834 protein-coding genes, 7 tRNA genes, 12 pseudogenes and 1 riboswitch (1 of these 854 cut by a window edge) are annotated in these 908,886 nt (G+C 71.5%); of the genes and pseudogenes, 362 read left to right on the top strand and 491 right to left on the bottom strand.

Annotation, left to right across the window (positions count from 1 at the left end):
• Window positions 1-20: 20 nt before the first annotated feature.
• Window positions 21-548 carry an ATP-binding protein gene (locus tag HDA32_RS04525; RefSeq protein WP_218882333.1) on the bottom strand — a complete coding sequence of 176 codons (528 nt, stop codon included), beginning with the start codon at window positions 546-548 and terminating at the stop codon, window positions 21-23.
• Between the two features lie 155 nt (window positions 549-703).
• On the opposite strand from HDA32_RS04525, the gene HDA32_RS04520 reads away from it, so the two are divergent.
• Both HDA32_RS04520 and HDA32_RS04515 read left to right on the top strand, forming a co-directional pair.
• A complete protein-coding gene (locus HDA32_RS04520; protein WP_376766934.1) occupies window positions 704-1,657 on the top strand; it encodes a helix-turn-helix domain-containing protein in 954 nt (317 codons plus the stop codon).
• Between the two features lie 15 nt (window positions 1,658-1,672).
• Window positions 1,673-1,873: a DUF397 domain-containing protein gene (locus HDA32_RS04515; RefSeq protein WP_179641990.1), complete on the top strand. Its 201-nt coding sequence runs from the start codon at window positions 1,673-1,675 to the stop codon at window positions 1,871-1,873.
• A 186-nt stretch (window positions 1,874-2,059) separates the two neighbouring features.
• Here the strand turns inward: HDA32_RS04515 and HDA32_RS04510 are convergent, their stop codons facing one another.
• A complete protein-coding gene (locus tag HDA32_RS04510; protein WP_179641988.1) occupies window positions 2,060-3,271 on the bottom strand; it encodes an NAD(P)-dependent malic enzyme in 1,212 nt (403 codons plus the stop codon).
• A 351-nt stretch (window positions 3,272-3,622) separates the two neighbouring features.
• Here HDA32_RS04510 and HDA32_RS04505 point away from each other — a divergent pair, with 351 nt between their 5' ends.
• From HDA32_RS04505 to HDA32_RS04480, 6 genes are all read left to right on the top strand, one after another.
• The gene (locus tag HDA32_RS04505) at window positions 3,623-4,564 is read left to right on the top strand and encodes an ABC transporter substrate-binding protein (protein WP_376766933.1); all 942 of its coding nucleotides are present in this window, start codon (window positions 3,623-3,625) and stop codon (window positions 4,562-4,564) included.
• Between the two features lie 18 nt (window positions 4,565-4,582).
• The gene (locus HDA32_RS04500) at window positions 4,583-5,542 is read left to right on the top strand and encodes an amino acid ABC transporter permease (RefSeq protein WP_179641986.1); all 960 of its coding nucleotides are present in this window, start codon (window positions 4,583-4,585) and stop codon (window positions 5,540-5,542) included.
• Window positions 5,543-5,608: 66 nt separating this feature from the next.
• Complete coding sequence (locus HDA32_RS04495) at window positions 5,609-6,361, top strand: amino acid ABC transporter ATP-binding protein (RefSeq protein ID WP_179646464.1); 753 nt, start codon at window positions 5,609-5,611, stop codon at window positions 6,359-6,361.
• A 215-nt stretch (window positions 6,362-6,576) separates the two neighbouring features.
• Window positions 6,577-7,062: a GNAT family N-acetyltransferase gene (locus tag HDA32_RS04490; RefSeq protein WP_179641984.1), complete on the top strand. Its 486-nt coding sequence runs from the start codon at window positions 6,577-6,579 to the stop codon at window positions 7,060-7,062.
• A gap of 155 nt (window positions 7,063-7,217) precedes the next feature.
• Window positions 7,218-7,643: an ATP-binding protein gene (locus HDA32_RS04485; protein WP_179641982.1), complete on the top strand. Its 426-nt coding sequence runs from the start codon at window positions 7,218-7,220 to the stop codon at window positions 7,641-7,643.
• 41 nt (window positions 7,644-7,684) lie between these two features.
• Window positions 7,685-8,443, top strand: a complete 759-nt coding sequence (locus tag HDA32_RS04480) for an RNA polymerase sigma factor SigF (protein ID WP_179641979.1) — start codon at window positions 7,685-7,687, stop codon at window positions 8,441-8,443.
• A gap of 122 nt (window positions 8,444-8,565) precedes the next feature.
• Here the strand turns inward: HDA32_RS04480 and HDA32_RS04475 are convergent, their stop codons facing one another.
• Window positions 8,566-8,976 (bottom strand): hypothetical protein, encoded by a 411-nt coding sequence (locus tag HDA32_RS04475; protein ID WP_179641977.1) that lies wholly within the window; start codon window positions 8,974-8,976, stop codon window positions 8,566-8,568.
• Between the two features lie 76 nt (window positions 8,977-9,052).
• Here HDA32_RS04475 and HDA32_RS04470 point away from each other — a divergent pair, with 76 nt between their 5' ends.
• On the top strand, window positions 9,053-9,991 hold the full coding sequence (locus tag HDA32_RS04470; protein WP_179641975.1) for a diacylglycerol/lipid kinase family protein: 939 nt from the start codon (window positions 9,053-9,055) through the stop codon (window positions 9,989-9,991).
• Between the two features lie 342 nt (window positions 9,992-10,333).
• Window positions 10,334-10,597 (top strand): WhiB family transcriptional regulator, encoded by a 264-nt coding sequence (locus HDA32_RS04465; protein ID WP_179641973.1) that lies wholly within the window; start codon window positions 10,334-10,336, stop codon window positions 10,595-10,597.
• A 193-nt stretch (window positions 10,598-10,790) separates the two neighbouring features.
• On the opposite strand, the gene HDA32_RS04460 is transcribed toward HDA32_RS04465, so the two are convergent.
• Window positions 10,791-12,365: a GAF domain-containing sensor histidine kinase gene (locus HDA32_RS04460; protein ID WP_179641971.1), complete on the bottom strand. Its 1,575-nt coding sequence runs from the start codon at window positions 12,363-12,365 to the stop codon at window positions 10,791-10,793.
• A gap of 164 nt (window positions 12,366-12,529) precedes the next feature.
• Here HDA32_RS04460 and HDA32_RS04455 point away from each other — a divergent pair, with 164 nt between their 5' ends.
• Both HDA32_RS04455 and HDA32_RS04450 read left to right on the top strand, forming a co-directional pair.
• Window positions 12,530-13,270, top strand: a complete 741-nt coding sequence (locus tag HDA32_RS04455; protein WP_179641969.1) for a GntR family transcriptional regulator — start codon at window positions 12,530-12,532, stop codon at window positions 13,268-13,270.
• Between the two features lie 171 nt (window positions 13,271-13,441).
• The gene (locus HDA32_RS04450; protein WP_179641967.1) at window positions 13,442-15,103 is read left to right on the top strand and encodes an acetolactate synthase; all 1,662 of its coding nucleotides are present in this window, start codon (window positions 13,442-13,444) and stop codon (window positions 15,101-15,103) included.
• Window positions 15,104-15,271: 168 nt separating this feature from the next.
• On the opposite strand, the gene HDA32_RS04445 is transcribed toward HDA32_RS04450, so the two are convergent.
• The 6 genes from HDA32_RS04445 to HDA32_RS04420 form a co-directional block, all read right to left on the bottom strand.
• Window positions 15,272-15,649, bottom strand: coding sequence for a thioesterase family protein (locus tag HDA32_RS04445; protein WP_179641965.1), 378 nt, complete (start codon window positions 15,647-15,649; stop codon window positions 15,272-15,274).
• 22 nt (window positions 15,650-15,671) lie between these two features.
• A complete protein-coding gene (locus tag HDA32_RS04440) occupies window positions 15,672-15,884 on the bottom strand; it encodes a biotin/lipoyl-binding carrier protein (protein ID WP_179641963.1) in 213 nt (70 codons plus the stop codon).
• Between the two features lie 71 nt (window positions 15,885-15,955).
• Window positions 15,956-17,254, bottom strand: coding sequence for an HD-GYP domain-containing protein (locus HDA32_RS04435; protein ID WP_179641961.1), 1,299 nt, complete (start codon window positions 17,252-17,254; stop codon window positions 15,956-15,958).
• The gene (locus HDA32_RS04430) at window positions 17,251-18,603 is read right to left on the bottom strand and encodes an HD-GYP domain-containing protein (RefSeq protein WP_246334231.1); all 1,353 of its coding nucleotides are present in this window, start codon (window positions 18,601-18,603) and stop codon (window positions 17,251-17,253) included. The genes HDA32_RS04435 and HDA32_RS04430 overlap by 4 nt, the downstream gene beginning before the upstream one ends.
• 701 nt (window positions 18,604-19,304) lie before the next feature.
• Window positions 19,305-19,589, bottom strand: coding sequence for a mycothiol system anti-sigma-R factor (rsrA, locus tag HDA32_RS04425; RefSeq protein ID WP_179641959.1), 285 nt, complete (start codon window positions 19,587-19,589; stop codon window positions 19,305-19,307).
• Window positions 19,586-20,230, bottom strand: coding sequence for a sigma-70 family RNA polymerase sigma factor (locus HDA32_RS04420; RefSeq protein WP_179641957.1), 645 nt, complete (start codon window positions 20,228-20,230; stop codon window positions 19,586-19,588). Before HDA32_RS04420 ends, rsrA begins: the two co-directional genes overlap by 4 nt.
• Window positions 20,231-20,734: 504 nt before the next feature.
• Between HDA32_RS04420 and HDA32_RS04415 the strand changes: the two genes are divergently transcribed.
• A complete protein-coding gene (locus tag HDA32_RS04415) occupies window positions 20,735-21,571 on the top strand; it encodes a methyltransferase domain-containing protein (RefSeq protein WP_179646462.1) in 837 nt (278 codons plus the stop codon).
• A 174-nt stretch (window positions 21,572-21,745) separates the two neighbouring features.
• Here the strand turns inward: HDA32_RS04415 and thiC are convergent, their stop codons facing one another.
• Both thiC and HDA32_RS04405 read right to left on the bottom strand, forming a co-directional pair.
• On the bottom strand, window positions 21,746-23,446 hold the full coding sequence (gene thiC, locus HDA32_RS04410; protein ID WP_179641955.1) for a phosphomethylpyrimidine synthase ThiC: 1,701 nt from the start codon (window positions 23,444-23,446) through the stop codon (window positions 21,746-21,748).
• A gap of 264 nt (window positions 23,447-23,710) precedes the next feature.
• On the bottom strand, window positions 23,711-24,577 hold the full coding sequence (locus tag HDA32_RS04405) for an SOS response-associated peptidase (RefSeq protein ID WP_179641953.1): 867 nt from the start codon (window positions 24,575-24,577) through the stop codon (window positions 23,711-23,713).
• A gap of 123 nt (window positions 24,578-24,700) precedes the next feature.
• Here HDA32_RS04405 and HDA32_RS04400 point away from each other — a divergent pair, with 123 nt between their 5' ends.
• Entirely contained in the window at window positions 24,701-25,177 is a 477-nt protein-coding gene (locus tag HDA32_RS04400) for a DoxX family membrane protein (RefSeq protein WP_179641951.1), read from the top strand.
• A gap of 17 nt (window positions 25,178-25,194) precedes the next feature.
• Here HDA32_RS04400 and HDA32_RS31700 read toward each other — a convergent pair whose 3' ends face one another.
• Window positions 25,195-25,677, bottom strand: a complete 483-nt coding sequence (locus tag HDA32_RS31700) for an OsmC family protein (protein ID WP_312863039.1) — start codon at window positions 25,675-25,677, stop codon at window positions 25,195-25,197.
• A 157-nt stretch (window positions 25,678-25,834) separates the two neighbouring features.
• Between HDA32_RS31700 and aroA the strand changes: the two genes are divergently transcribed.
• On the top strand, window positions 25,835-27,109 hold the full coding sequence (gene aroA, locus HDA32_RS04390) for a 3-phosphoshikimate 1-carboxyvinyltransferase (RefSeq protein WP_179641949.1): 1,275 nt from the start codon (window positions 25,835-25,837) through the stop codon (window positions 27,107-27,109).
• Complete coding sequence (rsgA, locus tag HDA32_RS04385) at window positions 27,106-28,092, top strand: ribosome small subunit-dependent GTPase A (RefSeq protein ID WP_179641947.1); 987 nt, start codon at window positions 27,106-27,108, stop codon at window positions 28,090-28,092. The genes aroA and rsgA overlap by 4 nt, the downstream gene beginning before the upstream one ends.
• Window positions 28,093-28,140: 48 nt before the next feature.
• Here rsgA and HDA32_RS04380 read toward each other — a convergent pair whose 3' ends face one another.
• From HDA32_RS04380 to HDA32_RS04370, 3 genes are all read right to left on the bottom strand, one after another.
• Window positions 28,141-29,445: a YeeE/YedE family protein gene (locus HDA32_RS04380; protein ID WP_179641945.1), complete on the bottom strand. Its 1,305-nt coding sequence runs from the start codon at window positions 29,443-29,445 to the stop codon at window positions 28,141-28,143.
• 292 nt (window positions 29,446-29,737) lie between these two features.
• On the bottom strand, window positions 29,738-30,448 hold the full coding sequence (locus HDA32_RS04375) for an HAD family hydrolase (RefSeq protein ID WP_179641943.1): 711 nt from the start codon (window positions 30,446-30,448) through the stop codon (window positions 29,738-29,740).
• 113 nt (window positions 30,449-30,561) lie between these two features.
• Window positions 30,562-31,176: a TetR/AcrR family transcriptional regulator gene (locus HDA32_RS04370; protein ID WP_179641941.1), complete on the bottom strand. Its 615-nt coding sequence runs from the start codon at window positions 31,174-31,176 to the stop codon at window positions 30,562-30,564.
• 94 nt (window positions 31,177-31,270) lie between these two features.
• Between HDA32_RS04370 and hisN the strand changes: the two genes are divergently transcribed.
• The 4 genes and pseudogenes from hisN to HDA32_RS30490 all read left to right on the top strand — a co-directional run bounded on the left by hisN (window position 31,271) and on the right by HDA32_RS30490 (window position 33,256).
• Window positions 31,271-32,077, top strand: a complete 807-nt coding sequence (hisN, locus tag HDA32_RS04365; protein ID WP_179641940.1) for a histidinol-phosphatase — start codon at window positions 31,271-31,273, stop codon at window positions 32,075-32,077.
• Between the two features lie 84 nt (window positions 32,078-32,161).
• Window positions 32,162-32,695 carry a hypothetical protein gene (locus HDA32_RS04360; RefSeq protein ID WP_179641939.1) on the top strand — a complete coding sequence of 178 codons (534 nt, stop codon included), beginning with the start codon at window positions 32,162-32,164 and terminating at the stop codon, window positions 32,693-32,695.
• Window positions 32,691-32,789, top strand: a pseudogene (locus tag HDA32_RS04355) (IS5/IS1182 family transposase); the annotation flags it as partial. The gene HDA32_RS04360 and the pseudogene HDA32_RS04355, both read left to right, overlap by 5 nt.
• 263 nt (window positions 32,790-33,052) lie before the next feature.
• Entirely contained in the window at window positions 33,053-33,256 is a 204-nt protein-coding gene (locus HDA32_RS30490; protein WP_246334230.1) for a MerR family transcriptional regulator, read from the top strand.
• Window positions 33,257-33,475: 219 nt separating this feature from the next.
• On the opposite strand, the gene HDA32_RS04345 is transcribed toward HDA32_RS30490, so the two are convergent.
• The 3 genes from HDA32_RS04345 to HDA32_RS04335 all read right to left on the bottom strand — a co-directional run bounded on the left by HDA32_RS04345 (window position 33,476) and on the right by HDA32_RS04335 (window position 36,988).
• Window positions 33,476-33,552, bottom strand: a tRNA-Met gene (locus HDA32_RS04345).
• Window positions 33,553-33,769: 217 nt separating this feature from the next.
• Window positions 33,770-33,843: transfer RNA gene (locus HDA32_RS04340), tRNA-Met, on the bottom strand.
• Window positions 33,844-33,988: 145 nt separating this feature from the next.
• On the bottom strand, window positions 33,989-36,988 hold the full coding sequence (locus tag HDA32_RS04335) for a UPF0182 family membrane protein (protein WP_179641938.1): 3,000 nt from the start codon (window positions 36,986-36,988) through the stop codon (window positions 33,989-33,991).
• Between the two features lie 282 nt (window positions 36,989-37,270).
• On the opposite strand from HDA32_RS04335, the gene HDA32_RS04330 reads away from it, so the two are divergent.
• Entirely contained in the window at window positions 37,271-37,792 is a 522-nt protein-coding gene (locus HDA32_RS04330) for a PPA1309 family protein (protein WP_312863038.1), read from the top strand.
• Between the two features lie 442 nt (window positions 37,793-38,234).
• Window positions 38,235-39,329: an IS630 family transposase gene (locus HDA32_RS04325; RefSeq protein ID WP_179641936.1), complete on the top strand. Its 1,095-nt coding sequence runs from the start codon at window positions 38,235-38,237 to the stop codon at window positions 39,327-39,329.
• On the opposite strand, the gene HDA32_RS04320 is transcribed toward HDA32_RS04325, so the two are convergent.
• The 3 genes from HDA32_RS04320 to HDA32_RS04310 all read right to left on the bottom strand — a co-directional run bounded on the left by HDA32_RS04320 (window position 39,326) and on the right by HDA32_RS04310 (window position 42,191).
• Entirely contained in the window at window positions 39,326-40,372 is a 1,047-nt protein-coding gene (locus tag HDA32_RS04320) for a YlbL family protein (protein ID WP_179641935.1), read from the bottom strand. The genes HDA32_RS04325 and HDA32_RS04320 overlap by 4 nt on opposite strands.
• Window positions 40,373-40,522: 150 nt before the next feature.
• Window positions 40,523-40,966 (bottom strand): molybdenum cofactor biosynthesis protein MoaE, encoded by a 444-nt coding sequence (locus HDA32_RS04315; protein ID WP_179641934.1) that lies wholly within the window; start codon window positions 40,964-40,966, stop codon window positions 40,523-40,525.
• Between the two features lie 154 nt (window positions 40,967-41,120).
• Window positions 41,121-42,191 carry an NAD-dependent epimerase/dehydratase family protein gene (locus HDA32_RS04310; protein ID WP_179646459.1) on the bottom strand — a complete coding sequence of 357 codons (1,071 nt, stop codon included), beginning with the start codon at window positions 42,189-42,191 and terminating at the stop codon, window positions 41,121-41,123.
• Window positions 42,192-42,306: 115 nt separating this feature from the next.
• Here HDA32_RS04310 and HDA32_RS04305 point away from each other — a divergent pair, with 115 nt between their 5' ends.
• Window positions 42,307-43,755, top strand: a complete 1,449-nt coding sequence (locus tag HDA32_RS04305; RefSeq protein ID WP_179641933.1) for a zinc-dependent metalloprotease — start codon at window positions 42,307-42,309, stop codon at window positions 43,753-43,755.
• Window positions 43,752-44,297, top strand: coding sequence for an NUDIX domain-containing protein (locus tag HDA32_RS04300; protein WP_179641931.1), 546 nt, complete (start codon window positions 43,752-43,754; stop codon window positions 44,295-44,297). The genes HDA32_RS04305 and HDA32_RS04300 overlap by 4 nt, the downstream gene beginning before the upstream one ends.
• 220 nt (window positions 44,298-44,517) lie before the next feature.
• Here HDA32_RS04300 and HDA32_RS04295 read toward each other — a convergent pair whose 3' ends face one another.
• Together HDA32_RS04295 and HDA32_RS04290 are read right to left on the bottom strand one after the other, a co-directional pair.
• The gene (locus HDA32_RS04295) at window positions 44,518-45,147 is read right to left on the bottom strand and encodes a hypothetical protein (protein ID WP_179641930.1); all 630 of its coding nucleotides are present in this window, start codon (window positions 45,145-45,147) and stop codon (window positions 44,518-44,520) included.
• Window positions 45,148-45,188: 41 nt separating this feature from the next.
• Entirely contained in the window at window positions 45,189-45,677 is a 489-nt protein-coding gene (locus HDA32_RS04290) for a M48 metallopeptidase family protein (RefSeq protein WP_376766932.1), read from the bottom strand.
• 306 nt (window positions 45,678-45,983) lie between these two features.
• On the opposite strand from HDA32_RS04290, the gene HDA32_RS04285 reads away from it, so the two are divergent.
• Window positions 45,984-47,291, top strand: a complete 1,308-nt coding sequence (locus HDA32_RS04285) for an ABC1 kinase family protein (protein WP_179641927.1) — start codon at window positions 45,984-45,986, stop codon at window positions 47,289-47,291.
• Window positions 47,292-47,491: 200 nt separating this feature from the next.
• Here the strand turns inward: HDA32_RS04285 and HDA32_RS04280 are convergent, their stop codons facing one another.
• The 4 genes from HDA32_RS04280 to HDA32_RS04265 all read right to left on the bottom strand — a co-directional run bounded on the left by HDA32_RS04280 (window position 47,492) and on the right by HDA32_RS04265 (window position 51,701).
• Window positions 47,492-47,650 carry a hypothetical protein gene (locus tag HDA32_RS04280; protein ID WP_179641925.1) on the bottom strand — a complete coding sequence of 53 codons (159 nt, stop codon included), beginning with the start codon at window positions 47,648-47,650 and terminating at the stop codon, window positions 47,492-47,494.
• An 80-nt stretch (window positions 47,651-47,730) separates the two neighbouring features.
• Window positions 47,731-48,009: a WhiB family transcriptional regulator gene (locus HDA32_RS04275; RefSeq protein ID WP_179641923.1), complete on the bottom strand. Its 279-nt coding sequence runs from the start codon at window positions 48,007-48,009 to the stop codon at window positions 47,731-47,733.
• A 657-nt stretch (window positions 48,010-48,666) separates the two neighbouring features.
• A complete protein-coding gene (gene tesB, locus HDA32_RS04270) occupies window positions 48,667-49,587 on the bottom strand; it encodes an acyl-CoA thioesterase II (protein ID WP_179641922.1) in 921 nt (306 codons plus the stop codon).
• On the bottom strand, window positions 49,584-51,701 hold the full coding sequence (locus HDA32_RS04265; RefSeq protein ID WP_179641921.1) for an ATP-dependent DNA helicase UvrD2: 2,118 nt from the start codon (window positions 51,699-51,701) through the stop codon (window positions 49,584-49,586). Before HDA32_RS04265 ends, tesB begins: the two co-directional genes overlap by 4 nt.
• A 339-nt stretch (window positions 51,702-52,040) precedes the next feature.
• Here HDA32_RS04265 and HDA32_RS04260 point away from each other — a divergent pair, with 339 nt between their 5' ends.
• Both HDA32_RS04260 and HDA32_RS04255 read left to right on the top strand, forming a co-directional pair.
• Window positions 52,041-52,301: a mycoredoxin gene (locus tag HDA32_RS04260; protein ID WP_179641919.1), complete on the top strand. Its 261-nt coding sequence runs from the start codon at window positions 52,041-52,043 to the stop codon at window positions 52,299-52,301.
• Between the two features lie 60 nt (window positions 52,302-52,361).
• The gene (locus HDA32_RS04255) at window positions 52,362-52,859 is read left to right on the top strand and encodes an ANTAR domain-containing protein (RefSeq protein ID WP_179641917.1); all 498 of its coding nucleotides are present in this window, start codon (window positions 52,362-52,364) and stop codon (window positions 52,857-52,859) included.
• Window positions 52,860-52,896: 37 nt separating this feature from the next.
• On the opposite strand, the gene nudC is transcribed toward HDA32_RS04255, so the two are convergent.
• Window positions 52,897-53,865 (bottom strand): NAD(+) diphosphatase, encoded by a 969-nt coding sequence (gene nudC / locus HDA32_RS04250; RefSeq protein WP_179641916.1) that lies wholly within the window; start codon window positions 53,863-53,865, stop codon window positions 52,897-52,899.
• 33 nt (window positions 53,866-53,898) lie between these two features.
• Window positions 53,899-55,281 (bottom strand): dipeptidase, encoded by a 1,383-nt coding sequence (locus tag HDA32_RS04245; protein ID WP_179641915.1) that lies wholly within the window; start codon window positions 55,279-55,281, stop codon window positions 53,899-53,901.
• A gap of 314 nt (window positions 55,282-55,595) precedes the next feature.
• Between HDA32_RS04245 and HDA32_RS04240 the strand changes: the two genes are divergently transcribed.
• From HDA32_RS04240 to HDA32_RS04225, 4 genes are all read left to right on the top strand, one after another.
• Window positions 55,596-57,938, top strand: a complete 2,343-nt coding sequence (locus HDA32_RS04240) for an ATP-binding protein (RefSeq protein WP_179641914.1) — start codon at window positions 55,596-55,598, stop codon at window positions 57,936-57,938.
• 61 nt (window positions 57,939-57,999) lie between these two features.
• Window positions 58,000-58,680: a response regulator gene (locus tag HDA32_RS04235; RefSeq protein ID WP_179641913.1), complete on the top strand. Its 681-nt coding sequence runs from the start codon at window positions 58,000-58,002 to the stop codon at window positions 58,678-58,680.
• 126 nt (window positions 58,681-58,806) lie between these two features.
• Complete coding sequence (locus tag HDA32_RS04230; RefSeq protein WP_179641912.1) at window positions 58,807-59,643, top strand: alpha/beta hydrolase; 837 nt, start codon at window positions 58,807-58,809, stop codon at window positions 59,641-59,643.
• Window positions 59,640-60,950, top strand: coding sequence for an acyltransferase family protein (locus HDA32_RS04225; protein ID WP_179641910.1), 1,311 nt, complete (start codon window positions 59,640-59,642; stop codon window positions 60,948-60,950). Before HDA32_RS04230 ends, HDA32_RS04225 begins: the two co-directional genes overlap by 4 nt.
• A 438-nt stretch (window positions 60,951-61,388) precedes the next feature.
• Here HDA32_RS04225 and HDA32_RS04220 read toward each other — a convergent pair whose 3' ends face one another.
• Complete coding sequence (locus HDA32_RS04220; RefSeq protein WP_179641909.1) at window positions 61,389-64,712, bottom strand: ATP-dependent helicase; 3,324 nt, start codon at window positions 64,710-64,712, stop codon at window positions 61,389-61,391.
• A gap of 73 nt (window positions 64,713-64,785) precedes the next feature.
• Window positions 64,786-67,926, bottom strand: coding sequence for an ATP-dependent helicase (locus HDA32_RS04215; RefSeq protein ID WP_179641908.1), 3,141 nt, complete (start codon window positions 67,924-67,926; stop codon window positions 64,786-64,788).
• 287 nt (window positions 67,927-68,213) lie between these two features.
• Between HDA32_RS04215 and HDA32_RS04210 the strand changes: the two genes are divergently transcribed.
• Window positions 68,214-68,975 (top strand): class I SAM-dependent methyltransferase, encoded by a 762-nt coding sequence (locus HDA32_RS04210; RefSeq protein WP_218882326.1) that lies wholly within the window; start codon window positions 68,214-68,216, stop codon window positions 68,973-68,975.
• A 20-nt stretch (window positions 68,976-68,995) separates the two neighbouring features.
• On the opposite strand, the gene HDA32_RS04205 is transcribed toward HDA32_RS04210, so the two are convergent.
• From HDA32_RS04205 to HDA32_RS04190, 4 genes are all read right to left on the bottom strand, one after another.
• The gene (locus tag HDA32_RS04205; RefSeq protein WP_179641906.1) at window positions 68,996-69,307 is read right to left on the bottom strand and encodes an MGMT family protein; all 312 of its coding nucleotides are present in this window, start codon (window positions 69,305-69,307) and stop codon (window positions 68,996-68,998) included.
• A 251-nt stretch (window positions 69,308-69,558) separates the two neighbouring features.
• A complete protein-coding gene (locus tag HDA32_RS04200) occupies window positions 69,559-69,906 on the bottom strand; it encodes an SPW repeat domain-containing protein (RefSeq protein WP_179641905.1) in 348 nt (115 codons plus the stop codon).
• A gap of 166 nt (window positions 69,907-70,072) precedes the next feature.
• Complete coding sequence (gene moeZ, locus HDA32_RS04195) at window positions 70,073-71,251, bottom strand: adenylyltransferase/sulfurtransferase MoeZ (RefSeq protein WP_179641904.1); 1,179 nt, start codon at window positions 71,249-71,251, stop codon at window positions 70,073-70,075.
• A gap of 185 nt (window positions 71,252-71,436) precedes the next feature.
• A complete protein-coding gene (locus HDA32_RS04190) occupies window positions 71,437-72,498 on the bottom strand; it encodes an alpha/beta fold hydrolase (protein WP_312863037.1) in 1,062 nt (353 codons plus the stop codon).
• Between the two features lie 146 nt (window positions 72,499-72,644).
• On the opposite strand from HDA32_RS04190, the gene HDA32_RS04185 reads away from it, so the two are divergent.
• From HDA32_RS04185 to HDA32_RS04175, 3 genes and pseudogenes are all read left to right on the top strand, one after another.
• Window positions 72,645-72,872, top strand: a complete 228-nt coding sequence (locus HDA32_RS04185) for an Rv3202a family protein (protein ID WP_179641903.1) — start codon at window positions 72,645-72,647, stop codon at window positions 72,870-72,872.
• Window positions 72,873-73,045: 173 nt separating this feature from the next.
• Window positions 73,046-73,675: a TetR/AcrR family transcriptional regulator gene (locus HDA32_RS04180; protein ID WP_179641902.1), complete on the top strand. Its 630-nt coding sequence runs from the start codon at window positions 73,046-73,048 to the stop codon at window positions 73,673-73,675.
• A gap of 233 nt (window positions 73,676-73,908) precedes the next feature.
• Window positions 73,909-74,632 (top strand): annotated as a pseudogene (locus HDA32_RS04175) (mechanosensitive ion channel family protein); the annotation flags it as partial.
• 317 nt (window positions 74,633-74,949) lie between these two features.
• Here the strand turns inward: HDA32_RS04175 and HDA32_RS04170 are convergent.
• The 3 genes from HDA32_RS04170 to HDA32_RS04160 all read right to left on the bottom strand — a co-directional run bounded on the left by HDA32_RS04170 (window position 74,950) and on the right by HDA32_RS04160 (window position 76,675).
• Window positions 74,950-75,192: a hypothetical protein gene (locus tag HDA32_RS04170; RefSeq protein WP_179641900.1), complete on the bottom strand. Its 243-nt coding sequence runs from the start codon at window positions 75,190-75,192 to the stop codon at window positions 74,950-74,952.
• A gap of 256 nt (window positions 75,193-75,448) precedes the next feature.
• Window positions 75,449-75,760, bottom strand: a complete 312-nt coding sequence (locus tag HDA32_RS04165) for a DUF6401 family natural product biosynthesis protein (RefSeq protein WP_179641899.1) — start codon at window positions 75,758-75,760, stop codon at window positions 75,449-75,451.
• A gap of 207 nt (window positions 75,761-75,967) precedes the next feature.
• Window positions 75,968-76,675 carry a ferritin-like fold-containing protein gene (locus tag HDA32_RS04160; protein WP_179641898.1) on the bottom strand — a complete coding sequence of 236 codons (708 nt, stop codon included), beginning with the start codon at window positions 76,673-76,675 and terminating at the stop codon, window positions 75,968-75,970.
• 746 nt (window positions 76,676-77,421) lie between these two features.
• Here HDA32_RS04160 and HDA32_RS04155 point away from each other — a divergent pair.
• Entirely contained in the window at window positions 77,422-78,873 is a 1,452-nt protein-coding gene (locus HDA32_RS04155) for a DEAD/DEAH box helicase (RefSeq protein WP_179646457.1), read from the top strand.
• A gap of 145 nt (window positions 78,874-79,018) precedes the next feature.
• Window positions 79,019-79,900: an alpha/beta fold hydrolase gene (locus HDA32_RS04150; RefSeq protein ID WP_179641897.1), complete on the top strand. Its 882-nt coding sequence runs from the start codon at window positions 79,019-79,021 to the stop codon at window positions 79,898-79,900.
• Between the two features lie 332 nt (window positions 79,901-80,232).
• On the opposite strand, the gene HDA32_RS04145 is transcribed toward HDA32_RS04150, so the two are convergent.
• The 5 genes from HDA32_RS04145 to HDA32_RS04125 all read right to left on the bottom strand — a co-directional run bounded on the left by HDA32_RS04145 (window position 80,233) and on the right by HDA32_RS04125 (window position 85,251).
• Entirely contained in the window at window positions 80,233-81,060 is an 828-nt protein-coding gene (locus tag HDA32_RS04145) for an MBL fold metallo-hydrolase (RefSeq protein WP_179641896.1), read from the bottom strand.
• Between the two features lie 202 nt (window positions 81,061-81,262).
• The gene (locus HDA32_RS04140) at window positions 81,263-82,126 is read right to left on the bottom strand and encodes a PHP domain-containing protein (RefSeq protein WP_179641895.1); all 864 of its coding nucleotides are present in this window, start codon (window positions 82,124-82,126) and stop codon (window positions 81,263-81,265) included.
• A 68-nt stretch (window positions 82,127-82,194) separates the two neighbouring features.
• On the bottom strand, window positions 82,195-82,848 hold the full coding sequence (locus HDA32_RS04135) for a DUF6758 family protein (protein WP_179641894.1): 654 nt from the start codon (window positions 82,846-82,848) through the stop codon (window positions 82,195-82,197).
• A 124-nt stretch (window positions 82,849-82,972) separates the two neighbouring features.
• Window positions 82,973-84,043, bottom strand: coding sequence for a CPBP family intramembrane glutamic endopeptidase (locus HDA32_RS04130; RefSeq protein ID WP_246334225.1), 1,071 nt, complete (start codon window positions 84,041-84,043; stop codon window positions 82,973-82,975).
• 290 nt (window positions 84,044-84,333) lie between these two features.
• The gene (locus tag HDA32_RS04125) at window positions 84,334-85,251 is read right to left on the bottom strand and encodes an RNA polymerase sigma-70 factor (protein WP_179641892.1); all 918 of its coding nucleotides are present in this window, start codon (window positions 85,249-85,251) and stop codon (window positions 84,334-84,336) included.
• Between the two features lie 279 nt (window positions 85,252-85,530).
• Between HDA32_RS04125 and HDA32_RS04120 the strand changes: the two genes are divergently transcribed.
• Complete coding sequence (locus HDA32_RS04120; RefSeq protein ID WP_179641891.1) at window positions 85,531-86,670, top strand: Mrp/NBP35 family ATP-binding protein; 1,140 nt, start codon at window positions 85,531-85,533, stop codon at window positions 86,668-86,670.
• A 72-nt stretch (window positions 86,671-86,742) separates the two neighbouring features.
• Here HDA32_RS04120 and HDA32_RS04115 read toward each other — a convergent pair whose 3' ends face one another.
• Window positions 86,743-88,281, bottom strand: coding sequence for an FG-GAP-like repeat-containing protein (locus tag HDA32_RS04115; RefSeq protein ID WP_179641890.1), 1,539 nt, complete (start codon window positions 88,279-88,281; stop codon window positions 86,743-86,745).
• Between the two features lie 90 nt (window positions 88,282-88,371).
• Between HDA32_RS04115 and HDA32_RS04110 the strand changes: the two genes are divergently transcribed.
• Window positions 88,372-88,842: a nucleoside deaminase gene (locus tag HDA32_RS04110; RefSeq protein ID WP_179641889.1), complete on the top strand. Its 471-nt coding sequence runs from the start codon at window positions 88,372-88,374 to the stop codon at window positions 88,840-88,842.
• Window positions 88,843-89,046: 204 nt separating this feature from the next.
• On the opposite strand, the gene HDA32_RS04105 is transcribed toward HDA32_RS04110, so the two are convergent.
• From HDA32_RS04105 to sigE, 4 genes are all read right to left on the bottom strand, one after another.
• Window positions 89,047-90,129 carry a S1C family serine protease gene (locus HDA32_RS04105; RefSeq protein WP_179641888.1) on the bottom strand — a complete coding sequence of 361 codons (1,083 nt, stop codon included), beginning with the start codon at window positions 90,127-90,129 and terminating at the stop codon, window positions 89,047-89,049.
• A 545-nt stretch (window positions 90,130-90,674) separates the two neighbouring features.
• The gene (locus HDA32_RS04100; protein ID WP_179641887.1) at window positions 90,675-91,718 is read right to left on the bottom strand and encodes a sigma-E factor regulatory protein RseB domain-containing protein; all 1,044 of its coding nucleotides are present in this window, start codon (window positions 91,716-91,718) and stop codon (window positions 90,675-90,677) included.
• 38 nt (window positions 91,719-91,756) lie between these two features.
• Complete coding sequence (locus tag HDA32_RS04095; RefSeq protein ID WP_179641886.1) at window positions 91,757-92,548, bottom strand: zf-HC2 domain-containing protein; 792 nt, start codon at window positions 92,546-92,548, stop codon at window positions 91,757-91,759.
• Complete coding sequence (gene sigE, locus HDA32_RS04090) at window positions 92,548-93,210, bottom strand: RNA polymerase sigma factor SigE (protein ID WP_312863036.1); 663 nt, start codon at window positions 93,208-93,210, stop codon at window positions 92,548-92,550. Before sigE ends, HDA32_RS04095 begins: the two co-directional genes overlap by 1 nt.
• Window positions 93,211-93,415: 205 nt before the next feature.
• Between sigE and HDA32_RS04085 the strand changes: the two genes are divergently transcribed.
• Complete coding sequence (locus HDA32_RS04085) at window positions 93,416-94,198, top strand: O-methyltransferase (protein WP_179641884.1); 783 nt, start codon at window positions 93,416-93,418, stop codon at window positions 94,196-94,198.
• A 238-nt stretch (window positions 94,199-94,436) separates the two neighbouring features.
• Here the strand turns inward: HDA32_RS04085 and HDA32_RS04080 are convergent, their stop codons facing one another.
• Together HDA32_RS04080 and HDA32_RS04075 are read right to left on the bottom strand one after the other, a co-directional pair.
• Entirely contained in the window at window positions 94,437-95,957 is a 1,521-nt protein-coding gene (locus tag HDA32_RS04080) for a leucyl aminopeptidase (RefSeq protein ID WP_179641883.1), read from the bottom strand.
• Window positions 95,958-96,085: 128 nt separating this feature from the next.
• Complete coding sequence (locus tag HDA32_RS04075) at window positions 96,086-96,253, bottom strand: DUF3117 domain-containing protein (RefSeq protein ID WP_179641882.1); 168 nt, start codon at window positions 96,251-96,253, stop codon at window positions 96,086-96,088.
• A 280-nt stretch (window positions 96,254-96,533) separates the two neighbouring features.
• Between HDA32_RS04075 and HDA32_RS04070 the strand changes: the two genes are divergently transcribed.
• Complete coding sequence (locus HDA32_RS04070; protein WP_179641881.1) at window positions 96,534-97,325, top strand: enoyl-CoA hydratase-related protein; 792 nt, start codon at window positions 96,534-96,536, stop codon at window positions 97,323-97,325.
• 302 nt (window positions 97,326-97,627) lie between these two features.
• On the opposite strand, the gene HDA32_RS04065 is transcribed toward HDA32_RS04070, so the two are convergent.
• From HDA32_RS04065 to HDA32_RS04055, 3 genes are all read right to left on the bottom strand, one after another.
• Window positions 97,628-98,134 carry a hypothetical protein gene (locus HDA32_RS04065; protein WP_179641880.1) on the bottom strand — a complete coding sequence of 169 codons (507 nt, stop codon included), beginning with the start codon at window positions 98,132-98,134 and terminating at the stop codon, window positions 97,628-97,630.
• 430 nt (window positions 98,135-98,564) lie between these two features.
• A complete protein-coding gene (locus HDA32_RS04060; protein ID WP_218882325.1) occupies window positions 98,565-99,026 on the bottom strand; it encodes an SRPBCC family protein in 462 nt (153 codons plus the stop codon).
• Entirely contained in the window at window positions 99,023-99,484 is a 462-nt protein-coding gene (locus HDA32_RS04055) for a DivIVA domain-containing protein (RefSeq protein ID WP_376766931.1), read from the bottom strand. The genes HDA32_RS04060 and HDA32_RS04055 overlap by 4 nt, the downstream gene beginning before the upstream one ends.
• Before the next feature lie 89 nt (window positions 99,485-99,573).
• On the opposite strand from HDA32_RS04055, the gene HDA32_RS04050 reads away from it, so the two are divergent.
• The gene (locus HDA32_RS04050; protein ID WP_179641879.1) at window positions 99,574-99,906 is read left to right on the top strand and encodes a hypothetical protein; all 333 of its coding nucleotides are present in this window, start codon (window positions 99,574-99,576) and stop codon (window positions 99,904-99,906) included.
• Between the two features lie 211 nt (window positions 99,907-100,117).
• On the opposite strand, the gene HDA32_RS04045 is transcribed toward HDA32_RS04050, so the two are convergent.
• The 3 genes from HDA32_RS04045 to HDA32_RS04035 form a co-directional block, all read right to left on the bottom strand.
• Entirely contained in the window at window positions 100,118-100,933 is an 816-nt protein-coding gene (locus HDA32_RS04045) for an LOG family protein (RefSeq protein WP_179641878.1), read from the bottom strand.
• Window positions 100,934-100,978: 45 nt separating this feature from the next.
• The gene (gene dapE / locus HDA32_RS04040) at window positions 100,979-102,079 is read right to left on the bottom strand and encodes a succinyl-diaminopimelate desuccinylase (protein ID WP_179641877.1); all 1,101 of its coding nucleotides are present in this window, start codon (window positions 102,077-102,079) and stop codon (window positions 100,979-100,981) included.
• Between the two features lie 72 nt (window positions 102,080-102,151).
• A complete protein-coding gene (locus HDA32_RS04035; protein ID WP_179641876.1) occupies window positions 102,152-102,988 on the bottom strand; it encodes a 2,3,4,5-tetrahydropyridine-2,6-dicarboxylate N-succinyltransferase in 837 nt (278 codons plus the stop codon).
• A gap of 347 nt (window positions 102,989-103,335) precedes the next feature.
• On the opposite strand from HDA32_RS04035, the gene HDA32_RS04030 reads away from it, so the two are divergent.
• Window positions 103,336-104,244, top strand: coding sequence for a hypothetical protein (locus tag HDA32_RS04030; RefSeq protein WP_179641875.1), 909 nt, complete (start codon window positions 103,336-103,338; stop codon window positions 104,242-104,244).
• Window positions 104,245-104,265: 21 nt separating this feature from the next.
• Here the strand turns inward: HDA32_RS04030 and dapC are convergent, their stop codons facing one another.
• Window positions 104,266-105,384, bottom strand: a complete 1,119-nt coding sequence (dapC, locus tag HDA32_RS04025) for a succinyldiaminopimelate transaminase (RefSeq protein ID WP_218882323.1) — start codon at window positions 105,382-105,384, stop codon at window positions 104,266-104,268.
• Window positions 105,385-105,510: 126 nt separating this feature from the next.
• On the bottom strand, window positions 105,511-105,834 hold the full coding sequence (gene fdxA, locus HDA32_RS04020; protein WP_179646453.1) for a ferredoxin: 324 nt from the start codon (window positions 105,832-105,834) through the stop codon (window positions 105,511-105,513).
• Window positions 105,835-106,089: 255 nt separating this feature from the next.
• On the opposite strand from fdxA, the gene HDA32_RS04015 reads away from it, so the two are divergent.
• From HDA32_RS04015 to HDA32_RS04005, 3 genes are all read left to right on the top strand, one after another.
• Window positions 106,090-106,308: a putative acetyltransferase gene (locus HDA32_RS04015; protein ID WP_312863035.1), complete on the top strand. Its 219-nt coding sequence runs from the start codon at window positions 106,090-106,092 to the stop codon at window positions 106,306-106,308.
• 99 nt (window positions 106,309-106,407) lie between these two features.
• A complete protein-coding gene (locus HDA32_RS04010; protein ID WP_179641873.1) occupies window positions 106,408-107,739 on the top strand; it encodes a hypothetical protein in 1,332 nt (443 codons plus the stop codon).
• A gap of 132 nt (window positions 107,740-107,871) precedes the next feature.
• Window positions 107,872-108,738, top strand: coding sequence for a site-2 protease family protein (locus HDA32_RS04005; RefSeq protein WP_246334223.1), 867 nt, complete (start codon window positions 107,872-107,874; stop codon window positions 108,736-108,738).
• Here the strand turns inward: HDA32_RS04005 and HDA32_RS04000 are convergent.
• Both HDA32_RS04000 and mshB read right to left on the bottom strand, forming a co-directional pair.
• Window positions 108,708-109,199 carry a hypothetical protein gene (locus HDA32_RS04000; RefSeq protein WP_179641872.1) on the bottom strand — a complete coding sequence of 164 codons (492 nt, stop codon included), beginning with the start codon at window positions 109,197-109,199 and terminating at the stop codon, window positions 108,708-108,710. The two genes, HDA32_RS04005 and HDA32_RS04000, sit on opposite strands and share 31 nt — an antisense overlap.
• 59 nt (window positions 109,200-109,258) lie before the next feature.
• Window positions 109,259-110,119, bottom strand: coding sequence for an N-acetyl-1-D-myo-inositol-2-amino-2-deoxy-alpha-D-glucopyranoside deacetylase (mshB, locus tag HDA32_RS03995; protein WP_179641871.1), 861 nt, complete (start codon window positions 110,117-110,119; stop codon window positions 109,259-109,261).
• A 117-nt stretch (window positions 110,120-110,236) separates the two neighbouring features.
• Between mshB and HDA32_RS03990 the strand changes: the two genes are divergently transcribed.
• The 5 genes from HDA32_RS03990 (at window position 110,237) to HDA32_RS03970 (ending at window position 117,985) form a co-directional block, all read left to right on the top strand.
• Window positions 110,237-112,453, top strand: a complete 2,217-nt coding sequence (locus HDA32_RS03990; RefSeq protein ID WP_179641870.1) for a S9 family peptidase — start codon at window positions 110,237-110,239, stop codon at window positions 112,451-112,453.
• A 514-nt stretch (window positions 112,454-112,967) separates the two neighbouring features.
• Window positions 112,968-114,158 carry a S1 family peptidase gene (locus HDA32_RS03985; RefSeq protein WP_179641869.1) on the top strand — a complete coding sequence of 397 codons (1,191 nt, stop codon included), beginning with the start codon at window positions 112,968-112,970 and terminating at the stop codon, window positions 114,156-114,158.
• Window positions 114,159-114,655: 497 nt separating this feature from the next.
• Window positions 114,656-115,780: a S1 family peptidase gene (locus HDA32_RS03980; RefSeq protein ID WP_179641868.1), complete on the top strand. Its 1,125-nt coding sequence runs from the start codon at window positions 114,656-114,658 to the stop codon at window positions 115,778-115,780.
• A 173-nt stretch (window positions 115,781-115,953) separates the two neighbouring features.
• Window positions 115,954-116,334, top strand: a complete 381-nt coding sequence (locus HDA32_RS03975; protein ID WP_179641867.1) for a DUF3054 domain-containing protein — start codon at window positions 115,954-115,956, stop codon at window positions 116,332-116,334.
• Between the two features lie 13 nt (window positions 116,335-116,347).
• A complete protein-coding gene (locus HDA32_RS03970; RefSeq protein ID WP_179641866.1) occupies window positions 116,348-117,985 on the top strand; it encodes a CDP-glycerol glycerophosphotransferase family protein in 1,638 nt (545 codons plus the stop codon).
• 54 nt (window positions 117,986-118,039) lie between these two features.
• Here the strand turns inward: HDA32_RS03970 and HDA32_RS03965 are convergent, their stop codons facing one another.
• Window positions 118,040-120,268 (bottom strand): NB-ARC domain-containing protein, encoded by a 2,229-nt coding sequence (locus tag HDA32_RS03965; protein WP_179641865.1) that lies wholly within the window; start codon window positions 120,266-120,268, stop codon window positions 118,040-118,042.
• A gap of 681 nt (window positions 120,269-120,949) precedes the next feature.
• On the opposite strand from HDA32_RS03965, the gene HDA32_RS03960 reads away from it, so the two are divergent.
• The 3 genes from HDA32_RS03960 to HDA32_RS03950 all read left to right on the top strand — a co-directional run bounded on the left by HDA32_RS03960 (window position 120,950) and on the right by HDA32_RS03950 (window position 122,937).
• Window positions 120,950-121,309, top strand: a complete 360-nt coding sequence (locus tag HDA32_RS03960; protein WP_179641864.1) for a Het-E N-terminal domain-containing protein — start codon at window positions 120,950-120,952, stop codon at window positions 121,307-121,309.
• 141 nt (window positions 121,310-121,450) lie between these two features.
• Window positions 121,451-122,029, top strand: coding sequence for a GrpB family protein (locus tag HDA32_RS03955; protein ID WP_179641863.1), 579 nt, complete (start codon window positions 121,451-121,453; stop codon window positions 122,027-122,029).
• Between the two features lie 296 nt (window positions 122,030-122,325).
• Window positions 122,326-122,937 (top strand): TrmH family RNA methyltransferase, encoded by a 612-nt coding sequence (locus HDA32_RS03950; protein ID WP_312863397.1) that lies wholly within the window; start codon window positions 122,326-122,328, stop codon window positions 122,935-122,937.
• A gap of 16 nt (window positions 122,938-122,953) precedes the next feature.
• Here the strand turns inward: HDA32_RS03950 and HDA32_RS30150 are convergent, their stop codons facing one another.
• Window positions 122,954-123,196: an LLM class oxidoreductase gene (locus HDA32_RS30150; protein WP_218882322.1), complete on the bottom strand. Its 243-nt coding sequence runs from the start codon at window positions 123,194-123,196 to the stop codon at window positions 122,954-122,956.
• Between the two features lie 72 nt (window positions 123,197-123,268).
• On the opposite strand from HDA32_RS30150, the gene HDA32_RS30145 reads away from it, so the two are divergent.
• A complete protein-coding gene (locus tag HDA32_RS30145; RefSeq protein ID WP_218882321.1) occupies window positions 123,269-123,577 on the top strand; it encodes a hypothetical protein in 309 nt (102 codons plus the stop codon).
• Here HDA32_RS30145 and HDA32_RS03935 read toward each other — a convergent pair.
• The 5 genes from HDA32_RS03935 to HDA32_RS03915 form a co-directional block, all read right to left on the bottom strand.
• On the bottom strand, window positions 123,567-124,811 hold the full coding sequence (locus HDA32_RS03935) for a styrene monooxygenase/indole monooxygenase family protein (protein WP_179641862.1): 1,245 nt from the start codon (window positions 124,809-124,811) through the stop codon (window positions 123,567-123,569). The two genes, HDA32_RS30145 and HDA32_RS03935, sit on opposite strands and share 11 nt — an antisense overlap.
• 108 nt (window positions 124,812-124,919) lie before the next feature.
• A complete protein-coding gene (locus tag HDA32_RS03930; RefSeq protein ID WP_218882761.1) occupies window positions 124,920-125,477 on the bottom strand; it encodes a GTP-binding protein in 558 nt (185 codons plus the stop codon).
• A 22-nt stretch (window positions 125,478-125,499) separates the two neighbouring features.
• Window positions 125,500-125,883 carry a DUF742 domain-containing protein gene (locus HDA32_RS03925; protein ID WP_218882320.1) on the bottom strand — a complete coding sequence of 128 codons (384 nt, stop codon included), beginning with the start codon at window positions 125,881-125,883 and terminating at the stop codon, window positions 125,500-125,502.
• A gap of 39 nt (window positions 125,884-125,922) precedes the next feature.
• A complete protein-coding gene (locus HDA32_RS03920) occupies window positions 125,923-126,345 on the bottom strand; it encodes a roadblock/LC7 domain-containing protein (RefSeq protein ID WP_179641861.1) in 423 nt (140 codons plus the stop codon).
• Complete coding sequence (locus HDA32_RS03915; protein ID WP_179641860.1) at window positions 126,342-128,456, bottom strand: sensor histidine kinase; 2,115 nt, start codon at window positions 128,454-128,456, stop codon at window positions 126,342-126,344. The genes HDA32_RS03920 and HDA32_RS03915 overlap by 4 nt, the downstream gene beginning before the upstream one ends.
• Before the next feature lie 1,000 nt (window positions 128,457-129,456).
• On the opposite strand from HDA32_RS03915, the gene HDA32_RS03910 reads away from it, so the two are divergent.
• On the top strand, window positions 129,457-130,122 hold the full coding sequence (locus HDA32_RS03910) for a cytochrome P450 (RefSeq protein WP_179641859.1): 666 nt from the start codon (window positions 129,457-129,459) through the stop codon (window positions 130,120-130,122).
• A gap of 256 nt (window positions 130,123-130,378) precedes the next feature.
• Here the strand turns inward: HDA32_RS03910 and HDA32_RS03905 are convergent, their stop codons facing one another.
• From HDA32_RS03905 to HDA32_RS03895, 3 genes are read right to left on the bottom strand one after another with little or no spacing between them, the layout of a single operon-like run.
• Window positions 130,379-131,128 carry a succinate dehydrogenase/fumarate reductase iron-sulfur subunit gene (locus HDA32_RS03905; RefSeq protein ID WP_179641858.1) on the bottom strand — a complete coding sequence of 250 codons (750 nt, stop codon included), beginning with the start codon at window positions 131,126-131,128 and terminating at the stop codon, window positions 130,379-130,381.
• Window positions 131,125-133,065 carry a fumarate reductase/succinate dehydrogenase flavoprotein subunit gene (locus tag HDA32_RS03900; RefSeq protein ID WP_179641857.1) on the bottom strand — a complete coding sequence of 647 codons (1,941 nt, stop codon included), beginning with the start codon at window positions 133,063-133,065 and terminating at the stop codon, window positions 131,125-131,127. Before HDA32_RS03900 ends, HDA32_RS03905 begins: the two co-directional genes overlap by 4 nt.
• Entirely contained in the window at window positions 133,066-133,725 is a 660-nt protein-coding gene (locus HDA32_RS03895) for a succinate dehydrogenase cytochrome b subunit (RefSeq protein WP_312863034.1), read from the bottom strand. It lies immediately after the preceding gene.
• Window positions 133,726-133,856: 131 nt separating this feature from the next.
• Here HDA32_RS03895 and HDA32_RS03890 point away from each other — a divergent pair, with 131 nt between their 5' ends.
• The 4 genes from HDA32_RS03890 to HDA32_RS03875 all read left to right on the top strand — a co-directional run bounded on the left by HDA32_RS03890 (window position 133,857) and on the right by HDA32_RS03875 (window position 138,774).
• Window positions 133,857-134,798: a LysR family transcriptional regulator gene (locus HDA32_RS03890; RefSeq protein ID WP_179641855.1), complete on the top strand. Its 942-nt coding sequence runs from the start codon at window positions 133,857-133,859 to the stop codon at window positions 134,796-134,798.
• Window positions 134,799-135,223: 425 nt separating this feature from the next.
• A complete protein-coding gene (gene sdhC, locus HDA32_RS03885) occupies window positions 135,224-136,045 on the top strand; it encodes a succinate dehydrogenase subunit SdhC (protein ID WP_179641854.1) in 822 nt (273 codons plus the stop codon).
• Window positions 136,046-136,057: 12 nt separating this feature from the next.
• On the top strand, window positions 136,058-137,968 hold the full coding sequence (locus tag HDA32_RS03880) for a fumarate reductase/succinate dehydrogenase flavoprotein subunit (RefSeq protein WP_179641853.1): 1,911 nt from the start codon (window positions 136,058-136,060) through the stop codon (window positions 137,966-137,968).
• Window positions 137,965-138,774, top strand: coding sequence for a succinate dehydrogenase/fumarate reductase iron-sulfur subunit (locus HDA32_RS03875; RefSeq protein ID WP_179641852.1), 810 nt, complete (start codon window positions 137,965-137,967; stop codon window positions 138,772-138,774). The genes HDA32_RS03880 and HDA32_RS03875 overlap by 4 nt, the downstream gene beginning before the upstream one ends.
• Before the next feature lie 267 nt (window positions 138,775-139,041).
• On the opposite strand, the gene aztD is transcribed toward HDA32_RS03875, so the two are convergent.
• The 4 genes from aztD to aztB all read right to left on the bottom strand — a co-directional run bounded on the left by aztD (window position 139,042) and on the right by aztB (window position 143,463).
• Complete coding sequence (gene aztD, locus HDA32_RS03870) at window positions 139,042-140,211, bottom strand: zinc metallochaperone AztD (RefSeq protein WP_312863033.1); 1,170 nt, start codon at window positions 140,209-140,211, stop codon at window positions 139,042-139,044.
• Window positions 140,212-140,411: 200 nt separating this feature from the next.
• The gene (gene aztC / locus HDA32_RS03865) at window positions 140,412-141,356 is read right to left on the bottom strand and encodes a zinc ABC transporter substrate-binding protein AztC (protein WP_179641850.1); all 945 of its coding nucleotides are present in this window, start codon (window positions 141,354-141,356) and stop codon (window positions 140,412-140,414) included.
• A 5-nt stretch (window positions 141,357-141,361) separates the two neighbouring features.
• Entirely contained in the window at window positions 141,362-142,588 is a 1,227-nt protein-coding gene (locus HDA32_RS03860) for a hypothetical protein (protein ID WP_179641849.1), read from the bottom strand.
• Window positions 142,585-143,463, bottom strand: a complete 879-nt coding sequence (aztB, locus tag HDA32_RS03855; RefSeq protein WP_179641848.1) for a zinc ABC transporter permease AztB — start codon at window positions 143,461-143,463, stop codon at window positions 142,585-142,587. The genes HDA32_RS03860 and aztB overlap by 4 nt, the downstream gene beginning before the upstream one ends.
• Window positions 143,464-143,512: 49 nt before the next feature.
• On the opposite strand from aztB, the gene aztA reads away from it, so the two are divergent.
• Window positions 143,513-144,226, top strand: coding sequence for a zinc ABC transporter ATP-binding protein AztA (aztA, locus tag HDA32_RS03850; RefSeq protein ID WP_179641847.1), 714 nt, complete (start codon window positions 143,513-143,515; stop codon window positions 144,224-144,226).
• Window positions 144,227-144,788: 562 nt separating this feature from the next.
• Here the strand turns inward: aztA and HDA32_RS03845 are convergent.
• Window positions 144,789-145,967, bottom strand: coding sequence for an FAD-dependent monooxygenase (locus tag HDA32_RS03845; RefSeq protein WP_179641846.1), 1,179 nt, complete (start codon window positions 145,965-145,967; stop codon window positions 144,789-144,791).
• Between the two features lie 190 nt (window positions 145,968-146,157).
• Complete coding sequence (typA, locus tag HDA32_RS03840) at window positions 146,158-148,044, bottom strand: translational GTPase TypA (protein ID WP_179641845.1); 1,887 nt, start codon at window positions 148,042-148,044, stop codon at window positions 146,158-146,160.
• A 301-nt stretch (window positions 148,045-148,345) separates the two neighbouring features.
• On the opposite strand from typA, the gene HDA32_RS03835 reads away from it, so the two are divergent.
• The gene (locus tag HDA32_RS03835) at window positions 148,346-149,377 is read left to right on the top strand and encodes an iron-siderophore ABC transporter substrate-binding protein (RefSeq protein ID WP_179641844.1); all 1,032 of its coding nucleotides are present in this window, start codon (window positions 148,346-148,348) and stop codon (window positions 149,375-149,377) included.
• Window positions 149,378-149,418: 41 nt separating this feature from the next.
• Here HDA32_RS03835 and HDA32_RS03830 read toward each other — a convergent pair whose 3' ends face one another.
• Window positions 149,419-149,865 (bottom strand): (deoxy)nucleoside triphosphate pyrophosphohydrolase, encoded by a 447-nt coding sequence (locus tag HDA32_RS03830; RefSeq protein WP_179641843.1) that lies wholly within the window; start codon window positions 149,863-149,865, stop codon window positions 149,419-149,421.
• A gap of 52 nt (window positions 149,866-149,917) precedes the next feature.
• Window positions 149,918-150,205 (bottom strand): hypothetical protein, encoded by a 288-nt coding sequence (locus HDA32_RS03825; protein ID WP_179641842.1) that lies wholly within the window; start codon window positions 150,203-150,205, stop codon window positions 149,918-149,920.
• A 420-nt stretch (window positions 150,206-150,625) separates the two neighbouring features.
• On the opposite strand from HDA32_RS03825, the gene HDA32_RS03820 reads away from it, so the two are divergent.
• On the top strand, window positions 150,626-150,949 hold the full coding sequence (locus tag HDA32_RS03820; protein WP_179641841.1) for a hypothetical protein: 324 nt from the start codon (window positions 150,626-150,628) through the stop codon (window positions 150,947-150,949).
• Window positions 150,950-152,034: 1,085 nt separating this feature from the next.
• Here HDA32_RS03820 and HDA32_RS03815 read toward each other — a convergent pair.
• Together HDA32_RS03815 and HDA32_RS03810 are read right to left on the bottom strand one after the other, a co-directional pair.
• Window positions 152,035-155,169: a DEAD/DEAH box helicase gene (locus tag HDA32_RS03815; protein WP_179641840.1), complete on the bottom strand. Its 3,135-nt coding sequence runs from the start codon at window positions 155,167-155,169 to the stop codon at window positions 152,035-152,037.
• Window positions 155,170-155,370: 201 nt separating this feature from the next.
• A complete protein-coding gene (locus HDA32_RS03810; protein ID WP_179641839.1) occupies window positions 155,371-155,754 on the bottom strand; it encodes a hypothetical protein in 384 nt (127 codons plus the stop codon).
• 189 nt (window positions 155,755-155,943) lie between these two features.
• Here HDA32_RS03810 and HDA32_RS03805 point away from each other — a divergent pair, with 189 nt between their 5' ends.
• From HDA32_RS03805 to HDA32_RS03795, 3 genes are all read left to right on the top strand, one after another.
• A complete protein-coding gene (locus HDA32_RS03805; protein ID WP_179641838.1) occupies window positions 155,944-156,801 on the top strand; it encodes a helix-turn-helix domain-containing protein in 858 nt (285 codons plus the stop codon).
• Window positions 156,802-156,812: 11 nt separating this feature from the next.
• The gene (locus tag HDA32_RS03800) at window positions 156,813-157,070 is read left to right on the top strand and encodes a DUF397 domain-containing protein (RefSeq protein ID WP_179641837.1); all 258 of its coding nucleotides are present in this window, start codon (window positions 156,813-156,815) and stop codon (window positions 157,068-157,070) included.
• 830 nt (window positions 157,071-157,900) lie between these two features.
• Window positions 157,901-158,686 carry a class I SAM-dependent methyltransferase gene (locus tag HDA32_RS03795; protein WP_179641836.1) on the top strand — a complete coding sequence of 262 codons (786 nt, stop codon included), beginning with the start codon at window positions 157,901-157,903 and terminating at the stop codon, window positions 158,684-158,686.
• Between the two features lie 8 nt (window positions 158,687-158,694).
• Here HDA32_RS03795 and recD2 read toward each other — a convergent pair whose 3' ends face one another.
• From recD2 to HDA32_RS03775, 4 genes are all read right to left on the bottom strand, one after another.
• A complete protein-coding gene (gene recD2 / locus HDA32_RS03790) occupies window positions 158,695-160,908 on the bottom strand; it encodes an SF1B family DNA helicase RecD2 (protein WP_179641835.1) in 2,214 nt (737 codons plus the stop codon).
• Between the two features lie 89 nt (window positions 160,909-160,997).
• On the bottom strand, window positions 160,998-161,438 hold the full coding sequence (locus tag HDA32_RS03785) for a hypothetical protein (RefSeq protein WP_179641834.1): 441 nt from the start codon (window positions 161,436-161,438) through the stop codon (window positions 160,998-161,000).
• 241 nt (window positions 161,439-161,679) lie between these two features.
• On the bottom strand, window positions 161,680-162,657 hold the full coding sequence (locus HDA32_RS31695) for an SEC-C metal-binding domain-containing protein (protein WP_179641833.1): 978 nt from the start codon (window positions 162,655-162,657) through the stop codon (window positions 161,680-161,682).
• A gap of 958 nt (window positions 162,658-163,615) precedes the next feature.
• Window positions 163,616-163,894, bottom strand: coding sequence for a DUF6506 family protein (locus HDA32_RS03775; protein WP_179641832.1), 279 nt, complete (start codon window positions 163,892-163,894; stop codon window positions 163,616-163,618).
• Between the two features lie 232 nt (window positions 163,895-164,126).
• Here HDA32_RS03775 and HDA32_RS03770 point away from each other — a divergent pair, with 232 nt between their 5' ends.
• Window positions 164,127-164,576: a DUF1579 family protein gene (locus HDA32_RS03770; RefSeq protein WP_179641831.1), complete on the top strand. Its 450-nt coding sequence runs from the start codon at window positions 164,127-164,129 to the stop codon at window positions 164,574-164,576.
• A gap of 83 nt (window positions 164,577-164,659) precedes the next feature.
• Here the strand turns inward: HDA32_RS03770 and HDA32_RS03765 are convergent, their stop codons facing one another.
• The 5 genes from HDA32_RS03765 to HDA32_RS03745 form a co-directional block, all read right to left on the bottom strand.
• The gene (locus tag HDA32_RS03765) at window positions 164,660-167,581 is read right to left on the bottom strand and encodes a type I polyketide synthase (protein ID WP_179641830.1); all 2,922 of its coding nucleotides are present in this window, start codon (window positions 167,579-167,581) and stop codon (window positions 164,660-164,662) included.
• Window positions 167,578-168,189, bottom strand: a complete 612-nt coding sequence (locus HDA32_RS03760) for a class I SAM-dependent methyltransferase (RefSeq protein WP_179641829.1) — start codon at window positions 168,187-168,189, stop codon at window positions 167,578-167,580. The genes HDA32_RS03765 and HDA32_RS03760 overlap by 4 nt, the downstream gene beginning before the upstream one ends.
• 128 nt (window positions 168,190-168,317) lie before the next feature.
• On the bottom strand, window positions 168,318-169,583 hold the full coding sequence (locus HDA32_RS03755) for a styrene monooxygenase/indole monooxygenase family protein (RefSeq protein WP_179641828.1): 1,266 nt from the start codon (window positions 169,581-169,583) through the stop codon (window positions 168,318-168,320).
• A gap of 1,134 nt (window positions 169,584-170,717) precedes the next feature.
• A complete protein-coding gene (locus HDA32_RS03750; RefSeq protein WP_179641827.1) occupies window positions 170,718-170,951 on the bottom strand; it encodes a CsbD family protein in 234 nt (77 codons plus the stop codon).
• A gap of 97 nt (window positions 170,952-171,048) precedes the next feature.
• Entirely contained in the window at window positions 171,049-171,984 is a 936-nt protein-coding gene (locus HDA32_RS03745; protein WP_179641826.1) for a PDDEXK family nuclease, read from the bottom strand.
• Between the two features lie 317 nt (window positions 171,985-172,301).
• Between HDA32_RS03745 and HDA32_RS03740 the strand changes: the two genes are divergently transcribed.
• Window positions 172,302-173,081 carry a hypothetical protein gene (locus HDA32_RS03740; protein ID WP_179641825.1) on the top strand — a complete coding sequence of 260 codons (780 nt, stop codon included), beginning with the start codon at window positions 172,302-172,304 and terminating at the stop codon, window positions 173,079-173,081.
• 176 nt (window positions 173,082-173,257) lie between these two features.
• On the opposite strand, the gene HDA32_RS03735 is transcribed toward HDA32_RS03740, so the two are convergent.
• From HDA32_RS03735 to HDA32_RS03695, 9 genes are all read right to left on the bottom strand, one after another.
• Complete coding sequence (locus tag HDA32_RS03735; protein ID WP_179641824.1) at window positions 173,258-174,019, bottom strand: hypothetical protein; 762 nt, start codon at window positions 174,017-174,019, stop codon at window positions 173,258-173,260.
• Between the two features lie 57 nt (window positions 174,020-174,076).
• On the bottom strand, window positions 174,077-175,228 hold the full coding sequence (locus tag HDA32_RS03730; protein WP_179646448.1) for a C40 family peptidase: 1,152 nt from the start codon (window positions 175,226-175,228) through the stop codon (window positions 174,077-174,079).
• A gap of 2 nt (window positions 175,229-175,230) precedes the next feature.
• A complete protein-coding gene (locus HDA32_RS03725) occupies window positions 175,231-175,884 on the bottom strand; it encodes a hypothetical protein (protein ID WP_179641823.1) in 654 nt (217 codons plus the stop codon).
• A 79-nt stretch (window positions 175,885-175,963) separates the two neighbouring features.
• Complete coding sequence (locus HDA32_RS03720; RefSeq protein WP_179641822.1) at window positions 175,964-178,354, bottom strand: type IV secretion system protein; 2,391 nt, start codon at window positions 178,352-178,354, stop codon at window positions 175,964-175,966.
• Window positions 178,351-180,831 carry an ATP-binding protein gene (locus HDA32_RS03715; protein WP_179641821.1) on the bottom strand — a complete coding sequence of 827 codons (2,481 nt, stop codon included), beginning with the start codon at window positions 180,829-180,831 and terminating at the stop codon, window positions 178,351-178,353. The genes HDA32_RS03720 and HDA32_RS03715 overlap by 4 nt, the downstream gene beginning before the upstream one ends.
• Window positions 180,832-180,931: 100 nt before the next feature.
• Window positions 180,932-184,609, bottom strand: a complete 3,678-nt coding sequence (locus HDA32_RS03710; RefSeq protein ID WP_179641820.1) for a TcpE family conjugal transfer membrane protein — start codon at window positions 184,607-184,609, stop codon at window positions 180,932-180,934.
• Between the two features lie 12 nt (window positions 184,610-184,621).
• Entirely contained in the window at window positions 184,622-184,930 is a 309-nt protein-coding gene (locus HDA32_RS03705; protein WP_179641819.1) for a hypothetical protein, read from the bottom strand.
• Between the two features lie 112 nt (window positions 184,931-185,042).
• Window positions 185,043-186,023 carry a conjugal transfer protein gene (locus HDA32_RS03700; RefSeq protein ID WP_179641818.1) on the bottom strand — a complete coding sequence of 327 codons (981 nt, stop codon included), beginning with the start codon at window positions 186,021-186,023 and terminating at the stop codon, window positions 185,043-185,045.
• A 598-nt stretch (window positions 186,024-186,621) separates the two neighbouring features.
• Window positions 186,622-187,911 carry an MFS transporter gene (locus HDA32_RS03695; protein ID WP_179641817.1) on the bottom strand — a complete coding sequence of 430 codons (1,290 nt, stop codon included), beginning with the start codon at window positions 187,909-187,911 and terminating at the stop codon, window positions 186,622-186,624.
• A gap of 53 nt (window positions 187,912-187,964) precedes the next feature.
• Here HDA32_RS03695 and HDA32_RS03690 point away from each other — a divergent pair, with 53 nt between their 5' ends.
• Window positions 187,965-188,705: a helix-turn-helix transcriptional regulator gene (locus HDA32_RS03690; protein WP_218882319.1), complete on the top strand. Its 741-nt coding sequence runs from the start codon at window positions 187,965-187,967 to the stop codon at window positions 188,703-188,705.
• An 18-nt stretch (window positions 188,706-188,723) separates the two neighbouring features.
• On the opposite strand, the gene ychF is transcribed toward HDA32_RS03690, so the two are convergent.
• Window positions 188,724-189,839, bottom strand: coding sequence for a redox-regulated ATPase YchF (ychF, locus tag HDA32_RS03685; protein WP_179641815.1), 1,116 nt, complete (start codon window positions 189,837-189,839; stop codon window positions 188,724-188,726).
• 128 nt (window positions 189,840-189,967) lie between these two features.
• Here ychF and HDA32_RS03680 point away from each other — a divergent pair, with 128 nt between their 5' ends.
• Both HDA32_RS03680 and HDA32_RS03675 read left to right on the top strand, forming a co-directional pair.
• The gene (locus HDA32_RS03680) at window positions 189,968-191,416 is read left to right on the top strand and encodes a DNA recombination protein RmuC (RefSeq protein WP_246334219.1); all 1,449 of its coding nucleotides are present in this window, start codon (window positions 189,968-189,970) and stop codon (window positions 191,414-191,416) included.
• A gap of 40 nt (window positions 191,417-191,456) precedes the next feature.
• Complete coding sequence (locus tag HDA32_RS03675) at window positions 191,457-191,996, top strand: DUF6542 domain-containing protein (RefSeq protein WP_179641814.1); 540 nt, start codon at window positions 191,457-191,459, stop codon at window positions 191,994-191,996.
• Between the two features lie 153 nt (window positions 191,997-192,149).
• Here HDA32_RS03675 and HDA32_RS03670 read toward each other — a convergent pair whose 3' ends face one another.
• The gene (locus HDA32_RS03670; protein WP_179641813.1) at window positions 192,150-193,139 is read right to left on the bottom strand and encodes a 4-hydroxy-3-methylbut-2-enyl diphosphate reductase; all 990 of its coding nucleotides are present in this window, start codon (window positions 193,137-193,139) and stop codon (window positions 192,150-192,152) included.
• Between the two features lie 293 nt (window positions 193,140-193,432).
• Here HDA32_RS03670 and HDA32_RS03665 point away from each other — a divergent pair, with 293 nt between their 5' ends.
• The 4 genes from HDA32_RS03665 to HDA32_RS03650 all read left to right on the top strand — a co-directional run bounded on the left by HDA32_RS03665 (window position 193,433) and on the right by HDA32_RS03650 (window position 196,787).
• Window positions 193,433-194,206 (top strand): DUF8129 domain-containing protein, encoded by a 774-nt coding sequence (locus HDA32_RS03665; RefSeq protein WP_179641812.1) that lies wholly within the window; start codon window positions 193,433-193,435, stop codon window positions 194,204-194,206.
• Window positions 194,207-194,380: 174 nt separating this feature from the next.
• Window positions 194,381-195,214: a patatin-like phospholipase family protein gene (locus HDA32_RS03660; protein ID WP_179641811.1), complete on the top strand. Its 834-nt coding sequence runs from the start codon at window positions 194,381-194,383 to the stop codon at window positions 195,212-195,214.
• 83 nt (window positions 195,215-195,297) lie between these two features.
• Window positions 195,298-196,524 carry an exodeoxyribonuclease VII large subunit gene (gene xseA, locus HDA32_RS03655; RefSeq protein ID WP_179641810.1) on the top strand — a complete coding sequence of 409 codons (1,227 nt, stop codon included), beginning with the start codon at window positions 195,298-195,300 and terminating at the stop codon, window positions 196,522-196,524.
• Window positions 196,521-196,787 carry an exodeoxyribonuclease VII small subunit gene (locus HDA32_RS03650; RefSeq protein WP_179641809.1) on the top strand — a complete coding sequence of 89 codons (267 nt, stop codon included), beginning with the start codon at window positions 196,521-196,523 and terminating at the stop codon, window positions 196,785-196,787. Before xseA ends, HDA32_RS03650 begins: the two co-directional genes overlap by 4 nt.
• 28 nt (window positions 196,788-196,815) lie before the next feature.
• Here HDA32_RS03650 and HDA32_RS03645 read toward each other — a convergent pair whose 3' ends face one another.
• The 3 genes from HDA32_RS03645 to HDA32_RS03635 all read right to left on the bottom strand — a co-directional run bounded on the left by HDA32_RS03645 (window position 196,816) and on the right by HDA32_RS03635 (window position 198,607).
• Entirely contained in the window at window positions 196,816-197,196 is a 381-nt protein-coding gene (locus tag HDA32_RS03645; RefSeq protein ID WP_179641808.1) for a hypothetical protein, read from the bottom strand.
• Between the two features lie 162 nt (window positions 197,197-197,358).
• Window positions 197,359-197,919: a DUF4245 domain-containing protein gene (locus HDA32_RS03640; RefSeq protein ID WP_179641807.1), complete on the bottom strand. Its 561-nt coding sequence runs from the start codon at window positions 197,917-197,919 to the stop codon at window positions 197,359-197,361.
• A 79-nt stretch (window positions 197,920-197,998) separates the two neighbouring features.
• Entirely contained in the window at window positions 197,999-198,607 is a 609-nt protein-coding gene (locus HDA32_RS03635; RefSeq protein WP_179641806.1) for a TetR/AcrR family transcriptional regulator, read from the bottom strand.
• A gap of 157 nt (window positions 198,608-198,764) precedes the next feature.
• Here HDA32_RS03635 and glpX point away from each other — a divergent pair, with 157 nt between their 5' ends.
• Together glpX and HDA32_RS03625 are read left to right on the top strand one after the other, a co-directional pair.
• A complete protein-coding gene (gene glpX / locus HDA32_RS03630) occupies window positions 198,765-199,790 on the top strand; it encodes a class II fructose-bisphosphatase (protein ID WP_179641805.1) in 1,026 nt (341 codons plus the stop codon).
• A 452-nt stretch (window positions 199,791-200,242) separates the two neighbouring features.
• Window positions 200,243-201,697: a DUF3352 domain-containing protein gene (locus HDA32_RS03625; RefSeq protein WP_179641804.1), complete on the top strand. Its 1,455-nt coding sequence runs from the start codon at window positions 200,243-200,245 to the stop codon at window positions 201,695-201,697.
• A 322-nt stretch (window positions 201,698-202,019) separates the two neighbouring features.
• On the opposite strand, the gene HDA32_RS03620 is transcribed toward HDA32_RS03625, so the two are convergent.
• The 9 genes from HDA32_RS03620 to HDA32_RS03580 all read right to left on the bottom strand — a co-directional run bounded on the left by HDA32_RS03620 (window position 202,020) and on the right by HDA32_RS03580 (window position 210,957).
• Entirely contained in the window at window positions 202,020-203,249 is a 1,230-nt protein-coding gene (locus HDA32_RS03620) for an extracellular catalytic domain type 1 short-chain-length polyhydroxyalkanoate depolymerase (protein ID WP_179641803.1), read from the bottom strand.
• 45 nt (window positions 203,250-203,294) lie between these two features.
• A complete protein-coding gene (locus HDA32_RS03615) occupies window positions 203,295-204,167 on the bottom strand; it encodes an alpha/beta fold hydrolase (protein ID WP_312863031.1) in 873 nt (290 codons plus the stop codon).
• A 143-nt stretch (window positions 204,168-204,310) separates the two neighbouring features.
• Window positions 204,311-205,423: a branched-chain amino acid ABC transporter permease gene (locus HDA32_RS03610; RefSeq protein ID WP_179641801.1), complete on the bottom strand. Its 1,113-nt coding sequence runs from the start codon at window positions 205,421-205,423 to the stop codon at window positions 204,311-204,313.
• Complete coding sequence (locus tag HDA32_RS03605; protein ID WP_179641800.1) at window positions 205,420-206,313, bottom strand: branched-chain amino acid ABC transporter permease; 894 nt, start codon at window positions 206,311-206,313, stop codon at window positions 205,420-205,422. Before HDA32_RS03605 ends, HDA32_RS03610 begins: the two co-directional genes overlap by 4 nt.
• Entirely contained in the window at window positions 206,310-207,041 is a 732-nt protein-coding gene (locus HDA32_RS03600) for an ABC transporter ATP-binding protein (RefSeq protein ID WP_179641799.1), read from the bottom strand. Before HDA32_RS03600 ends, HDA32_RS03605 begins: the two co-directional genes overlap by 4 nt.
• On the bottom strand, window positions 207,038-207,832 hold the full coding sequence (locus tag HDA32_RS03595) for an ABC transporter ATP-binding protein (protein ID WP_179641798.1): 795 nt from the start codon (window positions 207,830-207,832) through the stop codon (window positions 207,038-207,040). Before HDA32_RS03595 ends, HDA32_RS03600 begins: the two co-directional genes overlap by 4 nt.
• Window positions 207,832-209,025, bottom strand: a complete 1,194-nt coding sequence (locus HDA32_RS03590; protein ID WP_179641797.1) for a substrate-binding domain-containing protein — start codon at window positions 209,023-209,025, stop codon at window positions 207,832-207,834. The genes HDA32_RS03595 and HDA32_RS03590 overlap by 1 nt, the downstream gene beginning before the upstream one ends.
• A 181-nt stretch (window positions 209,026-209,206) precedes the next feature.
• On the bottom strand, window positions 209,207-210,007 hold the full coding sequence (locus tag HDA32_RS03585; protein ID WP_179641796.1) for an ABC transporter permease: 801 nt from the start codon (window positions 210,005-210,007) through the stop codon (window positions 209,207-209,209).
• Complete coding sequence (locus HDA32_RS03580) at window positions 210,004-210,957, bottom strand: ABC transporter ATP-binding protein (protein ID WP_179641795.1); 954 nt, start codon at window positions 210,955-210,957, stop codon at window positions 210,004-210,006. Before HDA32_RS03580 ends, HDA32_RS03585 begins: the two co-directional genes overlap by 4 nt.
• A gap of 435 nt (window positions 210,958-211,392) precedes the next feature.
• Here HDA32_RS03580 and HDA32_RS03575 point away from each other — a divergent pair, with 435 nt between their 5' ends.
• Window positions 211,393-211,989 (top strand): DUF1707 SHOCT-like domain-containing protein, encoded by a 597-nt coding sequence (locus tag HDA32_RS03575; RefSeq protein WP_312863030.1) that lies wholly within the window; start codon window positions 211,393-211,395, stop codon window positions 211,987-211,989.
• 32 nt (window positions 211,990-212,021) lie between these two features.
• Here the strand turns inward: HDA32_RS03575 and HDA32_RS03570 are convergent, their stop codons facing one another.
• Both HDA32_RS03570 and HDA32_RS03565 read right to left on the bottom strand, forming a co-directional pair.
• Window positions 212,022-212,888: an ABC transporter permease gene (locus HDA32_RS03570; RefSeq protein WP_312863029.1), complete on the bottom strand. Its 867-nt coding sequence runs from the start codon at window positions 212,886-212,888 to the stop codon at window positions 212,022-212,024.
• Complete coding sequence (locus HDA32_RS03565) at window positions 212,885-215,809, bottom strand: alpha/beta fold hydrolase (RefSeq protein WP_312863028.1); 2,925 nt, start codon at window positions 215,807-215,809, stop codon at window positions 212,885-212,887. The genes HDA32_RS03570 and HDA32_RS03565 overlap by 4 nt, the downstream gene beginning before the upstream one ends.
• Window positions 215,810-215,955: 146 nt before the next feature.
• Here HDA32_RS03565 and HDA32_RS03560 point away from each other — a divergent pair, with 146 nt between their 5' ends.
• Entirely contained in the window at window positions 215,956-217,344 is a 1,389-nt protein-coding gene (locus HDA32_RS03560; protein WP_179641793.1) for a class II fumarate hydratase, read from the top strand.
• Window positions 217,345-217,500: 156 nt separating this feature from the next.
• Here HDA32_RS03560 and HDA32_RS03555 read toward each other — a convergent pair whose 3' ends face one another.
• Window positions 217,501-218,175 carry an aggregation-promoting factor C-terminal-like domain-containing protein gene (locus tag HDA32_RS03555; RefSeq protein WP_179641792.1) on the bottom strand — a complete coding sequence of 225 codons (675 nt, stop codon included), beginning with the start codon at window positions 218,173-218,175 and terminating at the stop codon, window positions 217,501-217,503.
• Window positions 218,176-218,676: 501 nt separating this feature from the next.
• Here HDA32_RS03555 and HDA32_RS03550 point away from each other — a divergent pair.
• The gene (locus HDA32_RS03550; RefSeq protein ID WP_179641791.1) at window positions 218,677-225,192 is read left to right on the top strand and encodes a hypothetical protein; all 6,516 of its coding nucleotides are present in this window, start codon (window positions 218,677-218,679) and stop codon (window positions 225,190-225,192) included.
• Window positions 225,193-225,735: 543 nt separating this feature from the next.
• Here HDA32_RS03550 and HDA32_RS03545 read toward each other — a convergent pair.
• From HDA32_RS03545 to HDA32_RS03530, 4 genes are all read right to left on the bottom strand, one after another.
• Entirely contained in the window at window positions 225,736-227,277 is a 1,542-nt protein-coding gene (locus HDA32_RS03545; RefSeq protein WP_179641790.1) for an alkaline phosphatase D family protein, read from the bottom strand.
• A 255-nt stretch (window positions 227,278-227,532) separates the two neighbouring features.
• Window positions 227,533-228,894, bottom strand: coding sequence for a PhoH family protein (locus tag HDA32_RS03540; protein WP_179646445.1), 1,362 nt, complete (start codon window positions 228,892-228,894; stop codon window positions 227,533-227,535).
• 365 nt (window positions 228,895-229,259) lie between these two features.
• Window positions 229,260-230,021: an isoprenyl transferase gene (locus HDA32_RS03535; RefSeq protein ID WP_179641789.1), complete on the bottom strand. Its 762-nt coding sequence runs from the start codon at window positions 230,019-230,021 to the stop codon at window positions 229,260-229,262.
• 237 nt (window positions 230,022-230,258) lie between these two features.
• Window positions 230,259-230,783: an RNA polymerase sigma factor gene (locus HDA32_RS03530; protein ID WP_179641788.1), complete on the bottom strand. Its 525-nt coding sequence runs from the start codon at window positions 230,781-230,783 to the stop codon at window positions 230,259-230,261.
• 290 nt (window positions 230,784-231,073) lie between these two features.
• On the opposite strand from HDA32_RS03530, the gene HDA32_RS03525 reads away from it, so the two are divergent.
• On the top strand, window positions 231,074-232,471 hold the full coding sequence (locus tag HDA32_RS03525) for a serine/threonine-protein kinase (protein WP_179641787.1): 1,398 nt from the start codon (window positions 231,074-231,076) through the stop codon (window positions 232,469-232,471).
• A 321-nt stretch (window positions 232,472-232,792) separates the two neighbouring features.
• Here the strand turns inward: HDA32_RS03525 and HDA32_RS03520 are convergent, their stop codons facing one another.
• From HDA32_RS03520 to mca, 3 genes are read right to left on the bottom strand one after another with little or no spacing between them, the layout of a single operon-like run.
• A complete protein-coding gene (locus HDA32_RS03520; RefSeq protein WP_179641786.1) occupies window positions 232,793-234,793 on the bottom strand; it encodes a thioredoxin domain-containing protein in 2,001 nt (666 codons plus the stop codon).
• Window positions 234,794-234,836: 43 nt separating this feature from the next.
• A complete protein-coding gene (locus HDA32_RS03515) occupies window positions 234,837-235,058 on the bottom strand; it encodes a hypothetical protein (protein WP_218882314.1) in 222 nt (73 codons plus the stop codon).
• Window positions 235,059-235,063: 5 nt separating this feature from the next.
• Complete coding sequence (gene mca, locus HDA32_RS03510) at window positions 235,064-235,942, bottom strand: mycothiol conjugate amidase Mca (RefSeq protein ID WP_179641784.1); 879 nt, start codon at window positions 235,940-235,942, stop codon at window positions 235,064-235,066.
• Window positions 235,943-236,099: 157 nt separating this feature from the next.
• Between mca and HDA32_RS03505 the strand changes: the two genes are divergently transcribed.
• The 3 genes from HDA32_RS03505 to HDA32_RS03495 all read left to right on the top strand — a co-directional run bounded on the left by HDA32_RS03505 (window position 236,100) and on the right by HDA32_RS03495 (window position 238,097).
• Window positions 236,100-236,537, top strand: coding sequence for a DUF4307 domain-containing protein (locus tag HDA32_RS03505; protein ID WP_179641783.1), 438 nt, complete (start codon window positions 236,100-236,102; stop codon window positions 236,535-236,537).
• 208 nt (window positions 236,538-236,745) lie between these two features.
• Window positions 236,746-237,246 (top strand): transcription elongation factor GreA, encoded by a 501-nt coding sequence (greA, locus tag HDA32_RS03500; RefSeq protein ID WP_179641782.1) that lies wholly within the window; start codon window positions 236,746-236,748, stop codon window positions 237,244-237,246.
• 275 nt (window positions 237,247-237,521) lie between these two features.
• Entirely contained in the window at window positions 237,522-238,097 is a 576-nt protein-coding gene (locus tag HDA32_RS03495; RefSeq protein WP_179641781.1) for an RDD family protein, read from the top strand.
• Window positions 238,098-238,148: 51 nt separating this feature from the next.
• Here HDA32_RS03495 and HDA32_RS03490 read toward each other — a convergent pair whose 3' ends face one another.
• Window positions 238,149-239,309 (bottom strand): FIST signal transduction protein, encoded by a 1,161-nt coding sequence (locus tag HDA32_RS03490; RefSeq protein WP_179641780.1) that lies wholly within the window; start codon window positions 239,307-239,309, stop codon window positions 238,149-238,151.
• Window positions 239,310-239,558: 249 nt separating this feature from the next.
• Between HDA32_RS03490 and HDA32_RS03485 the strand changes: the two genes are divergently transcribed.
• Both HDA32_RS03485 and HDA32_RS03480 read left to right on the top strand, forming a co-directional pair.
• Window positions 239,559-241,013, top strand: a complete 1,455-nt coding sequence (locus HDA32_RS03485; RefSeq protein WP_312863027.1) for a sigma 54-interacting transcriptional regulator — start codon at window positions 239,559-239,561, stop codon at window positions 241,011-241,013.
• 116 nt (window positions 241,014-241,129) lie between these two features.
• The gene (locus HDA32_RS03480) at window positions 241,130-243,088 is read left to right on the top strand and encodes a vWA domain-containing protein (protein ID WP_179641779.1); all 1,959 of its coding nucleotides are present in this window, start codon (window positions 241,130-241,132) and stop codon (window positions 243,086-243,088) included.
• Window positions 243,089-243,434: 346 nt separating this feature from the next.
• On the opposite strand, the gene HDA32_RS03475 is transcribed toward HDA32_RS03480, so the two are convergent.
• Both HDA32_RS03475 and HDA32_RS03470 read right to left on the bottom strand, forming a co-directional pair.
• Window positions 243,435-243,983 (bottom strand): UTRA domain-containing protein, encoded by a 549-nt coding sequence (locus HDA32_RS03475; RefSeq protein WP_179641778.1) that lies wholly within the window; start codon window positions 243,981-243,983, stop codon window positions 243,435-243,437.
• Window positions 243,984-244,206: 223 nt separating this feature from the next.
• Window positions 244,207-245,004 carry a GntR family transcriptional regulator gene (locus HDA32_RS03470; protein ID WP_179641777.1) on the bottom strand — a complete coding sequence of 266 codons (798 nt, stop codon included), beginning with the start codon at window positions 245,002-245,004 and terminating at the stop codon, window positions 244,207-244,209.
• Between the two features lie 217 nt (window positions 245,005-245,221).
• On the opposite strand from HDA32_RS03470, the gene HDA32_RS03465 reads away from it, so the two are divergent.
• Together HDA32_RS03465 and HDA32_RS03460 are read left to right on the top strand one after the other, a co-directional pair.
• Window positions 245,222-245,470, top strand: coding sequence for a hypothetical protein (locus HDA32_RS03465; protein ID WP_246334215.1), 249 nt, complete (start codon window positions 245,222-245,224; stop codon window positions 245,468-245,470).
• A gap of 234 nt (window positions 245,471-245,704) precedes the next feature.
• Complete coding sequence (locus HDA32_RS03460; RefSeq protein ID WP_179641776.1) at window positions 245,705-246,154, top strand: DUF6292 family protein; 450 nt, start codon at window positions 245,705-245,707, stop codon at window positions 246,152-246,154.
• Between the two features lie 64 nt (window positions 246,155-246,218).
• On the opposite strand, the gene HDA32_RS03455 is transcribed toward HDA32_RS03460, so the two are convergent.
• The 3 genes from HDA32_RS03455 to HDA32_RS03445 all read right to left on the bottom strand — a co-directional run bounded on the left by HDA32_RS03455 (window position 246,219) and on the right by HDA32_RS03445 (window position 249,745).
• Entirely contained in the window at window positions 246,219-247,364 is a 1,146-nt protein-coding gene (locus HDA32_RS03455; protein ID WP_179641775.1) for a cystathionine gamma-synthase, read from the bottom strand.
• A 58-nt stretch (window positions 247,365-247,422) separates the two neighbouring features.
• Window positions 247,423-248,100 carry an acyltransferase gene (locus HDA32_RS03450; protein WP_179641774.1) on the bottom strand — a complete coding sequence of 226 codons (678 nt, stop codon included), beginning with the start codon at window positions 248,098-248,100 and terminating at the stop codon, window positions 247,423-247,425.
• 277 nt (window positions 248,101-248,377) lie between these two features.
• Entirely contained in the window at window positions 248,378-249,745 is a 1,368-nt protein-coding gene (locus tag HDA32_RS03445) for a cystathionine beta-synthase (RefSeq protein WP_179641773.1), read from the bottom strand.
• Between the two features lie 258 nt (window positions 249,746-250,003).
• Here HDA32_RS03445 and HDA32_RS03440 point away from each other — a divergent pair, with 258 nt between their 5' ends.
• From HDA32_RS03440 to HDA32_RS03430, 3 genes are all read left to right on the top strand, one after another.
• Window positions 250,004-251,056: an SGNH/GDSL hydrolase family protein gene (locus HDA32_RS03440; protein WP_179646443.1), complete on the top strand. Its 1,053-nt coding sequence runs from the start codon at window positions 250,004-250,006 to the stop codon at window positions 251,054-251,056.
• Window positions 251,057-251,119: 63 nt separating this feature from the next.
• A complete protein-coding gene (locus HDA32_RS03435) occupies window positions 251,120-252,343 on the top strand; it encodes an acetyl-CoA C-acetyltransferase (protein WP_179641772.1) in 1,224 nt (407 codons plus the stop codon).
• A 370-nt stretch (window positions 252,344-252,713) separates the two neighbouring features.
• The gene (locus HDA32_RS03430; protein ID WP_179641771.1) at window positions 252,714-252,959 is read left to right on the top strand and encodes a DUF4287 domain-containing protein; all 246 of its coding nucleotides are present in this window, start codon (window positions 252,714-252,716) and stop codon (window positions 252,957-252,959) included.
• 101 nt (window positions 252,960-253,060) lie between these two features.
• Here the strand turns inward: HDA32_RS03430 and HDA32_RS03425 are convergent, their stop codons facing one another.
• Window positions 253,061-254,023, bottom strand: a complete 963-nt coding sequence (locus HDA32_RS03425; protein ID WP_179641770.1) for a Bax inhibitor-1/YccA family protein — start codon at window positions 254,021-254,023, stop codon at window positions 253,061-253,063.
• 515 nt (window positions 254,024-254,538) lie between these two features.
• On the opposite strand from HDA32_RS03425, the gene HDA32_RS03420 reads away from it, so the two are divergent.
• Window positions 254,539-255,471, top strand: coding sequence for a TauD/TfdA dioxygenase family protein (locus tag HDA32_RS03420; RefSeq protein ID WP_179646442.1), 933 nt, complete (start codon window positions 254,539-254,541; stop codon window positions 255,469-255,471).
• Between the two features lie 63 nt (window positions 255,472-255,534).
• Here HDA32_RS03420 and HDA32_RS03415 read toward each other — a convergent pair whose 3' ends face one another.
• Together HDA32_RS03415 and pruA are read right to left on the bottom strand one after the other, a co-directional pair.
• Window positions 255,535-256,461: a proline dehydrogenase family protein gene (locus tag HDA32_RS03415; protein ID WP_179641769.1), complete on the bottom strand. Its 927-nt coding sequence runs from the start codon at window positions 256,459-256,461 to the stop codon at window positions 255,535-255,537.
• A 259-nt stretch (window positions 256,462-256,720) separates the two neighbouring features.
• Window positions 256,721-258,346 (bottom strand): L-glutamate gamma-semialdehyde dehydrogenase, encoded by a 1,626-nt coding sequence (pruA, locus tag HDA32_RS03410; RefSeq protein WP_179646441.1) that lies wholly within the window; start codon window positions 258,344-258,346, stop codon window positions 256,721-256,723.
• A 208-nt stretch (window positions 258,347-258,554) separates the two neighbouring features.
• Here pruA and HDA32_RS03405 point away from each other — a divergent pair, with 208 nt between their 5' ends.
• Window positions 258,555-260,213, top strand: a complete 1,659-nt coding sequence (locus HDA32_RS03405; protein WP_246334645.1) for a helix-turn-helix domain-containing protein — start codon at window positions 258,555-258,557, stop codon at window positions 260,211-260,213.
• A 257-nt stretch (window positions 260,214-260,470) separates the two neighbouring features.
• Here the strand turns inward: HDA32_RS03405 and HDA32_RS03400 are convergent.
• The 9 genes from HDA32_RS03400 to HDA32_RS03360 all read right to left on the bottom strand — a co-directional run bounded on the left by HDA32_RS03400 (window position 260,471) and on the right by HDA32_RS03360 (window position 267,545).
• Window positions 260,471-260,544: transfer RNA gene (locus tag HDA32_RS03400), tRNA-Leu, on the bottom strand.
• Window positions 260,545-260,660: 116 nt separating this feature from the next.
• The gene (locus tag HDA32_RS03395) at window positions 260,661-262,040 is read right to left on the bottom strand and encodes an NAD(P)/FAD-dependent oxidoreductase (protein WP_179641768.1); all 1,380 of its coding nucleotides are present in this window, start codon (window positions 262,038-262,040) and stop codon (window positions 260,661-260,663) included.
• Window positions 262,041-262,416: 376 nt separating this feature from the next.
• The gene (locus HDA32_RS03390) at window positions 262,417-263,418 is read right to left on the bottom strand and encodes a Ppx/GppA phosphatase family protein (RefSeq protein WP_179641767.1); all 1,002 of its coding nucleotides are present in this window, start codon (window positions 263,416-263,418) and stop codon (window positions 262,417-262,419) included.
• Entirely contained in the window at window positions 263,415-263,987 is a 573-nt protein-coding gene (locus HDA32_RS03385; protein WP_179641766.1) for a DUF501 domain-containing protein, read from the bottom strand. The genes HDA32_RS03390 and HDA32_RS03385 overlap by 4 nt, the downstream gene beginning before the upstream one ends.
• Window positions 263,988-264,083: 96 nt before the next feature.
• On the bottom strand, window positions 264,084-265,292 hold the full coding sequence (locus HDA32_RS03380) for a methyltransferase domain-containing protein (RefSeq protein ID WP_179641765.1): 1,209 nt from the start codon (window positions 265,290-265,292) through the stop codon (window positions 264,084-264,086).
• Window positions 265,285-266,238 carry an ATP-grasp ribosomal peptide maturase gene (tgmB, locus tag HDA32_RS03375; protein WP_179641764.1) on the bottom strand — a complete coding sequence of 318 codons (954 nt, stop codon included), beginning with the start codon at window positions 266,236-266,238 and terminating at the stop codon, window positions 265,285-265,287. The genes HDA32_RS03380 and tgmB overlap by 8 nt, the downstream gene beginning before the upstream one ends.
• Window positions 266,239-266,244: 6 nt before the next feature.
• A complete protein-coding gene (tgmA, locus tag HDA32_RS03370) occupies window positions 266,245-266,550 on the bottom strand; it encodes a putative ATP-grasp-modified RiPP (RefSeq protein ID WP_179641763.1) in 306 nt (101 codons plus the stop codon).
• A gap of 132 nt (window positions 266,551-266,682) precedes the next feature.
• Window positions 266,683-267,036 carry a hypothetical protein gene (locus HDA32_RS03365; protein WP_179641762.1) on the bottom strand — a complete coding sequence of 118 codons (354 nt, stop codon included), beginning with the start codon at window positions 267,034-267,036 and terminating at the stop codon, window positions 266,683-266,685.
• Complete coding sequence (locus tag HDA32_RS03360; protein ID WP_179641761.1) at window positions 267,033-267,545, bottom strand: ATP-binding protein; 513 nt, start codon at window positions 267,543-267,545, stop codon at window positions 267,033-267,035. The genes HDA32_RS03365 and HDA32_RS03360 overlap by 4 nt, the downstream gene beginning before the upstream one ends.
• Window positions 267,546-267,761: 216 nt before the next feature.
• On the opposite strand from HDA32_RS03360, the gene HDA32_RS03355 reads away from it, so the two are divergent.
• Together HDA32_RS03355 and HDA32_RS03350 are read left to right on the top strand one after the other, a co-directional pair.
• A complete protein-coding gene (locus HDA32_RS03355; protein WP_179641760.1) occupies window positions 267,762-268,640 on the top strand; it encodes a helix-turn-helix domain-containing protein in 879 nt (292 codons plus the stop codon).
• Between the two features lie 8 nt (window positions 268,641-268,648).
• Window positions 268,649-268,858 (top strand): DUF397 domain-containing protein, encoded by a 210-nt coding sequence (locus HDA32_RS03350; RefSeq protein ID WP_179641759.1) that lies wholly within the window; start codon window positions 268,649-268,651, stop codon window positions 268,856-268,858.
• A gap of 12 nt (window positions 268,859-268,870) precedes the next feature.
• Here HDA32_RS03350 and HDA32_RS03345 read toward each other — a convergent pair whose 3' ends face one another.
• A complete protein-coding gene (locus HDA32_RS03345) occupies window positions 268,871-269,236 on the bottom strand; it encodes an FtsB family cell division protein (protein WP_179641758.1) in 366 nt (121 codons plus the stop codon).
• Window positions 269,237-269,456: 220 nt separating this feature from the next.
• On the opposite strand from HDA32_RS03345, the gene HDA32_RS03340 reads away from it, so the two are divergent.
• Entirely contained in the window at window positions 269,457-269,648 is a 192-nt protein-coding gene (locus HDA32_RS03340) for a hypothetical protein (protein ID WP_179641757.1), read from the top strand.
• Here HDA32_RS03340 and eno read toward each other — a convergent pair.
• Window positions 269,645-270,928, bottom strand: coding sequence for a phosphopyruvate hydratase (gene eno, locus HDA32_RS03335; protein WP_179641756.1), 1,284 nt, complete (start codon window positions 270,926-270,928; stop codon window positions 269,645-269,647). The two genes, HDA32_RS03340 and eno, sit on opposite strands and share 4 nt — an antisense overlap.
• A 415-nt stretch (window positions 270,929-271,343) precedes the next feature.
• On the opposite strand from eno, the gene HDA32_RS03330 reads away from it, so the two are divergent.
• The 6 genes from HDA32_RS03330 to HDA32_RS03305 all read left to right on the top strand — a co-directional run bounded on the left by HDA32_RS03330 (window position 271,344) and on the right by HDA32_RS03305 (window position 277,367).
• On the top strand, window positions 271,344-272,288 hold the full coding sequence (locus tag HDA32_RS03330) for a sulfite exporter TauE/SafE family protein (RefSeq protein WP_179641755.1): 945 nt from the start codon (window positions 271,344-271,346) through the stop codon (window positions 272,286-272,288).
• Between the two features lie 259 nt (window positions 272,289-272,547).
• The gene (locus HDA32_RS03325) at window positions 272,548-273,996 is read left to right on the top strand and encodes an FtsW/RodA/SpoVE family cell cycle protein (protein WP_179641754.1); all 1,449 of its coding nucleotides are present in this window, start codon (window positions 272,548-272,550) and stop codon (window positions 273,994-273,996) included.
• 181 nt (window positions 273,997-274,177) lie between these two features.
• The gene (locus HDA32_RS03320; RefSeq protein ID WP_179641753.1) at window positions 274,178-274,573 is read left to right on the top strand and encodes a hypothetical protein; all 396 of its coding nucleotides are present in this window, start codon (window positions 274,178-274,180) and stop codon (window positions 274,571-274,573) included.
• 151 nt (window positions 274,574-274,724) lie between these two features.
• Window positions 274,725-276,497, top strand: coding sequence for a polymorphic toxin-type HINT domain-containing protein (locus HDA32_RS03315; protein WP_312863025.1), 1,773 nt, complete (start codon window positions 274,725-274,727; stop codon window positions 276,495-276,497).
• A gap of 12 nt (window positions 276,498-276,509) precedes the next feature.
• The gene (locus HDA32_RS03310) at window positions 276,510-276,899 is read left to right on the top strand and encodes a hypothetical protein (RefSeq protein ID WP_179641752.1); all 390 of its coding nucleotides are present in this window, start codon (window positions 276,510-276,512) and stop codon (window positions 276,897-276,899) included.
• Between the two features lie 57 nt (window positions 276,900-276,956).
• Complete coding sequence (locus tag HDA32_RS03305) at window positions 276,957-277,367, top strand: hypothetical protein (protein WP_179641751.1); 411 nt, start codon at window positions 276,957-276,959, stop codon at window positions 277,365-277,367.
• On the opposite strand, the gene mazG is transcribed toward HDA32_RS03305, so the two are convergent.
• From mazG to cysC, 3 genes are all read right to left on the bottom strand, one after another.
• Entirely contained in the window at window positions 277,364-278,086 is a 723-nt protein-coding gene (gene mazG / locus HDA32_RS03300; protein ID WP_179641750.1) for a nucleoside triphosphate pyrophosphohydrolase, read from the bottom strand. The genes HDA32_RS03305 and mazG overlap by 4 nt on opposite strands.
• Before the next feature lie 4 nt (window positions 278,087-278,090).
• Complete coding sequence (locus tag HDA32_RS03295) at window positions 278,091-278,852, bottom strand: SurA N-terminal domain-containing protein (RefSeq protein ID WP_179641749.1); 762 nt, start codon at window positions 278,850-278,852, stop codon at window positions 278,091-278,093.
• Between the two features lie 167 nt (window positions 278,853-279,019).
• Window positions 279,020-280,510 carry an adenylyl-sulfate kinase gene (gene cysC, locus HDA32_RS03290; RefSeq protein WP_179641748.1) on the bottom strand — a complete coding sequence of 497 codons (1,491 nt, stop codon included), beginning with the start codon at window positions 280,508-280,510 and terminating at the stop codon, window positions 279,020-279,022.
• A 241-nt stretch (window positions 280,511-280,751) separates the two neighbouring features.
• Between cysC and mfd the strand changes: the two genes are divergently transcribed.
• From mfd to HDA32_RS03250, 8 genes are all read left to right on the top strand, one after another.
• The gene (gene mfd, locus HDA32_RS03285) at window positions 280,752-284,345 is read left to right on the top strand and encodes a transcription-repair coupling factor (protein ID WP_179641747.1); all 3,594 of its coding nucleotides are present in this window, start codon (window positions 280,752-280,754) and stop codon (window positions 284,343-284,345) included.
• Between the two features lie 610 nt (window positions 284,346-284,955).
• Entirely contained in the window at window positions 284,956-286,893 is a 1,938-nt protein-coding gene (locus HDA32_RS03280) for a Wzz/FepE/Etk N-terminal domain-containing protein (RefSeq protein ID WP_179641746.1), read from the top strand.
• Window positions 286,893-288,278 (top strand): O-antigen ligase family protein, encoded by a 1,386-nt coding sequence (locus tag HDA32_RS03275; RefSeq protein WP_179641745.1) that lies wholly within the window; start codon window positions 286,893-286,895, stop codon window positions 288,276-288,278. Before HDA32_RS03280 ends, HDA32_RS03275 begins: the two co-directional genes overlap by 1 nt.
• Window positions 288,278-289,519, top strand: coding sequence for a phosphotransferase (locus HDA32_RS03270; protein WP_179641744.1), 1,242 nt, complete (start codon window positions 288,278-288,280; stop codon window positions 289,517-289,519). The genes HDA32_RS03275 and HDA32_RS03270 overlap by 1 nt, the downstream gene beginning before the upstream one ends.
• Before the next feature lie 105 nt (window positions 289,520-289,624).
• Window positions 289,625-290,506 carry a sulfotransferase family protein gene (locus tag HDA32_RS03265; protein ID WP_179641743.1) on the top strand — a complete coding sequence of 294 codons (882 nt, stop codon included), beginning with the start codon at window positions 289,625-289,627 and terminating at the stop codon, window positions 290,504-290,506.
• Between the two features lie 43 nt (window positions 290,507-290,549).
• Complete coding sequence (locus HDA32_RS03260) at window positions 290,550-292,103, top strand: lipopolysaccharide biosynthesis protein (RefSeq protein WP_312863024.1); 1,554 nt, start codon at window positions 290,550-290,552, stop codon at window positions 292,101-292,103.
• Window positions 292,104-292,143: 40 nt separating this feature from the next.
• On the top strand, window positions 292,144-292,602 hold the full coding sequence (locus HDA32_RS03255; RefSeq protein WP_179641742.1) for a glycosyltransferase family 28 protein: 459 nt from the start codon (window positions 292,144-292,146) through the stop codon (window positions 292,600-292,602).
• On the top strand, window positions 292,599-294,095 hold the full coding sequence (locus tag HDA32_RS03250; RefSeq protein ID WP_179641741.1) for a glycosyltransferase: 1,497 nt from the start codon (window positions 292,599-292,601) through the stop codon (window positions 294,093-294,095). Before HDA32_RS03255 ends, HDA32_RS03250 begins: the two co-directional genes overlap by 4 nt.
• A gap of 351 nt (window positions 294,096-294,446) precedes the next feature.
• Here the strand turns inward: HDA32_RS03250 and HDA32_RS03245 are convergent, their stop codons facing one another.
• From HDA32_RS03245 to HDA32_RS03190, 12 genes are all read right to left on the bottom strand, one after another.
• Window positions 294,447-295,577 (bottom strand): glycoside hydrolase family 26 protein, encoded by a 1,131-nt coding sequence (locus HDA32_RS03245; RefSeq protein ID WP_376766929.1) that lies wholly within the window; start codon window positions 295,575-295,577, stop codon window positions 294,447-294,449.
• A gap of 341 nt (window positions 295,578-295,918) precedes the next feature.
• Entirely contained in the window at window positions 295,919-296,842 is a 924-nt protein-coding gene (locus tag HDA32_RS03240; RefSeq protein ID WP_179641740.1) for a sulfotransferase family protein, read from the bottom strand.
• A 90-nt stretch (window positions 296,843-296,932) separates the two neighbouring features.
• Complete coding sequence (cysN, locus tag HDA32_RS03235) at window positions 296,933-298,201, bottom strand: sulfate adenylyltransferase subunit CysN (RefSeq protein ID WP_179641739.1); 1,269 nt, start codon at window positions 298,199-298,201, stop codon at window positions 296,933-296,935.
• A 63-nt stretch (window positions 298,202-298,264) separates the two neighbouring features.
• Window positions 298,265-299,203, bottom strand: a complete 939-nt coding sequence (gene cysD, locus HDA32_RS03230; protein ID WP_179641738.1) for a sulfate adenylyltransferase subunit CysD — start codon at window positions 299,201-299,203, stop codon at window positions 298,265-298,267.
• A gap of 41 nt (window positions 299,204-299,244) precedes the next feature.
• The gene (locus HDA32_RS03225; protein ID WP_179641737.1) at window positions 299,245-300,036 is read right to left on the bottom strand and encodes a 3'(2'),5'-bisphosphate nucleotidase CysQ; all 792 of its coding nucleotides are present in this window, start codon (window positions 300,034-300,036) and stop codon (window positions 299,245-299,247) included.
• Between the two features lie 5 nt (window positions 300,037-300,041).
• On the bottom strand, window positions 300,042-301,508 hold the full coding sequence (locus HDA32_RS03220) for a sugar transferase (protein WP_376767012.1): 1,467 nt from the start codon (window positions 301,506-301,508) through the stop codon (window positions 300,042-300,044).
• Between the two features lie 347 nt (window positions 301,509-301,855).
• Window positions 301,856-302,515, bottom strand: a complete 660-nt coding sequence (gene pth / locus HDA32_RS03215; protein ID WP_179641735.1) for an aminoacyl-tRNA hydrolase — start codon at window positions 302,513-302,515, stop codon at window positions 301,856-301,858.
• Window positions 302,516-302,544: 29 nt separating this feature from the next.
• A complete protein-coding gene (locus HDA32_RS03210; RefSeq protein ID WP_179641734.1) occupies window positions 302,545-303,189 on the bottom strand; it encodes a 50S ribosomal protein L25/general stress protein Ctc in 645 nt (214 codons plus the stop codon).
• A gap of 253 nt (window positions 303,190-303,442) precedes the next feature.
• Complete coding sequence (locus tag HDA32_RS03205) at window positions 303,443-304,420, bottom strand: ribose-phosphate diphosphokinase (RefSeq protein WP_179641733.1); 978 nt, start codon at window positions 304,418-304,420, stop codon at window positions 303,443-303,445.
• A gap of 109 nt (window positions 304,421-304,529) precedes the next feature.
• Complete coding sequence (gene glmU / locus HDA32_RS03200; protein WP_179641732.1) at window positions 304,530-305,990, bottom strand: bifunctional UDP-N-acetylglucosamine diphosphorylase/glucosamine-1-phosphate N-acetyltransferase GlmU; 1,461 nt, start codon at window positions 305,988-305,990, stop codon at window positions 304,530-304,532.
• 307 nt (window positions 305,991-306,297) lie between these two features.
• Window positions 306,298-306,369, bottom strand: a tRNA-Gln gene (locus tag HDA32_RS03195).
• A 105-nt stretch (window positions 306,370-306,474) separates the two neighbouring features.
• Complete coding sequence (locus tag HDA32_RS03190) at window positions 306,475-307,464, bottom strand: hypothetical protein (protein WP_179641731.1); 990 nt, start codon at window positions 307,462-307,464, stop codon at window positions 306,475-306,477.
• Window positions 307,465-307,770: 306 nt separating this feature from the next.
• On the opposite strand from HDA32_RS03190, the gene HDA32_RS03185 reads away from it, so the two are divergent.
• The 4 genes from HDA32_RS03185 (at window position 307,771) to HDA32_RS03170 (ending at window position 311,024) form a co-directional block, all read left to right on the top strand.
• Entirely contained in the window at window positions 307,771-308,730 is a 960-nt protein-coding gene (locus HDA32_RS03185) for an acyl-CoA desaturase (protein ID WP_179641730.1), read from the top strand.
• A gap of 14 nt (window positions 308,731-308,744) precedes the next feature.
• Window positions 308,745-309,404: a TetR/AcrR family transcriptional regulator gene (locus tag HDA32_RS03180; protein ID WP_179641729.1), complete on the top strand. Its 660-nt coding sequence runs from the start codon at window positions 308,745-308,747 to the stop codon at window positions 309,402-309,404.
• 78 nt (window positions 309,405-309,482) lie between these two features.
• A complete protein-coding gene (locus HDA32_RS03175; RefSeq protein WP_179641728.1) occupies window positions 309,483-309,992 on the top strand; it encodes a MarR family winged helix-turn-helix transcriptional regulator in 510 nt (169 codons plus the stop codon).
• An 84-nt stretch (window positions 309,993-310,076) separates the two neighbouring features.
• Window positions 310,077-311,024, top strand: coding sequence for an SGNH/GDSL hydrolase family protein (locus HDA32_RS03170; RefSeq protein WP_179641727.1), 948 nt, complete (start codon window positions 310,077-310,079; stop codon window positions 311,022-311,024).
• Between the two features lie 177 nt (window positions 311,025-311,201).
• On the opposite strand, the gene HDA32_RS03165 is transcribed toward HDA32_RS03170, so the two are convergent.
• The 3 genes from HDA32_RS03165 to HDA32_RS03155 form a co-directional block, all read right to left on the bottom strand.
• Window positions 311,202-312,983, bottom strand: a complete 1,782-nt coding sequence (locus HDA32_RS03165) for an ABC-F family ATP-binding cassette domain-containing protein (RefSeq protein WP_179641726.1) — start codon at window positions 312,981-312,983, stop codon at window positions 311,202-311,204.
• A 94-nt stretch (window positions 312,984-313,077) separates the two neighbouring features.
• On the bottom strand, window positions 313,078-313,977 hold the full coding sequence (locus HDA32_RS03160) for a transketolase family protein (RefSeq protein ID WP_179646436.1): 900 nt from the start codon (window positions 313,975-313,977) through the stop codon (window positions 313,078-313,080).
• 47 nt (window positions 313,978-314,024) lie between these two features.
• Complete coding sequence (locus HDA32_RS03155; protein WP_179641725.1) at window positions 314,025-314,720, bottom strand: thiamine pyrophosphate-binding protein; 696 nt, start codon at window positions 314,718-314,720, stop codon at window positions 314,025-314,027.
• Window positions 314,721-314,778: 58 nt separating this feature from the next.
• Here HDA32_RS03155 and soxR point away from each other — a divergent pair, with 58 nt between their 5' ends.
• Window positions 314,779-315,240, top strand: a complete 462-nt coding sequence (gene soxR, locus HDA32_RS03150) for a redox-sensitive transcriptional activator SoxR (RefSeq protein ID WP_179641724.1) — start codon at window positions 314,779-314,781, stop codon at window positions 315,238-315,240.
• 28 nt (window positions 315,241-315,268) lie between these two features.
• Here soxR and HDA32_RS03145 read toward each other — a convergent pair whose 3' ends face one another.
• A complete protein-coding gene (locus tag HDA32_RS03145; RefSeq protein ID WP_179641723.1) occupies window positions 315,269-316,186 on the bottom strand; it encodes a 4-(cytidine 5'-diphospho)-2-C-methyl-D-erythritol kinase in 918 nt (305 codons plus the stop codon).
• A gap of 246 nt (window positions 316,187-316,432) precedes the next feature.
• Here HDA32_RS03145 and HDA32_RS03140 point away from each other — a divergent pair, with 246 nt between their 5' ends.
• Window positions 316,433-318,340, top strand: coding sequence for a serine/threonine-protein kinase (locus tag HDA32_RS03140; protein WP_179641722.1), 1,908 nt, complete (start codon window positions 316,433-316,435; stop codon window positions 318,338-318,340).
• A gap of 104 nt (window positions 318,341-318,444) precedes the next feature.
• On the opposite strand, the gene rsmA is transcribed toward HDA32_RS03140, so the two are convergent.
• The gene (gene rsmA / locus HDA32_RS03135) at window positions 318,445-319,323 is read right to left on the bottom strand and encodes a 16S rRNA (adenine(1518)-N(6)/adenine(1519)-N(6))-dimethyltransferase RsmA (RefSeq protein WP_179641721.1); all 879 of its coding nucleotides are present in this window, start codon (window positions 319,321-319,323) and stop codon (window positions 318,445-318,447) included.
• Window positions 319,324-319,566: 243 nt separating this feature from the next.
• Window positions 319,567-320,658, bottom strand: a complete 1,092-nt coding sequence (locus tag HDA32_RS03130; RefSeq protein WP_312863023.1) for a resuscitation-promoting factor — start codon at window positions 320,656-320,658, stop codon at window positions 319,567-319,569.
• A gap of 525 nt (window positions 320,659-321,183) precedes the next feature.
• Here HDA32_RS03130 and HDA32_RS03125 point away from each other — a divergent pair.
• Window positions 321,184-322,299: a CaiB/BaiF CoA transferase family protein gene (locus HDA32_RS03125; RefSeq protein ID WP_179641720.1), complete on the top strand. Its 1,116-nt coding sequence runs from the start codon at window positions 321,184-321,186 to the stop codon at window positions 322,297-322,299.
• Between the two features lie 24 nt (window positions 322,300-322,323).
• On the opposite strand, the gene HDA32_RS03120 is transcribed toward HDA32_RS03125, so the two are convergent.
• Complete coding sequence (locus tag HDA32_RS03120; RefSeq protein WP_179641719.1) at window positions 322,324-323,259, bottom strand: TatD family hydrolase; 936 nt, start codon at window positions 323,257-323,259, stop codon at window positions 322,324-322,326.
• A 77-nt stretch (window positions 323,260-323,336) separates the two neighbouring features.
• On the opposite strand from HDA32_RS03120, the pseudogene HDA32_RS03115 reads away from it, so the two are divergent.
• Window positions 323,337-323,702, top strand: a pseudogene (locus tag HDA32_RS03115) (ATP-binding protein); the annotation flags it as partial.
• Window positions 323,703-323,860: 158 nt separating this feature from the next.
• Here the strand turns inward: HDA32_RS03115 and metG (HDA32_RS03110) are convergent.
• Entirely contained in the window at window positions 323,861-325,684 is a 1,824-nt protein-coding gene (gene metG, locus HDA32_RS03110) for a methionine--tRNA ligase (protein ID WP_179641717.1), read from the bottom strand.
• 211 nt (window positions 325,685-325,895) lie between these two features.
• Here metG (HDA32_RS03110) and HDA32_RS03105 point away from each other — a divergent pair, with 211 nt between their 5' ends.
• Together HDA32_RS03105 and secD are read left to right on the top strand one after the other, a co-directional pair.
• Window positions 325,896-326,303, top strand: coding sequence for a hypothetical protein (locus HDA32_RS03105; protein WP_179641716.1), 408 nt, complete (start codon window positions 325,896-325,898; stop codon window positions 326,301-326,303).
• Window positions 326,304-326,362: 59 nt separating this feature from the next.
• Window positions 326,363-329,050: a protein translocase subunit SecD gene (gene secD, locus HDA32_RS03100; RefSeq protein ID WP_179641715.1), complete on the top strand. Its 2,688-nt coding sequence runs from the start codon at window positions 326,363-326,365 to the stop codon at window positions 329,048-329,050.
• A 158-nt stretch (window positions 329,051-329,208) separates the two neighbouring features.
• Here the strand turns inward: secD and rsmI are convergent, their stop codons facing one another.
• Window positions 329,209-330,030 carry a 16S rRNA (cytidine(1402)-2'-O)-methyltransferase gene (rsmI, locus tag HDA32_RS03095; protein ID WP_218882309.1) on the bottom strand — a complete coding sequence of 274 codons (822 nt, stop codon included), beginning with the start codon at window positions 330,028-330,030 and terminating at the stop codon, window positions 329,209-329,211.
• 161 nt (window positions 330,031-330,191) lie between these two features.
• Between rsmI and HDA32_RS03090 the strand changes: the two genes are divergently transcribed.
• Together HDA32_RS03090 and HDA32_RS03085 are read left to right on the top strand one after the other, a co-directional pair.
• Entirely contained in the window at window positions 330,192-331,826 is a 1,635-nt protein-coding gene (locus tag HDA32_RS03090; RefSeq protein ID WP_179641713.1) for a dolichyl-phosphate-mannose--protein mannosyltransferase, read from the top strand.
• Between the two features lie 283 nt (window positions 331,827-332,109).
• Window positions 332,110-332,313, top strand: coding sequence for a cold-shock protein (locus HDA32_RS03085; RefSeq protein WP_179641712.1), 204 nt, complete (start codon window positions 332,110-332,112; stop codon window positions 332,311-332,313).
• 205 nt (window positions 332,314-332,518) lie between these two features.
• Here HDA32_RS03085 and HDA32_RS03080 read toward each other — a convergent pair whose 3' ends face one another.
• Window positions 332,519-333,406, bottom strand: coding sequence for an ion transporter (locus HDA32_RS03080; protein ID WP_312863021.1), 888 nt, complete (start codon window positions 333,404-333,406; stop codon window positions 332,519-332,521).
• A gap of 190 nt (window positions 333,407-333,596) precedes the next feature.
• Between HDA32_RS03080 and HDA32_RS03075 the strand changes: the two genes are divergently transcribed.
• Both HDA32_RS03075 and HDA32_RS03070 read left to right on the top strand, forming a co-directional pair.
• A complete protein-coding gene (locus HDA32_RS03075; RefSeq protein WP_312863020.1) occupies window positions 333,597-334,457 on the top strand; it encodes a phosphatase PAP2 family protein in 861 nt (286 codons plus the stop codon).
• 48 nt (window positions 334,458-334,505) lie between these two features.
• Window positions 334,506-334,826, top strand: a complete 321-nt coding sequence (locus HDA32_RS03070) for a sec-independent translocase (RefSeq protein ID WP_179641711.1) — start codon at window positions 334,506-334,508, stop codon at window positions 334,824-334,826.
• A gap of 127 nt (window positions 334,827-334,953) precedes the next feature.
• Here HDA32_RS03070 and HDA32_RS03065 read toward each other — a convergent pair whose 3' ends face one another.
• The 4 genes from HDA32_RS03065 to xylB all read right to left on the bottom strand — a co-directional run bounded on the left by HDA32_RS03065 (window position 334,954) and on the right by xylB (window position 341,368).
• Entirely contained in the window at window positions 334,954-336,894 is a 1,941-nt protein-coding gene (locus HDA32_RS03065) for a DUF8508 domain-containing protein (protein WP_179641710.1), read from the bottom strand.
• A 39-nt stretch (window positions 336,895-336,933) separates the two neighbouring features.
• The gene (locus HDA32_RS03060) at window positions 336,934-338,550 is read right to left on the bottom strand and encodes an alkaline phosphatase D family protein (RefSeq protein ID WP_312863018.1); all 1,617 of its coding nucleotides are present in this window, start codon (window positions 338,548-338,550) and stop codon (window positions 336,934-336,936) included.
• 192 nt (window positions 338,551-338,742) lie between these two features.
• Window positions 338,743-339,900, bottom strand: a complete 1,158-nt coding sequence (xylA, locus tag HDA32_RS03055; RefSeq protein ID WP_179641709.1) for a xylose isomerase — start codon at window positions 339,898-339,900, stop codon at window positions 338,743-338,745.
• A gap of 79 nt (window positions 339,901-339,979) precedes the next feature.
• Window positions 339,980-341,368, bottom strand: a complete 1,389-nt coding sequence (gene xylB, locus HDA32_RS03050; RefSeq protein WP_179641708.1) for a xylulokinase — start codon at window positions 341,366-341,368, stop codon at window positions 339,980-339,982.
• Window positions 341,369-341,552: 184 nt separating this feature from the next.
• On the opposite strand from xylB, the gene HDA32_RS03045 reads away from it, so the two are divergent.
• Window positions 341,553-342,857 (top strand): ROK family transcriptional regulator, encoded by a 1,305-nt coding sequence (locus HDA32_RS03045; RefSeq protein WP_179641707.1) that lies wholly within the window; start codon window positions 341,553-341,555, stop codon window positions 342,855-342,857.
• Between the two features lie 489 nt (window positions 342,858-343,346).
• On the opposite strand, the gene HDA32_RS03040 is transcribed toward HDA32_RS03045, so the two are convergent.
• The 7 genes from HDA32_RS03040 to galU form a co-directional block, all read right to left on the bottom strand.
• A tRNA-Ala gene (locus HDA32_RS03040) sits at window positions 343,347-343,420 on the bottom strand.
• Window positions 343,421-343,482: 62 nt separating this feature from the next.
• Window positions 343,483-344,220: a divisome protein SepX/GlpR gene (gene sepX, locus HDA32_RS03035; RefSeq protein WP_179641706.1), complete on the bottom strand. Its 738-nt coding sequence runs from the start codon at window positions 344,218-344,220 to the stop codon at window positions 343,483-343,485.
• Between the two features lie 494 nt (window positions 344,221-344,714).
• Window positions 344,715-345,401 (bottom strand): GNAT family N-acetyltransferase, encoded by a 687-nt coding sequence (locus tag HDA32_RS03030; RefSeq protein ID WP_179641705.1) that lies wholly within the window; start codon window positions 345,399-345,401, stop codon window positions 344,715-344,717.
• Window positions 345,402-345,724: 323 nt separating this feature from the next.
• Window positions 345,725-346,264: a MogA/MoaB family molybdenum cofactor biosynthesis protein gene (locus tag HDA32_RS03025; RefSeq protein WP_179641704.1), complete on the bottom strand. Its 540-nt coding sequence runs from the start codon at window positions 346,262-346,264 to the stop codon at window positions 345,725-345,727.
• Window positions 346,261-346,749, bottom strand: coding sequence for a cyclic pyranopterin monophosphate synthase MoaC (moaC, locus tag HDA32_RS03020; RefSeq protein ID WP_179646431.1), 489 nt, complete (start codon window positions 346,747-346,749; stop codon window positions 346,261-346,263). The genes HDA32_RS03025 and moaC overlap by 4 nt, the downstream gene beginning before the upstream one ends.
• Window positions 346,750-346,848: 99 nt before the next feature.
• The gene (gene glp, locus HDA32_RS03015) at window positions 346,849-348,084 is read right to left on the bottom strand and encodes a molybdotransferase-like divisome protein Glp (RefSeq protein ID WP_179641703.1); all 1,236 of its coding nucleotides are present in this window, start codon (window positions 348,082-348,084) and stop codon (window positions 346,849-346,851) included.
• Window positions 348,085-348,124: 40 nt separating this feature from the next.
• Window positions 348,125-349,054, bottom strand: a complete 930-nt coding sequence (gene galU / locus HDA32_RS03010; RefSeq protein WP_179641702.1) for a UTP--glucose-1-phosphate uridylyltransferase GalU — start codon at window positions 349,052-349,054, stop codon at window positions 348,125-348,127.
• Between the two features lie 189 nt (window positions 349,055-349,243).
• Between galU and HDA32_RS03005 the strand changes: the two genes are divergently transcribed.
• The 4 genes from HDA32_RS03005 (at window position 349,244) to HDA32_RS02990 (ending at window position 351,720) form a co-directional block, all read left to right on the top strand.
• Complete coding sequence (locus tag HDA32_RS03005; RefSeq protein WP_179641701.1) at window positions 349,244-349,834, top strand: 5-formyltetrahydrofolate cyclo-ligase; 591 nt, start codon at window positions 349,244-349,246, stop codon at window positions 349,832-349,834.
• Between the two features lie 147 nt (window positions 349,835-349,981).
• Entirely contained in the window at window positions 349,982-350,329 is a 348-nt protein-coding gene (locus tag HDA32_RS03000; protein WP_179641700.1) for an FmdB family zinc ribbon protein, read from the top strand.
• Window positions 350,330-350,510: 181 nt separating this feature from the next.
• On the top strand, window positions 350,511-351,158 hold the full coding sequence (locus HDA32_RS02995; RefSeq protein ID WP_179641699.1) for an SAF domain-containing protein: 648 nt from the start codon (window positions 350,511-350,513) through the stop codon (window positions 351,156-351,158).
• Window positions 351,159-351,315: 157 nt separating this feature from the next.
• Window positions 351,316-351,720 (top strand): MscL family protein, encoded by a 405-nt coding sequence (locus tag HDA32_RS02990; protein ID WP_179641698.1) that lies wholly within the window; start codon window positions 351,316-351,318, stop codon window positions 351,718-351,720.
• A 59-nt stretch (window positions 351,721-351,779) separates the two neighbouring features.
• Here the strand turns inward: HDA32_RS02990 and HDA32_RS02985 are convergent, their stop codons facing one another.
• Window positions 351,780-352,805 carry a D-alanyl-D-alanine carboxypeptidase family protein gene (locus HDA32_RS02985; protein ID WP_312863017.1) on the bottom strand — a complete coding sequence of 342 codons (1,026 nt, stop codon included), beginning with the start codon at window positions 352,803-352,805 and terminating at the stop codon, window positions 351,780-351,782.
• 504 nt (window positions 352,806-353,309) lie between these two features.
• Here HDA32_RS02985 and HDA32_RS02980 point away from each other — a divergent pair.
• Window positions 353,310-353,385, top strand: a tRNA-Arg gene (locus HDA32_RS02980).
• Between the two features lie 76 nt (window positions 353,386-353,461).
• Here HDA32_RS02980 and HDA32_RS30480 read toward each other — a convergent pair.
• The 3 genes from HDA32_RS30480 to HDA32_RS02965 are packed head-to-tail and all read right to left on the bottom strand — an operon-like array spanning window position 353,462 to window position 355,192.
• On the bottom strand, window positions 353,462-353,707 hold the full coding sequence (locus HDA32_RS30480; RefSeq protein ID WP_312863016.1) for a tyrosine-type recombinase/integrase: 246 nt from the start codon (window positions 353,705-353,707) through the stop codon (window positions 353,462-353,464).
• Window positions 353,641-354,927, bottom strand: coding sequence for a tyrosine-type recombinase/integrase (locus HDA32_RS30475; RefSeq protein WP_312863015.1), 1,287 nt, complete (start codon window positions 354,925-354,927; stop codon window positions 353,641-353,643). Before HDA32_RS30475 ends, HDA32_RS30480 begins: the two co-directional genes overlap by 67 nt.
• Window positions 354,928-354,985: 58 nt before the next feature.
• Window positions 354,986-355,192 carry an excisionase family DNA-binding protein gene (locus HDA32_RS02965; protein WP_312863014.1) on the bottom strand — a complete coding sequence of 69 codons (207 nt, stop codon included), beginning with the start codon at window positions 355,190-355,192 and terminating at the stop codon, window positions 354,986-354,988.
• On the opposite strand from HDA32_RS02965, the pseudogene HDA32_RS32030 reads away from it, so the two are divergent.
• Window positions 355,179-356,288 (top strand): annotated as a pseudogene (locus HDA32_RS32030) (IS256 family transposase). The gene HDA32_RS02965 and the pseudogene HDA32_RS32030 overlap by 14 nt on opposite strands.
• 40 nt (window positions 356,289-356,328) lie before the next feature.
• Here HDA32_RS32030 and HDA32_RS30470 read toward each other — a convergent pair.
• Both HDA32_RS30470 and HDA32_RS02940 read right to left on the bottom strand, forming a co-directional pair.
• Window positions 356,329-357,224, bottom strand: a pseudogene (locus HDA32_RS30470) (IS3 family transposase); the annotation flags it as partial.
• Window positions 357,225-357,732: 508 nt separating this feature from the next.
• Window positions 357,733-358,119 carry a hypothetical protein gene (locus HDA32_RS02940; RefSeq protein ID WP_179641695.1) on the bottom strand — a complete coding sequence of 129 codons (387 nt, stop codon included), beginning with the start codon at window positions 358,117-358,119 and terminating at the stop codon, window positions 357,733-357,735.
• A 1,141-nt stretch (window positions 358,120-359,260) separates the two neighbouring features.
• Here HDA32_RS02940 and HDA32_RS02935 point away from each other — a divergent pair.
• From HDA32_RS02935 to HDA32_RS30455, 5 genes and pseudogenes are all read left to right on the top strand, one after another.
• Window positions 359,261-359,740, top strand: a complete 480-nt coding sequence (locus HDA32_RS02935) for an ANTAR domain-containing protein (protein ID WP_179641694.1) — start codon at window positions 359,261-359,263, stop codon at window positions 359,738-359,740.
• 56 nt (window positions 359,741-359,796) lie between these two features.
• On the top strand, window positions 359,797-360,147 hold the full coding sequence (locus HDA32_RS02930; protein WP_179641693.1) for a hypothetical protein: 351 nt from the start codon (window positions 359,797-359,799) through the stop codon (window positions 360,145-360,147).
• Window positions 360,148-360,784: 637 nt separating this feature from the next.
• Window positions 360,785-361,822 (top strand): transposase, encoded by a 1,038-nt coding sequence (locus HDA32_RS31690; RefSeq protein ID WP_179641692.1) that lies wholly within the window; start codon window positions 360,785-360,787, stop codon window positions 361,820-361,822.
• Window positions 361,705-362,070, top strand: coding sequence for a transposase (locus HDA32_RS30460; protein ID WP_312863395.1), 366 nt, complete (start codon window positions 361,705-361,707; stop codon window positions 362,068-362,070). Before HDA32_RS31690 ends, HDA32_RS30460 begins: the two co-directional genes overlap by 118 nt.
• Before the next feature lie 386 nt (window positions 362,071-362,456).
• A pseudogene (locus HDA32_RS30455) lies at window positions 362,457-362,685 on the top strand (transposase); the annotation flags it as partial.
• Window positions 362,686-362,774: 89 nt separating this feature from the next.
• Here the strand turns inward: HDA32_RS30455 and HDA32_RS32210 are convergent.
• On the bottom strand, window positions 362,775-363,080 hold the full coding sequence (locus tag HDA32_RS32210; RefSeq protein ID WP_179641691.1) for an IS3 family transposase: 306 nt from the start codon (window positions 363,078-363,080) through the stop codon (window positions 362,775-362,777).
• 73 nt (window positions 363,081-363,153) lie between these two features.
• Between HDA32_RS32210 and HDA32_RS02905 the strand changes: the two are divergent.
• Window positions 363,154-364,521 (top strand): annotated as a pseudogene (locus tag HDA32_RS02905) (IS30 family transposase); the annotation flags it as partial.
• Here the strand turns inward: HDA32_RS02905 and HDA32_RS32025 are convergent.
• The 4 genes and pseudogenes from HDA32_RS32025 to HDA32_RS32020 all read right to left on the bottom strand — a co-directional run bounded on the left by HDA32_RS32025 (window position 364,424) and on the right by HDA32_RS32020 (window position 366,469).
• Window positions 364,424-364,672: a DDE-type integrase/transposase/recombinase gene (locus tag HDA32_RS32025; protein ID WP_376767010.1), complete on the bottom strand. Its 249-nt coding sequence runs from the start codon at window positions 364,670-364,672 to the stop codon at window positions 364,424-364,426. The pseudogene HDA32_RS02905 and the gene HDA32_RS32025 overlap by 98 nt on opposite strands.
• Before the next feature lie 63 nt (window positions 364,673-364,735).
• A complete protein-coding gene (locus HDA32_RS31685; protein WP_179641690.1) occupies window positions 364,736-365,215 on the bottom strand; it encodes an IS3 family transposase in 480 nt (159 codons plus the stop codon).
• A gap of 34 nt (window positions 365,216-365,249) precedes the next feature.
• A pseudogene (locus HDA32_RS02890) lies at window positions 365,250-366,128 on the bottom strand (IS5 family transposase).
• A gap of 104 nt (window positions 366,129-366,232) precedes the next feature.
• Window positions 366,233-366,469: a hypothetical protein gene (locus tag HDA32_RS32020; RefSeq protein ID WP_179641689.1), complete on the bottom strand. Its 237-nt coding sequence runs from the start codon at window positions 366,467-366,469 to the stop codon at window positions 366,233-366,235.
• 352 nt (window positions 366,470-366,821) lie between these two features.
• On the opposite strand from HDA32_RS32020, the gene HDA32_RS02880 reads away from it, so the two are divergent.
• Window positions 366,822-367,166 carry a hypothetical protein gene (locus HDA32_RS02880; protein ID WP_179641688.1) on the top strand — a complete coding sequence of 115 codons (345 nt, stop codon included), beginning with the start codon at window positions 366,822-366,824 and terminating at the stop codon, window positions 367,164-367,166.
• Window positions 367,167-367,431: 265 nt separating this feature from the next.
• Window positions 367,432-368,013, top strand: a complete 582-nt coding sequence (locus HDA32_RS02875) for a carboxymuconolactone decarboxylase family protein (RefSeq protein WP_179641687.1) — start codon at window positions 367,432-367,434, stop codon at window positions 368,011-368,013.
• Window positions 368,014-368,250: 237 nt separating this feature from the next.
• Here the strand turns inward: HDA32_RS02875 and HDA32_RS02870 are convergent, their stop codons facing one another.
• Together HDA32_RS02870 and HDA32_RS02865 are read right to left on the bottom strand one after the other, a co-directional pair.
• Window positions 368,251-370,695 (bottom strand): heavy metal translocating P-type ATPase, encoded by a 2,445-nt coding sequence (locus HDA32_RS02870; RefSeq protein WP_179641686.1) that lies wholly within the window; start codon window positions 370,693-370,695, stop codon window positions 368,251-368,253.
• Window positions 370,692-370,913 (bottom strand): heavy-metal-associated domain-containing protein, encoded by a 222-nt coding sequence (locus HDA32_RS02865; RefSeq protein ID WP_179641685.1) that lies wholly within the window; start codon window positions 370,911-370,913, stop codon window positions 370,692-370,694. Before HDA32_RS02865 ends, HDA32_RS02870 begins: the two co-directional genes overlap by 4 nt.
• Before the next feature lie 80 nt (window positions 370,914-370,993).
• Between HDA32_RS02865 and HDA32_RS02860 the strand changes: the two genes are divergently transcribed.
• Entirely contained in the window at window positions 370,994-371,434 is a 441-nt protein-coding gene (locus HDA32_RS02860) for a MerR family DNA-binding protein (RefSeq protein WP_312863013.1), read from the top strand.
• 86 nt (window positions 371,435-371,520) lie between these two features.
• Here the strand turns inward: HDA32_RS02860 and HDA32_RS02855 are convergent, their stop codons facing one another.
• Window positions 371,521-371,859, bottom strand: a complete 339-nt coding sequence (locus HDA32_RS02855) for a four-helix bundle copper-binding protein (RefSeq protein ID WP_179641684.1) — start codon at window positions 371,857-371,859, stop codon at window positions 371,521-371,523.
• A gap of 632 nt (window positions 371,860-372,491) precedes the next feature.
• Between HDA32_RS02855 and HDA32_RS02850 the strand changes: the two genes are divergently transcribed.
• Window positions 372,492-372,797, top strand: coding sequence for a hypothetical protein (locus HDA32_RS02850; protein ID WP_179641683.1), 306 nt, complete (start codon window positions 372,492-372,494; stop codon window positions 372,795-372,797).
• 552 nt (window positions 372,798-373,349) lie between these two features.
• Entirely contained in the window at window positions 373,350-373,535 is a 186-nt protein-coding gene (locus tag HDA32_RS02845) for a hypothetical protein (RefSeq protein ID WP_179641682.1), read from the top strand.
• 541 nt (window positions 373,536-374,076) lie between these two features.
• Here HDA32_RS02845 and HDA32_RS02840 read toward each other — a convergent pair.
• The 3 genes from HDA32_RS02840 to HDA32_RS02830 all read right to left on the bottom strand — a co-directional run bounded on the left by HDA32_RS02840 (window position 374,077) and on the right by HDA32_RS02830 (window position 375,717).
• Window positions 374,077-374,340: a thioredoxin family protein gene (locus HDA32_RS02840; RefSeq protein ID WP_179641681.1), complete on the bottom strand. Its 264-nt coding sequence runs from the start codon at window positions 374,338-374,340 to the stop codon at window positions 374,077-374,079.
• A 267-nt stretch (window positions 374,341-374,607) separates the two neighbouring features.
• The gene (locus tag HDA32_RS31675) at window positions 374,608-375,132 is read right to left on the bottom strand and encodes a Crp/Fnr family transcriptional regulator (protein WP_312863012.1); all 525 of its coding nucleotides are present in this window, start codon (window positions 375,130-375,132) and stop codon (window positions 374,608-374,610) included.
• Window positions 375,133-375,282: 150 nt separating this feature from the next.
• On the bottom strand, window positions 375,283-375,717 hold the full coding sequence (locus HDA32_RS02830) for a hypothetical protein (RefSeq protein WP_179641680.1): 435 nt from the start codon (window positions 375,715-375,717) through the stop codon (window positions 375,283-375,285).
• Between the two features lie 227 nt (window positions 375,718-375,944).
• Between HDA32_RS02830 and HDA32_RS02825 the strand changes: the two genes are divergently transcribed.
• From HDA32_RS02825 to HDA32_RS02810, 4 genes are all read left to right on the top strand, one after another.
• On the top strand, window positions 375,945-376,853 hold the full coding sequence (locus HDA32_RS02825; protein ID WP_179641679.1) for an IS110 family transposase: 909 nt from the start codon (window positions 375,945-375,947) through the stop codon (window positions 376,851-376,853).
• Window positions 376,854-377,212: 359 nt separating this feature from the next.
• Window positions 377,213-377,557 (top strand): DUF427 domain-containing protein, encoded by a 345-nt coding sequence (locus HDA32_RS02820; RefSeq protein ID WP_179641678.1) that lies wholly within the window; start codon window positions 377,213-377,215, stop codon window positions 377,555-377,557.
• Complete coding sequence (locus HDA32_RS02815; RefSeq protein WP_179641191.1) at window positions 377,554-377,745, top strand: hypothetical protein; 192 nt, start codon at window positions 377,554-377,556, stop codon at window positions 377,743-377,745. Before HDA32_RS02820 ends, HDA32_RS02815 begins: the two co-directional genes overlap by 4 nt.
• Window positions 377,742-379,064: a dihydrolipoyl dehydrogenase family protein gene (locus HDA32_RS02810; RefSeq protein WP_218882304.1), complete on the top strand. Its 1,323-nt coding sequence runs from the start codon at window positions 377,742-377,744 to the stop codon at window positions 379,062-379,064. Before HDA32_RS02815 ends, HDA32_RS02810 begins: the two co-directional genes overlap by 4 nt.
• Before the next feature lie 92 nt (window positions 379,065-379,156).
• Here HDA32_RS02810 and HDA32_RS02805 read toward each other — a convergent pair whose 3' ends face one another.
• Window positions 379,157-379,492, bottom strand: a complete 336-nt coding sequence (locus HDA32_RS02805; protein ID WP_179641677.1) for a hypothetical protein — start codon at window positions 379,490-379,492, stop codon at window positions 379,157-379,159.
• 393 nt (window positions 379,493-379,885) lie between these two features.
• On the opposite strand from HDA32_RS02805, the gene HDA32_RS02800 reads away from it, so the two are divergent.
• Window positions 379,886-381,667, top strand: coding sequence for a glycoside hydrolase family 15 protein (locus tag HDA32_RS02800; RefSeq protein ID WP_179641676.1), 1,782 nt, complete (start codon window positions 379,886-379,888; stop codon window positions 381,665-381,667).
• Between the two features lie 411 nt (window positions 381,668-382,078).
• On the opposite strand, the gene HDA32_RS31300 is transcribed toward HDA32_RS02800, so the two are convergent.
• The 5 genes and pseudogenes from HDA32_RS31300 to HDA32_RS02785 all read right to left on the bottom strand — a co-directional run bounded on the left by HDA32_RS31300 (window position 382,079) and on the right by HDA32_RS02785 (window position 385,010).
• A complete protein-coding gene (locus HDA32_RS31300) occupies window positions 382,079-382,573 on the bottom strand; it encodes a hypothetical protein (RefSeq protein WP_281370363.1) in 495 nt (164 codons plus the stop codon).
• Window positions 382,570-382,836, bottom strand: coding sequence for a DUF2637 domain-containing protein (locus tag HDA32_RS31295; RefSeq protein WP_312863011.1), 267 nt, complete (start codon window positions 382,834-382,836; stop codon window positions 382,570-382,572). Before HDA32_RS31295 ends, HDA32_RS31300 begins: the two co-directional genes overlap by 4 nt.
• 959 nt (window positions 382,837-383,795) lie before the next feature.
• Window positions 383,796-383,861 (bottom strand): annotated as a pseudogene (locus tag HDA32_RS32015) (hypothetical protein); the annotation flags it as partial.
• Entirely contained in the window at window positions 383,830-384,273 is a 444-nt protein-coding gene (locus tag HDA32_RS30130; RefSeq protein WP_218882303.1) for a transposase, read from the bottom strand. The gene HDA32_RS30130 and the pseudogene HDA32_RS32015, both read right to left, overlap by 32 nt.
• Before the next feature lie 137 nt (window positions 384,274-384,410).
• Window positions 384,411-385,010, bottom strand: coding sequence for a CGNR zinc finger domain-containing protein (locus HDA32_RS02785; RefSeq protein ID WP_179641675.1), 600 nt, complete (start codon window positions 385,008-385,010; stop codon window positions 384,411-384,413).
• Between the two features lie 123 nt (window positions 385,011-385,133).
• On the opposite strand from HDA32_RS02785, the gene HDA32_RS02780 reads away from it, so the two are divergent.
• Window positions 385,134-385,922, top strand: a complete 789-nt coding sequence (locus tag HDA32_RS02780) for an MBL fold metallo-hydrolase (RefSeq protein WP_179641674.1) — start codon at window positions 385,134-385,136, stop codon at window positions 385,920-385,922.
• A gap of 108 nt (window positions 385,923-386,030) precedes the next feature.
• On the opposite strand, the gene HDA32_RS02775 is transcribed toward HDA32_RS02780, so the two are convergent.
• The 4 genes from HDA32_RS02775 to HDA32_RS02765 form a co-directional block, all read right to left on the bottom strand.
• Entirely contained in the window at window positions 386,031-386,255 is a 225-nt protein-coding gene (locus tag HDA32_RS02775; protein ID WP_281370362.1) for a hypothetical protein, read from the bottom strand.
• On the bottom strand, window positions 386,243-386,431 hold the full coding sequence (locus HDA32_RS31290; protein ID WP_312863010.1) for a DUF2637 domain-containing protein: 189 nt from the start codon (window positions 386,429-386,431) through the stop codon (window positions 386,243-386,245). The genes HDA32_RS02775 and HDA32_RS31290 overlap by 13 nt, the downstream gene beginning before the upstream one ends.
• A gap of 183 nt (window positions 386,432-386,614) precedes the next feature.
• A complete protein-coding gene (locus tag HDA32_RS02770; protein ID WP_246334211.1) occupies window positions 386,615-388,303 on the bottom strand; it encodes a thiamine pyrophosphate-binding protein in 1,689 nt (562 codons plus the stop codon).
• 55 nt (window positions 388,304-388,358) lie between these two features.
• Entirely contained in the window at window positions 388,359-389,033 is a 675-nt protein-coding gene (locus HDA32_RS02765; RefSeq protein WP_179641672.1) for a GntR family transcriptional regulator, read from the bottom strand.
• Between the two features lie 281 nt (window positions 389,034-389,314).
• Between HDA32_RS02765 and HDA32_RS02760 the strand changes: the two genes are divergently transcribed.
• From HDA32_RS02760 to HDA32_RS02735, 6 genes and pseudogenes are all read left to right on the top strand, one after another.
• Window positions 389,315-390,478, top strand: coding sequence for a mandelate racemase/muconate lactonizing enzyme family protein (locus HDA32_RS02760; protein WP_179641671.1), 1,164 nt, complete (start codon window positions 389,315-389,317; stop codon window positions 390,476-390,478).
• Window positions 390,479-390,549: 71 nt separating this feature from the next.
• Entirely contained in the window at window positions 390,550-391,311 is a 762-nt protein-coding gene (locus tag HDA32_RS02755; protein ID WP_179641670.1) for an SDR family NAD(P)-dependent oxidoreductase, read from the top strand.
• Window positions 391,312-391,344: 33 nt separating this feature from the next.
• Complete coding sequence (locus HDA32_RS02750) at window positions 391,345-392,709, top strand: dihydroorotase (protein WP_179641669.1); 1,365 nt, start codon at window positions 391,345-391,347, stop codon at window positions 392,707-392,709.
• A 117-nt stretch (window positions 392,710-392,826) separates the two neighbouring features.
• A complete protein-coding gene (locus HDA32_RS02745; protein ID WP_218882302.1) occupies window positions 392,827-394,248 on the top strand; it encodes an Nramp family divalent metal transporter in 1,422 nt (473 codons plus the stop codon).
• Window positions 394,249-394,372: 124 nt separating this feature from the next.
• Entirely contained in the window at window positions 394,373-395,749 is a 1,377-nt protein-coding gene (locus HDA32_RS02740) for an aldehyde dehydrogenase family protein (protein ID WP_179641667.1), read from the top strand.
• Between the two features lie 110 nt (window positions 395,750-395,859).
• Window positions 395,860-396,361 (top strand): annotated as a pseudogene (locus HDA32_RS02735) (transposase); the annotation flags it as partial.
• Window positions 396,362-396,386: 25 nt separating this feature from the next.
• Here the strand turns inward: HDA32_RS02735 and HDA32_RS02730 are convergent.
• The 15 genes from HDA32_RS02730 to HDA32_RS02665 all read right to left on the bottom strand — a co-directional run bounded on the left by HDA32_RS02730 (window position 396,387) and on the right by HDA32_RS02665 (window position 407,870).
• Complete coding sequence (locus tag HDA32_RS02730; RefSeq protein ID WP_218882301.1) at window positions 396,387-397,151, bottom strand: IclR family transcriptional regulator; 765 nt, start codon at window positions 397,149-397,151, stop codon at window positions 396,387-396,389.
• Between the two features lie 140 nt (window positions 397,152-397,291).
• Window positions 397,292-397,753 (bottom strand): YbhB/YbcL family Raf kinase inhibitor-like protein, encoded by a 462-nt coding sequence (locus HDA32_RS02725; protein ID WP_179641666.1) that lies wholly within the window; start codon window positions 397,751-397,753, stop codon window positions 397,292-397,294.
• 62 nt (window positions 397,754-397,815) lie between these two features.
• Window positions 397,816-398,631 carry an alpha/beta fold hydrolase gene (locus HDA32_RS02720; protein ID WP_179641665.1) on the bottom strand — a complete coding sequence of 272 codons (816 nt, stop codon included), beginning with the start codon at window positions 398,629-398,631 and terminating at the stop codon, window positions 397,816-397,818.
• Between the two features lie 12 nt (window positions 398,632-398,643).
• The gene (locus tag HDA32_RS02715; RefSeq protein WP_179641664.1) at window positions 398,644-399,576 is read right to left on the bottom strand and encodes a 3-hydroxyacyl-CoA dehydrogenase NAD-binding domain-containing protein; all 933 of its coding nucleotides are present in this window, start codon (window positions 399,574-399,576) and stop codon (window positions 398,644-398,646) included.
• 58 nt (window positions 399,577-399,634) lie between these two features.
• A complete protein-coding gene (locus tag HDA32_RS02710; protein ID WP_179641663.1) occupies window positions 399,635-400,393 on the bottom strand; it encodes a class II aldolase/adducin family protein in 759 nt (252 codons plus the stop codon).
• 56 nt (window positions 400,394-400,449) lie between these two features.
• Window positions 400,450-401,049 (bottom strand): amino acid synthesis family protein, encoded by a 600-nt coding sequence (locus HDA32_RS02705; RefSeq protein WP_179641662.1) that lies wholly within the window; start codon window positions 401,047-401,049, stop codon window positions 400,450-400,452.
• Window positions 401,050-401,051: 2 nt separating this feature from the next.
• Window positions 401,052-402,206: an FAD-dependent oxidoreductase gene (locus tag HDA32_RS02700; RefSeq protein ID WP_179641661.1), complete on the bottom strand. Its 1,155-nt coding sequence runs from the start codon at window positions 402,204-402,206 to the stop codon at window positions 401,052-401,054.
• Between the two features lie 51 nt (window positions 402,207-402,257).
• Window positions 402,258-403,289: an ABC transporter substrate-binding protein gene (locus tag HDA32_RS02695; RefSeq protein WP_218882300.1), complete on the bottom strand. Its 1,032-nt coding sequence runs from the start codon at window positions 403,287-403,289 to the stop codon at window positions 402,258-402,260.
• 40 nt (window positions 403,290-403,329) lie between these two features.
• Entirely contained in the window at window positions 403,330-404,166 is an 837-nt protein-coding gene (locus HDA32_RS02690; protein WP_179641659.1) for an ABC transporter permease, read from the bottom strand.
• Window positions 404,167-404,168: 2 nt separating this feature from the next.
• Window positions 404,169-404,951 carry an ABC transporter ATP-binding protein gene (locus tag HDA32_RS02685; RefSeq protein ID WP_218882299.1) on the bottom strand — a complete coding sequence of 261 codons (783 nt, stop codon included), beginning with the start codon at window positions 404,949-404,951 and terminating at the stop codon, window positions 404,169-404,171.
• Between the two features lie 423 nt (window positions 404,952-405,374).
• Window positions 405,375-405,932 carry a transposase gene (locus tag HDA32_RS02680; RefSeq protein WP_179641658.1) on the bottom strand — a complete coding sequence of 186 codons (558 nt, stop codon included), beginning with the start codon at window positions 405,930-405,932 and terminating at the stop codon, window positions 405,375-405,377.
• A 216-nt stretch (window positions 405,933-406,148) separates the two neighbouring features.
• Window positions 406,149-406,280 carry a hypothetical protein gene (locus HDA32_RS31285; protein ID WP_281370361.1) on the bottom strand — a complete coding sequence of 44 codons (132 nt, stop codon included), beginning with the start codon at window positions 406,278-406,280 and terminating at the stop codon, window positions 406,149-406,151.
• 32 nt (window positions 406,281-406,312) lie between these two features.
• Window positions 406,313-406,714, bottom strand: a complete 402-nt coding sequence (locus HDA32_RS02675; protein ID WP_179641657.1) for a MaoC/PaaZ C-terminal domain-containing protein — start codon at window positions 406,712-406,714, stop codon at window positions 406,313-406,315.
• Window positions 406,711-407,115: an FAS1-like dehydratase domain-containing protein gene (locus tag HDA32_RS02670; RefSeq protein ID WP_179641656.1), complete on the bottom strand. Its 405-nt coding sequence runs from the start codon at window positions 407,113-407,115 to the stop codon at window positions 406,711-406,713. Before HDA32_RS02670 ends, HDA32_RS02675 begins: the two co-directional genes overlap by 4 nt.
• A complete protein-coding gene (locus HDA32_RS02665) occupies window positions 407,112-407,870 on the bottom strand; it encodes a GntR family transcriptional regulator (RefSeq protein ID WP_179641655.1) in 759 nt (252 codons plus the stop codon). Before HDA32_RS02665 ends, HDA32_RS02670 begins: the two co-directional genes overlap by 4 nt.
• 172 nt (window positions 407,871-408,042) lie before the next feature.
• On the opposite strand from HDA32_RS02665, the gene HDA32_RS02660 reads away from it, so the two are divergent.
• From HDA32_RS02660 to HDA32_RS31670, 9 genes are all read left to right on the top strand, one after another.
• Window positions 408,043-409,284, top strand: coding sequence for a CaiB/BaiF CoA transferase family protein (locus tag HDA32_RS02660; RefSeq protein ID WP_179641654.1), 1,242 nt, complete (start codon window positions 408,043-408,045; stop codon window positions 409,282-409,284).
• A gap of 63 nt (window positions 409,285-409,347) precedes the next feature.
• The gene (locus HDA32_RS02655; RefSeq protein ID WP_179641653.1) at window positions 409,348-409,743 is read left to right on the top strand and encodes a thioesterase family protein; all 396 of its coding nucleotides are present in this window, start codon (window positions 409,348-409,350) and stop codon (window positions 409,741-409,743) included.
• Window positions 409,744-409,769: 26 nt separating this feature from the next.
• Window positions 409,770-410,741 carry a tripartite tricarboxylate transporter substrate binding protein gene (locus HDA32_RS02650; protein ID WP_179641652.1) on the top strand — a complete coding sequence of 324 codons (972 nt, stop codon included), beginning with the start codon at window positions 409,770-409,772 and terminating at the stop codon, window positions 410,739-410,741.
• The gene (locus tag HDA32_RS02645) at window positions 410,738-411,268 is read left to right on the top strand and encodes a tripartite tricarboxylate transporter TctB family protein (protein ID WP_179641651.1); all 531 of its coding nucleotides are present in this window, start codon (window positions 410,738-410,740) and stop codon (window positions 411,266-411,268) included. Before HDA32_RS02650 ends, HDA32_RS02645 begins: the two co-directional genes overlap by 4 nt.
• Window positions 411,232-412,803 carry a tripartite tricarboxylate transporter permease gene (locus HDA32_RS02640; RefSeq protein ID WP_312863009.1) on the top strand — a complete coding sequence of 524 codons (1,572 nt, stop codon included), beginning with the start codon at window positions 411,232-411,234 and terminating at the stop codon, window positions 412,801-412,803. The genes HDA32_RS02645 and HDA32_RS02640 overlap by 37 nt, the downstream gene beginning before the upstream one ends.
• Entirely contained in the window at window positions 412,800-413,576 is a 777-nt protein-coding gene (locus tag HDA32_RS02635; RefSeq protein ID WP_179641650.1) for an enoyl-CoA hydratase/isomerase family protein, read from the top strand. Before HDA32_RS02640 ends, HDA32_RS02635 begins: the two co-directional genes overlap by 4 nt.
• Window positions 413,577-414,139: 563 nt before the next feature.
• Window positions 414,140-415,117, top strand: a complete 978-nt coding sequence (gene rfbB, locus HDA32_RS02630) for a dTDP-glucose 4,6-dehydratase (protein ID WP_179641649.1) — start codon at window positions 414,140-414,142, stop codon at window positions 415,115-415,117.
• Window positions 415,114-415,938, top strand: coding sequence for a sugar nucleotidyltransferase (locus tag HDA32_RS02625; protein ID WP_179641648.1), 825 nt, complete (start codon window positions 415,114-415,116; stop codon window positions 415,936-415,938). The genes rfbB and HDA32_RS02625 overlap by 4 nt, the downstream gene beginning before the upstream one ends.
• Window positions 415,935-417,308 carry an NDP-hexose 2,3-dehydratase family protein gene (locus tag HDA32_RS31670; RefSeq protein WP_312863008.1) on the top strand — a complete coding sequence of 458 codons (1,374 nt, stop codon included), beginning with the start codon at window positions 415,935-415,937 and terminating at the stop codon, window positions 417,306-417,308. The genes HDA32_RS02625 and HDA32_RS31670 overlap by 4 nt, the downstream gene beginning before the upstream one ends.
• A gap of 54 nt (window positions 417,309-417,362) precedes the next feature.
• Here HDA32_RS31670 and HDA32_RS02615 read toward each other — a convergent pair whose 3' ends face one another.
• From HDA32_RS02615 to HDA32_RS02590, 6 genes are read right to left on the bottom strand one after another with little or no spacing between them, the layout of a single operon-like run.
• The gene (locus HDA32_RS02615; RefSeq protein ID WP_179641647.1) at window positions 417,363-423,713 is read right to left on the bottom strand and encodes a type I polyketide synthase; all 6,351 of its coding nucleotides are present in this window, start codon (window positions 423,711-423,713) and stop codon (window positions 417,363-417,365) included.
• Window positions 423,710-424,045 carry an antibiotic biosynthesis monooxygenase family protein gene (locus tag HDA32_RS02610; protein ID WP_179641646.1) on the bottom strand — a complete coding sequence of 112 codons (336 nt, stop codon included), beginning with the start codon at window positions 424,043-424,045 and terminating at the stop codon, window positions 423,710-423,712. Before HDA32_RS02610 ends, HDA32_RS02615 begins: the two co-directional genes overlap by 4 nt.
• A 25-nt stretch (window positions 424,046-424,070) precedes the next feature.
• Window positions 424,071-424,865 carry an SDR family NAD(P)-dependent oxidoreductase gene (locus HDA32_RS02605; protein WP_179641645.1) on the bottom strand — a complete coding sequence of 265 codons (795 nt, stop codon included), beginning with the start codon at window positions 424,863-424,865 and terminating at the stop codon, window positions 424,071-424,073.
• Window positions 424,862-426,331 carry a sialidase family protein gene (locus tag HDA32_RS02600; RefSeq protein ID WP_179641644.1) on the bottom strand — a complete coding sequence of 490 codons (1,470 nt, stop codon included), beginning with the start codon at window positions 426,329-426,331 and terminating at the stop codon, window positions 424,862-424,864. The genes HDA32_RS02605 and HDA32_RS02600 overlap by 4 nt, the downstream gene beginning before the upstream one ends.
• A 48-nt stretch (window positions 426,332-426,379) precedes the next feature.
• A complete protein-coding gene (locus HDA32_RS02595) occupies window positions 426,380-427,117 on the bottom strand; it encodes an SDR family NAD(P)-dependent oxidoreductase (protein ID WP_179641643.1) in 738 nt (245 codons plus the stop codon).
• Between the two features lie 31 nt (window positions 427,118-427,148).
• Window positions 427,149-427,607, bottom strand: a complete 459-nt coding sequence (locus tag HDA32_RS02590) for an anthrone oxygenase family protein (protein WP_179641642.1) — start codon at window positions 427,605-427,607, stop codon at window positions 427,149-427,151.
• A 227-nt stretch (window positions 427,608-427,834) separates the two neighbouring features.
• Here HDA32_RS02590 and HDA32_RS02585 point away from each other — a divergent pair, with 227 nt between their 5' ends.
• From HDA32_RS02585 to HDA32_RS02575, 3 genes are read left to right on the top strand one after another with little or no spacing between them, the layout of a single operon-like run.
• On the top strand, window positions 427,835-428,293 hold the full coding sequence (locus tag HDA32_RS02585) for an anthrone oxygenase family protein (RefSeq protein WP_179641641.1): 459 nt from the start codon (window positions 427,835-427,837) through the stop codon (window positions 428,291-428,293).
• 33 nt (window positions 428,294-428,326) lie between these two features.
• The gene (locus HDA32_RS02580) at window positions 428,327-429,031 is read left to right on the top strand and encodes a SchA/CurD-like domain-containing protein (protein WP_179641640.1); all 705 of its coding nucleotides are present in this window, start codon (window positions 428,327-428,329) and stop codon (window positions 429,029-429,031) included.
• Window positions 429,028-430,497 carry an FAD-dependent monooxygenase gene (locus tag HDA32_RS02575; protein WP_179641639.1) on the top strand — a complete coding sequence of 490 codons (1,470 nt, stop codon included), beginning with the start codon at window positions 429,028-429,030 and terminating at the stop codon, window positions 430,495-430,497. Before HDA32_RS02580 ends, HDA32_RS02575 begins: the two co-directional genes overlap by 4 nt.
• 37 nt (window positions 430,498-430,534) lie before the next feature.
• Here the strand turns inward: HDA32_RS02575 and HDA32_RS02570 are convergent, their stop codons facing one another.
• The 16 genes from HDA32_RS02570 to HDA32_RS02500 form a co-directional block, all read right to left on the bottom strand.
• Window positions 430,535-431,914 (bottom strand): acetyl-CoA carboxylase biotin carboxylase subunit, encoded by a 1,380-nt coding sequence (locus HDA32_RS02570; RefSeq protein ID WP_179641638.1) that lies wholly within the window; start codon window positions 431,912-431,914, stop codon window positions 430,535-430,537.
• Entirely contained in the window at window positions 431,911-432,354 is a 444-nt protein-coding gene (locus tag HDA32_RS02565) for an acetyl-CoA carboxylase biotin carboxyl carrier protein (protein WP_179641637.1), read from the bottom strand. Before HDA32_RS02565 ends, HDA32_RS02570 begins: the two co-directional genes overlap by 4 nt.
• The gene (gene accD / locus HDA32_RS02560) at window positions 432,351-434,036 is read right to left on the bottom strand and encodes an acetyl-CoA carboxylase, carboxyltransferase subunit beta (protein WP_179641636.1); all 1,686 of its coding nucleotides are present in this window, start codon (window positions 434,034-434,036) and stop codon (window positions 432,351-432,353) included. The genes HDA32_RS02565 and accD overlap by 4 nt, the downstream gene beginning before the upstream one ends.
• Window positions 434,036-434,167: a hypothetical protein gene (locus HDA32_RS31280; protein ID WP_281370360.1), complete on the bottom strand. Its 132-nt coding sequence runs from the start codon at window positions 434,165-434,167 to the stop codon at window positions 434,036-434,038. Before HDA32_RS31280 ends, accD begins: the two co-directional genes overlap by 1 nt.
• Before the next feature lie 101 nt (window positions 434,168-434,268).
• Entirely contained in the window at window positions 434,269-434,583 is a 315-nt protein-coding gene (locus HDA32_RS02555) for an antibiotic biosynthesis monooxygenase family protein (protein WP_179641635.1), read from the bottom strand.
• Window positions 434,580-434,930 carry an antibiotic biosynthesis monooxygenase family protein gene (locus HDA32_RS02550; RefSeq protein ID WP_179641634.1) on the bottom strand — a complete coding sequence of 117 codons (351 nt, stop codon included), beginning with the start codon at window positions 434,928-434,930 and terminating at the stop codon, window positions 434,580-434,582. The genes HDA32_RS02555 and HDA32_RS02550 overlap by 4 nt, the downstream gene beginning before the upstream one ends.
• A complete protein-coding gene (locus HDA32_RS02545) occupies window positions 434,930-435,682 on the bottom strand; it encodes an SDR family NAD(P)-dependent oxidoreductase (RefSeq protein WP_179641633.1) in 753 nt (250 codons plus the stop codon). Before HDA32_RS02545 ends, HDA32_RS02550 begins: the two co-directional genes overlap by 1 nt.
• 10 nt (window positions 435,683-435,692) lie before the next feature.
• Window positions 435,693-436,154: an SRPBCC family protein gene (locus HDA32_RS02540; RefSeq protein ID WP_179641632.1), complete on the bottom strand. Its 462-nt coding sequence runs from the start codon at window positions 436,152-436,154 to the stop codon at window positions 435,693-435,695.
• Window position 436,155: 1 nt separating this feature from the next.
• Window positions 436,156-436,416 (bottom strand): acyl carrier protein, encoded by a 261-nt coding sequence (locus HDA32_RS02535; protein ID WP_179641631.1) that lies wholly within the window; start codon window positions 436,414-436,416, stop codon window positions 436,156-436,158.
• Window positions 436,413-437,696, bottom strand: coding sequence for a ketosynthase chain-length factor (locus tag HDA32_RS02530; RefSeq protein ID WP_179641630.1), 1,284 nt, complete (start codon window positions 437,694-437,696; stop codon window positions 436,413-436,415). Before HDA32_RS02530 ends, HDA32_RS02535 begins: the two co-directional genes overlap by 4 nt.
• A gap of 14 nt (window positions 437,697-437,710) precedes the next feature.
• Window positions 437,711-438,970: a beta-ketoacyl-[acyl-carrier-protein] synthase family protein gene (locus HDA32_RS02525; protein WP_179641629.1), complete on the bottom strand. Its 1,260-nt coding sequence runs from the start codon at window positions 438,968-438,970 to the stop codon at window positions 437,711-437,713.
• Window positions 438,967-439,395 (bottom strand): cupin domain-containing protein, encoded by a 429-nt coding sequence (locus tag HDA32_RS02520; RefSeq protein ID WP_179641628.1) that lies wholly within the window; start codon window positions 439,393-439,395, stop codon window positions 438,967-438,969. The genes HDA32_RS02525 and HDA32_RS02520 overlap by 4 nt, the downstream gene beginning before the upstream one ends.
• Window positions 439,392-439,727, bottom strand: a complete 336-nt coding sequence (locus HDA32_RS02515; RefSeq protein WP_179641627.1) for a TcmI family type II polyketide cyclase — start codon at window positions 439,725-439,727, stop codon at window positions 439,392-439,394. The genes HDA32_RS02520 and HDA32_RS02515 overlap by 4 nt, the downstream gene beginning before the upstream one ends.
• A 115-nt stretch (window positions 439,728-439,842) precedes the next feature.
• Complete coding sequence (locus HDA32_RS31275) at window positions 439,843-440,610, bottom strand: hypothetical protein (protein ID WP_179641626.1); 768 nt, start codon at window positions 440,608-440,610, stop codon at window positions 439,843-439,845.
• Window positions 440,611-440,642: 32 nt separating this feature from the next.
• A complete protein-coding gene (cydB, locus tag HDA32_RS02505) occupies window positions 440,643-441,593 on the bottom strand; it encodes a cytochrome d ubiquinol oxidase subunit II (RefSeq protein WP_179641625.1) in 951 nt (316 codons plus the stop codon).
• Between the two features lie 2 nt (window positions 441,594-441,595).
• The gene (locus HDA32_RS02500; RefSeq protein ID WP_179641624.1) at window positions 441,596-442,966 is read right to left on the bottom strand and encodes a cytochrome ubiquinol oxidase subunit I; all 1,371 of its coding nucleotides are present in this window, start codon (window positions 442,964-442,966) and stop codon (window positions 441,596-441,598) included.
• Between the two features lie 234 nt (window positions 442,967-443,200).
• Here HDA32_RS02500 and HDA32_RS02495 point away from each other — a divergent pair, with 234 nt between their 5' ends.
• From HDA32_RS02495 to HDA32_RS02470, 6 genes are all read left to right on the top strand, one after another.
• Entirely contained in the window at window positions 443,201-443,569 is a 369-nt protein-coding gene (locus HDA32_RS02495; RefSeq protein ID WP_179641623.1) for an ArsR/SmtB family transcription factor, read from the top strand.
• A complete protein-coding gene (locus tag HDA32_RS02490; protein ID WP_179641622.1) occupies window positions 443,566-443,820 on the top strand; it encodes a hypothetical protein in 255 nt (84 codons plus the stop codon). The genes HDA32_RS02495 and HDA32_RS02490 overlap by 4 nt, the downstream gene beginning before the upstream one ends.
• A 105-nt stretch (window positions 443,821-443,925) precedes the next feature.
• Window positions 443,926-444,966, top strand: a complete 1,041-nt coding sequence (locus HDA32_RS02485) for a ketoacyl-ACP synthase III family protein (protein ID WP_179641621.1) — start codon at window positions 443,926-443,928, stop codon at window positions 444,964-444,966.
• On the top strand, window positions 444,963-445,964 hold the full coding sequence (locus HDA32_RS02480) for a Gfo/Idh/MocA family protein (protein ID WP_179641620.1): 1,002 nt from the start codon (window positions 444,963-444,965) through the stop codon (window positions 445,962-445,964). Before HDA32_RS02485 ends, HDA32_RS02480 begins: the two co-directional genes overlap by 4 nt.
• A complete protein-coding gene (rfbH, locus tag HDA32_RS02475) occupies window positions 445,961-447,259 on the top strand; it encodes a lipopolysaccharide biosynthesis protein RfbH (protein ID WP_179641619.1) in 1,299 nt (432 codons plus the stop codon). The genes HDA32_RS02480 and rfbH overlap by 4 nt, the downstream gene beginning before the upstream one ends.
• 55 nt (window positions 447,260-447,314) lie before the next feature.
• Window positions 447,315-448,544, top strand: a complete 1,230-nt coding sequence (locus HDA32_RS02470) for a macrolide family glycosyltransferase (protein WP_179641618.1) — start codon at window positions 447,315-447,317, stop codon at window positions 448,542-448,544.
• A gap of 4 nt (window positions 448,545-448,548) precedes the next feature.
• On the opposite strand, the gene HDA32_RS02465 is transcribed toward HDA32_RS02470, so the two are convergent.
• A complete protein-coding gene (locus HDA32_RS02465) occupies window positions 448,549-449,673 on the bottom strand; it encodes a nucleotide disphospho-sugar-binding domain-containing protein (RefSeq protein ID WP_179641617.1) in 1,125 nt (374 codons plus the stop codon).
• Between the two features lie 10 nt (window positions 449,674-449,683).
• Entirely contained in the window at window positions 449,684-451,309 is a 1,626-nt protein-coding gene (locus HDA32_RS02460; RefSeq protein WP_179641616.1) for an FAD-dependent monooxygenase, read from the bottom strand.
• 196 nt (window positions 451,310-451,505) lie between these two features.
• Here HDA32_RS02460 and HDA32_RS02455 point away from each other — a divergent pair, with 196 nt between their 5' ends.
• The gene (locus HDA32_RS02455; RefSeq protein ID WP_179641615.1) at window positions 451,506-452,420 is read left to right on the top strand and encodes a hypothetical protein; all 915 of its coding nucleotides are present in this window, start codon (window positions 451,506-451,508) and stop codon (window positions 452,418-452,420) included.
• A 27-nt stretch (window positions 452,421-452,447) separates the two neighbouring features.
• Here HDA32_RS02455 and HDA32_RS02450 read toward each other — a convergent pair whose 3' ends face one another.
• The 5 genes from HDA32_RS02450 to HDA32_RS02430 all read right to left on the bottom strand — a co-directional run bounded on the left by HDA32_RS02450 (window position 452,448) and on the right by HDA32_RS02430 (window position 458,440).
• Window positions 452,448-453,149: an AfsR/SARP family transcriptional regulator gene (locus tag HDA32_RS02450; protein WP_179641614.1), complete on the bottom strand. Its 702-nt coding sequence runs from the start codon at window positions 453,147-453,149 to the stop codon at window positions 452,448-452,450.
• A gap of 488 nt (window positions 453,150-453,637) precedes the next feature.
• Complete coding sequence (locus HDA32_RS02445; protein WP_218882298.1) at window positions 453,638-454,465, bottom strand: ABC transporter permease; 828 nt, start codon at window positions 454,463-454,465, stop codon at window positions 453,638-453,640.
• Between the two features lie 19 nt (window positions 454,466-454,484).
• Window positions 454,485-455,417 (bottom strand): ATP-binding cassette domain-containing protein, encoded by a 933-nt coding sequence (locus HDA32_RS02440; protein WP_179641613.1) that lies wholly within the window; start codon window positions 455,415-455,417, stop codon window positions 454,485-454,487.
• Entirely contained in the window at window positions 455,402-456,673 is a 1,272-nt protein-coding gene (locus tag HDA32_RS02435; RefSeq protein ID WP_179641612.1) for a glycosyltransferase 87 family protein, read from the bottom strand. Before HDA32_RS02435 ends, HDA32_RS02440 begins: the two co-directional genes overlap by 16 nt.
• A 147-nt stretch (window positions 456,674-456,820) precedes the next feature.
• Complete coding sequence (locus tag HDA32_RS02430) at window positions 456,821-458,440, bottom strand: FAD-dependent oxidoreductase (protein ID WP_218882297.1); 1,620 nt, start codon at window positions 458,438-458,440, stop codon at window positions 456,821-456,823.
• Between the two features lie 176 nt (window positions 458,441-458,616).
• Here HDA32_RS02430 and HDA32_RS02425 point away from each other — a divergent pair, with 176 nt between their 5' ends.
• From HDA32_RS02425 to HDA32_RS32010, 3 genes are all read left to right on the top strand, one after another.
• Entirely contained in the window at window positions 458,617-459,801 is a 1,185-nt protein-coding gene (locus HDA32_RS02425; protein WP_179641611.1) for a cytochrome P450, read from the top strand.
• A gap of 170 nt (window positions 459,802-459,971) precedes the next feature.
• On the top strand, window positions 459,972-461,789 hold the full coding sequence (locus HDA32_RS02420) for an AfsR/SARP family transcriptional regulator (RefSeq protein ID WP_179641610.1): 1,818 nt from the start codon (window positions 459,972-459,974) through the stop codon (window positions 461,787-461,789).
• A gap of 750 nt (window positions 461,790-462,539) precedes the next feature.
• A complete protein-coding gene (locus tag HDA32_RS32010; RefSeq protein WP_376766928.1) occupies window positions 462,540-462,926 on the top strand; it encodes a hypothetical protein in 387 nt (128 codons plus the stop codon).
• A 246-nt stretch (window positions 462,927-463,172) separates the two neighbouring features.
• On the opposite strand, the gene HDA32_RS02410 is transcribed toward HDA32_RS32010, so the two are convergent.
• Both HDA32_RS02410 and HDA32_RS02405 read right to left on the bottom strand, forming a co-directional pair.
• Window positions 463,173-464,429, bottom strand: coding sequence for a styrene monooxygenase/indole monooxygenase family protein (locus HDA32_RS02410; RefSeq protein ID WP_179641609.1), 1,257 nt, complete (start codon window positions 464,427-464,429; stop codon window positions 463,173-463,175).
• 241 nt (window positions 464,430-464,670) lie between these two features.
• Window positions 464,671-466,275, bottom strand: a complete 1,605-nt coding sequence (locus tag HDA32_RS02405; protein ID WP_312863007.1) for a BCCT family transporter — start codon at window positions 466,273-466,275, stop codon at window positions 464,671-464,673.
• Window positions 466,276-466,474: 199 nt separating this feature from the next.
• Here HDA32_RS02405 and HDA32_RS02400 point away from each other — a divergent pair, with 199 nt between their 5' ends.
• The 3 genes from HDA32_RS02400 (at window position 466,475) to HDA32_RS02390 (ending at window position 469,816) form a co-directional block, all read left to right on the top strand.
• Entirely contained in the window at window positions 466,475-466,675 is a 201-nt protein-coding gene (locus HDA32_RS02400; RefSeq protein ID WP_179641608.1) for a PspC domain-containing protein, read from the top strand.
• A 206-nt stretch (window positions 466,676-466,881) separates the two neighbouring features.
• A complete protein-coding gene (locus tag HDA32_RS02395; protein WP_179641607.1) occupies window positions 466,882-468,285 on the top strand; it encodes an APC family permease in 1,404 nt (467 codons plus the stop codon).
• Window positions 468,286-468,481: 196 nt separating this feature from the next.
• Window positions 468,482-469,816 (top strand): acyltransferase family protein, encoded by a 1,335-nt coding sequence (locus HDA32_RS02390; protein WP_246334209.1) that lies wholly within the window; start codon window positions 468,482-468,484, stop codon window positions 469,814-469,816.
• 137 nt (window positions 469,817-469,953) lie between these two features.
• Here HDA32_RS02390 and HDA32_RS02385 read toward each other — a convergent pair whose 3' ends face one another.
• Both HDA32_RS02385 and HDA32_RS02380 read right to left on the bottom strand, forming a co-directional pair.
• Complete coding sequence (locus tag HDA32_RS02385) at window positions 469,954-470,607, bottom strand: response regulator (RefSeq protein ID WP_179641606.1); 654 nt, start codon at window positions 470,605-470,607, stop codon at window positions 469,954-469,956.
• Window positions 470,604-471,827 carry a sensor histidine kinase gene (locus tag HDA32_RS02380; RefSeq protein ID WP_312863006.1) on the bottom strand — a complete coding sequence of 408 codons (1,224 nt, stop codon included), beginning with the start codon at window positions 471,825-471,827 and terminating at the stop codon, window positions 470,604-470,606. The genes HDA32_RS02385 and HDA32_RS02380 overlap by 4 nt, the downstream gene beginning before the upstream one ends.
• Window positions 471,828-472,271: 444 nt before the next feature.
• On the opposite strand from HDA32_RS02380, the gene HDA32_RS02375 reads away from it, so the two are divergent.
• The 3 genes from HDA32_RS02375 to HDA32_RS02365 all read left to right on the top strand — a co-directional run bounded on the left by HDA32_RS02375 (window position 472,272) and on the right by HDA32_RS02365 (window position 475,002).
• Window positions 472,272-473,387, top strand: a complete 1,116-nt coding sequence (locus HDA32_RS02375) for an ABC transporter permease (RefSeq protein WP_179641605.1) — start codon at window positions 472,272-472,274, stop codon at window positions 473,385-473,387.
• Window positions 473,384-474,073, top strand: a complete 690-nt coding sequence (locus tag HDA32_RS02370) for an ABC transporter ATP-binding protein (protein ID WP_179641604.1) — start codon at window positions 473,384-473,386, stop codon at window positions 474,071-474,073. The genes HDA32_RS02375 and HDA32_RS02370 overlap by 4 nt, the downstream gene beginning before the upstream one ends.
• Window positions 474,074-474,348: 275 nt before the next feature.
• A complete protein-coding gene (locus HDA32_RS02365) occupies window positions 474,349-475,002 on the top strand; it encodes a VOC family protein (RefSeq protein ID WP_179641603.1) in 654 nt (217 codons plus the stop codon).
• A gap of 75 nt (window positions 475,003-475,077) precedes the next feature.
• On the opposite strand, the gene HDA32_RS02360 is transcribed toward HDA32_RS02365, so the two are convergent.
• The 4 genes from HDA32_RS02360 to HDA32_RS02345 all read right to left on the bottom strand — a co-directional run bounded on the left by HDA32_RS02360 (window position 475,078) and on the right by HDA32_RS02345 (window position 478,132).
• Window positions 475,078-475,371: a MoaD/ThiS family protein gene (locus HDA32_RS02360; RefSeq protein ID WP_179641602.1), complete on the bottom strand. Its 294-nt coding sequence runs from the start codon at window positions 475,369-475,371 to the stop codon at window positions 475,078-475,080.
• Window positions 475,372-475,375: 4 nt separating this feature from the next.
• Window positions 475,376-476,479: a WD40/YVTN/BNR-like repeat-containing protein gene (locus tag HDA32_RS02355; RefSeq protein ID WP_179641601.1), complete on the bottom strand. Its 1,104-nt coding sequence runs from the start codon at window positions 476,477-476,479 to the stop codon at window positions 475,376-475,378.
• A gap of 44 nt (window positions 476,480-476,523) precedes the next feature.
• Entirely contained in the window at window positions 476,524-476,976 is a 453-nt protein-coding gene (locus HDA32_RS02350) for a MarR family winged helix-turn-helix transcriptional regulator (RefSeq protein WP_179641600.1), read from the bottom strand.
• 76 nt (window positions 476,977-477,052) lie between these two features.
• Window positions 477,053-478,132 carry an MFS transporter gene (locus HDA32_RS02345; RefSeq protein ID WP_179641599.1) on the bottom strand — a complete coding sequence of 360 codons (1,080 nt, stop codon included), beginning with the start codon at window positions 478,130-478,132 and terminating at the stop codon, window positions 477,053-477,055.
• A 585-nt stretch (window positions 478,133-478,717) separates the two neighbouring features.
• On the opposite strand from HDA32_RS02345, the gene HDA32_RS02340 reads away from it, so the two are divergent.
• The 3 genes from HDA32_RS02340 (at window position 478,718) to HDA32_RS02330 (ending at window position 482,252) form a co-directional block, all read left to right on the top strand.
• Window positions 478,718-480,604 (top strand): ABC transporter ATP-binding protein, encoded by a 1,887-nt coding sequence (locus HDA32_RS02340; RefSeq protein WP_179646416.1) that lies wholly within the window; start codon window positions 478,718-478,720, stop codon window positions 480,602-480,604.
• A 147-nt stretch (window positions 480,605-480,751) separates the two neighbouring features.
• Entirely contained in the window at window positions 480,752-481,621 is an 870-nt protein-coding gene (locus HDA32_RS02335; RefSeq protein WP_179641598.1) for a helix-turn-helix domain-containing protein, read from the top strand.
• Window positions 481,622-481,676: 55 nt separating this feature from the next.
• Complete coding sequence (locus tag HDA32_RS02330) at window positions 481,677-482,252, top strand: M23 family metallopeptidase (protein ID WP_179641597.1); 576 nt, start codon at window positions 481,677-481,679, stop codon at window positions 482,250-482,252.
• Window positions 482,253-482,488: 236 nt separating this feature from the next.
• On the opposite strand, the gene HDA32_RS02325 is transcribed toward HDA32_RS02330, so the two are convergent.
• Complete coding sequence (locus HDA32_RS02325) at window positions 482,489-483,013, bottom strand: DUF3592 domain-containing protein (protein WP_179641596.1); 525 nt, start codon at window positions 483,011-483,013, stop codon at window positions 482,489-482,491.
• 540 nt (window positions 483,014-483,553) lie between these two features.
• Between HDA32_RS02325 and HDA32_RS02320 the strand changes: the two genes are divergently transcribed.
• Window positions 483,554-484,207, top strand: a complete 654-nt coding sequence (locus HDA32_RS02320; RefSeq protein WP_179641595.1) for a hypothetical protein — start codon at window positions 483,554-483,556, stop codon at window positions 484,205-484,207.
• A 111-nt stretch (window positions 484,208-484,318) separates the two neighbouring features.
• On the top strand, window positions 484,319-484,624 hold the full coding sequence (locus tag HDA32_RS02315; protein WP_179641594.1) for a hypothetical protein: 306 nt from the start codon (window positions 484,319-484,321) through the stop codon (window positions 484,622-484,624).
• A 65-nt stretch (window positions 484,625-484,689) separates the two neighbouring features.
• Here the strand turns inward: HDA32_RS02315 and HDA32_RS02310 are convergent, their stop codons facing one another.
• Window positions 484,690-485,352 (bottom strand): TetR/AcrR family transcriptional regulator, encoded by a 663-nt coding sequence (locus HDA32_RS02310; protein ID WP_179641593.1) that lies wholly within the window; start codon window positions 485,350-485,352, stop codon window positions 484,690-484,692.
• A 115-nt stretch (window positions 485,353-485,467) separates the two neighbouring features.
• Between HDA32_RS02310 and HDA32_RS02305 the strand changes: the two genes are divergently transcribed.
• Complete coding sequence (locus HDA32_RS02305) at window positions 485,468-488,056, top strand: molybdopterin-dependent oxidoreductase (protein ID WP_179641592.1); 2,589 nt, start codon at window positions 485,468-485,470, stop codon at window positions 488,054-488,056.
• The gene (locus tag HDA32_RS02300) at window positions 488,053-489,021 is read left to right on the top strand and encodes an FAD binding domain-containing protein (RefSeq protein ID WP_179641591.1); all 969 of its coding nucleotides are present in this window, start codon (window positions 488,053-488,055) and stop codon (window positions 489,019-489,021) included. The genes HDA32_RS02305 and HDA32_RS02300 overlap by 4 nt, the downstream gene beginning before the upstream one ends.
• A gap of 515 nt (window positions 489,022-489,536) precedes the next feature.
• Here HDA32_RS02300 and HDA32_RS02295 read toward each other — a convergent pair.
• From HDA32_RS02295 to HDA32_RS02280, 4 genes are read right to left on the bottom strand one after another with little or no spacing between them, the layout of a single operon-like run.
• The gene (locus HDA32_RS02295) at window positions 489,537-490,343 is read right to left on the bottom strand and encodes a sarcosine oxidase subunit gamma (protein WP_246334207.1); all 807 of its coding nucleotides are present in this window, start codon (window positions 490,341-490,343) and stop codon (window positions 489,537-489,539) included.
• Window positions 490,336-493,200 (bottom strand): 2Fe-2S iron-sulfur cluster-binding protein, encoded by a 2,865-nt coding sequence (locus HDA32_RS02290; RefSeq protein WP_179641590.1) that lies wholly within the window; start codon window positions 493,198-493,200, stop codon window positions 490,336-490,338. The genes HDA32_RS02295 and HDA32_RS02290 overlap by 8 nt, the downstream gene beginning before the upstream one ends.
• The gene (locus HDA32_RS02285) at window positions 493,197-493,475 is read right to left on the bottom strand and encodes a sarcosine oxidase subunit delta (protein ID WP_179641589.1); all 279 of its coding nucleotides are present in this window, start codon (window positions 493,473-493,475) and stop codon (window positions 493,197-493,199) included. The genes HDA32_RS02290 and HDA32_RS02285 overlap by 4 nt, the downstream gene beginning before the upstream one ends.
• 44 nt (window positions 493,476-493,519) lie before the next feature.
• Window positions 493,520-494,746, bottom strand: a complete 1,227-nt coding sequence (locus tag HDA32_RS02280; protein WP_179641588.1) for a sarcosine oxidase subunit beta family protein — start codon at window positions 494,744-494,746, stop codon at window positions 493,520-493,522.
• Window positions 494,747-494,853: 107 nt separating this feature from the next.
• Between HDA32_RS02280 and HDA32_RS02275 the strand changes: the two genes are divergently transcribed.
• From HDA32_RS02275 to HDA32_RS02265, 3 genes are all read left to right on the top strand, one after another.
• Window positions 494,854-495,522, top strand: coding sequence for a GntR family transcriptional regulator (locus HDA32_RS02275; RefSeq protein WP_179641587.1), 669 nt, complete (start codon window positions 494,854-494,856; stop codon window positions 495,520-495,522).
• Between the two features lie 748 nt (window positions 495,523-496,270).
• Window positions 496,271-497,443 (top strand): anhydro-N-acetylmuramic acid kinase, encoded by a 1,173-nt coding sequence (locus tag HDA32_RS02270; protein ID WP_179641586.1) that lies wholly within the window; start codon window positions 496,271-496,273, stop codon window positions 497,441-497,443.
• 130 nt (window positions 497,444-497,573) lie between these two features.
• Window positions 497,574-498,830 (top strand): GDSL-type esterase/lipase family protein, encoded by a 1,257-nt coding sequence (locus HDA32_RS02265; protein WP_179641585.1) that lies wholly within the window; start codon window positions 497,574-497,576, stop codon window positions 498,828-498,830.
• 117 nt (window positions 498,831-498,947) lie between these two features.
• Here HDA32_RS02265 and HDA32_RS02260 read toward each other — a convergent pair whose 3' ends face one another.
• From HDA32_RS02260 to HDA32_RS02250, 3 genes are all read right to left on the bottom strand, one after another.
• On the bottom strand, window positions 498,948-500,168 hold the full coding sequence (locus HDA32_RS02260) for an acyl-CoA dehydrogenase family protein (RefSeq protein ID WP_179641584.1): 1,221 nt from the start codon (window positions 500,166-500,168) through the stop codon (window positions 498,948-498,950).
• 64 nt (window positions 500,169-500,232) lie between these two features.
• Window positions 500,233-501,033 (bottom strand): SDR family oxidoreductase, encoded by an 801-nt coding sequence (locus tag HDA32_RS02255; protein ID WP_179641583.1) that lies wholly within the window; start codon window positions 501,031-501,033, stop codon window positions 500,233-500,235.
• A gap of 253 nt (window positions 501,034-501,286) precedes the next feature.
• On the bottom strand, window positions 501,287-502,276 hold the full coding sequence (locus HDA32_RS02250) for an NADPH:quinone oxidoreductase family protein (RefSeq protein ID WP_179641582.1): 990 nt from the start codon (window positions 502,274-502,276) through the stop codon (window positions 501,287-501,289).
• 183 nt (window positions 502,277-502,459) lie between these two features.
• On the opposite strand from HDA32_RS02250, the gene HDA32_RS02245 reads away from it, so the two are divergent.
• The 3 genes from HDA32_RS02245 to HDA32_RS02235 all read left to right on the top strand — a co-directional run bounded on the left by HDA32_RS02245 (window position 502,460) and on the right by HDA32_RS02235 (window position 505,666).
• Window positions 502,460-502,666, top strand: a complete 207-nt coding sequence (locus tag HDA32_RS02245; RefSeq protein ID WP_179641581.1) for a hypothetical protein — start codon at window positions 502,460-502,462, stop codon at window positions 502,664-502,666.
• The gene (locus HDA32_RS02240) at window positions 502,663-504,288 is read left to right on the top strand and encodes a peptide chain release factor 3 (RefSeq protein ID WP_179641580.1); all 1,626 of its coding nucleotides are present in this window, start codon (window positions 502,663-502,665) and stop codon (window positions 504,286-504,288) included. Before HDA32_RS02245 ends, HDA32_RS02240 begins: the two co-directional genes overlap by 4 nt.
• Window positions 504,289-504,478: 190 nt before the next feature.
• Window positions 504,479-505,666 carry an MFS transporter gene (locus tag HDA32_RS02235; RefSeq protein ID WP_179641579.1) on the top strand — a complete coding sequence of 396 codons (1,188 nt, stop codon included), beginning with the start codon at window positions 504,479-504,481 and terminating at the stop codon, window positions 505,664-505,666.
• Between the two features lie 31 nt (window positions 505,667-505,697).
• Here HDA32_RS02235 and HDA32_RS02230 read toward each other — a convergent pair whose 3' ends face one another.
• From HDA32_RS02230 to HDA32_RS02220, 3 genes are all read right to left on the bottom strand, one after another.
• Window positions 505,698-506,513: a dioxygenase family protein gene (locus HDA32_RS02230; RefSeq protein ID WP_246334206.1), complete on the bottom strand. Its 816-nt coding sequence runs from the start codon at window positions 506,511-506,513 to the stop codon at window positions 505,698-505,700.
• Window positions 506,514-506,636: 123 nt separating this feature from the next.
• Window positions 506,637-507,545, bottom strand: a complete 909-nt coding sequence (locus HDA32_RS02225) for a universal stress protein (RefSeq protein ID WP_179641578.1) — start codon at window positions 507,543-507,545, stop codon at window positions 506,637-506,639.
• Window positions 507,546-507,674: 129 nt separating this feature from the next.
• Complete coding sequence (locus tag HDA32_RS02220) at window positions 507,675-509,798, bottom strand: HelD family protein (protein WP_179641577.1); 2,124 nt, start codon at window positions 509,796-509,798, stop codon at window positions 507,675-507,677.
• Window positions 509,799-510,097: 299 nt separating this feature from the next.
• Here HDA32_RS02220 and HDA32_RS02215 point away from each other — a divergent pair, with 299 nt between their 5' ends.
• The 5 genes from HDA32_RS02215 (at window position 510,098) to HDA32_RS02195 (ending at window position 512,829) form a co-directional block, all read left to right on the top strand.
• Window positions 510,098-510,322 (top strand): hypothetical protein, encoded by a 225-nt coding sequence (locus HDA32_RS02215; protein ID WP_179641576.1) that lies wholly within the window; start codon window positions 510,098-510,100, stop codon window positions 510,320-510,322.
• 186 nt (window positions 510,323-510,508) lie between these two features.
• On the top strand, window positions 510,509-510,874 hold the full coding sequence (locus HDA32_RS02210; protein WP_179641575.1) for a hypothetical protein: 366 nt from the start codon (window positions 510,509-510,511) through the stop codon (window positions 510,872-510,874).
• The gene (locus HDA32_RS02205; protein WP_179641574.1) at window positions 510,867-511,295 is read left to right on the top strand and encodes a hypothetical protein; all 429 of its coding nucleotides are present in this window, start codon (window positions 510,867-510,869) and stop codon (window positions 511,293-511,295) included. The genes HDA32_RS02210 and HDA32_RS02205 overlap by 8 nt, the downstream gene beginning before the upstream one ends.
• 42 nt (window positions 511,296-511,337) lie before the next feature.
• Window positions 511,338-512,237, top strand: a complete 900-nt coding sequence (locus HDA32_RS02200) for a sulfurtransferase (RefSeq protein WP_179641573.1) — start codon at window positions 511,338-511,340, stop codon at window positions 512,235-512,237.
• A gap of 115 nt (window positions 512,238-512,352) precedes the next feature.
• Window positions 512,353-512,829: a MarR family winged helix-turn-helix transcriptional regulator gene (locus tag HDA32_RS02195; protein WP_179641572.1), complete on the top strand. Its 477-nt coding sequence runs from the start codon at window positions 512,353-512,355 to the stop codon at window positions 512,827-512,829.
• Here HDA32_RS02195 and HDA32_RS02190 read toward each other — a convergent pair.
• Window positions 512,826-513,554: an acyl-CoA thioesterase gene (locus tag HDA32_RS02190; RefSeq protein ID WP_179641571.1), complete on the bottom strand. Its 729-nt coding sequence runs from the start codon at window positions 513,552-513,554 to the stop codon at window positions 512,826-512,828. The two genes, HDA32_RS02195 and HDA32_RS02190, sit on opposite strands and share 4 nt — an antisense overlap.
• 356 nt (window positions 513,555-513,910) lie before the next feature.
• Here HDA32_RS02190 and HDA32_RS02185 point away from each other — a divergent pair, with 356 nt between their 5' ends.
• From HDA32_RS02185 to HDA32_RS02175, 3 genes are all read left to right on the top strand, one after another.
• A complete protein-coding gene (locus tag HDA32_RS02185) occupies window positions 513,911-515,326 on the top strand; it encodes an MFS transporter (protein WP_179641570.1) in 1,416 nt (471 codons plus the stop codon).
• A 452-nt stretch (window positions 515,327-515,778) separates the two neighbouring features.
• On the top strand, window positions 515,779-517,371 hold the full coding sequence (locus HDA32_RS02180; RefSeq protein WP_179641569.1) for a S1C family serine protease: 1,593 nt from the start codon (window positions 515,779-515,781) through the stop codon (window positions 517,369-517,371).
• Window positions 517,372-517,688: 317 nt separating this feature from the next.
• Complete coding sequence (locus tag HDA32_RS02175; RefSeq protein WP_179641568.1) at window positions 517,689-518,975, top strand: glycosyltransferase; 1,287 nt, start codon at window positions 517,689-517,691, stop codon at window positions 518,973-518,975.
• On the opposite strand, the gene HDA32_RS02170 is transcribed toward HDA32_RS02175, so the two are convergent.
• Window positions 518,950-519,864 (bottom strand): DMT family transporter, encoded by a 915-nt coding sequence (locus HDA32_RS02170; RefSeq protein ID WP_179641567.1) that lies wholly within the window; start codon window positions 519,862-519,864, stop codon window positions 518,950-518,952. The two genes, HDA32_RS02175 and HDA32_RS02170, sit on opposite strands and share 26 nt — an antisense overlap.
• 334 nt (window positions 519,865-520,198) lie before the next feature.
• Window positions 520,199-520,642 carry a MarR family winged helix-turn-helix transcriptional regulator gene (locus HDA32_RS02165; protein WP_312863005.1) on the bottom strand — a complete coding sequence of 148 codons (444 nt, stop codon included), beginning with the start codon at window positions 520,640-520,642 and terminating at the stop codon, window positions 520,199-520,201.
• 241 nt (window positions 520,643-520,883) lie between these two features.
• Here HDA32_RS02165 and HDA32_RS02160 point away from each other — a divergent pair, with 241 nt between their 5' ends.
• The 6 genes from HDA32_RS02160 to mnhG are packed head-to-tail and all read left to right on the top strand — an operon-like array spanning window position 520,884 to window position 527,560.
• Complete coding sequence (locus HDA32_RS02160) at window positions 520,884-523,829, top strand: Na+/H+ antiporter subunit A (protein ID WP_179646412.1); 2,946 nt, start codon at window positions 520,884-520,886, stop codon at window positions 523,827-523,829.
• Window positions 523,826-524,653, top strand: a complete 828-nt coding sequence (locus HDA32_RS02155; RefSeq protein ID WP_179641566.1) for a Na(+)/H(+) antiporter subunit C — start codon at window positions 523,826-523,828, stop codon at window positions 524,651-524,653. The genes HDA32_RS02160 and HDA32_RS02155 overlap by 4 nt, the downstream gene beginning before the upstream one ends.
• On the top strand, window positions 524,654-526,327 hold the full coding sequence (locus tag HDA32_RS02150) for a Na+/H+ antiporter subunit D (protein ID WP_179641565.1): 1,674 nt from the start codon (window positions 524,654-524,656) through the stop codon (window positions 526,325-526,327).
• Entirely contained in the window at window positions 526,324-526,908 is a 585-nt protein-coding gene (locus tag HDA32_RS02145; RefSeq protein WP_179641564.1) for a Na+/H+ antiporter subunit E, read from the top strand. Before HDA32_RS02150 ends, HDA32_RS02145 begins: the two co-directional genes overlap by 4 nt.
• Window positions 526,905-527,201, top strand: a complete 297-nt coding sequence (locus HDA32_RS02140; RefSeq protein ID WP_179641563.1) for a monovalent cation/H+ antiporter complex subunit F — start codon at window positions 526,905-526,907, stop codon at window positions 527,199-527,201. The genes HDA32_RS02145 and HDA32_RS02140 overlap by 4 nt, the downstream gene beginning before the upstream one ends.
• A gap of 32 nt (window positions 527,202-527,233) precedes the next feature.
• Window positions 527,234-527,560 carry a monovalent cation/H(+) antiporter subunit G gene (gene mnhG, locus HDA32_RS02135; protein WP_179646411.1) on the top strand — a complete coding sequence of 109 codons (327 nt, stop codon included), beginning with the start codon at window positions 527,234-527,236 and terminating at the stop codon, window positions 527,558-527,560.
• A gap of 34 nt (window positions 527,561-527,594) precedes the next feature.
• On the opposite strand, the gene HDA32_RS02130 is transcribed toward mnhG, so the two are convergent.
• From HDA32_RS02130 to HDA32_RS02120, 3 genes are all read right to left on the bottom strand, one after another.
• On the bottom strand, window positions 527,595-527,756 hold the full coding sequence (locus tag HDA32_RS02130; RefSeq protein WP_179641562.1) for a hypothetical protein: 162 nt from the start codon (window positions 527,754-527,756) through the stop codon (window positions 527,595-527,597).
• 252 nt (window positions 527,757-528,008) lie between these two features.
• Window positions 528,009-529,421 (bottom strand): sensor histidine kinase, encoded by a 1,413-nt coding sequence (locus tag HDA32_RS02125; RefSeq protein WP_179641561.1) that lies wholly within the window; start codon window positions 529,419-529,421, stop codon window positions 528,009-528,011.
• A gap of 5 nt (window positions 529,422-529,426) precedes the next feature.
• Window positions 529,427-530,122 (bottom strand): response regulator transcription factor, encoded by a 696-nt coding sequence (locus HDA32_RS02120; RefSeq protein WP_179641560.1) that lies wholly within the window; start codon window positions 530,120-530,122, stop codon window positions 529,427-529,429.
• A 212-nt stretch (window positions 530,123-530,334) separates the two neighbouring features.
• Between HDA32_RS02120 and HDA32_RS02115 the strand changes: the two genes are divergently transcribed.
• Window positions 530,335-530,778, top strand: a complete 444-nt coding sequence (locus HDA32_RS02115) for a hypothetical protein (protein WP_179641559.1) — start codon at window positions 530,335-530,337, stop codon at window positions 530,776-530,778.
• Between the two features lie 78 nt (window positions 530,779-530,856).
• Window positions 530,857-531,501 (top strand): hypothetical protein, encoded by a 645-nt coding sequence (locus tag HDA32_RS02110; RefSeq protein ID WP_179641558.1) that lies wholly within the window; start codon window positions 530,857-530,859, stop codon window positions 531,499-531,501.
• A 61-nt stretch (window positions 531,502-531,562) separates the two neighbouring features.
• Here HDA32_RS02110 and HDA32_RS02105 read toward each other — a convergent pair whose 3' ends face one another.
• A complete protein-coding gene (locus tag HDA32_RS02105) occupies window positions 531,563-532,519 on the bottom strand; it encodes an HpcH/HpaI aldolase/citrate lyase family protein (RefSeq protein WP_179641557.1) in 957 nt (318 codons plus the stop codon).
• 135 nt (window positions 532,520-532,654) lie between these two features.
• Between HDA32_RS02105 and HDA32_RS02100 the strand changes: the two genes are divergently transcribed.
• The 4 genes from HDA32_RS02100 to HDA32_RS02085 all read left to right on the top strand — a co-directional run bounded on the left by HDA32_RS02100 (window position 532,655) and on the right by HDA32_RS02085 (window position 538,372).
• Window positions 532,655-534,976 carry a molybdopterin-dependent oxidoreductase gene (locus HDA32_RS02100; protein ID WP_179641556.1) on the top strand — a complete coding sequence of 774 codons (2,322 nt, stop codon included), beginning with the start codon at window positions 532,655-532,657 and terminating at the stop codon, window positions 534,974-534,976.
• 315 nt (window positions 534,977-535,291) lie between these two features.
• Window positions 535,292-536,392, top strand: a complete 1,101-nt coding sequence (locus tag HDA32_RS02095; protein WP_179646410.1) for a FecCD family ABC transporter permease — start codon at window positions 535,292-535,294, stop codon at window positions 536,390-536,392.
• Entirely contained in the window at window positions 536,389-537,474 is a 1,086-nt protein-coding gene (locus HDA32_RS02090; RefSeq protein WP_246334204.1) for a FecCD family ABC transporter permease, read from the top strand. Before HDA32_RS02095 ends, HDA32_RS02090 begins: the two co-directional genes overlap by 4 nt.
• Window positions 537,475-537,511: 37 nt before the next feature.
• Complete coding sequence (locus HDA32_RS02085) at window positions 537,512-538,372, top strand: ABC transporter ATP-binding protein (RefSeq protein WP_179641555.1); 861 nt, start codon at window positions 537,512-537,514, stop codon at window positions 538,370-538,372.
• A 7-nt stretch (window positions 538,373-538,379) separates the two neighbouring features.
• Here the strand turns inward: HDA32_RS02085 and HDA32_RS31270 are convergent, their stop codons facing one another.
• Together HDA32_RS31270 and HDA32_RS02075 are read right to left on the bottom strand one after the other, a co-directional pair.
• Entirely contained in the window at window positions 538,380-538,805 is a 426-nt protein-coding gene (locus HDA32_RS31270; RefSeq protein ID WP_281370428.1) for a MarR family winged helix-turn-helix transcriptional regulator, read from the bottom strand.
• Window positions 538,790-539,011 carry a hypothetical protein gene (locus HDA32_RS02075; RefSeq protein ID WP_179641553.1) on the bottom strand — a complete coding sequence of 74 codons (222 nt, stop codon included), beginning with the start codon at window positions 539,009-539,011 and terminating at the stop codon, window positions 538,790-538,792. The genes HDA32_RS31270 and HDA32_RS02075 overlap by 16 nt, the downstream gene beginning before the upstream one ends.
• Before the next feature lie 156 nt (window positions 539,012-539,167).
• On the opposite strand from HDA32_RS02075, the gene HDA32_RS02070 reads away from it, so the two are divergent.
• Window positions 539,168-539,428, top strand: a complete 261-nt coding sequence (locus HDA32_RS02070; protein WP_179641552.1) for a hypothetical protein — start codon at window positions 539,168-539,170, stop codon at window positions 539,426-539,428.
• 102 nt (window positions 539,429-539,530) lie between these two features.
• On the opposite strand, the gene HDA32_RS02065 is transcribed toward HDA32_RS02070, so the two are convergent.
• The 3 genes from HDA32_RS02065 to HDA32_RS02055 form a co-directional block, all read right to left on the bottom strand.
• On the bottom strand, window positions 539,531-540,304 hold the full coding sequence (locus HDA32_RS02065; RefSeq protein WP_179641551.1) for an SDR family oxidoreductase: 774 nt from the start codon (window positions 540,302-540,304) through the stop codon (window positions 539,531-539,533).
• A gap of 2,122 nt (window positions 540,305-542,426) precedes the next feature.
• Window positions 542,427-542,615, bottom strand: a complete 189-nt coding sequence (locus tag HDA32_RS02060) for a DUF397 domain-containing protein (protein WP_179641550.1) — start codon at window positions 542,613-542,615, stop codon at window positions 542,427-542,429.
• On the bottom strand, window positions 542,612-543,424 hold the full coding sequence (locus HDA32_RS02055; protein ID WP_179641549.1) for a helix-turn-helix domain-containing protein: 813 nt from the start codon (window positions 543,422-543,424) through the stop codon (window positions 542,612-542,614). Before HDA32_RS02055 ends, HDA32_RS02060 begins: the two co-directional genes overlap by 4 nt.
• 277 nt (window positions 543,425-543,701) lie before the next feature.
• On the opposite strand from HDA32_RS02055, the gene HDA32_RS02050 reads away from it, so the two are divergent.
• The 4 genes from HDA32_RS02050 (at window position 543,702) to hemC (HDA32_RS02035) (ending at window position 545,832) form a co-directional block, all read left to right on the top strand.
• The gene (locus HDA32_RS02050) at window positions 543,702-544,151 is read left to right on the top strand and encodes an ATP-binding protein (RefSeq protein ID WP_179641548.1); all 450 of its coding nucleotides are present in this window, start codon (window positions 543,702-543,704) and stop codon (window positions 544,149-544,151) included.
• Window positions 544,148-544,417, top strand: coding sequence for a hypothetical protein (locus HDA32_RS02045; RefSeq protein WP_179641547.1), 270 nt, complete (start codon window positions 544,148-544,150; stop codon window positions 544,415-544,417). The genes HDA32_RS02050 and HDA32_RS02045 overlap by 4 nt, the downstream gene beginning before the upstream one ends.
• 156 nt (window positions 544,418-544,573) lie before the next feature.
• Window positions 544,574-544,804, top strand: coding sequence for a hypothetical protein (locus tag HDA32_RS02040; RefSeq protein WP_179641546.1), 231 nt, complete (start codon window positions 544,574-544,576; stop codon window positions 544,802-544,804).
• A complete protein-coding gene (hemC, locus tag HDA32_RS02035; protein WP_218882294.1) occupies window positions 544,801-545,832 on the top strand; it encodes a hydroxymethylbilane synthase in 1,032 nt (343 codons plus the stop codon). The genes HDA32_RS02040 and hemC (HDA32_RS02035) overlap by 4 nt, the downstream gene beginning before the upstream one ends.
• Window positions 545,833-546,496: 664 nt before the next feature.
• Here the strand turns inward: hemC (HDA32_RS02035) and HDA32_RS02030 are convergent.
• Complete coding sequence (locus tag HDA32_RS02030; protein ID WP_246334202.1) at window positions 546,497-547,171, bottom strand: GntR family transcriptional regulator; 675 nt, start codon at window positions 547,169-547,171, stop codon at window positions 546,497-546,499.
• Window positions 547,172-547,335: 164 nt separating this feature from the next.
• On the opposite strand from HDA32_RS02030, the gene HDA32_RS02025 reads away from it, so the two are divergent.
• Window positions 547,336-549,087 (top strand): IlvD/Edd family dehydratase, encoded by a 1,752-nt coding sequence (locus HDA32_RS02025; RefSeq protein ID WP_246334200.1) that lies wholly within the window; start codon window positions 547,336-547,338, stop codon window positions 549,085-549,087.
• A gap of 10 nt (window positions 549,088-549,097) precedes the next feature.
• Complete coding sequence (locus HDA32_RS02020; RefSeq protein WP_246334198.1) at window positions 549,098-550,525, top strand: GntP family permease; 1,428 nt, start codon at window positions 549,098-549,100, stop codon at window positions 550,523-550,525.
• 499 nt (window positions 550,526-551,024) lie between these two features.
• Here HDA32_RS02020 and HDA32_RS02015 read toward each other — a convergent pair whose 3' ends face one another.
• A complete protein-coding gene (locus HDA32_RS02015) occupies window positions 551,025-552,683 on the bottom strand; it encodes a glycine/sarcosine N-methyltransferase (RefSeq protein WP_312863003.1) in 1,659 nt (552 codons plus the stop codon).
• A gap of 422 nt (window positions 552,684-553,105) precedes the next feature.
• On the opposite strand from HDA32_RS02015, the gene HDA32_RS02010 reads away from it, so the two are divergent.
• Together HDA32_RS02010 and HDA32_RS02005 are read left to right on the top strand one after the other, a co-directional pair.
• Window positions 553,106-554,419 carry an aminotransferase class I/II-fold pyridoxal phosphate-dependent enzyme gene (locus HDA32_RS02010; protein WP_179641542.1) on the top strand — a complete coding sequence of 438 codons (1,314 nt, stop codon included), beginning with the start codon at window positions 553,106-553,108 and terminating at the stop codon, window positions 554,417-554,419.
• A gap of 127 nt (window positions 554,420-554,546) precedes the next feature.
• On the top strand, window positions 554,547-555,134 hold the full coding sequence (locus HDA32_RS02005; protein ID WP_179641541.1) for a DUF6069 family protein: 588 nt from the start codon (window positions 554,547-554,549) through the stop codon (window positions 555,132-555,134).
• 58 nt (window positions 555,135-555,192) lie between these two features.
• On the opposite strand, the gene paaN is transcribed toward HDA32_RS02005, so the two are convergent.
• Complete coding sequence (gene paaN / locus HDA32_RS02000; protein ID WP_218882293.1) at window positions 555,193-556,890, bottom strand: phenylacetic acid degradation protein PaaN; 1,698 nt, start codon at window positions 556,888-556,890, stop codon at window positions 555,193-555,195.
• Window positions 556,891-557,027: 137 nt separating this feature from the next.
• Between paaN and paaI the strand changes: the two genes are divergently transcribed.
• From paaI to HDA32_RS01975, 5 genes are all read left to right on the top strand, one after another.
• Window positions 557,028-557,507, top strand: coding sequence for a hydroxyphenylacetyl-CoA thioesterase PaaI (paaI, locus tag HDA32_RS01995; RefSeq protein ID WP_312863002.1), 480 nt, complete (start codon window positions 557,028-557,030; stop codon window positions 557,505-557,507).
• Window positions 557,504-558,853: a phenylacetate--CoA ligase PaaK gene (gene paaK / locus HDA32_RS01990; RefSeq protein WP_246334196.1), complete on the top strand. Its 1,350-nt coding sequence runs from the start codon at window positions 557,504-557,506 to the stop codon at window positions 558,851-558,853. The genes paaI and paaK overlap by 4 nt, the downstream gene beginning before the upstream one ends.
• Before the next feature lie 74 nt (window positions 558,854-558,927).
• Window positions 558,928-559,575: a TetR/AcrR family transcriptional regulator gene (locus HDA32_RS01985; protein ID WP_486387598.1), complete on the top strand. Its 648-nt coding sequence runs from the start codon at window positions 558,928-558,930 to the stop codon at window positions 559,573-559,575.
• Between the two features lie 358 nt (window positions 559,576-559,933).
• Window positions 559,934-562,237 carry a hypothetical protein gene (locus HDA32_RS01980; protein ID WP_376766927.1) on the top strand — a complete coding sequence of 768 codons (2,304 nt, stop codon included), beginning with the start codon at window positions 559,934-559,936 and terminating at the stop codon, window positions 562,235-562,237.
• A gap of 346 nt (window positions 562,238-562,583) precedes the next feature.
• A complete protein-coding gene (locus tag HDA32_RS01975) occupies window positions 562,584-562,949 on the top strand; it encodes an STAS domain-containing protein (protein WP_179641540.1) in 366 nt (121 codons plus the stop codon).
• Between the two features lie 60 nt (window positions 562,950-563,009).
• Here HDA32_RS01975 and HDA32_RS01970 read toward each other — a convergent pair whose 3' ends face one another.
• The 5 genes from HDA32_RS01970 to HDA32_RS01950 form a co-directional block, all read right to left on the bottom strand.
• The gene (locus HDA32_RS01970; RefSeq protein WP_179641539.1) at window positions 563,010-563,720 is read right to left on the bottom strand and encodes a M50 family metallopeptidase; all 711 of its coding nucleotides are present in this window, start codon (window positions 563,718-563,720) and stop codon (window positions 563,010-563,012) included.
• An 88-nt stretch (window positions 563,721-563,808) separates the two neighbouring features.
• The gene (locus HDA32_RS01965) at window positions 563,809-564,846 is read right to left on the bottom strand and encodes an ABC transporter substrate-binding protein (protein WP_179641538.1); all 1,038 of its coding nucleotides are present in this window, start codon (window positions 564,844-564,846) and stop codon (window positions 563,809-563,811) included.
• Window positions 564,847-565,114: 268 nt separating this feature from the next.
• Complete coding sequence (locus HDA32_RS01960; protein ID WP_179641537.1) at window positions 565,115-566,038, bottom strand: DUF4097 family beta strand repeat-containing protein; 924 nt, start codon at window positions 566,036-566,038, stop codon at window positions 565,115-565,117.
• Between the two features lie 55 nt (window positions 566,039-566,093).
• Entirely contained in the window at window positions 566,094-566,762 is a 669-nt protein-coding gene (locus tag HDA32_RS01955) for a response regulator transcription factor (protein ID WP_179641536.1), read from the bottom strand.
• A 2-nt stretch (window positions 566,763-566,764) separates the two neighbouring features.
• Window positions 566,765-568,111: a sensor histidine kinase gene (locus HDA32_RS01950; protein WP_246334194.1), complete on the bottom strand. Its 1,347-nt coding sequence runs from the start codon at window positions 568,109-568,111 to the stop codon at window positions 566,765-566,767.
• A gap of 189 nt (window positions 568,112-568,300) precedes the next feature.
• On the opposite strand from HDA32_RS01950, the gene HDA32_RS01945 reads away from it, so the two are divergent.
• The 5 genes from HDA32_RS01945 (at window position 568,301) to HDA32_RS01925 (ending at window position 572,611) form a co-directional block, all read left to right on the top strand.
• Window positions 568,301-568,711, top strand: a complete 411-nt coding sequence (locus tag HDA32_RS01945) for a TOBE domain-containing protein (protein WP_179641535.1) — start codon at window positions 568,301-568,303, stop codon at window positions 568,709-568,711.
• Window positions 568,704-569,543, top strand: a complete 840-nt coding sequence (modA, locus tag HDA32_RS01940) for a molybdate ABC transporter substrate-binding protein (protein ID WP_179641534.1) — start codon at window positions 568,704-568,706, stop codon at window positions 569,541-569,543. The genes HDA32_RS01945 and modA overlap by 8 nt, the downstream gene beginning before the upstream one ends.
• On the top strand, window positions 569,540-570,367 hold the full coding sequence (locus tag HDA32_RS01935; protein ID WP_179641533.1) for an ABC transporter permease: 828 nt from the start codon (window positions 569,540-569,542) through the stop codon (window positions 570,365-570,367). Before modA ends, HDA32_RS01935 begins: the two co-directional genes overlap by 4 nt.
• Entirely contained in the window at window positions 570,364-571,425 is a 1,062-nt protein-coding gene (locus HDA32_RS01930) for an ABC transporter ATP-binding protein (protein ID WP_179641532.1), read from the top strand. The genes HDA32_RS01935 and HDA32_RS01930 overlap by 4 nt, the downstream gene beginning before the upstream one ends.
• Window positions 571,426-572,092: 667 nt before the next feature.
• On the top strand, window positions 572,093-572,611 hold the full coding sequence (locus HDA32_RS01925; RefSeq protein ID WP_246334192.1) for a hypothetical protein: 519 nt from the start codon (window positions 572,093-572,095) through the stop codon (window positions 572,609-572,611).
• Between the two features lie 70 nt (window positions 572,612-572,681).
• On the opposite strand, the gene HDA32_RS01920 is transcribed toward HDA32_RS01925, so the two are convergent.
• The 13 genes and pseudogenes from HDA32_RS01920 to ectA form a co-directional block, all read right to left on the bottom strand.
• Complete coding sequence (locus HDA32_RS01920; protein WP_179641531.1) at window positions 572,682-573,116, bottom strand: SRPBCC family protein; 435 nt, start codon at window positions 573,114-573,116, stop codon at window positions 572,682-572,684.
• 264 nt (window positions 573,117-573,380) lie between these two features.
• A pseudogene (locus tag HDA32_RS32005) lies at window positions 573,381-573,572 on the bottom strand (NUDIX domain-containing protein); the annotation flags it as partial.
• Between the two features lie 72 nt (window positions 573,573-573,644).
• Window positions 573,645-574,313, bottom strand: coding sequence for a GOLPH3/VPS74 family protein (locus HDA32_RS01910; protein WP_179641530.1), 669 nt, complete (start codon window positions 574,311-574,313; stop codon window positions 573,645-573,647).
• A gap of 129 nt (window positions 574,314-574,442) precedes the next feature.
• Window positions 574,443-575,363 (bottom strand): CPBP family intramembrane glutamic endopeptidase, encoded by a 921-nt coding sequence (locus HDA32_RS01905; RefSeq protein ID WP_179641529.1) that lies wholly within the window; start codon window positions 575,361-575,363, stop codon window positions 574,443-574,445.
• 74 nt (window positions 575,364-575,437) lie between these two features.
• Window positions 575,438-575,911, bottom strand: coding sequence for a flavodoxin family protein (locus tag HDA32_RS01900; protein WP_179641528.1), 474 nt, complete (start codon window positions 575,909-575,911; stop codon window positions 575,438-575,440).
• A 340-nt stretch (window positions 575,912-576,251) separates the two neighbouring features.
• Window positions 576,252-577,085: an ectoine/hydroxyectoine ABC transporter ATP-binding protein EhuA gene (ehuA, locus tag HDA32_RS01895; protein ID WP_246334190.1), complete on the bottom strand. Its 834-nt coding sequence runs from the start codon at window positions 577,083-577,085 to the stop codon at window positions 576,252-576,254.
• A complete protein-coding gene (ehuD, locus tag HDA32_RS01890; RefSeq protein ID WP_179641527.1) occupies window positions 577,072-577,719 on the bottom strand; it encodes an ectoine/hydroxyectoine ABC transporter permease subunit EhuD in 648 nt (215 codons plus the stop codon). The genes ehuA and ehuD overlap by 14 nt, the downstream gene beginning before the upstream one ends.
• A complete protein-coding gene (ehuC, locus tag HDA32_RS01885; protein ID WP_179641526.1) occupies window positions 577,719-578,432 on the bottom strand; it encodes an ectoine/hydroxyectoine ABC transporter permease subunit EhuC in 714 nt (237 codons plus the stop codon). The genes ehuD and ehuC overlap by 1 nt, the downstream gene beginning before the upstream one ends.
• A gap of 12 nt (window positions 578,433-578,444) precedes the next feature.
• Window positions 578,445-579,296 carry an ectoine/hydroxyectoine ABC transporter substrate-binding protein EhuB gene (ehuB, locus tag HDA32_RS01880; protein WP_179641525.1) on the bottom strand — a complete coding sequence of 284 codons (852 nt, stop codon included), beginning with the start codon at window positions 579,294-579,296 and terminating at the stop codon, window positions 578,445-578,447.
• Window positions 579,297-579,728: 432 nt separating this feature from the next.
• Window positions 579,729-580,637, bottom strand: a complete 909-nt coding sequence (gene thpD, locus HDA32_RS01875) for an ectoine hydroxylase (protein ID WP_281370358.1) — start codon at window positions 580,635-580,637, stop codon at window positions 579,729-579,731.
• A 166-nt stretch (window positions 580,638-580,803) separates the two neighbouring features.
• Window positions 580,804-581,220: an ectoine synthase gene (locus HDA32_RS01870; protein ID WP_179641524.1), complete on the bottom strand. Its 417-nt coding sequence runs from the start codon at window positions 581,218-581,220 to the stop codon at window positions 580,804-580,806.
• A 311-nt stretch (window positions 581,221-581,531) separates the two neighbouring features.
• On the bottom strand, window positions 581,532-582,797 hold the full coding sequence (gene ectB / locus HDA32_RS01865) for a diaminobutyrate--2-oxoglutarate transaminase (RefSeq protein ID WP_179641523.1): 1,266 nt from the start codon (window positions 582,795-582,797) through the stop codon (window positions 581,532-581,534).
• Between the two features lie 133 nt (window positions 582,798-582,930).
• Window positions 582,931-583,416 (bottom strand): diaminobutyrate acetyltransferase, encoded by a 486-nt coding sequence (ectA, locus tag HDA32_RS01860; protein WP_179641522.1) that lies wholly within the window; start codon window positions 583,414-583,416, stop codon window positions 582,931-582,933.
• Between the two features lie 820 nt (window positions 583,417-584,236).
• On the opposite strand from ectA, the gene HDA32_RS01855 reads away from it, so the two are divergent.
• The 3 genes from HDA32_RS01855 (at window position 584,237) to HDA32_RS01845 (ending at window position 585,844) form a co-directional block, all read left to right on the top strand.
• Window positions 584,237-584,500 carry a WhiB family transcriptional regulator gene (locus tag HDA32_RS01855; RefSeq protein ID WP_179641521.1) on the top strand — a complete coding sequence of 88 codons (264 nt, stop codon included), beginning with the start codon at window positions 584,237-584,239 and terminating at the stop codon, window positions 584,498-584,500.
• 131 nt (window positions 584,501-584,631) lie between these two features.
• Window positions 584,632-585,201 (top strand): hypothetical protein, encoded by a 570-nt coding sequence (locus tag HDA32_RS01850; protein WP_179641520.1) that lies wholly within the window; start codon window positions 584,632-584,634, stop codon window positions 585,199-585,201.
• 34 nt (window positions 585,202-585,235) lie between these two features.
• Complete coding sequence (locus tag HDA32_RS01845) at window positions 585,236-585,844, top strand: copper resistance CopC family protein (RefSeq protein ID WP_179641519.1); 609 nt, start codon at window positions 585,236-585,238, stop codon at window positions 585,842-585,844.
• A 76-nt stretch (window positions 585,845-585,920) separates the two neighbouring features.
• Here HDA32_RS01845 and HDA32_RS01840 read toward each other — a convergent pair whose 3' ends face one another.
• Window positions 585,921-586,682: a PP2C family protein-serine/threonine phosphatase gene (locus HDA32_RS01840; protein ID WP_179641518.1), complete on the bottom strand. Its 762-nt coding sequence runs from the start codon at window positions 586,680-586,682 to the stop codon at window positions 585,921-585,923.
• A 482-nt stretch (window positions 586,683-587,164) separates the two neighbouring features.
• Window positions 587,165-588,049 carry an SDR family oxidoreductase gene (locus HDA32_RS01835; RefSeq protein WP_179641517.1) on the bottom strand — a complete coding sequence of 295 codons (885 nt, stop codon included), beginning with the start codon at window positions 588,047-588,049 and terminating at the stop codon, window positions 587,165-587,167.
• Window positions 588,050-588,487: 438 nt separating this feature from the next.
• On the opposite strand from HDA32_RS01835, the gene HDA32_RS01830 reads away from it, so the two are divergent.
• Together HDA32_RS01830 and HDA32_RS01825 are read left to right on the top strand one after the other, a co-directional pair.
• On the top strand, window positions 588,488-589,735 hold the full coding sequence (locus HDA32_RS01830; protein ID WP_179641516.1) for a glycosyltransferase: 1,248 nt from the start codon (window positions 588,488-588,490) through the stop codon (window positions 589,733-589,735).
• Window positions 589,736-589,806: 71 nt separating this feature from the next.
• Window positions 589,807-590,760, top strand: a complete 954-nt coding sequence (locus tag HDA32_RS01825) for an anti-sigma factor RsbA family regulatory protein (protein WP_179641515.1) — start codon at window positions 589,807-589,809, stop codon at window positions 590,758-590,760.
• 42 nt (window positions 590,761-590,802) lie between these two features.
• On the opposite strand, the gene HDA32_RS01820 is transcribed toward HDA32_RS01825, so the two are convergent.
• Window positions 590,803-591,663, bottom strand: coding sequence for an arylamine N-acetyltransferase family protein (locus tag HDA32_RS01820; RefSeq protein ID WP_179641514.1), 861 nt, complete (start codon window positions 591,661-591,663; stop codon window positions 590,803-590,805).
• 148 nt (window positions 591,664-591,811) lie between these two features.
• Between HDA32_RS01820 and HDA32_RS01815 the strand changes: the two genes are divergently transcribed.
• The gene (locus HDA32_RS01815) at window positions 591,812-592,270 is read left to right on the top strand and encodes a MarR family winged helix-turn-helix transcriptional regulator (RefSeq protein ID WP_179641513.1); all 459 of its coding nucleotides are present in this window, start codon (window positions 591,812-591,814) and stop codon (window positions 592,268-592,270) included.
• Between the two features lie 147 nt (window positions 592,271-592,417).
• On the opposite strand, the gene HDA32_RS01810 is transcribed toward HDA32_RS01815, so the two are convergent.
• Entirely contained in the window at window positions 592,418-592,780 is a 363-nt protein-coding gene (locus HDA32_RS01810) for an STAS domain-containing protein (protein ID WP_179646399.1), read from the bottom strand.
• A 213-nt stretch (window positions 592,781-592,993) separates the two neighbouring features.
• The gene (locus HDA32_RS01805) at window positions 592,994-593,749 is read right to left on the bottom strand and encodes a GAF and ANTAR domain-containing protein (protein ID WP_179641512.1); all 756 of its coding nucleotides are present in this window, start codon (window positions 593,747-593,749) and stop codon (window positions 592,994-592,996) included.
• A gap of 135 nt (window positions 593,750-593,884) precedes the next feature.
• Between HDA32_RS01805 and HDA32_RS01800 the strand changes: the two genes are divergently transcribed.
• Window positions 593,885-595,048 (top strand): GAF domain-containing protein, encoded by a 1,164-nt coding sequence (locus HDA32_RS01800; protein WP_179646398.1) that lies wholly within the window; start codon window positions 593,885-593,887, stop codon window positions 595,046-595,048.
• A 227-nt stretch (window positions 595,049-595,275) separates the two neighbouring features.
• Here HDA32_RS01800 and HDA32_RS01795 read toward each other — a convergent pair whose 3' ends face one another.
• From HDA32_RS01795 to HDA32_RS01770, 6 genes are all read right to left on the bottom strand, one after another.
• Window positions 595,276-595,440 (bottom strand): hypothetical protein, encoded by a 165-nt coding sequence (locus HDA32_RS01795; protein ID WP_179641511.1) that lies wholly within the window; start codon window positions 595,438-595,440, stop codon window positions 595,276-595,278.
• Window positions 595,441-595,513: 73 nt separating this feature from the next.
• The gene (locus tag HDA32_RS30420) at window positions 595,514-596,488 is read right to left on the bottom strand and encodes a hypothetical protein (protein WP_246334187.1); all 975 of its coding nucleotides are present in this window, start codon (window positions 596,486-596,488) and stop codon (window positions 595,514-595,516) included.
• A gap of 261 nt (window positions 596,489-596,749) precedes the next feature.
• Window positions 596,750-598,132 (bottom strand): hypothetical protein, encoded by a 1,383-nt coding sequence (locus tag HDA32_RS01785; RefSeq protein ID WP_179641510.1) that lies wholly within the window; start codon window positions 598,130-598,132, stop codon window positions 596,750-596,752.
• 265 nt (window positions 598,133-598,397) lie between these two features.
• Entirely contained in the window at window positions 598,398-599,366 is a 969-nt protein-coding gene (locus tag HDA32_RS01780) for a hypothetical protein (RefSeq protein WP_179641509.1), read from the bottom strand.
• 782 nt (window positions 599,367-600,148) lie between these two features.
• Complete coding sequence (locus HDA32_RS01775) at window positions 600,149-600,781, bottom strand: response regulator (RefSeq protein ID WP_179646397.1); 633 nt, start codon at window positions 600,779-600,781, stop codon at window positions 600,149-600,151.
• An 81-nt stretch (window positions 600,782-600,862) separates the two neighbouring features.
• A complete protein-coding gene (locus HDA32_RS01770; protein ID WP_179641508.1) occupies window positions 600,863-605,161 on the bottom strand; it encodes a HAMP domain-containing protein in 4,299 nt (1,432 codons plus the stop codon).
• 325 nt (window positions 605,162-605,486) lie between these two features.
• Between HDA32_RS01770 and HDA32_RS01765 the strand changes: the two genes are divergently transcribed.
• On the top strand, window positions 605,487-607,700 hold the full coding sequence (locus HDA32_RS01765; protein ID WP_246334185.1) for a SpoIIE family protein phosphatase: 2,214 nt from the start codon (window positions 605,487-605,489) through the stop codon (window positions 607,698-607,700).
• A gap of 30 nt (window positions 607,701-607,730) precedes the next feature.
• Here HDA32_RS01765 and HDA32_RS01760 read toward each other — a convergent pair whose 3' ends face one another.
• The 10 genes from HDA32_RS01760 to HDA32_RS01715 all read right to left on the bottom strand — a co-directional run bounded on the left by HDA32_RS01760 (window position 607,731) and on the right by HDA32_RS01715 (window position 619,113).
• Window positions 607,731-608,336 (bottom strand): response regulator transcription factor, encoded by a 606-nt coding sequence (locus HDA32_RS01760; RefSeq protein ID WP_179641507.1) that lies wholly within the window; start codon window positions 608,334-608,336, stop codon window positions 607,731-607,733.
• Window positions 608,333-609,568 (bottom strand): sensor histidine kinase, encoded by a 1,236-nt coding sequence (locus HDA32_RS01755; protein ID WP_179641506.1) that lies wholly within the window; start codon window positions 609,566-609,568, stop codon window positions 608,333-608,335. The genes HDA32_RS01760 and HDA32_RS01755 overlap by 4 nt, the downstream gene beginning before the upstream one ends.
• A 141-nt stretch (window positions 609,569-609,709) precedes the next feature.
• A complete protein-coding gene (locus HDA32_RS01750) occupies window positions 609,710-610,561 on the bottom strand; it encodes an ABC transporter permease (RefSeq protein WP_179641505.1) in 852 nt (283 codons plus the stop codon).
• Between the two features lie 59 nt (window positions 610,562-610,620).
• Window positions 610,621-611,613, bottom strand: coding sequence for an ABC transporter ATP-binding protein (locus tag HDA32_RS01745; protein ID WP_179641504.1), 993 nt, complete (start codon window positions 611,611-611,613; stop codon window positions 610,621-610,623).
• A 280-nt stretch (window positions 611,614-611,893) separates the two neighbouring features.
• On the bottom strand, window positions 611,894-613,312 hold the full coding sequence (locus HDA32_RS01740) for an NAD(P)/FAD-dependent oxidoreductase (protein WP_312863000.1): 1,419 nt from the start codon (window positions 613,310-613,312) through the stop codon (window positions 611,894-611,896).
• A gap of 12 nt (window positions 613,313-613,324) precedes the next feature.
• Window positions 613,325-614,164, bottom strand: coding sequence for an ABC transporter permease (locus tag HDA32_RS01735; protein ID WP_179641503.1), 840 nt, complete (start codon window positions 614,162-614,164; stop codon window positions 613,325-613,327).
• Window positions 614,161-615,015: an ABC transporter permease gene (locus HDA32_RS01730; protein ID WP_179641502.1), complete on the bottom strand. Its 855-nt coding sequence runs from the start codon at window positions 615,013-615,015 to the stop codon at window positions 614,161-614,163. Before HDA32_RS01730 ends, HDA32_RS01735 begins: the two co-directional genes overlap by 4 nt.
• A 13-nt stretch (window positions 615,016-615,028) precedes the next feature.
• Complete coding sequence (locus HDA32_RS01725) at window positions 615,029-616,261, bottom strand: polyamine ABC transporter substrate-binding protein (RefSeq protein WP_312862999.1); 1,233 nt, start codon at window positions 616,259-616,261, stop codon at window positions 615,029-615,031.
• 157 nt (window positions 616,262-616,418) lie between these two features.
• On the bottom strand, window positions 616,419-617,570 hold the full coding sequence (locus HDA32_RS01720; RefSeq protein ID WP_179641501.1) for an ABC transporter ATP-binding protein: 1,152 nt from the start codon (window positions 617,568-617,570) through the stop codon (window positions 616,419-616,421).
• Between the two features lie 88 nt (window positions 617,571-617,658).
• Window positions 617,659-619,113 carry a gamma-aminobutyraldehyde dehydrogenase gene (locus HDA32_RS01715; protein ID WP_312862998.1) on the bottom strand — a complete coding sequence of 485 codons (1,455 nt, stop codon included), beginning with the start codon at window positions 619,111-619,113 and terminating at the stop codon, window positions 617,659-617,661.
• A 242-nt stretch (window positions 619,114-619,355) separates the two neighbouring features.
• On the opposite strand from HDA32_RS01715, the gene HDA32_RS01710 reads away from it, so the two are divergent.
• The 3 genes from HDA32_RS01710 to HDA32_RS01700 all read left to right on the top strand — a co-directional run bounded on the left by HDA32_RS01710 (window position 619,356) and on the right by HDA32_RS01700 (window position 621,941).
• Window positions 619,356-620,744, top strand: a complete 1,389-nt coding sequence (locus HDA32_RS01710) for an aspartate aminotransferase family protein (RefSeq protein ID WP_179641499.1) — start codon at window positions 619,356-619,358, stop codon at window positions 620,742-620,744.
• Window positions 620,745-620,770: 26 nt separating this feature from the next.
• Entirely contained in the window at window positions 620,771-621,340 is a 570-nt protein-coding gene (locus HDA32_RS01705) for a carboxymuconolactone decarboxylase family protein (RefSeq protein WP_179641498.1), read from the top strand.
• Between the two features lie 439 nt (window positions 621,341-621,779).
• Window positions 621,780-621,941, top strand: a complete 162-nt coding sequence (locus HDA32_RS01700) for a hypothetical protein (protein ID WP_179641497.1) — start codon at window positions 621,780-621,782, stop codon at window positions 621,939-621,941.
• Window positions 621,942-621,958: 17 nt separating this feature from the next.
• Here the strand turns inward: HDA32_RS01700 and HDA32_RS01695 are convergent, their stop codons facing one another.
• The 11 genes from HDA32_RS01695 to HDA32_RS01645 all read right to left on the bottom strand — a co-directional run bounded on the left by HDA32_RS01695 (window position 621,959) and on the right by HDA32_RS01645 (window position 633,731).
• Entirely contained in the window at window positions 621,959-622,729 is a 771-nt protein-coding gene (locus tag HDA32_RS01695; protein WP_179641496.1) for an alanyl-tRNA editing protein, read from the bottom strand.
• 323 nt (window positions 622,730-623,052) lie between these two features.
• Window positions 623,053-623,817, bottom strand: a complete 765-nt coding sequence (locus HDA32_RS01690; protein ID WP_179641495.1) for a crotonase/enoyl-CoA hydratase family protein — start codon at window positions 623,815-623,817, stop codon at window positions 623,053-623,055.
• Between the two features lie 12 nt (window positions 623,818-623,829).
• Entirely contained in the window at window positions 623,830-624,603 is a 774-nt protein-coding gene (locus HDA32_RS01685) for an SDR family NAD(P)-dependent oxidoreductase (protein WP_179641494.1), read from the bottom strand.
• A gap of 140 nt (window positions 624,604-624,743) precedes the next feature.
• Window positions 624,744-625,610, bottom strand: a complete 867-nt coding sequence (locus HDA32_RS01680; protein ID WP_179641493.1) for an ATP-binding cassette domain-containing protein — start codon at window positions 625,608-625,610, stop codon at window positions 624,744-624,746.
• 5 nt (window positions 625,611-625,615) lie between these two features.
• Window positions 625,616-626,683, bottom strand: coding sequence for an ABC transporter permease (locus HDA32_RS01675; RefSeq protein ID WP_179641492.1), 1,068 nt, complete (start codon window positions 626,681-626,683; stop codon window positions 625,616-625,618).
• Between the two features lie 7 nt (window positions 626,684-626,690).
• Window positions 626,691-627,683 (bottom strand): substrate-binding domain-containing protein, encoded by a 993-nt coding sequence (locus HDA32_RS01670; protein ID WP_179641491.1) that lies wholly within the window; start codon window positions 627,681-627,683, stop codon window positions 626,691-626,693.
• A gap of 119 nt (window positions 627,684-627,802) precedes the next feature.
• Window positions 627,803-628,744 (bottom strand): TIM barrel protein, encoded by a 942-nt coding sequence (locus HDA32_RS01665; RefSeq protein WP_179641490.1) that lies wholly within the window; start codon window positions 628,742-628,744, stop codon window positions 627,803-627,805.
• Between the two features lie 115 nt (window positions 628,745-628,859).
• Window positions 628,860-630,743 carry a 3D-(3,5/4)-trihydroxycyclohexane-1,2-dione acylhydrolase (decyclizing) gene (iolD, locus tag HDA32_RS01660; protein WP_179641489.1) on the bottom strand — a complete coding sequence of 628 codons (1,884 nt, stop codon included), beginning with the start codon at window positions 630,741-630,743 and terminating at the stop codon, window positions 628,860-628,862.
• Window positions 630,744-630,775: 32 nt separating this feature from the next.
• Window positions 630,776-631,651: a Cgl0159 family (beta/alpha)8-fold protein gene (locus HDA32_RS01655; RefSeq protein ID WP_179641488.1), complete on the bottom strand. Its 876-nt coding sequence runs from the start codon at window positions 631,649-631,651 to the stop codon at window positions 630,776-630,778.
• Entirely contained in the window at window positions 631,641-632,630 is a 990-nt protein-coding gene (gene iolC, locus HDA32_RS01650; RefSeq protein ID WP_376766926.1) for a 5-dehydro-2-deoxygluconokinase, read from the bottom strand. Before iolC ends, HDA32_RS01655 begins: the two co-directional genes overlap by 11 nt.
• 93 nt (window positions 632,631-632,723) lie before the next feature.
• The gene (locus tag HDA32_RS01645; protein ID WP_179641487.1) at window positions 632,724-633,731 is read right to left on the bottom strand and encodes a Gfo/Idh/MocA family protein; all 1,008 of its coding nucleotides are present in this window, start codon (window positions 633,729-633,731) and stop codon (window positions 632,724-632,726) included.
• Between the two features lie 230 nt (window positions 633,732-633,961).
• Here HDA32_RS01645 and HDA32_RS01640 point away from each other — a divergent pair, with 230 nt between their 5' ends.
• Window positions 633,962-635,197 carry a hypothetical protein gene (locus tag HDA32_RS01640; RefSeq protein WP_179641486.1) on the top strand — a complete coding sequence of 412 codons (1,236 nt, stop codon included), beginning with the start codon at window positions 633,962-633,964 and terminating at the stop codon, window positions 635,195-635,197.
• A 207-nt stretch (window positions 635,198-635,404) separates the two neighbouring features.
• Here the strand turns inward: HDA32_RS01640 and HDA32_RS01635 are convergent, their stop codons facing one another.
• The 3 genes from HDA32_RS01635 to HDA32_RS01625 all read right to left on the bottom strand — a co-directional run bounded on the left by HDA32_RS01635 (window position 635,405) and on the right by HDA32_RS01625 (window position 639,367).
• Window positions 635,405-636,481: an ROK family glucokinase gene (locus HDA32_RS01635; protein ID WP_179641485.1), complete on the bottom strand. Its 1,077-nt coding sequence runs from the start codon at window positions 636,479-636,481 to the stop codon at window positions 635,405-635,407.
• A gap of 196 nt (window positions 636,482-636,677) precedes the next feature.
• Window positions 636,678-637,511 carry a hypothetical protein gene (locus HDA32_RS01630; RefSeq protein WP_246334184.1) on the bottom strand — a complete coding sequence of 278 codons (834 nt, stop codon included), beginning with the start codon at window positions 637,509-637,511 and terminating at the stop codon, window positions 636,678-636,680.
• A 494-nt stretch (window positions 637,512-638,005) separates the two neighbouring features.
• Window positions 638,006-639,367, bottom strand: coding sequence for a KamA family radical SAM protein (locus HDA32_RS01625; RefSeq protein WP_376767009.1), 1,362 nt, complete (start codon window positions 639,365-639,367; stop codon window positions 638,006-638,008).
• 358 nt (window positions 639,368-639,725) lie between these two features.
• Here HDA32_RS01625 and plsX point away from each other — a divergent pair, with 358 nt between their 5' ends.
• Both plsX and argS read left to right on the top strand, forming a co-directional pair.
• Complete coding sequence (gene plsX, locus HDA32_RS01620; protein ID WP_179641483.1) at window positions 639,726-640,814, top strand: phosphate acyltransferase PlsX; 1,089 nt, start codon at window positions 639,726-639,728, stop codon at window positions 640,812-640,814.
• 79 nt (window positions 640,815-640,893) lie between these two features.
• Window positions 640,894-642,627: an arginine--tRNA ligase gene (gene argS, locus HDA32_RS01615; RefSeq protein ID WP_179641482.1), complete on the top strand. Its 1,734-nt coding sequence runs from the start codon at window positions 640,894-640,896 to the stop codon at window positions 642,625-642,627.
• A gap of 464 nt (window positions 642,628-643,091) precedes the next feature.
• Here the strand turns inward: argS and HDA32_RS31265 are convergent, their stop codons facing one another.
• Window positions 643,092-643,784 (bottom strand): hypothetical protein, encoded by a 693-nt coding sequence (locus HDA32_RS31265; protein ID WP_179641481.1) that lies wholly within the window; start codon window positions 643,782-643,784, stop codon window positions 643,092-643,094.
• 354 nt (window positions 643,785-644,138) lie between these two features.
• Here HDA32_RS31265 and HDA32_RS01605 point away from each other — a divergent pair, with 354 nt between their 5' ends.
• A complete protein-coding gene (locus tag HDA32_RS01605; RefSeq protein WP_179641480.1) occupies window positions 644,139-644,750 on the top strand; it encodes a YceI family protein in 612 nt (203 codons plus the stop codon).
• A 73-nt stretch (window positions 644,751-644,823) separates the two neighbouring features.
• On the opposite strand, the gene rbsK is transcribed toward HDA32_RS01605, so the two are convergent.
• From rbsK to HDA32_RS01590, 3 genes are all read right to left on the bottom strand, one after another.
• Window positions 644,824-645,735, bottom strand: a complete 912-nt coding sequence (gene rbsK, locus HDA32_RS01600) for a ribokinase (RefSeq protein WP_179641479.1) — start codon at window positions 645,733-645,735, stop codon at window positions 644,824-644,826.
• Window positions 645,736-645,781: 46 nt separating this feature from the next.
• On the bottom strand, window positions 645,782-646,000 hold the full coding sequence (locus HDA32_RS01595; protein WP_179641478.1) for a hypothetical protein: 219 nt from the start codon (window positions 645,998-646,000) through the stop codon (window positions 645,782-645,784).
• 218 nt (window positions 646,001-646,218) lie between these two features.
• Window positions 646,219-647,007 carry an exodeoxyribonuclease III gene (locus tag HDA32_RS01590; protein ID WP_179641477.1) on the bottom strand — a complete coding sequence of 263 codons (789 nt, stop codon included), beginning with the start codon at window positions 647,005-647,007 and terminating at the stop codon, window positions 646,219-646,221.
• A gap of 664 nt (window positions 647,008-647,671) precedes the next feature.
• Between HDA32_RS01590 and HDA32_RS01585 the strand changes: the two genes are divergently transcribed.
• From HDA32_RS01585 to HDA32_RS01565, 5 genes are all read left to right on the top strand, one after another.
• Window positions 647,672-648,397 carry a response regulator transcription factor gene (locus HDA32_RS01585; RefSeq protein ID WP_179641476.1) on the top strand — a complete coding sequence of 242 codons (726 nt, stop codon included), beginning with the start codon at window positions 647,672-647,674 and terminating at the stop codon, window positions 648,395-648,397.
• Window positions 648,397-649,797, top strand: coding sequence for a sensor histidine kinase (locus HDA32_RS01580; protein WP_179641475.1), 1,401 nt, complete (start codon window positions 648,397-648,399; stop codon window positions 649,795-649,797). The genes HDA32_RS01585 and HDA32_RS01580 overlap by 1 nt, the downstream gene beginning before the upstream one ends.
• 131 nt (window positions 649,798-649,928) lie before the next feature.
• Window positions 649,929-651,866, top strand: coding sequence for an acyl-CoA dehydrogenase family protein (locus HDA32_RS01575; protein WP_179641474.1), 1,938 nt, complete (start codon window positions 649,929-649,931; stop codon window positions 651,864-651,866).
• An 84-nt stretch (window positions 651,867-651,950) separates the two neighbouring features.
• Entirely contained in the window at window positions 651,951-653,162 is a 1,212-nt protein-coding gene (locus HDA32_RS01570; RefSeq protein WP_179641473.1) for a winged helix-turn-helix domain-containing protein, read from the top strand.
• A 293-nt stretch (window positions 653,163-653,455) separates the two neighbouring features.
• The gene (locus HDA32_RS01565; RefSeq protein ID WP_179641472.1) at window positions 653,456-654,793 is read left to right on the top strand and encodes an IS4 family transposase; all 1,338 of its coding nucleotides are present in this window, start codon (window positions 653,456-653,458) and stop codon (window positions 654,791-654,793) included.
• 25 nt (window positions 654,794-654,818) lie between these two features.
• On the opposite strand, the gene HDA32_RS01560 is transcribed toward HDA32_RS01565, so the two are convergent.
• Complete coding sequence (locus HDA32_RS01560; protein ID WP_179641471.1) at window positions 654,819-655,961, bottom strand: acetyl-CoA C-acetyltransferase; 1,143 nt, start codon at window positions 655,959-655,961, stop codon at window positions 654,819-654,821.
• A 276-nt stretch (window positions 655,962-656,237) separates the two neighbouring features.
• Between HDA32_RS01560 and HDA32_RS01555 the strand changes: the two genes are divergently transcribed.
• Window positions 656,238-657,380: an acyl-CoA dehydrogenase family protein gene (locus tag HDA32_RS01555; protein ID WP_179641470.1), complete on the top strand. Its 1,143-nt coding sequence runs from the start codon at window positions 656,238-656,240 to the stop codon at window positions 657,378-657,380.
• Window positions 657,381-657,418: 38 nt separating this feature from the next.
• Complete coding sequence (locus HDA32_RS01550) at window positions 657,419-657,577, top strand: hypothetical protein (protein ID WP_179641469.1); 159 nt, start codon at window positions 657,419-657,421, stop codon at window positions 657,575-657,577.
• Window positions 657,578-657,581: 4 nt separating this feature from the next.
• Here the strand turns inward: HDA32_RS01550 and HDA32_RS01545 are convergent, their stop codons facing one another.
• The 3 genes from HDA32_RS01545 to pdxH all read right to left on the bottom strand — a co-directional run bounded on the left by HDA32_RS01545 (window position 657,582) and on the right by pdxH (window position 661,618).
• A complete protein-coding gene (locus HDA32_RS01545) occupies window positions 657,582-659,831 on the bottom strand; it encodes an ATP-binding SpoIIE family protein phosphatase (protein ID WP_179641468.1) in 2,250 nt (749 codons plus the stop codon).
• A 186-nt stretch (window positions 659,832-660,017) separates the two neighbouring features.
• A complete protein-coding gene (locus tag HDA32_RS01540; RefSeq protein WP_179641467.1) occupies window positions 660,018-660,728 on the bottom strand; it encodes an iron-dependent transcriptional repressor DtxR in 711 nt (236 codons plus the stop codon).
• A gap of 224 nt (window positions 660,729-660,952) precedes the next feature.
• Window positions 660,953-661,618 (bottom strand): pyridoxamine 5'-phosphate oxidase, encoded by a 666-nt coding sequence (gene pdxH / locus HDA32_RS01535; protein ID WP_179641466.1) that lies wholly within the window; start codon window positions 661,616-661,618, stop codon window positions 660,953-660,955.
• Between the two features lie 144 nt (window positions 661,619-661,762).
• Between pdxH and HDA32_RS01530 the strand changes: the two genes are divergently transcribed.
• The 5 genes from HDA32_RS01530 to HDA32_RS01510 all read left to right on the top strand — a co-directional run bounded on the left by HDA32_RS01530 (window position 661,763) and on the right by HDA32_RS01510 (window position 667,161).
• Window positions 661,763-662,869, top strand: coding sequence for a citrate synthase 2 (locus HDA32_RS01530; RefSeq protein WP_179641465.1), 1,107 nt, complete (start codon window positions 661,763-661,765; stop codon window positions 662,867-662,869).
• Between the two features lie 359 nt (window positions 662,870-663,228).
• Window positions 663,229-664,350, top strand: coding sequence for a phosphoserine transaminase (gene serC, locus HDA32_RS01525; RefSeq protein ID WP_179641464.1), 1,122 nt, complete (start codon window positions 663,229-663,231; stop codon window positions 664,348-664,350).
• A 114-nt stretch (window positions 664,351-664,464) separates the two neighbouring features.
• On the top strand, window positions 664,465-665,460 hold the full coding sequence (locus HDA32_RS01520) for a glycerophosphodiester phosphodiesterase family protein (protein WP_179641463.1): 996 nt from the start codon (window positions 664,465-664,467) through the stop codon (window positions 665,458-665,460).
• A 7-nt stretch (window positions 665,461-665,467) separates the two neighbouring features.
• Entirely contained in the window at window positions 665,468-666,427 is a 960-nt protein-coding gene (locus HDA32_RS01515) for an aminoglycoside phosphotransferase family protein (RefSeq protein ID WP_179641462.1), read from the top strand.
• A 128-nt stretch (window positions 666,428-666,555) separates the two neighbouring features.
• Window positions 666,556-667,161 carry a Uma2 family endonuclease gene (locus tag HDA32_RS01510; RefSeq protein ID WP_179641461.1) on the top strand — a complete coding sequence of 202 codons (606 nt, stop codon included), beginning with the start codon at window positions 666,556-666,558 and terminating at the stop codon, window positions 667,159-667,161.
• Window positions 667,162-667,175: 14 nt separating this feature from the next.
• Here the strand turns inward: HDA32_RS01510 and HDA32_RS01505 are convergent, their stop codons facing one another.
• Window positions 667,176-668,213 carry a YjiK family protein gene (locus HDA32_RS01505; RefSeq protein ID WP_246334183.1) on the bottom strand — a complete coding sequence of 346 codons (1,038 nt, stop codon included), beginning with the start codon at window positions 668,211-668,213 and terminating at the stop codon, window positions 667,176-667,178.
• Between the two features lie 107 nt (window positions 668,214-668,320).
• Between HDA32_RS01505 and HDA32_RS01500 the strand changes: the two genes are divergently transcribed.
• Window positions 668,321-669,046 (top strand): 3-keto-5-aminohexanoate cleavage protein, encoded by a 726-nt coding sequence (locus HDA32_RS01500; RefSeq protein WP_179641460.1) that lies wholly within the window; start codon window positions 668,321-668,323, stop codon window positions 669,044-669,046.
• Between the two features lie 178 nt (window positions 669,047-669,224).
• Here HDA32_RS01500 and thpR read toward each other — a convergent pair whose 3' ends face one another.
• The 4 genes from thpR to HDA32_RS01480 form a co-directional block, all read right to left on the bottom strand.
• The gene (gene thpR, locus HDA32_RS01495) at window positions 669,225-669,794 is read right to left on the bottom strand and encodes an RNA 2',3'-cyclic phosphodiesterase (protein WP_179641459.1); all 570 of its coding nucleotides are present in this window, start codon (window positions 669,792-669,794) and stop codon (window positions 669,225-669,227) included.
• A 136-nt stretch (window positions 669,795-669,930) separates the two neighbouring features.
• Complete coding sequence (locus tag HDA32_RS01490; RefSeq protein ID WP_179641458.1) at window positions 669,931-671,199, bottom strand: MFS transporter; 1,269 nt, start codon at window positions 671,197-671,199, stop codon at window positions 669,931-669,933.
• A gap of 224 nt (window positions 671,200-671,423) precedes the next feature.
• Entirely contained in the window at window positions 671,424-671,879 is a 456-nt protein-coding gene (locus HDA32_RS01485) for a MarR family winged helix-turn-helix transcriptional regulator (protein ID WP_376766925.1), read from the bottom strand.
• 170 nt (window positions 671,880-672,049) lie between these two features.
• Window positions 672,050-673,549, bottom strand: a complete 1,500-nt coding sequence (locus tag HDA32_RS01480; protein ID WP_179641457.1) for an NCS2 family permease — start codon at window positions 673,547-673,549, stop codon at window positions 672,050-672,052.
• A gap of 154 nt (window positions 673,550-673,703) precedes the next feature.
• Between HDA32_RS01480 and HDA32_RS01475 the strand changes: the two genes are divergently transcribed.
• From HDA32_RS01475 to HDA32_RS01465, 3 genes are all read left to right on the top strand, one after another.
• Window positions 673,704-674,030, top strand: a complete 327-nt coding sequence (locus tag HDA32_RS01475; protein ID WP_179641456.1) for a DUF2530 domain-containing protein — start codon at window positions 673,704-673,706, stop codon at window positions 674,028-674,030.
• 337 nt (window positions 674,031-674,367) lie between these two features.
• Window positions 674,368-675,855 (top strand): DUF7059 domain-containing protein, encoded by a 1,488-nt coding sequence (locus HDA32_RS01470; protein WP_179641455.1) that lies wholly within the window; start codon window positions 674,368-674,370, stop codon window positions 675,853-675,855.
• A 110-nt stretch (window positions 675,856-675,965) separates the two neighbouring features.
• A complete protein-coding gene (locus tag HDA32_RS01465) occupies window positions 675,966-679,061 on the top strand; it encodes a sacsin N-terminal ATP-binding-like domain-containing protein (protein ID WP_179641454.1) in 3,096 nt (1,031 codons plus the stop codon).
• 204 nt (window positions 679,062-679,265) lie between these two features.
• Here HDA32_RS01465 and HDA32_RS01460 read toward each other — a convergent pair whose 3' ends face one another.
• From HDA32_RS01460 to HDA32_RS01450, 3 genes are all read right to left on the bottom strand, one after another.
• Entirely contained in the window at window positions 679,266-680,021 is a 756-nt protein-coding gene (locus HDA32_RS01460) for a DUF3027 domain-containing protein (RefSeq protein ID WP_312862997.1), read from the bottom strand.
• A 216-nt stretch (window positions 680,022-680,237) separates the two neighbouring features.
• Window positions 680,238-680,621 carry a cold-shock protein gene (locus tag HDA32_RS01455; protein ID WP_179641452.1) on the bottom strand — a complete coding sequence of 128 codons (384 nt, stop codon included), beginning with the start codon at window positions 680,619-680,621 and terminating at the stop codon, window positions 680,238-680,240.
• 588 nt (window positions 680,622-681,209) lie between these two features.
• Window positions 681,210-682,058, bottom strand: coding sequence for an HAAS signaling domain-containing protein (locus HDA32_RS01450; protein WP_179641451.1), 849 nt, complete (start codon window positions 682,056-682,058; stop codon window positions 681,210-681,212).
• Window positions 682,059-682,164: 106 nt separating this feature from the next.
• On the opposite strand from HDA32_RS01450, the gene HDA32_RS01445 reads away from it, so the two are divergent.
• The 4 genes from HDA32_RS01445 (at window position 682,165) to HDA32_RS01430 (ending at window position 687,660) form a co-directional block, all read left to right on the top strand.
• Window positions 682,165-684,663 carry a helicase-associated domain-containing protein gene (locus HDA32_RS01445; protein WP_179641450.1) on the top strand — a complete coding sequence of 833 codons (2,499 nt, stop codon included), beginning with the start codon at window positions 682,165-682,167 and terminating at the stop codon, window positions 684,661-684,663.
• A gap of 128 nt (window positions 684,664-684,791) precedes the next feature.
• Window positions 684,792-685,205, top strand: coding sequence for a CD225/dispanin family protein (locus tag HDA32_RS01440; protein ID WP_179641449.1), 414 nt, complete (start codon window positions 684,792-684,794; stop codon window positions 685,203-685,205).
• A gap of 95 nt (window positions 685,206-685,300) precedes the next feature.
• Window positions 685,301-685,696 carry a hypothetical protein gene (locus HDA32_RS01435; RefSeq protein ID WP_179641448.1) on the top strand — a complete coding sequence of 132 codons (396 nt, stop codon included), beginning with the start codon at window positions 685,301-685,303 and terminating at the stop codon, window positions 685,694-685,696.
• Between the two features lie 284 nt (window positions 685,697-685,980).
• Entirely contained in the window at window positions 685,981-687,660 is a 1,680-nt protein-coding gene (locus HDA32_RS01430; protein WP_179641447.1) for a DNA repair helicase XPB, read from the top strand.
• Window positions 687,661-687,833: 173 nt separating this feature from the next.
• Here the strand turns inward: HDA32_RS01430 and HDA32_RS01425 are convergent, their stop codons facing one another.
• Entirely contained in the window at window positions 687,834-688,070 is a 237-nt protein-coding gene (locus tag HDA32_RS01425) for a hypothetical protein (protein ID WP_179646390.1), read from the bottom strand.
• Window positions 688,071-688,362: 292 nt separating this feature from the next.
• On the opposite strand from HDA32_RS01425, the gene HDA32_RS01420 reads away from it, so the two are divergent.
• Complete coding sequence (locus tag HDA32_RS01420) at window positions 688,363-689,346, top strand: R2-like ligand-binding oxidase (protein ID WP_179641446.1); 984 nt, start codon at window positions 688,363-688,365, stop codon at window positions 689,344-689,346.
• A gap of 39 nt (window positions 689,347-689,385) precedes the next feature.
• Here HDA32_RS01420 and HDA32_RS01415 read toward each other — a convergent pair whose 3' ends face one another.
• The 4 genes from HDA32_RS01415 to thrC all read right to left on the bottom strand — a co-directional run bounded on the left by HDA32_RS01415 (window position 689,386) and on the right by thrC (window position 693,781).
• Window positions 689,386-689,979 carry a phospholipid scramblase-related protein gene (locus HDA32_RS01415; protein ID WP_179641445.1) on the bottom strand — a complete coding sequence of 198 codons (594 nt, stop codon included), beginning with the start codon at window positions 689,977-689,979 and terminating at the stop codon, window positions 689,386-689,388.
• Window positions 689,980-690,142: 163 nt separating this feature from the next.
• On the bottom strand, window positions 690,143-691,777 hold the full coding sequence (gene groL / locus HDA32_RS01410) for a chaperonin GroEL (protein WP_179641444.1): 1,635 nt from the start codon (window positions 691,775-691,777) through the stop codon (window positions 690,143-690,145).
• A 358-nt stretch (window positions 691,778-692,135) separates the two neighbouring features.
• The gene (locus HDA32_RS01405; protein WP_179641443.1) at window positions 692,136-692,414 is read right to left on the bottom strand and encodes a MoaD/ThiS family protein; all 279 of its coding nucleotides are present in this window, start codon (window positions 692,412-692,414) and stop codon (window positions 692,136-692,138) included.
• Between the two features lie 101 nt (window positions 692,415-692,515).
• Window positions 692,516-693,781 (bottom strand): threonine synthase, encoded by a 1,266-nt coding sequence (gene thrC / locus HDA32_RS01400; protein WP_179641442.1) that lies wholly within the window; start codon window positions 693,779-693,781, stop codon window positions 692,516-692,518.
• A 12-nt stretch (window positions 693,782-693,793) separates the two neighbouring features.
• Window positions 693,794-693,933, bottom strand: a riboswitch (SAM riboswitch).
• Between the two features lie 274 nt (window positions 693,934-694,207).
• Between thrC and HDA32_RS01395 the strand changes: the two genes are divergently transcribed.
• The 3 genes from HDA32_RS01395 to HDA32_RS01385 all read left to right on the top strand — a co-directional run bounded on the left by HDA32_RS01395 (window position 694,208) and on the right by HDA32_RS01385 (window position 697,071).
• On the top strand, window positions 694,208-695,647 hold the full coding sequence (locus tag HDA32_RS01395; RefSeq protein WP_179646389.1) for an alpha,alpha-trehalose-phosphate synthase (UDP-forming): 1,440 nt from the start codon (window positions 694,208-694,210) through the stop codon (window positions 695,645-695,647).
• A 144-nt stretch (window positions 695,648-695,791) separates the two neighbouring features.
• Complete coding sequence (locus tag HDA32_RS01390; RefSeq protein WP_312862995.1) at window positions 695,792-696,463, top strand: ClpP family protease; 672 nt, start codon at window positions 695,792-695,794, stop codon at window positions 696,461-696,463.
• A complete protein-coding gene (locus HDA32_RS01385; RefSeq protein WP_179641440.1) occupies window positions 696,460-697,071 on the top strand; it encodes a ClpP family protease in 612 nt (203 codons plus the stop codon). The genes HDA32_RS01390 and HDA32_RS01385 overlap by 4 nt, the downstream gene beginning before the upstream one ends.
• Window positions 697,072-697,116: 45 nt before the next feature.
• Here the strand turns inward: HDA32_RS01385 and HDA32_RS01380 are convergent, their stop codons facing one another.
• The 3 genes from HDA32_RS01380 to HDA32_RS01370 form a co-directional block, all read right to left on the bottom strand.
• Window positions 697,117-697,461 (bottom strand): helix-turn-helix domain-containing protein, encoded by a 345-nt coding sequence (locus tag HDA32_RS01380; protein ID WP_179641439.1) that lies wholly within the window; start codon window positions 697,459-697,461, stop codon window positions 697,117-697,119.
• Between the two features lie 461 nt (window positions 697,462-697,922).
• The gene (otsB, locus tag HDA32_RS01375) at window positions 697,923-698,741 is read right to left on the bottom strand and encodes a trehalose-phosphatase (protein ID WP_179641438.1); all 819 of its coding nucleotides are present in this window, start codon (window positions 698,739-698,741) and stop codon (window positions 697,923-697,925) included.
• 84 nt (window positions 698,742-698,825) lie between these two features.
• Complete coding sequence (locus HDA32_RS01370) at window positions 698,826-699,158, bottom strand: DUF3263 domain-containing protein (protein WP_376766924.1); 333 nt, start codon at window positions 699,156-699,158, stop codon at window positions 698,826-698,828.
• 72 nt (window positions 699,159-699,230) lie between these two features.
• On the opposite strand from HDA32_RS01370, the gene HDA32_RS01365 reads away from it, so the two are divergent.
• On the top strand, window positions 699,231-700,064 hold the full coding sequence (locus HDA32_RS01365; RefSeq protein WP_179641436.1) for an SAM hydrolase/SAM-dependent halogenase family protein: 834 nt from the start codon (window positions 699,231-699,233) through the stop codon (window positions 700,062-700,064).
• Between the two features lie 378 nt (window positions 700,065-700,442).
• Complete coding sequence (locus tag HDA32_RS01360; RefSeq protein ID WP_179641435.1) at window positions 700,443-701,720, top strand: S8 family serine peptidase; 1,278 nt, start codon at window positions 700,443-700,445, stop codon at window positions 701,718-701,720.
• Here HDA32_RS01360 and HDA32_RS01355 read toward each other — a convergent pair.
• The 4 genes from HDA32_RS01355 to cysS form a co-directional block, all read right to left on the bottom strand.
• Entirely contained in the window at window positions 701,717-702,733 is a 1,017-nt protein-coding gene (locus HDA32_RS01355) for a serine hydrolase domain-containing protein (RefSeq protein WP_179641434.1), read from the bottom strand. The two genes, HDA32_RS01360 and HDA32_RS01355, sit on opposite strands and share 4 nt — an antisense overlap.
• A 422-nt stretch (window positions 702,734-703,155) precedes the next feature.
• A tRNA-Thr gene (locus HDA32_RS01350) sits at window positions 703,156-703,228 on the bottom strand.
• Window positions 703,229-703,268: 40 nt separating this feature from the next.
• The gene (gene rlmB, locus HDA32_RS01345; protein WP_179641433.1) at window positions 703,269-704,246 is read right to left on the bottom strand and encodes a 23S rRNA (guanosine(2251)-2'-O)-methyltransferase RlmB; all 978 of its coding nucleotides are present in this window, start codon (window positions 704,244-704,246) and stop codon (window positions 703,269-703,271) included.
• A 117-nt stretch (window positions 704,247-704,363) separates the two neighbouring features.
• Entirely contained in the window at window positions 704,364-705,767 is a 1,404-nt protein-coding gene (cysS, locus tag HDA32_RS01340; RefSeq protein WP_179641432.1) for a cysteine--tRNA ligase, read from the bottom strand.
• Window positions 705,768-706,104: 337 nt separating this feature from the next.
• Between cysS and HDA32_RS01335 the strand changes: the two genes are divergently transcribed.
• Window positions 706,105-707,379: a DUF2637 domain-containing protein gene (locus HDA32_RS01335; protein ID WP_179641431.1), complete on the top strand. Its 1,275-nt coding sequence runs from the start codon at window positions 706,105-706,107 to the stop codon at window positions 707,377-707,379.
• 57 nt (window positions 707,380-707,436) lie between these two features.
• Here the strand turns inward: HDA32_RS01335 and ispF are convergent, their stop codons facing one another.
• The 3 genes from ispF to phoU form a co-directional block, all read right to left on the bottom strand.
• A complete protein-coding gene (gene ispF, locus HDA32_RS01330; RefSeq protein WP_218882693.1) occupies window positions 707,437-707,922 on the bottom strand; it encodes a 2-C-methyl-D-erythritol 2,4-cyclodiphosphate synthase in 486 nt (161 codons plus the stop codon).
• A 23-nt stretch (window positions 707,923-707,945) separates the two neighbouring features.
• Complete coding sequence (locus HDA32_RS01325) at window positions 707,946-708,428, bottom strand: CarD family transcriptional regulator (RefSeq protein ID WP_179641429.1); 483 nt, start codon at window positions 708,426-708,428, stop codon at window positions 707,946-707,948.
• A gap of 382 nt (window positions 708,429-708,810) precedes the next feature.
• Complete coding sequence (gene phoU / locus HDA32_RS01320; protein ID WP_179641428.1) at window positions 708,811-709,473, bottom strand: phosphate signaling complex protein PhoU; 663 nt, start codon at window positions 709,471-709,473, stop codon at window positions 708,811-708,813.
• A gap of 137 nt (window positions 709,474-709,610) precedes the next feature.
• Here phoU and HDA32_RS01315 point away from each other — a divergent pair, with 137 nt between their 5' ends.
• Together HDA32_RS01315 and HDA32_RS01310 are read left to right on the top strand one after the other, a co-directional pair.
• Window positions 709,611-710,774, top strand: a complete 1,164-nt coding sequence (locus HDA32_RS01315; protein ID WP_179646388.1) for a sensor histidine kinase — start codon at window positions 709,611-709,613, stop codon at window positions 710,772-710,774.
• Window positions 710,771-711,460, top strand: coding sequence for a response regulator (locus HDA32_RS01310; protein ID WP_179641427.1), 690 nt, complete (start codon window positions 710,771-710,773; stop codon window positions 711,458-711,460). The genes HDA32_RS01315 and HDA32_RS01310 overlap by 4 nt, the downstream gene beginning before the upstream one ends.
• A gap of 83 nt (window positions 711,461-711,543) precedes the next feature.
• On the opposite strand, the gene HDA32_RS01305 is transcribed toward HDA32_RS01310, so the two are convergent.
• Together HDA32_RS01305 and HDA32_RS01300 are read right to left on the bottom strand one after the other, a co-directional pair.
• Complete coding sequence (locus tag HDA32_RS01305; protein ID WP_179641426.1) at window positions 711,544-712,059, bottom strand: hypothetical protein; 516 nt, start codon at window positions 712,057-712,059, stop codon at window positions 711,544-711,546.
• 169 nt (window positions 712,060-712,228) lie between these two features.
• The gene (locus HDA32_RS01300; protein ID WP_312862994.1) at window positions 712,229-712,720 is read right to left on the bottom strand and encodes an ATP-binding protein; all 492 of its coding nucleotides are present in this window, start codon (window positions 712,718-712,720) and stop codon (window positions 712,229-712,231) included.
• Between the two features lie 198 nt (window positions 712,721-712,918).
• On the opposite strand from HDA32_RS01300, the gene HDA32_RS01295 reads away from it, so the two are divergent.
• The gene (locus HDA32_RS01295; RefSeq protein ID WP_179641425.1) at window positions 712,919-713,770 is read left to right on the top strand and encodes a helix-turn-helix domain-containing protein; all 852 of its coding nucleotides are present in this window, start codon (window positions 712,919-712,921) and stop codon (window positions 713,768-713,770) included.
• A 13-nt stretch (window positions 713,771-713,783) separates the two neighbouring features.
• Window positions 713,784-713,984 (top strand): DUF397 domain-containing protein, encoded by a 201-nt coding sequence (locus tag HDA32_RS01290; RefSeq protein ID WP_179641424.1) that lies wholly within the window; start codon window positions 713,784-713,786, stop codon window positions 713,982-713,984.
• A gap of 501 nt (window positions 713,985-714,485) precedes the next feature.
• Here HDA32_RS01290 and HDA32_RS01280 read toward each other — a convergent pair.
• A complete protein-coding gene (locus HDA32_RS01280) occupies window positions 714,486-715,199 on the bottom strand; it encodes a hypothetical protein (protein WP_179641423.1) in 714 nt (237 codons plus the stop codon).
• Window positions 715,200-715,562: 363 nt separating this feature from the next.
• Between HDA32_RS01280 and metG (HDA32_RS01275) the strand changes: the two genes are divergently transcribed.
• On the top strand, window positions 715,563-717,092 hold the full coding sequence (metG, locus tag HDA32_RS01275) for a methionine--tRNA ligase (protein ID WP_179641422.1): 1,530 nt from the start codon (window positions 715,563-715,565) through the stop codon (window positions 717,090-717,092).
• A 130-nt stretch (window positions 717,093-717,222) separates the two neighbouring features.
• Here the strand turns inward: metG (HDA32_RS01275) and HDA32_RS01270 are convergent, their stop codons facing one another.
• A complete protein-coding gene (locus HDA32_RS01270) occupies window positions 717,223-718,047 on the bottom strand; it encodes a helix-turn-helix domain-containing protein (RefSeq protein ID WP_179641421.1) in 825 nt (274 codons plus the stop codon).
• A gap of 1 nt (window position 718,048) precedes the next feature.
• A complete protein-coding gene (locus HDA32_RS01265) occupies window positions 718,049-718,561 on the bottom strand; it encodes a DUF6879 family protein (RefSeq protein ID WP_179641420.1) in 513 nt (170 codons plus the stop codon).
• Window positions 718,562-719,033: 472 nt separating this feature from the next.
• Here HDA32_RS01265 and HDA32_RS31260 point away from each other — a divergent pair, with 472 nt between their 5' ends.
• On the top strand, window positions 719,034-719,156 hold the full coding sequence (locus tag HDA32_RS31260; RefSeq protein WP_281370357.1) for a hypothetical protein: 123 nt from the start codon (window positions 719,034-719,036) through the stop codon (window positions 719,154-719,156).
• Between the two features lie 84 nt (window positions 719,157-719,240).
• Entirely contained in the window at window positions 719,241-719,714 is a 474-nt protein-coding gene (locus HDA32_RS01260; RefSeq protein WP_179641419.1) for a hypothetical protein, read from the top strand.
• 118 nt (window positions 719,715-719,832) lie between these two features.
• Here HDA32_RS01260 and HDA32_RS01255 read toward each other — a convergent pair whose 3' ends face one another.
• The 12 genes from HDA32_RS01255 to HDA32_RS01200 all read right to left on the bottom strand — a co-directional run bounded on the left by HDA32_RS01255 (window position 719,833) and on the right by HDA32_RS01200 (window position 730,976).
• The gene (locus tag HDA32_RS01255) at window positions 719,833-720,786 is read right to left on the bottom strand and encodes an urease accessory protein UreD (protein ID WP_179641418.1); all 954 of its coding nucleotides are present in this window, start codon (window positions 720,784-720,786) and stop codon (window positions 719,833-719,835) included.
• On the bottom strand, window positions 720,783-721,517 hold the full coding sequence (gene ureG, locus HDA32_RS01250) for an urease accessory protein UreG (protein WP_281370356.1): 735 nt from the start codon (window positions 721,515-721,517) through the stop codon (window positions 720,783-720,785). The genes HDA32_RS01255 and ureG overlap by 4 nt, the downstream gene beginning before the upstream one ends.
• A gap of 46 nt (window positions 721,518-721,563) precedes the next feature.
• Window positions 721,564-722,433, bottom strand: coding sequence for an urease accessory protein UreF (locus HDA32_RS01245; protein ID WP_179641417.1), 870 nt, complete (start codon window positions 722,431-722,433; stop codon window positions 721,564-721,566).
• Window positions 722,430-724,148, bottom strand: a complete 1,719-nt coding sequence (ureC, locus tag HDA32_RS01240; RefSeq protein ID WP_179641416.1) for an urease subunit alpha — start codon at window positions 724,146-724,148, stop codon at window positions 722,430-722,432. The genes HDA32_RS01245 and ureC overlap by 4 nt, the downstream gene beginning before the upstream one ends.
• Complete coding sequence (locus HDA32_RS31665; RefSeq protein ID WP_179641415.1) at window positions 724,145-724,570, bottom strand: urease subunit beta; 426 nt, start codon at window positions 724,568-724,570, stop codon at window positions 724,145-724,147. The genes ureC and HDA32_RS31665 overlap by 4 nt, the downstream gene beginning before the upstream one ends.
• Window positions 724,571-724,599: 29 nt before the next feature.
• Window positions 724,600-724,983, bottom strand: coding sequence for an urease subunit gamma (locus HDA32_RS01230; RefSeq protein ID WP_425566296.1), 384 nt, complete (start codon window positions 724,981-724,983; stop codon window positions 724,600-724,602).
• A gap of 167 nt (window positions 724,984-725,150) precedes the next feature.
• Window positions 725,151-726,356: an FAD-dependent monooxygenase gene (locus tag HDA32_RS01225; protein ID WP_179641414.1), complete on the bottom strand. Its 1,206-nt coding sequence runs from the start codon at window positions 726,354-726,356 to the stop codon at window positions 725,151-725,153.
• A gap of 204 nt (window positions 726,357-726,560) precedes the next feature.
• Window positions 726,561-727,307 (bottom strand): phosphoglyceromutase, encoded by a 747-nt coding sequence (locus tag HDA32_RS01220; protein ID WP_179641413.1) that lies wholly within the window; start codon window positions 727,305-727,307, stop codon window positions 726,561-726,563.
• 110 nt (window positions 727,308-727,417) lie between these two features.
• Window positions 727,418-727,930, bottom strand: coding sequence for a type III secretion system chaperone family protein (locus HDA32_RS01215; RefSeq protein WP_179641412.1), 513 nt, complete (start codon window positions 727,928-727,930; stop codon window positions 727,418-727,420).
• 16 nt (window positions 727,931-727,946) lie between these two features.
• Window positions 727,947-729,266 carry a D-inositol-3-phosphate glycosyltransferase gene (gene mshA / locus HDA32_RS01210; RefSeq protein ID WP_376766923.1) on the bottom strand — a complete coding sequence of 440 codons (1,320 nt, stop codon included), beginning with the start codon at window positions 729,264-729,266 and terminating at the stop codon, window positions 727,947-727,949.
• A gap of 158 nt (window positions 729,267-729,424) precedes the next feature.
• Window positions 729,425-730,429, bottom strand: a complete 1,005-nt coding sequence (locus HDA32_RS01205) for an alpha/beta hydrolase (RefSeq protein WP_179641410.1) — start codon at window positions 730,427-730,429, stop codon at window positions 729,425-729,427.
• A 16-nt stretch (window positions 730,430-730,445) separates the two neighbouring features.
• Window positions 730,446-730,976 carry an O-acetyl-ADP-ribose deacetylase gene (locus HDA32_RS01200; protein WP_179641409.1) on the bottom strand — a complete coding sequence of 177 codons (531 nt, stop codon included), beginning with the start codon at window positions 730,974-730,976 and terminating at the stop codon, window positions 730,446-730,448.
• Between the two features lie 73 nt (window positions 730,977-731,049).
• Between HDA32_RS01200 and HDA32_RS01195 the strand changes: the two genes are divergently transcribed.
• From HDA32_RS01195 to HDA32_RS01180, 4 genes are all read left to right on the top strand, one after another.
• On the top strand, window positions 731,050-731,883 hold the full coding sequence (locus HDA32_RS01195) for a thioesterase family protein (protein WP_179641408.1): 834 nt from the start codon (window positions 731,050-731,052) through the stop codon (window positions 731,881-731,883).
• 92 nt (window positions 731,884-731,975) lie between these two features.
• Window positions 731,976-732,338 (top strand): BlaI/MecI/CopY family transcriptional regulator, encoded by a 363-nt coding sequence (locus tag HDA32_RS01190; protein WP_281370355.1) that lies wholly within the window; start codon window positions 731,976-731,978, stop codon window positions 732,336-732,338.
• 4 nt (window positions 732,339-732,342) lie between these two features.
• Window positions 732,343-733,293: a M56 family metallopeptidase gene (locus HDA32_RS01185; RefSeq protein WP_179641407.1), complete on the top strand. Its 951-nt coding sequence runs from the start codon at window positions 732,343-732,345 to the stop codon at window positions 733,291-733,293.
• A gap of 225 nt (window positions 733,294-733,518) precedes the next feature.
• Window positions 733,519-733,821 (top strand): DUF2516 family protein, encoded by a 303-nt coding sequence (locus tag HDA32_RS01180; RefSeq protein WP_179646383.1) that lies wholly within the window; start codon window positions 733,519-733,521, stop codon window positions 733,819-733,821.
• 21 nt (window positions 733,822-733,842) lie between these two features.
• Here the strand turns inward: HDA32_RS01180 and HDA32_RS01175 are convergent, their stop codons facing one another.
• The 3 genes from HDA32_RS01175 to HDA32_RS01165 form a co-directional block, all read right to left on the bottom strand.
• Entirely contained in the window at window positions 733,843-736,170 is a 2,328-nt protein-coding gene (locus tag HDA32_RS01175; RefSeq protein WP_179641406.1) for a hypothetical protein, read from the bottom strand.
• Between the two features lie 628 nt (window positions 736,171-736,798).
• Complete coding sequence (locus tag HDA32_RS01170; RefSeq protein WP_179641405.1) at window positions 736,799-737,788, bottom strand: neutral zinc metallopeptidase; 990 nt, start codon at window positions 737,786-737,788, stop codon at window positions 736,799-736,801.
• A gap of 47 nt (window positions 737,789-737,835) precedes the next feature.
• Entirely contained in the window at window positions 737,836-738,816 is a 981-nt protein-coding gene (locus HDA32_RS01165; protein WP_246334179.1) for a neutral zinc metallopeptidase, read from the bottom strand.
• 187 nt (window positions 738,817-739,003) lie between these two features.
• Between HDA32_RS01165 and HDA32_RS01160 the strand changes: the two genes are divergently transcribed.
• On the top strand, window positions 739,004-740,824 hold the full coding sequence (locus HDA32_RS01160) for a DUF2207 domain-containing protein (protein ID WP_179641404.1): 1,821 nt from the start codon (window positions 739,004-739,006) through the stop codon (window positions 740,822-740,824).
• A gap of 27 nt (window positions 740,825-740,851) precedes the next feature.
• Window positions 740,852-741,277, top strand: coding sequence for a D-aminoacyl-tRNA deacylase (gene dtd / locus HDA32_RS01155; RefSeq protein ID WP_179641403.1), 426 nt, complete (start codon window positions 740,852-740,854; stop codon window positions 741,275-741,277).
• Between the two features lie 15 nt (window positions 741,278-741,292).
• Here the strand turns inward: dtd and HDA32_RS01150 are convergent, their stop codons facing one another.
• Window positions 741,293-741,655 (bottom strand): DsrE family protein, encoded by a 363-nt coding sequence (locus HDA32_RS01150; protein ID WP_179641402.1) that lies wholly within the window; start codon window positions 741,653-741,655, stop codon window positions 741,293-741,295.
• Between the two features lie 48 nt (window positions 741,656-741,703).
• Complete coding sequence (locus HDA32_RS01145) at window positions 741,704-742,480, bottom strand: GIDE domain-containing protein (RefSeq protein ID WP_179641401.1); 777 nt, start codon at window positions 742,478-742,480, stop codon at window positions 741,704-741,706.
• A 341-nt stretch (window positions 742,481-742,821) separates the two neighbouring features.
• Between HDA32_RS01145 and HDA32_RS01140 the strand changes: the two genes are divergently transcribed.
• The 3 genes from HDA32_RS01140 to ygfZ all read left to right on the top strand — a co-directional run bounded on the left by HDA32_RS01140 (window position 742,822) and on the right by ygfZ (window position 745,248).
• Entirely contained in the window at window positions 742,822-743,355 is a 534-nt protein-coding gene (locus HDA32_RS01140; RefSeq protein WP_179641400.1) for a heme-binding beta-barrel domain-containing protein, read from the top strand.
• A 407-nt stretch (window positions 743,356-743,762) separates the two neighbouring features.
• A complete protein-coding gene (locus HDA32_RS01135) occupies window positions 743,763-744,212 on the top strand; it encodes a Fur family transcriptional regulator (protein ID WP_179641399.1) in 450 nt (149 codons plus the stop codon).
• 10 nt (window positions 744,213-744,222) lie between these two features.
• Window positions 744,223-745,248 carry a CAF17-like 4Fe-4S cluster assembly/insertion protein YgfZ gene (gene ygfZ / locus HDA32_RS01130; protein ID WP_179641398.1) on the top strand — a complete coding sequence of 342 codons (1,026 nt, stop codon included), beginning with the start codon at window positions 744,223-744,225 and terminating at the stop codon, window positions 745,246-745,248.
• 46 nt (window positions 745,249-745,294) lie between these two features.
• Here the strand turns inward: ygfZ and HDA32_RS01125 are convergent, their stop codons facing one another.
• Together HDA32_RS01125 and HDA32_RS01120 are read right to left on the bottom strand one after the other, a co-directional pair.
• Window positions 745,295-746,467, bottom strand: coding sequence for a mandelate racemase/muconate lactonizing enzyme family protein (locus HDA32_RS01125; RefSeq protein WP_179641397.1), 1,173 nt, complete (start codon window positions 746,465-746,467; stop codon window positions 745,295-745,297).
• Between the two features lie 34 nt (window positions 746,468-746,501).
• Entirely contained in the window at window positions 746,502-747,680 is a 1,179-nt protein-coding gene (locus HDA32_RS01120) for a M24 family metallopeptidase (RefSeq protein WP_179641396.1), read from the bottom strand.
• Window positions 747,681-747,752: 72 nt separating this feature from the next.
• Between HDA32_RS01120 and HDA32_RS01115 the strand changes: the two genes are divergently transcribed.
• Both HDA32_RS01115 and HDA32_RS01110 read left to right on the top strand, forming a co-directional pair.
• Window positions 747,753-748,658, top strand: a complete 906-nt coding sequence (locus tag HDA32_RS01115; protein ID WP_179641395.1) for a LysR family transcriptional regulator — start codon at window positions 747,753-747,755, stop codon at window positions 748,656-748,658.
• A gap of 355 nt (window positions 748,659-749,013) precedes the next feature.
• A complete protein-coding gene (locus HDA32_RS01110; protein WP_179641394.1) occupies window positions 749,014-749,808 on the top strand; it encodes a GIDE domain-containing protein in 795 nt (264 codons plus the stop codon).
• A gap of 76 nt (window positions 749,809-749,884) precedes the next feature.
• On the opposite strand, the gene HDA32_RS01105 is transcribed toward HDA32_RS01110, so the two are convergent.
• Both HDA32_RS01105 and HDA32_RS01100 read right to left on the bottom strand, forming a co-directional pair.
• Window positions 749,885-750,595: a type 1 glutamine amidotransferase gene (locus HDA32_RS01105; protein WP_179641393.1), complete on the bottom strand. Its 711-nt coding sequence runs from the start codon at window positions 750,593-750,595 to the stop codon at window positions 749,885-749,887.
• Window positions 750,596-750,609: 14 nt separating this feature from the next.
• Window positions 750,610-751,866 carry a Mur ligase family protein gene (locus HDA32_RS01100; protein ID WP_179641392.1) on the bottom strand — a complete coding sequence of 419 codons (1,257 nt, stop codon included), beginning with the start codon at window positions 751,864-751,866 and terminating at the stop codon, window positions 750,610-750,612.
• Between the two features lie 154 nt (window positions 751,867-752,020).
• On the opposite strand from HDA32_RS01100, the gene HDA32_RS01095 reads away from it, so the two are divergent.
• Window positions 752,021-752,392 carry a hypothetical protein gene (locus tag HDA32_RS01095; RefSeq protein ID WP_179641391.1) on the top strand — a complete coding sequence of 124 codons (372 nt, stop codon included), beginning with the start codon at window positions 752,021-752,023 and terminating at the stop codon, window positions 752,390-752,392.
• 3 nt (window positions 752,393-752,395) lie between these two features.
• Here the strand turns inward: HDA32_RS01095 and HDA32_RS01090 are convergent, their stop codons facing one another.
• The 7 genes from HDA32_RS01090 to HDA32_RS01065 all read right to left on the bottom strand — a co-directional run bounded on the left by HDA32_RS01090 (window position 752,396) and on the right by HDA32_RS01065 (window position 759,137).
• A complete protein-coding gene (locus HDA32_RS01090; RefSeq protein WP_179641390.1) occupies window positions 752,396-754,330 on the bottom strand; it encodes a hypothetical protein in 1,935 nt (644 codons plus the stop codon).
• Window positions 754,331-754,641: 311 nt separating this feature from the next.
• On the bottom strand, window positions 754,642-754,950 hold the full coding sequence (locus HDA32_RS01085; protein ID WP_179641389.1) for a DUF1416 domain-containing protein: 309 nt from the start codon (window positions 754,948-754,950) through the stop codon (window positions 754,642-754,644).
• Window positions 754,947-755,786 carry a sulfurtransferase gene (locus HDA32_RS01080; RefSeq protein ID WP_179641388.1) on the bottom strand — a complete coding sequence of 280 codons (840 nt, stop codon included), beginning with the start codon at window positions 755,784-755,786 and terminating at the stop codon, window positions 754,947-754,949. Before HDA32_RS01080 ends, HDA32_RS01085 begins: the two co-directional genes overlap by 4 nt.
• A 316-nt stretch (window positions 755,787-756,102) precedes the next feature.
• Complete coding sequence (locus tag HDA32_RS32000) at window positions 756,103-756,192, bottom strand: putative leader peptide (RefSeq protein ID WP_376766922.1); 90 nt, start codon at window positions 756,190-756,192, stop codon at window positions 756,103-756,105.
• Between the two features lie 273 nt (window positions 756,193-756,465).
• A complete protein-coding gene (locus HDA32_RS01075) occupies window positions 756,466-756,786 on the bottom strand; it encodes a TlpA family protein disulfide reductase (RefSeq protein WP_312862993.1) in 321 nt (106 codons plus the stop codon).
• Window positions 756,787-756,861: 75 nt separating this feature from the next.
• A complete protein-coding gene (locus tag HDA32_RS01070) occupies window positions 756,862-757,548 on the bottom strand; it encodes an LmeA family phospholipid-binding protein (protein ID WP_179641386.1) in 687 nt (228 codons plus the stop codon).
• A gap of 407 nt (window positions 757,549-757,955) precedes the next feature.
• Entirely contained in the window at window positions 757,956-759,137 is a 1,182-nt protein-coding gene (locus HDA32_RS01065) for a putative quinol monooxygenase (RefSeq protein WP_179641385.1), read from the bottom strand.
• Window positions 759,138-759,395: 258 nt separating this feature from the next.
• Between HDA32_RS01065 and HDA32_RS01060 the strand changes: the two genes are divergently transcribed.
• Complete coding sequence (locus HDA32_RS01060; RefSeq protein ID WP_179646381.1) at window positions 759,396-760,190, top strand: HAD family hydrolase; 795 nt, start codon at window positions 759,396-759,398, stop codon at window positions 760,188-760,190.
• 23 nt (window positions 760,191-760,213) lie between these two features.
• Here HDA32_RS01060 and HDA32_RS01055 read toward each other — a convergent pair whose 3' ends face one another.
• The 5 genes from HDA32_RS01055 to hemL all read right to left on the bottom strand — a co-directional run bounded on the left by HDA32_RS01055 (window position 760,214) and on the right by hemL (window position 764,772).
• Entirely contained in the window at window positions 760,214-761,218 is a 1,005-nt protein-coding gene (locus HDA32_RS01055) for an NAD-dependent epimerase/dehydratase family protein (RefSeq protein ID WP_179641384.1), read from the bottom strand.
• A 94-nt stretch (window positions 761,219-761,312) separates the two neighbouring features.
• On the bottom strand, window positions 761,313-761,411 hold the full coding sequence (locus HDA32_RS01050; protein ID WP_078760640.1) for a 30S ribosomal protein bS22: 99 nt from the start codon (window positions 761,409-761,411) through the stop codon (window positions 761,313-761,315).
• A gap of 242 nt (window positions 761,412-761,653) precedes the next feature.
• A complete protein-coding gene (locus tag HDA32_RS01045) occupies window positions 761,654-762,289 on the bottom strand; it encodes a histidine phosphatase family protein (RefSeq protein WP_179641383.1) in 636 nt (211 codons plus the stop codon).
• A 23-nt stretch (window positions 762,290-762,312) separates the two neighbouring features.
• Window positions 762,313-763,272: a LysR family transcriptional regulator gene (locus HDA32_RS01040; protein ID WP_179641382.1), complete on the bottom strand. Its 960-nt coding sequence runs from the start codon at window positions 763,270-763,272 to the stop codon at window positions 762,313-762,315.
• A 210-nt stretch (window positions 763,273-763,482) separates the two neighbouring features.
• A complete protein-coding gene (gene hemL, locus HDA32_RS01035; RefSeq protein WP_179641381.1) occupies window positions 763,483-764,772 on the bottom strand; it encodes a glutamate-1-semialdehyde 2,1-aminomutase in 1,290 nt (429 codons plus the stop codon).
• Window positions 764,773-764,948: 176 nt separating this feature from the next.
• Here hemL and rraA point away from each other — a divergent pair, with 176 nt between their 5' ends.
• A complete protein-coding gene (rraA, locus tag HDA32_RS01030) occupies window positions 764,949-765,446 on the top strand; it encodes a ribonuclease E activity regulator RraA (RefSeq protein WP_179641380.1) in 498 nt (165 codons plus the stop codon).
• A gap of 7 nt (window positions 765,447-765,453) precedes the next feature.
• Here the strand turns inward: rraA and HDA32_RS01025 are convergent, their stop codons facing one another.
• The 8 genes from HDA32_RS01025 to HDA32_RS00990 all read right to left on the bottom strand — a co-directional run bounded on the left by HDA32_RS01025 (window position 765,454) and on the right by HDA32_RS00990 (window position 773,079).
• Entirely contained in the window at window positions 765,454-766,116 is a 663-nt protein-coding gene (locus tag HDA32_RS01025) for a bifunctional DNA primase/polymerase (RefSeq protein ID WP_179641379.1), read from the bottom strand.
• Window positions 766,117-766,205: 89 nt separating this feature from the next.
• A complete protein-coding gene (gene hemB / locus HDA32_RS01020; protein ID WP_179641378.1) occupies window positions 766,206-767,189 on the bottom strand; it encodes a porphobilinogen synthase in 984 nt (327 codons plus the stop codon).
• A 118-nt stretch (window positions 767,190-767,307) separates the two neighbouring features.
• Complete coding sequence (locus tag HDA32_RS01015) at window positions 767,308-768,993, bottom strand: bifunctional uroporphyrinogen-III C-methyltransferase/uroporphyrinogen-III synthase (RefSeq protein ID WP_179641377.1); 1,686 nt, start codon at window positions 768,991-768,993, stop codon at window positions 767,308-767,310.
• 57 nt (window positions 768,994-769,050) lie between these two features.
• On the bottom strand, window positions 769,051-770,010 hold the full coding sequence (gene hemC, locus HDA32_RS01010; protein WP_179641376.1) for a hydroxymethylbilane synthase: 960 nt from the start codon (window positions 770,008-770,010) through the stop codon (window positions 769,051-769,053).
• A 2-nt stretch (window positions 770,011-770,012) separates the two neighbouring features.
• Entirely contained in the window at window positions 770,013-771,485 is a 1,473-nt protein-coding gene (locus HDA32_RS01005) for a glutamyl-tRNA reductase (protein WP_179641375.1), read from the bottom strand.
• A gap of 99 nt (window positions 771,486-771,584) precedes the next feature.
• The gene (locus tag HDA32_RS01000) at window positions 771,585-772,283 is read right to left on the bottom strand and encodes a redox-sensing transcriptional repressor Rex (protein ID WP_179641374.1); all 699 of its coding nucleotides are present in this window, start codon (window positions 772,281-772,283) and stop codon (window positions 771,585-771,587) included.
• Window positions 772,284-772,504: 221 nt separating this feature from the next.
• A complete protein-coding gene (locus HDA32_RS00995) occupies window positions 772,505-772,765 on the bottom strand; it encodes a glutaredoxin family protein (RefSeq protein WP_179641373.1) in 261 nt (86 codons plus the stop codon).
• A gap of 53 nt (window positions 772,766-772,818) precedes the next feature.
• Window positions 772,819-773,079 (bottom strand): MoaD/ThiS family protein, encoded by a 261-nt coding sequence (locus tag HDA32_RS00990; protein WP_179641372.1) that lies wholly within the window; start codon window positions 773,077-773,079, stop codon window positions 772,819-772,821.
• Between the two features lie 107 nt (window positions 773,080-773,186).
• On the opposite strand from HDA32_RS00990, the gene HDA32_RS00985 reads away from it, so the two are divergent.
• The 7 genes from HDA32_RS00985 (at window position 773,187) to pstB (ending at window position 781,340) form a co-directional block, all read left to right on the top strand.
• Window positions 773,187-773,975 (top strand): winged helix-turn-helix transcriptional regulator, encoded by a 789-nt coding sequence (locus HDA32_RS00985; RefSeq protein WP_179641371.1) that lies wholly within the window; start codon window positions 773,187-773,189, stop codon window positions 773,973-773,975.
• Window positions 773,976-774,268: 293 nt separating this feature from the next.
• Entirely contained in the window at window positions 774,269-775,354 is a 1,086-nt protein-coding gene (locus HDA32_RS00980) for a hypothetical protein (protein WP_179641370.1), read from the top strand.
• A 343-nt stretch (window positions 775,355-775,697) separates the two neighbouring features.
• Window positions 775,698-776,675 carry a mycothiol synthase gene (gene mshD, locus HDA32_RS00975; RefSeq protein WP_179641369.1) on the top strand — a complete coding sequence of 326 codons (978 nt, stop codon included), beginning with the start codon at window positions 775,698-775,700 and terminating at the stop codon, window positions 776,673-776,675.
• 281 nt (window positions 776,676-776,956) lie between these two features.
• Complete coding sequence (pstS, locus tag HDA32_RS00970) at window positions 776,957-778,075, top strand: phosphate ABC transporter substrate-binding protein PstS (protein ID WP_179641368.1); 1,119 nt, start codon at window positions 776,957-776,959, stop codon at window positions 778,073-778,075.
• Between the two features lie 377 nt (window positions 778,076-778,452).
• A complete protein-coding gene (pstC, locus tag HDA32_RS00965) occupies window positions 778,453-779,421 on the top strand; it encodes a phosphate ABC transporter permease subunit PstC (RefSeq protein WP_179641367.1) in 969 nt (322 codons plus the stop codon).
• On the top strand, window positions 779,418-780,512 hold the full coding sequence (gene pstA, locus HDA32_RS00960; protein ID WP_179641366.1) for a phosphate ABC transporter permease PstA: 1,095 nt from the start codon (window positions 779,418-779,420) through the stop codon (window positions 780,510-780,512). The genes pstC and pstA overlap by 4 nt, the downstream gene beginning before the upstream one ends.
• Before the next feature lie 48 nt (window positions 780,513-780,560).
• Window positions 780,561-781,340, top strand: coding sequence for a phosphate ABC transporter ATP-binding protein PstB (pstB, locus tag HDA32_RS00955; protein WP_179641365.1), 780 nt, complete (start codon window positions 780,561-780,563; stop codon window positions 781,338-781,340).
• A 165-nt stretch (window positions 781,341-781,505) separates the two neighbouring features.
• Here pstB and HDA32_RS00950 read toward each other — a convergent pair whose 3' ends face one another.
• Both HDA32_RS00950 and HDA32_RS00945 read right to left on the bottom strand, forming a co-directional pair.
• Window positions 781,506-782,504 carry an inorganic phosphate transporter gene (locus HDA32_RS00950; RefSeq protein ID WP_179641364.1) on the bottom strand — a complete coding sequence of 333 codons (999 nt, stop codon included), beginning with the start codon at window positions 782,502-782,504 and terminating at the stop codon, window positions 781,506-781,508.
• Window positions 782,505-782,530: 26 nt separating this feature from the next.
• Window positions 782,531-783,148, bottom strand: a complete 618-nt coding sequence (locus HDA32_RS00945; protein WP_179641363.1) for a DUF47 domain-containing protein — start codon at window positions 783,146-783,148, stop codon at window positions 782,531-782,533.
• A gap of 792 nt (window positions 783,149-783,940) precedes the next feature.
• Between HDA32_RS00945 and HDA32_RS00940 the strand changes: the two genes are divergently transcribed.
• From HDA32_RS00940 to purM, 3 genes are all read left to right on the top strand, one after another.
• A complete protein-coding gene (locus HDA32_RS00940) occupies window positions 783,941-784,417 on the top strand; it encodes a sterol carrier family protein (protein ID WP_179641362.1) in 477 nt (158 codons plus the stop codon).
• 298 nt (window positions 784,418-784,715) lie between these two features.
• The gene (gene purF, locus HDA32_RS00935) at window positions 784,716-786,164 is read left to right on the top strand and encodes an amidophosphoribosyltransferase (RefSeq protein ID WP_218882680.1); all 1,449 of its coding nucleotides are present in this window, start codon (window positions 784,716-784,718) and stop codon (window positions 786,162-786,164) included.
• Between the two features lie 120 nt (window positions 786,165-786,284).
• Window positions 786,285-787,340 (top strand): phosphoribosylformylglycinamidine cyclo-ligase, encoded by a 1,056-nt coding sequence (gene purM, locus HDA32_RS00930; protein ID WP_179641360.1) that lies wholly within the window; start codon window positions 786,285-786,287, stop codon window positions 787,338-787,340.
• A 203-nt stretch (window positions 787,341-787,543) separates the two neighbouring features.
• On the opposite strand, the gene HDA32_RS00925 is transcribed toward purM, so the two are convergent.
• Window positions 787,544-787,813, bottom strand: coding sequence for a DUF3073 domain-containing protein (locus HDA32_RS00925; RefSeq protein WP_179641359.1), 270 nt, complete (start codon window positions 787,811-787,813; stop codon window positions 787,544-787,546).
• A 350-nt stretch (window positions 787,814-788,163) separates the two neighbouring features.
• Between HDA32_RS00925 and HDA32_RS00920 the strand changes: the two genes are divergently transcribed.
• Window positions 788,164-789,102 carry a DUF8083 family protein gene (locus HDA32_RS00920; RefSeq protein WP_179646380.1) on the top strand — a complete coding sequence of 313 codons (939 nt, stop codon included), beginning with the start codon at window positions 788,164-788,166 and terminating at the stop codon, window positions 789,100-789,102.
• 657 nt (window positions 789,103-789,759) lie between these two features.
• Entirely contained in the window at window positions 789,760-789,963 is a 204-nt protein-coding gene (bldC, locus tag HDA32_RS00915) for a developmental transcriptional regulator BldC (RefSeq protein ID WP_017600591.1), read from the top strand.
• Between the two features lie 154 nt (window positions 789,964-790,117).
• Here bldC and HDA32_RS00910 read toward each other — a convergent pair whose 3' ends face one another.
• From HDA32_RS00910 to HDA32_RS00885, 6 genes are all read right to left on the bottom strand, one after another.
• Window positions 790,118-790,885 carry an ABC transporter ATP-binding protein gene (locus HDA32_RS00910; RefSeq protein WP_179641358.1) on the bottom strand — a complete coding sequence of 256 codons (768 nt, stop codon included), beginning with the start codon at window positions 790,883-790,885 and terminating at the stop codon, window positions 790,118-790,120.
• On the bottom strand, window positions 790,882-791,682 hold the full coding sequence (locus HDA32_RS00905) for an ATP-binding cassette domain-containing protein (protein WP_179641357.1): 801 nt from the start codon (window positions 791,680-791,682) through the stop codon (window positions 790,882-790,884). Before HDA32_RS00905 ends, HDA32_RS00910 begins: the two co-directional genes overlap by 4 nt.
• Complete coding sequence (locus HDA32_RS00900) at window positions 791,679-792,605, bottom strand: ABC transporter permease (RefSeq protein WP_179641356.1); 927 nt, start codon at window positions 792,603-792,605, stop codon at window positions 791,679-791,681. Before HDA32_RS00900 ends, HDA32_RS00905 begins: the two co-directional genes overlap by 4 nt.
• A 146-nt stretch (window positions 792,606-792,751) precedes the next feature.
• Window positions 792,752-793,837, bottom strand: coding sequence for an ABC transporter permease (locus HDA32_RS31660; RefSeq protein WP_312862992.1), 1,086 nt, complete (start codon window positions 793,835-793,837; stop codon window positions 792,752-792,754).
• A gap of 56 nt (window positions 793,838-793,893) precedes the next feature.
• The gene (locus HDA32_RS00890) at window positions 793,894-795,450 is read right to left on the bottom strand and encodes an ABC transporter substrate-binding protein (RefSeq protein ID WP_179641355.1); all 1,557 of its coding nucleotides are present in this window, start codon (window positions 795,448-795,450) and stop codon (window positions 793,894-793,896) included.
• Between the two features lie 219 nt (window positions 795,451-795,669).
• Window positions 795,670-796,032: a YkvA family protein gene (locus HDA32_RS00885; protein WP_179641354.1), complete on the bottom strand. Its 363-nt coding sequence runs from the start codon at window positions 796,030-796,032 to the stop codon at window positions 795,670-795,672.
• 212 nt (window positions 796,033-796,244) lie between these two features.
• Here HDA32_RS00885 and HDA32_RS00880 point away from each other — a divergent pair, with 212 nt between their 5' ends.
• A complete protein-coding gene (locus tag HDA32_RS00880; RefSeq protein WP_179646378.1) occupies window positions 796,245-797,147 on the top strand; it encodes an N-acetylmuramoyl-L-alanine amidase in 903 nt (300 codons plus the stop codon).
• A gap of 529 nt (window positions 797,148-797,676) precedes the next feature.
• Complete coding sequence (locus HDA32_RS00875; RefSeq protein ID WP_179641353.1) at window positions 797,677-798,363, top strand: DivIVA domain-containing protein; 687 nt, start codon at window positions 797,677-797,679, stop codon at window positions 798,361-798,363.
• A 53-nt stretch (window positions 798,364-798,416) separates the two neighbouring features.
• On the opposite strand, the gene HDA32_RS00870 is transcribed toward HDA32_RS00875, so the two are convergent.
• Window positions 798,417-798,791, bottom strand: coding sequence for an RNHCP domain-containing protein (locus tag HDA32_RS00870; protein WP_179641352.1), 375 nt, complete (start codon window positions 798,789-798,791; stop codon window positions 798,417-798,419).
• A 392-nt stretch (window positions 798,792-799,183) separates the two neighbouring features.
• On the opposite strand from HDA32_RS00870, the gene HDA32_RS00865 reads away from it, so the two are divergent.
• Window positions 799,184-800,131, top strand: coding sequence for a M48 family metallopeptidase (locus HDA32_RS00865; RefSeq protein ID WP_312862991.1), 948 nt, complete (start codon window positions 799,184-799,186; stop codon window positions 800,129-800,131).
• A gap of 33 nt (window positions 800,132-800,164) precedes the next feature.
• On the opposite strand, the gene HDA32_RS00860 is transcribed toward HDA32_RS00865, so the two are convergent.
• Window positions 800,165-800,785, bottom strand: coding sequence for a TetR/AcrR family transcriptional regulator (locus tag HDA32_RS00860; protein WP_179641351.1), 621 nt, complete (start codon window positions 800,783-800,785; stop codon window positions 800,165-800,167).
• Between the two features lie 288 nt (window positions 800,786-801,073).
• Here HDA32_RS00860 and HDA32_RS00855 point away from each other — a divergent pair, with 288 nt between their 5' ends.
• The 3 genes from HDA32_RS00855 to HDA32_RS00845 are packed head-to-tail and all read left to right on the top strand — an operon-like array spanning window position 801,074 to window position 802,371.
• The gene (locus HDA32_RS00855) at window positions 801,074-801,343 is read left to right on the top strand and encodes a DUF6504 family protein (RefSeq protein ID WP_179641350.1); all 270 of its coding nucleotides are present in this window, start codon (window positions 801,074-801,076) and stop codon (window positions 801,341-801,343) included.
• Between the two features lie 9 nt (window positions 801,344-801,352).
• The gene (locus HDA32_RS00850; RefSeq protein ID WP_179641349.1) at window positions 801,353-801,865 is read left to right on the top strand and encodes a helix-turn-helix domain-containing protein; all 513 of its coding nucleotides are present in this window, start codon (window positions 801,353-801,355) and stop codon (window positions 801,863-801,865) included.
• A 41-nt stretch (window positions 801,866-801,906) separates the two neighbouring features.
• The gene (locus HDA32_RS00845) at window positions 801,907-802,371 is read left to right on the top strand and encodes a VOC family protein (protein ID WP_179641348.1); all 465 of its coding nucleotides are present in this window, start codon (window positions 801,907-801,909) and stop codon (window positions 802,369-802,371) included.
• Between the two features lie 332 nt (window positions 802,372-802,703).
• On the opposite strand, the gene HDA32_RS00840 is transcribed toward HDA32_RS00845, so the two are convergent.
• The gene (locus HDA32_RS00840) at window positions 802,704-803,384 is read right to left on the bottom strand and encodes a hypothetical protein (RefSeq protein ID WP_179641347.1); all 681 of its coding nucleotides are present in this window, start codon (window positions 803,382-803,384) and stop codon (window positions 802,704-802,706) included.
• Between the two features lie 279 nt (window positions 803,385-803,663).
• Between HDA32_RS00840 and HDA32_RS00835 the strand changes: the two genes are divergently transcribed.
• A complete protein-coding gene (locus HDA32_RS00835; protein WP_179641346.1) occupies window positions 803,664-804,344 on the top strand; it encodes a response regulator transcription factor in 681 nt (226 codons plus the stop codon).
• A gap of 3 nt (window positions 804,345-804,347) precedes the next feature.
• A complete protein-coding gene (locus HDA32_RS00830) occupies window positions 804,348-805,742 on the top strand; it encodes a HAMP domain-containing sensor histidine kinase (RefSeq protein ID WP_179641345.1) in 1,395 nt (464 codons plus the stop codon).
• 290 nt (window positions 805,743-806,032) lie between these two features.
• Here HDA32_RS00830 and HDA32_RS00825 read toward each other — a convergent pair whose 3' ends face one another.
• Window positions 806,033-806,506: an NUDIX hydrolase gene (locus HDA32_RS00825; RefSeq protein ID WP_179641344.1), complete on the bottom strand. Its 474-nt coding sequence runs from the start codon at window positions 806,504-806,506 to the stop codon at window positions 806,033-806,035.
• A gap of 68 nt (window positions 806,507-806,574) precedes the next feature.
• Window positions 806,575-807,507, bottom strand: coding sequence for a TAXI family TRAP transporter solute-binding subunit (locus HDA32_RS00820; RefSeq protein ID WP_179641343.1), 933 nt, complete (start codon window positions 807,505-807,507; stop codon window positions 806,575-806,577).
• A 220-nt stretch (window positions 807,508-807,727) separates the two neighbouring features.
• On the opposite strand from HDA32_RS00820, the gene dctA reads away from it, so the two are divergent.
• The 3 genes from dctA (at window position 807,728) to HDA32_RS00805 (ending at window position 811,736) form a co-directional block, all read left to right on the top strand.
• Window positions 807,728-809,221 (top strand): C4-dicarboxylate transporter DctA, encoded by a 1,494-nt coding sequence (dctA, locus tag HDA32_RS00815; protein ID WP_312862990.1) that lies wholly within the window; start codon window positions 807,728-807,730, stop codon window positions 809,219-809,221.
• A 207-nt stretch (window positions 809,222-809,428) separates the two neighbouring features.
• Window positions 809,429-810,964, top strand: a complete 1,536-nt coding sequence (locus HDA32_RS00810; protein WP_179641342.1) for an SLC13 family permease — start codon at window positions 809,429-809,431, stop codon at window positions 810,962-810,964.
• Between the two features lie 151 nt (window positions 810,965-811,115).
• Complete coding sequence (locus HDA32_RS00805) at window positions 811,116-811,736, top strand: YigZ family protein (protein WP_179641341.1); 621 nt, start codon at window positions 811,116-811,118, stop codon at window positions 811,734-811,736.
• Between the two features lie 45 nt (window positions 811,737-811,781).
• Here the strand turns inward: HDA32_RS00805 and HDA32_RS30405 are convergent, their stop codons facing one another.
• A complete protein-coding gene (locus tag HDA32_RS30405; RefSeq protein WP_312862989.1) occupies window positions 811,782-811,904 on the bottom strand; it encodes a hypothetical protein in 123 nt (40 codons plus the stop codon).
• Between the two features lie 259 nt (window positions 811,905-812,163).
• On the opposite strand from HDA32_RS30405, the gene HDA32_RS00795 reads away from it, so the two are divergent.
• From HDA32_RS00795 to HDA32_RS00770, 6 genes are all read left to right on the top strand, one after another.
• Window positions 812,164-813,621 (top strand): hypothetical protein, encoded by a 1,458-nt coding sequence (locus tag HDA32_RS00795; protein WP_179641340.1) that lies wholly within the window; start codon window positions 812,164-812,166, stop codon window positions 813,619-813,621.
• Between the two features lie 89 nt (window positions 813,622-813,710).
• Window positions 813,711-815,591, top strand: a complete 1,881-nt coding sequence (locus HDA32_RS00790) for a methylmalonyl-CoA mutase family protein (protein WP_179641339.1) — start codon at window positions 813,711-813,713, stop codon at window positions 815,589-815,591.
• Window positions 815,588-817,819 carry a methylmalonyl-CoA mutase gene (scpA, locus tag HDA32_RS00785; RefSeq protein ID WP_179641338.1) on the top strand — a complete coding sequence of 744 codons (2,232 nt, stop codon included), beginning with the start codon at window positions 815,588-815,590 and terminating at the stop codon, window positions 817,817-817,819. The genes HDA32_RS00790 and scpA overlap by 4 nt, the downstream gene beginning before the upstream one ends.
• A gap of 27 nt (window positions 817,820-817,846) precedes the next feature.
• Window positions 817,847-818,914 (top strand): methylmalonyl Co-A mutase-associated GTPase MeaB, encoded by a 1,068-nt coding sequence (gene meaB, locus HDA32_RS00780; RefSeq protein ID WP_179641337.1) that lies wholly within the window; start codon window positions 817,847-817,849, stop codon window positions 818,912-818,914.
• 330 nt (window positions 818,915-819,244) lie between these two features.
• Entirely contained in the window at window positions 819,245-819,616 is a 372-nt protein-coding gene (locus tag HDA32_RS00775; protein ID WP_179641336.1) for an STAS domain-containing protein, read from the top strand.
• 283 nt (window positions 819,617-819,899) lie between these two features.
• Window positions 819,900-820,541: a superoxide dismutase family protein gene (locus HDA32_RS00770; protein ID WP_312862988.1), complete on the top strand. Its 642-nt coding sequence runs from the start codon at window positions 819,900-819,902 to the stop codon at window positions 820,539-820,541.
• A 24-nt stretch (window positions 820,542-820,565) separates the two neighbouring features.
• Here HDA32_RS00770 and HDA32_RS00765 read toward each other — a convergent pair whose 3' ends face one another.
• From HDA32_RS00765 to HDA32_RS00745, 5 genes are all read right to left on the bottom strand, one after another.
• Window positions 820,566-821,294 carry a YidC/Oxa1 family membrane protein insertase gene (locus HDA32_RS00765; protein WP_179641335.1) on the bottom strand — a complete coding sequence of 243 codons (729 nt, stop codon included), beginning with the start codon at window positions 821,292-821,294 and terminating at the stop codon, window positions 820,566-820,568.
• A gap of 102 nt (window positions 821,295-821,396) precedes the next feature.
• The gene (locus HDA32_RS00760; protein ID WP_179641334.1) at window positions 821,397-821,699 is read right to left on the bottom strand and encodes a DUF6412 domain-containing protein; all 303 of its coding nucleotides are present in this window, start codon (window positions 821,697-821,699) and stop codon (window positions 821,397-821,399) included.
• 380 nt (window positions 821,700-822,079) lie between these two features.
• A complete protein-coding gene (locus HDA32_RS00755; RefSeq protein WP_179641333.1) occupies window positions 822,080-822,535 on the bottom strand; it encodes a hypothetical protein in 456 nt (151 codons plus the stop codon).
• 475 nt (window positions 822,536-823,010) lie between these two features.
• Window positions 823,011-823,454 carry a C40 family peptidase gene (locus HDA32_RS00750; RefSeq protein WP_246334178.1) on the bottom strand — a complete coding sequence of 148 codons (444 nt, stop codon included), beginning with the start codon at window positions 823,452-823,454 and terminating at the stop codon, window positions 823,011-823,013.
• A 349-nt stretch (window positions 823,455-823,803) separates the two neighbouring features.
• Complete coding sequence (locus tag HDA32_RS00745) at window positions 823,804-824,400, bottom strand: TetR/AcrR family transcriptional regulator (protein WP_179641332.1); 597 nt, start codon at window positions 824,398-824,400, stop codon at window positions 823,804-823,806.
• Window positions 824,401-824,650: 250 nt separating this feature from the next.
• Here HDA32_RS00745 and HDA32_RS00740 point away from each other — a divergent pair, with 250 nt between their 5' ends.
• Window positions 824,651-826,213 (top strand): MDR family MFS transporter, encoded by a 1,563-nt coding sequence (locus HDA32_RS00740; protein ID WP_179646373.1) that lies wholly within the window; start codon window positions 824,651-824,653, stop codon window positions 826,211-826,213.
• 22 nt (window positions 826,214-826,235) lie between these two features.
• Here HDA32_RS00740 and HDA32_RS00735 read toward each other — a convergent pair whose 3' ends face one another.
• Together HDA32_RS00735 and HDA32_RS00730 are read right to left on the bottom strand one after the other, a co-directional pair.
• Window positions 826,236-826,685: a GNAT family N-acetyltransferase gene (locus HDA32_RS00735; RefSeq protein WP_179641331.1), complete on the bottom strand. Its 450-nt coding sequence runs from the start codon at window positions 826,683-826,685 to the stop codon at window positions 826,236-826,238.
• 152 nt (window positions 826,686-826,837) lie between these two features.
• Window positions 826,838-828,079, bottom strand: a complete 1,242-nt coding sequence (locus tag HDA32_RS00730) for a hypothetical protein (RefSeq protein WP_179641330.1) — start codon at window positions 828,077-828,079, stop codon at window positions 826,838-826,840.
• A gap of 368 nt (window positions 828,080-828,447) precedes the next feature.
• Here HDA32_RS00730 and HDA32_RS00725 point away from each other — a divergent pair, with 368 nt between their 5' ends.
• Entirely contained in the window at window positions 828,448-828,975 is a 528-nt protein-coding gene (locus tag HDA32_RS00725; protein ID WP_179641329.1) for a gamma carbonic anhydrase family protein, read from the top strand.
• A 298-nt stretch (window positions 828,976-829,273) separates the two neighbouring features.
• A complete protein-coding gene (locus HDA32_RS00720) occupies window positions 829,274-829,462 on the top strand; it encodes a hypothetical protein (protein ID WP_179641328.1) in 189 nt (62 codons plus the stop codon).
• A 311-nt stretch (window positions 829,463-829,773) separates the two neighbouring features.
• Here the strand turns inward: HDA32_RS00720 and HDA32_RS00715 are convergent, their stop codons facing one another.
• Window positions 829,774-831,936, bottom strand: a complete 2,163-nt coding sequence (locus HDA32_RS00715) for a (Fe-S)-binding protein (protein ID WP_179641327.1) — start codon at window positions 831,934-831,936, stop codon at window positions 829,774-829,776.
• A gap of 486 nt (window positions 831,937-832,422) precedes the next feature.
• Between HDA32_RS00715 and dnaK the strand changes: the two genes are divergently transcribed.
• The 5 genes from dnaK (at window position 832,423) to clpB (ending at window position 839,459) form a co-directional block, all read left to right on the top strand.
• On the top strand, window positions 832,423-834,288 hold the full coding sequence (dnaK, locus tag HDA32_RS00710) for a molecular chaperone DnaK (protein ID WP_179641326.1): 1,866 nt from the start codon (window positions 832,423-832,425) through the stop codon (window positions 834,286-834,288).
• Between the two features lie 31 nt (window positions 834,289-834,319).
• Entirely contained in the window at window positions 834,320-835,054 is a 735-nt protein-coding gene (gene grpE / locus HDA32_RS00705) for a nucleotide exchange factor GrpE (RefSeq protein ID WP_179641325.1), read from the top strand.
• 116 nt (window positions 835,055-835,170) lie between these two features.
• Window positions 835,171-836,328 (top strand): molecular chaperone DnaJ, encoded by a 1,158-nt coding sequence (dnaJ, locus tag HDA32_RS00700; protein WP_179641324.1) that lies wholly within the window; start codon window positions 835,171-835,173, stop codon window positions 836,326-836,328.
• 5 nt (window positions 836,329-836,333) lie between these two features.
• Window positions 836,334-836,756, top strand: a complete 423-nt coding sequence (locus HDA32_RS00695; RefSeq protein WP_179641323.1) for a heat shock protein transcriptional repressor HspR — start codon at window positions 836,334-836,336, stop codon at window positions 836,754-836,756.
• Between the two features lie 99 nt (window positions 836,757-836,855).
• Window positions 836,856-839,459, top strand: a complete 2,604-nt coding sequence (gene clpB / locus HDA32_RS00690; RefSeq protein ID WP_179641322.1) for an ATP-dependent chaperone ClpB — start codon at window positions 836,856-836,858, stop codon at window positions 839,457-839,459.
• Between the two features lie 40 nt (window positions 839,460-839,499).
• Here the strand turns inward: clpB and HDA32_RS00685 are convergent, their stop codons facing one another.
• The 3 genes from HDA32_RS00685 to HDA32_RS00675 all read right to left on the bottom strand — a co-directional run bounded on the left by HDA32_RS00685 (window position 839,500) and on the right by HDA32_RS00675 (window position 843,064).
• Window positions 839,500-840,789 (bottom strand): glycosyltransferase, encoded by a 1,290-nt coding sequence (locus HDA32_RS00685; protein WP_179641321.1) that lies wholly within the window; start codon window positions 840,787-840,789, stop codon window positions 839,500-839,502.
• Between the two features lie 283 nt (window positions 840,790-841,072).
• Window positions 841,073-842,365 carry a glycosyltransferase gene (locus tag HDA32_RS00680; protein WP_179641320.1) on the bottom strand — a complete coding sequence of 431 codons (1,293 nt, stop codon included), beginning with the start codon at window positions 842,363-842,365 and terminating at the stop codon, window positions 841,073-841,075.
• Between the two features lie 225 nt (window positions 842,366-842,590).
• Window positions 842,591-843,064 (bottom strand): RDD family protein, encoded by a 474-nt coding sequence (locus tag HDA32_RS00675; protein ID WP_179641319.1) that lies wholly within the window; start codon window positions 843,062-843,064, stop codon window positions 842,591-842,593.
• A 198-nt stretch (window positions 843,065-843,262) separates the two neighbouring features.
• Here HDA32_RS00675 and HDA32_RS00670 point away from each other — a divergent pair, with 198 nt between their 5' ends.
• From HDA32_RS00670 to HDA32_RS00660, 3 genes are all read left to right on the top strand, one after another.
• A complete protein-coding gene (locus tag HDA32_RS00670) occupies window positions 843,263-843,784 on the top strand; it encodes a hypothetical protein (RefSeq protein WP_179641318.1) in 522 nt (173 codons plus the stop codon).
• A gap of 115 nt (window positions 843,785-843,899) precedes the next feature.
• Window positions 843,900-845,723 carry an acyl-CoA dehydrogenase gene (locus HDA32_RS00665; RefSeq protein WP_179641317.1) on the top strand — a complete coding sequence of 608 codons (1,824 nt, stop codon included), beginning with the start codon at window positions 843,900-843,902 and terminating at the stop codon, window positions 845,721-845,723.
• Between the two features lie 201 nt (window positions 845,724-845,924).
• A complete protein-coding gene (locus HDA32_RS00660; RefSeq protein ID WP_179641190.1) occupies window positions 845,925-846,137 on the top strand; it encodes a DUF6458 family protein in 213 nt (70 codons plus the stop codon).
• Between the two features lie 19 nt (window positions 846,138-846,156).
• Here HDA32_RS00660 and HDA32_RS00655 read toward each other — a convergent pair whose 3' ends face one another.
• Both HDA32_RS00655 and HDA32_RS00650 read right to left on the bottom strand, forming a co-directional pair.
• Window positions 846,157-847,485, bottom strand: a complete 1,329-nt coding sequence (locus HDA32_RS00655; protein ID WP_179641316.1) for an MFS transporter — start codon at window positions 847,483-847,485, stop codon at window positions 846,157-846,159.
• Window positions 847,482-848,126 (bottom strand): GntR family transcriptional regulator, encoded by a 645-nt coding sequence (locus HDA32_RS00650; RefSeq protein WP_179641315.1) that lies wholly within the window; start codon window positions 848,124-848,126, stop codon window positions 847,482-847,484. Before HDA32_RS00650 ends, HDA32_RS00655 begins: the two co-directional genes overlap by 4 nt.
• Before the next feature lie 508 nt (window positions 848,127-848,634).
• On the opposite strand from HDA32_RS00650, the gene HDA32_RS00645 reads away from it, so the two are divergent.
• Genes HDA32_RS00645 through HDA32_RS00625 form a run of 5 tightly spaced genes read left to right on the top strand, consistent with a single transcriptional unit; the run spans window position 848,635 to window position 852,207 of the window.
• Window positions 848,635-850,212, top strand: coding sequence for a sensor histidine kinase (locus tag HDA32_RS00645; protein ID WP_246334177.1), 1,578 nt, complete (start codon window positions 848,635-848,637; stop codon window positions 850,210-850,212).
• Window positions 850,213-850,253: 41 nt separating this feature from the next.
• On the top strand, window positions 850,254-850,655 hold the full coding sequence (locus HDA32_RS00640) for a roadblock/LC7 domain-containing protein (RefSeq protein ID WP_179641313.1): 402 nt from the start codon (window positions 850,254-850,256) through the stop codon (window positions 850,653-850,655).
• A 2-nt stretch (window positions 850,656-850,657) separates the two neighbouring features.
• Window positions 850,658-851,029, top strand: a complete 372-nt coding sequence (locus HDA32_RS00635; RefSeq protein ID WP_179641312.1) for a DUF742 domain-containing protein — start codon at window positions 850,658-850,660, stop codon at window positions 851,027-851,029.
• Entirely contained in the window at window positions 851,007-851,591 is a 585-nt protein-coding gene (locus HDA32_RS00630; RefSeq protein WP_179641311.1) for a GTP-binding protein, read from the top strand. The genes HDA32_RS00635 and HDA32_RS00630 overlap by 23 nt, the downstream gene beginning before the upstream one ends.
• Window positions 851,592-851,628: 37 nt before the next feature.
• Complete coding sequence (locus HDA32_RS00625) at window positions 851,629-852,207, top strand: GAF domain-containing protein (RefSeq protein WP_312862987.1); 579 nt, start codon at window positions 851,629-851,631, stop codon at window positions 852,205-852,207.
• Window positions 852,208-852,417: 210 nt separating this feature from the next.
• On the opposite strand, the gene HDA32_RS00620 is transcribed toward HDA32_RS00625, so the two are convergent.
• Window positions 852,418-853,614 (bottom strand): acyl-CoA dehydrogenase family protein, encoded by a 1,197-nt coding sequence (locus HDA32_RS00620; RefSeq protein WP_179641310.1) that lies wholly within the window; start codon window positions 853,612-853,614, stop codon window positions 852,418-852,420.
• A 1,224-nt stretch (window positions 853,615-854,838) separates the two neighbouring features.
• Between HDA32_RS00620 and HDA32_RS00615 the strand changes: the two genes are divergently transcribed.
• Window positions 854,839-855,210 (top strand): hypothetical protein, encoded by a 372-nt coding sequence (locus tag HDA32_RS00615; RefSeq protein WP_218882673.1) that lies wholly within the window; start codon window positions 854,839-854,841, stop codon window positions 855,208-855,210.
• 118 nt (window positions 855,211-855,328) lie between these two features.
• On the opposite strand, the gene HDA32_RS00610 is transcribed toward HDA32_RS00615, so the two are convergent.
• From HDA32_RS00610 to HDA32_RS00595, 4 genes are all read right to left on the bottom strand, one after another.
• A complete protein-coding gene (locus tag HDA32_RS00610; RefSeq protein ID WP_312862986.1) occupies window positions 855,329-856,024 on the bottom strand; it encodes a response regulator in 696 nt (231 codons plus the stop codon).
• A gap of 88 nt (window positions 856,025-856,112) precedes the next feature.
• Window positions 856,113-856,517 carry a hypothetical protein gene (locus tag HDA32_RS00605; RefSeq protein WP_179641308.1) on the bottom strand — a complete coding sequence of 135 codons (405 nt, stop codon included), beginning with the start codon at window positions 856,515-856,517 and terminating at the stop codon, window positions 856,113-856,115.
• The gene (locus HDA32_RS00600) at window positions 856,514-856,798 is read right to left on the bottom strand and encodes a hypothetical protein (protein ID WP_179641307.1); all 285 of its coding nucleotides are present in this window, start codon (window positions 856,796-856,798) and stop codon (window positions 856,514-856,516) included. The genes HDA32_RS00605 and HDA32_RS00600 overlap by 4 nt, the downstream gene beginning before the upstream one ends.
• Entirely contained in the window at window positions 856,798-857,112 is a 315-nt protein-coding gene (locus tag HDA32_RS00595; RefSeq protein ID WP_179641306.1) for a hypothetical protein, read from the bottom strand. The genes HDA32_RS00600 and HDA32_RS00595 overlap by 1 nt, the downstream gene beginning before the upstream one ends.
• 174 nt (window positions 857,113-857,286) lie before the next feature.
• Between HDA32_RS00595 and HDA32_RS00590 the strand changes: the two genes are divergently transcribed.
• Window positions 857,287-857,559 carry a GntR family transcriptional regulator gene (locus HDA32_RS00590; protein ID WP_179641305.1) on the top strand — a complete coding sequence of 91 codons (273 nt, stop codon included), beginning with the start codon at window positions 857,287-857,289 and terminating at the stop codon, window positions 857,557-857,559.
• A gap of 407 nt (window positions 857,560-857,966) precedes the next feature.
• Here the strand turns inward: HDA32_RS00590 and HDA32_RS00585 are convergent, their stop codons facing one another.
• The 16 genes from HDA32_RS00585 to HDA32_RS00510 form a co-directional block, all read right to left on the bottom strand.
• Window positions 857,967-858,260, bottom strand: coding sequence for a hypothetical protein (locus HDA32_RS00585; protein WP_179641304.1), 294 nt, complete (start codon window positions 858,258-858,260; stop codon window positions 857,967-857,969).
• Between the two features lie 245 nt (window positions 858,261-858,505).
• The gene (locus HDA32_RS00580) at window positions 858,506-858,838 is read right to left on the bottom strand and encodes a hypothetical protein (RefSeq protein ID WP_179641303.1); all 333 of its coding nucleotides are present in this window, start codon (window positions 858,836-858,838) and stop codon (window positions 858,506-858,508) included.
• A 355-nt stretch (window positions 858,839-859,193) separates the two neighbouring features.
• Window positions 859,194-859,439, bottom strand: coding sequence for a hypothetical protein (locus tag HDA32_RS00575; protein ID WP_179641302.1), 246 nt, complete (start codon window positions 859,437-859,439; stop codon window positions 859,194-859,196).
• The gene (locus HDA32_RS00570) at window positions 859,436-859,771 is read right to left on the bottom strand and encodes a hypothetical protein (RefSeq protein WP_179641301.1); all 336 of its coding nucleotides are present in this window, start codon (window positions 859,769-859,771) and stop codon (window positions 859,436-859,438) included. Before HDA32_RS00570 ends, HDA32_RS00575 begins: the two co-directional genes overlap by 4 nt.
• A gap of 245 nt (window positions 859,772-860,016) precedes the next feature.
• Window positions 860,017-860,862: a phage major capsid protein gene (locus HDA32_RS00565; RefSeq protein WP_179641300.1), complete on the bottom strand. Its 846-nt coding sequence runs from the start codon at window positions 860,860-860,862 to the stop codon at window positions 860,017-860,019.
• A gap of 148 nt (window positions 860,863-861,010) precedes the next feature.
• Window positions 861,011-861,490 (bottom strand): hypothetical protein, encoded by a 480-nt coding sequence (locus HDA32_RS00560; RefSeq protein ID WP_179641299.1) that lies wholly within the window; start codon window positions 861,488-861,490, stop codon window positions 861,011-861,013.
• Window positions 861,487-861,705, bottom strand: coding sequence for a hypothetical protein (locus HDA32_RS00555; RefSeq protein WP_179641298.1), 219 nt, complete (start codon window positions 861,703-861,705; stop codon window positions 861,487-861,489). The genes HDA32_RS00560 and HDA32_RS00555 overlap by 4 nt, the downstream gene beginning before the upstream one ends.
• Window positions 861,706-862,138: 433 nt before the next feature.
• Entirely contained in the window at window positions 862,139-862,591 is a 453-nt protein-coding gene (locus HDA32_RS00550; RefSeq protein WP_179641297.1) for a hypothetical protein, read from the bottom strand.
• A 1,178-nt stretch (window positions 862,592-863,769) separates the two neighbouring features.
• Window positions 863,770-865,335 (bottom strand): recombinase family protein, encoded by a 1,566-nt coding sequence (locus HDA32_RS00545; protein ID WP_179641296.1) that lies wholly within the window; start codon window positions 865,333-865,335, stop codon window positions 863,770-863,772.
• An 84-nt stretch (window positions 865,336-865,419) separates the two neighbouring features.
• The gene (locus HDA32_RS00540; RefSeq protein WP_179641295.1) at window positions 865,420-866,733 is read right to left on the bottom strand and encodes a sensor histidine kinase; all 1,314 of its coding nucleotides are present in this window, start codon (window positions 866,731-866,733) and stop codon (window positions 865,420-865,422) included.
• Window positions 866,734-866,789: 56 nt separating this feature from the next.
• Window positions 866,790-866,888: a zinc-binding dehydrogenase gene (locus HDA32_RS00535; protein ID WP_179641294.1), complete on the bottom strand. Its 99-nt coding sequence runs from the start codon at window positions 866,886-866,888 to the stop codon at window positions 866,790-866,792.
• Complete coding sequence (locus tag HDA32_RS00530) at window positions 866,885-867,307, bottom strand: alcohol dehydrogenase catalytic domain-containing protein (RefSeq protein WP_179641293.1); 423 nt, start codon at window positions 867,305-867,307, stop codon at window positions 866,885-866,887. The genes HDA32_RS00535 and HDA32_RS00530 overlap by 4 nt, the downstream gene beginning before the upstream one ends.
• A 369-nt stretch (window positions 867,308-867,676) precedes the next feature.
• The gene (locus tag HDA32_RS00525; RefSeq protein WP_179641292.1) at window positions 867,677-869,137 is read right to left on the bottom strand and encodes a dihydrolipoamide acetyltransferase family protein; all 1,461 of its coding nucleotides are present in this window, start codon (window positions 869,135-869,137) and stop codon (window positions 867,677-867,679) included.
• Between the two features lie 22 nt (window positions 869,138-869,159).
• Entirely contained in the window at window positions 869,160-870,140 is a 981-nt protein-coding gene (locus tag HDA32_RS00520; protein WP_179641291.1) for an alpha-ketoacid dehydrogenase subunit beta, read from the bottom strand.
• 3 nt (window positions 870,141-870,143) lie between these two features.
• Window positions 870,144-871,256, bottom strand: a complete 1,113-nt coding sequence (gene pdhA / locus HDA32_RS00515; RefSeq protein WP_179641290.1) for a pyruvate dehydrogenase (acetyl-transferring) E1 component subunit alpha — start codon at window positions 871,254-871,256, stop codon at window positions 870,144-870,146.
• Between the two features lie 457 nt (window positions 871,257-871,713).
• Complete coding sequence (locus HDA32_RS00510) at window positions 871,714-872,343, bottom strand: sigma-70 family RNA polymerase sigma factor (protein ID WP_179641289.1); 630 nt, start codon at window positions 872,341-872,343, stop codon at window positions 871,714-871,716.
• Window positions 872,344-872,701: 358 nt separating this feature from the next.
• Between HDA32_RS00510 and purS the strand changes: the two genes are divergently transcribed.
• From purS to purL, 5 genes are all read left to right on the top strand, one after another.
• Window positions 872,702-872,944, top strand: a complete 243-nt coding sequence (purS, locus tag HDA32_RS00505; RefSeq protein WP_179641288.1) for a phosphoribosylformylglycinamidine synthase subunit PurS — start codon at window positions 872,702-872,704, stop codon at window positions 872,942-872,944.
• 86 nt (window positions 872,945-873,030) lie between these two features.
• Complete coding sequence (locus tag HDA32_RS00500) at window positions 873,031-873,474, top strand: ATP-binding protein (protein ID WP_281370354.1); 444 nt, start codon at window positions 873,031-873,033, stop codon at window positions 873,472-873,474.
• A gap of 134 nt (window positions 873,475-873,608) precedes the next feature.
• Entirely contained in the window at window positions 873,609-874,319 is a 711-nt protein-coding gene (gene purQ, locus HDA32_RS00495; protein ID WP_179641286.1) for a phosphoribosylformylglycinamidine synthase subunit PurQ, read from the top strand.
• Between the two features lie 43 nt (window positions 874,320-874,362).
• Entirely contained in the window at window positions 874,363-874,851 is a 489-nt protein-coding gene (locus HDA32_RS00490; protein WP_179641285.1) for a hypothetical protein, read from the top strand.
• Window positions 874,852-875,017: 166 nt separating this feature from the next.
• The gene (purL, locus tag HDA32_RS00485) at window positions 875,018-877,315 is read left to right on the top strand and encodes a phosphoribosylformylglycinamidine synthase subunit PurL (protein ID WP_179641284.1); all 2,298 of its coding nucleotides are present in this window, start codon (window positions 875,018-875,020) and stop codon (window positions 877,313-877,315) included.
• Window positions 877,316-877,792: 477 nt separating this feature from the next.
• Here the strand turns inward: purL and HDA32_RS00480 are convergent, their stop codons facing one another.
• Both HDA32_RS00480 and HDA32_RS00475 read right to left on the bottom strand, forming a co-directional pair.
• Complete coding sequence (locus HDA32_RS00480; RefSeq protein WP_218882284.1) at window positions 877,793-877,933, bottom strand: hypothetical protein; 141 nt, start codon at window positions 877,931-877,933, stop codon at window positions 877,793-877,795.
• A gap of 126 nt (window positions 877,934-878,059) precedes the next feature.
• Window positions 878,060-878,290, bottom strand: coding sequence for a hypothetical protein (locus HDA32_RS00475; protein ID WP_179641283.1), 231 nt, complete (start codon window positions 878,288-878,290; stop codon window positions 878,060-878,062).
• Window positions 878,291-878,539: 249 nt separating this feature from the next.
• Here HDA32_RS00475 and HDA32_RS00470 point away from each other — a divergent pair, with 249 nt between their 5' ends.
• Together HDA32_RS00470 and HDA32_RS00465 are read left to right on the top strand one after the other, a co-directional pair.
• Window positions 878,540-879,643 carry a baeRF2 domain-containing protein gene (locus tag HDA32_RS00470; protein ID WP_179641282.1) on the top strand — a complete coding sequence of 368 codons (1,104 nt, stop codon included), beginning with the start codon at window positions 878,540-878,542 and terminating at the stop codon, window positions 879,641-879,643.
• A 42-nt stretch (window positions 879,644-879,685) separates the two neighbouring features.
• A complete protein-coding gene (locus tag HDA32_RS00465; RefSeq protein WP_179641281.1) occupies window positions 879,686-879,928 on the top strand; it encodes a hypothetical protein in 243 nt (80 codons plus the stop codon).
• 4 nt (window positions 879,929-879,932) lie between these two features.
• Here the strand turns inward: HDA32_RS00465 and HDA32_RS00460 are convergent, their stop codons facing one another.
• The 5 genes and pseudogenes from HDA32_RS00460 to HDA32_RS00440 all read right to left on the bottom strand — a co-directional run bounded on the left by HDA32_RS00460 (window position 879,933) and on the right by HDA32_RS00440 (window position 885,891).
• Window positions 879,933-880,787, bottom strand: coding sequence for a SigB/SigF/SigG family RNA polymerase sigma factor (locus tag HDA32_RS00460; protein WP_179641280.1), 855 nt, complete (start codon window positions 880,785-880,787; stop codon window positions 879,933-879,935).
• 264 nt (window positions 880,788-881,051) lie between these two features.
• Window positions 881,052-881,954, bottom strand: a complete 903-nt coding sequence (locus tag HDA32_RS31995; RefSeq protein ID WP_376766921.1) for a GAF and ANTAR domain-containing protein — start codon at window positions 881,952-881,954, stop codon at window positions 881,052-881,054.
• 184 nt (window positions 881,955-882,138) lie between these two features.
• Window positions 882,139-882,473, bottom strand: a pseudogene (locus tag HDA32_RS31990) (ATP-binding cassette domain-containing protein); the annotation flags it as partial.
• A gap of 187 nt (window positions 882,474-882,660) precedes the next feature.
• On the bottom strand, window positions 882,661-884,202 hold the full coding sequence (locus HDA32_RS00445; protein WP_179641278.1) for a GMC family oxidoreductase: 1,542 nt from the start codon (window positions 884,200-884,202) through the stop codon (window positions 882,661-882,663).
• A gap of 165 nt (window positions 884,203-884,367) precedes the next feature.
• Entirely contained in the window at window positions 884,368-885,891 is a 1,524-nt protein-coding gene (locus tag HDA32_RS00440; RefSeq protein ID WP_179641277.1) for an aldehyde dehydrogenase family protein, read from the bottom strand.
• Between the two features lie 313 nt (window positions 885,892-886,204).
• Between HDA32_RS00440 and HDA32_RS00435 the strand changes: the two genes are divergently transcribed.
• Window positions 886,205-886,849, top strand: coding sequence for a class II aldolase/adducin family protein (locus HDA32_RS00435; protein ID WP_179641276.1), 645 nt, complete (start codon window positions 886,205-886,207; stop codon window positions 886,847-886,849).
• A 153-nt stretch (window positions 886,850-887,002) separates the two neighbouring features.
• Here HDA32_RS00435 and HDA32_RS00430 read toward each other — a convergent pair whose 3' ends face one another.
• Genes HDA32_RS00430 through HDA32_RS00415 form a run of 4 tightly spaced genes read right to left on the bottom strand, consistent with a single transcriptional unit; the run spans window position 887,003 to window position 889,630 of the window.
• Window positions 887,003-887,548, bottom strand: coding sequence for a hypothetical protein (locus HDA32_RS00430; protein WP_179641275.1), 546 nt, complete (start codon window positions 887,546-887,548; stop codon window positions 887,003-887,005).
• A complete protein-coding gene (locus tag HDA32_RS00425) occupies window positions 887,545-887,793 on the bottom strand; it encodes a helix-turn-helix transcriptional regulator (protein ID WP_312862985.1) in 249 nt (82 codons plus the stop codon). The genes HDA32_RS00430 and HDA32_RS00425 overlap by 4 nt, the downstream gene beginning before the upstream one ends.
• A 17-nt stretch (window positions 887,794-887,810) precedes the next feature.
• On the bottom strand, window positions 887,811-888,665 hold the full coding sequence (locus HDA32_RS00420; RefSeq protein ID WP_179641274.1) for an ABC transporter permease: 855 nt from the start codon (window positions 888,663-888,665) through the stop codon (window positions 887,811-887,813).
• Window positions 888,662-889,630, bottom strand: coding sequence for an ABC transporter ATP-binding protein (locus tag HDA32_RS00415; RefSeq protein ID WP_179641273.1), 969 nt, complete (start codon window positions 889,628-889,630; stop codon window positions 888,662-888,664). Before HDA32_RS00415 ends, HDA32_RS00420 begins: the two co-directional genes overlap by 4 nt.
• A 163-nt stretch (window positions 889,631-889,793) precedes the next feature.
• On the opposite strand from HDA32_RS00415, the gene HDA32_RS00410 reads away from it, so the two are divergent.
• Complete coding sequence (locus HDA32_RS00410; RefSeq protein WP_179641272.1) at window positions 889,794-890,198, top strand: VOC family protein; 405 nt, start codon at window positions 889,794-889,796, stop codon at window positions 890,196-890,198.
• Here the strand turns inward: HDA32_RS00410 and crcB are convergent.
• The 4 genes from crcB to HDA32_RS00390 all read right to left on the bottom strand — a co-directional run bounded on the left by crcB (window position 890,188) and on the right by HDA32_RS00390 (window position 893,687).
• The gene (crcB, locus tag HDA32_RS00405) at window positions 890,188-890,550 is read right to left on the bottom strand and encodes a fluoride efflux transporter CrcB (protein ID WP_179641271.1); all 363 of its coding nucleotides are present in this window, start codon (window positions 890,548-890,550) and stop codon (window positions 890,188-890,190) included. The two genes, HDA32_RS00410 and crcB, sit on opposite strands and share 11 nt — an antisense overlap.
• Entirely contained in the window at window positions 890,547-891,077 is a 531-nt protein-coding gene (locus HDA32_RS00400) for a fluoride efflux transporter FluC (RefSeq protein ID WP_179641270.1), read from the bottom strand. The genes crcB and HDA32_RS00400 overlap by 4 nt, the downstream gene beginning before the upstream one ends.
• Window positions 891,078-891,213: 136 nt before the next feature.
• Window positions 891,214-891,981, bottom strand: a complete 768-nt coding sequence (locus HDA32_RS00395) for an alpha/beta fold hydrolase (protein WP_179641269.1) — start codon at window positions 891,979-891,981, stop codon at window positions 891,214-891,216.
• A gap of 194 nt (window positions 891,982-892,175) precedes the next feature.
• The gene (locus tag HDA32_RS00390) at window positions 892,176-893,687 is read right to left on the bottom strand and encodes a serine/threonine-protein kinase (protein ID WP_179641268.1); all 1,512 of its coding nucleotides are present in this window, start codon (window positions 893,685-893,687) and stop codon (window positions 892,176-892,178) included.
• 665 nt (window positions 893,688-894,352) lie between these two features.
• Here HDA32_RS00390 and HDA32_RS00385 point away from each other — a divergent pair.
• Window positions 894,353-895,177 (top strand): SURF1 family protein, encoded by an 825-nt coding sequence (locus tag HDA32_RS00385; protein WP_179641267.1) that lies wholly within the window; start codon window positions 894,353-894,355, stop codon window positions 895,175-895,177.
• Here the strand turns inward: HDA32_RS00385 and HDA32_RS00380 are convergent.
• A complete protein-coding gene (locus tag HDA32_RS00380) occupies window positions 895,144-895,500 on the bottom strand; it encodes a DUF3817 domain-containing protein (protein ID WP_179641266.1) in 357 nt (118 codons plus the stop codon). The two genes, HDA32_RS00385 and HDA32_RS00380, sit on opposite strands and share 34 nt — an antisense overlap.
• 122 nt (window positions 895,501-895,622) lie before the next feature.
• The gene (locus HDA32_RS00375; protein WP_179641265.1) at window positions 895,623-897,194 is read right to left on the bottom strand and encodes a glycosyltransferase family 2 protein; all 1,572 of its coding nucleotides are present in this window, start codon (window positions 897,192-897,194) and stop codon (window positions 895,623-895,625) included.
• 363 nt (window positions 897,195-897,557) lie between these two features.
• Between HDA32_RS00375 and HDA32_RS00370 the strand changes: the two genes are divergently transcribed.
• The 3 genes from HDA32_RS00370 to HDA32_RS00360 all read left to right on the top strand — a co-directional run bounded on the left by HDA32_RS00370 (window position 897,558) and on the right by HDA32_RS00360 (window position 900,156).
• Window positions 897,558-898,274, top strand: coding sequence for a WbqC family protein (locus tag HDA32_RS00370; protein WP_312862984.1), 717 nt, complete (start codon window positions 897,558-897,560; stop codon window positions 898,272-898,274).
• A gap of 99 nt (window positions 898,275-898,373) precedes the next feature.
• Entirely contained in the window at window positions 898,374-899,087 is a 714-nt protein-coding gene (locus HDA32_RS00365) for a PIG-L deacetylase family protein (protein ID WP_179641264.1), read from the top strand.
• A 79-nt stretch (window positions 899,088-899,166) separates the two neighbouring features.
• Window positions 899,167-900,156 (top strand): NAD-dependent epimerase/dehydratase family protein, encoded by a 990-nt coding sequence (locus HDA32_RS00360; RefSeq protein WP_179641263.1) that lies wholly within the window; start codon window positions 899,167-899,169, stop codon window positions 900,154-900,156.
• 69 nt (window positions 900,157-900,225) lie between these two features.
• Here HDA32_RS00360 and HDA32_RS00355 read toward each other — a convergent pair whose 3' ends face one another.
• Window positions 900,226-900,597 (bottom strand): DUF202 domain-containing protein, encoded by a 372-nt coding sequence (locus HDA32_RS00355; RefSeq protein WP_179641262.1) that lies wholly within the window; start codon window positions 900,595-900,597, stop codon window positions 900,226-900,228.
• Window positions 900,594-900,962, bottom strand: a complete 369-nt coding sequence (locus HDA32_RS00350; RefSeq protein ID WP_312863390.1) for a YidH family protein — start codon at window positions 900,960-900,962, stop codon at window positions 900,594-900,596. Before HDA32_RS00350 ends, HDA32_RS00355 begins: the two co-directional genes overlap by 4 nt.
• Window positions 900,963-901,186: 224 nt before the next feature.
• Here HDA32_RS00350 and trxA point away from each other — a divergent pair, with 224 nt between their 5' ends.
• The gene (trxA, locus tag HDA32_RS00345; RefSeq protein ID WP_179641260.1) at window positions 901,187-901,570 is read left to right on the top strand and encodes a thioredoxin; all 384 of its coding nucleotides are present in this window, start codon (window positions 901,187-901,189) and stop codon (window positions 901,568-901,570) included.
• Window positions 901,571-901,647: 77 nt separating this feature from the next.
• On the opposite strand, the gene HDA32_RS00340 is transcribed toward trxA, so the two are convergent.
• From HDA32_RS00340 to HDA32_RS00325, 4 genes are all read right to left on the bottom strand, one after another.
• Window positions 901,648-902,340: a spermine/spermidine synthase domain-containing protein gene (locus HDA32_RS00340; protein ID WP_179641259.1), complete on the bottom strand. Its 693-nt coding sequence runs from the start codon at window positions 902,338-902,340 to the stop codon at window positions 901,648-901,650.
• 36 nt (window positions 902,341-902,376) lie between these two features.
• Window positions 902,377-903,231, bottom strand: a complete 855-nt coding sequence (gene hisG / locus HDA32_RS00335; protein WP_179641258.1) for an ATP phosphoribosyltransferase — start codon at window positions 903,229-903,231, stop codon at window positions 902,377-902,379.
• 89 nt (window positions 903,232-903,320) lie between these two features.
• Complete coding sequence (locus HDA32_RS00330) at window positions 903,321-903,584, bottom strand: phosphoribosyl-ATP diphosphatase (RefSeq protein ID WP_179641257.1); 264 nt, start codon at window positions 903,582-903,584, stop codon at window positions 903,321-903,323.
• Between the two features lie 248 nt (window positions 903,585-903,832).
• The gene (locus HDA32_RS00325) at window positions 903,833-904,651 is read right to left on the bottom strand and encodes an SDR family NAD(P)-dependent oxidoreductase (RefSeq protein WP_179641256.1); all 819 of its coding nucleotides are present in this window, start codon (window positions 904,649-904,651) and stop codon (window positions 903,833-903,835) included.
• A gap of 133 nt (window positions 904,652-904,784) precedes the next feature.
• Between HDA32_RS00325 and lipP1 the strand changes: the two genes are divergently transcribed.
• The 4 genes from lipP1 to HDA32_RS00305 all read left to right on the top strand — a co-directional run bounded on the left by lipP1 (window position 904,785) and on the right by HDA32_RS00305 (window position 907,083).
• A complete protein-coding gene (lipP1, locus tag HDA32_RS00320; protein ID WP_179641255.1) occupies window positions 904,785-905,753 on the top strand; it encodes a LipP1 family hormone-sensitive lipase in 969 nt (322 codons plus the stop codon).
• Between the two features lie 35 nt (window positions 905,754-905,788).
• Complete coding sequence (locus tag HDA32_RS00315) at window positions 905,789-906,496, top strand: class I SAM-dependent methyltransferase (protein ID WP_179641254.1); 708 nt, start codon at window positions 905,789-905,791, stop codon at window positions 906,494-906,496.
• Between the two features lie 78 nt (window positions 906,497-906,574).
• Window positions 906,575-906,826: a type II toxin-antitoxin system Phd/YefM family antitoxin gene (locus tag HDA32_RS00310; protein ID WP_179641253.1), complete on the top strand. Its 252-nt coding sequence runs from the start codon at window positions 906,575-906,577 to the stop codon at window positions 906,824-906,826.
• Window positions 906,823-907,083: a Txe/YoeB family addiction module toxin gene (locus HDA32_RS00305; RefSeq protein ID WP_179641252.1), complete on the top strand. Its 261-nt coding sequence runs from the start codon at window positions 906,823-906,825 to the stop codon at window positions 907,081-907,083. Before HDA32_RS00310 ends, HDA32_RS00305 begins: the two co-directional genes overlap by 4 nt.
• 107 nt (window positions 907,084-907,190) lie before the next feature.
• Here HDA32_RS00305 and HDA32_RS00300 read toward each other — a convergent pair whose 3' ends face one another.
• The 4 genes from HDA32_RS00300 to HDA32_RS00285 form a co-directional block, all read right to left on the bottom strand.
• Window positions 907,191-907,376 (bottom strand): YlcI/YnfO family protein, encoded by a 186-nt coding sequence (locus tag HDA32_RS00300; protein WP_246334176.1) that lies wholly within the window; start codon window positions 907,374-907,376, stop codon window positions 907,191-907,193.
• Between the two features lie 30 nt (window positions 907,377-907,406).
• A complete protein-coding gene (locus HDA32_RS00295) occupies window positions 907,407-907,658 on the bottom strand; it encodes a Smr/MutS family protein (protein ID WP_179641251.1) in 252 nt (83 codons plus the stop codon).
• Window positions 907,655-908,500: a class I SAM-dependent methyltransferase gene (locus HDA32_RS00290; RefSeq protein WP_179641250.1), complete on the bottom strand. Its 846-nt coding sequence runs from the start codon at window positions 908,498-908,500 to the stop codon at window positions 907,655-907,657. Before HDA32_RS00290 ends, HDA32_RS00295 begins: the two co-directional genes overlap by 4 nt.
• A gap of 155 nt (window positions 908,501-908,655) precedes the next feature.
• Window positions 908,656-908,886 carry the end of an SURF1 family cytochrome oxidase biogenesis protein gene (locus tag HDA32_RS00285; RefSeq protein WP_312862982.1) on the bottom strand. Its footprint extends 609 nt past the window's final position, so the window shows 231 of its 840 coding nt (coding positions 610-840); the start codon falls outside the window, past its right edge — the gene reads right to left on this strand; it ends in the stop codon at window positions 908,656-908,658.

The raw sequence follows: 908,886 nt of genomic DNA, 5'->3' as shown, positions 1-908,886 counted from the left end.
GCACCGGGCGGCGCCGGTCGTCAGGTGGACGGCAGATCGAACCACACCGTTCGTCCCCCGTTCACGGCGCACGTACCCCAGTCGGCCGCGAGCATCTCGACCAGCGCCATGCCGCGCCCGTACTCGGTATCGGGGGTGGACGCGCGGACCGCGGGCTCGCAGACCGGCCCGTCGTGCCGCACCCCCTGGTCGCGCACCTCGATCCGGATTCCGCCGGAGCACCGGCGCACCTCCACGACGACGGTCCCACCGGCCTCGCCGCTGCGCGTGTGCCGGATCGCGTTCGTCGCGACCTCGCTGACCAGGAGCAGCGCGGTTTCGATCAGTTCCTTCGCCGCGGCGGAGGCCGGCGTGCGGCCGCCCGGGGGCACACGCAGCGTCTCCTCGACGAACCCGCGGACGTCGCGCACAGACCGCTCGACACCGGGGAACTCGTGCCGCGCCACGGCCGCGGCCGCACGCGCCGGGGCCGCGTTCCCGCGATCGGCCGCCGGGGACGCCTGAGGGGGTCCGGTGATCGAAGGACCGCCCGAATAGTGCGTGATCATCCTGCCACCCTCAGTCATGACACTCGTCGTCAGAAGGCCCCCAGCGGCTCTTTCGCGCCGTGGCATAGTGGCCATCATGCACGTGCAGAAGGTGCGCTGCAATTGCTTTCAGGAATTCCCGCAGAATTCTGGACGGTGGCTTCCGCACGGCCGCCGTGAAGTACCCTTCTCCCGTTCCTGAAGTAGCCTCTCCCCCCGGACAAAGGAGGCTCCCGGTGGCCGCTGGCTATAACCCGACCGTTCGCCGACGTCGACTTGGCATCGAATTGCGACGTCTGCGAGAAAAAGCCGGAATGACCGGAGAAGAGGCGGCTGAGCGTATGTCCTGGTCCGGAAGCAAACTCTCCCGCATCGAGCGCGGGCAGGTGGCGAGCAACTCCGACGACGTACGCGACCTGCTGGAACTCTACGAGGTCACCGATCCGGGGATGCGCCAGACCCTCGTCATGCTGGCCAGGGAGTCCCGCCGCAGGGGGTGGTGGCACGTCTACGGCGACGTCATGCCCGAACGCTTCGAGGTCTACCTCGGCCTGGAGCCGGAGGCGAGCACGCTCCGCTTCTACCAGGCCCAGGTCGTCCCCGGCCTGCTCCAGACCGAGGCCTACGCCCGTGCGCTCCTCGAGGCGCACCCCTCCCCCGTGGATCCGAGCGAGATCGACCGCCGCGCCGAGCTCCGGATCCGCCGCCAGGGGATCCTTTCGCACGAGAACCCGCCGGACGTGTGGGTGGTCCTGGACGAGGCCGTGCTCCACCGCCCCGTCGGCGGCCCGGAGGTCATGGCCGAGCAGCTCCGCCACCTGGCCGAACAGGGGCAGAAGTCGCACATAACGCTGCAGGTCTTGCCTTTCGATCGAGGCGCGCATTCCGGACTCAACGGTGCATTCGACATCCTCGAGTTCACCGAATCGGACATATATGCACCAAAGCTGGTTCACCTGGAGAACCTGACCAGCAGCCTCTACATCGAGAAGGCGAAGGAGGTGCGGTTCTACACGGTGGCCTTCGAGCACCTGCGTACCGCCGCGCTGCACCCCGCGGAGACGCGGGGACTCTTGACCGAGCTGGAACGGCAACTGCGGTCGAGGAGGGAAGTCGATGAAGATGATTAGGGAAGGGGGCGCGGCATGGCCGCGTTTGAATCGGAAGGTGCTCTATGGCGCACGAGCTCCTACAGCGGGACGGGAGGGGGCAACTGCGTCGAGGTAGCGGACGGGGCCGAGGTCGTCGCCGTCCGCGACTCCAAGGCCCCCGAAGGCGTCATGTTGAGTTTCTCCCCCGCCGCGTGGCGGGCCTTCGTCGAGGCCACCACGCACGATGAGCTTTAGCCGCCGCATCGGCGGCCGACCCCACAGCGTCGTGCGACACGATCCGCCGACGCGGCGGCCACCGCAGGCCGCCATCCCCGGGTAGGACGGGCCCGCGTGGAGGAAGCCGCGGAACAACCGCCGACACGAACCAATCCGGAGCGGGAGAACCCCGCTCCGGATTGGTTACCCTGGATAACCGTCCGGCTACGCTCGGGCGACGCCGTCCTTGCGCGCCTGCTCGGCGACCGCAGCGGAGACGGCGGGGACGACCCGCCCGTCGAAGGAGCTGGGGATGATGTAGTCGGGCGCCAGGTCGTCACCCACGAGATCGGCCAGCGCGTCGGCCGCGGCGAGCTTCATGTTCTCGGTGATGTCGGTGGCCCGCGCGTCCAGCGCGCCGCGGAAGACGCCGGGGAACGCCAGAACGTTGTTGATCTGGTTGGGGAAGTCGCTGCGTCCGGTCGCCACGACCGCGGCGTACCTGTTGGCGACGTCGGGGTGGACCTCGGGGTTGGGGTTGGCCATCGCGCAGATGATGGCGTTGGGGGCCATCGTCGCCACGACCGACTCGGGCACCTCGCCGGCGGACAGGCCGATGAACACGTCGGCCCCTGCCAGCGCGGTCTCGATGGATCCCTGCAGGCCCGCCTTGTTGCTGATGGCCGCGATCTCGGCCTTGGCGGGGTTGAGCCCCTCCCTGTCCGCGTAGATGAGGCCCTTGCTGTCGGCCACGGCGATGTCGCCGACACCTCCGTTGATCAGCATCCGGGTGACCGCGAGGCCCGAGGCGCCGGCACCGGAGACGACGGCGCGCAGGTCGCCGAGCTCGCGGCCGGTGACGCGGGCGGCGTTGCGCAGCGCGGCGAGCGCCACGATCGCGGTGCCGTGCTGGTCGTCGTGGAAGACCGGGATGTCGAGCCGCTCGCGCAGCCTCTTCTCGATCTCGAAGCAGCGCGGCGCGGAGATGTCCTCCAGGTTGATCCCGCCGAAGGACGGCGACATCCGGACCACGGTCTCGACGATGTCGTCGACGCCGTCGCACGACAGCGCGATCGGGACGGAGTCGACGCCACCGAACTGCTTGAAGAGGAGCGACTTCCCCTCCATCACGGGCAGGGAGGCCTCGGGGCCGATGTCGCCCAGCCCCAGAACCGCCGATCCGTCGGTGACGACCGCGACGACCTGGCTCTTCCAGGTGTAGGTGTCGACGAGTCCGGGCGAATCGGCGATGGCGCTGCACACGCGCGCCACACCGGGCGTGTAGGCGAGGGCCAGGTCCTCGTGGTCGTTGACCTCCACCGACGATTGGACGTGCAGCTTTCCGCCCCTGTGCAGGGCGAACGCCGGGTCCTCGTCAAGGTTGGAGTGGGAATGCCGGGAATGCGTGGACAACTTCGAAAACCCCTCGGTGGTCATGCTCGTCCGCGTCGGCCATGACGGGGACGGCCTGTGATTGCCGGGACGGCGCGCGGGGACACTGGTTGCTAGGGAGTCCAGAGGCAAGGCCTCCTGTCCACCTCCGATCGGCCATGACCGGATGGCGGCGGTGAAGTCTCCGCAGGGCTCGTACAAGCTCACGCCGTCGGTGTTACGGGGGTGACCCGTTATCCAATCATCTCACAACGGTGACCGCAGGCACATACCGGTTCCGGCACGATGGAGCGCCCGCGTGCATCATGCTCATCGGCGTGACGCGCCAACAGCCGTGTGCCATGGTCGGCGGACCCGTTCCACCAGCCGATCCACACCCTGGAGAAGGAGACTGACGTGACGGACTTCTGGCGCCGCCCCACCGTGTCGGCAGCCCTGGGCCGCCGACCGCTCATCGGCGTTGTGTCGATCGCGTCCGTCCTGGCCCTGGCGGCCTGCGGCGGGGGCGAGGGCGGGGAGGCCGACGCGCCCCCGACCGTCGAGGCCGATCCCGAGCTCGCCGCGATGGTCCCGCAGGAGATCAGCGACGCCGGTTCGGTCCGCATCGGCGTGGACGCGAGCTACGCCCCCGCCGAGTTCCTCGACACCGACGGCCAGACCGTCATCGGCTTCGACGTGGAGCTGTTCGACGCGGTCGCCGGAAAGCTCGGCCTGGAGACCGAGTGGCAGCCCGCCCCGTTCGGCAACATCATCACCGGCGTCGACTCCGGCCGATACGACCTGGGCATCTCCTCGTTCACCATCAACGACGAGCGCCTGGAGCAGGCGAACATGGTGAGCTACTTCAACGTGGGCACCCAGTGGTTCACCCAGGCCGGGAGCACCGCGGGGGTCGACCCCGACAACGCCTGCGGCAGGCGCATCGCGGTGCAGGCCAACACCGTCCAGGTCCCCGACATCCAGGCGCGCAGCGAGCAGTGCGTCGAGGACGGCGAGGACGAGATCGTCATCGAGCAGTTCGAGGGCCAGGACCAGGCCACCGAGTCGATCGTGTCGGGCAAGAACGACGCGGGGCTCGCCGACCTGCCGGTGGCCGTCTACGCCGTCGAGCAGACCGGCGGCCAGCTCGAGACGCTGGGCGAGCAGTACGAGGCTGCGCCCTACGGCGCCGTCGTGAACAAGGACGACACCGAGCTGGCCGAGGCGGTCGCGGCCGGCTACCAGGCCATCATCGACGACGGCACTTACGGCGAGATCCTCGCCGAGTGGGGGCTGGAGCAGGGCGCCATCGAGCAGCCCGAGATCAACCCCGACGTCTCGGCGCCGGGCGAAGAGTAGGCCGGAGAGTATTCGACCGTGACCGCTTCCCCAGACTCCCCCCGGCAGCCGGATCCCCGGCCGCCGGGGCAGTCCCCGCCCGAACCGATCAGGGCCGTCCCGGTCCGCTACCCCGGCCGGTGGGTGGCCGCAGCCGTCATCCTGGTGCTGGCCGCGATGTTCGTGCACATGCTCGTGACGAACGACGCGTTCCAGTGGGGGTTCATGCTGGACAACATGTTCCTCCCGCCGGTGCTGATCGGCGTGCGCACCACGCTGATCCTCACCGTCCTGTCGATGCTGATCGGCATCGTCCTGGGCATCGCCGTCGCCGTGATGCGGCTGTCGACGAACCCGGTCCTGTCCTCCGTGGCCTGGCTCTACACCTGGTTCTTCCGGGCCGTTCCCCGCCTGGTGCTGGCCGTCCTCTTCGGCAACCTCGGCATCCTCTACGCCCAGATCGAATTCGGCCTGCCCTTCGACAACTACTGGATGCCGCTGCTCGGGCTCGACGGCGACGCCAGGATCTTCAGCGTGGACGCACGCACCTTCCTCAGCGGCTTCATGGCCGGCCTGCTCGCGCTGGCGCTGTCCGAGGGCGCCTACATGGCCGAGATCGTCCGGGCCGGCCTGCAGTCGGTCGACAAGGGCCAGACCGAGGCGGCCCAGGCGCTGGGGATGAACCGCTCGAAGGTGCTCCGGCGCATCACGCTGCCGCAGGCGCTGCGGGTGATCGTGCCGCCGACGGGCAACGAGACCGTGGCCATGCTCAAGGACACCGCGCTGGTGGCGTTCGTGCCCGTGACGAGTGAGCTGTTCTTCCAGCTCAGCGCGATCGGCGCGCGCACGTTCCAGTTGTTTCCGATGCTGGTCGCCGCCTGCCTGTGGTACCTCGCCATCACCAGTCTGTTCATGATCGGCCAGTACTTCCTCGAGCGGACGTTCACCAAGGGGGACCGGAAGACGCAGGCGGGCCTGAATGTGCTGCAGCCCAAGTGAGAGAAGGCGTGTCAAGTGACCGAGGCGAACGGCGCCGCTGAGAGCGGTCCCGTCGAGGACGACCGCATGGTGGTGGCCGAGAACATCCACAAGAGCTTCGGCCGGCTGGAGGTCCTGCGGGGCATCGACCTGGAGGTGCGCCGGGGCGAGGTCATGTGCGTGGTGGGCCCGTCGGGTTCGGGGAAGTCGACGTTCCTGCGCTGCGTGAACCACCTGGAGAAGATCAACGCCGGCCGGCTGTGGGTCAACGGCCACCTCATGGGCTACCGCCAGAAGGGCGCCAAGCTGTACGAGCTGCGCGAGTCGGAGGTGGCCGCGCAGCGCCGCGACATCGGCATGGTGTTCCAGCGCTTCAACCTGTTCCCGCACATGTCGGTGCTGGCCAACGTGATGGAGGCGCCGGTCCAGGTCAAGCGCGAGCCCAAGCCCGAGGCCCGGCAGCAGGCGCTGGAGCTGCTGGAGCGGGTCGGGCTGGCCGAGAAGGCCGGCGGCTACCCCGACCAGCTCTCCGGCGGCCAGCAGCAGCGCGTCGCGATCGCCAGGGCGCTGGCGATGCGGCCCTCGCTGATGCTCTTCGACGAGCCCACCAGCGCGCTCGACCCCGAACTCGTGGGCGAGGTGCTGGACGTGATGAAGGACCTCGCCCGCGACGGGATGACCATGCTCGTGGTGACCCACGAGATGGGCTTCGCCCGGGAGGTCGGCAACTCCCTGGTGTTCATGGACGAGGGCGTCGTCGTCGAGAGCGGGGAGCCCCGGGAGGTGCTGTCCAACCCGCAGCACGAGCGCACGCAGGCGTTTCTGTCCAAGGTGCTCTAGATGTGCTGCTGACGGGAATCGGAGGTGTGACCGCAGTCCTCCCGCTCGCCACCGCATGACCTGGGAAGGCCGCCGTCAGCGCGCCGGCGCCGGCGGTACGGAAGGTCGCGCGCCCCGGCGGTCCCGGCGGTCCCGGTTCTCGCCGGTTCCAGGTCCACCCGGCCGCGGCCGATAAGGTCGGGACCGACGAACCCCCACCCCGTTTGCGAGGAACCGTGATCCGCCCCGCCCGCCCCGAGGACGTCCCCACGATCCACCGGCTGGTCCGCGACCTCGCGGAGTACGAGAAGGAGCCGGAGTCGGCCGTGGCGACCGAGGCCGACTTCGCCGAGGCGCTGTTCGGCGAGCATCCGGCGGCCTTCGCGCACATCGCCGAGCACATCGGGGCCGACGGGGACACCACCGCCGCGGGCTTCGCCCTGTGGTTCCGCAACTTCTCCACCTGGACCGGCACGCACGGGATCTACCTGGAGGACCTCTACGTCCGGCCCGAACTGCGCGGCCACGGCTACGGCAAGGCGCTGCTGGCCGAGCTCGCCCGTCTCTGCGTCGAGCGGGGATACCGGCGCCTGGAGTGGTCGGTGTTGAACTGGAACACGCCCTCCATCGACTTCTACCGGTCGCTGGGCGCGGCGCCGATGGACGAGTGGACCGTGTTCCGCCTCACCGGTGACGATCTCACCAGGCTCGGGGGCCGCTGACGCGCCGATGCGCGGTCGGCACGGCCCGCACACCGGATCGTCTGAGGTCATCGGGGAGTGATCGGGGAACACGATGCCCCGGCGCGTGCACCGGGGGCGGGGGGAAACAAGATAGATTGCTTTCAAGCGGCAATCTCGCTTCCCGAAGGAGGGACGTGACCGAAGAAACCGCGGTGCCGACAGCGGGCGCTATGGGTGTACGGGACGTTGTGACCGTCCGGATGCCGGCGGAGAGCGCCTACCTGTCCGTCCTGCGCACGGCCACGGCAGGCCTGGCGGCCCGGCTCGACTTCACCCTCGACGAGATCGAGGACCTGCGCATCGGGGTCGACGAAGCCTGCGCGATGCTGCTCTCGCAGGCCCTGCCCGGCACCGATCTCACGACCGAGTTCGAACTCACCGGGGACGGGATGCGCATCGCCGTCTCGGTACTGACCGCCGACGGCCGGCTGCCCGCCCGTGACACCTTCGCGTGGACCGTGCTCTCGGCCCTGGCCGGCGAGGTCGACGCCAACGTCGGCCCCGACGACCGTGTGACCATCATGCTGCACAAGCGCCGCGACGTGGTGGAGTCGGCGTGAGTGAGAGGGGGCCCGCTCTGACGGCGAAAACGGAGCACGCAGTGCCGGACCGGGCCCGTGCGCGACAGTTGTTCGAGCGCCTGAGCGAGCTTCCCGCGGATTCGCCGGAGCGGCAGCGGATCCGCGACGAACTCGTGGAACTGCACCTGCCCCTCGTGGAGTACCTCGCGCGGCGCTTCCGCAACCGCGGCGAATGGCTCGACGACCTCACCCAGGTCGCGACCATCGGCCTGATCAAGTCGATCGACCGGTTCGACCTGGAGCGGGGCGTGGAGTTCTCCACCTACGCCACGCCGACGATCGTCGGTGAGATCAAGCGGCACTTCCGCGACAAGGGCTGGGCGGTGCGGGTGCCGCGCCGGCTGCAGGAGCTCAAGCTCTCGCTGACCAAGGCGGTGAGCGACCTCTCCCAGCGGGAGGGCCGCGCGCCGACCGTGCACGAGCTCGCCGAGCACCTCGGCATGACCGAGGAGGAGGTGCTGGAGGGCCTGGAGTCGGCGAACGCCTACTCCACGGTGTCCCTGGACGCACCGGACAGCGGTGACGAGGACGCGCCCGCGGTGGCGGACTCCCTCGGCATCGTCGACGACTCCCTGGAGGGCGTGGAGTACCGCGAGTCCCTCAAGCCCCTGCTGGAGCAGTTGCCGCCCAGGGAGAAGCGCATCCTGCTGCTGCGGTTCTTCGGCAACATGACCCAGTCGCAGATCGCCACGGAGCTCGGCATCTCCCAGATGCACGTCTCCCGCCTCCTGGCCCGCACGCTCGCCCAGCTGCGCCAGGCGCTGACCACCGACGACTGATCCGTCCGGACCTCCAGCGGTCCGCAGGCGGCCGGGTCCCGGAGTCCGCGGCGGACTCCGGGACCCGTCGTCTTCGGCGGGGAGGGCCGCGGCCCGCGCGGCCCGCCGGCCGCATCGACGGGTCAGTTCCCCTTGGAGCGCGGTGCGGATCCGGTCTCGTCGGGAAAGAGCGTCGCCGTCGTGGGCGGGGCCAGGGTCAGGGCCAGGGCGGCGAGCGCGATCGCGCCGAGCCCGATGCTGAGGGCGTACTGCTGGCTGGTCCACATGTAGTAGGCGACCACCAGCGCGAAGACCTGGGTGAGCACGACCGGCGTGCGCGCCCAGTCGTGCAGCGTGTACAGCCCCCAGGCCACGTAGCCGAGGGCCGCGGCCGCCCCCAGTCCGAGGATCGCCAGGGGCAGCGGGAAATCGGCGTCGGCGGTCCGGCCGAACAGGGCGCTGAAGAGGATGAACAGCCCTCCGGCCGCGAGTGCGAGGCCGAGCAGGGCCTCCAGCGCCGCGGCGAGGGTGATGGTCAACGGGCGTCGGGACACGTTCCACTGTATCCGGCCGGGTCGCGGCGGTGATCCGGCCCCGCGCCGATCGGCCGGCGGTCACTACAATGTGCGCGTGCGCGCGCTGTTCATCGTCAATCCCCAGGCCACGACCACGACCTCCCGCGCGAGGGACGTCATCGTGCGGGCCGTCGCCAGCGACATCGACCTCGACGTCGCGCACACCGAGTACCGCGACCACGCCAAGGAGCTGGCCCGGCAGGCGGCCGAGGAGGGCTACGAGCTGGTCGTCAGCCTCGGCGGCGACGGCACGGTCAACGAGGTCGTCAACGGCCTGCTCGGCGCGCCGGCCGACCTCCCCCGGCCCGCCTACGCCGCCCTGCCCGGAGGCAGCGCCAACGTCTTCATCCGCGCCCTCGGCCTGCCGGCCGATCCCATCGAGGCCACCGGGGCGGTGCTGGAGGGCCTGCGGACGGGGGCCTACCGCACCGTCGGCCTGGGGCAGATCGACGACCCGGAGGACGGCCGCTACTTCACCTTCTGCGCCGGGTTCGGCTGGGACGCCGACGTCGTGCAGGAGGTCGAGCGGCAGCGCCGGCACGGCCGCCGCGCCTCCCCCGGCCTGTACGCGGGGATCGCCCTGCGGATGTTCCTCAAGGGCAACGGCCTGCGCGATCCGTCGCTGACCGTGCAGGTCCCGGGCCGCGATCCGGTCACCGACCTGTACTTCGCGCTGGTCACCAACACCACGCCGTGGACCTACGCCGGCTCGGTCCCGGTGCAGCCCACGCCCCGCTCCCGGTTCCGGCTCGGGCTGGACGCCTTCGCGATGACCCGGCTGAACACGGTGACGACGGCCAATCTGCTCCGGCAGATGGTGTCGCAGCGGGGCGTGCCGCCGGAGGGGCGCGGGTACGTGAGCTGGCACGACCAGACGGCGTTCACCGTCCGCTCGCGGAGTCCGCGCGCGTTCCAGATCGACGGGGAGTACCTCGGACACCGGAAACGGGTCGATTTCCGTTCGATTCCGAAGGCATTACGAATAGTTGGGTAACGGTCGAGCGTAGCACCGAATGCGACCGGCTGTGACACACACGACACCCCGTCCGCCAGGATAGACCACCGGATCCCTTGCATGTGCCCGACAACCCTGCGACGCTCAAAGTATCGCCGCACGTTACGGGCGAATTAACGGACTATTCCGAGGTCAGTGGCCGCGACACAGCAGGATCCGCGCTCCGCGGGCCACTCGGGGAGTCCGGGACCGACCCCGTTACTCGGGCGCGTAAGCGACTCGGGGACCAACGATGACGTGGCCCCGAAACAGCGTCTTCATTAGTGAATTCGTTCACAAAGCGAACGCCCCAGATCGCCTCACTGTGAGGAGTGGACCCGCATGGACTGGCGCCACCACGCTGCCTGCCGTGACGAAGACCCCGAGCTCTTCTTCCCCATCGGGAACTTCGGACCGGCACTGATCCAGATCGAAGAAGCCAAAGAGGTATGCCGGCGCTGTCCGGTGGTGAGCTCCTGCCTGCAGTGGGCGCTGGAGAGCGGCCAGGACGGCGGCGTCTGGGGCGGGATGAGCGAGGACGAGCGCCGCGCGCTGAAGCGCCGCCGGAACCTGCGCCCGGCCACCCGGCTGCGGACCGCGGTCTAGCAGCGGATTCTTCGACGATCTTGAGCTTGGGCTGCAACCCCGGCCATGGGGTTTCGGGGCCCGCCCCAGGATGAGGGTGACGTGCGGGTGGGCGATCCTCTCGCGTGGCCGAAGGCCCATCAAGGGATTGCCCCGTCACCGCGGAGCTCCGGCCTGGAGCTGAGGTGAAAGACCCTCGATGCCCGGGGCCGGTTCAGGCGTAGGGCTGGATGTCGCGCTCCACCGGCAGGTCGATCGAGACCTTCGTCCCGTCCCCCTCCTGCGGCCTGATCTCCAGCCGTCCCCCGAGCTCCCCGACGATGAGGGTCCGCACGATCTGCAGCCCCAGGCTGGTGGTGCCCTCGATGTCGAAGTCGGCCGGCAGCCCGCCGCCGTCGTCGGTCACCTCGATCAGCAGCCGGCTGCCCGCGCCCTCGGCGCCGGGGAGCGGGCTCGGATCGGTCCGGTGCACGGCCACCTCGATGCTGCCCGGACCGTAGTGCAGGCCGTGCTCCACCGCGTTCTGCACCAGCTCGGCGAGCACCATCGACAGCGGGGTGGCCACCAGCGCGGACAGCAGTCCGAAGTGCCCGATCCGCCGCGGGACCACGGCGGCCCCGGTGGAGGAGACCTCCGCGGCCATCTCGATCACGCGGTCGGCGATGTCGTCGAAGTCGACGATCTCGTCGGGGGTGTGGGAGAGCATCTCGTGCACGATCGCGATGGAGCCGACGCGCCGGACCGCCTCGTCCAGCGCGGCGCGGCCCTCGGGGATCCGCAGCCTGCGCGCCTGCAGCCGCAGCAGCGCGGCCACCGTCTGCAGGTTGTTCTTCACGCGGTGGTGGATCTCACGGATCGTCGCGTCCTTGGTCATGAGCTCGCGCTCGCGGCGACGCAGTTCGGTGACGTCGCGCACCATGACCAGCGCACCGATGCGCACCCCGCCGACGACCAGCGGGATCGAGCGCAGCTGGATCGTGGAACCGAGCGCCTCGACCTCGGCCTCCTGCGGCACCCGGCCGCCCGCGGTCCAGGTCAGGGACTCGTCGCGGGCGTCGGCGTCGGTCGAGAGCTCCAGCGTCGTGCGGGCCAGCTCGGCGCCGACGAGGTCGGCGGTCAGGCCCAGCCTCCGGTACGCCGACAGCGCGTTGGGGCTGGCGTAGACGACCCTGCCCTCCTGGTCCAGGCGGAGCAGGCCGTCGCCGACCCGGGGCGAACGCACCATGAGCGGTCCCTGGTCGCTGAACGGGAACTCCCCCTCGGCGATCATCTGCGCGAGGTCGCTGGCGCTCTGCAGGTAGGTGAGCTCCAGCCGGCTGGGCGTGCGGGCGGAGCTGAGGTTGGTGCTGCGCTGGATCACCCCGATCAGGTGGCCGTCGCGGCGGACCGGGATCGTCTCCTCGCGCACCGGAACGCCCCCGGACCAGTCGGGATCGCCCTCGCGGCAGATCCGGCCCTCCGTCCAGGCCCGGTCGATCAGCGCGCGCCTGGCGGAGGTCTGGGCGCTCACGCCCTCGGGGCGGTCCTCGGAGTCGTCGGCGGAGTCCGCGGTGCCGCCGCGCAGGAACGTCTCGACGAGGTCGTCCTGGAACGCGGTCGGGCCCGTGGTGGGGCGCATCTGGGAGACCCCGACCCAGCCGCTGTCGTCGCGCAGGCGGACCCACAGGACCAGGTCGGCGAAGGAGAGATCGGCGAGCAGCTGCCAGTCGGAGACGAGTGAGTGCAGCCACTCCAGGTCGGCCGTCTTGAGCGCCGTATACCTTCTGATCAGATCGGTGAGGTGAGGCACTCACAAATCATCCCACGGGTAAGGGCATACTCGAGGAACGCGTGTTTGGACAAGTGGTCCATACCAGTTGTGGCCGATGTGGACACCAAGGTGGGAAGCGACCACCGGGTACTGCGAGGATGCGGCAAATGCTGAACGGGTGGGAAGCGGTGGAGGAAACCGACGTGACGGGTCAGCGAACGCTCGAGGACGGCCCCCGAGTTCCTAAGTACTACCAGGTCAAAAAGCAACTTTTGGAACTCATCGAGGCGATGCCGGCCGGTAACCCGGTACCTCCTGAGCGCGCGCTCGCCACCCAGTTCGGGACCTCGCGGACGACGGTGCGCCAGGCGCTGACCGAGATGGTCGTGGAGGGGCGGCTGCTGCGCATCCAGGGCAAGGGCACCTTCGTGGCCAAGCCCAAGGTGGCGCAGGTGCTGCAGTTGACCAGCTACACCCAGGAGATGCGCTCGCACGGGCTGCACCCCGCGACGCGGATCCTGGACGTGAGCTACGTCAACGCCGACGACAGCCTGGCCGAACTGCTGGCGATCCGCTCGGGCGGCCGGGTGCTGCGGATCGAGCGGCTGCGGCTGGCCAACGGCGAGCCGATGGCGGTGGAGACCGCGCACCTGGCCGCCCGCAGGTTCCCCGGTCTGCGCCGCCAGCTGGACCGCTACGCCTCGCTGTACGAGGCGCTGGCCAGCGCCTACGACGTGCGGCTGGCCGAAGCCGAGGCGACGATCGAGACGGTGCTCGCCACCCCCAATGAGGCGCGCCTGCTGGGGGTCGACGTCGGCCTGCCGCTGGTGCTGCACTGCCAGCACAGTTTCGACGCCGACGGCCACCCGGTGGAGTGGGTGCGCTCGCTCTACCGGGGGGACCGGTACAAATTCGTCACACGGCTGCGCCCGCCGAAGGAGTGACGGCGCCGGTGCGCGAGCCGTGCCCCGCACCTCGGCCTTGCCGGAGTGTGGGGCACCTCACCCCCTCACATTACCGACTGGTAAGTTATGGCGTGCCGAACCGCATCGGGCCGGGCGGCGGCCCGTGCCGCCCCGCGGTCGGCACGGTTGACAAGGAGTGTGACCAAAGACATGAGCACGTCCCCGTTCACGGGCCGCCTCTCCGGCCACGGCGGCTCGCACGCCGTGCGGATCGCCCGCCACCACGGCGCGGACACGATGTTCACATTGTCCGGCGGGCACGTGTTCCCGCTCTACGACGCCGCGGTCCGGCCCGAGCCGACGATGCGCCTGCTCGACGTCCGGCACGAGCAGACCGCCGTGTTCGGCGCCGAGGGCATCGGCAAGCTCACCCGGCGCGCCGGCTGGGCGGTGCTGACCGCCGGCCCCGGCGTCACCAACGGGGTCAGCGGCGTCGCCACCGCGCACTTCAACGGTTCGCCGCTGGTCGTCCTGGGCGGCCGCGCCCCGGACAACCGGTGGGGGCAGGGCCTGCTGCAGGAACTGGACCAGCCGCCGCTGCTCGCGCCGATCACCAAGCGCGCCTGGACGGTGCACGGGGCCGACCGGATCGGTCCGGCCGTCGACGAGGCGTTCGGCCTCGCCAACGCAGCGCACCGGGGACCGGTGTTCGTCGACGTCCCGATGGACCACCTCTACGGCGAGAGCGAGGTCGAACTGGCCGGTGACGCGCCGGCCGCCGACCGCTCCCCCGACACCGACGCGCTCGCCGGGATCGCCCGGCTGCTGAGCGAGGCCAAGCGCCCGGTGCTGCTGCTCGGCTCCGACGTGTGGATGGACGGCGCCGAGCAGGTGGCCCGGCAGGTCGCCGAGGAGCTGGGCGTCCCGGTCATCACCAACGGCCAGGGGCGGGGCGTGCTCCCGGCCGGGCACCCGCTGCTGGCGACCCGCGCCCGGGGCCTGGCGCTGGGCAGCGCCGACCTCGTGGTCGTCGTCGGCACGCCGCTGGACTTCCGCCTCAACCACGGCCTGTTCGGCGGCAGGGACGGCGCGCCGCCGGCGAAGGTCGTGCACGTCACCGACTCCCCCGGCCAGATCGCCACGCACCTCAACCTCGCCGGAGCGGTGTCGGGCGACCTGTCGGCGGTGCTGCGCGGCCTCGGTGACGCGGTCAAGCCCGACGCCGAGGTCGAGCAGTGGCGGGTCCAGCTCGCCGAGACCGCGGCCGCCGCGACCGGTTCCGACCGCGAGGCGCTCGCCAGCGACGCCGCCCCGATCCACCCGGCCAGGATCTACGGCGAGCTCAACCGCGTCCTGGACGACGACGCCGTGATCATCGGCGACGGGGGCGACTTCGTCTCCTACGCCGGCAAGTACATCGAGCCGAAGCTGCCCGGCAACTGGCTGGACCCCGGCCCGTTCGGCTGCCTGGGCACCGGCATGGGCTACTCCATCGCCGCCCGCCTCGCCCGGCCCTCCTCCCAGGTCGTGACGCTGCTGGGAGACGGAGCCGCGGGCTTCTCGCTGATGGACGTCGACACCCTCGTCCGGCACCGGCTGCCGGTGGTGATGGTGTGCGGCAACAACGGCATCTGGGGCCTGGAGAAGGCCCCGATGCAGATGATCTACGGCTACGACGTGATCACCGAGCTGACGCCGCAGACCCGCTACGACGAGGTCGTGCGGGCGCTGGGCGGCGGCGGCGAACTCGTGACCCGCCCGGAGGAGATCGGTCCGGCCCTGCGCCGCGCGTTCGACTCGGGCGTGCCCTACCTGGTCAACATCGCGACCGATCCGGACAACGTCTACCCCCGCAAGACGATGGGGGTCTGATCGGACTCCGACTGCCGCGTTCGCGGGGCGAAGCGGGATTCCCAGGGCTCGGAGCTGCTGTGCCGCCGGCGCTGCGCGCACTGCGACAGCCGGCCCCCTGTGCGAACCCGACCGTCGAACATCAGTCAGTGAGGCGGCGGGGCCGGGACGTCGGCCCCGCACCGGAACTCAGCCGGCGTTGGCCAGGAAGCGCCCACGGTCCACCACGACCCGCTCGACGGTCCCGCGCGCCACGGTCCTGCCCTCCTGGACCACGGTGACGTCGAAGACCAGGCGCCTGCCGTCGACCTCGCACAGCAGCGCGGTGGCGCCCACCCGGGCGCCCACCGGACTGGGGGCCAGGTGGACCAGTGACACGCTGGTGCCGACGCTCGTGCGGCCCGCCTCCAGCTCCTCGGCGAGGGCCGCGACGGTGGCCGCCTCCGCCAGGGCCAGCACCCTGGGCGTGCCCAGCACGGGGACGTCACCGCTGCCCAATGCCGCGGCGGTGTCGGCCTCCGACACCAGCAGTTCCGTCCGGCCCTGGAGTCCTTCGCTGATCGCCATGAGCGGCAATGTAGCGGAAGCGCTACTCGACGACGACGAGCAGGTCCCCCTCCTGGACGACGTCGCCCTCGGCGACGTTGAGGCTGATGACGGTGCCCGGGTCCTCGACCAGCACCGGGATCTCCATCTTCATGGACTCCAGGATGACCAGCGTGTCGCCTTCGGCGACCTGCTCGCCCTCCGCCACGGTGACCTTCCAGACGTTCGCGACCATCTCCGCGCGGATCTCAGCCATCTCGCGTCCCTTTTCGTACCGGTTGGGTCTTCCCTGACCTGCCGATCCTATGGGAGTACCGGTAAGTAGCCCTACCAGTGCGACGCGGGGCGGTTCAGCACCCGCGCCAGGGCCTCCACCACATCGGCGTCGTACTCCGACTCGGTGTCCATCCGCAGGCGCTGCAGGACGGCCTCGATGCGGTCCCGGTCCTTGGACTCCCCCACGAGGTCGTCGAACGCGTTGGCGACCTTGATGATGCGGCTGCCCAGGGGCGGCGGACCGTCGCCGCCGCCCGCGTGCGGCTCGCACTGCCGGCGCACCAGCTCGGCGACGCTGTCGAGGACACCGGTCTCGCGGATCACCGCCGATCCCAGCTCGGCGATGCGGCGCTGCTCGCTCGGCGGCGCGAGCACCGTGGCGCCGCTGGGGATCGGGTCGCGCAGCGAAAGCTGCCCGATGTCGTGCATCAGCGCCGCGTACTCCAGCTCCAGCAGGTCGGACTCGCGCATGCCCAGTTCGCACCCGACCGCGTGGGCCAGTCGGCCGACCCGGCGCGAGTGGCCGGTCTCGACGTAGCCGCCGACCTCGGTCACCCGCGAAAGGGCCCGCACCGTCTGCAGGTAGGTCAGCCGGATCTCGGCGAACCGGCGGAACGCCACCTGGGTCACCAGCAGCGGCGCGGTGAACACCAGCAGGGCCGCCAGACCCATGACGCTGGCCGCCAGGGCGATCAGGATGCCGGACGCACCGATGGCCATGCCGATCGGGATCTGGGCGCGCAGCTCGTCGCGGAACGCCACGCCGATCCTGGTGCGCAGCCGCTCGGCCCTGATGGCGGCCGCGATGCTCGAGTCGACCAGCCAGGCGGCCATGACCAGTGCCGCCATCACGCACAGCCCCAGCCACCAGTGCGGCGAAGGAGTGGTCAGCAGGTCGGTGAAGGGCCGGAACGCCAGGGCGATGATCTCGATGATGAGCAGCCGGCGGGCGAGGTCGCCCCAGCGGGGCGGGCGGCCGACGGCGATGTGCGGCAGCTCGCCCAGGGCGAGGCCGAGCGCGACGACCGCGATGACCTGCCAGGCCGAGTGGTGGGCCGCATCGGCGCCGGTGGTCAGCAGGAACGTGTAGCCGATCGCGCCGGCCGAGGCGATCGGCGCGGCCTCGCGTTGGCCGGGCAGAGCGATGCGGGCGAGCTCGCCAAGGGCGACCAGGACGCCGAAGGCCAGCGCGGCCTGCGCATCGGTGAAGCCGGTGACCAGCGTCCACAGCAGGGAGGCCGCGGCGCCGCCCGCGGCCACGGCGATCAGCAGCAGCCGCGTCGGATCGACGCGGTGCCGCGTCCGCCCGCCTTCTCTGCGCGTGGCCGGCGGCGTGCCGTGGATCGTCATCGTTCGCTCTCCCCGGCGACCCGCAGGGGCACGCTGGGGTCGTCGTGGTCCTGCTGGGCCACTTCGGCGATGTCGTCATCGGGGGGCTCGACGGCGTCGGGAGCCTGCCACCCGTCCCGGTTCACCGCGCTGATCAGCGCATCGACCATTTTCGGGTCGAACTGCGGACCGGCGTGGCGGCGCAGTTCGGCGATCGCCTCCTCCGTGGACCTGGCCTTGCGGTAGGAGCGCGTGGACGTCATGCAGTCGAAGGCGTCGGCGACGCAGATGATGCGTGCGAACTCCGGGATCTCCCGGCCCGCCAGTCCCATCGGGTAGCCGCGCCCGTCCATCCGCTCGTGGTGGTGCATGATACCGGCGAGCGCCTCATCGAGGAAGCCGATCTCGCGAACGATCTCGTACCCGCGCATCGGGTGGAGCTGGATGGCCGCGAACTCCTCCTCGGTGAGCCCGCCGGACTTCTGCAGCACCTTCGTCGGGACGCCGAGCTTGCCCACGTCGTGCAGCATCCCGGCGTAGCGGATGGTCTGCACCCGTTCGGCGTGCATGCCGAGTTCCTGGGCGATCATGCCCGAGGCCCTGGAGACCCGCATGCAGTGGCCGCGGGTGTAGTAGTCCTTGGTCTCCACGGCCTGGCAGAGCGTGGCGAGGGTGGCGTCGTGCGCGCGCTGTTCGGAGATGTACTGGTCGAAGGCCCAGCGGGCGATGAACAGCGGCAGCAGCACGAGCAGCACCGCGAACGGCCCGATGGCGCTCCAGATCGCGGCGATGCACAGGCCGAGCATGTTGTAGCCGATCGACGAGAGCTCCAGGGTCGCCAGCGGCCGCCAGCGGACCTTGCGCGGCCGCTGGATCCGCACGATGCCCAGGCACCACATCAGGACGGTGATGAGCGCGACGTTGACCAGGGTGTGGCAGAGGAGCGCGATGGCGAACGGCAGGACGATCCACGGGAAGTCGTGGACCTGCGGGACGCCCTGCCCGCCGCCCAGGAACTGGAAGACGTGGCCGGCGACGTAGTTGGTGAGGGCGAGTTGGGCCCCGTTGAACAGGCGCTTGACGAGGTTCTGCCGCCTGAGGGTGATGCACGAGGAGAACCCGACCACCGCGGCGCCGACCGGCCCCACCAGGACGACCGCGGCCAGCGAGACCGCCGCGCTGGGGGAGATGCCGGTATTGCCGTTGTCCACCAGTGTCGTCGTGATGGACTCGGCCACCACGAACAGGACCACGAGGAAGATGAGCGTGGCGGGGTCGATGTCGGCGTAGGGGCCGAGAGCCAGGACGGCGGCGGCACCGAGAACGATGAGACCGATGTACAACCGCGCGGCGATCGGAAGCGCACGCAATTTACCGTTACCTCCACTCCCGAATCCGCCGTCCGCCCCGCTTTTCAGAATCCCGCTCTACCACCACACCCAGTGGCTGGACGCCATGAACAAAGTGATGGCGACGAGTAGCAGGACCAGCTTTCCCAGCAGTGAACCCATAGCATTCCACCCCTCCCTGTGCCGTGACCTGCGACATACCCCCCGAGGCACAGCACGCGAAATGGCCGCATACAGCCGATATAGCGGCCAGTTTAGCGGTCTTGGACAGGTGGCTCATTGAGATAGCCCGAACCGTGAGCCAACCGTGAGAAACAAACACGGCAACACTTTCTCAGAGTCTGGAAATACGAATCCCATTCGTACTCACGCCAGTAACTCTCCGCAATCGAATTTGTTTTCGACTCCGCACGCGACGGCGTCGTTCACGGTACCGCCCACGACCCCACCTCACTCTTCCGACCGACTCTGATCACGGTACGTGACCAAGGGTCTCTCCCAGAAGATATATCGGGTCACCGTGCGACGGTACAGGCCCCGTCGATAATTGACCTCCACCCGTGGGCGTGTCGCATCCACCTCGCGCCGCGATGCGAGAGTACAGGTGACCGAAATCGGTGCGCGCTCCCCCGACGGCATCGGAGAAGCACGAACGACGGTGGCGGCGACCGGTCGTCCCGGTCGCCGCCACCGTCGTGAGATCTCTCCGCCGTGCCCGCGCCCTACTCCGCGTGGGCCTCCCGGATCTGCATGTCCGCCCTGGCTGCCTCCAACCGAGTCAGCACCTTGCCCCGCAGGTCCCCCGGAACGGGGTCGCAGCCGCAGTGCTTGGCGATCAGCTTCTTGACCACCTCTTCAAGGCCGTACTCCTCCAGGCACGGAGCGCACTCGTCGAGGTGCACGCGGATGTCCGCGCAGTTGGCCTCTTCGAGCTCGCCGTCGATGTAGGCGTAGACCTTCGCCAATACCTCGCTACAGGGCGTAGCGTGCGGTTTGCCGCAGCTCATCGCTGGTCCTTCCGACTTGCCCCACCATTTGCCGCACCCATGGCCATGGATTCACGAGCCTCCTGCGAGAGGAAGCCACGCTCGGTCGCGTACTCCTCCAGCATGGAACGGAGCTGGCGTCTGCCGCGGTGCAGTCGAGACATCACGGTGCCGATCGGCGTCTCCATGATCTCGGCCACTTCCTTGTAGGCGAAGCCCTCCACGTCGGCGAGGTACACCGCGATGCGGAAGTCTTCGGGCAGCTCCTGCAGCGCACGCTTGACATCGCTGTCGGGCAGGTGCTCCAGTGCCTCGGCCTCCGCGGACTTCAGCCCGCTGGAGGAGTGCGAGGCAGCCTGGGCCAACTGCCAGTCCTCGACGTCCTCGGTGCCCGCCTGCTTGGGCTCCCGCTGCTTCTTCCGATAGGAGTTGATGAAGGTGTTCGTAAGGATTCGGTAAAGCCACGCCTTGAGGTTCGTTCCCTCCTTGAACTGGTGGAACGAACCGAACGCCTTCGCGAACGTTTCCTGGACGAGGTCCTCGGCGTCGGCCGGGTTGCGGGTCATGCGCAACGCGGCCGAGTACAGCTGGTCCAGGAACGGCATGACGTCCCGTTCGAACCGAGCACCCCGCTCGTCGATTGTTTCCTGGCCCTGACTCAAGCCCGCCGGCCTCCTTGTGCTGGTCTCCCGTGGGGCAACCGTAGCCACACCATACGATGCGGAGGACTTGCGGCGCACACCGAAACCCGACGTGGCGCCCCTCGGGGGCCCGTCCAGCAAGCAGCCTGTTGAAGCCGGCATCGACCTGCCTTTGCTCTCGTCATTCGGCCGGCTCCCCCGGCGTCCCGTTCTCCCCGCGGGCCACCCGAGAGCCTTCGGTCATGAGGTGATGTCGGTGCCAACAACGGTCCCCGCCGGGTGATTCCTGGCATGATGGAACCGGCCCGCGGCATCTGCGCCCGGGGCCGCCGGCGCCGCGCGCAGGGCCGGTGCCGCAGCCCTTCCGCGGGTGCGGCGGACCCGCGCCGGTCCCGCCGCATCGGCCGTCGCTGCAATCGGCCGCACCGAAAGAGGTGCAGCATGGAAGAGTGCGGGTAGAAATCCCGGCAAAGGTGTGTGGGGAGAGGAGCGTGCGTGCGACCGTCCTCCAGTTCTGCGGCACGTCTGTCGGCGCCCCGGTCATCGGCCGACTCCGCGGCGGAGTTGCCGCCGCCCCGTTCGACGGCGGCCCACTTCGCCACCACCGATTCGCTCTCGGCCTACTGGCAGTTCTACTGGGCCGTCGCCGGAGCGCAGCTCGCCCGCTGGCTCCCCCGTGAGCCCGGGCGCATCCTCGACCTCTCCGGGCCCGACTTCCGCGGCGCGCCGCGCGCGGTCGCGGCCGGCCACGACGTCGTGACGCTGCTGCCCTCCGTCGACCTGGCGCCCCGGCGCACCCTGAACCTCGTCAACGGGCACGCGCCCGTGCCGGCGCCGCCGCGCCGCCCGCCGGGCCGACTGCGCTCGGTGGTCGGCGACTCCACCTTCCTGTCGAGCTTCGCCACCGGGGTGTTCGAGGGCGTGATCGCCGACAACCGGGTGCTCTCCCAGCACCTGGTCACCGAGGCGTCGCTGGCCGAGATCGCCAGGGTGCTGCGGCCGGGCGGGCGGACCCTGCTGTGCGTCGACTCCGTCGTGCTGGGCATGGCCCTGCTCGCCGAGCAGGACTGCTGGCCCGAGCTGAGCTACGCCTCGAACGCCGACGTGCTGCTCGTCCCCTGGCCCGACGGTGCCATCACCCGGTGCTTCACCGCCGAGCAGCTCGCCGAGCTGCTGACCGAGGCCGGCCTGGAACTGGAGTGGGTGAAGCCCCGGACGGTGCTGTCGGCCTCCACCGTGGAGATGGTGATGGGCAGCGACCAGCACGCCCTGGGCCGCCTGGTCGAGATGGAGCTCAAGGCGGCCGACTCCGATGACTACGTGGGCGTGCACCTGCTGGCCAGCGCGGTCAAGCCGGCCTGAGTCCCGGTCGGCCGACCGGGACTCAGCGGGCTTTGACCAGCGTTCTCGGGGCGAGGCGGGGCTTTTCGAGTCCGGCCCCGCCGTGCCGCCCGCCGACGCCGCGCGCACTGCGGCAGCCGCCCCCTTGTGCGAACCCGACCGTCGAACATCAGTCAGGCGCGCGGCGCCGGGCCGTCAGTCCTTTGCCAACGGCAGGTAGACCCGGCCGCCCCGGTCCGCGAACTCCTCCGACTTCTCCCGCATGCCCTGGTCGATGGCCTCGACCGTGGACAGGCCGTTCTCCTCGGCGAACCTGCGGACGTCCTGGGTGATCTTCATCGAGCAGAACTTCGGGCCGCACATCGAGCAGAAGTGCGCGGTCTTGGCCGGCTCCGCCGGCAGCGTCTCGTCGTGGTAGGCCTGCGCCGTCTCCGGGTCCAGGGCGAGGTGGAACTGGTCCTGCCAGCGGAAGCCGAAGCGCGCGTGCGACAGCGCGTCATCCCACTCCTGGGCCCTGGGATGGCCCTTGGCCAGGTCGGCCGAGTGCGCGGCGAGCTTGTAGGTGATCACGCCGGTCTTGACGTCGTCGCGGTTGGGCAGGCCCAGGTGCTCCTTCGGGGTGACGTAGCACAGCATCGCCGTGCCGTGCCAGGCGATCTGCGCCGCGCCGATGGCCGAGGTGATGTGGTCGTAGCCGGGCGCGATGTCGGTGGCCAGCGGCCCCAGGGTGTAGAACGGGGCCTCTCCGCACAGCTCCTCCTCCAGCCGCACGTTCTCGGCGATCTTGTGCAGGGGCACGTGCCCCGGCCCCTCGACCATCACCTGGACGTCGTACGAGCGTGCGACGTGGGTGAGCTCGCCCAGCGTGCGCAGCTCGGCGAACTGCGCCTCGTCGTTGGCGTCGGCGATGGCGCCCGGTCGCAGTCCGTCGCCCAGCGAGAAGGTGATGTCGTAGGCCCGCAGGATCTCGCAGAGCTCCTCGAAGTGGGTGTAGAGGAAGCTCTCCCGGTGGTGGGCCAGGCACCAGGCCGCCATGATCGAGCCGCCGCGCGAGACGATGCCGGTGACCCGCCGGGCGGTCAGCGGCACGTAGCGCAGCAGCACGCCCGCGTGCACCGTCATGTAGTCGACGCCCTGCTCGGCCTGCTCGATCACGGTGTCGCGGTAGACCTCCCAGGACAGCTCGGCCGGGTCGCCGTCGACCTTCTCCAGCGCCTGGTAGACGGGCACGGTGCCGATGGGCACCGGGGAGTTGCGCAGGATCCGTTCGCGGGTCTCGTGGATGCGCTTGCCGGTGGACAGGTCCATCACGGTGTCGGCGCCCCAGCGGGTGGCCCACACCAGCTTCTCCACCTCCTCGGCCACGGAGGAGGTGACCGCGGAGTTGCCGATGTTGGCGTTCACCTTGACCAGGAAGTTCTTGCCGATGATCATCGGCTCGGACTCCGGGTGCCGCCGGTTGGCCGGGATCACCGCGCGGCCGACGGCGACCTCGTCGCGGACGAACTCCGGGTCCACTCCCTCGCGGGCGGCGACGAAGCGCATCTCCGGGGTGATGACGCCGGCCTTCGCGCAGGCCGACTGGGTCGGACCGGCGGCCGGCGCGCCCCCGGTCCCCGGTTGCCGCCGGCCGTTCCGCTCCCGCTGCGCGATCCACTCCTCCCGCAGCCCGGGCAGGCCCGAGTGCGGGTCGACGGTCGCGGAGGGGTCGGTGTAGGGGCCGGAGGTGTCGTACAGGTCGATGTGGGTGCCGTCGGTGAGACCGACCCGCCGCTGCGGGACCCGCAGCACGTGTCCTGAGGCGGGGTCCCGTACCTCGGTGTGGACCTTGCTCGATCCCATGATGGGACCGGTGGTCACACCGGGTCGGGCACTGTGGTCGTCGAGCGCCGTCATGGCACGCCTCCCTACGTCGGAATTACCCGAACAGGTTCTGCGGTCGGCGGCGCCGGTCCCTCGGGGATCCAGCCGCCCTCTCAGCCCGCCATGGCGCGAGCTCCCGCGGTTTTCAGATGTGTGCACCGTCGTCACGGTGCGTCTGGCGTCCGCCACAAGGAGACTAGGTTCCGCATGGCGCGGCCCACCATAGCCGGGGCCGGTTCCGGACGATCGCCCCCGGTCGGGGTTGCGCTCCGCGGTCCCGGGGTAGCCGTCCGGGTCTCAAAACAGCGTCCCCGCCTCGGGCTCCGGGGCCTCGCCCTTGGGGTTCAGCAGCTCGGGGCCGTTGTTGCGGATGCTGTTGACGGCGGTGTCGACCTCGTAGACGTCGAACTCGGTGACGGGCGTGGCGTCCATGACGAACCGGAGGTCGGTGAGGTCGGCCGCCGGGTCGAGCCAGGTGCCCCAGTGCGACGGGGGCACGACGACCGGCATGCGCTCGTGGATGTGGCTCAACCGCGGGGCGGCCTCGGTGGTGATGACCGCGCAGCTCCACAGCCAGGCGTCCGGGTCCTCCTCGGGGCGCTCGGGGTCGCGCCAGCGTTCGAACAGGCCGGCCAGTGCCAGCGGGCGGTCATCGGCGTAGCGCACGGCGAACGGGCGTTTGCGGGCCCTGGACTTGCGGGCCTTGTGCCCGGGGTCGGTGGTCGGCGACGTCCCGGCCTCGGCGGTGCCGGGGGCCTGCTCGGGCAGGAGCTGCCACTCGTAGTAGGCGTCGGCCGGGAGCAGGCAGCGGCGGCGGGCGAAGGCGGCCCGGTAGGCCGGCTTCTCCGCGACCGTCTCGCTGCGCGCGTTGATCATCTTGTAGCCGACGTTGGGGTCCTTGGCCCAGGACGGCACGAGGCCCCAGCGCAGGGTGCTCAGGTGCTGCGGTCCGGCCGGCCCGTCCGCGCCGGCCCCGCCGGGCGGCGGGCCGAGCACCGCGTAGACGAACTTGCCGGGCGAGACGTTGTAGTCGGGTCCCAGCTCCTCCAGCGGCGGCCAGGACCGCTGACCGCCCCCGCCCCCCGCGGACTCGTCGAGCTCCGGGAAGTCGAACGCGAGCTGCAGCTCGTGCCGATTGCGTCCCTGCGCGTAGCGACCACACATGTCAATCAGCTTAAAGGGGGCCACTGACGCCTTTTCGAATCGTGGGGCGCCGGCATGGATTCTTCCGGCCCGGTGCGGGTAGGCGCGTTGAGCATGGGAGTGCTACGCAAACAGGCTCAACGCTTGCTCGCCGTCCCGTTCCTGGTGGACGGGGTGGAAAACCTGCGAGATCCGGCTCCGCGCGCCAAGGAGCTGGCGCCGACGGTGCACCGGCTCGCGCAACGCTATTCGTGGCTGCCCGACGACCCCGAGCTGGTGGTCCGCGTCCAGGGCGCCGCGGGGGTCGCCGGCGGCACGATGCTGGTGCTCGGCAAGGCCGGACGCCTCAGCTGCCTCGTCCTGGCGGCGCAGTCGGTGCCGACCCTCATGGCGGAGGTGCGCGCGTTCCGCAGCGGAGACCCCGAAGAGCGCACCAGGGTCCAATCGGTGGCGGTGCGCGACGTCAGCCTGCTCGGCGCGCTGCTGCTGGCCGCGACCGAGCCGAAGCGGCGCCCGCCGCGCCTGGTCTACGACGCCGAGCACGCGGTGCGCAGCGCCCGCAGGAGCTCGGCCAAGGCCCGCAGGCAGGCGGGGAAGAAGATGCACCGGCTCGCGTCCTAGGCGACGGGAACGGCCCCTCAGCCCGCCGCGTGGGCGGTCGGGCTGTGGTGGACGGGGAAGTTCACCGAGCGGGCGATGAAGCACACGGAGTTCGCCTTCTCGTGCAGCGCTTCGGCCGCCTCCAGCATGGCCGGCTCGGCGACGGTGACCACCGGGTGCAGGGTCACCTCGGTGAACTGCCCCGATCCGTCGGGGTTCGTCACCATCGTGGCGGTCGCCGCGTCCTCGTAGCCGACGACGTCGACCTTCGCGGCCACGGCGACCGCCAGGTAGGACAGCATGTGGCACTGGCTCAGCGCCGCCACGAGCAGCTCCTCGGGGTTCCAGCGCTCGGCGTCGCCCCGGAACGACGGGTCGGCCGACCCCTGGAGCACGGGTTTGCCCGCGACCTCGATGTCGTGGGAGCGCGCGTAGTCGCGGTAGCCGGTCGTGCCCGAACCGGTGTTGCCGGTCCAGCGCACGCGCACGTCGTAGTGGTGTTCCTTGGAGTTAGCGGCCACTTCTGCCTCCGATGTCGCGGGTGGTCCGGCAACGCGTCCAACGCCTTCAGCATCCCCGATCGTCCCGCCTCCCGCGACGGCGCCCTCCCGCTGAGCCCCTTCCCCGGCCCCTCCTCACCCGGCGCCTCCGCGCGCCCGTGACGGCTAACCTTTGACCATGCCCAACTCCGCACCGCACTGGTCGGCGCCGACGGCCGACCGCCCCGTGAACGCAACGATCGACCTGCCGGGTTCCAAGTCGATGACCAACCGCGCGCTCATCCTGGCGGCGCTGTCCGAGACGCCCGGCGTGGTGCGGCGCCCGCTGCGCAGCCGCGACACCGACCTGATGGCGGCCGCGCTGCGCGCACTGGGGATCGGCGTGAGCGAGTCCGGCGGCGACTGGTCGGTGGATCCGCGGCCGCCGCGCGGCCCGGCGTCGGTGGACGTGGGCAACGCCGGCACCGTGATGCGCTTCGTGCCGCCGCTGGCCGCGCTGGCAACGGGCGACGTGGAGTTCGACGGCGACCCGCGCGCCAGGGAGCGCCCCGTCGGCCCGCTGCTGGCGGCGCTGCGGCACCTCGGCGCCGACGTCGACGACGGCGGGCGCGGCGCGCTGCCGCTGGTCATCCGCAGCCGGGGCGCGGTGCGCGGCGGGGCGGTCACGCTGGACGCCTCCGGGTCGTCGCAGTTCGTCTCGGCACTGCTGCTCAGCGGCGCGCGCTTCACCGAGGGCGTGGAGGTCCGGCACGAGGGCGCGCCCGTCCCGTCGCAGCCGCACCTGGACATGACGGTGGAGATGCTGCGCACCGCCGGCGTGCAGGTCGACACCTCCGTCCCCGACGTCTGGCGGGTGGCTCCCGGCACCGTCAAGGCATCGGAGATCGCGGTGGAGCCCGACCTGTCCAACGCGGCGCCCTTCCTGGCGGCGGCGCTGCTCACCGGCGGACGCGTGACGGTACGGGACTGGCCGAGGCGCACCACCCAGCCCGGCGACGCGCTGCGGGAGATCTTCGCCGAGATGGGCGGCGACGTCGCGTTCGACGAGGAGGGCCTGACGCTGCGCGGCACCGGTGAGATCCGCGGCATCAGCGCCGACCTGCGCGAGGTCGGCGAGCTGACCCCGACCGTCGCCGCCGTGGCCGCGCTGGCGGCGACGCCCTCGCGGCTGACCGGCATCGCGCACCTGCGCAGGCACGAGACCGACCGGATCGCCGCGCTGGTCCGCGAGATCAACGACCTGGGCGGCGACGCCGAGGAGCTGCCGGACGGCCTGGTGATCCGGCCCCGGCCGCTGCACGGCGGCGTGTTCGGCAGCTACGACGACCACCGGATGGCCACCTCCGGCGCCGTCATCGGGCTCGTGGTGCCCGGAGTGGAGGTGGAGGACATCGCCACCACCGGCAAGACCCTGCCCGACTTCCCCGGGCTGTGGGCCGAGGTCACGGCGTGAAAGGCCGCGGTCGCCGCCTGGACGAGGACGACGTCCGGGTCCGGGCCCGGGGCGGATCGCGCCCGCGCACCCGCAGACGCCCCGCGCACGAGGACGCCGAACAGGGGTTCGTGACCGGGGTGGACCGCGGGCGCTACCGGTGCCTGGTGGACGACCGCGCGGTCGTGGCCATGAAAGCCCGTGAGCTGGGCCGCGGCAGCATCGTCGTGGGCGACAGGGTGGCGCTGGTCGGCGACCTGAGCGGCCGACCCGACACCCTGGCCCGGGTGGTGCGGGTCGAGGAGCGGACCTCGGTGCTGCGCCGCACCGCCGACGACACCGACCCGGTGGAGCGGGTGATCGTCGCGAACGCCGACCAGCTCGCCGTCGTCGTCTCGCTGGCCGATCCCGAGCCGCAGCCGCGCCTCATCGACCGCTGCCTGGTCGCGGCCTACGACGCCGGCCTCGACCCGCTGCTGTGCCTGACCAAGTCCGACCTCGCCGCCCCCGATGAACTGCTGGCCACCTACGCCACGCTCGACGTGCCCTACGTGGTGACCTGCAGCGACGGCGACGGCGTCGCCGCCCTGCGCGAGCACCTGCTGGGCCGGTTGAGCGTGCTCGTCGGCTCCTCGGGCGTGGGCAAGTCGACGCTGGTCAACATGCTCGTTCCGGAGGCCGAGCGCACCGTGGGGCACGTGAACCCGGTGACCGGGCGCGGTCGGCACACCTCCACCTCGGCGGTGGCGCTGCCGATCGAGGGCGGCTGGATCATCGACACGCCGGGCGTGCGCAGCTTCGGCCTGGCCCACATCGAACCCGACGACGTGGTGGCCGGCTTCCCCGACCTGGACGAGGCCGTCGCGGAGTGCCCCCCGGGCTGCCCGCACACCGGGGACGCCCCCGGCTGCGCCCTGGACGCGTGGCTCGACGAGGGCCGCCTCGACCCCAACCGCGTGGCCTCCATGCGCCGCCTGCTCAGCAGCCGCGAGAGCGACGAGTAGGCGCGGAGCGCGCGGGTTTCAGCAGGTTTCAGCAGGTTTCAGCAGGCTTCAGCAAGCACTGTCCTCAGGCTTGGGGTTGGCGATGCCGAACAGGGAGCGGCCCCGCAGCCCCAGCCAGGTTCCGGCGAGGGCCGCGACGGCCCACAGCCAGCCGTGCAGGCTCCCCGAGGCGATGCCGGCCAGGTAGGCCCCGATGTTGCAGCCTCCGGCGAGGCGGGCGCCGATGCCCATCAGGACGCCGCCGAGGACGGCGGCGGCCGCGACGTTCCACCGGATCCCGGTGTGCAGCTTCCAGGCTCCGCCCGCCGCAGCGGCGACGGCCGCGCCGACCATGATGCCGATGTTGGTGAGGCTGGTCTTGTCGGCCAGGACCGGGCCGGCGAGCTGCGCAGCCTGGTCCGGCTGCCGCCAGAACGCCCAGGTCTCGGGATGGGCGCCGAGCATCTGCAGGAACTTCGCGCCCCAGAGGTTGAACGCGCTGGTCACGCCCCAGGCGCCGCCGGAGACCAAGAGTACGCCCGCGCCCAGCGCCGCGAGCACCACCGCTCCGGCGAGCATCGGCCAGGAGCCGCGGATGATCCGGGTCGCGCCCTTCGTGCTCGGCACCGCGCCCGTCGGGGGCGGGGTGCGGCGGTTCTGGATCACCCGGGTGGCGGCGACGACCGCGGCGAGCACCGCGACGGTGACCAGCCACGAGCCGAGCCAGCCGATGTGGTCGGCGAGCAGGAACGGGGGCAGCGCGGGCAGGTCGTTGACCGCCTCCCACTGCAGACTGTAGAGCACCGAGCCGGCGATGAAGCCGAAGAGGGTCAGCACGATCGCGGACTGGCCGGACCCGACGGCGAACAGCGTGCCGGAGGCGCACGCGCCGCCGAGCTGCATGCCCAGGCCGAACAGGAACGCGCCGATGATCAGCCCGACCCCCAAGGGCCCGGCCGAGGGCTCCGGGGCCGCGCCGAACAGACCGGTCCCGGTACCGATGACCAGCGCGAACAGGGTCGCGGTGGTGCCGAGCAGCAGTGCGTGCGCGCGCAGCCCGGCGCCGTTGCCGACGGAGACGAGCCGCCGCCAGGCCGAGGTGAAGCCGAACCGGGAGTGGAACAGGGCGATGCCCAGCCCTCCACCGAGCAGGAGCAGCAGCCCGGGTTCGGCGCCGTGCGCGGACCACACGAAGGCGGTCAGCGCGGCCAGGCCGGCGAGCGCGAGCACCAGCGGCACCCACCGCACGGGGCCGAGGGAGGGCGCGCGCGGCGGCGGAGCGGACAGGGCGTTGTGGAACAGCAGCCGCGATGCGGGAGAGCGCGCGGCGGTGGCCTCGGGGACCGGGGCAGAAGGGGGTGTGGAGGTCGTCATGGAACCGACTCCGTGCGTGTCGGCGGTCGCGGGGAGGGACCGCTCATGGTCGGACAGGTCGCTGCGAGGCCGCTCAGGGCAGGCGGCGGTGGCACCGGCGGCGACACAGGGCGTCGTCGGTGCTCGTCAGCGACATGGAGAACAGGACCATGCGCAACTCGATCGTCAAACCGGACACGCCTCCCAGGCTATGCGCAACCGCGCGGCGGGCAAGGGATCGGGCCGAGAGGCGACCCGGCTCACATCCCGGCGGCGGCGCACGGCGCCGCGGTCCCCGTGCCGCCCCCGCGGTTCACAGGTCCAGGACGGCGCCACCGCGCACGCCGAGCTCGTCCAGACGGACCAGCATGTCCCCCGGGTCGCTGTAGACCCGGTAGGCGCCGGCGCGCTCCAGCTCCTCCCTGCCGTAGCCGCCGCACAGCACTCCGACGCCCAGCGCGCCTGCTCGCCGTGCGGCGAGCAGGTCCCACACGCTGTCGCCGACGACCATGGCGGAGCGCGGGTCCACGTCCAGCCGGTAGGCCGCCGCCATGAACAGGTCGGGATCGGGCTTGGCGTGGCGTACGAGGTCGCGGGTGATCATCGGGGTGTCCTCGGGCAGGCCGAGCAGTGCCAGCGCCGCACCGGCCGTCTCGCGGCGGCCGCTGGTGGCGATCGCCCACTTGATGCCGCGGTCGGTGAGAGTGTGCAGCAGCTCCGATGCGCCGGGCAGCGGCCGGACGGAGTCGTGCTGCTTGAGGTACTCCCGCGCGTGCGCCCGCTGCACCTGTCTGACCTGCTCCGGCGTCAGTTCGACCCCGGTCTCGCGCATCAGCGCGGAGACGAAGAGGCCCCCGCTCATCCCGATGCGGCGGTGGATCCGCCACACCGAGAGGTCGATGTTCATCTCCACCAGCGCGGTGCGCCAGGCGATGACGTGCTGGTAGACGCTGTCGATCAGGGTGCCGTCGAGGTCGAACAGGAACGCGGGCGGCACGGGCTGGGGGTACTGGTTGTCGCTCACGGATCCAAGTCTCGTGCGGCCGGCGCCGAAAGCGAAGATTCCCGGCGGCGTGGCGGATCATGGAATTCGTCCCGGTACGCGCCATGGGCCCGGACCCACCGGGTCCACCGGGCTCACCGGCGCGAGGGCTCCGGCAGCTCCCTCGCGGCGAGGAACATGCTGTGCACGGCCAGCTCCACCCGCTGCACGGCCTGGTCGGTGTCGATGGGGAGCAGGACATAGGAGATGGTGAGGCGCAGCGACACCTCCGCGATCGCGGCGGCGCGCTCGCCCAGTTCCGGCCGGCGCTCCAGCAGGAACGCGGTCATCCGCTCCCCCAGCGCCTCCTGCAGCGGCTCGGCGCGGGTGGTGAGGACCGGGAGCAGCCCGGTGTCGCCGGTGATGATCGCGCGCAGCAGCAGATTCTGCCCCGAGGCGGTGAGCGTCCAGCGGGCGGCCTGACCGACCGCGCGGGCGGGCTCGGCGTCGTGGTCGGTGAGGATCTCCATCACGCGGTCCAGGAAGGCCTCGGCCTCCCGCAGCACCACGGCCTGCAGCAGCCCCTCCTTCGTCCCGAACTCGTTGTAGAGGGTCTGCCGCGACACGCCCGCGGCCGAGGCGATGTCGGCCATGCGCATGCGCGCCCAATGCCCGGAGACGATCTCGGAGTATGCGGCGTCGATGAGCCGGTCGCGGACGCCTCTCGCCGGAGGGCCTCCGGTCCCGCCCGCCTCGTTGACAGGGATCATGGCAACCATGGTGGCACGCGGAGGCGCTAACACTCCGGTCACGCGGGAGTGCCGCCCGCGTGCGGCGGAGCGGGGGACGGTAGCGTTACGCGCCATGGCGGCCTTTGATGATGACCTGCGTCTCGCCCACGTCCTCGCCGACGCGGCCGACGACATCGCCCTCAAGCACTTCCGCTCCCTCGACCTGGAGGTCGACACGAAGCCGGACCTCACACCGGTGACCGAAGCCGACCGCTCCGTCGAGGAGACCCTGCGCGGCGTGCTGTCGCGGGCCCGCCCCCGCGACGCGGTGATCGGCGAGGAGTACGGCAAGACCGGCAACAGCGCCCGCTGCTGGGTGCTCGACCCCATCGACGGCACCAAGAACTACGTCCGCGGCGTGCCGGTGTGGGCGACCCTGATCGCGCTGATGGACGGCGACCGGCCGGTCGTCGGCGTGGTCTCGGCCCCGGCGCTGTACCGGCGCTGGTGGGCCTCAAAGGACAGGGGCACCTGGACCGGGCGCAGCCTCACCAAGGCCACGCGCTGCCACGTGTCGGCGGTGTCGAAGCTGGAGGACGCCTCGCTGTCGTTCTCCTCGCTGACCGGATGGGAGCGGCAGCAGCGCCTGGAGTCCTTCCTCGGCCTGACCCGCTCGGTGTGGCGCACCCGGGCCTACGGGGACTTCTGGTCGCACGTGATGGTCGCGGAGGGCGCGGTGGACGTCTCCGCCGAGCCGGAGCTGTCGCTGTGGGACGCCGCTCCCCTGCCGATCATCCTGGAGGAGGCCGGCGGGCGGGCGAGCGACCTGCGCGGACAGGACTTCGTCGACGGCGGCCCGCTGGTGTGCACCAACGGGGCGCTGCACGACGCCGTGCTGACCGAGCTGAACGGCGGCCCCACCCCGCTGCGCCTGACCTGACCGCGCGGACGCCTCCCGACCGAGTCCGAATCGACGCCGCTGTCCCGGCCGCACCGGCGCTTCGGGCGTAGTAACCTGCCGCTCGTGCCTGCCCTCCACGCGCCCCTCCCCCTTCGCGCCCTCCGTGCTCTGCTGCCCGCCACCGCGGCCGGTGTGCTGCTGTCCGGATGCGGTGGCGGTGACCGTCCCACCGCCGAGGAGCTGGAGGCGATGATCGTGCCCAGCGGGGCCGCGACGAGCGACGCCGCGAACGACCCCGACGTCGAAGAGCTGCGCTTCAACCCCGAATCCCTCGCCTGCGAGCCGCGCAAGAACAGCAGTGCCGCCGGTTCGTGGGAGACCTCCGCGCCGCGCACGGAGGTCTCCGGCGACGAGGTCGAGCTCGGGCTGCGCGACACCGAGGGGTCGGGCGAGGTGCCGGTCACCGTGCGGGTGCTCACGCCCGGCGACGACTCCTACCGGGCGGCGGCGACGCTGAACGGCTCCGACTGGGCCGAGCTGGCCTTCCCCGGCGATTTCGAGGCGGGACCGAGCGAGTTGGCTGCGGGCGCGCACACCGTGGTGTGGTCGGTCGGGGACGGCGACTTCGTGTCCTGCGACGGCTTCCAGGTGAAGTAGCGGCGGACCCCGCAGACGACGCCCAGCCAGGCTGCACGGCGACAAAGCCTACGACTCCCCTCGCCTGCGCCGTCGGCTCCGCAAGCGCGGGATCGCCCCGCAGAACCCGACAGATCGGGCCCGCCGCCGCCCGGGCCCGGTGGTTCTCTCGGTGATCTTGCTTGAGTTTCAACCTCGGCTCCAGGATGGAGCGGGCGAAGGGCGACATCGACACCAGTCTGGACACCACCGCCACGGCTTTTCCCGATTGAGCGCCGACGACGCTGAGCGGGACCGGGGTCGGTACCCGTCGGGCCCGCGCGTCGAGCCCTGCACGACCAAAGCGTTCAGGGCCCGGCCTGGAGAAGGGACACGCGCATGGAGTGGTCGATTCACCACGCTGCCCGATCCGCTGGAGTCACCGGCAGGACGCTGCGACACTACGGTGATGTCGGTCTGCCGGCGCCTTCCCGGATTGGCGATAGCGGATACCGGTACTTCGACCATGATGCGATTGTGCGGCTGCAGCGGATTCTCCTGCTCCGCGACCTGGGATTGAGCCTCAGCGCGATCGCGAGGTGATCAGCCGCGAAACAGACGGGGAAGAGGCTCTGCGCGCGCATGTCGCACTTCTAGAGGACGAGCGCACGCGCATCGGTCCAAGGACACTGGCCGCCGCATCGGACCGTCTTCGAACGGTCAGGGCCGCCCGATCGGGTTCCGTTCCACGGTCAAAGGACGGCCAAACGGCCAAGGGCCGGATCACGAGACTCCGTGATCCGGCCCTTGGCTGCAACTTCTTGGTAGCGGGGACAGGATTTGAACCTGCGACCTCTGGGTTATGAGCCCAGCGAGCTACCGAACTGCTCCACCCCGCGTCGGTGTGATCACTACTCTAGGGATCTCGGCCTCCGTACGCAAATCGGTTTCCCCGCGCCGGCGACCGGGTCTCCGACGGCCGAGCCCGCTGCCCGACCGGCCGCAGGACCGTACAGCAGACTCCGGTCGCCCGGAGACCCGGCAGGGCACCGGTCGGGGAAAGCGAAGAGCCCGTCGGGAAGAAGGAATCTTCTTCCCGACGGGCTCTTCGGCTCGTAGCGGGGACAGGATTTGAACCTGCGACCTCTGGGTTATGAGCCCAGCGAGCTACCGAACTGCTCCACCCCGCGTCGGTGTGTCTTCACAGTATCGCCATATCCCGGCAACACCAAATCAGGCCGTTCAGGCCGCCCGCGGTGCCGCCGCCAGACGCGTCGGGGGCGGGGCGAGTGCCCCGCCCCCGATCGGGCGTCGCCGGCGGTTCCCGGGGAGGCGCTACTCCCCGGACGCCGCCTCGGCGCGCTCCAGCGCCTCCTGGAGCCTCTCGTTGGCCTCGCCGTAGGCGGCGAAGTCGCCGTCCTGCAGCGCCTGCTGGCCTTCGTCGTAGGCCTCCGAGGCGTCCTGGAGGGCCGAGGCGAGGTCACCGCTGGGCTGGCCGGCCCCGGCTTCCTCCTGCCCCTCCTCAGGGGCCTCCTCGCCCTCGGGCAGTGGCGCGGCCTCGCCCTCGAACAGGTTGTTCAGGGCGTCCTGGAGGTTGCTGCCGATGGCGACCTCCTCGCCGAAGCCCACCATGACCTGCTGGAGCAGCGGGTAGGACGCCTGGTCGCCGCCGCCGGCCTGCACGTAGAGCGGTTCGACGTAGAGCAGGCCGCCGGCGAACGGCAGCGTGAGCAGGTTGCCGTAGGTGACCTCCGCGGAGCTCTGCTCCAGTGGCAGCAGGACCTCGCGCACGCCGGCGTCGGACTGGAAGGCGTTCTGCACCTGTCCAGGGCCGAGGATCACCGTGCTGCGCGGCAGCTCCAGGAGCCGCAGTTGGCCGTAGTTCTCCGAGGACGGATCACCGTCGACCGCCATGAACGCGGCCAGGTTCTCACGGCCGCGCGGGACGAACGTCGAGGTCAGCGAGAAGCTGGCGGACTCGTCCCCCGGGTAGCGCAGCGTCTGCCGGTACGGCGGCTCCGGGCTCTCGCCCTCCTGGGTCGGGTCGGTCGGGACGTCCCAGAAGTCCTGGCCGCCGTAGAAGGCGTTGGCGTTGACGACGTGGTAGCGCTTCAGGATCTCCCGCTGCACCTTGAACAGGTCGTCCGGGTAGCGCAGGTGCGCGCTGAGGTCCTCGTCGATCTCCTCCCTGGAGGTGATGATGTCGGGGAACGCGTTGGACCAGGTCTGCAGCACCGGGTCCGACTCGTCCCAGCCGTACAGCCTGACCGTGCCGTCGTAGGCGTCGACGGTGGCCTTGACCGAGTTGCGGATGTAGTTGACCTGGTTGCCGGGGAGCGTGTTCACCGCGTCGGTGCCCTCGGTGAAGGTGTCCTCGGTGGCGTTGGCCAGGTCGATCGGCGAGGAGTAGGGATAGCCGTTGGACGTGGTGTAGGCGTCGACGATCCACTGGATCCTGCCGTCGATCACCGCGGGGTAGGGCTTGCCGTCCACGGTGAGGAACGGGGCGACCTTCTCCACGCGGTCGGCGGGGTCGCGCTCGTAGATGATCTGCGACTCGCTGTTGATCGCGTTGTTGAGCAGGATGTCCGGCTCCTGGTACTTCACCGCGTAGAGGATGCGGTCGAAGAAGCTGCTGAGCTGGACGCCGCCGTCGCCCTCGTAGCGGTTGGTGGCCTGGCCGGAGTCGTTGCCGCCTCCGGGGTCCTCCGCCGCGGGCTCCTCGGCGGCCGGCGACTGCCCCTCCGCCGGCGTCTCATCCTCCTGCTGCTGGTCGCCGTCGGCGGGCGCCTGCGCGCTGTCGGCCTCGGGCGAGGGCGAGGCGGTCGGGGTGACCGCGTCCTCGGTGGTGGGGACGTCCTCGGTCTCGGCGTCGAGCGGGTAGTCGTACTCCGGCTCGGCGTTGACGATGACGTACTCGGCGCCCTCGTGGCCGAAGTAGATCCGCGGCTCGTAGTCGCCGGCGGCATCCGAGAGCTCGCCGGTGGGCGGGATGTTGTACTCGGTGAAGACCGGGCGGCCCTCGGCGTCGACCTGGTTGCCGGCCGCGGCGACGATGCCGAAGCCGTGCGTGTAGACGAGGTGGCGGGTCAGCCAGTTGTCCTGGCCCTCGGGCGGGCCGTCGAGCTCGCGGGCGGCGATGACGGTGTCGACGGTGCCGCCCTCGGGCGTCTCGTAGCGGTCGACGTCCAGCACCTCGGGGAACTGGTAGAAGCCGCGGACCTGCTGCATCTGCTGGAACGTCTGCGAGACCACCGAGGGGTCGACGAGGCGGACGCTGGGGATGGTCGAGGCCTCCTCCGACAACTGGGCCGGGGTCAGCTCCGTCTGCGCGTCATAGGTGGTGACCTCGGCTTCGGCGATGCCGTAGGCGTCGCGCGTGGCCTCGATGTTGCGCTGGATGTAGGGCTCCTCCAGCCGCTGCTCGTTCGGGTTGACCGTGAACTGCTGGACGATCGCCGGGTAGACGCCGCCGATCAGGATCGCGGAGAGCACCAGGAGGCCGAGGCTGACCATCGGCACCATGGCGTTCTTGAAGTAGATGTTGGCGAAGAACAGCGCGGCGCAGACGAGCGCGATGATGAAGAGGATGATCTTCGCGTAGAGGACCGCGTTGACGTCGGTGTAGGACGCGCCCGGGGTGTAGCCGCGGTTGGAGAAGACGAGCCCGTACTGGTCGAGCCAGTAGGCCGCCGCCTTCAGCAGCACGAACAGGCCGAGCAGCACCGAGAGGTGCACCCGCGCGGCGGGGGTCGCACGCTGCCCCTGGGACTGCAGGCGGACGCCCCCGTAGAGGTAGTGCACGATGACGGCCGCGATGAACGCGATGACCACGGCGGCGAACAGGTAGCCGAGGATGGCTCGCAGGAAGGGGTAGACGAAGGTGAAGAAGGAGATGTCGATGCCGAACTGCGGGTCGTTGCGACCGAACTCGGCGGCGTTGGCGAACTGCAGGTAGGTCTGCCATTCGGCGCTTGCGGAAGCGCCGGTGAGCAGGGCGAGGCCGCCGACGACACCCCAGAAGAAGAGCTTGCGGTGCGGGTCGATCGACATCCTGTACCGGTCCAGGCCCTGCTGCTCAAGGCTCATGGGGCGGTAGGCGGGGCGGGCGCGGTAGGCGAAGTAGACGCTCGCGCCGACGACGAGCGCCATCACCAGGCCGCCCCCGACGAACAGCAGTCCTCTGGTGCGCAGTTCGGTCGTGAAGACCGAGGTGAAGCCCACCGATTCGAACCACTTGTAGTCGGTCCAGAAGCTGGCGGCCAGCATGATGCCTGCGATGATGACGACCACTGCTGCCGCGACGGGCGCGAGCAGCCGGGATCGACGAGGCATACGCGCAGTCGGTGCGCCGGGCGATCGGAAGCTCACGCCTCCCCCTCGTTATGGCTGTTGGTCGAGCATGTGGACAAGATTCGTGCTCCTTGTCCTCGTCTTGGAAACTTATCGGGGCTGCGCTTGGTTCCCGGATCCCCGGGCCGATGTGGTGTCAAGACGGCATCGAGCCGGCATCGAACCTGCATCGCGACGGTTTTCGGATCGGGTTTCGGGGCCGCCGCTTCGACCTTACTGGTCGCGATCGGCGAAACCGCGCGGGTGATCGGCCACCATGGAGGAGTGTCTTTCAACATTCGCGAAGTCGTCCTGGACCTCGAGCGCCACGCGTCGGAGCAGGGCTGGGACCAGCCCGTCCGGGTGTATGCGCTGGTGCCGACCGCCGACCTGCTGGCCCGCGAACCGCAACTGGCCGGATTGCTGGGGGTGAGCGAACCGGTGGACGCCGAGGAGCTGACCCCGATCGAGCAGGAGCCGCTGCCGGCCGAGCTGCCGATCGAGGACGCCCTGGGCCGCATGGCCTGGCCCGAGTCGGTGACCGGGTGCGCGCTGGTGATGGAGCGGCTGGTGCTGAAGGGGTCCGACGAGACGCTGGACCCGCCGAGGAGCGGCGATCTGGGGGCGTGGGCCAAGGAGCAGCCGGGCAGCGAGGAGGTCCGCATGGTCGCGGCCGTGCTGCGCGACGGCACCCGGCACTCGGCCCTGCGGATGCGCGACCACGACAGTGAGGACCAGGTGCTGAACGGGCAGGATCTGGTCCCGGCGCTGACGTCGGCGCTCGCGCTGACCCTGGAGGAGGACTGACGTCCTCTTCGGCGTGAGCGCAAGGCTCCCGGCCCGCCTCGGGAGGCGGCTGCCGGGGCGCGTGTCCGGTGAGACGTCCGCGGCGAGCGGCGCACTCGCAGGGCATCGGTCCACCGGACACGCCCTCGATCGTTGACGGGAATCGGACGCTGTGGCCGCGGTTCTTTCGTACACCACCGCATGACGTGGGAAGGCTGCCGTCAGCGCGCCGGCGGCGCGAAAGGTCGCGCCGCACGTGCGCACCGGGCACCCGCCCCCATGGGCCGGTGCCCGCGAAAGCGGTGATCCGAGACCTCCCGCGTCGCCGGACGCCTGCGCGCCGACGACGGCCCCACCAGGCCGGCGGGACCACAGCAGGGCCTGGAGACGATCCCGGCCCTCTCCCAACGACGATCTAGTGTTCTGAGTCGTTAATTCGTTGAAGAACGACTATACTTTCAGAATGGCGGAACGCGGACGGCGCAAGAGGCCCTTGGTGGTCAGTGACGAGGACCGGCGCACGCTGGAGCAGATCGCGCGGCGGCGAACATCGGCGCAGGTCATGGCCCAACGGGCGCGGATCATTCTGCGGTGCGCCGAAGGCGGCTCCGACGGTCAGGTCGCCGAAGAACTCGGCGTGTGGCCCCAAACCGTAGGCAAGTGGCGCAACCGCTACATCGACGGCGGCATTCAAGGGCTTTCCGACAAGGAGCGGCCGGGCCAGCCCCGCAAGATCAGCGACGCAAAGGGCGAAGAAGTGATCCGGGCGACCCTGGAGACGCCTCCGCCCGATGGCGGAACGCACTGGTCGACACGGATGATGGCCGCCGAGTCCGGACTCAACCAGACCGCGGTGTCGCGGATCTGGCGCGCGTTCGGATTGAAGCCCCACCTCGTCGACGAATGGAAGCTGTCCACCGACCCGTTCTTCATCGAGAAGGTCCGTGACGTCACCGGGCTCTACCTGAACCCGCCCGATCACGCGCTTGTTCTGTGTGTGGACGAGAAGTCCCAGATCCAGGCGCTGAACCGCTCGGCCCCGGTGCTGCCGATGATGCCGGCGGTGCCCCAGCGCCAGACCCACGACTACATCCGCGCAGGTACGACGACCTTGTTCGCCGCGCTGGATGCGGCCTCGGGCACGGTGATCTCCGCCCAGCACCGCCGCCACCGCGCCGTCGAGTTCCGCAGGTTCCTCAACCAGATCGACCGGGAGACGCCCCCGGGCCTCGATGTGCACCTGGTCCTGGACAACTACGGCACGCACAAAGCGCCCATCATCAAGGACTGGCTGCCGGCCCATCCGCGTTTCCACCTGCATTTCATCCCGACCTACTCCAGTTGGATGAATCTGGTGGAGCGGTTCTTCGCCGAGATCACCCGCCGGATGATCCGGCGGGGCACCTATACCTCGGTCAAGGAACTGGAGTTGGCCCTGCAGGCCTGGATCGACGAGTGGAACGCGGACCCCAAGCCGTTCGTATGGTCCAAGAGCGCCGAGGAGATCTTCGAGACCATCACCGCATATCTTAATCGAATTAACGACTCAGAGCACTAGCAGCGCGGGAGCTCGTCGAGGCCGGTGCCGGTGCGGATGGACTCCAACGCGTCGACGGCGTCGCCGAGCTCCTCGATCTTGACAACCTCGATCTCGCCGGTGGCGGCGGAGTCGAAGGTCTGGGAGCAGCTCTCGGCCGCGACGAAGAAGTACTCCGCGCCCTGCCGCTGGGCGCTGACCATCTTCTGCTGGACGCCGCTGACCCCGCCGACGTCGCCCCTGACGTCGATCGTCCCGGTGCCGGCGATGGTGTGCCCACCGGTGAGCCCTTCGGGGCTGAGGCGGTCCATGATCCCCAGCGCGAACATCATGCCGGCGCTGGGGCCGCCGATCTCGCCGACGCTGATGTCGACCTCGAACGGGAACTCCAGGTCGTTGCCGACCAGGACCCCGATGACCGGGTCGCCCTCCTCCGACTCCGCCGACTCGACCACGACCTCCTCGGTCTCGCCGTCGCGGCTGACGGTCAGCTCCACCGGGTCGCCGGGCTCCCGGTCCTGGACCTCCTCCACGGCCTCGGCCTTGTCCGCGACCGCCTCCCCGTCGATCCGGGTGATCAGGTCACCGGTCTCCAGCAGGCCCTCGGCCGGCATCCCCTCGCTGACCCCGGCGACGACGGCCGCCGTCTCGTAGTCGATCTCCAGCTCGTTGAGCGCGGCGGCGAGGGCGGTCTCCTGAGAGCTGTCCATCTGCAGCGTCTGGTTCTCGGTGATCTCCTCGACGCTGCGGTCCGGCGGGAAGACGACCTCTTCGGGCAGCACCGCCTGGTTCGGGGACAGCCACGCGCTCAGCGCGGTGAACAGGTCCATCCGGTGATCGGGGCCGCCGGCGTACTGGACGGTGACCATGGACAGCCCGCCCTCGTGCTCGTAGCTCTCGCGCCCCTCGATCCCGATGATGCGCTCGCCGTCGTGCTCGTCGAGGGTGTTGAGGGCCAGACCCGGCGAGGCCACCAGGTAGGGCACGCGGAGGAACAATCCAGCGACCGCGAAACCGACCAGCAGGGCGGCCGCGACGATGAGGGTCATCGCACGACGGAACATGCAGGCAAGCCTAAGGGGTCGGTTCGGGCTCCCGGCGCCGCCGGGTGCGCGGGCGCCCGCGCACCGGTCGCGCGGGAGGTTCCGGAGGCGCCGCGCCGCCGTCGGCGGGAGAAGGCGGATCGGCGCGCGTGCGCGGTCCGGTGGGCCTCCTCAGCAGGCCCCCACCCATTCGGTGCCGCCGTCGTCGAAGGTCTGGTGCTTCCAGATGGGCACCTCGGCCTTGATGTCGTCGATGAGCCTGCGGCAGGCGTCGAAGGCCTCCTCGCGGTGCGCGGCGGCGGCCGCGACGACGACGGCGGTGTCGCCGATCTCCAGGTCGCCGACGCGGTGCAGCGCGGCGACCCGCCACACGGGGCGGCCGTCCCCGGTGGTGTCGGCCACGACCTTCTCCATGACCCGCCGCATCTCGGCCTCGGCCGAGGGGTGCGCCGAGTACGACAGCGCGGTGACGCCGCGCCCGTGGTCATGGTCGCGGACCGTGCCCACGAAGAATGCGGTTCCTCCGGCCCGGGCGTCTCCGACGGCCGAAATCACCTCGTCAACCGAGATCGGGGTATCGCGCAGCCCCGCCAGCGTGATCGATTCCACGCCCATGACGGTATCAACTGGGCATCCCGGACGGACGGACCCCCGAGTCGCCCGCTTCTCCCCCGATCTCCCCCGAAACCGGCCAAGGGGGTCCGTTCGCCTCCGAAACGGCCGCGCGGCGCCCGCGTTCCGGCGCGGAGCGTCCCCGCCCCGGCACCCGTCAGCCCTTGCGGCGCTTGCGGAGGTGGCGCACTGCCGCGGCGGTGCCGATCGCGGCGACGGCGGCGCCCGCGGCGCTGGCCGCGGTGATCGTGGCCTCCTTGCGCCCGAGGGTCCGGCCGACCAGTGCGTGCTTGCCGGTGCGGGCCTCCAGCAGCGCCTGCAGGGCCTCGGCGTTGTCGTACTCGGGGTGCCAGCCGGCCTCGCGCAGCGTCACGCAGTCCACCACGCACGGGTAGACCAGGAACCGCAGCTCGCCGGCCGGGGCCGGGGTGATGCCGACCCGGTGCAGCCGCTGCGTCGCGCCGAAGGCCAGGTTCGCCGGGAGCTCGAAGCTGCGGATGCCCGCGATCTCCTCCGCGTCGGCCTGGGTGAGCGAGCCGTCGCAGCCCACCGCCAGGACCCCGTCCTTACCGTCGACCTCGTTGCGGACCATGAAGTCCAGCGCGCTCACCAGGTCCTCCACGTGGCAGAACTGCCACGCCTGTTCGCAGCCCTTGACGGTGAGCAGCCGGGGTGCGGCGAAGTGCCGGGTGAGCAGCGTGTCGAGTTCGGGGCCGACCAGGGGCGCCGGGCGCACGACGGTCACCGAGAGCCCGGGGTGGGCCCGCCGGGCGAGCGCGGCCAGCTCCTCGATCTCGGCGAAGTCGCTGAGCAGGCCGGCCCCGGACTCGGTCTTGAGCGGGGCGGACTCCGCGAGTGGGACGGGATTGGCCGGATCGGCGCCGTAGACCATGGTGCTGGTGATGAGGATGACGCGCGGCACGCGTTCGGCCGCGGCGGCCGTCAGCACGGTCTGGGCGGCCCGGATGTTTCGGGCGCGCCGCTCGCGCGGGTGCGTCTCCAGCGACCGGTCGTCGTCGGTGTGCACGAGCACGTCGACCCCTGCGAGCCGCGCGGCCAGCCGGGGGTCGCGCACGTCGGCGATCCGCCACGTCACCCCGTCCGCATCGCCGCGCTGCTCATCGATGGCGATCACCCTGGCGACCCGGCCGGAACCGGCGGCCTTCGGCAAACGTTCCACCAGCATCCGCCCGACGCCGGTGGCGGCGCCCGTGACCGCGACGACCAACCCATCGGCGGTGTGGCTGTGCTGTGGGCGAACCTGGCCAGATTGAGTATTCACTCCGGGCGGCTCCCAGCTAACGTGACAGTGGAGACATTCCTATCCTGCCTGAGGTCTAATCGTGAGCGACCTTCCTTTTGGTTTCAGCATGCCGAACGATCCCGATGACGAGTCCGGGCGCCGGTCGGGTGATTCCGGCTCGGGCGCCGGCAGCGGCGGCAGCGGCAGCGGCGGCCCAGGTGGGGGGATGCCGAACATGCCGCCCGGCGGCTTCCCCTTCGGCGACCCGCAGCAGATGGCGCAGATGCTCCGGCAGTTCGCCGACATGATGTCCGCGCAGACCCCGTCCGGCCAGGGCGACCAGAGCAGCGGCATCAACTGGGACATGGCCAAGAACGTCGCCCGGCACTCGGTGTCGGAGCACGGCGATCCGAGCGTCGGCGTCACCGAGTACGCCCACGTGCAGGAGGCCCTGCGGCTGGCCGACCTGTGGCTGAACGAGGCCACCTCGCTGCCGTCGGGCGTGCACACGATGGAGGCGTGGAGCAGGTCGGAATGGGTCGAGAAGACCATGCCGACCTGGTCGAAGCTGTGCGACCCGCTGACCGCGCGCATCGTCGAGTCGATGGGCCAGAACCTGCCGGGCGAGATGCAGTCGATGGCCGGTCCGCTGCTGGGCATGGTCCGGCAGATGGGCGGAATGCTGGTCGGCCAGCAGGCCGGGCAGGCCATCGGTGAGCTGGCCCGCGAGGTGCTCGGCTCCACCGACGTCGGCCTGCCCCTGGCCGGCGAGGGGCGCGCGGCGCTGCTGGCGCCGGGCGTCGCCAAGTTCGGCGAGGGGCTCGGCGTCCCGCTGGACGAGGTGCGGCTGTACCTCGCGGCGCGCGAGACCGCGCACCACCGGCTGTTCGGGCACGTGCCGTGGCTGCGCTCGCACCTGTTCAGCCTGGTCGAGGAGTACGCCCGCGGCATGTCCTTCGACATGAGCGGCCTGGAGGAGAAGCTCGGCCAGATCGACATCGCCAACCCGGAGGCGCTGCAGGAGGCGCTGTCGGGCTCCGAGGGCGAGGGGCTGTTCCAGCCGCAGGACACCCCGCAGCAGAAGGCGTCGCTGGCCCGCCTGGAGACGACCCTCGCGCTGATCGAGGGCTGGGTGTCGGTGGTCGTGGACGCCGCGGTGGCCGAACGGCTGCCGCAGGCCGCCTCACTGGCCGAGGCCATCCGCCGCCGCCGGGCCAGCGGCGGTCCGGCCGAGCACACCTTCGCCACCCTGGTGGGCCTGGAACTGCGGCCGCGGCGGCTGCGCGAGGCCGCGACGCTGTGGAAGGCGCTGGAGGAGGCCCGCGGGGTCGACGGCCGCGACGCCGTGTGGGAGCACCCCGACCTTATGCCCTCCAGCGACGACCTGGACGACCCCGAGGGGTTCGTCAGCGGCCGGGCCGACGCCGAGGCCGCGCAGCTCGACATCTCGCAGTTCACCGCCGAGCGCCCCGAAGGCGACTCCGAGGAGGGCGGCAGCGGCGGCAGCGGTGAGGAGGACGGCGGCAGGGGCGGCGAGGACGGCCGGTGAGCCTGCACGCCCGGGCCCGGTCGGCGCTGTCGTCCTGGATCGCGCCCGATGCGGCCCAGGACGCGCTGCGCCGGGACTACCTCGCCCACCTCGACCGCCACCCCGACGCGATGTGGCGCTCCTGCCTGCCCGGTCACCTCACGGCCAGTACCGCGATCATCGACCCCTCGGGGCGGCGCGCGGTGCTGACCCTGCACAGCAAGCTCAAGCTGTGGCTGCAGGTGGGCGGGCACTGCGAGGCCGATGACGCGAGCCTGGCGGCCGCGGCGCTGCGGGAGGCCACCGAGGAGTCGGGCATCCGGGGCCTGCGCCTGCTGCCCGAACCGGTGCGGCTGGATCGGCACACGGTGCCGTGCGGTGGCGGCTCCTGGCACCTGGACGTCCAGTACGCCGCGGTCGCCCCGGGCGACGCCGTCCTGGCCCGCGTCGAGGACGAGTCCGACGACCTGGACTGGTTCCCCGTGGACGACGTTCCCGACCCCTCCGACGACGCCTGCCGTCGGCTGGTCGCCGCTGCCGCCGCCGCGGTGCGCGCGGCGTGACCCCCGCCGCCGAACCGGACGCACCGTCGGCGACTCGGGCGAAGTAAGGTCGCGCCGCACGGTCCCGTGCCGGACCCCCGCTCCCAACGGGTCGGCGCCCGCGAAAGCGGTGACCCGAGACCTCCTGCGCCGCCGGACGCTGCGCGCCGACGACAGCCCCACCAGGTCACCACGGGCTCGGCAGAACCTGGAGATAATCCACGCCCTTCCCACCGGCGATCTAGCGCCCCGCGAGCAGGACGCGGGTGGAGTCCCAGCCCTCCAGGCCGGGGTCCAGGCGAGCGATGTCGGCGGGGGTGCGCAGGCGGTGCCAGCCGGGGGCCGTGGACAGGGCCCGGCGCGCGGGGGCGGCCTCCGCCAGCAGAGCGAGGGCCTCGGGATCGTCCAGGCCGACGTCTCCCGGCCAGTCCGGGGTAGGGAGCCGGGCGGCCAGCGCCACCAGGCCGCCGTTGCCCGACGGGCAGACCGCGACCTCGGCCGATCCCAGGGCGCGGAAGAGCTTTCCGACCAGCAGCGGCGGCAGATCGGGGGCGTCGGCGGCGACCAGTGCGGCCTGATCGGCTCCGCGTGCGGCCAGGGCGTCCAGCGCGAGCCGCACCGGACCGGCGCCGCTCACCGGCAGCACGGGGGTCCCCGGCCAGGTCAGTTCGGCGACGCCGGCGGCGCGCCGGGCCAGTTCCGCGTCATCGTCGGCGCCCCACACCACGACGGCCGGTTCGCACAGTTCGAGCCCTGCGACGACCTCGTAGGTGTCCTCGGTGAGGGCGAGCGCGAACTCCGCCGGGTCGACGCCGGGCGGCGGCGCGGAGCCGGTGCCGGGGGTGGCGAGCACGGCGGCGATGCGCTTCACACTGAGCTCCTGGGGGTGGGAGGGGCCTGGTCGGTGCGATGCTAGTCGCTGTCGTCGTCCGGATCCGGGGACACTCCCGCGGCGAGCCGCGGCGCCGCGGTGACGCCCTCCAGGTAGCCGCGGGCACGTTCGGCCTTGGGGTAGCGGTTGACCAGTTCCCAGAACTCGTGGCCGTGGCCGGGGATGATCAGGTGCACGAGCTCGTGGATCAGCACGTAGTCGACCACCCAGGCCGGCATCCCGGACAACCGGCGCGACAGCCGGATGGAGCGGTCGGCGGGGGTGCAGGAGCCCCAGCGGGTGTGCTGGTTGTCGACCCAGCGCACGCTGGCGGGCCGCACCACGTCCGGCAGGTAGCGTTCCGCCAGCTCCACGGCGCGTTCCTGCAGCGCGTCATCGCTGGGGCGGCGGCGCTCCTCGCGCGCTTCGAGCCGCTCCAGCATGCGGTCCACCCAGCGCTTTTCCTCCGCGCGGGAGAGACTCGCCGGAACGAGGACGACCGTCTTGTCCCCGTCCCTGTAGGCGGACACGGTCCGCCGACGACGGGAACTCCGGCGCACCTCGACTTTTGGATCGGGAGGCACAATTTTAAGGTAGCCCAGAGTTGACAAGTGCCACAGGGGGTGGAAGGCACCCTTTTACCATCGGAAACACCCTATGTCCGTCCACGGAAGTCGGCAATACAGCCGAATCGGTGCCGTATCAGGGCGTGAGCAGCACAAAAGAGCGGACGGCACCGGCGTCCACATCCGGCCAGGGCGCACCGCGGGCCCGCTCTCACATATCCGACGCCCCCGGACGCACCACGCGAAGCACCGAACGGTGACAATGTCCCCGTGAGCGATCTGCCCCGACGCGCGTTCACGCGCACCGCAAAGCTGGCGTCCCTGCCATTGGGCTACGCCGGCCGCAGCACGATGGGCCTCGGCAGGCGCATGGGCGGAAGCCCGGCCGACGAGGTCAGCAGCGATGTCCAACGCCGGACCGCCGAGCACGTCTTCGAGGTCCTCGGCGAGCTCAAGGGCGGCGCGATGAAACTCGGACAGGCGCTGTCCGTGTTCGAGGCCGCGCTGCCCGAGGAGATCGCCGAGCCGTACCGGGCCACCCTCACCCGGCTGCAGGAGGCCGCACCGCCCGTCCCCGCCGCGACCGTGCACCGGGTGCTGCGCGACAACATGGGTCCCGGTTGGCCGGAGCTGTTCTCCTCCTTCGACGACGAGCCCGCCGCGGCGGCCTCCATCGGCCAGGTGCACCGGGCCGTGTGGCACGACGGCCGCGAGGTGGCCGTCAAGGTGCAGTACCCGGGCGCGGGCAAGGCCCTGATGAGCGACTTCCACCAGCTCGCCCGCATCAGCAGGCTGTTCCCGGTCATCATGCCGGGCCTGGAGGTCAAGCCGCTGCTGGCGGAGCTGAAGGACCGGATCATCGAGGAGCTGGACTACGGATTGGAGGCCACGGCCCAGCAGGGCTTCGCCGATGCCTACGCCGACGACCCCTGCTTCGTCGTCCCCGAGGTGCTGGCCGGCCACGAGCAGGTGCTGGTCAGCGAATGGCTGGGCGGCCGCCCGCTGTCGGAGATCATCACCGAGGGGACCCGGGCCGAACGCGACCGGGCCGGGCTGCTCTACACCCGGTTCCTGTTCTCCGGTCCCGAGCTCGCCGGGCTGCTGCACGCCGACCCCCATCCCGGCAACTTCCGGTTGCTGCCCGACGGCCGACTCGCGGCCCTGGACTTCGGCGCGGTGAACCGGCTGCCCGACGGGTTCCCCCTGGCCTTCGGCCGACTCATCAGGATCGGGCTGCGCGGCGACGCCGAATCCGTCGCCGAAGGGCTCGTCGACGAGGGCTTCCTGCGGCCCCACTCCGGCATCGCCCCCCAGCGGCTGCTGGAGTTCCTGATGCCCAGCGCCGAACCGGCCCGGCACGAACGGTTCGCGTTCAGCCGACTGTGGCTGCGGGAGGAGGCCGAACGCCTCTACCACAAGTCCAGTGCCGTACTGCGGGAACTCAACCTGCCGCCCTCCTACATGCTGATCCATCGCGTGATCCTGGCCTCGACCGGAGTGCTGTGCCAGCTCGGGGCCGAGGTGCCGGTCCGCGCCGAGGTGGAGCGCTGGGTCCCGGGCTTCCTCGACGAGTGGTGACGCGGACGCGGAGGAGGACGTCCGGCGGTCGCGCACCGATAAGGCCGAGGGGCCGGGGACCCCGCGTTCGCGCGGTCCCCGGCCCCTCGGCGGTCACCTCGGTCGATGCAACCGTGTCATGTCTCGGCTAGTACACCTGTGTCATTACCGGTCAATGCAACCATGTCATGTCTCGGCTAGTACACCTGTATCGTTATCGGTCAACACAATCGCGAGACCCGGATTTCCATGAGCGCCTGTTCGGCACGGCGCTCCTCGCGGAGCTGGGCCCGGAGCTGACGCGCGTTGAGCCGGTGGCGCCGACGCCGACGCTTGTCATCGACGGTCTTCTCCAGACGGACGAGTTCGTGGAGCAGCATGGTGGTTTCCTTCGCGGTATCGAAAGCGGTTGTTCGGAGGTTGGTCCGGCCGATCCGGCCGGATGGGCCCGATGCCGGGGCTAGGCGGCGACCGGCTGGGCGTCCTTGCGGGGACGGCCGCGCGGGCGCTTGCGGGCGACGACCTTGCCGGCGACGAGCAGCTGCCCGCCCCACACGCCCCACGGCTCCCGCCGCTCGAGCGCATCGGCCAGGCACTGCTCCCTGACCGGGCAGTCGGCGCAGACCGCCTTGGCGGCCTCGACATCGGCCGGGGCCTCGGCGAAGAAGAGGTCCGGCTCCCATCGGCAGGGGACCTCGACCTCCCCGAGCCACGGAGTTTCCAGGACCGACGCAAGCATCGGTGTCCTCCCTGTTCTTGGTGATCAACGCGGTAGGCGACAACGACGACCGGAATCTCGTCCGGTTGAGGGGCCTTGACCTGCGATGAGTCCCACGAGACAGGTCTCCGCTCCGGGAGACGGGTTCTCGGGAGACAGCAAAATGGCCGCGGCCCCAATGTGGGGTTCCGCGGCCACGGGAGGATCACCCGGCCTTTTCAGCTAGGCCGGAGCACTCCGTGGACACTCCCCCACCGCGCCCTCGGGGCGCTGGGATTCTGCGAACTTCGTTCCGATGCGGTGGCGGCTCGGCATGAGTCGAGCGGCCTGGGCATTGCCCGCGGCGGCCCGGGCATTGCCCGCGTGGAACAACACATCCGTATCCATGCACACACCACTGCCGCGCCCGGCGCCCCAAGCGCCGAGGAACGGACCGAAAGCAGAGATCAGAGTCCTCATTTGACCGGAGCACCTCCTCACATTGAGACCGTCGGGATCTTCTCCCGCGGTGGACGCGAACTCGATGACGTTAAGACTAGAGGGGCCGACGAAAAATCAGCAACCTATTTTTGACCTGCGATTTTGGCCGGGAGCGGCCGGAACCCGGCGGGAATTTCCACGGTCCTCGCGCGGTTGCGGCCCCGGCTCCCGCACCCTCCCCCGGCGGCGCGGGCGGGCCTATTCGTCCCCGTTCCCGCCGTCGGTGACGCGGATCAGGCCCTCCTGGACGACGGAGCAGACCAGCTCACCGCCGCGGGTGTAGACCAGCCCGCGGGCCAGCCCGCGGGCGCCGTCGGCCGACGGGGTCTCCTGGGCGTAGAGCAGCCAGTCGTCGGCCCGGAACGGTCGGTGGAACCACATGGCGTGGTCGAGGCTGGCCATCGCGATGCCCGAGAACGACCGGCCGTGCGCGATCAGCACGGTGTCGAGCAGGGTCATGTCCGAGGCGTAGGTCATAAGGCAGACGTGCAGCAGCGGGTCATCGGGCAGGGTCCCGTCGACCTTCAGCCACACCAGGTTCTCCATGCTGCGCAGGCTCGGGTCGCGCTCGACCTCGAAGGACAGCGGGCCGACCGGGCGCACCTCGATCGGGTGCCAGGTCGCGAAGCGCGGCACCTTGCCGAAGACCTCGTACAGGCGCTCGCGCGTCGTCGGCAGCTCGTCGGGGGCGGGCACGTCCGGCATCGGCGTCCGGTGCCGCAGGCCCGGCTCGACGTGGTGGAACGACGCCGACAGGGTGAAGATCGCCTTGCCGTGCTGGATCGCGGTGACCCGGCGCGTGGTGAAGGAGCGCCCGTCGCGCACCCGGTCCACCTCGTAGACGATCGGCACCGAGGGGTCGCCCGGCCTGATGAAGTAGGCGTGCAGCGAGTGGACGTGGCGGTCGGAGGGGACGGTCCGCCCGGCCGCGACCAGCGCCTGGCCGGCCACCTGGCCGCCGAAGATGCGCTGGGGGCCGCCGTCGGGGCTGCGGCCGCGGAAGATGTTCACCTCGATCGGTTCGAGGTCGAGGATGTCGAGCAGCCCCTGGAGGGTCTGCCCCGTGTCGGGCTCCGGTCGCTCCTGCCGGTCGGCCCCCCGCGCCGCCTGCTCGGTCACCGATGGTCCTCCTCGCTGCTGTCGTCGTCCGCCCCGCCACCGCCGCCGACCGGCGCCGGCTCCCGGCCGGCGCACAACGCCAGCACGGCCTCACCGTAGCGCTCCAGCTTCACCGCGCCGACACCGGATATCCGGGACAACTGGGAGACCCCCGTGGGCACGTGCTCGGCGATGGCCTGCAGAGTCGCGTCGGTGAAGACGACGTAGGCCGGCACCTTCTGCTCCGCTGAGATCTCGCGCCGCCACGCCTTGAGCCGCTCCAGCAGCTCCTCGTCGTAGTCGGCCGGACAGTCCAGGCAGCGGCCGAGCTTGCGCTCCGGGGCGTCGGTGAGCGTCGTGCCGCAGATCCTGCACTGCGCGGGCTTGGCCTGCCTGCGCCGCTCGGAGCGCTGCCCGGCGAGGGAGGGCGAGGCCGGCCGCAGTCCGTCGAGGAAGTGCGAAGGCTTGCGGCTCCTGCGGCCGCCCGGCGAGCGGGCCAGCGCCCAGGACAGCGCGAGGTACTCGCGGGCCCGGGTGACGCCGACGTAGAAGAGCCTGCGCTCCTCCTCGACCTGGTCAGGGCCCTCGGCGTAGATGATCGGCAGCATGCCCTCGGTCAGCCCGACCAGGAACACCGCGTCCCACTCCAGGCCCTTGGCCGAGTGCAGCGACGCCAGCGTGACGCCTTCCAGCTCGGGGGCGTGCTCGGTCGCCACCCGCGCGTCCAGTTCGGCGACGAAGTCGGCCATGGTCGCGCCGGGGCGCTCCGCCGCGACGTCCTCGGCCAACTGGGCCAGCGCGGCCAGCGACTCCCACCTCTCCCTGGCCTGGCGGCCCTCGGGCGGGGTCTCGGTGAGGCCGATCTGGGGTTGGGAGAGGAGGTGGCGGACGGCGGTGACCAGCGATTCGCCGTCGTCGCCGCGCCCGGCGCCGCGCAGGGTGTGCACGGCCCTCCTGATCTCGGGGCGGTCGAAGAACTGCGTGGCGCCGCGCAGCGTGTAGGGCACGTCGGCGTCGGAGAGCGCCTGTTCGTAGGCCGCCGACTGGGAGTTGGTGCGAAACAGCACCGCGATCTCGCGGGCGGGGGTGCCCGCGTCGATCAGCGCGGCGATCTTGCGCGCGACGGAGGTGGCCTCGGCCGGTTCGTCGTCGTACTCGGTGTAGGTCGGATCGGGGCCGTCGGGGCGCTGCGCGACCAGCTCCAGCCGGTGCTGCGCCGCCGGGCCGCGCGCCTGGGTCAGCGAGGTGTTGGCCACGCGCACCACCTGCGGGCTGGACCGGTAGTCGCGCACCAGCCGCACCACCGTGGCGTGCGGGTAGGCGGCGGAGAAGCCGGTGAGGTAGGCGGGGGTGGCCCCGGCGAAGGAGTAGATGGTCTGGTTGGGGTCGCCGACCACGCACAGGTCGTCGCGCTCGCCCAGCCACGCGTCGAGCAGCAGCTTCTGCAGCGGGTTGACGTCCTGGAACTCGTCGACGACGAAGTAGCGGTACTGGGCGCGCACCTGCTCGGCGATCTGGGGCGACTCGGTGAGCATGGCCGCGGTGAGCTCCAGCATCGCCTCGAAGTCGAGCAGGTTGCGCTCGCGGCGCAGCTCCTCGTAGGCGTCGAACACGCGGGCGACGTCGCGGGCGGGCATCGGCGCGGTGCGGCCGGCCTTGACGACGCCGGTCTCGTAGTCGGCCGGGCGGATCTGGCTGACCTTGGCCCACTCGATCTCGCCGGCGAGGTCGCGCAGCCCGGTGCGGTCGAGCTGGAGCGCGCACGAGTGCGCCGCCTCGGCGACGATCTGGATCTTGCTGGAGATGAGCGTGGGTTTGGGGCCGCCGACCGCTTGTGGCCAGAAGTAGGAGAGCTGTCGCAGCGCGGCGGCGTGGAACGTGCGGGCCTGCACGCGCGGCGCCCCGAGCGAGCGCAGCCGGCCGCGCATCTCACCGGCCGCCCGAGTGGTGAACGTCACCGCCAGGACCTGCTGCTCCGGCACGACCCCGCTGGCCACCGCGTAGGCGATCCGGTGCGTGATGGCGCGCGTCTTGCCGGTGCCGGCACCGGCGAGGATGCACACCGGCCCGCGCACCGAGCGCGCCGCCTCAAGCTGTTCGGGGTCGAGCCCCTCCAGTACGAGGTCAGGGTCCATTGGGCGTCGCCTCCAATCCGCCCGATCGCCTCGGGCACGGGTACGGGCCGCTCCTTCTCCACGTTTCCCTCAGACCTCATTCGGCCACCGCAGAAGCTTTTGCCCGGTCCAGTCTCTCAAGTATCAGTGTGAGTGCGGGCGTACCCGAAACACCAACCGCGGCGGGTGGACGAGGGCGCGGACGGGTGCGAGGCCGCGGCGTCACGCACGCGCCAGGGGAACCATCGCGCTGTGACCTGCGTCTGACCCGCCGACCCTGATCGCGTTGGGAAGCTTCGGCACGGTTCTCGGCGTTGGTAGTAGGCGGTGCATGTCCCATACGGGTAAGGAGAACACCCCATGACCACCCCCTCGACCGCGCAGATCACCATGTACACCACGCCGTGGTGCGGTTTCTGCAAGCGGCTGAAGAGCCAGCTCGGGCGTGAAGGCATCGAGGTCGCCGAGGTCAACATCGAGCAGGACCCCGAGGCCGTCGAATACGTCATGAAGGTCAACGGCGGCAACCAGACCGTTCCGACGCTGCTGTTCGCCGACGGCTCGGCGCTGACCAACCCTTCGCTGTCACAGGTCAAGGAGAAACTGGCGACGCAGTCGTAGCCGAGCGGCCCGCCACCTCGCGGCGCGGGGTGGCGTTCCGGCTTCTCGGCTGCAGAGAAGATGGGGGAAGACGTGACGCCTGACAGAGCGGTTCGCAACGGGGACGAAACGGCGATCGGGCTGATCCGGCGGACATCCGCCGGCTGGAGGGTGCACGGCGACGAGGAGTTGCCGGACCTGGTCAACGCCATGGTGCTGGCCGACCTCCTCGCCGCCGAGGATCGGCAGCAGGCCGCGGTGGCCGCCGTGCCCCCGCGCGCGCCGGAGCAGGCGTCGGAGCTGGAGCGGCTCCGGGTGACGGTGGCGCAGTTGGAGCACGCGCTGCACACCCGCGTGGTCGTGGAGCAGGCCATAGGAGTGCTCTCCGAGCGGCACCGGCTGACCCCGCGCAAAGCGTTCGAACGGCTGCGCCACGCCGCGCGCTCGCGCGGCCGCAAGGTCAACGAGCTCGCCCGCGAGGTGGTCACCAGCGCGGGCAACCCCCTGACGGCTCTGCCGGAGGAACTGGCCCGCGAGGGCGCGGCCGCCCAGGCCGGTCCGGCCAGGAGGCGCAGGTAGCCGGGGAGCGGGGCGGCGGGGCCGTATGGGGGCGGCCTCACCAGCCGCCGGGGAGTCCGGCGCCGTACCAGTTCTCGATGAGCTTGCGCGCGATCGATACGGGGCCGGGCAGCAGGACCTCGCCGCTTCGGGCCGCGGCGAGGAGCTCCTCGCGGGTGAACCAGCGCACGTGCTCGATCTCCTGGTGGTCGGTGCGCTCGGCCGTGCCCACGGCGAGGGCGGAGTAGCCCAGCATCAGGCTGCGCGGGAACGGCCACGGCTGGGAGCCGAGGTAGCGCGGATCCGCGACGGCCACGCCGACCTCTTCGGCGACCTCCCGGATGACGGCCTGCTCCAGTGATTCACCGGGCTCGACGAATCCGGCCAGCACCGAGTAGCGCTTCTCCGGCCACCTCGGGTTGTGCGCCAGCAGGCACTGCTCGGTCCCGTCGGCGACCCGGTGCACCAGCATGATCACGGCCGGGTCCATCCGCGGGAAGGTGTCGTTGCCCTCCTTCTCGCACGTGCGCACGTGCCCCGCCGCGCCGGAGCGCGTGGGCGAACCGCAGCGGGAGCAGAACATGTGCGTGGCGTGCCAGTTGGCGAGCGCGACGGCGTGGGTGAGCAGCCCGGAGTCGCGCGCGTCGAGCAGCGCGCCGATGTCGCGCAGGGAGGTCAGCTTGGTGCCGGCCGACTCGGTGAGCTCCACGCCGGAGGCCGCGCGCACCGCGAAGTAGGCGCGCCCGGTCTCGTCGACGCCGAGCAGGTAGCGCTCGCCCTCGGGAGCCTCGGCCGGCGCCGCGAACACCAGTTCCGGGCGCTCGGTGTCGGTGCTCACCAGGGCTCGGGACTGCTTGACCATCAGGCCGCGCCACCCGTATTCACCGGGTTCGCCCCGCTCCAGCACGAGCACGCGGGTGCGCGGATCGGCCCAGGCCGCCTCCAGCCACGCCTCGTCGGTGCGCCGGTGCCCGGCCATGTCGACGACGCCGCGCGAAAGAGCCGGGGTCAGATGTGGTTCGGTCATGGTGCTTCTTCCAGGGGTTCGGTGCGGGAGACCCTACGGGCGCAGCGCGGCGGCGAGCTCGTCCCACAGGTGGGCGGCGCTCTCGGCGCCCTTGAGCAGCAGGGGGACCTCGACCTTTTCGTTGGGCGCGTGGATCCGGTCGTCGTCGAGGCCCACCGCGACGAACACCAGCGGCGCGCCGAGAACGTCGGCGATGTCGGCCTCGGGGCCGCTGCCGCCCTCGCGGGTGAACAGCACCTCGGTGTCGAACGCCCGGCCCATGGCCGCGCGGGCGGCGCGCACGGCGGCCGATTCGAGGTCGGAGGCGCACGGGCGCACGCCGGGCCCGGCGAAGGCCACGGTGGCGCGCACGCCCTCGGGCAGGTTGCCGGCCACGTAGGCGTCCACGCACCGCTGGACGCGCAGCGGGTCCTGGTCCGGGACCAGCCGGAAGCTGACCTTGGCGTGCGCGGAGCGCGGGACGATCGTCTTGGTTCCGGCACCGGTGTGGCCGCTCCACATGCCGTTGATCTCGGCCGTCGGGCGCACCCAGACGCGTTCCAGCGTGCTGTACCCGGCCTCGCCCGCGGCGGCGGTGCTGCTCGCGGTGCGCAGCCACTCGGCCTCGTCGAAGGGGAGCCGGGCGAGGAGCCCGCGCTCGGCCGCCGTGACCTCGGCGACGTCGTCGTGGAAGCCGGGGATGGCGATGCGGCCGTCGGCGTCGTGCATCCCGGCCAGCAGGCCGGCGAGCACCCGGGCGGGATTGGGGACCGCGCCGCCGAAGGAGCCGCTGTGCAGGTCGACCTCTGGTCCGTACACGTCGATCTGGCAGTCCGTCAGGCCGCGCATGCCCACGCACATCGACGGCGTCTCGGCCGACCACATGGTGGTGTCGGAGATGACGACGACGTCGCAGCCGAGCCGGTCCCGGTGGCGCTTCAGCAGCTCGGCGAAGTGCGGCGACCCGGACTCCTCCTCGCCCTCCACGAGCAGTTTGACGGTCACCGGCGGGGCGCTCGCGCCGGAGGCGGCGAGGTTGGCGCGCAGGCCGAGGGTGTGGAACAGCACCTGGCCCTTGTCGTCGGAGGCGCCGCGGCCGATCAGCCGGTCGCCCTGCTCGACCGGGACGAAGGGATCGGTGTGCCAGGCCTCGACGGGATCGACGGGCTGCACGTCGTGGTGGCCGTAGACGACGACGGTGGGGGCCCCGGGGTCGGTCGCCGGCCACTCGGCGAAGACCGCGGGCATGCCGTCGGTCTCCCAGACCTCCACGGTCGGGAAGCCCGTGTCGGCGAGGTGGGCGGCCAGCCAGTCCGCCGAGCGGCGGACGTCGCCGCTGCGAGCGGGATCGGCCGATATGGACGGGATCGCCAGCCAGTCCTTGAGCGCGGCGACGAACTCACCGCGGTGCTTCTCGACGTAGGTGCGCGGATCCATCTGGCGAACCGGTTCCTTCCCTGATCGACGCTGACCGCTACCGAGCTTACTGAGGTCTGCATCGGCTGCGCGGCCTGGGCCTTCGGCGGCGATCTCGACCTTATCGGGGTCATTCGAGCGGTTTCAGGCCCCACAACGTCGAGACCGCCGCGGAACGCAGACCTCGGTAGGGCGTGTCCAGCGGATCGATGTCCTGCCGCACGCTCCCCCTACCTGAGAGCCAGGCGCCGGGTAGCCCTGTGGACACGGGGGCGCGGGCGGGGCCCGCGCTCTACTGTGGAGCGGAGCACGCACATCGATCCTTCGAGTGGGAGATGAACGCCGAGGAACGGGAGCCGCGAGCGGGAACGGCGCGGGACGGGCGCGAACCGCCGGAGCCGGAGGCCGACACCGCACGCCCGATCGCCGACACCCTGCGCGCCGCGGTGTGGGGCCCGCCGAGCGCGCTGCCCAGGCGGCTGCCGGTGCCGGGGAGCGGCGACGGCGCGCGCCCGCTGCTCGGCGGCGTCTGCGCGGGGATCGCCCGGCGGCGCGGATGGCGGCCGTGGACGGTGCGCCTGCTGGCGATCCTGCTCGTGCTGCCGATGGCGCTGTATCCGGTGGTCTGGCTGGTCGGGGCGGCCGGACGGCCCCCGGAGAGCGTGCGCGGCCGGGCGAACCGGCAACTGCTCGTCATCGCGGCCGCGGCCGCGGTCTCCCTCCTGAGCGCCCCACGGCTGATGGATCTGGGCCTGACCGAGACCTCCGCGCTGATCGCGGGCCTCGCCGTGGGGCTCCCCCTCCTCGCGCTCCCCCGCTCCCCGCTGCTGTCCTGGCGCCTCATGACGCCGGCGCTGGTGCTGATGCTGTTCCTGCTGTGGACGCTGCCGGAGCAGCCCGTCGCCTCCAACGGCCCGTTCCCGGCCGCGGGGGCCGCCGCCTACCTCCTCGTGCTGTTCATCGTGGCGAGCCAGTACGACCGCAGGGTCGTGCTCGTGGTCGGGGCGTGCGCCACCGCCCTGACCACCGTCCACACGGCCGTGCTGGGCGCCGACGCCGCACCCGTGGTGTGGTCCGTCGTCCTCGTGCTCGCCGTGCTGATCGCCGGGGACAACGTCCGGCTGCGCCGCGAGGCCGCGGGGGCGGAGTCCTCGCGGCAGGAGGTCCCGCCGACGGGCCGCCCGCCGATCCCCCTGTGGGACGACGTCCTCGACGCGGTGTGGCGGACCCCGGCCCGGCCGGCGGCCGGGCGGCTGCGCCTTCCCCGCGGGCCGGTCCGGCCGATCGGGGAGCGCGTGATCGCGGGGGTGTGCGGCGCGTTCGCCCGGGGGTCCTTGGCCAGGCTCATCACGTTCCGCCTGCTGTTCTGCCTGTTCCTCCCGCTCAGCGCCGCCGTCTACCTGCTGCTGTGGCTGCTGCTGCCGCTGGAAGGGCGCCCGTCACCCGCCACCACCCTCAACCGAGACGCTCCGCGCCACTCCGCCTATCAGAAGGCCATCGCCTGGTTCCTGTTGTTCGGGGTCGGGGCCGGTGTCGCGGCGCTGGCCGCCGTCCAGACGGTCGACTTCCTCGGGATGGCCGTGGCGCCCTCCGTGGTCCTGGGCATCGTGACGGGCCTGCCGCTGGCGCTGCTTCCCTACTCCCCATTGCTGACCTGGCGGTTCATGACCGCAGGCCTCTTCGCCGTCCTGGTGGCCTCCGCGGTCGACGACGGTTCGATGCTGTCCCCGACGGCCGTCGGGGGCATCCCACCGGGCATCCTGTGGCCGTGGCCGATCGCCGTGCTGGTCGTGCTGCCGCTGGTGCTGTACCTGGTGGCGATCGGCTCCTCCGGTCGGCTGACGGCCGGCGTCGGCGCCGTCACCGTGCTGCTGGGCATCCTCCCGGCCTCCGTGTTCGCCGGGACCCCGCCGCTGCAGGCGCTGTGGATCTCCGCCGTCGCCGTCGCCGTCCTCGCCTTCGGCCACACCGTGCGCGGCAGGCGCACCGCCCAGCGCGAGCTCGCCCACGAGAGCGCGCTGCGCAGGCAGGACCGCGCCCGCCAGGCCGTGCTGGAGGAGCGCTCCCGCATCGCCCGCGAGCTGCACGACGTCGTCTCCCACCACATGTCGATGATCGCGATCCAGGCGGAGGCCGCGCCCTACAAGGACCTGGACCTGTCACCGGATGCGGCCGCGACCTTCCACGCGCTCCGCGACACCGCGCGCGACGCGCTGGCGGAGATGCGCAGGGTCGTGGGGCTGCTGCGCGAGGACGACGAGGACGCCGAGCGGGTGCCCCAGCCCGGCCTGGCGCAACTGGACGATCTCGTGGCCGGGGCCCGCGAGGCGGGGATGACCGTCGAACTGGAGGTCGCCGGCCTGCCCGGGGACCTGCCGGGCTCGGTGGACCTGTCGGCGTACCGCATCGTCCAGGAGTCCCTGAGCAACGCCGGGCGGCACGCCGCGGGAGCGCACGTGCGCATCGGCGTCGAAGGCGGTCCCGGGCTGGTCACGCTGCGGATCGCCAACGGCCCCGCCGGCGCCTCCACCCCCGGGCCCGGTCTGGAACCCGGCGGGCACGGCCTGGTCGGGATGCGGGAGCGGGTGGCGATGCTCGGCGGGTCGCTGCGCGCCGGGCCGCTCCCCGGCGGCGGCTTCGAGGTCGTCGCCGAACTGCCCGTCCCGGGGGAGGACTGAAAGGACCGCCGCATCCGGCCATCCGGCGGTGGGGGCCGTGGGGCCTGGCTAGGCTTGGGCCGTGCCCATCACCGTCATAGTCGCCGACGACCAGGCCATGGTGCGCGACGGCATCGCCACGCTGCTCGACGCCGCACCCGACATCGACGTCGTGGGGCAGGCCGCCAACGGGCACGAGGCCGTGGAGCTGGCGCGCAGCCACCGGCCGGCCGTCGTGGTGATGGACGTGCGCATGCCGGTCCTGGACGGCCTGGCCGCCACCCGGCAGATCACCACGATGGGCGGCGGGGCGGACGACCCCGACGGCCCGGCCGCGGGCACCCGGGTACTCGTCCTGACGACCTTCGACCTCGACGAGTACGTCTACGAGGCGCTCGGCGCCGGTGCCAGCGGGTTCCTGCTGAAGGACGCCCCGGTCGAGGACCTGCGCTCGGCGGTGCGCGTGGTGGCCGACGGCGACGCGCTGCTCGCGCCGTCGGTGACGAAGCGGCTGATCGGCGACATCGCCAAGCGGCGCAGGGAGAAGATCCACGCCCGGCCCGAGGCCTTCGACGACCTCACCCCCCGCGAGGTCGACGTGCTGCGCCAGGTCGCGCGCGGCCTGTCCAACGGCGAGATCGCGCAGGAGCTGTTCCTCGCCGAGCAGACCGTGAAGACCCACGTCGGCCGGATCCTGATGAAGCTGGGCCTGCGCGACCGCACCCAGGCCGTCGTCTTCAGCTACGAGAACGGGCTGGTCTAGGGGTCGCACCTCTGCCTGCCGGAGACCTGGCGAGGCAGCACCGGCCCCCTCCCCCTCCGGAGGTAGCCGACGGTCGGCTCTGCGGGGGGACGACCGGGCTGGAGGCCGGTTCCTAGCGTCATCGGCATGACGCGACGGATGAACGCCCCGGCCATCGCGGCCCTGTCGGTACTCATCGGCGGAGCGGTGTGGCTGCAGCAGCCCGATCCCGTACCGGCGCCGCTGCGCTACTCCTCCGAGGTCGTCGACGGGCACCACCTGCTGGCCGACGACCCCGCCGGTTCCGGCCGGGTGGTGGAGGCGCTGGGCGACCTCGACGGCGCCGACGACATCGCCGTGCTCGTGCCCGGCACCGGGCAGAACCGGGGCAACTTCCGGCGCAGCGACGGCAACCCCGGCACGGTCCCGCTGGCCAACGGCCGGGCGCTGCTGGAGGAGCTGCGGCGGCAGCGGCCGGACTCCCGCGCGGCCGTGGTGGTCTGGCTGGGCTACCTGCCGCCGCAGGACCTGGGCCCGCACGCGCTCACCTCCACGTCGGCGCGGGAGGGCGCGGCCGAGCTGGTGCGGTTCGACGCGTGGCTGCCGGAGGACGCCCACGTCACCCTGGTCTGCCACAGCTACGGCAGCGTCGTGTGCGGCGAGGCCGCCCGGCACGGGGGCGTCGCCGACGACGTGGTGGCGCTGGGCAGCCCCGGGATGGGCGTGGGCGGCGCGGAGGAGGTGCGGGCGCGGGTGTGGGCCACTCGCGCCGATGACGACTGGATCCGCTTCGTGCCGTCGGTCGCCCTGGGACCGCTGGGCTACGGCTCCGACCCGATGGACCCGGATTTCGGCGCCCGGGTGTTCTTCCCCGGTCCGATTCACGGGCATGAATCCTATTACCGGCCCGGGAGCGCGTCGCTGGAGGCCATCGCGCGGATCGCGCTCGGGGACGGCGGAGAACTGCGGGAGACGACGCCATGACGGCCACGAACGGGGATCCGGTGCGGCGCGGCCACCGCGCAGACGCGCGGCGCGGCCCGCGACCGTCGCGGTGGCGCGGCGCCGGGCACCGCATCGGCGAGGCCGCCGCCGGGATCGACCGCGCCACGCCGGCGACGCGCGAGCGCGCGATCGACGGCCTGCGCGCCCTCGCGATCTGCGGTGTCGTCCTCGGCCACTGGCTGGTGACCGCGCTGGTGGTGTGGGAGGACGGCGGTCTGCGCGTCTCCAGCCCGCTGCGGGACATGCCCGGGCTGGCCCCGTTGAGCTGGGTACTGCAACTGCTCGGCCTGTTCTTCCTGGTGGGCGGCTACGTCGCGGCGCGGTCCCTGGCGCGGTCGCGGGAGCGGGGGCAGAGCGACGGGGCGTGGCTGCGCGCCCGGCTGGGACGGCTGCTGCGGCCGCTGATCGCGGTGGCCGCGGTCTGGGGGCTGATCGCGGCGGTGCTCCCGCTGCTCGGCGTGCCGGAGGCGACGATGCGCACGGGCGTGCTGCTGACCGGCCAGCCGATGTGGTTCATCGCCGTGTACCTGGCGGTCACCGCGCTGACCCGCTACGTCGTGGCGGCCGACCTGCGCTTCGGCGCCGTCGCCGTACTGGTCCCGCTGGCGGCCGTCGCAGCCGTCGACCTGCTGTGCCACGGCCCCTGGCAGGAGGCGGTGCCCGGATGGCTCGGCATGGTCAACGTGCTCCCGGCCTGGCTGTTCGGCTACCAGTTGGGCGTGTCCTGGGCGCACGGTCGGCTGAGCCGGCCGATCGCGGTGGTCCTGCTCATCGCCGGGGCGGTGGGACTCGCTGTGCTGGTGACCCGACTCGGTTACCCGGTGAGCGCCGTCGGCGTGCCCGGGGCGGAACGCAGCAACGCCCACCCGCCGTCGCTGTTCGTCCCGACGCTGGCGGCGGCCCAGATCGGCGCGGCCGTGCTGCTGCGCGACCCGCTGGAGCGCCTGCTGCGCCGCAGTCCGCTGCTGTGGGCGGGGGTCGCCGCGCTCAACCTCGGCGCGCTCACGGTGTTCTGCTGGCACCAGAGCGCACTGGTCGCGGTGAGCGCGGCGGGGTCGGTGTGGGGTGTGCTGCCCGGCCTGACCGCCGCCGCCGACGGACCGGCCTGGATCGCGGCCCGCCTGCTGTGGCTGCCGGTGTTCGGCGCGGTCCTGCTGCTGCTCGTGGCGGCGCTGCGCCGCTACGAGGGCCCGTGGGAGCGCACCGCCCTGCGTTCGGCCACCGCTCGCACAGCCGCCGTCCTGGCCGCCGCCGGCTTCCTGGTGGCGCTGGTCCGAATCCTGTAGCGGGCCGGAGAGCGCCCCTTGGCCCTCCCTACCGAGGTTCGCACAAGTCGGGCGGGGCCTGGACCGCAGGTGAACGGGCGACCCGGGACATGCGTCCGTTTCGCGGTGTTTTCCTCGCCGATCTCGACCGTGAGTTTCAACCTCGGCCACTGGGGTTGTGAAGTCTCAGCCGAAGGAGGGATCCGCGGTGACCGGGCGATCCACCCGCACGCCGTCCCTCCTGGGGCCGGGCTTGAAGACCCCCTGGAGTCGAGGTGGAGGGGGCCCGCCCGCGCGCCTGCTCCGCCCCGGGGCCGAGGGTGGAACCCAAAGAAGGATCCGGCCGATGACCTGATCGCATTCTGTGTTGCCGACGGCCTCGCCCTGGTCCATGGTCATACCTCCGAAGACAGGGCCGCCGCCCGCGCCGTGTGCGGGGAACGGCGGATGCCCACGGGTTCATTCCGCCTCGGGAATCCGGTCGATCAAGGCCGCCAGGCCGTCGGCGTCGAGCAGGTCGGCGGGGCGGATGGTCAGGTCGGTGCGCACGTAGTGGAACGCGGCGCGCACGTGCTCCAGCGGCACCCCGGCCAACTGCGCCCAGGCGATCCGGTAGGCCGCGAGCTGGACGGCCACGGCCCTGCGCTCCCGGTCGGTGCCGGGCGGGCGGCCGGTCTTCCAGTCGACGACGTCGTAGTGTCCGTGCTCCTCGTCGTGGAAGACCGCGTCCATCCGGCCGCGGACGAGCCGGTCGCCGATGACCGTCTCGAACGGCACCTCGACGTCCAGCGGGATCCGCCCGCCCCACTCTCCGGCCTCGAACAGTCGCTGCAGCTCGGAGAGGTCGTCGTCGCGGCCGACCGCCTCGTCGGCCGCGCCGGGCAGCTCGTCGGGGTCGAGCAGGCTCTCCTGGCCGAAGCGCTGCTCCAGCCACAGGTGAAACGCGGTCCCCCTGCGGGTGTGCGGCGCCGGTGGGCGCGGCAGCGGGCGGCGGATCTGACGGGCGAGCGCCGCCGGATCGCGGGCCAGCGACACCAGCGACGACACCGTCAGGTGCGCAGGCAGCTCGACGGTGACGGCCCCGTCGTCGGTCCGCTCGGTGTCGCGGTGGGCGAGCAGCAGGTCGGTGTCGCGCTGCCACCCCTTCAGTCTGCGGTTCCAGGACTCCGGTACGGCGGCGCGCTCCAATTGCTCCAGCCACGGGGCTCCGGCGCCGGCCCGGGCCTCCTCGACGAGCCGGGCGCCGGCCACGACCTCGCGGTGCCGGTCGGCGGCCGCGCCGACGTAGTCCTCGGGAAGGTGCGGCCAGGCGACCGGTTCGACGTCCACCAACTGGGGGTTGGTCTCGGTCTCGCCCGGCGCGGGGGCCCACTGCGCGATCCGGCCCGCTCCGGCCGCGCACGCCTCGCGGACCTCCTCCAGGAAGGGCGACGGCTCCCGCGCGGTCTTCGTCCCCGCTCCCCACCGGTGCCCGGTGCACAGCAGAGCGAAGGCGGCCCGGGTGACGGCGACGTAGGCGAGACGGCGCTCCTCCATCGTGTCGCGGCCCTTCTCCTCCTCCCGGAACCGCTTGATGGAGGCGTCGTCGACGTCGGTGAGCCGGGGCAGGCCGACGCTGTCGCCGCGGAGCGGGAACGGCAGCTCGGCCGGCCGCCCGGTCCAGCTCTTCCCGGCCCCCGGCCTGGTGGGGAACAGGGTCTGGCTCAGGCCGGGGACCACGACCATCGGCCACTGCAGGCCCTTGGCCGCGTGGACGGTCATGAGCTTGACGGTGTCGGTGGAGCCGACGCGCTCGCCCGGCGCCAGGCCCCGCTCGGTGTCCTCGGCGGAGCGCAGGAAGGCGAGGAACGCGCTGAGGGTGGGCGCCTCGCTCGTGCCCACGAACCTGGCCGCGACGTCGATGAACGCGTCGAGGTCGGCGCGGGCCGCCACCGGGTCGCGGCCGGTCCGGGCGCCCACCTCGATGTCCAGGCCGAGCGTGCGCTCGATGTCGGTGATCAGGTCGGGCAGCGGCTGGGCGACGAGGCGGCGCAGGGCGCGCAGCTCCTCGGCGAGCGCGGTCAGCCGCTCGTGGCCGGTCGGGGAGTAGCGCTCGGCGGGCCCGAGGTCGTCCAGCGCGTCGAGCAGGCTGCCGCTCTCGGCCGTGAGGTCGAAGACCGTCCGGGTCAGCGGGTCGGCCGGCCGGTCCGGTTCGGCGGGCGCCGACCGGTTCAGGTCGCGTCTGCTCTCCTCGGCCAGCTCGGTGGCGCGCCTGTTCAGCGCCACCAGGTCGCTCGCTCCGAGCCGCCAGCGGGGCCCGGTGAGCAGGCGGGCCAGCTCGTTGCCCGCCGCCGGGTCGTTCAGGACCCGCAGCGTGGCGACGATGTCGCGCACCTCGGGCACGTTGACCAGCCCGCCGAGGCCGACGACCTCGACCGGGATGCCGCGCAGCTCCAGCCGCTCGCGCAGCAGCGGGAACTGGGAGCGCTTGCGGCACAGGATCGCGACGTCACCGGGGCTGAGCGGTCCCCGGTTCTCCTGCTCCGGCCACGGCAGCCCGTCCGGGGCGCGGTGGGTGCCGCGGGACTCCCGCAGCGCGATCTCGATCTGCCCGGCGATCCACTCCGCCTCCTCGGTCTCGGTGGCCAGCAGCGCACCGGTGACGAAGCCGCGGCCGCGCCGGGCGGGCCCGGGGTGCAGGACCGGGACGGAGTCGGCCTGCGCGCGCAGCGGTTCGGCGATGCGCTTGGCGACGGCGAGGACGCGTTCGCCGTTGCGGAAGCTGGTGGCGAGCTGGCGGACGGAGGCCGGCCGCCCCGGGCGCTCGGGGAAGTCGGTCGGGAATCCCGTGAGGTTGCCGGAGCTGGCCCCGCGCCAGCCGTAGATGGACTGGCAGGGGTCGCCGACGGCGGTCACCGGGTGGGCGTCGCCGAACAGCGCGCGCAGCAGCACCAACTGGGCGTGACTGGTGTCCTGGTACTCGTCCAGCAGCACCACGTGGTAGCGGCTCTTCTCGATCAGCCCGACCTCGGGGTGCCGCCGGGCGATGCGCGCGGCCAGCGCCACCTGGTCGCCGAAGTCCATGACCTCGCGCGCCGCCTTGGCCTCGGCGAACCCCTCCAGCAGCGGCAGGAGCTGCTCGCGGTGCTCCTGGGCCGCGAGCAGCTCCCTGGTCGGCGCCTTGCTCTCGGGCAGCGCGTCGGCGCGCTCCCGCAGCCACGCGCCGATCCGGCGGACGTCGTCGGGCGTACGCAGGTGCTCGGCGAGTTCCCCTGAGAGCGCGAGGACGTCGCGCACGACCGTCTCCGGGACGGAGTTCACCGCGCTCATGGGCCCGTCGTAGCCGCTCACGATCTGGTTGGCCAGCTGCCAGGCCACCGCCTGGGTGATCAGCCTGGCCGAGGGTTCCACGGCCTCGCGCAGCGCGTGGTCGCCCACCAGGCGGGAGGCGTAGGAGTGGTAGGTGGAGACGGTGGGTTCGCCGTCGAGGACCTCGTCGGGCACCGCGCCGGAGCCGCGAAGCTGGTCGAGGCGCTTGCGGACGCGTTCGGCCAGCTCCGATGCCGCCTTGCGGGTGAACGTCAGGCCGAGCAGGTTCTCCGGGCGGACGTGGCCGTTGGCGACCAGCCACACGACGCGGCCGGCCATCGTCTCGCTCTTGCCCGATCCCGCGCCCGCGACGACCACGCCCGGCGCGAGGGGCGCGGAGATGACGGCGGCCTGCTCCGCCGTCGGCTCGGGCTGCCCGAGCAGCCGCGCGAGCTGCGCGGGGCCGAAGGTCCGGCTGGGCAGTGTCTCGGTCATGCTCCCCTGATTCACGGTCGTGGGCCGTTCTCGCGCCCGCGCGCGGGCCTGCCGCTCGGTGCCGCCGCCCCGGTCACACCCGGCCCCCCTCGTCGTTCAGCGGGCAACTGGAGCGCACCGAGCAGACCCGGCACCCCTCGTTGATCCTGGCCTTGAAGGTCGATCCGGCCATGCCGGTGGCGACGTCGTGGACCAGCCGCTCCGACCAGGCCGGATCGGGGTCGTCGCCGAGTGCCCCCTGTCCCTGCTCCTTGGCCTTGGCCCGCTTCTCGCCGATCTGGACGAGGGCCGCGCCGCCGGGCTCGGTCAGTCCGAAGTGCTCGAAGGCCGACTTGAGCACGGCCAACTGGTAGACGCCGAGCTGGGGGTGGCGGGCGATGTCGTCGTCCCTGGGCGCGCTGTTGCCGGTCTTGATGTCGACGATCACGCCCCGGCCGGCCGCGTCCTTCTCCAGGCGGTCGATCCGGCCCACGATCTCGACGCCGCCGAGGTCGACCTTGAAGCCCTCCTCCGTGGCGACCAGCGTCCGTTCGTTGCCGTCCTGCCAGGAGATGAGCTTGCCGATCATCGCCTCGGCCTTCTCGCGCTGCTTGTCGGCGTACCACGGGCCGCCGAAGTCCAGCTCCGACCACACGCCGTCCATGCGGCGCCGGATCTCGGGGAGGTCGGCGCCCTCGGCGACGAGGACGGCGATGGCGTGTACGATGGTGCCGAGGTTGGCGGAGAGCTGCGCGGGGTCGGCCCCGGCCGCGGTCTCCAGCAGCCAGCGCAGCTCGCAGTCGCCGAACCTCTCCACCTGCGACGGCGACACCCGGATCTGCTCGTCCGGCCCGACCAGCGGGCTGTCGTCGGACAGCCCGGTCAGCGCGTACCACTCGCGGGGGTCGGCGCCCCGCACGCCGGCGTCGGCGAGGCGGGCCAGGTGGGCCGCTGCGGCGCGGCGCAGCGGATCGGGCGCCCTGGGGTCGGTGACGGCCGAGCGCAGGTCGGCCACAAGCGCGGGCAGCGCCAGCCAGCGCCGCCCGGTGGTGACGCGTTCGGGTTCGGCCGCGCCGAGCTCGGAGAGGAACCGCGAGGGGCGCTCCTCGGTGTCCTCGCCGCCCACCGCCGTGACGACGAGGTCGCGCCGGGCCCGGGTGACGGCGACGTAGAACAGGCGGCGCTCCTCGTCCAGCAGCTTGGAGGCGAGCGCGGCGCCGGAGTTCTCGGTGAAGCCGGAGACGGTGTCGACCAGGTGCTCCACGCCCAGGAGGGATCCGCGCAGGCGCAGGTCGGGCCAGTCGCCCTCCTGCACCCCGGCGACCACCACGAGGTCCCACTCCAGCCCTTTGGAGCGGTGCGCGGTGAGGATGCGCACCGACTCGCCCTGCGGCGCCTGCTCGGCCAGCGTGTCGGCCGGGATCTCCTGGGCCTCCAGGTCGTCCAGGAATCCCTCGGGCACGCCGGGCGGGAGGCGGTCGCAGTAGCGCGCCGCGCTCTCGAACAGTGCGACCACGGAGTCCAGGTCGCGGTCGGCCGCGGCACCGCGCCGCCCGCCGGCCTGGCTGGCCTTGAGCAGCCGGTCGGCCAGGCCCGAGGTCCGCCAGACCTCCCACAGCACGTCCTCGGCCGTGCCGCCGGCCGCGGCGCGCTCGCGGATCAGCCGCAGGTATCCGGCGATGCGCTCGGCGGGCTCGCGCACCTCCGGGTCGACCATGGCGAGGTCACGCGGGTCGTTCAGGGCGTCGGCGAGCAGCGCCGCCGAGGTCCGGTTGCCCCCGGATTCGAGTTCGATTCGGCGCAGGGCGCGTCCGAGCCGGCGCAGCCTGATGCTGTCGGCGTCACCGAAGGCGCTGGTCAGCAGTTCGTGCGCGGTCGCATCGTCGAGCGCGTCCCCGTGCAGCGCGCAGCGGACCAGCAGCAGCATCGGGCGGATCAGCGACTCCGCGGCCAGCGGCAGCTCGTCCCCGCTGACCCGGACCGGCACGTTCGCGGCGATCAGCGCGCGCCGCAGCACGGGGACCTGCCGCGTCGCTGAGCGGACCAGCACGGCCATGCGCGACCACGGCACGCCGTCGATGAGGTTGGCGCGGCGCAGGGTGTCGGCGATGACGGCGGCCTCCTGCGCCGGGCTCTCGGCGAGCAGGACCTTGACGCCGCCGGTCGGCGCTTCGGGCACGGGGGTGAGCATGCGGTGGGCGTTGACCTGCCCGCCGTTGGGGCTCGGCGCGGCGGGCAGCCGCCGGGCGAGGCGGCGGGAGGCGTCCAGCGGCGCGGGGCCGCTGCGCCGGCACACCTGGAGCGCCACCACCGGGGCCGGTTCCCCGTTCACCTGGGGGAACCGTTGCGGGAACTCCAGGATGTTGCGCACGTCGGCGCCCCGGAAGCCGTAGACGGACTGGTCGGGGTCGCCCACCGCGACGAGGCCGCGGCCGTCCCCGGCCAGCGCGCGCAGCAGCTCCTCCTGGGCCGGGTCGGTGTCCTGGTACTCGTCGACGAACACGGCCTCCCTCGCCGCGCGCTCCCGCGCCTGGACCTCGGGGTCGCCGAGCAGGTTCGCCGCGATCCGCACGAGTTCGGCGTAGTTGAACGTCGGGACCGGGGCGATGTCGAAGCGCCCGATGTAGCGGTCGAGGAAGCCGCCGGCCGCCACCCAGTCGTCGCGGTTCTGCGCGCGTCCGAGGGCGCTCAGGTCCGAGGAGTCCAGCCCCCGCTCCTGGGCGCGCATCAGGAAGTCGCGCAGCTCGTCGGCGAAGCCGCGGGTGTGCAGCGCCGGCCGCAGCCGCTCGGGCCACGCCGCGGCGCCGTCGCCCAGCTCGCCCGCGAGCAGTTCGCGCACCTCCATGAGCTGTTCGGGCCCTGACAGCAGCCGCGGCGGCAGGTCGCCGGAGCGCTGGAACTCCCTGCGGATCAGCGCGTAGGCGTAGCTGTGGAAGGTGAGCGCGAGGGGTTCGCGCGTGGTGCGGCGCAGCCGCGCGGTGATGCGCTCCCGCAGTTCCTGGGCCGCCTTGCGGCTGAACGTGAGCACCAGGACCTTCGCGGGGTCCGTTCCCCGGTTCTCGATCCGGTCGACGACGGCCTCGACGATCGTGGTGGTCTTGCCGGTGCCCGGCCCCGCCAGCACGAGCAGCGGGCCGCCCTTGTGGGCGACGACGCGCTGCTGGTGGTCGTCCAGGACCGGCGGGGGCGCCACGCGCCGGACCCGCCGCACCAGACGGTACGGGGATGAGCTCACCCCATCTAGTTCACCAGATGCCCACCACATTCGGGGCCGCCCGGGGGCCTCGAGGGCCCGGCGCACGGCTCGAAACGTCCGGGGCCGGGTGCGGCCCCGCCTTCCGCCGACGTGCACAGTCAGCAGGTAAAGGACATTCCAACAAGAGTTTCCGGCCCGTCTGAAACAGGAAGTGAAAGGTGAACCCCCTAGGGTCGGACGGGGCCGCGACGACCGGAACGGCGCGTGCGGCGCGCACTCTTGACCGGTCCGCGACCCTTCTTCCGATGCGACCAAGGAGGATCTCCGTGCGCGACACGATCGCGGAACACTACGAGAATCTTGCTCGCGACTATGACGGCAACTGGGCCCACAGCGCCGAGTACGTGGAGTGGATGAACCGGCTGATCGCCGAGGCACTGGACCTACGGCCGGGCGACCGGGTCGCCGACGTCGGCGGCGGGACCGGACTGTTCGAGCGGGCGCTGCTGCCCCGGATCTCCCCCGACACGCCCCTGCTGTGCGTGGATCCCTCCCAGCACATGCTGGACCAGGTGCCCGCCGACCCGCGCGTGCGCACGGTGTGCGCCGGCGCCGAGGAGGTCGCCGAGGGGCGGGCCGACCTCCCCTACGGGGAGCTCGACGCCGTCCTGGTCAAGGAGACGATCCACCACGTCCCCGACGTGGCCGCCACGGTCGGCGGTCTCGCCCGGCTGCTCGCCCCCGGCGGCAGGCTGCTGATCATCAGCCTCCCGCCCAAGCTCGATTACCCGCTGTTCCAGGCCGCCCTGGACCGCTTCGCCGAGAGGCACCCCGAGATCGCCGACATCGCGGCGGCCATGCGCTCCAGCGGCCTGGACACCCGGATCGGCCAGCACGACTTCGCCGTCGAGGTGGACAGGGAGCACTACATTCGGCTGGTCCAGCGGCACAAGTGGATGTCGGTGCTGTTCACCTTCACCGACGAGGAGCTCGCGTCCGGCGCCGAGGAGATGCGCAGCAGGCACCCGGAGCAGACGCTGCGCTTCACCGACCGCTTCGGCTTCGTCCTCGGCCGCCGACCGGAATAGCCGGCCGGCCGCCGCCGCTCTCACCCGTCCCACCTGGCGCGGCGCATGTCGACGCGGTCGGTGCCCGGGCGCAGCGGGGTGGACTCGGCGGCGTAGTGGCTCAGGGCGCGCACCTCGTGGCCGGGCGGCGGGGTCCCGTCGGCGCGGATCACCCGCCACCAGGGCACGCCGCCGCCCCACGTCGACATGACGGCGCCGACCTGCCTCGGGCCGCCCTCCCCGAGGTACTCGGCGACGTCGCCGTAGGACATGACCCGGCCGGGCGGGATCCGCTCCACGACTTCGAGCACGCGTTCGGCGTAGTCGCCGGGATGGGCGTCTGGCTGGGGCATGGGCCAACGGTAACGGGCTCTCTTGCGCTCGGCCCCGGAAGGCTGCCGCGAGAGCGCGCCATCACGCCGGTCTGCTCCGCAGGGACGGCCCCGGCGCGCCTCGCGGCCGAGGCACATCGGTGACCGCGTGCGCAGGAGCCAGGACCACCGCTTCGGCGGCGAGGCGCGGCCCACCATGGCGAGAATTTCCCGGGCCCGGCAAAGGGGGCCGCGCTCTCGCCACAGCCTCCGTGGTGCCCGCCGGCCGTCGGCTAGTGCGGGACCGCGCGGCGGTGCACCGCGTTGCTCAGCGGCAGGCCGATCAGCCCCATCACCACGACCACCGCACCGACGACCCAGCCCGTCCACGCCGCCGGGGCCGTGTCGGCGAAGCCGAACAGCCACGGGGTGAGGAACATCAGGACGCCGAGCACCAGCGTCACGGCCTCGGTCGTGATGAGCCCGGGGCGGGTGATCGACATCACCGCGGTCAGCACCATGAGCACGCCGAGCAGCACCATGGACGCGGCGCCGATGCCGAGCATGCCGTGCCAGATCCAGCTCACGGCCGCGGCCACGCCCGCCACCACGACCCCCCAGTCGTCCCAGCGCCCCTTCATCACACACCTCCCGGCCCGGTGTCCTGCCGTCTCCCCGGATTTACCCGGTGTGACGTGGATCTCAATCGCACGGCGCGGTAAAACCCGTCCGTCGGCGCAGGCCGGGAGCCGACCGAAAAGGGCCGCCGCGACGTGATGCGCGGCGGCCCCTGTGTGAAGTCCGCGGTCAGTAGGTCGGCAGGCTGGGGTCGACCTGGTTGACCCAGGCCAGCACGCCGCCGCCCACGTGCACCGCGTCGCCGAAGCCCGCGCCCTTGAGCGCGGCCAGCGCCTCGGCCGAACGCGCGCCGGACTTGCAGTGCAGCACGATCCTCTTGTCCTGCGGCAGCTTGGCGAACGCCTCGCCGTTGAGGAACTCGCCCTTGGGGATGAGCACCGCGCCGGGGATGTTGACGATCTCGTACTCGTTCTTCTCGCGGACGTCGACGAGGTAGAAGTCCTCGGCGTCGTCCATCATCGTCTTGAGCTCGCCCGCGGTGATGGTGGAGCCCGCGGCGGCCTGCTGCGCCTCGTCGGAGACCGTGCCGCAGAACGCCTCGTAGTCGATCAGCTCGGTGATCGTGGGGTTCTTGCCGCACAGCGGGCACTCGGGGTCCTTGCGGACCTTCACCGAGCGGTAGCTCATCTCCAGGGCGTCATAGATCATCAGCCGGCCGACGAGCGGGTCGCCGAACCCGGCGAGCAGTTTGATGGCCTCGTTGACCTGGATGGAGCCGATCGAGGCGCACAGCACGCCCAGGACGCCGCCTTCGGCGCAGGACGGGACCATTCCGGGCGGCGGCGGCTCGGGGTAGAGGCAGCGGTAGCACGGGCCGTGCTCGGCCCAGAAGACCGAGGCCTGGCCGTCGAACCGGTAGATGGAACCCCAGACGTAGGGCTTGCCGAGCAGCACGGCGGCGTCGTTCACCAGGTAGCGGGTGGCGAAGTTGTCCGTGCCGTCGAGGATGAGGTCGTAGGGCTCGAAGATGCGGAAGGCGTTTTCGGAGTCCAGGCGCTCCTGGTGCAGCACCACTTCGACGTTGGGGTTGACCTCGCGGACCGAGTCGCGCGCGGACTCCGCCTTGGGGCGGTCGACGTCGCTCTGGCCGTGGATCACCTGGCGCTGCAGGTTGGACTCGTCCACGACGTCGAAGTCGATGATGCCCAGCGTGCCGACGCCCGCGGCGGCGAGGTAGAGCAGCGCGGGCGAACCCAGTCCACCGGCGCCGACGACCAGAACCTTCGCGTTCTTCAGGCGCTTCTGGCCGTCCATGCCCACGTCGGGGATGATCAGGTGACGAGAGTAGCGGCGCACCTCGTCAACGGTCAGCTCGTCGGCTGGTTCGACCAGCGGCGGCAGCGACACAGCAGCTCCTCAGCATGTTGATGACGCTGCGTTCTCCCGGACGGTGCTCCCGCGCACCGCGCCTGCCGGGCGGGGCGCCTGCTCGTGAGAACGCAACGGGCTTGCACTTATCCCAACCTACGGGGTGGGGTTTCGCATTCCCGGTCCGGGATCCCGGGTCGCGGAGCGCGCGCGGCGGCCGTTCGTCAGGTGATGCGCTGCACCGTTCCCGTGCCGGAGCGCCCTTCGTCCGCGCCGAGCAGGAACGGGCGCATCTCCCCGGCCACCGTCGCCGGGCGCTCCATCATCGCGACGTGCCCCGCCCTGGACAGCAGCACCAGCCGGTTGCGCCGGAACGTGCGGGCCGCCCGCGCGGCCATGCGGGGGTGCACGAACCTGTCGTGCCGGGCGTAGACGAGCAGCGTGGGGCACTCCACCCGGGCGGCCTGCCGCCACAGCGCGCGCGGCCCGCGCCGCAGGTACTCGCCGACCATCCCGCGCAGCGACCCGAGCACCGCCCGCGCGGCGTAGTCCCGGCCGTCGCGCTCGCGCTCCGCCTCCAACGCCTCCATCAGGCGCTGGGCCGGCACGGCGGTGGGGTCGTAGTAGGTCACGTCCAGCGTTCCCTGCACCCGGACCTCGGGCGGGCGGCCCTGCACCCGCGCGTAGACGGCGGGCCCGATCACCGGGACCAGTGCGCCGGTCATCTGGTAGGGCACGAGCCGCGGGCGGAGGTCGGGCAGCGCGGGCGAGACCAGCGTCAGCGTGCGCACCAGTTCGGGGTGTTCGGCCGCGACCCGCGTCGCCACGGCGGCGCCCATGGAGTTGCCGACCAGGTGCACCGGGCCGGAGGGCCCCGCGGCCCCTGGCCCCTCGCGGATGAGGTCGACGACCGCGGCGGCGTGGGCGTCCAGGCCGTAGTCGCCGTCGGCGGGCGGCGGGGAGTCGCCGAAGCCGGGCAGGTCCAGGGCCTCCCCCGCGAACTCCGGGCACAGTTCGCCCATGAGATCGGTCCAGTTGGTCGCCGCCCCGCCCAGGCCGTGCACGTAGACCGTCCGCTGCCGGTCCCGGGCGCCGCCGTCGCCCGGCTCGTCGCGGCGGACGTGCACCCGCCGGCCGCCGAGTTCGGCGAACTCCCCCGGCCACAGGGCGATCGGCTCGGGCAGGACCTCCCGCTCGCCCATCACTCCTCGCTCGCCACCGGCCAGGCGGTCGGCGGCCGCCTGGCCGGTGCCGCCCGCTCCGCTCGCCGCGTCGGACTCGCTCACGGTTCCTCCGTAACGCTCGGCTCTACTGGCACTGTACGAGCACGGCCGCCCGGATGCCGACCAAACCCCCACCCGCGCTTGCCTCCTCCGTTGGACAACGCGGAGTAGCGTGGAGGAGACGTCCGTCCACCAACCTGGAGTCTCTTGTGCCGTCCGATCCGAAACGCCCGCAGACCCGCCAGCGGGACGACGCGATCGCGGAGTCCCCGGTGGAGTCCCCCGAGGCCGACGCCGCCGAGCAGCGCGCGACTCTGGGGGACGACAACGACGACTGGCTGAACAACACCACCTTCAGCGCGGACGACGAGGTCACCGAGGCCGATGCCGTGGAGCAGTCGCGCGAGGTCGGAAACGATGAGGACGACTACCGCTGAGGCCGGTCCGGTCCGCCCGTCCGCGCCCCGATCGCTCGGGAGAGTGCGCCCGCCCAACTTACGGACAAGTAAGATAGTGGGGCACGCGCCGGGCGTCGGCCGCGCGTTCCCAGGTCCGGCGCCATCTCACAGTGTCGAGCGTGGCGCACCGCGCCGCGAGTAGTTCGGAGGGTATGGGTGTGACAGCTCCTTCAGACGCCCGCCCGCGGGGGACCCGGCTGCCCCGGCTCGCGCGCCGGCGCCAGCTCCTGGCCGCGGCCCAGGAGGTCTTCGTCGCGCAGGGCTACCACGCCGCGGCGATGGACGAGATCGCCGACCGCGCAGGGGTCAGCAAGCCCGTGCTCTACCAGCACTTCCCCGGCAAGCTGGAGCTGTACCTCGCACTGCTGGAGCAGCACTCCGAGGCCCTCGTGGACAAGCAGCGCGAAGCGCTGGAGTCGACCGACGACAACCGGCAGCGCGTCGCCGCCAGCTTCCAGGCCTACTTCGACTTCGTCGCCGGCGAGGGCGAGGCGTTCCGCCTGGTCTTCGAGTCGGACCTGCGCAACCTCCCCGCGGTCCGGGAGAAGACCGAGGAGACGCTGGTCCAGTGCGCCGGGCTCATCGGCGAGGTGATCCGGCAGGACACCAGCATCTCCGACGAAGAGGCGCACCTGCTCAGCATCGGCCTGGTGGGCATGGCCGAGACCAGCGCCCGCTACTGGCTGCGCAACTACGGCTCGATCCCCAAGGAGGCGGCCGAGCAGCTCATCGCGCGGCTCGCCTGGCGCGGCATCAGCGGTTGGGACCTCACCCGCGGCTGACCCCTCGGTCCGGTCGCGGGCCGCGCGGTCGGGCCAGGTGGCACTGTACATCCCCTTTTTTACTCCGAGTAGCCAGTCGCCACTCTCCGATGATTCGGTCACACTCATAACGGGTAGTCGCCGGATTATAAGCAGTTCGTGGCGTCGGACGGGTCCGCGAGGGGACTCGTGCCGACCGGGTTCGACGACTCGGTTCGAGCCCGCCCGCGAGGCTTCATCGGGGGAGGAACGACATGTCAACGTCGCTCGCCGCTGTCGACTTCGGACAGGGCCTGACCAACGCCTGGGGCTCGGTGATCTCCTTCGTGCCCAAGCTGGCGGCCTTTCTGGTCATTCTGATTCTCGGCTGGATCATAGCCAAATTCATCGGCAGCCTCGTGGGGAAGGGCCTGGGGCGGGTCGGGCTCGACCGGGCGCTGGACCGCGGCGGCGTCGGTGAGTACTTCCGGCGGGGCCGCCAGAGCGCGAGCGGCCTCGCGGGCAAGCTGGTCTACTACATCGGCGTGCTGATCGTGCTCCAACTCGCCTTCAGCGTCTTCGGGCCCGACAACCCGATCACCCAGTTGATCAACGAGGTCGTCGCCTGGATCCCGCGCGCCATCGTGGCGCTGGTGATCATCGTCGTCGCCGGCATCATCGCCAAGGCCGTGCGCGACATCATCGACGGCACGCTGGGCGGGCTCGGTTACGGACGCTTCCTGGCCAACCTCGCCGGCGTCTTCATCCTGGCGCTCGGAATCATCGCGGCCCTGAACCAGATCGGCGTGGCCACCACGGTGACCACGCCGGTCCTCATCGCGGTGCTGGCGACCGTCGGCGGCATCCTCGTCGTCGGGGTCGGCGGCGGCATGGTCCGCCCGATGCAGCAGCGCTGGTCCAAATGGCTGGACGTCGCGGAGCGCGAGACCGGCCGCATGCGCGACGAGCAGAGCTACCAGAGCGGGCGCTCCGACGCGATGCGCGCGCCCGCGCGGGAGCAGGAGGCCCCGGAGCGCCAGGAGGCCGCGGCCGGACGCACCGGCCGCTATTCGGCCGGGACGGTCGAGCCCGGCACGGGCGAGACGCGCATGGGCAGCCCGCGCATGGGCGAGCCGGGAGCGGAGGAGTCCGGGACCGGCCGGATGGGCCGACCCCGCATGGGCGAGCCCGAGGAGGTGCGGGGCCCGCGCGACGAGAGGCGCCCCGGCCCGGAGTACTAGGAGATCGGACGGGCGGGTCTGGCGGCGCCGATCGGGCTCGTCCCCGTCCGTCCCGGGTCGGTGGTGCACACCGCCCTAGAGGAGCTCCTCGCCGGCGAGTTCCTGCCGCGAGAGGCGGTCGATGCGCCGGACGGAGAGCACGATGCTCGCGATGATCACCGGAAGGGAGATCCAGAACGCCGGTTCGGTCGGCCCGGTGAAGACCATGACGGCGATGGCGATGACGGCTTGCAGGGCGAAGAGGGAGAAGTCGACGCGATCCTGGTGGACCAGAACGCCGATCGGTGGGCGCGCCGCCCCATGCCGGCCGCTCCTCATGCGCTCTTCCTTTCTCGCGGCGCGATGGCGGCCGCATCTTCGATCACGGGGCGGGTCCCCTGTTCGTCCGGGTGGATTCCGCGCATGGCAACCGCGCTACCCGGTCGGGATCGGCCCCACGCGCGAGGCAGACCGCCAACAGCGTGAAGACACCCCGGGTACGGCTTAGAGTACGCGGAGTACGCGGGTCCTCGTAGCCGGTTTGCGGATCGCCGCCCACGCCGTGACCGGCAATCCGGTCGAAGGCTCGACCAACTTAACGGACGAATCCGTACTCCTTGGCCATCTGGCAGATCGCCAGGAGCCGCAAGGTCTCCCAGTCGTATCCGGCACCGCTGGAGTGCCAGCCGCGCTCCAGGCATCCGTCCATGAAGCCGCGCAGGTAGTGCGCGAGGCTGCGCCGGGAGACGGCGGCCCCGTCGCGCTGGATGGAATCACGGACGGCGGCGGAGTGCTGGTCGAGCTCGGCGGTCAGTCCTGGGGATGCCGATGCTTCCAGCAGGCCGAACTGACCGAAGTCATGTGAGAGCCGAGCCAGCGGGCACTCAGCGAAGAACCCACGGCGCATGGAGATTACCTCAAGGCGGTGACAACGGAAGGAAACGCCAACGACTATATATCGGTTCGGGCAAAACACGGCCAACAAGGTCAACTGTGTCCCAACTGACACACGCGGCACTCGGCGGCATGTCCGAGGGGAGAGGGCCTCCCGTTTCCGCCCCGTCCCTCCGGCCGCTGCGGCCGGTTCGGTTGCCCCGGGCACCCGGCCGCCCGGTTACGTCGTCAGCCCCATCGCCTGGATGCGCGCGGTGTGGGAGTCGGTGAGCCTGGCGAACATCCGGCTCACCGCCGCGAGGTCGCCGACCTCGGAATCGGCGCCCTCGGACACCAGCATCGCGGCGAGATCGGGCCGCTGGGTGGCCACGAGCTGGGCCTGGCTGAGGGCCTCGCCGACGAGCCGGCGCGCCCACAGCGCGAGCCGGCCGGCGAGTTTCGGATCGTCGGCGACGGCCTCGCGCACCTTGGCCGCGATGAACTCGGCGCGCTCGGTCTCCGACAGCACGCCCGAGACGAGCTCCCTGGTCCGCGCATCGGCCAACTCGGCCACCTGCCGGTAGAAGTCCCCCGCGATGCCGTCCCCGACGTAGACCTTGACCAGACTCTCCAGCCAGCTCTGCGGCGTGGTCCTGGTGTGCCAGGATTCGAGCGGCTCGACGAAGGGCTCCATCGCGGCCTGCGGGTCGGCCCCCAGCTCCTCCAGCCGGTCGCGCAGCAGCTTGTAGTGCGCGTACTCGGTCGCCGCCAGGCCGGCGAGCTCGCCCTTGTCGGCCAGTGACGGCGCGAGTTCGGCGTCGTCGGCCAGGCGGAAGAAGGCGCCGAGTTCGGCGTAGGCCAGCAGGCCGAGCAGGTCGAGCACCGCGCCGCTCGCGGAGGGGTTCCCGGAGGAGGCCGGGGCTGGACCGGACTCGGAGCCGTTGATCATGCGCAAAAGCCTAACGGGTGCGGGCCGCGGCCCTCGATCGGCCCGATCGGGCTGCGCGGGACTTTTTCCGCCGCGGACGGTGTTGCACCCGATGCGGGCGCGAGAACGGCCTGTGGTAAAGGCGGGCTGTCCAGCCTCGGAGCACGCAGGATAGACTCTGCCCTGTGATCGGCGCCGGCCGGTCACCGCGCGAAGCGCCCCCGCCGTGCGAAGACGCCAAGGCCCGGCGGCCCGGTGTGGGCCCGATGGCCGCGGCCGAACCCGGATTCCGTCCGGGGACATCGCGGGACCTGCGGCACTCCCCCGACGGAGAAGCCGAACCGCTGAGCCCGCGGATCCCATGAGTAGGGGCGAACGCGCGCGCGTTTCCGCGCGGTCGGGGAAGAGCCATCGCATCCACGATGGAGGGCGCCCGACTCCGTCGGACCGATCGCGCGGCGCACCCCGCCGCGCACCATGACAACTGAGTGGACGGCACCGGCGCCGATCGGGAATCCGTGATCGGCAGCGCCGAAGCTGCCCTTGGAGAAGGCCGCGCCACTCCCCGATGGTTTTCGGGGCAGGTGAGCCGCGCCGGATTCACCGCTCGAACGGCAAGCGTTCGGCGGCGCCGGACTCGCCCCGCGAGCCCGTCCGCGACACAACAGGCCACGAACCCACACGTGCGGCCCGCCCAGATGGAGGCATGAGCCCTGACAAGCACAGAATCGACCAACGAATCCCGAGAGACCTTCCGCGACCTCGGCATCGGCGCCGACATCGCCGACGCCCTCGAGGCCGAAGGCATCACCACTCCCTTCCCGATCCAGACCCTCGCGCTGCCGCTGGCCCTGACCGGGACCGACATCATCGGCCAGGCCCGCACCGGCACCGGCAAGACGTTCGCGTTCGGCCTGCCGCTGCTGCAGCGCGTCCAGCAGGCGCCCGGCTCGGCCAAGCGTCCCCGCGCGCTCGTCGTGGTGCCCACCCGCGAGCTCGCCATCCAGGTGGCGGCGGACCTCTCCACGGCCAGCAAGCGGACCGGAGCGCGCATCCTCACCGTCTACGGCGGCCGCGCCTACGAGCCGCAGATCACCGGCCTGAAGAACGGCGTGGACATCGTCGTCGGCACCCCCGGTCGACTGCTCGACCTGGAGGGCCAGCGGCACCTGGACCTCTCCGAGGTCACCGCGCTCGTCCTGGACGAGGCCGACAAGATGCTCGACCTCGGTTTCCTGCCCGACATCGAGCGCATCCTCGGCAAGGTGCCGACCGAGCGCCAGATCATGCTGTTCTCGGCGACCATGCCGAGCGAGATCGTCGCGCTGTCGCGCAACTACCTGCGCCGCCCCACCCACGTGCGGGCGAGCGACGACGACTCCGGCCACACCCTGCCGGCGACCACCGAGCAGCACGTCTTCCGCACCCACCAGATGGACAAGCTGGAGATGCTGGCGCGTCTGCTGCAGGCCGAGGGCCGCGGCCTGACCATGGTCTTCTGCCAGACCAAGCGCGCCTGCGACCAGGTGTCGACCGCGCTGAAGGGACGCGGCTTCGCCGCCGCGGCCGTCCACGGCGACCTCGGACAGAGCCAGCGCGAACGCGCGCTGCGCGCCTTCCGCAACGGCAAGATCGACGTGCTGGTCGCCACCGACGTCGCTGCGCGGGGCCTGGACGTCGACGACGTCACCCACGTCGTCAACTACGAGTGCCCCGATGACGAGAAGACCTACACGCACCGGATCGGCCGCACGGGCCGCGCCGGCCGCGCGGGCACCGCGGTGACGTTCGTCGACTGGCGGGAGGTCGCGCGGTGGAAGCTGATCAACGGTGCGCTGGACCTGCCGTTCCCCGAACCGCCGGAGACCTACTCCACCTCCGGGCACTTCTTCGAGGCGCTGCGGATCCCCGCGGGCACCAAGGGTACGCTGGCCAAGGAGCTGCGTGACCGCGCGGGCCTGGAGGCCGAGGAGGTCGAGGACATCGGCGACACCGGCCGTCCGCGCCACGACCGCGACGACGCGCCGCCCCGCAAGCGCCGGTCCCGCAACCGTCGCCGGACCCGCGGCGGAGCCACCGCCGAGCGCGCGGCCGAGTCGGGCGAGAAGGCGCCGGATGCGCGCTCCGCCGAAGCCGCCGGCACCGACAAGCCGGCCAGGAGCAGGCCCCGTCGCCGCCGCACCCGCAAGGGCGTCGACGTGCAGAACGACCAGGAGTAGCGGTCACCGGAGGGGCCGCGGAAAGTGATCGGGTGACCGGGAGGATCTCCCCGTCACCCGCAGGAGTGCCCGGTTCGGCCGAGCGGCGGTTCCCGGGCACCGCCATGGCCCCTTTTCCCTCGCAGATCGTCTATGGTGAACCGACGTGAGTACGCCTCGGTTTCTGGAACTGCCGCCCGGAGTGCGGCGCGTCGACGTCGCGACGCCGCTCGGATCGATCGCCGCCCTGGAGGCCGTCCCGGCCGCGGGCGGCTGTGAGCGGCAGGCGGCCGTTCTGGTGCCCGGATTCACCGGCAGCAAGGAGGACTTCCTCTCGGTGCTGCAGACGCTCGCCCAGGCCGGGCGGCGGGTGTACGCGATCGACATGCCCGGCCAGTACCAGTCCCCCGGCCCCGATGACCCCGCGGCCTACGGTTGCGCGGCGCTGGGCCGGGCCGTCGGCGCCCTGATCGAGGCGCTGGACGAAGGACCCGTGCACCTGCTCGGACACTCGTTCGGCGGCCTGGTGACCCGCGAGACGGTGATCGCCGGGGACGCGCCGCTGCTCTCCTACACGCTGATGAGCTCGGGCCCCAGCGGCGTGCCGGGCGCGTCGGCGGACAACGCCCAGCAGCTGATGGCGGTGCTCGGGCCCACGCCGACCGCCGAGCTGCTGGCCGCGATCTGGTGGGAGCACATGGACGAGCCGACCCGCAGCATGGGCCTGGCCGATGACATCCACGCGTTCCTGCGCGACCGCATGCTCGGCAACTCCCCCATCGGCCTGGCCCGCATGGCCGAAGAGGTGACCGCCGCTCCCGACCGCACCGCCGAACTGGCGGCGACGGACGTGCCGAAGCTGGTGCTCTACGGCGAGAACGACGACGCCTGGCCCCCGGAGCTGCAGGCCACGATGGCCAAGCGGCTCCAGGCGCACCGCGTCGTCATCCCCGGCGCCGCACACTCCCCCAGCGTCGAGGCGCCGGAGACCACGGCGAGCGCCCTCACCGACTTCTGGAACCGGGCCGAGACCCCGCAGCGGGGATGACGGAGGAGCGCCGGTTCTCTCGCCGATCTCGACCTTGGGTTTCATCCTCGGCCCCGGGACGGAGTAGGCGCGCGGGTGGGCACCCTCCACCTCGACCCCAGGGGGCCGTGAAGGCCGGCCCCAGGAGGGAGGGCGCGGCGCCGGTGCGATCCCTGTAGGGGGCCTTCGGCCGCGCGAGAGGATCACCCAGCCACCGCGAATCCCACCTTCGGCTGAGGCTTCAAAACCCCCGATGGTCGAGGTCACAACTCACGTTGACCTTGCGGGGCCTGAAAACGTCGCGATGACCCCACAAGGTCAAGATCGGCGCGGTTCGAAAACCTCAGTCCGCGCTAGTCCCCCGCGACCCAGGAGTCGAAGTTCTTGGACTCCGCGCCGACCGTGGTCTCCTCGCCGCTGTCGGGCAGCACCCTGGTGTCGGGCGGCAGGGACAGCAGCACCTCGCCGACGGAGGCGAGCTGGCTGGTGTAGTCGATGTAGCCCTCGCCGACGGTGCCCAGCCGACCGGACAGCAGGGTGTCGCCGCTGAACACCGCGCCGAGTTCGGCGATGTAGTAGGAGAGCGACCCGGGCGCCGTGCCCGGTGTCGCCAGGACCTCCACTTCGAGGTCGCCGACCTCCAGCGTGCCGCCGCCCTCGACCTGCATGTCGGGCCGGTGCTCCACGCCGTGCACCTTGCGCCAGGAGCGCAGCTCCCGGGGGTGCAGGGCGATGGGCGCCTCGTCGCGCTCGGCGACCTCAACGGCCCCGGCGATGTGCGTGTTGTAGCCGTTGGTGCAGGCCACCAGGTAGATCTCGCGCTCGCCGACCGCCTCCAGAACGGCCTTGGCGTCGTTGCCGGGGTCGATCACGATCACGCCGTCGTCGTCGGCCCGGACGATCCAGGTGTTGGTGACGACCTCGTACTTCTCGCCGTCGGCCTCCAGCTCCCCATGGATCTCGACCCGCTGGACGGCGGAGTCGCCGGCCCGCTCATCGGCCTCGGTCCCCTGGCCGTCCTCGGTCGCGGCGGAGTCGGAGCCCGCCGCGGCCTCGGTGTCCGGCTCGGCGTCGGGCTGCTCGGACTCGGCGGCGGTGTCCGGCTCCGACTCGGCGGTCGCCGTGGCGGTGCCGTCCGCGTCGGCCTCGTCCTTCTTCTTGTCCTTCCGCTTCCAGAACACGGTGCCGACCCTTCGATTCCGTCCGATTCAAGACTTGCGCGCCCCATTGTTGCGGTCCTGCGGCGCGAATGCGTACTCGGCGGCGCGGCACATCACCGTGGCGCACGGCCCGTAAAACGGCGATAAACAGCATCCGACCAGGTCAGAGACGCCTTTCGAATCGGGCGGAACGCAGTGTCGGTTCAGGCCGGTTCAGGCTGGCTCAGGCCCCGACGACGGGCCGGGCCCCCGTCGCGGGCCCGATCAGTCGGGCGTAGGCGTCGGGGTCGGTGGTGCGGCAGCCGAGCCTGTGACCGCTGAGGTCGCCGTGGTCGTCGCTGGAGCCGGTGACGACCAGCCCGAGGTCGGCGGCCCGTCCGCGCCAGTGCGCCGACTCATCGTCGTCGTGGGCGGGATGGTCGGCCTCGATGCCGCCGAGCCCGGCCGCGGCCATGCGCTCGACCAGCTCATCGGGCACCGCCCCGGTCAGGGAGCCCTCGCCGCGTGCGGGATGGGCGAGCGCGCACACGCCCCCCGCCGCCCGCACGAGCCCGACGGCGCGGACCGGGTCGAGCGCGTAGCGGGCGACGTAGGCGGGGCCGCCCGAGCCGATCCAGCGGTCGAACGCGTCCTGCACGTTCTCGGCGGCACCGGCCTCGACGATCGCGCGGGCGAGGTGCGGGCGCCCGACCACGTCGTCGCCGTCGACGTCCCCGGCGATCTCGCGCACCCGCTCCCAGGTGACGTCGACGCCCGCGGCGCGCAGGCGCTCGACCATGCTCTCGGCCCGGTGGAGGCGGTCGGTGCGGATGCGCTCCAGTTCGGCGGCCAGCTCCGGGGCGTCGGGGTCGAACAGGTAGCCCAGCAGGTGGACGCTGCTTCCCATGTGGGCGCACGACAGCTCCATGCCCGGCACCAGCGTGAACCCGGGCGGGAGGTGGGCCGCGGCCTCGGCGTGCCCGGCGACGGTGTCGTGGTCGGTGAGGGCGAGGACGTCCAGCCCGGCGGCGACCGCGTGGTCGATGACCGCCTTGGGGGCGTCGGTGCCGTCGGACACGGAGCTGTGGGAGTGCAGGTCGATGCGCATCGGTCGATTCTAGGAGCACGCCCGCACGGGCCCGCCGACCGGACCGGTCCCGTCCGGGGCCGGAGCGGTCACAGCGGGCGCAGCGCCTCGGTCAGGAACGGGGAGGGCGCGCCGAAGGGCGGCTCCTGGGCCGCGCCGCCGTCGTGGCGGTCGCGGAGGTCGCGCACGCCGTTGATCTCGCACATCATCACGCCGACGTCGGCGGGGCTCAGCACGAACCAGAGCCAACTGGCCAGCGCCTCGCCCGCGTAGACGGCGTGCTCCTTGCCGGCGTCGACGCTCCACAGGGCGATCTCGTGGCCGTCGTAGCGGACCTTGCCGTCGGCGGGGCCGCCGTCGAAGCCGTCGCCGGGATCGGGGCCCTCCAACCGGGCCAGGCGCGCCGCCAGGCCCACGCCGGGGTCTTCGGCGACGACCGCCATCTCGCCCACACCGCCCAGCGGGGCCGGTCCGGAGAGCGCGACCGCGATGGCCAGCGCTCCGCTGCGGTCGTCCCCGGCGTGGGCGAAGCCGGTGATGACCCACCCGGTGGGCAGCGGCCAGGGCACCCACATGGGGACCTGCGCGGAGGCGATCAGGAACTCCAGGGAGGCCGTGCTCGGCGCGTGCAGCGGCTGAAGCGGCGCGACGGGGCCGTGCACACCGCACTGCCACGCGCTCGACCACAGACCCGGTGGGTGGACGGCGCGACCGCAACGTGGACACGACGGGTCGGACTTCATGGTTGCTTCACGTGATACCCCACTGGCCTCCGGGAAACACATCCGTCATTCTTTCCCCGGCGACCCCCGACGGTCCCTGACGGCCCCGGCGGCGAGGCGGCCGCGTGCGCGCCGATCCGGGCGCTCAGGCCCGGCCCGAGTACCCGTCCGGCGGGTGCGGCGGGTTCCCCTGGAAGGAGGAGGACCGCATGGCCCGGTCCGGGAGCTCCGGCGCCCGCGGGGCGGCCGGTTCGGCCGGCGGCCCGGCCGGGTCGCCCGCGGCGGTGCGGCGCCGCAGGTTGCGCCGCCCGGCCAGCCAGGCCACGACGAGGCAGAACAGCCCGACCTCGAGGACGGTGGCGGTCAGCCCCTGCCAACTGCCCGCTCCGCCCTGCTGGTCGAGGGTCCCCTCGTAGGCCGAGATCCCGAACGCGGCGATGTTGTGCAGCACGTGCAGCGCGACCGCGGCCTCCAGGCCGCCGGTGTACCAGGTGAGCCAGGCCATCGCCAGGCCGAAGCAGGCGACGTCGGCCAGCGCCCAGGCGCTGTAGTCGTGCAGTGCGGCGAACACCCCGCCGCTGATGAGAATGGCCAGGACCGGTGTGCGCAGGAACGCGCTGACGGGCCGGCCGATCCCGCCGGGCTCGCGCCCCGGCTCCGCCCCGCGGCGCGCCGCGCGCTCGTGCGGCGCGGCGCCGTAGGAGCCCACGGCCTGCATCAGGAAACCGCGCAGGGCGTACTCCTCCGCCGACGCCTGGAACGGCACCAGCAGCACGATCACCAGCATGCCCAGGGCGAACTCGCGCGCCCCGACCCACGGGCCCAGGGTCGGCTGCCCCGGCTCGGTGACGCCGAAGACCGCGAACAGGTACTCGAAGGAGACCGCGACCGCGACGACGGCGACGCCGACGCAGACCAGCAGCCACGACCAGCGCATCCGCCCCTCGACCGACGCCAGCGTGCCGATCCGGCGCCACTGCACGAACCGGGCGATGAACATGGCCACCGGGATCATCATCGCGAGGATGACCAGGTCCACGGCGAGGTCGGGGATCGGCGAGTCGAAGAACGCCTCGGTCTCCAGGGGCGCCCCGCTGAAGATCGCGATGAGCTTCGCGGTCAGCCCGAGCGGGATCTGGACCAGCAGGTACAGCGCGATGGCGGCGACCACCGCCAGCAGCGGCGTCCACCAGCGGAACCGCGCGGTGCGCGCCATCCGGTGGTAGGGGGTTCCCGGCGGCGGACCGGCCACCCGCGACCGGCGCGGCCGGGCCGCGGGCGGGGGCGGCCAGGCCCACACCGGGGCCCGCGGATCTTCGGCCGCCGACGGCGGGGGCGGCCATGCCCAGGCCGGAGACGACTGCGACCAGGCCGGCGATCCCTGCCCTTCGGGCTCGGACGGCCAGGACGAACCAGGCGGTGGCGACGCATTTCCCATCGTTTGCCGAGATTACTAGCCGACCATGTATCGAGGGCGTTAAGAACGCGCCGACCTGCGAAATCCTTTCAGGACCCCGCGGAGCCGACCGGGCCGGACCCCGGGGCCGCCCTCCCCAGCCGCCGGAGCTTGTCGGGATTGCGGACCAGGTAGATCCGGGTGATCCGGTCGCCGTCCGCTTCGAGCAGGCCGACCGTCGTGGGATCGCCGCCATCCCGGTACAGGACGATCCCCGGCGCGCCGTTGACGTCGACGAAGTCCAGCCGCGCCTTCCGATACCCACGGGCGACCCCGACCAGGAAGCGGGCCGACTTGTCCGGACCGTACAGCGGGTTGAGCGCGGAGCGCACCTTGCCGCCGCCGTCGGTCAGCACGACGACGTCATCGGCGAGCAGGTCCTTGAGCCCGGCCACGTCGCCCTCCACGCAGGCGGCCAGGAAGCGCTCGGTCAGCCGGCGGCGCACCCCGGAGTCGGCGGTGAAGCGCGGCCGCCGCGCGTGCACGTGCTCGCGGGCGCGGTGCGCGAGCTGGCGCACGCTCGCCTCCGAGCGGTCCAGGGCCTCGGCGATCTCGGCGTGCGGCAGGCCGAACACCTCGCGGAGCACGAAGACCGCCCGCTCGACCGGGTTGAGCGTCTCCAGCACCACCAGCATCGCCATCGACACCGACTCGGCGCGCTCCACCTCCTCGGCCACGTCCGGTCCGGTGACCAGCGGTTCGGGCAGCCACGGGCCGACGTAGGACTCGCGGCGGGCGCGCGCCGCCCGCAGCCGGTTCAGTGTGACATTGGTCACGGTCCGGATCAGGTAGCCGCGCGGATCGCGCACGTCGGAGCGGTCGTCCCCGGCCCAGCGGATCCAGGCCTCCTGGACGCAGTCCTCGGCATCGGCGACGCTGCCCAGCATGTCGTAGGAGACGCCGAACAGCAGACCGCGGTACCGCTCGAACACGGCGGTGCGCCCGGTCGCGGATTCGGTCCCGCTCATCGCCGCGCCCTCGCTCCGGTTCCCGCGCTGCGCGCGCATCGGCGGCGGGCGTACCGCTCGACGGTACGGTACGGCAGGGGTCGGGGCGGGTCGAGTGAAATGCGCGCCATGGCGGAGCTCCTCACGCTCGGTTCCTACCCCACAAGGACACGCGGCGGCCCGTGTTTGTGACACTCCGCGCGCGCGAACCCGGAATGCGCTGCGCCGCCTGCGATGCGGACCCGGCGATGCGCATGCCGCCCGTGCTTTTCGGCCCCCGCCTTTCGTACCATTGGATACATGGCCTCCACTCCCACCACTGACCAGGTGACCGCGGCTCTGGCCACGGTCCAGGACCCCGAGATCCACCGCCCCATCACCGACCTCGACATGGTGAAGAGCGTCGAGATCGGGGACGGCGGTGTCGTCCACGTCGGCATCTTCCTCACGGTGGCCGGCTGTCCCATGAAGGGGCGCATCGAGAAGGACGTCACCGAGGCCGTGTCCAAGGTCGACGGTGTCACCCGCGTCGCGGTGGAACTCGACGTGATGAGCGACGAGCAGCGCAAGGCGCTGCAGACCAAGCTGCGCGGCGGGCAGGCCGAGAAGGAGATCCCCTTCGCCAAGCCCAACTCGCTGACCAAGGTGTTCGCCGTCGCCTCGGGCAAGGGCGGCGTGGGCAAGTCCTCGGTCACGGTCAACCTCGCCGCGGCCATGGCCGCCGAGGGGCACAAGGTGGGCGTCGTCGACGCCGACATCTACGGCCACTCGGTGCCGCGGATGCTGGGCGTCTCCGGCCACCCGACCAAGGTCGAGGACATGATCCTGCCGCCGAGCGCGCACGACATCAAGGTCATCTCGGTCGGCATGTTCACTCAGGGCAACCAGCCGGTGGTGTGGCGCGGCCCGATGCTGCACCGCGCACTGCAGCAGTTCCTCTCCGACGTGTTCTGGGGCGACCTCGACGTCCTGCTGATGGACCTGCCGCCCGGCACCGGTGACATCGCCATCTCGGTCGCGCAGTTGCTGCCGGGCGCCGAGATCCTGGTCGTCACGACCCCGCAGCAGGCCGCGGCCGAGGTCGCCGAGCGGGCCGGCGCCATCTCCGCCCAGACCCACCAGCGCGTGGCCGGCGTCATCGAGAACATGTCGTACTTCATCGCGCCCGGCACCCAGGAGCGCACCTACCTGTTCGGCGAGGGCGGCGGCAAGGCGGTCTCCGAGGGCCTCACCCAGGCGCTGGGCGCCAAGGTGCCGATGCTCGGCCAGGTCCCGCTGGAGATGGGCATGCGCGAGGGCGGCGACGAGGGCAAGCCGTACGTGCTGACCGACCCCGACACCGAGGCCTCCAAGGCGCTGCGCACGATCGCCGGGGAGCTCGTCGGCAAGCCGCGCGGCCTGTCCGGCATGCAACTGGGCATCAGCCCGGCCCGTCGCTGACGGCGCCGCCGCGCCCGCGCTCGAAGGCCGCCACCGGGGAGGTGGCGGCCTTCGGCGTGTCCGGTCCGCGGCTCACCCGCCCAGCGACTGGGGGGCGAAGAAGACGGCGTCGCGGGTGCTCGGCCCCTCCTCGGTGGCCGTGAAGACCCAGTAGCCGCCGGGCCGCTCGGTCCCTCTGCGGTAGCCGCCCGCGCCGACCACGAGTTCGGTGCGGCCGTCGCCGTCCAGGTCGACCAGTGAGAGGTCGGCGCCGAAGCGGTCGCCGCCCTCGGGACCGGGGCCGCCGCTCGGCTCCTCCGGCACGCCCGGTGAGTCGAGTCCGATCCGCTGGGCCCCCGCACCGCTGAGTCCGTCGGGGCCTCCGCGGAGCACGGTGACGCTCCCCCGCCCCTCGTCCTCGCCGGGCGCGGCGACGGCGACGTCGGCGAACCCGTCACCGTCGACGTCGCCGACCGCGGGGTTCTCGCCGAACCCGTCGGCGGCCTCCCCCATGTCGTCGGCCTCGGTGTCGCCGGGGACGCCGGGGCTCTCCTGGTCGATCTCGGTCTTCTCCCCGCCGGAGCCGGGGCCTTCGGGCCCGCCGTAGAGGACGGTGATCCCGCTGGAGACGGAGAAGACACCGCCGTTGGGAACGATGAGATCGTCGTCGCCGTCGCCGTCGACGTCGCCCGCTGCGCCCGTCTCGTACTCGACGGGGCCCCCGGTGTATCCGACGCTGAGCTCCTGAACCGCACCCGCGGCGACCATGCCCTCGTCCGTGCCCCGGAAGTAGACGACGCTTTCGACCTGGGGCGCGCCCCGTTCCTCGAACCGTGCGTCCTCCTCCCAGTAGAAGCCGAACACCACCAGGTCGTCGCGGCCGTCCCCGTCGAAGTCGCCCGCGACGGCACCGCCCACCGGAACCCAGCCCCCCTGGGTGCCGTCGAAGCGCCCGGTGGCCGCCGGCTCCCCCGAAGCGGAGAACGGCCCGTAGAGCACCCGGGAGTGGAGCGCTTCGCGGTCCGTCCGCTCGGAGTCGTCGGCGGCGCCGCCCAGGGCCGCCCTCCCCGCGGCGATGATGTCGGGGAAGCCGTCGCCGTTGAAGTCGCCCACCGCGTCGGCCGGGCGGTCGAGTGCCAGAGCGACGGCGTCGGCGGGCCCGTCCTCCGATCCCCGGACGAGGTACTGCTCGGTGTCTCCGATGACGACGAGGTCGGCGTAGCCGTCCTGGTCGAGGTCTGCCATGGGCTCCAGGACGTCCCCGTTGAAGGCGAAGGTGCCGTCCAGAAGGCCGTCGCCGTATTCTCCCGGCTCATCGGGCACCAGGTCGTTGAACGAGGTCCCCTCGGCGGGGTCCAGTCCCGAGTCCGAGCCGTAGCCGACGGCCTTGTGGCCGACCGGTTCCTCCTCGACCCCCCGCACCCACTCACCGCTGACGGCGAAGTCGGCGTAGCCGTCGCCGTTGACGTCGTTCAGCGCCGCGGCGTCGCCGTCGGGCGTGGCCGTCGGCGCGTATCCGGACGGCTCCAGAACGGGCGGCTCGCCACTGGTTCCCGTCCCCGCGCACGCGGCGAGGAGCACTGTCACCGTACAGAACACGGTCGCCGATGCGGCGGATCGGTATCTACCCATTCGGGAATTGTGGCGTATGGTTCGAGCGAGTGTCGCAGGACCACCGTCCCGGCGGCTCGTCTCGCTCAGCCGACGACGAAAGGACGACAGGTGCCCGAGTCCGACGCCGCACGCTACGCGCGGTGGCTGCAGATCGCCGTCGAAGAGGCCGAGGCCGGCCTGGCGAGCGGCGGCATCCCCATCGGGGCCGCCCTGATCGACCGCGACGGCCGGGTCCTCGGCCGCGGCCACAACCGCAGGGTGCAGGACGACGATCCGTCCGTGCACGGGGAGACCGCGGCGTTCAAGGCGGCCGGGCGGCAGCGCTCCTACGCCGGGACCACGATGGTCACCACGCTCTCGCCGTGCTGGTACTGCAGCGGGCTGGTCCGCCAGTTCGGCATCTCGCGCGTGGTGATCGGCGAGGCCCGGACGTTCTCCGGCGGGCACGAGTGGCTGGCGGAGAACGGCGTCGAGGTGGTGGTGCTGGACGACCCCGGGTGCGAGCGGCTGATGACCGGCTTCATCGCCGCGCACCCGGCCCTGTGGTACGAGGACATCGGCGAGGACGACACGGAATGAGCGGCCCCGGCCCCCGCGGCCGAGCCGCCATCGACGAAGACCCCCGGAGCGGTCTCCTTTCGCGTTCCTCGGGCGTCGGATCCGTGCCGACGCTCCCCGCAGCACCGTCGGCGCCCCCTCGGATCCCGGTTCCGAGGGGGCGTTCCACCGCGGTCGCGGTTTCCGGAATTCAGAGGACGGACAAGGCCGTGGCCCGGAGGCCGGTCACTCGGAGGAGCCCAGCGTCATCGTGGTCTGCTGCTCCTCGCCGCCGCGCTCGTAGGTGATCTCGACCCTGTCGCCGGGGGCCTTGTTGCGGATCAGCGTGACGAGCTGGGTGGAGTCGCGGACCGAGGTGCCGTCGAACTCGACGATGACATCGCCCGGCTCCAGCCCGGCCTCGTCTGCGGGGCCGTTCGGGACGACGGGCCGGCCGACCGACTCGTCGTCGATGATGAGCGCGCCCTGCTCCTGGTAGCGGATGTCCAGGATGGCGCCGATCACCGCGTGCGGCGCCTCCCCGGTCTCGATGAGCTGCTGGGCGACGCGCTCGGCCTGCGTGGACGGGATCGCGAAGCCCAGGCCGATGCTGCCGGTCTGCTCACCCGACAGGCCGCCCATCGTCGCGATGGCGGAGTTGACGCCGATGACGCGGCCCTGGTCGTCGACCAGCGGGCCCCCGGAGTTGCCCGGGTTGACGGCCGCGTCGGTCTGCACGGCGTTGATGTAGGTCTCCTCGCCGCTCTCCCCCACCGTGACCGGGCGGTTCACCGCGCTGATGATGCCGGTGGTCACGGTGCCCTCCAGGCCGAGGGGGGCGCCGATCGCGATCACCGTGTCGCCGACGGTGGCCTGGTCGGAGTCGCCGAACGCCAGCGGGGTGACGTCGATCGGGTCCCTGACCTGGAGGACGGCCAGGTCCGAGCTGGGCGCCGCACCGACCACGCCGGCGGTGGTGGTGTGGCCGTCGCTGTAGACGACCTCGATGCCCTGGCCCTCCAGCGCGGCGGCGACGTGGTTGTTGGTGAGCACGTAGTCGTTCTCGATGACGAATCCGGAACCGTTGCCGCTGCTCTGCGGCCCGGAGCCCTGGATGGAGACGACGCTCGGGCTGACCCGCTGCGCGACGCCGGCGATGGTGTCCGGCGGCCGGCTCGGCGTTCCGCTGGGCACCTCGTTGTTGAGCGTGGGGGAAGGCTGTTCGGGTGCGGCGTTGTCGACGGCGATGAGACCGCCGACCGCGCCGCCCGCGCCGGCCGAGACCAGCGCGACGACCATGACGATGACGATGACGGCCCAGACGGGCATGCCGCGGCGGCGCGCGGAGTCGCCGGGGCGCCCGCCGGGGTCGCCCGGCCCCGCGGACCACTGCGCACCGGGCGGGCCGCCGGGGCCGCCGGGACCTCCGGGGCCGCCGGGGATGTGCGAGCCGCCGGGGACACCGGGAGCACCGGGGACGGAGGGCGCGCCGGGACCCGCGGGACCGGCCGGGCTCCCCGGCCCGGGAGGCGGTGCCTGATGGCCGCTCCACGGCGCCCCGCCCCACCCGGGGTTTCCCGGGGGCCGGGGCGGCGGGCCCGACGGCGGCGGGGGCGCGGACGCTCCCTCAGGGCCCGCGGCGGCGCCGGACCGCGGCTTCTCCGGCCCGGCCGGAGCCCCCCGGTCCGCTCCTGGGCTCTCCGGCGGCTGCGACCAGCTCTGCGCCCCCTCGTTCGGGTCGCGATGTCCGGTCTCGTCGGTCATGAACTCTCCGTCTGTCGGCGCACTTCCCATTATCGGCGCACACAACATAAACCGTCGGTTAACGGGGTGTCCTCACCAGGTGCTGCCCCGTCCACCACGGCTCGCGGGCGTCACGGCGCCGTCAGTCCGAGCCACGTTCCGAACCGGGTGAACCCTCGGAGCACCCTGGCCCAGAATCCGGAGCCGTCGGGGGACGGCAGCCCTTCGGCCGCCGTTTCGACGGTCTCGGTCGGGGCGTCGGCCATGAGCGTGTAGACGAAGCCGCCGGCCTCCCATATCCGCCGGTGCTGGCCGGTTTCGGCGACGTAGACGGTACCGCCGTCCTCGTGGACCGGGCGCAGTCCCGCGGACCCGCCGCTCTTCATCTCCAGGCGCCCCTGCTGGACGAAGACCGAGACCAGGGAGAGGCCGTCGGAGTAGGACAGGTGCACGATCCGGTCGGCGCCGGAACCGGTGGAGCGCGTCTCCACCAGGGCCAGGCCGGCGGCGAGCCGCTCGGGCAGCCGCCACCCCCCGGACTCCAGCCGCACGCGCTCGGCCGCGTCGAGCGTGTCGCCCCAGAGCCGGCCCCGCGAGTCCGAGTCGGTGAGCAGCACCGCATCGGGGGCCAGGTCGATCGAGAGGAACGCGCCGGACTGGGCGACCCGCCCCGCGGAATCGAACGTCTCCCTGCGCAGCAGCAGCCCCGTCTCGTCGTCGGTCCAGAAGCGGCCGGCGACCGATCCGTCGGCCCGATGCGCCTCGACGACGGTCGCGGCCCGGCCGCAGACCTCGCCCTGCCCCGTGCGCACCACCCGGTAATTGGCGCCCAGCAGGTCCAGGAGCCTGTCGTCGAGGTCGGGCCACGAGGACGGCGGCCCCGCCACCAGCCCTTCGCGGTCGGCGGCCGGCTCCGCCGGACTCAGGGAGGTCCCCTCACCCGGCCGGTGCACGATGTCGACCAGCCCGGTGGCGGTGTCGTGGCCGTTGCGGGAGGAGACGAACTGCACGCCCTCGTAGGCGACCTCCTGGCCGGCCTTTGCCGCGCGGCGCAGGACGCCCATGCCGCTGTCGTCCTGGTGCGGCCGCCCCGGCGCGCCGGCGAGCGCGCCGCCGGAGGTGGTGAGCGTCAGCAGGCACAGCACCGAGCACAGCAGGATCGTCGTGGCCGGCATGTGCCAGGAGCGTGGGCGCCTCCGCGGGTGGTCTCCGCTCACCGCGGTCGGGAGGCGGCGGCCGGGGCCGTGTCGCCCGTCGGGGTGCCGACGTCCGCGCGCCCGTCACCGTCACCCCCCGGCGCCTGCGTGGTGCCGACGGCGGTGACCGAGAAGGGAGCGAGCACGGGGGCCTGGTGCGATGTGGTGAGCGCGTGTTCGACCGCGTAGTCGGCGAGGGCCGGGGTGACCACCGGGGTCTCCTCCTGCTCCCCGCCCGCCACGAAGGCGGTGCCCAGCGTGAGCGCCGCGACGGACGCGCCGGCGACCGCGTAGCGCGCCCGGCCCCAGAGCGGCCGCGACCGGACCGGTGCCGCGGCGGAGGCCGACTCGTCGGCGCGGTCGCGGAACAGGGTCCGCGCCGAGGACCGCGCGTCCGGCGACGGCGGTGCGCCGCCCTCATCGGAGGAGGTGACGCGCGGCAGCCCTCCGCCGAGCGGACGGCTGGACCCCAGAGGGGGCATCGAGCCGAACCCCTCGGAGGGGCCGCGCCGCTTCAGGCCGGACAGCAGGCCGCGCGGGGCGCCCGCGGAGGGCGGCGGGCCGAACGGCGGATCGTCCATCGGCGACGAAGACGAATCAGACGCCGACAGGGCCGACAGCCGCCCCATGAAGTCGGTGGAGGGCTCCGGGGCGCCCAGGCCGGTCAGCCGCCGCTTCAGCCGGCGCAGCATCTCGGCCTCGAACCGGCAGGACTCGCAGACGGCCAGGTGGCTGAGTGCACGGTCGCGGTCCGCGTGGCCGAGTTCGCCGTCGACGAGGGCCGACAGTCGTTCCCCCAAGTGGTTCATCAACCCTCCACCTCCCGGGTCGCGGTGCGGATCGCCGCGCTGTCGGCCGACGAGGCCCCGCCGTCCTGCCTGTCTTCGGTCGCCGCCAGGCGGCGCCGGTGGTTGAGCGCCGCGCGCAACTGGGCCCGGCCGCGGTGGATCCGGCTGCGCACCGTCCCCAGCTTGACCCCCAGCGTGGCGGCGATCTCCTCGTAGGACAGGCCCTCGATGTCGCACAGCACCACGGGGGCGCGGAACTCCGGCGGCAGCGCGTCGAGCGCCGCCTGGACGTCGGCGTCGAAGTGCCGGTCGTCGTAGGCCTGGGCCGGAGACGGCTCCCTGCCCTGCAGGCGCTCGTCGGCGGTGTCGGCCAGCCCTTCGAACCGGATGCGGGCGCGCCTGCGCGCCATGTCGAGGAAGAGGTTGGTGGTGATGCGGTGCAGCCATCCCTCGAACGTGCCCGGGGTGTAGTTGGCCAGCGAGCGGAAGACCCGGATGAAGACCTCCTGGGTGAGGTCCTCGGCGTCGTGCTGGTTCCCGGTGAGCCGGTAGGCCAGTCGGTACACCCGTGCCGAATGGTTGCGCACGACCTCGTCCCAGCTGGGCGGCTCCCACTGTTCGAAGTCAACGGCAGAGTCGGAATCTGCCACCGGCGCTCCCTTCATCTGCGCTGCTCTTCGCACCGCGTACGGTTCGGTCCGCGCGCGGATCCGCCGGGCGGATCGCACGCGTGAAGCCTTCCCATCGTGTAACGCCACGAACGGCCGATTAAGTTCCCGGCACCGCCGTAAACGCTCCGGGCGGGTTAGTCTTTTCCAGGGGACATGGTCCACTCGTAGTCGATGCACGACGCCGTGTGACGACCGGGCCGCGAAAACCGTGCAGATCATGCCCGAAAACCGCTGGTCGCGGCGGTGCCACAGCCGGAAGCCAAGGGCCGCGCAGCACGCGGGTCCGGGCGGCACCGGAAGCGGCCCGAGGACCTTCTGCGGCGAATACCTTCAAATCCGTCACACGCGCGGGGAGGCCGTCATCGCCAGCCGAGACGACACACTGGCCTACATCGAGCAGTACATCACGGAGGACGACACGCTCACCTCCGCCCGGGAGCTGGGCCATCGGGCCGACACCCATCCCGTCAGCGCGGCCAGCGGAGCGGCGCTGCGCTTCCTCGCCACGGCGATCGACGCGCGGGCGGTCGTGGAGGTCGGAACCGGATGCGGCAGCTCCGGGATCTGGCTGCTGCGGGGCATGCGCGTCGGCGCCATCCTGACCAGCGTCGACATCGAGCCGGAGTACCAGGAGTTCGCGCGCGACGCCTACCAGCAGGCCGGTTTCGCGGCGAACCGGGCCCGGCTGATCCACGGGCGCGCGCTGGAGGTGCTGCCCCGGCTCACCGACGCCGCCTACGACATGGTGTTCATCGACGCGGTGAAGACCGAGTACCCCGACTACCTGCACGAGTCGCTGCGGCTGCTGCGCAGGGGCGGCGTCGTGGTGTTCAACAACGCGCTGGACGCCAGCCACATGACCGACGGCCCGCTGCGGGTCTCCGACCCCGACACCGCGGCGATCCGCGAGGTGGGCCGGCTGGTCCGGGAGGACGAGCGCCTCGTCCCCCTGCTGCTGCCGGTGGGCGACGGCCTGCTGGCCGCGATCAGGACCGGGTGAACCCCGGCCGGGGCCGCCATGAGAGCTGCGGCGAGAGTGCGGCCCACCTCCCCCGCGGATGACCCGCGAACCGGGCGCGGCCGCGCCTCGCCGCCGAAACGGTGGCCCGCCCCTTGCCCGGACGGTCGCCGACGCGCTTCGGCCGCGAAGCGCGCGCCGGGTCGACCCGTACGGCACCGACCCGCATGACGGGCGCGCGCTTTCGCCGCAGCGGTCCAACGGACCGCGGGGAGTCCGCTCAGGCCGAGAGCCAGCGCAGCAGCAGCCGGGTGCCGAAGCCGGTGCCGCCCTTGGTGAGCTCGGCCTCCTCGCTCATCGAGCGGCCGGGGCCGGCGATGTCGAGGTGCGCCCACGGGAGCCCGCCCGTGAACTCCCGCAGGAACAGCGCCGCCTCGGTGGCCCCGGGGTGGCCGTAGGCGGAGTTGGTGCCGATGTTGGCCAGATCGGCCACCGGGGAGTTCAGCGTGTCCCGGTACTCCTCGACCAGCGGCATCCGCCACAGCGCCTCACCGGAGCGCTCTCCCGCGTCCAGCAGCGCACCGGCCAGCGTGTCGTCGGTGGCGAACAGCGCGCCGATGCCGGTGCCCAGGGCGAGCTTGGCCGCGCCGGTGAGCGTGGCGACGTCGACCAGAGCGTCCGGCGCCAGTTCGGCGACGGCGTAGGCCATCGCGTCCGCCATCACCAGGCGCCCTTCGGCGTCGGTGTTGAGGACCTCGACCGTGCGCCCGCCGTAGGTGGTGAGCACGTCGCCGGGCCGCTGCGCGCTGCCGGAGAAGGAGTTCTCCGCGATGGCGAGCAGACCGGTGACCCGCACCCGCGAGCCGAGCTCCGCCAGCGCCGAGAGCACGCCCAGGACCACGGCGGCGCCGCTCATGTCGGTCTTCATGAGCTTCATGTTGTCGTTGGGCTTCAACGACAGGCCGCCGGTGTCGAACGTGATGCCCTTGCCCACGAGCACGACGTGGGAGTCGGGGTTCTCGGGCTCGTAGCGGATGCCGACCATGCGGGGCGGACGGACCGAACCGCGGCCCACCGCCAGGATCGCGCCGAATCCGCCCCGTTCGAGATCGGCCTCGTCCCACACCGAGACGGCCAGACCGGCCTCGCCGGCGACCTCCTCGGCCCGGGCCGCGAGCCATGCCGGGTCCTTCTCGGCGGAGGGCGTGTTGATCAGGTCGCGGGCCAGCGCCGTGGCCCGGGCCAGCGCGCGGCCGCGCCGGACCGGCTCGGCGAACTCCTCGGAACCGGCGTCCGCCCCGGCGACGGCGAGCTCGACCACCGGGACCGGGCGCGGCCCCTTGGGCTCGGCGGCCAGGGAGAACGTGTAGGAGGCGAGGAGCGCGCCCTCGACGAACGCGGTCAGCCCCGCCCGCGCGTCCCCGGTGCCGTCCCCGAGCAGCGCCGCGGTCGTCGCGACCCGGTTGCGGCCCCTGGCCGCACGGGCCAGCGCCGCACCGGCGCTGCGCAGGTCGCGGGGGGTGGCCGCGCCGACGCCCAGCAGGACGAGCCGGACCAGGCCGCGGCCCAGGTCGGCGGGGAACTCCACGATCTGCCCCGCCCCGCCCTTGACGTCGTAGTGGGCGAGCAGCTCGGTCAGCGGGGCCGGCAGCCGCGCGTCGAGGTCGGCGGGGTCGGGCCCCGCACCGTCGGTGACCACGACCGGCCCGTCGTCGCCGGCCCGGACCGGGAGCGCGAGAAGGTCGGCGGCGGAGTCGGCGAGATCACCCGCGACCGGATGGATCTCCGTAGCGAAAGGCACGGACGCTCACAATCTTTGCGTATGCGGAAACCGGTGCCTCGGGCGGCCCTCCGCCGATCCCGCGGCCGGGAGGCGGTCATGGTCGAAGCGCCCGTCGGCACGTCCTGCGGTGGCGGAGCGCGGTCCGGCTAACCGACGACTCCGTTCAGGGCCTCGGCCAGCTCCGTCGCCTCATCGGGCGTGAGCTCGACGACGAGGCGGCCGCCGCCCTCCAGCGGTACCCGCATGATGATGCCGCGACCCTCCTTGGTGACCTCCATCGGACCATCACCGGTCCTCGGCTTCATCGCCGCCATGCCGTTTCCCCTTTCCTAGGAAATTCTCGCACGTGAATGGGCCGGTCCATCGGCTCTTCGGCTCGCCGGCGGCGAGCGCGGACCGGGGTTGAGGCACATCCGTGTGACTCAGGGAATGAATCACTGGTCTGTCATTATCTCGGTTTTTGGATCCGCTTGGGAACGATCGGACGGCCCCCGGAACATCGGATCCAAAGATCCCGAAGGGCTAAGGTTATAGCCGCAGCGCCGAGAACCACGTGCTGGGACCGTGCAGTCCGACCACACCAGGGAGTCTTTCGTGCCCGAGTCAGACAGTGTTGTCTACGAGCTCTCCGACGGCGTCGCCACCATTACGCTCAACCGGCCCGACGCCATGAACTCGCTGACGGTCGAGGCCAAGGAGGCCCTGCTCGCGGCCGTGGAGCGGGCGAAGAACGACACCGGCGCGCGGGCCGTGCTGCTCACCGGGCGCGGCAAGGCGTTCTGCGCAGGCCAGGACCTGCGCGAGCACGCCGACTCCCTCAGCGCGGGGACCGGCCTGGGCAACACCGTGCGCAAGCACTACAACCCGATCGTGCTGGCGCTGACCCGCATGCCCAAGCCGGTCGTGGCCGCCGTCAACGGCGTCGCCGCCGGCGCGGGCGCCTCGCTGGCGTTCGCCTGCGACCTGCGGATCGCCTCGGAGAAGGCGTCGTTCCTGATGGCCTTCGCCAACGTCGGCCTCGGCTCGGACTCCGGCGCCTCGTGGACGCTGCCGCGGCTGATCGGGCACTCCCGCGCGATGGAGATGCTGCTGCTCGCCGAACCGGTGCGGGCCGAGCGCGCGCTGGAGACCGGCCTGGTGAACAGGGTCGTCGGGCACGGCGAGCTCCCCGACGCGGCCCGCGAGCTCGCCGCGCGGCTGGCCAACGGCCCGACGGTCGCCTACGCCGCCATCAAGGGCGAGCTCAACTTCGGTTCCGAGCTGGACTTGGAGAACGCCTTGGAGATGGAGGCGAGCCTGCAGGACCAGTGCGCGGAGACCGCCGACCACGTCAACGCCACGCTGGCGTTCGTCAACAAGGAGAAGCCGGTCTTCGAGGGCCGCTGAACCGCCCGCCGCGCGCACCGCTGCGGCCGGGGACGTTTCAGCCATCCTCGGCCATAAGGGGTCGTGAACCCCGGCCATAAGGGCTCGCGGTGAACGGGCGGCCCGCCTGTGTGGCCGAAGGCCCGTATGCGGGGTGCCCGGCTCCGCGCGAAGCGCACCGGATGCCGTGGGCTCCAGACCGAAACCCCGGTACCGGCCTGCACCCGAAGCGCGGGCCTGCTTCGCGCACGGGTGCGCGCTCTCCTCAATGGGCCTTCGGCCACACGAGGGAACCGCACCCGCACGAGCCTTCTGGCCCCGCCCTACTTGAGGTTTCCGGTGGAGGTCATCAGGGTGCCGTCGTGGGAGGGGGCCACCCACTCGGCTTCGAGCGTCTCCTCGGAGGCGCCCCGCCGCAGCGACAGGCTCACCTCCTCGATGCAGCGCTGTTCGGGGTCGTAGGTCTCGACGTAGTCGAAGGCCAGCCCCTCGTCCGTGCGCTCGGTGAGCGTGATGGTGCCCCGGCAGTCCAGGGTGAACCACTCGGCGGTCCCCCGCTGCGAGCCGGCCTCCAGCTTGAGGCTGGCGCCCCAGTCGACGACGTGCTCGCCCGCCTCGTTGCGCTGCGACATCTCACCGCTCCAGGTGCCGGCGTAGGCCGCGGGGACGCCCGTGCCGTCGTCGGGCTCGGTGCCGGGCGACAGCGCCCACACCACCGCCACGCAGCCGGCGACCAGCGCCAGCACCGCTCCGGTGATGGCGGCGACCAGGGCCCTGCGCCGCCTGTTGGTGCTGTGCCGGGTCGAACGGGGCGGCGGCCACAGCGACATCCGCCGGATGGGAGAGGCCGAGTCGGACGCCTCTGGCACCGACCTCTTGGGACGTGTCGGCACGGAACTCACCGGGTGCCCTCGTCAGTGGACGGAACGGCCCGACGGGAACGGTCCGGATAGGTCATCGCTTCCTCCAATGCGAACGGACGCGGCGGTTCGTTCGCGGGTACAGCGAAAGAGAATAAGGCACCCGAACTTCGCAGATGCGGACGATGCGGGTGACGAACATCACATGAGAGGTCGTGCGTCCGGAGCCGCGGACATCATCGGTCCGGGCGCCGCCGATCGCGTCTGCCGGGGCGGGGACCTGCTCGCCGAGGTCGTCAGAGCGCCGAAAGCGGTCGCGAAAGGGGGGCGGCGATCCCGGCCGTCTCCATGGTGGCACAGGCCGGGACCGGGCCGCCCCGCGGGGCGGCCGGCGCCGCGGTCACCGCCGTTGCGCCAGCTCCCCGAGGTTGCGCAGGGACCGGCGCAGCAGCAGCGCCAGCGGCGCCTTGGCCACCGGCCAGCCCAGTCGGCCGAGGGCCCCCAGCGGCGGCTCCACCCATTCGGTCCAGGTGATCCGGCTGCGCCCGCCCAGGAGCGGGACCACGTCGAAGCGGCCGCGGCCGCGCACGACCGAGCCGCGGTGCACGACCTCGCACACGCCCGCGGACTCGCGCGTGGCCGGCCGCCAGTTGGTGATCTCCATCGTGTCCGGGAAGCCCAGGCGGCCCACGCCGGTGAACGCCTCGACGGTCGCGCCCTCGCCCCGGCCCCCGTGGGCGCGGGTCAGGACCATCCACTGCTCGTGCAGATCCCAGTCGACCAGGGTCTCCCAGAGGCGGTCGGCCGGAGCGGCGCAGGCGTGCGCCACCGTGACGCGCACTTCGCGCGCGGCCCCGCTCACGTGTCCTGCGGATCGTCCGGAAGGGGCTCGGCGCCGTCGCCGGCGCGGCCGGCCCGGACGTGCACGGAGGGCCGCCGCTCACCGGGGTCCTCCTCCGGATCACCGCCTTCGGGGGCGTCCGTAGCGTGGCGCGGGTACCAGACGCGGTGGGGCGTGTGCCTGCCCGGCTCGGCGAGCCGCTCCTCCAGCTCCGCGATGCGCGCGTCGCGCTCCTTGAGAGCCGCGGCGAGGCGCTGCAGAACTTCGTCGACCGCGCGCACGTGGTAGCCCCACAGCGCCAGGGGCAGCCGGACGTTCGCCACGTCCGAGCCGGTCACGGGCCGGTCCGAAGGGAGCTCCAGAGGAGGGTGGTCGGCCTCGAAGCGCGCAAGCTGCCCACCGCGCCCCATGACCACGAGCGCCACGCCGACGAGAACGGCCAGGGCCGCCAGCGCGGTCAGGATCAGGATGGCTGTCACGGTTCGATCGTGCCATACCGGAGGGGGTCGGGAGCGCGGATGCCGGGGCGCGTCGGGCCGTCGGGCGCGGGACGTGCGACACTCGGGGCGTGCGCATCGACGAGGCCTTCAGCGTGGTCGGGCCGGACGCCGCCGTGGACGAGGCGGTCGACGCCGGTTACCGGCCCACTGCGGAGCGCGTCCGCGAACTCGCGGCGGGGGACCGCCCGGTCCTGGTGCGCTGCGCGGCCCCGCCGGACGCCGGCGGGCGGCGGGAGCCCGTCGAGTTGGCCGAGGCGCTCGCGCTCGTCTCCGTCTACGCCTGGCTGGGCGCGCGGGTGTTCGCGACCGAGCACCCGCGGGCGGCCCGCCAGGCCCTCGACATGGTGGCCTCCGTACGGGGCACGCGGCCGCCCGCGGTGGCCCGCAGAGGGCTCGTCTAGGGTGTGTTCGGCGGGTACGTCCGTGGCGAGCGGCGCACTCGCGTGCGCTCCGCGATCGCGCGAAGCGCCTTTCTTGAAGCGCCTGTCAGGGACCAGTGCCCCTATCGCAAGGCCGATGTAAGGAGCCAGGGGGCCCTGTCGGCTGAAGAGAACGGCAGCGAGAGGGGCGCTGGGGCGCCGCGCGGCAGGACATTGACCCGCCAAGCACGCCCTATCCCTCCGCGCGCTCGGCCGCCTCGACGTCCTGCGCGGTCTCGTGGACCTGCTCGGCCTCGAACTCGCGGCGGGCCAGGTCGACGTGGGCCTTGCGGATGATGTCCACGACCTCGTCGGCGTCGTCGGTGAGGTACATCAGGTCGGGGTCGTCGGGCGAGATGACGCCCTCGCTGAGCAGGGTCTGGCGGATCCAGTCGCGCAGCCCGCCCCAGAACCGCGACCCGACCAGGATCACCGGGAAGCGGGTGACCTTGCCCGTCTGCACCAGCGTGATCGACTCGAACAGCTCGTCGAGGGTGCCGAACCCGCCGGGCAGGACGACGAACGCCTGCGAGTACTTCACGAACATCGTCTTGCGGACGAAGAAGTACCGGAACGTGACGCCCATGTCGATGTAGTCGTTGAGCGACTGCTCGAACGGGAGCTCGATGCCCAGGCCGATCGACGTCCCGCCGACGCCCTGCGCGCCCTTGTTGGCCGCCTCCATCATGCCCGGACCGCCGCCGGTGATGACCGTGTAGCCGGCCTCGGCCAGCTTCGCCCCGATGGTCTCGCCCAGCTTGTAGTGCGGGTTGTCGGGCTTGGTCCGGGCCGAGCCGAACACGCTCACCGCCCGGCCGACCTCCGAGAGCAGCCCGAAGCCCTCGACGAACTCCGACTGGATGCGCAGCACGCGCCAGGGGTCGGTGTGCACCCAGTCGGCCGGTCCGCGGCGGTCCAGAAGCCGCTGGTCGGTGGTTGTCTCAGGAATGGCGCGGCCGCGGTAGGTCAGAGGGCCCGCCCGTCGAATGTTGGATCCGGATTCCATCATGGAGCAACGCTACCCGGATCCGGTGCCCGGTCACTGAAGCACAGGTCACGCGCTGTCGTCCGGTTCCGGACGGAACGGTGCGCCCGCCGCGCCCGTCAGCCAGCCGGTCATCCGCTGCTCGGCCTCGACGACGGCGTCGAGCAGCACGTACTCGTCCCTGGTGTGGGCCAGCGTGGGCTCACCGGGGCCGTAGTTGACGGCGGGGACGCCCAGTTCGGACATGCGGGCGACGTCGGTCCAGCCGAGCTTGGCCCGGGCCTGCCCCGCGCCGACGGCCTGCACGAACGCCGCGGCGGCCGGGTGGTCCAGGCCGGGGCGCGCGGGCGGGGCCGAGTCGGTGACCCGCACGTCGAAGCCGGTGAACACCTCGCGCAGGTGGGCCTCTGCCGCCTCCTCCGTCAGGTCCGGGGCGAACCGGTAGTTCACCGTGACGACGCACTCGTCGGGGATGACGTTGCCGGCCACGCCGCCGGAGACGAACACGGCGTTGAGGCCCTCGTGGAAGCGCAGCCCCTCGACCTCGGGGCGGCGCGGCGCGTAGGCGCGCAGGACGTCGAGGACGCGGCCGGCCTCGTGGATGGCGTTGTGCCCCATCCAGGACCGGGCGCTGTGCGCGCGCTCGCCGTACGTGGTCACCTCCACCCGCATGGTGCCCTGGCAGCCGCCCTCGATCACGCCGCCGGTGGGCTCCATCAGCACCGCGAAGTCGCCCTCCAGCAGGTCGGGGCGGTTGCGGGCCAGGCGGCGCAGCCCGTTGCGCTCGGCGTCGACCTCCTCGCAGTCGTAGAAGACGTAGGTGACGTCGTGGACCGGCTCCGCGAGCGCGGCGGCCAGCTTGAGCTGCACCGCCACTCCGCTCTTCATGTCGGAGGTGCCGCAGCCGTACAGCCTTCCCCCGCTCTCGTGCGAGGGCACGTTGGCGACGATCGGCACGGTGTCGATGTGCCCGGCGATCACCACGCGCTGGGGCCGGCCCAGGTCCGTGCGGGCCACGACCGCGTCGCCGTCGCGCTCGACGGTGAGGTGCCCGACCGCGCCCAGCGCCCGCTCGATCGCGTCGGCGAGGGCGCGCTCACCTCCGCTGACCGATTCGATGTCGACGAGGCGGGCGGTGAGCCCCCGGACGTCCGAGCCGAGATCCAACATGGTTGCGCGCTTTCGTGACGGGGCCGCGCCGCGCCGAACCGGGCGGCGCGGCGCGGCGCGGGAAGAGAAGTGCTAGGCGTTCACACCGTGCTCGCGGAGCAGGTCGTTGAGCGCGAGCTTGTCGTGCTCCTGCCCCTCCTGGAGGCGCTTGAGGACGAGCAGGCACGGCATGCCGAAGTCACCGCCGGGGAAGCTCTTGACCCGGTTGGCGGTGACGCACACCGACCAGGCCGGGGCCTCGCCGCGGGGCAGCTCGTCGCCGGTCTCGGCGTCGAACACGCGGGTCGAGGCGGTCAGGATGGTGCCGGCGCCGAGCTTGGCGCCGCGGCGCACCCGTGCGCCCTCCACGACCATGCTGCGGGAGCCGAGGAACGCCTCGTCCTCGATGATGACCGGGGAGGCCTGCGGCGGCTCCAGCACGCCGCCCACGCCGACGCCGCCGGAGAGGTGCACGCTCTCGCCCACCTGCGCGCAGGAGCCCACGGTGGCCCAGGTGTCGACCATGGTGCCGGAACCGACGTGGGCCCCGAAGTTGGTGAACGAGGGCATCAGCACGACGCCGGGAGCGAGGTAGGCGCCCCAGCGGGCGATCGCGCCGGGGACGACCCGGACGCCGTCGAAGCGGGTCTTCAGCGGAATCCGGTCGTGGTGACGGAAGTCACCGACCTGCGACTCCTCCATGCCCAGGACGCGGAAGCTCAGCAGGATCGAGCGCTTCGCCCGTTCGTCGACGATGACCTCGTCCGTCGCGGCGTCGACGAAGGCCACGCGGGCCTTGCCGGCGTCGAGTTCGTCGACCGCGCCCACGATGGCGTCGCGGGCCTCGGTGTCGTCAGGGGTCAGCTCGGAGCGGCGCTCCCACAGTTCGTCGATCGTGTCGGGGAGCGGACTGGTGAACGAGGTGGTCATGGCTGTGGAGCCTACTGGTTCCGCGCTCGGTGGACGAACGCCCCACTCACCACCTGGACACGGAGGGTGAGCACCCTCTCACCTGGTGAACGGCCGCCACGTCGCGGTAGGCGATGATCACGCGCTCTTTCCGCGCGGCGGTCCGCGCAGCTCGCTTCCGCGCACCGGTTCCGGAGAGTGTTCACCGGCACGCTCTACTATCGGTGGGAGCACCCCCGGGTTTTCACCGCCGCACGGCCCGCGCCCCCTGCGGGCCGTCGGCGCCGAAGACGACGACCGCCCCTGTCAACCACGGTGTTCTCATGGCATGGCGCCATGACCGCACCCCGTATCCATTTGGTCTGCGTGTGCCTAGAAAGCGTCGAAGAATCTCCGCGTTCTTCAAGATCCTCACCGTGCTGACCCTGGTCTGCGGCGGACTCGTCGCCGGTGGGTACTACGTCATGCAATCGATCAAGCCCATCGACCTCACCCCGCCGCCCCCGCCCTCCGGCTGCACCGTGGCCTCCGGGGACGGCACCGACGATCTCGACCTCGAACAGGGGGCCAACGCCGCGACCATCGGCGGCGTGGCGTTCAGCAAGGACCTGCCCGACCACGCCGTCGTGGTGGCCTACGCCACGGTGTGGCAGGAGTCGAAGTTCCACAACATCGAGCACGGCGACCGCGACTCGCTGGGCCTGTTCCAGCAGCGGCCCTCGATGGAGTGGGGCGACCCCGGGCAGATCATCGACCCGGTCTACTCCAGCGGCGAGTTCTACGACAAGCTCGTGGAGATCCCCGATTACCGGGAACTGCCGGTCTACGAGGCCGCCCAGGCGGTGCAGCGCAGCGCCGACGGGTTCGCCTACGACCAGCACGAGCGCCGCTCCCGTGCCATGATGTCGGCGTTCACCGGCCAGGACGGCCCCGCCGTCACCTGCTGGTTCGAGGAGGACGCAGGAAACGCGGAGAACGCGGGGAACGCGGAGGGCGCGGGAGTCGCGGAAGAGGGCGCCGGGCCCGACGTCGCGGCGGCCCAGGAGGAGATGCTCCGCGTCTTCGGCACCGACCCCGCCCAACTGCCGGTGGCCGAGCAGCCCCGGACGGGCGACCTCGGCTGGGCGATGGCCCTGTGGGCGGTCACCCACGCCCAGGAGTACGGGCTTTCCTCGGTGACCTACGGCGACCAGCGGTGGAGCGCCGCCGACGGCCGGGCCGGCTGGTCCGCCGTCGAGGGCGGCCCCGCCCCCGAAGGGCAGGTCGTCCTGGATTAGGGCGCCGCGGACCACGCCGCCCTACCGGGCCAGCGCCTCCAGGCGCTTGACCGCGGCGGCGACGCGCTCGTCGGCCGCGGTGAGGGCCACGCGGACGTGGTCGGCGCCGGAGGGGCCGTAGAAGTCGCCCGGCGCGACCACGATGCCGTGCCGGGCCAGCAGCTCCACCGAGCCCCACGCGTCGTGCTCGGGGTGCGCGGCCCACAGGTACAGTCCCGCCTCGGAGTGGCTGATCCGCCAGCCCGCGCGCTCCAGCGCGCCCCTCAGCGGCGCGCGGCGCGCGGCGTAGCGCTCCTTCTGCTCACGGGCGTGCTCCTCGTCCTCCAGCGCCGCGCCCATGGCCGCCTGCACCGGGGCCGGCACGATCATTCCCGCGTGCTTGCGGACCGCGAGCAGCTCCTCGACGAGGGCGGGGTCGCCGGCCACGAAGCCGGCCCGGTAGCCGGCCAGGTTGGAGCGCTTGGACAGCGAGTGCACCGCCAGCAGCCCCTCGTGCGAGCCGCCGCAGACGTCGGGGTGCAGCACCGACACCGGCCGCACGCCGTCCCAGCCGAGGTCGATGTAGCACTCGTCGGAGGCGACGACGGTCCCGCGCTCGCGCGCCCACGCCACGACCTTGCGCAGGTGTTCGACCGGCAGCACGCGGCCGGTGGGGTTGGCCGGGGAGTTGATCCACAGCAGCCGCACCGGCGCCGGGCCCAGCGAGGTCAGTCCGTCGGAGGCCACCGGGGTCGCGCCCGCGAGCCGGATGCCGATGTCGTAGGTGGGGTAGGCCAGTTCCGGGTGCACGACGGTGTCGCCCTCGCCCAGGCCGAGCAGGGTGGGCAGCCAGGCGACCAGCTCCTTGGAGCCGACCGTGGGCAGCGTCGACTCGGGGGCGACCTCGACGCCGTGCCGCCGCTCCAGCCAGCCGGCGATGGAGGCGCGCAGCCGCGGGGTGCCGTGGGTCGCCGGGTAGCCCGGCGCGTCGGAGGCCTCGGCCAGAGCCGCGCGCAGGCGCTGCGGCACCGGGTCGACCGGAGTGCCGACGGACAGGTCGACGATGCCGTCGGGGTGCGCCGCCGCGGTCGCCTTGTGCGGGGCCAGCCGGTCCCACGGAAAGGTCGGCAGCCGGTCCACCACGCGTCGTCGTTCGGCCATCTGGCACGCCCCCATTCACATCCGTCAAGAAAACCGTCGCGCCGCCCCGGCCGGGGCGGCGCGACGCCATGGTCACGCGCGGGTCCGCCGCACCGCGCGGGACGGTGCGGCGATCTCCACTCTTCGCTACTCCTCGCTCTGCGGCGGAAGAGCGGCCACGATCGGGTGATCCTTGTCGATCTGCCCCACCTTGGACGCCCCGCCGGGCGAGCCGAGCTCGTCGAAGAAGTCCACGTTCGCCTTGTAGTACTCCGACCACTGGTCGGGCAGGTCATCTTCGTAGTAGATGGCCTCTACAGGGCACACCGGCTCGCAGGCGCCGCAGTCGACGCACTCGTCCGGGTGGATGTAGAGCATGCGCTTGCCCTCGTAGATGCAGTCGACAGGGCACTCCTCGATGCAAGCCTTGTCGAGCACATCGACGCATGGCTGCGCGATGACGTAGGTCACGTCGTACTCCTCTTCGGTCTTCGCCACGTTGACCGCATGTGTGTTCCTGCGTTGTCACATAGTCTGGCCTGAATCGCCCCCATGTGTGCGGGGAGCACGTTCAGGGCACGATGGGCACGGACACGGTCTCGGGCCCTGAAGGGGGTTCACCGACCATGTGACGCACACTTCGCTGTCTCCAGTATTGCGGTGCCCCGACCGTCGAGCGTAATTGGGGGTCCACAGGTGGGTTTTTCCGCGCGTCTGGAGAATTCGGTGACGCCGCAGGACATCGGTCGGCGCGCCACTCTGCGGATCAAGCTGCCCGACGGGCGGTTCCGGGATATCGTCGGTGTGTTGGAGACGTGGGAAGGCGACATCATACGCGTGCGCCGCCGCGACGGCACTGTGACCGAGGTCACCTCCGGTGAGGTGGTCGCGGGCAGGGTCGTGCCGCAGCAGCCGCCCCGGCGCCGCGCCGAGCCGAACACGTAGCCGCGACCGATCAGAAACGATCACGAACGTCCGAAGAGACGGCCACGGCCGCCCCCGCCGCACGTCAACGGCCCGACCAGGAGGTGACGAGGTTCCGCCATGCAGGAGACCGTCGCGTCCGCCCTCGCGCAGTTGGCCCGCCTGGACCCCAAGGCCGCCCAGACCGCGGAGAGCGCCCTCGACCCCCTGACGGCGGGACGCGGCCTGGAGGCGCTGAGCCAGCGCACCGTGCAGGAGTTCTGCTGGCACGTGCTCCCGGTGCGGTTCTCCAGCGAGTCCGGCGAGTGGCTGTTCGTCGCCGAGTCGCTCGGCAGGCTGTTCACGCTCCTGGACCTGCAGCGCTACGCCGAGATCTGCACGTCGGAACGCACCCGGCAGGTGCTGAGCGCCTGCTCCAGGAGCCACGAGAACGGCGTCGTGGCCTACGAGCGCAACATGCGCTCCTCCGGCATCGAACCGCCCGACCTCGGGGAGCTCACCTGGGGCACCACCCTGGGCAGCGCCGAGATCGAGGCCTACCAGGCCACCTCGGCCGCGCTGGAGCTGGCCGTCGCGGCCGGGGAGGTGCGTCCGGGCACCCGCGGCTGGCGGGCGGCCCAGGAGCAGCAGGCCCGCGCCTTCCTCAGCCGGCCCGACGCGCAGGGCCGCAGTCGGCTCGACAAGATCCGCGAGGAGCGGGTCCGCGACTGGCTCGCCTCACCGTCGCACTCCCACCGCCAGCAGCTCTGGCCGCTGCTCGGCCAGATCATCGCCGGAGCCGAGCCCCCGCACGACGCCGCCAAGGCGCTCGCCCCGGTGCAGCGCCTGCTCGACTACGCCGACGACGGCATCGGCCTGACCCAGATCGGCTACATCTCCCCCACCGTCGTCCGGGAGCTGTGCGCGGAGTTCGACTGGTCCACCACGCCCTCGCCACCGCGCAGCGAGACCGATGTCATGCAGCTCATCGCGCTGCACAAACTGCTGCGCACCATGCGGGCGGTGCGCCGCGCCGGCCGCAGGCTCGTGCTGACCCGGCGCGGGCGCCAACTGCACGAGAGCACCGACGCCCTGTGGCGCGCGGTCGCCGAGAGCGTCCTGGTCACCGACGGCTTCGAGCAGGCGGCCACCGAGACGCTGCTCGGTCTCCTGCTGCTGCGCTCCCCCGGCAGCCACAGCCGCGACGAGAACGTCGACATCGCCGAGGAGGCCCGGCTGGTGCTGGCCGGCGCCGGGTGGGAGCACGACGGCGACGGCGCCGAGGACGGCCCCGGCACCCAGCAGGTGCGCTCCGTGCTGATCACGGTCACCTGGCTGCTGGAGACCCTGGGCTGCGTGGTCGGCCGCGACCTGCTGGGCGAGGGCCGGTCCAAACGGCTGACCAAGGTCGGCCGGGCGTTCGCGCTGACCGCGATCCACCTGTCGGCCACCACCCCGAGGGCCTCGCTCTAGCCGGGGCGCCGCCCGGTTCGGGGATCGGGCCACCCCGTGCCGGGGGGCGCGGGGGACCCCATAGCCTGGCAGGAGTCCACGGGCGCCCGCGCGCCCGTGTCCATCGAGCGATTCACGAGCAGCGGGAGCAGCATGTCCACGCCTGAGCCGACGCAGCGGGACGAGCCGGCGGAGACGGCCACCGGAGCGCCGGCGGCCGAGGAGGAGGCGCCGCGCGCGGCGTCCCGGCTGGATCTCCTGCCCAGCCCGGTCTTCGTGCTGATCCTGGGCCTCACGGGGATCGCCGGCTGGCTGTCGTGGACCCGGGGCGAGGAGGCGTGGTTCGACGGCGGCACCGTCTACGCGCCGTTCGTGCTGATCCTCGGGGCGTGGATCGTCTCGATCACCCTGCACGAGTACGTCCACTCCGTGCTCGCCTACCGCTTCGGCGACCGCGCGCTGCGCGGCAGCGGCTACCTCAGGCTCAACCCCTTCGGGTTCCGCGAGCTGTTCGCCGGACTGCTCATGCCGGTGGCGTTCCTGGTGCTCGGCGGGTTCGGCATGACCGGCCCGGCGCTGCACCTGGACCGCTCGGCCGTCGGGAGCAGGGCCGGGCGCAGCCTGATCGCGCTGGCCGGCCCGGTGCTGAACCTCGTCCTCGCGCTCGCGCTCGTCCTGGTCGTCAACGCGCTCATCCCCGAGGGTTCGGCCACCAACAACTGGCTGATCGTCGGCCTGATGTACGTCTGCTTCCTCAACGTCACCGCCGCGCTGATCAACCTGCTGCCGGTCCCCGGCACGGACGGCTTCGACGCCATCGCGCCCTACCTGCCGGAGAAGGCGGCCGGCCTGGCGAGGAGCGCGGGGATCTTCGGCGTGATCGCGGTGTTCGCCGTGCTGTGGCTCCCCGGGGTGCACACGGCGTTCCTCGACCTGATGTACACCCTGCTGGGACTGGTCGGCCTCAACGAGACCTACATCGGTTTCGGTCAGTTGCTGTTCCAGTTCTGGGTGGGCTGAGGCCGCCGCACCGGAGCGGGCGGGGTCAGCACCGTCGCCAGCACCACGGCGGTGATCCCGCCGTACAGGAAGCCGTAGTTGACGGCGGCCGCGGTCATCACGACGTCGCCCGCCGAGGAGTGCCCCACGATCGCGAAGCCCGCGGCCGCCCAGCCCGCCGCGGGCAGGCCCGCGCCCAGCCTGGAGCCCATGCCCCACCCGGCGACGCGGCAGCCGAGGAACAGCAGGACCAGCAGCAGCACCAGGGCGGCGACGGCCAGGGCCTGACCGATCGGGCCGACCTGCCACAACCATGCCAGCCAGCTCGCCGACAGCCCGCACACGATGCCCGCGACGAAGCCCAGCACCAGCAGGACCGCGTAGCCGGCCACCCCGACGAGGGTGCCGAGCACGTGCTGCGGGGAGCCGCCGACGGCGCGGCCGACCCGACGCGCCGCTGAGTCCGGTGAGGAAGTAGCCACGATGGAAGCGTAGCCACCCTCCCCGCCACCGCGTCACCAGGGCGAGCGGGCGGTGCGGATCAGGCGAACAGGTCGGGCTCGAAGCCGTCGGGACCCGGGCGCGACGCGGGGCCGCGCAGCAGGATGAAGTACTCCACGGCGCTGATCTCCTGCGCGATGTCGTTGGACAGCGCGAACCGCTCGCCCTCGACGCTGATCTGGGTGGCGTGCGCCCGCATGGCCAGCGCCTTCGCCGCCCAGTAGGGGGTGGCGTCGATGCGCGTGGTGACCAGCTTGTCGGGGGTCCCCGGCGCGATGTCGCCGATCGAGGCCGGCGGGGTGAACGGACCCGGTTCGGCCCGGAGGCGCCGCACGGACTCCTCCAGCACCGAACGGGGCTGGGCGATGGCGTAGAGCTTGCGCGTCTGCCAGGGCGAGCCGGGCAGGGTGCGCTGGGCCGCCCTGGTGAAGGCCCGCTTGGCCACCCGGTGGGCCTGGATGTGGTCGGGGTGCCCGTAACCGCCGTTGTCGTCGTAGCTGACCATGACGTCGGGCCGCACTTCGCGGATGATCTCCGCCAGTTCGTGCGCCGCCTCCTCGACGTCGGCCCGCCAGAAGCACGCGGGATCGTCGTTGCTCGGGGCGCCCATCATGCCGGAGTCGCGGTAGCGCCCGGGACCGCCGAGGAACCGGTGGTCGCGCACGCCCATGGTGAAGCAGGCCTTGTCCAGTTCCCCGATCCGGTGCTCGCCGAGCCCGCCCTCGCGGTCGCCGGCCAGGTGCGCGAGCCCGGGCGGGATGATCTCGCCCTCCTCGCCGAGCGTGCAGGTGACCAGGGTGACCTCGGCGCCCTCGGCCGCGTACTTGGCCATGGTCGCCCCGGTGACGATGCTCTCGTCATCGGGATGGGCATGGACCAGCAGCAAGCGGCGACCTGTCATAGGGGCGACGATACCGGGTCTGCGGCGGCCGCTCCGGGCCGTCACCGCCGCAGCGGCCGTCGAGCGTTCCCGGCCCGCCACCACCGGGGAAGCGCCGCGCACTGCCACAATCGGCTCATGAGTTTTCCTCGGCAACAGGCGCGGACGCGGCGGTTCAGCCTCGGCGTCCCGCGGGCATTCCAGATCTCCCCGGACGGACAGCGGGTCACCTTCCTGCGGGGCAGGCACAGCACCGACGGCGCGACCTGCCTATGGCTGCTGGAGCTCGACAGCGGCCGGGAACGCGTCATCGCCGACCCGCGCGAGATCGGACGGATCGACGAGGACCTCCCGCCGGAGGAGCGAGCGCGCAGGGAGCGGCTGCGCGAGACGGGCGGCGGAATCGTCGCCTACAGCGTCGACGACTCGTTCACCCGGGTGGCCTTCACGCTGTCGGGCCGGCTCTACTACGCGGACCTGGCCGGTGACGACAACGCGCCGCGCGAGCTCCCGGCCGTCTCCCCCGTCGTCGACCCGGTGATCGATCCCCGGGGCGACTCGGTCGCCTACGTGAGCGGCGGCGCGGTCCACGTCATCGAGATCGGCGGCGGCGCCGACCGGATGCTGGCCGCCCCCGACGGCGAGAACGTCACCTGGGGCCTGGCCGAGTTCATCGCGGCCGAGGAGATGGGCCGCTACCGCGGCATGTGGTGGGCGCCGGACGGTTCGTCGCTGCTGGCGACCCGGGTGGACGACTCCCCCGTCACCCGCTGGCACATCAGCGACCCCGCCAATCCCGAGACCGAGGCCCAGGTCATCGCCTACCCGGCCGCGGGTACCGCCAACGCCGACGTGCGCCTGGCCGTGCTGCCGGTCACGGGGCCGGAGGCCGGGCGGGGGTCGGCGGAGGGGCCGGGAAGCCCGCCGCCCGTGGAGCCGCGCTGGATCGAGTGGGACCGCGCGGCGCTGCCCTACCTGGTGACGGCCCACTGGACCACCGGCCCCGAGGGCACGCCGACCGTGGTCTTCACCGCGCAGAGCCGCGACCAGCGCACCATGACCGTGTTCAGCGCCGATCCCGCCACCGGCCTGGTCTTCGAACTGCTGTCGGAGGGCGACGAGCGGTGGGTGGAGATCATGCCGGGCGTTCCGGCGTTCACCGAGAGCGGGCGGCTGCTGTGGATCGGCGTCCGCGGGGAGGAGCGGGAGCGGCGCCTCTACGCCGGCGAGGACCTCGTCAGCGCGCCGGGGCACTACGTCCGCTCGGTCGTGGACGTGGACGGCGACCGGGTGCTGTACTCCGCTTCGGCGGCCGGCGCCGCGGACGAGGTGTCGCTGTGGCTGCTGGACCTCAAGGAGCACTTCACCAAGCCGGTGGAGTTCCCCGGGGCCGACGGCGGCGGCCTGCACTCCGGCCGGCTGCGCGGGGACACCCTGGTCGTGCAGCGCCGGGACATGGAGACCGACGGCGTGCGCACGGCCGTGATCCGCGGCGCCGGCACCGAGACCCGTCAGGAGACCGGCGAGATCGCCTCCGTCGCCGAACGGCCGGACCTGCCCGCTCCGAACGTGCGGATCTGGGCTGCCGGCGAGCGCGGTATCCCCGCCGCGCTGGTGCTGCCGTCCTGGTACGAGCCGGGCTCGGGCCCGCTGCCGGTCCTCATGGACCCCTACGGCGGTCCGCACGCTCAGCGGGTGGTGCGGGCCCGCGGGGCCTACCTGACCTCGCAGTGGTTCGCCGAGCAGGGCTTCGCCGTGCTGATCGCCGACGGCCGGGGCACGCCGGGCATCGGGGTGGAGTGGGAGCAGGCCGTCCACGGCGACCTCGCGACGCCCGTTCTGGAGGACCAGGTCGCCGCGCTGCACGATGCGGCCGAGCGCTTCGGCGGCCTCGATCTGGACCGCGTCGCCGTTCGCGGCTGGTCCTTCGGCGGCTACCTGGCGGCGCTGGCCGTGCTGCGGCGGCCCGACGTCTTCCACGCGGCCGTGGCCGGCGCCCCGGTGACCGACTGGCGCCTCTACGACACCCACTACACCGAGCGCTACCTCGGCCTGCCGCAGGAGGACGCGGTGTGCTATGAGCGGAGCTCGCTGCCCGCCGACGCGCAGAAGCTCAGCCGCCCGCTGATGCTGATCCACGGCCTGGCCGACGACAACGTGGTGTTCGCGCACTCGCAGCGGCTGTCAACGGCCCTGCTGGCCGCCGGAAGGCCCCACACGGTGCTGCCGCTGTCGGGCATCACCCACATGCCCACGGAGGAGGCCACGGCGGAGAACCTGCTGCTCCTGCAGGTGGAGTTCCTGCGCGACGCACTGGGGGCGGAGACCGGGCCGCGGCGCGCCGGGGGTGAGTAGGGGATTCGGAACCTCAGGGGGTTGGTAAGGCCCGCCCCAGGAGGGAGGGCGCGCGGGTGGGCGATCTCTTTGGGGGCCTTCGGCCACAAGAGAGGATCGCCCGGTCACCGCGGATCCCTCCTTCGGCTGAGGTCTCAAGACTCCTTGGGATCAGAGCCCCTCAATGGGCAAGAAACGTGGCCGGATCCGGCCACACCTCCCCCTCTTCGGTGGACGTGGCCCCACTGCGGCGGCCGGTCGTCGGCCGCCGGTCCCCGCGCAGCTCGCGCCGCGGTTCACGGGCGCGGCCCGAGTCACGGACCGTGACCAAAGTGACATGTGATGATTTTTTCGCTTTGTGTTGCCTCTGTTGCGAAGCGAGTCCGGTGACCTATCGTTTCCCATCGTTTACCTACCGTCCGGTAAACGCGGTCGGCGCGCCCCTCAGCGGGCGTCCGCCGATCGAGGGAGCCGCGTTGAGTCCCCGCTCGTCTGCGCGGTTCCCACCCTTTTCCACAATCCGAAAGGGCAGGGAATGAAACAACGTAGGAAGAAGCCCGCGGCCCGGTTCGCGCTCGGCGGCGCAACGGCGGCGTTCGGCCTGGTCGCCGTGGCCGTGGCCGCACCGCTGGTGTCGTCCGGGTCCGACCTGGCCGACGCGTCGCTGGCGTCGGCCGAGACCGGAGCCGGTGACGGCGCGTCGGAGCGGTTGAGCGCGATGCAGCGCGACCTCGGCCTCTCCTCCCCGGCCGAGGCCGAGCGGCTCCTCGCCCAGGAACAGGACGCCCGTGTCCTGGAGTCCGAGCTGCGCGAGTCGCTCGGCGAGGCGTTCGGCGGCAGCACGTTCGACGGCGAGACCGGCGAACTGATCGTCTCGGTCACCGACGAAGGCGCCGTGGACGAGGTGCGCGAGGCCGGCGCAGACCCGCGGGTCGTGACCTACGGCGAGGAGACCCTCGACGGCGTGGTCGCCGACCTCAACGCGCACGCCCCCGACAGCGAGCAGGGCGTGACCGGCTGGTACGTCGACACCGCCGACGACTCCGTGGTCATCACGGTCGAAGAGGGCGAGAGCCCCGCGGCCGAGAAGCTCATGGCCGACGCCGGTGTGAGCGGCGGTGCCGTGCGCGTCGAGGAGTCGTCGGAGCAGCCGCGGCTCTTCGCCGACATCGTGGGCGGCGACCCGTACTTCATCGGCGGGACCGGCCGCTGCTCGATCGGCTTCGCGGTGGAGGGCGGCTTCGTGACCGCCGGTCACTGCGGCCCTGAGGGGACCAGCGCGCAGAGCGAGGACGGCAGCGGCACCGGAACCGTGGCCGACTCGGTCTTCCCCGGCAGTGACATGGGCTTCGTCCAGGTCGACGGCGGATGGAACCCCACCCCGACCGTGAACGACTACCAGGGCGGCACCATCACCATCACCGGCTCCCAGGAGGCCGGCCCCGGTGATTCGGTCTGCCGATCCGGCTCCACGACCGGCGTGTTCTGCGGCATCATCGAGTCCGAGAACCAGACGGTGGTCTACCCCGAGGGCTCGGTGTCCGGTCTGACCCGCACCGACGTCTGCGCCGAGCCGGGCGACTCCGGCGGCTCCTGGTACAGCGGTGACCAGGCCCAGGGCGTCACCTCGGGCGGATCCGGCAACTGCACCACCGGCGGGGTCACCTTCTTCCAGCCGGTGAACCCGATCCTCGACCGGTTCGGGCTCACGCTCGTCACCGGCTGACCGGTAGCGGCGGAGGGAGCCCCGGCGTCCGTCGCGGCGCCGGGGCTCCCCGCATTCAGGCACTCTCTGTAGCGACCGGTCGACCGCGCGGAGCGGTCCGCCCTCCGTGTGATCCCACAAACAGCGGGCGACCCGAAAAGTGGCCGAATCCGGCCAGTCAACCCTCTTGCGCAAGCGTCGCGATCACCACTCACATTCGCGCCGAATCCGGGGAGACGCCCAGCCACATCGCGTTTTACCCGGCCCTCCCGCGGCCGCCCCCGGCCCTGAAGCGACACAGCCATGATCGTCTGGACATGTCGTCTTTTTTTCTCTTTGTACTTGGGCTGTTGCGAACTGTATTCCATGACTTATTGTTTCCAATCGTTTACCGAATGTCCGGTAAACGACGGTTGGCGTCCAATCCCACAAGGAGGGCGCCGATCGGGGAAGCGCGCTGAGTCCCCGCTCATTAGCGCGACTCCCCGCCCTTGTTAACCCCCAAGAAAGGGCAGGTCATGAGGAAGTCCCCCATCATCCGCGCCGTCGGAGGCGCGGCCATCACCTTCGGGCTGGTGATCGCCGCGGCACCGTTCGCCTCGGCCGACTCCGGCTCCGAGACGACCGCCGGCTCGGTCGGCCAGCTCGGCGCGATGCAGCGCGATCTCGGGCTGTCCGCCACCGAGGCGACCGCACTCCTGGACCAGGAGGAGCAGGCGCGGACCCTGGAAGGCGAACTGCGCGAAACGCTCGGCGGCGACTTCGGCGGCGCCGTCTTCGACATCGAGAGCGGTGAGCTCACCGTCTCGGTCACCGACGAGGACGCCGTGGACGAGGTGCGCGAGGCCGGCGCCGAAGCGGAGGTCGTCACCTACGGTGAGCAGCGGCTCGACGCCATCGTCGACGACCTCAACGCCACCGAGGACACGGCCGACGAGTCCGTGACCGGCTGGTACGTCGACACCGCCGACGACTCCGTGGTGGTCACCGTCATGGAGGGCGAGGAGGCCGCCGCCGAGAAGCTCATCGCAACGGCCGACGTCGAGGGCACGGCGGTCCGCGTCGAGGAGACCACCGAACAGCCCGAGACCTTCGCCGACATCATCGGCGGCAACGCCTACTACCCCGGCAGCAGCCGCTGCTCGATCGGCTTCGCCGTCCAGGGCGGCTTCGTGACGGCCGGACACTGCGGTTCCACCGGCACCCGGACCAGCAGCCCCAGCGGCACCGTCGCCGGCTCCTGGTTCCCCGGCCGGGACATGGGCTGGGTGCGCACCGGCTCCGGCGACACCCCGCGCCCCTGGGTGAACAACTACCGCGGCGGCTACGTCACGGTGGCCGGCTCCCAGGAGGCCGGCATCGGCTCCTCGGTCTGCCGGTCCGGCTCCACCACCGGCTGGCACTGCGGCACCATCCAGTCCAAGAACCAGACCGTCCGCTACTCCCAGGGCAGCGTCTACGGCCTGACCCGCACCAGCGCCTGCGCCGAGCCCGGCGACTCCGGCGGCTCCTGGGTCACCGGTAACCAGGCCCAGGGCGTCACCTCCGGCGGCTCCGGCAACTGCACCTGGGGCGGCACGACCTACTTCCAGCCCGTCAACCCGATCCTCAGCCAGTACGGCCTGAGGCTCGTCACCGGCTAACCCCGCGAAACCGAGAGTCCCCGGCGCCTTCCCCCCAAGGCGTCGGGGATCTCGCGCATCGGCCCGGTTGCGCGAGGCCGGCCGGCACGTCCATCCATCCCCGTGCCGGCCGGTGTCCATCCCGCCCCGCGTGCCCGGGCACGCCCCCGCATGACAGCCCATAATCTGGCGGTATGCGTCTTCTCCCGGCCGCCCTCCTCGACGTCGTCTGCGTACTGGCGTTCGTGCTGATCGGGCGCTCCAGCCATGAGGAGGGCAACGCCCTCCTCGGCATCGTGGACACGGCGTGGCCGTTCGCGCTCGGCCTGGCCGTCGGCTGGCTCGCGACCAGGGCGTGGCGCGCGCCCGCCCGCCTGGTCGGCACCGGACTCGGAGTATGGGTGGTCACCGTCGCCGGCGGCCTGCTGCTGCGCGTCGCGACCGGCGACGGGGCTCCGGTCTCCTTCGCCGTCGTCACCTCGCTGTTCCTCGGCGCGACCCTGCTCGGCTGGCGCGCGGCGGCGCTGCTGATCGAGCGCAGGGCGCGGCGCGCCCCGACCGCCGGCCCCCGCTGACCGATCGGACACCGTGCGCAGCAGAGACGACCCGTGGGCGACGGTCCGCGCCGACCACGAGGTCCTCGCCGTCGCCCGCAGCGTCCCGGCGGCCAACCGGCTGCTCGACGTCGTCCAGTTGTTCGGCGGTGACGACCGCGTCGAGGTCGCGTTCACCGTCCCCGAGGGCTCGGTGTCGCAGGCCGGGGTCGAAGGGCTGCTGCGCGACGCCGGGGTCGAGCGGATCGAGCCGTGGCCGTCGGTCGCGGCCGACGCGGACCGGTTCGCCCTGGCCCTGGCCGCCAGCCCCAAGGGAGGGCTGCACCGGATCGCCGCGCCCCTGGTCCTCATGCCGCACGGCGCCGGGCACAACCGGTTGGTGGGAGACCTGCCGGGGGACCTCCCGGTCGCCTCGGGGCTGGCCCCCGAACAGCTCCTGCACGACGGCCGGGTGGTGCCGGAACGGATCGCGCTGCCCCACTCCGAGCAGCTCGCCCGGCTGAAGCTGAGCTGTCCCGCGGCGGCGGAGCGCGCGGTCGTCGTGGGCGACCCCTGCTATGACCGGATGCTCGCCAACGCCGGGCGGCGCGAGCGCTATCGCCGGGCGCTGGGGGCGGCCGGCGGGAGCCGACTGGTCGCGGTGTCGTCCACGTGGAACCGCCGCTCGCTGCTCGGCGGGCGGCGCGACACCGTGCGCGACCTCCTCGCCGAGCTGCCCTCCGACGAATACCGGGTCGCCCTGATCACCCACCCCAACATCTGGTACCGGCACGGCCGCGCCCAACTGGAGCTGTGGCTCGCCGACGAGATCGAGGCGGGGCTGCGGCTGGTTCCGCCGCACGAGGGCTGGCGCGCGGCGCTGATCGGCGCCGATGTCGTCGTCGGCGACCACGGATCGGTGACCTACTACGCGGCGGCGCTGGGCCGCCCCGTGCTGCTGGCCGCCTCCGACACCGGGGAACTGGATCCGGATTCGCCTCTGGTGGGGTTCGTGCGCGGCGCCCCGCGGCTGCTCCGGCGCACCGGCCTGCGCGGCCAGATCGAGGCGGCGCGAGGCTCCGCGCCCGAGGGCGCGGCGGAGCTGATGATGGAGTACCACGGCAGATCCGCCGAACGGATGCGCGCCCTGCTGTACGACCTGCTCGGCATCGCCCCGCCGCCGCGGCCCGCGCGGTTCTCCCCGTTGGCCGGACCCCGGACGGAGGAGCCGGACGTCACCGCGTGGCGGGTGGCGGCCGAGATCGACCGGGACGGTGGGGCGGCGGTGATCCGCGTGACCCGCTACCCCGCGGCGGTCACCGGGCCGCATCCGGACCGGTTCCTACTGGTCGACGAGGAGGACACCGCGATGGAGCGGCGGGAGACCGCGCAGGTGCGGGCGCACCGGCCGGTCTCCGGCGACCCCGTGGCCTGGGTGCGCGGGGTGCTGGACGGCGGCCGCTGCGCGCTCGCCGCGGCGGCGGGCACGCCCGGCGAGGTCGTGCTGTGCGCGCGTGCCGGCGGGTGGCTGCGGGTCCGCTCGGAGACCGGCGCCGACCTGGACGCCGCCGTGGTCGCCGCGGCGGCCCACGCCTGGACCGCCTCAGGGCGCGCGCTGCGGGAATGGGACAGCGGGGTGCGCATCACCGCGGGCGGCGGCGAGATCCCGGTCAGGGGTACCCCCCCCCGATGATTTCAGGCCGCCCGCCTGAGCCGGACGGGACACCGTCGGGCTCCGCCCGCGCGCTCACGGACGGTCCCGGTCCAATCGGTGGTCCAGTCGGCGGTCCAGCTCGACCGCCCGGGGCAGGCGATGGGCCGCGTAGAGGTCGCGGGCACGGGTCAGGAACACCCGCCACTGGCCGTCGTCACCGGCCCGTTCGGCGAGTTCGGCCTGGACCTCCTGGGCCTGCGCCTCCTTCACCCCCTGTCCCCTCCGCCTCATGAACGCGGTGGCGGAGACGGCGAACGGCTCGGCCGCGGCGTCGTCCCCCAGGACCATGAGGGTGCGCGCCAGGGCGAGCTTGACGCGGGCCCGGAGCAGCTCCCAGCCGTCGCGGGCGCGCCGACCGGCGTCCTCGTTCGCCGCGAGCCAGGCGCCGGTGCGGCCCAGCGCCTCCCGCAGTTCGGCCAGCGACCGCTCGGCGTCCCCCGCGTCGCGGCACAGGTCACCGAGCTGGTAGGTCTGCAGGGCCGCACCGCGCGGGTTCCCGGCCTCCTCGTGGATCGCGCGCGCCTCGGCGAGGTCGCGGATGGCCGCGGCGTACTCCCCGCCCGCCTTGTGCGCGAGCGCCGACCCTTCGAGCAGCACCGCCAGGTGGTCGCGCGCCTGCGCGTCGCCGGCGACGGCCGCCCGCGCCGCGCGCAACTGCGCCCGGGCCCGTTCCAGCTCGCCCGGCTCGGTCCCGGCCAGCTCGATGTGGATCCGGGCCCGGTAGTTGCGCAGCCGCGCGGCGACGCCGGGCGGCATGCCCGGGTCGCCGGTCGCCAGCCTGATGAGGCGGTCCAGGACCGTGGCTCCCAGCGCGTGCCGTTTGCGCGCGTGCACCAGCGGCCACAGGCTCTCCCCCAGGACCACGGCCTCGCGGTGCAGGCCCTCCTGCAGCGCGATGGCGATGACGTGCGGGAACGCGGGGCCCTCGGCGTCCAGCCAGTCGAGCCCGTCGCGGGGCGCCGCGAACGGGTCCGGACCGGGATCGAGGCCGAGGTGGGGGCCGCCGATGAGCCGCGAGGCCAGGAGGCGGTCGCCGTAGGCGCACCGGTCGGCGTGCGCGGCGGTACGCCGGTACCAGTGGACGATGCGGCGGCGCGCCTCCTCGCGGTCCCGCGTTCCCGTGGCGCGCGCCCGTTCTCCTGCGTTGTCCGCGGCGAGCGCGGTGAAGGCGTGCCGCCGCAGCGACGCGGGCGGCGCGGGACCGTCGCCGGGTTCCGGCACCTGGACGAGGCAGGCCGCGCGCAGCGCCTCGCACGCCTCCCGTGCCGCGCCCGGTGAGCCGAGGATCGCGTCGGCCAGCCCGGGCGAGAACTCCCGGACACCGAGTCCGCCCAGTTCACCGAGCCCGGCGTAGAGGGTCGCGGCCGTGTCGTTCAGGGTCGAGCGGGCCAGGTCGAAGACGGCCCGCAGCCGCTCCTCACCGGCGTAGGCGTCGATGGCGGGGATCCGCCCTCCGGCACCGCCGAGCCGGTCCACGACCTCGGCGACGGAGGCCTCGGGCCGTGAAGTGAGGTGGGCCGCGATGATCCGCAGCGCCAGCGGCAGACCACCGCACGACCGGACCAGTGCGGCCGTGGCCGCGGGGTCGGCGACGACGCGGTCCGTCACGTGGGAGAAGGCGGTGAGCAGCGTGCGGCCGTCGTCCTCGGCCAGCCCGTCGAGGCGGAACACCTCGGCGCCGTCCGCGACCAACTGCGGGATCTCCCCGCGACTGGTCACCAGCAGCAGGCTGCCGCCGACACCGGGACGGAAGGCCCTGACCTCGTCGGCGGTGGCGGCGCCGTCGATCATGACGAGCACCCCGCGGTCCACCGTGACCTCCCGGAACCGCTCGGAACGGGAGCGCGCCCCGGGCGGGACGTCCTCCGCGGCCACGCCGAGGGCTGCGAGGAACTTCGCGAGCACCCCGCTGATGTCGAGCCCGCCGCGGCGGCGATGGTCGTCGAGGTCGGCGTAGAGGCCGCCGCCGGGAAAGCGCCCTCTTTTCGCCAGCGCGAGTTCGATCCCGAGTGCGCTCTTACCGATGCCCCCGATCCCCGTCAACAGCGCCATTCCGGGGCGGCCGCCCTGCTGCACCTCGTCCACCAGCGAATACAGCCGCTCCTTCGCGCGGTCGCGATCGACGAATCCGAGATTGTAGGCCGGAATCTGCCACGGCGGCGGCGTTTCCCTCGGCTTTTCCAGGTGCATCGTGACATCGCGGGCCTGGACCAGGGTGTGCACGTCGTCCCCCGCCCACTCGTTGTGGTGCGCCCCTGGCAATGCCGTACCTCCTGCGACGCGTGGCGGAATCGTCTGGCCGATCCTATTCGCCGCACCGGACGCCCTCTGGACAACAGCGGGAAATGGCCGGACCCGGACCCGAGGTCGGTCCTGTGGTCCCAGGGTCGGGATCGGGGTCGAGTCCGCCTCCGGGACCGAGTTCGAGCCCGGGAGTGAAGTCGAGTCCGGAAGCACTGCCGGAGAACTCCGAAATTCCACCGACTTGATTCACCTATTGGGTGGTGGGGTGGTTGTGGGCCTCCATGCGCGAGGGCGGGAGCGGGTACGGCACGTTCCGGATGGCCGCCTCACTTCAGAACCCTGCCCCCCAAACCACCCGCCACCCGCCCACCCGACAAGCAACCCCGAGCCCACTCCCGCCGTCGCCGCCCGCCTGAACCCGATCCCAGTCGGCCTGACCCGGGCAGGAAGCCCATTGCCCCTTTCCCCTCTTCCCTCTCCACTGGACTCTCCCCGAACTTCCTGCGACTTCCTCCGGCTTCCTCCTTCCTCCGGGCGGAACCGCTCAAAGGCCGCGCTCCTGCATGGCCCTACCATTCGAGGGGAAGGCTGGTCCCTGCCCGCTTCTCGGTCCCTTCCCTACTCCCTTCCGTTCGCGCATTTCTCGATTCCCGCTCCCGTATCCCGGTTCTCGGGTTACCGGACTCCTTTGGAGTGCTCATGGACGAGGTCACCCTCGCAATCGCCGCCGCGGTCGCCGGAAAGGTCGGTGAGTCGCTGACCGAAAGCGCCAAGGACGCGCTGAAGAGACTCCGCCGGGTCCTGCGCGAACGGTTCCGCGGTACCCCCGATGCGCAGGCCGCGCTGGAGGCCGCCCAGGACGACCCCGACGACCAGGCGGCGGTGCGCGAACTGGCCGAGCACATCACCGTCACCGAAGTGGACGACGCCGAGGTCAAGGGGTTGACCGACGAACTCCGTCCGCACTTCAGCGCCGGAGACGTCGTCAACACGGTGAACGGCGACGTCAGCGGCAACGTGGTACAAGCCCGCGACATCCACGGCGGTATCCGCCTGTAACGCCCGTCGAGCGCGTCGCCGCCCGCGTTCGCGGTGGTGCGGGAGGACCGGCTCGGTGAACGGGGCCGTCCAGGACGGCTCCGGAACCCGCCGCGGAGAGCTGTCAGACGGGCCCCTCCCGGACTGCGGTTTACTGGGGCGATGGTGGGTGAGGAAGAGATCCGGGAGGACGAGATCCGGGCGGCCCACGTCGGCTCCGCCCCGCGCCTCGACGGGCAGGTCCGGCTGGCCGAGTACGATCCCGGCTGGCCCGATGCCTATGAGCGGGAGGCGGCGCGCGTGCGTGAGGCGCTGGGCGCCGCCGTGCTGGTGCTCGAGCACGTCGGCTCCACGTCCGTGCCCGGATTGCCGGCCAAGCCCGTGCTCGACCTGCTCCTGGTGCTGCGCGACTCGGCCGACGAGGCGGCCTACCTGCCCGCGCTGGAGGCGGCGGGCTACCGCATCGCCGTCCGCGAGCCGGACTGGTTCGAGCACCGGCTGCTGCGCCGCCCCGGAGGGCCGGCGCTGAACCTGCACGTGTTCTCCGCGGGCTGCCCGGAGATCGAGCGCATGCTGCTGTTCCGCGACCGGCTGCGCGCCGACGAAGCCGACCGCGAGCTCTACGCCCGCGCCAAGCGCGGACTCGCCGAGCGCACCTGGACCTACGTGCAGAACTACGCCGACGCCAAGTCGCAGGTGGTCGAGGAGATCATCACCCGAGCACGGGCCGCCGACAGCTGAAGGCCGTCGCGCGATCCCGCCGAACGCGTCCGGCCGCCGATCACGGCCACCAACGCGGAATGATTCGGCCGATTTTCCACAGGGCGAAGAGTCTGCGGAAGCGGACGATGCAGACCGCCGCGCGGGCGGGCGGGGTGGATCGGTCCTTCGGCTTGTCTAGGCTGTAGCGCGTGAGTGAGCAGGTCGTTTCGTCTTCTGTGCCCGGATCCGCCCCTGGAGCCGTCTCCGCATCCGGATCCGCCCCGGTATCCGGGGCCGCCTCCACCGCCGGTCCCGCCTCCACCGCCGATCGGCCCGTGGTCGGCGTCGGCCCTTGGGAGGGGCCGTGGCCGGCGGAGGAGCGCTACGATCCCGAGCTGCTCGCCGAGGGCGATCGGCGCAACGTCGTCGACGAGTACCGGTACTGGCGGCGCGAGGCGATCGTCGCCGATCTCGACACCAGGCGGCATCCGTTCCACGTGGCCGTGGAGAACTGGGAGCACGACTTCAACATCGGCTCGGTCGTGCGCACCGCCAACGCCTTCTGCGCCGAGGCCGTGCACATCGTCGGACGGCGCCGTTGGAACCGCCGGGGAGCCATGGTCACGGAGCGCTACCAGCACGTCCACCACCACCCCGACACCGCGGCGCTGGTGGCGTGGGCCGTCGAGCGGAACCTGCCCCTCATCGGGATCGACAACCTGCCCGGCTCGGTGCCGCTGGAGACCCACCCGCTCCCCCGCGCCTGCGTCCTGGTGTTCGGCCAGGAGGGCCCCGGCCTGTCGGAGGAGGTCCGCGACGTGTGCGGCGCCGTGCTGTCCATCGCCCAGTTCGGTTCCACCCGCTCCATCAACGCCGGGGCCGCGGCCGCGATCGCGATGCACGCCTGGGTGCGGGCGCACGTGTTCGACCAGCCGGTCACCGGGTGACTCGGCGACCTTCGGGTCAGAGCAGCGCGGGGGCCGGTTCGCGCCATTGCGGCATCGGCGGCGCCGCCGGGTCGCGCGTCAGCACCTGCAGGCAGACGTGGTCGGCGCCGGCGTCGATGTGCTGCCGGACGCGCTCGCGGACCGCTTCGACGTCCCCGTACACGACGATCGCGTCCACCAGCCGCCTGCTCGGGCCTGCGACGATGTCGTCGTCGCCGAAGCCGAGCCGCCGCACGTTCGCCTCCTGGTGGGGCGCCATCGAGACAACGCCTCACCGAGCGTGCGTCCCGCGGCGGCCATGGCGATCGGGTCCCGGAAGGCGATGTCGGCGATGCCCGACGCGACGGTGATACGCCGGGTCGCCGACAGCAGCAGCCACGCCTGTCCCACCGTGTCGCGTCCGAACGCCTCCCTGTACCAGATCGCGCGGTCGGGAACCGCCCGCGCGGACCTGTCCCCCGGCGACCTCGTCCAGCTCGTCCTCGGGATCGCGCTGTCCACCGCGCGCAGCGGCGACGCCGGTCAGCCCGGCCGACTGCTCGCACCGGTGCTCGACGCCGTGCACGGGCCGGGCGGTCGCGCGGGCGTGCGAGCCCTGAGGGCGCCGTCGGCGTCGGCGGCTCGGGACGCTAACCCGTGATGCTGGGGCTGCCGGTCACCTCCTGCAGGAAGGCGCGCCCCTTCTCCTCGCTGGTGACCCACTTGTCGAAGTCGGCGGGGTCGTTGAAGCCGTTGATGAACCGGTCGGCGATCGCCTGGTGGGCGTTGCCGGCGATGTAGAGCTCCAGCAGGTAGGGCGGCGGGGCCAGCAGCGTCGCGGCGACCGTGCCCGCCAGGTAGTGGGCGTAGTCCCAGAACTCGTCGAAGGTCCGGTGCATGAAGTCCTCGTCGAAGGGCCTGCCGTCCTGGGCGAGGATGTTGCGCAGCGCGATCTCGGCGCTCTTGCTGGCGTTGTTGGCGTCCTGGCACATCGCGGGCTGGGAGACCAGCACGGTGTCACCGAGGCCCATGACCTTTCCGCCGGAGGGCAGGTGCGCCACCGGGTGGCGCACCAGCGGGGTGGAGTAGTCCACCGCCACCGACCGCGGGTCGGCCAGCTCGGCGCCGGCGAACCGCGCGTGCTGCTCCGGCAGGTGCTCCTTGAGCACGTCCAGCATCAGGTCCAGGTGCTCTTGGGGCCGGATCCGCGAGGGCCAGGTGGACAGCTTCCCGCCTTCCTGGCCGATGAGGTAGATGAGCTGGCACGGCCCGGTCACCGAGAGCGTCGGGATGGTGACGAGGAACCCGAACTCGGGGTCGAGGTGGATCTCGGCCAATTCGGGCTCGGGGTCGTCGGAGCCCCGGACGTAGGCCAGCGGCGTGATGTTGGCGGGCACGTCGGGCAGCGTGCGCTCGGTGTTGGGGGCGAACATCTCCGCCAGGCCCGAGTGGCCGGCCGCCACGACGGTCAGGTCGTACATTCCGGCCAGGACGTCGAGATCGGAGCTTGTCACGGGGTGGACGACGACCTTGCCGCCCTGCTCCTCGAACATCTCCTGCCAGACCGGCATCTTCAGCCGCTCGTCCAGGGACTGCGCGGGGGAGTGGATCCGCCCCACCCAGTCGAACCCGGGGACGCCGAGGTCGGGGTAGCCGCCGAAACTGTAGCGGCAGCGCCGCAGCTTCGGCGCCTCCTCGTCCCACTGGGCCAGGCCGTATTCGCGTTCGAACGTCAGCGCGTCGGCGAACTGGGCCTGGATCGACACGGCGCGGCCGTTGCGCACCTCCTCCGCCGTGCGCGCGGTCATGAGGGTGACGTCGTAGTCGTGCCGGAGCAGCCCCAGGGCCAGCTGGAGCCCGGCCTGTCCACCGCCGACAATCAGTATCTTGCGCATCGTCTGGTTCCACATCCGCAGTCATCGTGGACCGGCCGCGCCGGCCGGGTCGTCGACCGAGGGGCCCGTGCGCCCTCTGCGTTCCCAAGGGGTGTCGGACCACCGTGATCAGGGCACCAGGGCCGGGGCCTTCTGGTAGGCCATGGAGTGGCGGACGAGCTGGGCGAGCAGTCCGGCGCTCTCCTTCCGGCTGCGGGCGTCGCAGGTCACGATCGGCACCTCGGGGCCGAGGGCCAGGGCGTCCCGGACGTCCTCGACCGCGTGCATCGGCAGCCCCTCGAAGCGGTTGAGCGCGATCATGAACGGCATGTCGCAGTACTTCTCGAAGTAGTCGATGGCCTGGAAGGAGTCGGCGAGCCGGCGGGTGTCGGCGAGCACGATCCCGCCGAGGGCGCCGCGCACCAGGTCCTCCCACATGAACCAGAACCGCGCCTGGCCCGGGGTGCCGAAGACGTAGAGGATGAGGTCCTCTTCGATGGTGAGCCGGCCGAAGTCCATGGCGACGGTCGTCGTGGTCTTGTCCGGGGTGCTGCTCAGGTCGTCGTGGGGGGCGCCGGCCTGCGTCATGATCGCCTCGGTGTTCACCGGCGGGATCTCTGAAATCGCTCCGACCAGGGTCGTCTTCCCGACGCCGAATCCGCCGGCGATGACGATCTTCGCCGACATCGTGCTCGGGGAGTCCGAGAAGCTACTGGGCGATCGCATCGAGCCCATGAAGGATCCTCTCCAAAAGGTTGCGGTGCGACGACTCGTCGCTGCGGACCGTTGCGTGGATCGCGACGCGCCCTTGGTCGGCGAGGTCGTTGATCAGGATGCGGACGACGCCCAGGGGCATCTTCAGGCTCGCCGCGATCTCGGTCACCGACTTGGCCTTCTCGCAGATGAGGTAGATGTCGCGCTGCTCCGGCGTCAGCTCGGTGAAGCCGGTGGTGTTCACGCCGATCGCGGAAACAAGTGTCTCGAGTAGCAGGGGGCTGCGGGACCGGGTGCGCCCGCCCGTCAGACTGAACGAGCGGATCCGGTCACTCCTCCCCGGGTGCGCGGTCAATTCGATCGTCTCCTCGTTGGTCACCGACTCCGGTTCGCCGGTGTGTCGTCGGGCGAGCGGCGGTCAGTAGACGACGGCGTCCCTGAGCTGGTTGCGGAGCCCGGGGGTGAGGACGTGCCCCGCCTTCTCCACGAGCAGCGCCATCTGATAGGCGATGAGCTTCGTGTCGCTCTTCTCCTGGGCCAGGACGGTGAAGCAGCAGCTGTCGGCGATCGTGGTGATGAAGAGGAAGCCCCGCTGCATGCGGACGATCGTCTGCTCGTAGCGCCCCTGGTCGAAGAGGTCGGACACTCCTTGAGCCAGGCTGAGCAGGCCGCTGGCCACCGCGGAGAGCTGTTCGGCCCGCTCGGTTTCGAGTCCGTCGGCGGCCGCCAGGAGGAGGCCGTCGCTGGAGACCACGATGGCGTGCTTGACGCCGGGAACGTCCCGGACGAAATTGTTGATCAGCCAACTGAACTTCTCGACCTCGGTCGGGGCCCCCGTCATTCCACGTCTCTTTTCTCTGCGGCTCCGGTGTCCTGCGCGTTCCCTGCGACTCCGGTGTCCTCCGCGTCCTCGGCGCCCCCGTCGGCCCCCGCCGGCTCCGCTGCCCCGGCGGTCCCCGCCGTTCCCGCGGGTTCCGGGGCCGAGGCCGAGGCCGGGGCCGGGGCGTCCTCGCCGACCGGCTGCTCCGGCTGCTCGTCCCGCCGCTGCGCGGCCTCCTCCCGCCACTCCTGCTGCCCGCTGAGGAATCCGCTGAGCTCCTCGCGGATGCGCTCGGCGTAGCTCCTGGTCTCCTCGGACACGGATCCGGGATCGGATTCGCCCCGCTGCCCGCGCACGGCCACGTACTCGTCGCCGTCGGCCGCGGAGGGGTCGGGCGCGCTCCGCGGAGGCTGCGGGGTCTGCGGGGTCCGCTGCGGGAGCCCCGGGAGCTCCCCGCTCGTCTCGATCGGGGCGGCGTGCGCGGGTTTGCGGACGGGTTGCCGGCGCGGCAGCTCCGGCAGCGGTTCCGAGGCCGCGTCCCGCCCCGGCTCCCGGTCGGTGGCGGCGTCGCCGGATGCGGCGTCGCCGTTGGCGCTGGTGTTCACTCCGCTGTCCTCCCGCCGGTCGGAGGGGTGCTGGTCACCGACCACGCGCAGTCCCGCGGCGCCGCGTCCGGGGTCGCGCTTGGGGAGCGGGGGCAGCGGCTGGTCGGGGCCGACGGACGCGGATGCGGCCTCGGAGGCCTGTGCGGGCCGCGGCGGGGCCTGCTCCGCCGCGGGCCGCGGCTGCGCTGCGGCCGGCTCCCGGGGCTGCGCTGCGCCGTCCCCGGTGCGCTGGTCGATGCGCACCACGTCGGCCGGGACCTGGACGAAGCCGCTGGTGCCGCTGAACGGGCGGGTCTGGAGCTGGACGAGGACGCCGTTGCGGTGGGCCAGCAGGCCGACGACGAAGAGCCCCATGTGCCGGATCGACTCCTCGGTGAGCACCGGGGGTTCGCGCAGGTCGCTGTTGATCCGGGCGAGCTTGTCCTGCGGCATGCCGATGCCGTCGTCGGCGACCTCCAGGACCACCGATCCGTCGTCCATGTAGCGGCCGCGGACCGTGACGAAGAAGTTCTCCGAGGAGTTGGAGACGGCGTTGTCCATCAGCTCGGCCAGCAGGTGGCTGAGGTCGTCGGCCGTGCGCTCTCGCACGAACACCTGGGGCATCTCCTGGATCCGGACCCTGGTGTACTGGGTGATCTCCGAGATCGCCGCGCGGACGACGTCGTAGAGCAGCACCGGCTCCCTGTGCGGGGGCTCGACCGATTCCCCGGCCATGACGAGCAGGTTCTCGCAGTTGCGGCGCATCCGGGTGCCCAGGTGGTCGACCTGGTAGAGGATGTCGAGGAGAGCGGGGTCCTCCTCCCGCTGCTCCAGTCGCTGGATCAGCAGCAGCAGCGATTCCACCAGGGTGAGGTCGCGCATCGCCAGGTTCGCCAGCGCCCTGGGCAGCAGGACCTGCTGCCCACCGCCCGCCGGCGCCGCCGGACTCGGGGCCTCGGGAGCGTGGGCCTGCGGGGCAGGAGCCTGCGGGGCTGCGGCCTCGGGAACCGGGGGCCGGGGGGCCTCGGTCGCGGGCGCCGCGGCCTCGGGGGCCGGCGCGGGCGGCCCGGATCCGGGGATGGGTGAGGGCTCGGGGGCGGGAACGGGGAACGGCGCGGGGGCCTGGACCGGCATCGGCTGCGGGACCGCCTGCTGCGGGGAGGTCATGGAGTGGCCGGGATGGGGCTGCTGGACCGGTGGCGGGTATCCGGGCACGCCCTGGGGAGCGGCGGGCGGGGGCTGGTAGCCCTGAGGGGCTTGCGGATGCCGCCCCGAATAGGGGTCGTAATAGGAGGGGTCGTAGGCGGGGGCGGGCGGCGGCTGGGTGTGCTCGCCGCCCCGGTTGCGCCCGAACATCCGCCTCCACACCGAGGGGCGGGGCTGCTGCTGCGGGTAGACCTGCGGGTAGGCATGCGGATCCTCGGCGCGCGGCGCGGCCGGAGCAGCGTTCGGATCGGCGGGATAGCCGTTGTGGGCGCCCGGCGCGCCGGGTTCGGCTCGCGCCGGAACGGGTCCTGTTCTCTGCTCTGGCCAGGCCGAATACTCCAAAACCGATCTCCTTAACGAACCAGGACAGTTGCGGTGTCGGCGCCCGTGCGCGCATCAGACCGGGGGATTCCCGACCAGCGGACGAATTCTCTGCAAGTTCTCTGAAACGGCACACATCATGGCACTCATGCCCATCGCCGGTCGGCCCGGACTCGCCGTCGCGTGCTGGACAGCACCGATCAGACCCATCCGGATGACCGATTTGATCGGCATCGCGCTTCGGAACCGAGCGACAAAACCCCCAAATGGGCGATATCCCTCTTCGCTTAGCGAACTCAACGTTCGCTGAGCGAACCCACACCACAATAAAGTGATGAACACCACATTTCATTCGCGGCGTCGCTGAGCTAGACGGATGTCCCTGAAGAGGCGTTTAGCGATCGATCGGAATTGGCATGGTCTGTCGTGTTCTCACACACCGTGTCCGGGCGGAACACCCGTGTGAGCCTCTCCCCGAGTCGAAGGACACCATGACGACACCGACCATCCCGGTATCCGAGATCGACATCTTCTCCGATCCGGTGCTCACCGATCCCTACGCCGTGTACGAGGAGCTGCGCGCCGCCGGGCCTGTGGTCCACCTGCCGACCCACGACCTGTGGGCGCTGGCGCGCTACGACGAGGTGCGTGCGGCACTGCACGACCACGAGCTGTTCAAGTCGAGCGAGGGCATCGCGTTCAACCCCGACATCAACGGCGCCCTCGCTGGAACGATGATCGCGACGGACCCGCCGGACCACCACCGGCTGCGCCAGGTCGTCTCCGGCCTGCTCGGGCCGCGCGCGCTGCGCGACATCAAGGGCGACATCGAGGGCCAGGCCACCGAACTCGTGGCCGAACTCGTCGAGCGGGGCCGCTTCGACGCCGTCACCGACCTCGCCAAGAGGTTCATCAGCACGGTGATCGTCGAGCTCACCGGCTTCCCCCGGACAGCCGCGAGAAGCTGCTCGACTGGGCCACCGCCACCTTCGACACCTTCGGCCCCTACAACGACCGCTGCGTGCGGGCGCTGCCGGCCATGTTCGAGATGTTCGAATACCTGGCCGCGGAGTGCAGCCCCGAGACGATGCGCCCGGGCAGCATGGGCGCGGCCATCTTCGAGGCCCGCGACAGGGGCGTCGTCACGCCCGAGGAGGTGCCGGGCCTGCTGTCGGTCTACAGCACCGGCGGCCTCGACACCACGATCCACGCCATCACGACCGGCATCCGGCTGCTCATCGACCACCCCGACCAGTGGGACCTGGTCCGCGAGAACCCCAAGCTGGTCACCTCGGCCTTCAACGAGATCCTGCGCTACGCGGGCCCCGCGCACGGGCTCGCCCGCACCCTCACGCGCGACCACACCATCGGCGGTGTGCCCGTGCCGGCCGGCGCCCGGTTCATCATCCTGTACTCGGCCGCCAACCGCGACGAACGGCACTACGCCGACCCCGACCGCTTCGACGTCACCCGCAACCCGGTCGACCACCTCGGCTTCGGCAACGGCGCGCACATGTGCCCGGGCGCGCCGATCGCCCGCCTGGAGGGCCGCTACGTGTTCGAGGCGTTCGCCCACCGGGTGCGGCGCTTCACGCTGGACGGCGAGCCCGAGCGGCTGCTCAACAACACCATGCGCGGCTACAGGCACCTCCCGGTGGCCGTTGAGCCCGCGGCGCCCAAGGGCTGACCGCACTTTGGCCGCTGCGTTCGCCGGGTGGGACCTCCAGGGCTCGGACCTGCCGTGCCGCCGGCGGCGTGCGCGCACTGCGACAGCCGGCCCCCTGTGCGAACACGATCGTCGGACGTCAGTGAGGCCGTCGCCGCCCGCCGCGGGCGAGGAGACGACGGAGGGGGCCGCCCCGCACGGGACGGCCCCCTCGGTGCCGATCGGCGATCCGTCCCGGTCCGGCCGCGGCCGGACCGGGACGGATCAGGCCGGTTCGCTAGTCCAGCTTGCCGCTGGACAGTGCGCCCAGCAGGTCCTTGTTCAACTGGGAGATCGTGTCCAGCGGAATGCCCTTCGGGCAGACCGCGGCGCACTCGCCGATGTTGGTGCAGCCGCCGAAGTCCTCCTCGTCGTGCTGGTTCACCATCTTGACCACGCGGGCGGCCCGCTCGGGCTGCCCCTGCGGGAGCATGCCCAGGTGGGTCACCTTCGCCGCGGTGAACAGCATGCCCGAGGCGTTCGGGCAGGCCGCGACGCAGGCGCCGCAGCCGATGCAGGTGGCGGCGTCGAACGCGCGGTCGGCGTCGCTCTTGGGGATCGGGTTGGCGTGGGCGTCGGGCGCGGTGCCCGTCGGGGCGCTGATGTAGCCGCCGGCCTGGATGATCCGGTCGAACGAACCGCGGTCGACCACCAGGTCCTTGATGACCGGGAACGCCTTGGCCCGCCACGGCTCGACGTCGACGACGTCGCCGTCCTTGAAGCTGCGCATGTGCAGCTGGCAGGTGGTGGTGACCTCCGGACCGTGCGCGACGCCGTTGATCACCACGCCGCAGGCGCCGCAGATGCCCTCGCGGCAGTCGTGGTCGAAGGCGATCGGCTCGTCGCCCTCGAGCGTGAGCTTCTCGTTGAGGACGTCGAGCATCTCCAGGAAGGACATGTCGGGCGAGACGTCCTGGACCTGGTAGCGCACCATCCTCCCCTCGTCCCGGGGGCCCTTCTGGCGCCAGACGCGCAGGGTGATGTTCACTTGTAGCTCCGCTGCTTCATCTCGACGTACTCGTACTCCAGGTCCTCCTTGTGGAGGATCGGCTGCTCGCCCGTGCCCGTGAACTCCCACGCGGCGACGTAGGAGAACTCGTCGTCGTGCCGCAGCGCCTCGCCGTCCTCGGTCTGGCTCTCCGCGCGGAAGTGGCCGCCGCAGGACTCGCGGCGGTGCAGTGCGTCGACGCACATGAGTTCGGCCAGCTCGAAGAAGTCGGCGACCCGGTTGGCCTTCTCCAGCGCCTGGTTGAAGTCCTCGTTGACGCCGGTGACCTTGACGTTCTGCCAGAACTCGTCCCGCAGCTCGCGGATGCGCTCGATGGCCTTGCGCAGGCCCTCCTCGTTGCGCTCCATGCCGCAGTAGTCCCACATGATGTGGCCGAGCTCCTTGTGGAAGGAGTCCACGGTGCGGGTGCCGTTGACGGAGAGCAGCTTGTCGATGCGCGTGCGCACCGCCTCGGCCGCCTCCTTGGCCTCGGGCGTGTTCTCGTCGAGCTCGTCGAACGGGCCGGCGGCGAGGTAGTCGTTGACGGTGTTGGGCAGGACGAAGTAGCCGTCGGCCAGGCCCTGCATCAGCGCGCTCGCGCCCAGGCGGTTGGCGCCGTGGTCGGAGAAGTTGGCCTCACCGGTCACGAACAGGCCGGGGATGTTGCTCTGCAGGTCGTAGTCGACCCACAGGCCGCCCATGGTGTAGTGCACCGCGGGATAGATGCGCATCGGAACCTCGTAGGGGTTCTCGCCGGTGATGCGCTGGTACATGTCGAACAGGTTGCCGTACTTGGCCTCGACGGCCGGGCGGCCCATCCGCTTGATCGCGTCGGCGAAGTCCAGGTAGACGCCCAGACCGCTGGGGCCGACGCCGCGGCCCTCGTCGCAGACGTTCTTGGCGGCGCGGGAGGCGATGTCGCGCGGCACCAGGTTGCCGAAGGACGGGTAGATGCGCTCCAGGTAGTAGTCGCGCTCGTCCTCGGGGATCCGGCGCGGGTCGCGGTCGTCCCCGCCCTCCTTGGGAACCCAGATGCGGCCGTCGTTGCGCAGCGACTCGCTCATCAGGGTCAGCTTGGACTGGTAGTCGCCGCTGACCGGGATGCAGGTCGGGTGGATCTGGGTGTAGCAGGGGTTGGCGAACAGCGCGCCCTTGCGGTGCGCCCGCCAGGTCGCCGTGACGTTGGACCCCATGGCGTTGGTGGACAGGAAGAACACGTTGCCGTAGCCGCCGGAGGCGAGCACGACCGCGTCGGCGAAGTGCGTCTCGATCTCACCGGTGACCATGTCGCGGACGATGATGCCGCGCGCCCGGCCGTCGACGACCACGAGCTCCAGCATCTCGTGCCGGGTGTTCATCTCGACGGTGCCGGCCGCGACCTGGCGCTCCAGCGCCTGGTAGGCGCCGATCAGCAACTGCTGGCCCGTCTGGCCGCGGGCGTAGAAGGTCCGCGACACCTGCACGCCGCCGAAGGAGCGGTTGTCCAGCAGGCCGCCGTACTCGCGGGCGAAGGGCACGCCCTGCGCGACGCACTGGTCGATGATCTCCACGCTGACCTGGGACAGCCGGTAGACGTTGGACTCCCTGGACCGGAAGTCGCCGCCCTTGACCGTGTCGTAGAACAGCCGGTAGATGCTGTCGCCGTCGTTGCGGTAGTTCTTGGCGGCGTTGATGCCGCCCTGCGCCGCGATGCTGTGCGCGCGCCGCGGGCTGTCCTGGTAGCAGAAGGACTTCACGTGGTAGCCGGCCTCGCCCAGGGTGGCCGCCGCCGAGGCGCCGGCCAGGCCGGTGCCCACGATGATGACCGAGAGTTTGCGCCGGTTCGCGGGGTTGACCAGCTTCGCGGAGAAGCGGCGGTTGTCCCAGCGGTTCTCGATCGGTCCTTCGGGCGCCTTCTCGTCGCGGATCGGGGCGCCTTCGATGTAAAGCTCGGTCATTTAGCTCACCAGTCCGAAGAGAACGGAGAACGGCGGGATCAGGAAGCCCACCGTGATGACCAGCGCGATCACGGTCGCGATCACGTTGATCGAGCGCTGTCGGCTCGCCTTGTTTCCCCCCAGCGTCTGGGTCGCGCTCCAGATGCCGTGGCGCAGGTGCAGGCCCACGGCGACCATCGCGACCAGGTAGCTGAGGACGACCCACCAGATCTGGAAGCCGTTCACGACGCGCTCGTAGGGGCTGTCGGAGGCCCCGCCGGGAGCGATGGTGTTGGTCGTCAGATGCAGCAGGTGGTAGACCACGAAGAGCGCGACGATGACGCCGCCCCAGCGCATCGTGCGCGAGGCGTAGGTCTGCTGGACGCTCTTGCGCTTGTGGGCCGACTGGTAGCGCTGCCCGGCCGGACGGGCCCTGCGCGCGCGGGCCCACAGGGTGAACGCCGCGTAGGCGTGGATCAGGACGCTCGCGAGGAGGACCACGCGGATGATCCACAGCGCTCCCTCGTGGGGGAGCATCGGCTCGCCGAGCTCGCGCAGGTGGTGCGCGTAGTTGTCGAAGGTCTCCTGGCCTCCGAAGACCATCAGGTTGCCGTACATGTGCGCGATCAAATACAGCACCAGGATCGCGCCGCTGACCGCCATCGCGGACTTGAGCGCCACCGTAGACCTGAATGCCGTTGACCGCTGCTTGGTCAAGGTACTGTTCGCCACAACTTGTAACTTTAAAACTCGATAAACACGGCCGTCTAAGTCATGGGACTGCTGGTCTCGATAGCCTTAGGCTATGGAGCATGCAGTTCCAGCAACTGGCCTACTTCCTGGCCGTCGCGGAAACCCGGCATTTCACCCGCGCAGCAGAGGTTTCGCGCGTCGCCCAGCCCAGTCTGAGCAAGCAGATCCGCAACCTGGAGGAGGAGCTGGGAGCCTCGTTATTCAGTCGTGCCAGGGGAAATATCACACTGACCCCGGCCGGCGAGGCGCTCCTCCCCCTCGCCCAGCGCATCCTCACCGACATGGAGACCGCCCGCCGCGAGGTGCAGGAGCTCGCCGGCATGCGCCGCGGCCGGGTCCGGCTGGGCGCCACCCCCTCGCTGTGCGCGGGGCTGCTGGCCGACGCCCTCGCCCGCTTCCACGACCGCTTCCCCGGCATCGAGCTGCACGTGGAGGAGGGCGGTTCGCGCGACCTGATCCGCGCGCTGGGCCGGGGCGAGCTGGACCTCGCGCTGATCATCCTGCCGCTGCACAGCAGCGACCCCACCTTCGTCACCACTCCGATCCTGCGCGAGAGCCTGGTCGTGGTGAGCTCCATGGACGCCCCGCCGCCCAGCTCGCGCGCGTCGATGCGCATCACCGACCTGCGCGACCGGCCCCTGGTGATGTTCCGCCGCGGCTACGACGTGCGCGAGGCGACGCTGCACGCCTGCCGCGCGGCCGGCTTCGAGCCGCGGCTGGCGGTGGAGGGCGGCGAGATGGACGCGGTGCTGCGCTTCGTCGAGGCCGGCCTCGGGCTGGCGGTCGTGCCCAGCATGGTCCTGAAGAACCGCCCGGGCCTGCGCGGCACCCCGCTCGCCCGGCCGCGCCTGCTGCGCACCATCGCGCTGGCCCACCGCAGGGACGTCGAGCCCGCGCACGCCGCCAGGGCGTTCCGCCGCGGCCTGACCAACTACCTGGCCGGCCTGACCCAGGAGGACATCGGCAAGGACCTGGAGGTCATCTCCTCACGCGAGGGCTGACCCGCGCCGTTTCCGCGCCCGCGCTCCGCACCTCTCCCGCACCGTGCGCCGCGCCGATGCGGACACGGGGGCTTCCGGCCGCGGCGCCGCGATAGATTCTTTCGATGAAGGGTGGACTTAGCCGGAGACCGGCCGAAGTTTCCCAATTGCCACAGAAGCCCCAGAACAAACAAAAGAGACTTTTTCCTTTTTATTCTCAAAAGAGGACGATTTACCCGCAAACTCCGCCCGCCCATTGAATCCGAGTGGCATTTTTCACAGCCAAATCGCGTGAAACTCTTGCTGAATTCGTGATCGCACCGGCCTAACGTGGCAACCCATACGCATCCGCACTGCCTGTCGACTCGGAGAGCGTCCGGGCCTCCCCGCGCCCGGATCCGCACATTCGGTTCGCTCTCCGTCAGGACTATGGAGACGCCGCGCCCATGACAGCGACACTTCCCTCGCCGGGGACCCCCGGCACGAACAACCGTGCGCGGATTTCGGCCCGGACGTTCCGCAAGGACCGGTGGTGGCTGGGTCCGGTGCTCACGGCACTCGGCCTGACCGCCTTCGTCGTCTACGCCACCGCGCGGGTGTTCCAGCAGGACAACTACTGGGTGGAGGAGCACCACTACCTGACGCCGTTCTACTCCCCCTGCCTCAGCGCCTCCTGCGTGCCGGAGTCGGCGGTGTTCGGCACGCTGCCCTGGGCGTTCCCGTGGTTCCTGCCCTACGCGCTGATCAGCCTGCCGTTCCTGCTGCTGTTCCGGTTCACCTGCTACTACTACCGCAAGGCCTACTACCGCTCGATCTGGCAGGCGCCCACCGCATGCGCCGTCAGCGAGCCGCACGACCGCTACACCGGCGAATCGCGGTTCCCCATGATCGGGCAGAACCTGCACCGCTATTTCTTCTACGCCGCCGTCCTGATCTCACTGGTCAACACCTATGACGCGACGATAGCGCTGGCCCACGGCGAGAACGGCGGGTTCGGCATCGGCCTGGGCAACCTCATCCTGATCGTCAACGTGGTCCTGCTGTGGTGCTACACCCTTTCCTGCCATTCCTGCCGGCACGTGTTCGGCGGGCGCGCCAGGAGCTTCGGCACCCGTCCGGTCCGCTACTGGATGTGGACGCAGGTGTCCCGGCTGAACACCCGGCACATGCTGTTCGCGTGGATCACGCTGGGAACGCTGATGCTCACCGACTTCTACGTGATGCTGGTGGCCGGCGGCACGATTTCGGACCCCCGGATCTTCAACTAGAGGCGATATCAATTGGCTGAGATAGCACGTCACTCCTACGACGTGGTGGTGATCGGAGCCGGAGGCGCCGGTCTGCGCGCCGCCATCGAGGCGCGCCAGCAGGGCAGGAAGACCGCGGTCATCTCCAAGTCCCTGTTCGGCAAGGCGCACACGGTCATGGCCGAGGGCGGTGCGGCGGCCGCGCTGGCCAACGTCAACGCGCGCGACAGTTGGCAGGTCCACTTCCGCGACACCATGCGCGGCGGCAAGTTCCTCAACAACCCTCGCATGGCGGAGCTGCACGCCAGGGAGGCGCCCGAGCGGATCCTGGAGCTGGAGTACTGGGGCGCGCTGTTCGACCGCACCAAGGACGGTCGGATCAGCCAGCGCAACTTCGGCGGGCACGAGTACCCGCGACTCGCCCACGTCGGCGACCGCACCGGCCTGGAGCTCATCCGCACCCTCCAGCAGCGGGTGGTCCAGCTCCAGCAGATCGACGCGGCCGAGCTCGGCGACCCCGAGGCGATGATCAAGGTCTACGCCGAGACCACCGTGACCGAACTGGTCAAGGACGACGGGCGCATCGCCGGCGCGTTCGGCTACGTCCGCGACACCGGCGACTTCGTGCTGTTCGAGGCCCCCGCGGTGATCCTGGCGACCGGCGGCATCGGCAAGTCGTTCAAGGTCACCTCCAACTCCTGGGAGTACACCGGCGACGGCCACGCGCTGGCGCTGCGGGCGGGGGCGACGCTGCTGAACATGGAGTTCGTGCAGTTCCACCCCACGGGCATGGTCTGGCCGCCGTCGGTGAAGGGCATCCTGGTCACCGAGTCGGTGCGCGGCGACGGCGGCGTGCTGCGCAACTCCGAGGGCAAGCGGTTCATGTTCGACTACGTGCCCGACGTCTTCCGGTCCCAGTACGCCGAGAGCGAGGAGGAGGCCGACGGCTGGTACACCGATCCCGAGAACCACCGCCGCCCGCCCGAGCTGCTGCCCCGCGACGAGGTGGCGCGCGCCATCAACACCGAGGTCAAGGAGGGGCGCGGCTCGCCGCACGGCGGGGTGTTCCTTGATGTCTCCAGCCGGATGCCGGCCGAGGAGATCATGCGGCGGCTGCCGTCGATGCAGCACCAGTTCAAGGAGCTGGCCGACGTCGACATCACCGCCGAGCCGATGGAGGTGGGTCCCACCTGCCACTACGTGATGGGCGGGGTCGAGGTCGACCCCGACAGCGGTGCGGTCGGCGGCGGCGTCGCCGGCCTGTTCGCCGCCGGGGAGGTCTCGGGCGGGATGCACGGGTCCAACCGGCTGGGCGGCAACTCGCTGTCGGACCTGCTGGTGTTCGGTCGGCGCTGCGGCATGGGCGCCGCGGCCTACCTCGACGAGCTGGGCGGGGACCGGCCCGTGGTCTCCGAGGAGGCCCTGGCCGGAGCGACCCGCGCGGCCGAGGCTCCACTGCGGCGCGAGACCGGTGAGAGCCCCTACGACCTGCACCAGGAGATCCAGCAGACGATGAACGACCTCGTCGGGATCATCCGCAGGGGGCCGGAGATCGAGCAGGCGATCGAGGCCCTGGACAAGCTCAAGGAGCGGGTGGCCGGCGTGCGCGCCGAGGGCGGCCGAGCCTACAACCCCGGCTGGCACCTGGCGCAGGACCTGCGCAACATGCTGGTGGTCTCCGAGGCCGTGGCCCGCTCGGCGCTGGAGCGGGAGGAGTCCCGGGGCGGGCACACCCGCGACGACTTCCCGTCGATGTCGGCGCGGTGGCGCCGGGTCAACCTGGTCACCCGGCTGGCCGACGGCGGCGTCACGGTGCGCCATCAGGAGCTGGACGTGCTCCGGCCCGATCTGCTCGCGCTGTTCGACCGCGAGGAGCTGGCGAAGTACTTCACCGAGGCCGAGCTCCCCGAGGCCGAGGGCGCGGAAGAAGGAGGCGACGAATGACCAAGGCGACGTTCAACATCTGGCGCGGCGACGGCGGCGCCGGCGAACTGGTCGAGTACACGGTCGAGGTGAACGAGGGCGAGGTCGTCCTGGACGTCCTGCACCGGCTGCAGGCCACCCAGGCCCCGGACCTGGCGGTGCGGTGGAACTGCAAGGCCGGCAAGTGCGGGTCGTGCTCGATGGAGATCAACGGCCGGCCGCGGCTGTCGTGCATGACCCGGATGAACACCTTCGAGCCCGACGAGGTCATCACGGTCACGCCGATGCGGACCTTCCCCGTCATCCGGGACCTGGTCTGCGACGTCTCCTACAACTACGAGAAGGCGCGGCAGATCCCCTCGTTCACTCCCGATCCCGGCACGGAGCCGGGCGACTTCCGCATGCAGCAGTCCGACGTGCAGCGCATGCAGGAGTTCCGCAAGTGCATCGAGTGCTTCCTGTGCAACGACGTCTGCCACGTGATCCGCGACCACGAGGAGAACAAGGAGCACTTCTCCGGGCCGCGGTACCTGATGCGCGTGGCCGAGCTGGAGATGCACCCCGAGGACACCGCCGACCGCCGGGTGATCGCCCAGGACGAGTTCGGGCTGGGCTACTGCAACATCACCAAGTGCTGCACGGAGGTCTGCCCCGAGAACATCAAGATCACCGACAACTCGCTGATCCCGCTGAAGGAGCGGGTGGCCGACCGCAAGTACGATCCCCTGGTCTGGCTCGGCGAGAAGATCGGCGTGCGCAAGGGCCTGCGCAAGGACACCCCCGTCGTCCCCAACACCAAACCGCCCGCCTCGAGCGGCCCGGCCTGAGGTCGATGACGGGAAGGGCCGGGAGTGCCTTCAGTCCCTGCTCGACCTCCGCGGACCTGGTGAAGCTGCTGTCAGGCGCGAGGCGTCCGGCAACGCGGAAGGTCACGGCGGCTCCGCCGTGCGGGTCCCCGGCCATATGCGGCGGGCGACCGGCACGGACGGTACAACGCGGCCTTTCACGCCGCCGGCGCGCCGGCGGCAGCCTTTCCATGTCATCGGTGGTGCACGGAGAATCGCGGCCACGACCCGATTCCCAGAAGAGGCGGGTCAGACCCCGGTGAGCTCGTTGGGGGTGCCGGGCAGTTCCGCCGTCGCCGTCTCCTCCCCCGACTCGATGTCGACGGCGTGCAGCTCGTTCGCGCCCGGGTCGGTCACATAGGCCGTGTCGCCGCGCACGAAGATCGTGGGGCGGGGCTGCTGCCACTCCAGCGGCTCCTCCCATTCGTCCAGGACCGGGACGGTCCTTTCGACCTCGGCGCTGCCGGGGTCGATCACGTGGATCCGGCCGTCCGTTCCCAGGACGAGGGCCTCGCCGTGCGGTCCGCGCGCCAGCGAGCGGAAACTGTAGCCGGCGCCGATGTCGACCAGGCTCAGCTCGCCGGTCCCGGTGTCGATGAGGGAGACCTGCTCGGGCCGTTCGAGTTCGGCCTCGGGGTCCTTCTTGTAGTCGCCGAGGACGATCGCCGACTCCTCGGAGCCGGCCTGGTTGCCGATACGGCCGTAGTCGTCGGGGCTGTCGACCTTGGTGATCTCGCCGTCCTTGTAGATCAGGACGCCGTCCTCGCAGCCGATCACGACGGCCTCGCCCTGGGCGGTGGCCTCCCCGTGCACGCCGGGGCACTCCTCGCTGCGGGCGGTCTCCTCGCGGTCGGCGTCGAGCACCTGGATCCCGGGGCGCTCCTCCTCGTCGCCCAGTGTGACGACCAGTTCGCCGTTGTCGAGTTCGACGGCGACGCCGTGGTGGGGGTGGTCGGTGGTGAAGGTCTCGCCCTCGGGCAGGCCGTCGCCGAGGTCCTGCGGGTCGAACACGGTGACCTCCCCGGTTCCGTCGGAGAAGAGCACGGTCTTGCCGGCGTGCCGGACGACGTGGCCGGGCTCGGCCCCTTCGAACTCGGTGTCGGTCAGCTCGGGGGCCGCGGCGTCGAGCACGCGGAACCCGGTCGAGGTGGAGACCAGGACGTGGCGGCCGTCGCCTGCCGGGTTGACCCGGTTGAACCCGTCGAGGGGGATGTCGGCGGCGACGTCGAGGGTCTCGCCGTCGATGACGAGGAGGCCGCCGTCGTAGGTGGCGACGAGGGGGGCCGCGACCGCGGGGGACCGCGAAGCGCCCTCCCCTGCGGGTTCGGAGCCCGCCTGGCCGCAGGCGCTCAGGACGAGTCCCGCCGTGATCAGGGCGGGCAGTGCCGCCGCCCTGCCGGTGAGCGTTCGGAGTTGCACGGTGTGGTCCATCCTTCTTCCATTCCGGTGAGGGGATCGCGCGGCGGGCCGCGATGTCCGACTGATGTCCGGCCATCGGACCCGCAGAGGGGGCGGCTGCCGCAGTGCGCGCAGGCCGCCGGCGGCACAGCGGTTCCGAGCCGAAAAGCCCCTCCTCGCCCAGCGAACGCGGCGGTCGAAGCGCGTCGAGGAGCGGTTCCTCACTCCTCGGCGAGGCCGCCGACGACGGCCTCGGTGTTGGCCCGCATCATCTGCAGGTAGGTGGGGGCGCCGCCCTCTTCCCCGGTCAGGGACTCCGAGAACAGGGCGACGACCTCGATCTCCAGGCCGGTCTCCTCGGCCATGGCGCGGGCGAGGCGGTCGGGTTGGGAGGAGTCGGCGAAGACCGCCGGCACCCCGGCCTCGCGGACCGCGTCGGCGAGCGACTCCAGGTCGGAGGCGCTGGGCGAGGCGAGCGTCGTACCGCTGGGGATCACGGTGCCGACGACCTCGAATCCGTAGCGCTGTGCGAAGTAGCCGAAGACGTGGTGGTTGGTCACCAGGCTGCGCCGCTCCGGCGCGATGTCCGCGAAGCGCTCGGTCATCCACGCGTCGAGTTCGGCGAGCTCGCCGCGGTAGGCCGCGGCGTTGGCGCGGACCGCCTCGGCGTCGACGCCGCCGACCTCGTCGATCGTCCTCTCGGCGATCAGGTCGACGACCGCGCCCATCCGGACCGGGTCGGTCCAGAAGTGGGGGTCGGGCTGCCCGGCGGTCTCCCCCTCGGCGTAGTCGACGGGGTCGGCCGCCTCGCCCGCGGCGAGGGTCGGCACCCCGGCCTCCTGCGCCGCCCCGACGTTGCGCAGCACGCCTTCTTCGAGGCCGAGGCCGTTGTAGACGACCAGCTCGGCGTTTTCGATCCGGGCGGCCTGCCTGGCCGAGACGCCGAAGGAGTGCGGGTCGGCGTTCGGCTTCATCAGCACGGTCACCTCGGCCTCGTCGCCGATGACGGCGCGGGTGACGTCGCCGAGGATGTTGGTGGTGACGACCACGCCGGAGCGGTCCTCCCCGACGGCCGAGCACCCCGCCAGCGGGACGAGCAGCGCGAGGCCGATCGCCGCGAGGGCCGCGGCGGAGCGGCGCGGCCGGCGCGCGTCCTGTTTCGCCATCGGGTTCACCGCCCCGTCTCGACCATGAGGTCGGGCGTGAAGCCGAGATCGAACGTGCGGGCGATCCGCAGGTCGTCGTTGTAGTCCACTTCGTGGACCGCGTCGGCGGCCGGGTCGTTGACGTAGGCGCGCCCGGTGTCGACCCGGATCACCGGCGGGGCCGCCTCCGATCCGGTCAGGGGGGCGTCGAGCAGCTCGGTCTCGGCGGTCTGCTCCCCCGTCTCCGGGTCGAAGGCGCGCAGTGTGCCGTCTTCGGTGAGGACGAGGACCGGCGCCCCCTCGCCGACCGCGTTCACCGCCACCGCGGGCCCGGTCTCCAGCAGCGTCCACTCCTTCGCGGCCGTGTCGAGCACCCAGACGCCCCGCTCGCCGGCCTTCGCCGCCAGCGTCGAACCGCCGGGGCGGTGCTGGAACTCCCGGGCGCGCTCGTCCTCGGGCACCTCCTCCGGGTAGTCGATCCGCTCGCCCCGCAGCGCGTCGCCGTCCTCGGTGACCAGCAGGGCGCCGTCGGAGCAGCCGAAGACGGCGCCGCGGCGGGTGACGGCCTGGCCCTGGAGGTCCGGGCAGGGCTCCTCGATCCACGCGGACGGTTCGCCGCCCCTGGTGAGCGCCTCCACCGGGGCCGTGCCTCCCCCGCCGTCCCCGACGGCCGGGACGAGCAGGTGTCCGGCATAGGGCAGCGCGGCGCCGTCCCGGCCGTCGAGGGCCGCGGCCTCGGCGATGTCGCCCTCCTCCAGCGCGGGGCGGTCGAGGACGCTCACCCGACCGTCGGCGAAGGACAGCGCGGTGACGGCCGTGTCGGTGCCGACGCCGCGCAGCCCGTTGCCCTCGACCGTGCCGACGGAGCGCGTTTCGGCGCGGTAGTAGTGGGAGTGGTCGCCGTGGTCGACGGTCCAGGCCCCGCTGTCGACGACGTGCACCGCCGCGCCGTCCTCGGCGGTGAGGTAGGCGAAGCGGCCGTCCCCGTGGACGCCGCCGACGCCGTCGATCCGATCCACCTCGGTCGCCTCCTCGGTGATCAGGTCGAGGACGTGCACCGCTCCGGTCCGCGTATCGGCGATGACGAGGCGGTGCTGCGGTTCGGCGGCCTCCTCGGCCCCTTCGACGTAGCCGTGCTGGGTCTGCTCCTCGGGGACCGGCGCGCCGACGCCGTCGGCGGTGCCGCACCCGGCCAGCAGCGCCCCGGCGACGACCGCGGTGAGCGCCGCGGACGTTGTCCTGGTCGGCGTCATGATGAGTGCTCGAACTCCTTGTCCGTGGTTTCGACGGCGGTCGGCGGGCCGGGGCGCGGCCGTCGGCGCCGGGCGCGGTCCGCCAGTGCGGAGAGGAAGAACAGCGCCACGGCGGTGGCGGCGATCGTCGCGCCCGCCGCTGTTCCCAGGTGCCACGACACGAGCAGGCCGAACGCGGTCGAAGCGCTGCCCAGCAGCGCGGCGCCGAGCATGATCGCCGGGATCCGCCGGGCCCACAGCGCCATCGCCGCGGGCGGCGCGATGAGCAGCCCGAAGACGAGGAGGGTGCCGACGACGCGGAACGAGGCGACGATGGCGAGCGTGATGAGCCCGAGCAGCAGCGCGTGGGCCCATCGGGGCCGCAGTCCCAGGGTGTGCGCCTTGCGCCGGTCGAACGCCAGGGCCGTGAAGGAGCGGTGGCCCAGCAGCGCGGCGGGGGCCGCCACGGCCAGCGCGACGGCCAGGTGGAGCAGGTCGCGCGGGCGCACCGCGAGGACGTCGCCGAAGAGGAGGCCGGTCAGGTCGACGGCGAAGGACTGCGAGTGCGACACGATGATCACGCCCAGGGAGAGCATCCCGACGAAGAGCAGGCCGATGACCGTGTCCTGCGACAACCGGGGCGAGCGGGCGAGCGCCGTGACCCCGAGGGCCATCGCGCCCGCGCTGAGCGCGGCGCCGAGGAGCAGATTGCCGCCGAGCAGCGAGGCCAGCGCGACGCCGGGGAGCATCCCGTGCGACATCGCGTCGCCCAGGAACGCCATGCCGCGCAGCACCACCCAGGTCCCGGCCAGGGCGCAGATCAGTGAGACGAGGATCCCGCCCCACAGCGCCCGCTGCACGAAGGAGACCCCGAAGGGATCGGACAACCACTCCATGTCCGGCATTCTATAATGAAAACCGTTATCGTTTTCGACGGAGGACGGCATGGAGCAGCGAGATGAGACGGCGATCACCCTGCACGGGCTCTTCGCCGGGTACGGGCGCGGGACGGTCCTGCACGGGATCACGGCCCGCGTCCCCCGTTCCGGCGTGACCGCCGTGGTGGGGCCCAACGGGTCGGGGAAGTCGACGCTGCTGAGCGTGGCCGCCGGCGTCGTCGCCCCGACGGGCGGATCGGTGCGGCGCTCGCACGCCCGCCGCCCGGCCGTCGTGGTGCAGCGCAGCGCCGTCTCCGACGCCCTGCCCATCACCGTCGAGGAGACCGTGGCCATGGGCCGCTGGGCGCACCGCGGCCCGTGGCGGCGGCTGACGAAGCGGGACCACCGGATCGTCATGGAGTGCATGGCGCACCTGGGCGTCCTCGACCTCGCGCCCCGGCGGCTGGGCGAGCTCTCCGGCGGGCAGCGCCAGCGCGCCCTCGTCGCCCAGGGCCTGGCGCAGGAGTCGGATCTGCTGCTGCTCGACGAACCGACCACCGGACTCGACGCCGAGGCGCGCGAGCGCATCTCCGCCGTCCTCGACCGGGCCGGGGCCGACGGCACCACGGTGGTCCAGGCGACGCACGACCTCGAAGCGGCCATGCGCGCCGATCACTGCCTGCTCCTCGCCGAAGGCCGCCTCGCCGCGCAGGGCGCCCCCGCCTCGGTGCTCACCCCCGCGGCGCTGGCTGGGATCTGGGGGCTCCCGCGGCTCCGCTGACACCCGCGTTCCCTCCCGGATCCCGCGAAGGGACGGCGCGCGGGTGAGCCCCCTCCACCTCGGCCCCAGGGGGTCGTGAAGGCCGGCCCCAGAAGGACGGCGCGCGGGTGGGCGATTCTCTCGCGTGGCCGAAGGCCCATAGTTCGACCCGCGCCCACGGCGGCGGTGCGCGATCGCGTCCTCGGGCCGGGGTTCAAACCCCTGTGGCCGGTGTCTCACGCCCTCGGTGGCCGAGGCGAGCGGACACGGCGGCCCGCGCCCTCACCGCGCACCGAAACCACGGCCGCGCCCTGGCACGCACGGTGGCGGCGTGGGCGGCGCGGCGCCGGCGCGATCCCTATCAAGGGCCTTCGGCCACACGAGAGGATCGCCCGGTCACCGCGAGTCCCTCCTTGGGCTGAGGCTTCAACCCCCCTGAGGCCGGGGACGGCATGCACCATCACCCAACCACCGCGGATCCCTCCTCCGGCTGAGACTTCACGACCCCCGATGGTCGAGGTTGAAACTCACGGTCAAGAAGCGTCGGCGAGAAGAGGGCGGGACAGGAGAGGACCCGCGTCGTTCAGGCCCGCGCCGCCTGTTCCGCCGGCGGGTGCCAGTCCTGGATCTGCAGGTACTGCGACATCAGCCGGGGCGCGAGGCGGCCCAGGATGCCCGCCCCGGTGTCGCGCAACGTGGTGAGCAGCGGGGACTCGCTCTGCACGGCCTCGGCGAGCTGCGCGGACTTCTGCACGATCCCGGTGGTGCGGGGCAGCCGGGCGTCGGTGTAGGACTGCAGCGCGGTCGGCAGGTAGGCCGTGGACTCGTTGACGTGGTGCGCCAGGACCACGGCGTCCTCGATGGCCTGGCATGCGCCCTGGCCGAGATTGGGGGTCATGGCGTGCGCGGCGTCGCCCAGGAGGGCGACTCTGCCCTTGTGGTAGGCGGGCAACGGGGTGTCGACGTGCCAGATGTCGGTGCGCAGCACCTCCTCCGGCGGCGCGGCCTCGAACAGCCGCGGGATCGGGTCGTGCCAGTCGGCCAGGCGGGCGAGCAGTTCGGCCTTCTCGTCCTTCGCCGTCTCCCCCGCCGGCCCGTTGGCGGTGGCGTAGCAGTAGAGCCGCCCGTTGCCCAGCGGGAGCACGCCGACGACCCCGCCGCGCCCCCAGCTCTCGCCGAACAGGACCGGCGGCTCGGGGCTGGGCACCACGACGCGCCAACTGGTGAACCCGGCGTAGACGTGGCCCGGGTGCTCCAGGAACAGGGTCGGCCGGACGGTCGAGCGGACGCCGTCGGCCGCGACCACGAGGTCGGCGGTGAGCTCGCCCGTGTCGGTGCCGACCCGGGCCAGTCGGCGGGTGTCGCCCGGCTCGACGCTGGTGACGGTGGTCGCGGTGTGCAGCGCGTCCCCGGGCAGCCGGCCGAGCAGGACGTCGACCAGTTCCGAGCGGAGCAGGAGGGCGATGGCGTCGCCGAACCGCCTGCGCATGTCGGAGGCGCTGACGCGCAGCAGGCTGCGGCCGTCCTTGCGGCGGACGGCCCCCTCGTACCGGGAGGCGCCCAGCGCGCGGACGTCGTCGCCGATGCCGAGCACGTCCAGGGCGCGCAGGGCGTTGGGGGCCATGCCGATGCCCGCCCCGGCGGGATCCAGGGCGGGCGCACGCTCGCAGACGGTCACGGCCCACCCCTTGCGACGCAGGGCGACGCCGGCGGACAGTCCGCCGATGCCGCCTCCGATCACGACGGCATGGGGCTGGGCCATTGAGCTGTCCTTCGCGGCAGAGGAGCGACCCCGGCGCACCGGATCGCCGTGGGTCCGTGAAGACCCAGGCTAGGATCGCTGCCCCGGGAGCGCCATCGGTTACCGGGTTTTGCCCGTTTCCGGCCCAACCTGGACTTCCGGGTCGACGGCCTCTTGCGCTCCCGGGCCGGCGGTGGCAGCGGCGGTGCGGTCAGCCGCGCTTCTTGTGCGCGGCCATGCGGCCGCGCTCCTTCTGGTCGAGGACGACCTTGCGGATGCGCACGGCCTCGGGGGTGACCTCCACGCACTCGTCCTCGCGGCAGAACTCCAGCGCCTGCTCCAGGGAGAGCTTGCGCGGCGGCACCAGGCGCACCAGTTCGTCACCGGTGGAGGAGCGCATGTTGGTGAGCTTCTTCTCCTTGGTGATGTTGACGTCCATGTCGTCGGAGCGGGAGTTCTCGCCGACGATCATGCCCTCGTAGACCTCGGTGCCCGGCTCGATGAACAGCGTGCCGCGCTCCTGCAGGTTGAACATCGCGAACGCCACCGCCGAGCCGGAGCGGTCGGCCACCAGGGAGCCGTTGGGGCGGGTGCGCAGGTCGCCGAACCACGGCTCGAAGCCCTCGAACACGTGGTGGGCGATGCCGGTGCCGCGGGTCTCGGTGAGGAACTCGGTGCGGAAGCCGATGAGGCCGCGCGAGGGGACCAGCCAGTCCATCCGGACCCAGCCGGTGCCGTGGTTGGTCATCTGCTCCATCCGGCCCTTGCGGACGCTGAGCAACTGGGTGATGGCGCCGAGGTACTCCTCCGGCGCGTCGACGGTGAGGCGCTCGACGGGCTCGTGCGTCTTGCCGTCGACGTCCCTGGTGACCACCTGCGGCTTGCCGACGGTGAGCTCGTAGCCCTCACGCCGCATCTGCTCGACCAGGATGGCCAGCGCCAACTCGCCGCGGCCCTGCACCTCCCAGGTGTCGGGGCGCTCGGTGGGCAGCACGCGCAGGCTGACGTTGCCGACGAGCTCGCGGTCCAGGCGGTCCTTGACCAGGCGCGCGGTGACCTTGGCGCCCTTGACCCTGCCGACCAGCGGCGAGGTGTTGGTGCCGATGGTCATGGAGATGGCGGGCTCGTCGACCGTGATGAGCGGCAGCGGGCGCGGGTCCTCGGCGTCGGCCAGCGTCTCGCCGATCATGATGTCGGGGATGCCGGCGATCGCGACGATGTCACCGGGGCCGGCCTTCTCCGCGGGCTTGCGCTCCAGCGCCTCGGCCATGAGCAGCTCGGTGATCTTGACCCGCTGGATGCTGCCGTCGCCGCGGCACCAGGCCACCTGCTCGCCCTTGCGGATCTCGCCCTGGCGCACCCGGCACAGCGCGAGCCGGCCGAGGAACGGGGAGGCGTCGAGGTTGGTGACGTGGGCCTGCAGCGGCGCGCCGGGGGTGTACTCCGGGGCGGGGGTGGTGTCCAGGATGGTGCGGAACAGCGGCTCCAGGGTGTCGCTGTCGGGAACCGTGCCGTTCTCGGGGCGCTCCAGGGAGGCCTTGCCGTCGCGCGCGCAGGCGTAGACGATCGGGAAGTCGATCTGGTCCTCGTTGGCGTCGAGGTCCAGGAAGAGCTCGTAGGTGTCGTCGACGACCTCGGCGATGCGGCTGTCGGGGCGGTCGACCTTGTTGATGACCAGGATCACCGGCAGCTTCGCCGCCAGCGCCTTGCGCAGCACGAAGCGGGTCTGCGGCAGCGGACCCTCGCTGGCGTCGACGAGCAGCACCACGCCGTCCACCATGGACAGGCCGCGCTCGACCTCGCCGCCGAAGTCGGCGTGGCCCGGGGTGTCGATGATGTTGATGACGACGTCCTCGCCTTCGGGCGTCGTGTAGTGGACGGCCGTGTTCTTGGCGAGGATGGTGATGCCCTTCTCGCGCTCCAGGTCGTTGGAGTCCATGACGCGCTCGTCGACGTCCTGGTTGGCGCGGAACGCGCCGGACTGCCAGAGCATGGCGTCCACGAGAGTGGTTTTGCCATGGTCGACGTGCGCGACGATGGCGACGTTGCGGAGGTCGGCACGGCGTGCGGAGCCTTCAGCGGGCGTGGCGCTGGACATGCGAAAGTCTCGATCTCATCTGCTGGGAAACACCGCGACTCCCGCGGCCTTTCACCAGTTTATGCGGTGCCCGGTAGCACCCCAGGAAACGTGCAGGTCAGGACGTATGCGCAGCGGGCCCGGACGCGGGGCCCGGGCGTCCGGGGGCACCCCGCTCGATCACCAGCACCATCTAAGGGTGTAAAACCAGACAAGATGGACTTAGGATAGGCGTACCTCACTTCTGGTGCTCATCGAGTGCCGCCGCTTCGCCGCGCCCGCGGAGTGAGGGACCCTCGTCTCCCGACTCCGGAGGTTTTCCATGCTGATGACACGCCCCCAGGCGTGGCGCGCCGGCGCGCTCGCCGTGGCCGCCGCCACCGTCATGACCGGCTGCGGCACCGCGACCGGGACCGAAGAGGCCGACTCATCGGCCGGCGGCGGCAGCGGCGCCTACCCCGTCACCGTCGAGCACGCCTTCGGCTCCACCGAGATCACCGAGCGGCCGGAGCGCATCGTCACCGTGGGCTGGTCCGACGAGGGCACCCTGCTGGCCCTGGACGTCGTGCCCGTGGGCATCGCGGAGTCGACCTTCGGCGCCGGCGAGGACGGGCTGCTGCCGTGGGACCGGGAGAGGCTGGAGGAGCTCGGCGGCGAGACGCCGGCCCTGATCAGCAACGACGACGGCATCCCGGTCGAGCAGGTCGCCAACCTGGCGCCGGACCTGATCCTCGGCGTGCAGTCGGGCCTGGAGGAGGGCCAGTACGAGGACCTCTCCCAGGTCGCCCCGACGATCCCCTACCTCGACAAGCCGTGGCAGACCGAGTGGCAGGAGCAGACCCTCGCGATCGGCAGGGCGCTGGGCCGGGAGGACGAGGCGCAGGGGCTGGTGGACGACACCGACGCCTACATCGACGGCGTCGCCGAGGAGCACCCGGAGTTCGCGGGCAAGTCGTTCGTGTTCGGCACCGTCACCCCCGACGGGCAGCTCGCCTTCTACATCGCCGGGGAGCCGCGGGCGGAGGTGATGAAGCAGCTCGGCTTCGAGCCCGCCGCCATCACCGACGAGCTCGACGTGGCCGACGGCCAGTTCTACGGCACGACCAGCATGGAGAACGCCGACCAGGTCGACGCCGACGTGATGGTCATGTGGTTCAACACCGAGCAGGACCGCCGGGACGCCGAGGACAATCCGGTCTTTTCGAAGATTCCCGCGGTCCAGAACGGCGGCTACGTCGCCTTCGACGACCCCGCCGTGGCGATGGCGATGTCGGCGGTGAGCCCGCTGAGCCTGCCGTGGGCGGTGGACAAGTTCGCCCCCGAGCTGGCCGAGGCCGCCGCGGGCGAGGCATAGCCGGACGCGCCGCCCCGCCCGGCCCCCGGTCCGGCGCCGCCTCAGCCGCGGGCGCCGGGCAGGGGGTCGCTCGCCTCCAGGTCCGTTCCCAGGTAGGGCCGGACGTGTTCGAGGAAGGGCAGGTCGCCCGGCAGCCAGTCGACGTCGGTCAGCGCGTCGGCGGTGAGCCAGCGCAGCGCCAGGTGCTCCAGCGGCGCGGGCTCCCCGTCGAGGAGGTCGGCGACCCACACCCGCAGAACGGCGGCGGAGCCGGGAGAATGCGGCGGCAGGACGACGTCGCCGCCGATCCGCTCCAGCAGGCGGACCCGCACCCCGAGCTCCTCGTGGCACTCGCGGACCAGGGCGACCTCATCGGTCTCGCCGGGATCGACCTTGCCGCCGGGCAGTTCCCAGCGTCCGCGCATCCGCTGCGGCTCCGCGCGCTGCGCGGCGAGGAGCGCTCCGTCGCGGACGATCGCCGCGCCGACGACAATCAGGGGTTCGGTCACAAGGCCCCACGCTACTCAACGGCCCCGACAGGCGGGCTCCCGAGACGGGCCCTCAGGCAGCGGCGCTCAGCGGGGCCGCCAGGCCGTTGAGGCGGCGGGCGGCGCCCTCGGGGTCGTCGGCCGGGTGGGTGACGGCCTGGCCGAGGTCGTCGGACCAGCGGAACGTCCCGTTGATGCACCACACGGTGAGCCCCGTACGGACCGACAGCGACGCCACCTGCGCGTTGCTCGCCGCGTAGAGCCTGCGCACGCCGGCCGCCGAGAGGTAGCTGTGCAGCATGCTGACGGCGTGAGCGGGCGAAGCCGGGGAGGAGCCGTTGATCCAGGAGAGGGTGCCCACGGACGTGTGCCTTTCCATGCGTGCTCGCGGGTGTCCGCAGCGGGACGCCCGCGACGACTACGGGAAGTGCGGCATGCAGGTGGGTTCCCGCTGCCAGCGTCCGTAATACCCGCGCGACACTCGGCCGTAAACACAATCTTTCCAGTTTGATTACTTCTTGATTACGACACCGGGGGTATCTACGTTGCTCCCCTGACGCTGCGGCCCCATCGCGGCCGTACCGCCCGACACCCCTGCACCGGTTTCGGGCACGCGCAAAAGCGGATCGAGGACCGTCCCGACGGGGGTGCCGCGGAGTGCGCCACCGCGGCGCCCCGTCCGGAACCGGCCCGCGCGGTGTGCGGTCACAGCCGATGGGCACTTCACGACACGGGTCATGGGCCCCCTGTCGAACATCGCTGCGGGGAGAGGTGCGGTCACATGTCGGCTTTGGGAGCTCTGTCGGGGGCCGCGCTGGAGAACGTGTGGCTGGACGTGCCGCGGCACCGCGTCACCATGGTGCTGCGCACGCGCGACCACGACACCGACGCGGTGACCGACCACACCCTGGTCCTGGAGGACGTCACCGACTTCAGCTTCTTCGACGAGACCGCCGAAGCGTGGCCGCACGCCCAGATCACCGACATCCAGGCCGAGCACGACCCCGATTCCATGCGCGTGGACTTCTCCTTCGGCGGCGCCGCCGCGGGGATCACCGTGACCTGCGGCAAGATCGTTCTGCGCCGGGTGCACCAGGGGAACTGAGAGCGGGCGCCGGGTGTCCGGGTCCGGCCCGGGCGGCGTCCCGTTGTCCGCCCGGCCGCTTCCGCGGCTGGAGTCGGATTCCCGCGAACGCCTCCCGCGGACAACCCGGTCGCCCTCTGCTACGACGTGGACGGCGGATTCTCCACGGAGTTCGCGGCCGCGTCTGATCCGGTGGACCGGACGGGCCGCGGGCGCCGGCCTCTTTCGCCGGCGCCCGCGGGGCTGACGCTCCTCGGGGGGAGTGGTAAGAGCGTCAGCGTCATGGGCGATCCGCACAACCGCGCGGAGGATCGGCGCGGTCATCGGGGGGCGGCGCGGTGGCGGACTCCGGGCGGGGCGCCTCGATGCGCACACGCTCCCGGCTTCGTCCGATCCCCCGGCTCAGCACCGGTTTCGGCTTCATGAGGTGAGCCTAAATCGCCGTTGCCGCCCTGCGGGCGAAAACCCGGAAATTCAGGGACCCGGGCGGCGGGCGCGTGATCGCGCTTTGACTGCCGCGTTCGCGGGCCGGGGTGGGATTTCAGGGCTCGGACCTGCTGTGCCGCCGACGCTACGCGCACTGCGACAGCCGGCCTCCTGCGCGAACCCGATCGTCAAACACCGGTGACATGCGGAGGGCCGGGCGACCGTTGTAAAAACCATTCTGCACATGGGAGGGGAGTGCGCAGAACAGCCCCCGATAACCAACGGCCACCCGACCCGGCAGCCCGGCCCGGGAGAGGGTCGAGCGGGCTGCACTAGCGGCAACGCGCATAGGGATGGACTGCAACGCGACCGCAGAACCAACGTTAGGCCCTGACCCAAGAAAACCAACCGGTCAGGTTGCACGAAGAACCGGCGACTTGGCGTGCACGCAGCACAAAGGCGGCCCCAGAATCGCCGCTTATGTCGCAATTTTAGTTCATCCTGAAACTATCTTCCCATGATCCCGACGGTCAAGATCACAGCCTCGCAACAACACAAACGGGCATTCCAATCACGGAAGCTTTTTCTCAGGAAAGCGTTCTCCACCGCCCTTGCGTTCCGTCCGAGAACGAGGAGAGCGGCCGCCGACAGGCCTCCCGCCACCGGCCCGCTCCCGGGCATCAGCCGGCCGCGATCGCCGAGTACGTCCACACGTCGGCCGGGATCTCGTGGCGGAGCCGCCAGACGATCCCCATGGGATTGCCGCCTTCGTGCTCGACGTACTCGGCCGGCCCCAGCAGCATCCACGGCTGCGCGGTGCCGATGTCGGCGGTCTTGTAGCGGCGCACGAACAGCAGGACACGGGTCCCCATCTCCCGGTGGTTCCGGTAGCGCATACCGGTGGGCGAGGACTCCGACGTCTGATTCTGCGACTCCCAGTGGAACAGGGTCTCGTTCATCGCGTAGTCCTTGTAGCGCGTCTGCGGGGAGAAGTCCTTCTCGTCCTTCTCCAGGGTGACGAGCAGCGCGTCGGTCTGGACGCTCTCGCACCACTTGACGCCTTCGCGGAAGTGCCCCGGCACCGACCCGCCCAATTCACTCTGCCCGAGAGCGGGCAGGATCTCCTCGCGGCTGTAGGAGGCGTGCACGGCCAGCGGGACGGCGTGGCTCCCGTCCAGCAGCGGGACGGTCACGTGCTCGGCGTGCTCCAGGCCGTGGGCGAGCACCTGGCGCAACTCGTCGCGCACGGCGGGGTGGGCTCTGAGCGACCCAAGGCCCTCCTGGTAGGTGGCGAAACCGCCGCCCAGGGGCCACAGCGAGAAGAACAGCATCCGGGCGAACGCACGGTCGTGTGCGTCCAGCTCCTCGTAGGCGGGGGCGTCGTCCTCCAGCAACCGGGTGTAGGCGGCCACCCGGAGCGGATCGTCCGCGTGCAGGAAGGCCGGCACCCGCCTGAGCAGTGGCTCCTCACCCTCGGGGGCCGGACCGGACAGCAGCCCCGCGCGCCGCAGCAGCTCGGTCCAGGACCGCCGTCCCGAGCGGTAGACGTCGGCGATGTCCCGGCCGCTCTCGGCCAGGTAGGAGCCGAGCCGGGGCTCGGCGTGGGAGCGCACCTCCTTGGCCAACCGGGTGACCGTGACGCCGAGCCGGCTCCTGATGTTGGCCAGGACGGTGTCCTTGGCCTTGGGTTCGAGGATGATCTGGCAGCCCGAAGGCAGCCGCGGGAAGTCCTGCTCGATGCCGTCGAGCAGGCGCCTGCGGCTGAGGTCGGTGAGCGCCCGGAACTGGTTCTCGAACCGGAACTCCTTGTTGTGCTGGCCGATGAAGTCGAGGACGGTCAGCACCGCCTTGTCCGCGGTGCGCCGCAGGCCCCGGCCGAGCTGCTGGAGGAAGACGGTGGCGCTGGAGGTCGGCCGGAGTAGCAGCAGGGTGTCCACATCGGGGATGTCGAGCCCCTCGTTGAACAGGTCGACCGAGAAGACCACCTGGACGGTGCCCTTGCGGAGTCCGGTGAGGACGGACCGGCGCTCCTCCGGGGTGCTCCTGCCCGAGAGCGCCTTGGCGTTGAGCCCGGCCCGCCGGAAGAAGTCCGCCATGAACTCGGCGTGCTGGACCGACACGCAGAACCCGAGCGCGCGCATGGCCCCCGGGTCGGCGATCTTGTCCCGGACGGCGCGCACCACCAGCCGGGCGCGGGCGTCGTTGCCGGTGAGCAGGTTGCTCAGCTCGTCGATGTCGTAGCCGCCGCGCTTCCAGGCCACCGCGCTCATGTCGGTGTTGTCGGTGACGCCGAAGTAGTGGAACGGGCTCAGCAGGTCGTTGTCCAGGGCCTCCCAGAGGCGCATCTCCGCTGCGATGCGCCCGCCGAAGAACTCCTCTTGGACGTTGAACCCGTCCGTGCGCTCGGGGGTGGCGGTGAGCGCCAGCAGCTCCCGCGGCCGGACGTGGTCGATGATCGCCCGGTAGCTCTTGGCCATCGCGTGGTGGAACTCGTCGATCACGACCACGTCGAAGCGGTCGGGCGCGAAGGTCCAGGGACGCCGGGCGTTCAGGGCCTGGATGCCGGCGAACACGTGCTCCCACGCGCGGGGTCTCTCGCCGCCGATGAGGAGTTCGCCGAAGTTCGCGTCGCCGAGGACGTCCTGGTAGGTGCGCCGGGCCTGCTCCAGGATCTCCTTGCGGTGTGCGACGAACAGCAGCCTGAGGTCGCGGCCGTGACGCTGGCGCAGCCGCTTGTAGTCCAGGGCGGCCATGACGGTCTTGCCGGTCCCGGTCGCGGCGACCAGGAGGTTGCGGTGCCGGTCGTGGACCCGGCGCTCGACCTCCAGGCGTTCGAGCATGTCCCTCTGATGCGGGTACGGGTGGACCTCCAGCCCGGACAGCCTGATGGCGGGGGCGGCGCCGCCCCCGCCGCCCGCTGCGGCCAGGGCCTCGTCGAGCCGTCGGGCGTCACGGGCCGGGTCGTAGTCCTCGAAGGAGCGCTCGCTCCAGTAGGAGTCGAAGGTGGCCTCGAACTTCTTCAGCACCGCCGGTGTGGCCACCGAGGAGAGCCGGACGTTCCACTCCAGGCCGTCCAGGAGCGCGGCCTTCGACAGGTTCGAGCTCCCGACGTAGGCGGTGTCGTATCCGCTGTCGCGCCGGAACAGCCACGCCTTGGCGTGCAGCCGGGTGGAGCGGGTCTCGTAGTTGACCTTGACCTCGGCCCCGAACTCCTCGACCAGCCTGTCCAGGGCGCGGCGTTCGGTGGCCCCGATGTAGGTGGTGGTGATGACCCGGATGGGCACGCCGCGCGTGTGGGCGGCCTTGAGCGCCCGTTCCAGCCAGCGCAGCCCGTGCCATTTGACGAAGGCGCACAGCAGGTCGACCCGGTCGGCGGTGGCCAGCTCCTGGCGCAGCTCCGAGCCCAGGTTCGGGTCTTCGGGGGAGTTGGTGATCAGCGCGGCCTCGGACAGCGGGGTCGCCGGGCGCCGGGCGTAGGCCTCGGCGTCGTCGCCGTCGGTGAGGGCGAGGAGCTGCCTGGGCCCCTCCGCCACGCGTTCGAGGAGGTCCTTGGCCCCGTCGAGGGTCGAGAGGGCCTCGAGGATCCGGTTGGCGACCACCACCTGGTCGTCCAGGCTCAGGGCTTCGAGCGCGCGCTCCACCCGGTCCGCGACGTACCGGGCCAGGACGTGCGGGGAGGATTCCGCGCCCACCTCCCGGCGCACGACCCGCCAGCCTTGGGCCTCCAACTCGTCGATGCGCTCTTCGAGCCGGTCGGTCAGCAGCTTCTCGTAGAGTCCGGCGACCGGACGGAGGCTGGGCGTGGAGTGGGGCATGAGCGCATCCTTCACCGTCGTGTTTTTCGATGCGTTTCTAGCACCGGCGACCGACAGGCCCGACGGGGGCGGTTCACAGGCCGAGCGGACCCGACGGCGCGGGGACTGGGACGCCTGCGGCGTGCGGGGCAACACGCCGGGCCCGGCTTGGCAGCCGTGCCGGTGGCCGCGGAGGGCCGACCGGATGAGTGGATGAGCGGATCAGCGCGCGGAGCCGCCGGGCGGCTCGGAGTCGCCGAGGATCAGGACGTTGCGGATCCGGCGGGCGACATCGGGCGTCTGCTCGACGGGAAGGAGCCTGGTGACCTCGGGCTCGGCCACCTCGTTCTTGAAGCGCTCCCCCGGCCACAGCAGCCACCACCACGGGTGAGCGGTGACCGCGTCCACCCGCAGGATCGCCCGCTGGAAGTCACCACTGCGGTGCCCCGACGCGGTGAAGTCCCCCGTAAGGTGCGCGTCCACCACCGAGATCGAGGCGTCCACGCTGACGTGCAGCCCACGGGCTTCAAGCTCCTTGGCCAGGACGAACAACGGATTGAGAGGAGAGAACCCGGCGGAGAGCCGGGACAACGGGACAGAGGACATGGGAGCACCGCCTTGAGGTAAGGGTCAATCGCCCTTAGTGATCGACCTCTCACCAAAGAGACTAAAATCTTGGTGACCAACTTTCAAGTGACCTACAAAAATAGAGCCGGTTCCCTGTCACCCACCTACTCGGTCCTGTACGCCGGAACGGTTCTAAAGTTGGATCCACCAGAAGGAGGAAGGAAGCCCGTGGAGGAGCCCCGACGCAGCCCTACCGTCCGGAGAAGGCGACTGAGCGCGGAGCTCAAGCGCCGCCGTGAGGCTGCCGGTTACACGGTCCAAGCGGTCGCTGCGGCCACGAGTCTGAGCCGGGGCAAGGTCACCTATATCGAGACCAACAGGTGGACCCGTCCGACCAGCGACGACGTGACCGAACTACTCGACCTCTACAAGACCGGCCCTGAAGAGAAGGCCGCCCTCCTTGACCTCGTCCGCGACGCCCGGCAGCGAGGGTGGTGGGCGAAGTACTCCGATGTCCTCGGCTCCGGTACCTACACCGGGTTGGAAGCTGAGGCTTCGCGCCTGCGCTCCTACGACTGCCTGCTGATCCCCGGACTTCTGCAGACTCCCGACTACGCCGAAGCCATCATGCGGGTCGGGCTTATCAAGGATGAAGAAGAGATCCAGCGCCGGTTGGAAGCACGAAGAGCCCGCCAGGCAGTCCTGAACCGCGATGACGCACCGGTGATCGAGGCCGTGATAGACGAAGCGGCGCTGCACAGGCTGGTCGGCGGAGCCTCCGTAATGAGAGACCAGCTACTACGGCTCATCGAGGCGAACAAGCAGCCGAGCATCGATGTACGGATCCTGCCCAACTCCAGTGGTGCCCACCAGGCGATGACCGGACAGTTCGTGATCATCGACTTCCCCGAGGAAGAGGACACCCCGGCCGTTTTCATCGAGAGCGCACACAATGGCCTCTTCCTGGAGGAGTCGGAAGAAATCGAGAGTTATAGCCTCATCTACGACAGCGCACGCTCGGCAGCTCTTGACGTTGAGAAATCAAACGCGCTGATGACCGAGCTCATCGATCGGCTACTGGAGTGAGGTTTGCGCCGATGACCGAACCCATTACTTGGAGAAAGAGCAGCTACAGTCTGCCCGAGGGTCAGAACTGCGTGGAGATCGCCGACCTCTGGCGCAAGAGCAGCTACAGCAGCGCCAAGGGCGAGAACTGCGTGGAGATCGCCGACCTCCCCGCCCCCTCCACCGGGGTTCGCGACTCGAAGCACCCCGGCCTCGGGCACCTCGCCTTCGGCCGGGGTGAGTGGGCCGCCTTCCTCGCCGGGGTCAAGCGCGGCGCGTCCGCGCACTGAGGTCTGCAGGGGGTCAGGCGGGTCCGACGGGCGGCTCGGGCCTGCTGTGCGGCCTTGTTCGCTCCCGGGCGGCGGGCGGTCTTCACCGAAGAGCGGCAGCGACGGCGGCAGGGCCCGGGGCGGCGAAAACCTACTCCCGCCCCGTCTCCTCCGTCGCCGATCTTGCTTCTGGCGTCATGTTCGGGCCCAACATGGCGCCAGGAGTAAGATCGCCGCAGAAGAAGCGGGGCCTGTCCAGGGGGGTTGGCTGTCGCAGTGCGCGCAGCGCCGACGGCACAGGAGACCTCGCCTTCCACACCCTCCCGCACCTCCCGGCAGCAGCAGCCGTGCCCGGACGAGTGCGGGCCCGCTCGTGCCGCCATCACTACGCGACCGCGACAGCCCACCCCCTGAACCCACCGCACTCGGCATAGAAGCGTCACTTCCAAAACCCCGGCGAACCGAGCCCGTCTTCGGCGATCTTGATCTTATGGACCCTTGAAACGCTGCAATAACGCCCACAAGGCCGAGATCGGCGATGGAACCACCGCAGAACGGACACCTGCGCGCCCGCCCGGACCCGCCGCCGCCCTTGGCGCCGCCTTTCCCTCCAGGCCGCCCGCCACCCGGCAGACCACGGGGCCGCACAGCAGACCGTTGCCGATGTCCGCTTCCGGACACCGGTGGACCGCCGCTCGGCGCAGCCTCCGCCAAACCCCGTGCGAATCCCGTACGAGTGGTGGTACGCCGAGGATCTCGGGGCAGACGATCCGGGAGCGGAACGGCGCGTACACGGACCTTTACCCATACACTGCACGGACTCTTAAGGGCCGCACGAGGAGACTGGACACATGCCCAAGAAGAACCTCACCGCCAACCGGGCCTCTCTGGCGCACCGGATCAACTACGCGCTGCGGAACCCCGGCCGGGTGCCGAAGTACATGATCCGGGCCGGTAGGGACACGTGGCTGCGCCTGCGCAGTCCCGATCACGTCTCCTACTACCGCGCGGTGATGAAGTCCGACACGGCGGCCAACCCGGAGGCCGCGGTCGGCAGCAAATCCCACGATCGCTGGCTCGCGCTCGGCGCGATGCAGTTCGACTACCTGAAGTCGCACGGGCTGACCCCCGACGCCCGCATGCTGGAGATCGGCTGCGGCAACCTGCGGGCCGGCTGGCGGTTCATCGAGTACCTCGACACCGGCAACTACTACGGCATCGACATCTCCCCCGACATCCTGATGGCCGCCCAGGAGACCATCGTCCGGCACGACCTGCGCGACAAGCTGCCGACGCTGACCCCGGTGCGCGACCTGAAGTTCAGGTTCCTCCCGGACGCGCACTTCACGGTGGTGCACGCGCACAGCGTCTTCTCGCACTCGCCGCTGACGGTGATCGACGAATGCTTCGCCCACGTCGGCCGGATCCTCGCCCCGGGCGGCTGGTTCGACTTCACCTTCGACCGCACCGAGGGCGAGGAGCACCACGTCCTGCGGGAGGACTTCTACTACCGGACCGAGACGCTGATCCGGCTCGCCGAGAAGCATGGCCTGGCCGCCCGGTTCATGGACGACTGGGAGAAGCTGCCGCACGGCCAGTCCAAGATCCGCGTCACCCACGGAAGCACGGCGGAGTAGCGCCTCCGCTAGGGGGACGCCAGGCGGTGCCGCAGGCCCGTGTGGCGGTGGCCCGACGAGGCGTTGCGGACGGCCTGGGCCAGCGCCTTGCGGGAGCCGACCAGGACGACCAGCTTCTTGGCGCGGGTGATGGCGGTGTAGAGCAGGTTGCGCTGCAGCATCATCCACGCGCTGGTGGTGACGGGGATGACCGCGCACGGGTACTCGCTGCCTTGGGAGCGGTGCACGGTCACGGCGTAGGCGTGCGCGAGCTCGTCCAGCTCGGCGAACTCGTAGCCGATCTCCTCGTCCTCGTCGGTGCGGACGGTCAGCTCCTGCTCCTCGGGATCGAGCCCGGTGATCACGCCGACGGTCCCGTTGAAGACGCCGTTGGCGCCCTTGTCGTAGTTGTTGCGGATCTGGGTGACCTTGTCGCCGACCCGGAAGATCCTGCCGCCGAAGCGGCGCTCGGGCGTCCCCTCCCCGGCCGGGGTCAGCGCGGCCTGCAACCGGACGTTGAGGTTGCCGGCCCCGGCGGGGCCGCGGTGCATGGGGGTCAGCACCTGGACGTCGCGGCGCGGGTCCATGCCGAACTTGCGCGGGATGCGGTTGGCGACGACGTCCACGGTCAGCTCCGCGGTGACCTCGGTGTCGTCGCAGGGGAACAGGAAGAAGTCGGTCATCCCGTCCAGCAGCGGGGGCTTGCCGGAGTTGACGCGGTGCGCGTTGGTGACGACGCCGGACTGCTGGGCCTGGCGGAAGACGTGGGTGAGCCGCACGCTGGGGATCGGCGAGTCCTCGGCGAGCAGGTCGCGCAGGACCTGCCCGGCGCCCACCGAGGGAAGCTGGTCGACGTCGCCGACCAGCAGCAGGTGCGCGCCCGGCGGCACCGCCTTGGCCAGCTTGTTGGCCAGCAGCAGGTCCAGCATCGACGCCTCGTCCACCACCAGCAGGTCGCAGTCGAGCGGACGGTCCTTGTCGTAGGCCGCGTCCCCGCCGGGCTTGAGCTCCAGGAGCCGGTGCACGGTGCGCGCCTCGTGGCCGGTGAGTTCGGTCAGCCGCTTGGCGGCGCGGCCGGTGGGCGCGGCCAGGACGATCTTGGCCTTCTTGGCGGCGGCCAGCGTGATGATCGATGCGACGGTGAAGGACTTGCCGCAGCCCGGCCCGCCGGTCAGGACCGCGACCTTGCTGGTCAGGGCGAGCTTCACCGCCTCCTCCTGCTCGGCGGCCAGCTCGGTGCCGGTGCGCGACTTCAGCCAGCCCAGCGCGACGTCCCAGTCGACGTCGGCGAAGGCCGCCATGCGGTCGGTCGGGTGGTTCAGCAGCGTGCGCGACTGGTTGGCCAGGGAGATCTCGGCGCGGTGGAACGGCACCAGGTAGACGGCCGTCACGGCCTCGCCGTCGCTATCGGGAACCTTGTCGGAGACCACGCCCTCCTCGGCGACGAGTTCGGCGAGGCACTCGATCACCAGGCTGGAGTCGACCTGCAGGATCTTCACCGCCTCGGCGATGAGCCGATCCTCGGGCAGATAGCAGTGACCGTCGCCCGTGGACTCCGACAGCGTGAACTGGATGCCGGCCTTGACCCGCTGCGGGCTGTCGTGCGGGATGCCGACGGCGCGGGCGATGGTGTCGGCGGTCTTGAAGCCGATCCCCCACACGTCCGTGGCCAGCCGGTAGGGCTCGTTGCGCACCACGCCGATGGAGGCGTCGCCGTACTTCTTGTAGATGCGCACCGCCAGGGACGTGGACACCTCGATCCCCTGCAGGAAGACCATCACCTCCTTGATGGCCTTCTGCTCCTCCCACGCCTCGGCGATGAGCTTCGTGCGCTTGGGGCCGAGCTTGGGGACCTCGATCAGCCGTTCGGGCGTCTGCTCGATGACGTCGAGGGCCTCGACGCCGAAGTGGCCGACGATGTGCTCGGCTATCCGCGGCCCGATGCCCTTGACCAGCCCGGACCCGAGGTAGCGCCGGATTCCCTGCACGGTGGCCGGGAGGACGGTGGTGTAGTTCTCGACCTGGAACTGCCTGCCGTACTGCGGGTGCGAACCCCACCGGCCCTCCATACGCAGGGACTCCCCCGGCTGCGCGCCCAGCAGCGAGCCGACGACGGTGACCAGGTCGCCGCCGCGTCCGGGATCGACCCGGGCCACGGTGTAGCCGGTCTCCTCGTTGGCGTAGGTGATGCGTTCGAGGACCGCCTCGAGCACCGCCGTCCGGAACGGTTGACCACCGGCCACGGGTTCCTCCCTCCCAGGTCGCCTGTCAGCGTAGGCCACGGCGCGGACAGCGTATGGGGAGCGTTCGCGCGGGCGCCCGGCGCCCGCGCTCAGGCGCCGCCGATGGTGATGTCGGGCCGCTCCCCGCCGGTCGACCTCAGCACGGATTCCGGACCGTACTCACCCTCCGGAAGCCCCCGCATGTCCAATTCGGCGGTGCGGTCGACCTCGCCCGCCGACATGAACACCAGCAGCGTCGCGCGGTCGGAGAACACATCGATGCTCACTTGGGCTCCGACCTTCCTGGAGGTCCTCTCCGCCGTCGTCGGACCGAGCACGACGTGCATCGTGTCCCAGTCTCCGGGGAACAGCTCGTCGGCCGGACGCTCGCCTCCGTCGCGCTGGAACGCTTCGAGCTCAGCGGTGAGCCGGTCGTCGCGTTCGTGCGGCGGTCCGGTGAGGCCGCACCCGGCCACCACCCCGAGCAAGGCGGCGGTGGCGATCGTCGCCGCCCGCGCCCGTGCCGTCCTGCGGACGATCGTGACGTGCATTCCACAGACCTCATTTGCCGTCGGCGGCGTTCGGCTCGGAGTCGATGATGCCAGAGGGACCGCCCCAGAGGGTCCGAGCGAGCCGCGGCTCACGCGCCGGGGCGCGCCGCCTTGCACGCGCGCCGCAGAGCCCGCCGAAGGCGTCGCCCTTCGGAGGTCAGCGGTCCGGCTCGTGCGGCCGACGCGAACATCACCGCCGACAGGGCGGCCCCGACCGCTTTCGGAGAGCGATGCGGCGTGCTCAGGTCCCGGGTCGGCCGCAGCACTTCTTGTACTTGCGGCCGGTGCCGCACCAGCACAGGCCGTTGCGTTCGGGCGGCCAGGCGACGGTGTTGCCGGCGTCGACGTTCTGCCGGGCGTGGGCGGCCCGGGTGTCGGCGTCCACGGGATCGAGGCCGCCGTCCTCGGCGAAGGCCAGCAGACCGCCGACCGTGGCCGGGTGCACCCGCAGCCGGCACGCCTCGGCCTCCTTGGACCGCGACCGCCAATAGCGCTCCACCCTGCGGCAGTAGGCGTCGGCACCGCTGTCGGCGCCCCCGATGCCGTCGGCGTGGACGAGTCCGCCCGCGATCGCGCGCTGGACATCGGCGCGGACGAAGGCCGCGAACAGGTAGATCGGGTCCTCGCGGCGACGGGCCTGGCCGGTCTCCTCCTGGAATCGGTCGAAGAGTTCGGCGAACTCCTCGCGTTTGCGGACCACGGCGCGGTCGAGCTCGTCCTCGGGCATGCCCAGCGCCCGGCGGATCCGGACCCGCCCGTTGTACTCCGGGGAGGCGATCAGTGTGCCGGCGTCGAACCCGCCGAACTCGGTCGCGTCGACCACCCCGATGGCGACTTCGAACCAGACCAGTGCCTCCTTGAACCGTCCTTGGCTCTCCAGAAGCTCCCCGGTCATATAGGCGGGGCCGGGCATGGGATTGCTCCTGCGCAGGATCTCCAACTCGGTGTCGGACTCGGCGCGGCGTCCCTCCTCGTACAGCAGTCCGGCCTTCGAGCGCCGAGCGAACTGCGAATCCTCACCGAGGTCCTCGGCGATCAGCTGGTCGTAGATGGCGTATGCGCGGTCGGGTTCGCCTGCCTGCTCCCATTGATCGGCGGCGTCGAGCAGCGCCTCGCCCCGTTCTTCGGGATACTCCTCGGCTTCCAATGCGTACCGCTCGGCGAGCTGACGCGCATTCTCGATGGCCTGCTTCGAACGCTTCGGCTGAGATCCGCTCACCCAATCCACGCTAGCCGCAGACCTACCGCCCCGGCAGGAATTTCCCGTCATCAGGAAGAAGAAGACCGGAACCGGGGGAATGAGCAGTGCACATTCCTGCCCCCTGCAAGTCTGAAGCGACTTCAGCGCCCTCAGCGAGCGTTCCCGCACCAATGGGCGTCCGCGCCGTTTTCGCATCCGTGTCCCGCGTCGCACCGAAAAGGCCGGTACCTGCCGAACCGTCTGAATGCGTCCATGAAGACCGTCCGGTCGACGTGGGATGACCGACCACTCCACCGAACCACGCATTCGATGGACCCGTGTCCGGAATCGGCCACAGAGAGCTTTCATTCCCCCACACACCGGAGTGATCGTGGTGAGTCCCCCTGTTCTGCAGCAAAAGAGGAGGATTCCCCACGAGGAAGAAACCGCCGATCGGCATCAAGACCACCCGATTCCTGCTGTTCATATTCGCCGGATTTCCGTTCTTCGCATCCGCCGCGATCGAAGACATCGCGGCGGACGAGGAGGTACCGGCCACCACCTTCGAAACCGGCCAGACCGGCCTGCGTGAGGCCCCCGCCCCATCGACAGCACGGCAGAGGTGGTTGAATGGGCAACCTGACTCGAGAAGGGGCGGTCAGGATCGTCCGACAAATACAAGAGCGAGAGGGAGCGAGGAGGAGATTGGCCACCTCGTCGAAAAGCAGATGGAAGACGTCAGCACGGACTCGCGGCCAAACTGGTCTACAGAATCGGACAAGATCACAAGGCTGTAGTATTCGGAAGAAACACGGTTTTCGACGTCAACAAACTAAAAAGCGGGATGTAAGTCGGCGGAAGCACCTCTGACACCTTCCGCTGACATCGGTCAGCCAAGACTCGGATGGCACCCGGCTCCGGGAGGCTTCGGGCAGTGCGTTGAGTGAGGCCTTTGGCTTCACCGAGTGCCTGATTTCCGTGTGCGTCCCGTGCTTGGTCAGGCCGGTCGCGACTCCTTTGGGTAGCCGACCACGCCGACGGGGATTCGGGCGTCGACGGCCTCGATGAACTCCGCCTGCCACGCCGTTTCGGAGCCCCCGTAGAGTTCGATGAGCTGAACGCCCTCGTCGGCCGGCTCGGCGGCGAGCCGCGCCGCCTCGGCGGGCTCGGGCACGGCGACGATCGTCGTCCGGCCGCCACCGCCCTCCTGCACGATCCGGTCGACCTCCGGGTCGGTCCCGGCCTCCTCGTAGATGATCGCCGTGTTGCCGGCCACCTCATCGGCTCCTTCCGTGCTCTGCCGGGTGGTACGCAGTGGCGCACACCCGACCAGCATGCAACCTAAACCAAGGTTGAGGTCAACTGGAGCTCCATGGGCAAAACGGGGAATCTCTTGGGGGACGGTTGTCAGAGGAGCCTGGCAGTATGCACGGCATCGCAGTGCCGGGCGGCGCGGCCGCGGCGAAGGCGGCGGCTCCGGTGCGGATCCGGAGAGGGAGGAGCGCGGGATGGATGTCAAGGAGAGCCTGAGCGGACTCGTCGGCGACTGGACCGGCACGAACAGACTGCGCATGATGCCCGGCGACGCCTACGGCGAGTCGGCGGCGAGCGCGACGGTCTCGTTCGGAGCCAAGGGGAGCCTCGCCACCATCGCCTACACCTGGGCCTACCAGGGTGGGCCGCACGAAGGCCTGCTGGTGATCGGCAACGGCGGGAAACCGGACGAGCTCGTCGCGGTCTGGGCTGACTCCTGGCATCAGGGCCCCCAGTGGATGGAGTGCCGCGGCGCCATCGGCGCGGACGGCGTGCTCAACGTCCGGGGCTCCTACGCCGAGGACGCGGGCTGGCGGATCCGCGTCGACCCCAACGACCCGGCGCACCTGCGCCTGGCCATGGACAACATCATGCCCGGCGCCGACTACCAGGTCGTCGAGGCGATCTACTCCCGGCCGGAGTGAGCGGCCGGCGCCCGGCCGGTTCGCGGGGCCGGCCGCGTTCGCCGGGGCGCCGCGCGCTCCGGCGAACGCGGCCGGCCGTCCTCTCAGTGCTCCTGCTGGTGCAGGTGCCGGTCGATGGCTCGGGTGAGCTGTTCGATGGTGGGGTGGGCGTAGATGAGGGCCGCGGACAGCCCGGCCAGGTCGGGGTGGGCCAGCCGCAGCCGGGAGCGCATCTCGATGAGGGAGACCGAGGTGACGCCGAGGTTGGCCATCTCCTCGTCGAGGGGCAGCGTGCCCGGGTCGGTGCGGGTGATGTCGGCGCAGATGTCGCGGACGGCGAGCTGGATCGCGTGCCGCCGCTCTCGTGGGGTGGTGGCCGTCTCCAGCCGGGTGGCCAGTCCGGCCGGTTCGGCGCCGGGTTTGGCCGCGCCCTCGCGGTCCCAGCGGGTGGCCGGCAGGTCGACCGGCGGCAGCCCCGCGGGGGCGGTGCCGGTCGGGGTGCGGCCGCGGGTGGACAGGGTGGCCGCCGCGACGAGCAGGCCGGTGTGCTCGTCGTCCTCGGGTGCGGCGGGGACGACGTCACCGGGCAGGTCGTGCTCGGTGAGGGTGTCGCCGATGGCGTGACCCAGCACCCCGCGCGGGGCGATCTCGACGAACACGCTGGGCCGGGCGGCGGCCAGCGCCCGGACCGTCTCGTGCAGGCGGACCGGCGAGCGGAGCTGGCCGGTCCAGTAGTCGGCGCCCAGGGTGTGGCCGGGCGTGTGGGCGGCGGTGACCGTGGAGGCGAAATCCACGGGGGTGTCGGCCGGGGTGAGGCCGGACAGGGCCTCGCTCAGGCGTGGCAGCAGGGGGTGCAGGTGCGGACTGTGCGCGGGCACGCCGTCGGCCACGGAGCGCGCCCACACCCCGGCCCGGTCGAGGTCGGCGTGCAGTCGGGCGAGTTCTGCGTGGGTGCCGGAGATGACGGTGGTGCGCGGCCCGTTGAGCGTGGCCACCGCCAGCGCGCCGGAGTAGGGCGCGATCGCCTCGTGGGCCTGGTCGGCGGTGAGCTCGGTGGCCAGCAGCCCGCCGATGGCGCTGGTTTCGGCGAGCAGCGCGCTGCGGGCGCACAGGACCTGGACGGCGTCGTCCAGGCTGAGCGCGCCGGCGACGTGGGCGGCGGCGACCTCGCCGAGGCTGTGGCCCACGACGGCGTCGGGGGTGACGCCCCAGGACCGCCACACCGCGGCGAGCCCCACCTGCATGGTGAAGATCGCGTGCTGGATCGCGGCAAATCCGATCATCGGATCACCCGGGGCCCAGGGCTGGTGGCCGAGCCTGCCGGCAAGGGCCGAGCGGACCTCGGCCACCGCCTCGGCGAAGACCGGCATGGTGGCGTGCAGCCGCTCCCCCATGCCCGCCCACTGCCCGCCGTGCCCGGAGAAGGCGAACACGACGCGAGGCGGCCGGATGGGTGCGACGTGCGGGCCGACCAGGGCCGGATGGGGGCGGCCCTCGGCCAGGGCGCCGAACGCGTCCACGGCCTCGGCCGGGTCGGCGGCCACGACCGCGGCCCGGTGGAGAGCGTGGTCGCGGCGGTGGGTCGCCGTCGCCGCGACCGCGGTGAGGTCGGTGCCCTCGGTGAGGGCACCCGCCCAGTCGGCCGCGGTGCCGCGCAGGCTGGCCCGCGAATGCGCCGATACCGGGATGAGCACCGGACCCTGCGCCTCGCGCCCTCCGGTGGACGGGGGAACCGGGTCGGCCCCCTCCAGGATGACGTGGGCGTTGGTGCCGCCGAACCCGAACGCGCTGACCCCGGCGAGGCGGGACCCGCCGCGCTCGGGCCATGGGGTGGGGGCGGTGGGCACGCTCAGCGCCAGCTTGGCCAGGCTCGGACGCATACGGGCATGGTTGATGGTCGGCGGGATCCGGCGGTGGTGCAGCGCCAGGGCGGTCTTGATGACGTTGACGATCCCGGCCGCGCCCTCTAGGTGGCCGATATTGGACTTGACCGAGCCGATCAGCAGGGGCCGTTCCGGATCGCGGTGGGCGCCCAGCACCGCGGCCAGGGCGCGGCCCTCGACGTTGTCGCCGGCCGCGGTGGCGGTGCCGTGGGTCTCGACGTAGTCGACCTCGCCCGGATCGATTCCGGACCGGTCGTAGACGTCGCGCAGCAGCGCCTCCTGGGCGTGCCGGTTGGGGGCGAACAGCCCGCGGGAGCGGCCGTCGGAATTGACCCCGCTGCCTGCGATGAGGGCGTAGACCCGATCGGCGTCGGCCCGGGCGTCGCCGTGGCGCTTCAGCACCGCCACGCCCACGCCTTCGCTGCGCACGTAGCCGTCGCCATCCGTGTCGAAGGGCCGGCACCGGCCGGTCGAGGCCAGCACGCCGCCGTCGTGGAAGGCGGCGGTGATGGACGGGTTGAGCAGGACGTTGCTCCCGGCCACGATCGCGGCGTCGATCTCGCCCGCCTCAAGGTCACGGCGGGCCTGGTGCAGCGCCACGAGGGAGGAGGAGCAGGCGGTGTCGAAGGTGATGCTGGGGCCGCGCAGGTCCAGGGCGTAGGAGATGCGGTTGGCCAGCACCGCCATCCCGGAACCGCCGGCGGTGAGCATGCTGCTGCGGCGTCCGGGGGCGAAACCGACCGTGGCCTGGTCGAAACTGGCCGCGCCGACGTAGACGCCGGCGCGCGTCCCTGCCAGAGCCGAACAGGGGATTCCGGCGTCCTGCAGCGTCTCGACCACGACTTCGAGCAAGATCCTCTGCTGGGGATCCATCTCAACGGCCTCACCGGTGCCGATGCCGAAGGCGTCGGCGTCGAAGGCCTCAATGTCGTCGAGGACACCGGCCGTCCACGGCTGCTCGGGCCGCTGCTCCTCGGCGAGGCGGTCCGCCATGGTCTTCCAGCGCACGTCCGGAATCTCGGTGATGGTGTCGCGCCTCTTCAGCAGGGCCCGCCAGAACTGACCGGGGCCGTGCAGGCCGCCGGGCAGGCGGGCGCCGATCCCCACGATCGCCGCCCGCCCGGCGGTATCCGGTCCGCTCATCGGCCGGTCACCTGCCACAGTCCCACCGACCCCCGTATGACGAATTTGACGTCGTCGAAGCGGGCCTCCAGCTCGGTCCGCAAGTCCAGCGCGGAGTCGTGCAGGTTGTGGAAAACTCCCTTGCTGTTGACGAGGCGAAGGCCCTGGCGGCCGAACCAGCTCATGGGCACATCTTTGGTCAAGACGGTGCTGCCGAAGAACCGGCCGCCAGGGGTCAGCACACGCGCGACGTGGTCGAACACCACGGCCTTTGCCGGAATGCCGTCACCCGGCAGGCAGTGCAGCATCATGCCGCACCCCACACTGTCCACCGAGTTCTCCGGAAGCGGGAGCGGGTCGAACACGTCACCCGTGTACGTGGTGGGCCGGTAGCGAGCGAGCCGCCGCGCGCTCACCTGCAGCGGCCCCTCGTGCAGGTCGAGCAGTGACAGTTCCGGGGACTCCGTGGGGAAGGCGACCCGGTTCAGGAAATACCCCGTGCCCGGCGCGAGCTCCAGATGCCTGGACCGGACGTTCTGGCCATAGAGATCGGCGATGATGGGCCAGCGGCAGCCCCACCACGCCCAGTAGGTGCCGTGCACGATTGCCAGGTCGTAGAGAGCGGCCATGTTCCGTTCACTCCACACCCGAGGCCTGGGTGTGGCGTGCAGTGTCGTGGACTTCTCATCAGGGGCAGGCGACTGGTGTCCGGACACGGGGGAATTTCCTTTCACTGGTGCGCTCGCGTGCGCGTTGATCAGCTATGGCGCGCGGCCACTTCACCCAGATAGGCCCGGGCTCCCTCTTCGTCGAGGAACCAGGCTCGGTAATCCCGGGGGTCATCGAGGCCGTGGACCCAGCGGTCGGCCACCTCGTGGTAAGTCAGAGCCGCGCCCACGACCTCCTGGAAGTAGCCGGGCAGTTCGCTGTCCCACAGCGAGTGCAGCATCGCGCTCAATGCCGCACTGTGGATGCCCTCGTTGGCGTAGAAGGTTTCGAATGCCTCGCTCATCCAGGCGGCGTTGAAGGGCGTGTCTCCATTGGAGACGATGGCCTCCAGATAGGTTGTGGCGCACATCGTGGAGACGTTCCAGCCCTGGCCGGCGATCGGGTCGGTGGTGACGACCACGTCGGCGCTGCCCAGCACGTGCCCGCCCGAGGGCAGCACGCCCACGGGATTGCGCACCTGGGGGCGCACCCGGGTCACCGCGGCCGAGGTAGCGTCGACCGGTTCCACCTTGGTCAGCCGGGTGGCGAAGTCGGCGAAACGTTCACCGACGCTGCGCACGATCCAGTCGGTGACGGTCTGGGCGGACGGGCCCCGGTGGCCGCCCTGCTCATTGAGGTGGGAGCCGTCCAATGACCCGCCCGGCTCGTCCATGACGGAGATGGAGTGGGCGGGGCCCTGCTGGGTGAGGACCGGGGCGAAGAAGATCCGGCCCTCCGGTGCCGAAATCACCTCGGCGAATCCGGGGCCGGCCGGCCCCTCCTCCAAACCGTGCACGAGGGTCTGGGTGATGACCCGGGGGTGGGCGCCACCGAAGCGGGACGGGTCGTAGTCGAAGAGCGCTCCGAGCTCACCCGCACCGACCGCGATGACCACGAGGTCGTACATCCGCGAGAAGTAGTCGAGATCGGTGACGGTGACGCCGTGGATGACGACCTTGCCGCCCTGATCCTCGAAATGCTCCAGCCAATCGGCCATCTTGGCCCGCGGATCCACCGCGATGCCATACCCGTTGAAACGGCCCTGGACCACCAGCGGATCCGGCATGCCGGGGGCGTACAGCGGCTGCCGCACGCCCTCGATGTGCGGAGCCTGGGCCGACCACCAGTCCAGATGCAGTGCGCGCTCGAGCTCTAGCGCCCGCGGCAGAGTGAACTGGGTGATGTTGGGCCGACCCTGGCGAGTCTCGATGGAGGTCTTGCCGGTGATCAGGGTTACCTCGTAACCGCGCTCCAGCAGCCCGTTCGCCAGGCACAGGCCGCTTTGTCCGGCGCCGACGATCAGGATCTTACGCATCTGCCTTCTTCTCCTCAGCTGGCCTTCGGGTGGGGGACGAGGCTGCGGGCATGGCGGACCAGATTTTGGAGTACCCCGCTCGCCGAGCGGCGACTCCGGATGCCATGCCCAAAACCAGGACATTCCGTTGGATTTCAAACGTCCGGCACGTGCGGTGCGGCGAGCCCTGCGGAGCCGACGTGGCGGCCGCGGCCACCGTGAGCGCCGACGCGCGGGGGCGTCCGTGCCGGTCAGGACGGAGGCGGACGGCATGGGCCGGGATCGGGAGGCGCCCATCGGCCGGATCCGCCACATCCGGCGCAGCACGCTTCAGTCCGACTCCCGAAACCCAGAATTCACATTCTCCGGAGTCTGCGGACCGGGATAGTGCCGGTACATGATCAGATGAGTTGTCATGTCCGAAATCCGTCGGGGCCGTCACCGTTTCGTCTGCCCCCGGCGGCGTCCACTCCCGAGCACGCACTGGGGCACCCTCCGGCGCCTCCGTTTCCGTCGCTCCCCCGACAGAGGCGAAGGAGCGCGCGGGGTGAATCGGCACCGGATCAAGGGGCCACCGCCGCGGCCCCACATCCTCGTACAGCCCACCGTCAGGTGGCATCGTCATCGGTCTCCATTCGTCGTCTCACCGTTGTGACCGCCCGGGCGTGCCGCCGGTACGGCACCGCCGTATCGGGGTGCGCCGACGCGGGGCGATGGCCGACATCGCCGCGCCCGTGGGCGTTCCGGGATTTTCTCGGCTGTTCCAGAATGCCGCTTCCGACACCGCCGGAACGCCGGGAAACGGACACGATATGGGATACGCCTTCGATTGAGTCGGGCCCCCAGCACGGCTCCCGCTGAAACCGCTTCTCCCGGTCAGACGGTCGGCACGGGGGCGGCGCTCCAGCGGCGAAGTCAGGAGAGACGGGGAGGCGCAGCCGAGGAGAGTCGAGGGACCGGTCGCGCCCCGAGGCGCCTTTCCCGCGCTGACCGGCGACGACGGAGCCGGACGGCGCTGCGGGACAGGAGAAGGCCGTGGGCAGCACCGGGGGTCCGCTGCGGATGATCGAGCGGTCGCATGGCGGTCCCCGCACACGATGAGGGGCGGATCCGGATGGATCCGCCCCTCATCGCGCAAAGTGGTTCAGAAGTGGTTCAGGCGCCGCGCTCCGGCCCGGGGCCGTCCCGGTGACGGTCGTCACGGAGACCGCGCGCCACACCGTGCGCGGTGTCCTTGACGTCTTCCTTGGCTTCGCGAACGTTGCCCTTGGCCTGCTCGGCGCGGCCTTCGTTCTTGAGGCGCTCGTTGCCGGTCACCTTCCCGGCCGCTTCCTTGAGCTTGCCCTTGGCCTGCTCGCCCTTGCTCTGGCCCTTCTCGCCAGCGCTCATGTCAGCCTCCAGCCTCGTCGGTAGGGCCTGCCGGGCTTGTCATCGCCCTGACGGGCTCGTCTTGCACTCCTCCCCTGCCTCACAGCGCCGCGTTCATTCATCCGCGCCCCTGCTTTCGCCTTTCGCGCACCGCAGTGAGGATGCGTCCGGGATCGCGCAGGTCCTCCCAAGCGAAGCGCAGGATGTGCAGGCCGGGGTGGGCGAGCAGGACGTCGTTTCGCCGGCGCCTGTCGTACAGCAGCGCGCTGGGCTGCTCGTGCGGTCCGGCGCCGTCGGCCTCCACCAGCAGCCGCTGCCGGCGCCAGTACATGTCGGCGTAGGCCAGCAGGGCGCCCTCGCCGTCGTGCAGCGGATGCTGCAGCGCGTCGGGCGGCAGGCCGCCGTCGGCGCACACCAGGCGGATGCGCGTCTCCAGCGGGCTCTGCGCCCGACCGTCGGCAAGGTCCCACCGGGACGCCGCCCCCGCCTCCTCGGCCCCGCGGCGTTCCCGGTCGGCGGCCGCCAGACCGCGCAGCTCGGCCGGGGTGACGAGTTTCTGGAAGAGGGCCGAGTCCAGCAGGCTGACGGCGGTCTCCCGGTCGCGGCTCACGACGAGGTCCCGCAGCGTCCGGCCGGGCGTCGTGACGCGGACCCGGCCCAGGACGGTCACGTCCCCCGGATCGGCCTCCCACCTGTGCAGCCGCAACCCCGGCCGCCCGTGTCGGATCTCCGCGGGCGGCACGGCCATGTGCACCTCACCGTTCCAGGGCGGCAGTCCCTGCATCTGCCACAGCCGCGCCGCGGTGGACCGGCACGCGAACGCGCGCGGCCCCAGCGCGAGCTGCGCGGCCATCGCCGCAGACACCACCGGGGGCCAGCCGACCTCCTCGAACTCACACAGCCGGTAAACGCCCCGGTGCTCCCGCCGCCACCGCCTGCGCCTGACGCAGTGCCGGATGTCGTCGGCCGACAGCCCGCACGCCCGCGCCTGCCGGACGGCGAGCACCCCGTACTGAGCCCGCGCCACCCGGCGGGCGGAATGCAGTGCTTCCATGCATCCCAGAGTCGGCCGCCCGCCCCCGCCCGGCCACTCGGATCCGACCCCTGTGGAAAAGCCCGACGACGCGCCTGCCGACAGGCGCGTGGGTCGGCGTGTGGAGGCATCTTTGTCCGCTAGAACACGTTCTTCGCGTGCATTTCACCGGGAGCAGGACACTCAGATCATCGTGGGCCGCAGCGGCGAGTGGTGAGGCTGCTTGACGACTGCGTACTCCCCACCGGGGCGCTTCGCGATTTTCCCCGATGCGGCTCCGGCGACCGAAGAACACCGTTGACTGTGCGCACCAGGCCTTCTGGCCACGGCGTGCCCAAGTGGTGGCACCGAGCTCACCGGCCGCGGCTGCTGCGCAGTCCACAGGCAGCCTCACCAATGCCGCCGGTCCCAAGGCGCTGCGCCAACACGTCCGGGCGCACGGCCCGTTGGCCGGTGGCACGCTGCTGGAACTGGCCGCGGGCATCGCCGAGGCGCTGCAGGCCGCGCAGCAGGTGTACAGCGGTGGACCGGCGGCCGAGGGCGCTAAGGACGCTAAGGACGCAACGATGGTGGCGCGGCTGCTCGGCCGTGAATGGACCCGGCTTCTGCCCCCCTCTGCCCGCCATACCGCCTCAGGCGAAGCGCGGCAGACGCCGGGCCGTCGTGATCGGGGCCCGATCGCGGCGGCTGTCCTCGTGGCCGCCGGGATCGGGATCCCTACGGCGATGGGTGTCGCGCCTTGGTCGGGCATCCCTGCTTCAGCCGGTGACAACGGTGGCCGAGCCGCGGCGGAAGTGCAGGACAACGATCAGGGGGCACCGCAGGAGTCCGCACAGCCTGCACCGTCTCTCCCCGTCGAGGCGACAGACCGAGCGGAGAACGGCCCCATGCTCGACTTCTCAGAGGTCGATATCGTCGACGGCGTCCCGAAGTCCAATGCGAATTCAGGAAACCGGTCCGGGTACTTGATATACATCGGCTCCATCGAGGAGGCCTCGAACGGAGTGCGGTTCACGGGTGACGCGAGGTTTTCAACGCTTCACCACAGATCACATCGGACCAGCTCTATCTCCTCGTCGACGGCAAGCGCATACGACCTGAAGAGAAATTCGCTCTAGGGGTCAACATTGATGGCGGCCTCACGCATTCACCTTGGCGTTCCGGAAGCCCCTGAGAGTGGACTGCTGACCTTCGTCGGCGACTCTTACGTGGAGGGAGAACAGGGAAACCCGCCGGTGAGCGTGTGTTACGAGGTGGGCGGAGAGTTCTCGCTGGAGCATGAGGAGCGTATTGATTATTCTGGAATCCAAAGGCTCAAGTCTATTTCCATTCCAGAAACCAACTTCTCGGCCTCGTGCCTAAAAGCCGTCTCTGGAATAGCACTCGAATCGCCGCCAGACCTCTGAGCGTCGAACTGAATCTCATACACCGCGCTTTTAGTCCTAGAAAGAAGAATGTAGCGAGTTACTCCTGACTCGCCGTCGGCCTCTCCATAGAAGGAATAAGATTCATCCGTCAATGAATCCTCTCCTTGGGAATATACATGAGAGAAGCGACTCTCGAGCTCCCCCCTCCTTCTGTCAAACTCCTGAATTGAGATCTCAATTTTGTCCTCATCTGCGACAGAAATAACTGCCTCATACTGCAGCGAGAACTCCCATGGAGAGGGGGAATTGTACTCTGGGACTAGAGTCCATCGACAATCGTCGGATACAGTCCGTCCCTCCTGCACACCTTCTTCAGTAACCGTATCAACATACCCTTCACCGGAATCTACACGGTCCACACTTACCGTGGAGAGTGAATCGACTGTTGTTGAGCATAGGTTCAGTTTCTCTGGCTCCAGTGAAGCTAGCGGTTCTCCAGTAGCCTCGATAGGGGCCGTCTGCTGAGATGACGTCTCCATGGACACTACAGATGCAAATAGCCGCAAGCCACCGACAATAATCCCAGTAACGAGTAGCGCCGCCAACGTTCCAGAGCCCACCACCACGAGGAACGCGCGCCATCCTCGCAGTCCCTGCTTCTCGGGCGGTGCATCTCTTCGTTCAGGCATGCCGAATCCCTTGTGTCCCAACGCTTTCGGACAGCCTAGTCGGGGTCACGGCTATCCTCACTGCTCCAACTGCGCCTTCACGTCCGGGTCTTCCAGTGGGCGGGTGAAGCCCATGATCTCCGAGCGGTTGGGGTCGTCGTATTCCCGCGTGGCGATCGGTCCGCAGTCGGTGCACCAGGCCTCGACCATCAGTCCGTCACCGATGACCATGCCGACGTGCCCGGGGCCCGGCGGCTCTCCTGAACGCTGCACGTCGAAGAAGACCAGGTCGCCCGGCTGCTCCTCACCCTTCTCGATCCTCGGCCCGAAGTTCCATTGGTCCTGGGAAACCCGCGGAATCGTCACGCCGATGCTCTCGTAAGCCCGCATCAGCAGGCCCGAGCAGTCGAACCCGTTCGGGCCGGTGCCGCCCCACACATAGGGCTTCCCGCGCTGGTCCAGCGCCCAGTCGACCACGGCCTGAGTCAGCTCGTCGGGGGCCTGTGCGATCGGTTCGCCCTCAGCGGTGAGGTTACAGTTGACCGCGGTCTCGATGGCGCCGTCCGTTGAATAGTCGCCGTCGGCGTACTGTTCGGCCCAGCTCAGCACGTCTTCCACGTACCACCAGGCGTGGTTGTAACCGTAGATCGCGTTGCGGATGTCGTCTTCGGCGCCGTGCGCGATGAGATAGTCGGCCGCGGCCGGGATCGCGTCGGCGGGATCATAGACGCTGACGACCCCATCGCCATTGCCGTCCTGGCCGTAGCCCTCCTCCGGACGGTCCTCGACCGGCATGACGGGCTCGCCACCCCAACTGTTGCCCGCCGCGGACCCGTCCAACGAGCCGAACTGCATCGGGCCGGCCGCGCCCCAGTCGTTGTGGCCTTCAGTGATCCCGGGCCCTTCCCAGCGGCCGTGGTGACTCTCGACCTGCCCCACACCGGCGAGCACGTTCCACGGGAGTCCCTTCTCTTCGCCGACCTTCTGGTAGATCTCCAGGTAGTTCGCCGGGACGGAGTCCTCGGCGTAACCGGAGGCGTCGACCTGTTCGGTCTCGCTGGTGCACTGCATACCGGTGAAGGCGCTCATGCCCCGATTGATGGACGCGGTCGGGATGATGATGATCGCCAGGACGAGAACGCCCGCGATGAACAGGCCGAGAGCGATCGCCAGACGGGTCGCGCAGGATCCCTCATCTGATGGTTCGGGGTTGACGAAGAGCCTGGTCATCATCAGTCACCGCCCAGGTTGGCTGCGTCGGCCGGCTGGAAGTCGTAGACGCGCCACTCCTCGCCGTCCTCCACCGTGGTGATCGCGTATTCTCCGAGGTCGTCCCGTGCTCCGCTGGCGTCTTCGGTGATCGACTGGGCATTGACGACGAAGATGATGGAGTCGTCGTCGAAGCTGCGGATCGACTCGACGTTGGCCCTGCCTTCGGCTACCGCCTCGTTCTCCGCCATCTCCCCCCACAGCGCCCCCGCCCCGGAGCTCTGCGCCAGTGTCTCGGCGTAATCCTCCGTCGCGAAGGCCGCCATACGGTCGTAGTACGCCTCGGGCGGCTCGGAGTAGTCCATCGTTCCGTAGGCCTCGGCGAACCCCTGTGCCGTGGCGGCCGCCGCCGTGAACTCCTCCTCGGTGAACGGCAGCCAGTCCATGACCTCCATGTCCTCGGCCGCCGTGGTCGGGATGGGGCTGGGCGGGACAGCCTCCGATTGCTGCTCCCCCGGATTCCGGTCTTCTCCGCCGACCTGGTCGGCCTGCTGCTCCTCTTCGGCGCCGTCGCCTCTGAAACCGCCCACGCTCAGATAGATGCCGAAAGCGACCAGGGCAACGACAAGCACACCGAAGACGAGACGCTGTGCGCCATCGGGGAGAGGCTTGGGCATGGGTGAAGCTTTCTTTCGGTATGGAGAATGTGGGTTCGGTAGTCGATCGGCGCCTATTCGGATTCGGAGGAAGGCACGCTCACTCCCCTTCGTCTCTGAGCCAGAAGGGAATGTCGCGCTTGTTGTTGCGTTGACGCTGTGCTTCTCCGGCCCAGAACGGACTGGTCGGCGCATCGTTGCGGTTGTTGCCCGACCCCTTGAGCCAGTGACCGCCCTCCTCCCGGCTCGCCGGCGCGGGGCGCGGTGCCCTGGGAGGCGGGGCGGGCCTCTCCTTCCGCTGACGCGGGCCGCCCCAGCGGGATGTCTTGGGCATGGTGTTGCCCTGCGGCGGGGTCGCGTTGCGGCCATCGAAGATGCCTCGACCGGTACTGGGCTGCGGCCGTTCGGGGGCAGCGGACGCACCCCCGTCTCCGCTGGGAGCGGCACCGCCGGAACTCGGCGCCGAACGGTGACCGCTGCCGGACCCCGTACCGAAGACGGAGGCCCAACCCGTGTCACCGGTTCCCGTGTAACCGCCGGCCGGACGCGGCGGAATGGAACCGCTCGACGGGGCGGACGATGATTTCAGGCCTCCGCTGGCAGCGGCGGCTTCGCTGAGCCGAGGTGCCTGGGCGGAGCTTCGCGGCGGTGGGGCGCCGTTGGAGCGACCGGATTCGGCGTTCGCGGCCTGCCCGCCGAGTTGCAGCGGCGGCGGAGCGGCATTGCCGCGGGCGCGACCGTATCCGGCGGTGCCTCGGCTCCTGACCTGCTCGCCGCGAACGGTCGCTCCCTCGTTGGCCCCGGTATCGGTACCGGAACCGGATGTCGCTGTTCCACCACGGGTTGCCTCGGCGGCCTCCGCCGCTCCCGCTCCGGCTGCCGCACCCGCTCCGGCCGGCACGGCCGCAGCAGCGGCCGCGAGCTGCGGGGAACGCTTGAGGCCCCACTTCTGCGCCCGCATGTAGGCAACGGGCGGCAGAACGTTGGCACTCTTGCTGAGGGCACTACTGGTCACGGCGTCATTGACCATGCGTGAGGTGAACGTATTGGCGTTGACCGAGGCGAAGAGGTGCGCGAAGGGCTTGCGGTAGATGAAGAGCGCCAGGGTGAACAGCGCCAGCAGGATCATCTGCAGTCCCCAGCCAAGGCTTGACGCCATGACCAGGCCATAGCACATGACAAGCAAAGAAATTAAGAGCATGATGAAGATCTGCTTGAGCAACAAACCGACCATCATCTCGAACCAGCGAAGCAGGACAGTCCTGCCATACCCTGGGTGTACACCTATCAGTAAGAAAATCGGCGATAGAAGAAGCAGAAGCAGAAATCCGATCTTCAGCACGATCAGCGCTACAGAGCCAGCCAAGATCAATCCCCCGGCGAACACTGAAGCGAAGAGAGCAAGTGTAGCTACCCCAAGGCGACTACCTTGCTGACTCCCTTCAAAAAGTGGATATACCCCAGGATAAGTCTCTTGTACACTTTCTGCAATCTGTTGGTAAGATTCCTGCTTTTCTTGCGTCAACTCTTCAGGGTCAAGTTCCCCATCAGCGATTCTCTGCTGCTCAACTCTACTGATCCCTTGAGCTTCTAGCAGATCAACTGCATGCAGTCTTGCCGCGCTTTCTGCTACATCTCCGGTCCCGAATACACCAGCAACCCATGGCCGGCACACCAGGCCCGTCCAAAGCATCTGCGAATTCCTGCGGACCGCAAAATCACTCTCACTTTCCCAGCCCGCCTTTTGGATTTCCGGCGAACCGGCAGGGCAGTTTGTAGATGCGCCGGGCACAGAAACCTGCGATAGTGCAGCGTTGACAAGTTGCCCGCCAGTATTCACTGTATTCCCTGCAAGGCTTAGAATCTGCCCTGGATTGACCAAGATCCAGATACCAAGCGCAGTCGCCACAACCATCCATACAGAGCTTTCCAGTGTCAGCGTGACACGCTTCCGCACCAGACCATACCAACCCAGCCAGACAGCTCCGAGAATAACGACGGTCGGCAGAAGCGGGCGCCAAACCCCCTCCCGGAGCTCTGCCACAATATTCCCAACCAAACCATTAAAACTGTCGAGCAGCCCATCCGATGTAGCGGCTTGGTAAACCGTAATGGTCGACTGGTTGATGGTCTTGGACAGATCCCATGCAGTGTTGCTCAATGTTGCAACTGCGCTGGAACCAAGCTTGTCAACACATGATTCTCTGATTACATGCCACTGCTGTCCCGAGGTTCCGTACTGCCCGTAGAGGCTGGCGTCAGGCGGGAGCCCGTCAGGGGAACCGACAATAGAGGACTGCGACTGCGGCGGCACCAGCAGCCCATCGGCTCCCGAGCCTGCTGCCTCCGGTTGGGGGGCCGGTTCGCCCTCGCAGCCGGGGACGGCGGCTTGGGCCGAGCCCAGTGGGACCAGGAAGAACGCCAACATCAGCGTGGCGAGGAAAAGGACACGGCGCCAACCTCGCTGCCGTGTCCCCGGAAGTGACCTCATCGCCGCAACTCCTGCCCAGTGCCTCCTGTGCCGACCAAAGCGTCGTCCTCCTCAACATCGGGCCGTTGTCGTGTCGGGTTCGTGTCGAGCCACCGCAGCAGCTCCTCCGACACCAGGTCGACGGCGATGCGTCCGGCACGGCCGTCAAGATCACGGAAGATGCACTCGCCGTTGCTGAGGTTGCGCAGCATGCCCATGTGCTCTTCGGAGGGTTCGACCCCGAGCAGGGACATCACGTCGTTGACCTCGACCCGCTCCGAGGAGCGGAAGGCGAACACTGAGGAGAGACAGTTGGTGACCTGCTCGTTGAGGAGGTCACCGGCGTTCTGGCTGACCAGGATCAGCGCGGTGTTGCGCGACCGCCCCATGCGCGACACCTCGGGCACGAGCTTGGCGCCCTCCGGGGTGGAGGTCACCGCCCACGCCTCGTCCAGGAAGATCGCCTTGGGCAGGCGGCGGTCGAGCCCGTTCATGAGCCGGCGGGCGAACTGGCTGACCAGGTACAGCAGGGCGACGCTGAGACGCTGCTCGTAGCTGTAGTCGTCGCGCTGGATGGCGGAATCGGGCAGGGTCAGCCCGCCGAGGGTGAACACGGTGGTCCACCCCTCGGTGTCGATCTGCTGCTCGCCCTGGGGGTCGAAGCACAGGCTGGCCAGCCGCATCTCCGACATCGACCGCAGCACCGCGCCGAGGTTGCGCGAGGCCGGGTCGTGCGACTCCTCCAGGTGCGCGACGACCTTGGCGAGGCTGGGCCGCGGCTGGTTCGCCACGGCCGCCACCGCCTGGATCATCGCCGACTCGCGCTCCTCGCTCATGCGCGGCAGCAGCAGCCGCAGCGTCTCGGTGGCCATCGTCTTCTTCGCCGGGAGGTCGTCGCCGAAGCCGAACGGGTCGAGCAGCCCCGGCTCGGCCGAGCCCAGCGACATGATCCGCGCCTTGCGCCCGCGGCGCTGCAGCAGCCTGACGAGGGACTCGGCGTCGCCCTTGGGGTCGATCGCAGCGACCGTGACCCCGCGCAGCGCCAACTGGTAGATGAGCAGCAGCGCCAGCGTGGTCTTGCCGCCGCCGGGCTCCCCGGTGATGGCGATCGCCGTGGGCCGGTTGCGGGCCGCGGCCACCATCGGGTCGAAGTGCACGATGGAGCGCGCCCGCCCCAGCGTCTCGCCGATGTAGGGCCCCACCCAGCCCGCGCCGCCGGCGTCGACCCTGTCCCCCAGGTCGACGGTCGCGGTGGGCATGCCGCCGGCGATGGTGCGCAGCGGCTGGCGCTGGGCGTAGGCGTTCAGCCGGATCCGGTCCCCCGGCAGCGACTCGCAGAACAGCGAGAACTGGTCGCCCGTGGAGCTGACGATGTCGATGCCGATGTCGCGGTAGTGCTCCACGACCGCCTCGACCCTCTGGGTCAGGAGCTCCTCGGTCGGCGCGGTCACGATGAGCCGGTGCCAGCCGTACACGAACGGCAGCCGCTCCTTGGTGATGCCGTGCTCCAGCATGCGGGCGGCGTCGATCTGCTCGGCGAGCGCGATCGGCGCCTCGACCCCGGCCTCGCGAATGTGGGCGTCCATGTCGCGGGCGTGCGCGAGCTTGCGGCCGACGTCCTTGCTGGCCTTGGCCGGCGGCACGAGCTTCATCCGCAGCGACACCTCGACCGGGAACGGCAGCGCGTCGCAGTAGTGCAGCCACGGCTCGCCGTCGGGGAAGGCCATCAGGTCGGGGAACCGGGAGAAGGACAGGTGGGCGACGTAGGTGCTGCCTGCGGGCTGCTCCAGGCGCAGCGTCGACCGGCCGTTGTGCAGGACCCCCTCGACGAGCGCCTCGATCTCGCCCCTGCCCCACGTGCGGCGCCCGGCGGCGGAGGGGCGCGGCTCCTCGATGGTGCCGGTGACGGCGTGCCGGATCAGCCAGGCCAGTTCCGTGGAGGAGGCGTGCCGGGCGTGCAGCGAGCTGGCGGCCAGCGCGCGGCCGAGGCGTTCGGCCTGCTCGGTCCAGCGGGCGATCTCCTTGGCGTCGATCGCGTCGTCGTCGAGGCCGAGGATCTGCTCGGTGCGCTGGTAGGCGGTGAACAACTGGGAGAGCACGCCCCGCGACAACTGCGCCCGGACGCCGCGCTGGCCCAGCCGGACCCCGAGGTAGACCTCCTTGGTCCAGAAGTCCTTCGCCCAGACGTGCCGGTACATCTCGTCGAGGTAGTCGTACCAGCCGGGCCCGGAGTCCGAGGTGTCGTCGAGCCTGGTGGCCCAGGCCGCGGCCGGGTAGGTGCGGTGCGCGACGCGCAACTGCACCTCGGCGTCGTTCATCCGGATCGCCGCGAGCGCGATCGTGATGTTGGTGGCGAGGGTCTCGCGCTCTTCGGGCGTGGAGAACTCATAGGACACCGTGGGCAGCCGGAAGTAGGCCCATGCCTCGGCGTCGCTGAGCAGGACGCGATCGTCGAAGTAGCGGACCGCCAGCCGGCTGGCGCCCCTGCTGCCGTTCATCGGGTCTCCTCCTGCGTCGGTCGCGGTGCCGGGCTCGTGCGGGCGGCCATCGGGGTGCGGGGCGCCAGCACGGCGGCCCCGGAGCTCGCAAGGTGCTGCATCACCGCTGCACCTCCGACTTCACGCGGGTGCCCGATGCGGGGAGCGCGGCGAAGCCGGTGGCCAGCACGCCGCCGAGGGCGGCGTGGGCGCGGCGGGTCGTGCCGCGCAGGGCGTCGACGTCCACGACGCCCCTGGCGGCGGCCAGGTGGTCGTCCCAGGGCACGCGGACGATCGCGCGGCAGCGGCCCCTGGCGACCTGCTCGGCGGCGTCGACGTCGGTGAGGCTGCGTTTGCTGACGCCGTTGACGACCACCACCGACTTGGAGCGCAGGCCTGCGTAGCCGTGGCCGTCCAGCCATTCGAACGTCATCGCCACGGCGCGGGCCGCATCCGAGCTCGCCGGGGCGACCAGCACCAGGGCGTCGACGATCGGCAGCGCCCGGGCCACGCCGGTCGCGGCGGGGTCGAGCAGGGTGACGCCGTAGAACCGCTCCAGCAGCCCGGTCAGTCCGGCGTAGTCGCGGTCGTCGAGGGTCTGGACGTAGGGGTCGTCCAGCGTGGTCACCACTTCCAGGCCGGTCCCGGCCTGCGACGTGTAGCCGCGCATCCCCAGGTAGCCGTGGATCCCGTCGGTGTTGGCCAGCAGTGACGTCAGGGTCTCCGGGGTCTCCGTGCGGATCCTCTTGGACAGGCCGGTGCCTCCGGGGTTGACGTCGACCGCGACCACGCGCTCGTCGCGGTGGGCGGCCAGCGTGTGGCCGAGCATGAGCGTGGTGACGGTCTGGCCGGCCCCGCCGGTGCAGCCGAGGACGACGACGCGCCGGGTGCCGTCGAACGGCGTACGCAGGCGCTCGATGTCGGCTTCGGGGAGCCTGGTCTTGGGCGTCGGCGTGTTCCCGCCGGTCACCACGCGGGCCAGCCTCCGCCAGCCGCGGGTGCCCGACGCCGGTGACTCCGGTGCCGGCGCGGGGCGGTGCGGCCGGGACTCCGGCGAGGCGGGGGCCCGAGGCGGGGCGTCGGTCCCTGCGGCATCGGGGACGTCGGTCGGCGCGGCGGCGCCGTCGTCCCTCGGGGCCGCCCGGACGTGCCCGGACAGCAGTTCCTGCTCCCCCGTGCCGTGGTCGAGCTGCAGGCCGGGCTTGCCGCTCTTGGCCGGGGCCGCGGTGGTGGAGGCGTCCGGACGGCGGTCGGCACCGGTGTCCTCGGTGTCCTCGGGCTCCTGCTGCGCGGGGGTGCCGTGGGAGGGGGTGAACAGCTGACCCAGCGTGCGGACGCCGTGCGCCACCCGGGTGAAGACGCCGTCGTCCCCGTGCTCGGAGCGCTGCACGGGCTGGGGCCCGGTCCCGGCGGAGCGGACGCTGCGGGAGAGGCGTTCCGAACGCCGCGGTTCGGCCGGGGCCGCGGGCGCGTCGGCCCGCGGCGCCGCCTCCGGCCGCTGCGGGACCGGTTCTTCCGGGCGTGCCGAGGCCGGCTTCTCCGGGCGCTGCGGAACCGGCTTCGCGGGCGGCGGTGGAACCGGCTTCGCGGGTCCGCCCCGGTTCGCGGCGTTCCTGCGGCGCAGGAACGCCGCCTGCTCCGCGGCCTCCAGCTCCTCCAGCGTCGCGCGCCGGCCGGGTCCGGAGACATCGCTGAAGCTCTCGTGCTCACCGGTGCCGTGGTCCAGCTCCAGCGGCGGTTTGACCTGCCGGTCCGGCAGCGGGCGCGCGGAGGCGTCCTCGGCCGGAGTCACGGGGTCGGCGGTGTCCCGGACGCCGGGGGCCGCCGCGCGCTCCTCCTGCTCGGCTTCGTCGGGGGCCGCGGGACGGGCGGGGCCGGCGGACGGCTCCGCCGGAGCCGGATCGGCCTCGGGAGCGACGGACTCGGCGCCGGTGCGGTCGTCGGCGCGTTCGGCCGGGGCCGTACCCCGGACGGGATCGGCATCGGACCCCGGACCGGCCGCGGCCTCCTCGGACCGACCGCCATCCCCCGCCGCCGCCTCCGCGCGCGGGCCGGCCTCGGCGGGTTCGGGCCCCGGATCGCCGGCTGCCTGTTCGGCGGCCGGCGCCTGTTCGGCCGGCTCCGCCGGGGGCGCGCCGTACGCGGGAACGCCGTGCTGAAGCGCGGGCGGACCGGTCTCGGCCGCGGGTTCGGGGGGCGGCGCCTCCTGCGGACGCGCCTCCTGCGGCGGAGTCTCGGCCACCGGGTGCTCGCCCCGGGCGGGGGCCGGGCGCACCGGCCCGGCCGGGGAGTGCTGCGCGCCGTGGTCGGCGGGGGCCGCGCGGTCCGCGGCGGCGTCGCGCCCGCTGCCCTGCTGCGGCCCGCCGGCCGGGGGCAGGTCCCAGGGGGCGGCGTGCGGTCGGCGGCGGGGCCGATGGCTCTGCTCCTGCCGCCGGGCCTCCTCCGGGGTGGCCGGCCGGCCCAGGCCCTGCGCGGTCCGCCGTTGCGGGGGAGGCGGAGCGGACGCGCGCTCGCGCTCCAGTCGCCGGGTGACCGCTGCGCTCTGGGTCCGGCCGCGCAGCCTGCGCCGGGCCCCGTTGCCGGAGGCCGGAGCGTGCTCGGACCGGGTCCGCGCCTCGGCGGGCGGCTCGGGGAGCACGCTCGCCCGCTCGGCGGCGGCGCTCTCCTCCGCCGCCGCAGCGGCGGCGGTCTCCCTCTCCTCGCGCGGACGCCGTCCGGCCGCCTTCTCGGCCTCCCGCCCGCGCGGGGTGCCGGGGTCGGGCGCCGCCATGATCTCCTCGGCCCTGCGGCGCGCGGCCGCGCGCTTGAGGCCGAGGTCGGGCGCCGCCATGGGCTGGGTGTCGCCGGGTGCGTAGGCGCTCTTGGAGGACAGCGGCCAGGGGGTCTCACCGGAGTGCCTGCTCAGCGAGGTGTACCAGGCGTCGCCGTCCTGCTCCTGCGGCGCGGAGGCCGCCGAGATCGGCGTCGCCGGCTCCGCGTGCGCCTCGCGTCGTTCGCGGTCCCGCGGTCCGGTGTCACCGGTTCCGGCCGCACGGGCGGGCGCGGCCGTCCGGCTGGGCGCGTCGCCGCGGCGCTTGACCGTGCCGAGCTCGGTGCGCTCGGCCGCGGGCACCCCGTTGGCGGGGCGGCTGCCCGATGCGCGGGAGCGCGGAGCGGACGCGGCGCCGCGCGGCGGGGGCGAGGAGTCGTCGGCCTTGGGCAGGCCGAAGCCGAAGTAGTTGAGGACCCTGCGCCCGGCCGTGCGGCCGTCCTGGGCCGCGGCCGGTTCGGCGGCGGCCACGGCCACGGGCTCCGGCGCACGCTCGTGCCCGCTCTCCGGGAGGGCCGTCTCCTCGGCGGCGTCGGCCCGCTGCGCCGCGGCGGCCGCCCTGCGCCGCCGCTCCGCCTCCCTGGCCGCCTTCTTGTCGACCACGGGGAGGGGGCCGGCCGCCGGGTCCCGGTGCCAGACACGGACGGCGACGACGATGTGGTTCGGCTCGTGCTGCGGGGCGAGGCGCGTGTAGACGCGCGCCTCGGTGGCGTAGCGGCCCTGCGAGATCAGCAGCTCGGTGAGCCGCTTGCCCTCGATGACGGGCCGGGTGGCGAGGAACGCGATCACACCGGGGGGGACGATCCAGATGACGTGGAACGGCGACTCGAAGGGGACGCCGAGCAGGTTCATCAGGAAGATCCAGACGACGGCCACACCCAGGCACACACCGAAGGTCACGACCGGAAGCGGCATGGGCAGCCGGAAATCGTAGAGCTTGTAGAGCCGCTTCTCGATGCGCCAAATGTTGGTGTACGTGGGCAGGTCCACGTCTTCGGCCTCCTACTCGGTCGGCACGCCCATCGCACGCGCTATGGCTGTCGCGATGACCTCGATGATCCCTGGCACGTAGAAGACGATTCCGATGAAGATCGCCAGGATGATGAACTGCGCGAACCGGGTGATCTCCCTGGTGAACAGGAAGAAGATCGCGACGATCGAGACGATCACGAGGAAGAGGGGGCCGAAGAAGCCGCGCAGCCAGTCGGCCAGTCCCGAGGTGTCGGGTTCGGGAGGGGCGTCGGCGAGCACGACGAGGGGGCTCACGGCGTCGAAGGCGGCGTGGGCGGCACCGGTGAACAGGGGAAGCATCAGGCGCCGCCCTCCCGTGCCTCGCGTCTGCACTGCATGGTTCTCACGTCTCCTTACCGATGCCCCGCCGAATCCGGCGCTGGTCGTGGCGATCTCGTGTCCGGCTCATGGGTCAGCCGAACGAATTCGGGGCACCTTGGATGTCGCGCACGTACCAGGATGTGCCGTCCTTGACGACGGTCAAAAGATAGCTCTGGTTCAGCTCGGCGGAGTTCTCGCCGTCACCTCCCGGGAGTCGCCACACCACCGTGGCCTGGGCCTGCCGTGCGTCGTCGCCGCTCGACGCCGCGGCGGGGACCGTGACGTCGTGCAGGTCGACGAACGCGACGGTGTCCGCGGGCAGCGCGTTGACCTCGGCACCCGGCTCCAGGTAGCGGGAGAGGTGCTCGGGGGTCTGCGCGTAGGCCTCGAAGAAGCCCGCCAGGATGGGCTCCAGTTCATCGCGCGCATCGCTGTCGCCCTGGACTCCGGGTGATTCGGGCAGTTCGGCCTTGCCGGGCGCGGCGAGCAGGGCGGGCTGCCCCGAGACGACCAGTGCGGTTCCGGCGGCGTCGGCGTAGACGGGGACGTCCAGGCTCATGGGGTTGCCGTTGACGTCGGCGCTGAGCCGGACGACGGCGTTGTTGTCATCCTTGACGTCGACGGCGAGCACCTCGATGTTCTCGCCGACCAGTTCGCCGCCGGTGAGGTTGAAGGAGGTCGCGCGGCCTTCGGGGAGGAATTCGGCCAGGGTTTCGGCGCGCTCCTGCGCCTGCTGCTGATCGGCGTTGAGGTAGGCCTCGGCGAACCGCAGGGAGAAGGCCGCGGCCGAGGTCTGGGGGAAGCTGACCTCATCGGTCTCGGCGGGCTCCTCCTCGGTCGGCTGGGCCATGCCGGAGCGGAACGGCATCCAGACGCCGTTGAAGATGACGACGAGGATGAACGCCCACAGCACCGCACGGCCGATCCAGATCCACCAGCGGCCGCCCGACCCGGCGCGGGGACGCCGGGACCGCCCGCCGCCCTCGGCCGCCCCGGAGCCCCAGGCGTCGGCCGGCGCGGCGGTGCCCTCGGTCGGGGCACCGCCGCGCCGCGCGGTCGACTTGCGAGCCATCACGCCTCCATCCAGGCCCGGGCATGCCCATGGCGGGCAGCCGAGTTTCCTCCATCTGTCTACCCCATCCTCTATGGTGCGGCATGACCCGGGATCTCCACGGTCATTAACACGATCGTGTTTCTTCCCAACCACGGCTTCTACCCCGGGCCGCAATGCCACAAAGCCCCATGAGCGGGTAATCCATGGCCAAACGGGTGGATTCGACGAGGTCAACAAACAGATTGCGGATCGGCCGGAAAGCAAGAAATCGCTGTTCAGCTAGGTAACTGTGCCGTTGGCGCTCGGCCGGATGCCGAAAACCTCCGGTCTGTCCGCTCACCGACGCATGACGGACGCGTTCGCACAGGGGGTCGGCTGTCGCAGTGCGCGCAGCGCCGGCGGCACAGCAGGCCCGAGCCCTGGAAGCCCCGGTTCACCCCGAGGACGCAGCGGTCGGAACTCGATCAGACGTTGAAGCGGAACTCGAATTAGGGAGCACCCGCACCCGAAACGCTGAGAGCCGCTCGACTTCTGGCGCTTCTGAGTCATCGATGTGGACCGCTTCAGGAGCAGAGCCCGATCACGCACGCGATCGGCGGCATGGCGATGACGGAGATCACGGCTCCGTCGTCATCGCCGCCGTCGGTGCGCCGGCCCCAGCAGCAGTCCCCTTTGGCCGATCGACAGGCAACTCGGAGGTCACAGCGTCCTCGACGCGTCCACTCCTCCCGCCGGCTGCCACCTCTTCCTTCTCGACCTGCGGGTCCTTCATGCCGAGCAGGACGAGGAACGCGATCGCAGGCAGCGCGATGAGCGGGAGCAGCGCGTACTCGAGGCCGATGCCGTCGGCGAGAGCTCCGATCGCCGGGGAGGCCAGCCCGCCGACCGAAACGGCCAGGCCCAGGGTGACGCCGCTTGCGGTGCCCATGTGGCGGGGCAGGTAGTCCTGACCGAGGGTGACGTGCAGGGAGAACGGGACGTAGAGCACGACCGAGGCCAGCGCGATGAACACCCACGCCAGCGGCCCGGGGATGAGAAGCATTCCGGCGACCACCGGCACTGCGAGCAGGTAGGACCACCGCAGGATCGTCGTGCGCGGCCAGCGCCGGGCGAGGTGCCCGCCGATGGCGGTGCCGAACGCCCCGCCGATGTAGAAGACGAACAGTGACGCCGATGCGAGGCTCTCCCCGACGCCGCGGTGTTCGTGCATGAACAGCACGATGAACGATCCCATGCCGACGAAGACGATCGAGCGGCAGACGATCGCGACCGACATGCGGGTGAAGGCGCTCCAGTCGTCGCGGCCGGCAGCGGCCTTCGCCTTCTTCCCGGCAGAAGGGCTCGGCGCGTGGACGCGGCCGATCACGGCGACCGCCAAGACGCCGGTCAGTGCCGGGATCATCAGCAGCGGGCTCGCCCCCAGCCCGAGCGCCCCGACGGACGCGGCGACGGCCAGCGGCGCGAGGGCGAAGCCGATGTTCCCGCCCAGCGAGAACCACGACATCATCACGTGGTCGCCGCCGCTGATCTCCCGCGCGCGACTGGCCCCGGCCGGGTGGAACGCCGCGACGCCGATGCCGGACACGGCCGCGACGAGGGCGGTGATCCAGAACGAGTCGAAGACGCCGACCGCGGCGATCCCCACCCCGGCCAGGAGCACGCTGACCGGGATGAGCCAGCGCATGCGCCACCTGTCGCCGAGCGCGCCGAAGACCGGCTGCACGATCGAGGAGACGAGCGAGAACGCGAGCACGATGCCCGCGGCGGCAGCGTAGGAGTAGCCGCGCTCCAGGACGAGGAACGGGACGAGCGCGGCGATCGCGCCCTGGGAGAAGTCGACCGTCACGTGGGAGTACGCCAGCAGGCGCGAGCCGCGGCGGGCCGAGCGGGGTGAAGCAGAAGTCATGCTTCAAGCCTGATTGAAGTCTGTGCGGCGCGCTTTAAGTAGACTGACGCATGATGTCAGGAATCCGCCATGTCGCCGTCGCGCCGACCGAGACGCGCCGCCTCTCGCCGGGCGACGAGGTCACCCCGCACCGCCACGACGACCACCAGCTCATCTACGCCAGCACGGGAGTGCTGGAGGTCTTCGTGCCCGAGGGCACATGGTTCACGCCGTCCGTCCGCGCCGTGTGGGTGCCAGGCGGCACGATCCACCACTGGCAGGTCCACGGCGCGACGACGGTGCGCATGGTCGGCATCCCCACGGCGGTGATGCCCTCGGCCGAGCACGTGCCCGCGCTCGTGGCCGTCGACCCGCTGCTGCGCGAGCTGATGATCGCATGCTCCGAGCAGGGCCCCGCCGAGACGCCGGCCGCCCGCCGGCTCCTGCGCGTCCTGGTCGACCGGGTGCGCCCTTCGCATGAGGCCCCGACCGTCCTCCCGACGCTCCAGGACCCACGACTGCGCGACGTCCAGCGGGTGCTGGAGTCCGACATGACCGCCTCGCCGAGCCTGTCCGACCTCGGCAAGCGGGTCGGCGCGAGCGAGCGGACGCTGTCCAGGCTGTTCGGCGACGAACTGGGGATGGGCTACACAGCCTGGCGGACCCAGCTCCGCCTGCACCAGGCGGTCCTGCTCCTCGCCGAGGGCCGGACCGTCACGCACGCGGCCGCGGCCTGCGGCTTCTCCTCGCCCAGCGCCTTCGTCAGCTCGTTCAGGACGGCCTTCGGACGGACGCCCGGATCGTTGTACCGATAAGGCAGGGCGGGCTGATCCCTATTTCTTCCCGCTCCCAGACTGCCCTCCGTGCCGGAATTCCACGACGTCGCCGTCGTGCATCACGTAGTCCTTGCCCTCCATCCGGACCTTGCCGGCCGCCTTGGCCGCCTGCATCGATCCGGCTTCGACCAGGTCGTCGAAGGAGACGATCTCGGCCTTGATGAAGCCGCGCTGGAAGTCGGTGTGGATGACGCCGGCGGCCTCCGGAGCGGTCGCGTCCTTCTTAATGGTCCAGGCACGGGACTCTTTCGGTCCTGCCGTTAGGTAGGTCTGCAGGCCCAGAGTGGCGAATCCGACACGCGCCAACTGGGCCAGGCCCGACTCGGTCTGGCCCATGGACTCCAGCAGCTCCATCGCCTCGTCCTCGTCCAGCTCGACCAGGTCCGCCTCGATCTTGGCGTCGAGGAAGACCGCTTCGGACGGCGCGACCAGCTCCGACAGCTTCGCGCGCAGCTCGTCGTCGGCCAGCTCGTCGGTGTCGAGGTTGAAGACGTAGATGAAGGGCTTGACCGTGAGCAGATTGAGCTCGCGCAGGAGGCTCAGGTCGATGCCCGCCGCCGGGCCGCCCGAGGAGAGCGCCCTGCCGTCGTTGAGCACCTTCTGCGCGGCCTCGGCCGCCGCGACGATCTGCTGCTTGTCCTTGTCCTTTGCGTTGGTCCTGGCCTCCTTTGCCAGCCGCGGCAGGGCCTTCTCCAGGGTCTGGAGGTCGGCGAGGATCAGCTCGGTGTTGATGGTCTCGATGTCGCGCGCGGCGTTGATGTCGCCGTCGACATGGGTGACGTCGGGGTCGCGGAACTCCCGGATGACCTGGCAGATCGCATCGGTCTCGCGGATGTTGGCGAGGAACTGGTTGCCCAGGCCCTCCCCCTCGGAGGCGCCGCGGACGATGCCCGCGATGTCCACGAAGGTCACGGTGGCCGGGATGGTCTTGGCGGAGTTGAAGATCCCGGTCAGGGTGCCGAGGCGGGGGTCGGGGACCCCGACGACCCCGATGTTGGGTTCGATGGTGGCGAACGGATAGTTCGCGGCCAGGGCTTCGTTTTTGGTCAGGGCGTTGAACAGCGTGGACTTGCCGACGTTCGGCAGGCCGACGATCCCAATAGACAGACTCACGGGGTTTGAGTCTAGGCGGTCGCGACCTCGCCTCCTCCCCGCCGATCAGGGGCCGGACCGGCGAAGAACCCCGGCGGCGCGCGTGGCGGAGAAGCCCGGCGGGCGGGGAATTGAGAGCATTGGCCCCCATGGACGGCCTTTACTTGATCCTGGTGCTGCTGGTCGGACTCGCCATCGGCGTACTCGTGGGATGGCTGCTGGCGCGGGGGCGCGGTGCCGAGGCGCGCGCCCACGCGCGGGCCGCCGAGGAGCGCGCGAACTACATCGAGGAGCAGTTGGCCGAGCGGTTCCGCGCGCTGTCGGTGCAGGCGCTGGACGCCACCAACCAGCGGTTCATGGAGATCGCCGAGGGCCGGCTGCGCGCGGCGAACCTGGAGGCCGGCCACGACCTGGAGCAGCGGCGGCAGGCCGTGGAGCACCTGGTGACGCCGCTGAAGGAGACGCTGGCCCGGGTCGAGACGCAACTGCGCGAGGTCGACGCCGGGCGCAGGGCCGCCCACGCCGAGCTCGCCAAGCAGGTGGACCTGGTGCGTGAGGGCTCGGACCGGCTGCGCGACCAGACGCAGTCCCTGGTCACCGCCCTGCGGCGGCCCGAGGCGCGCGGACGCTGGGGCGAGCTGCAGCTGCGCCGGGTCGCCGAGCTCGCCGGGATGGCCGCCTACTGCGACTTCGAGGAGCAGGCCGGCGCGGCCACCGACGACGGCCTGCAGCGCCCCGACATGGTGGTGCGGCTGGCCGGCGGCAAGAACATCGTCGTGGACTCCAAGGTCTCGCTCGCGGCCTACCTCGAGGCCGCCGAGAACGACGACGCGGGCGTGCGCGCCGAGCGGATGGCCGCGCACGCCCGGCACGTGCGCACCCACGTCGATCAGCTCGCGCGCAAGTCCTACTGGGCGGCGTTCAGCCCGGCACCGGAGTTCGTGGTGCTGTTCATCCCCGGGGAGGCGTTTCTCGCGCCCGCGCTGGAGCGCGACCCCGACCTGCTGGAGTACGCGATGGGCCGGCGGGTGCACATCGCGACGCCGACGACGCTTATCTCACTCCTACGGACCGCCCAGTACGCATGGCAGCAGGAGGCGCTGAGCGCGAACGCCCGCGCGGTGTTCGAGCTGGGCAAGCAGTTGCACGGCCGGATCGCCACGCTGGGCGGGCACGTCGGCGGACTGGGCAGGGCGCTCTCGCGCACCGTGGCCGCCTACAACCAGACCGTGGGCTCGCTGGAGAGCCGCGTGCTGGTCACCGCCCGCAGGTTCGAGGATCTGGGACTGGTGGAGGAGGAGTTGGAGCCGCCGAAGGGGGTCGAGGAGCAGGCCCGCCCGCTGGCGTCCCCGGAGCTCGCGGAGGCCGCGGCCGAGCAGGCCGAACCGGTCGGCGCGGGAGCGCGGCGGCGGGATCCGCGCGCCGAGGACGCAGAGGCGCGCCGGGCGGGCGTTCCGGCGGGCCCGGAGCGTGCGGAGGCGGAGGAGGACCGGCTGTCGTCGCTCGATGATGTTTACGGCGGCGCGTTCAACGGCGACCGTGACGGTGGAGGCCGCGACACGACAGTGCGAGAAGAGTCCGATTTTCACTTGAGGTGACACACTGGCAACTGTGAGTCACATAAGGGAGCAAACGGTGATGACGATGCGCGGCACGGAGGAGCCTCGGACCCCGCACCGGGTGCAGGGCGGTCCGCGCAGGCGCGCCGCTCCCAGGAGCCGGTCCGGGTCGGCGCCCCGCGCGGCCCGAACGGCCCGCGCTCCCCTCCGGCTCACCGGACGCGGCGCCATCGTGGGGATCGTCCTCGTCAGCTTCGGCGCCGCACTGCTCGCCCAGGCGCTCGGCACGCCCGTCGCCGACGGCGCGGGTTTCCTGGCGGCCTGCGTGCTCGCTGCGCTGCTGGTGCGCCGCAGCGACCTGCTCAGCCTGGTCGTGAGCCCGCCCCTGGCCTACTTCGCGGCGGCGCTGGCCGCCGAACTGGTACTCACCATGGGCAGTGACGAGCTGGGCCGCGGCGTGGCGATCGGCATGGGCACCCGCCTCGCCGAGGTCGCGCCGTGGCTGTTCGCCGGCACGGCCGCGGTCCTGGTCGTGTGCCTCGTGCGCGGCCTGCCCTCGAACATCCGCGAACTCGGCGACGAGCTCAGCGGACGCACGAAGCGGGGCGGGGGCCGCTGACCCCGCGCCCCGGAAGGCTTCCCGCTCCATCGAGGTTTGACCGTTGCGTTCGCGGGGCGGGTGAGACTTCCACGGCTCGGACCCGCCGTGCCGCCGGCACCACGCGCACCGCGACGGCCGACCCCCTGTGCGAACCCAATCGGCGGACGCCGGTCAGAGCACCGTCACGGGGAGCTGGGCGCCGGGCTCGGCGCGCAGGTCCTTGCGGAGCTCCTTGGGCAGCGAGAAGATCAGCTTCTCCTGGGCCGTCTCCACCTCGTGCACGGTGTCGAAGCCGTGCTCGCCGAGGCGCTCGAGCAGGTCATGCACCAGGATGTCGGGCACGGAGGCACCGCTGGTGACGCCGACCGTGCCGACTCCTTCGAGCCAGGACTCCTCCAGGAGCGAGGCGTTGTCGATCAGGTGCGCGGCGCCCGCTCCGGCGTCCAGCGCGACCTCGACGAGGCGCACGGAGTTGGAGGAGTTGTCGGAGCCGACCACGACGACCAGGTCGCACTCGGAGGCCATCTCCTTGACCGCGTCCTGGCGGTTGGAGGTGGCGTAGCAGATGTCGTCGCTCGGCGGGTCGAGCAGGTTCGGGAACCGTTCGCGCAGGGCCTCGACCGTGGCGTTGGTCTCGTCCACCGACAGCGTGGTCTGCGACAGCCAGGAGACGTTGTCGGGGTTGCGGACCCGGACCTTGTCGACCTCGCCGGGGCCGTCGACGACCTGGATGTGCTCGGGCGCCTCACCGCTGGTGCCCTCGACCTCTTCGTGACCGGTGTGGCCGATCAGGATGATGTCGCGGTCCTCGGCGGCGAAGCGCTTGGCCTCCTTGTGCACCTTCGTGACCAGCGGGCAGGTGGCGTCGATGGTCTTGAGCCGGCGCCGCTGGGCCTCCTCGTGCACCATCGGCGAGACCCCGTGGGCGGAGAAGACCACGATGGCGCCCTCGGGCACCTCGGCGGTCTCCTCGACGAAGACGGCGCCGCGCTCTTCGAGCGTGCGCACGACATGGGTGTTGTGCACGATCTGCTTGCGCACGTAGATCGGCGCACCGTACTGCTCAAGGGCCTTCTCGACCGTGACAACCGCGCGGTCGACCCCGGCGCAGTAGCCGCGGGGCTTGGCGAGCAGGACACGGCGGCGATTCGTCGCAGTCATGCCGTCCATCCTAAGGGCCGTGGAGCATCCCCGGCCCTGATGTGACGAGCCGCATGGCGGGCCATGGTCCACCGCTCGCATAACGCCGGGAACTCGCAACGGTCCCGACCCGGCGAAATCCCGGCTCGCAGCCGCTTCGGGCGAGGCGGACTCCCCTATTCTGACTAATCAGCGTAATGAAGTAACACCGTGTCAGCGGCTCGCGCACCGGACGGCCCCGCCCTAGACGGGACCGGCCGGACCCGCGCGCCGCCCGCGCCCCCAGACCGCGAACACCAGGAGTTTTCGATCCCATGTCGAAACCGTCGATTGCCAGCAGAATCTCCGACGCGGTCAAGCGCGTCTTCGGCAAGGCCACCCGGCCGGTCGTGTCGAGCAAGCCCGGGGACATGGCCGCAGGCGACGCCCCCGTGAACGACCCCGTCGAGTCGAAGGAGCCGATCCCCGCCGACACCTCCGCCGGCTCGATGCCCGAGGAGTACACCGACGAGGCCCCCAACACCGACGCCCCCGCGGTGACCGAGGAGCCGGTGGGCGAGAAGCCCGAGCCGCTCGCCGAGAAGGAGCCGGAGCCGGCCGAGCCCGCCGCGGAGACCGATGCGGCCGGGACCAAGCCCGCCAAGGCGGCCGGGTCCGCGCCCGCCGCGAAGGCCAAGACGGCCAAGACCACCAAGGCCGCCAAGGCCAAGGGCAAGGGCGGGAAGGCGGCCGGGAGCGCCGCCGGCAGCGGCGGCGGGAAGGCGAAGTCCGACCTCGTGAAGCCGGAGGAGAAGGCGGAGATCGCTGCCGCCCTGGACGACGCCGACACCAAGACCGTCGCGGCGGACTCCTCGGTCTTCGACGAGGCCCTCGCCGCCGACGCCGCCAAGTCCGGGGACCCGGCCGAACTCCCGGTGCCCAACTACGAGACGCTGTCGCTGCCCTCCATCCGGGCCCGGCTGCGCAAGCTCACCGTCGACCAGGTCCGCCAGCTCCGCGCGCACGAGACCGCCACCACCAACCGGACCGAGTTCGTGCGGATGTACGACAACCGGATCGCCAAGCTGGAGGCGGAGGACGCCCAGTAGCCGCCGACGGCCGTCCGGAGGGCGCACCCGCCCTCGGGCGCAACGGCACGGGGCCGGCGCGGACGCCGAACGTTCGCATCCGGCCCCGCCGTCTTCTTCCCACGCCGCATCGACGCCCGCATCCGCTCCTGCGCGGGTTCGGCGGCGGCCCGACCGGATCGGAGATCTGAAGACATGAGCAGGGCACTCGTGCTGGGCGGCGGCGGGATCACCGGGATCGCCTGGGAGCTGGGCGTCCTCGCGGGACTGCGCGAGGCCGGCCTGGACCTCACCGGAGCGGACCTGACGGTGGGCACCTCGGCCGGTTCGGTGGTCGGCGCGCAGATCACCTCGGGGCTCGACCTGGAGGAGCTGTACTCCCGCCAACTGCGGCCGGCCGACGGCGAGAGGCCGGCCCGGCTCAACCCCGCCGCACTGGTCCGCATCGCGTGGGCGATGCTGCGCGCCCGCACCCCCGAGGCGGGCCGCGCGCACGCGGGCCTGATCGCCGTGCGGACCGCCACCGGCTCGGAGACGGAGCGCAGGGCGGTGATCGCCTCCCGGCTCCCCGTGCACCGGTGGCCCGATCAGCGGCTGCTGGTGACGGCGGTGGACGCCCGCTCGGGTGCGCTGGCGGTGTTCTCCCGCGACGGCGATGCGTCCCTGGTCGACGCGGTGGCGGCGAGCTGCGCGGTGCCCGGGGTCTGGGCGCCGGTGACCATCGGCGGCCGGCTCTACATCGACGGCGGGGTCCGCTCCTCGGCCAACGTCGACCTGGCCGACGGGCACGGGCGGGTCGTCGTGCTGGCCCCGACAACGGCCGGCGCCGGCCCTTTCGCCGGCGCCCGCGCCCAGGCCGCCGGGCTCTCCGGGAACCCCCGGGTGACCGTGGTCGCTCCGAACGCCGCGGCGAAGGCGGCGATCGGCCGCAACGTCCTGGACCCGGAGAGGCGGGCCCCGGCCGCCAGGGCCGGCCGCGCCCAGGCCGCCGAGGTGGCGGAGGCGGTGGCCGGGGTCTGGGCGGAGTAGCCGGACCGTCCGGCGGGGCCGCGCCCGTGCGGCGCGGGTGGCGGATCCCCGGCTGTCGTCCGCCTCCTCTACGCTCGACTGCCATGGGGATGGAGAGTTCCGCCGAGTCACCGCAGCCGGTGCGCGTCGTCATGCAGGCCGTCGGCGGGTGGGTCGGCCGGCTGGGCCGGATCTGGGTCGAGGGGCAGATCGCGGAGCTGAACCGCCGCGGCGGCACGGTGTTCATGACGTTGCGCGACCCCGTGGCCAACGTCTCGGCCAGGGTCGTGTGCCCGGTGCGGGTGCTGGAGGCGACCGCGCCCGCGCCGCAGGCCGGGGCGAGGGTCGTCATCCACGCCAAACCCGACTTCTACGTCGCCCGGGGCACGTTCTCGCTCCTGGCGCTGGAGATCCGGCACGTCGGTCTGGGCGAGCTGCTGGCGCGGCTGGACCGGTTGCGCAGGACCCTGGCCGCCGAAGGGGTGTTCTCCGACGCGCGCAAGCGGCCGCTGCCGTTCCTGCCCACCACCGTCGGGCTGGTCTGCGGCCGCGACTCCGCGGCCGAGCGCGACGTCCTGGAGAACGGGCGGCGGCGCTGGCCGGCCGTCCGCTTCGAGGTGCGCGAGGTGGCGGTCCAGGGCGACCGCGCCGTGGGCGAGGTCATGACCGCGCTCAAGGAGCTCGACGCGCACCCCGACATCGACGTCATCATCATCGCGCGCGGCGGCGGCTCGCTGGAGGACCTGCTGCCCTTCTCCGACGAGGCCCTGGTCCGCGCGGTCTCGGCCACCAGGACGCCCGTGGTCAGCGCGATCGGGCACGAGCAGGACAGTCCGCTGCTGGACCTCGTCGCCGACGTCCGCGCCTCCACGCCCACCGACGCGGCCAAGAGGGCCGTGCCGGACGTGGGCGAACAGCTCCAGCTCATCCGCCAGCTCCGCGACCGCGGGCGCCGCGTCGTCCAGGGCGGCATCGCCCGCGAGGAGTCGTGGCTGGCCGGGATGCGCTCCCGGCCGGTGCTGGCGAGCCCGCTGCGCGAGATCGACCGGCTGACCGAGCAGGTCACCGGTCTGCGCGACCGCGGCCGCCGGTGCGTCTCGGCCGCACTGGCCCGCGCGGAGGACGACCTCGCCCACACCCGCGCCCGGCTGCTGGCGCTCTCCCCCGCCACGACGCTGGCCCGCGGCTACGCCGTCGTGCAGCGCTCCGACGGCGCCGTGGTGCGCTCGGCCGCCGAGGTCGAGAGGGGCGAGACGCTGCGCGTGCGCTTCGCCGAGGACAGCATCACCGTGACCGCCGGCGACAGGACCGACGACGAGGGGGACCGATGACCGCCAGGAAGACCGCGGAGACCGACGGGCCGACCGAGCCCGAGCTGAGCTACGAGGAGGCCCGCGAGGAGCTCAACACGGTCGTGCGCCGGCTGGAGTCCGGCGGGCTGACGCTGAAGGAGTCGCTGGCCCTGTGGGAGCGCGGCGAAGGGCTCGCCAAGACCTGCGAGGAGTGGCTGGAGGGCGCCCGGGCCAAGCTCGCCGTGGCCCTGGCCGAGGACGGGGAGCAGGAGGAGGGCGGCGACGCCGAGACGCCGTTCTAGCGGCGCCCCGCCGCGCCGCCCGGGCCGCCTACCGGCCTTCGGGGTCGGTCAGGCGGTCCTGGACGGCGTCGGAGGCCGCGCCGGCGGGGTCCTGGGCGACCTGGCCGGCCTGGTCCACGTAGCCGTCCATGGTCTGACCGGTCTCCGAGACGTAGCCCTGCGCGGCCTCCTGGGCGGTCGCGGCCGGATCGGCGAACGCCTCCTGCGCCGCCCCCGCGTGATCCTCCACGCCCGCCGCCATGTCCTGCGCCTGCTCGCCGTAGTGGTCGCCCGCGGCCTGCACGGCCCCGTCGGCCGCGCCCCCGGTGGCGCCCTGGGCGAAGTCGGTCGCCGCGCCCATGGTCTCGCCCGCGCTCTCGGTGGCGTCTCCGAAGAGGCCCTTGAACCAGTCGACGATCTCGTTGAGCACTTGAAATCAACTCCAATGGACGCGTGCCGCGCCCGACGTCACGGAAAAAACGTGCGGAGTCAATGTGTACCCGTTCCAACCTTAAGGGCGCGTTAAAACGCGCCGGAAAAGAGGCGTGAGCGGCTTCATGCCCGCTCCGGGAACGTCGGGGAACCACGAGGACTACTCGGCGTTCTCCTGGGTCTCCAGGGATTCGGCGAGGACTTCCAGCTCGGGGTATCCGGCGTTGCCGCTCACGACGAGGGTCGCCTCTTCATCGCGATTCACCAGTGAACGCCACGTTTCGGTCTCGTTGTAATACCGCTCCCAGGTTTCCCCGCGCACATCCGACTCGCCGTCGGGGCCGCCGTTCCTGCCCATTTCGGCGATGAATTCCTGCGGTTCCGCGCCGCTGATGCCGAATTCGGCGTGCCGGTCCTCGGGCGTGGCGAATCCGAGGACCCACCGCACGGGCTCGGCCGGCTCCTCACCGGGCAGGGCGTCGCCGGTCTCCAGGGTGGAGCTGGTCGGCACCCATCCCTCGGGCAGCCCGCGCGGGACGCGGGACTCGTACGGCGCGGTGTCGCGCAGCGCGGCCGCGTCGGCGGTGTAGTCCACGCTCGGAATGTGCTCCTCCTGGCGCGCCGAGACGATCATCGCCATCGCCAGCACGACCAGCACGATCACACCCAGCACCGCGGCGTAGCCGCCGAACGTGGCGTCGGCGCGGTTGTAGTCGCTCATGCGGTACCGCCCGGCAGGGGACCGGCGCCGCTGTCACTGCTCTTGCTCATGATCCACCAGCTTGCCGCAGGGATGTGGATCACTCCGACCGGGGTGGCTCCAAGCGGGCGAGAACGGCGATCACGTCGTCGGCCAGCCTGCGGGCGTCGGAGACGTCGTCGCGGCGCACGACCTCGGTCACCGCGAGCAGCATCGCTCCGCTGACCACCATCAGCAGCGCCTCGTCGACCGGCTCGTCGGCCTTGCGGTACAGCGCGACGTTGCGGTCGGTCCACTCGCGCAGGCGGTCGCGCATGGTGGAGTCGAACCCCGGCGGGCTGTCGCCGCTGAAGAACAGCCACGTGCTCTCGCGCTCCTCGATGCACCCCTCCAGGTAGGCGCGGGCCGCGGTGTTCATCAGCCGCGTGGGGTCGGTCTCGCCCCCGGCCCTGGCGCGCGTGACGGCCTGGTGGGTGCGGTTCTGCTGGCGCTGCTGGAACTCCTCGTACAGCGCCATGAACAGGTCGGCCTTGCCGCCGAAGTGGTGGTAGAGGCTGCCCACGCTGGCGTTGGCCTGGGCGACGACCTCGCTGACGCCGGCCTTGGCGAAGCCGACGGTGCGGAACACCTCCGACGCGGCTGCGAGCAGCGCGCTGCGCGTGGCCGCGCCGCGGTTCGAGACGCGCGCCGGTTTCTCCACCTTCTCCACTGGCGACCCAATCGTTGTCGATGGTGCGGACGGCCCGCCCAGGGACGACATTACGCCAGCCGATTACCCTGGACCCAGCCGCGAACGGCGGCCCGGCAGAGTAGGTCAGGAAACAATCCGCGCTCACGGCGCCGCAGCCGAATCCGAAAGGCCGATCATGACCACACCCATCGCTCCCGTGCCGACACCGTCCGACGCGCCCGACCGCAACCTCGCGCTGGAGCTGGTCCGGGTCACCGAGGCCGCAGCGCTGGCCGCCGGCCGCTGGGTCGGCAAGGGCGACAAGAACGGCGCCGACGGCGCTGCCGTCCGCGGGATGCGCCACCTCATCAGCACGGTGTCCATGGACGGCACGGTCGTCATCGGCGAGGGCGAGAAGGACAACGCGCCCATGCTGTTCAACGGCGAGCGCGTGGGCGACGGCGGCGGTCCGGAGTGCGACGTCGCGGTGGACCCGATCGACGGCACCCGGCTGACCGCCATGGGCATGCCCAACGCGATCTCGGTGCTCGCGGTGAGCCCGCGCGGTTCCATGTTCGACCCGTCGGCGGTCTTCTACATGGAGAAGCTGGCGACCGGGCCCGAGGCGGCCGACGCCGTCGACATCAACGCCCCGATCGCCGACAACATCCGCGCCGTCGCCGCGGCCAAGGGCGGCGACCCGCAGGACGTCACGGTCGTCATCCTGGACCGGCCGCGCCACGAGCGGATCGTGCACGAGGTCCGCGAGGCCGGCGCGCGGATCAAGTTCATCACCGACGGCGACGTCGCAGGCGCGATCATGGCCGCCCGCAAGGGCACCGGCGTCGACCTGCTGCTCGGCATCGGCGGGACGCCCGAGGGCATCATCGCCGCGTGCGCCCTCAAGTGCCTGGGCGGGGTGATCCAGGGCCGGCTGTGGCCGAAGGACGACGAGGAGCGCCGCAAGGCCGAGGCCGCCGGGCACGACCTCTCCCGCGTCCTGACGACCGGCGACCTGGTCTCCTCCGAGGACGTCTTCTTCGCCGCGACCGGCATCACCGACGGCGAACTGGTCACCGGCGTCCGCTACGCCGACGGCGGGGCGACCACGGACTCCCTGGTCATGCGGGGCCGCAGCGGCACGATCCGCCGGGTGCAGAGCGAGCACCGGCTGACCAAGCTCGCCACCTACAGCGGCGTCGACTTCACGACCGCCAACTGAGTGATGTCCGACGGCCGGGTTCGCACAGGGGGCCGGCCGCCGCAGTGCGCGCGGCGCCGGCGGCACGGCGGGCCGATCCTGAAAGTTCCACCCCACCCATGAACGCGGCGGTCGGAGTCCGATGAGGCGCCCCGAAGCGCACCGCGCCCCGGCCGACGGTTCGGCCGGGGCGCGCGGTCGTCTTTCACCGGCGCCAAGGAGATTTCATCGGGAATTCCCTCACAAAACGGCGAAGGAAGCGGGGAACCGGGGAATCGGCCAAAAGGGCATTGGTACCTTCTTAGGCGAACTCATGCCAGTCCGGAGGTTTGATGTCCTACCCCGATCCCCCCAACCAGCCGAGCTGGATGCCCCCGGCCCAGCCTCCCGGCGGGCAGCCTCCGCCGCCTCCGGGACCGCCCCACCCGCAACCGCAGGGTCCGGCGGGCCGGCCGGGCGGTGGCCGGTTCTGGATGATCCCGGTCGCGGCGGTGGCGGGCGTCGCGCTGCTGGCGACGACGGTGTGGGCGTCGGACGCCGTCGTGGACGGCCTGTTCGGCGGCCCCCAGCCCGAGACCGTGCTGCCCGGCTCCTCGGTGATGTTCGCCAAGGTCGACCTCAAGCCCAACGGCGGCCAGTGGGCCGCCTACGCGCAGTTCATGACCAAGCTGCCCGAAAGCATCCGGGACGAGCTCGGCAGCAGCGAGGAGAGCCCGGCGAAGGCGTTCGTCGAGGCGGCCTTCCCCGACCTCGACTACGAGAGCGACGTGGAGCCGTGGCTCGGCCAGCGCTTCGGCGTCGCGGCCTGGGAGACCGACATCGAGGACGGGGTCACGTTCGACGGTCTGGCCATGGCGGTCGCGGTGGCCGTGGAGGACGAGGACGCCGCGCAGGACACGCTGGCCGACCTGCAGCGGGAGGAGGAGGGGCTCTTCTACGAGGTCCGCGACGACTTCGCGCTCATCACCCCCACCAACCAGATGCTCGCCGACCTGGACGCCCAGGTCGAGTCGAGCGGGGCGCTGGACCGGAACTCCGCCTACACCGGCGACATGGACGTGATCGGCTCCGACAACATCGCCTCGGCGTGGATGGACCTGGAGCCGGTGGGCCGGCTGGCGGCCGCGGCCGACCAGGGCTCCGACTACGGCGAGTACGGCGAATCATCCGCGGCCGAGATCGGTGAGCTGACCGGCCGGGTGGCACTGGGCCTGCGCATCGAGGCCGACTACCTGGAGCTGCGCGGCGACGTGTTCGAGGTGAGCGTCAACGGCAGCTCCTGGGAGGGGATGGACCTGCCCGAGCCCGGCATCACCGCGCTGGCCGACCTGCCCGACGACTCCGTCGCGGCGTTCGGCGGCGACCGCCTGGACCAGCTCGCCAAGGAGACCTGGACGATGAACCAGGACGCCTTCGAGAGCGAGCCGGGTTACGCGGACTTCACGGAGGCGACCTCCCAGCTCGGCCTGTCGCTGCCGCAGGACTTCACCAGGCTCATCGGGACCAGGACCGCGTTCGGGATCACCGATCTGGGCGGCGGCGGCACCGATCCGTGGTCCTCCTCCGGCGACGTCTCCTTCCAGTACCGCGCGACCGAGGCCGACGACGCCCTGATCCAGGACCTCATCGACGAGGCCGCGGCTTCGAGCTACAGCTCGCCGCCGGGGGTCACGACCGACGGCGACACCACGGTGGTCTCCTCCGGCACCACGGGTACCGGCAGGCTCGGCGACGACCCCGTGTTCCAGTCGACCATGAGCGGGTTGGAGAACTCGCACCTCGGCTTCTACGTCGACGCCCGCCCGCTGGTCGAGGAGAGCGGCGAGCCCGACGCCCGGCAGTGGGGCGCCTTCGGCGGGTCGCTGACCTACGACGACCAGAGCAACGCCTCCATGGTGCTGCGCTGGGCCCCCAGCGGGGGCGCCTAGATCGCTGATGGGTGTCGGGACTGTGGTCGCGGTTCTTCCGCGCACCACAGCATGACGTGGGAAGGCCGCCGCCAGCGCGCCGGCGGTGGCGGCGCGAAAGGTCCCGCCGCACGACTCGTGCCGGTCGCCCGCCCCGGGCGGCCGGGGCCTTGAGCGGCGGTGGTCCCGAGACCTTTCGCGCTGCCGGACGCTGCGCGCCTGACCACAGCCCCACCAGGTCACCGGTGGCTCAGCAGTGCCTGGGCGCAACATCGATCCGGCCCCCGCCCGCACCGTCGGCGGTCCGGCTCCCTTCGCCCGGATCGCCCGGATCCGGTGCGGCTCAGCAGCCGCCGACCTCCTCCCAGTGGCCGGGCCGGGTCTGCGACAGCGATGTGACGACGAAGACGTTCATCAGGCCGAGGTCGTCGCCGCTGCCCTTGGCGTAGGCCCGGCCCAGCTCGTGGACCGCCCGCCCCTCCAGTACGTGCCGGTAATTGTCGGCCGTCACGCAGTCGCCGGGCTCGGGATCCGGGTCGGGCTCGGGACCCGGGTCCGGGCCGGGGTCCGCTCCACCGGCGATCCCCCAGAACTGAGCGGTGTAGTAGGTGGAGCAGACGGTGTCGAGGAAGTAGGCGCCGGCCGCGCCGCACTGCTCCGGCGCCGATCCCGGGTCCACGGGCGTGCCGTGGCCCATGCCCTGGACCAGGAAGCGCGCGACGACCGGGGTCCCCGAGCCGTCGGTGTAGGTCTCGACCGCGGTCGGTCCGGGCAGGTCCGCGGTCGAGTCGGGGGTCTGGTCGGCGCCGTGGACGTCGGTCCACTGGTCGCGCGACTCCTCGGCGTTGGCGGGGACCACGGTGTGGTCGGCGGTTCCGTGCCAGATCGCGACGCGCGGCCAGGGCCCGTCCCAGCCGGGGTTCTTGGCCCGGACCGCCTCGCCCCACTGCTGCGGGGTCTGCTGCCGACTGGAGTTCATGCAGGTGAACGCCTCGATGAGCGAGGCGGCGCAGCCCGAGGGGAGACCGGCGACGACACCGCCGCCGGCGAAGACGCCGGGGTAGGCGGCCAGCACCTCCGACGCCATGGCGCCGCCCGCCGACAGCCCGGACACGTACACCGCTCCGGTGGCGTGGTGGGCCGCGGCGTGGTCGACCATCTGCCGGATCGACAGGGCCTCGCCGGAACCCCGCGCGACGTCGCCGGGCTGGAACCAGTTGAAGCAGCCCGAGGCGTTGTTGGCGGAGCGCTGCTCGGCGTAGACCAGCACGGCGCCGTGGTCGTCGGCGTACTCGCGCCAGCCGGAGTTGGCGTGGTAGCCGCCGGCGTCCTGCGAGCAGCCGTGCAGGAGCACCACCATCGGCGCGCCCTCGGTGGCGGCGTCGGGCGCGTAGACGTACATGCCGAGGTTGCCGGGGTTGCCGCCGAACCCGGTCACCTCCTGGAGTTCGGCGGCGTGGGCGCGCGGCGCCGGCCCGAGGACGCCGCCCAGGAGCAGCAGGGCGGCGAGGGCGAGCAGGATCGGCGGGCGCGTGGATCGCGGGGACGGTCGGTGGATCGGATCCGGCGACACTGGAACCTCCGGGGGAAGGGGTTTTTCCTCTGCTCTGCGGGCCCGCTACATCACCTCCTGGACGACGGCCCGGATCTGGGCCGCGACGACGGCGGCCGCCGCGGAGAACAGCACCGAGTAGTGGTTGTCGTCGGCCAGCTCGACCAGCCCGATCCCGCTGTCGGCCAGGGACGAGAGCAGGTGCGGGGTGTAGAGGCCCGGCGACTCGTCCATGAGGCCGCGCGCCGCCCACAGCAGCCGCGCGGGGCAGGGCAGCCGATGGACCGCGTCGAGCGTCTCGGGATCCTCCAGCACCTGCGCGCCGTCGGCGCGGACCGCCTCCGGCACGCAGGCCGAACGCATTTCAGGGGGCTCGCCGATCAGGTCGCGCAGCACGTAGGCGTCGATCTCGGGGGTCCAGCGCCCGGCGAAGGCCGGGTGGGCCCGCCAGAACTCCCGGTAGGCGTCGGCCCCGGCGAAGACCATGTCCAGCCGTGCCATGGCCGGGCCCAGGACCGCCCTGATGTCGGTCCCGGCCGGGACCCGCAGCCCGTACCCGCCGTCGACGAGGACCGCGCCGGCGATCCGGTCGGGGTGGCGGACCGCGGCCAGGCAGGCCACGAACGCGCCCATGGAGTGGCCGGCGAGGACGGTGCGGTCGACGCCGCGGTGGTCCAGCAGCGCGATCAGGTCGTCGACGTGCCGGCCCAGGCCGTAGGGGCCGGGGAGGTCCCGGCTGCGCCCGCGCCCGCGCAGGTCGGGCGCCAGCAGGGGGATCGGGGAGACTCCGGCGGCGAGTTCGGCCGCGACCCGGCCGAAGGAGCGGCCGTTGGCGGTGATGCCGTGGACGGCGACCACCGGGGTGGCCGCCGCGTCCCCCCACGCGGTGACCGCGAGATCACCGTCGTCGAGGGGGACCGCCTGTTCCGTCGTCCGCACCGCACTCTCCTGACGTTCGTGGTCGTACACAGTGGTGGTTTCCGGGGTGGCGCCGCGGTCCCGAGGTCGGCTTGACTTGAAGCAAGGGGTTCCCCCGGGGACCTCGGCCTCGCTGTGCCCCGTGCCCGCCCGCTCCCTCCGCGTCATGATCCTCGGGACCACCGCGCCCGCACCCGTCCGGGCAGCGCGGCGAGGCCGCCGGGGAAGAAGAACACCGCGGCCACGAACAGCAGGCCCAGGATGAACAGCGGCTGCGACAGCGGTGCGCGCAGCACCGGCGGCAGCGCGTCGAACGCCGGCGCCCCCGACAGTTGGACGAGCCGGTGGTCGACGTAGGTGTAGAGGACGCCGCCGAGCACCGGCCCCCACCGGGTCCCCGCGCCGCCGAGCGACACCATCACCAGCAGGGTGAGGGTGAACTCCGCCGTGCTGACGGCGGGGGTGACGCCGCCGGCCACCAGCAGGAAGACGACGCCGCCCAGCGAGGCGAGCGCGGCGCCGACGACGAACCCGATCAGCTTGAACGGGTAGGGGTTGAGGCCCAGCACCGAGACGCGCTGCTCGTTGGCCCGGATCCCGTTCCAGACCCGCCCGATCGGCGAGGCCGCCAGCCACCACACCACGGCCAGGGCGACCGCGGCGTAGCCCAGCGCGATCCAGTAGAGGTTGACGGTGTTGACCACGCCGATCAGTGCGCCGGGGACCAGCGCGGTGTCCAGCGACAGGCCCTCCTCGCCGCCCGTCGCCCGGCCGGGGTCGCGCGCGATGAGGATCGAGCCCGCCTGCGCGAACGCCAGGGTGACCATGGCCAGGGCGATGCCGGAGACGCGCAGCGAGACCGCGCCCAGCAGCACGGCGAGCGCCGTGCCGGCCGCGACGGCGATGAGCGCCGACCACGCCAGCGGCAGCCGCAGGTGGTGCATCAGCAGCGCGGCCGCGTAGGCCCCGGCTGCGAAGTACAGCGCGTGGCCGAAGGACAGCAGCCCCAGCCTGCCGTAGAGCAGGTCGTAGCTGGTCGCCAGGCCCGCGAACACCAGGCAGGTGGCGAGGAGCTGCAGCGTGGCGGGACTGTTGAGCGGCCCGTCGAACAGGCCGGGGAGGCGCAGCGTGGAGTAGGGCAGGCAGAGCAGCGCGGCGGCCGTGATCGCCGTCGGCAGCCACGGGCGCAGCCGTGCGCGCAGCGCCGGGGCCGGCTCGCGCCGCGGCGCGGTGGCGCGGGTCAGCGGCTCGGGTCCGGCCTCGGTCCTGGTGTTCATGCCGTCCTCCCTGCGTTGACGACGAGCCCGCCGCCGCGGGTCAGCAGCACCGCGGCGAGGACCGCGACCACGGCGATGTCGCCGAGTCCGGACACGGTGTAGTAGTTCGCGAACTGCTGGACCAGCCCCACGGCGACGGATGCGACGGCGCATCCGGTCACCGACGTGGTCCCGCCGATGACGACCACGATGAACGCGAAGATCAGCAGCGAGACGCCCTGAGTGGGGGTGACGACGCCGAAGTACAGGCCGCCGAGCGCGCCGGCCAGCGCCGCCGCGGCCCCGCCGATGGCGAAGACCAGGGTGAAGGCCGTGCGGACGTCGATGCCCAGCGCGGTCACCATGGACCGGTCCTGCACGCCGGCGCGCACGATCAGCCCGTAGCGGGTCCTGCTGCCGAACGCCTTCAGGGCGAGCAGCACGGCGGCGGCCGCGACGATGAGCAGGAAGCGGTCCCTGGGGATGGCCGCGCCGAGGACGGGCAGCGTCCCCGAGACCAGCTCGGGCCGGGGGAACGGCAGCGGATCCGCGCCCCAGACGGCCTGCAGCAGCGCGGGGGTGGCGAGGCTGAGGCCGACCGTCACCAGGATCTGCTCGCGGTGCCGGCCGTAGAGCGGGCGGATCACCCCCAGCTCGACGGCCGTGGCGGCGAGGGTGCCGGCCGCCACCCCGAACGCGACCGCGAGCAGGAAGCCGGGGCCGTCGCCGCCGGCGCCGGGCAGGTGGGCCGCGGCCCACCAGGTGCCGTAGGCGCCGATCGACAGGAAGGCCCCGTGGGCGAAGTTCAGCACGTCCATCAGGCCGAAGATGAGCGACAGCCCGGAGGCGATCAGGAAGTACAGCGCGCCGAGGCCGAGCCCGGTCACGACGAGCAGCACGAACGTACTCATGGCACCTGCCCCGGGGTGGTCGTGGTCTTGGCGACGCCGAGGAACTCGCGGGTGCGCCGGGCGTCGCCGAGCAGGTCGGCGGTGGTGCCGGTGAACACGACCCTGCCGGCGTCGAGCACCGCGGCGTCGTGGGCGAGCCGCCGCACCAGCGGCAGGTTCTGCTCCACCAGCAGGATCGGCGCGGTCCGGGCCGCGCGCTCCAGTGCGGCCGCGACCTCGCCGACGACGCGCGGCGCCAGTCCCTTGGTCGGTTCGTCGACCACGATGAGCCGGTTGTCGTTGAGCAGGACCCTGCCGATCGCGAGCATCTGCTGCTGCCCGCCGGAGAGGGTCCCGGCGGGCTGGGAGGCGCGCCCGGCGAGTTCGGGGAAGAGCTCGTGGACGAGCCCGTAGCGGGGTTCGGCGCCGGGGCGTTCGGCCAGCCGCAGGTTCTCGGCGACCGTGAGCGCGGAGAAGACGCCCCGGTCCTCGGGCACGTAGCCGATGCCGCGGCGGGTGATCACGTGCGTGGCCTCGCCGCTGATGTCGCGGCCGTCCATGGTGACGCGCCCGGTCCGCGGCACCAGTCCGAGCAGCGCCCTGACCGTGGTGGTCTTGCCGACGCCGTTGCGGCCGAGCAGCGCGGTGACGCCGCGGTCGGCGACGGTGAAGGAGACGCCCTGCAGGATGTGCGAACCGCCGATCCGGACGTGCAGGTCGTCGACTGTGACGAGGGGGCGCGCCGTCATGGTGCGTCCCCCAGGTAGGCGGCCTGCACCTCGTGGTCGGCCATGGCCCGGTCCGGGCGGTCCAGGGCCAGCAGCGAGCCGTGGTGCAGGACGGCCAGCCGGTCGGCCATGTCCAGGAGCACGTCCATGTGGTGCTCCACCATGAGCACGGTCCGCTGCTGTTCGCGGTGGACGTCGCGGATCACCGCGGTGAGTTCGGGGACCTCGGCGGCGCTGACGCCGGCCATCGGCTCGTCCAGCAGGATCAGGCGCGGGTCGCGGGCGAGCAGCAGCGCGAGTTCGAGCTTGCGCTTGTCCCCGTGGGAGAGGTCCCCGGCCGGCGTCGCGGCGCGGTGGCCCAGCCGGACCAGGTCGAGCATCGGGCGCACGGCGGCGTCGGAGGTCCGGGCCCGCCGCCAGAGCCGGAGCGAGCCGCCGGCGCGTATCTGCTCCGCCAGCCCGACGTTCTCGGCGACCGTCATGTCGGTGAAGACGCTGGAGGTCTGGAACGTGCGGCCGAGGCCGCGGGCCGCCCTGCGGTGCGGGGGTTCGCGGGTGATGTCGACGCCGTCCAGTTCGATCCGGCCGCGCGTGGGCCGGGTGAGGCCGGAGACCAGGTTGAACATGGAGGTCTTGCCGGCGCCGTTGGGGCCGATGACGGCCAGGAACTCGCCCTGGACGACCGCCATGTCGATTCCGTCGACGATGGTGGCGCCGCCGACCGACCAGGTGAGGTCGTGCAGCCGCAGCACCGGCGGGGCGGCGCCGGGTGCCGTCCCGTGGTGCGCCGCTGCGCGCGCGGGCCCGGTCATCAGGACGCCTCGGAGACGGGCGGCTCGACGTCGCCGGCCGGGACCTCGGCCAGGAGTTCGGGTTCGGCGTCGGTTCCGGACCCGTTGAGCCGCACCTGGTACATGGGCTGCAGCAGCGCGTGGTCCTCGGCGCGCACGGTGATCTCGCCCTTGACGCCGTCGAACGTCCACCCTTCGAGCGCCGCGATCCTGTCCTCGGTGGCGTCGCCGGCCTGGGCGGCCCGGACGATCATCTGGGCCGCGGTGAACCCGTCGGGGGTGAAGAGGTCGACCTCGCCGCCGAGTTCGGCCACGCCCTCGGCCATGGCCTCGGCCGCGGCGGTGTCGGAGGCTCCGGCGAAGTAGTGCGACAGGAAGTCGATCCTGCCCCCGGTCGCGCCGAAGACGGGGTAGGAGGCGCGGATGTCGAGGCCGGTGGTCACCTTCGTCTCGTCCAGGACCCCCTGCTGGTCCAGGGCCTGCCACATCGCCGAGGCGGTCTCGCCGGCCCACGCCACGAACAGCAGGTCGGGGTCGGCCTGGCGCACCTGGTCGGCGAAGGGGGTGAGGTCGGTGCTGTCCGGCGGGGCGAGGACCTCGCCGACCTCGGCGCCTTCGGCCTCCAGGACCTCGGTGACCGCAGCGACGTTGTCCTGGCCGAAGGCGTTCTGCTGGGCCAGTACCACGACCTCGCCGCCCTCCGTCTCCTCCAGGAACGTCCGGGCGGTGAGGATGTCCTGGTAGGTCTGGCGCCCGGACCGGAAGGTGTGGTCGTTGATGCCGGTGATCTCGTCCGTGGCGGCGGGGCCGGAGACGAACAGCACGTCGTTCTGCTCGGCCACCGGCGCCACCTGCACCGCGACGCCGGAGGAGGTGGATCCGGCGATGATGGTGCTTCCCTTGCCGATCAGGTCCTTGGCCGCGGCCACCGCCTTGTTGGGGTCCCCGGCGCCGTCGGCGACCGACACCTCGATCGCGCGGCCGTCGACCTCCCCGGTGCCGCCGGTGGCGTGGTCCAGGCCGGCCTGGAAGCCCTCGTAGTACTGCAGGCCGTAGGTCGCGAGCGGCCCGGAGGCGGAGTAGACCAGGCCCACCTTGATCGGGCCGTCGGAGCCGTCCGAACCGTCGGCCGCCGATTGCGGGCTGCCGCAGCCCGAGGCCGCGAGCACGAGGATCCCCGTGCACAGTGCGATCGCGTGGCGCAGTCGACGCATGGTTCCTCCAGCCGGCCCGGAGCGGGCGGCGCTCAGGGGATGTTTGAGCCGAAGGTAGAGAAACCGTGAGCCGATTCACATATGGTGCTGCACCATATTTCGGGCCGCGGATATGTGTCGGCGCCCCATGGGCGTTTCGCTGTTCACCGGCGGGGAGGCCTATGGGGCGCCGTCGCGGCCGTCAGTCGATCAGTCGACGGCGCATCTGCAGCACCGCGAGGCTCCACACCACGGCCACGAACACCAGGATGGCCGCGAAGTGGCCGAGGCCGACCAGCGGGCTCATGCCGAAGGCCGCGCCGCGGACCAGTTCGACGCAGTGGTAGAGCGGGTTGACCGCTGCCAGGGTCTGCGCCCAGGACGGCAGGTTGTCCAGCGGGAAGAAGGTGCCGGCGATGAGGAACAGCGGCGTGATCAGACCGGAGATGATGTAGTCCATCGTCTTGATCGAGGGGACCACGGCCGACAGCCAGATGCCCATCAACGCGAACCCGAAGCCGGTGACGAACGCGACGAACGGCACGATCAGCATGCCGGGTGCGGGCGGTAGACCGAAGCCGATCGCCACCAGCAGCGGGGCGCAACTGTAGACGCCGGCCTTCAGCGCGATCCAGGTGGCCTCGGCGGTGACCAGTTCACGCACGTCGACCGGTGCGGCGAGCATCCCGTCGTAGGTGTGCTGGAAGACCCGGCGCACGTAGGTGTCGATCAGACCGGGGAACATCGAGGTGAACAGCACCGACACCCCCACGATGCCGGTGCCGAGGAATTCGATGTAGCTGTAGCCGCGGATCGCCCCGACCAGGGAGCCCAGCCCGAATCCGAACGCGAGCAGGAACAGGACCGGCTCGACGATCGCGGCGAACGTCGTGGGCGCCCAGCTTCGGCGGTACAGCGCCCATTCGCGGGCGAGCACGCCGGCGACCGGGGCGAGTTCGAAGCGGCCGGGCGGGCGGGCGGCCGTGCGGTTGTCCAGTGTCACTCGACTCGTTCTCCCGTCAGCGTCACGAACACGTCCTCCAGGTTGGCGGCCCGGCGGACGCCCCCGCCGAACCCGTCGCGCACCGATTCGGGCAGCTCCTCGGCGCGCAGCACCGACAGCGTGGCGCCGGTGCGCCTGGTGGTGAGCCCGGCCGCGTGGACGCGCTCCTCCATCTCCTCGATTCCGCCGCCGACGACGGGGAACTCCTCCACGGTCACCCCGGCGTACTCGCTGATCAGCGCGGCCGGCCCTCCGCGCGTGACGACCCTGCCCTTGGCCATGAGGGCCACCTCGTCGGAGAGCCGTTCGGCCTCCTCGATGTAGTGGGTGGACATCAGCACGGTCACGCCGTCGTCGCGCAGGCCGGTGACCAGCCCCCACAGCTCCTGGCGGACCTGCGGGTCGAGGCCGACGGTGGGCTCGTCGAGCAGCACCACGCGGGGCCGGTGCACCAGGCCGCGGGCGATGAGCAGGCGGCGGCGCATGCCCCCGGAGAGCTTGTCGGTGCGGGTGTCGCGCCGGTCCTCCAGGTGCGCGATGCGCAGCGCCCGCTCCACCGCTGCGGAGCGCTCCCGGCGCGGCACGCGGTACAGGTGGGTGAAGACCTCCAGGTTCTCCCGGACCGTGAGCTCCTCGTCGAGGTTGTCGTGCTGAGGCACGACCCCCATGATCGCGCGGGCCCGCTTGGACTCGCGCGGGATCCGGTGGCCGAGGATGGAGATCTCCCCTGCGTCGGCCCGGCTCTGCGCGGTGAGCATGCGCATCGTCGTGGATTTCCCGGCGCCGTTGGGGCCCAGCAGGCCGAGGACGATCCCCGCGGGCACGTCCAGATCGAGCCCGTCCACCGCGACCAGGGCGCCGAAGGACTTGCGCACCCCGCGCAGGGCGATGGCCGGCGATGTGGTGCTTGAAGGCACGTCGATGGACTCTTTGAGACGTGACGAGGTCATGCGCTCACGCTAGACGGCGAGGCCGACATTTATCCACGGGTTTTCGCCCGGCCCTGCCTCGGCAGGAGGGTGGGAGTCCTTGGCCCCGGGGGGTCTTGTGCTCCGGCCCCGGAGGGGGTTCGCGCGGGTGCGGTTCTCTCGCGCGGCCGAAGGCCCATTGAGGTGGACGTCGCACCCGTGCGCGAAGCGGACCCGCCGCCTTCACCGCGCACCGAAACCGCGGTTTCGGTCTGGAGCACAAGGGCATCCGGTGTGCTTCGCGCGGAGCCGGGCACCTCGGGAAACGGGCCTGCGGCCACACGACGGGCCGCCCGTTCACCGCGAGCCCTGGTGGCCGAGGTCGCAGGATCTCCTGTGGACAAGAATGGCGGACACGATGCTCCCGGACGGAGCCGTGCAGCGCCCTCGGCCGGCGACCGGATAACGTGGTTGCCCGTGAGCGAGGGTGTACCGTCGGCCCGGCTGCGGGCCTCCGACGCCGACCGGGAGCGCGTCCTGGAGGTGCTGCGCGCCGCGGCCGAGGACGGCCGGCTGGACCTCTCCGAGTTCGATGGGCGCGTCGAGCAGGTACACCGCGCCCGCACACTGGGCGAGCTGCCGCCGATCACCGCCGACCTGCTGCCGCCCGAAGCGCAGCCGATCCGGCTCGGCACGGAGCCCGTCGCCGCGCTCTTCCGCAACGAGTCGCGTTCCGGCCGGTGGGTGGTGCCGGCCGAACAGCTCTCCTTCGCCCTGTTCGCGACCGCCGAACTCGACCTGCGCGACGCCCTCCTCGTCCGCAACCACGTGCGCATGACCGCCTCGACGCTGTTCGGCCGCGTCCGGGTCCGGGTCCCCGAGGGCGTGGACGTGCGGGTGCGCGGCTGGTCCTTCCTGGGCCGGCGCGCCACGACGACCCGGCCCGTGCGCACCGACGGCGCCCCCGTGCTGGAGGTCCAGGGCTTCTCCCTGTTCGGTTCGGTCCGGGTCAGCGCCCCCAAGCGCAGGCGGAACTGGCTGGGCCGCGGCCGCGGGCGGCGCGAGCTGGAGTAGCGGGGAGGCGGGCCGGGAGGGCGCGCCGACCGTCAGGAGAGCACGTCCTTGGTGCGGAAGTGGCGGAACGCCCAGGCGGTCAGGATCACCGCGTAGGAGAAGGAGACCGCTGCGCCCTTGATCATGCCGTCGACCGGGATCTCGGGCCGCAGCACGTCGGTCCAGGCCGACATCCAGTACGCGGGCAGGAACTCCCGGATGGCGCCCAGGGCGTCGACCGCCTCCAGGATGTTGGAGGTGATGATGAGCGCGACGGCCCCGCCGACCGCGCCCAGCGGGGAGTCGGTGGCGACGGTGAGCGCGAACGCCGTGCCGGCCACGAGCAGCAGGCTCGCCATGGCGTAGAGCACGATGACGCCCAGCCGCGACAGCGACTCGGCCGCGGTGAGCTCGGGTCCGCCGGCCGGGAGGCTGAGCGGGTGCGGGCCGTAGACGAGCGCACCCGCGGCCAGCGCCATCAGCGGCAGTGCGGTGACCGCTGCGGCACTCAGCGCCAGGCCGACCAGCAGTTTCTGCCGCAGCAGCCGCGTCCGCGGCACCGGCGCGGCCAGCAGGTAGCGCAGGCTCGACCAGCTCGCCTCGCTCGACACGGTGTCTCCGCAGAACAGCGCGACCACGACCACCAGCAGGAAGCCGCTGGAGACGTACATGCAGAAGACCGCGAAGTTCACCGCGCCCGCGGTGGCGAGGTCGGCCACGCCGGGGCCGCCCGGCCCTTCGCCTCCCCCGCCCGATCCGCCCGCGCCGTCCGCCGCGAACGCCAGCACCAGGATCCACGGCAGGAGCAGCAGGAACCCGAACGCCAGCACGGTGCGGCGGCGGCGCATCTGGCGGACCAGTTCGACCCGGAAGGGCAGGGTGCGCCCCGGTCGGTAGCCCGATCCCATCGGCGTGCTCACGGGCGGTCCCCCTCCTCCGCTCCGGCGATCAGGGACAGGAACGCGTCCTCCAGGCGGCGGCGCGGGACGACGCGGTCGACCCGGACGCCCCGGCCGACGAGCTCGGCGACCAGGTCGCCGACGGCGATGCCGTCGAGGTGCACCAGCAGCCCCTCATCGGTCGCCTCGGCGGCGCTCACCCCGGTGACCGCGCGCACGCGGTCCAGCGCGGCCGCGGGGTCGGGCGTGCCGACCAGGATGGCGGTGTCCTCCCCCACGATCGCGCCGACCGGCCCGGCCGCGACGCGGCGGCCGCGGTCCATGACGACCACGTGCGTGCAGGTCTGCTCCACCTCGGCGAGCAGGTGGCTGGAGATGACGACGGTGCGTCCGGTGGCGGCGTAGCCGACCAGGACGTCGCGCATCTCGCGGATCTGCGGGGGGTCGAGCCCGTTGGTGGGTTCGTCGAGCACCAGGAGGTCGGGCAGGCCGAGCATCGCCTGGGCGATGGCGAGGCGCTGGCGCATGCCCTGCGAATAGGTGCGCACGGGGTGCTCCAGGGCGGTGCCGAGGTCGGCGATGCGCACCGCCTCGTCGATGCGCGCCTCGGCGAGCGGCCGCCCGGTGGCGCGCCAGTACAGCTCCAGGTTGGCCCGGCCGGACAGGTGCGGCAGGCCGCCAGGCCCCTCGACGAGGGCCCCCAGCCTCGACAGCACCGGAGCGCCCGGCACCACGGGGTGGCCGAAGACCCGGATCCCGCCGGCGTCCGGGCGCACCAGGCCGAGGAGCACTCGCAGGGCGGTGGTCTTGCCCGCGCCGTTGGGGCCGAGCAGACCCAGCACCTGCCCCCGCTCGACCCGGAAGGAGAGGTCGTCGACCGCCAGGTGGTCGTTGGCGTAGCGCTTGGTGAGGCCGTCGACGTGCAGCGGGACGTCGGCGAGGTCGGGATCCGGGCGGCCGGGCCGGGCGGCGCGGCGCCCGACCAGCAGCAGCGCCGCGGCGACGGTCACCGCGGTCAGCGGCAGCGCCCACGTCCACTCGGGCAGGCGCACCGGTGCCGCCGACAGCTCCGGCCGCAGCGGCATCGTGAGGGTGCGCTCGCCGGCGAGTGAGATGCCGTAGGTCGCGGTGTCGACCGGCGAGGAGAAGGCCATGTCGCTGGTCGAGACGGTGAACCGCAGGGTGTGCCCCTCGGCGAAGCGGTGGTCGACGGCCGGCAGCCGGATGCGGGCCGTCGTCCCCTCGGGGCTCGCCCGGACCCGGACCGGCGCGACCAGCTGCTGCGGCAGGGTGGCCCTGCCGTCGTGGTCGACGTCGTAGACCTTGGCGAACAGGATGGCCTCGCCCCGGCCGGTGACGTCGACCTCGACCGTCGGCGCGCCCGTCACCTGCAGGTCGGAGGGGAGCGGGGCGGACTCGAACGTGGCGACCTGGCCGGGCATGTCGATGGCGAACCCGCTCCGGCCGGCGAGCTCGGACAGGCCGGTGAGTCCGCTGAGCCCGGGCAGCGAGGAGACCGACGCCGGGGAGCCGCCCGGCGGGACCGTCACCGGCTGCAGGCTCCCGGACAGCTCCACCGCCTCCTGCTCGGTGCCGTCGAGACCGGTGTAGGACTCGGCCTCGGCGTGCTGGACGGCGTCCTGGCGGCCCGCGCCGCTCACGCCGGCGGGCCGGCTGACCGTGAAGCCGGGGCTCTCGGCGGGCGGCCGGTCCTCCTTCAGCCAGGCGTCGAACCACTCCCGGATGCGTTCGCGGACGTAGCCGCCCTCGTGGTCGCCGCCGTCGTGGCCGCCCTCGACCCACACGACGTCGAGCGGGACGTCGTTGCCCCGCAGCGCGCGGGCGTTGGCGTCGGCCTGGTCGAGGGTGAACAGCGAGTCGCGCATGCCGTGCACCAGCAGCGTGGGCGCCTCGACCCGGTCGACGACCGAGGCCGGGCTGTTGCGGTGCAGCAGTTCGACGATGTCCTCGGTGGGGCGCCCGGTCTCGGCGACCTCCTCGTAGAGTCGGCAGATCTCCTCGCGGTAGAAGCCGCACCGGATCGTCTCGCCCAGCGCGTCGGAGGAGCCGGGGTCGGCGAGGTCGGCGGTGTCGAGCCCGAGCCGCCGCGCGAGCTCGGCGAGCTCCTGCTGCGACGGGGTGAGCGGGTCGGCCGACTCCTGGGCGCCCTCGCCTCCGGGGTCCGGCTCCCCGGGGTCCTGCGGGGCCGCATCCGGGGCGCCGTCGGCGTCCTCCTCGTCGGGCGCCTCCGCGCCGGGCTCGGCCAGGCCGCCGAAGTCGCCGAAGCCGCCCCAGGTGAACATGAGGCTGGTCCACATGCGCTTGAACACACCCTGCCGGGCGCCGGCGCCGGTGGACTCGGGGAAGAACGCGTCGCCGAGGTCGTGGTAGGTGGCCTGCGGGGTGATCGCGTCGATGCGGTGGTCGTGTCCGGCCGCCATGAGGGTGACCGCGCCGCCGTAGGAGGAGCCCGTCATGCCGACGCGGGGGTCGCCGTCGCCGTCGAGCCCGACCTCCGGCCGCTCCGCCAGCCAGTCGATGAGGTGTGAGACGTCGGCCACTTCGTGGTCGGGGTCGTTCAGCCCGATCCGGCCCTGGGACGCGCCGAACCCGCGGGCCGACCAGGTCAGTACCGCGTACCCCGCGGCGGCGAGCTGCTCGGCCTGCGCCGCGGAGCTGTCCTTGCTGCCGCCGAAACCGTGCGCGATGAGCACGGCGGGGAACGGGCCGTCGCCCTGGGCGGGCAGGAAGAAGGAGGTGTCGAGCCCGAGCGTGGTGTCGGAGCCCGGCTCCTCGGGGACCGGGAGGACCTCCTCGGAGACCCGATGGGACGGGGCGCCGGGGCCGGCGGCGACCGTCCAGGCCCCGGCTCCGACGGCGAGGGCCAGCACGGCGGCCGCGACGGCCGCCCATCGGCGGTGCTGGGACAACCAGGTCTTCACCCGCCCGAGCGTACGCAACATCCGCCGCGCCGGTCGCCGCCGTCCACAGGGTGTGAATCCGTGTTCCCGCACGCGGGGCCGTGACATGACCTCACCCGCCGGTCTGGCAGTCTTGAGCAGAGGTTTCCCTGGAGGTGTCTTTCTACATGAGTGAATTCCGCATCGAGCACGACTCGATGGGTGAGGTCAAGGTTCCCGCCGACGCCAAGTGGCGGGCGCAGACGCAGCGCGCGGTGGAGAACTTCCCCATCTCGGGCCAGGGCCTGGAGCACGCCCACATCGCGGCGCTGGGCCACATCAAGGCCGCGGCGGCCACGGTCAACGCCGAACTGGGCGTGGTCGAGGCCGACCTCGCCGAGGCGATTCGCGGGGCCGCCCTGGAGGTCGCCGAGGGCAAGTGGAACGACCACTTCCCGATCGACGTGTTCCAGACGGGGTCGGGCACGTCGAGCAACATGAACACCAACGAGGTCGTGGCGACGCTGGCCACCGCGAGCCTCGGCGAGCCGGTGCACCCCAACGACCACGTCAACGCCTCGCAGTCGTCCAACGACGTCTTCCCGTCGTCGATCCACATCGCGGCGACCGCTGCGGTCGTCAACGACCTGATCCCGGCGCTGCGGCGGCTCGAGGGCGAGCTCGACCGCAAGGCGACGGAGTTCGCGACCGTGGTCAAGAGCGGCCGCACGCACCTCATGGACGCCACGCCGGTGACGCTCGGCCAGGAGTTCGCGGGCTACGCCGCGCAGGTGCGCCACGGCGTGGAGCGCCTGGAGGCCACGCTGCCGCGCGTCGCGGAGCTGCCGCTGGGCGGAACCGCCGTGGGCACCGGCATCAACACCCCCGAGGGCTTCGCGCCCCGGGTGATCGCCGAGATCGCGCGCACCACCGGCCTGCCGCTGACCGAGGCCCGCGACCACTTCGAGGCGCAGGGCGCCCGTGACGGGCTGGTCGAGCTCTCCGGCCAACTGCGGACGATCGCGGTGGGCTTCTGCAAGATCGCCAACGACATCCGCTGGATGGGTTCGGGTCCGCGCACCGGCCTCACCGAGATCTACCTGCCCGACCTCCAGCCGGGCTCCTCGATCATGCCGGGCAAGGTCAACCCGGTGCTGTGCGAGGCGATGCTGCAGGTGTCCTCGCAGGTCGTCGGCAACGACGCCGCCGTGGCCTTCGGCGGTTCCACCGGCAACTTCGAGCTGAACGTGCAGCTTCCGCTGATCGCCCGCAACGTGCTGGAGTCGATCCGGCTGCTCGCCAACGTCTCCCGGGTCTTCGCCGACCGCTGCGTGGCCGGAATCGAGGCCAACGAGGAGCGCTGCCGCGAGTACGCGGAGTCCTCGCCCTCCATCGTCACGCCGCTGAACCGCTACATCGGCTACGAGGAGGCCGCGAAGGTCGCCAAGCAGGCGCTGGCCGAACGCAAGACGATCCGCCAGGTCGTCGTCGAACGGGGTTACATCACTGACGGCAAGCTCACCGAGGCCCAGCTCGACGAGGCCCTCGACGTGCTGTCGATGACCAACTCGCGCTAGGTCGGTGATGGGAGTCGGGAGGCTGTGGCCACAGTCTCCCGTTCACCGCAGCAGGGCCTGGAAACAATCCACGCCCTTCCCACCAGCGATCTGGCCGAATGAGGGGCCCCGGGACCGTCCGGTCCCGGGGCCCCTTGCTCGGCTTGGCCGACCGGATCAGTACCAGCCCACGCTCTGCGAGTGCGACCAGGCCTCACACGGGGAACCGTAGCGGTCCTCGATGTAGCCCAGTCCCCACTCGATCTGCGTCGCGGGGTTGCTCTGCCAGTCGGAGCCGGCGCTGGCCATCTTGTTGCCGGGCAGCGCCTGCGGGATGCCGTAGGCACCGGAGCTGGGGTTCTGAGCACTGGGGTCCCAGTTGCTCTCCTTCTCCCACAGCGGCTCGAGGCAGCTGCTGAACTGGTCGGCGCCCCACCCGTAGTCGGCGAGCATGGCCTGGGCGATGCTCTTGGGGTCGCCGGAAGGCGCGGCGGAGCCGCCGCTGTCGCCGCCGGAGTCGGACTCGACCGGCTCCTCGGCGGGCTCCTCCTCCTTCTGCTCCTCCTCGACCGATCCGGCGGCCGACACCGAGGCGGCGCCGCTCGCGGAGTCGCGCTGGTCGACGGCCGCTTGGATCTGCGCCTCGCGCTCCTCGTCGGAAGCCTCTTCGACCTCGGGGAAGAACGGAGCCTCCTGCTCGGCTCGGGGCTCCTGCGGCGTCATGTTCGACGCCGCCTGCTCGGGCTGCACGCCGCTGTCGGCGAACGCGGCGACCCCGAACGTCGTGCCGGCGACCATGACGCCGGCACCGACCGCCGTGGCAGCCCGCAACGAAATTCGATTGACTAGCAAGAAAAGCCCTTTCGTCAGCCGTGCGCCCAGTAATCCGCGCACGATCGACCGCGCCCCTGATCTCAGGTGGTCATGGAGGAGCGATGGGCGTGGCATGACACATGCGTTACTGGCCGCCGACATCGCTGGAGATGTTCGTGCGCGGGCCTCAACGGGGGTCGTTGATCGCTATCGACCGCGCACGACCAGGGGGTTCTTTCTGAACGGGACCCACCCTGCCGCATGATCACGGGTACGTAACACCAAAACCACTTATGGCCTGAATCACATCACATAGGGTCACAACCCCATAAATGCCCTGACCTGGGCATTCATACTTAGAGTTACTTTTACTCAGTCGTGTGGCGCGAATTACCCAGGGCCGTTTGAGTATGTCCGACGATGACCCAGGCCACAGCAATTGACACCGTGAACTGCATGAACGTGTACGGACCAGCTCCCCGGTGCCCGGATTGCGGCGCTTCGCTCGCTCCCGACGCTCCCATGTGCGGAGTGTGCGGTTTGCCACTCACCGGACCGATCGCGGGCCGGCTCGGACGCGTCATCATGCAGATCCGGCAACTGGAGCAGGGGCACCGCACGCTGATCGCCCAGCGGGACTCGCTCCTGGCCGAACTGCGGGCGGTCCGCGACGCGCAGGCGGCCGAGCGGCTGAAGGCCGCGATCGGACCGCCGGCCCCGCCGCCGCAGCCGTCCCCGGCCGCACCGGTTCCGGCTGCTCCCGCCCCTGCTCCCGAGGGCGCCACGGCCGCCGAGGACCTCCCGATCCCCGAGCCGACTCCCGCCGAGGCCGTTCGGGCGGCGGCCGCACCGCTGCCGCCGCACCCGGCCGTCCACCGCGGCGGCGGACACGCCCTCGAACCGGCCGCGCCGAACCACCCGGCCGCGCCGCGATCGGCCCCGACCGCTCCCCGCCGGCCCCGCCTCCGACCGCGCAAGGAGATCTCGGCGCGCTCGGTGCAGAACATCCTGCTGGGGCTCGGAGGGCTGCTCATCGCGATCGCGGCCGTCGTCTTCACCGTGGTGACCTGGAGCGAACTGGGCATCGGCGCCAAGTCCGCGATCCTCGCCGGTGTGACCGCCCTCGTCGGCTACACCGCGAAGCCGCTGCACGGGCGCGGCATGGGAGCGACGGCCGAGACGTTCGGCGCACTGGCCGTGGTCCTGCTGTGCCTGGACGCCGCGGCGCTGTGGGCCGTCGTCGGACCGGGCGTGAACCCGTTCGGCTACGCGGCCGGGGCGGCAGCGGTCATCGCGGGCCTGCTGGCCTGCTCCCCCCTCCTCGTCCCGCTGCGCGGCCCGCGCATCGCCGCGCTGCTGCTGGCGCAGCCGGTTCCGCTGCTCATCGCCCTGGCGCTGCCCGCCGTCGACTCCGGGATCACCGCGGCGCTGGCGGTGACCGCGCTCGGCAACGTCGTCCTGCGCCCCGTCCTGGACTCCGCGTGGACGGGGCCCCTCGCACGCGCCCTGGCCGTCATCACCTGGACGGCCGCGACGGCGGGGGCGCTGCTGCTCCCGGTGCTCGCCATGGTGACGTCCACCGCACCCGTTGCGAACACCCAGTACTGGGCCACGCTGGTCCTGGCCGGAACCGCCGCCGCGCTGGACGCGCGCGCCCGCGGAACCGCCGGGGCCCGGGCCGTGTCCGGCGGCGCAGCCGCGTTCGCCTGGATCGCCGTCCCGCCCGTGCTGGTCGGCGGTCTGGTGGCACCGCAGGTGTGGGCGGCGCTCGCGCTGGCGGTCTCGGCGGCCGCCGTCGCCCCGGCGGTGCCCCGGCTGCCCGCGGCCCATCGCGCGGGCCCGCGCGCGGCGGTCATGGCCGCGCTGGCGCTGTCCGGCCTGTGCGGCGCTCCCGCGCTGCTGTCGATCGCGGACCAGTTGCGCCCGCTGTCCCGCCCCTGGCAGGGCCACCCGGAGGCGGCGGTCCTGCTCGCGCCGTGGCCCATCGGCCTGCTGCTCACGGTCGCGGTGACGGGGCTGGGCTGGACCGTGGTGGCCTTCACCCTGCGACGGACCTGGACGGGCCCGGTCGCCCTCGTCTCGGCCGCGGTGACCGTGGTGCTCGCCGCGGGGCAGCCGGCGCACCCGGCCTCGGTGGCCGTGCTGATCGCCGCGGCGATCGCCCTCATGGCGATCGCGGTCCTGTTCGAGGGGCGGGCCGCGGCCGGGCCGGCGGAACCGGTGGGAGCCAACGGGGGCGCACCCGCCGGCCGCCGAGCCCCGATGCCGCTGCGGCGGACCGTCACGGCTCCGGCACGCTCCTCCGCCGCGGCACCGGCCGCAACGGCGGCCTCCCCCGGTCCGCTCACGACAACGGCGCTGCTGCTGAGCCTCCCGGTCGGCCTGCTGGCCGCCTCCGCCTCCCTGGTCACCCCGGCCGCGACCGTGGCGGCGCTGACTGCGCTGGCCTCGGCCGCGCTGCTGGCCGCGCTGCCCCGGTCGGCACCGGTCGTCAGGGCGGCCTACTCCGCGGCCGCGGCCGGGTCGGCGACCGGACTCGTCGCGGCAGCGGGCCTCGCGCTGGACGCGCCCGGCACCGCGCTCGTACCGGCGCTGATCGGGGTCGCGCTGATCGCGGTCGGGGCCGCCACCGCGCTGGACCGCTCCGGCCGCCGCCCCGACCAGGTGCGGGCGGTCGACGCCGCCGCGGTGCTGCCGACGGTGCTCGCGGTGGCCGCACCGATGGTGACGACCGGCGGATTCGGCCTGACGGCGATCGCGGTCGCCCTCGCCGCGCCGCCCGCCGTGGTCGCCGGAACGCACGTCCGTTCGCTGACGCCGAACGCCCGCTGGGGCGCGCAGGCGGCGGCAGGGGCCGTCCTGGCCGTGGCCGGGCTGCTGGCCTCGCCGCTGCTCGCGCACGCCGTCCTCGACCACGTGCGGCGGGCGGCCACCCCGTGGCGGCCGCCGCTGGAACCGCTGATCCCCGGCCAGCCCGACCCCGCGCTGACGGTCGCCGCCGCGATCGCGCTGCTGACCGTCATCGGGTGGAGCGCCCTTTCGGCCCGCCGGCTGCCGCCTTTCGCCGTGCTCCCCGCCGCGGCCGCGGGCGTCCTCATCACCGCGGCCTGGCTGCCCGCGGCGGCGAACGCGCTGCTCGGCACGGCCGCCGTCGCCCTGCTGGCGGTCGCCGTCACAGCCGGGTCCCGGCCCGCTCGCCGCGAGCCGGGCGGCGTCCTGGCTCTGGCGCTGGCCGGCGCGATGTCGCTCCTGGCGATCTGCGCGAGCCTGAGCGGTCCCACCGCCACGCTGGTGACCGGCGCGGCGCTGATCGCGGCCGCCGCTGCCGCGGGCGCGGCCCGCTCGGGCGTCGCCGTCCAGGCCTCGACGGCGGCGGGCGCGGTCCTGCTGGTCACGGGCGAGGCGGCCGCGCTGCTGCGGCTCGCCGACGCACCGGCCGTCATGTGGGCCATCGGGCTGCTGGCCGTCGCCGCGGCGGCGGTGGGGGCCGCCACCGTACTGGACCGGGCGCGGCTGCGCGCAGCGCAGGTCATCGCGCTCGACGCCGCCGCTGCGGTGCCGCTGTCGGCCTCACTCGCCGCGGCGCTGGTCGCGGGCTCCGGTCTGGCGACGCTGCTCGCCGCCGTCGCCACGCTGGTGGCCATGACCGCCGCGACGCACGTCCGCTCGCTGCCGGGCGCGTTCCGCACCTGTGTGAACGCCGCCGCCTGGCTGACGGCCGCCGGGGCATGCCTCGGCGTCCTGCCGCTGCTGGCGCACGCCACGGTCGGCCACCTGCGCACGCTGCAGCAGCCGTGGCGAGGCCCCCTCCCCACCTGGATCCCGGGGGAACCGGGCCTGGAGTCGACGTTGGCCGCGCTGGTCCTGGCGGTGGCGGTCGCCGTCGGGTTCGCGGGACGGGGCCGGATCCCCGGGCGCGCGGCCGCGCTGCCGACGGCGGTGGTCGCCGCGCTCATCGGTTCGGTGTGGCTGCCCCCGGCCGCGATGACCGCGGCCCTGACCACCGTCGCGGTGGCCGCGCTCGCTGTCGCGGTGGCGACCGGCCGCGGCGGGCTGCGGCGCGACGGGAATGGCGGGGATGGGGATATCGACGAAGCGACCCCGGTCACCGCGCTCGCGACGGCCGGATCGGTGGCGGTGTTCGCCGCATCGGCCGCGCTGACCGGCCCCGCGGCCACCGTCTCCGTGCTCGCGGTGCTCGCGGTCGCCGCGGGCCTCGCCGCCGCTGCCGCCGCCGATCGGGTGGTCGGCCCGGCCGCGGCGGCCGCGGCGGTGCTCTGCCTGACCGGGGTGACCGTCGCCGTCTTCACCGCGGCCTCGGCCCCGCCGATCGCGACGGCTCCGGCCCTGCTCGCCGCGGCCACGGCCGCGGTCGGCGCCGCGACCGGACTCGCCCGCGCGCGACTGCGCCCCGCGCAGGTGGCGGCCCTGGACCTGTCCGCGGTGGCGCCCATGGCGCTGGCGGTCGGGCTCGCCATCAACGGGGGCCGCGATCTGGTCGTCCTCGCCGTCGCGGTCACCGCCCTGCTCGTCCTCGTCGCCGCCACCCACCCGCGGACCGTCCCCGGCCCGGCGGCCTCCGGAGGGATCTGGGTCCCCGGGGCCCAGGATCCGGCGGGCGCGGGCGGACCGCTGCCGCGGCTGGTCGGACCGGCGGGGCACCGGAGACCCTGGACGGTCGCACAGGCCGTGGCCGAGGGGGCGCGGGTGCAGCGGGCCGCCCGGCTGCGCCGGGCGCTCACCGCGCTGGCCGCCGTGCTCGGGGCCGCCGCGTTGGCGGTCGTGGCGGACCGCATCGGTGCGGCCCTGCTCGGACCGCTGAGCGTCGTCCCCCGGGCATGGGACCCCGCTGCGGCGCCGCAGCCGTCCCCACCGGCCCTGGGCGGCGCGGCCGATCTGCCGCTGCTGCTGCCCGCGTGCGGCGTGGCGCTGACCGCCCTCGCCCTGTGCGCCGGGATGCGGTGGGGCAGGGGCGCCGCCGCGACCGCGGGGACCGTCGCGGGTGCGGCACTGGCCCCGCCGGCCGTCACCCATCTGCCCGTCTCCTACGACCTCGGACTCGGGATCGTCGTCGTGGCCGCCGGCATCCTGTTCGTCCGCGCGCTCCACACCGGCGGCCGCAACGCGCACGTCCTCGCCTGGAGCGGCACGGCCGTCGCGCTGATGGGCGTCGGCTGGTCGCTGAGCACACCGCTGCGCACGGTCATCGTGCTGGGAGCGCTCAGCGCGGTCATCGGCGCCACGGCCGTGACCGTGCCACCGGGGCTGCGGCGCAGCGCGCCGGGCGTCTCACGCGGGCTGGCCTTCCTGGCCGGGCTGGGCGCGGGGAGCACGGTGCTGACCGGTTACGCCGCCCTACCGCACGCGGGGGTGGCCGTCGATCCACGCTGGCACCCGTTCACCGGGCTGGCGGTGGCCGCCCTCCTAGGGGTCGCGGCGCTGGGACCCGGCGGCGCCGCGACCCGGTGGAGTCCGCTGGAGGACCGCCCTGAGCAGCGCGGCGGGCTGGTCGGCGCGGCCCTCGTCCTGGTGCTCGCCAGCTCACTGGTCGGCATCTCGACACCCGACTCGCTCGGGCTGGTCGCGGCCGCGGCGGCGCTGCTCCTGCTCGCCATGGCCGCGGTGCTGCCCGGCGTCCTGGGATGGGCGCTCACCGGCGCCGGAGCGCTGGCGCTGCTGGGCGCCGCGGCGTCGGTCGCCGGCCGGCTCGGCGCGGTCCTGTTCGCGCCCTACACCTGGGCGGGAGCGGCCTGGACCGGAACGGGCCCGCTGGAGCTGCTCGCTCCCGCGGCCGAGGCGCTGTCGCCGTACGGCGGCGTCGAGCCCGACCCGCTGCTGCTGCCGGTGGTCGGCGCCGTAGCCCTCGCGGTCCTGCTCACGGTGCGCGCGCGGGCGGCGCGGTGGCTGCCGCACGCCGCGATTCTGCTGGCCACGCCGGTGCTGGCGCCCTATGCGGTCGCCATGCGGTTGACCTACGGCGTCGCGCTGGGGTGGCTGCTGCTGGTGGCGACCGGCCTGGTCGGGGTCGCCGCGCTCAGCCGCCGCCCCGGCGTCGCCGTCTGGGCCGGAGCGGCCGCGCTGTGGCCGGCGTCGCTCGCGGTGGCGTGGGGACTCGCCGAACGTCCGGCGACCCTGGTCACGCTCGGACTGCTCGCGGTGATCGCCGCGACCTCCCTGGGGGTCACCGGGCAGGGCGCCGGGCCGCGCACCGGTTCGGGCGCCGCGGCCGGTTTCGCCGCGGGCGCCGCGGCGGTCGCGGTCCTGTCGACCGGCGCGTTCGCGCTGTCGCTGCCGCTGGCGCTCGGGCAACCGCCGGAGGTGGCGGCGCTCGCGCCCATCGCGGTGGTCGCCGGTGTCGCGGCGACGCTGGGGCTGTCCCGGCTGGACCGGCACGTCCTACTCGCGGCGGAGTCGTCGGCCGGCCTGCTGGCCGTGGTCGCGGTCGCCATGACGCTGGCCGGATCCGTGCGGCTGGAGCTGACCAGCGCCGCTCTCGCCTCGCTGGGCGTGATCGCGCTGGCCGGCGCGCCGCGGCCGGGACGGAAGTGGCTCGGTGCGACGGGCGCGGTGCTGCTGCTGGCGGCGCTGTGGGTGTTCCTCGGCTGGATGCGGGTGAGCGACCCCGAGCCGTACACGGCGGTCCCGGCGCTCGCGGCGCTGGTCGCCGGCTGGGAGTGGCGGCGCCGCCGACCGGGGACCGGCACGTGGCTCGCCTACGGGGCCGGGCTGGCCCTGCTGTTCCTGCCCGGCCTGGCGATGACCTACCTCGCCGACGGCGGCCTGTGGCGGGTGGCGCTGCTGGGCGGGACCGCGCTGGTCGCGGTCCTCCTGGGAGCGTGGCGGCGGTTGCAGGCCCCGCTGCTGTTCGGCGGCGCGGTGCTGCTGTTGTCAGCGGGCCGGACGTCGGGTTCACCGCTGTGGGACTTCGTGGTCTCGCTGCCGAACTGGGTCCCGGTCGGCGTCATCGGCGCCCTGCTGATCGCGGTCGGCGCCCGGTACGAGCAGCGCCTGCGCGATCTGCGCCGCATCGGCCGCGCACTGCGGGAGATGGAGTGAGGCGGGAGCCACGGTGGCCCGGGACCTCACCCCAGGGAAGCTGATAAGACCCGCCCCAGGAGGAAGTTGCGCGTGGGTGAGCCCCCTCCACCTCCCTCGACCCCAGGGGGTCTTCAAGCCCGGCCCCAGGAGGGAGGGCGCGCGGGTGGGCGATTCTCTCGCGTGGCCGAAGGCCCGAAGACGGAAATCGCCCTCCCGCACGCGAAGCGCACGCCGACGCCGTGGACGCGGGACGGCACCACGGTTTCGGCCCGGCGCCCGAGCAGGCGGCATGCGCTCAGTCTTTGGGTTGGGGTTCAAATCCCTGTGGCCGGTGTTTCAAACTCTCGATGGCCGAGGCGAGCGGGCACGGCGGCCCGTTTCTTCACCGCGCGCCGAAACCCCGGTTGCGGCCTGGCACGCACAGTGGCGGCGTGGGCGGCGCGGCGCCGGTGCGATCCCTGTGGGGGCCTTCGGCCACACGAGAGGACCGCCCAACCACCGCGGATCCCTCCTTCGGCTGAGGCTTCAACCCCCAGTGGCCGAGGACAGTCGACAGAACGCCTATCCCTCTCCACCCGGACGGAGGGTCTTCGACCACAGCGAGCGGCCGTCGATGTCGCGCAGGTTCACGGTGAACTCCTTGCTCCTGCGGTCGATCTCCACTTCGCCGAAGTGCTGGAAGCCGTCCATCGGCGAGGTGTTGGCCGCTGGCGGCGCGTTGACGAAGACCGCCTCCGGGCCGAACGTCGGGTCGAGTTCGCCGGGGCCGAACGCTCCGGCGTGCAGCGGACCCGACACGAACTCCCAGAACGGGGAGAAGTCCAGGCTGCTCGCGCGCTCCGGCGAGTAGTGGTGCGCGGCCGTGTAGTGCACGTCGGCGGTCAGCCACACGACATCGGCGACGCCCCGCCGGTGCAGGCGGTGCAGTACCCGCTGGATCTCGGCCTCCCGGCCCAGGGCCCGGCCCGGACGGCCGTTGGCGACCGCCTCGATGGCGCTGCCGTCGGGCACGATCAGGCCGATCGGCATGTCGGAGGCGATGACCTTCCAGGTGGCCTTCGACGCCGAGACCTGCTCGACCAGCCAGTTCGCCTGCGCGTCGCCGAGGATCCGCTCATAGGGCGCCGTTCCGGTGGAGTTGGCGTCGCGGTAGGTGCGCATGTCGATGACGAAGACGTCCAGGTCGGGGCCGTAGGAGATCTTCCGGTAGATCTTGCCGTCGACGGCCTCCCTGGGCACGATCGGCTGCCACTCGTGGAACGCCCGGTGGGCGCGCCGGGCCAGCACGTCGACGTCGCGCTCGGTGTAGGGCCCTTCGGGCAGGATCTCCCCGGGGAACCAGTTGTTGGTGACCTCGTGGTCGTCCCACTGCACGATCTGCGGCACCCGGGCCGAGAACGCCCGCAGCGCCTCGTCGCCGAGGTTGTAGGCGTACTGCCCGCGGAACTCCGCCAGCGTCTCGGCGACCTTGGATTTCTCCTCCGTCACCACGTTGCGCCACACCCGGCCGTCGGGCAGCGTGACGCTCTCCTGCAGCGGGCCGTCGGCGTAGCAGGAGTCCCCGCTGTGCAGGAAGAAGTCGGGGTCGCGCTCGGCCATGGCGCGGAAGATCGGCATGCCGCCGATGTCGGGGTTGATCCCCCACCCCTGCCCGGCGACGTCACCGGACCACACGAACCGGACGGTGCCGTCGTCGTCGGCGCCGGGGGTGCGGAAGCTCCCCTCGACGACCTCGCTGGTGTTGCGCCCCGTCTCGGCGTGCACGCGCAGGTGGACCTCCCCGCCCGCCGGCAGGCCGGTCAGCCGGACCCTGCCCGTGCCGTCGGAGGCGGGGGTGAGCTGCGGTCCCCTGATCGTCCGGGACGTCGCGAAGTCGGGGCGCGCGGACACCTCGACGATCATCCGGGCGGCGCGGTCGGCCCGGGTCCACACGACGGCGCCGTCGGTGCGCGGGTCACCGAGCTGGATGCCGTGGGTGAGGACGGGCCGGTTGCGGCCCTGCGCCAGCACCGGTGCGCCACGGGTGCCCGCCAGGGCCGCGGCGCCGAGGCCGATCGCCCCGGATCTCAGCAGGGTTCGGCGGGAGAGTGCGTGATCGGACATGCGGGGCTCCTCGTGGCGGGGGCGGCTGCTCGCGTAGCAGTCCTATCGGGAAGTGGCGTACCGTGTCCGAATTCCGGCCGAATGCGGCGTGAACACGCCCACGGGAGCCGACCCCGGTGGCAACCGTCCGGCGCGCATGGGAGCGCCGCCGCCGTCCCGCCGGCGCCGGCGGGACGGCGGCGGCGCTCCCGGGTCGTCAGCGGTGCACGAGGCGCTGCGGCGGCGGCCGCGACCCCTCGTGCACCGGTCTGCGGACTACCCCTCCAGCATCTCGGTGACCAGCGCGGCGATCGGCGAACGCTCGGAGCGGGTCAGCGTGATGTGCGAGAACAGCGGGTGCCCCTTGAGCTTCTCGACCACGGCGACCACACCGTCGTAGCGCCCCACGCGCAGGTTGTCGCGCTGGGCGACGTCGTGGGTGAGCACCACCCTGGAGTTCTCACCGAGCCGGGACAGCACGGTCAGCAGCACCCCGCGCTCCAGCGACTGGGCCTCGTCGACGATCACGAACGAGTCGTGCAGCGAACGGCCTCGGATGTGGGTCAGCGGCAGCACCTCGAGCATGCCGCGCTCCACGACCTCGTCGATGACGTCCTGGGTGGTCAGCGCCGAGAGGGTGTCGTGGACGGCCTGCGACCAGGGCGACATCTTCTCGTACTCGCTGCCGGGCAGGTAGCCGAGGTCCTGCCCGCCCACCGCGTACAGCGGGCGGAACACCACGACCTTGCGGTGCTGCTGGCGCTCCAGCACGGCCTCCAGCCCGGCGCACAGCGCGAGCGCGGACTTGCCGGTGCCGGCCCGGCCGCCCATGGAGACGATGCCGACGTCGGGATCGGTGAGCAGGTCCAGCGCGATCCGCTGCTCGGCGCTGCGGCCGTGCAGGCCGAACACCTCCCGGTCGCCGCGCACCACCTTCACCGACTTGTCGGGGAGCACACGGCCCAGCGCCTTGCCCCGCTCCGACACCAGTACCAGGCCGGTGTGGCAGGGCAGGTCCCGCGCGGCCTCGATGTCGGCCGTGCCGCCGCCCTCGAACAGCGCCTGGACCTCGTGTGCGGGGACCTCCAGCTCGGCCATGCCGGTCCACCCGTGCTCGATCGCGAGCTCGGCGCGGTACTCGTCCGCGGCCAGGCCGATCGAGGAGGCCTTGATCCGCAGGGGCAGGTCCTTGCTGACCAGGACGACGTTGCCGTCGATCTCCTCTGCGTCCTCGGTGTCCTCGGTCCCGTCCGCGGCCGGAGCCTCGGCGAGTGCGCCGTCCTCCTGCGGATCCGCGCCCGCACGGCCCTCCGCGGCGAGGTTGCGGGCCACCGTCAGGATCCGGGTGTCGTTGTCGCCGAGCCGGAAACCGGCCGGCAGGACGCTCGGATCGCTGTGGTTGAGCTCCACCCGGAACGTGCCGCCGTACTCGTTGACCGGGACCGGGACGTCGAGGCTGCCGTGGGCGACCCGCAGGTCGTCGAGCTTGCGCAGTGCCTCCCGGGCGAAGTAACCGAGCTCGGGGTGGTGCCGCTTGCTCTCGAGTTCGGTGATCACCACGATCGGCAGGACGACCTCGTGCTCGGCGAAACGCGTGATCGACATGGGGTCGGCCAGCAGGACGCTGGTGTCGAGCACGTACGTGCGCCGTTCGACCGACTCCGGGAAGGGGACGGTGTCACGGAGGTCGCGGCGGTGGATCGAGGAACTAGCCACTCGTTCTCCCCTTGGGCGCATCGAGGCGCCCTAGACTCACGGGATTCCAAGGACCGGGACCAGCCCCGTGAGGGCCGGGACCGGCCCTCGTCACGAAGAGTTCTGCGAGATCCAGAACCGTCAATGAGTCGGGGCCTCCCGAATGGACGGATGCGCACCATCCACTGGTAAAGACGGTACCCGGCTCGTCTGAAAGAGCAAGACCCCCCGATCGCCCGGTGTGTGAACGCCGGGTTACGCGCGCGACTGCAGGGTTGGGGACGGGACGGGAACGGGGACGGCCCGGCTCACAAGCCGTAGCGCCGGTTCCGCGCGCCGAAGGACCGGAGCGCGCGCAGGAACTCCACCTTGCGGAAGGCAGGCCAGAAGACCTCGCAGAAGTAGACCTCCGAATGCGCGCTCTGCCAGAGCAGGAAGCCGGAGAGGCGCTGCTCTCCCGACGTCCGGATGAGGAGGTCGGGATCGGGCTGGCCGCGGGTGTAGAGATGCTCCGCGATGTGCTCCATGTCGAGGCGCTCGGCGAGCTCCTCGATGCTGGTGCCCTTGGCCGCCTCCGTCTGGAGGAGCGACCGCACCGCATCAGCGATCTCACGCCTTCCTCCATACCCAACGGCCACGTTCACAATCAGGCCGGGATGGTCGGATGTGGCCGAACCCGCCTCTTTCATGACGCGGGCGGTCGCGTCGGGCAGCAGGTCCAGCGCGCCCATGGGGTTGACGCGCCACCCCTCGCGCTGCAGGCGGCGCACGGTGTCCTCGATGATGCGCAGCAGGGGGTCGAGCTGCTCGCGGGGGCGCGACAGGTTGTCGGTGGACAGCAGCCACAGCGTGACCACCTGGACCCCGACCTCGTTGCACCAGCCCAGCAGCTCGAAGATCTTCTCCGCGCCGGCCTGGTGCCCCTTCTCGACGCTGGCGAGCCCGCTGGTCTTGGCCCATCTGCGGTTGCCGTCGAGGATGACTCCGACGTGGCGGGGGGTCTCGAACGTGCCGAGCCGGCGTTCGAGCCTTCGCTCGTACAGCCAATAGAGGGGGTCACGCAGCCCCATGAGACGTTACCTTTCTCGCTGCTGCCTTGGAGGGAGCCTGTGGATGAGGGGGTCCCGGAGCATCCGGCCGCAGGACCGGCCGCGCCGATCGCCGCGCGGTGGTCGGCGCCGACCACCGCACCGCTCAGTGGGCCGGTCTCGCATCGCGCCGGTCCCGTGGGCCGCGACCCGCGATCAGAGGAGCGGGTGCGCCCGAGGTCCGAGGACCTTTACTCCACAATAGGCCGCCTCCATCGCCTATGTCACAGCAAGAGACTTGCGCACGCGTTTGCGACCCTCGTGGATGCGGGACTTGACCGTGCCCAGCGCGAGGTCGAGCTCCTCGGCGATCTCCCCGTAGTCCATCTGGCAGAGGTCGCGCAGGACCAGCGGCGCCACCAGGTTGGGGCGGTCGCGCTCCAGCTGGTCGAGCGCCTCCAGGAGGTCGATGCGTGACCCGGCGATGACGCTGGTCGTGCGGGGGTCGCGCTGGTGCGGGATGCGCTCCGCCTCGGTGGGCAGCTCAGCCGAGCGCCGCTTCATCGACCGGTAGGTCTGGCGCGCCGAATTCGACACCACCGTGTACAGCCAGGTGCTGAACAGCGAGTCGCCCTTGAAGCGGGCGATCCCCCTGGCGACCCTCAGCAGGGCGTCCTGGCAGGCTTCTTCGGCGTCCTGCCGGTAGGGCAGGAAGCGCGCGCAGCGGCGCAGCACCTCGGGCTGGATGCGCCGCAGCAGGTCGTCGAGCGCGTCCTGGTCGCCGTCGCGCGCTCGGACGGCCAACTCTTCGAGAGGTTCGGGGGGTTCGAGGGAATTGCCGGCCGCGGAGCCGTACCGGCGAAATCCAGAGGTCGAGTCCATTTTCCGCATGACTGGTATCTCCCTACTGACGCCGGGTCGTCCACGTATTACACGCCTACCCCCCACCGGGAGGTTCACGTACCGTTTGGATGCGCGCGGCCGACGCACGGATCCGTCCGGACCGAAACCGGTCCCGCGGCGCCGGGTGGGGCGGGTGGGGCGCCCGGCCGGCCCCGACGTTTGGCGTCCGGCGCACCGGTAAAGCAGTAGCTGTGGCAGAGCCGGAGAGCTTCGGGCGGTACCGGGTCCTGCGACGGCTGGGCTCCGGGGCGTTCGCCACCGTGTGGCTGGGCCACGACGACCGGCTCGACATCCCGGTCGCGATCAAGGTGCTGGCCGAGAACTGGGCGCACCAGTTGGACGTCCACCACCGCTTCGTCGAGGAGGCCCGCATCCTGCGGCACGCCGACTCCGAGTGGCTGGTCCGGGTGCACGACATCGGCACGCTGCCCGACGAGCGGCCCTACTTCGTGATGACCTACGCCGATCGGGGCAGCATCGCCGACCGCGTCGCGCGGGGGCCGCTGCCCCTGGACGAGGCGCTGCGGCTGCTGACCGAGATCGGGCAGGGCGTCACCGTGCTGCACCGGCACGGCACGATCCACCGCGACATCAAGCCGTCCAACATGCTGCTGCAGTCCAGCCCGGTCGGCGAGCGGGTGCTCGTGGCCGACCTCGGGTTCGCCAAGAGCATCGACGAGGCCTCCGGCTTCACCGCCGCCGCGGGCACCCCCGGGTACATGTCGCCGGAGCAGAGCGTGCCGGGCGGCGACATCGACGTGCGCGCCGACGTCTACTCGCTCGGCGCGGTCGCCTACGAGCTGCTCACCGGCAGGCGCCCGCCGCCGCCACCGGTGCGGATGCCGCCGAGCAGGGTGCGGGCCGGTCTGCCCTCGGCGCTGGACGAGCTGGTCATGACGTCCCTGGCCGAAAACCGCGAGGACCGGCCGTCCGACGCCACGACGTTCACCCAGCGGGTCCGGGCGATCCGGATGACGCCGGACCTGCGGGTGCGGTCCCCGTGGTGGGTGCGGCACCGCTCGGTGTGGGGCAGGATCGGCGCCGCGCTCCTGGTGGTGCTCGCGGTGCTGACCGGCGCGTCGGCCGCGACCGGGACGCCGGGGGTCACCCTGGTCGGCGTCAACGACTCCACCGGGACGATCCACCTCGCCGTGCCCCTGGCCTGGACCAGGCAGATGCAGATCAGCGGGTGGGCGCCGCACGAACTCGGGCTCGTCGGCGGGCACGAGCCCGGCATGCTGATCGCCACGGACGTCACCGCGTGGCGCGATCCGGCCGCGCCGGTGTCCGGGGTCTTCGCCGGACTGCTGCGCACCCCGGCGGACGTGGAGGCGCCCTCTTTCGAGGACTTCCCGCACTTCTCCGGTGCTGCGGCGTGCTCAGGGCCGCCGGTGCGGCGGCACTTCGACGACGGGCCCTGGACGGGCGAGGTGCTGCACTGGCGCGGCTGCCCGGCCCCGGCCTCCTTCACCGCGGCCAGGCTGCACGACGACGGGCGCGGGCTCGTCCTCTACCTGGAGATCCGCCAGACCGACGACCGCCCGCACGTGGTCGAGCAGATCCTGTCCGGCGTACGGGTGACCGCCTGAACCCGACTGCGAGAGGAAGGAGACCTCGACCCAGGGGGCTTTGGAACCCGACCACAGGAGAGGGCTCGCGCGGGTGCGGTTCTCTCGCGCGGCCGAAGGCCCTTTGAGGTGAACGTCGCACCCGTGCGCGAAGCGGACCCGAACCCTGAGCGCGCACCGAAACCACGGTTTCGGCCTCGACCGCAGGACATCCGGTGTGTTTCGCGCGGAGCCGGGCACCCCGCACACGGGCCTTCGGCCGTACGGGCGGGCCGCCCGTTCACCGCGGACCCTTGCGGCGGGCCTTACAAACCCCCGGTGGCCGATGAGGCGCCTGCGAGGTCAATCGACCGCCGCGTGTCCGCTGAGCTGTTCGTCCAGTTCCCCGGGGGTGGTGACGGGGAGTCGGCAGGTGAAGCCCTGGCAGACGTAGGCGGCGGGAGCGCCGCCGATCAGGGGACGGTCGCGGAGGAGGCCGATGCCGCCGTCGTCGTGGCCGTTGCCGCGGGTGACCACCGCACCGGGGTTGACGGCCATCAGGGCGGTCCTGTGCAGGGCCTCGGCCGCGGGGTCGCCCTGCGGGCCGACGACGGCGATCTCCAGCGGGCCGGCCAGCCGCGCCTCGGCGACGGCCAGCCCCCACCCGGCGAACCGCGGGGCCTTCTCGGCGAGCACGCCCGCCACCGACAGCGCCGCCTCGGCCGCCTCCCTGTGCCGGCTCGACCCCGTGAGCGCGGCGTAGCCCAGCAGGGCCCCCGCTGCGGCGAACCTGCCCGACGGGGTCACGTTGTCCGTGGGGTCCTGGGGCCGGCTGAACAGGGCCTCGGCGTCGTCCGCCGTGTCGTAGAAGCCGCCCTCGCCGTCGGGGAAGCGGGTCAGCACGGTCTCCAGCAGCTTGCCCGCGACCGCCACCCACTCCGGTTCGCCGGTGACCGCATGCAGCGCGAGCAGCCCCTCGGCGACGTCGGCGTAGTCCTCCAGGACGCCGGCCCCCGCCCCGGCGACGCCGTCGCGCGAGGTCCGGACGAGCCGGCCGCCGCGGTGGTGCACGTCGACCAGCAGCCGGGCCGCTCTGCGGGCGTGGTGGACGAGGTCGGCGCGCTCGAACAGCGCACCGGCCTCGGCCAGCGCGGCGATCGCCAGCCCGTTCCAGGCCGCCACGATCTTGTCGTCGCGGGCGGGCGGCACCCGCTCGGCCCTGGCGGCGAGCAGGGCCGCGCGCACGTCGGCGTAGCGCTGCGCGTCATCGGGGTCGGCGCGCAACTGCAGGACCGAGGAGCCGTGCTCGAACGTGCCGGCATCGGTGACGCCGAACAGCTCCGCGGCCCACGCGCCGTCGTCCTCGCCCAGGACGTCGCGCAGCCGATCGGGCGTCCAGACGTAGAACCGGCCCTCCTCGCCCTCGCTGTCGGCGTCGAGCGCGGACGCGAACCCGCCCTGCTCGGTGAGCAGGTCCGAAACCATCCACTCCGCGGTCTCCAACGCCACCCTGCGGGCCGTCCCGTCGCCGGTCGAACGCCACAGGTGGGTGTAGGCGCGCAGGAGCAGGGCGTTGTCGTAGAGCATCTTCTCGAAGTGCGGCACGACCCATTCGGCGTCCACCGAGTAGCGCGCGAACCCGCCGCCGATCTGGTCGTACATGCCGCCGCGGGCCATGGCCCGCGCGGTGCCGGCCGCCATGTGCAGCGCCTGCTCGGCACCGGTGCGGGCGTGATGCCGCAGCAGGAACTCCAGCAGCATGGACGGCGGGAACTTCGGCGCGTCGCCGTAGCCGCCGTTGGCCTCGTCGTAGCCCTCGGACAGCCCGCGCACCGCCGCGGCGAGCACGTCGGCGTCCGGCGCGGGGCCTGCGGGGATCGAACGGGAGCCGCTCAGCGCCTCCACCACCCGCTGCCCCTGCTCGAGGACCCCTTCGCGCTCCTGCTCCCACGCCTGGGAGACCCCGAGCAGCAGGCGCTGGAAGTGCGCGCGGGGGAAGTAGGTGCCGCAGTAGAAGGGGGCGCCGCCGGGGGTGAGGAAGACCGTCATCGGCCACCCGCCCTGGCCGGTCATGGCCTGGGTGGCCTCCATGTGGACGGCGTCGACGTCGGGGCGCTCCTCCCGGTCCACCTTGACGTTGACGAACCCCTGGTTCATCAGCTCGGCGGTGCGCTCGTCCTCGAAGGACTCGTGCGCCATGACGTGGCACCAGTGGCAGGCCGCGTACCCCACGGACAGCAGGATGGGGACGTCGCGCCGCCGGGCCTCGGCGAACGCGTCGTCCCCCCACTGGAACCAGTCGACGGGGTTGTCGGCGTGCTGGAGAAGGTAGGGGCTGGTGGCGTCGGCGAGACGGTTCGGCATGCCCCCACTCTGCCCGACATCAGCGGGCCGACACCCGACGGGTTCAGGCTTTGCTGCCGTTGGGCTCCTGCTCGGCGTTCTCGCCGCCGCTCGCGGGCCCGGTGCCCTCGTCGAAGTTCACGTTGCCCATCCGCTTGCGCATGCTCTTCATGAGGAAGTACAGCGCGGCGGCGATGGCCGCGATGACGACGAAGCCCAGGACACCAGGGGTGACGGTGTCGGCCAGGACGCCGCCGGAGGCGGCTTGGAGTGCTGCGGCGTTCATGGGACTCATGTTCTCACCGACTCGTGGACCCCCGCGAAGAGGTCGTCCTCGGGGAGTTCGGTGTCGACCAGCGAGCGGGCGAGGTGGTAGTCCTCGTAGGGCCACGCCTCGCTCTGGATGTCCAGCGGGACGGCGAACCAGAAGCCGTTCGGGTCGATCTGGGTGGCGTGCGCGATGAGCGCGCGGTCACGGGTCTCGAAGTACTCGTCGCACTTGATCTTCGTGGTGATCTCCCACTGCGGGAAGTTGCGATCCTTCATCCGCTCGATCCACTCGGCGAACGGGTTGGTCAGGCCGCGCTCCTCCATGATCTCCGCGATGCGCTCGAACCTCTCGCGCGGGAAGGAGACGTGGTAGTAGAGCTTCAGCGGCTGCCACGGGTCGCCGGTGCCGGGGTAGCGCTCGGGGTCGCCGGCGGCGTCGAACGCCTCCATCGACACCCTGTGGCACATGATGTGGTCGGGATGGGGGTAGCCGCCCTGCTCGTCGTAGGTGATGATGACGTGCGGGCGGAAGGACCGGACCGACCGGACCAGCGGTTCGGCGGCCGTCTCCAGCGGCTGCACCGCGAAGCTGCCCTCAGGCAGCGGCGGGAGCGGGTCGCCCTCGGGCAGGCCCGAGTCGACGAAGCCGGAGAACTCCTGGTGCACGCCGAGGATCTGGCGGGCCTCCGCCATCTCCTTGCGGCGGACCTCCGCGATGGTGTCGCGGATTTCGGGCCGGTCCATGGCGGGGTTCAGGATGGAGCCGCGCTCACCACCGGTGAGCGTGACGACCAGCACCTCCGCCCCCTCATTGACGTAGCGCACCATGGTGGCCGCGCCCTTACTGGACTCATCATCGGGATGGGCATGAACGGCCATCAGCCGCAAGCGCTCGGACAACGGACAAGTCCCCTTGGGTTATAGCGAATGCCAACGTCGACCGCTCCGGCATCGAAGGTTGCCGCGCACCTCCGGGATCGGACGTGGGGGTGGAGCGGGAGCCTCTCAGGACAGAGCTATCTTAGACAACGTAGACCCCACGTTCGGAGATTCCCGTATGCCGTCCACGCCGTCCAGGTCGCCTGAGACTCCGCCCGACACCGCCGCTCCGGCCCCGGGCGCGAAGCGGCGCCTCGGGAACCGGCCGGTCTTCTTCTTCATGGGCCTGATCGTGGCCGCGGTCTTCACGGTCGGCTGGGGGTTCGCGCTGCTGAGCTACAGCGGCTCCCTGCACCAGGTCTCCTACCAGACCATCGCGTGGAACGTCGTCTCCGACACCGAGGCCGAGATCAGCTTCCAGGTCAACAGCCCCTCCCCTGCACTGTGCCTGGTCACCGCGACCGACGGTCAGCACGTGCAGGTCGGCCAGACCGAGGTGGCCGTGCCGCCCGGCGTACAGGACACCGGCGCGACGATCGAGACGGTTCGCAGGGCATCCGCGGTACAAGTCGTCTCCTGCAGGGAACAAGGTTCGGAAAGCGAATCCACCGAATAGTTCCCAGCCACACCGACTCGTACCGAGGACCTCAGCCGGAACCGGCCCGCCCTTGACCTCCGTTCCACCCCGCCTTTACCCAAATGCGGCGTATGACCTGGGGAGCAGGGTTTTGTAGCCCTACCGCCCGAAGGGCTCGGTGCTAATCTCGTAAGTTCAGCTGCGTTCGTGAGGCAACGCAGTGCCCAGACGTATCAAGGGAGTTCCCGTGACCGAGACCCGCGATGACAACGTCACCTGGCTGACCCAGGAGGCGTACGACCGGCTCACAGCGGAGCTGGAGCACCTGTCGGGGCCTGGTCGCATCGAGATCGCCGACCGGATCGAAGCCGCGCGGGAGGAGGGCGACCTCAAGGAGAACGGCGGCTACCACGCGGCCAAGGAGGAGCAGGGCAAGATCGAGGCCCGGATCATCCAGCTCCAGTCGGTCCTGAGCAACGCGCGGGTGGGCGAGGCCCCCCGCAGCGAAGGCACGGTCGGCCCCGGCATGACGGTGACGATCAAGTTCGACGGCGACGACGATGAGATCACCTTCCTGCTCGCCTCCCGCGAGGAGAGCGGCGCGCCGATCGACGTCTACTCACCGAAGTCGCCGCTGGGCAGCGCCATCAACGGCAAGAAGGCCGGCGACAAGGCCAGCTACACGATGCCGAACGGGCGCACCACCACAGTGGAGATCATCGACGCCGTTCCCTACGGCGGGTCCTGACCCCCGAAGCACTGACGCGGAAGGGGTGGCCACGAGCCACCCCTTCCGCGTTGGGGTGGGAAACCCATCGATATCCGGCGATCGGGTGTGCACAGGGGGTCGGCTGTCGCGGTGCGCGCAAGCCGCCGGCGGCACAGCGGGTCCACGCCCTGGAAGTTCCGCCTCACCCCGCAGGCTCGACGGTCGAAACTCGATGAGGGGCCGGTGCCGCGCCCCGCGTAACAAATCGGACATGGCGTCCGCGTTCCCCCTTCCCCCACGGCGATAATGCTGAGATGAACACACCGCCCTGGCCGAACCGGCAACCCTACGGTCCCCCTCCACCGGCAGCGGGCTTCTACGGTCCCCAGCCCTACGCGGGGCCGACCGGCGGCCCGGCCGACGACGTGCGACTCGCGGGCTTCGGGCGGCGCCTGGGTGCCCGGGTCATCGACTTCTTCGTGCTGTCGGTCATCTCGGTCGTCCTGCTGTTCATCCTGATGATCAGCGTGTTCATCGCCGATCCCGGCGCCGCGGAGACCACGTCGGCGGCCTTCGACACCACGCTGGGGTTCATCATCGTCTTCGGCTGGGGCGTCGTCGTCTTCTTCTACGACTGGCTGTTCCACGTCGGGTGGGGCAAGACGGTCGGCAAGGCCGTGCTGTCGATCAAGGTCGTCGGGGTCTCCAGCGGCCGCCGACCGACGCAGGGCCAGGCCATCGGTCGGGCCGCCTTCTTCGGGCTGCCCCAGTCCCTGCCGTGCCTGGGCCAGCTCATCGCCCTGCTCGACTGCCTGTGGCCGCTGTTCGACGAGCGGAGCCAGGCCCTGCACGACAAGGTGAGCAGGACCATCGTCGTCCACGACGGCTGACCCGCCGATCCTCCTGACCCGCCGACCCGCCGATCCCCCGTGGTCCCGACGCTACTCCCGGAAGGCCAGCAGGCAGGCGGTGAAGCCGTGCAGGTGGTTGCGCCCGGCCACGGGACCGATCTCGCCGGCCGCGAAGAATCCGGTGACGGCGTCGATGCCGAGCGTCTGGCGGACGCAGCGGACGTCGTGGTCGGCGGAGGAGAACATCGAGGCCCCGCGCCCGTTGCAGGAGAAGAGCAGGGCCGCGGCGGTGCACCCGCCGGTGTCCTCGCCGAACGCCCGCAGCCGCTCCACCAGGTCGGTGTCCGCGGTGTCGTTGTCGCGGACCTGGAAGCGCACGGTCTGGCCGACCTCCACCACCTCGGCGACGGTCAGCGTCCCCTCTTCGGGGGCGGCGCCGACGACGCCGCGGACCAGGAAGTCGCCCCGCTCGTGCCGGTCGGCGTACTCGTCCATCGCGACGCCGATGTGCAGCCCCTGGGTGAGGAGGTCCTGTTCCTCGGCCGGGAGCGCGTTGACGATGTCCTCCAGCTTGGCGTAGGCGGGCGTTCCCGCGAGCTCCAGGACGTTGTTGCCCTCGGCCTTGGTGACGGCCATCGCGGGCCCGATGGGCCGACAGCCCTGGCTGACGGCGGTGCCGACCACGCCGTCGCCGCCCAGCAGCAGGCCGATCGCTCCGCCTTCGAGGGTCTCGCCCTGGAAGAACAGCCGCACCGACTCCCGGCCGTGCATGCCGTCGGCGAGGCCGCCGACGATGGGGAGCTCACCCAGCACGGCCGTCGAGCGCCGCACGAACGAGTGCGCGGGGAAGTCGTAGGGATTGGCCAGCAGCAGCGCGGCCCGGTCGGTCGGTTCCGGCTCGGTCATCCCCACCACCGCGAGGTGGTCCCCCTCGGGGATGCTGTCGAGCCGGAAGGGCGTGAGGGTGACGTTGGGGAGCACGGCGGCCCAGACGCTCACCGACCCCTGCCCCTCGACCGCGCGTCCGCCGCCGATGACGCCGGTGGAGCTGCAGCCGATCGTGGTCGCCCCCTCGGCCAGTGCCATGGCGCGCTCGCCGGCGAGCGCCACCTCCTCGGGGTCGGCACCGCAGACGAACACGCAGACCAGGTCGGCCGGGCCGTCGAGCGGATCCAGCGCCTGCCGGACCGCGCGCTCGGCCGCGCTGACGAGGTCGGCGCCCGTCGCCAGGGCATCGCCGAAGCGGACCACTCGCTGCCTCCTCCCGGTCCGCGGCCGTCGCGGCCGGTCCGGACCGTGTTCTGGAACCATCACTGCTGAAACCTTCCCAGTTCCGACGCTATTTCGCACTTCTCCCCTGCCGTTCGGCGCCGGATTCCGCCCATCCGCCGCCGGAACGCGTGTCCGACCGGGGACCGCGTCCGCCCGATCCGGGCGGACGCGCGATCGGCGTGACCCACGTCACCGGCCGGACCGTGCCGCGCGCATACACTCGGCCTTGTGTCTGCCCTCATCTCCGACCACGCCGTCCCCTCCGACCTCCCGAGGACCCTGGCTGCGCTCCGGTCCTCGGGCCACACCCACCGCCCGGTCAAGGACGAGGTCCGGGCCAACCTGCTGCGCCGCATGCGCTCCGGCGAGGACCGGTTCCCCGGCATCGTCGGGTTCGACGAGACCGTGCTGCCGCACCTGGAGCGCGCGCTGCTGGCGCGGCACGACGTCGTGCTCCTCGGCGAGCGCGGGCAGGGCAAGACCCGGCTGATCCGCACGATCGCCGGGCTGCTCGACGAGTGGAGCCCGGTCGTCGAGGGCTGCCCCGTCAACGACCACCCCGACGCGCCGGTGTGCACCCGCTGCCGCAGGCTGGCCGCCGAGGCCGGTGACGACCTGCCGGTGGCGTGGCGGCACCGCGACGACCGCTACGGGGAGAAGCTCTCCACCCCCGACACCGGCGTCGGCGACCTCATCGGCGACGTCGACCCGGTCCGGCTGGCCGAGGGCCGCAGCCTCGGCGACCCCGAGACCGTGCACTACGGCCTGGTCCCCCGCGCCAACCGGGGCGTGTTCTGCCTCAACGAGCTGCCCGACCTCGCGGCCCGCATCCAGGTCGCACTGCTGAACGTGCTGGAGGAGCGCGACGTGCAGATCCGCGGCTACGCGCTGCGGCTGCCCCTCGACGTGCTGCTGGTCGCCAGCGCCAACCCCGAGGACTACACCAACCGGGGCCGCATCATCACCCCGCTCAAGGACCGCTTCGGGGCGGAGATCCGCACGCACTACCCGCCCGGGCTCGACGACGAGGTCGCCCTGATCGGGCAGGAGGCCCACCTGGTCGGCGCGATGGTCCCCCGCCACCTGGTGGAGGTCGTCGCCCGGTTCACCCGGCTGGTGCGCGACTCCTCCTCCGTGGACGACCGCTCGGGCGTCTCGGCCCGCTTCGCGATCGCCGCGATCGAGACGGCCGCGGCCTCGGCCGTGCGGCGCGCCGCGCTGGTGGCCGAGGACCACCCGGTGGCCCGCGTCTGCGACCTGCCGCCGGTCGTGGAGACGCTGCGCGGCAAGGTCGAGTTCGAGGTCTCCGAGGAGGGGCGCGAGGACGAGGTCCTGCGGCACCTGCTGCGCCGCGCCACCGCCGAGACGTTCCGCGCCACGCTGGGCGGCGTGGACCTGGGCCCGCTGATCGACCGGTTCGCGGAGGGCGCGACGGTGGAGTCGGGCGAGCTGGTCGGCGCCGCCGAGCTGCTGCGCAGGGTCGGGCCGCTGCCCGGCCTGGCCGAGCTCATGGCGCGGTTGGCGCCCGGCGGAGGCGTGGACGGCGACGGGGACGCCCCTGAGGGGCCCGGCGAGATGCCCGGCCACGCGGCGGCGGCGCTGGAGTTCGCCCTGGAGGGCCTGTACCTCAACCGGCGGCTGTCCAAGGACACGATCGGCGGCGGCGCGGTCTACCGGACGTGACCCCGGTGGGCGGGCGAGCGGCGGACGGTGCGCGGGAGGCACGGGGCGAGAAGAGACGATGAACCGCTCCCGATGAGCGGACGGGCAGCAGACGGGCACGGGGAGGCACCGAAACGATGAACCGCTTCCGCTACGGCGAGTACCACGACGGGCCCGATCCGCTGCGCCCTCCCTACGACGTGCGCGCGGCGCTGGACGACCTCGGGCGCTCCGTGATGTCGGGCGCCAAGCCGCTGCGCGCGCTGCGCGACCTGCTGCGGCGCGGCACGCAGGGCGTCTCGGGCCTGGACGACCTGCTCCGGCAGGTCCGCGAGCGGCGCGAGCGGCTGCGCTCCGGGAGCCGGCTGGACGGGACCCTGGAACAGGCCCGCGCGCTGCTGGACCGCGCGGTCGGCCAGGAGCGCGCCGAGCTCTTCCCCGACCCCTCCGACGACGCCCGGTTGCGCGAGTCCGAGCTCGACGCGCTGCCCTCCGACACCTCCGCCGCGGTGCGGCGGCTGGCCGACTACCAGTGGCGCTCCGCCGCGGCCCGCGAGACCTTCGAGGAGCTGCGCGACCTGTTGCGGCGCGAGATCCTGGACTCCCGGTTCCGCGGTATGAAGCAGGCGCTGCAGAACGGCGACCCCGAGCAGATGCGCCGGGTCCGCGCGATGGTCGAGGCGCTCAACGCGATGCTCGCCGCCGACGACCGCGGCGAGCACACCCAGGCCGACTTCGACCGCTTCATGGCCGAGTACGGCGACTTCTTCCCCGACGCTCCGCGCGACCTCGCCGAACTCGTCGACTCCCTCGCCCGCCGCGCCGCCGCAGCGCAGCGCCTCATGAACTCCCTGACCCCGGAGCAGCGGGCCGAACTCCAGGGGCTCATGGAGCAGAGCACGGCCGAGGCCGGACTCGACGACGCCATGGAGCGGCTGTCCGGGGCGCTGCGCGCGCGCCGGCCGGACCTGGCCTGGTCGGGCGCCGAGCAGATGGACGGCGCCGAGGGCATGGGCATGGGCGACGCGACGACCGCGCTGGAGGAGCTGGGCGAGCTGGCCGAGCTCGACTCCTCGCTGAACCAGGACTACGCCGGCGCGGGGCTGGACGACATCGACGAGGAGGCGGTCCGCCGCGCGCTCGGGCGGTCGGCGGTGGACGACCTCTCCCGGCTGCGCGAGCTCGAACGCGAGCTGCGCGACCAGGGATTCCTGCGTGGATCCAGGAACCGGCTGGAGCTGACGCCCAAGGCGGTGCGCCGGCTGGGCGAGACCGCGCTGCGCGACGTCTTCACCGACTCGGCCGCCACCCGGCCCGGACACCACTCCGCCGACGCCGCAGGCCAGGCCGGCGAGCCTACGGGGGCCACCCGGCCGTGGCGCTTCGGCGACGAGCAGCCCCTGGACGTGGTGCGCACGCTGAGCAACGCCGCCGCCCGCGGCCGGGCGCCCGGCGGCGCACCGGGTGCGATCCGGCTGCGCCCCGACGACTTCGAGGTCGTCGAGACCGAGCGCAGGGACGCCGCGGCCGTGTGCCTGCTGGTGGACCTGTCCTACTCCATGGCGCTGCGCGACCTGTGGGGCACGGCGAAGCAGACCGCGATGGCGCTGCACTCCCTGGTCACCACCCGGTTCCCGCAGGACGCGGTGCAGGTCGTCGGGTTCAGCGACTACGCGCGCGAGCTGCCGGCCGACGGGCTGGCCGAGCTGGAGTGGGAGCCGGTCCAGGGCACCAACCTGCAGCACGCGCTGCTGCTGGCCGGACGGCACCTGGACCGGCACCCGGAGTTCGAGCCAATCGTCCTGGTCGTCACCGACGGCGAGCCGACCGCCCACCTGGAGCGCGACGGCTCGGCCGCCTTCTCGTGGCCGCCTTCCCCGCAGACGACCGCGCTGACCCTGGCCGAGGTCGACCGGATGACACGGCGCGGCGCGGCCCTCAACGTCTTCCTGCTGGCCGAGGATCCCCGCCTGGAGGCGTTCGTGGAGGAGGTGGGCCGCCGCAACGGCGGCAGGGTCGTCCGCCCCGGCCCGGCCCGCCTCGGCTCCTACGTGGTGCACGACTTCCTGAACCGGCGCCGTCTTCGCCGATCTTGACCTTGCTGGGGTGATCGCGACGTTTTCAGGCCCCACAAGGTCGACGTGAGTTTCGACCTTGGCCTCTGGGGGTCTTTGACATCACCCCAAGGAGGGATCCGCGGTGACCGGGCGATCCTCTCGCGCGGCCGAAGGCCCCCAAAGGGATCGCACCGGCGCCGCGCCCCGTCCCCCTGTTCGGCGCGGCCTGAACCGGGGCGGCCCCGCCCCTCTTCCGGCGCCGGAGCGCCGAACCACCCGTGCGGGCCGTTCGCCGGCCGAGCCGACGTCCGCGCCCCGCCCATCTTCCGGCAGCCGCCCGCACACTCCCGTCCGGCCACCCCGCGGCGGCGTCAGCCGCCCGCGGTCACGACGCGGCCCCCGAACTCCCCACCTCGTAGCGGTAGGGCATGCCGTGTCCGGTTCCGGTCACCGTCACCGTGCGGGTCACCCGGATCGCGCGGTCGGTCGAGAACGCGGTGCGGTCGACCCGCAGGACCGGGATGTCGGCGCCGATCCCCAGCTCCGCGGCCTCGTCGGCGCTCGGCATCCGCGCCGCGACGTCGTCGACGTAGCGCACCTGGGCGTGCCCGAGCTCGGCGAGCACGTTGATCGTGCCGCGCGCGATGTCCCCGTGGGTCTCCAGCTCGGTCCCCGAAGCGATGTCCAGCGGGTAGTAGGACGTCTCGATCGCGGCGGGGCTCCCGTCCACGCAGCGCACCGATCGGCGCACCAGCGCCGGCGACCCCACTGCGCCGGCCACCTCCTCCGGCGGCGTCTCGGTGCCCACGGCGAAACCGGTCTTGCTCGGCCGGCGCCCGGCTCTCGCGATCTGGTCGTCCAGGGCGTCGGCGTCGACCCCACCGCCGCGCACCCTTTCCAGGGCTGCGCGGTAGGTGAAACGGGGGGATTCCATGGTCACCGAAAGACCTCTCCATCCGGGGTTGGCGATCGGTAGTGCTATACCCCCTTGTGGGAGAGCATGACCGATCTCATCCCGCACTGTTGTCTTACCTGCGGGATATCCCATCTGTCCGCGCCGCTCCGCCGGGCGGCGGATCCGCGGAATATGGAGTTCGGATTCGGCCCCGGCTCCCTCCCTTTCTCCCGGACCGCGTTCGATTCGAAACGGCCGGGAATCAGTGGTCGAAGATGTTCACGTCGGAGGCCGACTTCAGCAGATCGGGCGAGATCTCCCCTTCGGCGTAGAGCAGTTGGTGGCGGTCGGCCGGGATGAACGTCTTGGTGAAGCGGATGGGCCGGATGCCGGCGAAGGCGGCGCGCTCGTGCACGAGCAGCGGCACGCCGGGGCCGAGGCCGAAGAGGGCGGAGTCCTTGGGCGAGGGCATCCGCGCGCCCACGACGTCCCACGACCCCGTCTGCTCGTAGCCGAGTTCGGCCAGGACCGTGATCGTGCCCCGCTTGATGTCCTCGGGCCGCATCAGCTCGGTGCCGACGGCGATGTCCTCGGGGTAGTAGGAGATCTGCCGCTCCCACAGCTTGCCGTCCACGACGCGGTCGCAGCGCCGGATGACGACGAACCCCTCGGTCTCGGAGGGGTTGAGGTCCAGCAGCCTGGCGATCATGCCCGTCGCGGCCTCGAAACCGACCTTCAGGGTCTGGTGCGGCACGCCCTCCTGCTTCTCCCTGAGCCGGGCGGCGTACTCCGACCAGCGCTCGTCGTCGGCCGCGCCCTTGATCGACGACGCGAGGTGCGTGATGGGCTTGTACTCGCGCACCTGGCTGCCGCTGCCCTGCCTGGTGTCGATGCGCCCCAGGTTGGCCAGCCTCTCCAGGGCGCGCCGCACGGTGTTGCGGGAGGTCGCGTAGTGCACCATCAGTGCGTCCTCGGTCGGCAGGTGGCCTCCTGGCGGATAGCGGCCGTTCTCGATGCCGGCGAGGAGGTCCTCAGCGATTTCAACGTGCCGTGCCGCCATGGATTCTCCTTGGTAACCGATTCGTACCCATAATTCTACTCAATGGCCTTGACTCTACCTAGCCCATGTCCCATTGTTGGAGTTGTGAGAATGAATCGCATGAGCCCAAAGATCTGGATCCTGCGGTTCATTCTTCGCCCTCTCGGACATCCCGTGTCCGAGGCCGCGTGAGCGCAGGACGGGCGCACACGCGGAAGGTGCAAGAGGAGGGGAATCCATGACCATCCTCCTGGTGGTGGCCCTCGTGGGCTTCGGCATCGCGGCCGGGTTCTACGGGGCGGTGATCATCGGCATGAAGAAAGAGGACCGGAAGCGCGGTTACCACTCGCTCCGGGACGAGTCGGAGAGCGACGGCCTCTCCGGCGCCGGACGCCGGGTCGTCGGCCTGCATTTCCGACACACCAACGCCACGACGGAAACCGACGATGACGAGGACTCCTCCGGCCTGCCCAGAGCGTTTGCCTGAGCGGGCGCGGGGACTCCCGTGATCGGCAGACCCACGTACGACGCCGCGTGCCGGCAGCACCGCCGGGCACGCGGTGTCCGTTTTCCGCGGCTCCTCCGTCAAAAGCTTGGCAAAGAGGCCGCGGAAGGCGACCCGGTCCGCACAGAAACACATACTGTTCCGCTGCACCAGGTGTTGCCGCAGAAACGGCAGCGCCTGTCTTCTCCGCAATCCGCCTAGTCGAAGGAATCCGCCGTGAGAAACAACGGCACCGCCGCAGCGCTACCGAAGCCCTACTCCCGCGAGTGGGTGCTGCTGCCCGAGCCCTATGTCAACGCCGTCGCCGCCGAACTGGAGTCGCGCGGCGTGCGCGTGGACGGCCACTGGAACGACCCGATGGATCCGCGGGACGTGACGGTCATCGTTTCGGACGGCGCGGGGAAGCGCCTGCGCTTCGTCTGGGACGAGGAGAGCGGATGGCGGTTCGGCCGGATGGACGAGCAGGGGTGGGTTCCACTGGCCGCGGTCCGCTACCTGCCGGGCGGCCTGCTGCCGGAGCCGGAGCAGGTGGCCGACATCGTCGAGGGCGTGCTCGGCGGGACGGTGCGGGGAGTCCCGGAGCGCCCGCAGCACCGCTCGTTCCACGACTACGGCGACGGCTTCGACCGGCGCCTGGCCGCCTACGGCACCGCGGCGGTGCGGTGATCGGGACGTGAGCCGGCCGCCGCTCCCGAGGAGGGGCGGCGGCCGGTCGGCGCGGCGCGGGGTGTCAGCCCTCCAGGGCCTGGAGGAGGTCGGCGACCAGGTCGTCGGCCGATTCGATGCCGACGGAGATGCGGACCAGATCGGAGGGGACCTCCAGCGGGGAGCCCGCGGTCGAAGCGTGGGTCATCCGGCCCGGATGCTCGATCAGCGACTCGACGCCGCCCAGCGATTCGGCCAGCGTGAAGACGCGGGTGCGGTCGCAGACGCGCAGGGCGGCCTCCTCGCCGTCGCGCAGCCGGAACGAGACCATGCCGCCGAAGGCGCGCATCTGGTCCACGGCGGTCTTGTGCCCCGGGTGCTCGGGCAGACCGGGGTAGAGGATCTGCCCGACGCGCGGGTGCCGCGCCAGCTCCTCGACGATCCGCTCGGCGTTGGCGCAGTGCCGGTCCATCCGCACCCCCAGCGTCTTGATGCCGCGCAGGGTCAGCCAGGCGTCGAACGGGCCCGCGACGGCGCCCATCGTGTTCTGGTGGAACGCCACCCGCTCCCCCAGCTCCGGATCGGCCGTCACCAGCGCGCCGCCGACCACGTCGGAGTGCCCGCCGAGGTACTTGGTCGTCGAGTGCACGACGACGTCGGCCCCCAGCGTGATCGGCCGCTGCAGGTAGGGCGAGGCGAAGGTGTTGTCGACCACGAGCAGCGCGTCGGCCTCGTGCGCGATGTCGGCCAGCACCGCGATGTCGGCGATGTTGAGCAGCGGGTTCGTCGGGGTCTCCGCCCAGACGGCGACGGTCTCCGGCCGTACGGCGGCGCGCACCGCCTCGGCGTCGGACAGCGGCACCGCGTCCCAGCTCACTCCCCACCGCTGCAGGACCTTGGCGAACAGCCGGAACGTGCCGCCGTAGGCGTCACCGGGGATGACGACGTGGTCACCGGGCCCGGCGACGGTGCGCAGCAGCGTGTCCTCGGCCGCCATGCCCGAGGCGAACGCCAGCCCCCGCGCGCCGGCCTCCAGCGCGGCCACGCACTCCTCCAGCGAGGCACGGGTGGGGTTGCCGGTGCGGGTGTACTCATAACCCCCGCGCAGCCCGCCGACGCCGTCCTGCCGGTAGGTGCTCGTCTGATAAATGGGAACCACGACCGCGCCGGTCTCGGCATCGGCCTCCTGACCAGCGTGGATGGCCAGCGTCTCAAAGCCCTCGAACGTCATGCTGCCAGGCTAGCCGCGCTTCGCCGCCGCCGCGAAGGACGCAGGGCGGCGGGGCCGCTCAGACCTCCGGCGGCATGGCGCCGGCGCCGTCCACCGAATCCCCCGCGCCCGATCCCCGCAGCGGCGGCGTCCAGCCGGCCTCGGGATCGTAGCGGCGCACGACGCGGCCGGGGACGCCGGCGATGACGCTGTGGTCGGGGTAGGCGCCGGGGCGGACCACCGAGCTCGCGGCGACCACGCAGTTGCGGCCCAGGCGGACGCCGGGCAGGATCACCGCGTTCGCGCCGATCCAGGTGCCCGCGCCGATGCGCACCGGGGCGTCGGCGGGCCACTGCCGGCCGACGGGCACCTCGGTGTCGGTGTAGACGTGGTTCTGGTCGGTGATGTAGACGTAGGGCCCGGTGAAGACGTGGTCGCCCACCTCGATGGAGGTGTGCGCGACCAGGTGCGAACCGCGGCCGATCGTGCAGCCGTCGCCGATCCGGATCAGCGGCCGGGGCCCCAGGTCCAGGCCCGGGACGAAGCCGGCGGTGAGCGTGATGTCCCCGCCGAGCAGGGTGTGCGCGCCCAACTCGATCCAGGGTTCGCCGAAGATCGTGGCCGGCGGGAACGCGATCGAGGTGCCTTCGCCGTAGGCGGCGAACCGCCGCGCCGCGCGCGAGCCCGCGCGGACGTCGGCCTTGCGGCGGGCCCACGACCACGTCGTGCGCACGATCCAGGAGAGCAGCCGCGACACCTGACCCTCACTTACTCGCTGGTAATGACCAGGCAAACAGTAATACGGGCCGATCGGGAGGGCCGGACCGGGTCAGGGCGCCGCGGTCCCGGCGGGCGGCCCCGCGGCCCCGGACGCGGCCCGCCGCGAACGGCGGGCCGCCCGGCACGGTCCCATCGAGCCCCGATGCCGCGTCGGCGGGGCGAGGCGGGACTCCCGAGCTCGGATCCGCTGTGCCGCCGGCGCTGCGCGCACTGCGGCGGTCGGCCCCTGCGCGGACCCGATCGTCGAACACCGGTCAGTGGGACAGGTGCGTGAGAAGGTCCTGGCGCGTCAGCACGCCGGCGGGCTTGCCGTCGACCAGCACCACCACGGCGCCGGCCCGCTGCAGCAGCTCCACGCAGCGGCTCACCGGCTCGCCGGAGCCGACCATCGGCAGCGGGGCGCCCATGTGGGACTCCACCGGGTCGTCGAGCTGCGCACGGCCGTTGAACAGCGCGTCGAGCAGGTCGCGCTCGGCGATGGAGCCGACCACCTCGGCGGCCATGACCGGCGGCTCCTCCTTCATGACCGGCAACTGCGACACCCCGTACTCGCGCATGATCGCCACGGCCGTGCCCACCGTCTCGTGCGGGTGGGTGTGCACGAACTCCGGGAGCGTCACGCCCTTGCCTCGGAGCACGTCGGCTGCGGTGGCCTCCTCGGTCTCGGTCGAGAGGAAGCCGTAGTCGGCCATCCACTCGTCGTTGAAGATCTTGGTGAGGTAGCCGCGGCCGCCGTCGGGCAGCAGCACCACGATCACATCGTCGGGCCCCGCGGTGGCGGCGACCCGCAGCGCGGCGACGACGGCCAGCCCGCAGGAGCCGCCGACCAGCAGCGACTCCTCCTTGGCCAGGCGGCGGGTCATCAGGAACGACTCCTTGTCGCTGGCCGCGATGACCTCGTCGCACACGGAGGTGTCGTAGGTGTCGGGCCAGATGTCCTCGCCGACGCCCTCCACCAGGTAGGGACGCCCGGTGCCGCCGGAGTAGACCGAGCCCTCCGGGTCGGCGCCGATGACCTTCACCCTGCCGCCGGAGACCTCCTTGAGGTAGCGGCCGGCGCCGCTGATCGTGCCGCCCGTGCCGATGCCGGCCACGAAGTGGGTGACCTTCCCCTCGGTCTGCTCCCAGATCTCGGGGCCGGTGGTCCGGTAGTGCGACTCGGGATTGTTGGAGTTGGCGTACTGGTCGGGCTTCCAGGCCCCGGGGATGGTCGAGGCCAGCCGGTCCGACACCGAGTAGTAGGAGTCGGGGTGGTCCGGCGCGACCGTCGTCGGGCAGACCACCACCTCGGCCCCGTAGGCGCGCAGCACCGACAGTTTGTCGGTGCCCACCTTGTCCGGGCAGACGAAGACGCAGCGGTAGCCCTTCTCGGCCGCCACGATGGCCAGGCCCACGCCGGTGTTGCCCGACGTCGGCTCGACGATGGTGCCGCCGGGCTTGAGCAGCCCCTTCTTCTCGGCGTCCTCGACCATGCGCAGCGCGATCCGGTCCTTCACCGAACCGCCGGGGTTGAAGTACTCGACCTTGGCCAGCACCGTGGGCGCCAGGCCGGCCGTGAGCTTGGTCAACCGCACCAGCGGGGTATCGCCGACCAGTTCGATCAATGAATCGTAGACCCGCACCCGCGGTTCCCCCTTACTGTCCGCAACGGCCGCGGATCTCGCGGCGCCGCTCTGGTTCGCGCACGGCGGCCCGCGCCGCGCCCGGGCCGGTCAGGCCCGCTTTTCCCGACTTTAACGCGACGGCCACCCGCCCGGGCCACAGTGGAGACAGCGGAGAAGGACGACTCCGGCGCCGTGTCGGCCCGGTGGCGTAGCCTTACTGGTGAGTAGCCGAACACGAGGACCGACGCGCTCGAGTGTTTGGGAGGCGAAGGTATGGTGCTGCGCGCTGCGCGAGCTCGGAGAATAGCCACCGCGACGGCCTTCGGCGGCGGCGGGCTGACCGTTCTGGGGGCCAGCACCGTCGCTCTTCTGTACCTCCAGGCAAAAGCCGCCCACAAGGCCGTGGGATTCACCGAATGGCGCTCCCCGAAGGTCAACGCGGTGTACGGGACCGGGGACGGCGAGCCGGTCTCGTTCGTGATGATGGGCGACTCCACCGCGGCCGGGTTCGCGGTCACCGATGCGCTGCAGACCCCGGCGAGCCTGCTGGCCGGCGGCATCTCGGCGGTCGCCGAGCGCCCGGTCAGGCTGCGCAACACCGCCAGGGTGGGCGCCACCTCCAAGGACCTCATGGCCCAGTTGGACAGGATCCGCAAGCGGCCGCCCGACCTGGTGGTCATCTTCATCGGCGCCAACGACGTCATCCACCGGATCCGGCCGGCCGACTCCGTGCGCTCCCTGCAGCACGTCGTGCGCGAGCTGATCGGGATGGGCTGCGCCGTCGTCGTGGGCACCTGCCCCGACCTCGGGTCGGTGCAGCCCATCGCGCAGCCGCTGCGCTACATCGCGCGCCGCGCCTCCCGCCAGCTCGCCGCCGCCCAGACCATCGCGGTGGTCGAGGAAGGCGGGCGCACCGTGTCGCTGAGCAACCTGCTGACCGACGAGTTCCTGCTGTACCCGGACGAGATGTTCGGCCCCGACCGGTTCCACCCCTCGGCCCGCGGCTACGCTCAGGCGGCCTCCGCGGTGCTGCCGTCGGCGTGCGCGGCGCTGGGCCTGATGCCCGACCTGGAGACGCTGCCCGACGTCCGGCGCGGCGAGGGCGTGCTGCCGGTGGACGTCGCGGCCGTCGAGGCCGCGGAGCGCGCGGGCACGGAGGTCAGCGGCGCCAAGGTCGCCGGGCGCGAGCGCGGGCCGCGGGGACGCTGGGCCACCCTCCTGCGCCGCCGACCCAAGGAAAACGCTCTGAGCAGCGAGGACGCACCGGAATCCGACACGGATGTGATTACCGCCGCCCCGAGGGCAGACGCGGGGACATCGACACGTTAACGTGCGGGTAACCACAGACCGACCAACCGGTCTGCCAGCTCACTCTAGAGAAGGGCCGCGAGCATGCCTGAAGCCGTCATCGTCGCGACCGCGCGTTCCCCGATCGGACGGGCCTTCAAGGGCTCCCTGAAGGACATCCGCCCCGACGACCTGGCCGCGCAGATCATCACCGCCGCGCTCGCCAAGGTCCCGCAATTGGATCCCGGCAGCATCGAGGACCTGCTGCTCGGTTGTGGCCTGCCAGGCGGCGAGCAGGGCAACAACCTGGCGCGGGTGATCGCGGTGCAGCTCGGTCTCGACGGCGTCCCCGGCGCGACCATCACCCGCTACTGCTCCTCGTCGCTGCAGACGACCCGCATGGCCTACCACGCCATCAAGGCCGGCGAGGGCGACGTGTTCGTCTCCGCCGGGGTGGAGATGGTGAGCCGCTTCGTGAAGGGCAACAGCGATTCGCTGCCCGACACCAAGAATCCGCTGTTCGCCGACGCCGAGGCACGCACGGCCAAGCGCGCCGAGGGCGGCGTCGGCACCTGGCGCGACCCGCGCGAGGACGGCCAGGTCCCCGACGTCTACATCGCCATGGGCCAGACCGCCGAGAACGTCGTGCAGACGCGCGGCCTGTCCCGGCAGCGCCAGGACGAGTTCGGCGTCCGCTCGCAGAACCTCGCCGAGAAGTCGATGGACAACGGCTTCTGGGAGCGCGAGATCACGCCCGTGACGCTGCCCGACGGCACGGTGGTCAGCATCGACGACGGACCGCGGCGCGGCACCACCTACGAGAAGGTCTCCGAGCTCAAGCCGGTGTTCAGGCCCGACGGCACCGTGACGGCCGGCAACTGCTGCCCGCTCAACGACGGCGCCGCCGCCGTGGTGATCATGAGCGACACCAAGGCCGCCGAACTGGGGATCACCCCGCTGGCCCGGATCGTCTCGACCGGCGTCAGCGCGCTGTCCCCGGAGATCATGGGCCTGGGCCCGGTGGGGGCTTCGCGCCAGGCCCTGGCGCGCGCCAACATGGCCATCGACGACATCGACCTGGTGGAGATCAACGAGGCGTTCGCCGCGCAGGTGCTGCCCTCGGCCGACGACCTGGGCATCGACATCGACCGTCAGCTCAACGTCAACGGCGGTGCGATCGCGGTGGGGCACCCGTTCGGCATGACCGGCGCCAGGATCACCACCACCCTGCTCAACGGCCTGCAGTTCCACGACAAGACCTTCGGCCTGGAGACCATGTGCGTGGGCGGGGGCCAGGGAATGGCCGCGGTCTTCGAGCGGCTGAGCTGAGCCGCAGTGGAGGGCGGGAAGCCGACCGCGCAGCCCACCGCTTCCCGCCCGCAACGGAGGCGAAGCTCAACGCGACCGGACACACCGGCGGCTGAGCTGAGCCGCAGTGGAGGGCGGGAAGCCGACCGCGCAGCCCACCGCTTCCCGCCGGTCCGCTTTTCGCACTGAGCGGGGCATTCCGCATGGGATGCCCCGCTTTGGCGTGTCGGGCACCGCGTTTGGGCTGGTGACAGCGCCGCCAACGGCGTGTGAACCGTTCGCTAAAAACCGGTCGATCGAAAGTAACGTAAAAGCTGGGCCCCAGGTCTTGTCCAAATCGAGATCCTGTTGCAGTGTCGCTGGTAAGTGCCGCTCACTCTCGGAGGTGCCAATGTCGGTAACCCACTCGCCGGAGACGCACGCGCTGCTTATCGCCCGTATTCCAACCGTCACAGGCCGCGAACTCCACGAGTGGTTCGACCAGCTCGAGAACGGCCCGGCTCTGACCCGCTGTTCCGAACGCACGAACTGGCTCGCCGATGAACACGGACTGAGCCACGGTTACGCCCGCGCCATCGTCCAGGAGTACGACAAGCGCCGCCGCAACCGCTCACCGGTCCCGTCCCAGCGTTCCTGAGGACCGTCCGTCACAGTCCAGAGGTAGAGAGTCCAGAGGAAAGGAAGAGCGCCTCGCCCGGTCACCGGGCGAGGCGCTCTTCGTGTGCGGCGGGACCGGGACTAGTCGCCGCTGAAGATCGCCTGGATCATCCAGAGCAGGCGCAGCATCTCGATGTAGAGCCAGACCAGCGAGACGGTCAGGCCGAACGCGAACTGCCAGGCGAAGCGGTTCGGGATGCCGGCGGCGATGCCGTCCTCGATGCCCTTGAACTCGATGGCGAGCGTGGCGCAGGCGATCACGATCATGACCAGCGACACGATGATGCCCAGCGGGCCGGCCTCGCGGATGCCGAGGCCGCCGGGGATGAAGAAGCCGACGACCAGGTTGACCAGGATCAGCACCAGGGCCGCGACGAGGGCGGCCGAGACGACCTTGACGAAGGTGTTGGTCACCCGGATGACCCGGAGGCGGTACAGCGCCAGCATCGCGGCGAAGGCGAAGATGGTGCCGAAGACCGCCTGCGTCACCAGTGAGCCGGTGGGGGTGTTCGGGAGGGAGAGTTCGAAGACCCGGCTGATGCCTCCGATGAACAGGCCCTCGGCCGCGGCGTAGAGCAGGATCAGAGCCGGGTTGGTCGACTGCTTGAACGCGACGACCAGGCCGAGGATCAGGCCGACGATCATGCCGCCGAAGGTCAGGGCCATGCCGAGCCCCGGCGCGGCGCCGAACAGGAAGAACGACAGGGCGGCCGTCACGACGACCGTGCCGATCGTCATACCGGTGCGCATGACGACGTCGTCGATCGTCATCGGGCGGGAGTCGGCGTCGCCCATCGGGCGACCCGGCTGCTGGTAGGGCTGGCCGTACCCCGGCTGCTGGTACGGGGCCTGGCCCTGCGGCGGATAGCCCGCGTATCCCTGCTGGTAGGGCTGACCGTACCCTTGCTGCTGATACGGCTGGCCGTATCCCTGCTGGTAGGGGCCCTGGCCGTAGGGTCCCTGATAGGACTGAGCCCCGGCACCTCCCCGCCCAGACGACATCGCCCGTTTGAGAACGGGGTTGGAGCTCCGCATCATCCTCATGTCTGTGCAAGCCTTTCAGGGCGTAATTGTCCTGCGCTCAAGGTAACGCACGGGCCCTTCCCCGAGTTCCCGCGCCGCATCACGGAACCGTTCCGTGTTCCCCCGGTCGGCCCCGCTGCGGCCCGCCCCATTGACAGGCGGCGCCTCCTGTCCGCATGCTCGGACCATGACGTTGCGTTCCCAGCACCTTCCGGCCGTTCACCGGTCCGACTCCGTTCTCTGGGTGCGTCGCGGCGTGGCGGGCGTTCTGCGCCTGCGCGGCCGCCTGGGCTCTCCTCCGCGCGTCTGATCCCGCCGGGCGCTCTCGACTGCCCGGCCTCTTCCTCTTCCGCATCGGCACCGACGCGGCGGCGTCCCGCCGCGCCCGCGGCCTCCGCAGCCCGGACGCGCGTCCTTCGCGCGCGTGCTCGCCGGGATCCCCGTGCACCGCTGTGCCGCGCCGACGGCCTCCCGCTCCCGTTCCCGCCCGCTGAATCACTCCGTATTACCCACTGGAAAGGTGTACAACCGTGACCGTGACGACCACCGAGACCTCCCCCGCCGAGGTCCGGCAGACCAGGACCGTGGACGAGGCGCTGGTCGAAGGGCCGCGCCTGCTCCGCCGGCTGCCCGAGGGAACCGAGGAGCGGCCCTACGAGCTGTTCGAGGCGCACCCCCTCGGACGGGTCATCGGCGCCGAGATCCGCGGCGTGGACCTGCGCGAACCGATCAGCGAGCGGCTGCGCGCCGAACTCCACCGCGCGCTGCTGGAGTTCAAGGTGATCTTCTTCCGCGACCAGCCGATCACGCCGCAGCGGCAGCAGGAGATCGGCCGCATGTGGGGCGAACTGGAGACGAACCCCTTCATCGACCAGGGCGACGACGCCCACATCGCGCGGTTCACCAAGGGGGCGATGCCGCCGAGCTACGAGAACGTCTGGCACACCGACGTGACCTGGCGGCCCGCCCCGGCCATGGGGGCGATCCTGCGGCTGCGCGAGGTGCCGCCGCAGGGCGGCGACACGATGTGGGCGGACATGGCGGCGGCCTACGATAACCTGCCGCGGGCGGTCAGGGACCGGATCGACGGGCGCACCGCCGTGCACGACGTCATCCCCGGCTTCGCCCGCTTCCTGGACGAGGACCGGCTGCGCGAATGGCAGGACCGCTTCCCGCCGGTGGAGCACCCGGTGGTGCGCACGCACCCCGAGACCGGGCGCCGGACGCTGTTCGTGAACGTGTCGTTCACCACCCGCATCGTCGGGCTGGAGCAGGAGGAGAGCGACTTCCTGCTGCGCCACCTCTTCCAGCAGGCGCACACGCCCGAGTACCAGGTCCGGTTCCAGTGGCGGCGCGACTCGATCGCGTTCTGGGACAACCGCGCCACGCAGCACTACGCGGTCAACGACTACCACCCGCACCCGCGCGTCGCCGAACGCGTCGCGATCGTCGGCGACCGGCCCTACTGACCGGTGCGGCGGCCCCGCCCCCGCGAGCGGGGCCGCGCCCACCGGCGTTCCACGCGGTGCCGCTCAGGAGCTGCCGACCAGCGAGCGGGCGAAGAAGGCGATGTTGGCGGGACGCTCGGCGAGCCGGCGCATGAAGTAGCCGTACCACTCGTCGCCGTAGGGCACGTAGACGCGCATGCGCCCGCCCTGCGCGGCGATCCTGACCTGCTCGGCCTCACGGATGCCGTGCAGCATCTGGTACTCGTGGTCGTGCGCCGACCGGCCGGCGCCGGCCGCGAGCCGCTCGGCGATCGCGACCATGCGCGGGTCGTGGGTGGCCACCATCGGATACCCCGACCCGGCCACGAGGGTCTTCAGGCAGCGCACGTAGGAGCGGTCCACCTCGCTCTTGTCCCGGTAGGCGACCGAGGCGGGCTCGTCGTAGGCGCCCTTGCACAGCCGCACCCGGGAGCCCTCGTGCGCGAGGTCGCGGCAGTCGGCCTCGGTGCGCCGCAGGTAGGCCTGGAGCACCGCGCCGACCCACGGGAAGTCCACCCGCAGCTCGCGCAGGATGCCCAGAGTGGAGTCGGTGGTGGTGTGGTCCTCCATGTCCAGCGTCACCGTGGTGCCGGCCGCAGCCGCGGCCTCGCAGATCAGCCGGGCGTTGTCCAGTGCGATCTTCTCCCCGTCGGCGGGCAGGAACTGCCCGACGGCGGAGAGCTTGACCGACACCTCGGCCCGGTCGGCCAGACCGGCGCGGTCCAGCTCCCCGAGCAGCCGGGCGTAGGCGTCGACGGTGGTCCGCGCCTGCGCCTCGTCGGTGACGTCCTCGCCGAGGTGGTCCAGCGTGACCAGGCGGTCCTCGGTGAGTCGCGCGACGGTGGGAAGCGCCTCCTCCAGCGTGGAGCCGGCCACGAACCTCGCGACCAGGTTCCGGGTGAACGGGACGCGCTCGACCAGTTTGCGGCAGCCGGCCGACCGCGCCGCGATCAGCAGGGACGTACGAAGCATGGTTGACCTCGCAGTAGAAGGTTTTACGGGTGCGGCCGAGAAGGGGGTCGGCTGTCGCAGTGCGCGCAGCGCCGACGGTATGGGGAGCCCTGCCCCTGCGGTCTCGCGCGCCCCTGGACCACCGGGGGGAGTCCGATGTGCACGGATCCGCTCGTACCGCCATCACTGCGCGATCGCGACAGCCGACCCCCTGTACCCGCCATCTCCTGGCAACGATCGGGCCGAGAGCGGCCCGGGGCCGGTGGCGTTCGCCCCTCGCTCAGCCCTGGTGGGGGTGGGAGGAGACCGTCGGGGGGACGAAGGTCTCCTTGATCGAGCGGGGGCTGGCCCAGCGCGCCAGGTTCTGGGGCGAGCCGGCCTTGTCGTTGGTGCCGGAGGCCCGGGCGCCGCCGAAGGGCTGCTGGCCCACGACGGAGCCGGTGGGCTTGTCGTTGACGTAGAAGTTGCCGGCCGCGAAGCGCAGCTCCTCGCTCGCCCACTGCACCGCCGCGCGGTCGTTGGCGATCACCGCGCCGGTCAGCGCGTAGGGCGAGCCCTCGTCGACCAGCTTGAGCACCCGGTCGTAGTCGCCGTCGTCGTAGACGTGGACGGCGAGGACCGGGCCGAAGTACTCGGTGCGGAAGACGTCGTGGCCCGGGTCGGAGCCGAGCAGCACGGTCGGCCGGACGAAGTAGCCCTCGGAGTCGTCGGCGGTGCCGCCGGCCAGGACCTCCAGGGAGGAGTCCGAGCGCGCCCGGTCGAGCACGCCGGACAGCCGGTCGAAGGAGCGCCGGTCGATGACCGCGCCCATGAAGTTGCCGAAGTCGGTGACGTCGCCCATGGTCAGCGACTCGACCTCGGCGACGAGGCCGTCGCGCATCCGGTCCCACATCGAGCGTGCGACGAAGGCGCGCGAGGCGGCCGAGCACTTCTGACCCTGGAACTCGTAGGCGCCGCGGACCAGGGCGGTGCGCACCACGTCGGGGTCGGCCGAGGAGTGCGCGACGACGAAGTCCTTGCCGCCGGTCTCGCCGACGATGCGCGGGTAGGAGCGGTAGTCGGCGATGTTGGCGCCCACGGTCCGCCACAGGTGCTGGAAGGTGCGGGTGGAGCCGGTGAAGTGGATGCCGGCCAGATCCGGGTCGCTCAGCGCCACGTCGGAGACCGCGCGGCCGTCGCCGGTGACCATGTTGATCACGCCCGGGGGCATCCCCGCCTCCTCCAGCAGCCGCATGGTCAGCTCGGCCGCGAACTGCTGGGTGGGCGAGGGCTTCCAGACCACGACGTTGCCCATGAGCGCCGGGGCGGTGGGCAGGTTGCCGGCGATCGCGGTGAAGTTGAACGGCGTGATCGCGTAGACGAAGCCTTCGAGCGGGCGCTGCTCCAGGCGGTTCCACTGGCCGGCGGGGCTGTGGGGCTGCTCGGTCAGCAGCCTGCGGGCGAAGCTGACGTTGAAGCGCCAGAAGTCGATCAGCTCGCAGGCCGCGTCGATCTCGGCCTGGATGGCCGTCTTGGACTGGCCGAGCATGGTGGCGGCGTTGAGGGTCTGGCGCCACGGGCCGGCCAGCAGGTCGGCCGCGCGCAGCAGGATGGCGGCGCGCTCGTCGAAGGGCATGGCGCGCCACGCGGGGGCCGCGCGCTTGGCCGCGGCGATCGCGGCGCGCGCGTCGTCGTGCGTCGCGTTGGCGAGGGTGCCCAGGACCGATGCGTGCCTGTGCGGCTGCACGACGTCGATCCGCTCGCCGCCGCCCATGCGGCGCTCGCCGTCGATGGTCATGGCCAGCTCGACCGGCTCCTTGGCCAGCGCTTCGAGCCTCTCGGTGAGCTCCGCCCGTTCCGGGCTTCCCGGCGCGTACGTCAGGACGGGTTCGTTCACCGGAGCGGGAACGTTGGTGACGGCGTCCATGGGCACCTACCTCCTTTGGGTCTCCTCGTTGAGCCGGACAAACGTTATGGGGATTTTGCCCCGAACGCCTTGGGTGCGCGGCCACTTTTTGGCACTCTGGGTTGTCCGATCGGACAATCGAGGTGCCATGCTTCCCGCCACCGGCCCTTCTCCTCCCCGCGACGGCTCCCAGAGGCCCGGCGGGGCGGGGCTCGACATGGACACGGCCATGCCGCCGCCCGAACACCCCTCAGCGGTGCCGCTGCGGGAGCTGCTGCTCGCCGTCGGCGCCCCGCTGGTGGACGTGCTGGCGGCGCCGGCCGGCCTGGAGGTCCCCGTCGGCGACGTGGTGATCCTCGACCCCGAGGACGAGACGGTGCCCTACGCCGGCGACCTCGTCCTGGTGATCGGCGTGCGGGGACGCGGCGCCGCGCACCTCGTCCGCTCGGCCGGGCGGCGCGGGGCCTCGGCGATCGCGGTGAAGGTCGACGTCGCCGAGGAGGCCGAGCTGCTGCGCGCCACGGCCGGGGAGTCCGGCGTGGCGCTGCTCGCCGTCCGGCCCGATGTGCGCTGGGAGCAGTTGCAGTCGCTGTGCCGCAGCGTGGTCGACGACGCGCGGCTGACCCTGGACACCGACATCGGCGACTCCATCGGCGACCTGTTCTCGCTGGCCCAGACGATCGCCACGCTCACCGGCGGGCTGGTCAGCATCGAGGACTCCGCGAGCCGGGTGCTCGCCTACTCCGGCGGGGAGGACGCCGACGAACTCCGCAGGCTGTCGGTCCTGGGCCGCCAGGGCCCCGAGCAGTACCTGGCGCTGCTGCGCGAATGGGGCGTCTTCCAGCGGCTGCGCGCCGGCGAGGAGGTGGTGCGCATCGAGGAGCACCCCGAACTCGGCATCCGGCGCAGGCTGGCCGTGGGCATCCGCGCGGGCTCCCAGCCCCTCGGCTCGATCTGGGTGCAGGAGGGGTCGGCGCCGCTGACCGCGCAGTCGGAAGAGGCCCTGCTGGGCGCGGCCCGCATGACGGCGCTGCACCTGCTGCGGCACCGCACCGAGGCCACGGCCGGGCTCCGGCTGCGCGAGGACCTGCTGGCCGGTCTGCTGGAGGGCCGCATCGAGGCCGCGGCGCTGGCCGACAGCATCGAAGTGGACCACGACCACGCGGTCATGGTCGCGGCGTTCGCCTTCTCGCCCGCGGGCGGCGGAGCGGCCGCGCCGGCCGAGGCCGCACCGGAGTCGCGGGCCGACCGATCCGAGGTCGAACTGAAGCGCCGCCGGATGACCAGCCTGATCTCGGTGCACGCCGCGGCCTATCGCCGCGACGCCCTGGTCACCACGCTGGGGTCGCGGGTCTACGTGCTGCTGCCGAACCTGGCGCGGCGCTCGGCCGAGGCGTCGGTGCTGGCCCTGACCCGCAAGATCGTCGAGGCGGCCCGCCGGCTGCTGGGGGTCGCGGTGCAGGGCGCGGTGGGATCGGTGGTGGGGCGGCTCACCGACGTCACCGAGTCGCGCGGCGAGGCCGACCGGATCCTCGACGCGATGAGCCGCGACCTGGGCATGGACGTGGCCACGATCTCCGACGTGCGGGCCAGGGTGCTGGTCAGCGAGACACTCGCGCACTTGCGGGCCGACCCGCGGCTGCGCGATCCGCGGACCGCCCGGCTGTTCGAGCACGACGCCGCGCACGGCTCCGAGCTCGTACGGTCGCTGGTCGCCTACCTGGAGGCGTTCGGCGACGTCCGCACCGCGGCCGGGCGGCTGCACATCCACCCCAACACGCTGCGCTACCGGGTCCGCAGAGCGGAGTCGGTCAGCGGCATCGACCTCTCCGACCCCAACGAGCGGCTGTTCACGCACCTGCAACTGCTGATGGAGCACGGAGGCTAGAGAGGATCGGAGGTGGAGACCGAGGAGGGTGGCTGTCGCGGTACGCGTAGCGCAGGCGGCACGCTCGCACCCGGACCCCGGCCGCACGTCCTGGCCGGCCTGATGTTCCCGGCCGGGAGCACCGACCGCACCGTGGAAACGGCCGAAGCCGTACTGCGACGCGCGTAGCGCTCCGCGCCCGAGCCGAACCGGGGCGGAGCGGGCGTCCATGGGCGCTCGGGGCGGATCCGGGGTGGAGGCCGACGGATCCGCGTGGGTACCCCCGGTCGGACTCGAACCGACACTTGTGACCCTTTTAGGGGGCCTGCCTCTACCATTGGGCTACGAGGGCCCGTCCATCATACCGGCCATAGCCAAAAGCCTGAATTCGCACCGGTTCGGCCTGTCAGCACACGAAACGGTCGGTCCCTCGCATCGGGACCGACCGTTCTGCGTGCGTTTTGCGGGTCAGCTCACGCGGCGCAGCAGCTGGCCGTTCTCGACCTGCGGCCGGCTCGCCTCCTCGAACGCCTGGCGCGGCTCGCTCATCTCCGGCAGCGACGCGAAGTCGCGGCGCAGGAAGAAGGCCAGCGTCCAGTCCGACAGGACGCGGAACTTCCGGTTGAACGTGGGGACCGCGAACAGGTGGTAGCCGCGGTGCGCCCACCAGGCGAACCGGCCGGTCAGCTTGATCCTGCCGAAGAGCTGGGCCGCGCCCTTGTGCAGGCCGAGGCCTGCGACGGCGCCCAGGTTCTGGTGCCGGTAGGCCTTGAGCTCCTTGCCCCGCAGGGTGGCGATGACGTTGTCGGCGAGCACCGGGGCCTGGCGGACGGCGTTCTGCGCGTTCGGCGGGTAGAAACCGCCGTTGCCGTCGGGCACCTGGGCGTTGTCGCCGCCGGCGAACGCGTTGTCCACGCCGTTGACGGTCAGGTACTCGCTGGTGTCGATGTGCCCCTTGGGACCGAGCGGCAGGTCGCTGGCCTGCACGACCGGGCTCGGCTTGACGCCGGCGGTCCACACCAGGGTGCCGGCTTCGAACTCGGTGCCGTCGCTGAGCTTGATGCGCTGGTCGACGGCCGACTCCAGGAAGGTCGAGAGCCGGACGTCGATGCCGCGCTGGCGCATCTGGTTCATCGCCTTCTCGCCGACCTCCGGGCCGACCTCGGGCAGGATCTTGTCCGCGGCCTCGATGAGGTAGAAGTGCAGGTCGTCGATTCCGATCGACGGGTAGATCCGGGTCGCGTCGCGGGCCATGTCCTCCAACTCGGCGATGGCCTCGGCCCCGGCGAACCCGCCGCCCACGAACACGAAGTTCAGCGCCTTGCGGCGGACCTCGGGGTCGTCGGTGGAGTCGGCGATGTTGAGCTGCTCCAGTACGTGGTTGCGCAGGTAGGCGGCCTCCTCCACGGTCTTGATGCCGATGCCGTGCTCGGCGAGACCGGGGATGGGCAGCGTGCGCGAGATCGCGCCGGCCGCGACGACGATGTGGTCGTAGGCGATCTCGCGGGTCGTGCCGGCGTTCGGCTCGAACTCGACCTTGCGGTCGGCGTGGTCGATGCGGATGACGCGGCCGTTGAGGACCTTCACCCGGTTGAGGACCTTGCGCAGCGGGACGACGACGTTGCGCGGAGAGATGCTGCCCGCAGCCGTCTCCGGCAGGAACGGCTGGTAGGTCATGTAGGAGTTGGGGTCGACGACAGTGATGCGGGCCTCACCGGGGCCCAGCTTCTTCTGCAGCCGCATCGCGGTGTACATGCCCAGGTACCCACCACCGACGATGAGCACGTGCGGGATCTCCGATTCGTCACCACCGCCGTGCACCAGCCGGTAGTTCCTGCTCTCGGTCATCGCATATCCGCCCTTGGTTCCCACATCGAGCCACCCGAACGAGTGGCGAAGATCGGTAAGTCTTCTTGTACTGACATCTCTGCACTCTGGTTTCGCGGAAAGAAGACGCTTCTTTTCGCTGGCCCGGGATCTCACCCATCCCGTGCTCGCTTGTGCATCCTTTCACAAGCCTCCCCCGTCAAGGAAGGGACAGACCGGAAAGGTTTAGACCATCATAAGGCCGGTTTCACGCACGTTTGCCCAGTTCAGGGCCCTTGTGAAGACTTTCACGCACTCGCGGGGACGTGATTGGTCTCACTCGGGGTTCCGGGCCCTTCCGCCCTTGTCCGCCCAGCTCCTCGCGCCCTTGCGCGGCCGCGGCGGCGAAAGGCGGACGTCACCCGGCCTCGTCCACGCCCCCCAGCAGCAGGCTCCAGGCGATCCCGTCGAGGATGTCGTGCTCGCTGGCGACGAACCCGTCCGCGCGGGTGCGCGCCAGCACCCGCTCCAGCACCAGCGCGCCGGCGCCGATCACGTCCACCCGGCCCGGGTGCATGACCCCGATCGCGGCGCGCTCGTCGTGCGGCATGGCCAGCAGGAGGGCCGCGATGGCGCGCACGCGCTCGACGGAGACGCGGGTGTGGTGGATGCGCTCGGAGTCGTACTCCGGCAGCTCCAGCGCGATGCCGGCGACGGTGGTGGCGGTGCCCGCGACGCAGACGACGGTCGCGGCCTCGGCCAGCGGGACCACCGCGGCCGCCTCGTCCAGCGCCGCGTCGACGTCGGCGGTCGCCGCGGCGACCTGCTCGGCCGTGGGCGGGTCGCCGTGCAGGTGGCGCTCTGTCATCCGCACGCAGCCGACGTCGACCGAGCGGGAGGCGCGCACCGCACCGGCCCCGACGGCGTCCTTGTGCCCCAGGACGAACTCGGTGGAGCCGCCGCCGATGTCGACCACCAGGTAGGGGCGCTCGAAGCCCTCGGCCGCCTCCTCGGCGGCCTCCAGCTCGGCCGTCGCGCCGATGAAGGAGAGCTCGGCCTCCTCGTCGCCGCTGATGACCTCCGGTTCGACGCCGATGATCGCGCGGACGCCGTCGATGAACTCCTGGCGGTTGGCGGCGTCCCTGGTGGCGCTGGTGGCGACCATGCGGACCGACTCGGGGCCGAACTCCACGCCGTGCTCCCGCATGAGCTCGGCGTATCCCCGCAGCGCCGCGAACGTGCGCTCCAGCGCCTCGGGGGCGAACGCCCCGGTGCGGTCCACCCCCTGCCCCAGGCGCACCACCTCCATGCGGCGCTCGACGTCGAGCAGCTGCACCTCGTCGTCGTCCAGCGCGATCACACTGCAGATGAGCAGGCGGATGGAATTGGTGCCGCAGTCGATGGCCGCAACGGTGTTCACTTGCCGTCCCCCGGTGTCGCGGTGGTGTCGGTGGTCTCCTCGGCGTGGACGCACGGGCCCTTGGCCCACCACTCCGGGAGCGCGTCCAGCGCCTCGCGGCCGAACGGGTTGGTCCCCGGCGAGGCGAGCTCGTGGCCGACGAGGGCGTGCAGGCACTTGACCCGCGTCGGCATGCCCCCGGCGCTCTGCATCCCTTCGGGCAGCGGCGGCACCCCGTCGGCCCGCGCCAGCTCGGCGCGTTCGGCGACGTAGGAGTCGTGCGCCTTCCGGTAGGCGGCGCGCAGCTCGGGATCGGAGTCGAGCCGCCGCGTCATCTCCCGCATGAGGCCGCCGGCCTCCAGCGTCCCGATGGCGGAGGCCGCGCGCGGGCAGGTCAGGTAGTACGTCGTGGGAAACGGCGTGCCGTCCTCCAGCCGCGGCGCGGTGCGCACGACGTCGGGCAGCCCGCAGGGGCAGCGGTGCGCCACCCCGCGCACGCCCCGAGGCGGACGCCCGAGCTGCGCCTCGACGGCGGCGATATCGGCATCGGTGGCCCGCTCCTCGGGAGCGGGCTGCTCAGCGGAAGTCATCTCGCAGATCAGCGTATCGGCTGCCCGATCCAGCCGCGCCGAACGGCCGACGCGGCGGGAGCCCGGAGCCCGTCGCGGAAAACTCGGCGGACGGATTTACAGCAGGCCCATGACCCGCTGGTCGGGGTGGTCGAGCCAGATCCGGTGCTCCTCCCCGGCCACGGTCAGGCCGAAGCGGTGGCGCTCCGGCTCCCCCAGGGCACGCCACCGGCTGTACAGGGCCTCGAACTCGTCCCACAGGCGGCGCGGGCCACCCTGTTTGGCGGTGAATCCCCCGTCGGCTCCGACGCTGAACGCCCAGGAGCCGTCCGCGGTGACCAGCCACTGCTCCTCGGGATGATCGGGATAGCGGATGCGGATCTCGTCGAAGTCGCTCATGAGGGAGAGGAAGAACCGGGTCTCCGGTGCGCGCAGGATCGCCGCCGCGTCGAGCCGGCTGGTCTCCGCCTCGGCGGCATCTTCGTCCTCTTCGCCGACTCGCCGGTACAGCGCCAGGGCCGAAGGCGAGGTGTGGGAACGGGTGGGCATGAAGCCCGCAGTGCGGGCGGAGAAGTGCCCGATCGCCCGGTCACCGCTGACCGTGAGCCGGACCAGGACGCCGCCGCCGAGCGGCCGGAACAGGTTGGCCAGGATCGCCCCGCCCTCACTGATCTGGTCCAGCCACGCGGCGGGGATCGAGGGGAAGGATGCGGTGGTGATCAAGTGCGTGAACGGACCGTTGTCCGGCAGTCCCCGCGCACCGTCCTCCGCGGCGACGACAGGCGTGTACCCGAGCCCGGCCAGCACCGCCTCCGCCCGCTCCGTCAACGTGGGATCGATGTCCACGCTGCTGACCGACCGGGAGCCGAGCCGCTCGCTCAGGAGCGCCGCGTTGTACCCGGTGCCGGTGCCGATCTCCAGCACTCGGTCCCCGTCCTGGAGGTCGAGCGCTTCGAGCATGCCCGCCATCAGGGTGGGCTGGGAGCTGGTGCAGGTCATGGCGGTTGCCTGTACCGTTCCCTCCTTGACGGCGGTGCCCCAGGCACGGTCGTCGCCGTCGAGTTGGGTGATGCAGATTTCGTCGGAGTAGACGTGCCGCAGCCAGCCCTCGCGCTGCGCGGGATCCGTGCCGTCAACAGGGCTGTACCGGCCGTCGTTCGCGGCAGAGGGCTTGAAGACGCGCGGCACGAACGGATGGCGGGGAACGCTGTTGAATACGCGTGCCCACTCGGACGAGGCGATGGCGCCCGTCTCCACGAGCCGCCGCGTGAGTTCCGAACGGAGCCGCCGCGCAATGGGGTCGTCGGCCGTGTGAACGTCAGGCAAGGGACGGACCTTTCTCCAGGGCGTCGGCCAAGGCGGCGGCGATATCCGACGCCACTTCCTCGATCCACGCCCATTGGCCATTGGGATTGATCTCCAGCAGAACCCAGTCACCGCGCTCGGTGACCAGGAAGTCCAGCGCCCCGAAGCGCAGCCCGAGGTCCCGGAGGAACGCCAGGACGGCATCCCGGGTCCGCTCGGGGACGTCGATGCGCCGGTAGCTCAGCGCGTCGTAGTCGGAGCGCCAATCGATCTCGGCCTTCGCCGATTCACTGTGGATCGCCGCCGCGAAACACGCCTCATCGACCACGGTCATCCGGACGGCGTGAGTGTGCGGAATCCACTCCTGCACCATGTGAGCGGTCAAGCCGATACCCGGGTCGTCCAGTTGCTCAGGCCGCACCTTCACGGTGAAGATCAGGCGCCGTCGATCATCGTCGCCCATGACTCCGCGCGGGGAGAACGGCTTGTAGACGACATCCCCGATGGTCTCGGCGAAACTCCGGGCCTCCTCGGAGTCGTTGGTGATGATCGTGCGCGGAACGCGTAGGCCGCGCGCGACCGCCGTCTGAAGTTGAACCGGCTTGTACTCGGCGTGCGCGATCCGGGAAGGGTGGTTGAGCCAGCGCGGGATGGCGGCGAGCGTACCGAGGAAACCGAGCTTGGCTTCGAGTTGCGCCCAGTCCCGATCGGCCTCGCTCATGCCCCCCGGGAAGACGAAGGGTCTGGGCCTGCGGTAGTAGATGCCGCTGATGTCGTCCAGGTCGAGAGAGCGTTCTCCGACACGCATGGTGCCGATCCATGTGCTGTCCAGGGTCGCCGACATCGACATGTTCATCGGGAAGTCGGCGACATCGCAGCGGAAGATCGGCACCCTGCGGCGGTTCAGCTCCTCGACGACCCAATCCGCGGTGGGATCGAACCAGTGCGTGAGGATCAGAACCGTCATGTGCTGTTACCCGTTGCTGCCGACGTCGGTGTCGTCGTCCGGGGCCTGGCGGTCGGACTGGTTGGTCGTCGTCGAGGTCTGGCCGCTGCCGCGCTTCATCATCGGCACATCAATGCCGCCGACGCGCAACATGGAGATCTGCCGATCGGGGTCGTAGTGGGCGCGCTCCGCCTCGGCCGTGACCGCGGGGTCGGCCGGGACGTCGACCGCGTGGCGAACGCCGAACGGCTTCGCGGAGGATCGCGGCCTCTCCAGCACGCCTGCGCCGCTGGAGGACGGGTTCCCGAAGGGGAACGGGTCGTGGAACTGCATCTGATTCATCCTTTCGGATAGGGGGCGATGGATGGATACCCACCTCTGAATGGCGCGGCGGCACGGCCCCTGAGGGGATCGGGGTTCTCGGTGCCGCCGCGCCGGTCTGTGACCGTGTCCGGTGGACTCGGGTCAGGGCGTGAGGCCGAGCAGGGATGACGCCCCGGCGATCACGCCCAGCGGGAGCATGAGCGCGACGGTCTCGACCGCGTGGAAGAGGCCCCGGGTCAGGCCGCGGGTTTCGCGCAGCGAGCGGCGTTTGATCCGCTCGTAGGCGGCGATGTCGATCCCGGTCCGGTTTTCGGCGGTGCCGAAGGGCCGTCCGCTCTCGGTGCGCCCGGTTGCGGCGTGGCACCAGGCGGGCAGTGTGCCGTGGGCTCGCCGGTAGGCCACGCGAGGCGACTCCGCCGTCCAGGACCCGGCAGGGCGGGAGAAGCGGCGGCCGTGCGGGGCGGTGAGGACCTGCCGGACGTGCGCGGCGCTCACGCCGCCACCGCCACCGGGTACGCGGAGAGTTCGGCCCACACCGAGTGGGCCGGGTGGTCGGGTGGGGCAGTCCAGCCGTAGCGGCGGGAGTGCAGGGCGATCAGCGCCAGACCGCGGCCGTGCTCGGTGTCGAACAGGTCGAGGGCGTCCAGGAGGCGCGGCGGGGCCTGCGGGGCGGAGGGGGCACCGGGCCTGGGGCCGAGGTCGAAGACCCACAGGGCCGCGCAGTCGTGCGGGAAGTGGATCGCGGCGACGAGGAAGCCGCCGTCCTCTCCGGAGGCGGAGTGGGTGACGGCGTTGGTGGCCAGCTCGCTGGCCACGAGCTTCAGCGACTCGGCCAGGTCGGAGGAGGTGGCGTAGGGACGGCGGCAGGAGGCCAGACAGCGCACGGCCCAGGTGCGCAGCTCTGCGGGTGCGCCGAGTGTCCCCGGCAGCGCGAGGCGGTCGAACGCCGGCCCCCACGCACAGCCGGGGTGCGCCGGAGTCGGCCGAGGGATAACGTTGGACATGGTTCTGCTCCCTGCTGCTACAGGCGAGTGGGACAAGGCCCTTGGCGAGTGCTTGCACCACCCGCCAAGGGCCGTTTTGTTGCGCGGACCGGCAGTGACCTTCCCGGGAACCCTGCGTGGCCGAGCCGGTACCGCGATAGTTAGAGTGTCACTCTCCGCAAACAAACATGCAAGTCCTATACGAAAAAATATGTGCGAGTCGCATATCATGATCCCATGAAGAAGCAGAAGCCTGGATCGCCGACCGACAGGAACCCCACCGTGGTGCGCTGGCAGTTGTCGCGGGAACTGAAGCGGCTTCGAGGGGATCGAAGTGCCACTGAAGTGGCAAAAGCCATGCGGATGACGACCTCGATCGTCTTCCGTTGGGAGACGGCGGGCTCCGACGGTGTGGTTCCGGCTCCCGGCACGCTTTCCCGGCTACTCGACTACTACGAGGTCAGCGACGAGGAAGCCCACCGCCTCATGGAGCTCCGGCAGGAGGCACGGACGCGCGGCTGGTGGCAGCCTTACGATCTCGACAAGCACTACGGAACCTTGATCGGGCTGGAAGCAAGCGCCATGGAGATTGAGGCGTACGACCCCCAACTCGTCCCTGGATTGCTACAGACCGAGGACTACATGCGCGCCGTCATCAAGGCGACGCGCCCTGACGCGCCCCCTGAGGTTGTCGAGCAGCGAGTCGAAGTCCGCATCCATCGCCAGAAGGCGTGGGAACGCGGCGCCACTGAACTGTGGATCATCATGGGAGAAGCGGCTCTTCGGCAGATGATCGGTGGCCCACCCGTGATGGATGAGCAACTCGCCCGCCTGCTGGACCTGTCCGACCACCCACGCGTCACGCTTCAGGCAGTCCTCTTCTCAGAGGGCGGCCACGCCGGACTCGAAACGAGCGGGTTCCGCGTACTCCGGCTCTCGGAGATCGACCTCACGGCGGTATACGTCGAGGGAAGGACGAGTAATCTCTATCTTGACTCCGACGAAGACGTCGAAGTCTACGAGAAGGTCTTCAACAACCTCCGCGCAACAGCTTCCGGCGCCCAGACCACCCGGTCGCTGATCGCGGACATCCGGCGCGGGATCCAGAGAGGGTGAACGCCTCCATGCTGTCCCAGGAAAAACTCCCCATCCAGGCAGAAGGATTGTGGCGGAAGTCCTCCTACAGCGGAGGCAATGGCGACTGCGTCGAAGTGGCCGACCTCCGTCCCGCCCGCGGCGTCCGTGACTCCAAGCACCCCGATCGGGCCGCGCTCTTCTTCGGCTCCGCCGAGTGGGCCGCCTTCGTCACCGCGGCCAGGGCGCGGGGCCTCTAGGAGGTCCGGAGGTCAGCGCTCCGGGGGTTGGGCCTCGGGGATCTCCTCTGATTCGGTGCCGACCTCGTCGGCCTCCTTGACCGACTTCCACAACTGGGTGAACCAGGGCTCCCGGGGGCCGGTGGCCTCCGGCTGCTCGGCGTCGTCGTCCTCGCCGTCGAGGATGACGTAGGAGCGCTCGCCCGGGTACTGGTAGTGCAGCCGGGTGCGGGCCTCGCGCTCGATCTGGGCGGGGTCCTGCAGCTCCTCGCTGCGCTGCTCCAGCTCCTCCACGTTCTCCCGCATCCGGGCCTGCTCCGCCCGCAACTGCGCGATCTCGGAGCGCTGCGCGATGTACTCGCGCAGCGGGTAGGCGAGGCTGAGCGCGATCACGCACATGACCAGTGCGAGGACCGCGGCGCGGCTGGTCAGCGCCGGCCGGACCCGGCCGGGCGACCTTCCCCCGCCGCTGCCGTAGCGCCTCGGCGGCTCGGCGGCGGCCTGCGTCGTCCGCGTGGTCTTCCTGCCGGTCGGGGTCCCGGCGGAGCCGGCCTTCGGTGCCCTCGCGCTCCCGTTCGGTCCCTTGGGCCCGGCCGCGCTCCTGGCGGAGCCCGCCTTCTTGGCGGAGCCCGCCTTCTTGGACCCGTTCGAGCCCGTGGCCCCCGACGCCTTCCCGGCCGGACCGCCCCGGGCATCGGAGGTCCGCCTCGACGCCGGGGCGCGGCCGGAGGCACCGGAGGCCGAGGACCCCGCCCCCTTCGAACGGCGGGGCCCCTTCGGCTGCTCCGGCACCTTCGGCACGGGTCGCTAGCCCTCCTGCTTGAACCGCGGGAACGCCGTCGCGCCGGCGTAGATGGCGGCGTCGTCGAGCTCCTCCTCGATGCGCAGGAGCTGGTTGTACTTTGCGACGCGCTCGCTGCGGGCCGGGGCGCCGGTCTTGATCTGGCCGGCGTTGGTGGCCACCGCGATGTCGGCGATCGTGGTGTCCTCGGTCTCGCCGGAGCGGTGGCTGATCATCGCGGTGTAGCCGCTGCGCTGGGCCAGGGAGACCGCGTCGAGGGTCTCGGTGAGCGTGCCGATCTGGTTGACCTTGACCAGCAGCGAGTTGGCCGCGCGCTCGATGATGCCGCGCTGGAGGCGTTCGGGGTTGGTGACGAACAGGTCGTCGCCGACGAGCTGGACGCGGTCGCCGATGGCCGTGGTCAGCTTCTTCCACCCCTCCCAGTCTTCCTCGTCGAGCGGGTCCTCGATGGAGACGAGCGGGTAGGAGTCGAGCAGCTCGCCGTAGTAGGCGGCCATCTCCTCGGAGGTGCGGGTCCTGCCCTCGAACTGGTAGGAGCCGTTCTCGTGGAACTCGGTGGCGGCGACGTCCAGGGCGAGCGCGATGTCGCGGCCCGGGGTGTAGCCGGCCTTCTGGACGGCCTCGACGATGAGGTCCAGCGCGGCGCGGTTGCTGTCCAGGTTCGGCGCGAAGCCGCCCTCGTCGCCGACGCCGGTGCCCAGGCCGTGCGCCTTCAGCACCGCCTTGAGCGCCTGGTAGACCTCGGCGCCCCAGCGCACCGCCTCGCGGAAGCTGGCCGCCCCGACCGGGGCGATCATGAACTCCTGGATGTCGACGTTGGTGTCGGCGTGCGCGCCGCCGTTGAGGATGTTCATCATCGGCACCGGCAGCACGTGCGCGTTGGGGCCGCCGATGTAGCGGAACAACTGGAGGCCGGAGCTCTCGGCCGCGGCCTTGGCGACGGCGAGGGAGGCGCCCAGGATCGCGTTGGCGCCAATGCGCGACTTGTCCGGCGTGCCGTCCAGGTCGATCAGCGCGCGGTCGATCAGCCGCTGCTCCTCCGGGCCGTAGCCCAGGAGCTCGTCGGCGACCTCGTCGTTGACCGCGGTGACGGCCTTCTCGACGCCCTTGCCTCCGTAGCGGTCGCCGCCGTCACGCAGCTCCACCGCCTCGAACTGCCCGGTGGACGCGCCGCTGGGGACCGCCGCGCGGGCGGTCGTCCCGTCGTCGAGCAGGACCTCGACCTCGACCGTCGGGTTACCGCGGGAGTCAAGGATCTCCCGCGCCTGCACTGCCTCGATCGACGACAACGTTGTACTCCCTATGTTCTCTCGCGTCGGGTCGTGGCCCGCGCTCGGCCCGGGCCACATTCGGCGGTTGAACGGCACCGCCCCGCACGGCGGGCGCGATCACCCGCGATCGCCGCGCGAACCACCCCAGAGCCTACCGAGCCGGGTGCCGCCGAGTCTCCCCTCCGACCGAAATTGGTTTAGTCCATTTGAAGAAATCCACTGCTGAGCCGCTCGTCGTTCGCCACCGCGCAACGGTCCGGTACCGCGCGCGAGCGTAACGGGGGTCGGCGTGTCGCGGCCGGATGCGGCCGCGCCGACGGGTCCGGCCGGTGGACGGTCGGGGCGAAACCCGGCCCGGGTGATTGGCTTGCCGGACTCCATCATCTACTATTCCCATCAAAGAAGTAGAAATAAGTGGGAAGGCTCCTCTTCGATGCGAACCCTCGTCCTGCTCGGTATCGTCGGCCTGCTCGCTCAGCTCGTCGACGGCAGCCTCGGCATGGGGTACGGCGTCACATCGGCCACGCTGCTGCTGCTCATCGGCGCCAACCCCGCGGCGGCGTCGGCGACCGTCCACATGGCCCAGATCGGTACCACGCTGGCGGCCGGCGTCTCCCACTGGCGGTTCGGCAACGTGGACTGGAGGGTCGTGCGGCGCATCGCGCTGCCGGGCGGCATCGGGGCCTTCCTCGGCGCCGCGTTCCTGAGTTGGCTGTCCACCGAGGCGGCCGGCCCGCTGATGTCGGGCATTCTGCTCGCCCTCGGCGGCTACATCCTGCTGCGCTTCACCGTGTGGGACACCCCGCGGGGCAACCTCGGCAAGCCCGTCCGGAAAAGATTCCTCGCCCCGCTGGGTCTCGCAGCGGGGTTCATCGACTCCACCGGCGGCGGCGGGTGGGGGCCGATCGGCACGCCCGCGCTGCTGGCCGGCGGCCGGATCGAACCGCGCAAGGTCATCGGGTCGATCGACACCAGCGAGTTCGTGGTGGCGCTGGCCTCCAGCCTCGGCTTCGTCATCGGCCTGGGGCTGTCCGGGATCAACCTCGCCTGGGTGGCGGTGCTGCTGATCGGCGGCGTGATCGCCGCCCCGATCGCCGCGTGGGTGGTGCGGCTGCTGCCGCCGCGCATGCTGGGATCGCTGGTGGGCGGTGTCATCGTGCTCACCAACGTGCACGCGATCCTGGGCGGTGACCTGATCGAGCTGCCCGGCGCCGCGCAGGTGGCCGCCTACCTGACGGCCGTCCTGGCCTGGGCCGGCGCCGTCGCCTGGTCGCTGCGCGCCCACCTGGCCGACCGCGAGGCCGAACGCCGCGTCGCCGCCGGGTCCGCGGGGGTCGAGGAGATCGAGGAGCCCTTCCGCGTGGACGTCCGCGACTGACGCCGGAGCACGGGTCCCCGCGCGGGGCGGGACCGGGACGCGAAGGCCCCCGGTCCCGCCCCGCGCCGTTTCCGCTCCCGTTCCGTTCACCTCGTCCCGTTCCGGGTAAACGGAACGGGACGCAGGCGCGTCAACCCATGTGGGGGTTCGCGCCCGAGCACCGCGCGCCCGCGCGGTCGGAGGAACCTGTGGGGACGACGAGGAGGGACGGCCCGGAGCGGACGGGACCGCACGGGCACGGCGCCCCTGGTGGTGGGCGATGGTGAACCGCGCGCCGGCCGACGCCGCGTTTCCGCCGGTCAAACGGCGCAACGCCGAGCTGGCCCTTATGCTCGTGGCCATCGCGCTGTTCGTCGGCGGCTTCGCCTGGGCCGGCCTGGCGCTGACCGGCGGCGTCCCCACGGCGCTGGGCGTGTACTCCGCGACGTTCGGGGCCCTGGCGCTGCTCCTGCACGTGGTGCTGCGCTTCGCCGCGCCGTGGGCCGACCCGCTCGTCCTCCCGCTGGCGCTGGTCCTCAACGGGACGGGCCTGGTCATGGTCTGGGCCCTCAACGCCGACGGGCCGGACGCCGGCACCGAGGTCGACCGCCAACTGCTGTGGACGGCGATCGGGATGACCACGTGCCTGGTCGTGCTGGCCACGGTCCGCCGACCGCGCAGGCTCCAGCGCTACCCCTACCTGATGGCGGCCGCATCGATCCTGCTGATCGCGATCCCCATCGCGCCGTTCATAGGCCTGGAGTTCTACGGCGCCCGGCGCTGGATCGGCTTCGGCGGGCTCACCGTGCAGCCCTCGGAGTTCGCCAAGATCACGCTGGTCCTCTTCCTCGCCTCCTACCTGGTCATGAAGCGCGGTGCCCTGTCGTTCGCGGTGCGGCGGGTGATGGTCGGCCCGGTGAAGGTCTTCAGCCTGCCGCGGATCCAGGACATGGGACCGATGATGGCGGCCTGGGGCCTGGCCATCCTGCTGCTGGTCGGCACCAGGGACCTCGGGACGTCGCTGCTGCTGTTCGGCCTGTTCCTGGCCATGCTCTACGTCGCCACCCAGCGCAAGTCATGGATCGCGATCGGCCTGGCCCTGTTCCTGGCCGGCGCCTACGTCGCCTGGCTGATGTTCTGGCACGTCCAGCAGCGGGTCACCATCTGGCTGGACCCCTTCGACCCGGAGGTCTACCGCGAGGCCGGCGGCAGCCACCAGCTCGTCCAGAGCCTGTTCGCGCTCGCCGACGGCGGCCTGCTCGGCACCGGCTTCGGCGCGGGCCGGGCCCAGTCGATCTTCGCGGCCGACAGCGACCTGATCCTGGTCTCCGTGGGCGAGAAGCTGGGCCTCGCCGGGCTGATGGCGGTCGTCGTGCTGCTGTTCCTGCTGGTGGAACGCTGCTTCCGGCTGGCACTGGCCTCGCCGGAGCTGTTCGTGAAGATGACGGCCGCCGGCCTGGGGTTCCTGTTCGCCTTCCAGGTCTTCGTCGTCCTGGGCGGGGTCACCCGGCTCATCCCCCTCACCGGCATGACCACCCCGTTCATGTCCGCCGGAGGCTCGTCGCTCATGTCGAGCTGGATCATCATCGGCCTGCTGCTGCGGATGAGCGACACGGTGCGCCGCCCGGCTCCCCCGCCCCTCCAGCACGACGAGCACCCCACCGAGGCGATGCGGCTGGGAGGGCGGCCCGAGGACGCGGCCGACCACACGACCGGCCGGCGCCGCTGACCGGTGCCCGACGGCCGGACGCATACCGGGGTTTGGCCGCCGCAGTGCGCGCAGCGCCGACGGCACGGCGAGTCCGAGCCCTGAGATGCCACCTCATGAACGCGATGGTCAGAGTTCGATGAGCTACCTTTGCGCTACATTCGCGAAGAACCTCCCCCGATCACCGATGGAAGGTCCCGACATGGAGCGCCGGTTCCCGATCGTGCTGCACGTCGCCCGCGTGCTGCTGTACTTCACCGGCGTGACGACCGTGCTGGGCATCGTCGTACTGCCCCTCGGCGCGAGGGGGCCGCTCACCTTCGCCGTCCTGGGCGTGCTGGCCTGGCTGGTGCTGCCCGGCGTGCTCTCCCTGATCGGCGCGATCCTGCTGCGCCGGGGCGGCTGGTGGGTGTTCGCCGCCGTCGTCGCGGGGCAGCTGATCGGCAGCTACCAGCACGTGGTCTCCATGTCCGGCGGCGGGGTCCCGGTGATCGCTCAACTGGTGATCACGGTCCCCACGCTGATTCTCGTCCTGCTCCCGCAGTCGCTGCGGTACTTCCACGGCCACCGGGCCGCGGTGCGCGAGCCGCGATCTTAGGCCTCAGGACCCAATCCGGGCCCTGCATCAGGGCCCGTTCCAGACGTTTTCGCGCACATAATTGAGCCTCTGGGCTCTGTTCCCGCCTTCCTCGCTTTCGCTACTCTCGACCGGTTCGTCCATGGACTCCAGCGACGGGACGGCGATTCGGGTGCTGCGGAAGATTCACGATCCGGAACGCGGTGCATCGCTACTCGAATACGCCGCGGTCATCCTGCTGGTCGCCGCGATAGCCGCGGCCGTCATCGGTTCCGGCGTGGCCCAGCAGATCGCCACCGGTCTCGGCGAGGCCGTGGACCGGGCGCTCAACCCCGACGATCCCGCGAACCCCGACGTCGACGTCGCCGACGGACCTCGGCCCGAATCGGGCGATCCGGGCCAGAGCGGCGAGAACACCCCGGGCGAACCCGCCCAGTCCGGCGAGCCGCTCCAGCCCGGTGACGACTCTCTCGGGGACCCCGCCGATTTCCTGTCCGAAGGATTCCTCCCCGCGGTGACCGGGGACCCCCAGACGTTCCAGCTCACCTACGCCGACAACGACGCCCCCGCCGCCGGCGGCCCCGACATCGTTCCCGTCGACAACCCCGGATCGGACGGGGGCGGCGAGGACGACAACGACGAGAACGGCTGGTGGAACGAGGACTGCTTCTGGGGCTACGGCTGCCCGAGCGGCGACATGCCCTGGTTCGGTTTCCAGGACCGCGGCAACTACAACTGGGACTGCGGGATCTTCGACGGCGTCTGCAAGCTCGGCGGCGGCTTCCTCAAGGGCGTCAACGACGTCGGCGAGAGCATCACCTCGGCGGGCTGCCTCGTCCACCTCTGCAGCCACGACGACTTCAGGGACACCTGGTCGGGGGTCGGGACGATCTTCACCCAGAGCCCGCTCACCACCCTCGGGCAGATGTGGGACGGCTTCACCGAGCCCTTCGAGGAGGCGTCGGAGCAGGGCGGCCTCTGGGGCAACATCGGATACAGCCTGCCCGCCGCCATCGGGGGGATCCTGAAACCCTTCAAGCTCCTCAAGGGGCTCGGGGACGATGACGGACCCGACAGCGGAAACGGCAACGGAAACGGCAACGGGTCGGACTCCGACGGCGAGGACGAGGACGATCCGCCGCCGGAGGAGGAAAGAGACGAGAACAGACCCGGGGCCTGCGATCCGAACAGCTTCGTACCGGGCACCCTCGTGCTGATGGCCGACGGCGGATACCTGCCGATCCAGGAGGTGGCCGTCGGCAACGAGGTCTGGGCCGGTGACCCGGAGACCGGCGAGAGCGGACCGCGCGAGGTCACCGACCTGATCACCGGCGACGGCGAGAAGGAGATCGTCGAGGTCACCGTGACCGCCGAGGACGGCTCCACCGACACCGTCACCGCCACCGACGGCCACCCCTTCTGGGCGCCGCAGTACGGCGCGTGGATCGAGGCCGGCGAACTGCAGCCGGGCACCTGGCTGCAGACCGGCGCCGGCTCCTGGGCCCAGGTGTCGGCCGTGGCCACCTGGACCGCACCGGACCAGCAGGTCCACAACCTCACCGTCGCCGACCTGCACACCTACCACGTCTCCGTCGGATCGGCCGACGTACTCGTACACAACGACGGAGAAGAGTGCGGAGACCTGGGGGAGGACTGGGAGCCCAGAGACCCGTCAGAAATCTGCAACAGCAGTGGCTGTGAGGACGTTGCGGCAGAAATCCAGTCAGAGATCGGTGGGGAAGTAAGGGTAATCAGAGACGGATACGGAGCTCCAGGCCTCGGTCAATACCGAGGAGAGGATACAATGTGGAGCGAACATTGGGTCGTCGTGAAGGATGGGAGAGTCTACGATGCGTGGACCGGACGCTACGGCGAACCCATCGATGATTACCTGGAAAACTGGCAGTACGGCGAGGACCTTCAATTCACGGATCCCCCTGACTAAAGAGAGCTCCTGATGGACTACCGCACCCTGTTTGCAGACGTCCACAGGCGTCCGAATGCTTACTTCCTCAGGGGCACCTACCGGGATGCCGTGGTATTCATGGCAGGGTGCGACGCCATCAATAATGGCGGACTCCTGATCGGTTTTCCGCAGTGGCTCGCCCTGAAGGCCGAATGCAGCGCCAGCCTGTCATGGCCCGCACTTGTCTTGAGAGTCACTTTCCCGGATATGAGACCGCGAGGCCTGGACGATCTTAGCGAAGAAAACGATAGAAAAGCCACTGAAAAACTCTTCTCCTTAATCGACGAATTTCTACAGGAGAGAGGGAATGCTCGCGGCGCCGCGGATATCATTACGCAGTACGCTAATACGCGGAGGTCCGGTACCGAGCACCAAACCTGAGCAGCGAAGACGGCACCACAGGGGCGGAGAAGAACACCACCGAGCGAAGAGGCTGGAATGAAGACGCGAGCCGACACACCTCCCCGCTCCGTCCGCGCCCAGCGGGTGCTGTTGTGGGTGGTGGCCGTCATCACCTGGATGAACGCGTGGGTGACGCTGCTCGACTCCGCGGGTGGCGGGGTGTTCCAGGCCGTCGGCTACGCCCTGCCCGAAACGGCGCTCGGAGCGGTGTGCGCGGTCCTCGCGGTCAGGCTGCGCACCCGGATGCGCTGGGTGCGCGTCGGCGTCATCGCCGTGCACGTCGTCGTGCTGATCGGGGAGCTCGCCCGCCTGGGCGGCGGCGATCCGCTGGCGCTGATCGGGCTGCTCTTCCCGATCGCGGGCCTGGTGCTGATCTTCCAGCGCGGTTCGCGGAAGTTCCTGACGGAGCGGCGTGAACGGCGCCGACGGCGCCCGCGCCGTTCCTAGGCCCAGTACTCCCGCCACTGCTCCGGGGTGAGGGCGCGCGGGTCGAGGCCGTCGGCTCTGGCCTTGGCCTCCGCCTCGCGCAGGCGATGGTCGAAGCGGCGGGCGGCGGAGCGCAGGTCCATCTCGGGGTCGGCGTCGCGGCGGCGCTCCGCCTCGATCGCGGCGAACAGCTCTCCCCCGGCCTCGCCGTCGTCGGCGACCAGGTCCTGAGGCAGGCCGTTGCGCACGGCGCGCTTCTGCAGCTCGTAGGCGAGCAGCGCCGCCGGCTGCCCGAAGGGGACGCCCGCCAGGATCGACGCCTCGTGCTCGCCCTTCGCCGCGCGCTCGGCCGCCTTGATGGTCTCCCAGTTGGCGCGCACGTCGCCCACGCCCTCGACCCGGGTATCGGCGAAGACGTGCGGGTGCCTGCGGGTCAGCTTGTCGATGATGGCGTCGGCGACGTCGTCGATCGTGAAGCCGTCGGCCCCGCGCTCCTCGGCGACCCTGGCGTGGAAGACCACCTGGAGCAGGACGTCGCCCAGCTCCTCGCGCAGCGTGGCGAGGTCGCCCTGCTCGATCGTCTCCAGCGCCTCGTAGGCCTCCTGGATCAGGTACTTGGCCAGCGATTCGTGGGTCTGCTCGGCGTCCCAGGGGCATTCGCGCCGCAGGGTGTCCATCACCTCGACGAGCGCGAGCACCCGGTGGCCGGAGCGCTTCTCGGGGAGCATGTCCTCACTCATGGACTCAGCCTCCCATGCCCGGCGGCACCTGCGCCCCGGGCCGGGTCTCGGGGGCCGACAGCGCGCTGACGCCGGGGAAGACCTGCAGGGTCGCCGGATCGATGGTGCCGTAGCGCGGGCTCACCTCGATCTCGGTCCGCTCGATGTAGGGCTCGACCTGGGCGCCCAGGTACTGTCCCTGCGCCGTCTCCCGGATCTGCGGCTCCACCTGGGCCATGCCGGCCTCGAGCTGCTCCTCCAGTTCGCCGCCCTGCAGGCCCTGGGCCTCCAACTGCTCGCGGTAGGCCTCCCGCTGCTGCTCGCGGATCTGCCCGCTGAGCGCCTCGACCTCCTCGGCGTCCGCGTCGACCAGCTCCTCCTGGACCAGCAGGAACATGGCCAGGTCGCGCGCCTGCGCCGTACCGGCCTGCTGGGCGAGGGGCTCGATCCCGCCCTGGTCCTCGACCTCGGCGTCGACCGCCGCGCGCCCGATGTCGATCCCCCTGTCCTCGGCGATCTGCTCGAACAGCGTGAAGCGGACCCGGTTGGCCACGATCTCGCTGGCCAACTGGGCGCGGTTGCTGTCGGGGACCTCCTGGCCGAGCTGCTCGGCGACCAGTTCCTCCACGGAGGCGATGTCGGTCTGGATCTGCTCGGTGCTGATCCGATCGCCGCCCACGACCGCGGCGGCGCCCGCCTGTGAGATGCCGCAGCCGGTGAGCGCGACCAGGGCGGCCCCGGACGCGAGGGTCAGGAGGGTCGTGCGGTGCGGGGAGGAGAGACGCACGAGGAGGAACCTTTCGATCGACGATCGTCCGAGGCCGCCGGGCCGTGGGCCCGGCAGGCGCGGCGCGGACGGCGGGCACGGGGCCGCCACTGTCGGCGGGCGTGCCCCGGGCAGCCACTGTGCCCTAAGTTACGCAACGCGCGCCACCCGCCGCGGCGGCCCTGCGACTACAGCCAGCCGCCGGAGCGCAGCGCGGCGACCACCTCGGCGACCGACTCCTCCTCGGACGCGCCGCTGGTGTCGAGGACGAGGTCTGCGTCCCGCGGCTCCTCGTAGGGGTCGGAGACGCCGGTGAACTCCGGGATCTCGCCCGCGCGGGCCTTGGCGTAGAGGCCCTTGCGGTCGCGGGCCTCGCAGACCTCCAGCGGGGTGGCCACGTGGATCAGCAGGAAGTCGCCGTTGTCCTCCACCATCGCGCGCACCTCGGCCCGCGTGGCGGCGTAGGGGGCGATCGGCGCGCAGATCGCCACGCCGCCGTGGCGGGTGATCTCGGCGGCGACGTAGCCGATCCGGCGGATGTTGAGGTCGCGGTCGGCGCGCGAGAACGTCAGGCCCGCCGACAGCATGCGGCGCACGACGTCGCCGTCGAGGAGCGACACCGTGCGGCCGGCCGCGCGCACCGCCTCGGCCGTGCCGCGCGCCACCGTCGACTTGCCGGAACCGGACAGGCCGGTGAAGAACAGCGTGAGGCCGCGCCGGGTCCGCGCGGGGCGCCGCCTGGCCAGCTCGGCGGCGACGGCCGGCGGCGTGAACCACTCCGGCAGTCCGGCGCCGCGGGCGAGCAGCTCATCGACCTCGGCGTCGGCGAGTTCGGCCCGCGCCGCCTCAGGGGCGACCCGGTCGGTGCGCCGCCACGTGTCGGCGTCGGTGTCGTGGCTCCACGGAGCGGGGACCACGACCGGGATCGGCGCGCCCTCGACGGCCCGCGCCTCCTGGCCGGCGCCGCGCTCGATCAGCACGTGCGTGGCGCCGTAGGCCGCCGCGACGTGCGCGATGAGCAGGTCGCGGCGCGAGGCCGGCAGCGGGGCGCCCTCCGAGGCCGGGTCCCCGGGCAGCGTCACGACCGCGAACCCGGTCGGGGAGGGCAGCATCGGCTCGGTGGCGAGCACGGCCGGCGCGGCGCCCTCGTCGCCGAGGGGCGCGTCGATGAGCACGAGCACGTCGGCGGCGCCGTTGTCGCCGATCTCCTCGGCGGCGGCCCGGATCTGGTACAGCGCCCTGTGGTGCAGCGGCCGGGCGGTCACCACCGCCAGCAGCGGGCGTTCGGCCGAGGCTCCGCGCCGCTGACGGACCTGGTCGGGGCCCAGGCGCAGGTGCCGCAGCGCGCCGTGCACGGGCGGCCGCGCGGCGCGCACCTTCCCGGCGAGCCGGTGCCGACCGTCGGCCCACCAGCGCTCACCGACCTCCAGTTCGGCCAGCGGCGCGCCCTCGGGGTCGGTGAGCAGAAGGCGGTCCGCCTCGGCCGACTCGTCGGGGACCGGAAGCGTGACCGGCACCGGCCAGTCGGCGCCTTCGGGCAGCCGACCGTGCTCGCACACCGACTTCGCCTCGGCCGCGGTCATGAACCCCGACAGCGGGTAGCAGCCGCTGAGGATCAGCTCCAGGTGGGCCATCGCCTCGGGGCCGGGAGTGTGGGTGGGCAGGTCGGATCCGCTCATGGGGGTCACTCTAGAACGCGTCCGGAAAAGGACGGTGAGGGCGCTCCGGGAACAGCCCGCGGTCGCCGGACGTTGGCCTTGGTGGTCGGCCCCGCCGATCGTCCACCGCGGGCACGGGGGGAATCCGTGTGTCGCCGGTGCCGGGTGCCACGTAGGCTAGGAGCGGGGAACCAACCGATCCAGTCCCGCGCGTCCCGCCCGCCGCACTGTCGGTCCAACTTCTCACGCCCCACCTGGTGATATGAGCCTTTCCGGACTTCTCGCCGTCGTCGCCGACGACCCGGCCCTCAAGAAAGCGATCGAAACCGCCCGTGGCGGCCACGATCCCCGTCTCGACCTCGTCGCACCTCCGGCGCTGCGGCCGTTCCTGGTCGCCGCTCTGGCCACCGACGCCCCCGTGGGCGCGGGCCGTCCGGTTCTGGCCATCACCGCCACGGAGCGCGAGGCGGCCGATCTGACGGACGCCCTCGGCTCGCTGCTGCCGGCCGAGTCCGTGGCGCTGTTCCCCGCGTGGGAGACGCTTCCGCACGAGCGGCTGTCGCCGCGCTCCGACACCGTGGGGCAGCGGCTCGCGGTGCTGCGCCGACTGGCCCACCCCAACCCCGACGATCCGCTCACCGCGCCGCTGCGCGTGATCGTCGCCCCCGTGCGCAGCGTCCTGCAGCCGCTCGTGGCCGGGCTGGGCGACCTCAGGCCGGTGCGCATCCGGCCGGACGACGAGGTGGCGCTCGACGAGGTCGTGGACTCCCTGGTCGAGGCCGGGTACGCCCGCGTCGACCTGGTGGAGAAGCGCGGCGACGTCGCCGTGCGCGGCGGCATCCTCGACGTCTTCCCGCCCACCGAGGAGCACCCGCTGCGGCTGGAGTTCTGGGGCGACCAGGTCGACGAGATCCGCTACTTCCAGGTCGCCGACCAGCGCTCCATCGGTGCCGACTCCGCCGATGCCCGCGGCCGCGCCGCGTCAGGCCTGTTCGCGCCGCCGTGCCGGGAACTGCTGCTGACCCCGCAGGTCCGCGAGCGCGCGCGGGAGCTGGCCCGGCGGCACCCCTCGCTGGCCGACATCCTGGACAAGCTCGCCGACGGCATCACGGTCGAGGGCATGGAGGCGTTCGCGCCGGTGCTCGCCGACGACATGGAGCTGCTGCTGGACCTGCTGCCGACCGGCGCGCACATCGTGGGCTGCGACCCCGAGCGCATCCGCACCCGCGCCCTCGAACTCGCGGCCACCAGCCGGGAGTTCCTCGACGCCTCCTGGATCAACGCCGCCTCCGGCGGTGAGGCCCCCATCGACCTCGGCGCCTCGGCCTACAAGTCCATCGCCGAGATCCGCTCCGCCGCCGCCGCGCTCGACCTGCCGTGGTGGACGGTCACCCCGTTCGACGCCGGCGCGCCCGCCTCGGCCGAGGAGGACGACTCCGTCCTGATCGGCGCCGCGGCGGCCGACGAGTACCGGGGCGACACCGAGCGGGCGCTGGCCGACGTCAAGTCCTGGCTGCACGACGAGTGGCGCGTGGTGATGGTCACCCAGGGCCACGGCCCGGCCGAGCGGTTGGCCGCCATGCTGCGCGACGCCGGTCTGGGCGCGCAACTGCGGACGGACCTGCCCGGGACCCCCGACACCGCGATCGCCACCGTCGCCACCGGCCGGATCGAGCACGGCTTCGTGTGCCGGTCGGTGCGCACCGTCGTCCTCACCGAGGCCGACCTCGCCGGGCAGAAGTCCTCCACCAGGGACATGCGCCGGATGCCCAGCCGGCGGCGCGGAACGATCGACCCGCTCCAGCTCAAGCCGGGCGACTACGTGGTGCACGAGCAGCACGGCGTCGGCCGCTACATCGAGATGGTCAGCCGCAACGTCCAGGGCGCCACCCGCGAGTACCTGCTCATCGAGTACGCGCCGTCCAAGCGCGGCCAGCCCGGCGACCGGCTGTTCGTGCCGACCGACCAGCTCGACGAGGTCACCCGCTACGTCGGCGGCGAGGCCCCGACGCTGAGCAAGATGGGCGGCTCGGAGTGGACCAAGACCAAGAACCGCGCCCGCAAGATCGTCCGGGAGATCGCCGGTGACCTGATCCGGCTCTACTCCGCCCGGCAGGCCTCCCCCGGCCACGCCTTCACCGCCGACACCCCGTGGCAGCGGGAGCTGGAGGACGCGTTCCCCTACGTGGAGACGCCCGACCAGCTCGCCGCCATCGACGAGGTCAAGCGCGACATGGAGAAATCGGTCCCGATGGACCGGCTGATCTGCGGCGACGTCGGCTACGGCAAGACCGAGGTGGCGGTGCGCGCCGCGTTCAAGGCGGTGCAGGACGGCAAGCAGGTGGCGCTGCTGGTGCCGACCACGCTGCTGGTGCAGCAGCACCTGTCCACGTTCTGCGAGCGCTACGCCTCCTTCCCGATCACCGTCAAGCCGATGTCGCGGTTCCAGACCGACGGTGAGGTGGAGCTGACCCGCGAGGGGCTGCGCAACGGCGACGTCGACGTCGTGATCGGCACGCACCGGCTGCTGTCCACCGAGACCAAGTTCAAGAGCCTCGGGCTGGTGGTCATCGACGAGGAGCAGCGCTTCGGCGTCGAGCACAAGGAGGCCCTGAAGCGGCTGCGCACCCAGGTCGACGTGCTGGCGATGTCGGCGACGCCGATCCCGCGCACGCTGGAGATGGGGCTCACCGGCATCAGGGAGATGACCACCATCCTCACGCCGCCGGAGGAGCGGCACCCGGTCCTCACCTTCGTCGGCCCCTACGACGAGAAGCAGATCGCCGCCGCGATCCGCCGCGAGCTGATGCGCGAGGGCCAGGTGTTCTTCGTGCACAACCGGGTGGCCTCGATCGACAAGGTCGCCGCGACCCTGAGCAGGCTGGTGCCCGAGGCCCGGGTGGCCTACGCCCACGGCCAGATGAACGAGCAGCAGCTCGAAAAGGTCATGGTCGACTTCTGGGAGAAGAACTTCGACGTGCTGGTCTCCACCACGATCGTGGAGTCCGGGCTCGACGTGCCCAACGCCAACACCCTCATCGTCGACCGCGCCGACGCCTACGGGCTGTCGCAGTTGCACCAGTTGCGCGGCAGGGTCGGCCGCGGCAGGGAGCGGGCCTACGCCTACTTCCTGTACCCGCCGGAGAAGCCGCTGACCGAGACCGCGCACGAGCGGCTGGCCACGGTCTCCCAGCACACCGAGATCGGCGCGGGCATGTACGTGGCGATGAAGGACCTGGAGATCCGCGGCGCGGGCAACATCCTCGGCGCCGAGCAGTCCGGCAGCATCGCCGGGGTCGGGTTCGACCTGTACGTGCGCATGGTCGGCGAGGCGGTGCGCGAGCTGAAGGGCGACCCGAACGCGGCCGAGGAGATCGAGACGCGGGTCGAGCTGCCCATCGACGCCCACATCCCGCACGACTACGTGCCGGGTGAGCGGCTGCGCCTGGAGGCCTACAGGCGGATCGCGAGCGTCTCCGACGACGGCGACATCGCCGCGGTGCGCGAGGAGCTCGCCGACCGCTACGGCGAGCCGCCCCGGCCCGTGGACAACCTGCTCGCGGTCGCGCGCTTCCGGGTCCTGGCCAAGAGCGCCGGCCTCACCGACGTCGTGGCGCAGGGCGGCCAGATCCGGTTCGCGCCGGTGGAGTTGCGCGAGTCGCAGCAGCTCCGGCTGCGCCGCCTGCACCCCAAGTCGATCTTCAAGGAGCCGACCAAGACCCTGCTGGTGCCGGCCCCCAAGGCCGGCGGCCTGGGCGGCAAGCCGCTGCGCGACCTGGAACTGCTCGCGTGGTGCACCGACCTGGTGACGGCGGTCTTCGAACCGGGCAAGGCCAAGGCGGCGCCGCAGGGGTAGAACCTCACGGCGACTGGGCGATGGTGCGCGCCCGCCTCGGCCACCAGGGGCCTCGGAACCTCAGCCCAGGGGGTTTTGAAGCCCCGGCCACAGGTGGGACCCGCGGCGACCGGGCGATCCTCTCGCGTGGCCGAAGGCCCCTAAAGGGATCGCCCCGGCGCCGCGCCACCCACGCCGCCACCGTGCGTGCCAGGACGCGACCGGGGTTTCGGTGCGCGCCCACGGCGGCGGGCCATCGCACCTGCCCACCTCGGCCACCGAGGGCGTGAAACACCGGCCACAGGGGCGTGCACCCCAACCCAAAGACTGAACGCGCACCGCCTGCTTGGGCGCCGGGCCGAAACCGCGGTGTCGGTCCGCACCGACGGTGTCGGCGTGCGCTTCGCGCGCGGGAGGGCGATTTTGCGTCCACGGGCCTTCGGCCACGCGAGAGAATCGCCCACCCGCACGCCGTCCCTCCCGGGGTGGGCCCGACCCCGGGTCGCGCGCCCTTCCAACGGCCTTCTGGAGAAACCCCTGGTCGGGTCGGCCATCTTCGCAATCAAATCGACTACTCTTAGTATTCGAACTTTTACAAAGAGTAGTATCTGCGGAGAGGACCGACCCCCAGATGGAGACCGCCAACCTCGAACCGGAACTCGCCGATCACCTGGCCGTGCTGCGCCGACGATGGTGGGTGATCGCCCTCGGCGTGTTCCTCGGTTTCTCGCTGGCCGCCGCGGCGCTCCTCACCATGCCCAGGACCTACACGGCGGCCACCTCGGTGCAGGTCAGGCCGACGGGGATTGCGGAGCTCACGGGAGAGCTGTCCGGACGCACCAACGGGGAGGTCAACCTCGACACCGAGGCCCAGATCGTCCAGTCGGCCGAGGTCGCGGCGAGGGCCGTGGAGAACCTGGGCGGCGCCGACGTGACGGAGGCGCGCGAGCGGCTGGAGATCACGGTGCCGCCCAACAGCAGCGTGCTGGAGATCGCCTACTCCGACTCCACCCCCGAGCTGGCCAGGGACGGGTCCGCCGCCTTCGCCGACGCCTACCTGCGGCACCGCTCCGAGCAGGTGGAGGCCCAGATCGACGGTCGGCTCGAAGCGCTGCGCGCCGAACTCGACGGGCGCGACGAGGAGCTGGCCGAACTCGCCGAGCGGGCCTTCTCCGGCACCGGAGCGGCCCAGATCCGGGCCGAGACCCGGCTGGACGCGGCGCAGAACGAGGTCTCCGACCTCAACAGCGAGATCAACCCGCTCGAGGCGCTGCGTGCGTCGCTGGTGACCGGGCAGGTCATCACCGCGGCCGTCGCCCCGGAGGAGCCGGCCTCGCCGATCCCGCCGCTCTGGCTGGGCGGCGGCGCGCTGCTCGGCCTGGTGCTCGGCCTGACGGCCGGCTACCTGGTCGACCGCGGCGACCCCCGGTTGCACGGCGTGTCCGCGGTGCGCCGGGCCGTCCCCCAGCCGGTCCTGCTGGACCTGCATCGGCGGCCCGGCAGCGCGGCCGGCCTGCTGCCCGCCTCCAGCCGCTCCGGTCAGGGCTTCCACGAACTGGCGCACACGCTGGTGGCCCAGATGGGGCCCGGCGACCACGTGCTGCTGATGCCCGGGGTCTCCCCCGGCCGGTGCGGCTCGGTCGCCGCCGTCAACCTGGCCGCGGCGCTGGCCCGCACCGACGCCGACGTGCTGCTGGTCTGCGCCGACCTGGAGAGCACCGACGCCACCGCGCTGCTCGGCCTGCCCGCCGGTCCGGGGCTGGCCGAGGTCCTGGCCGACGGCGCCGACGCCGCCGAACTGGAGCGGCACCCGGCCGGGCTGCCCGGCCTGCGCGTCCTGCCGCCCGGCGAGGCCGGTGGGCGCGCCGCCGGACTGCTGCAGCGCGGCGCCATGAGCGGGCTCATCCGCGAGCTGCGCGGCACCGCCCGCTACGTCGTGATCGCGACCGCGCCCACCTGCGCGCGCGCCGACGCCCACGCCATGGCGGTCGAGGCCGACGCGGTCCTCGCCGTGGTGGAACTCGGCCGCACCCGCGCCGACGAGCTGACCGAGAGCGTGCGCCGGCTCGAACACATCGGCGTCGATGTGCTCGGCACCGTCGTCGTGCCCGCGCAGGGCGCGGCGGGGGGCGCCGGTGAGCGCCCCCGGCGGGCCGCGGAAGGCCCTGCACCCGCTGAACAGGCCGGACCCGTCGGGACCGCCGAGCAGAACGGTCCTTCCGAAACCGCCGACCGGACCGAACCCTCCGGAGCCGCGGCCGAGCCGGCCGGGGAGCCGGAGGGGGCTGCCGCGGCGGAGGCCGGGGCCGGATCGGACGCCGAGGCCGGGAGCGCGGCCGAGACGGCGGCCGGGGCCGGTGCAGACGAGGTCGACCGGGCCGAGGAGGCGGATCGGACCGAGGAGACGGATCGGGCTGAGGAGACCGACCGGACCGACAAGGCCGATCGGACTGAGGAGGCCGACCGGGCCGACCGGGCCGACCGGACCGACAAGGCCGATCGGCGCAGCGAGGAGCCGGACGAGGAGCCGGCGGAGGAGCCGGGCGCCGGTCTCCCCGCGCGGCGCTGATGGGGGCCGGTGGACTCCGCACCGCGGCCCCCGCGGCCGGGCGAGCGCACGCGGCGGGGTGGCCGGGGCCGGGGTGGCCCGTCACCGCACTGTTCGTCGGATACCCGCTGTGGTGGGCGCTGGGACTGGGGCAGTTCGCGTTCTGGCTCTTCGCCGTGCCCATGGCCGTGGAACTGCTCCGGCGGCACCGACGGAGCGGACTGCGCCTGCCGCCCGGTTTCGCCTTCTGGGCGCTGTTCCTGGTGTGGTCGGTGGCCGGGCTCGGCCTGATCGGACTGACCGCGCCGGGCACGCTGGCCGGCAGCGCCGGCTACCTGGGCGCGCTGATCCGGCTCGGCACCTACCTGGCCCTGACCGTGCTGCTGCTCTACGTGGGCAACCTGTCCCGCGCCGAACTGCCCGACCTGCGCGTGGCGCGGGTGCTGGGCTGGCTGTGCCTGACCACCGTCGCCGGCGGCCTGCTCGGGACGTTCGCCCCGGACTTCGGGTTCACCTCCCCCGTGGAGGCGCTGCTGCCGGCCGCGCTGGCCCAGCACTCCTATGTGCAGGAGATGCTGCACCCGTCGGCGGCCCAGGTCATGGACGTCCTGGGCTACGAGGCGCCGCGCCCCAAGGCGCCGTGGGAGTACACCAACACCTGGGGCAACGTCCTGTCCCTGCTGCTCATCTGGTTGGTCATCGGCTGGCTGCACCTGGGAACGGGGTGGCGGCGCTGGGTCGCGGGCACCGCCGTCGTGCTGTCGGCGGTCCCGATCGTCCACTCGCTCAACCGCGCCGTGTGGGTGGGCCTCGCGCTGTCCCTGGCCTTCCTGCTGTTCCAACTGGTGCGGCGGGGCCGCGTGGTCGCTGTGGCGCTGTGCGCGCTGGCGGCGGCGGCCGTGGCGGTCGCGGTGCTGCTGTCCCCGCTGGTGGCCATCATCGAGGACCGAGCGGACAACCCGCACAGCGACAGCGGCCGGGCCGCCGCGAGCGCCGCCGCGGTGCAGGCCGCCAACGACTCCCCCGTCGTCGGCTGGGGGTCGACCCGGGACGTGCTGGGCAGCAGCGCATCGATCGCCGTCGGCAAATCGGCGGAGTGCCCGCAGTGCGGAAACCACACCATCGGCAACAACGGCCAACTCTGGCTGCTGCTGGTCGCCAACGGCTGGGTGGGAGCGGCGCTGTTCCTCGCCTTCTTCGCCCGGACCGCGTGGCGGCACCGCTCCGATGTCTCACTGATCGGTTCCGGCGCCCTACTGACGATCCTGCTGCTCTTCTGGTACATGTTTTTTTATGTCGCGCTAACGGCTCCGCTGGCCGTCTCGATGCTCGCCGTGGCCCTGCTGTGGCGCCGGAGCACCGAGCGGACCGGCGGCGCCACCGCGGCGGTGGGGGGTGTCACGTGATGAACGGCGAAACCACCTATCTGACCGACCTCGCGGAAGTGTTGTGGCCGTGCGGCGGACTGCTGGGCCGGGGAGGTGAGTGCACCGGCCCCCATGAGACACGTGTGCCCGATCCCCGCGGCGCGTCGGTGCGCGAGTACCTGCCGGTCCCCTCGGCGCACAACCCGCGGGTGATCCTGCCCGCGGCCAACCGCTACGCGGCGGTGCGCGGGATCTCCGCGTTCGCCCAGCGCCACTCCTTCAAGGAGCGCTTCCGCGCCGCGCTGCTGAGCACCGCGTTCGCCAGCGGCGTGGCGCCGCTGCTGCTGCGCGACCGGCTGCGGGTGGGGTCGGGGCCGACCATCGAGCAGGCCCTGTCCGAAGCCCTGGACCGGGAGATCGTCATCGCGATCCACGTGGGTCCGCCGCGCGCCAACCGCAAGCCCGTCCTGCTGCTGCTGACGCCCGGCGGCCGGACGATCGGCTATGCCAAGGTCGGGGTCAACCCGCTGACCTCGCGGTTGGTCTCGGCGGAGACTTCGGCGCTGCGCCGCCTCGCCGACTCGCGGCTGCGCGACATCACCGTGCCCCGGCTGCTGCACTCCGGTGACTGGAACGGCCGCCCGCTGCTGGTGCAGGAGGCGCTGCCGGTGGGCGACCAGACCGACCGCCCCACCCGCCGCCAGTTGCTGCGCTGCGTCACCCAGATCTCGGGTCTGGAGCCGATCCGGGAGCGGCGGATCTCGGCCAGCGCCTACCGCTCCGTCCTGGCCGGCCGCATCACCGCCCTCGGAAACCGGGCCGAGGCCCCCGCGCTGCGCGCCACGCTCGCCCGGCTGCCCGACGTCCGGGTTCCCTTCGGTGCCTGGCACGGCGACCTGACCCGGTGGAACATCGCGAGCACGCCGCGAAGGGCGTTCGTGTGGGACTGGGAGCGGCTGACCATGGACGTCCCGGTGGGCTTCGACGCCCTGCACTACGAGCTGAACGAGTCGGTCCAGGTCGGCGTGCACCCCGGGGTGCACCGCTGGCTCGACAGCGGGTCCCGGCTGCTGCGCGATCCGCTGATGTCGGGCGTCGGGCTGCGGCCGGACTCGGTGTCCACCGTCATGGCCCTGTACCTGATCGACCTGGCCACCCGCTACCTGCAGGACCGGCAGGCCGAGGCCGGCGGCCGACTCGCCGCCGTGGACGACTGGCTGCTGCCCGCTCTGGCCGGGCTCGAAGAACGCGCAGCTCATGAGGCACGCCACTCCTGCTGAGGTCCACGGCGTTGGCCGTCCGGCGGGTGATCATCGTTCGTGTGCCGCGCGCCCGCTATCGCGGACACGCCCATTCCGCACGAAGCAATAGGAGTGTCTGAAGCCATGTCCGTCGGCAAACACGTCACGAAACGGCTCCCCGAGCCGATGAAGCGCACGGCACTGTCCACCGCGAGCGCGCTCGGCCAGATCACCCGGGAGCTGCGGACCCTGCCGACCTTCCTCATCGTCGGGACCCAGCGGGGCGGCACGACCTCGCTGTTCAAGGCGCTGGTGCAGCATCCGCACGTCATGGGCCCGACACTGCGCAAGGGCGTGCACTACTTCGACACCCAGTACGGCCGCGGCGCGGACTGGTACCGGGGCAACTTCCCCCTTCGCCGGCCGGTGCGCCCGCGGGGGAGCCGGCGCACGGCGGCGCCCCAGGTGGGCGAGTCCAGCCCGTACTACATGTTCCACCCGCTGGCGGCGGAGCGCATCGCGCGGGACCTGCCCGACGTCAAGGTGATCGTGGCGCTGCGGGACCCGGTCGAGCGGGCCTACTCCGCGCACGTCCACGAACGGGCGCGCGGCTTCGAGAGCGAACCGTTCGAGGCGGCCCTCGACCTGGAACAGGAGCGGCTGGCCGGGGAGGAGCGGCGGCTGTGCGCGGATCCCGGCAGCAGCTCCCACAGCCACCAGCACCACGCCTACCTGGCCCGCGGCCACTACGTCGACCAGTTGCAGCGGCTGGAGAAGCACCTGGGGCGGGAGCGCGTGCACATCGTGGAGAGCGAGGCGTTCTTCACCGATCCCGAGAGCGTCTTCCGCGAGGTCGAGGAGTTCATCGGCGTGCCGCACCACCCGGGCATCCGGTTCGAACAGCACAACGCGCGCCCGCGCATCGGCATGGATCCGGCGCTGCGCGCGCGGCTGACCGAGCACTTCGCGCCCTACGACGAGCGACTCGCCCAGTGGTGGGGCCGGACGCCGGCGTGGCGGCGGTGATCCGCGTGCGGACGGAGCGGCCGCGGTGCGGGAAGGGGACCGGGTGAGCCGGCGGGACTCGGTCGGACTGGGGCGGGTGGCGCGCGGCGGCGCGGTCAACATGGCCGGGGCGGTGATCGGCGCGGCGCTGAACGTGGGGCTGGTGATCGCCGTCACCCGCGCGTTCTCCCAGGAGACCGCGGGCGCGTTCTTCTCGGCGACCTCGGTGTTCCTGATCGTGCTGGCCGTGGCCAACCTCGGCACCTCCAACGGAGTGGTCTACTTCGTGGCCCGGCTGCGCACGCTCGGCGCGGCCGGGCTGGTGCCGCGGGTGCTGCGGCTGGCGTTCGGCCCGGTCGTCGCGGTCTCGCTGGCCCTGAGCTGCCTGATGCTGGCCTCGGCCGGCGCGCTGGCCGAATGGCTCGGCGATCCGGAGGTGGGCGCCTACCTGGTGCTGCTGGCGGCCTTCCTGCCGTTCGCGGTCTACGCCGACGCCGCGCTCGCCGCGACCCGCGGGTTCCACGACATGCGCGCCACCGTGCTGCTGGACAAGGTGGCCCGCCCGCTGGCCCAACTGGCGCTGCTCGGCGGCGTCGCCCTCACCGGGGCGGCCGGCCTGCTCACGGTCGCCTGGGCCGGGCCCTACCTGCCTGCGGCGCTCCTGGCCGGGTGGTGGCTGCGCAGGATCATGCGCGCGGCTCCCCCGGCCCCGCCGGCGCCCGACCCCGACGCCGAGCCGCCCCGGGTCGACGCGCGGACCTTCTGGGCCTTCGCGCTGCCCCGCTCCGTGGCCAGCGTCGCCCAGATCGGGATCCAGCGCAGCGGCATCGTGCTGGTGGCCGCGCTGCGCGGTGCGGCCGACGCCGCCCTGTTCACCGCGGCCACCCGGTTCATGGTGGTCGGCCAGTTCGGCACCCAGGCCATCCAGTTCGCGGTCCAGCCGCGGCTGGCCGAGCTGCTCGCCGTGGAGGACCGCGCCGGCGCCAACACGCTGTACCGGACCAGCACGGCCTGGCTGATCTGCCTGACCTGGCCGCTGTACCTGCCGGCCATCGTCTACGCTCCGCTGATGCTGCGGCCGTTCGGCGCGGACTACTCCACCGGGTGGGGGGTGCTGGTCGTGGTCTCGGCGGGCATGCTGGTGTCCTCGGCGTGCGGCATGAGCGACCTGGTGCTGACCATGGCGGGCCGGACCGGCTGGAACCTGGTCAACAACCTCGCAGCGCTCGTGGTGACCGTCGCCGTGTCCCTGGCGCTGATCCCGTCGGCCGGTGCGGTCGGCGCGGCGCTGGCCTGGGCGGCGGCGATCGTCGTGCGCAACCTGCTGCCGATCCTGCAGCTCTCCCGTTCGATGGGGCTGCACCCGTTCAGCCGCACCTGGCTGATCGCCGTGGCCGCGTGCCTGGTGTGGTTCGTCCCCGCGCCCCTGGCCTGCCGCGCCGTGCTCGGCTCCGACCCGCTGTCCCTCGCCGTCGCGCTGGCGCTGGGGGGCGCGGGGTACGCGGCCACACTGTGGCGGCTGCGCGGGACGCTGGGGCTGACCGGGCTGCTCCGGCGCCGGGCGCGGGCCGAAGCCGTGGTCGAGGATCCCGGAAAAACAGTACCGACACCACTGTGAGTAACAGATAAATTACATAGAGTCATGTAATCATGGCCGCATGCCATCTGCCCCTGTTCTGCTCGTCGCGTCCAGCGGAGGCCACCTCGCGCAATTGTGGTCCCTGCGTCCCTGGTGGAAGCAGCGCGAACGCGTCTGGGTCACGTTCGAGACACCCGACGCGGTATCGACGCTCAACGGGGAGAACGTCCGTTGGGCCCACCATCCCACGACCCGCCACTTCGGCAACCTGCTGCGCAACAGCGTGCTGGCGCTGCGCGTGTTCGCCCGGCGGCGCCCCGGCGTGGTGGTCTCCACCGGGGCCGGGGTGGCCCTGCCGTTCTTCGTGCTGGCCTGGGTGCTGCGCGTGCCGACCGTCTACATCGAGGTCTACGACCGCATCGACACCCCGACGCTCACCGCGCGGCTGTGCCGCCCGTTCACCCGCCTGTTCCTCGCCCAGTGGGAGGAGCAGCGCGCATTCCTGCCGACCGCGATCACCGTAGGACCGCTGCTGTGACCGACTTCCACGCCACCTCCGAAGGCCGACCGCTCGTGCTGGTCACGCTCGGCACCGACCACCACCCCTTCGACCGGCTGGTCGACTGGGTCGACGGCTACGCCCGCGAGCACTCCGATGTCGCCGTCGTGGTGCAGCACGGCGCGTCCCGCGCCCCGACGGCGGCCCAGGGCACCGCCTTCCTCGACCGCCACCTGCTCGGCAGTCTCATGAAGCGGGCGGCCGCGGTCGTCACGCACGGCGGCCCGGCCACGATCACCGAGGTGCGCCGACGCGGGCGGCTGCCGATCGCGATCGCGCGCGATCCCGAACTCGGCGAGCACATCGACGACCACCAGCTCCGGTTCGTGACCCGGCTCGACGACGCCGGCCTGGCCCGCTCCTGCGCGAGCTCCCAGCAGTTGGCGGCCACGCTGGACAAGGCCCTGGCCCAGCCCGGGGACTTCCGGATCGACGGGGTCGGCGGGGCCGGCCCGGCCGCGGCGGCCCGCGCGGCCGGCGCCCTCATCGACCTGCTGACCCCTCCGGTCCGGTCGGCCGCCGACCGGCCGCTGCCCCCGCCGCAGGCGCCGGGAGCGGAGCCGCCCTGGCCCGAGGTGGCGGTGGTGGTGCCCACCCGCGACCGCCCCGAGCTGCTGCGGCGCACCCTGCGCAGCATCGCCGTGCAGGACTACCCCGGCAGAATCACCACGCTGGTGGTCTACGACCACGACGCACCGGACCACTCGCTCGCCGACGAGTCCGGGGACCGCCGCGTCCTGGTCCTGGGCAACACCATGAGCCCCGGCCTGGCGGGCGCCCGCAACACCGGGATACTCGCCGCGGGGACCGACCTCGTCGCCTTCTGCGACGACGACGACACCTGGCTGCCGCACAAGCTGCGCGCGCAGGTCGAGGTCATGCTGGCCGAGCCCGACACCGAACTGGTCTGCTGCGGCATCAGGGTCGCCTACGACACCGCCGAGGCCGAGCGCGTCCTGGACCGCACCACCGTCACCTTCGCCGACCTGCTGCGCTCCCGGCTGACCGAACTGCACCCCTCGACGTTTCTGATCCGGCGCGACGCCATGGTGCACGGCTGCGGACCGGTCAACGAGGAGATCCCCGGCAGCTACGGGGAGGACTACGAACTGCTGCTGCGCCTGGCCCGGCGCGGCCCCGTCCGCAACGTCCCCGAAGCCGCCGTCCGCGTGCTGTGGCACCGCCGGTCGCACTTCGCCGGCCGCTGGCAGACGATCTCCACGGCGCTGCGCTGGCTGCTCGCCGAGTACCCGGAATTCCGGCTGGTGCCGCACGGCTACGCGCGCGTGGCCGGGCAGATCGCGTTCGCCGAGGCCGCCGCGGGCCGGCGCGACGCCGCGCTGGAGTGGATCCTGACCACCCTGCGCGCGCGCCCCACCGAACCGCGCGGCTACCTGGCCCTGGCCGTCACCTGCGGCCTGCCCGCCGGAGCGGTCCTGCGCACCCTGCACAAACGCGGCAAGGGCGTGTAGTGCCCCGGCCGACGCCTCGGCCACAGGGAGCCTTGAAGCTCGACCACAGGGGGTTGTGAACCCCGGCCATAGGGGTTCGCGGTGAACGGGCGGCCCGTCGTGCGGCCGCAGGCCCGTGTGCGGGGTGCCCGGCTCCGCGCGAAGCACACCGGGCGTCCTGTGGACCAGACCGAAACCATGGTCACGGTGTGCACCAAAGGCGGCGGTCCGCTTCGCGCACGGGTGCGACGTTCACCTCAACGGGCCTGCGGCCGCACGAGAGAACCGCACCCGCGCGAACCCCCTCCTGAGGCTGAGGTTTCAAGACTCCCTGGAGTCAAAGTCTCCTTCACCCCTTCACGGGGCCGAGCTTCAAAACCCCCTGGCGCCGGGGACCCCTTCGACTCCCCCGGTATCGGGAACCCTCTCGGCTCCTCCGGCGTCGGGAACCCCTTCGGCTCCCCCGGTACCGGGGATCCCGCCGCCTCCCTGGGGCCTGCCGTGCAGCCACCGGGACGGGCCGGACGGGCCGTCCTGCGGCCGGTCCTTCCCGAGCCCCTCGGCCAGCTCCAGGGCGTCCTGGATCGCCTCGTAGGCCTGCGGCGGGATGTTGACGTAGTCGTCCCTGCTCGCGTCGATGAAGCCTGCCATGGCGTACTCGTTGTGCAGCACCCGGAAGTCGCAGGTGGGCGCGGTCATGCCGTCCCAGATCTTGACCGCGCGGACGCGCTCGTACTCGCGCAGCGTCTCGGGGATGTCGGCGTACCACCGCCGGGTGGCGGCGGGGTCCCCGGGGATCGGCACCGTGCCCATCTCGCCGATCATCACCGGCTTGTCGGGGTCGATGCCGTGCTCCTCGCCGTTGGCCTGGACCCATTCGTACATCGGGGCCAGGGCCTCCTCGAAGGAGTCCACGTGGTCCCAGTTCGGCTGCAGCTCGCAGCCGGTCATGTTGTAGGCCTCCCAGCTCAGCCAGTCGACGTAGTCGTTGCCGGGCCACAGGCCGGGCAGCCGGTCGAAGTTGTCCTCCCAGCCGGTCACGTTCCACACGAAGACCGCGTTGTCGGCGGCCTCGTCCCGGTACAGGTCCACGATGTGCCGCCAGGCCTCGGTGAACTCCTCCGGGGTGCCGCGCCTGTTGTAGCGCTTGTTGGCGTCGGCCTCGTGGTCGAACGTGACGTAGACGGGAACGCCGAGGTCGGCGATTCCGCGCGCCTGCGAGGTCAACTCCTCGTCGAAGTCGCCGTCGATGATCCGGCGGTAGCGCACCGGCGGATGGCCCGGCCGGGTGAAGCGCCTGGCCTCGATGTTGACGTGCAGGAACCTGCCCTCGCTGACGAGGCGGCGCTCCCGCTCGTTGGGGATGTCGCGCTGGTCGATGCCGTGCCAGGTGTAGACGATGTCCATCGAGCGGCCGATGGCCTCCTCGAGCGAGTGGATGTCCTTCTGCCACGGGCTGGCCCCCCACCAGACGCCGCAGGACGGCTCCAGGATCTCGCTCACCCCGCACCCCGGCCGGGGCGACGGGCCCGACGGACCCGACGGGGTCGGGACGGGCATCGCCCGCCCCTCGTCGGACGGGTACTGCAATGGCGAAGCCGAAGGGTCGTCGTGCACGCTCACCGGCCGCATCGCGGCGTGGCCGCACGCGGTGGCGAACAGCGTCGCCGCGCACAGAGCCGCACCGAACCTCCCGGTCCGACGCCGATCACCACTGGGCCGGGATCGGCACGCGCCCCCCGTCTTCACGGAACCTCTTTTTCCGCGCATACACAATTGGTTACCACATGCGCGCATCCATTCACACTAAGTGACCAAAAGTGGCGAGTCGGCCCTCCCTGCCGTCAATAGCCGTAACGCCACCGGGCCGGAGCCGTCAGGACCGACACCGTGATCCGGTCCCTGCGGGCGAGACCGCCCTGCCACGAGGTGTCGGCGCGCACGGCCACCGGCCCCGTCGTGAACCGCATCGGGTTGCCCGAGACCGTGTGGGTGCACGAGAGCCGCGCCGTGCCGTCGGGAGCCAGCGGCACCTCCCCGTGGTGCCCGACGAAGCCGGCGATGGCACGGAACTCCCTGACCGGCGCGGCGACGAAGTCCTCGTAGCGAACCCGCCGGGTGGGGGCGCCGCGTCGGGCCAGCGACGCCAGCACCGCGTTCTGCGCCATCCACTGCACCGCGGTCCCTCCGGGGGAGCGGCGGGCCATCTCCTGCTCGGGACTGCTCCGCATGGCATCGGGGCGCGGGACCCGCTTGCCCCAGGAGTGGGCGACGGCGCGCGGGTCGCGCACCACGTGCAGGACGCGCATCCGGCGGCCGTAGCGGCGCCACAGGCACGCCGCGAGTGAGGCGTGCTTGCTGGAGTCGACCACGACGGCGCAGCCGCTCACGCTCGCGATCGCGGCGTAGAGGCGGTCGTAGAGATCGGTGTAGCGGCGCACCCGCTCGGCCGCCTCGGCGGGCAGCTCCCGGCTCAGCAGCCGCGGCACGAACCGGGTACGGTCCACCGAATCCTTGAGGTCGAGCACCTCACGGGCGTCGAGCCGATCCCAGCCGCCGAACGCCTCGACGCCGACGGCGCTCCAGAAGGAGCAGTCGGCGAACGGCGCACCGCAGCCGCACGGCTCGCCGTCCACGAGGCTGCGCCGCCACATGTGCACCAGCTCGCCCACCGAGCACACGTCCGGCAGCTCGCCGAGGAGCCGCTCGATCAGGGTCGAACCGGACCGGCCGAGGCCGCCGACGAAGACCAATTGATAGTCACTCACACGAACGTAGATTACTACTGTGAGTGATCGTTGCTGGTCTTCAGCTCGCCCACGCGGAGGCCGACTCTCTTCGGCCCCCGCGCGCCCGCCTCAGCCCGCCTGCACGATCATGCCCGCGGCCACCGTCGTGTTCGTCCCCTCGTCGATCAGGATGAACCCGCCGGTCATCCGGTTGCGCTTGTACTCGTCGGCGAACAGCGGCTGGGTCCCCCGGAGACTGACCCGGCCGATCTCGTTGAGCGCGAGCTCGGTGGCGTCCTCGTCGCGGTGCAGCGTGTTGACGTCCAGCCGGTAGAACAGGTCGCGCACCACCGCCTTGGCCGTGCGGGTGGTGTGCTTGATGATCAGCTTGGAGCGCGGCGTGAGCCTGCGGCTCTCGGCCATCCAGCAGATCATCGCGTCGACGTCCTGGGTGACGGCCGGCTTGTTGTTGGGCCGGCAGATCATGTCGCCGCGCGAGATGTCGATGTCGTCCTCGAGCAGCAGCGTCACCGACATCGGGGAGAACGCCTCCTCGACCTCGCCGTCGGCGGTGAGGATCTTGGCGATGCGGGTGTCGAGCCCCGAGGGCAGGTGCGTCACCTCGTCGCCCGGTTTGAGCACGCCGCCGGCGACCTGGCCGGCGTAGCCGCGGTAGTCGTGCAGCTCCGGGTCGTCGGCCTTGTGCGGCCGGATCACGTACTGCACCGGGAAGCGCACGTCGATCAGGTTGCGGTCGGAGGCGATGTGCACGTTCTCCAGGTGGTGCAGCAGCGAGGGCCCGTCGTACCAGGGCATGTTCAGCGAGCGGTCCACCACGTTGTCGCCGTGCAGCGCCGAGAGCGGGATGAAGGTGAGGTCGGTGACGTCGAGCTTGGTCGCGAACGCCGAGAACTCCTGCTTGATCTCCTCGAAGCGCTGCTGGTCGTAGTCGACCAGGTCCATCTTGTTGACCGCGAGCACCAGGTGCGGCACCTGCAGCAGGGTGGCCAGGAACGCGTGGCGGCGGCTCTGCTCCTGCAGGCCCTTGCGCGCGTCCACCAGGATGATCGCCAGGTCCGAGGTCGAGGCCCCGGTGACCATGTTGCGGGTGTACTGGATGTGGCCCGGGGTGTCGGCGATGATGAAGGTCCGGCGCGGCGTCGCGAAGTAGCGGTAGGCCACGTCGATCGTGATGCCCTGCTCGCGCTCGGCGCGCAGGCCGTCGGTGAGCAGCGCGAGGTTGGTCTGCTCCTCGCCGCGGGTGCGGCTGGTGCGCTCCACGGCGTCGAGCTGGTCCTCGAAGATGGACTTGGAGTCGTACAGCAGTCGGCCGATCAGGGTGCTCTTGCCGTCGTCGACGGAGCCGGCCGTGGCGAACCGCAGGATGTCAGTGCTCATGTGCAGGTAGTCCCAAAGGAGTCGATAAGGGGTACGCGGCGGTGGGGCGGTCCCCGGCCCCGGCTAGAAGTAGCCCTCGCGCTTGCGGTCCTCCATGGCGGCCTCGCTGGAGCGGTCGTCGGCGCGCGTCTGGCCGCGCTCGGTGATGCGGGTGGCCGCGATCTCGGCCATGATCTCGTCGAGCCCGTCGGCGGTGGAGCGGACCGCGCCGGTGCAGGTCATGTCGCCCACCGTGCGGTAGCGGACCGTCGCCTCGAACAGCTCCTCGTCGTCATCGCGGACGATGTGGGGATTGTCGGCGAGCAGGATGCCGTCACGCTCGAACACGCGGCGCCTGTGCGTGAAGTAGATCGAGGGCAGGTCGAGGCGCTCGCGCCCGATGTAGCCCCAGATGTCGAGCTCGGTCCAGTTCGACAGCGGGAACACCCGGATGTGCTCGCCCCGGTCGATGCGGGTGTTGAAGGTGCCCCACAGCTCCGGCCGCTGGTTCTTGGGGTCCCACTGGCCGAACTCGTCGCGGAAGGAGAAGATCCGCTCCTTGGCCCGCGCCTTCTCCTCGTCGCGCCGGGCGCCGCCGAACGCCGCGTCGAACCCGTTGTCCTCGATCGCCTCCAGCAGCGCCGAGGTCTGCAGCCGGTTGCGGCTGGCCCACCGGCCGGTGGGCTCGGTGACCTTGCCCGCGTCGATCTGCTCCTGCACCGACGCCACGACCAGGCGCACGCCGGCCTCGGCCACGCGGCGGTCGCGGAACTCCATGACCTCGGGGAAGTTGTGCCCGGTGTCGACGTGCATCACCGGGAACGGGATCGCCCCCGGCCAGAAGGCCTTCTCGGCGAGGCGGAGCATGACCACGGAGTCCTTGCCGCCCGAGAAGAGCAGGACGGGACGTTCGAACTCGGCCGCCACCTCGCGCATGATGAAGATCGCCTCGGCCTCGAGGAAATCGAGCTGGGAGAGCTGGTAGCGCCCCAGTGGCTGACTGGCCTGAATCGCCTGGCTCATGAATCCGCCTCACGCTCGCGTCACTCACAGCGGCGGGGGCGTCAGCCACCCGCGTGTGGACCTGCACTGTCCAGATCCGCGACATTACGGATGCTGGCTAACAACATACTCGACAATTCCGGTCGGCATACCAGGATATCGGGAAGGGACGGGTCGGTCTCGTTGTAGGCCAGCTTCGCGCCGTCGATGCGCGAAGCGTGCAGCCCGGCGGCCTGCGCGACGGCGACCGGAGCCGCGCTGTCCCACTCGTACTGGCCGCCTGCGTGCAGGTAGATGTCGGCGATGCCCAGCAGCACCGCGCAGATCTTGGCGCCGGCCGACCCCATGGGCACGACCTCGGCCCCCATGCGGGTGGCCAGCCGCTGCACGAACTCCGGCGGACGGGTCCTGCTGGTGGTGATGCGCAGGCGCTGGCCCGAAGGGCGCTCGTCCGGCAGCCACGGCGGATCCACCGTGGACAGGGTGCTGCCCTGCGCCGGAAGGGAGACCGCGCCCGCCACCAGCTCGCCGTTCTCCCAGAGCGCGACGTGCACCGCCCAGTCGACCCGGCCGGCCTCGGCGAACTCCCGCGTCCCGTCGAGCGGATCGATGATCCACACCCGCCGGGCGCTCAGCCGCGCGCGGTCGTCGACGCCCTCCTCCGACAGCACGGCGTCACTGGGGCGCAGCCGGCCCAGCGCGGAGAACAGGAACTCGTGCGACAGGCGATCACCCAGGGTGCGCAGCACCTCGGGCTCCTCGAAACCGTTGCGCGCGCGCAACCGCAGCAACTGCTGCCCCGCCTCCGTGGCGAGATCCCGCGCCACCTCATGATCATTTCGGATGGTGCTCACCAGACTCAGTATGCTCCCGCTCCACGGATCACCGCTGACCACGTCTTCCACAGGATCTGGACGTCCAGGGTCAGCGACCAGTTTTCCACGTAACGCAGATCCAGTCGGACGGATTCCTCCCACGAGAGGTCCGCGCGCCCGCTGACCTGCCACAGCCCCGTCATGCCCGGTTTCACCACCAGTCGCCGCCGGACGTCGTAGCCGTACTCGGCCACCTCCTCCGGGAGCGGCGGCCGCGGCCCGACCAGGGACATGTCCCCCAGGAGCACGTTGATCAACTGCGGCAGCTCGTCGAGCGAGTACCGCCGCAACCAGGCGCCCACCGGGGTGATCCGAGGATCCCTGCGCATCTTGAACAGCACGCCGTCGTGCTCGTTACGGGGGTGCAGCACCGCCTTGAGCGCCTCCGCACCGACCACCATCGTACGGAACTTGTACAGGGTGAACTCCGCCCCGTCCTTGCCCACACGGGTCTGGCGGAACAGCGCCGGCCCCGAGCCGCCGGCCCGGATCAGCAGCACGATCACCGCGAACAACGGGGACAGCAGGACCAGGGCGAGCCCGGCCGCCACCCTGTCGTAGAGGCCCTTCACCAGCCGGCGCACGCCCGCGAGCTCCGGGTGCTCCACGTGCAGCAGGGGCAGGCCCGCCACCGGACGGATCGTCGTGCGCGGACCAGCCACCTCCATCAGCGCCGGCGCGACGGTCAGATCCGTCCCGCTCTTCTCCAACCGCCAGGCGAGCCTGCGCAGTTCGGCGCCGTCCATCTCCGGGCAGGTCAGCACCGCGACCGTATCGGCCCCGCCGGCCTCGACCGCCGCCGGCACCGCCGAGAAGGCCCCGTAGACCGGGCAGCCGTCGATGTCGGAGAGGTCCGGGGCGCACTGGCCGTCGGGCACGCACACCCCCACCACGTCCATGCCGTGATAGGGCTCGCGGCGGAACTGCCGGATGAGATCGCGCGCGCCGCCGCTGTGGCCGACGACCACCACCCTGCGCATGCACACCCCGGCCCTGCGGCGCCGGTGCAGCCGCTTGCGCCAGGCGTAGCGGATGGTCAGGCTCATCAGCGTCACCGCGGGCAGCGCGACCAGCACGTACCCGCGGGCGACATCGGTCTTGGTGGCGTAGGCCGCGATCGCCACGGCCGCGGTCGCCATCACCCCGGCGGTCAGAACGCGCCGGAACTCCTCGGTCCCCACCCCGATGAAGCGCCGCTCGTACCCTCCCGCGAGCGCGACGGCGACCGTCCACAGCAGCGGCAGCGCCAGCGATAACAGGACGTAGGGAAAGGCCGTCTCGGTGGTGATCATCTCCGCGAAGCGAAGTTGGACGGCCAGCAGCCCGGCGACGACCGCGCAGCTCAGATCGATGCCGAGCAGCCCGCCGACATAGGACCTCGTCCAGTCGGGGAGTACCCCTGCGACCGGTGCCCGCCCGGTACCGACCTCCACTGCGCTGAAGACGGCCATGACCCCCACCTCGACATCGCCCGCTCCGACCCGCATGGCGGCACGACACGACGGTACGAACCACAGCGAAATGAGTCAGGGGGCGTGGAACACGATCTGACCCGTGAACAGTAGCCAAACGTGACGGAGAAGTCGCGTAACGTCACTGAGGGTGATGGGGAAAACCCGTGCACAGTCCAGGTCAAGTGAGTACAACCCCGGTTTAGCCCCGGAATCCGGCATCCGGACCCGGCCGCCCCTCTGCCGACCGACCGGTCCGCGGGGAGAACCGCACCGCGCCCGAACCGGGCGCGCCGCCCGCCCCGGGCACCCGCAGGGCCCGGGTCCCGCGGGCGGAGGGGGAGCCGCTACTGGGCGGTGTGGTAGACGTTCTGCGCCTTCTCCAGGCCGTCGGCCAGCACGGTCTCGACCGCGTCGGCGGCGCGCTCGATGTTGAGGTCGAGCTCCTTGGCCTCGGAGCCGGAGAAGTCCTTCAGCACGAACGCGGCCGGATCCATGCGGCCCGGCGGGCGGCCGATACCGAAGCGGACCCGGACGTAGTCGGGGCCGTCCAGCGACTTGCTGATGGAGCGCAGGCCGTTGTGCCCGCCCGCGCCGCCGCCGCGCTTGAGCTTCAGGGCTCCGTAGGCGACGTCCAACTCGTCGTGGACGACGAGGACGCGCTCCAGCGGAATCTTGTAGAACGAGCAGAGCCCGGCGACCGGGCCGCCGGAGAGGTTCATGTAGGAGCGCGGCTTGGCCAGCACCGCCGGCACGCCCGCGACCCGCGTCTCGGCCACCTCGGCGTGCGCCCGGTGCGCCTTCCAGCGCTCACCGGCGCGGGCGGCCAGCGCGTCGGCCACCATGAAACCGACGTTGTGCCGGTTCCCGGCGTACTTCGGCCTGGGGTTGCCCAACCCCACGACCAGCCACCGCTGCGCGCCCACGTCACTCCCCCGCTGATCGGCGGCCCGCCCCGGAAACACGGACGCGCGGCCTCCCAGCAGGCGCTGCAGGAGACCACGCATCGGTGCGAACCCTTTTCCTCGAAAGAAGACTACTCGTTCTCGGCCTCGACCTTTTCGTCGGCGGCCTCGCCCTCGGGGGCCTCGGCCTCGACGGCCTCGCCACCGGTCTCGGTCTCCGCCTCCAGCTCCTCCTCGGTGCGCTCGGCGGCGATCGTGAGGACGATGGTCTCGGGGTCGCTGGACAGCTCCACGCCCGACGGCAGCTTCAGGTCGGCCGCGGTGACGTGCACGCCGACCTCCATGCCCTCGACGTCGAACTCGACGCCCTCGGGGATGTGGGTGGCCTCGGCCTGGACCTCGACCTGGACGAGCTCCTGGTTGAGGACGCCGCCCGGGGCGACCTCGCCGGTGAGGACCACCGGGATCTCGACGGCGACCTTCTCGCCCTTCTTCACGACCAGCAGGTCGACGTGCTCCAGGAAGCCCTTGATCGAGTCGCGCTGGACGCTCTTCGGCAGGGCCAGGTTGTCGCCGCCCTCGACGCCGTCGACGCGCAGCAGCACGTTCGGGGTCTTCAGGGCCAGCATCAGGTCATGGCCCGGCAGGTTGATGTGGCGGGGCTCGGTGCCGTGGCCGTAGAGGACGGCCGGCACCTTACCCGCGCGGCGGGCGCGGCGTGCGGCGCCCTTACCGAACTCGGTGCGCGGCTCGGCAGCGATGCGTACCTCGGACACGACAAAACTCCTCGGAATCACCCCCGCATACGCGGGGAAACACGACTTCTGTAGAACCACTCCCGCATGGGCGGGGAAACCCCGCGTAGACGGGGAACACGACCGCGCCGCGCCACACCAAAAGCCCACGCGGCCACAGGGACGAGCCCCACGGACGCGGGGACACTCGATCAAGTCTACTGGTTCGGAACGGCAGCTCCGAACACGGGAGACCGGCCCGACAGGCGGACCGGCCCCCTGGCCGGCCGGACCCTCAGCCCGCACCCTCGAACAGGCTCGTCACCGAACCGTCGCTGAACACCTCGTTGACCGCACGGGCCAGCAGCGGCGCGATCGACAACTCCGTGAGCTTGTCGAACCGGCGCTCCTTGGGGACCGGGAGCGAATTGGTGATGACGACCTCGGAGATCCGCGAGTTCTGCAGCCGCTCCGCCGCTGGACCCGACAGCACGCCGTGCGTCGCCGCCGCGATGACCTTCGAGGCCCCCTGCTCGAACAGCGCGTCCGCCGCCTTCACGATCGTGCCCGCGGTGTCGATCATGTCGTCGACCAGCACGCAGGTGCGGCCCTCGACCTCACCGACGACCTCGTGCACCTTGACCTCGTTGGCCACGTCCGGGTCGCGCCGCTTGTGGATGATCGCCAGCGGCGACCCCATCCGGTCCGCCCAGCGGTCGGCGGTGCGCACCCGCCCGGCGTCCGGGGAGACCACCGTCGCCTCGGCCTTGTTCACCTGCGAGGCCACGTAGTCCGCCAGGATCGGCAGCGCGAACAGGTGGTCCACCGGGCCGTCGAAGAAGCCCTGGATCTGGTCGGTGTGCAGGTCGATCGCCATCAGGCGGTTCGCGCCCGCGGTGCGGAACAGGTCCGTCATCAGCCGGGCCGAGATGGGCTCGCGGCCCCGGTGCTTCTTGTCCTGGCGCGCATACCCCAGGAACGGCGTCACGACGGTGATGCGCTTGGCCGAGGCCCGCTTCAGCGCGTCCACCATGATCAACTGCTCCATGATGGACTCGTTGATCGGATCGGAGTGGCACTGGAGCACGAACGCGTCACAGCCCCGCACCGACTCCAGGTAACGGACGAAGATCTCGCCGTTGGCGAAGTCCTGGAACTTCGTCGGCGCCACATCGATGCCGAGCTGCTCGGCCACCTGCTCCGCCAACTCGGGGTGGTTGCGCCCCGAGAAGAGCATGAGCTTCTTCTGACCCGCGGCCTTCATGCCGGTCACTTGTGTTTCCCCCACGGTTTCGATTGAACTCCTCGCCTGTGCCGCTCCGCGACCGAGCCGCCGGGCGCACGGGCGCGCTCGATCGCCGGCCGCACGGACCCCGGCCCGATCAGCCCTCGCTCGCCCCACCGGCCTCGTCCGCCCGCTGCGCCGCATCGGCCGCGGGCGTCCCGGGACGCTTGCGCCGGACCCACCCGTCGATGTTGCGCTGCTGATGACCGGCCGAAACCGCCAGCGCACCGGGCGGGACGTCCTCACGGACAACGGTTCCGGCGCCGGTGTAGGCGCCGTCACCGACACCGACCGGGGCGACGAACGTGTTGTCGCTGCCGGTGCGGGCGTGATCGCCGATCGTGGTGCGGTGCTTGTTGACGCCGTCGTAGTTGACGAACACCGAAGAGGCTCCGATGTTGACACCGCGGCCGATGTCGGCGTCACCGACATAGGTCAGGTGCGGCACCTTCGAGCCCTCGCCCACGGTGGCGTTCTTCACCTCGACGTAGGTGCCCACCTTGGCACCGCGGTCCAGCGTCGCGCCGGGGCGCAGGTAGGCGTATGGGCCGACGGTCGCCTCGGCCCCGATGATCGCCTCGTGGGCGACCGTGTGGGAGACGGCGGCCTCGGCCCCGACCCGGGTGTCGCGCAGCAGCGCGCCCGGGCCGACGTGCGCGCCCTCACCGACCACGGTGGCGCCCTGCAACTGGACCTGCGGCTCGATCACCGCGTCGCGGCCGACCTCGACCTCGGCGTCGATCCAGGTGGTGGCGGGGTCGACGACGGTCGCCCCCGCGCGCATGATCCGGGTGAGCAGCCGGTCGTTGAGCAGCCGGCGCGCCTCGGCGAGCTGGACGCGGTCGTTGACACCCTGGATCTCGACCCAGTCGCGCGCGACCGCCGCGTCCACCGGGTGGCCGTCGCCGCGCAGGATCGCCACCGCGTCGGTGATGTACTCCTCACCCTTGGCGTTGTCCGTGGACAGCCGGTTGACCACGTCGGACAGCAGGGCGCCGTCGAACGCGTACATGCCGGAGTTGATCTCGTCGACCGCGCGCTGCTCCTCGGTGGCGTCGGCGTGCTCGACGATCTCGGTGAAGGCGCCTCCGGCGTCGCGGACCACCCTGCCGTACCCCGCGGGGTCGGGCACCTTCGCCGACAGCACCGTGACGGCGTTGCCCGCGGACTCGTGCGCCGCGACCAGGTCCGACAGCGTCTCGCCGCGCAGCAGCGGGGTGTCGCCGTAGGCCAGGACGACCGTGCCGGACAGGGTCACGCCCTCGGCGCGCAGCGCGTCGACGGCCATGCGCACGGCGTGGCCGGTGCCGTTCTGCCGGTCCTGGACGGCGGTGCCGACGCCGGGGGCCACGTCCTTGAGGTGCTGGGTGACCTGGTCCCTGCCGTGGCCGACCACGACCACGACGCGCTCCGGGTCGAGCTCGGCCGAGGCCGCCAGGACGTGGCCCAGCATGCTGCGGCCGCAGATCTCATGGAGGACCTTGGGAAGCTTGGACTTCATACGGGTGCCCTCGCCCGCCGCGAGGACGATGACGGCAGCCGGGCGGCTCACGCTCACTGGCGGAGACTCCTCGATGATCGCTGGCGGATGACTGTGCGTCGGCGCGGACGGGACTGCCCCGCGGAGTCGACGTGGCGTGTCGGCGAGATTGCGTGGAAGCGTCGGGCGCGCGAACACCGGCGGCCCGAAACCGACATGGGCAGCATACATGCGGGCATCCCGGACGGAGGGCGCGGTGGGCGCACGGCCGACCCGCGGGCGCGACGGCCGGAGGCGGGGAGGAGCGGGTTCGGGGACTCGAACCCCATGTCTGTTTTGTGAGGCTTCCCGCAGGCCAGTGTCTGCACTGACGAGAGGAGGTTTGCTCCCGGGCCAGGGCTCGAACCTGGAATATCTGAACCAAAATCAGACGTGTTGCCGATTACACCACCCGGGACCGCGGAACGGGCACCCTCATCGCCACGGCTGATGGTGAATGAGGCATCACCCGTTCGATCGGGAACCAAGATAACCCGTCCCCTGCTCAAGGTCACCTCGATAATCATGCCAGACACACCGCCGCCCGGCGTGAACGGACGGTCCACACCGGACGACGGTGCCGCGTGAGCGGGGCCGCTACCAGGGAGCCTCCTCGGCCGACCAGATGTCGGAGACCGCTCCCTCGGAGCCCATCATGACGGCCTTCGCCCAGCCCTCGATGCGCTGGTAGAGCTGCGCGCTCTTGCGCACCCTGACGACCAGGCAGCCGTGGTAGTGGTCCCCGACCTTCTTGCGGACCGTCCGGGGATTGTGCTTCTTGATGGAGGGCTTCAGGAACCTCTCCGGCGGTACGCCGACGATCTCGGGCCCAGTACCCGGTCTCCGCCTCGATGTCCGCCGTCTCATGGATGCTCAGGTTGAAGGCCAGCCGATCGTCCTCGGCGCCCACGAGCCTCAAGAAGCGGAGGTACAGCAGGATCAGGGCGGGGTCGCTGTTGATCATGATGACGCGGGTCTCGCGCCGCCACGGCTTGCTCTTCGTCCCTTCGCACCAGTGAATCATCACCCCCGCGATGAGCACTTCACGGTCCGAGAGCTCACCGATCTCGGCTGCGGCCTCCGCCTTGAGCGTCCTCCGCTCCTTCTCCTTCTGCAGGCGATAGGCCTCCATCCGGTGCAGCGAGTAGTCCGCCCACTCCTCCGCTGTCATGTGGGCGTACTTCTCCGGGGGCGGCGTGGGCCGGTAGGTCTCCGGCTTGGGCAGATCTCGCAGCCACAGTGAGCAACTGCTCTCGGAGACCTTGAGCTTGCGGCTGATCGCCGTGTAGCTCCAGCCCTGCGTCCGCAGGTCCCGGGCCTGTTCCCGCAGTTCCGTCTTCGCCCGGTTGGCCAGGGCCTCGTGCACCGGCTCCACGTGGCCCTGGAGCAACGCGGTCAGCCCCCAGCCGCTCAGGCCGAGCTCGGCCCGGATCCGGGGATTGCTCCACCCCTGCTCGCGGAGTTCGACGGCACGGGCACGGAGGGCATCGTTCGAACGTGTGTTCCTGTCCATACCCCGAAGCATGCGCGATCCGGCACGTCGCCCGCCCGGCTTCCGCGGGTTGTCCACAGGGCCGGTTTCCCGAGGTAAGCGACATCTGCCGTTTCGGTCACATCGGCGCCTGGAAGCGGCCCACATGGGGCACTCCGCGGCCTTTGCCGGAAATTGGCCTCGTTCACTTGCCAAACCTACGTCAGCGTAGGTTACGGTTACGTAGGTATAAGTTTCACGACGACCGCCGGGCGGTCGGGTGACGCGGGGTCGTTCCCGCGCGTTCGCTCGACCAAACCGCACGGCCGCCATGACCAAGGTGGGTACATGACCGCAGCACCCGAGATCGCGCCCGACTCGACGACAAAACGCGCTCCTGAGCCGGAAGTGGATCCGCACGGCCGCGGCAAGGCGGAGCGCTACACCGTCTTCTTCTTCGTCTTCGTCCCGCTGCTGGCCCTGGTCGCGGCGGTGCCCTTCGCCTGGGGGTGGGGGCTGACCTGGACCGACGTCATCATCGGCGCGGTCTTCTACATCGTCAGCGGCCTCGGCATCACCGTCGGCTTCCACCGGCACTTCACGCACGGCTCGTTCAAGGCCAAGCGGCCGCTGCGGATCGCGCTGGCGATCGCCGGCAGCCTGGCCATCGAGGGCAGCGTCATCAAGTGGGTGGCCGACCACCGGCGCCACCACAAATACGCCGACGCCGAGGGCGACCCGCACTCGCCGTGGCGCTTCGGCGACGACTGGCGCTCGGTCGCCAAGGGCCTGTTCTACGCGCACATGGCGTGGCTGTTCCTGGACGAGCAGAAGACCTCGCCCAAGCGCTTCGCGCCCGACCTGCTCAAGGACAAGGACATCGTCCGGGTCGACAAGTGGTTCGGTCCCCTCGTCGGCTTCTCCCTGTTCGCTCCGGCCCTCATCGGCGGCCTGGTGACGATGTCGTGGTGGGGCGCCGTCACCGCGTTCTTCTGGGCCAGCCTGGTCCGCGTCGCGCTGCTGCACCACGTGACCTGGTCGATCAACTCGATCTGCCACACGATCGGCGAGGAGAACTTCGAGGTCCGCGACCGGTCGCGCAACGTGTGGTGGCTGGCGATCCCGTCCTTCGGCGAGTCCTGGCACAACCTGCACCACGCCGACCCCACCTGCGCCCGCCACGGGGTGCTCAAGGGCCAGATCGACATCTCCGCCCGGGTCATCTGGAGCTTCGAGAAGCTCGGCTGGGCGACGAAGGTCCGTTGGCCGAATGCGGAACGCCTGTCCGCCAAACGCGTCAGCGTCTAGACTGATTGGCCATCATGGAAGCCGTGAGCGAGCAGAAACCCCGGTCGCGTAGGAAACGCATGACCGGCAAGGAGCGCCGGGAGCAGCTTCTCGACATCGGACGGGAACTCTTCGCCGAGCGCGGCTTCGATGGCACCTCGATCGAGGAGATCGCGGCGCGCGCCGGCGTCTCCAAGCCCGTGGTCTACGAGCACTTCGGCGGCAAGGAGGGCATCTACGCCGTTGTCGTGGACCGCGAGATGCAGAAGTTGCTGGGCATGGTCGGCGACGCGCTGATCGGCGACCATGCCCGCGACAAGTTGGAGCATGCCGCGCTGGCCCTGCTGCGTTACGTGGAGGAGAGCAGCCAGGGGTTCCGCATCCTGGCGCGCGACTCCCACGCGGCGTCGGGCACGGGCAGTTTCGCGAGCCTGATCAGCGACATCGCCACCCAGGTGGAGCACATCCTCGGGGAGGAGTTCAAGTCGCGCGGGTACGACCCGAAGCTGGCGCCGCTGTACGCGCAGTCGCTGGTGGGCATGGTGGCGCTGACCGGCCAGTGGTGGCTGGAGGTGCGCAGGCCCAAGCGCGAGGTGGTGGCGGCGCACTTGGTGAACCTGGCGTGGAACGGGTTGTCGAGCCTGGATCCCAAGCCCCGGTTGGAGACCGTGCAGCACCGGCGCAAGGGCGATTGACCTCGTCCTCGCGGCGCGGGCCGGGACGCCCCTGACGGGCCGCCACACTATCTTGATGTCAAGAGATAAGCTACGGGCATGCGCGATGAGGTTGACGGTCTGGTCGAGGCGTGGCGCGCCCAGCGCCCCGATCTCGACGTCGAGCCGCTGCAGGTACTCAGCCGGGTCTCGCGGCTGGCGCGGCACCTCGATCGCGCGCGGCGCACGGTGTTCACCGAGCACGGCCTGGAACCGTGGGAGTTCGACGTGCTGGCCGAACTGCGCCGGTCGGGTCCGCCCTACGAGCTGAGCCCGGGACGGCTGCTGCGCGCGACCCTGGTGACCTCGGGGACCATGACCAACCGGATCGACCGCCTGGCCGCGGCCGCGCTGGTGCGGCGCTTCCCCGATCCCGCCGACAAGCGGGGCGTCCTGGTGCGGCTCACCGACGAGGGCAAGGAGCGCGTGGACGCCGCGCTGGCCGATCTGCTCAGTTACGAGGAGTCGATCCTGGGCGAGATGGGCGCCGACGACCGCGGACGGCTCGCCTCGCTGCTGAGATCGGTCCTCTCCCCCCTCGACGAATCCCCGGTCCATCCGCGACCCTAGTTACTCGGCGGTATCCCCGGTGCGGACGCCGTTCGGGGGCGCACGTGGAGATCCTGCGCGGATCCGGTGGAGAGGTGCGTGGACATGCGCTGGCGTGCTTGTGCGGCCGCGGCCGCGGTGGCGGCCCTGGTGGCCGGAGGGTGCTCCTCCGGCGGTGGCGACGAGACCCCGGAGAAGCGCTTCTACCTGTCGCTGGGCGACTCGCTCGCGGTCGGCGTCCAGCCGGGCGAGGACGGCGGGTACGCCGAGACCGACGAGGGCTACACCGACGCCCTGTACCGCGCGCTCTACGACCGCGACTCCACCCTGGAGCACGTCAGGATGGGCTGCGGCGGCGAGGACAGCAGCACGTTCGTCTCCGGCGGGATGGCTGACTGCGACTACGAGGAGGGCTCGCAGTTGGCGACGGCCGAGGCGTTCCTGCAGGCCAACCGCAGTGACGTCGCCCTGGTGACGGTGGACGTCGGCGCGAACAACTTCACCCGGTGCGCCTACGACGGCAGCGGCGAGGTGGGCACCGACATCGACGAGGAGTGCGTCGAGGACGGGCTGCGGCGCCTGCGCGAGGAGGCCCCGGCGATCGCCGAGCGCCTGCGCTCGGCCGCGGGCGAGGACGTGCAGATCATCGGGATGACCTACTACAACCCGTTCCTGGCGGCCCTGCTGCTGGAGGACCTGGAGGGCGCCGCCGCCGGGCTCGCCGGCGAGGGCAGGGGGGACGGCGGGGAGCCGGAGGAGGACTCCGGCGAGGACCTCGCCCGCTACTCCAACGACGTCCTGGCCGAGATGAACCGGGTGCTGACGGAGGCCTACGGCGCGGCGGGCATCGACGTGGCCGACGTCTCGGCGGCCTTCGAGTCGGGGGACTTCGAGGTGCCGGCCGGCAGCGACACCGGCATGCCGGCCAACGTGCAGAGGATCTGCGACTACACCTGGATGTGCAACACCGACCGGGGCCCCGACATCCACACCAACCGGGCCGGCGCCAACGAGATCGCGGAGGTGTTCGAGGAGGTCGTGGAGCTGCCTTAGAGGTGTCCGCCCACCTGGACGCCGACGGCTCCCCACCTCGGCCACAGAGGAGTTCGCGGTGACTGGGCGATCCGCTCGCGTGGCCGCAGGTCCCGTGGACGGAGATCGCCCACCCGCACGCCTACTCCGTCCTGGGGCGGGCCTTCAAGACCCCCTGAAGTCACCGCGAGGCCCGGGTCACTCCCCCATTCGCTCGGCCTGGGCGAGCCAGGCCTCCTCCAGCTCGTCCTTCTCGGCGGTGAGCACCTTGAGTTCGGCGTCGAGGTCGGCCAGCCGGGTGTAGTCGTCGGCGGCCTGCGCCATCAGCTCGTGCAGTTCGGCCTCTCTGGCGCCGATCCGGTCGATGCGGCGCTCGACGCGCTGCATCTCCTTCTGCGCGGCGCGGCGCTCGGCGGCCGACATCTGCGGGGCCGCCTCCTGCTGCGCGTCCTGGCGGTCCTCGTCGGCGCGGGTGACGGGCACCCGGCCGGTGTCGGCGGTCTCGGCGCGCCGGGCCAGGTACTCCTCGACGCCGCCGGGCAGGAACAGCAGCCTGCGGTCGCCCAGCAGCGCCAGCACGCGGTCGCAGACACGCTCCAGGAAGTAGCGGTCGTGGCTGACCAGCACCAGTGACCCCGGCCAGCCGTCGAGCAGGTCCTCCAGCTCGGTCAGCGTCTCGATGTCGAGGTCGTTGGTCGGCTCGTCCAGCAGCAGCACGTTGGGCTCGTCCATGAGCAGCCGGAGGAGCTGGAGCCGCCGCCGCTCCCCGCCGGAGAGGTCGCCGATGGGGGTCCACTGGCGTTCGCCGCGGAAACCGAAGCGCTCCAGCATCTGGCTGGCGGAGTACTCCCGCTTGCCGATGGTGACGTGCTCGCGGATCTCCATGACGGCCTCCAGCGGCCGGCGTCCGGAGTCGAGTTCGGTGATGTTCTGCGACAGGTGCGCGAGCCGCACGGTCTTGCCGTGCCGGATCGAGCCGGCGTCGGGTTCGCGCTCTCCTGCGAGCAGGCGCAGCAGAGTCGTCTTGCCCGAGCCGTTGACGCCGACGAGGCCGACCCGTTCGCCCGGGCCGAGCTGCCAGGTGAGGTGCTCCAGCAGGGTCTGGTCGCCGGCCTTGAGGGTGGCGTCCTCGACGTCGACGACGGTCTTGCCCAGCCGCGTGCCGGCGAAGCGGACGAGTTCGACGGTGTCGCGGACCGGGGGTTCGTTGGCGATGAGGGCGTTGGCGGCGTCGATCCGGAATTTGGGCTTGGAGGTCCGGGCGGGCGGGCCGCGCCGCAGCCAGGCGAGCTCCTTGCGCATGAGGTTCTGGCGGCGTTCCTCTGCGGCCTGGGCGAGGCGCTGGCGTTCGGCCTTGGCCAGCACGTAGGCGGCGTAGCCGCCCTCGTAGCGTTCGACCCGGCCGTCCACGACCTCCCAGGTGCGGTTGGTGACGGCGTCGAGGAACCAGCGGTCGTGGGTGACGACGACCAGTGCCTCCCTGCGCGCCTTGACGTGCTGGGCGAGCCAGGCGATGCCTTCGATGTCGAGGTGGTTGGTCGGCTCGTCCAGGATGATCAGATCGTGGGTCTCGATGAGCATCCTGGCCAGTCCGGCGCGGCGGCGCTCCCCGCCGGACAGGGCCGCCATCGGGGTGTCGAGGTCCCATCCGCTGAGCAGTCCGCGCAGCACGTCGCGGACCCTGGCGTCGCCGGCCCACTCGTGCTCGGCGAGTTCGCCGAGCACGAAGGCGCCGACGCTGGTGTCGGGGAAGCTGTCGCGCTGGTGCAGGAAGCCGACGCGCAGGCCGCGGCTGTGGATCACCCGGCCGGAGTCGGGCTCGGTGCGCGCGGCCAGCACCGACACGAGCGTGGACTTGCCGCCGCCGTTGCGGCCGACCACGCCGATGCGGTCGCCCTCGTCGACGCCGAGCGAGACGGTGTCGAGCAGCACCAGGGGCCCGTAGGCCAGGGATACGTCCTGAAGGTTGACGAGATTCATCGTGGTTCCATTCTGGTGGCTGCACCGCGATGAAATGACCACGCCCGCCGTTCGCCGGCCCGCCGCCCGTCCCGCCGCTCCGGTCGCTCCCCGGTCACTCCGGGAAGAAGTCCCGCGCCGCGGCGGCGATCCCGGCGGCGTCGAGGCCGTGGGCCCGGTCGTGGTCATCGGGGGTTCCGTAGCCGCGCAGCTCGCTGCCGCGGGGGACGCCGAGGCAGAGCTGGCGGTGCCGGCGGTCGCTCAGCGCTTCGCCGACCTCGTGGGCCGAGGTGCCGCTCAGGTAGGGCTCGACGATCATGACGTCGGCGTGGCCGGCCGCGGCCGCGGCGGCGTTCAGGCCGACGCGGTCGAACGGGCGGACCGTGGCCAGGTAGCCGACCGTGACGTCCATGCCGGCCGTCGCGGCGAGCACCCGGTCCAGCATGGGGCCCACGGCGACCACCACGCCCCGGGACCGCGCCGATCCGGCGCGGACGACCACCAGCCCCTGGCCGACCGGGCGGGCCGCGGCGTTGCCGCGCGTGGACAGCCGCAGGTACACGCGGTCGTCGGAGCGCAGTGCCGGACCGAGGAGCGCGGGCACCTCCGCGGCGTGGCCGGGGACGTGCACGGTCCAGCCGGGCAGGGTGTCGAGGAGCGCGACGTCGCCGGGCGCCATGTGGGTGCGGCCCATGCCCGCCCCGTCGTAGGAGGCGCCGACGCTGACCAGGACCGCGCCGACGTCCTGGTGGCCGAGGTCCAGCTTGACCTGCTCGAAGGGGCGCTCCACCAGGAAGGGGGCGTAGGTGTGGACGACGGGGCGCATCCCGGTCAGCGCCAGGCCGCCGGCCACGCCGATCATGAGCTGCTCGCGGATGCCGACGTTGACGACCCGTTCGGGGTGGCGGGCCGCGGCCTGGACGAAGTTGTCCGCGGAGATGTCGGCGAGCACCACGGCCGGCCGGGGGTCGGTGTCGAGGGCCGCGGTGACGGTGTCGATGAAGGATTCCCGCATCTGCTGCGGCACGACGGTCCGCGGCGCGGTGGCGGTGGCGGTCATGTTCACCATTCCTTGGGGTTGACGCGGGCCACGACGGCCAGCGGCCGGCCGTGGTGCGGCGCGGTGAGCGCCTCGTGCAGGGCGGTGTGGTCGCGGGCGACGGTCGAGCGGGCGGCCCATCCCTCGCGGGAGAACCGGTCGGCGATGCCGCCGGGCCAGCCGAGCGAGGCCGACCGGTTGTCGATGACGACGGCGGTGAGGTTGTCCAGCCCGAACCGGCCGGCGACCGCGATGGCCTCGTGGTTGCTGCCCTCGTCGAGTTCGGCGTCGCCGAGGAGCACCACCACCCTCGGTTCCGGCCGCCCTTGGGCGCGCAGCCCCAGGGCGGTGCCCAGGCCCAGGCCGAGCCCGTGGCCGAGGGAGCCGCTGCCGATCTCCGCACCGGGCACGAGGACCCGGTCGGGGTGGTGGCCCAGCGGCGAGTCGAACTCCGCCCAGCGGCGCAGGGTGGGCACGTCGAGGAAGCCCTTGGCCGCGAGCACCGCGTAGTAGGCGGCGGGACCGTGGCCCTTGGAGAGCAGGAAGCGGTCGCGTCCGGGGTCGTCGGCGCGTTCGGGTGAGACGTCGAGGACGCGGTCGTAGAGGACCCACAGCACGTCCAGCGTCGACTCGGCGGCCGCGCGGTGCTTCTCGTCGCCGGTCATCAGCCCGATGAGCGCCGGCAGGTCGGCGTATCTGGAAAAGGTCTTCGTCGGCATGGCGCCAGTCTCAGACCTCGAGTTAACTGGAGGTCAATCGGAGAAGTGAGGGAGTGATATGAGTCACCTTCCCGTCCGGCTCACGATCGGCCAGCTCGCCGAGCGCAGCGGCGTCGCGCACACCACGCTGCGGTTCTACGAGGAGCGCGGCCTGATCCGGTCCGAACGCACGAGCGGCAACCAGCGCCGCTACCACCGCAACGTGCTGCGCCGCCTGGCGTTCATCTCCGCGGCGCAGCGCGTCGGCCTGACGCTCAACCAGATCCGCGACGCGCTCGGCGCCCTCCCCGACGGGCGCACGCCCACCACGCAGGACTGGGCGCGGCTCTCGGAGGACTGGCGCGCCGAGCTCGACACTCGGATCGACGCGCTGCAGCGGCTGCGGGACCGGCTCACCTCCTGCATCGGCTGCGGGTGCCTGTCGCTGCGCTCCTGCGGGCTGCACAACAAGGACGACGCGCTGGCCGCCTACGGCCCGGGCGCGCCGCTGCTCAAACCGGCGGGTGAGGGCGGCAGGTGAACACGGCCGGGGGCGGCCCCGGCGGCCCCTACAGCAGGGTCGCCCCCGGGACGTCGCCGTGGGCGCGCACGGTCCGCCCGCAGCGCCCGGAGTCCTCCAGCGCCGCGGCGACCTCGGCGGCGCCGGCCTCGTCGGCTGCGAGGAAGGCGCAGGTGGGGCCGGATCCGGAGACGATCGCGCCGAGCGCACCGGCTTCCCTGCCGACGGCGAGGACCCCGCGCAGCCGGGGGCGCAGCGAGAACGCCGCGCGCTCCAGGTCGTTGGAGAGCGCGGCGCCGAGCGCGGCGGCGTCGCCCGCGGCCAGCGCGGCCATCAGGTCGGCGTCGAGTCCGGGCTCGGGGGCGCCGGGGCGCAGCCGGTCGTACTCGCCGAACACCGCCGCCGTCGACAATCCCTCCTCGGCCAGTGCGAACACCCAGTGGAACCGGCCCCCGCACGGCACGGGTTCGAGGAGCTCGCCGCGCCCGGTGCCCACGGCGGTGCCGCCGACGAGCGGGAACGGCACGTCGCTGCCGAGCCGCGCGGCGAGGGCGAGGAGGTCCGCGCGTGCGAGGCCGGTCCGCCACAACGTGTCGCACGCCACAAGGGTCGCGGCGGCGTCGGCACTCCCGCCGGCCATGCCGCCGGCGACCGGGATCGTCTTGTGCAGGTGGATGCCGACCGGGGTGCCGGCACCGGTCTCACGTGCCAGGAGCGCGGCGGCGCGGGCGGCGAGGTTGCCGGAGTCGAGGGGCACGTCGGCGGCCCGGGGACCGAGATCGCCGCCGACGGTCAGCGCCACCGGGTCCAGGGCCGCCCCCGGATCCCCCTCCGTGACGGTAACCTCGTCGAAGAGCGAAACAGCGTGAAAGACATTGACCAGATCGTGGTATCCATCTTCGCGCGCTGGCCCCACCGCTAGCTGGAGGTTTACCTTCGCGGGTACTCGAACGGTTATGGCGGTCATAGCGGTCACGAGTCCTAGATCGTAAAGGAAACCCCACCTCCGTGAACCCACACATCCGCCCACGGTCGGCCGTGCGGTTCACCCGTCGCGCTCAGGACGGTGGGCGTTCCCCTGGCGATTCCCCCTCCCCCGCCGCCACTGTCGGCTTCCGCGATCGGACCCGGCGGCCGGTGCGGGTGGGTATCAGGACGCAATCCCCGCTACCTTTGGGCCAGACGGAGTTTGGACACCGTCGGGGAGGGTCGCTTGCCGTCGGATGGGCTCCCGAAGAACCTGGAACCGTTGGCCGCCGGAGATCCGGCCACCATCGGTCCTTACGTGCTGGCCGGACGTCTGGGCAGCGGAGGAATGGGGACGGTCTACCTCGGCCGCGCCCCTGAGAAGGGTGCCCAGGTCGCGATCAAGGTGATCCGGCCGGAACTGGCCTTCGACGAGGCCACCCGCGCCCGGTTCCGCGACGAGATGGAGAACGCCCGCAGGGTCGCCTCCTTCTGCACCGCCAAGATCCTCGACCACGGGACCTTCGAGAGCCGGCCCTACATGGTCACCGAGTACATCGCGGGCACGGCCCTGGCCGAGCACATCGCCAAGCACGGCGCGCTCGACTCCAGCACGCTGCACGGCTTCGCCCTGGGCGTGGCCGCGGCGCTGGCGGCCATCCACGGCGCCGGCCTGGTGCACCGCGACCTCAAGCCGGCCAACGTGCTGCTGTCGCTGTCGGGGCCCCGGGTGATCGACTTCGGCATCGCCCGCGCGCTCAACACCATGACCAACCACACCCAGACCGGCATCGTGATGGGCAGCCCCGGCTGGATGGCACCCGAGCAGCTGCTGGAGGAGAAGGTCACCACAGCAGCCGACATCTTCGCGTGGGGCTGCCTCGTGGCGTTCGCCGGCAACGGCGCGCACCCGTTCGGCAACGGCGACGCGATGACGCTGGGCAAGCGGGTGCTCTTCGCCGAGCCGCAGATCGGCGAGCTCGACAGCCCGCTGGACCGGCTGGTGGCCCAGGCGCTGGCCAAGGAGCCGGAGCGGCGGCCCAAGGCGCAGGACCTCCTGCTGGAGCTGGCCGGCGGCGGCTCCGAGAACAACAACGACGCCAACGACATGGTCAGCCACGCGCTGCACCAGTCGTGGCGGCCGAACCTGCCGCCGATGCCGCCCATGCCCCCGCAGGGCCCGCCGCCCGGTCCGCACCAGACGGGCACGGGCATGCGCCCCCCGCAGCCGCAGCCGCCGCACCAGGGTCCGCCCGGCCCGCACCGTCCGCAGCCCTATCCGCCCGCGCCCATGCCGCACCCGCCCAGCGGCGCGGCGCCCGCTCCGGCGCACCAGAGCCAGCAGATGCAGCGCCCGGCGGCGGCCCCCGGCCGGCAGGCCCAGCCGCACCACACCGGCCAGTTCCCGGTGGTCTCCCCGCACCACACCGGGCCGATCCCGCCCGTGCCGCAGTCCGGGGCGCAGCAGGGGCAGCCGGGTTCGCGGCCGCAGGCCCAGCCCTACGTGCCGCCGGTCCCGCCGCCCCCGCACAACCCGATGCAGCCGGAGAAGCGGCGCACGCGGTGGGTGGCGACCATCGCGGTCATCGCGGCCGTCCTGCTGCTGGCGTTGTTCACCGTGCTCACCGTGCTGGGGGCCAACGGCCTGTCCCTGCCGTGGCAGGACGGCGACTCCCGGCAGGAGCAGAACGAGCCCGACTCCCAGGGCGAGGCCAAGCCCGAGGACTCGCCCGGCGACTCCGACGGAGGGGCCGCGGCCGCCGAGGGCGCCGTCAGCGACGACCTGATGGAGTTCCGGGTTCGCGACCTCGCGTGCAGCCCGTCCCTGGAGGGGCGGTCCAGCCTCACGCACGGGACGTACTGCGTCCTGCCGATGGAGGCGCGCAACATCACCGGCGAGACGCTGCGGTTCCAGCCGGAGCTGCAGCGGATCGGCGGCGAGGGCTCCCCGATGTTCCCCGCCGAGGACCCCATCGGCTCCGAGGCCCAGGACTCGCTCTGGCAGGCGATAGGGCCGCAGGAGCAGGCCGAGGGCAAGCTCGTCTTCATCGTCGAGGACGGCGTGCAGCCGACCCGGCTGCTCCTGAAGAGCACGGAGAACAGCGGCGGCGCCTTGGTGGACCTGGAAGCCCTAGCGGCCGGCGAACCGGCCTGAGCGGCCCTTTCAGAGCCGTTGCGCGCCCCGCCCGGCGCGAGGCGCTCCCGCCGGACCGGGAGTCGGCGGGATCCGGGAGCGGGCCGCCTCGTCCGGCCCCTGGGTCAGGGGGCGCCCGCCGGCCCCTCCTCGGCGATCCGGGCGAAGGCGGTGACGTCGAGGGCCTCTCCGCGGGCCGACGGATCCACGCCGGCCGAGCGCAGGGCGGCCTCGGCGACCGGCGCCGACCCGGCCCAGGAGGCCAGGGCCGCGCGCAGGGTCTTGCGGCGCTGGGCGAACGCCGCGTCGACGACCGCGAACACCTCCTGCCGGGAGGCCCGCGTCGGCGGCGCGGGGCGGCGGAGCAGTTCGACCAGGCCGGAGTCGACGTTGGGCGCCGGCCAGAAGACGTTGCGCCCGATCGCGCCCGCGCGGCGCACGTCGGCGTACCAGGCGGCCTTGACCGAGGGCGTGCCGTAGGTGCGGCTTCCCGGCTTCGCCGCCAGCCGGTCGGCCACCTCGGACTGCACCATGACCAGCCCGCGCCGCAGTGAGGGCAGCAGCTCCAGCAGGTGCAGCACGACGGGGACGGCGACGTTGTAGGGCAGGTTGGCGACCAGCGCGGTGGGGTCGGGGCCGGGCAGCTCCGCCACGCGCATGGCGTCGGCGGCCAGCACCTCCAGCCGGTCGGCGAGCTCGGGGGCGAGCTCGGCGACGGTGCCGGGCAGCGCCGCGGCCAGCTTCGGGTCGATCTCGACCGCGGTGACCCGCCGCACGTGCGGCAGCAGCGCCAGCGTCAGCGAGCCCAGGCCCGGCCCCACCTCGACCACGACGTCCTCGGGGCCGACCCCCGAGGCGCGCACGATCCGGCGCACCGTCCCCGCGTCGATGACGAAGTTCTGGCCGAGCGCCTTCGTCGGCCGGATGCCCAGGCGCTCGGCGAGCCGCCGCACGTCGGCGGGCGTGAGCAGGCGGGCGGTGTCGGATCTGTCGGAGTGGGTCACCCCCACATTTTGGCAGGCCGGGACCGTGCTCCTCCCCACCGATCCCGGCACCGCGGGCCGGCGGCGGCCGGCAGCGGCCAGATCGCTGATGGGAGTTGGAAGGCTGTGGCCGGAGTTCTCCGTTCACCACCGCATGACCCGGGGAGGCTGCCGCTCAGCGCCGGCGCGCCGGCAACAGCCCCACCAGGCCCGCAGAACCACGGCAGGGGCCGGAGGCATTCCCCGTCCTCCCCCATCAGCGATCTAGTCGAACAGGTGCACGCCGCAGTTGGGCCACTGGCTCTGCCAGTTGCCGTTGACCATGTTGTAGAGCGTCTTCGCGCGCATCGTCTGCTCGTCGGCGCCGGCCTCGCTGGGCAGGCCGCTGCCGCCCGCGGAGGCCCAGGTGGCCTCGGAGAACTGGTAGAGGCCGTAGTAGCCGGCCGGGTTCACCGCCGTGGGGTCGCCGCCGGACTCGCACTCGGCGAGCGCCGCCCAGTTGAGGCTGTCGGCCTCGCCGCCGACGTCGGGGTCGACGTCGGCCTCGGGCTCCTTGGTGCCGACCTCGGTGATGCCCTTGACCGGCTCCTTGACGACCTCCTCCTCCAGGACGTACTCGGTCTCCTCGCCGTTGCGCATGACGGTGGCGACGGTGATCTCCTTGACGCCGTCCTCGGGCTCCTGGACGACCCTCTCCTCGCCCTTCTCCAGCTCGTCGGTCTCGCGCTCCTCGACCTCGGCCTCGATCGGGACCTCCTCGGTCTCGGGCTCGGAGAGCAGTTGCAGGACGTCGATGACCATCCCGTCGGTCGGCTCCTCGTCCAGGGCCGGCTCGACGACGTCGTGCTCGCCCAGCTCGATCCCGTTGTCGTCGAGCACCTCCTCGACGGTCCCCGCGTTGGTGTCGGCCTCCAGGCGCACCCGGTCGCGCAGGATGACCACGTGCCGGGCGCTGCGCGCCTCGACCTCCAGGCCGGAGAAGGGCACCTCGGTGGAGCGCTCCACCGACAGCGACAGCGCCTCGCCGCCCATGCCCACCTGGTCCAGCGCCTCGCCGACGGTGAGCGCGGTGACCCAGTGGGTGGAGGACTCGCCGTCCACGGTCAGGGTGAGCTGCCGGCCCCGGCGCACCAGCACATCGGCGCCCTGGCCCAGTTCGGTCCCTGGCGCCGGGGCGACGGCGTCGCGTTCGCCCAGGCTGACCTCGGCGGCGTCCAGGACGTCCTGGACGGTGGCGCCGAAGGTGTGCACGGTCTGGCTCTCACCGTCGATCGTGAGGGTGATCCGCTTGTCCATGGCGAAGGCCGTTCCGCCGCCCAGCAGGACGACCACGGCCGTGATCGCGGCGATGAGCACCGGCTTGCGCGAGCGCGGCCGCCCCAGGGGGAGCCGCCGTTTCGAGAAGAGGGATCCGCCGGTCCCGCGGGGGCGGCGGGAGGCCCGTCGGGGGGCGTGGGGGCGCGCCGAGGGAGTACGCACGATTGGTTCCGACCTTCGATCACGGAGACTGGGGGAAGCTGGGGAAGTGGGGGAGGAGCCGAGGCGCGGCCTCGGCAAGGAGGGAGTCGCGGGGGGACTTCGGCGGCCGGGCTCGGTGTGAAACACCTGCCGCGGCGGCGATTCGGGGACTTCACAGACCTCGAAGACACCGGGAAGTTATCACAGGGGTTGGAGATCAGGTTTGGTAACGGCCGGAACCGGGACCTCGGGTCACGCCCGACGACGGCGGCCCGGGAACGGCGCCCGGCCGGGTGACCGGCGCCCGCCCCTGATCGGCCCGCCTCCGCCCGAGAAGGGGCCCCTGTATGGCGGCGCCGGAGTCCGCCCAGCACAATGAGGGACCGAACCACGTTCGGTATCGTCGGCCATGGGAGGTTCGAGATGGGTCCCCTCAACGGAGTCCGCGTTGTCGAGTTCGCCGGGATCGGCCCCGGCCCGATGGCCGCCATGCTGCTCGCCGACCTCGGTGCGAGCATGGTCCGGCTGGACCGGCCGCAGGCCGCCGAGACCCCCGCGGCCAGCGGCCCGCTGCGGCACATGGCCGCGGGCCGGCCGACCCTGGGAGTGGACCTGAAGGCCGAGGAGGGGGTGCGGACCGCCCGCGAGCTGATCGCCGCGGCCGACGTCGTGCTGGAGGGCTTCCGGCCCGGTGTCATGGAGCGGCTGGGCCTGGGGCCCGATGAGTGCCTGGAGGCCAACCCGCGGCTGGTCTACGCGCGGATGACCGGCTGGGGCCAGGACGGCCCGCTCGCCCGGCGCGCCGGGCACGACATGAACTACATCTCGCTCAACGGCGCGCTGCACGGCTTCGGCCGCGAGGGGCAGGCCCCGCTGCCGCCGGCCAACATCGTCGGCGACTTCGGCGGCGGCGCCATGTTCGTCGTCACCGGCATCCTCAGCGCCCTGGTGGAGCGGCAGGAGTCGGGCCGCGGGCAGGTCGTGGACGCCGCGATGGTCGACGGCAGCGCGTTCCTGATGTCGATGGCCTACGAGGGCCGCCAGCACGGATGGTGGGGCGACGAGCGGGGCACCAACATCCTCGACACCGGCGCGCCCTGGTACGACGTCTACGAGTGCGCCGACGGCCGCCACGTCTCCGTGGGCTGCATCGAGCCGCAGTTCTACGCGGCCTTCCTGGCCGGCATCGGGTTGGCCGACGACGCCGACCTGCCCGGGCAGTGGGACCGGGCGCGCTGGCCGGAGCTGCGCGGACGGTTCGCGGCGGTACTGCGCACCCGGACCCGCGACGAGTGGGCCGAGGCCCTCGGCGACACCGACGCCTGCGTCCAGCCGATCCTGTCGATGGGCGAGGCGCCCGACCACCCGCACGTGCGGGCCCGCGGGTCCGTCGTCCGCGACGGCGAGCACGTCTACCCCGGCCCGGCCCCGCGCTTCAGCCGCACCCCGGGCGCCGCCACCCGCGCCCCGGACTTCGTCGAGCCCGACCTGGCCGAAACCCTCAAGGAGTGGGGCGTGCGGCCACCGGAGTCCCGCTAGGCCGTGGGCCGCGCCGGGCCGCGGTCACGGGGACCGGAGCCCGAACGCGCGCTCGGCGTTGCCGGCCACGGCGGCGGCGAGGTCGTCCTCGGCCATGCCCTTGGCCTCGGCGATCGCGCGCAGGGTGTGCGGGATCAGGTAGGGGGCGTTGGGGCGGCCCCGGTAGGGCTTGGGGGTGAGGAACGGGGCGTCGGTCTCGACCAGGATCAGCTCGGCCGGTGCGACCGCCGCGGCGTCGCGCAGCGGCTGGGCGCTGGCGAAGGTGACGTTGCCGGCGAAGCTCATGAAGTAGCCGTGCTCGGCGCAGATCTTGGCCATCTCGGCGTCGCCGGAGAAGCAGTGGAAGATCACCGTCTCCGGCGCACCCTCCTCCTCGAGGATGCGCAGCACGTCGTCATGGGCGTCGCGGTCGTGGATCATCACACCGATGCCGTGCCGCTTGGCGATGTCGATGTGCCGCCGGAACGACTCGGCCTGCGCCGACGCGCCCTCGGAGCCGGTGCGGAAGTAGTCCAGGCCGGTCTCGCCGACCGCGCGGACCTGCGGCAGCGCCGCCAACCGGTCGATCTCGTCGACGGCCTCGTCCAGCGCCCGCGCGCCCCCGGCCGGCCGGTGCTTGCCGGCCCAATCGGTGTCGTCGGCCTCGACGCCGGGGGCGCCGTCGCCGTGCACGATCCGCGGCGCCTCGTTGGGGTGCAGCGCGACAGCGGCCCACACCGACGCGTGCCGCTCGGCGATCTCGGCGGCCCAGCGCGACGAGGCGACGTCCACGCCCACCTGGATCAGCGGGGTGACGCCCACGGCAGCCGCCGCGGCGATGATCTCGTCGACGCCGGGAGTCTGCATGTCCATGTGGGTGTGGCTGTCGGCCACCGCGACGCGCAGCGCCTCGGGCGCGGGCGGCGGCGTCTGGGCGTTGCGGTTGCGCACGGCCTCACCACTGCGCTTGCTGTTACTCACGACAGACCAGTCTATGGACGGGCGGGGGTGGGAGATCCCGAGTCCTTTGGGGACCCGGTCCCGCACAGGGGGCGGCCGCCGACGTGGCGCTGTGCGTCTCCGAGCTGTTCGCCAACGCCGTCTCCTACACCGCCTCCGGCGGCGAGGGCGGGGAGGTGGTGCGTGCGATGGCCCTGCCCGAGGCCGACCGGCTGCGCGTCGCCGTCACCGACGGCGGGTTCACCCAGACCCGCCCGACCATTCCCGCACTCACCGGCACCGACCGGTTCACCTCCGAGCGCCACCGCGGCCTGCTCATGGTCTCCGCGCTCGCCCTGGACTGGGGCTTCCGCCCGGTGATCGCCCACCCCGGGCTGAACCCGGGCCTGGTGGTCTGGGCCGACCTCGCCCTCGCCGCCGGTCAGGCCCCCTCCGGCCTGCCCCGCTTCGTCCACACCGCCTGAGGCGCCCCCGCCGATGACCGAGGGCGGGCCAGGCGCGTCCCCGCCAGGGTGGCCGGGTAACCCGGGTCCGGTGGACGCCGACGGCCCCGGTCCCTTCCGTGGCGGAAGGGTCCGGGGCCGTGTAGTGCGGGGTGCTCCCGGGGCGGAGGGGCCGGAGGCTAGGCGTCGCCGGCCTTCTCCTCCAGGCGGGCGAGTTCCTCGTCGACCACGGACTGGTCCAGCTTGCGGAACAGCGGCTTGGGCGCGGCGAGCGGGGTGCCGGGCACGATCGGGACCGACTCCCAGCGAGCCTCGTTGTCCGCGTACTCGCCGGTGATGACCGGGTAGCTGGACTCGCCCTCCTCGCCGCCGATGGAGTCGGTCACCTCCTCCAGGCGCGGCATGGCGCTCCAGACGCCGGTGCCGCCGAGCATGGCGTGCACCTTGTTGGACGAGGCCGGCAGGAACGGCGTCAGCAGGGTCTTGGCGTCGTCGACCAACTGCAGCGCGACGTGCAGGACGGTCTTCATCCGCTCGGGGTCGGTCTTCTTCAGCGCCCACGGGGCCTGGTCGGAGATGTACTTGTTGGCCTCGGCGATCGTGCGCATGGCCTCCTGGAGCGCGGCCTTGAACCGGGAGCGGTCCAGGTGCTCGCCGACCGCGGCGAACGCGGCCCTGGAGCCGTCCAGGACGCGGCGGTCCTCCTCGGTGAACTCGCCGGCCTCGGGGATCTCGCCGAGGTTCTTGGCCGCCATGGAGACGGAGCGGTTGACCAGGTTGCCCCAGGCCGCCACGAGCTCGTCGTTGTTGCGGCGGACGAACTCCGACCAGGTGAAGTCGGTGTCCTGGGTCTCGGGACCGGCCGCGATGATGTAGTACCGCAGCGCGTCGGCGTCGTAGCGCTCCAGGAAGTCGCGCACGTAGATGACCACGCGGCGCGAGGAGGAGAACTTGCGGCCCTCCATGGTCAGGAACTCGCTGGAGACCACCTCGGTGGGGACGTTGAGCGCACCCAGCGAGCCGGCGTCGCCGCCGCGGTCGCCCTTGCCGCTGTAGCCCAGCAGCATGGCCGGCCAGATCTCGGCGTGGAAGACGATGTTGTCCTTGCCCATGAAGTAGTAGGACTCGGCGTCCTCGTTCTGCCACCACCTGCGCCAGGCCTCGGGGTCGCCGCTGCGCCTGGCCCACTCGACGGCCGCCGACAGGTAGCCGATGACCGCGTCGAACCAGACGTAGAGCCGCTTGTTGGCCTGGTCGCTCCAGCCCTCCAGCGGGATCGGCACGCCCCAGTCGAGGTCGCGGCTGATGGCGCGCGGCTGGAGCTCGTCGAGCAGGTTGAGGGCGAACTTCAAGACGTTGGGCCGCCACTGGCCGCCCTTGGCCTTGAGGTAGGAGCCGAGGACCTCGGTGAACGCGGGCAGGTCCAGCATGAAGTGCTCGGTGTCGACGAACTCCGGCGTCTCACCGTTGATCTTGGACCTGGGGTCGATCAGGTCGATCGGGTCGAGCTGGTTGCCGCAGTTGTCGCACTGGTCGCCGCGTGCGCCGTCGTAGCCGCAGATCGGGCAGGTGCCCTCGACGTAGCGGTCGGGCAGGGTGCGGCCGGTGGACGGCGAGACGGCGCCCTTGGTGGTCTTGGCGAAGATGTAGCCGTTGTCGTAGAGCCCCGTGAAGAGCTCCTGCACCACCGCGTAGTGGTTGGCGGTGGTGGTGCGGGTGAACAGGTCGTAGGAGAGCCCCAGCGCGACGAGGTCCTCGGCGATGATCCTGTTGTAGCGGTCGGCGAGCTCGCGGGCCGTCACGCCCTCCTGGTCGGCGAGGACCTGGACGGGGGTGCCGTGTTCGTCGGTGCCGCTGACCATGAGCACGTGGTTGCCGGACATTCGCTGGAAGCGAGCGAAGACGTCGGAGGGGACCCCGAATCCGGAAACGTGCCCAATGTGGCGGGGGCCGTTCGCATACGGCCAGGCCACCGCGGTCAGGATGTGGCGTTTCGACGACATGGACCAAGCCTAAAGGCGTCGGCGAACGAGTTCGCACGGTTTTCGCGCCCTGTGGAAACCGTGCCGCGCGGCTCCGGCGGTCCGGCCGCGCCCACTGATCGCACCGGTGCGCGACCTTTCTGTGGAATCGCGTCGGTAGGGTGTGTGCGAACTCGCTCGCGCAGGTCCTCTCGCACCCGCGCGTCGCCGCACCCGATGTCGCCGGAGGAAGGTGGTCACCACGGCTTCCCGTGCCCTGGCCGCCCTGCTGGCGGCGGTGCTGATGACGGTGTGCGCGCCGATCCTGTCGCTGGCGGCCGCCGCGCGGCTGGCGGACGGGCCCGCCGCGCCGCACTCCACCGGGCCGCCCACGGTCGGGTTCGGCCCGCACACCGTGGTCGGCTTCCCCCAGGACTCGGGCTCGGCGCACATCGCCTCGGCGCTCGCCAAGTGGATCGGGGAGCAGCGGACGGTCGCGCGGGACCTCCCCGACGGCTACGTGCCCGAAACGGCCGCGCCGCCGGAGTCCGGCCGGACCTGGTGGCGCGTCGCGCCGCCGGCCTCCGCCGGCGCTCCCGATCTGGACCACACGGGCGCGCTGCCCATGGGCCGCGCGCCGCCCCTCACGACACGTGCGTGAAACGTCGCCGCCGGCACCGCCGGCAATCCCCCTTTTCGAAGTCGTGAGAGGTTTTTCCATTGTCCAGTTCACCGGGAGCCGGTGCGCGCTGGTTGCGCGGCATCATCTCCCTGCTCATCGTGGTCGGCGCCTTCGCCGCCGCGTGGTTTCTACCGCCGCAGCTGGGGCTCGACCTCAGCGGCGGCACCCAGATCGTCCTTGAGACCCAGGACGGCGATGACGGCACCGAGGCCAACGCCGAGAACACCGACCAGGTCGTCGAGGTGCTGCGCCAGCGTATCGACCGGCTCGGCGTCAGCGAGGCGACCATGTCGCGCTCGGGCGAGAACCGGATCATCGTCGAACTGCCCGGCGTGCAGGACCCGACGGAGGCCGCCGAGCTCATCGGCCAGACCGCGCAGCTGACCTTCCACCCGGTCGTGGGCGTGGCCCCGGCCGACGGCAGCGGCGTGCAGGCGCCCGGCGGCGGGGCCGCTCCCGGCGGCGGGGCCGTCCCCGGCGGCGGCGACGAGGCCAACCCGCCCGCCGACGAGGCCAACCCGCCCGCCGACGAGGCCAACCCGCCCGCCGGCTCCGAGGAGCCCGCCGAGGAGGGCTCCGGTGGCGGCGGCGACATCAGCGAGGAGGAGCTGCAGGAACTGCTCCAGCAGCAGCAGGGCGGCGGGGCCGGCGGCGGGGCCGGTGCCATGGCCGGTGAGCCGGCCGACCCCGAGGACGTCGCGCTGACGCTCCCCGACGACCAGGGCCAGCAGCTCCAGCTCGGCGAGGCCGCCATCCAGGGCGATCAGGTCGGCAGCGCCGAGGCGGGCCTCGACCAGTACCAGACCAACTGGATGGTCAACGTCAACTTCGAGGGCGAGGGCCGCCAGGCGTGGGAGGAGCTGACCGGCCAGGCCGCCTGCAACCCGCAGGGCGACCCCAAGCGCCGCGTCGCCATCGTGCTGGACGACCAGATCATCTCCTCCCCCGAGGTCAACGCCGACGTGGCGTGCGACGTCGGCATCACCGGCGGCTCCACCTCCATCACCGGCCAGTTCGACCAGGAGAGCGCGAACGACCTCGCCGTCCTGATCGAGGGCGGCTCGCTGCCGCTGCCGGTGCAGGAGATCCAGCGCCAGACCGTGGGCCCGACCCTCGGTGAGGAGGCCATCGAGGCCAGCTTCATCGCGGGCGGCATCGGCATCCTGCTGACCGCGCTCTACATCTGCGTCGCCTACCGGTTCGTCGGTTTCCTGGCGTCGGTGGCGCTGGCCTGCTACACGCTGATCGCCTACGCCGCGCTGGTCGCGCTCGGGGCGACGCTGACCCTGCCCGGCCTGGCCGGCTTCGTGCTCGCGATCGGCATGGCGATCGACGCCAACGTGCTGATCTTCGAGCGGGCCCGCGAGGAGTACCAGCGCCAGGAGCGCGTGTACTCCTCGAACAAGTCCGCCGGCATGGTCGACGCCACCGAGACCGAGGCCGCCGAGGCCGAGGCCGGCGTGCTGACGCGGCGCCGCCGCCGCGCGATCCCGCCGAACCTGCAGAAGGCGTTCGTCACCGGTACCCAGAAGGCGTGGAGCGCGGTCCTCGACACCAACGTCACCACGCTCATCGCCGCGGCGCTGCTGTTCTTCTTCGCCTCGGGCACCGTGCGGGGCTTCGGCGTGACGCTGGGCCTGGGCACGATCGCGTCGATGGTCTCGGCGCTGGTCATCGCCCGGGTGCTGGTGGAATGGGCGGTGCGCCGCAAGGTGATGCGCACGCACCCCGCGATCAGCGGGATCTCGCGGATCAGCGCGGTGCGCGCGTGGCTGATCAAGCGCAACCCCGACCTGATGAAGCGCAGCACGCTGTGGCTGGGCATCACCGGCCTGATCACGGCCGTGGCGATCGTCGGCATGGTGGTGCGCCCGCCGGACTTCGGCGTGGAGTTCACCGGCGGCCGGGTCATGGACTTCGCCGTGAGCGAGTCGATCAGCGTCAACGACGCCCGCGAGGCCGTCTCCGAGGCCGGCTTCCCCGCGGCCGTCGTCCAGGAGGCCGGCAACGGCGACATCTCGGTGCGCACCGGTCAGATCTCCGACGGCGAGGCCCAGCAGATCCAGGAGTCGCTGGACGGGCAGACCGGCGGCGGCATCGAGCGGATCAGCGACGAGAAGATCGGCCCGAGCATGGGCGACGAGCTCCGCAACAAGGCGCTGATCGCGCTGATCGCGGCGCTCGTGCTGCAGATGGGCTACCTGGCCTGGCGGTTCCGGTGGTCGTTCGGCGTGTCCACGATGCTCGCGCTGGCCTTCGACATCGTCCTGGTCATCGGCCTGTTCTGCTGGCTGGGCAAGCCGATCGACGGCGTGTTCCTCGCCGCCATCCTGAGCGTCATCGGCTTCTCCGTGAACGACTCGGTGGTGGTGTTCGACCGGGTGCGCGACGAATGGGCGCACGACACCAAGTCGCCGTTCCGCAAGATCGCCAACCTGGCGATCCTGAACACGCTGCCGCGAACGGTGAACTCCGGTATCGGCGGCCTGTTCATCCTGGCCACACTCGCGATCTTCGGCGGTTCGTCGCTGACCGACTTCTCGATCGCGATGCTGGTGGGGCTGATCTCCGGCATGTTCTCCACGATCTTCGTGGGCACGCCGCTGGCGATCTGGCTGCAGAAGTACGACAGGACGCCGCCCCCACACGTGGTCAGGGAGAAGAAGACCAAGCAGCGCAAGGAGATGCGCACCGCCCGCGAGCAGAGCGACGGCGCGGTGGTCTGACCCCGCCCGCTGACCGCGGATCGGCGCGCCCCCGGTGGATCTCCCACCGGGGGCGCGCCGCTTCCCGCCTCACCTCTTCTCGCCGACGCTTCTTGACCTTGGGTTTTGACCTCGACCCCCGACGGTCGAGGTCAAAACCCACGGTCAAGATCGGCGCCCTACTTGTGCACCGCGTCGTAGACCTCGCGCTTGGGGACGCCCAGCCGCTTGGCCACCTCCTGGATGGCCTGCTTGCGGGCGACCCCGGCGGCCTCGCGGTCGGCGACGGCCGCGGCGAGGTCGCCGGGGTCGCGGCTCGCGCCGGTCCGGCTCGCTCCGGCGACCACGAGGGTGATCTCGCCGCGCACGCCCTCCGCCGCCCACTGCGCGAGTTCGCCCAGCGGGGCGCGGCGCACCTCCTCGTAGGTCTTGGTGAGCTCCCGGCACGCGGCACCGCGGCGGTCGGCGCCGAACGCCTCGGCCATGGCCGCCAGCGTCGCCGCCAGCCGGTGCGGGGCCTCGAAGAACACCATGGTGCGGCGTTCGTCGGCGAGCTCGGCCAGCCGGGTGGACAGCCCCTTGCGCGGAGGGAAGCCCTCGAAGCAGAACCGGTCGGTGGGCAGTCCGGACAGCACCAGCGCGGTGGTGACGGCCGAGGGCCCGGGGATGGCGGTGATCGGGACGCCGGCCTCGACGCACGCCGACACCAGCCGGTAGCCGGGGTCGGACACGCCCGGCATCCCCGCATCGGTCACCACCAGCACGTCGCGGCCGGCCCGCAGGTCGGTCAGCAGCTCCTCGGCCCGGCGGCGCTCGTTGGCGTCGTAGTAGGAGACGATCCGGGCGCCCTGCTCGCCGCCCAGGCGCACGCCCAGGCGAGCGGCGAACTGGCGCAGCCTCCGGGTGTCCTCGGCCGCGATGATCCCGGACTCCTCCAGCGCCGCGCGCAGCCGCGGCGGCGTGTCGTCGCGGTGCCCGATGGGCAGTCCTGCCAGGATCAACGTTCCAGGGCCCTCGGTCGCCGCCCCCGCCTCAGTCACATTCCACCCGTTCTCGTAACGCTACGGTTAGCCTTGTTCGACGCCGGGCGAGCGCGGGCGGCGCGTTCCCACCCCGATCGAGTGCCCGGCGAGTCCCCTGCTCTCGACCTAGTATGGCGGCGATGACCACGACAGCCCTTCCCGCCGACACGGGGCCGGCTCCGGCCGCCGGCCCGTCGATCCGCTCGCGGCTGGTGCCGCCGATGCCGCGGCCCGCCTGGGCGGGCTGGCTGGGTGCGCTGCTCGTGGCGGCGTTCGCCGGTGCGCTGCGGTTCATCGGGCTCGGCAGTCCGCCGCAGATCTACTTCGACGAGACCTACTACGCCAAGGACGCGTTCGCGCTGCGGACGTTCGGCGTGGAGCACGAGACCGTCGACAACGCCGACGCCCTGCTCGCCCAGGGCATCCGCGACGTCTGGACCGGCGGCGGCGACTTCATCGTGCACCCGCCCTTCGGCAAGTGGATGATCGCGGCGGGCGACTACCTGTGGGGGCTGATGCCCTTCGGCGTCGCGATGTCGCCGACGGGCTGGCGCGTCGGCGCCGCCGTCTTCGGTGCGCTGTCGGTGCTGCTGCTGGTGCGCGTCGCGCTGCGGATGACCCGTTCGATCCTGCTCGGCTGCTCGGCCGGGCTGATCATGGCGCTGGACGGCCTGCACTTCACCATGAGCCGCATCGCCATGGTGGACGTCTTCCTGACGCTGTGGGTCCTGGCCGGGTTCGCCTGCCTGGTCATCGACCGCGACCGGACGCGGGCGCGCCTGGCCGACCTCGCCGAGTCGGGGCGGGCGGCCTCCGCCGGGTGGCTCGGCGTGCGCTGGTGGCGGCTGGCCGCCGGGGTGTGCCTGGGGCTGGCGTGCGGCACCAAGTGGTCGGCCCTGTTCTTCGTCGCCGCGTTCGGGCTGCTCACGGTCGCCTGGGACTACGGGGCCCGGCGCACCGCCGGGCAGCACCGCGTGGGTCGGCGCTGGTTCTTCATCGACGCCGTCCCCGCGTTCTTCGCGACCGTCGGCGTCGCCGCCGTCACCTACCTGGCCACCTGGAGCGGCTGGCTGTTCGGCTCGCTGGGCTGGGGGCGGCAGTGGGGGGAGGAGCACACCACCGGCGCGTGGGCCGCGCTGCCCGACCCTGTGCTCGCCGTGGTCAACCCCCTGCGCAGCCTGTGGTACTACCACACCGAGATGCTGTCGTTCCACAACGGCCTGTCCAGCCCGCACGACTACGCGTCGCATCCGTGGGAGTGGCTCATCATGCGCACTCCCGTGGCGTTCTACTACAACGGGGACGAGACCACCTGCGGGGCGAGCGCCTGCTCCAGCGCGATCCTGAGCATCGGCTCCCCTGTGGTGTGGTGGCTGTCCGTCCTCGCCTGCCTGGTGATGATCGGCTGGTGGGTGACCTACCGCGACTGGCGGGCCGGCGCGGTGCTGCTGGGCGTGGCCGCCGGGTGGCTGCCGTGGTTCGCCTACCCCGAGCGCACCATGTTCGTCTTCTACGCGCTGCCGATGCTGCCCTTCCTGGTGCTGGCGATCGTGCTGGCGCTGGGTCTGGTCATGGGCCGCGACTCCGGCGATCCCCGGTACTCGCAACGGGCCAGGATCGTCGGCGGCGTCGTCTACGGCGTGGTCATGCTGCTGGTGATCGCCAACTTCGTCTACCTGTACCCGGTGCTGAGCGCCGAGGTCATCCCCTACGACCAGTGGGCCGACCGCATGTGGTTCGGGACCTGGATCTACGGCAACGCGACGCCGGAGTGAGGTCCGGCCGAACCGTTCGCGAACAGCGGGGAAATCCCGGTGGACGCGCCGGAGAAACCGGTTTTCCGGGAGAGATTTTCCCGGCTCGAAAGCCTCGGCAATCCGTGGATCCGGCTGGTAGTCTCATGCACTGGTTGCGGTTGTAGTTTCCATGGATGCCTGAGGCGCCTCGCGGAACTTCACGTGGGCGCTGGTCATTTGGGTGGCAACTCCCGGGGATGGGCGCTCAGCAACCCGAGACCAGCAGGGTGCGGTCTCGTTGTAGTCCCCAAAGGGAGAGCAGATGGCTCAGGGCACCGTGAAGTGGTTCAACTCTGAGAAGGGTTTCGGGTTCATCGCCGTTGAAGGCGGCGGCCCGGACGTGTTCGTTCACTACTCGGCGATCGCGGGTACCGGCTTCCGGAACCTGGAAGAGAACCAGCACGTCGAGTTCGAGATCACGCAGGGCCCCAAGGGCCCCCAGGCGTCGGATGTGCGCGGCCTCTAAGGCAACGTAGCTTCGCCTGTTTTGCTTCTCGGCCCTTCGCCCGCATCCCGGGCGAAGGGCTGTTCCGTCTCCGGCCGCCTCAGCCGATTCCGACGCCGCGTTCGCGGGGCGAGGCGGGCCTTCCACGCTCCGGATCCGCTGTGCCGCCGGCGCTACGCGCACTGCGACGGTCGGCCCCTGGACGAACCCGGCCGCCGAACACCGGTCAGCGCTCCCCCGCGGGGTCGGCGGCGCCCCGCCCGGCCGAGGCCCTGAGGCCGTCCTGCTCGCCGTCGGGGGAACCGCCCAGGGCCCGCACCTGCTCCGACAGCCGCGCCACCTGCTCGGTGAGCGTGCCGAGCTGCGCCATGACCGCATTGTGCTGTTCCAGCTCCAGTTCCTGGTCCTCCGCCCAGCGCTCCTTGCTGACCTCCTGCTCCAGCGAGGTGATGATGACGGCGATGACCAGGTTCAGCACGATGAAGGCGCTGACCACGATGTAGACCACGAAGAAGATCCAGGCCATGGGCTGGCTGCCCGTCACGCTGTCGGAGATGTCGGGCCAGTTCTCCGTGGTCAGCAGCATGAACAGGGTGTAGAGCGTGGTCCCGAGATCGCCGAAGTACTCCGGCGAGACGTCCTCGAACAGCTTCTCCCCGAGGACGGCCGAGGTGTACATGATCACGAACAGCAGCCCGATGACGGTTCCCAGGCCCGGCACCGAGCGGAACAGGGCCGAGACGATCTCGCGCATGTGCGGGATCACGCTGATCAGCCGGAGCAGGCGCAGGATGCGCAGCAGCCGCAGGACGGAGAAGCCCTCCGAGGCCGGTATCAGCGCGACCCCGACCACGATCAGGTCGAACCAGTTCCACGGGTCGCGGAAGAACGTCCAGCCGCGGGCGTAGACCTTGAGCGCGAGTTCGATGACGAAGAACGCCACGAAGGCGTGTTCGGCCATGCGGAAGTACCCCGTCATGCCCGCGAACGCGTCCTCGTAGGTCTCCATGCCCAGTGATATGCCGTTGAGCACGATCACCGCGATGACGATGTTGCCGAACCATTGCGCGTCGACGATCCGGGCCACTCCGGCCCGCACGCTCCCGTCCCCCACTGAGCTCCTCCGCAGGCGTCGCTCGGCCGTCTTCAGGCCCGAACCAGCTCACCGTAACGTGCCCGCCCCGGCCCGATCGGAGCCGCCCCACGGGATATCGGCGTCCGTCGGCCGCCTCCGGCCGGGGGGTTTGCGCGGCGGCGAACGCCTAGGCTGGAACGGTTCGGTCGAGCGAGGAGGGCTCCGGGTCGTGACCTCTCATGCCGCCGCATCCCGAGCGCGCCGATGGCGGGTGCACGCTGCGTGGACGGTCGTCGTCTGCGCCGCGCTCGCCGCGGTCACCTGGCAGGTCGTCGCGGCGGGTCCGATCACCGCGCTGGACCGGCCGATCCACGAGGCCGTGGACCCCGATCAGCCGACGGGCGCGGCGCTGGCGCTGTGCGTGGGAGTGGCCAGACTCGGCCAGCGCTGGCTGACCGTTCCGCTCCTGCTGGGCCTGGGCGCCTGGGTGAGCCTGCGGCGGCGCGATCCTCGCCCGCTGTTCGCCCCCGTCGTCGGGCTGGCGTCGCTGGCGGTCCTGGGCACCCTGCTGAAGGTGGCCGTCGGCCGCACCCCGCCCATCACCGGCGTCGACGTGGTCTCGCCCGGACTGGGCAACGTCGCCGACTGGGCCGTCGCGGCGTTCACGCTGGGCGCGGCGCCGTTCGAGGGCTACGTCTCCTATCCCTCCGGGCACGCGGCCAACGCCGCTCTGAGCTATCCCCTGCTGGCCTGTCTGCTGTTCGGCGGCAACGGACTGCGCCCCGGCCGGATCGCGCTGCGGCGCGCGCTGTGGGCCTCGGCGGTACCGGTGCTGGCGGTCGGTGTGATGATGACGGCGCTGGACTACCACTGGGCCAGCGAGGCGCTCGGAGGCTGGTTCCTGGGGATCGCCTGCGCCCTGGCGGCGCTGCTCGTGCTGGGCCCCGGCCGCGCCGCGGAGGCCCCGGCCGGGCACCCGCCACAGGGCGAACACGCGGAGGGGAACGTCACCGCAGGTGAGGCGGTGTACCGGGAGAATTCGATCACTGGTGGCCGGTCTGTTGTCCCCAAGTCGGGCGGCACCGGTTAACCTGCTAATTGGTCGGGCGAACCGCAACGGGCCGCTGAAGGAGTGCGCATGTTCAACATCGGAGCCGGCGAGTTCCTCGTCCTCGGCGTGCTCGCGCTCCTGATCTTCGGTCCGGACCAGTTGCCCAAGGCCGCGGCTCAGGCCGGCCGGGCGCTGCGGCAGCTCAGGCGGATGGCCGACAGCGCCAAGAGCGACATCCAGCAGGGGCTGGGTCCGGAGTTCAAGGACTTCGACGTCCAGGACCTCAACCCCAAGCGCTTCGTGCAGAAGCACTTCTGGGACGAGGAGGAGGAGAGCCCCTCGCACTCGACCCGCCCCGCGGCCCGCCTGAACGGACGCCGCCCCCCTTTCGACAGCGAGGCGACCTGAGCCGGGGTGGAGCGGCGCATCCCTGAAGAGAACCACGAAGAAGGCCCCGGACGTCAACCGGGCCGATGCGGTGGACGTGTGCTCCCTCGTCCGGTGTGACGTCCGGGGACCATCGGGTCGGTGCGGTTCACCGGCCGCGGTGGTACCGCCTGTCCTCCTGGCGGTCGGTGCGGTTGTCACCGCTGAGCGGGCGGAACCGGACCACCTGCGGGTCGTGGTCGCTGACCTGGTCGTGGAACTCGGCGTTGACGTGCACGATGTCGTAGTCGACGCGGTCGGCGAGCGCCCGGCCGACCAGCATGTGGTCCAGGGACTGGGCGTTGCCGTCGTAGACGTAGCCGTAGCGCTCGTCGCGCGGCAGCTCGGTCATGGGGTTGTGCAGGCCGCGGCGCCCGGTCAGCGTCTCCAGGGTCTCGGAGAACCAGAAGTCGTTGAGGTCGCCGACGACCAGGACGTTGGCGTCGCGGTCCACCGCGGTGAGCTCGTCGGTGAACGCGCGCACCAGCTCCGCCTGGGCGTGGCGCTGCTCCTCCGAGGAGCGCCGCGGGGGCTGGTTCACGCCGTGCAGCGGCTCGTCGCCGCCCTTGGAGTTGAAGTGGTTGGTGACCACGAAGACGTCGCGGCCCTCGAACTCGAACTGGCCGACCAGCGGCTTGCGGCTGTCGGTCCAGGCCTCGTCGCGCGGCTCGATGCGGCCCGGCGAGACGCTGAGGGCCGCCCGGCCGTCGGCGTCCTCGGTGACCGCGACGGGCGTGGTGGCGTCGCCCCCGGGCGCGTCGACGAACGTGGTGCGTTCGGGGTCGAACAGGAAGGCGTTGCGGATGTTGCCGCCGGGCTGTCCGCCGTCGGCCTTGTCCTGCGGCGCGATCTCGCGCCATTGGTAGGCCGGCCCCCCGGCGTCCTTGATGGCCGCGACCAGCCGGTCCAGCGTCTCGTCCGCGGCGGTCGTGCCGTCGTCGGCGGGTCCGCTGCTGTCCTGGATCTCCTCCAGGCTCACGATGTCGGGGCTGCGGAGGTCGTCGACGATGCCCGCGGCAAGGCGGTCGAACTTGGCCTGGCCGTTCCTCGGCGAGAGGTTCTCGACGTTGTAGGTGGCCACCGACAGCTCCCAGTCCCGCTGTTCGGCGGTGGTCTCGCGCCGCAGTCCGTTGTCGACGTGCCGGCCCAGCTCGGTGGCCTTCAGCAGGTAGCCGCCGTACTGGCTGTAGTACAGCGGGCCCTCGGTGCGGCCGGCCAGCTCGTCGCCCACGTCGGCCTCGGGGAACGGGCGCTCGGAGAAGGGGATGAGCGACTCGACCTTGAGGCGGCCGGTGTTGGCGTCGCGGTAGGAGCCGTAGACGGTCCCGCCGCGCTCGGCGGCGTTGCGGCGCGGCTCGGTGGTCACCCACAGCGCGTTGTAGTCGTCGGTCGCGCCGACGACGCGGGCGTCGTGCACGGCGAGCACCATGTGCTCGTGTGCGGCCCAGAAGTCCAGCGCGTACCTCTTCGGCGCGAGCGTGCGGTCGGAGAGGTCACCGCCCCGCCCGGGCGCGAGGGTGCGCGGGACGCTGCGCTCGTCCAGCTCGACGGCCGCCGGCACCTCGTTGCCGGAGGAGCGCACCGTCCACTCGGCGTCGGCGAGCTGGGTGATCGTCTGGTTCCCGCTGTCGGAGCCGCCCGGCCGGTACTCCGAGACCGTTCCGGTGACCCGGACGTCGTCACCCGGACGCACGTCGGGGGTCCGGGAGCCGGTGAACACGAACAGCGCCTCGCTGGTGCGCGGGTCGCGGTCGGGTTCGGGGTCCTGGAACCAGAAGCCGCGGGCCGAGCCGAAGGCGTTGACCGCCGTGACGACGCCGGGCAGGTCCGCGACGGTCTCGCCCGCGTAGGGCGAGGTCCGCGTCGTTCCCTGGACGTCGTGGATGCGCGGTGCGCCGGACTGGACGGGCTCGGCCGAGGCGTTCGCGGCGGGGGCGAGCGCCGCGCAGACGGCGAGCGCCGTCAGTGCGGCGCCCCGGGCCGGCCGAAGACGTGAGAGAGCCACCCTCTCCTCCAAGCTGTGTAGGGGGTGGCCATATCGTGCCGTCATTCCATGGCCGAAAAGAAGACCGCACGTGAAGAAGTCGGATCAGAGCACGTCGTAGCGCCCGTCGGGAAGCCGCGGATCGCCGTCGCCGACCGTGAACGAGGTGAACGTCTGCACGGACGCCCCGGGGCTGGTCACGTAGGGGACGACCCGGTAGTCGGCCTTCAGCCCCTCGGGGCCGACTTCGCAGCGCAGGTAGCCGCGCTGGGCGTTGTACAGGCGCACGTGCGGATTCTGCAGCCACAGCGACGCGAGTTTGTCGGTGTCGGAACCGTCCATGTCGGAGGAGATGGAGCTGCACACGAGTTCGACGCCGAGGGTCTGCGAGTCCGGGTCGTCGAAGTCGGCCTTGATCTCGGCCGCCACGTTGCGGTGGATGTCGCCGGTGAGCACGACGAAGTTCTCCAGTTCGGCGTCGCGCACGGCCTTGAGCACCCGGTCGCGGCAGGCGGTGAAGCCGTCCCACTGGTCGTTGCTGTAGGAGTGGCCGGGGCCGAGTTCGCGGTCGATCTGAGCCATGACCACCTGGTTGGCCAGCAGGTTCCAGCGGGCCTTCGAGTACCCCAGCCGCCCGATCAGCCACTTCTCCTGTTCCGCGCCCAGGATGGAGCGGTCGGCGTCGTGCCGCTTCTGCGAGTCGTCGATGACCCGGCCGTCGGGGTAGTCGTCGCGGTACTGGCGGGTGTCGAGGACGTGCACCTCGGCCAGCGAGCCGAACGTCAGGCTCCGGTACATCCGCACCGACGGCCCCTGGGGCGTCTGCACCGAGCGCAGCGGGAGGTTCTCGTAGAACGCCTGGTAGGCGGCTGCGCGGCGGTCCAGGAACTCGTCCTTGCCCGCCCCGTACTGGGAGACGTCGGCGGCGTAGTTGTTCTCGACCTCGTGGTCGTCCCAGCTCATCACCCAGGCGGACGCGGCGTGCGCGGCCTGCAGGTCGGGGTCGGTCTTGGTCAGCGAGTAGCGCAGCCGGTACTGGTCCAGGGTGACCACGTCGACGGCGTGCTCGTCGCCGAGCCGCTGCCGCCGCTTGAGGTTGTCGCCGGCCACGATCGCGTACTCGTAGATGTAGTCGCCGAGGAAGAAGACGGCGGCGAGGTCGTCGGCCGCCATGTGCCGGTGGGCGGTGTAGTAGCCGTGGTACCACGCCTGGCAGGACGCCGTGGCGAAGGAGAGCCCCTGGACGGAGGCGTTGGGCTCCGGTGCGGTGCGCGTCCGGCCGGCCGGGCTGATGTGCCGGCCGATCCGGAACCGGTAGTGGTAGATCCGGTCCGGTTCCAGCCCGCTGATCTCGGGGTGCACCGAGTGGGCCAGTTCGGGCGTCGCGACGGCCGAGCCGCGCCGGACGACCCTGGTGAACCGCTCGTCCTCGGCGATCTCGTAGCCGACCTTGAAGTCGCGGTCGGGCATGCCGCCGCGTCCGTCGGGGGCGAGGGGGTCGGGCGCCAGGCGGGTCCACAGCACGATTCCGTCGGGCAGCGGGTCCCCCGAGGCCACGCCGAGGGTGAAGGGGTCGACGGCGAGTCGGTCATCGGCGAGAACGGGGGTGGGGAAGGTGCCCAGACCGAGCAGGAACGCCGTCGTGCTGACCCCGGTGAGCTGCAGGAAGGTGCGACGGGTGGTGCCTCGGGCGGGTGCTGGCGCTGACGCGGGTACGGTCACGGTTTGCCTCCCGTCGACTACACAGCGGAGTTGCCCCCACAGTCTTCGACGGATCGACACGGAAAGTGACGAGACGCGCACTAATTGGTGACAAAAATGCGAAACCTCGACCGCGGCACCACCTACGCGCGGCGGGCGCCCCACCGGATCGCCTTCCCGGTGGGGCGCCCGCCGCGGCTCCGCGGCCCGGCGTCAGCGCACGCCGAAGAGGTGGTCCAGGGCGAGCTGGTCCAGCCGCTCGAAGTGGTAGCCGCGTTCGCCGACGGCGTCGAGGTCGATCTCCTCGGCGAGCAGGTCCGACAGCGACTCGCCCGCGCCGAGCGTCGGCTGGGAGAGCTCGGCGACCCTGGCCGCCTCCAGCGCCTCGGCGACCTCCGGGTCGGCCCGGAACGCCGCGGCCTTCTCCTTGAGGATCAGGTAGTTGCGCATGCACGCGGCGGCCGACGTCCACGCGCCTTCCGTGTCCTCGGTCCGCGGCGGCTTGAAGTCGAAGTGCCGGGGACCGTCGTAGCCGCCGTTCTCCAACAGGTCGACCAGGAAGAACGCCTCCTTGACGTCACCGGCGCCGAAGCGCAGGTCCTGGTCGTACTTGACGCCGCGCTGGCCGTTGAGGTCGATGTGGAACAGCTTGCCCTGCCACAGCGCCTGGGCGACGCCGTGCGCGAAGTTCAGGCCGGCCATCTGCTCGTGCCCGACCTCCGGGTTCACGCCGACCATCTCGGGGTGTTCCAGCTCGTTGATGAAGGCCATCGCGTGGCCGACGGTCGGCAGCAGCACGTCGCCGCGCGGCTCGTTGGGCTTGGGCTCCACGGCGAAGCGCAGGTCGTAGCCCTTGTCCCGGACGTAGCCGCACAGGACGTCGAACGCCTCGCGCAGCCGGTCCAGCGCGGCGCGGTCGTCCTTGCCGGCCTCGGTCTCGGCGCCGTCCTGGCCGCCCCAGCACACGTAGGTCCGCGCGCCGAGCTCGGCCGCCAGGTCGATGTTGCGGACGACCTTGCGGATGGCGTAGCGCCGCACGTCGCGGCTGTTGGAGGTGAACCCGCCGTCGCGGAACACCGGGTGGGTGAACAGGTTGGTGGTGACCATCGGCACGGCGAGGCCGGTCTCGTCCAGCGCCCGGCGGAACCGCTTGAGGATGGCGTCGCGGGTGGCCGCGTCGCTGCCGGGCGGGACGAGGTCGTCGTCGTGGAAGGTGATGCCGTAGGCGCCGAGGTCGGCGAGCCGGCGCACGGCCTCGGCGCCGTCCAGCGGGGGGCGCACCGCGTCACCGAAGGTGTTGACGCCGCGCCACCCGACCGTCCACAGGCCGAAGCTGAACTTGTCCGCCGGCGTGGGCTGGTACTGGCTCATCGAGGACTCTCCTGGATCGTGGCTGATGGAGGACGGTACTGGGACGCGGCCGCTGCGTGCGGCCGTGCGGGTCGTGCGGTCAGGCCCCGCGGGCCGCGGCGTACTGCTCGCGGATCACCGGTTCGGGGTCGGCCTCGCTGACCCGGGGTGCGGCCATGGCGCTCCACTCGGGCGGTGCGGGCGTCGCCGCCAGCGCCCAGGCGGCCTGGCGGGCGGCGCCGTCGGCGACGTACTCCCCCGCCTCGGGCACCGCGACGGGACGGCCGAACACCTGCGGGGCGATGGCCGTCACCGCCTCGGAACGCGCCCCGCCGCCGATGAGCAGCACCCGGTGCACGGGCACGCCCTGGTCGACGAGGGCGTCGATGGCGTCGGCCAGCCCGCACAGCATTCCCTCGACGAACGCCCTGGCGATGCGGTCGGGCCGCAGGTTCGCCCGCGTCATGCCGCTGAGGGCGCCCGTGGCATCGGGCAGGTTGGGCGTGCGCTCGCCGTCGAGGTAGGGCAGTACCGTCAGGCCGCCGGCGCCGGGCGGCGCGGCGAGCGCGAGGGCGTCGAACTCCTCCTGGGAGACGTCGAGCGCCTGCGCGCCCGCGGTGAGCACCCGGGCCGCGTTCAGGGTGCACACCAGGGGCAGGAACCGGCCCGTGGCGTCGGCGAACCCGGCGACCTGACCGGAGGGGTCGGCCGTGGACCGCTCGGCCACGGCGAACGCGGTGCCGGAGGTGCCGATGGAGACGACCACGTCACCGGGGCGCGCGGCCAGTCCCAGCGCGGCGCCCATGTTGTCGCCGGTGCCGACCGAGACCGTGCCGATGCCGGGCAGGCCGGGGGCCCGCACCGGTCCGGCGGTTTCGGCCGGCCCGGCCACCCTGGGCAGCCGCGGTTCCGAGCCGAGGGCCATCCGCAGCAGGTCGCGGCGGTACTCGCCGGTGGCCGGCGCGAAGTAGCCGGTGCCGGAGGCGTCCCCGCGGTCGGTGACCGGGTCGGAGGACCCGGTGAGGCGGGCGGTGAGCCAGTCGTGCGGCAGCAGCACGCCGGCGACCCGCTCGGCGTTGGCGGGCTCGTGCTCGGCCAGCCAGCGCAGCTTGGTGACGGTCAGGCTCGCCACGGGGACGCTGCCGGCGGCCTGCGCCCAGGCCGCCGGGCCGCCCAGCTCCTCGGTCAGGTCGGCCGCCGCCCCGGCCGAGCGGGTGTCGTTCCACAGCAGCGCCGGCCGCACCACCCGGCCGGCCTCGTCCAGCGTGACCATGCCGTGCTGCTGGGCCGCGACGCCGATGGCGTCGACGCCGTCGAGCAGCCCGCCCTCGGCGGCCGCCAGCAGGGCCCGCCACCAGACCTCGGGGTCGATCTCGCTGCCTTCGGTGTGCGGCGCTCTGGCCTGGCGTACGAGCGCGCCGGTGGCGGTGTCGCGAACGACGATCTTGGTGCCCTGGGTGGAGGAGTCCACCCCGGCGACGAGTGACATCGGTCCTCCCGAGGCGTTGGCGTGGCCGATTCGGCCGGTGTTGTGCGACCGCGGTCACAGAGTTAGTTTGGAGACTGAACAAATTGATGTCAACACCCCCGGGGCCGCGTCCCGCCGGACCGGACGGACGGACCCGCCCGCGGGGACGGCCTCAGGGCCCCGCCACCACGAGACGAGTGCCGCGATGCTGACCGACACAGCCACCGGACCGGCCGGTTCCCAGGCCGTCCGCGAGACCAACCTCGGCGCCGTGCTGCGCGCCGTCCGGGAGGCGGCCCCGTGCTCGCGCGCCGATGTCGCCGCGACGACCGGACTGACGAAGGCCACCGTGTCGAGCATCGTCGGCGACCTCATCGCACACGGCCTGGTGCGCGAGGTCGGCGCCGCGTCCGAGCGGCGGGTGGGGCGGCCCGGCGTCATGCTGACCCTGGACGGCCGCGGCATCACCGCCGTGGGCCTGGAGGTCAACGTCGACTACATCACCGTCGTGGCCGTCGACCTGGTGGAGCAGGAGCTGCTGAGCCGGCACGAGCCCTTCGCCGCCGGCGCCGCCGGGCCCGAGGCGTGCGCGCGCGAGCTCGTGGACCTCCTCCGGCGCACACTGGCCGATCCGGTGCTCGCCGGACGCACCGTGCTGGGGGCCGGCGTCGCCGTCCCCGGCCTGATCGACGCCCCGCGCGGCACCGTCGCCAACGCGCCGAACCTGCGCTGGCGCGACTTCCCGCTGCGCGCCAGGATGCTGGAGCTGATGGAGGAGGCCGGCCTGCCCGAGATGCCGGTGCTGGTGGACAACGACGCCAACCTCGGCGCGGTCGCGGAGTACCGCGGCGGGCACCGCGCCCACACCTGCGACCTGGTCTACATCACCGGCGAGGTCGGTATCGGCGCCGGCGTGCTCCTGGACGGCAGGCTGCTGCGCGGCTCCACCGGCTACGGCGGCGAGATCGGGCACATCCCCCTGCGCAGGGGCGGGCCGCTGTGCGGGTGCGGCCGCCGGGGCTGCCTTGAGGCCGTCGCCGGCATCGACGCCATCCTGCGCCGGACGGTGCCCGACCTGGCCCCGACCGCCCCGGTCTCGGGCACGCACCTGGCCGCGGCCGTGGCCGCCACCGTCGAGCGGGCCGACGCGGGCGACGTGGGCGTCCTGCGCGCGCTGGAGCGGGCCGGGAGCTGGCTGGGGCGCGGAGCGGCGACCCTGGTCAACCTGATCAACCCGCAGGCGATCATCCTCGGCGGCTACTTCGTTCCGCTGGCGCCGTGGCTGCTGCCGCCGTGCACCGCCGCCGTCGACGCCCACGTGCTCGCGCCGGAGCGCGGCGGCTGCCGGCTGGAGGTCTCGACGCTGGGCCTGAGCGCGGCGGCCCGCGGCGGCGCGGCCGCGCTCGTGGACGCCCTGGACACCGGCCGGCTCCCCCTGCCGCCGCGCAGGCCGCTGGAGCGGCCGCGTCAGGAGGGGGCCCGGCCGAACGGCCGGAGCCCGGCGCGCTGACCGCGCACCGGGCTCCGGGGTTTCACACCTGCATCAGAACGGGAGCCAGTCCCACATGTGGGCTTGACCCTCGTCGTCATCGTCGGCGCCGGCGACCCACTCCCAGACAGCGGTCGAGGCATCGGCCGCCTTGTCACTCATCTGCCAGGTCCATGACGCTGACCGGGTCTCGAGCGCATCTTCCGCAGCGGCCGGCAGTGCCGATCCCAATAGTGCAGCGACCGAGACGGCCGCTACGGCACACACCTTCTTGAGCACAACGCACCTTTCGCTCGTAGCGCGAGTCCATCCCCATGTCACAAGATGACTTACCCGTCACTCATCGCACAAGGTTCAGAAGCAGCCAATCACGACTATTGAGATTATTTTGAGACATGCACAGTCGAGTCGAGGCGATCCCGATGCGGGACCCTCCCGATCTTCTCCCATTCGCCCTAAAAAGAAGGCCGGGTCAGGAAGACTTCCTGACCCGGCCTGCATGCCTTCGGGTGGAGCTGAGGGGATTTGAACCCCTGACCCCCTCGATGCGAACGAGGTGCGCTACCGGACTGCGCTACAGCCCCGTAAGACGCTTAAAAGCGTATCAGCTCCGCAAGAGTGCTCGGAACTCATTTCGCGCGTCGGGTCAGTCGCCCGCGGCGCGCAGATGAGCGTCGGCGTACTGGTCATAGACCTGGTCGCGCCGGGTGGTGAGCTCGATGACCTCGGCCTCACGGGCGGCCTCGGCCGCGGCGCGGCGGGCGCGGGCGCGCTCCTCGCGGCGGCGGTGCTCCGCCTCGGCGGCACGCCGCTCCTGGTCGGCCTTTGCCGCCTCCCGCAGCAGCACGAGGTGGCCCATGAGCAGCACGGCCGGCGGGACCAGCACCCACCAGGGACCCAGGCCCGCGGCGACCGCGACGCTCGTCGCGGTGAGCAGGGCGGTCAGGCCGGACGTGCGGCGGCGGCGGCGCGCGATGACCCGGGCGCGGCCGACCCGCATCGGAGGCGCTCCAGCAGGGGGCGGCGCGGGCTCCGGCCGCGGGGCGGCGGCTTCGGCCGCGTCCTCGGCGTCACCGGCCGGCTCCTCCGCCTCGTGCCGGGCGAGCGCGCGGTGGGCCGCGGGCACGGGCCCGGAGCCGTAGGAGAGCACCTGGGTCCGCACGTCGTCGGCGGACTCCCCGTCCGGGTCGCCGTGGTCCTCGTCGGGCTCGTACTCGTCGTCGAACTCGGGGGCGTCATCGGCGTCGTCGACGCCGGCGTCCCCGGGCGCGCTGCGGCGGAACGGGTTCGGCGCGGGATCGGCGGCGTCGCGGCGCAGCAGCATGGGGATCAGCACGATGGCCCACACCACCACGATGGCCACATACAGAGGAGAGCTACTCATCGCCCCTCCTCGCGCCGCTGGTCGTTGGACACCCGCAGACGTCCGGGCGGCGCGGTGGCTCGTACCGGGCCCATGGACGAGATCGATTCAGCAGCGGCCTGTCCGGAATCTAGGGTCTGATGTCTCGCGCACCCGCCGCACCGCTCATTAGCCCTCTGCCCCCATGTGCCGTATGTACATGTCACCCGCACCGTCGATGCGTCTACGTTCCGCACCGTACGACCCGGTGTCCGGGAATGCGCAGTATTCGGGCCGGAGTGTCGCGAGATCGTCGTTCGTCCTCTTCTTCAGATGGGTCCTCCATTGGCAAATATGCAGGTAGGAACGGTTTTTACAGACCGTTAAATCATAAATGCGGAAGGTTACAATCCGCTTTCAGCCTGCTTGCGGCGAGCGCGGGCCGTGCCGATTATCCCGCGAACGGCTCCTCCCGGCACCCCTTTTCCCGCCATCGGGCCGCTCTCCGCAAAGGGGCGCCCCGGACCGGGTCGCGGTCACGGCAGCTCGGAGGGCGGGCTCGCCGCCCCCGAGGACCCGGCCCCGCCCCGCGGCGGCCCGCCCCCGAGGTCGCGGCCGCGGCGCTGCTCCCGCCACCGCGGGAGCAGGCCGCGCGGCACGTCCTCCACCGTCAGCGCGTAGCAGATGTGGTCCCGCCACGCCCCGTCGATGTGCAGTTGGCGCCTGCGGACGCCCTCCTCCCTGAACCCGAGCTTCTCGGCCACCCGCCGGCTGGCCCGGTTCTCGGGCCGGATGTTGGCCTCGATCCGGTGCAGCCCGGCGGTGAAGAAGCAGTGGTCGACCGCGAGCGCGACCGCGGTGGGGGTCACCCCCAGACCCGCCCGCTCCTTGTCGATCCAGTACCCGATCTGGGCGGAGCGCGCCGATCCCCAGACGATGGCGCCCACGGTCAACTGCCCGGCGAATCCCCCCTCGTAGGTGATCGCCCATGGCATCGCCACGCCCTGCCGGCCCTCCCTGCGGATCGCCTGGGCCATGGCGAGGTAGGGCGCGATGTTCGTGGTCTGCAACGGCATCTCGGGGTGGGTGGGCTCCCAGGGGCGCAGCCAGTCGGCGTTGCGCACACGCGTGTCGCGCATCGCCGCGGCGTCGCGCAGCCGCAGGGGCCGAAGCCCGACCGGCCCCTCCTCAAGGGAGATCGGCCAGCCACGTATCCGGTTCACTGCCTTCCCTCCGCCACCGTGGGCATCCCGGCGGAAGAATCCCCGGGACCCTTCCGCGGAGGCGACCGGACAGCGGGCCGCCGCCCGGAGTTCTCGGCATCAGTATTCCACCTCGTGCCGGAGACACGCGGCGATCGTCCTCTATCTCACGACAAAAGGGACAGGAAAATAACCTTTTTCGGACCGGTGGAAACAGGAACCTCACTGGTGTCCGACGATGGCGCTCGTACAGGGGGCGGCTGTCGCGGTGTGCGCAGCGCCGACGGCACAGCAGGTCCGAGCCCTGGAAATCCCACCCCGCGAACGCAGCGGTCCGGGTTCGGTCAGCCGCCGGTGCGCGGATGGTCCCCGCCGCGCATCTGGTCGATCGCGTGCCGCAGGATCGGCCCGAGGACCGCCATGCCGTCGCGGACCCCTCCGCTGGAGCCGGGCAGGTTGACCACCAGCATGCGGTGCCCGTCCCGCTCGGCGACGCCGGCCAGGCCCCGCGAGAGCACGGCGGTGGGCACCCCCTTCTCCCGGCCGGCCGCGCGCAGCGCCTCGGCGATGCCCGGGATCTCATAGACCAGCAGCGGACGGGTGGCCTCGGGGGTCTCGTCGCCGGGGGTCAGCCCGGTGCCGCCGGTGGTGACGGCGGCGTCGTAGCCCTCGGCCAGTGCCCGGCGCAGCGCATCGGCCACCGGGGCGCCGTCGGGCACCACCCGCGGTCCGTCGACGGCGCAGCCGGCCTCCTCCAGCAGCCCCGCCAGCACCGGTCCGGAACGGTCCGGGTACACCCCCGAGGAGGCCCGGTTGGAGGCGGTGATGACGATCGCGGTGGGGGCGTGCACGTCCTCGTCGCCCTCCCTCTCCTCGGGGGTCATGACGCGCGGCGCCAGTGGCCGGTCTTGCCGCCGGTCTTCTCCTCGACCCGCACGTCGGTCGCGACGGCTTCGGGGTCGATCGCCTTGACCATGTCGATCAGGCCGAGCGCCGCGGTCATCACGCAGGTCAGCGCCTCCATCTCGACGCCGGTGCGGTCGGCGGTGCGCACGGTCGCGCTGATGTCCACCCCGTCGTCGCGCACGTCCAGGGCGACGTCGACGCCGTGCACCGCGATCGGGTGGCACAGCGGCACGAGGTCGGGGGTGCGCTTGGCCCCTTGGATGCCGGCCAGCCTGGCCACGGCGAGGGCGTCGCCCTTGGGCACCCCGCCGCCGCGCAGGGCCGCGACGACCTCGGGGGAGAGCAGCACCCGCCCGGTCGCGGTCGCGGTGCGGGCGGTGACCTCCTTGGCCGAGACGTCGACCATCCGGGCCGCGCCGGAGGGGTCGAGGTGACTGAAACCGGAGGGATGGGAATCGGACATGAGCGCGCGGACTTTCTGCTCGGTGGTCACGGACGGGGTTTCCAAGGGCGGAGGCTACAGGGACCGGTCGCCGCGGCACGCGCGCGCCCAGGGTCCGTTCTAGTAGCCGCCGGGCAGCTTGACCGCCTCCACCAGGCTGCCCTCGGGCAGCTCCGTGACCGCCTCGGGGACCACGACCAGGGCGTTGGTCTCGGCGAGGGCGGAGAGCTGGTGGGACCCCTGCCGGGAGACGGGCGCCGCGGTGTAGCCGAGGCCGGCGTCGGCCCCGTCGTAGGCCAGGACCGCGCGCAGGTAGGAGCGCTTGCCCCGCGGCGAGGAGACGACCGGCGCGACCAGGCGGGCGCGCACCGAGGGCAGCGGCTGCTGGGGCAGGCCGCGCATCCGGCGCAGGGCCGGCAGGACGAACAGGTGGAAGGAGACGTAGGAGCTGACCGGGTTGCCCGGCAGCGTCACGATGGGAGTGCGCGACTCCCCGATCGTGCCGAACCCCTGCGGCATGCCCGGCTGCATGGCGACCTTCTCGAAGCGGACCGTGCCCAGGCGCGACAGCACCTCCTTGACCACGTCGTAGGCGCCCATGCTGACGCCGCCCGTGGTGACGATGACGTCGGCCTGCGCCAGCACGTCGTCGAGCGTGTCGAGGACCGTGGCCGGCTCGTCGCCGATGAAGCCCTGCCGGTAGGCGGTGCAGCCGGCGTCGATCGCGGCCGCGGTGAGCATGTAGCTGTTGGACTCCCAGATCTGGCCCGGGCCGATCGGGTCGCCCGGCTCCACCAGTTCCTCGCCGGTGGACAGCACGACGACGCGCGGCCTCGGGTGCACCCGGACCGAACTGCGGCCGACCGCTGCGAGCACGGCCATCTCGGCCGCCCCGATGCGCGCCCCCTGGCGCAGCACCACCGCGCCCTTGTCGACGTCCTCGCCGGCCCTGCGGATCGCGTTGCCCTCGCGGACCGAGCGGTGGACGGTCACGGAGGCCACTCCCCCGTCGGTCCACTCCACCGGGACCACGGCGTCGGCCCCGACGGGGACCGGGGCGCCGGTCATGATGCGCGCGCACGTGCCGACCGGGATGGCGCCGGTTCCGGCGTCACCGGCGGGGATGTCGGCGACGACCGGCAGCGACACCGGCGCCTCCTGGGAGGCCGCGGCGACGTCGACCGCACGGACCGCGTAGCCGTCCATCGAGGAGTTGTCGAACCCTGGCAGCTGCACCGAGGAGGCGACGGGCTCCGCGAGCACCGCGCCGTGCGCCCCGAGCAGGCCCAGCTCGATCGGTTCGAGCGGCTCGACCAGTTCCAGGATGTCGGCGGTGTGCTGTTCGACGGTCTTCATCCCACTCCCTCTCCCGTTGCCGGCATCGGCGCCCCCTCCCCTAACGTGCGGCTCCCTCGCCGCGTTCGGCCACGAACTCGCGCAGCCACGGGAGGAACTCCTTGGCGAGATCCGGGCGGTCGCACGCGAATTCCACCACAGTGCGAAGGTAGTCGACCTTGTTGCCGGTGTCGTAGCGCTGGCCGCGGAACAGCACGCCGTGCACCGGACCGCCGTCGGCCGGCTTGCGGTGGGCGAGCTCGCGCAGCGCGTCGGTCAACTGGATCTCGCCGCCGCGGCCGGGAGGCGTCTCGCTCAGCACGCCGAAGACCGCGGGGTCGCAGACGTAGCGGCCGATGATCGCCCAGCGGCTGGGGGCCTGGTCGGCCGGCGGCTTCTCGACCAGGTCGGTGACCGTCACGACGTCGTCCTCGCCGGTGGCCTCGATCGCGGCGCAGCCGTACAGCGAAACCTGCTCCGGCTCCACCTCCATGAGCGCGACGACGCTGCCGCCGTAGGTCTCCCGCACCTCGATCATGCGCTTGAGCAGCGCGTCCTGCCCACCGATGAGGTCGTCGCCGAGCAGCACGGCGAAGGGGTCGTCGCCGACGTGGGCCTCGGCGCACAGCACGGCGTGGCCGAGGCCGCGCGGCTCGCCCTGGCGGACGTAGTGCACGTGGGCGAGCTCGCTGGACTCGCGCACCGAGTGCAGCCGCTGGGTGTCGTTCTTGGCGCGCAGGGCCTCTTCGAGTTCGTAGGCGCGGTCGAAGTGGTCCTCGATGGAGCGCTTGCTGCGGCCGGTGATCATGAGGACGTCGTGGAGCCCGGCCGCGACGGCCTCCTCCACGACGTACTGGATCGCCGGTTTGTCGACGATCGGCAGCATCTCCTTCGGAGTCGCCTTCGTCGCCGGGAGGAAACGGGTGCCCAGGCCTGCGGCCGGTACGACGGCCTTGGTGACGGGGGTTGCAGCACGGTGCGAATCAGCCATGTCGGCACTGTAGGCCACCGGGTTCCGATCGCGGCTCAGGCGCGCGACCTCCGATCCGGGTATGCGCAGGTTCTGCGGGGATTCCCCGTTCACCTCCCGACGAGCCTTCACCCGTTCTTAATCCGGTTCTCACCCGCGCACCGCCGATCGGGGTAGAACCCGCGGCGGCCTTGCCTAGACTCCTCTGCCATGGACAGTGCCACGGACACCGCCGGGGCCAAGAGGCTCGTGCGCGAGCGGATGCTGGCGCGGCGGCGGGAGATGCCGGCCGAACGCAGGGCCGAGGCCGGGTCGGCCATCCGCGATCACCTGCTCGCCCTGCCGCAGTTGACCATGGGCGGAACGGTGGCCGCCTACTACTCGGTGGGGACCGAGCCCGACACCCGCAAACTCGTCACCGGGCTGTGGAAGCACGGCGTCTACGTCCTGCTGCCGGTCTTCCGGCCGGACGGCGAGCTGGACTGGGCCGCCTACGACGGCCCCGACGACATGGCTCCGGCAGGGCACGGACTGCTGGAGCCGACCGGGCCGCGCTACGGGGCCGAGGCGGTGCGCCGCTGCGCCGCCGTCGTCTGCCCGGCCCTGGCGGTCGACCGGTCCGGCCGGCGGCTGGGCCGGGGCGCCGGCTGCTACGACCGCGCGCTGGCCGGGGTCGGCGCACACGCGCTCACCTTCGCGGTGGTCTACGACGCGGAACTGGTGGACTCCGTGCCGGCCGAGCCGCACGACCTCCCGGTGCGCGCGGTGGTGACCCCCGGCGGCGGCGTGCACCGGTTCTAGGCCCGGCGGAACACCTCCGCCCCGGATCGCGTTATATCCGCGGCAGCTTCACCGGGAACGGCACCCCACCCCCCAATGTCGCGATCGTGCTGTCCGAGCGCGTACTATTTAGCAGTCGACGGGCGAGAGTGCCAGCAAGGAGGATCCGTGCCTACGTACCAGTACGCGTGCACCGAGTGCGGCGCCCAACTGGAGGTCGTGCAGAGTTTCAGCGACGACTCGCTGACCACCTGCCAGGAGTGCCAGGGCAGGCTGCGCAAGGTGTATTCCGCCGTGGGCATCGTGTTCAAGGGCTCGGGCTTCTACCGCACCGACAGCGCTTCCAGCTCCAACGGCTCCACGCCGAACGGGAACTCCGGCGGCTCCAAGGACTCGGACAAGGCCGACAAGGCCTCGGGGTCTGAGAGCAAGAGCACCGAGGCCACCACCGCATCGAGCGGATCCGGCGGCTCCAGCGGCGGCTCCGACGGCTCCGCCGCCACCAAGGTCGCCTGAGACCGCCCTCCGCCCGAAGGGCATCCGGCCCGTCGCACGGCGCCACGGCCGGGGTCACCGCATGCGGTGGCCCCGGCCTTCCGTGCGTCTCGGCCCCCGCCTGTGGACGGCGCCGACCCCGCCGGCCCGGCCTCGCCTACCGTGCGGGCATGGACCTTCCTCCCGGTCGGCGGTGCCGGCCATGTCGTTGACCCCGTCGCGCCGCCGCGGGGCCGTACTGCTCCTCGCCCGATGGCGCCGCACGCTCGGCGCCTGCTGCGCCGCGCTGGCCGCGGCCGGGATCGTGCTCGTGCTGCGCCCGCCGACCGCGCCCACCGTGGACGTCGTCGTCGCCGCCCGCGACCTCACCGCGCTGGCTCCGCTGGGCGAGGGCGACACCGCCGTGCGCGCGCTGCCCGGGGACGCCGTGCCCGATGGTGCGCTGCGTCCCGACACGGCCCTCACCGGAGCGTCGCTGCGCTCCCCGGTCCGCCGCGGTGAGGTGTTCACCGACGCCCGCCTCGCCGACCCGCCCGCCGCCGGCCACGGCGCCGACGTCGTCGCGGCCCCGGTCAGGGTCGCCGACCCCGGCGCGGCCGCGCTGCTGCGGCCGGGCAGCAGGATCGACGTCCTGGCCGCCGCGCACGACCCCCTCGCCGCGGAGTTCGGCGGCGCCACGGCCCCGGCCGAGGTCGTTGCGGCCGACCGGCCGGTGATCGCCGTCCCCGAGGAGGAAGCCCCCGCCGGGGAGTCCGGTGCGCTCGTCCTGGTGGCCGTGAGCACCGAAGAGGCCCGCGTCATCGCAGCTCACACCGTTTCAGGCCGCCTTTCGATCACCATCCGCGGTTGACGCTAGCCTGTCGGGGTGCACGCCGCCCGGCGCGTGAGCCCCTGCTCCGCGGACCGGACGGCGCGAGAAGCGGCCGCGGGCAGCCGCCCAACGGCGTCCGAACACCCCTCGGTGCCCGCGGCGGACGGACCCGGACGAGTCGAATGTGGGGACAACCATGAGCGGATTCAAGAAGTTCCTGCTCCAGGGCAACCTGATCCAGTTGGCGGTGGCCGTGGTCATCGGCGCCGTGTTCTCGGAGCTGATCACGGCGTTCACCGCGGGCTTCATCACCCCGCTGCTCGGGGTCTTCGGCGGCGTCCCCAAGTTCGCCGAGCTGACCTTCACGGTCAACGGCAGCGAGTTCCTCTACGGCGCGTTCGTCGACGCGCTGATCTCCTTCGTGCTCACCGCGGCGATCCTGTACTTCTTCGTGGTGCTGCCCATGACGCACGTGATCGATCGGTTCACCGAGAAGGCCGAGGCCACCACCCGCGAATGCCCGCAATGCTTCAGCGAGATCTCCAAGAAGGCCAGTCGCTGCCCGAACTGCACCTCCGAGGTGATCCCCGAGACGGTGTGATCTTCGGCCGCCCCCGGCCCTCCGGCGCCGCGCGGCCCCGCCCGCGCGGCGGGCGAGGATCAGCCGCCGGTCTCGTACTCCCAGTGCCAGGGTTCGAACGGGCTGGAGTAGGCCCATTGCGGGTGGAACCAGCCCCACTGCCGGGAATTGGCCTCCAGCCAGTTGAACTCCGGGCTCCCCTGGTTCTGCACGCCGCCGCACATGTCGACGGCCTGGCCGAGGCCGTGGTTGCTGGTGCCGGGGACGGCCGCGTTGCCGGGCGGCTGCTCGGCGTAGACGCGCTGCTGGTTGGGGAGGTCCCGGTAGGAGCTGGTCAGGCAGATCTCCTTGCCGAACTGCTCGGTGTAGGCCTCGTTCATCTCGAGGAAGTCGATGGCGGCGTCGGCGCGCAGGAAGTGCCCCTCCTCGTGCACCTCGCACAGGGCGCTCTGGGGCAGCAGACCGTTGGGGTAGCCGGCGGCGGCCTCGCCGGCCGAGGGGTCGCACTCGACGCCGGCCATGTAGGCGTCCACGGACAGCCCCCGGTCCTCCAGCTCCTGGACGAGCCTTTCGGTGCTCTCCTCCGACTGCTCCTTGAGGGCATCGAGGTCGTCGGCGAGTTCGACCCGCTCGAGCTGGGTCTGGGACTGCAGCTCCTGGGCGGTCGTGGTGAGTTCGCCCTGCTCGTCGCGGAGCTCGTTGGCCTCGTCGAGGATCGCCTCCTTGTCCTCGGTCAACTTGACGACGTGGGACTCGGCCTGCAGGTCGTCGTCGATGGAACCGGAGGTCATGATGCCCATGATGCCGACATCGGGCTGCTTGTAGAGGGTGCCGGCGAGCTGGGCGAGGGGCTGGCGCATCTCCGCGAGGCGCAGCTCGGTCTGCTGCAGCTCGTGCAGCGTCGTGACCAGCTCGTCCTGGGCGTCCTCCAGGGCCTCCTCGCGCTCGGTGTACTCCTCGGTGGCCTCCTCCAGCTCCTCCTTGGCCTCCTCCGCCCGCTGCTTCAGCGCATCGAGGTCGTCGGCCGCCGCGCGGTCGGCCACCGGCGCGACCGCCACCTGCCAGCCGGGGCCGAGGACCAGGGTGAGGACCAGGGTGCACAGCACCGCGAGGACCGGCCTCGACCATGGGCGGGAACGCCTCCCGCAGACAGACGAGGGCCCGCTTCTCGGTACGCGGTCGCCTCGCCGCGTCGAATCGAGAACGAACGGCACGTGGATCCTCCGGCTGCCTCTTCGGTAGTTCGCGTGGCCGAGTCGCAACGTACTACACGTCCACAACCGGACGCGTTTTCGGGAATGGACGCACGCGATGCGGGGGGACGCCCCGAGCCCGGCCGTCGTCGGCCGGCGCCTGAACGCCCGATAAAACACCTGATCACGGGTTGTTAGAGCCTGGATGGCCACGCCGGCGCCGCAACCGCGGCGCCGCGGACGCGCACACGGCGCCGCACCTGTGTGGCGAGCATCACTCGGGGGGAATGACAACCCTACTTCCGAAAAGGGTACTCAACCCCGTCAAACGCCACCCCGACCGCCCGCGCCACCCCGCGCTCCCCGGGATCCCTGCCGCACCCACAGCGTTCGTCCGTTACCCTTGAACACCGAAAGGGCCTCATAGCTCAGGGGACAGAGCACCGCTCTCCTAAAGCGGGTGTCGCAGGTTCGAATCCTGCTGGGGCCACCACTGTGACCTGTTTCTTCACGTGAGTGAGCGACTCCAGGTCGCAGGACCGGTCTCAGTTTCGGTCTCAGTTGCGGAATCAGCTCCACAGCGCCTCCCCCATCCGGTCGGCCGCTCCGCGGGTGAGTTCGTCGCTGGCGTGGATGTAGCGGGCGGTCTGCGACATCTGCGAGTGCCCGAGAATCTGCTGAATGGTCTTGGGATCGATCCCCAACTCCGCCAGCAGCGTCCCGGCCGTGTGGCGTCCGTCATGCACCCTCACATCACGGACGCCAGCAAGCCGCAGCACCTCTTTCCAGTCACCCCAATCGGCCCGCTTGCCCACCGGACACCCGTCGGGTCGGCAGAACACCAGGTCCCACCCGTCGTCCCAGGCATCGCCGGCGAGGTCGCGCTCGTGCCGCCACCGCCGCCGGTGGGGAGCGGAGTTCGCGCACGAGCGGTCCGGGCACGGGCAGCGTGACGCATTCCTCGCCGCGGCCGCCCCGTACACCCTTGCGTCGGGCGAAGTAGAACTCGCCGCCCGTGCGCTCCGGGCACTCGCGGCCGTGGCCGCGGCAGTCCTCGGGACACGGCCGGCGGACCTCCGGGCAGCAGTGCGCCTTCTTCCCGCAGTCCGGCCTGCACGTCTCCCTGTGATGGCCGGGGCACCTCTTCGGACACGGCCGCCTGTACCTGCCCACCGTGCACGCCTCGACGTCGTCGCAGCCGTGCCGGAACGGCCCGCTGCTTGATCCGCCAACCGACCCGCACCTCACAACGCACAGCCCCGCCGCACTTTGGGCACCTCTCCGCGTCGACGGCGAACAGGTCGACGAGACCGTAGACGATCCGGCAGGCGCCGCAGACGCCCTTGAGGCAGGACCAGCGCAGGCCGAGCGCCTCGGCCTGGCGGACGCCGAACGCGAGCGCGACGCTCCGTCTCGCGCCGTTGCGGCGGTCCCGGCAGACCTTGAGCACCCGCCGCGCCTCCTCGCGGCCGAGCGGCGCATACTCCTTGACCGCCTCGCCCGAGGGCGGCTTCACCCGCGAGACCGGATTGCGGGCGATCAGATCGCGCTCGACGGCGACCTGAAAGCCCGAGTGCAGCCGCCAGTGCACCTTCAGAATCGTGGAGGGCGCGAGTCCCTTCTCCTCATCCAGCCAGAGGTAGAGGTCCTCGACGTGTTCGGGGGTGACGGCGTCGATGCGGTGGCGGCCCATCCGCGGGATGATGTGGCGGCGCACCGTCGGCTCGTATGAGGAGTCGTAGGTGTTGCGGTCCACCTCACGCCGGACGATCCTGGTCAGCCACCGCTCGAACCACTCCGAGACCCGAGGCGCCCGGCCGACCTTGGTGACCTTTCCCTCGTCCCGCTTGCGTTCGAGTTCTCGGAGCTTGTCGGCGACTTCGCCTTTCGTCGCTCCTCGGCGATGGCGGCGGTCGGGGCCTCCGTCGGGTTTGATGCCCATCGTCACACGTCCGTGCCACTGGCCGTCGGCCTCGCTGTAGTAGATCGACGATCGCCGGTTCGGGGCTCGGCCGCTCTTCTTGGGGCGGGCCACGTTCTCCTCCTCGTTCCTCGTATCGGGCCGCGCTCCTCTCGGAGCGCGGCCGTGGGTGTCATCCGCCGTCGGAATCGGCTTCGCGCTTGAGCAACTCGACGAACTCGTCGATGTACTCGGCCGGGATGAGTCGGACGCGGCCGATCCTGACCGACCTCAGCCGTCCTTCCTTGAGTTCGGCGAAGGTCTTGGTCCGTCCCATGCCGAGCAGTTGCGCAGCCTCCTCGATGCGGTACAGCCTCTTCTCGTGCATGCCGCCGCTCACCGGAGAGCCTCCTGGGGACTGTGCAGATAAGGGCGCAACTCTTAGTGGGCAAGAGCCCACTGTGAGTGACAAGTCGCAGATCAAGACGGATACTGGCAGGTCGGACCAGGAGCTGGTCGCCGAGCTGATGGCCAAGGCCGAGGGCATCGGCATGGTCGGGGAGAACGGGCTGCTGTCCCGGCTCACCAAGACCACCCTGGAAAACGTGCTCCAGGCCGGGATGGAGAGCATCTGGGCTCTTGCCTTGCACGAGCGCTCCGCCGAGAACGGCGGCAACGCGCGCGACGGCGCGCGTTCCACGACCGTGACCACTGAGGCCGGCCCGGTGGAGATCGAGGTGCCCCGCGACCGGGACGGCTCCTTCACTCCCGCCATCGTCAAAAAGCGCCAACGCAGGCTCAACGGCGTCAACAGCCGTCGTGCTGTCGCTGTCAGCCAAAGGCCTGACCCACGGCGGAATCTGTGCGCACCTGGCCGAGGTCTATGGCGCCGAGGTCTGAAAAGCAGACCGTCTCGGTCATCACCGAATCGGCCATGGAACGCATGGCCGAGTGGCAGAACCGGCCCCTGGATCCGGTCTATGCGGTGCTGTTCGCCGACGCCGTCCACGCCCGAGATCCGCGGCGGCCAGGTCGCCAACCGCCCGATCTATGTGGTGCTGGGCGTCACCGCCGAGGGCGAGCGCGACATCCTGGGCCTGTGGGCCGGTTGAGGGCGGCGAAGGCGCCAAATACTGGGCGCACGTGTTCACCGAACTCAAGAACCGCGGCGTGGCCGACGTCCTCATGCTGGTGGCCGACGGACTCAAGGGCACGGGCGAGGCGGTGGAGACCGTCTGGCCCCAGACCTGCATCGTCCATCTGCTGCGCAACAGCTTGGGCTACGCCTCCCGCGCCGACTGGGACAAGACCGCCAAGACACTCAGGCCCGCGGGCACCTCCCCAACGAACACGCCGCGCTCAAATGCGTATACCTCGCATTGATGAGCCTGGACCCCAAGGGCACCGGGCGAGCCCGCTGGAGCGCCCGCTGGAAGAAGGCGCTGAACGCCTTCGACCTCACCTTCGACGGCCGCCTCACCGCGACACGCCGCTGACCAGGAAAAACAGTTACACCATTAACTTGACAGACCCGGCGGCGAAGGCGGCCGAGGTGTACTGGGCGCCGTGGTCGGAGTGGAACACCGCACCACGCAGGGATCCCCGCTCGCGCGCCGCGGCCTCCAGGGCGTCGCTCACCAGGGACGTGCGCATGTGGTCGGCGATCGACCAGCCCGCCAGCCGGCGCGAGTACAGGTCGATGACGGTGGCCAGGTACAGGAACCGGCCCCCGTCCACGGAAGGTAGGTGATGTCGCCGACGTAGCGGGTGTTGGGCGCATCAGCGGTGAAGTCGCGGCCCACCAGGTCGGGCGCCACCTGGTCACAGGGGGCGGGCACGGTGGTGCGGACCTTCCTGCGCAGGTGCACGCCTTCGATCCCCGGCCTCGCGCATGAGGCGCTCGACCCGTTTGTGGTTGACCTCATAGCCCTGCTCGCGCAGCTCGGCGGTGATCCGCGGTGCCCCGTAGGAGGGGTCGTCGTCGTGGACGGCGCGGATTCGGGCCGTCAGCTCGGCATCCCGGGCAGCGCGCTGCGCTTGCGCGCTCCGGCGCTTCTTCCAGCCCTAGAAGGAGGAGCGTGCCAGTCCCAGGACCCGGCACAGCCGCTTGACGCCGTAGGCGTCGTGGTGGTCGGCGACGAAACCGAAGCGGCTCGCGGCCTCATCTCTCCGGCGAAATAGGCGGCTGCTTTGCGCAGGATCTCGCGCTCCTTCTCCAGCTCGGCGACCTGGGCGCGCAGCCGCCTGTTCTCTTGTCCCAGGCTCTGCTGGGCTCCCGCAGCGGTCCCGGCACCCGAGCGGGGCGGGACCGGGGCGGTGCCGGCTGAGCGTGCCTCCTCGTCTTTGCGGATCCAGTTGCGCAGCGTCTCGCGGTTGACGCCCAGCTCCTCGGCGACCTCGGCGATCGTGCAGCGAGGCCGAGACCGATACAGGGCAACCGCGTCGTCCTTGAACTCAGCCGGCTAGACCTTCATGACCATGTGGATGGACTCCTCCTCTGTCTTCATTGTCGGAGATGTCCACTACTCGGGGGGAAGGCCCACGAGCTGATTGGGCAGGGCATGGTCCGGCTGTGCACAGGCCATCCTCCTCATCCGAGAACCAATCGGCGCCTTCTGCGACGGACTCCCGGAGAGGAGGCTCAACGCTTCCGACGATGAAATCCTGCTCGTCCTGCGCACCCGCGAGATCGGCTCTGGCAGATCCGGCGCAGAGCCGTCTTGCGTCCCTGCCTTCTTCGAAGGGTCCCGGCCCATGGTGGTGACTCCGGTTGACGGGATCGTGGTGTCGGCATGCCCGACATCGGGCCTTGGTGGGAGGTCCCGCCCTCGTGACGGGCGGGACCTCGACGCGCACCGGCCTGGATACCGAAGAGCGGAAGAGCGGTCGGCGCGCCTTTGAATGCGGATCGGCTGGGATCACCGGTTCCGCGCGCCGTTGCTAGTCGGTTCCGCTTTCGACCTCGTAGGAGGCGGCGCCGTCCTCAGTGGCGATCTCGGCCGACTCGCTGAAGAAGACGCCGCCGTTGTCGCCGTTGTCGCCGTAGTCACCGTTGTCGCCGTAGTCACCGTTGTCGCCGTTGCCGTTGTAGTCGCCGTTGCCGTAGTCGTCGCCGTTGTCCGCACGGTCGCCGTTGTAGCCGCCGTAGTCGCCGTTGTAGCCGCCGTTGGCGGAGGATTCGACCTCGTAAGAGAACGCCCCGTCCTCGCCTGCCGCACTGAAGTGCTCGTGGTAGAAGACGTCGGCCATCGCGGCGGCCGGCGCCGAGAGTGCGAGCGCGGGCGCAACGGCGCCGGCGGCGGCGATGCGGCACAGAGTCTTCTTCATTGGTTTCCCTCTCCTGATACGACGGCCTGACGCTCCGCCAGGCCCGGCTCCGGCGGCTCACTCATCTGCAACACGGCTCCGGCCGAATTGGGCAAGGCCACCGGTCCGTAGTTCCCCAGATACCCGAACCCTCCATGCAAAAACTGAGCGTAATCACCCAATAGATAAAAAATACTATTGCGGCGGATGGGCCGGAATTTACTGCCCAAATGTGACCACAACCAAATGCGGCACGGGTGTCGTGGCACTCCGCTGTGTTCTGAAATCTCACGTCGAGCCCGGAGGATGGGGTTGCGGAGCCGGCCGAGGGCGAGCAGGTAAGGGCCGACCTTGAGGCGTTCTGCGCTGAGGTCTTCGTCTTCCGCAGAGACAGCTGCGCCTGGAGCCAGTGCTACCTGCGCAGGCTGATACCGGATGGGTGCCGCAATTCCATTCAGCCCATGGGATCCGTCTGCCCGGCAGCGACATGGCAGGCCCTGCGGCAGTCCGTCGACCAGTCACCGTGGGCCACGCCTCTGCGCAGCGACACATTGCGATCAAGACCAGCGCGGCGATCTCACCCAAAGCATGGACGGTCGATGGCACCTTCTTCTCGAGGCCGTGGACGCATCGACCGGAGCGGCCCGACAGTGGTGTGGCGCTTTAGGAAAGAAGACCTTGTGCCGATGAGGCAGCCTGCACGCGGTCACCGGCAAGCCCTGGTTCAACGAAGTACTACTGGTGCATGGCAGGCTGATGAGCTGGTACCGCTCTTTGGGCGTGAGCCCGTCGAACGCGCCCTGTTCGGGGTGGAAGGTGTCGTCGGCCGTGCAGGTAGCGGCGGAGCGCGACCGCCAATGCGTCGGGCGCCAGCCCCGTCAACGCCCAACGCACTGGCCGGACGCCCTCCTACCGGTGCGGATGCACGGAATCCGGGCCAGAGCCTGTTCTCACACGTCGCCCCCTCCTTCACCACATCGTCCGGCTCGTCCAGCCGGCTCGGCTGATCGTGTAGAGACGCAGCGGCGCAGACCGGATACGGCGTTTTGGTGAAGCGCCGAGAGATGTACCGCGATGTCGGCGAGCTGGTGGCAGCATGGGATTTGCTTGTCTTTAGCCTGAGACCAGTCGGGTAGAGGAAGGCGTGCGTAAAGGGGACGGCATGGATTACCAACGAAAAAGGAGAGATCTGTCCGCAGAGGCGCTGACAGCGGAAATCGCGGGGCTGCAGCAGCGGATCATCGATCTCTATGGCGCTTTGGGGTCAAGGGCCACCATCGATCAGGCCATAGGGGCCGTCATGGCCGTGCGCCAATGCGATGCAGAAGCCGCGCGGCAAAGCATCGCCCGTATCTCTCAGAACACCGGAATCAAGCTGTGCGACGTCGCGGCAGAGATCGTCGCCGGCCCCGACGGTGTCAGAACCTTCGAAGGCAGCGCTCTTTCCTCGAAGATCCGCCACACGATCGCCACCGAGCTGAACGCGGCCAAGCGGCACCATGGCGACGGCACCGGCTCCTCGACCACGCCACCAATACTTCCATGGCTCGCGAGCGGAAAAGGCTGCGATTCGGCTCAGAACCCTCAGCGCTTCGGCCGTACCCTCCTCCCGTACGCCGTGCCCCGGCCCCGGCAGCCCTGACCGCGAAGCCGGACATCGTGAAGTGATCGGCCACCACTTTTGGGAGGAGTACGGGTATGTCGGACAGCAGCGGCCGCGGCAAGGTCTATCCCATGCCTTCCTCGGCAGCCTCGCGGTCGCTGACTGAGAAGGACGCTTTCACAACGCTGGTCGATGTGCTCACCACTGCCTTGAGACGTCAGGGATGGGTCACGATCTCCACCATCAACGATGCTGAACGCGCTCAGGTCTACTATGCCGCCCGTGCTGCTGAGAAGCGTCTGCAGCAGCAGGTGACCAGCCGTGCCACGAAAGACGGGGCGGTCATGGCCGCTACCGGCAGAAACCACTGCGACCCGCCTGGTCGGCAGCCAGGTGACACTCATTCGCACACCGCTATAGCGCACGCGTTCAAGCAGTCGGGGTGAGCGTGTGCTGCTGGCTGAACGGGTATCCGGATCTGTCATGTGGGACCGTCGGCGCGGTTTTCCAAGCCGGGCGGTCAGGCAGGAACGATGCGGGGACATTTGAGGGGCCGCAGCCGCGTCGGCAGCGTACGGCCCCTCATGTCCTGAAAACGATGCTCCGAGGCGTCCAGATACTCCCTCAACGCTCCCGATCTGTCATGGGGCGGCGCCCGGCCTTGAGCCGCGCCGCCCCATGCTGCCGCGCGCACCAGCCCGCGCCGGCAGATCAGCCGTCCGCATCAATCCGCCCGTTGACGCGGAACCAACCGGCCACGAGTAGCGCCCGCCGCACGCAGCGTGTATCACGCATGGCACCAGCGCGCCCGGTCAAAGCAGGCTCTGACGGATCATGGAAACCGGAGGTTGCCCATACCTGGAGAGTGCCTGTGGCCAGTACAGGTGACATTACATCGACACGGGGCGAAACGGTTGGGAACTCGCCGATGTCAACGTCGCTTGAGAATGGGCTCTGGCACGGATCCGGTGAATCGCCTGCGGATGTCGGTCCGATCCCGCGATGATGCGGGGTGTCGCTCTCCTCCCTCTTCACGCTGCTCTTCCCGCACCTGGCCGGTCTGCGGATCGATCCGGTCTGACCGTGCCGCACGCCCGTCGCAGCCGGGGGCTGAGCGACGTGCTCGCCGGCATCGGCATGGCGCTGGGCGGGCGCGCCGGAGCACGCCTGGCAGCGCGGGTGGCCGCGGCCGTGAGCCGGATGACGCTGCTGCGCCAGGTGCGCGCCGAACGCGAGCCCGAGGTCTGCGTCCCCCGGGTCCTGGGCGTCGATGACTTCGCCCTGCGCAAGGGCCATGTCTACGGGACCCTGCTGGTCGATGCCCAGACCCGGCGCCCGGTGGAGCTGTTGCCGGAGCGCTCGGCCCAGGCCCTCAAGGAGTGGCTCATCCAGCACCCCGGGGTGGAGGTCGTCTGCCGGGACCGGGCCGGGGGTTATGCCGACGGCATCGCCCAGGGCGCCCCGGAGGCGGTGCAGGTGGCCGATCGGTTCCACCTGTGGCAGAACCTCGCCGCGGCCGTGGAGCGCGCCGTCGCCCGCCACCGCCGGGACTTGCCCCGCACCACGCCCGAACCGGCACCGACAACACCGCCGGCCGAGTCTCCCGGAATCAGGCAGGGGCCGCTGGCCGAGCGCACCCGCCGACGCCACCGACAGGTCCACAACCTGCTGGCTCAGGGACGCACCATCACCGAGATCGTCGGCGAACTCGACCTCGCGCGCAACACTGTGCGCCGCTTCGCCCGCGCCGCCACAGCCGAGGAGCTGCTGGCCCACGACGGCACCGGCAAACGCCCCCGGCAGGTGGCTGGCTACGACGCCTACCTGCGCGAACGCTTCGCCCACGAGTGCACCAACGCCGTCGTGCTCTGGGACGAACTCCAACAGCAGGGCTATGGGGAAGCTATGCGAGCGTGCGCGACCACATCCGCCCCTGGCGCGGCCAGTCAGTGCCTGCGCCCGAACCCGCCCAGCCGCCCACCGTCCGCCAGGTCACCGCCTGGATCCTCAGCCACCCCGACCACCTCGAACACGAGCAGCAACTCCAGCTCAAAGCAGTCCTGGACGCCTGCCCCGAACTTGAACGTCTCAGCGAGCGTATTCAGGGCTTCGCTCGCATGATGGCCCACCGGCAGGGCCACCGGCTGGACGAGTGGACGAAGGCGGCCCGGGGCGAGCAGATCCCCGAACTCGACTCCTTCGTCCGCGGTCTGGGTCGCGACTGGGACGCCGTCGTGGCCGGGCTGACGCTGCCGCACAGCTCCGGCGTGGTCGAAGGCCACGTCAACCGGCTCAAGATGCTGAAGCGGCAGATGTATGGGCGCGCCAACCCGGACCTGCTGCGCAAGCGCGTGCTGCTCGCCGCCTGATCGGAGAAGAGCCAGGCTTCACCGAATCCGTGCCAGAGCCAGTATTCACGCGTCGGCGACAGCCGAGCGGGCGTGGCGCTGTTGTGCATGCGGCGGCTCAGCCGGTATCCAGCGGATGCAGGGATCGGCTGAGATAAGAGCGGCCGCGTGAAGCGAGCGGGTCCGGTCCTGCCCAGTGGTCCGCCGCCGACACCATTGACGGATTCGCCAACGCCCTCAGCTCCTGCCGCGCTTCACCGACTACCCGTTTCGCCATGGTGATGGGGGTCTGAAGGTGGTCTGTTCGTGTCTGTGCGGTCAGGGCAGGGCCTTGGGGGCGTTTCAGATTGGGTGGTGTGGCGAGGCGCGGGGGTGGAGCTGTAGCCGTCGACGGTGAGGAGCGAGGGATGTCGCGTCCCAAGCCGTGGGAGGTCAGTGATGAGTTGCGGGGTCTGATCGAGCCGCTGATCCCCGGCCGTATCGGCCCTATGGGCATCCGGGCCGAAGGCGCATCGATGACCGCAAGACGCTGCAGATCGTCCTTTCGTGCTCTATACCGGGATCCAATGGGACTTCCTGCCTCAGGAGCTGGGGTTCGGCTCCGGGGTGAGGTGCTGGCGGCGGTTGCGCGAGTGGTAGTAGGCCGGGGTGTGGGAGAAGCTGGAGCAGGTGCTGCTGGACAAGTGATGTTGCTTCGGTTCGGTAGACGCCTGTGAATTGGGGTTTTACGCGGTCTCAGGCAGCACTTCGGGCTCCTGTCGGGCCGCTTTGGTGTGGCGGCGTTCGTACTCGGCCGGGTTGAGTTGGCCGTTGGCCGAGTGTCGCCGATGGGGGTTGTAGAACCCCTCGATGTAGGAGAACACCTCCTGTTTCGCCTCGGCGCGGGTCGCAAAGGCCGTGCGGTCGATGAGTCCGGTCTCCAGGGAGGCGAAGAAGCTCTCGGTGACCGCGTTGTCGAAACACGACCCACTGCGCCCGGTGGAGGGGCGGATGCCGGCCTCAGCGCAGCGGCGGCCGAAGGCCAGATTCATATACTGGGTGGATTCGATTGGTCGTCGCAGCACTTGATCGTGGAGGTGTTGCGTGGGAAGGCCGGCGGGGTGGATGACGGCGTTGACGGTGCGTCCGGCGATGCGTTCGCCGGGGCGGCCTCCGATTCGTCGGGACGTGGAGCGGGCGTTCTGGGTGACGATCGCCGAGGGGCTGACCAGCGGGGACGCGGCGATCGCGTGCGGGGTGTCGGGGCCGGTCGGTTCACGGTGGTTCCGCGAGCGTGGCGGCATGGCGTCGATCCAGCTCAGCCCGCTATCGGGCAGGTACCTGTCTTTGCAGAAGGCGAGGAGATCGCGCTGCTCAAGGCCCAGGGCGAAGGAGCCCGCGAGATCGCGCGCCGGCTGGGCAGGTCGCCGTCGACCGTCTCCCGGGAGTTGCGGCGCAACGCGGCCACGCGTGGCGGACGGCTCGACTACCGGGCCTCGACCGCGCAGTGGAAGGCGGAGCTGATGGCGCGGGCCCGAAACCTGCGAAGCCGGCCGCCAACGAGCGGCTGCGCAACTACGTGCGGGACCGGCCGGCCGGGGAGATCCGGTGCCCGGACGGGACGCCGGTGGTGGGGCCGCAGGAACCGCAGTGGAAGGGGCGGAACAAGCCCCGTCATCAAGACCGGCGTTGGGCAGCGGCGTGGAGTCCGGAGCAGATCTCGAACCGACTCAAGGCCGACTTCCCCGATGATGACTCCATGCGGATCTCGCACGAGGCGGCCTGTCAGGCTCTCTGCATCCAGGGGCGCGGAGCGCTCAAACGCGAACCGGTCGCCTGCCTGCGTACCGGGCGTGCGCTGCGTGTTCTGCGAGCACGCTCCCGACAGCGCGCCAGCGGTCACGTCACACCTGAGGTGATGATCAGCGAGCGGCCCGCCGAGGCCGAGGACCGCGCGGTCCCGGGCCACTGGGAGGGCGACCTCATCATCGGCACCGGCCGCTCCGCGATCGGCACGCTCGTGGAGCGCACGGCCCGGTTCACCATGCTGCTGCACCTGCCGCGGCTCGACGGCTACGGCGTCGAGCCGCAGGTGAAGAACGGCCCGACGCCGGCCGGCCGCGGCACCGAGGCCGTGAAGGCCGCAATCACCGGTGCGATCACCACGCTGCCCGAGCAACTACGCCGCTCGCTGACCTGGGACCGCGGCAAGGAGCCGGTCCGGCATGCCCAACCCGCATCGACACCGGGCTGCAGGTCTACTTCGCCGACCCGCACGGCCCCTGGCAACGGGACACGAACGAAAACACCAACGGACTGCTGCGCCAGTACTTCCCCAAGGGCACAGACCTGTCGCGATGGGATGCCGACGAACTCCAGGCCGTTGCTCTCGCACTCAACAACAGACCCCGCAAAGCCCTCGGTTGGAAGACACCTGCCGAAGCCCTGAACGAACATCTACCATCGGTCCAGGAAGCCAGTGTCGCGACGACCGGTTGCGTCCGGACTGCGACCCCTTGCCAGAGTGGTGGACCAGCCCCGGGGAGGGGCGGCGAGCGGCCACCGCCATGGCCAACGCGTCACACACCAGTGCGGTGCGCATGTGCCCGGCCATCGCCCAGCCCACGATCCGGCGCGAGAACACCTCCACCACCACCGCCAGGTAGAGCCACCCCTGATCGGTGGGCACGTAGGTGATGTCGGCGGTCTATGTGACGTTGGGGGCATCAGCGGTGAAGTCGCGGCCGACCAGGTCCGGCGGAGCTGTGGCCATCGAGTCGGCGCGGATGAGGCTTTTGCGTCCGGTGCGGCGGTGCACCCCGGCCAGGCCATGGGCGCGCATCAGCCGGCCGATCCGGCTGCGTCCCACCCGCAGCCCGTCGAGCTCGGCCAGGTCGGCCTGGAGGCGGGGAGCCCCGTAGGTGCCGCGGGAGCGTTTGTGGTGGGCCTGGATGCGCCCGCCAGGTCGGTGTCGGATCGCTCCTTGGCCGTGGGGCCGTCCTGGGTTCGGTGGTGGTGCTTGTAATAGCCCTGCCGCGACACACCCAGCAGCCGGGACATCAGGGAGACGGAGTGGCGCGTCTTTTCTTCGTCGATCAGTCGGAACATCACCGACTGGTCTCCCGGACGAAGAAAGCCGCGGCCTTGCGCAGGATCTCGCGCTCCTCGCGCAACTGCTTGTTCTCACGGCGCAGCCGGGCTAGGGCCTGTGTCGAAGTCAGTCAGAGCCATTCGTTGATCGCGGCGATGTGGACGGTGGCCTCGTATCGCACAGCGAGCTTGTCGTAGCGGGGGGCCACGCAGCGATGGCGTTTGAGTCGGTTGATACCGCACTCCACGGCGTGACGCTGCTTGTAGACCTCCCGGTCAAAGGCCGGTGGCCGACCGCCCTTCGCCCCCCTTCTTACGCCGATTCGCATCCTGGTCTGCCTTGGTCGGAACGGTCGCTCGGATCCCCCGGCGACGCAGGTGGGCCCGGTTGGCCTTGGACGTGTACGCCTTATCTGCCAGGACACGATCGGGACGGGTACGGGGCCGGCCACCGGTCGGCCGCGGCACACAGACACCGGTCAGCACCGGCACGAACTGCGGACTGTCGCCACGCCGGCCCGCGGTCAGCACGATCGCCAGTGGCTTTTGTCCCTGCTCGCAGCCCAAGTGCAGCTTCGTGGTCAGCCCGCCCCGCGAGCGGCCCAACGCGTGGTCACCGGGCTCGGCGACCGTCCCGCCCGGCGGCTCGGCCTGCAGATCCCCCTTTTAGGCGCCCCCGCGGCGTGCTGGTGGGCCCGAACGGTCGTGGAGTCCACGCTGACGTCCCAGGTGAGGCGCCCGTCCGCATCGGCCAGTGCCTGCAACGAGGCCAGAACCTGCTGCCACACGCCTGCCCGCTGCCATCGACGGAACAGCGCATAGGCCGCCGCCCACGATCCATACGCCATCGGCATGTCCCACCATGGCGCACCGGTACGCACTCGCCGGCGGATTCCGCTGATCAACTGCCGTTTGCTCCACAACGACGGTCGGCCCGACCGCGAAGGCCGGGGCAGCAGCGGTTCCAGTGCCGCCCACTGCGCGTCCGTCAGGTCGAACCGCCCCGCCACCGGTAGGGTGTCCACGAGGTCTCCGGTCTTCAGGTTCTTCTTGGTCGATGAACCCTTTACCGGAGACCTCGCTCATTTCCGGGAACCGACACGCCGGACAGTGCTCAGTCGAGGTAGGACATCACATCCGACTTCGATACAAGCCCTAGCTCGGCCTTCTCCTGGCTGGTCAGCCCCGGGCGCTGGCCGACGTCGATCCGGCCCTGGGCGATCCGGTTGCGGATGGTCTGGGCGAAGGGCTCGAACTCGCGGGCGAGCTCCTCGGGGGTACGGCCGGTACGGGCGAGCTCGATGATGTGCTCGCGGTACTCCGACGGATACGTGGGGCGGGTTCTGGGCACTGCAATCTCCTTGTTCGGTGACAAAGCACCCGAAAGCGGACACCTGTCAACCGAACCGAAGCAACATCACCCTTCGCACAGCAGTGTAATTCCACTGACATTTGTTTCGCAGGTGCGCCATCCGCGGTGATTGTTTGGATTGTGCACCGGGTTGATCCGGTGTGGCGCCGCAAGGCAGACATGGGGAGGCCTCGCCGGCCAGGAACGGTCCGGCAGTCCATGTCCTGCCGAAGCTCAGCCGTTTCCCCGGCCAAGGCTCTGCTCTTCGCGGCGTGGCAATCCGCCCCGGGCGCCGCTGCGGGCGGCGCCGTGCCAATGAGGGGACATACCGCAAAAAAGGGGGATGAAACAGATGACCGCTACTGCTATGCGCCGTCTCGCGATCGCGGGAATCGCCGCGCCGACACTCGTGCTGTCCGCTCCGGCCGTCGCCATGGCCGGCACCGAGTACGAGGAGAGCAACGCCAGCGTGAGCGCGGAAGGGGCCAGCTCCTATGACCTCAGCGTGAGCGCCGATGGCGACGGCGATGTCTCCTACAACGAAAGCGGCGCGGAAGCCGACGCGGAAGGAGCGGCCTCCTACGAGACCAACTCCGAGGTCGGCTACGACGAAGACGACTTCTACGACGACGGTTACGACGAAGGCGAATTCTACGACGACGGGCTGCTGGGGCTCGGAGTGCTCGGCATCCTGTAGCAAGCCGGCGTCCGGGCCGCGATGCCCCTGATGCGTGGGGCGCCGGTCGAGGAAGGACCCACCGGGCGTTTCCGGTGGGTCCTTTCGGGTGAGGACTACTCGCGGCTGTTTTGCCCGCGGCCTGGGTGCATGAGCCCAGTACGGAGAAAGGGACTGTGGCTGACGTGTCCGGTGCGGCGTGAACAGGACACAGGGTCCCCGGTCCCGCGAACCGGATATCGACGGACCACGGATGTGATGATTTCCTGTTCGCACGGAGGTGCACATGACATATCTGCGATCGCTTCCCCACGACGCCGCACTGCCACACGTGCTGCGGGCGTTCCCCGACACCTCAGCGCCGCTGCTGGACTACCATCAGGCGCTGCTGCGCGGCCCCTCACCCTTCAGTGTGGCCCAGCGGGAATTGATCGCCGCCTACGTCTCCGGCCTCAACGCCTGTACTTACTGCCACGGGGTGCATACCGCCACCGCTCATGCCTTCGGCGTCGAAGAGGGCCTGCTTTCGGAGCTGCTGGCCGACATCGACACCGCTGAGGTGGAGGCGCCCATGCGGCCGGTACTGCACTACGCCCGGAAGCTCACCTTGACGCCGAGCCGCATCACCCCCACCGACGCCGAGGACGTCTACGCCGCCGGATGGGACGAGCACGCCCTCCACGATGCCGTATCGGTGTGCGCGCTGTTCAACTTCATGAACCGGCTGGTCGAGGGGCTCGGGGTCACCGCAGGCGACTCCTACTTCACCGCGGCCGCCACCCGGCTGAGCGGCGAGTCCGGCTACGCCGGCGTGGCATCCGCCACGGCCACGAACCACGGTACAGCCGCTGATACGGCACCAGAGTGACCGCCACTGCGGCTGATACCGGTCCCGCGGCCGGTACCGCAGAGCACGAAAAGCGAAGACTCCTGGGTAGTGATGGAGGCGTGAAAAGGTTTTGCCCGCTGCCGGGCGGCGGGTGATCTTGAGTGGAAAGCAGCGGCAACGGCGACAGGGTTCTCACCCGGGTGGGCTGGTACGGGCGCTCGGCGAGGCGGCCCCGCCCCCCGGCCTGGGGCAGGCCGGGGGGGCGTTGTGAGTGGTTCAGGCCTGGTTGGGGCCGGATCGGCCCACGCTGGCGATGGCATCGGTCAGCAGCCGGGGGCGGGTGCCGATGGAGTTGAGGAAGATGGCGGTGACGGAGGCGGCCATGGCGATCATCGCCCACACCGGATAGACCAGTCCGGTGGTGGCCAGGGGGACGCCGATGCCGTTGAAGGTGAAGGCGAGCGCGACGTTGGCGCGGGTGCGCCCATAGGAGCGGCGGCTGATGTCGCGGGCCTGCAGGACGGCTGCGACCTCGCCATGCAGCAGCACGATGTCGGCCGATTCCACGGTGATGTCGGTGCCGCCGCCGGCCGCGATGCCCACGTCGGCCTGCATGAGGGCGGGGGCGTCGTTGATGCCGTCGCCGACCATGGCCACCCGGGTGCCGCCGTCCTGCAGCTCGCGCACGATGGCGGCCTTGTCTGCGGGTCGCACCTCGGCGTGGATCCGGGTGATCCCCAGCCGGGCGGCGATGCGGCGGGCGGCGGGCTCGTTGTCGCCGGTCACCATGATCGGCTCCAGGCCGATGCGGCGCATGGCGGCTACGGCCTCGGCGGCGTCGGGGCGCAGCTCATCGCCCAGTGCGATCACCCCCAGGGCGGTGGTGTCGACGGCCACGGCGATGACGGTGTGTCCGGCGGCTTGGAGCTGGTCGATGCGCGCTGCCAGGGCGCTGGTGTCGATCCCTTCCTCGGTGAGCAGCCCGGGCCGGCCCACCAGCACTGCCCGGCCGTCCACACGGGCCCGCACGCCGGAGCCGGTCAGCGAGGTGAACTCCGCGGCTTCGCCCACGGCCAGGCCGCGGGCGTGGGCGGCGGCCTCGATGGCGCGGGCCAGCGGATGCTCGGAGTGGGCTTCAGCGGCCGCGGCCAGGCGCAGCAGCTCACCGACGTCGCCGTCGACGGCCTCGACGGCGCGCACAGTGGGCCGCCCGACGGTGAGGGTGCCGGTCTTGTCTAGGGCGATACGCCGCACCAGCCGGAAGGTCTGGAACGCCTCTCCGGTGCGCATCACGATGCCGGAATCGGCGGCAGCGCCGGTGCCGCGCACGATCGCTAGCGGCGCGGCGATCCCGACCGCGCACGGATAGCCCATCACCAGCACGGCCAGGGCGGCAAACACCGCGCGGCGCACATCGGGCTCTCCGGCCCAGATCCAGCTGCCGGCCAGCCAGGCCGACAGCGCCAGCGCCGAGATCGTGAGCACGGCGGGGGTGTAGACGCGCAGCACCCGATCGACCAGGTGCAGGATGCCGGGTTTGAGGGCGCGGGCATCTTCCACGTGGCGCACCACCTGGGCCAAAAACCCCTCGGCGCCGGTCGCGGTGACCTCGATGAGCAGGCTTCCGGTGCCGTTGATCGCGCCGCCCACCGCCTCCTGGCCGGGGCCGCGTTCGGCTGGCACCGGCTCCCCGGTCACCAGGGACAGATCGATGGCGGAGTGTCCGGAGGCGATGCGCCCATCCAGCGGGATGCGTTCGCCGGGCCGCACCCGCACCTGCTGCCCGACAGCGACGTCCTCGACGCCCACCTCGGTTTCGATGCCGTCAGTGTTCACCAGGCGGGCCAGGTCGGGCTGCAGGTCCAAAAGCTTCTTGATCGACTGGCTGGAGCGGGTCTTGACCAGCAGCGACAGCCATTCGGAGAAGATGTGGTAGTTCGCCACCAGCACGCTCACGGCGAAGAATGCCGCTGTCGGGTAGCCGGGCAGCACGCCACTCAACCCGATCACGCCGCCGGCGATCCCGGCGAACGCGCCGAACTCCAGCAGCACGTGCTGGTTCAAAATCCCCCGGCGCGCGGACTGGTACGCCATGCGCAGGATGTGGGGGGCCACCCCGAACACCACCGCCACGGCCAGGATTCCGGCCAGCCACCCGATGACGGGCTGCTCCAGCACGCCGGTGGCGCGCAGCACCAGTGCCGCCAGGCCGGGGGCCACGATGGCCAGCGCACCGGCCAGGGCCCTGCCGGTCCCGGTGGGGCGCAGCAGCGCGTAGGCCAGTGGCACCATCACCACGACCACGCTCAGCGGCACCAGCACCGACCAGATGCCGGTGACCTCGGCGATCAGCCCGATCGCGGTCAGGCTCGCGGCCACCGCGGCCAGCAGCCGCCGACCCTCGGCGACCAGGTCGGCCTCTTCCTCTTCGAACGGGCGCAGCTTGCGCGGGTCATACAGTTCGTAGCCGACGTCGCGCAGCGTGCCCAGAATCTTCTCCGGCCCGACCACACCCGGGTCGTAGTCGATGAGCGCCTGCTCATGCGTCAGGCTCACCGACACCTGCCCTACGCCGTCCATGCGGCCCAGCGCCTTTTCGATCGTGCCGGTGCACAGCGAGCAGTGCAGGCCCGCGATGCGGGCCCGGATCCGCCGGTGCCCAGGCGTGGTGCTGGGCTCCGAGGCCCACAGCCGCGGCTGCTCATCGGCCGCGGTACTCACCGGCTCGCCTCCTCCACGACCTCATAACCGGCCGCGCCGATCCGCTCGGCCAGCACGCTACGGTCGACCAGCTCCGGGCTCAGTCGGATTTCCACCCGCCCGCAGACGTGGTCGGCCACCACCCCGCGCACGCCGTCCACGCGGTGCAGCACGCGCTCGATGCGGCTCGCGCACCCCTCGCACGACATTCCCTTCACTCGCAGCACCAAGGTCTCCATCGCTGCTTCTCCTCCGCTTCGACGTGCGGTTTCGCGTTCTTCAGATACGCTAGAACCTTGCCCTTAGGGCAAGGTCAAGCGTGGATATCGCCGCAGAGGAGACCGTCGTGGAGATGACCGTGGGGGCCGCCGCCCAGGCGGCCGGGGTGAGCGCCAAAGCGGTGCGACTGTGGGAGTCCAAAGGGCTGCTGCCGCCCGCGCAGCGCACCGAGGCCGGCTACCGCCTCTTCGCCGACACCGACGTGAGCGTGCTGTGCTTCATCCGCCAGGCCAAGACCCTGGGGCTGAGCCTGGCCGAGATCAAAGACGTCCTCGACCTGCAACGTCACGGTGATGCGCCGTGCGAGCGGGTCACCGGCCTGCTGGACGCCCACATCGCCGACATCGACCGCAAACTCGCCGACCTGCGCCAACTGCGCCGCACCCTCACCGGCGCGCGCCGCTCCGCCCGCGCGCACCAGCGCCGAGGCGACCACGCCGCCATCTGCCGGATCATCGAAACCGCCCCCGGCCCCGACTGAGACCCCCGCACCGCGGCAGCACCCGCACAATGACGGCGGGGGGTGGGGACCGGCCGGTCCCCACCCCCACTCCTTGCGCAGGCTTATCAGGCCGAGGCCATCGCCCGGCACTGCTCGGCGCAGCGCCGGCACGCCGCCGCGCACTCCCGACACGCCTGGGCGTCGTACTTCTCGCACTCCTCGGCGCACGCCTCACAGATCTCGGCGCACAACTCACACACCCGCGCCGCCCACCGCGACCCCCGCGACAGCAGCGTCACACACAACGCGCAGATCGCCGCGCAATCCAGGCACAACCGCGCACACTGCGCCATCTCACCGTCGTTGACACAACAGGTGTAGGCGCACGCCTCACACGCCTGCTGGCACTCCGCGCACGCATCCACACACGCCTTGTTGCGCTCCTCCACCGTTGCCACCGCCATGACCATCCCCCTCTGATCACCGATCTTTACTGGCCAACGCGGCCGTTTACCCGCCAGCAGCGAAAACACACCAACGCGCACCCGACCACACCTCCGCACGCTAAAACCCTGCCCCCGCGACAAGGTCAAGAGCAGCCACGGATCAATGCGGAACCAAATGGCCAATCAACTCCACCGGCGCTCCCGGCTCTATAGCGCCGGATCGGGACCGGCGATCGCAACGCGACAATGGCTACAGAATCCGACGATGGGCAAGGTAGCGGCGCCCCTTCGTCCACGCCGCACACCTCAAGCGGCCCGCGGCCGAGGGCGCGGTCGGGTCGCGGTGAGCTGGGCCATGGCGGTCAACCATCTCGGTATGCTCGGCGCCCGGCTGGGTGCCAAGGGGATGTCGCTGTACAAGTACGTCGCCACAAGGACGACATTCTGGACGGCATGGTCAGTGTGCTGTGAGAGGAGAGGGCGAGCCCGCAGCCGACGACTGGCGTGAGGCCGTACGGCCTTGGCCCGCTCCCTGCGCGCCCTGATGCATCGGCTCCCCAGGCCGCGCCGCTGCCGACCAGTCGACAGCCCCTCCTCGAAGGAGCATTGCGAGGGCGCGAAGCCGTCCTGCGGATGATGCGCGCAACGGGGTGCCCGAGGTGTGCGCGGCCGCGCTACTGCGCACCGTCTTCACACATGGAATCGGGTTTGCTCTGGCCGAGCCGACCTGGGCGCAAGCGGACGTCGGCGGCGACGCGGTGAGCCGCACGCGATACGTCGCCGCCATGCTGCCCCACAACGCCTCCGACAACCTCGTACGGACCGCGCTACTGATCTGCGAGGACTGCGGCATGGACGACCGGTTCACGATCGGAATCGACCTCATGCTTCGAGGACTGGACTCCTACCTGCGGGCCCCCACCGGACCGGCCCCTGGCGCGGACACCGCCCTCTGATTGGGCGCATAGGCGTTCTTCTCCCAGCGGCCAGGCCGCTGCGGCGGATCGGGGGTGGCCGGGCGCCGCCAGGATTCCGTCGGGTTTCAGTAGCAGCCGAAGCCGTTGCCCTGCCAATCTCAATCCATTCGCTTTCGCGGATGTTTCTGTCAGCACAGTATTCGCTCAAGCGAATACAGCAACCGAGACGAGGAGTCCGCCCGCCGCCAGGGCCGCCGCGCCTACGGATGCCGACCACATCGCACTCGCCCACGCCCTGACCGCCGACAGCCACACCACCCTGACCCGATGCAACCGCGCCGGTAGCCACCGCCGCCGCCAATGAGGGCCGGCCATACGCCTTGTCCCGTCCTCACCGCAGGACACGCGGCGATGCCGTCTGTCGCTCGCTTCGGTCTACTCAGTTCCGAAAAAGACGCCCACCAGTGATGAATCCTCCGGCTGGAACGTCCGCTACTGGTCTGGGAAGCGGGAGAGATCTCCGCGGGAATCCGGTACGAAAAAGCACATAAGTAAGCGGAGAGCAAGATCTCAAGGAGAGGAATGCGCTCCATGAATGATCTGTTCGGCCGTAATCGGCTCGGCCAGGCGGTAGTCGTCACCACGTTCGCGTTGGTGGTGGCGGGTTTCCTACTCGATCCGCCCGTTGCTTGGGGGTTGTGGGCGGCCGGCTGGCTTCTGCAGGGGGCACATGCATGGCAAACGCGTTCCGATGTGGACGGTTGCACTGCTGGTTGACCGGCCCCTTCTGTCTCACAGCAGCCGTGGCCAGCGTTATTCTCTGGTCCGACGTGCTGGGATTCGGGCAGAGCGGAGCAGATCTGTTCGCCATCGCCGTGGTGGTGACCGGCCTGGTGTCGACTACGTACCCGAACGTTTTGGCCGCAGATACATTGGACACGCCACCGGTCAATCCGCGTCCGGCCGCGACAACGTTTCCTGAGTTCCTTCCAGTCTCATTCGCTGGGCGATCGGAACGGTTATTGATACGGAACGGACGTCTTTCTTTCATGATCGTGTAGTTCTGCGGGTGGGGCGGCGAAGCGATGCAGGGCCTGGCGCCGCAGTCGTGGTCCTCGACACCGGACTCTGGATTACTTGGCGCGCCGACCGACAGCGCCGCGTACTACTCTCCCCTGGCTCTGTCTCGCCTCGCTCCGATCACCACCGGTACCGAACCGGCCGCGGCCGGGCTGCGCCCCCGGCCGCAACCCGGCTGCGGCCCCCAGCGTCCCCGGGGATCGCCCCGCTTCCCGGGACTCCGACCAAGCAACTACATCTACTCCTCACCGGCCGCACGGTCCAGCGCGTCGAGCAACTCCTCCAGCGACGGATTCCCCAAAGACAGAACCTCATCACCGATCAGGAAGACCGGAGTACCGATCACCGCCTCAGGCACGAGAACCGCGGAATCAGCAAGATCGACCACCTCGATCGGGTGACCGGGGCGTTCCCGTCGCGCCCGGGCGACGAGGTCGAGCGCCCGCCCGCAGCTCGCGCACCCGGGCGCGATGTAGACCCGCAGCGGCACGGGGACGGTCACGCGGAGCGGCGACTGCGGGTATCCGAGCCGGACCGCGCGGTTGATGACATGAGACGTACCTCCAATTGGGAAAGGGGATATCCCCCTGCTGACGCTCCGCTCCCACCTTGGCGGTCCGGTCTGCACCGCTTCGGTATCCGCGGTCACACAACGCCGATTCCGTCACCCGCCGCCTTCCGCTGTCCGCCCCGCACCGCGCTCCTGTCGACGCACAGCGGGCCGACCGGGGGCGTCGGCGAACAGCGAGCGTTTCCCGGGTCTCTCCGCTCAGCCGCGGGCACGGCGCAAACCGTCCGGATCGAGCACCAGCACGCTGCCCCGACGCAACCGGATCAGGCCCTGGCCGGCGAGATCACCGAGCGCCTTGGTAGTGCGTTCGCGGGTCGTGCCCGTCAGCCGCGCGAGCTGCTCGTGGGTGAGCTTGACGGAAACCGGGCGGCCGCCCTCCCCCGCCGGCCCCGCAAGCGTGCACAACGTCCCGGCAGTGCGTTCGGTGACGTTCTTGCACACCATGTCGGTCAACCGCTGCTCGCAGTCGGCCAAACGCTGCCCGAGCTGTTCGACGACACGCGCGGCGATACGCGGATCCGACAGCAGCAGCCCACGCACGTCCGCATCACTCATCAGACAGAGCATTCCGGGCCCCATCGCCTCGGCCCAGGCCCCGTTCATCCGCAGACCCAACGTCTTCGTCTCACCGAAGATGGTCTCGGGCCCGGCAATGGCGGTCGTCACGGTGCGCCCGTCCTCAACCATCCGGAACAGCCGCACCCGGCCGCGCTTAACGGTCACGAAAGCCACAGACCCGCGAACGCACTGCGGTGAGGACCTCCCGGCTTTGTCCGTGCCTGTTCCACCGCCGCACCGGCCCCCGCGAGGACGAGCGGGTGCTCGCCCTCCGGGCCCTTGGCGTGGCGGATAACCGCGGTATGCCCCTATCCGTCAGGCCTCGCGTCGGCTCAGGCCGTACAGCGCTACCGCGGTGACCAGTCCGTAGACGACGTGGCCCATCAGACTCGTCATCGCGGTCTGGTCGACGCCGAACAGCGGCATGCCCAGCATCATCGGCATGGCGATCAGCGGGCCGAGCACCCACCAGAGGACTCCGTAGACGACACCCGCGCCCAGCACCGGCCACAACCGGTCGGCGAAGGACCCGGCCAGAACCCCGAACACCAGCCCGATGCCGGCCGAGATCACCAGATGGACCAGCCCGCCCACCACAGCGCTGTCGCTACCCACCATCGAGGCGATCGTCGTCAGCATGCCCATCATCGCCATGAGGACCCCGAACACGACTCCGCCGACGATGCCGGCCACCACCCCCCTCCAGGCGTGGGTCACCGCGTGGGACCGGGCGTGAGCGATCGTGGACATGGCTGCTCTACCTTTCTTCGTGGGTTTGGTCTGGCCAGTCGTAGGGTCGGATCTCCCGGGGATGCCGGGTATGGCTGTCATGGCTGAGCCGCCTGATGGCTCAAGGAGCTTGGCCGTCCGGCATCCCGCGACGACTCGACCGCTGATTGGGAGATGCGACTCGATCGCTGTGTAGAGCAACGCCGGCGAGGTCGTCTGCGGGATCGATCGACAACGAGCTGGCGGAGGTGCCCGCGCCCCGGATCTGGGCCGGAGTGGACATCGGCAAGGAACACCACCACTGCGTGGTCATCGGCCCCCAGGGCCGACGGCTGCTGTCGCGCCGTGTCCTCAACGACGAAGCCGAACTGCTGGAGCTGGTCGGCGACGTCCTGGCCCTGGACGACGATGTCCTGTGGCCGGTCGACCTCAACCACGGCGAAGCGGCCCTGCTGACCGGCCTGCTGCTGGCCCACGACCAGCCCGTCGCCTACCTGACCGGTTATCAGACCCCGGCCGCCCTGCGCCGCCTGGGCACCAAACGCCTGGAGACCTGGTTGCGGGCGCGTGGGGTCAAGGGCCCGGCGGCGCTGGCTCAGACCGCTGCCGAGGCCGCTCAGGCGCAGCGCACGCGCCTTCCCGGCGAGAAGACGGCGGCGGCGATGGTGGCCCGCCTGGCCGGGGAGGTGATGCGCCTGAACGAGGAAATCACCGAGACCGAGGCCCTCATCCAGGCCCGGTTTCGCGACCATCGGCACGCCGGACTGATCACGTCGCTGCCCGGCATGGGAGCTCTGCTGGGCGCGGAGTTCCTGACCGCGACCGGCGGCGACATGGGCATGTTCGGCAGCGCCGACCGTCTGGCGGGCTATGCCGGCCTGGCATCCGCTCCACGCGATTCGGGGAAGGTCAGTGGCAATCTGCGAAGACCTCGGCGTTTCCACCGCGGCCTGCTGCGGGCCTTCTACCTGTCCTCGATGGCCAGTCTGCGTTCGTGTCCGGCGTCGAAGGCCTATTACGACCGTAAGCGGGCTGAGGGCAAGGGGCACAAGCAGGCGTTGCTGGCGCTCTCGCACCGCCGGATCAACGTCTTGTGGGCCATGCTCCGTGACGGTACGCCCTACCAAGGTTCACCCCCGGTCACCTTGGCTGCTTGACACCAGCATTGGGAAGCCCCTTCCGTACTGTTGCCGCGTCCGCGCTCCGCGGACGGTGTCGCGCGGCCGGCCGCGCCACGCGCCCTGCGGCGCCGGTGCCCGCGGTCGTCCGGTGGCGGCCCGATCCGCCGGGTCGCCGCAGAAGAGCCGGCTCGGTCGTGTCCGCGTATTTCTTGGTACCCCTGGCCTGCGCCACACGCTCGATCCCTGTCGTATCGCTGACACTCTTGTCCGGCAGGCGAGCGGGATGAGACGTACTCGGGTAGGGGGACGGCGCGCCCGCGGGAAGGCCCGGGCGGCCGCGCGTCCACCGCCGGCCGGCGGCCGTCCGAAAACGAGAGGGAGAAGAGGCGTCACCGATGATCCGCGCCGTGTGGAACGACACCGTACTGGCCGGGGCCCGGCACACCGCCACGGTCGAGGGGAACCACTACTTCCCGCCCGACTCCCTCAACCGGGGGTGTTTCACCGACTCCCCGACGCGCACGCTGTGCCCGTGGAAGGGCGTCGCCCGCTACTACAGCCTCACGGTGGACGGGCAGACCCACCCCGACGCCGCCTGGTACTACCCCAGGCCGACCTTCCTCGCCCGGAGGATCAAGGGCCACGTCGCGTTCTGGCCCGGAGTCAGGATCGAGGAGACCGGACGGGCGGAGGCGCCGGAGCCCGGCCGCCGCAAGTCCCTGCGGGAGGGAGGAGCGTGAACCTCATCCGCCCCGATCGGGAGTTCATCACCGCCGGGAGCACGGAAGGCTCCCCCGGACGGCTGCCCGTCCTGCGGATCGGGGTCGCGGGCGGCGCGGTGGGGATGCTGTGCTGCGCCGGCCCCACCGCGCTCGGGACCCACAGCACGCCGTACGCCGTCACCACGTGGCTGGAGACCTTCGCATGAACCACGACCTCCTGGTGATCGGCGGCGGAGCCGCCGGACTCGCGGCCGCCCGGACCGCCGTCGCCCGCGGAGCGCGCCCGCTGCTGGTCACCGACGGCCCGCCCGGAGGCGACTGCACGTTCACCGGTTGCGTCCCGTCCAAAACACTCATCGAGGCCGCCGGACGCGGGACGGACTTCGGCACCGCCATGCGGCGGGTGCGCGACGCGGTGTCGCGGATCGCGGCGACCGAGGACGAGGCGGCCCTGTCCGCCGAGGGAATCGAGGTGCTGCGCGGACGCGCGGTGTTCACCTCCCCGAGGGAGGCCGAGGTCGACGGCCGCATCGTCCCGGCCGACCGGGTGGTGGTCGCGGCCGGCAGCGAACCGCTGATCCCCCGCATCCGCGGGCTGGACGACCTCGACCATCTCACCAACGACACCGTCTTCGAACTCGACGCCGCGCCGCGCAGCCTCTCGATCCTGGGCGGCGGCCCGATCGGCTGCGAACTCGCTCAGGCGTTCGCCCGATTCGGCACCGACGTCACCGTGATCGAGGCGCGGGACCGGCTACTGCCGAGCGAGGATCCCGAAGCCTCGCAGGTGATCACCGAGCGATTCAAAGCCGAGGGGATCACCGTGCGCACCGGAGCCGCCGCGACCCGCGCCCGCCCAGTGAACGGGCGCGCCCGATTGGAGTTCGACGGCGGCGAACCGGTCGTCGCCGACCGGGTCCTGGTAGCGGTCGGACGCAACCCGGCCACCGCCGGGCTCGGCCTCCGCGCGGCGGGAGTGGCAGTCGACGAGCGCGGCGCGATCCGCACCAGCGACCGCATGGCCACGACCGCCCCGCGCGTCTACGCGGCCGGCGACGTGACCGGGCGGCCCGCGTTCACCCACGCCGCCCACCTCATGGGCCGCATCGCCGCCGGCAACGCACTGCGCCGCGGCCGCCGGGCCCGCTTCGACGAGTCCGCCGTCCCCCGCGTCACCTTCACCGACCCCGAGGTGGCCCAGATCGTCCCCACCGAGGCCGAAGCCGCACGAAACCACCCCGGCGCGCGGGCGGCCCACCTGCCGATGTCGGAGGTCGACCGCGCGATCACCGCCGGGCGCACCGACGGGTTCGTGAAGATCATCTCGGACCGGCGGCCCTGGCTGGGCAACCTCGGGGGCGGCCGGGTGCTGGGCGCCACCATCGTCGGCGAACGCGCCGGAGAACTCTCCACGAGATCGCGCTGGCCGTGCGGACCGGTATGTTCACCGGCCGTCTGGCGCAGACGACGCACGCCTACCCCACCCACGCGATCGCGGTGCAGCAGGCCGCCGCGCAGTTCGTGATGGAATACGGCGGGCGCCGGGCACGGCCCGTCCGCAGACCCTACTGACCGCGCCTGACCACCGGATCCGCCGGCCAGGGCAGGCAGTAGGAACTACGGTTCTCCCGTACCGTCAACGTTGCCCGTACCGATATCGACGAACGTCATCACCCCACCGCTCCCTGCCCTGCCCCGTCGGCACTCGTCCGGATCGGCGGTGTCCTCGTCCAGCGGGGTGAACAGCAGACCCTCCGCGTATGGCGCGGAGCGTCCCATGACGAAGACGGCGGCCGTCTCCCCGTAGAGCCGACGCGCGTCCTCGATCGTGCGCCGTCCTTGGAGAATCTCCATGCACAGGTTGAGTGTGAGGGTGTTATAGGCCTCGTGATCGCAACGGGCACCGATCTGCCCGGCCGTGCGGTCCACCAGGACGCTGCCGTCGAAGGCCACCAGGTCCGAGACCCGCCCTGAAGGGATAAAAAGGGGTAAAGCAGTCGACGTACTGGGTTAGATAGTCGGTATGCGGAGTGTCGGCCGTCTACGGCTTGCCGCGCTATCTCCTCAAAGGAGACCTGATGGCCCATTCTCCGCTTCTTAAACTCCCAGCGCTCTTTTCGCGCCGCTCACCACGGACAGCCTTGACCGGCCCGGCATGGCGGTTCGGAGCTTCCCCGCAGGACATCGCGGGATACCTCTCCCCGTCGTCCGCGCAGCATCGGCTCCAGCCGGTCCAACGAGCCCATCGGATCTAACCCGACCGGCATCCGAACGTTCCCGTGGCTTGCAGGTGGCCGGACGCGTCCGCTCGGTTGTTATCAGGAGGCGAGGGTAGAGAGGGAATCCATGGCTGCGATCTCGGATTACGCCCTACTCGGGGATTGCCAAGGCGCCGCCTTGGTGGCGTTGGACGGTTCGATCGACTGGTGGTGCCCCGCGCGGTTCGACGCGCCCAGTGTGTTCGCGCGCCTGCTCGACCCGGCGGCGGGGCACTGGTCGATCCGCCCGCGGGCTGAGTACACGGTGACGCGCCGATACATCGAGGACACCATGGTCGTCGAAACGGAGTTTCGCACCGGTGATGGCCTGCTGCGCCTCACCGATGCGCTGGCGTTGGGCGCGGGTGAACGCGGCCATCACATCGGGTACGGCTCACCGCATGTGCTGCTGCGCCACGTCGAAGCGGCGCGAGGCGAGGTGGAGGTCGACGTCGAACTCGCGGCGCGCCTGGAGTACGGGCGCATCATCCCGCAATCCACGCCGACCCCGTTCGGCATCGAGTTCGTTGGCGGAGCCGACCGGCTGACGCTGACGAGTGACCGCCACCTAGGTGTCCAGGACGGGGGGATTGCCGGGCGGTTTACCCTTGGCGAGGGAGAAAGCGCGATGTTCGCGTTGCGCCACCGCCACGCCGCCGATGTGGCGACCGCACCGCTCGACGGGCGAGCGGCGTTACGCGGCACCGTTGCCGGGTGGCGGTCGTGGGCCGCGCTCCACCAGGGCTACCAGGGCCCGTACCGTGCCCACGTGGCGCGCAGCGCCCTCGTGTTACAGGCGTTGACATTCCAACCCACCGGCGCGGTCATCGGTGCTGCCACCACCTCGCTGCCTGAGCAGATCGGCGGCAAGGCGAACTGGGATTACCGGTTCGGTTGGCTGCGCGACGGCAGCCTCACGCTTAAGGCGCTGTGGGTCGCCGCCTGCCCCGATGAAGGGCGGCGCTTCTTCGAGTGGATCGCGTCCTCAGCCGGTTCACTCGCCAAGGGCCCCATACCGGTCATGTTCGGGGTCGCTGGTGAGCACGACCTGAGCGCGCACCGGCTGGAGCACCTCGCCGGTTACTGCGATAGCAGGCCGGTGCGCGTGGGCAACGACGCCTGGAAGCAGAAGCAACTCGATGTCCTTGGCGAGGTCCTCGAGTGCGCCTGGATACTGCGCGATCAACTCGGCCCGTTGCCGCCGACAACCGCCGCCCTCCTGTCCGCCCTCACCGATCGCGCCGCCGCCGCGTGGCAGGAGCCTGACGCTGGCATCTGGGAAGGCCGTGAGGGCGAGCGCGACTACCTGACCTCCAAACTGATGTGCTGGGTCGCGCTCGACCGCGGCATCAAGCTGGCCGACCGCCTTGGTGCCGACGCGAGCATGGACCGCTGGAAAGCCGCACGGCAGGAGGTGCGCACGGCGATCCTCACGCGCGGCTGGGATGATTCGGTCGAGGCGTTCACCGGGGCGTTCGGTTCTGGTCACCTTGACGCCGGCGTGCTGCTCCTACCGATCGTCGGCTTTCTGCCGGGCGACGATGAGCGGGTCGTGGCCACCCTTGACGCGATCGAACAGGATCTGTCCAGCGATGCCCTGGTGCAGCGCTGGACGAACACCGGTAATGAGAGCGCCTTCGTCGTCTGCTCCTACTGGCTTGCCGCGGGACGGGCGCTGGCCGGGCAGGTCGACCGCGCCAAAGAGATCTTCGAGGCCGTAACCACCCACGCCAACGATGTCGGGCTGCTGTCGGAGGAGATCGACCGCCGCGACGGCGCACTCATCGGCAACTTCCCCCAGGCGCTGTCCCACATCGGCCTCATCAACGCCGCCTGGACCATCGCCCAAGCCGACACACCAGGACAGTAGAACCGAGAGACCGGACGGCAGAGAGCAGCTGAGGCCCAGGAACGGCAGACCGGTTCCAGCGCCAAACCGCACGCTGCATGGCGGCGTCATCGTCGGTGAACAGGCGATAGCCGACCTCGATGCGCCCGACGGGAACAACAAGTCCCTGGACTCCCAGAGGCGGACGGCCTTGGCGCTGACCCCGGCGGCTTGGGCGGCGGTGCACTCTCGTCGGGTGGCGGAGGCGCATGCCCTCGCACAAGTCCGCATCCGAATTGTCTTCCACCCCATGATGACACCGGCGGTCGAACAACACATCACGGTGCGACTCTGCACCTGATGTCAGATCACCTGTGCCTTCTCGTCTTGCGTCGATCCTCCTTCCGATGCACGGGTGCGGGCTCAACGAGGCGGCAGGGGTGTTGTGACTGATCAGCCTGTAGACGCGTTGGTTGTAGCTGACGGTAGCGACGTCGCAATGTGGTCAAAGCGGCCTTGATACCCCCACTGCTTTATCAGCCGCCCCCAGCGCTCTTTATGCTCGAAGCACGCGGCAATCTCCTTGCCGCTGGGCAGCGACCCATCCTCACGGCGATTGTTCAGCGCCCACTGCCACGCATCCACCTGAATCCGTGGTACGGCCTCGGACGGCTCCGGGATTTCGGCGTCAGCCTTCTCCCTGCCGCTACTCGCCGCTGCGACCACTCGCAGCTGCGGACGTCGCTGCTCTTCGTCATGCTCAACGTTGCTGTCAGGCCCGCCGCCGTGCGTAGGTTCGGCCTCGGCGGCAGGGCCGGCCTGCTCCGTGAGTCCAGCGTGCTCATCGTCTACGGTCGCATTGCGTTCGCCACCGGCGTCCGTGCGGAACTCGCGCATCAGCAGTTCGTAGGCGCCCATCAGCGCGAAGCTCGGCCAGGCGTGGATCACCCGCGACCACACGGTGGGATCGGCGACCGCGACGTTGGCCGCGAGACTGGCCGCGCTCCCAGGACCAGCAGCGTCCACGGCAACGCCCCGCCGCGGCGGCCGTGGCGGGCGTCGGTGAGCAGGGCCATCGACGAGGCCACGATCATGCCGTCCACCGACAGCGGAAACAGCGCCGCGCGCCACTGCGGCTCGCCGTGGCGCTGCGCCAACTCGAACATGTGGCTGTAGCTCACGACGGCGGCGATGACCGCAAGCAGCAGCACCGCGGCGATCGTGATCCACCGTGATCCACCGTGACCAGCGGTCAGAACCCATCCGAGACCACCATCCCGTCCCACGCCGTATCCGCGGAGACGATCGCGGATCGGATCCCGGGCACGGGAGTCCTCTGATGTCGCTCGCCGGACGGATGCTTCCCGTACCCCTGCGCCGGTCTCAGTTCCCGTCTCAGTTCACCTCCGACCGCCGGGGTCCGCTGAGATACGCCGCCGCAGGTCAGAACGGTGGCGAACCCCGGCGAACGGGGTGTGATCGCTCTCCTAAAGCGGGTGTCGCAGGTTCGAATCCTGCTGGGGCCACCACTGTGACCTGTGTCTTCACGTGAGTGAGCGACTCCAGGTCGCAGGACCGGTCTCAGTTTCGGTCTCAGTTGCGGAATCAGCTCCACAGCGCCTCCCCCATCCGGTCGGCCGCTGCTTGATCCGCCAACCGACCCGCACCTCACAACGCACAGCCCCGCCGCACTGCGAACACGCCTTCGCATCGGCGGCAAAGAGACCGCACATCAGGAAGGCGAGCCGGCAGTGATCTCGCACACGGCCCGAATGCGCGACCAGCGCAAGCCCAACGCCTCCGCCTGGCGGGCACCCAAGGCCAACCCGACCGACCAGCGGGATCCATTGCGCCGATTCCGAGGGAGTGTCAAGTTAATGGTGTGGCTGTTTTTCCTGGTCAGCGGCGTGTCGTGGTGGGGCGGCCGTCGAAGGTGAGGTCGAAGGCGTTCAGCGCCTTCTTCCGGCGTGCGCTCCAGCGGGCCCGGCCGATGCCCTTGGGATCCAGACTCATCAGCGCCAGATAGGCGCATTTGGGCGCGGCGTGTTCGGCGGGGAGGTGCCCGCGGGCCTTCACCGCCCGGCGGATGCGGGCGTTGACCGCGTCGACGAAACAGGACCGGATAGAGCGGATCCAGGGGCCGGTCCTGCCATTCGGCCATGCGTTCCATGGCCGCGTCGGTGATGGCCGAGACGGTCTGCTTTTCAGACCTCGGCGCCATAGACCTCGGCCAGATGCGCACAGGTCTCACATGGGTGAGCCCCTTGGCGCCCAGCGACAGCACGGCGGCTGTTGACGCCGTTCAATCGCCGCTGGCGTCTCTGGACGATGTGGGGTTCAAACGAGCCGTTGCGGTCGCGGGGCACCTCGATCTCCACGGGGCCGGCCTCGGTGGCCACGGTCGTGGAACGCGTGCCGTCGCGCGCGTTGCCGTTGCCGTCGGCCTTCTCGGAGCGCGCGTGCAAGGCAGGAGCCAGGTGCTCATCCATCTCGGCCTGGAGCACGTTTTCCAGGGTGGCCGTGGCGAGTCGGGACAGCAGCCCGTTCTCCCCGACCATGCCGATGCCCTCGGCCTTGGCCATCAGCTCGGCGACCAGCTCCTGGTCCGACCTGCCAGTATCCGTCTTGATCTGCGACTTATCACTCACAGTGGGCTCTTGCCCACTAAGAGTTGCGCCCTTACCTGTACAGTCCCGGCCGATGCCCGAGCCCTCGGGGCGGCCTACTGGCGATGGATCCCGAGGGTGACAGTGACGGACCGATCGACGCTCACCGGGTCCGGGGGTCACTCCACCCTGGAGCCGGTGCGCCGGGCGTAGGCGCGGGCCGCGCGGGCGCGGTCGCCGCAGCGGGTCGAGCACCAGTGGCGGCGGCCGCGCCGGAGCAGGTAGCGGTTGCAGGGAGCCGATCCGCAGGCGGTGAGGCGTTCGGCGGCGACGGATGTGAGCAGATCGGCGGCGTCGGCGGCCAGGGCCGCCAGGGCGTGGTCGACGATCTGGCTGGTGGGATGGGGGGCGGCCCGGTAGGGGCCGGTCTTCTCATCCCAGGCCAGCAGCGGGGCTGTGGGCACGCGTGTCAGCGCGTCGTTGACAGCGCCCAGCGCGCCGGAGAGGGCGGGCAGCCCGGCCGCGCGCGAGGCGAACAGCGACCTGATCTGTTCGCGGAGTGAACGCAACTGCGCGGCGCACATCTCCCGCATGCCCGCGTCCACTGGGGCCAGGCCGCGTTCGGTCATCCACGCGTTCACTGCCGCCGGGGTTCCCAGGAGATCGACGAAGTGCCCGCCCGGAAGCGCGATGACGCTGTTGGCCAACGCCAGGGACAGGTACCGGTCCTCGCCCGGGGCGGGCGGAATCTCAGGCTCGGCGGTCACGGCGTCGTCCATGGACCTCATGCTACGGACTCCCTGCCTTTCCGGAGCCTCACGGATAAATTTGTCAATATCCGTGAGATTCACCTAAGCTCGCATCACGGTTAACAACATACCTATCCGTGAGGAGCTTCCTTCGTGTCCTCTGCCGCGACCACAGACCGCTTCGCCGTCCGCGTGTTCGGCGGCCCCACCGCTCTCTTCGAGTACGGCGGCCTTCGCTTCCTGACCGACCCGACCTTCGACGAGCCCGGCGACTACCAGGTGCCGAGCGGCCCGGCCCTCACCAAGACCGCGCCCGCCGCGGGCGCCCCCGCCGACCTCGGCCCCGTGGACGTGGTGCTGCTCTCCCACGACGAGCACGCCGACAACCTCGACGACTCCGGCCGTGCGCTGCTCGCCGAGATCCCGCTCACCCTCACTACCCCCGGCGGCGGCGAGCGCCTCGGCGACAAGGCCAAGGGCATGGTCGACTGGGAGCAGGTCAAGCTGGACCGCCCCGGGGGCGGCACGGTCACGGTGACCGCCGTCCCGGCCGTCCACGGCCCGGCGCCGCGCGAGGAGGTCGAGCCGTTCGCCGGCCAGGTGGTCGGCTTCGTTCTGACCGGTCAGGGACTGCCCACCGTCTACGTCAGCGGCGACAACGCATCGCTCGAACTGGTCGGCCAGATCGCCGAGCGCTTCAGCCCAGTGGACACCGCCGTCCTCTTCGCGGGCGCCCCCCGCTTCCCGATGCTCTTCGACGGCCGACCGATCGTCCTCGACAGCACCCAAGCGGTCGAGGCCACCCGGCTCCTCGACGCGCCCCGCGTGGTGCCCGTCCACTACGACGGCTGGGCCCACTTCACCGAAGGGCGCAGGGAACTCGAAACCGCCTTCGCCGAGGCCGGTCTGACCGACCGCCTGGACTGGGGCAGCCGCGGCTGACCTGGCCGCCGCAGACGATCGCGGCCGACAACAGCGGACGCACCGGCCCGCGCCGCTCGCAGAGGCGGGGCCCGGCGGACCAAGCCGGGCCCCGCGGAGTACACGACCTCACCCACCGAAGGGCCGAGCCCGGCCCGAAACCGACCAAGGGCGAACATGTCCATCGAACGCACCCATCAGTGCGAAACTCGGCCAGACATGGATCGCCCGCGACCACAGGGGCGGATCGGCCACCGCAATGTTCGCGGCAAGGCTGGCAACGCTGCCCAGGATCAGCTCGTCCACGGCAGCAGGTCGCCGCGCCAGCCGTGGGGTGTCGGTCAGCAGCGCCATCGACGAGCGACGATCATGCCGTCCACCGAGCGCGGGAACAGGGCCGCCCGCCACGCCGGTTCACCGTGCCGCTGAGCAAGCTCGAACATGTGGGAGTAGGAGACCACCGCCGCAATCCCGGCGAGTAGCAGCACCGCAGCGATGGTGATCCCACGCGACCACCGAGGCAGCGTCACCGGACGTCGCCCCTCCCGGGTTCCGACGATTGCAGAGCTTCTCGAGCCGAGCCATGAGGCCGCAGTGTCTGCCAGAGCCACCACCGTGGTCTCAGTTCATTGCCGACCATGAGGGTTCATGGACGTATGCAGCCCCAGGTCAGAACCCCGACGAACTCCGGTGAACGAGGTGTGGTCGCTGGCCTAAAGCGGGTGTCGCAAGTTCGAATCCTGCTCGGGCCGCAGGTCAGCGATCGTAGCGTCGGGAGTGATGAGCTCCGGGTCGGTGCGCAGCTCCAGTAGTGCCGGGCCGCCGAAGGCACGTGCACGTTCGAACGCCTCCGGGAACTCCGCCGTCTTCTCGACCACTTCGCCGTATGCCCCGAAAGCGCGAGCGTAGGCCGCGAAGTCGGGGTTCTCAAGGGTCGTGGCCATCGTCCGTCCGGGGTAGTGGCGCTCCTGGTGCATTCGGATAGTGCCGTACATACCGTTATTGACCACCAGGAACACCACGTCGAGGTCGTATTGCACCGCCGTTGCCAACTCCTGGCCGTTCATCAGGAAGCAGCCGTCCCCAGCGAGACAGACAACGCTACGGGTAGCATCCACCAACTTGGCGGCGATTGCGGCAGGAACGCCATACCCCATGGCGCCGCTAGCCGGAGCGAGTTGAGTGCGATACGTGTGGAACGTGTAGCAGCGTTGTGCCCAGACCGTGTAGTTCCCCGCGCCGTTGGTGATTATCGCATCGTCCGGCAGCGTCGTCGCCAGGTGACCGAGGACCGAAGACATGTCGACACCCTGTGACGCGGTATTACCGCGCCGCTGCCAGGCCAGGAACTCTTCGTGCGCCGCGCCTGCCTGGTCCGCCCATGGCGAGGAGTCAACGGGGTCCAGTCTCGCAAGCCCGGCGGCCATCGCCGGCCCGCTCGCCACGATCGCTACATCGGGGTGGTAGACGCGGCCAAGCTCGTCGGGATCGGGATGCGCATGCACCAACGTCTGCGTCGGCTCAGGCGGGCTGAGTAGCGTGTAGCCGGCGGTCGGAACATCGCCAAGGCGGGTACCCACCGCGAGGATGAGATCGCTTCCGCGGACCCGCTGCGCAAGCGACGGGTCGATCCCGATACCCAAGTGACCGGCATAGCTCGGTGAAGTGTTGTCGATGTAGTCTTGGCGACGGAAGGACGCTGCTACAGGGAGCGCGTTGGCCTCGGCGAATGCCTGCAGGTCACGGGCCGCCTGCGACGTCCAGCCCCCACCGCCGACAATAACCAGCGGGCTGCGCGACCGCCTCAGCAACTCGCGTACCCGCTCCAGGTCGCCGGGAGAAGGGCGAGGCTCGACAAGCTCGCGCGGTTCGGCGTCCGCGGCCTCCGTCGACTCGGTGAGTACGTCCTCGGGCAGCGCCAGCACGACCGGTCCCGCCCGTCCGGAGCCGGCCGTGTAAAACGCCCGGTCCACGAGTTCCGGCAACTGGTCGGCGGTATCCACCTCGGCCGCCCACTTGGCCAGCCCGCTATACATTTGCCTGTAGTCGACCTCCTGGAACGCCTCACGCCCTCGCGCGGCCCGCGGTACCTGCCCCACAAACAGGATCATCGGTGTGGAGTCCTGAAAGGCAGTGTGCACGCCTACGCTTGCGTGTGTCGCTCCCGGTCCGCGGGTGACGAAGCAGATACCGGGTCGGCCGGTGAGCTTACCGTAGGTTTCTGCCATGTTCGCGGCACCGGATTCGTGCCGACAGGTGATGACGCGGATCCGCGGCTGCGACTCGTAACAGGCATCTAGGGCCGCAAGATAGCTCTCACCGGGAACGCAGAAGATCGTATCGACCCCGTGCGCGATGAGCGCATCGATCAGGGCCCGAGCCCCGGTCCGGGAAGTGGTCAACTGTCTGGTCCCTTCAGTGGGTAAGTTTCTGACGATCGCTAAGGAGTCACTGACTTCACGAGGACTCATTCGCGTGCGCGATGATCAAGTCCAGTGCATGCTGCACGTGCCTTCGGGTAATTTCTTCTGCACGGTCGCCGTCACGAGCCTCAATCGCCTCAGCGATCCCGCGGTGCTGTCGCTGCGATTCAGCGATGCTTTCCTTGTTATAGAACAAGGCGACCTGCTTGTTGAAATAGTACTGCTGGTTCTTCTCGATTAAGGCCGACAGCCTCTTATTGTGCGCCGACCGCACAATAAGAGTGTGAAACCTGTCATTATGGTCCACCCTCGACTCATTGCCAGGCTCCATAGCATGTGGCCATGAGTTGACAAGTTGGAGTATCTCACGAATTTCATCGTCTGTGGCGCGCTCACACGCTAGTCGTGCGGCGCTTCCTTCGAGGGCCAGCCTTACCTCGTAGATCTCACGAATCTCGCTTATGGTGTGCTCGTAGACCATCCAACGTCGGTGCGTTGACACAATGAGGCCTTCTGCCGCAAGCCGCTGCAGGCTCTCTCTGATCGGGGTACGGCTCACCTGCAAGCGCTCGGCAAGCTCCGCCTCGACGAGGAACTCATTCGGGCGTAGCCGCCCAAGAAGTATCTCCTTCCGCAAGTGCTCATATATCTCGTCTCCTAGCGTGGCGCCGGCAAACTGACCTCGACCAGTAACGGACAATTTACTCACCGTGTCCTCCCGTGACTCTGCGTGCGAAGGCAGTCTCGACGGTATACGACCTCCGCATTGAGTCCGCTCCTCGATCACTGGCGTGCCTGTCCCGCGGAACGCCTGTCCTTGCTGGGCTGCAGGACCAGGAGGCCCAACGCCTCATCGGCGCCTAGCTGTCCTGAGCCTTGTCCGTGCCATCTCTTGTATACTAGGATACAAGCTGGCAAGGTGGCCACTCAAGGCGGCACGGCGTCGCGGGGACGGCCCCGAGAACAAAACTGCAGGCGGGATGTAGGCGGATGGCCAAAAACACCAAGATAAGCGCGATCAAGACCTATCCACTAGAAGTGCCGCTAGATCGCCCTTGGGCGTACTCGCAGTGCTGGCGGCATACGCGCTGGTCGCTATTTGTCCAAGTTAGTACGGAAGATGGTTTCGTAGGGTGGGGCGAGGGGGAATATGCTCCGACTTCCAGCGCTGACGCCATACATTCCCAGTACGCGGACATCTTCCTCGGGCAAGACCCATTCGACGTGAGGGCTCTCTGGGAGAGAGCGTACAACTACACCCGTGATTACGGGCGTACTGGTGTCACAATGATTGCGCTCAGTGCGCTGGAGACGGCCCTCTACGATCTGTGCGGAAAGATACTCGGCGTTTCCGTCTCGACTCTTTTGGGAGGAGGATTCCGTACCCGTGTCCCCGTCTATTTGACGGGCGGCTACCCTCACGATCTTAGTCGCATCGTGGAGGAAGTTGTTGACGAATCAAGACGTAAAGTAGACCAAGGCGCAGGTGCGCTCAAGCTGAAAGTCGGGTTTGGTGTGGATCTCGACACCGAGTTGATCCATGCCGTCCGCAATGCCGTCGGGCCGTCGGTACGGATCATGATGGACGCTAACCGCGCCTACACGGCCGCCGAAGCCATCCAACTCAGCAAGCGGGTGCAGGACTGTCGGATCTATTGGTTCGAGGAGCCTGTGGTACCGGAAGATCTTGAGGGCTACCGCGAGGTGCGAGCCAGGACGGAGATCCCGGTCGCGGGAGGCGAGGAGGAATACACAAGGTGGGGGTTCCGGCGCCTACTTGAATCGGGCGCGGTCGACATCGTGCAGCCCTCGGTGGCGATGGCCGGCGGAGTGGGAGAGTGCCGCAACATCGCGTATCTGGCGTCCGCGTTCAACACGCGATGTGTCCCTCATTCATGGGGACTCGGCATAAACACAGCCGCCACTCTGCAGCTGTTGAGCGCGATGCCGCAATACCCACCTCGTCTGATAGAAGACCCTCCCATGCTGGAGGTCGACTCAAGTGCGAGCAGTCTCCGGGACGAGGCACTCGTAGACGGCCCGGTCATCAAGGACGGATTTGCGTACCTGCCGGAAAATCCGGGGATTGGAGCTGTGGTGAATCAGAGTGCGGTCGAGCGGATAGCCTCGCCGATCAGAGAGAGCTCTCTATAAGGCATGAATCATTGTGCTCATTTAGTGATGGGAATTTCCTCGCGCGCAAGTCAGTAGGTTAGAGGGAGAGAATGACCAAACTATCGGGCCGAGTAGCCCTGATCACGGGTGCTAGTCGAGGCATCGGGCGGGGAGCCGCACTGGCGCTCGCTCGAGAGGGCGCCGACGTAATCATCGATTCCCTCGGAGATGATGAACGCGCGACGGCAGTCGCGGACGAGGTGCGAAGCCTCGGCAGGAAAGCGATCACCGTCGATGCTGACGTCACCGATGTCGACCAGGTGAATCGCCTCATCGAGCGGTCGCTGGAGGCGTTCGGCCAGATCGATATACTTGTCAATAATGCCGGAGGCGGCTTCAATAAGCCTTTCCTGGAAATCACCCCTGAAGATTGGGATGATCACTTCTCGCGGAACGTGCGCAGCGTGTTTCTCTGTAGCCGGGCCGTGCTGCCGCACATGCTGGAACGGCAGTTCGGCCGGATCATAAACGTCAGCTCGCAACTCGCAGTCAAGGGTGGCCACGAACTCGCGCATTATACCGCAGCGAAGGCCGGAGTCATCGCCTTCACGAAGTCGCTAGCCCTGGAATTTGCCGGGACAGGGATCACCGTCAATGCGGTTGCGCCGGGGCGGATACAGACCGAGGAGAAGCCGGGAGCGGCCCGTGTCAGTGAGGAGTGGCTGCAACGCAAGCTGTCCGAGATTCCCTTGCGTCGGTTCGGCGCAGCGGAAGAAGTTGCGCCGACCATGGTTCTGATCGCCTCTTCGCCTGATGGGGACTTCTACACCGGGCAGACCTTTCATCCAAACGGCGGGGATGTAATGCCGTAGTCGCGGCCGTATCGGCTAGTGAGGAGACTGTAAATGGTGGACCTGGTAATCAAGAACGGAACCGTGGTCAGCGGGGGCCGAGAAGAGCAACGTGACATCGGTGTCACCGGCGACCGGATCGAGGCACTCTACCCGGCGGGCAAGGCACCTGGCGCCGCCGAGGTCATCGACGCGTCCGGTTACTATGTGCTGCCAGGATTCGTAGACGCCCACGTGCACACTCGGGCTCCGGCGCGCCCAGACCGGGAAACGTGGCAATCGGCTACGAAGGCAGCCGCCGCCAGCGGTGTGACAACCATTTTGGAAATGCCCACGTCGTCACCGCCTGCGTCAACGCCGGAGGCGGTCCGGAACCGGCGAAGGACGGGCGAGGAAGCATGCTATGTCGACTTCGCGCTCTACGCCGGCGGCGCCGTGGACGGCGACACCGCGAAAGGACTGGCAGACGAAGGAGTCATAGGCTTCAAGGCCTTCTCCCATGGCGTTCCGTCCGGGCGAGAGGCGGAATTCATCGGATTGTGTGCGCCGGATAACGCAAAACTATTTTCTTCGCTGTCCGGTATTGCGCCTACTGGACTTCCCTGCGCGATTCATGCTGAAGACAATCTTCTACTGGAGCAGGGAATCGAGAAGATGCGCCGGGCCGGTAGGAGCGACATTCTGGCGCATGCTGACTCGAGACCTGCATACGTAGAGGCTGCCGCGATCGCGAGTTTGCTCGTCTTCGCTGAGGAGCTGTCTGTTCGACTTCATCTACCTCACGTCTCCTCGTCCTGGGGCGTGAAGCTCGCCATGCAGGCTAAAGAGCGCGGTGTCGACGTATCCGTTGAGACATGCCCGCATTACCTGGTGTTCGATCGAGAGGATATGGAGCGCGCCGGGGTTTACGCGAAGATCAACCCACCGCTGCGGTCGCCTGATGAGCAGCACAGTCTTTGGCGAGCGGTGCACGAGCGAGGCGTAGATATCATCGCCAGCGATCACAGCCCATATCTGCCTGAGGAAAAGCAGGCGGGCGATGTGTGGAGTGCGCCTGCCGGGCATCCTGAGCTCGATGCGGCATTTCCGGCCATCCTGAGCAAGGTGGCTGATGGCCTGCTGAGCTACAGCCACGCGGTCGAACTGCTCGCAACAAACCCTGCGCGAACCTTTGGTCTGACGCACAAGGGTTCGATCGATCCGGGCAAGGACGCAGACCTCGTCCTCCTGGATCCGTCCATCGAGTGGACATTCCGCAAGAATGAAGGCTTCGTACTGACGCGAGATAACTATCGCCTGTACGACGATTTTCCCATGAAAGGCCGGATCGTACAGACGCTGTGCCGCGGAAGAACTGTCTACGCGGACGGAAAGATTACCGGCCATGAAGGATACGGCCGGTTTACCGCACCAACGTAGTACCTAATCTATCCGGGGGCTTGGCTTTTAACATCATCGGGGAGATGGGCTTTTAGCGAGAAGGAGTACACGAATATGGCGAGCTCGCAAGAGCCGATTGCGTCACACCGGAGACCCTTGACGGATAGCACTTCCGAAACAAGGCAGTCTGCAAGCGAATACGATCCTTACCATCTCACCCCAGAAGGGATCAAAGAGCCGCCGCAGGGATTGCGCTCCAGCCTTCGTTATCTCGGACCCGGCCTAATTCTGAGCGCCTCGATCGTGGGCTCGGGCGAACTGGTCGTCACCACCACACTCGGCGCCGAAGCCGGTTTCGCCCTGCTGTGGCTGGTGATCATCAGCACTCTGGTCAAGGTAGCAGTGCAGGTGGAACTGGCTCGCTGGACGATTTCGACCGGCCAGCCGGCACTCACCGGTTATAACAAGGTCCCGCCTAAATTGGGGCGTATAGGCTGGATCAACCTGGTGTGGATCTGCCTGGCCCTGCCGAAGCAACTGCTGCTCGGGGGTATCGTCGGCGGCGTGGCTATTGCGTGCAGCCTGCTGTTCCCTATCGCCGGGCCTCCTTTGGGGTTCGCCTCGACTTCGATCTGGACCGGCATCATCGTCGTCTTCACCATCGGGCTGTTGTACTCCAACCGCTACCGAATGGTCGAGCTGGGCTCGGTCGCCTTGGTGGTTACCTTCGCGGCCTTGACTATTGCGCTTGCTGTTGGACTGCCTTTCACTCCGTTCGCATACAGCGCCGACGACGTGCTCAGCGGTCTCAGCTTCCAGATCCCAGCGGGCGCCCTGGGAGCGGCTGTCGCCATGTTCGGTATCACGGGTGTGGGAGCGGATGAGATCACCTACTACACCTATTGGTGCGCCGAGAAGGGGTACGCCCGCTGGGCAGGGCCGCCTGACGGTAGCGAAGAGTGGGCGCGGCGCGCCAATGGGTGGATCAAGGTCATGCAGAAGGACGCTTGGCTTTCCTGGGCCGTCTACACCTTCAGCACGTTCGCGTTCTACCTGATGGGCGCCTCTGTACTGCATCCTCAAGGCCTTGTGCCCGGGGGAAGCAACGAGATGATCACGACGCTGTCGCACATTTACACGGACGTCCTCGGCGAATGGGCGAGTATTGGATTCCTGATTGCCGCTATCGCGGTACTTATGTCCACGCTCTTCGCGAACCTGCCCAGCTGGTCGCGGATGTACACCAATTTTTTGGCCATCGTGGGCGTCTTCGACTGGAAGCACACTCAGACCCGGACGCGGTGGATCCGCATCTTCACCGTGGCACTGCCGATCCTCTGGGGTGCCATGTACCTGTTCATTCAGGCTCCAGTCCTGATGATCCAAATCGCGGGTATCCTGACCGGTGTCCTGCTAATGGCCATCGTCGTAGCCGTTTGGTATCTGCGCCGTGTCGAGATTGATCACCGGCTGCGTGGCGGTAGCCTGTTCAGCGTGAGCCTGGTCGTCAGCAGCATCGCCATCTTGGTTCTCGGTGCATATTCAGTACTCGAAGTCTTTGGCTTTACGCTCGCGTGATCCAACTCCCTCGGCCTGCCCGAGATGGAATGCACACCTGGAAGGCGTGAAGGTTTGGAAGAGCTCCACCGGAGACAAGCAAAGCCTTCTGAGACAAGAACGTAGTAAATGGAGGCCACGTAAAGTGGTACAGAGTCGTTGCCCGCAATCGCCGGATCGTGTAATCGTCGACATTCCCGACGCTGATGCGCGCGCAGTCGAGTCTGCTGCGGCTGAGGCTCGGAGCGTAGGCCGTGAGTGGTACAGAGCCGGCGCGCCTGCCCGTGCGGAGGCGCTCGCGGCGGCGGCGGAAAAGCTCGCAGCGGCCAGTGAAGAACTGACTCGGCTGATGATCGACGAGGTCGGCAAGCCAGCCACCGAGGCGCGCGGTGAGGCGGCGCGGTCGGTTGCGATCATGCGGTATTTCGCCCAGCAAGCGTTCGAGCCTGACGGGGAGACGCTGCCGCCGGCGGGTCCGCGAACGTTGTTGTACAGCCGGCGGCGCCCGCACGGCGTCGCCGGTCTGATCACGCCGTGGAACTTCCCGGCTGCGATCCCCCTGTGGAAGGCTGCTCCAGCACTCGCGTACGGCAACGCCGTGCTGCTGAAGCCTGCGCCCGAGGCTACGGCTGTGGCGCTGCGTTTGGCCGAACTGCTTGGCGAGGCGCTTCCCTCCGGCCTGTTCCGCGTTGTTCCCGGCGGCGGCGAGACCGGCCGAGCCGTCGTCGGGGCCGCCGACTGCGTCTCGTTCACCGGCTCTGCCGAGGCCGGTCACGCGGTCGCCATGGCAGCGACGCATCGCTCCCTCCCGATTCAAGCGGAGATGGGTGGGCTGAACGCCTCGATCGTGCTGCCGGACGCCGACCTCGAGAATGCCGCGCCGTCGGTGGCGGCTGCGGCGATGGGGTACGCAGGACAGAAGTGCACGGCAACCAGCCGTGTAATCGTGGTGGGCGACGAGACTCGGCAATCGCAGGTCCGAGAGGCCCTGGCCGCAGCCGTGGAGTGCATGCGCGTCGGCGACCCTGCCGAGGACACCACCGCTGTCGGGCCTTTGATCCTGGAGGAGGCCCGCGACGCTGTGGTCGCCGCGGCCGACGGTGCGCGTTCCGACGGGGCGCGGGTGCTGACCGGTGGCGGCCGAGAGGACCGATTCGGCTGGTACGCCCAGCCGACGCTCGTCGCGGACGTGCCCGCGGACAATCGGCTCGTCAACGAAGAGGTTTTTGGCCCGATCTGCGCGATCCAGACGGCTCGTGACATCGGCCAGGCGATTCAACTGAACAATGCGGTCCGCTATGGCCTCGTCACCTCTGTCTACTCCAATGATTTGAACGTGGCCTTCGACGCGCTTGACGAGATCGACACCGGGCTCGTCCGCGTCAACGCTCCGACCTCTGGGGTTGACTTTTGGGCGCCTTTCGGTGGGGAGAAGGCCTCTAGCTACGGTCCCCGTGAGCAGGGCAAGGCCGCACAGAACTTCTACACAACGACTCAAACGCTGACGGTCGGACCTAACTAGGCAGTGCTTTTGAAATGGCTGCGGGGCGGAGTGGTGCTCTGGAATGCCCGGTTGACGTGGTCCGAGGCCATGAGCCCACCGACGCCGAGTGGGCCCTGCTCGCCCCGCTCATGCCCGCCGCCCCCCACAAGGGCGGGCGGTGGGCCGACCACCGCCGCATCACCAACGCGATCCCGCTTGCGCACCGGAACCGGCCTCGGCTGGCGGAACCTGCCCGAGCGCTACGGCCCCTGGGAGAGCGCCGCCGGCCGACACCGCCGCTGGTCGCTGGAGGGCACCTGGACCCGCACCACCGGTCGTCCGCGCACCCGCCCCGACCGGCTGCCGGGCGACAATGCCTACTCCTCGGCCGCGATCCGCATCCACCCGGCCCGCCGCAGCATCACAGCCACCATCGCCCAACCGGCCGACCAGCGCGCCGACCGCAAACGCAAAGGATCGGCGGGCGGCATACCCCCGGCCTTCGACCGGGGCGCCCACCGCGGCCGCGACACCGTCGAGCGCTCCATCAACCGCCCGAGCACAACCGGGGCGGTCGCGACCGGATACGACAAGACAGCCGCGATCTTCGACGGAACCGTCCAGGTCGCCTCCGTCCGCATCCGGCTCCGCGACCCCACCCGTTCAAAAAAACTGCCTAGTCGTGCCAGGTATTCAGTGATCGGGAGACCTCGGAAGCGCCCGAGATCACCTCTTCACGGATCATGGAGGCGCGCTTCTCGTCGATCCGGTAATGCGGGCCCGCGACACTGAGCGCGGCGACCACCTTGTTCGCGACCGTGATCGGTGCGGCCACGGCCCAGACGTCCTCGTCGACCTCCGCCGAACTCTGCGACCACCCTTGCGAGGTGATGACGGGGAGTTCCGCCAGCACCGCATCCCGGTCGTACTGCGGCGGCTTCGACTTCAGCCGGTCGAAGTAGCGTGCCGCCCATTCCTTGCCCATTCCCGCGAGGAGGGCCTTGGGGCCGGCCCCTTGGTGCAGGCTCATGATCTGGCCGGGTTGGAACGACAGGCGGATGGAGCGGTCCGCCTGGGATATCTCGGTACACGTGGCGAAATCGCCGACGCGCCGGATGACGAGCGCGGTCTCCCCGGTCACCGAGGACAGCCGCTCGACCAGCGGACGCAGGAGATGCGACATCCGCATGGTCCGTTCGGCGTTCTCGGCGAGCGCCAAGACCCTCGGTGAGAGCACGTAGGTGCTACCGTCGTCCTCCTCCACGAGGTCCAGCTCCCGGAGGAGCGAGACGAAGCGGTAGGCGGACGGGGTCGAGATACCGACACCGCGCGCGATTTCCTCCATGGTGAGCCTCGGGGACTGCCCGGAGAACAGCAGCAGGACTTTCAGGGCTCGCCTGGCGCTGTCCACGCCCGGAGTGCGCCCTCGCACCTCCGCCACTTCGTCCTTCTCCTCTCTCGAAGCATCTGGCGTACGCACCACACGCGGTTCTCGGCAGCGCGCCTCGTTCCGCGTGCGGCGGGCCGGGCACCGCAGATCGTCGGATTTCGCCCCGCCCGCACTCCGGTGCGGGCGGCGGATCAGGCGGAGTACGTGCCGACGAGGCGGTTCTGCTCGATGATGCTGTCGGCGTAGGTGGCGAGGAACTCTTCCCTCGTGGGTTCGCCCTCGACCGCCGTACTCAGAGCGTAGACCCAGAAGTAGTAGTGGTGCGTGCCATGATTGGGCGGCGGCTGGGGGCCGGTGTAGGCTCTCTTGCCGATCCCGTTGGGACCTTCCCGGTGACCGCGTTCGCCCTCGGTACTGTCCAGCCAGGTCGTGGAGGGGTCGATGCCGTAGACGACCCAGTGGACGAACCCGCGCGGCAGCGGAGCGTCGGGGTCATGGACGATCACCGCGAGTTCCACTGTGCCGTCCGGGACACCGGTGATCTTCAGGTCGGGAGCGGTGTCGCCGTGATCGGCGGCGTGCGCATCCGGGATCCGCTCACCGGACGCGAACTGGCGGGCCGAGATTGTGAGGTCGCGGATGTTCAGCGGCATTCTTCGTCCTCCGTGTGCTGTGTGTTCCTGTGTGGTGGGCGAGGCGGGATGTGTCGGCCGGTTCACATCACCGCCTGGACCATCCGGGTGATTTCGCCGGCGACCACCTCGGGGTTCTCCTCCGGTATGTAGTGGTCGGCCTCCGGCACCTCGACGGCGCGGAAGTCCGGGCGCAGCCGCCTTGTGGCGGCGAACGCCTCGTCCGAGACGATCCGGCTCCGCTCGCCGCGGACCAGTACCACCGGGACCGTGATGTCACGTGCCTCCGCCGCGAAGTCGCACCGCAGACCCTGGACTGTGCGCACCATCGCCGCGGGGTCGGCGAGTGCGCGGAAGCCGTCGCCCTCCCTGACATAGCCGTAGGCGATCCGGCGCCGGAGGGCGTCGACGGGCATGAGCGGGTAACGGCGCCGCAGGTAGTCTTCGATCTCGGCCTCCGAGTCGAACCGCCGGTCTCCGCCGCGCACACGGGCTTCGAGGTCGTCCAATACATGCGGTTCGACGTAGGGGGTGTAGTCGACGGCGACCACGCCCACCACCGACTCGGGGTGCTGTCTTCCGAGCACCACCGCGTTCCGGGCGCCCAGCGAGTGTCCGCAGACGACCACCGGGCCGCAGTCGAGTTCCGCGATGAGTGCGAGGACGTCGGAGCAGTAGTCAGAGACGCCGTACCCCTCAGCGGGCTTGTCGCTGCGGCCGTGCCCGCGCTGGTCGACCGCTATGGTCCGAACCCGGTCGCCGATCCGGTCCGCGACCGGATCCCACACGCCCAGGCTGGCGGTCGTGCCGTGCAGGAGGACCACGGTCGGGCCCGTCCCCTTGTCGCGAAAGCACAGGCCGATCCGGCCGGAGCGGGTGTGCTGCAGATCTGCGGTCATTACGGCGCCGACTCAGACCGGCTTGATCTCGGACAGGGCCTTGCGGACGGTGACCAGGCCGCGGAGGATGTCGGCGCGTTTTGCCGCGACATCGCCCTCGCCGTACGGGTACATGCCGTCCTCCGTCTTCATGCCGAGCCTGTTCTGCTCGGTCAGTTCCCGTACCAGCGGCGAGATCCCCGACTCCTTCGACAGGTCCGGGTTGAGATAGCTCGACACCGACGTGTAGATGTCGAGGCCGGCCATGTCGAGCAGCCGCATGGGGCCGATGACCGCCAGCTTGTAGCCGATCCCCCACTTCACACAGGTGTCCAGGTCCTCCTGGGTGGCCACCCCCTGTTCGAGCAGCGAGAGGCACTCCCGCATGATCGCGTAGAGCACGCGGTTCTCGATGAACCCGGGAATCTCCTTCTCCACGACGGCCTCGTAGCCGAAAGCCCTGACGATCTCCACCAGTGCGGTCTCGACCTCGGTACTGGTCTGATCGCCCCTGATCACCTCGATCATCGGGATCAGGTGGGGCGGGTTGGACCAGTGCATGCCGATGAAGCGCTCGGGGTGGGCCATGGACGCGGCCATGTCCGTGATCGGGATCCCCGAGGTGTTCGTCGCGATGACCACGTCTGTCGCGACGGCGGCCTCGATCTGCGCGAGGACGCTCTTCTTCAGCTCGATCGTCTCCGGAACCGCTTCGATGACGAAGTCGGCGCCGTCAAGCGCCGCGGTGAGATCTAGCTCGTATGACACCGAGCCGCCGGGCACCGTTGGGATCTGCAGTTGGTCGAGAACGGCCGAGGCGCCGGAGCAGGCGGTCTCGGCGCGTGTCAAGGCCTCCTCGCTGATGTCGTTGAGGCGGACTGTGGAGCCGTAGCGCGCCAGCAGCGCGGCGATGCCTGGGCCCATGGTGCCCGATCCGATGACGGCGCTGGTCTTGGGGATGGTCATGGCGGTCTCCTCCTCGTGCTTGGGGCGGTCCGTATGCCGCGGTTCGCAGCGGGCCGGCTCAGTCGCGGAACTCGCGGGCCTCTCGCTCCTCAAGGGCGCTGAGCTTGCGGTTGAAGTACATCCAGTAGTTGCTCCTGGCCCGCTCGGGGTAGATGACCCGGTGCTTCTCGATGGTCTCCGCCGCGCCGGGCGGGTCGTGGGCGAGCCCGGACGCCGCGAGGGCCAACTGCGCCTTGGCGGCCTTCTCCAGGAAGATCCCCGAGAGCGCGGCCTCCTTGACGTTCCTCCCGACGAAGGCAACCCCGTGGTTGGCCAGCAGGACCGCCTCGGCCTCGCCCAGCGTCTGCGCCACCGATGCCCCGAGCGGCTGGGTGGTGATGATGTGGCTCGTCTCCGTGAAGCGCGGGACCCCGTGATCGGCGAACCACACCGCGTGGTTGACGTAGGGGGCGATTTCGGCGGTCGTCGCGCTGAACACGGTCGAGTGGAACGGGTGGGAGTGGCCGACCACGTTGACCTCAGGACGGGCGAGCATGATCTCGGTGTGCAGGGGCCACTCCAGGTGCCGCAGCCCCTGGCCTTCGAGGACGTTGCCGTCGAAGTCGATCAGGATGAAGTCCCGGCCCGTGACCTCCTCCAGGCCGAGGTTGCCCTGCTTGAGCCAGAGACCGCGGCCGTGGGGGTCGCGGTAGGAGAGGTGGCCCATCGACATGTCGCCGTGCCCCTCCATCTCCAGGATCCGATGCGCCCTGGCGAGTTCGTGCAACACGTTGGCGATGGACTCGTCCTGGGAGTACAGGGTGTCACTGCTGGCCATGTTTCGGACCTTTCCTCGGTGGGAGTGCGGGGGTTCTTCCGGAGCGGCGGGCACCGTCAGGTCCGGGCCGCGACACGCGTCTCGGCCGCGCTGAGGCCGCCGACGCGGTGATGGACACGGCCGCCGGTCGCGACGGCGACGCAGATGAGCAGTTCGTCGGGCCGCGGCGCGTCGGACACCGTGAGCGTCACCGCGTCGTAGTGCGAGCGGACATAGATCTCGTCCTTGAACGCGAGCGGGATGTCGAGGGGCGTCCCGGCCGAGGCGGTCTTGGTCGCCGACGAGATCCACGCCGCGCCTCCGCCCACGGCCTCGCGCAGAGCGTTGCCGAAGGTGGTGGTGATACAGGCGACGACATGCTCCTGCTCGCCGTTGACCCCGGCGATGCCGCCCTTGCCGTAGCTCTGGACCTCGCGGCCGCCCAGCAGAGCGACGGCCCGTCGGCCGAGCTCCGTGCCGAGTGCGGCGCTGGGGTCCGTCAGCGCGGACAGGTCCTGGACGTAGCCACCCGCGAAGGGATTCTTGACCACGACCCCGCAGGCGGCCTTGAACAGCGGTTCTCCCGCCTTCGGCCCATTCTCATGGGTCGTCTCCTCGACCATGCCCACCCAGCGGCGGACCTGGTAGCTGTCGTCGACAGCGGTCCGAGCGGCCATTCTCACCTCTCCATTCGGCTGGCGTCGGCGTGCCGTAGCAAAGACGTGGGGTCGTACACCGCGGCCTCCAGGTTCTCGGGGCCGAACTGGTTGCCCTCCGCCATCCCGCGGGTCGCGGCGTAGTCGGCCGAGCGCTGCTGGCAGCGGTCGGTGATCGGCCGCTCACGGCGCTCCCACTCCTCCAGCGCGTGCTCGAATCCGGCGTGAAGGGCCCCGGTCGCTGCCTCGGCGAGGGTGTAGGCGTTGGCCATCGCCGTGCCGGCGCCCTGGGCCAGCGCCGGGCACATGGCGTGCGCGGAGTCCCCCACGAGCGCCACCCGTCCGCGCGTCCACCGCTGCAGGACCGTGGTCTGGTAGCCGTAGTACCTGGCGTCCTCGGCCACGGCCGCGGACTTGAGCACCGGTGTCAGCTCCGGGAAGGCCGACGTCCACAGGTCCAGGTCGACGGGGGTCCGGCTGCCCTGCTCATCGGAGCGGGGCGCGCCAAGGGCGATGTAGAGTTCCCGCTCGTTGCAGGGCACATACAGCACGCGCAGGTAGCGCGGCTCCAGGTTCCAGAAGTCGATGACGTTGTCCCACTCGCCCGGGCCCAGCTCATCCTTGTGGCGCGGGACGAGGAAGCGGATGATGCCGTCTCCGGACTTCCAGCGTTCCTGTTCGAACCCGATGGAGTCGCGCACCTTGGACCGGACCCCGTCGGCGCCCACCACGAGGTCGGCCGTGCGCGTCTCGCCCGAGGCGAGGGTGATCGAGCCCGCCGGGTCGGCGGATACGACCTCCGAGCCGCTGCGGATCTCCACTCCGGCTTCCAGTGCAGCGCTGAGGAGGCTCCGGTGCAGATGCGGGCGGGTCATCGTGCGCCAGGGGAGGCCGTCGAAGTGCTCATGCGAGACGGGGGAGCCGTGGACCCGCGTCTCGTAGTAGGGCGGGGTCATCGAGTCCGACATGGCCTCGGTGTAGGCGCCGATCGCTTCGAGCACCTTGATGCTGTTGTGCCACAGGACGATCCCCGCGCCCTGTTCCCGCAGATCCTCGCCCTTCTCGTGGACGCATACCGTCCATCCGCGCCGTGCCAGGGCGGTGGCCGCGGTCAGTCCGGCGAAGCCCGCTCCCGCGACCTCGGCATGGCGGCCGTTGTTGCTCGTGGTCAATGTCATCGGCCTTTCGCATCGTCTTTGGGTGCTTCTGAGCGCTCAGCGTCCGCCTGATCAGTTCTCGGCGTGGTAGGAGTCCGTGAACGTCGGGTCGTGGACGTCGTCGGCGCTGATCGGACCACCCTCAAGGACGCCCTGCTCGGCGAGGATGTCGATGGTGGAGTTCCACATCTCCTCGTCCATCGCTCCAAGGCCGTTCTCCTCGGTCACGTCGCTGGTGAACGAGTGGTCGATGTCGGCCTGCAGTTGGCGCTCGAACAGGTCGGCGTTGTCCGCCTGCTCCGGTGCGGACTCGGCGAGGATCCGCGCGGTCTCCTCCGGGTTCTCGGCGACGTACTCGAACGCGCGCAGGTAGGCGTTGGTGAACCGCTGGACGAGGTCGCCGTCCTCCTCGATCACCTCGTCGTTGGTGACCAGGCCGGAGCCGTAGGCGTCGTAGCCGACGTCCGCGCCTTGGAGAATGCTCAGCGAGCCTTCGCCGCCGGCCGCGTCCTCCAGCAGGGGCACCTCGGCGTCGATGTAGCAGACGACCGAGTCGACCTGCTTCTCGATCAGGTAGTTCTCATACGGCGGGGTCACCGTGACCTCTTCGATCCGGTCGCGGTCGAGTCCGTTGGCGGCGGCCAGTGCTTCGTAGAAGATGTAGGTGGAGCCGCCCGGGTGCACCCCCACGGTCAACCCGAGGAGGTCCTCCGCCGAGTCGAGTTCCACGTTGTCGGACAGCGAGCACATTCCCAGCGGAGAGATCTGGTTGACAGCGGCGAGCGCCTGCACGGGGACGCCCTGGGAGCGCGCGGTCACCAGAGAGGGCAGGTCGGCGAAGCCGAAGTCGGCCCGGCCGCTTCCGATGATCCGCAGCGCGTCGGGCGATCCGGATCCGAGGGTGATCTCCTCGATCTCGATTCTCTCGTCCTCGAAGTACCCCAGCTCCTGGGCGACGTAGAACATCCCGTGGTTTCCGCGGAGCTGGTAATCAAGTTGAACGTTGACGGTGTCCGTATCCGACTCGCCGCCGGAGCCGCACGCGGCGGCGAAGAGAAGAAGGGCGGATCCGGCGAACGCGGCAGACTTCCTCGAATTGGGCATGGTGTGCTCCATGAAAGATGGGAAGAGCGCTGCCCGGAGGTCACTGGTCGTCGGTGGCTATATGCGGGAACTTCCGCGCCAAGACGAATTCGATCAGCGACATTCCGTAGTAAAGGGCCAGGCCGAGCAGCGATACGAGTATGAGCGCGGAGAACATCAGCGGGGTGTCGAGCTGTGTTGACGCGAATTGGATGAGATAGCCCAGTCCGTCGGATGCGCCGGCGAACTCGGCGACGACCGCGCCGATAACGGACAGGGTGATCGCGATCCGCATCCCGGCGAAGAGATAGGGCAGCGAGGTCGGTATCTGGATTCTGGTGAGAATCTGGTTTCTGGTGGCCCCTACGGACCTCATGAGCAGCAGCAGGTCCTGGTCGATGCTTCGGAGCCCGACAAGCATGTTGAGCGTGATCGGGAAGAAGGAGATGACGACGACCAGCAGCAGCTTGGGCGTGAGTTCGTAGCCGAACCAGAGAATGAAGATGGGGGCCAGGGCGACCTTGGGGACGACCTGGAACAGGACGATGAGCGGGTATACCGCGCGGTGCAGCCGGCCGAACCGTGCGAGCAGGACGGCCAGCAGGATTCCGACCGCGACGCTGATGAGGAAACCGTAGACGATCTCCTGGGTGGTGACCCAGGTGGCGGTGAGCAGGAGCTCCCGCGAGTCCCAGGTTTCCGCGGCGATCTCGCTCGGTTTGGCGATGACGAAATCCGATACGCCGAATACTTCGACGACCAGTTCCCACAGGACGATGATGCCGACCAGGACCAGTGCGCTCGGCCACGTGCGGGAGAGCCACTTCAGGAGTCCGCCTCCGGAGCGGTGGCCGGGGTCGACGGCGGAGGGCCGCGTGGTTTCGGTTGTGGCCGCCATTTTCAGACCACCGCTTTCGGTTCGAGGAGTTCCCGAAGCCTTCTGGCGTACTCGGTAAAGGCATGGTCGTCGAAGACCTCGCGGGTCCGCGGCCGCTCCAGGGCGATTTCCATCGTCTCGATGATGCGGCCGGGGTTGACACCCATAACATGCACAGTGTCCGACAGGAAGATCGCTTCGCTGATCGAGTGCGTGACGAAGATGATGGTCTTCCCGGTCTCCGCCCAGATCTCGGCGAGCTTCTCGTTCATCTCGTCGCGGGTGATGGCGTCGAGCGCACCGAACGGCTCGTCCATGAGCAGAATGGCCGGGTCCATCGCCAGTGCCCGAGCAATGGAGACACGCTGCGCCATTCCGCCTGACAGTTGGTGCGGCAGCTTGTCCCTGGCACCGTCCAGGCCGACGAGTTTGAGCACGTGTTCGGCGGCCTCGGTCGACTCGGCGGAATTGCGCTTTCCGGTGGCGATGTGCCGCAGCATGCTTGCGTTCTGCAGGGCGGTCTTCCAGGGAAGGAGGGCCGGCCGCTGCGGTACGAGGCCGATCTGCCGTTCCCTGACGGCGTCCGCGGGCGGCCGCCCACCGATGGAGACATCGCCCGAGGTCGGGGAGAGAAGGCCACCCAGGATCTTGAGCAGCGTGCTCTTGCCGCAGCCCGAAGGGCCGAGCAGCGTGACGAAACTTCCTGGCGCGACGGTGATGTCGAGGCTGTCGAGGACAGTCTGGCCGGCGCCTTTACCACCGAAGCGCATGCTGATGCCATGCGCGGATATCAATCGCGATTCCATGCGGCCGGTCCTCCCAGTGGCGAGGGGGCATACCGAAGAGCTGCAACTCCCGATTTTCACTCTCTAATAACCGCTTATTAGATGGAAAGATAGTAGGAGCCGCGATCTTGGGGTGTCAATAGGTCCTGGAGGCAAAAGTCCTGGTCGTGACGCCTCCGTTGCATGGAGGCTCGGCACGCCCCGCAGCGCCGTGGTCACCCGGACCCGGGCCAGCAGCACCATCGCGCCGTCGCAATCGCCCACATTGGCCGGGCTGATGCAGGCGGCACCTGGCTACGGCAGACGACTTCGATGCCGGTATGGCAGCGCCTCTACCGGTCGGCACGGTTCGACACCGCATCGATGAGCACCGTGCCGGCCGCTGTCGCCGACGCGTGAATACCGGCTCTGGCGCGGATTCGGTGAAGCCTGGCTCTTCTCCGATCAGGCGGCGAGCAGCACGCGCTTGCGCAGCAGGTCCGGGTTGGCGCGCCCATACATCTGCCGCTTCAGCATCTTGAGCCGGTTGACGTGGCCTTCGACCACGCCGGAGCTGTGCGGCAGCGTCAGCCCGGCCACGACGGCGTCCCAGTCGCGGCCCAGACCGCGGACGAAGGAGTCGAGTTCGGGGATCTGCTCGCCCCGGGCCGCATTCATCCACTCGTCCAGCCGGTGGCCCTGCCGGTGGGCCAGCAGCTCCTCGGCTGTGGTGGCGCGGGCGAAGCGGCGCACCGTGTTGCGGGCCAGATGGAGTTCCTCGACGATCTCGGTGATGGTGCGCCCCTGAGCCAGCAGGTTGTGGACCTGTCGGTGGCGCCGGCGGGTGCGCTCGGCCAGCGGCCCCTGCCTGATTCCGGGAGACTCGGCCGGCGGTGTTGTCGGTGCCGGTTCGGGCGTGGTGCGGGGCAAGTCCCGGCGGTGGCGGGCGACGGCGCGCTCCACGGCCGCGGCGAGGTTCTGCCACAGGTGGAACCGATCGGCGCCCGCAGGCGGACTCGTCACAGAAGAACCGGCGGACGCCCAGATGGATCAGCACCTCCTGGCCGGAGACGGGGTATCGGCCAGGCGGCGGACATAGCGGCTATGCGTGTGGCGTGACGGGGTGGCACAGGCCGGGCAGGCGGCGTCTTCGGCGTCGGAGATGTCCACTACTCGGGGACGCCCGACGGCGGACGGCCACCGGGTGTCCGGTCGCCGGTCAGGCGGCGGCCCCGCGCGTTATTCCCGGGGAACCCGCAGGTCGGCGGGGACGCCGGCGGTCTTCTCCCGCTGGGCGAGCTCGGGAAGGTCGCCGTCCGGTACAGGGCGTTCGAGCCGGTCGGCGAGGCCCAGCAGGGCACCTTGGCGCACGGTGGGGCTCCGTTCGGGTGGTCGGTGGCCGATCAGGCGTTGAGGGTGATGGCGGCGTGTCCGGTGGTGGTCGCCTCGCCGTCGGCGTTCTCGGTCCAGATGCGGAGGTCCATCCGGCCGCCGCCGGTGGATTCCACCAGGGCCTTGCAGGTCAGCGGAGTGTTCCGGTAGTCCATCCGCCGGTACCGCACACTGAGGGAGGTGAGGCGCCCGTGGCCGCCGATCCATTCGGTGACGAGCCGCCCCAGCAGCGCGGTCTTGAACAGACCGTGCAGGGAGAGTTCGGGGTGCCCGAGCCGGCGGGCGAACTCCAGGTCGTAGTGCATCTCGTAGAAGTCCCCTGATGCACCGGCGTAGCGCACGATGTCGCGCAGCGTCGGCTCCAGCCGCAACGGGGGGATCTCGGTTCCAGAGGTGATCGCGTGGTCGGTCATCGGCGCAGCCTCACTCCGGTGTGCCGGACGACGACTTCACCGCTGTCGTCGGTGAAGTCGGTGACGAAGGTGAGCAGGGCGAAGCGCCCCGAGCGCCCGTGCTTCTCGTCGACCTCGGTGAGCAGGGGCGAGGAGTGCAGAGTCTGGCCGACCCGGAGGGGCCGCGCCCCCTCGAAGGAGTCCTCCCCGTTGAGCCAGCCGGTCCCGTAGTGGGCGGCCGCCGGCAGCGAGGGAGGTTCGTCCAGGTAGCAGGCGACGAAGGTCAACGGAGCCTCGTCGCTGCGGGGCGCGCCGATCGCGTCGAGGTAGGAGTACAGGTGGCGGCGCTCGACCTTGGTGGTCCGGACCGCTCCGCGCCAGCCCACGGCCGCGTGCAGGGCCTCGATCCCGGTTGTGGTCATGTTCGGTCCTCCGCTCGTTCCCCGGCCAGCCACTCCCTGGCCTCAGGGGTGCCCTCGTCCAGGGCCTCGGCGATGTCGTGCAGGAAGGTGCGGTCGCCGTGGTGCTCCAGTTCGTTCAGGACGGCGGCCGGGTCGCCCTTCTCGATCACCTCGAGAAGTCGTCGGTGGCGCTGCACGTCCTCGGCCATCGTCTCGGCCCGCTGCGCCCGCGCCCGCCGGTTGAGCGCCATGCACAGCAGCATCTGCAGCTGCAGCGACCGGTAGGCGTCCTCCAGACGGCGGTGACCGGACAGGCCGATCACCGAGACGTGGAATTCGAACGCCGCCTCGGAGAGCTCGGCGCGCTCACCGGCATCGGCCGCGGCCGCCATCCGGTCGAGGGCGGAGCGGCAGCGCGGCAGGCGCGAGGGGTCGCGGACCGGCACGGCCAGCCCGATGGCCATGCGCTCCAGTTCACGGCGCAGGGTGACGATCTCGTAGACGTCGTGCAGCGTCAGAGGGGTGACGACCGCGCCGCGGTGCGGGGTCTGGCGGATGAGGCCTTCGAGCTCCAGGACCCGCAGGGCCTCGCGCAGCGGGGGCCGACTGATGCCCAGCTCCTTGGTGAGCTGGTTCTCGACCACCCGGTCACCGGGGAGCAGGTCGCCGCCGATGATCATCCTGCGCAGTGCCTGCGCGGCGAGTTCGACCATGCTCGGCGGCTTCACGATCCGCGCGGCGGTCCTGGGGGTTCCCGTCGACTCGACGGCTGCCATGGCTCTCCCTGCCTCGTCGGTACCGGTTCCCGGTGAACCGGCTCACAACGGATTGTGGCCCATGCCTTGCCGTTTGTCTATTGACTGTTGTAGACAATAGATCGCACGAGCTCATGTGCCCTCCATCACTTATCGGAGTGATGGAGGACACCCGGAACGAAGGGAGGACATCATGCCGCCGCGCTCCGGCACGCATGGGTCCCCTGCCCCTCCCCTGGACGGCGTCAAGGTCATCGAGATCGGCGCGTTCATGGCCGCGCCGTTCGCCACGATGCAGCTGGCCGACCTGGGAGCCGACGTCGTCAAGATCGAGAACCCCGAGGGCGGTGACGCCGTCCGCGCCATCGGGCCGTTCCTGGACGGGCACAGCTCCCCGTTCATCCGGCTGAACCGAGGCAAGCGCTCGATCGCCGTGGACCTCAAGACGACCGAGGGCATCGACCTGGTCCGCAGGCTGCTCGACGACGCCGACGTCCTGGTGGAGAACCTGCGGCCGGGCGCGATGTCCCGACTCGGGCTGGGCTACGCCGATCTCGCGCGGAGCCACCCCTTGCTGGTGTACGCATCGGCCTCCGGATGGGGCCAGGACGGCCCACTCACGGGTCTGCCGGGGCTGGACATCATGGCCCAGGCCCGCTCCGGCCTGATGAGCATCACCGGCTCACCCGGCGGCGACCCCGTCAAGGTGGGCGTGCCGATCTGCGACCTGGTCTGCGGCCTGTACGTGGCCATGGGTGTGCTCGCCGCCCTCCAGGCTCGTCAGACCACCGGCCGGGGCCAGCACGTCGACGTCTCCCTGCTGGAGTCCGGTGTCTCCTTCACCATCTGGGAGGCGGCCAAGTTCTGGGCCACGGGCGAGATCGGGCGGCCGAACGGATCGGCGCACCAGAGCACCGCTCCGTACCAGGCACTTCGCACGGCGGACGGCTGGATCACGGTCGGGGCCGTCAGTCCCAAGACATGGCGCGGCTTCTGCGAGGCCCTGGAACTCACCGACCTGCTGGCCGACCCGCGCTTCGCCGACGCCCATGACCGCCACGGGCTGCGTCACGAACTCATCCCCGCCATCGAACGCACCACCATGCGCCGTTCCACGGCGGAACTGACCGAGGCGCTGGACGCGGCCGGCGTCCCGTGCGCCCCCATCAACGGCACCGGTCAGGTATACACGGACGACCACCTGGGCAAACGCGGATTCTTCTGGGACGCCGAGCATCCCGATCTCGGAGCGGTGCGCCAGATCGGCTCGCCCATGCGGCTGTCCGAAACCCCGGCGCGGCACGGCCCCGCCGGGCCCGTGCTCGGCGCCGACACCACCGACCTGCTCGCCGATGCCGGACTCACCTCGGAGGAGATCGCCGATCTGCTGAGGCGCGGCATCGCCGGCTCTCCTTCCGGCGCCCCCGGCCGCTGACCGGCCCTCACCTCCGACCGGACCCCCTTCCCCGATCCGCACCCCCCTTTCCCGGAGGCCCCCATGCCCATCGAACTCGCCCCAGGCGTCACCGGCACCATGACCCGCACCGTGGAGAAGGAGCACTGCACCACCCGCGGCGAACACGACATCCTCTCAACCCCCAACCTGGTGCTCTTCCTCGAAGAAGCGGCCATCGAGGTCCTCAGCGGCCACATCGGCGACCACCAGAGCAGCGTCGGCGCCTCGGTCGACATCGCGCACACCGCCCCCACGCTGCGGGGCCAGACCGTCTCCATCACCGCTGCGGTGACCGAGGTGGACCGCCGCCGGGTCGCCTTCGAGATCACCGCCGACGACGGTGTCGACGGCATCGCGTCCGGCAGGCACGAACGCTTCATCGTCGACCTCGACAGGTTCGGCGCCCGATTGGACGCCAAGCGCGACGCGCTCCGCTGACCCTCGGCAACCGGACCAGGAGGCTGATGATGCGCACAAGCCGCACCACCGCCGGCACGGCGGCCCTGCTCCTCGTATTCGGCACGTCCGCCTGCGCGGGCGGTGCCACCACCGGCGCCGCCGGCGCCGCGGCCCTCTCCGACGAGACCACCATGATCGTGCCCTTCGGCGCGGGAGGCGGCAGCGACATCGCCGGCCGCACCATCGCCGCCGGCCTCGAAGAGGCGACCTCGTCCAACGTCACCGTCGAGAACCGCGACGGCGGCGCGGGGGCGATCGGCTACTCGCACCTGCTGAGCAAGGCCGGCGATCCCAACTACCTGCTCGCCACCGAGACGGCGATGCTGGCCCTGCCGCTCACCGCGGACACCGAGTTCGACTACACCGACTTCACCCCGATCATGAGCATCGGCGAGGACTTCACCCTGCTCGTGGTCGACGCGCGGTCCCCCTTCACCAGCTGCGCCGAGATCGTGGAGAGGTCGCGCTCGGAGCGCGTGGTCGCCGGCGTCTCGGGCGCCACCGGCCTGGACAACGTCGTCTTCACGATGGTGGAGCAGGCCGAGGACGCCCGGTTCGACCGGGTGCCCTTCGAGTCCGGCGGTGAGGTGATGACCGCGCTGCTGGGCGGGCAGATCGACATCGCCTCGCTCAACCCCAGCGAGGTCCTCGGCCAGCTCGACTCCGGTGACCTCAGGGCGCTGTGCGTCTTCGCCGACGAGCGCTACGCCTACGACGAACTCGCCGACATCCCCACCGCGAAGGAGGAGGGGATCGACGTCTCCTACGGCCAGTTCCGCGGGCTGATCGCGGCCGGAGGCATCTCCGAGGAGGCCACCGAGCACTGGACGGCGGCCGGCCGGGAGTTCATGGGGACCGAGGCCTACGACGCCTACATGCGGGACAACTACCTGCAGCCCGACCCCTTGTACGGCGACGAGTTCCGCGCCTACCTCGAAGACAGCAGCTCCCGACTGGAAAGGGTGCTGAACCCATGAGAGCGACCCTTCCCCTCGCCCGCCACGGACAGCTCATCGCCTTCGGGGTGCTGACCGGCCTGGGGGCCGCCGCCGCCGTCGCGGCCGTCGGCTACGGCGTCTGGAGCGACGAAGGACGCATCGGCGCCGGTTTCCTCCCGCTGACCGTCGGCCTGGTCATCCTGCTCACCTGCGGCATCCTGTTCGCCGTCGGACTGCGGCGCGCCCTCACCGGCGGCACACCGGCGCCGGACCGGCCGACCGGAACCGACGCGCGGGGCCGCGGCCCCGCCGAGCGCGCCCGCAACCTGCGCATCGTCTTCGCCGTGACGCTGGCCATGGTCGCGGCCCTCCCCTATGTCGGCCTGCTGACCGCCTTCGGCGTCTACATCACCGTGATCTCCACGGTGGTGGAGAAGCGGCGCTGGTACGTGTCCCTGGGCATCGCACTGGCGGTCGTCACCGCCGTCCAGGTCGTCTTCGGCATCCTCCTCGGCGTCCCCCTCCCCGGGTGGACCCTGACCCCGGGAAGCTGGGCCGCACCGTGATCGACAACCTGATGAGCGGGCTGAGTACCGCCCTGACCCCGGAGAACCTGCTGTGGTGCTTCGTGGGCGTCCTCGCCGGAACCGTCATCGGACTGCTGCCCGGTCTGGGCTCCAGCACCGGCGTGGCCGTGCTGCTGCCTCTGACGCTCGGCTTCGAGCCGGTCACGGCGCTGATCATGCTGGCAGGCATCTACTACGGCGCGCAGTACGGCGGGACCATCACCTCGGTGCTGATCTCCACGCCGGGCGAGGCGTCCAGCGTCGCGACGACCCTGGACGGCTACCAGATGGCCAAGCGGGGGCGCGCCGGCGCGGCACTGTCGATCGCGGCCATCGGCTCCTTCGTCGCCGCCATCGCCTCCCTCCTGCTCCTCTCCGCGCTGGCACCGCTGTTCGCCGGGTTCGCACTGAACTTCGGCCCGGCCGAGAACCTCGCGGTGATCATCCTCGGTATGGCGACGATCGTCAGCTTCTCCGGCGACTCCAGGGCCAAGGGGTTCGCCATGGCCGGCCTCGGCCTGCTCCTCGCCACGGTCGGCATCGACGCGGCCACGGCGGAGTCCCGGTTCACCTTCGGCAGCATGAACCTGCTGGGCGGCATTCCGTTCGTCGAGGTGATGATCGGCCTGTTCGCCGTGGGCGAGGTCCTGTACCAGCTCCGCGTCGGCGAGTCCGCGCCGATCCGGGCCGGATTCCGCGACCTGATGATCACCCGCACCGAGCTCAGGCGCTCCGGCGGACCGATCATGCGCGGCAGCCTCATCGGGTTCCTGCTCGGCTGCCTGCCCGGCGCGGGCTCCACGTTGGCGTCGTTCATGGCCTACGGCGTGGAGAAACGGGTCTCCAAGCACCGCGGCGAGTTCGGCAAGGGCGCCATCGAGGGCGTCGCGGCGCCCGAGAGCGCGAACAACTCCGCCGCCAACGCCAACTTCATCCCGACCCTCGCACTGGGCATCCCCGGCGGCGCGACAACGGCGATCCTGCTCGGAGCGCTGCTGGTCTACGGGGTGCAGCCCGGCCCGCTGATGTTCGAGAACCAGCCGGACCTGGTCTGGGGCCTGCTGGCGTCCTTCTTCATCGGCAACCTGATCCTGCTGGTGCTCAACCTGCCGCTGGCTCCGCTGTTCGCGCAGATGCTGCGGATCCCCTACGCCTACATGTACCCGCTCATCATCTGCACGAGTTTCGTCGGCGCCTACTCCATCGACAACAGCCTGTACAGCGTGTGGATCGTGTTCGTCTTCGGCGTCATCGGCTACTTCATGAAGCTCTACGACCTGCCCATCGCACCGCTTGTCCTGGGGCTGGTGCTCGGTCCGCTGTTCGAGAAGGCGCTCGTGCAGACGTCGGCGCTGGGGGACGGCAGCTTCGCCCTGGTCGGCCAGAGCCCGATCGCCGTGGGCATCCTGGTGCTCGCCGCGGCGCTGGCCGCGGGACCGTCCGCGGTGTCGGCGGTGCGCGGACGCCGCCGGACCGCCGACGTAGGCTCCGCGGCGCCGGTCGGAGGCCGCAACGACAGCGAGGAGGAGCGATGAGCGCTGACGAGATCATCATCGGCCGCGAAGGTCCGGTGCTGACCGTCACATTCAACCGTCCCGAGGCCCGCAACGCCATGACCTGGGACATGTACGAGGGGTTGTACGCCGCGTGCGAGACGGCGGACGGCGACGACGCCGTGCGCGCCATGCTGCTGCGCGGCGCAGGGTCGGCGGCCTTCGTCGCCGGGACCGACATCTCCCAGTTCACCGAGTTCACGACAGGCGCCGACGGGATCGCCTACGAGGAGAAGATCACCAGGGTGGTCTCCCGGCTGGAGACCGTCCGGGTGCCCACCGTGGCCGCCGTCCAGGGGTTCTGCGTCGGCGGCGGGCTGGCGATCGCCGCGGTGTGCGACCTCCGGATCGCCGACCGCAGCGCACGGTTCGGGGTCCCGGTCGCCCGCACGATCGGCAACTGCCTGTCCATGAACACCTATTCGCTGCTGCTGCACCACCTCGGCCCCGGCCGGACCCTGGACATGCTGCTCCGGGCCCGCCTGTTCACCGCCGAAGAGGCGCATGCGGCCGGTTTCGTGGCCGAGCTGTGCGACGCGGAAGAACTCGACGAACGCACGGGCGCGACCGTCGAGCGGCTGCTCGGGCACGCCCCTCTGTCCATGTGGGCGGCCAAGGAGGCCGTCCGCCGGATGCGCACCGCGGCGCTGCCCGACGGGGACGACATCGTCGCCGGCGTCTTCGCCAGCGAGGACTTCGCCGCCGGCGTGCGGGGCTTCCTCACCAAGGAGACCACCCACTGGACCGGCCGCTGACGGCGCCGCAGGCCGATTCCGCCCACGCCCGCCGGCGCAGCGCGGGCGAGAATCCGCTGGTCTTCGGATTCTCGCCCGCGCGCGTCAGCGTGGACGGTGCCACCGCTGCCGGACCGCGGCGGTCCTGCGGACACGGCCGGCGGACCTCCGGGCAGCGGTGCGCCTCCTTCCCGCAGTCCGGCCTGCACGTCTCCCGGTGAGCGTCCATGGCCATCCGGGACGCACGCTCGCGCAGCTCATCGGGGGTACTTCCTCGATACCGCCGTGTTTCTCGTCCTTCCCGGGAATGAGAGCATCCATCGCACCCGATACAGAGCATCCGTCATGGATCCGGGCTGCGGCTCCTACTGCCCGCACTGCGTGACCTCCCTCGTCGCGGGCTGGACCGCCCGCCGGCCCCGGTCGTTTCCAGGTGCCTTCGAGAGGAGATCGAGAACCTCCCCTCACTGTGAAGGGGGCGCGTGGCTCCACCGCCGAGCGGAAAGCCGCCCGGCGGTGGTGCCCGTCCCTCTCTCGGCCCCCGCAGGCGGGGCACGGCAGCACAGCGGTTAAGGAGGAATAACGTGCGTCTCCTCGTGGCCGGCGGTGCCGGATTCATCGGTTCGCACTTCGTCTCATCCGTACTCGACAACAGGTACCCCGCGCTGGCCGGCGCCGAGGTGACGGTCGTCGACGCGTTCACCTACGCAGGGCGCCGCGCCAACCTGGCCCAGGACGGCCCGCGCCTTCGCATCGTCGCGGCCGACATCACCGACGCCGACGCGATGCTCGATCTGCTGCGCGGGCACGATGCGATCGTCAACTTCGCCGCGGAGTCCCATGTCGACCGATCCATCGCCGACGGAGTCGCCTTCGTCCGGACCAACGTCGCCGGGACGCAGAGCCTCCTCGAGGCGGCCCGGCGGAACGGTGTACCGGTGTTCGTCCAGGTCTCCACCGACGAGGTGTACGGCTCCATGGAAGAGGACACCGCCACCGAGTCCTACCCGCTCGTTCCCAGTTCGCCGTATGCGGCGTCGAAGGCGGCGGGTGACCTCATGGCGCTCGCCTACCACCGCACCCATGGCCTGGACGTGCGGATCACCAGGTGCACGAACACCTTCGGGCCGCGCCAGTTCCCCGAGAAGCTCATCCCGCTGGCCATCACGGAACTGCTCAAGGGCGGCAAGGTCCGGCTCTACGGAGACGGCCTGAACGTACGCGAGTGGCTCCACGTCGACGACCACTGCAACGCCGTCCGCCTCGTGCTGGAGAAAGGGCGGAGCGGGACGGTCTACAACGTCGCGGGAGGAACCGAGATGACCAATCGCGACCTGGTCGGGCTCCTCATCGAACAGACCGGGGCGGTTCCGGACGCGATCGAGCGCGCCCCCGACCGCCCCGCCCACGACCGCCGCTACTCCATCGACTGGACCCGCATCCAGGAGGAGCTCGGGTTCGCGCCGGAGCGCGCGTTCTCCCCTGCCCTCGCCGAGACCGTCGACTGGTACCGCGACAACCCTGACTGGTGGGCGCCGATCGCGGGAGGAGGGGCGCGGTGAAGGGGATCCTGCTCGCGGCCGGGGCCGGCTCACGGCTCGGCCCGCTCACCGCCACCACCTCCAAGCACCTTCTCCCGGTGTACGACCAGCCCCTCGTCCACTACCCGCTGTCCGTGCTGATGCTCGCGGGAATCCGCGACATCCTGCTGATCGGCGTCCCCGACCAGCTTCCGCGCTTCCGCGCTCTGCTCGGCGACGGTTCCCGGCTGGGCCTCCGGATGGCGTACGCGGAACAGGACGAACCCCGCGGAATCGCCGAAGCACTCGTTATCGGAGCCGACTTCGCCGGAAGTGAGCCCGTCTGCCTGGTCCTCGGAGACAACCTCTTCCACGGTCCGGATCTGGAGGCGGTGCTGCGCAGGGAGGCGACCCGGGTCGACGGGTGCGTCCTGTTCGGCCACCGGGTGCCCGACCCCGAGCGCTTCGGAGTGGCCGTCCTCGATGCGCACGGCGCGCTCCTGGACATCCGGGAGAAGCCCTCCGTTCCCCCCGGCGACATCGCCGTCACGGGGCTGTACATGTACTCCCCGGAGGCCGTGGAGTACGCCGGGGAACTGTCCCCCTCCGCCCGCGGAGAACTCGAGATCACCGACCTGAACCGGAGGTTCGTCGCGGAGGGGCGCGCCCGCCTGGCCGGGCTCGGCGAGGACGCGGTGTGGCTCGACGCGGGAACCCCCGACTCCCTGCTCGACGCCGGACTCTTCGCGCGGACTCTCCGGGAGCGGGAGGGGGTCCGCATCGGCAGTCCCGAGGACATCGCCCGCCGACTGGGCTACATCGGATCGGGGCCCGCCCGCTCCACGGCCGGAGGTCTCAGGTGAGCGGCCTCCTCCACCGGCCGGACGAGGTCCGCCGGTGGATCGCGGAGCGCAGATCGGCCGACGGCCTCGGCGTGCGACGCGTCCCCTTCGACCGAATGGAGGGCTGGCGCTTCCATCCGGACACCGGAAACCTCGCGCACGTGAGCGGCCGCTTCTTCAGCGTCGAAGGACTGCGCATACGGCACGGCGCCACCGAGCGCGAATGGAGCCGGCCCGTCATCGTCCAGCCGGAGAGCGGAATCCTCGGGATGCTGGTCCGCCGGGACCGGGCCGGTGAACCGGAGTTCCTGATGCAGGTGAAGATGGAACCGGGCAACTTCGGCCTGGTGCAGCTGTCGCCCACGGTGCAGGCCACCCCGAGCAACTACACGCGCGTGCACGCAGGGAGGGGTGTGCGCCACATCGAGCACTTCCTCCCGCCCAGATCCGGCCGTGTCCTGACCGACGCCCTCCAGTCCGAGCAGGGCGCCTGGTTCGACCGGAAGAGCAACCGGAACATCGTCGTCGAGGCGCCCGACGGGGTCGTCGCCGCCCCCGGCGACGACCACCGGTGGATACCGCTGCACACGCTCAAAGCGCTGCTCCGCGAGCCCGACCTGGTGAACATGGACTCCCGTTCGGTGCTGGCCTGCCTGCCACTGCACGAGACGGCCGAACGCGCCTCCGACGCGGGGGAGTCGTTCGGCGCGTCGCTGGCGCGCTCCCTGCGCCCCTCCGATGCGGGCGCGCCGCACACCATCGGCGAACTGCTCACCCGCCTCAACGACGTCCGCGCCGACCGGTGGGCGGAGGTCCGCCGGATCGCCCTGGGGCAGGTGGACGGATGGCACCGAGAAGCGGACGAGGTCCGGCATGGGGCGGGCCGCCATTTCCGGATCATCGCCGTCACCGCCCATGCGAGCGGGCGCGAGGTGCGCCGCTGGGACCAGCCGCTCCTCGCCCCGGTCGGCGTGGGGGTGTCGGCGTTCCTCGTCAGGCGGGTCGAGGGGGTGCTCCACGTCCTGGTCGGGGCACACTGGGAGCCCGGCCTCGCCGCGGGCGCCGAACTGGGGCCCACGGTTCAGTGCGACACCGGCGACTTCGCCGGCCTCTCCCGGGAGCAGCGCCCCCCGTTCCTGGACGCGGTGCTCACCGCCCCTGAGAAGCGGGTCCGCTACGACGTCGTGCAGTCGGAGGAGGGCGGGCGCTTCCACCACGCCCGGAGCCGCTACATGATCGTCGAGGCGGACGCACCGACCGCGGCCGAGGCCGAGGCCGACCCGCGCTTCTCCTGGGCGACCCCCGGGCAGCTGATCGGCCTCTGCCAGAGCTCCGGCCCGGTCAGCGTCCAGGCCCGGACGCTGCTCGCCTGCCTGCACACCCTCTGGTGAACGGCGGCGGCCGTCCCGCCCCCGGCGGCGGGACGGCCGCCGGGGGCGCCGGCCTCATTCGGCCGCCGACTCCTCCGCGCCGTCCCGCTGCTCAGCGATGGCTGAGGCGACGTCGGCCAGGGTCCCGCTCCCGACCATCTTCACCACCGGGACGGTGACGCCCAGGTCGCGGCGGATGTTGTTGCGGAGCTCCACGGCCATCAGCGAATCCAGGCCGATCCGGTTCAGCGGTCGTTTGAAACCGACCTGATCCGCGCGGACGCCGAGCACGCCGGCGACCTGCTCCTGCAGATAGTCGCGCAGCTCACCGCCCCGCGACGGCCCGGCCTCCGGTACCGCGGCCCCGGGGGCGGCGGGCTCTCGCGGCGCGGGCACGGGAGCAGGCTCAGCGGTCCCCCGGCGAGCGACGACGTCGAACACCGGCCGGGCGGCGGGCCCCGGATGCGCGCGCGCCCACTCCTGCCAGTCCGTCGGCATCACGACCGTCTGTACCGCCCCGTCCGCGACCAGCCGCTCCAGCACCTCCAGCCCTTCCCGCAGACCGAAGCCCTCGACTCCCTGGGGCATGATCGTCCGCTCCTGGCGCTCGGCCACTCGATGCGCCATCCCGGCGCCCTCCCAGAAACCCCAGCCGACCGTGGTGGCGGCGAGCCCCGCCGCACGCCTGTCGTGCGCCAAAGCGTCCAGGAACGCGTTCCCCGCCGCATAGGCGGCCATGAGCGGCGAGTCGATGACCGCCGACGCCGACGAGTACAGGACGAAGAAGTCGAGGTCCGCACCGGCCAGTACCCGGTGCAGCGCCCGGCCGCCGCGGACCTTGGCCCGGGTGGCGGCGGCGAACTCCTCGTCGGTGAGCTCCGCGAGCGGAGCCGGCTCGAGCACGCCGGCCGCGTGCACCGCGCCCCGCACGGGAGGCAGCCCCTCGGCGGCCCGTCTTTCCAAGAGCGAGCGCAGGCGCTCCTCGTCCGCGCAGTCGGCCCGGGCGAACTCGATCCGGGCGCCTCGCCTCCGGAGGGCGTCCAGGTCGCCGGCTGCCGCGCTCCCCGGTGCCGGTGCGGAACGCCCGATGAGCAGGAGGTGGCGTGCCCCGCGGTCGACGAGCCGGATGGCGAGCGCCCTGCCGAGGTCGCCCGCGCCCCCGGTGATGAGGTAGGTGGCGTCGGCCCGCACGGCGAGCCCGGCGCCCGCCCGCTCCGCATCGGCGACCGGATGACCGGACATGCCGAATACGATCTTGCCCCTGTGCCGCGCCCGCTTCATGAGGTCGAACGCCTCCCGGGCGCGTTCGGCGGGGAAGGCGCGGTAGGGCAGCGGTCCCAGCACGCCGTCACCGACCAGCTCCAGGACCCGCTCAAGCAGCGCCCCGGCCCGCTCGGGATCCTCCACGACCATCCGCCGGACGTCCACCGCGTGGAACGACAACTGGCGCTGGAAATCGTGCAATCCGATGCGTTCCCCCTCGCTGATGTCCCTCTTCCCGAGCTCGACGTGCCGTCCGTACGGTGCCAGCAGGGACAGGTTCGCCTCCAGTGCCTCGCCGGCCAGGGTGTTGAGGACGATGTCGGCGCCCCGGCCGCCCGTCGCCCGGCGGAACTCCTCGACGAAATCGAGGGAACGGGAGTCCGCGACGGCCGCGGCCCCGAGGAACCGGAGGAGCTCGCGCTTCTCCTCGCTCCCCGCGGTCGCCAGCACACGGGCTCCCCTCCAGCGCGCGACCTGCATCGCGGCGAGACCGGTCCCACCGGTGGCCCCGTGGACGACCACCGTCTCGCCCGCGCGGACCTGCGCGACTTCGCACAGCGCGCGGTAGACCGTCACGTAGGAGACGGGGAGCGTCGCCGCCTCGGCGGCGCTGAGGTGCGCGGGATAGGCCCGGACCAGGTCGGCGGATACCGTGACGTGCGTGGACATGGCCCCGGGGGCGATGGCCGCGACACGCTGCCCCACTTCGAGGCCATACACTTCGGTGCCGGTCCGCACGACGGTCCCCGCGCATTCCAGTCCCAGGACCGACTCCGCCTCTCCTTCTCCCCCGAAGGAGGTCCCCAGCGTCCTGAGCACGTCGAGGAAGTTGAGGCCGGCGTAGTCGACGGCGATCTCGACCTGGTCGGATGCGGGCGCCACCCGTTCCCGTGCCGTTCCGGCGACCGCTCGTACCGCGGAGTCGGCCACCAGTGCGCGCGGCCGCTCCGTCCCCGCCGCCGCACGGTCGCAGGGGACCAGGCGAGCGCTGAGCCACTCCCCGGAGCGCAGGCAGAGCTGGTCCTCCCGACCGGGCGCCGTCATCTCCTCCACCAGGGCCTCGATCCCGCCACCCCGCGGGTCGAGGTCGACGAGGCGCACGCCGAGGGCGCCGTCCTCCTGGGCGAGCGAGCGGCCCATCCCCCACAGCTGCGCCTGGAACGGATCCGCTCCGGGGTTCCCCGCCGACTGGGCGCCGCGGGTGACCAGCCATAGTCCGGGCCCGCCAGGCAGGGGGTGCGCCGCCAGCGCCCGGACCAGCCCGTGTACGCCCGCACCGGTCAGCGACTCGGCCCTGTCGGCGGCACCGGGCTCGTCGGAGTCGATACCAGGTGCGTCCAAGGCCCGCAGGTAGACGACGCCCCGCCAGGGCCCTCGGCCGGCGGCCTCCTCGATGGCGCGGTCGGTACCGCGCGCGCCGTCCGGAACCAGGACGGAGGCGGAATGGCCGGCGCGCTTCAGCGCCTCGGCGACCTGCCCGCCTTCCGGCCCCGTGCCGGCCAGGACGAGCCAGGAGCCGGGTTCGGCGGGCGGGGCCGGTTCCCGCCGGGGCGCCGGAGACCAGCGCAGCTCGTAGAACCAGTCCCTGGCGCCGCCGCTCCCGCTCCGCGCGCCGTTCAGGAACCGGATCTCCATTCCGCGCACGTCGGCGACGAGCGTCCCGTCCTCGGCGGCGATGCGGACGTCGACCCGGTCCCCGCCCTCCCGCATGACCAGGTGCGACCAGAGAGCGGTGCCTGGGCGGCGGTAGAAACGCACGCGCTCAGCCCCCTTGAGGAACCAGGCGTGCTCCTGCCCTGGAAGCGCGTCGGGAAGCAGCGCCGAGACCGGTTGCAGGCAGGCGTCGAGCAGCGCGGGATGGAACCGGTGGCCATCGAGCTCGGCCGCCACCCGTTCGGGGGCGCTGATCCGGGCCAGCGCCTCCCCCGGCCCCAGCCAGAGCTCGGCGACGCCCCGGCAATCGCCCTCCCATTGGTTGCCGCGCTCGGACGCGGCGGTGTAGAAGTCCGCGCTCGCGACCCGCTCGGAGAGCGCGGAGCGCAGCCGGTCCACGGGCAGCGTGCCGTCGGGCCGGCCCGGCGGCATGGACAGGCGCGCCGCCATGTGCCGTTCCCACCGGTCATCGCCGGGGCCGCGGCCGACCACTTCGAAGTCGCGTCGGTCGCCGGAGGCTCCGGCCTCGGCGGCGATGACGCCCGCGTCCCCGGGCCGAGGCGTCAGGGCGCGCTCGTAGACGACGTCGCCGACCTCGACCGGCCCGTCGCCGAGCAGCTCGGAGGCCGCCTGGTGGGCCATCTCAAGGTAGGCGGTCCCGGGGACCACGACGGTCCGCTGGACGAGGTGCCCCGAGATGAAGGGGTTGCGCCCCAGGTCCAGTTCGGCCTCCCAGCGGACCCTGCCGGACGGGGCGGCGGCGCCGTCCCCCAGGAGCGGGTGGGTCGGGCGCGGCGCGAGGGCCGGGGCGGTGGACGGCGAACCGGAGTTCCAGTAGGGCTCCCGCTGCCACGGGTAGGCCGGGAGCGGAGTGAACCGCCCGCCCTCTCCGAGCACCGCGTCCCAGGCGAGCCGTGCCCCGGCGGTGTAGAGAACGGCCGCCGCGTCCAGCATGCGGGCCCGCTCGGGCTCCTCCCTGCGGAGGGAGGCGACCGCGGTTCCCTGACCGTCAGCCTCCCGCAGCGTCTCTTCGATGGACGGGATGACGGTGGGATGCGGCCCCACCTCGATGAACACCGTCTCACTGGTACCTTCGGCGGCTTCGAGAGCACGCCGAACGGCGGTGTCGAACCGGACCGGGCGCCGGATGTTGTCGGCCCAGTAGGCTGCGTCCATTCCCGAGCCGTCGGTGGTCTCGCCGGTGACGGTGGACAGGATCGGCACCGTTGCGGGCTCGGGCCGCACCTCGGACAGCACGGTCAGCAACTCGTCCGCGATGTCGTCCATCTGCGGGCTGTGCGAGGCGAAGTCGACGTTGATCCGGCGGCAGAAGACGCCCCGGCCCTCGAAGCCGGCCAGCAGTTCGTCGACGGCGTCGGGAGCGCCCGAGATCACGGTGGAGCGCGGACTGTTGCACGCCGCGACGGAGACCCGGGTCCCGTATCCGGACAGGGCGGTCTGGACGTCCGCCTCGGGGAGCTCGACCCACCCCATCGCGCCGTGGCCGGCCAGCCTCTTGGCGATCCGGCTGCGCCGACAGATCACGGCGGCCGCGTCGGGCACCGTCAGGGCGCCGGCGACCACCGCCGCGGCGGCCTCGCCCATGCTGTGCCCGATGACGGCGCGGGGCCGCACGCCCCAGGAGCGCCACAGGGACGCCAGGCTCACCTCCATGGCCCACAGCGCCGGCTGGACGACGTCGAGTTCACCGAACCGCTCCGGGTCACCGTCCTCCAGCAGCTCGATGACGGACCATCCCGTCTCCGCCCGAATGGCCTCGTCGCATTGGGCCATGGACGCGGCGAACACCGGCTCCGTCTCCATCAGCTCGCGCCCCATGCCCGGCCATTGCCCGCCCTGCCCTGGGAAGACCATGACCACGCCCGGCGGCTCCGCGGGAGCTTCGTCCGCGGTGCGCACCGCCCCCGTGTGCGTGCCGTCCAGGTGGCCGCGGAACGCGTCGGCCATGCCCTCGGCGGAGTCGGCGACGACCGCGAGCCGCGCCTCGTCGTGCTGGCGCCGGGTCGCCGCACTGTGGCACAGATCGAGCAGGCGCGGCGCACTCGCCTCCTCGGAGAGCAGGGAAAGATAGGCGCCCGCGAGCTCCCGCAGCGCCGAAGGGCGGCGCGCGGACAGCGGCAGCAGGAGGGCACGCCCCGCGGAGGACTCCCCGCCGTGCGCCGCCGGTTCCGCGGCGGCCTCGGCCGGCGGCACCGCGGCCAGGACGACATGGGCGTTCGTTCCGTTGATGCCGAACGAATCGACGCCGGCGACGGCCGGTCGGCCGCGGTCGGGGAGACGGACCGGTTCCGTGGGCACCTCCAGGGGGTGCTCGTCCCAGGGGATGAGCGGGTTCGGCTCGGTGAGGTGCAGGGACGGCGGGAGCACGCCGTGCTCCAAGGCGAGCACCGCCTTGGCCAGGCCGGCGATCCCGGCTGCGGCCTCGGTGTGCCCGATGTTCGTTTTCACCGATCCGACCAGCAGCGGACGGTCCCGGCCGGGCCCCAGCACTTCGCCCAGCGCGCCGAGCTCGGCGGGGTCGCCCACCCGGGTGCCGGTGCCGTGCGCCTCCACGAAGTCGACGTCGGAGAGGTCGACCCCCGCCTCCGCGTAGACGGAGCGCAGCAGGTCGCGCTGGGCGGTGCGGCTGGGTGCCGAGAGGTGGCCGCCGCTGCGGCCGTTGTTGTTGACACCGCTGCCGAGGATCACCGCACGGATCCGGTCGCCGTCGGCGAGCGCGTCCTCCAGCCGGCGCAGGGCGACCACGCCGACGCCGTCGCTGCGCACGAATCCGTCCCCACGCGCATCGGCGAACTTGCACCGCCCGTCGGCGGCCATCATCCCCGCCTGCGAGTAGCCCACCGCGTCGTGGGGGAGCAGGACGAGATTGGCCCCGCACGCCAGGGCGAGCGAGCATTCGCCCCGGCGCAGACTGCGGACGGCCGTGTGTACGGCGACGAGTGACGACGCGCACGCCGCGTCTATGGTCACCGCCGGGCCGCGCAGGTCGAAGGCGTAGGAGAGCCGGCCCGCGGCGTTCGCGCGGAAATGCGCCCCGTTCAGCGAGTAGAGGTCCAGCCCTTTCGGGTCGCTCGTCTGGATCTCCCAGTAGTCCCCGCTCATCATGCCGATGAACACACCGGCCGGTGTCCCCGCCAGGCGGTCGGGGGCGACCCCGGCGTCCTCCAGTGCCTCGTAGGCGACCTCCAGCAGCATGCGCTGCTGGGGGTCCATGCTTCGGGCCTCGGCGGGGCTGATGCCGAAGAAGTCCGCGTCGAACAGATCGATGCCGTCCAGGAAGCCGCCCCACCGCGTGGTGGCCCGCCCCGGCGAAGGGTTCTCGTCATAGACCGTGTCGGCGTCGAAGCGCGAGCGGGGCACCTCGGTGATCGCGTCCCGCCCTTCGATCAGCATGTCCCAGAAGCCCTGCACGCCCCGGCCGCCGGGATACCTCAGCCCGAGACCGACGATCGCGATCGCCGATCCGCCGTCCGCCGCCCGTCCACTCATCGGCACTGCCGCCCTTCGCTCTCACCCGCGTCGAACTCGGGAACCTCGTAGATCTCGTAATGGCCGCCCGGCCGCGACCGGTCCTGGTAGCGCCGCATGGGAGAGGTCGCCGCCCGATGCCGCGGACTGCGCTCCCATCTCCGGAACGCCTCCATGTCGCTGAAGAACATCTGGAGGACGATCCCGTCTCCGCCGGAGACGCCGAACAGCAGCTCCGTGCCTTCGAGGCCGTCGATGCGCGCCAACTCCCCGCTGACCTCGGCGTAGGCGCGCACGACGGCGCCGGGGTCATCACCGCGGTGCCAGACCAGCACCCGTGCTCGCGAACTCATGGCCCTCTCCCTTTCCGGCGTCGCCTCACTGGCGCCAAATCCGCAGGACCCGCCTGCGCACCGCCGCCCGCGGCAGCACGGCACCGAGCTTGACCTTGATCCGGTACTCCATCCCCGGCACGCAGATCGGCTCGCCGGCCCGCACCGCGGCGAGCCCTTCCTCGACGACCGTGTCCGGTTCGAGGTAGCGGCCCAGCCGCCCGCCGCTCCGGCCGGAATCCCGGTGCAGCCCCGTGCGGACCGACCCGGGGCACAGCGCGGTCACGTGCACGCCCCGCCCCGCGACCTCGCAGTGCACGCTCTCGCTGAACGAGGTGGTGAACGCCTTCGCCGCCGCGTACACGGCGCCCTGGGGCGCCGGGACGTAGCCCATGAAGGAGGAGACGTTGAGCACGGCGCCTCCGCCGCGCGCGGGCATCGCCGCGACCGACGCCCGCGTCAGGTCCACGATCGCCGTGATGCCGACGGCGATCGCCTCCTCCAGGTCCGCCGGTTCCTGCTCGGCGAGCGGTGCGATGCGGCCGAGCAGGCCGGCGCTGTTGACCACGAGGTCGACCGGCGCGGTCCCGTCGGCGATCCGCTCGGCGACCGACCGACGACCGGGTTCGCCGGCCAGGTCGGCGACCAGCACCTCGGCCGAGGCGCCGGCCGCGCGGACCTCCTCGGCCGGTGCCTCAAGCCGGTCGGCGCCGCGGCCGACCAGCACCACGTCGACCCCCCGGGCGGCCATCCCCAGCGCGAACGCCCTGCCCAGCCCCGAGGACGCCCCGGTGACCAGTGCCCGCCGGGGGGCCGCCACGGGTCCGGCGCCGGCCCTCACCGCCGAAACCGGAATCCGGAGACGACGATGTCCTGCGGGTTGTCCGGATTCCCGGTGGGAGCGGTGTAGGCCGCCAGGAACCCGCGGCTGTTGGTCGCAAGGGACGTGTAGGTGCCGATGAACGGCCCGCCGAAGAACCGGCTGGTGTCCTCCAGCCCCTTGTAGGAGCCGCCGATGTGGCTCTCGTCCCACTTGCTCCGGTCGTCCGTGACGCAGTCGCCGGTGTCGCAGACGGCCGCCCAGACGTCGGTCTTGACTCCGGGAGCGGGGGTGTCGCGGCGGAAGTCGTAGTAGGTGACGGCGACGCGGCCCCGCCTGTCCACCTCGACCTGCGGGAGGAAGGACTGCCCGGTCCCGCCGTACGGGGAGTCGGGCGTCTTGTCGATCCGGCGGGACTCGGTCCAGGTCCGCCCACCGTCGGTCGAGGCGGAGATACCGATGGCGCTGCCGCTGGTCGAGATCCCCGCATCGGCCCACACCGCGTACACCGCGCCGGTCTTCGGATCCATCGCGACGTCGGGGACCAGGCCCGGCGCCACGAGCTGCTCCCCGGTGTCGGGGAACAGCGGGATGTTGAGCTCGATGTCGGCCACGGTCACCGGGTCCGACCAGGTGTCGCCGCCGTCGGTGGAGCGGATGGCGCGGATCTTCTCGGGAAGGTCCTCCGACGGCGGACCGCCGATCGCGTGGTCGCTCTCGAAGAAGACGGAGAGCAGCGACCCGTCCGGCTGGACGAGGATCTGCGCACCGACGGTCCCGGCCGGGGCCTCGGGACGGTAGACGGACCGCGGCTCCTCCCACGTCCGGCCGCCGTCATCGCTGCGCGCGAGCAGCAGGGTGTGCTCCTCGGCCGGGATGTCCATGGCGTTCCACACCGCGTACACCCGGTCCGGGTCGTCGGGGTCGGCCGTGGTGGACTGCTTGTCGTGCGCCTGGTCCCGGGGGTCGTCGACGAGGAGCACCGGTTCGTCCCAGGAGCGGCCGCCGTCGTCGGAGCGGACCGTGACCACCCGGTAGGTGTCCCCGATGGAGGTGACCGATGCGATCAGCGCGCCGTCGGCGGTGAACGACAGGTAGGGGTTGGTCCCCCGATAGGAGGGGTCGCCCTCCTCCAGGGCGCAGGGGTCGAAGCCGGGCAGCGGCGTGCTCTCCCAGCTGTCGCCGCCGTCATGGCTGGCCGCGACCACGATGCCTCGGGAGCTGCCCCCCGCCATGCGGTCCTGCTGCCACGCCACCGCGATGTTCCGCGGATTAAGCGGGTTCACCGCGATCCACGGCTCGGTCTCGGCGTTGGCGGTGTAGGCGCCCGGTTCGCCCGGGCAGGCCTCGAAGGGACTCTCACCTGAGACGGCGACGGGCCCCAGGCCATTGTTCCCTCCCCCCTCGGCCTCGGCGGGCAGCGCGTACACGCCGGTCATCAGCATCGCCAGTGTGGCCGCGCCGATAAGAGTGCGGGATCTGCTCATGTCCATCCTCCTCGTTTCTCGCCGGTGCCCTCAGGGCGCTCCGGGTCCTTAGATGCCGCCGTCACAGGTGATCTCGGCCCCGGTGATGTAGGCGGCGCCGTCACCGAGCAGGAAGCCGACCACGCCGGCCACGTCCTCCGGGGTGCCCAGGCGCCCGAGAGCGGTCAGCGACCGCAGGCGCTCGGCCATCGGGGGCGGCGGGGCGTCGCCGTTGGCCATCACCCCGGGGAGGAGCAGGTTCACCCGGATGCCGCGGGGGCCCAGCTCGCGGGCCAGGGAACGGGTGAGCCCGTGCAGTCCGGCCTTCGCCGCGGTGTAGTGGGCGTGCCGGGGAAGCCCTCGCAGTACCGCCGCGCTCCCCACGTTGACGACCGACGCGCCGTCGTGCAGGAGCGGGAGGGCCGCGCGCGTCGTCAGGTGAGCCGACCCCAGGTCCGCGGCGAGGGTCTCCTGCCACCGCCGGTGGGTCAGCTCCCCGAACGGCGCGCTCCACATCCCGCCCACGTTGTTGACCACGGCGTGCAGGCCGCCGAGCCGATCGGCGCACACCCGGGCCACCCGCTCCGCCCCCTCGGACGTCGCGGTGTCCGCGCCGACCAGGGTGAGTCCGCCGCCGTTGCGGACCGCGACCGCGCGTTCCGCGCTCAGGGCGTCCGCCCCGGCCGGATCGCGCGCGCAGGTCACGATGTTCACGCCGACCTCGGCGAGCAGCGCCACCACCGCTCGCCCCAGCCCGCGTGTTCCGCCGCTGACCAGGACGTTCCTCCCGCTCAGTCCCGTCGTCACGGGTCTCCTTCCAGTCCTGGGGGCCGGCGCGTCACAGGGAGACGGCGGCCGCGAGGTTGACGATCAGCCCGGCCGCGCACAGGTAGCTGCGGACGGTGTTCCAGCGCTTCCACTGCGCGCGGGGGTCGCGGCTGTGCCAGTCCCGCGGGACCGCCTCGGGGTCGAGGCCGACCACCCATTTGTTGATCGGAACGGTCTTGGTCAGGGACACCGCCATCACCGAGACGAGCGTGGCCGCCGCCAGGCCGAACAGGACGCGGGCCGCCACCCCCTCCGCGAAGCCGGCCAGGAGGACGTCGAGGACGACGGTCACGGCGAGGGTCACCGGCATGAACGGGTCGTACCGGGTCGCGAGGAACCGGTGGGCGTGGATATAGCGGTCCGGTGGGAGGGCGAGGAGCAGCGGGACCCCGCCGAGCAGCGTTCCCGCGAAGACTCCGGCGGCCACACCGTTGGTGCAGATCACCAGCGGGACGAGAACCTCGACCAACAGAGACCTCCTTCACGTCCGTCGATTCCCGGGGCCACTGGTCCGGCGAGGCCCGGTGATGCGGAGCGACGCTATGCAGGGGTGCTCGACGGCCGCTCGTGGGGCGGTGGAGCACCGCTTTCGCCCCGATGCGCCCCACCGGCCCTCCAGGCGTTCGCGAGGGCTCGGGCCGAGGATCGCCGGCAGGAGGAGCGCGCCGCGCCTGTTCACCGACCGGGAGGACGCACATGGTCCACAACGCCTTGAGCCTCGTCTCGGTGCTGGGTACCGGGATCGTCGCGGGAGTCTTCTTCGCGGTGGCGGTGAGCGTGCTGCCCGCCCTGGCCGCGATGGAGCCCGGGCGCTACATCGTCACCCACCGGGCCCTGGGGAAGGGCTACCACCCGCACATGCCGCTGATCGTCACGGTCGCGCTGCTCGCGGACGCGACTCTGGTGTTCCTGGCGCCCGTGCCCGCGGCGCGCCTCCTGTTCGCGGTCGCGGGCGTCTGTCTGGTCGGGGTGCAGGTCGTGTCGCAGTTCGGGAACGTGCCGATCAACCGGAGGGTCGGCCGGACGCCCACCGACCCCGTCCCCGAGGAGTGGGACGACCCGCGCCCGTTGTGGCGGCGGTGGCACACGCTGCGCACCGTCTTCGCCGTCCTCGCCCTGCTCGCCACCGGCTGCGCGATCCTCGTCGCCTCATGAGCCGGCCCGCACCGCCCACGGAGGAGTGCCCCGATGTCCTTCACCGCGGTCCTCGACCGCATCCTGCCCGGCAGCCGGGACGACGTCCGCGGCGTCCTGGCCCGCACCGCCGCTTCTGACGGCGCCGCCGCGCCGCCCGCCCGCATGCCCCGCCCGACCGGTCGGGCGGCCTTCCTCAAGGGCGACGTCCTGTTCCGCGCCTTCCAGTTCGCGGCCGACCCCGGCGACCCCGCAGCGGCCCTGGCCGAGGATCCGGACGCGGTCGCACTGGACCGCGGGCTGGCCCCCTTCCTCGTCGGCGCCCCCGCCGCCGGCGTGTTCCGGGGGCGCACGGCGCGTCGGGTGCAGCAGCGTATCGCGCGGCCGGAGCACGCCTCGCTCGCCGCCCTGCACTACCCGGTGGAGCCCGGGAACGAGTCGGCCATCGCCGAGGTCTTCACCGCGGTCCGCCCTCAACGGCGCCCGACCCTCAGCGACCGCGAGGGGCGCCGGAGCGGCCTGCTCCACGGCGTCGCCGTGTTCGTCAGCGGCTCCGACATGGTGCGCGTGGTCGGCTACGACGGCGACCTCGACGACGTGGCGCGCTACATGGCCGACCGTCCCGGACGCCCGGAGATCGAGCGCCGCCTCGCCCCCTATCTGCGCGGCACGCACGGCTCCTCCTCACCGGAGGAGTTCCTGCGGGCCTTCCCCACGATCCGGATGGACCGGATCGACACGGGGGCCGCCGCACGATGACGACGGCGCCCGAGGTCCTGATCGCCGGCGCCGGCCCCTCGGGGCTGCTGTGCGCCGTCGAGCTCGCCAGACGCGGAATCCATTGCAGGATCCTCGATGCGCGCCCCGGCGGCCCGCACGTCCAGACGCGCTGCCCCACTCTGTGGCAGCGCAGCCTGGAGGTGCTGTCCTGGGCGGGCGTCGAGGTGGACCGCGCGGAAGGCCTCCTGCCTCTGCGGCACAAGGTCTTCCACATCGGGGGCGAGAGCGCCGCGGTCGGCGTGTCAGCCCCCGACGCGCCCTTCCCCGAACCGGTCCTGCTCGCCCAGAGCCGACTCGAACGGCTGCTCACCGAGCGCCTGGCGGCCCTGGGCACCCTGGTCGAGTACGGCTGGGAGGTCCTGGACGCGGTGGACCGCGGGGACGGCGTCGACGTCGTCGTCCGGGGTCCCTCCGGAACGACCCGGACGGCGGCCGGCTGGCTGGTGAACGCGTCCGGCCGCTCAGGGCCTCCCGCGTTGAGCACCGGCGCCGGCGCGGCCGTCCAACGCGGATACCAGGGCACCGAGTGGGTCCTCGCCGACGTGCGGGTCGGCGGCGCCGGTCTCCCCGCCGACGAGGAGCACATCTACCGCCTGGAGGCCGGCCACGCGGGCCTGATCCCGGTCTCCGGCGGAGTCCACCGCCTCTTCCTCGGAGTGGAGGGCGGCGCCACGCCCTCCGCCCGGGCCGTCGCCGACACCGCCGCCGCGATCACCGGGCTGCGCATCGCACCCGTACCGGGCACCCTGTGGCGGACCCGCCCGGAGGGGATCGTCACGGACATCCGGCGGTCGCGCCGCGTCCTGCTCGTCGGCGACGCGGCGAAACGCTTCCCCATGCCCGTGCACGGGCTGAACTCCGGCCTGCAGGACGCCTTCTCCCTCGGATGGATGCTGGCCGGCGCGATCCGAGACGGCGACGAAGGGCTCCCCGCCGAGTACGCGGCGGAGCGGCGCGCCGCGGCCCTCGCGCTGTTCGAACGGACCGACCGGATCTTCGGCTACGGTTCCGCGGTGGACATCGCGACCCTGCGCGGCCGGTTGCTCGCGCGCGTCGTGGACATGCGCACCGAGCCCGCGGTGCGGCACCCGCCCGGCCGACTCGTCTCCGATGGCGCGGGCGAGCCGCTGCCGGCGGTCCCCGTGCGCGGCGCGGGACCCCAGGGGCTGTTCGGACTGGTCCGCGGCGCCGCGGAGTGGAGCGCGGTGCTCCTCGCCGCTCCGGAGGATCACGCTGCCGCGGAGACGGCCCGGATCCTGCGGCGCCGCCTCGCCTCCCGGTTCCCCGGACGGGTCCGGCTGCTCACCGCCGCGCCCTCCGGCGCCCGCCGACCGGGCGGGCTGATGCTGGTCCGTCCGGACGGCCACGTCGCGTGGCGGGGGGAGGCGGCCGAGCAGGAGGGACTTCTCGGCTTCCTCGCGGGGGCGCTGCGACCGGGCCGGTAGGGCCGCGCTCTCGGCCCCGCCCCACCGGCCCGGTCACTCAGTTCGGCGACGCGCCGACGACATCCCGCCCGTCCAGGTAGGACGTCGTGCACGCGCCCGCGCGGAAGCGGGGGTCACGCAGCACGTCCAGAAGCAGGGGGATGGTCGTGCGCACCCCGGCCCCGGCGATCCGGAACTCGCCGAGAGCGCGTTCCATCCGGTTCAGGGCCTGGTCACGGTCAGGCCCCCAGACGATGACCTTCGCCAACAGCGAATCGTAATCGGGCGTGACCGTCGCCCCGGGGTACCCGTGGGTGTCCACCCGGACGAACGGACCGCCGGGCGGGGCGAACTCGTCCAGCCGGCCGCCGCTGGGGACGAACCCGCGCTCCGGGTCCTCGGCGTTGACCCGGCATTCGATCGCCGTGCCCCGGGGCCGAACGTCGGCCTGCCCGAAGGAGAGCCGCTCGCCCGCCGCCACCAGTAGCTGCTCGCGTACCAGGTCCACCCCGGTGGCCACCTCGGTCACCGGATGCTCGACCTGGATACGGCAGTTGGCCTCGATGAACGCGATCTCGTCTCCGGCCACGAGGAACTCGAACGTTCCCGCGCCGGTGTAGCCCGCGGCGCGCGCGCCGCGGACCGCGTACTCGGCGAGCCGCTCCGCGACCGACGGCGGGAGCCCGGGTCCCGGGGTCTCCTCGATGAGCTTCTGGTGCCTGCGCTGCACCGAGCAGTCCCGCTCTCCCAGGTGCAGGACCGTCCCGTGGCCGTCGGCGAGGACCTGGACCTCCACATGGCGCACCTGCTCCCAGTAGCGTTCCAGGTAGACACGGTCGTCGCCGAAGTACTCCCGGGCCGAGACCCGCGCCGTCCGGTATCCGGGCAGGAGCGCGTCCCGGTCCGTCACGACCTGCATGCCGCGCCCGCCTCCGCCTGCCGCCGCCTTGATGATCAGCGGAAGACCGATCCGCGCGGCCTCGTCGAGCACGGCTCGGTCACCGGCGACCGGCTCGGCCGTGCCGGGCAGTACCGGCACACCGATCTCGGACATCATCCGCCGGGCGAGGACCTTGTCCCCCAGCATCGCCATCACCGCCGGTTCCGGACCCACGAAGATCAGCCCGTTCTGCGCGCAGATCTCGGCGAACTCCGGGTCCTCTGCCAGGAAGCCGTAGCCGGGGTGGACCGCCTGGGCCCCGCTGCGCAGGGCCGCCTCGATCAGGGCCGGCGGGTAGAGGTAGCTTCGCCGGCCGTCCGCCGGACCGATCCGCACCGCCGTGTCCGCGGCCCGCACGGCCGCGGTGTCGGCGTCGGGAACCGAGTAGCCGACGACGCTGCGTATTCCCATCTCCTTGCAGGCGCGCACCACGCGCAAGGCGATCTCTCCGCGGTTCGCGACGAAGACCGTGTCGATCGACCTCCGCCGCGCACTCATGCGCTCTCCTCGACGGCGAGGGCGAACAAGGGCTGGTCGAACTCGACCGATTCGCCGTCGCCGACGAGAACGTCGAGCAGCGTGCCGGATCGGTCCGCCTCGACCGGGATCATCAGTTTCATCGCCTCGATGATCGCGATCTGCTGCCCGGCCTGGACGACGTCCCCGACGTCGACGAACGGAGGAGCCCCGGGTTCGGAGGCCCGGTAGAACGTGCCGACCAAGGAGGCGTTGACGGTGGTGCCCTCCTCCGGCGCGGCCTGCGTCTCCTTCGGCTCCTCCTCCGCCGGACCGCCCCCGGCCGTCGGCCACTCGGCCTCGATCGCCGCGTCCCCGACGCGCACGCTCACCCGGACCGGCTGCCGGGCGGCCGTCCTCATCAGCTCGTCCACGGTCTTCGAGAGCGCCGCGATGAGCTTCTCCCCGTCCGTCCCATTCATACCGTCGTCCCCTCGGAGTCGTGCACCAGACCGAACCGGCGGAACCTGCGGCGCCGCGCGGAGACCAGATCGGCCGCCGATCGACCGCGCAGCCGCCGGAGCGCGGCCGTCACCGCGTCGCGTACGTTCGCCGATGCGGCCTCGGGGTCCTTGTGGGCCCCGCCGGGCGGTTCGGGGACCACCCCGTCCACCGCCCCGATGCGCAGCAGCGACGGCGCGTCGATCCGCAGCGACTCCGCCGCCTCCTCGACCGCGTCGGTGGACTTCCACAGGATCGCCGCGCATCCCTCGGGGCTGATCACCGAGTAGAAGGCGTTCTCGCAGGCGAGCACCTCGTCGGCGACGCCGAGCGCGAGTGCTCCGCCGCTCCCCCCTTCGCCGGTGACCACGGCGACGACGGGGACCTTGAGCGCGCCCATGGTCCGCAGGCAGGAGGCCACCGCGTTGGCCTGCCCATGCTCCTCCGCATCGATCCCGGGATGCGCCCCCGGGGTGTCGATGAGCGTCACCACCGGCAGCCCCAGCTTGTCGGCGAGCCGCATCAGGCGCTCCGCCTTGCGGTACCCGGCCGGGGACGGCATCGCGAACTCGCGCCGCGCCATCTCCGCGGGGGTGTGCCCCTTGTGGTGGGCGATGAAGACGAAGGGGAGGCCGCCGAGCAGCGCCACCCCGCCCAGGACCGCCGGGCAGTCGCGGCCCGCCCTGTCCCCGTGGAGCTCGACGAACCGGGCCCCCCAGATGTCCAGGTGATCCGTCGCGGTGGGCCGCGCCGGCTCCCGGGCCGAGCGGATCACCTCCCGCACCGGCCGCCGGGGGAGCGACGCCGGGTCCCTGATCACGGGATCGGCGGTTCCGATGCCCCACTCGGGGTCCACCGGGCGGGCCGCCGCGAGCAGGACGCTGAGCGTGTGCGGCTGCCCGGCCCTGGACCGGACGTCGTCCAGCAGACCGTGAGCGAGCAGGAACTCCGCGGTCTGGAACCCCTCCGGCAGGCGCTGGCGGATCGTCTGCTCGATGACGCGCGGACCGGCGAACCCGAGCCTCGCCCCGGGCTCGGCCAGGATGACGTCGGACTGGGTGGCGAAGGAGGCCGCCACGCCTCCGTACGTCGGATCGGTGACCAGGGTGACGGTCAGGAGCCCGGCCTCGTCCAAGGCCGCCATCGCGTTGCTCGTCTTGGCCATCTGCATCAGGGAGAGCAGCCCCTCCTGCATCCGGGCCCCGCCCGAGGCCGTCACCAGGATGAGTGGGCACCTCTCGGCGAGCGCCGCCTCCGCGGCCGCCACGACCGCCTCCCCGGCGGAGGCGCCCATGCTCCCGCCGAGGAAGCGGAAGTCCATCACGGCGACGACGACGCGGCCCCCGTACATCTCTCCCCGGGCGACCACGACCGCGTCGCGCAGACCGGTCCTCGCCCGCGCCTCGGCCAGCCGCTCCCGATAGGGGTGCAGGTCCACGAAGCCCAACGGGTCCTCCTCGGTCTCCGCAGCGGCGACCTCGGTCCAGGAGGCGTCCCCGAAGAGGTCGCCGAGCCGCTGCTCCGCGGTGAGCGGAGCGTGGTTCCCGCACTCAGGGCAGACCCGGTGCGCGCGGAGCAGCCGCCTGGTGTAGACGAGGGTGCGGCACTTCTTACACTGTGTCCATTCCGACGTCGCGGCCGAACGCGTGGTGGCGATCGTCATCAGTTCTCCTCCTCGGTCCGGGGTTCGAGCCGCTCCATCCCTTCGCCGCCCTCGCCGCGGCTCGGATCGGCGCCGGGGAACGGCCAAGGGCTCACCGAGCACGCCGAGACGGCGCACCCGTAGAAGTACAAGGCCTCTGCGACGATCCACAGCGCTCGGCGCCGCCTCCCCCCGCCGGCGGGAATCCCCGGCCGGCGGGGGGAGGCGCCGGGGGCGGGTCTCCCGCCGGCGGTCACGGGCCGGTCTCCGGATAGGAGGCCGCCACCTCGTACAGGGCGAAGGGGGCCTCCATCCGGGTGTCGCGGTAAGGGCGCAGCGGGGTCGTGTCAGCTCGGTGCGCGGCCCCGGCCTCCCACGCCTGGAACGCCTCGATCCCCGACCACCTGCTGAGGACGACGAACCCCGTCGCGTCCGTCACCGAGCGCAGCAGCTCGTTGCCGAGGAGCCCGGGGACACCGCGCATCCGCGCGCTGACCCGGTGGTAGGCGGCCTCGACACCGGCCGCGTCGCCTGCCTGGTGGTAGACGAGGACGCGCACCTCGCTCACCGGACCGCCTCCCACTCCTCATGGGTGCGGGCGGCACCGGTCCCGGGCAGGTGGGAGACGACGTGCATGACGGTCATCGCCCCTGCGCTGCGGTAAGGGTGGAGCTTCTCCCTGTGCCTCAGGTGGCGCTCGCTGGTCTCGAACTCCCGGAACCGCGCCTCGGACTCCCAGTCACTGACGATGTAGTAGACACCGGGGTCCTCGGCGTCCCGCGACAGCCACTGCCCCAGGTTCGCGGGATGCGAGGTGACGGAGTCGCCGATGGCGAGCCACGTACGCTCGAACTCCTCCCGCTTGCCGGCGTGGATCTCCATGCGGAGCATGACCCGGAAGACATCCGCCGACATCAGGTGATCCCCCCGTCGACGTGCACGGTGGCCCCGGTGACGTAGCGGGAGGCCGGTCCCGCGAGGAACAGCACGGCCGATCCCACCTCCTCCGGCGTTCCCAGACGTCCCAGGGCGGTCTTCGCCTCGTAGCGCTCCCGCATCGCGCTGCGCTGCTCCTCGGGCATCGCCTCCATGGCCTCGGTCTCGATGACGCCGAGGGCCAGCACGTTGACCCGTATGCCCTTGGGCCCCAGCTCCTTGGCGAGCGATCGGGTCAACCCCACCAGCGCGGACTTCGTCGCCGTGTAGTGGGCCCGCATGGGGATCCCCACCTCGGCCGCCTTGGAACCGATGTTCACCACCGACGCGCCTTCGCCGAGCAGCGGCAGCGCATGCCGGATCACCAGGAAGGGAGCGGTCAGGTTGGTCGCGACGACGCGGTTCCACTCATCCAGAGGCAGTTCCGCGTAGGGAACGTGGCTGATCACCCCGGCGTTGTTGACGACGAGGTCCAGCGAGCCGGCGTGCTCGGCGCAGCGGTCCAGCAGGGACTCCACCTCCCCGGGGTCGGAGAGGTCGGCCCGGACGACGTGGTGCCGGCCACCGGTCTCCTTCAGCTCCCGCCGCAGGGTCTCCACGGCCTCCGACTCCTGCCGGTAGCAGGTGGTCACGTTCATGCCGGCGCGCGCCAGAGTGAGGACGATCCCCCTGCCGACACCGCGCACCCCACCGGTCACCAGGGCTGTCTTGCCTTTCAGGTCCATGTCCATCGTCCCCTCCTCAGGAGGCCTCGGCCGCCGCGGCGGCCTCGACCCGCTCCTTGATGGCCCGCATCTGAATGGGCGAGTTGCGGTTCAGCCGCTCCGCCATGCCCGCATCGTCGACCGGCGCCTGCGGCTTCATCTCGAAGTCCTGCAGCCAACGCATCCGCACACCGCCCTCGACCTCGGTGTACTCCCAGAAGATCGACATGTACTTGAACGGACCGGTCTCCACCCTGTGCGCTCGGACCGTCCGCGTCCCCGGATCGGGCGTGCGCTCCGAGACCCAGCTCCACACGTCGCCGTTCTCGTCAGGGTGCAGGGTGAGCCGGAACCGGACGGTGCCCTCGCGCTCTTGGAGGATCTCCGCCTTCGCGTACTCGGTGAAGAGATCCGTCCATCGGGCGACGTCGTTGGTCATCTCCCACACCACGTCGAGGGGAGCGTTGATGACGACCGCGTTCTCTGTGTGTCCGGACAACTCATGCCTCCGCTGCGGTGAGTCGGTTCGTGACGTAGGCGACCATGTCGCCGGGGGTGGGCAGGTCCCCGGCGGCCTCGTCGGTGATCCGCACCCCGGTCGCGCGCTGCACGTGCGCCGCGACCTCCATGACGGCCAGCGAGTCGTAGCCCAGGTCGTCGAATGCGGTACCGGCGATGTCGCCGTTCAGGTCGACGTCCTCGTCCACCTCGACCGCCGTGGCCATGATCGATCTGAGATCGTCGATGGTGAATCCGCTCATCTGTTCTCTCCCTCATCTCGGTTCCGCCGGCTCACCGGCGCGTCATCCTCCTCGGGGCGTCCCAGCACCAGCGCGGAGGTGAAGCCTCCGTGCCCGCGGGCCAGGACCAGCACGGCCCGCAACTCGGTGTCCCGAGGCCGATCGAGTACCAGGTCGATGTCGCACCCGGCGGCCTTCCGGCTCGGACCGACGGTGTGCGGCAGGACCCCGTCGCGCATGCTCAGCAGGGCTGTGGCCATGTCCAGAGGGGCGCCTCCGCCGTAGAGCCGCCCGGTCAGCGTCTTCGGCGCGGTCACCGGGACGCCCCCCGGGCCGAAGACGTCGGTGATGGCCTGAGCCTCGGCTCGGTCCTGCTCGGCGGTGCCCATCGCGTCGGCGAACACCGCGTCCACGTCGCCGGGGTCCGTGCCCGCATCACGCAGTGCGCGCCGGATCACCGCGGCGAGGACCCGGCGGCTCGCACCGGGGTCGGCGGCAAAGCCCGCCGCGTGCCCCAGCACCGTTCCGTAGCCCCCGCCTCTGCCCCGTTCGGCGGCCGACGCCGCCGTCTCGACGACGAGGATCGCGCCGCCTTCGCCGGGGACGTAGCCGCACGCCGCCTCGTCGAAGGGAACGAAGGCCCGACCCTGGTCCTCCGCCGTCGACAGCATCCCCGTGGACATCTGCGCCACCACGCCGTAGGGGCACAGGGATGCGTCGGTGCCGCCCGTGAGCACCACCCGCGACCCGGTCTCCAGCAGCCCGCGCGCCTGTGCGGCGGCGTCGAGCCCGCCCGCCTGCTCGGTACACACGACCCCGCAAGGGCCCCGCGCGCCGTTCTTGATCGAGATCTGGCCGGTGGTCGCCGCGTAGAACCAGGCGATGGACTGGTAGGCGCTGACCCAGGACGGGTCGTTGCGGTAGAGCCGCTCCATCTCCTGCTGGCCGAACTCCGTACCGCCCGAGGAGCTGGAGGTGACCACCGCGATCTCGTACTCGGGCAGGCGGCCCAGGTCGATGCAGGCGTCTTCGAGCGCCTCGTCCGCGGCGGCCAGCGCCATGTGCGTCCACCGGTCGGTCTGCGGCAGCAGCCGGTTGGGGATGCGCCCCTTGCCGGTGAAGCCGGGGACCTCGCCGGCCAGGCGCACGGGGTAAGGGGAGGGGTCGAACCGGGTGATGCGCCCGATGCCGGACTTCCCGGCGAGGACCGATCGCCAATGCTCCTCGGTCCCCACACCGGTCGGCGCGACGACACCGATCCCGGTCACCACCGCCGCCGTCTCCTTGGTGGGCGTTGTCATCCGCTCTCCGTTCGTCAGGCCGCCGACCGGCGCAGGAGCATCGCGCTCTGGAAGCCTCCGAATCCGCTGCCGACGCTGAGCACGGCGTCCATGCCGTGCTCGCGCGCCGTGCGCGGGACGTAGTCCAGGTCGCACTCCGGGTCGGCGGTGTACAGGTTCGCTGTCGGCGGGGCGACCTGGCGTTCGAGCGCGAGGGCGCAGGCGGCCACCTCGATCGAGCCGATGGCGCCGAGCGAGTGCCCGACCATGGATTTGATGGAACTGACCGGCACCCGGTAGGCGCGATCGCCGAGGGCGCGTTTGAACGCCGCGGTCTCGTGCCTGTCGTTCTGCTTGGTCCCGGAACCGTGCGCGTTGATGTAGTCCACGTCGTCGGGCGCCATGCGCGCGCGCCCCAGCGCGACGCGGATCGCCTCCGCCATCTCCCGCCCGTCGGGCTTCAGCCCCGTCATGTGGAAGGCGTTGCTGCGGTTGGCGAAACCGGCGATCTCGGCGTAGATCCGCGCGCCGCGGCGCAGGGCCGCTTCGCGCTCCTCCAGGACCAGCACCGCGGCCCCCTCGCCCAGGACGAATCCGTCGCGGTCGGCGTCGAACGGCCGCGATGCGTGCTCGGGGTCGCCATTGTTGGGCGAGGTCGCCTTGATCGCGTCGAAGCAGGCCGAGGTGATCGGCGAGAGCGGGGCGTCGGTGGCCCCCGCCACGGCGATGTCGGCCGTGCCGCCGGTGATCATCTGCGCGCCGCGGGCCACGGCGTCAAGGCCCGACGTGCACCCCGTGGAGACCAGGGAGACCTCTCCTTCGGCCCCGACGTCGCGGGCGACCTCCACGGCGATGGTGCTGGGCACCATGTGGCCGTACAGGTGCGGTGTGCCGTAGGCGTGATCGAGCAGCCGGAGCCGGCCGCTGTCCGAGAGAACCCGGTACTCCTCTTCCAGGCTCATGGTGCAGCCGACCGCGCTGCCGATCGCCACGCCGATCCGCTCGGCGGCGGTCTCCCCGGTGTCCAGCCCGCTGTCCGCAACCGCCTCACGGGCGCTCACCACCGCGAACTGCGAGGCCCGGTCCATGCGCCGGATCTCCTGATGCGTGAGCCCGGCCGCATGCGGATCGAAGTCGGCCTCCGCCGCGATCCTGGAGCGGAACTCCGCCGGATCGAAGAGGGTGATGGTCCGGGTCGCGGTACGGCCCTCCGCCAGGCACTCCCAGAACGCCTCCCGCCCGATCCCCCCGGGGGCCACCACGCCGATCCCGGTGACTACGGCGGTCCTGGTCATCTCGGCCCACCGACCTCGGGGCCCGCCTCAGCCGGCGCGGTCGGCTCCTCGGTGTCCACGTGCCCCAGGTCGGGGCTGGGGGCCAGCGGCGACAGGTGGAAGACAGCGCGCGCCTCCCCCGCACCGGCGTTGGTCAGCCGGTGGCGGACGCCGATGGGCACCAGGAGCGAGTCGCCGGGCCCGAGCGAGACCGCCTCCCCGTTCAGCTCCATCGTGAGATCCCCTTGGACGACATGGAGGAACTCTTCGGAGTAGGGGTGGTAGTGCTCGGTCACGTACTCGCCCGCGGCCAGCCGGAGGACCCCGCCGAATCCGGAGGTGGACCCGACGGTCTTCGGGCTGAGCGTGACGCGTATGTCGCCGCCGCGCCTGCGATTCGGGGTGGCGTCGGCCGCGCTGACCCTGGTGCGCGACGCGGCCGTCATCGACCCCGCCCCCCTTCCGGGGTCCAGGAGTAGAAGGGCGCGGCCATGGCGTCCTTCGGCTCCTTCCAGCCGGGGTCGTAGGGCGAGACCAGCGATGCGAGCCGGGTGTTGATGTCCTGGTAGAGCGGGTGGCTGCGAGCCCGGTAGAGACCGGGGGTGATGTCGTGCTCCGCTTCGACCAGGTGGAAGTAGAGATCGTGGAAGGAGAAGAGCGTCCGGCGTGAGACCCCGATCATGTGCGGAAGCTCGGAGTCGTCGGACTCGGCGAACACATCGGCGATCGCGGAAATGTTTTCGGGGACGGTTCGGGCGACGATGAGCGTCCGATGCACGGATGACCTCCGGGAGAAGACATGTGCTGCTGTCTCCACCACCGTGGCAACGGCCTCTGGAAGCGGACTCGAAGCGGCCTCCACCCGCGCTGAGCCGCGGAGTGGGCCGCCGCCGTCACTCCGGCGAGCAGGCCAGGAGCCAGTTCCCGTCGGCGCGCACTCCGACCTCGACCTCGACCGGTCGGCGCAGGGACTTCGCGATCACCCTGGCCTGACCGGCGATCGCCCGCACCGCGGGGAGGTGCAGGACGTTGCGCACCCGATAGCCCGGCCGGACCGCCACCCTCCGGGTGCCCGCGGCCCCCGCCGCGGTGGCGGTGAGTTTCGCCGCGACGCGGCTCTCACGCAGATCGAGGTCCGGACCCTCCAGCAGCCACTCGTCGAAGTGCGGAGCGCCGTCGAGCGCCTCCGCCAGACCCCAGCAGCCGCGCAGCCGGACGGAGCGGCAGCCGGGGGCGGCCCGGCAGAGCAGGGTCACCTCGGGGACGAGGAACCGCTGCACCGCGACGACCAGCCGGAGAGGCCGGTCGCCGAGGCGACGCGCCTGCGCGGCGTATTCGGTGACGGCGTCGTCGACCGCCCCCGGCGGCAGGTTGTTGAGCACCGGGCCGACACGGTCGGCGCGTCCGCCCCACCGCACCGCCCAGGCCCGCGTGGACACCGAGCCGGAGCCCTCCAGCGGCGCGGAGCCGTCCTCCACCACCGACCGGCCGTCCCTCGGGGTCATCTGGACGTACCCGAACGGCGGGGCGGGCAGGACGGCGCACGCGTCGGCCAACGCCGCGAGAGGCTCGCCGACCAGAAGCGGGTCGAGGCGGGCGCCCCCGCGGACAGCGACGAGGCGGGCGCGCCGCGCACCGGGCACCCTCTCATGGTCCAGCATCTTCGACACCTTCGCTCCGCGCTCGTGCACCGTCAGAAGAAGCGGACCGTGCCCGGTCCGACGCGCCGCCGGAAGATCCACCACACGAAGACCTGGGTCGACAGCGCCAGGAACAGGACCGGGAGGACCATGGGTGCCAATCGCGTGAGCACGTCCACCGACGCCGCGTGCCCCAGCAGCGCGCCGCTGTGGGCCACGCCGACCGACAGCGGGAGGGCCGCGGCGGCCACCGCGCTGGCCGCGAACGCGGCCGGCGTCCGCATCCGGTGCAGCGGCCACACGGCGCCGACGGCGACCGCCCCGACAGCGCACAGGACGATCGCGGCCGCGCCCCCCTCCGCCGCCACTCCCTCGGCGTAGACGACCCACATCGCGGTCCCGGCGAACGCGAGGAAGGCGAGCGGCGCCATCACGCGTGCGGCGGTCCGGGCGCGCTCGGCCGTCTCCCCGCGCACGCGGATCGACGCGAACGTCGCGCCGTGCACGGCGAGCAGCAGCACGACGGTGACCGCTCCCAGCGATGCGAGCGGGTCGAAGAGCGCGAGCACCGAAGGCGTCTCGGAGGGGACGCCGCGGGCGAGGTTGGCCAGCAGCATCCCCCAGGTCGCCGCGAACCCGATGCTGCCGGCGGTGATTCCGGCGTCCCAGCCGCGCCGCCACCCCTCGTCCTCCCTGCGGCTGCGCATCCACCATGATGCGCTGCGGACGGCCCAGGCGATCAGAAGCAGCACGATCAGCGGCCGGAACGCGGTGAAGACCTCCACTTCGAGGGCGGGGAAGGCGGCGATCAGCACGCCCGCGGCGACCACCAGCCACACCTCCCCGCCGAGGAAGAACGGTCCCACGCCCGCCAGGAGGGTCCGGCGCTCGCGGTCATCGCGGCCGATCCAGGCATGGAGCACGCCCAGGCCCACCGCGAACCCGTCCAGCACGAACCAGCCGCAAAGGACCAGCCCCAGCACGCTCAGCCAGATGACGTCCATGCTCATTCCTTCCCTGCCGACTGGCTCCGGAGGCCGGGCTCGGTACCGGAGTGCGAGGCGCGCTGCTCGCTCGGCACCGCATCGCTCAGCGGGATGACGACGTCTCGGTCACCCGTATCGCCAACGGCGCCCGCGGCGATGCGCTCCCCGGCCTCGTTCTCGCCGAGGAAGGCGCGGTCCGGGCCCCGGCGCACCGCGCCCCAGATGAGGACCACGTCGACGACCGCGAGGACCCCGAACACGGTGACGAATGCGATCAGCGAGAAGAGCATGGAGCCGGTGCTCGCGTCGGTCACCCCTTGGTTGACGGTCACCTCACCGTGGATGAGCCAGGGCTGGCGGCCCATCTCCCGGATGATCCAACCGCAGAAGACGGCGACGTAGGGCAGCGGAACGACGAAGAGCAGGGTGTACAGCATGGTCCTGTTCCGCTCCAGCCACCCTCGGTAGAAGAGGACGATGGCGATGGTCCCGATCACCCACATCAGGTAGCCGATCGACTGCATCACCAGGAATGGGGCCGACAGCCACACCGGCGGGACCGATACCGCGTATCCGACCTGCTCGGTGAGCTCCGCCTGCAGTCGGGCGAGCGCGTCGCCGTCGCCGCCCAGCGCGGCCGACTTGCCCGGCTGCCCCTGGGTGAACGCGAGTTGGGGAAAGCCGGAGACCACCGCCACCCACACCCCCAGCCAGCCGACCACCACGCCGGTGCGCAATGAGCGACGGAAGAGCTCACGCTCGGCGGTGCCGCGGAGGAAGTGCCAGGCCGACGCCCCGGCGACGAAGAAGCCGCCGACCCCGAGCGAGGCCGCCGACACGTGCCCCAGCGCCGGGAGCGCTCCCTCGTTGGCCAGCACCGCCGCGAAGTCGGTGAGTTCGAGCGTGCCGTCCTCCCGGGGCCGGAAGCCGACGGGGTTCTGCATGAACCCGTTGGCGCTCATGATCCAGAAGGCGGACAGGTAGGCGGTGGCCGTGACGACGTAGAACGAGGCCAGGTGCAGCCACCGGGGGAGGATTCCCCAGCCGAAGATCCACACCCCGAGGAAGGTGGATTCGAGGAAGAAGGCGCTGATCGTCTCCAGGGCGAGCGGCGCCCCGAACAGGTCGCCCGCATAGTGCGCCAGGCCGCTCCAGCTCACGCCGAACTGGAACTCCATGACGATGCCGGTGATCACGCCCAGCGCGTAGTTGATGACGTAGACCTGGCCCCAGTACCGGGTGAGGCGGTCGAACACCTCCCTGCCGGTGAAGAGGTGCCGGGTCTGCATGTAGGCGATGATCGGCGCCATGCCCAATGTGAGGCTGACGAACAGGAAATGGAGTCCCGCTGTCAGCCCGAACTGCCACCGCGCGAGTTCCAGTGCTTCCATCCGGATTCCGTCCTCCCTCACGTGTATTCGCCTGCCGTCCGACCGTGCCGCGTCGTGCTCGACGATCTGTGGAGCCTTGTTGGGGCCGCACCGCCCCTGAACTGGCGGACGAACTTCTGAAAGCGACTCGTCTTCTTTAAGATGTCAGCACAGGCAGTCACACATCATGACAGCCATACATGTGTAAGAAGAATCTTACACATGTTCGGAGCGAGAGGATAGGAGGTTCCGCCCATGGAGGTAGCGCCGACCGGCGACGCCCTCTTAGGGGTGCTCTCAGCGCTGGCGAACCCGCAGAGGCTGCGCATCCTGGCCGCTCTCTCCGAGGAGCGGAAATACGTCAGCCTGCTCTCACGCGAGCTCGGCATCAGCCGGCCGCTGACACACCTGCACCTGAAACGCCTGGAGGCGTTCGGGCTGGTCGCCGGCTCACTGGAGCTCTCCGACGACGGCAAGGCCAAGAAATGGTTCCGGGCGGCCCCGTTCGCCCTGAAGCTCACGCCGGAGGCGATCGCCGAGCTCGTCCCCACGCTGAGCGATGATCGTTCCGCCGGATCGGCCGCGGAACGCGAAAACGACGGCTCTGAGAGGAACAAGACATGACCGAGCTCGCCCTGTTGGTGACATCGATCACGGTTACCGGCCTGATCGTCATCATCAGCATCATCCAGGTGTCCCGAGTGCGGCAGGCCCGCATCCACGGGGGACGCCAGGAGGAGTACCGCGCGCTCGCCGAGGAGGCCGCCGAGGCCCAGCGTTCCGCCGCCGCGAGAACCGCCGAGCTCACCGACACCGTCAAGCGGCTGGAGGACCGCATCGCCGCACTGGAGAAGCTGCTGCGCGACGTCGGGTGACCGGTCCCCTCCAGTCCGCTTCCACTCTTCCTCCAACACCGCGCGGCACCCTGCCGGACAGACCGCGTCCATGACCATCCGGCCAGTTCGGATTCAGGGAGCCTCGTGAAGTTTCAGGATCTGTACATCGCGGGCCTGGGGGTCCACCTTCCCCCTCCGGTGACCGTGCGGGACGCCATCGCCGACGGCGCCTTCTCCGACGACGAGAGGGAGATCTCCGGCTGGGAGTCGGTGACCGTCGCCGGCGCCGTCCCAGCACCCGACCTGGCCGTACGGGCGGCCTTGTCGGCATTGAAGGGGGCCGGGCACGCACCGGAGGACATCGGGCTCCTGCTGCACACCCATGCCTACCACCAGGGCCCGGATCTGTGGACCCCGCAGAACTACATCCAGCGGGAGACGGTCGGCGGCACCGCTCCCGCTTTCGCCCTCCAGCAGGGCTGCAACGCGATGGTGAGCGGCCTGGCGCTGGCCGGATGCCACCTGGCCCACGCGTCCGATCGGCCCGCGGTGCTCCTCACCGGCGCCGACAACTTCACCGTCCCGCAGATCGACCGCTGGCGCCTCGCCAACAACGTCGCCGTCGGCGACGGCGCGGCCGCGGTCGTCCTGTCCTCCCGGTCCGGCTTCGCCCGGGTGCGCTCGGTATCCTCTTCCGCGGTCCCGGCGCTGGAGGGTCTGCACCGCGGCGACGAGCCGCTCTTCCCCCCGAACGGCTCCACGGGCCGCCCGATCGACCTCCGCGCACGAGCCATGTGGTTCGCCGAGAGCAGCGAGGCCATGCTGCTCAGCGAGGGAGAGCTCATCGGAGCGGCCACCGCGGCCACCGTCGAACGGGCGATGGCGGACGCGGGCGCCGAGATCTCCGACATCACCCGGGTGACCCACGTCCACTGGGGGCATGAGCGCTTCCTGAAACGCACGCTCTCTCCACTCGGCCTCGACATCGATCAGGGAATGTTGGAGTTCGGCCGTCGCGTGGGCCACCTCGGCACCTGCGACCAGTTCGCGGGACTCCACCACCTCCTCGACACCGGTGCGCTGCGCGGCGGCGACCTCGTGCTGATGCTCGGCGTCGGCGCCGGCCTCTCTCTGGCGTGCGCGGTCGTCGAGGTGCTGACCCCCTGGGAGGGTGACTCCGCATGAGCGACCGACTGCGCCTCGGAGTGATGGGGTGCGCCTCGATCGCGTGGCGCCGCATGCTGCCTGCGGCCGAACGCACGCCCGGTGTGGACATCACCGCCGTGGCCGGACGCGATCCGGACCGCACCGAGCGGTTCGCCGCGCGCTTCTCCGCTGACCCCATGCCCGATTACGCCGCGCTGCTCGAACACCCCGATGTCGAGGCCGTCTACATTCCCCTGCCCAACGCCCTCCACCGGGAATGGGCCCACCGGGCCATGCGCAACGGCAAGCACGTCCTCGTGGAGAAGCCCCTGACCTGCTGCTACCGGCACAGCGTTGAACTGGTCGCGCAGGCGCGCTCCAGCCGGCGGGTGCTCATGGAGAACATGACCGCCCCGCGCCACGCGCAGCACAAGGTCGTGGAGCGCCTCGTCGCCGACGGCGAGATCGGCGCCCTGCGCTCCTTCTCCGCCGCCTACGGCATACCGCCCCTCCCCGCGGAGGACATCCGGTACCGGCCGGAACTCGGCGGAGGCGCACTACTCGACCTGGGGATCTACGCGGTCAGAGCGGCCGTCCGGTTCGCCGGCCCCGGGTTGTCGGTCGAAGGGGCGGTGCTGCGCACCGACCCGGAGACGGGCGTCGACACCTCTGGCGCCGCCCTCCTGCGCACCCCCGACGGGGTCGACGTCCACCTCGCCTACGGATTCGAGCACGCCTACACCAGCGGCTACACGCTGTGGGGCTCAGCGGGGCGCATCACGGCGACCCGCACCGCGGCGCCGCCCCCGGAACTGCGACCGGAGCTCACCGTCGAGCGGAAGGGCGAGACGCGCACGATCGCCGCACCCGCCGACGACCAGGACTCCGCCACCCTGGCCGCGTTCGCCGCTCAGGTGCGCGGACAGGAGTCCACGGCGGGCCACCAGGCCCCCACGCTGCGGACCGCACGGCTGCTGGACGCCATCCGCGCGGCGGCGCGGCCGACTGCGGAGCGCCCCGAACGGAGACCGCGATGACGACGAAGGAAGAACTCCTCGCACAGGCCCGCGCCCACTTCGACACCGCTCACGCCGACACCGGGTTCGTCCCCGGCGTCACCCCCGTCCTGTCCTCCGGCGCGGTGCTCGACAGCGAGGACTGCGCCGCGCTCGTGGAGACGGCGCTGGACATGAGGATCGCCTCCGGTCCCGCGGCGCGGCGGTTCGAGCAGGCGCTGGCCCGCACCGTCGGCGTCCGCAAGGCGCACTTGACCAATTCCGGCTCCTCGGCCAACCTGCTCGCCGCCTCCGCGCTGACCTCCCCCCGCCTCGAGGACGTCCGCCTTCGCCCGGGGGACGAGGTCGTCACCGTCGCCGCGAGCTTCCCCACGACGGTGAATCCGCTGCTGCAGAACGGGCTCGTGCCCGTCTTCGTCGATGTGGACCTGGGCACCTACAACACGACGGCCGAGCGCGTCGAGGCCGCGATCGGGCCGCGCACCAGGGCCATCATGCTGGCCCATACCCTGGGCAACCCCTTCCCCGCCGAGGACATCGGCCGCATCGCGCGGGAGCGCGACCTGTTCCTCATCGAGGACAACTGCGACGCCCTGCTCTCGACCCACCGGGGCCGCAACACCGGCACGTTCGGCGACATGGCGACGGTCAGCTTCTACCCGGCGCACCACATCACCACCGGAGAGGGTGGCTGCGTCCTCTCCAGGGAGATCACGCTGGCCAGAATCGTGGAGTCCCTGCGCGATTGGGGGCGCGACTGCTGGTGTGCCCCCGGGGAGGACGACCGCTGCCGCAAGCGCTTCGCACAGCAGCAGGGCACGCTCCCCGCCGGGTACGACCACAAGTACATCTTCTCCCACGTCGGCTACAACCTGAAGAGCAGCGACCTGCACGCCTCCCTCGGCCTGACCCAGATGAAGAAGCTGCCCGCGTTCGGGGAGGCCCGCAGACGGAACTGGCGCCGGCTGCGGGAAGGGCTGGACGGACTCCCCGGCCTGCTGCCGCCCTCGCCGACGCCCGGGAGCGATCCCTCCTGGTTCGGCTTCGCGATCACGGTGCTCCCGGACGCGCCGTTCACGCGGCGCGAGCTCGTCGCGTTCCTGGAATCGCGCAAGATCGCGACCCGCCAGTTGTTCGCCGGCAACCTCCTGCGCCACCCCGCCTACCAGAACCAGCGCATCCGCGTCCACGGGGACCTGACCAACAGCGACGTGATCACCGAGCACACCTTCTGGATCGGGGTCCACCCCGGCCTGACACCGGAGATGCTCGACTACGTGATCGCGTCGTTCAAAGAGTTCACCGCCGAGCGCTGAACGCCGAGCGCTGAACGCCGAGACGCCGGAAGCACACGGGAAGGATCCCTCAACGATGGCGCTGTACGCGATGCTGCCGTCCCCCATGACCGGCCACGTCAATCCGACCCTGCCGATCGCGGGGGAACTGGTGCGCCGGGGGCACGAGGTCGTCTACGACCTGCCGTCCGACTACCGCGAGGCCGTCCGGTCGGTGGGCGCACGGCTGCGCCCGATCACTCTCGCCGAACCGGACGGCTACAAGTCCGAACCCGATCCCGTCGCGCGCTTCGCCCGCGTGCCGCTGTGGCTCGCCGGTGAGGCCGAGCACGTCCTGCCGCAGGTCTGCGAACGGATCGGCGCCGCGCCGCCCGATGTCCTCGTCTATGACATGACCTGCGTCTGGGGCCGCGTGCTGGCCCGGGCGCACCGCCCGCCGGCGGCCATGATCGTCGGCAGCTACGTCGGCAACGAGCACTTCTCCCCCATGCGCACGGAGCACTACGCGGCCATGCGGGACGTGCTCGACGCGGGCTTCGCCGGGATCGCGCAGGTGATCGACCGGTTGAACACCGCCTATGGGGTGCGATTGAGCCCCCGTGAGCTGTTCGCCCGCGACGAGCGCCTGGTCCTGGTCGTCATGCCCCGGGAGTTCCACCCCGCCGGCGCGACCTTCAACGGCCCGTTCCGCTTCATCGGTTCGGCCGTGCCGGCCGAGGCGACCGCCGGACGGAGCCTCGCCGCCCCCTCCTCCCCTCGGCGCCCCAAGACCGTCTACCTCTCCCCGGGCACCGTCGTCGACCTCTGGCCGGACATGGTGGACACGGTCCGCCGGGCGTTCGGCGACGGCGCGTGGCGGGTGATGATGTCCCTGGGCGGGCGGAGGCCGCCGGCCGGCCTGCCCGATTGGATGCACGCCGCCCCCTCCTTGCCCCAGTTGCGGGTCCTCGCCGGTGCGGACGCCTTTGTGACGCACGGAGGCACCAACAGCGTGACCGAATCCCTGCACTTCGGCGTCCCGATGGTGGTGATGGCCTCGGCCCCCGAGCACGCCATCACCGCGGACCGCGTCGAGGAGCTGGGACTCGGCGTCCGGATCCGCCCCGGGGAGGCGGACGCCGAGCGGCTGCGCGCCGCCGTGGAGGCCGTCTCGTCCCGGCACGACATCCGTTCCGCCCTCGACACGATGCGCGAGCGGACGAGAGGGGCCGGCGGTCCCGCGGCGGCGGCTGACGCCCTCGAAAGGCTGCTGGAGGAGGACGCCTCCGCCACCTGCGCGGAAAGGGCCGTGGGGGACGGCCGCTGACGCCTCACGCCCCGCCCGCCCCGACCAGCCTCTCCAGCTCGGCGACCGCCGCGGCCGGCGGCGGCTGCCGCGCGATCTGCTCGCCCAGTCGCAGAGCCCCCGCCACCAGGTCGGCGTCGTCCAGCAGCCGCGTCGCCGCGCGCAGCACCTCTGCGGGGTCGCCGAGGGCACCGCGGTCAACGGCGGTGCCCACCCCCGCGGCGACCACGCGCCCGGCGAGATACTCCCCGTCGGTCACCCATGGAACGACGAGCTGCGGCAGGCCGTGGACCGCCGCGGTCATGGCGGTCCCCGCACCCCCGTGGTGGACGATGCCGTCGCACGACGGCAGCAGCAGGTGCAGCGGCCTGGACTCGGCCACCTCGACCCCGTCCGGCACGGCCAGCTCCGCGCGCATCCGTGGCGGGACGGCCAGGACGACCTCCACCGCTTCGCCCGCCAAGGCGTCCAGGACCTGCTGGACCGGATGCGGTCCCTCAGCCCACCGGTAGGTCGTCCCCCAGGTGACGCACAGTCGCGGGCGTCCTGGCCGGTCCCCGTCGGCGAGGTCGCTCCCCGGCCCGTTGTAGGGGACATAGCGAACCCTGATCCGCTCTCCCCGGCCGGGGGCCTGCAGCGCCGGTGGGCACGGGTCGACGGCCATCTCGCCCAGCGGCGCGATCTCGCCGACGCCGTAACGGTCGAGCAGAGGCTCCAGCGCGCCGCGCTCCAGCGCCCACCGCTCCTCGGTCCGGTCCGCCCCCCACAGGTGGCCGACGGCCGGGACGCCGAGCACCGCGGCCGCGACCGGGCCCGCGTACGCGCGCGGCTCGTACACGACGACGTCGGGCCGCCAGTCCGATGCGAAGCCGAGCAGGTCGGGCAGCATCTCCTCGGCCACGGCGGCGAACATCGCCATGGCTCGGCTCCTGCGGTCCGGCGTCCGTTGCGTGGGGCCGCGCCAGAAGGCGGCGGTATCGAGGGTGTCGCCGACCGGAACGGCGACGGCCCCGGAGCCCGTAACGGCGTCCCCGAGAGAAGGGGAGGAGGCGACGCGCACCTCGTGTCCGCCGGCGCGCAGCGCCCAAGCGAGGGGGACCATGGGGAAGTAGTGGGAGACCACGGGGAAGGACGCCATCAGTACACGCACGCGATCCTCCTCACGCACCGGTCGCGCAGAGCACGCGCCGCATGACGCCGTCCAGGACGGCTTCGGGTGCTTCGGCGGGCCCGTCCGCCCGCCAGGCGACGAAGCCGTCCGGACGCACCAGGACCGCGCCGCGCGCATCGAGCCGGTAGGCGGTCGCGAAGGCCCCGTCGGGATCGTGCAGGTCGGCGCCGACGCGGTGGACGCCGACCGGCACCCCTGAGCGGGCGGCCACACCGCGCACACCGTCGGCCCACCCGTCGGCGCGCTCGCCGGCCAGCAGCACGAAGCGCTCGCCGAACAGGTCGAGGACCGAGCGCCGCTGCCCAGCGACGCCGATCGCGACATGGGGAGCACGGGTTCCGGGCGACCCGTCGAGTTCGGCCGGGTGCAGCGCCGGGGGCAGCTCCCCGCCGGGCCCGCCCACGACAGCGGCCGAGACGTAGCGATAGCCGAAGACCGTCGCGTAGTAGTCGTAGGCGACGAACGGCGATTCCTCCCCGCCTCGCTCCGCGGTGCGGCCGTGTAGCTGCGCCAGCGCCTGCTCCACCGTGAGCTCGGCCACCGGAAGCCTCTCCTGCTCATAGGTGTCCAGCAGGGCAGGGCCGGCCTCTCCACGCAGCACCGCGGCGAGCTTCCAGGCGAGGTTGTGCGCGTCGGCGATGCCGGTGCTGGCGCCGAAGGCCCCCGTCGGCGGCATGACATGCGCGGAGTCCCCGACGAGCAGCACTCGGCCGCTGCGCAGCCGGTCGGCCGCACGCGCCGCCAGCTCATAGCCGAGCACCCTCGTTCCGTCCTCCATCTGCGGAACCACCCGGACCCGGAGGTCCGGCACGCCGACCGCCTCCCGCACCAGCGCCGTGCAGCGGTCGTCCCCGAATTCCTCGGGCGACTCCCCGTCCTCGGGCGAATAGGGCGTGCTGAACACCCAGCGGCGCTCCCCGTCGTGCTGCAGCAGAACGGTCCCCGTCCGAGGCCGGTCGAGGTGGCACACGCCGAGGCGCCTCCCTCGAAGGGGGCCGCTGAGGTCGGCCTCGAAGACGAACGTCAACGTGTGCCCCAGCGTTCCCTTCCCATGGGTCCCGATCCCCTCCCAGCGCCGGATCCGGCTCCGGTTGCCGTCGGCCGCCACCAGATAGGCCGCCCGCACCCGCCGCTCCTCGCCGGACTCGCGCTCGCGGAGCAGGGCCGTCACGCCGTCACCGTCCTGCTCCAGACCGACCAGCTCGGTCCCGAAGCGGACCCGTGCGCCCCGCTCAAGGGCGGCGTCGCGCAGCACCGCCTCCAACCGGTCCTGGTCGATCGGGGCCCATTCCGCCGGGGTGATCTCCCCGATGGTGCTCGGCGGGTCGAGCGGAGAGCGGAAACGCTCGGGCCCGGACAGCGTCCGCGCACGGAAGAGGATGCTCTCGGAGTGGCTGGAGTAGGAGCGGTTCTCCTCGATCGCCCCGGCCAGGCCGACCTGGCGGAAGAGCTCCATGCTGCGGGGATTGATGCTGCGTGCGCGCGGGTGGACCATCGATCCGCCACGCCGCTCGACGAGCAGAACCGGTACGCCGTGATGGGAGAGGAACAGCGCGCCGGACAGGCCCGCGAGCCCGCCGCCGACGATGAGCACCGGTGTTTCCTCGTCGTACATGAGTCCTCCCTTGCAGGGTGATTCGGTGGCGGTCCCGCCCTTCGGGGGCGCCGCCCGTGCATGGTCGCCGCACCCGCTCGAAGCCCGCTGTGCGCGCGCTCGGGCACGCGGGCCCTCCTCCTCTTCAGGTCCCGCACGAGTCCGCTTCGAGTGGGCACTGGCAAAAACGTGGGACGACCCGACATGGAGGTGGCAGATGACCATGCCCCGGCGCCGTTTCCTCGGTGGAGCGGCCGCGCTGACCCTCGCTTCCCTGCCCGCCGCGGGTGCGCCCGCCGCCGCCGCGGGCGCACCCGGCGGACGCCCCCGCCCGGCCCGGGTGGACGTGACCCTGACGCATGAAGGCTGGGAACTCTCCCCCTCAGGCCCGCTGCGGGCGGGAGTGACCGGTTTCCACGCGACCACCCGGGACGAATCAGGGCACTACTTCTCGATCCTGCGCATGCGCCGGGGGACCACCATCGAACGAGCCATCGAGCTCATCACGGCCGGCAATTCCGACGACCCGGAGATCGCCCTGCCGGCGAGGCGCGCGCTGTACCGGGAGGTCGATTTCAACGGCGGTGCCGCGGTGTACCCCGGCCGCCGCACGATCTACACCACGTGCCTCCGCGACACCACCTACCACCTGGGAGAGGCGGCCGCCCAGTGGGTGCCGGACCGCCCTCCGTTCCACGTCGCCCCGGTGGAGGTGACCGGCCCGGGGGTCGACACCCCGCCTCTGCGCGCCGATGTGCGCCTCACCGCACGCCAGACCACGGACGGGCCCGTCTTCGACATACGCGGCAGGTTCCCGGCGGATTCCGTCATCCGCTTCGACAACAAGACGCCGCTCCCCCAGGAGATCATTCTGCGCAAGCTGATCGACGGGAAGACCGCCGAGGACGTGGCCGCCTACTATGACTCGCTCCGCTCCGGCTCCCCCCTGCCCGAGCCCTACGTCCAAGAGCGGTTCGGAGGCATGCTGCCGATCTCCCCGGGCCGACGCGGCACAGTGCGCGTCGAAGGCCTTCCCACCGGCCTGTTCAGCATCCTCTCGCACGTAAAGGACCCCTACACCGGTGAGACGCAGGCCTCCCAGGGGGCGTACAGCGTCGTCGAGCTGTGCTGATCCGACAGAGACCGCTGGGGAGCGGCCTCACCCGACCCTTCGGATGTGGCCGCCCCCCAGGAATTCCGCGTAGAGGCGCCGCAGCCGGTCCGAGGGGGGCAGGTCGAGCTCGTCGCTGAGCAGCCGTTCCAGTTCCTGGTAGCTCTGCAGCGCATCCCAGCGCCGCCCGGACCGGAAAAGCGCCTTGATCAACTGCTCGTGGTACCACTCGTTGTACGGGTCGGCCTGGATGAGCATGCGCAGCTCACCTATCACCCGGTAGTCGTCCCCGCAGAGCATGTCGGCGTTGATCCGCTGCATGAGCACCTGTCTGCGGCGCTCCTGCAGCGCGGCGGCATAGGCGCTCAGCGTCGGACCCTTGGGGGTGTCGGAGAGGGGCTCCCCCTTCCACAGATCGAGCGCCTGACCGAGCCTCCCGGCCGCCTCCCTGGTGCGGCCCCGCCGGAGAAGCGTCTCCCCCTCGGCCGCGAGCGCCTCGAAGTGATGCAGGTCGAGCGCCCCTTCGGGAACGATGAGCACGTACCCGCCCGGTCGCGTGATGAGCTCTTCCGCGTACAGGGCCCCCCGCCGGAGCTGGTACACGTACGTCTGGACGGTCGCCACCGCGGTCCTGGGGGGCGACTCGCCCCACATCTCGGAGATGACGGCGTCCCGTGTGACCGTCTGGTTCTCGCGGGCGAGGAAGAGGGCGAGAACCTGCCGGAGGCGAGGCGCGCTGGGCGCACTCATCCGACCTGCCGCACCGACTTCCAACGCCCCGAGGATCGAGAATCGGATGTCGCCCACCATCCGGTCCGCCGCTTCCACCACAGATCGCACCCTCCATAGAGTCGGCTCGCCCTTGAGCGCGCTCCACTGCTCCCCGATGGAACGCAGAGCAGGCGGCTGAGAACGCGGCCAAAGCGGCCCGACCGGACTACTGCCGGCCGTTCTTCCTCGACGACTCCGGGACAGCCCCTTTTTCGATTGTCGAGAGGAACACAGAAGCAATGTTGCGGACCATGGACCGGAAAAGCCCATGTCACCCTATTGACATCTTTTTCGCACAATTATCTTGATTGTAATTAAAATCCCTCCCGAATCCCAGTGGTCACGCAGGGGCCCGGCGTCCAGGACCGGCCATCCTCCCCATAAGCGACATCAGGCACGAAAACACGCACCAAGCCCTATGGGGAACCCGAATATCAGTGGATTGATCACTCTCAGTGGGATAAGCTTTACGGTCTCCGAATCAGGGCAGAGGCGACCAGACATCCCGCCACTTCGAGAAGCGCCGAAACCCCCAGTACAACGAGGAGGGAACCGCCTCCGCCCTGCCCCAGCACCAGCCCTCGCGCCGCCTCGATGGCATAGGTGATCGGATTCGCCGACGCGAGCGTCGCGAGCCAACCCGGCTGATCGGCGAGCGGGACGAACGCCGTCGAGACGAACATCAGCGGGAACACGACCGCCACCCCCACCATCTGGAGGAGCTCGGGGTTACGCAGCCATGTGCCCAGCGCGAGGAAGATCCCGGACAGGGCGGTTCCGATCACCACCGCCACGGCCATCGCCGCCAGCGCTCCGGCGATCCCCGCCGGCGGGCGGTGGCCCAGCAGCGCCACGGCCACCACGGTGAGCACCCCCACCTGCATGGCGATCCGGACTGCGTCGTGCAGATTGCGCCCGATGACGACCGCGGCCAGGTTCACCGGCAGCCTGCGGAGCCGGGGCAGGACGCCGTCGCGCAGTTCGTCCGCGATCCCCGTCCCCGTCCACATCGCCGTCTGCGCCGCGGTCGTCACCAGGATCGCCGGGGTCAGGTAGTCGATGTAGGAGATCCCGGCCGGGAATCCCTGCGCCTCGATGATGCTCCGGAACATCTGGCTGAACAGCGTCAGCAGGATCAGCGGCTGGACCAGGCTGATCAGCAGCATCCGGGGGGAGCGCAGGGAACGCAGCGACCGGCCGGCCAACACGCGCACCTGACCCGCCAGCCCGGTGCCCTCCCAGCGCGGTCCGGTGCCGCCCCGCACCGCCGCAGCGGACGCGACCGTCTCGGTCACCACGTGAACGCCTCCTTGGTCATGGGGCCGGTCGCCGCGTCAATGCGGCGAAGACGTCGTCGAGCGTCGGCTCGTCCAGGGAGATCCTGGAGGGTTCGAGACCCGATGCGTCGAGGGACCGGACGACACCGGCCAGCATCCGCGGCGCATCGATGGGGACCACGGTCCGCTCTCCGTCGCCGTAAGGATCGAACCCGGCCTCGCGCAGGACGCGCAGGGCGGCGCCGCGGTCGGCCCCCGAGCCGAAGGAGAGCGACACGCTCAGGCTGCCCAGGCCAGCCTTGAGCTCGGCCGCCGTCCCCTCTGCGGCCACACGCCCCCGGGACAGCACCGTGATCCGGTCCGCGAGGCGGTCCGCCTCCTCCAGGTACTGCGTGGTCAGCAGGACGGCGCACCCCTCCGCGGCGAGCTCCTCGACCACGCTCCACAGCGCGGCGCGCCCCGCCGGGTCCAGCCCGGTGGTCGGCTCGTCCAGGAACACCGCCTCCGGGCTCCCGAGGAGGCAGGCCGCCAGATCGAGACGCCGCAGCATGCCGCCGGAGTACTCCGCTGCGGGCCTGCCCGCCGCCTCGGCCAGGCCGAACGCCTCCAGGAGCCGCTCAGTCCGCTCCCTCGCCGCGCGACGTCCGGCACCGAGCAGGCGCGCCACGAACACCAGGTTGTCGCACCCGCTCATCCGCACGTCCACAGAGCTGAACTGCCCGGCGACGCCGATCCTCCGTCGCACTTCGCGCCCCTCTGCGACGACGTCGCACCCGGCGACACGCGCGGTCCCCCCGGTCGGGGGGATCAGCGTGGTCAGGATGTCGACGAGTGTCGTCTTCCCCGCACCGTTGTGCCCCAGCAGGCCGAGCACTTCGCCGGCGCAGACGTGCAGCCCGACCCCGTCCAGCGCCGTGACCCCGCCGAATTCCCGGATGAGGCCGACGGCTTCGATCACCGGCCGGTCCACGCCACCTCCTCGTTTCCGCCGGCCTCATCACCGGCGGGTGCGGGAAGTCCGCGCAGCCGCGTGGCCGAGATCACCAGCATCGCCACGGCGAAGATCACCAGCGGTGCCGCCATGAGCTGTTCAAGCCCGCTCAACTCCAGCGCGCCAAGGTGTGACCAGGGGTCATGCCCATTGAGCAGGTTCACCGCCAGATACGTCCGGCCGACGGTGAGCAGGAAGAGCAGCACCGCGACCAGGCTCCGCCAGGCCGAACCGCGTCCCCAGGAGAACAGCAGCAGGACCGCGGGCAGCAGCCACGCCCAGTGGTGGGTCCAGGCGTGGGGGGTCGCCATGGGGACGGCCAGACCGACGAGGGTGAGCGCCTCCAGCGAGCTCCCCCGCCGGTGCAGCCCCGCCGCCACCGCCAGCACCACCAGGGTGAAGGCCGCGGCGATCGGGAACCAGACGAGGCGGACGTCGTCGGTGTGGGCGAAGCGGATGATCACCCCCATGATCGACTGGTTCAGCGGGATCTCCGGATTCGCGTGCACCCGATCGGTCGTCCACAGCACCGAGCTCCAGTAGGTCCAGGCCGTCCCCGGCAGCACGGCGAATCCCAGCGCGACCGTGCCCAGGAACGTCCCCGTGGCGACCGCCGCGGCCCGGAACTGCCGGGTCACCAGCAGATAGACGATGAACAGGGCGGGGACCACCTTGATCCCGGCCGCGATCCCGGTCAGGACGCCGCGCCACCGCGCTCCCTGGGGACGGATCAGGTCCACCAGGACGATCCACATGAGGAGCAGGTTCACCTGCCCGGTGGAGAACTCGTGTGAGAGAGGCTCCATGAAGACCGGGAACAGGGCGGCGGCCGCCACCGTGAGGGCCATCCGGGAGCGGAGCGGAGTGCCTCTCCGCTCCAGGTACCACCACACCACGAGTTGCAGGCACATCAGCTTGGCGATGTACCACAGCACCGCCGAAGGCGTCGCCCCCAGAAGAGCCAGGGGGACGAAGAGGAACGCCGCGAACGGCGGATAGTTGAACGGCGGCTCGGCCTCGTAGAGCTCGCCCCCGTCCAGCATGAGGGCGGTCGCGTCCAGGTAGATCCGCATGTCGACCTGGCCCCATTCGGGGGACACCATGAGCAGCCATGCCCAGTACGCCGCCGTCAGGACCAGACTGCTGACCACCAAGGCGATGAGCGGCCGCCGTTCCACCGCGCGGCAGAACGGCCCCGTGTCCTCCGCGACGTCCCTCCGGTTCGTCCTCAGCACCTACCGGCACCTCCCTCTGTCCGGGCTTCCGGCCCCTCGTGACCGTCCGCGGCATCGGAAGGGACGGTCGCACGCCCTCCTGGGCTCGCCCTGGTGCCCCGATGGAAGGCACCCGCCCCGGCACGGCGACGCGGGCCGGGGTGCAGATCAGAAGGTCCTCCGCCCCAGAACCGCCGCCAGGGCGTCGCCCACCGCGCCGGCCGCCCCGTCCACCGGGGGCCCCGGCGAGCGCCACGCCACGAAGCCGTCCGGACGGACCAGCACCGCCCCGCCCGCGCCCACCCCGTAGGCGGGGGCCCAGGCACCGGCCTCATCCGCCGCCGGCTCCCCGGGGCCGACCGTGCGGCAGGACACCTCGACGCCGTACCTCTCCGCCGTCCGCCGCGCGGCGGCGGCCCATGCGCCGTCTCCCGGCGCACTCAGCAGGGTGAACCGGGGGCCGAACAGGTCCGTGGTGGACGCCGCGGCACCGCGCAGCGGTACGTGCGGGGCACGCGTCCCGGGGGCGCCCGGATCGACGCCGCCCCAGACCTCGTCCGGGCCGGCGGGCACCGCCCCCGGGACCGCGGCGGAGGCGTACCGGTAGCCGAACATGACCTCCGGATCGGGCCTCAGTCCGGCCGGAGGCTCGCCCCGGCCGCCGCGCAGCAGCCTCGGGCGGTCCTGCGAGCGCAGCACCGCCTGGCGTACCGTCGCCAGCGCCACCGGCCTGCGTTCCTCCTCATAGCTGGCCGCCAGCGACGCGCCGGCCGCACCGGTGACCATCAGGGCGAGCTTCCAGGCCAGGTTGTGCGCGTCGGCCACCCCGGTATTGGAGCCGAATGCGCCGCTCGGCGGCATCACATGGGCCGCGTCGCCGACCAGGTGTACGCGTCCCCGGGTGAATGAGTCGGCGACGAGGGCGGAGGCCTGCCACGGAACCACGCCGCGGACGTGCACCGGGAGGTCGGGGATCCCCGCGGCCAGCCGGACCAGCTCCGTGCAGCGCGACTCGCCGTAGGCCTCCGGGTCCCCCTCGGTGTCGTCCATGACGTGCAGCAGCCAGCGATGGGCGTTGTCGACCGGGAGCAGGGCGCACCGGGTCCCCGCCGCCGTGACATAGGACAGGATGAAGCGGCGGTCGCCCAGCGCCTCCCGCAGATCCGCTTCGAAGGCGATGTTGACGAACCGGGCCATGTTCGCGCGCCCCGTGCGGCCGATGCCCAACCGCTCCCGTACGGTGCCGCCCGCTCCGTCGGCGGCTACGAGGTACCGGCATCGGATCGCGAGCTCCTCCCCCGACGCCCGGCGCGCCACGGCCGAGACCCCCTCCCCGTCCTGTTCGAATGAGGACAGCTCGACCCCGAACCGCAGGTCCGCACCGAGCTCCGCGGCCCGGTCCCGCAGGATCGGTTCGAGTTCGTCCTGGTGGCACAGGCACCATCCGCACGCGCTGAACCGCCCGTAGTCGGCGCCGCTGTCCGCGTGGTAGTCCTCCCGGAGTTCGGCGAAGCGGCGCCCGCTCAGGCTCTCCATCGCGATGACACCACTGTTGCCGGCCAGCGCCCGGCCGGACTCGGTGCCGCGGATCCGCTCCTCCAGCCCGACCCCCCGGAAGAGCTCCATGGTCCGCGGATTGACGCCGCGCGCCCGGGGATGCGGTGACAGCCCCGAGCGCCGCTCGATCAGAACCGGCCGCAGCCCTTGATGCGCCGTGAAGACGGCCGCCGAAAGCCCGACCAGTCCCCCTCCGATGATCAAGACGTCCGTGTCGATCTGGTGCACCACGTTCCGCCCTCCACTTCGCTCGGACCACCGATCGTCCCTGTGGCAGAACACGCTAGGCGGGCGCGCGGCACCCGTGCGCTCCGCTCCAGCGCCCCGCGAGCGCTCCTCGATCCCGGCTTGCGACACCTGGGCATCGGCCGTGGCCCACGCGTCGCCGAACGAGAATGGAGCCGCCGATGTCCGAGATCGAATTCCCAATACGGACAAACTCCCCCCACCTTCCGCCGGAGGAGTTCGCCGAGCTGCGGGAGAACCGGCCCGTCTGCCCCATCCGCCTGCCCACCGGAGCCGGAGCCTGGCTCGTCACCCGCCACGCCGACAACCGTGCGCTCCTCGCCGACCAGCGGTTCAGCCGTGCCGCCGCAGCCGCTGCGGGCGCGCCCCGTGCCCGGGCGATCCCGCTGGACCGGCGGTCGATCACCACCCTGGACGGGACGGAGCACGCGCGGCTCCGCTCAGCGGTCGCCCGCGGATTCACCGCACACAGGGCACGGGCGATGCGCCCGGTCGTGGAGCGAATCGCGGCGGCCCGACTCGACGTTCTCACCGCTTCCGGCCCTCCCGCAGACCTGGTCGCCGGCTTCGCGCGCCCGGTGGCCCTGGACGTCATCGGCGGCCTCATCGGGATCACCGTCGACGACCTCTCCCGCTTCCGCTCCCGCGCCGACGCCTACCTGAGCGTGGACGCCCATTCACCGGAGGAGATGGAGGAGGCGGTTGCGGGTCTGCGGTCGATGCTGTCGGCGCTCGTCGCAGAGCGGCGGGCGGAACCGGCCGACGACCTGTTCACCGACCTGGTCCACGCGCCCGAGGAGGAGCGGCTGGACACCGGTGACCTCGTGTCCTTCGGAACCACACTGCTGGTGGCGGGGTACGAGACCGTCGTCGCCCTCATCGCCAACTCGGTGGTGGTCCTGCTCGGCCGCCCCGAGCAGACCGCGCTGCTCCGAGAGCGGCCGGAGCTGCTCGACCGGGCCGTGGAGGAGCTTCTCCGCTTCACCTCGATCTCGGTGAGCGGGGGGACGTTGCGCGTCGCCGTAGAGGACATGGAGCTGTCCGGGCAGCGGATCGCGGCGGGCGAAGCGGTGCAGCCCTCCACGTCGGCGGCCAACCGCGACCCGCGGGTCTTCTCGGAACCGGACCGGTTCGACGTCACACGGAAGCACAACCCCCACATCGCCTTCGGTCACGGCATCCACCGCTGCCTGGGCGCGAGTCTGGCCCGGCTCGAATTGCGCACCGCCATCGGGGCGCTCCTCAGCCGCCTTCCCGGCCTGCGGCTCGCCGTCGAAGAGGAAGAGATCGCGTGGGACCGCCGAAAAATGATCCGTGCCCCGCACGCCCTACCGGTGACCTGGTGAAATCCGACCAGTCCAATAAATACTCATATTTCCTAAATTTCCCGTTTAGTGATCCTCTAGTGAGCGCTGAGATCGGCTCACTATGTTGACGGACGTTTTGAGAGAGCCCTGACCTTGCACACCGCTGGGGCCTTGTAGTCGCCCACACATCGATTGGCGGTAAGCGACAAATGCAAGTAGGTGTCCTCGGCCCCCTGGACATCACTCTGAACGGCACGCCGGCCACTCCCTCAGCGCCCAAACTCCGGAGCGTCCTGGCGCTTCTCGCGCTCCGCGCCAACACGATCGTCGGAACGCACCAGATCATCGAAGAGCTGTGGGGGGAGAATCCCCCGCCGAGCGCGACCACGACCCTGCAGACCTACATCTACCAACTGCGGAAGCTGCTGTGCGGCAACGAAAAGGCGGGCGAGACCGGTGGAGGGCCCTCCGGACCGGTCCTGCGCACATCCTTCGGCGGGTACCGCCTCGATCTGTCTCCCGACGCCCTCGACGCGCAGCGCTTCACCAGCGCGGTCAACCGCGGGCGGGCGAAACTGGCTGACGGCGACACCGAGGCGGCCGCCGAGATCCTGCGCGAGGCCCTGGCCATGTGGCGCGGACCGACCCTCGCCGACGTCGCGCGCGGCCCCCAGACCGACGCCGATGTCGTACGCCTGGAGGAGATGCGCAACAGCGCGCTGGAGAGCCGGATCGCCGTCGACCTTCGGCTCGGGCGGCACAACGAGGTCATCAGCGAACTCACCGGGATCGTCGCGCAGCACCCCACGCATGAGGGGTTCCAGGCGAAGCTCATGCAGGCGCTCTACTCCGCGGGCCGCCGCTCCGAAGCACTCGGCGTCTTCCAGCGAGCCCGAGCCGCCATGGCCGACCAGCTCGGCCTGGAGCCGTCGAACGAACTGCGCGAGCTCCAACGGCACATCCTTGCCGGGGACGCCCCTCCCGCCCCCGAAGCCTCCCCAGCCCGCGTCGGCACCGCGCCCGACTCCCTGCCGCTCGGAGAGTCGGAGCTCATAGGGCGCGAGGCCGAGAGCAGCGCGCTGCTGAGCGCCCTGCGCCGCTCCCGGCACGGCACCGTCCCCGTCGTCGCCGTGAGCGGAGCACCCGGCTCGGGAAAGACCGCCTTCACGGTCCGCCTCGCCCGCGACCTCGCCGGCGACTTCCCCGACGGCCTGTTCTACGTGCGGATGGTCGACTCCAACGCCGTCCCGATCAGTCTGGAGCGCGCCCTCGGGGAGCTCCTCGCCGCCGTGGGTCTTCCGCACGATCGGATACCGGCGGGCAGCGGTCCGCGGGCGGCGGCGTTTCGAGAATGGAGCGCGCGGAGAAAAGCGCTCGTCCTGCTGGACGATATGCCCGACGCCGAGCGGCTCGCACCGATGACACCGACCGGGGCGGGAAGCGCCCTCATCGTCATCGGCCGCCGGCGCATGGCCGACATCATGATCACCGACGCCATCGACCTCCCTCCGCTGAACCGGGACGACTCCCACCGGCTCATAGCACGGTTCGACAAGGTCGAACGGCTGCGGCACAACCCCGCCGACGCCGACGAGCTCATCGAGTTGTGCGGCGGGCTCCCCAAGGCCCTCTACTCAGCGATGCGCTGCTACCAGCGCCGACCGCACTGGAACACCCATCACCTGATGCACAAGATCCGGCAGGGAGGCGAGGACATCCTGTCCATGCGCGAGGCCGTTTCCACCACTCTGGCGCAGATCGGCCCCGATGCGGCAGCGGCCGTCCACGACCTGGCCTGCGCTATCCGCGGCCCCTTCGGCGTCGGCGATGCCGCGTCGATCCTCGGCCGGAGCGAGGGGGACGCGGAGGCGCTGCTGGAACGCATGGTGGAATTCCACCTGCTCACGGTCGATCCGAGCACCGAGAACCTCCTCTGCGCCGACGTCCGGTTCCGATACCGGATGCCGCCGGTGATCCGCTGGGCGACGCGCTCTACGCCGTCGCCCCCTGCCGTCAGCGCACGGTGACCATTGCCACCGCATGCGCCACCTGCAGACTCCATGGGGCCCGCGAGGTTGCGCTGTGCCGGTACGGGGCCGCCCGTCGGGGTCTGGACGAGGCGGATTCCGGCGTCGGCGGCGAGGCCGCCCGTGATGCGGGCGGAGTCGGTCCGGGTTCATACAGGGTGTCGGCGGAAGCGGGCATGGCGGACTGATCGCGCAACGGAGTTCCTCGGGACGTGGACCCGGCGGTTTCGTCCCTACAGGAACTCTGTTGCCGTTTTCAGAGGTTTCCCAAGACCGCCGCACGGTCGTGACCTGGCGGTTCGCGCCCACCGCACGAGAACGAAAGCACCCTGCCCGAAAATGGGTCCCTCTTGGTCGGAATTCACCGATACATCCATCCTGGCACGGAGCCCTTGATATCCGGGACGACGGCCATAAAGACCCGAAAACCCTGGACCGTGGTTCCGTCCCGCCACGCTCGTTTCCGTGGTTCCCCTGCCGGTGCCGTCGGCCTGGACTCACCTGGGCAGGAACAGGCCTTAACCGATCCGGTGACGGAAATCGCCACCGCTCCGTCGCCACGTGGCCGGTCAAACGTGTTTTCCCGTTTTCCGCGAGCACGAGTCCGGACGGACGCCCTGGAACATCGGTGAAACCACCAGTCATTTTGGAACGTTATCGACACCTGATTCCCAGTGTCGAATATTCGGTGGGCAGCGCACTGGAAAAGGACACCTGGTATTCGCTGCGCACTTCACGAGGAGAAGTGAGATGGGATCACGGCACCTGGTTCACCGAACGTCGACCGTCTTTCTCGGCCTGCTGCCGACCGCCGCTCTCATCCCCGTGTCGTCGGGAACGGCCGCCGCCGGCTCCGTGGAGACCATGGGCGGATCGGGACCATACGACGCCGAATACGAGACCACCCTGGACGACTGGGACCGGCTGCCCTCGGACCTGCCCGCGTTCACGGGCAACCTCGACGTCGGGTACTACGGCACCTTCGGGGAGCCCAACGGCGGCGAGTACGGCCGGGTGGGCACCGCATGGCTGAAGTGGCGGCTCAAGGGTGACGAGGATGCCGGGCGGGAGTTCGTCGGCAGCGACTGCGGCCTGTGCTCCACCGATTGGGACGTGCGGCAGAAGAACCTCACGTAGGCGCGTCCGGGACGTACCGGTCCCACGGGCGCCTCGGGCGGTCCCCGGCGTGCGACCGCCCGAAGGCCTCGATGCCTACCGTAGAGCGAGACGAACATGTCCTGCCCGATGCCGTCCTGCCGGAAGCAGATCAGCGGGTCCTGCTCGGCGAGTTGGGTGAGGGCGACGTGCGACAGACCGCGGCCCCGGAGGGCGACCGATTCATCGGGCGGCCCGGTCGCCGTCCGGGCGCCCGGCGCGCCGGCGTCAGACCCGCGTTCCCGCAGCGGGCGCGTCCGCCGACCGTTCGTGCTCCTCGATCACGGCGCGCGTGTCGGCTTCGTCGGCGAACCACGCGGCCAGGTCGGCGGGGTCGCCGAACCCGTTGGCGAAGCGGTCGGCGAGCGCCTGGTGCCGGTTCGCCGCCAGGCAGAAGTCGACGACATAGGGCGGATTGAAGTGCAGGTGGGCGGCGATTTCGCTGGTGAAGGGTCCGGCGTAGTCCATGTAGCGGGCGAAGGCCGCGTGCATGAAGTCGTCGTCGAAGGGGCGGTCGCCGTGCTCCAGGATCGCCTCCAGGTAGACCTTCGCCGCCATGCTCGCGTTGTTGGCGTCCTGCTGGAGGGCCGGGGAGGTCACCACGACGGTGTCGCCCATCCCCAGCACCGACCTCCCCGAGGGCAGGTGCGCGACGGGGACGCGGACCAGCGGGTTGGCGTGGTCCACGGTCACCGCGCGGCCGTCGGCGAGCCGGGCGCCGCGGTAGACCTCGTGGCGGTGCGGCAGGTACTCCCCGATCAGGTCCAGCATCACGTCGAGGTGCGCCTCGGGCGTGAGGCGCTGCGGGAAGCGCGACATCGGGCCGTCGGCGGCGCCGGTGATGCAGATCTGCCGGCACCTGCCGGGCACCGAGTATCCGGGCCACGCGATCACGTGGCCCAGGCCGGGCACGATGTCGACCCCGATCCCGTCCTGGTCGGGGTGGTCCGGCGCGTCCTGCACGTAGGCGATGGCCGTGGCCACCCGCGGCATCCTGGCCAGGTCGCGCGAGGTGTCGACGGGGAACATGTCGGCGAGGCCGCTGTGCCCGGTGGCCACGACGGTCAGATCGAACATCAGGGCGAGCCGGTCGAGGTCGGTCACCGTGGCCCCGTGGAGCACGACCCTGCCGCCGCGCTCCTCGAAGACCTCCTGCCACACCGACATCTTGACCCGCTCGTCGATCGACTGCGCCGGGGCGTCGAGCCGGCCGGTCCAGTCGAACGCGGTCGCGCCGTCGGGGGCGTATCCGGTGATCCGCGTGCCGGCGAGCGGCTGCGCCTCCTCGTCCCAGAAGTTCAGGCCGTACTCGCGCTCCGCCTCGCGGGCCGCGTCGTAGAGGATCTGCATGGAGACGGCGCGGCCCGTGTAGAGCTCCTCGGAGCTGCGCACCGTCATGAGCGTCACGTCGTAGTCGTGCTCCTGCAGACACAACGCCAACTGCAGGCCCGACTGGCCACCGCCGACGATCAGGATCTTGCGCATCGCTCTCCGCCCCCCGCACGAAAGACACCCGAAAGCCCCTGAGCCGGACGATGCGTCCGGGAAGGGACGACCGCAATGTTCACGGTGGGAAACATCGCATGTCAACTCTGTGACCACTCCGAGGGCCCGGGACCGGGGATCGGCGCAGCGCCGCCCGCGCCCGTGCGCCGCCGGGCGGCGCTGCGCCCGTCCCCACCGCGAGTGCGGAGCGGTCCGCGGCGGGTCCGGTCGGCCGGGGAGTTCAGGAGTCCCCGGCGGGCGGGTCCGGCCGCCGCGCTTGCAGGTGCGGCAGGCGCAGCCGGATCGGCTGGTGCGGCGCCGCCGGCGGAACGGCCTCGCTCCTCAACGAGCGCAGCAGGGCCGCCATCATCAGGAACCCCATGACGAAGAACGGCAGGCCGATGACGATGGCCACGTCCTGCAGGGCGGCCAGCCCCGACTGGCCGGTGGCGGCGATCAGCGTGGCCGCGACCACTCCTTCGGTCACCGCCCAGAAGACCCGCTGGCGCACCGGGGTCTCCCCCTGGCGCCCCGAGGCCAGCATGTCGACCACGAAGGAGGCCGAGTCGGAGGAGGTGATGAAGAAGACGGCCACGATCACCACCGCCAGGGTCGCCACCGCCGTGGTGAAGGGGAAGTTCGCCAGGAAGGCGAACAGCGCGCTGGGGATGTCGCCCTCGACCGCGACCTCCTGGACGAGGCCGCCGGCCCCGTCCATCTCGATGTTGATCGCCGACAGCCCGAACACGCTGAACCACACGATGGTGAACGCCGTGGGCAGTCCGAGGACCCCGAGCACGAACTCCCGGATCGTGCGCCCCTTGGAGATGCGGGCGATGAAGATCCCCACGAAGGGCGACCAGGTGATCGTCCACGCCCAGTAGAAGACCGTCCAACTGCCCTGCCACCCCGTGTCGCCGAAGGTGTCGTTCCAGAACGACAGGGGGATCAGCCAGTTCAGGTAGACCCCGATCATCTCGATGGTTCCCCTGACCAGGTACAGGGTCGAACCGGTGACCAGGATGAACAGCAGCAGGCCGACCGCCATGGCGATGTTGATGTTGGACAGCCACTTGATGCCCTTGTCCAGTCCGAGCGCCACCGAGATCGTCGCGATGACGGTGATCACGGTGATCAGCAGGACCTGCACGGGCTTGCTGACATCCACCCCGAAGAGGGAGGCCAGTCCGCTGTTGATCTGCAGCGTGCCCAGTCCGAGCGAGACCGCGACGCCGAACAGGGTGCCGATGACGGCGAGGGTGTCGATGGCCCTGCCGATCGGCCCGTTGATCCGTTCGCCGAGGAACGGCTGGAAGATCGAGCTGACCCGCAGCGGCAGCCCTCGCCGGTAGCTGAAGTAGCCGAAGCACAGCGCGGGCAGGCAGAAGATCGTCCACGTGTGCAGGCCGAAGTGGTAGAAGGTGTAGCCCATGGCCTGGTTGGCGGCTTCGACCGACTGGGGTTCGACGTTGCCCTGCGGCGGTACGGCGAAGTGGCTGATCGGTTCGGCGACCCCCCAGAACATCAGGATGGTGCCGATGCCCGCCGCGAACAGCATGGCGAACCAGGTCAGGTTGTTGTACTCGGGGCGGTCGTCCTCGCCGCCCAGCCGCACGCGCCCGTAGCGGCTGACCCCGATCCAGACCAGGAAGATCAGGAACGTGGTCACGCCGAGGATGTAGAACCAGCCGAGACTGCGGATGATCCAGTCCGCCACCGCGCCGAACAGCGCGTCCATCGTGTCGGTGAAGAGGATGGACGCCGAGACGAACAGGACCGTCAGCGCCACGGCGACGGAGAAGATGGCCGGATCCGCGCGGAAGCCCAGCCTGTTCAGCAGGTACACCTGGCTCTTGACTCCTTCTGGCAGGGTGATCGGTCGCCCGCGGACCCCGAGCGGCGAGCCGGGTGGGGACGGCGTCGCCACCGGAGGTGACCCCACCCCACCGGACACCTGAAGTGACCATCCTATATACGGAGAGTCATTTCACGGCACGGCCATCAGCACGGCGTGTGAGGCGGATCGCCGTGGGTAGCGCACCCCTATGGCAACCTCTCGATTGGAACGACCGCGGCAGGGCAAGTGGATCGCGGGGGTGTGCGCCGGACTGGCCGACCGCTTCGGCGTCTCGCGCGGTCTGATGCGCATCGGATTCGTGCTCTTCGGGCTGTTCGGGGTGGGCGAGATCGTCTACATCGCGCTGTGGATCATCATCCCCAAGGCCCCCGACGCCCGGCCCGTGTGAGGCGCGCCCCTTCCGCGCCGATCCCGGTCTCATCGGGGTGAGAGCGACCGCTTCAGACCCTCCCCCGCCCTCCGGGAACCCGGGTCGGGACCGGCGGCGACGCGCCGTGCGAGCGGATCCCCGCACCCCTGTTCACGGAAGGTCACCGGAGCACTACGCTCCTTGGGGCGAGGGGGCAGGTATCGAGCAGGACGAACGGGGTTGACATGAGCGACGGACCGAGGCCGGATCCCGACGCGTCCGCGGCGGAAGGCTCGGACGGCAGCACCCCGCTGAAGCGGGTCATCAGCCCGAAACTGCTGCTGCTCTTCGTCATCGGCGACGTCCTCGGAACGACGATCTACGCGCTGACCGGCCAGATCGCCGGCAGGGTCGGCGGCGCGCTGTGGGTGCCCTTCCTGGTCGCGTTCCTGGTGGCGTTCCTGACGGCCTTCAGCTACCTGGAGCTGGTCAGCAAGTACCCGCGCGCGGCGGGCGCCGCGCTGTACGTGCACAAGGCGTTCGGGGTGCACTTTCTGACGTTCATGGTCGCCTTCGCCGTCATGAGCTCGGGCATCACCTCGGCCGCATCGGCCGCGCAGGGGGTCAGCGGCGACTACCTCGCCGCGATCGTCGGGCCGGACGTGCCCTCGTGGGCCGTCGCCATCGGCTTCCTGCTACTGCTCGCCGGCATCAACCTGCGCGGGATCAGCGAGTCGGTGAGGCTCAACGTCCTCCTCACCCTGGTCGAGCTCTCCGGCCTCGTCATCGTCATCGTGTTCGGCGTGATCGCCATCCTCGGCGGGTCCGGCGACCCCGGCCTCGGCGGCGATCCCGGGCGGCTGCTGGAGTTCAACACCGACACCGGCCCGTTCTTCGCGGTCACGTCGGCCACCGCGCTCGCCTTCTTCGCCATGGTCGGCTTCGAGGACTCGGTGAACATGGCCGAGGAGACCAGGGATCCGGTGCGGACGTTCCCCCGGATGGTGCTCCTCGGCCTGTGCATCACGGCCATGATCTACCTGGCCATCGCCGTGGTCACCTCGGCCCTGGTGCCCACGGGGCTGCTGGCGGAGTCCGACGGCCCGCTGCTGCTGGTGGTCCAGGCGGCGGCGCCCTGGTTCCCGCCGGTCGTGTTCTCCCTCATCGCGATATTCGCGCTGACCAACACCGCGCTGATCAACATGCTGATGGCGAGCCGGCTGCTCTACGGCATGGCCAACGAGCGCGTCATCCCGCGCGCGTTCGGATCGGTGCTCGCGGTCCGCCGCACCCCGTGGGTGTCGGTTCTGTTCACCAGCATCATCGCCGTCATCCTGGTCAGCTCGGTGACCATCGCCGACCTCGGCGGCACCACCTCGCTGCTGCTGCTGATGGTGTTCGCCGTGGTCAACGTCGCGGTGCTGGTACTGCGCAGGGACAGGGTCGCCCACGAGCACTTCACCGCGCCCACCTGGGCCCCGGTGCTCGGCGCCATCACCTGCGTGTTCTTCGCGCTGCCGATCACCGGCCGACCGTTGGAGGAGTACGTCATCGCCGGCGCGCTGCTCGGCATCGGCGTGCTTTTCTGGCTGGCCAACCACTTCCTCGGCAGGCGGGTCGACTTCGACCCCGCCGCCCTCGACAAGTAGCGCCGAGACCACGCGTTCGCCGCGCGGGGCGTTCGGGAGGTATCCCCGAGCCCGATCCGGGAAGTCGAAGAGGTATCCATCTGATCTCAGCCGGCAATCGGGACGCGGGTTTCGGCCCCACCGGCTGAGCGGACGTCTCTGGCAGGTGAGAACATTGTCCCGCGATCCGGGGGAAACCGTCTCCGGCCTGCGCCGCTTGGCCGCACGCACCCCGGAAACGAGGAATCGCCACGTCGACCTCCTGCGCGCCTTCGCCATCTCAGCGGTGGTGATCGGGCACTGGCTCGCCATTGTCGTGGTCCATGACGACGGTGGCGTCCACGGGGGCAACGCTCTGGCCACGCTGCCGTGGAGTCGCCCACTGACCTGGCTCTTCCAGGTCATGCCGGTGTTCTTCCTCGTCGGCGGCTATGCGAACGGAGCCTCCCTCCGCTCCCACCGTGGCAGGGGCGGCGACGCCGCAAGCTGGCTGCTCGGCCGCACCGACCGGCTTCTCCGGCCCACGACCGCGTTTCTCGTGCTGCTCGCGGCCTCCGCCGTACTCGCTCGGGTCTTCGGGGTCGAGCCGGAGCTCATCGGCATGGCCACCTGGGCGGCCTCGATCCCGCTGTGGTTCCTCGCCGCCTACCTCGCTGTCGTCTTCCTGTCCCCGTTGACCCATGCCCTGCACCGGCGCGCCGGCCTCGCCGTCCCGGTCGCCCTCGCCGCCGTGGTCGGCGCTTCGGACGCGGCGCGCATGTCGCTGGACGTGCCTGTCATCGGCGCCGCCAATCATCTCCTCGTCTGGTTGGCGGTGCACCAACTCGGCTTCGCCTGGCGGGACGGACGGCTCAGGACCGACTTCCGCTCGACGGGCCCCATGGTGGTGGTGGGTTTGGGGGTGTTGACGGCACTGACCGTCTTCGGCCCCTATCCGATCAGCATGGTCGGCGTGCCCGGCGCGGAGTTCCAGAACACCGCGCCGCCGACACTGGCTCTTCTCGCGCTCGCGCTCACCCAGACCGGGATCGCCCTGTCCCTGGACCGGGCGGGCAACCGGTGGCTGCGGCGCATGCGGCCGTGGACGGTGGTGGTGGGCATGAACGCGGTGGTCCTCACCGTGTTCCTGTGGCACATGGCGGCGGCCGTGGTCGCCGCGGCGGCGCTCTATCCGACGGGGATCTTCCCCCAGCCGCCGGTGGGTTCGGCCGCGTGGATACTGTGGCGCCTGCCGTGGCTCGCCTGCTCGGCACTGGTGCTCACCGTGTTCGTGGCCGTGCTCGGCCGGATCGAGCAGCGGACCGGTCCGTCCGGAACGGGACACGGCATCGACGCGGACAGCGGGAACGTGAAGACGCGCCTGCGGGCGTGGGCGTGGAGAGCGCTCACCGTCGGCGGATCGGCGTCCGTTCTGGGCGGCTTCATCGGTATCGCACTCGCCGGTCAGGGATACCACGGCCCTGGCGGCCTGCCGACCGGGGCGTTGGCGGCGTACCTGCTCGGCGCGGCCGTACTGCGGATCACCCGCCGTCGGATGCGCGGGCGCCGATGATCGCCCGGTCACCACGAGTCCCTCCTTCGGCTGAGGCTTCACGACCCCCGATGGTCGAGGTTGAAACTCACGTTGACGGCAGCCGGCCGGGACCTGGCCGATCTGGTGGAGGCGCTGCCGGCCACCCACCGCACGAGTCAGGTGATGCGGATGATGCCGCGTTCGAGCGCGGTGGTGATGGCGGCGGTGCGGTTGTCCACGCCGAGTTTGTCGAAGACGTGCACCAGATGCGTCTTGACGGTGGCCTCACTGATGAACAGCTCGCGGGAGATCGCCCTGTTGGACAGGCCGCGGGAGAGCAGCCGGAGGATGTCGATCTCGCGGCTGCTGAGCGCGGGCCGCGGGGAGCGCAGCCGGTCCATCAGCCGGGCCGCGACATCGGGGGCCAGAGCGGTCTGCCCGCGGGCCGCGGCCCGGACCGCCTCGCACACCTGCTCGGGCGGGGCGTCCTTGAGCATGTAGCCGGTCGCGCCGGCCTCCACGGCGGCGAGGATGTCGGCGTCGGTGTCGTAGGTGGTCAGCACCAGGACCGGCGGCGGGTCGGGCAGCGCGGCGATGTGCCGGATCGCGGTCACCCCGTCCATCCCGGCCCCCATCTGCAGGTCCATCAGCACGACGTCGACGCGCCCGGCGTCCTCGGGGCCGCCTTCCAGGGCGTCGAGGGCCGTCCGGCCGTCGGCGGCCTCGGCGACCACGCGCATGTCGTCGCGGTCGGCGAACATCGCGCGCAGCCCCCGGCGCACCACCGGGTGGTCGTCGACGAGCAGGATGCGCAGCGGGTCCGGGCTCACGGGTTCTCCTCGCGGGTCAGCGGCAGGCGGATCGCGACCGCGGTGCCCTCGCCGGCGGCGGACTCGACGTCCAGGCGGCCGCCGAGGCCCGCGATGCGCTCGCGCAGCGCGGGCAGCCCGAAGCCGGTGCCGTCGGGTCGGGGCGCGCGCGGCGGGTCGGGGGCGAAACCGACGCCGTCGTCGTAGACGTCGAGGGTCACCTCGGTGCCGAGGTAGCCCAGCGTGACGACGGCGGTCGCGGCGCGGGCGTGCGCGGTGACGTTGGCGAGGCTGGCCTGAGCGGCGCGCAGCAGCGCCACTTCGTAGCCGGGCGGCAGCGCCGCCGGAGAACCGTCGACCCGGAAGCGGCAGTCGATCCCGTTGTCGCGGCCGGTCCGCTCGCACAGCCGCCGCAGCGCCTCGGGGAGGCTGCCGCCGGAGAGGGAGGGCGGGGCCAGGTCGCGGACGAAGCGGCGCGCCTCGGCCAGGTTCGCCGACGCGCTCTCGCGGGCCTCGGCGATGCGCGCCAGCGCGATCGCGGGGTCCTGGGGCAGCGTCGTCTCGGCCGAGCGGAGCAGCAGCACGATGCTGGACAGGCCCTGGGCGAGGGTGTCGTGGATCTCCCTGGCCAGCCGCTCGCGCTCGGCCAGCACCCCCGCCTGATGCTGGGAGGCGGCGAGTTCGCCGCGGGTGCGGGTGAGGTCGTCGATCAGGACGCGCCGCTGCTCGCTCTCCCTGTACAGCGCGGCGTATCCGAGAGCGATGACGACCGCGAACGCCGCGCCGAGGAGCGGCCCCAGCATCATCGCCATCGAGAGCCGGCCGGCGTGCAGCGCCTGCGTCGCGATGACCGCCCCGGTGATCACCAGCACCGCGGCGACGGCGTGCGCGCGGCGCAGCAGGTGCAGGTGGATGAAGAACAGCGGAAAGGCCAACCACGCGAAGTCGGGGCCGACCAGCAGCAGCGCCGCCCATATGGCGGTCACCGCGGCCAGCCAGACCAGGGCCGGGGCGCGCCGGGTCCCGTGCCGGCCGACGAACGCGCCCGCGCAGTAGACGAGCGCCAGCAGCACCGCGCCGCCCAGCGCGACGCGGTCGCGGCCCGAACCGCCGTCGGGGTCGAGGCGGATCACGGCTATGGCGAGCAGCACCAGGAAACCGCCGTGCAGCGCGAGGCGCAGCAGGCGCAGCACGGTGCCGCCCGCCGACGTCCGAAGGTCCGTCGACTCCTCTTTTCCCACCACAAAAGCCTAAATCGTTGATGGGAGTGGGGGCTGTGGCCGCGGTTCTTTCCTGCACCGCCGCACGGCTTGGGAAGGCTGCCGTCAGCGCGCCGGCGCCGGCGGCGCGGAAGGCCGCGCCGCACGATCCGTGCCGGTCGCCCGCCACAGACGGCCGGGGCCTTGAGACGCCGTGTTCCCGCGACCTTTCGCTTCGCCGGACGCTGCGCGCCCGACAACAGCCCCACCAGGTCACCACGGGTCCGACCAAGGCCTGGAAACAGTCCCGCCTTCCCCCATCAGCAATCTAGGCCCGGCCCCGGTCCACGGGCATCAACCGTTCGGTTGACGTCGCACTCGAACCAACGGCGCCGCGGGATCGGCCGTCGCCCCGATGGCAACGATCATCACCGGGGCGAGCCTGGAAGGGCAAGTACGAACCCACCATGGGAAAGAAGACCATCCGTGTTCGTCGCCATCCGTGACATCCGCTTCGCCAAAGGGCGGTTCGCGCTGATGGGCTCGGTCGTCGCCCTCATCACCCTGCTGATCGTCCTGCTGTCGGGGCTGACCGCGGGGCTGGCCGACGAGTCCGTCTCCGCCATCGAGGACCTGCCCGCCGACCGCATCGCCTTCGGGGCCTCCGACGACGGCCGGCCCGAGGAGTCCTTCTCCGACAGCTCCGTCACCGCCGACCAGGTCGACGCCTGGTCCTCGGCCGACGGCGTGGAGTGGGCCGCCCCGCTCGGCATCGTCCAGACCCGCATGGAGACCGCCCGGGGCGGCTCCGACGCGATCACCGTGTTCGGGGTGCGCCCCGCGGACGGCATCGCGCCCGCGGGCCTGACCGGCGACGGCGGCGCCGTCGTCGTCAGCCGCTCGATCGCCGAGGACCGCGGCATCGGGGCGGGCGACGGCGTCACCGTCGCGGGCCGGGACCTCACGGTCGACGCGGTCGCCGACACCGCCTCCTACAGCCACACCCCCGTCGTGTGGACGACCCTCGACACGTGGCGGGCGCTCGACCCGCGGGGACCGCGCGCCGAGGACGGCGGGGAGGCCGGCGGCGGCGCGGCGGAGGCGACGGTGATCGCCGCGAAGACCCGCTCCTCCGCCGACACCGGCGCCGTCGACGACGCGGCCGGAACCGTCTCGACCACCGTCTCCGGCAGCCTGGGCGCCATCGGCTCGTTCTCCTCGGAGAACGGCTCGCTGCTCACGATGCAGGGCTTCCTCTACGCGATCTCCGCACTGGTCATCGGCGCCTTCCTGACGGTGTGGACCATCCAGCGCAGCGGCGACGTCGCCATCCTCAAGGCGCTCGGCGGTTCAACCGGCTACCTGCTGCGCGACGCGCTCGCCCAGGCCCTCATCGTGCTCGTCGCGGGCACCGCGCTCGGTGGCGCCGTCGGCTTCGCGACGGGCGCGCTGGCCATGGGGAGCGTGCCCTTCGAGCTCACTCCGACCACGACGGTGCTGCCCGTGGCCGCGATGGTCGCGCTCGGCATGCTCGGAGCCGTCCTCGCCGTCCGCCGCATCACCTCCGTCGACCCGCTGACCGCGCTTGGAGGCGTCCGATGAGCCTGGCCCTGACCGACGTCACCCTGACCTACCCCGACGGGGAGACCTCCGTGACCGCCCTGGACGACGTGTCGCTGCGCGTCGCACCCGGCGAACTGGCGGCCGTGGTCGGCCCGTCGGGCTCGGGCAAGTCCAGCCTGCTCGCCGTGGCCGCCACGCTGATCAGGCCCGCGTCGGGCACCGTCCAGGTGGGCGGCGTCGACGTCGCAGGCCTGTCGGCCGCCGAGCTGACCCGACTACGGCTGAACCGGATCGGCGTCGTCTTCCAGCAGCCCAACCTGATCGGCTCGCTCACAGCGGTCGAGCAGCTACTGGTCACCGAGCACATGCGGGGGCGCTCCCCGCGCGCATCGCGGGCCGCGGCGGCGAAGACGCTGGCGACGGTCGGCCTGGACGGCAGGCAGCACCGGCGCCCGCACCAGCTCTCCGGCGGCGAGCGCCAGCGCGTGAACATCGCCCGCGCGCTGGCGGGCGACCCCGGCGTGCTGCTGGTGGACGAGCCCACCGCCGCGCTGGACCACGACCGCGGCGCGCAGATCATCGAGCTGATCGTCGAGGTGACCCGCACCTTCCGCCTCGCCACCGTGCTGGTCACCCACGACACCGAATTCCTCGGCGCGGCGGACGCGGTCGTGGAGATGCGCGACGGACGGCTGGCGCCCGCGCCGACGGCGGCGCGAGGGTGACGCCTCTGCGAGGCCGCACCAGGCGCTGAACGGGGCGGATCCGTCCGGCCCCGCAGGTGGGGCCGCCCCGGGCACCGGCGCCTCCGGGCGCTGGGCTGCCGGTGCCCCGGCCGGAGCCGCGGCGGGGGCGGTCCCGGTGGATTTCGGCGCGGTGTGGTTGTCTGCGGCGCGGAGTTCGGGTGTGCTCTGCATGAGAGGGCGAGAACACCCCCGCATCGGGGGGCCGGCTCTCCACCGCGGTCCACGGGCACGCGGTGAGCCGCGAGGAGGCAGGAATGGACCGATCGCCCGCACCGGTGCTGGCCGGTGTCCACCACCTCAAGCTGCCGGTCGCCGACCTGGCCAGGTCACGGGAGTGGTACGCTGACCGGCTGGGTTACGAGGCCGCCATCGAGTTCATCGAGGACGGGCGGCTGATGGGCTGCATGCTGCGCCATCCGCGCGGCGGCCCGGACTTCGCGCTGCGGCTGGACCCCGCGCGGGCCGAGGCCGCCGCGGGCTTCGACTACTTCGCGATCGGAGTCCCGGACAAGGCGGCCATCGACGAACTCGCCGAACGGCTCACCGCGCTCGGAGAGGCCCACGCGGGCGTGCATCTGGCCACCGTCGGCTGGATCCTGCCCATGCTGCACGATCCGGACGGGCATGAGATCCGCTTCTATACGATCGAACACCACACCCCGGTCAACACCCGCGAACACCACACCCCGGTCAACGCACGCGAACACCACACCCCGGTCAACGCCCGCGAACACCACACCCCGGTGGGCACCGAGGGCACGATGACCGTCCGCGATCCTCGCGAGACCGCGCAGCAGCGCGAGCAGGCGCACGGCGCCCCGAGCGCTCCGGCGGCCGCCGGCCGCCCCGACCACGACGGCGCGGCAGGGCGGCCGCCGGAGCAGGACCGCGCGCCCGCAGCCGAATGACCGGGGTTCCCCGCCGCTGAGCGGCGGAGCGGGGGACGCGTGCCGCGCCGGGGCCCGGCCGCGTCCCGGTCGGGATCAGCCGCCCGCCACGGAGGGGAGCACCCGGATCTCGGTTCCGTCGGCCACCGGAGTGTCCAGCCCGGCCACCGCGCGGCACTCGTCATCGTCGACGAAGACGTTGACGTAGCGCCGCAGCCGGCCCTGTTCGTCGCGCAGCCGCTGGTCCAGGCGCGGATGGCGCAGCGCGAGCTCGTCGAGGACGTCGCGCAGCGGCATCCGGCCGTCGGCGGCGGCCAGCGGAATGGCGACCCTGGCGGCTCCGCCGCAGTCGGGGCGCAGTACCTGCGGGAGGAAGACGGTCACGTTCACGGCACTACACCTCGACCGCGCGCACGCAGAGGACGTCGGGCAGATGCGCCGCCACCTGCGTCCACTCCTCGCCGTCGTCGGTGGCGACGTAGACGTCGCCGGTCCGGGTGCCGAAGTAGAACCCCGGTACGTCCGCGCCGTCGGTGCACGCGCCGTCGCGCAGCACGATGCCGTAGTACGGGTCCTGCGGCAGCCCCTTGTTCACCGGCCGCCAGGTGGCGCCGCCGTCGTCGGTGCGCTGCACCTGCAGCCGGTGGTCCGGCGGCAGATGGCACGCCTCGCTGATCACCGGGAAGTTCAGCACCGTGCCGGGGGTGTGGGGGTGGGCGACCATGGCGAACCCGAAGTCGACGGGCAGTCCGTCGGCGATGGAGGTCCACCCGGATGCCGCGGGGTCCTCGCTGCGGTAGACGCCGTGGTGGTTCTGCGCGTAGAACACGCCGTCGGAGGCGACGGCCACCTTGTGCACGCACTGCCCGTGCTCCGGGTACTCCTCGGGGAGGAAGGTGGCGCGGATGCCCGTGCTCGCGGGCGCCCACGTCGCGCCGCTGTCGCGGGTCTGGTACACGCCGCCGGTGGACATGGCCACGGTCATGGATCGAGGGTCGGTGCCCTCGGCCGCGACCCTGCCGGGCAGGACGGTGTGGATGGCGGCGCCGCCGGCGCCGGGGAACCAGTCGGACCGGTGCGGGTGGTCCCACAGGGCGCGGACGAGTTTGAAGCTCTCGCCGCCGTCGGTGGAGCGGAACAGCGCCGTGGGTTCGACCCCGGCGTAGACGGTGCCGGGTTCGTCGCCGAAGGCGAACTGCCACACGCGGGTGAACGAGTCGTCGATGTCGTCGGGGAAGGCGATGGGCGCCCGCTGCGGTTCGTGCCAGCTGCCGCCCAGGTCGTCGCTGAACCACACGCTCGGTCCGAAGTGCGAGCTCTCGGTTCCGACGAGGATTCGCCGGGTGTGCGGGTCGACGCCTATGGCGTACACCCCCGCCATGTTCGCGTAGTCCTCGGAGTCGAGGCGGTGCGGACCGCTCAGCCGCCAGATGCGACGGTCGTCGCTCGTCGCGGTGAACAGACCCTTGCGGGTTCCGATGACCAGGAGAAATGCCATAACAACCTCCAGAGTGAGCCGCTGCGGCTCACTCTGGCACGTCCCTATGACAGTCGATGGGAGGAGGACTCGGCGTCGAGTGCCTTGCGCAGCAGGTCCAGCAGGGCCCTTTGGTCCTCGACGCCCAGGCGGGACAGCAGCGACCGCTCGACCGCGGCGCCGAGGAGCTCCGCGCGCACCTTCCGCCCCTCCTCGGTGAGGACCACGCTTTTGGAGCGCCGATCGGCCGTGCCGGGCACCCGCTCGATCAGGCCGCGCCGGTCGAGCCGGTCCACCAGGAAGGTGACGCTCGACGGGTCGCAGTGCAACCGCGCGGCCAGCTCCTTCATCGCCGGCGCCGGCCGCTCGGGGTCGAGGGCCCACAGCGCGTCGGCGAGCGGGCCGGTCAGCTCCAGTCGGTCCAGGACCTGCTTCAACTGCGCGTCGGACCGGTTGACCGTCTCGGTGAGCGCGACCATCAGGTCGCGGCCCAGATCGCTCTCGAACGTCGTCGCCATCCCCCCATGCTAATTGGAGGCTCAAAGCGCAGCCCGCATCGGCGGTCCGCTCCGGGCCGCTCATGTCCCTCCCCGGTCACCGGGTCCGCCACAGGGCCAGGGCGAGGACCAGGTAGGGCACCGCGGCCAGCGCGAAGAGCGGCCCCGGCCCGGCCCAGACCGATCCCAGCGCGTAGGAGGCGTAGGTCAGCACCGCCACCACCTCCGCGCCGAAGCCCGCCATCGAGGTGATCGTCGCCCTGGCCCGGTCGGTGATGCGCTCCTGCAGCCGGGCCTCGGCGGCGACGATCGCCCACTCGGAGACCCCGAACGCGACGGCGATCGGCAGCAGCCCCGCCGGGTGTCCGCTCGCGGCCCCGGCGGCGAGGCAGCCGGCCGCGACGGCCAGCGCCGGGGCCGCCCACCGCGTGCCGCGCCCGGCCAGCCATCCGCCCACCGCCATACCCGCCGCGACCAGCAGCACCGGCAGCGGCACGGCGGACGTGCCGACACCGGTCGACCGGGCGAGCAGGGGGACGTACTCCTCCAGTGCCCCGCCGATGCCCATGAGCACCGCGACCAGCGCCAGACAACCGCGGACCGGGGGCGCCCGCCGCACCTCGGCGAAGCCGTTGCGCAGCACCTGGACGTAGGTGTCCCCCTGCTCCGATGCGGGTCCGCTGGATTCGGGGAACGACAACCCCGCCGCGGCCCCGAGCAGGGTCACGGCGATGCTCGCGATGCCCACCGCCTCGTAGCCGCCGACGGCGAGCGCCGGAGCGGCCAGGCCGGTCGCCGCCATGGCCGCCGTCGTGCCGATGGCCTGGGAGCGGCCGATGAGGCGGGCGTAGCCGTCGGCGGCACCCGCGCGGGCGAGTTCCTCGTAGACGAGCGCCTGCAGCGTGCCCGAACGCAGGGCGCCGCCGGCGCCCCACAGCACGAAGCCCAGCGTGAAGGCGGGATAGGAGGGGGCGAACGTCCACAGCGCGTATCCCGCTCCGGTCAGGAGGGGTGCGGCGGTCAGCAGCAGCCTGCGCGGGAGGAGATCGGCCAGCACCCCGGACGGCACTTCCAGGGCGAACGAGACGACCGACCAGATGATGAACAGCGAGGAGATCTCGGCCGCCGAGAGCCCGGTCTCGGCGAACAGCACCGCATAGACCGGGTAGAGCAGCACGAAGTCCTCGAGGAACGCGTAGACGTAGAGCCTGCGCGCGAGCCGGGACTCAGGTGCGGATCAATGTCGCCATGCCATGTCCGAAGCCTACGGCGCCGCGCCGGGAAGCGGAAGACCCCGGCGGCCGGCTCCGGCGTCCTTGTGCGGCGGAAGCGGCTGCGAAGCGGGTCCGAAGCGCTTTCGGTGAGAGTTCGGTCGCGCACCGCACAGGGAGGGCGGAGGCGAGAGAACGGATGGGACGCACATGAGGATGCTGCAGAGGTTCGCGGCCGCGACGCCGGCGGCCGCGGCCGCCGTCACCGGGACGACCGCGCCGGCGGGCCCGGCTGTCACCAGCCTCCACGGTCGGTACATCTAGGAGCCGCCCCGCTTCGCGGTCGCCGGGAGGACCACGCCGTGCCCGCCCGCGCGGCGCCCGTGGCTGTCACACCCCCTTGGAATGATCGCACCGGTACAGCAGATCGGACGCACGCACGTCACCGCGATCCGGTCCCCGCGGGGTTGACCTCAACCTTGATTGAGGTCTTAGTCTCCGATCGTGTCGACCGTCGAGCGCAATGGCTCCTGAGGATCCGGTGGTACGTGATGGACATGGAAGTGACCGCGTGGAACTCGCTGTACAACGCGATGACCGCGCAGGAGAGGCGAGGGGCGTTCTCAAAGGCCACGCTGCGGCGCATCGGCGGGTTCGCGCGGCCGCACCGGCGGCGGCTGGCATGGTTCCTGCTGTTCAGCGTCGTGTCGGCGGTCCTCGCGGTGGCGACGCCACTGCTCGCGGGCCGGGTCGTCGACGCGATCGACGAGGGCGCCGCGCTGAACCTCGTCGTCGGACTGGCCGTGCTCATCGCCGTCATCGCGGTGGCCGAGGCCGCCCTGGGGCTGGTGACGCGCTGGCTGTCGGCGAGCATCGGCGAGGGGCTGATCCTCGACCTGCGCACCGCGGTCTACGACCACGTGCAGCGCATGCCGATCGCCTTCTTCACCCGCACCCGCACCGGCGCGCTGGTCAGCCGGTTGAACAACGACGTCATCGGCGCGCAGCGGGCGTTCAGCGACACCCTCTCCGGCGTGGTCGGCAACCTCGTGACGCTCGCGCTCACGCTCGTGGTGATGGTCGGCATCTCCTGGCAGATCACCCTGCTCGCACTGGTGCTGCTGCCGGTGTTCGTACTGCCCGCGCGGCGGATGGGCACCCGGCTGGCCCGGCTGGAGCGCGAGGCCGCCGACCACGACGCCGTGATGGGCACCCAGATGACCGAGCGCTTCTCCGCGCCGGGGGCGACGCTGGTGAAGCTCTTCGGCCGGCCCGCGCACGAGTCGGCCGAGTTCGCCGCGCGGGCCCGGCGGGTGCGCGACATCGGGGTGCGCACCGCGATGGTGCAGGTGGTGTTCGTCACCGCGCTGACGCTGGTCTCGGCGCTGGCGCTGGCGCTCGTCTACGGGCTCGGCGGCTTCTACGCGCTGCGGGGGCAGTTGGACACCGGCGCCGTCGTCTCGCTCGCGCTGCTGCTCACCCGCCTCTACGCGCCGCTGACCGCCCTGGCCAGCGCGCGGGTGGAGGTGATGAGCGCGCTGGTGAGCTTCGAGCGGGTGTTCGAGGTCCTGGATCTCAAGCCCCTGATCACCGAGAAGCCCGACGCGCGGCCGGTGCCCGAGGGGCCGGTGTCGGTGGAGTTCGACGACGTGCGCTTCGGCTATCCGTCGGCGGACCGGGTCTCGCTCGCCTCACTCGAAGAGGTCGCCAACCTCGACACCCGCGGCGGCGTCGAGGTGCTGCACGGCGTGTCGTTCCGCGCCGATCCCGGGCAGATGGTCGCGCTGGTCGGGTCGTCGGGCGCGGGAAAGTCGACGATCGCGCAACTGGTGCCGCGGCTCTACGACGCCGAGGGCGGCGCCGTGCGGCTGTCCGGCGTGGACGTGCGCGACCTGTCGGCCGAGTCGATCCGCGAGGCGCTGGGGATGGTGACCCAGGACGGCCACCTGTTCCACGAGTCGGTCCGGGCGAACCTGCTGCTGGCGCGGCCCGAGGCGTCGGACGAGGAGCTGTGGGAGGTGCTGGGCCGTGCCCGGCTCGCCGACCTCGTCGCCGCGCTGCCCGACGGACTGGACACCATCGTCGGCGAGCGCGGGTACCGGCTCTCCGGCGGTGAGCGCCAGCGGCTGACGATCGCGCGGCTGCTGCTGGCGCGGCCCCGGGTGGTGATCCTCGACGAGGCCACCGCGCACCTGGACTCCACGTCGGAGGCCGCGGTGCAGGAGGCGCTGGGCGAGGCGCTGGCCGGGCGGACCGCGGTGGTGATCGCACACCGGCTCTCCACCGTCCGGGCCGCGGACCTCATCCTGGTGGTCGAGGACGGCCGGGTCGTGGAGCGCGGCACGCACACCGAACTGCTCGCCGTCGGCGGCCGCTACGAGGAGCTGTACCGGACCCAGTTCGACCACCAGGCCGCCACCGAGGAACCGGCCCACTGACGCGAGAACCGCCGCACGCCCCGTTCCGGGTCCCGCCACGCCTCAGCGCACAGCGGGGCCCGGTCCACGGTCCGCCACGCGGCCGTCCCGGAAGGAGGGCCGGCGTCGTCCGGGAGTCCTGTCTCAGGTGCCCTCTAGGGTCGGGGCATGAGCTGGTACGCGCCTTCGACCGTGGCCGCGGGCCTGTCGCGCGACCTGGTGACCGGGTGGACGGCGCGCATCGAAGGGGAGCACCGCCTGCTCCCCGACGGGTGCGTCGACGTGCTGTGGATCGACGACGGCACCGTCCGGGTGTGCGGGCCCGAGACCGCGGCCTGGTCGTTCCGGCTGCCGCCCGGCACCGAGGCCGTAGGGGTGCGTTTCCGGCCGGGCAGGGCCGGGTCCGTCCTCGGGTTCGACACCGCCGACGTGCGCGACCGGCGGGTGTCGCTGGACGACGTGCTCGGCTCCCGGGCGCAGCGGCACCTCATCGAGCAGATCGGCGAGGCCGCCGATCCGGCGACGCGGATCGGCGTCCTGCAGGGCCACGTCCGCGGCTGGCTCGCGGCCGCACCGCCGAAGGACCCGGTCGCCGAGACCGTCTCGCGCATGCTCGCCCACGACATCGGCGCGCCCGTCACCGCCATGGCCGAGGCCACCGGGCTCGGCGAGCGCCAGTTGCACCGGCGCTGCACGGCGGCCTTCGGCTACGGCCCGGCGACGCTGCGCCGCATCCTGCGCCTGCAGCGCTTCCTGCGCCTCGCCCGGTACCCCGGCGCCCCGCTCGACCTCGCCCGGCTTGCCTTCGCCGCCGGCTACACCGACCAGTCGCACCTGTCCCGCGACTGCCGGGCCATCGCCAGGGCCACCGGGCAGGACGAGGCGCTGCCGGCGCACGAGGTCCACCGCGTCCACACCGAAGCCCTGGCCTTGGGCGACAACCTCCGGATGGACGGAATCTGCGGGCCCGCGGTGGGGGTCGCCGAGGACGCCCCCGAACAGGAACGGCTGCTCGCCTTCCTCGGCCGCACGCCCTGAGCGGAGGCCGTGGCCGGCGGGCGACGCGCCCGCCTCGGTACGGTCGGGCACAAGCATGTCCGACAAAAGGCTCTTGACACGACGCCGGCGCCGGGTGCGCCGGCGTCATATCCCGGTCCGCCGACGCGCCGGCCGGATGGCGAAATGGTGGCCGGTGACCAGGCGTCCCACGGCCTATCCGGCCTTTGGCGCACCGATCCTCGCACCAGGTGACGGCATTGTGGCGCGCTCCCGCGACCGCATGCGCGACCACCGCAGCCGGGATTCGATACCGGCCGCGTTCTGCATGGTCCTCGCGGCCTCCCGGGCCGCGGAACGCGATCCGTGGCTGCTGTTCGGAAACCACGTCGTCATCGATCTGGGGGGCGGCGTGCACGCCGTACTCGCCCACCTGCGTCGCGGAACGATCCGGGTCCGGCCCGGTGACCGCGTGACGGGCGGACAGCCCATCGGACAGTGCGGTAACAGCGGCAACAGCAGCGAACCCCATCTGCACTTCCAGCTCATGGACGGCCCCGATGTCGCCGTGGCCAAGGGGCTGCCCTTCTGCTGGAGCTTCGAGGTGGCAGAGAGCCTCCACAGCGGTGTGCCCCGGGCGCAGGAGCCCTTCGTCGCACCGGAACCGGACTGATCCGCTCGCAGGCCGAGTGGTGGCGTCTCTTCCGTCATTCTTCCGAGGAGCCGGACGGGGCGCGTGCCGCTCAGTCCCGCGCGCCCGGTCCGGCGATGAGTCGGTCGCGGTCGGTCGGCACGGACCGGCGGCGGCCCTGATCGCGGCGGGGGTCGACGAGCTTCCGGCCGACCGGCGCGGCGCGGAACGGATCCGGGAGTTCACGGCCGACCGGAGTCGATCCGGCCCCGGCCGGGTCAGCGGCGGCGGCCGAGGAGCAGGATCAGGGCCGAGGTGATGAAGAGCAGGACGGCCGCGACGATCATCGGGACGCCGATGTAGCCGAACAGGTCGAACGCGCCGGACTCGGTGCTCGCGGCCGTGACCGGGTCCCCGGGGTCGTCCGGGTGGTAGGCGACCGTCAACTCCTCGCCCTCGTGGTGGTCGGAGGGGTTGAGGCCGTTCAGCGCGACGTGCTCGTGGGTGCGCCCCTCGGCCTCGTAGCTGACGTAGACGTCGACGTCGGTGTCGAGGTCCCCGTCGCTGTCCCGGCTCGTCGTCTCCACCCGGTCGACGACGACGGCGTCGGCACGCCCGGTGTGGTCGGTGTAGTCCAGCCCTCCGACGAGGGTGAACACGACGCCGAGGATGAGCAGGATGAGCCCGAACACCCCCGCGATGATCGCGCCGACGATGCGGACGGCTCCACCACCGCCCGAGGACCGGTAAGGGGGCCGTCTGCCGTGGAACCGGTCGTGCGGCTGGAAACCTGGAGTTCTCATGGGGATCTCCGGACGGCGGGGGAACAAAAAGTACCGAGGTGGGACGCTGGTCGGACCTCCATGGTTCCATCCCTGGGGCCCGCCGAGAACAGGCGGAACCCGGTGACCGCGTCGAGCAGCCCGCCGCCTTCTCCGTGCCCGGCCGTCGCCGCGTCCCCCCGGAGTGAAACCGGTCCGACCGATCAGGCGCTCCGGTTCCCGCTCAACGCGGTCGTTCGACGGGTCTGACCGATTACGGCCATGGACGATCTTTGCGGACGGTCCACACGGGTGCGCTCCGCCCCGGACGCACACCCCGAGAACGGGCGACACACGGTGGGATAACAGCGGAAGAACCGCCCTCGCCTCTCCCCGATCGGCTGAACATCGCCCCGAAACCGGACCGATTCGGTGGAGATATTCACGGTTGAAATCGGCGAAGGCCGTCAACTACAACCGAATGAACAGAGGACGCGCTTTCAATATGCGATTCGCGCCGGAGAGAATTGTTTATCATCCCCCTCTGTTTTTCCGGACACCAAAGAAAGCAGGAGTGATCTTATGAAGCGCCTCACCGCAATCGCCTTCGGCTTCACCGTCGCGGCCGTGGCGAGCGTGGGAGCCGCCGGCGCCGCTTCCGCGGACGAGGGCCCAGCAGGTAAGGAGGTCGCCGAGAGCGTCTTCGAGTCCAATGATCCCGAGGCGACCTACGAGGGCCTGTCGGACGCGGAACGCGCGGCGTTCGACTCCTACGTGCTGCCGGCCGAGCAGGACGTGCAGACCGAGGTCGTCGAGCCGCAGAACGACGTGGCCCGCCAGATCGAGGAGAGCGGCGGCGCGCCGGAGACCCTCAACGACGCGAGCGTCGCGGGCTGCTGGGTCGGCCGCGCCGACGGATCGGCGCAGGCCGCAGCGGGCAACACCCTTTACACCTTCTACGTCGAAGGCAGTTGGTGCTCCAACGGCGTGACGGTGACCAGTGCCTCCTACGACCGCGCCGGCGGCGAGACCAGTACGCCGGGCTGGCGCTACGAGGGCGTCAACGACTTCGCCTCAGGCGTCTCCGCCGGCAACCAGGGGGTCGCGTGGGCCCAGCACAGCTTCGTGCTCGGCGCCGGCGGATGGGACATCCAGCACCCGCTGGAGTGCATTCGTTTGAGGGGCGCCGCCAACGGGAACGCCTACGCGGATTACACCTGCAGCGTGAATTTCTAGTTCCCGGTATCGGCCGCCGTGGGGCCGCATTCCGACCGAGAGGCCGCGCGGCCCCACGTCTCGCAGTTCTCACGCTGATCTCGGGGCGCGGGGAAGGAAAAGGAGACCATCATGACGACGATTGGAAGTCGCCGCCAAGCGGCCGGCCGTTTTCCGGTCTTCGCTGCACTGAATTCCGTCCTCACGGCCATAGCGGTGGCCGCAGTGATTTTCCTGCACGCTTTCGCCGCTCCACTGGCGGTCGTGTCGGGCGTGCTCGCCGGAGTCGGCGTGAAAACCGATCCGGGCCGCCGCAACTGGCACCTCGCTCTGCTCGTCGTGAGCGCCCTGGCTCTGCTGGCGTCCCTCGTCCTGACCGGCCTGCTCTGGAGCACCGGCAACCCCGCCCCCGAGGCGACCTCGGCCCCGGCGCCCTGATCCGCGTCCGGCGATCGGGCACCGGCCGCGCCGGCGGCCCCGATTCCTGCCGACCGAATACCCGGTCAGGGCTCCAGGCCGTTGACCAGCTGGGCTGCCAGGCGGGCGGCCACCTCGTCGATGTCCAGGCCCTTGCGGGCCAGGTGCCCCGACAGGGCGAGGGTGACCAGGCCGTGCAGGGCCGACCAGGTGAGGATGGCGAGGTCCCGGGTGTCGCCGCGGCGGACCGCGCCGCTCTGCTGGCCCCGCTCCAGCGCGTCGACGAAGAGGCCCATCGCCGCCGAGGCCGCTGCGTGCAGGTCGTCGTCGCCAAAGCGGGTCAGGTGCTCGCCGAACATCAGGCGGTAGTGCTCGGGGGAGGCCAGGCCGGCGTCGATGTAGGCGGTGCAGCCCCGCCGCAGCGCCTCGGTCAGGGACGGGGGCGCGCCGCCGTCCCCCTGTGCCATGGCCGCGGCGATGTCGCGGTGCAGCCGCTCGAAGCCCTGCGCCGCGACCGCCGAGAGCAGGTCCTCCTTGTCGCGGAAGTGCCGGTAGGGCGCCGTGCGCGACACCCCCACGCGCTCCCCCACCGCGCGCAGGGTGACCGCGTCCGCGCCGCCCTGCGCGAGGAGTTCCGAGGCGGCGGCCATCAGCCGCGCCCGGGTGTCGCCGGGGCCGCTCCCGCGCCGCCGCGGCGATCGCGCGGGATCGGGTTCCACGCTGTTTTCAAGCGGTTGAGCTGCGGACATGTCGTGACAGTACATGAGCGGTGTTTGACAGGGGCAATCCAGCCTCCTAAGTTGACGACGTCAACCTCAGGACCGAGCCCCGGTACGACGCCCCGCGCCGTGCGGAGAGGACGCGATGGACATCACCGTCAACGGTGTCACCACGGAGGTCGACGCCGACCCCGACGCCACGGCCGTGGAACTCGTGCGCGAGGACCTCGGCCTCACCGGAACCAAGCCGGCCTGCGGGGTGGGCGTCTGCGGGGCGTGCACCGTCCTCGTGGACGGCCGGCCCTCCGTCTCCTGCCTGACTCCGGCCGCCGCGCTCGAAGGCCGGTCGGTCACCACGGTGGAGGGGCTCGGCGGCAGCCACCCCGTGCAGCGGGCCTTCGCCGCGCACGACGGGCTGCAGTGCGGATACTGCACTCCCGGCTTCGTGGTGGAGGCCGCGGCGTTCGTCGACGGCTGGCGGGCCGCCCACGGCGACGTGGCCCCGGACCGCGCGACGATCGCCGACGCGCTGGCCGGCCACCTGTGCCGGTGCGGCGCCTACCAGGGCATCTACGCCGCGGTCGCGGCGGCCTGCGCCGGTGAGCACGACCGGGACGACGACGCGGCCCCGCCGCGTGCCGAGGCCGTGGAGAAGGTGACCGGCCGGGCCCGCTACAGCACCGACGTCCGGCCCGACGGACTGCTCGAAGCGGTGATCGTCCGCTCGACCGAGGCCCACGCCCGGGTGGTGGAGGTGGACGCCGGAGCGGTGCCGCACGTCGACCTGCTCGGGACCGACCGGACGGTGCGCTACGTCGGGCAGCCGATCATCGCCGTCGCCGCGCCCACCCGGGCGAAGGCGCTGGCAGCGGCCGAGCAGGTCACCGTGGCCTACGAGAGGCTGCCCGCCGTGCTCGACGCGCGGCAGGCCCGCGACCCCGCTTCGCCGCCCGTGTACGCGACCAAGGAGGCCCGGCGCAACGCCCGGCGCTCCGGCGAGACTCCCCCGATGCCCACGCGGTGGCGCGGCAACGTCCGCGGGCCCTTCACCATGGGCCGGCGCACCGCGACGGCGGTGCGCAGGATCACCGAGGCGGCGCGGCGCGGGGACGAGCGGCTGGTGGTGGGCGAGTTCAGCACGGCCGTGCAGGCGCACACCCCGTTGGAGCCGCACGCCTGCGTCGCCCGATGGGATGAGCGGGGCGATCTTCACCTGCACGTCTCGACCCAGGCGGTCAACCTGATCGGCGAGAGCGCCGCCAAGCGGTGGGGGCTGCCCGCCGAGCGCGTGCACGTCGTCGCCGAGCACGTGGGCGGCGGCTTCGGGGCGAAGGGCGGCCTGGACGTCGAGACGGTCGCAGCCGTCGAACTGGCGAAGGCGACCGGAGCGCCCGTGCGCGCCGTGCTGAGCAGGTCCGAGGAGCTGATCGACGCGGGCAACCGGCCGGGCAGCCGCACCGAACTGGCGCTGCTCGCCGACGAGTCCGGCGACCTCGCCGCGTTGTCCATGGACGTCTACGGCGACGGCGGCGTCTCGGTCGACACCCCGAGCGCCCTGCTGGCCATGCTGGTGTACGGCAAGGCCCCGCGCCGGCTCCGCGACTTCGACGCCGTCACCAACCTGCCCCCGGGCAAGCCGTTCCGCGGCCCCGGCGGGCCCCCGATGCTGTGGGCGCTGGAGCAGGCCGTCGACGAAATGGCGCTGCGCCTGGACGAGGACCCCATCGCGCTGCGCCGCCGCTGGGACGGCAACCCCAAGCGGCGTGCGCTCTACGATCGGGCCGCGGCCCTGCCCGCGTGGCTGGACCGCTCGCGGCCGGGCGAGCAGACCGGGCGGTTCCGGCGCGGGGTCGGCGTGGCCGCGGCGAACTGGTTCTACCTGCTCGAGCCCGGCTCCGAGGTGGAGCTGACCGTCGAGGACGGCACGATCGTGACGCGGACGGCGGTCCAGGACATCGGCAACGGGATCCGCTCCGTCCTGACCGACGTCGTCCGCGGCGAACTGGGCCTGCCCGCTGATCGGGTCCGCGTGGAGATCGGCCGCAACGGCACCGTGTACGGACCGCCCTCGACCGGCAGCCGCACCACCGCGTCCCTGGGGCCGACCGCCCGCGACGCCGCCCGGCGGCTGCGGGCCGCCCTGCGCGAGCACCGCGGCGAACGGGGCGCGGACGGTTCCGGGCCCGTACGGCTCGACGGCGCCGACGGCCTGCGCGTGGTGGGGCGGCGCCGCCGCGACCACCGCGGCTACGTCACGCCGTTCCCGCTCGACGGCATGGCCCTGGGGCGCGGGTTCAGCGGGGCCGTGCACGTCACGGAGGTCGAGGTGGACACCAGGCTGGGCACCGTGCGCCCCACCCGGGTGTGGGCCGGCATCAGCGCCGGGCACATCTACTCCGACCGGCTCGCGCGCGGCCAGTGCGAGGGCGGCGTGGTCCAGGGGCTCGGCTACGCGCTCTACGAACAGCGGCACGTCGACCCGGCCACGGGGGTCGTACTCACCGACAACCTCGAGGACTACCGCATCCCCGGCATCGGGGACACCCCGGAGATCACCGTGCACTTCCACGAGGAGGGCTGGGACCACGTCACCGGCGGCGGGGTCGGCCTCGCGGAGGTGGCGACGGTCGGCGTCGCCGCGTCCGTGGGCAACGCCGTCCACAACGCCACCGGATGGCGCCCCCGCGACCTGCCCGTCCGCCCCGACCGCCTCCGTGAAGGGATCCACCAGTGAACGCGCCCACCAGCGTCGCCGATGCGGCGACGGCCCTGCACGAACACGGCGGCGAAGCCCGCGCCGGAGGCACCGACGTCACCGCCCGGCTGCACGGCGGCCGGGCGACGGGCCCGTTCGTCGACCTCCACCGGCTGCCCGATCTGCGCGGCACCGCCTTCGGCGACGACGGCTCCGTCCGGATCGGCGCCATGACGACGATCGCCGAGATCGCCGGGGACCCCCGGCTGCGCGCCGGCCACCCCGCGCTCACGGCCACGGCCGGGGCGCTGGCCACGCCGCAGATCCGGACGGCGGGCACGCTCGGCGGCAACCTGCTGCAGCGCAACCGGTGCTGGTACTACCGCAACCCGGCGTTCTCCTGCTTCCAGACCGGCGGCGACTCCTGCCCGGCCAGGGAGGGGGCCAACCTGTACTCGGCGGTGATCGACCAGGGTCCCTGCGTCGCCCCGCACCCGTCCTCGATGGCGCTTGCGCTGCTCGCCTACGACGCCACCGTCGCGGTGCACGGCGCCGGGCCGATGGCGGTGCGCGACCTCTACGGCGACGGCTCCGACCCCACGCGCGACCACCGCCTGGACCCCGGCGGGCTGCTCCTCGCCGTCGACCTGCCCGCGCCCGCGCCGGGCGAGACGGCCGCCTACCACCGCGCCACCGGCCGGTCGAGGGCGGAGTGGCCGCTGGTCGAGGCGGTGGCGCGGCTGGTCGTCGACTCCGACGGCGTGGTCGGCGACGTCGCGGTGGCCGCCGGAGCCGTCGCGCGCACCCCGGTGCGGCTGCACGAGGTCGAGGAGGCGCTGACGGGCCGACCGGCCACACCGGAGTCCGTCGACGGCGCCCTGACCCCGCTGTCCGCGCGCTGCTCCCCACTCGCCCAGAACGCCTACAAGGTCGGCCTGCTGACCGAGACGGTCAGAGAGGTGCTGGAAAGGGCACTGGAGGCCGACGGCGAAACCCCACGGTGATCAGGGAGTCCCCGGCTGCCTCCTCCGACGCCGATCTTGTCCTTGTGGGCGTTGTCGCAGCGTTTTCAGGGCCCACAAGGCCGACTCGGGTTTCAACCTCGGCCACTGGGGGTCTTGTGACCCCGGCCGCAGGTGGAATCCGCGGTGACCGGGCGATCCTCTCGCGTGGCAAGGCCCATCAAGGGATCGCACCGGCGCCGCGCCGCCCACGCCGCCACCGTGCGTGCCAGGCCGAAACCGCGGTGTCGGTGCGCGCCGAAGCGGCGGGCCTGCTTCGCGTGCGGGTGGGCGATTTTCCGTCCACGGGCTCGACGGCCACGCGAGAGAATCGCCCACCCGCACACCACCCCGTCCTTGGGCGGGCCCTACCAACCCCCTGGGGTCAAGGTTGAGACCCAAGGCCAAGATCGACGAGAGAACCACCGTGCGCGCCCGGCGGCGAACAAGGGCACAGCGCACCTCGGCCGCCCGACCACCCGACGCGACTCCTGTAAACCTCGGTAGGGTGCACGACTTCAAGACCGGCGCTTCCATTCCGCCGACGCGTCGAGGAGCCAGTCGGCGAGGTAGCGGGCGTAGGAGGAGCGCACCAGGACCGTGTAGGCCGGTTCGTCCCCGGCGTTCTCCGCGTCGTTGAGGATGACCGCCTGGGCCCGGGCCAGCCAGGTGCGCGCGCACCGGCCCGGACCGAAGGCCCGGGGGTGCAGGTCGATCGCGCACCCCTTGGCCAGGAGGTCGCGCGCCAGGGGACCGGCGATCGACAGGACCGCGTGCTGCCCCGACGCGTCCACGACGCAGGCCCAGTCGTCCGCGAGGCCGTCGGCGGCGGCGCGCAGGTCGGCCTCCAACCGGAGGCGCTGCTCCAGCGGCGCGGTCACCAGCCATTCGTCCGGTCCGAGCCACAGCACGCGCCGGTCCCCGGTCCGGACCGCCGTGGTGGCGGCCGTGGGCAGCGCGCTGCCCAGGACCCGGCCGATCGCCGCGGCGGCCGGGCCGCCGGGGTCCGCGCGGACGGTCAGTTGGGTCCGCACCGGCTGCTCGGCGACGCGCAGCGCCGAACCGGTGGCCGCGCCGAGCCCGGCGAAGCGCGCGGCGTGCCCGGCGAGCGGGGTGACCGGGGCGCTCTCCCCGGGGAACGGAGCGCTCAGAGGAGTGTCCCCGTTGGGCGAGCCGGCCGGACCGGTCTCCCCGGGGACCGGAGTGCTTTGAGCGGCGTCCCCGGCGGGTGGACCGGTCCGGGTGCGGGCCCCGGCTCCTCCGGTGTCCTCGGCCCCTCCGGTCTCCCCCGCCGCGGCTGCGCGGGCGCGCATCGGCTCAGCCATCGCGCCTGGCCCCTTCCTGGTCGTAGAACACGGTGCCGGTGATCGTCACGGGCACGGTGCGGTCGCCGACGACCGCGCGCACCGACCCGCCCATGCGGTCGCGCCCCGCCCGCACCATGGCGAGGGCGAAGGTCCGGCCGAGCGCCGCGCTGCGGTAGCTCGACGTCACGTGGCCCAGCGCGGGCTCCGGCGACTCGGCCGGGGGCGCGTCGGCCACGAGCTGGGTGCCCTCGGGCAGCAGCTCCTGCGGGTCGGCGGGCAGCAGCCCGACGAAGTGCGCCCGGTCATCGCGGCATGTGTCGGCGCGGTCGAAGGAGCGCCTGCCGATGAAGTCGCTCTTCTTCTTGGAGACGGCCCAGTGCATCCCCAGGTCGTGCGGTGTCACGGTGCCGTCGGTGTCCTGGCCGACGACGGGGTAGCCCTTCTCGGCGCGCAGCACGTGCATGGTCTCGGTCCCGTAGGCGGTGATGCCGTGCCCGGCCCCCGCCGCGCCGAGCGCGTCCCACAGCCGCCGCCCCGACCACCAGGGCACGTTGATCTCGTAGGCGAGTTCGCCGGAGAAGCTGATGCGGCACACCCGCGCCCCGATGCCCGCGACGTCGGCCTCGCGCCAGGACATGAACGGGAAGGCGTCGTTGGCGGCGTCGAGGCCGGGGGCGAGCGCGCGCAGCACGCCGCGCGCCCGCGGTCCGACCAGGGCGACGGTGGCCCAGTGGTCGGTCACCGAGGCCATGCGCACCCGCAGGTGCGGCCACTCCGTCTGGGACCACTCCTCCAGCCAGTCCAGGACGGCCGCCGCGTTGCCCGTGGTCGTGGTGAGGAGGAAGCGGTGCTCGGCGAGGCGCATGACGGTGCCGTCGTCGAGGACCATGCCGTCGGCGGTGCACATCAGGCCGTAGCGGATCCGGCCCACGTTCAGGGTGCTGATCAGGTTGGTGTAGACGAGGTCGAGGAAGGCGGCCGCGTCGGGGCCCTGGACCTCGATCTTGCCCAGGGTGGACACGTCCATCATCGCGACGCCCCGCCGGGCCGCGCGGCACTCGCGCTGGACCGCGGCGTCCATGTCCTCTCCCCGCCGGGGGTAGAACCAGGGGCGCTTCCACTCGCCGACGTCCTCGAACCGGGCTCCGGCCGCGACGTGCCGATCGTGCATGGCCGTCACCCGGACGGGGGCGTGCAGGTGGCCGCGGTCCCGGCCGGCCAGCGCCGCGAAGCCCACGGGGATGTAGGGCGGCCGGAACGACACGGCGCCGAGCTCGCCGACGGGTCGGCCCAGCACGTCGGAGACGACGCCGATGGCGAGCACGCCGCTGGTCTTGCCCTGGTCGTGGGCGGTGCCGATGGTGGTGTAGCGCTTGACGTGCTCGACCGAGCGCATCCCCGCCCGCACGGCCCGGACGATGTCGGCGACGGTGGCGTCGCGCTGGAGGTCGACGAACTGGAAGTGCCGGCCGGGATCGTCCCCCGGGTCGGGGACGGACCACAGCGCGCGCGGGGCGGTGGCCGCCGGTTCCCGGGCCTCGGGGAGCCGGACGGGCGCGCCGGGCCGGAAGCCCGCGGCCCGCGCGGCCTCCTCGCCGGCCCGCGCACCCTCGGCCAGGCAGTCCGCCGTGCCGAACCGCCCGTTGGCCGCACCGGCCACCAGCACCGCCTCGGGCGCGCGGCCCGGGACGAAGGCCGCCAGGGTCTCGTCGTAGCGCAGTTCGCCGCGGGCCTGGGCGAAGAGCTGCAGGACCGGGTTCCAGCCACCGGAGACGCACAGCAGGTCGCAGTGGATGCCCCGCCTGGGGCCGAGCCGGCCGCCGGGACCGGTCGGCAGCGCGGCGACGTGCGCGCCGGTGATGCGCTCGTGCCCGCTGGTGCTGACCACCGCGTGGCCGGGCAGGACCTCGATCCCGGCCGCGGCGCACCGGTCGCGCCAGTGCGCGGGGACGGCGGGCCGGGCGTCGGCGACGGCGGCGACGTCGACGCCTGCCGCGGCGAGGTCCAGCGCGGCGGCGTAGGCGCTGTCGTTGGTGGTGCAGACGACGGCGCGGGTGCCGGCGAGCACGGCGTGGCGGTGCAGGTGGCGGCGGGCCGCCGCGGCGAGCATGATGCCCGGCCGGTCGTTGCCGGAGAACACGTAGGAGCGCTCGTGCGCGCCGGTCGCGAGCACCACCCGGCGCGCCCGGATGCGCCAGACGCGGCGGCGCGCCCCTCCGCCGCCGTCGGCGGGGCCGGGGGCGCGGTGCTGCAGGGCCATCAGGTGGTTGTCGTCGAAGTGCCCGAAGACGGTGGTGCGGGTGAGGAGGCGGACCTCGGCGCAGGACTCCAGCTCGGTCCGGCACCGCGCCACCCAGTCGGACCCGTCGTCCGCCGCGAGGGGCTCCCCGGTGCCGAGCAGGGAGCCGCCCGGCTCGGGGTGCTCGTCGGCGAGGACGACCCTGGCGCCGGTGCGGGCCGCGGTCAGCGCGGCGGCCAGACCGGCCGGACCGGCGCCGACGACCAGCACGTCGCAGTGGGCGTGCATCGCGTCGTGGTCCGAGAGGGCGGCCCCCGGCTCCAGCCGGCCATGCCCGTTCAGGCCGCGGGCCCGCAGCCCCTCGCTCAGCTCCACGGTCGTGGCGGTCACCATGGTCTCGGCGGTCGGCGCCTCGACCCGGACGAGGGCGGTGGGCTCCTCGGCCCCGGCGGCGAAGATCCCGCGCGGACGGCCCAGCCGCACGCTGTCGGCGACGTGGTGCACGCCGTTGGCCAGCAGCGCCGAGGCGAGGGTGTCGCCGGGACGCCCGGTGTAGGCGGCCCCGTTGAAGTGGAAGTTCAGCGTCGTACCGCGGTCGATGCGGCCGCCGGAGGGCAGCCGGAGTGCCTCGCTCATTCGATCACCGGTTCCGGCTCGCCCATCTCATAGACCCGGACCAGCTCGTGGGTCGCGGTGTCCCTGATGGCGTTGAACCACCTGCCGCAGCCCACGCTGTGCCGCCACCGCTCGGCGAAGCGGCCCTTGGGGTTGGCGCGGAAGAACAGGTAGTGGCCCCATTCGGTGTCGGACAGCGCGGCGGGGTCGGCGGGGTGGGCGACGTGCGCCTGCCCGCCGTAGTGGAACTCGGTCTCCTCGCGCGGCCCGCAGTAGGGGCAGGGAATGAGCATCACGGTGGGCCTCCATGGCCGGGCGGTGCGCACCGGCGGTGCGCGGGTCAGTGGGCGACTGCGGCGGCGCCGTGCTCGTCGACCAGGGCGCCGGTGAAGAAGCGCTCCAGGCCGAAGGGCGCGTTGAGCGGGTGCGGCTCGTCGTGGGCGATGGTGTGGGCGAAGCAGCGGCCCACCGCGGGCGTGGCCTTGAATCCCCCGGTCCCCCAGCCGCAGTTGACGTAGAGGCCGGTGAAGGGGGTGCGGCCGAGGATGGGCGAGGCGTCGGGGCTCACGTCGACGACCCCGGCCCAGGTCCGCAGCACGTGCGCGCCCGCGAAGACCGGGAACAGCTCCAGCGCGGCCGCCATCTGCCGCTCGATGACGTGGAACGAACCGCGCTGGCCGTAACCGTTGTAGGAGTCGATGCCTGCGCCGAGGACGAGTTCGCCCTTGTGCGCCTGGCTGACGTAGACGTGCACCGCGTTGGACATCACCACGGTGGGGTGGACGGGCTCCAGGAGCTCGGAGACCAGAGCCTGCAGCGGGTGGCTCTGCAGCGGCAGCCGCAGCCCCAGGGTGTCGGCCAGCACGGAGGTGTGGCCCGCGGCGGCCAGCCCGACCCGGCCGGCCGCGATGTCGCCCCGGGCCGTGCGCACGCCGGTGATCCGGTCGCCGTCGCGCAGGAACCCGGTGACCTCGCAGTCCTGGATCAGGTCGACCCCCGTCGCCGCCGCGGCGCGCGCGTACCCCCAGGCCACGTAGTCGTGCTTGGCGATGCCCGCGCGCGGCTGGAAGGTCGCGCCCAGCACCGGGTGGCGGACGTCGGCGGAGACGTCGATGATCGGGCAGACCTCCTTGACGCCGGCCGGGTCCAGCCATTCGGCGTCGACGCCGTTGAGCCGGTTGGCGTTGACCCGCCGGACGCCCTCGCGCACGTCCTGGAGCGAGTGCGCGAGGTTGAGCACGCCCCGCTGGCTGAACAGGATCGGGTAGCCCAGATCCTCCTCCAGGCCCTCCCACAGCTCCAGCGCGTGCTCGTAGATGCGCGCGCTCTCGTCCCACAGGTAGTTGGAGCGGATGATCGTGGTGTTGCGCGCCATGTTGCCGCCGGCCAGCCAGCCCTTCTCCAGGACGGCGACGTCGCGGACGCCCTGCTCCTTGGCGAGGTGGTAGGCGGTGGCCAGCCCGTGCCCGCCCGCTCCGACGATGACGACGTCGTAGGACCGCTTGGGTTCGGGGTTCGGCCACAGTCGCTCGGGGTGGTCCGGGAGCCGCGCGGTGCCGGCGATCATGACCGCCTCCTCGGGTCGGGCGGGATACGGGACGCGGGGTCGGCCGATTCCTGAGATCCAACTGGCCGACGAACTGAAATTTCAGATGTGGACTAAGCTAAGCGGCCATGAGCACGTCCGTCAACGACCCCGCGCCCGAATCCCCCGAGGCCCCGGTCCCGCTCGGCGAGCGCGCCTACACCGCGATCCGGGACCTGGTGATCACGCTGGAGATCCCGCCGGGGGCCGTGATCAACGAGGAGCGGCTCTCACGTCGGCTGGGCATCGGGCGCACCCCGGTCCGCAACGCCATCAAGCGCCTGGAGACCGAGCGGCTGGTCGCGGTCTTCCCTCGCCGCGGCACCTTCGCCACCGAGATCAACATCACCGACCACGCCCTCATCGCCGACGTGCGCCGCGAGCTCGAAGGACTCGCCGCCCGCCGCGCCGCCCAGCGGGCCACGCCGCGCGACCGCGCCGACCTCGCCCGGCTGCGCGACGGCGTGGCCGAGCACGGCAGCGCCCCCGAGAGCGTGATGCGGCTGGACACCGAGGTCCACCGCGCGCTGTACCGCGCGACCCGCAACGCCTACCTGGAGAGCACCCTCGGGCAGTACTACAACCACGCGCTGCGCATCTGGTACCTCTTCCTGGACCGGCTGCCCGACGTCGGCGCGCACGTCGCCGAACACCGCCCCTTGCTGGACGCCGTCGTCTCCGGCGAGGCCGAAACCGCGCACGCGCTCGCGGTCGAGCACGTCAACGCCTTCGAGCGCACCGTGCGCGACCTCATCTAGCTTGGGTTTTAAGCTCGACTCCTGGAGGTCTTGAAGGCCGGCCCCCAGGAGGGGCGGCGCGCGGGTGGGCGATTCTCTCGCGCGGCCGAAGGCCCGTGGACGCAAAATCGCCCTCCCGCGCGCGAAGCGCACGCCGACACCGTCGGCGCGGACCGACACCGCGGTTTCGGTCCGGCGCCGCCGGACGCTGCGCGCCGACAACAGCCCCACCGCGCCCGCAGGACCAAACAGGGCCTGGAGACAACGCCGCCCCTCTCCCAACGAGGATCTAGGCGCTGTCCAGGCGCTCCGCCGAAGACCGCGCGTTCGTGGGTCGGCGCCGTCAGAGGGAGGGGTGTGACGGCGCCGACCCGGGAGCAGCGTAGCGACAATAGTGACGGATTGCGACACTGGATACACGTTTTGTTAATAATGGTCATAGGGGATTTCGCTGAAGGCCTTGTCATTGCACTAACGGGATTGCACATGGCATTTACTGACAGCTTTTAATTAGATACCGTTAGTTTCTCCTGGCGCGCAGGACGGACCCGGTGGATCGGGAGGGGATCCACCGGGTTCCGCTTTGAGCGGCGTCGAACGGCCGAGGAGCCGCGTCAGCCGCTGCGCCCCGGGGAACCGCGGCCCAACGACCAGCGGGCCGCGCTCCGCCGCCCCGAGCCCCCAGTGGGGCGCCAGGGTTCGGGCCCAGCGGTGCGGCACCGCTGGGCACGGCGCCCTCGCGGCGCTCCTTCTTCGTGAGGAGGCGTGGATGATCGTCATCGGGCTGTCGTCGGGGACGTCGGTGGACGGGATCGACGTGGCGGTCGCGGACATCCGGTCGGCCGGCCGGGAGGTACTCCTCACCCCGATCGGCCACGGTGCCGCCGCCCTCCCCGGTTCGCTGCGCGACGACGTGCTCGCCGCACTGCCGCCCGCGTCCACGACCATGGGCGACGTCTGCCGGCTCGACACCGGGATCGGGCGGGCGTTCGCGGACGCGGCCCGGTACGCGCTGGACGAGCTGTGCCCCGGCGGCGCGGCCGACCTGGTGGCCTCCCACGGCCAGACGGTGTTCCACTGGGTGCGGGACGGTGCCGCGCACGGCACCCTGCAACTGGGGCAGCCTGCGTGGATCGCCGAGGCCACCGGGCTGCCGGTCGTCTCGGACCTGCGCGCCCGCGACATCGCCGCCGGGGGCCAGGGCGCGCCGCTGGCGAGCACGCTGGACGTCCTGTGGCTGTCGGGCCGGGAGGGCACCACCGCGGCGCTGAACCTGGGCGGCATCGCCAACCTGACCGTCGTCTCCCCCGGCCGCGCGCCGTTCGCCTTCGACACCGGGCCGGCGAACGCGCTGCTCGACCTCGCCGCGGCCCGCGTCGGCGAGCCGATGGACCGCGACGGAGCCAGGGCCCGGCGCGGCCGGGTGCGTCCGGACCTGCTCGCCCGGCTGCGCTCCGACCCCTACTACGCGCGCCCGGCGCCGAAGTCCACCGGGCGGGAGCTGTTCCACGCCGACCACCTGGACGCCGCCCTGGCCGGCCTGGACGTGGCCGAGGACGACCTGTTCGCCACCCTCGTCGCCCTCACCGCGGGCACGGTCGCCGACGCCTGCCGCGCCCACGGCGTCACCGAGGTGATCGGCTCGGGCGGCGGGATGCGCAACCCCGCCATGACCGAGGCGCTCAGGGCCGGGCTCGCGCCGGCGCGACTGCTCTCGGCCGCCGACCACGGGATCGACCCCGACGCCAAGGAGGCCTACCTGTTCGCCCTGCTGGGCTTCCTCACCTGGCACGGCCTGCCGTCGGCGATCCCCTCCTGCACCGGCGCGCGGACCGCCACCGTCGCCGGGCGCATCACCCCCGCGGCCCGCCCGGCCGCGCCGCCCGACCGGCTGCGCCTGGTACCGGCGTCCAGCCCGAGTTCCCGGCATCAATCCCGTTAAATTACCCGCGGCCGTATTGCGCCCACCAGGCGATCGGCGGTTTTCTGGCCGGGAGGCCCCCGCCGTCCGCGGCCGGGAGGCCGCGCCCCGCCACGGCGCCGCCCCACTCCCCACGCACGAAGGAGACCTCGTGCCCGCACCAGGACACCGCGGGGCACTCCCTGTCCTCGCGCTGGTCCTGACGGTTCTGCTCAGCGTCGCCCTGGGGACGGCCGCGGCGCCGGCTGCCCCTCCCGACGGGTCCGGCGGCGCGGCGGCGCTGCGCGTCATGCCGGCCGGCGACTCCATCGTCCAGGGCAGCTCCGGCGACCACACCTGGCGCTACCACCTGTGGTCGCATCTGGAGCGGCGCGCGGGCGAAGTGGACTTCGTCGGCCCCGACGACGGGCTCACCGACGTCACGACGCTGGACCCCGCCGACGCCGTGCACACCTACCGGGACCCCGACTTCGACCAGGACCACAACGCCCGCTGGGGCATGTCGCTCGCCGAGGCCAAGAACACGATCGGCGAGCAGGTCGCCGCCCACCGGCCCGACCTCCTCCTGGTCTGCCTCGGGATCAACGACCTCGGCTGGTTCGGCACGGACCCCGAGGCGCTGGAGGGCGACCTCCGCGCCTACGTCGCCAACGCCCGGACCGGCAACCCCGAACTGGGCATCGCCCTGTCCAAGGTGCTGCCGACGCAAAGGGCGGCCGACGACGCGGGGTTCGCGGCGCGGGTCGCCGACTTCAACCGGCGGATGGACGCCGTCGCGCGGGAGCTGTCCACCGAGGAGTCTCCGGTCGTCGCCGTGGACCCGCCCGGCGGGTTCGTCCCCGAGCAGGACACCTGGGACGGCACCCACCCCAACGCGCGCGGTGAGCTCAAGATCGCCGCTGCCTTCGCCGATGCTCTGGCCTCGGAGTTCTCCGTCGGCGACGCCTATCCCCGGCCGCTGCCGGAGGTCGAGCCCGGCCCCCGGGCGGTCCCCGAGCTGACGGCCGAGGAGGTGCGGCGCGGCACGGTCGAGCTGACCTGGACCGCCGTACCGGGGGCGACGGAGTACCAGATCTGGACCAGGGAGTCCGGCGGCACGGACTGGACCATGCTCCCGCTCCCCCTCGATCCCGGCCGGACCGCCTACACCGCGTCCGGACCCGCCTCCGGGGGGACCGACTACCGGGTCAGGGCGGCGAAGGGCTGGAACGCCGGCCCCTACTCCAACGTGGTGTCCTCGCCGGTCCCCGGCGGCTCCCTGTCGCCCCTGGTGGGCTACCCGTTCTTCCTGCTGACCCTGCCGCGCAGGAGGAGGGCCGCCCCGGCGCCGGAGCCTCGGGCCCTCGAGGCGGCCGACCGGGACGGCGAAAGCGCTGCGGCTCCCCGGGCCTCCTTCCGCCGATCTTGACCTCGGGTTTCACCCTCGGCCCCGGGACGGAGCGGGCGCGCGGGCGGGCCCCCGCCTCGACCCCAGGGGGTCTTCAAGCCCAGCCCCAGGAAGGAGTGGGCGCGCGGGCCGGGCCCCTCAGTCCCGCTCCAGGTACGGCTTGAGTTCGCGGCGCGCGATCGAGCGCAGGTGGACCTCGTCGGGGCCGTCGGCCAGGCGCAGGGTCCGGGTGGCCGCCCACAGCTTCGCGAGCGGGAGGTCCTGGGAGACCCCGGCGCCGCCGTGCGTCTGGATCGCGCGGTCCAGCACCCATCCGGTCATGCGCGGCACCTCGGCCTTGATCGCCGAGATCTCGACGCGGGCGCCCTTGTTGCCGACCGTGTCCATCAGCCAGGCGGTCTTGAGTACCAGCAGGCGGGCCTGCTCGATGCGGACGCGGGCCTCGGCGATCCACTCGCGCACGACGCCCTGGTCGGCGAGGGGCTTCCCGAACGCCACGCGGTCGGCGGCGCGGGCGCACATCAGCTCCAGGGCGCGCTCGGCGACGCCGATGGAGCGCATGCAGTGGTGGATCCGGCCGGGCCCCAGGCGCTCCTGGGCGATCCGGAAGCCCTCCCCCTCGCCCAGCAGGATGTTGGCCTTGGGCACCCGGACGTCGGTGAAGACGACCTCGGCGTGCCCGCCGTGCGTGCCGTCGGTGTAGCCGAACACGTTCAGGCCCCGCCGAACGTCCACGCCGGGCGTGCCCTTGGGCACCAGCACCATGCTCTGCCTGCGGTAGGGCTCGGCGCCGGGGTCGGTGACGCCCATGACGATGAAGACCTCGCACTCGGGGTTGAGCGCGCCCGAGGACCACCACTTGCGCCCGTTGAGCACGTAGTCGTCGCCGTCGGAGTCGATGCGCAGCTCGATGTTGGAGGCGTCGGAGGAGGCCACGTCGGGTTCGGTCATGCAGAACGCGGAGCGGATCCTGGCCTCCAGCAGCGGTTCCAGCCACTGCTTGCGCTGCTCCTCGGTGCCGAACAGCGCCAGGATCTCCATGTTGCCGGTGTCGGGCGCCGCGCAGTTCAGCGCGAGCGGGGCGATCCCCGGCGAGCGGCCGGTGATCTCGGCGAGCGGGGCGTACTGCAGGTTGGTCAGCCCGGCGCCGTGCTCGGTGCCGGGCAGGAAGAGGTTCCACAGTCCGCGCGTCCTGGCCTCGGCCTGGAGGTCCTTGATGATCGGCGGTGTCGACCACGGGTCGCTGCGCTGCGCGGCCTGCTCCGCGTGCACGGCCTCGGCGGGGAGGACGTGCTCGTCCATGAAGGCCAGGAGGCGGTCGCGGTGGCCGCGGGTGGTGTCGTCGTAGGAGAAGTCCATGCCGGTCCCTTCACTGGGGGGAACGGCCCGGCACCCCGCCGGGCCGCCGCCGTGCCGTCCGCGGTCAGCCCTGGCGGGATGCGCGCCGGATCTTGTGCCATGCCCGGCGCATGCCGCCGATCCAGCGGTCGCGGTCCTCGGCCCGCCGCTGTTCGAAGGCCGCGGCCTCGGGGTGCGGCAGGATGAGGAAGCGCCCGTCGTGCAGCGCCGCGACGACCGCCTCGGCGACGTCGGCGGGCTCCAGGTAGTCGCCACCCAGACGAGTGGCGGCCGACGCGTCGTCGCCCGCGGTCATGGCGGTGTTGACGCCCTGCGGGCACAGGCAGGAGACGTCGATGCCCTCGTCGCCGTGCCGGATCGCCAGCCACTCGGCGAGCGCGACCGCCCCGTGCTTGGTGACGGAGTAGGGTGCGGTGTCCAGGTTGGTCAGCAGGCCCGCCGCCGACGCGGTGACCAGCAGGTGGCCGCGCCCGCGCTCGGCCATGCGGGGGAACAGCGCCCGCGCGGCGTAGACGTGGGCGAGCACGTGCACCCGCCAGGAGACGTCCCAGTCGGCGTCGTCGCCCAGTCCCCGGCCGGCCGCCACACCGGCGTTGGAGCACCACAGGTCGATGGGGGCGTGCGCCTCCTCGATCCGCGCGACGGCTTCGGCGACGGCGGCCTCGTCGGCGACGTCCAGTGCCAGTCCGTGCGCCCGTTCGCCCAGCTCGTCGGCCGCGCGCTTGGCCTGGTCGGCGTCGCGGTCGGCGAGCACCACGTTCGCCGCGCCCTCGCTCAGGAAGCGTTCGGCCAGCGCGTACCCGATTCCGCCGGCGCCTCCCGTGACCACGATCGTCGTACCGGGGATGGAGAACGGTCCGGCCATGGGGACTCCTCAGAACCTTCGCCGCCGTGAACGGGCTTCCCCGGTCGTCTCGGCGTCGCGGAAACGCATATACCGACTGGTTGGTATGAACCTAGCAACGCCCGTTCCGGGGTGTCAACGGTCGTGGACGGCCGCGGGCGGGAGGCGGCGAACGGCCGGGAGGCCGGGGACCGGGAGAAGGCGGAAGGGAGAGTACCGCGGCGGCCGGGTGCGTCCGTCCGGCCGCCGCGGGCCCCCGCCATCGGGTCCGCGGTCAGGCGGACGGGGCGAAGACCAGGCGGCCGACGGTACTGCCCTCGGCGAGGCGCTGGACGCCGTCGGCCAGGCGCTCCAACGGGAGGCGCTCGCTGACGACCGGCTTGACCAGGCCGCGGTCGGCGAGCTCGGTCAGCCGCTCGTGGCACTCGGCGATCAGGGCGGGATCGCGCTGGCGGTACAGCCCCCAGTGCAGGCCCAGCAGGGAGTAGTTCTTGATCAGCGCGTGGTTCAGCCCGGGGGTGGGGATGGTGCCGCTGGCGAACCCGATGATGACGATCCGCCCCTCGAAGGCGACGCACTTGGTGGAGCGGGTGAAGGAGTCGCCGCCCACCGGATCGAACACGACATCGGCGCCGCGGCCGGCGGTGAGGTCCTTGACCACCTGGACGAAGTCCTCGGAATGGCGGTCGACGACCACGTCGGCCCCGAGCTCCTTGGCGACCTCGGCCTTGCCCGGACCGCCGACGACGCCCACCACCCGCGCACCGGCCGCCCTGGCCAACTGGACGGCCGCGCTGCCGACGCCGCCGGCCGCGGCGTGCACGAGGACGGTCTCGCCCTGCCGCAGGCCGGCGCGGCGGTGCAGCGCGAACCAGCCGGTCTGGTAGCCGATGAACAGCGAGGCCGCCTCGTCGTCGGACAGCGAGGCCGGAGCGGGGAACACGACATCGGCGCCCATGAGGGCGAACTCGGCGAACGCCCCGCTGGGCAGTTCGGCCGACCCCAGGACGCGGTCGCCGACGGACAGCCCGGTCACGCCCTCGCCCAGCTCGACGACCTCGGCGCACAGCTCCACGCCGGGAGTGAACGGGAGCGGCGGCTTGACCTGGTACGTCCCCCGGCACAGCAGGGCATCGGGGAAGTTGACCGCCGCCGCCAGCACGCGGACCAGGACCTGTCCCGGACCGGGACGCGGCGCGTCGATCTCGTCGAGCCGCAGGACGTCCTTCGGCTCGCCCAGCTCATGGACCCGCAACGCTCTCACAGCCGCCTCCGAACCGCTAGATACCAACCGGTCGGTTTAGAGTGAACCGCGCCAACGGCGGGACCGTCAAGCCGTCCGGCGCCTCTCCCTCCGCCCGGACGGACGCCGGAACGGAACGAGACCGGGGCCACGCTGCGCGGTCGCGACACAACCCTGCCGTTAAGGTAGTTTTCTAGGGGAGGAATGCGGACGTCGAACGCCCGTTCCCGACCTGATGGGCCCGGCGAGGCCGCCGGAGGGCGTCCGTCACGCCCCGCCCTGTTCAAGGGGGCCGTCGCGGCACGGCGCCGCGCCGGGCACGGGCGGCCGGACATCACCGAAGGGCCCGGCGGAGGACTCCGCATCGAACGCGACGAACACGAAGCCCTGCTGAAGGAGAAGTACCGGTGACTGTGGCAGCGGAATCCGCGACGCACAAGGGCCCGGATCCGGTGGCCGAGGCGGCTCGTCGGCGTACGTTTGCGGTGATCTCGCATCCGGATGCGGGCAAGTCGACGTTGACCGAGGCGTTGGCGCTGCATGCGGCGGCCATCGCCTCGGCCGGGGCGGTGCACGGCAAGGGCGAGCGGCGCGGGGTGGTCTCGGACTGGATGGAGATGGAGCGCGCCCGCGGGATCTCCATCACCTCGGCGGCGCTGCGCATCGACTACGACGGCCACGTGCTGAACCTGCTGGACACCCCCGGCCACGCCGACTTCTCCGAGGACACCTACCGGGTGCTGGCCGCGGTGGACTGCGCGATCATGCTGCTGGACTCGGCCAAGGGCCTGGAGCCCCAGACCCTGAAGCTGTTCGAGGTGTGCCGGGCCCGGCGGGTCCCGGTGATCACCTTCGTCAACAAGTGGGACCGGCCCGGCCGCGAGCCGCTGGAGCTGCTCGATGAGATCGAGCAGCGCATCGGGCTGCGCCCCACCCCGCTGAACTGGCCGGTGGGCATCGCCGGGGACTTCCGCGGCCTGATCGAGCGGCCCGGCGGAGCCTACACCAAGCTGGAGCGCACCCCCGGCGGCGCCACCCGGGCCCGCGAGGAGACGCTGAACGCGCAGCAGGCCGCCCGGGCCGAGGGCCCGGCCTGGGCCCAGGCCGGCGAGGAACTCGAGCTGCTGGCCGAGATCGGCGCCGACTACGACCAGGCCTCCTTCCTGGCCGGGGCCTCCTCGCCGGTGCTGTTCGGCGCCGCGCTGCCCAACTTCGGCGTCGCCGCGCTGCTGCGCACCCTGATCGCCCTGGCCCCGGCCCCCTCGGCCCAGCCTGATGCCGGCGGCCGGCCGCGCCCGGTCCAGGCGCCGTTTTCGGGCCTGGTGTTCAAGATGCAGGCCAACATGGACAAGGCCCACCGCGACCGGATGGCGTTTGTGCGGGTGTGCTCGGGCCGCTTCGAGCGCGGCATGGTGCTCACCCACGCCGCCACCGGCCGCCCGTTCGCCACCAAGTACTCCCAGGCCGTGTTCGGCTCCCAGCGCCACACCATCGACACCGCCTACCCCGGCGACGTGATCGCCCTGGTCAACGCCGCCGCCCTGCGGGTCGGCGACACCCTCTACGCCGGGCCCAAGGTCGAGTTCGCGCCGATCCCCAGCTTCGCCCCCGAGCACTTCGCGGTGGCCCGCGCCACCGACGCCGGCCGCCACAAGCAGTTCCGCCGCGGCATCGACCAGCTCGACACCGAGGGCGTGATCCAGGTGCTGTCCTCTGAGGTGCGCGGCGACCAGGCCCCGGTGCTGGCCGCGGTGGGCCCGCTGCAGTTCGACGTGGTCGCCCACCGGATGGCCCACGAGTTCCGCGCCCCGATCGAGCTGGCCCACCTGGACTACAGCATCGCCCGCCGCACCGACGCCGCCTCCGCGCCCGCCCTGCACGCCCTGCCCGGCGCCGAGGTCCTGACCCGCCGCTCCGACCACGCACTCCTGGCACTCATCCACAACAAGTGGCGGCTGCGCGTGATCCAACGCGACAACCCCGACCTGACCACCGCCCCCCTCCTCGCCGGCGGCCTCGAAACCCAGGACTAGACCCACCCACCGCACCGAAAGCCCCGGCCCGACGGCCCCCGCAGGCCGACCAATGCCCCCGGCCGGTCCGGAGCACGCCCCGTGATGAAACGTTTTAGGAGTCATCCTGTCATCCTCCGCCTTACCTGACGCAGGCTCCGACGCCGAGCGGACCGGCCCGAAGGCGCCGAGAACCGCGGTCCTGATCGCGATGTCGGGCGTCGTCCTGGCGCTGAGCGGCCCCGGCCAGACCGCGGGCATCTCCGTCTTCGTCGACCACATCATCGCCGACCTCGACGTCAGCCGCTCCGCCGTCTCGTTGGCCTACATGGTCGGCACGCTGTGCGGCGCCTTCGCGCTGCCGTGGATCGGCCGGGCGGTGGACCGGTTCGGGGTCCGGCGCGTGCTGGCCCTGGTCGCCCTGGCGTTCGGCGCGTTCCTGTCCCTGCTGGCGTCGGTGCAGGAACTGGTCGGACTGACCGTCGGCTTCGTCGGCGCCCGCGCCATGGGCCAGGGCGGAATGACCATGATCGCCACCACCGCCGTCGGCATCGCGGTGACCCGCAGGCGCGGCACCGCGCTGGGGATCACCACCGCGGCCGGCACCGCGGGCATATCGCTGTTCCCGCTTCTGTCGGAGCGGGTGATCACCGAGATCGGCTGGCGGCACACCTTCCTGGCCGAGGCCGGCCTGATCTGGATCGTCGTGCTGCCCATCGCCTGGTGGGGCATGCGCGGGGTCCGGCGCGTCCCCGAGGAGGGCGAGCGCAGCGGGGCCGACGGGCACGGACCGGCGGAGGCGACGGCGTGGCCGCTGCGCTCGATCGTGCGCACCTCGATGTTCTGGGCCATCTCCAGCGCCGTGGCGTGCAGCGGCCTGGTCACCACCGCGGTCTTCTTCCACCAGGTCTCGGTGCTGGGCGAGCAGGGGCTCACCCCGACCGAGGCCGCGGCCAACTTCCTGCCGCAGACGCTGGCGGGCCTGCTCGCGTCCCTGCTGTTCAGCGCCGCCACCGACCGCTTCTCCCCGAAGCTGCTGATCTCCGGCGCGATGGCGGTGCACGCGGTCACGCTGGTGCTGCTGCCCCTGGTCTCCCCCGGCGTCACCGCCATGGCCTACGGGGCCACGCTCGGCGCCGCGGCGGCGGGCGCCCGCGGGGTGGAGGCCGCGGCGTTCCCCTACTACTACGGCACCGCCAGCCTCGGCACGCTGCGCGGGCTCACCCAGTCGATCGCCGTGGCCTCCACGGCCGTCGGCCCGCTGCTGCTGTCACTCGGCCACGACCTGACCGGCTCCTACGAGCCGGTCGTCGTGCTGCTGGCGGCGCTGCCGGCCGCCATCGCCGTCGCCGCCCCGTTCGCCCGCCGACCGCAGCCCACGGCACCGGGCAACGCCTGACGCCCGCTGCGCCGGTCCCGGTCCGGTCGAGTCAGTCGAACTGGAAGGCCCGCTTGGCCAAGCCGTACCAGAACCCGTCGATGACGCTGCGGGCCCGGTCGGTGGTGGCCGCGCCGGCACCCAGGGCGACGAACAGCGGGGCGAGGTGCTCGCTGCGCGGGTGCGCGATGTCGGCCGCGGGCCCCTTGTGCCGCCAGTCCAGCAGGGCGTCGACGTCGCCCTCGATCGCCGCGCGGCTCGCCCAGTCGTCGAACTCCGCCGACCACGACGGCGGCACGTAGTCCGATCCGCGCGTCATGTCCACGCACGAGAGGTTGTGGGTGAGGAACCCGCTGCCCATGATCAGCACGCCCCCGTCCCGCAGCGGGGCGAGGCGGCGGCCGAGTCCGAACAGGGCGCCCGGGTCGAGCGTGGGCATCGAGACCTGCAGCACCGGCACGTCGGCCTCGGGGTACATCTCCTTCAGCGGGACGTAGGCCCCGTGGTCGAGCCCTCGCTCGGGCGCTTCGGCCACCGGGACGGCACCGCCGTCCAGCAGTCCGCGCACGGACGCGGCCAGCTCCGGCGCGCCGGGAGCGGGATAGGTGACCTCGTAGTAGCGCTGCGGGAAGCCCCAGAAGTCGTAGACCAGCGGCGTGGTCGCGGTGGCGCCGATCGTCAGCGGGGCCGCCTCCCAGTGCGCGGAGACGATCAGGACCGCCTTGGGCCTGGGCAGGCCGCCGGCCCAGCCGGCCAGCTGGCCGGTCCACAGCGCGTCGTCGGCCAACGGCGGCGCGCCGTGGCCGAAGTAGAGGACCGGCATCCTCTCGCCGGGGACCGGACGCTCCAGGGCGTTCGTGCTGGACATGACTGCTCCTTCGACGCCCCGGGGACCGGACCGCCATGATCTTCCCAGAAAATTATTTCCTAGAAAGATAGTAGCCGACGCCCGAGGTCGGCGGTAGCCGCCGCCGAGGCCGGGCGGCCGCGGTCAGCGCACGATCGCCACCGGGCCGTGGGCGCCGTGCATGACCGCCTGGCTGACCGAGCCGAGCAGCAGCCCCCCGAAACCGCCGCGGCCGCGCGAACCGACGACGATCAGGTCGGCCGCCGACGCCTCCTCCAGCAGCGCGACAACGGGGTGGCCGCGCACCTCGTGGGCCGTGACGACGACATCGGGATAGGTGGCGCGCGGCCCGGCGAGCGCAGCGTCCAGGGTCTCGCGCGCGGCGGCGGCCACCGCGGAGTCGTCGAAGACCTCCGGCGGCACCGGCCCGATGGTCGAGGCGAACGCGGCCATCGGCTGCCAGGCGCAGATGGCGACGACCTCGGCGTCGCGCTTGGCCCCCTGCGCGAACGCGAACTCCACCGCCCGCTGGCCGGTCTCGGAACCGTCCACGCCCACGATGATCCTGCCCTTGACGCCCTTCACGGACTCGTGCTTCTTCGGCAGCACCACCACCGGCACCGGTGCGCGGGCGGCCAGTTCGACGCCGACGGAGCCGACGAACGCCGACGCCAGGCTGCCCAGGCCGCGGGAGCCGATGACGGCCGCGGCGACCCCGGGCTCCGAGGCGGCCTGGAGCAGGGCCGCTCCGGGACGCTCCGTGGCCAGCCGGGTGTCGACCTCGATCTCGGGGTAGATGCCCTTGATCCAGTCCCGCGCGTAGTCCAGCAGCGCCTGGGCCTCATGTGCCCGCGGCGCCTCGGCGGTGTCGTCGGGATTGTGCGCGAACTGGGCGAACGGCCCCTCCCGCTCCGGCAGTTGCACGGCGGTGACGATGCGCAGTCCCAATCCGCGCAGCCGGGCCTCGTTGGCCGACCACTCGAGCGCGTAGCGGCTGGAGTCGGAGCCGTCGACCCCGACGATCACCCAGCGGACCTCGGACGTGCTGTTCATCAGGCTTGCCTCGCTCTCATTCCCGAGCCGTCGCGGCGTTCGTCCATGGCGACTCCGGTCGTCCTACCCGAGCGCGCGGAATTCAGCCGTCCGCCTGCGCGCCGCTCGCGCGGGGACCCGAGGTGGCCGCTACCCCGCCAGCGCCTCCGGCAGGGGGGCGCCGTGCACGACGTGCAGGACGCTGACCGCCCGGGTGAGGACCACGTAGAGCCGGTGCAGGCCCCGGGGCTCCGCCGCGACGATGCGGGCCGGTTCGGCGACGACGACCGCGTCGAACTCCAGGCCCTTGGCCAGTGACGCGGGAACGCAGACCAGCCGCTCGGCCTCCAGCGCGTCGTCGGCCTCGCCCAGCACCGCGGCCCTCAGTCCGGCGGCGGCCAGTGCGCCGTGCAGCGCGGGGATCTCGGCGTCGGCGGCGATCAGGCCGACCGACCCCTCCCCGGCCAGCTCCCCGCGGCACGCCCGGACGACGGCCTCCGCCAGCTCCGGCTCCGCGACCCGGGTGATCCGGAGCGAGCCGGGGGCCTGGCGGACCGCGACGGGCGCGCCCAGGCCGGGGGCGATTCCGGGCAGCAGCCGGGCCGCGAAGTCGATGATCTGCGCGGGCACCCGGTATCCCCGGTCCAGCACCGCGAGCCGGGCGTCGGGCCGCCCGAGGTGGTGCAGCAGCGAGGACCAGTCGCCGGTGGCGCACGGGCCGGTGCCCTGCGCGACGTCGCCGAGGACGGTGAACGAGCCGGTGGCGCCGCGGCGGCCGATCGCGCGGCACTGCATCGGGCTGAGGTCCTGGGCCTCGTCGACGACGACGTGTCCCAGGCTCGCCGGGCGATCGACCAGGCCGGCGGCCTCGTCGATCAGGGCCAGGTCCTCGATGGACCAGCGCGCCGATCTCGGTCCGCGCGGACGCCCGGGGAGCATGACGGCCGCCTGCTCCCGCGCGTCCAGCAGCCCGTCGGCGGCGCGGGCGAGCCGTTCGGGGTCGGTGAGCAGGCCGAGGACGAGCCGCACCGGGTCGGCCTTGGGCCACATCGCGGTGACGGCGGCGCGCACCGCGCGGTCGCGGCGCACCTGGTCGTGCGTCCGGTCGTCGCAGACCTCCCCCGCGCTCTCCATCCTGGTCAGCACCGCGTGCGCGAGCCGGTGCGCCAGCAGTTCGCGTCCGGCCCCGTAGGTGACGCCGCGGTCGCGCAGCTCGGCGAGGACGTCGGCGAGCTCGTCGGTGTACAGCCGCCACCGGCGCGCTCCCCGCTGCACGACCAGCGACTCCTCCGGCGGGCGCAACCGCGACCAGAGGTCGCGGCGGATCACCTCGGCCATGCGGGCGTCGCCCTTGACCAGGGCGGCCCGCGGTTCCTCGGTCCGGCGCACCTCCACCGCGCCGAGCAGCTCCTCGACCGTGGTCTGGCGGACGTCGACCTCGCCGAGCGCGGGCAGCACGTTGCGGATGTAGGACAGGAACGAGCGGTTCGGGCCGATGATGGCGACCCCGGCGCGGCCGAGCCGCCTGCGCTCGGCGTAGAGCAGGTAGGCGACGCGGTGCAGGCCGACCGCCGTCTTGCCGGTGCCGGGCGCCCCCTGCACGCACAGCGACCGCTCCAACGGGGCGCGGACGAGGTCGTCCTGCTCGGGCTGGATGGTGGCGACGATGTCGCGCATGGGGCCGGAGCGCGGCCGCTCGATCTCCAAGGCCAGCAGTGCGCCGGCCCCCGCTGTGCCGGGCGCGCCGCTCCCGGCCCCGGCCAGCGGCTCGTCCTCGTAGGCGGTCAGCTCGGCCCGGCTGGTGAAGCCGTAGCGGCGGCGCAGCCGCACACCCATCGGGTTCTGCGCGGTCGCCCGGTAGAAGGCGATGGAGATGGGCGCGCGCCAGTCGATGACCAGGGGCGTGGCGGAGGCGTCGTGGACGTGCCGCCGCCCGATGTAGACCCGGTCGCCGTCTGGGGTCCGGGCCGCGGCGGGTTCGCCGGAGCCGTCGGGGTCGCCGGGGTCGGCCTCGAACACGGTTCCCGGCGCGTAGTCGAGCCGGCCGAAGAACAGCGGCACATCGGGGATGTCGACCAGCGCTTCGGCGCGGCGCTCGCGGGCCCGGAGCAGGACCGCGTTGGTGACCTTGTCGCCGACGACGTCGCCGAGCGCGGTCTCTGTGTCGAGGACGTCGTCGCGCATGCGCCGCAGGGCCGCCCGGGCCGTGGCGAGGAAGTCGCGTTCGGCCCGGATCTCGGGATCGAGGGCAGGGGCGGGTTCGGGAACGGCCATGGGACGGCACTCTCCATGTCGGCGGGCGGGAACGGGCGTGCGGCGGCGGGTGCGTGGGTCCCGCCCCGAAGTGCCCTCCGGTTCGTGCCGATCCTCAGCGCGCGGAGAAATGCCGCCGGAACGAAGAAGAAGGCAAGACGATAGTGCAACCGGCTCCCCGGTGCAACGGGCTGCGCCCTGGAAGGCGCATCCGGGAGGCGCCCCGATGGCCCCGCACGGACGGCACCGGAGCCGGGCCGACGTCGGCATACTCGCCCGGGGAACGGGTAGCGGCGCACCTCGACATCGAAGGGGGATGCATGATTCGCAAACTGCACGAGATGGGCGTCACCTCCGAAATGGCCTACATGGCCGGAGCCGCGTCGATCGGGGCGAGTTTTCTGTCCTGGTTCACCTCCAAGAAGGCGGAGAAGGCGGGAATCGACCGAGCCGATCGCTGGGGCCTGTTCATCGGGGAGTGGGCGCCGACCTTCTTCGCGATCGGCGTGGCGCTGCATCTGGAGGAGAACACCGGCAGGAGGTGACCGCACCCGGGGTGAGGGGTTCCGTCCTGGCGGGGCCCCTTTTTCGTGTGCGCACCGGCGCGCGCCCCGTCGGCTCACCCCGGTTCCCGCCGGTCCGGCCGAGGTACTACGCTTTGTAGTTGAAATCGGCCGCCAAGCGGCTGACGAGCGGATACGGGGTGAGCAAGGCGATGCGTGGAGGCGCTCGTGGTTGACGGGTTGACCACCACGATCCAGACGGCTTCGCTGATCATGGCCGTCTGGTCCCTGATCTCGACGCTGCGCGGGCAGCCCATGGTCGTGCCGCACCTCGTCGGCATGGCCGTGCTGGAGCTGCTGCTGATCGCGCAGGCGGTGGTCTCGACCACGCTGCTGGTCGGCGGCGCGCGCCCGGCGGAGACGGCCACGTTCGTCAGCTACCTGGCCACCGTCGTCCTCATCCCGCCGGCGTGCGCGGTGTGGGGGTTCATGGAGCGCAGCCGCTGGGGCCCGGCGGTGATCGCGTTCGCCTGCCTCATCCTGCCGGTCATGATGGTCCGGCTCGAACAGATCTGGGACCCCGGCCTTGCCTGAAACCGCCGAACCCGCCACCCGGACCGGCCCGGGACGGGTGCTGATCGCGGTCTACGCGGTCTTCGCGCTGGCCGCGACCGCCCGCGCGACCGTGCAGATCCTCACCCGCTTCGACGAGGCCCCGCTGGCCTATCTGCTCTCGGCGCTGGCCGGCGTCGTCTACATCGTGGCCACGGTGGGGATCGCCCGCGCCGGGCGCACCTCCCATCGGGTGGCCGTGGTGTCGTGCACCGTCGAGCTGATCGGGGTGCTCGTCGTGGGTTCGCTCAGCGTGTTCGATCCGCAGGCGTTCCCCGACGACACCGTGTGGTCCCGCTTCGGCAGCGGCTACCTGTTCATCCCGCTGGTGCTGCCGGTGCTGGGCCTGCTGTGGCTGCGGCACGTCGGCCGGGCCGCCCGGAGGACTCCGCGGACCGGGTGACCGGCGCGGGGAAGCGGAGCGGTCCCGGTATATTCTGCGGCCATGCCGCAGCCCGAACACTTCCCCGGTCTTCCCGTCGTCGTCGGCCCGGAATGGCTGACCGAGCACTACGGCGAGGTCCTCGTCGCCGATGTGCGCTGGTACCTCGACGGCAGGTCCGGGCGCGACGCCCACCTCGGCGGCCACCTCCCCGGCGCGGTCTTCGTCGACCTCGACGCCGATCTGGCCGCTCCGGCGACGGAGGAGGGCGGACGGCACCCGCTGCCCGACCCGGAGGCGTTCGCCCGCGCCCTCGGCGCCCTGGGCATCGGTGACGACACACCGGTCGTCGGCTATGACGACGCCGGCGGCTCCACCGCAGCGCGCCTGGTGTGGATGCTGCGCGCCCTCGGGTCGCCGGCCGCGGTGCTGGACGGCGGCATCCAGGCGTGGCCGGGCGTCCTGGAGCAGGGGCCCGTGCCGACGGCGCCGCGGCACCGCACGCCCGCCCCGTGGCCGGCGGAGCGCGTGGCCGACACGTCGGCCGTGCGCGCCGCGACGGCCGACGGCGCCCGGCTGCTGCTGGACGCCCGGGCGCACGGCCGCTACACCGGCGCCGAACCGAGCCCGGTGGACGTCCGGCCCGGCCACATCCCCGGCGCGCGCAGCGCCGCCTGGCAGGACAACCTCGGCCCCGACGGCCGGTTCGCCGCGCCGGAGCGCCTGCGCGAGCGCTTCGCCGGGCTCGGGGCCGCCGAGGCCGGATCGGTCACGGCCTACTGCGGTTCGGGCGTGACCGCCTGCCACGACCTGCTGGCCCTGGAGCACGCGGGGTTCACCGGTGCGCGGTTGTACCCCGGCTCGTGGAGCGCCTGGGCCGCCGACCCCGGCCTCCCGGCGGAGACCGGGGAGACCGGGGAGGCCGGTGGGGGCGGGGACTCCGGGGCCGACTCGGCCGGGTAGCGCGGAGGCCCCGGCCGGTGCTTGCGCGCGGGCGCCGATGCGGAGGCGCGCAAGTGGCAGACTTGAGTCCCGGCGGCACCCGCCCCGGAGCGCCGAGCGAGGGAGGTGGACGGCGGTGACCGAATCCCGCGCACGGACCCGAGCCGAGCTCAGCCGGATCCTCATGCGAACGGGCCCGCGCATCGCCCAACTGCAGCGGCGGCTGCTGGGCCGCCTCGATCCGCCGCTGGGACTGTCGCAATACAGCGTGCTCGCCCGGCTGGGGCGCGGCACCACCTCGATGTCGGAGCTGCGCGCGCGCTCCATCGTCAGCTTCTCCACCCTGTCGGAGACGACCGCCGGCCTGGTGCGCCTCGGGCTGGTCGAGCGGACCGCCAGCGAACGCGACCGGCGCAGCGTCGACCTCTCCCTGACCGACAAGGGGCGCCGCCTGCTCGCAGAGGCCGAGCAGGCGATGGACCAGATGGCGGACTCGATCGTGGAGGGTGTGCGCCCGCCCAGCGAGGCCGAGCTCAGCGAACTGCTGACCCCCCTCGCCGACCGCGTGCGCGAGGTGCTCGCGGCTGAGGAGCGGGGAGAACCGGAACCTTAACGCCGCGCGGCCGGGCGCACGGCGGCAGTCTGGCTCGCCGTGGCGAGCAGCGCGCCGCCCTCGCTCCACAGGTGCGCCAGTCCGTGCGCGACGCCGTTGTCGACGCCCTGCACCCGGACGTCGACCAGGCACCACTCCGTGGGGACGACGCGCAGGATCCGCACGGTGTTGTCGAGGCTCTGGGCTCGGATGCGCTCGCCCAGGGTCACGCCGATGCCCGAGGGGACCAGGTCGCCGAGCAGCCCCAGCGCCGAGGCGTCCAGGTCGAGGTCGACGGGCCGGGCCCAGAAGGCGGCCCGACCCGAGTCGACGCGTCCCGGCGGGTGCTGCCCGCTGCCGGCCAGCGCCGGCCGCACGTCGATCCGTTCGGCGATCGTTCCCCGCGACCGCGGCGACGCCGGGCGCGGCGGGCAGTCCAGTGGGGGCAGCACCCCGGGCGGCGCGCCCCATGTCCGCGACCGGCCGTCGCGGCCCCGGCCCAGGGTGGCCGCGACGTGGAAGACGTCGGCCCCGTCCAGGCGTCCGGTCACCCGAGCCTGGGTGAAGCGCGTCCCCTCGGCGGGAGCCGCCACGGTGACCTCGACGGCCGATCCGGGGGTCGCGGCCCTGATGAACTGGGCGCTCGCCCAGAGCACCGGGCGGCCGATGTCGTGCTCCAGCACCGCCAGGGCCGCCCCCATGATCGATCCGCCGAACAGGACGCCCAGGCCGGAGCAGAGCTCCATGGTGACCGGTAGACGCCACACCCGGTCCCGTTCGGTCGCTTGCAGTCCGAAGAACGCCAGACGGTCCAGTGCTCGGTCCTCCTGAGCTCGGGTCGAGGGCGGCCGGAGCCCTTCAGCGGCCCGGCACCGGGACCGGGGCGCGCCCCGTCCATTTAATCAGGGTACCGAAGTATATTCTCCGCGGCGATCCGGTCCGCCGCCCATCGGCGGCGCACCCTCTCACCCCTTCCCCCTCGGCGGACTCTTGACGGTGGCCCACATCACATGAAAGGTTCGGGGCCCGAATATACCGGGTACCGAAGTAAATGCACGGGCGACCCGATGGCGCTTCGCCTCGAAACGAGGGAGACGAGCGGATGACCGGAGTGAACCGCCGGAACCGGTCGGCCACGGACCGGCCCAAATGGGGCGCGCCCCCGAGCGCGGGGATCAGCGCCCGCGACGCCGCACCGTTCGGATGGGCGCCACTGGTGGTGCTCTTCCTCGTCGGCATCGTCGACCGCCTGGAGGCCAGCGTCATCTCCGGGGTGCTCCCGCAGATCCAGGCCGAATGGGGCGTCAGCGACACCCTGGCGGGGGCCATTCCGACCGCGGCGGCGATCGCGGGCGCCATCGTCGTCCTCCCGGCCGGATACGTCGCCGACCGCTACAACCGCACCGCGGTCATCGCGGTCGTCGTCGCCCTCTGGTCGATCATCACGCTGGGCTCCGCCGCGGCACTGGGCTTCGCGATGTTCTTCGCGACCCGCGTGCTGCTCGGCGCTGCGGAGAACATCGACAACCCCGCCGGCAGCAGCCTGCTCGCCGACTACTACCCGCCGCTGACGCGGGCCAAGGTCTTCGGCTGGGTCCGGCTGACGCATTACGCGGGCATGGCGCTGGGCGTGATGGTCGGCGGGGTCGTCGGCCAGTTCTTCGGCTGGCGCGGCGCGTTCCTGTTCATGGTCGTCCCCGGCCTCGTGGTGGCGGTGCTGTGCTGGCGGCTGCGCGAACCGGCGCGCGGGTTCCTCGACCGGGTGGTGGCCCGCGGCTCCGACGAGCGCGTCCCGGTGCCGAACGGCCCGGGCTCCGGTGCGCGCGCCGATGCCGCCGGTCTCCGGTCGCGCATGCGCGGCCTGGACTTCAGGGGCCAGATCCGCGAGGTGTCGGCCATCCCCACGCTGCGGCTGGTGAGCCTGGGGCTGACCGCGCTGACCCTGGGCCTCGGCGGCATCTTCTACTGGATGGCCAGCCTGTTCCAGCGCGGCTTCGGTCTCGAACCCGGACCGGCCGGGCTGTTCAGCGGCATGATCGGCCTCATCGGGGTGGTCGGCGGCGCGGTCTTCGGCGGATGGCTCGGCGGGAGGTGGCACGGCACCCGCCCCGGCGGCCGCATCCTGGCCGGCGGCGGCGGGCTGCTGCTGGGATCGCTGCTGCTCGGGTGCACGCTCGCCGTCGACGACCTGCTGCTGTTCTCCCTCGGGCTGCTCGCCTCGAACTTCCTCAGCGCCATCGCCATCCCCAACCTGATGGCCTGCATCGCCGACGTCATCGGCGCCGCCTCGCGCGGGATCGGGTTCGCCGGGCTGCAGTTCCTCATCGTTCTCGGCGCCGCCGCCGGACCGCTCGTGGTCGGCGCGGTCTCCGACGCGATGGGGTCGCTGCTGGGAGCGATGTACGCCCTGATCGTCCCCATGCTGATCGGCGCGGTGCTGGTCCTCTGGGCGCGGCGGCACTTCGAGGCCGACGCGGGCCGGGTCCTGGACCGGGCACGGAGTGAAACCGCGGAGTGAGCGCGCTCCGCCCCGTTCCCGACGCGAACGGACCGGGCCGCACGGGAGGCCCCCGGCCGCCGCGGTGCGCCCGGCGTCGGCGTCGGCCGGGGAGCCCGGGAGCGCGGGCGGCCGCATGGCCGGACGGGCCGGGATTGACCGGCCCGGGGACCTCGGGGATATCCTCTTAACACCGCGTGGCCTGCGGACTTGGGCTAGTGGGCGGCCACGCGGTGAGCCGTGCGGGGAGGGACCTGGGTGTCCGGATCAATGTTCGGCCACATTCCCGCTCCACGATGCGGCGACGCGCCGATTCGCGCGATAACACTTATTTACGGACATGTGGGCGCCTGGTTGGGGATAGTCGAAACCCGTACCACGTACTCGAAACCGTACCTATCCGCGATCTCACCGCGTTCTAACCTTTGCCGCCGATTCTTGTTGACGTAGCCAGAACTCGTCCGGAGGGCAAGATGAGCGCAACCGACCCCAACAACGGCGTCCCGACCGAGGGGACGGACGGCACCGGCCGCGCGGAGACCGGGCAGCCGGGCGCCCGCTCGCCGGAACCGCAGCAGGGTCCGGCGCCCGCCCCGGCCGCGCCCGCCGCGCCGGAGGCCGGACCCGAGGCGCCCGCCGACCCCGAGCGCTCCGCCGTGCCCAACCGTCCGCAGCACCCGCAGGGCCCGTCCGAGGAGCAGGCCCGCCACGACGCCCCGCACGGGGCCCCCTGGGGCGGCCCGCCCCAGGGAGAGGGAGGGCGACCGGTCGATCCGCGGCACGCGGCCCCCGGCCAGCACGCCTTCGACCAGCACGCCGCGGGCGGTGGCGGCTTCGGTGGTCCCCCGCCGCCCCCGCCGCCCCCGCCGCACGGCGCGTCCATGCCCGGCGGGTCCGACCCGCACCCCCGGCCCGAACGGGAGAAGCGCCCCCTGGGGCGCAAGGGAGTGCTGGCCATTGCCGGTGCGACCGCGCTGGTCACCAGCCTGATCGTGGGGCCGACGGCCGCGATCGTGACCAGCGAGGTGCTGTCGAACGGCGGCGGCACCACGACGAGCTCACTGTCCGGTGAGAACAGCGGCACGGTGTCCAGCGGAAGCGTCAGCGCCGTCGCCGAGCAGGCCCTGCCGAGCGTGGTGTCCATCCAGACCGAATCCGGCGGCGGCAGCGGTGTCGTCATCAGCTCCGACGGCCAGATCCTCACCAACAGCCACGTGGTGGCCGGGGCCGACGGCGGACTGATGGTGCAGTTCAACGACGGCAGCCAGGCCGAGGCCACGGTGCTCGGCGCCGACCCGGTCTCAGACCTCGCGGTCATCAAGGCCGAGGGCCGCAGCGACCTCACCCCGGCCACGTTCGGCGACTCCGACAAGGTCGAGGTGGGCGCGAACGTGGTGGCCATCGGTTCACCGCTCGGCCTGTCCGGAACGGTCACCGCCGGCGTGGTCAGCGCGGTCGACCGGCCGGTCAACACCGGGGCGACCCAGCAGGAGCAGGAGCAGCCCGAGCAGGGCCTGCCGTTCGGCCCGCCCGAAGAGGACCCCCAGGCGCCCGAGCCGACGACCTCCACCGTCATCGACGCGATCCAGACCGACGCCCCGATCAACCCCGGTAACTCCGGCGGCCCGCTGATGAACATGAATGGCGAGGTCATCGGCATCAACACCGCCATCGCCTCGACCGGTGGGGTCGGCGGCCAGGCGGGCTCGATCGGCCTGGGCTTCGCCATCCCGATCAACCAGGCCGAGCCGATCGCCGAGCAACTGATCGCGGACGGCAACGCCAGCTACGCCGCGATCGAGGCGACCATCACCGGGACCCGCGACGGCGGCGCCGAGATCGTCGACGTCACCGAGGGCGGCGCGGCCGACGCGGCCGGCCTGCGGGCGGGCGACGTGGTCACCAAGGTCGGCGACCGCGTGGTCAACGACCCCAACGTGCTCATCGCGGCCATCCGCTCCCACCAGCCCGACGAAACGGTGACCGTCACCTACGAGCGCGACGGCGAGACCCACGAGACCGAGGTGACCCTCTCCGCCCAGTCCGCCGACAGCATCGGCAGCTAAGCGCGGGGAACGGGACGACCGGGACCGGCGTCCGCCAAGGGGGAGGCGGGCGACCGGTCCCGGTTCCTTTTCCGCCGGTCCCGGCCTCGAGATCCGGTCTCGGCCATCGAGGACGTGAACCCGACTTCGCCGTATCGGGTTTCAACCCGCGGGTTTTCAGTCAGGGATGTCGGTGTGGCCGAGAGTATCCTCCGCGACACCGCGCGGTACTCAGCCGACTCTTCCTCGTTCACCGGGAAGACGGAGCCAGGCAACGAACGACGACCACAATCGTGTGCCGCGGAACCCGACCCGCGCACACCGGGAGACCTGACACGATGGCCGTTACCTTCCTCTCGTCGTCCAAGAGCCGCGAACGGACCCGACGGGTCCCCGAGCAGCGCGCCCGGAACGGTTCCGGGCGGCTGCGCGTCCTGATCGGCACCGACACCTATCCCCCCGACGTCAACGGCGCGGCCTACTTCACCGCCCGGCTCGCCCACGGTCTGGCGGGAAGGGACGCGGACGTGCACGTCCTGTGCCAGTCGCCCGACGGCCCGCCAGGCGTCGACCTGTGCGGCGGCGTGACGACCCACCGGCTGCGGTCGATGCCCTCGCTGGCCCACGAGACGCTCAGGCTGGCCGTCCCCGCCGGGACCGCCGGCCACGTCGACCGGCTGCTTGCGCGCCTCCGGCCCGACGTGATCCACATCCAGAACCACTTCGTCATCGGGCGGATGCTGCTGCGCGCGGCCCGCCGGCACGCCGTCCCGGTCGTGGCCACCAACCACTTCATGCCGGAGAACCTCTTCAACCACCTGCGCGTCCCCGCCGCACTGCACGCCAGGGTCGGCGCGCTGGCCTGGCGCGACTTCACCAGGGTGCTGGCCGAGGTGGAGCACGTCACCACGCCGACCCGGATCGCGGCCCAACTACTGCTGGACAAGGGCTTCGTCCGGCCGGTCGAGGCGGTCTCCTGCGGCATCGACCTCGACCGGTTCCGCCCCGCGCGGGAGGAGGGCGCCGACGCCGCGGTCCGCTCCCGGATCCGCGCCCGCTTCGGCCTGCCGGACCGGCCCACGGCCGTCTTCGTCGGCCGGCTGGACGAGGAGAAGCGGATCGAGGACCTGATCTCGGCGCTGCCGCAGGTCCTCGTCGCCGACGCCCAACTGGTCCTGGTCGGCACGGGCGCCCGGCGCGAGCGGCTGGAGCGGCTCGCGGCCGACGAGGGTGTGGCCGACCGCGTGCACTTCCTGGGCTTCGTGTCCGGCGACGAACTCCCGCTCGCCTACCGCGTGGCCGACGTGTTCGCGATCGCCGGCATCGCCGAGTTGCAGAGCATCGCCACGCTGGAGGCGATGGCGAGCGGACTGCCGGTGGTGGCCGCCGACGCCATGGCCCTGCCGCACCTGGTGCAGGAGGGGCGCAACGGCTACCTGTACCAGCCGGGCAACCCCGAGGAGCTGGCCAAGTACCTCACCGCGATCCTGGCCGCGCCGGAGGAGGCCGCGGCCATGGGCGAGGCGAGCCGCGCCATGGCGGCCCGGCACGACCACGAGGCCTCGCTGACCCGCTTCGAGCAGATCTACCGCGACGTGGCTAGAACCGGAAGGCGCGTTCGCTGATGGAGGATCCGGCGACGGGTCCCCTCCCGACGCCGGAGCGCGCCGGGGCGGCCTTGGGGCCGGAGGAGCGCGCCAGGGTGACCACCCCCAGGGCGCCGGCGAACGCCGCCAGCACCACCACGGCGGCCGCCGCCGGGTCCGCGGGCAGCGGTTCGGCGAAGACGGCGACCCCGATGGCCGCCGCCGCCAGCGGGTCGCTGATCAGCAGCGTCGCGTAGGCGAGCGCGAAGTGGTCGGTGCGGTAGGCGTTCTGCACCAGCAGCGCGCCGGACAGCCCCAGGGCCAGCGCGACGAGCGTCAACGGGCGCAGCAGGGCGGCCGGGTCCTGCAGCGCGGCCACGCCGATGATCCGGGCCAGCGCCGAGGTGACGCCGAAACCCACGCCTCCCGCGAGGGCGAGCGCGCAGGCGCGGGCCGCGTCCCCCACGCAGCGGGCGAGGGCGAGGCAGCCGAGCATGATGACCGCGCAGACCACGGGCATGCAGACGAGTGCGGACCGGCTCAGCGCCGGATCACCCGGATGGTCCGGCAGCACCGTCAGCAGCGCGGCCAGTCCGGCGGTGACCGCCAGGCAGCCGCCGATCTGGGCCCTGGTGAGGCGGCGTTTGCGCAGGAACGCGGCCAGCATCACGGCGAACAGCAGACCGCTGACTCCAATGGGCTGGACGACGGTCAGCGGCGCCTGGGACAGCGCCCACATGTGCGCGCCGACGCCGGAGAAGGTCAACGCGGTGCCGAGCAGCCACCGCGGGCTGCGCACGAGGTGGCCCAGCAGGCGCAACTGGTTGATGCCGATCGACGGAGCGGTCCGCGCGGTCCGCTCCTGCAGCGCCGCGCCGGTCGCGACGGCCAACGCCCCCGCGATGGCCACGACGATGGCCCACGTCATGTACCAGCCCCTTCGCCTGACGCTGTCCGGCTCACCCAACGGCGACGCCCACCACTGCGGGGCGCGGTCGCCCGGAGGACTCATCGGCGCCCGCCGGTCCCGCCGGCCTCGTGGCGCCGAACCCTGCTGCCGCCGCCCGGCCGTCGGGCCCCGCCGCGGTCGCGGCTCGCGTCGGGGCATGCTCCGATGGGAGCGGGATCGAAAACACGGCGACAGGGGCAGACGCAGACTACTGCCAGGTGCGGTATGCGCCACCCGTCGGGGCGCCGACCTGGAGCGATCCAGGCGCCCTCAATGCGGTGGGACCGCCGGGACGCGGCCTCCGGCGCGACGGTCAGATGTCATTGATCACATCGCGCATGCTCAGCAGCAGTTCGGTCAGGGCCGGACGCAGCCGGGGGTCGACCCCGGCGTAGAGCTGCCGCTGGCGCTCGCGGATCCGCTGCCAGAACTCCTCCAGGGCCCGCGCGCCGTCCGGGGTGACCGTTATGACGGTGGCGCGCTCGTCGAGTTCGGAGCGGTCCCGGCGCACCATGCCCCTGCGTTCGAGCTGCTGCAGCATCCGGGTCGCCGAGGGCGACGCGATGCCGAGCGCGGCCGCGACCGCGCCGACCGTCGGATGGTCGAGCTCGTCGGCCGTGCGCAGCAGCAGCGCCTGGGCGACCGTGAGACCGACCTCACCCGCGACCGCACCGCGTCCCCGCACGTGGGCGACGGCGTTCATCAGTTCATTCCAGGCCTGCAGGAACTCCGCGAACCCTGGGTCTTCCCGTTCCACTCAACAGCCTCTGACACTTGGCCGACACTTGCCCCGGCGACAATAGGTAGCATAGACATCAAATAGTTACCACATATAAGTTTGGCGTAAACGGGCGGCCCGGGCTCCCAGAACCCCGGGCCGCCCCGCGCGCACCGCCCCGGAGCTCCGCGAGCCGTCGACCGGCCTCCGACGGGAACGCGCGCGGGCCCGGGCGGGAACGCCGACAGCTCCAGGCGAAGGGGGACGGGCATTGTTGTCGCTGCTGACCGCGCACTTCGTGGCCGCAGCACTGGCTCCGCTCCTGGTTCGCTGGTGGGGGCGCAACGCCTTCCTGGCACTGGCGCTGGTCCCCGCCGGCGCGACGGCGTGGGCGCTGCTGCAGGCCCCCGCTGTCATCGCCGGCGCCCCCGTCACCGAGTCCATCGCCTGGGCACCGGAGTTCCGGCTCGACCTGGTGTACCGGATGGACGTGCTGGGCCTGGTCATGACGCTGATCGTGGCCGGCATCGGCACGCTGATCCTGGTCTACTGCGCCCGCTACTTCCACGACGACGAGCCCGGGCTCGGCCGCTTCGCCGGGGTGCTCGTCGGGTTCGCCGGGGCCATGCTGGGCCTGGTCCTGGCCGACGACCTGATCCAGCTCTACGTCCACTGGGAGCTGACCACGGTCTTCTCCTACCTGCTCATCGGCCATTACGTCGAGCGGCGCGAGAGCAGGCGCGCGGCCATGACCGCCCTGACGGTCACCACGCTGGGCGGACTGGCGATGCTGGTCGGCGTGGTCATGCTGGGCGAGGCCGCGGGCACCTACGTCATCTCCGAACTCCTGGCCGACCCGCCGAGCGGCCCGCTGGTCGCGCCCGCGCTGCTGCTGATCCTCGTCGGCGCGCTGTCGAAGTCGGCGCTGTTCCCGTTCAGCCTGTGGCTTCCCGCGGCGATGCAGGCACCCACCCCCGTCAGCGGCTACCTGCACGCCGCCGCGATGGTCAAGGCCGGCGTCTACCTCGTCGCCCGCCTCACCCCGGCGTTCGGCGACCTCGCGGTCTGGCAGTTCACGACGCTGGCGTTCGGGACCGCGACCATGGTGATGGCCGGCTGGAAGGCGCTGCGCCAGTACGACCTGAAGCTGCTGCTGGCCTACGGCACGGTGAGCCAACTGGGTTTCCTCGCCGCGCTGCTGGGGGCCGGCACCCGCGACGCGGCGCTGGCCGGCATCGCGATGCTGTGCGCGCACGCGCTGTTCAAAGCGCCGCTGTTCCTCGTGGTCGGGATCATCGACCACGGCACCGGAACCCGCGACCTGCGCGAGCTCTCGGGACTGCGGCGCTCGACGCCGACCGTCTTCTGGATCTCGGTCGCCGCGCTGGCCTCCATGGCCGGGCTGCCGCCGATGGCCGGGTTCGCCGCGAAGGAGTCGGCCTTCGGGGCGTTCGCCCACGGCGGCGGCGCGCACACGCTGGTCCTGGCCGGGCTCGTGCTGGGGTCGGTGTTCACGGTCGGCTACAGCCTGCGGTTCCTGTGGGGGGCGTTCTTCGACAAGCCCGATGTGGCCGACACCCCGATGCACGCGCCCGGCCCGCTGTTCGTCGCGCCCGCCGCGGTCCTGTCCGCGCTGGGCCTGCTCGGCGGGCCGCTGGCCTCCGCGGCCGATCCGGTGCTGGCCCGGTACGCCGACACCGTGGCCTTCGGCGGCGGCGCCGAGCCCGCCCACCTGGCGCTGTGGCACGGCTTCGGTCTCCCGCTGGGGCTGTCGGCACTGTGCGTGGCGGGTGGTCTGCTGCTGTTCCGGGCGCGCGGCGGGGTCGTGTGGCTGGGCACCCGGTGGGCCCTGTCCGACCCCAACCGGGTCTACCGCCGCGTCCTCGCCGGCCTCGACTCCTTCGCCCTGCAGATGACCGGCCGCACCCAGCGCGGTTCGCTGCCGGTCTACCTAGGCACGACGCTGGTGACGCTGGTCGCGGTGAGCGCCGTTCCGCTGCTGCTGGGGCGGCCGTGGGAGCTGGACGTACCGGAGGTCCGGCTGTGGGACTCCCCCGTCCAGATGCTCCCCGCCGCGATCACCGTCATCGCCGCCCTGTGGGCGCTGGTAGTGCGGCGGCGGCTGTTCGCGGTGGTCCTCGTCGGCGTCACCGGCTACGGCACCGCGACCCTGTTCATGCTGCAGGGCGCCCCCGACCTCGCACTCACCCAGTTCCTGATCGAGACGGTCAGCCTGGTCGTCTTCGTCCTGGTGCTGCGCCGGCTGCCGGTCCGCTTCTCCACCCCGGTGCTGCGCACGCGCCGCCTGGGCAACCTGCTGATCGGCGCGGCCACCGGGCTGCTGGTGGCCGCCATGGCCTACTTCGCGCTGGCCGCGCGGCGGGCCGAGTCGATCTCCTCGGGCTTCCCCGCCGCGACCGAGGAGGCCGGCGGCCACAACATCATCAGCACGATCCTGGTGGACCTGCGCGCCTGGGACACGATGGGCGAGATCTCGGTGCTCGCGGTGGCCGCCGCCGGCGTCGCCAGCCTGATGTTCGTGCAGCGCCGCTCCCGGACGCCGCGCAGCCGCGTGGCCGACCTGGTGGTGCCGCCGGGCGGAGCGGGACCGGCGTTCGTCCTGCCGAGCCCGTCGACCGCGCCGCAGACCTCCTGGCGGCCGGACGCGCTGGCGATCGCCCCGCGCCAGCTCAGCGTGCAGGTCAGGTGGAACCCCCTGTGGCTGCCCGGCGCGCAGGCCCTGGCCAAGGAGCGCCGCTCGATCATCTTCGAGGTCGTCGCACGGATGCTGTTCCCGCTGATCATCCTGCTGTCGGTGTATCTGCTGGTCACCGGGCACACCGCCGTGGGCGGCGGGTTCGCCGGCGGCATCGTGGCCGGCCTGGGGCTGATGGTGCGCTACCTGGCCGGCGGCCGCTACGAACTCTACGCCGCCCTGCGGATCCAGCCCGGCGCGCTGATCGGTCTCGGCCTGCTCACGGCCACCGGCACCGCGCTGGCCGGCGCCGTCTTCGGCACCGAGATCCTCCAGAGCGGCACCCTCGACCTGCACCTGCCGCTCGTCGGCGACCTGCACCTGGCGTCATCACTGCTCTTCGACTTCGGCGTCTACCTGCTGGTGATCGGACTGATCCTGGACATCCTGCGCAGCCTGGGGGCGCGAATCGACGAGCAGTTGGAGCAGGAGAGCGAACGGGCGACCGAGGCCGAGGAGGTGACCGCGTGAACGACACCCCGACGATCGTCCTCATCGTGGTGGTCGGCGTGCTGGTCGCAGTGGGCGTGGTGCTGCTGCTGGAGCGCAGCCTCACCCGCGTGCTGCTCGGCGTGGTCCTGATGGGCAACGGGATCAACCTGATGATCCTGTCCACCGGCGGCGCCGCGGGCGGGCCGCCGCTGCTCGGCCTGACCGACGAGGCGGAGATGAGCGACCCTCTGCCGCAGGCCATGATCCTGACCGCGATCGTCATCACCCTGGGGATCACCGCGTTCCTGCTGGCGATGGCGCACCGCAGCTGGCAGCTGCAGGGCCACGACGAGGTCCAGGACGACGCCGAGGACCGCCGGATCCTGCTCGGCGGCAGCCGCGCCGAACTGCGCGCGCAGATCAGGGAGCTGCGCGCCCGGCTACGCCGGGAGATCCGGGAGCAGCGCACGGACCTGCACCGCCGCATCGAGGAGGAGGACCGCAGGGAGGAGGCCGAACGCGCCGAGCTGCGCGCCCGGCTGGCCGAGGCCGACACCGAGCTGCGCGACTGGATCCGCGAGAACCGCGGCGACGACGGCGTCGGCGACGACGACATCGCCCGGCGGGTCCGCGACGTCCGGCGCGAGCGCGAAAAGCGGGTCGAGGAGCTGCGCGGACAGGTCGAGGCGTACCGCACGGAGCTGCGCGACCACGTCAGGGCCGACCGGGAGGCCGAGCGGGAGCAGCGCCGCGAACTGCGGCGGCGCATCAGGGCGGAGAAGCGGCAGTTGCGCGCGCGGATCCGCGCCGAACGCGAGCGCCTGGCCCGCGCCGAGGACAGCGACCTGCTGGGAGCCGACTAGATGAGCGACGTCCTGCACTATCTGGTGCCGCTTCCGGTCGTCCTGCCGCTGATCGCCGCGGGGGCCAAGCTCACGATCGGGATCCGGCTGAGCAGGCTGCAGCGCGGCATCAGCATCGCCACGCTGTCGGCCGTGCTGCTGATCGCCCTGGTGCTGCTGTTCGGCACCGACGCCCACGGCCCGCAGGTCGTGCACGTCGGCGGCTGGGCGGCTCCCATCGGCATCACCCTGGTGGCCGACCGGCTCTCGGCGCTCATGGTCGTGATCTCCTCGGCGGTCACCCTGGGCGTGCTGGTCTACTCGATCGGCCAGGGCATGGCCGACCGGGACGAGGTCGCGCCGCTGGCGGTCTACCACCCGACCTACCTGGTCCTGGTCGCGGGCGTGTCGAACACGTTCCTGGCCGGCGACCTGTTCAACCTCTACGTGGGCTTCGAGATTCTGCTGACCGCGAGCTACGTGCTGCTGACCCTGGGCGGCACGCAGGCCAGGCTCCGAGCGGGCGCGACCTACGTCGTGGTCTCGCTGCTGTCCTCACTGATCTTCCTGATCTCCATCGGCCTGATCTACGCCGCGGCCGGCACGGTCAACATGGCCCAGCTAGCGGTGCGGCTGCCCGGCGTCCCCGAGGAGGTTCGGACCGTCCTGCAGGTCATGCTGCTGACCGCGTTCGCCATCAAGGCCGCGGTGTTCCCGCTGTCGGCGTGGCTGCCGGACTCCTACCCCACCGCGCCCGCGCCGGTCACCGCGGTGTTCGCCGGCCTGCTGACCAAGGTCGGCGTCTACGCGATGATCCGCGCCCAGACGCTGCTGTTCCCCGGCGGCCGGGTCGACGACCTGCTGATGTGGGCTGCGTTGGTCACCATGGTGATCGGCGTCCTGGGTGCGGTCGCGCAGAACGACATCAAGCGCCTGCTGTCGTTCATCCTGGTCAGCCACATCGGGTACATGGTCTTCGGGATCGGCCTGGGCAGTCATCTGGGTCTGGCCGGCGCGATCTTCTACGTCGCCCACCACATCACCGTGCAGACGACGCTGTTCCTGGTCGCCGGGCTGATCGAGCGCCGGGGCGGCAGCACGTCGCTGAACGACCTGGGCGGCCTGGCGAAGCTGTCGCCGGTGCTGGCCGTGCTGTTCTTCGTCCCGGCGATGAACCTGGGCGGGATCCCGCCGATGTCGGGCTTCCTGGGCAAGCTCGGGCTGCTGCAGGCCGGCGTGCAGCAGGGCACCCCGCTGGCCTATGCGCTGGTCGCGGGTTCGGTGCTGACCAGCCTGCTGACGCTGTACGCGGTCGCGCGGGTGTGGAACCGCGCGTTCTGGCGCACGCCCGGCGAGGGTGCGGTCGCCGAGCCCGGCACCGTACTGGAGACCTCCGAGGACGAGTCGCCGACCTCGGCGTTCGGCCCGGGCCAGGCCATGGGGCCGTCGTCGCGGGTCCGCTCCTCCGATGCGCGCACCGTCACCGGACGGGCCGCGACGCTGGGCGGGCGCACGATCGCGACCTCGGCGACACTGCCCAAGAGCATGGTCGGGGCGACGACCGCGCTGGTCGTGATGGGACTGGCCTTCACGGTGCTCGCCGGGCCGCTGATCGGCTACAGCGACCGCGCCGCGGCCGAGCTGATCGCGCGGACGCCCTATGTCGAAGCGGTCTTCCCCGGAGATGTCCGATGACGCGGCCCACCGAACCCCCTCCGCTGAACCTGCGCCTGGGCCGCCGAAGGATCCAGGTGGCCCCGGTGCTGGGCATGATCGTGGCCTGGGTGCTGCTGTTCGGCGAGCTGTCGGTGGGCACGGTGCTGTCGGGATTGTGCGTCGGCGTGGTCGTCATGGTCGTGTTTCCGATGCCGCTGCTGGACACCGGGCTGCGGCTGCACCCGTGGCCGGCCGCCGTGTTCCTGGTGCGCTTCGGCTACGACCTGGTGACGGCCGCCATGCGAGTGGCCGCGCTGGCGTTCGCGTTCGGCCGCACGCCGCGCAGCTCCGTCATCGCGGTCCCGCTGCGCACCGAGTCCGATCTGCTGCTGACCGCCACGGCGATCGTGGTGTCGGTGATCCCGGGAAGCGTGATCGTGGAGGTCGGTTACGCCTCGTCCACGCTGTTCGTGCACGCGCTGGGCGCGCAGGACGCCGATGCGGCGCAGGCGGCGCGCGAGGACGTGCTGCGGCTGGAGGAGCGGATCACCCGGGCGTTCGGCACCCGCGCCGACATCCGGCTGCTGGAGGAATCGGCGCGGACGGGAGGTGCGGCGTGACCGCCGCCTGGATCGCCATCGCGGTGCTGCTCGGCGCCGCGGCGCTGCTGAGCATGGCGCGGCTGGTGATGGGGCCCTCGATCCTGGACCGGGCGCTGTCGCTGGATGTCATCCTGGCCTCGGCGATCGCCGGCATCGGCGCCTACGCCGCGTTCAACCGCGATCCGACGGTGCTGCCGATCATGCTGGTGCTGTCGCTGCTGGGGTTCGTCGGTTCGGTCAGCGTCTCCCGGTTCGTCGCCCGCTACCACATCGAACACCCGCCGTCGGGGGAGGAGGGCGAGGCGTCGTGACCGCCGTTCTGGATTGGATCGCCGTCTGCTGCATGCTCGTCGGGGCCGCGCTCTCCTTCGCCGCGGGCGTGGGACTGGTGCGCTTCCCTGATCTGCTGTCGCGCCTGCACACCTCCACCAAGCCGCAGATCCTCGGCCTGCTGCTGATCCTGGTCGGCCTCGGGCTGCGCCTGGCCCCGGAGCCGCGCGTCGGGATCCTGCTGCTCATCGCGCTCTTCCAGATCCTCACCGTGCCCGTGGCCGGCCACATCGCCGGCCGCGTGACCTACCGGACCGGCCGGGCCCGCGGCGACCTCATCGCGATCGACGAGCTCAGGGAGCGGCTCAACGAGGACGCCCCGGACTCCTCCCGGTCCTGACGCGGGCCCCCGCGAGGCGCGGACGCGGCCCCCGTCACCGGGGGATCCACCGATCGCCGAGTTCCGCCGGGCTCGGCGGTGAGCCCGGCAGCGCGCTCACGGCGGCGTCGGGGCGCAGGGCGTCGAGCTGCAGCGCGCGGTGGCGTCGACGCGGCTCCCGGGTGCGGTCGGCGTCGCCGACCCGGACGGCCGTCATCTGCTCAAGGAGCGTGGGCAGGTCGCTGGTGCGCAGGTCGCCCCCGCCAGACCCTGGACTGGGCCACCCCCGCCGAAGTCCTCAACGACCACCTCGTCGCAACCACCACTTGACACCAAGAACGTTTTCAGGGCCCATAAGGCCGAGCTCGGCGAGTAGGGGCGCGGCGGGACGGCATCCGCGCCGCCTGAGCCGCCCCCGGCCTCGCCGCTGCCCTTCCGCCGGACCGTCCGGATCCCGGTCCGCCATGCGCTACGAGGGCCGGACGGCCGGCAGCTCGAAGCCGATGACCGCGCCGCCCCCCTCGCGGTTGCGGGCGAAGACCCGGCCGCCGTGGGAGGCGGCGATGTCGTGCACCATCGACAGGCCCAGGCCGGAGCCCGGCAGGCTGCGGGCCGATGTGGCGCGGTAGAAGCGGTCGAAGACGTGCTCGAGTTCGGCGGGGTCGACGCCCGGCCCCCGGTCGCGCACCTCGACCCGGCCGGAGCGGACCGCGATCTCGATCGGCTGCGTGCCCTCGGCGTCGAACTTCGCCGCGTTCTCCACCGGGTTGGACAGCGCGCGCTCCAGGGCGTGCGGCCGACCGAAGACCACCGTGTCGTCGGCGTCGACGGTGATCTCCCTGCCGGTGCGCCGCCCCGTCCGCGCGGCCACCCGCTCGGCCAGCTCGCGCAGCTCCACCTCCTGCGGCTCCTCGTCCTCCCTGGTCTCGGTGGCCAGTTGCACCAGCTCGTCGACCAGGTCGGTCAGCTCCCGCGTCTCGCCCTGCAGGTCGTCGATGAGGCGCTGCTGGGCGTCGGGCGGGAGCCGGTCGAACCGCTTCATCACGCTGACGTTGGTGCGCAGGCTGGTCAGCGGGGTGCGCAGCTCGTGCGAGGCGTTCTGCACCAGGCGCCGCTGGTCCTCCTTGGAGTTCGCCAACCGGGCCAGCATCGCGTTGAACGCGTTGCCGAGCCTGCCGACCTCGTCCCTGCCCCCGCTGGCCCCGTCCGGTGCCACGAGGTCGATCCTGCCGGTGGAGCTGACGTACTCCGCCGCCTCGGTCAGCCGGACCAGCCGACCGGTGATCCTGCGTGCGACCAGCCAGCCCGCGAAGCCCGCACCGACCAGCACCACCCCGCCGACGACGGCCATCTGCACGGCGAGCGTGTCCAGCAGCCGCTCCATCGGGGACAGGCGCTGGGCGATCTGCACCGCACCCCTGCCCTCCCCCATCGACAGCGTGGCGATCCGGTAGCGCTCGCCGTTGGCGACGTCCTCGCGGACCTGGACCAGGCCGGCCGTGCCCTCCTTGGCCAACCGCCGGTCCGATTCGGTGACCGGCAGCGGCTCGACCTGGTTGCGCTCGTTGACGGGGAGCGCCCGGCTGCCGTTGGAGGCCAGCAACTGGAAGGTGAACGTCTCCGAGTGCAGCAGGTTGAGCTGGCCGCCCCCGCCCGGGGCCATGGCCGAGGCGCGCAGGTCGTCGGCCAGGCCGCTGACGGTGCTGTCGAACTCCTGCTGGGCGTCGGTGCGGATCAGGACGGCCGCGGCGTTGTAGGCCAGTGAGCCGACCAGCGCGATGACGACGGCGGCGACCAGCGCGAACGTGACCGCGAACCGCGTGCCGAGGCTGGTCCCGCCCAGTCGGCGGAGCAGGCCCGGCGACGGTGGCCTGGTATTCATCGGTCTCACTGCGGTCTGATGGTGTACCCCACGCCGCGGACGGTCTGGATCAGCGGCGGCGTGCCCGCCGGCTCCAGCTTGCGGCGCAGGTAACTGATGTAGACGGCCAGGTTCTTGGACTCCGGACCGAAATCGTAACCCCAGATCCGGTCGTAGATGGTGGTGTGGTCGAGCACGATGCCGGCGTTGCGGACCAGCAGTTCGAGCAGGTCGAACTCGGTCTTGGACAGCTCGGCCTCGGTCCCGGCCCGCCACACCCTCCGCGCACTCGGGTCCAGCCGCAGGTCGCCCACGTGGAGGGAGGGTTCGGCGCCCTCCTCCGGCAGCGGCGCGGACCTGCGCAGCAGCGCGCGCAGCCGGGCGAGGAGCTCGTCGAGTTCGAAGGGTTTGGGCAGGTAGTCGTCGGCCCCGGCGTCCAGGCCGGCCACGCGGTCCGGGGTCTCCACCCGCGCCGTGAGCATCAGGACGGGGGTGCGGTTGCCCTCGGCGCGCAGCACCCGGCAGACGCCGAGTCCGTCGACGCCGGGCATCATCACGTCCAGCACGAGCAGGTCCACCGGTTCCTGGTGCACGGCCGCGAGGGTCTGCACGCCGTCGGCTGCGGTGCGCACCTCGTAGCCCTCGAGCTGGAGGGCGCGCTCCAGGGATTCGCGGATCGCCCGGTCGTCATCGGCGACGAGCACTCGGCTGGATGAGCTCATGATGTTCATCGTGGCCCATCGTGGTTAGCTGCGGGTAAGAGGACACGTCAAAGGAGCGTGAGAACCGGTGGCGCGGCCGGTCGGCCCGGCGCCCGCCGAGTGCGCCCGGGCGGTAAAACCTTGGCCTACAGCGGAGGGTCGCACCGTTTCGCCGCATCCGGGCGGGTAGTCACGGGGCTAGCACGTTTCCGTCGGCACCGCCAGGAGAGACCATGCCCACGCGACCCAGCCACCTGCCGATGCGCCTGATCTCGGGCGCGTTCATCCTCAACTCCGGCCTCAGCAAGCGCAACCCCGACCCCGAGACGGCCGCCTACCTGCACAGCGAGGCGTCCAGGGCCTTCCCCATGCTCAAGGACATGGATCCCCAGGACTTCACCCGCATCCTCAGCAACGGGGAGCTGGCGGTGGGCACGGTGCTGCTGCTGCCCTTCGTTCCCAGCTCGGTGGCAGGCGCGGCCCTGACCGGCTTCTCCAGCGGGCTGCTGCGCCTGTACTTCACCAATCCCGACGCGCGGATGGACGACGGCATCCGCCCGACGCCGCAGGGCATCCCGATGGCCAAGGACAGTTGGCTGCTCGGCATCGGCCTGGGCCTGCTCCTCGACGGCCTCAAGCCCAAGCCCATGCGCCGCCGCAAGAGGCGCAAGGGGTGACACCCGGGGCTTTGCCCGCACCTCGGGACGTGTGCGAGTCTTTCGGTCGGTTCCCGAGCTCGAAGAGGTGCGATGACCATGCGAACGCGTGCAGGATCGGTCCTGCTCGTCAGCGGCGCGCTCGGCCTCGCCGTCTCCGGATGCGGCGGCGCGCCGTCGGCCCCGCCCGCGTCCTCTCCTCCAGCCCTGGCAGCGGAGGAGGAGCGGCCTCTTGACGCCCCCCACGACCGGCTTCCCGATGCCTGTGAGGGCGTCGACGCGGAGTCGCTGGCCCTGCTGCTGGTCGCCCCCGAGGAGGCCGACGTCGACGAGGGCGGGGAAGGCGGCTCGTCCGCGGCTGCGCGGAGCTCATGCTCCTGGGAGTGGATGAGCCCCGAACTCGGTCCGTCCATGCCCGCGGGCCCGTCCACCCGGTCCCTCGACGTCACGCTCGACCTCCTGGACCCCGGGACGACCACGGAAGCCGATGCCCATGGCGCCTTCGAGAACTCCTACGCGCACGTGGACGGCGCTGACCCGCTGTCCGGCATCGGGGACGAGGCGGTGTCGTGGTGGGACGGCGACAGCGGCTGGGCGCACGTGGTCGCAAGGGACGCGAACGTCATCGTCGAAGTCGGCCACGTGGCCCTCGACTGGGACGGGGAGGGCAGCGAGCCGGTGGCGGAGCCCGAGGCCAGGGAGAACGCGGAGAGCGCCGCCGAGGCGGTGCTGCGGTCACTCTGACCCGCGGTTCCCGCCGTGTTGACGACCCGTGCGCCCGGCGGGGACGGCCGCGCGGTGCGGGTCAGCCCTCGTCCGGCGTGAACTCCTTCGTCCGGCGCATGCCGGCCGCGCGGCCCTTGCCCGCTACGACCAGGGCCATCTTCCTCGACGCCTCGTCCAGCATCTCGTCGCCGAGCATCACGGCCCCCCTGCGCCGCACGGTGGTCGCGTGCTCGTATGCGTCCAGGATCAGCTCGGCGTGGTCGTAGTCGTCCTGGTCGGGCGCGTAGACCTCGTTGGCCGCGTCCACCTGGCCCGGGTGCAGCACCCACTTGCCGTCGAAGCCCAGCGCCGCGGTGCGCCCCGCCGAGCGGCGGAACGCGTCGACGTCGCGGATCTGCAGGTAGGGGCCGTCGATCGCCTGCAGGCCGTTGGCGCGCGCGGCCATCAGGATCCGCATCAGGACGTAGTGGTAGGCGTCGCCGGTGTCGTACCCGGGCGGCTGCTCCCCGACGACCAGCGTCTTCATGTTGATGGAGGCCATGAAGTCGGCCGGTCCGTAGACCAGGCTCTCCAGCCGGGGCGACGCCGCGGCGATCGCGTCGACGTTGACCAGTCCGCGGGCGTCCTCGATCTGGGCCTCGACGCCGATCCGGCCGACCTCCAGCCCGTTGGCCCGCTCGATCTGGGTGAGCAGCACGTCCAGCCAGCGCACCTGGTCGGCGCCGGTCACCTTGGGCAGCACCAGGCAGTCCAGCTCGGCCCCGGCGCCCTCGACGACGGCGATGACGTCGCGGTAGGTCCACTCGGTGGTGAGGTCGTTGACCCGGACGGTGCGGACCCTGCCGCCCCAGCCGCCCTCGTTCAGCGCCGCCACCACGTTGCCGCGCGCCCCGTCCTTCTCCAGCGGTGCGACGGCGTCCTCCAGGTCCAGGAAGAACGCGTCCACCTCCAGCCCGCGCGCCTTCTCGATGAACCGCGGGTTCGACCCCGGTACCGCAAGCACCGACCGGCGCGACCGAGACGCCACCGCACGCATGAACCACTCCCCTGACCGTCCATCGGATGGATGGGGACAGTCTCGCAAAGACCGCCTGTGGACGGCCGCCGCACCCCCGGGTGAGCCCGCATAAGCTGGCGCGTGGTCAACCACGGCCAGGAAAAGGACCACGCCATGACACCCACCGGCGACGGCGTCGCCTCCTACCCGACCAGCTCGCACTGGGGCGCCTACCAGGTGCTGGTGCGCGACGACACCGTCGTCGGGGTGCGTCCCGACCCCGGCGATCCCGCGCCCTCCCCGGTCATCGGCAACGCCCCCGGCGCCCAGCACCACGCCACCAGGATCGGGCGGCCCTCGGTGCGGCGGCGCTGGCTGGAGCACGGCCCCGGGCCCGACGAGCGGCGCGGCCACCCCGACGACGAGTACGTCGCCGTCGACTGGGACACCGCGCTGGACCTGCTCGCCGGCGAACTGGACCGCGTCCGCACCGCGCACGGCAACGCCGCGATCTACGGCGGCTCCTACGGCTGGGCCAGCGCCGGCCGCTTCCACCACGCCCAGAGCCAGCTCCACCGCTTCCTCAACACCATCGGCGGCTACACCCGCTCGCGCACCAGCTACAGCCACGCGGCCGTCGAGGTGCTGCTCCCGCACGTGGTGGGCGCCCCCGGCACCCACGACCTGCTGCACCGCCCCGCGACGTGGGAGGCGGTCGCCGAGCACACCGACCTCATCGTGACCTTCGGCGGCCTGCGCGTCTCCAACACCTGGACCTCCTCGGGCGGCCGTGCCGCCCACACCGCCGAACCGGGCATGCGCGACGCCGCCCGGCGGGGCGTGCGGATCGTCTCGGTCAGCCCGCTGCGCGACGACACCCTGGACGGCCTCGGCGCGGAGTGGCTGCCCGCCTCCCCGGGGACCGACACCGCGATCCTGCTCGCGCTGATCCACGTGCTCTTCGACGAAGGGCTCGCCGACAAGGACTTCCTGGCCCGCTACGCGGTGGGCGCCGAGCAGCTACGCGACCACGTCCTCGGCGGGACCGACGGCGTGCCCAAGACCCCGGAGTGGGCCGCGGGGATCAGCGAGGTCGACCCCGGGTTCCTGCGCGACCTGGCCCGGCGCATGGCGCGCGGGCGCACCCTGGTCAACGTCGGCTGGTCGGTGCAGCGGGCGCGCTACGGCGAGCAGCCGCTGTGGGCGGGCATCGCCCTGGCCGCATGCCTCGGCCAGATCGGGCTGCCCGGCGGCGGGTTCGCGGCCGGATACGGCTCCATGGGCAACTACGGCGGCGGCGCGACCCCGGGGGGCCTGCCCAGGCTGGCGCAGGGGGCCAACCCCGTCGACTCCTTCATCCCGGCCGCGCGGGTGGCGGACATGCTGCTGCACCCGGGCGAGCCGTTCGACTTCGACGGGCGGCGGCTGACCTACCCCGACGTCCGGCTGGTGTACTGGGCGGGCGGCAACCCCTTCCACCACCACCAGGACCTCGCCCGGCTCGGCAGGGCGTTCGGCCGCCCCGAGACGGTCGTCGTGCACGAGACGCACTGGACCGCGACCGCCAGGCACGCCGACATCGTGCTGCCGGCCACCACCTCGCTCGAACGCGACGACTTCGCCGCCAGCCAGGGCGACCTGCGGCTGCGTGTCATGCCGCGCGCGGTCGCGGCGCACGGGGAGGCCCGCGACGAGTACGACACCTACGCCGCGCTCGCCCGCCGGCTGGGCGCGGCGCAGGAGTTCACCGAGGACCGGACGTCGGCCGAATGGCTGCGGCACCTGTACGAGGAGTGGCGCGCCGGGCAGGAGGCCGACCTCCCGGCCTTCGACGCGTTCTGGGCGGCCGGCGGCGTCGACATCCCCGGCCGCGCCGAGGACGTCACGCTGTTCGGGGCGTTCCGGGAGGACCCGGAGGCGCACCCGCTGCGGACGCCGAGCGGCCGCGTCGAGCTGTACTCGGCCACGATCGCCGGTTTCGACTACGCCGACTGCCCCGGCCACCCCGCCTGGCTCGCTCCGGAGGAGCGGCTGGGATCGGCGCGCTCCGAGGAGTGGCCGCTGCTGCTGATCGCCAACCAGCCCAGCGGGCGGCTGCACAGCCAGCAGGACATGGGCGCCCACAGCAGGTCGCAGAAGATCGCCGACCGCGCCCCGATCCGGCTGCACCCCGAGGACGCCGCGGCTCGCGGGATCGGCGACGGCGACGTGGTCCGGGTGTTCAACGACCGGGGTAGCTGCCTGGCCGGCGTGCGGACCAGCTCGGACCTGCGCCGCGGCGTGGTCCAACTGTCCACCGGGGCGTGGTTCGACCCGTCTTCGGCCGAGGTCACCTGCGCGCACGGCAACCCCAACGCCCTCACCGCCGACGTGGGCACGTCGGCGCTGAGCCAGGGCTGCACCGGCCAGCTCGTCCTGGTCCAGGTCGAGCGGCACGACGGTCCCGTCCCGCCGATGCGGGCGTTCGACCCGCCGAAGATCGTCGAGCGCTACTGAACTTCTCGTTGGCTGTGTAGTGCGGTCGGTGGGGATCGGCTGCGGCCCGGTGGCAACGGTCTGCTGTGCGGCCTTGCTGGTCGGCCGGGCGGCGAGTGGCCTTGAGGGAAAAGCGGCGCCAAGACCGATGGCGGGCCCGGAAGTCGCGCACGGTGCCCGTGCTGCAGGTGACCCGCCTCCCACAACCCCTATGTCCCGCTTTCTCCAGATCAAGAGATAGGTTAGCCTTTACTAAGTTTCGGCGACGTCGACCCCGGAGGCAGCGGTGTACCCACGGTTTCGGCGTGTTCTCCCGGCGTGCCCGGGCGGCGCGCGATGACCCTGGAGCGTCCCTCCACCGTCGCCTTCGAGGACGGTGACGCCGACGACGCGACCGTCGCCGAGGCCGCGCTCAAGCGGCGCACCACGGCGCACGCCCGCGTCCACCTCCTGCGCGCGGGCGGCCTGCTGGCCGCCCTGGGCGTACTCGTCCTGTGCGTGCTGCTCAGCATCGCCGTCGGCGCGAAATCCATCCCGATCGGCACCGTGTGGAACGCGCTGTGGGGCTTCGACGCCTCCTACGACCACAGCGTCATCATCGACCTGCGGCTGCCCAGGACGGTCCTGGGGCTGTTCGTCGGCGCGTCGCTCGGTCTGGCCGGCGCGCTCATGCAGGCGCTCACCCGCAACCCGCTGGCCGACCCCGGTATCCTCGGCATCAACGCCGGTGCGTCGGCCGCGGTCGTGACCGCGATCTTCGCCTTCGGCCTGACCAGCGTGAACGCCTACGTCTGGTTCGCCTTCGCCGGTGCGGGAGCCGCCGCCGTGCTGGTGTACTTCCTGGGATCGCGCGGGCGCACCGGGGCGACGCCGGTCCGGCTCGCGCTCGCCGGCACCGCGGTCGCCGCGGTACTGCAGGGCCTGGTCTACGGCGTCTTCGTAGTGGACGACTTCGTGTTCGACCAGGTCCGGTTCTGGCAGGTCGGCTCACTGGTCGGCCGGGACCTCGACATCTTCCTCAAGATCGTGCCGTTCCTCGCGGCAGGCATCGCCGTCGCGCTGCTCCTCGGTCCGGCCCTGAACGCCATCGCGCTGGGCGAGGACCTCGCGGCCGCGCTCGGCGCGCACATCAACCGCACCCGCACCGCCACGGCCGTCGCCATCGTGCTGCTGTGCGGCGGCGCCACGGCGGCGGCAGGCCCCATCGCCTTCGTCGGCCTGACGGTCCCGCACGTCGCCCGCGCCGTCACCGGCCCGGACCAGCGCTGGGTGCTGCCCTACTCGGCGGTGCTCGCGGCGATCCTGCTGGTCGGGGCCGACACCCTGGGCCGGGTGGTGCTGCCCAACGGGGAACTGGAGGTCGGCATCGTCACCGCCCTGATCGGCGCACCGGTGTTCATCGCACTGGTCCGGCGCAAGAGGATGGCCCAGCTTTGACCGCGACGCTCCCCGAATCCGAGCGGCAGGAGGCGCGCCCGTCCCGCCCGGCCCGCACGGTGCGCCTCGGCGGCGACCGGATGTCCTTCCGGGTGCGGCCGAGGATGGCCGCGGTCTACGGTTCGCTGCTGCTGGCCACGGTGGCCGTCTTCACGACCAGCCTCATGGTCGGCGACTACCGGATCTCGCTGCCCGACGTGCTGCTGGCGCTGGGCGGACGGGGCGAGCGCCTCGACGTGTTCTTCGTCCAGGGGGTGCGGCTGCCCCGCGCGTGGACCGCGGTGCTGGTCGGCGCCGGGCTCGGCGCCGCCGGCGCGGTGTTTCAGAGCCTGTCGCGCAACCCGCTGGGCAGCCCCGACATCATCGGCTTCACCGGCGGCGCGGCCACCGGGGCGGTCCTGACCATCCTGGTTCTGGGCGGCGGCATGCTCGCCACCTCGTTCGGGGCGGTCATCGGCGGCGTGGCGACGGCCGTACTCGTCTACCTGCTGGCGCTGAAGAAGGGCGTGCAGGGCTACCGGCTGATCCTGGTCGGCATCGGCATCAACGCCATGCTGATGGCGGCGCGCGACTACCTGCTGACCCGCGCCGACCTCACCGAGGCGATGGCGGCACAGGTCTGGATGATCGGCAGCCTCAACGGCCGCGACTGGGGGCAGGTGATCGCGGTCGCCGTCGGCGTGGCCGTGCTGCTCCCGGTCGTCCTCGCGCTCGGGCCGCGGCTGCGCCTGATGGAGATGGGCGAGGACACCGCGCACGCCCTGGGCGTTCCGACCCAGGCCACCCAGGTGATCGCCCTGATCACGGCGAGCGCGCTCACCGGCGTGGCGATCGCCGTCGCCGGTCCGGTCGGCTTCATCGCGCTGGCCGCCCCCCAGCTCGCCCGCAGGCTGGCGCGCGCCGACGGCACGACGCTGTTCGGCGCGGCTCTCATGGGCGCGTTCCTGCTGGTCATCGCCGACCTTGCCGCGCAGCGGATACTCGCGCCGACCCAGCTTCCCGTCGGCGTGCTGACCGCGATCATCGGCGGCGGCTACCTCATCTGGCTGCTGCACCGGGAATGGCGGACCGGACGTGCCTGAGGCGCGCCCCCGCACGAAACGCATCGAGGAGACGAACATGTCCGAACCGGCCCGGCTGTGGGGGGAGAACCTGACGCTGGCCTACGATCAGCGCGTGATCTCCCGGGATCTGGGGATCACCATCCCGGACAACTCCTTCACCGTGATCGTCGGCCCCAACGCCTGCGGCAAGTCGACGCTGCTGCGCGCGCTGGCGCGGATGCTCAAACCCAGCGCCGGCGCCGTGCACCTGGACGGGGAGCTGATCGGCTCCTACCCCTCCAAGGAGGTCGCGCGCCGACTCGGCCTGCTGCCGCAGTCCTCCGTCGCGCCCGACGGCATCACCGTCGCCGACCTGGTGGCGCGCGGCCGCTACCCGCACCAGAAGTTCCTGAAGCAGTGGTCGCGGGCCGACGAGCGGATCATCACCGAGGCCATGGACGCCACCCGGGTCACCGAGCTGGCCACGCGGATGGTCGACGAGCTGTCCGGCGGCCAGCGCCAGCGCGTCTGGCTGGCGATGGTGCTGGCCCAGCAGACTCCGCTGCTGCTGCTGGACGAGCCCACCACCTACCTCGACATCGCCCACCAGATGGACGTGCTCGACCTGTGCGCCGAGCTGCACCACGAGCGCGACCACACGCTGGTCGCGGTGCTGCACGACCTCAACCACGCCTGCCGCTACGCCACCCACCTCATCGCGATGAAGGACGGCGCGGTCGTCGCCGAGGGCGATCCGGCCGAGATCATCACCGCCGAGCTGGTGGAGCAGGTTTTCGGGCTGCCCTGCCGGGTGATCCCCGATCCCGAGACGCACACCCCGCTGATCGTCCCGGCCGACCGCCGCGGCGCGGTCACCCGGCGCGCGAACGGCGACCGGAAGGCCGAGGCCGGGATCGGGATGCGTCGGAGCGCCTGACTGCGCACTACTCCCCGCCGGCGCGGATCTCGGCCGTGGCGGCCTTGAACGCAGCGGTGGCATGCGCGAACAGGTCGAACAGCAGCCCGATCTCATCGGAACCGTATCGGTCGGCCAGGGTCGCCATGTGCCGGCGCGACGGTTCGAACACCTCCGCCACCTCGTGGACCCGTTCGGGAACGGCCTCCACGACGCCCTTGCGCCGGTCGCCGGGATCGGTCGTGCGCCGCACGTAGCCGCCGTTCTCCAGCCGGTCGATCATCCGCGTTGTGGTCGCCGCGCCGAGCCGGGAGGGGACGCCACGGCCGTCTTCGCCGACGGCTCCACCGCGACGGGCGGCGCCGTCGTGGGCGCCGACGGCATCCGGTCGGCGCTGCGCGTCCGGCTGTGGGGCGAGGACACCGCCGAGCCCCGGGGCTACGCGAGCTGGCAGGCGCTGACCCCGGTCCCCATCGGCCTCGCGGCGGGAAACGTGTCGCTGACCATCGGTGGCGCGGAAGGCATGTGCGGGATCATGCCCGCCGGGGACGGCCTGGCGCAGTGGTGGTTCGACGTCTCCTGGTCACCGGAGTCACCGATGCCGGAGTCACCGGCCGCGATGCCGCGCGAACGCTTCGGCGCCTGGCGGGAGGCCGGCACCACGGCGCTCCTCAAGCACGCCGGCGACGCCGATCTCGAGATCTTCCCGCACTACCGGAACCGGGTACCGAAGGTCTGGGGCCGGGGACCGGTCACGCTGCTGGGCGACGCCGTGCACGCCTTTCCGTCCTCGCCGCGCAGGGCGCCAACCAGGCGTTGGAGGATGCGTGGGCGCTCACGGCCGCGCTCGGCGACGCGGCGTCCGCACCGGCCGACCCCGTCCCCGCCCTGCGCCGCTGCGAACGGGCCCGCTCCGGCCCCGCCTCGGCGGCCTCCTACGCCTCCGGCAAGCAGGTCGCGCAGCGGATCCGGCCCACGGCCGCCCCGGTCAGGTTCCTGCCGAAGGGGCCGCCGAACCGGCTGCTCCTGCGTTGCCTGAACAGGGTCGGCAACGTCCTGACCGATCGGCGGCCGTGACCGGTGACCGTGGCCGGCGGCCATGACCGGCGGCCGTGACCGGCGGCCGACGGCGGGATCGGTCGGCCGGATCGGTGACGGGGCCGCGAGGACCGGCACCGGTCACAGCGCCCGAAGGAAACCCCCGTCGCAGCGCACCTGACTGCCGGTGACGTAGGAGGCCGGTGCGCTCGCGAGGAAGGTGACCACGGCGGCGAACTCCTCCGGCGCGCCCAGCCGCCCCATGGGGATCCGCGCGATGGAGTCGGCCCGCACCTCCTCGGGGGTGCTGCCGGTCCGCTCCGCGGTGGAGCGGTCCAGGGAGGCGACGCGTTCGGTGTCGATCCGGCCGGGCAGCGCCATGTTGACGGTGATTCCCTCGGCCGCGACCTCGGCGGCGAGCGTCTTCAGGTAGCTCGCCAGCGCAGCCCGGCCGGCGTTGGAACCCACCATGTTCGGCGCCGGCTGCTGCACGAACGACGACCCCACGGCCACGATCCGGCCCCAGCCGTGCTCGCGCATGCCGGGCAGGACCGCGGTGACGAGGCGCTGGTGGGTGAGCAACTGGGTCTCGACGGCGCGCAGCAGGTCCGCGTCGGTCGCCTCCAGCGCGCTCTGCGGCGGCGGGCCGCCGCCGTTGAGCACGCACACGTCCACCTGCCCGAATCGGTCGACCGCCGCGTCGGTCAGCCGGGCCGCGGCCTGCGGGTCGGTGATGTCCAGCTCCACGGCCAGCGCGGACGGCAGCTCGGCCGCGCGCTCACGCAACAGGTCGCCGCGGCGTGCGGCCATGACGACGTTGGCGCCTTCTGCGGCGAGAGAGCGCGCGATGGCCAGTCCCAGTCCGCTGCTCGCCCCCGGTACGACCGCGGTGCGGCCGGCGAGTCCGGTGTCCATGAGTGCCCCTTCACATCCGTTACCGACCGCCCTCGACCGGACGGCCACCCGCCATTGTCGCGGACACCGAGTCCACTGTCCCCTCGCCGGACCCTCCGCCCGAACGGCGAAGACTGCCCCGATGCTGATTGTCCACAGGTTGGTGGGTGGGGGTTGGCTCTGGGTCTTGACAGGGTGAGGGTGGGTTTTACGCGGTTCTGCTGAGTTGGGTGGTCTGCCCCCGGATGGGGCGGGGCTTCGCCCGGTGAATGGTGATGGCACGGCGAAGCTTCGGCTTGGTTGCCGGATGGCCAGCAGGGTTGGAGCCGAGGTGCAGACGGGCAGCGAGGGCCGGGAGTGGGCTCGGGGTGCTTGTCGGGCGGCGGGATGGTCTGCGGTCGGGGTGCAGACCGGCGGCGACGGCGGGAGGCGGCTGGGTCTGCTGGTCGGGCAGTGGGATGGGCTGGGGCTGAGGCTCAGACGGGCGGCGACGGCGGAAGGCGGCCGAGCTTGCTTGTTCGGTGACAGGACGGTTTGCGGTCGGGGTTCAGACCGGCGGCAAGGACGGGAGTCGGCTGGGTCTGCTGGTCGGGTGGCCGGTGGTTTGGGGTCGGGGTTTCAGGCGGGCGGCGAGGGCGGAGTGGGTTGGGTCTGCTGGTCGGGTGACGGGGTGGTCTGCGGCCGGGGTGCAGGCGGGCGGCGAGGGCCGGGTGGGGGTTCGGGGTGGTGTGTCGGGTGTTGGGTCTGTCGGGGGTGGCGGTTCTTCCCGCTTGTCTCGGCGGTCCGGAAGGGGCGGGGGCGTGCGAGGGCGGCGCTCAGTAGCGCCTTGTGCGGGGTGATGCGCGCGTAGACGCACCCCGTGGGGTGGATATGCACGCTTTTGTCTGTTTCCCGGGGAGGGAGGCAAGGCCGCGATCCGCTTCGCGTAAGGAGACTTCCGGGATGCGGGACAAAATCACCGGACCGGTCGAGTGCGCGCGGCGCAATGCCGGTTTTGCCGCTTTTGGGTGGTCGGATCGGGCAACGACACCGCTCTGGTGACGCTTGGCGGCGCTCACGGCAGCAGTCTCGTTGCGCGCGGGCCGGTCCCGGCGGGCCCGCCCGCCACGCCCGGGTCTCTGACCAGGCGCGCAGCCCCGGCGGCGCCCCTCCACCTCCCCCGATTGGTCCAGACCAAACTCCTGGAGCGGCACCCGTGACCCCCCGCCCGAACCGGCCCCCGAACCGGCCCCAGACCCGCCGGCCACCCGACACACCACCCCGAACCCCGCTCCGGCCCTCGCCGCCCGCCTGAAACCCCGACCCCAAACCACCCCGCCACCCGACCAGCAGGCCCAGCCCGTCCCGCCCTCGCCGCCCGCCTGCACCCCGACCGCAGACCATCCCGTCACCGAACAAGCAAGCTCGGCCGCCTCCCGCCGTCGCTGCCCGTCTGAACCCCGGCCGCAGACCATCCCGCCACCCGGCAACCAGGCCGGAGCCGCGCCGCCCGGCAGAGCCTTCGTCCGTATCGGTTCACCGGGCGAAGCCCCGCCCCATCCGGGGGCAGACCACCCAACTCAGCAGAACCGCGTAAACCCCACCCTCACCCTGTCAAGACCCAGAACCAACCCCCACCCACCAACCTGTGGACAAGCCCCCCGCTGTCGCCGCCGTCAGGGCTCCGGCCGCAGACCATCCCGCCGCCCGCCGCTATCGCCCCGCCGACGCCCCCACCGCCGGAGACGAAGCCCTAGACACCCGCGTCACCATCACCGAAGAACCCCCACCACCCGACGTCGCCCTCAACCTGGACATCGACCCAGACACCCCCGGTCACCGCCTACCGGGCCACCCTGCGCGACGAACACGGCCCCGTCGCCCTGCGCACCACCTACCGCCCGACCGGCCCCGAACACGACCCCATCCCAGCGCCAAGCCACCGCCGTCACCACCCACACCAGCGCCCGCCGCCCCACCGAAACCGAGGCACGCGCCCTAGAGACCACCCGCGCAGCCATCGTCCTCACCCACGACGCAACCGGTCCCATTGACCACACCCGCAGCGTCTACCGCGCCGACGTCGTACGACTTTCCGACCAGTACCGCCCCCAGACATGACAAAACCCCCGGAGGGAGCAACCTCCGAGGGCTTGCCAAGCAGCTACAGGCGGTCCGTCTTCACATCCCGCAGGAACACACCCCACGCCTCAGCCGAGAACCCGAGGTGTCCAAGCTCCCGGTTCTGCGTATCCCGTACCGCCACACCGAGGCCGGTGGTATCGGCGACCTCAACGCAGTTGCTCTCACCCTTCGAGTAAGAAGACTTGCGCCAGGTCTCTTCGTAGATCACTTCATCTCTCCTTTGATCCTCTCCAGCAGCTCACCCGATGCGTAGGCAGGTAGCGCCACGCCGAGTAGGTCAGCGAACAGGTTGACGTGTTCCTCGATGTGCTCGGGGTTCTCGACCGGACCACCTGTGTTGCGGGTCTCCTGCCAGAGGATTTCACCGACTTCCGGAACAGAGATGAGGCGGAACGCTCCGTCCATCCCCGGATGCATCGGCGTCTCCAGCGGTACCACCAGTACTTCTATACGTTCATTGTCCGCCATGGTCAGTAGGTGTTCGATCTGTGCAGCCATGACACGCCTGCTGCCTGTAGGTCGCCGAAAGACGGTTTCGTCTACTACCGCTAGGTAGCGCGGGGCCAAGTCCCCCCGGAGGACTTCTTGCCGGTCCATCCGAGCCCGCACCAGAGCGCCGACCTCCCGCGCGGTCGCCGACTTGTTGCCAGCACGAACGGCCATCGTGGCGTACTCCTCTGTCTGCAAGAGGCCGGGGACGACGAGAGGGTGATAGTCGCGGATTCGTGTAGCGCGAGCCTCAAGCTCCGATACCTCACGAACCCAAGCAGGAGCCTGGTAGCCGTCGTACTGACTCTCCCACAGCGCCACCAGCCGGCCACCACTGGTAAGCACCTGATCGATACGTTCCGCCGCGTCCCTTTTCGCCGCCGTCCGGCCACGCTCGATGTCGCTCACCGCCGATTGGGACATCGGCACTTTGTCCGCGAGCTGCTGTTGCGAATACCCAGCCTGTAGGCGTAGCCGTCGCACTTCAGCGCCGACCTTACGAGCAGCTTCATCGGGAGTTACCGCCATGCACCAATGATTACCAGAGACTTACCGCATTCCACCAGAGCCCATATGAGATATACGCAGTTCGAGGTGATTACTGGCTACCGCATGGCAGACGATGCGATGGTGAATCCACCGCAAACAAAGACTCCCGCGACGGCGGCCACCGTCCGGGAGCGTGGCCAACGCTGCTGAGGAGCGCTGACATGCAGAACCCTACCCGGCCGCAATGGTGTGCCCGTCTGAGGAGAAGCGCCCGCGTTCGCCCCTACATCCGGAACCTGGTGCAGGGAGGCGCGGCATGACCGTCTATCTCACGACGTTTCCCGGCACGGTGGAGAGCGTGGCCGCTGCCCGCCGGTTCATGGCCGCAGCACTGCGCATCGCTCCCGGGGCGAGCGTCCCCGAGACGGTGATCGGTGACGCCGAGCTGATCATCTCCGAAGTAGCGACGAACGCAGTCCAGCACACCCGCAGCGGCGACCCCGGCCAGACCTACAAGGTCCGCATCGCGGTCAACGCCCGGGGCGTGTCGGTGGATGTTCGCACCAAGCCCCCGCGCCTGTTGCTGGACCAGCCCCACGCCAAGGACCCCGACGTCTTCGCGGAGAGTGGGCGCGGACTGCACCTGGTCGCCTGCTTCGCCACCGAATGGGGACCGCTCCCGTTCGAAGACGGCGTGTTCTTCACCCTCCAATGGCACCCCGCCCAGGCCGCCGCCCCCCACATCCCCGAACCGGTCAGCGGGTGAGCCTGACCATGTACAACCTCACCCCAGCGCGCGAGCTACACCACGCCCGCAACAAGTTCTTCCACTACGAACCGTGCGAGTTCCACGACCCCGCCGGAATCCCCGAATTCATCGCGGTACTCAAGGAGAAGCACTGGCACACCGGCTTCGCCGTCCTGGTGTGTGCGAGCAGCCTGCCCGACCTGTGCGCAGCACTGCGCGCGCAAGGACGCCCACCCCTACCCCGCCGCACCAAGCCCAGCAGCCCGCCGCCTGAGGCCGCCTGAGCCCCCCCGGAGGCAGCTCGGTTGCCTCCGAGAGAGGGGCTGGACAACCCAGCGCCGCCGGGCGCAATGTCTCGGCGGGGAAGAGCCAGCCTCACACCTCCTATGAGAGCGCGAGCGCCCCGCCGAGACCCCACACCGCATCAGAGAGGAACGTGGGTGAGGGACACCAACGATGAGGTCCCGCGCTACTCAGACACTCCCGGACGACTCGCCCGGCACTACAACAACGGATGGACCATCAGCGATCTCATGTGGGCAACCGGTCTCACCTACCCGCAGATACGCGCCAAGCTCGACGCCGCCGGTGTCCGCCTGCGCAGCCCGACCCAGGCCGTGAACATCTATGCCCAACGCCAAGCACTCTTTGACGAGCAGGAGCCCTCATGAGCGAAGTGGCGACCACCACCGCGGCCAAATTGGCCGTACCTTCCCAGCCGGCCACCGTGACCGCCTACTTTGGGCAGATGTTCAACGATCGGCCCCCGCTGAAGATCGGCTCCCGCACCTCCCCCATGGCCATGTCGCAGGCCCGGCAGGTGCAGGCGATGCTTGCTGAGGTCACCCCCGACACCCCGACCGAGATCGTTGGCATCGAGACCTCCGGTGACAAGTGGATGGGCGACCTTGCGCAGTTGGGCGGCAAAGGCGCGTTCCTCAAGGAGATCGACCGGCATTTGATCATGGGCGGTATCGACATCGCCGTGCACTGCATGAAAGACGTCCCCGGCGACGTGCCCATGCCCGAGGGCACCCTGTGGGCCGCCTACCTCGCTCGCGAAGACGTGCACGACGTGGCGGTGTTTCGCGAAGGCTCCCAATACGTGTCGCTGGAAGACGTACCGCCCGGAACCCCCATCGGCACCAGCGCGGTCCGCCGCAAGGCCCAACTGTTGAAGTACCGCCCCGACCTACACGTCGACCGCATCCGCGGCAACGTCAACAGCCGCCTGGCCCGCCTGGACACCGAAAAGCAGTTCGAGGCGCTTGTATTGGCGCGCTCGGGCCTGCGCCGCATCGGCATGGAGCACCGTGCCACCGAGGTCTTGCCGTTGGAGATCATGTGCCCACCGGTGGGAGCCGGAGTCATCGGGCTGCAATGCCGCACCGGTGACAGCGCGATCGCCGAACTCCTGCGGCTGCTGGACCACCCCGAGACCCGCACCCACATCACCGCCGAACGCACCATGCTCAGCGGATTGCAAGGCCACTGCAACAGCCCCATTGCCGGACACGCCACCACCACACCCGACGGGCAACTCTCCCTGCACGGGATGGTGTTCACCCGCGAAGGCGGGAAGTTCGCCTACGCCCACGAATGGGACGCACCGGAACGCCCCGCCGAACTCGGCGCCTTCGTCTCCGCCACCCTGCTCAGGAAAGGCGCGCGCGGCATCATCGACGGCATCCCTCACTGACCACGACCACAGGCAGAGCCGAACGCTCAGCGTGTGAGAACTTTCCCTACAGGATCAAGACGCCCGCCCGCGCTTCGCGCGGGCGGGCGCTGCCGTTGCCCGGAGGGACGGCCGTAGGTCGGCACGCGCTTACGGCCCTTGCGCGCTGCGCCGGCCGCGCCGCCGGACGAACTATCGGCCAGTCGATACGAACCAAGGTGATCGAGGAGCGCGTATGCGTGTGGGTCACCGACCGCCACGCCAACCCGCTACAGGCCCAAGCGGACGAAGCCCGAGCCAACGCCGCAATTGAGCGAGCATGGAAGCAGCTCGGCCCGCTGGTCCCCGGCCCCGAGGACCCGGGGAACCGTCCCCAGTGACGGGCCGGGCGTCCGGATCCGTCCACCCTCCCACCGCACCGCAGGCCCGCACCACCATCCACGGAATCCGGAGCGCCGGACCGCCCCGGGCCATTCCCGTTCTTCCAGGGCAGCCCTACTTTTGGCCCGCGTATGGCCCGGGAAGGTTGACCTACCGTGTCATACGGTGCCCCATCCTGGCACGCCCCCGCGCCAGCACACCCCCACCGAACCAGTGTCAGCCCAGGTCAGCGGCACCTCTCTCGAAAAGCAGGAAGCGCCGACGGCGGCCCCGGCGGGTCGGCGGAGGGTGCGGCGTCTCCCGGTCACCTCTCCAGGCTTGCGAGCCGCTGCAGGTAGGCGTCGCGCGACGGCAGGAGGTGGATTCGGCACGTTTCGGCCAGCAGGTCGGAGTCCTGCTCCTGCAGCGCCCGGATCATCGTCCAGTGCTCGCGCTGGCTGCGGTGCAGGAAGTCCGGATAGGTCACGGTGACGGATCGGATGGCATGGGCCATCTGGGCGTACCTGCGGATGGCCTCCACCAGCACGGCGTTGTCGGACAGGGCGAACAGGGTCTGGTGGAAGGCCGTGTTGGCCCTGACGGCGGCGCGTGGATCGTTCTCCTCGACCGCCGAGTCGTGCCGGGCCTGGGTGGCGACCAGCTCGTCGATCCGCGCCTGCCCGACCGGGAACTCGATGAGTCGCGCGCAGTTGACCTCGATCAACTCGCGGAAGGTGTAGAGGTCCTCCACCTCCTTGGCGGTGTAGGCCTTGACGAACGCTCCGGCGTTGGGCTTCCGCTCCACGAGCCCTCGGTTCTCCAGCACCTGCAGCGCGCGGCGTACGACGTGCCGCTTCGCGGAGAACCTGCTCATGAGCTCGTCCTCGACGAGGCGCTCCCTCGGGTAGCGCAGCCCGACGACGATCTCCTCCTCCAAGAGGTCGGCCAGGTCGGCCCTGCTCTCGGGGTGGTCGATACCTGCGAGGTGTGCGCCTGGCAAGGAACGGTACCTCCATCGGCCTGCGGGGCCGTCCGAACATCGTCTGACCTCCTACCGTACTTGCGCCGGATCCCCGAGTGTGGTTCGCTCTGCGGTGTTCATCACACAAATTATCAATAATGAGGTCGATGATAATGGCGGATGAGGGGGCACCCCTGGCGGGCATGAGGGGGAACCTGACGAACTACGGTGACGCGGAGTTCGCGCTCTTTTTGAGGAAGGCCTTCATCAAGGGGGCGGGCTACACCGACGACGCCCTGGAGCGCACCGTCGTCGGCATCGTGAACACGGGCAGCGGCTTCAATCCCTGCCACGGCAACATGCCGCAGCTGATCGAAGCGGTGAAGCGCGGGATCATGCTGGCGGGTGGGCTCCCGGTGGAGTTCCCGACGATCTCCCTGCACGAGAGCTTCTCGTACCCCACCAGCATGTTTCTGCGGAACCTCATGTCGATGGACACCGAGGAGATGATCCGCGCCCTGCCGGTGGACGCCGTCGTGCTCATCGGTGGATGCGACAAGACGGTGCCGGCTCAGCTCATGGGCGCGGCGTCTGCGGGAAAGCCGGCCATCCAGCTCGTCACCGGGTCGATGCTGACCGGCGCGCACCGGGGACGCCGGGTCGGCGCATGCACCGACTGCCGGGCGTTCTGGGGGAGCTACCGGGGCGGTGAGATCGACGGCGCCGAGATCTCCGAGGCCAATGGGAACCTGGTGGGCAGCGTCGGAACGTGCTCCGTGGCCGGTACGGCCAGCACGATGGCCTGCCTCGCCGAGGCCGCCGGAATCGCCCTGCCCGGCAGTGCGACGCCGCCCGCCGTCACGGCCGACCGGATGCGGACGGCCGAACTCACCGGGCGGCGCGCGATGGAGATGGCCGAGGAGGGGCTGACGGTCGACAGGATCCTCACCGAGGAGGCCTTCGAGAATGCGCTACGGGTGCTGCTGGCGGTCGGCGGATCGACGAACGCCATCGTCCACCTGGCCGCGATCGCCGGCCGCCTGGGGATCGCTGTGGACCTGGACCGCTTCGACGAGATGAGCAGGCAGACACCGGTACTGGTGGACCTGAAGCCGGTCGGCGACCACTACATGGAGGACCTGCACAAGGCCGGAGGGGTGCCAAGGCTGCTGCACGAACTGCGGGACCTGCTCAACCTCGACGCGCTGACCGTCACGGGGCGGACGCTGGGGCAGGAGCTCGACCTCGCGCAGCCCCCGTTCCCGCAGAGCGTCATCCGGCCGCGCACCGAACCGGTTCACCCCGTCGGCGGCATCGCCGTACTGCGCGGGAACCTCGCGCCCAACGGGGCCATCATCAAGCAGGCCGCGGCCTCGCAGGACCTGCTGGAGCACCGTGGCCGGGCGGTCGTCTTCGAGGACTCGGCGGACCTCGCCACGCGAATCGACGACGAGGACCTGGACGTCGCGCCTGATGACGTGCTGGTCCTCAAGAACATCGGACCGGTGGGCGCACCGGGCATGCCCGAGGCGGGATACATCCCCCTCCCGAAGAAGCTCGCCCGCCAAGGGGTCAAGGACATGGTCCGCGTCTCCGACGGCCGGATGTCCGGCACGGCGGCGGGCACGATCGTTCTGCACGTTTCACCGGAGGCCGCAGTGGGCGGCGCGCTGAGGTACGTCCGGACCGGTGACGTGGTCCGGCTCAGCGTCAGCGAACGGGCACTCGAACTCGAGGTGCCGGACGAGGAGCTCCGCCGACGCGCCGAAGCGGCTCCGGCCGTTGCGGGGGAGACCTCCGGGCGCGGCTACCGCAAGCTCTACGTCGAGCAGGTCACCCAGGCGGAGGAGGGCTGCGACTTCCGGTTCCTGCAGGCCGAGTCGGAACGCGGTTCGGTTCCCCGTCCCCAATGGGACCGCCGCCCCGCCGTCCACGGCGAACAGCAGCGGGGGTGACATGGAAAGCATGGCGTGGACGCTGACCGCCACCGTGCTGGCGGTACTGCTCCTCCTCCTACTCGTGATCAGGTTCAAGTTCCAGGCCTTCATCGCCCTTCTCCTGGTCAGCGTCGTTTTCGGACTCGCCACGGGGACGAACCCCGTCGACCTGGTCGACCTCATCGTCGAGGAGATGGGGGGCACGCTTGGTGAGGTCGCACTGGTGATCGGCCTCGGAGCGGTGTTCGGCGAGGTCCTCCAACGAGCGGGCGCGGCCGAACGCCTCGCTTCGACCCTCGTCGAACGGTTCTCCGAGCGCAACGTCGCATGGGGCCTGGGGTTTGCGGGGTTTCTCGTGTCGATCGCGGTCTACATCGACGTCGCGATCGTGATCCTGGTGCCGATGCTCTACGGGATCGCGCGGCGCACGGGGAGATCCCTCCTGTTCTACGGGATTCCGCTGTGCGCGGGCCTGAGCGTCACGCACACGTTCATCCCGCCGACCCCCGGACCGATCGCAACGGCGGGGATCATGGGAGCCGACCTCGGGCTCGTGATCGTGTTCGGCGCGGTCTGCGGCCTCCCTGCGATGCTCGTCGCCGGCCCCGTCTTCGGCAGGTTCATCTCGAAGCGGATCTTCGTGTCCGTCCCGGCCGGTATCGAGGCGACCACCGCGGTCCCCTCCGGAGGGGGAGGAGCCGGCGGGGACGCGATCGCACCGTCCCCTCCCGACCGGCCCGAAGGCGGACCCGACCCCACGCCGTCGCCGACCTCGGCTCCGCTGCCGAGCTTCGCCTCCGTGTTGGGAGCCCTCGTCCTGCCGCTGGTCCTGATTCTCGGCGGCACCACCGGGGAGGCGCTCCTACCGGAGGGCGGCGGCGTGCGGACCGCCTTGGTCTTCATCGGCCAGCCCGTCATCGCACTTATGGTGACCTGCCTGTACACCCTCTGGTTCTTCGGCGTCAGGCGCGGATCCTCCCGCCAGGAGCTCCAGGCGATGGCCACCCGCGCCCTGGGGCCGGCCGGTGTGATCATCCTGATCACCGGGGCGGGGGGCGTCTTCGGGGGGCTCCTGGTCGGCTCCGGACTCGGGGAGGTGCTGGCGACCGCGATGGAGCAGACGAGCATGCCGATCGTGGTGTTCGGCTTCCTCGCCTCGTCGGTGATCCGGATATCGCAGGGCTCCGGTACGGTCGCGATGATCACGGGCGCGACCCTGACGGCGCCTCTCGCCGACACCCTCGGGGCCGGTCCTCCGCTGCTGGCACTGGCCTGTGTCGCCATCGCCTGCGGCGGAACGGCGTTCTCGCACGTGAACGACTCGGGGTTCTGGATGGCGAACCGCTACTTCGGTATGTCCGTCGCGGACACGCTGAGGTCGTGGACGGTGATGAAGAGCATCGTCGGACTCACCGGGTTCTCGATCGCCCTCGTCCTGAGCCTCTTCGTCTCCTAGGAGTCTGAGGTCCGACGTGTATTCCGGTGGAGGGAGCGCGCTCAGGACTCATCGGGCGGGATCGGGACAGTGGCAAGGCCGCCTGTGGACTGCGTCAGCAGCCGCGGTGGCGCGGCTTCGGCCAGTAGGCGACTCCCAGGGCCGTGCGGGATGTCGTGGGGTCCTCCAGGGCCGCCGGGACCGCGTCGGCCAGGTCGGCGCGTGCTTCCAGCACGCCTTCCCGGCCGGCTTCACCGAGCGGCCGCCCATCACCGACACCGGGGCACCGGCCCCCGTTGCGCTGGTGCGGACGTTGATGGGACCGCTCATCACCGACGAGACCGGCCCCGGGGCCCGCCGAAGAGCCCTGAACCGAAGAGGCCCGAGCCGTCCCGAACCGAAGGGCCCCGCATCGAGGAGCCCGGTGTCCGCGGGGCCGGCCCCGCTGCGACGCGCGTGGGCCCCGGCGCGCCGAGCGCGCGCCGGGGCCCACGTCGCCGTCGGCCTGTTCGCCGCCGACCTACTTCCGGAAGTGCATGATCCCCCAGGCCAGGTCGCCGGCCTCGCCGCCCTTGACCCAGTTGCGCAGTCCGGTCCGCATCCGGTCCAGGTAATCGGTGCTGATGTGCGCGGCCAGTTCGTCGTTGCGGCGCATGGTCTCGGCCAGCACCCGACCGTAGTGGGTCGACAGGTGCGGGGTGAGGTCGTCGAAGCCGACCGGGCGCAGCCCGAGCCGCTGGGCCTGGGTGGTGTAGAACTCCGGCGTGCCCATGGTGTCCAGGTGCAGCCGGTCCAGGATGGGCAGCAGGGACTCGCGCGACGCGCCGTCGGCGGCCATCGGGTCGGTGAAGATGAAGTGCCCGTCGCGCCGCAGCACCCGGGCCACCTCCTCCAGCACCCGCGTCCGGTCCCCGCTGTGCAGCAGCGCGTCCTGGGACCACACCACGTCGTAGGCGTTGTCCTGCGCGGGGATCTCCTCGAACGACCCGTCCACGACGTCGATCAGGTGCGCGAGGCCGGCCCGCTCGGTCATCTCGCGGTTGCGGGCGTTCTCCACCTCGCTGAGGTTGAGGCAGGTGACGTGGCAGCCGTAGGTGCGGGCGAGGTAGCGGGCCGAGCCGCCGTACCCGGAGCCGAGGTCGACCACCCGGGTCTCCGGCCCCAGGTCGAGCGCCCCGGCCATGCGCTCCACCGTGCGCCGGCTGGCCGTGGCGATCTCCTCGTCGGGCCGCTCGTAGACCCCCACGTGGATGTCGCTTCCACCCCAGGTCAGGTAGTAGAAGTTGTCCGCGTCGGTGGAGTTGTAGTAGTCGCGGGCGGTGCGCACAGCCGACGAGTAGCCCTCGGTCGGGTCGCCCTCCCGCTCGTAGGCCTTCTCGGCGATGTGGATGTAGAAGTCCGGCTCGCCGCCCCGGTAGGTCTCCTGGAAGTCGCCGAAGGTCTCGATCCGCTGGAACCCGACCTCGCGCATCAGCCTGCGCATGTAGTTCTTGCGCAGCGGGAACATGTTGAGGTGGTAGGTCGACTCGTCGGGGAAGCGGTAGACGAAGCGCGCCAGCCCCTCGTCGATGTGCTCCGGTTCCGCCGAGACCTCCTCGCCGCAGTAGTAGTAGGTGTGCTTGTTGGCGTAGGCGCCGTCCAGCAGCGCGTCGTAGTTGCGCTGGTCGATGATCAGCACTCCGTCGTGCTTGAGCATGGCGTAGAACTCCGCCAGCGCCTTGCGCCGGTCCCGCTCGGAGAACAGGTGGGTGAAGGAGTTGCCAAGGCAGATGATGGCGTCGTAGCTGCCGTGCACGTCACGGTTGAGCCACCGCCAGTCGGCGTGGACGACGCGCAGGATGTGGCCGCCGAAGGACATGCCGTTGGCGAACGCCTTCGCCAGCATCTCCGGGCTGCCGTCGACGCTGACGGTCTCGAAGCCCTCTTCGATCAGCCGCACCGAGTGGAAACCGGTGCCGGTGGCGACGTCGAGCACCTCTCGGACGCCGCGCGCCTTGAGCTGGTCGATGAAGAAGGTGCCCTCGCTGGCGTAGCGGCGCTTCCAGTCGATGAGCTCGTCCCACTTCTCGACGAACCCCGTGACGTATTCGTCGGTGTAGTGGTCGGTATCGCGAATGGCCAGCGGGTCGTCACCGAAGAACTGCTGATCCTGGGTTGTGATGGTACGACTCCTCTGCACTCGGAATCCCGCCGGCACAGCCGAAAGGCACACGAAAGCACCGACGAGAAAAAGCACGTACTCTTCCAGTTAAAACCACAGATGGCGACAAATTTCAACACCTGATTCGATACCGTCTAGATAACCGCAGGTCAAGGCGTTGCACTCGACACTCATTGCCGCACACCCCGCACGGCCGGCGGCGGGGCCGACAGAATTTTCGCACGGGCGGCCGCAATCGGAGCGGACACCGTCGTTCCGCGAGACGCAACGCATTGCGCATCGCGCGAATGGCGGACGAATAACGCCGTGGAAACGCATCTGGAATATCGCCGCAATTCACGGTGCGGAACGGGGGGCGCGCGTTTTCCGGCGCCCCTGGCCCGATGGGCGCCGCGCGCTCGCCGCCGGCGGCCGCCGCGCCCTGCCGCATAATACGGACCATGGTCATCACCGGACGCGGATCGCACGAGATCGCCGACAGCGTCGAGCGGGCGGTCGTGGCCGGGGAGCTCGACCCCGGGTCGGTGCTGCCGCCGATCCGGGAGCTCGCCGGTGAACTGGGGGTCAATCCCAACACCGTCGCCTCGGCCTACCGGCTGCTGCGCGACCGGGGACTGGTCGAGACCGGCGGCCGCCGCGGGACGCGGGTGCGGGCCCAGTCGGCGGACGCGCCCCGGGAGCTCGATCCCGGAGCGGTGCCGCCGGGTGCGCGCGACGTCGCCGGCGGCAACCCCGACGTCCGGCTGCTGCCCGATCTCGGCGGCGCGCTGGCGACCGTCGCGGCCCGGCGCGCGGGCCGGCACCCCCTCTACGGCGCCCCGCCGGTCGTCCCGGAGCTGCTGGAGGCCGCGCGCGCCCTCTTCACCGCCGACGGCGTGCCGGCCGACGCCGTGACGGCGACCTCCGGCGCGCTCGACGGGATCGACCGGCTGCTGCGCTCCGGTCTGCGGCCCGGTGACGCCGTCGCCGTCGAGGACCCCGGGTGGCACAGCGAGCTCGACCTGCTGGCCTCGCTCGGCTTTAGGCGGGTGCCGGTGCGCGTCGACGACGAGGGGCCGCTGCCCGACGACCTGGCCGAGGCGCTGCGCGGGGGCGTGCGCGCGCTGGTCATGACGAGCAGGGCGCAGAACCCCACGGGCGCGGCGCTGTCGGGCGGGCGCGCCGAGGAGCTGCGCTCGCTGCTCGCCGGGCACCCGCGGGTGCTCACCGTCGAGGACGACCACGGGTTCGGCTTCGTCGAACTGCCCTTCCACCGCGTCGCCGGCGCCACCGGGCGCTGGGCGGTCGTCCGGTCCGCGGCCAAGGGCTACGGCCCCGACCTTCGCCTGGCCGTGCTCACCGGTGACGCCGTGACCGTCGACCGGGTGCGCGCCCAGCAGCGCCTGGGCCCCGGGTGGGTGAGCCACGTGCTGCAGGAGGCGTTCGTCGAGCTGTGGCGCCGCGGCGGCGTGGACCCCGGCGCGGTCGGCCGGTCCTACGCCGAGCGCCGCACCGCGCTGATCGCCGAGCTCTCCCTACGGGGGATCGATGCGCGGGGCCGTTCGGGCGTCAACGTGTGGGTTCCGGTCGCGGACGAGGCGACCGCGATCGCCCAGTTGCTGGCCCGCGGGTGGGCCGCCGCCCCGGGAAGCGGATTCCGGACACGCACTCCCCCGGGCATTCGAGTGACCGTTTCCGGGCTCGACCTCGCCGACATGCCGGGTCTGGCCGCCGACATCACCGCCTCCGCCCGCCCGACCGGCCCGCACGTCTGACCCCTCCATGACCACCCGCACGTGATCCGTCCACGGCTGACCACACGGTTGCCACCTGCGGTTATGCCCTTCGACACGGGGTATGGGGGGTTACGACCACGTTCGACGCCGTATCGGGGGTAACGGCATGAGCGGATATGGGGAGTGGCGGCGGATCAACGTCGCCAAGCTGTGGTCCGGAGGACTGGCCACGGCGGTGGTCGCGGGACTGATCGTCCTGGTCGGCGCGCTCGTCATGCGGGGCGTCATGGGCGTGGCGGCGCCGGCGCCCGAGGAGGCCGGGAGTTTCGGGGCCGCCGGAATCGGTCTCTCCGCGGTGGCCGCGGCGATCGCGGCGCTGGCCGCCACCGGGCTGCTGCACCTGCTGCTGCTGAGCGCACCGCGGCCGCTGACCTTCTTCGGCTGGATCATCGGCCTGGCGGTCGCCGTCGCGACGTTCAGCCCGTTCATCCAGGACGCCGCGGTGCCGAGCCAGGTGGCGACGGCGGCGATCAACCTGGTCACCGGCGCCGCGATCGCCATGCTGCTCGCGAGCGTCGGCGCCGGCGCGCTGCCGCGGCACCTGGAGCGGCCCAGGCGCGAGGACGGCTCCCTGCCGGGCACCGGCTACTCCGCCGGGCACTACGACGCGCTGCACGCCTACCCGCGCCGGGACTACGACGGCCGGCACCGCGGCCGCGACCCCGAGGAGGGGACGCACCCCTACCTCGACTGACATCTGACGCCGACGGGCCCGGGATCCGCGACCGCCGGTCCCGGGCCCGCGCACGGCCTCAGGCGTGCCGGCGCGACTGGACGAAGTTGAAGCGGCCGGCGACGAAGGCCGGGTCGGTGAGCGAGGCGGTGGCGGCCGGGTTGGCCCCGGTGCCGTGGTAGTCGCTGAAGGCGGCCGACTGGTTGACGAACACCTGGCCGGTCAGGTTCGCCGAGATGTTGACGCCGGCCTCGCACGCCGCCCGCTCGGCCGCGTCCAGGACGGCCTCGTCGGTGGAGTACACCGAGGCCGTGAGCGCGCCCCGCTCCGCGATCGTCTCCCGGACCAGGCGTAGCGAGTGCTCGGTGTCGTCGGTGGTCACCACGAACGAGATCGGGCCGAAGTGCTCCCGCCCGAACACGTCGCGGCGCTCGGCGCCGAGCCCGACGATGGTGGGCGTGCGCACGACCGCCTCGGCGAAGTCGGGGTGCGCGACCTCCGTGGACTCCAGCAGCACGTCGCCGAGCCCGGCCGCCTCGTCGATGCGCCGCAGCACCCCGTCGTTGGCGATCGCGCCGAGCACCCCGGTGGCGCGGGCCGCGTCGCCCAGCAGCTTCCCCACGGCCGCGGCGAGATCGGCGCCCACCTGGTCGGCGCTCTTGTGCCCCTCGTCGGTGTCGATCCCGGCGCGCGGCAGGTAGATGTTCTGCGGCGTGGTGCACATCTGCCCGCTGTACAGCGACAGCGAGAACGCGAGGTTGCCCAGCATCTGCCCGTAGTGGTCGGTGGAGTCCACGACGACGGCGTTGACCCCGGCCTTCTCGGTGTTGACGAACGCCTGGGGCGCGTTGGCCTCCAGCCATTCGCCGAACTCGGTGGAGCCGGTGAAGTCCACGATCCGCACTTCGGGCCGGGTGGCCAGCGCCGCGGCCAGCCGCTCCTCGGGCCGTTCGGCGGCCAGGAGCACGGTGTCGGGGTCGAGCCCGGCCTCGGCCAGGACCTCGCGCGCCACGGCGACGGTGATGGCCAGCGGCAGGACGGCGCGCGGGTGCGGTTTGACGATGACCGGGTTGCCGGTGACCAGGCTGGCGAACAGGCCGGGGTAGGTGTTCCAGGTGGGGAAGGTGTTGCAGGCGATCACCAGCGCGACGCCGCGCGGCACCGCGTGGAAGCGCTTGTCCATGGCCAGCGGTTCGCCCTTGCGCTGCGGCTTCTCCCAGCGCACCGATTCGGCGTACCGGGCGATCATGTCGTAGCCGTAGGCGACCGCCTCCAGCCCGCGGTCCTGCGCCTGCGGCCCGCCGGCCTGGAACGCCATCACGAACGCCTGCCCGCTGGTGTGCTGCACGGCGTGCGCCATCTCGAAGCTGCGCCGGTTGAGGCGGTGCAGGATCTCCAGGCACACCCCGGCGCGGGTCCGCACGCCGGCGTCGCGCCACGACGGCAGCGCGGCGCGGGCCGCGGCGACCAGGGCGTCGGCGCCGGCGTGCGGGTAGCCCACGCCCAGCGCGATGCCGTAGGGGGAGCGCTCGGTGACGATGCGGTCGTCGGCTCCCGGCTGGTCGAGGGGGAAGTCGGTGCCGAGGTGGCCCTCGAACGCCGCCAGCCCCGCCGCGGCCGCGTCCTCGCCGTAGACCTTCGGGCTGGGGGACTCCGGGTACGGGGTCCAGAAGTGCCGACCGTGCGTGGCGGCGACCGCCTGCTCCAGGGTCTGCCGGTGCCGCGTGAAGAACTCCGCCGGTTCTGTCGTCGCCTGGCCCACGAGTCCACTCTCCAAGGTCGTTTCCGCTGACGGGCTCCGCCGCCTCTTGACAGGCCACCTGCCGGTGGTGGTTCCCTATGACGTATTACTAACCGACCGTTCGTTCAGCACGCAAGGGGCGGGACGGCGGCGCTCACGGGAGGCGGTGCCACGTGTCGGAGAACGGGTCCGCGGCCGGACCTGCGGCGGCTGCGGCGCCGGACGGCGCGCAGCGCACGGCCGAGGCGTCGGTGGCGGCGATGATGGCGGCCGACGCGGCCTCCAACGCGCTGGGGATCGAGGTCACCGGTGTCGCACCGGGGTGCGCGCGGGCGAGCATGCGCGTCACCGACCGGATGGTCAACGGCCACGGCATGTGCCACGGCGGTTACGTCTTCCTGCTCGCCGACACCGCGTTCGCCGCTGCCTGCAACACCTACGACGTGGTCACCGTCGCCGCCGGCGCCGACATCGCGTTCGTCTCCAGCGCCCGTCCGGGCGACGTCCTCCTCGCCACAGGGACCGAGCGGACCCGCTACGGCCGCAGCGGCGTCTACGACATCACGGTCACCCGCGCCGACGGCGACGTCGTGGCGGAGTTCCGCGGCCGCAGCCGCGCCCTCCCGGGCCACGTGAAAGGTGCACAGCGTTGACCCAGCAGATCTCGCCCGGCACGCCGCGGCTCCCGCGCCGCCTGGGAACCGCCCCCGACCCGGCCGGCCTGGACCCGATGGAGCGGGCGTCGCGGGCGGTTCTCGAGGAGCACCAGCTCCGGCGGCTCCGGTGGACCCTGCGGCACGCCTACGACAACCAGCCCTTCTACCGGCGCAAGTGCGACGCGGCGGGGGTGCGCCCCGAGGACTGCCGCGAACTCGCCGACATCGCGCGGTTCCCCTTCACCACCAAGCAGGACCTGCGCGACGCCTACCCCTTCGACGCGTTCGCGGTGCCGATGGACCGCGTCCTGCGGGTGCACGCCTCCAGCGGCACCACCGGCCGCGCCACCGTCGTCGGCTACACCAAGGGCGACCTCGACGTCTGGGCCGACCTGGTGGCCCGCTGCATCCGCGCCTCCGGCGGCCGCCCGGGCGAGAGGGTGCACGTGGCCTACGGCTACGGGCTGTTCACCGGCGGCCTGGGCGCGCACTACGGCGCCGAGCGGCTGGGCTGCACCGTGATCCCGGTCTCCGGCGGGCAGACGGCCCGGCAGGTCCAGCTCATCCGGGACCTCCGCCCCGACACGATCATGGTGACGCCGTCCTACCTGCTCACCATCGCCGACGAGTTCCGCCGCCAGGGCGCGGACCCGCGCGGCACGTCGCTGCGCACCGCGGTGCTCGGGGCCGAGCCCTGGACCGAGGACATGCGCACCGAGATCGAGGAGACGTTCGGCCTGCACGCGGTCGACATCTACGGGCTGTCGGAGGTCATGGGCCCGGGCGTGGCCAACGAGTGCGTGGAGAGCAAGGACGGGCTGCACGTCTTCGAGGACCACTTCCTGCCCGAGATCGTCGACCCGATCACCGACGACTCCGTCGCCGACGGCGGGGAGGGCGAGCTGGTGTTCACCTCGCTGACCAAGGAGGCGCTGCCGATCGTGCGCTACCGCACCCGCGACCTGTCGCGGCTGCTGCCGGGCACCGCGCGCCCGGCGTTTCGGCGCATGGCCAAGGTGACCGGACGCAGCGACGACATGATCATCCTGCGCGGGGTGAACCTGTTCCCGACCCAGGTCGAGGAGCAGGTGCTGCGCATTCCCGCGCTGGCCCCGCACTTCCAACTGGTGCTGCGCCGTCCGGCCCGCATGGACGAGATGACGGTGCGGGTGGAGCACCGCCCCGGCGCCGCGGCCGCCGACATCGGCACCGCCGGGGCGCGACTGGACGAGGCGGTCAAGGAGCACCTCGGGGTGAGCGCGGCCGTGGAGGTGGTGGCGCCCGACACGCTGGAGCGCTCCGTCGGCAAGGTCCGGCGCATCGTCGACGAGCGGCCGAGGTAGCACCGGCCTCCGCGGGCGTCCTGTGGGGGAGGTCTCCCCCACAGGACGCCCTCCACTTGAGAAGATCGAGAGCTGTGCCCAACTCACCCGTTCCCGGTTCCCCGGCGCGACGCCGCGCCGGGCGCCCGGGTCATGACGCCGAGTCGGTGCTGGGCGTGGCCGCGCGGGTGTTCAACGAGCGCGGATACGACGGCACCAGCATGGAGGACCTCGCGCGCGCCCTCGGCGTGACGAAGTCGGCCATCTACCACCACGTCGCGGGCAAGGAGGAGCTGCTCCGCCAGTCGCTGGACCGCGCGCTGGACGCGCTGTTCGCCGTCACCGGGGAGACCGGGGCGACGACCGGCCCGGCGATCGACCGCCTGGAGCACGTGCTGCGCGGCAGCGTGCGCGTGCTCGTCGACGAACTGCCGCACGTGACGCTGCTGCTGCGGGTGCGCGGCAACACCGACGTGGAGCGGCGCGCGCTGCAGCGGCGGCGCGAGTTCGACCACTTCGTCGGCGGCCTGGTGCGCGAGGGCGTGGCGGCCGGCGACATCCGCCCCGACGTCGATCCCGCGCTGACCGGCCGGCTGCTGTTCGGCATGGTCAACTCGATCGTGGAGTGGTACCGCCCCGGCCGCGGCCTGGACGGCGCCGAACTCGCCGACGCCCTGGCCGCGGTCGCCTTCGGCGGCCTGCGGACCACCCCGCCCACTGGAGGGTCGCGGCCTCGGCCATAGGGATTCTGAAACCCCGGCCACAAGGGTCCGCGGTGAACGGGCGGTCCGTCGTGTGGCCGAAGGCCCGTGTGCGGGTGCCCGGCTCCGCGCGAAGCACACCGGATGTCCTTGTGCTCCAGGCCGACACCCTGGTTTCGGCGTGCGCTGAAGGCGGCGGGTCCGCTTCGCGCACGGGTGCGACGTTCACCTCAATGGGCCTGCGGCCGCACGAGAGAACCGCACCCGTGCGAACCCTCTCCTGAGGCTGAGGTCACAAGACCCCTGTGGCCAAGGTCTCCGACCACCGGATTGAGGTCACACGCTCAATGCTCCGTGGCGATTAGTGTGAGCACGAGCCGTCGGAAACGCTGAGGGGGGCTTGGCCGTGGCGCATCGGAGCGGGCAGTCGCGCGTCGCGATCGTGCTCGCCGTCCTGCTCGTCCTCCTCCCCCTGACCCTGCTCCCCCCGGTCCCGGCCGGGCCCGCCGCCGCGGTCGGCGCCCCCGCTCCGGATCGGCCCGCGGGGCCCGTCGTGCTCGTGGGCGTGCCCGGTCTCATGTGGGAGGAGATCGACGCCGAGACCATGCCGAACCTGTGGGCGCTGGCCCAGGAGAGCGCCATCGGCAACATGTCGATCCGCACGGTCACCTCCCGCACCTGCCCCGTCGACGGCTGGCTGAGCGTCTCCGCGGGCCAGCGCGCCGCCAGCGAGCGCCAGACGTACTCCATCTGCGAACTGCCGCGGCTGCCCGAGCGCGACGGCGACGGCGCGGTCGTGCCGGACTACAGCGAGCACATCGAGTACAACGCGGCCTCCAGGTTCGCCGCGCGCGTCGGGCTGCTCGGCGACGCGGTGCACGCCGCCGGCGGCTCCACCCTTGCCGTCGGGCCGGGCGCGGCGCTGGCCGCGGCCGACGGCGACGGCCGGGTCGACCGGTACCTGAGCGGCGTGGACGGGCTGCGGCCCGAGTACTGGGACGAGGCCGAGCTCGCCGTCATCGGCCTCGACGACCTCGCCGACCTGTACCTGGACCCGCCGAAGAACCCCGACGCCGAGATCGACGAGGACGCCGTCGAGGAGCAGGAGGAGCCCGAACCCGACCCGATCCAGGACGCCGACCGGGTGGAGCGGCTCTCCGCCGTCGACGCCCAGCTCGGCACGGTGCTGGACTCCCTGCCGCCCGGCTCCGTCCTGATGGTGGCCGGGGTCTCGGTGGAGGCCGGAGCCTCCAACCTCAACGCCGCGCTGCTGCACGGCGTCGGTCCCGACGGGGAGGACTTCGACGGCGGCTACCTGGCCTCGGAGTCCACCCGGCGCGCCGGCCTGGTGACGCTGACCGACATCACCACCACGCTGCTGCACGCCCTGAGCGTGGACAATCCGCCGGGTCTGGTGGGCCGCGCATGGATGGAGGTGCCCGCACCGGCCGACTTCGACGAGGCCGTCACGGGGCTCGTGGAGTTCAACACGGCCGCGAAGGTCGTGGAGTCGCTCATGGCGGGCTTCTTCAGCGGCCTGGTCGCGCTGCAGCTGCTCATCTACGCCGCTGCCGCCTACACGTTGAAGCGCTACGGGGACCGGGACCGCAAGAAGCGCGATCTCGTGCTGTCCGTGACCCGTGTCGTGGCGCTCGCCGGGGCGGCGTTCCCGGTGTCGAGCTACCTTTCGAACCTGATCCCGTGGTGGTCCGCCGAGACTCCGCAGCTCGCGCTGCTGAGCAGCGTGCTGCTGGCCGACGCGCTGGTCGTAGGGGCCGCGATGGCCGGGCCGTGGCGCCGCGGCATCCTCGGACCGAGCACGGTGGTGGCGGGCGTCACCACGGCGGTGCTGTTCATCGACATGTGCACCGGCGCGAACCTGCAGATGAACTCGCCCACCGGCTACACCCCGATCGTGGCCGGCCGTTTCTACGGCCTCGGCAACATCGCGTTCGCGACGTTCGCGACCGGCATGCTGATGACCGTGGCCGGCATCGCCCACGTTCTCCTGGCGAGGGGGCTCCGCACCTGGGCGGTGGCGTCGGCCCTGGTGATCGGCGTCGCGACGCTGTTCGTCATCGGCTGGCCGAACCTGGGCACCGACTTCGGCGGGGTGGTCGCGCTCATCCCGGGCCTGGCGGTGACCGTGCTGATGATCGCCGGGCGGCGGGTGACGCCGTTCCGGCTGCTCGCGGTCGCCGGGGTCGCGGTCGCCGTGATCAGCGCCCTGGCCTACCTGGACTACCTGCGCCCGCCCAACGAGCGCAGCCACCTCGGGCTGTTCGCCGGCCAGGTGGTCAACGGGGAGGCCTGGACGGTGGTGTCGCGCAAGCTGGGCGCGATGCTGGGCTCCCTGGGCAATTGGCAGTTGACCCTGTTGTCGGCCTGCGCGCTGCTGTTCCTGTTCGCCGTGTTGAACAATCCCACCAACTGGCGCATGGGCGTGCTGCAACGGGTCTACGAATACGCGCCGACGCTGCGCGCCGGACTCACCGGTTCACTGGTCACGGCGCTGACCGGATTCGCCGTCAACGACTCCGGAATCGCCATCCCCGCGCTGGCGCTCACCGTGGCCGTGCCGCTCACGCTGGCGGCGTGCACGTGGGTGCTGCGGCGGGAGGGCCCGAATTCGCATTCTCGACATAAACCCCGAAGCGCGGCTCCCGCCACCGAAGTAACGAAACGGCCAACCGGCATGTGGTAGTGTCCGGGGACGGATGCTTGTTTTAAGCGTCTTAGAAACGAGTGGGCGCAGGCTTGTCGCATACAAGCCGTTCACCGGGCCTTTGGGCCGGATTCAATTGTCGGTCCGACCGCCCGAGTCACAGTCGAAGCCCCCCGGCACGAGACGGTGACCTTTTGCATGTGTCTGACAAGTCCTCATTGTCAGCATGAGGGGTAGCACACATATGAGGCAGCGGTTCTGCCACAGCGGCGCGCCCGCCACCACGTTGACCCGCGGTCGTGTCGGCCATCCCGGACGAGGGAGCGGCCGGGCCGTAGTGCCATCCGGCCGGGCAACGGCATCGGCGTATCACCCCGGAGCGAGCATGCCCGCGCTGCAGATCACCATCCGCAACCACGACGACGGCACCGTTATCGTGCTCGACGGAGAGATCGACATCGCCACCGAGGACGAGTTCCACCGGGCCGTGCTCGACGCCATGAGCGCCGAGCAGCACGGGCGCGTCGTCCTGGACTGCACCCGGCTGTCGTTCATCGACTCCAGCGGCCTGCGGGTGCTCATCCAGTGCCACAAGGCCGGCAAGGAGCACGACAGCCGCGTCTTCATCGCGGCCGCCTCCGAGCGCGTGACGCAGATCCTGCACGTCACGGCCATCGACACCCGTATCCCCGTGTACCCGACCGTGGAGTCGGCGCTGGCCGCTCCGGTGGAGACCTCCAGGCAGCGCTGAGCCGGGCCCCACGCGGGAGGGCAGTCAGCGGCGGCGCCGGGTCTCACACCCCGTCGGCCCCTAGAACATCAGCAGCCACACGCCCAGCGCCAGCACGGCGAGGTTCACCAGACCGAAGAAGAACACCCAGGCGGTGCCGGGGACGCCCGTGAGCCGGTCGAGCTGGTCGGCGTCGGAGTGCGGCGAGGGCTGCCGGGAGCGCTGGGCCTGGAGTTCGAACACCGGCCGCACTCCGGCGAAGAGCATGAACCAGGTGAACGCGTAGGCGAACACCGCCTGGACCTCGGCCGGGGTGAACCAGGAGACCAGGAAGACCAGTGCGCCGGTGCCGACCACCGAGACGACGCCGTAGACGTTGCGGATGAGCAGCAGCATCGCGGCCAGCAGCAGGATGCTGATCCACAGCAGCGCGGTGATGCGGTCGCCGAGCAGCAGCAGGATCCCGGCCAGGCCGACCAGCGACGGCGTGATGTAGCCGGCGGCGACCGTGAAGATCATGCCGATGCCCTCCGGCCGCCCGCGCGAGACGGTGACGCCGGAGGTGTCGGAGTGCAGTCTGATGCCGGTGAGCTGGCGCCCGCTGAGCATCGCGATCAGGGCGTGCCCGCCCTCGTGCGCGATCGTCACCACGTTGCGGGCGATCCGCCAGGGCCCGCGCACGAGCACCGCCACGAGCGCGACCACGCCGGTGGCGATGATCAGCCACTGCGGCGGGGCCGGCTGGGTGAGGAAGACGTCCTGCCAGACCTCCGCGAACGATGTTGCTTCCATGGCCTCGCTTCTCTTCCTCGGTTCCGGCACGCGCTAACGAACTGTAGGCCATGCGGGCGAAGCGGGCATCCGGCGCCGGTCCGCGACCTCAGGGCCGCGGGCCGAACTCCTCCTCCACCCAGTCGGCCGTGTACATGGCGGCCAGGTAGTCGGGGCGGCGCGCCTCGACCGGGATGCCGTGGGCCCTGCCGTTCTCGAAGGAGGGCAGTCTGCTCCACAGGGAGTCGGCCGCCAGTTCGGAGAGCGGAGTCGTGGCCCGCCCCTCGTAGAGGAGCAGGGACTCGCCGGTGAACACCTCGGAGATCTCCTCCTCGCTGACCTCGATCCAGTCCTTGGTGGGCGCGTCCGGGACGGCGTCCTCGGGCAGCGGGGCCGGTTCGAACCCGAAGTCGGTGAGCAGCCGCACGCCGGGGGCGCCGTCGTGCAGGGTCTGGACGGTCTCGGCGTCCAGGGCGACGCTGGTCGGCTGCTCCGGCAGGGTCGCGGCGGCGGTGACCTCGGTGACGCGCTCCTCGTAGCCGTCGATCAGCTCCTCCGCGCGGTCCTCGGCACCGAGGACCCCGCCGAGCGCGGTGAGCTGCTCCTGCCAGTCGTTGTCGGAGGAGTCGAGGAACACCGTCGGCGCGATCTCGCCGAGCCGGTCGTGGAGCTCCTCGGCCGCAGCCATCGGCCGGCCGACGCCGCCGGCGACGATCAGGTCGGGGTCGGCCGCCGCGACCGCCTCCAGGGAGATCTCCGCCGAGTCGGAGAGGATCTCCACCCCGGCCTCCTGGGCGGCGCCCCTCCAGTGGACCGGGAAGCCGTCGGCGTCGTAGCGCACGCCCCCGCTCATGCCGGTGGACGTGGCGGCCACGGGCGCCCCCAGGGACAGCAGGTCACCGGTGAGGCTCGCGTTCAGGGACAGGACGCGCCGCGGCTCGGCGGGGATCTCCACCTCCCCTTTGTCGGTCCGCACCGCGCGCGTGGCGCCGCCGTCGGCCGAGGCGGCACCGGGGTCGCCGCCGGTCGCGCAGGCCGGGACGGCCAGCAGGCCGGCCGCTACGAGGGCGAGGAGGAGATGTGGCCGGGCCACGGAGGTTCGGCGGGCGCGGTCCGCGGCCGCGGGTTCCTGGCGGAGCACAGACATCGGGTTCGGGTCCAATCCACGGTAGCCAGATATGCCCACAAAAAAGGCAAAGAGATCCAAGGAGACAAAAGCCCCAAAGACGAGGTTAGCCTAACCTAAATCTGGCTCTTCTGCGCCCCCGGCCGTCGAGCGCGTCGCCGATCTCCCCGGACGGCGCCTGGATCACTGATGGGGGGAGGACGGGGACTGTTTCCAGGCCCCACCGGGCCGTGCGGTGGTGAACGGGAGGACTGCGGCCACAGCCCTCCAACCTCCACGGTCAGTACATCTAGTCCGGCCGGATGTTGACCGCGCCGGTGGTCGTGGTCGCGTCGATGCGGGTGGCGGCGCCGGAGTCCGTCGGGACGTCGATGTCGCGCTCACCCGTCGTGGAGTCGCCGGTGACGTGGTACTCCTCGTTCTCAGGGACCCGGATGCCGATCTGGCCCGTGGTGCTGTCGGCGGTGATCCGCTCGAACGCGTCGGCGGTCTCGATGTGGATCTCGCCCGTGGTGGTCCTGACGGCGGCCTCGCTGAAACCGCCCTCCAGGTTGACCGATCCGGTGGTGGACTCGGCGTCGACCTCGGTGGCGGCGAAGTCCTCCAGGTTGATCTCGCCGGTGGTCGTCCTGGCCTCGGCCCTGTCGCCGGATCCGTGGGCGCTGATGTCCCCGGTCTGGCCGTCCAGGTCCAGGTTCCCCTCGACGTTGTCGAGCGCGATGTCGCCGGTGAGGCTGGCCGCCGCCACGTCGCCCCGCACCGAGGAGACCTCGATGTCACCGGTCGAGGTCCTGACGGCGACCTCGGTGCCCTCCGGAACGCCGATCTCGTAGTCGACGGCGCAGTTGCCGAAGAAGAGGAACGCGCCCTCGCACTCGGCCTCGACCCGCAGCGCCTCCCCGTTCCCCCTGATCGCCTCGGAGGGGTCGGTGATCAGCGAGCCGTGCAGCTCGCGCTCGACCCTGACCTCGCCGCCGTCGACGCCGTGGACGTTGACGTCCCCCGCCGTGCCGTTCTCGACGACGACCCGGGCGGGCCTCTCGTACTCGTCGCTGCGCTCGCCCTGGGCGGTCGGGAGCCCGCCCAGCACACTGAACATGCCGTAGCCCAGCGCCAGCACGGCGACGAGCGCGCCGATGAACAGCCAGCCGAAGCGGCGCTTGCGCGGGACCTTGCTCGAAGAGGCGTAGAGGCCCCTGCCGGTGAATGTCATGTCGTCGTTCCTCTCCGGGGATCGGCGGGGGAGGCGCCCCCGGCCGTGCGGTCGGTCAGGGGGTCGCCCCGTGCGGGACACTGCTGCGCAGGTACTGCAGGACCGCCAGCACCCGCCGGTGGTCGTGGTCGTCGTGGCCCAGGTCGAGCTTTGTGAAGATCGCCCGGATGTGCTTTTCGACGGCGCGCTCGGTGACGAACAGCCGTGCCGCGATGCCGGCGTTGTTCAGCCCCTCGGCCATGGCCGCCAGCACCTCGCTCTCGCGCGGGCTGAGCCGGTCGAGCGCGCTGTCGCGGCTTCCGCTCAGCAACTGCGCCACCACCTCCGGGTCGATCGCCGCGCCGCCGTCGGCGATGCGGCGCAGGGTCACCAGGAACTCGTCGATGTCGGCGACCCGGTCCTTGAGCAGGTAGCCGACCTTGCTGGAGCCGCCGCCCAGCAGCTCGGCGGCGTAGCGGCCGACGACGTGCTGGGACAGCAGCAGGACCGCGACGCCGGGGTGCTCGCGGCGGATCCGGATCGCCGCGTGCATCCCCTCCTCCGAGTAGGTGGGCGGCATCCGGATGTCGACCAGGCACAGGTCCACGTCGCCGTGCTCGGCGATCGCCTCGAGCAGGCCGTCGGCGTCGCCGACCTGGGCGACGATCTCGATGCCCTCGTCCTGCAGGAGTTTGGCCATGCCGCTGCGCAGCAGCACCGAGTCCTCCGCGATGATGACGCGCATGGTCAGGCCCTCCAGGGGATGTCGGCGGTGAGGACGGTGCCCTCACCCGATGGGCTGTGCAGGGTGAGCGTGCCGTCGACCGCGTTGATCCGGTCCCACAGGCCGTACAGTCCGGTCCCGGCGTCGGGTTCGGCCCCGCCCTTGCCGTCGTCGGTGACGGTGAGCCGCAGCAGGTCGCCGCGGCGCCGCCCGATGCGCTCGGCGCGCACCGTGGCGGTCTCGGCCCCGGCGTGCTTGGTGACGTTGGTGAGCGCCTCGCAGGCGACGTAGTAGGCGACGCCCTCGGCCCGGGAGGAGGGGCGCTCGGCCAGTTCCACCTCGACCCGCACCGGCAGCGGGCACCGGCCGGCGGCCACAGGGAGGGCCGCCTCCAGGCCGTGGTCGGTGAGGACGCGCGGGTGCAGGCCGCGCGCGACCTCGCGCAGCTCGGCCATCACCGCCTTGGACTCGGCCTGGGCCTCCTCCAGCAGCGTGCGGGCCTGCTCTGGGTCGCGGTCGAACTTCGACCGCGCCCGGGTCAGCGTCATGGTCACGGCCAGCAGCCGCTGCTGGGCCCCGTCGTGCAGGTCTCGCTCGATCCGGCGGCGCTCGGCCTCGGCGGCGTCGACCATCCGCAGCCGGCTGTCGTGCAGTTCGATGATGCGGCGGTGCGCCTGCACCCGGGGCGAGTCGAACAGCAGCCGCTGGGCGAGCGCCACGTCGGCGCGCACCAGCAGCGGGGCCGCCCAGAACCCGGCGACAGCGGCCGCCGGTCCGAAGACGACCAGCAGCAGCAGCGGCTGAAGCACGTTCGTGTCGGTGACCAGGGTGGCGAATGTGCCGTTGACCAGGGTGGCCCCGGCCCCGATGAGGACGCCGAGCGCCGCGCCGCCGACCCCGATCAGGACGAGGACCAGGCCCCCGGTGAACAGGCTGCTGAATCCGGCGGCGGTGCTGTAGAACACCGCGCCCCAGGCGTCCCGCCCGAAGAGGTGGCGCGCCGTCCGGACCGTTCGGCCGCCCTCGGGCGCGGACGGAGGGACTCCGGCCTCGACGATGCCGAAGACGCCCTCCAGCCGGCTGCGCTGGATCCGGCAGGCCAACCGGGCCAGCAGGGTGGTGAGCGGCAGCAATATGGCGACCGAGAGGACGGTCACGAGCGTGTCCAGGAGGACGGCCCTCTCCTGCAGCATCAACACCAGCGTCCAGGAGACCCCGTTGACGATGGAGGTCAGCAGCAGGACCGGAACCAGGTAGAGCAGCGACAGCACCAGCGAGGTGAGCAGGTGCAGCACCGATACCGACCGCTCGCGCCACGGCCGTGCGGCCGCCGCCTCGGTCGCGACCATGACGGCCGGGGTGCTCTGCATGTTCGCGCTCCTCCGCTGATCCTTCTCCACGTTAGGTTTCCGCGCCGTGCCCGGCCATGGCGGCAGCACACCGGATCGGGGTGGTGTCAGCACTACCCCGGCCCCGGACTCCGGACCGTTTCCCCGTGTTCGCATTTGCGAGGCATATCCCCCTTTTCAATCCGCAGATGCAAGGGATAGGTTCTGAGCGTGTCGAACTTTCGGATCAGCGAGGTCGCCGGGCTCATCGGGGTGAGCGGCGACACGGTGCGCCGCTGGGTGGACTCCGGACGGCTGGCCGCCGTGCGGGACGAACACGGGCACCGCCTCGTCGACGGCGCGGAGCTCGCCGCGTTCATGCGCGCGGGCGCGCACGAGGATCCGGGGCTGGCCTTCTCCTCCGCCCGCAACCGGTTCCGCGGGCTGGTCACCGGGGTGACCAGGGACGGGGTGATGGCGCAGGTGGAGATGCAGGCCGGACCGCACCGGGTGGTCTCGCTGATGAGCAGGGAGGCCGCCGACGAAATGGGCCTGGAGGCGGGGTCCCCGGCGACCGCGATCGTGAAGTCGACCAACGTCATCGTCGAGGGCGACCCGAGACCGGAGACCCGCCATGCCTGATGCCTTCGCTCTTCGCCCCCGGTCCGGGCGGCGCGGCCTCGGCGGCGCGCCGGGGAGGGGCCGGAGGAGCCGTCCGGCCGCCCTCCTGGCCGTGCTGCTGCTGCCGGCGGTCGCGGCATGCGGACAGGTCGACGCAGGCGGGCAGGCGGCCGAGCAGACGCTGACCGTGTTCGCCGCCGCCTCGCTGACCGAGGCGTTCGAGGAGCTGGGCGAGCGGTTCGAACGCGAGCACCCCGGCGTCGCCGTCGAGTTCGGCTTCGCCGGCAGCTCCGATCTCGCCGCGCAGATCAACCAGGGCGCCCCGGCCGACGTCTACGCGTCCGCCGATCCGGCCACGATGGACCTCGTCGTCGAGGCCGGCGGGGTCGACGGCGAGCCCGAGGTGTTCGCCCGCAACACGCTGGAGATCGCGGTGCCCGCGGACAACCCGGCCGGGGTGACCGGGCTGGCCGACCTCGGGGCCGACGGCGCCACGGTCGCACTGTGCGCCGAGGAGGTGCCGTGCGGCGCCGCGGCCCGGAAGGTGATGGACGCCGCCGGCGGCGTCGAGATCACCCCGGCGACCTACGAGGACGACGTGAAGGCCGCGCTGACCAAGGTGGAGCTCGGGGAGGTCGACGCCGCGCTGGTCTACCGGACCGACGTGATCGCCGCCGGCGACGCGGTCGAGGGCATCGGGTTCCCCGAGGCCGAGTCGGCGGTCAACGACTACCCGATCGCCGTTCTGCGCGAGGCGCCGCAGCCCGGACCGGCCGCGGAGTGGGTGGAGCTGGTCCGGTCCGGGGAGGGCGCCCAGGTCCTCGGCGACGCCGGCTTCACGACGACCGCATGACCCCGCGCGCCCCCGCGGGCCGCCGACGCGGCCCGCGCGTCGCGTCGGGGCGGTTCCCCTGGCTGCTGGTGCTGCCGGCGCTCATCGGCTTCGCCTTCCTGGTGCTGCCGTTCCTCGGGCTGCTGATCCGGGCGCCGTGGCCCACCTTGGGAACCCGGCTGCTGATGCCCGAGGTCCGCGACGCGCTCGGTCTCTCCCTGGTCACCGCGACGATCGCGACCGGCATCGCACTGGTGCTCGGGGTCCCGCTGGCGTGGCTGCTGGCCCGCACCGACTTCCCCGGCCGCCGGATCGTGCGGGCCCTGGTCACGGTCCCGCTGGTGATCCCGCCGGTGGTGGGCGGCGTGGCGCTGCTGCTGGTGTTCGGCCGCAACGGCGTCATCGGGCAGTACGTCCACGCCTGGACCGGCTACTCGCTGCCGTTCACCTCCGCGGCGGTGGTCGTGGCGCAGGTGTTCGTGGCCATGCCGTTCCTGGTGATCAGCGTGGAGGGCGCCGTGCGCGGCGCGGACCGGCGCTACGAGGAGGCCGCCGCGACGCTCGGCGCGACCCGGTCGACGATCTTCCGCCGGGTCACGCTGCCGATGGCGGCGCCGGGCGTGCTGGCCGGAGCGGTGCTGTGCTGGTCGCGGGCGCTCGGCGAGTTCGGCGCGACCATCATGTTCGCCGGCAACTTCCCCGGCCGCACCCAGACCATGCCGCTGGCGGTCTACCTGGCCATGCAGCAGAGCCCCGAGGCGGCGATCGTGCTCAGCCTGGTGCTCCTGTTCGTCTCCCTGGCCATCCTGGTCGGTCTGCGCGACCGGTGGGCGGGCGTCGCATGACCGGCGTTCCCGCGGCCCTGGCCGCGCGCCTGGTGGTGGAGCGCGGCGGATTCCGGCTGGACGCCGAGTTGAACGTGGCGCCCGGCGAGGTGCTGGCGCTGCTGGGCCCCAACGGCGCGGGCAAGTCCACGGCGCTGCGGGCGCTGGCCGGGCTGGCGCCCATGGCCGACGGCCGGATCCTGCTGGACGGGGCCGACCTGACGACGGCACCGACCGAGGACCGCCCCATCGGCATGGTGTTCCAGGACTACCTGCTGTTCGACCATCTGAGCGCGCTGGACAACGTCGCGTTCGGCCCCCGCTGCCAGGGCGCGTCCAGGGCCGGTGCCCGCGCCCGCGCGGCCGAACTGCTGGAGAGGGTCGGCCTGGCCGACCACGCCCGGGCCAGGCCCCGCGCGCTGTCCGGCGGGCAGGCCCAGCGGGTGGCGCTCGCCCGCGCGCTGGCCGTGCGCCCGCGCCTGCTGCTGCTCGACGAGCCGCTGGCCGCGCTGGACGCGCACACCCGCGCCTCGGTCCGCTCCCGGCTCCGCCGCCACCTGGCCGACTTCGACGGAGCCGCCGTCATCGTCACCCATGACCCGCTGGACGCGATGGTGCTGGCGGACCGGGTGACCGTGATCGAAGAGGGGGCGGTCGTGCAGGACGGCCCGCCCGCCGACGTCGCCCGGCATCCGCGCACCGGCTACGTGGCCCGGCTGGTCGGCCTCAACCTCTACCGGGGCGAGGCCGACGGGACGCGGGTGGAGGTGGTCGGCGCGGCGGGCGCGCCGGCGCGGATCGCGGTCGCCGAGCCGTGCGAGGGCGAGGTGTTCGTCGCGTTCCCGCCCCGCGCCGTGGCGCTGTACCGGGAGCGGCCCGACGGCACGCCGCGCAACGTGTGGGAGCTGGTCATCGACGGGATCGAGCGCTTCGGCGACCAGGTCAGAGTGCACCTCGACGGCGACGTGGCGCTGAGCGCCGACATCACCCCGGCCGGGTTGGCCGAGCTCGGCGCCGGCAGCGGCGAGCGCGTGTGGGCGAGCGTGAAGGCCACCGAGACGCGGTGCTACCCGGCCTGACCGAGTCGCGCGGAAGCCGGATGGGCCCGGGGCGCCGGTGGACATGCGGCCCAGGCCCGCTGCACGGCCTTGTGGTCGGCCGGACGGCGGGTGGCCTGCACGGAAAAGCGGCGCCAAGGGCGGTAGGGAGTGCTGCACGCGCGAACATGTCCGTTTTACACGGTGCCGGTCCGCACCGACGGTGTCGGCGTGCGCTTCGCGCGCGGGAGGGCGATTTCCCGTCCACGGGCCTGGCGGCCACGCGAGAGAATCGCCCACCCGCACGCCGTCCCTCCTGGGGCGGACCTGCACGACCCCCGGGGGGTCGAGGCGGAGGGGCCCACCCGCACGCCTGCTCCATCCCGGGGCCGAGGGTGAAACCCAAGGTCAAGATCGGCGGAAGGAGACGGTGCCGTCCCGGCCCCCTGCCGCCGTCACCGCCGCTTTTCGCCCACGATCACCCGTCGTCCGACAGCGAGCAAGGCCGCACAGCCGACCTTGGCCACCCGTTCGGCGAAAACCCGGGCCGCGCAGCTTCCGCAGACCTCGGGAGGGCCGCGTGGAAAACCGGTCGCCGACCGGGGTGCGCCACGCCCAGGAATCAATCAACCGACCCCTGACCTCCCCGAGTTACAGTAGTCACGCTCCGTAGTTATCTAGTGACTATACGAGAGGGATACTTGTGTCTTTGAAGCGAATCTTCGCCTCCGCCCTGCTCACCGCCATGGCCGGCGCATCCTTCGGCATGTTCGGCGCCGCTCCCGCCCAGGCGCTGGAAGTCGACCGTGACCACCACGGCTACTGCGAGGACAACGGCTGGTGGCACGCGAAGGGCCACCACCACGACTGCGACGAGGACAACGGCGAGGACGACGACCGCAAGGGCGACGACGACGGCAAGGACGACGACGACAGCTGGAAGGGCCACCACCACCACGACGGCTATCACGAGGACGACAAGGACAACGGCAAGGACGACGACCGCAAGGGCGACGACGACGGCAAGGACGACGACGACCGCAAGGGCGACGACGGCTACCACGAGGACAACGGCAAGAAGGACGACGACAACGGCGACCACCGCTGGCACGAGAAGGACGACGACAACGGCGACGAGGACGAGGACGAGAAGGGCGACGACGAGGACGAGGACGAGGACAACGGCTACTACGAGGACGACGACCACAAGGGCCACCACCACCACTGAGCCCCGCTCCACCTGCCTTGACGCCTAGCGTTTCCGCGCCCCCGGCCACGTGGCCGGGGGCGCGGGCGCGTCAGCCCTCTTCCGCGAGCCGCTTGAGGCGGGGCAGCGTCCGCTCGATGCCGCGGGCGTTGCGGGCCGGGTAGCCCAGCAACTGGTAGACGACCGCACCGGCGTAGGAGTAGTCGAACGTCTCGGTCACCCGCGTGGTCCCGTCCTCCAGCGGGTCGAGTTCCCAGCGCCAGCGGTGCGGACCGGCGTGCCGCCAGGCGATGAGCCGGCCCTCCTCGAACTCCACCACCCGGTTGGTGATGCGGTAGGGCAGGCCCAGGCGCATGCTCATCCCGAACCTGGAGCCGAGCTCCAGCCGCTCGGGGCCGTGCGCGTTCTCGCGCACGCTGCCGGACCCGTCGAACTCCGGGTGCCTGCGCGGCGCGGCGAGGGCGTCGAAGATCCTGCTCGCCGGGGCCGCGATGACGACACTCCGGGAAACCTTGCGCTCGGCCATGCTGAAGTCCTCGGGTCGGTGGGATCAGGGCGCGCTCCCGCAGCGCGCGCCGCCACCCTATCCACCGCCTCCGGCTCACTCCCGGGCGGCGTGGCGTTCGATCGCGGCCAGGGGCGCGTCCGCGGCGCGGACGTGCAGGACCCAGAACGCGCCCTTGCGCAGTGAGAGCTGCTGGGACACCGGGGGCCGAGCCTGGTGAGCGCCTCGCGCATGAGGTCGGTGATCAGCTCCCCGTGCGCGCAGACCAGCGTCGGCCCTGCCGCCCCCGTCCAGGGGGCGCAGCCCGGTCTCCTCGGTGACCTCGCGCACCGCCCCGGTCAACGGGTGCTCCTTGCTCTTCAGCCTGCCCTTGGGCAGGGTCCGATCGCCGCGATCCGGGCGGTGCACCAGGGCGACCTCGCGCCCGGCGGCGCCGTCGCACCACAGCACGGCGCCGGCGGCGCGGATGGGCTCCATGTACCCGCCGGGCGCGGTGTCGCGGGGCGGGCGTTCACCGCGGGGCGCGGGGCGCGGTCGCGGCCTTCGGCGTCACGATCCTCCGTCGGACCCGGCCCCCGCCCCGGCCGCTGCCGCGGCCGTCGCGGCCTCGACCGACTGGATCACCTTGTGCACCGCCTGGCCGATCCGGTCGTCGGCCACGATCTCCTTCATCCGGCGGCGGCGCTCCCCGCCGGGGAGGCCGGGGAAGAGCCTGCGGTCCGACCGGACCGCGCCGACCAGGGCGAGCAGCGCGACCGAGCGGGGGTCGGGCGCCCGCTCCCCGACGAGGACGGAGTGCAGCCGCGCCCGCAGCTCCTCGCGCTGGTCGGGCCGGACGGGGAAGTACCTGTTGAGGGGGAAGACCAGCAGCACGCGGTCCTCCTCGTGGCGCAGCACGCCGCGCTCGACCGCCCTCTGCAGCAGCCGCCTGCGCAGCTTGGCCGACCGCGTCTTCTGCACCCACCACTTGACCTTGCGGTTGCGCGGCTCCGTCGCGATCCGCTCGGCGAACCCGTCGAGGTCGACGTCACCGGTACGGGCGTAGCGGTCGGCGTAGACGTGGTCGCCGTCGATCGCGATCCGCCGGGTCAGTGCGAGATCGGCCAGCATCGTCCCTGCGAGCCCGCAGGCGAGCCGGTTGGCGTCGCCGAGCAGGCGCCCGGTGGCGGGATCGTGGAGCAGCAGGAGCAGTTCCTCGGCCAGGATGCGGTCGGACATGGGGTCCTCTCGGGTGTTCGGCCGTCGGCCGGTGGGCGGTACGCGCTCCGAGTATCCCGCGCGGTCCCCGGGCGCAGCGGGGTCTCCGGGGCGCGGGTCCGGATCCGGCCGCGCTCCCCCGCGCGGCCGTCACACCGGAGGTGCCAGGTAGGGGCCCACGACCAGCAGGACCACGCCGGTGCGCAGGATCACGTTGAGCCAGATGCTGCGGTAGCACGACCAGAGGTAGCCGTACAGCAGCCCCGTGACCCCGTAGGTGGCGATCCCCAGGGTCACGTCGCCCCCCAGCAGTTGGGCGCCGCCGCGCAGCATGTCCACGTAGCCGCCCAGGGCGGTGTAGGTGGCGGCGAACAGCAGCGAGGCCAGCACGATGCCGGGCCACCGCCCCAGGGCCCACTCCAGTCGGCTCTGGATCATGCCGCGGAAGAAGACCTCCTCCGGGACCGTGATGAGCAGGAGCGCGCCGACCAGCCCGAACACGAAGACGTGCGACAGCGAGGGGAGGAGGTCCCGGTGGACCGCTGCGAGGACCGCGAAGCAGGCCACGACGGGCACCGCGCCGAGCCAGCGCCACGGCCGCGTCACCTTCATGGCCAGTTGCGGCATGCCGTCCTCGGGGCGGCTCACCGTGAGGCCGGCCCGGTCCACGAGCAGGACCGGGAGGACGAGGAGGAAGAACGCCCGCACCGCCGGGGTGGCGAGGCCGACGAAGTCGTCCTCCAGCACGCTGAAGACGTGGCCCACGGCCGTGGCCCCGACGAGGAAGCCGATCAGGCAGTAGATCAGGGAGAGCAGTTCCCGCGGCACCGGGTGGCGGTCGAGGATCCGGTGCAGCCGGGCGTCGAGGTCCGCGCGCGCCCCGGTCGGCGTCGCCAGCCGCACCAGCGGCAGGGCGACGCCGACCGGCAGCCAGACCGTCCAGAACGGGGAGGGCACGTTCACGACGCCGATCCAGCCCAGCCCGGCGAACTCCGCGAGCGCCGTCATGCAGATCGCGAACACGAACACGGTGCAGCCGACCCACAGCACCCACCGGCGTGCCATGTCCATGGCATCTCCCCCAGAACAGGGTTTCAGTCTGCCCCGGGAGAAGATAAAAGCAGCGCAATGGCTACGGTATGTCGTTATTCCTGGTGATAGCCTTCTCGCTCCACGGCGGCCAGGGCCGTCACCGCTCCGAGCTCCCAGCACGCCTCGCGGTCGGCCCGGGTGAGCTCGCCGGTGACGGCGAGCGCGGGGCGGTGCCGCCGCCACCCCATGCCCTTGGCGACGGACTCGACGGCGCGCACCGCGCCCGCGGTGTCGCTGTTGCCGTGCACGTAGAGACCGTAGGGCAGTCCGGCCGTGTCGGCGAGGCACGGGTAGTAGACGGTGTCGAAGAAGTGCTTGAGCGCCCCGGACATGTAGCCGATGTTGGCGGGGGTGCCGAGGACGACCGCGTCGGCTGCGAGCAGGTCGGGCGCCGTGGCCCCCAGAGCGGGACGGGTCAGCACCTCGACGCCCTCGACGTCATCGGTGCGCGCCCCCTCCAGCACGGCCTCCAGCATGGCCTGCGTGGTGGGCGAGGCGGTGTGGTGAACGATCAGCAGTCGTGCCATGGCCCCAGGTTCTCAAAGGCGCGCCCTCTCCCGATCTCGAAGCTGGGTTTTGACCTAGACCGCCGGGGGTCTTTGACTCCAGCCACAGGCTGGAGCTCCGCGGTGACGGGGCGATCCTCTCGCGTGCCGAAGGCCCTTCAGGGGATCGCACCGGCGCCGCGCCGCCTACGCCGCCTGCTTGGCTCCAGACCGAAACCATGGTGTCGGTCTGTGTCCACGGCGTTCCGCGCACTCCGCGTGCGGGAGGGCGATTTTGCGTCCACGGGCCTTCGGCCACGCGAGAGAATCGCCCTCCCGCACGCCTACTTCCAACCTGCGGCGGGCCGCGGCCCTCTTCTCGTCAGCCGCTCTCCAGGACCGCGTGCAGGAAGGACTTGGTCCGCTCCTCGTGCGGGTCGCCGAAGATCCGCTCGGGCGGCCCCTCCTCCACGATCTGGCCGCCGTCGAACATGAGCACCCGGTGCGACACGTCCTTGGCGAAGCCCATCTCGTGGGTGACGGCCAGCATCGTGATGTCGGTGGTGCGGGCGATCTCCCGCAGCACGTCCAGCACGCCCGCGACCAGCTCGGGGTCGAGCGCGGAGGTCACCTCGTCCAGCAGCAGGATCTCCGGCTGCATCGCCAGGGCGCGTGCGATGGCCACCCGCTGCTGCTGACCGCCGGAGAGCTGCGTCGGGTGCGCGTCGATCTTGTCCCGCAGGTCGACCATCTCCAGCAGTTCCTCGGCCCGTTGGTCGGCCTCGTCCTTGGACACCCCAAGGCTGTGGACGGGCGCCTCGGTGAGGTTCTTGCGGACGCTCATGTTCGGGAACAGGTTGAACTGCTGGAACACCATCCCGATCTTCTTGCGCACCTGGCGCAGGTGCGCCTCGTTGGCCGGAACCAGCCGGCCGTTCCGGTACATCAGGTTCAGCGGTTGGCCGTTGACCCAGATGACGCCGCCGTTGACGTCCTCCAGCGTCATCAGCAGCCGCAGGATCGTCGTCTTGCCGGATCCGCTGGGCCCGATCAGCGTCACGCGCTCCCCTGCGGCGACGTCGAAGTCCAGCTCGCGCAGGACCACGTTGTCGCCGAACCGCTTGACCACCTTGTCGAAGTGGATCAGCGGCCCGCCCGGGGCCTGCGGCCCCTCGTCCCTGGGCTGCGGGGCGCCGGTGTTGTCATACTGCGGCATAACGTCGCTCCAGGAATCGAATCAGGATCGCGGACAGCGCGCTCACCAGGATGAACAGCACACCGACCGTAGTGATCGTCTCGAAGTAGCGGAAATTGACCCCGCCCAGGCGGTAGGCCTGCGACAGCAGTTCGGGCACGGTGATCGCGAACAGCAGCGGCGTGTCCTTGAACATCGCGATCAGGTAGTTGCCCAGCGCCGGGATGACCTTGCGGATCGCCTGCGGGAGCACCACCGCGCCCCACACCCGGTGCGTGGGCAGGCTCAGCGCCCGCGAGGCCTCCCACTGGCCCTTGGCCACGCCCTCGATGCCGGAGCGGTACACCTCGGCCGTGTAGGCGGCGTAGTGCACCCCCAGCCCGACGACGCCGGCGACCAGCGGGGACAGCGTGATCCCGAAGCCCGGAAGCACGTAGAAGACGAAGAACAGCTGCACCAGCAGCGGGGTGCAGCGGATGAACTCCATCACCCAGAACACCCCGGTGCCGATCACCGGCGTGCGCCGCACGATCGCCACCGCGAGCCCGAGGATCAGTGCCAGCACGTAGCCGAGGACCGTGGCCTGCACGGTGTAGCGCAGACCGGTGAGCAGATCGGGGAGGATCCGCCCGGTGAACTCCCAGTCCCACACCATCAGGCATCACCCGTCTTGGCCGCCGTGAGCGCCCGGCCGCGCCGCTCCTTCTTGACCGGCCCCCGGCCCAGCCTGCTGTTGGCCCGGCGCTCCAGGTAACGCATGCCGACGAGCAGCACCTGCGCGATGACGAAGTACATGACCAACGCGCTGAGGAAGGCCAGCAGCGTCTGGCCCGAGGAGGCCCGCTGCTGCTGCGCCACGAACGTCAGGTCCGAGACCGCGATCAGCGAGACGACCGCGCTGCCCTTCATCAGCTCGATGACCAGATTGCCGAAGGTCGGCAGCATCTGTGCCCACGCCTGGGGCAGGATGACCAGCCGCATCCGCTGCGCCCACGTCATGTTGAGCGCGACGGTCGCCTCGTACTGGGCGCGCGGCACCGCCTTGATGGACCCGCGCACGTTCTCCGCGCCGTAGGCGCCGACGTTGAGCCCCAGCGCCAGGATCGCGGCGAACACCGGGTCCAGCAGGTACGGCGTCACATTGGGGACGCCGTAGAACAGCCAGAACATCAGGACGAGGGCGGCCACTCCGCGGAAGACCTCCACGTAGACGGTCGCCGCCGCCCTGGCCACGCGGCTGCGGGTGGAACCCACGATGCCGACGACCATGGCGATCACGAACGCGAGCGCGCAGCCCCCGATCGTGATCGCCAGCGTGTATCCCGCTCCACTGAGGTAGAGCGGGAAGCGTTCGATGAAGAAGTCCACTGATCGGCTCCGCTATGCGTTGCAGAGCTGCTCGGCCGTGACGTCGCCGGGCATCTCGGCCTCGGTGAAGCCGAACGGCTCCAGGATCTCCAGCAGCCTGCCGCTCTGCTTGAACTCCTCCAGCTTCTCGTTGACCGCCTCGACCAGCTCGGTGTCGGCCTGGCGGAAGGCGAAGCCGCCGCCGCTGATCTCCTCCTCGCCGTCGATCTCGACGAAGAACGACTCGGTGACCTCAAAGGGGCCGCCGCGCTGCTCCTGCAGCCAGCGCAGGGAGATGCCGGTCAGCGCGATCGCCTGCACCCGGCCCGTCTCCAGCAGCTCATAGGCGCTCGCCTGGTCCTGCGCGGCCTGGATCCGGTCGTCGGGCACGCCCTTCTCCGAGGCGTAGCCCTGCTCGATCGCCGCGTTGAGCACGCACAGCGTGATGTCGGAGTTGTCCGCGACGTCCTCGAACCGGGTGATGCCCTCGGGGTTGCCCTCGGGCACCAGGAACGCGGTGCCGGCGAGGTACTCGGGGTTGCTGAACGCGACCTGCTCGCAGCGGTCCGGGGTGATCGCCATGCCCGCGGACACGAAGTCGAACTGGTTGGCGGTCAGACCGGGGATCAGCCCGTCGAACTGGACCTGGACGCCCCTGACCTCGTCGATTCCCAGTTCGGAGAAGATCGCCTTGGCCAGCTCCGGCGACTCGCCGGTCAACTCGCCGCTCTCGTCGGTGAAGCCGTACGGCTGCTCGTTGGCGAATCCCGCGTTGATGTAGCCCTGCTGGCGCAGCCGGTCCAGCGTTCCTCCGCCGCCGTTGCCGCCGCCACCGCCGCCGTCGGTGCGGGTGCAGCCCCCCAGCAGTACCGCAGTCGCACCCATGCCGCTGAGGGCGAAGAAGTCCCGGCGTCGCAAATCGTTACGATTTCTTCTCGTCATCGATATTCTCCTCGGGGAATCAGTACGGCGTCCCCTTCCGGTGGAAGGAGACGCCGTACTCGTGCGGGATGGTGGTGTGCCGCAAGGATCCGCCCCGGCCAGGACGGCCCCCGCACCCCTCGCCGGCTCCGGAGGCCGTTCGGTCCCCATGCGTCACAGGTGCCGACGATCAACCCGTGCCCAGGAAAAACCATCCATAACTAGCCTTGACCTGGTAATTGCCCGAACACGCGGCCAGGTCCGGCCTCGGGAAGGCCTTGCGGCACGCTCAGGACCGCCCACGCACCGCCCTTCCCCAGGTCGGGGATGCGGCAGCCGTTCCGGTCCGAATCTTCGGCCGGGTGCGTCCGCACGGGGCCTCGGTGGGTTCGGCCGCTACTTCACCGGCGTGAAGTCGCGCGACCCCAGGAACCCCGGCCGCGGAGAGGATGCCGCGAACGGCTCCGTGCATGTGTTCTCGACGCTGTTGAACACGATGAAGATGTTCGAACGGGGGAACGGCGTGATGTTGCCGTTGGAACCGTGCATGCAGTTGGAGTCGAACATGATCGCGCCGCCGGCCGGACCGGTCAGCACGTCGATGCCGTGCTTCTCGGCGAGGATCGACAGGCTGTTCTGGTCGGGCGTGCCGATCTCCTGGCTCTTCAGGGACGCCCGGTAGTGGTCCTCCGGCGTCTCCCCGACGCACGAGACGAACGTCCTGTGCGAACCCGGCATGATCATGAGCGCGCCGTTGTGGGGGTAGTTGTCGGTCAGTGCGATGGAGATGCTGACCGCGCGCATCCTCGGCATGCCGTCCTCGGCGTGCCAGGTCTCGAAGTCGGAGTGCCAGTAGAAGTCCGTGCCGGTGAAGCCGGGCTTGTAGTTGACCCGGCTCTGGTGCACGTAGACGTCGGAGCCCAGGATCTGCCGGGCGCGGCCGACGACGCGCGGGTCGCGGACCAGGTCGGCGAAGACCTCGCTGATCGTGTGCACCTCGAAGACGGAGCGGACCTCGTCGGACTTGCGCTCCACGACGACGCGTTCGTCGCGCTTGAGCTCCTCGTCCAGGCTGAGGCGGCGCAGCTCCTCCCGGTACTTCTCCAGCTCCGCGGGCGTGATCAGCTCCTCGTCCTGGAGGTAGCCGTTCTCCTCGAAGCCGTGCAGGGTGCCCTGGTCGATCGGGCCCTCGTCGCCGCCCCAGACGACCGGGTCCTTGCGGTACAGCAGTGCGGGCTCGGTGCTCTTCCGGGTCGGGTAGTCGTCCATGGTCGGCTGCTCGAAGTCGGTCGTTAGCACTGTCATGCCGATACCCCTTCGGGGATTCATCTCCTTCTTGTTGTCGGGTTCCGTTCGGTCAGGTGGCCTGGAAGGTCCGTCCCAGTGGGCTCAGGGCCCTTGGGCCGCAGGAGGGGGCGGCGGCCGGGACGGCGGCGACCGCCCCCTGTGGCTCCCTGCGGCCCGCGGTGGCCTAGCTCGCCGCGGAGGGCGTGTCGGTGGGCTCGTCGGTGATCAGCGGGTACACGCCGTTCTCGTCGTGCACCTCACGACCGGTGACGGGCGGGTTGAAGACGCACAGGACGCGGAAGTCGGTCTTGGGACGGACCGTGTGGTGCTCGTGCCCGTTGAGGAGGTAGAGCGTTCCGGGCGTGATCAGGTGCGTCTCACCGGTCTCGTCATTGGTGACCTCGGCCTCGCCCTCGATGCAGTGCACCAGCTCGATGTGGTTGGCGTACCACATGCTGGTCTCGGTGCCCGCGTAGAGGACCGTCTCGTGGAACGAGAAGCCGACACCCTCCTTGGCCAGTACGACGCGGCGGCTCCGCCAGGTCTCGGTCCTGATGTCGGCATCGGTGTCGTTGATCTCGTCAAGGCTGCGAACGATCACGGTGCTTGCGCCCCCTCTTGCTACTTCAGTGGTGTCGCCCCCAAGGGGGCGTCTGGTGGATCATGACCCTACTGCGCGGCGCCCCAGCACCACTCTCGCCGCGTTCTCTTCAGTCGACAGGGAACCCACCCTGACTCCTTCATCGGCCTTGCGAGAGCGGCCCTGGTCCCTGACCGGCACTTCACAGGGACGCTTCGCGCGGTCGCGAAGCGCACGCGAGTGCGCCGTTCGCCATGGGCGGACCCACTAGGCGCCCCCCCTAAGCGGGGGCCCCGGATCGCTCCGGGACCCCCGTCTCGTGGGCGTCGTTGTCAGGCCGGCTGCGGTACTTTCACCGCGGCGCGGGTGGCCTCGGCCAGGATGTCGAGCCCCCGCTCCAGCTCCTCCTCCGTCGTGGTCAGCGCCGGCAGCAGCTTGGCGACCTCGTCCTCCGGACCGGAGGTCTCCATGAGCAGGCCGCGGTCGAACGCCTCACGGCACACGGCCTTGGCCAGGCCCGGCTGCTCGAAGGCGATGCCGCGGGCCAGGCCGCGGCCGCGCGCGTGCGCGCCGACCTCGGCGTGCTCCTCGGCGATGGCCTTCAGCCTGGCCTCGACGAGTTCGCCCTTGGCCACAGTCTCCTTCTGGAAGCGGTCATCGCGCCAGTACTTGTCGAGGGCGGCGGTCCCGGTCACGAAGGCGGGGTTGGGTCCGCGGAAGGTGCCGTTGTGCTCGCCCGGCTCCCACACGTCGAGCTCGCGCTTGAACAGCGTGAGCGCCATCGGCATGCCGTAGCCGCCGATCGACTTGGACAGCGTGACGATGTCCGGCACGATCCCGGCCTCTTCGAAGCTGAAGAACGGGCCGGTGCGGCCGCAGCCCATCTGGATGTCGTCGACGATGAGCAGGAGGTCGTACTCCTTGCACAGGTCGGCGAGGCCGCGCAGCCACTCGGCGCTGGCGACGTTGATGCCGCCCTCGCCCTGGACCGTCTCGACGATGACCGCCGCCGGCTTGTCCAGGCCGCTGCCGCTGTCCTCCAGCAGGCTGCGCAGCCACAGGAAGTCCGGCGTCTGGCCGTCCATGTAGTTGTCGAACGGCATGGTCGCGGCGTGGTTCAGCGGGACGCCGGCGCCGCCGCGCTTCATCGAGTTGCCCGTGACGGCGAGCGCGCCCAGGGTCATCCCGTGGAAGCCGTTGGTGAAGCTGATGACGGTCTCGCGGCCGGTGTACTTGCGGGCCAGTTTCAGCGCGGCCTCGACCGCGTTGTTGCCCGCGGGGCCGGGGAACTGCACCTTGTAGTCCAGGCCGCGCGGCTCCAGGATCACCTCGCCGAAGATCTGCAGGAAGTCGCGTTTGGCGACGCTGTAGGCGTCGAGGCTGTGGACGACGGAGTCGCCGAGGATGTAGTCGAGGAGTTTGGATTTCAGCTCGGGGTTGTTGTGCCCGTAGTTGAGCGAGCCGGCCCCGGCGAAGAAGTCGAGGTAGGGGCTGCCCGCTTCGTCGTAGATGTAGCTGCCCCGCGCCTCGTTGAAGACGACCGGCCAGCCACGGCAGTAGCTGCGGACTTCCGATTCGAGGCGTTCGAAGATCTCCATCGTGGTTCCTTGGATCCTTTCCCCGAGTTCGTGGGCTCGTGGCTTTGACGACTGGGATTGGTCAGGATGGTCGGCGTCGGTCGGACTGCCGGCCGTTCGGCGGGATCCACCGGACCGGCCGACGGGCTTTTCGTCAGTGGGGCGCTGTCAGTGGTCCTATGCGGACGAGCTCCTCGGGCTCGTGGCCGTGGCCGTCCTGCGGGAAGTGCTCGCGCTCGAACAGGGGCGTCCAGGTCAGCTCCGCGCCGCGGTCGCGGGCGAAGGACGCGAAGAGCGCGCGGGAGGCGGCGTTGTCCGGCGTCACGGTGGCCTCCAGGTAGGTGAGGCCCCGGGCGGCGATGCGGTCGCCGATGTGGTCGAGCATACGGCGGGCCAGGCGGCGGCCGCGGAATCCGGGATCGACGGCCACCTGCCAGAGGAAGTAGGTGTCGGGATGGTCCGGACGTACATAACCGGTGACGAACCCGCGCAATTCCCCCTCGGCGTCGCGAGCTGCGACACAGGTGGTTGCGAAGTCGTGGCACCACAGTACGTAGGCGTAGGGCGAGTTGATGTCGAGGCCGGAATCGTGCGCAAGGCGCCACAGGTGACGTCCATCGTCGAGCGAGGGCGGCGCCATCTCTACACCGTCGGGGTCCGTGCGCGCTGCGGCTACGGAACGGTCATGGAGTTTGGCGGGATCGTCTCGGTCAGCGGCGTGGAGTCGTTCATGAGGCACGTCGCAGGAACATAGCGAACGTTCCTGAGCAGCATTTCCCTTGATTTCACGGCAAATGTTTCGGCGATGTCTCACCGGGTAGGGCCCGTTTATTTAGTGCCCGCCGCAGCGTGGCTCCGCCGGTGACCGCCGTGCGAGCGGACGGTGGTCGAGCGCCGTGCTCGCCAGGTTCACCAGGAGATTCGGGGCTCTCAGCCGAACGGGGTTCGGGTACCTCTCCGCGACCGTCCCGACAGGACTATGCCGCTGTCACAGGCAAACATAGGGCCTACCTGACCAAACTTTAAGGGTGTCTTAAATCACATAAATCTGACCCATCCGAGCACCGGACCACCGGGAGCGGAGGGTGCGCGTTCCGTCATGGGCAACGGGCTCCGACCCGCTGGGAGCAGGCCCGAAGGCGGCCGCACCGGCGGCGGGGGCGATCGGATCGGACGTCCCGTGACGCGTGTCCGGTCCTGCGCCCTGCGTGTCGAGTGGTGCGAACACGCAGATCAGCGCTTGAAAGTTCGGGGATTTTTTAGCAGACTTTGCGTAGTACGACCCTGCGTAGTACTACAATCGGTCGAGACGCGTTGAAGCTTCTGTGCGCACCCTGGGCAGTCTTCGCGCGAGGTCAACGTCCGCACGCGAGGACCCCGGAGGTCCGACCGCGAAGAGCACACCGGCCACTCGCGGACGCGGCGGCAAGGATCACGAGCCGGGGGATCGGAGGAGCCTGGTGAACCGCCTTTACCACGAAAGCGAAGACTGGGTCGAGCAGGGGGCCTGCCGCCAATACGACCCGGAGATGTTCTTCCCGGTGAGCACGACCGGGCCTGGGCGACACGACGCGGAACTCGCCAAGGCCATCTGCCGCAGCTGTACTGTTCGCCAAGAGTGCCTGCGGTGGGCGCTGCGCGCCGGGGAGGCGCATGGAGTGTGGGGCGGGACCACGCCCGAGGAACGCCGCTACATGCGTCGCGAGCTGGCACCGGCGAGCTGACGACCGGCCACGCTCGGCCGCCGGGGTCACCCGACCCCGGCGGCCGCTTCGCGTTCGGGCGGCCATGGGGTCTCCGTTCGCTGTCGCCGGACCGGATACGCTCCGCCTGCCCCTGCGTTAGGTTCTCAATCGTGCACTTCCCCGGTCGCGGCCCGCTGTGGCTGATCCGTACGGCCGTGCTGGCCGTCGCGTGCGCCGGGCCGGCCTGGGCCGGGCACGCCGCGTGGGCGGGCAGTGAACCCTCGCCCGGTTCCTTCCTGCTCGCCGCGGTTCTCATGGCCTTCGCGCTGTCGGGGTTCACCCGCGCGCAGCGAGGGTTCGGCGAGATCTTCGCCGTGCTCTCCTCCGCGCAGGTGGGACTGCACCTGCTGTTCGAGTACTCCGCCCCGGCGCACCCGGCGCCGCCGCTCGCCCACCTCGGCCACTGCGTGGCGGGCTACTCCCCCGGCATGCTGCTCGGCCACCTGTGGGCGGCGCTGCTGGCCTCGGCGCTGCTCAGCCACGGCGAGAGCGTCCTGTGGTCGCTGCTGGGGCTGCTCGGCCACGCGCTGCCCCGACCGGTCCGACCGCCCGTCCTCGCCGTCGCCGGACCCGTCCGGCGCCGGACCGCGCCGCCGCCGCCGACCCGGTCCGACCGCGGCGGGATGCGGTCGCACCCCACTCGGGGCCCTCCGTTCGTCCGTCCGCTCGCACCGACCTGACCAGACGAACGATCTCACCCCGAAGGGTTCTCCCATGATCGGCACCACCTCCGCGGCCCGGCGCCGGGCCGCGCTGCTGTCCTTCTTGGCCGCGTTCACGCTGCCCGCGATCTACCTGGCCCCCGCCGCACAGGCGCACGACGTCCTCACCGGCTCCTCGCCCGAGGACGGCGAGACACTCGACAGCGTCCCCGAAGAGGTCACCCTCACCTTCAGCAACGAGATCGGCGACGGCGGCAACGGCATCGTCGTCACCGGCCCCGGCGGCGAGGACCACGTCGACGGCGACGTGGTGATCGACGGCGACACGGCCTCCGCCGACCTGCTCCCGCTGGAGGAGGCCGGCGAGTACACCGTCGGCTACCGGATCATCTCCGCCGACGGCCATCCGGTGGAGGAGGAACTGACCTTCACCCTGCCCGAGGACGTCGCGGCCGAGGCCGCCCCGGTCGAGAGCGAATCGCCGACGGCGGAGCAGAGCCCGACCGAGAACGAGTCCCCCGCCGCCGGGGAGGAGGAGGCCCCCGCCGACCCGATGGCCTCGATGGGCCCGATCATCGGCGTGATCGCCGCCATCGCGGTCGCCGCGCTGGTCGTCATCCTCATCGTCCGCATGCGCTCCCAGCGGGGCGGCCAGGGCTAGACCGACGCGCCACCGAAGACGACGGCGGCCCCCGGAGCACCGGCTCCGGGGGCCGCCGTCGAGGTTCCCGCGCGGTTCAACCGCGGCGAACGAGCAGGATGCTGATGTTGTCGCGGCCGGAGCCGTCCATCGCGGCCTGCCAGAGGTTGTGGACGGCGGTCTCGTCGCTGTCGGCCTCGGCGATGATCCGCTCCATGTCCTCCACCGCCACGAGGTCGGAGAGCCCGTCGCTGCACATGAGCCAGGCTCCGGGACCGGGCTCGGGGTCCTGGCCGACGTGCGGCACCATCGCGGTGCTGCCGCTGCCGCCCAGGGACTGGGTGATGAAGTTGGTGGTGACCGGCTTGCCGTCCTCGGAAGGGGGCAGCGCGGGGGAGTCGTCCTCGGAGAGCTGGACCAGGCGGGTGTCCTGCAGGCGGTAGGTCCGCGAGTCGCCGACGTTGAACCAGTAGTTGCCCTCGGCCATCAGCAGCATGCCCGCGACGGTGGTGCCCATCCCGGAGAACTCGGCGTGCTGGCCGGCGTGCTCCTTGATCTCCTCGTCGATGTGCTTGAGCAGAAGGTCGACCGCGTCGGGACCGTTCAGCTGAGGGCCGCTTTCGGCCATCCGGTGCACGGCGTGCTCGGAGGCGATCTCGCCGGCGGCATGCCCTCCCAGCCCGTCGGCGACGGCCAGGACGACGGGATCGGCCAGAGGGAGCAGGCAGCGCGCCGGCGCGTTCATGTCGGCGCCCGCGACCGTGAGCGCGCCCACGACCACGGCATCCTCATTGGCCTGGCGAACAGCGCCCCGGTGCGTGAGGGCCGTTACCGTGACTGCCCCACCATCGACACCCATGCGCCCTACCTCCTGTTTCATCGGCAATTTCTGCCGCACAGTCCCAAGCGGCGCCCCATCCGGACGGCGGGCGAGACGCGTTGATCATGTAACCGTATCGGGGGACGGCCGACCATGGTCAAAACCTGCGTACATCATGACGGAAATCGCCACGATGCGCAGTTCCCGCACCGCCTCCGCACCGCCGTTCCCTACAGTCTCATCCCCCCGCCGCCACCGCCCAGCGCGCGCCCGAACACGTTCCCCGCCGATCCTGCGGTTCCAACCACTAAAAGCAGCGTAAGCCGGTCCCGCGGTCACCGGCTGATGGCGCGCCCCGTCCTCGGCCTCAAGGGGCTTGAAGCTCAGCCGAAGGAGGGATCCGCGGTGACCGGGCGTTCCTCTCGCGTGGCCGAAGGTCCCCTACAGGGATCGCCCACCCGCACGCCATCCCTCCTGGGGCCGGCCTTCACGACCCCCTGGGGTCGAGGTTGAAATCCAAGCTAGAGCCGGGCGCGCAGGGCCTCGGGGACGGGGAGGACCTCGCCTGTTCCGGCGCCCGCCAGGCGCACGTAGGCCGCCGCGACCTCGTGGGGGTCGTCCCGGTCGTCGGACACCGCGCAGTTGACCCGGATCCCGCGGTTCTCCAGCTCCTCGGCGAGGGAGCGGGTCAGCCTCATCACACCGGCCGTGCCCGCCGCGTGGTCCATCGCCTCCGGCGATCCCGGGCGCCCGGTTCCGGCCGCCGTCAGGATCACCGCCGAGTCCGCCGGCATGAAGACCCTGGCCGCCTGGACCAGCCACAGCGCGCTGTAGACGGTGGCGCGGAAGGTGTGGTCGAGCCGAGCGGTGGTGATGTCCATCAGCCCGTCGCCCACGGGCTCGTCGTCGCCGCACATCACCAGGAGGTCGACGCCCCCGAACTCCAGTGCCGTGTGCGCCACCGCGCCCCGGCATCCGCTCTCGTCGGCCAGGTCGCAGTGGATCGGCAGCGCGCGGGCGCCCAGGCCGGTGACGAGCCGCGCCGCCGCGAGCACGGGACCGTCCGGGTGGGCGCCGGAGGGCGCCCCACCGGGCCTGCCCGGGCCCTGCGCGGGAACGACCGCCCGCCCGCCGGTGTCGAGGTGGGAGGTCAGCGGCCACGCCCCGGGGGCCGGGGCCGTCCGGTCCGCGGAGCCGGCGACGGCCACCGCCGCGCCCTCCTTGGCCAGCGCTGCGGCCACGGTCGTCCCCTGCCGGGAGGAGTCGCCGAACCCGCCCACGACGAGGGCCCGCCTCCCCCGCAGCAGTCCCCTGCCGACGTGGCCCGGAATGGGATCCGGGGGCACGCCCCCCGGCCCGCCGACCGCTTCCGCGATCGGCGTTCGCCGAGGTGGAAGCCTGCTCATCGCTGCTCTCCCGTCCATGCGGTGGTGGCCCTGCCGTCGCTGGCCAGACGTGCCCGAGAGGATCACAGACAAACCAGTAGCCACCTCCTCCACCTGACCTTTTCCATGTCTTTCCAGGTCAGGGCAGCGTTGTTTTCCGTTATCGGGTCTGGCAGAATACGTGCTGTTGGGTGTCTAAGACGCAGACACACCTTCGCCTTCGCGCGCTCGCGCCTGGCCCTTGACGGTCCAGAGCATTCCAGCGAGCGCTTTCGGTGTTTCCCGAACGGCCAAAGGTGTGGTTCTGATGCGTCTCTCCCTCTCTACTTCTCCCTCACGAGTTCTCGCCCGCCCGGGCTCTCTCCGGCATGCCGCCCTCCCGCCCCGTCGTGGGGCCCTTCGCCATGGGTGCGCGCCAACGGACTCGCCGGGTCTTCCGTCCAACAAGAGGAGCCGCACGTGAAGATTGCCCTGGTTTCCGAGCACGCCAATCCGCTCCCCGCGCACAAGGGTGAGCCCACCTGCGGAGACAGCGTCCACATCGCCACCCTCGCCCGGCACCTCGCCAAGCTCGGTCACCGCGTCACCGTCTACTCCCGCCGCAGCGACCCGGAGTCGCCCGAGCGTTCGCGCATGGGGCGCGGCGTCACCGTCGCCCACCTGAGCGCCGGCCCGGACCGCCCGCTGGCGGAGAGCGAGACCGCGGAGCACACCGGCGCCTTCGCGACCGGGCTCGCGACCGCTCTTGAGGAGGACGGGCCCGACGTCGTCCACGCCTTCGGCTGGACCAGCGGCCTGGCCTCGCTGTCGGCGGTCCGCAAGGCCCCGGGGCTGGACGACGGACTGCCCGTGGTGCAGACCTTCCACTCGCTCAACGTGGCCGAGCAGCGCGCGGGCCTGCCGGAGCAGGCCGACCGCGTGCGGATGGAGGCCGCGATCGCCGGCCGCGCCACCGCCGTCGTGGTGAACTCCGCCGACCAGCGGTTCGAGCTGGCGCGGATGGGCCTGCCGCGCTCCCGCGTCAGCGTGGTGCCCTACGGCGTGGACACCGACCACTTCAGCGTGGAGGGCGGCGTGACCGCCGGTCCGTGGCAGGGCCGCCGCGATGAGCGCCCCCGGATCGTCTCCGTCACCGGACTGGGCGCCGGCGGCGGGGCCCACGTGCTGATCGACACGATGGCGCGGGTGCCGGAGGCCGAGCTGGTGATCGCGGGCGGCCCCGCCGCCGACGAGCTCGCGATCGACGCCGACGCCCGGCGCCTGCAGCAGCGGGCCAAGGAGGCCGGCGTCGACGACCGCGTGACCCTGCTGGGCGCGGTCGACCGCAAGGAGCTGCCGCGCCTGCTGCGTTCGGCCGACGTCTACATCTCGGCCGCGGCCTACGACCCCTACGGCGGTGCCGTGCTGGAGGCCATGGCGTGCGGGCTGCCGGTGGTGGCCAAGGCCGTGGGCGGCATCACCGGCGCCGTGCTGGACGGCACGACCGGCATGCTGCTGCGTTCGGCCCGCCCCGAAGGCCTGGGCCGCGCGCTGCGCCACCTGGCCTCCGACGCCACCTCGCGCACCGCCTTCAGCATCGCCGGCGCCGACCGCGCGGAGTCCCGGTTCACCTGGCAGCGCGTCGCCACCGAGACCGTTCAGGTCTACACCCGCGCACTTCCGCAGGAGGGTGACCTCCCCCTCGCCGTGGGTGATGATGCACACTAGTCCGCGTACAACGGCATACCGCTACATAAGGAGTCATTCCTGGCCGTGAGGACGGACGCCGGGGTGATGTCATGACGTCATACGCAGAGCCCGAGAGCACCGGGGTCGAGTGCTTCGAGCACCACGGGGTGCTCTTCCACTCTGCCGCCGAGCTGCGCGACTCCGTCGTGCCGCGGCTGCGGGAGGGCGTTGCCGCGGGCGACCACGTCGTGGTGGCGCTGCATCCGCGGCACGAGGCCGCGGTCCGGGGCGCCCTCGCCCCGCGGGAGCGCGACGCGGTGGACTTCACCGCGCACGCGCTCTGGTACGAGGCGCCCGGACGCACCCTCGCCGCGCTGCACCGCCTCACCCTGCTGCACGGCGACCGCCGGATCACGGTCATCGGCCAGCCGGTGCTGCCGGTGGAGAACTCCTTGGAGCTGCGCGAGTGGCACCGGCTGGACTCGGTGTTGGACGCCGCGCTGGCCGAGATGCGGATGCGGCTGCTGTGCGTGCACGACGCCCACGCGCTCCCGTCGTCGGTCCAGGAGGCGGTGTGGCACACCCACCGGGCGGTGATCGCCGGAGGGGCCTTCCGGCGCAGCCACGGCTACCGCGACCCGGTCGCCTACAGCGCGGGGGACGCCGCCGAGCCGCTGCCCCCGCCCAGCGGCCACGTGCGGACGATGGAGATCGTCGCGGACCTGCCCGCTCTGCGCGAGGAGGCCGTCGGCCTGGCCGCGGCGACCGGCCTGCCGAAGGAGCGCCTCAGCGACCTCGTGGTCGCCGTGAACGAGATGGCGGCCAATGTCCTGGAGCACGGGGCCGGCAAGGGCACCGTCTCGTTGTGGCGGCTGGCCGACCGGGTCGTCTGTGACGTCTTCGACGAGGGCGGCGACCTCGCCGATCCGCTCAGCGGCTACTATCCGACCACCGCCCTGAGCGTGCGCGGCTACGGACTGTGGATCACCCGCCAGGTCTGCGACTTCATGGAGGTCCGCGGCAGCAGCGAGGGGTCGCTGGTCCGGTTGCACTTCAAGGTGTGAGGCCGCGGGCGCCGGTCCGGCCGCGTCCCGTGGCCGGAGGGGTCACCTCCGTGCCCGCCGCACCAGCGCGGCCTCGTCGTCGGCATCGAGGGAGATCCCGAATACGTCGCGCAGCGTCTCCGGAAGCGCCTCCGCCGCGAGGTTCCGCGACTCGCTGCGGCCGTCCGGGTGCGCCGTCGTCAACTCGGTCCCCGTGAGCGTGTGCCGCGCGTCGGCCCCGGTCCGCTGCACCGCGATCCGGCCGACGAACGGGGAGCGCGGGTGGGTGGAGGTGTAGTGGTTGACGACCGCGTAGTCCACGGAGTACCACGGGGCGAGCGTGAACGCGTGCAGGTCGAACCAGCCGTCGGCGTGCAGTGAGCGCAGCACCCATTCCTCCGCTGCGGTGCGGTCCAGGCGGAACCGCCAGTCGCCCTGGCGGGCCTCGCCGCCGTCACTGAGCGCGATCGGCTCCAGCAGCCCCTCGCCCCCGAACCCGACGTCGGCCAGCCACGCGCCGTCCCTGGCCTCGGCCATCAGCAGCGCGTGCGTGGTCGGCCGGAGCCGGTCGGAGCCCATGCGGATCCGGGCGGCCAGCCCCGTGACGCTGTAGCCCAGCCGTTCGAGCACCGCGGCGAGCAGCAGGTTCTGTTCGTAGCAGTAGCCGCCGCGCGGTCGGCGCACCAGCTTGTCCTGGATGCTCTCCAGGTCGACCGCGACGGGGCGGCCCAGCGCGATGTCCAGGTTCTCGAACGGGATCGCGGCGACGTGGGCGCGGTGCAGGGCACGCAGCGTCTCCGGGGTCGGCGCGAGGGAGCCCGCATGGCCGATGCGGGCCAGGTAGGCGTCCAGGTCCAGCAGTGCCCCGTTCCAGCAGCGGGCGGGGTCGACCGCATCGCGTTCCGATATGGCGTTCGTCGTCATGTCCGTCTCCTCGGTACCGGCCGAACGGATATCGTTAGCCGGGCAATGGTGTGTGCGGAAGAACGTTAGTCGGCTAATGATTGACCGTCAAGCGCCCGGTGGGCCGTGTGCGGTGCGCCGGACCGCGAGCGTGCGGGGAGGGAGCGGGATGCTGGAGTGGATCCAGCCGTGGGAGGGCGAGTTCCTGCCCGCGTTCTGGGAGGCCAAGCGGGCGATGACGCAGGCGGCCGAGGAGACGTTCAGGCGGCACGGCGTGCGCGAGGGGCAGCAGTTCGTCCTCATGTGCCTGTGGCGGGAGGACGGCCTGACGCCCGGTGAGATCGCCCGGCGCCTCGGCCTGGCGACCCCCACCGTGACCCGAACGGCCACCCGCATGGCATCGGCCGGCCTGGTCGAGCGCAGGCCGCACCCCACCGACGCCCGGCTCGTCCGCGTCCACCTGACCGAACGCGGCGAGGGCCTGCGCGACACCCTCAACGACGAGATGCGGCGCCTCGCCGACCGCGCGCTGCACGGCCTCGGCGAGCAGGAGCGCCGGGAGTTCACCGGCATGCTGCGGCGGCTGCGCGAGAACCTGGCGGTCGCCCCCGCCCGCCCCGCGAAGTGAACCCGGCCAGGCGCCCTCCCCCGGCACAGGAGTATTCACCGGATCGACGACTCAGAACACCAGGCCAACACCGGCTTCATCGCACGCTGAAGGTCGTCGTCGATGGTGATCACCTGATCGATTCCGGCGCCCGCGTTCACCGGAGACTCAGGCCAACACCAGCTTCATCGCACGCTGAAGGTCGTCATCGATGGTGATCACCTGATCGATTCCGGCGATCGTAAAGAGGCGGTGCACCGTGCGCTGGGGGGATGCGACCGCCAGGCCGATGCCGCGATCGCGGGCCTGGCGGTAGGCGGCGACGAGGACACCGATGCACCTGGAGTCGCAGAAGTCCACGCCGGAGAAGTCGATCACCACGCCGCGGCAGGGATCGCTCGCGCCGAGGATCGCCTCCAGCGTCTCCGCCAGCTCGGGGGAGGTGATGGCGTCGAGTTCACCCGTGGGCGTCACCACGGTGACGTCCCCCTCGACGCGGGTCTGCGTGTTGGACTTCGCGTTCGTGCTCATCAACCTCTGCGCCGCTGACGCGAAAGGACCTTCGGCGTCCGGCATCGTCGACTCCGCTCGCTGTGTCGCGCTCACCCCGCCCCGAACCCCGCGCTCGGGCCGACCGTGCAGCCTACTCAGCCACCTTAGCGCCATTCCAAGTGCCTAAACAGATTCCACCGGGCACCGTCACCACACCGATACGGTACGTGTTCACCGCCGTCGCGGCAGGTTTCACCCGGCGCCCTGGGCGTTGCTCTCGGCGTGCTCCTCCACCAGGCGGCGGGCCACCTCCGCCACCTTCATCCGGTTGCGCTGGGCGACCTTGCGCAGTTCCTCGAACGCCTCCTTGGCGTCGCAGCCGCGCGCGTGCATCAGGATGCCCTTCGCCTGGTCGATGACGGCCCGCGCCGACATCGCCCTGCGCATGTGCGCCGCCTCGCGCGCGACATCGGTGTAGCGGTCCGCGCTCTGCAGCGCCATCGCGGCGTGCTCGGCCAGCATCGCCACCAGCGGCGTCACAACGGCCTCGTCGAAGGCGTCCGCGCGCCCGGAGTGGATGCCGAACGTCACCACCTCGCCGCCCTCCAGCGCGCACGGGAACGTCACCGACGACCGGTCGCCGCACTGCACCGCCATGCTGGTGTACCTCGGCCAGCGGTCCTCCCGCAGCACGTCGCCGACCGTCACGGCGCGCATCCCGCGCACCGCCTCGGCGGTCGGGCCCTCGTCGGTCATGTACTGGTGCTCGAACGCCGTGGCGAGGTCGGAGTGCGAAGCCCCGTAGTCGACGACGACGTGCCGCCCCGCGACCTCCCCGCACCCCTCCTCATCGGGCCGCACGTCGCGCCAGATCACGACGAGCGCGGCCGAGCAGCCCGGCACCCCGCGCGCCGCCGCCGTGCTCATCCGGTCCAAGGCGCGCTCCGGCGTGCTCCCGGCGTCCTGGCCGAGCGCGCCGATGTCCCGCGCGAGACGCTCAATCCACATCGACGCGTTCCCCCTGTCGTGCGGCCCGGACACCGCGTCCGAACCGTTCATCCGAACTCCACGGTAACCACCGTTCAGGTCGGGACGGGCATGCGTTAGCGTCATGACCAGGACACGATGTCAGGAGCCATGAGCTTGTCGGAGAACCTCGCCGACCTCGAACGTGAGATCACCGAACTGGGCGACCGGATCGCGGCGTTGCGCAGCACGCACGCGACGTACCCCGACGACGCCGCCGGCACGGCCGAGGCCGCGCTCGCCGAACTCGGCTTCGCCGAGCAGCTGCTGCGCGACTGCGGGGAGCGGCTCGTCTCAGAGGCCGAGGCGAGCGCGCCCCGCCGACCGGCCAACGACGACGAACGCGTGGTGCTGCGCTCGGTGTTCAACGAGCTGAGCGTCCCCGTCGTGCTGCTGGACCACGAGGGCTACATCCGCCGCATCAACAACATCGGGGCGGAGCGGCTGGGCAGCACGGGCGGTTACCTCACCGGCAAGCCGTTCTCGATCTTCGTGGACCTGCGCCGCCGCGCGGCGATGCGGTCCTGGCTGGCGGCCGTGCTGCGCGGCGGCGAACCGGCGTCCTTCGACTCGCGGCTGGCCCGGCGCGGTTGGGCCGAGGACGTCCACCTCACGCTGTCCCGGCTGAACGTCGCGACCGAGGCCAACCCGCTCGTGCTGGTCGTCATGTCGCCGTCGCTGAGCAGCAGCGACGACGAGGGCCCGGCCCCGCTGGAGTCCGAGGTCGAGGACCAGGTGGTGGTGCTGGCCGCGCGCCGGCTCGACGTGCTGACCCGCATGACCCGGCTGCTGCTGAGCAGCGCCGGCCCCGGCGGCGCCGGCGAGCCACTGGCCCTGGACGACGCCGCCGCGCTGCTCGCCGACTCCTACGCCGACTGGGTGCTCGTGGACGTCTGCGACCTGCCCACCGACGCCACCCGGGCCCGCCGCGCGGTCGTCGCCGGCCCCCGCGGCGAGGGGCGGCGCAAGCTCGTGGAGGCCCTGGACCCGCTGGACTCGGAGATCCCCCGCGACGTGCTCACCAGCGGCCAGTCGATGCTGTGCCAGCTCATCGAGGACGAGGGGATGCTCGGCCTCGACCCCGACGGCGTCCCGGTGCTCAGCGCGCTGGGGGCGGGGTCGCTGCTGAGCGTGCCGCTGCGCGGCAGCCGGGGCGTGCGCGGGGCGCTGACCCTGATCCGGCGCAGCAACCGCGGCTCGTTCCGACTCGCCGATCTCGGCCTGATCGAGGAGATCGGCGAACACATCGGCCTGGCCCTGCCCCCGAGACCGACGGCCTAGATGTACTGACCGTGGAGGTCGGAGGGCTGTGGCCGCGGTTCTTTCACGCACCGCCGCATGGCCTGGGAAGGCTGCCGTCAGCGCGTCAGCGCGTCGGCGCCGGCGACACAGCGGATCCGGGTCCCGCAAGCTCGCCCCGCCCCGCGAACGCGGCGGTCAGAGCCCGATGAACGCCCCACCTCCGCGGAACACGCACCGAACCGACGACCCGGCACGTTGACGCGGGCTCACAGGCAGGACCAGCCGGAGGTCGTGACTCGGCCGGCGCCGTCGCAGCCGCGGCACTCCCTGGGCACCATCATCTCGCCGGTCGTATCGCTGCCGGCGTAGGCGAAGACGGCCACCCGGTAGCCGGTGCCGTGGCAGTCGGGGCACACGATCACGAGATCCATACCCGTCACCCTATGCGTCCGGTCAACGTCCGGGCCGCCAGCGCCGGAGGGCGGGCGGCCCGGATGGATCCGGTTACGCCTCGCCCGACTCGTCGGCGCGGTCCTCGGCGCTCTTGCGCCTGCGGGAGAGGTACATCGCGGCACCGCCGCCGCCCAGGGCCACCGCGCCCGCGGCCACCAGACCGCCCAGCGCGGCACCGGTCACCGGCAGACCGCCGTCGGCCTGGTCGCCGTCGTCCCCGGTCGGGGACGGCTCCGGGGTCGGCTTGTCCTCACCGTCGTCGCCACCGCCGGCACCGTCGGTCGGCTCCGGGGTCGGCTCCTCGTCCTCACCCGTCGGCTCCGGCGTCGGCGTCGGCTCCGGCTCATCCGACGGCGTCGGCTCCGGCTCCCCACTCGGGGTCGGCTCGGGGTCCTGGGGCTCACCGGTGACGGTGATGGTCGCGAGCTCGTCCACCTCGCCGACCGGGCGGCAGGTGTTGGCGGTGCTGCCCGACTCCTGGACGATGTCGGCCGTGAACTCGCCGGGGACGAAGGTGATCTCGCCGGGCGCGGCCGGGGTCAGGCCGCCCGCCTCCAGCGGGATCTCGAACGGCGCGCTGCCCGCGATGGCGATGTCCTCGGGGTTGGCGCCGGAGAGGACCAGCCGCTCCTGTGGCGCGGCGTCGCCGCCCAGTTCGAGCGTGCCCTGAGCGGTCGCGTCACCGGCCTTGATGCCCTCGCGGGTGAACAGCAGGAGCTCGCCCGCCCATTCGAGCTTGACGTGCACCTCCTCGCCGACCTCGGCCTCTTCGGGGACCGTGAGCCGGAAGGCCCAGGTCGAGTTCCACTCCTCGTCGATCTCGGGGGACTCGCACAGGTACTCGAAGGTCCGGACGTCACCGCCCGAGGGGTCCAGGCTCCTGGTGGCCGCCGTCGGCAGGGAGCCGATCCGGGTCTGGGCCCGCTCGGTGTCGGCCGACGCCGCGGGCGCCGCCAGCACGGCGCCGGCGGCGACGAACGCGGTGGTGAGGGATCCCGCCGCCGTGCGGGTGAACATGCGAGGCATGTCTGCTTCTCCTTCGACTGGGTGGGGGAACGGCGTCGCGGGCAGCCCCGGCCGCACCCGGGAGCGGACCGCGGCGGGTCCGTGTGAGCGGGTCCCAGGGGCATCAGGCGTATCTCGCAGCACCCGTTCCGCTCCCACCACGCTATTTTCGCGACATCACGCGGCGAGGCACCCCGGGTGAATGCGGGCTGAACACCGGGTGCGGCCACGGCGGCGCGGGCGCCGGGACGCCCGCGCCCCGCCCGGCGGGGCCGCCGTCCGTCAGCTCCCGCCGGCCGAACCGCCGCGCGCCGCCCGCCTCCTGCGGGACAGCAGCATCGCGGCCGCGCCGCCGCCGATCGCGACGAACGCGGCGGCGACGAGGCCGGTCAGGGCCGCACCGGTCACCGGGATCGGCTCCCGGGCGCCGTCTTCGGCCGGGGCTGGCCGGGCATCGGTGCGCTCGCCGGCCGGCGGCACCGGGTCGGACGCCGCCGCGGGCCCGGGCGGTTCGCCGCCGTCACCGCCGTTGCCGACGGCCCCGTCGGGCAGGCACTCCACCTCGACGATCCCGCCCATGATCGACAGGTTCAGCCCGCCGACCGCGAAGCCGACCTCGCCCTCCCTCCCAGGGGTCAGGTAGCCGGTCGCCTCGGGGAACAGGATGTCCTGTCCCGCCGGGAGCGGGTCGGCGTTGCGGGTGCGCAGCGTGAGGGTCCGCTCCGGCGCGGCCGCGCCGGACAGGGCGACGCTCAGCTCGGCGGTGGCCGCCTCCGGCGCCAGCTTCATCGGTGACCGCGGCCCCTTCTCCAGGCTGAACTCGCCGGCGACCTCGATCGTGTCGCCGACCCCCGAGTCGGTTTCTTCGGTGGTGACGGTGACGGTGGCGGGACTGTCGAAGTCGGGCTGCAGCGACGTGTCACTGGAGGTGCAGCGGTAGATGCCGTTCCACTGGATCCGGCCGGGAACGGTCACGGCGCCGGGCGCCGCGGGTTCGGCGGCGCCGCCGTGCTCGGCCCCGCGCTCGCCCTCGCCCTCGCCGGTGATCGCCGTCGCGGCCAGCGGGGCGGTCTCGTCCGCGGGCGAGCACACCGTGGTGAGCGGCCCCCGCTCCTGGTCGACGTCGATCGTGATCGTGCCGGAGGCGAACGCGATCTCGCCGGCGCCGGCCGCGGTGAAGGACCCGGTGATCGCGCCGAACTTCACGGGCGGCACATCGGGCACGTCCGGCCCCGCCGCCGGGCTCTCCTCGACGCTGCTCCCGCTGAGCGTCACCGTCGGCAGCGGAGCGGCGTCACCGGTCAGGCGGATCTCGGCGGTCAGCGCCGCGGCGCCGACCTCGACGGGCTGGTCCGTCCAGCGCTCGAAGAACCCGGTGAACCGGCTGAGCTGGACGGTGACCTCGTCGCCGCCCGCGACCTGCGCGGGGACCTCGATGGCCAACTCGGCCTCGTGCGGCCTGGCCCGGCCGTCCTCCCCGGCGACGCACGTGTAGGGGACCACGTCGGCGTCGACCGTCCTGGTCGCCCCGCTGCTGGTGACGGCCGCGTGCATGCTGCGGTCCGGCTCGCCGGCCCAGGCCGCCGGCTGGGCGGTGAGGGGCCAGGCGGTGGTGAGCGCGGCGGCCGCGAATCCCGCGATCGCTCGCGTGGCCCTACGGGACATGGGACCTTCTCCTCACGGCGCTGGGGGACGAGGAGTTGGGGGATCCGCGTTGATCTCCGGGAGTACGGCTGGAACTCGAAAACGTCCGGGTTCCATGAAACGCATGGGATGGCAGCGAACCAAATACCGATTCACATCTTTTTCATAACCAAGGGTAATCCACCGGGTACGAATCGTCGCCCCATGAACACCCGAGGGGCGGGCGCCCGGTGGACGCCCGCCCCTTTCCTGCGGCCGCACGGCCGCGTCACGGGTTCAGGACCGTTCAGGACTCCTCGGTGGAGCCGGTCGCGGCGCTCTTGCGCTTGCGGGAGAGGTACATCGCGGCACCGCCGCCGCCCAGGGCCACCGCGCCCGCGGCCACCAGACCGCCCAGCGCGGCACCGGTCACCGGCAGACCGCCGTCGGCCTGGTCGCCGTCGTCCCCGGTCGGGGACGGCTCCGGGGTCGGCTTGTCCTCACCGTCGTCGCCACCGCCGGCACCGTCGGTCGGCTCCGGGGTCGGCTCCTCGTCCTCACCCGTCGGCTCCTGCGACGGCGTCGGCTCCGGCTCATCCGACGGCGTCGGCTCCGGCTCCTCGATCGGGTCGCCCGCCACGCTGATCGTGTGGAAGGACTCGGCGCCCTCGGGCTTGCACACGGTGGTGGAGCCGCCACCCTGGATGGTCACGGTGCCCGGGGTGAGGGTGATGTCGCCGGGCTTGGTCGCGGTGAAGGAGCCGGTGGCCGCACTCCAGTCGACCTCGCCGGCATCGGTGAACTCCTCGCCGACCGCGGTGAGGGAGAACGCGTCCTTCGGGGCGCCGTCGCCGCCGAGGAGCACCTCGTAGTCGAGGGTGGCCGAGCCGGGCTCGTGCTCGTTGCCCTCCCGGTACCAGTAGCCGGCGCCGACCTCCGCCTCGATCGCGACCTCGTCACCGGTCGCGGCGTCGGTCGGCGCGGCGGTCAGGGCCAGCACGATGTCGTCGGGCTCCTCCGGCGGGTTCTGGTCGTCCACCAGGCAGGTGTAGGCGAACTCGGTCTCCTCGACCCCCGGGATGTCCAGGGTCTGCGGACCGCCCTCGTTGGTCTCCAGGTCGGCGCCTCCCTCGGCGGAGGGGCCGTTCTCCTCGACGGCCTGCGCCGCGTCCTCGGGACCGGCGGCCCACGCCGCCGGGGCGGTGAACGCGAAGCCCAGCCCGACAAAGGCGGAGGTGGCGAAACCGGCGACCATCCGGGTCGTTCTACGGGACACGAATACTCTCCAAACGGAAAAAAGGGGAACCCGGGCACGCGTCCGCGAACGGTGGAGAACGCGCTTCGGGGGACGCCGGGCGGTTCGACTGAGGGGCGCGAACGGGGCAGGGAAACGCGCGAAGGGGTTTCACGCCCGGCGGGACCGGTTAATCCAAGGACCGGCCGATATGGCACAACTCTAGTCACATTGTTCACAGCACAACAGAAGATCCGGTCCCCTTTCGCCCGTCACGCATCCCCGCACATATCGCGACGTCGATCACAGATCGACCACCGAGAGTGCGGAGGGCTACGGATACTCGCAGGTGGACTCGCGACATCATCACCGTCGGTGACGAAAAGAAGTTGAACAATAAACCGGTTTACCCGGATCGCAGCCTGGCCGAATGCGGCCGTTTTCCAGTCAAGCCAAGGAGCGCGGAGGATTCGGGACTTCCTCAGCCACAGAACACCGGATCAGGCTGTCGCCGGCGCGCCAGCGGTCGCGACACGAACGGTCCCGGCAGAGCACCGACGCAGGTCCGATGGCCGAGCTCTGGCGCGAAAAGACTGATCGAGCTCTGACGGCCGCGCTCGCGGGGCGAGGCGGGAATTCCAGGGCTCGGACCTGCTGTGCCGCCGGCGGCTTGCGCGCACTGCGGCAGCCGGCCCCTTGTGCGAACCCGATCGTCAGACTCGGTGAGCGCGACCTTTCGCGCGGCAAGTGCCGACGCGCCGATCGCAGCCTCTCCGGATCCGCACATCCGTAGGGAGCCCTGCGGCCACCGGCTCGACTCCGCCTCACGCGGGTCCGCGCATCGCCTCCACCAGCCGGGTGAGCTGGGCGACGGAGTGGTCGAGGTCGCGCACCGCGGCCACCGTCCGGCTGTCGGACTCGTCGGTCACGATCCTGGCGCGCAACTGCTCCAGGTTCTCGCTGATCTCCGCGACCCGGTCGGAGAGCTGGGTCACGACCGGGCGGACCGGGCCGCCGGTCTCCTCGCCCAGCTCCCGCTGCAACCGCCGGGACTGCTCACGCAGTTGCTGCTTGGTGTGGTAGAGCTCCACGAACACCTCGACCTTGGCCCGCAGCACCCACGGGTCGAAGGGCTTGGTGAGGTAGTCGATGGAGCGGGAGGCGTACCCGCGGAAGACCTGGTGGCGGTCGATGCCGGCCCCGGTCAGGAAGATGATCGGGATCTCCTTGGTCTTCTCCCGCTGCTTGATGTGGGCGGCCGTCTCGAAGCCGTCCATGCCCGGCATCATGACGTCGAGCAGGATGACCGCGAAGTCGTCCTCCAGCAGCGCCTTGAGCGCGGCCTCGCCCGAGCTCGCGCGGACCAGGTTCTGGTCCAGCGAGGTGAGGATCGCCTCCAGCGCCGTGAGATTGTCGTCGCGGTCGTCGACGAGGAGGATGTTCGCCTTGTGCGGCACTGCCACTGAACCCACTCTCTGCTACCCGCCCCCGCCCGGCCGCGCCGCCGGGAGGGGGCACTTCACGCGTCGCCGCCGGCGCTACGCCGGCCCGCCGCCCGCGCTCTCCTGCTCATTGTGCACGCCGCCGACATCGGCCGCGTCGGTCCCTCGATCCAACCACGCCCGCATGACATCCAGCAGATGGTCGAGGTCGACCGGCTTGGTGACGTAGTCGGAGGCGCCCGAATCCAGGCTGCGCTCCCGGTCGCCCTGCATCGCCTTGGCGGTCAGCGAGATGATCGGCAGGTCCGCGAACTGCGGCATCTCCCGGATCACCCGGATCGTGGCGTTGCCGTCGAGCTCGGGCATCATGATGTCCATCAGCACCAGCGCGATGTCCTCGTTGGCCTCCAGCTTCTCGATGCCGGAGTAGCCGTTGTCGGAGTAGAGGACGTGCAGGCCGTGCGCCTCCAGCGCGCTGGTCAGCGCGAACACGTTGCGGATGTCGTCGTCGACGATCAGCACCCGCCGGCCCTCCAGCACGGCGTCGCGCTCGGGATCGTCGCGGACCTCCGGCGCGGCCTCGCCCTCGCTGCGCACGTCGGGCTCCGGCTGCTTGAGCACCGGGACCGACGGGGCCTCCTCCGCCTCCTCGGGCGCGGGGAGGGCCTCGGCGGTCTCGACGTCGGCGCCCAGGTCGGCAGCGTCGTCGACGTCGGTCAGCGGCTCCTCCTCCGCGTGGGCGTCGGCCACCGACAGCGCCGGGGTGGCGACGGCCGCGGCCACCGCCTCCAGCCGCTCGCTGCTGCTCTCCGGCAGCCGCACGGGCAGCAGCAGCGTGAACGTGCTGCCCTCGCCGAGGACGCTGTGCACCCGGATCTCACCGGAGAGCAGGCGGGCCATGTTGCGGCTGATGGACAGGCCCAGGCCGGTGCCGCCGTAGCGGCGGCTGGTCCCGCCGTCGCCCTGGTGGAACGCCTCGAAGATGACCTGCAGCTTGTCGTCGGGGATGCCGATGCCGGTGTCGGCCACCGAGAACGCGATGACCTCCTCGTTCTCCCCGAACATGTCGAGGTCGGCCTCCGCCAGCGCCCAGGCCGGCTCGATCAGCAGCCGGACCTCGCCGGTGGTGGTGAACTTGACCGCGTTGGACAGCAGGTTGCGCAGCACCTGCTGGAGCCGCTGCTCGTCGGTCCACAGGTAGTTCGGGATGTCCGGCGAGACCTCGACGGAGAACGCCAGCCCCTTGTCGCCGGCCATCGGACGGAACGACGCCTCGACGTAGTCGACCAACTGGCTGATGGAGACGTCGCCGGGCCGCAGCTCCATCCGGCCCGCCTCGACCTTGGAGAGGTCGAGGATCTCGTCGATGAGCTGGAGCAGGTCGCTGCCCGCCTTGTGGATCGTCTGGGCGAACTCCACCTGCTTGGGGGTGAGGTTCTGCTCGCTGTTGTCCGCCAGCAGCCGGGCCAGGATGAGCAGACTGTTCAACGGAGTCCGCAGCTCGTGCGACATGTTCGCCAGGAACTCCGACTTGTACTTGGACGACACCTGGAGCTGGTGCGCGCGGTCCTCCAGCGAGCGGCGCGCCCGCTCGATCTGCCGGTTCTGCAGTTCGATCGCGCGGTTCTGGCTGGAGAGCTGCCCCGCCTTGCTGTGCAGCTCGGCGTTCTTGCGGCGCAGCTCCTCCTGCTGGCGCTGGAGCTCGTTGGAGCGCTCCTGCAGCGCGGTCGTGAGCTGCTGGGACTGGATCAGCAGGTACTCGGTCTTGGAGTTGGCCAGGATCGTGTTGATCGTCGTGCCGATGAGGCCGACGAGCTGGCGCAGGAAGCTCAGGTGGATCTCGCGGAACTCGCCGTAGGAGGCGAGTTCGATGACGCCCAGCACCCGGCCCTCCGACAGCACCGGGAAGATCGCGATGCTCAGCGGCGGCGCCTCGCCCAGGCCGGACTCGATCTTGACGTAGTCGCCGGGGACGTCGGTGATGAGCATCTCCTGCTTCTGCGCCATGGACTCCCCGGCCAGGCCCCGGCCCATCGTGAGCCGCCGGCGCGGCTCGTTGGGCTGGTAGCCGTAGCCGGCGAAGAGGCGGAAGGTCTCCTCGTCGTTCTCGTCCTCCAGCAGGAAGCAGGCGCCGTGCTGGGCGTCCACCAGCGGCGTCACCTCGGTCATGATGAGGCGCGCCAGGTCGTTGAGGTCGCGGTGGCCCTGGATGAGGCCGGAGATGCGGGCCAGGTTGCTCTTCAGCCAGTCCTCGTCGCGCTGGGCGGCGGTGGTCTCACGCAGGTTGGACACCATCAGGTTGATGTTGTCCTTCAGCGTGGCGACCTCGCCGCGCGCGTCGACCTGGATGGACTGGGTGAGGTCGCCGCGGGTGACCGCGCTGGCCACCGACGCGATCGCGCGCACCTGGGTGGTCAGGTTCCCGGCGAGCTCGTTCACGCTGTCGGTGAGCTGCTTCCAGGTGCCCGACACGTCGTCGACCTTGGCCTGGCCGCCCAACTGCCCCTCGCTGCCCACCTCGTGGGCCACCCGGGTGACCTCCGTGGCGAACGTGGAGAGCTGGTTGACCATCGTGTTGATGGTGTCCTTGAGCTCCAGCATCTCGCCCTGGGCGTCGACGGTGATCTGCTTCCTCAGGTCGCCGGCCGCGACGGCGGACGTCACCTGGGAGATGTTGCGCACCTGCGTGGTGAGGTTGTGCGACATCGAGTTGACGTTCTCGGTCAGGTCCTTCCAGATGCCCGACACGCCCCTGACGTCGGCGCGCCCGCCGAGCTGGCCCTCGGTGCCGACCTCGCGCGCCACCCGCGTGACCTCGTCGGCGAACGCGGAGAGCTGGTCCACCATCACGTTGATGGTGTCCTTCAGTTCCAGGATCTCGCCCTTGGCGTTGACCGTGATCTTCTTGGTGAGGTCGCCGCGGGCGACGGCCGTGGTGACGATGGCGATCTGGCGCACCTGGTGGGTCAGGTTGTTGGCCATGGAGTTGACGTTGTCGGTGAGGTCCTTCCAGACCCCGGAGACGCCGCGCACGTGCGCCTGACCGCCGAGCTTGCCCTCCGTGCCGACCTCGCGCGCCATGCGGGTGACCTCGTCGGCGAACGACTCCAGTTGGTCCACCATCGTGTTGACGGTGTCCTTGAGCTGGAGCATCTCCCCCTGGGCGTCGACGGTGATCTTCTTGGTCAGGTCGCCCCGGGCGACCGCGGTGGTCACCTGCGAGATGTTGCGGACCTGGTAGGTGAGGCTGTTGGCCATGGAGTTGACGTTGTCGGTCAGGTCCTTCCAGATGCCCGACACGCCCTTGACGTTGGCCCGGCCGCCCAGCTTGCCCTCGGTACCGACCTCGCGCGCCACCCGCGTGACCTCGTCGGCGAAGGAGTCGAGCTGGTCGACCATCGTGTTCACGGTGTTCTTCAGGGCCAGCATCTCGCCCTGGACGTTCACCGTGACCTTGCGGCTCAGGTCGCCGCGGGCGACGGCCGTGGTCACCTGTGAGATGTCGCGCACCTGGTTGGTGAGGTTGTCGGCCATGGAGTTGACGTTGTTCGTCAGGTCCTTCCAGATGCCCGACACGCCCTTGACGTTGGCCCGGCCGCCCAGCTTGCCCTCGGTGCCCACCTCGCGCGCCACCCGCGTGACCTCGTCGGCGAACGTGGACAACTGGTCCACCATCGTGTTGACGGTGTCCTTGAGCTGGAGCATCTCGCCCTGGACGTCGACCGTGACCTTGCGGCTCAGGTCACCGCGCGAGACCGCCACGGTCACCGTGGAGATGTCGCGGACCTGGGCGGTGAGGCGGGAGGCCATCTGGTTGACCGCCTCGGTGACGTCGCGCCAGGCGCCGGAGACCCCTTCGACGCGGGCGCTGCCGCCCAGCTTGCCCTCGGTGCCCACCTCGCGGGCCACCCGGGTGACCTCCATGGTGAACCCGGACATCTGGTCGGCCATCCGGTTCACCGACGTGGCCAGCCGCAGCAGGTCGCCGTGCAGCGAGCCGTGCCGGCTGGTGAGGTCGACCCGCTGGGCCAGGTCGCCGCTCGCCACCGAGTCGAGGATCTGCGCGACGGAGGTGACGGGCTCGCTCACCTCGTCGAGGAGCTGGTTGAGCGCGCGCACGCTCTTGCCCCAGGCCCCCTTGGCCGGGCTGACCGAGACCCGCTCGTTGAGCCGGCCCTCGGTGCTGACCACGCCTCCCACGCGTTGCAGTTCGCTGCTGAGCTGCTCGCAGTGGTCCAGGACCTGGTTGAAGACGGTGGCGATCTCACCGTGCTTCCCCTCGGCCCTGGCGTTCAGGCGCACGCTGAAGTCCCCGTCGCGCATGCTGTAGAGCGCGTCGAGGAGCGCGTCCAGCTCCCCGTTCGACGCGGGCGTGCTGATCGTCGCCTCGGGCATGGATCCCCTCCTCTGCCACCGGTTCCTCGCTGCTCCCCGCTTGCGCCGTTGCAGGCGGGGACGGGGGCGGTCCGCGATGCCGGCGGTGACCGGACTCACGTTCCACCGGCGGTGTCTCAGATGAACCGCGGTGCATTAGGTTAATTGGCCGGGCTGCTCAATACGTCGACGTTCTGACATCATGACTGGGTTCCCGCAGTGGTCGGCGACCGTGGTCCGGCGTCGGCGGGCGGGAAGGAATCCAGACGGGGTAGGGGTTGATCGTGTTCACACTCTTCGACTCGGCCGCCCTGTTCGACACTCAGAGAGACCGTACGGCTTCACGATGCCACATGACGCGATGAAGGTCGCTCGCAGGGAGTTCTCGCCCGCCCCGGAGACGGCGGGCGAGGCGCGCGTGTTCGTCGGTGACACGCTACGCGACTGGGGGGTCAACCGCGCCTCCGACGACATCATCCTGCTGGCCAGTGAGTTGGTGACCAACGCGGTCATCCACGCCGAGACCACGCTGGAGCTGACCGTGCGCCGGCTGGCCGACGCCGTGGAGGTGGTCGTCGCCGACCGGGTGCCCGAGCGCGCCGTGCCCAAGGCCGGTCCGCTCTCGGTGGACGCCTCGCCCTCCACGGAGAACACCCGCAGCGGCGGCCTGGGGCTCGCGCTGGCCGGGGCGATCGCCTCCAGTTGGGGCGTCAGCTACAGCAAGGAGGACAAGGCGGTCTGGTTCCGGCTGGAGGACGAGGACTCCGGCGCGCCGGACGACCGCACCTCGCTGGCGCCTCCGCTGCCCTCCTCCCGCTCCCGGTCCCGCGGCGGTCGGCGGCGGGCCGGCCGCCCCGAGCCGTGGGCCGCGCTGGACGCCGCGCTGTCGGCCCGGCTCTCCCTCCCGGAACTGCTGGAGCGCACGGTCGAGTACGCCAGGGCCGCGCTGGGCGGCGACGCCGCCTACATCGCGCTGGCCACCCCTGACGAGACCGAGTGGGACGTGCGGGCGGCCGTCGGGCTCACGACCGGCCCGTGGCGGCCCTTCCGCAGCCGCACGGAGGAGACCTTCCCCTCGGCCGCGCCCGAACCCGGCCCGGTCATCAACGACGACCTGATGATCGCGCGGGCGCACCGCGGGCGGCTGTCCGCTGCGGGCATGCGCTCGCTGGTGACGGCCCCGCTCATCGTCGACGGCCGCATCACCGGCCTGATCGGGGTCGCCTCCCGGCGGATCCGGCACTTCGGAAAGACCGCGGCCGACCGGCTGCAGGAGGGCGCCGACCGGATCGCGCTGCCGGTGGAGCGCGCCCGGCTGGCCCAGGTGGAACTGGCCCGCCGCGCCTCCCTGAGCTTCCTCGCCGAGGCCAGCGACCTGCTCGCCGGCACGCTGGACGAGGAGATGACGGCGGCGCTGGCCGCCCAGTTGACCACGTCGCGGCTGGGGAGCTGGTGCGTCGTGCACACCACCACCGAACTGGGCACGTCGCGGTTGATGTATGCGACGCACCGCAACGAGAACTCCACCGACGTCCTGCGCGAACTGGTGGGCGCGCTGCCGCCGGAGGAGCAGCGCGAGCCGGCCCCGCTGTGGTCGCAGGAGGAGCTGGCCTCGGTCGGGCTGGACGACGAGCTGACGATGGAGCTGGCGGAGGGCACGGCGATCAGCCTCCCGCTGATCGCGCACGGCCGCGTCCTGGGCCGGCTGACGGTCGGCAGGGAGCCGGCCGAGGAGTTCAGCCGGGAGGACGTCGACGTCGCCAGCGACCTGGCGCAGCGCGTGTCCTCGGCGATGGAGAACGCGCGGCTGTACTCCAACCAGACGTCGATGAGCGAGGCCCTGCAGCGCAGCCTGCTGCCGGCCAAGGAGAAGGAGCCCGACATCCCGGGCGTGGACCACGCCGTCTTCTACCAGCCGGCCGGTGAGCGCACCGTGGTCGGCGGCGACTTCTACGACGTGTTCGCCACCGACGGCCGCTGGTGCTTCGCGATCGGCGACGTCTGCGGCACCGGTCCGGAGGCCGCCGCGGTCACCGGTCTGGCCCGGCACACGCTGCGCGCGCTGGCCAGGGAGGGCTGCTCTCCCGCGCACATCATGCACCGGCTGAACCTGGCGATCCTGGACGAGAACACCACCACCCGATTCCTGACCATGCTCTACGGGGAGATGACCCCGATCGGCGGTGCGGACGGCCGCGGCGGCATGCGCGTCCGCCTGGTGTCGGCCGGCCACCCGCTGCCGCTGCGCCTGCGCCGGGACGGGGACGTCGCCTCGATGGCGACGTCGCAGCCGCTGCTCGGCGCGTTCGAGGACGTGGAGTTCTTCACCGAGACCGTCGACATCGCGTCCGGCGACGTGCTGCTCGCGGTCACCGACGGCGTGACGGAGCGGCGCAACGGCGACGACATGCTCGGCGACGAGGGCCTGGCCAAGATCTTCTCCGGCTGCTCCGGCCTCACCGCCCAGGCCGTCATCGCCCGCATCGACCGCGACCTGGAGGACTTCGCCCCCGGAGGTCACACCGACGACACCGCGATGCTGGTGCTGCGGTTCCTGTGACGGCGTTGGCAGGAGAACCACCGCTGCGCGCTACAGCCACCCCATGTCCTGGGCCGTGCGGATGGCGGACATGCGGTTGTCGGCGCCGGTTTTGCTGATGGCGCTGGAGAGGTAGTTGCGCACGGTGCCCTCGCGCAGGTGGAGGGCCTTGGCGATGCGGGCGGCGGAGGAGCCGTCGGCCGCCACGCGCAGCACGTCGGTCTCGCGGTCGGTCAGCGGGCTCTCCCCCGACGTCATCGCGGTGGCGGCGAGCTCGGTGTCGATGTAGCGCCCGCCCTCGTGCACCTTGCGGATCGCACCGGCGAGCTGGTCCACCGGCGCGTCCTTGGCGAGGAAGCCGCGCGCGCCGGCCGACAGCGCGCGGCGCAGGTAGCCGGGGCGGCCGAAGCTCGTCAGGATCAGCACCCCGCAGTCCGGCACCGCACGCTTCAGCTCGCCGGCGACCTCCAGGCCGGTCGCGCCGGGCATCTCGATGTCCAGGACGGCGATGTCGGCCCCGTGCCCGGTGACCGCGGCGAGCACCTCGTCGCCCCTGCTGACCTCGGCGACCACCTCCAGGTCCGGTTCCAGGCCGAGCAGCGCGGCGATGGCGCCGCGAATCAGGTGCTCATCGTCGGCCAAGACGACGCGGATCACGCGGTCACGTCCCTTCGTCGCTCTTCCTTGCCCGTCGCCCGGTCCGGCGCCGGACCGGGCGACGGCAGCACGGCCCGCAGCAGGAAGCCGCCCCCGTGCGTCGCGGAGGCCGAGAACGCGCCGCCCAGCGCGGTGACCCGCTCGGTCAGGCCGGTGAGGCCGTTGCCGCGGCGCAGGATCCCCTCGCCGCCGCGCGCGCCGTCGTTGTGCACCTCGATGACCACCGCGTGCTCCTCGCGACGCAGCATGATGTCGCAACGCCTGGCCACACTGTGCCGCAGCACGTTCGTGGCGCCCTCGCGGACCACCCACGCGGTCAGCGTCCGCAGTTCGGCCGGCATGTCGATGTCGCCGCCGGTCACCGTGCAGCTCACGCCGGCCGCCGTGAGCACGGCCCTGACGCTGGCCAGCTCGTCGGAGAGGTCCACGTCGCGGTAGCCGCTGACCGCCGAGCGCACCTCCCGCAGCGCGTCGCGGGCCACCTGCTGCACCGCCGCCATCTCCTGCGCCGCCCGGGCCGGGTCGCGTTCGGCGAGCCGGGCGGCGAGTTCGCTCTTCACCGCGATGCCGGACAGGCTGTGCCCGATCAGGTCGTGCATGTCGCGGGCGAAGCGCAGCCGCTCCTCGGTGACGGCCAGCCGCGCCTGGGCGTGGCGGGCGTCGTTGGCCTCGTTGGCGACCTCCCACAGCCACAGCACGGCCAGGTTGCACAGCAGCATGGCCGGCGCCCAGAGGACGGCGGCGCCCCACACGAACGCCATGAGGATCGGGTCGGGGTCGGCGTAGAAGGCCAGCCGGACCCAGGGCAGCGCCAGCAGCACGACCGTGACCGCGGCGACGCGGCGGCGCGGGGCGACGAGGGCGGCGACCGACCACCACAGGGCCGCGGTGAACAGCGAGAAGAGCTCGATGTCCAGACACACGAAGAAGCCCAGGAGCAGGGCGAAGGAGCCCCAGAAGCCGGCGTCGGGGTGCGACGGCGGACGCCCCAGTCGCACGTTCAGCATCCGCAGGCACAGCCACGCCAGCGGGAACGACAGCGCCAGTCCCAGCAGGTGCAGCCACAGCGGACGGACCGGATCCTCGACCTGGGACAGCACGCTGACGCCCGCGAAGAACGGGATGAGCGCCACCGCGGTGGCGAACGAGCCGATGACGGTCCAGCGCGCCCTCACGAGCCGCCGCGCGGACCGCGCCGGCGCGGACACCGTCCGCACCTCCTGCTCCTCCATGTCATCCCTCCGACCTTCCCGGACGTCAGCGTAACGGCAAGCGGGGCGACCGGCCCGTCCTGCCGGTCGCCCCGCTTCGGCCGCCGCCCGGACAGGCCGCGTCCGTTGGCCTGTCCGCAGCGGCGGTCCTTGGCGCCCGCGTCACTTCGCCTGGCGCGGGTCCCACTGGAAGAACCGGAGGAGATAGACCGAGATCGCGACCCAGGCGAGCAGGACCAGCAGCGCCGGCCCCGCGGCCGTCCACAGGTCCAGGCCCGCCGCGGCGGCGCCCTCGGCGCCGCCGAAGAAGTCGCGACCGAAGTAGGCGCTGCGGGCCAGGTCGATCGCCGGGGCCATCGGCAGCACGCCGACGATCCGTGCGAGGGGCTCCGGCATCATGTCGATCGGCACGTAGAAGCCGCTGGCGGCCACGAGCAGGATGAAGGGCACCATGCTGAGCATCTGCGCGCTCTCGGCGTTGCGGGTGAACCGGGTGAGCGCCGCGCCGAGCAGCGACATGATCACCGTGATCAGCACGATCGACAGCACCAGCAGCACCGGGTGCTTCGGCAGGGTGTCGAGCTGGACCGCCAGCACGGCGACACCGATCAGCGACTGGATCGCGACGACGCCGAGCACGGACAGCGTGGTGGAGCCGAACAGGGCCGCCGGGGGAACCCCGCTGACCCGGAACCGCTTGAGCACCATCTGCTCGCGCCGCGCGGCGTAGACGTTGGAGACGTGGATGATCCCCACGGTCATGCCGGCCATCGCGAAGACACCGGCGAGTGAGTGGGCTGCGGCGCCGACGCCGGGCAGGATCTCCTCGTTCGGCACCGTGAACGCCGGGAGCATGAAGATCGCGGGCAGGACGGCGACGTAGAGCGCCATCCGATAGCGGTAGAAGAGGGTGAACTCGGTGCGGGTGAGCCGCAGGGTCTGCCGGACGAGGCCGACGGGTGTGCGGGCGCCCCGGGGCGTGGCACGCGGGGTCTCGGTGGCGGTGCCGGTCATCGGAGAATCAGGCTCCTCGGTTTCGTGCGCGGTGGTCTGGGCGGGCCGGGACTCGGGGATCACGCGGTGGCGAGGTCGGCCGCGCCCTCGTCGACGATGCCGAGGAAGACGTCCTCCAGCGAGGCGCTGCGCAGTTCGAGCCGCTCCAGGGTGGTCTCGTGCTGGTCGGCCCAGGACAGCAGCGGCCCCATGGCGTGGTGCGCACGGCGGGCCGTGTCAGCGCCGTTGACGGTGTAGACGACCCAGGGGTCGCCCTCGCGGACGCCGACCGCGACGGTCGCGCCGGGCAGTTCGGGCAGCTCCTCGGAGCGGATCCGGCCGGGCAGGCGGAAGCCGATCCGGTCGCCCCAGCCGACGAGGACGTCGTCGAGCACGCCCTCGACCTTGACCTCGCCCCGGTGCATGATCGCGAGCCGGTCGGCGAGCCGCTCGGCCTCCTCCAGGTAGTGGGTGGTGAGCAGGATCGCCACGCCGTCGGCGACGAGGCCTTTGATGATCTTCCAGGTCTCGCGCCGCGCCTCGGGGTCCATGCCGGTGGTGGGCTCGTCGAGGAACAGCACCTCGGGCCGGGAGAGGACGGCCAGCCCGAGGTCCAGGCGGCGCCGCTGCCCGCCGGAGAGCTGCCTGACCGCGACCTTGGCCTTGTCGGCCAGGTCGACGAGCTCCAGCACCTCGGCCCGGTCGCGGGGGTCGGCGGCGAGGTCCCGGGAGAGGTCGACCGTCTCGGCGACCGTCAGCTCGCCGAACACCCCGCTGTGCTGCAGGACGCCGTCCATCCGCTCCCGCAGCTCGGCCGGCTGGCCGTAGGGGTCGGTGCCGAACACCCGGACGCTGCCGCCCGTCGGCCGCCGGAAGCCCTCCAGGGTCTCGATCGTGGTGGTCTTGCCCGCCCCGTTGGTGCCCAGCAGCGCGAACAGCTCACCGGGCGCGACGTCGAAGGAGATGCCGCGGACCGCCTCGAAGTCGCCGTAGCTCTGCCGCAGGTCGCGGACGCTGATCGCCGGGTCGGCGCCGACCGCCGCGGGGGGTGTTGTCTGCTGTGCCGTGGTCATGGCACCAACCCTGCCGCCCGAGGCCCGTGCGAGGTAGACGCCGATGTCATCGTCCACCCATGAGGTTTCACGGGGAACGGCGGATGACATGTGTCACCTCGGCGCGGGGCGGCCCCCTCCGCGGCCCCGCGTCCCTGGATCGTTGACGGGGGCTGGGGCTGTGGTCGCAGTCCTCCGTTCACCACCGCATGACCCGGGAAGGCCGCCGTCAGCGCGCCATCAGGCCCGCAGAGGTCAGGCAGGGCCTGGAGACGATCCCCGCCTTCCCCTCGTCAATGATCTAGCTGTCGAAGCCCAGGCCCAGGGTGTCCAATGTGCGCAGCCAGAGGTTGCGTCGGCCCTCGTTGGCGTCGGCCGCGGCGATGGAGCGGCGGGTGATCTCGATGCCGGCGAAGCGGACCGGCTCGGGCGGAAACGGGATGGGCTTGGTGCGCACCATCTCCAGCCGGGTCCGCTCGGTCTCCTCGCCGGCCAGCCTGTCGAGCATGACCTCGGCGCCGAACCGGGTCGCGCCCACGCCCAGGCCGGTGAAGCCGGCGGCGTAGGCGAGGCGGCCGCCGAACGCGGTGCCGAAGAAGGCGCAGAACCGGCTGCAGGTGTCGATCACACCGCCCCAGCGGTGGGTGAACCGCACCCCCTCCAACTGCGGGAACGTCGCGAAGAAGTGCTCGGCGAGCTTCTCCGAGGTCTCCGCGCGCTGGTCGTACTCCGGCCGCACCTTCCCGCCGTAGTGGTAGATGACGTCGTAGCCGCCCCACAGGATGCGGTTGTCGGCGGTCAGCCGGTAGTAGTGGAACTGGTTGGCGGAGTCGGAGGTCCCGTGCCGGCCCTTCCAGCCGATCGCCGCCATCTGCTCCTGGTCCAGCGGCTCGGTCACCAGCGCGTAGTCGTAGACCGGCGCGACGAAGTGCCTGATCCTGCGCAGCGGTCCGGGGAACGCGCCGGTCCCCCACGCCACCCGCCGCGCCCGCACCGAACCGCCGCGGCTCTCCAGCCGCAGCCCGCCCGGTGCGGAGCGGATGCGGCGCACGGGGGTGTTCTCGAAGATCCGCACGCCCAGGCGCAGGCAGGCCTCGCGCAGCCCCCAGGCCAGCTTGGCCGGGTGCACCATGGCCACTCCGTCGCGGTCGACCACCCCGCCCACGTAGGTGGGCGAGTCGACCTCGGCGCGGGTCTGCGCGGCGTCCAGCGCGTCGACCGGGTAGCCGAGCGCGCGCATCTGCTCGGCGTACTCGGCCAGTTCGGCGGCCTGCCACGGTTCGGTGGCGACCAGCATCTCGCCGGTCCGCTCGAACTCGCAGTCGATGCCGTGCCGCTTGACCGCGGTCTCGATCTCGTCGAGGTTCCTGCGGCCCAGCCGCTCCAGCTCCGCGATCTCCTCCGGCCAGCGCTCGGCCCCGTTGGCGTAGCCGTGGGTCAGGCCGGCCGCGCAGAAGCCGCCGTTGCGCCCCGACGCCGCCCAGCCCGCGGTGCGCGCCTCCAGCAGCACGACATCGCGGCCGGGGTCGCGCTCCTTGGCGATGAGCGCGCTCCACAGCCCGCTGAACCCGCCGCCCACGACCGCGAGGTCGGTCTCGACGTGGCCGGTCAGGGCCGGCGCCGGCTCGGGGACGTCGTGGCCGGGGACCTCGGGATCGAGCCAGAACGTGCGGGGGCGGGCCTCGGCGAGCGAGGCGGCGATCCGGTCTGCGGTGGGCACTGCCCATCCCTCCTAGCGGGGATTGCGGTTGCGGCGGGCGACGACGACGTTGATGACCGCCAGAAGCACGCCGACGGTGAAGATGAGCGTGCCCATCACGTTGACCTGCGGCGGGATACCGACACGGGTGGCGCCCCAGATCCACAGCGGGAACGTGGTGGTGTCGCCGCTGACGAAGCTGGTGATGATGAAGTCGTCCACCGACAGCGCCAGTGCGAGCAGGCCGCCCGCCATGATCGCCGGCAGCAGCATCGGGAACGTCACCAGGCGGAACGTCGTCCACGGCCCGGCCCCGAGGTCGCGCGCGGCCTCCTCCAGCTTCGGGTCGAGCGTGATGACCCTGGCCCGGACCGTGATCGCCACGAACGAGATCGTGAACATGACGTGCGCGATCAGGATCGTGACGAACCCGGCGCTGATGTTCATGGTCAGGAACAGCGACAGCAGCGAGGCGCCCATGACGACCTCGGGGGCCGAGATCGCCGCGAACATGACGAGGTTGGTCACGCCCTGACCCCGGAACCGGTACCGGCCGATCGCCAGGCCGAGCAGGCTGCCGACCACGCCCGCGATGAGCATCGTCAGCAGGCCGATCGCGACCGTGTTGAACAGCGCGGTGTTGAGGTCCCGGTAGGCGAACGCGTCGCCGTACCACTTGAGGGTGAAGCCCTGCCATGTGACGTTCTGCCGGCCGGAGATGTCGTTGAAGCTGAACGCGATCATCCCCGCGATCGGCAGGAACAGCCAGGCCATCACCACCCAGGTGAACCACTTGCCCCAGTCGGTCCTGCGGCGCTCGCGGCGCGCGGGGGCGGTGTCCGCCGCCGGACCCGTGCTCGTACCGACGCTCATTTCGCCTGCACCTCCATCACCTGTTCGGTGCCCAGCGCCCGGGCGTAGCTGAAGATGCCCACCAGCAGGATCGCCATCAGGATGAAGGTGATCGCCGCCGCCATCGGGTAGGCGTTGTTGACCAGGTACTGCGACTGGATCACGTTGCCGATCATGGTGTTGTGGGTGCCGCCCAGCACGGAGGCGCTGATGTAGTCCGAGCTCGTGGGCACGAACACCATGAGCACGCCCGCGAACACCCCGGGCAGCGACATCGGCAGCACCACGCGGACGAACGCCTGGAACCGGCCGGCGTAGAGGTCGTGGGCGGCCTCGACGACGCGGTGGTCCACGCGCTCCAGCACCGCGTAGATCGGCAGCACCATGAACGGCAGGAAGTTGTAGGCCAGGCCGAAGACCACCGCCGCCGACGTGCTCAGCACGTGCGCGCCGTCCGGCAGCAGCCCGACCGCCTTCAGCGACCCCAGGATGACGCCGTTGTCGGCCAGGATGAACTTCCAGGAGATGGTCCGCAGCACCTGCGCCACGAAGAACGGGAGCAGCAGCAGGAGCAGGTAGGTGGACTTGTGGGACCCGCCGCGGAACGCGATCCAGTAGGCGATCGGGTACCCCAGCAGGATGCACACCGCCGTCGCGCACAGCCCGTACCACAGCGAGCGCAGGATCTGCGGCCAGTACTGGGTGACCGCGTCGGCGTAGGTGGCGAAGTGCCAGGTCATGGTGAAACCGTCGATGACGTTGCCGGTCATCAGCGACACCGACAGCATGCCGACGATCGGCACCACGAAGAAGATGGCCAGCCAGATCCAGGCCGGCAGCACCAGGAAGTACGGCGCGCCTCTCGTCCTCATGTCGCCTCCTTCCTCAGGCCTGCGTGATCGCGAGGAAGACGGAGGTGTACTCGTCCGCCTCGTCGGCCGGCAGGGACACGTAGTTGTGCAGCCGCGCGTAGTCCTCGTCGCTGGGGAAGACCAGGGGGCTCTCGGCCAGCTCCCGCAGCGTGTCGGCGTCCTCGCCGCCCGCCTCGGCCGCCTTGTCCAGCAGGACCTCGCGGGCAGCGGGTACCGGCGTCACGTAGTTGATGTACTCGGCGAGGCCGGCGGCGATCTCGGGGGCGTACAGGAAGTCCATGAGCGTGATCGCGTCCACGGGGTTCTGCGCGGTGATCGGGATCATCATGTTGTCGGTCCAGATCGTGCCGCCCTCCTCGGGGATGACGAACTTCAGGTTCGTCCCCTCCGCGGCGTTCTGCTGGAAGACGTCGCCGGACCAGGCCATGGTCATCCAGACGTTGCCGTTGGTGAGCGGCTGGATGTAGTCCTGCTCGTAGTAGGCGCGGACGATGCCCTTCTCGCGCTGCTCGGACAGTTTGGCCGCCGCGGCCTTCCAGTCGTCGGGGGTGGACTCGGCCGGGGCGACCCCGTTGAGGAGCATCCCGAAGTTGCCGATCTCCTGCGGGTCCTTCATCATCCCGACCCGCCCCTCGAACGCGGGGTCCCACAGGTCGGCGATGCTGGTGATCTCGCGGTCGACGTAGTCGGGGTTGTAGGCGATCCCGGTGATGCCCGAGGCGTAGGGCACGCAGAACTGGTTTCCGGGGTCGTAGGCGGTGTTCTTGTACAGCTCGCCGGCGTGCTCGGCGAAGTTGGGCAGCATGGCGTGGTCCAGCGGGGCGAGGTAGCCCAGGGCGATGAGCTTGGTGAGCTCCACGCCGCTGGTGAGGACCATCAGGTCGTAGCCGATGGAGTCGCCGTTGGCGAGCTGCGGCTGGATCTGGCCGAAGAAGGACGGGTTGTCCTGCACGGCCTCCTTGTAGGTGACCTTGGTCCCGGTCGCCTCGGTGAACTGCTTGAGCTGGGTCCGCTCGGAGTCCATGTACAGCGGCCAGTTGGCGAACCGCAGCCGTCCGCTGCTCTTCTTGTCGGCCCAGAAGTCGTCGACGGACAGCGCGGCACGCTGCTGGCCCTTGATGGAGCAGCCGGCCAGCGCCAGGCCCGCCGCCGCCAGTCCCGACAGCTTCAGGGCGTCCCTGCGGCTGTAGCGGGCCCGTGTGAGGCCCCGTGCCAGCGCGGGGTCGTTTCGATGGGGAATGCGCACGACGTCAACCGTTCTCGGGAGGAAAAGCCGTCACTGGAGAGATTTCGGATCCGGAGTCATGGGCGGAGGCGGACCGCCGAAGCTCGGGCGCGAGCGCGCCGCCGGCGCTACGCGCACTGCGACAGCCGACCCCCTCGACCTCCGCACTCGGACCTCCCTAGGACCGGCCCGGCAGGACGTAGGAGTGGTCCGGCCGCCAGGACAGCCAGACGTCGCCGCCCCGCTCGGCGAGGTTGCCCGCGCCGGAGGCGTTCTGCTGGAACACCACGATCTCGGTGCCGTCGGCGGTGTCGACGGTGTAGTGGGTGGCCGATCCCAGGTAGACGACCTCGCGGACGGTGCCGCGCAGCCTGCTGAGCTCGGCGTCCGGCTCCGCGGAGCCCAGGTGGACCTTCTCCGGCCGGACCGTCACGTCGATCCGGTCGCCCTCGGCGGCGTCGGTGCGCACGTGGACGTGCCGGCCCTCGCCGAAGTCGATCCGGGCGCGCTCGCCCGTCCCGGTGACGGGACCGGTGAGGATGTTGGAGGTGCCGATGAATCCGGCCACGAACCGGGTCGCCGGCCGCTCGTAGATCTCGGCGGGGGTGCCGAGCTGCTCGACGGCGCCCTTGTTCATCACCGCGATGCGGTCCGACATGGTGAGCGCCTCGCCCTGGTCGTGGGTGACGTAGACGAAGGTGATGCCGACCTCGCGCTGGATGCGCTTGAGTTCGAGCTGCATCGCCTGGCGCAGTTTGAGGTCGAGCGCGCCGAGCGGCTCGTCCAGCAGCAGGGCGCTGGGCCGGTTCACCAGCGCCCGCGCGAGCGCCACCCGCTGCTGCTGGCCGCCGGAGAGCTGGCCGGGCTTGTGCTTGGCCCGGTCGCCCAGCTCCACCAGCTCCAGCATCTCCGCGACCCGCCGCTTGACCTCGCCGTCGGCGACCCCCTTGCGCCGCAGCCCGAAGGCGACGTTGTTGGCGATGCTCATGTGCGGGAAGAGCGCATAGCTCTGGAACACCATGTTGACGTCGCGCCGGTTGGGCGGGACGTCGGTGACGTCGCGGCCGGCCAGCCGGACGGTGCCCGCTGTGGGCTCCTCGAAGCCTGCGACCATCCGCATGGTGGTGGTCTTGCCGCAGCCCGACGGCCCGAGCAGGGAGAAGAACTCCCCCGGCTCGATGGCCAGGTCGACGCCGCTCACCGCGGTGACGCTCTCCTGGCCGGTCCGGTACGTCTTGGCGACGCCCTCCAGGCTGATCGCGGGAACGGCCTCCCGCTCCCCTGCGGCCGACTCGCGCGGAGTCGGGATCTCTTCGGTCGTTGTCGCCATGCTCGGGTCCCTCTATCAGTCCTTCGTCACCGGGGAAAGGGCGTCGGTCGCGGCGGGGCCGCGGGTCGCGCCGGTCGTGTCGACGGCGTCAGTCCCGTCCGATGTAGCTCATGACGTGCTTGACGCGGGTGTAGTCCTCCAGGCTGTAGAGCGAGAGGTCCTTGCCGTAGCCGGAGTGCTTGAACCCGCCGTGCGGCATCTCCGCGACGATCGGGATGTGGGTGTTGATCCACACGCAGCCGAAGTCCAGGCGGCGCGACACCCGCAGGGCGCGGGCGTGGTCGCGGGTCCAGACGCTGGAGGCGAGGCCGTAGCGGACCGCGTTGGCCCATTCGACGGCGGTGTCCTCGTCCTCGACGCGCTGGACGGTGATGACCGGGCCGAAGACCTCGTCGGTCACCATCTCGTCGCCCTGGCGCAGGCCGGAGACGACGGTGGGCTGGAAGAAGTAGCCGGCGCCGCCGACCGGGGAGCCGCCGGCCAGCACGGAGGCGTGGCCGGGGGTGCGCTCCAGGAAGCCGCTGACGCGGGCCAGTTGGGCCGCGTTGTTCAGCGGGCCGTAGACGGCGTCGGGGTCGTCGGGGCCGGCGGTCCTGGTCTTGCGGGCCTGCTCGGCCAGCGCGGCGGCGAGGTCGTCGTGGACGCCGGGGGTGGCGATGACCCGGGTCGCGGCGGTGCAGTCCTGGCCGGCGTTGAAGTAGCCGGCTCCGGCGATGCCCTCGGCGGCCTTGGCCACGTCGGCGTCGTCGAAGACGACGACCGGGGCCTTGCCGCCCAGCTCCAGGTGCAGCCGCTTGAGGTCCTTGGATCCGGCCTGGGCGACCTCGAGGCCGGCGCGGGTGGAGCCGGTCAGCGAGATCAGTCGCGGCACCGGGTGGTCGACGAGCGCGCGGCCGGTGTCGCGGTCGCCGGTGACCACGTTGAACACGCCCGGCGGCAGGAACTCCGCCGCGATCTCGGCGAGCAGCAGGGTCGAGGCGGGAGTGGTGTCGGAGGGCTTGAGGACGATGGTGTCGCCCGCCGCCAGCGCCGGACCGATCTTCCAGGCCGCCATCGCCATCGGGTAGTTCCACGGCGTGATCTGGCCGACGACGCCGATGGGCTCGCGGCGGATCCAGGAGGTGTGGTCGGCCATGTACTCGCCGGCCGCCTTGCCCTCCAGGGTGCGCGCGGCACCGGCGAAGAACCGCAGGGCGTCGGTGACCTGCCAGATCTCCTCGTCCTTGGTGGTCTGGACGGGTTTGCCGCAGTTCTCGACCTCGGCGGCGGCGAGTTCGTCGGCGCGCTCGTCGACGGCGTCGGCGAATTTGTTCAGCGCGATCTGCCGCTCGGCGGGGGTTGAGTCGCGCCAGCCGTTCTCGAAGGCGTCGGAGGCCGCGGCGAAGGCGTTGTCGAGGTCGGCGGCACCGGAGACCGGCGCCTCGGCGAACGCCTCTCCCGTCGCGGGGTCGATGATCTCGGCGGTGCGGCCGTCGACGGCGTCGGCGTAGTCGCCGCCGATGAAGTTGCGCAGGCGGCGGAGCTGACCGGGCTGGCTTGGCACGTTGCCGTCTCTCCTTTTCGAGTGGGCGGTCGAGTGAGGCAGCGCACAGTGTCGCTGAGCCGACCCTGACAGACGATGAAACATCGCACAAGGGATTCCGTTGTAAAGATCCTGTTTCGCCACCGATACTTGACACATCGGAGAGAAGTGCGACTATTTCACTGGGTAGACCATGCGGTCCCCACATCGGGTCGACCGGAGAGGGTCCCCGAGTCGCGACCACCAGCCCCAGGGGGAGCCAAGTGACAGCGCAGTCAGGTACCGGGTTCACGGCGGGTGAACTGCAGCAGGCGGCAAAGGGCCACCTGTGGATGCACTTCACGGAGATGGCGGCGTACAAGGACGCCGACGTCCCGGTGATCACCCGGGGCGAGGGCGCCTACGTCTACGACTCGAAGGGCAGGCGCTACCTCGACGGCCTCGCCGGCCTCTTCGTCTCCCAGGTCGGCCACGGCCGCACCGAGATCGCCGACGCCATCGCCGAGCAGGCCAGGGAGCTGGCCTACTTCCCCATCTGGACCTACGCCCACCCCAAGGCGATCGAACTGGCCGACCGCATCGCCGGCCTGGCGCCCGGCGACCTCAACCGGGTCTTCTTCACCACCAGCGGCTCCGAGGCCGTGGAGTCGGCGTGGAAGCTGGCCCGCCAGTACTTCAAGGCCGTCGGGCAGCCCGCCCGGCACAAGGTGATCAGCCGCAGGATCGCCTACCACGGCACCACCATGGGCGCGCTGTCGATCACCGGCCTGCAGGACCTCAAGACCCCGTTCGAGCCGCTGGTCCCCAGCACCGTCCAGGTGCCCAACACCAACATCTACCGCGCCCCCGTGCACGGCGACGACCCCGAGGCCTTCGGCCGCTGGGCCGCCGACCAGATCGAGGAGGCGATCCTGTTCAACGGCCCGGAGACGATCGCAGCGGTCTATGTGGAGCCGGTGCAGAACTCCGGCGGCTGTTTCCCGCCGCCGCCCGGGTACCTCCGGCGCGTCCGCGAGATCTGCGACCGCCACGGCGTCCTCATGGTCTCCGACGAGGTCATCTGCGCCTTCGGCCGACTGGGCGAGTACTTCGGCGCGCAGCGGTTCGGCTACCTGCCCGACATGATCACCTTCGCCAAGGGCGCGACCTCCGGCTACGTCCCGCTCGGCGGCATGATCGCCCGCGAACGGCTGATGGAGCCGTTCCAGGAGAAGGGCAGCGCGTTCGCGCACGGCATCACCTTCGCCGGCCACCCGGTCGCCTCGGCGGCCGCGCTGGCGAACCTGGACGTCTTCGAGAAGGAGGACCTCTTGGGCAACGTGCGCAGGAACGCCCCGGCGTTCCGCGCCACCCTGGAGAAGCTGCTCGACCTGCCGATCGTCGGCGACGTCCGCGGCGACGGCTACTTCTACGGCATCGAGCTGGTGAAGGACAAGGAGACCAAGGAGACCTTCACCGCCGAGGAGTCCCACCACCTGCTCAAGGGCTTCCTGTCCACCGCGCTGTTCGACGCGGGCCTGGTCTGCCGCGCCGACGACCGCGGCGAGCCCGTCATCCAGCTCTCCCCGCCGCTGATCTGCGGCCAGGAGCAGTTCGACGAGATCGAGCACATCCTGCGCAACGTCCTCACCGAGGCGTGGAAGCGGCTCTAGCGGCGGTCCCGGGGTAGAAATGGGGGATGCGGCACGGACGGCTTCCTTGGTACTCCCCCGGCGAGCTCAGCGGGGAGCAGCGCGCGATCTATGACGGGGTGCTGGCCAAGTACGGCCCGGAGCCCCCGTTCCCGCTGACCGACGACGAGGGGCGGCTGCACGGCCCGTTCAACGCGATGCTCGCCGCGCCCGGTGTGGGCGCGGCGCTGCAGCGGCTGAGCGCGGCCGTGGGGAGCCGGACGTCGCTGTCACCGCGGGTGCGCGAGATCGTCATCCTCACCGTGGCCGCGGCCAGGGGAAGCGCGTTCGAATGGTCGGCGCACCGCAGGGTGGCCGCCACGGCGGGCCTGGCCGACGAGGAGATCCTGGCGCTGGGCTCCCAGGCGACCCCGGACTCCTTCGACGAAGCCGACAACGCCGCCCTCGACTTCACCCGGGCCCTGCTGCGCGACCAGGACGCCGACGACGCCCTGTACACGCGGGCCGACCGCCACTTCGGCGAACCGGGCGTCGTCGAACTGGTCACCCTGATCGGCTACTACGACCTCCTCGCCACTTTGCTGCGCGTCCTGCGCGTCCCCGCCCCGGAGGAGTAGGACAACGGCCGATCCGGTGGCGGCCGCGCACAGGCCGGACAAGTGTCCGTTCTGCGGTGGTCCTCTCGTCGATCTCGGCCTTATCCGGCCTAAAAGCGCTGCAATAACCCTCACAAGGTCAAGATCGGCGCGGAAGGAGCGCGGCGAGCTCTGAAAACAGTTGGCGGGGGGCGTCCTCCTCCCGCCTAGGTTGACGGGAGAGGGCCGGGATTGTCTCCAGGCCCTGCCTGATCCCTGCGGGCCTGATGAGGCTGTTGTCAGCGCGCCAGCGCTGACGGCGGCCCGCCACGTCACCGGCGGTGAATGGAGGACTGCGACCACGGCCTTAACCCCCATCGGCGATCCAGGGGGCAGGCTCGTACCCGACCCGAGGCGGAGGAACGACGGTGAGAGCCCTCATCTGCGGTGCGGGTATCGCGGTCTGGCCCTGGCGTGGTGGATGGCGCTGGCCGGTGCGCACGCGCTGGCCGACGAACTCCGCGGTGACGGCGGCGTCCCCGCCGCACTCGGACGCTACGAGGCGCGCGTCAGGCCCGTCGTGCAGCAGAGGCAGGCCGAGAGCCGCGACACCGCCGACACGTTCGTCCCCGCCGTGTCCTGACGCGCCCGCCTCCCCGGTCACCCCGGCAGGACCTCCAGGCGGACGCGCTTGTTGCCCTTGCCCTTCGACTCGGTGCCGGTGACCGCGACCCGGCCGACGTCGGCGGTGCTGGCGACGTGCGTGCCGCCGTCGGCCTGCTTGTCCAGGCCGACGATGTCGATCACCCGCAGCGGGTCGATCTCCTTGGGGATCAGGTTCGCCGAGGTGCGGATCAGCGCGGGGTCGAGGTCGGACTCGCTGCGCTCGACGAAGTCCACGACGACCTCCCGCGCCCGCTCGATCTCCTCGTTGATCCGCCGCTCGATCCGCCGGCCGATGTCGGTGGAGATGCTGTCGAACGGGAAGTCCAGGCGCCCCTTCCCCGGGTCCATGTTCCCGCCGCTGACCGGGATCCTGTACTCCGACCAGATCACCCCGGACAGGATGTGCAGGGCGGTGTGGGTGCGCATGAGCAGGTGGCGCCGGTCCCAGTCGATCTCCCCGAACAGCTCGGTCCCCTCGGAAGGCATCTCCGCGGTGTCGAGCCAGTGCCAGATGCGCCCGGCCTCCCGCTTGACCCTGGTGACCTGGGCGCTCCCGCCGTCCCAGCGGAGTTCTCCGAGGTCGTAGGGCTGGCCGCCGCCCTGCGGGTAGAACGCCGTCCTGGCCAGCGCGACGCGGCCGCCCTCCCGGTCGACCTCCAGCACGGTGCTGTCGAAGGACCTGAGGTAGGCGTCGACGGCGAACAGCTCGGTCCGGGCGACGTCCTCGGGCGCACCCGCTGGAGTCTTGTTACCGGGAACTGCCATGGCTGATCAGCACTCCTTGGTTCGCGGGCGTCGGACGGAAGGCGTCCGTCGCGGACGATGCAGGCGATGCCGTCAGCGTAACCGGCGTCACACCCTTCTCCTCGTCCCGGCTCGCCTTCACACGCCCCCACGCAGCAGAACGCGGTGCCGCGCGATCGCGCGGCACCGCGTCGTCCGGTACGTCGGAAGCCCGGAGGGCTATCGGGTTCTGACTGCTGCGTTCGCGGGGCGAAGTGGGGCTTTCATGATTCGGACGCACTGTGCCGCCGGCGCTGCGCGCACTGCGGCAGCCGACCTCCTCCTGAACCGCGCCCTGGAACCCTCTACTCGCCCTTCCAGTTCGGCTTGCGCTTCTCGGCGAAGGCAGCCGCCCCCTCCATCGCGTCGTGGCTGGTGAAGATCGGGCCGATGATCTCGTTCTGCCGGTCCCACTGCTCGGCGCCGGACCAGTCGTCGGCCTCGGCCATCACCCGCTTGGACGCCGCGACGGCCAGCGGGGCGTTCGCCGCGATCCGCGCCGCGAGCGTCTTCGCGGCCTCCAGCGCGCCACCGCTCGGCGCGACCTGGTTGACCAGGCCGAGCTCGGCCATCCGGGCGGCCTCGACGAAGTCGCCGGTCAGGGCGAGCTCCAGGGCGATGTTGCGCGGGATGCGGTGCTGCAGCCGCAGCAGGCCCCCGGCGCCTGCCACCAGGCCGCGCTTGGCCTCGGGGATGCCGAACCTGGCGTCCTCGGCCGCCACCACCAGGTCGCTGGCGAGCACCACCTCGAACCCGCCAGCCAGGGCGTAGCCCTCGACGGCCGCGATCAGCGGCTTGCGCGGCGGGCGTTCCACGAAGCCCGCGAACCCGCGGCCCTCGATGTGCGGCACCTCGCCCTTCATGAACGCCTTGAGGTCCATCCCCGCGCAGAACGTGCCGCCCGCGCCGGTGATGACGCCGACCGTCAGGTCCGCGCGGGAGTCCAGGTCGTCCAGCGCCTCGGCGACTCCCTTGGCCACGGCGGCGTTGACCGCGTTCTTGGCCTGGGGCCGGTTGATCGTGATGACGGCGACGCCGTCCTCGGTCGTGTAGAGCACCTCATCGGACACGGAAAAAGCCCCCTACTTCGGCTGCATGCGCAGGCCGCCGTCGATGCGGACGACCTCGGCGTTGACGTAGCTGATCTCCACCAGCGCGCGGACCAGCCTCCCGAACTCCCCCGCGGTGCCCAGGCGCTTGGGGAACGGCACCGGCGCGGCCAGGCGCTCCTTGAACGCCTCGGAGTCCGGGCCCTGCCCGTAGATGGGGGTGTCCAGGATGCCGGGGGCGATGGTGTTGACCCGGACGCCGATGGCCGCGAGGTCGCGCGCCGCCGGGACCGTCATGCCGATGATCCCGCCCTTGGACGAGGAGTAGGCGATCTGACCGATCTGCCCCTCGATCCCGGCCAGGGACGCGGTGTTGACGATCGCGCCGCGCTCGCCGTCGGCGTTGACCGGCTCGGTCTTGGCCATCGCGGCGGCGGCCAGGCGCACCACGTTGAACGTGCCGATCAGGTTGACGTCGATGACCTTCTTGTAGGAGGCCAGGTCGTGCGGTGCGCCGTCGCGGTTGACCGTGCGGGTGGCCCAGCCGATGCCGGCGCACGACACCGCGACGCGCAGCGGTCTGCCGGTGTCGACGGCTGCCTGGACGGCTGCCTCGACCTGGTTCTCGTCGGAGACGTCGGTGGACACGAAGACGCCGCCGACCTCCTTGGCCAGCGCCTCGCCGCGTTCGGCGTTGAGGTCGGCGATGACGACGGTCGCACCGGCCGAAGCCAGCTCTTTGACCGTGGCCTCACCCAGTCCGCTCGCGCCGCCGGAAACGAGGGCGGCTACTCCATTCAGCTCCATGAGCGGCACTCTACAGACTCGGATCCACCACGACTAGAACGGGGTTCGGTTCAGTGTCGCGCCCGGTGCCGCCGGTCCCGACGGCGCCGATCCCCGCGGTCATCGTGCCGTGATCCTCCCGGTCATCGTGTCCGTCCCTCCTAGGACTCCCTGGGCGCGGGGGCGTGCAGCGGGGCCACCTGCGGGGACTCCGTCCGTTCGAGCTCGTGCTTCAGGGTGTCGAGTTCGGCGCCGCCGGACATGTGGTGGGTGAGGTCCTCCAGGTCGAGCTCGGCACGGGGGGCGTCGAGCTCCACCCGGCCCAGCTTGAGCACCGCGAAGTGGTCGCCGACCATGAACGCGTGGTGCGGGTTGTGGGTGATGAAGACGACGCCGAGGCCGGCGCCGCGCGCCGCGGCGATGTACTTGAGCACCACCCCGGACTGCTTGACGCCGAGCGCGGCGGTCGGCTCGTCCAGGATCAGCACGCGCGCGCCGAAGTAGACCGCCCGCGCGATCGCGACGACCTGCCGCTGGCCGCCGGAGAGGTTGCCGACGGGCTGCTCGATGTCGGGCAGGTCGATGCCCATCTTCTTCAGCTCCTCGTCGGTGATCGCGCGCATCCTGCGCACGTCGAGCCGCCGGAACGGCCGCGGCCCGGTGCGCAGCTCCGAACCGAGGAAGAAGTTGCGCCACACCGGCATCAGCGGCACCATCGCCAGGTCCTGGTAGACGGTGGCGATCCCGAGGTCGAGGGCCTCGCGCGGGGAGGACAACCGCACCTCCGCGCCGTCGACGACGTAGGCCCCCGTGTCGTGGGCGTACAGGCCGGCGACGATCTTGATCAGCGTGGACTTGCCCGCGCCGTTGTCGCCGAGGATGCAGGTGACCTGTCCGGCGCTGACCGACAGGGTCACCCCCGCCAGCGCCGTGATGTTGCCGAAGTTCTTGCCGACGCCGTCCAGCCGGATGATCGGCCGGGCCGGGGCGTCCCCGTTCTCGGGTGCCGCCGTGGTCGTCTCCGTCATCGCCCTCACCTCCTACTGGTCTGGCGCCGGACCCACGCGTTGATCAGGGTGGCCAGCAGCAGCATCGCCCCGACGAAGAACATCAGCCAGTTGTTGTCCCAGCCCGCGTAGACGATGCCCTGCTTGGTCATGCCGTAGATGAACGCGCCGATGGCCGCGCCGACGGCGGTGCCGTAGCCGCCGGTGAGCAGGCAGCCGCCGATGACCGCCGCCATGATGTAGAGCAGCTCGTTGCCGACGCCCTCGCCGGACTGCACGGTGTTGAACGCGAACAGCAGGTGCATCCCGCTGAACCAGGCCGCGAAGCCCACGGTCATGAACAGGCCGATCTTGACCTTGTGCACCGGGACGCCGACCGCGCGGGCGCTGTCGGCGCTGCCGCCGACGGCGTAGATCCAGTTGCCGATCCTGGTGCGCAGCAGCACCCAGGTCGCGACGGCGACGAACAGCAGCCACCACAGCACGGTGACCCGCACGGTGAAGCCGCCGACCTGGAAGCTTGAGGCGAAGACCAGCCGCGCCGAGGCGAACCCGTCCATGTCGGAGATGCTGTCGGTCGCCACGCCCCCGGTGATCAGCTTGGTCATGGCGACGTTGAGGCCCTGCAGCATCAGGAACGTGGACAGCGTCACCAGGAAGCTGGGGATCCTGGTGCGGATCAGCAGCCAGCCGTTGGCGAATCCCACCGACAGCGAGAACAGCAGCGCCATGCCGACGCCGACCCAGACGTTCAGCGACAACTGGAAGGCGAACATGGCCGCGGTGAGCGCCGAGGTGATCACCGCGACGCCGGCGGACAGGTCGAACTCGCCGCCGATCATCAGCAGGGCGACGGCCACCGCCATGATGCCGATCGTCGAGCTCGCGTACAGCACCGTGGAGAACGAGGCCGCCTGCCGGAACGGCTCGGCCACCGCGTAGAACACGATGAACACGGCGACGGCGCCCAGCAGCGAGCCGACCTCCGGCCGGGCGAGGAACAGCCGCAGGAGCGAGCGCCGGGCGACCTGGGTGGGCGGCTGCCCGGGGCCGTCGCCCGGGGCGGCCTCCGGCGCGGTCAGTGTCCGGGTCATGACGGACTCACCGGGTTCCCTTCTCCGCGTAGGCCGCGACGTCGTCGATGTTGTCCTGGTCGACGAAGCTGGGGCCGGTCAGCACGGGTTCGGTGCCGCCGCCGGAGACGTTGCCGTTGGTGCTGTACAGCCACAGGCCGTCCACGGCCAGGTAGCCCTGCAGGTAGGGCTGCTGGTCGACGGCCCACTCGACGTCGCCGCTCTGGATGGCGCCGACCAGCTCCTCGTTGGTGTCGAAGGTGGCCACGGCGGCCTCGCTGCCGGCCTCGGCGACCGAGTCGATCGCGGTCATCGCGAACGGGGCGCCCAGCGTGGCGACGTAGTCGATCTCGGAGTCCTCCTGCAGCTTGGAGGTGATGCTCGACCGCACGTCCGGCATGTTCTGGCCGTCGACGTAGAGCGTCTCCGACTCGCCGTCGAACTCCTCGGCCAGCGAGGAGCACCGGGTCTCCAGCGCGACGTGGCCCTGCTCATGGATCACGCACAGCGCCTTCTGCGCGTCGACCTCGTTCAGCCGCTCGCCGAAGGCGGTCCCCGCGAGGTGCTCGTCGGTGCCGAAGTACTCCAGCAGGCCCATGTCCTCCCAGTGGTCGATGCCGGCGTTGAGGCCGACCACCGGGATGCCGGCATCGGCGGCCCTGCCGACCACCGACTCCAGCGCGTCGGGCTTGGCCAGGGTGACGGCGATGCCGTCGACGTCCTGGTCGACGGCGTTCTGCACCAGGTTGGCCTGGTTGCCCGCCTCGGGGTCGGAGGAGTAGACCAGCTCGACGTTGTCCTTGGCCGCCGCGGCCTCGGCGCCGCTGCGCACCAGGTCCCAGAAAGTGTCGCCGGGCGCGGCGTGGGTGACCATCGCGATGGTCAGGCGCGGGGTGTCGGCCGCCCCGCCGCCCCCGGCCTCCTGCTCCTGGCGGCCGCCTTCGGAGCTGCACGCGGTGAGCGCCAGGACCGCGCTCGCCGTGAGCGCGAACGGGATGGAGATTCTGCGGTTGCGGATCATTGGTGGTGCCTCTCAGCGGTCTAAGAGCGGGGAATGGGAGTCCTCGTGGTCTTTTCCGCCCTCCGGGATGCGGCGGGTCATGGGGTGGACGTGGTGGCGGGGCGCGGCCGGCGGCCGCCTCACCCCTGTTGGTGGCGGGCGCCCAGGCCGCAGCCGCTGAGATACCTGCGGGTGCGGACCGCGATCGGCAGCGGGACGTCGGGCTCGCACGGGTAGAGGTCCTGCTCGACGACCACGAACAGCCGCGCGTCGACCTCGTTCAGCGCGTCGATCACCGAGGCGGGGTCGGGCACGCCCGCGGGCGGCTCGACGCACACGCCGCGCTTGACCGCCTCGCCGAAGGAGAGGTTCTCCTCGGCGACGGCCCCGAGCACGTCGGGGTCCATCTGCTTGATGTGGACGTAGTCGACGCGCTCGGCGTAACGGTGGATCAGGCCGACGGCGTCGCCGCCCCCGTAGGCGACGTGCCCGGTGTCCAGGCACAGCGAGACGTGGTCGGGGTCGGTGCCGTCGAGGAGCCGCTCGATCTCCGGCTGGGTCTGGACGTGGCTGTCGGCGTGCGGGTGCAGGCAGAGCCGGACGTCGTAGTCGTTGAGCAGGATCTTGCCGAGCTCGTCGGCCGCGCTGTTGAGCGTGGCCAGGCCCTCGGCGTCCAGCCGCGGCGGTTCCAGGTACTCGCCGGTCTTCTCGTCGCGGAACAGCGGCGGGATGAACACCAGGTGGTGCGCCCCCACGGCGGCGGTCAGCTCGGCGACTCTGCGCGTGATGGCCAGTGTCCGCTCCCACTCGTGCGCGCGGTGCAGCGCGCCGAACACGGTGCCGCCGGAGACCTTCAGGCCGCGCCGGCCCACCTCGTCGGCCAACCGCGCGGGGTCGGTGGGCAGGTAGCCGTAGGGGCCCAGCTCCAGCCAGGAGTACCCGGCCTCCACCAGTTCGTCGAGGAACCGGTTCCACGGGAGCTGGTGCTCGTCGTCGGGGAACCAGACGCCCCACGAGTCGGGCGCCGAGCCCAGGACCAGCTTGTCCGTCGCCGGTGTGGGGACCGCGGGGGTGGTGGTCATGGTGTGCTGCCCTTCCTGGAGAGGATCCGCTCGGTTCTTTCGTCGGCGGCCGGGGTGGCGGCCCCGTCGGTCCGGTGCCGGATGGTCCGCACTTCGGTGCCTCCTACGGGACGCGTCACAGGTAGTGGCGCTGGGATCGCTTGGAATCGGCGTAGGCCGTGCGGGCGGCCCTGGTGCCGTCCAGCTCCGACACCTCGCTCACCGGAACGTCCCACCAGGCGTGCGACGGCGGGCCGGGCGCGTGCGGGTCGGTCTCGACGTGCACCACGGTGGTGCGGGTGGCCGCCTTGGCCTTCTCGACGGCGGCGCGGAACTCCGCCACGCCGTCGGCCCTGATCACCTGGGCGCCGAGGCTGGCGGCGTTGGCGGCCAGGTCCACGGGCAGCACGTCGCCGTCGAAGTCGCCGCTGCCGGGGTCGCGGTAGCGGTAGCGGGTGCCGAACCGCTGGGAGCCGAGGGACTCCGACAGCGAGCCGATCGAGGCGAACCCGTGGTTCTGCACCACGACGATGACGACCTTGAGCCCCTCGGCGACCATGGTGACGATCTCCTGGGCCATCATCAGGTAGGAGCCGTCGCCGACCAGGACGAACACCTCGCGGTCCGGGACGGCCATCTTCACCCCGACCCCCGCGGCCACCTCGTAGCCCATGCAGGAGTAGCCGTACTCGACGTGGTAGGCCTTCGGGTCGGTCGAGCGCCACAGCTTCTGCAGGTCGCCGGGCATGCTGCCGGCCGCGTTGATCACCACGTCGCGCTCGCCGACGAGGTCGTTGAGGGCGCCGAGCACGGCGGTCTGCGCGGGCGGCGGCCCGTGCTCGACGGTGCGGCAGGCATCGGCGATCCGGGTCCACTCGGCCACCAGCTCACCGATGCGGGCCCGGTGGACCGGCTCCACCTCCCAGCCGGCCAGCGCGGCCCCGAGCGCCTCCAGTCCGGTGCGGGCGTCGGCGACCAGCGGGACGGCCGCGTGCTTGACCGCGTCCAGCCGCGCCACGTTGAGGTTGACGAACCGGACGCCGGGATCGGCGAAGACGGTGTGGCTGGCGGTGGTGAAGTCGCTGTAGCGGGTGCCGATGCCCAGGACCACGTCGGCGCCGCGGGCCAGCTCGTTGGCCGCCGACGTGCCGGTGGAGCCGATCCCGCCGACCGCGCACGGGTGGTCCCAGGGCAGCGCGCCCTTGCCCGCCTGGGTCTCGGCCACCGCAACGCCCGTGGCCTCGGCGAACGCGCGCAGTGCCCCGGTGGCGCCGGAGTAGACGACGCCGCCGCCGGCGACGATCAGCGGCGCCCTCGCGCCGCGCAGCGCCTCGACGGCGCGCTCCAGAGCGGCCGGCTCCGGCACCGGGCGGCCCACGTGCCACACCCTGCGGCGGAAGAACTCCACCGGCCAGTCGTGCGCCTCCGCCTGCACGTCCTGCGGCAGGCACAGCGTCACCGCGCCGGTCTCGACCGGATCGGTGAGCACCCGCATCGCGGCCAGGGCCGCAGGGACCAACTGCTCGGGGCGGTCGATCCGGTCCCAGTACCTCGACACCGGGCGGAACGCGTCGTTGACCGAGACGTCCTGGCTGCGGCCGTCCTCCAACTGCTGCAGCACCGGGTCGGGCGCCCGGGTGGCGAAGACGTCGCTGGGCAGCAGCAGCACCGGGATCCGGTTGACGGTGGCCAGCGCCGCGCCGGTGACCATGTTGGTCGACCCCGGCCCGATCGAGGCGGTGCAGGCGAAGGTCTGCAGCCGGTCGCGCATCCGCGCGAACCCGACCGAGGCGTGCACCATGCCCTGCTCGTTGCGGGCGAGGTGGTAGGGCAGGTCGGCATCACCGGTGCGGGCGGCCTGGAGCAGGGCCTGGCCGACGCCCGCCACGTTGCCGTGGCCGAAGATGCCCCAGGCGCCGGCGATCAGCCGCCGCTCGACGCCGTCGCGCTCGGTGTACTGGGCGGCCAGGAAGCGCACCAGCGCCTGTGCGGTGGTCAGGCGGACGGTCGCTGGACTCACGTCGCTCACTTCTCCCTCTCGATCCTTCGCGGTCACAGCAGGCCCGCGGCCGTGTCGACGGCCGAGACGACGTCGTCGTCCTCGGGGTAGAGCAGGGATCTGCCGACGACCAGGCCCTTCACCGTCGGCAGCTTCAGGGCCCTGCCCCAGTTGGCGAACGCGGCCTCGGGGTCGGCGGGGACCTCGCCGCCGAGCAGCAGGGCCGGCAGCGTGGACGCGGCCATCACCCGCTCCATCTCCTCCACCACCGGCACCTTCAGCCAGGTGTAGGCCGATGCGCCGCCCAGGCCGGAGGCGATGGCGATCGCCCTGGTCATGGCGTCGGGGGACAGGTCGTTCTTGATCGCACCGTCGATGCGGTGCGAGACGAACGGCTCGACCATGGCGATGAGCCTGGCGGCGTTGAGCTCGTTGACGGCCGCGGCGCAGGCGCCGAGGGTCGGCGCGGTCCGGTCGTCGTCGTAGTCGATGCGCAGCAGCATCTTGCCCCCGCCGAAGCCCATCGCGGCGATGGCGGCGGCGTCGTAGGCGGTGAAGCGGTCGTCCATCTCGAAGGAGGCGCCGGCCAGCCCGCCGCGGTTCATCGAGCCGAAGACGGTCTTGCCGTCGAGGGCGCCGAGCAGCAGCAGGTCTTCAAGGATGTCGGCGGTGGCGAGGACACCGGTGACGCCGGGGCGCGACAGCGCGGTGCACAGGCGGTCGAGCAGATCGGCGCGGTCGGCCATGGCCATCGGGCGGCCGCCCGACCGCAGCGCCCCGCGCGCCGGATGGTCGGCGGCGATGATCATCGCCCTGCCGTTCTCGCCGACCGGCGAGGCGGCCCGGACCCTCCCGGCGGCGGCCTCGGCGATGGCGCCCGGGTTGTGCACGCGGATGTCGACGATCTCGCGCAGCCGCTCAACCGGCATCGCTCACCCCGCTCAGCCTGGCCTCGACCTCGTCGCCGGTGGGCATGGCGTCGGAGCAGGACAGCCGGGAGGCGACGATCGCGCCGGCGGCGTTGGCGAAGCGCATGGTCCGCTCGGTATCCCAGCCGGACAGCAGGCCGTGGCAGAGCGCGCCGCCGAAGGCGTCGCCGGCCCCGAGGCCGTTGACCACCTCGACCGGCACCGGCGGGACCTCGACCTCGCCGGAGCCGTCCACGGCGAGCACCCCCTTGGGGCCCTGCTTGACGACCGCCAGGTCGACGCCCTGGTCGCGCAGGGCGCCGGCGGCGGCCCTCGGCTCGGAGACGCCGACGGCGGTCTCGCACTCGTCCAGGTTGCCCACCGCGACGGTCACGTGCGGCAGCGCCCGCCGCACCCACGCGCGGGCCTGCTCGCGGGAGTCCCAGAACATCGGGCGGTAGTCCAGGTCAAGGACGGTGATGCCGCCCTTGGCCCTGGCCCGCAGCGCCTCAAGGGTCGCGGTGCGGCTCGGCTCCTGGCACAGGCCGGTGCCGGTGACCCAGAAGACGTCGGCGGCCCTGATCGCGTCGAGGTCGAGCTCTTCGAGGTGGATCTCCAGGTCGGGGGCCTTGGGCAGCCGGTAGAAGTACAGCGGGAAGTCGTCGGGTGGGAGGATCTCGCAGAACGTCACCGGGGTCGGCAGTCCGGCCACGCCGGAGACGAACCGGTCGTCCACGCCGTAGCCGGTCAGCGCCGCGTGCACGAACCGGCCGAACGGATCCTCGCCGGTGCGGGTGACGACGGCCGAACGGCGGCCGAAGCGGGCGGCGGCGACCGCGACGTTGGTCGGGCTGCCGCCGAGGAACTTGCCGAACGACCGCACCTCGTCCAGACCGACGCCGACCTGCTCCGGGTAGATGTCGACGCCCACGCGGCCCATGGTGACGACCTCGAAGCGGTCATCGGAGCGCGGCGGGCGCTCGCCGGTTCGCACCTTCACACCTCCGTCGGTTTTCGTCGGTTTTCGTCGATGGTGCTCCCGTCCGCCGTGCCCGCCGGGCGGCGGGCCCCTTCTCCCCCGAGGAGCGGGCGGTCATCGGCCCGGCCGGAGGTCGGCCGGGCGCACCGGTCGCCCCTCGCGCATGGAGCGGTCGGCGGCCTCGGCGATCAGCACGGCCTCCAGCGCGTCGGCGACGGTGCAGGGGCTCTCGCCGGAGCCCTTGACCATGTCGAGGAAGGCGACGATCTCCGCGTGGTAGGCGGGGGTGAACCGCGCCCAGAAGTTCGGCCACGCGGCGCCCGCGGGGAAGTCGACGCCGGTCTCGGCCGAGGTGAGCGGCGCGTGCTCGTCCAGGCCCACCGCGATGGTGCCCAGGGAGCCTGCGAGCTCCATGCGCACGTCGTAGCCCGCGCCGTTGTAGCGCGACCCCTGCAGGGTGACCAGCGTGCCGTCGTCGAGGCGCAGCACGGCCGCGGAGTTGTCCACGTCGCCGGCCTCGGCGAAGAACGCCGCGCCCCGGTTGCTGCCCAGCGCGTGGACCTCCACGACCTCGCGGCCGGTGACCCAGCGCAGGACGTCGAAGTCGTGCACGTGGCAGTCGCGGAAGATGCCGCCGGAGGCGGGGATGTAGGACGGGTGCGGCGGTTCGGGGTCGGCCGTGATCACGTGCACGCGGTGCAGCTCGCCGAGCTCGCCGTCCAGCAGGGCCGCGCGGGCGCGGGCGTATCCGGCGTCGAAGCGGCGCTGGAAGCCGATGTGCACCGGCACCCCCGAGCGCTCGACCTCGGCGAGGACCTCGACCGTTCCGGCGACGTCGGGCGCCACCGGCTTCTCGCAGAAGACCGGGATGCCGGCGCGTACACCGGCGGTGATGAGACCGGGGTGCGCGGTGGTCGCCGCGGTGACGACCAGGCCGTCCACCGCGCCGGGGGCGGTCAGCTCATCGGCGGACGCGACGGCGGCCCCGAGGCCGGCAGCCACCGAGCGGACGCGGTCGGCGTCGGCGTCGGCCAGCACCAGTTCCGTGACCTCGGGCCGGGCCGCCACGGCGGCGGCGTGCGAGGCGCCGATCCGCCCGGTACCGATGAGACCGATCCGCATGCGTCCTCCAAAAGGCGTCGGCGTCCCGGACCACGCGGGACTGTTCCGTGCGTCACATCCGATGAAGAAGTTTGTACGCCGAACCGGAAGACCGTGTCAAGACTTTGTCTAGACATAATGACGTCGTGATCTGACTGGTCGGGGGCCGTCCGGGCGCCGATCGGGAACCGGGAGAAGGCCGGACGGGTCAAAAGGTGTCCGTCCACGTCACGCAGTGCAGAAGGAGCCCCATGACCGGCAGCGCGTTCCCCGGCGAGAGCGCCGGGTACCTGATCCCCAACGACGACGTCCTCGGCCACGCCCTGATCGAGGCCTTCGCCGAACAGGAGGTCCGGGCCGGTCTCAGCGGTCCGACGAGCGTCCTGGTCGAGGTCCCCGACGACCGGCCGCTGACCCTGGACGTCACACCGGTCCGCGAGCAGGCCCGGACGATCGCGCTCGAAGACATGAGCACCGAACTGCCCCCGCTGATCCGCGGCTTCGTGCGGGGGGTGATCCGCTCATGCCGCCGCGGCGGCGTCCGCATCGGGACGCACTATCCCCTGCCCGACGACGACGCCGCCGGGCACGCCCTGCTCCGGGCGTTCGCCGACGCGGGGACCGCCGCGGTCTTCACCGACCCGGTGAACCTGCGGATCCCGCTCCCCGAAGGGGAGCACGTCACGGCCGACACCGGGCGGTTCCGCACGCAGGCCGACGCCGCCCTCCCCGGAGAGCTCCCCGAGCTCGCGCGGGCCTTCGCCGAGCAGGAGCTGGAGGTGTTCGCCCGCAGGGAGAGGCGGCGCACCGACCTCGGGGACACGCTGGACCGGCTGCGGCTGCGCGTCTACTCGGAGGAGGCCATGGAGCCCCGGTTCAGGGAGCAGTTCCTCACCCGGGAGCTCGCTCCGGGGCTGCGGGAGACGGTGGTCGCCGACTACCCCGACTCCATCTCGCCCCTGGAGCGCAGTGCCGCGGACGGCCACGGCGTCTCCGACGACCAGGTCTTCCTGCGCGCGATCGAGGCGGCGATCGAGGCGGAGCCGGTCGACACCGAGGTCATGGAGCTGCGCGACGTTCCGCTGCTGCACATCACGGGCCGGCACCGCTACGTGGGCGCGCACGTCCACGTCCTGGCCCGCCACCTCGGCTCGGCCTCCCGCGAGCACGGCGCCCTGGTCGCCTTCCCCATCCCCGAGCTGCTCCTGGTCCACCGGATCGGCGCCGCCCACGTCATCCACGCCCTGGAGACCATGCAGGACCTGGCCGCCCGGCACGCCGAGGTCGGCCACAAGGCGATCTCCGCGCAGATCTACTGGTGGCGGCCCGGGGAGCACGAGCGGCTCGACGAGAACCGGGCACCCGAACCCGGCCGCGCGCCCCGCCTGGAACCGGTGCGGATGGAGGTGGACCACGAGGCCAAGAGCATCGCGCTGCACTCCTCCGACGACTTCAGCCGGATGGTGGCGGAGCTGACCGGCATGTGATCCCGGGGCCTGCCTTGACCGCAGGGGGCTGTGGAACTCAACCCGAGGACGCAAGCCCGCGGTGACCGGGCGACGGTGCACGCCGCCCCCAACCCCAGAGGGTCGTGAAACCTCAACCCCAGGGGGTCGAGGTGGAAGGGACCCACTCGCGCGCCCACTCCATCCCGGGGCCGGCCTTCACTCCTCCTGGACTGAGGTTCAAACCCCTCAGGGGGCGAGCCTCCTTCGGAACCCTCTGGCGCCGCGGCGGGTGGACGGGCGGTTGAGCCTGGTCTGGCGGCGGCCCTGGCGCCACCGGGGCAGGGTGTCGCGCGCCAGGTCGGCGGCGCCGATCAGGCCGGCCTCGTTGCCGAGCGCCGCGGGCACGACCCGGGCCTCCGGCCGGTAGCCGCGGCCGGTGAGGTTGCGCCGGAACGCCGTGCGCGCCGGGCCGAGCAGCAGGTCGCCGGCTTCGGAGACGCCGCCGCCGATGATGAACAGCTCCGGGTCGAAGGCCGCCGCGAGGTTGGCCAGGCCGATGCCGAGCCAGGTGCCGGCGTCCTCCAGCAGCTCGATACTGGCCCGGTCGCCCTCGCGAGCCAGGCCGCTGACCAGCGGGCCGGTGATCTGCGCCGGATCGCCGTCCACCGCCTGGATCAGCCTGCGCGCCACCGGCGAGTCGGCCGCAGCCAGCTCGCGCGCGTCGCGGGTCACCGCGTTGCCGCTGGCGTACTGCTCCCAGCACCCGCGGTTGCCGCACTCGCAGCGGTGGCCGCCCGGCACGATCGTCATGTGCCCGAACTCCCCGACGAGGCCGTGGCGGCCCCGGTGCAGCATCCCGTCGACGACCACGGCACCGCCGATGCCGGTGCCGAGGTTGACCACGACCACGTCGGCGGCGTCCCGGCCGGCGCCCACGCACACCTCGGCCCACGCCGAGGCGTTGGCGTCGTTCTCCACCACGACGGGCAGCCCCAGCCGGTCCCGCAGCGCGTCGCGCAGCGGCTCGTTGCGCCAGGCGAGGTGCGGCGCGAACAGCACGGTGGCCCGCTGCTCGTCGACGAACCCGGCCGCGCCCACGCCGACGGCGTTGACCGGATGGTCGCGCCGCAGCTCCTCGACGACCCCGGCGATGGTGTCCTCGACGACCTTCGGGCTCTTGCTCCTGTCGGGCGTCTCGGTCCGCAGCCGGGCCAGCACCCGGCCCGCCGGGGTGACCACCCCGGCGGCCACCTTGGTCCCGCCGATGTCGATGCCGATGGTGAGTCCGCGCTGGTACAGCCCAACACCTTTGGAAAATGCCATAGCCGAGACAATCTATCGAGCTTTGACCGCCGAGTTCGCGGGGCGAGGCGGCTTCCCAGGCGCGGAACCGCTGTGCCGCCGGCGCTACGCGCACTGCGGCGGCCAACCCCCGCACACATCCGATCGCCGAATATCAATGATCGACCTGCGATGAGGGCGTCGGCCAGGTCCGCGCCGCGCGGCGGTGCGGACCGGGTCAGCGCCGCGCGCCGTGCGCCGGCGCGGCGGGCTCCGGCACGCCCGCGGGGACGGCCGGCAGCTCGATCGGCCCCTCCGGGACGAGGTCGTGCCGGCCGGCGATCAGCTCCTGCACCCGGATCTTCGCGCGGATCATCGGCCGGCGCAGCCACTGGTCCCGCCGCACGGCCAGCTCCAGCTTCCGCGAGCCCGCGGGGTAGTGCCAGCGTGCCCACGGCGATCCGGGAACGGCCAGCCGCACCGCGGCCACCACCGAGACCACCGGCACGAAGACGCCGGTGATCCCGGTCCAGATCTTGCCCTTGAGCAGGCTGACCACCGACCCGGCCAGGTTCACCAGGATCAGCGCGGCCAGCCAGGCGCGCACCGCCCCGCCCCCGGGCCCGGCCTCGCGCAGCTCCTCCCAGCCGAACGGCCGGATGCCGGTGAGGAGCAGCCCGGTGAGGGCGATCGCGACGAAGACCGCGTCGACGGAGGTGCGCCCCTGCTCGGTCCAGTACACGTCGCGCAGGTGCAGGATCAGCGCGAACTCGTCCAGCACCAGCGCGGCCCCGAACCCGAACAGCGCCGCCGTGGCGGCGATGGGCCAGCCCTCCCGGTCGGTGATGAGCAGTCCGGCCACGCCGCCGGTCAGCATGAACGCCACCCCGAACACCACGTGGTGGATGTGCAGCCCGCCTGGTCTGACGTTGCCCGGCCACCAGCGGACCCTGGCCCGGATCATCCGGACGCTGAGGCGGATCAGCAGGAACCCGAGGACGAACGCGACGAAGAAGCTGAACAGCGGCAACCGCCCCGTGCCGACGACGTGGGCCACGAACCATTCGGCCATGCGTGTCTCTTCCCGCGCCGCACCGTCCGGCGCGGCGGCTTCACGTGTGCGTCAGCCATCGGCCGACGGTCAACACCTCGTCCGCGCTCGATTATGCCGCCGCGAACACCCCCGCCGATCCACCCCGCCACCGCGGACCGGGCTCCTGCGGGGGTGTGAGAACGACCACGCCACCGGGCGGCCCCGGCCGGGAGGGCGGGGCCGCCCGGATGAGGGCTGGATCGTTGATGGGGAGGGGGCGGGGATCGTCTCCAGGCCCTGCCGGACCACTGCGAGCCTGGTGGGGCTGTTGTCAGCGCGCAGCGTCCGGCGACGCGAAAGGGCGCGGGACTCCCGCCGCTCAAGGCCCCGGCCGCCCGTGGCGGGCGACCGGCACGGGCGGATACGGCGTGACCTTTCGCACCGCCGGTGCCGGCGCGCTGACGGCAGCCTTCCCCACGTCATGCGGTGGTGCACGGAGGGCCGGGGCCACACCTCCGATTCCCACCGACGACCTAAAGGACGGCGGGGTCCTCCACCAGGTCCGAGGCGTCGGCCGGGGGCGGCGTCTCGTAGGGGAAGTGGGTGGCGCCCAGCCCCGGTTCGAGGTCGAACAGCCAGGTGGCCTTCTCGTCGTACTTGGCGAAGAAGGGCTTGGCGACCAGTTCGGGGTCGCGGGCCTGCAGGAAGCGCAGGACGAACAGCTTCTCGCCCCCGACCTCGGTCACGCCGTCGACGCAGACCTTGCCGGGCGTGGCCGACATGGACGGGCCGCGTACGGTGCGGGCCAGGCCCGAGACGTTCTTGTAGGCGTCGCGGAAGATGTCGTAGGCGCGGGCCAGCGGCACGGCGAAGTAGTCCTGCGGGCCGGTGTCGCGCTCGACGAACATGTAGTACGGGACCATGCCGTGGCGGACGTGCGTGCGCCACATGCTCTCCCAGACCGTCGGATCGTCGTTGATCGTGCGGATCAGCGGCGCCTGGGTGCGGATGACCGCGCCGGTGTCGCGGACCCGCCGGACGGCCTCCCGTACCAGGTCCGGCGCCATCTCGGCGGGGTGCGAGAAGTGCGCCATGAACGCGAGGTTCTTGCCCGAGGCGACGACCTTCTCGAACAGCCGCAGCGTGTCGTCGGCGTCGGGGTCGGTGACGAAGCGCTGCGGCCAGTAGGCCAGCGACTTGGTGCCGATCCGGATCGACTCCAGGGTCTCGACCTTGAGCAGCGGCTCGATGTAGCGGGCGAGGACGCCACCGCCCATGATCATCGGGTCGCCGCCGGTCAGCAGCACGCTGGTGACCTCGGGGTGGTGGTGCAGGTAGTCGACGAGGTGGTCGATCTCACTGGAGGCGAACTTCAGGTCGGGCTCGCCGACGAATTGGGCCCAGCGGAAGCAGTACGTGCAGTAGGCGTGGCAGGTCTGGCCCTGCTTGGGGAAGAACAGGACGGTCTCGGCGTACTTGTGCTGCACGCCCTCGAGGGGGTCCTCCGGGCCGAGCTTGGGGACGTTGAGATCCATCTGCCCGGCCGGGTGCGGGTTCAGGCGCGCCCGCACCTCGTTGGCCGCCTGGTTGATCTCCTTCTTGGGCGCGTCCTTGCGCAGTAGATCGGCGATCCTGGCGACGTCCTCCTTCGGCAGCATGTCCGCCTGGGGGAAGGTCAACCGGTAGATCGGATCGTCGGGAGCGGCGGCCCAGTCGATCAGCTCGTCGACGACGTAGCTGTTGACCCGGAACGGCAGCACCGTGGCCACCGCGCGGGCCGCGAGGCGTTCGTCCTCGGCGAGCCCTGCACGGGCCGTGAACTCGTCCAGGTGTTTCGCCGTGTAGGCACGGAACCGACGTCCGGCGGACGGGGACAGTGCCGCTTCGTGCGTCAAGCTCACGCGTCTCCTTTCAAGTGACCAGAGGCCGTCCGCCGGTCAGCGGGCGGCCGCGGCCCCGCGGCCGCGCGTTTTCACACAGCCGAGAGCCACCCATAACGTGAACGGTGTGGTTGCAAGCGTCGGCCCGAGGAGTGACCGACTCCCGGGCCGAGCGACGGGTATACCCGATCTTGGGGGATTCTTACCCATTTTGTGGAATTCACGCTCTGACCTGCCCGTTTCAAGGGGGCGCCGACACGGCGCCCCGCACTCGGCGTAGCCTTGCGCGCGGACCTCGGGTTACTCGGGTTAGAGGCGGGGCGAGGCCCATATCTGGTACGGAGCCCACTTCACGGCCGAACCGAGGAGCCCGATGAGCAGCGCATCCCCAGGGGGCCGGACCCCGTCAGCCCTCTCGCCGGTGATCGCGGTCGACGCGATGGGCGGCGACCACGCGCCGCACGAGATCGTCAAGGGCGCGGTGCGCGCGGTGCGCGAGCACGGGCTGCGCCTGGTCCTGGTCGGGCGCACGCCCGAGATCGCGTCACTGCTGACCGAGGAGGACGCCGGGCGGGAGATCCCGATCGTGCACGCCGACGACACGCTGGCCATGCACGAGGGCGCGCTGGCCAGTTGGCGGCGGCCGCGCTCCAGCGTCGCCGTGGCCTGCAAGCTGATCCGGCAGGGCGACGCCGCCGCGCTGGTCTCGGCCGGGTCGACCGGCGGGGTGGTGGCCACCTCGACCGTGCGGCTGCGCACCCAGTCCGGCGTGCTGCGCCCGGCGCTGGCGCTGGTGCTGCCCACCCGGCCGGTGCCCACGATCCTGCTCGACGCCGGCGCCAACGCCGACGCCAAGCCGGAGATGCTGGTGCAATTCGCCCACCTGGGCGCGGCCTACGCGCAGACGGCCCACGGCGTCGCCGAGCCCCGCGTCGGCATCCTCACCATCGGCTCCGAGCCCGGCAAGGGCAACAAGCTGGCGCGCAAGGCCGCCGAGCTGCTCACCGCCACCGCGGCGGGCCCGCCCAAGCTGGACTTCCGCGGCAACATCGAGGGCCACGACCTGCTGGCCGGGCTGGTCGACGTGGTGGTCACCGACGGCTTCACCGGCAACGTCGCACTGAAGTCGGTGGAGGGCGCGGTGCGGTTCGCCTTCGACGAGATCCGCGGCGCGCTGACCGCCAACCCGCTGTCGAAGGCCGGCGCGCTGCTTCATCGCAAACCACTGCGCGAGCTGCGGGAGCGCCTGGACAGCGAGTCCTACGGCGGCGCGGTCCTGCTCGGCCTGAACGGGACCGCGGTGATCGCGCACGGCGACAGCCACGCCCGGGGGGTCGAGCGCGCCTGCCTCCTCGCCCACGAGCTGGCCTCCGGCCGCATCGTCGACCAGGTCCGGCGCCGCGTCACCGCCACCAACCGCAGCCCCACCTGGCTGCACCGGCTCGGCCAGGGCGAGGAGTGAGGGGCGCCCTTCGCCCACCCATTCGGCATCCGCGCTGGTCAGAGGATAGTGGTCGCGGTGGGTCGGTAGGCTTTGCGACATGGCCGACCCGCAAGAAGTCCTCTCGCAACGGGTCCGGTCCGCGCTCGGCGCCGCTTTCGGCGCCGACTACGCCGGAACCGACCCCGTCATTCGTCCTTCGCAGTTCGCCGACTACCAGGCCAACGCCGCCCTGGCGCTGGCCAAGAGGCTCGGCCGAAAGCCGCGCGACGTCGCATCCGACATCGTGGCTCACCTGGACGTCGAGGACGTCTGCCGAGAGGTGGAGATCAGCGGTCCCGGCTTCGTCAACCTGACGCTGCGCGACGACTGGATCGCCGACCGGGCCGGGGAACTGCTCGTCGACGAGCGCCGGGGCGCACCGCTGCAGCCGCGGCAGAACATCCCGATCGACTACTCCGCGCCCAACGTCGCCAAGGAGATGCACGTCGGGCACCTGCGCACCACGGTCGTGGGCGACGCGCTGGCCCGGACGCTGGAGTTCCTCGGCCACAACGTCATCCGGCAGAACCACATCGGCGACTGGGGCACCCCCTTCGGCATGCTCATCGAGCACCTGCTGGAGGCCGGCGAGGACTCCGACGAGGCCGCGCTGCTCAAGACCGACCCCAACGCCTTCTACCAGGCCGCGCGGGTCAAGTTCGACGGCGAGGGCGACTTCGCCGACCGCGCCCGCCGCAGGGTCGTGGCGCTGCAGAGCGGCGACGCCGAGACGCTGCGGCTGTGGCGGGAGCTGGTGGACCTGTCCACGGTCTACTTCAACCGGATCTACGCCAAGCTCGGCGTCACGCTCACCGACGACGACCTCGCGGGCGAGAGCACCTACAACGACATGCTCGGCCCGATCTGCGACGAGTTGGTGGAGAAGGGCATCGCCGAGGTGAGCGAGGGCGCGCTGTGCGTGTTCCTCGACGGCTTCACCGGCCGCGAGGGCAGGCCGGTCCCGCTGATCGTACGCAAGAGCGACGGCGGCTACGGCTACGGCAGCACCGACCTGGCGACCATCAAGTACCGGGCCGGGGAGCTCAAGGCCGACCGCGTCCTCTACGTCATCGGCGCCCCCCAGCACCTGCACCTGCAGATGGTCTACGAGACCGCGCGCAAGGCCGGCTGGCTGCCCGAGAGCACCGTCCCGATCCACGTGCAGATCGGCAACGTGCTGGGCGAGGACGGCAAGATCCTGCGGACCCGCAGCGGAGCGCCGATCCGGCTCATGGCGCTGCTGGACGAGGCGATCGAGCGCGCAGCCAAGGTGGTCGCCGAGACCCGCCCCGACCTGGACGACGAGGCCCGCGCCGCGATCGCCCGCGAGGTCGGCATCGGCGCGGTGAAGTACGCCGACCTCTCGGTCTCCCACGACTCCGAGTACGTGTTCGACTTCGACCGCATGCTCGCGCTGAACGGCAACACCGGGCCGTACCTGCAGTACGCGGCGGCGCGCATCCGGTCGATCTTCCGCAAGGGCGGGCTGGACCCCGCCGACGCCAAGGGCCCCATCACGCTGACCGAGCCGGCCGAGCGCGCGCTCGCGCTCACGCTGCTCGGCTTCGGCCCGGTGGTGGCGCAGGTCGGCGAGACCCTGGAGCCGCACCGCCTGTGCGCCTACCTGTTCGACCTGGCCCAGGCGTTCACCTCGTTCTACGAGCACTGCCCGGTGCTCAAGGCCGAGGACACCGCCGTGCGCGACTCCCGCCTGGCGCTGACGGCCGCAACCCTGCACGTCCTCGTCCAGGGTCTGGACCTGCTCGGCGTGGCCGCCCCGGAGCGCATGTAGCGCCCTCATGTTTTCGGCGATCTTGACCTCGTGGGCACTAAAACGCTGCAATAACGCCCACAAGGTCAACGTGAGTCTCAACCTCGGCCCCGGGATGGAGTGGGCGCGCGGGTGGATCCCTCCACCTCGACCCCAGGGGGTCGTGAAGGCCCGCCCCAGGAAGGACGGCGTGCGGGTGGGCGATTTCCGTCTAGGGGCCTTCGGCCACGCGAGAGAATCGCCCAGCCACCGCGGGTCCCTCCTTGGGCTGGTGTCGAAGCCCCCAGTGGCCAAGGTCAGGACTCAAGGTCAAGATCGCCGAGAGAACCACTGCAAAACGGACACTCTGCGTGCCTGCCCGTGCCTGCCGCCCCGACCTCGCCGCCGCTTTTCACTCCAGACCGCCTGTCCCAGGCAGCGAACAAGGCCGCACAGCAGACCGCGGCCGCAGGCACCTCAAGCCGGGCGCGACCTCTCCGCGGACCTCAGGAGCCGTCGCCCTTGGGGTGCCCGAGGCCGAGGCCGAGGTCGAGTGGGATGTCGATCGGGTGGTGCGGGGGCTTCGAGGCAGGGGCCGACGTGCTCGGAGTCGGCTTCGGGGTGCTCGGGGCCGGCTCGGGCTGGGCCGGTTGCGGAGAGCTCGGAGACGGTTCCGGGGCCGGTTCCGGGTTCGGCGCGGGCGGGTCGGAGGGGCGGCCCGGCTGCCCGCCCGGTGCCGTCGTCTCCGGCGGGTCCGGCCGTTGCGTCCGGGTCGGACGCTCCGGGGCCGCCGCGGCCGGTCCGGAGGCGACGTCCCGATCGGGCGCGGCACCGCCGCGCCCCCCTGCGGGCGCGTCACCGAACGCGCCGGGCGCATCCTCGGGCGCACCGCCGTCCTCCGGGGCCTCGGAGCGCTCCTGCGCGTCGGCGCGCGCCGACGCGCCACCCGGCGCGCTCGGTTCGGGCCGCGGGCTGCCGGGCGTCTCCGGCGGCGAGGCGGTCCAAGTCGGTTCGCTCGCCCCGTTCATCCCGATCTGGGTCGGCTCGTCCCGTCCCGGGAGCCCGATGAGCACGGCTCCCGCCGCCACCAGCCCCGCGGCCAGGGCGCCGACCGCCAGCCGGCGCCGCCGCTGCCTGCGTCGTGCCTGTCGTCGCCGGGCGATTCGGGTCATGCGCTCCGGCTGGGGATCACCGCTCATAGGATCGCTGACTTCTTCGTGGGATTGGACGCCCGGCCCCGCGGACCGTGGCCGGAAGCGGCCCCGGACTGTGATGGCGGACACCGGGCAGGCGGTCGTGCCTCATAGCACTGTAGATAACCGCTTCATCACTGATTGCCGGGATCGCACCCCCATCGGCCGCGATTCCCGTAACGAGCGGCTTCTCCCGTGCGCCATGTGATGGAAGTCACTGCTGATTCTAGGCGAAAACCCCGCCTTTCGACCGTCCGACCTGCGTCGACCTCGCGGGGTGCCCCGCGTGCCCCGCCGCCGCGATCGGCCGCCGCCACCAGGACAATAGTGTGGTGAACCGACGAAAAAGGAGGAACGGACATGAACCCCCCGCAGGACAGTGATGCGATCGGACCCACTCCGGGCACCTGGCATCTCGACCCGCTGCATTCGAGTTTGATCTTCGTCGCCCGCTACCTGCGCTTCGGCCGCGTCCAGGGCACCTTCGGCCGGGCCAAGGGCCTGGTCATGGTGGCCGACAACCCCCTGCACTCCAAGGTGGACGTGGCGCTGGAGGCCGCCAGCGTCAACACCGGCGTCGAGGCGCGCGACAACCACCTGCGCTCCGCCGACTTCCTCGACGTCGAGAACCACCCGGAACTGCGCTTCGTGAGCACGGGCCTGGAGAGGTCCGACCGCGGCAACGGCGTCTTCCTCATGTACGGCGACATGACGATCCACGGCACGACGCGCCCCATGCGCCTGGAGTGCCACTGGGTGGGCGAGTCCCCCGACTACGCCAGCCCCGACGAGATCTACGGGCACTTCTTCGCCGCCCACACCCGGATCAGGCTGTCGGACTTCGGCGTCGGCGACGGCGGCCCGACGGCCTGGGGCGAACGGCTCGTCGGCGACACCGTCGACGTCGTCCTGGAGATCAGGCTGCAGGACCGCGACCCGATCGACTTCCTCCGCCAGATCGGGCACGAATAGCGCGTCCGCGCACCGCGCATTCCGGGACCGCCCGGCGCGAGGACGCGTTCGGCGAAGGAGCCGACGGCCGGTCTCAGCCCCGCCGCAGCACCTCGTCGATCTCGGCGCGCGTGGGCATGGACGTGCTCGCCCCGTGCCGCTGGACGGCCAGCGACGATGCTGCGGACGCGAAACGAAGCGCCTGTTCGGGCGTGTTCCCCTCGGCCCGGGCCACGGCGAACGCACCGCAGAAGGTGTCCCCCGCCGCCGTGGTGTCGACGGCGGTGACCCTGCGGGCCGGCGCTCGGACGGGCTCCTCCCCTCGACGGCCGTAGAGCGAGCCGTCCTCGCCCAGAGTGATGATGGCCTCGGGCACCCGCCCCAGCAGGACGGTCAGCGCCTCCTCGGGGTTCTCCACACCGGTGATCGCGGCGGCCTCGTGCTGGTTGGGCACGATGAGGTCCACCGCGTCGAGCAGTTCGTCCGGGAGAGGACGCGCGGGGGCGGGCGTGAGCACCGTGGGAACACCGGCGGCCCGGCCGGCCCGGGCCGCGGCGACGACGCCCTCCATCGGCAGCTCCAACTGGAGCAGCAGGGCCGCGCTGCCCTCCAGCAGCGGCGCGTCCCCCGCCTCCAGGCCGGTCACCGTGCCGTTGGCGCCGGGGATGACGATGATCGAGTTGGCGCCGCTGCCCTCGACGACGATGTGCGCCACGCCCGAGGTCCCGGTCACCATCCGCAACCCGGAGACCTCGATCCCCGTCTCGACCAGGTTGCTGCGCAACTGGGTGCCGAACGCGTCGTCGGCGACGGCGCCGAGGAAGGCGACGTCACCGCCGGCCCTGGCCGCGGCCACCGCCTGGTTGGCGCCCTTGCCGCCGGGGATCTGCCGGAACTCCGTGCCGGTGACGGTCTCGCCACTGGCCGGTGCGGCATCGACGTAGGCGACGAGGTCCATGTTGATACTGCCGAATACCGCGATCCGCGGCGCCGATGCTTGGTTCACGATTGGCCAGATTACCCAGGACCGGCCGCCGCCGGCTGCGGCCCCGTCACCACCGGTCCGGATCGAGCAGCGGGACGGGCCTGCCCGCGGGATCGGAGAGCTCCAGCGTCCCCGGCCGCCCCTCCCGCATTTCCAGGACGTAGGGGGTCCGCTCCTCCAGGAACCGCAGATAGCCCACTGTTCCCGCGGAGTCGCTGCGGGCGGCCAGCCACTCCAGGACCTCGCGCCAGAGCCCGAACCCGTCCGGATGGACCTCCGCGCGCACCGACAGCGCCCATCCGCCGTGCCCGGTGCCGACCAGGACGGCGCCGACCGCACCCCCACGCGGGCGGCCGCAGCGGACCCACTGACCAGGGGGTACCGCTCCTCCTCGGCGACGCCGGCCAGGATGACGTGCCGCTCGGGCGCCGGGCCGAGGTCACAAGACCCCCTTGGCTTGAGGCGAAGACTCAGGCTCAGTCGCCGTCCGGCCTTCTCACCGTCTCAGTCCAGTTCGACGATGACCGGGGCGTGGTCGGAGGCGCCCTTGCCCTTGCGCTCCTCGCGGTCGATCCTCGCGCCGGTGACGCGGGCGCCCAGGGCGGGCGAGGCGAGCACGAAATCGATCCGCATGCCCTTGCGCTTGGGGAAGGACAGGTTCTTGTAGTCCCAGTAGGTGTAGGTGCCGGGACCGGGCGCGTGCGGCCGCACGACGTCGGCGAAGCCGGCCTCGACCACCGCCTGGAACGCCTCGCGCTCCGGCTTGGTCACGTGTGTACTGCCCTCGAACTCCGCCATGTCCCATACGTCGTCGTCCTGCGGCGCGACGTTGAAGTCGCCGCACAGCGCGATCTGCGCGCCGGGGTCCTCGGCCAGCCAGGTCAGGCCGGCGGCGCGCAGCCGGTCGAGCCACTGGAGCTTGTAGGCGTAGTGGGGGTTCTCGACGTCGCGGCCGTTGGGGATGTAGAGGCTCCAGACGCGCACGCCGTCGCAGGTGGCGCCGATGGCGCGGGCCTCGGCCGCGGCGGGGTCGCCCCAGCCGGGCTGCTCGGGGAAGCAGACCTCGACGTCGGCCAGCCCCACACGGGAGGCGACGGCGACGCCGTTCCACTGCGAGAGGCCGTGATGGGCCACCTCGTAGCCGAGGCCGGTGAAGACCTCCATGGGGAACTGGTCGTCGCGGCACTTCGTCTCCTGCATCGCCACGACGTCGACATCGCTGCGCTCCAGCCAGGCGGCGATCCGCTCGCCGCGGGCCCGAACACTGTTCACATTCCAGGTCGCCACTCGCACACCGCACAGGTTAGCCCCCGCGGGTGACATCGGCGGCCCGACGGCGCCGGGCGGCGCCCGGCACGGCGGACATGACCGAGCCCCTGGCGTGGCCGTCCTCCACGCCAAGGGCCCTTGCACGACTCCTGGCACACAGCGGGCTCTCGTAGTCGCTGTTGGTTAGATGACCACGACCGGAATCCGGTTCACATGTTTTTCATAGAATTCGCTATGTGACCACTCAGTCGCTCAAAGTGACGACTGGGGCGGGAGATTCGGAAACCCAGCTATTTCACAGCTTTCGCAAGGCGGTGTCACAGGGTGGACCGATTTCATATGGAATGCCGGTGTTCGAGCGGCACGCTCACGAAGACCGGAAGCCTCGTTCCGCCCGGGCGTCTATGTCCGGTCCGCCCGGGCGGATCGAGTCGGCGGGCCCCCCGACCTCGCCGAGAGCGATCAACAGGGAGTGACGCCGGAGCGGCGGCCATGGCGCGCGTCGCCGCCCCGGCCCCCTGGGCCGACGGCGCCACGTTTCGATCCGATCGCCCCGAGGCATCGGGGTCCGTGATCCACCTGCGGCATTATGGGACGGGAAACGGGCCGCGAGCGCGGCCCGCCCCCGGGAGCAGACCGCCCACCGGAATGCACTCCGACCGCGAGCCCCGCCACGCTAGGTGAACCGATGACCGAGACAGCGCCGCAACCGCACGTCCTCGTGATCGACGACGAGCCGAACATCCGAGACCTCGTCCAGGCCGCGCTGCGGTTCCACGGATTCAGCGTGAGCACCGCGGAGAGCGGCGGTGAGGGGCTCTCCCTCGCGCGCTCGCGCCGTCCCGACCTGATCGTGCTGGACGTGCTGCTGCCCGACATCAGCGGCTTCGACGTCTGCCGGCAGCTCCGCGACGGCGACAACGATGTCCCGGTCATCTACCTGACCGCGCGCGACACCCCCTCCGACACCGTCACGGGACTCTCCCTCGGCGGTGACGACTACGTCACCAAACCCTTCTCGGTCGAGGCGCTGGTCGCGCGGATCAGGGCGCTGCTGCGCCGGGTCCGGCGCGACGCGCGGCAGACCGGGGCCCGGTCCGCCGACGACGGCCTCCTGCGCGTCGCCGACCTGGAGCTCAACGAGCGGACCTGGACGGTGCGCCGCGACGACGTGCCCATCGACCTGTCCCCCACCGAGTTCCGGCTGCTCGCCTACCTGATGAGCAACGCCGGCCAGGTGCTGACCCGGGCGCAGTTGCTGGAGAACGTCTGGGGCTGGGACTACGCCGGCCAGTCCCAGATCGTCGAGACCTACGTCAGCTACCTGCGGCGCAAGCTCGACCCGCTCGGCCCGCCGCTCATCCACACCCAGCGCGGCGTGGGCTACGCCCTGCGCCTGCAGGACGACAAGTAGTGCCCCAGGACAGGCCGCTGCGCGCCCGGCTGCTGATCGGGCTGCTCGCCGTCACCGGGGCCGGTCTGCTGGTCACCTGCGTGGTCGGCTTCCTGACGCTGCGGGCGTTCATCACCGAGCGCCTGGACGCCCAACTGCTCCTCACCACCGAGCGCGCCATGGCGCGGCTGGACAACGACACGCCCCCGGTGGGCATGGACGCCCCCAGCCCATCGCCCTACTTCGTGGTGCTGCTCAACCCCGTGACCGGCGAGGTCGAGCAGATCTACGGCGACACGCTGCGCGAGGACGTCGTGCTGGACCGCATCGCGACCGTGTCGCTGGACCGGCTGAAGTCCTACAGCTCGACGCGCGAGATCTTCGAACTGGGCGGCGTGGACGACAGCGTGCCGCCGCACCGCGCCACCGTGCGGATGCGCTCCGACGCGGTCATGGTGAGCGGCGTGCCCACCGACGACCGCGAGGCCTACCCGTGGCAACTGGTGCTGACCCAGCTCGTCACCGCGGGCCTGCTGCTGGGCGGGCTGACCTTCGCGGGGCGGGGGCTGATCGTGCGGGGTCTGGCGCCCCTCGACCACATGGCGACCACCGCCAACCAGATCAGCACCGGTTCCGACCTCGCCGACCGCATGCCGGGCGCCGACGCCCACAGCGAGGTGGGCCGGCTGGGCATGGCGATCAACACGATGCTGAGTCGGATCGAGCACGCCTTCCGGGCCCAGCGCGAATCGGAGGAGCGGGTGCGCGCGTTCGCCGCCGACGCCTCCCACGAGCTGCGCACGCCGTTGACCACGATCCGCGGCTACGCCGAGCTGTACCGCCAGGGCGCCATCCCCGCTGAGGAGCTGCCCGGGGCGATGCGCCGCATCGAGAACGAGGCCGAGCGGATGAGCCGGCTGGTGGCGGAGCTGCTGGAGCTCGCCCGGCTGGACCGCACGGGCTCGCTGCAGTTGGTGACGGCCGACCTCGCCGCGGTGGTGCGCGAAATGGTGGCCGACGCCAAGGCGCTGGAACCGGCCCGCCGGATCGACATGGAGCTGCCGGAGCGGCTGGAGTGCGAGATCGACGAGACCCGGTTCCGCCAGATCCTGGCGAACCTGCTGGCCAACGTCCGCGAGCACACTCCCGAGGACACCCCGGTCACGGTGCGGCTGGGGCCGGACGACTCCGGGGACGCGGTCTCGCTGGAGGTGGCCGACACCGGCCCCGGCATGGCCGACGACGACGTGCACCGCGCCTTCGACCGCTTCTACCGGGGCAACCGCGCCCCGGGCGGCGGCAGCGGCCTGGGCCTGTCCATCGTGCACGCCATCGCCACCGCCCACGGCGGGGACGTGCGGATCGAGTCCCGGCCGGGCGAGGGCACGACGGTCGCGGTGCACCTTCCGGCGCGGCGGTGAGGCCGGACCGAGGGGCCGGCGGGACCCGCGGTCCCGCCGTCGGCGAGGGAGCCGGACCGCCGAGGCATCAGCGGACTACCAGCGGGTAGGGGTGTGGCACACACCACAGTCGCGTCTATGAGGTGACCTGGATGACCACCGTGAAACCCGGCGCGGGCCCCGAGCACGTCGACGAGCGCCAGGCGCGCAAGGTCGCGGAGGCCGCGCGCGAGAGCGAATGGCGGCGGCCCAGCTTCGCCAAGGAGCTCTACCTCGGCCGGCTCCGCCTGGACCTCGTCCACCCCTACCCCCGGCCCGGCGGCGAGGCCGTCCGCACCGGCGAGGCGTTCCTTGAGCGGCTCGCGGAGTTCTGCGCCACCATCGACGCGCAGCGCATCGAGCGCGAGGAGCGCATCCCCGACGAGGTGATGCGCGGGCTCAAGGAGCTCGGCGCGCTCGGCATGAAGATCCCCGAGGCCTACGGCGGCCTCGGGCTCAGCCAGGTCCACTACAACCACGCGCTCACGCTCGCAGGCTCGGTCTCCCCCGCCATCGGCGCGCTGCTGTCGGCGCACCAGTCGATCGGGGTCCCCCAGCCCCTCAAGATGTTCGGCACCGAGGAGCAGAAGCGCGCGTTCCTGCCCCGCTGCGCCACCACCGACATCAGCGCGTTCCTGCTGACCGAGCCCGACGTCGGCAGCGACCCCGCCCGGCTGCACGCCACCGCCACGCCCACGGAGGATGACTCGGCCTACCTCATCGACGGCGTGAAGCTGTGGACCACCAACGGGGTCGTCGCCGACCTGCTCGTCGTCATGGCCCGGGTGCCCAAGGGCGACGGGCACCGGGGCGGCATCACCGCGTTCGTGGTCGAGGGCGGATCCGAGGGCATCACCGTGGAGAACCGCAACCGGTTCATGGGGCTGCGCGGCCTGGAGAACGGGGTCACGCGCTTCCATCGGGTGCGCGTGCCCGCGGAGAACCGGATCGGCCGCGAGGGCGAGGGACTGAAGATCGCGCTGTCCACGCTCAACACCGGGCGGCTGTCGCTGCCGGCGCTGTGCGTGGGCGCCGGCAAGTGGTCGACCAAGGTCGCGCGCGAGTGGGCGCGCGAGCGGGTGCAGTGGGGGCGGCCGGTGGGCCGGCACGAGGAGGTCGCCAAGAAGATCTCCTTCATCGCGGCCACGACGTACGCGATGGAGGCGATGCTCGACCTCGCGAGCCAGCTCGCCGACGACGAGCGCAACGACATCCGGATCGAGGCGGCGATCACCAAGCTGTGGGCGTCGGAGATGGCCTACCGGATCGCCGACGAGCTCGTCCAGATCCGCGGCGGCCGGGGCTTCGAGACCGCCGACTCCCTCGCCGCGCGCGGCGAGCGCGGTGTGCCCGCCGAGCAGATGCTGCGCGATCTGCGGATCAACCGCATCTTCGAGGGCAGCACCGAGATCATGCACCTGTTCATCGCCCGTGAGGCCGTCGACGCGCACCTGGCGGTGGCCGGCGACATCATCGACCCCGAGGCCGACAACGCGGCCAAGGCCCGCGCCGTCGCCAAGGCCGGCGGGTTCTACGCCAAGTGGCTGCCGACCCTCGTGGTCGGCGAGGGGCAGATGCCGTCGTCGTTCGGCGAGTTCGGCCCGCTGGGCCGGCACCTGCGCTACGTCGAGCGGTCCGGGCGCAAACTGGCCAGGTCCACGTTCTACGCGATGTCGCGCTGGCAGGGCCGGCTGGAGACCAAGCAGGGCTTCCTCTCCCGGGTGGTCGACATCGGCGCCGAGCTCTTCGCGATCAGCGCCGTGGTCCTGCGGGCGCACAGCGACGCCGCCGAGCACCCGGAGCGCGCTCAGGGCGCCCGCGAGCTGGCCGACGCGTTCGCCCGCCAGTCGCGGGTGCGCATCGAGGGCCTGTTCTCGGCCATGTGGTCCAACACCGACGACGTCGACGGCAAGCTCTCCCGCAGGGTCATGGAGGACCGCTACACCTGGCTGGAGGAGGGCGTCCTCGACCCCTCGCTGCCCGGCCCGCTGATCGCCCCCGCCGAGCCCGGCCCCTCGCGGAAGGAGAACGTCCACCGCAGAATGGGATAGCGACCCGATCCGGCGGCCGACCGTCGTTTCTCGGCGGGCCCCGGGGGATGGCGGGTGTCATCCGGCACCGCTACGTTAGTACTCGTGTACGAACCAGCGCCGCTCCCCCACCCCAGGCGCGACACCACGCTGTCGCGCGCCCAGGCCCGCCGGATCGCGTTGGCGGCGCAGGGGTTCGCCGACCGCCGGCCCGCGGCCGGTGCGACGATGCGGCACCTGCGCCGCGTCATCGGCCGCGTCGGCGTCATCCAGATCGACAGCGTCAACGTCCTGGTGCGCAGCCAGTACCTCCCGGTCTACGCGCGGCTCGGCCCCTACGACCGCGCGCTGCTGGACCGGGCGACCGACCGGCGGCACCGGCACCTCGTGGAGTACTGGGGGCACGAGGCGAGCCTGCTGCCGCCCGCGACGCACCGGCTGCTGCGTTGGCGCATGGCGCGGGCCCGCGACGAGGCGTGGGGGCGCATGCGGCGCATCGCCGAGGACCGGCCCGACCTGGTGAAGTCGGTGCGCACGGAGGTCGAACGCATCGGCCCGGCCACGTGCAGGGAGATCGAGACCGCCCTGGAGCACGACCGGCCGCGGGGCAAGGGGCAGTGGTGGGACTGGTCGGAGGTGAAGACCGTGCTGGAGTTCCTGTTCTGGTCCGGCCAGATCACCACCGACGGCCGCACCCGGCAGTTCGAGCGCCGCTACGCGCTGCCCGAGCGCGTCGTCCCGGCCGACGTCCTCAACGCCTCCGACCCCGACCCCGACGACGCCCGCAGGGAGCTGGTGCGCATCGCCGCCCGCGCGCACGGCGTCGGCACCGAGGCGTGCCTGCGCGACTACTTCCGCCTCAGCGCGGCCGAGGGCCGTGCGGCAGTGCGCGACCTGGTCGACTCCGGCGAGCTCGTGCCGGTGGCCATCGAGGGCTGGCAGCGCCCCGGCTACCTGCACCGCGACGCTCGGGTCCCGCGCCGGATCGGCGCCCGCGCGCTGCTCAGTCCGTTCGACTCCCTGGTCTGGGAGCGGGAGCGGACCCGGCGGCTGTTCGACTTCGACTACGGTCTGGAGTTCTACGTCCCCGCGGCCAAGCGCAGGTACGGCTACTACGTGCTGCCGTTCCTGCTCGGCGACCGGCTCGTGGCGCGCGTGGACCTGAAGGCCGACCGCAGGGCGGGTCGGCTGCTGGTCCACAACACGGTCCTGGAGGACGGCGCCCCGCCCGAGACCACCGACGAACTCGGCACCGAACTCGCGCACATGGCCGCCTGGCTGGGTCTGGAGAACGGCCCCGCCACCCCGTCCCGGTGACGGGGCCCGGCCGTCCGGCCCCGGCCGGCCCCGGCGGTCAGCGCGTGTCTATGGCGGCCATGCCGGGCTCGGGGTAGCGCTCACCCGCCGCGCTGACGGCGGCCTTCCCAGGTCATGCGGTGGTGAACGGGAGGCTGTGGCCACAGCCTCTCCGAACAACGCGTCTAGACCCAATGCCGTTCAGTTAGGGGCTGATGTGCCTTGTCAACCCCGGCCCCTGCCCCCTGGAGCATGAAGAAGGGGTTCCCTGGTAGAACAGTCATCTCTCACAACGCCTGTCACCAGGGAACCCCTTGCCCGACCATTGTGCCACGACCCGCGAAGTCCGCTCCGCCCCCAGCGTCTTCGCCCCCGGCCACCTGGGAGAACTCACCCAGATCGTGCCCTTCGAGATGGTCGACGCCGTGCTCGCCGAGCGCGGCAGACACCACCAGCGACTCCGTCTCCTGCCCGCCCGCGTCGTGGTGTACCTGCTCCTGGCAGGTGGACTGTTCGCCCCCTTGGGCTGGACCGCGATCTGGCGCAAACTCACCAGCGGCCTGAACCTGACCCCCCGCCCCACCGCCTCGGCGCTGTTCTACGCCCGCAAACGCCTGGGCCCCGCACCCCTCAAAGCCCTGTTCACCCTCCTGGCCGACCCCACCCACACCGCCCACCGGTTCAAAGGGCTGCTGGTGTGCGCCATCGACGGCACCCTGCTGGACGTGCCCGCCTCAGCAGCCAACCGGAGTGTGCACCGCTCCCAGGGAGCGACCCGCTGGGCCGGGGCGGGCTACCCCCAGCTACGGCTGCTGGCCCTGGTAGCGACCGGCTCGCGCGCACTCCTGGCAGCCACGTTCGGCCCCGTCCGCCACGGCGAGACGGCCTACGCGCCCGCCCTGTGCCAGGCGATGGGCCCAGGCCGGCTGGTCCTGGCCGACCGCGGCTTTGACGCCGCCACCGTGCTGGAAGAGTTCACCGCGACCGGAGCCGAGATACTCGTGCGCATGAGCGCCGGCAGCAACCCCCGACGGCTACGCCGACTCAAGGACGGGACCTGGCTGGTCATGCGCGGCAAGCGGCGGCTACGGCTGATCGAGGCACAGATCACCATCGCCACCGGCCAGGGCCAAAGCACCGGCCGCTACCGGTTGGCCACCACCCTGGTCGACGTCGACCGCTACCCGGCTACCGACCTGGTGGCCCTGTACCACCAGCGGTGGGAGATCGAGACCGCCTACGGTGAGCTGAAGTCCTCCCTGCTCGGCCGCCGGGTGCTGCGGGCCAAGGACCCCGAAGGGCTGGAGCAGGAGGTGTGGGCGCTGCTGGCGACCTACCAGGTGGTGCGGTACGCGATCGCTGACGCGGTGACCGCCACCGGCCACAGCCCGCTCCAAGCGAGTTTCACCGTGGCGGTCGAGGCCGCCCGGGACTGCTTGGTCCGGGCCGAGAACACCATCGCCGGCGAGCGGGTCGACCTGCGGGGGGTGATCGGGCAGCAGGTGTTGGCGAACCTGCTGCCCCAGCGGCGTCTGCGGACGGCGCCGCGGGTGGTCAAACGCGCGATCTCGAAGTACCACGCCCGCTCCAACGGGGTAGACCGCACTACCTACAAAGCCACCGTGGACATCACGGTGTTGACAGAGCCCTGACTTCCTTAACTGAACGGCATTGCGTCTAGACCCGTTCGATGACGGTGACGTTGGCCTGGCCGCCGCCCTCGCACATGGTCTGCAGGCCGTAGCGGCCACCGCTGCGGTGCAGTTCGTGGACCAGCTTGGTCATCAGGACGGCCCCGGTCGCGCCCAGCGGGTGGCCGAGGGCGATCGCGCCGCCGTTGGGGTTGGTCCTGGCCGGGTCGGCGCCGGTCTCCTTGAGCCAGGCCAGCGGCACCGGCGCGAACGCCTCGTTGATCTCGGTGACGTCGATGTCGTCGATGCTCAGCCCGGCCTTCTTCAGCGCGGTCCTGGTCGCGGGGATCGGGGCGGTGAGCATGTAGACCGGATCGTCGCCGACGAGGGAGAGCTGGACGACGCGGGCCAGCGGCGTGAGGCCGTGCTCCTTGACGGCCCGCTCCGAGGCGATCAGCACGGCGCTCGCGCCGACCGAGATCTGGCTGGCCACCGCAGCGGTGATCGCCCACCCCTCGCGCAGCGGGTCGAGCCCGGCCATCGCCTCCAGCGAGGTGTCGGGGCGCACGCCCTCGTCCTGGGTGACGCCGGCCAGCGGCGCGATCTCCTTCTCGAAGTGCCCCGCCCCGCGCGCCGCCGCGGCCCGCTGGTGGCTCTCCAGCGCGAACGCCTCCAGGTCGTCGCGGTCGAACCCCCACTTCTCGCACATCAGTTGGGCTCCGCGGAACTGCGAGATCTCCTGTGCGCCGTAGCGCTCGGTCCAGCCGTCGCCGAACAGCGGCAGGCCGGCGTCGATCGCGAACTTGACGTTGGAGCCCATCGGGACCATGCCCATGTTCTCCACACCGGACGCCACGACGATGTCCTGGGTGCCGGACATGACGCCCTGCGCGGCGAAGTGCACGGCCTGCTGGGAGGAGCCGCACTGCCGGTCGATGGTGACGCCGGCCGTCGTCTCGGGCAGCCCCGCCGACAGCCACGCGGTGCGTGCGAGGTCGAGCGCCTGCGGACCGACCTGGCTCACGCAGCCCATGATGACGTCCTCGACCGCGGCCGGGTCGACCCCGGTGCGCGCCACGAGCTCCTTGAGGACGTGCGCCCCCAGGTCGGCCGGGTGCACTGCGGCCAGCGCGCCCTTCCTGGTCCCTACCGGGGTGCGAACGGCCCCGACGATGAATGCCTCAGCCACGGTGTCCTCCTGGAGGCGCATCGATCCAACCCATTTGAACCGAACCATATTCGGTTCGCGTCGGGAAGCAAGTCCCCGGGGTACCCGAAGCCCGCCCGAGCGCGTCCGAACAGGCCGGAGCGGATCGGAGCGGGCCCGCACCCCGCGGACACCGACACTTGACAGCAATACCCAGTATGTAAACTCTGTAAGACCGAACGCTATTCGGTTACGGTGTTCCCAAGAGGTCATCCGCCGCCCCGCGGGCCGGCACCGGCGCGAGTGAAGGAGTAGTCCATGGAGAGGGAGCTCTTCGACACCGAACACGGCCTGTTCCGCGATTCGGTGGCCGAGTTCCTCAAACGCGAGGTCGTGCCCTTCCACGCCCAGTGGGAGCGGGACGGCATCGTCCCGCGCGAGGTGTGGGTGAAGGCGGGCGGGGTGGGACTGCTCGGCCTCGGCGTGCCCGAGGAGTTCGGCGGCTCGGGAATCGACGACTACCGGTTCAACGCGATCGTGGACGAGGAGATCTGCGCCGTCGGCGCCTCCGGCCTCGGGATCCCGTTGCAGAACGACGTGATGGCGCCCTACCTGGTCGGGCTGACCACCGACGAGCAGAAGCGCCGCTGGCTGCCCGGATTCGCCGGTGGCGAGCTGATCACCGCGATCGCGATGACCGAGCCGGGGGCAGGCAGCGACCTCCAGGGCATCCGGACGACGGCGGTCCGCGACGGCGACGACTACGTCGTCAACGGGCAGAAGACCTTCATCACCAACGGCATCAACGCCGACCTGGTGGTCGTGGTGGCCCGCACCGACCCCGAGGCCGGCGCGCACGGCATCTCGCTGATCGCCGTGGAGCGCGGCGCACCCGGCTTCGAGCGGGGCCGCAACCTGGACAAGATCGGCCTGAAGGCCCAGGACACCGCGGAACTGTCCTTCACCGACGTGCGGGTGCCCGCCGCCAATCTGATCGGCCGGGAGAACCAGGGGTTCGTCCACCTGATGCACAACCTGCCGCAGGAGCGGCTCTCGATCGCGGTGTCGGCCACCGCGGGCGCCGAGCGGATGCTCGCCGAGACGATCGAGTACTGCAAGAACCGCACCGCGTTCGGCCGCCCGATCGGCAAGTTCCAGAACACCCGTTTCGTACTGGCCGAATTGGCCACCGAGGTCGACCTCGCGCGCACCTACGTGGACCGGGCGATCACCCTGCTCAACCGCGGCGAGCTGAGCGTGGAGGACGCCGCGAAGGCGAAGTGGTGGACGAGTGAGTTGTGCAACAAGGTGATGGACCGTTGCCTCCAGCTCCACGGCGGGTACGGGTACATGATGGAGTACCCCGTGGCGAAGGCCTGGCAGGACGCCCGCATCCAGTCGATCTTCGGCGGCACCACCGAGATCATGAAGGAGATCGTGGGGCGGTCGCTGGGCCTGTAAGCCACGCCCCCGACGGGTCACGGCGAAAGGGTCACGGCGTGTACGACGGCGTCATCGTTCTCGGTCTGCTGGTCATCCTGCTGGTGATCGGCGTGCGCAGGCTCCGCCGCAGGATGCACGTCCCCTGGGCCACTGGCGGCATCGTGGTGTTCTTCGTCTTCCTGGTGCTGCTGCTGTGGGCGTGGTCGTGGCGGTGACGCCCTAGTCCCCCTGCATCGGGATCTCGAACCACACGGCCTTGCCGTCGGGGGTGGGCCTGGAGCCCCATCTGGAGGCCAACTGGTCGACCAGGTAGAGGCCCCGGCCGCCCTCGTCGTCGGCGCCGGCGCTGCGGATCCTCGGCAGGCGCAGGTCGCGGTCGAAGACCTCCACCCAGACCGACTCGGCCCCCCTGCGCAGCCTGAGCAGGAACTCGCGCCCGGCCTGGTCCTCGGCATCGTCGGCCACCTCCTCCAGGAGGTCGGACCAGTCCTCGTCGAAGTCGTCGAAGCCGCCCAGGTCGCCGCCCGCCTCGGTGGAGTCGGAGTCCTTGACGCCTTCGGCGGTGAACTCGCGGCTCACCGGGTGCGGGGTCGCGTGGATGACGACGTTGGTGACGATCTCCGACACCAGCAGGCAGGCCAGCTCCGCCTGGTCGCGGTCCATGCCCCAGTTCGCGAACGTCGTCGCCGCCAGGTGGCGGGCCTCCCCGACCGTCGGGGCCTCGGCGACGAACCAGCCCTCCTGCAGGGCCAGCTCCTCGGGGTGGGAGCGCACCACCAGCAGCGCGGTGTCGTCGTCCATCTCGCCGGGGACCGCCCGCTCGGCGACCTCGGCGATCTGCTCCACGTCCTTGTTGGCCACCTCGCGCACCCGCTCGTGCAGTTGCACCATGGAGCGCCGGAGGTCGACCGTGCCGCCCAGGGGCCTGCGCTCGACCAGGCCGTCGGTGTAGAGCAGCAGCGTCGCGCCCGGCGGCAGCGTGAGCTTGTCCTGCTGGTAGGCGGCCTCGCCCGGCACCCCCTTGGGCCTGACGCCGAGCAGCTTGTCCGACAGCTCCAGCGCGAGGTCCTCGACCCGGCCGTCGCTGATCAGCAGCGGCGGCTGGTGCCCGGCGTTGGCGTAGGACAGCTCGCGCGACCACGCGTCGTAGACCATGTACAGGCAACTGACGCTGGGCACCCAGGTGCCGCCCTCGTCGTCGGGGCGGCCGAGCTGGCGGACCCACTCGTCGAGTTCGCGCAGGATGTCGCCCGGTTCGCGGTCGGCCTGGGCGAACGCCCGCAGCGCCGCGCGGAGTTGGCCCATCACCGCCGCCGCATGCGGCCCGCGGCCCTCGACGTCGCCGACCACCATCCCGACCCGGCCGGCCGACAGCGGGATCACGTCGTAGAAGTCGCCGCCGACCTGGGTCTGGATGCCGTGCCCGTGCGCCTCCAGCGGCTTGGCCGGGAGGTAGCGGTGCGCGATGGTCAGCCCGTCGAACGGCGGGAAGTCGCGCGGCAGCAGGCTGTGCTGGAACGCCAGCGCCGTGCTGCGCTCCTCCTCGAACAGCCGGGCGTTGTCGATGGCCAGCGCCACGCGCGAGGCGACGGCGCCGACCAGGTCCCGGTCGAAGCCGTCGTAGTTCGTCTTCTCCCTGGGGGAGAGGCTGGACAGGGCGAGCGTGAGCACGCCCAGCGTTTCACCGCGGGCGCGCAGCGGCGCCGCGATGGCCGATGTCACCCCCACCTGCTCGGACACCCGCGCCGAGCGCTCGTTCGGTGCGACGTCGGCCGCGTGCACGTAGTCGCCGACGATCACGGTCTCCATTCGCCGCATGGCCTTGCGGACGAAGTGGTGGTCGGGGTAGTGCACCTCCTCGCCGACGTCGATCCAGCTCGCCGGCGGCGGCGTCCAGCCCTCCGCGTGCACGGAGATGCGCCTGACCAGCCGGTCGTGGTCGTAGAGGTCGATGAAGCAGTGGTCGGCGAACTGCGGCACCAGGATCTCGGCGACCACCTTCATCGTGGACTCGAACTCCAGGGAGCTCGCCAGCCGGTCGCCGATGCGGTACAGCAGGCCGTACTGCTCCTCGACGCGGCCGTTGCGCATGGCCTCGGTCGCGAAGATGACGACGCCCTCGATCGCCCCGGAGCCGTGCTTCAGCGGCACCGCCTGGGCGCGCACGTGGATCCAGGTTCCGTCACCGCGCAGGACGGCGAAGGTGCCCTCCCACGTCTCGCCCTTGAGCACCCGGCGCGCGAGCTGGGCCGCGTGCTCCTGGTCGGCCTCGTGGATGCCGAGATCCATCAGGGAGGTGCCGAGGTAGTCGCGGCCCCCGACGAACCGGAAGAGCTCCAGCGCGAAGGTGTTCCAGTACCGGAGGTTGCTGAAGCGGTCGGTGACGATCACGGCGACCTGAGCCTGCTCGAGGACGTCGGCCCCCGTGAGCGCGTTGTCGTCGTAGAAGGCTTCCCCCCACCGCTTCATAAAGCCGCCACCTCGCCGTCACGGACCGTACTCAGAATGACCCACGCGATCCATGTCGCTGCCCGCGCAATGGACACACGAAGCTTCGTGCCGATCGGCCCACGCCATGAGCCGAGCGTAGCAACAGCGGGGAGCCATCCGCAGAGCAACGCGTCATCCGCTCGGGGGCCCCGGCCCCGCGCGCGGCTACGGTTTTGCGACGAAGATATGACTGGCGATCTGCCGTGACAGCTCGGTCGGCTCGCCATCCCTGTGCGTACCACCCATCACTCGCACGCCGTCATCGCTCACGAGGAGCGTCACTTCCTGATCAGGTTGTACCCCGGCGCGTTTGAGGCTGAGCATCACTTCCGTGTCACTTTGCAGTTGCTCACTGATGCGCCGCACGGTGACCGTGGTGTCGGTGGCGTTGGCGACGTCGACCATCGGCACGATGGAGTCGCCGGAGAAGGGCTCGGGGGCGTAGTCGTCCAGGCCCAGTTCGTCCAGGCCGGGGATCGGGTTGCCGTGCGGGCAGACCGACGGGGCGTTCAGCAGCTTGACCAGCCGCTCCTCGACCGCCTCCGAGATGACGTGCTCCCAGCGGCAGGCCTCGACGTGGACGTCCTCCCAGGGCAGCCCGATGACGTCGACCAGCAGCCGCTCGGCGAGGCGGTGCTTGCGCATGACGTGGGTCGCCAGCCGCCGGCCCTCCTCGGTCATGACGAGGTGCCGGTCGTTCTCGACGCGGAGCAGTCCGTCGCGCTCCATGCGGGCGACCGTCTGGCTGACCGTCGGTCCGCTCTGCTGGAGTCGCTCCGCGATGCGGGCTCGAAGCGGCACGATGCCTTCCTCTTCGAGCTCGAAGATGGTGCGGAGGTACATCTCCGTGGTGTCGATAAGCCCGTGTGCGGTCAAGGCTCCCCCTCCCCTCGTGGGCCCGTTGAGAGCTGTCAACGGCAGATCTCTCAACGCGGGCCAGTGCGCGGCTGTTCCGCCGATCGCACACCCGGAGGCGGGCGGCACTCACCGGCTTCAGCGCCTCTGACCGCAGGAGCGGCCACCGCTGTTTCAATCATAGCGCGGCAACGGGCAACCCACTTCCAGGCAATGTGTTCACCATCACGCGGAAAGACGCGGTCTCAGGGGGAGAGGCGGTCGATCTCCCACGTCTCGTCGGCGGGGTCGCCGCCGACCAGGAGGTAGCGGAACCGGTCGTGCATCCGGTCGGGACGGCCCTGCCAGAACTCGACCTCCACCGGGCGGATCCGGAAACCGCCCCAGTAGGCCGGCCGGGGGATCTCCTCCCCCTCGGGCCAGACCGAATCGAACTGCGCGTAGAGCGCGTCGAGCTCGGCGCGCCCCTCCACCCTCGACGACTGGCGCTCACTGGCCCACGCGCCGATCTGTGAGCCCCGCGGCCGCCGGGCGAAGTAGGCGTCGTTCTCTTCGTCACTGAGATATTCGACACGGCCCGAAATAACGACCTGACGCCGGATCGGGTGCCAGGGGAAGACCGCGCCGACCCTCGGCTCACCGGCGAGCGCCCGCCCCTTCCGCGAGGTGTAATTGGTGAAGAAACGCAGGCCGGAGCGGTCGTACCCTTTAAGGAGGACGGTCCGGACCCGGGGAGCTCCGGACGGTTCGACCGTGGCCAGGACCATCGCGTTCGGTTCGGCCAACCCCGCCGTGTGCGCCTGTGTGAACCAGGTGTGAAACTGCTCCATGGGGTGCGCGGACAGAGCAGAACGGCACAAAGGCGTACCGTCGTAAGGTTCACGCAGCTCAGCAGGGTCACAATGGTTCACAGTGGTGCATCCTCACACGATCTGTGGGGCGTACGCCACCTGGCGGCACAACCATTGGGGACACCTCGCGTGTCATCGAAAAATCCCCAACCGGTTCACTGGGATCAACCCTTTCCAGGGACCGAGGAGACGGAGGAAGCCGGTATGTCGGACTTCAAACCCGGGCTCGAAGGAGTCGTGGCGTTCGAGACCGAGATCGCCGAACCGGACAAGGAGGGCGGCGCCCTCCGGTACCGCGGTGTCGACATCGAGAACCTCGTCGGCCACGTCACCTTCGGGCGCGTTTGGGGGCTGTTGGTCGACAACAGCTTCAACCCCGGACTTCCCTTCGCGGATCCGATCACTCTGCCGACCACGACCGGTGACGTCCGTGTCGACGTGCAGAGCACGCTGGCGACCCTGGCACCGCTCTGGGGCTTCAAGCCGTTGCTCGACATCGACGACGAGGAGGCGCGCGACAACGTCGCCCGCGCGGCCTCGGCGGCTCTCTCCGTGATCGCGCAGTCCGCCCGCGGCGACCGGCCGCAGGTTCCGCAGAGCCGCGTCGACGAGGGCTCCTCCATCGTCGAGCGGTTCATGATCCAGCTCCGCGGCGAGCCGGACCCCCGGCACGTCAAGGCCGTGGACGCCTACTGGACGTCCGCCGCCGAGCACGGCATGAACGCCTCGACGTTCACGGCCCGCGTCATCGCCTCGACCGGCGCCGACGTGGCGGCCGCGCTCTCCGGCGCCGTGGGCGCGATGTCGGGCCCGCTGCACGGCGGCGCGCCGGCGCGCGTGCTGCACATGCTGGACGAGACCGAGCGCATCGGCGACGCCCGCACCTACGTCTCCCAGGCGCTGGACAAGGGCGAGCGGCTCATGGGCTTCGGCCACCGCGTCTACCGCGCGGAGGACCCGCGCGCCCGCGTGCTGCGCCGCACCGCCAAGGAGCTCGACGCCCCGCGCTACGAGGTGGCCGCCGCGCTGGAGAACGCCGCGCTGGACGAGCTGCACGCCCGCAAGCCCGACCGGGTGCTCGCCACCAACGTCGAGTACTGGGCCGCGGTCGTCCTGGACTTCGCCGACATCCCGTCGTCGCTGTTCACCTCGATGTTCACCAGCGCCCGCACCGCGGGCTGGTCGGCGCACATCCTGGAGCAGAAGCGGACCGGCCGCCTGGTCCGCCCCAGCGCCGACTACATCGGCCCGGCCGAGCGCGACATCAAGGCCGTCGACGGAGCCGACGAGGCCATCTCCCAGGGCGTGTAGCGCACGCCTCGCAGGAGCCGGACCGAAAAGGACCCCGTGACCGGTCACGGGGTCCTTCGCCGCTTCCGCGGGCGGGGCCGCTCCTCGCCGAGTCGCCGTTCCGCTCGCTCACAGGCCCCTTTCCCGGTCGGGCCGGTCCTCCGAAAGAAACATTTTCCGGTGCCCGAATCTCGGTACCAGGGAGTATCGGCGCACGGCCCTCCGACTCAATCGGGGCAAAAGAGGACTATGTCCGGACGGCCACAATTCACTGACCCGGCGTTCCGCCATCCACCGGACCGACCGCCGCGGATTCCGGTGCCGCCGCACCTCACCCCCTCACCTGCGGCCGCACACCTCCGGCGAGTACGCTTGGCCGGGTGACCGAGATCCAGATTCCCGCGAGCATCCTGCCCAGTGACGGTCGCTTCGGCTGCGGCCCGTCCAAGGTCCGCCCCGAGCAGTTGAGCGCCTTGGCCTCCTCCGGCGCCGAGTACCTCGGCACCTCGCACCGACAGAAGCCCGTGAAATCCCTCGTCGGCCGGGTCCGCTTCGGACTGAGCCGGCTGTTCTCGCTGCCCGAGGGCTACGAGGTCGTCCTCGGCAACGGCGGCACCACGGCGTTCTGGGACATCGCGGCGTACGGCCTGGTGCGCGAGAAGTCCCAGCACCTGTCGTTCGGCGAGTTCTCGTCGAAGTTCGCGAAGGTCACCAAGGGCGCCCCGTGGCTGGCCGAGCCGACCGTGATCGCCTCGGACCCCGGCACGCACGGCGAGCCGCGCGCCGAGGACGGCGTCGACGCCTACGCGCTCACCCACAACGAGACCTCCACCGGTGTGGCGGCCCCGATCCGCCGGGTCGAGGGCGCGGCCGACGACGCCCTGGTGCTCGTCGACGCCACGAGCGGCGCCGGCGGCCTGCCGGTGGACATCGCCGAGACCGACGTCTACTACTTCGCGCCGCAGAAGTCCTTCGCCGCCGACGGCGGGCTGTGGATCGCGATCATGTCCCCGAAGGCGCTGCAGCGGGTGACCGAGATCGCCGACGGCGGCCGCTACGTCCCGGAGTTCTTCTCGCTGACCACGGCGGTCGACAACTCCCGCAAGGACCAGACCTACAACACCCCGGCCGTGGCGACGCTGCTGCTGCTCGCCGAGCAGATCGAGTGGCTGAACGGCCAGGGCGGCCTGGACTGGGCGACGCGCCGCACGGCCGAGTCCTCCGCCGTCCTCTACACCTGGGCGGAGAAGTCGGCGTTCGCCACCCCGTTCGTGGTGGACCCGGCGCAGCGCTCGCAGGTGGTCGGCACCATCGACTTCAGCGACGACGTCGACGCAGCGGCGGTGGCCAAGGTGCTGCGCGCCAACGGCGTGGTGGACACCGAGCCCTACCGCAAGCTGGGCCGCAACCAGTTGCGCGTCGGCATGTTCCCCGCCATCGAGCCGGGCGACGTGCAGGCGCTGACCGAGTGCGTCGACCACGTGGTGGGCCGGCTGGCCTGAGGCGCCGCCGACGGACGAGCACGAACGGACACCGCGGCCGGTCCGGGTCGACCCGGACCGGCCGCCCGCGGTCGAGGGACCCGGCAGCGGGTCGAAACGGACGGACCTTTCGCGTTGCGCAGGAACAAGCAGGCACCCAGGATCAAGATCATCTCTCACCGCGGCGCCTCGGGCCACCGGCCCGAGCACACGATGGGCTCCTATGAGCTGGGGGCGCGCTACGGCGGCGACTTCATCGAGGTGGACCTGGTCGCCACCAAGGACGGCCACCTGATCGCGCGGCACGAGTCGGAGATCGGGCACACCACGGACGTCGCCGGGCGCCCGGAGTTCGCCGATCGGCGCACCACCCGCACCGTCGACGGCAGGGAGGTCACCGGCTGGTTCGCCCAGGACTTCACGCTGGCCGAGGTCAAGACGCTGCGCGCGGTCGAACGGGTGCCCGATGTGCGCCCGGACAACGCCGCCCTTGACGGCCGGTTCGAGATCCCGACCCTGGGCGAGATCATCGAACTGGCGAAGAAGCTCACCGCCGAGCTGGGCCGGCCGATCGGCGTCTACCCCGAAACCAAGCACCCGGCCCACCACGTCTCCGCGGGCCTGGAGCTGGAGCCGCCGCTGATCGCGGCGCTGCGCGAGAGCGGGCTGGCCGGGCCGGAGCCGGAGGTCCCGGTCTTCCTGCAGTCGTTCGAGGCCGAGAGCCTGAAGAAGCTGCGCGAGCTGGAACTGCCGCTGGTGCAGTTGATGGGCACCGAGGAGCACTGGCTGCCCCTCACCACGCCGGAGGGCCTGGCGGAGGTCGCGGCGTTCGCCGACGCGATCGGTCCGGCCAAGGCGCTGGTCGTCCCGCGCGACGACAACGGCGACCTGGGCGAGCCCACGTCGCTGGTCGCCGACGCCCACGAGGCCGGCCTGCTGGTCCACCCCTACACCTTCCGCAGCGAGAACACCTACCTGCCGACCTCCCTGCGCTCCGGCACCGACCCCAACGCGTTCGGGAGCTTCGCCGCCGAGTACGAGGCGTTCTTCGCCGCGGGGGTCGACGGCGTCTTCACCGACCACTCGCGGCACGCCTTCCTCGCCCGCGAGATCTTCCTGGAGGAGGGCTGAACACGTCGTGACCGGCACCCCCGCCCCCCGTTCCGCCCCTGCGCCGCTGCCGGCCCCCGTCGTCCGCAACGTCCGCGCGCTCACGGACGGGACGGCCTGGATCGACGCGCTGCCCGGCATCCTGGAGCGGCTGTGCGCCGAGTGGGAGCTGGACCCGGGCCGCCCGTTCGACGGCGGCAGCTGCTCGTGGGCGGCGCCGGTGACCACCGCCGACGGCGGGCGCGCCGTCCTCAAGGTCTCCTACCCGCACCGCGAGGCCCGGGGCGAGGGCGCCGCGCTGCGGTTCTGGGACGGCGCGGGCGCGGTGCGGCTGCTGCGGTCCTCCCCCGACGGCTTCGCCCTGCTCCTCGAAGCCTGCGAGCCCGGCGGCAGGCTGAAGGACGCGGAAGGGCCGCCCGAGGACCTGCTGACCGCGGCGGCGCACGCGCTCGCGGGCCTGTGGTCGCGCGGATCGGGCGAGGGACTGGGGCTGGAGCGCGTCGGCGACGTCGTCGCGGAGTGGGCCGTTCTGACGCGTGAACGCTTCGCGCGGCTGCGCCCGGACCCGCGGGTGTTCGACCCGCGCCTGGTGGAGCTGGGCGCCGGGCTGCTGGAGTCGCTGCCCGCGACCGCCACGCGGACGGTCGCCGTGCACGGCGACTTCAACCCCGGCAACATACTGGCCGCGACCAGGACCCCGTGGCTGGCGATCGACCCCAAGCCGATGGTCGGCGACCCCGGCTACGACCCGTGGCCGCTGCTCATGCAGGTCGACCCGCCGGGCGGGCACGCCGACCCGAAGGCGGTCTTCCGGCACCGCTTCGCGCTGGTCGCCGACGTGCTCGGCGAACCGGTCGAGCGGCTGCTCGCCTGGGCCTTCGCCCGCGCGGTCGAATCGTCCTTCGACCTGCTCGACACCGGCTTCACCGAAGAGGCGGAGCAGGAGATGACCGAGGCCCGCGTCCTGGCCGATACCGCCGGGCTGTAACCGAGAAATCGGCCCGGTCCCGAGGCGCTGACCGCGCATGATCCACAACGGCTGTTTATCCTGTGGAAATGACGGGCGGACCGGACCGGCGTTGACTACGCTTCCGGTTCTGGAGGTGACGTAGCGAAATGAGTGTCGCTGTGATGGAAGCCGTTTCCCCTGCCACACCCGGCGAGGATCTGCTGCTGCGCACCTGGCGAGAGCTGGATGTGCCCGACGGATGGCGGGCCGAAATCATCGACCCGGGAAGAATCAGTCTGGTGGCACCCCCCTCGAACCCACACAATTTCATCGCCGGACGGGCGAACCGCGCCCTGCTGCGCACGATTCCCGACGATTGGGACATCTACCAGACGCTTGGCATGTGGATCACTCCACTGTGCAAGCTGTTCATCCCTGACCTGGTCGTCGCTCCGCATGCAGTGCTCAGGGACACCAAGGCGCCGGTCCCGGCCGAAGAGATCTTCCTCGCGGTCGAGATCACCTCCAAGGACAACGCCGACACCGATCGCAAGACAAAGCTCTGGGGATACGCCCACGGCCCGGTCCCGCTGTATTTGCTGATCGACGCGTGGGACCCGAACGGCCCGTCGGTCACCCTGTACGAGAACCCACGGTCTGGCCGCTACCTGCACTCCCACACGGTTCCCTTCGGGGAGAAGATCACCGTTCCGGCGCCCTTCGACCTGGAGCTCGACACCTCGGAATTCCCGCCGGGCGAGGAATGGGACTGAGCGGGTCCGCCCTCTCATCCCCTCCTGGCGAGCAGGACGATGCCGCCGATGACGACGGCGGCGACGCCGATCCCGCCCAGGATGAAGGCTGAGGCGCCGCCCTCCTCGTCCTCGGCCGACTCGGCCGGCGGAGTCGCCGAGACGGTCTCCTCGGCCTCGGGGCCGGTCCCGCCCTCCGCGGGCAGCGGGACCCGCCAGACGGGGCTGCGCGCCCCTTCCGTCCCGGCCATCAGGGCCGTGCCGTCCGCGGTGTAGCTCAGCGACTCCCCCTGGTCCAGCTCGGGCAGTGAGACGCGGTCGACGATGTCGCCGGGGACGCCCTCGGACGCGTCGTAGAGCGTGGCGCCCCAGTAGGTGCGGACGGCGTAGTGCGAGCCGTCCGGCGCGAACGCCGCGTCCGTGGCGTACAGCGGGGCCGAGCCGACCCTGGTCAGCTCGTTGGTCCCCTCGGCCGACAACCGCTCGGGGGCCGCGTAGACGCCGCCGGCGATCTCCTTGCTGATGACGTAGAGGCGGCCGTCGCGCGGGTCGACCATCATCCCCTCGGCGTCGCGGCCGCCGTCGGCGTAGGTGAACGTGAACGTCGTGGCCTCGACGGTCTGGTCGGTCAACCGAGCGGGCTCGGGCAGCCGGTAGACCCGGACGTTGGGCCAGCCGCCCTGGAAGTTGTCGCCGATGTCGCCGACGTAGATCGCCGGTTCCCCCGCGTCGTCGGTGCCGACCGCGACGGCCTCCCAGTCGCGGGACTCCACGCCCGAGCCGGACAGGGTGATCGTGGCCAGCGTCCGGCCGTCGGCGCCGATCGCGTAGAGGTCCGGGCCGTACTGGTCCCCGCTGTCGTTGTGCGTCCAGTACACGCCGTCGTGCCGCTGCGAGGCCGCCAGCCCGCTGGACTCGGCGATGCTCGGGTCCTCCAGGTGGAAGGCGAGCTCGGAGCCCTCGGGCAGGTCCCCCGTCGCCGACGGCTCCGGTGAGGGCGGCGGCGCCGCGCCGAGCGTCACGGGAAGCACCGCGATCGCCGCCGCCAGCCGTACAACGGCGCTTCTCGTCATGTGCGCCATCCTGCCACCTCCCATCCGGACCGTCGCACATGGCTTGCGACCCGTGCGCCGTGGGCATGTTCGGACACAGGTGATCCGCCCGAGGCGAGAGGAAGGCCATGAGGATAGTCGCCTGCCTGAACGGAGACCGGCGTCCGGGAGCGCACCCGTCCCTACCGGTCTCGGCGGACCAGCTCGCCGCCGACGCGCGCGCCGTGGTGGCCGCGGGGGCGACGGAGGTGCACGTCCACCCGCGCGACGCCAAGGGCGCCCAGAGCCTGGAACCGCAGGTGCTGACGGCTGTGCTGGAGGCGCTGCGGGCGGCGGTCCCCGGGGTGCCCATCAGCGTCACGACCGCGCTGTCGGCCGAGCCCGATCCGTGGCGGCGCTACGACCTCGTCCAGCGGTGGGGAGGACTGCCCGACGCCGCGACGGTGAACCTGCACGAGCCCGGTTCGGTGGAGGTGGCGCGGATGCTCATCGACCGGCGGGTCTCCGTGGAGGCGGGGGTGTGGACGGCCGACGCGGCCCGCATCCTGGTCGCGAGCGGGCTGGCCGCGGAATTCGACCGCGTCCTCGTGGAACCCATGGAGCAGACGGTGCAGGAGGCGCTGGGCACCGTGGCGCGCATCGACGCCGTCCTGGACCGCGCGGACCTGCGGTCGGCCAGGACGCTGCACGGCACCGACGTCACGGCCTGGCCGCTCCTGGACGCCGCGGTCGCCAACGGGCGCGACGTGCGGATCGGGCTGGAGGACACGCTGCTGGCCCCGGACGGCTCCGAGGCCGAGGACAACGCCGCGCTGGTGGCCCTGGCGGTCGCCAGGGCGTCCACGTCGGCCTGAACCCGCCCGTGGCGTTCCGGGGCGCTACCCCAGCAGCGCCCCGAGGACGACGATGAGCACGATCACCGCGAGCACCGTGGGCAGCAGCCAGCGCTGCTTGCGGTTGTTGGTGAGCATGCTCATGGGGTCGCCCCGCTTCTCGGCCGCACGGCTGTTCTCGGTGGACGTGGATCCAGCCTCAGGATAGGGCGCAGGTGGCGACGGTCCGGTACCGGGGAGCGCCGTTCGGGCGGCTGTGCACCAGGTGGACGTCGGCGGCCCGCCACGGCGGCGCGTCGATTCCGTCCAGGGAGCGCCTGAGGGCGGAGAGGTCGGACGGCCACCGGGTGCGCACGAGCGTGAGATGCGGCACGTAGGGCCGGTGCTCCACCGGCACGCCGAGGTCGGCGGCCGCGTCGCGCAGCCCCTCGGCGAGCCGGGTCAGCGCGGCGACGTCGCCCTCCACCCCGGCCCACAGCACCCGGGCGCGGGCGGCGTCGTCGGGGAAGGTCCCGGCGCCGCGCAGTGCGAGCGTCATGGCCGGGTGCCCCGCGGTCTCCGCGGTGAACCGCTCGCGCAGCGCGGGCACCCGCTCGTCGGGGACCTCGCCGAGGAACACCAGCGTCAGGTGCCAGTCCGCGCGCGGCGTCCAGCGGACGCCGCGCACGTCCCGGCGGGCGCCGCGCCGGTCCGGGCGGGCGTCGGCGAGGGCCCGCCCGACCGCGTCGAGGGTCCCGGTCGGCGGTTCCAGCGCCGCGAACAGCCGCATGTGCGTCCTCCTGATGTTCGACGACCGTGTTCGCACAGGGACCGGCCGTCGCAGTGCGCGCAAGCCGCCGGCGGCACGGCAGGGCCGAGCCCTGAAAGTCCCATCCCACCCCATGAACGCGGCGGTCGGAGTTCGATCAGCTCTCCTCCGCCTCGGCCAGCGGTCGGCGGGTGATCTCGACGAAGGGGCGGCGCAGGGGCGTCACCCGCAGGGAGACGCCGAGCCTGCGGCCGAGCAGCACGGCCACCAGGGCCGTCACCACAACGGTGACCACGCCGCCCGTGGCGAGGCTGACCTGCGGGCCGAAGGTGTCGGCGAGAAAGCCCACGATGGGCGCGCCGATCGGGGCCATGCCCAGGAAGACCAGCATGTACATGCTCATGACCCGGCCGCGCATCTGCGGGTCGACGCCGAGCTGGAAGGTCGCGTTCATCGCCGTGTTGAAGGTCAGGAACGCGACGCCCATCGGCACCAGCACGAGGACGAACGGCAGGTAGCCGGGCGCGGCCGCCGACGCGATCTCCAGCGCGCCGAACACGAACGCCCCCGCCAGCACGGTGCGCAGCCGCGGGCGGTCGCGGCGGGCGGCGAGCAGCGCTCCGGCCAGGGCGCCGACGGCGATCGCCGCGGCGGCCACGCCGAACGCGCCGGCTCCGGCCTGGAAGACGTTGTTCGTCATCAGCGCGATCTGGTTCTGCACGTTGGCGCCGAACATCTGCAGGAAGGCGGTCATGAGCAGGAGCAGCATCAGGTCGGGGCGGCCGCGGATGTAGCGCAGGCCCTCCCGGATCTGGCCCTTGGTGCGCGGCGCCGGCTCGGTGACGTGCAGTTCGCCCGGGCGCATCATCCACAGGCCGGTGAGGACGGCGATGAAGGACAGCGCGTTGATCAGGAACACCGGACCGCTGCCGATCACGGCGATGAGCAGGCCGGCGACCGCGGGGCCCGCGACCCGGCCGAGCTGGAAGCTGGCGCTGTTCAGGGCGATCGCGTTGGGCAGGTCGTCGCGGCCGACCATCTCCACGACGAACGTCTGGCGCGCGGGGTTGTCGACGACGGTGACCATGCCCAGCGCGAAGGCGAACAGGTAGACGTGCCACACCTGGGCCGCGCCGGCGGTGGCGATGACGCCGAGGCCGAGCGCGAGGACGCCCATCGTGGCCTGGGTGGCGATGAGCAGGCGGCGCTTGGACATCCGGTCCACGAGCGTGCCGCCCCACAGGCCGAACAGCAGCATGGGCAGGAACTGCAGCGCGGTGGTGACGCCGAGCGCCATGCCGCTGCCGCCGCTGAGCTGAAGCACCAGCCAGTCCTGGGCGATGCGCTGCATCCAGGTGCCGGTGTTGGAGACGACCTGGCCCATGGCGAAGAGCCGGTAGTTGCGGACGGTCAGGGAGCGGAACATCGCGGGTCCGCGGCCGCGCTTCGGGGCGTCCCCGGCGGATTCGGCGTCGGAGGGGGACCCGGTGGGTTCGGCGGGTCGGTTCGGTTCGACGGGTCCGGCCGCGGTCGGCGCGGGCACGTCGGGGCCACCGGCGGATTCGGGGGCTGTGCCGGGTTCGGGGCCGCGCGTCCGGGGTGTCGTGGTGGTCGTGGTCTCCTCCTCACGCACCCCGGCCGCGGCCCCGGCTAAGACTGGCTCAGCCGCTCCAGGATCTCCGCCGCCTTGCGCAGGGTCGCCTTCTCCTCCGGCGTCAGCTCCGCGAGGCGCAGGGTCAGCCACGCCTCGCGCCTGCGCCGGTCGGCCCGCACCAGTTGGGAGCCCTCGTCGGTCAGCTCCACCAACTGCTGGCGCCGGTCGTCCGGGTGCTTCCTCCTGCGCACCAGGGCGCGCTCCTCCAGCGCCGCGATGATCCTGGTCATCGACGGCGGCTGCACCTTCTCGTGGTCGGCGAGCGCGCCGGGCGTCATCTGCCCATGCCGTGCGAGCGTGAACAGCACGGCGCTCTGCCCCAGGGACAGTGACGCGTCCGGACGCTGCGCGCGGAGTCTCCTGGCGAGCCTGCCCACGGCCACGCGAAGCACCGCGGCCAGACCGGCGTCGGTCCTGGTCTGCTGGGAAACGTTGGGATGCTTCATTAGCATGGCTCATTACTCTTGCTAACAATATATCGCGGCGCGGTATTTCACATCATCCGGGCGGCGGGAAAACGGGGTCTCGATCACAACGGACCGCGCGAACGCGAAGTGCCCCGCCCGCTGCGCGCGGACAGGGCACTGTAGCGCTTGGACGCCTCGACCGGCCCGTGAAGGGGCTACACGCCGAGGAGGGCCCGGATGGGGTCGAGGGCGAAGTAGGCGAGGAAGGCCGCCGCGATGATCCACATCAGCGGGTGGATCTCCCTGGCGCGGCCCTGCGCGATCCTGACGACCGCGTAGCTGACGAACCCCGCCCCGATGCCGTTGGCGATCGAGAAGGAGAACGGCATGATCACGATCGTCAGGAACGCGGGGATGGCGACCCCGTAGTCGGAGAAGTCGATCTTGGTCACCTGCGTCATCATCAGGAAGCCGACGACGATGAGGACCGGGGTGGCCGCCTCGAACGGCACCAGGGTGACCAGCGGGGAGAACAGGGTCGCCACGAGGAAGAGCACCCCGGTGACGACCGAGGCGAAGCCGGTGCGCGCGCCCTCACCGGCCCCGGCGGCGGACTCGGCGTAGACCGTGGCCGAGGACGCCGAGGCGGCGCCGCCCGCCGCGGCGGCCAGCGAGTCGACCACCAGCACGTTGCGGGCGCCGGGCAGGTCGCCGTCCTCCGCCAGCAGGTCGGCCTGGCCGGCGACGCCGACCATGGTGCCCATCGTGTCGAAGAAGTCGGCCAGGAGCAGGGTGAACATCAGCAGGATCGCCGCGATGACGCCCACGTGCTCGAAGCTGCCGAACAGGTTGAACTGCCCGATCAGGCTGAAGTCCGGCGGCTGGACGACCGCGCCGACGGAGTCGGGGACCACCGGCGGCGCCAGGGCCCAGCCGGTGGGGTTGTAGTCGCCCTCGGCGTCGACCATCGGGCCGACCCCGACCAGCGCCTCGACGGCGATCGCGAACACGGTGGAGGCGATGATGCCGATCAGCAGCGCGCCCTTGACCTTGCGCACCATCAGGATGACGGTCAGCAGCAGGCCGACCACGAACACCAGGATCGGCCAGCCGCTGAGGCCGCCCTCGCCGAGCTGCACCGGCACGGTGCTGCCGGCCGCGTCGGGCACGCGGCGGATGAAGCCGGCGTTGACGAAGCCGACGAGGGCGAGGAACAGGCCGAGGCCGACGGCGATCGCGGTCTTCAGGCCGGGCGGGATCGCCCGGAACACGGCGCTGCGGAAGCCGGTCAGCACCAGGACCAGCAGGATGAGGCCTTCGAGGACCACGAGCCCCATCGCGTCGGCCCAAGTCATCTGTGGGGCCAGGGTGTAGGCGACGACGGCGTTGAGCCCCATGCCCGCCGCCAGGGCGAACGGGTAGCGGCCGACGACGCCCATGAGGATGGTCAGCGCGCCTGCGACCAGCGACGTGACCGCCGCGACTCGCACCCCGCCGAGCACGTCGCCGTTCATGTCCTCGGCGGTGCCGAGGATCAGCGGGTTGAGCACGATGATGTAGGCCATGGCGAAGAAGGTCGCCAGGCCACCGCGGATCTCGCGGGCGAAGTTCGATCTGCGCGCCGACACCTGGAAGTAGCGGTCGAGCACACCCTTGAAACCGGTGCTCGGGGGGGCTTCCGTGTCCTGGGGGGCGGGATTGGGCGTTGGATTCACTCGTCTGAGCCTGATCTGTCCGGATTACGGTACTGAGTCAGGTTAATTGCATCTTCCTCTAACTCAAACCATGCTGACCTGCCGCTTTTAGGAGGATCGCACAACCGCGGGCGCTCCGTGCCGGTGGATGTGGCCGATCGTCTAGCCTGAAACCGTGCGCAAGCCCCGGCAGCCCGACCCCGAGGTCCTGGAGAGCGACTACCGCGTCCCCACGGCCCTCGGCGCCGCGGCATGGGCCGTGGCGCTCGTGGTGCTGCTCGCCATGGGCGACCGGCTGGCCGAGTCCGACCGCTGGTGGATCTGGGTGTGCGTCACCGGGATCGTGCTCGGCGTGTTCGCCTTCTTCTACATCCCGCGGCTGCTGCGCAAGCGCTCCGATGCCGAGGATCGGCACGCCGCCAAGCGCGCGGCCGCCGCCGAGGAGCAGGAGGACCAGGAGGAGCGGCCCCCCGGCGAGCAGCCGGCCGACGAGAGCGCCTAGTGTCCTGAGTCGTTGACGGGAACGGGAGGCTGTGGCCGCAGTCCTTTCGTTCACCACCGCATGACCTGGGAAGGCCGCCGTCAGCGCGCCGGCGGTGGCGGCGCGAAAGGTCACGCCGCACGCCTTCTGCCGGTCGCCCGCCACCGACGGCCGGAGCCTTGGACAGCGGCAATCCCGCGACCTTCCGCGTCGCCGGACGCTTCGCGCCGACAACAGCCCCACCAGGCCCGCACGGGCCCGGCCAAGACCTGGAGACAATCCCCGCCCCCTCCCCGTCAACGGTCCAGGACCCGGACCACACGGTCCCGGAGTGGCATATGTCCTTGATAATGGGCGCGTGCCGAATTCGTTCCACCCCTTCCCACGCCATCTCGCCGAGCGGCTTCGCCGAATCCTGATCGAGGCCGACTACACCGTCTCCGGCGTACGCGACCGGCTCGGCGACACCGCCGCGCGGGCGCTCGCCCGCGAGCAGCTCGTGCCCGCCCTGCGCGCCACCGGCGGCGAAGAGGGCCTGGGCGTGCTGCTGCGGCTGTGGTGGCTGCAGGAGCCCGTGGCCGAGGAGGCGGCGCGGGCCATCCTGCCGGTCGCGGAGCTGGCCGAGACCGGGCTGCTGGCGGTGGCCGGCGGAGAGGTGCGCGCGCTGGTGCACCTGGGGCCGTGGGAGCTGGCGGACGGCCGTCCCGGCTACGTCGTCTCCGACCCCACCGTCCGCCCCGGCCTGGGACAGCCGCACCCGGACCACGTGGTCGGCGCGGGCGGCGCGTCGGCGACGCTGTCCAGGCTCATCGTGGACGGGCCGATGGAGCGCGCCCTCGACATCGGCACCGGCTGCGGCGTGCAGGCCCTGCACCTGGCCGAGCGCTCCGCCGACGTCTGCGCCACCGACGTCAACCCGCGCGCCCTGCGGATGGCCGAGATGAGCTGCGCGCTGTCGGGCCTGGACAACGTGCGCACCCGCGAAGGGTCGCTGTACGAGCCGGTGCGGGACGAGCGCTTCGACCTCATCGTCTCCAACCCGCCGTTCGTGATCACCCCGGAGTCGGCGCGCTACACCTACCGCGAGTCCGACCTCTCCGGCGACGCGGTGTGCGCCGAGATCGTGCGCGGGGCCCCGCGGCGCCTCACCGACGGCGGCTGGTGCCAACTGCTGGCGAACTGGCTGCACGTGGACGGCGAGGACTGGCGGGACCGGGTCGGCGCGTGGGTGACCGGGACCGGCTGCTCCGGCTGGGTCGTGCAGCGCGACGTGCAGGACCCCGCGGAGTACGTCGAGCTGTGGCTGCGCGACTCCTGCGAGCACGGCACGCCCGAGTACACCCGGCGCTACGACGCCTGGCTGGACTACTTCGAGCGGGAGGGCATCAAAGGCATCGGCTTCGGCTGGATCTGCCTGCGCAACGACGCCGCCCAGGACGCCACGGTGCGGGTGGAGGAGCTGCGCCACGAGATCGAGCAGCCGGTCGGCGCGTACCTGCCGGAGGTGGTGAACGGCGCGATGACCTCGCACCGGCTGACCGACGCCGCGCTGCTGTCGGCGCACGTGGCGCTGGCCCCCGGGGTGAAGGAGGAGCGCGTCGGAGTCCCCGGCGCCCCGGACCCCGAGCGCATCCTGCTCCGCCAGGGCTCGGGCCTGCATCGGGTGGCCCAGGTCGGAACGGTGGAGGCCGCGCTGGCGAGCGTCTGCGACGGCACGATGCCCGTCGGCCCGCTGCTCGACGCCATCGCCGAGCTGACCGGCCAGGACCAGGCCGACCTGCGCGAACGCACCCCCGACACCCTGCGCGCGCTGATCGCCGAGGGCTTCTTCCGCGTGGCGCGGTAGGGCGCGCCGAGCGGTCCGCGCGGGATCGCCCCGGCCGGTCGGGAAAATCCGTCTGAGAACGGGTGGGCGGTCGCGTACCGTGGTCCCGCACCGACTCGGGAGGAGCCCGCATGGTCCAGGTGACGGCCGATCCGTTCGGCACCGCTGAACTGCGGCGACGAGTTCTCGACGGATGGGCGGACTCACCCGCCCGATTCCGGGAGGACGCCAACGCCGAGGAGGACTACGCGCTCGGCGGCTACCGCGACCGGATCGTCGTGGAGCTCGCGCAGAACGCGGCGGACGCCGCCCGGCGGGCCGGCGTCCGGGGGCGGCTGGGGCTGACCCTGCGCGGCGACGTGTTCACGGCGGCCAACACCGGCGCCCCGCTGACCCCCGCCGGGGTGGAGTCCCTCGCCACGCTGCGGGTCTCGGCGAAGCGCGACGACGCCGACGCCGGCGGTTCCGTCGGGCGGTTCGGGGTCGGGTTCTCGGCCGTGGTCGCGCTCAGCGACGACGTCACGGTCGCCTCCCGCGACGGGGCCGTGCGCTGGACCCGCGACCTCGCCCGCACCGCCGTGCGCGAGGCGCTGCTGGACAGCGGCCGGGCCCGCCCGGAGCTGGCGGCGGAGCTCCAGCGGCGCGGCGGCGACGTGCCGCTGCTGCGGCTGCCGTTCGAGTCCGACGCGCGCACGCCCGACGGTTACGACAGCTCCGTCGTCCTCAGGCTCCGCGACGACGATGCCCGCGTCCGGCTGAACCGGCTGCTCGGCGAGACCGGGCAGGCGCTGCTGCTCGCGCTGCCCGACCTCGCCGAGGTCGAGATCGACGTCGAGGGCGCCGTCCGGACGCTGCGCGTGCGGCCCGGAGCGGCCGACGGGGAGCTGGTCACCCGGATCGACGACGGCTCCGGCGAGCGCAGCACCCACTGGCGCACGGTCACCCGGACCGGCCGCTTCGAGCCCGACCGGCTCGCGGACCGCCCCACCGAGGAGCGCGGCCGCACCGACTGGAGCCTCACATGGGCCGTCGCCGTCGACGAGGCCGGCGGCGTCGCCGGCCTGCCCGCCGACGTGCCCCGCGTCGTGCACGCCCCGACGCCCAGCGACGAGGAGCTGCACGTCCCCGCGCTGCTCATCGGCTCCTTCCCGCTCACCCCGGACCGGCGCCACATCGCCTTCGGCCCGGCCTCCGACACGCTCATCACCGAGGCCGCCGGGGCCTACTGCGACCTGCTCCGCCTGCTCGATCCGCGGGCCACCTGGGACCTCGTCCCGGTCAACCTCATGCGCGGCGGCGAGTTCGACGCCCGGTTCCGCGGCGAGGTGGCCGCTCCCCTGCTGGACACGCCGTTCCTGGTGACCGCGGCCGGCGAACCCGTGCGGCCGCGCGACGCCGTCGTGGTGGAGGGCGGCACCGAACTCGTCGACGTGCTGTCCGAGCTGATCCCGACCGTGCTGCCGGGCGACTGGAACCTCCGCCATCCCGGTCTGGGGCAGTTGCGGCTGCGCCGCGTCGGACTCGCCGAACTGGCCGACCTGCTCGGCGACCTCGAGCACGATCCGGCCTGGTGGGCGCGGCTGTACGCCGCGCTGCGCTCGGCCGGGCAGCAGGGTGCCGACCTGGAGGAGCTCGGCGCGCTCCCGGTGCCGCTGGTGGACGGGCGGCTGGTGCGCGGCCCGCGCGGACTGCTGGCGCCCAGCGGTCCGGCGTTCGGCTCCGACGCGCTCGACCCGGGCGCGCTGGCGCCGCTGGGCCTGCGGATCGTGCATCCGCGGGCCGTCGACCCGCTGCTGCTGCGGCTCGGCGCGGTCGAGGCGAACGAGCGCGCGGTGCTCACCGACCCGCTCACACGGGCCGCCGTGGAGAACTCGCTGGACGCCGACGACCCCGACGACATCGCCCGGTCGGTGCTGGAGCTGGTCTCGGCGTCGGGGGCCACCGTCGACGAGGCCCCGTGGCTGGCCGAGCTGGCGCTGCGCGACAACGAGGGCGGCTACTCCCTGGCGGGCGAGCTGCTGCTCCCGGACAGCCCGCTGCTGGAGGTCCTCGCCGAGGACGCCCCGTTCGGCGTGGTCGCCGACGACCTGGTGCGGCGCTACGACGCGGAGACGCTGGAGGCGGTCGGCGTGCTGCGCTCCTTCACGCTGTGCCGCGCGAGCGACGTGACGCTGGGCGCCGCGCTGGACGAAAGCCTGGACGACCTGCCGCTGGACGGCGTCGAGGACTGGGCCGCCGAGGTCATGGAGCGGCTCGGCCACCCCGACCTGCCGCCGGTCGTGCCGGAACTGGTGGGCGTGCGGGACCTGGAGTTCGTGCGCGAGGACCGGTGGCGGCGGGCGCTGGAGCTGCTGGCGGCGCGCGGGCCTCGGGCCGCGGTCACCGAACCCGTGCGGGTGCTGCGCGGCGACGGCCGCTCGGTCGACGTGCCGTCCTACACGGCGTGGTGGCTGCGGACGGGCGCGCTCCTGGACGGGCGGCGGCCGGTGGAGTTGCGGACCGGTGACGCCGATCCGGCGCTGACCGGGCTCTACGACGAGGCTCCCTCGGAACTGGACCCGCACCTCGCCCGGGCGCTGGGCGTCCGCACCGGGCTGGCCGACCTGCTCGCCGAGCCCGACGGGCCGGACGAGCTGCTGGACCGGCTGGGCGACCCCGGGCGGCGGGTCTCCCGGGAGTCGCTGCGGCGGATCTGGGCGGCGCTGGCCGGGGTGGACGCCGAACGGGCGTCGCCGCCGGAGAGCGTGCGGGCGGTGCGCGACGGCGCGATCGTGGTGGCCGACGCCGAGGACGCGGTGGTGGTGGACGCCCCCGACCTGCTCCCGCTGCTGGCCGGACGCCCGGTGGTGCTGGTCCCCGCCGAGCACGCCGCCGCGCTGGCCGACGTCCTGGACCTGGCGCTGGCCGGCGAGGAGGTCGAAGGCCGGGTGACGTCGGCGGGCGAGGTCCGCCAGGTGCCGGACGAGGTGCGCGTCTTCCTCGACACCGGGGTCCTCACCTACCTGCACCACGAGGAGCTGACCGTGGACGGGACCCGGGTGGAGTGGCGCTGCATCGGGGGCCAGGTGCACGCGAGCGGCACCGACGGTCTCGCCCGCGCCCTGTCCTGGACGGCGGGCCGCTGGGACCTGCGCCACCTGGTGGCCGCGGTCCTGAGGGACCCCCGGAGCGTCCTCGACCTCCTCGCAGAGGCCGACCTGGACCCGGACCCGGCCCGGGGGCTCTGAAGGAGGCCTTGAGTCCAGGGGTCTGTCAGGCCGGCCCCAGGAGGGAGGGCGTGCGGGTGGGCGATTTCCGTCCACGGGCCTTCGGCCACGCGAGAGAATCGCCCAACCACCGCGAATCCCACCTTCGGCCGAGGCTTCACACCCCCTAGAAGCCAAGGACCGCGCACGCGGCCGTCGGGCCGACGCGGCGGCGGGGCGCCGGCGTCACTTCTCGGAGGAGACCAGCTCCAGTTCGGTGGTGTCGTCGAAGACGATGTGGTCGTAGCCCAGCTCGTCGACGACCGGGGTCACCGGCTCGGACGGGGGCGCCGGCGGCGCGGCCTCGGAGTGCGCCCCGCAGCCGTGGTCGAGGGAGACGACCCTGCCGTCGTCGGGCGCGTACTCGTTGGCGCAGACCCCGAACATCTGCCGGAACTCGCCGGCCAGCGGGGTCATGAAGCCGCAGGTGGCGCACTGGGCCGGAGCGGCACCGGCGATGGGGCTGTGCGGCCCGGCGGCGCCGTTGTACCAGCGCTCGGCCGCGGACTCGCGGCCGGTGTCGGACAGGACCCTGGCCCGGCCGAGGCCGAGCTCCCAGACCATCTGCTTGTCGTCGCCGTCCTCGGTGACCTCGTCGTCGGCCACCTGCGCGTAGCCCGGCATCAGCCGCTCGTCATCCTCGGAGCTGGGCAGGAGGTCGCCGACGCCCAGGTCGCCCGGGCGCAGCCGCTCCTTCCACGGCAGCCACTCCGGGGCGAGCAGCGCCTGGGAACCCGGCAGCAGCACCGCCTCGTTCACCGTGACGTGCTTGGCGCGGGAGGCGCGCACGACGGTGACGGCGTAATGCCAGCCGGGGTAGGCGGGATCGAGGCAGGCGAAGAGGTGGGTGACCAGACGGTCACCCTCGACCTGTGCGGAGAGGTGTTCGCCAACCCACTCCGGTCGTCCGATCTCGGCGGCCGCGGCACGGGCGAGGTCCACCGCTGCGATGCATGCCTGGTCTGGTGTGGGAGAACGACGGGTACGGCTCACGTTTCCATTTTCGCTGATTACGGGCACCAACTTGACCATGACGGCGATCGATAGCCGACCGTTACGTGGTTTCCAGGGCAGCATGACACGCCCGGTCACGGCGGTGTGACAGGGCGCGCCCTCTCGGGTTTTCGGGTGCCGCGGGCGTGCGGACGGCGGAGACGCTCAGGCCTCCAGGTCGTCGGCGACGACGCGCAGCACCTGGGCGATCTTGGCCGCCTCGCGGCGATCTGGGTGCTTACCCCTACGGTACGCGGTCGAGACGCCGTCGAGGAGCTTGATGAGGTCCTCGACGATGAGGACCATCTCGTCGGGCTTCTTGCGCATCGCCTTGGCCACCGACCTCGGCGCGTCGAGCAGTTTCACCTGCAGGGCCTGGGCTCCCTTGCGGCCTTCGACGATGCCGAACTCGACCCGCTGGCCGGACTTCAGGGAGTCGGCGCCCGCGGGGAGCGCGGAGGAGTGCACGAAGACCTCACCGCCGTCGTCGTTGGTGAGGAAACCGAAACCCTTGTCGCTGTCGTACCACTTGACCTTGCCGGTGGGCACGTGTGACCTCATCGTTCTCGCCGTCGGAACAAGAAGGGGAAGCCGACGGGCCGCCTCCCCGCGGGTCGGACGTCCACTCGGCCTCCCGGCCCCATCTTCACATGGGCGCACATTCAGGCTAGTGCGAAGCACTCGGGGGATGCGATAGATCGACCGGGGCGAATTGCCGCAAAGCACCACGGAACACGGCCGTAACCGGTCATGCGGCCGCCTCCCGTGCCACGGGTGGGCGAGAGGCCCGGAGGCGGATCTCCGGGCCTCTCTCGGCGGCATCCCCATACCGCTGGTTGCGGAGTTGTGGGACGGGACCCGGCGGTCTCGGGATGCCGTCAACCGGATGGCGCACCAGCGCCGGGATCGCCCCGGTGGGCCTACGACAATGGCTTGGCCGCCGCCCAGGGTGCCCATCACGTTCCTGCGGTGAACTGGAAGTGGAGCGGAACGCATGGACATCATTACTCGGGACCCCGGCGGAAACACCCGCGAAAACGCAGGTCAAGGAGTATATTTCTGAGGATTTAACGGACGATGACCCAACGCCGGCCCCGGCGGTGCGGCACGGCTGCGCCGCGCGGTGGCGCGCAGCAGTCACGCCGTCCCGGCCCGGGCGGTGCGCGCGATCCGGACGGCCAGGTAGAGGGCGCAGCCGCCCACGGCGAGGCGCATGCCCACCAGGCCGGTGTCCAGCAGGGACAGCCGGATCATCTCGTCGATGTAGGGCGCCTCGCCCGGCCACAGCAGCATGCCGGCGACCGTCGCGGCGATCGGGACGCCGACCGCGACCCGCTTGTCGGAGCGGTCCCACACCCGGCTCAGCCCCACCTGCACCGCGGCGATCACCCACAGGAACGCCGCCGCCCCGACCAGGGCGCTCACCAGGTACACGGCGATGGCGAAGAGCTCGGCCGGGTGCCGCCGGACCGCCGCGAGCAGGCCTGGGACGAGGTCGCCCGGGGAGAGCCCGCCCGGTGTGGGACCGCCGTCGGCGCCCTCGCGGGTGGCAATCCGGCGCGGGCGGCTCCTCTTCGGACCGCCGCGCCACGGCGGCGGATCGCGCTGCAATCGCACCTGCCGCGCGAACCCGCCGGTCAGGCCGCCCTTGGACGGCTTGGCCGACGTGGCGGCCTTGTCCGATGCGGCCGACTCGACCGGTCCGGTCGGCGCCTCCGGCCCGGTCCGGCTCTCCCGCGCCGCCTCCGCGTCCTGCGGCGGGTCCGCGCACTCCCGCGCCGCCAGCGCGGCCGGATCGCCGAACCCGCGCAGCACCCGGCGTACCTGCTCCGGGTCGCGCGCCCGCGCCGACCTGCACGCGTCCTCGATCCGGCCGCGCAGTTCGGTGATGTAGGCGGTGCGGCGGCGCGGCGGCAGGTACTGGTGCGCGGCGTCGCCGACCTTCGCCAGGTACTCCAGTACCAGTTGGTCCGAGCGCTCGCTCATAGGCCCATCGTGCCGCAAGATCACCTTCCGGTCCGGGAAAACCGGCCGCCGGGCGTGACCGGTCTCGCATGCGTGGTGTCCCCGGCATGGCATAGCGTGATGGGCGATGATCGACGACGCGGAGCCGGCGGTGCGCCACACCGCAGGGCGTCCTTTCACCTACACCTCATGGCTGCGGAGCCTGTCCGATCAGGAGCTGGCAGCGCTGTTCACCGCGCGCGCGGATCTCATCACCCCGGTGCCGGCCGACATCGCGGGGCTGGCCGCCCGCGCCACCTCGCGGCCGGCCGTCGTCCGGGTCCTGGACCGGCTGGACCGGTTCTCCCTCCAGGTGCTCGAAGGGCTGCTGGCCCTCGGTGACGACAGAGCCTCCAGCGCCCCGCACGGCACCGACCGCCGCACCTTCTCCACGGCGCTGGACGCCCCCGCACCGGCGCTCGACGCGGCACTGGACCGGCTGCGCGGCGCCGCGCTGGTGTGGGAGGACGGCGGACTGCTGCGCCCCGTGACCGTGCTGCGCGACATCCTCACCCAGCCGGCCGGCCTCGGCCCTCCCATGCGCGTCCTGCTCGCCGGCCGGTCGGCCGACCGGCTGAACCGGCTGGCCGCCGACCTCGGGCTCGCCACCGGCTACGAGGGCGGCGACCCCGCCGACCGCATCGCCGCCGCCATCGCCCGGACCGGCCGGCTGGCCGATCTGCTCGCCGAGGTCGGCGACGACGCCCGGCCGGTCCTGGACCGGCTCGTCTGGGGCCCGCCGCACGGCACCGTCTCCCAGGCCGACCGCGACGTCGACGCGGCCTCCGCGACCTCGCCGATCGACCGGCTGCTGGCGCGCGGCCTGCTGGTCGCGACCGACGACCGCACCGTCACGCTCCCCCGCGAGGTGGCGTTGCACCTGCGCGGCGGCCGACTGTTCCGGGAGGTCGAGGCGGAGCCGCCGCGGCCGTCCGGCCCCGAGCGCACCGCGACGACGGTCGCGCGGACAGCGGCGGGGCAGGCGTTCACGGTGATCCGGGGGATCGAGGAACTCCTGGAGTCGTGGGCCGCCGACCCGCCCGGCGTGCTGCGCAACGGCGGCCTGGGAGTGCGCGACCTGCGGCGCAGCGCGCAGGCCCTCGACTCCGACGAGGCGAGCACGGCGGTGCTGGTCGAGGCGGCGCACTCGGCGGGGCTCATCGCGGCCAGCGGTGAGGTCGACGGCGAATGGCTGCCCACCGCCGACTACGACGTCTGGCGGGCGGCCGAACCCGCGCGGCGCTGGGTGCGGCTGGCCGAGGCGTGGCTGCGCTCCACCCGCGTCGCCGGTCTCGGCGGCACCAAGGACGCGCGGGGGCGCTCCCGCAACGTCCTCGGCGAGGGCCTGGACCGGCGTTCGGCCCCCGAGGTCCGGCTCGACGTCCTGCGCGCGCTCGCCGCCGCGCCCGAGGCGACGGCGCCCACCGGAGAGTCGGTGGCCGCGCACCTCGCGTGGCTGCGTCCGCGCCGCCAGGGGCCCGCGTTCACCACCCTGGTCGAGACCGCGCTGGACGAGGCCCGCGTCCTCGGCCTGACCGGCCGCGACGCGCTCGCCCCGCACGCACGCGCGCTGCTGGAGGAGACGACCGGACCGCGCCACGACGACGGTCCGGCCGGTTTCGCCGCCGACTCCGCCGCCGCTGCCGAGCTCGCCCGGTCCCTGCCGGAGCCGCTCGACCACTTCCTGGTCCAGGGGGACCTGACCGCGGTCGCTCCCGGACCGCTGGTGCCCGCGCTGGCCAGGGAACTCGCGCTGGCCGCCGACGTGGAGTCCACCGGCGGCGCGACCGTCTACCGGTTCAGCGCCGACTCGGTCCGCCGCGCGCTGGACGCCGGGCGGGGCGCGGGCGAGCTGACCGAGCTGCTGGAGCGGCACTCCACCACCCCGCTCCCGCAGCCGCTGCGCTACCTCATCTCCGACATCGCCCGCAGCCACGGCAGGCTGCGCGTGGGTACCGCGTCGAGCTACCTGCGCTGCGACGACCCGGCCGTGCTGGAGGAGCTCCTCAACGACCGCCGCTGCGCCGATCTCATGCTCTTCCGGCTCGCCCCGACGGTGGTGGCCGGCCGGTCCACCAGGCCGGTCCTGCTGGACCGGCTGAACGACCTCGGCTACCACGCGGTGCCCGAGGCCGTCGACGGGTCGGTCCAGCTCAGCCGCCCCGAGGTCCGCCGCGCGGCGCGGCGCGCCCCGGGCGAGCTCACCGAGCCCGAGCCGCCGGGCCCCGAGCTGCGCATGGCAGCGGTGCGGGCGCTGCGCGCGGGGGACGAGGCCGCGACAGCGGTCCGGAGCCCCATCGCCGCGCCGGAGGCCGAACCGCCCCGCTCGCCCACCGCGGCCACCCTGGCGGCCCTGTCCTCGGCGGCCGTGGACGGCCGCCGGGTCTGGATCGGCTACCTCGACACCGAGGGCCGCGCCAGCAGCAGGATCGTGGAGCCGGCCCGGGTGGACGGCGGCTACCTCACCGCCTACGACGCGACCCGCGCCGCCGTGCACCGATTCGCGGTGCACCGCATCACCGGCGTCGCCGCCGTCGGTCCCGGTGGGGATCCGGCCGGACGGCCGACCGGGAAGCCGGCCGGCTGACGGACCCGAGCGGTGGACCGGGCCGACCCGGATGCGCCGCACAACCCTCTCTGCACGGGCCGCCGGGTCTGATGGGATGGAGAGGACCCGCAGACCCACGGAACCCGCGGAGAGGGACAGTCGAGGCCATGAGCAACCAGTCGCTGCCGCCAGGAGCGTCCTCGCCTCAGGAGGACCGGCCCGATCGGGGCCGTCCCCGCGACCGCGGTGACGGTGACGACCGGCGCGACGAGCGCGGGGCCGAACGCGAGCGGGCGCCGGGGGGGTCCAGCAGCTCCACGATGGTGCTGATCCTGCACGCCCTCACGTTCCTGTGCTGCGCGAACTGGATCTTCGGCGTCGTCGGGATCGTGTTCGCCGTGCGCGCCGCGCACAAGCGCGACCGCGGTCTCTATGCGCAGGCCGAGACGCTCACCCGCTACTCCTGGTACTGCCTGGGCGCCGCCGCGGTGATGTTCGTGGTGATGTTCGTGCTGTTCGGGGTGGTCCTGACCCAGGCGGGGTCGTGGGTGGACGGTATCTCACCGGTAACGAACTACTGACTTTTTCCTGATGTCCGCGGTTTCCGCGGAACGCGACCGCCCCGGTCGCGTCCAATTCCCATAGCCGGGCGAAGAGCAGACGGAGGCAGGCCCGAATGAGCAACCAATGGCCCGACCCACCGGATTACTGGGGTGGGCAGCCGCAGCAGCCCGGGTGGGGCGGCGGGTACGGGCAGCCGTCCGGCGCCTGGCAGAGCGGCGGCTACCCGCAGCCCGGCTACCCGCCCTACGGACCCCCCGGACCCCCCGGGCCGCCGCCGGCCAAGGGCGGCGCCATCACCGCGCTCGTCATCGCGATCCTGACCACGGTGACGTGCTGCACCACCAACATCATCGGGATCGTGTTCGCCGCCATCGCGCTGAGCAAGGACAAGGAGCCCGACGAGTTCGAGAAGTTCACCCGCTGGGCGTGGATCTGCAACTTCATCCACATCGGGCTCGCCGTCGCCGTGGTGGTGTTCTTCCTGATCATGATCTCGCTCGAAGCGTGATCCGCGGGCGGCGGGCGGGAATCCCGCCCGCCGCCGTCGCGTTGGGCAGGGACGGGGAGTCCGGCGGACGCGGAGGTCCGCTCCCGGGCGCGGGCATCCGCCCGCACGGCCGCACTGGCCCGCTCACCACCCTGACCGGGCGATCCGCCGACCGGTAGGCTTGGACGCCGCCCGGACCACGGACCGGACCACGGCCCAAACCGCCGTCCCCGCGCCGGTGCGACCGGGCACCGGCCCGCTCCCTCCCGTGACCACAGCAGACCGCCCGGCCGTGCCCGCTGACAATGCCGACACGGCCCAAGGAGACGACCGTGACCGACGGACCGCTGATCGTCCAGTCCGACAAGACGCTCCTGCTCGAGGTCGACCACGAACTGGCCGACGAGTGCCGCCGTGCGATCGCGCCGTTCGCCGAGCTGGAGCGCGCCCCGGAGCACGTCCACACCTACCGGGTCACCCCGCTGGCGCTGTGGAACGCCCGTGCCGCCGGTCACGACGCCGAACAGGTCGTCGACGCGTTCATCGGCTACTCGCGCTACCCCGTGCCGCACTCGCTGCTCGTGGACGTCGCCGAGACGATGGACCGCTACGGCCGCCTCCGGCTGCTCTCCCACCCCGTCCACGGCCTGGTGCTGCAGGCCCTGGACCAGGCGGTGCTGGAGGAGGTCGTCCGGGCCAAGAAGCTCCGGTCGATGCTCGGCGAGCGGGTGGAGCCCGACACGGTCGCGGTGCACCCGAGCGAGCGCGGCAACCTCAAGCAGGCGCTGCTCAAGCTCGGCTGGCCGGCCGAGGACCTGGCCGGCTACGTCGACGGCGAGGCGCACCAGATCGATCTGGCCGAGGGCGACTGGGAGCTGCGCGGCTACCAGCGCGAGGCCGCCGAGGGCTTCCACTCCGGCGGCTCCGGCGTCGTGGTGCTGCCGTGCGGCGCCGGCAAGACGATCGTGGGGGCCGCGGCGATGGCGATGGCCAAGGCCACGACGCTGATCCTGGTCACCAACACCGTCGCGGTCCACCAGTGGCGCAACGAGCTGCTGCGCCGCACCACGCTCACCGAGGACGAGATCGGCGAGTACTCCGGGACCCGCAAGGACATCCGCCCGGTCACCATCGCCACCTACCAGGTCATGGCCGCGCGCCGGAAGGGCGTGCACACCCACCTGGAGCTGTTCGACGCCCGCGACTGGGGCCTGGTCGTCTACGACGAGGTGCACCTGCTGCCGGCGCCCATCTTCCGGATGACCGCCGACCTGCAGGCGCGGCGCCGGCTCGGGCTGACCGCGACTCTGGTGCGCGAGGACGGCCGCGAGGGCGACGTGTTCTCCCTGATCGGGCCGAAGCGCTACGACGCGCCGTGGAAGGAGATGGAGAACCAGGGCTGGATCGCGCCGGCCGACTGCGTCGAGGTCCGGGTGAACCTCACCGAGAGCGAGCGGCTGGCCTACGCCACCGCCGAGCCCGAGGACCGCTACCGCTTCTGCGCCTCCACCGCGGCCAAGAGCAGTGTCGTGCGCGAGCTGGTGGAGCGGCACTCCGGCGAGCAGGCGCTGGTGATCGGGTCCTACATCGACCAGTTGGACGAGCTCGGCGCGGCCCTGGACGCGCCCGTCGTCAAGGGCGAGACGCGGGTGAAGGAGCGCGAGCGTCTGTTCGACGCGTTCCGCTCCGGCGAGCTGCGCACGCTCGTGGTCTCCAAGGTCGCCAACTTCTCCGTCGACCTGCCCGAGGCCGGCGTGGCGATCCAGGTGTCGGGGTCGTTCGGCTCCCGCCAGGAGGAGGCCCAGCGCCTCGGCCGCGTGCTGCGCCCCAAGTCCGACGGCCGGGCCGCGCGCTTCTACGCCGTCATCGCCCGCGACACCCTCGACCAGGACTACGCGGCGCACCGCCAGCGCTTCCTCGCCGAGCAGGGCTACGCCTACCGCATCGTCGACGCCTCCGACGTGCTCGCCGGCAACGAGATCTGAGCGGGTCGGCCCCTTGCCCGAGGGTCCCGCGGCGAGCGGGGCCTCACCGATGTTCGACGATGGGCTCCGCGCGGGAGCCGGCTGCCGCGGTGCGCGCAAGCCGCCGGCGGCACAGCGGACCCCGGCCCTGAAAGTCCCGCCCCGCCCCCGTGAACGCGGCGGTCAGAGCCCGATCAGACCGAGGGCAGGCCGCCCATGACGAAGGTGAACCCTGCGATCACCCAGGCCACCAGGGAGTATCCGAGGGTCTGGGCCCGCAGCGCGGGGCGTTCGCGCAGGCCGGGCGTCACGTAGGCGGCGACCATGAGGATGAGGGCGAGCATCGCCGGGATCAGCGACGCGATCGCGAACAGCGCCGTCTGGTCTACGCACGCCGCGTAGCCGGGGGCGAGGGGGTCCCCACAGAACACGTTGTCTCCAGAGTCTCCGAATACGAACAGCACGTACGAGAGCATCGCCGAGGCGTCCACGAACAGCATCAGGGCGGGCGTCGTGGCAGCGGAGAAGACGCGGGGCCCGGGGTGGTCTCGTGCGGACGACACCCACCGACGGTACCGTTTCGAGCGGCCGGATGGCGGATCCGCGCGCCGGGCGTCCGGTCCGCGGCGGGCGGGCGGCCGGGAAAAGTTCCGATCCACCGTTTACACCAGTGCCCATCATGTCAAATCATGTTGGGACCCGGACGATGCGGAGGATGATTCCATGGCCCTTCCACCCCGCCCCGACTCCGACGCCGCCCCCGTCCACCGCCAGGGTTTCCACTCCCTGCGCGCGGGCGGTCTGAACTGGGAGTCCTTCCCCCTGCGGCTTTTCACCAAGGGCAACGCGCGGTTCTGGGACCCGGCCGACATCGACATGAGCCGCGACGCCGAGGACTGGGAGCGGCTCGGCCCCGAGGCCCAGAAGCGCATTCTGCGACTGTGCGCCCAGTTCACAGCGGGCGAAGAGGCCGTCACCGAGGACATCCAGCCGTTCATCCGCGCCATGGCGGCCGAGGGCCGCATCGGCGACGAGATGTACCTGACCCAGTTCGCGTTCGAGGAGGCCAAGCACGTCCAGGTCTTCCGGATGTGGCTGGACGCCCTCGGCGTCACCGACGACCTGCACGCCTACGTGCGCGACAACCCCGGCTACCGGGTCCTCTTCTACGAGGAGCTGCCCGCCGCGCTCAACGCCCTCACCGACGACCCCAGTCCGCGCAACCAGGTCCGCGCCTCGGTGACCTACAACCACGTCATCGAGGGATCCCTCGCGCTCACCGGCTACTACGCGTGGAACCACCTGTGCACGGCGCGCGGCATCTTCCCCGGCATGCGCAGGATCATCAAGCACATCGGCGACGACGAGCGCCGGCACATGGCCTGGGGCACCTTCACCTGCCGACGGCACGTCGCGGCCGACGACGGCAACTGGGAGGTCGTCAACGACCGGCTCCAGGAACTGCTGCCGCACCTGCTCGCGACCGTGGAACGCAACGACGAGCCCATGGAGGAGGAGGAAGAGCGGTACCAATTGCCGCCCGGCGAACTGCTGAAGTACGCGAGCGACCGCGCGCTGCGCCGCCTCGGCGCGATCGAGACCGCACGCGGGGTCCCGGTCGATCGGATCGACGTGGACGCCGGCCCCGAGGCGCTGGAGGAGCAGTTCGGCGAGGAGGACCGCGCCGCGATGGACGGGGTCGGCTGACCCCGCGAGGAACGGCCCCGGGCCCCTGCCGGCCCGGGACTACTTCCTGCCCTCGGCCAGCACCAGGTCCACCGTGATCCCGGAGGCCACGACCAGGGTCTTCAGCGGCTCGGGCAGGTTCGGGTAGCGCTGCCACAGCACGTAGGTGTCGGCGTCGGTGAAGTATTCACCCAGGTCGGCCACATGCCGGTTGACCTTGGCGACCTCGTGCTCCCGGGCGTCGAGGATCTGGAAGTCGAAGCCCCAGAAGTCGCCCTTGATCGTGCCGATGTGCTGCTTGTAGGGGTCCAGCAGCCGGAAGCCGGCCTTGAAGAGCTTGAAGTCCTGGTCGATGTAGCCGATCGGCGGACCGTTGGGCACCGAGATGACCGTCGAGGCGGTCCACAGCGACCACTCCTTCTCGATCATCAGGCGGGGCCGGTGGGAGGCGTCGTTGACCATGAGCTTGCGGCCGAAGTTCTCGGCGCTGTCGGCGAGGAGGCGCAGCGCCTGCATCCCGGCGTTGAGGCCGACCTCGTCGATGTGCGCGATCTGCTGGCCCTGGCGGTTGTAGCAGAAGTACTCCGACCGGTCCACGAAGTACCGTTTCGGCTGCTTGACCAGGATCGGCGCGGTATTGAACAGATCATCCACAAAGAACTCCGACGCACCGCCGACCGCGGCGGTTCCGCCGGGGTTCCGATGGTTTCGGGATGCACGACTTCAAGGCCGGCGCCGACGTAAAACCCCGCGCACGCGAAAGGGCGGCCCCCCGTGGGGAGCCGCCCTTTGCCAGGCGTCCGAGACGCGCGGGGACTTAGAAGTCCATGCCGCCCATGCCGCCCGTGGGGTCGCCGCCGCCGGCCGGAGCGGCCTTCTCCGGCTTCTCGGCGATGACGGCCTCGGTGGTCAGGAACAGACCGGCGATGGAGGCCGCGTTCTGCAGCGCGGAGCGGGTGACCTTGGTCGGGTCGATGACGCCGTCCTTGAACAGGTCGGTGTACTCACCGGTGGCGGCGTTCAGGCCGACGCCGGGCTCCAGGTTCTTCACCTTCTCCGCGACGACGCCGCCCTCGAGGCCGGCGTTGATCGCGATCTGCTTCAGCGGCTCCTCGACGGCGCGGCGCACGATGTCGGCACCGATCTGCTCATCGCCCTCGAGCTCCAGCTTCTCGAACGCCGGAACCGCGGCCTGCAGCAGCGCCACACCACCACCGGGGAGCATGCCCTCCTCGACCGCGGCCTTGGCGTTGCGGACGGCGTCCTCGATGCGGTGCTTGCGCTCCTTGAGCTCCACCTCGGTGGCGGCACCGGCCTTGATGACCGCGACGCCGCCGGCCAGGCGGGCCAGGCGCTCCTGCAGCTTCTCGCGGTCGTAGTCGGAGTCGGTGCGCTCGATCTCGGAACGGATCTCGTTGACCCGGCCGGCGATCTGGGTGGCGTCACCGGCACCGTCGACGATGGTGGTCTCGTCCTTGGTGACGACGACCTTGCGGGCGCGGCCGAGCAGGTCCAGCTCGGTGTTCTCCAGCTTGAGGCCGACCTCCTCGGTGATGACCTGGCCGCCGGTCAGCACGGCGATGTCGCCGAGCTGGGCCTTGCGGCGGTCACCGAAGCCCGGGGCCTTGACGGCGACGGACTTGAAGGTGCCGCGGATCTTGTTGACGACCAGGGTCTGCAGCGCCCCGCCCTCAAGGTCCTCGGCGATGACCATGAGCGGCCGACCGGCCTGGAGGACCTTCTCCACGACCGGCAGGAACTCGTTGTTGTTGGAGATCTTGGAGTTGACGATGAGGATGTAGGGGTCCTCCAGGACCGTCTCCATCCGCTCCAGGTCGGTGGCGAAGTAGGGCGAGATGTAGCCCTTGTCGAAGCGCATGCCCTCGGCGAGCTCGAGCTCCAGCCCGAAGGTCTGGCCCTCCTCGACCGTGATGACGCCTTCCTTGCCGACCTTGTCCATCGCCTCGGCGATGACCTCGCCGATCTGGGGGTCGTTGGCGGAGATCGAGGCGGTGGAGGCGATCTGCTCCTTGGTCTCGACGTCCTTGGAGAGGTTCGCCAGCTCCTCGCTGATGCGGCCGACGGCCGACTCGATGCCGCGCTTCAGGCCGACCGGGTTGGCGCCGGCGGCGACGTTGCGCAGGCCCTCGCGCACCATGGCCTGGGCCAGGACGGTGGCGGTGGTGGTGCCGTCACCGGCGACGTCGTCGGTCTTCTTCGCGACCTCCTTGACGAGCTCGGCGCCGATCTTCTCCCACGGGTCCTCGAGCTCGATCTCCTTGGCGATGGAGACACCATCGTTGGTGATGGTCGGGGCGCCCCACTTCTTCTCAAGGACGACGTTGCGGCCCTTGGGGCCGAGCGTCACCTTGACGGCGTCAGCGAGCTGGTTCATGCCGCGCTCGAGGCCGCGCCGGGCTTCCTCGTCAAACGCGATCAGTTTGGCTGCCATAGACTTCTTGTCCTCCCGAGACCGGGCTGATACGCGAAGGAACGAGCCGACGCCCGCGACGGACGACCAGGGTCCTGCCCGGCAACCCGTCTGCCGGAGACCATGGCCTCATCGCCTCGATCCTGGGTTAGCACTCCTTGTCTCAGAGTGCTAACGGTCCCTTTTTTAGCACTCTCCCTTGGGGAGTGCAAACGCCTTGACCGCGATTTCGCCATGGGGTTACCCCCAGGTCAGAGCCGCGAAAAGATTCACGTGCGGGCGGGGCCCGAGGCGGGCGGCCCGGGGGGCGCAACAGCAACGGCCGGAGCGCCGATGCGCTCCGGCCGTTCTCGCAGGACCGGGGTCGGGGACGGCGGGGTCAGCAGCCGCCGGCGACCGCGGGGATGATCGAGACCTGGCTGCCGACCGGGACCGCGGTGTCGAGTCCGTCGGCGAAGCGGACGTCCTCGTCCCCCACGTAGACGTTGACGAAGCGGCGGATCTTCCCGCCGTCGTCGAGGATCCGGGCCTGAATGCCCGGGTGATTGGCCTCCAGGTCGGCCAGGACCTCCTTGAGGGTGCCGCCCTCGGCCGTGACCTCGGCCGCGTCCTTGGTGTAGGTGCGCAGGATGGTCGGGACGCGAACGCTGACGCTCATGGCTGCGGGTACTCCTTCTCGTGGGGCTCGTGGTGGTGGCGGTGCGGACCGGCGCGGTGCGGACCGGTGCGGGCCGGGGATCGGACCGGGGACGGCGGGGGTCAGGCGAGTCCGGCGTCCTGGAACGCGTCCAGGGACGGCCGGATCGTCGCGGTGACCCCGGAGTCCACGGCGTTGAGCGTCTTGAGCCCGTCGCCGGTGTTGAGCACCACGGTCTCGGCCTCGGGGTCGAGCGCGCCCTCGGCGAGCAGCTTGCGCAGCACGCCGGTCGTGACGCCGCCCGCGGTCTCGGCGAAGACGCCCTCGGTGCGCGCCAGGAGCTTGATGGAGTCGACCACCTCGGCGTCGCTCACGTGCGCCACCGCGCCGCCGGTGCGCTTGCAGATGTCGAGCACGTAGGGGCCGTCGGCCGGGTTGCCGATCGCCAGCGACTTGGCGATGGTGTCGGGCTTGACCGGCTGGATGACGTCGTGGCCGCTCTCCCACGCCTTGGCGACCGGGGAGCAGCCCGTGGCCTGGGCGCCGAAGATCCTGTACGGCCGGTCCTCGACCAGGCCCAGCTCGATCAGCTCGCGGAAGCCCTTGTCGATCTTGGTGAGCTGGGAGCCGGACGCGATCGGGATGATGATCTGGTCGGGCACCCGCCAGCCGAGCTGCTCGGCGATCTCGTAGGCCAGGGTCTTGGAGCCCTCGCCGTAGTAGGGGCGCAGGTTGACGTTGACGAAGCCCCAGTCCTCGCCGGCCGGGTCGCCGATGAGCTCGGAGCAGAAGCGGTTGACGTCGTCGTAGTTGCCGTCGATGGCCACGACCTGCCCGCCGTAGACGGCGGCCATCACGACCTTGCCCTCCTCCAGGCCGGCCGGGATGAACACGCAGGACTTGAAGCCGGCGCGGGCCGCGGCCGCGCCCACGGCGCCGGCGAGGTTGCCCGTGGAGGAGCAGGACAGCGTGTGGAAGCCGAACGTGCGCGCGGCCTCCACCGCCATGGCGACGACGCGGTCCTTGAAGGAGTGCGTGGGGTTGGCGGAGTCGTCCTTGACGCTCAGCGACCGCAGGCCCAGCTCCGCGGCGAGCCGGTCGGCCCGGACCAGCGGGGTCAGGCCCGGGTTCATGTTGGGCAGGTTCTGGACGTCGCCGGGGACCGGCAGCAGGCCGGCGTAGCGCCAGATGTTCTTCGGGCCGCGCTCGATCTCCTCACGGCTGACCGATCCGAACTCGTAGGCCACTTCGAGCGGGCCGAAACAGAACTCGCACGCGAAGCGGGGGGTCAGCTCGTAGCGCTCACCGCACTCGCGGCAGGACAGCGCGACGGCGGGGCCGAAGGCGTGGGCGGCGGTGGGTGCGGGTTCCGTGGCGGTGATCGCCATGCGAGGCGTCTCCCCTCATCTTTCCCGTGGCCGCTCTGACCACGGGGCGGAGTTGGCACCTGTCCCGGCCGCCTCGCACCTGACGAGAAACGTTCACCGAGATGGTTGCCGGGGCTTCGCAGGGCCGTTCCCTCCACCCCTCTGGATGAGCTGTATGAAGTTGTGGGCGGTCCCGGAAGGGATCCGTTGGTCACTTTAACCGACGCCCTGTCCGGTTTTCCATCCGGGGTGAGCCATCTGACATCGCCCCGCCCGTTCGGCGCCGGCCATCCCGGCGGGGCGCGGCGATCCGCCGGAAAGGGTTTGCGCGGGGGCCTCAGGGGTGAGACCTACCGAGTCGCAGCAGAGTGACCCCGCTGTCTCGGCGAAGGGCTCGTGTAGTTAAGTATGGGGTTCCGGCATTTCGTTGGAGAGGTGGGCGAACAGGTGGACAAGGCGCAGATCCTCGTCGCTTCCAACCGGGGCCCGGTGTCCTTCTCGGTCGATGACGACGGCTCCCTGAGCTTCCGCCGCGGCGGCGGCGGACTGGTCTCCGGGCTGAGCTCGGTGGCCGCCGAGATCGACACCCTGTGGGTGTGCGCGGCGCTGTCCGACGCCGACCGCAAGGCCGCCTCCTCGGCCCCCGACGGCCGGCTGGACCGGGCCGGCTTCGACCTGGGCGGCGCGCGGGTGCGCATGCTCGACATCCCGGAGCAGACCTTCGCCAACGCCTACACATCCGTGGCCAACTCCACCCTGTGGTTCGTCCACCACATGCTCTACGACACCCCCAACAAGCCCCTGTTCGACGCGGCCTTCCGCGCCGAGTGGGAGGACTACCGGGCCTACAACGCCTCCTTCGCCGAGGCGCTGGTCACCGGCGCGGCCGAGGGGGCGAAGGCCGCCGTCCAGGACTACCACCTGGCGCTCGTGCCGCGGATGATGCGCGGCCGCCGGCCCGACCTGCGGATCGCGCACTTCTCGCACACCCCGTGGGCGCCGCCGGAGTACTTCGGGATGCTGCCCGCCGACATCGGCCGCGAGCTGCTGGAGGGCATGCTCGGCGCCGACCACGTCGGCTTCCTCAGCCGACGGTGGGCCGACGCGTTCCTCAAGTGCTGCGAGACCTTCCTGCGCGCCGACGTCAACTGGGACCACCGCACCGTCGACCACGGCGGCCGGATCGTCAGGACCGGCGTGCACGGGCTGGGCGCCGACGCCGAGGGGCTGCGCGAGCGTGCCGAGCAGGAGGACGTCGCCGAGCGCCGAGCGACGCTGCGCGAACTGGTGGGCGGGCGCAGGCTCGTCCTGCGGGTCGACCGCACCGAGCTGTCCAAGAACATCGTCCGGGGCCTGGCCGCCTACCGCGAGCTGCTGCGCACCCGGCCCGAATGGCGCGGCAGGGTGACCCACCTCGCGTTCGCCTACCCCAGCCGCGGCGACGTGCCGGAGTACCGCGCCTACACCGAGTCGGTGCGGCGGATCGCCGAGGAGATCAACGAGGAGTTCGCGACGCCCGAGTGGACCCCGCTGATCCTGGAGGTCAACGACGACTACCCGCGCTCGCTGGCCTCCTACCAACTGGCCGACGTGCTGGTGGTCAACCCGATCCGCGACGGCATGAACCTCGTGGCCAAGGAGGGCCCGGTGCTCTCCCACGACGGCTGCGCCGTGGTGCTGTCCACCGAGGCGGGGGCGGCCGACGACATGGGCGGCGCCGCCGTGATGGTCAACCCCTACGACGTCTCCGAGACCGCCGAGGCGCTGCACACCGCGCTGTCGATGCCCGATGACGAGCGCCGCGCCCGCTGCGAGCGCCTCGTGGAGGCCTCCGTCGCCCTCCCCCCGCAACGCTGGTTCACCGACCAGTTGCGCGCGCTGGGGTAGCCGCAGCCGGCCCCTCCTCTGCCCGCAGCAGATCTCCGCACGGCAGAAACGCTCGATTCCGCCGCGGCGCGGGCCGCACGCTGGGATGGACCGGCCCGAGCGGGTGAGCGCCCGCTGCTCATGCGGCCGGGACGAGGAGGAAACGTGCTCTCGACCATTCCAGGGCTCACGGCGGCGGCGGAGGTCGGCACCGCGCCGTTCGACGACCAGATCGCCTCCCGGCTGCTGCACGGCCGGGTGGTGGTGCTCGGCGCGCAGGTGGACGACGCCATCGCCAACCGCGTCTGCGCCCAACTGATGCTGCTCGCCGAAGAGGACCCCAAGCGCGACATCACCCTGTGCGTCAACAGCCCGGGCGGCGCCGTGCACGCGGGGATGGCCATCTACGACACGATGCGCTTCATCCCCAACGACGTCGCCACGCTGGCCATGGGCTTCGCCGCCAGCATGGGGCAGTTCCTGCTGTGCTCGGGGACGGCGGGCAAGCGCTACAGCCTGCCGAACGCGCGCATCATGATGCACCAGCCCTCCGGCGGGCTGGGCGGCACCGCAGCCGACATCTCCATCCAGGCCGAGAACCTCGCCTACACCAAGGAGACCATGCAGCGGCTCATCGCCGAGCACACCGGGCAGCGCCTGGAGACCGTCGCCGAGGACCAGCGCCGCGACCGCTGGTTCACCGCCGAGCAGGCCAAGGAGTACGGATTCGTCGACCGCGTCGTGCACAGCGCCGCCGACCTGGGCGGGGACGCCGCCCGCCGGTTCGGGTTCGGCGCGCCGCGGGCCGCCGCGGCGGGCAAGGAGGCGCGGGCGTGAGCGGGCGGTACACGGTGCCGGTGGTCGTCGAACGCACCTCCAACGGGGAGCGCTCCTCCGACGTGTTCAGCCGGCTGCTGTCGGAGCGGATCATCTTCCTGGGCACGCCGATCGACGACGACGTCGCCAACGTGGTCATGGCGCAACTGCTGCACCTGGACTACGAGAGCAGTGTCAGCGACATCCAGCTCTACATCAACTCGCCCGGCGGCTCCAGCACCGCGCTGACCGCGATCTACGACACCATGCAGTTCGTGCGCGCCGACGTCGCGACCTTCTGCATGGGGCAGGCGGCCTCGGGCGCGGCCGTGCTTCTCGCCGCGGGGACGCCGGGCAAGCGGATGGCGCTGCGGCACTCCAGGGTGCTGCTGCACCAGCCGTCCACGGAGGGCCAGGGCGAGGCCGCCGACCTGGAGATCCAGGCCGCCGAGGTGCTGCGGATCCGCGCGGAGATCGAGGAGATCCTGTCCCTGCACACCGGGCAGAGCGTCGAGCGGCTGCGCGAGGACACCGACAGGGACAAGATCTTCACCGCGCGGCAGGCGAAGGAGTACGGGCTGGTCGACGAGCTGATCACCAGCCGCGATCCCGCCGCCCGCGCCGCGTGAGGCCGGGCCGCGGGGACGCGGGGTGAACGGGGGCGCCGGGCGGGCTCAGACCGCCAGCAGCATGGCCTGCGGGCCGGGTGCGCCCGGCGCCGGCCGCCGGGGGGCGGCCACGGGCGGGGCGAGCTCGGTGTGGAGGTCGCCCACCAGGTCGACGAGCTGCAGCCCCAGCGCCCGGTACACGGCGGCGAGCACTTCGGACGAGGGTTCCTTGCGGCCCCGCTCGATCTCGGAGAGGTAGGGCAGCGAGACCTGGGCGGTCTCGGCCACCTCGCGCAGCGTGCGGCCCTGCTCCAGGCGGGCGCGGCGCAGAACGGTTCCGATGAGGTCGCGCATCAGCGGCTCGTCCTCGGCCCCGATGTCGGGGACGGCGTGCAGGACGCGTTCGGTCATGGGTGCCTCCGCTGCCGAGGGTCGGATGGGCCAACCTTACGGCGCCTCCCCCCGACGCCGCCATCGGCCGGCGGCGCCTGTGGACGGGTTAAGCGAGCGGCGTAATCGGCGGGGCGGTCGCGGGCCGCGCTCCCGGCGCCGGTTCGCGGAACGCGGGGCACCCCGGGCCTTCCACCGGCGATCTCGACCTTGTCGGGGTTACTGCGACGTTTTCAGGTCCCACAAGGTCAACCCGGGCTTCGACCTTGGCCTCTGGGGGTCTTTGACCTCGGCCGAAGGAGGAATCCGCGGTGACCGGGCGATCCCTATCAAGGGCCTTCGGCCACGCGAGAGAATCGCCCACCCGCACGCCGTCCCTCCTGGGGCGGGCCTTCACAACCCCCTGGGGTCGAGGTCGAAACTCAAGGTCAAGATCGCCGAGAGGACCGCCGTCCTGTGCGAACCCGATCGTCGGGCATCGGTCAGGCGCCGAGCGCGCCGGAGAGCCCGTCCAGCAGTTCCACGACCCCGGCCGGACCGGCCACGACCAGGTCGGCGCGTTCGGCCAGCGCCGCGACCTCGTCGGAGCCGCTGCACACGGTCAGACCCGCGACGCCCTCGCCCCGCAGCCGCTCCACGGCGTCGAACGCCGCGAGGTCGCCCAGGTCGTCGCCCGCGTAGAGCAGCGAGGCGGCCTCCAGGGCGGTGACGAATTCGGTCAGCGCCGTGCCCTTGTCCATTCCCCGCGGGCGCAGTTCGATGACCATGCGGCCCGGCTCGACCGCCAGGTCCGCGCGCTCGGCCAGCTCGGCCAGCGGGACGCTCAGCAGCTCCAGCGCCGCGCCGGGGTCGGGCGCGCGGCGGGTGTGCACCGCCAGGGCGTGTTCCTTGTCCTCGATCCAGGTGCCCTCGGGCGCTCCCGCGCGGCGGAGCAGGTCGGGGAGCTCGGCGCGCACCAGCGCGACGCCGGGCGGCGGTTCGGGCACGGTGAGCCGGTCGGCCTCCCAGCGCTCCCTGCCGTACTGGCCGAGCACCACGATGCCGTCGACCCCGGTGAGGCCGCCGTACTCCACCGCGACCGCCGCCGGGCGCCCGGTGACGATGACGACCGCCCGCACCAGCGGGGCCAGCCGCGCCAGGGCGGGGACGACGCCGGGGTGGGCCCTGGCGTCCCTGGGATCGGGCACGATCGGCGCGAGCGTGCCGTCGAAGTCGAAGGCGAGGACCGCGCCGCCGGGGTCGCTGCGGATCCGGTCGAGCGCGGCGGTGCCGTCGGGGGTTGCGGGACTGGGCAGGGGCATGGGCGGCTTCTCGCTCGAAAAGACGGTGCGGGCCGTGGACGCCGTGGCGGGGCGCGGGCGCATGGCGCTCCGCGAAGGCGGGTCCTACAGTTGGATGCCCAGCATACGGGCGGTGCGCTGGCGGCGGCGGTTGGCGCGCAGCCGGCGGAGCCGCTTGACGGTCATCGGGTCGAAGGCCAGTGCCTCCGGCCGGTCGACCAGACCGTTGAGCAGTTGGTAGTAGCGGGTCGGGGAGAAACCGAACTCGTCCCGGATGGCCTGTTCCTTGGAGCCCTCGAACTTCCACCACTGGCGCTCGAAGGCGAGGATACGCTGGTCGCGTTCGCTCAGGTCGGTCTCTTCGGCGGGCTCGGCCGGCATCGAGCCGTCCGCCGCTGGATCGGGTGGTTCTTGATCAAATGGCCCGGCATTTGGCATTGGGTGCTCCTCGTCCGGATCGGCGCGACTTATCGTAGCGACTCCTCCTGCCAATTGAGGAGAAGATGTTTCATGACTGACCTTGCGGGCTACAGTTGCCTGTCCTTCCTCACCGACTACGGGCGAAGCGACGGGTTCGTGGCGATCTGCCACGGTCAGATGCTGCGCCACGCCCCCGCCGTGCGGATCATCGACATCACCCACGAGGTGCCGCCGGGCGACGTCCGGCGCGGGGCGACCGTCCTGGCCGAGACCGTCCCCGAGCTCCCGCCGGCCGTCCACGTGTGCGTCGTCGACCCCGGCGTGGGCACCGAGCGGCGCAGCGTCGCGATCGCCGCGGGCGGGCACGTGCTGGTCGGTCCGGACAACGGGCTGATGACCTGGGCCGCCGCGGCGCTCGGTGGCGTCGGGGGCGTCCGCGAGCTGACCGAACCGCGGTTGTGGCGGCATCCCGTGTCTCGGACGTTCCACGGCCGCGACGTCTACGCGCCCGTGGGCGCCCGCATCGCCGCGGGCCTGCCGCTGGAGGAGGTCGGCGAGGAGGTCGCGGCCGACACCCTGCGGTCGCTGCCCGAGCCGCGCAGTGCCGTCGGGCCGGGGGCCGCGCACGGCGAGGTGCGCGCGATCGACCGGTTCGGCAACGTCCAGCTCTCGCTGGGGGGCGGGGCCCTGGAGCGGATGGGCGGCGCGCCGGAGGGGCCGCGGCGCGTCGCCGTGCGGCTCCGGGACCGCGGCGACCGCGTCATCGCCGTCGGGGCCACGTTCGGCGACGTCGCCCCCGGCGAACTGGTGCTCATCGCCGACTCCGCCGGTCACCTGGCGGTCGCGGAGAACGGCGGGAACGCGGCCGAGCGGCTCGGCACCGCGGTCGGCGATCCGGTGGACCTGGAGATCCGCGAAGGCTAGATCGCTGACGGGAACGGGAGACTGTGACCACAGCCCCCGTCCACCACCGCATGACCTGGGAAGGCCGCCGTCAGCGCGCCGGCGGCGCGGAAGGTCGCGCCGCACGGGTTCTGCCGGTCGCCCGCCACCGGTGGCCGGGGCCTTGAGCGGCGGCAATCCCACGACCTTCCGCGCGCCGGACGCTGCGCGCTGACAACAGCCCCGCCAGGCCCGCAAAGGCCAAGCAGGGCCTGGAAACAGCTCCGTCCTCCCCCATCACCGATCCAGCCGTGCGCCCCGCCTCCGCGGGTCGCGCACCGTGGCAGAATGACCAGCGCCTGAGCAGCCCGTACGCGGCCGCTCGCAGCGTGGAACGGCAATCATCGGAGGGTCATCGCCATGCGCACGAAGAGGACCGGCACGTTCGTCGCGCTGGGAACGTGTGCTGCGATCATCGGGGGGCAGCTCACCGCCGCCGCGCCCGCCGCGGCGGACACCGAGGCGGGGAACCTGCGCTACGACCAGTGGGGGCTGGAGGCCGTCGAGGCCGCCGAGGCGTGGGAGGAGAGCCGGGGCTCCGGCGTCACGGTCGCGCTGCTGGACACCGGGGTCGACGACACCCATCCCGACCTGGCCGACACCGTCACCCTGGGCCCCGACTACACCGGGCAGGACCTCGAACCCGGCGACGAGCACTACGGCGAGCACGGCACGATGATGGCCGGCATCATCGCGGCCAACGGGCACGGCAAGGAGCACTCCGGCGGCGTCATGGGGGTCGCGCCCGAGGCCGGCATCCTGTCGATCAGGGTCGCGCTGGAGGAGGACGACCCCGGCCGCGACGACCCCGAAGCGCGGGCCGCGCGCTCCGAGGCGCTGGCCAAGGGCGTGCGCCACGCGGTCGACCAGGGCGCGCAGGTCATCAGCATGTCCATCGGCGACGCGAGCGGCGACTACGAAGGCAGCGAGGCCGAGCAGGAGGCCATCGACTACGCCGAGCGCAGCGGGGTCGTCGTGATCGCCTCGGGCGGCAACGGCGGCGCCGCGGGCGAACCCGCCTACCCCGCGGCCTACGACGGCGTGCTGGCGGTCGGCTCGGTCGACGCCGACCTGCGGGTCTCGGAGTTCTCCAGCCTGCAGGACCACATCGCGCTGACCGCCCCGGGCGAGGAGATCGCCACGACCGGCCCCGGCGGGCGGTACCTCAACGCGACCGGAACCAGCGCGGCGGCGGCGTTCGTGACCGGTGTCGCCGCGCTCATCCGCTCCGCCCATCCGCAGTTGCGCCCGGACCAGGTGGTCGAGGCCCTGCTCGCGGGCGCGCAGCCGCCGGCGGGGGCGCAGACGGGGGGCGGCTACGGCGCCGGGGTGATCAGCGCGCCCGAGGCGCTGGCCGCCGCCGGGCGGACCGCTGAGGACGTGCCCCCGTTCAACCCGGAACTGGCGCAGAACGGCGACGACGGCCTGCCCGTCCCCGCCTGGACGCTGTGGGCCGGTGCCGCTGCGCTCGTCCTGGTCCTGGGCGCCGTGGGGATCGTGCTGCTGCGCAGGAGCATGGTCAACCCCTACGGCCTGCCCGAACGCGAGGAGGACCGCGGACCGGCCGCCCCGCGGCGGGGACGGCGCAGGGCCCGCGGCGGCGGGCGCCGCCGACTCGGCGGCAGGCGCCGGCGCTAGAACGCGGCGCGGACCGCGGCCCGCAGGTCGAACAGGCCCGTGCGGCGGCGGCCGTGGTGGACGGCGTTGGTGAGCAGCCCGACGTAGCGGCCGGTCTCGGGGTGCATGTACAGACTCGTCCCGGTGTAGCCGTTGTGGTAGACCAATCCTTCCTCGGTGACCAGCCAGGCCAGTCCGCGCGCGTAGTGCTCGCCGACGGGCACCTGCGGCCGCCAGCTCCGCCGGACGAACCGGGCGAAGGCGCTCGGCCCGTCCTCGCCGGAGTGGACGAGCAGCAGGCGGCGGGCGAACGCGCCCAGGTCCGTCGCCGTGCTGAACACGCCGGCGTGCCCGGCCACGCCGCCCATCAGCGCGGCCGCCTCGTCGTGCACCACGCCCCAGGTGGGCGCGGTACCGGGGATGCGCTGCTCGGTCGGGGCGACGCTCGGGGTGCGCGGCAGCGGGCCGTAGGCGGTCGCCGACATCCCGGCCGGGCGCCACACCCGCGCCGCCAACCGGTCCAGCGGCTCGCCGAGCAGCCGCTCCAGCAGCAGCCCGAGCAGGATGAAGCCCCGGTCGATGTAGCGGTGCCCCTCCTCCTCCAGCGGCTCCAGCAGGATCGCCTCGATCAGGTCCTGCTCGGTCCCGACGTAGCGCTCCAGCCAGGTCACCGGATTCAGCCGCGAGGTGTGGGTGAGGATCTGGCGCGTCGTCACCGCGCCGCCGGCATAGGGGCCGCCGCCGACGTATTCGGACATCGGGGCGTCGAGATCGAGCAGGCCCTCGGCGACCGCCTGTCCCACGAGCGGCCAGGTGGCCATGACCTTGGTCAGGCTGGCGACGTCGTAGTACACATCGGGGGCCGCCGGCGCGCCGTCGAGCCCGGTGCCGATCTCCCCGACGGCGACGAACTCCCACATGCTGCCGGTCCCGACGACGGCGACCCCGCCGGGCAGCCATCCGGCGTCGACCATCACCTTCAGGACACCGCGGATCTCCGTCCCGGTGTCCGCAACCCAATCCCCGTCCCGCACGCGCCCCTCCTCACGGCTCTCCCCATGGCCGGATACCCGCAAGAGGGAATCCGTCACCCGTTCCCCCGTACGCCACCGTCCCAATGCCGTCAAAGGGATGGACCGAAACACGGATCGCTCGCCCACCGACCACCACCGAACGTACGCACGGGGAGGCCGCGGGCAGCAGGCGCGGTGTTTTCGGTATGGCGGGAAGCCGGGGCGGGGCGGATGACGGGCCGGTGCTCATCTACATGGTGAAGACGTTCGAGCGTCCCGAAGGAGCGTGGTGGGCGTCGCTGCGGTCCTCCCTGGGAGCGGCCGTGGTGCGCTGGTGCGGTGACGCCGCCGCGGAAAGAGGCCGCAGGCGATCGCCGCATGAGCGGCGCGGTCGGCCGGTTCGGGCTACCGATCCTGCGTTTGCGCAGGTGGAGGACTGTGAGAGCCGGCGAGGGGACTTGAACCCCTAACCTATCGCTTACAAGGCGATTGCTCTGCCGATTGAGCTACGCCGGCCGGTGTCGTGGACACCCAGTCGAATGGTACCGGCTCGCGGCTAGTCCGCTGACGAGCGGCGCCGGGCCACCTCGTAGAGCGACACCCCGGCGGCCACCGACGCGTTCAGCGACTCCGCGCCGCTGATCGGGATGCTCGCGACCACGTCGCAGGTCTCGCGGACCAGGCGTGACAGGCCCTTGCCCTCCGAGCCGATCACGACGACCAGCGGCCCCGTCGCCAGCTCCAGGTGGTCCAGGCGGGTGTCGCCGCCCGCGTCGAGGCCCACCGTGAACAGGCCGGCCTTCTTGTAGGACTCCAGTGTCCGGGTCAGGTTGACGGCCTGCGCGACCGGCAGCCGGGCGAGCGTGCCCGCCGATGTCTTCCACGCCGTCATGGTCACGCTCGCGGCCCGGCGCTCCGGGATGAGCAGGCCGTGCGCGCCGAACGCCGAGGCCGAACGGGCGATGGCGCCCAGGTTGTGCGGGTCGGTGACGCCGTCCAGCGCGACGACCAGCGCGGGGGTCTCGGCCTGGGTGGCCGCGTCGAGCAGGTCCTCGGCCGCCCAGTAGCGGTAGGGCCGCACCTGCAGCGCGATGCCCTGGTGGGCGGCGCCCGGCTGGCCGTTGCTCTCGCAGCGGCGGTCCAGTTCGGAGCGGTTCACCTCGTTGATGTCGACCCCGGCGGCTCCGGCGAGCTTGGCGGCCTCGTTGATCCGCTCGTCGCTGTCGAGGCTGTTGGCCAGGAACAGCCTGGTCGCCGGGACCTCTGCGCGCAGCGCCTCCACGACCGGGTTGCGGCCGACCAGCAGCTCCGGCCCGCTCCCGTCGCGCCGCCCGCCGGAGCGCGGACGCGCGGCGCCCTCACCGCCCGGCGCGGTACCGCCCTGCTGCGGCCGCTTGGCCGCACGGCTGCGCTGCTTGTCCGCGTACCAGTGCCGCTCCTCGGCGGGCAGGGTGCCCTTCTTGCCCTCGAGGGAACGCCGGCCCTTGCCACCGCTGCCCTTGGTCGGGCCCTTCTTGCTCTTGTTCGACGGCATCGCGCTCGCCCTTCCCTTCCCCGCGTACACGCGGCAAGGCCACGACCGTGGTCGGCCGTGGCCCACAATCCTGATTATCGCGGCCCCGCCCCGCGCGGGGCCGCTGCCGGAGACCTTCTAGTCCCGCTTGAGCTCCCAGCGCGGACCGCGGGGAGTGTCCTCGACCATGATCCCGGCCGCGCCGAGCCGGTCGCGGATCTCGTCGGCCGCAGCGTAGTCCTTACGGGCGCGGGCGGCCTGGCGCTGCTCCAGTGCGACCGAGACCAGGGCGTCGACCACGTCGCGCAGGCCGGTCGCCTCTCCCCCGGACCACTGCGCCGACAGCGGGTCGACACCGAGCACGTCGAGCATCGCCCGCAACTGCGCGGCGAGTTCGGCGGCCCGCTCCTTGCCGCCCTCGGCGAGCGCGGAGTTGCCCTCGCGGACGTGGCCGTGCACGACGGCGAGCCCCTGGGACACCCCGAGGTCGTCGTCGAGCGCCGAAGCGAACTCCGCCGGGACCCGGTCGGCCGGCTCCACCGGGCCGGCGACCTCGACCGTCCGGGTCAGGAAGCCCTCGATGCGCTGGTAGGCGGCCGCGGCCTCCCGCAGCGCCTCCTCGGAGTAGTCGATGACGGAGCGGTAGTGCGCCTGGCCCAGGTAGTAGCGCAGCTCCACCGGGCGGACCCTGCGCACCATCTCCGGGATCAGCAGCGAGTTGCCGAGCGACTTGCTCATCTTCTCGCCGCCCATGGTCAGCAGCCCGTTGTGCAGCCAGTAGCGGGCGAAGTCGTCGCCGGCCGCGTTGGACTGGGCCATCTCGTTCTCGTGGTGCGGGAACACGAGGTCGAGCCCGCCGCCGTGGATGTCGAAGGCGGCGCCGAGGTACCTGGTGGCCATGGCCGAGCACTCCAGGTGCCAGCCCGGCCGACCGGGGCCCCACGGCGTCTCCCAGCTCGGCTCGCCCGGGCGCGCGCCCTTCCACAGGGCGAAGTCGCGCGGGTCGCGCTTGTCGCGGTCGCCGTCGGTGTCGGCCGCGCCGCGCATCTGGTCGATCCGCTGGTTCGACAGCACGCCGTAGTCGGGGAACGAGCGCACGTCGAAGTAGACGTCGCCGGAGCCGTCCCCGGCCGCGTAGGCGTGGCCGCGCTCGATCAGCCGGCGCATCAGCGCGACCATCTCCGGGACGTGCCCCGTGGCACGCGGCTCGACCGTGGGCGGCAGGCAGCCCAGGATGTCGTAGGCCCGGGTGAACGCGCGCTGGTTGCGTTCGCTGACCGCCCACCAGGCGACGTCCTCGGCCTTGGCGACGTTGATGATCTTGTCGTCGATGTCGGTGACGTTGCGGCAGAAGGTGACCGAGTAGCCCTTGTGCGTGAGCCACCGCCGCAGGATGTCGAAGTTCACACCGGAGCGGATGTGCCCGATGTGCGGCGGCGCCTGCACCGTGGCGCCGCACAGGTACAGCGAGACGCACCCCTCGTTCAGCGGGGTGAAGTCGCGGACCGTGCGGGCTCGGGTGTCGTAGAAGCGCAGACTCACGGTTCCCAGGGTAACCGTTTCCGCACCTACCACGGAGCCGAACTGCGACACCACCGGGCCTCGGGGAGGACCCCGCACCCGCCCGAGCGCGCGAAGACGGCGGGGAAGCGGTGGGAAACAGTCGGCCCATATTTCCTCTGCGGATGTGCGAAAAGTCCCGAGGGCATTGCCGCGGCGCCGCGGCGCCCCGCTGACCCGTTCCCTGAAATGCGCTCTCAACTGCGGAAATTCCAGATCGCCCCGCTTTGCTGAAGCGGGCCGACTCCGCTCGGGTTGCGGCGCTTTTCGGATGGAACCTCGTGTTGGCCGTGTTCACTGGGCTAACCTGCTGCGCACGATGGCTGCTAATTCCTCCTCCAATCCCTCTGGTGGTGCGCCCTCCGCTCCGCGGGGTTCCGGCAGGGGCGCCGGGCTCACCGCCATCGCGTTCACCGGCCTGGGCGTCGCGGTGATCGCCGCGTGCGCCGTTCTGCTCTCCTACAACGGCATCTACCAGGTCGCGCTGCAGGGCGGCGTCGACGGGCGGATGGCGCATCTGTACCCGGGCGTCTTCACCCTCCTGCTGCTACTGGCGTTCTGGACCACCTACCTGCTCCGCGACGCGCGGCGCTCCCGGCGGCTGTGGGTGGACCTGCTGGTCCTGACGCTGATCGCGCTGGCGGCCGCGGCCAGCACGATGAACGCGCTGGAGTACCGCCTGGCCGAGTCGGCCGCCGTGGTCGTGGTCGCGGTCGCGCCGTGGATCGCCCTGCTGGTCGCATTCCGGATCTGGCTGTGGGTGGTGCTGCACCTGCGCGGCGAGCGGCGCCCCCGTATCTCCGAGGCCCGCCCCGTCGCTCCCGCTCCGGTCCCCGAACCGGCGCCCACGGGCGACGCGCCCGCCGACCACGAGGTCGGCGACATCGACTGGAGCGCCTCGGAGCAGGACACCCGGCTCTTCCGCAGGGAGTCCGCGGCCGCGCCCGCGCCCGCCGAGGCGCCGCCGCTGCCCGCGTCCGGCACCGCATCCGAGCCGGACGCTCCCGCGCCGGCCGCCCGGGCCGGGGAGGAGCTGTCGGCCTCCTCCCCGCCGCTGACGCCTGCGTCGGCCCCCGGCCCCGTGCCCGCCGTGGAACCCGAGGCGGTGCGGACGGAACCCGAGGCGGTGGAGCGCCCGGAGGAGCCGCGTGCACCGGAGGAGCCGCACGAGCCCGGGGCGCCGGAGGGGTCGCGGTCCGGCTCGGATCTGCCCAAGCGCCGCCCCTCCGGGAGCACCAACCCGATCAAGCAGGCGGCGGCCCCCGATCCCGTGCCGCCGCCGGGAACCGGAAGCGCCGAGCGGACCCCGGCCGCCGATCCCGGTGCGGCCGATCCCGACGACGGCTTCGTGTCCGACCCGCCCCTCGACGACCCCACCAGCGACGAGGCGCACGGCGGCGTCGAAGCCCCCGAGACCGCGGGGTTCGCGGAGACCGCTGAAAGCACGGAGATCGCGGCCGACGGCGCCCGGTCGGCGGCGGAGCTGCGCAAGCGCCCCATGGTGCTCAGGCCCCGCAAGGGCCCGGGGGCCGACGTCCCGCCGGCTCCCCCCTCCCACCACGTCCGCAGCCAGCCGACGCCCCCGAAGGATTGAGGAGACGTCCGAGGGGCCCGCGGGAGTCTTCGTCCCGCGGGCCCCTCGGACGTTCGGCTACGGCCGCCCGTCCGGCCCGGCGGGCGCGCACAGCGCCGTGGCGATGGCCGCGACGCCCTCCCCGCGGCCGGTGAGACCCAGACCGTCGGTCGTGGTCGCGGAGACCGTCACGGGCGCTCCCACGGCCTCGGAGAGGGCCTTCTCGGCCTCCGCGCGGCGCGGCGCGAACTTCGGCCGGTTGCTGATGATCTGGACGGCGACGTTGCCGATCTCGTAGCCCGCGGCACGGACGCGCCTGGCGGTCTCGGTCAGCAGCGCGACACCCGAAGCCCCGTGCCAGGCGGGGTCGGAGGTGCCGAACTGCGCCCCGAGGTCTCCCAGTCCGCAGGCTGAGAACAGAGCGTCACACGCGGCGTGCGCGGCGGCGTCGCCGTCGGAGTGGCCGCTGACCCCGTCCTCGCCCGGCCATTCGAGCCCGGCGAGGAAAAGGGGGCGTCCCGACGTAAATGGGTGGACGTCCGTTCCGACGCCCACCCGCGGCATATTACGCATGAATGCAGTGATTCTTAGTTCGTGAGAACCTCGTCGAGAAGTGCCTCTGCCTTGTCCTCGTTGGTCTTTTCGGCGAGGGCGAGTTCACTCACCAGAATCTGCCGGGCTTTTGCGAGCATTCGCTTTTCGCCGGCGGAAAGACCGCGCTCCTTATCCCGCCGCCAGAGGTCGCGAACGACCTCGGCCACCTTGTTGACGTCACCGGAGGCGAGCTTCTCCAGGTTCGCCTTGTAACGCCGCGACCAGTTGGTGGGCTCCTCGGTGTGCGGCGCGCGCAGCACCTCGAAGACCCGGTCCAGGCCCTCTTGACCGACCACGTCGCGAACACCGACGTCCTGGGCGTTCTCCGCCGGCACGCGTACCGTAAGATCGCCCTTGTCGACCTTCAGAACGAGGTAGGTCTTATCCTCGCCCTTAATGGTTCGAGTCTCGATAGCCTCAATGCGAGCAGCCCCATGATGGGGGTAGACAACGGTGTCGCCGACCTTGAAAGTCATGTGACAAGTACCCCTTCCGCTAACACAAGGGTACCACGAATCTGTGACTTAACGTACCTATTCGGTTTGCGAACGCGCAGGTCAAGAGGGCAATTCGGGTCTTGACAAAGTATACCCGAGGTGCTTGCCGGGGGTCGGTGGCGCCACTCCGCCCCGCCCCGACCGGCCCGGACGCCGACACGGAGGGTGAAGCCGAAGCCGCCCGAATCCCCCGCTTCCCCCGCTCTCCCGGCGCAGCGGCCGCGCTCCGTTGCGACCGTCACACTCGGTCGGCCCCGTCCCCGGGGCGGGAGCGGCGCGCCGCTCCCGCCCTCCCCGAGACGCACGGAGGGCCCCTCGGACGTCCGAGGGACCCTCCCGTCACCTGGAGGACGCGGCGGGACTACACCTCCGGCTCGTAGTCCTTCGGCTTCTCCCCGGTCACCATGTAGACGAGGTTGTCGGCGACGTGCACCGCGTGGTCGCCGAACCGCTCGTAGAACCGGCCGGCCAGGGTGACGTCCATCGTCGCCTCCACGCCGTGGCCCCAGTTCGGGCTGAGGATCCGCTCCAGCAGCTTGCGGCGGAGCCGGTCCATGCGGTCGTCGTCGGAGTCGAGTTCCAGCGCCGTGTCGGCGTCGCGCTCGGCCACGACCTCGCCGGCCTTGATGACCAGCAGCTCGGCCTGGTGGCCCATCTCCAGCACGATGGAGCGCAGCTCCGCCGGGATGGCGGAGTCGGGGTGCCGGCGCCGGGCGATCTTGGCGATGTGGACCGCGTGGTCGCCCATCCGCTCCAGGTCGCCGCCCATGTGCAGCGCGGTGATGATGCTGCGCAGGTCCTGGGCCACGGGCTGCTGGCGGGCCATCAGGTCGAAGGCGCTCCGCTCGATCTCGTCGTCGAGGCGGTTGAGCGCCTCGTCGCCGGAGATCACCTCCTGTGCGGCGTTGAGGTCGGCGTCGAGCAGCGCGGTCGTCGCACGTGCGATCGCGTGGCGGGCCAGTCTCGTCATCTCGACGAGGCGGTCACTGAGGGCGTCGAGCTCCTCGTGGTAAGTGTCGCGCATGATCTGATCGTCCCAGGTGGTAGCTGAAGCGTTTCGGAATCGATGGTGAATTCTCAGGGAACCTCGGTTGTAACACATGGTCAAACGGGTAACGCGGCGGTCCGTCCGTTTACGATCGAAGTGTGCAAGGGGAGTTGCTGGCCGCGATCGCGGGGCTTGTCGGACTCGTGACGGGTGTCGCGGCCGGTCTGGCATTTCGAATCAGTGAGGCGGGCCGCAGTCGTACCCCGACACCGGCGCCCCAGTCCGAGCTTCCGTCGGGAATCGCCGAGGTGCTCTCGGCCCTGCCGTCCTCGGCCGTGGTCCTGGACTCCGCCGACCGGGTGCTGCGCGCCAGTTCCGCGGCCCGGGCGTTCGGGATCGTGCGCGGCGAGGAGCTGGTCATCGGCGACCTGCTCGCGCTGGCCCGGCACGTGCGGCGCGACGGCGTGATCCGCGAGACCGAGATCGAGGTCGCCGTCCGCAAGTTCGGCCCCGACTCCACCTCCTTCGCGGTCCGGGTGGCCCCGCTGGGCGGCACCGGCCTGGTCCTGGTGCTCGCCGAGGACCAGACCGAGCGGCGCAGGGTCGAGGCCGTGCGCCGGGACTTCGTCGCCAACATCAGCCACGAGCTGAAGACGCCGGTGGGCGCGCTCTCGCTGCTCGCCGAGACGGTGGCCGACGCCAGCGACGATCCCGAGGCCGTCCGCCGCTTCACCGGCCGGATGCAGCAGGAGGCCGCCCGGCTGACCAGCGTCATCCAGGACCTCATCACGCTGTCGCGGATCCAGGGGGCCGAGCCGATGGCCGAGCCCGACGAGATCGAGATCGAAACCGTGGTCGAGGAGGCCCTGGACGCGGTGCGCATGGCGGCCGACTCCAAGGAGATCGAGCTCATCGCCAGCGGCACCGAGGGCATGGTGGTCATGGGCGACGAGGGCCTGCTCGTCACCGCCATGCGCAACCTCGTGGCCAACGCGGTGGCCTACAGCCCCGAACGCACCCGCGTCTCGGTCTCGGTGGGCAGCACCGACACGACGGTGGACATCAGCGTCGCCGACCAGGGGATCGGGATCCCCCAGCAGGACCTGGAACGAATCTTCGAGCGGTTCTACCGAGTGGACGCCGCTCGAAGCCGGGCGACCGGAGGCACCGGCCTCGGCCTGGCGATCGTCAAGCACATCACGACCCACCACCGTGGAGAAGTGACCGTGTGGAGCAAAGAAGGCTCGGGGTCGACGTTCACGCTGCGTCTGCCCCGGCCGGAGACTCGGGAGCGCCGGCGCTCCGCTGAGAGAACCTATCGGGAGGCACCACAGTGACGCGTGTACTCGTCGTTGAGGACGAGGAATCCTACAGCGATGCCCTGTCGTACATGCTGCGCAAGGAAGGCTTCGAGGTCGCGGTGGCCCCGACCGGGGATCAGGCGCTGGACACGTTCGACCGCACCGGGGCCGACCTGGTGCTGCTGGACCTGATGCTTCCGGGGCTGCCCGGCACCGAGGTCTGCCGCACACTGCGGCAGAAGTCCAACGTGCCGGTCATCATGCTGACGGCCAAGGACAGCGAGATCGACAAGGTCGTCGGCCTGGAACTGGGCGCGGACGACTACGTGACCAAACCGTTCTCCTCCCGCGAGCTCGTGGCCCGCATCCGCGCGGTGCTGCGCCGCCGGGGCGAGGACGAAGCGCTGCTGCCGACGGCGCTGGAGGCCGGTCCGGTCCGGATGGACGTGGAGCGCCACGTCGTGACCGTGCACGGCGACCACGTGCAGTTGCCGCTGAAGGAGTTCGAGCTCCTTGAGGTGCTGCTGCGCAACGCCGGCCGGGTGCTCACCCGCATGCAGTTGATCGACCGCGTGTGGGGCGCCGACTACGTGGGCGACACCAAGACCCTCGACGTCCACGTCAAGCGCCTGCGCGCCAAGATCGAGGCCGACCCCGGCAACCCCGAGTTCATCGTGACCGTCCGGGGACTGGGCTACAAGTTCGAACCCGTGGGCGCCTGACCCCCCACTCCCCGCTGAAGCGAGAAGGGCCCCGGCGACCGCGCCGAGGCCCTTTTCACGTGCCCGGTCCTCTCTGGAACGGGCTATCCGGGCGGGGGCGGGCTGATGAGCAGGAGGAGGCAGGCGAGGGGGAGGGCGGTGGTGGTGACGGCGCCGATGGTCATGCAGGCGGCTCGGGCGGCGTGGGTGAGTGCGCGGATGGTGCGGCGGCGCAGGCTGGGGCGGGCCATCTTGGCGCGGAAGGCGGGGGTGGTGTGGGTGGGCCAGTGGTCGCCGGGGCGGCGGTTGCCGTTGGCCAGGGCGCGCAGATGGGCGATGTGGTTGAGGGCGCCGGGGTCGACGGGGAAGTCGTCTCGGGTGAGCAGGCGCCCGGTATCGGGGTCGGCCATGAGCGCGGGCGGGGTGTCGGTGCCGGGACGGGAGTGCGGTTCGGTGACCGGGCGCGGTCGGGGGACGGGCAGCGGGGGCTGGTCGGTGAGGATGTCGGGGCGCTGGACGGCGAGCCGGCGGATCAGGGCGGCGAGCTCGGCGTCGTGAGCGCCTTCGCCCGCAACGGACTTGGTGACGGCGCGGTCGCGGTGGGTGGCGGCTCTGGTCATGGTCGTGCTCCGTGTTCCTTGACGGCCGTGGTCTTGGGGGCCTGGGTGCAGGGGTCTGGGTGCAGGGGTCTGGGTGCAGGGAGTCTGGCTGTCGCAGTGCGCGTAGCGCCGGCGGCACGAGCGTGGCCGCGTCTGGCCCGCCCTGGGTCATTGGTTGGGCGGGGTCGGATCAGGCGGCGTGGATGAAGCGGGGCAGGCCGGAGGGGGCCTGACCGGCGGCGAGGGCGAAGTCGGCCCAGACCACCAGACCCAGGTTCAGGGTGGGGTGCTCGATCACCGAGCGGAAGCCCCAGTCCAGGGCGAGCGCGGAGACCATGAGCAGGCCTCGGTGGCGTTCGGACTCGAACCAGTCGGTGCCGGTGAGCTCGGGAATGGCGGGCCGGGTCTCGGTGAACCCGCCGTCGGTGACGGCGACGCGCAGCCGCCCGGCGTCGGGCAGGGCCATCGCACGCACCACCTCCCCGCCCTCGCCGCCGGAGGCGGTGTACTCGACGGCGTTGGCGAACAGCTCGGAGACGCACAGCTCCACGTCCGAGGCCACCTCGGCCGGAAAGCCGTCCAGGTCCCGGCGCACATGCCCCCGGACCCGGCCGGTCAGTTCCAACGACCCGCGGTAGATCCGCGGCTCCCACCGCACCGGTGAGAAGGCGGTAGACGGCACCACAGACAACACAGACACCCCCAGGGGTCAGGCCGCCTGTGGCGGCGTGAAAGCTCTACGTCCTTTAGTGTGCCCCCGGACAACTAAACTTTCAATACAAAAGTTCGGATTGGCAGTACTAGGGCCTCAAAAAGTTGGTTGAAGGGGTGACCTAACATCTCCGCAGGAAGACAACAGCGAGGCCAAGGAGCCCGAGCAGTGGCAGACAGACTGAGCCCTACCCTCCGCAGGAGACGGCTGTCTGCTGAATTGAAACGCTTGCGCGAAGAGTCGAACCTGACGGCCGAGCAGGTAGGCGAACACCTGGGCTGGTCACGTGGTCGCCTGACGAACATGGAGCTGAACAAGTGGAAGCGCCCCGATCCCGTGATCGTGCGCGCGCTCGCCACGCTCTACAAGGCGTCCGAGGAGACCACCGAAGCACTGGTGACGCTGGCCAAGCAGAGCAGGGCCAAGGGCTGGTGGACAAAGTTCGAGGATGTCTTCACCGACGCCTACGTCGGATTCGAGGCAGAAGCATCGGTCATCTCGACCTATCAGACCATGGTCGTTCCCGGCCTGCTTCAGACTCCCGAATACGCCACGGCCTCGGACCGGGCCGTGCACCTGCGCAACACGAGCGCCACCGAGCGGGCGGTGGCGGCCCGGATGGAACGCCAGGAGATCCTTGACCGCGAGGATGCGCCGAAGCTCTGGGCGGTCATCGACGAAGCAGTGCTGCTACGCCCCGCCGGCGGCAAGGACGTCATGCGCGCCCAGATCGAAAAACTCATCTGCCTCTCGGAAGAGGTGAACACAGTAAAGATCCAGGTTCTCCCTCTCGAACGTGGCCTGCACCCTGGCATCACCGGATCGTTCACTCTTCTGGACTTCCCCAACCCGGCGGACAAGCCGATCGCGTACTTCGAGACGCGCACCGACGGTATCTACCAAGAGGATCCCACCATGGTCGAGATCTACCGAGAGGCCTGGGATGACATCCGTGTCATGGCCGACCATCCAGAGGCCTCGACAACTCGCATGGCAGAGTTGATCAAGAGATATGAGTAGAGAAAGAACCGCCATGCCCCACAAGCCCGAGACCGAACGACTCATCTTCCGTAAGAGCAGCTACAGCGCCACACGGAATGAATGCGTCGAGGTCGCCGACGCCCCCTGCGCCTCCGCCGTGCGCGATACCCAGAACCGCGACATGGCCACCCTCCTCTTCCCCTCCGCCGAGTGGCGGGCCTTCCTCACCGCCGCCAAGCGCGACGCCCTCTAGCGCGCCGATCCTGAACTTGGGCTTCAACCCAAGGCCGCGAAGTCAGAGGTGAGAAGGCGCTTATCAAAGGACGTGGCGATCCAGGACTCCCTCAGCCGGAGCCCACGGAAACAGGCTGTCGTCAGCGCGCCAGCGGTGGCGACACGAAAGGTCGCGGTACCAGCGCTTGTGCAAGTCCTGTGTTCGGGCTCTGGTGCGCAAAAGGCTGAGCGCGACCTTTCGCGCGGCCAGCGCTGGCGCGCTGACCACAGCCTTCGCAGGCACACTCGGCGACGGGGAGAGCTGTCGGCCACCGGCTCACCCCCGGCCAGGTCCGCGCACGCATGGCGCCCGCCTACGCCTGCCGGCTCCTGGACGCCCTGGACCACCACGGCCCGCACATCCGCACCCACGACGGCCACGATCTCCTCGATTGAGAGGTGGACCGATCGTGGCGTTGTGTGGCCCGAGCCTCGTTTGCGGGCCGGGCCACACTGCGGAAGTCGGCGGCGACCTTGGGGACTACCCGATCGCAGAGGGCTGTGAGGCCGTCGGCGCCGGAACAGCCATGCGGGTCAGCGGGGTGACCTCGGATTCGGTGCGCACCCACAGGGTCCGGCCGTCGAACTCTTGCTCGATCGAGACCAGCGACAGCAGTTGGAGGCCGGGGAGCTGGACTCGCTGCTGCGGGAGGTAGTGCGGGTAGAACGTTGTCCCGTAGAGCGTTGAGTCGTCCTCCAGAACGGCTTCATAACTGGTGGTGACGGTGATGAGGTTCGGGCCGGCCTGCATCATGACCCCGGTGAAGGGCCGGACCTCGGCGATGCCGTTCTCTCCATAATGGATATGGGAGGTCCCGCCTTCGATCCGGGAGTGATCGTAGCGGTGCTCACCCCGAAAGTCCGTAACCGAACTGGCGTGAACGTCGACCATGATCTGGCCTTCGGCATTGCGCATGGTGCCGCGCCGTTCGACCTTCACCAGGTCGCGGCCGATCGTCAGGTAACCGCCGGACGCCTGGAACATGCCGACCGCTCCGTCGCTCTCCCTGGAACACGTCACGGTGGCCCGCTCACAGCACATCAGGACGATGGTGCGGGGATCCCAGCCGCTGGGAAGCCGCTCAAAGCGAACCTCCATCTCGCTGGTTCCGGCTACTGGGTCGGTGTATCCCGAGCCGACGCCCAGGACCGCCCTGCTGTTGATGTCGCCTTCAATCCGGTACCGGTGATCCATCGATCGATCCCTTTGAGGTCGCCCGCGGCACGCGGCCGCAGGGGCGAACCCCCGGCAGAAGACGACATTAGACCTGAGCGCACTGAAAAGTGCACTTACGGCAAGGATTGAATGAACTGTCCACGAGGGCAGAGAAACAGGGACAGGGAAGTGGGAATCCGCGTTCTGCGGATGCGCGCTTTGACAGGCGGTCGCAGGGCGGTACGGGATAGCATCGTCAGCATGCAGCGGGCACGCATGGCCATGATGCCGAGTCGGATGATGATGTTCTCCGGCCTCTCACGCGTGCCCTGATCCAACCGCTTGAGGAGGCCCCAGCCGGAGCCTCCTCAGCCGGGGCGGCGGCGGGGCGGAAAGGTCCGCATGAGTCGCTACTTCGCCATGACCGCCATTCCCTACGTAAACGGCCGACCGCACGTCGGACACGCCCTGGAACTGGTCGAGACCGACTTTTTGGCCCGTTACCGCAGACAACGGGGCGATGAGGTGCGAGCGCAGACCGGAACCGACGACAACGCCCTGAAGAACGTGCGGAGCGCCGAGGCGGCCGGGGTGAGCCCGCAGGAGTACGTCGAGCAGGTGGCACAGGACTTCCTGAAGCTGGGCAAGGCCCTCAACCTGTCCTTTGACGACTTCATCAAGACCGGTTCCGACCCTCGACACCGCCCCGGTGTGGAAAAGCTGTGGGCGGCCTGCGCCGAGCGCGGTGACCTCTACACCAAGAACTACACCGGTCTGTACTGCTATGGCTGCGAGCAGTACTACGCCGATGATGAACTCGACGACGGGCTGTGTCCGGAGCACCGCGTGCGACCGGACTTGATCGAGGAGAACAACTGGTTCTTCCGGCTGAGCCGCTACCAGGACCGGCTGATTGAGCTGATCTCCAGCGACCGGCTGAAGATCGAGCCCGCACACCGCAAGCGCGAGGTGTTGTCGTTCATCGAGTCCGGCCTCGAGGATTTCAGCATCTCGCGCAGCATGGAACGGGCCCGTGGCTGGGGTATCCCCGTGCCGGACCGGCCCGGCCAGGTCATCTACGTCTGGTACGACGCGCTCGCCAACTACATCACCGCGCCCGGCTACGGCACCGATGGTGAGGGCTTCGCGCACTGGTGGACCGGCAGCGACGAGCGCGTCCACGTCATAGGCAAGGGCATCGTCCGCTTCCATGCCGTGTACTGGCCGGCCATGCTGCTGTCGGCCGGGGTCGAGCTGCCCACCACCGTCTTCGTGCACGAGTACCTGACCGCCGACGGCAGGAAGATCAGCAAATCAGCGGGCAACGCCGCAGACCCGTCCGAACTCGCCGAGAGGTTCGGCGCCGACGCCGTGCGCTGGTGGATGCTGCGCGACGTCGCGCTCGCAGGCGACACCGACTACACCGATGAGCGCCTGGTCACCCGCAATAACGAGGACCTTGTCAACAACATCGGAAACCTCGTCAACCGAACGGTGTCCATGGTCAACAGGTATCGAAGGGGCGTGATACCGGCACTGCGCGAGGAGAACGAGCTGTCGGCGGACCTGCGCCGGGCTCGAGCCGAGGCGCCCGCCCGCCTGGATGCCGAGGTCAACGCCTTCAATTTCCGTAGAGCGGCCGAGGTCGTCACCAGGCTCGGCCATGAGGGCAACCGCTACGTCGAGGCGGTCGCCCCGTGGGCGCTGGCCAAGGCGGAGAAGCAGGAGGGGGCGGCCCCGGACGCGCTGGACGCGGTGCTCGCCGAGCTCGTGCAGACCTGCCGGGTGCTCGGCGGCCTGCTGGTCCCGTTCCTGCCGGAGTCGGCCGCCGAAATCATCGAGCAGACCGGTGGCGGAGGCGGGAAGGTGGCTTCGCCCGCACCGGTCTTCCGTCGGCTGGAATTTCCCGCTGTGGAAGGAGCGCCTGTCTAGGATCAGGTGAAGGCCGGTGGCACGGGTTCGGTTCCTTGCCGGGGATTCGCCGCCGCACCGCCGGCCCTCTGTGAACCAGGGTAGGGAGAGCTCCGGTTCACTGGAAGGCGTTTCCTCTTATGGAAAACATTCACCGGAATCCTTCGGAAACCTCTGCAAGCGCATCTCTGGCAGCGCCGCCTTTCAGGGCGTATGCAGAGAAATCATCGAAGACCTCCATGTGCAGGTCGACATCCCGTGGATCTCGCGTCGATATCTCCGCATGGAATGTCTCGACGGTGACGAGGCGCCTGTCGAAGACACAGAACGAGGAGATCGGGAAGTCTTCCTTCACTCCATCGAACCGGATGAGCTCGATCGTGATATTCGGAGATTTGGAGAGTGAGATGATCCGGTCGATCTGGACGGACATTGCCGACTTGTCAAGAGTCGTCCATCGGAGCGCTGACTCCGTCAGCAAGAAGTAGAATCTCTTCTCCCTTTCATACAGGATGTCTTGGCGTTTCAGCCGTGATGCGGCCGTTCGGGAGCGCTCCTCTTCGGTCAGCCCTGAACTGGCGGAGAAAAGCGACCGCACATACTCGGCGCTCTGCAGGAGTCCGGGGATCATCGCGGATTGAAAGACGCGGATCTCGGTGGACCGCCCCTCGATCGCCGCGATCTCCTGTTGCCTCTTATGGAACCCGAGTCTCCGGTAAACACGCCAAGCACGCTGTTCGGTGCTTGCCGCCCGGGCCAAGGCCAAGAACTCAGAGCGGACCCGGGGCGGAATCTCCAGCGCAGCCAGTATTCGCTCCACATCGGCAACGGTCGCCGGTACCCGGTTGTTCTCCAGTTTGGACAGCTTGGCAGCCGACATCCCGGCTCTTCGCGCGACTGCGGCAGCGGTAAGCCCGCTCTCCGTTCGCAGTCCCCGGAGAGCGGACGCCAAGTCGGATCGGTCACTCGTGGACACGCTATCTGTGTCGACTCCAGTACTCGGTGTAAGGAACGGCGTTGCTCAAAGCGGTGTCGCGATAGCCACGGTATTCACTTGTCCGACTCTCCGGCAAGATGACCGCACCTTTGAAATTCCCATACTCGGAGTACTGCATCCGCAATACGGTGGAGTCGTCAAATATCCAGAAATCATGGCCAGGAAGCCCTTGGACATCGGATTCGGAAAGATCGATGATCCGAATGTCCTCGCCGTCGACGATACTTCCCGGGTACCCCCAGCCAAGCTGGAATCTAAGATAGTCACTGAGGGGAGACCGGAGGACATGGACACGCTGAAGAATCTTTCCCTGGTCGGTCATGCCGCGCACCCACGGGTTATCCTCCCATTCCTCTGGGAAGTCTCCTCCGGAGAGGAAGCTCTCGAAGTAGGCGGATTCCTCGGGGACACTGTAGTGGTCCAGCGTTTCGAGGCGGAAAGCCGATTCTCTGAATTCGGAGAAGAACTTCGCGAGTTCTTTTTCAGAGATCATTTGCGATACTCGCGATCAGGTCTCGGGGGATCTCGACTGCGGCTTCCCCAAGGGGCAGGTCCAACTGCTCAAGAGCACCCTCGTCGCTGACGGCATACCCTTGGATGACATAGGTTCCGCGGTCAGTCGAATAGATCGTCGGACAGGTGCCATTCCGGCATTCGCCGCCGAGTCGAGTGAGATGCATTGTCAGGCCAATCTCTGGGCGTCCCTCCGAAAGGTTTCCTGAGGTGATACTACGGGGGGGCCATCAGTACGGCAAGGGTAGATATTTTCCAGAACAGGAAATGTTCGGCATCACGAAAGCGGCATGCGGTCTTGTAGAGCGATGCCTCCTTGCCGTTGAGGGCGATGGCTCTGCGGTGAGGCCTCGGTGCGCTGTTTGACCAGGTACCCCAGGAGCACGACGTCGCCGATCTGGCCGACAAGGAGGGTGGGATCCCTTCCTCGTTCACTGCGGAGCCTGCGTCCGGTGGCTCGCCCCGGCCAGGTCCGCGCACGCATGGCGCCCGCCTACGCCTGCCGCCTCCTGGACGCCCTGAACCACCACGGCCCGCACATCCGCACCCACGACGGCCACGACCTGCTCGACTGATGAGCAGCCCTTCCTCGGTGATGAAGGCGTCACCATGGGTAGCGCTCCCCCCTGTGCCCATAACGGCTTTCTACGGGGAGAGAGATGAACGGACAAGTTATCCGACTCGGCGTTCTCAGTGGCATCGTCGCCGGTGTCGTGATGGCGATGTGGTCGATGATCGTGTTCTGGCTGCTCGGCGAGGGTTTCTGGACGCCGCTGAACCTCATCGCGCACACTTTCTGGCGCTCGGTGCCCACGGACGCGACCTTCAGCGTCACCGGCCTCGTCCTGGGTCTCATCGTGCACATGATGGTGTCGATGCTGTTCGGCCTGGTGATCGCCGCGGCGGCCGGCCGGCTGCGCATGTCCCTGCCGCTGCTGGTGGTCGCCGGCGCGGTGTTCATGCTGATCGTGTGGGTGATCATGCAGCTCGGCGTCTGGAGGGTGATCGACCCCGTCGCCGCGCGGGAGTTCACTCCCTGGGTGTTCGCGGTCGGACACGTGATGTACGGCGCTGTGGCCGCGGCCGTCGTCGCCCCGCTGGCGAAGGTGACCACGTCCCGGCGCGGCGCGTGACCGCGTCCAGTAGGCCGGCGGGAAGCGGGGACGGCGACGGGCGGACCGCTGCCTCGTGAGAGGCGGCGGTCGCCGTCGCGGCGCGCCCGCTCGAAAAGGACGCGCTCTCGGCTCTCCGCTATCCCTTGCGCAGGTCGGGGGCCGGGGCGTCGAGGAGGTGCAGCCGGGCCCGGTTCCAGGCGGCGTGCACGGCCGCTGCGGCCTGCGTGGAGGTGGCGGCGAGCAGCCGCACGCCGATGCCCGCGTCGTTGGGCAGTTCGCTGACTCCGGCGAGCACCCCGGGGAGCGCGTCCACAGCCGTGTGGATCCGGTCGTGCAGCTCGCCCCGCGCCGCGGCGGGAGCGAGGATGTACAGGGTGGCGAGCACGCTGAAAGGGCCGAGCCGGCCGGGCGAGGAGGGCGCCGCGGCGGGCGGGGCGAGTTCGAGCTGGTCGGCGACGAGCAGTCTCCCGTCCCAGGCGCGGACCTCGGTCTCGACGCGGTGGAAGTCGTAGGCGTGGGTCTCGCCGTGTGCGACCCGTCCGGGCAGCAGGACCTCCCCGAGGACGGCCGTGGCCTCGGGGTGGACGGTCAGCCGGGTGCGGGAGAGGAAGCGGGAGCCGCGGAACGGGACGACCGGATCGGGCAGGTACTCCAGCACCGCTCCCGCCCCCGCCCGCAGGTGCACCATCTGGGTGGCGAAGTTGGCGCCCATTCCGTAGACCTTGGTGGGGGTCTGGGTGGTGACGTGCGCCGCGGCACCGGGCGCCGCGTCGACGTCGACGCGGTACCGGTCGCCCTGGACGAACCCGTCACCGGACTGCTGCAGGTAGACGAAGGCCATGTCCGGCCGGTGCGGGTCGAGGTGGATCGGCTGCAGCACGTACAGCGGGGTGCGCTGGTACTGGTGGGTGACCCGGGTCCGCCCGCCCGCGGGGGCCAGGGCGAGTTCGAGCAGCCCGACCTTGCCCGCCCGCCCCACTGCCAGATTGGGCACCGGGGTGTCGAAGGCGCGCAGGGCCGCGGGCAGGTCGGGCGGGGTGTACCAGGCGGCGTCGTGGCGGACGGAGGGCGGCGCCGGTGGAACGGTCATGCCCGGTGCACCGCCGACTGCCGGAGGACGGCGCGCACGATGTGGTCGGCGACCTCCCGGACGCCCTCGCCGGTGTGGCAGTTGGTGAACGCCAGGGGGCGCCCCTCGCGGACCGCGCGGGCGTCGCGTTCCATCACCTGCACGCTGGCCCGTACATGCGGCGCTATGTCGATCTTGTTGATGACCAGCAGGTCGGAGCCGGTGATTCCGGGACCGCGCTTGCGGGGGATCTTGTCGCCCTCGCCGACGTCGATGATGAAGACGAAGTAGTCCGCCAGCGCCCGGCTGAACGTCAGCGTGAGGTTGTCCCCGCCGGACTCGATCAGCACCATGTCGGCGTCCGGGAAGCGGGTGGTCAGCTCCTCGGCGGCGTCGAGGTTCATCGTGGGGTCGTCGCGCACGGCGGTGTGCGGGCAGGATCCCGTCTCCACTCCGACGATGCGGGCCGGGTCCAGGGTGCCGGCGAGGGCGGCGCGGGCGTGCTCGGCGTCCTCCTGGGTGAAGATGTCGTTGGTGACCACGACCGGGCGGTGCCCGTCGGCGACCAGCACGGGCACCAGCGCCTCGATCAGCGCGGTCTTTCCCGATCCGACCGGGCCGCCGATGCCGATCCTCGGCGTGGTCCCTCCGCTGCGTCGGCCGCTCATCGGCGCGGAGCCCGCCGGGTCGTCCTCGGCGCCGTGCGCGTGCCCGTCCTGGTGCGGGTGGGTGTGCTGGTGTGGCGGTGCCATGGTCGCTCCCGGACGTCGGTTGGTCGATTGGTGGATTATGTGGTCGTCAGCTCGCGAACAGACGCAGCGCGGCTCGCTCGTGACGCATGCTCAGCACGTCGATGAGAGGAGCGTTGCCCGCGATCTGCTGCACACTCTTGTCGGTGTTCTCCTCGGTCACCTCGGTGATCACCGGGTGCAGCCGGTGCAGCACCGCCTGGGCGCCGCGGTGGTCGAGCACCGCCAGTCGCACCGCGGCCTGCACCGATCCGGCGGTGAAGGAGTGCAGCTCCCCCGCGAGCGCCTGGCGGCGGGGGACGCCGAGCGCGGCGGTGAGCAGGCCGAGCAGCACGGCCGCGTTGCCCGGTGCGCACCCCGCGCGGACCCGCCGGGCGTAGGCGGCGAGGGCGGGGACGGCGAAGACGGCCGTCGCGGTGTCCAGCAGCGCCCGTCCGGAGCGCGCGGAGGCGTGCCGGGCCTCGCGGGGCAGCTTGACCGCGCTCAGGCGCTCGTCGGCGCGGGCGACCGACTCCAGCAGCCGCTCGCCGGTACGGGCGGCGGGCTCCGGCCCTTCCCGCCCGTCGCCGCCGCTGTCACGGCCGCGGTCACCGCCGCCGTGGTCGGTGACCGCGCGGTGGGCGCAGGCCAGCGCAGCTCCGTCGGCGGGTCCGACCGCGTACCGCAGGTAGTCGGTGAGCAGCGCCGTCAGCGCCTCCTCCGGCTGCGCCGGGTCGATGCGCCCGGCCTGGACGAACGCCTCCAGCCCGGCCGAGAAGGCGTAGCGGCCGGAGGGGAAAGCGGAGTCGGTGAGTTGCAGGCTGACCAGGAACGACCGCGTCCGGTCGCCGACCGCGTCGCCGCTGTTCGCCGCTCCGGCGGGCGCCGGAGCGGCGAACAGCGCTCCGTCGGCGGACCGGGCCGCATCGAGCGGGCTCATACGATGTGGTACATCTGCGACATGGCCACCGACTCGGCCGGGTCGACACTGGCCAACCGCCCATCGACGTAGACCTGGTAGGTCTCCGGGTCCACCCGGATCTCCGGTGTGGCGGTGTTGCGGACCATCTGCTCCTTGCCGACCGTGCGGCAGCCGCGCACCGGCTCCATCCACCGGTCCGGCCCGAGCCGCTCCGGCACGCCGGCCGCGAAGGCGGCCCGGGACAAAAACGTCATCGAGACGCGGCCCACCGCGCCGCTCTCGGCTCCCCACATCGGGCGCAGCAGCACCGGCTCGGGCGTGGGGATCGACGCGTTCGGGTCCCCCATGATCGACCAGGCGATCATCCCGCCCTTGACCACGTACTTCGGCTTGACCCCGAAGGTGTTGGTGGGCCACAGCACGATGTCGGCGACCTTGCCCCGCTCCAGCGAGCCGACCAGGTGGGCGATGCCGTGGGTGAGCGCCGGATTGATCGTGTACTTGGCCAGGTAGCGCAGGATGCGGGAGTTGTCGTGCTCCTCCGGGTCCCCGTCGAGCGGTCCGGTCATCCGCTTCATCTTGTCCGCGGTGCGCCAGCAGGTGACGGCCGTCTCCCCGATCCGCCCCATCGCCTGGGAGTCGGAGGAGAACATGGAGAGCGCGCCCAGGTCGTGCAGCACGTCCTCGGCGGCCTCGGTCTCCGCGCGGATGCGGCTGTTGGCGAAGGCGACGTCCTCGGGGTTCTGCGGATTGAGGTGGTGGGTCACCGTCGTCATGTAGAACAGCGAATCGGTGGTGTCGGTGGTGTAGGGCTTGGTGGGGCTGGTCGAGGACGGCAGCACGTTCGGTAGTCCGGCGATCGCGATGATGTCGGGTGCGTGTCCGCCGCCGGCCCCCTCCGTGTGGTAGGTGTGAATGGTCCGCCCATTGATCGCGTCGATGGTGTCGGCCAGGTAGCCCGATTCGTTCATCGAGTCGGTGTGGATCGCCACCTGCACGTCATGGGCGTCCGCCACGCCGAGCGCGCAGTCGATGACGGCGGGGGTGGCGCCCCAGTCCTCGTGCACCTTCAGCCCGCACGCCCCGGCCTCCAACTGCTCGACGAGGCTCTCCGGGCGGCTGGAGTTGCCCTTGGCCAGGAGGCCGATGTTGACCGGCAGTCCGGCGGTGGCCTCCAGCATCCGGGTGAGGTGCCACGGTCCCGGTGTGCACGTGGTGCCCTTGGAGCCGTCGGCGGGGCCGGTGCCCCCGCCGAGCACGGTGGTCATCCCTGCCGATATGGCGTGCGGGATCTGCGCGGCGGTCAGGAAGTGCACGTGCGCGTCGATTCCACCGGGGGTGGCGACCAGCCCCTCTCCGGAGATCGCCTCGGTGCCCGCACCGATCACCAGGTTCGGGTCCACCCCGTCCTGGAGGTAGGGGTTGCCGGCCTTGCCGATTCCGGCGATCCGCCCGTCCTTGATGCCGATGTCGGCCTTGACGATCCCCAGCACGGGATCCATCACGATCACCGCGGTGATCACGGTGTCCAGGACGCCGTCGGCGTTGCGCAGTCCTGGAACCTGCCCCATCCCGTCCCGGAGCGTCTTGCCGCCGCCGTAGACCGCCTCCTCGCCCGGTACGAGCAGGTCGCGTTCGACCTGGGCGATCAGCGCGGTATCGGCCAGCCGGAACCGGTCCCCGGCGGTCGGCCCGTACAGCGAGACGTATTTGCGGCGGGGGATCGACGTCATTTCCGCTCCTCCGCTCCATCGGAGGCGGAGGCGTCCGACTCCCCTCGCGCCGCCGCGCCGGTGAACCCCTGGTCCCGCACGCGTTCGAGCGCCCGTTCGGCCGTCCAGCGGGCGGTGACCGCGCCGTCCGTGATCCCGCTGAAGCCGATCACCCGGCGCGCGCCGCCGTACTCGACGAGCTCGACCTCGCGCTCGTCACCGGCCTCGAACCGGCTCGTCTGCCCGGCCGGCACGTTCAGCCGCATTCCCAGCGCTCGGGAGCGGTCGAAGTCCAACACCCGGTTGGCCTCGAAGAAGTGGTAGTGCGAGCCGATCTGCACCGGCCGGTCCCCCGTGTTGCGCACCCTCAACCGCACCGTGCGCCGACCGGCGTTGATCTCCACCGGCTCCTCCGAGAGCAGCCACTGCCCCGGAACGACCATGCTTCCTCCTCGTTGACTCCGACGCGGGGCTAGGAGATGGGGTCGGGGACCGAGACGAGCTGGGTTCCGGTCCTGAAGGTGGCCTCGACCTGCACGAGGGTGACCATCTCCGGGACCCCCTCCATCACCTCGCCGCGCGTGAGGACCTGCTTGCCGATCTCGATGGCCTCGGCCAGCGATCTACCGTCCCGAGCGGCCTCCAGCAGCGCCTCGCAGATCAGCGCGATCGCCTCCGGGAAGTTCAGCTTCACCCCCCGCTCCCGCCGTCGACGGGCCAGCTCGGCGACCTGGTAGATCACCAACTTCTCGGTCTCCCGCGGCGTGAGCATCATCGAGGAGATCCACGTCTCCGTGCCCGGTGTTGATGCGCTGTGCATCGACTCGGCCTGCTCCCGCGCGTCTTGCGATGACATCCCGCTCCTCTCGCCCCCGTCCAGGGAACGCCCCAGCTCAGGTGCTGGTGACCGCATCGTCACTCTGTGGAGCTACCCAGTCACTCTCCGTCTATGCATCGCTGACCTGTACGGAAAGAGCGGAAGGCTGGACGGGGATCCGGCGGCGGGGCCGTGAGGACAGCGGACTACTCGCCGCTGAGGTTCTCGTAGCGGGTGGAGCGCGGGGTGATGATTCCGTGGCCGCTCGGGGTGATCGAGTTGAGCAGCAGGCGGTCGACCCCGGGGAGGGCGGCCAGGCGCATCATCCAGTCGCGGGCGGTGATGCGCCACCGGCTGGAGGGCGCCATCCACCGCACGGACTTGCGCCCGAACCTCTGGGTGTCGGCGATGGCCGGTCGCATGCGCCGCTGGTAGCGGGCGAGCGCGCCGGGCAGGTCGCCGCCGGCCCCGCTGAGTCCGGCACCGGCTTCGCCGAGCTCGTCCGCGAGCACCCATGCGGCGGCCATGGCCATGGAGGCGCCGTGCCCGGCGAACAGCGAGACGGCCTGGCAGGCGTCGCCGAGCAGCACCACGCGGCCCCGGCTCCACTGCTCCATCTCGACCTGGGTCACCTGGTCGTAGTAGAGCTCGGGGGGCTGCGGGCAGTGGCTCAGCAGCTCGGGCAGGACCCAGCCCAGATCGGCGTAGCGCCGGCGCAGCGCCGCCGCGGGGTCCTCGGGCGGTGCCGGGTCGGGCTCGCGGTGCAGGAGCAGCGTCGCGACCCCGTTGTCGCGCAGGGCGTAGGCCCCGGCCGTCTTCCCCGGCACGCTGAGCGCCCGGTACCGCATGCCGATGGTGCGGTTGAGGCCGGCGTCGGTGAAGAGGTAGGCGGCGACGTGGTACCCGAGGTAGCGGAGGAAGCGCTGCTCGGCGCCGAACACCAGGGCGCGGATCCTGGAGTGCACCCCGTCGGCGCCCACCAGCAGGTCCACCTCGCGCCGGGTGCCGTCGGTCAGCAGCACGCCGACCCCGCCGTCGGTCTGCTCGACCTCCTCGACGCTGGTGCCGTAGCGCACCGGGGCGCGGACGTCGTCGCGGACGGTCCGGGCCAGGTCGCCGCGGAGCAGGCTGACGACCTGGACGAAGTCGTCGGGCATCTCCAGGCGGCTCGTCTCGCGCCCGTCGCGGTCGACGTGGCTGAGCGCCGAGAACGGGTAGCGGACCTCCTCCAGCCGGGGACGCAGCCCCATCCGGTCGGCGGCCTCCAGGCCCGGACCGAAGAAGTCGATCACGTATCCGCCGGTCCTGAAGGCCGGTGCCCGTTCCACCAGCTCGACGTCCCAGCCCGAGCGCTCCAGGTGCCAGGCCAGCGCGAACCCCGCGATGCCCGCTCCGCAGACGAGAGCCTTCACCGTGCCGTCTCCCTCCTGGGCGAATGCCCTGGACATCCGTATTGGGCGCTCGACCAATTTAGCACGGCGGCAGGCGACAAGAGGAGAGTCGACCGACTGACCCGATCAGCGCGGCGCGACTCCGGGTACCGGTCGCACGCACGGCGGCCCGGGTCCCGCTCGGGGGGCCCGGGCCGCTGTGGGGTGCCGTGGGTCGGTCGGGGGTTACTTCCTCCCCTGGTTCTTGACGGCCTCGATGGCCTCCTTGGCGGCCTCGGGGTCGAGGTACTCGCCGCCGGTCTTGCGCGGGGTGAAGTCGTCGTTGAGCTCGTAGACCAGCGGGATGCCGGTGGGGATGTTGAGCCCGGCGATCGTCTGGTCGTCGATGCCGTCGAGGTGCTTGACCAGCGCGCGCATCGAGTTGCCGTGCGCGGCGACCAGGACGGTGCGGCCCAGGGCCAGGTCCGGGACGATCGAGTCGTACCAGTAGGGCAGCATCCGCGCGACGACGTCGGCCAGGCACTCGGTGCGCGGCATCAGCTCGGGCGGCAGGTCGGCGTAGCGGCGGTCACCGAACTGGGAGTACTCGGCGTCGTCGGCGATCTCCGGCGGCGGGGTGTCGTAGGAGCGGCGCCAGGTCATGAACTGCTCTTCGCCGTACTCCTCGCGCGTCTGCGCCTTGTTCTTGCCCTGCAGCGCGCCGTAGTGCCGCTCGTTGAGCCGCCACGACCGCTTGACCGGCAGCCAGTGCAGGCCGGCCTCGTCGAGCGCGACGTTGGCGGTGCGGATCGCCCGCTTCAGGACGGAGGTGTGCACGATGTCGGGTCGGAGGTCGGCGCCGAGCAGCAGCTCACCGCCCCTGCGCGCCTCCTCCTCCCCCTTGGCGGAGAGGTCGACGTCCACCCAGCCGGTGAACAGTCCTTCGGCGTTCCAGACGCTTTCGCCGTGTCGCAGCAGAACAAGAGTGCCCATGGGTGCCAGCCTAGCGAGTCGCGTCGGCGGGCACGCCGACGGCCCCCCAATGGTCTAGTCCAATCGGCGCACGGCCGGGCGGACCGACCGGGCCGGACGGGACCGCCCGGTCAGCCCCGGCCACCGGGTTCGTCGATCAGGTGCCGGAACGCCTGCAGGTTGCGCAGGCTTTCGCCGCGCTCCACCCGCCACTCCCATTCGCGGCGGATGGAGGAGGCGAAGCCGCGCTCCAGCGCCGGGTTGAAGTAGTCGTCGGAGTAGGTCAGGAGGCAGCCCAGCAACCGGTCGACCTCCTCGGGGGTGACGCAGGCCAGAGCCGACCGGCCGACGATGTAGACGTCGCCGACCTCGTCGGCCGTGAACGCCATCCCGTACATCTCGTTGTTCTTGAGCATCAGCCAGCGGTAGAAGTCCGCGTGGTTCTCGTCGGGCTGTCGGCAGAAGAACGTCTTCACCAGCAGGCTGTGCTCACCGACCCCCAGCCAGGCCAGCGTCTTGAGCTTGCGCCGCCCGGGCAGCGTGACCATGAACGCCTCCGGGTCCGGCCGCTCGAACTCCAGGTCGGCCTCTTTCAGCGCGGTCTCGATGGCCGCGATGGCGCTCGCCTGTTCCTGCGATGGCATCCGTGTCCTCTCCCGGTTACTGGTTGGCCGCGACGGGCAGCGGCGAACCCGCCAGGGTGCCACGGTAGACGCCGAGGAGCCCGTCGACGGTGGCGGACCAGCTCAGCCCGGCCGCGTGGCCCACGGCCGCCGCGCCCAAGGAGTCGCGCCAAGCCGGTTCGGTGATCATGCGGTGCAGCACGCGCGCGTAGTCGTCGGGGTCGTGGCCGTCGATCAGCACGCCCGAGACCCCGTCGCTCACGGCCGTGGGCAGGCCGCCCACCCGGGCCGCGACAACGGGCGTGCCGCACGCCTCCGACTCCACCGCCACCAGGCCGAAGGACTCCGAGTACGACGGGACGACGGTGGCGGTCGCCGCGCGGTAGTAGTGCGCCAGCTCGGTCCGGGAGCGCGGCGGCTCCATCCGCACCGCGTCGGCGATGCCCAGCGAGCGGGCCAGTTCGGTCAGCCTGCGCGGCTCGGCGGCGTCGCGGCCCGACAGGCCGCCGACGACGGCGACGACCAGCCGGCCGCGCAGCGAGGGGTCGCGCTGCAGCAGCCGGGCCGCCGCCCGCATCAGCACATCGGGGGCCTTGAGCCGCTGCACCCTGCCGACGAACAGCAGGAGCTCGGCGTCCTCGGGCAGGCCGATCCGGCGCAGCGACGCGGCGCGCGAACCCGGGGTGAAGACGTCGAGGTCGACGCCGGGCGGGACGGTGGTGACGCGGGCGGGGTCGGCGTCGTAGTAGCGGACGAGCTGCGCCGCCTCGTCGGCGGTGTTGGCGACGAGGTGGTCGGCGGAGCGCACCAGGTGGTCCTCGCCGCGGACCCGCACCTCGGGCTCCGGGACGTCGCCGTCGGCGAGGGAGACGTTCTTGACCTTGGCCAGCGTGTGCATGGACTGGACCAGCGGCACGCCCCAGCGCTGCGCGGCCACCGCGCCGGCCCGGCCGGACAGCCAGTAGTGGCCGTGCACGAGGTCGTAGTGGCCGGGCTCGTTGCGGGCCTCGGTCCGCAGCACGCCGAAGATGAACGGGCAGAGGTGGCGGGCGAGGGTGTCCTTGTCGAGCGCGCCGAACGGGCCGGCGGAGACGTGCCGGACGGTGACGCCGGGCGCCATCTCGACCTCGGGCGGCTGGCCCAGGCCGGTGGCCCGGGTGAAGACGTCGACGGCGACGCCGCGCTCGGCGAGGCGCTTGGCCACCTCGACGATGTAGACGTTCATGCCCCCGGCGTCGCCGGTGCCCGGCTGGTCGAGGGGTGAGGTGTGCAGGCTGATGGTGGCGATCCGGCGGGGTTCCACCGGTGGCCCGGAACCGTCGGCCGCCCCGCCGGGCTGGCCGGGAGTCTCTGGCACCACTGTCTCGCGCGTCCCTTCCCGTTCACGGCCGCTCACGCTCTGCCACAACAGTCAACAGCGCCGAAGGGGCGCAGTGTTCCCATAATGGACGTGCGGCGGCTAACAGGGACCATCCGGGGGCCCGTCCGCGGGGCGCTCCTCCCGTCCGCGGCGGGTCAGCCCGCCTGTGCGGCGAGGGGCGCGGACCAGCCGTCGACGAGGAAGTCGACGGCCCGGCCGTAGGTCGGCTCCCACGCCTCGAAGTCGTGGTCGCCCTCGGGGAAGGCGGTCTCGACCGTCATGCCCCGCTCGTCGAGCAGCGCGGCGAACCTCTCGGCCTCCCCGTGGATGCTGCCCTCCTGCAGCGGGGTGTGGTCCTGCTTCCCCTCCACCAGGAAGAACCGGATGTCGCGGACCCCGGATTCGTCGAGCAGCCGGTCGGGGGCGTGCGGGCCGGGGTCGTCGCCGAAGGTGCCCGAGGGGTCGTCGACCTTGAAGTAGCCGGCCCAACTGACGGCCTGGGCGTAGGTGTCGGGGTGGCGCAGCGACAGGGCGGCGGCGCCGTAGCCGCCCATCGAGAACCCGCCGATCGCGCGCAGGTAGCGGGGGCGCCCGTGGTCGCCCTCGACGGCGTCGATCGCCTTCTCGGTCACGAACGTCTCGATCTGGAAGTCGCCGTCGACGGCGTCGCCCCACTCGGTGTCGCTGCCGCCGACCTCCTGGCCGAACGGCGCCGCGATCACGAACTGCACGCCGGTGCGGCACATCTGCTCGTCCAGCAGCGGCCCGATGTCGGCGTCCCTGATGGTCCGGTGCGTACTCGTCGAGCCGTGCAGCAGGTACAGCACCGGGACGTCGGCGCCGTCCGCACCGGGCGGGCGGCGGATCCAGATCGGCCGCCCGCCGTCGGGAGCGCCCGTGTCGGGGACCGTGATGATCTCGTCCTCGCCCGGCTCGTCGCACACCGGCACCTCGCCGGGGCGCGGGAGCACGGCCGGTGCTCCCGCCCGCCGGGCCGCGCCGTCGGCCTCGTCGTGCGGTTCGGGCCCCTGCGACCGCGTCTGCGCCTGCACGGCCGCGCCGACGCCCTTCTCGTCGTCGACCGCGACCATCCCCGCCGTGGCTACGATGAGTGAAGAGGCCACGAGCGCCGTGGTTCTGCGGGAGAAGGTCGCGAACACACCAAGATCCTAAAGGTCAGGGGGCATGCTTGGGGTCGGGTCCCCGCACCGCCCGATCGAACGCGGCGTAGGCCTCATCCCCAAAGAGGACAAACCGAATTTCACTCACTGTAGTCGACGTTTCCTGAACGGTCCGCACCGCGACACGCGCGGCGTCGTCCATCGGCCAGCCGTAGACACCGGCCGAGACCGCGGGGAAGGCCACGCTGCGCGCGCCGAGTTCGTCGGCGACCCGAAGGGACTCCCGGTAGCAGGAGGCCAGCAGTTCGGTCCGGTCCTCGGTCGCGCTGTGCACCGGGCCGACCGTGTGGATCACCCACCTCGCGGGCAGCCTCCCGGCCGTCGTGGCGACCGCCCGGCCGGTCGGCAGGCCCCTGCCGTACTTCGAGGCGCGCAGCTCGCGGCATTCGGCGAGGATGTCCGGACCGCCCCTGCGGTGGATGGCGCCGTCCACCCCGCCGCCGCCCAGCAGGGAGGAGTTGGCCGCGTTGACCACGGCGTCGACGTGCTGTTCGGTGATGTCGCCGCGCACCAGTCGGATGTCCATGGCGGCCTGTCTACCCGTTCCCGGGCCGGGCCCGCCCCTTCCGCTGGAAATTACCGTCCGGTAGACAAGGATCATGAGCTCCGGCACGAACGCCCCGCAGCCCCCGGCCGCGCAGGACCCGACGGACCCGCCGCCGGCCTTCTACCTGCCGCTCGGCGACGGCGCCTACCGCGCCACCCTGGCCACGCAGAGTCCCTGGGATCCTCGCTGCCAGCACGGCGGCCCGCCGACCGCGCTGCTCGCCGCCGCCGTCTCCGCGCACGACCCGCAGCCGGGACTGCGCATCGGCCGGCTGACGGTGGACTTCCTGAGCCCCATCCCGCTCGCCGACGTCGCCGTCCGGGTGCGGACCCTGCGGCCGGGCCGCAGGATCCGGCTGGTCGAGGCCGACCTGGTGCACGAGGGCGAGACCGTCGTGAGCGCGCGCGCCTGGCAGTTGGCCGCCGGGCCCGCCGACGGCCCGGTCACCGAGCCCGTCACCGCTCCCCCGCTGCCCGCAGCCGCCGACACCGGCGGCCTGACCCGGCTGATGGGCGGATTCGGGTACGGCAGGGCGACCGAATGGCGCCCCACGTCCGGGGCCGGCTTCGGGAAGGGGCCCTCCGCGGCCTGGACCCGGCCGCTCGTCCCCCTCGTCGAGGGGCGCCCGACCGCCGGGCTGGAGCGCCTGCTGGTGGTCGCCGACTCGGCGAACGGCATCAGCCTGGAGCTGCCGCTGGACTCCTGGCTGTCCATCCCGCCGGGGATCGGCGTCACGGTGCTGCGCGAGCCCGCCGACGAATGGCTGCACATGTCCGCCCGCACCCACCTCAGCGGCGACGGCACGGGCCTGGCGCACGCCGAGCTCACCGACGCCAAGGGGCTGCTGGCCCAGGTCTCCCAGCCGCTGCTCGTCGCCCCGCGCTGAGAACCCCGATGCCGCAAGGTCTCCGGTGGTCAGAGCCGTGCAACCCGGGGGGTGCGACAGTGCGTAGTACTACCCGAAGTAGACTGGTGGTCATGAATCGGCTCGGTGACCTTGAACGCGCGGTGATGGATGTACTGTGGGAACGAATCGAGCCAATGACGGTGCGCGAAGTGGGTCGCGCCCTGGCGGATCGTGATCTCGCTCACACGACTGTTATGACCGTGCTCGATCGGCTAGCGAAGAAGGGCGTCGTTCACCGCACCCGTGAGGGCCGTGCATGGCGTTACCGCCCGGCAGCCAGCCGGGAGAGCTACGTATCGGAACTCATGTTCGACGCTCTAGGCCAAACCGGCGACCGCGACGCCGCACTGGCCGCATTCGTACGCTCGATGAGCGGGACGGAAGCCGAAGCGCTTCGCCGCGCCCTCGCGGAAGACGACCAGCCAAGGACGTAGTCGTATGGTCAGTGCCGCACTGCTCGCCACGATCGCGGTCGGCTGCCTGTTCGCGGCGGCACGACTCCGCCGGGCCTCCTGGCCCGCCCGGGGCCCGCACGCCGCCGTTGTCGCGTGGCAGGCGCTCGGCCTCACCTGGGGCATCTCCACGATCGGCGCGCTGCTCGCGTTCGGTCTGGCCCCCTACGGCCGGGGCGTCGCCGGAGGGCTGGAGTCGCTCACCCGCGACGCGCTGACGCACGGGCTCTTCCTGTCCGGACTGGCCGAGACCCCCTTCGCCGCGACCCAGGTCGCCGCCATCATCGCCGCGTTCGGCCTCACCCTGGTGCTGTTCTGGGGCCTGGTGGCCTCGTTCATCCAGGTGCTGCGCACCCGCAGGCGCCACCGCCACCTGCTGCGACTGGTCGCCCGCGACGATCCGGAGGTCCCGGGCGCGCGGGTGCTGGACCACCCCGCCGCGGCCGCGTACTGCCTGCCCGGCGTGCTGAACTCCCAGATCGTGATCAGCGTCGGCGCCCTGGAGGTGCTCGACCGCCACGAGCTCGCCGCCGTGCTCGCCCACGAGCACGCCCACCTGCGCCAGCGCCACGACCTGGTGCTGCTGCCGTTCTCCTCGCTGAAGCGCGCCTTCCCCCGCGTCGGGATGATGGAGACCTGCTACAACGCCGTCGCGCTGCTCATCGAGATGTGCGCCGACGACCAGGCCCGGCGGGAGCACTCCCCCAAGGAGCTGGCCATGGCGCTGGTGCGGTTCGGCACGGCCGGCACCGCTCCGGTGCCCGCGGGGGCGCTCGCCGCCACCGCGTCGGCCCCCGAGGAGCCCGAGGTCGTCACCCGGGTGTCGCGCCTGCTCAATCCGCACGCCCAGCTCTCCAGGCCGGAGACCGCCGCCGTGCTGACCACGGCGATCACACTGATGTCCACGACGCTGAGCCTCTGGCACCTGCCCATGTGACCGATGCTCGACGATCGGGTTCGCACAGGGGCGGCTGCCGCAGTGCGCGCACGCCGCCGACGGCACAGCGGATCCGGGTCCTGAAACCCCCACCTCGTCCCGCGAACGCAGCGGCCAGAACCCGATGACCGCCGCCACCGCGGGCACGATTTGCCGGACCCGGGCGTTTAACCTGGAGAGACCGCCCGCTCTTCTAGCAAAGGTTCGGTGCTTGTCGTGGTCGCCATGTCGTTCTTCACCCTGCTGTGGAAGGTCATCTACCTCGCCATCTTCGTGACGACCCTCTACGCGCTGGTCGAAGCCGCGCGGACCCCGGCCCAGGCGTTCCCCGCCATGGACAAGCAGACCAAGGGGCTGTGGGTCGGCCTACTCGGCGTCGGAGCGCTGCTCTCGCTCAGCGCCGTGTTCGGCTACGGCGCGTTCCTCACCATCCTGTCGCTGGTGGCCGCGTTGATCTACCTGCTCGACGTGCGCCCGGCCGTGCGCAGCATCGGCCGTCCCGGCGACGGCCCCTACGGCCGCTGGTGAGCAGCGGCGGGGCCGGCGCCGCTACCCCTCCAGCGACTCGTCCTCGGCGCTCCTGGCCTGGCGGGGGATCTCGGGTGCGTCCCGGTCGACGGCGCCGGTGACCCCGCGGGCCGCGGTCGCCACCGCCGTTCCGTAGACGGGGTCCTCGGTGTAGCAGGAGTGGCCGAGGATCTCCGGGCGGACGGCCTCGCCCTCCCGGTGGGCGTAGTGCCGGGGGTCGGGCAGTGGTTCGGCCCGTTCCACGACGCCCTCATCCAGCAGGACGGGCCCCCCGACGGCGTCGGTCTCGCGCCACAGGTTGCACCAGCCCGACACCCGCCCGCGCAGCTCGCTCAGCGCGAGGGGGCCGAAGTAGGCGGGGAAGTAGCGCGCGTAGAGGCGGTACAGCGGCGACCCGTGCGTGAGCAGCCAGAGACGCTCCCCGCAGCCGGCCGGAAGCTGCCAGACGGTCGCCGCCGCCAGCACCGAGCCCTGCGAGTGCCCGGAGAGCACCACGCCCGTCCCGCGCTCGACCAGCGCGGAGACCCGGGCCGACAGTTGCGGCACCGCGCGCTCGGCGTAGCAGGGCGGCGCCAGGGGGTGCGCGGCGCGCGGCCAGAAGGTGCCGACGTCCCACAGCACGCCGACCGCCTGCCGGGTCGGCCGGCTGCGGTAGGCGCTGCGTCCCAGCCACACCAGCGCCAGGAGCAGCAGCCCGCCGAGCCAGGAGCCGAACGTCACCATGGCGTCGATGGCGTCCTGCACCCACGCGGTGGTGTCGGCCGTCATCGCGGCGGGGCTGAGCTCGGCGCCGGCCCCGTCGACCGGGACGGCGGTGAGCCGCCCGGTCGCCACCGCGTACAGCACCAGCGCCACGAGGGCGACGGCCGGCAGCAGCAGCGCCGACAGGCACGCCGGCAGGAACTCGGTCATGGACCCCAGCGCCCGCGTCCACGCGATCTCGCGGGTGCGCGGCGCATCGGCGTCCCGCCCGTACTGGGCGGCCACCTCGGCCACCCGGACGCGGGTGCGCCTGCGCGCCACCAGCCACAGCGCGACCGCCGTGAGCAGCGCGATCCCCGCCTCCAGGGTGAAGGCGAGCTGGAGCCAGGAGTAGGCGCTGGGCGGGCTCAGCGTGAGGCAGCCGGTCTCCTCGGCGCCGGGGTAGTAGCAGCCGCCCAGCCATCCGGCCGCCTGGTAGACCAGCGCGGCGGAGAACACGCCGCCCAGCAGCACCCCGAACGCCGCGACGGCCGGACCCGCCATGCCGCCCATGGCGGTGCCGGCGTGGGTGCCGCTGCCCCGGTACAGGACCGCGGCGGTCGCCAACAGCGCGAGGGCGATGGCGCACTGCGCGGCGAAGAGGCCGTTGAGCCCGATGGCGTAGCCGGGCAGGGCCCCCTCGGCGACCCAGTCCGGGCGCGGCCGGACGGTGTGCAGCAGCGATGCGGCCAGCAGCGCGAGGGAGGCGTCGCGTAGCACCCGGCACACCCCGGTCGCCCACCGGTTCCAGCGGGGATCGGTGTCGGGGGTGAGCGCGCCCGCCACGCTGAGCGTGGCGGTGAGCGTCAGCAGCCCGGTGAGGACCGCGCCGACGACGGGGGTGCCCGCGCCGCGGTCGTGGGCCAGCGTCGGCACCAGCAGCAGGGCGGCGATCACGGACGCCGCGACGGCGACGTGCGCGGAGCGGAGCCGGCCCACGGCCTCGCCGTTGCGCCAGAACAGCGGGGAGCTGAGCGGGGCGGAGGAGCCGTGGACCGCGGTGGCGGAGGAGGTGACCTCGTACTCGCCGCCGGTGCGCCGCGACAGCCGCCACAGCACGGCGACGACCGCCATGGGCAGCACCGATCCGGCGGCGAGCGCCCGGCCGGGCTCGGCGAGCGGGGCGCCGGGCGCGGACAGCACGCCCAGCCACGGACGCAGCTCGGCGCAGCCGGACCCGTACCCGGCGCACTGCCAGCCGACGAGGTCCATGCCGATCCCGGCCGCGGCCAGGGTGAGCAGCGCGGTGAGGCTCAGCGCGAGCAGCCGGACCAGCATGTCGTAGCCGTGGTTCGCCGCGTTGTGGACGCGGGAGAGGCGCCCGCCCAGCCGCCGCGGCCGCATCCAGTAGGCGACGTTGACCAGCATGAAGGGCAGGAGAAGCAGCCACAGCGCGCGGGAGGAGCGCCCGGAGGTGAGGTTTCCCCAGGCGAAGACCTCGCGGGGCACCCCGGGCGCGCTCTCGACGTCGCGCGCGGTGGTCCGCCGGAAGAAGCCGGCCAGCTCGTCGCCCGCCACCCGCGTGGCCGGCCCGACCTCCAGCAGCTCCGGGGCCTGGCCGCCGCTGACCCCGTGGATCCGAAGTTCCACAACGCGTTCATCCGGCATGAGCCGAATCCTTCCAGCCACGCGGAGGAAACACCACGGGTGGTCGAAAGGTGTGGATAAGTGACCGCACGAGGACTCCCGTGATCCTCCTCAGTCTCAACCTCGGCCCCCAGGGGGTTGTGAAGACCCGCCCCAAGAGAAGTGGAAGAGACCTCGACCCCAGGGGGTTGTGAAGACCCGCCCCAGGAGGGACGGCGTGCGGGTGGGCGATGCTCTCGCGTGGCCGAAGGCCCGTGGACGCAAAATCGCCCTCCCGCGCGCGAAGCGCACGGGACATCGCTGGTGCGGACCGACACCATGGTTTCGGCCCGGCGCCCACGGCGGCGGTGTGCGCTTGCGTCCTCGGGCCGGGGTTCAACCCCCTGTGGCCGGTGTCTCACGCGCTCGGTGGCCGGGGCACCTGGGCACGGCGGCCCGCCGCCTTGGGCGCGCGCCGAAACCCCGGTTGCGTCCCGGCACACGAGGTGGCGGCGTGGGTGGCGCGGCGCCGGTGCGATCCCTGTGGGGGCCTTCGGCCACGCGAGAGGATCGCCCGGTCACCGCGTATCCCTCCTTCGGCCGGGGCCACAAGACCCCCGGTGGCCGGGGCACCTGGGCACGGTGGTCAAGGGCGACGCGGAAGGGGCGCTCACTGCACGGTCTCGGAGGCGGCCTCCCAGGTGTTGCAGGCGCCCGGGGACTGCTCGTCCATGCCGTGCTCCATCCACCGGACGCTGTTGGCCGCGGAGCCGTGGGTGCGCTCCTCGTCGGTGCTGTCCGGGCGGTCGGCGGTCGCCGCGGCGTCGTCGAGGACGGCGTCGCGGTCGGTCGCCGAGACCGGGTAGCTGACGCGCACCGCACCGAGGAAGGCGCCGGCCAGGCAGTTGGCCTGGAGCTCGCTCTTGCGGGTCCAGGCGTTCTGGTCGACGACCTCGGGCTCCAGGCGGCGCTGCTCGTGGTAGTAGTCCAGCAGCCCGGACTCACCCTGCACGTGGTGGGCGTACTCGTGGGCCAGCAGCGAGGCGTAGACGATGCCGTTGTCGGCGCCGTTCCACTTCTCGACGACGTCGGCGGTGCCGATGTAGACGCTCTTGCCGGCCCGGCAGTAGAAGGCCCCGGCCGTCGACGGGTAGTCCCGGCAGGGGCTGCTGCCCGGCGTCTCCCAGAACACCCGCTCCGGCGGCTGGAACGGGATGCCGGCCTTGTCGAACTGGGTCTGCCACGTGTGGTCCAGGCAGTCGGTGAGCGCGTTGAGGAAGGCCTCGACCGATTCGGGGTCGTCGACGTCGAGCCCGGGTTCGGGGCAGGGCAGCGGGGCCAGGCGTCCGGTGTCGTACAGCGGGTTGTCCAGCAGCGCGGTCCGGCCGCTGGGGCGGTCCGGATCGGTCTCGCCGCCGGTGCCGCCGGTGGCCTCGGGGGCGTCCCCCGGGAGCCCGCGGTGGCCCTCCCCCGGCACGAACCGCTCGATGCCGCCGGCCCGGTCGGGATCGGGGGTGGCCGAGGAGCGGGACGCGACGCCGAAGATCCCCTGCTCCCCGCCCCCCGCGGCCACCACGTTCCACACGAGCAGGGCCAGGGCGAGCACGGCCGCGGCGATGGCCGCCCAGAGGGCGGCGCGGCCTCTGAGTCTCCGCTCCACGAATCCCCCGCGATCTCCTCGCCGGCTGCCGTCGCGCCGACCCTATGTCACTCGACCAGGCCCTTTCCGGCTTCCCATGTGTTGCAGGCCGCCGGGTCCATGCGGTCCATCCCGTGGTCGGTCCACATCTGGCCGTTGTCGGGGGAGCCGTGCGTGTGGTCGCCGCTGTGGTCACTCCGGAGCCGGGCGTCCTTGAGGATGTTGGCACGCTCCTCCTCCCCGACCGGCAGGCTCTCGGCCGCCGCACCGAGGAACGTGCCGCCCAGGCAATTGGCCTGGAGCTCGCTCTTGCGGGTCCAGGCGTCGCGCTCCTCGGCGCTGCGCTCGTCACCGCGTTCGGCGTGGTAGCGGTCCAGGATCCCCGCCTCCCCCTGCACGTGGTGGCCGTACTCGTGGCTGAGCAGGAAGGTGTAGGCCTCGGACTCACCGGTGCGCCCGGAGTTGTGCACGATGTCCTCGACACCGAGGTAGAGCCCCTTGTTGGCCTGGCAGTAGAACGCCGCGGAGCCCTGGGCGGGGTAGTTGCCGCACGGGCTCTGGCCGGAGGCGTACCAGTAGATCCTGTTCGGGGGTTCGAACGGCAGCTCGGAGTCGCCGAACTGATCGGTCCACGCCTCGTCGAGGCAGTCGGTCACGGTGTGCAGGAACACCTCCATGGACTCGGCGTCGCCGGCGTCGAGCCTCGGCGCCTCGCAGGTGGCCTCCGCCATCTCACCGCTGCGGTACAGCGGGTTGCCGCCCAGGACGTCCTCTCCGCTGTCGGGGGCGGTCCGCCCCTGCCTCCCGCCGCTCTGCGGCTCCCCCGCGCCCGGCGGATCGCTCACCGGCTGCCCCACCGGGTGCCGACCGGTGTCGTCGAAGGCGGAGGCGAAGGTCACGAATCCGGCGAGTCCGACGGCCCCCAGCCCGGTGATGAGCACGGCGATGATCCCCATGCCGAGCCGCTGGCGTGGCCTGCGGGCGTAGGACGGCAGTCGGTACTCGCCGCGTCCGGTCGTTCCCATGCCGCCGCCACCCCGTTCCGTCATCGGGATGCCTCACCTCCCTGCCGCGTCGCTTCCCATGTGACCTTTATCAGACCGACTTTTCGATTGGCCTCCATCGGACCAACTTCTCGATTATGCCGTTTATGACGGAGCCCGTCCGCTTCGGTGTCCGTCCTCGTCCGCCCTCGTTGAACCGGCCGCCGACGTCGAACGGATAGGCTCTCTCGCCATGTGGTGGGTTCGAATTGCCTGCGGGGGGACGGCCCTGCGGACGATCGCGCGCTCGGCCGCCCCGGTGGCGGCCGCTCTCGCGATGCTCGCAGTGGCGCCCACCGCGGCCTCGGCCCAGCCGGCCGGTGGTCCGGCGATCAGCGCCGGGGGCGCGACCTCCGCGCCGCAGACCCACGCGGGCCTGCCGAGCTCGGCCGCCGAGGGGCGCAGCACCAACGAGATCTCCCTGATCCTCGACGGCAACGGCGTGCTGCGCGCCGAGGAGAGGATCTCGTTCGGCGGTGCGGTACCGGAGGAGTTCACCCGCACGTTCATCGTGCGCGAGCCCTACGACACCGACCACGACCGGGTGTACGAGATCACCGGCGTCTCCGCTGAGACCCCCGAAGGCGAACCGATCGAGGTGCGGACCTCCGAGACCGACACCACGATGGCGGTCGACATCGCCACCGCGGGCGTCGAGACCGCCGTGCTCCGGTACGACGTCCGCGGCACCACCAGCGACATCGGCGAGCGGCTGGAGATGGAGTGGGCGGCCGTCGGCGGCTACAGCGCCCCGGTGGCCGAGACGACGGTGACGGTCGACGCCGGCCAACCGCCGCTGGCGCTGTCCTGCGCGGCCGGCGACCCGCGCAGCTCGATCTACTGCACCTCCTCCGACATGGGCGGCCACCAGGCGCTCATCGCGCGGTTCCTGCAGGCCGACCTCGAAGCGGGCCAGACGCTCAACATCGTCGTCGGCTATCCGCCGGACACCGCGCCGAACACGATCATCCTGGCGCACACCTGGTCGCTGACCTCCGCGTTCGCCATCACGCCCGGCACGGCGAGCGTCTTCGGGCTGCTGCTGGCAGTGCTGGTGGGCGGGCTGGTCGCGCTGATCCGGCTCCGGGCGCGCGACGAGCGGGCGCTGCGCACCGAGGCGGCCGCGGGCGACAGCGCACCGCTGCTGTCGGGCGGCGAGGGGGCGATCCGGTTCCGTCCGCCCGACAACGTCCATCCCGGCCAGATCGGCACCCTCATCGACGAGCAGGCCGACGTCGTCGACATCACCGCCACGGTCGTCGACCTCGCCGTGCGCGGTCACCTGACGATCGAGGAGCTGCCGCACGAGCACTTCACCTCGGTCGACTGGCAACTGGTCAAGCGGCCCTCCCCCGAGGACGACGAGCTGCTGCACTACGAGCGGCTGCTGCTCGACGCGCTGTTCCACAACCGCGACGAGGTGAAGCTCTCGGAGCTGGGCGACAACTTCGCGAGCCGGCTGGCCGGCGTGCGCGACGAGCTGTACAGCGACATGGTGCGGCTGAAGTGGTTCGCCCGGAGGCCCAACCTGGAGCGCAACCGGTGGACGACCCTGGGCATCGCGCTGACCGTCCTCGGCGTGCTGCTGACCGTGGTGCTGGCCGCCTTCACGCACGCGGCGTTCACCGGGCTCGCTGTGGTCATCGCCGGCGCCGCCGTGACCGTCGGCGCCCAGTACATGCCGGCCAAGACCAAGCTGGGCAGCGCGGTGTTCGCGCACACCCTGGGCTTCCGGGCCTACCTGCTGCGCGCCGACGCCGACGACGTCCCCAGCGACCGCAGGGTCCCGCTGTTCTCCCGCTACCTGCCCTACGCGATCATCTTCGACAACGTGGAGCGCTGGGCGCAGATCCTGGCCACCGCCGGGTCGGCCGAGTTGGACGGCGGCGGGCTGCCCTGGTACCACGGTCCCGAGGAGTGGCGGCTCAACGACTTCGCCGACTCCATCAAGACCTTCACGCTGACGCTGTCGGGTGTCATCTCCAACACCCGGCAGTTCCGGACGCTGAGTTAACCGAGTCAGAGGCGGCGAGAGGCGGCAATGCGAGCGGTCGTGCAACGGGTGGGCCACGCCTCGGTGACGGTCGGCGGCGAGGTCGTCGGCGCGATCACCGAGCCCGGCCTGATGGCGCTCGTCGGGGTCACCCACACCGACGGCGCGGCCGAGGCCAGGCGCATGGCGAACAAGCTGTGGACGCTGCGCCTGCTCGACGAGGAGCGGTCCTGCTCCGACGTCGCGGCGCCGCTGCTGGTCGTCAGCCAGTTCACGCTCTACGGCGACGCCCGCAAGGGCCGCCGCCCCACCTGGCAGGCCGCGGCCCCGGGCCCGGTCGCCGAGCCGCTGGTCGACGCGGTGGTGGCGGAGCTCCGCGACCTGGGCGCGCACGTCGAGACCGGCGTGTTCGGCGCCCAGATGTCGGTCGCGCTGACCAACGAGGGCCCCTTCACGGTGATCGTCGAGGTCTGAGAACCCTTCGGCGGGTCAGTACACCAGGGCCTGGGCGCCTTCACGGGTGGCCTCTTCGACGAAGGTGGGGGCCCCGGCGATGCGCACGCCCTCCAGCAGGTCGGCCTCCGTCAGCTCGCGGCGGGCCGCGCACTGGGTGCAGACGGTGACCCTGCCGCCGGACAGGACTCCGCTCAGCAGGTCGTTCAGCGGTGCGGCGTGCGGGAGGGAGAACCGATCGGCGCGGCCGGGGACCGCGAGCCAACTGGCTTCACCCGTGAGCCAGAGGGAGACCTCGACCCCGCTCGCCGCCGCCGCCGCCGCGACCGTAAACGCCTGGTTGCAGCGTTCCGGGGCGTCCTCACCTGACGTGGCCTTGATCACCAACGCGCGATTCATGCGGCCAGGGTAGCCCGCACGCGGCCCCTCCGGTGAATCCGGGCGGTGTCAGACCCCGGAGAGCGTCAGCAGCAGCCCCACGCAGGCCGATGCCAGGGTGCCGCCGCTGAGCAGCAGGGCGTTGGCGCGCTGGTTCTGCGGCTGCGACTCGGGCGGGGCGCCGCATTCGATGCGCAACCGCCCGTCGGGCGGCGCGGTGACCACCGGACGGCCGTCGCGCAGTTCCATGCGGCCGTGCACGACGATGGGGTCGCCGGGGCGCAGGACCCACTCCCGGTACTCGAACTCGATGGTCTCGCCGCGGAAGATCCCGGAGATGCGGCCCTTGACCCGGTTGAGCAGGTCGTCGGCAGGCGCGGGCACGCCCCGCTGCGGGCGGCCGACCACCCGCTGCAGGCACATGTGCACGCCGTCGACCTCGGCGTCGTCCGGGTCGACGAGCACCGCGCCGCCGCGCCGCCGCTCGGCCCCCGCGGCGCCGACGATGCCGAAGAGGTCGGCCGACCCGTGGTCGGCGATGGAGTCGCAGTTGCGGACGCGCTCGCGCTCCCCGCCGTCCTCCCGCGTCCGCCAGAGCCAGTAGTGCCGGAGCACCTCGTGGCCGTGCCAGACGCAGTCGGTCCCGGCCAGCCGCGACTCGATGCCGCCTTCGGGCCCCGGCGCGGCGAGACCGGACAGGCTGACCGGGCGGCCGGCCCACGCGGCCAGCGCGTTCGGCCGGACCTCGGCGACGGCGCGCTGGGCGAGCCACCGGCGCAGTGCGAGGAAGGCCAGTGGTGCCAGGATCGCCGCGCCGATGAGGAGGGCTATCCCGATCACCAGCATTGCAGGCCGCCTCTTCTCACTCGTCGGTCACCGTCGGCTACCCATGATCGTTCGTCGCCGCGGCGTTGGGATCTTCTTTACCAGGTTCCACCGTGATATCGGTCATGGCCCGGCCCTCATCGGGTCGGGCGGCACCGGTCGGCCCGCGCGGTCGAAAAGACGGTTGCGCACAGTAATACCCGACGCGGGAGACCACTTCGCGAACGGCGGGTGGACGGTCGCCGAGCCGCCGAGGACGCGGTGCGGCCCGATGCGGCGGAGGTCGGGCGGGGTCCGAACGGGACCGGCCGGGGGGCGGATCGGTACTGCTCAGTGGGTCCGCGGCACTAGTCTCGGACACTATGCAGCCTGAGGTGCACCCGGATCTGGAGAAACTGTCGTTCCTGCTCGGCCGGTGGGAGGGGGTCGGTGTCAGCGGCTACCCGAACACGGAGGAGTTCCAGTTCGGCCAGGAGGTGGAGTTCACACACAATGGCGGGCCCTACCTGAGCTACAGCAGCCGCGTGTGGCGGATGCGTGAGGACGGCTCGGTCGGGGCGTTCGTGACCGCCGAGTCCGGCTACTGGCGGGTCCGGCAGCCCGAGCCCGAGGAGCGCGAGCGCGACGCCGACACCCCGAGCATGCACGTCGAGGTGCTGCTGTCGCACCCTGAGGGCTTCAACGAGGTCTACCTCGGCACGATCTTCGCCAACCGCGTCGAGCTCTACACCGACGTGGTGCTGCGCACCGAGACCGGCATGCGGGCCACCGCGGGCCACCGGCTGTACGGGCTGTTCGGCGAGAACCGGGAGACGCTGGGCTACGCCTGGGACCTGGCCGCCGACGGGCACGAACTCCAGTCCTACATGTCGGCCCAGCTCAAGAGGGTCGGTTAGCGGAGCGGCCGGGGGGCCGGGCAGGACGGACCCCCGGGCGTGACTTCCGTCGTACGACGGGGCCGGCTGGACAAGGCCGGCCACCCGGGGGTCTGGGTGTCCACCGTGGATTCGCCAGGGGCGATCCGAGTACGGGTCGCCCTAGCGGGCGAACACCTCGCGAGTCCTAAAAGAATGCACTTCTGGACCACCTCCTTTCTTGCGTGACTCCGACGTTACGTCCGACGGGGAGCATGGGGCAAATGTTTTTTACGGTCCGGTCCTGTGACCCAAAAAACACTGCCTGACCTGGGGGTTCGCCTCCGGAAGCGCGCTCCTGCGCCGCCGCAGCGCGCGACCGTCGGCGGTCCGGGAGGAACGGCGAGGGCGCGTCGGCCCGTCCCGCCGTCGACCGTAGACTCGACGGCATGGCGCACACCTGGCGTGAAGAGCTGCGGTCCCGCGGATACCGCGTCACGCCCCAGCGGCAGCTCGTGCTGGAGGCGGTCCGGGAACTGGAGCACGCCACGCCCGACGCCATCTGCGGCCGGGTGCAGCGGACCGCCTCGGGGGTCAACCTCTCCACCGTCTACCGCACGCTCGACGTGCTGGAAAAGGTCGGCCTGGTCACCCACACCCACCTCGGCCAGGGCGCGCCCGCCTACCACCTCGCCGAGGAGGCCAACCACCTGCACGTGGTCTGCCGCAGCTGCGGCGAGGTCTCCGACACCACGCTCGACGTCGCCGGCGGACTGGTCGAGGCGCTCCGCCGCGACATGGGCTTCGAGGCCGACGTCCAGCACCTGACGGTGTTCGGCCGGTGCGAGCGCTGCCGCGGCGGCTCCGGGGCGATCGCATCGCCCGGCGGATCCGCATAGTCTCGAAGACATGACTTCGCCGTTGCTGACGCGTCCCGGCGCCGTGGCCGCCGAGCCGCCGGACACCGACATCGCCGCTCACTACGGTGAGCCCGCACAGGAGCAGCGAGCGCTGGAGCGCGACGCGGGGTGGGTCGACCGGAGCGACCGCGGCGTCGTCCGCGTCTCCGGACCCGACCGGCTGAGCTGGCTGCACAGCCTCACCAGCCAGTTCCTGGACGCAATCGCGCCGGGAACCGCCACGGAGTCCCTGGTGATGGACACCAAGGGCCACATCAAGCACCACATGTCGCTCGTCGACGACGGCACGGCCGTGTGGGCGCACACCGAGCCGGGCGGCGGCGCCGACCTCGCCGCCTTCCTCGACTCCATGCGCTTCATGCTGCGCGTCGAGGTCGAGGACCTCAGCGAGAGCCGCGCCGTGCTCACCCTGGCCGGTCCCGAGCGCGAGGCCCGGCTCGCCGGGATCGCCCTGCCCGCCGACACGCCCGCGCGCCGCACCGAGGACGAGACCGACCTGTTCCTGCCCGCCGAAGAGCTGGTGCGGGTCGCCGACGAGCTGACCGGTGCGGGGGCCCGCCCCGTCGGCCTGTGGGCCTACGAGGCGCGCCGCATCGCCGCGCACCGGCCCCGGCTCGGCGTCGACACCGACCACCGCGCGATCCCGCACGAGATGGGCTGGATCGGCTCGGCCGTCCACCTGGAGAAGGGCTGCTACCCCGGTCAGGAGACCGTCGCCCGCGTGCACAACCTGGGCCGCCCGCCGCGCCGCCTGGTCATGCTGCACCTCGACGGCACCGCCGAGCGCCTGCCCGAGCAGGGAACCGCCATCGAGCTGGACGGCCGCGCCGTCGGCTTCGTCGGCTCCTCGGCCCGCCACCACGAACTCGGCCCGATCGCGCTGGGCCTGGTGAAGCGCAACGTCCCGGTCGAGGCCGACTTCCTCGTCGACGGGATCGCCGCCGCACAGGAGGTCGTCGTCAGCCCCGACACCGGAGCCAACGCCCAGATCGACCTCCGCCGCCGCCCGGCCTGACCCCGGTCCCCGCCGCACCCGCGCGGGGCGTGGTCGACGGCCCGCTCTACAGCCGCGGCAGGGACGGCGGGGCGGTCAGGGCGTCCTCGTCGTGGAAGGCGTGGGCGTCCGGGTCTTTCGCGTAGGCCTCGGCGTAGCGGGCCACCTTGTCGCGGTCGAGGGTGACGCCCAGGCCGGGGCCGTCGGGGACCGGCAGCCGGCCGCGGTCGTAGACGTGCGGTTCGGTGATCACGTCGTCGGCCAGGAGCGAGGCGTAGCACTGGTTGGCGTGGATGAAGTTCGGCGTGGCCGCCATGACGTGCAGGGCCGCGGCCATCGCCACGCCCAGCTCGCCGAGGCTGTGCTTGACCACAGGCAGTCCGGCGGCCTCGCAGATCCCGGCCGAACGCTTGAGGTTGAGCAGCCCGCCGTCCATCTGGTTGTCCACGGAGACGGCGTCGGCCGCGCCGTGCCGGACCACCTCCAGTTGGTCGAACCGGGTCCAGGAGGCCTCGTTGGCCAGCAGCGGGGTGTCCACGCGGCCGCGCACGTAGGCCATCTCGGCGAGGTTGCGGCCGGAGACCGGCTGCTCGGCCAGCTCCAGCCCGTGGGGCTGCATCGCCCGGATGGCCCGGATCGCCGCGGCCGGCGACCACGCCTCGTTGGCGTCGACCCGGATGCGCGCGTCCGGGCCGGCCCCCGAGCGCACCGCGGCGACGCGCTCGACGTCGTCGGCGATCCGGGGCGAGCCCACCTTCAGGTAGAACGTGCCGAACCCCCGCTCGGCGCCCTCGCGGGCCTGCTCCGCGGCCTCGGCGGGGCCGGCCCCGGAGACGTAGTGGAAGAAGTCGACGGTGTCGCGGAAGCGCCCGCCGAACAGCGTGACCAGGGGCTGCCCGCAGATCTTGGCCACGATGTCCCAGCAGGCCATGTCGACGGCCGCCAGCGCGGGGCTGGTGTTCCTCATGTGGTGCCAGGTCCCCACCACCTCCACGCGCTTGGTGATGCGCTCGATGCCGGTCGGGTCCTCGCCGACGACCAGGGGCTCCAGGGCGCGCAGCGCGGCGAGCACGACATCGGCCGAAGGGTAGGCCGCGGCCTCCCCGATGCCGGTGACGCCCTCGTCGGTGCGCACCTCCACGAGCACGCAGACCAGGCCGCGCCGGCGGCCGAACGCCCACACCTCGTCGGCGCGGAAGGGCACGGCGACGGGCGTCGCCTCGATGGCGGTGATCCTCATGTGGTCCTTTCCCGTTGTCGGTGCGGCGATGGGGTCAGGGGACGACGGTGAGCTCCCTGGACACGCCGGTGAGGAGTTCGCAGCCCTCCCCGGTGACCAGGGCGGTGTCGGAGACGACGTAGCCGATGGGCTCCTGCACCCACGACATGGCGTGGAACGTCATGCCGGCACGTATGGCGCGGGTGGAGCCGGGGCGGATGCCCGGCACCTCTCCGCCGCCCACCCAGCTCGGCGGGAAACCGATGCCGACCAGGTAGCCGCAGTGGTGCCGGGGCACGCCGCCCTGGGGGTGGACCCGCTCGACGGCGGCGCGCCAGGCCGCGTAGACGTCGCCGGCCACGGCTCCGGGGCGCAGCGCGTCGCGGATCGCGGCCAGACCGGCGAGCGCCGCGGCGTGCGCGGTGGCGGCCTGCGGCGGCGCGGCGCCGACGTAGATCGTGCGGCTGAGCGGGGCGTGGTAGCGGCGCACGCACGCCGACAGCTCCAGGAAGACGCCGTCGCCGGCCGCGATGGCGCGCTCGTCCCAGCTCACATGCTCCTGCTGCAGGATCGCCGTGGAGCGGATCAGCGGGGCGAACCCGGGGTTCTGGCTGCCGCCGGAGATCATCGCCTGGTAGACCGCCGCGGCGACCCGGGTTTCGCGCACGCCTTCGGCGACGGCCGCGATGCCGGCCGCCATGGCGGAGTCCGAGAGCGCGGCCGCACGGCGCACGGCGGCGATCTCGCCGTCCGACTTCACCTCGCGCAGCCGCTGCCCGACGTCGCTGGCGTCGACCCAGGTGAGCTCCTGCGTCTCGCGGCAGATCCGGGTCCGGATCGCCGGTGGGAAGAACATCGCGGAGTCCTCGACGCCCACCGCGCTGCCGGGCGCGACGTGTGCGCGCAGCGCCGCCGTGACGACCGCGACGGGGTCCTCGCCGTCGTGGAAGGGCCGGTGCACGCAACCGGGCGCGCGGGCCGCCACGGTCGGTCCCTCCATCGCGCGGGCGATGAGCTCCGGCGCGCCGTCGCGGGGGACCAGCAGCAGGGAGAAGGCGAAGTAGCCCTGGTGGTCCAGGCCGAGCAGGTAGTAGATGTTCTCGGGCGAGACCAGCAGCAGGGCGGCGAGGTCGCGGCGCGCCATCTCGGCGCGCGCGGCGTCGGTGCGCCTGGTCAGTTCGGGGTCGCTCTGCCGGATCGGCAGCGGGAGGAAGGGGTCCGCGATCGCCGTCATGCCCACATGGTGGGGTCCGAGGCCGGATACAGTCCATCGATAAATTTTTCCAAAGCCGTTAAGCTGAGCTGCATGTTCGAGACGCGCAGACTCCGGCTGCTGCTCGAACTGGCGCAGCGGGGCACCGTCACGGCGGTGGCCGACGCGGCCGCGATGACGCCCTCGGCGGTGTCGCAGCAGCTCGCCCAGTTGCAGCGGGAGGCCGGCGTCGCCCTCTACGTGCGCGAGGGCCGGCTGCTGCGGATCACCGACGCCGGATGGCTGCTGGTGCGGCACACCGAGCGGCTGCTCACCGGACTGGAGGAGGCGCACTCCGAACTCGCGGAGCTGGCCGGCTCCGTCACCGGCCCGGTGCGGCTCTCGGCGTTCCCCACGGTGGCGCGCGCCCTGGTGCCCGACGCCGTGGCCCGCTGCAGGCGCGCGCACCCCCGGCTGCGGATCGTCCTGGACGAGCGGGAGGCCCCCGAGAGCCTGGCGGCCCTGCGCGGCCACGACACCGACCTGGCGCTGGTGTACGCCTACGAGCTGCTGCCGCCGCACGACACCAGGGGCATCGCGCTGACCCGGCTGCTGACCGAGGCGTTCGTGGTGCTGCTCCCGCCCGACCGCGACCCGCCCGAGGGCGCGCTGGCGCTGGACTCGCTGGCCGACGAGACCTGGATCAGCGCCTACGGCGACACAGCGGGGCGGGCCGCGCTGGACCGCGCGTGCGCCCAGGCCGGGTTCACCCCGCGCGTCGACTACGCCAGCAACGACTACACGGTCATCATCGCGCTGGTCCGCGCGGGCCTCGGCGTCGCCCTCGTCCCCCGCCTGGCCCTGGAGCCCGGCGACAGCGACATCGTCGTGCGCCCGCTGGAGGGCGACCCCGTGACCCGGGTGATCTCGCTGGCCGCCCGCCCCGGCACCGGCCGCCACCCGGCCCTGCGCGCCCTCTCGGCCGACCTGGTGGCCACCGCCCGGGAGTGGCGGGTCTAGAGCCAGTGCCGTGAGGCCGAGGTGCGCCGAGCCGATGCCGACCGGTGCCCCACAGGTCTCCCTGTACTCAAGTAAGGCTGCCAAGGCTGCGGTCAGCGCGGCCCCCGCGGACTCCGGCCGAGGGAGCGATGAACCCGCAACGCCCTCGACAACCCCGCCCACTTCTCAACTCACGGCATTGGGCCAGAGCTCCGCTGAAGACCGCGCCGAGTGCCTCGCGACGCGTGCGGGCATCGGCCCCGATGGCCCGATCGGGACAGCATCGGCGCTGCTCCGCGGGTGGTTTCCGTGGGAACCTGGTGGCGTCCCCACGCATCCGATCCGTGTCAGGTCGGTCGAGCAGTGGAAGGAAGCCATGGAGAACACGGAGGTCTGGGCGCTGATCCTGGGCGGCATCGCCGCCGTCGGCTTCTTTCTCGGCTGGCGCGCGCGGCGCCGCAGGCTCGCCCTGCTGGACACGCCGACGATGACCTGCGCGCAGCTGGCCGAGGCGACGGCGGGCGCCCGCGCGGTCGTCTCCGAGGTGGTCGGGCAGGCCGAACCCGGTCCGGCGGGCCCGCTGACCGCGCCGTTCTCCGGGAGCCCCTGCGTCTGGTACCGGACCGAGGTGGTCCGGCACTACCGCAAGCGGGTCAGGGACGGCAAGGGGAACCACCGCACCCAGAACCGCCGCGAGACCGTCGAGAAGAACGCCTCCCACCAGCCGTTCCAGATCCGGGACACGACCGGCCGGGTCGCCTTCGACCCCGCGGGCGCCGACGTCGACTCCCCGGCCAAAAGCCACCAGCGCTACGAACGCGGCTCCCAGCGCCGCGCCACCGCCCAGGCGGCGCAGGGCGGGTCCGGGGGCATCGCCCAGGTCGCCGAGCAGGCGGTCCGGTGGCTGGGCGACGGCAGCGGGACCAAGGGCTACACCTACCGGGAGTGGATTCTCCGCCCCGAGCAGCGGCTCTTCGCGCTCGGCCAGGTGCGCCCCCACGGCTCGGAGCTCGTCATGTCCCGGCCCGACGACCGGCCCTTCGTGCTGTCGACGCGGTCCGAGGAGGCGCTGCTCAAGAACGACTGGCTGTTCCAGCGCATCTGCTTCGGCGGCGCCCTGGCGCTGGCGGTGGCTGCGATGGGGATCCTGGTCTACGGCCTCTTCTTCTGACCCGTCCCGGTCCGAGACGGCGATGGCGCGGCACCCGAGGGGGCCGCGCCATCGCCGTCGTCAGGGCCGTGGCCGACTACAGGACCGCGGCCAGCCGCTCCTCGTGCAGTCGCTCGCCCCACGACGGGGGCAGCGGCGGGAGCTGGCCGACACGCCAGCGCAGCAGCAGGTCGGCCAGCTCGGGGTTGCGCGGCAGCGCCGGGCCGTGCAGGTAGGTGCCGAGGACCTGACCCTGGTAGGCGCCCTCGGTGGCGTCGTCGTTGCCGATGCCCTTGACCACGCGCGACAGCGGCGTGGCCGCCGGGCCGATCGCGGTGCGGCCCTGGTGGTTCTCGAAGCCGGTGATCCGGCCGACGCCCAGCGACGGGTCGACGTCGGCCACGATCTCGCCCACGGCGCGGGTCTCGCCGCGACCGCTGCGGATGTCGATGATGCCGACGCCGGGGAGCGGATTGTCGTCGTCATCGCCGTAGGTCTCGCCGACGATCTGGTAGCCGGCGCAGACCGCGAAGACCGCCGCGCCGCGCTCGGCCGCCCGCTTCAGGCCGCCGTCGGCGCGCAGCCGCTCGGCGGCGAGGATCTGCGGCCGGTCCTCGCCGCCGCCGAGCAGGTAGATGTCGCCGTCGGCCGGGATCGCGTCGCTGGAGTGCACGTGCACGGTCTCGGTCGGGATTCCGCGCAGCTCGGCGCGGCGGCGCAGGATCAGCACGTTGCCCTGGTCGCCGTAGGTGCTGAGCAGGTCGGGGTAGATCCAGACGATCCGCAGCCTGCTGCTGGTGTCGCTCATGGGGGTCCCTCCCGCTACTGGACGCGGCCGTAGGCCGTACGGATCTGCTGGAAGGCGGTGTAGTTGGCGATGACGTCGATCTTGGTGATGTCGGGCTGGTCGGCCCGGCACCTGGCGATGACCTCGTCGACCCGGTCGGCGACCTCGAAGGGGACCTCATCGGTCTCCAGCCGCAACGCCAGGTCGGTGCGGCGCTCGCCCATGACGAACACCCTGCGGCCGCGCAGCACGGTGTAGTCGACGTCCCACAGCCAGGAGGTGTCCTTGCCGTCGGGGATCTGGGCGTTGACGGAGAGGATCACCGGCACCCGCGGCGGGTCGAGCACGGCGAAGGACTCCAGCCAGCCCGCCGGGTTCTTGGCGAGGAGCAACCGGACCTCGACGCCGTTGGTGACGACCGAGGTGTAGCGGCCGGCCACGGAGTGGATCTCGCGCAGGCGCGGCAGCGACTGCTCGGGGTGGATGCCGTAGGCCGCGGCCGTGGCGAGCGCGATCGCGGCGTTGGCGCGGTTGGCGTCACCGGGCAGGTTGAGCCTGAGCGGCAGCCGCCGACCGTCGGGGTCGACGACGCTGTCACCGGTGTTGTCCACCGACCAGACCGCGTCGGGACGGCGCAGGCCGCACTCCGGGCACTCCCAGTGGGGATCGGGCTCGCGTTTGAGGTGACCGCCGCACTCGGGGCAGCACCAGGAGTCCTCCTTCCAGCGCTGGCCCGCCGACACCCAGGTGGCGTGGCGCGCGCCGAGTCCGGCCCAGGCGACCAGCGGGTCGTCGGCGTTGGCGATGACGTGCGCCTCGCTCTTGGCGAGGGCGTCGCGCCACTTCTTGGCCAGGAGGTTGATCTCGGAGGCGCGGTCCATCTGGTCGCGGCTGAGGTTCATCAGCACCACGACGGCGGGGTTGGTCTCGCGCAGCACCTGGGGCAGGTACTTCTCGTCGACCTCCAGGACGCCGTTGCGGGCGTCGGGGCTGTTGGCGAGTGCCGTGATGTGGCCGGTCGGCATGTTCGCGCCGTGCTCGTTGGTGGCGATGTCACCGAGCTCGCGCAGGGCGGAGGCGATCAGCCGGGTCGTGGTGGTCTTGCCGTTGGTCGCGCTGACCAGCGACAGGCGTCGGCCGCGCGCCAGCTTGGCGAGCAGGTCCGGCTCGACCTTGAGCGCGACGCGACCGCCGATGACCGAGCCGTCGCCGCGCCCGGTGGCCCGGGACAGAGTGGCCGCGCCCTTACCCAGTGCCGCGGCAAACTGGGCCCGCAAGGGAAGTTCGCTCATGTTCTCCGCAATTCACTCGGAAACCGGAAGTACGGGATGCCTTGGTGGAGAGGCGATGCCCCCTAAGCCTATTGCCCCGGGCCCGCGCGGGAGACCGGTGACGTGCGTCGGCGGCCGTTCCCTTCCACCGCGGCGAACCGGAACAATGTATTGGATGACGTCGCAACAGCCCCGGCCCCCCTTCCCGTCCGCACCGCAGCGCGCGCCCCGTCCCCGTTGGTGGTGGGTGGCGCCGACCGTCGTGAGCCTGCTGGCGATCCCGCTCCTGCTCTGGTGCGGTGTCCTGGTGTTCGGCCTGCTGATGGCCACCGCCGGCTGCGTGGCGCCGGACGGCGGCGGCGACGAGGGGTGCACGTCCGCCCTGAACGCCGCGGCGGTGGTCGTGGGGCTGTGCGGGCTCGGCTCCCTCTTCGCCGCCGTGGCGAGCTGGTTCCCGCGCCGCCGCGAGGCCAGGTGGATCGCCGTCGGCGCCGCGCTGGCGCTTCCGGTGATCGCAACCTTCATCGGGCTCAGTGCGGGCTCGTGACGCTCACCTCCCGGCCGTCCGCCGCCAGTCCAGGCGTTCGGGCGGGGGGCCGATGTTGGGCGGCGGCTCGTCGCCCTCTGACTCGGGCGGCCGCGTCGGGTGGGCGTCGTCCACCGTGGACAGGGTGGCCGTGGGCAGGGTGAGGATGCCGGGGTTGGCGTCGGCCAGGATCGGCGCGTCGCCCGCGACGATCATCGCCGTGGGCGGCAGCGTGCACAGGCCGTAGGCGTCGCCCCGGAGAGGGCGGTCCCGGCCGCCGGGCTCCTCGGTGCCGTCGATCTCCGCCGCCTGGGCCGTCGTGCGGCCCCACGCGGTGGCGGCGCGCATGTTGCGGACGAGGTCGAGCGGGGCGACGGACCTGCTCACGTAGCGGGTCGGCATCCCGACGGTCACGCTCGTGGCCGGGTCGGTGACGTAGCTGTCGGCGATCGTGTCGCTCAGGGCCTCGCCGATGACCTCGGTGAGCCGCTGCAGCGCGAACTCGTGCGCACCGTCCAGCAGCCCGGCCGCCCGCTCCGCGGATCCGGCGTCGGGCTGGCGCATCACCACCGGCAGGCAGCGTTCGCCGCCCATCACGGCCGCGGCGTGCTCGGTGGTCTCCCGGTACATCAGCACGATGCCGGCCCCGGCGCCGTCGGCGGCGCTCACCAGCCGGTCCACCTCCCAGTCGGGGAGGGCGCCGGCCCCGCAGACCACGATCGTGTGCGCCCACGGCCGCGCCCCGCCCCCGTTCCCGTTCCCGCGCCGGGCGCGCAGGTCCAGCAGCTCGCTCAGCGCGTCGAGGGTGTAGGTGCCGTAGGCGCGCCCGGCGAACTCCCCCGACGTGCGGTCGGTGGCGATGATCTTGACCTGCGCGTAGGGCTCGTCGGCCGCCCGGGTGCCCAGGCCTTCGAACGGGATCAGCGCGCGTTCCAGTTCCCAGGCGCGCTCCATGAGCGCCCGGTCGGGTTCGAACGCCTCGCGCAGCTCCTTGTGCTGCCGGGGGGTCAGCGGCGCGAGCCCGGGGTCGTCCTCCCCGGTGTCGGACCCCTCGGGCAGCCCGAGGGCGCGCAGGGCCGCGGTGAGCAGGGCGACGGTCGCGTCGGCGCCCACGATCCCGAACACCTTCTCCAGGAACGCGTGGTCGCCGTCGATGTCGGCCCGAGGGTCGGTCGCCAGGACCGTGGAGGCCAGGATCGTGGCCCGGTCGCTGCCGTCCAGGTTGAGGCCGAGGTTCATCCGGGGCAGGTCCGCCGGCAGCACCCACACCCGCGGCGCGACGCCGCAGCGCTGGGCGAGGGAGACGAGGTCCCCTGCGACGGCCCGGCCGGACAGGTCCACGATGGTGAGGTCGCCGCCGTCGCGCAGCCGGGCCGCGCCGATCGTGGTGAGGACCGCCGACCAGCCCGCGTCGGTGCCGCCGGCGACCGCCACCGTCGCGATGCCGGGCGGCACGGTCACCCCGTACCAGCGGGGCTGCGCCTCATGGGCGCGCTTGCGCGCCTGCCACTCGGTGTGCCGCCGGGCGTGCTCCTCCTGCCGTTCGCGCAGCAGTCGCTCCTGCTCGGCCCTCGCCTCTTCGAGGCGGCGCTCCTCCCGCTCCAGGCGCTCGCCGACGGCCTGCCTGCCCTGCATCAGGGCGAACAGCACCGGCACCGCCACGAGCAGGCACGCCAAGCAGCCCACCAGGGAGAACAGTCCGGGCAGGATGCGCGCCGGCCACAGCAGCACGAACAGCACCGCGATCGCGGCGAGGGCGACCAGCACGATGACGAGCGGCCGGTTCAGGTCGGCCTCGGAGCGCCGTTGGGCCGCGATCCACTCCGGGCTGACCCGTTCGCGCTCCGAGGGCGCCGGTCGGCGCGGGGGCGGGCCGGGGTCGGGCACGAGGACCTCGTGCCGCCAGCCGAGGTGGGTCGTTTCAGAACGCTTGCGGGCGCTCGCTCGCGCGTCGGCCACCGCGTAGCACCTCCCGCCCGGTCGCGGGGACGGACCGGGGCAGCTCTCTCCTGATACGTACGCATGTCATCGAGGTGGAGACATAGTGTCACGAACCAGCCACGAAAGGGGAGCCCGATCGCGCACCGGTGGATCCCCGCCCCGCCGATCTTGGCCTTATGGGGGTCATTGCGACGTTTTCAGGCCCCAGGCGGGGTGGAAGGGCGTTCCCGCTGAGGTCCCCGCCGTCCCGACGCGAAAACGCCGGTGGTGACGGGGACCGCACCCCGTCGTCACCGGCGCTCAACCGCCGTATACGGCCCTGTCCGCCGTTACGCCCGCACCTGGAGGTCGACGACCTTCCCGGTCTCGGCCTTCACCGCGAACTCGCCGGTGAAGCCCTTGGACGCCAGGACGCGCACCTTCCAGTCGCCGTCGGCGGCGAAAAAGCGAAACGTGCCCTCCTCGCCCGTGGCGACCTCGCCGACGAAGTCGTCGGCGGCGTTCAGCAGCCGCGCGTAGGCCCCGCTCAGCGGCTGTCCGTCGCGGGTCACCACGCCCTGGATGACCGCCTGGTCACCGGCGTCCACGTCCGCGAGGGCGACGCCGCCCACGGGCGCGCCGCAACCGTCGTTGCTCACTTGGCCTCCCCGAGCTCGACCGGCACGCCGACCAGCGAGCCGTACTCGGTCCAGGAACCGTCGTAGTTCTTCACGTTCTGCAGGCCGAGCAGCTCGTGCAGCGCGAACCACGTGTGCGACGAGCGCTCGCCGATCCGGCAGTAGGCGATGATGTCCTTGTTCAGGTCGACGCCGGCCTCGGTGTAGAGCTCCCGAAGCTCCTCGTCGTTCTTGAACGTGCCGTCGTCGTTGGCGGTCTTGGACCACGGGATGTTGCGGGCGGTCGGGATGTGGCCCGGCCGCTGCGCGGTCTCCTGGGGCAGGTGCGCCGGGGCGAGCAGCTTGCCGACGAACTCGTCGGGCGAGCGCACGTCCACGAGGTCCTTCGTCCCGATCGCGTCGACGACCTCTTCGCGGAACGCGCGGATCGAGGCGTCCTGCTCCTGCGCGGTGTAGTCGGTCTTCCGGCGCTCGGGCACCTCCTCGACCAGCTCGCGGGAGTCGAGCTCCCACTTCTTGCGGCCGCCGTCGAGCAGGCGGACGTTCTGGTGGCCGTAGAGCTTGAAGTACCAGTAGGCGTAGGCCGCGAACCAGTTGTTGTTGCCGCCGTAGAGCACGACGGTGTCGTCGTTGCCGATGCCGCGCTCGGAGAGCAGCTTCTCGAAGCCGGCCCTGTCGACGAAGTCACGGCGGACGGGGTCCTGGAGGTCCTGCTTCCAGTCGACCTTGATGGCGTTGCGGATGTGGCCCTTGTCGTAGGCCGAGGTGTCCTCGTCGACCTCGACCAGAACGACGTTGGCGTCATCCAGGTGAGCCTCCACCCAGTCGGCGTCCACAAGGACGTCGGAGCGGCTCATGGGGAACCTCCTTGATTCGTTTGCCGTGCGATGTGTGTTGTCCGCGGATCCCGCGCTGCGCCGCTCGGCCCGAGAGGGCCGGACGGCGGAGGGCGGGGTAGGTCTCGCAGCCCGGGCGGAAGCCGAAGGCGGCGTTGAGGAATGCGGCGGAGAGCGCGACCGCGGTGGCGGCGAAGCGCTGCCCTCTGGGTTCGACCTGCATGGTGGGTTCCCAGCGCGAGAGCGGTGCTAGAGGAGTCGGAGAAGACGGCGACGCGGAAAGACGAGCGCGTGGCCGGTTGCCGGGCAGGGCGCGAGCGCGCCACTGCGGTCCGCTCTAACGGGCAGCGTGACAGAGCGCGGTGGCGACGCGGCAGAAGTCGACCGCGCGCCGCTTCGTCAAAAGCGCCTCTGTCAGGGAAGTCACGGTCACGATGTTACGGGCTTGGGAACGTGATGTCACGAGTGTGCTGATTCACAGCACGGACCAAGACGACCGGATCGGTCGGCTTCGGCGCCGGCCCGCCGGGGTCCGGGTCGGCTGGATCGGTGATGGGGGTTGGAGTGCTGTGGCCGCAGTTCTCCGTTCACCACCGCGTGGCCTTGGAAGGCTGCCGTCAGCGCGCCGGCAACAGCCCCACCAGGCCCGCAGAACCACGGCAGGACCTGGAGACGATCCCAGCCCTCTCCCACCAGCGATCTAGGAGACCGCCCGGCCGAGGGCCGCGATGACGTCGGCCTTGCGGGGCTGGCCGCCGGCGCGGGTGGTGATCCGCCCCTCGGCGTCGAGCACCAGGACCGTGGGGGTGCCCAGGACGTCGAGCCGCCGGACGAGGGCGAGGTGGGACTCCGCGTCGATCTCGACGTGGCCGACGCCCTCGACCATGGCCGCGACCTCGGTCAGCACCTGCCGGGTGGCCCGGCAGGACCGGCAGAAGGCCGAGGAGAACTGGACGAGCGTGGCCCGTTCGCCGAGCCGGGCGCCCAGGTCCGCCTCCGTCAGCGACGGTCCGGCGCGCACGTTCACCTCCGTATCCGCGGCGGGCGCTGCCGCGCCGCCCGCAGGCCGCTCCGGGCCCGTGCGGGCGGCGTCCGGCTACTGCGGCCCACCGCCGGTGATCTGGACGTCGGTCCCCTCGGCGGTGGCCTGGACGCCGTTGGGCAGCGCCTTGATGCCGGTGAGCTGGAGGTCGAAGGGAAGCGGCGGCATCTCGAAGGCGATCGCGAGCTGATCCTCGATCCAGGAGGTGGGGATCGGCGCGTCGCCCACCGAGATGTTCGACGGGGTCACCATGACGGTGCCGCCGTCCACGTCGATGCCGATGTCGCTCTCGATGCCGACGCTGAAGCCCTGGTAGGCGATGTCGCCGGTGATGCGCGGCGTGCCGTTCTCGGTCTCGATGACGAGGCCCTCGGGCAGCCGCTTCTGCAGCTCGCTGTAGGGCAGCATGACCGTGGCGTTCGCGGTGCCCGCCACGATGTTCGGCTCCGACATCAGCTCGTCGAGCGGGGCGCGGACGTCGTTCAGCGTCGCGTCCACGCGCTCCAGCTGAACCTCGCCGACCGTCATGGCTCCGGTGACGATGTGGATCTCGGAGTACTCACCGCTGACGGCCTGGTTCAGGAACGGGAAACCACCGATGGTGACCTCCGGATCCCCCACCATCTCGTACTGCTGGCTGACCCGCTTGGCGATCTCGCTCTGAGCGGCGTAGTGCAGTCCGCGGTCGGCGGCGACCAGCACGACCAGCAGAAAAATCAGGAAGACGAGAAACTTACGCATCGGGCTTCCAGCACACTCCCGTTAGTTCTGGCGAGTCGCTCGGCACGGAGAGCCGTCAGCGGTCACGCCATAGCGGCGTCAGAACGAACGCCCAGGACCAGACACCTAGGAAGGGTACTTCAAACATCCGCTTTCACCGTTTTTCGGGTGGTTTTCCCAGCGAACTCCGAGGAATCAGCCGGTCACCCCGGGCTGACCGGCACCACGGGAGGGGGGTGCGGGGGGAAGCCTCCCCCCGCGAACAACACCGCGGGTGGTTTTCCCAGCGAACTCCGAGGAATCAGCCGGTCACCCCGGGCTGACCGGCACCACGGGAGGGGGGTGCGGGGGGAAGCCTCCCCCCGCGAACAACACCGCGGGTGGTTTTCCCGGCGAACTCCGAGGATCCCCCTTCGGGCGTCCCGTTCTCAGTGCGGCATCAGCATGCCGGCGAGGCCGTCGGTCGCCGAGGCTCCCGACAGGGCGAGTTCGATCACGTTCGTGGCGACGACGTAGGGGGCGCTGCGGCGGACGAAGTCGTTGACGTGCGGCTGCTGCTCGTGTTCCTCGTAGGCCAGCTGGTCGCGGTAGATCGCGTAGACGATGCGCTGCTGCGGGGCGCTGGAAACGGTGTGGCAGGCGAACAGCAGCGTGTCCGGCTCGTGCCGGTCCACCCCGTCGACGACCTCGTCGGCGCAGTCGTCGAACGCGTCCCCCTGGCCTTCGGCCAGCGTGTAGATGGTGATGATCCCGCGCAGCCGCTGCGAAGGCCTGGGCGGCGCCACCGGCTCGTCGTAGTCTGCGCTGCGGTCGGCACCTCGGCGCTTGCGCCGCACGTCGTCCTCCTCCGCGTCAAAGCGGTCGTCATCGTCGTAGCCGTCATCGGGTTCGGGATCGTCGTCGCGGGGATCGCGCGCGCGGCGGCCGCCGCGGCGGCGGCCCCGGCGCTCCCTCGGCGGATCGGCGGCCCGCAGGCCCGCGGTCCACAGGCAGGCGACCGCGCCGACCAGCATCAACTGTCCGAGGATGCCCAGGCCGAACCTGCTGACGAGGACCTCCAGCAGCACGGCGCCGGCGGCGAGTCCGAGGACCCCCAGTTCGTGCCGCGCGATCCGCGGCCGGTCGCGCATCCGCCGCAGCACCACGATCGCACACGCGATGAGTGCGCCGGCGGCGAACGCGTGCACCAGCCCCAGCGCGAACATGGGGATCACGTCGTAGTGGTCGCCGGCGGCGGGGTAGCTGCCGCTGTAGCGCCCCCTCAGCCTGTCGATGAGGAGGACGACCAGCGGCACGATCGTCAGGGTGAGCACGGCCAGCCGGACGCCGAAGCGCGCCCGCGCCGACCTCACCGCGTACTCGACGGCGCCCCAGCCCAGTAGCAGCGGCCCGAGCAGGCCGACGCCGATCTGGAAGATTCGGAACGTGACCCCGGAGAAGTCCAGCAGGGCGCCGGGGAACGCCGCGCTGAGCGCGATCGTGACGCTCACCCCTGAGGCGACCCACACCCCCGCGTACAACTGCGGGTTCCGGTAACAACGCGCGCTGAGCGCCGCGGTGGCGCTCCAAGCCACCAGGGCGCAGACAAAAGCCAGTCCTACCTCGACCATCCCGATAATGATGCTGCACTTCTGGGCTGGAACGCGCACGCGGCGAGGAAAGTCCTGTCCCGGAACGGCGTGATCCCGCTGTACTGAGCCTCGCGCCCGAATTGAGATGTGAGTTACCTCACTGGCATCACCGGCTCTTCGCCGACGCGCGGTCCCCCTCCCCACGGGCCTTAGGCTCGAAACATGTGGAGTCATCTCCGCCGCGACCACGGCCGTGCCGCCCTCGCGGGAGAGGCGGCCGCCGCGGCCGCCGAAGCCATGCTGGACGCCGAGGCCGCGCCGGCGCCCGGCGGGTCCGCGGCCTTCTTCGACGTCGACAACACCCTTATGCGGGGTGCGTCGATCTACCACTTCGCCCGCGGCCTGGCGGCACGTGACCTCTTCACCACGCGGGACCTGATGCGGTTCGCGTGGGGGCAGATGGTGTTCCGGGTCAGCGGCGCGGAGCAGCCCGACCACATCAACGCCGCGCGCGAGGCCGCCCTGGCCTTCGTGGCCGGGCACAAGGTCGACGACCTCGTTTCGCTGTGCGAGGAGATCTACGACGACACGATGGCCGACCGGATCTGGGAGGGCGCGCGCGTCCTGGTCCGGCGCCATCTCAGCGCCGGGCAGCGCGTCTGGCTGGTCACGGCGACGCCCGTGGAGCTGGCCGACATCATCAAGCGGCGGCTGGGGCTCACCGGGGCCCTCGGCACCGTCGCGGAGTCGGTGGACGGCGTCTACACGGGCCGACTGGTCGGCGACCTGCTGCACGGCCCGGCCAAGGCCGAGGCGATCCGGGCGCTGGCCGAGCACGAGGGCCTGGACCTGAGCGGCTGTACGGCTTACAGCGACTCCTACAACGACCTGCCGCTGCTGTCGATCGTGGGGCACCCCAACGCCGTCAACCCCGACGACGACCTCCAGGAGCACGCCGCGGCGCACGGTTGGCCCGTGCACGAGTTCCGCAGGCACCGCAGGGCGCTGCGTGTGGGCGTGCCCGCCGCGGTGGCCGGGGCGCTCGCCGGGGGCGTCGCAGTGAGCATGGTGCGCCGCCGCCGCCCGCTCTAGTCCCGTGAGTCGGGAGAGCGACGTCAGCGGCTGACGGCGGTGCGCACGCGGTGCGTCATCTGGCCCAGGAGCCCCGCGTGGCTGGAGGCGCGGTGCGTGACGTAGGAGTCGAACGCCTCCTGCGAGGTGTAGCTGGGCGCCCAGTCCAGCGCGCGCTCCAGCTTGCTGGAGTCGAGCACACGGCCGTAGCAGAGCAGCCGCAGCTGGTCCGGCGAGTAGTCGAGCCGACCCCGACGCGCCAGGCCGCCCAGCACGCGCAGGCCGCGCGCGGGCACCGGCACCTCCGGCCGGCCGGCCCTGCGCAGGCACTGGGAGAGCGGCATGGCGCCGGGGGCCGCGACGTTGAAGACGCCCTCGCCGTCGCTGTCGGCCATCCGGCGGATGGCCTCCACGCCGTCGTCCTCGTGGATGAACTGCATCCGCGGGTCGTAGCCCATCACCGTGGGCACGACCTTGAGACCGAAGTAGCTGGTCAGCGGCGTCTCGACCTCCGGCCCCATGAGGTTGGCGAACCGCAGGACGGCGATGGAGAGGTCCGGCCGCCGCCGCGCCAGGCCGCGCACGTGGCGCTCCAGCTCGATGGCGTCCTTGGCGAAACCCGAACGCGGGGTCTCGCGCGCCTCCTGGTCCTCGGTGTAGAGGGCGGGGTCGCACGAGGAGGATCCGTAGACCGCGGCGGTGGAGCGGACGACGAGGCGGCGGACGGTGCCGGAGCTCTGGCAGGCGGCGAGCACCTGCATGGCGCCGAGGACGTTGTTCTCCTTCATCGCCGCCCGGCCGCCCGCGCTCTCTGGCGTCGCGACCAGACTCAGGTGGAGAACCGTATCGGCGCCCGAGTCGCGGACGACCGTGTTCACGCTGCCGTCGTGCAGGTCGGCCTGGACGAACTCCGTCCGTCCCAGCGGGTGCCGGGGCGGGGCGGAGTCCACGCCGATGACCCGATCGATGCCGGGATCGGCCTGCAAGGTGTTCGCGACCCGGGCCCCCAGGTAGCGGGAGACCCCGGTGACGAGCACGACGCGGGCCATATCGACACGCCTCCTTAGGCGGGACGGACAAGAGGGGTGTCTCCGCGTCGGCCGCGGACCGCCTCGGCCCGCACACGTCGGCGGAGAGACGGGCCTACTTCTTGTTGCGCCGCGCGATGCGGGTCTTCTTGAGCAGCTTGCGGTGCTTCTTCTTGGCCATGCGCTTGCGGCGCTTCTTGATGACGGAACCCATGGGATCACCTCTTGCACACGATCAAAGGAGACATGACGGCGGAAACGGTTGAGCTGGGAGCTCGTCTCGCCGTCCTGCGGGTGCGGCGGCGCGTCCCCACTCGGAACGCGGCACGGCACGTGGGGGGCGCGCGTTTCAGCAGACAGAAACAGCACCCAACGAGCTAGCCTACCCTCTCCCCCAAGCCGACGAACGCACGCACGCGGAGCGGCGCCCGTGTCCGGCCCGCCGCGAGGGTCGGTCTAGGCTCCCGGAACGCTGCGGCCCCTGGTGTAGAGCTCGGCGGCCGGCTCGCTGTAGCCGACGCTGACCAGCCTGTGGTCCTCGAAGGTCAGCGACGTGACGCTGGCGAGGTTGCACTGGCGCCGGTCGGGCCGGTGCCACAGCCGCTGGCCCTCGGCGGCGCGCCGCGCCATCCAGATGGGCAGCTGGTGGCTGACGCAGGCCGCCTCGTGGCCCCATGCCTCCCTGCGGACCTCTTTGACGATCTCGACCATGCGGGCCACGATCGCGGTGTAGGGCTCGCCCCACGAGGGCTGGAAGGGGTTGTACAGCCGCCGCCACGTCCGCGGGTCGATCACCGAACGCGAGTTGAACGGCTTGCCCTGGAAGCTGTTGCCGGCCTCGATGAGCCGCTCGTCCAGGTGGACCGGCAGGCCGAACCCCTCCGACATCGGCTCGGCGGTCTCCTGTGCGCGTTCCAGCGGCGACGAGTAGAGCACCGCGACGTCCCGATCCGAGAGCCACTTGGCGGCGAGTTCGGCCATCTGGTGCCCGCGTTCGCTGAGGTGGAATTCGGGCAGCCGCCCGTAGAGGACCCCTGCGGGGTTGTGCACTTCGCCATGCCGCATCAGGTGGACGACGGTGGTCGTGGACATCGTACGGGTCGCTTCCCTTCCGGTTACCTCCCGCCGTTGGGCCCGTGCGCCGGTGGCGGGAGATATGTCACCTGTGTCTCTTCAACCGTACCGACCGCGGCGGCGCGCAGCGCCGTCACCATGGCCTGCACGGCCGGGCGGCGGCCGGCCTCGGTCCGCCACACCGCGTAGAGCTGGCGCACCAGGGTCGGGCGGACCGGGATCGTCAGCACCCCGGGCGGGAGCAGGTCCCGGCCGAGCCGGGGCAGCACGGCGATGCCGATGCCGGCCGCGACGAGCGCGAGCTGGGTCGGGTACTCCGACGCGTAGTGCGCGATCTCGGGCTCCACGCCGCCGTGCCGCAGCGTACCGGCCAGCCAGGCGTGGCAGATGTCGCCCGGCGGCGCCCCGATCCACTTCTCCTCGGCCAGCTCGGTGAAGACCAGCGAGTCCCGCCCCGCCAGCGGGTGGAAGTCGGGCAGCGCGATCTCGGCGGGGTCGTCCAGCAGGTGCGCCCTTTGCAGGCCCTCGGGGATCGGCAGCGGCGAGTTCTGCCAGTCCTGCACCACGGCGAGGTCGAACTCGCCGCGCAGCACCTGCGGCACCGAGGCCCTGGGGTCGGCCTCGTGCAGTTGGACGGTCAGTTGCGGGTGCCGCCCGGCGACGTCGCGCAGGACGTGCGGCATGAGGCCGCGCGCCGCGGTGGCGAACGTCCCGATCCGGATCTCGCCGATGACGCTGCCCCGCTGCGCCTCCAGATCCGCCTCGGCCTCGGCCACCAGCGCGAGGATGCGGTCGGCGTGGCGGACCAGCAACCGCGCGGCGTCGGTGAGCCGGACGCCGCGCCCGCTGCGCTCCAGGAGCCGCGACGACGTCTCGCGCTCCAGCTTCGCGATCTGCTGGGAGACCGCCGAGGTGGTGATGCCGAGGACATCGGCCGCGGCGCTCACCGAGCCGTATTCGGCGATCGTGTTGAGCGCGCGCAGCCGATCGAGGTCCAGCATCCCCCTATGCTAAAGAACCGTTTAACCGTGGACCAGGGAATTCGGTACCGTTCCTGCACCGTCCCGCACCACTCCGGCCCGCCACCACCTCATTCGCGGGGTGTGGCGGAACTTTCAGGGCCCGGGCCGACTGTGCCGCCGGCGCTACGCGTACTGCGACAGCCAAACCCCCGTGCGAACCCGATCGTCAAACACCGATCAGAGGATGGGTCAGGCCTGGGCCGCGGCCTTGGCGGCTCGGGGCAGGGCCGAGACCACCCGGTCGAGGGCGGCGTCATCGTGCGCCGCTGAGAGGAACCACGCCTCGAACGCCGCCGGCGGCAGGTACACGCCCTGGTCCAGCATCGCGTGGAAGAACGCGGCGAACCGGGCGGTGTTCTGCGCCCGGGCGCCGTCGAAGTCGGTGACCTCGGCGTCGGTGAAGAACACCGTGAACAGGCTGCCGCCGCGCTGGATGCGGTGCGGCACGCCGGCCGCGTTCAGCTCGGTGCCGACGGCCGCCGAGACCCGCTGTGCCGCGTCGTCGATGCGGTCGTAGACCTCGGGCGTGGCGTTGCGCAGCGTCGCCAGGCCGGCGGCGGTGGCCAGCGGGTTACCGGACAGCGTGCCCGCCTGGTAGACCGGGCCGCCCGGGGTGAGCTGCTCCATCAGGTCGGCGCGGCCGCCGAACGCCGCCGCGGGCAGGCCGCCGCCCATGACCTTGCCGAACGTCATGAGGTCCGGGGTGACGCCCTCCAGACCGAACCAGCCCGAAGGACCGACCCGGAAGCCGGTGAGGACCTCGTCCAGGACCAGCAGCGCGCCGTGCCGGGCGGCGATCTCCTTGAGCCTGCCGTTGAACCCGTCCCTGGGCGGCACGACGCCCATGTTCGCCGGGCACGCCTCGGCGATGACGCAGGCGATCTCGTCCCCCGATTCGGCGAACGCGCGCTCCACGGCCGCGACGTCGTTGTAGGGGAGCACGATGGTGTCGGCGGCACCGGCCCCGGTGACGCCGGGCGAGTCCGGCAGCGCGAAGGTCGCCACGCCCGATCCGGCCGCGGCCAGCAGGGCGTCGACGTGGCCGTGGTAGTTGCCGGCGAACTTGACCACCTTGCTGCGGCCGGTGGCCCCGCGGGCCAGCCGGATCGCCGACATGGTGGCCTCGGTGCCGGAGTTGACCAGCCGCACCTTCTCCACCGGCGCGCGCGCGACGATCTCCTCGGCCAGCTCCACCTCACCGGGCGTGGGGGCGCCGTAGGACGTCCCTCGGCCCACGGCGGCGCCCAGCGCCTCGACGACGGCCGGGTGCGCGTGCCCGAGGATCAGCGGCCCCCAGGAGCAGACGAGGTCCACGTAGGTGTTGCCGTCGACGTCGGTGAGGTAGGGCCCCCGGCCCGACGCCATGAACGGCGGCGTGCCGCCCACCGCCCCGAAAGCCCGGACCGGTGAGTTCACGCCCCCCGGGACGACCGCACCGGCGCGTTCGAACAGCTCGCTTGAAGTCTGATGAGTACCCACGTCACCAGTGTCTCAGCTACCGGAAGGACCGGGCGCCGGGCGCCGGGGCCGACTCCGGCGCGGCGCGGTGCGGCGGGGCGTCCGGGTCCCCGGCGAGTGGCCCCTGCCGCGGGCCCGCGGCGTCCCATCAGTAGTTTGAGACCGAGGAACACCCGTTGACGAGTCGAGGAGCCGCCATGACCGCTGTCTTCGCCACCGCTGACCTGATCGACGCCCACGGGGAGGTGCTGGCCAGTTGCGAGACGCAGTTCCGCCAGTTCGGCGGGCGGCGCGCCTTCCACGGCCCGATCGCGACGATCAAGTGCCATGAGGACAACGCACTGGTCAAGGAGCAGTTGAACCAGCCGGGCGAGGGCTGGGTGCTGGTGGTGGACGGCGGGGGCTCCCTGCGTTCGGCGCTGATGGGCGACATGATCGCCAAGGCCGCGACGGAGAACGGCTGGGCCGGGGTCGTCGTCCACGGCGCGGTGCGCGACGTCGCGGAGCTGGCCGAGCTGGACCTGGGCGTCAAGGCCCTGGGCTCCAACCCCCGCAAGTCGGCCAAGACCGGGGCCGGCGCGCTGGACGTGCCCGTGGCCTTCGGCAACGTGGTGTTCTCCCCCGAGACCTGGCTCTACAGCGACGACGACGGCATCGTGGTGAGCGAGGAGAAGCTGGACCTGCCCGGCCGGTGACCGCGGGTCAGGGCATGAACTCCTCGCAGGCGTCGGCGAGGATGTCGAGGACGGGGATCGGGTCGGGGAGGTCGACGGGGTCGGCGCCGTCGTGCGGGGAGCGGATCCAGGCGGCCTGGTTGCCCGAGGGCAGCAGCGAGGGCGGCGCGAGCACGTAGCTGTCCCGGCAGTGCCAGCGCAGGCCGGGCGTCTCGGTGATGGTCTCGGGGACGCAGTCCAGGTGGCAGGACCACCACTCGTCCTCGTCGGCGGGCGAGCGGGTGGCCACGAAGAAGAGGTAGCGCCGGGCGTCCACGGCGGCGACCGGGCCGGCGTGCACCCCGGCGCGGCCCATGCGGGCCAGGGCCATCACGCCCGCTCCGGCCGGGACGTCGAAGACGTCAAAGACCCGGCCCGTCGGCAGGATGATGTTGGCATCGGGGGCGGCCGCCCACCACCGCGTGATGGTCTCGGGGTCGGTGGTGGCCTCCATGCCCCATGCGGCCGACATCGGGTGCGCGCCGGGGTCGGGACAGCCCAGCCGGTCGCACAGGCACGCGCGGGGGCCGCGCCGGGCGGGTTCGGCGCCGCGGCACACCGGCCAGCCGAGCGCGCCGTAGCCGAGCGCCGCGTCGAGCATGCTGCTCGTGGTCTGACGTCGGCGTCTGCGCCTGCTGATCACGTCGGCCATGGGTGCCCCCTCCAGTCGTGCCGCGGGTCGGTGTCGGTGGTGCGCCTCCCGACCCCGACCCTCGGCCCGACCGGGAAGCGGTGTTCCCGTTACCGGAGCAGTCGCGCCGCCTCGGTGGCCCAGTAGGTGAGGATCTGGCGGGCCCCCGCCCTCCGATAGGCGGTGAGGGTCTCCAGGATGACCCTGTCGCGGTCCAGCCAGCCGTTCTGCGCTGCGGCCTCGACCATCGCGTACTCGCCGCTCACCTGGTAGGCGGAGACCGGTACGTAGACCGACTCGGCGACCTTCGCGACGACGTCCAGGTAGGCCAGGCCGGGTTTGACCATCACCATGTCGGCGCCCTCGGCGATGTCCAGCTCGACCTCGCGCAGCGACTCCAGGGCGTTGGCCGGGTCCTGCTGGTAGCCGGTCCGGTCGCCGAACTGCGGGGCGCCCTCGGCGGCCTCGCGGAACGGGCCGTAGAAGGCCGAGGCGTACTTCGCCGCGTAGGCGAGGATCGCGACGTCGGTGTAGCCGGCCCGGTCCAGCGCGGCGCGGATGGCCGCGACCTGGCCGTCCATCATGCCGCTGGGCGCGACCACCTGCACGCCGGCCGCGGCCTGGGCGACGGCGATCGAGGCGTAGCGCTCCAGCGTCGCGTCGTTGTCGACCGCGCCGGATGGGGTCAGCAGGCCGCAGTGGCCGTGCGAGGTGTACTCGTCCAGGCACAGGTCGGCCATGATCACGATGTCGTCGCCGAGGTCGGACGACAGGTCGCGCAGCGCCTTCTGCACGATGCCGGCGGGGTCGTCGGCCGCGGAGCCGCGCTCGTCCTTGACCTCGGGGACGCCGAACAGCATCAGGCCGCCGACACCTGCCTCGACCGCCTCGTGGGCGGCCTTGCGCAGGCTCTCGCGGGTGTGCTGGACGACGCCCGGCATGGACGACACCGGATTGGGCGCCTCGATGCCCTCCTTGACGAACAGCGGCAGGATCAGGTCGGCGGGGCGCACCCGGGTCTCGGCCACCAGCCGCCGCAGCGCCGGCGTGCTGCGCAGCCGGCGCGGCCGGGCCACGGGGAAACGGGCGGTCATGACTGGCTACTCCCTGGTTGGGAAGGACCGGGGAAGATCCCCGGCCGGACGAGGTCGATGGGAACGAGGAAACAGCAATCGGGGCGGGGTCGTCGGGCAGGCGCGCCGAACGGACCGGTCACAGGGTCTTGCGTCTGCGGCCGCGCCGCTTCTGGCTGGGGCGCAGGACCGGCTTGCCCGCCTCGACGGCCGCGGCCCGCTGAGCCGCACCGTACTCCGAAAGGGCGGCCGCGAGTGCCGAAACCGAGGTTCTCGGCGCGACGACGTCGACCCGCAGGCCGAACTCCTCGGCGGTCTTCGCGGTCTCCGGGCCGATCACGGCGATGACGGTGGTGTTGTGCGGCTTGCCCGCGATGCCGACGAGGTTGCGGACCGTGGAGGAGGAGGTGAACAGCACCGCGTCGAAGCCGCCGCCCTTGATGGCCTCGCGGATCGGGGCGGGCGGCGGGGCCGCGCGCACGGTGCGGTAGGCGGTGACGTCGTCGACCTCCCAGCCGAGGTCGACGAGCCCCGCGGCGAGGACCTCGGTCGCGATGTCGGCGCGCGGCAGCAGCACCCGCTCGATCGGGTCGAGCTCGGCGTCGTAGGGCGGCCAGACCTCGACCAGGCCGGAGGCCGACTGCCGGTCGCCGGGCGGGGTGAGGTCGGGCTGGACGCCGAACGCGCGCAGCGCGGCGGCGGTCTGCTCGCCCACGGCCGCGACCTTCACGCCCGCGAACGCGCGGGCGTCCAGGCCGTACTCCTCGAAGCGCTCGCGGATGGCCTTGACGGCGTTGACCGAGGTGAAGGCGACCCACTGGTACCGGCCGGTGACCAGGCCGCGCACGGCGCGCTCCATCTGCTGCGGGGTGCGCGGCGGCTCCACCGAGATGGTGGGCACCTCTTCTGGCACCGCGCCGTAGCCGCGGAGCTGCTCCGAAAGGGCCGGCGCCTGCTCCTTCGTACGCGGCACGAGCACCCGCCAGCCGAACAGCGGCCGGGTCTCGAACCACGACAGCCGGCCCTGCCGCCGCACGGCCTCGCCGACGATCAGCAGCGCGGGCTTGGTGACCGTGTTGCCCTTGGCGTCGGCGGCCTTGAGGTCGGCGGTGAGCCTGGCCAGCGTCGAGGTCACGGTGGTCTGCTCGGTGGTGCTGCCCATGCGGGTGACGGCCACGGGCGTGGTGTCGGGCCGGCCGCCGGCGATGAGGGCCTTGCAGATGCGGTCGAATCCGGGGCCGCCGGCTCCGGCGTCCTCGTCGTCGGGCGCGTCGGGGAACATGGCGACGAGCGTCGCCTCGCCCTCGGCCAGCCGGTTCCAGTCGAGCCCGGTGTCCTTGGCGTTGACGACGCGCACCTCGTTGACGCCCTCGGGCATCAGCGGCACACCGGCGTAGGCCGGGACCGCGGAGATCGAGGACAGCCCCGGTGCGATCTCGAACTCGACGCCGGCCTCGCGGCAGGCCAGGGCGAGGTCGGCGCCCCGGCAGCCCAGCAGGGGGTCGCCGCTGTAGAGGCGCACCACCCGGTGGCCGTCGCGGGCGTGCGCGACCGCGAGCGCGTCGGCGTCGCCGCCGCACTCGGCGGGCTCGACCACCTTGGCGTCGTCGCGGCAGTGCCGCAGCAGCGCGGGACGGTGCTTGGCCATCTCCGGACCCGGCTCGCGCAGGGTGAAGACGACATCGGCGCGAGCGAGCAGCGCGACGGCCCGCAGCGTCAGCAGCTCCGGGTCGCCCGGCCCCGCGCCGACCAGGGCGACGTGGCCGACGGCGGGCGCGGTCGGGGCCTGCGACCGCGACTCGTGGTTCTCAGTCTGCGGGTTCAATTACGCTCGCTCCTCATTCTCACCTGCCGGCGTCCCTCATCAGCGCGGCCGGGGTCCTCAGTCGTCCCGTCCGGCCGATGCCGCGCCGGCCACGATGCGGTCGGCCCCCTGCGCGATCATCTCGCGCGCCAGCTCCCGTCCCAGGTGAACGGCTGCCTCGGGCGCGTCACGGAAGTCGCCGATGCGCACGGCGCCCTCCCTGCGGACGGCCTGGCCGCCGTCGGGGGCGACGACCGCGGCGCGCAGCCGCAGCCGGCCGTCGCGGCACTCGGCGAAGGCGCCGACGGGCGCGGCGCACCCGGCCTCCAGTTCGGCCAGGACGATGCGTTCGGCGGTGACCTCGGCCCGGGTCTCGGCGTGGTCGACGACGGCCAGGTAGGCCAGGTCGCCGGCCGCGTCGGCGGTCCGGCACTCCACGGCGAGCGCGCCCTGACCGGGGGCCGGCAGCATCTGCTCGGGCTCGAACACCTCGGTGACGTCGTCGAGGCGGCCGACCCGGGCCAGGCCGGCGTGCGCGAGGACCACGGCGTCGACGTCGCCCGAGGCGATCTTGCCCAGCCGCGTCTCGGCGTTGCCGCGGATCGGGACGTAGTCGAGGTCGGGGCGCAGCGCCGCGAGCTGGGCGACCCGGCGCGGCGAGCCGGTGCCGACCCTGGCCCCGGCGGGGAGGTCGGCGAACTTCAGGCCGTCGCGGGCGCACAGCGCGTCGCGGGGGTCGTCGCGCTCGGTGATGGCGACCAGGGTCAGCCCTTCGGCCGGCGACGTGGGCAGGTCCTTGAGGGAGTGCACCGCGAACTCGATGCCCCCTCCGAGCAGCTCGTCGCGGAGCGCGTTGACGAACACCCCGGTGCCGCCGAGCTGGGTCAGGTGCGCCTTGGTGACATCGCCGAAGCTGGTGATCAGCATCAGCTCGACGGGCACGCCGGTGCGCTCGGTGATCGCGTCGGCGACCGCCTGGGACTGGGTGGTGGCCATGGTGCTGCGGCGGGTGCCGAGCCGGGCCGGTGCGGGTGTCATGCTCACATCTCCTTGCCGACGGCGGGATCGATATTGGTGACCGCGTCGGGGGTCTTCGGGTCCAGGTCGAACAGTTCGCGCAGCGCGGCCTCGTAGGAGTCGCCGTTGGGTTCGGCGGCGAGCTGCTTGACGCGGACCGTGGGCTGATGCAGCAGCTTGTCGACGACGCGGCGCATGGCGTGGACGATCTCGCCGCGCGCCTTGTCGTCGAGGTCGGGCAGCCGGCCCTGGAGCCGGGAGAGCTCGGTGTCGACGACCATCCGCGCCTTGCTGCGCAGCGCGACGACCGTGGGGGCGACGAGTTCGGCGCGGCGCACCGACTGGTACTCGGCGACCTCCTCCTCCACGATGTCGCGGACGGCGGAGACGTCACCGGTGCGGCCGGCGGCCTCGTCGGCGCCCGCCGCGGCGGCCTGCCGCAGGTCCTCGATGTCGACCAGCTCGACGCCGGGCAGCCCGCGGACGGCCTCGTCGATGTCGCGCGGCAGCGCGAGGTCGAGCAGGACCAGGGGGCGCCCGCTCCTGCGGGCGACGGCGGCCTGGACCGTCTCGCGGGTGAGCACCAGCCCCTGCGCGCCCGTGCAGGAGATCACCAGGTCGACGCCTGCGAGCTCGTCGGCGGCCTGCTCGAAGGCGATGGCGCGGCCGCGGATGGGCTCGTAGGCCTCGGTCAGGCACTCGGCCAGCCGGGCGGCCCGCTCGAACGTGCGGTTGGCGACCACGACGGAGCCCGCGCCCCTGCGGGCCACGGTGTTGGCGGACAGGGCGCTCATCGAACCGGCGCCCAGGACCATGACGCTGCGGCCGGTGAGGGTCTGCGGCTGCGGGATCGCCGCGGTGATCTCCTCGATGCCCTGGACGGCCTCGGCGTGCACGGCGTCGACGGGGCAGTGCGCGGCCGCGCGGGCCTCGCCTCCCTCCGCGCCCCCCTCGGCCGCGGAGGACAGGTGCCGGCCGGCGACGGCCAGGCCGAGGGCGACCATGTCGGCGCCGGCGTGGTCGAGGTGGGTCTCGGTGTGCGCGCGCTTGCCGACCCGCAGCGCGCGCTGGCCGAGGTCGTTGAGGACCCGGCCCAGCGTGCCGCCCTGCTGGGCGCTCTTGAGGGAGTCGCGGACCTGTCCGAGGATCTGGCCCTCGCCCACGACCATGGAGTCCAGCCCGCACGCCACGGAGAACAGGTGCTGGATCGCGCGCTCCTCGTAGTGCACGTAGAAGTGCCGGGTGAGCTCGCTCAGCGGGACGCCGGTGTGCCAGGAGAGCAGTTCGGAGATGGCGGCGACGCCGGCGTGGAACTTGTCCACATCGGCGTAGACCTCCGTGCGGTTGCACGTGGCGACGATCATCGCCTCGTTGACCGCGGAGGTGCCGACCATCTCGGACATGACCTTGAGGCGCGTCTCGTCGCTCAACGCGACGCGCTCCAGCAGCGCCACGGATGAGCTGCGGTGGCTCATCCCAACGGCGAGGACACTCATCTGCACTCCAAAGCAGGCATGACAGCGACGCTTCGTACGGCGGGTACGCGACTCCGCACGCGGTTCCCCGTGCGCGTGACACGCCGGCCTCTGGTCATGTCACGCCTCCAAGGCCCCGATCCAGTCCGGTCCCTCGTGACCGTCGGCCTTCCGCTGCTCGTGGAAGGCCAGGATCTGAAGTTCGATGGACAAATCGACCTTACGCACATCCACTCCGTCAGGCACATTGAGGACGACCGGCGCGAAGTTCAGCACGCTGGTCACGCCCGCGCTCACGAAGCGGTCGCACACCCCCTGGGCCGCGGCCGCGGGAGTGGCGATGACGCCGATGGACACCTTCTCCATCGAGACAACGTCCTCCAGCGTGTCAATATGCCGCACCGACAGGCCCGCGACCTCGTCCCCGACCACCGCGGCATCGGCGTCGAGCAGCGCCGCGATCCGGAAGCCGCGGGTCCCGAACCCCCCGTAATTGGCCAGTGCGCGGCCCAGGTTGCCCGCGCCGACGATGGCCACGGACCAGTCCTGGGTGAGACCAAGTTCACGGGAGATCTGGTAGATCAGGTACTCGACGTCGTAGCCGACGCCGCGGGTCCCGTAGGAGCCGAGGTGCGAGAGGTCCTTGCGCAGCTTCGCCGAGTTGACCCCCGCGACGGTCGCCAGCTCCTCGGAGGAGACCGTCGGCGTGCCCCGGTCGCTCAGGGCCTGCAGGGCGCGCAGGTACACCGGGAGCCTCGCGACGGTCGCCTCGGGAATCCCCCTGTCCCGATCCCGAGGTTTCGGTGTGCGGCTGGTCACAGGTGTGCGCTCCTGGGCAACAATCGACGACGCGGATCGTGTTCGGGCCGGCACAGGTTCGATGCTCCCGCACGGGCGCGCATTTCATCCGTCAAGACCCCAGCCGGAAAAGATTTTGGCCACCAGATTACGCTCTTGTGAATGCATGCACAAAGTGGGGTGGTCCTAACGGGATCCGCTGCGGGACCGCTGTTACCGAGGCGTGCACCCCTCCCCGAGCCTCAGTGGGCGCCCCGGAGGGCGGCGCGCAGCCGCTTCTCGCTGACCCGCCAGAAGTCGTGCCGGGCCCCGTCGACGAACGTCACCGGGATCTTCTCCCAGTACTCCTCCTTCTCCTCCGCCGGAGCCACCGTGATGTCGCGCACCTCATAGGACACGCCCAGCTCCGCCGCGACGCGCTCGATGACCGCCAGCGCCTCGTCGCACAAATGGCAGCCCGGTCTGCCCAGCATGGTGATCCTGTGCGGCGATCCACCCGTCATGGGTCCACCCCGTTCGTCTCGTCCCTTTCCGCGTTCCACCGGCCGCGGCCCGTTCATCCTCCGGCGAAGGGCGGCAGCACCTCGACGCTCCCGCCCTCGGTGAGCGCCACCTCGTCGTGCGGGCGCCTGCCCACCGGCCGCTCATCCACCAGGAACGACGACCGCCGCAGCACCTGGAGCAGCCGCTGGTTGCCGGCGTGCCGGGACCGGACCCGGTCCAGCGCCTCGGCCAGGGTCGCGGCCTCGTAAGGCTCCTCGGCGGCTCCGGCGGCCTCCTTGGCCGCCGCCCAGTACCGAATGGTTCCACTCACCATGGATTGATTATCCTTGTATTTCTCGGAGGCAATGTTCAATTGATTCTTGCCGGGGGCAATGACGCCTTCGACCAGCCGCATCGCGCGGGGTGACGGAGAAGAGGCGCATGAGCCACCTGCTGCTGTTGACGAACTCCAGCGAACCGTCCGATCACGTGCTGCCCGCCCTTGGTCTGCTGCTGCACTCGGTCCGGGTCGCCCCGGCCGAGGCGAGCGCGCTGCTCGTGCCCGGACCCGACCGTACGTCCGGCGTCCCCGTGGACGCCATCCTGGTCGACGCCCGCACCGAGCTCGCCGCCGCCCGCAACCTCTGCCGCCTGCTGAACACCACGGGGCTGGACTGCCCGCTGATCCCGATCCTCACCGAGGGCGGCATCGCCGCCCTCACCTCCGACTGGCAGGTGAACGACTTCCTCCTCACCACGGCGGGCCCGGCCGAGGTCGAGGCGCGGCTGCGGTTGTCCATCGGCCAGGCCGACACCGCGGGCGACGACCCCGACGAGATCCGCCGCGGCGACCTCACGATCGACGAGGCCACCTACATCGCCCGGTTGCGCGGCCGGATCCTCGACCTCACCTTCAAGGAGTTCGAGCTGCTGAAGTTCCTGGCCCAGCACCCCGGCCGGGTCTTCACCCGCGCCCAGCTGCTGCAGGAGGTCTGGGGCTACGACTACTTCGGCGGTACCCGCACCATCGACGTCCACGTGCGGCGGCTGCGCGCGAAGCTGGGCGCCGAGTACGAGTCGCTGATCGGCACCGTGCGCAACGTCGGCTACCGGTTCGTGCCGGATCCCGCGTCCAGGGCGGCCAGCGAGGAGGCCGTAAGACGGGTCGACGACGCGCAGGCCGGGGGAACCGGGGAAGCGCCCCTGAAGCAGGAACGCGTTTCGCACTAGCGACGGAGGGAAGCCGCGCGGCCCGGGGTGAACGTGTTCCAACGAACACGGAAAACCTCGGGAATCCCTTGGCCGCGGGGACTCGTGATCATGGTGCCGAACGCCTAAGATGCTGGATCAGTTGGCGTTGTGCGATCGCGCCGGGTGTGGAACCGGTCGCAGTACGTCAACCACCAGGCCGGGACGGGCGTCACCGTGGCAGGTGGGTTCCTCACCGGCGGAAGGCGGCGGCGCGGCTGAGGAGGACGTGGCTCATGGTGAGCGGCAAGGGCGGTCACGCGCCCCGGATTCCCATGCGAGCACTCGCGGGAGTTCCGCTCGGAGCGGTGTTCGTCGGGTGCACGCTGATCCCCGCCCTTCCCGCCTTCGCCGCCGACACCGGCCCCGACGTCGTGCTGAAGCCGGAGCGGACCACCGTCGCGCCCGGGGAGACGGCGTCCCTGACCCTTAGGGTCACCGGGGCCGACGACGAGAAGACGTGCCTGTACGACGCGACCGCCGACGCCGGCTTCTCCGTGGGAGACCTGAGCTCCCCGCGCGCGCCGGCGCGCGCGGAGGTGACCGGAGCACCCGAGGAGTCGGGCGAGGTGACCGCCACGGTCACCTACGCCGTGGTCGACGAGGACGCCGACTGTAAGGCCGCCCCCGAGGACGACCGGAAGACCGCCTCCTCGGCACCGGCGCCCGTCACGGTCACCTCGCCCGATCCCACGCCCACGCCTTCTCCCACTCCCACCGAGGACCCCGACCCCTCCCCCTCGCCCACGGACCCGCCTGAGGAGCCCTCACCCTCGCCCACGCCCACGGAGGACCCCGACCCCTCGCCCTCGCCCACCGAGGACCCCGACCCCACGCCGACCGAGGACCCCGACCCCACGTCCACGGAAGGCACCCCCTCGCCCGATCCCACGACGCCCTCGTCCGGCGGCGACAACGGCGGGCCGGAGAGCGGCGGCGGCAGCGGCGATGGGGACGGCGGCGGCCCCCCCTCGTCGATCCGCGAGCCCGACCGCGACGAGGACGACTCCCCCGCCGCCGACCGGCCCGCCGCACCTCCGCACAGCCCCGTGTCGACGTCGGACTTCGGTGGCGGCGGCGCGGACCGCCCCTCGCTGCCGACCGGCGACCTCGACCTGCCCTCGGTCGACCCTGACGGCCCTTCGGACGACCTGGCCGACCTGCCGATGGTGGAGCCGGGTGAGGAGGACGGCGACGACGCGAGCACCGTGGCGGCCGAGGCCGACGACGGGCGCGGCGTGATGTCGCCGAGCGTGCTGCTGCTGTTCCTGCTGCTCCTGCTGCTGCTCTCGGCCCCGCTCGCCCCGGTCCGGCGGGTCCGCACCGGCACGGCCTACAAGGGCCGCCGCCGCAGGGGCTGATGCGGATGGCCCCCGCTACTCAAGGGGTCTGCGGCCCAGGCCACAGGGGTTGGTAAGGCTCGCCCCAGGAGAGGTGGAAGAGACCTTGACTTCAGGGGGTCGTGAAGGCTCGCCCCAGGAGGGATGGCGTGCGGGTGGGCGATTCTCTCGCGTGGCCGAAGGCCCATAGACGCAAAATCGCCCTCACGCGCGCGAAGCGCACGCCGACACCGTGGGCGCGGACCGACACCCCGGTTTCGGCCCGGCGCCCAAGGCTGCGGTGTGCGGTCGCGTCCTCGGGCCGGGGTTCAACCCTCTGCGGCCGGAGTCTCAGCCCCGAAGGCCCGCCCCATAGGCTCGGGGCATGAGCCACATCCACATCACCGAAGCGCTGGAGTCCGCACGGGTCGAGGCCGTGCTCGCCCTCGCGGAGAGTGCGCGGGAGCACGACGGCATCGCCCCGCTGTCGGAGCAGACGCTGCTGCGCGTCCGGCACGGCGCGCAGGCGGGCGGCGCCGACGTGCGCTTCCACCTCCTGTACGAGGAGGCCGAAGGCGACGCGGAGCGGCTCGCCGGTTTCGGTTTCGCCGAGCGCTCCCCCGACGGCGGACCGGATTCGGGCGAGCTCGTCGTCGCCCCGGGTCGGCGGCTGCACGGGTACGGGACGTGGCTGCTGAACTCGCTCGCGGACGAGAGCGAGGGGCGCGGCCTGCGCGTGTGGGCGCACGGCGGACTGCCCGGCGCGCGGGCGCTGGCCCGTTCGGCCGCCGCCGAGCAGGTGCGCGGGCTGCTGAAGATGCGCCTCGCACTGCGCGGCGCCGACTCCGCGAACACCCCGGCCCTCTCCGGGGCCCGGCTCTCCGACGAGGCCAGGGAGCGGCTGGACATCCGCCCCTTCGCCGTCGGCCGGGACGAGCAGGAGTGGCTGCGGACCAACGCCCGCGCCTTCGCCGACCATCCGGAGCAGGGCGGCATCACGCTCGACGACCTCCGGCAGCGCGAGGCCGAGGCGTGGTTCGATCCGGCCGGGTTCTTCGTCGCCGCCGACCGCTCCAGCGGCCGGATCGCCGGCTTCCACTGGACCAAGACGCACGCCGACGGCGCCGGCCTCGCCGATGAGCCCGTGGGCGAGGTCTACGTCGTCGGCGTGGACCCCGACTGGCAGGGCACCGGCCTGGGGCGCGAGCTCACCCTGACGGGGCTGCGCCACCTGCGCGACCGCGGGCTGCCGTGGGTGCTGCTCTACGTCGAGGAGGAGAACCCCGTCGCGGTGCGACTGTACGAGTCCCTGGGGTTCACCCTCTGGGACGCCGATGTGATGTACGCCGTACCCGTGAAGTGAGGTTTCGCGCCCCGGTCGGAGCGATCACGAAACGCGCCCAGTCGATGCTCCCGGGGTGATCATCGCAGGCCATAAGCGGACATTTTTCCCAAAATGGGCGCCGTTCACCTGGTTGACATCGATGAGCCGTCTTTTTTTACCGGAGTCGCGCCGCGTCGTTCACTCCTTGTTCACCCTGACTGGTATGGCTGGTCACCTGGCCTGCCTACCTTCACATTTGGCGGGGTCCTCAGCCGGACTCGCCCAAAGGTGACCAAGTCCAGAGGAAGGACACCGGGGCTGTGAAGCTCTCTAGGTATGGCCAATTCGCGGGAGTGGCACTCGCCGGCGCCCTTGCGCTCACCGCCTGCGGCAGCGACCAGGCGGTGAACCCGGGCGACGGCGGCACCGCGGCCGCGGGCAGCGCCGAATGCGTCGACGGCGGCGGCACCCTCGCCGGCGCGGGATCCAGCGCGCAGGAGAACGCCGTTGCGGCCTGGATCGCCGCCTACACCGGCGCCTGCGAGGGCACCACGGTGAATTACGACGCGGTGGGTTCGGGAGCCGGGCGCTCCCAGTTCATCGAGGGCGCCGTGGCCTGGGCCGGCTCCGACGCCGCGCTGGACGAGACCGAGACCGAGCAGGCCACCGAGCGCTGCAACGGCTCCGAGGTCGTCAACCTCCCCGCCTACATCAGCCCGATCGCCGTCACCTTCAACCTGGAGGGGGTCGACTCCCTCAACCTCACGCCCGAGGTGATCGCCGGCATCTTCAACCAGGAGATCACCACCTGGAACGACGAGGCGATCGCGGCCGACAACCCCGACGTCGAGCTGCCCGACACCGACATCATCCCGGTGAACCGCTCCGACGAGTCCGGCACCACCGAGAACTTCGCCGCCTACCTGTCCGAGGCCGCCGGCGACGCCTGGCCGCACGAGGTCAGCGGCGACTGGCCGATCGAGCCGGTCGAAGCCGCGCAGGGCTCCTCCGGCGTCGTCTCCGCCATCGAGGGCGGCGAGGGCACCATCGGCTACGTCGACGCCTCGCACGTGGGCGAGCTCGGCACCGTGGCCGTCGGCGTCGGCGGGGAGTTCGTCGAGTACAGCCCCGAGGCCGCGTCCGCGATCGTGGACGCCTCCCCCGAGCGCGAGGGCAACACCGAGAACGACCACGCGGTCGAGCTCGACTACCTCACCGAGGACGCCGACGCCTACCCGATCGTGCTGATCAGCTACGAGATCGCCTGCATGGAGTACGCCGACCAGGCCGAGGCCGACCTGGTCAAGAGCTTCCTGAGCTACGTGGCCAGTGAGGAGGGCCAGCAGGCCGCCGCCGATGAGGCGGGCTCCGCGCCGATCTCCGACGCCACCCGGGAGAAGATCCAGTCCACCATCGACGGCATCACGGCAGGCGCCTGATCCCCTCAGCGCCGACCATGACTTGGGTGGGGCTCACACCGATGGGTGGGAGCCCCGCCTTAGCGGCGTTTGGTCATCCACCGCTAAAAGCCGGTGCACGGACGTCGCCGTGCGTGACCGCCACCACGCGCGGCGGCCGGGCCGTCGCGGGACGGCCGGCGGCCCCGGTGCCACGCCGTGGCGCCGGGGACCGCGGTGCCCGCGGCGGCCGCGGCGGCCCGCGGTCCGGTTCCGACATCGGCTGCCCGGTGCGTTCAGAGCCCCACCGGGCAAGCTCCAGAATGTAACAGGCCCCGCCACCATCGCCTGTCAGGAAGACGCCGGCGCACGGCGTTCGCCCAGGGGCGAGAATTGAACCACCTCGACCGGAGTCTCACATGACCACCAAGGAAGACTCGTCTACGACGGCCCGGGTACCCAAGGGCAAACGTCGGATCGGCGACGTCATCTTCGCCAACAGCGCCAAGGGATCGGGAATCCTGATCCTGGCGATCCTGGCGGGTGTCGCGGCGTTCCTCATCGGGCAGTCCTACGACTCGCTGAGCGCCAACACCGCGAACTTCTTCACCACCAGCGAGTGGGACGCCAACGTCCGCGAGAATCCGGCCTTCGGCATCGTCGCCCTGGTCTTCGGCACCGTGCTCGCCGCGGCCATCGCCCTGCTGATCGCGACCCCCATCGCCATCGGCATCGCGCTGTTCATCGTCTACTACGCCCCCCGCCGCGTCGCCGCCGTCCTGGGCTACCTGGTGGACCTGCTCGCCGCCATCCCCAGCGTCGTCTACGGCCTGTGGGGCATCGGCTGGCTGGTCGACCAGCTCGGGCCGTTCTACGTGACGCTGGAGGAGTACCTCGGCTGGATTCCGCTGTTCGCCGGCCCGGTGTCCACGACCGGCAGGACCATGCTGACGGCCGGGCTCGTGCTCGCCGTGATGATCCTGCCGATCATCACCGCGATGTCGCGGGACGTCTTCCACCAGGTCCCGCAGGCCCACCGGGAGGCCGCGCTGGCGCTGGGCGCCACCCGCTGGGAGATGATCCGCACGGCGGTCATCCCGTTCGGCCGCCCCGGCGTCATCGGCGGCGCCATGCTCGGCCTGGGCCGCGCGCTCGGCGAGACCATGGCGGTCGCCATGATCCTGTCCCCCTCGCTGGTCATCTCCTGGTTCCTGCTGCAGAGCGGCAACCAGACCATCGCCGCGCACATCGCGCTGCAGTACCCCGAGGCCACCGGATACGGGGTGTCGGCGCTGATCGCGGCCGGTCTTGTGCTCTTCGCGATCACCCTGGTCGTCAACATGGCCGCGCGGTTCGTCGTCGCGCGTCGCAAGGAGTTCTCGTCATGACCACCCCGACCAAACAGACTCCCGTCGGCACCCCCGGCGACGGGCCGCGCCTGAAGCAGCCCGCCCTGCTCAGCGGAACCCTGCCGCGCTTCTTCCCGCCGGTGCTGCTGGTGGTCCTGGCGGCGGTCGCCGGCCTCGCGCTGTCCGCCCTGGGCACGTTCAACGTCCCGCTGTTCGCCGTGGTCACGTTCCTGGCGTACATGGTCGCCATCACGGTCGCCGCCTCCATCGTGGAGAACGGCCGCAAGGCCAAGGACCGGCTGGTCACCGCGGTCGTCTACGCCTGCTTCGGCCTGGCCATGGTGCCGCTGGTCTCGCTGCTGTGGACGGTGGTCGTCAAGGGCCTGGTGCGGCTCGACGGCTACTTCCTGAGCGTGTCCATGAACGGCGTCATCCCGAGCATGGACGCCGGCGGCGTCTATCACGCGATCGTCGGCACCGTCTTCATCACCGGGTTCGCCGCCCTGATCTCGATCCCGATCGGCCTGATGACGGCGATCTACCTGGTGGAGTACGGCCGCGGCCGGCTCAAGCAGGCGATCACCTTCTTCGTCGACGTCATGACCGGCATCCCCTCGATCGTCGCGGGCCTCTTCGTCGTGGCGCTGTGGATCATGTTCTTCGGCCCCGGCAACACCAACGGCGCGGCCGGCGCGATCGCGCTGTCGGTGCTGATGATCCCGGTCGTGGTCCGCTCCTGCGAGGAGATGCTCAAACTCGTGCCGAGCGAGCTGCGCGAGGCCTCCTACGCGCTGGGCGTGCCCAAGTGGCTCACCATCGTCAAGGTGGTGCTGCCGACGGCGATCGCAGGCATCACGACCGGAATCATGCTGGCCCTGGCGCGCGTTATCGGGGAGACGGCACCACTGATCCTCACGGCGGGCACCTCGGCCGTGGCCATCAACTGGAACCTGTTCAACGGGCAGATGATGAGCCTGCCGGTCTTCATCTACGCGCAGGTCCGGATGGGCGGCGCCGTCAACTACGAGCGGGCCTGGGCCGCCGCACTGACGCTGATCATCATCGTCATGCTGCTGTTCCTGGTCGCCCGGCTGGTCTCGCGGTTCTTCGCCCCGAAACTCGGGCGCTAAAGCCCTCCACGTCAGACGAACAAGCTTTGAGAACCTGAGGAATGAGCAGTGGCGAAACGCATTGACGTCTCCGGACTCCACGTCTACTACGGCGACTTCCTGGCCGTCGAGGACGTGTCGATGACCATCGAGCCCCGGTCGGTGACCGCGTTCATCGGCTCCTCCGGCTGCGGCAAGTCGACCTTCCTGCGCACGCTCAACCGCATGCACGAGGTGACTCCGGGCGCCCGCGTCCAGGGCAAGGTCATGCTGGACGACCAGGACGTCTACGCTCCCGAGGTCGACCCGGTGGCGGTGCGCCGCGAGGTCGGCATGGTGTTCCAGCGCCCCAACCCGTTCCCGACGATGTCGATCTACGACAACGTCATCGCCGGCGCGAAGCTGAACAACCAGCGGATGTCCAAGAGCAGGGCCGACGAGGTCGTGGAGCGCTCGCTGCACGGCGCGAACCTGTGGGACGAGGTCAAGGACCGGCTCAACCGGCCCGGCGCCGGTCTGTCCGGCGGCCAGCAGCAGCGCCTGTGCATCGCCCGCGCCATCGCGGTCGAGCCCGCCGTGCTGCTCATGGACGAGCCCTGCTCGGCGCTGGACCCGATCTCCACGCTGGCGATCGAGGACCTGATCGCCAAGCTCAAGGAGAACTACACGATCGTCATCGTCACGCACAACATGCAGCAGGCCGCCCGGGTCAGCGACACGACGGCGTTCTTCAACCTGGCCGGCACGGGCAAGCCCGGCCGGCTCATCGAGATGGGCGAGACCAACAAGATCTTCACCAAGCCCGAGCAGAAGGAGACCGAGAACTACATCACGGGTCGCTTCGGGTAACGAGAGACGCACCGGCGCCGGACGGCACCGGAAGGCCGCGGAGAACGGCGGCGGGTCGGCGGACCCGCCGCCGTTCGCGCTTCGCGGGTTCGCCGCCTCCGCCGAAGGGGGCTTGCGACCCCGACCACATGCGCCGAGGCGCACGGCAGGACCTTCGGTGGTCTTCTAGCCGACGAGCCGCACCAGTGCGTAGGTCAGGGCCGAGATGAGGGCGGCTCCGGGCAGGGTCAGGATCCAGGTCGCCACGATGTCGCCGGCCACGCCCCAGCGGACGGCGGAGAGCCTGCGGGTGGCGCCCACTCCGACGATCGCCGAGGTGATGGTGTGCGTGCTGGAGATCGGCACGTGCCAGATGAAGGACGTGGCGTAGGCGATGACCGAGACCGTGGCCTCGGCCGCGAACCCCTTCGGCGCGTCGAGCTGGATCACCCGGTGGCCCAGGGTGCGCATGATGCGCCAGCCGCCGGTCGCGGTGCCGGCCGACATCGCCAGCGCCGCCGCGACCACCGTCCAGGTGGGGACGTCGTAGTCCTGCTGGTAGCCGGTGGTCACCAGGGCCAGCACGACCACGCCCATGGTCTTCTGGGCGTCCTGGAGCCCGTTGCCCAGCGCCATGGCCGCGGCCGAGACGCTCTGCGCGAGCTTGAACCGGCGCCCCACCCGGCGCGGGCTGGCGTCGCGGAAGGCCCACAGGATCGCCAGCATCACCAGGTAGCCCAGGAGCCCGCCGATCAGCGGCGACAGCAGCATCGGGATCGCGAAGCTGGTGCCCACGCCCCGCCATTCGACGGTCGTCGCCGAAGCCAGCGCCGCCCCGAGCAGGCCGCCGACCAGGGCGTGGGAGGCGGAGGAGGGCATGCCCTTGTACCAGGTCAGCACGTTCCACGTGATCGCGCCGACCAGGGCGGCGAACAGCACGGTGAGGCCGTGCGTCCCCTCCGGCGGGACGATGATGTTCTGCCCGATGGTGCGCGCCACGCCTTCGCCGAGGAAGGCGCCGACCATGTTCATCACCGCCGCCATGACGACGGCGACGCGCGGCGTGAGCGCCCGGGTGGAGATCGAGGTGGCGATGGAGTTCGCCGCGTCGTGGAAGCCGTTGGTGTAGGCGAACACGAGCGCGACGGCGACGACGGCGATCAGCGCCGAGGTTTCGGGGGGCACTTGGCGTGGATTTCGGTCGGGGCTCTCTAGGACTCCTTGACCGCGATGCTCTCGACGGTGTTGGCCACGTGTTCGAAGGCGTCGGCCGCGGTCTCCAGCTCCTCGATGACGTCCTTGAGCTTCAGCACGGTGAGGGCGTCGTACTCGCCGCTGAACAGGTGGGCGAGCAGCCGCCGGTAGATCTGGTCGGCCTGGTTCTCAAGCTGGTTGATCTCGATCCAGTAGCTGGTCAGATCCTTCATCGAGCGGAGGCGGGGCATGGCCTCCGAGGTCAGCTCGGCCGCGCGTTCCAGGACCTCGACCTGGTCGATGATGCCTTTGGGCAGGCGGTCGAGCCGGTAGAGGCCGATGAGGTCGACCGCGGCCTCCATCGAGTCCATGACGTCGTCGAGGCAGGAGGCGAGTCGGTAGATGTCCTCGCGGTCGAAGGGGGTCACGAAGCTCTCGTTGAGCCGTCGCATGATCGTGTGGGTGCGCTCGTCACCGGCGTGTTCGCAGGCACGCATCTTCTCGGTGATGGCGTCCCGGTCGGCGCCGTCGCTGATCAGCTCCACCAGCAGGCGTGCCGCTATGACCAGGTTGTTCGCGGAGTCCGCGAACATCTCGTAGTAGCTGTCATCGCGCGGAGTCAGGCGCAGACGCACATCTCTCTCCCGAAGTGCGAAGTGGCTCGCGGTCCGTTCGGATGCTATTGGCACCAATCGGGCAAACGGGTCACATCCCCCTCCTCGGGCGTGACCACGCACGCCCCCTTGCCCATGCCCGGGGGCGCGTCACTCAATGTTCACTTGGAGCACACCGTTCGTCGCCGAATGCCGACGTAGCGGGGGTATTCATCCTAACCACCCCACCCCGACATGCGGGTTTTGCGCGGAACCGGCCCCGTTTTCCCGCCGATACGACGAAGTGTGCAAACGGGACGCGAATCACAGTAGAACACATGGTTCACCGCGCTCTCAGGGGCTCACACCGCCATCGCGACACATGAGGTTAATCGGCCGGTCGGGACAAGTTTTCCCAAGTGCCAGTTTGAGCGGCTTCGTTCCCGAGGGCAACCGTCCATACGATCACTTACCTCCCTCCACCCCGCAGGTCGGGGCCGGCGCGAAGGCGCCGGCCCGGCCGGATCGTTTCGCGATCGTGACAAGAGAGGAAGTCAGAGCGGGAAGGGGGCCACACGGGAGCCGACCCGGCCTTGTCGGGAACGTCACCCGACCCCGTCCACAGGCCTGTGGACAACCGGGGCCGACGCCCGCCAATGCGGCTGCCGGGAAAATGCGGCCCCTGCCACACCCACCCGCCACCGATGCGCCGATGCCGGGGCCCACCCCGGCAGGAAAACGCACCGGTCCGCATCAAAGGGCCGCGCCTCGCCGCAGCCTTCACCGGCCCACGCCTTCGGCGGTCGGGCCCCGCCAGGCTCTAATCTCGTCTCCATGTCACCGAAGCCCACCGCCGCGCAGCGTCGGCAGGCGGCCCTGCGCACCGCTCTGGACGACCAGCTCACCGCGCTGGGCGAGCCCTCCTACTCGGGGCCGGACCGGCCCGCCCTGGTGCTGGAGGCGTGCGCCGCGGCCGTGCTGCGCGCCGGGGACGCCGGGACCGAGCCCGTCCGGGCCGCGGTGCGCGCCGCCGTCCGGGGCACGCTCGCCGAACTCGCCGAGCGCGCTCCCGGCCACTCCCTGGAGGTCCGGGTCCCGCCGTTCGGCGCCGTGCAGTGCCTGGAGGGCCCCCGGCACACCCGCGGGACCCCGCCGGGCGTCGTGGAGACCGGGCCGACGACCTGGCTCGCCCTGGCCATGGGGCGTATCACGTGGGAGGAGGCCGTCGCCGGCCACCGCGTCACCGCCAGCGGCGTCCGCGCCGACCTCACGGCCCTGCTCCCCCTGTGGCCGCCCCGAGCGGGCCACTGACCGATGTCCGGCGATCGGGTGCGCCCAGGGAAGGGGGCGGCCGCCGCGGTGCGCGCAAGCCGCCGACGGCACAGCGGCCCCGGGTCCTGAAGGTCCCGCCCCGCCCGCGGACGCAGCGGTCACAGCCCGATGAGGTCGTCCACTCGGCCTGCGGGCTGAAGGGACCCGTCTCCACCTCACGGCCGGTCAGAGGGCCCGGCGCGAACGTGCTCTCCCTCTCGTTCGCCCCCCGCCTGGCCCCGCCGCCGTGATCAGCCACTAAGCTAGTGGCGTGTCGCATCCCGACGGCCGGCTCAGCATGGACATCGATCCACTCGAACGCGGACCGCAGGACGCCTGCGGAGTGTTCGGGGTCTGGGCTCCCGGCGAAGAAGTCAGCAAGCTCACCTATTTCGGTCTCTACGCACTGCAGCACCGCGGGCAGGAGTCAGCGGGCATCGCCCTGAGCGACGGCGAGCGCATCCTCGTCTACAAGGACATGGGGCTCGTCTCCCAGGTCTTCAACGAGGCGACCCTCGATTCGCTGCGTGGGCACCTGGCCATCGGCCACTGCCGCTACTCCACCACCGGATCACCGGTGTGGGAGAACGCGCAGCCGACCTTCTACACCGCCCGTGAGGGCGGACTCGCCCTCGGCCACAACGGCAACCTCATCAACACCCCGGAACTCGCGGCGATGCTGCCGTCGGACCGGCTCGGCGCCACCACCGACACCGAGGTCCTCACCAGCCTCCTCGCGATCAACCCGGACCGCACCACCGAGGACGCCGCCATGGAGCTGCTGCCGCAGGTGCGAGGGGCGTTCTCGGTGGTCTTCATGGACGAGCGGACGCTGTACGCGGCCAGGGACCCCCAGGGCGTCCGGCCCCTCGTCCTCGGCCGGCTGGACAGCGGCTGGGTGGTGGCCAGCGAGACCGCCGCGCTCGACATCGTCGGCGCCACCGCGGTCCGCGAGGTCGAGCCCGGCGAGATGCTGACGATCGACGAGCGCGGCGTCCGGTCCCTGCGCTTCACCCCGGCCCAGCCCAAGGGCTGCCTGTTCGAGTACGTCTACCTCGCCAGGCCCGACACCACGATCGCCGGTCGCAACGTCAACAGCACCCGCGTCGAGGTGGGCCGCCGGCTGGCCAAGCAGCACCCGGTGGAGGCCGACATCGTCATCCCGGTGCCGGAGTCCGGCACCCCGGCCGCCGTCGGCTACGCCGAGGGCAGCGGCATCCCGTTCGCCCAGGGCCTCGTCAAGAACTCCTACGTGGGCCGGACGTTCATCCAGCCCAGCCAGACGCTGCGGGAGCTGGGCATCCGGCTCAAGCTCAACCCGCTGCGCGACGTCATCGCCGGCAAGCGCCTGATCGTCGTCGACGACTCCATCGTGCGGGGCAACACGCAGCGGGCGCTGGTCCGCATGCTGCGCGAGGCCGGAGCGCGCGAGGTGCACGTGCGCATCTCCAGCCCGCCGGTGCAGTGGCCGTGCTACTACGGCGTCGACTTCGCCACCAAGGCCGAACTGGTCGCCGGCAACCTCTCCACCGAGGAGATCCGCGCGTCGATCGGCGCCGACTCCCTGGCCTACATCGACCTCGACGAGCTGGTCTCGGCCACCGAGCTGCCCAAGAACCGGCTCTGCCGCGCCTGCTTCGACGGCGTGTACCCGATCGAGGTCGACGAGGACTCCCGCGGCAAGTATCTGCTGGAGAAGTCCTGCGGCGTGCCCGACAGCGGACCGCTGACGCCGTCCGCCCGGTAGTTCCTCATCCGTCCCCCGGGCCTCGCCCGGGGCAAGGGCTCCGCTGGGTCCACGGCCGGACCGAGGAGAGGGACGTCCGGGAGGAGCAGCGGGGCAAGCCGATCAACTGAGAGGTTTCGCGTGGCAGAGGGTGCCAACACCACTCCGGCGTACGCCGCGGCCGGAGTCGACATCGCCGCGGGGGAGCGCGCGGTCGACCTGATGAAGAAGCACGTGGCGCGCACCCGCAGGCCCGAGCTCGTCACGGACGCCAGCGGCTTCGCCGGACTGTTCCGGCTCGACGTCGCCAAGTACGGCGCGCCGGTGCTCGCGACGTCCACCGACGGCGTGGGCACCAAGGTGCTGCTCGCGCAGGCGATGGACCGGCACGACACGATCGGCGTCGACCTCGTCGGCATGGTCGTCGACGACCTCGTCGTCAGCGGCGCCGAACCGCTCTTCATGACCGACTACATCGCGTGCGGCTCGGTCGTGCCGGAGCGGATCGCCGAGATCGTCGGCGGCATCGCCGAAGGCTGTCAGCAGGCCGGATGTGCGCTGATCGGCGGCGAGACAGCGGAGCACCCCGGCGCGATGGCGGCGGACGAGTACGACCTCGCGGGCGCCGGCACCGGCGTCGTCGAGGCCGACGCGATCCTCGGCCCGGACCGGGTCCGCGAAGGGGACGCGGTCATCGCCATGGCCTCGTCCGGCCCGCACTCCAACGGCTACTCACTGATCCGGCACGTGATCGACCGGGCCGGCCTGGACCTGCACGCGCACGTCCCCGAACTCGGCGGCGTGCTGGGCGAGGTCCTGCTGACCCCGACCCGGGTCTACTCCAAGGACTGCCTGGCCCTCATCGCCGGGGCGGAGGTGCACGCGTTCTCCCACGTCACCGGCGGCGGACTCGCCTCGAACCTGGCCCGCTCGCTCCCCGGCACCGCCGACGCCGTGCTGGACCGCTCGACGTGGACGCCGGCACCGGTGTTCTCCTTCATCGCCGACCGCGGCGGGGTGTCGCGCGAGGACATGGAGGCCACGTTCAACATGGGCGTGGGGATGGTCGCGATCGTCGCGCCCGACACCGCCGAGCGGGCGGTCGCGCTGCTGGCCGAGCGCGGACTGGAGGCGTGGACCGTGGGATCGGTCACATCGGGCACCGGACGGGTACGGATCGACGGTGAGCACGCGTAGCGGCGCGCGGCCGGAGTCCGGTCCCGTCTCCGCGGGGCCGGACCGGGGCCCGTCGGACGGTCGGCGGGAGGCGGCCGCCCCGTCGCCGGACACAGACGAGCCGGCCCGATCCACGGGCGTGGATCGAACCGGCTGTGTCTGCCTGCTATCAGCGGACCCGGTTAAACGGACCATGCGCTGTGCCGGCGGCCCGGTCCAACGGGCTAGCGAAAGCGGTCCGAACGCTCGGACTCTTCCCCCGTTGAATCGTCGCCGCCCACCGGCTTGTCGGCATAGTCCGCATAACGGTCGACCAGGTCGTCGTAAGGGTCTTCATAGTTGTCGTCCGGGGAGCCCGAGGACTCCGACGGCGACACTTCTTCCTCAGCGACACCCAGCTCTGCCCGCAGCCGGTCAAGGTCGGTACCACCGGCGCTGTACTTCAACCGCCGGGCGACCTTCTGCTGCTTGGCCTTGGCTCGGCCGCGCCCCATTGGCTCGACCCCCTCAACGATTGGGTTTTCCCAAACCCCAGATCACTAGCAAAACCGCAATGCCGGGCTGACGGCCGTCACCGCACTGACGACAGGCGCCAGCTTACGTACGGATACAACCGTACCCGGTTTGGAACCAACCTGCCTACGCCGCCCGGGCATAACCGATCGTGCCACCCGGCACACGGGCGGCGCCGACCGCCTCGCCGACGGGCGCCGCCGGCGCCGCGCGCTCGCGCGTCCGCGCCCACCGCCCCTCAGGTTCAGGAGGCCTCCGGCGGGCCGATGCCGCCCGCCCGGACGCTCGGTCGGTGAGTGCCACCGGCCACGATATATGCCACGATGCGTTCGTGCTGCCCTACACCGCCTATCTCCGCGTCTACCAGCCCATTACCGCCTTTTCGAGCCGGGAGCGGGCCTATTGGCGGGCCTACGCGGACTCCCCGCACCGCCCGCGCAGGGTGGGGGCCGTGGCGGCCGAGCACGAGGAGAGCCTGCGGCGCATGGTGGCCACGCCTCCGGTCGTCGCACCGGGCTCGGAGAGCGGCGACGCCTACGTGCGCAGGGCGGGTTCGGAGCTGTTCATCTGCCCGTGGCAGACCCGGCTGCGCTCGTGGCTGGCGTTCCGGGAGTTCCGCTCGGCGACGCCCGCAGCCCTGAGCCCGGCGTTCGTGCCCGACTCCGTCGCCGAGGCCGCCGAAGGCGCCTTCGAGCGCTGGCGCGAGCAGGGGGAGCGGCTGCGCACCCAGATCCTGACCAGCACCTGGACCGTTCCGCTGCCGTGGTTCGCGCCGTTCGACGCCGATGAGCGCTGCCTGGTGCTGGGCACGGACACCGGGCAGACCGCCGTGCGCGACGAGGCCGACTCCCGGTCCCGCCACCCGGCCGGCGGTTCACCGGCGCAGGACGACCGGCTGCGCCCGGCCTCGATCCCGGAGCCGACCCGGACGATGCTGTACGTGACGGAGGTGGCCGAGGCGCGGCGGCGGCTGGCCCGCGCGGTGGCGGTGATGCGCGCCGCCCTGGGCGAGGCGACCGCCCTGGCCGCTACGGAGCAGTTGGACGACTGGCTGGCCGGCGTCGCCCATCCGCGGGCGCTCCTCGAACTCGACTACGGCGGCCTGGTGCGCCTGCTGGACGACGACGACCTGCGCGAGGACCAGTCGGTCGCGGAGGTCGCCGCCGCGATCACCGGCCTGGAGACCGACCAGGAGGAGCTGACGCTGGCGATGTACCAGCGGCTGATCCGGCGCTGGCGGGCGGTGCAGGCGCTGGAGCACGCCAACTGAGGACGCGGTGGAGCGTTCCGGAGGCCGCCTCGGACGCCGTCGGCGACCTGGGCTTCCAGGTTTTTGCTGACGTGATTCTTATTCCGTAACGGGTAGAGGTGGGATACCTAGGGACGAGCGGCACAGTTGGCATCAACTTTGCCGAAATTGGGCATACCGTCCTATAGATCTCGACGTAGACTGTGTCTAACTCGTTACAGAGTGCACTCTGAGTAACCGAAAACCCATACCGCGTCGTCGACGGGCGCGGCGTGAGAGAGCCGTCGATCACCGTTGACGTACGCACCGACCACGCCGGCCGAGCTCGTGAAGAAGCTGGTGGACGGATCGGTGGCCACGTCCGCCCCACCGGCTCACCACGATTTGAGGCCGAATCCCCTAGCACTTTCGGCCCGCCGGATCGAGAAAAACAGGGCCGGAGAACGAAGTTTTGACCGAATACGCCACATGCCACTAAACGTGTCGCTAGAATCACTCAGCGTGACGCGTCTCATGGGCGGCTTTGGGATCTCCCATCCAACAAAGTCGCGGTAAGTGGTCGCGTAATCACCTCGGGTGATGCCAATATAGACCTAGAGGGCAATATTGGACATCCGGGCCAAGTGCCAGGATAAGGCTCAGGATCGCCACACAGATCCAGGAGGAGAGGCCGTACACATGTCAACTCGCACGCCTGAGGCGGAGCCCCTGTTGACCCCTGCCGAGGTTGCCACCATGTTCCGCGTGGACCCCAAGACCGTCACGCGCTGGGCGAAGGCGGGCAAGCTGACCTCGATCCGGACGCTGGGCGGCCACCGCCGCTACCGCGAGACCGAAGTTCGCGCGCTGCTGGCCGGGATCCCCAACCAGCGGACCGAGTAACCTCCTCCTCCCGCGCCGTATCCGGGGGGATGATCGGGGGAAGCCGCCTGATGAACGTGGGCGGGTCGCGAAGGCGTGCGACCCGCCCTCGGCACGTCCGGCCCCGGGGCGGCCGGGAAAGGACCCCCGAGGAGCCCGCTTCGGCGCTCGGGCCCTAGAGCACCGGGGCGGCCTTCAGCAGGCGGGCGAGTTCGGGGCCGCCGGTCTCCAGGGCGTCGGCCGCGACGTCGGCCACCACCCGCCCCCGGTCCAGGACCACCACGCGGTCGGCCACCCGGCGTGCGACGCGCAGGTCGTGGGTCACCAGGACCAGCGCGCGGCGCCCGGCCTCGGCCGCCAGCACGTCGAGGACGCGCTCCTGGGCCAGCACGTCCAGGCCGCTGGTCGCCTCGTCGGCGAGCAGGACGTCGGGGTCCACGGCCAGCGCCCGCGCGATCGCCACCCGCTGGCGCTCGCCGCCGGACAGGGTGACCGGGCGCCGTCCGGCCAGCGCCGGGTCGAGCCCGACCCGCTCGAACAGCTCCGCCGGCCGCCGCGCCGCACCGCCGCCGGCCGAAGCCTCCGCGACCACCTCCCCCGCGGTGTAGCGCGGGTCGAACGAGCTCAGCGCGTCCTGCGGAACCCACCCGAAACGCCGCCGAACGGCCCTGCGCCGCCGTTCCGGGACGGACCAGACATCCGATCCGGCCACCGAGATCCGGCCCGTCTGCGGCCGGTCCAGGGCCGCGAGCACGCCGACGAGCGTGGACTTGCCCGACCCGCTGCGCCCCACGATCGCCACGCTCTCCCCCGCCGCGATGTCGAGGTGCACGTCGCGCAGCGCCTCCGTGCGCCGGCGCCGCCCGCCGAGGACGCGGCCCACGCCGCGGCACGAGATCAGCGGCCGCCCGTTCGCGGCCGGTGCCCCGCCCCGCCCCGTCATACCCGCCCTCCCGCGGTGGCCCCGCTGGCCCGGACCAGATCGGCGGTGAAGGGGTCGGCGGGCGAGCCGAGGACGTCGGCGGCCGGGCCGCTCTCGACGATCCGGCCGGCGCCGAGCACCGCCACCCGGTCGGCCCAGCGGCCCGCGACAGCGAGGTCGTGCGTGATGAGCAGCAGGGCGCGGCCGTGCGCCACCGCGTCGGCCCTGAGCCCGTCGAGCACCTCGGCCTGGGTCACCGGGTCCAGCGCCGAGGTGATCTCGTCGGCGATCAGCAGCCGGGGTCCCGGCGCGCGGGCCAGCGCGAGCGCGACCCGCTGCGCCTGCCCGCCGGAGAGCTCGAACGGGTAGCCGGCCCAGATCCGCTCGGGCTGCTCCAGGCCGGCCCGGCTCAACTCGGCCAGCCCTGTGGCGCGCCGCAGGGCCCGGGGGACGCCGTGCGCCCGCAGCGTCTCCAGCAGGTGCCGACCGACGGTGACCGTCGGATTCAGGCTGGCCTGGGACTCCTGGAAGACGTAGCCCGCGCGGGCGCCGCGCGGCGCGCGGCCTCGGTGCCGGGGCGGCGCCAGCAGGTCCTCGGGCGGTCCGTCGCCGGTGTCCAGCAGCGCGCGGCCGGACAGCGCGGCCCCCTCAGGACGCAGCCCGACGAGGGCTCCGGCGGTCAGGCTCTTGCCGCTGCCGCTGCGCCCGACCAGTGCGGTGACCTCGCCGGCGGCCAGGTCGAGGCGCAGGCCGTCGACGACCCGCCGGTCGCCGATGTCGATGGTCAGGCCGCTGACGGCCAGGAGCGGTCCGCTCACCAGGTCCTCCCTTCGGCGGCCTCGTGCCGGTCGAGGCCGGTGGCGATCACGTTCACCGCGATGATCGTGACGACGATCGCCGCGGCCGGGAGGGCGACGGTGTACCACTGCCCGGACAGCAGGTGGGAGCGGGCGTCGGTGAGCAGGTTGCCCCAACTGGGCCTGTTGGGCGGGACGCCGAGGCCGAGGAAGCTCAGTGTCGACTCGGTGAGGATGGCGTGGCCCACCTCGAACGCGGCGATCGAGGCGATCGGGGGCAGCGCGTTGGGCACCAGGTGCCGGAGGAACACCCGACCGCGGGAGAGGCCCAGCGAGTAGGCCGCGCGGACGAACGGGCGCTCCCGCAGCGCCCGGATCTCGGCGCGGGCGATGAGCGCGACCGGCATCCACGCCGTGACCACGATGGCCAGTACGACGGTGGTCAGCGAGGCGCCGGCGACGGCGGCGAGCGCCAGCGCCACGACGATCAGCGGCAGCGCGAGCAGGGCGTCGGCGGTGCGGGTGACGGCGGCGTCCAGCCATCGCGGCCCCGCCGCGGCCAGCGCGCCCAGCGCCGTTCCGGCCACGACCGTGATCACGCCGGCGACCAGTCCGACCAGCAGCGAGGAGCGCGCGCCGAACAGCATCCTGGCGCAGAGGTCGCGGCCGAGGTCGTCCGTGCCCAGCGGATGCCCCGGCGAGCCCGGCGGCAGCGAGACGGCCGTGGTGTCGGTGGCGATCGGGTCCTGCGGTGCGAGCCACGGCGCGAACACGGCCGCGGCCCCCATGACCACGAGAACCCCGACGGCCCCCCACACGGCGGCCCGCCCGCCCCCGCCCCGCAGCGGCACCCGCACCACCGCCAACCCCCGCGGCCGCACCGGCTCGGCGGGGAGCGCGCCGGAGGACGCGGAGGACGCGGGCTTGAGTCCGCGCTCAGCCATGACCCGCCCTCCTCACCGAAGTTGTCCACAGAACGGCCGATGAGCGTTGCCGCGCGGGCTTGACAATGTCAGCCTTGCTTTCACGCGGTTCCTTGATATGGGTGGTCCGCCCCCGGACGGGGCGGGGCGTGCGGTGCGGCCGTCGTTCAGGCATGAGCCGACTCCGGGATGGGGTGGGTGAGGCGGACGCGGGGGTCCAGGCGGGCGGTGGCGATCTCGCCGATGAGGTTGGCCGCGATGACGATGAGCCCGGTGGCCAGCACGACCGCGACCAGCACCGGATAGTCCTGGGTCCGCGCGGCCTCCAGGGCCAGGCGGCCCATCCCCGGCCAGGCGAAGACCAGCTCGATGGCGTAGGCGCCGGCCAGCAACTGGGCCGTGCCGACGCCGAAGCGGGCGGCGAACGGCACCAGCCCCGGGCGCAGCACGTGCCTGAACCGCACCGTCCAGGGCGACAGGCCGCGCACCTCGGCGTTGGCCACGTGGACGGAGCCGCGCACCCGGGCGACACCGGACTCCACCAGCCGCACGTAGACACCGAAGTGGTGGCCGAAGGCCAGGGCGAGCCCGGGCAGCGTGACGTAGGAGGCCACGACGCCGGGGGTGAGCGGCTGGCCGGGGCGGCCCAGCCCGCCCGAGGGGAACCAGCCCAGCCAGACCGAGAACACGAACAGGCACAGCAGCGCGCCCACGAACCCGGGGACGCCGCCGAGCGCGAACATGGCGAGGTCGATGCCGCGGCGCAGCAGCGCGCTGCGGGTCAGGCCGGCGAGCAGGCCGAGCGCGATCGCCCCGGCCAGGCTGAACAGGGTCGCCGTGCCGGTGAGCAGCAGCGTCCACGGCAGGGCGTCGGCGACCTGGTCGGCGACCGGGCGGCCGTTGAGGTAGGAGGCGCCGAGATCGCCGCGCACGGCCGAGCCGAGCCAGTCGGCGTAGCGGGCCGGCAGCGGGGCGTCCAGGCCCATCGCCGCGCGCTGCGCCTCGACGGACGCCTCCCCCACCGGGCGGCCCCCGGAGCGGGCCTCCAGCACCGCGCGCGCCGGATCGCCGGGGGCCAGGTCCAGCAGCAGGAAGCACAGCACCGAGAGCGCTGCGGCGACCATGACGGCCGCCGCAGCGCGGACGGCGACGAATCGGGCGATGGCCGGCTCTCCCTTCCCTCCGAGTTCTCTGATCCCTCCCACCACCGTTCGGGCACCGCCGGTCCCGGCCTCCTCGGCCTTCTCGACCACGGACCGCGCGGAGCGGGGCCCGTACGGCGGTCCGCTCCCGCGCACCCGGATCGGCGCTACCGGTAGGACCACTCCTCCGCGTTGTAGAAGAAGCCGTAGCCGTGGTGGGCCAGGGTGCGTTCGCGCGGGCCCTCGAGGTCGGCCGGCACGGCGTTGACCGCCTCGAGGTAGGCCACCCAGACGTAGGGCGGGTCCTCGGCCAGCGCCTGCTGGAACTCCGCGTAAGCGGCCGAACGGGTGTCGGCGTCGCTGCTGCCGCGCCCCTCCTCCAGCGCCGCGTCCACGTCGTCGTTGGCGTAGCTCCCGTAGTTGGACCCCCCTTCGGCCAGCGCCTCGGAGGAGTGGAAGGGGCCGTAGAGGGAGCTGTCGGGATCGTATGGGGTGCCCCAGCCGATGAGGAACGCCTCCACCTCCTCCCAGTCGACGGCGTCGCGCGGCCGGGGCTCGGCGGTCACGTCGAAACCCTGCTCGCGGAACTGCGTGGCCAGCACCTCGATCATCGCCGTGCGCACGCCGTCCTCGGCGAACGTGGTGAGTTCGAAGGAGACCGGCGTGCCGTCATCGGCCCAGACGCCGTCCCCGTTGCGCTCGTAACCGGCGCCGGTCATGATCTCCTCGACCCGGCCGGGGTCGAAGGAGTAGTCGGCGGCGCCGTCGGCGTGGAACGGGCTCCGGTCGAGCGGGCCGGAGGCCGGGGCGCCGTGGCCGTGGAGCACGCTCTCGATGACCGCGTCGCGGTCGACCGCGTAGTTCATGGCCCGGCGCAGCGCCGGGTCGGCGAAGCGCTCGTCGGCCATGTTGAACAGCACGCCGCGGTAGTCCGCCGTCGGGTACTCCTCCAGCCGGACGCCGTCGTCGCCGGCGACCTCCGCCACCTGCCGCGGTTCGAGCTGCGCCGCGTCGGCCTCGCCGTTTCGCAACCGGATGAGGCGGGTCGCGGCGTCGGGCACGTAGGAGACGGTGACGCCGTCCAGGCCGGGCGGGCCCTCGTAGTAGTCCTCGAACGCGGTGAGCGCGGCGTACTCGCCGTGCTCCCAGGCGTCCAGCTCGAACGGCCCGGTGCCGACCGGGTGCTCGCCGAACCCGGGATCGTCGATGCCGCTGTCGGCGAGCAGGTGCTCGGGGAGGATGCCGTTGGACAGGCTGTCCAGCAGGGCCGGGGTGGGCCGCTCCAGCCGCACGACCGCCGTCCGCTCGTCCGGCGCCTCGACCTCCTCGACGTTGGCGAACTTGTTGCTGGTGGAGAACCCGCCGTCGCGCACGCCCTCGATCGTGAAGACCACGTCGTCGGCGGTGAACGGCTCGCCGTCGTGCCAGGTGACGCCGTCGCGCAGGTGGAAAGTGTAGATCCGCTCGTCGTCACTGACATCCCAGCTCTCGGCCAGCGCCGGGATGATCCCGTTGTCGGCGTCGTGCGCGGTGAGCCCGCGGAAGACCATCTCCGTGACGGGGTCGAGGTGCTCGTCGACCAGGACCGGGTTGAACGCCTCGGGCTCGTCGCCCAGCGCGTAGGTCAGCGTGTCGCCGCCGTCGGCCCCGGCGCCTCCGGTGCAGGCGGTGGCCAGCATGCCCAGGGACACACCCGCCGCTGTCAGGGCTCGGAACCTCTTCATGCGCTCCCCGTCGACGACCTAAATGCGAACTGTTTGCAATTGAGAACTCTACGCGGCAGGGCCGCCGGAGCGAAGACCCGGGCCGGTGGCGGCCGGGGCGCGTCGGGCGCGGCAGGCGCGGCAGGCACCGCCGGGCGCACCGGGTGCGAAGAGACCTCCCGACGGACGCGAAAAAGGGCCCCGCCTCGGCGGCGGGGCCCTCGTCGTGCGGCGACCGGGTCAGGACACCACGTGCCCCTGGACGTACTCCGGACCGTAGCGCTCCCAGTCGATGAAGCGCTCGGTCTCGCCCATCAGGCTCGCGGTGAGCCACACGGCCACGCCGATGTCATCGGCGAGCCCCAGGAACGGGACGAACACCTCCGGCACGAAGTCGACCGGCGAGACGATGTAGAGCACGGCGAGCGCGAACAGCAGCAGCCGTGAGGCCGGCATCTGCGTGTAGTGGCCGCGCACGCGCGCACCGACCATGCGCGGGACCGCGCCCGCTCGGGTCATCAGTGAGGGCTTGCCCGGCCGGGTGCCCTCGTGCACCACCTGCCACGCCGCGGCGCCGGCGGCGGCCCGGTTGGACTTGCGCATTCTCTTCACCTCGACACGTGTCAGTGTGGTGGGCCTCGTCTTGAGATATGACGCGTCACCCACGCTTCTTGTTCCCTCGAACGCCGCCGATATGCGCGCCCGGGCCGCGCGTGCGCGCGCCGCCAGGGGCCGATCGCGGCGGTCCCGGGACGGGAGGGGTGACGTAGGTTGTGGGGCAGCATCCGATCCGCCCGACCACCGTTGGGGGAACCATCCAGACCACGCACGGCGGCGCGGCCCGCCGTCCCGGCCGCCTCCGTCCCGTCGGACTGCTCGCTGTGGCGGCGTCGACGCTGCTCACCGCGGCCTGCGGCACCGTGGCCTCCGGCACGACGCCGTCGCCCGAGGTGACCGCCACGCTCCCCCTGCCGGGGCCGGGCGAGGGGAGCGCCTCCCCCCGAGGAGCGGCGCCGGGGGCCGCCGAGCCGGACCCGCAGCCCTCCGACGCCCCGCCGCTCGCGGGCAGGGTCGTGGTCATCGACCCCGGGCACAACGGCGGCAACGCCGAGGCCCCGGAGGAGATCAACCGGCAGGTCCCCTCCGGCCCCGGGGAGAAGGCCTGCGACACGGTGGGCGCCGAGACCGCCGACGGCTACCCCGAGCACGAGTTCACCTGGGACCTCTCCACGCGGATCCGCGACCGGCTGGAGGCGGAGGGCGTCACCGTCGTGCTCACCCGCGACGACAACGAGGGCGTCGGGCCGTGCGTCAACGAGCGGGCGGAGATCGGCAACGAGGCCGGGGCCGACGCCGCCATCTCGATCCACGCCGACGGCTCCACCCCCGGCGGCAGCGGCTTCCACGTGATCGCCCCGGGCGTGGTCGACGGCTACACCGACGACATCGCCGAACCGTCCATGGACCTGGCGGCGGACGTCCGCGACGAGTTCCACGAGCGCTCCGACCAGCCCTACGCCGACTACGTCGCCGACGACGCCATCGACGTCCGCACCGACCTGGGCGGCCTCAACCTTTCGGACGTGCCCAAGGTGTTCCTCGAGGTGGGCAACATGCGCAACGCGACCGACGCGCGCAACCTCAAGGACGAGGAGTGGCGCGCGGGGGCCGCCAACGCCGTGGCCGCCGGCCTCACCCGCTACCTGGCGCGCGGCTGAGCCGGACGGGGCGTGCCGTGCTCACCCCCTCTACCCCAGGGGGTCGTGAAGGCCCGCCCCAGGAGGAATGGCGCGCGGGCGGGCGACTCTCCCGCGTGGCCGAAGGCCCGAAGACGGAAACCGCCCACCCGCGCGCGAAGCGCACGCCGACACCATGGGTACAGACCGACACCCCGGTATCGACCCGGAGCCCAAACAGGCGGCGTGGGCGGCGCGGCGCCGGGGCGATCCCTTGATGGGCCTTCGGCCACACAAGAGGATCGCCCGGTCACTGCGAGTCCCTCCTTCGGCTGAGGCTTCACGACCCCCTGAGGCCGGGGACGGCGGATGCGGCCACCCAGCCACCACGGACCCCTCCTGTGGCCGAGGTTTCACGACCCCCGGTGGTCGAGGCTTTCTTCACACCCTCATGAGAAGGGAGCCTTCAAACTCCGAGAATCGAAGGTCTGCGCACCTGCCCCCGAAGCGCCCGACAAGATTTTCAGCACACGTCTGGCCCCGCGGACGCACCCGCTCGGACAATGTGGGCATGCGACTGACCCCCGAGGACATCCGCGCCAAGCGGTTCTCCACGACGCGGCTGCGCCCGGGATACGTCCCGGAGGACGTCGACACCCTCCTGGAGCGGGCGGAGGCCGCGCTGGCCGCCGGGGACCCGGGGGCCGAGGGGGCGGCGACCGCCGACGAGGTCGAGGGGGCGCGGTTCCGGCCCACCTGGCTGAGCCCCGGCTACGCCGAGGACGAGGTGGACGACTTCCTCGACCTCGTCGCGGCGGAGCTGCGGGCCCTCGGGCCGGGCACCCGAGAGCACGTTCGGGACCGCGGCCGCGAGCCGGATCCGGCCGCCGGGACCGATGCCTCCGGACCGGCCGCCGTCCCCATGGCCGCTCCCGCCGCTCCCGCGCCCGGGAGCGCGGCCTCTCCCGCTGCCGGACCGCCCCCGATGCGGGCCGAGGACGCGCGGGGCATCCGGTTCTCCGGCACCCGGCTGCGCTCGGGCTACGCCCAGGAGGAGGTGGACGGGTTCCTGGACCGCGCCGAGGCGACGTTGGCCGCCCTGTCGGCCGGCCGGAGCGAGGCCGATCCGCTCACCGCGGCGCAGGTGGAGGCGGCCCGCTTCTCCGTCACGCGGCTGCAGCCCGGTTACGACGCCTCCGAGGTCGACGAGTTCCTGGACGCGCTGGCCGCCGAGCTCAGGCGGCACGGCCTGGACTGACGCCGTCCGGTGGGGCCGGGGCCCGGCCCCACCGGATGGTCACGGCGCCGGCCTCACGAGCCGGCCAGGCGCTCCAGGGGGAACGGCGGCCGGGCCAGCGGGCCCACCGCCGTGCGCACGAGCAGCAGCGGATTGTCGTCGCCGGCCGCGCGGTTGCCGCTCAGCGCGCCGCACCCGGTACACCGGTGGATGACGACCCATTCGCCGTCGCCGCGGACGGCGATCGAGATGGGTTCCATCCGGGACCGGCACTCCGACGCCCGGTCACCGGGGACGCGGTCGTCGACGTGCCTGCTCCACAGGCAGTTCGGGCAGTGGTTGCGGTGCGCCGTGCCCGGCGCGTCGAGGGACACGTCCAGGCGGCAGTTCAGGCAGCGGAACGACGTCGCGCACTGGCGTGCGCGGGAACGCGGATCGCGTCGGGACACGATGGATGCTCCTTGCGGGTTTTCGGGCGAGAGGAACGCGCGTGAGCGCCGCTCGCCGGCCCCGCGGCGGGACCCGTGTCACGACCGGTCATCCGGCGGATCGCCGGATCAGCGGACCGAGCCCTCCGCGTGGAGGCGAAACGCGCTCGGCAGCATCCGGGGCATAGGCCACCTCTCTCAGCAGGGAGAACACGTCGATCCGACGGTCTGGTCAGTCAATCCAAACCGAACCCGGTCGCGGGCGCAACGGATTTTCTCCGCTGCGGGCCACCGCCCCGCAGGACACGCGAAGAGGATTCGGGCTCCAATTAATCACAGAAAGTAATATGCAATTACTTGACGTGCTGGCCACGTGCCGTCCGCACGTGCCGCGGTCGACGAGGGGAGCGCCCATGGCCCATGCGATGACGCCGGGAGGCGAAGGCGATTCCGCCCGTTTCCCCTACGGCCCGCCGTGCGAGCCCGCGCGGTTCCCCCAGGGCTACCCGCCCGGCGCGCTCTACCGGCCGCACCCGGCGCCCGCGCCCCTGGCCTCCGTGCACGCCGCGCCCGACGACGAGCGCCCGCGCGGCGTCCGGCACCGGTGGGAGTCGCCGCTGCTGGCCGCAGCCATCGCGGTCACGGCGGGCGCGGTCGCGCTGCTCGGCCTCCTGCTGTGGACGCGCCCGGGCGTCCCCCCGATCGGTGCGCTCGTCCTGCTCGGCGTCCCCCTCGCGTACTGGCTCGCGCGGGGCCTGCTGCACGCGGCGCGCCGGGCCCAGGGGATCAAGGTCTCGCCCACCCAGTTCCCCGAGGCGCACCGCATGGTCAGGGAGCTGTCCGTCCAGATGGGACTGCACAGGGCGCCCGAGGCCTACGTGCTGCTCGGCAACGGGGTGGTCAGCACGGCGGCCTCGGGGCACGGGTTCCGCCGCTACGTCGTCGTCCACAGCGACCTGTTCGAGGTCGGCGGCCGGCTGCGCGACCCCGAGGCGCTGCGGTTCCTCATCGCCCACGAGCTCGGCCACATCGCCGCGGGCCACACCGCCTACTGGCGGCAGGTCGCCACCTCGGTCGCCACCGTGGTCCCCGTTCTGGGGTCGTCGCTGTCGCGCGCCATGGAGTACACCGCGGACAACCACGCCTACGCCCACTGCCCCGAAGGCGCGCACGGCATCCGCGTCCTCGCCGGGGGCAAGTACCTGTACCCGCACGTCAACCTGGGCGAGATGGCCGACCGGGCACGCACGGAGCGCGGGTTCTTCCTGTTCCTGCACAACCTGCTCGCCCGGCACCCGACGCACATCAAGCGCATGGCGGCGATCCGGGACCGGGGCCGACCGGGCCGGGTGTTCCACTGAAGGGCCGCGGCGGGGCCGGCCCGACCGCGGCCGCTACTTCGGGCGCAGGCTGGTGAGCAGCAGGTCGGCGTAGTGGGCGCCGAGGGCCGCGCCGGTGAGCTCGCCGTCGGCGTTGTACCACATGCCGAGGTGGTGCACCGCGCCGAAGTACTGGGTGACGACGATGTCGGCCGGCACGTCGTCGCGGAAGAGCCCCTCGCGCTGGCCCTCCTCGATCATCGAGCGGAACCGCTCGTGGTATTTGCGGCGCTCCTTGCGCACCTCGTTCTGCCGGTCCGGCGAGAGCATGTGCAGGGAGCGGAAGAAGATCAGCGTGTCGTCGAGGTTGTCCACGGTGGTGTGCACGACGTCGGCGGCCGCGGCGCGCAGGCGCTCGCCCAGGGGCCCTTCGGCGTCGGCGAACTCGGTGAGCCGCCGCATCTGCATGGCCAGGACCCGCTCGTAGATGGCGAAGAGCAGGTCGTCCTTTGACGTGAAGTAGTGGTACATCGCGCCCTTGGTGACGCCGGCGGCGTCCACCAGCTCCTGCACGGAGGTGCGCTCGAAGCCGCGCTCGGCGAACAGCCGGGTGGCCACCGACAGCAGCCGGTCGGGCACGGAAGAGGCGGCGCCGCCCGACGCCGCCGGCACGCTCGGTTCCGCCGAATCCGCCATGTGTCGCGCTCCCCTGCAGTCTGGCCGCGCGCCGCCTGCGGGGGTGACGCGCCTAGCTTCCCACCAGGATAGTCGACGGGACATACCGCCCAGTCGGTCACCGGCGACACGCCGGGGCCGACCGCGCGGACCGCGGATCCGGCCACGTCACAGCGGCGCGCGGCGGCGATTTCGGGGCGGGCGTCCGCGCGGCGCGCCGGATCGCGGCGCGGGACCTAGGGTGAGGAGCGGTCGGCGCCGCCGCCGTTCACACTGTCCGAGCGAACACTTGTTCGATAGGATGCCGGCGTGAGTCTCTACAACGAACGGATCGACGTCAGATCGACCAACGGCGGGCATCCCGCCCTCTTCGCGTGGCGCGGGCACATGTACCGGGTCCGCCGCATCATCGGCACCTGGAACACCGGGGCCGGCGATCACGGGGGCGCCGCGCCCGGGGGCGCCGACGTCCGTCTCGTGCGGGTGGCCGCCGAGTCCGACGACGGAGAGGCCAACATCGCCGACATCACCCTCGACACCGCGACCAACAACTGGACGATGCGGCGCCTCTGGGGGTGATCCTTCGTTATGGAGCCGACAGGGGGACGGTCCCCCGAAGGGCGGGGCCGCTCGGCGCAGCGGTCGGCTCCGCCCGGCGCCCTCGGGGTGGAGACCCTGATCGCGCTGCGGCGGGCCCACGACCACATCGACCGCCACTACAGCGAGCCGCTGGACCTCGCGGAGGTCGCGCGTGCGGCGGGGTACTCGCGCCACCACTTCGTGCGGGCCTTCCGGACCGCCTACGGCGAGACCCCCGGCCGCTACCTGTCGCGCCGCCGCATCGAGCGCGCCCAGGAGCTGCTGCGGTCGCCGGTCCCCACCGTGACCGAGGTCTGCCACGCGGTCGGGTTCACCAGCCTGGGATCGTTCAGCTCCCGCTTCCGCGACGTCACCGGACTGTCCCCCACGGAGTTCCAGCGGCGGGCCGCCACCGCCGCACCCCTCATGGTCCCCGGCTGCTACCTGCTGCGCTGCGCCGGTCCCCTGCCGCAGGCGATGACAGCAACGCGGAAGAAGCCCCCGGAGCCCGCCCCCCTCTAGCGTCATTGTCGACAGCACCGCATCGGCGAGAGGGGAACACGATGATCACCAGGCTCGGCGTCGCCGGCATCTACGTCTTCGACTACGAGGAGTCCAAGCGCTTCTTCATCGACAAGCTCGGCTTCGAGGAGCGCTTCGACCTGACCCTGGACAACGGCTACCGGTGGCTGACCGTGGGGCCGCCCGGGGACCCGCGCTTCCAGCTCAACCTCACCGTCCCCGGACCGCCGATGCACGACGAGGAGACCGCGGCGGCCCTGCGCTCGCTCCTGGCCAAGGGCGCGCTCTCCGCAGGGGCGTGGAACACCGACGACCTGCACAAGACGTACGCGGAGTACTCGGCGCGCGGCGTCGAGTTCCTCCAGGAGCCGCAGGAGCGGCCCTACGGCCTGGAGGCGGTGTTCCGCGACAACTCCGGCAACTGGTACAGCCTCAACGAGACGAACTTCGACGCCTTCGACAACGAGGCCATGTCCAAGGCCTTCGAGCCGGGCGGCCCGGCCTGATCCCGCACCGGCCGCCGCGCCCCGGGGACGGCGCCCGCCGCCCCCGGGTCCGGTCCAGGTCGTGTCGGGAGAAGGTGGGGACTGTCTCCAGGCCCTGTTCGGCCTTTGCGGGTCTGGTGAGGCTGTTGTCGGGCGCGCAGCGTCCGGCGAAGCGAGAGGTCGCGGGAACAGCGCCGCTCAAGACCCCGGCCACCGGTGGCGGGCGACCGGCACGGGATCGTGCGGCGCGCCCTTTCGCACCGCCGGCGCCGGCGCGCTGACGGCGGCCTTTCCAGGTCATGCGGTGGCGAACGGGAGGACTGCGGCCACAGCCTCCCGTTCCCGTCGACGGTCTAGAGGCAGTCGCCCACGTCGGCGTCGCCCTCGGCGACGGGGTCGATGGAGAACGAGACGCTCCTCCACTCACCGGCCTCGTTCTTCTCGAACATGGTGCTCGCGTAGGCGATGCCGGGTTTGAAGATGTCGGCCTGCCAGGCGCTCTCGTCGGCGATCTCGGCGGTCTCGCCGCTGCCGGCGTCCTGCAGCGCGAAGGTGCGCTGGTCCACGCAGAAGTCGACCTGCACGGTGTCCTCGGAGTAGGCGCCCACCAGTCCGTTGTAGAACCGCATGTCGCCGGCCGGCACGGCGTTGCTCTCGACGAAGGTGTCGATGGCCGTGCCCAGGGAGTCGTGCGAGGGCGAGTCCGCGGTGAGCCTCTCGGTGAGGAACGCCTGCTCCGTGTCCTGCTCGTAGAGCGCCGTGAACAGGTCCCCGTACAGGGCGAAGAACGCGCCCAGCGCCTCCTCCTGCGCCTGGCCTCCCGGCTGGTCGATCTCGATGATCGGCGTGATCTGCTCAGGGAACTCCTGCTCCCAGCCGCCGCCCTGCGCCTCCGCCGACGGCGACGATTCGGCGCTCTGCGCCGGCGACGCGTCGCCCTCCGCGCTCTCCGCGCCCGAAAGGGCTCCGCAGCCGGTCAGTCCCATGCACGCCGCGACCGCGGCAGCGGTCAGCAAAGGCCCCCGTACACTCATAAACCATTCCGTTTCATCGGCCACGGCCCGGCCGTGGACATCTTCTGTTCTCGTGTGCTCGCCCGGCACGAATGGGGACCACCCTGGCCCCGGTGCGTGACGCGGGGCAAGCCGTGAGCCGTGTGGGAAAGCGAACGGAACGTACCGGGTCCGACACGCATCTAACCGGCACGTGGCCCCCATCCCCGGCGCCGGGGAACGCGGCGGGCGCCGGCCCGGCAGCGGAGCGGCGGGGGCGACGGCGGCGCGCGGCCGCCACCCGTTCTACGATGGCTCGCGATGCGCATTCTCGTGGTCGAGGACGACGACCGCGTCGCGCGAGGCCTGGTCACAGCGCTGCGCAACGCCTCCTACGACGTTCACCGCGTTTCCACCGCCGCAGCGGCGCTGCGGGCGCCGGCGGTGGACGTCGTGCTGCTCGACCTCGGCCTGCCCGACGCCGACGGCATCGACGTCCTGCGCCGACTGCGGGAGCGCCCCGAGACCGCGGTCATCGCCGTCACCGCGCGGGCGGAGGAGCGCGAACGCGTCAGGGGCCTGCGCTCCGGCGCCGACGACTACGTGGTCAAGCCCTTCGGCATCGCCGAACTGCTGGCCCGCATCGACGCGGTGCTGCGCCGCACCAGGGCCGCCCGCGCCGACGCGGGCCGGGACGACCCCCCGTTGCGCGTCGGCCCGCTGACGGTCGACGTCAACGCCAGGGAGGCCGTCCTCGACGGTGCGCCGCTGTCGCTGACCCGCAAGGAGTTCGACCTGCTCGCGCTGCTGGCGGCGCGTGCGCCCGCCGTGGTCAGCCGCGAGGCGATCCTCGACCAGGTGTGGGGCGCCACCTGGGAGTCCTCCTCGCGCACGCTGGACACCCACATCGCCGCGCTGCGCGGCAAGCTCGGGGCCGCGGCGCCCATACGGACCGCCCGAGGGGTCGGGTACCGGCTGTCGGCCGGGCCGGAATCGGCGTGACCCGTGCTGCGCCGACTGCTGATCATCCTGCTTCCCCTGGCGTTCGTCCTGGTGGCGGCGCTCGGGGTGCCGCTGGGCACCGTGGTGGCGCAGCAGAGGACCCAGGAGGTCTACGTCGACCGGCTCAACGACGTGGGCCGGTTCGCCTCGCTGGGCGACAGCGCGCTGGACACCGGCCGCGCCGAGGCGCTGCGGATGGAGCTGGAGCGCTACGAGGACCTGTACGGGATCCCGGTGGCGCTGCTCGATCCGTCGAGCGATGTGGTGCTCTCCTCGGGGCCCGGCCACGAGATCGACGACGCGCTGGCGCGGCCGGCGATGCGCGAGGTGCTCAGCGACGCGCTGGCGGGGTTCCGGCCGGAGCCCCCGACGGCGGTGTGGCCGTGGGAGGACGACCCGCTGGTCCTGGCCGAACCGGTGGGCCGCGACAGCGAGGTGGTGGGCGTCGTGGTGCTGGTGTCGCCGACGGACGGGCTGCGCTCGGCGATCCTGGCCAACTGGGGATGGCTGACGCTGCTCGGCCTGGTGCCGCTGACCGGGCTGGTCGCCGTCTCCTGGCCGGTGTCGCGCTGGGTGCTGCGGCCGGTGCGCAGGCTCGACGCCGCCACCGCCAAGATCGCCGACGGCGACCTTTCGGTGCGCGCCGACGAGGTCGGCGGGCCGCCCGAGCTGCGCAGCCTGGCCGCCTCGTTCAACGCGATGGTGGACGTGGTGGAGCGGTCGCTGCACCGGCAGCGGGCGTTCGTCTCCGACGCCTCCCACCAGCTGCGCAACCCGCTGGCCAGCCTCCGGCTGGCCGTGGAGAACCTGGCGCCGTTCCTCGACGGTCCGGCCGCCCGCGAGGCGCACGAGGACGCCGTCGAGGAGGCCAAGGCGATGAACAGGATGCTGAACGCCCTGCTCGCCGCGACCCGCCTGGAGAGCTTCAGCAGCGCCGAGCCGGTGGACCTGGACAGCGTGCTCGGCACCCGGCTGGACCGCTGGCGGGTGCTGGCCGACGAGCGCGGGATCGACGTGCGGACGCACGTCCCCGAGGGGCTGCGGCTGCTGGAGCCGCCCGGGGGCCTGGGCAGCGTGCTGGACGAGCTGATGAGCAACGCCATGCGGCTGTCCGGCGGCGAGCGGGTGGTGCTGCGGGCCCGCCCCGGGGACATGGTCGAGCTGGTGGTCGGCGACGATGGCGTCGGCCTGGACGGCGAGGAGCGGACCAACGCGCTGCGCCGCTTCTGGCGCTCGCCCAAGCACCAGAACGTGGTGGGCACCGGCCTGGGCCTGGCGATCTGCGCCGAACTGGTGCAGGCCGCCGGCGGCGAGCTGCACCTGGAGCCCGGCCTGCCCCGGGCACACGGCGACGGCTACGGCCTGGCCGTCGTGATCCGCCTCCCGAAGGCCGCGTGACCTTGTAGGGCCTAAAAACGCTCGAATGACCCCTACAAGGTCAATGTGAGTCTCAACCCCGGCCCCGGGACGGAGTAGGCGCGCGGGTGGATCCCCTCCACCCCGACTCCAGGGGGTCGTGAAGGCCCAGCCCCAGGAGGGAGGACGCGCGGGTGGGCGATCCCTTGATGGGCCTACGGCCACGCGAGAGGATCGCCCAGTCACCGCGGATCCCACCTTCGGCTGAGGTTCACGACCCCCGATGGTCGAGGTTGAAACTCAAAGTCAAGATCGGCGAGAGAGCCACACGCCTACTCGGGAGCGGCGAAGTGGGCCGGGCCCTCCTCGCCGGCGTGCCGGATCCGGCGCAGGATGCGGTCGTTCATCTCGGGCAGGCCGCCGGGGTCGAACCAGGCGACGTCCAGCGACTCGTCGCCGTCGGCCCGCGGCTCGCCGCCGACCGGCCGACACCGGAACGCGATGTCCATGAACTGCACGCGGTCGCCGTTGGGGTAGGTGAACGGCGGCTCGGTGACCACGCTCGCCACCCGCTCGGGCACGACCCGCACGCCGGTCTCCTCGAACACCTCGCGCACCAGCGCCGCCGCCGGCTGCTCCCCCGGCTCCAGGATCCCGCCCGGGGTCGCCCAGTGCCCGTCGTCGGCCCGCCGGTGCAGCAGGATCCTGCCGCCGGGATCGACCACCACGGCCGTCACCCCGGTCAGGAACATCAACGCGTGCCCGATGTGCTTGCGCGTCTCAAGGATGAAGTCGGGTGTCGGCATGTCAACGACGGTACATAAGCGCCCGCTCCCCGGGCGCACCGTCCTGGCGGCCGCGCGGGAGGCCCGGATCACTGCTTGCGCTCGCGGAACCAGTCCTCGGCTCCCAGGTGGAGGGGCACGGGTCCCGTGGCGATGCCGGTGCGGACGTTGATGTGGGCGGCCTCGGGGCGGTCGGCGGAGATGGCCTCCGACCGGGTGAAGACGGTGGAGGTGACGATCCTGGCCATGGCCCGGGGGAAGTCGTCGCGGGTGACCAGCAGGTTGGGGATCGCGGCCGTGTCCGTCGCCGGGACGCCGGGGTAGGCGGTGGGCGGGACCGTGGCGGGGACGTAGGGGCCCGGATAGGCCTCGGCGAGCTCATCGGCCTGCGCGCGCAGGGGGACGAGCCGCACCCGGTCCTCGGCCACCAGGTCCGAGATCGCCGGCGTGGGGATGCCCGTCAGCGAGAACAGCGCGTCGATCTCCCCCGCGGCCAGGGCGTCGGCCGATGCGGCCTGGTCCAGCCGGACGTCCTCGGTGCGCCGCCCGGTCAGCTCCATCAGCCGTTCGACGGTGTGCTCGGTGCCCGACTCTTCGGCCCCGTAGGAGACCCGAAGGCCGTCCAGGTCGGCGAAGCCCCGGATCGCCGACTCGGCCGGGACGACGAGGTGCAGGTGGCTGTCGTAGATCCGGCCCAGCGCCCGCACCCGCCGCGGCGGTCGACCGTCGGTGCCGACCACCGAGTCCAGGCTGGCGAAGCCCACGTGGGCGGTCCCCTCCCGCAGCAGGCGCAGGTTCTCGGTCGACGCGCCGGTCTCCAGCGCCGTCACCCTCGTCCGGGGCAGCCACCGCCGCAGCGCTTCGGCGAGCGCGGCCCCGATCTCCCGGAACACCGCTCCGGGCGGCCCGGTGGCCAGGACCAGTTCGGGGAAGTCGGGTTCGGGCCGCCCCTGGCACCCGGACAGCGCCGCGAGACCGCCGAGGATGGCGGCTCGACGGGTGATGACCAGGCGTTCGGGCATGAACGCAGCCTACGTCCCCCGCTGGCCGGGACCGCGTCCCGCGCCGCGCGGCGGTGCCCTCCCGGCCGCGCGGCCGGCGTCACCCAGGGCGATCCCCGACTACCCAGGGCGCCGAAATGTCAGGTGAATCTGAAGTTTCCCCCTTGTGGCTTGCCTGTAAAACGGCCGGGTGACGACAGTCATGTGGCGCCCCGCACATGACGCAGTCACAGGAGGTCCCGTGCTCTTCGGACGATCCGCCAACTCCGGCGGAGGTGGTTCCGCCACCGCAGCCGGCGGTCCGGACGCAGGCGACGGGCCGGCGCAGCCGGTCCGCCGCAAGCGCTTCCACCGGCAGCTGTACTTCTGGGTGCTGGTCGCCATCGCCCTCGGCATCGCGGTGGGCATCGCCTTCCCGGCCCAGGCATCACAGATGAAGTGGCTGGCCGACCTGTTCATCAAGCTGGTCAAGGTCGTCATCGCCCCCACGATCTTCTGCACCGTCGTGGTGGGCATCGCCAACCTGGGCGACCTGGCCAAGGCCGGAGGGCTCGCGCTCAAGACCCTGGTCTACTTCACGGCCACGACCCTGCTGGCGCTGACGGTCGGCCTGGTCACCGTCAACATCCTGCGTCCGGGCGTGGGGCTCAACATCAGCTTCGACGAGGCCGACGCGACCGAGACGCTGGACGAGGCCTCGGCCTCCGACGCCGAGGGCGTCTCCGGCTTCATCCTGCACCTGGTGCCGGACTCCTTCTTCTCCGCCTTCGTCGACGGCCAGCTCATCCAGGTGCTGGTCCTGGCCATCCTGGTGGCGTGCGCGCTGACCTTCATGGGCAACCGCGCCAGGCCCGCGATCCGCGCGCTGGACACCGGAGCGAACGTGATGTTCGGCGTCATCAAGATCGTGATGTACGCGGCCCCGATCGGCGCCTTCGGCGGCATGGCCTACACGATCGGCGAGTACGGCGGCGAGATCCTGGGCAACCTCGCCTACTTCATGCTCAGCTTCTACACGACGTGCGTGCTGTTCATCGCGGTCTTCCTCGGCGTCATCGCCCGGATCGTCGGGTTCAACCTGTTCAAGTTCATCCGGCTGATCCGCGACGAGCTGCTGATCGTGCTGGGCACCTCCTCCAGCGAGTCGGTGCTGCCGCGCATGATGACCAAGCTGGAGGCCGCCGGCGCGAAGAAGTCCGTGGTCGGCCTGGCCATCCCGACCGGATACTCCTTCAACCTCGACGGCACCGCCATCTACATGACGATGGGCGCGATCTTCATCGCCCAGGCCACCGGCGCCGACATCTCGATCTGGACGCAGATCGGCCTGCTGCTGTTCATGCTGCTGTCCAGCAAGGGCGCCGCGGGCGTCAGCGGCGCCGGCCTGGTCACGCTGGCCGCGTCGCTGGCCGCGTTCGACAGCGCGATCCCGCTGGCCGGCATCGCCCTGATCGTCGGCATCGACCGCTTCATGTCCGAGGCCCGCGCGCTGACGAACCTGATCGGCAACGGGGTGGGCACGCTGGTCGTCGCCCGCTGGAACGGCGAGCTGGACCGCGACCGCCTGCGCCACGTCCTGGACCACCCGAACTCCATCGACATGGACGAGCTGATGAGCTACGACAACGCGCCCGAGAAGCCCGGCGCGAAGGCCGAGGCCGACGCGGCCGCAGGCGCGGGCGCGGAGCCGGTCGAGCCTTCGGCACCGGCCAAGGAGCCCGCCCCGACCGGCTGACGGCCGTCCCGTCCCCGGCCGTCGGCCGATGCGGGCGTCCGCGGGCACTCCCCTCTCCGTGCCGCGCGGACGCCCGCTCGTCTTCCTCGAGCGGTCCCCACTTCCCCGGGCGCTCCCCGCGTCCGCAAGATCGGAAACGCCCGTTTCGGGGAACCAATGCGAGTAAGGAGAAGAAACGTAACCCCCGCCACACCAGGAGGATCCCCCATGTCGACGGAACCCGCCCCGAAACTCGCGTCAGGCCCCGACGCTCCGGTGTCCCAACCGGCGTCGCCCGAGGCCGATGGCTCGCCCGCGCGCAGGCGCATCGGCCTGCTGGTCGGGGTGCTGCTCGCCGGCGCCGCCTTCCTGGCGCTGCCCGACTCCCTGTCCACCGGCGGCAGGATCACGGCCGCGATCGCGATCCTGATGGCCGTGTGGTGGATGACCGAGGCCATCCCCATCCCGGCCACCGCGCTGCTCCCGCTGGTGCTGTTCCCGCTGTTCGGCGTGTCCGCGATCGGCGACGTCGCCGCGCCCTACGCCGACGACATCATCTTCCTGTTCATGGGCGGGTTCATGCTGGCCCTGGCGATGCAGCGGTGGAACCTGCACCGGCGCATCGCGCTGACCATCGTGGCGGCCGTGGGCACCAGCCCGGTCATGCTCATCGCCGGATTCATGCTGGCCACCGGCTTCATCACCATGTGGGTCAGCAACACGGCCACGTCTGTCATGATGCTGCCGATCGGGCTGTCGGTCCTCGGCCTGGTCACCCAGCTCGGCGACGGCAAGGGCGACGCCAACTTCTCCACGTCGCTGATGCTCGGCATCGCCTACTCCTCCTCGATCGGCTCGGTGTCGACCATCATCGGCACCCCGCCCAACGCGCTCATGGTCGGCTACCTGGCCGACAACCACGGCATCGAGATCGGGTTCGGCCAGTGGATGCTGATCGGCGTCCCGCTGGCCGCGGTCTTCCTGGTGCTGGCCTGGGTGGTGCTGACCAGGTTCGTCTACCCGCCCAAGATCAAGCGGCTGCCGGGCGGCCGCGCACTCATCCGCGAGCAGCTGCACGAGATGGGCCCGATGTCGCGCGGCGAGTGGACGGTGCTGGCCGTGTTCGTCTGCGCGGCGCTGGCCTGGGTGTTCGTCCCGCTGCTCGCCGACAGTGCGACCGTCGGCGGGGCGCTGCCCTGGCTGGCCAACGTCTCCGACGCCGGGATCGCCATGACGGTGGCGGTGGCGCTCTTCCTGATCCCGGTCGACGCCCGGAAGGGCGTCGCCGTCCTCGACTGGGAGACGGCGCTGAAGCTGCCGTGGGGCGTGCTGCTGCTGTTCGGCGGCGGCCTGAGCCTGTCGTCGCAGTTCACCGCCACCGGCCTGAGCGAGTGGATCGGTGGGCGCGTCGGCGTGCTCAACATGGTCCCGGGCTGGGTGCTGATCCTCATCGTCGCCGCGCTGGTGCTGCTGCTGACCGAGCTGACCAGCAACACCGCGACCGCGGCGACCTTCCTGCCGGTCATGGGCGGCGTCGCGGTGGGCCTGGACATGGACGTCATGACGCTGATCATCCCGACCGCCCTAGCGGCCTCCCTGGCGTTCATGCTGCCGGTGGCCACGCCGCCCAACGCCATCGCGTTCGGGTCCGGCTACATCAAGATCGGGCAGATGGTGAAGGCCGGCATCTGGCTGAACCTGATCGCCCTGGTCCTGGTGATGATCGTGATGTATACGGTTGCCGCCTGGGCGTTCGGCCTCTGAGAAACGCCCTTCCGTGCGCGTAAGCCGAGCAGACGGACTCCTGACCCGCCCCGCCGATGCGGCGGTCTCCCCCGGCGACCTCCTTCCCAGAGCGCCGGGGGAGACCGCGCGTTCCCGCCGCGACCGCGCGGCGTCTACGATCGGATCGGCGATGAGGACGATTCGACGCGGCGGCGAGCACGAGATCGAGATCAGAAGATCCCGATTCATCTGCGCGCTGGCGCGGGTGGGCGACGAGGACGAGGCGCGCGCGTTCATCGCGGAGCGGCGCAGGCTGCACTGGAACGCCGCGCACAACTGCACCGCCTACGTGCTCGGCGACGACGGCCGGATCCAGCGCTCCAGCGACGACGGCGAGCCCTCCGGCACCGCGGGGGTGCCGATGCTGGAGGTGCTGCGGCATCGCGGGATCACCGACGCCGTCGCGGTGGTCACCCGCTACTTCGGCGGCGTCAAGCTCGGCGCGGGCGGGCTGATCCGGGCCTACGGCAACGCGGTGTCGGCCGCGGTCGACGCGTCCGGCGTGCTGGAGCGACGCACGCTGCCGGTCGTCGCGGTGGTCGCGGACTACCTGCGGGCGGGCAGGCTGGAGAGTGAGCTGCGCGTTTCGAGCCACCGCGTGCTCGGCGTCCGCTACGAGGCCGACGTGCACATCGACGTCGCGATCGAGGAGGCCGACCTCCCCGGGTTCGAGGCGTGGCTGGCCGAGTTGACCGGCGGGCACGCCCTGTGCGAGGTCCAGGGCAGCACCACGATCGAGGTCGAACCGTAGCCGGGGTTCTGCACAGGTGGGGGCGGGACGGTGCGCCCGGTCCGATCAGCGGGGAAGGTCGGTCCCGATGATGCCGGTGAGCGCGGGTCCTCCGGCGAGGCGTTCCAGCCCCGCGTACTGCGATGTCAGGCCGCATTCGGACGCCACGTTCACGATCAGCGTCAACACTGTCGGACGGCAGCTCGGTCGGCGCGCCCTCCAGGGAGCGGAGTTCGGTTTCGTGGATGCTCATACGGCCGTCCCCGGCCACGGTGCTCCACGGCTCCCGCTGCCGGACGTCCCGTTGGCCGAGCGTCGACCGGTGCCTTCCGGACACCCGGGGGTCGGCCGGCGCGCCTCCGGCAGTGAGCCGGACGTGGGCGTGTCGGCGGCGGGGCGGCCGTTCTAGGATCTCCCTACACGTCGTCGTCATAGGGAGTGAGCGGCCATGCGTACCTGGCGGGCCCCATTGGTGCCGGCCACCGCGTTCGGGCTGCTGCTCGGCGCCGTGGCCTGCACCGGGGATCCTCCTCCCGAACCGCCGGAGGAGTCGCCGCGGCCCATTCCCACCGCCTACTCCGGGGAGGCGCCGCCGGGGCTCGCGGGCGATCCCGTCCGGTTCCTGCACGGTCCCGAGGCCGGCGGTCCCGACATCGTCGACGATCCCATGGGAGTGCGCATCCAGGGCCTCGGGGACGCGTTCCTGATCAGTTCCAACAGCGAGGAGCGTCACCTCCTGCAGGACGCGGCGAGCGGCGAGGCGCTGTGGGAGGGCGACCGGCACGTCGGGCGGTTCACCTCCGACGGCGACGGCACGGCCGTGTTCGAGCTGAGCGAGGGCTCGGCGCACACGGTCGTCGACGACACCGGCGAGGAGGTCTGGAGCGGCTCCGATCCGCGCGAGGTCTACGTCAACGGCTGGGTGGTGCGGCGGCCCGAGGGCTGGAGCGCCGACGAGCCGCACGGGGAGTTCACCGTCTCCGACCCCGGCGGCGGCACCGCGTGGAGCTACGCGTTCGACCGGCCGGAGCCCCAGGAGGAACCGGAGGAGGGCGAGGAGAGCGAGGAGAGCGAGGAGGCCGACGCGGAGGCCGATCCCGACCCCGACCGCATGGGCGCCCCGGTCGGCGCGCGCGGCGACGTGGTCCTTCTCGACGACGGCGCGGGCCTGCTCCAGGCGCGCGACGCCGGTGCCGACGGCGAACTCCTGTGGAGCACGACCGGTGACGATCTCGGCGTCGCCGGGGACGGGGCCGTGTCCCGCCCGCAGCCGCGGCCGGTCGGCTTCTACGAGCTGCCGCTCGGCGAGGAGGAGCGGGACGAGGAGCAGGAGGAGGCGGAGTCCGGCGACGGCGGGACCGCTTCGCCGAGCCCCGCAGAGGAGTCCCTCCGCAAGACCGTCCTGGTCCGCTGGGGGCTGCCCGAGGATCCCTCGACGCTGTCGCTGCACGACCTGCGCAGCGGCGAGGTGCTGTGGTCCCTGGCCGAACCGGGCGCCAACCCCGGCGACGCGTTCGCCGCGGCCCTCGTCCCCGGGACCGTGCACGACGCGGCCACGCACACGCTCCTGCTGCCCCAGGGCAGCGGCACGACCCCGATGATCGCCGTGGACCTGGTGGCCGGGGAGATCCGCTGGCGGTTCGACGACGACACCGAGCGCGCCATCTCCCCCTCCTTCGCCCTGGACGGCTACGTCTACGGCGACTCCCGGGGCGTCGACGGCGATTCCCAGGTCGTCCTGGAGGCCGGGACCAAGGACGTCGTCTCCGACGATCCGGCCGGCTACGTGGAGGCCCGCACCGCCGACGGCCACGCCATGGTCGTCCAGGACCGCCAGCGCTTCGTCTTCGCCCCCGAGAACCCGCCGACCCCCGCCCCGACCTCGACTCCGTCCCCCAGCGGATGACCGGAATCCTGTACCGTCATGCGGCACAGATCACATTTCGCGTACCCCGATGAAGCACGGTTTGAGGCCGAGTCTCTACCATCCGGATTATGAGGGTTCCGGATGACCAGGCCTCGGAAGCGGGGCTGACGCTGGGCGAGGAGTTCCCCGAGGCGAGCCGGGCGCAGTGGCGTGAGCTCGTGGCCGGGGTGCTGCGCAAGAGCGGCGTCGACGCCGACGGGGCCGCCGCGCCCGAGGATCTGCTGACCACCACCACCTACGACGGCTTCCCGATCAGGCCGCTCTACACCGACGAGGGGCTCGACTCCGGCTTCCCCGGACTCGCCCCGTTCACCAGGGGCGGCCGGCCGCAGGGGGCCGTGGCCGGAGGGTGGGACGTGCGCCAGCCGCACGACGACCCCGATGCGGCCTCGGCGCGCCGGGCGATCCTGGCCGATCTGGAGAACGGCGCCGACTCGATCTGGCTGACCGCCGGAGGGGACGGCCTGCCCGTCGACCGGATCGGCGAGGCCCTCACCGATGTCCACCTGGACCTCGCGCCGGTCGTCCTGGAGGCCGGGGCCGACCACGAGGCGGCGGCCGAGGCGCTGCTGGCCGCCTGCGCCGCGGACGGCGTGGCGGCGAGTGCGGTGTCGGGCAACCTCGGCTTCGACCCGATCACCCTGGCCGCCCGCACCGGCGAACGCGCCGACCCGGCCCCGGCGGCGCGGCTGGCCGCCTCCTACGCCGCCCGTTACCCGGGGCTGCGCACCATCACCGTCGACGCGACCCCCTACCACGACGCCGGCGGGTCCGAGGCCCAGGAGCTGGGCGCGTCGATGGCCGCCGCAGTGGCCTACCTGCGCGCCCTCACCGAGGCGGGGATGGACGCGGCCGACGCCGCCGCGCGGCTGGAGTTCCGCTACGCCGCGACCGCCGACCAGTTCCTCACCATCGCCAAGCTGCGCGCGGCCCGCACCATGTGGAACCGGGTCACCGAGGTGTGCGGGCTGCCCCCCGAGCAGCGGGCCATGCGCCAGCACGCCGTGACCTCGGCGGCCATGATGACCCGCCGCGACCCCTACGTGAACATCCTGCGCACGACGCTGGCCTGCTTCTCCGCGGGTGCGGGCGGCGCCGACGCGGTCACCGTGCGCCCGTTCGACTCCGCGCTCGGCCTGCCCGACGGCCTGGCCCGCCGCATCGCCCGCAACACCCAGTCGCTGCTGCTGGAGGAGTCGCACGTGGCCCGGGTCATCGACCCGGCGGGCGGCTCCTTCTACGTCGAGCGGCTGACCGCCGACCTGCACGCCGCGGGCTGGGCGTTCCTCCAGGAGCTGGAGGCCGCGGGCGGCATCGCCGACGCGCTGGCCTCGGGACTGGTCGCCGGGCGGATCGACGAGGTCTGGCAGCGGCGCAGGGACGACCTCGCGCACCGCCGCCAGGCGCTGACCGGCGTCAGCGAGTTCCCCCATCTCGCCGAGCCGACGCTGGAGCGCGCGCCCCGCCCCGGCGCGCCGACCGCTCCGGCCGCCCCGAACGCGCTGCCCCGCCGCCGCTACGCCGAGGACTACGAGGCGCTGCGCGACCGCTCCGACGCCCATCTGGCCGCCACCGGCGCGCGGCCCCGGGTCTTCCTGGCCACGCTCGGCCCCATCGCCGCGCACACCGCCCGCGCCGCCTTCGCCTCGAACCTGTTCCAGGCCGGCGGCATCGAACCGGTGCCGGCGGGCGCGACCTCCGGCCCCGGCGAGGTCGCCGAACGCTTCACCGAGAGCGGGGCCCGCATCGCCTGCATCTGCTCCAGCGACCGGGTCTACACCGAGCAGGCCGCTGCCGCCGCGGCCGCGCTGAAGGAGGCCGGCGCCGAGCACGTCCTGCTCGCCGGGGAACCGGCGGAGTACCCGGCCGTGGACGACTACGTCTCCACCGGCTGCGACGCACTTTCCCTGCTGGAAGAACTCAGCGACTCCCTGGGGGTGGCGCGATGAGCGCGAATATTCCGAACTTCGCCGGGATCGGCGCCGGGGCCCCGGCGCGGCCCCCCGGTCCGGACGGCGCCGAGCGCTGGAGCCGGGCGCTGTCCGAGGCCACCGGAAAGGGGGCCGACGCGCTGGTGTGGGAGACCCCCGAGGGCATCGGGGTCAAGCCGCTCTACACCAGGGCCGACCGCGAGGGCCTGGACTTCGTCGGCGGCTACCCCGGGATCGCGCCGTTCCTGCGCGGCCCGTACCCGACGATGTACGTCAACCAGCCGTGGACCATCCGCCAGTACGCCGGCTTCTCCACGGCCGAGGAGTCCAACGCCTTCTACCGCCGCAACCTCGCGGCCGGCCAGAAGGGCCTGTCGGTCGCCTTCGACCTCGCCACCCACCGCGGCTACGACTCCGACCACCCGCGCGTGGCCGGCGACGTGGGCATGGCCGGGGTCGCGATCGACTCCATCTACGACATGCGGCAGCTCTTCGACGGCATCCCGCTGGACCGGATGAGCGTGTCGATGACCATGAACGGCGCGGTGCTGCCCGTGCTGGCGCTCTACATCGTGGCCGCCGAGGAGCAGGGGGTGCCGCCTTCGATGCTCTCCGGCACCATCCAGAACGACATCCTCAAGGAGTTCATGGTCCGCAACACCTACATCTACCCGCCGCAGCCATCGATGCGGATCATCTCCGACATCTTCGCGTTCACCTCGCAGCGGATGCCGCGGTTCAACTCCATCTCCATCTCCGGCTACCACATGCAGGAGGCCGGGGCGACCGCCGACCTGGAGCTGGCCTACACGCTGGCCGACGGCGTGGAGTACATCCGGGCCGGCCGCGGCGCCGGGCTGGACGTCGACGCCTTCGCCCCCCGGCTGTCGTTCTTCTGGGCCATCGGCATGAACTTCTTCATGGAGGTGGCCAAGCTGCGCGCGGCCCGCCTCCTGTGGGCCAGGCTGGTCAAGGACTTCGACCCGGCGAACCCCAAGTCGCTCTCCCTGCGCACGCACTCCCAGACCTCCGGCTGGTCGCTCACGGCCCAGGACGTGTTCAACAACGTGGTGCGCACGTGCGTCGAGGCGATGGCCGCCACCCAGGGCCACACCCAGTCGCTGCACACCAACGCCCTCGACGAGGCGCTCGCGCTGCCCGGCGACTTCTCCGCGCGCATCGCCCGCAACACCCAGCTCGTGCTGCAGCAGGAGTCGGGCACCACCCGCGTCATCGACCCGTGGGGCGGCAGCGACTTCGTGGAGCGGCTCACGCTGGAGCTGGCCGAGCGCGCCTGGGCGCACATCCGCGAGGTCGAGGAGGCCGGCGGCATGGCGCGGGCCATCGACGCCGGCATCCCCAAGATGCGCATCGAGGAGGCCGCGGCCCGCACCCAGGCCCGCATCGACTCGGGCCGCCAGCCGGTCGTCGGCGTCAACAAGTACCGCCCCGAGACCGCCGACGAGATCGACGTGCTCAAGGTCGACAACACCCGCGTGCGCGCCGAGCAGCTGGAGAAGCTGCGCCGGCTGCGCGAGGAGCGCGACGACGCGGCGGTCCGCGCCGCGCTGGAGCGGCTGACCGGCGCCGCTGCCGCCGCCTCCCACGGCGAGACGCTGGAGAACAACCTGCTGGCCCACGCCGTCGACGCCGCGCGGGCCAAGGCCACGGTGGGCGAGATCTCCGACGCCGTGGAGAAGGTGTTCGGCCGCCACTCCGGGCAGATCCGTACCATTTCAGGGGTGTACCGAGAAGAGACCGGTTCCTCCGGCGACGCCGGCGCCGCCATGGACGCCGTCGCCGAGCGCGTGGAGCGCTTCGTCGACGACGAGGGCCGGCGCCCGCGCATCCTGGTCGCCAAGATGGGCCAGGACGGCCACGACCGCGGCCAGAAGGTGATCGCCACCGCGTTCGCCGACCTCGGCTTCGACGTCGACGTGGGGCCGCTGTTCCAGACCCCGGCCGAGGTCGCGGCCCAGGCCGTCGAGGCCGACGTGCACATCATCGGCGTGTCCTCGCTGGCCGCCGGGCACCTCACGCTGGTCCCGGCGCTGCGCGACGAGCTGGCCGCGCTGGACCGCTCCGACATCATGGTCGTGGTCGGCGGCGTCGTCCCGCCCGCCGACTTCGGCGCCCTCCGGGAGGCCGGCGCCGCGGCGATCTTCGGCCCGGGCACGGTCATCGCCGAGGCGGCGGTGGACCTGCTCGCCGAGCTGACCGAGCGCCTCGGGCACTCCCGGGGCTGACCCGCGCCCGGCGACGAGATGGGGGACATGGGCAAGACGATCGACATCGACGCCTACGCCGAAGGCGTCCTCGCCGGGCATCGGCCCACACTGGCCCGGGCGATCACCCTGGTGGAGTCGCGCCGCGCCGACCACGCCGAGCTGGCGCAGGAGCTGCTGGTGCGGCTGCTCCCGCACGGCGGCGAATCGCACCGGGTGGGCGTCACGGGCGTCCCCGGCGTCGGCAAGTCGACGTTCATCGACGCGCTCGGGACCCGGCTGACCGGGCGGGGGCACCGGGTGGCGGTGCTCGCCGTCGACCCCTCCTCCACCCGCAGCGGCGGCAGCATCCTCGGCGACAAGACGCGGATGGCGCGGCTGTCGGCCGATCCCGCCGCCTTCGTGCGGCCCTCTCCCACGGCCGGGACGCTGGGCGGGGTCGCCCGCGCCACCCGCGAGACGATGATCCTGATGGAGGCGGCGGGCTTCGACGTCGTGCTCGTGGAGACGGTCGGGGTGGGCCAGTCCGAGGTCGCGGTCGCCAACATGGTCGACTGCTTCCTGTTCCTGACGCTGGCCCGCACCGGCGACCAGCTTCAGGGCATCAAGAAGGGCGTGCTGGAGCTCGTCGACGTGGTCGCGGTCAACAAGGCCGACGGCCCCTACGAGGCCGACGCGCGCAAGGCGGCCCGCGAGCTGGCCCGGGCGCTGCGCCTGCTGCAGCCGACCGGCCCCTCCTGGACGCCGCAGGTGCTGACTTGCAGCGGGCTCACCGGCGCCGGTCTGGACGAGGTGTGGTCCCAGGTGACCGCGCACCGCGCCGCGCTGGAGGAGGCCGGCGAGCTCGCGGACCTGCGCAGCCGCCAGCAGGTCGACTGGATGTGGGCGCAGGTGCGCGACCGCCTGATGGACCGGCTGCACCGCCACCCCGGTGTCCGCGAGCGGACACCCGGGACGGAGGCCGCGGTCCGCTCCGGCGAGCTCACCGCCACCCTCGCCGCCGAGCGGCTGCTGTCGGCCTTCACGCACGGCGGCGCGGACGGCGGGGGCCGCGGGGCCGCGGGGGACGGCGGGGAAGCGGAGGGCACCGGGGCGACGCGCGCCTCCGGGGGCTGAAGCGGGCCGGGTCCGCCCATTCGGACCGTCGGCCGTCCAATGTGCAGCAGACCACATCGGCTCCACGTCTGAAATGGCCCGTCTGGGAGAAAATATCTGGCTGATCGGCATTCCCGAGCGCCCGTTCGCCTAATACCGTGTGTGGTCAGAGCCTTACGGGAGCCAACGGGATCGGGAGTCGCAGCGGTCCGGCCGGGCGAACGCACGCCCTGTCCGGTCCCGGCCGCGGCGGCGCGGGAGCGACCGCGCCGGCGAAATCCCGGATCCCGCCGCTGCCTTATGGTTACAAGGGGACCCCTCAAAACTCACGTGGGGCTGGGAGGAGTGAACGTGCACAGGCTTGGGCTGAGCACCCGGGTCGAGAACCACAGCGTGATCGTTCAGGTCGAGGGCGAACTCGACATCGCGACCGCTGCCGACCTCCAAGAGCATGTCCTGACCGCCATCGACGCCCACGGACCGTGGCTGATCCTCGACCTGTCGAACCTCGACTTCATGGATTCCAGCGGTCTCAACGCAGTCATCAACGCCTACCGCGCCGTCAAGGAGCACGGCGGCAGCCTGGCGATCGCCGCACCGAACGAAAGGGTCACCAAGGTCGTGCGGCTGGTCGGCCTGCACCGCCAGGTCCCGGTGCACGGCACCGTGGCCGCCGCCGTCATCGCCATGGAGGCGCTGGAGGCCAAGAAGCAGGCGGGCTGAGGCGTTCGACGACCCCGATACGACGGGAGAGGCGCGGCAATGGCGTCGGGTGGGAGTGGGCCCGGCGCCGGTCGAACGCGCACGGCCGCCGGAGACGGCCGGCGCGATGGGGGCGTGACCGAACCGGAATCGACGCCGTCGGGGCGCCCGCCGCGCACGCGTGACCGCGTCCGCGTCTTCCGCGCCGTGCACGTGCGACCGATTCGACGTTAAATCGAGTGCGCTTTCGGTAGCGACCCCGGCGAGAGAGTCAGGACGTCCGAACAGCCTTGGAGACCGCACCGTGCGCACGAACCGAGCCGTCACCGCACTGTCCCTGTCCGCCCTGCTGCTCGCGGGCTGCGGAGGGGCCCCGACCCCCATGGAGGAGGAGCAGGAGGAGTCCCCCGAAATGCAGGAGGACCCGTTCCAGCAGGGCGACGAGCCGGCCACGGCGGACAGCCCCACGGCCTCTCCCGAGGTCAGCGCCACCTTCCAGCCCTACGAGGAGGGAGTCACGGCCGTCACCTACGACGAGGCCGTTCCCGAAGGGGCGCAGGTCGACGTCTCCGTCAGCAACGAGGGCGACGACTCGACGACGTTCCGGCTCCAGGTCTCGGGCCTGGAACCGGACCGGGAGTACGGTGCGCACGTGCACACCGAGCCGTGCGGGGAGCAGCCCGACGACTCCGGACCGCACTACCAGGACGAGGTCGACCCGGAGCAGCCCTCGACCAACCCCGAGTACGCCAACCCCGACAACGAGGTGTGGCTGGACTTCACCACCGATGCCGAGGGCAACGCGACCAGCGATGCGACGGTGAACTGGGAGCCGCGCTCCGACGAGGCGAACTCGGTGGTGATCCACACCGAGCACACCATGACGGAGCCGGGGATGGCAGGCCAGGCCGGTGACCGCCTGGCCTGCGTGAACCTGCCGATGTAGGGAGCAGGCCGACCGCGAGGGGCCTCACATCCCGATGACGTGGCGCAGCGCCGTCCGTTCGGCGACCGTCCAGGCGGCGCTCGTGGCCAGGTAGAGCCCTGCGGCCAACGGGACGAAGGCGGCGAACAGCACCGTCGCGAACGGCAGGTACGACATCACCGACATCCCGGGCGCGGCCGGTCGGTCGGCGACCGCGTTCTGCGCGAGCGCCGGCAGCGTGAGCCAGCGCCGCGACGCCCACGCCACCGCGGCGATCAGGGTCAGTAGCGCGGCGAAGACCCAGGCCCCCGGCCCGCCGACCGCGAGCGCGTCGCCGAGCGTCCAGCCCAGCGGGACCCCGCCGAGCGTGTGCGTCAGCAGCGCGTTGGGGGCTCCGGCGACCTCGGCCGTGACGAACAGGCCGTACAGGACGGCGAACACCGGGGCCTGCGCCAGCATCGGCAGGCATCCGGCGAGCGGCGACGTTCCCTCGTCGGCGTAGAGCTTCGTCATTTCGGTCCTGAGCCGCTCCGGGTTCTTTGCGTGCCGCTTCTGCAACTCCTGGAGCTTCGGGAAGAGCCGCGACCGCGCCTTCTCGCCGCGGACCTGCGCGTAGCTGAGCGGTAGCACGAGGAGGCGGACGATGACGGTCAGGCAGACGACGGCGACGGCCGCGGCCGAGGCGCCGATCAGCGGGGTGAACGCGGCGGTCAGCGCCGCGACGATGGTGTAGGCGATGCCGATCGCGGCCGCGATCGGGGGAAACGTGTACATGCGGAAGAGGCCCCTCGTCTGGTGGGAAGAACGGACGCAGGCGAGGCGGCCGCGCACGGGACGCGCGGAAGAGAGACGCGGGAGGCGGGAGTGCGCGCCGGGTTACGCGGCCACCGGGGCCGCTCCCGGCGCACGCGGCCGGGTCTTGCCCGGCGCGTCGGGATCGCGGGAGACGACGGCGAAACCGCGTCCGGCCCTTCGCCGCATGGCGTTCCGGCGGACCCGGGCATCCCCGTCGGAGAAGGGCGGGGCGACGCATCCGCGCACCGCCATCAGGGCGAGTGCCGCGCCGACGGCGACGAGGGCGAGGAGGGTCAGCGATGCCGACCAGGGTCCCCCGCCGAGCGCTCCGGTGACGTCGAACCCGAGGAGCAGCGCGTGCAGCACCGTCTGGATGAACGCCACGCCCGCTCTCCCTCCCGTCCGAAGACCCGGTGCCCGCCAGCATACGTCAGGCCCGCCACGGACACTGGCCACGGACACTGCTCCGCCGATCTTGACCTTGTAGGCGTTATTTCAACGTTTTCAGGCCCCCACAAGGTCGACCCGGGTTTTGGCCTTGGCCTCTGGGGGTCTTGTGACCTCAGCCGGAGGTGGGATCCGTGGTGACTGGGCGATCCTCTCGCGTGGCCGAAGGCCTATAGACGGAAGTCGCCCACCCGCACGCCATCCCTCCTGCGATCGGGCCTTCACGACCCCCTGGGGTCGAGGTTGAAACCCAAGGTCAAGATCGGCGGGCAGAGGCCGGCGCGGCGGGATCGCGCGCGGCCGCGGCGCCCGTACCGTCACTCGTCGATCAGCCGCAGGGCCGTGGCCGCCGTCGCACCGTAGGCGAGGTGCGGCACGAGGTCGGCCATCCAGTCGCTTCCGCTCCAGGTCCTGGGGTCGGTGATGCCCAGGAGCGTCATGGGCGCGGCGGAGCCGGCCATGGCGAGGAGGGTCAGCGCGCCGGTCTCGACGGCCCAGGGCAGACGTCGGCCCAGCACGGCCCGGTAGCCGGCGGCGACGCCGAGCCCGGTCGCGATCCCGAGCATCGGCCCCAGCCCGGAGCGCCGGTTCTCCGCCTCCTCGCCCTCGCCGAGGCTGACGTCCGCGCGGTCGGCGAGACGGTCCACGCTCTGCTCCGGCGTGCTGCTGGCCGGCCGTCCCCGAACGGCCATGTCCAGGTAGGTGGCCGCGTTGAGAGCGGTGGTCCCCGCGGCTCCGGCGATCAGTCCCCTGATAATCCCGTGAAATGCCATTGCCGCCCACTACCCGGCTCCGCCCCGATCTCACCTCGGCGGCAGCGGCTTCTCCATGGACACGCGGGCGCGGCGGCCGATCCGCCCCGGGACCGCCGATGGACCTGACGGTGGCATCGGGCAGTCTTGCGCCATGACGGACGGCAACGTGCTGAGCCGCAGGGCCCTCGACCGGGCCGTCCTCGGCCGCCGGTTGCTGCTGCGCCGTTCGGAGCTGACGGTGCCGCAGGCCCTGGAACGCCTGGTCGGGCTCCAGGCGCAGACACCGCACACGTGGTATGTGGGGTTGTGGTCCCTGCTGGCCGAGGTCGTCGACGGGCTGCGGCCGCGGCCGGGACGATCCCATCGAACTTCGACCGCTGCGTTCGTGGGATGGGATGGGATGGGACTTCCAAGGCTCGGCCCTGTTGTGCCGCCGGCGCTACGCGCACTGCGACAGCCGGCCCCCTGTGCGAACGCGGTCGTCGGACACCGGTCAGGCGATGCGGCGTGCGCTGTGGAAATGGCGGTCGTAGTAGTCGGACATGGTCACGACATGGATGCTCTTGCCCGAACTCGGGGCGTGCACCATTTTGCCGTCGCCGACGTACATTCCGACGTGGCTGGGGCCGGAATAGAAGAAGACCAGGTCTCCGGGGAGCAGATCGCCGTGTGACACGGCTGTTCCCTCTGTGACCTGGTCGTAGGTCGTGCGACCGATCTTCACCCCGGCCTTGTCGTAGGCCCACTGCGTCAGACCGGAGCAGTCGAAGGCGTCCGGGCCGGTTCCGCCGTAGCGGTAGGGCTTGCCGATCTGGCTTTTGGCGTACTCGGCGGCGCTGGCCGCCGCGCCGCTCGCCTGGTGGGAGCCTCCGGCCGAGAGCTCCGCGGCCGTCGCCGGAGTGCCCGAAACCAGGCCGATACCGGCGATCACCACCATAGCGGATAAGGACACCGCCGCTCGGCACATATGGCCCCTATGGTCTTTGGCGCCACGCCGACCAAAACAGCGAAAAATGGACATGACAATTCCCCCAAAAGCGACTGAATGGCCACATCGGATATTCGTTACCGAACATCTCTGTTCAGCAGAACACACCCGACTACCGATTTTGGTTACCACTTTGTGATCGGCGTGTCGTGCCGAAAATGACCCAACGATCACGCCATCAGCCGAATGGACGGGAAAGAAAATGCGCGCCCGTCACCGGACGCGCACAACATTCAGGACACGAAGAGGGCGAGTCGCCATCAATGCGCAGGGAACGCACGCGACCCGCACGAACCGCTCATGCGGCCGAGTCGGCCAGGCAGGCGGAGATGATCCGGGTCAGCCGCTCGGTCAGGTCGCCGGCGTCGTGCTCGGCGAGCGCGGTGGCCCCCTCCACCCGGCGCAGCAGCCCCATTCCCATCAGCACCGTGACCACCAGTGACGCCCGCACGCGCGCATCGGGGCCATCGAGGTACCGGGTGAGCGGCTCCAGGAGCGCGCTCCTGAGCCGCTCCTCGTAGACCGCCTGCAGATCGGGGTCGCCCGCGGAGCGCTCCAGCGCGCGCTGCAGCGGCGTCGCCCCGCCCTTGGCGCGGCACACCAGGTGCTCGGCCAGGCGGCGCGGCAGCGTGGCCGGCTCGCCCTCGAAGATGCCGGGGAAGACGGCCTCCTCGGCGATGACCTCGGCGAGGAGTCCGCGCTTGGCGCCGAAGTAGCGGTTGATCAGGGCGACGTTGACGCCGGCGTGGGAGGCGATCGTCCGCGACGACACCTGCGCGTAGCCGTCGCTGGTGAAGAGCTCCCGCGCGCTGTCCAGGATGCGCTGCCGCGTCGCCTCGCGATCGCGGACCCGCACCCGGTCGGCGCAGGTCTCGACGGTGTCCGGCCGGTCCATCTGAGGATCCCTCGCTCGTTCTCCACGGGCGTCTCCCGCGTACGACCATCATGCGGCACCCGTGCATCCGAACGGTAACGCCGCGATTTGACAAGTCAACACTGTTTACTTATACCGGAGGAGGGCGTGATTTCCTCCACCCCGTATGCCTGCGACCGGTTTCGCCGGTCAGGTTCGGCATGTCCGCAATGGGGAGATGGGGGTTCGGTGGCAGAGTGGGGGACGGACCGTGGAACGGAGTGCGGCGCTGATGGAGGAAGCGGGGGCGCAGCGGAAGAAGGGGCCTGCGGAGCGGGACGCGCCCGTCCACTACAGCAGGCGCCAGGTCATCCAGGTCCTCATCGGCCTGATGCTGGCCATGCTGACCTCGATGCTCACCACGTCGATCGTGGGAACCGCGCTGCCGACGATCATCGGCGAGCTCGGCGGACAGGACAAGCTCTCGTGGGTGGCCAGCGCGACGCTGCTCACGATGACCGCCTCGACCCCGCTGTGGGGCAAGCTCTCCGACATCTACGGCCGCAAGCTGCTGTTCCAGATCGCGCTGGTCATCTTCATCACCTCCTCGGTCGCGGCCGGCTTCTCCCAGGACATCTACTGGCTCATCGGCGCCCGCTTCTTCCAGGGCATCGGCGCCGGCGGCCTGGCGGCGCTGCCGCAGATCATCCTGGGCGACGTCGTCGAGCCGCGTGAGCGGGGACGCTACTCCGGCTTCCTCGGCGCCGTGTTCGGCGTCTCGACGGTGGCCGGGCCGCTGCTCGGCGGGTTCCTGGTGGACAGCGCGCTGGGCTGGCGCTGGTGCTTCTTCATCACCGTCCCGGTGGCGGTCGTGGCGTTCGTCGTGATCCAGTGGCTGCTGCACGTGCCGACCAGGGATCGCACCGGGACCCGGATCGACTGGTGGGGCGCGACCTGCATCGTGGGGGCGGCCAGCGCCGTCATGCTCGTGCTCAGCCTCGGCGGCAAGGAGTTCGAGTGGAACTCCCTCCCGACCTACCTGTTCGCCGGCGCGGCCCTGCTGCTCGCGGTGCTGGCGGTCGTCGCCGAGCGCCGCGCCCACGACCCGATCATCCCGCCGCGGCTGTTCCGCAACAGCACCTTCAACCTGGCCGGCCTGGCGTCGATGCTGGTCGGCGCGTCGATGTTCGGTGTGATGATCTACTTCCCGCAGTACCTGCAGATCGTCCAGGGCATGAGCCCCACCGCGTCGGGCCTGATGACGCTGCCCATGGTGCTCGGCCTGCTGATCGCGTCGATCTCCTCGGGGTTCCTGGTCAGCCGCACCGGCAAGTGGAAGATCTACCCGATCATCGGCATGCTGCTGGTGACCGCGGGGTTCTCCGTGCTGTCCCTGCTCGACCCGGACTCCAGTCTGGTGCTGGTCGGCGCGGGCGTCGGGCTGATCGGCCTCGGGCTCGGCATGTCCATGCAGATCCTCATCCTGGCCACGCAGAACGCCCTGACCCGCGGCGACATGGCCGCCGCGACGTCGTCGGTGTCGTTCTTCCGCAACCTCGGCGGGGCGATCGGCGTCGCGGCGTTCGGCGCGATCATGACCAACACCCTCACCGGCGAGCTGACCGAGGTCGCCCCGAAGGCGATCGCCGCGGGGAGCTCGCCCGAGGAGCTGGGCACCGCCGCCGCGGGCTCCCCCGACGCCATCCACGCTCTGCCGGGGCCGATCCAGGAACTGGTCCTGACGGCGTTCAGCGACGCGATGCACCAGGTGTTCCTGGTCGGCATCCCGATCGCGCTGCTGGCGTTCGTGGTCGTGCTGTTCTTCAAGCAGATCCCGCTGCGCTCGGGGCGCTGAGCCCCTCCGCGGGGACGGCCGCTCAGACGAAGCGCCGGAAGCCCTCGGCGGAGTTCTCGAACCCCATCGACCGGTAGAAGTCGTGCGCGCCGTGCCGGTTCTCGTGGGAGAGCAGCTCGACCTTGTAGCAGCCGGCGCGGGAGGCGCGGTCCAGGGCGTCGTCCATCAGGGCCCGGCCCACGCCGCGGCGCCGGCAGAGCCCGTCCACCACGACGTTGTCGATGACCGCCCACGGCTGGGCGTCGTGCGTGAGGTTGGCGACCACGATCAGGTCGAGAGTGCCGATGATCTGTCCACGGCGTTCGGCGACCAGCACCGACCGGTCGGGGTCGGTCTCGATGCGGGTCCAGGCCCGGACGGCGGCCGAGGACATGCGGACGGTGGGGCTCTGCGCGGGCGCTGTGTCGCCGAGATCGCGCAGGAGACGCAGGATGGCGCCGAGATCAGACCTGATGGCCGCACGGATAATCATGGCTTTCGGCATCGTAGCCGACAGCCGGTACGGGGTGGACGTTGCCCCTCATTGGGGGGCATAGGAGGCAATGAGGACGCCGGGGGCGGGACCTGTGCGGTCCCGGCCCCCGGCGCTCCTCCCTCGGCATCCTCGTGGTCGTCCGGACCCGGCTACGGGCGGATGATGCGCACGCCCTCGTTGGCCGGCGCGGCGCCCGGCTGCTTCGGAACCTCGTCCTCCGACCTGCGGTAGACGCCCGTGATACCCGGGTCGTTGGCGGGCTGGGCCGGCTGAGCCGACTGAGCCGACTGGGCGGGCTGAGCCGACTGGGCGGGCTGGTCCGACTGGTCCGGGCTCGGACCGGCGTAGCGGAAGCCCTGCGGCCGCGGCGGGTGCTGGCGCACCGGCTGCGACTTGGGGCCGTCCTGGGCCTCGCCCGGGTTGAGCCGGACGGTCGCCTCGTCGGCGGCGGGCTCCTCAGCGGGCTTCGGGGCGAGCTTGGCGGCCGCCTCGCCGTTGTCGGACCCGCCCGCGCCCTTCGGGGCACCGGCGGCCGGACCGCCCGGCTTCGGCTGCTCGGGCTTGGGCTGAGCCGGCTTGGCGGCCGGCTCGGGCCTGGTGGCCGGCTCGGGCTTGGCGGCCACCGGCCTGACCGGCTCGGACTTCGCGGGCTCCGGCTGAGCCGGCTTGGCGGCCGGCTTGGACTGGGCGGGCTTGGCCTCACCCTCCTTGGTCTCGGCGTCGAGCTGCTTGAGCCCGGCCTCCAGCGGCCCCGCGGTCTTCTCCGCCTGGAGGAGTTCGGCGAGCGTCTCGCGCATGTCGGTGAGCCTGCGCAGCGCCTCACCGTGGGTCGCGGTGAGCGTCGCGAGCCTGCGGTCGGCGGTGTCGTTGATCTTCTTGGACCGGCCCTCGGCGTCGGCCAGCTTGCGGTCGGCCTCCTGCGTGGCCTGCGACCGAAGCTGCTCGGCCTCCTGCTTGGCCGAGGTGACGAGCTCCTGGGCCTGCTCGCGCGCGCTGCCCACGACGCGCTCGGCGTGCGCCTCGGCGTCCTTCACCTTGGCCTGCGCCTGCTCCTTGGCCTCGTTGCGGATCCGGTCGACCTCCTGGTCGACCTTTCCGCGCTTGTCCTTGGCCTCTTCCTCGGCGATCCGCAGGATCGTCGACATGCGCTCGCTGATCTGCTCGTGCTCGGGCTTGACCGCGGCCTTCTCCTTGGCCTCGGTGAGTTCCCGGCGCATCTGCTCCAGTTCGTCGTGCGCCCGCGCCAGCCGCTCCTGCAGATCGCGGATCTGGTTGTGGTTGCGCACGACGAAGTCGTCGACCTGGCGTTTGTCGTACCCACCCTTGCGGACGGTGGGGAACGCGTCCTCCCTGAGGAGGTTCGGCAGTATCTCTGTGCTGTGCTCGTTCATGTCCTAATCAACCAGGTTGGATGCGAGTTGGGAGGTTGCCTCAACCCTCTCCCTATCATTCCCGTAACGCCCGTAAAACACGTGTATGACATTCACTTCGGTTTCTTGACCGGGCGCGTGGCTGCGTGACGGAGAGCGGATCGTGCGCGTAGCGTGACGAATCGGCCACTATGGGCGCGTCCACGGTAGTGGTTCGCCCACCACCCCTCAATAGCCCGCACGGGTGGTTGACGGTGGCCGCCCCGCCGTGACCACCAGGATCACGCACCTACTAAGGTATGCGCGATCTCGCACGCGCGCGGGTGGTACACGGCCGGTATACGCCATACCGTTACCGCTCTGCGCCCACCGCCGGAGGAGGCCCGCACATGACCGGTCCCAGAGTGGGTGACGCCGGGTTCGGCGAACCCGCGATCCACCCCGACGCCTGGATCGCCCCCGGAGCCGTCGTGGTGGGCCGGGTGCGCATCGGCGCGCAGAGCAGCGTCTGGTACGGATCGGTGCTGCGCGCCGACACCGAGGACATCGTGGTCGGCGACCTCTGCGACATCCAGGACCAGTGCGGCCTGCACTCCGACCCCGGCGAGCCGGCGCTCCTGGCCGACCGGGTCAGCCTGGGCCACAAGGCCATGGTGCACGGGGCCGTCGTCGAGGAGGGCGCCCTCATCGGCATCGGCGCGATCGTGCTGGGCGGGGCCAGGGTGGGCGCCGGCGCCCTCGTCGCCGCGGGCGCGCTCGTGCCCCCGGGCAAGACCGTGCCGCCGGGGACCCTGTGGGCCGGCGTTCCCGGCAAGGTGATCCGCGAGCTCACCGACGCCGACCGCGCGGGCTTCGCCGACACCCCCGAGAAGTACGCGGCGACCGCCCGGCTGCACCGCGACGTCCGGTGGCGCTGACCGGCCCGGGAGGACCAGTTCGGAAGGACCCTCACCACCCCCTCTTCTCTACTATTACGAAAGGGAATAGGACTACGGATTCGACTGTCCTAGTCCTTCCTGCACCCGGAATGCCGTGAATCCATACCGCCACAGAACTACATCGGCGGATGGCTCGAGAATGGTCCCTCTGGGTCATGCGGCGCCCGGCTACTGCGGCGTAACCTGATGTCGAGGCACGTCAGTGGCTCTTTTCCGGCGGTGCTCGGGGTAGCCGCACCGCCCCGCGAAGGGCGGTTTCTCGATGGGGGTGAGTGCGATGGATTCGAATCTGGATACGCGCCTCCACGACCACGTCGCGCTCGCCGAGATCGAACTTTACTCCGATGTGCTGATCGCCGTCGCCATCGCCGAGGAGCGCCTCAGCATCGAGGAGATCGACCAGGTGCTGGGCGTCCCGCCCCGCCGCCCCAAGGGCTGTGAGACCCCGCCCCCAGGGGGTCGGTAAGGCCCGCCCAAGGACGGGGTGGCGTGCGGGTGGGCGACTCTCTCGCGTGGCCGCCGGGCCCGTGGACGCAAAACCGCCCACCCGCACGCGAAGCAGACCCGCCACCTCCGGTCCGCACCGAAACCACGGTTACGGTCCGGAGCCCAAGCAGACGGCGTGGGCGGCGCGGCGCCGGGGCGATCCCTGTAGGGGCCTACGGCCACGCGAGAGGATCGCCCAGTCACCGCGGATCCCTCCTGGGGCTGGGACTCACACCCCCTTGAGGTCAAGGAAGGCGCCCGCTCTCCCCGGCCACCGCGAAAGATCCCCCGCTAGACGTTCTCCTTCTCCGGCTCCTGGGGCGTGGGCTTCTCGCCCTTGACCGAGCGGAGCAGGAGCTGGGAGACGTCGACGACCTCCAGGCCCTCCTTGGCCTCGCCCTTGGACTTCTTCTCGTTGATCGCGTCGCCGAGCATCACCTGGCAGAACGGGCACGCGGTCGACACGGTGTCGGGGTCGGTGGTCAGCGCCTCGTCCACGCGCTCGGTGTTGATGCGCTTGCCGATGCGCTCCTCCATCCACATCCGCGCGCCGCCGGCGCCGCAGCAGAAGCCCCGCTCCTTGTGGCGGTGCATCTCGACGGTCGTGACGCCGGGCACCTGCGCCATGATGTCGCGCGGCGGGGTGTAGACCTTGTTGTGCCGGCCCAGGAAGCACGGGTCGTGGTAGGTGATGTTCTCGTCGATCGGCTGGACCGGGGTGAGCCTGCCGTCATCCACCAGCTTGGCCAGCAACTGGCTGTGGTGGATGACGTCGTAGTCACCGCCGAGCTGCGGGTACTCGTTGCCGAGCGTGTTGAAGCAGTGCGGGCAGCTCGCCACGATCTTGGTGACGCCGGCGTCGTTGAGCGTCTCCACGTTCTGCTGCGCGAGCATCTGGAAGACGAACTCCATGCCCAGGCGCCGCGCCGGGTCGCCGGTGCAGGCCTCCATCCCGCCGAGCACCGCGAACTTCACGCCGGCCATGTGCAGCAGCTCGGCGATCGCCTTCGTGGTCTTCTTGGCGCGGTCCTCCAGCGCTCCGGCGCAGCCCACCCAGAACAGGTACTCGGTGCCCTCGGGCAGCTTGTCCTCGACGACGGGGACCTCGAAGTCGAGTTCGGAGACCCAGTCGAGGCGCTTGTCCTCGGCCATGCCCCACGGATTGCCCTTGTTCTCCAGGTTCTTCAGCAGCGTGTTCGCCTCGGAGGGGAAGCTCGACTCGATCATGACCTGGTAGCGGCGCATGTCCAGGATGTGGTCGACGTGCTCGATGTCGACCGGGCACTGCTCGACGCAGGCGCCGCAGTTGGTGCACGACCACAGCACGTCGGGGTGGATGACCCCGCCCTCCTCCTCGGTGCCCACGAGGGGCTTGCCCAGCAGGGCGAGGACGTCGGTGCCGGCGTGGCTCTCGTCGCTCTCTTCGGTGAGCCCCTGCATCAGGTAGGGGGCCTTGGCGTATGCGTGGTCGCGCAGGTCCATGACCAGCTTCTTCGGCGACAGCGGCTTGCCGGTGTTCCACGCCGGGCACTGCGACTGGCACCGGCCGCACTCGGTGCAGGTGGTGAAGTCGAGCAGGCCCTTCCAGGTGAACTCCTCGACCTTGCCGACGCCGAAGGGGTCCTCGTCGGGGTCGGCCTCCTCGAAGTCCAGCGGGTCGCCGTCCTTGTTCAGCATCTGCTTGGCCGGGCCGAGCGCGACGGAGCCGTCGGCGTTGCGCTTGAAGTAGATGTTGATCGGCGCGGTGAAGCGGTGCCAGGCGACGCCCATCGTCAGGACCACGCCGATGACGATGAAGAAGACCCACGAGATGATCAGCTTGAAGGCCGCGATGAGGGCCAGGGCGGGCTCGCTGGGCGGCAGGACCGCGCCGAGCGCGTGCGAGATCGGGGTGGTCCATACCGGGAACGGGAACTCGCCCATCGCGACCTTGATGCCGCGGATCGCGAAGATCGAGACCAGCAGGCCGATGATGTAGGCCTCGACGTAGTAGGCCGTCCAGTGCCGGGAGTTGTCGAACTTGGACTTGCGGCCGATCCGCTTGGGCCCCCTGAGCCGGCGGTAGAGCGTCAGCCCGATGATGCCGACGAGGCTCGCGGCGGCGACGACCTCGATGAAGACGCCGTAGATCGGCCAGTCGTAGATGATCGGCAGGTGGAAGTGGGGGTCCCACACCTCGCCGTGCGCCTCGGCCACCGTGAACACCAGGGCCGGGAACGACACCATGATGAACCAGTGGGCGACGCCGATCCAGCGCCATTTGAGCATGCGCGTGTGCCCGAGCGTCTCGATCAGCGTGTTCGTGATTCGCCGGCCGAAGTCCGCCTTCCGAGCGGCTTCCACCGGACGGCCGACGCCCACGGTGCGGACCATCTGGCGGATGCCATAGGCCCACACCACTACCCCGACCACGGCGAAGGCGGTCGTGATGATCCCCAGAACCAGGTAGAGCATCGCCCGCGGCCTCCCATCATGCTGTCGTGATCCGGTGCGCCACACACCGGAGGTCCACTCAATGTTACTAGCGAGTAATACCGAGCGGGTCAACGCGTCACGGCACCCGGCCCTGAACCGACCGGACGGGATGCCTGGTTGTCCGGTCCCAGGTTAGTGAAGTGCGCCCCCACCGAGTTCACACGGGTCCGCACGAGCGCGCACGACCGGTCGTCTCCCGGATCCCTCCCCTGATCCGCCCCTTGGTCCGGCCCCCGGTTCCGCCCCTGAGCCGGATCGGGATCTCCCCTTGGATGTCCCGGGGTTCTGCGATCGGGCGCGCGAAGAGCGTCCCGATCGGCGACGATCGGGAACAACCTCCGCGTCTCCCGCGTTGACCCCGTATGCGGGCACCCTTGAGTCCACCTGGCTCAAGTGATTTGACAGCAGACGAAACCTGAAGCAATACTGCGCCTGTAAGACTCAACCTTGACGGAGGACGTACTCATGGCACGTGCGGTCGGCATCGACCTGGGGACGACCAACTCGGTCGTCTCGGTCCTGGAGGGCGGCGAGCCCACGGTCATCGCCAACGCCGAAGGCGCCCGGACCACCCCGTCCGTCGTGGCCTTCGCGAAGAACGGTGAAGTGCTCGTCGGCGAGGTGGCCAAGCGCCAGGCGGTCACCAACGTCGACCGGACCATCCGGTCGGTCAAACGCCACATCGGCACGGACTGGTCCACCGAGATCGACGACAAGACCTTCACCCCGCAGCAGATCAGCGCGTTCGTGCTGCAGAAGCTGAAGAGGGACGCCGAGGCCTACCTCGGCGAAGAGGTGACCGACGCGGTCATCACCGTCCCGGCCTACTTCAGCGACTCCGAGCGCCAGGCGACCAAGGAAGCGGGCACGATCGCCGGGCTCAACGTCCTGCGCATCATCAACGAGCCCACCTCCGCCGCGCTCGCCTACCACCTGGAGAAGGAGGACGAGGCCACCATCCTCGTCTTCGACCTCGGTGGCGGCACCTTCGACGTCTCCCTGCTGGAGGTCGGCGACGGCGTGGTCGAGGTCAAGGCCACCCACGGCGACAACCACCTCGGCGGTGACGACTGGGACCAGGCGGTCGTCGACTGGCTGGTCGAGCGGTTCAAGAACAGCAACGGCGTCGACCTGTCCAAGGACAAGATGGCGCTGCAGCGGCTGCGCGAGGCGGCGGAGAAGGCCAAGATCGAGCTCTCCAGCTCCAGCGAGTCCGCGATCAACCTGCCCTACATCACGGCTTCGGCCGAGGGCCCCCTGCACATGGACGAGAAGCTCACGCGCGCGGAGTTCCAGCGGCTGACCTCCGACCTCCTTGAGCGCACCAAGGCTCCGTTCCAGCAGGTCATCCGGGACGCCAGCATCGACGTCAACAAGATCGACCACGTGGTCCTGGTCGGCGGCTCCACCCGCATGCCGGCCGTCGTCGAGCTGGTCAAGGAGCTGACCGGCGGCAAGGACCCGAACAAGGGCGTCAACCCCGACGAGGTCGTCGCGATCGGCGCCGCCCTGCAGGCCGGTGTGCTCAAGGGCGAGGTCAAGGACGTCCTGCTGCTCGACGTGACCCCGCTGTCGCTGGGCATCGAGACCAAGGGCGGCGTGTTCACCAAGCTCATCGAGCGCAACACGACGATCCCGACCAAGCGCTCGGAGATCTTCACCACCGCCGACGACAACCAGCCCTCGGTGCAGATCCAGGTCTACCAGGGCGAGCGCGAGATCGCCCAGTACAACAAGAAGCTGGGCGTCTTCGACCTGACCGGCCTGCCCCCGGCGCCGCGCGGCGTCCCGCAGGTCGAGGTCACCTTCGACATCGACGCCAACGGCATCGTGAACGTCACCGCGAAGGACCTCGGCACGGGCAAGGAGCAGTCGGTGACCATCTCCGGCGGGTCCTCCCTGCCGAAGGAGGACATCGACAAGATGGTCCGCGACGCCGAGCAGTACGCCGAGGAGGACCGCAAGCGCCGCGAGGAGGCCGAGGTCCGCAACAACGCCGAGTCCCTCGTCTACCAGACCGAGAAGGTCATCAAGGACAACGAGGACAAGGTCCCGGCCGAGGTGAAGACCGAGACCGAGGACGCCGTCGCCGAGCTGAAGAAGGCGCTGGAGGGCTCCGACATCGAGGCCATCCGGTCGGCGAGCGAGAAGGTCGCGCTGGCCAGCCAGAAGATCGGCTCCGCCATCTACGGCCAGCAGGGCCAGCAGACCGCCGACGCGCCCACCGGCGCCGAGGGGGCGGCCGGCGGCGCCCAGGCCGACGCGGACAACGACGTCGTTGACGCTGAGATCGTCGACGAGGACAACGGCAAGCGCGAAGGCAACGCCTGAGTCCGAGACGGTGAGGGAGGAGGCGTAGCCAATGGCGTCGCCGGAGAACGAGAACGGCGAGGAACGGCAGGGGCCGGTGATCCGCGACAAGCGGCGCATCGATCCCGAGACCGGCGAGCTGCGCACCCCGGAGGGGGCCGCCGAGCCCGCTCCGGGCTCCGAGGCCGATGCGGTCGAGCCCGAGGAGGCCGAGGAGACCGAGGTCACGGTCGTCGATGACGCCGAACTCGCGCTGCTGCGCGAGCAGCTCAACGACCGCACCAACGACCTCAAGCGGCTGCAGGCGGAGTACGCCAACTACCGCAAGCGCGTGGACCGGGACCGGACCGCCGTCCGGGAGCAGGCGCTGGCCCAGGTGATGGGCGAGCTGCTGCCGGTGCTGGACGACATCGGCCGGGCCCGCGAGCACGACGAGCTGGCCGGCGGGTTCAAGTCGGTCGGCGAGTCGCTGGAGTCGCTGGTCGCCAAGTTGGGGTTGAAGAAGTACGCGGAGAAGGGCGACGAGTTCGACCCCAACGTGCACGAGGCCCTGACGATGGTCCCCTCGCCCGAGGTGAGCGTCCCGACCGTCATCGAGGTGTTCCAGCCCGGATACCTCGTCGGCGAGCGGGTGCTCCGCCCGGCCCGCGTGGTCGTGGCCGGCCCGGACGAGGAGGAGGGCGCCGCCGCCGGCGAGGCGGCCGAGCCCGAGGCGGCGGCCGGGGCCGGTCCCGGCCCGGTCGAGGGCGCCGCCGAGGACGGAGCAGACGGCGAACAGCAGAGGTAGCAGCGGAGCGCGCCCCGGGGCAGGCCCCCGGGGCGCGCTCGGATCCGGGCGCGGGGATTCGCGCGCGGCCCCGGCCCACCGACAACCGAGGACGAAGCGGGAGAAGGCAAGCGTCGATGAGCACCAAGGACTACCTGGAGAAGGACTACTACAAGGTCCTCGGAGTCTCAAAGACGGCCACGAAGGACGAGATCAAGCAGTCCTACCGCAAGCTCGCGCGCAAGTACCATCCCGACGCCAACACCGGTGACAGCGCCGCCGAGGACCGGTTCAAGGAGATCTCCGAGGCCTACAACGTCCTGTCGGACGAGAAGCGCCGCAAGGAGTACGACGACGCGCGCTCGCTGTTCGGCGGCTCCTACCGGCCGGGCGGAGGCACCGGGGCGGGCGACTTCAACCTCGGCGACCTGTTCGGCCAGGGCACCGGCACCGCCGGCGGGGGCGGCGAGCGGCTCAGCGACCTGTTCGGCGGGCTGTTCGGCGGCCGCGGCGGGCGCGCGAGCACGCAGGCCCGGCGCGGCGCCGACGTGGAGACCGAGACCAAGCTGACCTTCACCGAGGCCGCCAAGGGCGTCACCCGGTCGTTCCAGCTCACCAGCGAGTCCGCCTGCCCGACCTGCCAGGGCACCGGCGCCAAGGTCGGGACGACGCCGCGGGTGTGCCCGAAGTGCTCGGGCACCGGCCACGAGAACAAGAACCTGGGCGGCTTCTCGCTGTCCGAGCCGTGCAGCGAGTGCAAGGGCCGCGGCCTCGTCGTCGACGACCCGTGCGCCACCTGCCACGGCAGCGGGCGCGGCAAGAGCACCCGCACGATCCAGGCCCGAATCCCCGCGGGCGTCACCGACGGCCAGAGGATCAGGATCAAGGGCAAGGGAGCGCCGGGCGAGCGGGGCGGGCCGGCCGGAGACCTCTTCGTGGTGGTGCACGTGCAGCAGCACCAGTTGTTCGGCAAGACCGGCGACAACCTGACGATCACCGTCCCGGTGACCTTCCCCGAGGCGACGCTGGGCGCCGATGTCCGGGTGCCCACGCTCAACGGCCTCCCGGTCACCGTCAAGATCCCCCCGGGCACCCCGAACGGCCGCACGTTCCGGGTCAGGGGCAAGGGGACCCAGCGGCGCGACGGCACAGCGGGCGACCTGCTGGTCACCGTCGAGGTCGCGGTGCCGCAGAACCTCAACGGCGCGGCCAGGGAGGCACTGGAGAACTTCCGCGCCGCGACAGCCGACCAGGATCCGCGCAGCGATCTGGAAGCACGCGCTAAGGGGGCGTGACAACCATGAACCACCCCGCCTTCGGAGACGACACCCCGGTCTACGTCATCTCGGTGGCCGCGGAGCTGTCCGGGCTGCACCCGCAGACCCTGCGGCAGTACGACCGGCTCGGCCTGGTGTCCCCCGGCCGTGCGGCGGGGCGGGGCAGGCGCTACTCCATGCGCGACATCCAGCAGCTCCGCGAGGTGCAGCGGCTGTCCCAGGAGAACGGCATCAACCTCGCGGGGATCAAGCGCATCCTGGAACTCGAACGCGAGGTGGCCGAGCTGCGCGAACACCTCTTCCACCTGCGCAACGAACTCGACGCGGCGCGCACCGCGGTCACCCGGCGCACCTCGGGGCGCTCCGGCGGCGGCGAACTGCTCCCGGTGCGGCGCACCCGCGTCACGATCTTCAACACGACACCTCCCCATCCGCCGGAGCAGTAGCACCGGTCCCGACCTCACGGGCCGCGTTCCCGCCGGTTCGCGGCCGGCGAGGCCGTGCGGAAGGGGAGGCGACGACTCGGTCAGAGGGGGCGGCGAGGCATGGACTACAAACTCACCAAGAAGAGCCAGGAGGCGCTGTCGGTCGCGCTCCGGCGCGCGACCACCGACGGCAGCCCGCAGGTCGAGCCGGTCCACCTGCTGGCCGCCCTCGTCAACCAGGGCGAGGGGATCATCCGGCCCCTGCTCAAGGAGGTCGGGGTCAATCCCGACGAACTGAACCGTCAGATCGAGGAGGCCATCGCGGGCCTGCCCAAGGCCGCCGGCGCCACGGTGAGCGCTCCGGCCAGCTCACGGCAGTTGATCATCTCGCTGAACACCGCGGCGCAGCGCGCCAAGCAGATGGAGGACGAGTTCGTCTCGACCGAGCACCTGCTGGTCGGGCTGGCCGCCGACGGCGGCGGGGCCGCCGAGCTGCTGAAGGGCGCCGGGGCCGCGCCCGAGGCGCTGCTGGAGGCGTTCGAGCGGGTGCGCGGGCACGGCAGGGTCACCTCGGAGAACCCGGAGGAGACGTTCCAGGCGCTGGAGAAGTACGGCGTCGACCTGACCGAGCAGGCCCGCTCCGGCGCGCTCGACCCGGTCATCGGCCGCGACTCCGAGATCCGCAGGGTCGTGCAGGTGCTGTCGCGGCGGACCAAGAACAACCCGGTGCTCATCGGCGAGCCCGGCGTCGGCAAGACGGCGGTGGTCGAGGGCCTGGCGCAGCGCATCGTGGCCGGTGACGTGCCCGAGTCGCTGCGCGGCAAGCGGCTCGTCTCGCTGGACCTGTCGGCGATGGTGGCCGGCGCGAAATACCGGGGCGAGTTCGAGGAGCGCCTCAAGGCCGTCCTGACCGAGATCAAGGAGAGCGACGGCCAGGTCGTCACGTTCATCGACGAACTGCACACGATGGTCGGCGCCGGCGCGGCCGAGGGCGCCATGGACGCGGGCAACATGCTCAAGCCGATGCTGGCCCGCGGCGAGCTGCGCATGGTCGGCGCGACGACGCTGGACGAGTACCGCGAGCGCATCGAGAAGGACGCCGCGCTGGAGCGGCGGTTCCAGCAGGTCATGGTGGACGAGCCGTCGGCGGCCGACACGATCGCGATCCTGCGCGGGCTGAAGGGGCGCTACGAGGCCCACCACAAGGTGCAGATCGCCGACTCCGCCCTGGTCGCGGCCGCGACGCTGTCCGACCGCTACATCACCGCGCGGTTCCTGCCCGACAAGGCCATCGACCTGATCGACGAGGCCGCGTCCCGGCTGCGGATGGAGATCGACTCCCGGCCCGTGGAGATCGACGAGCTCCAGCGCGCCGTCGACCGGCTGAAGATGGAGGAGATGGCGCTCGACAAGGAGTCCGACCCCGCCAGCCGGCAGCGCCTGGAGCGGCTGCGCGCCGACCTCGCCGACCGGCAGGAGCAGCTCAACGGGCTGGTCGCCCGCTGGGAGCAGGAGAAGGCCGGGCTGAACAGGGTCGGCGAGCTCAAGGAGCGCCTGGACGACCTGCGCGGCCAGGCCGAGCGCGCCCAGCGCGACGGCGACTTCGAGGCCGCGTCCCGGCTGATGTACGGCGAGATCCCGCAGCTCGAGAAGCAGGTGGAGGAGGCGTCCTCGGCCGAGGAGGAGGCCGAGGCCGAGGCCACCATGGTCAAGGACGAGGTCGGCGCGGACGACGTCGCCGACGTCGTGTCGTCGTGGACCGGCATCCCGGTGGGCCGCCTCATGGAGGGCGAGACCACCAAGCTGCTGCGCATGGAGGACGAGCTCGGCAGGCGGCTGATCGGGCAGGGCAAGGCCGTGCGCGCGGTCTCCGACGCGGTGCGCCGCGCCCGCGCCGGCATCTCCGACCCGGACCGGCCCACGGGGTCGTTCCTGTTCCTCGGCCCCACGGGCGTCGGCAAGACCGAGCTGGCCAAGGCGCTGGCGGAGTTCCTGTTCGACGACGAGCGGGCGATCGTGCGCATCGACATGAGCGAGTACTCCGAGAAGCACTCCGTGTCCCGCCTGGTCGGAGCGCCCCCCGGCTACGTCGGCTATGAGGAGGGCGGTCAGCTCACCGAGGCGGTGCGCCGCCGCCCCTACACCGTCGTGCTGCTGGACGAGGTGGAGAAGGCGCACATCGAGGTCTTCGACACCCTGCTGCAGGTGCTCGACGACGGCCGCCTCACCGACGGCCAGGGCCGGCAGGTGGACTTCCGCAACACGCTGCTGATCCTCACCTCCAACCTGGGCTCGCAGTTCCTGGTGGACCCGGCGCTGGAGGAGAAGGGCCGGCAGGACAAGGTTATGACGGTGGTGCGCAACACGTTCAAGCCGGAGTTCCTGAACCGGCTGGACGACGTGATCATGTTCGACGCGCTGTCCACGACCGAACTGACCCGGATCGTCGACCTGCAGATCGACCGGCTGGGCCGGCGCCTGGCCGACCGCAGGCTGCATCTGGACGTCACCCCGGCCGCCCGCGAGTGGCTCGCGCTCACCGGCTACGACCCGGTCTACGGCGCCCGCCCGCTGCGCCGCCTGGTGCAGGCCTCCATCGGCGACCCGCTCGCCAAGGCGCTGCTCGCGGGCGACCTCAAGGAGGGCGACACGGTCGTCGTCGACCTCGACGAGACCAAGGACGCCCTGAGCGTCACCCCCGCCACCGTCCCGACCCCCACCTGACCGTCCGGGGTGCGGCCGCACCCCGGACGCGGTACGGCGGTCAGCGGGCCGCTGATTGGATGAGGTCGGCGGCCCGCACCACGCCTTCGCGTTCGCGGATCGCGGCGCCGATCTCGTCCAGGTGGCGGCGGAGTCCGACGTTGCCGAGCAGGCTCTCCACGCCGGCGCGCAGCTCGTCGGGCCGGAAGCCGTAGGCGTCCATGCGCAGCCCGAACCCCAGCTCCTGGACGCGCTGGGCGTTGTCGTACTGGTCCCAGAACAGCGGCAGGACGATCATCGGCTTGCCGAAGTGGAAGGACTCGGTGACGGTGTTGTTGCCGCCGTGCGTGATCACCAGGTCCACCAGCGGCAGGATCTCGGTCTGGGACAGGAACTCCTCGCCCCACATGTTCGGGGGCAGCTCGATCTCGTCGTGGCGGGGGCCCTTGGAGACGATGTAGCGGTGGCTGGTCCCGCCGAGGACGTCGATCACCCTGCGCATCAGGTCGACGTCGGCCGAGCCCAGCGAGCCGAGGCTGAAGTAGATCAGCGACCCCTCGCCCTTGGCGATGTGGTCCGGCAGCTCCGCGGGTCCGCCGGTGCGGCGCACCGAGGAGTCCAGCCGGTGCCAGCCGTCGCCGAGCGGGCGGCGGTCGGTGTAGTCGGCCACTTCGGGATAGAGGTAGAGGTTGAGGTCGCCCTCGGGCATGAACCGCATGTGCGGCAGCGCGGGTGCGCCCTGCTCCTGGACGTAGGCGTTGAAGTCGGCCCACATCGCCCCGTGGGTGCGTTCGAACTCGGCGTGGAACGCGGTGGCGGCGCGGCGCTCCCCCGTGGCCAGGCCCGAGAAGGGCGGCGGCACGTCAGGGCCGGGCATCTCCAGCGGGTTGCAGGAGAGCATGCGCACGAACGGCGCGTCCGCGGTGGCCAGGGCCGGGAACAGCACCACGTTGTCCTCGACGACCACGTCGGGGCGCACCTCGGCGATGATCCGCCTGAGCTGCGGCTCCGCGTAGCGGACCCCGGAGATCAGCTCCTCGTAGATGGGCTTGACCACCGTCTCCAACTGCTCCGACGTGGTCTTGCGGAACTGCGGGGAGATCTCGGCGATGTAGTCCTTCCAGAACTGCCCCGCGTCCTGCTCGGCGCCGCCCTCCTCCGGCGGTGGCGCGAGGTCGACGAGGGCCTCTTCGAAGCCCAGTGGCGCCAGCCGCCCCTTCCACGACGCCTCCGCGGCGAAGACCACGCGGTGCCCGCGCCGGCGCAGGACGTCGCCGATCCCGATGCAGTTGTTGGTCGGACCGTAGGCGCTTTCGGGCATGAACAGCACCGTCAGTTCCCGATCTGCCATCAGCCAGAGCACCACCTGTCGCTTTTGATACCGGATAGCCGTTTAGCACCCTATGGGACCTATCGGGCGATTCCACTGGGCGCACGGGAGCCATACCCCTATGTGAGTACCAGTTTTAATTCTTCGGCAACAGTGCCTTCGGCGGAAGAATTTGACGGTCGTTGACCCCCAAAGCGCCTGATTCCGTTGAATAGCAGGTCAGATGGATTTCTTACGTGCAATTGCCCACATGGGATACACCACTCTGTCCTCCGGGACCGGAACCGGCCGTGCCTCCCGCCCCTCACCCGACCCGGCCGATCCGCTCGATCTCGTCCGCCGCGAGGTCCAGCCCGTTGCGCTCCCTGATCTCCGCGCCGATCTCGCGCAGGTGCTGGCGCATCCAGGCGTTGCCGAGGAGGCGCTCCATCGCCTCGTGCAGCTCGCGGAAGGTGACCCGGTAGGTGTCCAGCCGCGCGCCGAACCCGAGCTCCTGGATGCGCTGGGCGTTGTCGTACTGGTCCCAGAACAGCGGCAGCACCACCATGGGCTTGCCGAAGTGGAAGGACTCGGTGACGGTGTTGTTGCCGCCGTGCGTGATCACCAGGTCCACCAGCGGCAGGATCGTGGTCTGCGGCAGGAACTCCTCGCCCCACATGTTGGCGGGCAGCCGCAGCTCCTCGTGCCGGGGCCCCATGGAGACGATGTAGCGGTGCACGGTGTGCTCCAGCATGTCGATGAGCCGCTGCATGAGCTCCACGTCGGCCGAGCCCAGCGAGCCGAGGCTGAAGTAGATCAGCGACCCCTCGCCCCGCGCGATCTTGTCGGGCACCTCGAAGGGCTCGTCGGTGCGCCGGACCGAGGACTCCAGGCGGACCCAGTTGGGGTTCATCTCCCTGCGGTCCACGTAGTCGGCGACCTCGGGGTAGAGGTAGAGGTTGACGTCGGCCTCGGGCATGAAGCGCAGATAGGGCAGCGGCCCGGCGCCCTGCGTCTGCACCCACTGGTTGAACCGGCTCCACAGCCTGCGGTGGGTCCGCTCGAACTCCACCCGGAAGCGCCGCCACTGGGTGCGGTCGTTGGAGGGGTAGCCGGAGAAGATCGGCGGCACGTCGATGCCGGGGACCTCCAGCGGATTGCACGAGGCGATCCGCACCAGCGGCACGCCCGCGGTGGCCAGGGCCGGGAACAGCACCACGTTGTCCTCGACGATCACGTCGGGGCGCACCTCGGCGATGATCCGCCTGAGCCGGGGCTCGGCGTAGCGCGCGCCCTCGGTGAGCGTGGCGTAGATGTCGGCGGTGACGGTGGTGAGCTGGTCGAACGTCGGCCTGCGGAACTCGGGGGAGGTTTCGGCGATGTAGTCCTTCCAGAACTGCCCCGGCTCCTCCTGCCGCCCGTCGGCGGGCGGCGGGGCGAGGTCGACGAGCTCCTCCTCGAAGCCCAGCGCCGCCAGCCGCCCCTTCCACGACGCCTCCGCGGCGAAGACCACGCGGTGCCCGCGGCAGCGCAGGGCGTCGCCGATCCCGATGCAGTTGTTCGTCGGTCCGTAGGCGCTCTCCGGTAGGAACAGCACCGTCAGCCTCTGCCCGTCCATGAAAACGGCCTCCGCACCGAGAATCGCGCCTGATCGATGCGTCGATTCAAGTCGGTTGCGGATCATTACGTCAACACGGGGACCGGCGTCCCAATTCGTGACCATTCAGGTGATTTGGTGTCTTGGCACCGTTTTATCCGCGCTCCCGATTTCCGAATCGGCGCGCGCATCCCTGGCATCCCTGGAATCCTTGAGATTCCTGAGATCCCAGGACCCCTGAGATCCTCATCGGTCGCGGATGACGACCGTGTCGGCGAGGCGGTCCCCCAACCGCTGGTGCCGCGCGCTCAGCAGCATGCTCAGCAGCCCGATGAGCGGCAGATCCACCGGCAGCACCAGCCACCGCACCAGCAGCGCGCCGCGCGTCACCGGCATGCCGTCCGCGGAGACCACGCGGATGCCCGTCATCCGCATGCCCGTGGTCTGGCCGCGGCGCGAGATCGGCCGCGCCACCCAGTACCAGGCGTGGGCCGTGATGGCGAGCAGCAGCACGAGCAGGGAGACCGCGGCGAACAGCCCTTCGCCGGCGCCTCCGGCGCCCAGTGGTGCGACGAGGAAGAGCGACAGGCTGAGCAGCGGCAGCAGGGACGACAGGACGGCGTCGAGGAGCCCCTGCGCCACCCGCCGGCCCACCACCGCGGTGCTCCAGCGGGACGGCGCGCGCAACTGGTGGGCGGAGGACGCCCCGGGCCGCGCCATCGGTCCTCCTCACGACTCCTCGGTCGACCGGTGCCCGCCGAATCCGGATACCCGCGTTCTGCCATCCGGAAGCCGACGAACGCGAGAAGATCACGTTACAGATCGGGCGCGGTCCCGGTCGTTCGCGCCGGGTCCCGGCGGGTTCATGACAATCTCGGCGATGCCGGGCGGCCAAACGTCGGTATTGGAGGCGCACGCATGCGGTTCGGGCACGCTCTGGGCCGAGACGACGACGCTCCGCGCCGGCACCACGACGAGTTCACCGGCGTGGTGCTGCGCGCGATCACATTCCAGTTGGGGCACCGCCTCTTCACCCTCGCGCGCGAGGGCGCCCTCGGCGAGGGCCTGCGCGGCGCCTGGCAGCGGGCGGCCCTCGACCTCCCCGAGGAGGAGCGGCTGCCGCCCGTCGGGCTGTCCGTGCTGCACACCGAGCGCGGCTCGCTGGAGGCGGTGGTCGTGGTGCTGCCCCAGCCGATGCGCGCGGGCGAGGCCTACCTGGTGTGCGGAACGCGCGTGACCGACCCGTTCCTCGGCCCCTCCGACCCCGACTTCTTCCTGCTGGAGGCCGACCGCACGATCCGCGGCCCGCGCACCCACCGGCGCACCCGGCTGGCGCGCTGGACCCGCGACGGCCGCCGGTTCGATCTGGGCGAGGGCCCTCTCCCCGAGGTCAGCGCGCTGCTCGACGCCATCGCCCGGATCATGGCCATCGGGTCCTGAACCGGAAGCGGCCGGGCCACTGGCAAAGACCTACTACCGGGTAGTAACATCTATTTGTTACTAGTCAGTAGATCGCGTGTGCAGACACAGCGGCCAGGACACAGCGGAGCGCGCCATGACGCATTACAAAAGCAACCTCCGTGACCTCGAGTTCAACCTTTTTGAGGTCTTCAAGCGCCAGGACGTGCTGGGAACCGGCCCGTTCGAGGAGCTGGACGAGGACACGGCTCGCACCATTCTTGACGAGGTCAACCGGCTCGCCACCGGGGTCGTGGCCGAGTCGTTCGAAGACGCCGACCGCAACCCGCCGGTCTTCGATCCCGAGACCAACACGGTACGGATGCCCGAGAGCTTCAAGCGCTCCTACCAGGCCTACATGGACGCCGAGTGGTTCCGGCTGGACCTCCCGCCCGAACTCGGCGGCAGCAACGCCCCCCGTTCCCTGGTGTGGGCCGCGGCCGAGCTGATCCTGGGCGCCAACCCCGCGGTGCACATGTACTCCGCCGGTCCCGGCTTCTCCACTGTCCTCTTCAAGGAGGGCAACGAGGCGCAGAAGAAGTTCGCCGCCATGGCGATCGAGCGCGGCTGGGGCGCCACGATGGTGCTCACCGAGCCCGACGCGGGCTCCGACGTCGGCGCCGGCCGGACCAGGGCCGTGCAGCAGGACGACGGCACCTGGCACATCGAGGGCGTCAAGCGCTTCATCACCTCGGCCGAGCACGACATGTCCGAGAACATCTTCCACCTCGTGCTGGCCCGCCCCGAGGGCCACGGCCCCGGCACCAAGGGCCTGTCGCTGTTCCTGGTGCCGAAGTACCTGGTCGACGAGGACGGCTCACTGGGGGAGCGCAACGGCGCCTACGTGACCAACGTCGAGCACAAGATGGGCCTGAAGGCCTCCACCACGTGCGAGCTGACGTTCGGCGCCGAGCACCCGGCCGTCGGCTACCTGGTCGGCGACAGGCACGACGGCATCCGGCAGATGTTCCTGGTCATCGAGTACGCCCGGATGATGGTCGGCACGAAGGCGATCGCGACGCTGTCCACCGGCTACCTCAACGCGCTGGAGTACGCCAAGGAGCGCAGGCAGGGCGCCGACCTGACCCGGCAGTCCGACAAGAGCGCGCCGCGGGTCACGATCACCCACCACCCCGATGTCCGGCGCAGCCTGATGACCCAGAAGGCCTACGCCGAGGCGCTGCGCGCCCTGGTCGTCTACACCGCCGTCCAGCAGGACACGGTGCAGATCGCCGAGGCCGCCGGCACCGACGCCTCCGCGACGGTCGCGCTCAACGACCTGCTGCTGCCGCTGGTCAAGGGCGTGGGCTCGGAGCGCTCCTACGCGCTGCTCTCCGAATCCCTGCAGACCCTCGGCGGCTCCGGCTACCTGCAGGACTACCCGATCGAGCAGTACATCCGGGACGCCAAGATCGACACCCTCTACGAGGGCACCACGGCGATCCAGGGCCTGGACCTGTTCTTCCGCAAGATCGTGAAGAACGGCGGCCAGGCGCTGGGCGCGCTGATGGGCGAGATCCAGGAGTTCGCCGACAGCGAGGCCGGCAACGGCCGGCTGAAGGTCGAGCGCGCCGCGCTGGCCAAGGCCGCGACCGACGTCCAGGCGATGGTCGAGGTCATGGTCGGCGACGCCATGCGCTCCGCCGAGGAGACCGACGAGCTGTACAAGGTGGGCCTGAACGGCACCCGGCTGCTGCTGGCGCTGGGCGACCTCGTGCTCGCCTGGCTGCTGCAGCGGCAGGCCGAGGTGGCGCTGGCCCGGATCGACGGCGCGAGCGAGGCCGACAAGGACTTCTACACCGGCAAGATCGCGGCAGCCCGCTTCTTCGCCGACCAGGTCCTGCCGCGCCTGGCCGCCGAGCGCGAGATCACGGAGCGGACCACGCTGGACCTCATGGAGGTTCCCGAGTCCGCGTTCTGACGCCGATGCGAGCGGCTGCGGGCAGCGGTCGTCCGGGGCCCGTAACGGGTGCGGGGGCGGGGCGGTTTCGGCCGCCCCGCCCCCGCTGCTTCTTCAACGGAAACCCGGTTTTGGGTAATGTGTGCGGCCTGCAGGGGGTAGGGCAGACCAATGTAGGTTGGTGCACACAGGTTGTCCCGCATCGCGTCCCGGAGGTGGCAGATGGGCATCGGGCTCGGCATTTTCCTGGTCGTCGTCGGTGCCGTGCTGAGGTTCGGCATCACCGCCGACGTGCAGGGGATCGACCTGGCCGCCATCGGCATCATCCTGATGATCGCCGGGGCCGCCGTCGTCGTGCTGACGCTGATCCTGGCCGCCATGCGCGGCAACCGGGACAACGAGGAGCGCCTGCCCGGCGGCGGCCGCCAGTTGTGAACCCGTCCCGGCCCCGGCCTCAGCCCCGCTTCGGATAGCGCCGCAGCAGGACGGCGAGGACGGCCGTGGCGAGCGCGGTCATCACCGCCAGCGGCAGGAAGGCCGTCTGGAACGCCGCCCCGTCGTGCGGTTCGGGCCGGATCTCCAGGATCAGCCCCGCGCTCAGCGTGGCGATCACCGTCGTGGTGAAGCCGCTCATGTTCACCAGGCCGGAGGCGACCCCGGTGCGGTGGGCGGGCACGCCGTCGCGGGCGAAGTCGAACGACAGCGCCGGCGCGATGACCGACCCCGCCGCGCTCACCGCGAGGACCGCCACGACGACGGGCGTGGGCGGCGGGCCGCCCGGCCAGACCGCGATCGCCAGCCACCCGGCGCTCAGCAGCGTCCCCAGCGTGATCGCGAACGGCCGCCGAACGCGCGGGGCGCGCCCCACGACGGCCCCCAGCACCGGCGACAGCCACAGGGTACCGATGCCGAGCCCGGTCAGCAGCAGGCTCGCCACCGCCGGCGTGAAGCCCAGCCCCTCCACCAGGAACGGATATCCCCACAGCACCGTCAGCGTCGTGTAGGGCGCCATGACGGCCGCGTGGTGGGCCATGCCGACTCGCGGCCCGCGGGCCCTCAGGGCCTCGGTGACACTCGCCCGCACCGACATCGGGATACCGCCGTGGGCGCCGACCGCCCCGTCGGGGCGGTCCCGCACCAGCAGCGCGACCAGCAGTGCCATCACCAGGGTCACCGCACCGGCGCCGAGGAAGGACGGGGTCCAGCCCACGCCGCGCAGCGCCGCCGAGAGGGGGGCGACGCTGGTGATCTGGCCGAGGCCGCCCATCGTCCCGGTGAGCGCGCTGACCAGCGCGTACCGGGAGCGCGGGAACCACAGCGCGCCCAGCCGGATGACGTTGAGGAAGGTCACGGCGTCGCCGACGCCGATGAGCACTCTGCCGAGGACCGCCGCCTGGACGTTGGGCGCGACGGCGAAGAGCAGCACGCCCAGCGCCATCGCCGCCAGTCCCATGAGCAGCATCCTGCGCGGCCCGACGCGGTCGGCCAGCAGCCCCGTGGGCACCTGCAGCACGACGTAGACCAGCAACTGCAGCATCGGCAGCACCGACAGCAGCGCCGGGCCGACCGCGAAGCGCTCCTGGGCCTCCAGCGCGGCGACCCCCATGCCGTTGCGGTGGAACATGGCCAGGAAGTAGGCCGACACCGCCGTGCCCCACACCAGCCACGCGCGGGCGCCGCCCGGCGGCTCGGCGGGTGCGGTCGCCACGATGCCTCCGGCGTCCCCTGCGGCCGGCGGGGCGGTGGAGGAGGCCCGGCGGCGGCGGTTCGTCCCCAGGCTCATCGGTTGGACCCCAGCAGGGTCGCGGCGGAGTCCATGTGCGCCCGCACGGCCTCGCGCGCGGCCGCCGGGTCCCCCGCGCGCACGGCGGCCAGGATCGCGGAGTGCTCCTCGATGTTGCGCCGCATCCGTTCGACGGTGCGGGCGCCCTCCTCCATCATCCGGAGCTGGCGGTCGCGCAGCGACCCGTACAGGTTGATCAGGATCTCGTTGCCGCTCGCGGTGACGATGGCGCGGTGGAACTCCCGGTCGGCCAGGATGAAGGCGTGCCGATCGGATTCGAGGCCGGCGCGCATCTCCTCCAGGTGGCCGGTGAGGGCCGCGGCGAGGTCGAGCCGGGCGGACTCACCGGCCCCGGCCGCCCGCTCGGCGGTGAAGCCCTCGACGAGCCGCCTGGTCTCGATGACGTCGTTGATCTCCTGCTGCGACACGGGGACGATCAGCGCGCCGCGCTTGGGGTAGAGCCGGACGAGCCCTTCAGCCTCCAGGCGCAGCAGCGCCTCGCGCACCGGCGTGCGGGAGACCCCCACATCGGCGGCGATGTCGCCCTCGCTGACGAGCTCGCCCCCGGCGTAGCGGCGGCTGAGGATGGCGTCTTTGGCGAACCGGTAGGTGCGATCCGTCGCCGAATCTTTTAAATACATGTTGTATCTATGATAAGGCCCCGCGCCGATGCGTGCGCGGGCACCCTCCTCCCCGCCCGGCGGCGGGGCGTTTCGGAGGCGCGGCCGCGGGTCCGCCCGGCGGAACGGTCACGGTCGGTGACGAAACCGGCGGACACTTGAAGCCCAACGTGATGACGCCGATACGAACGGTGGAAGAATCCTCGAAATCCCTGGTCTGCCCGCGCTCCTGGCCGGAAGCGCGCTCACCAGGGACTTCTCTGCGCAGAGGGAGGCGCCACGAGCCCGCACGCCCCCTTGACCAGCCTCAACGAAAGGAAAAAGGGGCTTAATGATCATGAAACCGCTAATATGATCAGCACCACCGACCGGCCCTCACGTACCGAGGACGCTGATGTCTGAGTTCCCCCCGTTCACCACCGTTGAACCCCCCGTCCGGCGACGCGACGGACGTCCCGCTCGGGATACACGCGCTTCGAGTGGTATACGCACCCTCCACCTGTGGGTCTGCGTACTTCCCGCAGCCGCTATGGCGCTCCTGGCCTTGGCGGCGATGGCGGCCGTACTCGTCGCCGCACCCTCCGCCGCAGTGACCGGTGCCGTATCGGCCGTGGTCGCGGTGGGGGCCGCGCTCGTCCTGGCCGCCGCCTTCTATGGGGCGGGACGCGCCACGGACCGGATCCACGAGCGGATCGACGCCCTGCGGTCCTCGTGCGCCGATGGTCGGGAGGACCTGCGGCGGCTGGTCGAAAGGACGGAGAGCGGCGAGCGCTTCGCGCCACGCGACGCGGTCCCTCCGTCGATCGAGGACGATGACCCCTTCCGGCTCCTCGAGGCGGATCTGCAGAAAGAGCGGCACGCCGCACAGGACGCCGTTCTGCGGATGGCCGGCTCGAGGCCCGGCGGCGAGAGCGATCAGCAGGTCGAGGTGTTCGTGAACGTCGCCCGGCGGATGCAGTCGCTGGTCCACCGGGAGATCGGTCTGCTCGACGAACTGGAGGCGCAGGTCGAGGACCCCGACCTCCTCAAGGGCCTGTTCACCATCGACCACCTCGCCACCCGCATGCGCCGCCAGTCCGAGAGCCTCGCGGTGCTCGGTGGTGCCGCGTCGCGGCGCCAGTGGAGCAGACCGGTGGGCCTGTACGAGGTGCTGCGCTCGGCGGTCGCCGAGGTCGAGCACTACTCGCGGGTCAAGGTGGTCCCCCCGGTCACCGGCACCCTGGACGGCAGCGCCGTCGTCGACGTCGTCCACCTGATCGCCGAGCTCATCGAGAACGCCACCAAGTTCTCCCCTCCCCGCACCCAGGTGCTGATCCACGTCGAGAACGTCACCGCCGGCACGGCCATCGAGATCGAGGACCGCGGTCTGGGCGTCCAGCCCGATGAACAACGCCGGATCAACGGCCTGCTCGCCGACCCCGGCCGGATCAACATCGGCGAACTGCTGCGCGACGGGCGCATCGGACTGTTCGTGGTGTCGACCCTCGCCCGCAAGCACGGTGTAAGGGTCCAGCTTCAGACGAATGTCTACGGGGGGACCCAGACCGTCGTCGTGTTGCCGAAAAGGCTGGTCGATCCTCTGTCCCAGGACCGCGGACTCCGATCGCAGAAGCAGTCGACGCGCCCGGAACCCACCTCGGTGGCCGCCGCCCGTCCCGCCGCCGAAGCGTTTTCGACGCAGCCCCCGTCATACGCGTCCGGGCTCCACACCGGCTCGAGGTCGGATCCGGCGGTGAACGGGCGGAACACGGAGAACGGCCGTTCCGGCGGGCCGGCGACCACCGCGCCGGACGCTCCGCGGGCGGCGCCGCCCCAACGGGCCCTCGGTACCCGACCGGGCGCGCAAGGGCTCGGCCGAGAACCCGCACAATCCCCCCCGGCCGCTGATCGGACCTCCTCCCCTCCGGCGAACCGCAGTGAGCGTCCGCCGCTACCGGAGCGCCGCGTGCAAGCGCACCTGGCACCCCAACTGCGCGACACGCCCAAACACGACGGTGCGGGCGCTGATCACTCCCCGGGCCTGATGGCCGCCTTCCAGAAGGGCTTCAGCAGCGCCGAGGAGGAGACCGAAGGCACTTCCTCGGACCGTACCGACAGCACCAGCTGACCAAGCACCGCTTGTCCCTCCCGAAGGAGAGTTCATCCACAATGGTGAGCCCTGTTCCCTCGAACCAAGATTCGGACCTCGTTTGGCTGCTGGGCAACCTGGCCGAACGGGTTCCACATACCCGCAGCACCGTCCTGCTGTCCTCCGACGGGCTGGCGAAGGCCGTCTACGGAATGGACGTCGACGGCGGAGAGCAGTTGGCCGCGATCGCCTCCGGGCTCTTCTCACTCGCGCGCGGCGCAGGAATGAAGTTCGGCAACAGTGACGTGATCCGGCAGGTGGTGGTGGAGCTCGACGACACCCTGCTGTTCATCTCCTCGGCCGGCTTCGGTTCGGTCCTGGCCGTTCTGGCGGATCGGGAAGCCGACGCGGGCGTCCTCGGTTACGAGATGTCCCAGTTGATCAAGAGTGTCCGCCCCTTCCTTGCGACGCCCGCCCGGTAAATATGGCGGTGTCAGAAGAAGAACTGTGGCTCGACGAGAGCGCCGGACGCCTGGTGCGCCCGTACACGGTGAGCAACGGGCGCACCAGCCCCACCAACAAGCTGGACCTGCTGTCCCTGGTGAGGGACACCGGTCGGGTGGCTCCGCCCCAGCTGGATCCGGAGCACGCACAGGTCCTCGAACTGTGCCACGACTCCACTTCGGTGGCGGAGATCGCGGCGCGCCTGCGACTGCCCGCGGTGGTCGCCAAAGTCCTCCTTTCCGATCTGGTCGACTGCGGCGCAGTCACCACGCGGGCCCCCGGCTCAGCGACCGATCCCACCGACCGATTCGTACTGGAGGCGCTACTCCATGGCCTACAACAGCGACTCTGAGCCGTTCCCCACTGCGGTCAAGCTTCTCGTCGCGGGCGGTTTCGGAGTCGGGAAGACGACCTTCATCGGCTCGGCGAGCGAGATCGAGCCCCTGAGCACGGAAGAGCTCATCACAGCGGCCAGTGCCGGCACCGACAGCCTGGCGGGGGTGGAGAACAAGTCCACCACCACCGTGGCCTTCGACTTCGGCCGCATCACCATCGACTCCCGTCATGTGCTCTACCTGTTCGGAACCCCCGGACAAGAGCGTTTCTGGTTCGTATGGAACGAGTTGTCCAACGGGGCGCTGGGCGCGGTCGTACTGGCCGACTCCCGCCGCCTGGAGGGATGCTTCGACGCCATCGACTTCTTCGAGCATCGCGGCATCAAGTTCACCGTCGCCGTCAACGAGTTCGACGGAGCCTTCCACTACGAACCCGAGGAAGTGAGGGCGGCCCTCAAGCTCGCGCCCCACGTACCGGTCGTGCTGTGCGACGCCCGCGACAGCAACTCCGCGACCTCTGTGCTGGTCACGTTGGTCCAGCACCTGCTCACCGCCGCAGTGCCCTCCCACTCGGCCTGACCCGCTCGAAGCACCCGCCAGATTATGGAGCCCCGCCGTGTCCAACGAACCCATCGAAACCGTAGGCCACCTGCTGACCCCCACGGACCACGAGACGTCCCTGCGCGCGGCGCGGATGCACGAGCTCGGTCTGCGGGACTTCCCCGACAAGGAATTCGACGAATTCGCGTACGAGCTCGCCCAGGCCACCGGCGCCCCGTTCGCGATGGTCAACTTCATCAGTGACGAGCGCCAGTACTTCGCCGGCCTCTACGTCGCCCCCCGCACCCAGACCGACTCCGCGCTGGCGGTGGCGTCCGCCCCGACCGAGGAGCCGGATCGGGAGATGCCCCGTGACCACGGCTACTGCCCGCACGTGGTGGTCCGGCGCCTGCCGCTGGTACTGGACGACGTCTGCGACTACCCGCGGTTCGCCGGTAACCCCGTGGTCGACAAGATCGGTATCCGCTCGTATCTGGGGGCACCGCTGATCGACCGCACGGGCACGGCTCTCGGGACGATCTGCGTCGTGGACCGCGAGCCGCGCCCCTGGGGCCGTCCCGGACTGGAACTCATCAAGGAGAGGGCCGCGGAACTGGTCTCCCGGATCCACCGGCGCGGGGCCGAGGGGGAATAGGTCCGCGTCCCTCCGGACCCGCCCCCTTGAGGCTCCGGTGGCGGAGCGGCCCCGACGGTCCGGCCCTCCTTCGGACGGAACCGCCGAGGCAAAACGCGAAATCGATCCTCAAAGGCGCTGTGAGGCTGCGGCGGTCGGCGACCGATGACGGCACCATCGTCGCCGGTCCGCGTCCCGCCGCAGCCCCATCAGCTCAGGAGCGGACGCCGGTCAGGATGTCTCTCCCGCTTCCACGGGAACAGCGAATCGCTGCGACCACTGCCCCCGGTCCGTTCCCAGCGCCACTTCGCCCAGTCGGAGCAACTGCACATCGGAGGTGCCGGCCGGAGCGAAGATATGGTGCGCGTCACGCAGGAACCGTTCGATCGGCCGATCGGTGTAGAGCCCGCATGCGGCGTGCACCTCCATCGCGTTGCGCGCCGAGTCCAGGGCGCTCTCAACGTTGATGAGCTTGGAGTTCATCAGCTCAGCGTCGCAGGGGAGGCCCTGATCCAACATGTGCACCGCGTGATAGGCGGTCAGCCGTGCGGTCATCAGCCGGGACTGCATCTGTCCCAGCTTCATCTTGATCGAGGGAAGTTCGGACAGCGGTTTGCCGTACCGGTACTGATTGGCGGAGAACGCGCTGGTCTCCTCCAGCAGTGCCTGATGGATCCCCAGGGAGACGGCGGCGAGATTGGCCCTGCCGTACAGGACGCTCGAAGAGTAGGCGACGGCCAGGCCGTCCCCTTCGTCGCCGAGCATGTTCGCCGCGGGAACACGGCAGTTGTCGAAGACGAGTTCGCCGAAGCTGAAGCCGTGTAGGCCCATGGCGGAGCGGTGCGGGCCCAGGGAGAGGCCCGGGCGATCCGACTCCACCAGGAACGCCGACAGCCCCTTGGAACCGGTTCCGGTGCGGACGACGACGCCGTGCAGGTCGCCGACGTGGCTGTTGCCGACGTACACCTTCCGGCCGTTGAGGATGTAGCCGTCCCCGTCGCGCACCGCGCTCGCCGTCATGCCGAGAACGTGACCGCCGGACTCGTACTCGGTCACGGCGATCGTGGGCATGCAGCTTCCGTCGGATATGGCCGGCAGCCAGTCCTTCTTCTGTTTTCCGGTGCCGTAGTGCATGATCTTTGCCACGCCCAGCTGGGACGCCTGTACGACGGCCCCCATGGCTCCGCTGACCCGTGACAACTCTTCGATGATGATGGTCTTTGCCAGATGCCCCAGCCCCATTCCGCCGTACTGGCGGTCGACCGTGGCACCGATCCAGCCTTGTTGGGCGATCAGCCGGGACAGCTCGTGTTGTACGGACCGGGATTCCTCCATGTCCGCCACCCGAGGGAGTACTTCGGCTTCCGCGAAAGCCCGAACCTCTTTCCGTAGACGCTCGTGACGCTCCGTGGTGAACAAGCCGACCATGCATCTCCTCACGACGTGTTGTCAGCTCGGACGGTCATAAGTGGTGCACCAGCGACTGTTCCGTCCCCAAACAGACCTGCAGGATCATGTTGATCATACTGATCATAAAACTCAAGCTACGTTTGACTTACCTTAGTTATTTACGGACATGGCAGAACCAGATTTATGTCGAGGAGTATTTGGCGTCCATCCATAATGATCAAGCTCAAGGCCTTACGACCTCTCTCGACATGGAGCAGAAGCATTTAGAATCGAGTGGGCGCACGTCAACCGGAATTGCCGAATCCCGGTGGGCAATGAGCCCTCCCTGTGACTTTCATCTCCATGGGTCGTTCAATGCCGGGCCCCGCACGATGGCACGGGGGTCACGTACCGTAGTCGCCGCCCTGATCGAGCTTTGACCGCCGTGCTCGCAGGGCGAGGTGGGACTTCCGGGTCTCGGTCCGTTGTGCCGCCGGCTGCACGCACTGCGGCAGTCCCCGTGCGAACCCGATCGCCGGGAATCAGTGAGGCAGCACGGGCCCGGCCCACCCCGCCCGCTCCTTCGCACCCACCACCGTTCGACCCGCCCTCCGGCACAGCCGCGGACCGGTCTCCCGGGAATCCCGCCGTCGGCGGGGACCGGAAAAGAAGAAGCGGCGGAGCGCCGCAGCGACGGCGCGCCGCTTACCCGGAGCCGGCGTTCGGTACACGACAGCCGGGTGCGGCATGGGCCACATGAGCAGCACGAATGAATCCCGGACCGCTGGGTAGGCGCGCGGGACCGCCCGCGCCGCAGCGGAAGCAGGGGCCTCCCCCGGACCGGGGGCGCCCCCTGGTCTTCATCCAACCCTGAGCCGCGCCGCTCCCGCGAGCCCCGGCCACCGGCCTGTGGATAACGCTCTGACCAGGCCAAACACCCCTGCTCCCCAAGTTTTACCCTGACTTGGAGTGTGAGATGGCCAATATTTGCCGGGGCCGCCCCCTAGGGGTGAATTCCTGCTACTATCCGGATTCGCAAGCATAACTGCGAGGTAACGAGACCCCTTCGTTGCCGTTCTCATCTTCATGGAGAATTCGCAGGCCGCAGCATGTCCCGACCACCGTCGGGGCACTCACCCCCCCACGGCGAGGCGGCTGAGCAGTACGGGCCCGCGATCGGGCGGCGGCGAGCGCGCCGCACCTGAGTAGAGCCACCGCAACGATCGCGGAACCGAACCACATGAGGAGACGTCTTTGAACGAGCTGCGCCACTCACGCCTGAACAATCCCCGGGCCTTCCGGGTGAAGTCGGCGGAAGCGGCACGGGTGAAGCGCCCGCCCCGCCACGCCTTCCGCGCCGATCGGGCGATCGAGGCACTGTGCAGCGAGCTGGCCGCGGTGGCGGCCCGCCCGATGTACCAGGCCGGCACCTCCGACATGGCGGTCATCTCGGTGCGTCGCGGAATCAGCGTCTGGTGCCGCGGCGGCAAGTTCATCTGGAACGACCTCTTCGGCGAGACCGTCACCCATCCGGCGAGCGACCCCGCCGGTGCCGCGGCGCTGCTGCGCCCCATCCCGCACCGCCGCTCCGCCCAGCGCGGCCGCCACCACTCGCTGGACCTCACCGCGGCCTGAAGCCGCGGCCCCTTCCGCGGCGGTCTCGACCCTGTGGGGGTCATCGCAGCGTTTTCAGGCCCGATAAGGTCGAGATCGGCGAGGGATCCACGTCAGGACCGCCGGAGCAGGCGGCGCATCACCACTCCATGAGCCCGTTGCGATAGGCCCAGGTGGCGATGTCGACCCGGTTGCGCGCGCCCACCTTGGCCTGCACGCTCGCCAGATGGCCCTTGACCGTGCTCAGGGAGACGTGCAGCCGTTCGGCGATCTCGACGTTGGTCAGGCCCAGCGCCAGGGCGCGCACCGCGTCGGTCTCCCGTTCGGTCAGGACGGCCGCGCCCTGCTCCCGCGCCGGACGCGGGCCGGAGGCCTTCGCGGTGAAGTGACGCAGCAGCCGCACGGTGACGCTGGGCGAGACCAGCGCGTCGCCGCGCGCGGCGGCGCGCACCGCTTCGAGCAGCAGGGCCGGGCCGACGTCCTTGAGGAGGAACCCGGCGGCCCCGCCCTCCAGGGCCGCGTGGACGTACTCGTCCAGGTCGAAGGTCGTCACCACGACCACGCGCATCGGATCGGCGACGCCGCGCCCGGCCAGGCGCCGGGTGGCCTCCAGGCCGTCGATGCCGGGCATCCGGATGTCGAGCAGGCACACGTCGGGACGGTGCCTGCGGGCCAGCTCCACCGCCTGCAGGCCGTCACCGGCCTCGGCGACCACCTCCATGTCCGGCTGGGCGTCCAGGATGCTCTGGAAGCCCGCGCGCACCAGAGGCTGATCCTCGGCGAGAAGGACTCTTACACATCTTACAGGCGACCGGTTTTCGTAAGGCTCAGACACGGCAACAGCGTAAGCGGCAGGCATACAAAGGGCCCCGGAGCCGTCGCCCCGGGGCCCTCTCCCCCCATCCCCGCCGTAGCGGGGCGTCTCACACCTCCGGTGGTCCGTCCGCGCGATGCCACGGGCCGTCCGGACCCAACCGGTTGAAACCGTAGCCTCGGAGGATCACGGCGGTAGGGCCATCGTCCGCGTCGTCCACAGCGTCCGTCTCCGCGTCGTCCTCCGGGGCCGCGGCGGCCGTCTCCGCGTCGTCCGCCGTGGCGGTGGCCCACGCGGCCACATACGCGGCGGCTGAGACCAGCGACCGCGCGTCCGGCCCGTGGCCTTGGTCGTGGACGTGCGTTAGCCAGCGGCCCCCGACTCCGCGGGACACGGTGCCCAACTCACGGCCGTCCGCGTCGAGAACGAGGAAGTGGCACGCGGAGCCGTCCGGGGCCGTCTCGTTCAGCATCTCCGGATCGGGAATAAGGCGGTACGTGCGGTTCTCGCTCATTCCGCGGCTCCCATCGCGGGCTCAGCCGGCGCGTCCAGGACGACCACATGCCTCATGAGAATCCACGCGACCGCGGCATCAAAGGAACTCAGCGGCCCGTGATCGTCGCCCTCACGGCCGTACGCGGTGGGGTACCAGGCGGACGCGTCGGCCCCCATCGCGACGGTCCCCAACGGGGTGCCGTCGGTGGCGAGCACCACGTAGACCGTCGGGCGGCCGTCTTCGTGGTCGCAAGCGTCAATGGACGGGCTCACAAGGAACGCACCTCCGGTGTTGGTCATCAGGCCACCCCCGCCAGGTCCACCAGGACGGCCACGCCGCGGCGCGTGCGCTCCGCACGCTCCCGCGCTTCGTGCGCGGTGTAGTACGCGCGGACCATCGCTGCCTGCGGCTGGACGTCGCGGGCAGGAGCGGCGGGTGTGTAGGTCAGCGGGGCCGCGTAGGGGCTCCATGCGGGCCGAACCGCGGGAAGCGGGGCGGTGGCGTAAGGGCGGACGCGAGGGGCGTTGCGGGGCGTGGTACGGGCCGCGTGCGAGCCGCGCGCGGGGCGAACGAGTCGCGCAATCGCGCACAGCACGGCAACTAGGATGCTCATTGGCAAGCGCTCCAATCGCTTGTCCGGGCCCCGGGCGTTCGCACCGCCGCGGGGCCGCTCTGTTGTTGTGGTCCGAACTGTACCCCACTAGTCCGCGGTGTACGCACTGATCCTTGGACTACCGCGCACTTCCTCAAAAGTCCGCCGTTACCCCTGCTAATGCACGCTGGTCCTATGGATATGCCGACCGGGTACGGCCCCGACTCCGAGATAGACCACGAGGGCATGCATCCCGTGTGGCTGCAACTGGCCGCGATCCTTGCGGCACGCATCGAGTCCGGGCGCTACGCCGCGGGGCGGCCGGTCCCCTCGTTGAACCAGCTCAGGCAAGAGTTCGGCGTCGCCCGCGGGACGGCCGTCAAAGCCACGAACCATCTCGCAGACCTGGGACTTGTCCGCGCGGTCCACGGCAAAGGCGTGTTCGTCCTTCCGCGAACGCGGGGTTGACAGCGCGCGGTCAGTGGCGTAGTACGTGCGCGCGCGGGCCGACTGCGGCTTGAGCGGTACGGCGCAAGTCGCGGGGCGCAAAGAAGGGGGCCGGAGCACGCGGCCCGGCCCCCTCGTTCACGCGCCTAGCAGCTCGAGCGTGGTCTGATACGGCCTACGCGGAGGCGGAGGCACGTCGCGGGAGCACTCAGCGCAGCTACCCCCGCGCTCAAGTGGCTCGATCACGGTTCGCGGAGGCGACTGAACCGCCCGCATGCCCGCGCCCCGGTCGTCCGGCCGCAGGTCCGTGTAGACCGCCGGGGCCACGCGGGCGGCCACGGCGGCGGCACACGTGCTAGAGCACGCGACGTGCCGCATCGTCACCGGGAATCCGCCGCGAGAGCGGGTCACACTGATCGTCCGTCCGGTCATGCAGCCGCCTCCTCAGGCGTTCCTACGCGGGCATACCAGACGTCCAGCGGCGTGTTCCGCCTGCTGATATTGCACGCGCCGTGTGCCGCCCGCACGTTCTCTACCGCCGTCCCCGCCTCGCCGCCCGCGATCGGATCCAGGTGGTCCCACTGGATTTCATCTCCGGGCTGGAAGGACCCGAAGCAGAGATGGCACTGCCAACGATCCTCGTCTTCGTGACGCTCCAGCCATTCGCGGATGCCGGACCCGTCATCGGGCAGCCCGGCCAGACGGGCGCGGCGACGGGCCATGACGGAAGCGTGGACCGCGCGGTACTCCGGTGACCGCTTCCGCGCGGCTTCCCGCTCCCGATAGTCCGGTGTTGCCCGGTACGCGCGCAGGTAGGCTTGCCGCTCTGGTGTGGCGTGGTGCGCACGGTCGTATTCACGGGTACACGCCTTGCAGTCCGACCGGTGCCTTTGCGTGCCGTCCGCGCGCCTCCCGCACCGCTTGTATTCGCTCTCGGGCTTCGCGGCCCCGCACTTAGTACACGTCTTCACACAGCTACCCCCTCCGCGTCGCGCGTCGCAATGTGCATCCACACGGCGGCCGCATACTCCCCGTCGCGGAGCGCGTCAGCGTGAACGATGATCACCTGGTCGCGGTCCGACATGGCGTCGTGGAACGCGTCCCTACCATCCTCTGCAATCGCGGAGTGCGCGGCGTCGGTGAGTTCGTCAAGGAGTGCGCTGCACAGAACGAGCGTGTTCGCGCGGGGGTCGTCCGGAGAGTATCCGCCCCGAACGGCTTCCTCCGGGTCGCCCCCGGCAATTTCGGTGAGGGCCTGCGCAGCGCAAGCGGCACACTGAAACGGCGTAAAGTCGGACATGGCGGTTTCTCCTCTTGGTAGTAATTCGCGGAATGCCGGGCGGTAATTCGCGGGGCCGGAACGACACGGCGGCAAGGTCAGCGGCACGCGCCCGTAGCCTTCAACTCGGCAAGCTCCGCCGCGCGCCTTTTCGCGCGTTCCGCGGCGGCCGCTACCAATTCCGCTGGCGGGTCTTCTGATTCGGGGAGCGGCTCGCCCGCGTCGTCACTCGGGTCGATTCCCGTTCGTTCCTGCCAGATTTCGCGTGCTGCGAGGGCCCCGAAGTAGCGGGTCACAATATCGTCGGGGTCGTATTGAAATGCCGGGTGTAGCGTGCGGACGTAGTACGGGATGGGCTCCTGGCGTTTACGCGCTCTCATAGATCGGCCTTTCTCCGCGCGCGTCGGATGAACGCGGCCGACGGCGGTTTCCGTTCTGCGAACGGCGTCGACTCCCCGGCCTTGATCGCGTGGTACTGATCGATCCCGATATCGGACTCCCAGCAACCCAGAGCCGCACACCACACGCGATAGGCGCGGGTCGGGTCCGGGTCCCAATAGGCCGCGTTCACGTCCGCGCCCCACGTGGGCAGTTCGCGGGAGGGCGGCCGTGTGCGCTTCACCCGGCCACCGCCTTGCGGACACCGTACGTACCTCGCATGCCGCGCCTTTGCGGCCGCGTTTCGTCTGCGCCCTCCGGGAGCCTCAACGCGGCGGCAATGCGTGCGTAAGCCTGCGCCATCTGGCGGAACTCCGTAATTACCGGGCTCACGCGGCCGTCAAGCGTCGTCACCGGAGCGTTGTGCATCTCCGCGACGAGTCGGTCTAGGACGTCGGCCGTCTCACAGAGCCGCACGAGGAGTCCGTGTTCAGCCGCGTTGAGTTCCCAGTCCTCGCACACGTCGCGGTAAAGGGCGCGGCCCGATACGCCGAGGTGTTTGGGGGCTTCGTCCACGGTTCGCCTCCTCTCAGGGGCGCGTTTCATCGTTGCTGGTCAGCGGGTCGGCGGAATTATTCAGGTCTCACGGAATCTGCCACGGTATGCCACCCGGTGGCATTTCGAAGGGGGTCCGCGGGTCACCCCCCTGGCCTGCATAAACATCGGAGCGGAGCGGCAGGGCTACCGCTAGTCAGTAGCTCTACCGCTCCGCTCGCTTGGCTCCGCGTCTACGCGGTCAGCTCCGCGCCTTACTCGCGTGGCTACGCGGCAACCTCGGCGGGCAGCTCGATGCGGACAACTGCCTTCGGGTGTGGAATCCCGAAACCGACACGCATGATCGCGCGGACTCCAACGGAGTCGGAGCCGAAGTACACGTCGCGGCTCAGTGCGACCGTCGTACCCTGGCGGAGCACGATGTACAGCAGCTCCTGCGGGATCGCATAAATCACGTCCTGAGGCACGTAGCGGTTCACGTGCAGCGGCACACCAGCAACCTGCTTGCGCGCGGCCATCGTCGCGTCCGCGCCCAACAGTGGGACGTTGGAGCCGTCACCGGCCTTGAGCTCCGCCAGTCGCAGGGCGGTAGCGGGCGACGTCACAAACGCGGTGGTGGTCGCGCCCTCGGTGGCCGCGACGCTTACCGCTTGCTCGAACAGGTCGGTGTTGATCAGCTCGGTACCGGTGATGACGGACAGCGTCCCCGAGGTGTGCGCCTGCGCAAGCCCCGCCGGCGCGCCGGTGACCTCGGTGAACAGGGCCGCGTCAACCTTGCGGGCCAGATCGCGCACCATCGACGCACCCACAGCGTTAAGTGAGTCAACCTCGCTATCCATGACCAGCTCGTTCGTGACGCGAGCAAGGGCGGCTACCTTGCGGGGAATCACGACGACTTCCTCAGTCGCCATGTTGCTCAGCGGAATATCTGCGCCCTCGGCGGTCCACGCCCCGTCGACGTCGTCGGTCAGGACGGGAATGCGAAATTCGGGGGCGTCGACGCGAACGACGTTGCCAATCTGCGTGGCCGTCGCCGCGTCTACGAAGGGCTGAACAACAAGGGCGTTGACCTGCTCCGGCTTGAGCAGAGCGGCGTTTACCGCGCTATCCATGATGGATCTCCTTTAGGTGTTGTTATTGGTCAAAAGGACTCCTCTGCTCCGGGCATCGGAATTGGGTGGACCGCCAGGGTCCGGGGTCGGCCGTCGCCGCCGCACCAGGGCAGGCGCAACGACGGCCGGAAGTCTTGGTTCGCGGGGGTCAACGCACCTGGCGGAACGCTTCCGTCCAGGTGCGCCCGCCCCCTTCATTGTTGGGATCGCGGCTGGACTTCAGGTGTCCGAACTCCCTCGGCTTGTGGGTGCGCGTCATCGGGCCGTCGTAGCGCGTCGGGGCTGCCCAGTGCGGCCGCTGCTCCACCACGCGCTTAGCGGCTTCGGCGACCGCTTCGGCGTTGACAGTGCCGTCGTCGGCAAGCAGCGACGCCATCTCGACATCGCCACCGACGAACAAGTCGGCCCCGTCCGCCAGGTGCTCGCCAGCGAGCCGCGTCACCTCCGCGCGCTGCATAGCCTCTAGACGGCTCTGTGCGGCCTCTAGGGCCGCTTCAGCCTCCCGGAGCCGTGTCCGTAGTCCCTGCGCTTCCCGCCGCGCCTTGCTGGCGTCCTGGGGGCCGTCGGCCATCTCGCCCGCGGAAACGTCGGCCGTCGCTTCCTCGCGAGGGGTCGTCTCATCGCTCATCGCGCACCCCCGATGACGCCGTACAGGACGGGAATCTCACGGCGGATCACACCCGCCGCGTCGCCGTCGACGCCTTCAACCGCGACGGTGTTGGTGATCAGCTCCGCGCGCATCTTGTGCGGCCCGTGGGCCGCTTCGCGGCGGGCCACGCTGCGCGCGATGCGCTTATCCGTCAGCGGCAGATCGGTGACGGTCTGCTCAATGAGCTTTTCCATGGGTCCTCCGAGGGTGATCGGCGTGTATCTGCTAGTGCGCACCCCCGGGAGCGGCCCGACGCGGCTGCTCGACCGGGGTGCGCGGCCACCAGGGAAGGGAAGAACCTGGCGGGGTCTGTCCGCGAGTCGCGGGAAATGAGAAAAGGGGGCCGCTGATCCGGGAAACGAGGGTGCGGCATCACCCATCGTTCTACCGGGCCAGCGGCCCCCGTCCCGCGCAAGCGGGAAGATCATCATCGGTGTCACGGCCATGCCGGGCCGTCCTGCGCGGGAGTGAAGCGCACCCGGGGGCAGCCGTCTCCGACTACCTCCCGGGGACCACCGTCACCCCACGAGGGAGAACGCGTCACCACGCGTCCTTGTTACGTGAATGGCGTCCAGGTGTTCGCCCAAATCAGGCAGGGTGGCACTCGGACTCCCGGGCGTGTCGCGATTAGGAGGCGCGCTGCAAAGGCACGCGCTTGCGTCCGGTGCCAGATGGCCGCGGCCGCGGCGCACCGGGGGCGAGCCGCCTGCGTGCGCCCTTGGTCGTCTGCCGCTTCTCGGCCCGGAACTCGCCCGCCAGGTCGTAGCCGACCCGCGCGATCCGCCGTTCGGTCTCGAGCTTCGCAAGGCGGAGCGCTTCCGCGTGCAGCTCGGGGTCAGGCCATTCCCAATCCGAGTCAAGCGGGTGCTCTCGCCATGGGTCCGGGGAGTGCGCGGGGTAGCGACCGGGCAGTCCTCCCGGCCCCTCCGGGCCGTCCGCGAACACGTCGCCTGCGGACACGTTGTGCTGCTTGCAGTACAGCCGCACCGCGTGCTTCCACACGCTGTGCGCCTGAACCATGTCGCCATCAAAGTTCCACATGTAGGACGCGGGGGCGCGGAGCCACGTGGGGTGCTGCATAGGTACTCCCTTCAAGTCGTTGACCAGGGCGAACGCGCCGCCCCGCCGGACGCCGTGCGCCAGCGCCCGGAGCAGCCGCGTATAAGCCCCTCACGGCTTGTCCTTCGGGGGCTTATACGCGGCTGCTCCGGGCGCAAGCACGGCGGACGGCGGGGTAAGCAAGGCGCAGGAAGGCACGAATCGGCCCCCGGGCGTCACCCATCGCGGTCAGCGGACGACCCCGTCGCCGTCCCGCGTCGTGGGCAGGGAGGCCAGCGGCGGCGCGTGAAGGCGCGAGAGCGGCCGCGTCGACAGCACAGAAGCCACATGATCAACACAGAGAGCCCAGAATCGGCGAACCTTAGCCGACTACCAGAGTGCCCTCACTCGCCCTCTCACGGCTACCTTGTGGCCGTGCAGCCGCATAGCACCCCCCTCGCCCCTCCGGGGACGGTTCGCGAGAGAAGGCCGGAGCATCCCCCACGCGCCCGCGAGACGGCCGCAGAGCCGCGAACGGTGCGGCCCCTGGCCGCGGAGTCCGGCCCGCGGCCCCGGAGGGCCCACAACGCGGGCAGAACCGACCCGCGGGCCGTCGGAGAAAGCGGCTCCGGTCCCCGCCGTGGGAAGCGGCAGATTTTTACCTCTCTGACAAAACCTCCCTTACTAGATAGGAAAGTCTTGAGAGACCAGATTTGCCGCTCTCACAGCATCGTCGCAGTTTAGCCCGGGAACTGGGGACCCCTCATTTTTGCCGCTCACGGCAGATCCGCACGGCGGGCGCTCCCGCCGCGAGGGGCGCGAGGGTGGCCGCGCACATGACCCGTAACGCCTAGGTAACCGCATGCGCCTATCGCGCTCCCGTTCCCTCGCGGGCTAGGGCTCCGGCCCCGCCGTAGGGTGGGGCAAATTTCTTCCCCTTAGACAAAACCTTCTATATATATAAGGAGACTTTCAAAAGTAGATGACGATTTGCCCCAAACCCCCTGTTTTCCCAGTTCAGTCATGGGGCAAAAATTGCCCCATGGGGCAGATGCGCAGGGCGGGCGCTCCGGCCGCGAGAGGTGCGGAGGGCCGCGCACACACTCGCCGTGGTGGCGCGGTAGCCACGCGTGTCCGTTCGCCGGCACGCCGGGGCCCACGAGGACGGGCTCCGGCATCCCGCGAAGGGACACCGGGGCCCGGAGGGCGGACGGGGTTGGCTAGGCGTCGGCCGTGTCGTGGTCGGCCCACTCGATACGCACGCGTTCGTCACCGTTGAACCGAATGCCTTGCCGCGGTGCCTTGACCACGGTCACGCAGTTGATCGCAAGCCGGAGTAGATCCCGCTTCATCGGGAGTTCAGCGGCGTTCCACGCTTCGTAGATCGTTGCGTCGTCGCCGCTCAGGAACGGCAAGTCCAGGGATGGGGACGACTCCCAGCGGGACAGTTCTGCCTTAGCGGCCTCTACCGCGTCCGTCGCCTCTTGCAGCATCGGACCGAAATAGCGCCGCGCGGGACCGTCATAAACGCCGCTCTGCCGGTCCTGTAGCAGCCGCTCTAGGTCCTTCTCAGCGGCCCGGAGCGAGGCACGCGCGGCGGCCTCCTCTTCCGTCTCCTCCGGCTTCACAAGGGCCGTCCAGCGCTGTGACACGACGTGCAACAGCGGGTCACCCGGTTCCGCGTTGGTGAGCCGTGCCACCCACGCGCGAAACACGTACTCCTCCAACTTGTCCGCGCGCACCGATGCCCGCGCGCCACACGAGCGGCCCCCTAGCGTGGCCTGACACGCGTATGACCGTCCTTGGAACGGCATGGAGCGGCCACAGCCGCCGCAACGGGCAAGGCCCGTCACCAGATGCTTAGCGCGCGTGTTTCGCTTGCCGTCGTTCGCGGGAACAGGTCGACCCACCTTGAGCCCTTGGAACGCGGCTAGCGCGTCGCGCTGCATGGCGTCGGTGACCAGTCCGGGCACGGGGTTGTTCTCCGCGTCGCGCAGACGGACGCGCTTACCGGACGCGTCGCGGTGAATGGCCCTACGGCCCTTGTCCGTGACCTGGACTTGCCAACCGGCGTACGCAGGATGCTTGAGCATGCCGTGTACGGCGCTGTACTGCCACCGGGCCCCACCGGGGGACGGCACTCCGGCCCCGTCCAGCCAACGGACAAGGTCCCGCGTGGACGCTCCCTCTACAGCCACACGGCGGAACATCTCCCGGACCACGTCGGCACGGGACGGCATCCCCGGAGCGGCCGGAGTCTCGTCCGGGGACAGCACGCGGTCACGCGACACGACGTATCCCCACGGGGGACGGGCGGCCACCCACCGGCCCGCGTCGCGCTGCCGGTCCTTGGTGTCCTTGACGCGGCGCGAGAGGTTCTCGGAGTACTCCCGCGCTTCCTCGGCCCGGTTGATGATCCACCGGCGGTCACGCGCTTCGTTGGAGTCAAGCCCGTCCATGTCGAACACAACGCGAGCCTTACCGATCACCTGCAACAGGTCTGCCGCTCCCTTGCGGCTGAACCGGTCGATGGCGTACGCCCACAGGGCGGGAACTTCCCCGTTCGCGAGTGCGGCTAGCGCGCGGTCGAAGTCGGCCCGCTCAACGTCCTTGAAGCCGGACGCAATGTCCTTCCAAACCTTGCGCACCGTGTAGCCCTCACGGGCTGCCCAACGTCGGCCCTGTTCCTCTTGCGCGTCCGTGCTCAGTTCCTGCCGGTATCCGCGCACAAGCTTGCTCTTACGGACGTAGAGGTCAACCTCTCGCGGCCCCGTGCTGCTGTCCATGTTGTGATCCTATGAACCGTTTACCCAGGTCACGCACTAAGTGTGCATGTGTCCTGGCCTCCTCGGCCAGCAGCACCCGGATCGTCATCGTCGGAGCCCTCCTTCTTCCTCCGCCTGCGGCACCGGCACCGCGCGGTCCCCGCTGCCGGGTCCCCCGGCGTCGGATTCGGCCAGCGGGAGTTCGGCGGACAGCCGCCAGCCGGGGCCTTCGCGCATCTGGCCGGAGGTGCACGAGCCGCCGAGCAGCCGGGCACGCTCCTCGACTCCGATGAGCCCGTAGCCCGCCCCTTCGCTCCGGAAGACGCCGCGGCGCTGCCCGTTGTCGCGCACGTCGAGGACGACCGTTCCCGACGCACGGGCCACCTCGATGGTCACCAGGGTCGCCCCGTGGGCGTGCCGGAGCGCGTTGGTGACCCCTTCCTGGGCGATCCTGACCAGGGCCGCGCCCACCTCGGCGCCCGTCCCCGCGAGGTCGTCCGGCAGGCGCACCTCGACCCTGGGCCGCCCGATGTGGCCCGGCCGCTCCAGCGCGAGCAGCCCCGCGGCGGGGTCCGGTGCCTCGGACGCGCCGCCGTCGGCCTCGCGCAGGATGCGCACCATGCGCCGCATGGATGTCAGCGCGGTGGCTCCGGCCTCTTCGATCGCCGGCAGCGCGGTGGCGACCCGTTCCGGCTCGGTCTCGGCGAAGTAGCGCAGCGTCTGCACCTGCACCACCATGCCGGTGACCTGGTGGGCCACCACGTCGTGGAGTTCGCGCGAGATCTTCAGCCGTTCCTCCCTGCGGACCTGTTCGGCCTGTGCGCGCCCTTGCGCGGCCCGCCATCGCAGGTAGCAGCCGGGGCCGATGAAGACGAAGGCGAGCGAGGCCACCTGCTCGACCTGCTCCAGCGGTTCGGGCCGGTACCACCACTCGCTGGGCATGCGCCAGTCGTTGGTGACCACGGCCAGCGGAGCGAGCACGGCCGCAACGGCGACGGGGACCGGCCCGCAGCGGTAGGCGACCAGATTGGCGACGAGCAGCAGCGCCGCCCCCTCCGCCACGCTGAAGGAGAAGCCGAAGCCGCCCTTGGGCAGCGTCCACAGCACGACCGTGGTCCCCGACACGAGGACGCACGTCCCGATGCCGACCGCGGCGGTCCACCCGCGGCCGGCGCGCGGCGCCAGCGCCGACAGGGCCGCCGCCGCCGCGACCGCGCCCGAGACGAGCGGCAGCGCCCGCGCCCACCGGGGCATCGGATCCGGCTCCCCTGCGGAGGGCGGCGCGTCGAGGAGGTCCGCCAGATCCCCGGCCCACACGGTCAGCAGCACGGCCGCCGCGCCGATCAGGGGCAGCAGCCGGACCACCCGTGCGGGCAGCAGCGCGTACCAGCGCTGAAGCGCCGTCACCGGAGATCCCATGGCCTCAGGCTAGACCCGCTGGTCGGCTATCCAACGAAGAACTCAGGAGAAGGCCGTCACCGCACCTCCAGCAGGGTCTTGCCGACGGTGCTCCGCGCCTCGACGGCCGCGTGCGCGTCGGCGGCCCGGTCGAGCGGGAACCGCTGCCCGATCACCGGCCGCAGCCGGCCGCCCGGGTCAGCATCATCGCCGTGCGTCCGTCGGCCAACAGCGCCACCGCGCCCTCGAGGTCCACACCGTCCGGCACCTCGACGAGTCCGGCGGCGTCCACGGCGGCGCGCTCGGCGTAGCCGCCCGAGCCGCCGGTGCTGCTCACCACCCGCCTGCCGACCAGCCCCTCGTCGACGCCGGCGCCGACCGACGCGACCGCACCGCCGACGCCGTTGCCCGGAACCGTCGGCGGCTCGGCCGTGAACGGCCCGGCGCCGCCCGCCCGGAACTGCGTCTCCACGAAGGTGATGTTGGCGAACGCCACCTCGATCAGCACCTGCCCCGGACTGGCCACCGGTTCCGGCGCCTCCCCCGCGACGAGCACGTCCGGCCCGCCGAAGGCCTTCGACCACACCGCACGCATGATCCCTCTTCACGATCGACTCGGTCCCCGCGGTCGAGCATGCGACCTCAACCAGGGTTGAGGTCAACCCCCGCTCACCGCACGGTGATCCGACCCACCGCCCGCGCGGCGTCCCGCCGGACCCGATGGCGCCGACATCGATGGAAGGGGCGATGCCGGGCTCCGGGCGCCCCTTCCTCGTACGGCTACCGAGGCCGAGCCGGGTGGTGCACCGGGACGCCCTCGGGTCCGCCGAGCGGTCCCGCGTGCGGGGGGATCTCCTCGCGGGCCGGGCGGATCGCCGCATCCCCGCTTCCCCGAACGCTCCGGCCGCAACAGAACGGCGCCGTCCCGCGGATCCCCTCCGCGGGACGGCGCCGCCTCGGCCGGTCAGCCCCAGATCAGGGCCGTGGTCTCCGGGTCGGCCAGCCACGCGCCGATGTCGCGCAGCACCTTGGAGCCCAGTTCGCCGTCGACCATCCGGTGGTCGAACGACAGCGACAGCGTCGTCACCTTGCGCACGGCGAGCTCGCCCTCGTGCACCCAGGGCATGTCGCGGACCTGGCCGAACGCCAGGATCGCCGCCTCGCCCGGGTTGAGGATCGGCGTCCCGGCGTCCACCCCGAACACCCCGACGTTGGTGATCGTGATGGTGCCGCCGCTCATGTCGGCGGGCGCGGTCTTACCCGCGCGGGCGGTCTCGGTGAGCGACTGCAGCGCCGCGGCGAGCTCGGGCAGCGGCTTGGCGTCGGCGTCCTTGATGTTGGGGACCACCAGGCCGCGCTCGGTCGCCGCGGCGATGCCGAGGTTGACGTAGCGCTTGACCACGATCTCCTGCGCCTCCTCGTCCCAGGAGGCGTTGATCTCGGGGTACCGGCGCACGGCGGTGAGCAGCGCCTTGGCCACCATCAGCAGCGGCGAGACCTTGGCGTCGGCGAACTCCGGGCGCTCCTTGAGCCTGCGCGCGGTCGCCATCATCTCGGTGACGTCGACCTGCAGGAACTCGGTGACGTGCGGCGCGGTGAACGCGCTGCCGACCATCGCCGCCGCGGTGTGCTTGCGCACGCCCTTGACCGGGATGCGCTCCTCCCTGGCGGAGCGGTCGGCCTGCGCCGCCCGCTGCGGCTCGGGCGCGGGCTCGGCGCCCGGCTCGGGGACCGGCGGGACCATCTCGGTCTCGGGCAGCGCCCCGCGGCTGTGCCGCTGCACGTCGTCGCGGGTCACGACTCCGCCGGGGCCGGTGGGCGCGACCGCGCGCAGGTCGACCCCGAGGTCCTTGGCGAGCTTGCGCACGGGCGGCTTGGCCAGCACGGCCACGCCCTCGCCGTTCAGCGGGGCCGACCGGGCCTGCCTGGCCGGGACCTCGGTCGCCTGCTGGGGCTGCGGGACCGGCTGCGGCTCCGGGGCCGGCTGCGGAGCGGCCGCGGGGGTCGGCGGCTGCGCCGGGACCGACGCGGCGGGTGCCGGAGACTGGCGCCTGCGGGCCCTGCGCCGGGTGGCCCCGGCCTTCTCCCCGTAGCCGACCAGGGGCTTCTCCCTGGCCTCGTCCTCGGCTCCGGTGCCCTGCGCACCGGCGCCCTCGGGCTCGGCGGCCCCGCCGCCGGTGTCGATGGCGATGATGGGCGTGCCCACGTCGACGGTGGTCCCCGCCTCGACCATCAGCTCCCGAACGGTGCCGCTGAAGGGGCAGGGCAGTTCCACGGCCGCCTTGGCGGTCTCGATCTCGCAGATGATCTGGTTGACCTTGACCTCGTCGCCCGGCTGGACGGTCCAGCTCAGGACCTCTGCCTCGACCAGGCCCTCGCCGACATCGGGGAGCCGGAACTGCTGGACGCCTTGCTGCTGGGTCATTCGCGGATTCACCTGGCCCCTTCTAGAACGCGAACGCGCGGTCGACGCCGTCGAGGACCCGATCGAGATCGGGCAGGTAGTGCTCCTCCAACCGGGACGGGGGGTAGGGGGTGTCGAACCCGCCGACCCGGACCACCGGGGCCTCCAGGTGGTAGAAGCACTCCTCGGTGACGCGTGCGGCGACCTCCGCGCCGATCCCGTGGCTCAGAGGGGCCTCGTGCGCGATGACCAGGCGGCCGGTGCGCCGCACCGAGGCGCACACCGTGTCGTAGTCGACCGGGGAGAGCGAGCGCAGGTCGACCACCTCGATCGAGTGGTCGGTGTCGGCCTCCGCCGCCTGCAGGGCGGTCTTGACCATGGGCCCGTAGGCGAGCAGCGTCGCGTCGGCCCCGGGACGCGCCACGCGGGCGGCGCCCATGGGGGTCGCCGAGTCGACGGCCGCGGCGGTGTCGACGTCGGCCTTCTCGTAGTAGCGGCGCTTGGGCTCGAAGAACACCACGGGGTCGTCGGAGGTGATCGCCTGCTGGATCATCCAGTAGGCGTCCACGGCGTTGGCGACCGTGACGACGCGCAGGCCGGCGGTGTGGGCGAAGTAGGCCTCGGGCGACTCGCTGTGGTGCTCGACCGCGCCGATGCCGCCGCCGTAGGGGATCCGCAGCACGACAGGCAGTTTGACGCTGCCGCCCGAGCGTGCGCGCATCTTGGCGAGCTGGGTGAAGGTCTGGTTCGTGGCAGGGAAGAAGAACCCGTCGAACTGGATCTCGCACACCGGGCGGTACCCGCGCAGCGCGAGGCCGATGGCGGTGCCGATGATGCCGGACTCGGCGAGCGGGGTGTCGATGACCCGGTCGGCGCCGAAGTCCTTGTGCAGGCCGTCGGTGACGCGGAAGACGCCGCCGAGCTTGCCGACGTCCTCGCCCATGACCAGGACCTTGGGGTCGGTCTCCATGGCGCGGCGCAGGCCGGCGTTGATCGCCTTGCCGATGGTGAGGTTGCTGCCCATGGTCTACCGGCCTCCTTCGGCGCCGGCGTCCTCGAAGGAGGCGAGGTAGTCGGCGAACTCCGCGCGCTGGCGGTCGATGTGGACGTGCGGCTCCGCGTACACCTCGTGGAAGATGTCCAGCGGGTCGGGCTCGGGGAGCTCGCGGCAGTCGCGGCGGACGCTCTCGCCGAGCTCCTCGGCCTCGGCCTCGACGCCCTTGAGGAAGGCCTCGTCGGCGATCCCCTCGCGGGTGAGGAAGGCGTGCAGGCGGGCGATGGGGTCCTTGAGCCGCCACTCCTCCAGTTCGGCCGAGACCCGGTAGCGCGTGGGGTCGTCGTTGGTGGTGTGGGCGCCCATGCGGTAGGTGAACGCCTCGATCAGCGTGGGGCCCTGCCCCTCGCGCGCGTGCTGCAGCGCGCTGCGGGTGACGGCCAGGGAGGCGAAGACGTCGTTGCCGTCCAGCCGGACCCCGGGGAAGCCGAATCCGGCGGCGCGGCGGTAGATGGGGACGCGCGACTGCCGTTCCAGGGGCTCGGAGATGGCCCACTGGTTGTTCTGGCAGAAGAAGACGACCGGGGCGTTGTTGACCGCGGCGTAGTTGAACGCCTCGTTGGTGTCGCCCTGGCTGGTGGCGCCGTCGCCGAAGTAGGTGATGACGGCGCTGCCGTCCTCGCCGACCGCTCCGTCGCGCTGGATGCCCATGGCGTAGCCGGTGGCGTGCAGCGCCTGGGTGCCGATGACGATCGTGTAGAGGTGGAAGCCGTGCTCGGCGGGGTCCCAGCCGCCGTTGGTCACGCCGCGGTACAGCGCGAGCAGCGCCTTGTGGTCGACGCCGCGGCACCAGGCGACGCCGTGGTCGCGGTAGGACGGGAAGGCCATGTCGTTGGACCGCAGCGCCCGGCCGGAGCCGACCTGCGCCGCCTCCTGGCCCAGTAGCGAGGCCCACAGGCCGAGCTCGCCCACGCGCTGCAGCGCGACCGCCTCGGTGTCGATGCGGCGGACGAGCACGAGATCGCGGTAGAGGCCGCGCATCTCCTCGTGGCTGAGGTCGAGCGGGTAGTCGGGGTGCTCTCTGAGCTCCCCTTCGGGGGTCAGGAGCTGGATAAGCTCCGGGTCCTCATGCGCGGTGTCGGACACCTGTCGCTCCTCGGGTCTCGGGGCCGATTGCACGGGGTACCGCTGGTCGGCCGGCTCTCCGCCCGCTCACCCGGGGTAACGGGTGGGAGCAGGCGGCCCTACCGCCATCGTGACAGAACTCACCAGTGGCGGCGCAAGGCCCCAACGACACCTTTTGGCCGGTCGGTTCATGATCCCGTAGAACGACAAATGTGCAACTACCAGGACTACCTAGCATTTGCAAGGGCGTCCGAAGAAAAATTCGGAACACCGAGCAACCGGCGGCAACGGCGCAGGAAGGCGCGGGGAAGCCCAGGAGGAAGAGGAGAGGAGAAGGAGCGGGAGGGGGACGAGAGGGAACGCGAGGGATAGGCGAGGGATACGGTCACTCCGCACTCGGAAAGTGGTGACGGAGAGTGATCAGATAAGGAGTGCCTCCGGGCCGGGCCGGCCCCGGGGCGAAAGACGCCGGGAGCGCCTAGGCCGCCGTCTGCATCCCGCGCCCGCGGGCGTGGTCGGCGAGCCGCGTGCGCAGTTGGCGGCGGGCCCGGTGCAGCCGCGACATGACGGTGCCCAGCGGCGTGTCCATGCGCGCGGCGACCTCCTTGTAGGAGTAGCCCTCGACGTCGATCAGGTAGACGACGAGCCGGAAGTCGTCCGGCAGTTCGGCCAGTGCCTGGCGGATGGCGGAGTCGGGCAGGCGGTCGAGCACCTCCGACTCGGCGGAGCGGGAACCGGTCGACGCGTGGGCGTCGGCGGCGGCGAGCTGCCAGTCCTTGATCTCGTCGGTGGTCTCCTGGCGGGGCTCGCGCTGCTTCTTGCGGTACCCGTTGATAAAGGTGTTGGTGAGAATCCGGTAGAGCCACGCCCGGAGATTCGTTCCGGCGCGGAATTGGTGGAAATTGGCGAAGGCCTTGGTGAAGGTCTCCTGCACCAGGTCCTCGGCGTCGGCCGAGTTCCTGGTCATCCGCAGGGCCGCCGGGTAGAGCTGGTCCGCGTACGGCGTGACGGCCGTCACGAAGTCCGGCGCCTCGGCGGTTTCCGGGGTCTGCTCGGTTCCGGCGGTTTCAGCCGCGTCGGTGGTTCGTTCGAGTTCGATGGTCGCCAAATCTCCCCCTAAGGACGACCGTGGATGACTACCACTTGGGTAGACGCATCCGCTGCCCTTCCGTGATGACATCGAAACGCGTGATAAGCGTCACGGAGGGGCCGGTTCGCGGTGTCGCGGGCGCCCGGATCGGGTAAGGGGCGGGGTTCCCGGACGCTCGGGGGGTGGTGCGGATCGTCCGGATCGCACCGGTCCGCGTCCCGGCCGCACCGGCCGCACCGGGGCGGGGACCGGGCCGACCGGCGTCATCGGGCCGCCCGCGGTGCCGTACGCTTCTTCCTGCTCCTCCCCTTGCGCGGGAGGGCACCGTCCGTCGGTGGTGAAGTGCGGCACACCAGGCACAACAGTGGAGGACCCCGTGGCCCGCGTCGTGGTTGACGTCATGCTCAAGCCGGAGATCCTGGACCCCCAGGGGCAGGCCATCGCGGGGGCCTGCGGCCGCCTCGGGTTCCCCGGCGTGACCCAGGTCCGCCAGGGCAAGCGCTTCGAGGTGGAGATCGAGGGCGAGGCCGACGAGGCGAAGCTGGCCGACGTCCGCCGGCTCGCCGAGACCCTTCTGGCCAATCCGGTCATCGAGGACTTCGAACTACGCGTCGAATAGCGCCCGTCCGGTCGGTGAACCTCCGGTTTCGGCAAAAGCACCCGGGGAACCCTCTCTATTGTGCCGAACGGCTGTGGGGGCAACCGATGGACGTGAGATTCTCGATCGCACTACCTCGGGAGGCGTACACCGTTCCCGTAGTGCGCGAATTCATGGGCGAGGCCCTTCGGGCGAACGGCGTCGGGGGCGAGTGCCTGGACGACATTCTGACGGCCGCGTCCGAAGCCTGCGCCAATGTCGTCGACCACGGCGATCCCGCGCCCTCCTACGAGGTGCTGACCCGAATCAGACATGAGTCCTGTGTCATGGAAATCGTGAACACGGGACCCGATTTCGATCCGGCATCGGTGCCCCTGCCAGACCTCGAAGCGGAGTCGGGCAGGGGCATTCTGCTGATGCGGGGACTCATGGACCGGGTGACGTTCGACCGCTCCGCGGGCGGCGGCACCGTGGTCCGGCTGCACAAGCGGCTGCGCGACGAGGCCCGGGTCCCCTCGCGGATCGGCCGCAGGGCGGCCGCGCTGTGCTGACGCGTCGGCGCGCCCGGCGCGACCTTGGACACTCTCCGCACCATGGAACGAGGTCAGCAGGTAACCTCGTGAACGGTTGAGCCGTTCGGGACGGCTCGCACCTGCTCCCACCTCACGACCTTCGGAGAGTGCTCATGACTGCCCGTGTGGGCATCGTCACCTTCCCCGGATCCCTTGACGACAGGGACGCCGCGCGCGCACTGCGCATCGCCGGCGCCGAACCCGTCTCCCTCTGGCACGGCGAGGCCGACCTCCGGGGCGTGGACGCGGTCGTCCTGCCGGGCGGCTTCTCCTACGGCGACTACCTGCGCTGCGGGGCCATCGCCCGGTTCGCCCCGCTCATGGCGGAGCTGGTGCCCGCCGCGCGGTCCGGGGACCTGCCGGTCCTGGGCATCTGCAACGGCTTCCAGATCCTGTGCGAGAGCCACCTGCTGCCCGGCGCGCTCACCCGCAACTCATCGCGGCACTTCATCTGCCGCGACCAACTGCTGCGCGTCGAGGCCGCCGACACCGTCTGGACCGGCGACTACAGCCCCGGCCAGGAGATCCTCATCCCGCTGAAGAGCGGGGAGGGCAGCTACGTCGCCGCCCCCGAGACCCTGGACGAGCTGGAGCGGTCCGGCCGCGTCGTGGCCCGCTACATCGACGCCGCGCCCAACGGCGCACAGCGCGAGATCGCCGGCGTCGCCAACGAGCACGGCAACGTCGTGGGCCTCATGCCGCACCCCGAGCACGCGGTGGAGGCGCTGACCGGCCCCTCCGTCGACGGGCTCGGCTTCTTCACCTCGCTCCTCGCCCACCTGGCCGAAGGCTCCCCGGTGGGGGCCGCGGCCGCGGCCGGCTGACCGTGCCGCTCCCGACGCCCGAACCGCAGGGGGACGTTTCCCGATGATGGCGCTGCTGCGTTCCCGGACGACGATGTTCGTCCTGGTCGGCGTGGTCACCATCGGCCTGGTGGCCACCATGGCCGTCGGCCTGTTCAACGCGATGAGCGCGCCGACTCCCCCGGCCGGCGAACAGGCGGAGCCGCCGCCCCCGGCCCCCGACATGGCGTCGCTGGGGCAGCCGCCCGACGGCGTGGAGTACACCGACCTCGGCGAGCAGTGCAACGCCGCCGAATGCTACCGGCCCGTCGCCGTCACCGCCGAGGACCTCGACGCCGAAGGGGCCATCGAGGCCGTCTACGGACACCTGCTGGACCAGGGGTGGGGGCGGCTGCTGCCGCAGGGCGAGGACGACCCCGACGAGGTTCCGCTCGCCGAGTCCGCGCTGGCCGACGGCTCCGTCATGGTCCAGGGCAGCACCCAGCCCTACACCGAGGAGTCGACGGCCGGCCTGGTCCTCGCGCACTCCACCGCGCCGACACCGGCATCCTGAAGAGAGGTGTGCGGATCAGAGGGGGCGGCTGTCGCAGCGCGCGTAGCGCCGGCGGCACGCACATGCCCGTCGCCCGACCGCGTTCCCCCGCCCGCGACCTCATGGCTCAGACCTCTCTAGATCCGCACAGCCCGCTCACCGCACAGCCCGAACGGAAAAGCTCTCCATGTCCGAAGCACAGCTCGACACCGTCACCAAGGCCGGGGCCACCCCGCAGGCCCCGCAGCCGTTCGCCGAATTCGGCATGAAGGACGACGAGTACGCGCGCGTCCGCGAGATCCTGGGGCGCCGGCCCACCTCCGCCGAGCTGGCCATCTACTCGGTGATGTGGAGCGAGCACTGCTCCTACAAGAGCTCCAAGGTGCACCTGCGCCAGTTCGGCGAGAAGGCGCCCGAGAGCGACACGCTGCTCGTCGGCATGGGCGAGAACGCCGGCGTGGTCGACGTGGGCGACGGCCGCGCGGTCACCTTCAAGATCGAGTCGCACAACCACCCGTCCTACGTCGAACCGCACCAGGGCGCGGCCACCGGCGTCGGCGGCATCGTCCGCGACATCCTCACCATGGGCGCCCGCCCCGTCGCGGTCATGGACGCCCTGCGCTTCGGCCCGGCCGACGCCCCCGACACCCGCAGGGTGCTGCCGGGCGTGGTCTCGGGCATCTCCTTCTACGGCAACTGCCTGGGGCTGCCCAACATCGGCGGCGAGATCGGCTTCGGCGCGGGCTACTCCGGCAATCCGCTGGTCAACGCCCTGTGCGTCGGCGTGATGAAGCACGACGACATCAAGCTCGCCCAGGCCCCCGGCCCGGGCAACAAGGTGGTGCTGTTCGGCTCGACCACCGGCCCCGACGGCATCGGCGGCGCGTCCGTGCTGGCCAGCGCGACGTTCGACGACGAGAGCCAGGCCAAGCGGCCCAGTGTCCAGGTGGGCGACCCGTTCATGGAGAAGCTGCTGATCGAGTGCAGCCTGGAGCTGTTCGAGCAGGACCTCGTGGTGGGCATCCAGGACCTCGGCGCGGCCGGCGTCTCCTGCGCCACGACCGAGCTCGCCGCGGGCGGCACCGGCGGCATGCGCGTCGAGCTGGACCGCGTCCCGCTGCGCGACTCGCGGCTCACTCCCGAGGAGATCCTCATGAGCGAGTCGCAGGAGCGCATGATGGCGATCGTGTCGCCGGAGCGGCTCGACGCCTTCATGGCGGTCTGCGCCAAGTGGGACATCCTCGCGACCGTGATCGGCGAGGTCACCGACGTCACCCCGGAGGAGGCCGAGCGCGGCGGCCGGCTGGTCATGACCTGGCACGGCGAGACCGTGGTGGACATGCCGCCGCGCACCGCCTCCGACGAGGGCCCGGTCTACGAGCGCCCCTACGCCCGGCCCGAGGAGCAGGACGCCCTGCAGGCCAACGACGCGGCCCGGCTGGAGCGGCCCGCGACCGATGCCGAGCTGCGCGAGCAGGTGCTGCGGGTGCTCGGCTCCCCCGGCATCGCCGACCCGAGCTGGGTGACCGGCCAGTACGACCGCTACGTGCTGGGCAACACCGTGCTGGCCGCCCCGCACGACGGCGGGATGATCCGGATCGGCGACGGCGGCGACCGCGGCGTCGCGCTGGCCACCGACGGCAACGGCCGCTACACCAGGCTCGACCCCTACGTCGGCACGCAGCTCGCCTACGCCGAGGCCTACCGCAACGTGGCCGCCACCGGCGCCCGGCCGCTCGCGGTGACCAACTGCCTGAACTTCGGCTCGCCGGAGGACCCGGCCGTGATGTGGCAGTTCGCGGAGTCCACCCGCGGGCTCGCCGACGCCTGCCAGCAGCTCGGCACCCCGGTGACCGGCGGCAACGTCAGCTTCTACAACCAGACGGGCACCACGGCGATCAACCCGACGCCGGTGATCGGCGTGCTGGGCGTGATCGACGACGTCAACGAGCGGCTCACCAGCGCCTTCGGCCACGACGCCGACGGCGCGAAGATCTTCCTGCTGGGTGAGACCCGCGAGGAGCTGGGCGGTTCGGCGTGGGCCGACGTCGTGCACGGCCACCTGGGCGGCCTGCCGCCGCGGGTGGACCTGGCGGCCGAGGCCGCGCTGGGCGAGGTGCTGGCCGACGCCGCGGGCTACGGCGTGCTGACCGCCGCCCACGACCTGTCCGACGGCGGCCTGGTGACGGCGCTGGCCGAATCCTGCCTGCGCGGCGGCGTCGGCTGCACGGTGGACCTCTCCGGCGACCCGTTCGTCGGGCTGTTCAGCGAGTCGGCCGCCCGCGCGGTCGTCGCTGTGCGCCCCGACGCCGAGAACGCGTTCACCGAGCTGTGCCGGCGGCACGGCGTTCCGGCGGCCGAGATCGGCACCATCGGCGGCACCGCCCTGGCCGTGCGCCACCCCGATGGCGGCTTCGACATCGACCTCACCGCCCTGCGCACCACCTACGAGAGCACCCTGCCCGCCGTCTTCGACGAGGAGTAGCCCCGCGCCGACCTTGACGTTGTGCACGTTGTTCCAGCGGCTGGTTCCAGGTGGTGGCCGCAATGGGATGGTCGGTGCTTGCTCTCCAGGTCCCGCTGAACCACTGCGGGCCTGGTGAGACTGCTGTCAGGCGCGAGCGCTGACGGCAGCCCTCCAGGTCACCAGTGCTGTACGGAAGCCTGCGGCCACGGTCTTCACTGAAGGACAGCCCTCCAGCCTGTTTCTGACCGATCAAGAAGACCTTTCAGCCGGCTGCCCAAGTGGTTCGGCGCTGCCGTCGGCTGAGCGCGCAGTTGCGGCCCGAAAGGGGGAGACGCTGGAGTGGCTGGTGGAGAGCTGCGAGCGCACAGCCGAGGCCCCGGACTTGCTGCCGGATGACCGCCTCGCCGAACCGGAGTCGGCGGTGGCCGCGCCGCGGCGTCGGCACGATCCGCACCGACGGGGCGGCGGTGGCCGCGAAGCTGCTGCTCGACGCGGTCAGCCGAGAAAGGCCGCCCGTGTCCGCGTGAACCACGCGGGATCGTCGAGCCGGGGAGAGGGCCCGGCGCCGGGCTGCACCGCCGACTCGGCATACTCGGCGGCGTTCCGCGGCGGCAGCCCGACATCGAGCAGCAGCACCGGCTTCCGAGATCATTCTGTTAGGAGTTCTAAGAGAACACCGCCAGCGCGAAGCGCTGACGATGTCGTTGAACGCCGGCCCGGGCCCGGGCCCAAGAAGACGCTGCCTGCACGGAGCGCCGACGGTCAGCCCTGCTCCTCCTCTTCCTCCCGGCGCTCCTCTTCCTCCCGGCGCTCCAGGTCCTCGGCCACCTTGCCGGTCCGGTCGGTGGCGGCGTCCATCTCATCGCTGATGGTGGGTTCCGGCTCCCGCCCCTCGTACACCCGCGTGGGCTTTCCGCCTTTCAGCACGCCGTCGATCTCGTGCTGTATCTGCTCGTCGAGTCGCGGGCCGTGCTTGTCGCTGCCGCGTTCCATGGCGACGTGCCCCCTTGGTGATTGGCGGTGTTGGCTGTCTCCTTCGGCTACCCGGACCTTTCGGTAGCAAACGGCCACGTCAGCGGGGCTCGCCGGACGCGAACCGACACCGAAGGTCACTTCCCGGTAAGGAATCTCTTACCGGTGGCATGCGGGTGATCGTCTCGGGCAGCGGGCGGGCGAAGGCCCGACGACGAGACCACGCGGAGGTGAGGAAGGACCGCGCCCGCGGGGTGCGGACCGGCCATCATGGAACTTGGACTTCTTGAACCGCTGTACGCCGTTTCCGGGCCGATCGCGTCGGTCTACCTCGACACCACGTGGGCCGTGCAGGGAGCCAACAGGGAGATCGATCTGCGCTGGCGGGGGTTGCGCGACGAGCTCGCCGAAGCCGGCGCGGACGAGGCCACGCTGAAGGCGCTCGACGGCGTCTACGGCGGCGTCAAGGGCGTCCCCGGCCCTCAGGGCGAGGCGCTCTTCGCCGCCGAGGGCCGGGTGCTCGCCGCCCACACGCTGTCCCGGCCGCCCCGGCGCGACCACGCCTCCTGGATGGCGCTGCCCGATCCGCTCGACCTCGTGGCCGACCGCGACAACGGGCTTCCCTACGTCGTCGTCGCCACGGACCGCGTGGGCGCCGACGTCCACGCCTACCCGACGTACGGCGGGCCGGTCGAGGAGCGCTCGTTCAGCGGGAGCACTCTGCACGTCCAGAAGGTGAGCGCGGGCGGCTGGTCCCAGAAGCACTACGAGCGCAACACGGAGGAGACCTGGACGAAGAACGCCGCCCAGGTGGCCGAGGACGTGGAGGCGGCCGCCTCCGACGTCTCGGCCGAGGCGGTCTTCGTCGGAGGCGACGAGCGCGCCATCGGCAAGCTCAAGGAGCACCTCAGCGAGCGCGTCCTCGGCATCCTGGTGGAGCTGCCCAGCGGGGGCCGCTCCGACTACACCGCCCTGGCCAGCCTGCGCGACTCGCTGGAGGAGCGCCTGTCGGAGACCGTTGCGGCCGTACGCGCGGAGAAGACCTCGGAGTTCACCCAGAGCCTCGGCCGGGACCTGGCCGTCCAGGGGCTCGCGGCCACGGCCGAGGCGCTGCGCTCGGCCCAGGTGGACACGCTGCTGCTGCACCCCGTACGGCTCGACGACCAGGAGCTGTGGGGTTCGGCGGACGATCCCATGGAGGTCTCCGCCGAACGGGACCGGCTGACCGACCCCGGCAACGCGGTCCGGGCGTCCGCGAGCGCGCTGCTGCTGCGGGCCGCCTACGCCACCGATGCGTCGTTCGGCACGCTGCCCGGCGAGGGCGACGCCGAGGACGGGACGGGGGCGCTGCTGCGCTTCGCCACCGAGGAGTAGCCTGGCCGCATCCGGACGGACCGGGCGAGGAGAGCGGTCGGCATGCGCGGTGGGCGACTCAAGGGACCCCTGGGGAGCATCGAGCGCCCCGCCAGCGCGCTGCGCTTCCGGCTGGTCCTGGCGGTCTTCGGCGTGCTGGTGCTGCTGACCGGCGCGCTCCTCGCGGCCCTCTGGGCGCATTCGGCGCCGCTGACCGTGCTCCTGGTGGCGGGTTGCGCCGCCGCCGGGACCAACGCGTACTGGGTGGGCCGGCGTCTGCACCACGAACGCCGGCCCGCCTCCTGACGCCTCATTCCTCGACCAGGAGCCCCTCACGCAGCCGGGCCAGGGCTCCCGACAGCAGCCGGGAGACGTGCATCTGGGAGATCCCGATCTCGGCGGCGATCTGACTCTGGGTCTTGTTGCCGAAGAAGCGCAGGATCACGATCCTGCGCTCGCGCTCCGGCAGCGCGTTCAGCAGGGGCGGCAGCGATTCGCGGTCGACGACCAGCTCCAGCGTGCCGTCGACCGCGCCGAGGGTGTCGCCGAGGTTGATGCCGCCCTCCTCGTCCTCGCCCGCTGGCGAGTCCAGGGACAGCGCGCTGTAGGCCGCCGAGGCCGCCAGCAGCTCCGACAGGTCGTCCCGGGGCATGTCCATGGCCTCGGCCAGTTCCCGCATCGTGGGCGAGCGGCCGAGGTCCTGGGTGAGCCGGCGGACCGCCTGGTTGAGCTCACCGCGGCGCTCCTGGTAGCGGCGCGGCACCCGGACGGCCCACGTCTTGTCCCGGAAGTGCCGTTTGATCTCGCCGGACATCATCGGCATCGCGTAGGCGACGAAGTCGTGGCCCATGTCGGGGTCGAACCCGTTGATGGCCTTGACCAGACCGAGCAGTGCGGCCTGCTCCAGGTCCTCCAGCGGCTCGCCCCGGTTGCCGTAGCGCCCGGCCAGGTGGCGGGCCAGGCCGATGTAGTGCTCGGCGATGCGGGAGCGCAGTTCGGCATGGGCGGGCTGCTCCGGGGAGAGTCTCCGGAGGCGGGCGAACAGCTCCGCCACCTCGGCGTCGCGCCGGGCCTGCGCGGTGGATTTGCGTCGTGTTGTGGCGCCGCGCCCCTCGTCCTGGCGGGGCGGAGCCGTCGTGCTGACACCTGCGTGCATGACAGGCATTGGCTGACTCCTGAGAAGGACCAGCGGTGCACCGAATTACCGAGCTGCGCGGAGGCCAGTGTCAGACGCTTCCGCGCGAGGGCCCGCTGCCGGACCCCGGTGCACATCAGAGTCTAACGGAGATGTCGGAAACTGGGAGTTTCCTGAGAGCCACTTCACAGGCGGCCGGAGGGGCACCGCTTGCCCCGCAGGTCAGGACCGTCCGGGCACGGCGGATCCGAAAATCCTCCGCCGAACGCTCCCAGACGGCGAGCCGGGGACGAACTAGGTGACGAGACCGCGTCCCTTGGCGCTCACCTGTGACACGATGCGCCCGGCCAGGTCGCGCAGTTTGACGTTCTGGTTGTTGGAGGACCGGCGCAGCCGCTCGAACGCCTGCTCAGCGTCGCAGTTGGACTGGGCCATGATGATGCCGACGGCCCGGTCGATGGTGGCGCGCGAATCGAGCGCCCGCTCCAACTGCACGGCGAGCCCGCGCGTGCGCTCATAGCGGTCGCGGCCGGCGATGACGGCCGCCGCGGGCACGCTGAACATCGCGATGAACGTCTCGTCGAGGGCGTCGAAGCCGTCGACGTCCCTGCTGGACAGGTTCAGCGCGCCGACCGGGCGGTCGTCGGCGACCATCCCGGCCGAGAGGTAGCTGCGCAGCCCCATCGACGTGGCGATCGCGGTGAACTCCGGCCAGGTCTGCTCGGCCTCGCCCATGCGGCAGCGGTTGATGCCGTGCCGGCGCGCCGCGTCCAGGCAGGGGCCGTCGCCCAGGGCGTACTGCCTCTGGTCGAGCTCCTGGTTCTCGGCGCTGGTCGAGGCGGCGGTGGCGGGCCGGCCCTCGGCGTCGAGCACGGTCACGCTGGCGGCGTGGCATCCGGGGATGAGCCGCATGGCCAACTCCAGGATGCGCTGGAGCGTCTCGGGCATCGACTCCTCGACGGAGAGCACCCTGGTCAGCTCGCTGAGCGCGGTGACGATGTCGCCGTAGCGCTCCTGCGCGGAGGGCGGGGTCACCGGCTGGATCTCGATCTCGGCCACATGCGGCTCCTTAAAGGCCCGGTGGGGGCCGTGGACCACCGGGAGGGCGGTGCGGCCCGGCCCGGCTCCTCGAAGGATATGGCACCCCGCGAAGGCGGCGGTGGGCCGCGGCGGGGGTGCGACCCCACCACGGCCCACCGCCGTGCAGGGCCGCGGCGGAGGCGCTGTTTCGCCTGCTCGGGAAGGCACGGACACCAGATGTCGGGGTTCTCCTCGACCCACTGCCGCGCGGCGTCCTCCCTGGGCACCCTTCGTCGGCGATCGACTGGGCCACTGCGTTCTGGTCGGCGTTGGTCCACGTCCAGTTGTCGATGAGCTCCAGGGCCGCGCCGATGTCGTCGCCGTCCAGACCACGGTGCCGCCCGTGGGTTCGATGAGCCGCGCCATGCAGCGCACCAGCGTGGACTTGCCCGAGCCGGACAGGCCCATCACGACGAAGATCTCGCCGGGGTGCACGTCGAAGGAGACGTCGCGCACCGCCACGGTGCAGCCGGTCCGCTCGCGGACGGCATCGCGGTCGAGCCGCTCGTTCTCGATGCCGATGATCGAGTCGGCGTTTCCGCCGAAGGCCTTCCACAGGTTGCGGACGGAGATCTTCGGATCGCCGGCGGGGGACTCGGGGGATCGGTCGGCGGATTCGGTTGTCGGGGGGGTCATGAGTTCGCCTTCCTCTGATCGGACTCTGACCGCTGCGTGCGCGGGGTGAGGCGGGGTCACCGGTGCCCGGACCCGCTGTGCCGCCGGCGCTGCGCGCACTGCGACAGCCAACCCCTCTGCGAACGCGACCGTCGGACATCAGTGAGCGGCCGCCCCGAGGGGAGGGGCGGCCGTCGTCGGGCGAGGCCTATCGGTCGGCGCGGATCAGGTCGGCCGCGCGTTCGCCGACCATCAGGACGGTGACCATCGGGTTGGGCGTCGGCATGGTCGGGAACACCGAGGCGTCGGCGATGCGCACGCCGGACAGGCCGCGCACCTTCAGATCGGGGGCGACGACGGCCGTCGGGTCGTCGGCGGCGCCCATCCTGCAGGTGCCGGCCGGGTGGTAGACGGTGTGCGCCGCGCGGCGGCCGTACTCCGAGAGCGCCTCGTCGGAGACGACGTCGGGGCCCGGCGCGACCTCGCGCTTGAGCCAGGACTTGAACGGCTCGGTCTTGGCGATCTCCCGCGCGATCTTCAGGCCGTCGACGATGGTCCTCGCGTCGTGGTCGTCGGGGTCGGTGAAGTAGCGGAAGTCCAGAGCGGGTTTGACCGACGGGTCGGCGCTGGTCAGCCAGAGCTTGCCGCGCGAGCACGACCGCGGCACGTTGGGCGTCATGCAGATCGCGTGCTCGGGCCGCTCGTAGCCGAGCCGCTCCGTGTTGTCGGCGAACGGGACCTGGTAGATGTGGAACATCAGGTCCGGGCGCGGATCACCGGTGTCGCGCCGGATGAACAGGCCCCCGTCGGAGGCCATCACCGTGTTCTGCGGCAGCTCGTCGGTCTCCCACATGATGATCGACTCCGGGTGGTCGAGCAGGTTCTCGCCGACGCCCGGCAGGTCGTGGCGGACGTCGATGCCCACGTCGCGCAGGTCGTCCGCCGGTCCGATGCCGGAGTGCAGCAGCAGCCGCGGGGTGTCGATGGCCCCGGCGCACAGGATCACCTCGCGTTCGGCGCCGACCACCTGCCTGTCCCCGGAGGGGAGCGTGACCTCGACGCCGGTGACCCGGTCGCCGTCGAGGACCAGCCCGCCGGCCCAGGTCTCCAGCATCAGGGTGAGGTTCGTGCGCTGGCCCATGATCGGGTGCAGGTAGGCGACCGACGCCGAGGAGCGGTACCCGGTGTAGGGGTCGTAGGCGATGGACAGGAAGCCGACGCCGTCGCGGAAGCCGTCGCCGTGGGAGATCGGGGCGTTGAAGTCCTCGACGACCGGGACGCCCGTCGCCTTCGACGACGCGGTGATCCAGTCCTTGACGATGTCGTTGCGGTCCTTGTCCGCCACCGGGATGATGTTGCACTTGATGCGGTCGCCGTAGGACTGCATCGTGGTGTTGTCCCAACCGGTGGCGCCGGCCGCCACCCAGTCGTCGAGGTCCTGCGGGAACGGGCGGAAGCTGATCAGCGTGTTGTGCGAGGAGCAGCCGCCGAGGACGCGGGCCCTGGAGTGCCGGATGTGGGAGTTTCCGCGGGGCTGCTCGACCGTCGGGTAGTCGTAGTCGAGGTCGCTGCCGAGCAGGTCGAGCCAGTCCCTCAGTCTGAGCACCCGCTCCAGGCCCACGTCGGAGGGGCCGCCCTCGATGACGCACACGGTGGTGTTGGGGTCCTCGGTGAGCCGGTTGGCGATCACCGAACCCGCCGTCCCCCCGCCGACGATGACGTAGTCGAACGTTGATTCGCTTGCGGACACGTAGGGCTCCTTTGCGAAGGACCGCCGCGGCCCCTTCGCGCGGGCCCGCGCGAAGGGGCCGCGCGCCGAGGTCGCGGAAGACGAACGGGGCCACGCGCGCGTGGCCGTGTGGCTGCGGCCGGACGGGCGGGGCGCCGGGCGCCCCGCCCGTCCGAAAAGGGTCGGCTACCCGAACCAGCGCTGGGGCGCGGGGTCGAGGTTGCGGTAGATGTGCTTGGCCTCGCGGTACTCGTCGAGGCCGGCCTGGCCGAGTTCGCGGCCGATGCCGGAGCGCTTGAAGCCGCCCCACTCCGCTCCGGGAATGTAGGGGCCGAAGTCGTTGATCCAGACGGTGCCGTGCCGCAGCGCCGCCGCCACACGCTCGCCCCGGCCGGTGTCGTTGGTCCACACCGCGCCGGACAGCCCGTAGTCGGTGTCGTTGCCGAGCTCGATCGCCTCGGCCTCGGTGCGGAACTTCTCGACGGTGACGACCGGGCCGAAGATCTCCTGCTGCACGACGTCCATTCCGCGGTCGCAGTCGACGAACACCGTGGGCCGGTAGAAGTAGCCGTCGCCGAGTTCGGGATCGTCGGGGCGCCTGCCGCCGGCGATGACCCTGGCGCCCTCCTCGACGCCCCTGGCCACGGCGGCCTCGACCTTGGCGCGGTGCTCGGCCGAGACCAGCGCTCCGCACCGGATGCCCTCGGCCTGCCCGCAGCCGACCTCGATGCGCTCGGCGCGGCGGGCGAGCTCCGCGGTGAACTCGTCGTGGATGGACTCGTGCACGATGAGCCTGGCGCCGGCCGAGCAGACCTGGCCGGAGTGGAAGAACGCCGCGCTCAGCGCGTAGTCGACGGCGGTGTCGAGGTCGACGTCGTCGAAGACGATGTTGGGATTCTTGCCGCCCAGCTCCAGCGCGACCTTCTTGACGGTCTGCGCCGCGGCGGCCATGATCTGCCTGCCCGTGACCAGGCCGCCGGTGAACGACACGAGGTCGACGTCGGGGCTCTCGACCATGGCGGAGCCGACCACCGCGCCCGAGCCGAGCACCAGATTGACCACTCCCGCGGGGACGCCGGCCTCGGTGGTCAGCTCGACCAGCTTCGCGGTCGTCACCGGCGTGATCTCGCTGGGCTTGATCACCATGGTGCCGCCGGCGGCGATCGCCGGAGCCACCTTCCAGGCGAGCTGCAGCAGCGGGTAGTTCCAGGGCGTGATCATCGCGCACACGCCGACGGGCTCGTAGACGACCCGGCTGAACACCCCTTCGGGGGCGGAGACGACCCGGCCGGCGTCCTTGTCGGCCAGGCCGGCGTAGTAGCGGAACACCGCGGTGACGTCGTCGACGTCGATGCCGCCCTCTTCGATGGTCTTGCCGGTGTCCAGCGACTCCATGAGCGCGATCTCGTCGCGGTCGCGCTGCAGCAGTTCGGCGATGCGATGCAGGATCTCCCCGCGTTCGGCCGCCGGGACGCGCCGCCAGCGCCCCCCGTCGAACGCCGCGCGCGCGGCCGCGATGGCGGCGGCGACGTCGGAGGGGCCGGCCTCGCTGACGAGTGTCAGCACGGAGGCGTCGGAGGGGTTGAGGACCTCGCGCACTCCGCCGTCGTCGGCGGCCCGCCACGAGCCGTCGACGTACAGGCTCGCAGCGGCGCCCGAGCCCGGTTTGGACAGGTACTGCTTCTCAGGGAGCGTTACGTAGGGTTGCATCACGGGACCGATGTGCCCAGGAAAAATGGCCACAAACGGCCCTTTTATCTTCTTTACCCTTCCGATATAGACCAAAAATAAGCCAATGACCTGGGAAAACCGGCGCATTGCGAGCAGGTGACGGTGATGCGCATCACGCAACACCATCCATTTTATTCACTCTGCGTAATAATTGGTCATGTCATCCCCCCTATGGACGAAAGCGGCGCCGTCGTGTTTAACCTGGATTAGGCATGCCTAACCGCATGCCGTCCGGACGCCGCCTCACGTGCGCGGCGCCTCCCGCCCCCGATACACGTGACCGTGAGGAACCATGCTGCTGGAGCAGGAACGCAGGGACGTCTGCCTGACCGCCCGCAGGCTCGTCGACAGCGGACTCACCGCGGGTGAGGCCGGAACGGTCAGCGTCCGCGCCGGCGACCTCGTGGTCGTCACCCCCGCCGGTGTCGCGCTGGACCGCGTGCGGCCCGGCGACTGCCCGGTGCTCGCCGTGGACGGCCGCCTGCTGGAGGGCCGCCGCGAACCGGCGGCCGAGACGACGATGCACATGGCCGCCTACCGCGACACCGACGCCGGTGCCGTGGTGCACGCGCACTCCGAGAACGCCGCCGTCGTCTCCGCGTGCCTGGCCGAACTCCCGCCGATCCACCACAGCGCCGCGCACCTCGGCGGCGCGATCCCGGTCACCCCCTACGCCACCTACGGCACCGCCGAGCTGGCCGACCAGGTGTGCAAGGCGCTGAAGGGCAAGTCGGCCGCACTGCTGGCCAACCACGGCGGGGTGGCGATCGGCTCCGACCTGGAACAGGCGTCGGAGCACATGCGGCTGCTGGAGTGGCTGTGCGGGATCTTCATCCGCGCCAGGGCGCTCGGCGCGCCCCGGGTGCTGTCGGAGGACGAGCTCGCCGAGGTCCGCCACCGCGCCGGCTACGCCTGGGCCGGCCCGGACATCATCTGACCCGGCCGGCCCCGTGGCGCTCCGCCTCGTCGAGCTCCGACTGCCGCGTTCGCGGGGCGAGGCGGAACGTTCAGGCCCGGACCCGCTGTGCCGCCGGCGCTACGCGCACTGCGACAGCCGGCCCCCTGCGCGAACCCGATCGTCGAACACCAGTCAGGCCTCGTCGTCGTCCAGGGGGTCGTCGGGGAGGGTCCAGGCGAGGTAGGCCGCGGGGAAGGAGGCGTGCAGGAAGACCAGCGCGCCCAGAACCGGGACGGCCGCCTCGATCGGGACGGCCCCGCCCTGGGCCCACAGCGCCATGCCGACGAACCACAGGACCAGCAGCACGACCGTGGTCACCCGGTGGGAGACCGTTCCGGCGCGGCGGCGCTGGGAGATCTCGCGCTCGTCCAGCCCGGCCTCGCTGCGCTCGGTGACCAGCCGCGTCGCCAGGTTGACCTGGGAGGCGAGGTAGCACATCGGCAGCCCCGCCGCCACGAACACGGCCATCCCGACGGGCGGGCCGAGCGCGAGCCCGCCGACCGTCAGCGCCATGCAGGCGGCGGTGACCGCCACGAGCACCCGTCGGCGGCCGCGCGCCGCCCAGCGGCGCCGCGCCTTCTCGTTGTCCGCGGCCCGATCCAGCGCCGCGCTCCACCTGCCGGGCCGTCCCCCGGCCGCTCCGTCCACCGCCATGCCGTCCGCTCCGTCCACCGTCACGCCGACTTCTCCGTGCTCCCGATCCGGGGGAACGGGGTGGTCGAGAAGACCACCTCCACCGGTACTTCGAAATAGTCCGCCATCCGCAATGCGAGATGCAGGCTCGGGCTGTACTCGCCGCGCTCCAGGTAGCCCACCGTCTGGTAGTGGACCCCGAGCGCCTCGGCCAGTTGCCGGCGCGAGATGCCGCGTTCCGCACGGAGCACGGCGATGCGGTTGTAGATGGTCTCGCCCGCGGTGCCCACGTCATTCCTCCCTGCTGTCAGCCGACACGCTGCATGGCCTTCTGCCGCCGCTCGGCCATGCTGGCACCGGACTCCCTGCGGGCCATCCGGCGCAGCACGATCGGCGCGACGACCAGGCCGACGACCGCCCACGCGCCCAGCACCCCGGCGGTCTCCAGGTGCCGCCACGACTCCCCGATCTCCACGGCGAGCGCCGCATCGGGCAGGAACGCCGAACGCATGCCCAGACCCAGCCAGTACAGCGGGAAGACCTGCGCGATCCACTGCGCCCACTCCGGCAGCACGGTCATCGGGAAGAAGATGCCCGAGCCGACGATCATGGCCATCAGCGGGAACATCGTGACCATGACCGAGGTGCGGGGGCTGGTGAACAGCGAGCCGATGACGGCCCCCACCGGCAGCGTCGCGAGCAGGCCCAGGACCGCCACCCACACCAGGGTGAGCGCGCCGGTCACACCGTTGACCGCCAGCCCGTCGAACAGGAACAACGAGGGGACCAGCACGATGACCACGCTGGCCACCGACATCAGCGACACCGTGACGATCTTGCCGACCAGATAGCCCACCGTGCCGTTGGGCATGGCCTTGGCCCGCAGCAGCGTGCCGTCCTCGCGCTCCGTCGTGAGCAACTGGGCCAGCGACAGGACACCGCCGAACACCAGCAGCATGGCGAGCACGCCCGGCATCGCCGTCGTGGCGACGGAGATCGAGGTCCCCTCGACCGTGTCGCCCCGGAGGAACAGCAGAACCACCACGAAGATGACGCTGTTGAGCAGGTAAGAGGCGAGGTCCTGCGGGCTGGTCAGGGTCTGGCGGAACTCGGTCCAGCCCCGGGCGAACCCGGCGCGGGCGCCGAAGAGCGTGGGGTTCATCGCTTGGCCTCCTCGAACTCGGTGACCGCGCCGGCGCCGCCGTGCTCGTGCCGGTGCACCATGGCCATGTAGGTGTCCTCCAGCGTGGCGCGGCGCACCTCCAGGTCGGCGACGTCCTCGCCGTGCTGGGCGAAGAGCTCGCGCACGAACCTGGTGGCGTCGGCCGTGGAGTGGACGTAGCGCTCGCCGCCCCTGCTCCAGCGCACCTCCGCGTCGCTCTCGACCTGCTTGGCGAGCTGCTCGGCGCTGCCGTCGGCGACGATCCGGCCGCCGGCCAGGATCAGGATCCGGTCGGCCAGCTTCTCGGCCTCGTCGAGGTCGTGCGTCGTGAGCAGGATGGTGGTGTCGTCCTGATCGGCGAGGCGGTGCACCAGGTCGTGGAAGTCCCGGCGCGCCTCGGGGTCGAATCCGGCGGTGGGCTCGTCCAGGAACAGCAGTTCGGGCCGGCCCACGATGCCGATGGCCACGTCGAGGCGGCGCCGCTGCCCGCCGGAGAGCGAGCCGATCCTCTTGTCGGCGTGCTCGGCGAGGCCGACCGCATCGATCAGCTCGCCGACGTCGCGCGGCCGCGTCCGGTCCGGCGTGGAGTAGGGCCGGTAGTACCCGGCCATGTGCGCGAGCAGCTCGCGCACCTTCCACTTGGCGTGGTCGCGCCAGGACTGCAGCACCACGCCCAGCCGGGCCCGCCACCGCTCGTCGCCGTGCGCCGGATCGACGCCGAGGACGCCGACCTCGCCGGCCGAGCGCATCCGGAAGCCTTCGAGGATCTCGATCGTGGTGGTCTTGCCCGCTCCGTTGGGGCCGAGCAGAACCAGCACCTCGCCCCGATGGGCGGTGAAGTCCACCCCCTTGAGCACGTCCACCGTGCCGTAGCGCATCCGCAGGTCGCGCACCTCCAGGACGGCCTCGTCCCGGCTCGGGGCGGCGGAGCGCGGCTCGGCGGCCGCCTCGTTCTCCGTCGTCATAGGTCTCCGCCCTTCCATCTATCGTCTACTTCCATTGATAGCATATGTACTACATAACGGAAAGCGAGTACTACCGTCACCCCTGTGGTGTGAAACATCGCCGAACGGCGCGGTCTTCGGCCAAGATGGGAGGACCACCGTCGGCCGACGCAGGGAGACCACCATGCGCTGCAGCTACATCCGGCTCCTGGTCAACGACTACGAGGCATGCTTCCGCTTCTACCGCGACGTGCTGGGGCTCCCCGTCCTCTGGGGCGCGGAGGACACCCGCTACGCCGAGTTCGACGTGGGCTCGCCGACCCGGCTGGCGCTGAACCAGCGCGAGGTGATGGCCGAGGCGCTCAACACCGACGAGGCCGACATGTCGCTGCCGGGGCAGGACCGCTGCGCGGTGATCTTCGAGGTCGACGACGTCGACACCAAGGCCGCCGAGCTGGCCGCGGCCGGTGCGCGCCAGGTCTCGGAGGTCAGAGACTGGACGGCGTGGGGTATCCGCGCCGCCCACTTCCGCGACCCGGACGGCTACCTGATCGAGATCAACTGCCCGCTGCAGATCCTCATCCCGTGAGGGCCTGGACCAGGACCGCCCCGCAGTAGGCCGCGCCGAGGCCCGCGAGCAGGCTCGTCGCGGCGTTCAGCAGCGCCAGAGGGCCGGCGCCCTCCTGGGCCAGCCGCACCGTCTCGTAGCCGAACGTGGAATAGGTGGTCAGCGCGCCGAGGAACCCCGTTCCCAGCAGCGCGGCCACCGGAGCCGACGGGGCGAGCGCGGTGAGGGCGCCGAGCAGCAGGCAGCCGGTGATGTTCACGGCCAGCGTCCCCCACGGGAACGCCGAACCGTGCCGGGCCTGCACGAAGCGGTCGATGAGGTAGCGCGCGGGGGCGCCGACGGCCGCGCCGAGCGCGATCGCGAGGGCCGTCACCGCCGCTCCCCCGCCCGGTCGCCGTCCGGACCGGAACCCGCCGGCACCGCCCGCCCGGCCCGCGCTCGGCGCACGGCCAGGGACGTCAACCCAGCCCCGGCCCAGACCGCGACCAGCGCGGCCAGCAGCGTGCCCGCCAGGTGTACCAAACCGGTCGCGGCCGCTCCGGAGCCGACCATCCGCTGCACGTCGACGATCGCGGTGCCGAAGGTGGTGAACCCGCCGAGGCAGCCGGCGCCGAGGAAGGGGCGCAGCAGAGGGCGGCCGGTCCACACCTCGGTGATCAGCACCATGAGCACGCCGATGAGCAGGCAGCCCGCGACGTTGGCGGTGAAGGTGGACCAGGTGAAGCCGCCGGGGCCGTGCGGCAGCGCCGCGTCCAGGCCGTACCGGGCGAGGGCGCCGATCGCGCCGCCGGCCGAGACCGCGCCGAGCACCGGCCACGGGGAGGCATCGAGTTCCCGGCGCTGCCGCGGGACGTGCAGGTCGACGTCGGGGTCGACGGGCGCGGTGTCGCGCTCGCGCATGGTTTCGTCTCCTATCAGCGATGACTCGAACTGATAGGGACCGTTGGCGGCGCCTTCGCCGCGGTTTCCCCGCCGTGGGCGAGGCGGCGGGCCCCACCGCCACGGGCGATCCTACCGCCCGCCGGCACAACGCCGGTCAGGGCGCGATGTGTTCCATCAGCAGCTCGTTGACCCGGTCGGCGCGTTCGATGTTGACCAGGTGCGCCGCGCCGCTGACCACCTCGAACCGGGAGCCGGGCAGCGCGTTGGCGAGGCGGCGGCCGTGGCCGGGCGGGGTCTCCGGGTCGTGCGCGGCCGAGATCACCACCGCCGGCGCCCGGACCCTGGCCGGCATCACGCGCTGGTCGAGGGCCGCGATGGCCTCGCAGCACCCGGCGTAGCCCGCGCGGCCGGTCGCCTCGAACTCCTCCACGACCCGGGAGACGATGTCGGGGCGCCGTTCGGCGAAGCCCGGGGTGAACCAGGAGCGGGTGACCTCGTCCGAGACCGCGACCGCTCCCCCCGTGCGCGCCCGCGTGCCGCGGCCGCGCCAGCGCTGCGCCGGCGGGGCCCAGGTCGTGGTGGACAGCAGCGCCAGCCGGTGCGCCCGGCCGGACTCGACCGCGGCCAGCCACAGCGCCACCATCCCGCCCAGGCCGGAGCCGACGACGGAGAAGCGCTCCAGTTCGCACTCGTCGAGCAGGGCGAGGACGTCCCCGCCCAGCTCGGCGACCGTGTAGGCGCCGTCGGGAGCGGGGGACCGGCCGTGCCCGCGGTGGTTCACCCGCAGCACCCGCATCCCGCGGGTCAGCTCGGGCATCTGCGGCTCCCACATCGACCACTTCGCGCCGAGGTCGGGGAGCAGCAGCACCACCGGCGCGCGACTGGGCCCGTCGAACCGGTACTGAAGGGGAACCACGGCCATGCGCGACCTCCTGGGAGAGCAGGTCAAAAGCGTACCCGCAACCCGGTGGATCGGCAGGTCCTCCCGGGCCGCCTCCCGCGTCGGAGAGGCGCCGGAGCACCGTGGGCCTCGGCGAGAACGCAGCCGCGACCACCGTAGCGCCGGGGCCGCCGGACCGACCCGCCGGTGCTCCGGCTCCCCGGTGCTGGCGGCCGTCAGCGGCCGGTGTCGGGGCCGCTGTCGGGGTCGGGATCGTCGCCGTGGGCCGGGTCGGGGGCGGTGGTTCCCGTGGAGGGCTCATCGGTGTGGTGACGGTCCCCGATGTCCTCCTCGTGGTGGCCGCCGGGGTCGGGCGACGGCTGCCGGGTCTGCTGCGGCTCGGTCGGGACGTGGGGCTCCGGGGAGGGCACGTAGGCGTCGTCCTGCCCGGCGGGGATCGGCTCCGGCGCCGACGCGCTCGGACTCGGCTCGGACGAGGTGGTGGCGGCCTCGCGCACCGGTTCGATCCCCTGGTCGACGGGGGGCCGGTCGATGCGGTCGAACAGGACCCACCCGGCCGCGCCGCCGATGACCACGAGCACCGCGGCCAGCACCCACGGCAGTGCGCGGCGGCCGACGCCCCCGCCGGGCGGGCCCCCGGGGCCGGGAAGGCCACCGGAACCACCGGGTCCGCCTGGCGGACCGCCGATGCCGCCGGGCAGGACCGGCCTCCTCCTCCCCGGTCCGGTCGGTCCGGCGGGACCGGGCTCCTCCGGGATCCGTCCGGCGCCGCCGGGTCCCGCGTCGTCCGACCGGCCGTCGCCGTCCCCGGCCGCCGCGGGGACGGGCAGCGCCACCGTCGGCGCGATCCGGGTCTGCTCGCTGGTGGCCGCGGTGTAGCCGTCCGTGAGCACGGCCGTGACCGGCAGCCCCGCCACGGCGGCGGGATCGTGCCCGACCAGCATGCCGAGCACCTGTACCGCGCTGGGCCTGCGCGCGGGGTCCTTGTCCAGGCACGCCTCCAGCAGGGGGCGCAGCCGGTCCGGCACCTCGTCCAGATGGGGCGGGTCGTGCAGCACGCGGTCGATGACGGCGGCGAGCGTCTCCCCCTGGAACGGAGAGGTGCCGCCGGCGGCGAACGCCATGACGCCGGCCCAGGCGAAGACGTCGGCGGCCGCGGTGACCTCGCGTCCCCTGACCTGCTCGGGGGCCATGTAGGCGGGGGTCCCCACGATGGAGCCCGTCTGGGTGATGGTGGCGTCCGTGGTCCGGGCGATCCCGAAATCGATCACCCTGGGGCCGTCGGGGCCGAGCAGCACGTTGGCCGGTTTGAAGTCGCGGTGCACGACGCCCGCCTGGTGGATGGCGACCAGGGCGGTCGCCGTGGCGATGACCAGCCGGTCCAGGGCGGTGCCGCGGCGCGGCCCCTCCCTCAGCACGGCCTCGCGCAGCGACGGGCCGTCGATGTACTCGCTGACGATGTAGGGAGGGTCGGCGCCGGGGGCCGCGTCGAGCACCGTCGCGGTGCAGAAGGCCGCCACCCGGCCGGCGGCCTCCACCTCTTTGCCGAACCGGCTGCGGAGCCTGTGGTCGGAGGCCCAGGAGGCGCTCATCACCTTGACCGCGACCTGCTCGCCGCCCGGCGCGCGGCCGAGGTAGACGACGCCCTGCCCGCCCTTGCCGATCCGCGCGATCAGCTCGTACTCACCGACCCGGGCGGGGTCCTCGGGCCGCAAAGGAGCGGTCATGCGCGTTCTCCCTCCACGCCGCGAGCACCGGGCCGGCTCCGCGGACCCGCGGTCCGCGGCGAGGGGCTCGATCACGGCGGCGGGCGGGCCGCGCGGCCGTGTACCGCTTCGCGGCACGGTCCTCACGGTCAGACAACCACACCCCCGCACGCCGCACCAGGAGACGTTTCCGGCACGGGCCCGCGGCGCACTCATCACCGGAGTAGATGCGGCGAACGGCGAGCGAGTTCGAGACGATCAAGGGCGGCGCCCCGCCGCTCCCGAGTCTCCGTCGGTCACGCGGTACGGGATGGTCGGTGGCCAGGCGGGCGGGGCCGCTTCTTCGGCCGGGTCGGGCACCCCCGCACGCGAAAACGCGAGGGCCGCTTCCGTGTCCCCCCTCAAAATCACGGAAGCGGCCCTCGCCTTGGGAACGGCCGACGACTCCTCCCCCCTGGAGTCGCGGCCTCTGAAAGCTCGCGAAGCGGGGGATCGGGTGGATTCCGCTCCATCTCTCCCTCGCTGGTACATAGATTACCCACACCCACCTGCCGAAACAACCCTGCGTCACAGCAAATTACTTAAAGTAATCGCCACTCATAGACCTACTCCCGGCCAAGTGCGCACGTTGTCCGCCAAACGGGGGTCACGGATCGATCCTCAGGTACCGGACATAGCCTGGGCACGTGCGTTCTCCGCTGCTGCGACCCCGCTGGCTGGGCATCCACCTGCTCGCCCTCCTCGCCGTGCTCGGCTGCCTGACCCTGGGCGCCTGGCAGTACGAGCGCGCGAAGGAACCCGGCCGGGAGGTCGTCACCAACCCGGTCGAGGACCTCGCGAACGCCACCGACATCGGCGCGACGCTCGAACCCGGCGGCTACATGCCGCAGGACAAGGCGAACGAGGCCGTGCGGGCCACGGGCGAGTACGACGCCGAAGCCCAACTGCTGGCGCCCTCCCTGTCGCCCGAGGGCGAGGAGGGCTACTCCGTCATCGCACCGCTGGTGACCGAGTCCGACGTCGCGGTGGTCGTCAACCGGGGCTGGATCCCCGAGGACGCGGGCGGCCCCGATGCCGGACCGTCGGCGCTGCCCGCGCTGCCCGAGGGCGAGGTCGCGGTCACCGGCTGGCTGATGCAGCCCCAGGACGAGGCGTCCAAGGGGTACTCGGCGATGTCGGTGCCCGAGGGGCAGATCGCGCGGATCGCACCCGCGCTGCTGGTCAACGAGTGGCCCTACCGCCTCTACGAGGGCTACATCAACCTCGCGGAGCAGGACCCCGCCTCCGAGGAGGCCGGTTCGGCGGTGCAGCCGCGCGAGCTCCCGCCGCCGGAGCCGCCGCAGGAGATCAGCTGGAACTTCAAGAACCTGAGCTACGCGGCCCAGTGGGCGGTGTTCGCCGTCGCCGCGGCCGCGTTCTGGATCTCCCTCGTGCGCCGCGAACTCGTCGACCGGCGCTCCGGGACCCCGGAGGGGACTCAGCCCTCCGCGGTGGGAGCGGGCGCCGACTGACCGGCCTCGGCCGCCGTCGCCGCCTTCTCCTGCCGGGCGATCCGGTGCTCGATGAAGAAGCCCAGGAGCGGGATCGTGCCGGCGAGCATGACGCCCACCGTCTTGAGCGCCGGCCACCTGCGGTCCAGGGACAGCCAGAGCACGACCAGCACGTAGGCCATGTAGATGTAGCCGTGCGGGATGGCGATCGCCGGCATGAGCCAGGTCTCGGGGTCGACGAGGTACTTCATCGGCATCGCGACGAGAACCAGGAGCAGCAGCCAGACACCCGTCACATAGGCCAGTACGCGGTACAGCGTGAACGGGAGACGCTTCTTTTCCAACGGGGGCACCTCGGTGATCGGACGACGCACGTCTTTCGGCGGTTCCGATGCGGGCACCGCCGAAAGAGCCTCTTGCCCTCTGAGCCTAAGTGCAGTATTGAGCAGCGGTTGTCCGGGGCGCGTCACAGCGACCCGGCCGCGCGGTCCGGGCTCTTCCAGCGGCCGTCGGACTGGGTCGTCCACGCCTGCGGGATGGTGCGCAGCGTGAGATAGGAGTCGATGATGCGCATCGGCAGGAAGAACAGCCCGTAGACCAGGTAGCCGGGCCGGCGGCGGACCATCGCCATGATGCAGGTCAGGATGTAGTCGGGCACGAACAGGCCGACGGCGATCACGGTCAGCGGCAGCACGGCCGACACCGCATCGAATCCGGTGGTGTACCAGCCGAACGTCAGGACCGCGTCGTCGGTGAGCACCGGGAGCAGCGTGAACACGCCCAGGGCCGCGGTGATCAGCAGCAGCATCGCGACGAGCAGGACCTCCAGGATGTAGAAGAACAGCGCGAACCAGAAGAGGCTCGGCCACACGCCGTGCCGCCGCACCGTCTGCCAGAAGCCCAGCGTCCAGCGCCGCACCTGGCTGACGTAGTCGCGCAGGGTGAAGGGGTCCTGGCAGTAGGCCTTGGTGTTGGGCTTCATCGAGATCCGGCCGAGGCGCTTGTGGTGCACGTCGAAGGTCATGTTGAAGTCCTCGATCACCAGCCCCTTGGGGTTGATGTCGATCTGCTTGAGCACGCTGGTGCGGTAGGCGCTGGCGAAGCCGGGGACGATGAACGTGGTGCTGGTGAACCGCCACGTCTGGCCGAACCGGATGAGGTACTGCAGCAGCCAGTAGAGCCGGTCGCGGTAGGCCGAGACGAGCCGGCCGACGACGGTGCGCTCCTTGGGTTTCCACTCCGCCACCACGAACCCGGCCACCGCGGCCACGCCGGGGTCGCTGAACTGCCGCTTCACGCCCTCGACGTACTTCTCGTCGAGTTCGGTGTCGGCGTCCAGGATGACCACGGCGTCGTAGTTCTCGGTGAGGTCGAACTCGGAGATGACCGCCTCGATGGCGCCGGCCTTGCCCCGGTTGGTCAGCAGCTCCAGGACGTTGACGCCCGTCTCGGCCGCGATGTCGGCCGTGGCGTCGTGCGAGCTGTCCGACACCACGTAGATGTCCCACCGGTTGAACAGCCGCAGCGCCGAGGTGATGGCGCCGTCGATGACCGGCTCCTCGTTGTGCGCCGGGATGATCACCGCGAGCGTCATCGATTCGGATCCGGCCGCGTCCCCGGAGACCCGGCCGGATCCGGCACCCGGCGCCGGGTCCGCGGCCGGTACCGGTCCCTCCCCCGCCGATCCGGCGGTCCCGCCGCGTCCGACCGCCGTCCGCGAGCGCACCAGCACGCGGTCGGCCCCGACCGCCGCGGCGTCGCCTCCGCCGGGCCGTCCCGCCGCCCCGGCCCGTTCGCGCCGCGGCGCCGCCCGGCTGCGCAGCAGTGCCCGCACGGAGTCGTCACCCAGTCTGAGGAGGCCGACGAACGACCACACCAGCAGGTTGACCCCGAAGGCGATCCAGAGGAACAGCGGTGCCGGGGTGCCGGTTCCGGCGGCTCCCAGCGCGAACTGGATCCACTGGACGAAGAGTAGGACGGCCAGCGCCAAGGCGATCAGGCCGGCGAGCCAACTTCCGATGAAGCGTGCGGTGCGCACTGAAGAGCCTCCGGGAGGTTACGGGTTTCGGACAGGCGGTAACCGACAAAGACGCCATCGACGTCATTATGTTGACGTTGCACCCAAGGGGGAAGTTGACCGGCCACCGCGTCCTATGTAGGCCACGCAAATCGTATGCACGGGCTTGCGACCAGTGTGCCGCATTGATGCAATACCTGAAGAGGTCTCACCGTGCCGGCGGGGCACCTCTACCGACTTTCCTCACTTTTAATGATATTTGACGAAGTTTTGCGACTTACAAAGGAACACGGCGCGTTGCGGGGGAAGATGAACCACGCCGTGGAAGACCGCCAGCGGCAATGAACACGGAGCGTACACAGAGCGCCTCGGAGAGGAACCACAGTGCGCATAGCCATGCACCAGCCGCACTACCTGCCCTGGCTGGGCCTCATTGACAAGGTCGACCGGTGTGATCTCTTCGTCGTCCTCGACCACGTGCAGTACGAGCGCAAGGGGTGGCAGAACCGCAACTACGTGGCCTCGAAGAATGGCCCGGTGCTCTTGACCGTTCCGGTTATCCAGCAGAGCCGCGACGAGCGGATTATGGACAAGCTGATCAACAACTCCCAGCCCTGGCGCGAAAAACACCGCCGCACGCTCGCCGATCACTGTTATCGCGGAGCACCATTCTGGGGCGAGTTCGGGCCGGAAATTATCCGCGTCTACGAGGCCGAGTGGGAGAGCCTGGCCGACCTCGCCATGGCCACCGTGCGCTTCGCCCTGGACGCCTTCGGGGTCTCCACCCCGGTGGTCCGCTCCAGTGATCTCGGGGAGTTCCCCGGTCAGAAGAGCGAGCTGCTGGCCCAGCTCGCCGCCAAGGCCGGCGCGACCACGATGCTGTCCGGTGACGGCGCCCGCGGATACGTCGACCCGGAGACCTTCCGGCGCTACGGCGTCGAGGTCGAATGGCAGAACTTCCAGCACCCGGAGTACCCGCAGCGATCCCGCAAGGGACAGGACTTCCTGCCGCGGATGGCCGCTCTGGACCTGCTGTTGAACGTCGGCCCGGAAGGGATGGAACGGGTGCGCGCAGCGCGCACCCCCGACGCCGGTGGTTAGCGCACCCCGCACAGTGTGGCAACCATCACCACCGCGTGGACGTCTGTCAGATATCACCACGCGCCGTTCTCTACTGGCACTTTCCCATTAGGACGTGGCATGACGATCGATTGGGCCCACGAGCGGGTGCTCATCTTCGCGCCCCACCCGGACGACGAGACATTGGGCTGCGGAGGCCTGATGAGCAAGGCGAAGGCCGCCGGCGCGGAGGTCTACGTCCAGTTCATCACCGTGGGCGACACCGCGGACCTCTCCCCCAAGGGGCAGTCGACCGTTCAGGAACGCTACGGCGAGATCAAGGAGGTGGCCGACTTCTTCCGCTGGAACGACTGGCAGATCGCCTTCCCCGGGGACGAGTTCCACCTGAAGCTCGACCGCCTCGCCCGCTTCGAGCTGTCCAACATGATCGAACGCCACAGTCCGCTGTCCATCGCGGAGCTGGAGCCCACCGTGGTGATCGCTCCGCACCGCACCAGCTACAACCAGGACCACCAGGCCACGGCGGAGGCGGTGCACACGGCCCTGCGGCCGTCCGACAACCGGCTCCGCCACCATCCACGCCTGGTGCTCGCCTACGAGGAGGCGGCCGACCAGTGGCGCTACGAGGCCGCCGCGTCCCCCAACTTCCTCGTCGAACTGGACGAGGGCCACGTCGACGACAAGATCAGCGCGATGCGACTGTACGGGACCCAGATCCACGAGCACCCGCACACCCGATCCGAGCTCACCCTGCGCAGCCTCGCCGCACTGCGCGGGATGCAGGGCGGGGTCGCCTTCGCCGAGGGCTACCACGCGCTGCGCTGGCTGGCCTGACCGTCAGGCCGCCGATCCGGTTGCCAGTCGGCAATCGCGACAACGATGCTCACCAGCACCCTTGGAGGGGGAAGCGACGTTGAAGGCCGTTGTGACCGGCGGTGCCGGCTTCATAGGTTCCCATTTGTGCGACCATCTGATCGCCCACGGGCACGAGGTGCTCGTCCTGGACGACCTGTCCACCGGATCCGAGACGAACCTCGAACAGCTCAGCGGCAACCCCGACTTCGAACTGGTCAAAGGGTCGATCCTGGACAAGACCCTGGTCAGGGACGTGATCAGCGAGTGCGACACGGTGTTTCACCTGGCCGCGGCCGTGGGCGTGCACACCATTGTGGACAAGCCGCTGCAGTCCCTGAGGACCAACCTGCACGGCACGGAGAACGTGGTCGAGGCCGCGGCTGCGCGCGGTGCGCGGTTCCTGGTCGCCTCCACCAGTGAGGTGTACGGCAAGAACGACACCGACGGGCTGACCGAGGACGCCGACCGCATCCTGGGTTCGCCGCTGAAGAGCCGCTGGTCCTATGCCGCCGCCAAGGGGCTGGACGAGCTCGTCGCCTACGTCTACGGCGAGGAGACCGGTCTGCCCTGCGTCATCACGCGGTTCTTCAACATCGTCGGCCCCCGCCAGACCGGGCGCTACGGCATGGTGGTGCCGCGGTTCGTCGGCCAGGCGCTGGCCGGCGAGCCGATCACGGTGTACGGCGACGGCACGCAGCGCCGCTGCTTCGGGTCGGTGTTCGACATCATTCCGGCCGTCGTGAAGCTGATGGAGACGCCGGCCGCCTACAACCGGGCGGTCAACCTGGGCGGCCTGGAGGAGGTGACCATCCGGGGTCTGGCCGAGCGGGTGGTCGAGCTGACCGGCTCCTCCAGCCGGATCGAGTACGTCTCCTACGAGGACGCCTACGGCGAGGGGTACGAGGACATGCAGCGCCGCATGCCCGACACCGCCCTCGCCGGCGGCCTCATCGGCTACAAGCCGCAGCGCAGGCTGGACGACATCATCGGCTCGATCATCGAGCACAAGCGGGCGGAGTCCCCGTCACCGCAGGTCGTGGTGGCCTGACGGAGCGGCGGGACCGGTCGGCGCGGACGGTCCCGCCCCTCGGCTCCCGTCCCGGTGCCGGAACGGGGACTAACCCAGCACCGCGGTCGCCGCGACGGCGATGCCCAGCACCGCCACGGACGCGCTCAGCAGGACCATCGCCCAGGGTCGGGCGACCGGAGCCGGCGGGCTGCCGGTGGCGTCGTCGTGCCGGCCGTGGTCGGTGCCGCGCCACCTGCGGCGCAGGTGCGCCATGAGCATGCCGGCCAGCGCCGCGGTGCCCAGGGCCGGCACGAGCCGGTGCAGCGGGTCCACCGCCGCGTCCGCGGCCGCGGCGCCGTCGGAGAACGGGTCGCGCATGTACAGCAGCACCACCACGATCAGCACGATGAGCGTGCGCTGCCAGGACAGCAGGGTGCGCTCGGCCTGCAGGCCCGGATCGCGTGCGGGGCGCCGGCTCACGGCCAGTAGTTCCCGACGAGCACGGCGACGCAGACCAGCGTGACCCCGACCGTGGTGATCAGCGGCAGCGCACTCATGGGCAGCGGCCGACCGCGGCGCATCGCGCGCTGGACCCTGATCCAGCGCAGCGGCGCGTAGACCGTGATGATGACGGCGAGCGCGGTGAGGGCGAGGCCGACGGTGAGCCGGCTGCCGTCGCCCCAGTCCAGCGGCACGAGGTGCAGCACGGCGACCGCGCCGGCCACCAGCGCGAGGGCGGTGCGGATCCAGGCCAGGAAGGTGCGCTCGTTGGCGAGCGTGAACCGGTAGTCCGGTTCGCTGCCGCCACCGGTTTCCCGGTCCTGGTCCGACGCCGAGGACGGCACCGAGCTCACCGCGTCCTCCCTTCTCAGCCGCGTCCACCCACCGGATCTTCGAGCGTAGTCGGGATCGGCTTTTCCTCCCAAGTCGGTATTCATCAGGCGTTTTGTCGGGATTGCGGGGGTCGCGGCGCGCTTTTGCCCGGCCCGCGCGCGCTTGCGGAACAAATCAGCGGGCAGGACCGCTCTAGGAGGAAGCAAGGCAATCGACACCGCTCGCAGGAGAGACCGTGGCAACCATCGAACTCACCAAGGACAACTTCAACGAGACGCTGACCGAGAACGAGTTCGTGCTGATCGACTTCTGGGCGTCGTGGTGCGGTCCGTGCAAGATGTTCGGTCCGGTCTTCGAGAAGGCGTCGGAGGCGCACGACGACCTCACCTTCGCCAAGGTCGACACCGAGGCCCAGCAGGAACTCGCCGCGAGCTTCGACATCCAGTCGATCCCCACCCTGATGGTGGTGCGCGACAAGACGGTGATCTACGCGCAGCCGGGCGCGCTTCCTGAAGAGGCGCTGGAGGACCTGATCAAGCAGGCCCGCGATCTCGACATGGACGAGGTCCGCAAGGAGATCGAGAAGCAGCAGGCCGACGGCGGTCAGTCGCAGGCCTGACCCCGACCGGGGCGAAAAGACCCAGGGGGCCGCGCCGACGGGCGCGGCCCCTCGCTGCGTCTCGGGGCCGCACGGCCCTACAGCGAGCCCGGCCGGGTCAGGTAGAGCACATCGGGGCCGCCGTGGCGGGCCGGGACCTCGATCTCCTCGACCGCGCCGAACCGCCGCCGCAGCAGGCCGGCGAAGTCCGGAGCGGGCATGGCGCTCCAGAAGGCCAGCGCGCCGTCGGGGCGGACGGTCTGCGCCAGCCGGTCCAGCGCCGCGGACTCGTAAAGCCTCCCGTTGCTCTCGACCACGGTCCACCCGGGCCCGTTGTCGATGTCGAGGCAGACGGCGTCGAAGGTCTCGGCGGTCCCCTCCAGCCAGCGCACGAAGTCGGCGCACACCACCTCGCAGCGCGGGTCCTCCAGGAGGTGCCCGGCCACCGGCGCCAGGTGGTCGCCGTGCCACTCGATGACCCGCGGTTCCAACTCGATGACGCGGACGTGCCCGACGCGGGCGTGGTCCAGGGCTTCGCGGGCGGAGAAGCCGACGCCGAGCCCGCCGATCAGCACCCGGACGCCGATGCGCTCCTCGGGCAGCGCCGCCAGGGCCGCGCGGACCATCTCGCGCTCGGAGGCGCCGTCGCGGGTGTCCATGAGGAACACCCCGTTGCTGATGATCTCGAAGTGCCGGCCGGCCCGCCGCAGGACCAGCTCGCCGCCCGCCACCCCCGCGGCGCGCGCGACGACGACGGGCTCGGTACCGGGCGGCGGCTGGGTGGGACGCATTCCTACGGCGGACCTCGGCGGTTGCGAAAGCCGCAGCTACAGGCGGCAGGCGTAGATGTCGGTGACCAGGATGGCGCGAGCGCCGATCTCCCACAGGTCGTCCATGATCGCCTGCGCGGTGCGGCGCGGAACCATGGCGCGCACGGCCACCCAGCCCTCCCTGTGCAGCGGCGAGACCGTGGGTCCCTCCATGCCGGGGGTGAGCGCGACGGCGTCGTCCAGGCGCTCGGCGTGCACGTCGTAGTCCATCATCACGTAGTCGCGCGCGACGAGGACCCCGCGCAGCCGGCGCAGCAGCTGCTCGATCTTGGGGTCGTCCCCGGCGCCCTCCTGCCGGATGACGACGGCCTCGGACTCCAGGATCGGGTCGCCGAAGATCTCCAGTCCGGCGTTGCGCAGCGTGGTTCCCGTGGAGACGACGTCGGCGACGGCGTCGGCCACGCCCAACTGGATCGCGCTCTCCACCGCGCCGTCGAGGTGGATGACCCTGGCATCGACGCCGCGCTCGGCCAGGTAGCCCTTGAGCAGGCCGGCGAAGGAGGTGGCGATGCGCTTGCCCGCGAGGTCCTCGACCTTCATCCCGGCGCCGCCGCGGGCGGCGAAGCGGAACGTGGAGCCGCCGAAGCCCAGCGGCAGGACCTCCTCGACCGCGGCGCCGGAGTCGAGCAGCATGTCGCGGCCGGTGATGCCGGCCTGCAGGATCCCCTCGCCGACGTAGACGGCGATGTCGCGGGGGCGCAGGAAGAAGAACTCGGTCCCGTTCTCGGGGTCCACGAGGACGAGGTCGCGGGAGTCCTTGCGCTGGCGGTAGCCGGCCTCGTGCAGCATGGCGCCGGCGGGTTCGGAGAGCTGGCCCTTGTTGGGCACGGCGATGCGGAGCTGATCAGGCATGGGAGGTGTTTCCTCTACTCATCGACTGCGAGCGTGTCTGTACGGACGTCGACGGCACGGCCGGTTCGGACGGCTGGCCCGGAACCGACCTACAGATGCTTGTAGACGTCCTCCGTGCGCAGACCGCGCGCCAGCATCAGCACCTGGAGGTGGTAGAGGAGCTGCGAGATCTCCTCGGCGGTGCGCTCGTCCGACTCGTACTCGGCGGCCATCCAGACCTCGGCGGCCTCCTCGACGACCTTCTTGCCGATGGCGTGCACGCCCGCGTCAAGGGCCGCGACCGTCCCGGAGCCCTCGGGGCGGGTGCTGGCCTTCTCGGACAGCTCGGCGAACAGCTCTTCGAAGGTCTTCATGATCACTTTCCTCGATGACGTGCCCTCCTAGCCTAGGTGTCCGCCGGACCCGTTCGTGACCTGCCGGGGAAACAGCCGGGGAGAGGTCGGTGACGTTTCGCCGCTTCCCTCGCGAAGGCCGCATCGGACTCCGACCGCTGCGTTCACAGGGTGAGGCGCAATCTCCAGGATCCGGACCTGCTGTGCCGCCGACGCTACGCGCACTGCGGCAGCCGGCCCCCTGCACGAACGCGAACGTCGAACATCAGTCAGCCCCTCCGGCCCGCGAGGCCGCGGAAGAGGCCGCGCGGAACGACCCGGAGCAGACCGCCCGCGGCCTTGTACCGGGCCCCGGGGATGACGCTGGGCGCGCCCGCGGCCCACGCGCGCAGGGAGTCGGTGACGACGCGGTCCTTGGCGACGAACGCGATGCCGGGCATCCCGCTCTCCTGCAGTTCACTGGTCATCTCGGTCCGCACGTAGCCGGGCAGCACCGCGCTGACGCGCAGGCCGTGCCGCCGCACCTCGGCGGCCACACTCTCGGTGAAGGAGACCACGAACGCCTTCGTCGCCGCGTAGATCGCACCGCCCGGCGCGGCCGGCATCAGCCCGGCCATCGACGCCACGTTGAGCACGCCCATCGGGTGGTCGGCGGCGGTCCCCTGCTTCCTGCGCTCGATCTGGGCGGGCAGCACCGCGCGGGTGAGCCGCACCAGCGCGCGCACGTTCAGCTCGATCGTGTCGTCGATGGCGTCGGTGTCCTGCCGGGCGAACGAACCGCCGCCACCGCGGCCCGCGTTGTTCACCAGCAGGTCGATCGGGGTGAGCCCGCCGCCGTCGGCGACGCGCAGGCGCTCCTCGACCGTCGCCAAATCGGCGTCGTCGGTGAGGTCGGCGACCAGCGGCTCCACGGCCACGCCGTGCCGCTCGCTCAGCTCGGCGGCGAGCCCGTCGATCAGCTCGGCCCTGCGGGCCACGAGGACCAGCGCGAATCCGCGCCGGGCGAGCTGGCGGGCGTACTCCTCGCCGATTCCGCTGGAGGCTCCGGTGATCAGGGCTGTGCGGGTGCGCGCGGGCTGGTCGCTCATACCGCCGAATGCTACCCGCCGGCCGTCCGCGCGCACCGGTCCGCCCGTTCCTGGCGGGGGCGGGGAGGAGCGGCTATGGTCCGAACCGAACGCTGCTCGATTCTCGGTCGTCCCCTCCGGAGGTAAGCGGTCCATGACGCTGCACCCATCGACCCGTCGCTTCATCGACTCGCTGACGTCGAGCGGGCCCCAGGCCGGTGACGCGGACGTGGACGTCGCCCGGCTGCGGGCCGCGCGCGCCGAACGCGTCCCCATCGATGCCCCGGACATCGCGCTGGTGCGCGACCTCGCCGTCCCCGGCCCGGCCGGCGAGGTCCCGGTGCGGCACTACCACCCGGCTCCGGCAGGGCCGGCCCTGCCGTGCGTGGTCTACTTCCACGGCGGCGGCTACGTCGTCGGCGACCTCGAGACCCACGACCACATCGCCCGGCTGCTCGCCGCCGAGACCGGCGCGACGGTGGTCGCGGTGGACTACCGGCTCGCCCCCGAGCACCGCTTCCCCGCCGCGGTCGACGACGCGTTCGCCGCCACGCGCTGGGTCGCCGACAACGCGGCCGAACTGGGCGCCGACCCCGCCCGGCTGGCCGTGGCCGGTGACAGCGCCGGCGGCGGCCTCGCGGCGGCCGTCGCCCTGATGACCCGCGACGGGGGCGGGCCCGAGATCGCCTTCCAGGCGCTGGTCTACCCCGTCACCGACCTCTCGGGCTACCCGGTGGCCGGGGACACCCCCTACGGTTCGCGCGTCTCCAACGGCGAGGGCTACTTCCTGACCTCCGAGGGCATGCGCTGGTTCGCCGAGCAGTACCTGAACGAGCCCGGCGAGGGGTCCGACTTCCGCGCCTCGCCCATCCGCGCCGCCGACCTGGCGGGGCTGCCCCCGGCCCTGGTGGTGACCGCCGACTTCGATCCGCTGCGCGACGAGGGCGAGGACTACGCCCGCGCCCTGGCCGCCGCGGGCGTCCCCGCGACCACCACGCGGGTCAACGGCGGGTTCCACGGCATGTTCGGCCTGGGCGCGCTGCTGCCGGTGTGCCGGCAGGCCGAGGAGCCGGTCGTCGCCGCGCTGCGCAGCGCGCTCGGCCTGACACGTCCGGTCGGCTGACCGCCGCCTTAACCGCCAGGCAGTAGCGTGCAGGCATGGCAGCGACACAGAGTTCTTCCGAACCCCTGCGCCCCGACCGCCGGCTGCGCGACGCCGGACTGTTCATCCGCCAGGCCTTCCAGACCTTCCGCGCCACCGGCGCGGTGGCCCCCAGCGGCCCCGCGCTGGCCCATGCCCTGAACCGGTTCGTCGACGACCGGACGGATCCGGCCGCTCCCATCACGATCCTGGAGGCCGGGTCCGGAACCGGGCCGGTGTCCCGCGCGATCGCCGCGCACATGCGCGAGGGCGACACCCTCGACATGGTGGAACCCAACGCGCAGTTCGTCGAGTACCTGCACACCCTGCTCAAGACCGACCCGGATCTGTCGGGGGTCGCCGACCGCACGACGGTGCACGAGGCGCTGGTCACCGACCTGGGCACCGACCGGCGCTACGACGTCATCATCTCCGGGCTGCCGTTCGCCAACTTCACCGCAGACGAGGTCCGGGCGATCATGGAGTACTACTTCACGGTGCTGCGCCCGGGCGGCCACCTGTCCTTCTTCGGCTACCTCTACACCAAGCAGGTCAAGGCGGTCATCGCCCCGCGCGAGGACTACCTGCGCCAGGCGCGGTCGAGTTGGGTCGTCGACGAGTGGGTGAACCGCTACGGCGTCGGCACCGAGCGCATCCTCCCCAACATCCCCCCGGCCTGGATCCACCACCTGCGCAAGCCGGAGGAATGGTCGGCCACTCTCTAAGGTCACACTCTGTACGTACAAAATCTTGTACAATCAAGTACGTACGGGATTAACGTGAATCCACAGGAGGGAGGACGTATGAAGACGATGACCTACTCCGAATCACGCGCCAACTACGCGGCGACCCTCGACACCGTGGTGGACGACCACGAGGAGGTCGTCATCACTCGGTCGGGCCGGGAGCCCGTGGTGATGATCGCCCTCTCGGAGTACGAGTCCCTGCGAGAGACCGCCTACCTCCTTCGAAGCCCGGAGAACGCTCGGCGCCTGGTCACGGCGATCGAGGAACTGGAGGCCGACCGCGGAATCGAACGGAATCTGACCGAATGAAGCTCGTCTGGGCGGAGAGCGCCTGGGAGGACTATGTCTGGTGGCAGGGTCAAGACCGGAAGATCCTCAAGCGCATCAACACCTTGATCAAAGACATCACCCGCAACGGCAATGAGGGGATCGGGAAGCCGGAGCCCCTCAGGCATGGTTTTCAGGGCTATTGGTCCCGCCGGATCACCGACGAGCACCGTCTGGTCTACAAGGTTGCCGAAGACGAGATCCGCGTCGCGGCCTGCCGGTACCACTACGGAAAGTGACCACTCAGAGCGCAGGAGGGTCCGGATCCGCGAGAGCATTATTCCGGCTCGCCTCTTCTGCGTCGCCCGGCGGCCGACAAGCCGCACATCAGGACCTCGGCCGCCGGTCACAGCCCCAAGTCCCTGGCGACCTCCGCGACCGGAACAGTTCGGACAAGCCCGGCGCGGATCTCGTTCAGGCGTTCCCAAGCGATGCGCCCGTCCTCGTGATCGATGAGTTCCGCACCGGCCTCGGCGAGCTCGCCCGGAACAGCGGCCGTGACGCGCTCCTGCCCGCCGTCCTCGGGTGACATGGTTGGCCTCCTCGCCTGGCACCGCCCGGGTCAGTGTTTGAAGTGCACGAACAGCCTGCCGAAGTTCTTGGAGTCCTTCTCCACGCGGTGGTAGAGGCGCTTGACCTCCTTCTGCTCCAGGAAACGCAGCACCCGCTTCTTCAACTGGCCGGAGCCCTTGCCGGGGATGATCTCGACGGTCTTGGCCTTGGTCCGGACGGCCTCGTCCATGATGTCGCGCAGCGCGCGGTCGATGTCGGTACCGCGGTTGTAGACGTCGTGCAGGTCGAGCTTGAGCTTCACGCCGCGGCCCCCTCGTTCCTCTCGCTCAGGAAGACCGCGGTTCCCGGGAGGATCCGGCCCCGCAGCGGGCTCCAGCCGCCCCACACCTGCTCGTTGTCCTCGGGCCACTCCGGCTCCACCAGGCCGGTCAGGCGCAGCCCCGCGCCGACGATCGCGGCCACCCAGTCGCCGATCGTGTGGTGGTGCTCCACGTAGACGGCCCGCCCCCGGGCGTCCTCCTCCACGTAGGCCCGGCGGTCGAAGTAGGAGTCGCGCGCGGTGAGGCCGCCCTCGGTCGGGTCGTCGGGGAAGCACCAGCGGATCGGGTGGGTCACCGAGAACACCAGCCGGCCGCCCGGGCGCAGCACCCGCGCCGCCTCGCGCAGCGCGGCGGGGGCGTCGGGCACGAACGGGAACGCGCCGTAGGCGGAGCAGACCAGGTCGAAGGAGCCGTCGGCGAAGGGCAGACGCTGGGCGTCGGCCTGGGCCACGGCCAGCGCCCGCCCGGTCGCGTCGTCGATCCGCAGCGAGTGCTGGAGCTGGCGCGCCGAGACGTCGATCCCCACGACCTCCGCCACGCCCCGGGCCCGCAGCCAGCGGCCGCACTGTCCGGCGCCGCAGCCCACCTCGAGGACCCGCGCGCCGACCAGCTCCGCCGGGTCGCCGAGTAGGTGCGCCGCCGCCTCGTCCAGCCCCTCGGGCCCCCACACGAATCCGGTGTCGCCCAGGAACCCGCCGTGTTCGGCCTGGTAGTCGTCTGCCTCGCGCTCCCACCAGACCCGGCTGGCCCGCGCGCTCTCCTCGGCCCCGGCCGGCCGCCGCGCGATCTGCGCGACGTCGGCGTGCATCAGGTCGTCGGTCATGGGGCCCATCCTGGCACCGCTGGAGTGCTCATCGAGCTTCGACCGCTGTGTTCGCGGGGCGATGCGGGACTTTCAAGGTCCGGACCGCTGTGCCGCCGGCGGCTTGCGCACCGCGGCAGCCGGCCCCCTGTGCGAACGCGACCGTCGGACATCGGTCAGACGCGCGCTTCGGGCCGGGGATCCGGGCCGGAAGGGGCGGAGTCCCCGCCGCCCGAGCCGTCGCCGCCCGGTCCGCCACCGTCCGGCCGACCGCCCTGGGCGGCGTCCCGGAGCTCGCGGCGGATCAGGAAGAACCAGCCGACGATCGCGATGACCGTGAACACCCACCACTGCACGGCGTAGGAGAGGTTCATCCCGGTGTCGGTCTCGGGGGCGGGAACCGCCTC

Source organism: Spinactinospora alkalitolerans, assembly GCF_013408795.1.
Classification (GTDB): Bacteria; Actinomycetota; Actinomycetes; order Streptosporangiales; family Streptosporangiaceae; genus Spinactinospora; species Spinactinospora alkalitolerans.
The sequence above is the reverse complement of the archived record's forward strand: the minus strand, read 5'-3'. Positions and strand labels throughout refer to the sequence as shown.

Excerpts from the sequence above, each read along its gene's own strand:
- HDA32_RS04525 (WP_218882333.1), bottom strand. The coding sequence starts at position 548 with ATGATCACGCACTATTCGGGCGGTCCTTCGATCACCGGACCCCCTCAG.
- HDA32_RS04515 (WP_179641990.1), top strand. The coding sequence starts at position 1,673 with ATGGCCGCGTTTGAATCGGAAGGTGCTCTATGGCGCACGAGCTCCTAC.
- HDA32_RS04510 (WP_179641988.1), bottom strand. The coding sequence starts at position 3,271 with ATGACCACCGAGGGGTTTTCGAAGTTGTCCACGCATTCCCGGCATTCC.
- HDA32_RS04495 (WP_179646464.1), top strand. The coding sequence starts at position 5,609 with ATGGTGGTGGCCGAGAACATCCACAAGAGCTTCGGCCGGCTGGAGGTC.
- HDA32_RS04465 (WP_179641973.1), top strand. The coding sequence starts at position 10,334 with ATGGACTGGCGCCACCACGCTGCCTGCCGTGACGAAGACCCCGAGCTC.
- HDA32_RS04450 (WP_179641967.1), top strand. The coding sequence starts at position 13,442 with ATGAGCACGTCCCCGTTCACGGGCCGCCTCTCCGGCCACGGCGGCTCG.
- HDA32_RS04445 (WP_179641965.1), bottom strand. The coding sequence starts at position 15,649 with ATGGCGATCAGCGAAGGACTCCAGGGCCGGACGGAACTGCTGGTGTCG.
- HDA32_RS04440 (WP_179641963.1), bottom strand. The coding sequence starts at position 15,884 with ATGGCTGAGATCCGCGCGGAGATGGTCGCGAACGTCTGGAAGGTCACC.
- HDA32_RS04435 (WP_179641961.1), bottom strand. The coding sequence starts at position 17,254 with ATGACGATCCACGGCACGCCGCCGGCCACGCGCAGAGAAGGCGGGCGG.
- rsrA (WP_179641959.1), bottom strand. The coding sequence starts at position 19,589 with ATGAGCTGCGGCAAACCGCACGCTACGCCCTGTAGCGAGGTATTGGCG.
- thiC (WP_179641955.1), bottom strand. The coding sequence starts at position 23,446 with ATGACGGCGCTCGACGACCACAGTGCCCGACCCGGTGTGACCACCGGT.
- HDA32_RS04405 (WP_179641953.1), bottom strand. The coding sequence starts at position 24,577 with ATGTGTGGTCGCTACGCGCAGGGACGCAATCGGCACGAGCTGCAGCTC.
- aroA (WP_179641949.1), top strand. The coding sequence starts at position 25,835 with ATGCCCAACTCCGCACCGCACTGGTCGGCGCCGACGGCCGACCGCCCC.
- HDA32_RS04380 (WP_179641945.1), bottom strand. The coding sequence starts at position 29,445 with ATGACGACCTCCACACCCCCTTCTGCCCCGGTCCCCGAGGCCACCGCC.
- HDA32_RS04370 (WP_179641941.1), bottom strand. The coding sequence starts at position 31,176 with ATGATCCCTGTCAACGAGGCGGGCGGGACCGGAGGCCCTCCGGCGAGA.
- hisN (WP_179641940.1), top strand. The coding sequence starts at position 31,271 with ATGGCGGCCTTTGATGATGACCTGCGTCTCGCCCACGTCCTCGCCGAC.
- HDA32_RS30490 (WP_246334230.1), top strand. The coding sequence starts at position 33,053 with ATGGAGTGGTCGATTCACCACGCTGCCCGATCCGCTGGAGTCACCGGC.
- HDA32_RS04335 (WP_179641938.1), bottom strand. The coding sequence starts at position 36,988 with ATGCCTCGTCGATCCCGGCTGCTCGCGCCCGTCGCGGCAGCAGTGGTC.
- HDA32_RS04325 (WP_179641936.1), top strand. The coding sequence starts at position 38,235 with ATGGCGGAACGCGGACGGCGCAAGAGGCCCTTGGTGGTCAGTGACGAG.
- HDA32_RS04320 (WP_179641935.1), bottom strand. The coding sequence starts at position 40,372 with ATGTTCCGTCGTGCGATGACCCTCATCGTCGCGGCCGCCCTGCTGGTC.
- HDA32_RS04315 (WP_179641934.1), bottom strand. The coding sequence starts at position 40,966 with ATGGGCGTGGAATCGATCACGCTGGCGGGGCTGCGCGATACCCCGATC.
- HDA32_RS04280 (WP_179641925.1), bottom strand. The coding sequence starts at position 47,650 with ATGCTGCTCCACGAACTCGTCCGTCTGGAGAAGACCGTCGATGACAAG.
- HDA32_RS04275 (WP_179641923.1), bottom strand. The coding sequence starts at position 48,009 with ATGCTTGCGTCGGTCCTGGAAACTCCGTGGCTCGGGGAGGTCGAGGTC.
- HDA32_RS04265 (WP_179641921.1), bottom strand. The coding sequence starts at position 51,701 with ATGGACCCTGACCTCGTACTGGAGGGGCTCGACCCCGAACAGCTTGAG.
- HDA32_RS04260 (WP_179641919.1), top strand. The coding sequence starts at position 52,041 with ATGACCACCCCCTCGACCGCGCAGATCACCATGTACACCACGCCGTGG.
- HDA32_RS04255 (WP_179641917.1), top strand. The coding sequence starts at position 52,362 with ATGGGGGAAGACGTGACGCCTGACAGAGCGGTTCGCAACGGGGACGAA.
- nudC (WP_179641916.1), bottom strand. The coding sequence starts at position 53,865 with ATGACCGAACCACATCTGACCCCGGCTCTTTCGCGCGGCGTCGTCGAC.
- HDA32_RS04245 (WP_179641915.1), bottom strand. The coding sequence starts at position 55,281 with ATGGATCCGCGCACCTACGTCGAGAAGCACCGCGGTGAGTTCGTCGCC.
- HDA32_RS04240 (WP_179641914.1), top strand. The coding sequence starts at position 55,596 with ATGAACGCCGAGGAACGGGAGCCGCGAGCGGGAACGGCGCGGGACGGG.
- HDA32_RS04230 (WP_179641912.1), top strand. The coding sequence starts at position 58,807 with ATGACGCGACGGATGAACGCCCCGGCCATCGCGGCCCTGTCGGTACTC.
- HDA32_RS04225 (WP_179641910.1), top strand. The coding sequence starts at position 59,640 with ATGACGGCCACGAACGGGGATCCGGTGCGGCGCGGCCACCGCGCAGAC.
- HDA32_RS04220 (WP_179641909.1), bottom strand. The coding sequence starts at position 64,712 with ATGACCGAGACACTGCCCAGCCGGACCTTCGGCCCCGCGCAGCTCGCG.
- HDA32_RS04205 (WP_179641906.1), bottom strand. The coding sequence starts at position 69,307 with ATGCCCCAGCCAGACGCCCATCCCGGCGACTACGCCGAACGCGTGCTC.
- HDA32_RS04200 (WP_179641905.1), bottom strand. The coding sequence starts at position 69,906 with ATGAAGGGGCGCTGGGACGACTGGGGGGTCGTGGTGGCGGGCGTGGCC.
- HDA32_RS04180 (WP_179641902.1), top strand. The coding sequence starts at position 73,046 with ATGGGTGTGACAGCTCCTTCAGACGCCCGCCCGCGGGGGACCCGGCTG.
- HDA32_RS04170 (WP_179641900.1), bottom strand. The coding sequence starts at position 75,192 with ATGAGGAGCGGCCGGCATGGGGCGGCGCGCCCACCGATCGGCGTTCTG.
- HDA32_RS04165 (WP_179641899.1), bottom strand. The coding sequence starts at position 75,760 with ATGCGCCGTGGGTTCTTCGCTGAGTGCCCGCTGGCTCGGCTCTCACAT.
- HDA32_RS04160 (WP_179641898.1), bottom strand. The coding sequence starts at position 76,675 with ATGATCAACGGCTCCGAGTCCGGTCCAGCCCCGGCCTCCTCCGGGAAC.
- HDA32_RS04140 (WP_179641895.1), bottom strand. The coding sequence starts at position 82,126 with ATGCGCATCGACCTGCACTCCCACAGCTCCGTGTCCGACGGCACCGAC.
- HDA32_RS04135 (WP_179641894.1), bottom strand. The coding sequence starts at position 82,848 with ATGAAGTCCGACCCGTCGTGTCCACGTTGCGGTCGCGCCGTCCACCCA.
- HDA32_RS04130 (WP_246334225.1), bottom strand. The coding sequence starts at position 84,043 with ATGGCGCGCACCGCGCGGTTCCGCTGGTGGACGCCGCTGCTGGCGGTG.
- HDA32_RS04125 (WP_179641892.1), bottom strand. The coding sequence starts at position 85,251 with ATGAGCGGGACCGAATCCGCGACCGGGCGCACCGCCGTGTTCGAGCGG.
- HDA32_RS04120 (WP_179641891.1), top strand. The coding sequence starts at position 85,531 with ATGGCCTCCACTCCCACCACTGACCAGGTGACCGCGGCTCTGGCCACG.
- HDA32_RS04115 (WP_179641890.1), bottom strand. The coding sequence starts at position 88,281 with ATGGGTAGATACCGATCCGCCGCATCGGCGACCGTGTTCTGTACGGTG.
- HDA32_RS04105 (WP_179641888.1), bottom strand. The coding sequence starts at position 90,129 with ATGCCCGTCTGGGCCGTCATCGTCATCGTCATGGTCGTCGCGCTGGTC.
- HDA32_RS04100 (WP_179641887.1), bottom strand. The coding sequence starts at position 91,718 with ATGCCGGCCACGACGATCCTGCTGTGCTCGGTGCTGTGCCTGCTGACG.
- HDA32_RS04095 (WP_179641886.1), bottom strand. The coding sequence starts at position 92,548 with ATGAACCACTTGGGGGAACGACTGTCGGCCCTCGTCGACGGCGAACTC.
- HDA32_RS04085 (WP_179641884.1), top strand. The coding sequence starts at position 93,416 with ATGCCCGAAAACCGCTGGTCGCGGCGGTGCCACAGCCGGAAGCCAAGG.
- HDA32_RS04075 (WP_179641882.1), bottom strand. The coding sequence starts at position 96,253 with ATGGCGGCGATGAAGCCGAGGACCGGTGATGGTCCGATGGAGGTCACC.
- HDA32_RS04065 (WP_179641880.1), bottom strand. The coding sequence starts at position 98,134 with ATGTCGCTGTGGCCGCCGCCCCGTTCGACCCGGCACAGCACCAACAGG.
- HDA32_RS04045 (WP_179641878.1), bottom strand. The coding sequence starts at position 100,933 with ATGATGGAATCCGGATCCAACATTCGACGGGCGGGCCCTCTGACCTAC.
- dapE (WP_179641877.1), bottom strand. The coding sequence starts at position 102,079 with ATGTTGGATCTCGGCTCGGACGTCCGGGGGCTCACCGCCCGCCTCGTC.
- HDA32_RS04035 (WP_179641876.1), bottom strand. The coding sequence starts at position 102,988 with ATGACCACCTCGTTCACCAGTCCGCTCCCCGACACGATCGACGAACTG.
- dapC (WP_218882323.1), bottom strand. The coding sequence starts at position 105,384 with ATGGCCGAACGACGACGCGTGGTGGACCGGCTGCCGACCTTTCCGTGG.
- HDA32_RS04010 (WP_179641873.1), top strand. The coding sequence starts at position 106,408 with ATGCAGGAGACCGTCGCGTCCGCCCTCGCGCAGTTGGCCCGCCTGGAC.
- HDA32_RS04005 (WP_246334223.1), top strand. The coding sequence starts at position 107,872 with ATGTCCACGCCTGAGCCGACGCAGCGGGACGAGCCGGCGGAGACGGCC.
- mshB (WP_179641871.1), bottom strand. The coding sequence starts at position 110,119 with ATGACAGGTCGCCGCTTGCTGCTGGTCCATGCCCATCCCGATGACGAG.
- HDA32_RS03990 (WP_179641870.1), top strand. The coding sequence starts at position 110,237 with ATGAGTTTTCCTCGGCAACAGGCGCGGACGCGGCGGTTCAGCCTCGGC.
- HDA32_RS03985 (WP_179641869.1), top strand. The coding sequence starts at position 112,968 with ATGAAACAACGTAGGAAGAAGCCCGCGGCCCGGTTCGCGCTCGGCGGC.
- HDA32_RS03980 (WP_179641868.1), top strand. The coding sequence starts at position 114,656 with ATGAGGAAGTCCCCCATCATCCGCGCCGTCGGAGGCGCGGCCATCACC.
- HDA32_RS03975 (WP_179641867.1), top strand. The coding sequence starts at position 115,954 with ATGCGTCTTCTCCCGGCCGCCCTCCTCGACGTCGTCTGCGTACTGGCG.
- HDA32_RS03960 (WP_179641864.1), top strand. The coding sequence starts at position 120,950 with ATGGACGAGGTCACCCTCGCAATCGCCGCCGCGGTCGCCGGAAAGGTC.
- HDA32_RS03955 (WP_179641863.1), top strand. The coding sequence starts at position 121,451 with ATGGTGGGTGAGGAAGAGATCCGGGAGGACGAGATCCGGGCGGCCCAC.
- HDA32_RS30150 (WP_218882322.1), bottom strand. The coding sequence starts at position 123,196 with ATGGCGCCCCACCAGGAGGCGAACGTGCGGCGGCTCGGCTTCGGCGAC.
- HDA32_RS30145 (WP_218882321.1), top strand. The coding sequence starts at position 123,269 with ATGCCCGACGCGACGGTGATACGCCGGGTCGCCGACAGCAGCAGCCAC.
- HDA32_RS03935 (WP_179641862.1), bottom strand. The coding sequence starts at position 124,811 with ATGCGCAAGATACTGATTGTCGGCGGTGGACAGGCCGGGCTCCAGCTG.
- HDA32_RS03930 (WP_218882761.1), bottom strand. The coding sequence starts at position 125,477 with ATGTCGGCGAAGATCGTCATCGCCGGCGGATTCGGCGTCGGGAAGACG.
- HDA32_RS03920 (WP_179641861.1), bottom strand. The coding sequence starts at position 126,345 with ATGACGGGGGCCCCGACCGAGGTCGAGAAGTTCAGTTGGCTGATCAAC.
- HDA32_RS03900 (WP_179641857.1), bottom strand. The coding sequence starts at position 133,065 with ATGACCGAGCTTTACATCGAAGGCGCCCCGATCCGCGACGAGAAGGCG.
- HDA32_RS03890 (WP_179641855.1), top strand. The coding sequence starts at position 133,857 with ATGCAGTTCCAGCAACTGGCCTACTTCCTGGCCGTCGCGGAAACCCGG.
- sdhC (WP_179641854.1), top strand. The coding sequence starts at position 135,224 with ATGACAGCGACACTTCCCTCGCCGGGGACCCCCGGCACGAACAACCGT.
- HDA32_RS03875 (WP_179641852.1), top strand. The coding sequence starts at position 137,965 with ATGACCAAGGCGACGTTCAACATCTGGCGCGGCGACGGCGGCGCCGGC.
- aztC (WP_179641850.1), bottom strand. The coding sequence starts at position 141,356 with ATGGCGAAACAGGACGCGCGCCGGCCGCGCCGCTCCGCCGCGGCCCTC.
- HDA32_RS03860 (WP_179641849.1), bottom strand. The coding sequence starts at position 142,588 with ATGACGCCGACCAGGACAACGTCCGCGGCGCTCACCGCGGTCGTCGCC.
- aztB (WP_179641848.1), bottom strand. The coding sequence starts at position 143,463 with ATGGAGTGGTTGTCCGATCCCTTCGGGGTCTCCTTCGTGCAGCGGGCG.
- aztA (WP_179641847.1), top strand. The coding sequence starts at position 143,513 with ATGGAGCAGCGAGATGAGACGGCGATCACCCTGCACGGGCTCTTCGCC.
- HDA32_RS03845 (WP_179641846.1), bottom strand. The coding sequence starts at position 145,967 with ATGGCCCAGCCCCATGCCGTCGTGATCGGAGGCGGCATCGGCGGACTG.
- typA (WP_179641845.1), bottom strand. The coding sequence starts at position 148,044 with ATGTCCAGCGCCACGCCCGCTGAAGGCTCCGCACGCCGTGCCGACCTC.
- HDA32_RS03835 (WP_179641844.1), top strand. The coding sequence starts at position 148,346 with ATGCTGATGACACGCCCCCAGGCGTGGCGCGCCGGCGCGCTCGCCGTG.
- HDA32_RS03820 (WP_179641841.1), top strand. The coding sequence starts at position 150,626 with ATGTCGGCTTTGGGAGCTCTGTCGGGGGCCGCGCTGGAGAACGTGTGG.
- HDA32_RS03815 (WP_179641840.1), bottom strand. The coding sequence starts at position 155,169 with ATGCCCCACTCCACGCCCAGCCTCCGTCCGGTCGCCGGACTCTACGAG.
- HDA32_RS03810 (WP_179641839.1), bottom strand. The coding sequence starts at position 155,754 with ATGTCCTCTGTCCCGTTGTCCCGGCTCTCCGCCGGGTTCTCTCCTCTC.
- HDA32_RS03800 (WP_179641837.1), top strand. The coding sequence starts at position 156,813 with ATGACCGAACCCATTACTTGGAGAAAGAGCAGCTACAGTCTGCCCGAG.
- HDA32_RS03795 (WP_179641836.1), top strand. The coding sequence starts at position 157,901 with ATGCCCAAGAAGAACCTCACCGCCAACCGGGCCTCTCTGGCGCACCGG.
- HDA32_RS03785 (WP_179641834.1), bottom strand. The coding sequence starts at position 161,438 with ATGCACGTCACGATCGTCCGCAGGACGGCACGGGCGCGGGCGGCGACG.
- HDA32_RS03770 (WP_179641831.1), top strand. The coding sequence starts at position 164,127 with ATGGATGTCAAGGAGAGCCTGAGCGGACTCGTCGGCGACTGGACCGGC.
- HDA32_RS03765 (WP_179641830.1), bottom strand. The coding sequence starts at position 167,581 with ATGAGCGGACCGGATACCGCCGGGCGGGCGGCGATCGTGGGGATCGGC.
- HDA32_RS03760 (WP_179641829.1), bottom strand. The coding sequence starts at position 168,189 with ATGGCCGCTCTCTACGACCTGGCAATCGTGCACGGCACCTACTGGGCG.
- HDA32_RS03755 (WP_179641828.1), bottom strand. The coding sequence starts at position 169,583 with ATGCGTAAGATCCTGATCGTCGGCGCCGGACAAAGCGGCCTGTGCCTG.
- HDA32_RS03750 (WP_179641827.1), bottom strand. The coding sequence starts at position 170,951 with ATGAGCGCTGGCGAGAAGGGCCAGAGCAAGGGCGAGCAGGCCAAGGGC.
- HDA32_RS03745 (WP_179641826.1), bottom strand. The coding sequence starts at position 171,984 with ATGGAAGCACTGCATTCCGCCCGCCGGGTGGCGCGGGCTCAGTACGGG.
- HDA32_RS03735 (WP_179641824.1), bottom strand. The coding sequence starts at position 174,019 with ATGCCTGAACGAAGAGATGCACCGCCCGAGAAGCAGGGACTGCGAGGA.
- HDA32_RS03730 (WP_179646448.1), bottom strand. The coding sequence starts at position 175,228 with ATGACCAGGCTCTTCGTCAACCCCGAACCATCAGATGAGGGATCCTGC.
- HDA32_RS03725 (WP_179641823.1), bottom strand. The coding sequence starts at position 175,884 with ATGCCCAAGCCTCTCCCCGATGGCGCACAGCGTCTCGTCTTCGGTGTG.
- HDA32_RS03720 (WP_179641822.1), bottom strand. The coding sequence starts at position 178,354 with ATGAGGTCACTTCCGGGGACACGGCAGCGAGGTTGGCGCCGTGTCCTT.
- HDA32_RS03715 (WP_179641821.1), bottom strand. The coding sequence starts at position 180,831 with ATGAACGGCAGCAGGGGCGCCAGCCGGCTGGCGGTCCGCTACTTCGAC.
- HDA32_RS03705 (WP_179641819.1), bottom strand. The coding sequence starts at position 184,930 with ATGCTTCCCCTGTTCACCGGTGCCGCCCACGCCGCCTTCGACGCCGTG.
- HDA32_RS03700 (WP_179641818.1), bottom strand. The coding sequence starts at position 186,023 with ATGGCTCGCAAGTCGACCGCGCGGCGCGGCGGTGCCCCGACCGAGGGC.
- HDA32_RS03695 (WP_179641817.1), bottom strand. The coding sequence starts at position 187,911 with ATGACTTCTGCTTCACCCCGCTCGGCCCGCCGCGGCTCGCGCCTGCTG.
- HDA32_RS03690 (WP_218882319.1), top strand. The coding sequence starts at position 187,965 with ATGTCAGGAATCCGCCATGTCGCCGTCGCGCCGACCGAGACGCGCCGC.
- HDA32_RS03680 (WP_246334219.1), top strand. The coding sequence starts at position 189,968 with ATGGACGGCCTTTACTTGATCCTGGTGCTGCTGGTCGGACTCGCCATC.
- HDA32_RS03675 (WP_179641814.1), top strand. The coding sequence starts at position 191,457 with ATGACGATGCGCGGCACGGAGGAGCCTCGGACCCCGCACCGGGTGCAG.
- HDA32_RS03670 (WP_179641813.1), bottom strand. The coding sequence starts at position 193,139 with ATGACTGCGACGAATCGCCGCCGTGTCCTGCTCGCCAAGCCCCGCGGC.
- HDA32_RS03665 (WP_179641812.1), top strand. The coding sequence starts at position 193,433 with ATGTCGAAACCGTCGATTGCCAGCAGAATCTCCGACGCGGTCAAGCGC.
- HDA32_RS03660 (WP_179641811.1), top strand. The coding sequence starts at position 194,381 with ATGAGCAGGGCACTCGTGCTGGGCGGCGGCGGGATCACCGGGATCGCC.
- xseA (WP_179641810.1), top strand. The coding sequence starts at position 195,298 with ATGGGGATGGAGAGTTCCGCCGAGTCACCGCAGCCGGTGCGCGTCGTC.
- HDA32_RS03650 (WP_179641809.1), top strand. The coding sequence starts at position 196,521 with ATGACCGCCAGGAAGACCGCGGAGACCGACGGGCCGACCGAGCCCGAG.
- HDA32_RS03640 (WP_179641807.1), bottom strand. The coding sequence starts at position 197,919 with ATGAGCGACTACAACCGCGCCGACGCCACGTTCGGCGGCTACGCCGCG.
- glpX (WP_179641805.1), top strand. The coding sequence starts at position 198,765 with ATGACCACACCCATCGCTCCCGTGCCGACACCGTCCGACGCGCCCGAC.
- HDA32_RS03625 (WP_179641804.1), top strand. The coding sequence starts at position 200,243 with ATGATCCCGGTCGCGGCGGTGGCGGGCGTCGCGCTGCTGGCGACGACG.
- HDA32_RS03610 (WP_179641801.1), bottom strand. The coding sequence starts at position 205,423 with ATGAACACCAGGACCGAGGCCGGACCCGAGCCGCTGACCCGCGCCACC.
- HDA32_RS03605 (WP_179641800.1), bottom strand. The coding sequence starts at position 206,313 with ATGAGTACGTTCGTGCTGCTCGTCGTGACCGGGCTCGGCCTCGGCGCG.
- HDA32_RS03600 (WP_179641799.1), bottom strand. The coding sequence starts at position 207,041 with ATGACGGCGCGCCCCCTCGTCACAGTCGACGACCTGCACGTCCGGATC.
- HDA32_RS03595 (WP_179641798.1), bottom strand. The coding sequence starts at position 207,832 with ATGACCGGGCCCGCGCGCGCAGCGGCGCACCACGGGACGGCACCCGGC.
- HDA32_RS03590 (WP_179641797.1), bottom strand. The coding sequence starts at position 209,025 with ATGCGTCGACTGCGCCACGCGATCGCACTGTGCACGGGGATCCTCGTG.
- HDA32_RS03580 (WP_179641795.1), bottom strand. The coding sequence starts at position 210,957 with ATGACCTCGTCACGTCTCAAAGAGTCCATCGACGTGCCTTCAAGCACC.
- HDA32_RS03560 (WP_179641793.1), top strand. The coding sequence starts at position 215,956 with ATGAGTGAATTCCGCATCGAGCACGACTCGATGGGTGAGGTCAAGGTT.
- HDA32_RS03545 (WP_179641790.1), bottom strand. The coding sequence starts at position 227,277 with ATGTCCGATCACGCACTCTCCCGCCGAACCCTGCTGAGATCCGGGGCG.
- HDA32_RS03535 (WP_179641789.1), bottom strand. The coding sequence starts at position 230,021 with ATGGGGCTGCGTGACCCCCTCTATTGGCTGTACGAGCGAAGGCTCGAA.
- HDA32_RS03520 (WP_179641786.1), bottom strand. The coding sequence starts at position 234,793 with ATGCCGAACCGTCTCGCCGACGCCACCAGCCCCTACCTTCTCCAGCAC.
- HDA32_RS03515 (WP_218882314.1), bottom strand. The coding sequence starts at position 235,058 with ATGAACGCCGCAGCACTCCAAGCCGCCTCCGGCGGCGTCCTGGCCGAC.
- HDA32_RS03505 (WP_179641783.1), top strand. The coding sequence starts at position 236,100 with ATGCCGTCCACGCCGTCCAGGTCGCCTGAGACTCCGCCCGACACCGCC.
- HDA32_RS03495 (WP_179641781.1), top strand. The coding sequence starts at position 237,522 with ATGAACACACCGCCCTGGCCGAACCGGCAACCCTACGGTCCCCCTCCA.
- HDA32_RS03480 (WP_179641779.1), top strand. The coding sequence starts at position 241,130 with ATGAACCGCTTCCGCTACGGCGAGTACCACGACGGGCCCGATCCGCTG.
- HDA32_RS03475 (WP_179641778.1), bottom strand. The coding sequence starts at position 243,983 with ATGGAATCCCCCCGTTTCACCTACCGCGCAGCCCTGGAAAGGGTGCGC.
- HDA32_RS03470 (WP_179641777.1), bottom strand. The coding sequence starts at position 245,004 with ATGGCGGCACGGCACGTTGAAATCGCTGAGGACCTCCTCGCCGGCATC.
- HDA32_RS03465 (WP_246334215.1), top strand. The coding sequence starts at position 245,222 with ATGACCATCCTCCTGGTGGTGGCCCTCGTGGGCTTCGGCATCGCGGCC.
- HDA32_RS03455 (WP_179641775.1), bottom strand. The coding sequence starts at position 247,364 with ATGACGTTCGAGGGCTTTGAGACGCTGGCCATCCACGCTGGTCAGGAG.
- HDA32_RS03435 (WP_179641772.1), top strand. The coding sequence starts at position 251,120 with ATGCCTGAAGCCGTCATCGTCGCGACCGCGCGTTCCCCGATCGGACGG.
- HDA32_RS03430 (WP_179641771.1), top strand. The coding sequence starts at position 252,714 with ATGTCGGTAACCCACTCGCCGGAGACGCACGCGCTGCTTATCGCCCGT.
- HDA32_RS03425 (WP_179641770.1), bottom strand. The coding sequence starts at position 254,023 with ATGAGGATGATGCGGAGCTCCAACCCCGTTCTCAAACGGGCGATGTCG.
- HDA32_RS03415 (WP_179641769.1), bottom strand. The coding sequence starts at position 256,461 with ATGCTTCGTACGTCCCTGCTGATCGCGGCGCGGTCGGCCGGCTGCCGC.
- pruA (WP_179646441.1), bottom strand. The coding sequence starts at position 258,346 with ATGGACGCCGTCACCAACGTTCCCGCTCCGGTGAACGAACCCGTCCTG.
- HDA32_RS03405 (WP_246334645.1), top strand. The coding sequence starts at position 258,555 with ATGCCGCCGCCCGAACACCCCTCAGCGGTGCCGCTGCGGGAGCTGCTG.
- HDA32_RS03395 (WP_179641768.1), bottom strand. The coding sequence starts at position 262,040 with ATGACCGAGAGCAGGAACTACCGGCTGGTGCACGGCGGTGGTGACGAA.
- HDA32_RS03385 (WP_179641766.1), bottom strand. The coding sequence starts at position 263,987 with ATGACTTCCGCTGAGCAGCCCGCTCCCGAGGAGCGGGCCACCGATGCC.
- tgmB (WP_179641764.1), bottom strand. The coding sequence starts at position 266,238 with ATGACGGTTCTGATCCTCACGCACTGGTTCGATCCCACCGCGGATTGG.
- tgmA (WP_179641763.1), bottom strand. The coding sequence starts at position 266,550 with ATGCAGTTCCACGACCCGTTCCCCTTCGGGAACCCGTCCTCCAGCGGC.
- HDA32_RS03360 (WP_179641761.1), bottom strand. The coding sequence starts at position 267,545 with ATGTCCAACGTTATCCCTCGGCCGACTCCGGCGCACCCCGGCTGTGCG.
- HDA32_RS03355 (WP_179641760.1), top strand. The coding sequence starts at position 267,762 with ATGAAGAAGCAGAAGCCTGGATCGCCGACCGACAGGAACCCCACCGTG.
- HDA32_RS03350 (WP_179641759.1), top strand. The coding sequence starts at position 268,649 with ATGCTGTCCCAGGAAAAACTCCCCATCCAGGCAGAAGGATTGTGGCGG.
- HDA32_RS03345 (WP_179641758.1), bottom strand. The coding sequence starts at position 269,236 with ATGTGCGTGATCGCGCTCAGCCTCGCCTACCCGCTGCGCGAGTACATC.
- HDA32_RS03330 (WP_179641755.1), top strand. The coding sequence starts at position 271,344 with ATGCGAACCCTCGTCCTGCTCGGTATCGTCGGCCTGCTCGCTCAGCTC.
- HDA32_RS03325 (WP_179641754.1), top strand. The coding sequence starts at position 272,548 with ATGGTGAACCGCGCGCCGGCCGACGCCGCGTTTCCGCCGGTCAAACGG.
- HDA32_RS03320 (WP_179641753.1), top strand. The coding sequence starts at position 274,178 with ATGGAGCGCCGGTTCCCGATCGTGCTGCACGTCGCCCGCGTGCTGCTG.
- HDA32_RS03310 (WP_179641752.1), top strand. The coding sequence starts at position 276,510 with ATGGACTACCGCACCCTGTTTGCAGACGTCCACAGGCGTCCGAATGCT.
- HDA32_RS03305 (WP_179641751.1), top strand. The coding sequence starts at position 276,957 with ATGAAGACGCGAGCCGACACACCTCCCCGCTCCGTCCGCGCCCAGCGG.
- mazG (WP_179641750.1), bottom strand. The coding sequence starts at position 278,086 with ATGAGTGAGGACATGCTCCCCGAGAAGCGCTCCGGCCACCGGGTGCTC.
- cysC (WP_179641748.1), bottom strand. The coding sequence starts at position 280,510 with ATGAGCGGATCCGACCTGCCCACCCACACTCCCGGCCCCGAGGCGATG.
- mfd (WP_179641747.1), top strand. The coding sequence starts at position 280,752 with ATGAGCCTTTCCGGACTTCTCGCCGTCGTCGCCGACGACCCGGCCCTC.
- HDA32_RS03280 (WP_179641746.1), top strand. The coding sequence starts at position 284,956 with ATGGAGACCGCCAACCTCGAACCGGAACTCGCCGATCACCTGGCCGTG.
- HDA32_RS03275 (WP_179641745.1), top strand. The coding sequence starts at position 286,893 with ATGGGGGCCGGTGGACTCCGCACCGCGGCCCCCGCGGCCGGGCGAGCG.
- HDA32_RS03270 (WP_179641744.1), top strand. The coding sequence starts at position 288,278 with ATGAACGGCGAAACCACCTATCTGACCGACCTCGCGGAAGTGTTGTGG.
- HDA32_RS03265 (WP_179641743.1), top strand. The coding sequence starts at position 289,625 with ATGTCCGTCGGCAAACACGTCACGAAACGGCTCCCCGAGCCGATGAAG.
- HDA32_RS03255 (WP_179641742.1), top strand. The coding sequence starts at position 292,144 with ATGCCATCTGCCCCTGTTCTGCTCGTCGCGTCCAGCGGAGGCCACCTC.
- cysN (WP_179641739.1), bottom strand. The coding sequence starts at position 298,201 with ATGAGCACTGACATCCTGCGGTTCGCCACGGCCGGCTCCGTCGACGAC.
- cysD (WP_179641738.1), bottom strand. The coding sequence starts at position 299,203 with ATGAGCCAGGCGATTCAGGCCAGTCAGCCACTGGGGCGCTACCAGCTC.
- HDA32_RS03220 (WP_376767012.1), bottom strand. The coding sequence starts at position 301,508 with ATGGCCGTCTTCAGCGCAGTGGAGGTCGGTACCGGGCGGGCACCGGTC.
- pth (WP_179641735.1), bottom strand. The coding sequence starts at position 302,515 with ATGCGTGGTCTCCTGCAGCGCCTGCTGGGAGGCCGCGCGTCCGTGTTT.
- HDA32_RS03190 (WP_179641731.1), bottom strand. The coding sequence starts at position 307,464 with ATGGACAGGAACACACGTTCGAACGATGCCCTCCGTGCCCGTGCCGTC.
- HDA32_RS03185 (WP_179641730.1), top strand. The coding sequence starts at position 307,771 with ATGACCGCAGCACCCGAGATCGCGCCCGACTCGACGACAAAACGCGCT.
- HDA32_RS03180 (WP_179641729.1), top strand. The coding sequence starts at position 308,745 with ATGGAAGCCGTGAGCGAGCAGAAACCCCGGTCGCGTAGGAAACGCATG.
- HDA32_RS03175 (WP_179641728.1), top strand. The coding sequence starts at position 309,483 with ATGCGCGATGAGGTTGACGGTCTGGTCGAGGCGTGGCGCGCCCAGCGC.
- HDA32_RS03170 (WP_179641727.1), top strand. The coding sequence starts at position 310,077 with ATGCGCTGGCGTGCTTGTGCGGCCGCGGCCGCGGTGGCGGCCCTGGTG.
- HDA32_RS03165 (WP_179641726.1), bottom strand. The coding sequence starts at position 312,983 with ATGAATCTCGTCAACCTTCAGGACGTATCCCTGGCCTACGGGCCCCTG.
- HDA32_RS03160 (WP_179646436.1), bottom strand. The coding sequence starts at position 313,977 with ATGCGGGAATCCTTCATCGACACCGTCACCGCGGCCCTCGACACCGAC.
- HDA32_RS03155 (WP_179641725.1), bottom strand. The coding sequence starts at position 314,720 with ATGCCGACGAAGACCTTTTCCAGATACGCCGACCTGCCGGCGCTCATC.
- soxR (WP_179641724.1), top strand. The coding sequence starts at position 314,779 with ATGAGTCACCTTCCCGTCCGGCTCACGATCGGCCAGCTCGCCGAGCGC.
- HDA32_RS03145 (WP_179641723.1), bottom strand. The coding sequence starts at position 316,186 with ATGACCGCCATAACCGTTCGAGTACCCGCGAAGGTAAACCTCCAGCTA.
- HDA32_RS03125 (WP_179641720.1), top strand. The coding sequence starts at position 321,184 with ATGGGTCCCCTCAACGGAGTCCGCGTTGTCGAGTTCGCCGGGATCGGC.
- metG (WP_179641717.1), bottom strand. The coding sequence starts at position 325,684 with ATGTCGTCGAAACGCCACATCCTGACCGCGGTGGCCTGGCCGTATGCG.
- HDA32_RS03090 (WP_179641713.1), top strand. The coding sequence starts at position 330,192 with ATGACCACGACAGCCCTTCCCGCCGACACGGGGCCGGCTCCGGCCGCC.
- HDA32_RS03085 (WP_179641712.1), top strand. The coding sequence starts at position 332,110 with ATGGCTCAGGGCACCGTGAAGTGGTTCAACTCTGAGAAGGGTTTCGGG.
- HDA32_RS03070 (WP_179641711.1), top strand. The coding sequence starts at position 334,506 with ATGTTCAACATCGGAGCCGGCGAGTTCCTCGTCCTCGGCGTGCTCGCG.
- HDA32_RS03065 (WP_179641710.1), bottom strand. The coding sequence starts at position 336,894 with ATGACGGCACGATATGGCCACCCCCTACACAGCTTGGAGGAGAGGGTG.
- xylA (WP_179641709.1), bottom strand. The coding sequence starts at position 339,900 with ATGAGCCAGTACCAGCCCACGCCGGCGGACAAGTTCAGCTTCGGCCTG.
- xylB (WP_179641708.1), bottom strand. The coding sequence starts at position 341,368 with ATGTCACTCGTCGCCGGGGTGGACTCCTCCACCCAGGGCACCAAGATC.
- HDA32_RS03045 (WP_179641707.1), top strand. The coding sequence starts at position 341,553 with ATGCTGACCGACACAGCCACCGGACCGGCCGGTTCCCAGGCCGTCCGC.
- sepX (WP_179641706.1), bottom strand. The coding sequence starts at position 344,220 with ATGAGTAGCTCTCCTCTGTATGTGGCCATCGTGGTGGTGTGGGCCATC.
- HDA32_RS03025 (WP_179641704.1), bottom strand. The coding sequence starts at position 346,264 with ATGACCCCCGAGGAGAGGGAGGGCGACGAGGACGTGCACGCCCCCACC.
- moaC (WP_179646431.1), bottom strand. The coding sequence starts at position 346,749 with ATGTCCGATTCCCATCCCTCCGGTTTCAGTCACCTCGACCCCTCCGGC.
- glp (WP_179641703.1), bottom strand. The coding sequence starts at position 348,084 with ATGAAGACCGTCGAACAGCACACCGCCGACATCCTGGAACTGGTCGAG.
- galU (WP_179641702.1), bottom strand. The coding sequence starts at position 349,054 with ATGGCTGATTCGCACCGTGCTGCAACCCCCGTCACCAAGGCCGTCGTA.
- HDA32_RS03005 (WP_179641701.1), top strand. The coding sequence starts at position 349,244 with ATGGACAGTGCCACGGACACCGCCGGGGCCAAGAGGCTCGTGCGCGAG.
- HDA32_RS02995 (WP_179641699.1), top strand. The coding sequence starts at position 350,511 with ATGTCGTTGACCCCGTCGCGCCGCCGCGGGGCCGTACTGCTCCTCGCC.
- HDA32_RS02990 (WP_179641698.1), top strand. The coding sequence starts at position 351,316 with ATGAGCGGATTCAAGAAGTTCCTGCTCCAGGGCAACCTGATCCAGTTG.
- HDA32_RS02940 (WP_179641695.1), bottom strand. The coding sequence starts at position 358,119 with ATGAAGAAGACTCTGTGCCGCATCGCCGCCGCCGGCGCCGTTGCGCCC.
- HDA32_RS02935 (WP_179641694.1), top strand. The coding sequence starts at position 359,261 with ATGGATTACCAACGAAAAAGGAGAGATCTGTCCGCAGAGGCGCTGACA.
- HDA32_RS02930 (WP_179641693.1), top strand. The coding sequence starts at position 359,797 with ATGTCGGACAGCAGCGGCCGCGGCAAGGTCTATCCCATGCCTTCCTCG.
- HDA32_RS32210 (WP_179641691.1), bottom strand. The coding sequence starts at position 363,080 with ATGAATCTGGCCTTCGGCCGCCGCTGCGCTGAGGCCGGCATCCGCCCC.
- HDA32_RS02880 (WP_179641688.1), top strand. The coding sequence starts at position 366,822 with ATGACCGCTACTGCTATGCGCCGTCTCGCGATCGCGGGAATCGCCGCG.
- HDA32_RS02875 (WP_179641687.1), top strand. The coding sequence starts at position 367,432 with ATGACATATCTGCGATCGCTTCCCCACGACGCCGCACTGCCACACGTG.
- HDA32_RS02865 (WP_179641685.1), bottom strand. The coding sequence starts at position 370,913 with ATGGAGACCTTGGTGCTGCGAGTGAAGGGAATGTCGTGCGAGGGGTGC.
- HDA32_RS02855 (WP_179641684.1), bottom strand. The coding sequence starts at position 371,859 with ATGGCGGTGGCAACGGTGGAGGAGCGCAACAAGGCGTGTGTGGATGCG.
- HDA32_RS02845 (WP_179641682.1), top strand. The coding sequence starts at position 373,350 with ATGAATGATCTGTTCGGCCGTAATCGGCTCGGCCAGGCGGTAGTCGTC.
- HDA32_RS02830 (WP_179641680.1), bottom strand. The coding sequence starts at position 375,717 with ATGTCCACGATCGCTCACGCCCGGTCCCACGCGGTGACCCACGCCTGG.
- HDA32_RS02820 (WP_179641678.1), top strand. The coding sequence starts at position 377,213 with ATGATCCGCGCCGTGTGGAACGACACCGTACTGGCCGGGGCCCGGCAC.
- HDA32_RS02810 (WP_218882304.1), top strand. The coding sequence starts at position 377,742 with ATGAACCACGACCTCCTGGTGATCGGCGGCGGAGCCGCCGGACTCGCG.
- HDA32_RS02800 (WP_179641676.1), top strand. The coding sequence starts at position 379,886 with ATGGCTGCGATCTCGGATTACGCCCTACTCGGGGATTGCCAAGGCGCC.
- HDA32_RS02785 (WP_179641675.1), bottom strand. The coding sequence starts at position 385,010 with ATGGACGACGCCGTGACCGCCGAGCCTGAGATTCCGCCCGCCCCGGGC.
- HDA32_RS02775 (WP_281370362.1), bottom strand. The coding sequence starts at position 386,255 with ATGGCGCTGCTGACCGACACCCCACGGCTGGCGCGGCGACCTGCTGCC.
- HDA32_RS02760 (WP_179641671.1), top strand. The coding sequence starts at position 389,315 with ATGGCCAAAAACACCAAGATAAGCGCGATCAAGACCTATCCACTAGAA.
- HDA32_RS02755 (WP_179641670.1), top strand. The coding sequence starts at position 390,550 with ATGACCAAACTATCGGGCCGAGTAGCCCTGATCACGGGTGCTAGTCGA.
- HDA32_RS02750 (WP_179641669.1), top strand. The coding sequence starts at position 391,345 with ATGGTGGACCTGGTAATCAAGAACGGAACCGTGGTCAGCGGGGGCCGA.
- HDA32_RS02725 (WP_179641666.1), bottom strand. The coding sequence starts at position 397,753 with ATGCCGCTGAACATCCGCGACCTCACAATCTCGGCCCGCCAGTTCGCG.
- HDA32_RS02720 (WP_179641665.1), bottom strand. The coding sequence starts at position 398,631 with ATGACCGCAGATCTGCAGCACACCCGCTCCGGCCGGATCGGCCTGTGC.
- HDA32_RS02715 (WP_179641664.1), bottom strand. The coding sequence starts at position 399,576 with ATGACCATCCCCAAGACCAGCGCCGTCATCGGATCGGGCACCATGGGC.
- HDA32_RS02710 (WP_179641663.1), bottom strand. The coding sequence starts at position 400,393 with ATGGCCAGCAGTGACACCCTGTACTCCCAGGACGAGTCCATCGCCAAC.
- HDA32_RS02705 (WP_179641662.1), bottom strand. The coding sequence starts at position 401,049 with ATGGCCGCTCGGACCGCTGTCGACGACAGCTACCAGGTCCGCCGCTGG.
- HDA32_RS02700 (WP_179641661.1), bottom strand. The coding sequence starts at position 402,206 with ATGACATTGACCACGAGCAACAACGGCCGCCATGCCGAGGTCGCGGGA.
- HDA32_RS02695 (WP_218882300.1), bottom strand. The coding sequence starts at position 403,289 with ATGCCCAATTCGAGGAAGTCTGCCGCGTTCGCCGGATCCGCCCTTCTT.
- HDA32_RS02690 (WP_179641659.1), bottom strand. The coding sequence starts at position 404,166 with ATGGCGGCCACAACCGAAACCACGCGGCCCTCCGCCGTCGACCCCGGC.
- HDA32_RS02685 (WP_218882299.1), bottom strand. The coding sequence starts at position 404,951 with ATGGAATCGCGATTGATATCCGCGCATGGCATCAGCATGCGCTTCGGT.
- HDA32_RS02675 (WP_179641657.1), bottom strand. The coding sequence starts at position 406,714 with ATGACCGACCACGCGATCACCTCTGGAACCGAGATCCCCCCGTTGCGG.
- HDA32_RS02670 (WP_179641656.1), bottom strand. The coding sequence starts at position 407,115 with ATGACCACAACCGGGATCGAGGCCCTGCACGCGGCCGTGGGCTGGCGC.
- HDA32_RS02665 (WP_179641655.1), bottom strand. The coding sequence starts at position 407,870 with ATGGCAGCCGTCGAGTCGACGGGAACCCCCAGGACCGCCGCGCGGATC.
- HDA32_RS02660 (WP_179641654.1), top strand. The coding sequence starts at position 408,043 with ATGCCGCCGCGCTCCGGCACGCATGGGTCCCCTGCCCCTCCCCTGGAC.
- HDA32_RS02655 (WP_179641653.1), top strand. The coding sequence starts at position 409,348 with ATGCCCATCGAACTCGCCCCAGGCGTCACCGGCACCATGACCCGCACC.
- HDA32_RS02650 (WP_179641652.1), top strand. The coding sequence starts at position 409,770 with ATGATGCGCACAAGCCGCACCACCGCCGGCACGGCGGCCCTGCTCCTC.
- HDA32_RS02645 (WP_179641651.1), top strand. The coding sequence starts at position 410,738 with ATGAGAGCGACCCTTCCCCTCGCCCGCCACGGACAGCTCATCGCCTTC.
- HDA32_RS02635 (WP_179641650.1), top strand. The coding sequence starts at position 412,800 with ATGAGCGCTGACGAGATCATCATCGGCCGCGAAGGTCCGGTGCTGACC.
- HDA32_RS02615 (WP_179641647.1), bottom strand. The coding sequence starts at position 423,713 with ATGAGTGGACGGGCGGCGGACGGCGGATCGGCGATCGCGATCGTCGGT.
- HDA32_RS02610 (WP_179641646.1), bottom strand. The coding sequence starts at position 424,045 with ATGAGTTCGCGAGCACGGGTGCTGGTCTGGCACCGCGGTGATGACCCC.
- HDA32_RS02600 (WP_179641644.1), bottom strand. The coding sequence starts at position 426,331 with ATGAGCAGATCCCGCACTCTTATCGGCGCGGCCACACTGGCGATGCTG.
- HDA32_RS02585 (WP_179641641.1), top strand. The coding sequence starts at position 427,835 with ATGGTCCACAACGCCTTGAGCCTCGTCTCGGTGCTGGGTACCGGGATC.
- HDA32_RS02580 (WP_179641640.1), top strand. The coding sequence starts at position 428,327 with ATGTCCTTCACCGCGGTCCTCGACCGCATCCTGCCCGGCAGCCGGGAC.
- HDA32_RS02575 (WP_179641639.1), top strand. The coding sequence starts at position 429,028 with ATGACGACGGCGCCCGAGGTCCTGATCGCCGGCGCCGGCCCCTCGGGG.
- HDA32_RS02570 (WP_179641638.1), bottom strand. The coding sequence starts at position 431,914 with ATGAGTGCGCGGCGGAGGTCGATCGACACGGTCTTCGTCGCGAACCGC.
- HDA32_RS02565 (WP_179641637.1), bottom strand. The coding sequence starts at position 432,354 with ATGAATGGGACGGACGGGGAGAAGCTCATCGCGGCGCTCTCGAAGACC.
- accD (WP_179641636.1), bottom strand. The coding sequence starts at position 434,036 with ATGACGATCGCCACCACGCGTTCGGCCGCGACGTCGGAATGGACACAG.
- HDA32_RS02550 (WP_179641634.1), bottom strand. The coding sequence starts at position 434,930 with ATGTCGGCGGATGTCTTCCGGGTCATGCTCCGCATGGAGATCCACGCC.
- HDA32_RS02545 (WP_179641633.1), bottom strand. The coding sequence starts at position 435,682 with ATGGACATGGACCTGAAAGGCAAGACAGCCCTGGTGACCGGTGGGGTG.
- HDA32_RS02535 (WP_179641631.1), bottom strand. The coding sequence starts at position 436,416 with ATGAGCGGATTCACCATCGACGATCTCAGATCGATCATGGCCACGGCG.
- HDA32_RS02530 (WP_179641630.1), bottom strand. The coding sequence starts at position 437,696 with ATGACAACGCCCACCAAGGAGACGGCGGCGGTGGTGACCGGGATCGGT.
- HDA32_RS02525 (WP_179641629.1), bottom strand. The coding sequence starts at position 438,970 with ATGACCAGGACCGCCGTAGTCACCGGGATCGGCGTGGTGGCCCCCGGG.
- HDA32_RS02520 (WP_179641628.1), bottom strand. The coding sequence starts at position 439,395 with ATGACGGCCGCGTCGCGCACCAGGGTCAGCGCGGCCGACGCCACCCCG.
- HDA32_RS31275 (WP_179641626.1), bottom strand. The coding sequence starts at position 440,610 with ATGCTGGACCATGAGAGGGTGCCCGGTGCGCGGCGCGCCCGCCTCGTC.
- cydB (WP_179641625.1), bottom strand. The coding sequence starts at position 441,593 with ATGGACGTCATCTGGCTGAGCGTGCTGGGGCTGGTCCTTTGCGGCTGG.
- HDA32_RS02500 (WP_179641624.1), bottom strand. The coding sequence starts at position 442,966 with ATGGAAGCACTGGAACTCGCGCGGTGGCAGTTCGGGCTGACAGCGGGA.
- HDA32_RS02495 (WP_179641623.1), top strand. The coding sequence starts at position 443,201 with ATGGAGGTAGCGCCGACCGGCGACGCCCTCTTAGGGGTGCTCTCAGCG.
- HDA32_RS02490 (WP_179641622.1), top strand. The coding sequence starts at position 443,566 with ATGACCGAGCTCGCCCTGTTGGTGACATCGATCACGGTTACCGGCCTG.
- HDA32_RS02480 (WP_179641620.1), top strand. The coding sequence starts at position 444,963 with ATGAGCGACCGACTGCGCCTCGGAGTGATGGGGTGCGCCTCGATCGCG.
- rfbH (WP_179641619.1), top strand. The coding sequence starts at position 445,961 with ATGACGACGAAGGAAGAACTCCTCGCACAGGCCCGCGCCCACTTCGAC.
- HDA32_RS02470 (WP_179641618.1), top strand. The coding sequence starts at position 447,315 with ATGGCGCTGTACGCGATGCTGCCGTCCCCCATGACCGGCCACGTCAAT.
- HDA32_RS02460 (WP_179641616.1), bottom strand. The coding sequence starts at position 451,309 with ATGTACGACGAGGAAACACCGGTGCTCATCGTCGGCGGCGGGCTCGCG.
- HDA32_RS02455 (WP_179641615.1), top strand. The coding sequence starts at position 451,506 with ATGACCATGCCCCGGCGCCGTTTCCTCGGTGGAGCGGCCGCGCTGACC.
- HDA32_RS02450 (WP_179641614.1), bottom strand. The coding sequence starts at position 453,149 with ATGAGTGCGCCCAGCGCGCCTCGCCTCCGGCAGGTTCTCGCCCTCTTC.
- HDA32_RS02425 (WP_179641611.1), top strand. The coding sequence starts at position 458,617 with ATGTCCGAGATCGAATTCCCAATACGGACAAACTCCCCCCACCTTCCG.
- HDA32_RS02420 (WP_179641610.1), top strand. The coding sequence starts at position 459,972 with ATGCAAGTAGGTGTCCTCGGCCCCCTGGACATCACTCTGAACGGCACG.
- HDA32_RS32010 (WP_376766928.1), top strand. The coding sequence starts at position 462,540 with ATGGGATCACGGCACCTGGTTCACCGAACGTCGACCGTCTTTCTCGGC.
- HDA32_RS02410 (WP_179641609.1), bottom strand. The coding sequence starts at position 464,429 with ATGCGCAAGATCCTGATCGTCGGCGGTGGCCAGTCGGGCCTGCAGTTG.
- HDA32_RS02400 (WP_179641608.1), top strand. The coding sequence starts at position 466,475 with ATGGCAACCTCTCGATTGGAACGACCGCGGCAGGGCAAGTGGATCGCG.
- HDA32_RS02395 (WP_179641607.1), top strand. The coding sequence starts at position 466,882 with ATGAGCGACGGACCGAGGCCGGATCCCGACGCGTCCGCGGCGGAAGGC.
- HDA32_RS02370 (WP_179641604.1), top strand. The coding sequence starts at position 473,384 with ATGAGCCTGGCCCTGACCGACGTCACCCTGACCTACCCCGACGGGGAG.
- HDA32_RS02365 (WP_179641603.1), top strand. The coding sequence starts at position 474,349 with ATGGACCGATCGCCCGCACCGGTGCTGGCCGGTGTCCACCACCTCAAG.
- HDA32_RS02355 (WP_179641601.1), bottom strand. The coding sequence starts at position 476,479 with ATGGCATTTCTCCTGGTCATCGGAACCCGCAAGGGTCTGTTCACCGCG.
- HDA32_RS02350 (WP_179641600.1), bottom strand. The coding sequence starts at position 476,976 with ATGGCGACGACGTTCGAGAGCGATCTGGGCCGCGACCTGATGGTCGCG.
- HDA32_RS02340 (WP_179646416.1), top strand. The coding sequence starts at position 478,718 with ATGGACATGGAAGTGACCGCGTGGAACTCGCTGTACAACGCGATGACC.
- HDA32_RS02335 (WP_179641598.1), top strand. The coding sequence starts at position 480,752 with ATGAGCTGGTACGCGCCTTCGACCGTGGCCGCGGGCCTGTCGCGCGAC.
- HDA32_RS02330 (WP_179641597.1), top strand. The coding sequence starts at position 481,677 with ATGTCCGACAAAAGGCTCTTGACACGACGCCGGCGCCGGGTGCGCCGG.
- HDA32_RS02325 (WP_179641596.1), bottom strand. The coding sequence starts at position 483,013 with ATGAGAACTCCAGGTTTCCAGCCGCACGACCGGTTCCACGGCAGACGG.
- HDA32_RS02320 (WP_179641595.1), top strand. The coding sequence starts at position 483,554 with ATGAAGCGCCTCACCGCAATCGCCTTCGGCTTCACCGTCGCGGCCGTG.
- HDA32_RS02315 (WP_179641594.1), top strand. The coding sequence starts at position 484,319 with ATGACGACGATTGGAAGTCGCCGCCAAGCGGCCGGCCGTTTTCCGGTC.
- HDA32_RS02310 (WP_179641593.1), bottom strand. The coding sequence starts at position 485,352 with ATGTCCGCAGCTCAACCGCTTGAAAACAGCGTGGAACCCGATCCCGCG.
- HDA32_RS02305 (WP_179641592.1), top strand. The coding sequence starts at position 485,468 with ATGGACATCACCGTCAACGGTGTCACCACGGAGGTCGACGCCGACCCC.
- HDA32_RS02295 (WP_246334207.1), bottom strand. The coding sequence starts at position 490,343 with ATGGCTGAGCCGATGCGCGCCCGCGCAGCCGCGGCGGGGGAGACCGGA.
- HDA32_RS02290 (WP_179641590.1), bottom strand. The coding sequence starts at position 493,200 with ATGAGCGAGGCACTCCGGCTGCCCTCCGGCGGCCGCATCGACCGCGGT.
- HDA32_RS02280 (WP_179641588.1), bottom strand. The coding sequence starts at position 494,746 with ATGATCGCCGGCACCGCGCGGCTCCCGGACCACCCCGAGCGACTGTGG.
- HDA32_RS02275 (WP_179641587.1), top strand. The coding sequence starts at position 494,854 with ATGAGCACGTCCGTCAACGACCCCGCGCCCGAATCCCCCGAGGCCCCG.
- HDA32_RS02270 (WP_179641586.1), top strand. The coding sequence starts at position 496,271 with ATGATCGTCATCGGGCTGTCGTCGGGGACGTCGGTGGACGGGATCGAC.
- HDA32_RS02260 (WP_179641584.1), bottom strand. The coding sequence starts at position 500,168 with ATGGACTTCTCCTACGACGACACCACCCGCGGCCACCGCGACCGCCTC.
- HDA32_RS02255 (WP_179641583.1), bottom strand. The coding sequence starts at position 501,033 with ATGGCCGGACCGTTCTCCATCCCCGGTACGACGATCGTGGTCACGGGA.
- HDA32_RS02245 (WP_179641581.1), top strand. The coding sequence starts at position 502,460 with ATGCGGACGTCGAACGCCCGTTCCCGACCTGATGGGCCCGGCGAGGCC.
- HDA32_RS02235 (WP_179641579.1), top strand. The coding sequence starts at position 504,479 with ATGTCGGGCGTCGTCCTGGCGCTGAGCGGCCCCGGCCAGACCGCGGGC.
- HDA32_RS02230 (WP_246334206.1), bottom strand. The coding sequence starts at position 506,513 with ATGTCCAGCACGAACGCCCTGGAGCGTCCGGTCCCCGGCGAGAGGATG.
- HDA32_RS02225 (WP_179641578.1), bottom strand. The coding sequence starts at position 507,545 with ATGAACAGCACGTCCGAGGTCCGCTGGGTGATCGTCGGGGTCGACGGC.
- HDA32_RS02220 (WP_179641577.1), bottom strand. The coding sequence starts at position 509,798 with ATGGCCGTTCCCGAACCCGCCCCTGCCCTCGATCCCGAGATCCGGGCC.
- HDA32_RS02215 (WP_179641576.1), top strand. The coding sequence starts at position 510,098 with ATGATTCGCAAACTGCACGAGATGGGCGTCACCTCCGAAATGGCCTAC.
- HDA32_RS02200 (WP_179641573.1), top strand. The coding sequence starts at position 511,338 with ATGCCGCAGCCCGAACACTTCCCCGGTCTTCCCGTCGTCGTCGGCCCG.
- HDA32_RS02190 (WP_179641571.1), bottom strand. The coding sequence starts at position 513,554 with ATGGAGCTCTGCTCCGGCCTGGGCGTCCTGTTCGGCGGATCGATCATG.
- HDA32_RS02185 (WP_179641570.1), top strand. The coding sequence starts at position 513,911 with ATGACCGGAGTGAACCGCCGGAACCGGTCGGCCACGGACCGGCCCAAA.
- HDA32_RS02180 (WP_179641569.1), top strand. The coding sequence starts at position 515,779 with ATGAGCGCAACCGACCCCAACAACGGCGTCCCGACCGAGGGGACGGAC.
- HDA32_RS02175 (WP_179641568.1), top strand. The coding sequence starts at position 517,689 with ATGGCCGTTACCTTCCTCTCGTCGTCCAAGAGCCGCGAACGGACCCGA.
- HDA32_RS02170 (WP_179641567.1), bottom strand. The coding sequence starts at position 519,864 with ATGACGTGGGCCATCGTCGTGGCCATCGCGGGGGCGTTGGCCGTCGCG.
- HDA32_RS02150 (WP_179641565.1), top strand. The coding sequence starts at position 524,654 with ATGAGCGACGTCCTGCACTATCTGGTGCCGCTTCCGGTCGTCCTGCCG.
- HDA32_RS02145 (WP_179641564.1), top strand. The coding sequence starts at position 526,324 with ATGACGCGGCCCACCGAACCCCCTCCGCTGAACCTGCGCCTGGGCCGC.
- mnhG (WP_179646411.1), top strand. The coding sequence starts at position 527,234 with ATGCTCGTCGGGGCCGCGCTCTCCTTCGCCGCGGGCGTGGGACTGGTG.
- HDA32_RS02130 (WP_179641562.1), bottom strand. The coding sequence starts at position 527,756 with ATGACGGCCGTCCGGGTCGGCGACGCCGACCGCACCCGGGAGCCGCGT.
- HDA32_RS02125 (WP_179641561.1), bottom strand. The coding sequence starts at position 529,421 with ATGAATACCAGGCCACCGTCGCCGGGCCTGCTCCGCCGACTGGGCGGG.
- HDA32_RS02120 (WP_179641560.1), bottom strand. The coding sequence starts at position 530,122 with ATGAGCTCATCCAGCCGAGTGCTCGTCGCCGATGACGACCGGGCGATC.
- HDA32_RS02115 (WP_179641559.1), top strand. The coding sequence starts at position 530,335 with ATGCCCACGCGACCCAGCCACCTGCCGATGCGCCTGATCTCGGGCGCG.
- HDA32_RS02110 (WP_179641558.1), top strand. The coding sequence starts at position 530,857 with ATGCGAACGCGTGCAGGATCGGTCCTGCTCGTCAGCGGCGCGCTCGGC.
- HDA32_RS02105 (WP_179641557.1), bottom strand. The coding sequence starts at position 532,519 with ATGCGTGCGGTGGCGTCTCGGTCGCGCCGGTCGGTGCTTGCGGTACCG.
- HDA32_RS02100 (WP_179641556.1), top strand. The coding sequence starts at position 532,655 with ATGACACCCACCGGCGACGGCGTCGCCTCCTACCCGACCAGCTCGCAC.
- HDA32_RS02095 (WP_179646410.1), top strand. The coding sequence starts at position 535,292 with ATGACCCTGGAGCGTCCCTCCACCGTCGCCTTCGAGGACGGTGACGCC.
- HDA32_RS02085 (WP_179641555.1), top strand. The coding sequence starts at position 537,512 with ATGTCCGAACCGGCCCGGCTGTGGGGGGAGAACCTGACGCTGGCCTAC.
- HDA32_RS02065 (WP_179641551.1), bottom strand. The coding sequence starts at position 540,304 with ATGGACACCGGACTCGCCGGCCGCACCGCGGTCGTACCGGGGGCGAGC.
- HDA32_RS02055 (WP_179641549.1), bottom strand. The coding sequence starts at position 543,424 with ATGGCGGTAACTCCCGATGAAGCTGCTCGTAAGGTCGGCGCTGAAGTG.
- HDA32_RS02050 (WP_179641548.1), top strand. The coding sequence starts at position 543,702 with ATGACCGTCTATCTCACGACGTTTCCCGGCACGGTGGAGAGCGTGGCC.
- hemC (WP_218882294.1), top strand. The coding sequence starts at position 544,801 with ATGAGCGAAGTGGCGACCACCACCGCGGCCAAATTGGCCGTACCTTCC.
- HDA32_RS02025 (WP_246334200.1), top strand. The coding sequence starts at position 547,336 with ATGAGGGGGAACCTGACGAACTACGGTGACGCGGAGTTCGCGCTCTTT.
- HDA32_RS02020 (WP_246334198.1), top strand. The coding sequence starts at position 549,098 with ATGGCGTGGACGCTGACCGCCACCGTGCTGGCGGTACTGCTCCTCCTC.
- HDA32_RS02010 (WP_179641542.1), top strand. The coding sequence starts at position 553,106 with ATGGTCATCACCGGACGCGGATCGCACGAGATCGCCGACAGCGTCGAG.
- HDA32_RS02005 (WP_179641541.1), top strand. The coding sequence starts at position 554,547 with ATGAGCGGATATGGGGAGTGGCGGCGGATCAACGTCGCCAAGCTGTGG.
- HDA32_RS01975 (WP_179641540.1), top strand. The coding sequence starts at position 562,584 with ATGCCCGCGCTGCAGATCACCATCCGCAACCACGACGACGGCACCGTT.
- HDA32_RS01970 (WP_179641539.1), bottom strand. The coding sequence starts at position 563,720 with ATGGAAGCAACATCGTTCGCGGAGGTCTGGCAGGACGTCTTCCTCACC.
- HDA32_RS01965 (WP_179641538.1), bottom strand. The coding sequence starts at position 564,846 with ATGTCTGTGCTCCGCCAGGAACCCGCGGCCGCGGACCGCGCCCGCCGA.
- HDA32_RS01960 (WP_179641537.1), bottom strand. The coding sequence starts at position 566,038 with ATGACATTCACCGGCAGGGGCCTCTACGCCTCTTCGAGCAAGGTCCCG.
- HDA32_RS01955 (WP_179641536.1), bottom strand. The coding sequence starts at position 566,762 with ATGCGCGTCATCATCGCGGAGGACTCGGTGCTGCTGCGCAGCGGCATG.
- HDA32_RS01950 (WP_246334194.1), bottom strand. The coding sequence starts at position 568,111 with ATGCAGAGCACCCCGGCCGTCATGGTCGCGACCGAGGCGGCGGCCGCA.
- modA (WP_179641534.1), top strand. The coding sequence starts at position 568,704 with ATGCCTGATGCCTTCGCTCTTCGCCCCCGGTCCGGGCGGCGCGGCCTC.
- HDA32_RS01935 (WP_179641533.1), top strand. The coding sequence starts at position 569,540 with ATGACCCCGCGCGCCCCCGCGGGCCGCCGACGCGGCCCGCGCGTCGCG.
- HDA32_RS01930 (WP_179641532.1), top strand. The coding sequence starts at position 570,364 with ATGACCGGCGTTCCCGCGGCCCTGGCCGCGCGCCTGGTGGTGGAGCGC.
- HDA32_RS01920 (WP_179641531.1), bottom strand. The coding sequence starts at position 573,116 with ATGGCCGAGCGCAAGGTTTCCCGGAGTGTCGTCATCGCGGCCCCGGCG.
- HDA32_RS01910 (WP_179641530.1), bottom strand. The coding sequence starts at position 574,313 with ATGTCCGACCGCATCCTGGCCGAGGAACTGCTCCTGCTGCTCCACGAT.
- HDA32_RS01905 (WP_179641529.1), bottom strand. The coding sequence starts at position 575,363 with ATGGACATGGCACGCCGGTGGGTGCTGTGGGTCGGCTGCACCGTGTTC.
- HDA32_RS01900 (WP_179641528.1), bottom strand. The coding sequence starts at position 575,911 with ATGGCACGACTGCTGATCGTTCACCACACCGCCTCGCCCACCACGCAG.
- ehuA (WP_246334190.1), bottom strand. The coding sequence starts at position 577,085 with ATGCCGCAGTATGACAACACCGGCGCCCCGCAGCCCAGGGACGAGGGG.
- ehuD (WP_179641527.1), bottom strand. The coding sequence starts at position 577,719 with ATGGTGTGGGACTGGGAGTTCACCGGGCGGATCCTCCCCGATCTGCTC.
- ehuB (WP_179641525.1), bottom strand. The coding sequence starts at position 579,296 with ATGGGTGCGACTGCGGTACTGCTGGGGGGCTGCACCCGCACCGACGGC.
- thpD (WP_281370358.1), bottom strand. The coding sequence starts at position 580,637 with ATGACAGTGCTAACGACCGACTTCGAGCAGCCGACCATGGACGACTAC.
- ectB (WP_179641523.1), bottom strand. The coding sequence starts at position 582,797 with ATGGAGATCTTCGAACGCCTCGAATCGGAAGTCCGCAGCTACTGCCGT.
- ectA (WP_179641522.1), bottom strand. The coding sequence starts at position 583,416 with ATGGCGCCGCCCTCGCTCGACGATGGACGTCACCTGTGGCGCCTTGCG.
- HDA32_RS01845 (WP_179641519.1), top strand. The coding sequence starts at position 585,236 with ATGATCGGCACCACCTCCGCGGCCCGGCGCCGGGCCGCGCTGCTGTCC.
- HDA32_RS01840 (WP_179641518.1), bottom strand. The coding sequence starts at position 586,682 with ATGGGTGTCGATGGTGGGGCAGTCACGGTAACGGCCCTCACGCACCGG.
- HDA32_RS01835 (WP_179641517.1), bottom strand. The coding sequence starts at position 588,049 with ATGAGCAGGCTTCCACCTCGGCGAACGCCGATCGCGGAAGCGGTCGGC.
- HDA32_RS01825 (WP_179641515.1), top strand. The coding sequence starts at position 589,807 with ATGACGTCATACGCAGAGCCCGAGAGCACCGGGGTCGAGTGCTTCGAG.
- HDA32_RS01820 (WP_179641514.1), bottom strand. The coding sequence starts at position 591,663 with ATGACGACGAACGCCATATCGGAACGCGATGCGGTCGACCCCGCCCGC.
- HDA32_RS01815 (WP_179641513.1), top strand. The coding sequence starts at position 591,812 with ATGCTGGAGTGGATCCAGCCGTGGGAGGGCGAGTTCCTGCCCGCGTTC.
- HDA32_RS01810 (WP_179646399.1), bottom strand. The coding sequence starts at position 592,780 with ATGAGCACGAACGCGAAGTCCAACACGCAGACCCGCGTCGAGGGGGAC.
- HDA32_RS01805 (WP_179641512.1), bottom strand. The coding sequence starts at position 593,749 with ATGTGGATTGAGCGTCTCGCGCGGGACATCGGCGCGCTCGGCCAGGAC.
- HDA32_RS01795 (WP_179641511.1), bottom strand. The coding sequence starts at position 595,440 with ATGGATCTCGTGATCGTGTGCCCCGACTGCCACGGCACCGGCTACCGG.
- HDA32_RS30420 (WP_246334187.1), bottom strand. The coding sequence starts at position 596,488 with ATGCCTCGCATGTTCACCCGCACGGCGGCGGGATCCCTCACCACCGCG.
- HDA32_RS01785 (WP_179641510.1), bottom strand. The coding sequence starts at position 598,132 with ATGTCCCGTAGGGCCACGCGAGCGATCGCGGGATTCGCGGCCGCCGCG.
- HDA32_RS01770 (WP_179641508.1), bottom strand. The coding sequence starts at position 605,161 with ATGCCCGAGGCGACGATCAGCACGCCCGCGTCGAACGGGGAGCTGGAC.
- HDA32_RS01765 (WP_246334185.1), top strand. The coding sequence starts at position 605,487 with ATGCCACATGACGCGATGAAGGTCGCTCGCAGGGAGTTCTCGCCCGCC.
- HDA32_RS01755 (WP_179641506.1), bottom strand. The coding sequence starts at position 609,568 with ATGGAGGAGCAGGAGGTGCGGACGGTGTCCGCGCCGGCGCGGTCCGCG.
- HDA32_RS01750 (WP_179641505.1), bottom strand. The coding sequence starts at position 610,561 with ATGACCGGCACCGCCACCGAGACCCCGCGTGCCACGCCCCGGGGCGCC.
- HDA32_RS01745 (WP_179641504.1), bottom strand. The coding sequence starts at position 611,613 with ATGACCACGGCACAGCAGACAACACCCCCCGCGGCGGTCGGCGCCGAC.
- HDA32_RS01735 (WP_179641503.1), bottom strand. The coding sequence starts at position 614,164 with ATGAGCGTCGGTACGAGCACGGGTCCGGCGGCGGACACCGCCCCCGCG.
- HDA32_RS01730 (WP_179641502.1), bottom strand. The coding sequence starts at position 615,015 with ATGAGGACGAGAGGCGCGCCGTACTTCCTGGTGCTGCCGGCCTGGATC.
- HDA32_RS01720 (WP_179641501.1), bottom strand. The coding sequence starts at position 617,570 with ATGGCGACAACGACCGAAGAGATCCCGACTCCGCGCGAGTCGGCCGCA.
- HDA32_RS01705 (WP_179641498.1), top strand. The coding sequence starts at position 620,771 with ATGCGGCACGGACGGCTTCCTTGGTACTCCCCCGGCGAGCTCAGCGGG.
- HDA32_RS01700 (WP_179641497.1), top strand. The coding sequence starts at position 621,780 with ATGGCGCTGGCCGGTGCGCACGCGCTGGCCGACGAACTCCGCGGTGAC.
- HDA32_RS01695 (WP_179641496.1), bottom strand. The coding sequence starts at position 622,729 with ATGGCAGTTCCCGGTAACAAGACTCCAGCGGGTGCGCCCGAGGACGTC.
- HDA32_RS01685 (WP_179641494.1), bottom strand. The coding sequence starts at position 624,603 with ATGGAGCTGAATGGAGTAGCCGCCCTCGTTTCCGGCGGCGCGAGCGGA.
- HDA32_RS01680 (WP_179641493.1), bottom strand. The coding sequence starts at position 625,610 with ATGACGGAGACGACCACGGCGGCACCCGAGAACGGGGACGCCCCGGCC.
- HDA32_RS01675 (WP_179641492.1), bottom strand. The coding sequence starts at position 626,683 with ATGACCCGGACACTGACCGCGCCGGAGGCCGCCCCGGGCGACGGCCCC.
- HDA32_RS01670 (WP_179641491.1), bottom strand. The coding sequence starts at position 627,683 with ATGATCCGCAACCGCAGAATCTCCATCCCGTTCGCGCTCACGGCGAGC.
- HDA32_RS01665 (WP_179641490.1), bottom strand. The coding sequence starts at position 628,744 with ATGACCACCACCCCCGCGGTCCCCACACCGGCGACGGACAAGCTGGTC.
- HDA32_RS01655 (WP_179641488.1), bottom strand. The coding sequence starts at position 631,651 with ATGCCGGTTGAGCGGCTGCGCGAGATCGTCGACATCCGCGTGCACAAC.
- HDA32_RS01645 (WP_179641487.1), bottom strand. The coding sequence starts at position 633,731 with ATGCGGATCGGTCTCATCGGTACCGGGCGGATCGGCGCCTCGCACGCC.
- HDA32_RS01640 (WP_179641486.1), top strand. The coding sequence starts at position 633,962 with ATGACCGGCAGCGCGTTCCCCGGCGAGAGCGCCGGGTACCTGATCCCC.
- HDA32_RS01635 (WP_179641485.1), bottom strand. The coding sequence starts at position 636,481 with ATGGCATTTTCCAAAGGTGTTGGGCTGTACCAGCGCGGACTCACCATC.
- HDA32_RS01630 (WP_246334184.1), bottom strand. The coding sequence starts at position 637,511 with ATGGCCGAATGGTTCGTGGCCCACGTCGTCGGCACGGGGCGGTTGCCG.
- plsX (WP_179641483.1), top strand. The coding sequence starts at position 639,726 with ATGAGCAGCGCATCCCCAGGGGGCCGGACCCCGTCAGCCCTCTCGCCG.
- argS (WP_179641482.1), top strand. The coding sequence starts at position 640,894 with ATGGCCGACCCGCAAGAAGTCCTCTCGCAACGGGTCCGGTCCGCGCTC.
- HDA32_RS31265 (WP_179641481.1), bottom strand. The coding sequence starts at position 643,784 with ATGAGCGGTGATCCCCAGCCGGAGCGCATGACCCGAATCGCCCGGCGA.
- HDA32_RS01605 (WP_179641480.1), top strand. The coding sequence starts at position 644,139 with ATGAACCCCCCGCAGGACAGTGATGCGATCGGACCCACTCCGGGCACC.
- HDA32_RS01585 (WP_179641476.1), top strand. The coding sequence starts at position 647,672 with ATGACCGAGACAGCGCCGCAACCGCACGTCCTCGTGATCGACGACGAG.
- HDA32_RS01575 (WP_179641474.1), top strand. The coding sequence starts at position 649,929 with ATGACCACCGTGAAACCCGGCGCGGGCCCCGAGCACGTCGACGAGCGC.
- HDA32_RS01555 (WP_179641470.1), top strand. The coding sequence starts at position 656,238 with ATGGAGAGGGAGCTCTTCGACACCGAACACGGCCTGTTCCGCGATTCG.
- HDA32_RS01545 (WP_179641468.1), bottom strand. The coding sequence starts at position 659,831 with ATGAAGCGGTGGGGGGAAGCCTTCTACGACGACAACGCGCTCACGGGG.
- HDA32_RS01530 (WP_179641465.1), top strand. The coding sequence starts at position 661,763 with ATGTCGGACTTCAAACCCGGGCTCGAAGGAGTCGTGGCGTTCGAGACC.
- HDA32_RS01510 (WP_179641461.1), top strand. The coding sequence starts at position 666,556 with ATGAGTGTCGCTGTGATGGAAGCCGTTTCCCCTGCCACACCCGGCGAG.
- HDA32_RS01505 (WP_246334183.1), bottom strand. The coding sequence starts at position 668,213 with ATGACGAGAAGCGCCGTTGTACGGCTGGCGGCGGCGATCGCGGTGCTT.
- HDA32_RS01500 (WP_179641460.1), top strand. The coding sequence starts at position 668,321 with ATGAGGATAGTCGCCTGCCTGAACGGAGACCGGCGTCCGGGAGCGCAC.
- thpR (WP_179641459.1), bottom strand. The coding sequence starts at position 669,794 with ATGCGGCTGTTCGCGGCGCTGGAACCGCCGACCGGGACCCTCGACGCG.
- HDA32_RS01490 (WP_179641458.1), bottom strand. The coding sequence starts at position 671,199 with ATGTTCCGCTCCCTGACCGTCCGCAACTACCGGCTCTTCGCCATGGGC.
- HDA32_RS01485 (WP_376766925.1), bottom strand. The coding sequence starts at position 671,879 with ATGCTAATGAAGCATCCCAACGTTTCCCAGCAGACCAGGACCGACGCC.
- HDA32_RS01465 (WP_179641454.1), top strand. The coding sequence starts at position 675,966 with ATGGTCCAGGTGACGGCCGATCCGTTCGGCACCGCTGAACTGCGGCGA.
- HDA32_RS01450 (WP_179641451.1), bottom strand. The coding sequence starts at position 682,058 with ATGAGCGAGCGCTCGGACCAACTGGTACTGGAGTACCTGGCGAAGGTC.
- HDA32_RS01445 (WP_179641450.1), top strand. The coding sequence starts at position 682,165 with ATGATCGACGACGCGGAGCCGGCGGTGCGCCACACCGCAGGGCGTCCT.
- HDA32_RS01440 (WP_179641449.1), top strand. The coding sequence starts at position 684,792 with ATGAGCAACCAGTCGCTGCCGCCAGGAGCGTCCTCGCCTCAGGAGGAC.
- HDA32_RS01435 (WP_179641448.1), top strand. The coding sequence starts at position 685,301 with ATGAGCAACCAATGGCCCGACCCACCGGATTACTGGGGTGGGCAGCCG.
- HDA32_RS01430 (WP_179641447.1), top strand. The coding sequence starts at position 685,981 with ATGCCGACACGGCCCAAGGAGACGACCGTGACCGACGGACCGCTGATC.
- HDA32_RS01420 (WP_179641446.1), top strand. The coding sequence starts at position 688,363 with ATGGCCCTTCCACCCCGCCCCGACTCCGACGCCGCCCCCGTCCACCGC.
- groL (WP_179641444.1), bottom strand. The coding sequence starts at position 691,777 with ATGGCAGCCAAACTGATCGCGTTTGACGAGGAAGCCCGGCGCGGCCTC.
- HDA32_RS01405 (WP_179641443.1), bottom strand. The coding sequence starts at position 692,414 with ATGAGCGTCAGCGTTCGCGTCCCGACCATCCTGCGCACCTACACCAAG.
- thrC (WP_179641442.1), bottom strand. The coding sequence starts at position 693,781 with ATGGCGATCACCGCCACGGAACCCGCACCCACCGCCGCCCACGCCTTC.
- HDA32_RS01380 (WP_179641439.1), bottom strand. The coding sequence starts at position 697,461 with ATGACCGAACGCGTCCTGCACGCCGTCCCCGACATCGGGGCCGAGGAC.
- otsB (WP_179641438.1), bottom strand. The coding sequence starts at position 698,741 with ATGCCCCTGCCCAGTCCCGCAACCCCCGACGGCACCGCCGCGCTCGAC.
- HDA32_RS01370 (WP_376766924.1), bottom strand. The coding sequence starts at position 699,158 with ATGCCAAATGCCGGGCCATTTGATCAAGAACCACCCGATCCAGCGGCG.
- HDA32_RS01365 (WP_179641436.1), top strand. The coding sequence starts at position 699,231 with ATGACTGACCTTGCGGGCTACAGTTGCCTGTCCTTCCTCACCGACTAC.
- HDA32_RS01360 (WP_179641435.1), top strand. The coding sequence starts at position 700,443 with ATGCGCACGAAGAGGACCGGCACGTTCGTCGCGCTGGGAACGTGTGCT.
- rlmB (WP_179641433.1), bottom strand. The coding sequence starts at position 704,246 with ATGCCGTCGAACAAGAGCAAGAAGGGCCCGACCAAGGGCAGCGGTGGC.
- HDA32_RS01335 (WP_179641431.1), top strand. The coding sequence starts at position 706,105 with ATGGCTGCTAATTCCTCCTCCAATCCCTCTGGTGGTGCGCCCTCCGCT.
- ispF (WP_218882693.1), bottom strand. The coding sequence starts at position 707,922 with ATGCCGCGGGTGGGCGTCGGAACGGACGTCCACCCATTTACGTCGGGA.
- HDA32_RS01325 (WP_179641429.1), bottom strand. The coding sequence starts at position 708,428 with ATGACTTTCAAGGTCGGCGACACCGTTGTCTACCCCCATCATGGGGCT.
- phoU (WP_179641428.1), bottom strand. The coding sequence starts at position 709,473 with ATGCGCGACACTTACCACGAGGAGCTCGACGCCCTCAGTGACCGCCTC.
- HDA32_RS01305 (WP_179641426.1), bottom strand. The coding sequence starts at position 712,059 with ATGACCAGAGCCGCCACCCACCGCGACCGCGCCGTCACCAAGTCCGTT.
- HDA32_RS01290 (WP_179641424.1), top strand. The coding sequence starts at position 713,784 with ATGCCCCACAAGCCCGAGACCGAACGACTCATCTTCCGTAAGAGCAGC.
- HDA32_RS01280 (WP_179641423.1), bottom strand. The coding sequence starts at position 715,199 with ATGGATCACCGGTACCGGATTGAAGGCGACATCAACAGCAGGGCGGTC.
- metG (WP_179641422.1), top strand. The coding sequence starts at position 715,563 with ATGAGTCGCTACTTCGCCATGACCGCCATTCCCTACGTAAACGGCCGA.
- HDA32_RS01265 (WP_179641420.1), bottom strand. The coding sequence starts at position 718,561 with ATGATCTCTGAAAAAGAACTCGCGAAGTTCTTCTCCGAATTCAGAGAA.
- HDA32_RS01260 (WP_179641419.1), top strand. The coding sequence starts at position 719,241 with ATGAACGGACAAGTTATCCGACTCGGCGTTCTCAGTGGCATCGTCGCC.
- HDA32_RS01255 (WP_179641418.1), bottom strand. The coding sequence starts at position 720,786 with ATGACCGTTCCACCGGCGCCGCCCTCCGTCCGCCACGACGCCGCCTGG.
- ureG (WP_281370356.1), bottom strand. The coding sequence starts at position 721,517 with ATGGCACCGCCACACCAGCACACCCACCCGCACCAGGACGGGCACGCG.
- HDA32_RS01245 (WP_179641417.1), bottom strand. The coding sequence starts at position 722,433 with ATGAGCCCGCTCGATGCGGCCCGGTCCGCCGACGGAGCGCTGTTCGCC.
- ureC (WP_179641416.1), bottom strand. The coding sequence starts at position 724,148 with ATGACGTCGATCCCCCGCCGCAAATACGTCTCGCTGTACGGGCCGACC.
- HDA32_RS31665 (WP_179641415.1), bottom strand. The coding sequence starts at position 724,570 with ATGGTCGTTCCGGGGCAGTGGCTGCTCTCGGAGGAGCCGGTGGAGATC.
- HDA32_RS01230 (WP_425566296.1), bottom strand. The coding sequence starts at position 724,983 with ATGTCATCGCAAGACGCGCGGGAGCAGGCCGAGTCGATGCACAGCGCA.
- HDA32_RS01220 (WP_179641413.1), bottom strand. The coding sequence starts at position 727,307 with ATGGGCACTCTTGTTCTGCTGCGACACGGCGAAAGCGTCTGGAACGCC.
- HDA32_RS01215 (WP_179641412.1), bottom strand. The coding sequence starts at position 727,930 with ATGCCATCGCAGGAACAGGCGAGCGCCATCGCGGCCATCGAGACCGCG.
- HDA32_RS01200 (WP_179641409.1), bottom strand. The coding sequence starts at position 730,976 with ATGGACATCCGACTGGTGCGCGGCGACATCACCGAACAGCACGTCGAC.
- HDA32_RS01195 (WP_179641408.1), top strand. The coding sequence starts at position 731,050 with ATGAGCTCCGGCACGAACGCCCCGCAGCCCCCGGCCGCGCAGGACCCG.
- HDA32_RS01190 (WP_281370355.1), top strand. The coding sequence starts at position 731,976 with ATGAATCGGCTCGGTGACCTTGAACGCGCGGTGATGGATGTACTGTGG.
- HDA32_RS01185 (WP_179641407.1), top strand. The coding sequence starts at position 732,343 with ATGGTCAGTGCCGCACTGCTCGCCACGATCGCGGTCGGCTGCCTGTTC.
- HDA32_RS01180 (WP_179646383.1), top strand. The coding sequence starts at position 733,519 with ATGTCGTTCTTCACCCTGCTGTGGAAGGTCATCTACCTCGCCATCTTC.
- HDA32_RS01175 (WP_179641406.1), bottom strand. The coding sequence starts at position 736,170 with ATGCCGGATGAACGCGTTGTGGAACTTCGGATCCACGGGGTCAGCGGC.
- HDA32_RS01165 (WP_246334179.1), bottom strand. The coding sequence starts at position 738,816 with ATGACGGAACGGGGTGGCGGCGGCATGGGAACGACCGGACGCGGCGAG.
- HDA32_RS01160 (WP_179641404.1), top strand. The coding sequence starts at position 739,004 with ATGTGGTGGGTTCGAATTGCCTGCGGGGGGACGGCCCTGCGGACGATC.
- dtd (WP_179641403.1), top strand. The coding sequence starts at position 740,852 with ATGCGAGCGGTCGTGCAACGGGTGGGCCACGCCTCGGTGACGGTCGGC.
- HDA32_RS01150 (WP_179641402.1), bottom strand. The coding sequence starts at position 741,655 with ATGAATCGCGCGTTGGTGATCAAGGCCACGTCAGGTGAGGACGCCCCG.
- HDA32_RS01145 (WP_179641401.1), bottom strand. The coding sequence starts at position 742,480 with ATGCTGGTGATCGGGATAGCCCTCCTCATCGGCGCGGCGATCCTGGCA.
- HDA32_RS01140 (WP_179641400.1), top strand. The coding sequence starts at position 742,822 with ATGCAGCCTGAGGTGCACCCGGATCTGGAGAAACTGTCGTTCCTGCTC.
- HDA32_RS01135 (WP_179641399.1), top strand. The coding sequence starts at position 743,763 with ATGGCGCACACCTGGCGTGAAGAGCTGCGGTCCCGCGGATACCGCGTC.
- ygfZ (WP_179641398.1), top strand. The coding sequence starts at position 744,223 with ATGACTTCGCCGTTGCTGACGCGTCCCGGCGCCGTGGCCGCCGAGCCG.
- HDA32_RS01125 (WP_179641397.1), bottom strand. The coding sequence starts at position 746,467 with ATGAGGATCACCGCCATCGAGGCGACGCCCGTCGCCGTGCCCTTCCGC.
- HDA32_RS01120 (WP_179641396.1), bottom strand. The coding sequence starts at position 747,680 with ATGACGGCGATCGCGGACCCCTTCCTCCCGCTGCCGATCCGGCAGAGC.
- HDA32_RS01115 (WP_179641395.1), top strand. The coding sequence starts at position 747,753 with ATGTTCGAGACGCGCAGACTCCGGCTGCTGCTCGAACTGGCGCAGCGG.
- HDA32_RS01110 (WP_179641394.1), top strand. The coding sequence starts at position 749,014 with ATGGAGAACACGGAGGTCTGGGCGCTGATCCTGGGCGGCATCGCCGCC.
- HDA32_RS01105 (WP_179641393.1), bottom strand. The coding sequence starts at position 750,595 with ATGAGCGACACCAGCAGCAGGCTGCGGATCGTCTGGATCTACCCCGAC.
- HDA32_RS01100 (WP_179641392.1), bottom strand. The coding sequence starts at position 751,866 with ATGAGCGAACTTCCCTTGCGGGCCCAGTTTGCCGCGGCACTGGGTAAG.
- HDA32_RS01095 (WP_179641391.1), top strand. The coding sequence starts at position 752,021 with ATGACGTCGCAACAGCCCCGGCCCCCCTTCCCGTCCGCACCGCAGCGC.
- HDA32_RS01080 (WP_179641388.1), bottom strand. The coding sequence starts at position 755,786 with ATGAGCCGCTCCGACGTCCTTGTGGACGCCGACTGGGTGGAGGCTCAC.
- HDA32_RS01070 (WP_179641386.1), bottom strand. The coding sequence starts at position 757,548 with ATGCGTAAGTTTCTCGTCTTCCTGATTTTTCTGCTGGTCGTGCTGGTC.
- HDA32_RS01065 (WP_179641385.1), bottom strand. The coding sequence starts at position 759,137 with ATGGTCGAGGTAGGACTGGCTTTTGTCTGCGCCCTGGTGGCTTGGAGC.
- HDA32_RS01060 (WP_179646381.1), top strand. The coding sequence starts at position 759,396 with ATGCTGGACGCCGAGGCCGCGCCGGCGCCCGGCGGGTCCGCGGCCTTC.
- HDA32_RS01055 (WP_179641384.1), bottom strand. The coding sequence starts at position 761,218 with ATGGCCCGCGTCGTGCTCGTCACCGGGGTCTCCCGCTACCTGGGGGCC.
- HDA32_RS01050 (WP_078760640.1), bottom strand. The coding sequence starts at position 761,411 with ATGGGTTCCGTCATCAAGAAGCGCCGCAAGCGCATGGCCAAGAAGAAG.
- HDA32_RS01045 (WP_179641383.1), bottom strand. The coding sequence starts at position 762,289 with ATGTCCACGACCACCGTCGTCCACCTGATGCGGCATGGCGAAGTGCAC.
- HDA32_RS01040 (WP_179641382.1), bottom strand. The coding sequence starts at position 763,272 with ATGCTGGACCTCGATCGGCTGCGCGCGCTCAACACGATCGCCGAATAC.
- rraA (WP_179641380.1), top strand. The coding sequence starts at position 764,949 with ATGACCGCTGTCTTCGCCACCGCTGACCTGATCGACGCCCACGGGGAG.
- HDA32_RS01025 (WP_179641379.1), bottom strand. The coding sequence starts at position 766,116 with ATGGCCGACGTGATCAGCAGGCGCAGACGCCGACGTCAGACCACGAGC.
- hemB (WP_179641378.1), bottom strand. The coding sequence starts at position 767,189 with ATGACCGCCCGTTTCCCCGTGGCCCGGCCGCGCCGGCTGCGCAGCACG.
- hemC (WP_179641376.1), bottom strand. The coding sequence starts at position 770,010 with ATGACACCCGCACCGGCCCGGCTCGGCACCCGCCGCAGCACCATGGCC.
- HDA32_RS01005 (WP_179641375.1), bottom strand. The coding sequence starts at position 771,485 with ATGAGTGTCCTCGCCGTTGGGATGAGCCACCGCAGCTCATCCGTGGCG.
- HDA32_RS00995 (WP_179641373.1), bottom strand. The coding sequence starts at position 772,765 with ATGACGGGTGGATCGCCGCACAGGATCACCATGCTGGGCAGACCGGGC.
- HDA32_RS00990 (WP_179641372.1), bottom strand. The coding sequence starts at position 773,079 with ATGGTGAGTGGAACCATTCGGTACTGGGCGGCGGCCAAGGAGGCCGCC.
- HDA32_RS00985 (WP_179641371.1), top strand. The coding sequence starts at position 773,187 with ATGAGCCACCTGCTGCTGTTGACGAACTCCAGCGAACCGTCCGATCAC.
- HDA32_RS00980 (WP_179641370.1), top strand. The coding sequence starts at position 774,269 with ATGCGAGCACTCGCGGGAGTTCCGCTCGGAGCGGTGTTCGTCGGGTGC.
- mshD (WP_179641369.1), top strand. The coding sequence starts at position 775,698 with ATGAGCCACATCCACATCACCGAAGCGCTGGAGTCCGCACGGGTCGAG.
- pstC (WP_179641367.1), top strand. The coding sequence starts at position 778,453 with ATGACCACCAAGGAAGACTCGTCTACGACGGCCCGGGTACCCAAGGGC.
- pstA (WP_179641366.1), top strand. The coding sequence starts at position 779,418 with ATGACCACCCCGACCAAACAGACTCCCGTCGGCACCCCCGGCGACGGG.
- HDA32_RS00940 (WP_179641362.1), top strand. The coding sequence starts at position 783,941 with ATGTCACCGAAGCCCACCGCCGCGCAGCGTCGGCAGGCGGCCCTGCGC.
- purF (WP_218882680.1), top strand. The coding sequence starts at position 784,716 with ATGGACATCGATCCACTCGAACGCGGACCGCAGGACGCCTGCGGAGTG.
- HDA32_RS00925 (WP_179641359.1), bottom strand. The coding sequence starts at position 787,813 with ATGGGGCGCGGCCGAGCCAAGGCCAAGCAGCAGAAGGTCGCCCGGCGG.
- bldC (WP_017600591.1), top strand. The coding sequence starts at position 789,760 with ATGTCAACTCGCACGCCTGAGGCGGAGCCCCTGTTGACCCCTGCCGAG.
- HDA32_RS00910 (WP_179641358.1), bottom strand. The coding sequence starts at position 790,885 with ATGACGGGGCGGGGCGGGGCACCGGCCGCGAACGGGCGGCCGCTGATC.
- HDA32_RS00900 (WP_179641356.1), bottom strand. The coding sequence starts at position 792,605 with ATGGCTGAGCGCGGACTCAAGCCCGCGTCCTCCGCGTCCTCCGGCGCG.
- HDA32_RS00890 (WP_179641355.1), bottom strand. The coding sequence starts at position 795,450 with ATGAAGAGGTTCCGAGCCCTGACAGCGGCGGGTGTGTCCCTGGGCATG.
- HDA32_RS00885 (WP_179641354.1), bottom strand. The coding sequence starts at position 796,032 with ATGCGCAAGTCCAACCGGGCCGCCGCCGGCGCCGCGGCGTGGCAGGTG.
- HDA32_RS00875 (WP_179641353.1), top strand. The coding sequence starts at position 797,677 with ATGCGACTGACCCCCGAGGACATCCGCGCCAAGCGGTTCTCCACGACG.
- HDA32_RS00865 (WP_312862991.1), top strand. The coding sequence starts at position 799,184 with ATGGCCCATGCGATGACGCCGGGAGGCGAAGGCGATTCCGCCCGTTTC.
- HDA32_RS00860 (WP_179641351.1), bottom strand. The coding sequence starts at position 800,785 with ATGGCGGATTCGGCGGAACCGAGCGTGCCGGCGGCGTCGGGCGGCGCC.
- HDA32_RS00850 (WP_179641349.1), top strand. The coding sequence starts at position 801,353 with ATGGAGCCGACAGGGGGACGGTCCCCCGAAGGGCGGGGCCGCTCGGCG.
- HDA32_RS00845 (WP_179641348.1), top strand. The coding sequence starts at position 801,907 with ATGATCACCAGGCTCGGCGTCGCCGGCATCTACGTCTTCGACTACGAG.
- HDA32_RS00840 (WP_179641347.1), bottom strand. The coding sequence starts at position 803,384 with ATGAGTGTACGGGGGCCTTTGCTGACCGCTGCCGCGGTCGCGGCGTGC.
- HDA32_RS00835 (WP_179641346.1), top strand. The coding sequence starts at position 803,664 with ATGCGCATTCTCGTGGTCGAGGACGACGACCGCGTCGCGCGAGGCCTG.
- HDA32_RS00825 (WP_179641344.1), bottom strand. The coding sequence starts at position 806,506 with ATGCCGACACCCGACTTCATCCTTGAGACGCGCAAGCACATCGGGCAC.
- HDA32_RS00820 (WP_179641343.1), bottom strand. The coding sequence starts at position 807,507 with ATGCCCGAACGCCTGGTCATCACCCGTCGAGCCGCCATCCTCGGCGGT.
- HDA32_RS00810 (WP_179641342.1), top strand. The coding sequence starts at position 809,429 with ATGTCGACGGAACCCGCCCCGAAACTCGCGTCAGGCCCCGACGCTCCG.
- HDA32_RS00805 (WP_179641341.1), top strand. The coding sequence starts at position 811,116 with ATGAGGACGATTCGACGCGGCGGCGAGCACGAGATCGAGATCAGAAGA.
- HDA32_RS00795 (WP_179641340.1), top strand. The coding sequence starts at position 812,164 with ATGCGTACCTGGCGGGCCCCATTGGTGCCGGCCACCGCGTTCGGGCTG.
- HDA32_RS00790 (WP_179641339.1), top strand. The coding sequence starts at position 813,711 with ATGAGGGTTCCGGATGACCAGGCCTCGGAAGCGGGGCTGACGCTGGGC.
- scpA (WP_179641338.1), top strand. The coding sequence starts at position 815,588 with ATGAGCGCGAATATTCCGAACTTCGCCGGGATCGGCGCCGGGGCCCCG.
- meaB (WP_179641337.1), top strand. The coding sequence starts at position 817,847 with ATGGGCAAGACGATCGACATCGACGCCTACGCCGAAGGCGTCCTCGCC.
- HDA32_RS00765 (WP_179641335.1), bottom strand. The coding sequence starts at position 821,294 with ATGTACACGTTTCCCCCGATCGCGGCCGCGATCGGCATCGCCTACACC.
- HDA32_RS00755 (WP_179641333.1), bottom strand. The coding sequence starts at position 822,535 with ATGGCATTTCACGGGATTATCAGGGGACTGATCGCCGGAGCCGCGGGG.
- HDA32_RS00750 (WP_246334178.1), bottom strand. The coding sequence starts at position 823,454 with ATGGTGGTGATCGCCGGTATCGGCCTGGTTTCGGGCACTCCGGCGACG.
- HDA32_RS00745 (WP_179641332.1), bottom strand. The coding sequence starts at position 824,400 with ATGGACCGGCCGGACACCGTCGAGACCTGCGCCGACCGGGTGCGGGTC.
- HDA32_RS00740 (WP_179646373.1), top strand. The coding sequence starts at position 824,651 with ATGGAGGAAGCGGGGGCGCAGCGGAAGAAGGGGCCTGCGGAGCGGGAC.
- HDA32_RS00735 (WP_179641331.1), bottom strand. The coding sequence starts at position 826,685 with ATGATTATCCGTGCGGCCATCAGGTCTGATCTCGGCGCCATCCTGCGT.
- HDA32_RS00730 (WP_179641330.1), bottom strand. The coding sequence starts at position 828,079 with ATGAACGAGCACAGCACAGAGATACTGCCGAACCTCCTCAGGGAGGAC.
- HDA32_RS00725 (WP_179641329.1), top strand. The coding sequence starts at position 828,448 with ATGACCGGTCCCAGAGTGGGTGACGCCGGGTTCGGCGAACCCGCGATC.
- HDA32_RS00720 (WP_179641328.1), top strand. The coding sequence starts at position 829,274 with ATGGATTCGAATCTGGATACGCGCCTCCACGACCACGTCGCGCTCGCC.
- HDA32_RS00715 (WP_179641327.1), bottom strand. The coding sequence starts at position 831,936 with ATGCTCTACCTGGTTCTGGGGATCATCACGACCGCCTTCGCCGTGGTC.
- dnaK (WP_179641326.1), top strand. The coding sequence starts at position 832,423 with ATGGCACGTGCGGTCGGCATCGACCTGGGGACGACCAACTCGGTCGTC.
- grpE (WP_179641325.1), top strand. The coding sequence starts at position 834,320 with ATGGCGTCGCCGGAGAACGAGAACGGCGAGGAACGGCAGGGGCCGGTG.
- dnaJ (WP_179641324.1), top strand. The coding sequence starts at position 835,171 with ATGAGCACCAAGGACTACCTGGAGAAGGACTACTACAAGGTCCTCGGA.
- HDA32_RS00695 (WP_179641323.1), top strand. The coding sequence starts at position 836,334 with ATGAACCACCCCGCCTTCGGAGACGACACCCCGGTCTACGTCATCTCG.
- clpB (WP_179641322.1), top strand. The coding sequence starts at position 836,856 with ATGGACTACAAACTCACCAAGAAGAGCCAGGAGGCGCTGTCGGTCGCG.
- HDA32_RS00685 (WP_179641321.1), bottom strand. The coding sequence starts at position 840,789 with ATGGCAGATCGGGAACTGACGGTGCTGTTCATGCCCGAAAGCGCCTAC.
- HDA32_RS00680 (WP_179641320.1), bottom strand. The coding sequence starts at position 842,365 with ATGGACGGGCAGAGGCTGACGGTGCTGTTCCTACCGGAGAGCGCCTAC.
- HDA32_RS00675 (WP_179641319.1), bottom strand. The coding sequence starts at position 843,064 with ATGGCGCGGCCCGGGGCGTCCTCCGCCCACCAGTTGCGCGCGCCGTCC.
- HDA32_RS00670 (WP_179641318.1), top strand. The coding sequence starts at position 843,263 with ATGCGGTTCGGGCACGCTCTGGGCCGAGACGACGACGCTCCGCGCCGG.
- HDA32_RS00665 (WP_179641317.1), top strand. The coding sequence starts at position 843,900 with ATGACGCATTACAAAAGCAACCTCCGTGACCTCGAGTTCAACCTTTTT.
- HDA32_RS00660 (WP_179641190.1), top strand. The coding sequence starts at position 845,925 with ATGGGCATCGGGCTCGGCATTTTCCTGGTCGTCGTCGGTGCCGTGCTG.
- HDA32_RS00655 (WP_179641316.1), bottom strand. The coding sequence starts at position 847,485 with ATGAGCCTGGGGACGAACCGCCGCCGCCGGGCCTCCTCCACCGCCCCG.
- HDA32_RS00650 (WP_179641315.1), bottom strand. The coding sequence starts at position 848,126 with ATGTATTTAAAAGATTCGGCGACGGATCGCACCTACCGGTTCGCCAAA.
- HDA32_RS00645 (WP_246334177.1), top strand. The coding sequence starts at position 848,635 with ATGGCGCTCCTGGCCTTGGCGGCGATGGCGGCCGTACTCGTCGCCGCA.
- HDA32_RS00640 (WP_179641313.1), top strand. The coding sequence starts at position 850,254 with ATGGTGAGCCCTGTTCCCTCGAACCAAGATTCGGACCTCGTTTGGCTG.
- HDA32_RS00635 (WP_179641312.1), top strand. The coding sequence starts at position 850,658 with ATGGCGGTGTCAGAAGAAGAACTGTGGCTCGACGAGAGCGCCGGACGC.
- HDA32_RS00630 (WP_179641311.1), top strand. The coding sequence starts at position 851,007 with ATGGCCTACAACAGCGACTCTGAGCCGTTCCCCACTGCGGTCAAGCTT.
- HDA32_RS00620 (WP_179641310.1), bottom strand. The coding sequence starts at position 853,614 with ATGGTCGGCTTGTTCACCACGGAGCGTCACGAGCGTCTACGGAAAGAG.
- HDA32_RS00605 (WP_179641308.1), bottom strand. The coding sequence starts at position 856,517 with ATGAGCGAGAACCGCACGTACCGCCTTATTCCCGATCCGGAGATGCTG.
- HDA32_RS00600 (WP_179641307.1), bottom strand. The coding sequence starts at position 856,798 with ATGACCAACACCGGAGGTGCGTTCCTTGTGAGCCCGTCCATTGACGCT.
- HDA32_RS00595 (WP_179641306.1), bottom strand. The coding sequence starts at position 857,112 with ATGAGCATCCTAGTTGCCGTGCTGTGCGCGATTGCGCGACTCGTTCGC.
- HDA32_RS00590 (WP_179641305.1), top strand. The coding sequence starts at position 857,287 with ATGGATATGCCGACCGGGTACGGCCCCGACTCCGAGATAGACCACGAG.
- HDA32_RS00585 (WP_179641304.1), bottom strand. The coding sequence starts at position 858,260 with ATGGCCCGTCGCCGCGCCCGTCTGGCCGGGCTGCCCGATGACGGGTCC.
- HDA32_RS00580 (WP_179641303.1), bottom strand. The coding sequence starts at position 858,838 with ATGTCCGACTTTACGCCGTTTCAGTGTGCCGCTTGCGCTGCGCAGGCC.
- HDA32_RS00565 (WP_179641300.1), bottom strand. The coding sequence starts at position 860,862 with ATGGATAGCGCGGTAAACGCCGCTCTGCTCAAGCCGGAGCAGGTCAAC.
- HDA32_RS00560 (WP_179641299.1), bottom strand. The coding sequence starts at position 861,490 with ATGAGCGATGAGACGACCCCTCGCGAGGAAGCGACGGCCGACGTTTCC.
- HDA32_RS00555 (WP_179641298.1), bottom strand. The coding sequence starts at position 861,705 with ATGGAAAAGCTCATTGAGCAGACCGTCACCGATCTGCCGCTGACGGAT.
- HDA32_RS00550 (WP_179641297.1), bottom strand. The coding sequence starts at position 862,591 with ATGCAGCACCCCACGTGGCTCCGCGCCCCCGCGTCCTACATGTGGAAC.
- HDA32_RS00545 (WP_179641296.1), bottom strand. The coding sequence starts at position 865,335 with ATGGACAGCAGCACGGGGCCGCGAGAGGTTGACCTCTACGTCCGTAAG.
- HDA32_RS00540 (WP_179641295.1), bottom strand. The coding sequence starts at position 866,733 with ATGGGATCTCCGGTGACGGCGCTTCAGCGCTGGTACGCGCTGCTGCCC.
- HDA32_RS00530 (WP_179641293.1), bottom strand. The coding sequence starts at position 867,307 with ATGCGTGCGGTGTGGTCGAAGGCCTTCGGCGGGCCGGACGTGCTCGTC.
- HDA32_RS00525 (WP_179641292.1), bottom strand. The coding sequence starts at position 869,137 with ATGACCCAGCAGCAAGGCGTCCAGCAGTTCCGGCTCCCCGATGTCGGC.
- HDA32_RS00520 (WP_179641291.1), bottom strand. The coding sequence starts at position 870,140 with ATGGGCAGCAACCTCACCATCGGCAAGGCGATCAACGCCGGCCTGCGC.
- HDA32_RS00500 (WP_281370354.1), top strand. The coding sequence starts at position 873,031 with ATGGACGTGAGATTCTCGATCGCACTACCTCGGGAGGCGTACACCGTT.
- purQ (WP_179641286.1), top strand. The coding sequence starts at position 873,609 with ATGACTGCCCGTGTGGGCATCGTCACCTTCCCCGGATCCCTTGACGAC.
- HDA32_RS00490 (WP_179641285.1), top strand. The coding sequence starts at position 874,363 with ATGATGGCGCTGCTGCGTTCCCGGACGACGATGTTCGTCCTGGTCGGC.
- purL (WP_179641284.1), top strand. The coding sequence starts at position 875,018 with ATGTCCGAAGCACAGCTCGACACCGTCACCAAGGCCGGGGCCACCCCG.
- HDA32_RS00475 (WP_179641283.1), bottom strand. The coding sequence starts at position 878,290 with ATGGAACGCGGCAGCGACAAGCACGGCCCGCGACTCGACGAGCAGATA.
- HDA32_RS00470 (WP_179641282.1), top strand. The coding sequence starts at position 878,540 with ATGGAACTTGGACTTCTTGAACCGCTGTACGCCGTTTCCGGGCCGATC.
- HDA32_RS00465 (WP_179641281.1), top strand. The coding sequence starts at position 879,686 with ATGCGCGGTGGGCGACTCAAGGGACCCCTGGGGAGCATCGAGCGCCCC.
- HDA32_RS00460 (WP_179641280.1), bottom strand. The coding sequence starts at position 880,787 with ATGCCTGTCATGCACGCAGGTGTCAGCACGACGGCTCCGCCCCGCCAG.
- HDA32_RS00440 (WP_179641277.1), bottom strand. The coding sequence starts at position 885,891 with ATGCAACCCTACGTAACGCTCCCTGAGAAGCAGTACCTGTCCAAACCG.
- HDA32_RS00435 (WP_179641276.1), top strand. The coding sequence starts at position 886,205 with ATGCTGCTGGAGCAGGAACGCAGGGACGTCTGCCTGACCGCCCGCAGG.
- HDA32_RS00420 (WP_179641274.1), bottom strand. The coding sequence starts at position 888,665 with ATGAACCCCACGCTCTTCGGCGCCCGCGCCGGGTTCGCCCGGGGCTGG.
- HDA32_RS00415 (WP_179641273.1), bottom strand. The coding sequence starts at position 889,630 with ATGACGACGGAGAACGAGGCGGCCGCCGAGCCGCGCTCCGCCGCCCCG.
- HDA32_RS00410 (WP_179641272.1), top strand. The coding sequence starts at position 889,794 with ATGCGCTGCAGCTACATCCGGCTCCTGGTCAACGACTACGAGGCATGC.
- HDA32_RS00400 (WP_179641270.1), bottom strand. The coding sequence starts at position 891,077 with ATGCGCGAGCGCGACACCGCGCCCGTCGACCCCGACGTCGACCTGCAC.
- HDA32_RS00395 (WP_179641269.1), bottom strand. The coding sequence starts at position 891,981 with ATGGCCGTGGTTCCCCTTCAGTACCGGTTCGACGGGCCCAGTCGCGCG.
- HDA32_RS00390 (WP_179641268.1), bottom strand. The coding sequence starts at position 893,687 with ATGACCGCTCCTTTGCGGCCCGAGGACCCCGCCCGGGTCGGTGAGTAC.
- HDA32_RS00365 (WP_179641264.1), top strand. The coding sequence starts at position 898,374 with ATGACGATCGATTGGGCCCACGAGCGGGTGCTCATCTTCGCGCCCCAC.
- HDA32_RS00340 (WP_179641259.1), bottom strand. The coding sequence starts at position 902,340 with ATGCGTCCCACCCAGCCGCCGCCCGGTACCGAGCCCGTCGTCGTCGCG.
- hisG (WP_179641258.1), bottom strand. The coding sequence starts at position 903,231 with ATGCCTGATCAGCTCCGCATCGCCGTGCCCAACAAGGGCCAGCTCTCC.
- HDA32_RS00330 (WP_179641257.1), bottom strand. The coding sequence starts at position 903,584 with ATGAAGACCTTCGAAGAGCTGTTCGCCGAGCTGTCCGAGAAGGCCAGC.
- HDA32_RS00325 (WP_179641256.1), bottom strand. The coding sequence starts at position 904,651 with ATGAGCGACCAGCCCGCGCGCACCCGCACAGCCCTGATCACCGGAGCC.
- lipP1 (WP_179641255.1), top strand. The coding sequence starts at position 904,785 with ATGACGCTGCACCCATCGACCCGTCGCTTCATCGACTCGCTGACGTCG.
- HDA32_RS00315 (WP_179641254.1), top strand. The coding sequence starts at position 905,789 with ATGGCAGCGACACAGAGTTCTTCCGAACCCCTGCGCCCCGACCGCCGG.
- HDA32_RS00310 (WP_179641253.1), top strand. The coding sequence starts at position 906,575 with ATGAAGACGATGACCTACTCCGAATCACGCGCCAACTACGCGGCGACC.
- HDA32_RS00305 (WP_179641252.1), top strand. The coding sequence starts at position 906,823 with ATGAAGCTCGTCTGGGCGGAGAGCGCCTGGGAGGACTATGTCTGGTGG.
- HDA32_RS00300 (WP_246334176.1), bottom strand. The coding sequence starts at position 907,376 with ATGTCACCCGAGGACGGCGGGCAGGAGCGCGTCACGGCCGCTGTTCCG.
- HDA32_RS00290 (WP_179641250.1), bottom strand. The coding sequence starts at position 908,500 with ATGACCGACGACCTGATGCACGCCGACGTCGCGCAGATCGCGCGGCGG.